This window comes from Natrinema zhouii, from assembly GCF_013456555.2.
Taxonomy (GTDB): Archaea; Halobacteriota; Halobacteria; order Halobacteriales; family Natrialbaceae; genus Natrinema; species Natrinema zhouii.
Genome location: NZ_CP059154.1, coordinates 2476509 through 3366770 on the forward strand (window position 1 = coordinate 2476509; position 890262 = coordinate 3366770).

The 890262-nt window shown below is 63.1% G+C and carries 895 protein-coding genes, 15 tRNA genes, 4 rRNA genes, 2 other RNA genes and 12 pseudogenes (1 of these 928 cut by a window edge); 444 read left to right on the top strand and 484 right to left on the bottom strand.

The genetic code is table 11. The features are described 5' to 3' along the window. The 3 genes from HYG81_RS30890 to HYG81_RS30900 all read left to right on the top strand — a co-directional run. Window positions 1-341: the 3' portion of a universal stress protein gene (locus HYG81_RS30890; RefSeq protein WP_180839962.1), read on the top strand. 94 nt of this gene lie to the left of the window's left edge; only the last 341 of its 435 coding nucleotides appear in the window; its start codon lies off the left edge, out of view; its stop codon occupies window positions 339-341. A gap of 132 nt (window positions 342-473) precedes the next feature. Next, complete coding sequence (locus HYG81_RS30895) at window positions 474-1958, top strand: hypothetical protein (RefSeq protein WP_180839964.1); 1485 nt, start codon at window positions 474-476, stop codon at window positions 1956-1958. Between the two features lie 161 nt (window positions 1959-2119). Next, complete coding sequence (locus HYG81_RS30900) at window positions 2120-3085, top strand: transcription initiation factor IIB (RefSeq protein WP_098724717.1); 966 nt, start codon at window positions 2120-2122, stop codon at window positions 3083-3085. Between the two features lie 140 nt (window positions 3086-3225). Here HYG81_RS30900 and HYG81_RS30905 read toward each other — a convergent pair whose 3' ends face one another. Beyond that, complete coding sequence (locus HYG81_RS30905; RefSeq protein WP_180839966.1) at window positions 3226-3687, bottom strand: homing endonuclease associated repeat-containing protein; 462 nt, start codon at window positions 3685-3687, stop codon at window positions 3226-3228. Between the two features lie 104 nt (window positions 3688-3791). After that, a tRNA-Gly gene (locus HYG81_RS30910) sits at window positions 3792-3862 on the bottom strand. A gap of 485 nt (window positions 3863-4347) precedes the next feature. Here HYG81_RS30910 and HYG81_RS30915 point away from each other — a divergent pair. After that, entirely contained in the window at window positions 4348-5142 is a 795-nt protein-coding gene (locus HYG81_RS30915) for an NAD+ synthase (protein WP_180839967.1), read from the top strand. Between the two features lie 15 nt (window positions 5143-5157). Here the strand turns inward: HYG81_RS30915 and HYG81_RS30920 are convergent, their stop codons facing one another. Further along, the gene (locus tag HYG81_RS30920) at window positions 5158-5697 is read right to left on the bottom strand and encodes a GNAT family N-acetyltransferase (protein WP_180839969.1); all 540 of its coding nucleotides are present in this window, start codon (window positions 5695-5697) and stop codon (window positions 5158-5160) included. A gap of 70 nt (window positions 5698-5767) precedes the next feature. Beyond that, on the bottom strand, window positions 5768-6472 hold the full coding sequence (locus HYG81_RS30925) for an enoyl-CoA hydratase/isomerase family protein (RefSeq protein ID WP_180839971.1): 705 nt from the start codon (window positions 6470-6472) through the stop codon (window positions 5768-5770). Window positions 6473-6532: 60 nt separating this feature from the next. Between HYG81_RS30925 and HYG81_RS30930 the strand changes: the two genes are divergently transcribed. Further along, window positions 6533-7330 (top strand): DUF7114 family protein, encoded by a 798-nt coding sequence (locus tag HYG81_RS30930; RefSeq protein WP_180839973.1) that lies wholly within the window; start codon window positions 6533-6535, stop codon window positions 7328-7330. Window positions 7331-7429: 99 nt separating this feature from the next. After that, window positions 7430-7501, top strand: a tRNA-Thr gene (locus tag HYG81_RS30935). A 391-nt stretch (window positions 7502-7892) separates the two neighbouring features. On the opposite strand, the gene HYG81_RS30940 is transcribed toward HYG81_RS30935, so the two are convergent. The 4 genes from HYG81_RS30940 to HYG81_RS30955 form a co-directional block, all read right to left on the bottom strand. Further along, window positions 7893-9539: a preprotein translocase subunit SecD gene (locus HYG81_RS30940; protein WP_180839975.1), complete on the bottom strand. Its 1647-nt coding sequence runs from the start codon at window positions 9537-9539 to the stop codon at window positions 7893-7895. Beyond that, the gene (secF, locus tag HYG81_RS30945) at window positions 9536-10411 is read right to left on the bottom strand and encodes a protein translocase subunit SecF (RefSeq protein WP_180839977.1); all 876 of its coding nucleotides are present in this window, start codon (window positions 10409-10411) and stop codon (window positions 9536-9538) included. The genes HYG81_RS30940 and secF overlap by 4 nt, the downstream gene beginning before the upstream one ends. 196 nt (window positions 10412-10607) lie before the next feature. Beyond that, window positions 10608-11081, bottom strand: a complete 474-nt coding sequence (locus HYG81_RS30950) for a DUF5812 family protein (protein ID WP_180839978.1) — start codon at window positions 11079-11081, stop codon at window positions 10608-10610. Between the two features lie 147 nt (window positions 11082-11228). After that, the gene (locus tag HYG81_RS30955) at window positions 11229-11681 is read right to left on the bottom strand and encodes a response regulator (protein ID WP_180839980.1); all 453 of its coding nucleotides are present in this window, start codon (window positions 11679-11681) and stop codon (window positions 11229-11231) included. Window positions 11682-11828: 147 nt separating this feature from the next. Here HYG81_RS30955 and HYG81_RS30960 point away from each other — a divergent pair, with 147 nt between their 5' ends. Continuing rightward, entirely contained in the window at window positions 11829-13124 is a 1296-nt protein-coding gene (locus HYG81_RS30960; protein ID WP_180839982.1) for a glucose-6-phosphate isomerase, read from the top strand. An 82-nt stretch (window positions 13125-13206) separates the two neighbouring features. Continuing rightward, entirely contained in the window at window positions 13207-14340 is a 1134-nt protein-coding gene (locus HYG81_RS30965; RefSeq protein ID WP_180839984.1) for a CPBP family intramembrane glutamic endopeptidase, read from the top strand. Between the two features lie 18 nt (window positions 14341-14358). Here the strand turns inward: HYG81_RS30965 and HYG81_RS30970 are convergent, their stop codons facing one another. Beyond that, on the bottom strand, window positions 14359-14817 hold the full coding sequence (locus HYG81_RS30970; RefSeq protein ID WP_180839985.1) for an NOB1 family endonuclease: 459 nt from the start codon (window positions 14815-14817) through the stop codon (window positions 14359-14361). 4 nt (window positions 14818-14821) lie between these two features. After that, on the bottom strand, window positions 14822-15067 hold the full coding sequence (locus HYG81_RS30975) for a PRC-barrel domain-containing protein (protein ID WP_180839987.1): 246 nt from the start codon (window positions 15065-15067) through the stop codon (window positions 14822-14824). A 307-nt stretch (window positions 15068-15374) separates the two neighbouring features. Between HYG81_RS30975 and infB the strand changes: the two genes are divergently transcribed. The 6 genes from infB to HYG81_RS31005 all read left to right on the top strand — a co-directional run bounded on the left by infB (window position 15375) and on the right by HYG81_RS31005 (window position 21579). Further along, complete coding sequence (infB, locus tag HYG81_RS30980) at window positions 15375-17174, top strand: translation initiation factor IF-2 (RefSeq protein ID WP_180839988.1); 1800 nt, start codon at window positions 15375-15377, stop codon at window positions 17172-17174. A gap of 304 nt (window positions 17175-17478) precedes the next feature. Then, entirely contained in the window at window positions 17479-17901 is a 423-nt protein-coding gene (locus tag HYG81_RS30985; RefSeq protein ID WP_180839990.1) for a response regulator, read from the top strand. A gap of 151 nt (window positions 17902-18052) precedes the next feature. Beyond that, window positions 18053-18475, top strand: a complete 423-nt coding sequence (locus tag HYG81_RS30990; RefSeq protein WP_180839992.1) for a hypothetical protein — start codon at window positions 18053-18055, stop codon at window positions 18473-18475. 163 nt (window positions 18476-18638) lie between these two features. Then, complete coding sequence (gene pyrG, locus HYG81_RS30995; protein ID WP_180839994.1) at window positions 18639-20330, top strand: glutamine hydrolyzing CTP synthase; 1692 nt, start codon at window positions 18639-18641, stop codon at window positions 20328-20330. After that, a complete protein-coding gene (gene guaA, locus HYG81_RS31000; RefSeq protein ID WP_180839995.1) occupies window positions 20330-21247 on the top strand; it encodes a glutamine-hydrolyzing GMP synthase in 918 nt (305 codons plus the stop codon). Before pyrG ends, guaA begins: the two co-directional genes overlap by 1 nt. Then, the gene (locus tag HYG81_RS31005) at window positions 21244-21579 is read left to right on the top strand and encodes a DUF7126 family protein (RefSeq protein WP_180839997.1); all 336 of its coding nucleotides are present in this window, start codon (window positions 21244-21246) and stop codon (window positions 21577-21579) included. Before guaA ends, HYG81_RS31005 begins: the two co-directional genes overlap by 4 nt. Before the next feature lie 609 nt (window positions 21580-22188). On the opposite strand, the gene HYG81_RS31010 is transcribed toward HYG81_RS31005, so the two are convergent. From HYG81_RS31010 to HYG81_RS31025, 4 genes are read right to left on the bottom strand one after another with little or no spacing between them, the layout of a single operon-like run. Further along, complete coding sequence (locus tag HYG81_RS31010) at window positions 22189-22935, bottom strand: 5-formyltetrahydrofolate cyclo-ligase (RefSeq protein ID WP_425607548.1); 747 nt, start codon at window positions 22933-22935, stop codon at window positions 22189-22191. Window position 22936: 1 nt separating this feature from the next. Then, window positions 22937-23539, bottom strand: a complete 603-nt coding sequence (locus HYG81_RS31015; RefSeq protein ID WP_180840000.1) for a MogA/MoaB family molybdenum cofactor biosynthesis protein — start codon at window positions 23537-23539, stop codon at window positions 22937-22939. A gap of 43 nt (window positions 23540-23582) precedes the next feature. Beyond that, window positions 23583-24515: an ABC transporter ATP-binding protein gene (locus HYG81_RS31020; protein ID WP_340674423.1), complete on the bottom strand. Its 933-nt coding sequence runs from the start codon at window positions 24513-24515 to the stop codon at window positions 23583-23585. Beyond that, the gene (locus HYG81_RS31025) at window positions 24512-25369 is read right to left on the bottom strand and encodes an ABC transporter permease (protein WP_226375943.1); all 858 of its coding nucleotides are present in this window, start codon (window positions 25367-25369) and stop codon (window positions 24512-24514) included. Before HYG81_RS31025 ends, HYG81_RS31020 begins: the two co-directional genes overlap by 4 nt. A gap of 140 nt (window positions 25370-25509) precedes the next feature. On the opposite strand from HYG81_RS31025, the gene HYG81_RS31030 reads away from it, so the two are divergent. Continuing rightward, window positions 25510-26535, top strand: a complete 1026-nt coding sequence (locus HYG81_RS31030; RefSeq protein ID WP_180840003.1) for a zinc-binding dehydrogenase — start codon at window positions 25510-25512, stop codon at window positions 26533-26535. Window positions 26536-26723: 188 nt separating this feature from the next. Further along, window positions 26724-27044, top strand: coding sequence for a DUF7977 family protein (locus HYG81_RS31035; RefSeq protein ID WP_180840005.1), 321 nt, complete (start codon window positions 26724-26726; stop codon window positions 27042-27044). Window positions 27045-27097: 53 nt separating this feature from the next. Here the strand turns inward: HYG81_RS31035 and HYG81_RS31040 are convergent, their stop codons facing one another. Further along, on the bottom strand, window positions 27098-27415 hold the full coding sequence (locus tag HYG81_RS31040) for a DUF7853 family protein (protein ID WP_180840006.1): 318 nt from the start codon (window positions 27413-27415) through the stop codon (window positions 27098-27100). 186 nt (window positions 27416-27601) lie between these two features. Here HYG81_RS31040 and HYG81_RS31045 point away from each other — a divergent pair, with 186 nt between their 5' ends. Next, on the top strand, window positions 27602-28672 hold the full coding sequence (locus HYG81_RS31045) for a hypothetical protein (protein WP_180840008.1): 1071 nt from the start codon (window positions 27602-27604) through the stop codon (window positions 28670-28672). Next, a complete protein-coding gene (locus HYG81_RS31050; protein WP_180840010.1) occupies window positions 28672-29418 on the top strand; it encodes a class I SAM-dependent methyltransferase in 747 nt (248 codons plus the stop codon). The genes HYG81_RS31045 and HYG81_RS31050 overlap by 1 nt, the downstream gene beginning before the upstream one ends. A gap of 120 nt (window positions 29419-29538) precedes the next feature. On the opposite strand, the gene HYG81_RS31055 is transcribed toward HYG81_RS31050, so the two are convergent. Both HYG81_RS31055 and HYG81_RS31060 read right to left on the bottom strand, forming a co-directional pair. After that, window positions 29539-29691 carry a hypothetical protein gene (locus tag HYG81_RS31055; RefSeq protein WP_180840011.1) on the bottom strand — a complete coding sequence of 51 codons (153 nt, stop codon included), beginning with the start codon at window positions 29689-29691 and terminating at the stop codon, window positions 29539-29541. Between the two features lie 115 nt (window positions 29692-29806). Then, window positions 29807-30208 carry a PadR family transcriptional regulator gene (locus HYG81_RS31060; protein WP_180840013.1) on the bottom strand — a complete coding sequence of 134 codons (402 nt, stop codon included), beginning with the start codon at window positions 30206-30208 and terminating at the stop codon, window positions 29807-29809. A 233-nt stretch (window positions 30209-30441) separates the two neighbouring features. On the opposite strand from HYG81_RS31060, the gene HYG81_RS31065 reads away from it, so the two are divergent. After that, on the top strand, window positions 30442-30717 hold the full coding sequence (locus HYG81_RS31065; protein WP_345779637.1) for an ArsR family transcriptional regulator: 276 nt from the start codon (window positions 30442-30444) through the stop codon (window positions 30715-30717). A gap of 273 nt (window positions 30718-30990) precedes the next feature. On the opposite strand, the gene HYG81_RS31070 is transcribed toward HYG81_RS31065, so the two are convergent. The 6 genes from HYG81_RS31070 to HYG81_RS31095 all read right to left on the bottom strand — a co-directional run bounded on the left by HYG81_RS31070 (window position 30991) and on the right by HYG81_RS31095 (window position 36915). Continuing rightward, window positions 30991-31548: a hypothetical protein gene (locus tag HYG81_RS31070; RefSeq protein WP_180840016.1), complete on the bottom strand. Its 558-nt coding sequence runs from the start codon at window positions 31546-31548 to the stop codon at window positions 30991-30993. Window positions 31549-31890: 342 nt separating this feature from the next. Next, window positions 31891-32952 (bottom strand): glucosidase family protein, encoded by a 1062-nt coding sequence (locus HYG81_RS31075; protein ID WP_180840018.1) that lies wholly within the window; start codon window positions 32950-32952, stop codon window positions 31891-31893. Continuing rightward, window positions 32949-33671 (bottom strand): class I SAM-dependent methyltransferase, encoded by a 723-nt coding sequence (locus HYG81_RS31080; protein WP_180840020.1) that lies wholly within the window; start codon window positions 33669-33671, stop codon window positions 32949-32951. Before HYG81_RS31080 ends, HYG81_RS31075 begins: the two co-directional genes overlap by 4 nt. Window position 33672: 1 nt before the next feature. Then, entirely contained in the window at window positions 33673-35055 is a 1383-nt protein-coding gene (locus tag HYG81_RS31085) for a glycosyltransferase family 4 protein (protein ID WP_180840022.1), read from the bottom strand. Window positions 35056-35319: 264 nt separating this feature from the next. After that, window positions 35320-35880: an NUDIX hydrolase gene (locus HYG81_RS31090; protein WP_180840024.1), complete on the bottom strand. Its 561-nt coding sequence runs from the start codon at window positions 35878-35880 to the stop codon at window positions 35320-35322. A gap of 75 nt (window positions 35881-35955) precedes the next feature. Beyond that, on the bottom strand, window positions 35956-36915 hold the full coding sequence (locus tag HYG81_RS31095) for a diacylglycerol/lipid kinase family protein (RefSeq protein ID WP_425607515.1): 960 nt from the start codon (window positions 36913-36915) through the stop codon (window positions 35956-35958). Between the two features lie 54 nt (window positions 36916-36969). On the opposite strand from HYG81_RS31095, the gene HYG81_RS31100 reads away from it, so the two are divergent. Beyond that, a complete protein-coding gene (locus tag HYG81_RS31100; protein ID WP_180840028.1) occupies window positions 36970-37689 on the top strand; it encodes a PHP domain-containing protein in 720 nt (239 codons plus the stop codon). 117 nt (window positions 37690-37806) lie between these two features. On the opposite strand, the gene HYG81_RS31105 is transcribed toward HYG81_RS31100, so the two are convergent. Then, the gene (locus tag HYG81_RS31105) at window positions 37807-38220 is read right to left on the bottom strand and encodes an Lrp/AsnC family transcriptional regulator (protein WP_180840030.1); all 414 of its coding nucleotides are present in this window, start codon (window positions 38218-38220) and stop codon (window positions 37807-37809) included. Between the two features lie 102 nt (window positions 38221-38322). Here HYG81_RS31105 and carA point away from each other — a divergent pair, with 102 nt between their 5' ends. Next, window positions 38323-39402: a glutamine-hydrolyzing carbamoyl-phosphate synthase small subunit gene (gene carA, locus HYG81_RS31110; RefSeq protein ID WP_180840031.1), complete on the top strand. Its 1080-nt coding sequence runs from the start codon at window positions 38323-38325 to the stop codon at window positions 39400-39402. Window positions 39403-39519: 117 nt separating this feature from the next. Here carA and HYG81_RS31115 read toward each other — a convergent pair whose 3' ends face one another. The 5 genes from HYG81_RS31115 to HYG81_RS31135 form a co-directional block, all read right to left on the bottom strand. Then, a complete protein-coding gene (locus HYG81_RS31115; protein WP_180843021.1) occupies window positions 39520-40491 on the bottom strand; it encodes an ABC transporter substrate-binding protein in 972 nt (323 codons plus the stop codon). 362 nt (window positions 40492-40853) lie between these two features. Beyond that, on the bottom strand, window positions 40854-42038 hold the full coding sequence (locus HYG81_RS31120) for an ABC transporter substrate-binding protein (protein WP_180840033.1): 1185 nt from the start codon (window positions 42036-42038) through the stop codon (window positions 40854-40856). A gap of 109 nt (window positions 42039-42147) precedes the next feature. After that, window positions 42148-42912 carry an SIMPL domain-containing protein gene (locus HYG81_RS31125; RefSeq protein WP_180840035.1) on the bottom strand — a complete coding sequence of 255 codons (765 nt, stop codon included), beginning with the start codon at window positions 42910-42912 and terminating at the stop codon, window positions 42148-42150. Between the two features lie 388 nt (window positions 42913-43300). Then, a complete protein-coding gene (locus HYG81_RS31130; RefSeq protein ID WP_180840037.1) occupies window positions 43301-44311 on the bottom strand; it encodes a glycosyltransferase family 2 protein in 1011 nt (336 codons plus the stop codon). A 53-nt stretch (window positions 44312-44364) separates the two neighbouring features. Beyond that, on the bottom strand, window positions 44365-45072 hold the full coding sequence (locus HYG81_RS31135) for a class I SAM-dependent methyltransferase (protein ID WP_180840039.1): 708 nt from the start codon (window positions 45070-45072) through the stop codon (window positions 44365-44367). A 224-nt stretch (window positions 45073-45296) separates the two neighbouring features. On the opposite strand from HYG81_RS31135, the gene HYG81_RS31140 reads away from it, so the two are divergent. From HYG81_RS31140 to HYG81_RS31150, 3 genes are all read left to right on the top strand, one after another. Continuing rightward, the gene (locus HYG81_RS31140; protein WP_180840041.1) at window positions 45297-45578 is read left to right on the top strand and encodes a MarR family transcriptional regulator; all 282 of its coding nucleotides are present in this window, start codon (window positions 45297-45299) and stop codon (window positions 45576-45578) included. Between the two features lie 112 nt (window positions 45579-45690). Next, complete coding sequence (locus HYG81_RS31145) at window positions 45691-46545, top strand: MBL fold metallo-hydrolase (protein ID WP_180840042.1); 855 nt, start codon at window positions 45691-45693, stop codon at window positions 46543-46545. 29 nt (window positions 46546-46574) lie between these two features. After that, window positions 46575-47297 carry a YkgJ family cysteine cluster protein gene (locus HYG81_RS31150; protein WP_180840044.1) on the top strand — a complete coding sequence of 241 codons (723 nt, stop codon included), beginning with the start codon at window positions 46575-46577 and terminating at the stop codon, window positions 47295-47297. A 255-nt stretch (window positions 47298-47552) separates the two neighbouring features. Here HYG81_RS31150 and HYG81_RS31155 read toward each other — a convergent pair whose 3' ends face one another. After that, window positions 47553-47963, bottom strand: coding sequence for a TRAM domain-containing protein (locus HYG81_RS31155; protein WP_180840046.1), 411 nt, complete (start codon window positions 47961-47963; stop codon window positions 47553-47555). A gap of 114 nt (window positions 47964-48077) precedes the next feature. Beyond that, on the bottom strand, window positions 48078-49805 hold the full coding sequence (locus tag HYG81_RS31160) for a radical SAM protein (RefSeq protein ID WP_180840048.1): 1728 nt from the start codon (window positions 49803-49805) through the stop codon (window positions 48078-48080). A gap of 303 nt (window positions 49806-50108) precedes the next feature. Here HYG81_RS31160 and HYG81_RS31165 point away from each other — a divergent pair, with 303 nt between their 5' ends. Next, entirely contained in the window at window positions 50109-50267 is a 159-nt protein-coding gene (locus HYG81_RS31165; RefSeq protein WP_180840050.1) for a DUF7559 family protein, read from the top strand. 166 nt (window positions 50268-50433) lie between these two features. After that, a complete protein-coding gene (locus HYG81_RS31170; protein WP_180840052.1) occupies window positions 50434-50922 on the top strand; it encodes an Hsp20/alpha crystallin family protein in 489 nt (162 codons plus the stop codon). A 1-nt stretch (window position 50923) separates the two neighbouring features. Here HYG81_RS31170 and HYG81_RS31175 read toward each other — a convergent pair whose 3' ends face one another. The 3 genes from HYG81_RS31175 to gatD all read right to left on the bottom strand — a co-directional run bounded on the left by HYG81_RS31175 (window position 50924) and on the right by gatD (window position 54407). Then, window positions 50924-52120, bottom strand: a complete 1197-nt coding sequence (locus HYG81_RS31175) for an NAD(P)/FAD-dependent oxidoreductase (protein ID WP_180840054.1) — start codon at window positions 52118-52120, stop codon at window positions 50924-50926. A 346-nt stretch (window positions 52121-52466) separates the two neighbouring features. After that, entirely contained in the window at window positions 52467-52760 is a 294-nt protein-coding gene (locus HYG81_RS31180) for a DUF7521 family protein (protein ID WP_180840056.1), read from the bottom strand. 363 nt (window positions 52761-53123) lie between these two features. Then, window positions 53124-54407 (bottom strand): Glu-tRNA(Gln) amidotransferase subunit GatD, encoded by a 1284-nt coding sequence (gene gatD / locus HYG81_RS31185; RefSeq protein ID WP_180840058.1) that lies wholly within the window; start codon window positions 54405-54407, stop codon window positions 53124-53126. A 137-nt stretch (window positions 54408-54544) separates the two neighbouring features. Between gatD and mfnA the strand changes: the two genes are divergently transcribed. The 3 genes from mfnA (at window position 54545) to metG (ending at window position 58915) form a co-directional block, all read left to right on the top strand. After that, window positions 54545-55630 carry a tyrosine decarboxylase MfnA gene (mfnA, locus tag HYG81_RS31190; RefSeq protein ID WP_180840059.1) on the top strand — a complete coding sequence of 362 codons (1086 nt, stop codon included), beginning with the start codon at window positions 54545-54547 and terminating at the stop codon, window positions 55628-55630. Window positions 55631-56025: 395 nt separating this feature from the next. Further along, the gene (locus tag HYG81_RS31195) at window positions 56026-56346 is read left to right on the top strand and encodes a hypothetical protein (protein WP_180840061.1); all 321 of its coding nucleotides are present in this window, start codon (window positions 56026-56028) and stop codon (window positions 56344-56346) included. Window positions 56347-56758: 412 nt separating this feature from the next. Further along, window positions 56759-58915 carry a methionine--tRNA ligase gene (gene metG / locus HYG81_RS31200; protein WP_180840063.1) on the top strand — a complete coding sequence of 719 codons (2157 nt, stop codon included), beginning with the start codon at window positions 56759-56761 and terminating at the stop codon, window positions 58913-58915. Window positions 58916-59256: 341 nt separating this feature from the next. Here metG and HYG81_RS31205 read toward each other — a convergent pair whose 3' ends face one another. Next, window positions 59257-59544 (bottom strand): GYD domain-containing protein, encoded by a 288-nt coding sequence (locus HYG81_RS31205; protein ID WP_180840065.1) that lies wholly within the window; start codon window positions 59542-59544, stop codon window positions 59257-59259. Window positions 59545-59677: 133 nt separating this feature from the next. Between HYG81_RS31205 and pyk the strand changes: the two genes are divergently transcribed. The 5 genes from pyk to HYG81_RS31230 all read left to right on the top strand — a co-directional run bounded on the left by pyk (window position 59678) and on the right by HYG81_RS31230 (window position 64736). After that, window positions 59678-61453, top strand: a complete 1776-nt coding sequence (pyk, locus tag HYG81_RS31210) for a pyruvate kinase (RefSeq protein WP_180840067.1) — start codon at window positions 59678-59680, stop codon at window positions 61451-61453. A 65-nt stretch (window positions 61454-61518) separates the two neighbouring features. After that, complete coding sequence (locus HYG81_RS31215) at window positions 61519-61851, top strand: DUF7312 domain-containing protein (RefSeq protein WP_180840069.1); 333 nt, start codon at window positions 61519-61521, stop codon at window positions 61849-61851. A gap of 138 nt (window positions 61852-61989) precedes the next feature. Further along, window positions 61990-62655 carry an NfeD family protein gene (locus HYG81_RS31220; RefSeq protein WP_180840070.1) on the top strand — a complete coding sequence of 222 codons (666 nt, stop codon included), beginning with the start codon at window positions 61990-61992 and terminating at the stop codon, window positions 62653-62655. Between the two features lie 72 nt (window positions 62656-62727). After that, window positions 62728-63909, top strand: coding sequence for an SPFH domain-containing protein (locus HYG81_RS31225; RefSeq protein WP_180840072.1), 1182 nt, complete (start codon window positions 62728-62730; stop codon window positions 63907-63909). Between the two features lie 209 nt (window positions 63910-64118). After that, the gene (locus HYG81_RS31230) at window positions 64119-64736 is read left to right on the top strand and encodes a winged helix-turn-helix transcriptional regulator (RefSeq protein WP_180840073.1); all 618 of its coding nucleotides are present in this window, start codon (window positions 64119-64121) and stop codon (window positions 64734-64736) included. 39 nt (window positions 64737-64775) lie between these two features. Here HYG81_RS31230 and HYG81_RS31235 read toward each other — a convergent pair whose 3' ends face one another. The 3 genes from HYG81_RS31235 to yjjX all read right to left on the bottom strand — a co-directional run bounded on the left by HYG81_RS31235 (window position 64776) and on the right by yjjX (window position 66550). Beyond that, entirely contained in the window at window positions 64776-65435 is a 660-nt protein-coding gene (locus HYG81_RS31235) for an HAD family hydrolase (RefSeq protein ID WP_180840075.1), read from the bottom strand. Window positions 65436-65551: 116 nt separating this feature from the next. Then, on the bottom strand, window positions 65552-65773 hold the full coding sequence (locus HYG81_RS31240; protein WP_180843022.1) for a DUF7123 family protein: 222 nt from the start codon (window positions 65771-65773) through the stop codon (window positions 65552-65554). A 252-nt stretch (window positions 65774-66025) separates the two neighbouring features. Then, window positions 66026-66550: an inosine/xanthosine triphosphatase gene (gene yjjX / locus HYG81_RS31245; protein WP_180840077.1), complete on the bottom strand. Its 525-nt coding sequence runs from the start codon at window positions 66548-66550 to the stop codon at window positions 66026-66028. Window positions 66551-66859: 309 nt separating this feature from the next. On the opposite strand from yjjX, the gene HYG81_RS31250 reads away from it, so the two are divergent. The 3 genes from HYG81_RS31250 (at window position 66860) to HYG81_RS31260 (ending at window position 69090) form a co-directional block, all read left to right on the top strand. Then, complete coding sequence (locus tag HYG81_RS31250; RefSeq protein ID WP_180840078.1) at window positions 66860-67840, top strand: transcription initiation factor IIB; 981 nt, start codon at window positions 66860-66862, stop codon at window positions 67838-67840. 78 nt (window positions 67841-67918) lie between these two features. Continuing rightward, a complete protein-coding gene (locus tag HYG81_RS31255) occupies window positions 67919-68593 on the top strand; it encodes a type I 3-dehydroquinate dehydratase (RefSeq protein ID WP_180840080.1) in 675 nt (224 codons plus the stop codon). 59 nt (window positions 68594-68652) lie between these two features. Next, complete coding sequence (locus tag HYG81_RS31260; RefSeq protein WP_180840082.1) at window positions 68653-69090, top strand: zinc ribbon domain-containing protein; 438 nt, start codon at window positions 68653-68655, stop codon at window positions 69088-69090. Window positions 69091-69117: 27 nt separating this feature from the next. On the opposite strand, the gene HYG81_RS31265 is transcribed toward HYG81_RS31260, so the two are convergent. Then, window positions 69118-70317, bottom strand: a complete 1200-nt coding sequence (locus tag HYG81_RS31265; protein WP_180840083.1) for a 3-dehydroquinate synthase II — start codon at window positions 70315-70317, stop codon at window positions 69118-69120. 261 nt (window positions 70318-70578) lie between these two features. On the opposite strand from HYG81_RS31265, the gene HYG81_RS31270 reads away from it, so the two are divergent. Then, window positions 70579-71163, top strand: a complete 585-nt coding sequence (locus HYG81_RS31270) for a hypothetical protein (protein WP_180840085.1) — start codon at window positions 70579-70581, stop codon at window positions 71161-71163. Window positions 71164-71306: 143 nt separating this feature from the next. Here the strand turns inward: HYG81_RS31270 and HYG81_RS31275 are convergent, their stop codons facing one another. Then, entirely contained in the window at window positions 71307-72176 is an 870-nt protein-coding gene (locus HYG81_RS31275; RefSeq protein ID WP_180840087.1) for an HFX_2341 family transcriptional regulator domain-containing protein, read from the bottom strand. 322 nt (window positions 72177-72498) lie between these two features. Between HYG81_RS31275 and HYG81_RS31280 the strand changes: the two genes are divergently transcribed. Then, window positions 72499-73173 carry an HAD family hydrolase gene (locus HYG81_RS31280; RefSeq protein WP_180840089.1) on the top strand — a complete coding sequence of 225 codons (675 nt, stop codon included), beginning with the start codon at window positions 72499-72501 and terminating at the stop codon, window positions 73171-73173. 57 nt (window positions 73174-73230) lie between these two features. On the opposite strand, the gene HYG81_RS31285 is transcribed toward HYG81_RS31280, so the two are convergent. Both HYG81_RS31285 and HYG81_RS31290 read right to left on the bottom strand, forming a co-directional pair. Then, the gene (locus HYG81_RS31285; RefSeq protein ID WP_180840090.1) at window positions 73231-73764 is read right to left on the bottom strand and encodes a hypothetical protein; all 534 of its coding nucleotides are present in this window, start codon (window positions 73762-73764) and stop codon (window positions 73231-73233) included. A 280-nt stretch (window positions 73765-74044) separates the two neighbouring features. Next, window positions 74045-74617, bottom strand: a complete 573-nt coding sequence (locus HYG81_RS31290) for a SprT family zinc-dependent metalloprotease (protein ID WP_180840092.1) — start codon at window positions 74615-74617, stop codon at window positions 74045-74047. Window positions 74618-74798: 181 nt separating this feature from the next. Between HYG81_RS31290 and HYG81_RS31295 the strand changes: the two genes are divergently transcribed. Then, window positions 74799-75749 carry a cation diffusion facilitator family transporter gene (locus tag HYG81_RS31295; protein WP_180840093.1) on the top strand — a complete coding sequence of 317 codons (951 nt, stop codon included), beginning with the start codon at window positions 74799-74801 and terminating at the stop codon, window positions 75747-75749. A 56-nt stretch (window positions 75750-75805) separates the two neighbouring features. Here the strand turns inward: HYG81_RS31295 and HYG81_RS31300 are convergent, their stop codons facing one another. The 5 genes from HYG81_RS31300 to HYG81_RS31320 form a co-directional block, all read right to left on the bottom strand. Then, window positions 75806-76600, bottom strand: coding sequence for a 2-amino-3,7-dideoxy-D-threo-hept-6-ulosonate synthase (locus HYG81_RS31300; RefSeq protein ID WP_180840095.1), 795 nt, complete (start codon window positions 76598-76600; stop codon window positions 75806-75808). Between the two features lie 24 nt (window positions 76601-76624). After that, window positions 76625-77494 carry a tryptophan synthase subunit alpha gene (trpA, locus tag HYG81_RS31305; RefSeq protein WP_180840097.1) on the bottom strand — a complete coding sequence of 290 codons (870 nt, stop codon included), beginning with the start codon at window positions 77492-77494 and terminating at the stop codon, window positions 76625-76627. Then, window positions 77491-78759, bottom strand: a complete 1269-nt coding sequence (gene trpB / locus HYG81_RS31310; RefSeq protein ID WP_180840098.1) for a tryptophan synthase subunit beta — start codon at window positions 78757-78759, stop codon at window positions 77491-77493. Before trpB ends, trpA begins: the two co-directional genes overlap by 4 nt. Window positions 78760-78784: 25 nt before the next feature. Then, entirely contained in the window at window positions 78785-79606 is an 822-nt protein-coding gene (gene trpC / locus HYG81_RS31315) for an indole-3-glycerol phosphate synthase (protein ID WP_180840100.1), read from the bottom strand. A 255-nt stretch (window positions 79607-79861) separates the two neighbouring features. Continuing rightward, window positions 79862-80287, bottom strand: a complete 426-nt coding sequence (locus tag HYG81_RS31320) for a DUF8146 domain-containing protein (protein ID WP_180840102.1) — start codon at window positions 80285-80287, stop codon at window positions 79862-79864. Window positions 80288-80408: 121 nt separating this feature from the next. On the opposite strand from HYG81_RS31320, the gene HYG81_RS31325 reads away from it, so the two are divergent. Both HYG81_RS31325 and HYG81_RS31330 read left to right on the top strand, forming a co-directional pair. Beyond that, on the top strand, window positions 80409-81380 hold the full coding sequence (locus HYG81_RS31325) for a VOC family protein (RefSeq protein ID WP_180840103.1): 972 nt from the start codon (window positions 80409-80411) through the stop codon (window positions 81378-81380). Next, window positions 81377-82054 carry an alpha/beta hydrolase gene (locus HYG81_RS31330; protein WP_180840105.1) on the top strand — a complete coding sequence of 226 codons (678 nt, stop codon included), beginning with the start codon at window positions 81377-81379 and terminating at the stop codon, window positions 82052-82054. The genes HYG81_RS31325 and HYG81_RS31330 overlap by 4 nt, the downstream gene beginning before the upstream one ends. A 51-nt stretch (window positions 82055-82105) precedes the next feature. Here HYG81_RS31330 and HYG81_RS31335 read toward each other — a convergent pair whose 3' ends face one another. The 3 genes and pseudogenes from HYG81_RS31335 to HYG81_RS31345 all read right to left on the bottom strand — a co-directional run bounded on the left by HYG81_RS31335 (window position 82106) and on the right by HYG81_RS31345 (window position 85063). Next, window positions 82106-82756, bottom strand: a complete 651-nt coding sequence (locus HYG81_RS31335; protein WP_180840106.1) for an RPA family protein — start codon at window positions 82754-82756, stop codon at window positions 82106-82108. A gap of 1 nt (window position 82757) precedes the next feature. After that, a complete protein-coding gene (locus tag HYG81_RS31340) occupies window positions 82758-83690 on the bottom strand; it encodes a replication factor A (RefSeq protein ID WP_180840108.1) in 933 nt (310 codons plus the stop codon). A 458-nt stretch (window positions 83691-84148) separates the two neighbouring features. Next, window positions 84149-85063, bottom strand: a pseudogene (locus HYG81_RS31345) (glycosyltransferase family 2 protein). Window positions 85064-85162: 99 nt separating this feature from the next. Here HYG81_RS31345 and HYG81_RS31350 point away from each other — a divergent pair. Then, window positions 85163-85825 carry a helix-turn-helix domain-containing protein gene (locus tag HYG81_RS31350; protein ID WP_180840109.1) on the top strand — a complete coding sequence of 221 codons (663 nt, stop codon included), beginning with the start codon at window positions 85163-85165 and terminating at the stop codon, window positions 85823-85825. A gap of 263 nt (window positions 85826-86088) precedes the next feature. Here HYG81_RS31350 and HYG81_RS31355 read toward each other — a convergent pair whose 3' ends face one another. Then, window positions 86089-86979: a dihydrodipicolinate synthase family protein gene (locus HYG81_RS31355; RefSeq protein WP_180840111.1), complete on the bottom strand. Its 891-nt coding sequence runs from the start codon at window positions 86977-86979 to the stop codon at window positions 86089-86091. 106 nt (window positions 86980-87085) lie between these two features. Here HYG81_RS31355 and HYG81_RS31360 point away from each other — a divergent pair, with 106 nt between their 5' ends. Then, window positions 87086-87397 (top strand): DUF7091 family protein, encoded by a 312-nt coding sequence (locus tag HYG81_RS31360; protein WP_180840113.1) that lies wholly within the window; start codon window positions 87086-87088, stop codon window positions 87395-87397. After that, complete coding sequence (locus HYG81_RS31365; RefSeq protein WP_180840114.1) at window positions 87398-88432, top strand: mannose-1-phosphate guanylyltransferase; 1035 nt, start codon at window positions 87398-87400, stop codon at window positions 88430-88432. A gap of 39 nt (window positions 88433-88471) precedes the next feature. On the opposite strand, the gene HYG81_RS31370 is transcribed toward HYG81_RS31365, so the two are convergent. Beyond that, a complete protein-coding gene (locus HYG81_RS31370; protein WP_180840115.1) occupies window positions 88472-88711 on the bottom strand; it encodes a CDGSH iron-sulfur domain-containing protein in 240 nt (79 codons plus the stop codon). Between the two features lie 148 nt (window positions 88712-88859). On the opposite strand from HYG81_RS31370, the gene HYG81_RS31375 reads away from it, so the two are divergent. Continuing rightward, a complete protein-coding gene (locus HYG81_RS31375; protein WP_180840116.1) occupies window positions 88860-89819 on the top strand; it encodes a GNAT family N-acetyltransferase in 960 nt (319 codons plus the stop codon). Between the two features lie 76 nt (window positions 89820-89895). On the opposite strand, the gene HYG81_RS31380 is transcribed toward HYG81_RS31375, so the two are convergent. The 3 genes from HYG81_RS31380 to HYG81_RS31390 all read right to left on the bottom strand — a co-directional run bounded on the left by HYG81_RS31380 (window position 89896) and on the right by HYG81_RS31390 (window position 92840). Further along, window positions 89896-90177: a ubiquitin-like small modifier protein 1 gene (locus HYG81_RS31380; RefSeq protein WP_180840118.1), complete on the bottom strand. Its 282-nt coding sequence runs from the start codon at window positions 90175-90177 to the stop codon at window positions 89896-89898. Between the two features lie 31 nt (window positions 90178-90208). After that, complete coding sequence (locus HYG81_RS31385; protein ID WP_180840120.1) at window positions 90209-91489, bottom strand: TrkA C-terminal domain-containing protein; 1281 nt, start codon at window positions 91487-91489, stop codon at window positions 90209-90211. A gap of 73 nt (window positions 91490-91562) precedes the next feature. Continuing rightward, on the bottom strand, window positions 91563-92840 hold the full coding sequence (locus HYG81_RS31390; protein ID WP_180840122.1) for a DUF8167 domain-containing protein: 1278 nt from the start codon (window positions 92838-92840) through the stop codon (window positions 91563-91565). Between the two features lie 124 nt (window positions 92841-92964). On the opposite strand from HYG81_RS31390, the gene HYG81_RS31395 reads away from it, so the two are divergent. Continuing rightward, the gene (locus tag HYG81_RS31395) at window positions 92965-94152 is read left to right on the top strand and encodes an NAD-binding protein (protein ID WP_180840124.1); all 1188 of its coding nucleotides are present in this window, start codon (window positions 92965-92967) and stop codon (window positions 94150-94152) included. Window positions 94153-94465: 313 nt separating this feature from the next. On the opposite strand, the gene HYG81_RS31400 is transcribed toward HYG81_RS31395, so the two are convergent. After that, window positions 94466-95902 (bottom strand): HPP family protein, encoded by a 1437-nt coding sequence (locus tag HYG81_RS31400; RefSeq protein WP_180840125.1) that lies wholly within the window; start codon window positions 95900-95902, stop codon window positions 94466-94468. A gap of 66 nt (window positions 95903-95968) precedes the next feature. Next, on the bottom strand, window positions 95969-96604 hold the full coding sequence (deoC, locus tag HYG81_RS31405; protein WP_180840127.1) for a deoxyribose-phosphate aldolase: 636 nt from the start codon (window positions 96602-96604) through the stop codon (window positions 95969-95971). Between the two features lie 150 nt (window positions 96605-96754). On the opposite strand from deoC, the gene HYG81_RS31410 reads away from it, so the two are divergent. The 5 genes from HYG81_RS31410 to HYG81_RS31430 all read left to right on the top strand — a co-directional run bounded on the left by HYG81_RS31410 (window position 96755) and on the right by HYG81_RS31430 (window position 101214). After that, the gene (locus HYG81_RS31410; RefSeq protein ID WP_180840129.1) at window positions 96755-97792 is read left to right on the top strand and encodes a ribose 1,5-bisphosphate isomerase; all 1038 of its coding nucleotides are present in this window, start codon (window positions 96755-96757) and stop codon (window positions 97790-97792) included. Window positions 97793-97880: 88 nt separating this feature from the next. Then, window positions 97881-98717, top strand: coding sequence for a DUF63 family protein (locus tag HYG81_RS31415; RefSeq protein WP_180840130.1), 837 nt, complete (start codon window positions 97881-97883; stop codon window positions 98715-98717). A 228-nt stretch (window positions 98718-98945) separates the two neighbouring features. After that, on the top strand, window positions 98946-99833 hold the full coding sequence (locus HYG81_RS31420) for an ATP-dependent ribose-1-phosphate kinase (RefSeq protein ID WP_180840132.1): 888 nt from the start codon (window positions 98946-98948) through the stop codon (window positions 99831-99833). 138 nt (window positions 99834-99971) lie between these two features. Beyond that, entirely contained in the window at window positions 99972-100274 is a 303-nt protein-coding gene (locus tag HYG81_RS31425) for a HalOD1 output domain-containing protein (RefSeq protein WP_180840134.1), read from the top strand. Between the two features lie 211 nt (window positions 100275-100485). Next, window positions 100486-101214, top strand: coding sequence for a guanosine phosphorylase (locus HYG81_RS31430; protein WP_180840135.1), 729 nt, complete (start codon window positions 100486-100488; stop codon window positions 101212-101214). A 21-nt stretch (window positions 101215-101235) separates the two neighbouring features. Here the strand turns inward: HYG81_RS31430 and HYG81_RS31435 are convergent, their stop codons facing one another. Next, on the bottom strand, window positions 101236-103533 hold the full coding sequence (locus HYG81_RS31435; RefSeq protein ID WP_180840137.1) for an amino acid permease: 2298 nt from the start codon (window positions 103531-103533) through the stop codon (window positions 101236-101238). Then, the gene (locus HYG81_RS31440; protein ID WP_180840139.1) at window positions 103526-103966 is read right to left on the bottom strand and encodes a universal stress protein; all 441 of its coding nucleotides are present in this window, start codon (window positions 103964-103966) and stop codon (window positions 103526-103528) included. The genes HYG81_RS31435 and HYG81_RS31440 overlap by 8 nt, the downstream gene beginning before the upstream one ends. A 263-nt stretch (window positions 103967-104229) precedes the next feature. Here HYG81_RS31440 and HYG81_RS31445 point away from each other — a divergent pair, with 263 nt between their 5' ends. Then, entirely contained in the window at window positions 104230-104991 is a 762-nt protein-coding gene (locus tag HYG81_RS31445; protein WP_180840141.1) for an Lrp/AsnC family transcriptional regulator, read from the top strand. An 81-nt stretch (window positions 104992-105072) separates the two neighbouring features. On the opposite strand, the gene HYG81_RS31450 is transcribed toward HYG81_RS31445, so the two are convergent. After that, the gene (locus tag HYG81_RS31450; protein WP_180840143.1) at window positions 105073-105888 is read right to left on the bottom strand and encodes an HNH endonuclease; all 816 of its coding nucleotides are present in this window, start codon (window positions 105886-105888) and stop codon (window positions 105073-105075) included. 114 nt (window positions 105889-106002) lie between these two features. Between HYG81_RS31450 and HYG81_RS31455 the strand changes: the two genes are divergently transcribed. After that, the gene (locus HYG81_RS31455) at window positions 106003-106659 is read left to right on the top strand and encodes an amphi-Trp domain-containing protein (protein ID WP_180840145.1); all 657 of its coding nucleotides are present in this window, start codon (window positions 106003-106005) and stop codon (window positions 106657-106659) included. A 63-nt stretch (window positions 106660-106722) separates the two neighbouring features. Here the strand turns inward: HYG81_RS31455 and HYG81_RS31460 are convergent, their stop codons facing one another. Beyond that, complete coding sequence (locus HYG81_RS31460; RefSeq protein ID WP_180840146.1) at window positions 106723-107469, bottom strand: DUF547 domain-containing protein; 747 nt, start codon at window positions 107467-107469, stop codon at window positions 106723-106725. Window positions 107470-107586: 117 nt separating this feature from the next. Between HYG81_RS31460 and HYG81_RS31465 the strand changes: the two genes are divergently transcribed. Then, on the top strand, window positions 107587-108606 hold the full coding sequence (locus HYG81_RS31465) for an AI-2E family transporter (RefSeq protein WP_226777486.1): 1020 nt from the start codon (window positions 107587-107589) through the stop codon (window positions 108604-108606). Between the two features lie 62 nt (window positions 108607-108668). On the opposite strand, the gene HYG81_RS31470 is transcribed toward HYG81_RS31465, so the two are convergent. After that, the gene (locus HYG81_RS31470; RefSeq protein WP_180840148.1) at window positions 108669-109196 is read right to left on the bottom strand and encodes a winged helix-turn-helix transcriptional regulator; all 528 of its coding nucleotides are present in this window, start codon (window positions 109194-109196) and stop codon (window positions 108669-108671) included. A gap of 187 nt (window positions 109197-109383) precedes the next feature. Between HYG81_RS31470 and HYG81_RS31475 the strand changes: the two genes are divergently transcribed. The 3 genes from HYG81_RS31475 (at window position 109384) to HYG81_RS31485 (ending at window position 111423) form a co-directional block, all read left to right on the top strand. Next, window positions 109384-109731, top strand: coding sequence for a DUF7471 family protein (locus HYG81_RS31475; RefSeq protein ID WP_180843023.1), 348 nt, complete (start codon window positions 109384-109386; stop codon window positions 109729-109731). Window positions 109732-109810: 79 nt separating this feature from the next. Then, entirely contained in the window at window positions 109811-111064 is a 1254-nt protein-coding gene (locus HYG81_RS31480) for a tRNA (N(6)-L-threonylcarbamoyladenosine(37)-C(2))-methylthiotransferase (RefSeq protein WP_180840149.1), read from the top strand. Window positions 111065-111186: 122 nt separating this feature from the next. Then, window positions 111187-111423, top strand: a complete 237-nt coding sequence (locus HYG81_RS31485) for a glutathione S-transferase N-terminal domain-containing protein (RefSeq protein WP_180840150.1) — start codon at window positions 111187-111189, stop codon at window positions 111421-111423. Between the two features lie 33 nt (window positions 111424-111456). Here the strand turns inward: HYG81_RS31485 and HYG81_RS31490 are convergent, their stop codons facing one another. Together HYG81_RS31490 and HYG81_RS31495 are read right to left on the bottom strand one after the other, a co-directional pair. Further along, entirely contained in the window at window positions 111457-112341 is an 885-nt protein-coding gene (locus HYG81_RS31490; protein ID WP_180840151.1) for a mechanosensitive ion channel family protein, read from the bottom strand. 102 nt (window positions 112342-112443) lie between these two features. Next, window positions 112444-112983, bottom strand: coding sequence for an HIT family protein (locus tag HYG81_RS31495; RefSeq protein ID WP_180840152.1), 540 nt, complete (start codon window positions 112981-112983; stop codon window positions 112444-112446). Window positions 112984-113236: 253 nt separating this feature from the next. Between HYG81_RS31495 and HYG81_RS31500 the strand changes: the two genes are divergently transcribed. After that, window positions 113237-113437 (top strand): DUF7835 family putative zinc beta-ribbon protein, encoded by a 201-nt coding sequence (locus tag HYG81_RS31500; RefSeq protein WP_180840153.1) that lies wholly within the window; start codon window positions 113237-113239, stop codon window positions 113435-113437. 143 nt (window positions 113438-113580) lie between these two features. Here the strand turns inward: HYG81_RS31500 and map are convergent, their stop codons facing one another. Both map and HYG81_RS31510 read right to left on the bottom strand, forming a co-directional pair. Next, window positions 113581-114480, bottom strand: coding sequence for a type II methionyl aminopeptidase (gene map, locus HYG81_RS31505; RefSeq protein WP_180840154.1), 900 nt, complete (start codon window positions 114478-114480; stop codon window positions 113581-113583). A 58-nt stretch (window positions 114481-114538) separates the two neighbouring features. Next, window positions 114539-114682 carry a hypothetical protein gene (locus tag HYG81_RS31510; RefSeq protein WP_226777487.1) on the bottom strand — a complete coding sequence of 48 codons (144 nt, stop codon included), beginning with the start codon at window positions 114680-114682 and terminating at the stop codon, window positions 114539-114541. Window positions 114683-115400: 718 nt separating this feature from the next. Between HYG81_RS31510 and icd the strand changes: the two genes are divergently transcribed. The 6 genes from icd (at window position 115401) to HYG81_RS31540 (ending at window position 119088) form a co-directional block, all read left to right on the top strand. Beyond that, window positions 115401-116663, top strand: coding sequence for an isocitrate dehydrogenase (NADP(+)) (gene icd / locus HYG81_RS31515; RefSeq protein WP_180840155.1), 1263 nt, complete (start codon window positions 115401-115403; stop codon window positions 116661-116663). Window positions 116664-116804: 141 nt separating this feature from the next. Further along, window positions 116805-117575, top strand: a complete 771-nt coding sequence (locus HYG81_RS31520; RefSeq protein WP_180840156.1) for a hypothetical protein — start codon at window positions 116805-116807, stop codon at window positions 117573-117575. Between the two features lie 45 nt (window positions 117576-117620). Next, window positions 117621-117947: a hypothetical protein gene (locus tag HYG81_RS31525; RefSeq protein ID WP_180840157.1), complete on the top strand. Its 327-nt coding sequence runs from the start codon at window positions 117621-117623 to the stop codon at window positions 117945-117947. Window positions 117948-117980: 33 nt separating this feature from the next. Next, the gene (locus tag HYG81_RS31530) at window positions 117981-118418 is read left to right on the top strand and encodes a GNAT family N-acetyltransferase (RefSeq protein ID WP_180840158.1); all 438 of its coding nucleotides are present in this window, start codon (window positions 117981-117983) and stop codon (window positions 118416-118418) included. Window positions 118419-118533: 115 nt separating this feature from the next. Continuing rightward, window positions 118534-118833 carry a winged helix-turn-helix domain-containing protein gene (locus HYG81_RS31535; protein WP_180843024.1) on the top strand — a complete coding sequence of 100 codons (300 nt, stop codon included), beginning with the start codon at window positions 118534-118536 and terminating at the stop codon, window positions 118831-118833. Between the two features lie 96 nt (window positions 118834-118929). Next, complete coding sequence (locus tag HYG81_RS31540; RefSeq protein WP_180840159.1) at window positions 118930-119088, top strand: hypothetical protein; 159 nt, start codon at window positions 118930-118932, stop codon at window positions 119086-119088. 41 nt (window positions 119089-119129) lie between these two features. On the opposite strand, the gene HYG81_RS31545 is transcribed toward HYG81_RS31540, so the two are convergent. Continuing rightward, window positions 119130-120506: an NRAMP family divalent metal transporter gene (locus HYG81_RS31545; RefSeq protein ID WP_180840160.1), complete on the bottom strand. Its 1377-nt coding sequence runs from the start codon at window positions 120504-120506 to the stop codon at window positions 119130-119132. 134 nt (window positions 120507-120640) lie between these two features. On the opposite strand from HYG81_RS31545, the gene HYG81_RS31550 reads away from it, so the two are divergent. Then, entirely contained in the window at window positions 120641-121405 is a 765-nt protein-coding gene (locus HYG81_RS31550) for a CPBP family intramembrane glutamic endopeptidase (RefSeq protein ID WP_180840161.1), read from the top strand. Between the two features lie 59 nt (window positions 121406-121464). Here HYG81_RS31550 and HYG81_RS31555 read toward each other — a convergent pair whose 3' ends face one another. Then, window positions 121465-121806 carry a cupin domain-containing protein gene (locus tag HYG81_RS31555; protein WP_180840162.1) on the bottom strand — a complete coding sequence of 114 codons (342 nt, stop codon included), beginning with the start codon at window positions 121804-121806 and terminating at the stop codon, window positions 121465-121467. Window positions 121807-121913: 107 nt separating this feature from the next. Between HYG81_RS31555 and HYG81_RS31560 the strand changes: the two genes are divergently transcribed. Further along, window positions 121914-122438 (top strand): DUF5817 domain-containing protein, encoded by a 525-nt coding sequence (locus tag HYG81_RS31560; protein WP_180840163.1) that lies wholly within the window; start codon window positions 121914-121916, stop codon window positions 122436-122438. 80 nt (window positions 122439-122518) lie between these two features. Further along, window positions 122519-122896, top strand: a complete 378-nt coding sequence (locus HYG81_RS31565; protein ID WP_180840164.1) for a hypothetical protein — start codon at window positions 122519-122521, stop codon at window positions 122894-122896. 61 nt (window positions 122897-122957) lie between these two features. Here the strand turns inward: HYG81_RS31565 and hmgA are convergent, their stop codons facing one another. Together hmgA and HYG81_RS31575 are read right to left on the bottom strand one after the other, a co-directional pair. Next, entirely contained in the window at window positions 122958-124184 is a 1227-nt protein-coding gene (gene hmgA, locus HYG81_RS31570) for a hydroxymethylglutaryl-CoA reductase (NADPH) (protein WP_180840165.1), read from the bottom strand. Between the two features lie 56 nt (window positions 124185-124240). Continuing rightward, the gene (locus HYG81_RS31575; RefSeq protein WP_180840166.1) at window positions 124241-124633 is read right to left on the bottom strand and encodes a hypothetical protein; all 393 of its coding nucleotides are present in this window, start codon (window positions 124631-124633) and stop codon (window positions 124241-124243) included. A 162-nt stretch (window positions 124634-124795) separates the two neighbouring features. Between HYG81_RS31575 and HYG81_RS31580 the strand changes: the two genes are divergently transcribed. Beyond that, window positions 124796-125779 carry an LLM class flavin-dependent oxidoreductase gene (locus HYG81_RS31580; protein ID WP_180840167.1) on the top strand — a complete coding sequence of 328 codons (984 nt, stop codon included), beginning with the start codon at window positions 124796-124798 and terminating at the stop codon, window positions 125777-125779. A gap of 145 nt (window positions 125780-125924) precedes the next feature. Then, window positions 125925-126380, top strand: coding sequence for a DUF2267 domain-containing protein (locus HYG81_RS31585; RefSeq protein ID WP_180840168.1), 456 nt, complete (start codon window positions 125925-125927; stop codon window positions 126378-126380). A gap of 15 nt (window positions 126381-126395) precedes the next feature. Here HYG81_RS31585 and HYG81_RS31590 read toward each other — a convergent pair whose 3' ends face one another. Then, the gene (locus HYG81_RS31590) at window positions 126396-126851 is read right to left on the bottom strand and encodes a DUF5814 domain-containing protein (RefSeq protein ID WP_180840169.1); all 456 of its coding nucleotides are present in this window, start codon (window positions 126849-126851) and stop codon (window positions 126396-126398) included. Between the two features lie 180 nt (window positions 126852-127031). Between HYG81_RS31590 and HYG81_RS31595 the strand changes: the two genes are divergently transcribed. The 3 genes from HYG81_RS31595 to HYG81_RS31605 all read left to right on the top strand — a co-directional run bounded on the left by HYG81_RS31595 (window position 127032) and on the right by HYG81_RS31605 (window position 129127). Then, window positions 127032-127103, top strand: a tRNA-His gene (locus tag HYG81_RS31595). Window positions 127104-127397: 294 nt separating this feature from the next. After that, window positions 127398-127751 carry a hypothetical protein gene (locus HYG81_RS31600; protein ID WP_180840170.1) on the top strand — a complete coding sequence of 118 codons (354 nt, stop codon included), beginning with the start codon at window positions 127398-127400 and terminating at the stop codon, window positions 127749-127751. A gap of 89 nt (window positions 127752-127840) precedes the next feature. Next, window positions 127841-129127 (top strand): DUF2238 domain-containing protein, encoded by a 1287-nt coding sequence (locus HYG81_RS31605; protein WP_180840171.1) that lies wholly within the window; start codon window positions 127841-127843, stop codon window positions 129125-129127. A gap of 105 nt (window positions 129128-129232) precedes the next feature. Here the strand turns inward: HYG81_RS31605 and HYG81_RS31610 are convergent, their stop codons facing one another. Continuing rightward, on the bottom strand, window positions 129233-130093 hold the full coding sequence (locus HYG81_RS31610) for an aldo/keto reductase (RefSeq protein ID WP_180840172.1): 861 nt from the start codon (window positions 130091-130093) through the stop codon (window positions 129233-129235). Window positions 130094-130467: 374 nt separating this feature from the next. Here HYG81_RS31610 and HYG81_RS31615 point away from each other — a divergent pair, with 374 nt between their 5' ends. Further along, a complete protein-coding gene (locus HYG81_RS31615; protein WP_226375944.1) occupies window positions 130468-130707 on the top strand; it encodes a hypothetical protein in 240 nt (79 codons plus the stop codon). A 385-nt stretch (window positions 130708-131092) separates the two neighbouring features. Here the strand turns inward: HYG81_RS31615 and HYG81_RS31620 are convergent. Then, window positions 131093-131166 (bottom strand) — tRNA-Phe (locus tag HYG81_RS31620). A 221-nt stretch (window positions 131167-131387) separates the two neighbouring features. On the opposite strand from HYG81_RS31620, the gene HYG81_RS31625 reads away from it, so the two are divergent. The 3 genes from HYG81_RS31625 to HYG81_RS31635 all read left to right on the top strand — a co-directional run bounded on the left by HYG81_RS31625 (window position 131388) and on the right by HYG81_RS31635 (window position 136280). After that, a complete protein-coding gene (locus HYG81_RS31625) occupies window positions 131388-131834 on the top strand; it encodes a DUF7344 domain-containing protein (RefSeq protein ID WP_180840173.1) in 447 nt (148 codons plus the stop codon). A gap of 708 nt (window positions 131835-132542) precedes the next feature. Beyond that, window positions 132543-135323, top strand: coding sequence for an ice-binding family protein (locus tag HYG81_RS31630; protein ID WP_180840174.1), 2781 nt, complete (start codon window positions 132543-132545; stop codon window positions 135321-135323). Between the two features lie 474 nt (window positions 135324-135797). After that, window positions 135798-136280 (top strand): hypothetical protein, encoded by a 483-nt coding sequence (locus HYG81_RS31635; protein WP_180840175.1) that lies wholly within the window; start codon window positions 135798-135800, stop codon window positions 136278-136280. 216 nt (window positions 136281-136496) lie between these two features. On the opposite strand, the gene HYG81_RS31640 is transcribed toward HYG81_RS31635, so the two are convergent. Beyond that, window positions 136497-136570, bottom strand: a tRNA-Val gene (locus tag HYG81_RS31640). Window positions 136571-136632: 62 nt separating this feature from the next. Here HYG81_RS31640 and HYG81_RS31645 point away from each other — a divergent pair. Next, window positions 136633-137376 carry a DUF192 domain-containing protein gene (locus HYG81_RS31645; protein WP_180840176.1) on the top strand — a complete coding sequence of 248 codons (744 nt, stop codon included), beginning with the start codon at window positions 136633-136635 and terminating at the stop codon, window positions 137374-137376. Window positions 137377-137409: 33 nt separating this feature from the next. Beyond that, on the top strand, window positions 137410-139407 hold the full coding sequence (locus HYG81_RS31650; protein ID WP_180840177.1) for an ABC transporter ATP-binding protein: 1998 nt from the start codon (window positions 137410-137412) through the stop codon (window positions 139405-139407). A gap of 62 nt (window positions 139408-139469) precedes the next feature. Here the strand turns inward: HYG81_RS31650 and HYG81_RS31655 are convergent, their stop codons facing one another. Both HYG81_RS31655 and HYG81_RS31660 read right to left on the bottom strand, forming a co-directional pair. Continuing rightward, a complete protein-coding gene (locus HYG81_RS31655; protein WP_180840178.1) occupies window positions 139470-139814 on the bottom strand; it encodes a DUF5789 family protein in 345 nt (114 codons plus the stop codon). Window positions 139815-139878: 64 nt separating this feature from the next. After that, window positions 139879-140823, bottom strand: coding sequence for a phosphatase PAP2 family protein (locus HYG81_RS31660; protein ID WP_180840179.1), 945 nt, complete (start codon window positions 140821-140823; stop codon window positions 139879-139881). Window positions 140824-140976: 153 nt separating this feature from the next. Here HYG81_RS31660 and HYG81_RS31665 point away from each other — a divergent pair, with 153 nt between their 5' ends. Beyond that, complete coding sequence (locus HYG81_RS31665) at window positions 140977-141714, top strand: creatininase family protein (protein WP_180840180.1); 738 nt, start codon at window positions 140977-140979, stop codon at window positions 141712-141714. 43 nt (window positions 141715-141757) lie between these two features. Here HYG81_RS31665 and HYG81_RS31670 read toward each other — a convergent pair whose 3' ends face one another. The 3 genes from HYG81_RS31670 to HYG81_RS31680 form a co-directional block, all read right to left on the bottom strand. Further along, the gene (locus tag HYG81_RS31670) at window positions 141758-142267 is read right to left on the bottom strand and encodes a DUF5790 family protein (protein WP_180840181.1); all 510 of its coding nucleotides are present in this window, start codon (window positions 142265-142267) and stop codon (window positions 141758-141760) included. A 279-nt stretch (window positions 142268-142546) separates the two neighbouring features. After that, window positions 142547-144037 carry an aldehyde dehydrogenase family protein gene (locus HYG81_RS31675; RefSeq protein ID WP_180840182.1) on the bottom strand — a complete coding sequence of 497 codons (1491 nt, stop codon included), beginning with the start codon at window positions 144035-144037 and terminating at the stop codon, window positions 142547-142549. Window positions 144038-144156: 119 nt separating this feature from the next. Next, window positions 144157-144513, bottom strand: coding sequence for a dihydroneopterin aldolase family protein (locus HYG81_RS31680; RefSeq protein ID WP_180840183.1), 357 nt, complete (start codon window positions 144511-144513; stop codon window positions 144157-144159). 367 nt (window positions 144514-144880) lie between these two features. On the opposite strand from HYG81_RS31680, the gene azf reads away from it, so the two are divergent. Next, complete coding sequence (gene azf / locus HYG81_RS31685; protein ID WP_180840184.1) at window positions 144881-145654, top strand: NAD-dependent glucose-6-phosphate dehydrogenase Azf; 774 nt, start codon at window positions 144881-144883, stop codon at window positions 145652-145654. 108 nt (window positions 145655-145762) lie between these two features. Continuing rightward, window positions 145763-146734 carry an aldo/keto reductase gene (locus HYG81_RS31690; RefSeq protein WP_180840185.1) on the top strand — a complete coding sequence of 324 codons (972 nt, stop codon included), beginning with the start codon at window positions 145763-145765 and terminating at the stop codon, window positions 146732-146734. Between the two features lie 25 nt (window positions 146735-146759). On the opposite strand, the gene HYG81_RS31695 is transcribed toward HYG81_RS31690, so the two are convergent. From HYG81_RS31695 to lonB, 3 genes are read right to left on the bottom strand one after another with little or no spacing between them, the layout of a single operon-like run. Continuing rightward, on the bottom strand, window positions 146760-147104 hold the full coding sequence (locus HYG81_RS31695; protein WP_180840186.1) for a hypothetical protein: 345 nt from the start codon (window positions 147102-147104) through the stop codon (window positions 146760-146762). Between the two features lie 25 nt (window positions 147105-147129). Then, a complete protein-coding gene (locus HYG81_RS31700) occupies window positions 147130-148284 on the bottom strand; it encodes a CPBP family intramembrane glutamic endopeptidase (protein ID WP_180840187.1) in 1155 nt (384 codons plus the stop codon). After that, window positions 148285-150435, bottom strand: a complete 2151-nt coding sequence (gene lonB / locus HYG81_RS31705) for an ATP-dependent protease LonB (RefSeq protein ID WP_180840188.1) — start codon at window positions 150433-150435, stop codon at window positions 148285-148287. Between the two features lie 302 nt (window positions 150436-150737). Between lonB and HYG81_RS31710 the strand changes: the two genes are divergently transcribed. Continuing rightward, window positions 150738-151256, top strand: coding sequence for a nicotinamide-nucleotide adenylyltransferase (locus tag HYG81_RS31710; protein ID WP_180840189.1), 519 nt, complete (start codon window positions 150738-150740; stop codon window positions 151254-151256). 28 nt (window positions 151257-151284) lie between these two features. After that, the gene (locus HYG81_RS31715; RefSeq protein WP_180840190.1) at window positions 151285-152124 is read left to right on the top strand and encodes an SAM hydrolase/SAM-dependent halogenase family protein; all 840 of its coding nucleotides are present in this window, start codon (window positions 151285-151287) and stop codon (window positions 152122-152124) included. Between the two features lie 27 nt (window positions 152125-152151). Here the strand turns inward: HYG81_RS31715 and HYG81_RS31720 are convergent, their stop codons facing one another. After that, window positions 152152-152523, bottom strand: a complete 372-nt coding sequence (locus HYG81_RS31720) for a HalOD1 output domain-containing protein (RefSeq protein WP_180840191.1) — start codon at window positions 152521-152523, stop codon at window positions 152152-152154. A gap of 117 nt (window positions 152524-152640) precedes the next feature. Beyond that, window positions 152641-154185 carry a thermosome subunit alpha gene (thsA, locus tag HYG81_RS31725; protein ID WP_180843025.1) on the bottom strand — a complete coding sequence of 515 codons (1545 nt, stop codon included), beginning with the start codon at window positions 154183-154185 and terminating at the stop codon, window positions 152641-152643. 187 nt (window positions 154186-154372) lie between these two features. Between thsA and HYG81_RS31730 the strand changes: the two genes are divergently transcribed. Beyond that, window positions 154373-155206 carry an amidohydrolase family protein gene (locus HYG81_RS31730; protein WP_180840192.1) on the top strand — a complete coding sequence of 278 codons (834 nt, stop codon included), beginning with the start codon at window positions 154373-154375 and terminating at the stop codon, window positions 155204-155206. A 355-nt stretch (window positions 155207-155561) separates the two neighbouring features. Continuing rightward, on the top strand, window positions 155562-156923 hold the full coding sequence (locus HYG81_RS31735) for a GntP family permease (protein WP_180840193.1): 1362 nt from the start codon (window positions 155562-155564) through the stop codon (window positions 156921-156923). Between the two features lie 84 nt (window positions 156924-157007). On the opposite strand, the gene HYG81_RS31740 is transcribed toward HYG81_RS31735, so the two are convergent. Together HYG81_RS31740 and HYG81_RS31745 are read right to left on the bottom strand one after the other, a co-directional pair. Next, a complete protein-coding gene (locus tag HYG81_RS31740) occupies window positions 157008-158354 on the bottom strand; it encodes a glycerate kinase type-2 family protein (RefSeq protein WP_180840194.1) in 1347 nt (448 codons plus the stop codon). Continuing rightward, entirely contained in the window at window positions 158351-158494 is a 144-nt protein-coding gene (locus tag HYG81_RS31745) for a hypothetical protein (protein WP_180840195.1), read from the bottom strand. Before HYG81_RS31745 ends, HYG81_RS31740 begins: the two co-directional genes overlap by 4 nt. A gap of 249 nt (window positions 158495-158743) precedes the next feature. On the opposite strand from HYG81_RS31745, the gene HYG81_RS31750 reads away from it, so the two are divergent. Together HYG81_RS31750 and HYG81_RS31755 are read left to right on the top strand one after the other, a co-directional pair. Then, window positions 158744-159211, top strand: a complete 468-nt coding sequence (locus HYG81_RS31750; protein ID WP_180840196.1) for a YciE/YciF ferroxidase family protein — start codon at window positions 158744-158746, stop codon at window positions 159209-159211. A gap of 314 nt (window positions 159212-159525) precedes the next feature. Continuing rightward, window positions 159526-160164, top strand: a complete 639-nt coding sequence (locus tag HYG81_RS31755; RefSeq protein ID WP_180840197.1) for an NAD(P)-dependent oxidoreductase — start codon at window positions 159526-159528, stop codon at window positions 160162-160164. Window positions 160165-160282: 118 nt separating this feature from the next. Here the strand turns inward: HYG81_RS31755 and HYG81_RS31760 are convergent, their stop codons facing one another. Together HYG81_RS31760 and HYG81_RS31765 are read right to left on the bottom strand one after the other, a co-directional pair. Continuing rightward, window positions 160283-160987 carry a hypothetical protein gene (locus HYG81_RS31760; RefSeq protein WP_180840198.1) on the bottom strand — a complete coding sequence of 235 codons (705 nt, stop codon included), beginning with the start codon at window positions 160985-160987 and terminating at the stop codon, window positions 160283-160285. Window positions 160988-161089: 102 nt separating this feature from the next. Further along, window positions 161090-162064 carry a nucleotidyltransferase family protein gene (locus tag HYG81_RS31765; protein ID WP_180840199.1) on the bottom strand — a complete coding sequence of 325 codons (975 nt, stop codon included), beginning with the start codon at window positions 162062-162064 and terminating at the stop codon, window positions 161090-161092. 125 nt (window positions 162065-162189) lie between these two features. Between HYG81_RS31765 and HYG81_RS31770 the strand changes: the two genes are divergently transcribed. Beyond that, window positions 162190-162480 carry a transcriptional regulator gene (locus HYG81_RS31770; protein WP_180840200.1) on the top strand — a complete coding sequence of 97 codons (291 nt, stop codon included), beginning with the start codon at window positions 162190-162192 and terminating at the stop codon, window positions 162478-162480. A gap of 188 nt (window positions 162481-162668) precedes the next feature. Then, window positions 162669-163049, top strand: a complete 381-nt coding sequence (locus HYG81_RS31775; protein ID WP_180840201.1) for a DUF7344 domain-containing protein — start codon at window positions 162669-162671, stop codon at window positions 163047-163049. 109 nt (window positions 163050-163158) lie between these two features. Here HYG81_RS31775 and HYG81_RS31780 read toward each other — a convergent pair whose 3' ends face one another. Beyond that, the gene (locus HYG81_RS31780) at window positions 163159-163620 is read right to left on the bottom strand and encodes a Rieske (2Fe-2S) protein (protein ID WP_180840202.1); all 462 of its coding nucleotides are present in this window, start codon (window positions 163618-163620) and stop codon (window positions 163159-163161) included. 95 nt (window positions 163621-163715) lie between these two features. On the opposite strand from HYG81_RS31780, the gene HYG81_RS31785 reads away from it, so the two are divergent. Then, window positions 163716-164825: a saccharopine dehydrogenase family protein gene (locus HYG81_RS31785; RefSeq protein WP_180840203.1), complete on the top strand. Its 1110-nt coding sequence runs from the start codon at window positions 163716-163718 to the stop codon at window positions 164823-164825. A 135-nt stretch (window positions 164826-164960) separates the two neighbouring features. After that, entirely contained in the window at window positions 164961-165356 is a 396-nt protein-coding gene (locus HYG81_RS31790) for a hypothetical protein (protein ID WP_180840204.1), read from the top strand. Between the two features lie 8 nt (window positions 165357-165364). Here HYG81_RS31790 and HYG81_RS31795 read toward each other — a convergent pair whose 3' ends face one another. From HYG81_RS31795 to HYG81_RS31815, 5 genes are all read right to left on the bottom strand, one after another. Further along, window positions 165365-166249 carry an aminotransferase class IV gene (locus HYG81_RS31795; protein ID WP_180840205.1) on the bottom strand — a complete coding sequence of 295 codons (885 nt, stop codon included), beginning with the start codon at window positions 166247-166249 and terminating at the stop codon, window positions 165365-165367. Continuing rightward, window positions 166242-167018: an anthranilate synthase component II gene (locus HYG81_RS31800; protein ID WP_180840206.1), complete on the bottom strand. Its 777-nt coding sequence runs from the start codon at window positions 167016-167018 to the stop codon at window positions 166242-166244. The genes HYG81_RS31795 and HYG81_RS31800 overlap by 8 nt, the downstream gene beginning before the upstream one ends. Next, window positions 167011-168645 carry an aminodeoxychorismate synthase, component I gene (gene pabB / locus HYG81_RS31805; RefSeq protein ID WP_180840207.1) on the bottom strand — a complete coding sequence of 545 codons (1635 nt, stop codon included), beginning with the start codon at window positions 168643-168645 and terminating at the stop codon, window positions 167011-167013. The genes HYG81_RS31800 and pabB overlap by 8 nt, the downstream gene beginning before the upstream one ends. Before the next feature lie 155 nt (window positions 168646-168800). Further along, the gene (locus tag HYG81_RS31810; protein ID WP_180840208.1) at window positions 168801-169511 is read right to left on the bottom strand and encodes a helix-hairpin-helix domain-containing protein; all 711 of its coding nucleotides are present in this window, start codon (window positions 169509-169511) and stop codon (window positions 168801-168803) included. A 76-nt stretch (window positions 169512-169587) separates the two neighbouring features. Further along, complete coding sequence (locus HYG81_RS31815) at window positions 169588-170391, bottom strand: shikimate dehydrogenase (RefSeq protein WP_180840209.1); 804 nt, start codon at window positions 170389-170391, stop codon at window positions 169588-169590. A 168-nt stretch (window positions 170392-170559) separates the two neighbouring features. On the opposite strand from HYG81_RS31815, the gene HYG81_RS31820 reads away from it, so the two are divergent. Beyond that, window positions 170560-171504 (top strand): calcium/sodium antiporter, encoded by a 945-nt coding sequence (locus HYG81_RS31820; protein ID WP_180840210.1) that lies wholly within the window; start codon window positions 170560-170562, stop codon window positions 171502-171504. A gap of 35 nt (window positions 171505-171539) precedes the next feature. Here HYG81_RS31820 and HYG81_RS31825 read toward each other — a convergent pair whose 3' ends face one another. Continuing rightward, on the bottom strand, window positions 171540-172559 hold the full coding sequence (locus tag HYG81_RS31825; protein WP_180840211.1) for a DUF7344 domain-containing protein: 1020 nt from the start codon (window positions 172557-172559) through the stop codon (window positions 171540-171542). 67 nt (window positions 172560-172626) lie between these two features. Beyond that, window positions 172627-175047 carry a PAS domain S-box protein gene (locus tag HYG81_RS31830; protein ID WP_180840212.1) on the bottom strand — a complete coding sequence of 807 codons (2421 nt, stop codon included), beginning with the start codon at window positions 175045-175047 and terminating at the stop codon, window positions 172627-172629. 156 nt (window positions 175048-175203) lie between these two features. Between HYG81_RS31830 and HYG81_RS31835 the strand changes: the two genes are divergently transcribed. Both HYG81_RS31835 and ftsZ read left to right on the top strand, forming a co-directional pair. Next, entirely contained in the window at window positions 175204-176565 is a 1362-nt protein-coding gene (locus HYG81_RS31835; RefSeq protein WP_180843026.1) for a D-aminoacyl-tRNA deacylase, read from the top strand. A gap of 158 nt (window positions 176566-176723) precedes the next feature. Then, window positions 176724-177893, top strand: a complete 1170-nt coding sequence (gene ftsZ / locus HYG81_RS31840; RefSeq protein WP_180840213.1) for a cell division protein FtsZ — start codon at window positions 176724-176726, stop codon at window positions 177891-177893. Window positions 177894-178053: 160 nt separating this feature from the next. On the opposite strand, the gene HYG81_RS31845 is transcribed toward ftsZ, so the two are convergent. Further along, window positions 178054-178686 carry a rubrerythrin family protein gene (locus tag HYG81_RS31845; protein WP_180840214.1) on the bottom strand — a complete coding sequence of 211 codons (633 nt, stop codon included), beginning with the start codon at window positions 178684-178686 and terminating at the stop codon, window positions 178054-178056. Between the two features lie 106 nt (window positions 178687-178792). On the opposite strand from HYG81_RS31845, the gene HYG81_RS31850 reads away from it, so the two are divergent. Further along, window positions 178793-179977 (top strand): MBL fold metallo-hydrolase, encoded by a 1185-nt coding sequence (locus tag HYG81_RS31850; RefSeq protein ID WP_180840215.1) that lies wholly within the window; start codon window positions 178793-178795, stop codon window positions 179975-179977. 85 nt (window positions 179978-180062) lie between these two features. Here the strand turns inward: HYG81_RS31850 and HYG81_RS31855 are convergent, their stop codons facing one another. After that, window positions 180063-180395, bottom strand: coding sequence for a 2Fe-2S iron-sulfur cluster-binding protein (locus tag HYG81_RS31855; RefSeq protein ID WP_180840216.1), 333 nt, complete (start codon window positions 180393-180395; stop codon window positions 180063-180065). A 199-nt stretch (window positions 180396-180594) separates the two neighbouring features. Here HYG81_RS31855 and HYG81_RS31860 point away from each other — a divergent pair, with 199 nt between their 5' ends. Then, window positions 180595-182001 carry a geranylgeranyl reductase family protein gene (locus tag HYG81_RS31860; RefSeq protein ID WP_180840217.1) on the top strand — a complete coding sequence of 469 codons (1407 nt, stop codon included), beginning with the start codon at window positions 180595-180597 and terminating at the stop codon, window positions 181999-182001. Window positions 182002-182299: 298 nt separating this feature from the next. Here the strand turns inward: HYG81_RS31860 and HYG81_RS31865 are convergent, their stop codons facing one another. Beyond that, window positions 182300-183580: an amidohydrolase gene (locus tag HYG81_RS31865; RefSeq protein ID WP_180840218.1), complete on the bottom strand. Its 1281-nt coding sequence runs from the start codon at window positions 183578-183580 to the stop codon at window positions 182300-182302. An 89-nt stretch (window positions 183581-183669) separates the two neighbouring features. Beyond that, window positions 183670-184005 (bottom strand): uS10/mL48 family ribosomal protein, encoded by a 336-nt coding sequence (locus tag HYG81_RS31870; protein ID WP_180840219.1) that lies wholly within the window; start codon window positions 184003-184005, stop codon window positions 183670-183672. Between the two features lie 187 nt (window positions 184006-184192). Here HYG81_RS31870 and HYG81_RS31875 point away from each other — a divergent pair, with 187 nt between their 5' ends. Beyond that, window positions 184193-184642: a bis(5'-nucleosyl)-tetraphosphatase gene (locus HYG81_RS31875; protein WP_180840220.1), complete on the top strand. Its 450-nt coding sequence runs from the start codon at window positions 184193-184195 to the stop codon at window positions 184640-184642. A gap of 173 nt (window positions 184643-184815) precedes the next feature. Next, window positions 184816-185868 (top strand): DUF5787 family protein, encoded by a 1053-nt coding sequence (locus HYG81_RS31880; RefSeq protein ID WP_180840221.1) that lies wholly within the window; start codon window positions 184816-184818, stop codon window positions 185866-185868. Window positions 185869-185887: 19 nt separating this feature from the next. Here the strand turns inward: HYG81_RS31880 and HYG81_RS31885 are convergent, their stop codons facing one another. Both HYG81_RS31885 and HYG81_RS31890 read right to left on the bottom strand, forming a co-directional pair. Beyond that, window positions 185888-186388 (bottom strand): DUF5797 family protein, encoded by a 501-nt coding sequence (locus HYG81_RS31885; RefSeq protein WP_180840222.1) that lies wholly within the window; start codon window positions 186386-186388, stop codon window positions 185888-185890. Between the two features lie 153 nt (window positions 186389-186541). Further along, a complete protein-coding gene (locus tag HYG81_RS31890; protein WP_180840223.1) occupies window positions 186542-187831 on the bottom strand; it encodes an MFS transporter in 1290 nt (429 codons plus the stop codon). A 115-nt stretch (window positions 187832-187946) separates the two neighbouring features. Here HYG81_RS31890 and HYG81_RS31895 point away from each other — a divergent pair, with 115 nt between their 5' ends. Continuing rightward, window positions 187947-188201 (top strand): DUF5789 family protein, encoded by a 255-nt coding sequence (locus tag HYG81_RS31895; RefSeq protein WP_180840224.1) that lies wholly within the window; start codon window positions 187947-187949, stop codon window positions 188199-188201. Between the two features lie 87 nt (window positions 188202-188288). Beyond that, on the top strand, window positions 188289-188597 hold the full coding sequence (locus HYG81_RS31900; RefSeq protein ID WP_180840225.1) for a transcription factor S: 309 nt from the start codon (window positions 188289-188291) through the stop codon (window positions 188595-188597). Between the two features lie 297 nt (window positions 188598-188894). On the opposite strand, the gene HYG81_RS31905 is transcribed toward HYG81_RS31900, so the two are convergent. The 3 genes from HYG81_RS31905 to HYG81_RS31915 all read right to left on the bottom strand — a co-directional run bounded on the left by HYG81_RS31905 (window position 188895) and on the right by HYG81_RS31915 (window position 191043). After that, window positions 188895-189713: a methyltransferase domain-containing protein gene (locus HYG81_RS31905; protein ID WP_180840226.1), complete on the bottom strand. Its 819-nt coding sequence runs from the start codon at window positions 189711-189713 to the stop codon at window positions 188895-188897. Continuing rightward, on the bottom strand, window positions 189710-190099 hold the full coding sequence (locus tag HYG81_RS31910) for a nascent polypeptide-associated complex protein (protein ID WP_180840227.1): 390 nt from the start codon (window positions 190097-190099) through the stop codon (window positions 189710-189712). Before HYG81_RS31910 ends, HYG81_RS31905 begins: the two co-directional genes overlap by 4 nt. Window positions 190100-190185: 86 nt before the next feature. Continuing rightward, the gene (locus HYG81_RS31915; protein WP_180840228.1) at window positions 190186-191043 is read right to left on the bottom strand and encodes an SDR family oxidoreductase; all 858 of its coding nucleotides are present in this window, start codon (window positions 191041-191043) and stop codon (window positions 190186-190188) included. A gap of 158 nt (window positions 191044-191201) precedes the next feature. Between HYG81_RS31915 and HYG81_RS31920 the strand changes: the two genes are divergently transcribed. Further along, the gene (locus tag HYG81_RS31920; RefSeq protein ID WP_180840229.1) at window positions 191202-191819 is read left to right on the top strand and encodes an HD domain-containing protein; all 618 of its coding nucleotides are present in this window, start codon (window positions 191202-191204) and stop codon (window positions 191817-191819) included. Between the two features lie 18 nt (window positions 191820-191837). Here HYG81_RS31920 and HYG81_RS31925 read toward each other — a convergent pair whose 3' ends face one another. After that, entirely contained in the window at window positions 191838-192326 is a 489-nt protein-coding gene (locus HYG81_RS31925; RefSeq protein WP_180840230.1) for a PUA domain-containing protein, read from the bottom strand. 150 nt (window positions 192327-192476) lie between these two features. On the opposite strand from HYG81_RS31925, the gene HYG81_RS31930 reads away from it, so the two are divergent. Continuing rightward, window positions 192477-192653 carry a hypothetical protein gene (locus HYG81_RS31930; RefSeq protein WP_180840231.1) on the top strand — a complete coding sequence of 59 codons (177 nt, stop codon included), beginning with the start codon at window positions 192477-192479 and terminating at the stop codon, window positions 192651-192653. A 64-nt stretch (window positions 192654-192717) separates the two neighbouring features. On the opposite strand, the gene HYG81_RS31935 is transcribed toward HYG81_RS31930, so the two are convergent. Both HYG81_RS31935 and HYG81_RS31940 read right to left on the bottom strand, forming a co-directional pair. Next, the gene (locus HYG81_RS31935; protein ID WP_180840232.1) at window positions 192718-193215 is read right to left on the bottom strand and encodes a LabA-like NYN domain-containing protein; all 498 of its coding nucleotides are present in this window, start codon (window positions 193213-193215) and stop codon (window positions 192718-192720) included. Between the two features lie 72 nt (window positions 193216-193287). Beyond that, window positions 193288-194112, bottom strand: a complete 825-nt coding sequence (locus HYG81_RS31940; protein ID WP_180840233.1) for a M48 family metallopeptidase — start codon at window positions 194110-194112, stop codon at window positions 193288-193290. Window positions 194113-194471: 359 nt separating this feature from the next. Between HYG81_RS31940 and dapA the strand changes: the two genes are divergently transcribed. From dapA to HYG81_RS31980, 8 genes are all read left to right on the top strand, one after another. Beyond that, window positions 194472-195398 (top strand): 4-hydroxy-tetrahydrodipicolinate synthase, encoded by a 927-nt coding sequence (gene dapA, locus HYG81_RS31945; RefSeq protein ID WP_180840234.1) that lies wholly within the window; start codon window positions 194472-194474, stop codon window positions 195396-195398. After that, window positions 195395-196162, top strand: a complete 768-nt coding sequence (dapB, locus tag HYG81_RS31950; RefSeq protein WP_180840235.1) for a 4-hydroxy-tetrahydrodipicolinate reductase — start codon at window positions 195395-195397, stop codon at window positions 196160-196162. The genes dapA and dapB overlap by 4 nt, the downstream gene beginning before the upstream one ends. Then, the gene (locus HYG81_RS31955; protein ID WP_180840236.1) at window positions 196159-196995 is read left to right on the top strand and encodes a 2,3,4,5-tetrahydropyridine-2,6-dicarboxylate N-succinyltransferase; all 837 of its coding nucleotides are present in this window, start codon (window positions 196159-196161) and stop codon (window positions 196993-196995) included. Before dapB ends, HYG81_RS31955 begins: the two co-directional genes overlap by 4 nt. Before the next feature lie 106 nt (window positions 196996-197101). Further along, entirely contained in the window at window positions 197102-197323 is a 222-nt protein-coding gene (locus HYG81_RS31960; RefSeq protein ID WP_180840237.1) for an AbrB/MazE/SpoVT family DNA-binding domain-containing protein, read from the top strand. Between the two features lie 49 nt (window positions 197324-197372). After that, entirely contained in the window at window positions 197373-198713 is a 1341-nt protein-coding gene (gene lysA / locus HYG81_RS31965) for a diaminopimelate decarboxylase (RefSeq protein ID WP_180840238.1), read from the top strand. 10 nt (window positions 198714-198723) lie between these two features. Then, on the top strand, window positions 198724-199554 hold the full coding sequence (dapF, locus tag HYG81_RS31970; RefSeq protein WP_180840239.1) for a diaminopimelate epimerase: 831 nt from the start codon (window positions 198724-198726) through the stop codon (window positions 199552-199554). Continuing rightward, window positions 199551-200714, top strand: a complete 1164-nt coding sequence (locus HYG81_RS31975) for a M20 family metallopeptidase (RefSeq protein ID WP_180840240.1) — start codon at window positions 199551-199553, stop codon at window positions 200712-200714. The genes dapF and HYG81_RS31975 overlap by 4 nt, the downstream gene beginning before the upstream one ends. 128 nt (window positions 200715-200842) lie before the next feature. Further along, window positions 200843-201916 carry a DUF7972 family membrane protein gene (locus HYG81_RS31980; RefSeq protein ID WP_180840241.1) on the top strand — a complete coding sequence of 358 codons (1074 nt, stop codon included), beginning with the start codon at window positions 200843-200845 and terminating at the stop codon, window positions 201914-201916. Between the two features lie 67 nt (window positions 201917-201983). Here HYG81_RS31980 and HYG81_RS31985 read toward each other — a convergent pair whose 3' ends face one another. The 3 genes from HYG81_RS31985 to purB all read right to left on the bottom strand — a co-directional run bounded on the left by HYG81_RS31985 (window position 201984) and on the right by purB (window position 204309). Continuing rightward, the gene (locus HYG81_RS31985) at window positions 201984-202400 is read right to left on the bottom strand and encodes an EamA family transporter (RefSeq protein ID WP_180840242.1); all 417 of its coding nucleotides are present in this window, start codon (window positions 202398-202400) and stop codon (window positions 201984-201986) included. Continuing rightward, complete coding sequence (locus HYG81_RS31990; protein ID WP_180840243.1) at window positions 202400-202822, bottom strand: EamA family transporter; 423 nt, start codon at window positions 202820-202822, stop codon at window positions 202400-202402. The genes HYG81_RS31985 and HYG81_RS31990 overlap by 1 nt, the downstream gene beginning before the upstream one ends. A gap of 98 nt (window positions 202823-202920) precedes the next feature. Further along, the gene (gene purB / locus HYG81_RS31995) at window positions 202921-204309 is read right to left on the bottom strand and encodes an adenylosuccinate lyase (protein ID WP_180840244.1); all 1389 of its coding nucleotides are present in this window, start codon (window positions 204307-204309) and stop codon (window positions 202921-202923) included. Window positions 204310-204485: 176 nt separating this feature from the next. Between purB and purH the strand changes: the two genes are divergently transcribed. The 5 genes from purH (at window position 204486) to HYG81_RS32020 (ending at window position 207996) form a co-directional block, all read left to right on the top strand. Then, window positions 204486-206180, top strand: a complete 1695-nt coding sequence (gene purH, locus HYG81_RS32000; protein ID WP_180840245.1) for a bifunctional phosphoribosylaminoimidazolecarboxamide formyltransferase/IMP cyclohydrolase — start codon at window positions 204486-204488, stop codon at window positions 206178-206180. Window positions 206181-206428: 248 nt separating this feature from the next. After that, window positions 206429-206623: a hypothetical protein gene (locus tag HYG81_RS32005; protein ID WP_180840246.1), complete on the top strand. Its 195-nt coding sequence runs from the start codon at window positions 206429-206431 to the stop codon at window positions 206621-206623. Window positions 206624-206635: 12 nt separating this feature from the next. Continuing rightward, window positions 206636-207190: a metal-dependent hydrolase gene (locus tag HYG81_RS32010; protein WP_180840247.1), complete on the top strand. Its 555-nt coding sequence runs from the start codon at window positions 206636-206638 to the stop codon at window positions 207188-207190. Between the two features lie 144 nt (window positions 207191-207334). Beyond that, the gene (locus HYG81_RS32015) at window positions 207335-207787 is read left to right on the top strand and encodes a DUF3267 domain-containing protein (protein ID WP_180840248.1); all 453 of its coding nucleotides are present in this window, start codon (window positions 207335-207337) and stop codon (window positions 207785-207787) included. Then, window positions 207766-207996 (top strand): DUF3267 domain-containing protein, encoded by a 231-nt coding sequence (locus HYG81_RS32020; protein WP_340674438.1) that lies wholly within the window; start codon window positions 207766-207768, stop codon window positions 207994-207996. Before HYG81_RS32015 ends, HYG81_RS32020 begins: the two co-directional genes overlap by 22 nt. 198 nt (window positions 207997-208194) lie before the next feature. Here the strand turns inward: HYG81_RS32020 and HYG81_RS32025 are convergent, their stop codons facing one another. The 8 genes from HYG81_RS32025 to HYG81_RS32060 all read right to left on the bottom strand — a co-directional run bounded on the left by HYG81_RS32025 (window position 208195) and on the right by HYG81_RS32060 (window position 217929). Beyond that, a complete protein-coding gene (locus HYG81_RS32025; protein ID WP_180840249.1) occupies window positions 208195-208920 on the bottom strand; it encodes a diphthine--ammonia ligase in 726 nt (241 codons plus the stop codon). Between the two features lie 47 nt (window positions 208921-208967). After that, window positions 208968-210326, bottom strand: a complete 1359-nt coding sequence (locus HYG81_RS32030) for a DUF373 family protein (protein ID WP_180840250.1) — start codon at window positions 210324-210326, stop codon at window positions 208968-208970. 179 nt (window positions 210327-210505) lie between these two features. Continuing rightward, window positions 210506-211501, bottom strand: a complete 996-nt coding sequence (sppA, locus tag HYG81_RS32035; protein ID WP_180840251.1) for a signal peptide peptidase SppA — start codon at window positions 211499-211501, stop codon at window positions 210506-210508. A gap of 91 nt (window positions 211502-211592) precedes the next feature. After that, a complete protein-coding gene (locus HYG81_RS32040; protein ID WP_180843027.1) occupies window positions 211593-212960 on the bottom strand; it encodes a carboxylate--amine ligase in 1368 nt (455 codons plus the stop codon). A 90-nt stretch (window positions 212961-213050) separates the two neighbouring features. Next, a complete protein-coding gene (locus HYG81_RS32045) occupies window positions 213051-213485 on the bottom strand; it encodes a nuclear transport factor 2 family protein (RefSeq protein WP_180840252.1) in 435 nt (144 codons plus the stop codon). 178 nt (window positions 213486-213663) lie between these two features. After that, window positions 213664-214545 (bottom strand): coiled-coil protein, encoded by an 882-nt coding sequence (locus HYG81_RS32050; protein WP_180840253.1) that lies wholly within the window; start codon window positions 214543-214545, stop codon window positions 213664-213666. Between the two features lie 313 nt (window positions 214546-214858). Then, window positions 214859-216793, bottom strand: coding sequence for a glycoside hydrolase family 2 protein (locus HYG81_RS32055; RefSeq protein ID WP_180840254.1), 1935 nt, complete (start codon window positions 216791-216793; stop codon window positions 214859-214861). Between the two features lie 53 nt (window positions 216794-216846). Next, window positions 216847-217929 carry a tubulin/FtsZ family protein gene (locus HYG81_RS32060; protein ID WP_180840255.1) on the bottom strand — a complete coding sequence of 361 codons (1083 nt, stop codon included), beginning with the start codon at window positions 217927-217929 and terminating at the stop codon, window positions 216847-216849. A gap of 134 nt (window positions 217930-218063) precedes the next feature. On the opposite strand from HYG81_RS32060, the gene HYG81_RS32065 reads away from it, so the two are divergent. The 4 genes from HYG81_RS32065 to HYG81_RS32080 all read left to right on the top strand — a co-directional run bounded on the left by HYG81_RS32065 (window position 218064) and on the right by HYG81_RS32080 (window position 222232). Continuing rightward, window positions 218064-218489 carry a DUF5791 family protein gene (locus HYG81_RS32065; protein WP_180840256.1) on the top strand — a complete coding sequence of 142 codons (426 nt, stop codon included), beginning with the start codon at window positions 218064-218066 and terminating at the stop codon, window positions 218487-218489. Window positions 218490-218591: 102 nt separating this feature from the next. Continuing rightward, on the top strand, window positions 218592-219839 hold the full coding sequence (locus tag HYG81_RS32070) for a sulfite oxidase (RefSeq protein WP_180840257.1): 1248 nt from the start codon (window positions 218592-218594) through the stop codon (window positions 219837-219839). Window positions 219840-219958: 119 nt separating this feature from the next. Further along, window positions 219959-220858, top strand: a complete 900-nt coding sequence (locus HYG81_RS32075; RefSeq protein WP_180840258.1) for an SDR family oxidoreductase — start codon at window positions 219959-219961, stop codon at window positions 220856-220858. A 183-nt stretch (window positions 220859-221041) separates the two neighbouring features. Continuing rightward, on the top strand, window positions 221042-222232 hold the full coding sequence (locus tag HYG81_RS32080) for a DHH family phosphoesterase (RefSeq protein ID WP_180840259.1): 1191 nt from the start codon (window positions 221042-221044) through the stop codon (window positions 222230-222232). A 2-nt stretch (window positions 222233-222234) separates the two neighbouring features. Here the strand turns inward: HYG81_RS32080 and HYG81_RS32085 are convergent, their stop codons facing one another. Both HYG81_RS32085 and HYG81_RS32090 read right to left on the bottom strand, forming a co-directional pair. Beyond that, entirely contained in the window at window positions 222235-223293 is a 1059-nt protein-coding gene (locus HYG81_RS32085) for a carbohydrate kinase family protein (protein ID WP_180840260.1), read from the bottom strand. A gap of 176 nt (window positions 223294-223469) precedes the next feature. Further along, complete coding sequence (locus HYG81_RS32090; RefSeq protein WP_180840261.1) at window positions 223470-223640, bottom strand: HVO_0758 family zinc finger protein; 171 nt, start codon at window positions 223638-223640, stop codon at window positions 223470-223472. Between the two features lie 299 nt (window positions 223641-223939). On the opposite strand from HYG81_RS32090, the gene HYG81_RS32095 reads away from it, so the two are divergent. Genes HYG81_RS32095 through HYG81_RS32105 form a run of 3 tightly spaced genes read left to right on the top strand, consistent with a single transcriptional unit; the run spans window position 223940 to window position 226199 of the window. Then, window positions 223940-225085 (top strand): glycosyltransferase family protein, encoded by a 1146-nt coding sequence (locus HYG81_RS32095; protein WP_180840262.1) that lies wholly within the window; start codon window positions 223940-223942, stop codon window positions 225083-225085. Window positions 225086-225111: 26 nt separating this feature from the next. Then, window positions 225112-225612, top strand: a complete 501-nt coding sequence (locus HYG81_RS32100) for a DUF7109 family protein (RefSeq protein WP_180840263.1) — start codon at window positions 225112-225114, stop codon at window positions 225610-225612. Further along, window positions 225609-226199: an NUDIX hydrolase gene (locus tag HYG81_RS32105; protein WP_180840264.1), complete on the top strand. Its 591-nt coding sequence runs from the start codon at window positions 225609-225611 to the stop codon at window positions 226197-226199. The genes HYG81_RS32100 and HYG81_RS32105 overlap by 4 nt, the downstream gene beginning before the upstream one ends. Window positions 226200-226696: 497 nt before the next feature. Here the strand turns inward: HYG81_RS32105 and HYG81_RS32110 are convergent, their stop codons facing one another. Together HYG81_RS32110 and gfo6 are read right to left on the bottom strand one after the other, a co-directional pair. Next, window positions 226697-227167: an MGMT family protein gene (locus HYG81_RS32110; RefSeq protein WP_180840265.1), complete on the bottom strand. Its 471-nt coding sequence runs from the start codon at window positions 227165-227167 to the stop codon at window positions 226697-226699. A 116-nt stretch (window positions 227168-227283) separates the two neighbouring features. Then, window positions 227284-228348: pseudogene (gfo6, locus tag HYG81_RS32115) on the bottom strand (D-xylose 1-dehydrogenase Gfo6). A gap of 205 nt (window positions 228349-228553) precedes the next feature. Between gfo6 and nadA the strand changes: the two are divergent. Beyond that, window positions 228554-229687, top strand: coding sequence for a quinolinate synthase NadA (nadA, locus tag HYG81_RS32120; RefSeq protein ID WP_180840266.1), 1134 nt, complete (start codon window positions 228554-228556; stop codon window positions 229685-229687). 2 nt (window positions 229688-229689) lie between these two features. Next, window positions 229690-231207, top strand: a complete 1518-nt coding sequence (locus tag HYG81_RS32125) for an L-aspartate oxidase (RefSeq protein WP_180840267.1) — start codon at window positions 229690-229692, stop codon at window positions 231205-231207. A 47-nt stretch (window positions 231208-231254) separates the two neighbouring features. On the opposite strand, the gene HYG81_RS32130 is transcribed toward HYG81_RS32125, so the two are convergent. Continuing rightward, entirely contained in the window at window positions 231255-232397 is a 1143-nt protein-coding gene (locus tag HYG81_RS32130) for a mechanosensitive ion channel family protein (RefSeq protein WP_180840268.1), read from the bottom strand. A gap of 58 nt (window positions 232398-232455) precedes the next feature. Between HYG81_RS32130 and HYG81_RS32135 the strand changes: the two genes are divergently transcribed. Both HYG81_RS32135 and nadC read left to right on the top strand, forming a co-directional pair. Continuing rightward, a complete protein-coding gene (locus HYG81_RS32135; protein ID WP_180840269.1) occupies window positions 232456-232611 on the top strand; it encodes a hypothetical protein in 156 nt (51 codons plus the stop codon). Continuing rightward, window positions 232608-233435, top strand: a complete 828-nt coding sequence (gene nadC / locus HYG81_RS32140; protein ID WP_180840270.1) for a carboxylating nicotinate-nucleotide diphosphorylase — start codon at window positions 232608-232610, stop codon at window positions 233433-233435. Before HYG81_RS32135 ends, nadC begins: the two co-directional genes overlap by 4 nt. Before the next feature lie 300 nt (window positions 233436-233735). Here the strand turns inward: nadC and HYG81_RS32145 are convergent, their stop codons facing one another. Both HYG81_RS32145 and HYG81_RS32150 read right to left on the bottom strand, forming a co-directional pair. Then, window positions 233736-234023, bottom strand: coding sequence for a hypothetical protein (locus HYG81_RS32145; protein ID WP_180840271.1), 288 nt, complete (start codon window positions 234021-234023; stop codon window positions 233736-233738). 431 nt (window positions 234024-234454) lie between these two features. Continuing rightward, a complete protein-coding gene (locus HYG81_RS32150) occupies window positions 234455-235000 on the bottom strand; it encodes a DUF7529 family protein (protein ID WP_226375946.1) in 546 nt (181 codons plus the stop codon). 147 nt (window positions 235001-235147) lie between these two features. On the opposite strand from HYG81_RS32150, the gene HYG81_RS32155 reads away from it, so the two are divergent. Together HYG81_RS32155 and HYG81_RS32160 are read left to right on the top strand one after the other, a co-directional pair. After that, window positions 235148-235618 carry an Lrp/AsnC family transcriptional regulator gene (locus tag HYG81_RS32155; protein ID WP_180840272.1) on the top strand — a complete coding sequence of 157 codons (471 nt, stop codon included), beginning with the start codon at window positions 235148-235150 and terminating at the stop codon, window positions 235616-235618. A 432-nt stretch (window positions 235619-236050) separates the two neighbouring features. Next, entirely contained in the window at window positions 236051-238258 is a 2208-nt protein-coding gene (locus tag HYG81_RS32160; protein WP_180840273.1) for an amino acid permease, read from the top strand. A 200-nt stretch (window positions 238259-238458) separates the two neighbouring features. Here the strand turns inward: HYG81_RS32160 and HYG81_RS32165 are convergent, their stop codons facing one another. Both HYG81_RS32165 and HYG81_RS32170 read right to left on the bottom strand, forming a co-directional pair. Further along, the gene (locus tag HYG81_RS32165; RefSeq protein ID WP_180840274.1) at window positions 238459-239769 is read right to left on the bottom strand and encodes a TIGR00341 family protein; all 1311 of its coding nucleotides are present in this window, start codon (window positions 239767-239769) and stop codon (window positions 238459-238461) included. Between the two features lie 262 nt (window positions 239770-240031). Further along, window positions 240032-240748 (bottom strand): lipoate--protein ligase family protein, encoded by a 717-nt coding sequence (locus tag HYG81_RS32170; RefSeq protein WP_180840275.1) that lies wholly within the window; start codon window positions 240746-240748, stop codon window positions 240032-240034. A 57-nt stretch (window positions 240749-240805) separates the two neighbouring features. On the opposite strand from HYG81_RS32170, the gene HYG81_RS32175 reads away from it, so the two are divergent. Continuing rightward, entirely contained in the window at window positions 240806-241696 is an 891-nt protein-coding gene (locus HYG81_RS32175) for a DUF8155 domain-containing protein (protein WP_180840276.1), read from the top strand. 185 nt (window positions 241697-241881) lie between these two features. Beyond that, window positions 241882-242373: a PaaI family thioesterase gene (locus tag HYG81_RS32180; protein WP_180840277.1), complete on the top strand. Its 492-nt coding sequence runs from the start codon at window positions 241882-241884 to the stop codon at window positions 242371-242373. Between the two features lie 103 nt (window positions 242374-242476). On the opposite strand, the gene HYG81_RS32185 is transcribed toward HYG81_RS32180, so the two are convergent. The 4 genes from HYG81_RS32185 to HYG81_RS32200 form a co-directional block, all read right to left on the bottom strand. Continuing rightward, on the bottom strand, window positions 242477-242641 hold the full coding sequence (locus tag HYG81_RS32185) for a hypothetical protein (protein WP_180840278.1): 165 nt from the start codon (window positions 242639-242641) through the stop codon (window positions 242477-242479). A 224-nt stretch (window positions 242642-242865) separates the two neighbouring features. After that, the gene (locus HYG81_RS32190; RefSeq protein WP_180840279.1) at window positions 242866-243030 is read right to left on the bottom strand and encodes a hypothetical protein; all 165 of its coding nucleotides are present in this window, start codon (window positions 243028-243030) and stop codon (window positions 242866-242868) included. Further along, window positions 243027-243170: a hypothetical protein gene (locus HYG81_RS32195; RefSeq protein WP_226777488.1), complete on the bottom strand. Its 144-nt coding sequence runs from the start codon at window positions 243168-243170 to the stop codon at window positions 243027-243029. Before HYG81_RS32195 ends, HYG81_RS32190 begins: the two co-directional genes overlap by 4 nt. Next, window positions 243167-243739: a cysteine hydrolase family protein gene (locus HYG81_RS32200; RefSeq protein ID WP_180840280.1), complete on the bottom strand. Its 573-nt coding sequence runs from the start codon at window positions 243737-243739 to the stop codon at window positions 243167-243169. Before HYG81_RS32200 ends, HYG81_RS32195 begins: the two co-directional genes overlap by 4 nt. Window positions 243740-243840: 101 nt before the next feature. On the opposite strand from HYG81_RS32200, the gene HYG81_RS32205 reads away from it, so the two are divergent. The 7 genes from HYG81_RS32205 to HYG81_RS32235 all read left to right on the top strand — a co-directional run bounded on the left by HYG81_RS32205 (window position 243841) and on the right by HYG81_RS32235 (window position 254390). Then, window positions 243841-244047, top strand: a complete 207-nt coding sequence (locus tag HYG81_RS32205; RefSeq protein ID WP_180840281.1) for a hypothetical protein — start codon at window positions 243841-243843, stop codon at window positions 244045-244047. A gap of 138 nt (window positions 244048-244185) precedes the next feature. Next, on the top strand, window positions 244186-245805 hold the full coding sequence (locus HYG81_RS32210) for an NADH-ubiquinone oxidoreductase-F iron-sulfur binding region domain-containing protein (RefSeq protein WP_226375947.1): 1620 nt from the start codon (window positions 244186-244188) through the stop codon (window positions 245803-245805). Further along, window positions 245802-249317: a molybdopterin-dependent oxidoreductase gene (locus HYG81_RS32215; RefSeq protein ID WP_180840282.1), complete on the top strand. Its 3516-nt coding sequence runs from the start codon at window positions 245802-245804 to the stop codon at window positions 249315-249317. Before HYG81_RS32210 ends, HYG81_RS32215 begins: the two co-directional genes overlap by 4 nt. Window positions 249318-249496: 179 nt before the next feature. Next, the gene (locus HYG81_RS32220) at window positions 249497-251149 is read left to right on the top strand and encodes an Hvo_1808 family surface protein (protein ID WP_180840283.1); all 1653 of its coding nucleotides are present in this window, start codon (window positions 249497-249499) and stop codon (window positions 251147-251149) included. Window positions 251150-251273: 124 nt separating this feature from the next. Beyond that, on the top strand, window positions 251274-252821 hold the full coding sequence (locus HYG81_RS32225) for an Hvo_1808 family surface protein (RefSeq protein WP_219628694.1): 1548 nt from the start codon (window positions 251274-251276) through the stop codon (window positions 252819-252821). 30 nt (window positions 252822-252851) lie between these two features. After that, a complete protein-coding gene (locus tag HYG81_RS32230) occupies window positions 252852-254024 on the top strand; it encodes a nicotinate phosphoribosyltransferase (RefSeq protein WP_180840284.1) in 1173 nt (390 codons plus the stop codon). A gap of 111 nt (window positions 254025-254135) precedes the next feature. After that, window positions 254136-254390 (top strand): hypothetical protein, encoded by a 255-nt coding sequence (locus tag HYG81_RS32235; RefSeq protein WP_180840285.1) that lies wholly within the window; start codon window positions 254136-254138, stop codon window positions 254388-254390. 103 nt (window positions 254391-254493) lie between these two features. Here HYG81_RS32235 and HYG81_RS32240 read toward each other — a convergent pair whose 3' ends face one another. Continuing rightward, window positions 254494-255096 (bottom strand): TIGR00296 family protein, encoded by a 603-nt coding sequence (locus HYG81_RS32240; protein ID WP_180840286.1) that lies wholly within the window; start codon window positions 255094-255096, stop codon window positions 254494-254496. A 210-nt stretch (window positions 255097-255306) separates the two neighbouring features. On the opposite strand from HYG81_RS32240, the gene rnpB reads away from it, so the two are divergent. The 4 genes from rnpB (at window position 255307) to HYG81_RS32260 (ending at window position 257401) form a co-directional block, all read left to right on the top strand. Then, an RNA gene (gene rnpB, locus HYG81_RS32245) (RNase P RNA component) lies at window positions 255307-255755 on the top strand. Between the two features lie 134 nt (window positions 255756-255889). Then, on the top strand, window positions 255890-256204 hold the full coding sequence (locus HYG81_RS32250; protein WP_226375948.1) for a HalOD1 output domain-containing protein: 315 nt from the start codon (window positions 255890-255892) through the stop codon (window positions 256202-256204). Between the two features lie 43 nt (window positions 256205-256247). Beyond that, a complete protein-coding gene (locus HYG81_RS32255) occupies window positions 256248-256919 on the top strand; it encodes a helix-turn-helix domain-containing protein (RefSeq protein WP_180840287.1) in 672 nt (223 codons plus the stop codon). A gap of 197 nt (window positions 256920-257116) precedes the next feature. Beyond that, the gene (locus HYG81_RS32260; RefSeq protein WP_180840288.1) at window positions 257117-257401 is read left to right on the top strand and encodes a DUF7344 domain-containing protein; all 285 of its coding nucleotides are present in this window, start codon (window positions 257117-257119) and stop codon (window positions 257399-257401) included. Between the two features lie 631 nt (window positions 257402-258032). On the opposite strand, the gene HYG81_RS32265 is transcribed toward HYG81_RS32260, so the two are convergent. Beyond that, window positions 258033-258105, bottom strand: a tRNA-Arg gene (locus HYG81_RS32265). Window positions 258106-258538: 433 nt separating this feature from the next. On the opposite strand from HYG81_RS32265, the gene HYG81_RS32270 reads away from it, so the two are divergent. From HYG81_RS32270 to HYG81_RS32280, 3 genes are all read left to right on the top strand, one after another. Next, window positions 258539-259996 (top strand): single-stranded DNA binding protein, encoded by a 1458-nt coding sequence (locus HYG81_RS32270; protein WP_180840289.1) that lies wholly within the window; start codon window positions 258539-258541, stop codon window positions 259994-259996. A gap of 66 nt (window positions 259997-260062) precedes the next feature. Beyond that, window positions 260063-260494: a histone gene (locus tag HYG81_RS32275; protein ID WP_180840290.1), complete on the top strand. Its 432-nt coding sequence runs from the start codon at window positions 260063-260065 to the stop codon at window positions 260492-260494. A 4-nt stretch (window positions 260495-260498) separates the two neighbouring features. Then, window positions 260499-261530, top strand: a complete 1032-nt coding sequence (locus tag HYG81_RS32280) for a histone deacetylase family protein (protein WP_180840291.1) — start codon at window positions 260499-260501, stop codon at window positions 261528-261530. A gap of 30 nt (window positions 261531-261560) precedes the next feature. Here HYG81_RS32280 and cca read toward each other — a convergent pair whose 3' ends face one another. Next, window positions 261561-262994: a CCA tRNA nucleotidyltransferase gene (gene cca, locus HYG81_RS32285; RefSeq protein ID WP_180840292.1), complete on the bottom strand. Its 1434-nt coding sequence runs from the start codon at window positions 262992-262994 to the stop codon at window positions 261561-261563. 95 nt (window positions 262995-263089) lie between these two features. Between cca and HYG81_RS32290 the strand changes: the two genes are divergently transcribed. The 7 genes from HYG81_RS32290 (at window position 263090) to HYG81_RS32315 (ending at window position 266980) form a co-directional block, all read left to right on the top strand. Then, window positions 263090-263195, top strand: a tRNA-Asn gene (locus HYG81_RS32290). A gap of 435 nt (window positions 263196-263630) precedes the next feature. After that, complete coding sequence (locus tag HYG81_RS32295) at window positions 263631-264215, top strand: MogA/MoaB family molybdenum cofactor biosynthesis protein (RefSeq protein WP_180840293.1); 585 nt, start codon at window positions 263631-263633, stop codon at window positions 264213-264215. A 206-nt stretch (window positions 264216-264421) separates the two neighbouring features. Next, complete coding sequence (locus HYG81_RS45390) at window positions 264422-264550, top strand: hypothetical protein (protein ID WP_255647592.1); 129 nt, start codon at window positions 264422-264424, stop codon at window positions 264548-264550. Window positions 264551-264729: 179 nt separating this feature from the next. Next, on the top strand, window positions 264730-265176 hold the full coding sequence (locus HYG81_RS32300) for a group I intron-associated PD-(D/E)XK endonuclease (RefSeq protein WP_180840294.1): 447 nt from the start codon (window positions 264730-264732) through the stop codon (window positions 265174-265176). Beyond that, window positions 265167-265272, top strand: a tRNA-Ile gene (locus HYG81_RS32305). Before HYG81_RS32300 ends, HYG81_RS32305 begins: the two co-directional genes overlap by 10 nt. Before the next feature lie 864 nt (window positions 265273-266136). After that, window positions 266137-266553 (top strand): type IV pilin domain-containing protein, encoded by a 417-nt coding sequence (locus HYG81_RS32310; protein WP_180840295.1) that lies wholly within the window; start codon window positions 266137-266139, stop codon window positions 266551-266553. A gap of 7 nt (window positions 266554-266560) precedes the next feature. Continuing rightward, entirely contained in the window at window positions 266561-266980 is a 420-nt protein-coding gene (locus HYG81_RS32315; protein ID WP_180840296.1) for a type IV pilin domain-containing protein, read from the top strand. 567 nt (window positions 266981-267547) lie between these two features. Here HYG81_RS32315 and HYG81_RS32320 read toward each other — a convergent pair. Both HYG81_RS32320 and HYG81_RS32325 read right to left on the bottom strand, forming a co-directional pair. Next, window positions 267548-267883 (bottom strand): hypothetical protein, encoded by a 336-nt coding sequence (locus tag HYG81_RS32320; protein WP_180840297.1) that lies wholly within the window; start codon window positions 267881-267883, stop codon window positions 267548-267550. 11 nt (window positions 267884-267894) lie between these two features. Then, a complete protein-coding gene (locus tag HYG81_RS32325; protein ID WP_180840298.1) occupies window positions 267895-268149 on the bottom strand; it encodes a hypothetical protein in 255 nt (84 codons plus the stop codon). Between the two features lie 698 nt (window positions 268150-268847). Between HYG81_RS32325 and HYG81_RS32330 the strand changes: the two genes are divergently transcribed. The 5 genes from HYG81_RS32330 (at window position 268848) to rrf (HYG81_RS32350) (ending at window position 274125) form a co-directional block, all read left to right on the top strand. Beyond that, window positions 268848-270320, top strand: a 16S ribosomal RNA gene (locus HYG81_RS32330). A 144-nt stretch (window positions 270321-270464) separates the two neighbouring features. Beyond that, window positions 270465-270536 (top strand) — tRNA-Ala (locus HYG81_RS32335). A 226-nt stretch (window positions 270537-270762) separates the two neighbouring features. After that, window positions 270763-273683, top strand: a 23S ribosomal RNA gene (locus tag HYG81_RS32340). Between the two features lie 129 nt (window positions 273684-273812). After that, window positions 273813-273934 (top strand): 5S ribosomal RNA (rrf, locus tag HYG81_RS32345). A gap of 69 nt (window positions 273935-274003) precedes the next feature. Beyond that, window positions 274004-274125, top strand: a 5S ribosomal RNA gene (gene rrf, locus HYG81_RS32350). The 16S, 23S and 5S rRNA genes sit together here with 1 tRNA gene alongside, the layout of an rRNA operon. A 117-nt stretch (window positions 274126-274242) precedes the next feature. Here rrf (HYG81_RS32350) and HYG81_RS32355 read toward each other — a convergent pair. The 3 genes from HYG81_RS32355 to HYG81_RS32365 form a co-directional block, all read right to left on the bottom strand. Beyond that, on the bottom strand, window positions 274243-275589 hold the full coding sequence (locus tag HYG81_RS32355) for a ribonuclease J (protein WP_180840299.1): 1347 nt from the start codon (window positions 275587-275589) through the stop codon (window positions 274243-274245). Between the two features lie 757 nt (window positions 275590-276346). Beyond that, entirely contained in the window at window positions 276347-276622 is a 276-nt protein-coding gene (locus tag HYG81_RS32360) for a PadR family transcriptional regulator (RefSeq protein WP_180843031.1), read from the bottom strand. Between the two features lie 396 nt (window positions 276623-277018). Beyond that, entirely contained in the window at window positions 277019-277213 is a 195-nt protein-coding gene (locus tag HYG81_RS32365) for a cold-shock protein (RefSeq protein WP_006187181.1), read from the bottom strand. Window positions 277214-277669: 456 nt separating this feature from the next. On the opposite strand from HYG81_RS32365, the gene HYG81_RS32370 reads away from it, so the two are divergent. From HYG81_RS32370 to HYG81_RS32380, 3 genes are all read left to right on the top strand, one after another. Beyond that, the gene (locus HYG81_RS32370) at window positions 277670-278395 is read left to right on the top strand and encodes a queuosine precursor transporter (protein WP_180840300.1); all 726 of its coding nucleotides are present in this window, start codon (window positions 277670-277672) and stop codon (window positions 278393-278395) included. An 84-nt stretch (window positions 278396-278479) separates the two neighbouring features. Beyond that, window positions 278480-279574, top strand: coding sequence for an aminopeptidase (locus HYG81_RS32375; RefSeq protein WP_180840301.1), 1095 nt, complete (start codon window positions 278480-278482; stop codon window positions 279572-279574). Between the two features lie 427 nt (window positions 279575-280001). Further along, window positions 280002-280616: a DUF309 domain-containing protein gene (locus HYG81_RS32380; RefSeq protein ID WP_180840302.1), complete on the top strand. Its 615-nt coding sequence runs from the start codon at window positions 280002-280004 to the stop codon at window positions 280614-280616. Between the two features lie 58 nt (window positions 280617-280674). Here the strand turns inward: HYG81_RS32380 and rnhB are convergent, their stop codons facing one another. Both rnhB and HYG81_RS32390 read right to left on the bottom strand, forming a co-directional pair. Beyond that, window positions 280675-281346: a ribonuclease HII gene (rnhB, locus tag HYG81_RS32385; protein WP_180840303.1), complete on the bottom strand. Its 672-nt coding sequence runs from the start codon at window positions 281344-281346 to the stop codon at window positions 280675-280677. A 53-nt stretch (window positions 281347-281399) separates the two neighbouring features. Continuing rightward, window positions 281400-282779, bottom strand: a complete 1380-nt coding sequence (locus HYG81_RS32390; protein WP_180840304.1) for a tRNA pseudouridine(54/55) synthase Pus10 — start codon at window positions 282777-282779, stop codon at window positions 281400-281402. A 155-nt stretch (window positions 282780-282934) separates the two neighbouring features. Here HYG81_RS32390 and HYG81_RS32395 point away from each other — a divergent pair, with 155 nt between their 5' ends. From HYG81_RS32395 to HYG81_RS32410, 4 genes are all read left to right on the top strand, one after another. Beyond that, entirely contained in the window at window positions 282935-284056 is a 1122-nt protein-coding gene (locus tag HYG81_RS32395) for a S1C family serine protease (protein ID WP_180840305.1), read from the top strand. A 340-nt stretch (window positions 284057-284396) separates the two neighbouring features. Continuing rightward, a complete protein-coding gene (locus HYG81_RS32400; protein ID WP_180840306.1) occupies window positions 284397-284588 on the top strand; it encodes a DUF7511 domain-containing protein in 192 nt (63 codons plus the stop codon). A 7-nt stretch (window positions 284589-284595) separates the two neighbouring features. Continuing rightward, window positions 284596-284784 (top strand): DUF8028 family protein, encoded by a 189-nt coding sequence (locus HYG81_RS32405; protein WP_180840307.1) that lies wholly within the window; start codon window positions 284596-284598, stop codon window positions 284782-284784. Window positions 284785-284928: 144 nt separating this feature from the next. Next, window positions 284929-285087 (top strand): hypothetical protein, encoded by a 159-nt coding sequence (locus HYG81_RS32410; protein WP_180840308.1) that lies wholly within the window; start codon window positions 284929-284931, stop codon window positions 285085-285087. Here HYG81_RS32410 and HYG81_RS32415 read toward each other — a convergent pair. Beyond that, on the bottom strand, window positions 285084-285269 hold the full coding sequence (locus tag HYG81_RS32415) for an HVO_A0556 family zinc finger protein (protein WP_180840309.1): 186 nt from the start codon (window positions 285267-285269) through the stop codon (window positions 285084-285086). The genes HYG81_RS32410 and HYG81_RS32415 overlap by 4 nt on opposite strands. Before the next feature lie 132 nt (window positions 285270-285401). Between HYG81_RS32415 and HYG81_RS32420 the strand changes: the two genes are divergently transcribed. The 7 genes from HYG81_RS32420 to HYG81_RS32450 all read left to right on the top strand — a co-directional run bounded on the left by HYG81_RS32420 (window position 285402) and on the right by HYG81_RS32450 (window position 290189). Beyond that, entirely contained in the window at window positions 285402-285959 is a 558-nt protein-coding gene (locus HYG81_RS32420; RefSeq protein ID WP_180840310.1) for a metal-dependent hydrolase, read from the top strand. A gap of 130 nt (window positions 285960-286089) precedes the next feature. Further along, window positions 286090-286692 (top strand): tRNA (pseudouridine(54)-N(1))-methyltransferase TrmY, encoded by a 603-nt coding sequence (gene trmY, locus HYG81_RS32425; protein WP_180840311.1) that lies wholly within the window; start codon window positions 286090-286092, stop codon window positions 286690-286692. Window positions 286693-286798: 106 nt separating this feature from the next. Further along, a tRNA-Pro gene (locus HYG81_RS32430) sits at window positions 286799-286871 on the top strand. Between the two features lie 55 nt (window positions 286872-286926). Continuing rightward, a complete protein-coding gene (locus HYG81_RS32435) occupies window positions 286927-287166 on the top strand; it encodes a DUF7563 family protein (RefSeq protein ID WP_180840312.1) in 240 nt (79 codons plus the stop codon). Beyond that, window positions 287159-287746, top strand: coding sequence for a J domain-containing protein (locus HYG81_RS32440; protein WP_219628695.1), 588 nt, complete (start codon window positions 287159-287161; stop codon window positions 287744-287746). The genes HYG81_RS32435 and HYG81_RS32440 overlap by 8 nt, the downstream gene beginning before the upstream one ends. Window positions 287747-288222: 476 nt before the next feature. After that, window positions 288223-288567, top strand: a complete 345-nt coding sequence (locus HYG81_RS32445) for a hypothetical protein (protein ID WP_180840314.1) — start codon at window positions 288223-288225, stop codon at window positions 288565-288567. 2 nt (window positions 288568-288569) lie between these two features. Then, complete coding sequence (locus HYG81_RS32450; protein ID WP_180840315.1) at window positions 288570-290189, top strand: DUF7845 domain-containing protein; 1620 nt, start codon at window positions 288570-288572, stop codon at window positions 290187-290189. 323 nt (window positions 290190-290512) lie between these two features. On the opposite strand, the gene HYG81_RS32455 is transcribed toward HYG81_RS32450, so the two are convergent. Then, window positions 290513-290908, bottom strand: coding sequence for a winged helix-turn-helix domain-containing protein (locus HYG81_RS32455; RefSeq protein ID WP_180840316.1), 396 nt, complete (start codon window positions 290906-290908; stop codon window positions 290513-290515). A 1043-nt stretch (window positions 290909-291951) separates the two neighbouring features. Between HYG81_RS32455 and HYG81_RS32460 the strand changes: the two genes are divergently transcribed. From HYG81_RS32460 to HYG81_RS32480, 5 genes are all read left to right on the top strand, one after another. Next, on the top strand, window positions 291952-292950 hold the full coding sequence (locus HYG81_RS32460; RefSeq protein WP_180840317.1) for a DNA methyltransferase: 999 nt from the start codon (window positions 291952-291954) through the stop codon (window positions 292948-292950). Window position 292951: 1 nt separating this feature from the next. After that, a complete protein-coding gene (locus tag HYG81_RS32465; protein WP_180840318.1) occupies window positions 292952-295495 on the top strand; it encodes a protein kinase family protein in 2544 nt (847 codons plus the stop codon). An 11-nt stretch (window positions 295496-295506) separates the two neighbouring features. Then, entirely contained in the window at window positions 295507-296601 is a 1095-nt protein-coding gene (locus tag HYG81_RS32470) for a hypothetical protein (RefSeq protein WP_180840319.1), read from the top strand. 305 nt (window positions 296602-296906) lie between these two features. Continuing rightward, on the top strand, window positions 296907-297161 hold the full coding sequence (locus HYG81_RS32475; protein ID WP_180840320.1) for a DUF7692 domain-containing protein: 255 nt from the start codon (window positions 296907-296909) through the stop codon (window positions 297159-297161). A 108-nt stretch (window positions 297162-297269) separates the two neighbouring features. After that, entirely contained in the window at window positions 297270-297434 is a 165-nt protein-coding gene (locus HYG81_RS32480; protein ID WP_180840321.1) for a glycine zipper domain-containing protein, read from the top strand. A 121-nt stretch (window positions 297435-297555) separates the two neighbouring features. Here the strand turns inward: HYG81_RS32480 and HYG81_RS32485 are convergent, their stop codons facing one another. The 7 genes from HYG81_RS32485 to HYG81_RS32515 form a co-directional block, all read right to left on the bottom strand. Further along, on the bottom strand, window positions 297556-297939 hold the full coding sequence (locus HYG81_RS32485; protein WP_226375950.1) for a PD-(D/E)XK family putative nuclease: 384 nt from the start codon (window positions 297937-297939) through the stop codon (window positions 297556-297558). A 160-nt stretch (window positions 297940-298099) separates the two neighbouring features. Continuing rightward, entirely contained in the window at window positions 298100-299266 is a 1167-nt protein-coding gene (locus HYG81_RS32490) for a hypothetical protein (RefSeq protein ID WP_180840322.1), read from the bottom strand. Next, window positions 299263-300063, bottom strand: a complete 801-nt coding sequence (locus HYG81_RS32495; protein WP_180840323.1) for a hypothetical protein — start codon at window positions 300061-300063, stop codon at window positions 299263-299265. Before HYG81_RS32495 ends, HYG81_RS32490 begins: the two co-directional genes overlap by 4 nt. After that, window positions 300060-300626: a DUF8063 family protein gene (locus HYG81_RS32500; protein WP_180840324.1), complete on the bottom strand. Its 567-nt coding sequence runs from the start codon at window positions 300624-300626 to the stop codon at window positions 300060-300062. The genes HYG81_RS32495 and HYG81_RS32500 overlap by 4 nt, the downstream gene beginning before the upstream one ends. Before the next feature lie 2 nt (window positions 300627-300628). After that, a complete protein-coding gene (locus HYG81_RS32505) occupies window positions 300629-302482 on the bottom strand; it encodes an Env/VP5 family phage fusion protein (protein ID WP_226777489.1) in 1854 nt (617 codons plus the stop codon). Between the two features lie 137 nt (window positions 302483-302619). Continuing rightward, window positions 302620-303159, bottom strand: a complete 540-nt coding sequence (locus HYG81_RS32510; protein WP_180840326.1) for a hypothetical protein — start codon at window positions 303157-303159, stop codon at window positions 302620-302622. Between the two features lie 16 nt (window positions 303160-303175). Beyond that, window positions 303176-303610 carry a DUF8023 family protein gene (locus tag HYG81_RS32515; RefSeq protein WP_180840327.1) on the bottom strand — a complete coding sequence of 145 codons (435 nt, stop codon included), beginning with the start codon at window positions 303608-303610 and terminating at the stop codon, window positions 303176-303178. Window positions 303611-303697: 87 nt separating this feature from the next. On the opposite strand from HYG81_RS32515, the gene HYG81_RS32520 reads away from it, so the two are divergent. Then, entirely contained in the window at window positions 303698-303883 is a 186-nt protein-coding gene (locus tag HYG81_RS32520) for a DUF8053 family protein (RefSeq protein WP_180840328.1), read from the top strand. A 97-nt stretch (window positions 303884-303980) separates the two neighbouring features. Here the strand turns inward: HYG81_RS32520 and HYG81_RS32525 are convergent, their stop codons facing one another. Further along, a complete protein-coding gene (locus tag HYG81_RS32525) occupies window positions 303981-304478 on the bottom strand; it encodes a type IV pilin domain-containing protein (protein ID WP_226375952.1) in 498 nt (165 codons plus the stop codon). Next, a complete protein-coding gene (locus HYG81_RS32530) occupies window positions 304478-304933 on the bottom strand; it encodes a type IV pilin domain-containing protein (protein ID WP_180840329.1) in 456 nt (151 codons plus the stop codon). Before HYG81_RS32530 ends, HYG81_RS32525 begins: the two co-directional genes overlap by 1 nt. 322 nt (window positions 304934-305255) lie before the next feature. On the opposite strand from HYG81_RS32530, the gene HYG81_RS32535 reads away from it, so the two are divergent. Beyond that, window positions 305256-306089, top strand: a complete 834-nt coding sequence (locus HYG81_RS32535) for a hypothetical protein (protein ID WP_180840330.1) — start codon at window positions 305256-305258, stop codon at window positions 306087-306089. A 15-nt stretch (window positions 306090-306104) separates the two neighbouring features. Here HYG81_RS32535 and HYG81_RS32540 read toward each other — a convergent pair whose 3' ends face one another. Beyond that, a complete protein-coding gene (locus tag HYG81_RS32540; RefSeq protein ID WP_180840331.1) occupies window positions 306105-306338 on the bottom strand; it encodes a helix-turn-helix domain-containing protein in 234 nt (77 codons plus the stop codon). A 657-nt stretch (window positions 306339-306995) separates the two neighbouring features. Here HYG81_RS32540 and HYG81_RS32545 point away from each other — a divergent pair. Together HYG81_RS32545 and HYG81_RS32550 are read left to right on the top strand one after the other, a co-directional pair. Further along, window positions 306996-308060 carry a tyrosine-type recombinase/integrase gene (locus HYG81_RS32545; protein WP_180840332.1) on the top strand — a complete coding sequence of 355 codons (1065 nt, stop codon included), beginning with the start codon at window positions 306996-306998 and terminating at the stop codon, window positions 308058-308060. 487 nt (window positions 308061-308547) lie between these two features. Beyond that, entirely contained in the window at window positions 308548-308940 is a 393-nt protein-coding gene (locus tag HYG81_RS32550) for a DUF7994 family protein (protein ID WP_180840333.1), read from the top strand. A gap of 121 nt (window positions 308941-309061) precedes the next feature. On the opposite strand, the gene HYG81_RS45395 is transcribed toward HYG81_RS32550, so the two are convergent. The 4 genes from HYG81_RS45395 to HYG81_RS32565 all read right to left on the bottom strand — a co-directional run bounded on the left by HYG81_RS45395 (window position 309062) and on the right by HYG81_RS32565 (window position 313437). Continuing rightward, entirely contained in the window at window positions 309062-309193 is a 132-nt protein-coding gene (locus HYG81_RS45395) for a hypothetical protein (RefSeq protein ID WP_255647594.1), read from the bottom strand. Window positions 309194-309235: 42 nt separating this feature from the next. Next, window positions 309236-310783 (bottom strand): tryptophan 7-halogenase, encoded by a 1548-nt coding sequence (locus tag HYG81_RS32555; RefSeq protein WP_180840334.1) that lies wholly within the window; start codon window positions 310781-310783, stop codon window positions 309236-309238. 329 nt (window positions 310784-311112) lie between these two features. Further along, window positions 311113-312693 carry an acetolactate synthase large subunit gene (locus tag HYG81_RS32560; protein WP_180840335.1) on the bottom strand — a complete coding sequence of 527 codons (1581 nt, stop codon included), beginning with the start codon at window positions 312691-312693 and terminating at the stop codon, window positions 311113-311115. 354 nt (window positions 312694-313047) lie between these two features. Further along, window positions 313048-313437: a PPOX class F420-dependent oxidoreductase gene (locus tag HYG81_RS32565; RefSeq protein WP_180840336.1), complete on the bottom strand. Its 390-nt coding sequence runs from the start codon at window positions 313435-313437 to the stop codon at window positions 313048-313050. Between the two features lie 179 nt (window positions 313438-313616). Between HYG81_RS32565 and HYG81_RS32570 the strand changes: the two genes are divergently transcribed. Together HYG81_RS32570 and HYG81_RS32575 are read left to right on the top strand one after the other, a co-directional pair. Continuing rightward, window positions 313617-313937, top strand: a complete 321-nt coding sequence (locus HYG81_RS32570) for a hypothetical protein (protein ID WP_180840337.1) — start codon at window positions 313617-313619, stop codon at window positions 313935-313937. Between the two features lie 87 nt (window positions 313938-314024). After that, window positions 314025-314753, top strand: coding sequence for a profilin-fold protein (locus HYG81_RS32575; RefSeq protein WP_180840338.1), 729 nt, complete (start codon window positions 314025-314027; stop codon window positions 314751-314753). Between the two features lie 115 nt (window positions 314754-314868). Here the strand turns inward: HYG81_RS32575 and HYG81_RS32580 are convergent, their stop codons facing one another. Next, window positions 314869-315144, bottom strand: coding sequence for a PadR family transcriptional regulator (locus HYG81_RS32580; RefSeq protein WP_180840339.1), 276 nt, complete (start codon window positions 315142-315144; stop codon window positions 314869-314871). Window positions 315145-315341: 197 nt separating this feature from the next. Here HYG81_RS32580 and HYG81_RS32585 point away from each other — a divergent pair, with 197 nt between their 5' ends. Then, the gene (locus tag HYG81_RS32585) at window positions 315342-315911 is read left to right on the top strand and encodes an NUDIX hydrolase (RefSeq protein WP_180840340.1); all 570 of its coding nucleotides are present in this window, start codon (window positions 315342-315344) and stop codon (window positions 315909-315911) included. 93 nt (window positions 315912-316004) lie between these two features. Here HYG81_RS32585 and HYG81_RS32590 read toward each other — a convergent pair whose 3' ends face one another. Together HYG81_RS32590 and HYG81_RS32595 are read right to left on the bottom strand one after the other, a co-directional pair. Next, window positions 316005-317240: a hypothetical protein gene (locus HYG81_RS32590; protein ID WP_180840341.1), complete on the bottom strand. Its 1236-nt coding sequence runs from the start codon at window positions 317238-317240 to the stop codon at window positions 316005-316007. A 292-nt stretch (window positions 317241-317532) separates the two neighbouring features. Next, window positions 317533-317727: an HVO_0649 family zinc finger protein gene (locus tag HYG81_RS32595; RefSeq protein WP_180840342.1), complete on the bottom strand. Its 195-nt coding sequence runs from the start codon at window positions 317725-317727 to the stop codon at window positions 317533-317535. Between the two features lie 98 nt (window positions 317728-317825). Here HYG81_RS32595 and HYG81_RS32600 point away from each other — a divergent pair, with 98 nt between their 5' ends. The 3 genes from HYG81_RS32600 (at window position 317826) to HYG81_RS32610 (ending at window position 322210) form a co-directional block, all read left to right on the top strand. Next, on the top strand, window positions 317826-319724 hold the full coding sequence (locus tag HYG81_RS32600) for a bacterio-opsin activator domain-containing protein (protein WP_180840343.1): 1899 nt from the start codon (window positions 317826-317828) through the stop codon (window positions 319722-319724). A 109-nt stretch (window positions 319725-319833) separates the two neighbouring features. Further along, window positions 319834-320019: a DUF1328 family protein gene (locus tag HYG81_RS32605; protein ID WP_180840344.1), complete on the top strand. Its 186-nt coding sequence runs from the start codon at window positions 319834-319836 to the stop codon at window positions 320017-320019. Window positions 320020-320284: 265 nt separating this feature from the next. Further along, on the top strand, window positions 320285-322210 hold the full coding sequence (locus tag HYG81_RS32610) for an aldehyde ferredoxin oxidoreductase family protein (RefSeq protein WP_180840345.1): 1926 nt from the start codon (window positions 320285-320287) through the stop codon (window positions 322208-322210). Between the two features lie 238 nt (window positions 322211-322448). On the opposite strand, the gene HYG81_RS32615 is transcribed toward HYG81_RS32610, so the two are convergent. Next, window positions 322449-322847: a winged helix-turn-helix domain-containing protein gene (locus HYG81_RS32615; RefSeq protein WP_180840346.1), complete on the bottom strand. Its 399-nt coding sequence runs from the start codon at window positions 322845-322847 to the stop codon at window positions 322449-322451. Between the two features lie 202 nt (window positions 322848-323049). Here HYG81_RS32615 and HYG81_RS32620 point away from each other — a divergent pair, with 202 nt between their 5' ends. Together HYG81_RS32620 and HYG81_RS32625 are read left to right on the top strand one after the other, a co-directional pair. After that, window positions 323050-323709, top strand: coding sequence for a helix-turn-helix domain-containing protein (locus tag HYG81_RS32620; RefSeq protein WP_180840347.1), 660 nt, complete (start codon window positions 323050-323052; stop codon window positions 323707-323709). A gap of 179 nt (window positions 323710-323888) precedes the next feature. Beyond that, window positions 323889-324038, top strand: a complete 150-nt coding sequence (locus tag HYG81_RS32625; RefSeq protein WP_180840348.1) for a DUF7560 family zinc ribbon protein — start codon at window positions 323889-323891, stop codon at window positions 324036-324038. A 48-nt stretch (window positions 324039-324086) separates the two neighbouring features. Here HYG81_RS32625 and HYG81_RS32630 read toward each other — a convergent pair whose 3' ends face one another. The 10 genes from HYG81_RS32630 to HYG81_RS32675 all read right to left on the bottom strand — a co-directional run bounded on the left by HYG81_RS32630 (window position 324087) and on the right by HYG81_RS32675 (window position 329363). Continuing rightward, on the bottom strand, window positions 324087-324539 hold the full coding sequence (locus HYG81_RS32630; RefSeq protein WP_180840349.1) for a pyridoxamine 5'-phosphate oxidase family protein: 453 nt from the start codon (window positions 324537-324539) through the stop codon (window positions 324087-324089). Between the two features lie 107 nt (window positions 324540-324646). Next, window positions 324647-325081: a DUF8048 family protein gene (locus HYG81_RS32635; RefSeq protein ID WP_180840350.1), complete on the bottom strand. Its 435-nt coding sequence runs from the start codon at window positions 325079-325081 to the stop codon at window positions 324647-324649. A 1-nt stretch (window position 325082) separates the two neighbouring features. Beyond that, window positions 325083-325343, bottom strand: a complete 261-nt coding sequence (locus tag HYG81_RS32640) for a MoaD-like domain-containing protein (RefSeq protein ID WP_180840351.1) — start codon at window positions 325341-325343, stop codon at window positions 325083-325085. A gap of 57 nt (window positions 325344-325400) precedes the next feature. Further along, window positions 325401-325721 carry an AzlD family protein gene (locus HYG81_RS32645; RefSeq protein WP_180840352.1) on the bottom strand — a complete coding sequence of 107 codons (321 nt, stop codon included), beginning with the start codon at window positions 325719-325721 and terminating at the stop codon, window positions 325401-325403. Further along, the gene (locus HYG81_RS32650) at window positions 325711-326511 is read right to left on the bottom strand and encodes an AzlC family ABC transporter permease (protein WP_180840353.1); all 801 of its coding nucleotides are present in this window, start codon (window positions 326509-326511) and stop codon (window positions 325711-325713) included. Before HYG81_RS32650 ends, HYG81_RS32645 begins: the two co-directional genes overlap by 11 nt. Before the next feature lie 93 nt (window positions 326512-326604). Continuing rightward, window positions 326605-326814: a hypothetical protein gene (locus tag HYG81_RS32655; RefSeq protein ID WP_180840354.1), complete on the bottom strand. Its 210-nt coding sequence runs from the start codon at window positions 326812-326814 to the stop codon at window positions 326605-326607. A gap of 71 nt (window positions 326815-326885) precedes the next feature. Beyond that, a complete protein-coding gene (locus HYG81_RS32660; protein ID WP_180840355.1) occupies window positions 326886-327164 on the bottom strand; it encodes a ubiquitin-like small modifier protein 1 in 279 nt (92 codons plus the stop codon). A 47-nt stretch (window positions 327165-327211) separates the two neighbouring features. Next, on the bottom strand, window positions 327212-327562 hold the full coding sequence (locus HYG81_RS32665; RefSeq protein WP_180840356.1) for a hypothetical protein: 351 nt from the start codon (window positions 327560-327562) through the stop codon (window positions 327212-327214). A gap of 91 nt (window positions 327563-327653) precedes the next feature. Beyond that, window positions 327654-328040, bottom strand: coding sequence for a DUF7971 family protein (locus HYG81_RS32670; RefSeq protein ID WP_180840357.1), 387 nt, complete (start codon window positions 328038-328040; stop codon window positions 327654-327656). Between the two features lie 408 nt (window positions 328041-328448). Beyond that, window positions 328449-329363 (bottom strand): GNAT family N-acetyltransferase, encoded by a 915-nt coding sequence (locus HYG81_RS32675; RefSeq protein ID WP_180840358.1) that lies wholly within the window; start codon window positions 329361-329363, stop codon window positions 328449-328451. A 1390-nt stretch (window positions 329364-330753) separates the two neighbouring features. Between HYG81_RS32675 and HYG81_RS32680 the strand changes: the two genes are divergently transcribed. The 5 genes from HYG81_RS32680 (at window position 330754) to HYG81_RS32700 (ending at window position 337395) form a co-directional block, all read left to right on the top strand. After that, window positions 330754-331785, top strand: coding sequence for a Cdc6/Cdc18 family protein (locus HYG81_RS32680; protein ID WP_180840359.1), 1032 nt, complete (start codon window positions 330754-330756; stop codon window positions 331783-331785). Beyond that, window positions 331769-332020, top strand: a complete 252-nt coding sequence (locus HYG81_RS32685) for a hypothetical protein (RefSeq protein ID WP_180840360.1) — start codon at window positions 331769-331771, stop codon at window positions 332018-332020. The genes HYG81_RS32680 and HYG81_RS32685 overlap by 17 nt, the downstream gene beginning before the upstream one ends. A 272-nt stretch (window positions 332021-332292) precedes the next feature. Next, a complete protein-coding gene (locus HYG81_RS32690; RefSeq protein ID WP_180840361.1) occupies window positions 332293-335250 on the top strand; it encodes a PAS domain-containing protein in 2958 nt (985 codons plus the stop codon). Next, on the top strand, window positions 335243-335704 hold the full coding sequence (locus tag HYG81_RS32695) for a response regulator (RefSeq protein ID WP_180840362.1): 462 nt from the start codon (window positions 335243-335245) through the stop codon (window positions 335702-335704). Before HYG81_RS32690 ends, HYG81_RS32695 begins: the two co-directional genes overlap by 8 nt. Next, the gene (locus HYG81_RS32700; protein WP_180840363.1) at window positions 335704-337395 is read left to right on the top strand and encodes a bacterio-opsin activator domain-containing protein; all 1692 of its coding nucleotides are present in this window, start codon (window positions 335704-335706) and stop codon (window positions 337393-337395) included. The genes HYG81_RS32695 and HYG81_RS32700 overlap by 1 nt, the downstream gene beginning before the upstream one ends. Before the next feature lie 36 nt (window positions 337396-337431). Here HYG81_RS32700 and HYG81_RS45400 read toward each other — a convergent pair whose 3' ends face one another. The 3 genes and pseudogenes from HYG81_RS45400 to HYG81_RS32710 all read right to left on the bottom strand — a co-directional run bounded on the left by HYG81_RS45400 (window position 337432) and on the right by HYG81_RS32710 (window position 339186). Next, the gene (locus tag HYG81_RS45400) at window positions 337432-337560 is read right to left on the bottom strand and encodes a hypothetical protein (RefSeq protein WP_255647730.1); all 129 of its coding nucleotides are present in this window, start codon (window positions 337558-337560) and stop codon (window positions 337432-337434) included. A gap of 23 nt (window positions 337561-337583) precedes the next feature. Then, window positions 337584-337888 (bottom strand): annotated as a pseudogene (locus HYG81_RS32705) (LLM class flavin-dependent oxidoreductase); the annotation flags it as partial. A gap of 695 nt (window positions 337889-338583) precedes the next feature. Beyond that, window positions 338584-339186: an HdeD family acid-resistance protein gene (locus tag HYG81_RS32710; protein WP_180840364.1), complete on the bottom strand. Its 603-nt coding sequence runs from the start codon at window positions 339184-339186 to the stop codon at window positions 338584-338586. Window positions 339187-339370: 184 nt separating this feature from the next. On the opposite strand from HYG81_RS32710, the gene HYG81_RS45405 reads away from it, so the two are divergent. Beyond that, window positions 339371-339502: a hypothetical protein gene (locus HYG81_RS45405; protein ID WP_255647595.1), complete on the top strand. Its 132-nt coding sequence runs from the start codon at window positions 339371-339373 to the stop codon at window positions 339500-339502. 78 nt (window positions 339503-339580) lie between these two features. On the opposite strand, the pseudogene HYG81_RS32715 reads toward HYG81_RS45405, so the two are convergent. Beyond that, a pseudogene (locus HYG81_RS32715) lies at window positions 339581-340251 on the bottom strand (SdpI family protein). Window positions 340252-340593: 342 nt separating this feature from the next. Beyond that, window positions 340594-342345, bottom strand: a complete 1752-nt coding sequence (arcS, locus tag HYG81_RS32720) for an archaeosine synthase subunit alpha (protein WP_180840365.1) — start codon at window positions 342343-342345, stop codon at window positions 340594-340596. 216 nt (window positions 342346-342561) lie between these two features. Between arcS and HYG81_RS32725 the strand changes: the two genes are divergently transcribed. Continuing rightward, window positions 342562-344574 carry a hypothetical protein gene (locus HYG81_RS32725; RefSeq protein WP_180840366.1) on the top strand — a complete coding sequence of 671 codons (2013 nt, stop codon included), beginning with the start codon at window positions 342562-342564 and terminating at the stop codon, window positions 344572-344574. A 184-nt stretch (window positions 344575-344758) separates the two neighbouring features. Here HYG81_RS32725 and HYG81_RS32730 read toward each other — a convergent pair whose 3' ends face one another. Beyond that, on the bottom strand, window positions 344759-345115 hold the full coding sequence (locus HYG81_RS32730; protein ID WP_180840367.1) for a TRAM domain-containing protein: 357 nt from the start codon (window positions 345113-345115) through the stop codon (window positions 344759-344761). 234 nt (window positions 345116-345349) lie between these two features. On the opposite strand from HYG81_RS32730, the gene HYG81_RS32735 reads away from it, so the two are divergent. After that, the gene (locus HYG81_RS32735; RefSeq protein WP_180840368.1) at window positions 345350-345703 is read left to right on the top strand and encodes a HalOD1 output domain-containing protein; all 354 of its coding nucleotides are present in this window, start codon (window positions 345350-345352) and stop codon (window positions 345701-345703) included. A 138-nt stretch (window positions 345704-345841) separates the two neighbouring features. Here HYG81_RS32735 and tgtA read toward each other — a convergent pair whose 3' ends face one another. Further along, window positions 345842-347326, bottom strand: a complete 1485-nt coding sequence (tgtA, locus tag HYG81_RS32740; protein WP_180840369.1) for a tRNA guanosine(15) transglycosylase TgtA — start codon at window positions 347324-347326, stop codon at window positions 345842-345844. A 273-nt stretch (window positions 347327-347599) separates the two neighbouring features. Here tgtA and HYG81_RS32745 point away from each other — a divergent pair, with 273 nt between their 5' ends. From HYG81_RS32745 to HYG81_RS32755, 3 genes are all read left to right on the top strand, one after another. Then, window positions 347600-348985, top strand: a complete 1386-nt coding sequence (locus tag HYG81_RS32745; protein WP_180840370.1) for a midas domain-containing protein — start codon at window positions 347600-347602, stop codon at window positions 348983-348985. 126 nt (window positions 348986-349111) lie between these two features. Next, entirely contained in the window at window positions 349112-350209 is a 1098-nt protein-coding gene (locus HYG81_RS32750; protein ID WP_180840371.1) for an archaeosine biosynthesis radical SAM protein RaSEA, read from the top strand. A 92-nt stretch (window positions 350210-350301) separates the two neighbouring features. Next, window positions 350302-350466 (top strand): hypothetical protein, encoded by a 165-nt coding sequence (locus HYG81_RS32755; RefSeq protein ID WP_180840372.1) that lies wholly within the window; start codon window positions 350302-350304, stop codon window positions 350464-350466. Between the two features lie 3 nt (window positions 350467-350469). Here the strand turns inward: HYG81_RS32755 and HYG81_RS32760 are convergent, their stop codons facing one another. The 4 genes from HYG81_RS32760 to HYG81_RS32775 form a co-directional block, all read right to left on the bottom strand. Next, window positions 350470-353655, bottom strand: a complete 3186-nt coding sequence (locus HYG81_RS32760) for a PAS domain S-box protein (RefSeq protein ID WP_180840373.1) — start codon at window positions 353653-353655, stop codon at window positions 350470-350472. A 130-nt stretch (window positions 353656-353785) separates the two neighbouring features. Further along, window positions 353786-354466: a phosphoribosylformylglycinamidine synthase I gene (purQ, locus tag HYG81_RS32765; RefSeq protein WP_180840374.1), complete on the bottom strand. Its 681-nt coding sequence runs from the start codon at window positions 354464-354466 to the stop codon at window positions 353786-353788. Next, complete coding sequence (purS, locus tag HYG81_RS32770; protein ID WP_180840375.1) at window positions 354467-354718, bottom strand: phosphoribosylformylglycinamidine synthase subunit PurS; 252 nt, start codon at window positions 354716-354718, stop codon at window positions 354467-354469. It abuts the gene before it with no gap. 135 nt (window positions 354719-354853) lie between these two features. Continuing rightward, window positions 354854-355168 (bottom strand): HalOD1 output domain-containing protein, encoded by a 315-nt coding sequence (locus tag HYG81_RS32775; protein WP_180840376.1) that lies wholly within the window; start codon window positions 355166-355168, stop codon window positions 354854-354856. Between the two features lie 477 nt (window positions 355169-355645). Here HYG81_RS32775 and HYG81_RS32780 point away from each other — a divergent pair, with 477 nt between their 5' ends. After that, complete coding sequence (locus tag HYG81_RS32780; RefSeq protein ID WP_180840377.1) at window positions 355646-356605, top strand: formyltetrahydrofolate deformylase; 960 nt, start codon at window positions 355646-355648, stop codon at window positions 356603-356605. An 83-nt stretch (window positions 356606-356688) separates the two neighbouring features. On the opposite strand, the gene HYG81_RS32785 is transcribed toward HYG81_RS32780, so the two are convergent. The 5 genes from HYG81_RS32785 to HYG81_RS32805 form a co-directional block, all read right to left on the bottom strand. After that, window positions 356689-357648, bottom strand: coding sequence for a sensor histidine kinase (locus tag HYG81_RS32785; RefSeq protein WP_340674426.1), 960 nt, complete (start codon window positions 357646-357648; stop codon window positions 356689-356691). A gap of 359 nt (window positions 357649-358007) precedes the next feature. After that, window positions 358008-358667, bottom strand: a complete 660-nt coding sequence (locus tag HYG81_RS32790; RefSeq protein ID WP_180840378.1) for a helix-turn-helix domain-containing protein — start codon at window positions 358665-358667, stop codon at window positions 358008-358010. Window positions 358668-358712: 45 nt separating this feature from the next. Beyond that, window positions 358713-359357, bottom strand: a complete 645-nt coding sequence (locus tag HYG81_RS32795; protein ID WP_180840379.1) for a dienelactone hydrolase family protein — start codon at window positions 359355-359357, stop codon at window positions 358713-358715. Between the two features lie 132 nt (window positions 359358-359489). Further along, window positions 359490-359660: a DUF7576 family protein gene (locus HYG81_RS32800; RefSeq protein WP_180840380.1), complete on the bottom strand. Its 171-nt coding sequence runs from the start codon at window positions 359658-359660 to the stop codon at window positions 359490-359492. A 130-nt stretch (window positions 359661-359790) separates the two neighbouring features. Further along, window positions 359791-360198: a DUF2267 domain-containing protein gene (locus tag HYG81_RS32805; RefSeq protein ID WP_180840381.1), complete on the bottom strand. Its 408-nt coding sequence runs from the start codon at window positions 360196-360198 to the stop codon at window positions 359791-359793. Window positions 360199-360418: 220 nt separating this feature from the next. Here HYG81_RS32805 and HYG81_RS32810 point away from each other — a divergent pair, with 220 nt between their 5' ends. Both HYG81_RS32810 and HYG81_RS32815 read left to right on the top strand, forming a co-directional pair. Beyond that, on the top strand, window positions 360419-360646 hold the full coding sequence (locus HYG81_RS32810; RefSeq protein WP_180840382.1) for a hypothetical protein: 228 nt from the start codon (window positions 360419-360421) through the stop codon (window positions 360644-360646). A 166-nt stretch (window positions 360647-360812) separates the two neighbouring features. Then, window positions 360813-362027 carry a sensor histidine kinase gene (locus HYG81_RS32815; protein ID WP_180840383.1) on the top strand — a complete coding sequence of 405 codons (1215 nt, stop codon included), beginning with the start codon at window positions 360813-360815 and terminating at the stop codon, window positions 362025-362027. A gap of 322 nt (window positions 362028-362349) precedes the next feature. Here HYG81_RS32815 and HYG81_RS32820 read toward each other — a convergent pair whose 3' ends face one another. Continuing rightward, window positions 362350-362790, bottom strand: coding sequence for an acyl-CoA thioesterase (locus HYG81_RS32820; protein WP_180840384.1), 441 nt, complete (start codon window positions 362788-362790; stop codon window positions 362350-362352). Between the two features lie 170 nt (window positions 362791-362960). Here HYG81_RS32820 and HYG81_RS32825 point away from each other — a divergent pair, with 170 nt between their 5' ends. From HYG81_RS32825 to purM, 3 genes are all read left to right on the top strand, one after another. Next, complete coding sequence (locus tag HYG81_RS32825; protein ID WP_180840385.1) at window positions 362961-364730, top strand: TraB/GumN family protein; 1770 nt, start codon at window positions 362961-362963, stop codon at window positions 364728-364730. After that, entirely contained in the window at window positions 364730-365359 is a 630-nt protein-coding gene (locus HYG81_RS32830; RefSeq protein ID WP_180840386.1) for a zinc metalloprotease, read from the top strand. The genes HYG81_RS32825 and HYG81_RS32830 overlap by 1 nt, the downstream gene beginning before the upstream one ends. Window positions 365360-365467: 108 nt before the next feature. Next, window positions 365468-366463: a phosphoribosylformylglycinamidine cyclo-ligase gene (gene purM / locus HYG81_RS32835; RefSeq protein ID WP_180840387.1), complete on the top strand. Its 996-nt coding sequence runs from the start codon at window positions 365468-365470 to the stop codon at window positions 366461-366463. A gap of 395 nt (window positions 366464-366858) precedes the next feature. Here purM and HYG81_RS32840 read toward each other — a convergent pair whose 3' ends face one another. Together HYG81_RS32840 and HYG81_RS32845 are read right to left on the bottom strand one after the other, a co-directional pair. Then, the gene (locus tag HYG81_RS32840) at window positions 366859-367398 is read right to left on the bottom strand and encodes a macro domain-containing protein (RefSeq protein ID WP_180840388.1); all 540 of its coding nucleotides are present in this window, start codon (window positions 367396-367398) and stop codon (window positions 366859-366861) included. Between the two features lie 67 nt (window positions 367399-367465). Continuing rightward, complete coding sequence (locus HYG81_RS32845; protein ID WP_180840389.1) at window positions 367466-367789, bottom strand: hypothetical protein; 324 nt, start codon at window positions 367787-367789, stop codon at window positions 367466-367468. Window positions 367790-368037: 248 nt separating this feature from the next. Between HYG81_RS32845 and HYG81_RS32850 the strand changes: the two genes are divergently transcribed. Continuing rightward, window positions 368038-368205: a hypothetical protein gene (locus HYG81_RS32850; RefSeq protein WP_180840390.1), complete on the top strand. Its 168-nt coding sequence runs from the start codon at window positions 368038-368040 to the stop codon at window positions 368203-368205. 140 nt (window positions 368206-368345) lie between these two features. Here the strand turns inward: HYG81_RS32850 and dpsA are convergent, their stop codons facing one another. Next, window positions 368346-368891: a DNA starvation/stationary phase protection protein DpsA gene (gene dpsA / locus HYG81_RS32855; protein ID WP_180840391.1), complete on the bottom strand. Its 546-nt coding sequence runs from the start codon at window positions 368889-368891 to the stop codon at window positions 368346-368348. A 205-nt stretch (window positions 368892-369096) separates the two neighbouring features. Between dpsA and HYG81_RS32860 the strand changes: the two genes are divergently transcribed. Then, window positions 369097-370566 carry an aldehyde dehydrogenase family protein gene (locus HYG81_RS32860; RefSeq protein WP_180840392.1) on the top strand — a complete coding sequence of 490 codons (1470 nt, stop codon included), beginning with the start codon at window positions 369097-369099 and terminating at the stop codon, window positions 370564-370566. Between the two features lie 68 nt (window positions 370567-370634). Here HYG81_RS32860 and HYG81_RS32865 read toward each other — a convergent pair whose 3' ends face one another. Then, the gene (locus tag HYG81_RS32865; RefSeq protein ID WP_180840393.1) at window positions 370635-371765 is read right to left on the bottom strand and encodes a hypothetical protein; all 1131 of its coding nucleotides are present in this window, start codon (window positions 371763-371765) and stop codon (window positions 370635-370637) included. A gap of 83 nt (window positions 371766-371848) precedes the next feature. Between HYG81_RS32865 and HYG81_RS32870 the strand changes: the two genes are divergently transcribed. The 6 genes from HYG81_RS32870 to HYG81_RS32895 all read left to right on the top strand — a co-directional run bounded on the left by HYG81_RS32870 (window position 371849) and on the right by HYG81_RS32895 (window position 377980). Further along, entirely contained in the window at window positions 371849-372814 is a 966-nt protein-coding gene (locus HYG81_RS32870) for a carbohydrate kinase family protein (protein WP_180840394.1), read from the top strand. Window positions 372815-372898: 84 nt separating this feature from the next. Beyond that, complete coding sequence (locus tag HYG81_RS32875; protein ID WP_180840395.1) at window positions 372899-374071, top strand: YhjD/YihY/BrkB family envelope integrity protein; 1173 nt, start codon at window positions 372899-372901, stop codon at window positions 374069-374071. A gap of 481 nt (window positions 374072-374552) precedes the next feature. Further along, on the top strand, window positions 374553-374975 hold the full coding sequence (locus tag HYG81_RS32880; protein ID WP_180840396.1) for a DUF7988 family protein: 423 nt from the start codon (window positions 374553-374555) through the stop codon (window positions 374973-374975). 199 nt (window positions 374976-375174) lie between these two features. Continuing rightward, window positions 375175-376221 (top strand): metal ABC transporter substrate-binding protein, encoded by a 1047-nt coding sequence (locus tag HYG81_RS32885; protein ID WP_180840397.1) that lies wholly within the window; start codon window positions 375175-375177, stop codon window positions 376219-376221. Beyond that, window positions 376218-376955 (top strand): metal ABC transporter ATP-binding protein, encoded by a 738-nt coding sequence (locus tag HYG81_RS32890; RefSeq protein ID WP_180840398.1) that lies wholly within the window; start codon window positions 376218-376220, stop codon window positions 376953-376955. Before HYG81_RS32885 ends, HYG81_RS32890 begins: the two co-directional genes overlap by 4 nt. Before the next feature lie 5 nt (window positions 376956-376960). Next, window positions 376961-377980 carry a metal ABC transporter permease gene (locus HYG81_RS32895; protein ID WP_180840399.1) on the top strand — a complete coding sequence of 340 codons (1020 nt, stop codon included), beginning with the start codon at window positions 376961-376963 and terminating at the stop codon, window positions 377978-377980. A 5-nt stretch (window positions 377981-377985) separates the two neighbouring features. Here HYG81_RS32895 and HYG81_RS32900 read toward each other — a convergent pair whose 3' ends face one another. Further along, entirely contained in the window at window positions 377986-378441 is a 456-nt protein-coding gene (locus HYG81_RS32900; RefSeq protein ID WP_180840400.1) for a hypothetical protein, read from the bottom strand. Window positions 378442-378647: 206 nt separating this feature from the next. Between HYG81_RS32900 and HYG81_RS32905 the strand changes: the two genes are divergently transcribed. The 3 genes from HYG81_RS32905 to HYG81_RS32915 all read left to right on the top strand — a co-directional run bounded on the left by HYG81_RS32905 (window position 378648) and on the right by HYG81_RS32915 (window position 382421). Beyond that, the gene (locus HYG81_RS32905; RefSeq protein WP_180840401.1) at window positions 378648-380774 is read left to right on the top strand and encodes an acetate--CoA ligase family protein; all 2127 of its coding nucleotides are present in this window, start codon (window positions 378648-378650) and stop codon (window positions 380772-380774) included. After that, window positions 380771-381907, top strand: a complete 1137-nt coding sequence (locus tag HYG81_RS32910; RefSeq protein ID WP_180840402.1) for a phosphotransacetylase family protein — start codon at window positions 380771-380773, stop codon at window positions 381905-381907. The genes HYG81_RS32905 and HYG81_RS32910 overlap by 4 nt, the downstream gene beginning before the upstream one ends. 220 nt (window positions 381908-382127) lie before the next feature. Then, window positions 382128-382421, top strand: a complete 294-nt coding sequence (locus tag HYG81_RS32915; RefSeq protein ID WP_180840403.1) for a PRC-barrel domain-containing protein — start codon at window positions 382128-382130, stop codon at window positions 382419-382421. Between the two features lie 24 nt (window positions 382422-382445). Here the strand turns inward: HYG81_RS32915 and HYG81_RS32920 are convergent, their stop codons facing one another. Further along, window positions 382446-383906 carry a DHH family phosphoesterase gene (locus tag HYG81_RS32920; protein ID WP_180840404.1) on the bottom strand — a complete coding sequence of 487 codons (1461 nt, stop codon included), beginning with the start codon at window positions 383904-383906 and terminating at the stop codon, window positions 382446-382448. Between the two features lie 160 nt (window positions 383907-384066). Between HYG81_RS32920 and HYG81_RS32925 the strand changes: the two genes are divergently transcribed. From HYG81_RS32925 to HYG81_RS32935, 3 genes are all read left to right on the top strand, one after another. Next, window positions 384067-384140, top strand: a tRNA-Lys gene (locus HYG81_RS32925). Between the two features lie 529 nt (window positions 384141-384669). Then, entirely contained in the window at window positions 384670-384816 is a 147-nt protein-coding gene (locus HYG81_RS45775) for an HNH endonuclease (protein WP_425607549.1), read from the top strand. Window positions 384817-384818: 2 nt separating this feature from the next. After that, window positions 384819-385067 (top strand): hypothetical protein, encoded by a 249-nt coding sequence (locus HYG81_RS32935; RefSeq protein WP_180840406.1) that lies wholly within the window; start codon window positions 384819-384821, stop codon window positions 385065-385067. Between the two features lie 97 nt (window positions 385068-385164). Here the strand turns inward: HYG81_RS32935 and HYG81_RS32940 are convergent, their stop codons facing one another. Next, entirely contained in the window at window positions 385165-386652 is a 1488-nt protein-coding gene (locus tag HYG81_RS32940) for a hypothetical protein (RefSeq protein ID WP_425607550.1), read from the bottom strand. A gap of 969 nt (window positions 386653-387621) precedes the next feature. Between HYG81_RS32940 and HYG81_RS32945 the strand changes: the two genes are divergently transcribed. From HYG81_RS32945 to HYG81_RS32955, 3 genes are all read left to right on the top strand, one after another. Beyond that, window positions 387622-388290 carry a helix-turn-helix domain-containing protein gene (locus HYG81_RS32945; protein WP_180840408.1) on the top strand — a complete coding sequence of 223 codons (669 nt, stop codon included), beginning with the start codon at window positions 387622-387624 and terminating at the stop codon, window positions 388288-388290. Window positions 388291-388469: 179 nt separating this feature from the next. Continuing rightward, window positions 388470-389234, top strand: a complete 765-nt coding sequence (locus HYG81_RS32950) for an enoyl-CoA hydratase/isomerase family protein (RefSeq protein ID WP_180840409.1) — start codon at window positions 388470-388472, stop codon at window positions 389232-389234. Window positions 389235-389363: 129 nt separating this feature from the next. Then, window positions 389364-390074, top strand: a complete 711-nt coding sequence (locus tag HYG81_RS32955; protein WP_180840410.1) for a hypothetical protein — start codon at window positions 389364-389366, stop codon at window positions 390072-390074. 156 nt (window positions 390075-390230) lie between these two features. Here HYG81_RS32955 and HYG81_RS32960 read toward each other — a convergent pair whose 3' ends face one another. The 4 genes from HYG81_RS32960 to pyrB form a co-directional block, all read right to left on the bottom strand. Further along, window positions 390231-391529 carry a hypothetical protein gene (locus tag HYG81_RS32960; RefSeq protein WP_180840411.1) on the bottom strand — a complete coding sequence of 433 codons (1299 nt, stop codon included), beginning with the start codon at window positions 391527-391529 and terminating at the stop codon, window positions 390231-390233. Between the two features lie 318 nt (window positions 391530-391847). Continuing rightward, complete coding sequence (locus tag HYG81_RS32965; RefSeq protein ID WP_180840412.1) at window positions 391848-392693, bottom strand: hypothetical protein; 846 nt, start codon at window positions 392691-392693, stop codon at window positions 391848-391850. 245 nt (window positions 392694-392938) lie between these two features. Next, a complete protein-coding gene (gene pyrI / locus HYG81_RS32970; protein ID WP_180840413.1) occupies window positions 392939-393427 on the bottom strand; it encodes an aspartate carbamoyltransferase regulatory subunit in 489 nt (162 codons plus the stop codon). Further along, window positions 393420-394373 (bottom strand): aspartate carbamoyltransferase, encoded by a 954-nt coding sequence (gene pyrB, locus HYG81_RS32975; protein WP_180840414.1) that lies wholly within the window; start codon window positions 394371-394373, stop codon window positions 393420-393422. Before pyrB ends, pyrI begins: the two co-directional genes overlap by 8 nt. A 191-nt stretch (window positions 394374-394564) precedes the next feature. Here pyrB and HYG81_RS32980 point away from each other — a divergent pair, with 191 nt between their 5' ends. Next, window positions 394565-395191 (top strand): RAD55 family ATPase, encoded by a 627-nt coding sequence (locus HYG81_RS32980; protein WP_180840415.1) that lies wholly within the window; start codon window positions 394565-394567, stop codon window positions 395189-395191. Between the two features lie 27 nt (window positions 395192-395218). Here the strand turns inward: HYG81_RS32980 and HYG81_RS32985 are convergent, their stop codons facing one another. Together HYG81_RS32985 and HYG81_RS32990 are read right to left on the bottom strand one after the other, a co-directional pair. Then, window positions 395219-396199, bottom strand: a complete 981-nt coding sequence (locus tag HYG81_RS32985; protein ID WP_226375953.1) for a DUF7972 family membrane protein — start codon at window positions 396197-396199, stop codon at window positions 395219-395221. A 117-nt stretch (window positions 396200-396316) separates the two neighbouring features. Further along, window positions 396317-397297 (bottom strand): FKBP-type peptidyl-prolyl cis-trans isomerase, encoded by a 981-nt coding sequence (locus tag HYG81_RS32990; RefSeq protein ID WP_180840417.1) that lies wholly within the window; start codon window positions 397295-397297, stop codon window positions 396317-396319. A gap of 88 nt (window positions 397298-397385) precedes the next feature. Here HYG81_RS32990 and cyaB point away from each other — a divergent pair, with 88 nt between their 5' ends. The 5 genes from cyaB (at window position 397386) to HYG81_RS33015 (ending at window position 402916) form a co-directional block, all read left to right on the top strand. Beyond that, window positions 397386-397949 carry a class IV adenylate cyclase gene (gene cyaB, locus HYG81_RS32995; RefSeq protein ID WP_180840418.1) on the top strand — a complete coding sequence of 188 codons (564 nt, stop codon included), beginning with the start codon at window positions 397386-397388 and terminating at the stop codon, window positions 397947-397949. Window positions 397950-398041: 92 nt separating this feature from the next. After that, window positions 398042-399247: a methionine adenosyltransferase gene (locus tag HYG81_RS33000; protein ID WP_180840419.1), complete on the top strand. Its 1206-nt coding sequence runs from the start codon at window positions 398042-398044 to the stop codon at window positions 399245-399247. Between the two features lie 164 nt (window positions 399248-399411). Beyond that, the gene (locus HYG81_RS33005; protein ID WP_180840420.1) at window positions 399412-400671 is read left to right on the top strand and encodes an MFS transporter; all 1260 of its coding nucleotides are present in this window, start codon (window positions 399412-399414) and stop codon (window positions 400669-400671) included. 96 nt (window positions 400672-400767) lie between these two features. Then, window positions 400768-401946: a tRNA sulfurtransferase gene (locus tag HYG81_RS33010; RefSeq protein ID WP_180840421.1), complete on the top strand. Its 1179-nt coding sequence runs from the start codon at window positions 400768-400770 to the stop codon at window positions 401944-401946. Between the two features lie 328 nt (window positions 401947-402274). Further along, window positions 402275-402916 carry a DUF5804 family protein gene (locus tag HYG81_RS33015; protein ID WP_180840422.1) on the top strand — a complete coding sequence of 214 codons (642 nt, stop codon included), beginning with the start codon at window positions 402275-402277 and terminating at the stop codon, window positions 402914-402916. A gap of 16 nt (window positions 402917-402932) precedes the next feature. Here the strand turns inward: HYG81_RS33015 and HYG81_RS33020 are convergent, their stop codons facing one another. Both HYG81_RS33020 and HYG81_RS33025 read right to left on the bottom strand, forming a co-directional pair. Then, the gene (locus HYG81_RS33020) at window positions 402933-403718 is read right to left on the bottom strand and encodes a hypothetical protein (RefSeq protein WP_180840423.1); all 786 of its coding nucleotides are present in this window, start codon (window positions 403716-403718) and stop codon (window positions 402933-402935) included. Between the two features lie 100 nt (window positions 403719-403818). Further along, window positions 403819-404802, bottom strand: coding sequence for a PLP-dependent cysteine synthase family protein (locus HYG81_RS33025; protein ID WP_180840424.1), 984 nt, complete (start codon window positions 404800-404802; stop codon window positions 403819-403821). A gap of 411 nt (window positions 404803-405213) precedes the next feature. On the opposite strand from HYG81_RS33025, the gene HYG81_RS33030 reads away from it, so the two are divergent. Beyond that, complete coding sequence (locus tag HYG81_RS33030; RefSeq protein ID WP_180840425.1) at window positions 405214-405600, top strand: TlpA family protein disulfide reductase; 387 nt, start codon at window positions 405214-405216, stop codon at window positions 405598-405600. 42 nt (window positions 405601-405642) lie between these two features. Here HYG81_RS33030 and HYG81_RS33035 read toward each other — a convergent pair whose 3' ends face one another. The 4 genes from HYG81_RS33035 to HYG81_RS33050 all read right to left on the bottom strand — a co-directional run bounded on the left by HYG81_RS33035 (window position 405643) and on the right by HYG81_RS33050 (window position 409443). Beyond that, a complete protein-coding gene (locus tag HYG81_RS33035) occupies window positions 405643-407838 on the bottom strand; it encodes a thioredoxin domain-containing protein (RefSeq protein WP_180840426.1) in 2196 nt (731 codons plus the stop codon). A 180-nt stretch (window positions 407839-408018) separates the two neighbouring features. After that, a complete protein-coding gene (locus HYG81_RS33040; RefSeq protein WP_180840427.1) occupies window positions 408019-408366 on the bottom strand; it encodes a hypothetical protein in 348 nt (115 codons plus the stop codon). Between the two features lie 229 nt (window positions 408367-408595). Next, a complete protein-coding gene (locus HYG81_RS33045) occupies window positions 408596-408922 on the bottom strand; it encodes a hypothetical protein (RefSeq protein ID WP_180840428.1) in 327 nt (108 codons plus the stop codon). Window positions 408923-408924: 2 nt separating this feature from the next. After that, a complete protein-coding gene (locus HYG81_RS33050; protein ID WP_219628697.1) occupies window positions 408925-409443 on the bottom strand; it encodes a calcium-binding protein in 519 nt (172 codons plus the stop codon). Between the two features lie 940 nt (window positions 409444-410383). Between HYG81_RS33050 and HYG81_RS33055 the strand changes: the two genes are divergently transcribed. Next, the gene (locus HYG81_RS33055) at window positions 410384-412273 is read left to right on the top strand and encodes a hypothetical protein (RefSeq protein WP_180840429.1); all 1890 of its coding nucleotides are present in this window, start codon (window positions 410384-410386) and stop codon (window positions 412271-412273) included. 109 nt (window positions 412274-412382) lie between these two features. On the opposite strand, the gene acnA is transcribed toward HYG81_RS33055, so the two are convergent. From acnA to HYG81_RS33075, 4 genes are all read right to left on the bottom strand, one after another. Continuing rightward, window positions 412383-415166 (bottom strand): aconitate hydratase AcnA, encoded by a 2784-nt coding sequence (gene acnA, locus HYG81_RS33060; RefSeq protein WP_180840430.1) that lies wholly within the window; start codon window positions 415164-415166, stop codon window positions 412383-412385. A 257-nt stretch (window positions 415167-415423) separates the two neighbouring features. Beyond that, on the bottom strand, window positions 415424-415990 hold the full coding sequence (locus HYG81_RS33065; protein ID WP_226375955.1) for a dihydrofolate reductase: 567 nt from the start codon (window positions 415988-415990) through the stop codon (window positions 415424-415426). Beyond that, a complete protein-coding gene (thyA, locus tag HYG81_RS33070) occupies window positions 415987-417003 on the bottom strand; it encodes a thymidylate synthase (protein ID WP_180840431.1) in 1017 nt (338 codons plus the stop codon). Before thyA ends, HYG81_RS33065 begins: the two co-directional genes overlap by 4 nt. A 178-nt stretch (window positions 417004-417181) precedes the next feature. Beyond that, on the bottom strand, window positions 417182-417880 hold the full coding sequence (locus HYG81_RS33075) for a hypothetical protein (RefSeq protein WP_180840432.1): 699 nt from the start codon (window positions 417878-417880) through the stop codon (window positions 417182-417184). A 333-nt stretch (window positions 417881-418213) separates the two neighbouring features. Between HYG81_RS33075 and purD the strand changes: the two genes are divergently transcribed. Continuing rightward, entirely contained in the window at window positions 418214-419506 is a 1293-nt protein-coding gene (purD, locus tag HYG81_RS33080) for a phosphoribosylamine--glycine ligase (RefSeq protein ID WP_180840433.1), read from the top strand. 76 nt (window positions 419507-419582) lie between these two features. Here purD and HYG81_RS33085 read toward each other — a convergent pair whose 3' ends face one another. From HYG81_RS33085 to HYG81_RS33105, 5 genes are all read right to left on the bottom strand, one after another. Continuing rightward, a complete protein-coding gene (locus tag HYG81_RS33085) occupies window positions 419583-420941 on the bottom strand; it encodes an aminotransferase class III-fold pyridoxal phosphate-dependent enzyme (RefSeq protein ID WP_180840434.1) in 1359 nt (452 codons plus the stop codon). A 40-nt stretch (window positions 420942-420981) separates the two neighbouring features. Then, window positions 420982-422280 carry an MgtC/SapB family protein gene (locus tag HYG81_RS33090; RefSeq protein WP_180840435.1) on the bottom strand — a complete coding sequence of 433 codons (1299 nt, stop codon included), beginning with the start codon at window positions 422278-422280 and terminating at the stop codon, window positions 420982-420984. A gap of 221 nt (window positions 422281-422501) precedes the next feature. Continuing rightward, a complete protein-coding gene (locus HYG81_RS33095) occupies window positions 422502-422777 on the bottom strand; it encodes a PadR family transcriptional regulator (RefSeq protein WP_180840436.1) in 276 nt (91 codons plus the stop codon). A gap of 454 nt (window positions 422778-423231) precedes the next feature. Continuing rightward, window positions 423232-423378: a hypothetical protein gene (locus tag HYG81_RS33100; protein ID WP_180840437.1), complete on the bottom strand. Its 147-nt coding sequence runs from the start codon at window positions 423376-423378 to the stop codon at window positions 423232-423234. Window positions 423379-423753: 375 nt separating this feature from the next. Further along, a complete protein-coding gene (locus HYG81_RS33105) occupies window positions 423754-424479 on the bottom strand; it encodes a hypothetical protein (RefSeq protein WP_180840438.1) in 726 nt (241 codons plus the stop codon). Window positions 424480-424805: 326 nt separating this feature from the next. Between HYG81_RS33105 and HYG81_RS33110 the strand changes: the two genes are divergently transcribed. Continuing rightward, window positions 424806-425531, top strand: coding sequence for a DUF7117 family protein (locus HYG81_RS33110; RefSeq protein WP_180840439.1), 726 nt, complete (start codon window positions 424806-424808; stop codon window positions 425529-425531). Between the two features lie 82 nt (window positions 425532-425613). Here HYG81_RS33110 and folD read toward each other — a convergent pair whose 3' ends face one another. From folD to glyA, 4 genes are all read right to left on the bottom strand, one after another. Then, window positions 425614-426507 (bottom strand): bifunctional methylenetetrahydrofolate dehydrogenase/methenyltetrahydrofolate cyclohydrolase FolD, encoded by an 894-nt coding sequence (gene folD / locus HYG81_RS33115; protein WP_180840440.1) that lies wholly within the window; start codon window positions 426505-426507, stop codon window positions 425614-425616. Window positions 426508-426608: 101 nt separating this feature from the next. Further along, the gene (locus HYG81_RS33120; RefSeq protein WP_180840441.1) at window positions 426609-427421 is read right to left on the bottom strand and encodes an alpha/beta fold hydrolase; all 813 of its coding nucleotides are present in this window, start codon (window positions 427419-427421) and stop codon (window positions 426609-426611) included. Between the two features lie 117 nt (window positions 427422-427538). Beyond that, window positions 427539-428474 (bottom strand): hypothetical protein, encoded by a 936-nt coding sequence (locus tag HYG81_RS33125; protein ID WP_180840442.1) that lies wholly within the window; start codon window positions 428472-428474, stop codon window positions 427539-427541. A gap of 168 nt (window positions 428475-428642) precedes the next feature. Beyond that, window positions 428643-429890, bottom strand: a complete 1248-nt coding sequence (glyA, locus tag HYG81_RS33130; protein WP_180840443.1) for a serine hydroxymethyltransferase — start codon at window positions 429888-429890, stop codon at window positions 428643-428645. 164 nt (window positions 429891-430054) lie between these two features. Here glyA and HYG81_RS33135 point away from each other — a divergent pair, with 164 nt between their 5' ends. From HYG81_RS33135 to HYG81_RS33165, 7 genes are all read left to right on the top strand, one after another. Next, window positions 430055-432205, top strand: coding sequence for a hypothetical protein (locus HYG81_RS33135; protein WP_180840444.1), 2151 nt, complete (start codon window positions 430055-430057; stop codon window positions 432203-432205). Between the two features lie 405 nt (window positions 432206-432610). Then, entirely contained in the window at window positions 432611-433429 is an 819-nt protein-coding gene (tbsP, locus tag HYG81_RS33140; RefSeq protein ID WP_180840445.1) for a transcriptional regulator TbsP, read from the top strand. Between the two features lie 311 nt (window positions 433430-433740). Next, the gene (locus HYG81_RS33145) at window positions 433741-434445 is read left to right on the top strand and encodes an RNase P subunit p30 family protein (RefSeq protein ID WP_180840446.1); all 705 of its coding nucleotides are present in this window, start codon (window positions 433741-433743) and stop codon (window positions 434443-434445) included. Further along, window positions 434429-435061 (top strand): class I SAM-dependent methyltransferase, encoded by a 633-nt coding sequence (locus tag HYG81_RS33150; RefSeq protein WP_180840447.1) that lies wholly within the window; start codon window positions 434429-434431, stop codon window positions 435059-435061. The genes HYG81_RS33145 and HYG81_RS33150 overlap by 17 nt, the downstream gene beginning before the upstream one ends. Window position 435062: 1 nt before the next feature. Next, the gene (locus HYG81_RS33155) at window positions 435063-435548 is read left to right on the top strand and encodes an Rpp14/Pop5 family protein (RefSeq protein WP_180840448.1); all 486 of its coding nucleotides are present in this window, start codon (window positions 435063-435065) and stop codon (window positions 435546-435548) included. A gap of 4 nt (window positions 435549-435552) precedes the next feature. After that, window positions 435553-436329: an archaeal proteasome endopeptidase complex subunit alpha gene (psmA, locus tag HYG81_RS33160; RefSeq protein ID WP_180840449.1), complete on the top strand. Its 777-nt coding sequence runs from the start codon at window positions 435553-435555 to the stop codon at window positions 436327-436329. Window positions 436330-436530: 201 nt separating this feature from the next. After that, window positions 436531-437256 carry a ribosome assembly factor SBDS gene (locus HYG81_RS33165; protein ID WP_180840450.1) on the top strand — a complete coding sequence of 242 codons (726 nt, stop codon included), beginning with the start codon at window positions 436531-436533 and terminating at the stop codon, window positions 437254-437256. Between the two features lie 36 nt (window positions 437257-437292). Here HYG81_RS33165 and HYG81_RS33170 read toward each other — a convergent pair whose 3' ends face one another. Beyond that, a complete protein-coding gene (locus HYG81_RS33170) occupies window positions 437293-437607 on the bottom strand; it encodes an FUN14 domain-containing protein (protein WP_180840451.1) in 315 nt (104 codons plus the stop codon). 451 nt (window positions 437608-438058) lie between these two features. Here HYG81_RS33170 and hflX point away from each other — a divergent pair, with 451 nt between their 5' ends. The 3 genes from hflX (at window position 438059) to HYG81_RS33185 (ending at window position 441037) form a co-directional block, all read left to right on the top strand. Continuing rightward, complete coding sequence (hflX, locus tag HYG81_RS33175; RefSeq protein ID WP_180840452.1) at window positions 438059-439363, top strand: GTPase HflX; 1305 nt, start codon at window positions 438059-438061, stop codon at window positions 439361-439363. Window positions 439364-439520: 157 nt separating this feature from the next. After that, the gene (locus tag HYG81_RS33180) at window positions 439521-440681 is read left to right on the top strand and encodes a thiolase family protein (protein ID WP_180840453.1); all 1161 of its coding nucleotides are present in this window, start codon (window positions 439521-439523) and stop codon (window positions 440679-440681) included. After that, window positions 440678-441037: a nucleic acid-binding protein gene (locus HYG81_RS33185; RefSeq protein ID WP_180840454.1), complete on the top strand. Its 360-nt coding sequence runs from the start codon at window positions 440678-440680 to the stop codon at window positions 441035-441037. Before HYG81_RS33180 ends, HYG81_RS33185 begins: the two co-directional genes overlap by 4 nt. 36 nt (window positions 441038-441073) lie before the next feature. Here HYG81_RS33185 and HYG81_RS33190 read toward each other — a convergent pair whose 3' ends face one another. Beyond that, the gene (locus tag HYG81_RS33190) at window positions 441074-441808 is read right to left on the bottom strand and encodes a DUF7547 family protein (protein WP_180840455.1); all 735 of its coding nucleotides are present in this window, start codon (window positions 441806-441808) and stop codon (window positions 441074-441076) included. Window positions 441809-442021: 213 nt separating this feature from the next. Between HYG81_RS33190 and HYG81_RS33195 the strand changes: the two genes are divergently transcribed. From HYG81_RS33195 to HYG81_RS33205, 3 genes are all read left to right on the top strand, one after another. After that, window positions 442022-442699 carry a DUF7504 family protein gene (locus tag HYG81_RS33195; RefSeq protein ID WP_180840456.1) on the top strand — a complete coding sequence of 226 codons (678 nt, stop codon included), beginning with the start codon at window positions 442022-442024 and terminating at the stop codon, window positions 442697-442699. Window positions 442700-443462: 763 nt separating this feature from the next. Beyond that, window positions 443463-445259 carry an AAA family ATPase gene (locus HYG81_RS33200; protein ID WP_180840457.1) on the top strand — a complete coding sequence of 599 codons (1797 nt, stop codon included), beginning with the start codon at window positions 443463-443465 and terminating at the stop codon, window positions 445257-445259. A gap of 76 nt (window positions 445260-445335) precedes the next feature. Then, window positions 445336-446088 carry a ribonuclease H-like domain-containing protein gene (locus tag HYG81_RS33205; RefSeq protein WP_180840458.1) on the top strand — a complete coding sequence of 251 codons (753 nt, stop codon included), beginning with the start codon at window positions 445336-445338 and terminating at the stop codon, window positions 446086-446088. 292 nt (window positions 446089-446380) lie between these two features. Here the strand turns inward: HYG81_RS33205 and ddfA are convergent, their stop codons facing one another. After that, window positions 446381-446662: a DdfA family disk-determining factor gene (gene ddfA / locus HYG81_RS33210; RefSeq protein ID WP_180840459.1), complete on the bottom strand. Its 282-nt coding sequence runs from the start codon at window positions 446660-446662 to the stop codon at window positions 446381-446383. 297 nt (window positions 446663-446959) lie between these two features. Here ddfA and HYG81_RS33215 point away from each other — a divergent pair, with 297 nt between their 5' ends. From HYG81_RS33215 to HYG81_RS33230, 4 genes are all read left to right on the top strand, one after another. Continuing rightward, complete coding sequence (locus HYG81_RS33215; protein ID WP_180840460.1) at window positions 446960-447121, top strand: DUF7998 family protein; 162 nt, start codon at window positions 446960-446962, stop codon at window positions 447119-447121. Between the two features lie 3 nt (window positions 447122-447124). Next, window positions 447125-448324: a hypothetical protein gene (locus HYG81_RS33220; protein ID WP_180840461.1), complete on the top strand. Its 1200-nt coding sequence runs from the start codon at window positions 447125-447127 to the stop codon at window positions 448322-448324. Window positions 448325-448504: 180 nt separating this feature from the next. Next, the gene (locus tag HYG81_RS33225; RefSeq protein ID WP_180840462.1) at window positions 448505-448645 is read left to right on the top strand and encodes a hypothetical protein; all 141 of its coding nucleotides are present in this window, start codon (window positions 448505-448507) and stop codon (window positions 448643-448645) included. A gap of 9 nt (window positions 448646-448654) precedes the next feature. Continuing rightward, on the top strand, window positions 448655-451018 hold the full coding sequence (locus HYG81_RS33230; protein WP_180840463.1) for a catalase: 2364 nt from the start codon (window positions 448655-448657) through the stop codon (window positions 451016-451018). 96 nt (window positions 451019-451114) lie between these two features. Here the strand turns inward: HYG81_RS33230 and HYG81_RS33235 are convergent, their stop codons facing one another. After that, on the bottom strand, window positions 451115-452386 hold the full coding sequence (locus tag HYG81_RS33235) for a cation:proton antiporter (protein ID WP_180840464.1): 1272 nt from the start codon (window positions 452384-452386) through the stop codon (window positions 451115-451117). A gap of 238 nt (window positions 452387-452624) precedes the next feature. Beyond that, window positions 452625-453491 carry a DMT family transporter gene (locus HYG81_RS33240; protein ID WP_180840465.1) on the bottom strand — a complete coding sequence of 289 codons (867 nt, stop codon included), beginning with the start codon at window positions 453489-453491 and terminating at the stop codon, window positions 452625-452627. 159 nt (window positions 453492-453650) lie between these two features. On the opposite strand from HYG81_RS33240, the gene HYG81_RS33245 reads away from it, so the two are divergent. The 4 genes and pseudogenes from HYG81_RS33245 to HYG81_RS33260 all read left to right on the top strand — a co-directional run bounded on the left by HYG81_RS33245 (window position 453651) and on the right by HYG81_RS33260 (window position 455578). Further along, a complete protein-coding gene (locus HYG81_RS33245; protein ID WP_180840466.1) occupies window positions 453651-454253 on the top strand; it encodes a DUF8159 domain-containing protein in 603 nt (200 codons plus the stop codon). A gap of 175 nt (window positions 454254-454428) precedes the next feature. Next, entirely contained in the window at window positions 454429-454878 is a 450-nt protein-coding gene (locus tag HYG81_RS33250; RefSeq protein ID WP_180840467.1) for a pterin cluster protein, read from the top strand. 148 nt (window positions 454879-455026) lie between these two features. Continuing rightward, a pseudogene (locus tag HYG81_RS33255) lies at window positions 455027-455331 on the top strand (CGCGG family putative rSAM-modified RiPP protein). A gap of 103 nt (window positions 455332-455434) precedes the next feature. Further along, complete coding sequence (locus HYG81_RS33260; protein WP_180840468.1) at window positions 455435-455578, top strand: DUF7577 domain-containing protein; 144 nt, start codon at window positions 455435-455437, stop codon at window positions 455576-455578. Window positions 455579-455691: 113 nt separating this feature from the next. Here HYG81_RS33260 and HYG81_RS33265 read toward each other — a convergent pair whose 3' ends face one another. Then, complete coding sequence (locus HYG81_RS33265) at window positions 455692-457530, bottom strand: acetyl-CoA carboxylase biotin carboxylase subunit (protein WP_180840469.1); 1839 nt, start codon at window positions 457528-457530, stop codon at window positions 455692-455694. Between the two features lie 205 nt (window positions 457531-457735). Between HYG81_RS33265 and HYG81_RS33270 the strand changes: the two genes are divergently transcribed. After that, window positions 457736-458914, top strand: coding sequence for an SPFH domain-containing protein (locus tag HYG81_RS33270; protein WP_180840470.1), 1179 nt, complete (start codon window positions 457736-457738; stop codon window positions 458912-458914). A gap of 154 nt (window positions 458915-459068) precedes the next feature. On the opposite strand, the gene HYG81_RS33275 is transcribed toward HYG81_RS33270, so the two are convergent. Further along, the gene (locus HYG81_RS33275; RefSeq protein WP_226375956.1) at window positions 459069-459437 is read right to left on the bottom strand and encodes a DUF8022 family protein; all 369 of its coding nucleotides are present in this window, start codon (window positions 459435-459437) and stop codon (window positions 459069-459071) included. Between the two features lie 4 nt (window positions 459438-459441). After that, window positions 459442-460986: an acyl-CoA carboxylase subunit beta gene (locus HYG81_RS33280; protein ID WP_180843036.1), complete on the bottom strand. Its 1545-nt coding sequence runs from the start codon at window positions 460984-460986 to the stop codon at window positions 459442-459444. Window positions 460987-461143: 157 nt separating this feature from the next. On the opposite strand from HYG81_RS33280, the gene HYG81_RS33285 reads away from it, so the two are divergent. Next, window positions 461144-462493 (top strand): sodium-dependent transporter, encoded by a 1350-nt coding sequence (locus tag HYG81_RS33285; protein ID WP_180840471.1) that lies wholly within the window; start codon window positions 461144-461146, stop codon window positions 462491-462493. A gap of 21 nt (window positions 462494-462514) precedes the next feature. On the opposite strand, the gene HYG81_RS33290 is transcribed toward HYG81_RS33285, so the two are convergent. Both HYG81_RS33290 and HYG81_RS33295 read right to left on the bottom strand, forming a co-directional pair. Beyond that, the gene (locus HYG81_RS33290) at window positions 462515-463249 is read right to left on the bottom strand and encodes an SDR family oxidoreductase (RefSeq protein WP_180840472.1); all 735 of its coding nucleotides are present in this window, start codon (window positions 463247-463249) and stop codon (window positions 462515-462517) included. 123 nt (window positions 463250-463372) lie between these two features. Next, window positions 463373-463819: a response regulator gene (locus tag HYG81_RS33295; RefSeq protein ID WP_180840473.1), complete on the bottom strand. Its 447-nt coding sequence runs from the start codon at window positions 463817-463819 to the stop codon at window positions 463373-463375. A gap of 186 nt (window positions 463820-464005) precedes the next feature. Between HYG81_RS33295 and HYG81_RS33300 the strand changes: the two genes are divergently transcribed. Further along, window positions 464006-464671: a glycerophosphodiester phosphodiesterase gene (locus HYG81_RS33300; RefSeq protein ID WP_180840474.1), complete on the top strand. Its 666-nt coding sequence runs from the start codon at window positions 464006-464008 to the stop codon at window positions 464669-464671. 45 nt (window positions 464672-464716) lie between these two features. On the opposite strand, the gene HYG81_RS33305 is transcribed toward HYG81_RS33300, so the two are convergent. From HYG81_RS33305 to HYG81_RS33335, 7 genes are all read right to left on the bottom strand, one after another. Further along, a complete protein-coding gene (locus tag HYG81_RS33305; RefSeq protein WP_180840475.1) occupies window positions 464717-465106 on the bottom strand; it encodes a secondary thiamine-phosphate synthase enzyme YjbQ in 390 nt (129 codons plus the stop codon). Between the two features lie 62 nt (window positions 465107-465168). Continuing rightward, entirely contained in the window at window positions 465169-465981 is an 813-nt protein-coding gene (locus HYG81_RS33310) for a HEAT repeat domain-containing protein (protein ID WP_226375957.1), read from the bottom strand. A gap of 194 nt (window positions 465982-466175) precedes the next feature. Continuing rightward, a complete protein-coding gene (locus tag HYG81_RS33315) occupies window positions 466176-468206 on the bottom strand; it encodes a SpoVR family protein (RefSeq protein WP_180840476.1) in 2031 nt (676 codons plus the stop codon). Continuing rightward, window positions 468199-469527 carry a YeaH/YhbH family protein gene (locus tag HYG81_RS33320; protein ID WP_180840477.1) on the bottom strand — a complete coding sequence of 443 codons (1329 nt, stop codon included), beginning with the start codon at window positions 469525-469527 and terminating at the stop codon, window positions 468199-468201. Before HYG81_RS33320 ends, HYG81_RS33315 begins: the two co-directional genes overlap by 8 nt. After that, complete coding sequence (locus HYG81_RS33325; RefSeq protein WP_180840478.1) at window positions 469518-471806, bottom strand: PrkA family serine protein kinase; 2289 nt, start codon at window positions 471804-471806, stop codon at window positions 469518-469520. Before HYG81_RS33325 ends, HYG81_RS33320 begins: the two co-directional genes overlap by 10 nt. Window position 471807: 1 nt before the next feature. Next, on the bottom strand, window positions 471808-473880 hold the full coding sequence (locus HYG81_RS33330) for a PrkA family serine protein kinase (RefSeq protein WP_180840479.1): 2073 nt from the start codon (window positions 473878-473880) through the stop codon (window positions 471808-471810). Beyond that, entirely contained in the window at window positions 473877-474104 is a 228-nt protein-coding gene (locus tag HYG81_RS33335; protein WP_226375958.1) for a hypothetical protein, read from the bottom strand. The genes HYG81_RS33330 and HYG81_RS33335 overlap by 4 nt, the downstream gene beginning before the upstream one ends. Before the next feature lie 404 nt (window positions 474105-474508). Between HYG81_RS33335 and HYG81_RS33340 the strand changes: the two genes are divergently transcribed. Then, a complete protein-coding gene (locus HYG81_RS33340) occupies window positions 474509-474940 on the top strand; it encodes a DUF5820 family protein (RefSeq protein WP_180840480.1) in 432 nt (143 codons plus the stop codon). Between the two features lie 89 nt (window positions 474941-475029). Continuing rightward, a complete protein-coding gene (locus tag HYG81_RS33345) occupies window positions 475030-475476 on the top strand; it encodes a UPF0179 family protein (RefSeq protein ID WP_180840481.1) in 447 nt (148 codons plus the stop codon). On the opposite strand, the gene HYG81_RS45410 is transcribed toward HYG81_RS33345, so the two are convergent. Together HYG81_RS45410 and HYG81_RS33350 are read right to left on the bottom strand one after the other, a co-directional pair. Continuing rightward, window positions 475450-475584 (bottom strand): hypothetical protein, encoded by a 135-nt coding sequence (locus HYG81_RS45410; RefSeq protein ID WP_255647606.1) that lies wholly within the window; start codon window positions 475582-475584, stop codon window positions 475450-475452. The two genes, HYG81_RS33345 and HYG81_RS45410, sit on opposite strands and share 27 nt — an antisense overlap. A gap of 9 nt (window positions 475585-475593) precedes the next feature. Further along, complete coding sequence (locus HYG81_RS33350) at window positions 475594-476880, bottom strand: MFS transporter (protein WP_180840482.1); 1287 nt, start codon at window positions 476878-476880, stop codon at window positions 475594-475596. A 62-nt stretch (window positions 476881-476942) separates the two neighbouring features. Between HYG81_RS33350 and HYG81_RS33355 the strand changes: the two genes are divergently transcribed. Continuing rightward, window positions 476943-478397 (top strand): short-chain fatty acid transporter, encoded by a 1455-nt coding sequence (locus HYG81_RS33355; protein WP_180840483.1) that lies wholly within the window; start codon window positions 476943-476945, stop codon window positions 478395-478397. 44 nt (window positions 478398-478441) lie between these two features. Here HYG81_RS33355 and HYG81_RS33360 read toward each other — a convergent pair whose 3' ends face one another. Continuing rightward, window positions 478442-478795: a winged helix-turn-helix transcriptional regulator gene (locus HYG81_RS33360; RefSeq protein ID WP_180840484.1), complete on the bottom strand. Its 354-nt coding sequence runs from the start codon at window positions 478793-478795 to the stop codon at window positions 478442-478444. A gap of 295 nt (window positions 478796-479090) precedes the next feature. Then, complete coding sequence (locus HYG81_RS33365; protein WP_226777490.1) at window positions 479091-479267, bottom strand: hypothetical protein; 177 nt, start codon at window positions 479265-479267, stop codon at window positions 479091-479093. 225 nt (window positions 479268-479492) lie between these two features. On the opposite strand from HYG81_RS33365, the gene HYG81_RS33370 reads away from it, so the two are divergent. Further along, window positions 479493-479654 carry a hypothetical protein gene (locus HYG81_RS33370; RefSeq protein WP_226777491.1) on the top strand — a complete coding sequence of 54 codons (162 nt, stop codon included), beginning with the start codon at window positions 479493-479495 and terminating at the stop codon, window positions 479652-479654. 366 nt (window positions 479655-480020) lie between these two features. Here HYG81_RS33370 and HYG81_RS33375 read toward each other — a convergent pair whose 3' ends face one another. Further along, the gene (locus HYG81_RS33375; RefSeq protein ID WP_180840485.1) at window positions 480021-480443 is read right to left on the bottom strand and encodes an SRPBCC family protein; all 423 of its coding nucleotides are present in this window, start codon (window positions 480441-480443) and stop codon (window positions 480021-480023) included. Window positions 480444-480586: 143 nt separating this feature from the next. On the opposite strand from HYG81_RS33375, the gene HYG81_RS33380 reads away from it, so the two are divergent. The 7 genes from HYG81_RS33380 (at window position 480587) to HYG81_RS33410 (ending at window position 491027) form a co-directional block, all read left to right on the top strand. Beyond that, window positions 480587-481504: an ABC transporter ATP-binding protein gene (locus HYG81_RS33380; protein ID WP_180840486.1), complete on the top strand. Its 918-nt coding sequence runs from the start codon at window positions 480587-480589 to the stop codon at window positions 481502-481504. Next, window positions 481501-483357, top strand: coding sequence for a PrsW family intramembrane metalloprotease (locus HYG81_RS33385; protein WP_180840487.1), 1857 nt, complete (start codon window positions 481501-481503; stop codon window positions 483355-483357). Before HYG81_RS33380 ends, HYG81_RS33385 begins: the two co-directional genes overlap by 4 nt. Before the next feature lie 238 nt (window positions 483358-483595). Then, window positions 483596-484588, top strand: a complete 993-nt coding sequence (locus HYG81_RS33390; protein ID WP_425607551.1) for an ABC transporter permease — start codon at window positions 483596-483598, stop codon at window positions 484586-484588. A 120-nt stretch (window positions 484589-484708) separates the two neighbouring features. Next, on the top strand, window positions 484709-486580 hold the full coding sequence (locus tag HYG81_RS33395; RefSeq protein ID WP_180840489.1) for a formate/nitrite transporter family protein: 1872 nt from the start codon (window positions 484709-484711) through the stop codon (window positions 486578-486580). Between the two features lie 317 nt (window positions 486581-486897). After that, on the top strand, window positions 486898-489378 hold the full coding sequence (locus HYG81_RS33400) for a penicillin acylase family protein (protein WP_180840490.1): 2481 nt from the start codon (window positions 486898-486900) through the stop codon (window positions 489376-489378). Further along, complete coding sequence (locus tag HYG81_RS33405; RefSeq protein ID WP_226375959.1) at window positions 489375-489869, top strand: hypothetical protein; 495 nt, start codon at window positions 489375-489377, stop codon at window positions 489867-489869. The genes HYG81_RS33400 and HYG81_RS33405 overlap by 4 nt, the downstream gene beginning before the upstream one ends. A gap of 183 nt (window positions 489870-490052) precedes the next feature. After that, complete coding sequence (locus tag HYG81_RS33410; protein ID WP_180840491.1) at window positions 490053-491027, top strand: aldo/keto reductase; 975 nt, start codon at window positions 490053-490055, stop codon at window positions 491025-491027. 60 nt (window positions 491028-491087) lie between these two features. Here HYG81_RS33410 and HYG81_RS33415 read toward each other — a convergent pair whose 3' ends face one another. After that, window positions 491088-491312: a YgaP family membrane protein gene (locus tag HYG81_RS33415; protein WP_180840492.1), complete on the bottom strand. Its 225-nt coding sequence runs from the start codon at window positions 491310-491312 to the stop codon at window positions 491088-491090. A gap of 149 nt (window positions 491313-491461) precedes the next feature. Between HYG81_RS33415 and HYG81_RS33420 the strand changes: the two genes are divergently transcribed. Then, the gene (locus HYG81_RS33420) at window positions 491462-492118 is read left to right on the top strand and encodes a helix-turn-helix domain-containing protein (protein ID WP_180840493.1); all 657 of its coding nucleotides are present in this window, start codon (window positions 491462-491464) and stop codon (window positions 492116-492118) included. A 27-nt stretch (window positions 492119-492145) separates the two neighbouring features. Here the strand turns inward: HYG81_RS33420 and HYG81_RS33425 are convergent, their stop codons facing one another. After that, the gene (locus tag HYG81_RS33425; RefSeq protein ID WP_180840494.1) at window positions 492146-492694 is read right to left on the bottom strand and encodes a DUF8170 family protein; all 549 of its coding nucleotides are present in this window, start codon (window positions 492692-492694) and stop codon (window positions 492146-492148) included. Between the two features lie 141 nt (window positions 492695-492835). On the opposite strand from HYG81_RS33425, the gene HYG81_RS33430 reads away from it, so the two are divergent. Next, window positions 492836-493249 carry a helix-turn-helix transcriptional regulator gene (locus HYG81_RS33430; RefSeq protein WP_180840495.1) on the top strand — a complete coding sequence of 138 codons (414 nt, stop codon included), beginning with the start codon at window positions 492836-492838 and terminating at the stop codon, window positions 493247-493249. A 70-nt stretch (window positions 493250-493319) separates the two neighbouring features. Here HYG81_RS33430 and tenA read toward each other — a convergent pair whose 3' ends face one another. The 3 genes from tenA to HYG81_RS33445 form a co-directional block, all read right to left on the bottom strand. Next, window positions 493320-493997, bottom strand: coding sequence for a thiaminase II (tenA, locus tag HYG81_RS33435; RefSeq protein WP_180840496.1), 678 nt, complete (start codon window positions 493995-493997; stop codon window positions 493320-493322). A gap of 110 nt (window positions 493998-494107) precedes the next feature. Next, window positions 494108-494647 carry a CBS domain-containing protein gene (locus tag HYG81_RS33440; RefSeq protein ID WP_180840497.1) on the bottom strand — a complete coding sequence of 180 codons (540 nt, stop codon included), beginning with the start codon at window positions 494645-494647 and terminating at the stop codon, window positions 494108-494110. 81 nt (window positions 494648-494728) lie between these two features. After that, window positions 494729-495085, bottom strand: a complete 357-nt coding sequence (locus HYG81_RS33445; RefSeq protein ID WP_180840498.1) for a DUF555 domain-containing protein — start codon at window positions 495083-495085, stop codon at window positions 494729-494731. Between the two features lie 330 nt (window positions 495086-495415). Between HYG81_RS33445 and HYG81_RS33450 the strand changes: the two genes are divergently transcribed. Together HYG81_RS33450 and psmB are read left to right on the top strand one after the other, a co-directional pair. Further along, window positions 495416-495586, top strand: a complete 171-nt coding sequence (locus HYG81_RS33450; protein WP_180840499.1) for a hypothetical protein — start codon at window positions 495416-495418, stop codon at window positions 495584-495586. A gap of 281 nt (window positions 495587-495867) precedes the next feature. Beyond that, window positions 495868-496599 carry an archaeal proteasome endopeptidase complex subunit beta gene (gene psmB / locus HYG81_RS33455; RefSeq protein ID WP_180840500.1) on the top strand — a complete coding sequence of 244 codons (732 nt, stop codon included), beginning with the start codon at window positions 495868-495870 and terminating at the stop codon, window positions 496597-496599. Between the two features lie 147 nt (window positions 496600-496746). Here the strand turns inward: psmB and HYG81_RS33460 are convergent, their stop codons facing one another. Continuing rightward, window positions 496747-497871 (bottom strand): Gfo/Idh/MocA family protein, encoded by a 1125-nt coding sequence (locus HYG81_RS33460; RefSeq protein ID WP_180840501.1) that lies wholly within the window; start codon window positions 497869-497871, stop codon window positions 496747-496749. A 372-nt stretch (window positions 497872-498243) separates the two neighbouring features. Here HYG81_RS33460 and HYG81_RS33465 point away from each other — a divergent pair, with 372 nt between their 5' ends. Then, window positions 498244-498939, top strand: coding sequence for a ThuA domain-containing protein (locus tag HYG81_RS33465; protein WP_180840502.1), 696 nt, complete (start codon window positions 498244-498246; stop codon window positions 498937-498939). A 6-nt stretch (window positions 498940-498945) separates the two neighbouring features. Here HYG81_RS33465 and HYG81_RS33470 read toward each other — a convergent pair whose 3' ends face one another. Further along, window positions 498946-499797: an eIF2B alpha/beta/delta subunit family protein gene (locus tag HYG81_RS33470; protein WP_180840503.1), complete on the bottom strand. Its 852-nt coding sequence runs from the start codon at window positions 499795-499797 to the stop codon at window positions 498946-498948. Window positions 499798-499878: 81 nt separating this feature from the next. Next, window positions 499879-500202, bottom strand: a complete 324-nt coding sequence (locus tag HYG81_RS33475) for a DUF5783 family protein (RefSeq protein WP_180840504.1) — start codon at window positions 500200-500202, stop codon at window positions 499879-499881. A 126-nt stretch (window positions 500203-500328) separates the two neighbouring features. On the opposite strand from HYG81_RS33475, the gene HYG81_RS33480 reads away from it, so the two are divergent. Then, the gene (locus HYG81_RS33480; protein WP_180840505.1) at window positions 500329-500649 is read left to right on the top strand and encodes a DUF7969 family protein; all 321 of its coding nucleotides are present in this window, start codon (window positions 500329-500331) and stop codon (window positions 500647-500649) included. Between the two features lie 60 nt (window positions 500650-500709). Here HYG81_RS33480 and HYG81_RS33485 read toward each other — a convergent pair whose 3' ends face one another. Then, a complete protein-coding gene (locus tag HYG81_RS33485) occupies window positions 500710-501759 on the bottom strand; it encodes a phosphatase PAP2 family protein (protein ID WP_180840506.1) in 1050 nt (349 codons plus the stop codon). Between the two features lie 265 nt (window positions 501760-502024). On the opposite strand from HYG81_RS33485, the gene HYG81_RS33490 reads away from it, so the two are divergent. From HYG81_RS33490 to HYG81_RS33500, 3 genes are all read left to right on the top strand, one after another. After that, a complete protein-coding gene (locus HYG81_RS33490) occupies window positions 502025-503101 on the top strand; it encodes an Mrp/NBP35 family ATP-binding protein (RefSeq protein WP_180840507.1) in 1077 nt (358 codons plus the stop codon). Continuing rightward, window positions 503098-503355, top strand: a complete 258-nt coding sequence (locus tag HYG81_RS33495) for a DUF7976 family protein (protein ID WP_180840508.1) — start codon at window positions 503098-503100, stop codon at window positions 503353-503355. Before HYG81_RS33490 ends, HYG81_RS33495 begins: the two co-directional genes overlap by 4 nt. Before the next feature lie 116 nt (window positions 503356-503471). After that, on the top strand, window positions 503472-504074 hold the full coding sequence (locus HYG81_RS33500) for a uracil-DNA glycosylase (RefSeq protein WP_180843039.1): 603 nt from the start codon (window positions 503472-503474) through the stop codon (window positions 504072-504074). 90 nt (window positions 504075-504164) lie between these two features. On the opposite strand, the gene HYG81_RS33505 is transcribed toward HYG81_RS33500, so the two are convergent. Beyond that, window positions 504165-504383, bottom strand: coding sequence for a hypothetical protein (locus HYG81_RS33505; RefSeq protein WP_180840509.1), 219 nt, complete (start codon window positions 504381-504383; stop codon window positions 504165-504167). Between the two features lie 110 nt (window positions 504384-504493). Between HYG81_RS33505 and HYG81_RS33510 the strand changes: the two genes are divergently transcribed. Both HYG81_RS33510 and HYG81_RS33515 read left to right on the top strand, forming a co-directional pair. Further along, complete coding sequence (locus HYG81_RS33510) at window positions 504494-505234, top strand: hypothetical protein (RefSeq protein WP_180840510.1); 741 nt, start codon at window positions 504494-504496, stop codon at window positions 505232-505234. A gap of 41 nt (window positions 505235-505275) precedes the next feature. Next, window positions 505276-505359: transfer RNA gene (locus HYG81_RS33515), tRNA-Ser, on the top strand. Between the two features lie 368 nt (window positions 505360-505727). On the opposite strand, the gene HYG81_RS33520 is transcribed toward HYG81_RS33515, so the two are convergent. Next, complete coding sequence (locus HYG81_RS33520) at window positions 505728-505997, bottom strand: DUF7571 family protein (protein WP_226375960.1); 270 nt, start codon at window positions 505995-505997, stop codon at window positions 505728-505730. A gap of 289 nt (window positions 505998-506286) precedes the next feature. Here HYG81_RS33520 and HYG81_RS33525 point away from each other — a divergent pair, with 289 nt between their 5' ends. Further along, the gene (locus tag HYG81_RS33525) at window positions 506287-506493 is read left to right on the top strand and encodes a cold-shock protein (RefSeq protein ID WP_006180818.1); all 207 of its coding nucleotides are present in this window, start codon (window positions 506287-506289) and stop codon (window positions 506491-506493) included. Between the two features lie 490 nt (window positions 506494-506983). Here HYG81_RS33525 and HYG81_RS33530 read toward each other — a convergent pair whose 3' ends face one another. The 6 genes from HYG81_RS33530 to glmS all read right to left on the bottom strand — a co-directional run bounded on the left by HYG81_RS33530 (window position 506984) and on the right by glmS (window position 514025). Further along, window positions 506984-508423, bottom strand: a complete 1440-nt coding sequence (locus HYG81_RS33530) for a GntP family permease (protein WP_180840511.1) — start codon at window positions 508421-508423, stop codon at window positions 506984-506986. 266 nt (window positions 508424-508689) lie between these two features. Beyond that, window positions 508690-509733 carry an L-malyl-CoA/beta-methylmalyl-CoA lyase gene (gene citE / locus HYG81_RS33535; RefSeq protein ID WP_180840512.1) on the bottom strand — a complete coding sequence of 348 codons (1044 nt, stop codon included), beginning with the start codon at window positions 509731-509733 and terminating at the stop codon, window positions 508690-508692. A gap of 54 nt (window positions 509734-509787) precedes the next feature. Beyond that, a complete protein-coding gene (mch, locus tag HYG81_RS33540; RefSeq protein WP_180840513.1) occupies window positions 509788-510849 on the bottom strand; it encodes a 2-methylfumaryl-CoA hydratase in 1062 nt (353 codons plus the stop codon). Then, window positions 510842-512125 (bottom strand): methylaspartate ammonia-lyase, encoded by a 1284-nt coding sequence (locus tag HYG81_RS33545; RefSeq protein WP_180840514.1) that lies wholly within the window; start codon window positions 512123-512125, stop codon window positions 510842-510844. Before HYG81_RS33545 ends, mch begins: the two co-directional genes overlap by 8 nt. A gap of 2 nt (window positions 512126-512127) precedes the next feature. Next, window positions 512128-513561: a methylaspartate mutase subunit E gene (locus tag HYG81_RS33550; RefSeq protein ID WP_180840515.1), complete on the bottom strand. Its 1434-nt coding sequence runs from the start codon at window positions 513559-513561 to the stop codon at window positions 512128-512130. 8 nt (window positions 513562-513569) lie between these two features. Next, window positions 513570-514025 (bottom strand): methylaspartate mutase subunit S, encoded by a 456-nt coding sequence (gene glmS, locus HYG81_RS33555; RefSeq protein ID WP_180840516.1) that lies wholly within the window; start codon window positions 514023-514025, stop codon window positions 513570-513572. Between the two features lie 161 nt (window positions 514026-514186). Between glmS and mct the strand changes: the two genes are divergently transcribed. Beyond that, window positions 514187-515362 (top strand): succinyl-CoA:mesaconate CoA-transferase, encoded by a 1176-nt coding sequence (mct, locus tag HYG81_RS33560; RefSeq protein WP_180840517.1) that lies wholly within the window; start codon window positions 514187-514189, stop codon window positions 515360-515362. A 72-nt stretch (window positions 515363-515434) separates the two neighbouring features. Here the strand turns inward: mct and HYG81_RS33565 are convergent, their stop codons facing one another. Both HYG81_RS33565 and HYG81_RS33570 read right to left on the bottom strand, forming a co-directional pair. After that, entirely contained in the window at window positions 515435-515950 is a 516-nt protein-coding gene (locus tag HYG81_RS33565; protein WP_180840518.1) for a DUF8154 family protein, read from the bottom strand. Next, the gene (locus HYG81_RS33570) at window positions 515943-516626 is read right to left on the bottom strand and encodes a nucleotidyltransferase domain-containing protein (RefSeq protein ID WP_180840519.1); all 684 of its coding nucleotides are present in this window, start codon (window positions 516624-516626) and stop codon (window positions 515943-515945) included. Before HYG81_RS33570 ends, HYG81_RS33565 begins: the two co-directional genes overlap by 8 nt. A gap of 307 nt (window positions 516627-516933) precedes the next feature. Here HYG81_RS33570 and HYG81_RS33575 point away from each other — a divergent pair. Further along, window positions 516934-517095: pseudogene (locus HYG81_RS33575) on the top strand (restriction endonuclease); the annotation flags it as partial. A gap of 28 nt (window positions 517096-517123) precedes the next feature. On the opposite strand, the gene HYG81_RS33580 reads toward HYG81_RS33575, so the two are convergent. Together HYG81_RS33580 and HYG81_RS33585 are read right to left on the bottom strand one after the other, a co-directional pair. After that, on the bottom strand, window positions 517124-518470 hold the full coding sequence (locus HYG81_RS33580; protein ID WP_180840521.1) for a hypothetical protein: 1347 nt from the start codon (window positions 518468-518470) through the stop codon (window positions 517124-517126). Beyond that, window positions 518463-519794 (bottom strand): AAA family ATPase, encoded by a 1332-nt coding sequence (locus HYG81_RS33585; RefSeq protein WP_226375961.1) that lies wholly within the window; start codon window positions 519792-519794, stop codon window positions 518463-518465. The genes HYG81_RS33580 and HYG81_RS33585 overlap by 8 nt, the downstream gene beginning before the upstream one ends. 1660 nt (window positions 519795-521454) lie before the next feature. On the opposite strand from HYG81_RS33585, the gene HYG81_RS33590 reads away from it, so the two are divergent. Continuing rightward, entirely contained in the window at window positions 521455-521727 is a 273-nt protein-coding gene (locus HYG81_RS33590; protein ID WP_180840523.1) for a hypothetical protein, read from the top strand. Between the two features lie 133 nt (window positions 521728-521860). On the opposite strand, the gene HYG81_RS33595 is transcribed toward HYG81_RS33590, so the two are convergent. Beyond that, window positions 521861-522031, bottom strand: coding sequence for a hypothetical protein (locus HYG81_RS33595; protein ID WP_180840524.1), 171 nt, complete (start codon window positions 522029-522031; stop codon window positions 521861-521863). Window positions 522032-522604: 573 nt separating this feature from the next. On the opposite strand from HYG81_RS33595, the gene HYG81_RS33600 reads away from it, so the two are divergent. From HYG81_RS33600 to HYG81_RS33640, 9 genes are all read left to right on the top strand, one after another. Continuing rightward, complete coding sequence (locus HYG81_RS33600; protein WP_180840525.1) at window positions 522605-524914, top strand: PAS domain S-box protein; 2310 nt, start codon at window positions 522605-522607, stop codon at window positions 524912-524914. A 32-nt stretch (window positions 524915-524946) separates the two neighbouring features. Beyond that, the gene (locus HYG81_RS33605; RefSeq protein WP_180840526.1) at window positions 524947-525273 is read left to right on the top strand and encodes a DUF5785 family protein; all 327 of its coding nucleotides are present in this window, start codon (window positions 524947-524949) and stop codon (window positions 525271-525273) included. A gap of 76 nt (window positions 525274-525349) precedes the next feature. Beyond that, window positions 525350-526120 (top strand): GTP cyclohydrolase III, encoded by a 771-nt coding sequence (locus tag HYG81_RS33610; RefSeq protein ID WP_180840527.1) that lies wholly within the window; start codon window positions 525350-525352, stop codon window positions 526118-526120. Between the two features lie 84 nt (window positions 526121-526204). Next, window positions 526205-526813: a CBS domain-containing protein gene (locus tag HYG81_RS33615; RefSeq protein ID WP_180840528.1), complete on the top strand. Its 609-nt coding sequence runs from the start codon at window positions 526205-526207 to the stop codon at window positions 526811-526813. A gap of 100 nt (window positions 526814-526913) precedes the next feature. Further along, the gene (locus tag HYG81_RS33620) at window positions 526914-528137 is read left to right on the top strand and encodes a phosphoglycerate kinase (protein WP_180840529.1); all 1224 of its coding nucleotides are present in this window, start codon (window positions 526914-526916) and stop codon (window positions 528135-528137) included. Continuing rightward, window positions 528106-528621 carry a GNAT family N-acetyltransferase gene (locus tag HYG81_RS33625; protein ID WP_180840530.1) on the top strand — a complete coding sequence of 172 codons (516 nt, stop codon included), beginning with the start codon at window positions 528106-528108 and terminating at the stop codon, window positions 528619-528621. The genes HYG81_RS33620 and HYG81_RS33625 overlap by 32 nt, the downstream gene beginning before the upstream one ends. Before the next feature lie 12 nt (window positions 528622-528633). Next, window positions 528634-528707: transfer RNA gene (locus HYG81_RS33630), tRNA-Thr, on the top strand. An 878-nt stretch (window positions 528708-529585) separates the two neighbouring features. Next, a complete protein-coding gene (locus HYG81_RS33635; RefSeq protein WP_180840531.1) occupies window positions 529586-530491 on the top strand; it encodes a hypothetical protein in 906 nt (301 codons plus the stop codon). A 56-nt stretch (window positions 530492-530547) separates the two neighbouring features. Beyond that, window positions 530548-531036 carry a hypothetical protein gene (locus tag HYG81_RS33640; protein WP_226777492.1) on the top strand — a complete coding sequence of 163 codons (489 nt, stop codon included), beginning with the start codon at window positions 530548-530550 and terminating at the stop codon, window positions 531034-531036. Between the two features lie 314 nt (window positions 531037-531350). Here the strand turns inward: HYG81_RS33640 and HYG81_RS33645 are convergent, their stop codons facing one another. Both HYG81_RS33645 and HYG81_RS33650 read right to left on the bottom strand, forming a co-directional pair. Further along, window positions 531351-531500, bottom strand: a complete 150-nt coding sequence (locus HYG81_RS33645; protein ID WP_226777493.1) for a hypothetical protein — start codon at window positions 531498-531500, stop codon at window positions 531351-531353. A 1661-nt stretch (window positions 531501-533161) separates the two neighbouring features. Beyond that, on the bottom strand, window positions 533162-533782 hold the full coding sequence (locus HYG81_RS33650; RefSeq protein ID WP_180840533.1) for a universal stress protein: 621 nt from the start codon (window positions 533780-533782) through the stop codon (window positions 533162-533164). A gap of 133 nt (window positions 533783-533915) precedes the next feature. Here HYG81_RS33650 and HYG81_RS33655 point away from each other — a divergent pair, with 133 nt between their 5' ends. The 4 genes from HYG81_RS33655 to HYG81_RS33670 all read left to right on the top strand — a co-directional run bounded on the left by HYG81_RS33655 (window position 533916) and on the right by HYG81_RS33670 (window position 538685). Next, a complete protein-coding gene (locus HYG81_RS33655) occupies window positions 533916-534740 on the top strand; it encodes a DUF6159 family protein (RefSeq protein ID WP_180840534.1) in 825 nt (274 codons plus the stop codon). A 275-nt stretch (window positions 534741-535015) separates the two neighbouring features. Then, window positions 535016-536596, top strand: a complete 1581-nt coding sequence (locus HYG81_RS33660; protein ID WP_180840535.1) for a long-chain-fatty-acid--CoA ligase — start codon at window positions 535016-535018, stop codon at window positions 536594-536596. After that, entirely contained in the window at window positions 536593-537399 is an 807-nt protein-coding gene (locus HYG81_RS33665) for an enoyl-CoA hydratase/isomerase family protein (protein ID WP_180840536.1), read from the top strand. The genes HYG81_RS33660 and HYG81_RS33665 overlap by 4 nt, the downstream gene beginning before the upstream one ends. Window positions 537400-537593: 194 nt before the next feature. Continuing rightward, entirely contained in the window at window positions 537594-538685 is a 1092-nt protein-coding gene (locus HYG81_RS33670; RefSeq protein WP_180840537.1) for a PAS domain-containing sensor histidine kinase, read from the top strand. Between the two features lie 198 nt (window positions 538686-538883). On the opposite strand, the gene HYG81_RS33675 is transcribed toward HYG81_RS33670, so the two are convergent. After that, window positions 538884-539330 (bottom strand): dCTP deaminase/dUTPase family protein, encoded by a 447-nt coding sequence (locus HYG81_RS33675; RefSeq protein WP_180843040.1) that lies wholly within the window; start codon window positions 539328-539330, stop codon window positions 538884-538886. Between the two features lie 151 nt (window positions 539331-539481). On the opposite strand from HYG81_RS33675, the pseudogene HYG81_RS33680 reads away from it, so the two are divergent. Both HYG81_RS33680 and HYG81_RS33685 read left to right on the top strand, forming a co-directional pair. Next, window positions 539482-540435: pseudogene (locus tag HYG81_RS33680) on the top strand (mechanosensitive ion channel family protein). 81 nt (window positions 540436-540516) lie between these two features. Next, the gene (locus HYG81_RS33685; protein ID WP_180840538.1) at window positions 540517-541185 is read left to right on the top strand and encodes an O-methyltransferase; all 669 of its coding nucleotides are present in this window, start codon (window positions 540517-540519) and stop codon (window positions 541183-541185) included. Here HYG81_RS33685 and HYG81_RS33690 read toward each other — a convergent pair. The 3 genes and pseudogenes from HYG81_RS33690 to HYG81_RS33700 all read right to left on the bottom strand — a co-directional run bounded on the left by HYG81_RS33690 (window position 541170) and on the right by HYG81_RS33700 (window position 542382). Further along, the gene (locus HYG81_RS33690; protein ID WP_180840539.1) at window positions 541170-541628 is read right to left on the bottom strand and encodes a hypothetical protein; all 459 of its coding nucleotides are present in this window, start codon (window positions 541626-541628) and stop codon (window positions 541170-541172) included. The genes HYG81_RS33685 and HYG81_RS33690 overlap by 16 nt on opposite strands. A gap of 34 nt (window positions 541629-541662) precedes the next feature. Continuing rightward, window positions 541663-541933, bottom strand: a pseudogene (locus tag HYG81_RS45780) (PAS domain S-box protein); the annotation flags it as partial. Continuing rightward, entirely contained in the window at window positions 541930-542382 is a 453-nt protein-coding gene (locus tag HYG81_RS33700) for a hypothetical protein (protein ID WP_180840540.1), read from the bottom strand. The pseudogene HYG81_RS45780 and the gene HYG81_RS33700, both read right to left, overlap by 4 nt. 139 nt (window positions 542383-542521) lie before the next feature. Between HYG81_RS33700 and HYG81_RS33705 the strand changes: the two genes are divergently transcribed. Beyond that, window positions 542522-543055: a hypothetical protein gene (locus HYG81_RS33705; protein WP_180840541.1), complete on the top strand. Its 534-nt coding sequence runs from the start codon at window positions 542522-542524 to the stop codon at window positions 543053-543055. A gap of 85 nt (window positions 543056-543140) precedes the next feature. Here HYG81_RS33705 and HYG81_RS33710 read toward each other — a convergent pair whose 3' ends face one another. Continuing rightward, window positions 543141-543953 carry a mechanosensitive ion channel family protein gene (locus HYG81_RS33710; protein ID WP_180840542.1) on the bottom strand — a complete coding sequence of 271 codons (813 nt, stop codon included), beginning with the start codon at window positions 543951-543953 and terminating at the stop codon, window positions 543141-543143. A gap of 743 nt (window positions 543954-544696) precedes the next feature. Between HYG81_RS33710 and HYG81_RS33715 the strand changes: the two genes are divergently transcribed. The 6 genes from HYG81_RS33715 (at window position 544697) to HYG81_RS33740 (ending at window position 550418) form a co-directional block, all read left to right on the top strand. Further along, window positions 544697-545467, top strand: coding sequence for a creatininase family protein (locus HYG81_RS33715; RefSeq protein ID WP_180840543.1), 771 nt, complete (start codon window positions 544697-544699; stop codon window positions 545465-545467). A 117-nt stretch (window positions 545468-545584) separates the two neighbouring features. Further along, window positions 545585-546010 (top strand): CopG family ribbon-helix-helix protein, encoded by a 426-nt coding sequence (locus HYG81_RS33720; RefSeq protein ID WP_180840544.1) that lies wholly within the window; start codon window positions 545585-545587, stop codon window positions 546008-546010. 61 nt (window positions 546011-546071) lie between these two features. Beyond that, window positions 546072-546449: a cupin domain-containing protein gene (locus HYG81_RS33725; RefSeq protein ID WP_180840545.1), complete on the top strand. Its 378-nt coding sequence runs from the start codon at window positions 546072-546074 to the stop codon at window positions 546447-546449. Window positions 546450-546569: 120 nt separating this feature from the next. Further along, complete coding sequence (locus tag HYG81_RS33730; RefSeq protein ID WP_180840546.1) at window positions 546570-547016, top strand: hypothetical protein; 447 nt, start codon at window positions 546570-546572, stop codon at window positions 547014-547016. Between the two features lie 96 nt (window positions 547017-547112). Beyond that, window positions 547113-548264 carry an acyl-CoA dehydrogenase family protein gene (locus HYG81_RS33735; RefSeq protein ID WP_180840547.1) on the top strand — a complete coding sequence of 384 codons (1152 nt, stop codon included), beginning with the start codon at window positions 547113-547115 and terminating at the stop codon, window positions 548262-548264. A gap of 192 nt (window positions 548265-548456) precedes the next feature. Beyond that, window positions 548457-550418, top strand: a complete 1962-nt coding sequence (locus tag HYG81_RS33740; protein WP_180840548.1) for a PAS domain S-box protein — start codon at window positions 548457-548459, stop codon at window positions 550416-550418. Here HYG81_RS33740 and HYG81_RS33745 read toward each other — a convergent pair. Together HYG81_RS33745 and HYG81_RS33750 are read right to left on the bottom strand one after the other, a co-directional pair. Next, window positions 550415-550987 (bottom strand): HalX domain-containing protein, encoded by a 573-nt coding sequence (locus tag HYG81_RS33745; protein WP_180840549.1) that lies wholly within the window; start codon window positions 550985-550987, stop codon window positions 550415-550417. The two genes, HYG81_RS33740 and HYG81_RS33745, sit on opposite strands and share 4 nt — an antisense overlap. Before the next feature lie 331 nt (window positions 550988-551318). Continuing rightward, complete coding sequence (locus HYG81_RS33750) at window positions 551319-553292, bottom strand: 3-hydroxyacyl-CoA dehydrogenase/enoyl-CoA hydratase family protein (protein WP_180840550.1); 1974 nt, start codon at window positions 553290-553292, stop codon at window positions 551319-551321. Window positions 553293-553407: 115 nt separating this feature from the next. Between HYG81_RS33750 and HYG81_RS33755 the strand changes: the two genes are divergently transcribed. The 5 genes from HYG81_RS33755 to HYG81_RS33775 all read left to right on the top strand — a co-directional run bounded on the left by HYG81_RS33755 (window position 553408) and on the right by HYG81_RS33775 (window position 560441). Further along, window positions 553408-554553, top strand: coding sequence for an acyl-CoA dehydrogenase family protein (locus HYG81_RS33755; RefSeq protein WP_180840551.1), 1146 nt, complete (start codon window positions 553408-553410; stop codon window positions 554551-554553). Window positions 554554-554924: 371 nt separating this feature from the next. Then, a complete protein-coding gene (locus HYG81_RS33760) occupies window positions 554925-555680 on the top strand; it encodes a helix-turn-helix domain-containing protein (protein ID WP_180840552.1) in 756 nt (251 codons plus the stop codon). 66 nt (window positions 555681-555746) lie between these two features. Continuing rightward, window positions 555747-558158: a heavy metal translocating P-type ATPase gene (locus HYG81_RS33765; protein ID WP_180840553.1), complete on the top strand. Its 2412-nt coding sequence runs from the start codon at window positions 555747-555749 to the stop codon at window positions 558156-558158. A 79-nt stretch (window positions 558159-558237) separates the two neighbouring features. Beyond that, window positions 558238-558828, top strand: a complete 591-nt coding sequence (locus HYG81_RS33770; RefSeq protein ID WP_180840554.1) for a DNA-3-methyladenine glycosylase family protein — start codon at window positions 558238-558240, stop codon at window positions 558826-558828. A 260-nt stretch (window positions 558829-559088) separates the two neighbouring features. Beyond that, on the top strand, window positions 559089-560441 hold the full coding sequence (locus tag HYG81_RS33775) for a hypothetical protein (protein ID WP_180840555.1): 1353 nt from the start codon (window positions 559089-559091) through the stop codon (window positions 560439-560441). A 97-nt stretch (window positions 560442-560538) separates the two neighbouring features. Here the strand turns inward: HYG81_RS33775 and katG are convergent, their stop codons facing one another. The 4 genes from katG to HYG81_RS33795 all read right to left on the bottom strand — a co-directional run bounded on the left by katG (window position 560539) and on the right by HYG81_RS33795 (window position 567288). Next, window positions 560539-562725 carry a catalase/peroxidase HPI gene (gene katG / locus HYG81_RS33780; protein WP_180840556.1) on the bottom strand — a complete coding sequence of 729 codons (2187 nt, stop codon included), beginning with the start codon at window positions 562723-562725 and terminating at the stop codon, window positions 560539-560541. A gap of 389 nt (window positions 562726-563114) precedes the next feature. Continuing rightward, the gene (locus HYG81_RS33785; RefSeq protein ID WP_180840557.1) at window positions 563115-564458 is read right to left on the bottom strand and encodes a RimK family alpha-L-glutamate ligase; all 1344 of its coding nucleotides are present in this window, start codon (window positions 564456-564458) and stop codon (window positions 563115-563117) included. Between the two features lie 120 nt (window positions 564459-564578). Continuing rightward, the gene (locus HYG81_RS33790; protein WP_180840558.1) at window positions 564579-566048 is read right to left on the bottom strand and encodes a flippase; all 1470 of its coding nucleotides are present in this window, start codon (window positions 566046-566048) and stop codon (window positions 564579-564581) included. A gap of 490 nt (window positions 566049-566538) precedes the next feature. Then, window positions 566539-567288: a GNAT family N-acetyltransferase gene (locus HYG81_RS33795; RefSeq protein ID WP_180840559.1), complete on the bottom strand. Its 750-nt coding sequence runs from the start codon at window positions 567286-567288 to the stop codon at window positions 566539-566541. Between the two features lie 186 nt (window positions 567289-567474). Here HYG81_RS33795 and HYG81_RS33800 point away from each other — a divergent pair, with 186 nt between their 5' ends. Together HYG81_RS33800 and HYG81_RS33805 are read left to right on the top strand one after the other, a co-directional pair. Then, entirely contained in the window at window positions 567475-568557 is a 1083-nt protein-coding gene (locus tag HYG81_RS33800; protein WP_180840560.1) for a succinylglutamate desuccinylase/aspartoacylase family protein, read from the top strand. A 178-nt stretch (window positions 568558-568735) separates the two neighbouring features. Further along, window positions 568736-570004 carry a tyrosine-type recombinase/integrase gene (locus tag HYG81_RS33805; RefSeq protein ID WP_180840561.1) on the top strand — a complete coding sequence of 423 codons (1269 nt, stop codon included), beginning with the start codon at window positions 568736-568738 and terminating at the stop codon, window positions 570002-570004. A 1-nt stretch (window position 570005) separates the two neighbouring features. Here HYG81_RS33805 and HYG81_RS33810 read toward each other — a convergent pair whose 3' ends face one another. Together HYG81_RS33810 and HYG81_RS33815 are read right to left on the bottom strand one after the other, a co-directional pair. Continuing rightward, entirely contained in the window at window positions 570006-570191 is a 186-nt protein-coding gene (locus HYG81_RS33810; protein WP_180840562.1) for a hypothetical protein, read from the bottom strand. Then, window positions 570188-570484, bottom strand: a complete 297-nt coding sequence (locus tag HYG81_RS33815; protein WP_226777494.1) for a hypothetical protein — start codon at window positions 570482-570484, stop codon at window positions 570188-570190. The genes HYG81_RS33810 and HYG81_RS33815 overlap by 4 nt, the downstream gene beginning before the upstream one ends. 185 nt (window positions 570485-570669) lie before the next feature. On the opposite strand from HYG81_RS33815, the gene HYG81_RS33820 reads away from it, so the two are divergent. Beyond that, window positions 570670-570876, top strand: coding sequence for a hypothetical protein (locus HYG81_RS33820; RefSeq protein WP_180840563.1), 207 nt, complete (start codon window positions 570670-570672; stop codon window positions 570874-570876). A gap of 32 nt (window positions 570877-570908) precedes the next feature. Here the strand turns inward: HYG81_RS33820 and HYG81_RS33825 are convergent, their stop codons facing one another. The 7 genes from HYG81_RS33825 to HYG81_RS33855 form a co-directional block, all read right to left on the bottom strand. Next, window positions 570909-571349 carry a hypothetical protein gene (locus HYG81_RS33825; protein WP_180840564.1) on the bottom strand — a complete coding sequence of 147 codons (441 nt, stop codon included), beginning with the start codon at window positions 571347-571349 and terminating at the stop codon, window positions 570909-570911. After that, window positions 571346-572350: a hypothetical protein gene (locus HYG81_RS33830; RefSeq protein ID WP_180840565.1), complete on the bottom strand. Its 1005-nt coding sequence runs from the start codon at window positions 572348-572350 to the stop codon at window positions 571346-571348. Before HYG81_RS33830 ends, HYG81_RS33825 begins: the two co-directional genes overlap by 4 nt. Then, complete coding sequence (locus tag HYG81_RS33835; RefSeq protein WP_180840566.1) at window positions 572350-572496, bottom strand: hypothetical protein; 147 nt, start codon at window positions 572494-572496, stop codon at window positions 572350-572352. Before HYG81_RS33835 ends, HYG81_RS33830 begins: the two co-directional genes overlap by 1 nt. Next, window positions 572493-572840 (bottom strand): hypothetical protein, encoded by a 348-nt coding sequence (locus HYG81_RS33840; RefSeq protein WP_180840567.1) that lies wholly within the window; start codon window positions 572838-572840, stop codon window positions 572493-572495. Before HYG81_RS33840 ends, HYG81_RS33835 begins: the two co-directional genes overlap by 4 nt. Next, a complete protein-coding gene (locus HYG81_RS33845; protein ID WP_180840568.1) occupies window positions 572837-573577 on the bottom strand; it encodes a hypothetical protein in 741 nt (246 codons plus the stop codon). Before HYG81_RS33845 ends, HYG81_RS33840 begins: the two co-directional genes overlap by 4 nt. After that, window positions 573574-573858: a hypothetical protein gene (locus tag HYG81_RS33850; protein WP_180840569.1), complete on the bottom strand. Its 285-nt coding sequence runs from the start codon at window positions 573856-573858 to the stop codon at window positions 573574-573576. Before HYG81_RS33850 ends, HYG81_RS33845 begins: the two co-directional genes overlap by 4 nt. 310 nt (window positions 573859-574168) lie before the next feature. Continuing rightward, window positions 574169-574369 carry a CopG family ribbon-helix-helix protein gene (locus HYG81_RS33855; RefSeq protein ID WP_180840570.1) on the bottom strand — a complete coding sequence of 67 codons (201 nt, stop codon included), beginning with the start codon at window positions 574367-574369 and terminating at the stop codon, window positions 574169-574171. Window positions 574370-574467: 98 nt separating this feature from the next. Between HYG81_RS33855 and HYG81_RS33860 the strand changes: the two genes are divergently transcribed. Together HYG81_RS33860 and HYG81_RS33865 are read left to right on the top strand one after the other, a co-directional pair. After that, the gene (locus tag HYG81_RS33860; protein WP_180840571.1) at window positions 574468-574659 is read left to right on the top strand and encodes a CopG family ribbon-helix-helix protein; all 192 of its coding nucleotides are present in this window, start codon (window positions 574468-574470) and stop codon (window positions 574657-574659) included. A 191-nt stretch (window positions 574660-574850) separates the two neighbouring features. After that, on the top strand, window positions 574851-575609 hold the full coding sequence (locus tag HYG81_RS33865) for a TrkA C-terminal domain-containing protein (protein ID WP_180840572.1): 759 nt from the start codon (window positions 574851-574853) through the stop codon (window positions 575607-575609). Between the two features lie 65 nt (window positions 575610-575674). Here the strand turns inward: HYG81_RS33865 and HYG81_RS33870 are convergent, their stop codons facing one another. Beyond that, window positions 575675-576745, bottom strand: a complete 1071-nt coding sequence (locus tag HYG81_RS33870; RefSeq protein WP_180840573.1) for a Cdc6/Cdc18 family protein — start codon at window positions 576743-576745, stop codon at window positions 575675-575677. Between the two features lie 311 nt (window positions 576746-577056). Here HYG81_RS33870 and HYG81_RS33875 point away from each other — a divergent pair, with 311 nt between their 5' ends. Together HYG81_RS33875 and HYG81_RS45785 are read left to right on the top strand one after the other, a co-directional pair. Continuing rightward, entirely contained in the window at window positions 577057-577716 is a 660-nt protein-coding gene (locus tag HYG81_RS33875) for a helix-turn-helix domain-containing protein (RefSeq protein WP_180840574.1), read from the top strand. Window positions 577717-577783: 67 nt separating this feature from the next. After that, the gene (locus HYG81_RS45785; protein ID WP_226375962.1) at window positions 577784-578143 is read left to right on the top strand and encodes a DUF7344 domain-containing protein; all 360 of its coding nucleotides are present in this window, start codon (window positions 577784-577786) and stop codon (window positions 578141-578143) included. Between the two features lie 333 nt (window positions 578144-578476). Here HYG81_RS45785 and HYG81_RS33885 read toward each other — a convergent pair whose 3' ends face one another. Continuing rightward, entirely contained in the window at window positions 578477-578878 is a 402-nt protein-coding gene (locus tag HYG81_RS33885; protein WP_180840575.1) for a VOC family protein, read from the bottom strand. 225 nt (window positions 578879-579103) lie between these two features. Then, on the bottom strand, window positions 579104-580177 hold the full coding sequence (locus HYG81_RS33890; protein ID WP_180840576.1) for a Cdc6/Cdc18 family protein: 1074 nt from the start codon (window positions 580175-580177) through the stop codon (window positions 579104-579106). 110 nt (window positions 580178-580287) lie between these two features. On the opposite strand from HYG81_RS33890, the gene HYG81_RS33895 reads away from it, so the two are divergent. Then, a complete protein-coding gene (locus HYG81_RS33895; RefSeq protein ID WP_180840577.1) occupies window positions 580288-581445 on the top strand; it encodes a hypothetical protein in 1158 nt (385 codons plus the stop codon). Between the two features lie 21 nt (window positions 581446-581466). On the opposite strand, the gene HYG81_RS33900 is transcribed toward HYG81_RS33895, so the two are convergent. From HYG81_RS33900 to HYG81_RS33910, 3 genes are all read right to left on the bottom strand, one after another. Continuing rightward, entirely contained in the window at window positions 581467-581706 is a 240-nt protein-coding gene (locus HYG81_RS33900) for a hypothetical protein (protein ID WP_180840578.1), read from the bottom strand. Then, on the bottom strand, window positions 581703-581846 hold the full coding sequence (locus tag HYG81_RS33905) for a hypothetical protein (protein WP_180840579.1): 144 nt from the start codon (window positions 581844-581846) through the stop codon (window positions 581703-581705). Before HYG81_RS33905 ends, HYG81_RS33900 begins: the two co-directional genes overlap by 4 nt. Window positions 581847-581957: 111 nt before the next feature. After that, complete coding sequence (locus tag HYG81_RS33910; protein ID WP_180840580.1) at window positions 581958-582374, bottom strand: hypothetical protein; 417 nt, start codon at window positions 582372-582374, stop codon at window positions 581958-581960. On the opposite strand from HYG81_RS33910, the gene HYG81_RS33915 reads away from it, so the two are divergent. Continuing rightward, window positions 582365-582553: a hypothetical protein gene (locus HYG81_RS33915; RefSeq protein WP_180840581.1), complete on the top strand. Its 189-nt coding sequence runs from the start codon at window positions 582365-582367 to the stop codon at window positions 582551-582553. The genes HYG81_RS33910 and HYG81_RS33915 overlap by 10 nt on opposite strands. A 72-nt stretch (window positions 582554-582625) precedes the next feature. On the opposite strand, the gene HYG81_RS33920 is transcribed toward HYG81_RS33915, so the two are convergent. Next, window positions 582626-583021: a hypothetical protein gene (locus tag HYG81_RS33920; protein WP_180840582.1), complete on the bottom strand. Its 396-nt coding sequence runs from the start codon at window positions 583019-583021 to the stop codon at window positions 582626-582628. A gap of 217 nt (window positions 583022-583238) precedes the next feature. Here HYG81_RS33920 and HYG81_RS33925 point away from each other — a divergent pair, with 217 nt between their 5' ends. Next, on the top strand, window positions 583239-583484 hold the full coding sequence (locus HYG81_RS33925; RefSeq protein WP_180840583.1) for a hypothetical protein: 246 nt from the start codon (window positions 583239-583241) through the stop codon (window positions 583482-583484). A gap of 247 nt (window positions 583485-583731) precedes the next feature. Here the strand turns inward: HYG81_RS33925 and HYG81_RS33930 are convergent, their stop codons facing one another. Together HYG81_RS33930 and HYG81_RS33935 are read right to left on the bottom strand one after the other, a co-directional pair. Then, complete coding sequence (locus HYG81_RS33930; protein WP_226777495.1) at window positions 583732-584613, bottom strand: aldo/keto reductase; 882 nt, start codon at window positions 584611-584613, stop codon at window positions 583732-583734. 219 nt (window positions 584614-584832) lie between these two features. Continuing rightward, on the bottom strand, window positions 584833-585510 hold the full coding sequence (locus HYG81_RS33935) for a helix-turn-helix domain-containing protein (RefSeq protein ID WP_180840584.1): 678 nt from the start codon (window positions 585508-585510) through the stop codon (window positions 584833-584835). Between the two features lie 507 nt (window positions 585511-586017). Between HYG81_RS33935 and HYG81_RS33940 the strand changes: the two genes are divergently transcribed. After that, the gene (locus HYG81_RS33940) at window positions 586018-586338 is read left to right on the top strand and encodes a DnaJ domain-containing protein (RefSeq protein ID WP_180840585.1); all 321 of its coding nucleotides are present in this window, start codon (window positions 586018-586020) and stop codon (window positions 586336-586338) included. Window positions 586339-586453: 115 nt separating this feature from the next. Here the strand turns inward: HYG81_RS33940 and HYG81_RS33945 are convergent, their stop codons facing one another. After that, entirely contained in the window at window positions 586454-586624 is a 171-nt protein-coding gene (locus HYG81_RS33945; protein ID WP_180840586.1) for a hypothetical protein, read from the bottom strand. Window positions 586625-587171: 547 nt separating this feature from the next. Here HYG81_RS33945 and HYG81_RS33950 point away from each other — a divergent pair. The 6 genes from HYG81_RS33950 (at window position 587172) to HYG81_RS33970 (ending at window position 592543) form a co-directional block, all read left to right on the top strand. Next, window positions 587172-587387 (top strand): hypothetical protein, encoded by a 216-nt coding sequence (locus HYG81_RS33950; RefSeq protein WP_180840587.1) that lies wholly within the window; start codon window positions 587172-587174, stop codon window positions 587385-587387. A gap of 336 nt (window positions 587388-587723) precedes the next feature. Next, window positions 587724-587903 carry a hypothetical protein gene (locus HYG81_RS33955; RefSeq protein ID WP_180840588.1) on the top strand — a complete coding sequence of 60 codons (180 nt, stop codon included), beginning with the start codon at window positions 587724-587726 and terminating at the stop codon, window positions 587901-587903. A gap of 321 nt (window positions 587904-588224) precedes the next feature. Then, on the top strand, window positions 588225-588356 hold the full coding sequence (locus HYG81_RS45420; protein ID WP_255647613.1) for a hypothetical protein: 132 nt from the start codon (window positions 588225-588227) through the stop codon (window positions 588354-588356). A 354-nt stretch (window positions 588357-588710) separates the two neighbouring features. Then, on the top strand, window positions 588711-588890 hold the full coding sequence (locus HYG81_RS33960; RefSeq protein WP_180840589.1) for a hypothetical protein: 180 nt from the start codon (window positions 588711-588713) through the stop codon (window positions 588888-588890). A 248-nt stretch (window positions 588891-589138) separates the two neighbouring features. Further along, a complete protein-coding gene (locus tag HYG81_RS33965; RefSeq protein ID WP_226777496.1) occupies window positions 589139-591769 on the top strand; it encodes a BGTF surface domain-containing protein in 2631 nt (876 codons plus the stop codon). Between the two features lie 138 nt (window positions 591770-591907). Further along, window positions 591908-592543, top strand: a complete 636-nt coding sequence (locus tag HYG81_RS33970) for a hypothetical protein (protein ID WP_180840591.1) — start codon at window positions 591908-591910, stop codon at window positions 592541-592543. A gap of 137 nt (window positions 592544-592680) precedes the next feature. On the opposite strand, the gene HYG81_RS33975 is transcribed toward HYG81_RS33970, so the two are convergent. Genes HYG81_RS33975 through HYG81_RS33995 form a run of 4 tightly spaced genes read right to left on the bottom strand, consistent with a single transcriptional unit; the run spans window position 592681 to window position 598945 of the window. Further along, window positions 592681-595407, bottom strand: coding sequence for a fibronectin type III domain-containing protein (locus HYG81_RS33975; protein WP_180840592.1), 2727 nt, complete (start codon window positions 595405-595407; stop codon window positions 592681-592683). Then, entirely contained in the window at window positions 595407-597206 is a 1800-nt protein-coding gene (locus HYG81_RS45530; protein ID WP_278002168.1) for a fibronectin type III domain-containing protein, read from the bottom strand. Before HYG81_RS45530 ends, HYG81_RS33975 begins: the two co-directional genes overlap by 1 nt. After that, window positions 597207-598358: a hypothetical protein gene (locus HYG81_RS33990; protein ID WP_180840594.1), complete on the bottom strand. Its 1152-nt coding sequence runs from the start codon at window positions 598356-598358 to the stop codon at window positions 597207-597209. Continuing rightward, window positions 598358-598945 carry a hypothetical protein gene (locus HYG81_RS33995; RefSeq protein ID WP_180840595.1) on the bottom strand — a complete coding sequence of 196 codons (588 nt, stop codon included), beginning with the start codon at window positions 598943-598945 and terminating at the stop codon, window positions 598358-598360. The genes HYG81_RS33990 and HYG81_RS33995 overlap by 1 nt, the downstream gene beginning before the upstream one ends. Before the next feature lie 47 nt (window positions 598946-598992). Between HYG81_RS33995 and HYG81_RS34000 the strand changes: the two genes are divergently transcribed. Continuing rightward, complete coding sequence (locus tag HYG81_RS34000) at window positions 598993-599223, top strand: hypothetical protein (RefSeq protein WP_180840596.1); 231 nt, start codon at window positions 598993-598995, stop codon at window positions 599221-599223. On the opposite strand, the gene HYG81_RS34005 is transcribed toward HYG81_RS34000, so the two are convergent. From HYG81_RS34005 to HYG81_RS34075, 15 genes are all read right to left on the bottom strand, one after another. After that, window positions 599220-600482, bottom strand: coding sequence for a hypothetical protein (locus HYG81_RS34005; RefSeq protein ID WP_180840597.1), 1263 nt, complete (start codon window positions 600480-600482; stop codon window positions 599220-599222). The two genes, HYG81_RS34000 and HYG81_RS34005, sit on opposite strands and share 4 nt — an antisense overlap. Beyond that, window positions 600483-600626 carry a hypothetical protein gene (locus HYG81_RS34010; RefSeq protein ID WP_180840598.1) on the bottom strand — a complete coding sequence of 48 codons (144 nt, stop codon included), beginning with the start codon at window positions 600624-600626 and terminating at the stop codon, window positions 600483-600485. It lies immediately after the preceding gene. Next, on the bottom strand, window positions 600623-601165 hold the full coding sequence (locus HYG81_RS34015) for a hypothetical protein (protein WP_180840599.1): 543 nt from the start codon (window positions 601163-601165) through the stop codon (window positions 600623-600625). Before HYG81_RS34015 ends, HYG81_RS34010 begins: the two co-directional genes overlap by 4 nt. Window positions 601166-601167: 2 nt before the next feature. After that, complete coding sequence (locus HYG81_RS34020) at window positions 601168-602124, bottom strand: phage tail tube protein (RefSeq protein WP_180840600.1); 957 nt, start codon at window positions 602122-602124, stop codon at window positions 601168-601170. 31 nt (window positions 602125-602155) lie between these two features. Continuing rightward, window positions 602156-602701, bottom strand: coding sequence for a hypothetical protein (locus HYG81_RS34025; RefSeq protein ID WP_180840601.1), 546 nt, complete (start codon window positions 602699-602701; stop codon window positions 602156-602158). Then, entirely contained in the window at window positions 602698-603153 is a 456-nt protein-coding gene (locus tag HYG81_RS34030) for a hypothetical protein (protein WP_180840602.1), read from the bottom strand. Before HYG81_RS34030 ends, HYG81_RS34025 begins: the two co-directional genes overlap by 4 nt. Further along, the gene (locus HYG81_RS34035) at window positions 603153-603893 is read right to left on the bottom strand and encodes a hypothetical protein (protein WP_180840603.1); all 741 of its coding nucleotides are present in this window, start codon (window positions 603891-603893) and stop codon (window positions 603153-603155) included. The genes HYG81_RS34030 and HYG81_RS34035 overlap by 1 nt, the downstream gene beginning before the upstream one ends. Window positions 603894-603896: 3 nt before the next feature. Beyond that, complete coding sequence (locus HYG81_RS34040; RefSeq protein WP_180840604.1) at window positions 603897-604205, bottom strand: hypothetical protein; 309 nt, start codon at window positions 604203-604205, stop codon at window positions 603897-603899. Window positions 604206-604207: 2 nt separating this feature from the next. Continuing rightward, window positions 604208-604411, bottom strand: coding sequence for a hypothetical protein (locus tag HYG81_RS34045; protein ID WP_180840605.1), 204 nt, complete (start codon window positions 604409-604411; stop codon window positions 604208-604210). 3 nt (window positions 604412-604414) lie between these two features. Continuing rightward, window positions 604415-604822 carry a hypothetical protein gene (locus HYG81_RS34050; protein ID WP_180840606.1) on the bottom strand — a complete coding sequence of 136 codons (408 nt, stop codon included), beginning with the start codon at window positions 604820-604822 and terminating at the stop codon, window positions 604415-604417. An 11-nt stretch (window positions 604823-604833) separates the two neighbouring features. Beyond that, the gene (locus tag HYG81_RS34055) at window positions 604834-605019 is read right to left on the bottom strand and encodes a hypothetical protein (protein ID WP_180840607.1); all 186 of its coding nucleotides are present in this window, start codon (window positions 605017-605019) and stop codon (window positions 604834-604836) included. 11 nt (window positions 605020-605030) lie between these two features. Further along, window positions 605031-605984, bottom strand: a complete 954-nt coding sequence (locus HYG81_RS34060; protein ID WP_180840608.1) for a phage major capsid family protein — start codon at window positions 605982-605984, stop codon at window positions 605031-605033. A gap of 2 nt (window positions 605985-605986) precedes the next feature. Then, window positions 605987-607420 carry an XkdF-like putative serine protease domain-containing protein gene (locus HYG81_RS34065; protein WP_180840609.1) on the bottom strand — a complete coding sequence of 478 codons (1434 nt, stop codon included), beginning with the start codon at window positions 607418-607420 and terminating at the stop codon, window positions 605987-605989. Window positions 607421-607631: 211 nt separating this feature from the next. Further along, window positions 607632-608534: an HNH endonuclease gene (locus HYG81_RS34070; RefSeq protein ID WP_180840610.1), complete on the bottom strand. Its 903-nt coding sequence runs from the start codon at window positions 608532-608534 to the stop codon at window positions 607632-607634. Further along, window positions 608531-610444, bottom strand: a complete 1914-nt coding sequence (locus HYG81_RS34075; RefSeq protein ID WP_180840611.1) for a phage portal protein — start codon at window positions 610442-610444, stop codon at window positions 608531-608533. Before HYG81_RS34075 ends, HYG81_RS34070 begins: the two co-directional genes overlap by 4 nt. Window positions 610445-610824: 380 nt before the next feature. On the opposite strand from HYG81_RS34075, the gene HYG81_RS34080 reads away from it, so the two are divergent. After that, window positions 610825-611388 carry a helix-turn-helix domain-containing protein gene (locus tag HYG81_RS34080; protein WP_226375963.1) on the top strand — a complete coding sequence of 188 codons (564 nt, stop codon included), beginning with the start codon at window positions 610825-610827 and terminating at the stop codon, window positions 611386-611388. 173 nt (window positions 611389-611561) lie between these two features. Next, complete coding sequence (locus HYG81_RS34085) at window positions 611562-611999, top strand: SPW repeat domain-containing protein (RefSeq protein WP_180843042.1); 438 nt, start codon at window positions 611562-611564, stop codon at window positions 611997-611999. A 635-nt stretch (window positions 612000-612634) separates the two neighbouring features. On the opposite strand, the gene HYG81_RS34090 is transcribed toward HYG81_RS34085, so the two are convergent. From HYG81_RS34090 to HYG81_RS34100, 3 genes are read right to left on the bottom strand one after another with little or no spacing between them, the layout of a single operon-like run. Further along, window positions 612635-614275 carry a phage terminase large subunit family protein gene (locus HYG81_RS34090; protein ID WP_180840612.1) on the bottom strand — a complete coding sequence of 547 codons (1641 nt, stop codon included), beginning with the start codon at window positions 614273-614275 and terminating at the stop codon, window positions 612635-612637. Beyond that, the gene (locus HYG81_RS34095; protein WP_180840613.1) at window positions 614268-614894 is read right to left on the bottom strand and encodes a hypothetical protein; all 627 of its coding nucleotides are present in this window, start codon (window positions 614892-614894) and stop codon (window positions 614268-614270) included. The genes HYG81_RS34090 and HYG81_RS34095 overlap by 8 nt, the downstream gene beginning before the upstream one ends. A 36-nt stretch (window positions 614895-614930) precedes the next feature. Beyond that, complete coding sequence (locus HYG81_RS34100; protein WP_226777497.1) at window positions 614931-615215, bottom strand: hypothetical protein; 285 nt, start codon at window positions 615213-615215, stop codon at window positions 614931-614933. A 74-nt stretch (window positions 615216-615289) separates the two neighbouring features. Here HYG81_RS34100 and HYG81_RS34105 point away from each other — a divergent pair, with 74 nt between their 5' ends. Both HYG81_RS34105 and HYG81_RS34110 read left to right on the top strand, forming a co-directional pair. Next, the gene (locus HYG81_RS34105; RefSeq protein ID WP_226375964.1) at window positions 615290-615865 is read left to right on the top strand and encodes a hypothetical protein; all 576 of its coding nucleotides are present in this window, start codon (window positions 615290-615292) and stop codon (window positions 615863-615865) included. Between the two features lie 151 nt (window positions 615866-616016). Beyond that, window positions 616017-616370 (top strand): DUF7344 domain-containing protein, encoded by a 354-nt coding sequence (locus tag HYG81_RS34110; protein WP_180840614.1) that lies wholly within the window; start codon window positions 616017-616019, stop codon window positions 616368-616370. Window positions 616371-616395: 25 nt separating this feature from the next. On the opposite strand, the gene HYG81_RS34115 is transcribed toward HYG81_RS34110, so the two are convergent. From HYG81_RS34115 to HYG81_RS34170, 12 genes are all read right to left on the bottom strand, one after another. After that, a complete protein-coding gene (locus HYG81_RS34115) occupies window positions 616396-616536 on the bottom strand; it encodes a helix-hairpin-helix domain-containing protein (RefSeq protein ID WP_180840615.1) in 141 nt (46 codons plus the stop codon). A gap of 2 nt (window positions 616537-616538) precedes the next feature. Beyond that, on the bottom strand, window positions 616539-616859 hold the full coding sequence (locus tag HYG81_RS34120; RefSeq protein ID WP_180840616.1) for a hypothetical protein: 321 nt from the start codon (window positions 616857-616859) through the stop codon (window positions 616539-616541). Between the two features lie 8 nt (window positions 616860-616867). Next, window positions 616868-617467 carry a hypothetical protein gene (locus HYG81_RS34125; protein WP_180840617.1) on the bottom strand — a complete coding sequence of 200 codons (600 nt, stop codon included), beginning with the start codon at window positions 617465-617467 and terminating at the stop codon, window positions 616868-616870. A 680-nt stretch (window positions 617468-618147) separates the two neighbouring features. Continuing rightward, window positions 618148-618849, bottom strand: a complete 702-nt coding sequence (locus HYG81_RS34130) for a hypothetical protein (protein WP_180840618.1) — start codon at window positions 618847-618849, stop codon at window positions 618148-618150. A 942-nt stretch (window positions 618850-619791) separates the two neighbouring features. Beyond that, window positions 619792-620211, bottom strand: a complete 420-nt coding sequence (locus HYG81_RS34135) for a MarR family winged helix-turn-helix transcriptional regulator (protein ID WP_219628700.1) — start codon at window positions 620209-620211, stop codon at window positions 619792-619794. Beyond that, window positions 620208-621038 carry a DUF6884 domain-containing protein gene (locus HYG81_RS34140; RefSeq protein WP_180840619.1) on the bottom strand — a complete coding sequence of 277 codons (831 nt, stop codon included), beginning with the start codon at window positions 621036-621038 and terminating at the stop codon, window positions 620208-620210. The genes HYG81_RS34135 and HYG81_RS34140 overlap by 4 nt, the downstream gene beginning before the upstream one ends. 2 nt (window positions 621039-621040) lie before the next feature. Continuing rightward, a complete protein-coding gene (locus tag HYG81_RS34145) occupies window positions 621041-621268 on the bottom strand; it encodes a hypothetical protein (protein ID WP_180840620.1) in 228 nt (75 codons plus the stop codon). A gap of 276 nt (window positions 621269-621544) precedes the next feature. Further along, on the bottom strand, window positions 621545-621934 hold the full coding sequence (locus tag HYG81_RS34150; RefSeq protein WP_180840621.1) for a hypothetical protein: 390 nt from the start codon (window positions 621932-621934) through the stop codon (window positions 621545-621547). Further along, window positions 621935-624001: a minichromosome maintenance protein MCM gene (locus HYG81_RS34155; protein WP_180843045.1), complete on the bottom strand. Its 2067-nt coding sequence runs from the start codon at window positions 623999-624001 to the stop codon at window positions 621935-621937. 286 nt (window positions 624002-624287) lie between these two features. Beyond that, window positions 624288-624881 carry a hypothetical protein gene (locus HYG81_RS34160; RefSeq protein ID WP_180840622.1) on the bottom strand — a complete coding sequence of 198 codons (594 nt, stop codon included), beginning with the start codon at window positions 624879-624881 and terminating at the stop codon, window positions 624288-624290. Next, window positions 624878-625225, bottom strand: coding sequence for a hypothetical protein (locus HYG81_RS34165; protein ID WP_180840623.1), 348 nt, complete (start codon window positions 625223-625225; stop codon window positions 624878-624880). The genes HYG81_RS34160 and HYG81_RS34165 overlap by 4 nt, the downstream gene beginning before the upstream one ends. Further along, window positions 625218-625370 carry a hypothetical protein gene (locus HYG81_RS34170; protein ID WP_180840624.1) on the bottom strand — a complete coding sequence of 51 codons (153 nt, stop codon included), beginning with the start codon at window positions 625368-625370 and terminating at the stop codon, window positions 625218-625220. The genes HYG81_RS34165 and HYG81_RS34170 overlap by 8 nt, the downstream gene beginning before the upstream one ends. A gap of 156 nt (window positions 625371-625526) precedes the next feature. On the opposite strand from HYG81_RS34170, the gene sdhC reads away from it, so the two are divergent. The 5 genes from sdhC to HYG81_RS34195 all read left to right on the top strand — a co-directional run bounded on the left by sdhC (window position 625527) and on the right by HYG81_RS34195 (window position 629361). Next, entirely contained in the window at window positions 625527-625958 is a 432-nt protein-coding gene (sdhC, locus tag HYG81_RS34175; protein WP_180840625.1) for a succinate dehydrogenase, cytochrome b556 subunit, read from the top strand. After that, window positions 625958-626323, top strand: a complete 366-nt coding sequence (locus HYG81_RS34180) for a succinate dehydrogenase/fumarate reductase transmembrane subunit (RefSeq protein ID WP_180840626.1) — start codon at window positions 625958-625960, stop codon at window positions 626321-626323. Before sdhC ends, HYG81_RS34180 begins: the two co-directional genes overlap by 1 nt. A gap of 1 nt (window position 626324) precedes the next feature. After that, on the top strand, window positions 626325-627203 hold the full coding sequence (locus HYG81_RS34185) for a succinate dehydrogenase/fumarate reductase iron-sulfur subunit (RefSeq protein WP_180840627.1): 879 nt from the start codon (window positions 626325-626327) through the stop codon (window positions 627201-627203). Between the two features lie 2 nt (window positions 627204-627205). Continuing rightward, window positions 627206-629044, top strand: a complete 1839-nt coding sequence (locus HYG81_RS34190) for an FAD-binding protein (RefSeq protein ID WP_180840628.1) — start codon at window positions 627206-627208, stop codon at window positions 629042-629044. Between the two features lie 98 nt (window positions 629045-629142). Continuing rightward, a complete protein-coding gene (locus HYG81_RS34195) occupies window positions 629143-629361 on the top strand; it encodes a hypothetical protein (protein WP_180840629.1) in 219 nt (72 codons plus the stop codon). A 30-nt stretch (window positions 629362-629391) separates the two neighbouring features. Here HYG81_RS34195 and HYG81_RS34200 read toward each other — a convergent pair whose 3' ends face one another. Further along, window positions 629392-629586, bottom strand: a complete 195-nt coding sequence (locus tag HYG81_RS34200) for a XapX domain-containing protein (protein ID WP_180840630.1) — start codon at window positions 629584-629586, stop codon at window positions 629392-629394. Between the two features lie 267 nt (window positions 629587-629853). On the opposite strand from HYG81_RS34200, the gene HYG81_RS34205 reads away from it, so the two are divergent. Continuing rightward, window positions 629854-630075, top strand: coding sequence for a helix-turn-helix domain-containing protein (locus tag HYG81_RS34205; RefSeq protein WP_180840631.1), 222 nt, complete (start codon window positions 629854-629856; stop codon window positions 630073-630075). A 297-nt stretch (window positions 630076-630372) separates the two neighbouring features. Here the strand turns inward: HYG81_RS34205 and HYG81_RS34210 are convergent, their stop codons facing one another. Together HYG81_RS34210 and HYG81_RS34215 are read right to left on the bottom strand one after the other, a co-directional pair. Continuing rightward, window positions 630373-631188, bottom strand: a complete 816-nt coding sequence (locus tag HYG81_RS34210) for an HD domain-containing protein (protein WP_180840632.1) — start codon at window positions 631186-631188, stop codon at window positions 630373-630375. A gap of 82 nt (window positions 631189-631270) precedes the next feature. Next, window positions 631271-631750 carry a redoxin domain-containing protein gene (locus HYG81_RS34215; RefSeq protein WP_180840633.1) on the bottom strand — a complete coding sequence of 160 codons (480 nt, stop codon included), beginning with the start codon at window positions 631748-631750 and terminating at the stop codon, window positions 631271-631273. Window positions 631751-631964: 214 nt separating this feature from the next. Here HYG81_RS34215 and HYG81_RS34220 point away from each other — a divergent pair, with 214 nt between their 5' ends. Both HYG81_RS34220 and HYG81_RS34225 read left to right on the top strand, forming a co-directional pair. Beyond that, a complete protein-coding gene (locus tag HYG81_RS34220; RefSeq protein WP_180840634.1) occupies window positions 631965-632279 on the top strand; it encodes a twin-arginine translocase TatA/TatE family subunit in 315 nt (104 codons plus the stop codon). Between the two features lie 16 nt (window positions 632280-632295). Then, window positions 632296-632368 (top strand) — tRNA-Arg (locus HYG81_RS34225). Between the two features lie 451 nt (window positions 632369-632819). Here the strand turns inward: HYG81_RS34225 and HYG81_RS34230 are convergent. The 7 genes from HYG81_RS34230 to HYG81_RS34260 are packed head-to-tail and all read right to left on the bottom strand — an operon-like array spanning window position 632820 to window position 640085. After that, a complete protein-coding gene (locus tag HYG81_RS34230; RefSeq protein WP_180840635.1) occupies window positions 632820-633587 on the bottom strand; it encodes an SDR family NAD(P)-dependent oxidoreductase in 768 nt (255 codons plus the stop codon). Further along, window positions 633584-635203, bottom strand: coding sequence for a long-chain fatty acid--CoA ligase (locus HYG81_RS34235; RefSeq protein ID WP_180840636.1), 1620 nt, complete (start codon window positions 635201-635203; stop codon window positions 633584-633586). Before HYG81_RS34235 ends, HYG81_RS34230 begins: the two co-directional genes overlap by 4 nt. 1 nt (window position 635204) lies before the next feature. Then, window positions 635205-635921 (bottom strand): ABC transporter ATP-binding protein, encoded by a 717-nt coding sequence (locus tag HYG81_RS34240; RefSeq protein WP_180840637.1) that lies wholly within the window; start codon window positions 635919-635921, stop codon window positions 635205-635207. After that, window positions 635918-636685, bottom strand: coding sequence for an ABC transporter ATP-binding protein (locus HYG81_RS34245; protein ID WP_180840638.1), 768 nt, complete (start codon window positions 636683-636685; stop codon window positions 635918-635920). The genes HYG81_RS34240 and HYG81_RS34245 overlap by 4 nt, the downstream gene beginning before the upstream one ends. Then, complete coding sequence (locus tag HYG81_RS34250) at window positions 636682-637869, bottom strand: branched-chain amino acid ABC transporter permease (protein ID WP_180840639.1); 1188 nt, start codon at window positions 637867-637869, stop codon at window positions 636682-636684. The genes HYG81_RS34245 and HYG81_RS34250 overlap by 4 nt, the downstream gene beginning before the upstream one ends. Next, entirely contained in the window at window positions 637866-638774 is a 909-nt protein-coding gene (locus HYG81_RS34255) for a branched-chain amino acid ABC transporter permease (RefSeq protein ID WP_180840640.1), read from the bottom strand. Before HYG81_RS34255 ends, HYG81_RS34250 begins: the two co-directional genes overlap by 4 nt. 21 nt (window positions 638775-638795) lie before the next feature. After that, on the bottom strand, window positions 638796-640085 hold the full coding sequence (locus HYG81_RS34260) for an ABC transporter substrate-binding protein (RefSeq protein ID WP_180840641.1): 1290 nt from the start codon (window positions 640083-640085) through the stop codon (window positions 638796-638798). 355 nt (window positions 640086-640440) lie between these two features. On the opposite strand from HYG81_RS34260, the gene HYG81_RS34265 reads away from it, so the two are divergent. The 7 genes from HYG81_RS34265 to HYG81_RS34295 are packed head-to-tail and all read left to right on the top strand — an operon-like array spanning window position 640441 to window position 649393. Then, window positions 640441-644520 (top strand): ATPase, T2SS/T4P/T4SS family, encoded by a 4080-nt coding sequence (locus tag HYG81_RS34265; protein WP_180840642.1) that lies wholly within the window; start codon window positions 640441-640443, stop codon window positions 644518-644520. Beyond that, window positions 644517-646586 carry a type II secretion system F family protein gene (locus HYG81_RS34270; RefSeq protein WP_180840643.1) on the top strand — a complete coding sequence of 690 codons (2070 nt, stop codon included), beginning with the start codon at window positions 644517-644519 and terminating at the stop codon, window positions 646584-646586. Before HYG81_RS34265 ends, HYG81_RS34270 begins: the two co-directional genes overlap by 4 nt. A gap of 1 nt (window position 646587) precedes the next feature. Then, a complete protein-coding gene (locus HYG81_RS45790) occupies window positions 646588-647145 on the top strand; it encodes a DUF7287 family protein (protein WP_180840644.1) in 558 nt (185 codons plus the stop codon). Between the two features lie 4 nt (window positions 647146-647149). Continuing rightward, window positions 647150-647776: a DUF7288 family protein gene (locus HYG81_RS34280; RefSeq protein WP_180840645.1), complete on the top strand. Its 627-nt coding sequence runs from the start codon at window positions 647150-647152 to the stop codon at window positions 647774-647776. After that, on the top strand, window positions 647770-648186 hold the full coding sequence (locus tag HYG81_RS34285) for a hypothetical protein (protein WP_180840646.1): 417 nt from the start codon (window positions 647770-647772) through the stop codon (window positions 648184-648186). The genes HYG81_RS34280 and HYG81_RS34285 overlap by 7 nt, the downstream gene beginning before the upstream one ends. Further along, window positions 648183-648665 (top strand): DUF7266 family protein, encoded by a 483-nt coding sequence (locus HYG81_RS34290; RefSeq protein ID WP_180840647.1) that lies wholly within the window; start codon window positions 648183-648185, stop codon window positions 648663-648665. The genes HYG81_RS34285 and HYG81_RS34290 overlap by 4 nt, the downstream gene beginning before the upstream one ends. A 59-nt stretch (window positions 648666-648724) precedes the next feature. After that, window positions 648725-649393 carry a DUF7289 family protein gene (locus HYG81_RS34295; protein ID WP_226375966.1) on the top strand — a complete coding sequence of 223 codons (669 nt, stop codon included), beginning with the start codon at window positions 648725-648727 and terminating at the stop codon, window positions 649391-649393. 63 nt (window positions 649394-649456) lie between these two features. Here the strand turns inward: HYG81_RS34295 and HYG81_RS34300 are convergent, their stop codons facing one another. The 9 genes from HYG81_RS34300 to HYG81_RS34340 form a co-directional block, all read right to left on the bottom strand. Next, window positions 649457-650764, bottom strand: a complete 1308-nt coding sequence (locus HYG81_RS34300; protein ID WP_180840649.1) for a hypothetical protein — start codon at window positions 650762-650764, stop codon at window positions 649457-649459. A gap of 119 nt (window positions 650765-650883) precedes the next feature. Further along, window positions 650884-651792 carry a CheR family methyltransferase gene (locus HYG81_RS34305; protein WP_180840650.1) on the bottom strand — a complete coding sequence of 303 codons (909 nt, stop codon included), beginning with the start codon at window positions 651790-651792 and terminating at the stop codon, window positions 650884-650886. Continuing rightward, on the bottom strand, window positions 651789-652304 hold the full coding sequence (locus HYG81_RS34310) for a chemotaxis protein CheD (RefSeq protein ID WP_180840651.1): 516 nt from the start codon (window positions 652302-652304) through the stop codon (window positions 651789-651791). Before HYG81_RS34310 ends, HYG81_RS34305 begins: the two co-directional genes overlap by 4 nt. Beyond that, complete coding sequence (locus HYG81_RS34315; RefSeq protein ID WP_180840652.1) at window positions 652301-653569, bottom strand: chemotaxis protein CheC; 1269 nt, start codon at window positions 653567-653569, stop codon at window positions 652301-652303. Before HYG81_RS34315 ends, HYG81_RS34310 begins: the two co-directional genes overlap by 4 nt. Further along, window positions 653566-654171, bottom strand: coding sequence for a chemotaxis protein CheC (locus HYG81_RS34320; RefSeq protein ID WP_180840653.1), 606 nt, complete (start codon window positions 654169-654171; stop codon window positions 653566-653568). Before HYG81_RS34320 ends, HYG81_RS34315 begins: the two co-directional genes overlap by 4 nt. Window positions 654172-654205: 34 nt before the next feature. Then, entirely contained in the window at window positions 654206-658027 is a 3822-nt protein-coding gene (locus tag HYG81_RS34325) for an Hpt domain-containing protein (RefSeq protein ID WP_180840654.1), read from the bottom strand. Next, complete coding sequence (gene cheB / locus HYG81_RS34330) at window positions 658020-659237, bottom strand: chemotaxis-specific protein-glutamate methyltransferase CheB (RefSeq protein ID WP_180840655.1); 1218 nt, start codon at window positions 659235-659237, stop codon at window positions 658020-658022. The genes HYG81_RS34325 and cheB overlap by 8 nt, the downstream gene beginning before the upstream one ends. Further along, window positions 659234-659596, bottom strand: coding sequence for a chemotaxis protein CheY (gene cheY / locus HYG81_RS34335; protein WP_180840656.1), 363 nt, complete (start codon window positions 659594-659596; stop codon window positions 659234-659236). Before cheY ends, cheB begins: the two co-directional genes overlap by 4 nt. Window positions 659597-659735: 139 nt before the next feature. After that, on the bottom strand, window positions 659736-660530 hold the full coding sequence (locus HYG81_RS34340) for a chemotaxis protein CheW (RefSeq protein ID WP_180840657.1): 795 nt from the start codon (window positions 660528-660530) through the stop codon (window positions 659736-659738). 464 nt (window positions 660531-660994) lie between these two features. Between HYG81_RS34340 and HYG81_RS34345 the strand changes: the two genes are divergently transcribed. Continuing rightward, the gene (locus HYG81_RS34345; RefSeq protein WP_180840658.1) at window positions 660995-661453 is read left to right on the top strand and encodes a chemotaxis protein CheW; all 459 of its coding nucleotides are present in this window, start codon (window positions 660995-660997) and stop codon (window positions 661451-661453) included. A 60-nt stretch (window positions 661454-661513) separates the two neighbouring features. On the opposite strand, the gene HYG81_RS34350 is transcribed toward HYG81_RS34345, so the two are convergent. From HYG81_RS34350 to HYG81_RS34360, 3 genes are read right to left on the bottom strand one after another with little or no spacing between them, the layout of a single operon-like run. Further along, window positions 661514-662284 (bottom strand): DUF5803 family protein, encoded by a 771-nt coding sequence (locus HYG81_RS34350; protein WP_180840659.1) that lies wholly within the window; start codon window positions 662282-662284, stop codon window positions 661514-661516. Between the two features lies 1 nt (window position 662285). After that, window positions 662286-662981 carry a DUF2110 family protein gene (locus tag HYG81_RS34355; RefSeq protein WP_180840660.1) on the bottom strand — a complete coding sequence of 232 codons (696 nt, stop codon included), beginning with the start codon at window positions 662979-662981 and terminating at the stop codon, window positions 662286-662288. After that, a complete protein-coding gene (locus HYG81_RS34360) occupies window positions 662981-663499 on the bottom strand; it encodes a transcription factor (protein ID WP_180840661.1) in 519 nt (172 codons plus the stop codon). The genes HYG81_RS34355 and HYG81_RS34360 overlap by 1 nt, the downstream gene beginning before the upstream one ends. A 216-nt stretch (window positions 663500-663715) precedes the next feature. Here HYG81_RS34360 and HYG81_RS34365 point away from each other — a divergent pair, with 216 nt between their 5' ends. Beyond that, window positions 663716-664711, top strand: a complete 996-nt coding sequence (locus HYG81_RS34365; RefSeq protein ID WP_180840662.1) for an MBL fold metallo-hydrolase — start codon at window positions 663716-663718, stop codon at window positions 664709-664711. Between the two features lie 50 nt (window positions 664712-664761). On the opposite strand, the gene HYG81_RS34370 is transcribed toward HYG81_RS34365, so the two are convergent. Continuing rightward, window positions 664762-666336: a class I adenylate-forming enzyme family protein gene (locus tag HYG81_RS34370; RefSeq protein WP_180840663.1), complete on the bottom strand. Its 1575-nt coding sequence runs from the start codon at window positions 666334-666336 to the stop codon at window positions 664762-664764. Window positions 666337-666963: 627 nt separating this feature from the next. Between HYG81_RS34370 and HYG81_RS34375 the strand changes: the two are divergent. From HYG81_RS34375 to HYG81_RS34385, 3 genes and pseudogenes are all read left to right on the top strand, one after another. Further along, window positions 666964-667083: pseudogene (locus tag HYG81_RS34375) on the top strand (transposase); the annotation flags it as partial. Window positions 667084-667407: 324 nt separating this feature from the next. Beyond that, the gene (locus HYG81_RS34380) at window positions 667408-668622 is read left to right on the top strand and encodes a glycosyltransferase (protein ID WP_180840664.1); all 1215 of its coding nucleotides are present in this window, start codon (window positions 667408-667410) and stop codon (window positions 668620-668622) included. Window positions 668623-668979: 357 nt separating this feature from the next. Further along, complete coding sequence (locus tag HYG81_RS34385; protein WP_226777498.1) at window positions 668980-669801, top strand: hypothetical protein; 822 nt, start codon at window positions 668980-668982, stop codon at window positions 669799-669801. A 74-nt stretch (window positions 669802-669875) separates the two neighbouring features. Here the strand turns inward: HYG81_RS34385 and HYG81_RS34390 are convergent, their stop codons facing one another. Next, entirely contained in the window at window positions 669876-670430 is a 555-nt protein-coding gene (locus tag HYG81_RS34390) for a tRNA (cytidine(56)-2'-O)-methyltransferase (RefSeq protein ID WP_180840666.1), read from the bottom strand. 503 nt (window positions 670431-670933) lie between these two features. Between HYG81_RS34390 and HYG81_RS34395 the strand changes: the two genes are divergently transcribed. From HYG81_RS34395 to HYG81_RS34405, 3 genes are all read left to right on the top strand, one after another. Then, window positions 670934-671410 carry a cupin domain-containing protein gene (locus HYG81_RS34395; protein WP_180840667.1) on the top strand — a complete coding sequence of 159 codons (477 nt, stop codon included), beginning with the start codon at window positions 670934-670936 and terminating at the stop codon, window positions 671408-671410. 53 nt (window positions 671411-671463) lie between these two features. Further along, on the top strand, window positions 671464-671829 hold the full coding sequence (locus HYG81_RS34400) for a cupin domain-containing protein (protein WP_180840668.1): 366 nt from the start codon (window positions 671464-671466) through the stop codon (window positions 671827-671829). Between the two features lie 81 nt (window positions 671830-671910). Further along, window positions 671911-672132 carry a DUF8119 family protein gene (locus HYG81_RS34405; protein ID WP_180840669.1) on the top strand — a complete coding sequence of 74 codons (222 nt, stop codon included), beginning with the start codon at window positions 671911-671913 and terminating at the stop codon, window positions 672130-672132. A 179-nt stretch (window positions 672133-672311) separates the two neighbouring features. On the opposite strand, the gene HYG81_RS34410 is transcribed toward HYG81_RS34405, so the two are convergent. From HYG81_RS34410 to HYG81_RS34445, 8 genes are all read right to left on the bottom strand, one after another. Next, complete coding sequence (locus HYG81_RS34410) at window positions 672312-672764, bottom strand: universal stress protein (RefSeq protein ID WP_180840670.1); 453 nt, start codon at window positions 672762-672764, stop codon at window positions 672312-672314. 3 nt (window positions 672765-672767) lie between these two features. After that, window positions 672768-674459, bottom strand: a complete 1692-nt coding sequence (locus HYG81_RS34415; RefSeq protein WP_180840671.1) for a VC_2705 family sodium/solute symporter — start codon at window positions 674457-674459, stop codon at window positions 672768-672770. Next, on the bottom strand, window positions 674456-674899 hold the full coding sequence (locus HYG81_RS34420; protein ID WP_180840672.1) for a DUF4212 domain-containing protein: 444 nt from the start codon (window positions 674897-674899) through the stop codon (window positions 674456-674458). The genes HYG81_RS34415 and HYG81_RS34420 overlap by 4 nt, the downstream gene beginning before the upstream one ends. Window positions 674900-674955: 56 nt before the next feature. After that, window positions 674956-676932 (bottom strand): acetate--CoA ligase, encoded by a 1977-nt coding sequence (acs, locus tag HYG81_RS34425; RefSeq protein WP_180840673.1) that lies wholly within the window; start codon window positions 676930-676932, stop codon window positions 674956-674958. 279 nt (window positions 676933-677211) lie between these two features. Then, window positions 677212-679419: a bacterio-opsin activator domain-containing protein gene (locus HYG81_RS34430; protein ID WP_180840674.1), complete on the bottom strand. Its 2208-nt coding sequence runs from the start codon at window positions 679417-679419 to the stop codon at window positions 677212-677214. A 133-nt stretch (window positions 679420-679552) separates the two neighbouring features. After that, window positions 679553-681604 (bottom strand): acetate--CoA ligase, encoded by a 2052-nt coding sequence (gene acs, locus HYG81_RS34435; RefSeq protein WP_180840675.1) that lies wholly within the window; start codon window positions 681602-681604, stop codon window positions 679553-679555. A gap of 104 nt (window positions 681605-681708) precedes the next feature. Then, on the bottom strand, window positions 681709-682209 hold the full coding sequence (locus HYG81_RS34440) for a universal stress protein (RefSeq protein WP_180840676.1): 501 nt from the start codon (window positions 682207-682209) through the stop codon (window positions 681709-681711). A 101-nt stretch (window positions 682210-682310) separates the two neighbouring features. Continuing rightward, entirely contained in the window at window positions 682311-682754 is a 444-nt protein-coding gene (locus HYG81_RS34445; RefSeq protein ID WP_180840677.1) for a universal stress protein, read from the bottom strand. Between the two features lie 138 nt (window positions 682755-682892). On the opposite strand from HYG81_RS34445, the gene HYG81_RS34450 reads away from it, so the two are divergent. Further along, window positions 682893-683558 (top strand): HD domain-containing protein, encoded by a 666-nt coding sequence (locus tag HYG81_RS34450; protein ID WP_180840678.1) that lies wholly within the window; start codon window positions 682893-682895, stop codon window positions 683556-683558. A 53-nt stretch (window positions 683559-683611) separates the two neighbouring features. Here the strand turns inward: HYG81_RS34450 and HYG81_RS34455 are convergent, their stop codons facing one another. From HYG81_RS34455 to HYG81_RS34560, 22 genes are all read right to left on the bottom strand, one after another. Further along, window positions 683612-684340, bottom strand: a complete 729-nt coding sequence (locus tag HYG81_RS34455; RefSeq protein ID WP_180840679.1) for a TOBE domain-containing protein — start codon at window positions 684338-684340, stop codon at window positions 683612-683614. A 69-nt stretch (window positions 684341-684409) separates the two neighbouring features. Then, a complete protein-coding gene (locus tag HYG81_RS34460) occupies window positions 684410-685219 on the bottom strand; it encodes an ABC transporter ATP-binding protein (RefSeq protein ID WP_180840680.1) in 810 nt (269 codons plus the stop codon). Between the two features lie 34 nt (window positions 685220-685253). Next, window positions 685254-685925, bottom strand: coding sequence for an ABC transporter permease (locus tag HYG81_RS34465; protein WP_180840681.1), 672 nt, complete (start codon window positions 685923-685925; stop codon window positions 685254-685256). 39 nt (window positions 685926-685964) lie between these two features. After that, window positions 685965-686885: an ABC transporter substrate-binding protein gene (locus HYG81_RS34470; protein ID WP_180840682.1), complete on the bottom strand. Its 921-nt coding sequence runs from the start codon at window positions 686883-686885 to the stop codon at window positions 685965-685967. A 151-nt stretch (window positions 686886-687036) separates the two neighbouring features. Beyond that, a complete protein-coding gene (locus tag HYG81_RS34475) occupies window positions 687037-687501 on the bottom strand; it encodes a hypothetical protein (protein ID WP_180840683.1) in 465 nt (154 codons plus the stop codon). Between the two features lie 109 nt (window positions 687502-687610). Next, on the bottom strand, window positions 687611-688486 hold the full coding sequence (locus HYG81_RS34480) for a hypothetical protein (protein ID WP_180840684.1): 876 nt from the start codon (window positions 688484-688486) through the stop codon (window positions 687611-687613). A 90-nt stretch (window positions 688487-688576) separates the two neighbouring features. Then, on the bottom strand, window positions 688577-689521 hold the full coding sequence (locus HYG81_RS34485) for a hypothetical protein (RefSeq protein ID WP_226375968.1): 945 nt from the start codon (window positions 689519-689521) through the stop codon (window positions 688577-688579). Between the two features lie 44 nt (window positions 689522-689565). Beyond that, window positions 689566-690087: a hypothetical protein gene (locus HYG81_RS34490; protein WP_180840685.1), complete on the bottom strand. Its 522-nt coding sequence runs from the start codon at window positions 690085-690087 to the stop codon at window positions 689566-689568. Continuing rightward, window positions 690084-691199 (bottom strand): hypothetical protein, encoded by a 1116-nt coding sequence (locus HYG81_RS34495; RefSeq protein WP_180840686.1) that lies wholly within the window; start codon window positions 691197-691199, stop codon window positions 690084-690086. The genes HYG81_RS34490 and HYG81_RS34495 overlap by 4 nt, the downstream gene beginning before the upstream one ends. A gap of 110 nt (window positions 691200-691309) precedes the next feature. Beyond that, window positions 691310-692599, bottom strand: coding sequence for an outer membrane protein assembly factor BamB family protein (locus HYG81_RS34500; RefSeq protein ID WP_180840687.1), 1290 nt, complete (start codon window positions 692597-692599; stop codon window positions 691310-691312). A 2-nt stretch (window positions 692600-692601) separates the two neighbouring features. Beyond that, complete coding sequence (locus tag HYG81_RS34505; RefSeq protein WP_180840688.1) at window positions 692602-692973, bottom strand: DUF3209 family protein; 372 nt, start codon at window positions 692971-692973, stop codon at window positions 692602-692604. 71 nt (window positions 692974-693044) lie between these two features. Further along, complete coding sequence (locus tag HYG81_RS34510) at window positions 693045-694277, bottom strand: CbiX/SirB N-terminal domain-containing protein (protein WP_180840689.1); 1233 nt, start codon at window positions 694275-694277, stop codon at window positions 693045-693047. Window positions 694278-694291: 14 nt separating this feature from the next. Next, a complete protein-coding gene (locus HYG81_RS34515) occupies window positions 694292-695008 on the bottom strand; it encodes a cobalamin biosynthesis protein (protein ID WP_180840690.1) in 717 nt (238 codons plus the stop codon). Next, window positions 695005-695271 (bottom strand): ferredoxin, encoded by a 267-nt coding sequence (locus HYG81_RS34520; RefSeq protein WP_180840691.1) that lies wholly within the window; start codon window positions 695269-695271, stop codon window positions 695005-695007. The genes HYG81_RS34515 and HYG81_RS34520 overlap by 4 nt, the downstream gene beginning before the upstream one ends. A 38-nt stretch (window positions 695272-695309) precedes the next feature. Then, window positions 695310-696356, bottom strand: coding sequence for a precorrin-3B C(17)-methyltransferase (gene cobJ, locus HYG81_RS34525; protein WP_180840692.1), 1047 nt, complete (start codon window positions 696354-696356; stop codon window positions 695310-695312). A gap of 19 nt (window positions 696357-696375) precedes the next feature. After that, window positions 696376-697251 carry a precorrin-3B C(17)-methyltransferase gene (locus HYG81_RS34530; protein ID WP_180840693.1) on the bottom strand — a complete coding sequence of 292 codons (876 nt, stop codon included), beginning with the start codon at window positions 697249-697251 and terminating at the stop codon, window positions 696376-696378. Then, window positions 697248-698246, bottom strand: a complete 999-nt coding sequence (cbiG, locus tag HYG81_RS34535; protein ID WP_180840694.1) for a cobalt-precorrin 5A hydrolase — start codon at window positions 698244-698246, stop codon at window positions 697248-697250. Before cbiG ends, HYG81_RS34530 begins: the two co-directional genes overlap by 4 nt. A gap of 204 nt (window positions 698247-698450) precedes the next feature. Next, on the bottom strand, window positions 698451-699347 hold the full coding sequence (locus HYG81_RS34540; protein WP_180840695.1) for a cobalt-precorrin-4/precorrin-4 C(11)-methyltransferase: 897 nt from the start codon (window positions 699345-699347) through the stop codon (window positions 698451-698453). Beyond that, a complete protein-coding gene (locus HYG81_RS34545) occupies window positions 699344-700156 on the bottom strand; it encodes a cobalt-factor II C(20)-methyltransferase (protein ID WP_180840696.1) in 813 nt (270 codons plus the stop codon). The genes HYG81_RS34540 and HYG81_RS34545 overlap by 4 nt, the downstream gene beginning before the upstream one ends. Continuing rightward, entirely contained in the window at window positions 700153-700785 is a 633-nt protein-coding gene (cbiT, locus tag HYG81_RS34550; protein WP_180840697.1) for a precorrin-6Y C5,15-methyltransferase (decarboxylating) subunit CbiT, read from the bottom strand. Before cbiT ends, HYG81_RS34545 begins: the two co-directional genes overlap by 4 nt. Before the next feature lie 232 nt (window positions 700786-701017). Then, the gene (locus HYG81_RS34555) at window positions 701018-701800 is read right to left on the bottom strand and encodes a beta-ketoacyl-ACP reductase (RefSeq protein ID WP_180843047.1); all 783 of its coding nucleotides are present in this window, start codon (window positions 701798-701800) and stop codon (window positions 701018-701020) included. Window positions 701801-701872: 72 nt separating this feature from the next. Next, entirely contained in the window at window positions 701873-703189 is a 1317-nt protein-coding gene (locus HYG81_RS34560; RefSeq protein WP_180840698.1) for a cobyrinic acid a,c-diamide synthase, read from the bottom strand. Between the two features lie 237 nt (window positions 703190-703426). On the opposite strand from HYG81_RS34560, the gene HYG81_RS34565 reads away from it, so the two are divergent. Both HYG81_RS34565 and HYG81_RS34570 read left to right on the top strand, forming a co-directional pair. Continuing rightward, window positions 703427-703984 (top strand): DUF1802 family protein, encoded by a 558-nt coding sequence (locus tag HYG81_RS34565; RefSeq protein ID WP_180840699.1) that lies wholly within the window; start codon window positions 703427-703429, stop codon window positions 703982-703984. Between the two features lie 60 nt (window positions 703985-704044). Further along, the gene (locus HYG81_RS34570; RefSeq protein WP_180840700.1) at window positions 704045-704212 is read left to right on the top strand and encodes a hypothetical protein; all 168 of its coding nucleotides are present in this window, start codon (window positions 704045-704047) and stop codon (window positions 704210-704212) included. A gap of 232 nt (window positions 704213-704444) precedes the next feature. Here HYG81_RS34570 and HYG81_RS34575 read toward each other — a convergent pair whose 3' ends face one another. Genes HYG81_RS34575 through cobN form a run of 3 tightly spaced genes read right to left on the bottom strand, consistent with a single transcriptional unit; the run spans window position 704445 to window position 709925 of the window. Then, window positions 704445-705278, bottom strand: a complete 834-nt coding sequence (locus HYG81_RS34575) for a cobalt-precorrin-7 (C(5))-methyltransferase (protein ID WP_180840701.1) — start codon at window positions 705276-705278, stop codon at window positions 704445-704447. Beyond that, window positions 705275-706036 (bottom strand): precorrin-8X methylmutase, encoded by a 762-nt coding sequence (locus HYG81_RS34580; protein ID WP_180840702.1) that lies wholly within the window; start codon window positions 706034-706036, stop codon window positions 705275-705277. Before HYG81_RS34580 ends, HYG81_RS34575 begins: the two co-directional genes overlap by 4 nt. After that, window positions 706029-709925 (bottom strand): cobaltochelatase subunit CobN, encoded by a 3897-nt coding sequence (gene cobN, locus HYG81_RS34585; RefSeq protein WP_180840703.1) that lies wholly within the window; start codon window positions 709923-709925, stop codon window positions 706029-706031. Before cobN ends, HYG81_RS34580 begins: the two co-directional genes overlap by 8 nt. Before the next feature lie 34 nt (window positions 709926-709959). Here cobN and HYG81_RS34590 point away from each other — a divergent pair, with 34 nt between their 5' ends. The 7 genes from HYG81_RS34590 (at window position 709960) to HYG81_RS34620 (ending at window position 720091) form a co-directional block, all read left to right on the top strand. Beyond that, window positions 709960-712221: a VWA domain-containing protein gene (locus HYG81_RS34590; RefSeq protein ID WP_180840704.1), complete on the top strand. Its 2262-nt coding sequence runs from the start codon at window positions 709960-709962 to the stop codon at window positions 712219-712221. A gap of 91 nt (window positions 712222-712312) precedes the next feature. Beyond that, complete coding sequence (locus tag HYG81_RS34595; protein WP_180840705.1) at window positions 712313-713908, top strand: uracil-xanthine permease family protein; 1596 nt, start codon at window positions 712313-712315, stop codon at window positions 713906-713908. Window positions 713909-714000: 92 nt separating this feature from the next. Further along, entirely contained in the window at window positions 714001-714828 is an 828-nt protein-coding gene (locus HYG81_RS34600) for an alpha/beta fold hydrolase (protein ID WP_180840706.1), read from the top strand. A 235-nt stretch (window positions 714829-715063) separates the two neighbouring features. Beyond that, complete coding sequence (locus HYG81_RS34605) at window positions 715064-715717, top strand: MaoC family dehydratase (protein ID WP_180840707.1); 654 nt, start codon at window positions 715064-715066, stop codon at window positions 715715-715717. 268 nt (window positions 715718-715985) lie between these two features. Continuing rightward, entirely contained in the window at window positions 715986-717326 is a 1341-nt protein-coding gene (locus HYG81_RS34610) for an outer membrane protein assembly factor BamB family protein (protein ID WP_180840708.1), read from the top strand. A gap of 121 nt (window positions 717327-717447) precedes the next feature. Continuing rightward, the gene (locus tag HYG81_RS34615) at window positions 717448-717765 is read left to right on the top strand and encodes a hypothetical protein (protein WP_180840709.1); all 318 of its coding nucleotides are present in this window, start codon (window positions 717448-717450) and stop codon (window positions 717763-717765) included. Between the two features lie 172 nt (window positions 717766-717937). Beyond that, on the top strand, window positions 717938-720091 hold the full coding sequence (locus HYG81_RS34620) for an ATP-binding protein (RefSeq protein ID WP_226375969.1): 2154 nt from the start codon (window positions 717938-717940) through the stop codon (window positions 720089-720091). A gap of 419 nt (window positions 720092-720510) precedes the next feature. Here the strand turns inward: HYG81_RS34620 and HYG81_RS34625 are convergent, their stop codons facing one another. The 4 genes and pseudogenes from HYG81_RS34625 to HYG81_RS34640 all read right to left on the bottom strand — a co-directional run. Then, a complete protein-coding gene (locus tag HYG81_RS34625) occupies window positions 720511-721302 on the bottom strand; it encodes a hypothetical protein (protein ID WP_180840711.1) in 792 nt (263 codons plus the stop codon). Window positions 721303-721576: 274 nt separating this feature from the next. Further along, the gene (locus HYG81_RS34630) at window positions 721577-722020 is read right to left on the bottom strand and encodes an SRPBCC domain-containing protein (protein WP_180840712.1); all 444 of its coding nucleotides are present in this window, start codon (window positions 722018-722020) and stop codon (window positions 721577-721579) included. Window positions 722021-722317: 297 nt separating this feature from the next. Next, window positions 722318-723013, bottom strand: a complete 696-nt coding sequence (locus tag HYG81_RS34635) for a CDGSH iron-sulfur domain-containing protein (protein WP_180840713.1) — start codon at window positions 723011-723013, stop codon at window positions 722318-722320. A 399-nt stretch (window positions 723014-723412) separates the two neighbouring features. Next, window positions 723413-723586 (bottom strand): annotated as a pseudogene (locus HYG81_RS34640) (glucose 1-dehydrogenase); the annotation flags it as partial. 140 nt (window positions 723587-723726) lie between these two features. On the opposite strand from HYG81_RS34640, the gene HYG81_RS34645 reads away from it, so the two are divergent. Then, a complete protein-coding gene (locus tag HYG81_RS34645) occupies window positions 723727-724149 on the top strand; it encodes a CoA-binding protein (protein ID WP_180840714.1) in 423 nt (140 codons plus the stop codon). A gap of 97 nt (window positions 724150-724246) precedes the next feature. On the opposite strand, the pseudogene HYG81_RS34650 reads toward HYG81_RS34645, so the two are convergent. The 3 genes and pseudogenes from HYG81_RS34650 to HYG81_RS34660 all read right to left on the bottom strand — a co-directional run. Continuing rightward, a pseudogene (locus HYG81_RS34650) lies at window positions 724247-724846 on the bottom strand (enolase-like domain-containing protein); the annotation flags it as partial. Window positions 724847-724878: 32 nt separating this feature from the next. Next, the gene (locus HYG81_RS34655) at window positions 724879-725097 is read right to left on the bottom strand and encodes a hypothetical protein (RefSeq protein WP_180840715.1); all 219 of its coding nucleotides are present in this window, start codon (window positions 725095-725097) and stop codon (window positions 724879-724881) included. Between the two features lie 266 nt (window positions 725098-725363). Continuing rightward, on the bottom strand, window positions 725364-726152 hold the full coding sequence (locus tag HYG81_RS34660) for an NAD(P)-binding domain-containing protein (RefSeq protein ID WP_226375970.1): 789 nt from the start codon (window positions 726150-726152) through the stop codon (window positions 725364-725366). Window positions 726153-726369: 217 nt separating this feature from the next. On the opposite strand from HYG81_RS34660, the gene HYG81_RS34665 reads away from it, so the two are divergent. After that, complete coding sequence (locus HYG81_RS34665; RefSeq protein WP_180840716.1) at window positions 726370-726729, top strand: winged helix-turn-helix transcriptional regulator; 360 nt, start codon at window positions 726370-726372, stop codon at window positions 726727-726729. A 111-nt stretch (window positions 726730-726840) separates the two neighbouring features. Here the strand turns inward: HYG81_RS34665 and HYG81_RS34670 are convergent, their stop codons facing one another. After that, a complete protein-coding gene (locus HYG81_RS34670) occupies window positions 726841-727581 on the bottom strand; it encodes a helix-turn-helix domain-containing protein (protein ID WP_180840717.1) in 741 nt (246 codons plus the stop codon). Between the two features lie 72 nt (window positions 727582-727653). Here HYG81_RS34670 and HYG81_RS34675 point away from each other — a divergent pair, with 72 nt between their 5' ends. Together HYG81_RS34675 and HYG81_RS34680 are read left to right on the top strand one after the other, a co-directional pair. Then, complete coding sequence (locus tag HYG81_RS34675; RefSeq protein WP_180840718.1) at window positions 727654-728283, top strand: PaaI family thioesterase; 630 nt, start codon at window positions 727654-727656, stop codon at window positions 728281-728283. Continuing rightward, window positions 728280-729623 (top strand): MFS transporter, encoded by a 1344-nt coding sequence (locus tag HYG81_RS34680; protein ID WP_180840719.1) that lies wholly within the window; start codon window positions 728280-728282, stop codon window positions 729621-729623. The genes HYG81_RS34675 and HYG81_RS34680 overlap by 4 nt, the downstream gene beginning before the upstream one ends. Window positions 729624-729771: 148 nt before the next feature. Here HYG81_RS34680 and HYG81_RS34685 read toward each other — a convergent pair. After that, window positions 729772-729933: pseudogene (locus tag HYG81_RS34685) on the bottom strand (IMP dehydrogenase); the annotation flags it as partial. A 402-nt stretch (window positions 729934-730335) separates the two neighbouring features. On the opposite strand from HYG81_RS34685, the gene HYG81_RS34690 reads away from it, so the two are divergent. Continuing rightward, complete coding sequence (locus HYG81_RS34690) at window positions 730336-731346, top strand: tyrosine-type recombinase/integrase (RefSeq protein WP_180840721.1); 1011 nt, start codon at window positions 730336-730338, stop codon at window positions 731344-731346. Between the two features lie 58 nt (window positions 731347-731404). Continuing rightward, the gene (locus HYG81_RS34695; RefSeq protein ID WP_180840722.1) at window positions 731405-732829 is read left to right on the top strand and encodes an ApeA N-terminal domain 1-containing protein; all 1425 of its coding nucleotides are present in this window, start codon (window positions 731405-731407) and stop codon (window positions 732827-732829) included. 7 nt (window positions 732830-732836) lie between these two features. Here HYG81_RS34695 and HYG81_RS34700 read toward each other — a convergent pair whose 3' ends face one another. The 3 genes from HYG81_RS34700 to HYG81_RS34710 are packed head-to-tail and all read right to left on the bottom strand — an operon-like array spanning window position 732837 to window position 735256. Further along, window positions 732837-733373 carry a PIN domain-containing protein gene (locus HYG81_RS34700; protein ID WP_180840723.1) on the bottom strand — a complete coding sequence of 179 codons (537 nt, stop codon included), beginning with the start codon at window positions 733371-733373 and terminating at the stop codon, window positions 732837-732839. Then, entirely contained in the window at window positions 733366-733995 is a 630-nt protein-coding gene (locus HYG81_RS34705) for a DUF7437 domain-containing protein (RefSeq protein WP_219628701.1), read from the bottom strand. The genes HYG81_RS34700 and HYG81_RS34705 overlap by 8 nt, the downstream gene beginning before the upstream one ends. Before the next feature lie 52 nt (window positions 733996-734047). Next, window positions 734048-735256, bottom strand: coding sequence for a hypothetical protein (locus HYG81_RS34710; protein ID WP_180840724.1), 1209 nt, complete (start codon window positions 735254-735256; stop codon window positions 734048-734050). A 154-nt stretch (window positions 735257-735410) separates the two neighbouring features. Here HYG81_RS34710 and HYG81_RS34715 point away from each other — a divergent pair, with 154 nt between their 5' ends. Beyond that, a complete protein-coding gene (locus HYG81_RS34715; protein WP_180840725.1) occupies window positions 735411-736529 on the top strand; it encodes a tyrosine-type recombinase/integrase in 1119 nt (372 codons plus the stop codon). Window positions 736530-736739: 210 nt separating this feature from the next. On the opposite strand, the gene HYG81_RS34720 is transcribed toward HYG81_RS34715, so the two are convergent. The 5 genes from HYG81_RS34720 to HYG81_RS34740 form a co-directional block, all read right to left on the bottom strand. Then, the gene (locus tag HYG81_RS34720) at window positions 736740-737390 is read right to left on the bottom strand and encodes an HFX_2341 family transcriptional regulator domain-containing protein (RefSeq protein WP_180840726.1); all 651 of its coding nucleotides are present in this window, start codon (window positions 737388-737390) and stop codon (window positions 736740-736742) included. After that, window positions 737390-738199 (bottom strand): hypothetical protein, encoded by an 810-nt coding sequence (locus HYG81_RS34725; protein WP_226777499.1) that lies wholly within the window; start codon window positions 738197-738199, stop codon window positions 737390-737392. The genes HYG81_RS34720 and HYG81_RS34725 overlap by 1 nt, the downstream gene beginning before the upstream one ends. Before the next feature lie 38 nt (window positions 738200-738237). Next, window positions 738238-740247: an N-6 DNA methylase gene (locus HYG81_RS34730; protein WP_180840728.1), complete on the bottom strand. Its 2010-nt coding sequence runs from the start codon at window positions 740245-740247 to the stop codon at window positions 738238-738240. Between the two features lie 140 nt (window positions 740248-740387). Continuing rightward, on the bottom strand, window positions 740388-740717 hold the full coding sequence (locus HYG81_RS34735; RefSeq protein ID WP_180840729.1) for an N-acetyltransferase: 330 nt from the start codon (window positions 740715-740717) through the stop codon (window positions 740388-740390). Window positions 740718-740848: 131 nt separating this feature from the next. Further along, a protein-coding gene (locus HYG81_RS34740; RefSeq protein ID WP_180840730.1) for an IS630 family transposase occupies window positions 740849-741849 on the bottom strand; the annotation gives its coding sequence in 2 pieces (ribosomal slippage) (window positions 740849-741357 and window positions 741357-741849; 1002 coding nt in all). A gap of 193 nt (window positions 741850-742042) precedes the next feature. Between HYG81_RS34740 and HYG81_RS34745 the strand changes: the two genes are divergently transcribed. Continuing rightward, window positions 742043-743461, top strand: a complete 1419-nt coding sequence (locus HYG81_RS34745; protein ID WP_180840731.1) for a recombinase family protein — start codon at window positions 742043-742045, stop codon at window positions 743459-743461. Window positions 743462-743468: 7 nt separating this feature from the next. On the opposite strand, the gene HYG81_RS34750 is transcribed toward HYG81_RS34745, so the two are convergent. The 5 genes from HYG81_RS34750 to HYG81_RS34770 are packed head-to-tail and all read right to left on the bottom strand — an operon-like array spanning window position 743469 to window position 747289. Next, window positions 743469-744122 carry a competence protein CoiA family protein gene (locus HYG81_RS34750; RefSeq protein WP_180840732.1) on the bottom strand — a complete coding sequence of 218 codons (654 nt, stop codon included), beginning with the start codon at window positions 744120-744122 and terminating at the stop codon, window positions 743469-743471. Continuing rightward, entirely contained in the window at window positions 744113-745066 is a 954-nt protein-coding gene (locus tag HYG81_RS34755) for a recombinase family protein (protein WP_180840733.1), read from the bottom strand. Before HYG81_RS34755 ends, HYG81_RS34750 begins: the two co-directional genes overlap by 10 nt. Continuing rightward, window positions 745059-745838 carry a transcription initiation factor IIB family protein gene (locus tag HYG81_RS34760; protein ID WP_180840734.1) on the bottom strand — a complete coding sequence of 260 codons (780 nt, stop codon included), beginning with the start codon at window positions 745836-745838 and terminating at the stop codon, window positions 745059-745061. The genes HYG81_RS34755 and HYG81_RS34760 overlap by 8 nt, the downstream gene beginning before the upstream one ends. Continuing rightward, complete coding sequence (locus tag HYG81_RS34765) at window positions 745835-746923, bottom strand: CRISPR-associated protein Cas4 (RefSeq protein WP_180840735.1); 1089 nt, start codon at window positions 746921-746923, stop codon at window positions 745835-745837. The genes HYG81_RS34760 and HYG81_RS34765 overlap by 4 nt, the downstream gene beginning before the upstream one ends. Window positions 746924-746956: 33 nt before the next feature. Then, the gene (locus HYG81_RS34770; RefSeq protein WP_180840736.1) at window positions 746957-747289 is read right to left on the bottom strand and encodes a DUF7344 domain-containing protein; all 333 of its coding nucleotides are present in this window, start codon (window positions 747287-747289) and stop codon (window positions 746957-746959) included. A gap of 629 nt (window positions 747290-747918) precedes the next feature. Here HYG81_RS34770 and HYG81_RS34780 point away from each other — a divergent pair. Next, window positions 747919-749019: an endonuclease NucS domain-containing protein gene (locus tag HYG81_RS34780; protein WP_180840738.1), complete on the top strand. Its 1101-nt coding sequence runs from the start codon at window positions 747919-747921 to the stop codon at window positions 749017-749019. Between the two features lie 38 nt (window positions 749020-749057). Here the strand turns inward: HYG81_RS34780 and HYG81_RS34785 are convergent, their stop codons facing one another. The 5 genes from HYG81_RS34785 to HYG81_RS34800 all read right to left on the bottom strand — a co-directional run bounded on the left by HYG81_RS34785 (window position 749058) and on the right by HYG81_RS34800 (window position 755972). After that, window positions 749058-752024 carry a type I restriction endonuclease subunit R gene (locus tag HYG81_RS34785; RefSeq protein ID WP_180840739.1) on the bottom strand — a complete coding sequence of 989 codons (2967 nt, stop codon included), beginning with the start codon at window positions 752022-752024 and terminating at the stop codon, window positions 749058-749060. Continuing rightward, window positions 752021-753382, bottom strand: coding sequence for a restriction endonuclease subunit S (locus HYG81_RS34790; protein ID WP_180840740.1), 1362 nt, complete (start codon window positions 753380-753382; stop codon window positions 752021-752023). The genes HYG81_RS34785 and HYG81_RS34790 overlap by 4 nt, the downstream gene beginning before the upstream one ends. Beyond that, window positions 753383-755371: a type I restriction-modification system subunit M gene (locus HYG81_RS34795; protein WP_180840741.1), complete on the bottom strand. Its 1989-nt coding sequence runs from the start codon at window positions 755369-755371 to the stop codon at window positions 753383-753385. Window positions 755372-755440: 69 nt separating this feature from the next. Then, complete coding sequence (locus HYG81_RS46075) at window positions 755441-755671, bottom strand: DUF8139 family protein (RefSeq protein WP_486641980.1); 231 nt, start codon at window positions 755669-755671, stop codon at window positions 755441-755443. A gap of 226 nt (window positions 755672-755897) precedes the next feature. Continuing rightward, window positions 755898-755972: transfer RNA gene (locus HYG81_RS34800), tRNA-Arg, on the bottom strand. A gap of 149 nt (window positions 755973-756121) precedes the next feature. Between HYG81_RS34800 and HYG81_RS34805 the strand changes: the two genes are divergently transcribed. From HYG81_RS34805 to HYG81_RS34820, 4 genes are all read left to right on the top strand, one after another. Continuing rightward, entirely contained in the window at window positions 756122-756304 is a 183-nt protein-coding gene (locus HYG81_RS34805) for a DUF7511 domain-containing protein (protein WP_180840742.1), read from the top strand. Between the two features lie 183 nt (window positions 756305-756487). After that, window positions 756488-757348: a geranylgeranylglycerol-phosphate geranylgeranyltransferase gene (locus HYG81_RS34810; RefSeq protein WP_180840743.1), complete on the top strand. Its 861-nt coding sequence runs from the start codon at window positions 756488-756490 to the stop codon at window positions 757346-757348. 174 nt (window positions 757349-757522) lie between these two features. Continuing rightward, a complete protein-coding gene (locus HYG81_RS34815) occupies window positions 757523-758155 on the top strand; it encodes an RAD55 family ATPase (protein ID WP_180840744.1) in 633 nt (210 codons plus the stop codon). A 92-nt stretch (window positions 758156-758247) separates the two neighbouring features. After that, window positions 758248-758658, top strand: a complete 411-nt coding sequence (locus HYG81_RS34820) for a CoA-binding protein (RefSeq protein WP_180840745.1) — start codon at window positions 758248-758250, stop codon at window positions 758656-758658. Between the two features lie 14 nt (window positions 758659-758672). Here the strand turns inward: HYG81_RS34820 and HYG81_RS34825 are convergent, their stop codons facing one another. The 3 genes from HYG81_RS34825 to HYG81_RS34835 all read right to left on the bottom strand — a co-directional run bounded on the left by HYG81_RS34825 (window position 758673) and on the right by HYG81_RS34835 (window position 761397). After that, window positions 758673-759821, bottom strand: coding sequence for a class 1 isoprenoid biosynthesis enzyme (locus HYG81_RS34825; RefSeq protein ID WP_180840746.1), 1149 nt, complete (start codon window positions 759819-759821; stop codon window positions 758673-758675). A 126-nt stretch (window positions 759822-759947) separates the two neighbouring features. After that, a complete protein-coding gene (locus HYG81_RS34830; protein WP_180840747.1) occupies window positions 759948-760928 on the bottom strand; it encodes a PLP-dependent cysteine synthase family protein in 981 nt (326 codons plus the stop codon). A gap of 97 nt (window positions 760929-761025) precedes the next feature. Continuing rightward, the gene (locus tag HYG81_RS34835; protein WP_180840748.1) at window positions 761026-761397 is read right to left on the bottom strand and encodes a DUF5798 family protein; all 372 of its coding nucleotides are present in this window, start codon (window positions 761395-761397) and stop codon (window positions 761026-761028) included. 173 nt (window positions 761398-761570) lie between these two features. Between HYG81_RS34835 and HYG81_RS34840 the strand changes: the two genes are divergently transcribed. The 4 genes from HYG81_RS34840 (at window position 761571) to HYG81_RS34855 (ending at window position 766064) form a co-directional block, all read left to right on the top strand. After that, on the top strand, window positions 761571-761939 hold the full coding sequence (locus HYG81_RS34840; RefSeq protein ID WP_180840749.1) for an Hsp20/alpha crystallin family protein: 369 nt from the start codon (window positions 761571-761573) through the stop codon (window positions 761937-761939). Window positions 761940-762160: 221 nt separating this feature from the next. Beyond that, complete coding sequence (locus HYG81_RS34845) at window positions 762161-764428, top strand: CDC48 family AAA ATPase (RefSeq protein ID WP_180840750.1); 2268 nt, start codon at window positions 762161-762163, stop codon at window positions 764426-764428. Between the two features lie 156 nt (window positions 764429-764584). Further along, an RNA gene (gene ffs / locus HYG81_RS34850) (signal recognition particle sRNA) lies at window positions 764585-764896 on the top strand. A gap of 361 nt (window positions 764897-765257) precedes the next feature. Next, the gene (locus HYG81_RS34855) at window positions 765258-766064 is read left to right on the top strand and encodes a LolA family protein (RefSeq protein ID WP_180840751.1); all 807 of its coding nucleotides are present in this window, start codon (window positions 765258-765260) and stop codon (window positions 766062-766064) included. 27 nt (window positions 766065-766091) lie between these two features. Here the strand turns inward: HYG81_RS34855 and HYG81_RS34860 are convergent, their stop codons facing one another. From HYG81_RS34860 to HYG81_RS34870, 3 genes are all read right to left on the bottom strand, one after another. Next, a complete protein-coding gene (locus HYG81_RS34860; RefSeq protein ID WP_180840752.1) occupies window positions 766092-767018 on the bottom strand; it encodes a mechanosensitive ion channel family protein in 927 nt (308 codons plus the stop codon). Then, on the bottom strand, window positions 767015-767263 hold the full coding sequence (locus HYG81_RS34865) for a YhbY family RNA-binding protein (RefSeq protein WP_180840753.1): 249 nt from the start codon (window positions 767261-767263) through the stop codon (window positions 767015-767017). The genes HYG81_RS34860 and HYG81_RS34865 overlap by 4 nt, the downstream gene beginning before the upstream one ends. A 79-nt stretch (window positions 767264-767342) precedes the next feature. Continuing rightward, window positions 767343-767621, bottom strand: coding sequence for a ribonuclease P protein component 4 (locus tag HYG81_RS34870; protein WP_180840754.1), 279 nt, complete (start codon window positions 767619-767621; stop codon window positions 767343-767345). A gap of 330 nt (window positions 767622-767951) precedes the next feature. Here HYG81_RS34870 and HYG81_RS34875 point away from each other — a divergent pair, with 330 nt between their 5' ends. The 3 genes from HYG81_RS34875 (at window position 767952) to HYG81_RS34885 (ending at window position 772545) form a co-directional block, all read left to right on the top strand. Further along, the gene (locus HYG81_RS34875) at window positions 767952-769748 is read left to right on the top strand and encodes an ABC transporter substrate-binding protein (protein WP_180840755.1); all 1797 of its coding nucleotides are present in this window, start codon (window positions 767952-767954) and stop codon (window positions 769746-769748) included. A gap of 6 nt (window positions 769749-769754) precedes the next feature. Then, window positions 769755-770627 (top strand): phosphatase PAP2 family protein, encoded by an 873-nt coding sequence (locus HYG81_RS34880; RefSeq protein ID WP_180840756.1) that lies wholly within the window; start codon window positions 769755-769757, stop codon window positions 770625-770627. A 139-nt stretch (window positions 770628-770766) separates the two neighbouring features. Then, window positions 770767-772545 (top strand): ABC transporter substrate-binding protein, encoded by a 1779-nt coding sequence (locus HYG81_RS34885; protein ID WP_180840757.1) that lies wholly within the window; start codon window positions 770767-770769, stop codon window positions 772543-772545. Window positions 772546-772634: 89 nt separating this feature from the next. Here the strand turns inward: HYG81_RS34885 and HYG81_RS34890 are convergent, their stop codons facing one another. Next, complete coding sequence (locus HYG81_RS34890) at window positions 772635-773030, bottom strand: hypothetical protein (protein ID WP_180840758.1); 396 nt, start codon at window positions 773028-773030, stop codon at window positions 772635-772637. 128 nt (window positions 773031-773158) lie between these two features. On the opposite strand from HYG81_RS34890, the gene HYG81_RS34895 reads away from it, so the two are divergent. Beyond that, a complete protein-coding gene (locus HYG81_RS34895) occupies window positions 773159-773506 on the top strand; it encodes a hypothetical protein (RefSeq protein WP_180840759.1) in 348 nt (115 codons plus the stop codon). Between the two features lie 584 nt (window positions 773507-774090). Here the strand turns inward: HYG81_RS34895 and HYG81_RS34900 are convergent. Further along, on the bottom strand, window positions 774091-774849 hold the full coding sequence (locus HYG81_RS34900) for a DUF2797 domain-containing protein (protein WP_180840760.1): 759 nt from the start codon (window positions 774847-774849) through the stop codon (window positions 774091-774093). A 210-nt stretch (window positions 774850-775059) separates the two neighbouring features. Here HYG81_RS34900 and HYG81_RS34905 point away from each other — a divergent pair, with 210 nt between their 5' ends. From HYG81_RS34905 to HYG81_RS34920, 4 genes are all read left to right on the top strand, one after another. Continuing rightward, on the top strand, window positions 775060-777288 hold the full coding sequence (locus HYG81_RS34905) for an alkaline phosphatase D family protein (RefSeq protein WP_180840761.1): 2229 nt from the start codon (window positions 775060-775062) through the stop codon (window positions 777286-777288). 75 nt (window positions 777289-777363) lie between these two features. Further along, window positions 777364-777708: a BsuPI-related putative proteinase inhibitor gene (locus tag HYG81_RS34910; protein WP_180840762.1), complete on the top strand. Its 345-nt coding sequence runs from the start codon at window positions 777364-777366 to the stop codon at window positions 777706-777708. Window positions 777709-777812: 104 nt separating this feature from the next. After that, a complete protein-coding gene (locus tag HYG81_RS34915) occupies window positions 777813-778730 on the top strand; it encodes a CbiX/SirB N-terminal domain-containing protein (RefSeq protein ID WP_180840763.1) in 918 nt (305 codons plus the stop codon). A 3-nt stretch (window positions 778731-778733) separates the two neighbouring features. After that, window positions 778734-779843 carry a DR2241 family protein gene (locus HYG81_RS34920; RefSeq protein ID WP_180840764.1) on the top strand — a complete coding sequence of 370 codons (1110 nt, stop codon included), beginning with the start codon at window positions 778734-778736 and terminating at the stop codon, window positions 779841-779843. Window positions 779844-779974: 131 nt separating this feature from the next. Here the strand turns inward: HYG81_RS34920 and HYG81_RS34925 are convergent, their stop codons facing one another. The 3 genes from HYG81_RS34925 to HYG81_RS34935 form a co-directional block, all read right to left on the bottom strand. Further along, window positions 779975-780565 (bottom strand): DUF7524 family protein, encoded by a 591-nt coding sequence (locus HYG81_RS34925; RefSeq protein WP_180840765.1) that lies wholly within the window; start codon window positions 780563-780565, stop codon window positions 779975-779977. 15 nt (window positions 780566-780580) lie between these two features. Beyond that, on the bottom strand, window positions 780581-780775 hold the full coding sequence (locus HYG81_RS34930) for a methytransferase partner Trm112 (protein ID WP_180840766.1): 195 nt from the start codon (window positions 780773-780775) through the stop codon (window positions 780581-780583). Between the two features lie 157 nt (window positions 780776-780932). Further along, window positions 780933-782297, bottom strand: a complete 1365-nt coding sequence (locus tag HYG81_RS34935; protein ID WP_180840767.1) for an adenylosuccinate synthase — start codon at window positions 782295-782297, stop codon at window positions 780933-780935. Window positions 782298-782623: 326 nt separating this feature from the next. Between HYG81_RS34935 and HYG81_RS34940 the strand changes: the two genes are divergently transcribed. After that, window positions 782624-782929, top strand: a complete 306-nt coding sequence (locus HYG81_RS34940) for a hypothetical protein (RefSeq protein WP_006429686.1) — start codon at window positions 782624-782626, stop codon at window positions 782927-782929. Window positions 782930-783487: 558 nt separating this feature from the next. Here the strand turns inward: HYG81_RS34940 and HYG81_RS34945 are convergent. From HYG81_RS34945 to HYG81_RS34960, 4 genes are all read right to left on the bottom strand, one after another. Next, window positions 783488-786118, bottom strand: a complete 2631-nt coding sequence (locus HYG81_RS34945; protein WP_180840768.1) for a DUF7527 domain-containing protein — start codon at window positions 786116-786118, stop codon at window positions 783488-783490. Between the two features lie 48 nt (window positions 786119-786166). Continuing rightward, window positions 786167-786445: a UPF0058 family protein gene (locus HYG81_RS34950; protein WP_098724042.1), complete on the bottom strand. Its 279-nt coding sequence runs from the start codon at window positions 786443-786445 to the stop codon at window positions 786167-786169. 68 nt (window positions 786446-786513) lie between these two features. Then, on the bottom strand, window positions 786514-787158 hold the full coding sequence (locus HYG81_RS34955; RefSeq protein ID WP_180840769.1) for a DUF998 domain-containing protein: 645 nt from the start codon (window positions 787156-787158) through the stop codon (window positions 786514-786516). Window positions 787159-787317: 159 nt separating this feature from the next. Continuing rightward, window positions 787318-787785, bottom strand: coding sequence for a DUF5793 family protein (locus HYG81_RS34960; protein WP_180840770.1), 468 nt, complete (start codon window positions 787783-787785; stop codon window positions 787318-787320). 170 nt (window positions 787786-787955) lie between these two features. Here HYG81_RS34960 and HYG81_RS34965 point away from each other — a divergent pair, with 170 nt between their 5' ends. The 6 genes from HYG81_RS34965 to HYG81_RS34990 all read left to right on the top strand — a co-directional run bounded on the left by HYG81_RS34965 (window position 787956) and on the right by HYG81_RS34990 (window position 794835). Next, complete coding sequence (locus HYG81_RS34965) at window positions 787956-789785, top strand: type II/IV secretion system ATPase subunit (RefSeq protein WP_180840771.1); 1830 nt, start codon at window positions 787956-787958, stop codon at window positions 789783-789785. Then, the gene (locus HYG81_RS34970) at window positions 789782-791896 is read left to right on the top strand and encodes a type II secretion system F family protein (RefSeq protein WP_180840772.1); all 2115 of its coding nucleotides are present in this window, start codon (window positions 789782-789784) and stop codon (window positions 791894-791896) included. The genes HYG81_RS34965 and HYG81_RS34970 overlap by 4 nt, the downstream gene beginning before the upstream one ends. A gap of 263 nt (window positions 791897-792159) precedes the next feature. After that, the gene (locus HYG81_RS34975; RefSeq protein WP_180840773.1) at window positions 792160-792636 is read left to right on the top strand and encodes a 30S ribosomal protein S15; all 477 of its coding nucleotides are present in this window, start codon (window positions 792160-792162) and stop codon (window positions 792634-792636) included. Window positions 792637-792641: 5 nt separating this feature from the next. After that, window positions 792642-793865: an exonuclease gene (locus HYG81_RS34980; protein ID WP_180840774.1), complete on the top strand. Its 1224-nt coding sequence runs from the start codon at window positions 792642-792644 to the stop codon at window positions 793863-793865. Then, window positions 793862-794200, top strand: a complete 339-nt coding sequence (locus HYG81_RS34985; protein ID WP_180840775.1) for a KEOPS complex subunit Pcc1 — start codon at window positions 793862-793864, stop codon at window positions 794198-794200. Before HYG81_RS34980 ends, HYG81_RS34985 begins: the two co-directional genes overlap by 4 nt. Continuing rightward, window positions 794197-794835: a 30S ribosomal protein S3ae gene (locus HYG81_RS34990; protein WP_180840776.1), complete on the top strand. Its 639-nt coding sequence runs from the start codon at window positions 794197-794199 to the stop codon at window positions 794833-794835. The genes HYG81_RS34985 and HYG81_RS34990 overlap by 4 nt, the downstream gene beginning before the upstream one ends. Before the next feature lie 140 nt (window positions 794836-794975). Here HYG81_RS34990 and HYG81_RS34995 read toward each other — a convergent pair whose 3' ends face one another. Together HYG81_RS34995 and HYG81_RS35000 are read right to left on the bottom strand one after the other, a co-directional pair. Then, window positions 794976-795428: an SPW repeat protein gene (locus HYG81_RS34995; protein ID WP_180840777.1), complete on the bottom strand. Its 453-nt coding sequence runs from the start codon at window positions 795426-795428 to the stop codon at window positions 794976-794978. 107 nt (window positions 795429-795535) lie between these two features. Continuing rightward, a complete protein-coding gene (locus HYG81_RS35000) occupies window positions 795536-795970 on the bottom strand; it encodes a cupredoxin domain-containing protein (protein ID WP_180840778.1) in 435 nt (144 codons plus the stop codon). A 108-nt stretch (window positions 795971-796078) separates the two neighbouring features. Between HYG81_RS35000 and HYG81_RS35005 the strand changes: the two genes are divergently transcribed. The 3 genes from HYG81_RS35005 to HYG81_RS35015 all read left to right on the top strand — a co-directional run bounded on the left by HYG81_RS35005 (window position 796079) and on the right by HYG81_RS35015 (window position 800404). Further along, entirely contained in the window at window positions 796079-796804 is a 726-nt protein-coding gene (locus tag HYG81_RS35005; protein WP_180840779.1) for a protein sorting system archaetidylserine synthase, read from the top strand. Between the two features lie 72 nt (window positions 796805-796876). Then, a complete protein-coding gene (locus HYG81_RS35010) occupies window positions 796877-798223 on the top strand; it encodes a HEAT repeat domain-containing protein (protein ID WP_180840780.1) in 1347 nt (448 codons plus the stop codon). Window positions 798224-798628: 405 nt separating this feature from the next. After that, on the top strand, window positions 798629-800404 hold the full coding sequence (locus HYG81_RS35015) for a phospholipase D-like domain-containing protein (protein ID WP_180840781.1): 1776 nt from the start codon (window positions 798629-798631) through the stop codon (window positions 800402-800404). A gap of 11 nt (window positions 800405-800415) precedes the next feature. On the opposite strand, the gene HYG81_RS45795 is transcribed toward HYG81_RS35015, so the two are convergent. The 7 genes from HYG81_RS45795 to HYG81_RS35050 all read right to left on the bottom strand — a co-directional run bounded on the left by HYG81_RS45795 (window position 800416) and on the right by HYG81_RS35050 (window position 808608). Then, window positions 800416-800733 carry a HalOD1 output domain-containing protein gene (locus tag HYG81_RS45795; protein ID WP_425607522.1) on the bottom strand — a complete coding sequence of 106 codons (318 nt, stop codon included), beginning with the start codon at window positions 800731-800733 and terminating at the stop codon, window positions 800416-800418. A 169-nt stretch (window positions 800734-800902) separates the two neighbouring features. After that, window positions 800903-801337, bottom strand: a complete 435-nt coding sequence (locus HYG81_RS35025; RefSeq protein ID WP_180840783.1) for a metal-dependent transcriptional regulator — start codon at window positions 801335-801337, stop codon at window positions 800903-800905. A gap of 124 nt (window positions 801338-801461) precedes the next feature. Then, window positions 801462-801956, bottom strand: a complete 495-nt coding sequence (locus tag HYG81_RS35030) for a ferritin-like domain-containing protein (protein WP_180840784.1) — start codon at window positions 801954-801956, stop codon at window positions 801462-801464. Between the two features lie 104 nt (window positions 801957-802060). Next, window positions 802061-803281, bottom strand: coding sequence for a Fe-S cluster assembly protein SufD (gene sufD, locus HYG81_RS35035; RefSeq protein ID WP_180840785.1), 1221 nt, complete (start codon window positions 803279-803281; stop codon window positions 802061-802063). A gap of 1 nt (window position 803282) precedes the next feature. Further along, a complete protein-coding gene (gene sufB / locus HYG81_RS35040; RefSeq protein ID WP_180840786.1) occupies window positions 803283-804713 on the bottom strand; it encodes a Fe-S cluster assembly protein SufB in 1431 nt (476 codons plus the stop codon). A 61-nt stretch (window positions 804714-804774) separates the two neighbouring features. Then, window positions 804775-805686 (bottom strand): ABC transporter ATP-binding protein, encoded by a 912-nt coding sequence (locus HYG81_RS35045; RefSeq protein ID WP_180840787.1) that lies wholly within the window; start codon window positions 805684-805686, stop codon window positions 804775-804777. Between the two features lie 183 nt (window positions 805687-805869). Next, entirely contained in the window at window positions 805870-808608 is a 2739-nt protein-coding gene (locus HYG81_RS35050) for a DNA-directed DNA polymerase (protein WP_180840788.1), read from the bottom strand. 183 nt (window positions 808609-808791) lie between these two features. On the opposite strand from HYG81_RS35050, the gene HYG81_RS35055 reads away from it, so the two are divergent. From HYG81_RS35055 to HYG81_RS35065, 3 genes are read left to right on the top strand one after another with little or no spacing between them, the layout of a single operon-like run. Further along, window positions 808792-808956: a DUF7331 family protein gene (locus HYG81_RS35055; protein ID WP_226375971.1), complete on the top strand. Its 165-nt coding sequence runs from the start codon at window positions 808792-808794 to the stop codon at window positions 808954-808956. Between the two features lie 52 nt (window positions 808957-809008). Further along, window positions 809009-809632 carry a DUF7322 domain-containing protein gene (locus HYG81_RS35060; RefSeq protein WP_226375972.1) on the top strand — a complete coding sequence of 208 codons (624 nt, stop codon included), beginning with the start codon at window positions 809009-809011 and terminating at the stop codon, window positions 809630-809632. Next, window positions 809629-810090 (top strand): DUF7346 family protein, encoded by a 462-nt coding sequence (locus HYG81_RS35065; protein WP_180840790.1) that lies wholly within the window; start codon window positions 809629-809631, stop codon window positions 810088-810090. Before HYG81_RS35060 ends, HYG81_RS35065 begins: the two co-directional genes overlap by 4 nt. A gap of 36 nt (window positions 810091-810126) precedes the next feature. On the opposite strand, the gene rad50 is transcribed toward HYG81_RS35065, so the two are convergent. From rad50 to HYG81_RS35080, 3 genes are all read right to left on the bottom strand, one after another. Next, the gene (gene rad50, locus HYG81_RS35070) at window positions 810127-812811 is read right to left on the bottom strand and encodes a DNA double-strand break repair ATPase Rad50 (RefSeq protein ID WP_180840791.1); all 2685 of its coding nucleotides are present in this window, start codon (window positions 812809-812811) and stop codon (window positions 810127-810129) included. Continuing rightward, complete coding sequence (gene mre11 / locus HYG81_RS35075) at window positions 812808-814262, bottom strand: DNA double-strand break repair protein Mre11 (RefSeq protein WP_180840792.1); 1455 nt, start codon at window positions 814260-814262, stop codon at window positions 812808-812810. Before mre11 ends, rad50 begins: the two co-directional genes overlap by 4 nt. A 274-nt stretch (window positions 814263-814536) precedes the next feature. Continuing rightward, the gene (locus tag HYG81_RS35080) at window positions 814537-814806 is read right to left on the bottom strand and encodes a MarR family transcriptional regulator (RefSeq protein ID WP_180840793.1); all 270 of its coding nucleotides are present in this window, start codon (window positions 814804-814806) and stop codon (window positions 814537-814539) included. A gap of 124 nt (window positions 814807-814930) precedes the next feature. Between HYG81_RS35080 and pan1 the strand changes: the two genes are divergently transcribed. Then, on the top strand, window positions 814931-816148 hold the full coding sequence (pan1, locus tag HYG81_RS35085) for a proteasome-activating nucleotidase Pan1 (protein ID WP_180840794.1): 1218 nt from the start codon (window positions 814931-814933) through the stop codon (window positions 816146-816148). A 129-nt stretch (window positions 816149-816277) separates the two neighbouring features. Here the strand turns inward: pan1 and HYG81_RS35090 are convergent, their stop codons facing one another. Then, window positions 816278-816415: a hypothetical protein gene (locus tag HYG81_RS35090; protein WP_180840795.1), complete on the bottom strand. Its 138-nt coding sequence runs from the start codon at window positions 816413-816415 to the stop codon at window positions 816278-816280. Window positions 816416-816518: 103 nt separating this feature from the next. Next, window positions 816519-816740: a hypothetical protein gene (locus HYG81_RS35095; protein ID WP_180840796.1), complete on the bottom strand. Its 222-nt coding sequence runs from the start codon at window positions 816738-816740 to the stop codon at window positions 816519-816521. 152 nt (window positions 816741-816892) lie between these two features. On the opposite strand from HYG81_RS35095, the gene HYG81_RS35100 reads away from it, so the two are divergent. The 5 genes from HYG81_RS35100 to HYG81_RS35120 all read left to right on the top strand — a co-directional run bounded on the left by HYG81_RS35100 (window position 816893) and on the right by HYG81_RS35120 (window position 821926). Continuing rightward, a complete protein-coding gene (locus tag HYG81_RS35100; protein ID WP_180840797.1) occupies window positions 816893-817447 on the top strand; it encodes a GMP synthase subunit A in 555 nt (184 codons plus the stop codon). Window positions 817448-817548: 101 nt separating this feature from the next. Continuing rightward, complete coding sequence (locus HYG81_RS35105; RefSeq protein ID WP_180840798.1) at window positions 817549-818046, top strand: YciE/YciF ferroxidase family protein; 498 nt, start codon at window positions 817549-817551, stop codon at window positions 818044-818046. A gap of 171 nt (window positions 818047-818217) precedes the next feature. Beyond that, complete coding sequence (locus HYG81_RS35110) at window positions 818218-818724, top strand: LUD domain-containing protein (protein WP_180840799.1); 507 nt, start codon at window positions 818218-818220, stop codon at window positions 818722-818724. Then, complete coding sequence (locus tag HYG81_RS35115) at window positions 818725-821145, top strand: LUD domain-containing protein (RefSeq protein ID WP_180840800.1); 2421 nt, start codon at window positions 818725-818727, stop codon at window positions 821143-821145. 337 nt (window positions 821146-821482) lie between these two features. Continuing rightward, on the top strand, window positions 821483-821926 hold the full coding sequence (locus tag HYG81_RS35120) for a hypothetical protein (protein WP_180840801.1): 444 nt from the start codon (window positions 821483-821485) through the stop codon (window positions 821924-821926). Window positions 821927-822009: 83 nt separating this feature from the next. Here HYG81_RS35120 and HYG81_RS35125 read toward each other — a convergent pair whose 3' ends face one another. The 10 genes from HYG81_RS35125 to HYG81_RS35170 all read right to left on the bottom strand — a co-directional run bounded on the left by HYG81_RS35125 (window position 822010) and on the right by HYG81_RS35170 (window position 826660). Next, the gene (locus tag HYG81_RS35125; protein ID WP_180840802.1) at window positions 822010-822264 is read right to left on the bottom strand and encodes a DUF3194 domain-containing protein; all 255 of its coding nucleotides are present in this window, start codon (window positions 822262-822264) and stop codon (window positions 822010-822012) included. Next, a complete protein-coding gene (locus HYG81_RS35130; RefSeq protein WP_180840803.1) occupies window positions 822265-822666 on the bottom strand; it encodes a prefoldin subunit beta in 402 nt (133 codons plus the stop codon). It abuts the gene before it with no gap. Between the two features lie 102 nt (window positions 822667-822768). Next, the gene (locus HYG81_RS35135; RefSeq protein ID WP_180840804.1) at window positions 822769-823317 is read right to left on the bottom strand and encodes a DUF2243 domain-containing protein; all 549 of its coding nucleotides are present in this window, start codon (window positions 823315-823317) and stop codon (window positions 822769-822771) included. Between the two features lie 84 nt (window positions 823318-823401). Next, window positions 823402-823668, bottom strand: a complete 267-nt coding sequence (locus HYG81_RS35140) for a KEOPS complex subunit Pcc1 (RefSeq protein ID WP_180840805.1) — start codon at window positions 823666-823668, stop codon at window positions 823402-823404. Between the two features lie 5 nt (window positions 823669-823673). Next, on the bottom strand, window positions 823674-823808 hold the full coding sequence (locus HYG81_RS35145) for a DNA-directed RNA polymerase subunit P (protein WP_124196427.1): 135 nt from the start codon (window positions 823806-823808) through the stop codon (window positions 823674-823676). 17 nt (window positions 823809-823825) lie between these two features. After that, window positions 823826-824092, bottom strand: coding sequence for an eL43 family ribosomal protein (locus HYG81_RS35150; RefSeq protein ID WP_180840806.1), 267 nt, complete (start codon window positions 824090-824092; stop codon window positions 823826-823828). An 87-nt stretch (window positions 824093-824179) separates the two neighbouring features. Next, entirely contained in the window at window positions 824180-824386 is a 207-nt protein-coding gene (locus HYG81_RS35155) for a hypothetical protein (protein WP_180840807.1), read from the bottom strand. A 138-nt stretch (window positions 824387-824524) separates the two neighbouring features. Next, entirely contained in the window at window positions 824525-825286 is a 762-nt protein-coding gene (locus HYG81_RS35160; RefSeq protein WP_180840808.1) for a DUF2103 domain-containing protein, read from the bottom strand. A gap of 58 nt (window positions 825287-825344) precedes the next feature. Next, entirely contained in the window at window positions 825345-826181 is an 837-nt protein-coding gene (gene surE / locus HYG81_RS35165) for a 5'/3'-nucleotidase SurE (protein ID WP_180840809.1), read from the bottom strand. Between the two features lie 26 nt (window positions 826182-826207). Beyond that, on the bottom strand, window positions 826208-826660 hold the full coding sequence (locus HYG81_RS35170) for a zinc ribbon domain-containing protein (protein WP_180840810.1): 453 nt from the start codon (window positions 826658-826660) through the stop codon (window positions 826208-826210). A 96-nt stretch (window positions 826661-826756) separates the two neighbouring features. Between HYG81_RS35170 and HYG81_RS35175 the strand changes: the two genes are divergently transcribed. Further along, complete coding sequence (locus tag HYG81_RS35175) at window positions 826757-827278, top strand: DUF8173 domain-containing protein (RefSeq protein ID WP_180840811.1); 522 nt, start codon at window positions 826757-826759, stop codon at window positions 827276-827278. A 192-nt stretch (window positions 827279-827470) separates the two neighbouring features. Here the strand turns inward: HYG81_RS35175 and HYG81_RS35180 are convergent, their stop codons facing one another. The 4 genes from HYG81_RS35180 to HYG81_RS35195 all read right to left on the bottom strand — a co-directional run bounded on the left by HYG81_RS35180 (window position 827471) and on the right by HYG81_RS35195 (window position 831139). After that, window positions 827471-827767 (bottom strand): hypothetical protein, encoded by a 297-nt coding sequence (locus tag HYG81_RS35180; protein WP_180840812.1) that lies wholly within the window; start codon window positions 827765-827767, stop codon window positions 827471-827473. A gap of 129 nt (window positions 827768-827896) precedes the next feature. Beyond that, window positions 827897-829273, bottom strand: a complete 1377-nt coding sequence (gene truD / locus HYG81_RS35185; RefSeq protein WP_180840813.1) for a tRNA pseudouridine(13) synthase TruD — start codon at window positions 829271-829273, stop codon at window positions 827897-827899. Between the two features lie 88 nt (window positions 829274-829361). After that, window positions 829362-830135 (bottom strand): ABC transporter permease, encoded by a 774-nt coding sequence (locus HYG81_RS35190; protein WP_180840814.1) that lies wholly within the window; start codon window positions 830133-830135, stop codon window positions 829362-829364. Beyond that, on the bottom strand, window positions 830132-831139 hold the full coding sequence (locus HYG81_RS35195) for an ABC transporter ATP-binding protein (protein WP_180840815.1): 1008 nt from the start codon (window positions 831137-831139) through the stop codon (window positions 830132-830134). The genes HYG81_RS35190 and HYG81_RS35195 overlap by 4 nt, the downstream gene beginning before the upstream one ends. Before the next feature lie 231 nt (window positions 831140-831370). Here HYG81_RS35195 and HYG81_RS35200 point away from each other — a divergent pair, with 231 nt between their 5' ends. Beyond that, window positions 831371-832327, top strand: a complete 957-nt coding sequence (locus HYG81_RS35200) for a TIGR03557 family F420-dependent LLM class oxidoreductase (RefSeq protein ID WP_180840816.1) — start codon at window positions 831371-831373, stop codon at window positions 832325-832327. A gap of 33 nt (window positions 832328-832360) precedes the next feature. On the opposite strand, the gene HYG81_RS35205 is transcribed toward HYG81_RS35200, so the two are convergent. Continuing rightward, the gene (locus HYG81_RS35205; RefSeq protein ID WP_180840817.1) at window positions 832361-833476 is read right to left on the bottom strand and encodes an NADH dehydrogenase subunit; all 1116 of its coding nucleotides are present in this window, start codon (window positions 833474-833476) and stop codon (window positions 832361-832363) included. A 126-nt stretch (window positions 833477-833602) separates the two neighbouring features. On the opposite strand from HYG81_RS35205, the gene HYG81_RS35210 reads away from it, so the two are divergent. Beyond that, entirely contained in the window at window positions 833603-834295 is a 693-nt protein-coding gene (locus tag HYG81_RS35210; protein ID WP_226777500.1) for a helix-turn-helix domain-containing protein, read from the top strand. Window positions 834296-834707: 412 nt separating this feature from the next. Then, window positions 834708-835724 (top strand): aldo/keto reductase, encoded by a 1017-nt coding sequence (locus tag HYG81_RS35215; RefSeq protein ID WP_180840818.1) that lies wholly within the window; start codon window positions 834708-834710, stop codon window positions 835722-835724. Between the two features lie 354 nt (window positions 835725-836078). Here HYG81_RS35215 and HYG81_RS35220 read toward each other — a convergent pair whose 3' ends face one another. Beyond that, a complete protein-coding gene (locus tag HYG81_RS35220; protein ID WP_180840819.1) occupies window positions 836079-837272 on the bottom strand; it encodes a M24 family metallopeptidase in 1194 nt (397 codons plus the stop codon). 107 nt (window positions 837273-837379) lie between these two features. On the opposite strand from HYG81_RS35220, the gene HYG81_RS35225 reads away from it, so the two are divergent. Further along, complete coding sequence (locus tag HYG81_RS35225) at window positions 837380-838525, top strand: LolA family protein (protein WP_180840820.1); 1146 nt, start codon at window positions 837380-837382, stop codon at window positions 838523-838525. A gap of 409 nt (window positions 838526-838934) precedes the next feature. Further along, complete coding sequence (gene aroA, locus HYG81_RS35230) at window positions 838935-840233, top strand: 3-phosphoshikimate 1-carboxyvinyltransferase (protein WP_180840821.1); 1299 nt, start codon at window positions 838935-838937, stop codon at window positions 840231-840233. A 13-nt stretch (window positions 840234-840246) separates the two neighbouring features. Here the strand turns inward: aroA and HYG81_RS35235 are convergent, their stop codons facing one another. The 4 genes from HYG81_RS35235 to HYG81_RS35250 form a co-directional block, all read right to left on the bottom strand. Then, the gene (locus tag HYG81_RS35235) at window positions 840247-841257 is read right to left on the bottom strand and encodes a hypothetical protein (protein WP_180840822.1); all 1011 of its coding nucleotides are present in this window, start codon (window positions 841255-841257) and stop codon (window positions 840247-840249) included. 171 nt (window positions 841258-841428) lie between these two features. Further along, window positions 841429-842004: a DoxX family protein gene (locus tag HYG81_RS35240; RefSeq protein ID WP_180840823.1), complete on the bottom strand. Its 576-nt coding sequence runs from the start codon at window positions 842002-842004 to the stop codon at window positions 841429-841431. A gap of 197 nt (window positions 842005-842201) precedes the next feature. Next, complete coding sequence (locus tag HYG81_RS35245) at window positions 842202-842933, bottom strand: DICT sensory domain-containing protein (protein ID WP_180840824.1); 732 nt, start codon at window positions 842931-842933, stop codon at window positions 842202-842204. Then, window positions 842930-843301: a DUF7344 domain-containing protein gene (locus HYG81_RS35250; protein ID WP_180840825.1), complete on the bottom strand. Its 372-nt coding sequence runs from the start codon at window positions 843299-843301 to the stop codon at window positions 842930-842932. The genes HYG81_RS35245 and HYG81_RS35250 overlap by 4 nt, the downstream gene beginning before the upstream one ends. 151 nt (window positions 843302-843452) lie before the next feature. Here HYG81_RS35250 and aroC point away from each other — a divergent pair, with 151 nt between their 5' ends. The 6 genes from aroC to HYG81_RS35280 all read left to right on the top strand — a co-directional run bounded on the left by aroC (window position 843453) and on the right by HYG81_RS35280 (window position 850105). Then, entirely contained in the window at window positions 843453-844604 is a 1152-nt protein-coding gene (gene aroC, locus HYG81_RS35255; protein ID WP_180840826.1) for a chorismate synthase, read from the top strand. A 230-nt stretch (window positions 844605-844834) separates the two neighbouring features. After that, window positions 844835-845491, top strand: a complete 657-nt coding sequence (locus HYG81_RS35260) for a trimeric intracellular cation channel family protein (RefSeq protein WP_180840827.1) — start codon at window positions 844835-844837, stop codon at window positions 845489-845491. 232 nt (window positions 845492-845723) lie between these two features. Beyond that, window positions 845724-846005, top strand: coding sequence for a hypothetical protein (locus HYG81_RS35265; protein WP_226777501.1), 282 nt, complete (start codon window positions 845724-845726; stop codon window positions 846003-846005). A gap of 242 nt (window positions 846006-846247) precedes the next feature. Further along, a complete protein-coding gene (locus HYG81_RS35270; protein ID WP_180840829.1) occupies window positions 846248-847027 on the top strand; it encodes a PHP domain-containing protein in 780 nt (259 codons plus the stop codon). 235 nt (window positions 847028-847262) lie between these two features. Beyond that, entirely contained in the window at window positions 847263-849167 is a 1905-nt protein-coding gene (locus HYG81_RS35275; protein WP_180840830.1) for a 2-oxoacid:acceptor oxidoreductase subunit alpha, read from the top strand. 2 nt (window positions 849168-849169) lie between these two features. Further along, on the top strand, window positions 849170-850105 hold the full coding sequence (locus HYG81_RS35280; protein WP_180840831.1) for a thiamine pyrophosphate-dependent enzyme: 936 nt from the start codon (window positions 849170-849172) through the stop codon (window positions 850103-850105). A 100-nt stretch (window positions 850106-850205) separates the two neighbouring features. Here the strand turns inward: HYG81_RS35280 and HYG81_RS35285 are convergent, their stop codons facing one another. Beyond that, entirely contained in the window at window positions 850206-851363 is a 1158-nt protein-coding gene (locus HYG81_RS35285) for a LolA family protein (RefSeq protein ID WP_180840832.1), read from the bottom strand. A 75-nt stretch (window positions 851364-851438) separates the two neighbouring features. Next, window positions 851439-851753, bottom strand: a complete 315-nt coding sequence (locus HYG81_RS35290) for a hypothetical protein (protein WP_180840833.1) — start codon at window positions 851751-851753, stop codon at window positions 851439-851441. Window positions 851754-851908: 155 nt separating this feature from the next. On the opposite strand from HYG81_RS35290, the gene lrpA1 reads away from it, so the two are divergent. From lrpA1 to HYG81_RS35315, 5 genes are all read left to right on the top strand, one after another. Further along, window positions 851909-852337 (top strand): HTH-type transcriptional regulator LrpA1, encoded by a 429-nt coding sequence (gene lrpA1 / locus HYG81_RS35295; RefSeq protein WP_180840834.1) that lies wholly within the window; start codon window positions 851909-851911, stop codon window positions 852335-852337. A 78-nt stretch (window positions 852338-852415) separates the two neighbouring features. Then, window positions 852416-852895 (top strand): SRPBCC family protein, encoded by a 480-nt coding sequence (locus HYG81_RS35300; RefSeq protein WP_180840835.1) that lies wholly within the window; start codon window positions 852416-852418, stop codon window positions 852893-852895. An 88-nt stretch (window positions 852896-852983) separates the two neighbouring features. Beyond that, window positions 852984-853598, top strand: coding sequence for a nitrous oxide reductase accessory protein NosL (locus HYG81_RS35305; RefSeq protein WP_180840836.1), 615 nt, complete (start codon window positions 852984-852986; stop codon window positions 853596-853598). Between the two features lie 51 nt (window positions 853599-853649). Continuing rightward, window positions 853650-854552 (top strand): DMT family transporter, encoded by a 903-nt coding sequence (locus HYG81_RS35310; RefSeq protein WP_180840837.1) that lies wholly within the window; start codon window positions 853650-853652, stop codon window positions 854550-854552. 197 nt (window positions 854553-854749) lie between these two features. Further along, window positions 854750-855865 (top strand): CobW family GTP-binding protein, encoded by a 1116-nt coding sequence (locus HYG81_RS35315; protein ID WP_180840838.1) that lies wholly within the window; start codon window positions 854750-854752, stop codon window positions 855863-855865. A gap of 13 nt (window positions 855866-855878) precedes the next feature. Here HYG81_RS35315 and HYG81_RS35320 read toward each other — a convergent pair whose 3' ends face one another. Then, a complete protein-coding gene (locus HYG81_RS35320) occupies window positions 855879-856037 on the bottom strand; it encodes a hypothetical protein (RefSeq protein WP_175416423.1) in 159 nt (52 codons plus the stop codon). A gap of 151 nt (window positions 856038-856188) precedes the next feature. Between HYG81_RS35320 and HYG81_RS35325 the strand changes: the two genes are divergently transcribed. Continuing rightward, window positions 856189-856356, top strand: a complete 168-nt coding sequence (locus tag HYG81_RS35325) for a hypothetical protein (RefSeq protein ID WP_180840839.1) — start codon at window positions 856189-856191, stop codon at window positions 856354-856356. A gap of 53 nt (window positions 856357-856409) precedes the next feature. Here the strand turns inward: HYG81_RS35325 and HYG81_RS35330 are convergent, their stop codons facing one another. Further along, window positions 856410-857570: a glutathione-independent formaldehyde dehydrogenase gene (locus HYG81_RS35330; RefSeq protein ID WP_180840840.1), complete on the bottom strand. Its 1161-nt coding sequence runs from the start codon at window positions 857568-857570 to the stop codon at window positions 856410-856412. A gap of 200 nt (window positions 857571-857770) precedes the next feature. On the opposite strand from HYG81_RS35330, the gene HYG81_RS35335 reads away from it, so the two are divergent. Then, window positions 857771-858190, top strand: coding sequence for a GlcG/HbpS family heme-binding protein (locus HYG81_RS35335; RefSeq protein WP_180840841.1), 420 nt, complete (start codon window positions 857771-857773; stop codon window positions 858188-858190). Window positions 858191-858597: 407 nt separating this feature from the next. Here the strand turns inward: HYG81_RS35335 and HYG81_RS35340 are convergent, their stop codons facing one another. From HYG81_RS35340 to HYG81_RS35350, 3 genes are read right to left on the bottom strand one after another with little or no spacing between them, the layout of a single operon-like run. Beyond that, complete coding sequence (locus HYG81_RS35340; protein ID WP_180840842.1) at window positions 858598-859902, bottom strand: cupredoxin domain-containing protein; 1305 nt, start codon at window positions 859900-859902, stop codon at window positions 858598-858600. Between the two features lie 34 nt (window positions 859903-859936). Next, window positions 859937-861646, bottom strand: a complete 1710-nt coding sequence (locus HYG81_RS35345) for a pyrroloquinoline quinone-dependent dehydrogenase (protein WP_180840843.1) — start codon at window positions 861644-861646, stop codon at window positions 859937-859939. Between the two features lie 6 nt (window positions 861647-861652). Then, a complete protein-coding gene (locus HYG81_RS35350) occupies window positions 861653-862528 on the bottom strand; it encodes a hypothetical protein (RefSeq protein WP_180840844.1) in 876 nt (291 codons plus the stop codon). A gap of 391 nt (window positions 862529-862919) precedes the next feature. Here HYG81_RS35350 and HYG81_RS35355 point away from each other — a divergent pair, with 391 nt between their 5' ends. Further along, window positions 862920-863777: a DUF8054 domain-containing protein gene (locus tag HYG81_RS35355; RefSeq protein ID WP_180840845.1), complete on the top strand. Its 858-nt coding sequence runs from the start codon at window positions 862920-862922 to the stop codon at window positions 863775-863777. 26 nt (window positions 863778-863803) lie between these two features. Here HYG81_RS35355 and fdhF read toward each other — a convergent pair whose 3' ends face one another. Continuing rightward, window positions 863804-865990 carry a formate dehydrogenase subunit alpha gene (fdhF, locus tag HYG81_RS35360; protein ID WP_180840846.1) on the bottom strand — a complete coding sequence of 729 codons (2187 nt, stop codon included), beginning with the start codon at window positions 865988-865990 and terminating at the stop codon, window positions 863804-863806. Window positions 865991-866150: 160 nt separating this feature from the next. Here fdhF and HYG81_RS35365 point away from each other — a divergent pair, with 160 nt between their 5' ends. Both HYG81_RS35365 and mobA read left to right on the top strand, forming a co-directional pair. After that, a complete protein-coding gene (locus HYG81_RS35365; RefSeq protein ID WP_180840847.1) occupies window positions 866151-866705 on the top strand; it encodes a hypothetical protein in 555 nt (184 codons plus the stop codon). A 79-nt stretch (window positions 866706-866784) separates the two neighbouring features. Continuing rightward, window positions 866785-867423 carry a molybdenum cofactor guanylyltransferase gene (gene mobA, locus HYG81_RS35370; protein ID WP_180840848.1) on the top strand — a complete coding sequence of 213 codons (639 nt, stop codon included), beginning with the start codon at window positions 866785-866787 and terminating at the stop codon, window positions 867421-867423. A gap of 11 nt (window positions 867424-867434) precedes the next feature. Here the strand turns inward: mobA and yqeC are convergent, their stop codons facing one another. After that, a complete protein-coding gene (yqeC, locus tag HYG81_RS35375; RefSeq protein WP_180840849.1) occupies window positions 867435-868184 on the bottom strand; it encodes a selenium cofactor biosynthesis protein YqeC in 750 nt (249 codons plus the stop codon). Window positions 868185-868319: 135 nt separating this feature from the next. Between yqeC and HYG81_RS35380 the strand changes: the two genes are divergently transcribed. Both HYG81_RS35380 and HYG81_RS35385 read left to right on the top strand, forming a co-directional pair. Then, window positions 868320-868901 (top strand): flavodoxin domain-containing protein, encoded by a 582-nt coding sequence (locus tag HYG81_RS35380; protein ID WP_180840850.1) that lies wholly within the window; start codon window positions 868320-868322, stop codon window positions 868899-868901. 5 nt (window positions 868902-868906) lie between these two features. Continuing rightward, complete coding sequence (locus tag HYG81_RS35385; protein WP_180840851.1) at window positions 868907-869752, top strand: hypothetical protein; 846 nt, start codon at window positions 868907-868909, stop codon at window positions 869750-869752. On the opposite strand, the gene HYG81_RS35390 is transcribed toward HYG81_RS35385, so the two are convergent. Both HYG81_RS35390 and HYG81_RS35395 read right to left on the bottom strand, forming a co-directional pair. After that, window positions 869749-870591 (bottom strand): beta-keto acid cleavage family enzyme, encoded by an 843-nt coding sequence (locus HYG81_RS35390; protein WP_180840852.1) that lies wholly within the window; start codon window positions 870589-870591, stop codon window positions 869749-869751. The two genes, HYG81_RS35385 and HYG81_RS35390, sit on opposite strands and share 4 nt — an antisense overlap. Further along, window positions 870588-870842 carry a hypothetical protein gene (locus HYG81_RS35395; RefSeq protein ID WP_180840853.1) on the bottom strand — a complete coding sequence of 85 codons (255 nt, stop codon included), beginning with the start codon at window positions 870840-870842 and terminating at the stop codon, window positions 870588-870590. Before HYG81_RS35395 ends, HYG81_RS35390 begins: the two co-directional genes overlap by 4 nt. 155 nt (window positions 870843-870997) lie before the next feature. On the opposite strand from HYG81_RS35395, the gene HYG81_RS35400 reads away from it, so the two are divergent. From HYG81_RS35400 to HYG81_RS35415, 4 genes are all read left to right on the top strand, one after another. Next, window positions 870998-871957 (top strand): ring-cleaving dioxygenase, encoded by a 960-nt coding sequence (locus HYG81_RS35400; protein ID WP_180840854.1) that lies wholly within the window; start codon window positions 870998-871000, stop codon window positions 871955-871957. A 61-nt stretch (window positions 871958-872018) separates the two neighbouring features. After that, entirely contained in the window at window positions 872019-872942 is a 924-nt protein-coding gene (locus tag HYG81_RS35405) for a 2-dehydropantoate 2-reductase (RefSeq protein WP_180840855.1), read from the top strand. Between the two features lie 97 nt (window positions 872943-873039). Continuing rightward, on the top strand, window positions 873040-874266 hold the full coding sequence (locus HYG81_RS35410) for an iron-containing alcohol dehydrogenase family protein (protein WP_180840856.1): 1227 nt from the start codon (window positions 873040-873042) through the stop codon (window positions 874264-874266). Window positions 874267-874417: 151 nt separating this feature from the next. Beyond that, the gene (locus HYG81_RS35415) at window positions 874418-875977 is read left to right on the top strand and encodes a PQQ-binding-like beta-propeller repeat protein (protein ID WP_180840857.1); all 1560 of its coding nucleotides are present in this window, start codon (window positions 874418-874420) and stop codon (window positions 875975-875977) included. A gap of 38 nt (window positions 875978-876015) precedes the next feature. Here the strand turns inward: HYG81_RS35415 and HYG81_RS35420 are convergent, their stop codons facing one another. The 5 genes from HYG81_RS35420 to HYG81_RS35440 all read right to left on the bottom strand — a co-directional run bounded on the left by HYG81_RS35420 (window position 876016) and on the right by HYG81_RS35440 (window position 879153). Further along, on the bottom strand, window positions 876016-876510 hold the full coding sequence (locus HYG81_RS35420; protein WP_226375974.1) for a hypothetical protein: 495 nt from the start codon (window positions 876508-876510) through the stop codon (window positions 876016-876018). 102 nt (window positions 876511-876612) lie between these two features. Beyond that, the gene (gene queC / locus HYG81_RS35425) at window positions 876613-877359 is read right to left on the bottom strand and encodes a 7-cyano-7-deazaguanine synthase QueC (RefSeq protein ID WP_180840858.1); all 747 of its coding nucleotides are present in this window, start codon (window positions 877357-877359) and stop codon (window positions 876613-876615) included. A 17-nt stretch (window positions 877360-877376) separates the two neighbouring features. Then, on the bottom strand, window positions 877377-878171 hold the full coding sequence (locus HYG81_RS35430; RefSeq protein ID WP_180840859.1) for a 7-carboxy-7-deazaguanine synthase QueE: 795 nt from the start codon (window positions 878169-878171) through the stop codon (window positions 877377-877379). Window position 878172: 1 nt separating this feature from the next. After that, window positions 878173-878652 carry a 6-pyruvoyl trahydropterin synthase family protein gene (locus HYG81_RS35435; RefSeq protein ID WP_180840860.1) on the bottom strand — a complete coding sequence of 160 codons (480 nt, stop codon included), beginning with the start codon at window positions 878650-878652 and terminating at the stop codon, window positions 878173-878175. Between the two features lie 144 nt (window positions 878653-878796). Continuing rightward, entirely contained in the window at window positions 878797-879153 is a 357-nt protein-coding gene (locus HYG81_RS35440; protein ID WP_180840861.1) for a winged helix-turn-helix domain-containing protein, read from the bottom strand. A gap of 201 nt (window positions 879154-879354) precedes the next feature. On the opposite strand from HYG81_RS35440, the gene HYG81_RS35445 reads away from it, so the two are divergent. Next, window positions 879355-880038, top strand: a complete 684-nt coding sequence (locus tag HYG81_RS35445; RefSeq protein ID WP_180840862.1) for a competence/damage-inducible protein A — start codon at window positions 879355-879357, stop codon at window positions 880036-880038. Between the two features lie 13 nt (window positions 880039-880051). Here HYG81_RS35445 and HYG81_RS45425 read toward each other — a convergent pair whose 3' ends face one another. After that, window positions 880052-880180 carry a hypothetical protein gene (locus tag HYG81_RS45425; protein WP_255647621.1) on the bottom strand — a complete coding sequence of 43 codons (129 nt, stop codon included), beginning with the start codon at window positions 880178-880180 and terminating at the stop codon, window positions 880052-880054. 144 nt (window positions 880181-880324) lie between these two features. Here HYG81_RS45425 and HYG81_RS35450 point away from each other — a divergent pair, with 144 nt between their 5' ends. The 6 genes from HYG81_RS35450 (at window position 880325) to HYG81_RS35475 (ending at window position 884796) form a co-directional block, all read left to right on the top strand. Then, a complete protein-coding gene (locus HYG81_RS35450; RefSeq protein WP_180840863.1) occupies window positions 880325-881509 on the top strand; it encodes an ATP-NAD kinase family protein in 1185 nt (394 codons plus the stop codon). A 132-nt stretch (window positions 881510-881641) separates the two neighbouring features. Beyond that, entirely contained in the window at window positions 881642-882673 is a 1032-nt protein-coding gene (locus HYG81_RS35455) for a phosphate signaling complex PhoU family protein (RefSeq protein WP_180840864.1), read from the top strand. Between the two features lie 85 nt (window positions 882674-882758). After that, complete coding sequence (locus HYG81_RS35460; RefSeq protein ID WP_180840865.1) at window positions 882759-882941, top strand: DUF7525 family protein; 183 nt, start codon at window positions 882759-882761, stop codon at window positions 882939-882941. 133 nt (window positions 882942-883074) lie between these two features. Next, window positions 883075-883299, top strand: a complete 225-nt coding sequence (locus HYG81_RS35465; protein ID WP_098724144.1) for a DUF7123 family protein — start codon at window positions 883075-883077, stop codon at window positions 883297-883299. 129 nt (window positions 883300-883428) lie between these two features. Beyond that, entirely contained in the window at window positions 883429-883863 is a 435-nt protein-coding gene (locus HYG81_RS35470) for an SRPBCC family protein (RefSeq protein ID WP_180840866.1), read from the top strand. A 78-nt stretch (window positions 883864-883941) separates the two neighbouring features. Then, the gene (locus HYG81_RS35475) at window positions 883942-884796 is read left to right on the top strand and encodes a carbon-nitrogen family hydrolase (protein WP_180840867.1); all 855 of its coding nucleotides are present in this window, start codon (window positions 883942-883944) and stop codon (window positions 884794-884796) included. A gap of 554 nt (window positions 884797-885350) precedes the next feature. Here the strand turns inward: HYG81_RS35475 and HYG81_RS35480 are convergent. The 3 genes from HYG81_RS35480 to HYG81_RS35490 form a co-directional block, all read right to left on the bottom strand. Further along, window positions 885351-886073 (bottom strand): hypothetical protein, encoded by a 723-nt coding sequence (locus HYG81_RS35480; protein WP_180843053.1) that lies wholly within the window; start codon window positions 886071-886073, stop codon window positions 885351-885353. Between the two features lie 158 nt (window positions 886074-886231). Then, entirely contained in the window at window positions 886232-887422 is a 1191-nt protein-coding gene (gene glmU, locus HYG81_RS35485; protein WP_180840868.1) for a bifunctional sugar-1-phosphate nucleotidylyltransferase/acetyltransferase, read from the bottom strand. Window positions 887423-887586: 164 nt separating this feature from the next. Further along, window positions 887587-889212 carry an aldehyde dehydrogenase family protein gene (locus HYG81_RS35490; RefSeq protein ID WP_180840869.1) on the bottom strand — a complete coding sequence of 542 codons (1626 nt, stop codon included), beginning with the start codon at window positions 889210-889212 and terminating at the stop codon, window positions 887587-887589. Window positions 889213-889530: 318 nt separating this feature from the next. Here HYG81_RS35490 and HYG81_RS35495 point away from each other — a divergent pair, with 318 nt between their 5' ends. After that, the gene (locus tag HYG81_RS35495) at window positions 889531-889965 is read left to right on the top strand and encodes an SPW repeat domain-containing protein (protein ID WP_180840870.1); all 435 of its coding nucleotides are present in this window, start codon (window positions 889531-889533) and stop codon (window positions 889963-889965) included. Window positions 889966-890262: the final 297 nt, after the last annotated feature.

Here is an 890262-nt window from a genome sequence, read left to right on the forward strand (position 1 = left end):
CCCTGCACGTCCTCTCAGTCGTCGACGATCGCGCCTTTCTCGTCCTCGACGACGAGCGCATCGAGGACGTGCGAAGCGACCTCGAGGCGACCGCCCGCGACGCGATCGATGACGCCATGACGCGGGCCGCCGAACACGATGTCGAGACGGAGACAGCGGTCGAGACCGGCAATCCGGCCGAGTGTATCGTCGACTACGCCGCCGCCACCGACATCGACCTGATCGTCATGGGAACCAGCGGTGACGAGTACGAACGGAACGTCGTCGGGAGCGTCTCACAGCGCGTCGTCCGCGAGGCACCTGCTCCCGTCACCACAGTCGGCCCCGCCGTCGACAGCTGAGCCGAATGCGGCGAGACGCCCAATCATCGCCAGCCGGATCGCTGACGGTTCGACGCCGTCGATCGGGTACCGGTACCCCATTGGATCCGTTCCATACGGTTTGATATGGCTCCCGTCGCTAGTGACTGAGAGATGCGCCGATCGCTCGTGATCACGGCTGTGTTACTCCTCCTCGCGTTCGTGCTCGTCGGCGGCCCGTCGATGTTGCTGTCGCTGCCGATCGACCAGCTCGGATCCGAGGAACCGACCGAGAAGAAGCCGGCCCCGGAAGTCGTCTCGTTCGATGACTCCGAAAGCGGGTTCTGGGAGTATCTCAGTCCGCAAAAGGGGTTCCAGAAGCGCAGTCCCGTCAACGTGATCGTCCGCGGCGACGTCGACGACGTCGAACAGATACTGACCGAAGCGGGCGGCGGTGACTGGTCGGAAATCAACGAGTCAGAGGAGGAGGCGCTGCCGGATACGTACTCGCTGACCGGCGGAAACGCCACTGACAACGAGAGCGACAATCTCTCCAACAACTCGACGCGGCCGATGAACGAGACGACACCCAACGAATCGGCCGCTAACTCAACGAACGAATCGGCCAACAACACGACTGACGACCCACCGGAACGACGAGGGCGAATCCCCTCTCTCAACTGGGGCAAGGCCGATGGCGGTATCCGCTATGCGTACATCGATCCCGGCCAGAACGAGAGCGGGTACTGGACGACCGAGACGCTCCAACTCGAGGACGGCGATTACTACGGGCAGCGGTACCACATCCGGCTCTACGAGAGTCCCAACGAGGACGACGACTGGGTCGCCATGCAGACACACTCCGAACACTTCGACTGGTTCACGTTGCAACACCGCGTCCACGGCTCTCAGGCCGCCCAACGAAAAGTCGAGTCCGGCTTCATGGCTCACCCGCAAATAGACGTTCAGGAGGACGTTAGCCGCATCTACCTCGACAACGGCAACTCCTCCGATGCAGACGGCTGGGCTACCCTCGTCGAACTCGCCGGGTTGCTCGTCATCCCGACGCTGGTCGGCATCCGCGCCGGGCGGCGCAACGCCAGTTCACCGACCGATTCCGACCACACCGCCGAACAGCTCGGCCAACGAACGTCCGACGCCATCGACGATCATTTGACTGACGTCGACCGCCGGCGAATCGCGGCCGCCTACGCCCGTATTGAGGTCGGTCACCTCCTCCTCGTGGTCACTATCATCGCGCTGTATCTCGGCGTGCGCTCGGGCGGTATCTTCCTCGAGCACCGCGCCGAGTTCCTCACGCCTCATCAGATCGCCGCGTTGCTCTATCCGGTGATCGGCGTCGGCATTCCGACGGCGACCTACCTGATCGCGCGAGGGCTCACGCGCCGTCTCGACGCCGCCGTCGTCGCCGCAGGCTCGCTCGCGATTGCAATCTGGCTCGACTACGGCATGCTCGGTGTCGACACGCTCCCGCTCGATGTCGTCCTCCAGCGGATGCTCGTCGTCGTCGCACTCGGCCTGATCGCCGGCGGCGCGGCCAAACGCGCGACTCGCGACTCGAAGTTCAACGATATGCTGCTAGTTGGCTCCGCGATGTGGCTGTTAGTACTGGTCGGGACGCTGTTTGGGTACCTGTAAATCCCACCACGCTTCGAAATCGAGCGATTTGTGCCCGAAAACGCGGCTGAAACGCCGTGTGACCCCGATTTATTGCTGAAACGAACCTCGATTCGGTGACTTTGACGCTGGCTCTATGGTGGCGAGTCCTTAAGTCGTTGCAACATCGTTATCTACATGAAATGGCAAGCCCACCCCGCCAACGCGAACGAGAACCTGAAACGACAGAAAAAGAACAGGAACCGGAGCGTGAGCGGGTGTGTGACGAGTGTAATGGGGGTACACTCGTCAAGAGCGAGGATCAGGGCGAACTCGTCTGCGACCAGTGTGGCCTGATCGTCGAAGGAACGAACATCGATCACGGTCCGGAGTGGCGCGCGTTCAATCACTCCGAGCGACAGAACAAGTCCCGCGTCGGCGCACCGACGACCCAGACGATGCACGACAAGGGGCTGACGACCTCGATCGACTGGAAAAATCAGGACGCCTACGGTCGCTCGATTTCTTCGGACAAGCGCAACCAGATGCGCCGCCTGCGCAAGTGGCAGGAACGGATCCGCACCAAAGACGCCGGCGAGCGGAACCTGCAGTTCGCGCTCTCCGAAACCGACCGGATGGCGTCCTCGCTCGGCATCCCCCGATCCGTCCGCGAGGTCGCCTGTGTCATGTACCGGCGCGCGCTCGACGAGGACCTCATCCGCGGGCGATCGATCGAGGGCGTCGCGACCAGTACGCTCTACGCCGCCTGCCGTATGGAGGGCATCCCGCGCTCGCTCGAGGAGGTCGCCGCGGTCTCCCGCGTCGAGCGCAAGGAGATCGGCCGCACCTATCGATACGTCGCCCAGGAACTCGGCCTCGAGATGGAACCGGTCAACCCCAAGAAGTACGTCCCGCGCTTTTGCTCGGAGCTCGAGCTCTCCGAGGAGGTACAGGTGAAAGCCAACGAGATCATCGATACGACGACCGAGAAAGGGCTTCTCTCGGGCAAGTCGCCAACGGGCTATGCCGCCGCCGCGATCTACGCCGCGTCACTGCTCTGTAACGAGAAGAAAACCCAGCGCGAGGTGTCCGACGTCGCGCAGGTGACCGAAGTGACGATCCGGAACCGATACCAGGAGCAGATCGAAGCGATGGGCATTCACGAGTAAGGCGATTAGACTTCGAAATGTTGACAGTCTATCCTCGTTTTCGGGGCGTCTGAACGACTAACCGTCAGCATCCGATAACAACCACGGTACGCTGTGAGGTCTGCAATGAACACTGGTCGCTGGTCAGCGGCCGCATGATCTCACTCGAGAGTAACGTCAAAGTCCTCCATTAGGATGTGGAGAGCAAGGTGTTGCCGCTTCGTCAATGCGAGTATATTACCGGGCGTATTCAACCACGGAATTGGCTTCCTGTGATGAATCTGTTTGTCCTCGATCGCCTTCATTCCGAATTCAGCGACCGCCAGAAGACGATGAACGGAAACCCCTGCTTGCTCTCCATTATGCGTATGCACCCACCGCTCATAACCGTTCGAATCGGGATAGAGCGGGACGTGATCATACGAATCTCCGACTTGATCATACGTCTCAATTCCAGCTTCCCGCTTTGCCTCGTTCCAGCCACCCGCGATATCGCAGATATGAGTCACACATGGTGAAAGTTCGAGCTCCCGGTAATCCGCTTGCGTCGGCGGTTTTTCCAATCTGCGCGCTGCTTCCCGGAGTGATGAGAGGCAATCCTGTTTTGTATATTCTGATGACATTATGTATTAGAATCATATGATAGATAATAAAATAAGTGTGGGGGTTCATGAATTATCGTCCTTGAGCAGGAAAGAGCGCGAGGGTTTGCGGAGAAAAGCTAGTATGCGCCGGCCGGGAGTCGAACCCGGGCCGCGAGCTTGGGAAGCTCGAGTCCTACCACTGGACCACCGGCGCACTGCGCTCACTTCGTTCGCTCGCACGCCGAGGTTCGCAGTTCCTCCGGAACTGCTCACCACCGGTTCACTTTATTCGCTTGCGTGCCGTAATTCGACGAACTCCGTCCGTCTCACCACCAGCGCGCTACTCACCCAAGCATATCTTCCGGTCGCACTTGAACGTAGCGCTCTCGAACCGGCCAACGTGCCCGCGACGACAAAAACCCGTCCTCGAGTTGCAATCGCTGCGGACTATCAGTACGTATTACGTGTCCGCCGTGGTAGCGAGTCGTGTCGAAAGACGCAACGTGTCCGGGTTGGGGTAGTGGCTATCCTTCAGCCCGTCCGGCTGAGACGCGCAGTTCGATTCTCGCACCCGGACCTTCCGTTCGGCCGCTGTGACGGACTCCGACTCGAGTGCCGACGTTCCATCGAAATCGACCGTCCGGGCACTTTTTTCCGGAGAGGGGAGCCTATTAGGTCACGCCCGGCATAGGATCCCGTATGATCGACCTTCGCTTTTCGGACGGGGAACTGGAACGCCAGCGCGACCACATCACCGAATTCATCCGCGAACAGGTCGACGCCGCGGGAGCCGACGGTGTCGTCCTCGGCTTATCGGGAGGGATCGACAGCACGCTGACCGGCTATCTGGCGGTCGAGGCCCTCGGATCCGAGAACGTCCACGGGCTCGTCCTGCCGGCGACCGTCAGCAGCGAGGGGAATATGAGCGACGCCGAGCTGGTCGCACGGGACCTCGAGATCAGCTACGACGTGATCGAGATCGAGCCGATCGTCGACTCGCTGCTATCGGTCTACCCCGAAGCAGAGGGCGACCGCGAGGCGGTCGGCAACGCCCGCGCCCGCGTCCGGGGGGTCCTGAACTACCTCGTCGCCAACCACGAAAGCCGGCTGGTCCTGGGGACCGGTAACCGCAGCGAGGCCGCGGTGGGCTACTTCACCAAGTACGGCGACGGAGCCGTCGACTGCCACCCGATCGGGAACCTCTACAAGGGGCAGGTCCGCCAGCTCGCCCGCCACGTCGGCGTCCCCGAGGAACTGGCCGCGAAGACCGCCACCGCGGAGCTGTGGGCCGACCAGACCGACGAGGACGAGCTCGGAATTAGCTACGAGACGCTCGACGACATCCTCGCGACCCACATCGACGGTCCGCTCTCCGTCGCCGCAACCGCCCGGCTGCTCGAGGTCGACGAGGAAACGGTCGAGCGCGTCCGCGGAATGTACGAACGCAGCGGACACAAGCGCGACGTGCCGCCGGCCCCGGATCCCCTCGAGTAAGGGACCGCAATCCGCTCAGTCGCGCTCCGCCGGCCGTTCGTCCTCGAGTAATCCGTACCAGTACACGTCGTGATACTCGCCGTCGACGAATTCGACGTCGCGGTGGACGCCCTCCTGCGTGAATCCGACGGACTCGAGCAGTCGTCGCGACGGTTCGTTGAACTCGAACACGCGGGCTGCGATCCGGTGGAGGCCGAGCTGGTCGAAGGCGTACCGAACGACGCGCTCCGCTGCGTCGGTTCCGTAGCCCCGTTCGTGGTGCTCCGGTGCGATCCAGTAGCCGAGTTCGGCGTTGCGGGCCTCCCGGTCGAACGAGTGGAGTCCGACCGTCCCGACCGGCGTCGAATCGGCGACGACCAGGAGGACCACGGTGTCGTCGCCACAGACGTCGTTTTCGAAGAACTCGCGTTCCTGCTCGCGGTTCACGGGCCTCGAGCGGCCGATCGGCCGCCAGATTCGCGGGTCGTTGACCTGCGTTTGCAGAAACTCGAGATCCGCCTCCTCGATCGGGCGCAGCGTGACGCGGTCGCCCTCCAGAAACACTGGTCCGGGCATACCAGCCCAATTCGTGTAAGCGAATAAATCACTTTTGTCCAACTTCCTTCCGCTGCTTGAGCCACGCCGCCTACTCGAGCAGCGCGTCGATGTCGTCGGCGTGGGCGGCGACGAGGTCGCCGAAGGCCTGGGCTTCGCGTCGCTCTTGCGTCGCTCGCTCGCCGTCGTCCCGGACCCGGCGTTTCAGGACGGCCACCGTATCGGACGGGTTCTCGGCGATCTCTTCGGCGACCGATTGGGGGTCGTCCTCGATGCGCGAAATGAGTCCGATCCGCAGGGCTTCCTCGGCGTCGATCGATCGCCCGGAAAGTGAGAACTCGAGCGCGTCGCCCTCACCCAGCACTCTGGGCAGCCGGACGGTCCCGCCCCAGGCGCCGAACAGGCCGAAGCTGACCCCCGGTTCGCCGTAGGTGGACTCGGGCGTCCCGACCCGGACGTCGCAGGCGAGCGAGAGTTCGAGGCCGCCGCCGCGTGCGGCCCCGTTGATTCCGGCGACGACGACCGCAGGCGAGTCCTCGATCGTTCGGGCGACGCGCTGACCCAGACGTGCGAAGTCGGCCGCGCGGTCGCGATCCCCCTCGAGGGCCGCGACCTCGTGCAGATCGGCCCCCGCGGAGAACGCCGGACCGCGTCCGCGGAGGTAGATCACCGGCTCGTCGGCGTCGTCGATGGCCGCCTCGAGGGCCTCGAGACCCTCGATGGTCAGGGCGTTGCGCGCTGCGGGGCGGTCGATCGTGACGGTGCGAACCGATCCGTTCGTGTCAACGTCGATCATGGCAGCAGTCGACCGAGCGTTTCCAAAGGTCTTTGGCTCCGCCCTCGTAACCCCTCGCTAATGGAGAATGCCGACAGCTGTCGGCGTGCCGCCGTCGAGGCCGTCGCGGACGTCGAACCACCACGGCTGCACGAGTATATCGACTCTATCCTCGATCGAGCGTCGATGGTCCCCGCCGTCCTCACCCTCGAGAGCGCCGCGGCGATGGGCGCGGATGGCCGCGTCCTCGAGGACGAGACCGAGCGGTGTCGCGACGCCGAGTCCGAACCCGATCGGGACCGACCGCAAGCGTCCGACTGCGATCGCGAGCCCGCTCGCATCGAGACCCACGCGGCCGGCGTTCAGCTCATCTACGAGGGACTGCGACTGACGCGATCGCTCGCCCACGACGAGCCCTGGACGGCGACCGACGCCGACGCCAGCGACGCCGATCTCGGAATCCTCGCGGCCGACATCCTTGTCGCCCGCGGCTTCTACCTGCTGGCTCGCACGGACGCCGCCGGGAAAGCGGTCCGAACGGTCCAGTCGTTCGGCCGCGACCAGACCCGCCGCGCAGACCTCGAGGCCGGATCCGAGGCCAGCGCCGGCACCGGTATCGGGACCGACGGCGGCGATCCCGCGTCGATCGACGCCTCCCTCGAGCGAGACGTGCTCGAACTGGCCGTCCGCACCGGTGCCGTCGCCGTCGGCGAAACCCCCTCACCCCGACTGCACGCCGTCGTCGCGGAGTTCGCCGCCGCCGTCGGCACCTCGTTTCCCCCGGTCGAGGACTGCCTCACCGACCTCGAGGCGCGGGCTCGAGAGCTGTCGCTCGAGGATTCGACGACCGATCGAGCGACATCCGCGACGGATCCCTGAACGACGAACGCAATCGCGGGAGAGGACTGCGACAAACCGGCGCACGGCCCGCTCGAATCGAAACCCATAAAGACGACTCCGGTCAACGAACAGATGCGTGCCTGGGTAGCTTAGCGGTAAAGCGCGTCCTTGGTAAGGACGAGAGCCCGGGTTCAAATCCCGGCCTAGGCTTGTTCGGTTTCTGTTGTGATTCACTTCGTTGAGAACTGCTCTCGAGGCCACTTCCACTGACGGTCGCTACTGGGTGCTTTCGCCGATCTCGAGAACACGCTTCAACCCAGTCACTACCTGTTTCGAACTGTTGCTGTAGCGACGACAGAGCCGCGAACGTAGCTGCAATTGCAGGCTGTCCGTTCTTATCTGTTGCACTGCTGCGTTGCTGTGGTGATTGTGATGCCGATCTGTACTACCTGTAACAACCCTGTTTCGTACGATTTCGCCGCTGCGCACGGTGACGGCGACACTGTCGACTGGTGTCCGCGGTGTCGGGAACGCTAAGCGCTCTCGCAGAACAGCAAACCGACCGCAAAGCGCCGTTAGTCGCAGTCTGCGCTCGAGACGCCTACCGATCGGTCAACAGCCGTCGCAGGATGTCACCGTAGGCGGGGCGGGTGATGAGGACCCCGATGAGCACGCCGAGGATGGTGATGATCGCGAACCCGCGGAGGTCACCGAGGCTCAACACGGCGAGCGGCGAGAGGGCGACGATGGTCGTCGCCGCGGCGGCACCGATGACCCAGAAAGCCTTGCGGAATCGCGATTGGAAGACCCGTTCCGAGCTGACGTCACCTTCGTCCATCACCTCGTCGGCGATGATCACGAGGTCGTCGACCCCGGTCCCCACGACGGCGATGAACCCGGCGACGTGGGAGAGATCCAGCGGCATGCGTATCAGCGCGGCGAACCCGAGCAAGATGACTACCTCCGCGAGCGCCGTCACGATCATCGGGAGCGCGACCCGCGTGTCCGTGTATCGGATGTAGACGACGCCGCTGACGGTGACCACCGAGAGCAGCCCGATCAGTAGCGAGAACTCCTTGAACTGGGTCGCGTGGGCCGGTTCGATCGAGTAGACCTGATCCTGTTCGAAGTCAAGCGGCGCGCGCAGGCTGCCGGCTCGGAGATTGACCGAGAGCGACTGGGCCTGTTGTTGACTCGGTGCGCTCATCTGGAAGGTCGGGTTGTCCGCCCAGTCGCCGTTCCGCATCGAGGTTGCGAGACCGGGACCCTGTCTACTATCGTCGCCCATGCTGTGTGCGTCGATGACCTCACCGTCGACGACGGTCAACAGACAGTACTGGGGTTGGTCGTGGTCGAAACTGACACCGTCTCCGGTACCCGAGAGGCTGCACCGACCGATCCCTTCGCTGGTGAATCCGAGGTCGTTCAGTTGCTGCTGGAACTCGCCTGCAGCGCTGTCGCGGACCTGCACTGGGACCGCGTACGTGCCGGTGTCCCCCTGTTGCGTCGGCGGGTCGACGTCGGCGATGTTATCGCCAGTCAACACCGTCTGATTCGACTGGTTCGTCTCGTTTCCGCTATCGTCGGGATAGTAAGCGACGACCTCGACGACTCCCCGCTCGGAGAGCAACTGGCGGAGTTCGCCTGCGTCCATGTTTGGAACCTCGACGACGATATAGTGGTTGCCACCCGGTGTCGTCTGCTCGTAGGCAGATCCACCGGACAGCCCCGCGGCGTTGACCTTCGTCTGGATCGTCTGGATCATATCGTCGCGGGTCTTCTGGGTGACGCCGTCGCGGATGTCGTCCTCCGACGCGTCGACGTTCGCCGACTGCAGCGCCGCGGCGAACTCGGCCTGCGTCACGTTGTCAGTGAACACCTCCGCGGTGACGGTCCCGTCCTCCTGTACGTCGACGCTGGTGTCCGCCGGCTCGAGGCCGAGCTCGTCGGTCATCGTCGACTCGATGTCGTCGAGCCGCTGGCTCTCCTGTTGGTCGATTCCATCCTCGGCCATGCCGGATTCGATGTCCTCGGCAGTCATTCCGGTGGCTGGGACCCTGATTCGGGTCCCGCCCTCGAGGCCGAGTCCGAACTCGAGGTTGGTGGGGCCGTTGTCGACGGTGCTCTCGGCGTAGCTGTTGTCGGCCACGATGCCGCCGGGGACGAAGAGGGCGACGAGAGCGAAGGCGAGGAACAGGACGAGCAGGATGATCCGCCAGTTGGACTTGGCGGCCGCGAGCGGGTTCATGAGCGGATCCCCTCGAACTTGTACCAGCGGAGTAGACTCAGGTTCAACATGTAGGTGTTCATCAGGTCGGCCGCGAGGCCAACGAACAGGATGATTCCGATCGATGCCAGAAGACCGATGCCGAAGATGTACGCCGAGACGGCCATGACGAGCATCGCGGCCATCGACGTGATCGTCATCGTGACGCCAGTTCGCATCGCGCGGTGCGTACTCTCGTAGAAGTCACCGCTCCGGCGCAGGATGTGGTTGTTCAACAGGATGTCCGAGTCGACCGAGTACCCGATCAACATCAGCAGGCCGGCGACCGTCCCCAGCGAGAGCGGGATTCCGGCCAGCCGCATGAACGCGAGCGGGATCACGAGGTCGGAAAACGCGGAAATGACGACCGCGATCGACGGGACGAACGTCCGGAATAGCAGAAAGACGATGGCGCTCATCCCGACGAACGCGATGGCGACTCCCAGCATGGCCGTTTGCTGGCTCTGCTGGCCGAAGCTCGCCGACGTCGAGGAGACCGCCTGAACGATCTCGCTGTCGCCGTCCGATTCGAGGCCCTCCTGGGCCTGATCGCTCAGGGCCTGCGAGTCAGCCGAGGAGAACTGAACGATGTACTGATTTTCGCTCCCCGTTCCAGTCACCGATTCCGGCTCTTCGTCGAACGCCGCCGGAATATCGTCGGCCGGCGTGGTCGTCTGGACGGTCAACTCCGTCCCGCCGGCGAAGTCCATTCCCAGCGGAACCGGCGTGCCGTACACGAGAAACGATCCGCTGAGGACGAGCAGTGCAACCGCGAGAACCGCGAGCGGAACCGCCGCGAGTTGGCGGTTACTGTACCGGGTGTACTCGATCTCCGGTACGTCGAAATACGCCATATACCGGACAACTTGCAGCCCCCCGAAGTAAGCCTTCCCAATTCCAATCACCGCTCGCGGGCGCGAGGCGTCGACTCGAGCGTCGGGCTACGGACAGTTACTTTCGTCCCAACGCGGGGCTACGGCTAGTCACTTGCGCCGAGTGGATATCTCGTCAAATTCCACGATGTCAGGCGGATATACTGTTGGCCGCCGATCAGTCCGGCAGATATCGAACGCTCAACACGCCGTCGTCGGCCGAGCGCCGCACTTCCACGCGGACCGCCTCGATCCGGGCCGCTCGCGCGATCGTTTCCTCGTCCGCGAGAACGTCCTGCGCTGCGGGTTCGACCTCGCCTTCGGGCACGCGGAACACGTGAATCTCGCCCGTGCCGGCGCGTTCCTCCTGGACGAGGTCGCCGAGCTCGCTGTCGGCCGCGAGCTCTTTTTCGTGCTGGGTCGGCTCGAGATCGCTGTCGACCAGATCGATCGTGCGTCTGTCCGCGACGTCGATCACCTCCCAGGTGACGTCCATCGGCGGTTCGGGCGCGACGGTCGCCTCGAGGACGTCGTGGACCTCGAGGCCGGGGTTCGACGCGAGGGTGTGGACCTGTGCGGTGTCGACGTCGCGGACGACCGCCGATTCGTCTTCGGCGTGCGTGACGACGAACGTGCTCGTCTTTTCGGTCATGGCCGACCGTACGCGCACCGTCGGTTTCGGGGTTTCGGCTTTCGACCGCGATTCGACGGAGTTCGCTGGTCGGGCTCTCGGCTCGGCCGGTGATCGAACGACCCCTCGAGAGCCGACCGGACGGCACCGGCGGTCACCGGCACGGCGTTACGACGGTGCAGGCGGATGCTGGGCCGACTCGATCCAGAAGTCCTCGATCGCCTGCGCTAACGCGTCGAACTCGTCGGGGCTATCCGGCTTCGTGAGGTACGCGTTTGCGGCCCGATCGTAGCTCTCGGCGATGTCCGCTTCCGTTTCCGAACTCGAGAGGACGAGAGTCGGTGGTGGTGGGGAGTCCAGTTCGGTCTCGAGCGTCTCTAGGACCGTGAGCCCGTCTACCCGCGGGAGGTTCAGGTCGAGGAGGACGAGATCGGGATCCGTACTCGCGGTGGTCGTTTCACCCACGTCGAAGTATCTCGTGGCCTCTTTTCCGTCGGTGACCGTGTGGAATTCGATGTCGCTGTCGACCGATTTGAACGCTTCCCGGGTCAGACGAACGTCACCCGGATTGTCTTCAATCAGCAAGATATCGATCGGTTCGTTTGGCGTGTGGCTACTCATAGTGCTTGTACCCGAGTAGCAGATACGGGCGCGTAAGAATGATCCCTACATATGTGGTGGATCAGACTTGGTCGGCGAGATCGGTGACGGGAGCGTCTCCGAACCGATCACGGAACGACTTTAGGCCCGGCGGTCGCCTCCTCGCGTATGAACGTCGACATCGGCAACGCGCTCGCGTCCGTCGCTTCGCCGGGCGTCTCGAGGGAGTCCCTCGAGCGCCTGGACGAGCAGGTGGCGGCCGCCCACGAGCGGATCGAGCGCGGGATGGCGAACGGGGAACACGGCTACGAGGCGCTGAATCTCCCCGAACGGACCGACCCGGACGAGATTCGGGCGGCGGTCGAGCCGGTCGCCGACGCCGATGCGCTGATCACCGTCGGCATCGGCGGCAGTTCGCTCGGTGCGGCGACGATCACGAACGCCCTTCAGTCCGATACAGAAACCGTCTTTCTCGACAACGTCGACCCCGAATGGGTCTCGACGCACCTCGAGCGACTGCCCCTCGAGTCGACGGCGATCAACGTGGTCTCGCGTTCGGGGACGACGGCCGAAACGCTGGCGAACTTCCTCGTCGTCCGCGAGGCCTTCGAGTCGGCGGGCGTCGACTGGACCGAGCGGACGATCGTCACCACCGGCGAGTCCGGCCCGCTTCGCGATCTCGCGAATCGTCACGACCTGCCCTCGCTAAAAGCGCCCGACGGCGTCCCCGGTCGCTTCTCGGCGCTCTCGGCGGTCGGCATGGTCGCCGCGGCCGTCTGCGGTCACGACCTCGAGGCGCTGCTCGCGGGCGCGGCCGCCGAGCGCGAGACGCTGTCGGACTCGCTCTTCGACTGTCCGGCCTACGCCTACGGCGCGACGACGTACGCGCTGGACGGGCGCGGTGCCGGCGTGAACGCGATGATGCCCTACGCGGAGTCTCTCGAGACCTCCGCGGAGTGGTTCGCACAGCTCTGGGCCGAGAGCCTCGGAAAGGACGACCTCGGGCAGACGCCGGTCCGAGCGCTCGGCGTCACCGACCAGCACTCGCAACTCCAGCTCTACCGCGCGGGCCCGCGAGACAAGCTGGTCACCTTCGTCACTACGCGGGAGAGCGCGGACCGGCCGATTCCGGACACGGACGTCGAGGACCTCGCGTACCTCGGCGACTCGACGCTCGGCGACCTGCTCAAGGCGGAGTTCGAAGCCACGGAGGCCAGCCTCGCCGCCGCGGGACGGCCGAACGTCCGCGTCGAACTCGAGCGCGTCGACGAGTACGAACTTGGCGGGCTGCTCTATGGCATGGAAGCCGCCTGCGTGCTCGCGGGCGAGCTCTACGGCGTGAACACCTTCGAACAGCCTGCCGTCGAGTGGGCCAAGAAGGCGACGCGCGGCCTGCTCGGCGGCGGACAGTTCGAGGAGGCCGACGCGGTCGCGACGAAGACGGAGCTCCGAATCGAACGATAGCCGGTTCTCGCCACCGTCTGCTCCTGCCCCGTCAATCGTCCGTTTGCGGTGCGCCTATCAGTCTTCGCGCGAACATTCACGTATGACCGAGACTGCACGGGCCGACGACGCCGGCCCGATCGCCTCAGACGTGATCCCCGGGATCGGGACGGCCCTCGCGGGGATCACGATGGTCGCCATGCTCGTCCCCGTTCGGCAGGGTATCGACGATCCCGTTGTCTGGGCGGGAGTCGGGTTCGCCCTCGCCGCCGTTCTCGCGTTTCTGGTCCGTCGTCACGCCGGCCTCGAGCGGACGATCGCCGGACCGATCGCCGCCGCCTCGAGCGTCGCGGTCGTCTTGCTCGCCGGCTACGCCCTGAACCAGGGGATCACGGCATCGACGCCCCTCCCACCGATCTCGACGTCGATACCGGTCGTCTTTGTCGCCTTCGTCACGGCGGGACTGACCGCCGGCGTCGGCGTCGCGGAGTCCGTCGGCATCGGGCTCATCGGATTTAAACGCCGAGCACAACAGGTAGCCGTCCTCACCGTCGTCGGGTTCGCAGGTCTCTTCGCTCCCGACGTGACGACACCGATTCTCGCGATTCCGGTTATCCCGTTCGTCGAGTCGCTCCCGGAGACCGAACTCCTCGTGATCAGTGTGATCGTCGGCAATCTCGGCATGGCGCTGGGGACGGCAATTATCGTCGCAGCCTATCTTCATCTGACCGATCGCGACCGTTCCTTTATCGATCTCCGGCTGCCGACTGCGCGAGAGGTCGGCTGGACCGTCGTCGGGTTGATCGTCCTCTTGATAGCCCTCTTTGCGATCGATTTCATCATGCAGCTGGTCGGCGTCGAGGGGTCGGAGCACGCGACGACCCAGCGAGCCCGGGAGCGTCCCGAGCTGATGCTCGTGATGATTCCAATCGCAATCTTGATCATCGGTCCGTTCGAGGAGCTGCTGTACCGGAACGTCATCCAGAAATCGCTGTACGAAACGTTCTCGCGGGCCGGTGCCGTCGTCACGGGGAGTGTCATCTTCGCGGCCGTTCACGTCTCCGCGTACGCCACCGCCGGTCTCGGCGCGGTCATCGCGAGTCTCGGCACCGTCTTCGGGCTCTCGCTCGTCCTCGGGACGATATACGAGCGGACCGAGAACCTCGTGATCCCTGCGCTGGTCCACGGACTCTATAACGCCGTACTGTTCGCGAACCTCTACTCACTCTACGGGTAAAATGCGGCCAGCGTCCCGTTACGAGGGGTTCTTCCGCGCGAGTGCCGACCCGCAGATCGGACACCGATCCTTCTCCTCGTCGAACTCGCGACCGCAGCCCTGACACTGATATCGCCAGTGGCGCTGTTCGTCGATCCCCTCGCGGGCGATCACTTCGACACCGACGTTGAGTTTCTCCGCGACGTTTTGCATCGCGTAGTCGTCGGTCACGAGGGTCGCGTCGAGTTCGAAACTCGCCGCGACGAGGCGAACGTCGGTCTCGGAGAGGACCTCGAGGTCGCCGGACTCCCGGGCCGCGCGCTCGACCTTTTCGGTGGTGTCGTCGTTGGGAATGTGGATGTGCATTCCGGAGCCTTCCATCGCGTCGTAGCGATAGGCGCTCTCGTCTTCCAGTTCGTCGCGGACGAGCGGGATGGTTGCAGTCTGTTCTGTCGTGTGGAAGTCGTGGATAAAAGCCGAGGTGTCGAGAACGTACATACCGTTAGCGCTGGACGACGATGTAGTCTTTTACCGCTTGAACGCGGTTGACGGGAACGAGAAAGTGGCCGGCGTCGTCGAGGTCGAAATCGACGGCGCGCCGGGACAGCTCCTCGTCGGGCTCGATGACGAGATCGTGGAGCTTGCCCGATTTGAGATTCATCGTGATGTTGTAGAGCAATCCGAGCTCGGTGCCGTCGGACCCCATGACGGACTTCCCCGAGAGGTTTTCAGCGAGTATATCGCTCATGCATACCCGTACTTACTAATCGGTATTAAAAACAATGGGGTACGCGCGGACTGGCGTCAGACGGTGGGCAGACGGATGAACCGAGCGGCGTCGCGGGTCGGAAACGGACGGATCGACCCCTCCCACCCAACGTCCCCTTCCGAAACGGGTTAAATGAGCGCGTTGTGTCCGTGAACCAACTGCCAGGTGGGCATGCGGTTCGATGGACGGGCCGCGAAGATGGTCGCGATCACCGGAACGCCGATGACGATGGGTTTAACTACGGCGATACGGACGATTTAGGTAAGACCTTCTCGGGTGGTTCATCATGTCGGACACGGACACACGCGACCCCACATCCCTCAGAACGCCAATCGTCGCTGTCCTCGGACACGTCGATCACGGCAAGACAAGTCTCCTCGATAAGATCCGCGGCTCCGCGGTCATCGAGGGCGAAGCAGGCGCGATCACCCAGCACATCGGCGCGACCGCCGTCCCGCTGGACATCATCTCCACGATCGCAGGCGACCTCGTCGACCCGGACGATTTCGACCTCCCTGGCCTCCTCTTTATCGACACGCCGGGTCACCACTCCTTTACGACGCTGCGCTCCCGCGGCGGTGCGCTGGCCGATATCGCCATCCTCGTCGTCGACGTCAACGACGGCTTCCAGCCCCAGACGCTCGAGGCCCTAGACATCCTCAAACGCTCCGAAACACCGTTCATCGTCGCGGCGAACAAGATCGACACCGTTCCGGGCTGGAACCCCAACGAGGACTCGCCGATCAACGACACCTACGAGTCCCAGTCGGAGCGCGTGCGCCAGCGACTCGACGAGAGCCTCTACGAGATCATCGGCAACCTCTCGGACGAGGGCTTCTCGGCCGACCTCTACTGGCGGGTCCAGAACTTCCAGCGCAACGTCGGCGTCGTCCCCGTCTCGGCGATGACCGGCGAGGGCGTTCCCGACCTCCTGACCGTCATGATGGGACTCTCCCAGCGCTACATGAAAGAGGAGATGGAGATCGACGTCGCCGGCCCCGGCGTCGGCACCGTCCTCGAGGTCAAAGAGGAGAAAGGGTTCGGAACGACGATCGATACGGTGCTGTACGACGGGACGATCCGGTCGGACGATCAGCTCGTCGTCGGCGGACAGAACGAGCCGATCGTCACCGAGGTGCGCGCGCTGCTCCAGCCGCGGCCGCTCGCCGAGATCCGCACCGAGAGCAGATTCGAGAAAGTCGACGAGGTCTCGGCCGCGTCCGGGATCAAGGTCGCCGCGCCCGAACTCGCGGACGCGATGGCCGGCGCGCCGGTACGGGTCGTCCGTAATCGCGACCTCGAGGAGGTCGTCGCGGAGGTCCAGGCAGAACTCGCGGACATCGCCGTCGACACCGCCGAAGAGGGCGTCGTCGTCAAGGCCGACACGCTCGGCAGCCTCGAGGCCATGGCCGACGCCCTGGGCGACGCGGAGGTACCGATCGTTCGCGCGGAGGTCGGCGACGTCGCGCCGCGGGACGTCTCGGTCGCCTCGACGGCCGACGACGGCAAACAGAAGGCCATCCTCGGATTCAACGTCGACGTCCTCGACGATGCGGACGACCGCGCGGAGATCGAGGACGTGACGATCTTCACCGACGAGGTCATCTATCAGCTGATCGAGGAGTACGAGGAGTACGTCGAGGGAATCGAGAAGGCTCAGCAGGACACCATCCTCGACAACATCACCCGGCCCGCCCGGTTCCGGATCCTGCCGGATCACACCTTCCGCCAGAACGACCCCGCGGTCGTCGGCGTCGAGGTGAACTCGGGAACGGTCCAGAACAACGCGAACGTCGTCAAGTTCGAAGGCAACGAGGCCGACCGCGTCGGTCAGGTCAAGGGGATTCAAGAGCAGGGTGAGGACGTCGACGAGGCCCGCGCCGGCAACCGCGTCTCGGTCGCCATCGAGGGACCCACCGTCGGACGGGGGATCGAGGAGGACGACGAACTCTGGATCGAAATCCCAGAGAAACACGCGAAGATCCTCGAGCAGGAACTCGCGAGCGAGATTCCCGGTGACGAACTCGAGGCGCTGAACATGTACCTCGACAAGCAGCGCAGTCGGGACCCGTTCTGGGGGAAGTAGTCGACTGCTCTCGCCGCGCTTGCCGTCTCGGTAGCGCTGTTGGATTAGCGTTGTTCGCTCATTTTGCCATGATTCGGACGTTCACGGCAGATGCGTACTGAGTACCGGATTTGGTCGTACCAGTTTTGCTGTTACATAGGCCGTATCCCTGGAGAAGAGTATCAGCCTGATGGGCAATCTATGTGGGACAAATTGTCATACCGTTACTTTGCTTTACTTATTTGGAAATTACCTCTAGTAAGAAGTAATGACCTTCAGTGGTACATGAAATAATATTTATAACTATCCAGATCAAGGATATATTGTGAGCGGACCAAAGTATGTGGGCGAAATCTTTTTACTAGAAGATAATCCGGGCGACGTTCGACTCACACAAGAGATATTTCGGGAAGCTGAATTATACGGGACTTACTACGTCGCTAACGACGGTGACGAGGCGTTAGACTTCCTCAATCAACGCGGTGACTACGTTGATGCGCCTCGTCCGAACATAATACTACTCGATTGGCATTTTCCGAAAAAGAGCGGGGAAGAAGTGCTGAAAGCGATAAAGAGTGACGAGAATCTGAAACAGATTCCAGTAGTCGTTCTAACGGGAGTACTGCAGGAATTATACGATCTGAAATCCGAAAACCCCGGAGCAGATGCGTACGTCCTAAAACCGCTCGAGCCGGACGACCTCATCAGGATCGTTGAAGAGTTTTCTTTTGACCAGGGGCTTCTGTGACAGTGGGATGACTTCTCGGTGACGACCGAACTGATCGACTGGCGCTCGAGGCCGATGTACTGGCGTTTCCGCCTCCGCAGCCCGTCGACTCGAGACGGCCCCTTTCCATCTCCTATGTAAGCATTAACACGCTGCTCGTGGTGGGTCCGATATGCTCGTCCAACTCAGACAGTACAAGCACGAAGAGGTCCAGTTCGACGACAATCGGACGACCGGCGAGTCCCAGACCGAGGATACGGTGAACCCCGACGCCGAGGACTATTTCGGCGAAGATATGGACGATCTCGACGCCGAAACGTGGGAAACCGTCAAGTACGAGGGCGATCCGATCCAGCGCCGTTCCGTCACGATCGATGGGGTGACCGCCGTCTCCGTCCCGAAGGAGCCGACCGACGAGGACGATCCGGATCTCCCCGGGCAGACGATCCAGTTGCGGATGGGCGGCGGCATCGAGAACCTCGCGCAGGCCGAAATCGTCGAAGTCCAGGACTTGGAAGTCCAGGACCCGGCCGAAGGAAAGGTCTCAAAGGAGGACGAACCCCACGGGAAGGCGTCCATGGACGACGAGCCCTAGGCAGCGTATTTTCCCACCGCCGTCCCGTTCTGGACGAACGTGGGGATAAACGCGGACTCGAGCGGGTGCGCCGCGCGGTGACCGAACCGACGAGGGGTGACAACCTCTGTCGGTGGCGGTGTGGTCCCGAAATCGTTTTCAAGCGGTCGCGCGCACACTCGGTATGCCGACGGAATCGGACACTCATTATGACCCCTCGCTGGGGAACAAGTTCATCTTCGTCACCGGCGGCGTCATGTCGGGACTCGGCAAGGGGATCACGGCCGCGAGCACCGGCCGGCTCCTCAAAAACGCCGGGTTCGACGTCACTGCGGTGAAGATCGACCCGTACCTGAACGTCGACGCGGGGACGATGAACCCCTACCAGCACGGGGAGGTCTACGTCCTCGAGGATGGCGGCGAGGTCGACCTCGATCTCGGGAACTACGAACGGTTCCTCGACATCGACATGACCTCGGACCACAACATCACGACGGGCAAGACCTACCAGCACGTCATCGAGAAGGAACGCGCCGGCGACTACCTGGGCAAGACGGTCCAGATCATCCCCCACATCACCGACGACATCAAGCGCCGGATCCGCGAGGCCGCGGAAGGCACCGACGTCTGTCTCATCGAAGTTGGCGGCACCGTCGGGGACATCGAGGGGATGCCTTACCTCGAGGCGCTGCGCCAGTTCGCCCATGAGGAACCCGAGGAGAACGTCCTCTTCACCCACGTCACGCTCGTCCCGTACTCGAAAAACGGCGAGCAGAAGACGAAGCCGACCCAGCACTCGGTCAAGGAGGTCCGTTCGATCGGTCTCCAGCCCGACGTGATCGTCGGCCGGTGTGAGGACCGCCTCGACCCCGAGACCAAGGAGAAGATCGCGCTGTTCTGTGACATTCCCACGGACGCAGTGTTCTCGAACCCCGACGTCGAGGACGTCTATCACGTCCCGCTGATGGTCGAAGACGAGGGGCTCGACCAGTACGTCCTCGAGCACTTCGGGCTCGCCGACGAGGCGCTGCCGCCCGAGGAGCGAACCAACGACTGGCGCGAGATCGTCACCACCGAGAAAGCGGGCGAGATCGACATCGCGCTGGTCGGCAAGTACGACCTCGAGGACGCCTACATGTCGATCCACGAGTCGCTGAAACACGCCGGCTTCGAGGTCGGTAGCGACGTAAACGTCCACTGGGTCGCGGCCGACGAACTGAGCGAGGGCCACGACGGCCAACTCGAGGGAATGGACGGCGTCATCGTCCCCGGCGGATTCGGAATGCGCGGCTCCGAAGGGAAGATTCGGGCGGTGCAGTACGCCCGCGAGAACGACGTTCCGTTCCTGGGCCTGTGTCTGGGCTTCCAGATGGCCGTCGTCGAGTACGCCCGGAACGTGCTGGGCCTCGAGGACGCTCACTCCGCGGAGATGGAAGCAGACACGCCACATCCGGTCATCGACATCCTGCCCGAGCAGTACGAGGTCGAGGACATGGGCGGCACGATGCGGCTGGGCGAGCACACGACCGTCATCGAGCCCGAGACGCTGGCCTACGAGCTCTACGGCGACACGTCCTGTTCCGAACGGCACCGCCACCGCTACGAGGTCAATCCCGAGTACTTCGACCAGTTCGAGGACGAACCGCTCGTCTTCTCCGGCACCGCGGGCAACCGGATGGAGATCCTCGAGCTCGAGGACCACCCGTTCTTCCTCGGGACGCAGTTCCACCCCGAGTACACGTCCCGTCCCGGGCAGCCGAGCCCGCCGTTTCTGGGGCTGGTCGAGGCCGTCCTCGAGCGGACCGACGATGCGACCGAAGCCGAGAGCGAATCCGACGACGCGGACACCGACGCGGAAACCGAGGTAACCCACTGATGGTAGACACCGAGACGTTCGTTCCAGAAGCAGTTGCAGAGATCGGCGACGAAATCGGCGACGCGAACGCCGTCATTGCCCTCTCCGGCGGCGTCGACTCGTCGGTCGCCGCCGCGCTGGCCTACGAGGCCATCGGCGACCGACTCACACCGGTCTACGTCGACACCGGCCTGATGCGGAAGGGCGAGACCGACCAGCTCCGCGAGACCTTCGACTACATGGAGTCGCTGCGAATCGTCGACGCGAAAGACCGCTTCCTCGAGGCCCTTTCGGGCGTCACTGATCCCGAGGAAAAGCGGAAGGTCATCGGCGAGCAGTTCATCCGGGAGTTCGAGCGCGAGGCGAAAGACACCGACGCCGACTACCTCGTGCAGGGGACGATCTACCCCGACCGAATCGAGAGCGAGGGCGGGATCAAGTCCCACCACAACGTCGGCGGCCTCCCCGAGATCGTCGACTTCGAGGGCATCGTCGAACCGGTTCGCGACCTCTACAAGGACGAGGTCCGCGAGGTCGCCCGCCACCTCGGCCTCGACGAGATCGTTGCCGAGCGGATGCCGTTCCCCGGCCCCGGGCTCGCGGTGCGGGTCATCGGCGAAGTCACCGAGGAGAAACTCGAGGTCGCCCGTCACTCGTGTCACGTCGTCGAGGAGGAACTCGAGGAGTACGAGCCCTGGCAAGCGCTCGCAGCCGTTATCGGCAAGGCCACGGGCGTCAAGGGTGACAACCGGGTCCACGGCTGGGTCGTCTCCGTTCGCTCGGTCGACTCCCGCGACGGGATGACCGCCCGCGCCCAGGAGATCGACTGGGAGACGCTCCAGCGCATCCAGTCTCGGATCACGGGCTCCAACGAGAACGTCGCCCGCGTCGTCTACGACGTGACCCACAAGCCGCCAGCGACCATCGAGTACGAATGAGCACCACAACTCCGACCGCAGTCGTCGCCGGCCCCGACGAGGACGGCATCGGCGCGGCACTCGAGAGCGAGGGCGTCGACGTCACCCGACTCACCGGCGTCCTCTCCCGACCGCAACTCGAGGAGGCGGGCATCGTCGCGGCCGACCTGTACGTCCTGACCGACACCGGACAGGCGACGACGATCCCGATCGCCTGCGATCTGAACGACGGGCTTCGAACCGTCGTCTACGCTCGAGACACGGTCCCCGAGTTCATCCGGGGACAGCTCGATATCGCGATCGATCCGCGACTGATGGACGCGAGCATCGTCGCCGACGAACTGGTCAACTGATACCGGGGACTGCCGCCGATGTCCGCGAGTGCGTTCGGACGGCTCGCCGACCGCGACTGTTTTCGCTATTTGGCCGCAGCCAACCGTGAGAGCAGCCACTGAATCGGTCCAAACGAGTTACTACTCGGGCAGTTCGATCATCCAAATCACCCACTTCACTATATCCTGCGCATAAACTTTCTCGAGCCCGGTATCTGCCGAATAAATACGCGTTGAATTCGGGAGAATTCGGCGTAAGACTGGTATACCATCACCGTCGTTCAAGTGGGTGCCGGCGGTAGTCGTGAGTGGAGGTCGACGGGCAGACCCCACCGATGGCACCCACCACCTGTACCCGCGACTTCCAGCAACCCCACCACAGCACCCGTTCCCACCACTGCCAACCGATTCTCGCTGACGCGGGCCCGACCCACCGGCTCGCGTTGCACCCTGCGATTCTGGCATCGGGGCGCGGCGGTTTCGCCGCGCTCCGGGGATGGACCGCTTCACCGATGTTTTGTACCGATCAGTCCTCCCGCTCGAGACTGCAGTCGTCGTCGCGTCACGCGCTCCGCAGCGCGTCCGTCCGAACCCAAGTTTCGACGGCCGAACTGATCGATGACCCGTCGATTACGACGAGTCGAGCCGGTCGAGAACCGGAATCTCTGCGAGTCGCTCGGCCGTGAGCAGGTCCCAGTCGATACCGTCGGGTTGTTCACTCGCCTCGGGTCGCAGCACTCGCTCGGGCGTGACGACGAGCGTCATCGCGACATCGTGGGCCCCGGTCGCGACGGGCTCGTCGATCACCTGCCGTTCGTGGACCGTCGTCGCGACCGGCGTCGTCTCGTCGACGAGGTCGAGTTCCCGGAGGACGGCGTACTCGAGGTCGCTGTAGCCCTCCCCTTTGCCGATCCGACCGCCGGTCTCGGTTATCGCAACGCTGCCGGAGACGATCAGATCGACGCGGTCGACCGCTTCCGGCCCGACCTGTTCGCCGTGTTTCGACGACCCGGAGACGGTCGTCGCCGCGTCGTAGTCCTCGAGTTCGTCGGGATCGAGTTTCAGGAAACACTTCTCGTCCCGAAGGCGCGGCACGGCCATGTAGACCGTCTTTCCCTCGCGGAGTGCCCGCCGCCGGACGGGCAACTGCGGCGCGTCGGGATTCGCCTTGATCGTCGTCGCCTCCGTCCACTCCGGTTGCTCGGCAAGCTGATCGGCGGCCTCCTTTGCCCCGGCAAAGTTCGGGATTCGACCGTGAGGCGGAAACGGAAACCGCGCCTCGCCGCTCTCCTCGAGGTCGTCCCAGATCCGCTCGCGGACGGACTCCTTGTCAATGGCGTCGCTTCCAGCACTGTCACCGTCATCGCTGGAGCCCACGTCAGGCACCCCCGTTCGTCGCTTCGCTCGGCGCACCGGTTTCCGCCGGTTCGTCCGCGGCGTCCGGATCGTCCTCGTCTTCGGAATCCGGCTCCGGTTCGCGTGCGAGTTCGACGATCCCGGCCGCCTCCGGCAGGATGATCTCCTCGAGCGCGAGACGGACCGCGTCGGGGTCGCCGGGGAGACAGAAGACCGGTGTCCCCTCGGCGATGCCGGCGAGAGTCCGCGCGATGACGGCTTTCGTGCCGGCCTGCTCGTAGGCTAACGCGGTGAACAGCTCGCTGAACGCGGTCAGTTCCTTCTCGAGGAGCGGATCGACGGCCTCGATGGTGATATCGTCGGGCTCGACGCCGGTCGCGCCGGCGGTGAGCACGACCTCGACGTCGTCGCGGTCGATCAGCCGCGAAACGATCGACTGGACCCTGTCGTAGTCCGAACCGACGTGTTCCCGGACGACGACCTCGTTGCCGTCGTCCTCGAGCGACTCGTTGATGGCCTCACCGGCGGCGTCGGCCTCGAGGCTGCGATCGGAAGCGATCGTGACGACGCCGATACAGAGCGTCCCGTCGCCGGGTTCGGTGGCGTCCGAGTCCGTCTCGTTCATACCGCAGTTTCGAAAGCCGACGGGTAAAAACGTACGTCTCCGGTCACTGTCGCTCGGTGGAAGTCGGCGTCGACGGACCCGGACCGTTCGTGTAGTACGTAAAGAGGTCGGTGTAGGTTGGTTCGATGATCGCGAGCATCGTTCGATCGATCCCCGATGTGGCCGCGAGTTCGTCGAGTCCCCGTCCCGAATCACCTGTAACCGCGTCCTCGTACTGCTCGGGGACGAACCCGCGGATAGTCCCGGCCACCGCGAATGGCTCGCCGTCGACGACTGCCCTGAGCGCGCTCGCGTTCGATGCGCCCGTCTCGAGGACGGGTGGCACCGACGCCAGCAGTTCGTCAGGCGTTCCGGTGGCGACGATCCGACCGTCCGCGAGGAAGGCGATTCGGTCGGCGATGTCTGCGGTCATCGGTCGGTGGCTGGCGACGACGATCGTCTTTCCCGCGGCCTGTTTCTCGCGGAACAGCTCGTGGACCGCCGGGATCGTCGAGAGATCGAGCGCCGCGGTCGGCTCGTCGAACAGGTACAGCGGGACGTCGATGCTGGCGGCGATGGCGAGCTCGAGTTTCCGCACCATTCCGCCGGAGTAGTCCGCGACGGACTTGTCGAGGTCGCCGGCGAGCCCGAGGCGCTCGACGTGCGTGCGCCAGTCGTCCGTGAACGCCGGATGAAGCCGGCGGTAGAAGTGGATGGTTTCCCGACCGGTGAGCTTCTCGAGGGCGAGCGCGTCCTGCAGGAGAAAGCTCGTCGTGTCCGCGCGGGCCGTCGCCGGCTCGCCGAAGACGTCGACGCTGCCTGCGGAGGGACGCTCGCTGCCGGCGAGACAGGAGAGCAAGACCGATTTGCCGACCCCGTTCGGCCCCATCAGAACGAGGAGTTCGCCGTCCTCGACTGTGAGATCGACGTCCTCGAGGACGCCCTCCTCGCCGAAGGACTTGCGGACGCCGTCGACGGTTGCGACCGGATCGGTCACGGCCACCACCCCTGGTCGTAGAGCATTCGATTCACGAGCATCGTTCCGGCGACGGTCGCGAGAACCGCGTACGCAGCGAGCAGTGCGAGGAACGCCGGTTCGGTCGGCATCGCGGGCGGCGCGACGCCGAGTCCGGTCCAGTTCTCTGCCGGGACGAGGTGGTAGACGAGCAGCCGCGTCGGGAGCGTGTTCGGGAGATAGTTCAGTACCGGCCCATCGATCGGTGACTGTGCCGGAACGGTCCCGTTGAGCCCGGTGAGGACGAACGCTCCGACGGCGACGAGCGTGGTCGTCATCGACGCGACTCGCTCGTTGCCGGCGACGACGACCAACGGGATCGCGACGACCATCCAGAACAGACAGGTCAGCGCGCCGGCAGCGAGAGCGATCGGCACCGATTCGGGGCCGCGGAGGCCGTAGGATGCGCCGGTGGCCAGTCCGGCGACGAGCGTCGCGGTGAACGCCCCCGCCGCGAGGACGAGCCCGGCGGCCATTCGGCCGGTCAGTTCGGCCGACGGCGAGATGGGCATCGATCGATAGGCGACGTAGCGCCGGTCCTCGAGGTCGGTCGCGAGCTGGTTGCCGAACAGATACAGGCAGACGAACATCGATCCGAGAACGCCGGTCCCGATGGAGACGCTCGCATCGGCCACCGCCGATGTCTCCACTCCCTGCGTTGCCTGAAGCAGATACATGATCGCAGGGAAGGTGAGCACCCACAGCAGCATGATCCCGCTGTTTCGCACCTCCTGCAGATTCCGGCGAGTGAACGCGCCGGCCTGCTCGAGCCAGACGCGCCACTCCACGCCCGCCTCCCGTTCAGTCTCGGACACCGCCTCCGTTTCAGTTGCCATCGGTCTTCCGTTGTCTCGACACACCTCTGACAGATAATAGTTTATAGTGTAACGTCACGTTCCAGTACAGAGCGATCGCGGCGAATACGGCATGCTGGTAGCCCAACTGTTATGGACGCCGTTTCCGTTGGTCTGCGTATATGCAGGCAGTCCAATTCGCGGAACACGGCGACAGGGACGTCATCGAGTACGGCGAGTATCCCGATCCCGAGATCGATCGGGACGAGGTACTGGTCGACATCAAGGCGGCCGCGCTCAACCACCTGGACATCTGGACGCGACGGGGGATGCCGGGAATCGACCTCGAGATGCCACACATTCCGGGCAGCGACGGGGCCGGTGTCGTCGAGGAAGTCGGAGAGGACGTCACCCGTTTCGAGGAGGGCGATCACGTCGCGCTCTCGGCCGGCGTCGGCGACCTGCGGATGGACGACCCGACGCTCGATCCGCGCTTTCACATCATCGGCGAGCACGTCACGGGCGTCCACTCCGAGTACGCCGCGATTCCGGAGGACAACCTACTCCCCGTCCCCGACCACGTCGACTGGGCGGTCGCCGGCTCGAGCAGTCTGGTCTTCCAGACCGCCTGGCGGATGCTCATCGAACGCGCCGACCTCGAGGCCGGCGAGTCGGTGCTCGTGCTGGGCGCCAGCGGCGGGGTCGGTCACGCCGCGCTCCAGATCGCCGACTACGCGGGTGCGGAGGTGTACGCGACCGGGAGTACCGAGGAGAAGCTCGAGTACGCCGAAGAACGCGGTGCGGACCACGTCTGTAACTACGAGGAGGAGGACTTCGCGGACTGGGTCCTCGAGGAGACGGGCGGCCGCGGCGTCGATGTCGTCGTCGAGCACGTCGGCGCGCCTACCTGGCAGAACTCGCTCAAGAGCCTGACCAAGGGCGGGCGACTCGTCACCTGCGGTGGCACCGGCGGCGGCAACCCGGAGACGGACATTCCGCGAATCTTTTGGAACCAGCTCCAGATCATCGGCTCCACGATGGCCACGCCCGATCAGGTCGACGACGTGATGGAACTCGTCTGGGACGGCACGTTCGAGCCCGCGATCCGCGAGGAGTTGCCGATGAGCGAGACCGCACGCGCCCACGAAATCATCGAGAACCGGGAAGGGTTCGGCAAGGTCGTCGTCCGGCCCGACAGCGAACTGTAGCCGAACGGAAGCGACCGGCGCTGTTCGACTATCGCTGTTCGACCGCCGCCGTTCAATTGCCGCTGGTCGACCACCGCCGTTCGACTGCCGTTGTTTGTCACTGCTGTTCGACTGCTGCTGATGACGTTCGATTTCGCCCGGGTACGGAACCGTGAGGGCTTTCACTGCGCGTCCGAAACGGATCGGTAGTGAACTCGAGCGACGATGGCGGCTACGTCCACGATCCAGGGGCGCTCGACGCCGACGCGGACGGCGGACGGAGCGCCGACGAGTCGGCCGATAGCGGCCAGCGACCCGACCCGGCTCACCCCGCGACGGCCGACCGCGAGTTCGACTGGCGCGGCTGGATCCTCGTCGGCGTCATCGTCTTCGCGTTTCTCGCCGCCCCGACGCTGATCTACCTCGTCCCGCCCGGGGCGGACGGCTACCGCTTCGCGCTGTTGATCGTGCCGCTGGCACCCGCTATTTTGCTCGCGATAACGGCCGTCTGGGCGACGACACGACCCTGAGTACGGCTGCGGCTGTTCGACGACGAACGCGCAACTGCCGAAAAGACGACGGCTTACGCTTCTGCTTCGCGGACGACCTCGAGTCGATCCAGGACGGTCGAGCCGTCGCTCACGTCCCGTTCGGGCGTCTCCTCGCGGTCGACGTACGTCGCCAGTTCGTCATAGAGCCGATCGGCCTGTGGGCCGGTCAGCCGTTCCGTGTCGCCGTCGGCCTCGAGCGTTGCGAGTAGCTCGAGGGTCCACTCGGGTGGCATCTCGTCGATCTCGAGGGCCTCGTCGAGGCGCCTCGAGAGGACGTGGTGGGCGACCCACTGCTCGTCTCTGGAGAGCGTGACTTCGTACGTCTCGGTTTCCGGTGGTGAGGAGGTCATATCGTCTGACGGGACCTGTTTCGTCGGTCCTCAAGCAACGCTACGAACAGGGATGTAATAAGCCTTGTTACCGAATGTCATAGACGTGGCGCAGCCGCGGTTCCGTTCGATTCGGCTGAACAGTCCGTTTTCCGATCAAAAGCTACTAACAGAACCGCCTCCAGATCACAGGTAGGTGCAGAGGTGATGGATTTCGCGACGGTTTCCGAGCGAATCGCGACCGGTCGCATCGGACACGCGGTCTCGCGACTGGTCCCCGCGACCCCCATCTGGGAGCGCGAGTGGGACGTCTGCTGCGTGCTCGACGGCTGCCGTCTCGATCTCATGCGCGAGGCGGCCGCGGCCGGCCACGACGCGCTTCCGGCGCCCGACGCGGTGGACTCGCTGTGGTCGGTCGGCTCCCAGTCGGCGGAGTGGATGGACCACACCTTCGCGCCGCAGTACCGCGAGGAGATGGCCCGAACCGCCTACGTGACCGGCAACCCCTTTTCGTCGCAGTCCTGCGAGCACATCTCCGTCACCTCCGACGACGTCCTGCCGCTCGAGGCCGACGACTTCGCCGTTCTCCACGAGGCCTGGCGCGACGAGTGGGTCGACGACGACATCTCGACGATTCCGCCTAAGCCGCTGACCGACGCCGCGATCGCGATCTGGCGCAACCGGGAGGAGCTGGGCGTCGATCGCGTCCTGGTCCACTACATGCAACCGCACGCCCCCTTCCGGTCGCAGCCGGAGTGGTTCTTTGGCTCGGCCGACATCGAACACTGGGGGCAGTTCGCCAGCGGCGGTGACGACGAAGACGTCGACCTCGCCGACCTTGAGCCGGCCGAACGCGAGGCGCTCGAGGCGCTGGCCGAAGCCGAGGCTGAGGCCGAGGACGACGAGACGGACTCGATGAACGATCCCTGGATGCGCCTGCGCGACGGTGACTTCTCGTTCGACGCGGTCTGGGCGGCCTACCGGGACAACCTCGAGTGGGCCCTCGACGATCTGACGCGGCTGACCGAGAACTGCGACGGGACGGTCGCGATGACCAGCGACCACGGCAACGCGCTCGGCGAGTTCGGCGTCTGGTCACATCCGCCCGGAACGCCGGTCCCCGCACTGCGGCGCGTTCCCTGGGTCGTCCGCGAGGGACAGGATCGGGGGACCTCCGATCCCGCACTTCCCGAGGGAATTCGCGAGGGTGCGGACGATGCGGACGGCGGAGACGGTGCGGAGATCGAATCGCGCCTCGAGGCGCTGGGCTACCGGTAATGGTCTCGAGCACGTTCAGAGACGCGATCTACGCCGTTCGGAAGGCCCGACTGGGACTCGAGCGCCGCCGACTCGACTACGGCCGGGAAACCCGCGAGCGGGCCGAGAGGTTGGCGACGGTTCTCCCCGCCTCGGCGGCCGAACTGCGGGAGTACGAGCGCGAGTACGACGACCTCGAGTGGTTCCACGACAGCTACGCCGACCGCGTCGCCGAGATCCACGAGGCCGGCGTCGCCACCGACACGACCCACTGGCGCGACGGGGTGACTCTCTACGTCGTCTGTCGCGCGCTCGAGGTCGAGACCGTCGTGGAGACGGGTGTGCTGTTCGGCTCGTTCGACGCGCACGTTCTGGCGGCGATGTGCGAGAACAGCGGCGGGACGCTGCACGCGGTCGACCTGCCCGGCGGGCCGCCGGGACCGTTCGAGTACGGCCACCTGATCCCGGATCGGTGTCGCGACCGGTGGGAACTCCACCGGGGTGATGCCCGGGACGTTTTGCCGGGGCTGCTCGAGCGCGTTGGTCCCCTCGACCTGTTTCTCCACGATTCGGACCACCGGCTGCCCCACATGCGATTCGAGTACGAGACGGCACTGGAGCACCTCGAGCCCGGTGGAGTACTGGCGAGTCACGATGTGCGGCTCTCGAGGCTGTTCGATCGGTTTACCGAGGAAAACGGATTAGACGCGTGCGTGGTCTGCGATACGGGGATCGGACGGGCGCCTCCCTCGAGCGGTCCTGATTGAGCGCGTCGGAACTCACTGTCGATACGATGCTGAGGTCCCGTTGAGTGCCTGAACGGCAGTTTCGGACCGATCAGTGTCTTTGGTACCCGCGGCAACTATAATTCGTCTCGAGAAAGATCGTCATCTTTGTCCGCGGCTGTCACGGACCTCGTCGACGGCGTCAACCTCGATGTCGACGGCCAGCTCGTTGAGTGCATCACCCAGCGGAACCGTTTCCTCGTCCTCCAGGTCGCCGGCCATGAATTCGGCGAAGTCGTCGGCAGTGAAGCTCATGGTCTCCCGTTACGGTCCACTTTGCAAAAGTCCGCTGGTGACTCGAGCGATCGTTCGGTCTCGGTATCGATCTCTCGGCGCTGCTCGAGTGAAGTCATCACGTCTCGAGCCCTTGTCACCCGTTCCGGTCACTGTCGCCTCGGAGGTCACAGAGCACGGCGAGGCGTTCGGCGCGCTGGATGAGGAGCGCGCGCCCGGCACCCGTGAGGCCGTAGGCGGTCACCCGCTCGTCCGGGCCGTCGCGTTTGGCGAGGAGTTCGCGCCCGACGAGCGCGCGCAGGTTCGGCTCGAGCCGGGCGCGGCTGACCGTGGGATACCGGCGCTCGAGGGTCCACGTGATCCCCGAGGGGTAACAGGCCTTGCCGTCGCGCTCGCGGCGGGCGACGGCCTCGAGACAGTCGCGCTGGAAGGCGGTGAGTTCGATCCACTCGCGTCGGCCGTCTTTCGGCGGGTAGTCAGGAGGTGATGCGTCTGCTCGAGCGGGGCTTTCAAGGCCCCGCGAATCGTGGTCTGGCATGGCTTTCTGCGGGTTACGGAAGCCACGCGGGCCGGTGGTTAGGTCACCGAGTCCGCGTTTCTCTCGAGGACCGATTCGCGTAGTTGTGGGTCCGTCTGGCTTCTGTAGTTCGGTCAAGGAGTAGACAGTACTTAGAACTAGTGCATCAAATACAGCACTAGAAAGAGCTGAATAGCGCACAAATACTATCGAATCGAGCGTTCTAACACGGTGTTTCGTGTGTTCACGGTCGAATGCGACGGCCACGGGTGGACTGGATGACGCGGGCCGACGACGCGATCCTCGAGTTCCTTCTCAACGAGGGGAACCGTCCCCTCGTCGCAAATCCGTCCACCGTCGAGGCCAACATCGATTACAAGATCTCACATGTCAGACGCAGACTGCGGGCGTTGCAGGACGGTGGGCTCGTGGAGTACTACGACAAGGATCGTGGTCTCTACCGGATTAGTGATCAAGGTCAGGCATATCTCGAGGGTGAACTGGAGAGCGAAGACCTCGAACCATCATAACAAGAAAACGTCGCGGGTGACTACCTGCTACTTAACATACTCGTGCACACAACGCTGGCAATCCTATTTTTTCGACTTTACTGAATGCCGATCTTGGATCGCAACTGTAACCGTGTAAGCTATTCAGAAAAGAGAGACGGGTTAACCGATAGAGCGACTTTCGAGATGCACACGACAAGTCACGGTTCGTGTGCATATTCATGAATCGGGCTCTGTCAGCGTGTAACCCCAGATAGTTATATCGAAGGTTGGCTTTCCGGAGTCACATTCGAGTTAAAGAATTGAGAAGATCTGGATTGAAAAACCAACTACTAAAAGAAGTCCACCAAGGAGTGCATCGATAGATGCTCTAATCTCAGAATCAAGAGAGTTTATTTCCCGATCAGTAGGTCTTTTGATACCGTGCATATTTGTATTCCTTATTTCTGGAGGAGAAATATTTGCGTCTGTTAGGTATCCTCCGTATCCTCTGAATAATCCTCGAGCAACCACAATAGCTCCAACCATATCAAAGACTAATCCATATAATTGTAGTTTCACTGTTTTATGATAAAAGAAGGCCTCGTAGGCTTGTAGCAACACTATTAGAACAAGTACGATAGCTATGTAAGCTTTTGAACGGAAATAAAACCAGTATTGGAATCTCCCCATTATACTTCTGCCCTCCGCTCCTTCAGTAGGTGATGATCGAGATGCAACTTCTCGATAGGTAAGATAATTGAATAAAATAGCAGAGACAATATATGTAAAAAGTTTGTATGGCTTTCGCCATGATGGAAGGTGAGTTGTTGGGATCTGCGCGTATTTAGGTGAACGATTGTCGTCATCCATTTATTATATTCTTCTCAATATACTCGAGCACCAAAAATTTCCGTAGTCTGTCCTTGACTAACTCTAATTCTCTATCTCCTAAGCGGACTCGATAAGGGATAAAACCTCGTAAGCATATCTGACAAGCGGAGTTATCGAGGTCCTGCCCCAGCCTACTAGTGGGGTAGCATTTCTGTAACGTCCGGTATCGGCCTGCCCAATTTTCACTAGCGCGGCGCGCGCTCTGCGCGCCGCGCAATTGCCCTGCCCCCTTAGGGGCACAACGTAAATCTGACCGGGCTCTGTTTTCTAACCTCTATTCGTATCCTTTCTGGCGAACCTGAACGCTCCGCCCCGATCAAGTCATTCAACCAGTGGATCGGTGAACAGATCCGCAGCCCCCGACAGCCCCGACAACGCATCCGCAGCCAATACCGCCGCCCCGCAGGTCCACGTCGGCCGCTCGCCCGGCCAGAACGCCTCGTCCTCGAACTGGTAGCCCGTCCAGAAGACGCCGTCGTCGTCGGTCCACTGAAAGAGCCACTCGAGGACCTCCCGAGCGCGCTCGTGACGACCCACCGCGGCCAGCGAGATCACGAGTTCGCAGGACTCGGCGACGGTCACCCAGGGCTCGTCGGAGACGCAGCGACAGCCCAGCCCCTCCTCGAGGAACCGATCCATCCCGTCCTCGAGTCGCTGTCCGGCCGTCTCGCCGGTCACCGCGCCACAGAGGACGGGGTAGAACCAGTCCATCGCGTAGCGGGACTTGCTCTCCCACGTGCGGTCGAACCGATCGGGCCGCGAGCGGATCGCCTCGCCGAGGCTGGTACGGGCCTCGAGCCACCGGTCGCGCCGCTCCTCGTGATCCAGTTCGCCGGCGATCGCCGCGCCGCAGGCCAGGCTCTTGTAGATCGAGGCGCAGCCGGAGAGCAGCGCGTCCTCGTAGACCTCGCCGTCCGCGCCGACGGTCCAGTAGATCTCGCCGGTCGGGGCCTGCTGGTCGCAGGCGAACGCGAGGGCGTCCCGGACGGTCGGCCAGAGTTCCTCGAGGAACGCTCGATCGCCGGTACAGAGGTAGTGGTGCCAGACGCCGACGGCGACGTAGGCGCTGCGGTGGGTCTCCTTGCGCGGCTCGTCGCCGGCGTGGGCCCCGTCGTTGTCGTCGCCGTCGGCCTCGCCGTAGGTGGCCCAGAGCGCGCCGTCGTCGTGTTGGGCGTCGGCGATCCACCGATACGCGCGGCGAGCCCCATCGCGGCGGCCGGCGACCGACAGCCCCATCGCGCTCTCGACGTGATCCCACGGGTCGGCCGGCCCGTCGGGATACCAGAGAATGAGCCCGTCCGATCGCTGGACGCGCTCGATGTAGTCGACCGCGGGCTCGAGCCCCCAGTCGGCCAGCGACTTCCCCGACGAGACGTTGCTCACGCCTGCCCCTCCAGCTCGAAGTAGTAGACGACGCTCTTGCCGAGCACGGGATCGAGCGCCCGCTCGAGCAGCCGAACCGGCCGCGGCGATTCGAGCACGTCCCACTCGAGGAAGCGATCGTAGGCCCGCAGCGGAAGCGGCGGTTCGCCCCGCTCGTCGCGCTCCCGCCAGAGACACTTCAGCCACCAGTAGGGCGCGTGCAGGGCGTGGGCGAAGTGCCCGTCGACCCGATGGAAGCCGCGTTGCTCGATGACCGCCTGCAACTCCTCGCGGTCGAAGATGCGGACGTGGCCGCCCTCGACGTTGTGGTAGTCGTCCGAGAGGGCCCAGCAGACGCGCTCGGGACCCGCTCGAGGGACACTCACCGCGAGGGTGCCCCCCGGCGCACAGACCCGTCGGAGCTCGTCGATAGCGGACTCGTAGTCGGGGATGTGTTCCAGGACTTCGGTACAGTAGACGACGTCGAACGCGCCGTCCTCGAAGGGTAGTCGGAGCGCGTCCCCCGAGAGAAAGGTGACCGGCACGTCGGATAGCTCGGCGATGTACTCCTCGTAATCCTCTTGTGCAGCCGCCAGACTCGCCGTCTCGAGGTCGAGACCCACGACTTCGGCGACGTTCTCGAGGGCGGCGGCGTGGACGTGTCGGCCCTCGCCGCAGCCGACGTCGAGGACGCGCATACCCGGGGTCAGCGTCATGCGGTCGAAATCGATCGTCTCCATTTCAGGACTCCTGTTCTCGTGTTTCGATCGCGCTGCGGTACGTTCGGACGGTCTCGCGGGCGGCCCGCTCCCAGTCGAACTCCTCGACGATGCGCGCTCGCCCCCGCTCGCCGAGCGTGCGGCGGCGCTCGTCGTCCGCCAGCAGGTCGCGGACGGCCGCGGCCAGCGAGTCGGAATCGCCCGGTTCGACGAGGACGCCGGCGTCGCCGACCACTTCGGGGAGCCCGCCGCCCGTGGTCGCGACGACCGGGACGCCACAGGCCAGCGCCTCGCCCGCGGGGAGGCCGAACCCCTCGTAGATCGAGGGGACCACGGCGACGTCTGCACTCCCGTAGAGTTCGACCATTCGCTCGTAGCTGATTTCGCTGTGCGTTTCGATTGCGTCCGCGATGCCCAGTTCCGAAACGAGCTGGTCGCAGTCGCCGCCCTCGTCGAACTCGCCGACGACGACGAGTTCGGCGTCGACCGACTCGCGAACGTCGGCGAAGGCCTCGAGCAAGTGCCGGGCCCCCTTCAGGGGAACGTCGGCGCTAACGGTCGTCATCACGCGCGGGCGATCGGGATCGGAAGCGGGAGCGCGATCGACGGGTTCGAACAGCTCGGTGTCGATGCCGTTGTGGACGACGCGAATCGACTCCGGATCGGCACCGAAGTCGGTGACGGTGCGGTGCTTGGCCGATTCGGAGACGGTCAGGACGTGGGGAAGCTCCCGGACGACCTCGCGTTGCATCCGGAGGAAGCGATACCACCGGCGGATCAACAGCCGCTCGGTCCAGTCGTCCGCCGCCTCGAGTGCGGCCTCGCGATCGACGGTGATCGGGTGGTGGACGGTCGCCACGACGGGGTGGCCCCGGTCGCGGAGCGTGTGAAGTCCGTGACAGAGCGACTGGTTGTCGTGGACGATGTCGTATGCGGGCTGGTGTTCCTCGAAGTAATCGACGACCTGCCGGCCGAAGACGTAGGGATCCGGAAAGCCCCCGGTGAGCGCGCTCAGCCACTCGTACAACGCGAGCGGATCGCGGAGGTACGAGGAGTTGAACTGGCCGAGTCGGTCGAGTTCGTCGACGATGTTCTCGCCGGGCAACTTCACCAGCCGAACGTCGTCGTCGAGGTCCGGATACGGCTTGCCGGAGAGCACGTCGACCGAGTGGCCGAGATCGGTCAGCGCCCGGCTGAGGTACTTCACGTACACTCCCTGCCCCCCGGAATACGGGTTCGACCGATAACTCAGTAGACAGATATCGAGCGGTTCGCTGGCAGCGTCGGCCGCCTCGAGCGCCGGCTCGGAGTCAGCCGTCGGTTGCGCGGCCGTCGGCTCCCCTGCCGACGCGGACGAGGTGATAACACTCCCTCGAAGAAGACGTCTGAACGTACCAGTGACCATCGCAGTCTATCCTGCATGTATGGGCACTCCCTCATAAACCTCCCGCTCGTGTACTGTTTCTTGACAGTGTTCAGTCGCAATACGGACCTGTATCACAGGGTCCTCGAGCCGGACCCGGTCGGCTGTCCCTTCGCTCGATCGGCACGTGTCGTCCAGCCGTTGACGAAGCGGAATCGGTTTTCGGACTGGATGACCTGCCGGAGCGTCTGTGATCTGTCATCCCCGGTACAAACTAACAGGTCGAATCGATCCCGGCAGCGGTCCTTACCGGATGTCCCGGCGCATGGCGATCTCGAACCACGGGCAGAGGCGAAGCTGACGGTACCACTCCGGATTCGAGTGGAGTCGCTCGTAGGGAACCCACAGCAGGCCGGCGACCTCCTCCTCGTCGGGGTCGAGACTGCGGTCGGACAGCGTCACCTGCAGGACGGCACAGACCTCGTGCTCGACGCCCGCGTTCTCGAAGTAGCGCTTGTACTCGAAGCGATCGGTCAGTCGCAAGTCGTCGTACTGGTCGGGCGTGATCCCCAGCTCTTCCTCGAGTCGCTGGCGGGTCGCTTCCTCTTGGCTCTGGCCTTCGACGGGGTGGGAGGCGACGGTCCCGTCCCAGTAGGTCCCCCACAGGCGTTTGCCCGGTGCTCGCTGGGCGAGCAACACGTTCCCCTTGCCGTCGAAAACGAGCGAGGTGAACGCCCGGTGGCGAATGCCATCGCCTGTGTGGGCGTCGAGTCGGTTGACCAACTCGAGTTCGGTGTCGTCGGCGTCGACGGCGATCACGTCCTGTCCTGCGTTTTCGTGTTGCAGGTCCTCCTCCGGCGTGCTCATACCATCACAATTACGGTGACTCTTGAAACCAGTATCGTCTCGTCTCGGCGGTTTCGAATCGATACCGTCGGGAGGTTACTGGCCCGCGGACGTCTCGAGCGGCCACAGCTCCCCCTCGTCCGGATCCGGCTGATAGCCGTCGCCGACGGGAATCGTGAGCGTTTCCGACTTCGTCTCGAGGTGTAGCGTTTCAGTTTTGAGCATCTCGCCGTCGAGACTGTATTCGACGGAGTCCTCGCGGCTCTCGATCGCGAGCGACGGCGTTCGCCGGCGGACGATGTGGGTGCTGTCCCGGCCGAACAGCCCCTCGAGGGCCGCGCCGCTGACCAGGTTCGTGGTCGCGGCGTCTTCGACGATCGTGACCTCGAGCAGGCCGTCCTCGACGTTCGCCTGTGCCGTTCGCGCGCCGGTGAATCGCCGGCAGTTCCCGATGAGGACGAACAGGGCCTCGCCCTCCCAGGCCTGTGCCGTCTCGCCGTTCGGACCCGCGGCCGTCTCCACCCGCAGCGGGAGCGAGTCGAACTCGCCGACCGTCTCGAACGTGTTCTTCACGTACGCGAGCACGCCTAACTCCGCCTTGCTCTCCGTCGTCGTCTCGCTGCTCGCCTCGGCGGTGATCCCGCCGACACAGGAGTTGACGAAAACCCGGTCGTTCGCCGTCGCGATATCGATCGTCCGCCGGCGACCGTCTTCGATCACCGTAAACGCGTGCTCGAGCCCTCGAATGTCGATGTTCGCCGCGAAGTTGTTTCCCGTCCCCGCGGGGACGACGGCGACGGTCGTCGTCTCGAGCGCATTTGCCGCTGCAATGCCGTTGACGACGGCGTTGAGCGTACCATCGCCACCGGCCGCGGCGATGAGGTTGGCGTCGGGTGCGGCGTCACGAGCGAACCGCGTCGCGTCGCCTGCTTCCTCGGTCTTCCGAATCTCGAAACCGTGGCCGCCCGCGAGTTCGACGACGTCGTCGACGTGCTCCCCCGACCCGCTCACGGGATTGAGGACGAGAACGCGGTCGCTCGCCTCGTCAGATGACATACTGCAGTGCATGCCGGCCGCACGCAAAAGGGTCTGCCCGGCGTTTGCTCTCCTATGTACGCAGTCGATCTCCACGCACATACGCGATTCTTCCACGGCAGACGATCGCTCGGTGATCGGTACGATCCGCTGGGTGTCCGACTACTCGCCGAAGCGGCCGAGCGACGCGGCCTCGACGGCATCGCGACGACGAACCACGATTACTACACGGCGTTCGACCCCGCTCCGGACGTCGAGATGCTGCCGGGGATCGAGATCACGACCGACCGCGGGCACGTCCTCGTCGTCGGCCCCGACCCGCCGGCAGCGACGAAACCCGGCGCGCTCTCCCCCGAAGAGGCGGTCGCGCTGGCTCACGATCGGGACTGCGCCGCGATCGTCGCCCACCCCTTCCGAAACAGTACGGTGCGGGAACTCGAGGATATCCCCTTCGACGCGATCGAAGTGAACGGCAAACACCCGCGCTCGCGGCCGCTGGTCGAGCAGTTGGCGGGCGACCGGGAGCTCCCGCTGGTCGGCGGCAGCGACGCGCACTATCCCTTCGAGGTGGGTCGAGCGTACACGGTCGTCGAGGCCGACCGGCTCACGCCCGAGTCGATCGTCGACGCGATCCGTGACGGAAACGTCAGCGCGCGCGTTTCCCGGTCCGGGTTCGACCGGCTACTGCGCAAGGGGTATCGGGCGATCCACAACCGAAAACAGGTGATCGACGCGATCGAGCGGCCGACGCCGGGCGTCGGGACGCCGCCGGGTGAGGAAACGCAATCCGACTAGTCGCTCGCTTCCGTCTCAGCGAATCGATGAACCGCATGCCGGTTCGTCGGCTGAGTGGGACAGCGAGACGTCGACCGGACCGTTTCGGGCCAGTCGTGGAGTGTGTTGCGACCCGTCCTACCCGAGTTCTTCGTCCAGAATCAAGCGCGTCTTCGTGCTCACGACCTCCTCCTGATCGCGGGCCTTCGTAATCAGATCGTTGACCCCGCGCGTGTCCGCGGCGTCGACCACGAGGACGACGTCCTGTTCGCCCGAGACCATCCAGACGAAGTCGACCTCGTCCCACTCGGCCATCCGCTCGGAGACGCCCTTGGTGTCGACGTCGACCGCGACGCTGATCTCGAGCATCGCCTGGACGTTCCCGGTCCGAGTCGAGATCGTGAAGCGTTCGATGACGTCGTCGTCCATCATCCGCTCGACGCGGTTGCGGACGGTCCCCTCGCTCGTCTCGACCTCGTCGGCGATCTCGGTGTACGGCGTCCGGGCGTCTCGCCGGAGGATATCGAGGATCTGTCGGTCCAGGTCGTCCATGGAGATGCGGACCTACGTGTGACTCGCACTTACCGATTACGAAAATCGTAACTGAGCTTCGAAGACAACACTTATGATGGTCCATCCGATACGTAGATCGTAATGACGGAAGCCTACGTCGCACTGGAAGGCGGCCACGTGATCGAGGGACGTGGTCGTGCTCCGGGAACGGCTCGCGGTGAACTCGTTTTCACAACAGCGTATTCGGGCTACGAGGAGAGTCTGACCGATCCCTCCTACGAGGAGCAGATTCTCACGTTCTCGTATCCCCTGATCGGCAACTACGGCGTCCGAGAGGAGCGCTTCGAGTCCGATCGAATCCACCCGCGCGCCGTGCTCGCGAAGGAACTCACCAAGGACGTCGCCGACTGGCTCGCAGGCGAGGGCGTCCCGGCTGTCGACCACCTCGACACGCGAGAGGTCGTCACCGACATCCGCGACGGCGGTGCGATGAAGTGCGGCATCGCCGTCGGCGAGGACGTCACCGAGGAAGACGCGCTCGAGCAACTCGAGCAGTGCAAAGCCATGAGCGACCACACCGACATCGGCGCACAGGTCAGCGTCGACGAACCGGTCGTCCACGGCGCGGACAACGACGGCGAGACCGTCGCCCTGATCGACTGCGGCGCGAAGGGTTCGATCGTCGACTCGCTGCTCGAGCGCGACGCGACCGTCCACGTGTTTCCCTACGACGCGGCCGCAGCCGATGTCGAGGCCGTCAAGCCCGACATCCTCTTCATCTCGAACGGTCCTGGCGACCCGGTCAACTTCGGGCAAGCCATCACCCTCGTCGAGGCGTTCGTCGAGGACACGCCCGTCGCCGGCATCTGTCTCGGCCAGCAGATCGTCGCCGAGGCGCTCGGCGGCACCACCGAGAAGATGACCTTCGGCCACCGCGGCGTCAACCAGCCCGTTCTCGACCTCGAGTCCGGCCAGGTCGTCATGACCACGCAGAATCACGGCTACACCGTCGCCGACCCCGGCGACCACCTCGAGGTCACCCAGATCAACGTCAACGACGACACGCCCGAAGGGATCGACGGCGTCGAGTACGACGTGCTCACCCGTCAGTACCACCCCGAAGCGAACCCCGGTCCCGAAGATACTCTCGACTTCTTCGACGACGTGCTCGCCATGGCTTCCGAGCGAGCGGACGCGCAAGCGGTGCCGGCCGACGACTAACTGCCGAACCGTCGGGTGTCGACTGCAGACGGTTTTCGTCTGTTTTTGCTGTCCGTTCGATCGACGATCCGATCGATAGCGTTGCGTCACCCGCTCGAGAAGGGTTCCTGCGTCGCCTTAGAACTCCCCAGAAACGATCTCTGCGACGCGCTCGCGGTCGAACAGCGTCGCGTCCGCGAACGCGTCGGGGTAGATGTCCGTCGCGGCGCGTTCGGTCTGATAGAAGTTGATGATCGGTCCCTGATCGAGGTAGCCGCCGTTGTACACGGCTTCCTCCTGTACGGCCGTCACCTTGCTTGCGGCCGGATCCTCCTGGAGCGGCTCGATAATTGACTCCCGGAACGCCGACTCGGAGACGCCCTCCTGGCCGCGAACCAACAACACGTCGGGATCGACCTCGAGGATCGTCTCGAGGTCGACCGTTCCACCGTCGCCGGTGTAGTGGCCCACGTCGCTCGCCGCGAGCGCGTCGGTCAGGCCGAGATCGCGCCACTGCTTGGTACTGACCCCACCGTCGTCGAATCGGTAGGGATGAAACTCCGACGGCGGCACGTCCGACGCGCCGACGAGCATCGCGGCCGGTCGTTCCTCGGCCGGCGGGAGTCGCTCGTCGATCGTCTCGAGCATCGCTTCGTGGAGTTCGACGAACGCCTCGTAGCGCTCGCGTTCCTGAAAGACGTCGGCCATCAGCTCGAAGGCCTCGTAGAGGTCGTAGTACCGGTAGTCGTGCCACTCGTCGCTGCGTCGGCGGATGAAGTTGCCGAAGAAGGGGCCGGCGGCCGTTTCGATATCCTCGACGTCCCCCTCGCTCCAGCCGTACCAGTTGAGCAACTGGTTCGGCTCCATGAAGTGGACCTCGGCCTCCATCTCGTAGAACACCTCTTTGTCGACGCCGTTGTCGTTCAGCTCTCGGATTCCGTCGGCGTCGTACTCGATCCCCGGCAGTTCGTCGTAGGCCTCCGTCGCGTGGCGGTCGTGGCCCTGAATCCCGAGCGTCTCGCCGCCGCCGAGTGCGAACCCCATGTCCGCGTAGCTCGGCAGTAGCGCGGTCCACCGCTCGGGCGGCCCGCTGAACTCGACCTCGCCCATCGGTTCCATCGCGACCATGTACGTCTCACCGCTCGAGTCGCTGGTTCCGTCGCCGCCAATACATCCCGCGAAGAGTGCGCCCCCGAGGGCTGCCCCTGTCCCCACGAATTCTCTGCGTGTCGTTTCGGTATCTCGCATCGATATCTGTGTTTTAGGCCAACCTAAAAACTGTATCGGTTGTTCTCTCAACCGTGCGATTTCGAGCGACCGCACGCGGTCTGTGAACGCGATCCGTCCGGCGGTGTTCGAGCGGCGAGCGGTCACCGGTTGTCCGACAATTCGGACCGCTCAAGTAGGAAAAACGCCCGCGGAACAGCCCTCTTCCTTCCGGCCTATTGTCCGAATCCCTGTTATCGTACTCCTCAGTCCCCGTCGTCGCTTCCGGTAGTGATGATGCTCGCGACTCGGTCGCGATCGAACAACTGTTCGTCTGCCGGAATCTCCGGATACGGGTCGCCTGATTCGTAGCCGGGCCACTCGCCGAACTGGTCGGGGTAGAGCTGCTTGGCGGTCATCTCGAGCTGGAAGAGGTTCATGATCGGGCCCTGGTAGCGCATGCCGCTGGCGAGGACCCGGTCGTTTTGCACCGCCGCCAACTCGCTGCCGGCAGAGTGAGATTCCATCCGCTCGCGGATGTCCTCGATGGCGTAATCCGGCGTGATTCCCCAGAGGTGGAGGATGACGTCCGGATCCGCATCGAGCATCGTCTCGTAGTTCACCGTCCCCCAGTCGCCCGACCACTCCACGTCGGCGAGCGCATCGTGGGCACCGAGCGGCCGCGTTTCTGCTTGCCAGAAGCCTGGTGTGTTGAGGTTGTACGTGTAGAAGACGCCGTCACCCAGCGTGGCGCGTGCGACCGTCGGCCGCTCGCTCTCGGATGGCAGGTTCGACTCGATTTCCGACATCGTTTCCTCGTAGACGTTCTCGAGTGCCTCGTAGCGCTCTCGTTCCTGAAAGACGGCCGCGACTTTCTCGAAGAGCTCCCAGAGGGTGTAGTACTCGTAGCTGTCGGCGTACGCCGGAGCCGGGTCGCTGTGAACGCCGCTGTGATAGCTGCCGACCCACGGGCCGACTGTGTCGGCGATCCCGTCGACGGTCGATTCGTCCCAATCGTCCTGGGTCGTCAGCACGTACGACGGATCGAGGAAGTGAACGTCGCTATCGTAGTCGTAGAGTTCCTCCTCCGTTACGCCGTCCTCGAGCGGGTTTTCCAGGCCCTCCCAGTCGAAGGAGACGCCCTCGAGTCGCTCGTAGAACTTGTTCATCGTCGATCCCGACATCTCCGGGGCTTGCAACGAGTTCACGGCGTCGCCGTGGCCGAGCGCGACCGCCATGTCGGCGTAGTGCGCGAAGGTGACTAGCGCGTCCTCGGGAACGGCATCGAACTCGATCTCGCCCATCGGTGCCATCGACACCGTGTACGAGTCGCTTCCGTTCTCCGAGTCACCGTCCCCGCCGAGACAGCCGGCCAGCGCTGCGCTCCCGGCTGCGATCCCCGCTGCAACGAACCCCCGTCGGCTTCGGTCGAACTGCCGCGTTGAATCCATGTGGTTTAGGGACGCCTAACAATTGTAAAAAGCGTTCGGTTTTAGGCAAGCCAAAAATCGCCGCAGTGACACGATAGCGCCGCCCGGAATCGGTGTCGTATCTCGCCGGTCACGTCGCGAACGCGTACGTGACCGTCACGCTGGCGCTGACGCTGACCGGTTCCGCGTCGATTTCCGTCGGCGGTGCCCCGCCGCTGGCCGCGTCGTCAGTGGCCGCGGTTTCGCGGCGAACCGAATGCACCTGCACGTCGCCGGTCGTGACGGCCGTCGTCCCCTCGAGTTCGACCTCGCGGTTGTCGGCGATGTGGGACGCCTCGTCGTCGGCGTTCGAAAGCGCTGCGTCGATCGCGTCCTTCCGCAGTTCGGACCGCGTCTCCTCCGTCACCGTAAAGCTCACGTGCCCCACGTCGTCCGCACCGGCCTCGACCGCCGCGTCGATGACCTCGCCGACGCGGTCGACCTCGGTGACGGTCACCCGGAACGAGTGTCTCCCCTCGAACCCGTCGGCGTTCCGTCCGCGTGCCGGGTAGACGCGGTACTGCCCTTCTTCGACGTTCTCCTCGGGGATACCGAGGTCGTCGAACGCCGCGCGAAGCCCGTCGGCACCGCTCGAGAGCGCCTCGGTAACGGCGTCTGCGCTCTCGCCGGACGCCTCGACGCCGACGCTGACGACCGCCTGATCCGGCTCCGCCTCGACCTCCCCGCTGGCGCTGACCGTAATCTCGCCGTCCGCCGCGCTCGCGTTCGAGTCGGAAGCGGGTTCGTCGTTCGGTTCCGAGCCGGAATCGTCGCTACTGAGCGGGCTTCCCGTACAACCCGCCATCACTGCCGTCAGCCCGATACTCGAGGCCGCGAGGAACTGTCGTCGATCCATAGCTGATCGACCGTCGGACACGGAAATAAAGCCATCCCAAGTTCAAACGATCCTTTGAGCCTCGAGCGGTCTCGCCGGGAACCGACGGCGTTCGGGAATTGCAGGGCGACCGTCCGGTCGACCGACCTGCTGGACCGGCCCGTCGAAACCACCGGCGCCAACACGCGGGCCGAACCGGTGTCGGTCGCCGCTGCGCGGGAGACGACTCGCGTGTTGACGTTGCTTCTCTCGAGACCCTGTTCGGGCAGGATTGGCCGATAGCCAGTTCGTCCGAAACCGGCGACCGGCGACACCTTCGGCTATCGGGGTGAACTGTCCTCGATCGATTCGAAACAGGGAACCGGCGTTTCGCGTGGAGGAAGCGACCGTACTCTGTTCCGGTCGCCGGTCAGCGCCAGTCGTAGACGCGAACCGCCCGGTCGTGGCGCTCGGCGATCCCGTGGGGGTTTCGCTTGCTCGAGCGGTCTCCATATCGGGCCCGAACGCCGTCCCACAGGCCGCGCGTGATGTTCGTGACGACGGTTGTGCCGTCGGACACCCAACCCGTCGGCGTCGCCTCACCGGCTGCCAGCCGGCGAACGCCGGCGCACCCCTCCTGCAGTGCGCTCCCGGCGGTCCGGGCGAGGACGCTCGGTCGGAGTCCGTAATTCTTTGCGAGCCGGTAGGACAGCGATCGGTAGGTCGCTCCCCAGTCTGGATCGGCCTGGCCGCCATCGGAACGGAGTTCCGACGAAGACCGCCTCACGGGTCGAGAGGGCGTCGCTCGCTCGTCATCACGAGCGTCGCTTCGAATCGTTCGACTCTCGTCGCTCGACGCACCGCCGTCGGTTCCGACCCCACAGCGGGCAGCCATCGCCGCGTCCCACGACACGTCGTACTCGAGGCCGGCCACGCGGTGTGCGCAGTCGCGCTCGCTCGCCTCCTCGAGGTACTCGTCGAAGCCGTTCAGGGCCTCGAGGACGGGCCGTTCGAAGGCGACGTTGCCGCCGTGGAAGTGGGTCACCGACCGACCGGCGACCTGCTGGGGCGACTGGCGGTCCCCGCTGACGGGGCCGTCCGTCACGGGGCCGGTGACGACGTCCGTCTCCCCGGCCATCGCCTCGTCGATGGCCGGATACCAGCTGTGATCGATCGCGTACTCGCCGTCGAGGAAGGCGATGACATCGCCCGTCGCGAGTTCGAGGCCGGCGTTTCGGGACACGCTCGAGTTCCGCTCGGAGATTTCGACGAGAACGTCGACGTCGTCGCGGTCGCGGACGACGCCGGTCGTCCCGTCCGAGGACGGACCGTTAACGACGATGATCTCCGTCGACGACGGCGTTCGCTCCGTGAGGGCGTCGAGACACGACAGCAATCGCTCCCGGTCGTTCAGCGTCGAGACGACTACCGAGAGCTCCATAGCATCCGGTAGGGGCTCCTGATAGTAAATAGATGGGATTCAGATCGGTTCGATCAACGGACGCGCGCGTTCCAGTACGACACTGACGCGAAGTGATCGGTGACCGGCAGTTCTCCGACGGCGTTGTCGAGCGCGCGCAGCGGCGACGCGAGGCCGTTGGGAATCGATCGGTACAGTCCGTAGGGGAGGAGGAAGTCGTCCTCGACGTCAACGAGCGTCAGATCCGTCTTCGCGAGCAGGACCGCGACCTCGCTCTTCGAGTAGAGTCGCGACCCCATCGGAAGCGCCCAGTTGTAGATGCTCCGCGACGAAAAGCGGTTGAACGTGTCGAAGACGATCTGGTCGCGGGAGACGCGTCGCATCTCCGCGAGGAACGCCTCCGGATCGTCCGCGAGGTGGAAAAACCGCATCGCGACGACGGTATCGAAGTGATCGTCCGGGAAGGGGAGCCGTCCCGCGTCGCCCCGGAGGAACTCGAGCGTGCCCGCGGTATCCGCGTTCCGGGCCTTCCGTCGCCCCTGCTGTAGCATCGCCGCCGAGATGTCCAGTCCGACGACGTCGGCCCCCTGATGGGCCAACATGACCGTAAACCGCCCGGTACCACAGGCGATCTCGAGGACCTTCCGGTTCTCGACGGGCATGATGGCCTCGAGAACGGCCGCTTTCTCCCGTCGGTCGATCAGCTGGCCACCCTGGGAGAACCGCTTATTGTCGTACTCCTCGGCGATGTCGTCGGCTTGGTACCACTCCTGTCCTTTCACACTGAGCGAATCTACTGTCGCGATGGGATAAAACGATACTGGAGTCCGCTGACGAATCGCTGCCGAACCGACCCCTGTGTTCGCCCGCCCTCTGCGGAAATCGGCGTCGAACGGCGGAAATCACAATATTGTGTTAATACACCATTCATACCCCTTATACAAACTACAGTATTCGTATCCACATATAGGGAAGCTTTACCATCGACGGTTCCGCTGCAGTAGGTATGAGCACGAGTACGGCTGAAGACCGCGCCGCCGCAGCCGAGGAAACCCTTTCGGAGGACGAATACCGCGACCGACTCCGCGACCTGCCGCCGAGCGCGAAGCTCGTCGCGAAAGTGCTGGAGACTGACTCGCCGCTCTCGCAGGGGCAACTCGCTGAGGAATCGCTGCTCCCCGACCGAACCGTTCGCTACGCGCTCAACCGACTCGAGGACGTCGGCCTCGTCGGCTCGCGCTACAGCTTCCGCGACGCGCGCAAGCAGGTCTACTTCCTCAAGAACTGACCGTCCCGACCGACCACCGATCTGGTTTCCACTGCTCGGGGGAACGAGGGGGACCAGCCGACCATCGATACCTGCCGATACATCCTTTTTTGCTCGGTCGTACTGTCGAGCTATGTACGTTTCTCAGCGTTCCGTTCCGGTCGCGACGCGTGCTCCCGGCGGGGAGACCAACGCTTACCTCGTCGGAGCGACGACGGAATCATCTTCAGCCGACGAACAGGGACGGCGCGACTCCGACCGCAATTCGGCGATACTCGTCGATCCGGCGGCGAGAACCGACGATCTCGACCGCCTGCTCGAAGACCACAGTATCGAACACCTCCTCGTCACTCACACCCACCCCGATCACGTCGGTGCCGTCGAGACGTACGCGGCCGAAACCGACGCGACGGTCTGGGCTCGCTACGGCCGAACCGACCGGTTTCGCGACGCCACGGGGTGTGACTCCGACCGCACGTTCACGCCCGGGACGACGATCCCGCTCGGCGACGAGCGGGTCCGGATCCTCGACGCGCCGGGACACGCCCCCGATCACATCGCGCTCGAGGCCGGCCGCGACGGACCGATCATCTGTGGCGACTGCGCCGTCCGCGAGGGCAGCGTCGTCGTCGGGGCACCGGAGGGTGACATGCGGGCGTACGTGACGACGCTACGTCGCCTCTGGGCGATGGACCCGCCGGTGCTCTATCCCGGTCACGGCCCCGAAATTGACGCCCCTCGGCAAACCCTCGAGCGCCTGCTCTCTCACCGGGCCGAGCGCGAGCGACGGGTGCTCGAGGCGGTCACGTCGGGTGCTCAATCCCTCGAGGAAATCCTCGAGTCGGCCTACGAGAAGGACCTTTCGGGCGTTCGCGACCTCGCACGAGCGACGGTCGTCGCTCACCTCGAGAAGCTCGCCGTCGAGGGCAGGGTGGAGTGGGACGGCGAGCGGGCGATCGCGGCCGCGACCGACGACGAGGGCGACTGACTTTTCCGCGTCGACGCCGATCATCGGGTGTGCAATCACTCGAGGCCGAACTCGACGACGCCCGCCAGCTCGCGGTCGACGACCTCGCGGACGCGATCGAGTCGATCGGCTTCGAGTGTACCCGCTGTGGGGCCTGCTGCAAGGCCGACGCCGAGGACGACCACACCGCGACGGTGTTTCCGGACGAAGTTCGCGACCTCGAGGAGAGCGCGGCGCTACGCGCCGCGGACGATCGAGCGGTGGAACCGCGAGATGGCGACAGTTATGACGGCGACTACGACTGGCGCGATATCGCCCGGCCGATGCCCTACGGCCTCTCGGAAACGGAGGACGGCGCTCTCGAGGGCGAGACCTTCGAGTGGGCGCTGCAGACCGACGGCTGTGGCGACTGTACGTTCTACGAAGAGGACGATTCGGGCATGGGTGCCTGCGCCGCTCACGACGACCGCCCGCTCATCTGTCAGACCTACCCGTTCAGCGTCGCGCTCGCGGGGACCAGCCAGCCAATGGGCGAGGCGGTCGACGAAGCTGGGATGGTCCGCGCCCACGAATGCGAGGGACTCGGCCGGGACATCTCTCGAGCGGACGCCGAAGACCTCGCTCGAGCGCTCAAGGAACGCGCCGTTCGGGAACTCGAGGAGGCCATCGCCGTTCGAGACAACTACGAGCCCGCCGATCGTGACCCCGGCGAGATCGTCGTTCACGACTCCGAAGGCGCGAAACGGGTCGATGGGACGCCGCTCGAGGAGTGAGACACAGCCCGACAGATCGGTCGATCATCCACGTTCTAGGAACCCCTTCCAAATCGTTGCGACTCGAGTAACGAACCACACAGAAACGGATAGCGGGTCGAACGGCGGTAGAATACACTGTACGGCGCGCGAAGCGCGCCGTTTCTCCGAGCGCGAGCGGAGCGAGCGCTCGGCCTTTTTTGGTCGAGATTTTTTGCCGGGGGTTGAGGCTGGCGTCGAAGACGCCAGCCGATGCCCCGGTAAAAAAGGTCGTTGTTAGAACGTATCCTCGATAATTTCGCCGACGGCGAAGTTCGACTTGACCTCGGTGACTTCGATCTTGACGCGTTCGCCGACGTCGGCACCGGGCACAATGATGACGTAGCCGCGTTCGACGCGGGCGATCCCGTCGCCCTGTTTGCCGATATCTTCGATCTCGACGTAGCGCGTTTCGCCGACGTCGACCGGTGGCTGTGGCTCGGACGGCGCGCTCTGGGCCGTCGCGGTCGCCGTTCCCTCGCCGGTGCTCGCCTCGTCCTCGCGCGAGATGAGCGCGACGCGGTAGATCTCGCCGGGGTCGACGTCGCCGGTCTCGATCTCCTGGCGCGGCACCTCGATGACGTATCGATCCTCCTCTTCCGAAACGTCCGTACTGAACAGACACAGCAGCTTTTCAGATATTTCCACAGGGAGACCCCTCTGTTTCACTTCTGATCCCCATCCATAATAGAACTACCGACACAAAACCATCAATTGACGGGGAATGAGCCCGTTCCGGAGTGATCCCGACCGAAATCGAACTCAGTCCGCGCGCTCGAGCGGCCGCGTCGTCATGAACTGCGTGAGGTCGAACTCGGTTCCGAGAGACGCGTCGGCGACGGACTCGTAGGGCCGGTTGACGACGATATCGCCCGCGGTGCGGTCGCCGATACCGGGAATGGCGGCGAGTTCGTCCATCGAGGCCGCGTTGAGATCCAGCGGATGGGGGACGCCGGTCACTGAACGGTAGCCGTGGTCGACGACCGCGACGTCGATCGTTTGCTCGAGTTCGCGCTCCCCCGGAATTCCGACCAGCAGCGGATAGGTCCCCAGCTGACGACCGAAGGTCTTGCCGTCCTGGTGGTACTCGAGGTGGACGTCCGGGAGCACGGTCCCCGGGGGAACGACGCGCTTGAGCATCGGATTGTCGATCTCCTCGCGAACCTGCTTCTTGTAGCGTTTGAAGAGCTTCTTGTGGTCGTTTGCGATCTCGGCTCCCGTCTCGCTCATGTCGGTGCCGTCGAAGGCCATCACCTGCCGGATGTTGATTCGGCGGAGCATGTAGCCCTCGTCGTAGACCCGCTGGAGGAACGCTCGATTGCGCTCGTAGGTCTCCTCGCGCTCGCCCTTGAGGCCGTGCAGCAGGTTGATTCCCGGCAGGAGCTTCGGGAGCCGTCGCGGCGCGTCGTCGCCGAAGGTCGGCGCGTCTTCGCGGTCTCCGCCGGGCCGCCACCCCGCTTCCTCGTTGACGATCCGAACCGCCTCGAAACACTCCTCGGCCGTCACGTTCAGGTTGTTCTCCTTCTGGACGACCGGGTCGGCCGATTCGAGGCCGAACGCGGCCGTGTCGCCGGGCGTGTTGTGCTCGGCAATGATCCGGATCCCCTCCCGGCTCTGCTCGGGCCAGTTGACGATCGTAATGGGGTTCATATTGTCCAGATGGAGCGTCTCGAGGCCGGGTGCGACCTCGCGGATTCCGCTGTAGAGCTGGCGCAGGGCGTCCGGATTGGGCGCCTCGCCGTCACCGCCGTAGGCGAGGATGTCGGCCTGCCGACCGAGCCGGAAGTGTTTCACGCCGTAATCCGAGAGGGCGTCGACCTCGCCGACGACCGACGGCGGTGACCGGAAGGACGGGTTGCCGTAGAGCGGTTCCGTACAGAACGAACACCGGTAGGCGCAGCCGCGGGAGGTCTCGAGTTCGCAGATGAGATGGTGGGGATGGTTGGGATGCTGTTCGACGACGAACGCGCCCTCCTGGGCCCACCGCGACACCTCGTCGACGTCGCGCATCCGGTTGTTGAATCCCTCGAGGCCGCTTTCGACGAGGTCGTAGACGGCGGCCTCGACGTCGCCTTTGGCGACGAAATCGAAGTCCAGGTCCTGGCGCTCGGTCTCGGTCGCGCCGGCGTTCTCGTCGCCGACGCCGAACTTGACGGGGCCGCCCATGAGGCTCGTTCCGTTGGTGGTCCAGGCGAGCTTTCGGACTTCGTCGGGTTCGGCCGGCGTGCCGCCGACGTACTTCCCGGGAACGGTCATCCCGCCGAGATAGCACAGGAGGTCGGCTTCGTCGACGTCGCGCCAGTAGTCGGGCTCGTCGCGAAGTCGATCGATCGTGTGGTAGGTGATCTGCTCGCGCGGGACGCCAGCATCGACGAGCGCGCCCGCTACGTATCGGGGGTACGTCGAGATGTACGGCGGCACCCCGAAGTGTGCGGGCTCGTCGACGTAGCCGTCGACGATCGTCACCGCCAGCGTCTCGGGGTCAGTCATGGCTTTCGGTAGCGCCTCGAGGGGTAAAACGATGACTACACGAAAGCCCCGGCTCGCTGGACCACACGCCCAGCGAGCCGCCCCTTTCAGTCCCACCCGGCAGTGGTTTGATCGGCCGTCAGACTCGGAGCGGAAATCGAGTCGTCACCTAGCGTGCCGATGACGCGGTCGAGTACGAGCGAGGGTAATCTCTACTTTCGCGAAAGTGAGCGAGCGGCTCGAGCGACCGAGCCGACCACCGGCTCTACGAATCAGCGTGCCGCAACCCCGACGTTGATGGTCGTCGTTCCGCTACTATTGCACATGCCACCGACGGAGGAAATCGTCTGTACCGACGAGGACTGCTTTCTCGATATCTTCGAGAACCACTACACCTACGACGTCCCCGACGACTTCGACGTGTCGGCGCTCTCGTGTCCGGTCTGTGGCGGAACCGACTGCCTGGAGCTGGTAGAACTCTGAGCGGATCGGCCCGCTCGTCAGACGTTTCTTTTGTTCCGAGCAAAAGGAATATCAATCCGGCTATCGTACCGGTACGTACGGCCATGTCTCCCATGAACTGCCACCCCTTTCTTCCCATCCCCGCGACCGCCGCTCGCCACCCACACACCGTCCGGGGTGACGCCCCGTGGCCCTGAAGGAACTGGGTAAATCGGTCGGCAGCGCGCTGTACCGACAGGTCGGCCGCGCGAACGGCCGCGTCCAGAACCACCGATCGCTCCCCGTCGACATCCTCGAGAACGACACGTCCTACCGCGTCGTCTTCGACTCGCCCGGTGCCGAGCCGGACGACGTGCAGGTCCGCTACCTCGAGGGGAACGTCAAGATCCAGATCGACCGGTTCAGACAGTTCCGCGAGGGGTACGAGATGCGCTTTCCCGGTCGGGGAATGTCGCTCTCCGCTGATGCCGAGTTACCGCCCGATGCGGTCGTCGATCCGGACTCCGGAACGGCGCGACTCTCCGAAACCGGAACGCTGAGCGTCGAGATTCCGAAAGATTCGGCGGTCGAGGATACGACCACAACCGAGACGGACGCGGACACAGGCACGGACCGCGAGGTGGCCGACGAGTCCGAGTCGGGATCGGATACGGAACCCGTCGTCATCGACGACTGAGTCAGTTCGGGTCGAGCGACATTCCCTCGACGACGGGAAACGCCTCGTCGCCGTCGAACCGCGTCGGATCGAAGGCGTCGATTCCCGACCCGCCGACTAGTTCTTTCGCGAGTCGCTGTCCGACCGCCGGCGCACGCATGAAGCCGTGGCCCTGGAATCCGGTCGCGACGTACAGGTCGTCCCGGACCGCCCCGACGAGCGGGTCCCGGTCCGGTGTCGCCGTACAGAGGCCGGCCCACGCGCGCTCGAGACCGTATTCGTGATCACCGTCAGTGACGCCTGGAACGCGGTGGGCGACCCGCTCGAGGAGGTCGGCGGCGAACGTCGGATCGGCCTCGCGGTCGTAGGCCGCGGGGTCGGCCTCGCGGTCTTCGGTCCCGTCGCCCGCGAGGAGACCGGTCGCGTGGGGTCGCAGGTAGAAGCCGCCTGTCGCGTCGTAACACATCGGTTCCGCGAGGTCGCCGGTCGCGACCAGCGCCTGGACTCGGTAGGGCTTGACGGTGAGCGGGATGCCCGCGTCCGCGAGCAGCCCCTTGGTACGCGCACCGGCGGCCACGAGCACCGCGTCGACCGCGTGGACCTCGCCGTCCGGGCGGATCACCCGCGCCGGTTCGGATCGGACGTCGACCGGCGTCTCGGTCTCGAGAGCCACCCCGGTGCCAGTCGCCGCGGCCGCGAGGCTGGCGGTGTACTCGCCCGGATCGACGTAGCCCGCCGCGCCGGCGATTCCCGCGACGGCGACGTCGTCCGTCCGCAGCGCGGGGAACCGCTCTGCCAGCGCATCGCCGTCCATCTCGAGGGCGACGATGCCGTTGTCCTGCATTCGCCGCACCTGGTCGCGGATCGCGTCGGCCCGTTCGGGGTCGCCCTCGCGGGCGAGCCAGACGTAGGGGCACTCGACGAACGAGAACGTCTCGTCGCCCGACAGCGCGCGGAACCGTTCGATCGCGTCGCCGGCGATTTCGGCGTCGAGTCCGTCCGCGAAGGCGTCGTAGCAGATCCCCGCGGCCCGGCCGCTCGCTCCGCTCGCGACGCCGCCGCGATCGTAGAGGGTCACGTCCACGCCTTCACACGCGAGGTCGTAGGCCGCGGTCACACCGACGGCTCCCGCGCCGACGACCGCTATCTCGAGGCCCGCGCCCCGGTCGGTGAACGTGTCCGCGCCGGCGGACAGTGCTGGCTCATCGGCGTCGCTCACGGTTGATCACTCGCAAGGACGGGTGGGCGGAGACGGCTCGAAACGCGTCCGCTGGTCGGTCTTGTATGATCGGAATCACCGCTCATAGCCACTACTCGTGGTGGGTTCCACTTATACACTGGCCGTAATCCGCTCTCCGTCTGGTAGGGGTGATGGAGCGTCGCGAGGAACGAGTCCCGCAACGGGTGCTCCATCCGATACCCGACTGCGGTGGATGAGACGCGCGGTGGAAGGGGGTACGACGGCAGTGGAGACGGAACTCCATGGTTCAGTGCCCTGTCTCCCTGCCGTACATCGACGTTTTACCGGATCACCGATAGGAGTAACCCCAAAACAGTTTGGTCTCTCAGGAAACGTACAGCGAACGAGCGATCACGAGAAAGCCGGCGAGGACGAGCAAGCTCTCGAGTAGGATGCCGGTCATCAACGGGACGGCGAGGAGTTCGTACAGCATGCCGGCGAGGACGAGTCCGAGCGTGACGAGTCCGAAGCCGAGTGCGAGATAGCCCAGCGCCGGCTGACGGGTCCGTCGGTAGGCCTTGTACGCGAAAAACGTGATCACGCCGCCGACGATGAGGACGAGCGTCTTGACGACCGCGAGTGCGATCGCAGTCGGCATCGCCGCGGCGTAAAACGACATAGCTGTTCGTACTCGGATATTCCAGACCCGTACCAAGAACCTTGCCGTTCCCGGAAGCCATGAGAAATGTCAGCCACCCTCGTGGCCGATCACCGGGCTTCTCGTACTGTATTCCGGCATAGATCTCTGTATCACCAGACTGGCCAACCGATGTGCGGTGGCGCGCGCTGTACCGCGGTTCGCCGTCAGCGAACCGCGGACAATGCCGTGCGAGGGATGAGCGAACGACCGCAGGGAGTGAGCGAATCGGCTGGGGAGGGTGTGGCGATTCCCTGTTGCCACAGTAGCAGGACGCTCTATTTCACTTATTTCTACGAGAATCTACTATTCCATTTGCGGTTGTCGGCGCTCAGAGAGTCCGATTTACTCCCAGGGAACCGACCGTTCTTGTATCTCGCCGGCGAGCGACGTTCCCATCGCTTCCTCGACGTCGTCCGAATTCGCGAGCGCCCACATCAGCTTGACCTTCGCGGTCCCCGGCAGCGTGTCGCCGGCCTCGACGACACCGGCCTCGAGCAGGTCCCGACCGGTATCGTAGACCCGGTCACAGACCCGTCCCTCGAGACACTGACTCGTCATAACGACCGTCGTGCCGTCTTCGATCAGCTCCGCGATCCGCGGAACGAGATCGGTGTGGATGTGGCCGAGCCCGGTGCCCTCGATGACCAGTCCGTCCGAGCCCTCGACCACGTCGAGGAACTGGGGATCCATCCCGGGGGTGAATTTGAGAAGTTCGACGTCGTCCTCGAGCTCGGATTCGATGGCGAGATCGACCGCACCGCGTTCCCGATAGTCGCGGCGGAACGAGACCGTCTCGTCCCCGCTCGCTTCGTAGTTAACCTCGCCCAGCGGCTTCGCGCCGACGGTTTCGAACGCGTCCCGGCGCGAGGTGTGGTTCTTCCGCACGCGGGTGCCCCGATGGAGCGCACAGATGTCGTCCGATTCGGTGGCGTGCATGCAGACCATGACCTCCGCGCAGTCGCTCTTGGCGGCCTCGACGGCCGAGACCGCGTTCATCACGTTATCCGAAGACGGCCGGTCCGCCGACCGCTGCGAGCCGGTGAAGACGATCGGGACCGGCGTCTCGAGCATGAACGAAAGGACCGATGCGGAGTACTGCATCGTGTCGGTGCCGTGCATGACGACGACGCCGTCGGCACCGGCCGCGATCTCCTCGTGGACGGCCTCGGCGAGGTCCCGCCAGATCGGCGGCTCCATGTTCTCCGAGAGGATGTTGGCGACGACCCGCCCGCGGTAGTTCGCGCGGCCCGCGAGATCGGGAACGGCCCGCAGGACGTCTTCGGCGTCGAACTGCGCCGTCACCGCGCCCGTCCGGTAGTCGATCGTCGAGGCGATTGTCCCGCCGGTCGAGAGCAGCGAAATCGTCGGCAGATCGTCGTCGAACTCGATCTCCGAGCCCGCTCCTTCGCCATCACTCTCGTCCTCGTCTAGCCCCGCCGAGTCCGTCCCGTCGATCTCGTAGACGTCCTCGGCGAGGACCGACACGTCGGCCGCCTCGCGATCGACGCCGACGTTGTAGCCGCCCTCGAGTTTCACCACGAGCTGCTCGTCCGTGCTCGAGGGGAGCAACACGCCTTCGTACGTGCGATCCGCGCGGTCGACGCGGACGCGGTCGCCTGGGTTCATGGGTTGGCGTTGCGCGGCGGCGGACTTGAAGGCACGCTTTCGGCGGCACGTGTCCGTCCCGTTTTGACCCGACCGATCGCCGTCGGGAAACGGCGCCAAACGTAACAAATAAACCGCCGACCGTTAACACACATGATATGCAAATTGAGCCGCAAGCGTTCGATCGGGTTCTCTCGTCGATGTGTACGGAACCCCATCCTGCGGCGCGCGACGCGGCCGAGCGGTTTCTCGCAACGAACCCCGGCGATCCCGGCACCTATCCGAACGTGTCGGCGCTCGAAGACGACGCCATCGCCCTCCTGAGCGGGATCGCGGGGCTGGACGAGCCAGCGGGCTACGTCACCAGCGGCGGCACGGAGGCAAACATTCAGGCGGTTCGGATCGCCCGCGATCGGGCGGAGAGCCGCTCGCCGAACGTGGTCATGCCCGAGTCGGGTCACTTCAGCTTCCAGAAGGCCGCCGACCTGCTCGGCATCGAACTGCGACTCGTCCCGACCGACGAGCGGCATCGGGCCGACCTCGAGGCCGTCCGAGCCAGCGTCGACGACGACACGGCGCTGGTGGTCGGCGTCGCCGGGACGACCGAGTACGGCCGCGTCGATCCCATCCCGGAACTGGGCGAAATCGCGAACTCGGTCGACGCCTTGCTCCACGTCGACGCCGCGTGGGGCGGCTTCGTCCTCCCGTTTACCGACTACGAGTGGAACTTCGGCCACGCCGCGGTCGACACGATGACGATCGATCCCCACAAGATGGGACAGGCCGCCGTTCCCGCGGGGGGACTGCTCGCGCGCTCTCCCGACCTGCTCGACGAACTCGCCGTCGACACGCCCTACCTCGAGTCGACCTCCCAGGCGACCCTGACCGGCACCCGTTCGGGCGCGGGCGTCGCGAGCGCCGTCGCCGCGATGGAGGAGCTGTGGCCCGGCGGCTACCGCCGCCAGTACGCCCGCTCGCAGAACAACGCCGAGTGGCTCGCCGACGCCCTCGAGAAGCGGGGCTATCGGGTCGCTGATCCCACGCTGCCGCTGGTCGCGGCCGACGTTCCCCGGTCGACGTTCGACGCGCTGCGGGCCAAGGGCTGGCGCATTTCGCGGACCGCGACGGGCGAGTTGCGGGTCGTCTGCATGCCCCACGTTACCCGCGAGATGCTGGCCTCGTTCATTGGAGATCTAGACCGGCTCGAGGTACGCGCGAGCGTTCCCGTCGTGAGTGACGATTAGAAACGAGGGTAGCTATTGATTCCTCGCTGACCGGTAATTTTGCCACCCTCAGCGATCAGTACAGGGGAACAACGTATCGCTCCAGGCGAATCAACCGGCGTGCGGTGGCGCGCGCTGGGTCGCGGCGAACCGACGGTGAGCCGCGAACCGATTCTGCGCGAGGGATGAGCGAACGAACGGAGTGAGTGAGCGAATCGGCTGGGGAGGGCGTGGCGATCCCCTGCCGCCACGATCGCAGGACACTTTGTCTCAACCAATCCCCCCAGAACACACCGTTCCATTCACTATTGGAGTTGCCGTTCCGTTCAGCGCCGTAGTTGCTGACACAGGTACTGTACAGAATTTCTGGTACTCACCACCACAAATATTATCATATATCGAACTAATAGCACAATATGGTCCTCACATACGTTCTCGTCGCTGTTCTCGCAATCGCGGGATATGAAGCCGTCCGGCGGATGTACACCGGCAGTGAGACGGAAGCTGCAGCGCAGTTCGCTCGTGCCGCTATTGTGATCGCGTTGTTCATCGTAACGATACCGCTCGGTATGCTGCTCGGGATGCTTACGGTTTCAGCGCTGGCCGAAAACCTCGCGATTGGGCTCGTCATGCTAGCTGGCTCGGCCACAGTCGTCGCAGTGATCGGACTTGGTCTCTATATCGTTGCTGAAGGAGAGATGCCTGCAGTTCTCAAACGGTATTCGATAGCGCGATAAGACTCATACTGGCGATCAATTGTATCGGCGGGCCGTCCGAGTACCACCCTCCTTACTCCAGAACGAGAGTAAGCGCACTACCGAATACCGCCAATAGAACGAACGTCACCGCAACTTGACTTACTGTACCGAGTGTGAGCAAATCAGCTGCGAGAACACCGAGCAAGACGGCGACACTCAGTGTGACAGCGGATATCCAGTTCGGGAGGGATCCCGTTGCGGTAGACTCGTTCATGACCACTTCTCGAAATAGATTTCGTCGTGACGGCACAAATACCTTTGGTGAATGAAACGTTTATCGCTCGGCGGCGTGTCGGCCCACGTCGGGTGACCGTTCGCTGAAACGAGAACGGCCGCCGACCGGACGATCGAAACCGGCGGGTTTTACGCCCGCGAGCGCAACGTGACGACCATGAGCCACGACGAGTTTCCGACGGACGAACCCGCCGTCGTAACCTGCGGGTTGCCCTACGCCAACGGCGACCTGCACATCGGTCACCTGCGGGGGTACATCGGCGCGGACGCGTTCAATCGCGCGCTCGAGACGCTGGGCCAGAAGTCGATCTACGTCTGCGGATCGGACATGCACGGGACGCCGGTCGCCGTCAACGCCGAGCAGCAGGGCGTCGACCCGGAAGACTTTGCCATTGAATGGCACGAACAGTACGAGGAGACGTTCCCGAAGTTCAACGTCGACTTCGACAACTACGGCCACACCCACGACGAGACGAACACCGAACTCACTCAGGAGATTGTCCACACGCTGGACGACGAGGGCTACATCTACGAGAAGGAGATTCAGGTCGCCTACGACCCCGAGGCCGACCAGTACCTCCCCGACCGCTACGTCGAGGGGACCTGTCCCTACTGCGGCGCGAAGGCCCGCGGCGACGAGTGTGACGAGGGCTGCCAGCGCCACTTAGAGCCGGGCGAAGTCGAAGACCCGACGAGCACGATCACGGGCAACCCCGCGGAATACCGCCACCGGACCCACAAGTTCTTCGAGGTCTCCGAGTTCACCGACTTCCTCACCGAGTTCCTGGACGGGCTCGAGGGAACGTCGAACGCGCGCAACCAGCCCCGACAGTGGATCGAGGACGGTCTGCAGGACTGGTGTATCACGCGGGATATGGACTGGGGGATCGACTACCCCGACAGCGGTGCTCCGGAGGAGCACCGAGGCGAAGGCGGCGAAGCCGCCGAAGCGGACGGCGACGACCTCGTCCTCTACGTCTGGGTCGACGCCCCGATCGAGTACATCTCGAGCACGAAGCAGTACTCCGAGCGCGTCGGCGCGGACGAGTACGACTGGGAGCAGGTCTGGAAGGGAGACGGCGAGATCATGCACGTCATCGGCCGGGACATCATCCAGCACCACGCGATCTTCTGGCCGGCGATGCTCGAGGGCGCGGGCTACAACAAGCCGCGCGGAATCGCCGCGACCGGCTTCATCACGATCAACGGGAAGGGGCTCTCGACGAGCCGCAATCGGGCGATCTGGGCCAAGGAGTACCTCGAGGAGGGGTTCCATCCCGACCTGCTGCGGTACTACCTGACGACGACCGGCGGCCTCCAGCAGGACGTCGACTTCTCCTGGGACGCCTTCCAGGAGAAAGTCAACGGCGAACTCGTGGGTACCGTGGGCAACTTCTGGTACCGATCGCTGCTCTTCGCCTACCGCAACTACGAGGGAACGCCAGAGGCGGACGTCTCCGAGGAAGTTCAGGAGCGCATCGAGGGAGCCATCGGCGACGTGCTCGAGAGCGTCAACGACTACTCCATGCGCGGGGTCGGTCAGGCCGCGACGCAACTCGCTCAGTTCGGCAACGAGTACATCCAGCGCAACGAGCCCTGGAAACTCACCGATGACGAGCCCGAAAAGGCTGCACAGGTCATTCGCGACTGTGTCCAGCTCGCCAAGGCCGTCGGCGTCCTCCTCGAGCCGATCACCCCCGACAAATCGCAGGACCTCTGGGAGCAGATCGGCGAGGACGGCGATATCGCGGACGCCCACCTCGAGGACGCGCTCGAGGCCCCGCCGCGGAGCTTCGACGAACCGGGCGAACTCTTCGAGAAGATCGAGGACGACCGCGTCGAGGAACTGACCGAAAAGCTCGAGGAGCGCGTCGACGCGGCCTCGGATGGCGACGATGAGACGGACGACGATGCGGACGAAACCGAAAGCGACGACACCGCAGGGGACGAATCCGGCAGTATGGCTGATACCGACGACCTCGAGGCGCTGGCCGACGAGCGGATCGGGTTCGACGACTTCCAGGAACTCGACATCCGCGTCGGCCGAATCGAAACTGCCGAGGGAATCGAGGGTGCGGACGACCTCGCGCGTCTCGAGGTCGACATCGGCTTCGAGACGCGACAGATCGTCGCGGGAATCAAGCAACTCCACGACCTCAAGGAACTGCCGGGAACGAAGTGCGTGCTGCTCGCGAACATGGAGCCCGCGGAGCTGTTCGGCGTCGAATCCAACGGCATGATCCTCGCGGCCGGCGAGGAAGCGGACCTGCTGACGACCCACGGCGACGCCGCCGTCGGCGAGAAGATCAAGTAGGACCCTCGAGGCCCGAACGGTCGACCTGTTTTCGAAGGTATTGGACTGCCATTCGCGTTCCAAACGCCGAGAGACTCACCGACAGGACCCACGAATGTCAATTGGGCTCAAATACTACTATAACGGATGCTATCCATTGATACCATATGGCACAGAGTGACAGCAGCGTATGGGAGTCCGTCAGGACGAGTACGCGGTCAAACTGGCTCATGCAGGTGCCGAAAACCCCCGAGTCAGCGGAGGTGCGGGCATTACTGGTGATCGCACTGTCGCTCTTTTTACTCATGACGTTAGGGAACCTCGTCGGACTCTGGTGAGTGACGACCGACGGGCGATTCCCGTCAGACCTCGTCGACCAGATTCGAGAAGTCCTCCGTGTCGACGATTTCCATCGTCTTCCCCTCGAGACCGTGTCGATAGAGCGTCAGCGCCGACTTGAACGCCGCCTCGTTGTCGTCGGTTTCGAAGATGACGAGGAAATCGCACTCACCGAGAGCGGCGTAGGAATCGCGGAGTTCCGCACCGTGCTCCTCGAATTCCGTCCGAATTTCGCCCCAGATCGTCGCGAGCTCCTGTGCGTTCTGAACGTCCCGGTCGGCGAGATCGACGAGCGTGGCGTAGGTGGGCATGTCGATTCGGAGGGGTGATCCGCGGAAAACGGTTGGCGTGGCAAACGACGGGATCGATGGCGAGTCGTCGAGACTGCAACTCGAACGCGAGTAAGCAACCATCTTTTAGGCGATGGTGGCGCTAATGTCCGACATGAGAAACGCGAAGATCGTCTGTACGCTGGGGCCGGCGTCGAACGACCGGGAGACGATACGAGAACTCGCCGCGACCGGGATGTCCGTCGCGCGGCTGAACGCGAGCCACGGCAATCGAGCGGATCGGGCCGACCTGATCGACCGCGTCCGTGCGGTCGACGAGGAGCGAACGGACCCCGTCGCGATCATGCTCGATACGAAGGGCCCGGAGATCCGGACCGCGCCGCTGTCCGACGACGAGACCGTGACCCTCGAGACCGGCTCGGAAATCCGATTCGTCGAGGGCGAGGAGGCGACGCCGGACGTGGTCGGCCTCTCGGTGTCGATCGACGCCGTCGAACCCGGGGATCGAATCCTGCTCGCCGACGGACTGATCGAAACGACCGTTCTGGGTCGCGAGGAGCGGGGAGACCGCGAGAGCGACGCCATTCGTGCACGAGTCGACACCGGCGGTGAACTGGGCGGCCGCAAGGGCGTCAACATTCCCGGCGTCGAACTCGAACTCGACGTCGTCACGGAGAAAGACCGACGGGACCTCGAGCTGGCCGCCGAGATGGGCGTCGACTTCGTCGCGGCGAGTTTCGTCCGGGATGCCGAGGACGTCTACGAGGTCGGCGAGGTGCTGGAGGAGCACGGCGCGGATATCCCCATCATCGCGAAGATCGAGCGCGCCGGCGCGGTCGAAAATCTGGACGAGATCATCGACGCGGCCTACGGCGTAATGGTCGCGCGCGGCGACCTCGGGGTCGAGTGCCCGATGGAGGACGTCCCGATGATCCAGAAACGGATCATCCGAAAGTGTCGCGAGGCGGGCCGGCCGGTCATCACCGCGACGGAGATGCTCGACTCGATGGTTCACGCCCGCCGGCCGACGCGCGCGGAGGCCTCGGACGTCGCCAACGCCGTCCTCGACGGCACCGACGGGGTCATGCTGTCGGCCGAGACGGCGGTCGGCGATCACCCCGTCGCCGTCGTCGACGCGATGGACAGCATCGTCCGCGAGGTCGAAGGCTCCGGGGAGTACGCGGAGTTGCTCGAGCAGCGGGTTCCCGCCGCCGGCGAGGCGCGGACGGACGCGCTGGCCCGGTCGGCGCGCTTCCTGGCGCGAGACATCGGCGCGGACGCGGTCGTCGCCGCGACGGAGTCCGGCTACACCGCGCTGAAGACGGCGAAGTACCGCCCCGGCGTGCCGGTCGTCGCCTCGACGCCGAACCAGGCGGTCCGCCGCCAACTCGCGCTGACGTGGGGCGTGACGCCGCTGTATGCGCCCGTCTCGGATCAGGGCGCCGACGCCGTCGTCGAGAAGGCGGTCCAGGCCGCACTGGACGCCGGCGTCGCCGAGAGCGGCGACACGGTCGTCGTCCTCTGTGGCATGATGACCGATCTCGAGGGGGCGAACACGACGAACATGCTGAAGGTCCACGTTGCCGCCGACGCGCTGACGACGGGACAGGTCGTCGTCGAGGGCCGAGCGACCGGGCCGATCGTTCGCCTGTCGGACGGCGATCTGTCGGACGTGCCCGAGGGAGCAATTCTCGTCCTCCCCGCGGCGTTCGACGAGGAGTTCACGGGTGAGACGGATCGGATCGCCGGCATCGTCAACGCCGAGCGAGGAATGACCGGCTATCCGGCGCTGGTCGCACGCGAACTGGGGATTCCGATGATCAGCGATGCGGACGTCGCAAAGCTCCGGGGCGGCGAGACGGTCACCGTCGACGCCGAACGCGGCGTCGTCTACGGCGGGGACATCGGTGACCAGCCCCAACGGCCCTGAACCAACTCGGTCGTGATCGACGGTCGGACCGCGGCTTTTTGACGACCGGACCAATACGGACGAGTATGAGCGACGAACCGTCCGGGAGCGACGACGAGTGGGGCGCGTCCGACGACGAATGGGGTGACCCCGATCGGCTCGACCGACCGAACGACGGCGATCAGACGGACCGAGACGACCGCGATGAGGGATGGGACCGTATCCCCATCGACCTCTCCGGGAGCGACGATCGAGACGCCGACGAAGACGAGGCGACCGAGGACGACGAATACGGGCCCGAAGCGAGTTCGACGCCGATCGAGGGCGGCAATCCGGACCTCGAGAACGCGCTGTTCGTGCTCCTGGGTGCGGTCGCGATGATGCTCGTCATCGCCCGGCTCGTGATGATCCTGGTCTGACGAGCCCGTTCCGGTGAGCGGTCGCCGAGCGTAGGGATGCTGTTTTGACCCTGAAACCGGAGGCCGCCCCTCCCTGTCTCGAAAATCACTCTTGAAACACGGTAAACATTTAATCGGGACAAGCCCCAACCCCCGCACATGGTCGAATCTCTCGTCGGGAATATACCGCTGTTGTTGCTGGTCGCGGGACTCGTGTTGATGGTCCTCGAGGCCCTCTCACCGGGCGCACACCTCATTGTCATCGGGATCGCGCTGGTCGGGGCGGGACTCGTCGGGATTCTCTTCCCGCCCGCGGCGAACGTGCTCGTGCTGGCGGGGCTGACGCTCGCGATCGGGCTCGCCGCTGCATACGTCTATCGGGAGTTCGACTTCTACGGCGGGAAAGGGAGCGGTCGAACGACGGATTCGGACTCGCTCTCCGGGCGGACGGGCTACGTCACCGAGACCGTCACGACCCGGAGCGGCGAAGTCAAACTCGACGAGGGCGGGTTCGCCCCCTACTACAGCGCGCGGACGACCGACGGCACGATCGAGGAGGGCGAGGAGGTCATCGTCCTCGACCCGGGTGGCGGGAACGTACTCACCGTCGAATCCATCGGTGCGATCAGCGAGGACGAGATCGATCGAGCGCTCGCACGGGAGGCGGCGTCCGAACCCGACGATGGAGCGAGTCCCGACGAAACCGGCAGCGTCAGCGACGAACCGATGGGGGAAACGATGGTGGACGATATCGACGCGCCGGTCTCTGAATCCGACGCGGACGACGACTCGGTCTCCGAAACGGAGACCGAGCAGTCGGGATAGACAGTGCGACCGAATCGCATATGTCGATGAAATAAGGGAACGCTTTTCTCCCCACCCCCGTAATTCCGGGACATGGTGGTACCACTGGTTCCAATGCAGACCGCCGGCGCTGCCCTGTTAGTCGTCGGTGCCCTCGTCCTCGTCGTCGTTATCGCCGCCTTGCTCAGCGCGATCGAAATCGTCGACGCCTACGAGAAACGCGCGCTGACCGTCTTCGGCGAGTACCGCAAGCTGCTCGAACCGGGGATCAATTTCGTCCCGCCGTTCGTCTCGAACACGTACGCGTTCGACATGCGAACGCAGACGCTGGACGTGCCCCGACAGGAAGCGATCACGCGCGACAACTCGCCCGTGACGGCCGATGCCGTCGTCTACATCAAGGTGATGGACGCCAAGAAGGCGTTCCTGCAGGTCGACGACTACAAACGCGCCGTCTCGAACCTCGCCCAGACGACGCTGCGTGCCGTACTGGGTGACATGGAACTCGACGACACGCTGAACAAACGCCAGGAGATCAACGCCCGCATCCGCACTGAACTCGACGAACCCACCGATGAGTGGGGGATCCGCGTCGAGTCGGTCGAGGTCCGCGAGGTCAACCCCTCGAAGGACGTCCAGCGCGCGATGGAGCAACAGACCTCCGCCGAGCGAAAACGCCGCGCCATGATTCTCGAGGCCCAGGGTGAACGCCGCAGCGCCGTCGAGAAGGCCGAAGGTGACAAACAGAGCGAGATCATCCGCGCACAGGGTGAAAAGCAGAGTCAGATCCTGGAAGCGCAGGGTGACTCGATCTCGACCGTGTTGCGTGCCCGCTCCGCCGAGTCGATGGGCGAACGTGCGATCATCGACAAGGGAATGGAGACGCTCGGCGACATCGGACAGGGCGAGTCGACGACGTTCGTCATGCCGCAAGAACTCACCTCGCTGGTCGGCCGCTACGGCAAACACCTGTCGGGCAGCGACGTGGAAGGAGACGGGACGGACCTCGAGAGCCGCGAGTTCGACGACGAGACCCGCGAACTGATCGGGCTGGACGATATCGCCGAGATCATTGGTGAGATCGACCAGGAAGCGGATATGGACGTCGAAGCGATGGAACAGGAAGCCCAGGCCATCAAGGAAGGAAAGGATCCGGCGAACATCACGGATCCCGACGAAGTCATCGAGGAGATGGATCAGGACTTCCAGAGCCAGGCCGACGGCGGCACCGATATGCCGGTCGACGAGTCGGACGAGTCGTCCACGAGCGACTGAGCGGCCGTCTGCCGGTCGAATGCTGTGCCGTGTGACGTGATTTTCCACCTTTCTTCGCTGACTCGTCCCCGGAACGCCCGATACGTCGACGCAAACCGGTAACTACTGTGGTCTGGACTAACGTATTGGAAACCTAACTAGTAATATTCGATGAACAAAGCGGAGCGAAACCTGTTTTACGGGCGGCATCCTTGGAGACAGTAGGTAGTATGACAAAACCCGATGGGGTCGACGACGACAAACGAGCGACCCTGCGCCGATTCGCCGCCCTCGGTGCCGCCTCCCCGCTGGTCGGACGGTCGGATTCAGCGGCGGCTGACACGGGTGAAAGCGACGCGCGCGATGCGATTGCGGGCTATCTCTCGACGACGCCCGGTGCCCACTTCTCCAAAATCCGCGACGACCTGCGACTCGGCACCGGCGAAACCCAACACCACCTGCGCCGGCTCGAGGAACTCGACGCCATCGAGCGCTATCGAGACGGCGACTACAAGCGGTTCGTCACGGCCGGTCGGTTCGACGAGTTCGAGAAACGGGCGCTGGGATACCTCCGGCGGGAGACGCCCCGCGGGATGTTAATCGAACTACTCTTGAACTCGAACACCACGGCCGGCGATCTCGCCGACGCGCTGGACGTCTCCCCGCCGACGGTAAGCAAGTACGCCGGCGAACTCGAGGAGACCGGACTCCTCTCGCGGGACGACGGCTACGCGGTCGAACAGCCCGAAACGGTGCTCGTACTGGTCGTCGGCCACGCGGATTCCTTCGGCGACCGTGCGCGGACGCTCGCTCGAGACGCGGATCAGTTCCTCGAATATCAGGGCTAAGTGGCTGTTACCCCACGGTAAGAACGTATTACTGCAATGTTACGGCGAGTCGCTCGACTCCACCAGCGACAGGATCTCGGTCAGCGACTCGAGGTCGTGGGTCGCGTTCACCGACCGCTTGCGGTTATGAGGCCGCCGGAGGAACGCGGTCTCGAGGCCGGCCGCCCGGCCAGCGGTGATATCCTTTGGAGAGTCCCCGACGTAGATCCCCTCGGCGGCGCCGAGGTCGGCGAGTGCGTCCTCGATGTAGTAGGGATCCGGCTTGCGCCGCTCGTAGCCCTCGAACGTCGGATCGCGCCCGCGAACGACGTCGAAGTCAAAGCCGGCGTACTCGGCGACGAATTCGGCGGTTTCCTGCCGATTGTTCGTGACGAGACCGATCGGAGTTCGCTCGCCCACCTCGCGAATCGCGTCGATATCGTCGTAGGTGCCGCGCTCGCCGGAGCGAAGGCGGTCGTGAGTGCCACCCGAGGCGTAGTGCTCCTTTAGTTCCCAGAACCGTGCGGGATCGATTCCGAGGTCGTCACAATGTGTCCGGATCCGTTCGTGCGCGTGATCCCTGAAATCGCGGCGTTGTCTGGGAGTGGGGTCGACATCCAGCTCGGCGAGGGCCGTGTCAGCAGCATCGGCGTACACCTGCGGATCAGTTCGGGGTCCCTCGAGGATGACGCCGTCCATGTCGAACAGTACGACCGTCATTTATCGGGGGGAAGCAGTCGAGCGGAAAAGAGCGTTTGGTGTCGCCGCCAGCCGATGCTCGTCGGGTGTTACGATCGGTAAAACGAATATCCGCGGATCGTATCGTTGGAGTGACGTTAAATATCGACTTTCCAGGTGGTACTGGAGGAGTATCCCCACTTCTCGATCTCGACGTTGTAGTCGCCCTCCTGCAGAGCGGTGATGTTCGAACCGACCTCTTTCGCCGTCATACCGAGCTCTTTGCCGATGAGACGGGATTTGAAGTACGTCTTCGTCGCCGCGTTGTTCCGGAGGTACTCCAGAATCCGCTGTTGTTTACTCGTGAGGTCGGGGGCCATTGCAGTGCTCATACACGGTCGGACAAGTGGAACGGCCTTAGGGGGTTTGGTACGTGCGGTTAACCCGCTGCAGTCATGCGGTTTTCTCAGCGAGTAAGAGAACAATAACCAGGTGGAAAGCTTTCATTGGTACGGCCGGTGAATACATCCTGTTCCATGACTATCATCTGTTCGGGATGATTTCCGGTCGACGGGAGACGGTCGGGGACTGAACGGCAAACAGTGAACGCGATTGCAGGGCACCGGCGAGCGTCAGCCGTCGGCGTCGTAGTACGCTGTTACGAACGGACCGAACGAAGCGGCGACCGCTTCCCCGAGCGCTCGCGTCCGATCGGTCAGCCCGCCCGTGAGCGCGCCGGCGGCCCCGTCGGACTCGGCGACGCCCTCGGTTCCGAGCAGGTCGTCCATCACCGGCCCTAGCTCCGCCCCGTCCGCGAGCCGTTCCGCGACGGTGTCGGGAAGCCGAAGCGTCGGGCCGCCGCCTCGCTCCGTTCGGTTTCCGTCAGTGACGGCACCCCACATGATCAGGGAGAGTCCCGGCGTCCCCTCGAGTCGAGCGATGCCGCCCTCGAGGCCGACTCCGTAGTCGGCATCGGTCGCCGCGAGCGCTCGCCGGGCGCGGTTTTCAGCACCGGTGACGGTTTCCTCGATCGATCGGGGCTGTTCGCTCACCCCGGAGTCGACGGCAACGGCAGTCACGGACGGCTCGTATCGCTCCAGTGTTCGTTCGACGGCGTCGATCTTGACCGGGTTCGTGCTGCCGACTGCGAGTTCCATACCGGTCGTTCGAACGGATCGAAGTTGGTAGCTCCGTTTTGACATTGCACCGTACTGGTTCCGGACCGATGGTCCCAACTGAAGCGATTCACCCGCCGATTGCAGCGGTATCGTGCAATCGAGTGTGCAGTGGCGTTCTGGCGTTCGGCGGCCCCGCTATCTGTCATGGTCTTTGGCCGAATTATTCGGTTTCACGGGATTTCTGGCCGGGGATTTCGAAACTATTAAACCTCGAGTGTCTGAACGTGGGAGGTAACGGACCCGTCCGGGCTTTTGCGATCGGTTCGGCCGGCCAGCAATCGCCATCGTATGACTAACGCACCAACGAACACGAGAGTACGACGTAGCGAACCCGACACGAACGAACGAGAGACGGAAAGCGAGCAGGAGGATCTGGTCTGCCCCGAGTGTGCAGGCAACCTCGTCGTCGACGACGAGCACGGCGAGACGGTCTGCGAGGACTGCGGCCTCGTCGTCGAGGAGGACTCGGTCGACCGCGGCCCCGAGTGGCGGGCCTTCGACGCCGCCGAGAAGAACGAGAAGTCCCGCGTGGGCGCGCCCACGACGAACACGATGCACGACAAGGGGCTCTCGACGAACATCGACTGGCGAAACAAGGACGCCTACGGCAACTCCCTGGGCTCCCGGCAGCGGGAGAAGATGCAGCGCCTGCGAAAGTGGAACGAGCGCTTCCGTACCCGCGACTCGAAGGAACGAAACCTGAAACAGGCACTTGGCGAAATCGACCGGATGGCGAGCGCACTCGGTCTCCCAACGAATGTCCGCGAGACAGCCTCCGTCATCTACCGGCGCGCGCTCGACGAGGACCTCCTCCCGGGCCGTTCGATCGAAGGCGTCTCGACGGCCTGTGTCTACGCCGCCGCCCGCCAGGCCGGCGTCCCCCGGAGCCTCGACGAGATCGCCGACGTCTCCCGCGTCGAGAAAAACGAGATCGCGCGCACGTACCGCTACGTCGTCCGCGAGCTGGGCCTCGAGGTCCAGCCCGCCGACCCCGAGAGCTACGTCCCCCGCTTCGCCTCCGGACTCGAGCTCTCCGACGAGGCCGAGCACCGCGCGCGCTCGCTGCTTCAGAACGCCAAGGAGAAGGGCGTCCACTCCGGCAAGTCGCCGGTCGGCCTCGCGGCCGCCGCGGTCTACGCCGCCGCGCTCCTGACCAACGAAAAGACCACCCAGGCCGCCGTCAGCGACGTCGCCGACATCTCCGAAGTGACGATTCGAAATCGGTACCACGAGCTCCTCGAGGCCGAGGAGACCATCGGGATGGCCTAACGCGGGCAACGCCGGACGCCAAGCCGACACTCGCCGAACCGACACCGTTTTTGTCGCTCTCGCTCCCACCCCATAGCAATGAGACTGGATTTCGACTCGTTCGTCCTCGCAGCCGCGACGGCGGAACTCTCCGACGAACCCGCGGCCCGCGAGCACGCGGACGCGATCGAATTTCGGATGGATCTGGCCGACGAACCGGTGGCCGCGCTCGAGGTGTACGACGGCGAGTTACCGATCCTCGCGACGAACCGTGCCGACTGGGAAGGCGGCGACGCGGCGGATGACGGCCGACTCGAGACGCTCGCCGAGGCGACGGCTCACGACGCCGTCGCAGCGATCGACGTCGAATTCGAGTCGATCCTCGAGGGCGAGGCGAAGGAGTTGCTCGAGACGGCCCGTGATCGCGACGTCTCGGTCGTCGCGTCGGCCCACGACTTCGAGGGGACGCCGCCCCGCAACGAGATGGTGCGGCTACTGACCGAGGCGGGCAAGTACGCCGATGTCGCGAAACTGGCCGTCACGGCTGACTCGAAGTCGGAGACGCTCGCCCTGTTGTCGGCGACCGAGCAGCTGACCGCCCACGGTGATACCGTCGCGACGATGGCGATGGGCGACGTGGGGAGCCACACGCGTGCGGTCGCTCCCGTCTACGGCTCGAAAATCGGCTACGCGCCAGTCGATCCCGCGGAGGCGACCGCGCCCGGCCAGTACGACCTCGAGACGCTCGCGGGGCTGGTGGCACGCCTCGAGTGAGCCGAAAACGATCGAAATCGGAATGTTAAGGGCAGGGGTCTCCTACCATCCCACATACAATGACATGGCTCCGTGCGATCTTCGCCGCCGGCCTCTCGGTGATCATGCCCGGTGCAGGCCACGCCCTCGTCCGCGACTGGCTTCGCGCTGCCGTCTTCGCCGGTCTCTTCCTTGCGGCGAGCGCCTTCTTTCTCCCGCTCGACCAGCTCACGGCGGCCGGGCCGATAACGAGTGTCGATCAGGCCCTCGAGCAGGCGACCGTCGTGGCCGAGAACACCGATCCGATGGCCCAGTTCCTCCTCTCCTTTCTCTCCCTGTTCGCCGCGATCGACGCGACCTTTCGCGCGCTCAGCTACTCGTCCGGTGAGGGCACCGACGCGGCCGAACCGACCTGCCCGGAGTGTGGCAAAGAGATCGACGCGGACCTCGAGTTCTGCCACTGGTGTACGACGCGTCTTGAGCCCGTCGAGCCGGAGGCGGAGACGAACGACGTCTGAAGCGGAGTAAAAAGACGGACGGCGGCGTTACTTCTCGATGATGCTCTCTTCGACGGTCTCGCCGAAGTGACGAGCCGTGTCCTCGGCGTACAGCAGAATCTCGTCGCCGGCCTCGAGATCGGTCACCGCCTTGCGCCCCTCCGCGGCGGCGACCTTGATCGTCTCGGCGTTCTGGAGCAGGGTCTCGACGCGGTCGCCGTCCTCGGTCTCGAGGGCGATCCGGAACATGGGCCGCTGCTCGATTTTCACCCGGCCGACGATGGCCTCGCGGGTGTTGCCCGCGAGGTCGACGACCTGGACCTCGTCGCCGCTCTGGAGTTCAGAGAGGTACTTGGTACCGCCGTCGGGCGTGCGGACGTAGGCGTGGACCGCGCCCGCGTTGACCCGGAACGGGCGGGAGGCGACGTACGGTGATTCGGCGGTCTCGGCGTGGACGAACACCAGCCCGCGGCTCATCGAGCCGACGAGCATCCCCTCGTCGTGCTCGAGCAGGTTGCCGGTGTCGACGCAGACCCGGTCGGCGCTGCCTGCCCGTTCGACGTCGAGCACCTCTGCGTACTCGAGATTGAGGCTCTCGCGTGCGGCCTCGTCGCGGACCTCGACCGTCCGCCGGATCTCGTCGGGATCGCCCGAGTCCAGCAGGACGGCGTCGGAGCCGATCTCGAGGGTTTCGAACGCCGTCTTGGCCTCCTCGGCGCTGGTCACGCCCGCGACGAGGTCGGTCTCCTCGCCGATGCGGGCGATCAGGTTCTCTAGCGGGATGATCGTCCAATCTTCGCCGACGACGATGGTGTGGTCGGCCTCCTCGGCGGCGGTTTCGGCGAAGCGCTCGTACTCCTTGCCGAGGATGCGGACGTACGAGCCCCGATCGAAGTCGCCCTTGCGCCGCAGCGTCGAGAGATCCGCCGACCCCGAGAAGTCCTCGGGCAGGTCGATCGTCGCGTCGCCCTCGCCGTCTTTCCCGACGATCATCGCGTCCGCCTGTGCGACCGGCGCGTCGTCGCTCACGTCGGCTTCGGCGTCGTCGATGTCGTCGACCAGCGTCACGTCTCCGTCGGTTCGGAACGCAGCGACGTTGATGTCGCCGAGTTCGCGAACGCGCGAGACGTCGTCTTCGTCGACCAGTACCCAGTCTGCACCCGCCTCGAGCGCGGCGGTGATCCGCGCCCGGCGGTCGTCCCAGTCGCCGACGGTGTCGTCGGCTTTTACCCAGACAGATCGCGTCATGAATCGACCCTCGAAGGGAACCGGCTTGAACGTGGCGGATCAGGCAGGGGGATGGGTCGACCGACAGCCGTCGGCGGAGACGGATCGAGCTACAGCTGTTTCGGTCGACGGGAACGGCTCCACTGCACTCCCGTCTCGCTGCCCCGTCGTTGCAGTCACTGCTCCTTCGCTTGTAACGACACTCGTGATAGTCGCGATAGTAACGATAGTTACGACACTTTCTCAGAAGTTGATAACATCCCTCTGGTCGATCGTTCAGCTATGGGTCAGCGCCACCTCGAGTCGAATGCCGAACTGACGATCGACCGTGCCGCCCGTCGGCTCGAGGTGGAACCAGCGGCCGACGTCGCTCGAGCAGCCTTCGAGCACGCGGGCGAAACGGCGACGCTCGAGTACGGCCGGCCCGCGGCCGTGCTGGGTGCCGTCCGGCTCGCGTGTCGCCGCACCGACGTCGGCGAACCTGACCGCGAGCGGATCGCGGAGACGTTCGGCGTCGATCCGGCTCGAGTCGTCGCAGCCGATGATCTGCTGGCACGATCCCTGTGTCCGCCCGCCGATGCCGACGAGGTCCGCTCGCTGCGTCGGGCGCTCGTCGTGGCACAGGAAGTGCTGGCTGCGGTCGAACGCGGCCGCAACGCTGGCCCCGAGCTTCCGGGCTCGCACCTCGCTGACGCCGCGCCCTTCCTGCTCGCTCGCGCGAGCAGCCATCTCGATTCCCGAACCGACCGCGAGTTCCCGGGGCTCGACCCGGCCGCCCTTCGCGATCACATCGAGCGACTCGAGGCCGACCTCGAGCACGCTCGATTAGGCACGAGACTGTACGTGCTGGTCCACCGCGAAGACTGAGCCGCCGTCTTCTCATCACTCGCACTCCCCCTTCGACTTGTCTGCTTCTCTCGTTGACGCTCTCTGCTGGTACTCCCCCTCCGCTAGCCGCACCCCCGCTGGCCGCTCTCCCTTCGCTGACACTCCTTCCTCGTTGCCGTCTCCTATCGCTGTTCGCCGGCGTCGTCGATGAGCTTGTGATGGAACGCCCGATAGGCGTTCTCGCCCCGTTCGGTCAACTCGACCACGCGCCGGCGGCCGACCGACTCGATCGTCACGTAGCCGTCCTCGGCGAGCGGCTCGAGGACGTGGGTGTCCAGTACCCGAAACGCGCCTTTGTCCTCGCCGGTACGCTCGTCGGGCGAGCGGCGATCGGCCATGAAGGAGAGTTCGTGGTCTCGAGCGTACTCGATGAGGTCTTTCTTTTTCGGCGGGGTCGTCCGATCGTCGTGGTACCCCTCCCACGCGGCCGGATCGGCGAGGAACTCCATGATCGCGACCTGGTCGCGCGTCGGTGACTCGATCGGGTAGGTCGGCACCTGCTCCATCTCGTCGATCCCGAACGAGGCGGGTTCGACCGTCCCGTCGTGTGCGTACTCCGACGGCTCGACGTAGTAGGCGTGTGCGTCGGTCGAGACGTCCATGCACGCGATCGTCGCGCCGATCGCCGGGATCGTGCCGGCCCCGGAGACGTTGACGTACACCCGATCGTCGGCGTGGACGTCGGCGATGGTTGTCACGTCGCCGAGCACCGCGTAGACGTCCGTCAGATCGCACTCCCAGGTCCGGACCTCTGGGACGATCGACTCGAGTTCGGCGCGCAACTCGTCGTGATAGTCGGCGGTCGCGGTCTCGGTCCCCGCGTTAGCTCCATCACCGCTCTCACCCGTTCGTTCGCCACCCGTTCCCCCGTCACCCGCGCCGCCGTCCTCGAGCAGGTAGACCAGATCGGCCCGCTGGTCCCGGATCGGCTCGAGGATCCGATCGAACTCGTAGCCCAGCGGCACGACGTGCACTCGCTTGACGACCTCCATACACCACACGGCGTGTCAACAAAAATAACTGCTGCGGAATCGGCGGTGGGGACTCGAGTTGAACTCACCCCAACCAGCCGGCGGATTTCTGCCGCCCGATCCAACCACCAGCTGGGTGGGAATGAAAGGGGCGACGCGCTCGTCGAGCGAAGCGACGCAAGAACCGCAACCGAGCGCAGCGAGGTGAGGATCGCAGCGAGCTGCAGCCGACGAGCGCGTCGGGGCTTTCAGGGTATTCTCGACAGCAATACCGATAACTCTCGTGAACAATTCACCTAGTCGGCGAAACGTTGAGAACGCCCCCGCCTGTACACACACCCAGATGGCCGCCTACGACGCGATCTGTTTCGACCTCGATTCCACCCTCTGCGAGCCGACCCAGGACGCCGCGACCGTGCTCGAGTCGACGTTCGAGCGCGCCGGCTGCGAGCAGTTCTGTACGCCCGCGGATCTCCGAGCCGCGGTGCCCGACCTGCCGACGGCCGAGACGGACCGGGAGTTCTACGAGCATCTCTTTACCGAAGTCGCAGGTCGCGCCGGCGTCGATTCCGGTCTCGCGCCGACGCTCGCGGCGGCGTACCTCGAGGTGCAGGACCCGACCGCCGTCGAGTTCCGGCCCGGCGCGGAAGCCGCGCTCGAGTACGCGCGCGAGCTGGGGCAGGTCGGCCTCATCACGAACGGCGGGCGACCGACGCAGACGCAGAAACTGCAGGCGCTGGGTATCGCGGACGCCTTCGACGTTCGGGTCTTCACGGAGCCGAGCGCGGGCATCCTTCCGAAGCCGAACGCGGCCCCCTTCGAACGCGCGCTCGCCGAACTCGAGGTCGCACCCGACGGGGCGATCCACGTCGGCGACTCGCTCCACGCCGATATCGCGGGGGCGAACGCGATGGGACTCGATTCGGCCTGGCTGGATACCGGCCGCGACGAGGGCCCCGACGAGCACGTGCCGACCTACGAACTCGCGTCGCTCGAGGCGTTCGAGACGATCGTCTAGAGAAGCGAATTCGACCGCTATGCTACGGGCCAGCTACGGGCCCGGCCCAACTGCCGGCTATTCGTCCGGCAGGAGATCCGTGTGTACCAGCGCGCGGTACTGCGTATCGGTGCCCTCCTCGAGTCGCTTGAGCAGCGCCGCCGCGTCCGGGAAGGTCTCGGGGAGTTCGAACGGATCGCTGTCGTCCTCGTCGCGTTGCTTACAGAACTTGACGAACGCCAGCAGGTTCTCGTAGGCCCCGATTCGGGCGTAGACGACCCCGATATCCCGCTCGATCGTTTCGGTCCAGGTTTCGATCATCGGCTCGATCGCCTCGCGAGGCCGGCTCATCTGGTCGGCCAGTTCGTCGGCGTCGACGCCGCCTTCGCCGACCAGCCCGTCGAAGACGGACTGCAGGTCGCCGCTCGCGTCCGCCAGCGCCGGCGCGTCCGCTTCGGCCGCGAGCAACTCGGCGAACGCCGCCACCTCCTCGCGACGGACCGCGACGGGGTAGACGAAGTCGTGCGTCTCCTTCGGGAGCGCGTACGACTTCCCCTCGACGCCCTGTTCGCCGGGTTCGGTCTTGCCCAGCATCAACTCGAGTATTCCCATACCCGAAACAGGTCGGGTGAGGCGAATAAGTGTTCCGCGGTCGACTAGGTGTCGTTGGAAGCGGCCATCCCATCTCATTACGGATCGGCACCATCCTGAAAGCCCCTTCCGCGCTCAACTCCCAGGACTCGCTGTGCTCCTCGGCTCACTCCGTTCGCCTGCGGTGCTTGTGTCGTCCGGGTTCGCCGAGCGCGGAAGCCCCTTTCATTCCCACCCGGCGGTGGTTTGCTGGGGATGCTATCGTCCATTTCACAACGCGCGTGGCACGAGCCTCGCCGCACTACCACTCGTCGCCGAGCGCCGCTTTCGCGCCGCCGTAGCCGCTCGCGGTCGTCCATGTCCGGCCGCTGACCGCGTGTTCGACCTCGAGCGCACCGTTGCAGGCCCCACAACGATACTGATCGGGCGACTTCACCGGCTTCGATGCGCGGTGACGCTCGGCCTGCCAGTCGCAACTGTGCGTGAGACACCGGAGGACGTAGCGGGGCTCCGCGAACGCATCGCAGTGCCGCGGGGCCTCGAGCGCCGCCGCCCGCTCGCGAAACCGCGATCCGTGCCCGGACTCGCCGAATCGCTGGAACTCCCATGCGTGGACGAGTTCGTGGCGAACGATTTCGGCGAACGCGGGCCACTCGTAGGCCTCGTAGGCCTTTCGGGCGAGCACGATCGTCGCCACCTCGCGGTCGGCGTGCCAGCGACACGCCCCCGCCCGGCGGCGCGCTCGCGGAGACACGTCCCACTCGAGGGCCCCGAGATCGACCGCCAGCTCGTACTCGTCGACCACCTCGCGGGCGTGAATCCGCGCACGAGCGACGATCTCGTCCGCGAGCGTGTACTCCTCGCCGTCGGTCACGGGTTCGAGAAGGCAGACCGCCGCCGAAATTCTTCCGATTCAGTGAATCGCGCGTGATGAACCGCGCGACGCTGCGCTGTGAGTTAATAACTCAACCCGTCCTTTTTGTTATGATTGGCATAGGAAACGCCGTTTAATAGCAGCCGAATTAATAAGCCCGAACCAATGAGTTCGAATAACGATGAGTCACAACGAGTCGGCGCACGGCCACGACGACTCGCACGACGGTCACGACCACGGCGGCCATAGCCACGGCGGAGCGTCGACGAGCAGCCGCAAGCTCGCCGCCGTCTCGCTGATCAACGTCGTCGGCTTCGTCGTCGAACTCGCGGGCGGACTGGCCTTCGGCTCGGTCGCGCTCATCAGCGACGCCATCCACATGCTGTTCGACGCGCTCGCGTACGTGATGGCCTTCGCCGCCGCCTACGTCGCCGAACATTACGGCGAGGGCGACCGCTGGTCGTACGGCCTCCACCGCCTCGAGCCGTTCGCCGCCTTCCTGAACGGATTGCTCCTCCTCCCGATGGTCGGCTTCATCCTCTGGGAGTCCTATCAGCGGTTCTTAGAGCCCGTCACCATCGGTGCCGGCCCGACGATCGCCATCGCGATAGGCGGCCTGCTTGTCAACCTCGGCTCGGTCTACGTCCTCCACGGCGACGCGATGAGCCTCAACGAGAAGGGCGCGTTCTACCACCTGCTTGGCGACGCCGGCGGCTCGGTCGCCGTCATCGTCTCCGTCGTCGCCATCGAGGTGACCGGGTTCACTGTCATCGACCCGATCACCGCGGCGCTCATCGCAGCCGTCGTGGCCTGGTCGGCGATCGCCGTGTTGCGCGGCAGCAGCGAGATCTTCTTCCTCAAAACGCCCCTCGAGAGCGACGACATTCGAGCGCACCTCTGCGAGATAGAGGGCGTCGATCGCGTCGACGACTTCCACGCCTGGCAGATCTGTAGCCAGATAACGGTCGCGACGGTCCACGTCGAAACGGACGTCGAGTCGATGGCGGACGCCGAGGCGGTCGTCCGCCGCGTTCACGACGAACTCGCCCATCACGGCGTCGATCACGCCACGGTCGAGCTGTGTCCGCGCTACGCCGACCGCGACGTCCATCTCGATACGCACTGTCACTGAGCGATCCAACGGCTGTGGGCGCGAGAGACGACCCGCTGCAGAAAACGCGGAGACCCTCAGATCTCGAGCGCCAGTCCCGCTTCGGCGAGCGCCTCGTCGGTCGAGAGATCGTCGTGAACGACGCCGGCGACCGCCCGCGCGATGGCCTCGGGATCCTCGTGCTGGAAGATCGAGCGCCCCATCGAGACGCCGGCACCGCCGGCGTCCATCACGCCGCGGACCATCTCGATCGTCTGGCGGTCGGTCCCCTTCGAGCCGCCGGCGATGACCACCGGAAGCCGGGTTGACTCGACGACGTGCTGGAAGCTCTCGGCGTCGCCGCTGTAGCCCGTTTTGACGATGTCGGCACCCAGTTCTTCGGCGAGACGGACCGCGTGGCCCAGCGCTTCGGGGTCCTCGGGATCGACGCCGGGGCCGCGGGCGTAGGCCATCGCGAGCACCGGTATCCCGAACCGCTCGGCCGTCTCGGTCACCTCCGAGAGCTCGCTCAACTGGTCGGGTTCGTGTTCCGAGCCGACGTTGATGTGAAACGAGACGGCGTCGGCGCCGACTCGGATCGCTTCCTCGACGGTGCCCGTCATGCGCTTGTCTTCCTCGTCGGGTCCGATTGTCGTCGAGCCGTTGAGGTGGACGATGTAGCCCCGTCCGTTCTTGTTGTCGTGGACGCGCGGCGCGATCCCCTTCTGCGTGAGGATCGCGTCCGCCCCGCCGCTGGTCACGCCGTCGATCGTCGATTCGATGTCTTTCAGCCCCTGGACGGCACCCATTGTGATGCCGTGGTCCATTGGGACGATCACGTACGATCCGTCCGTGCCGATTCGCTCGAGTCGTGCGTCAGTTCCGGTGGTCATTGCGGGAGTGTAGCAAGCTTGCAGTTATGGCTGTTCTGGTTCCGGTGCATCTTCCGCGGCGTCGGTCGCGTCGTCCCCTGCTCCGCGACGCGCACCCCGCTTGAGTTCCGCGGCTTTGGCCTCGAGTGCGTCGACCGCTTCCTCAGGTGTCTCGCTCGAGGCTATTATGTCGACGAGCGCACTCCCGACGATGACGCCGTCCGCGCCCGCCTCGATTATTTCGGCGGCGTGGTCGCCCTCGCTGACGCCGAAACCGACGGCTTTGGGCACGTCGTACTCGGACAGCCGCGCGAGACTGTCGTGGGTCGCGCTCGAGACGTCCGCGCGCGCGCCGGTCGTCCCGAGGCGGGCCTGAACGTAGGCGAAGCCCGAAACCTGAGACATGACGGTATCGAGGCGCTCGCCCTCGGTCGTCGGCGCGACGATGAAAACCAGATCGAGCCCGTTGTCGTCACAGGCCTCGCGAAGCGGGTCGGCCTCCTCGGCGGGCAGGTCGGGAACGATGATCCCCGAGAGGCCCGCGTCGGCAGCCCTCTCCACGAACGGGCGAACATCGGGCACGTCGCCATACTGGAGAATCATATTGTAGTACGTCATCACCAGCAGCGGTGCCTCCGTCTCGAGGTCATCGACCAACTCGAAGAAGCCCTGCGGGGTCGTCCCGGCCTCGAGCGCGCGGTTGATCGCGGCCTGGATCGTCGGCCCCTCCGCGATCGGCTCCGAAAACGGCAGTCCGAGTTCGATCAGGTCCGAGCCGCCGCGGTCGAGGGCCTCGACGTACGCCTTGGTGTCCTCGAGCGACGGATCGCCCGCCGTGATGTAGGTGATCAGCGCGGGGTGGTCCTCGCGGATGGCGGCTTCGACGTTGCTGTCGTACTGTGAATCGTTGCTCACTGGTCGAACACCTCGACTTCGGGCGCGGCCTCGAGATCGCGCTTCTCGGTCTCTTCAAGTACGGTTTCGAGATCCTTGTCGCCGCGGCCGGAGACGTTGACGACGACGATGTCGCCGAGCCTCTCGTGTTCCTCCTCTAGGTACCCCAGCGCGTGACTCGACTCGAGGGCCGGAATGATCCCCTCGAGTCGCGAGAGCCGGTGGAAGCCGTTGAGCGCGTCCTCGTCGTCGACGCTCGCAGGCGTCACGCGGCCCGTCGCCACGAGATGCGAGAGTTCCGGGCCGACGCCGGCGTAGTCGAGTCCCGCGCTGACACTGTGGGACTCCATGATCTGACCATCCGTACTCTGGAGGAGCTTCGTCATCGCGCCGTGGAGGACGCCGTCGGTGCCCGTCGAGAGCGTCGCGGAGTTGGGCGCGACACCGTCGGCCTCGTCGATCTCGAGGCTCGAGCCGCCGGCTTCGACGGCGTAGAGGTCGACCTCGTCATCGGGAACGAACGCGTGAAACGTCCCCATCGTGTTCGAGCCGCCGCCGGCGCAGGCGACGACGCTGTCGGGGAGTCGTCCGGCCTTCTCCCGAATCTGTTTCCGAGCCTCGTCGCCGATCACCGCCTGAAAGTCCCGGACCATCTGCGGGAACGGGTGGGGGCCGACGACCGAGCCGATCACGTAGTGGGTCCGCTCGACGGTGGTCGCCCAGTCGCGCATCGTCTCGTTGATGGCTTCCTTCAGGGTCCCGCTCCCGGCCTCGACCGGGTTCACCTCGGCCCCGTTCATCCGCATCCGGTAGACGTTGGGGCGCTGGCGGTTGACGTCCGTCCGGCCCATGTAGATCTCGCAGGGCATGTCGAGGTGGGCCGCGGCCATCGCCGTCGCAGTGCCGTGTTGGCCCGCACCGGTTTCAGCGATGATCCGCTCTTTGCCCATATACTTGGCTAGGAGGACCTGTCCGAGTGCATTGTTCAGTTTGTGCGCGCCGCCGTGGACGAGATCCTCCCGTTTGAGGTAAACCTCGCGGTCGTAGCGCTCGCTCAACCGGTCCGCACGCTGGAGCGGCGTCGGCCGGCCGCCGAAGTCGCGCATCCGCTCGCGGAACTCGTCCATGAAGCCGTCTTCGTTCTCGAGGACGTATCGCTCGTAGGCGTCTTCGAGTTCCTGTAGCGCCGGCATCAGCGCCTCGGGGACGTACTGGCCGCCGTAGTCGCCGAACGTGCCAGTGCGCCCGGATTCACTCTCGCCGTCGGGCTCGCGTTCCGTGCTCATGTCTGGGTGTCTCCGTCGTGTTCGCTCATCTCGTCTCGGTCTCCGTCCTCGAGTCCGTTACGTCCGTCGTCTTCGCCGATTCCGCCCGCGTGAGTCGCCGCGTGTTTGCCGTCACGTCGCTGTCGTCCGCGCCGTGGCCCATGATGGCGCTGCCGACCAGCAACGCGTCGGCACCCGCCTCGCGCATCCGCCGTACGTCGGCCGGCGACGACATGCCGCTCTCGGCGATCAGCGTTACGTCATCAGGAGCCTCGGGCGCAACCGACTCGAAGGTTTCGAGGTCCACCTCGAGGTTCGCGAGATCGCGGTTGTTCACGCCGATGATCTCTGCCCCCGCCTCGAGCGCGGTCTCGAGTTCCGCGCGGTCGTGGACCTCCACGAGTGGTTGAAAGCCGCGCTCGCGAGCCGCGGCGACGAGCCCGTCGAGGTCATCCACGAATCTGACGATCAACAGCAACAGATCCGCCTCGACGACGTCCATCCCCTCCTCCTCGAGGACGAAGTCCTTGCGCAGGACGGGGACGTCAACGGCCGCTCGAATCCGGGTCAGTGCCTCGGGCGAACCGCCGAAGTGAGTCGGTTCCGTGAGGACGGAGATCGCCGCCGCACCGCCCTCGACCATTGCCTGTGCCAGTTCGACGGGATCGTCGGCTCGAGTTCCATCGGCCGTCGGACTCGTCGGTTTCACCTCCGCGATCACTGGGACTCGCCCGTCCGCTTCCGCCCGCGCCAGTGCGTCGGACAACGAACGCGCGTCGACGTCCACGACGCCGTCGCCACCCGACCGCTCGCGAGCGGCCTCGAGTATCGACTGCACCGCGGGAGCGAGCTCCGTATCGGAGTTCATTATTGTACATCGACGTACTCATATGTACATAAGACTTGCGCCATCGCGATGCTGCAGCGACGCCGAGCGGCGACATACGGACCCAGAGCGCTGTCCTCCTGTCAAGAGACTGCCCGACAAACAACGACGCGATATCGGCAGAACGCGCAATGAAAAGTATGAATGGGGACCTATCCTCACCCGGTCCTCTGCCACAACCGATCGCGGATGCTCACCGTCCTGTCCTGACTGCCCGCCTCGCTCGAGCGCACCGCGCTATCGAAGCTGGTACGGTTCGTCGTCGTCCTCGTTCTCGCCGTCTAACTCGTCGAGCAGCAGTATCTCCTCTTCCTCGTCCTCGAGTCGATCCTGCAGGTCGTTGACGTACCCCTTGTACTCGTCGAGTTGCTCCCGGAGGTGCTCGGCCTCGAGCTCCAGTCGCTCGTGTTCGCGGATGAAGCGCTTCGGGACTTCGACGGTTGGCGGGAACGAAATATCCTCTCCGTCGTCGTCTTTGACGGTACGGGCCTCAAGCTCGGTTTCCGGAACGACCTCGACCTGGCCATCGTGTTCGACGAGCTGGTCGACGTAGTCCCGGAAGACGGCGGACAGCGAGATATCGCGCTCCTCGGCGATCGACTGGAGCGCCTCGAACGCGTCCTCGTTGACCCGGAACGAGATGGTCTTGTTCTTGTTCCCCATGGATATCCCTAGTCGTCGTTCACGGCACTTAACCATTTGTCAGACGAGAGAACCGGTCGCGATCACTCGACCCGTCGGCCGACCCGGTAGGCTATCCACTTCGAGCACGTACCGACGCCTCATGCTGTCCGACACGCCGGGACTCCACCACGTGACGGGAATCGTCGGCGACGCGCAGGCGGCGATCGACTTCTACAGCGGCGTGCTTGGCCTCCGACTCGTCACGCAGACCGTGAACTTCGAGGACATCCTGCAACATCACCTCTACTTCGGCGACGCGAACGGGACACCGGGGACGGTTCTCACACACTTTCCGGACCCCCACGGCGATCCCGGCCGCGCCGGGAAACCCCAGCTCGAGTCAGTCTCGTTCGTCGTTCCGTCCGACGCGCTCGAGTACTGGGAGACGCGACTCGCCGATCACGACGTGACGGTCGAGGGACCGCTCGAGCGATTCGACGAGCGGGTCCTGCGCTTCGAAGACCCCGCGGGCACGCAGGTCGAACTCGTAGCCGGTCCGCAGCTATCGAGCGATGTCGAGGGCTGGACGGCGGGACCGGTTCCAACGGAACACGCGATCCGCGGGCTCCACGGCGTCGCGACGCTGTCGATCAACCCCTACGCGACCGCGGGTACGCTCGAGACGCTGGGCTTCGAGTACGACGAGGAAACTGGCGATCGGATTCGGTATCGCGCCCCCGGATCGCGAGCCACGGTCGTGGACGTGCTCGATCGCGACGCGCCCTTCGGTCGTGAAGGGACGGGCACGCTCCACCACGTCGCGGTCCGCGTCGAGACCGAAGACGACCTCCACGAGTGGCGCGAACTGTTCGACGACCGCGGCTACGACGTCTCCCGCGTCAAGGATCGCCACGTCTTCCACTCGCTGTACGTCCGCGAACCGGGCGGAATCCTCTTCGAACTGGCGACCGAGACGGACGGCGTCGCGGCGAGCGAAGGTGGCGAAGAACCCGGCGAATCGCTGTACTTGCCCGAGTGGTTCGAGGCGGATCGCGACCTGATCGAGAGCCAACTGCCGGAACTGACGGTTCCGACGGGCCGAGAACCGACGGGACGGGGCGAGAACCGATGACGAGGGCGGGGTCGGGCCGGCCGATGGACGCCGTTTCGGGACCCCACGCTGGTCAGCCGCTGCTCACCGCCGGTGCGCCCGCGTTGGCCGCGGACGCGGTGCTCGTCCTGTGTCACGGCCGCGGCGCGACCGCTCAGGGCGTCGTCAATCTCATGGAACCCGTCCATCGACACGGCGTCGCCGTCCTCGCGCCGCAGGCCGAGCGGAGCCGCTGGTATCCGCGGCCGTCGACCGCTCCTCGGGCGACCAACGAGCCGTGGCTCTCCTCGAGCGTCGACTGCGTGGCGGCCGCCCTCGAGCGCGCACGAGCGATCGACGTGCCGCCCGAGCGGACCGTCATCGGCGGCTTCTCGCAGGGAGCCTGCGTCGCCGCGGAGTTCGTTCGACGAACCCCGGCCCGCTACGGCGGACTCGCCATCCTCTCCGGATCGCTGCCCGGCACGGCCGACGAGCTCGGTTCGAGTCCCATCGACGGCTCGCTCGAGGAAACGCCGATTCTGATCGGCTACGGCGAAGACGACCCGCACGTGGATCGCGACCGCGTTGCTGAGACGGTCCGGCTGTTCGAGCAAGCAGACGCCGCGGTCGACGAGCGGTGTTATCCCGACACGGGTCACGAAGTCACCGACGACGAGTTCGCGGCGATCGGTGCGATGCTCGAGGAACTGCTCTAGCCGCCGTGGCAGCCGCTATCGGATCGAAAACAAAGAACCGAACTGGCCGCGTCAGACCGTCGCTTCCGGATCGTCAGCGTCCGCTTCGTCGACGGTCTCGAGGCTCTCGAGGGCCTGGATCACGTCGTTGCGGTAGTTGACGACGGGGGAGTCGTATCGTTCGCGGGCCATCTCGGCGTACTCGTTCGTCGGCGCAGTCGAGCCGCTTTCCGGCGCTTCCTGTTCGGCCTCCCACTCCTCGAATGCCTCGATGCGATCGAGCGTGAGCTCGGCGGCTTCGACGACCCAGCGGTCGCGGGTTGCGTCGTCGACGATCGAGATGGACTCGGGCCGCAGGGAGACGTTGACGGTGCCGTCGTCGGTCTCGTAGGTGCGGGGTTTGCCGACGATAGAGACGTAAGCCGGCGGCTCCGTGTCCCGCAGGACCGAGGCGGCCTCGGGCTGGTACTGCCCGGCGTAGACGAAGAACGTCCCGGTCGGGTCGACGACCCGGCCGCGCCAGTACTCGCTCTCATCGCCGACGTCCTCGGTTTCGGTGAGGGTGCCGACGACGAACACGCGATTCGCGCGGTCGCCCGTCGGGAGCAGCGCGTAATTGGGCGCGCGCTCGTCGTCGCTTTCTTTGAAGGTGTACGTCGAGTCGTTGAATTCGGAGGCGAAGACGCGGCGGGCGACTTCGCGGGTGAGTTCTGACTGGCTCATATTACATCGACCTCGCTTTGATCAGCAGTTCCTCTGCATCCGCTGGCCCGTCGAGTTCCTCGACGTCGTCGGCCAGGACGTAGCGGCCGAACGTCGGCCCCTCGATACGGTAGTAGGTGCCGACGATATCGTCTCTGATCTCGTCGGCGACGACGGTCGTATCCAGCGCGTCCATCGCCATGTCCTTGGCCTCCTCGAGGCTCAGTCCCGTCAGATCCTCGGTGGCGTCCTTGTCGAAGATGACCTCGTGGGCGTCGATGCCGTCGTCGACGACGGCCTTGATGCGGAGGTCGAACTCGCCTTCGCCCTCGCCGTGTTCGTTACAGCGGCCGTTCTGGAGGACGCGCGTGCAGTCCTCCTCCGGGCAGCGCTTGATGAGGCCGCTGCCGCTTTGCATGTCGACCAGTGCGCCCTCGATCTCGCTGGTGTCGTTGCCGACCTCGAGGTCGTCGTCGAGTTCTTCGATCACCGTCGTCGAGTTGAGTTTGACCGAGTACCGACCCTGGTACTCGTCGGTGACGACGTTGCGAAGCTCGTAGACGCCGCCCTCCTCGAGCGCGGGGAGGTCGGATTTGGCCCACTTGGTGAACTTGATCGTCCCCGTCGGGTCGCCGAGCAGGCCGACCTGCGCGACCGAGTCGCTGCGGGGATCCCAGAGTTCGATGACCTTGGCCGTCAGGTCGATCCACTCCTCGGGTTTGTCGACGTCCTCGACGTTGGCCTTCTCGCTGTCGCCGCTCGAGATGTCCTCGCGCTCGAGGCCGGCCTCCTCGAGGTAGTGGTTGGTGACGCTCCGGCGCGCCTCGTCGATCGGTACTTTGTATTCGTCGACGAGCGTGGTCAGGCGCTCTTCGACGTCCTCGACGCTCACGTCGTCGAGGTGGTCCGAAAACTGCTCGTGTATGTCGTCCGCGTGTTGTCGTACGTCGCTCATTGTTTCTCGCCTCCTCTTTGGTTTCACTGGGAGGCATACGTCCGTTCGCGCCCAATAGTATTTAAAGTACCGCCACCGGAGCGGAAGTGAACGTCGGCGAAAGAAACCGCAAGCGGGCGGCGATGGGTTACCTCCGGTCTGGCGCTCGGGTGTAAATCGTTTTAGTTGGTACTGGTGCCAGGTTGTCATAGAATTCGTCGCACACCACCTCTCTTCGAATCGACGAATCGCTCAGTACCGGCCAAGTAGCTATCGGAGCGATTCCTACATATTAGAAACCTATCAAAAGCGTCGTGCCGAATACAGAGGGTGAGTTCAGCAACAGCCATCCGTAGACCAGAGGTTGAGAATCCATTCAGTCATCTCATCGTCCGAGCAATGTCGTGTTCGCTTACGAAGAATTGTAGCCAGTCAGTGACTCGGGATGGGAGCTCGTCTCTCGGATGCTGCTGTGATCGCTACTCGACAACTGTCACGTCGAACTTCCCGCGCCAGTGGTAGCGCCGGCCGCCCCAGACGAACGTCCGGCGGACGAGCCCGTACAAAATGAGGGGCACGAACACGAACAGCGCCGGATAAGCCAACACGGCCGTCCACCGGCGGACGCCCAGGACCTCGTTGACAGCGAGATGCAGCACCGTCAGGGCTACCGCCGCCGGGAGCGGAGCCAGGACCGCCCCTGCAAGGACGAGCAGCGAGACGAGCCATGTCCCGACGATGGCACCGGGAAAATGCCACCGGAGAATCTGCGCCTACCGGACTGGACGCTCGACCGCCTCGTGGATGGACCCCCCGATCGGGACGATGCGCGTCCGACCAACATTCGTTACCTGGAGGTACTCCATGAGGAGGCCGTCGTCGCTGACGGTTCGCCGAAGTTCGTTGAGAAACGCGGACCCGTCGATGTCGCCTCGGTCGAACATGACCACACCGCCCCAGATCTGGTTGCCGAGGTAGAGGGGGAGCGAGCCAGCCGAGGCGTACAGCGGTTCGAGCAGTACCGACAGTGGGTCCCGTCCAACGAAGTACGGCACCTCCGAAACCGGTCCGTGTTTCTCATAGTCCGCACTGAGGGTCGCCAGCCAGTCCGGGGGGTGGTGGAAGTCGTCGTCCGTCCAGACGAGACGGTCGTGGCGCGCGGCCTCCATCCCGACGGCGATAGCGTTGGCCTTCCCTGAACAGCCCTCCGGCTCGCCGGCGGCGACGAGCCGGACGTCCTCAGGGTGGTCTTCCCAGCCGGCGACAGGGTCGTCCTCGCCGTCGTGGATGATCAGAAGCTCGTCACCGTCGTCGAGTTGGACGGCCAGTTCCGCGCAGGCGTCGGTCCACCTCGTCGTCGGCAGGATAATACTCGTCGGCGGCCGGTCAGACATGGCAGTTATCCCTCCTCACCGGGGGGCGATGAGTGCGTTGCCGGCGATCCATGGACGCTTATAGTCACTACTTTTGCTGCAGCCCCCCATCGCTGATATATGCGCTACGTTACCGTCGTAGCCTACCCCGACGAGAGGGGAATCAACCGTCTCGACCGGCGGGTCAACGAGCTCGGTCTAGCGTACCGGGCCATCCACCGCATGGAACTCCTCGCCGACGACACCGTCGCGATGTTCGCCGAGTGCCGCGGCGACACCGAGGAACTCCGCCGGATCCTGTCGGAATCGCCGGAGGTCTTCGAGTTCTCGATCACCGGTGACGATGCCGGGTTCTTCGCTTACACCCGCTACGCGGCGGACGACCTGACCCGGATGCTCATGGAGGGCCGGCGTGAGTCGTCCTACCTGATCGACATGCCAGTCGAGCACACCGATGACGGCGGCCTCCGCGCGACCTACATCGGTACGGAGGCGGCCTTCGCCGACGTGCTCTCCGAGCAGCCGGACGGCGTAAGGGTCGAGGTTGAGCGGACCGGCCCGTACACGCCCGGCCCCCGCCACGTCATTTCCCAGTTGACCGGGCGCCAGCGAGAGGTGCTCGAAGCGGCGGTTGACCACGGCTACTACCGCGAACCTCGCGAGGCGACCCACGACGAGATCGCGGCGGCGACCGGGATCTCCGAGACGACCGTCGGCGAGCACCTCCGGAAGATCGAGGCGACTGTGTTCTCGTCGCTCAGCGTCGGTGCCAGTGATCGCTGATGCGACCATCGTAGGTCCCAAGCCAATAGAATCCGAACGAGGTTGATCAGTAAACAACCTGTACTAAGTAATTACTACTACACATTGTTTGGCCTCTGGTTCGTGCCACATTTGAGCTCTGTATTCAGCACGACTCTTCGAGTAACATCCGTATCTGATTGAATTGACGGCGCTCAGTTCGCACACCTAATTATCGGCAAATCCACTGTAGAAACTCCTGTAATAAACGCCGTGGAAAGACTTCTATGATACCTTCACTATTGCTACTGCTCGCTGACCGCGAGCGCGGCCTCGAGCGCGTCACCGATCACTTTAGTTCCCCCGTCGTCGACGGCGACCAGCGGCGGGCGAACCTCGTCAGACGGGATGACGTCGCGGGCGGTGAGCCCGGTCTTCGCCGCCGGAGCGAAGTCGTGGATCGTACACGCTTCGAACAGCGGCGAGATCGCGTCGCGCTGGAGTTCTCGGCCGCGGTCGTCCTCGGCTCGTTCGAACGCTTCCCGAAGGACTTCGGGGACGACGTTCGACAGCGCGTTGATCCCGCCGTCGGCACCCATCCGCAGCGCGGGGACCAACAGCGCGTCGTACCCCTGCAGGCACAGGAACTCGTCGGGCGTCTTCGCGAGCACCGACAGGAAGTATTCCAGGTCGCCGCTCGAGTCCTTGATTCCGATCGCTCGCTCGTGGGCCGCGACGGCGGCGACGGTCTCGGGTTCGATGCGCTGGCCGGTACACTGCGGAATGTTGTACAACAGGACGGGGAGCGACGCGTCCTCGAGGACGGCCTCGAAGAACCGCCGATTGCCCGCGGGGGCGTTCGCGGTGGTGAAGTACGGCGCGACGATCGCGGCGGCGTCGGCCCCCGCGTCGGCGGCGCGGTCGATAGCCGCGACCGTGTCGTCGACGCTCGTCGCCGCAGCCCCCGCGACGACGGGTACTTCGGCACGCTCGACGGTCGCCTCGACGACGCGCTCTTGTTCGTCGGCCGTCAGGGCCGGAAACTCGCCGGTCGTCCCGCAGGGAAAGACGGCGTCGATGCCGCCCGACTGCAGGTGCTCGAGCAGGTCGGCGAGCGCCGCCTCGTCGATCGATCCGTCGTCGAACGGGGTCACCATTGGACAGGTGATTCCCCGAAGCGCATCGCGGATGGCCATACTCGTGCGTTCGTCTAGCCGCTCAAAATCGTTGGCATTGGTTGCGCGGGTGGCCGGTCCGCGCCGTCCGACGGGCCTATGTGGCCGGCGGTCGAACGGTGGTGCAATGGCGGATCGGCGTCGGCTCGAGCGGATCCTGCGCTCGACGCTACAGGGCGCGGGCGAGCAGTTCGAGGAGCTTCGCAGATCGACCGACGGCCAGCTCGAGGAGGCTCGCGAGGCCTACGAGGTGGCGAAAAACGCCCGCGAGTTACCGTCGGACGAGGCGGGGCGGGCGAAGATCGTCTGTCGGCGCTACGCGGAACAGCGGGCGGCGAAACTCGACGAGGAGTATCGACCGGCCTGTTACGAGGCGGGCCACCCCGACTGCGAAGGGTGTGCGGAAGACGTCCGAAAAGGGCGGATCGAGACCTGGTAAATGGATCGTCCCATCGTCGCCTGCGTCCTCGCCGGCGGTATCGGTAGTCGACTCTATCCCGCGAGCCGGAGCGACCGGCCGAAACAGTTCCTCGGATTCGGCGGCGAGCGCTCCTTGCTCTCGCGGACGATGGATCGAACGGCGTTCGCCGACGAGCGCTACGTCCTGACCCGCGACTCCTTTGTAGACGACATTCACGAGCACGCGCCCGAAGCGGGCGTGCTGGTCGAACCCGACGGGAAGGACACCGGCCCGGCGCTGGTCTACGCCGCCTGGCGGCTCCGCGAGCGATTCGATCGGGAGCCGGTCCTGGTCTGTCTCCCAAGTGACCACAACGTCACCGACGACGCGGCGTTCGCCGCACGGCTCGAGCGCGCAGCCGAAATCGCCGCCGAAACGGACGGGCTGGTCACGCTGGGCGTCGAGCCGACGCGGCCGGCGACGGGCTACGGCTACATCGTTCCCGAACGGAGCGAGTTCGGCGAGCGCGGTGACTTCGGCGTCGTCGATCACTTCACTGAGAAACCAGACCACGAGAACGCGACGGAACTCCTCGAGTCCGGCGCGTACTGGAACGCCGGGATCTTCGCCTGGACGCCCGGGGCGCTGTTGCGGGAGGCGCGCGACTCGCCGCTCGCACCGCTGGTCGACGCGCTCGAGGACGGCGATCCGGAGCGGGGCTTCGACGCAGTCGAGGCCGTCAGCGTGGATTACGCGATCATGGAACGCGCGACTGACGTGTTCGTGACGCCGCTCTCGGTCGAGTGGGACGACCTCGGGACGTGGGACGCCGTCGGACGAGTACTCGAGACGAGCGCTGACGACGACGCGGAGAACGATACCGTCGCGGGAGACGTCCTTGCGATCGACGCGACGAACAACGTCGTCGCTACGCCCGATTCGCACGTTTCACTGCTCGAGGTAGACGAGCTGATCGTCGCTGCGTTCGACGATCGGATCCTCGTCGCGCCGCGGGGAGCGTCTCAACAGGTTCGTGACGTGGTCTCACGGCTTCGTGAGCGCGATGCGTTCTGAGTACTTCCGGCTCCCGATCGCACTTGACCGAAGCGCTGCTTATTCGTCCTCACCGTCGTCGACCGTCACGACCCGCTCGACTTCCCGCCGCTCGCCGTCCTCGTAGACGTAGGTCGTTCCGTCGTCCTCGTCGATCGTCGCCCGATGGCTTCCGTCGCAGAACGGAAACGAGTCCGAGAGCCCGCACCGACAGACTGCGATATCTCCCTTCTCGTCGTCGATATCGGATGCGTCGAGTTTGCGCGGTCCCTGCTCCTCGAGCTCGACCAGTCGTGTCATCGGGTGCGTTTCGGGTCGCCGCGTTCAAAACGCTTCGCTCGAGGCGGACTTTCGTCCGTCACGCGGTAGAGACGACGATAGCGCACGTCGAGTAATTCTGAAAGATCTTTCCCGTACGCCCGCGTGAGGAGATAGTGTTCGACCGACGATGTCACCCGATTCAGCCGCCGATCCGTCCGTCGAGATCCGCCGCGCGACCCACGACGATTACGAGGCCGTCGTCGATTTCACGAGCGACATCTGGCCCGAGCGCGGCGGCGACTACATCCCGCAGGTCTACCACGACTGGCTCGAGGACGACGACGAGACCGACAGGAAGACCTTCCTCGCGGAAGTCGACGGCGAGGCCGCGGGAATCGTCCAGGGGGTCATGCTCTCGCCCGACGAGGCCTGGTTTCAGGGGATGCGCGTGGCGGCCGACTACCGCCGGCAGGGCGTGAGCCATCGATTGAACGAGGCCACGTTCGAGTGGGCTCGCGAGCGGGGCGCGACGATCGGCCGCGTCATGATCTTCTCGTGGAACGCGGTTTCGCTGGGCGCGGCGCGGGCCGGCGGGTACGAGCCGATCACCGAATTTCGGTTCGCCCACCCCGAACCCGACCCAGCGGCTGAGGGACCGTCTCGCATCTCGCACGATCCGACGGCGGCCTGGCGCTACTGGACCCACAGCGATGCGCGCGAAAACCTGACGGGACTCGGCCTCGCACCGGGGGAGTCGTGGGCAGTCCGGGAACTCACGCGCGACGACTTCGAACGACTCGCCGACGAGACGGCTGTCTTCGCCGTCGAGAGCGAGGACGGACTCGCCGGAGCGGCCTATCGATCGCGAACGTACGATCGGGAGGTCGACGATGACGACGCGGAGACCACGACCGGAGCCACGACGACCGAGACGTGGGCCGAATACGGCGTCGGGGCGTGGGGGGACGTCGACGCCGCCCGGACGCTGTTCGCCGCGATCGCTCGAGACGCGGCCGCCTGCGGTGCCGACGAGACGCGCGTCCTGATCCCTGAAACTGCTCGGTACGTCACCGACGCCGCCGCGACGGGGGTCGAAATCTCCGAGGAACCGGACTTCGTGTTAGGAATCGACCTGACGACCGACTGAGCGGCGCGGTTGCCGGCGGTAGCCGCCGCTGTGGCGTGACCAGTAGTCTACTTGCCGCTGTGGCGTCGCCAGCGACTTACCCGCCGCTGACCGGCGGAAACAGCGCTAATTCGTCGCCTTCTTCGAGTTCCGTCTCGAGCCCCTCCTCTTCGACCAGCACGTTCGTCCCGTTGCGAAGCACGTTAATCTGCGATCGTAGCTCGCCGTCCTCGAGCACGCGACCCTCGAGTTCGGGGGCGTCCGCGAGGAGTTCCTCGAGTGCGTCCCCGACGGTGTCGCCGGCCGCGGCGTCGACGGTCACGTGTTTGTCGCCCGCGCGTTCAGCGAGGTCGGCGAACAGTTTCCACTCCGTGGGCATACGTGGCGCTATCGGTGCCGGCGGCAAGTAGCTACCGCTCTTGTGGCCGTTCCCGATCCCGCGGCGATTCCGGTTCGCTGTCGATGTCCGGCTCCCCATCACTATCGGAATCCCTTCCCTGCTCGAGCGTGCCGTCCACGTCTCGCGGGCCGACTAGCGTCCGATCGGTGACTCGCCGCAGCGCGTCCGGACGACCGAGCACGTAGGCGGTATCGCCGGCCGCGAGTCGGACGTCGCCGGCCGGCAGCGGCAGATGTTCGTCGCCGTCCTCGGTCTCGCGCTCGAGGGCCAGGACGAGGACCGGTAGCGCGTCGATCGGCAGGCCGACGAGCGGGTCGTCCGGGGCAATGTCGATGGTCGTCACCGTCTCGTCGGCCGCCCGGAGCAGGGAGACGAGGTCCCGTTCGGCGTCGGGACTGCCCGGCAGCGTCACGAGCCGATACTCCCGCTCGGGCTCGAGGTCGCGCGCGTCCTCGGCGTCGAGGGCGATAGTCGCGACGTCGTCGGCGGTGGCCCGGAGTTCGCCGCCGGCGATCCGTCGAGCAGTGCCGCCCTCGTCGTCGCGAGCCCAGATTCGGACCGCGTCGCCCGGGCTGGCGTCGGCCGCGGGATCGCCGCCCAGCGCGACGGCGACGGTCCCCGGTGCGAGCGTCGGACCGATCCCCGCCGGTCGGCTTCCGACAGCGAGGTAGTCGACCGTCCCGTCGGCCTCGAGGTCGACGTCGACGTGGCCGATCCCGAAGTCGCGCTCGAGGCGGGCGATCAGTCGTTCGCGTCGCTCCTCGACGGACAGCCGACGGGGGAAGAGGAACGTCTGGCCCGCCACCTCCGCTTTCACCGAGTCGTCGACGGGGTCGTAGCCGTCGATATCGCCGATCTCGTCGGGCAGTTCGATCCCGACGACGCGACCGGCCGAGCGGACGAGCTGCGTGACCTCGGTGATCGTCCGCGGGGTCGCGACCATGAACACGTCCCGTGCGAGGTAGTCACCCAGCCGTCGCCCGGTGTCGGCGGCGATCGCGCTGGCGACGAACGCGGCGACGGTGTAGATCGCGGTTCCGGGCTCGAGCAGGCCCGTATTCCCGATGATCGCCTGGGACAGCGCGGTCTGGGTGTTCAGCCAGAGCGCGACGAGCGTGACGCCGACGAGGATCGCGACGCCCTCGGGGATCTCGTCGGCGCTGTACCAGCGGTAGGTGAACGCCACACCGGCTCCCGCTCCGGCCGCGAGCAGGGCGAAGCCGAGGATTCCAATGAGCGCTTCCACGAGCGTCTCGGTGGGGACCGGCTGGGCGACGGCGGGATCTATCACGACCGATCACCGCCGTCACGGCTGTCGCCGTCGGTCACGGAAGGGCACTCGGTCGGGGCGACGGGACGCCACGTCATCGGGCGATCGCCTCCACGAACGCCTCGATCGCGTCGCTCGGCCCCGCGACGAACGCCTCGTCGCCGGCCTCGAGCCGCCGTTCGATGCCGGGGCCGAAGACCCAGCCGTGGCGACGACCGCCGGTCTCACTGCCCTGCCGTCGCACGGCGAGAATCGTCACGTCCGCCGTCGGCGCGGTCGCGTCGAAATCGGTGGCTTCGTCGTCCGACCCGGTCGCACTGACGGTGAACCGCCGGATGGCGTACCCCTCGCGTTTGACCAGCGCGAGCGCCTCGAACTCCCGGCTCGTTCCCCGCGACCGCACGACGAGTCGCGGCGAGTCGGCCTCGAGGATCGGTTTCACGTCCCGTCGGGCGACGACGACGGTCGCGCGTCCCGGACCGCCGGCGGTCGCCGCGTTCGGTTTCGGGTCGACTACCGCGGGCTCGGTGTCCTCCCCGCCGTCGGTCGCCACTTCGTCCGGTGACTCCTCGGGCGTGGCGTTTGCGGCGTGTTCGTCGTCGACCGCCGTCCGAGCGCTCAGTACCGTGCCGGTGATCGAGCGTTCGGCGGCCCGAACGGTCACCTCGTCGCCTTGAGCGACCCCCGTCGGGACGAGCGTCGCGATCGTGACGGCGCGCTTGCCCGCCGGCACGCGCCGCGAGAGGCTCCCGGACGGCGGTGCCGCGACGATCGTCGCCCGTCCCTGTTCGTCGATGGCGACGTCGACATCTCCGAGGTCGTGATCCGTTCGCAGCCGCTCCTCGAGCCGGGCCTCGAGCTCCGAGAGGGGGAGATCGGCCGGGAGCCGCCACGAGCCGGCCTTGAGGGCCTGTCGGAGGGACGGCGACAGCGGCGGGTAGCCCTCCATGTCGTGGATCTCGCCGGTGGGACGGACAGTCACCTGGCCGACCGAGCCGACGAGCTCGACGACGTCGGCGGAGAGCGTCCGCTGCCGGAGGCGGGTAAAGGAGAGCCGACGCGGGAGTTCCGCGCCGAGTTTGTCGCCCTGGTTGTGGGCGTAGAGCGCGAGCATGAGGACGACCAGTACGGCTATCAGCAGCCGCGGTGACTGGGCGATGGTCGGTTCGACGAGTCCCAGCAGGCCGCCCTGGACGCTGGCGATCGACAGCGCGAGGACGACGACACCGAACCCGGGCAGGGTCACACCGGTGAAATACCGCACGAGAAAGCCGAGCGAACCGGCGACGAACGCGGGGACGATGCCGGTCAGGAGACCGAGGTAGAGGCCGAGCAGCACTTCGACCAGCAGATTGCCCGGAATCGATTGCATTGTGGGGGAGTGGGACGGGACCGTTAAATTTGCACCGGCAGAAGCGCCCCTTCGGGTTCGGTACGCGGCCCCGGCCGGAAGCGAGACGGAGACGTTTAACTGACACCACCGCCGACCGGTGTGTATGGTCGACGACCGGTCGCCTCGAGCGCGACTCCCCGAGAACTGGCGGCGAGTCTTCACGACGCGCGCAGCCATCGGGCTCGTCCTGCTCGTTGCGCTGCTCTCGGTCGCAACCGCAGTCGTCAACATCGGGACCAACGCCGTCGGCGGTCCGCTCGAGGAATACGTCCCCGTCGCGGTCCAGAGCGCCGCCGCCTTCACCGGCGCACTCACGGGGTTCATGATGGTCGGGAGCGCGCTCGCGCTCCGACGCGGCCTCCGAACCGGCTGGTGGGCGTCGCTGCTGTTACTCCCGCTGACCGCCGCCCAGGGGTTGCTCCAGTCGAGTCCGTACTCGTTCCCGCTGGTCGTCCTCTCGATCGTTTCGATGCCGATTCTGCTGGTGACCCGCAAGCGGTTCGACAAACCGCTCGCCCTGTCGACGACGCAGATCGCGGCTGGTGCGTCGCTCGTCGGTGTCCAGCTGTACGGCACCATCGGCGGCTACGCGCTTCGGGAGGAGTTCGACGGCATCAACAGCATCGTCGACGCCTTCTACTTCACGCTGATCACCTCGAGTACGGTCGGCTACGGGGACGTAACGCCGAATCAGGGCTCGACCGAGGCGATGCTGTTTACTATGTCGGTGCTCCTTCTGGGCGTCGCTAGCTTCGGTATCGCCATCGGGGCGCTCGTCGGACCCGTCATTCAGGACCGCATCTCGAAGACACTCGGAAAGATGACCGAATCACAACTCCAACTGCTCGACGAGCACATCCTCGTGCTCGGCTACGGCGAACTGACAGAACCGATCGTCGACGAACTCGCGGACAGCGGCCGGGAGTTCGTCGTCGTCACCAGCGACCGGGAGGTTTCGACGGAGCTCACTGACCGAAACATTCCGGTGGTCAACGGCGACCCCAGCGACGAGGAACCGCTCCAGCGAGCGAAGATCGACCGCGCGGCCGCGATCCTCGTCGCCACGAACCACGACGCCGAGGACGCGCTGACCGTCCTCACCGCCCGCGAACTCGCCCCGAACACCAGAATCGTCGCCGCCGCGACCGACCGCGAGAACGTCAAGAAACTCGAGCGCGCCGGCGCGGACGCGGTGATCAGCCCCTCGATGCTCGGCGGTCACCTGCTCGTCCGATCGGCGCTGGGGAGCGACGAGAGCGGATTGATCGATCGGATCCTCGAGCGGGAGTGAGCCCCTAACGGGAGAGACGCACGGGGTCCATTTCGATAAAATCGCGCGGGACACGTTCAGTAGATGGAAGAGACGTATCACTCCGAACTAATCAACCGGCGTGCGGTGGCGCGCGCTGGGCCGCGGTGAATGTCAATGAACCGCGGCACGACGCTGCGCGAGGGATGAGTGAGCGACCGCAGGGAGTGAGCGAATCGGCTGGGGAGGGCGTGGCGATTCCCCGTTGCCACGATAGCAGGACGCTTCGTCTCACCCAATCCCTCAAAACTCCCGCAATTCCATCAGAATACGGTATCACAGACAGAAACGTCTACTAGCGGCGGCCGCGGTGGACGATCGCCACGTCGGCCTCGAGATCACTGAGCTTCCGGAACGTCGGCGGGGAAACGAACCGCGATGCGGTCGACCGATCGGTGCTCGAGCCGACGAAACAGACGTCGTATCGGGGCGCGACCCGGCCCAGGTAGGATTCGACCGACGTGGTGGCGACGTGGGTCTCGAAGCGGCCCGGGAACGCGTCGACCAGATCCGCGAGCGTCGCCTCGGCCGCGCGGCGACGCGACTCGCTGTCGATGCAGGTGCAGACGCTGATCGTCCGGCCGGACTGGGTCACCCGGATCGCGAAGTCGAGCATCGCTCGAGCGGTGTCGCCGGCACCGCGGACCGCGACGAGGCTGTGTTGCCAGTGCCGTCGACCGGTCCCGTTCGACCGGAAGGCGATCACGTCGATCTCGCTGTCGAACAGTCCGGTGACGAACGACGAGAGGCCCCCGCCGTCGCGCTCGGCGTAGGGAGTGACGATGAGATCGCAGTTCTGTTGGCGCGCGGTCTGGAGGGTGAGTCCGGCGGAGCGGCTCCCGTCGGCTGCGACGACGACCTCGCAAGGCACGTCGTACGTCGCCGCGAGCTCGTCCGCGAGCGACTCGAGGCGCTGTCCGGCGTCGGTGGCCGCGCGTTCGGCCGGCGTCGATGCTTCGTTGCCGTCGTCTGCGGCGGCCTCGCTATCGACGTATTCGCCCCGCTGTTCGGTGGCTTCCTCGTCGACGACGTCGAACAGGACGACCTTTCCGGCGTCGTGTGCGCCGGCGATCGACGCGGCGAAGCGGGCGACCGTCTCATCGGCGTCGGCCATCGGGACGAGGACGTGGTCGTCGCCGCTGGTCGTCTGATAGAGGTATCGCGCGCGCCGCTCGTAGAAGCGACTGCGCCAGAGCACGAACGCGCTCGCGACGAACGTACTCGAGACGACGATACCCAGCACGTATGCGAACTGCGCATTTCTGGTGACGAGGACGAGCAACGCGGTCGAAAACGCCGTCGGCTCCTCGAGATCGAGCCCCCACGTACAGCAGCCGGTAAAGAGGATGGCGAGGGCGGCACCGGCCGTGCTGACACCGCCGCCGTCCAGTCCGGTCGCGGCCGTGAGCCAGAGCGCGAGCCACCCGCAGAGCGCACCGACGGTCATGCCGCCGACGAACTTCGAGGGCGTGGCGTACTTCCCCTCCGGATCGGCGAAGAGCGTGTACGTGCCGGACGCCAGCGGCGGAAACAACAGGAACGAGATCACCGCCGTCATATTCGCCAGCCACGTCACCGCCGCGATCAACAGCGGGACGAACACCAGCACCGAGAGGTGCAGGAGGTTGCCCGTGTGCTCGAGCCACCGGCCGAAGGAATCGAGTTCGCGTCGCTCCAGCCGTCGCAGTCGCCTCGCGAGCGCGTACAGCCGCGCTCGAGCCCCCTCGAGCATAGAAATGCGTTGCTCGCGGATCGACCAAAACTGTTCGGCTTCGCTCGAGAGTTACTCTGTGTCCGGCTACTCCGGCGTGCCCTCGAGAATCTCGACCCCGCTCGAGGCCCCGATGCGTTCGGCGCCGGCCTCGAGCATCGCCAGCGCCTCCTCGTAGCTGCCGACGCCGCCGCTGGCCTTGACCGGGAGATACTCGCTCATGAGTTCGACGTCGTCGATGGTGGCACCTCCGTCAGCGAACCCGGTCGAGGTTTTGACCATCGCCGCGTCGGCCGCTCGAGCGGCCTCGCAGGCCCGGTGTTTCTCCGCGTCGGAGAGGAGTGCGGTCTCGATGATCACCTTCACCGGGATCGGTACGGCGGCGACCAGTTCCGCGAGCTCGGCCTCGACGGCGTCGTCCTCTACGGCCCGCAGGCGACCGATATTGATGACGACGTCGAGTTCGTCGGCCCCGTCCTGCCAGGCCGTCACGCCCTCCCGTCGTTTCACGGAGGGCGCGTGCTGGCCGTGCGGAAAGCCGATCACCGTCGCGAGGGTGACGTCGGGTGCGTACTCGGCCGCCAGTTCGACCGCGTAGGGCGGGATACAGGCGTTCATGCCGTGCTCACGGGCCGCATCGAGGACGGCTCGAACGTCGGCGGCTGTCGTCTCGGGACCGAGGACGGTGTGGTCGATCAGGGGGGCGAGTTCGCTGCGGTCCATAGGTGGGTCGACTCGCCGGACCGGCAAAAAGCCGCCCGATTGTCCGCTCGGCTGAACCGACCGCGGATTCGCCTCGACCGGTCCGGCGGCTCCTGACACTGACTCACGGCCGACAGTATCCTTTTCAGCCGTGCCATGTAACTCGATTACATGGTCGACGAAGAAGCCGGCGTCGTTCCTGCCGTCGAGTCCACTGCCGACGACATCGCCGCGATGGAGATCCGCGGCGCGGCGACGATCGCCGACGCGGCAGCCGAGGCGCTGGCGAACCAGGCCGAACGCTCCCGGGCCGAGAGCCCCGCGGCGTTCCGACGGGAACTGCGGGCCGCCGCAAGGACGCTCTACGAGACCCGGCCGACGGCGGTTAGCCTCCCGAACGCCCTCCGGTACGTGCTTCGCGGGATGGACGGCGACACCGTCGCCGACCTCCGAGCGGCGACGATCGACCGCGCCGAGACCTTCCAGCGCGACCTCGCACAGGCCCAGGAGCGACTCGGCGAGATCGGTGCCAACCGGCTGCGCGACGGCGACGTCGTCATGACCCACTGCCACTCGACGGACGCCCTCTCGTGTCTCGAGGCCGCACTCAAATCGGGAAAACACCTCGAGGCGATCGTCAAGGAGACGCGACCGCGAAAGCAGGGGCACATCACGGCGCGGCAGTTGCGCGAGTGGGGCGTGCCGGTGACGCTGATCGTGGACAACGCGGCCCGCCGGTACCTCGACGAGGCGGATCACGTCCTCGTCGGGGCCGACAGCATCGCGGCGGACGGCAGCGTGATCAACAAGGTCGGAACGAGCGGGCTGGCGGTCAACGCCCGCGAGCGGGGCGTGCCGGTGATGGTCGCGGCCCAGACGATCAAGCTCCATCCGGACACGATGACGGGCCACACCGTCGAGATCGAGATGCGAGACGAAACGGAGGTCCTGCCGGACGAGGAACGGGCGGCGATCACCGGCGTGGACGTGACCGACGAGGACGCCCGCGAGACGACAGGAACGATAGACGAAGACGCCGACTCTCCCGCCGCTCCCGAGCTAACCGTCGAGAACCCGGCGTTCGACGTCACGCCGCCGCGGTACGTCGACGCCATCGTCACCGAACGCGGTCAGTTCCCGCCGGAGAGCATCGTGACGCTCATGCGAGAACTCTTCGGCGAGCCGACCGACGACCCGTGGGACGCGTAACGCTGCTCGACGACACTTCACGATCTGACTGTTTCGATAGTATTCGCCGACCGGAAAGTGTTAGTCACTGGTGTGAGCTACTCCCACTATGGTATTACCCGAGGGGTTCGTCGTCCCGCCGTGGTACCTGCTGATCCCGGTCATCGTCTTCCTCGGTAGTGTCCTCGCGCTGTTGTGGGCGCTTGAGCCGCCGGTGACCGATCGCACGGTGCTGGCGTTCGCTCCGTGGATGATGTTCGGCGCGTGTCTCCACGTCCTCTACAAGATGGACGCGTTCCAGATGGACGCGTTCCCGGCGAGTATCGAGTCCCTGTTCAGCGCCCCGATGGTCTACGCGGTGACGGCGATCATCGCGGGGACCGTCTGGATCATCGCGATCTTTCTCCACGTCGGCGGGCTCCAGCCGACGATTGCGCGGTTCGTCGGAATCGCCGGCACGGCGTTTTTCACCGTCTTCGCGATGTTCGCGATCGTTCGCAGCCTCGAGGCGGGAATCTTCGAGCCGTTCTGGCCCGTCATTGCCGTCGTCGTCGCCGGTATCGTCACCGCCGTCGCCTGGATCGCGTTGAGCCTCTGGTTCACCGATGTCGCAACGACCACGGGCATGACGGGTGCACTCGTCGTCTTCGGACACACGCTCGACGGCGTCACGACCGCGATCGGGTACGACGTCATCGGAGCCGGCGAAGACGTTCCCCTCTCCCTGCTGGTCCTCGAGGCCGGGGAGGCGCTGCCGACGGCCGAGTACATCGGAGCGGGCTGGCTGTTCGTCCTTCTCAAGGTCTCGCTCGCGATGGTCATCCTCGGACTGTTCCGGGAGTACGTCGAGGAGGCACCGCGACAGGCCCGGACGCTCCTCGCGCTGGTCGCCGCGGTCGGTCTCGGCCCGGCGACCCACAACACGCTGCTGTTCATCGTGTCCTGAGACGGGCTGCTGTCCCCGTGTACCGGCGCACGGGTCGCAGGTGCGCCGGGAATGACTTCCAGTAGTTCGTCTGCGCGGCTCGAGGAGCCGACCGCCGCGCTGCCGCAATCGAGTGTTCGGGGACCGGCTTTCCGTCGCCGCTCTCCTAGAATCGAGCGTCGGGTCGGTTCTCCGCCGTCGCACTCGCCTAGGTTTTTGCCTGCGGCCCTCGTCTTCCACTACCATCGAATGGATCCGGTAACGGTGCTCGCGGCCGGCCACGTCAACTGGGACGTGACCCTTCGCGTCGACAGACTCCCCGAACCCGACGGCGAGGCCTCGATCCGCTCGCAACGCCAGTCCGGCGGCGGCAGCGCCGCCAACGTCGCCGCCGCACTCGCCGGCCTCGGCGTCGACGCCGGACTGATCGGCAGCGTCGGCGACGACGACAACGGTCTGCTCGCCCGCCGCGAACTCGAGAACGCGGGCGTCTCCATCGCGGGCGTACGGGTAGTCGAGGGGGCTGAAACGGCCGTCAAGTACCTGCTGGTCGACGACAGCGGTGAGGTCTCGATTCTCGGCAACGACGGCGTCAACGAGGCGGTCACGCCGGCCGATATCGAACCTGACCGGATTCGAGCGGCCGACCACGTCCACCTCACGGGGCAACGGCCCGACACGGCCGCTGCGATCGCGCAGGTCGCGAGCGACGCCGGGGTCACCGTCAGTTTCGATCCCGGCCGCCGGTTCGCCGACCGGGAGTACGGTGAGACGCTGGCGCTGGCCGACATCGTCTTCGTCACTGACCGGGAGGCCACGGTGCTGCTCGAGACCGAGTCGGCGGACGTGGCAGTCGAGGACCGGATCGTTGTCATCACCTGCGGCGCCGACGGGGCGGAAGCGTACACGCCGGACGGCTCCGCCGCTCACCCCGGATTCGACGTCGACCCCGTCGACACGGCCGGTGCCGGCGACGCCTTCGCCGCGGGGTTTCTCGCGACGTGGCTCGCGGAGCGCAATATCGACCGCGCGCTCGCGTACGGGAACGCCTGCGGCGCGCTGACCGCGAGTCGAGACGGTGCGCGGAGTGCGCCGACAGCCGGGGCGGTCGAGGACGTTCTCTCGCGACGATCGTGACCGCGGTTTTCGCCCCGTTCGCCGGCCGCCGCCCGTCATCGCAGCCGTTCGATTCTCACGGGGTGCTGTCTGACGGTAGCTATATGGGTTGCGGCGTTGGCCACTTCAGTAACAGTCACGAGATCGTGACTGAGAGACATGACGGAAGGAAGGGTTAACGAGTCTGATGGATGCAGCCTCGGTCGGCGCATCCAGTACGAGCGAGACGCGAACGAATCGCCGAGTATCGCCGCTGCGATGGCACTGGCCCAGTATTACGGTGACGACGCCACTGCGGCCAGTACGCAGCTGTACGACTATATCGATCCGGACGCACTGGACAGTCTCTTCGCCGAGACGAACCGCGGTGACGCGCGCTCGAGGGGAACTGTCGAGTTCGAGATCGACGACGCGGTGGTCACGGTCAGACCCGAGCGCGTCGACGTTCGTCCGGCCGGCTGATACGGATTGCTGTAACGGTTTACCGGTGCAACCGCAGGACGGTCGCGGTTGCGCCGAAAGCGACTTACAGCAGTCCGTATGAGCGACGAGCGACCGGGTACCGACGGTCGGGCCACGGGAAATGGGTGGCGTCGGGGATCGCCGCGACGAGTCGGCCGCTCCTCGACCCTTCCTCGAACCTTTTTTCTCACCTCCCGCGGAACCCGACGGTATGACGACCCAGCCACACCTGCTGGTCGACGACGGAGACCTGACGGACATCGCGCTCATCCCGGGCGATCCGGGACGAGTCGATCGCATCGCCGACCACTGTGACGAGTCGGAGACGATCGCCCAGAATCGGGAGTACAAGGTCGTCAACGCCACCTACGAGGGTCGGGAGTTGACTATCTGCTCGACGGGAATCGGCTGCCCCTCCGCCGCCATCGCCATCGAAGAAATGGCGAACGTCGGCGTCGAAACGTTCCTCCGCGTCGGAACGACCGGCGCGCTCCAGTCGGAGATCGAGATCGGCGACATGATCGTCGCGACCGGCGCGGCGAAAAACGAGGGAACGAGCAAGCGATACGAGGCCGTCGAGTACCCCGCAGTGGCGGATTACGACGCACTATCGGCGCTGGTCGATTCGGCTGAGGCGAATAATGAAGACGTCCACGTCGGTCCCATCGCCTCCGACGACGCCTACTACGCCGAGACCGACGACGCCGTCGACGACTGGGAGGCCGCCAACCTGCTGTCCGTCGAGATGGAGGCCGCCGCCGTCTTCTCGCTGGCCCGCCGCAAGGGGCTTCGCGCCGGCGCGATCTGTACCGTCGACGGGAACCTCGTCGAGGGCACCCAGAAAGGAACCGACACCGAGGACGACGAACTACCGGACAAGGCCAAGAACAACGTCGGGCGCGCGATCGACATCGCGCTCGAGGCCACGACCAAGCTGTAACAGCCTCGAGCCAGCCGACTTTCACTCTTCCGAGCGACCGAACAGCCGTTCGCGGAGCGACCGCTTCGTCGGCCGCTCGGCGAGCAACACGGAACACTCGAGGTCGTCGACGACGTCGAAGACGAGCGAGCCGCGGACGAGTCGGGAGAGCAGACCGCGTTCCGTCGCACCGATGATCACGAGCGTTTCGTCTGCGGCCTCGCGGCCGATCGCGCTCTCGACGTCGCCGGAGGCGTCGACCGTCAGTACGGCGTCTCCGATATCGTGGTCGGCCGCCCACTCCGTCAGGAATGCTTCGCCAGCCTCGCGCTCGCTCTCGTCGTCGACGACGTGGAGGAGGTCGATCGAGGCCCCGGTCGTCGAGCGCAGCGTTCTCGCGATCTCCGCACTGAGTTCGGAGTCCGGACCGCCGGCGGTCGGCAGGAGGATTCGGCTGGGATCGTAGCCCCGGTCTTTCAGTACGAGGAAGTCACACGGGAGCTCGTAGGCGAGTTCGTCGAGCGGCTGTTCGGCGCGTCCCATCGCCCACGGCCGGTCCGCACCCCATCCCATCACGACCTGATCGGCGTCGTACTGGCGAGCGGCGTCGAACACCTCCTCGAACGAGCGATGGGAGACGATCGTCGTCGTCTCGATCGTCGCACCCCGCTCTTCGGCGTGTTCGCGTGCTCGCTCGAGCAGTTTCTCGGATTCGGCGTCGATCCGATCGATCTGTTCGGCGCCGCGATCCAGCGGCGTCTGGTCGGGCACCTGGACGATGTGGACCGCGTGGACCACGCCGTCGCGTTCGGCGGCGAGCGAGCTGGCGAGCGAGATGAGCTGTCGTTCGGTCCGGGGGTTCGACAGCGGCACCAGCACGCGGTATTCGTCTGCCGCGTCGGGACTGGCCGCAGTGGCCGCCGAGACCGCCACGTCGGGCATCGCCTCGGACCGGTCGAGGACGTACTGGCCGAGGACGCCCTGTCGGGGCGTCTTCGAACGCGCGTACAACGTGTACCACAGCACCGCGACGGCGACGAAGGCGAGACTCAACCCGATCTCGATCGGATCCATGAAGCCGATGAGCCCGAAGGAAAGTACCGCACCGAGGATCGGCGTCACCGGGTAAAACGGTACCCGGAAGTCCGGCTCGTACTCGGGTACGTCGGCCTGCCGGAACGCGATCAACGCGATGTTCATCAGTCCGTAGACGAGCAGATGGAGCACGCTCGCGGCCTTGGCCAGGATCTCGAGGTCCTGTCCGAGCGCCACGATGAACACGATGATGACGCTGCCGGTCAGCAGGATCGACCGATACGGCGTCGCATACTGGGAGTGGATCTCGTTGAGTTTGTCCGTGACGATCTTGTCTCGTCCCATCGCGAAGTTGATGCGAGCCGACGAGAGGATCGACGCGTTAGCACTCGAGGCCGTCGCCAGCATCGCCGCCAGCGAGATCAGGGTGACGCCGACCGCGTCGAGGAGGGGAATCCCGGCGAACGTGATTTCGGAGACCTGCGAGACGGGGACGCTGTCGTCGAGCGAGTGCCAGGGGACGATGCCGACCATCGTGGCGACGAGAACGGCGTAGATCATCGTCACGACGGCGACGCTGCCGATGACCGCGATCGGGAGGTTCCGGCCGGGATTCTTCAGTTCCTCCGCGACGGTCGCGATCTTCGCGTAGCCGAGAAAGGAGACGAAGACGAGGGCGGTCCCGGGCAGAATCGCGCCGTAGCCCGCGTCGGTCGGCGCGAGGCCGTCGGCGGTCAGCGTCGTCCAGTCGAAGTGCAGGAAGCCTGTCGCAGCGAACACGGTGAGAATGCCGAGCAGAACCGTGACGATCACCGTCTGGACGCCGCCGGTCTCTTTCGCGCCGATGTAGTTGATGCCGACGAACAGCAGGCCGGCGAGCAGGGCACCCAGCTGGATGTCCGACAGCGCGAAGCGGCCGAGCTCGAGCGTCGGTAGCGCGAGCACCGTGCCGGCCAGTAACTCGGTGAGATAGCCGCCGAAGCCGATACAGTAAAACGCCGAGGCGAACGCCAGTCCCATCCAGTCGCCCATTCCGGAGATCGAGCCGAACAGGGGCCCGAGTCCGCGATTGATGTAGTAGTAGCCGCCGCCGGCTTTCGGCATCGCCGTCCCGAGTTCGCTCACTGCCAGCGCGTTGACCATCGCGATCGCGCCGCCGATCACGAACGAGACGACGACGACGGGGCCGGCTTCCTGTGCCGCGACGCCGGGCAGGACGAAGATCCCCGCACCGATCATCGTCCCCATCCCGATCGCGAGCGCGGAGAGGAGTCCGAGGTCCTTGGCGAGTTCGTCGTCACTCATGGCTCTCCGTCCGTGGAAGGACCACCAGCGGCCGATCGGTGTTGGCGAGGAGTTTCTGTGCGACATCGCCGGTAAGCAGCTTTATCCATCGACTCGCTCCGCGAGGAGTGAAGACGATCGACGTCGCGTCGAGCCGTTGCGCTCGCTCTAGAATCGCCTCCGCGACGTCGGTTCCGTACAGAATTTCGGTCTCGAGGATAACGTCTTCGTCGGCCAGTTCCGTTTCGACGCGTTCGAAGATTCGTTCGGCCCGTTCTTTGCGCTGTTCGACGCCGGCTTTGTCGGGAGCACCGCCGGCTTTCTCGATCACGTGGACGACATGAAGGGTCGGTCGTCCGTCGTAAATCTCTCGCAAAATCGCCCGACACGTCTCCTCGGCATCTCCCTCGCTCGCGATCGGGACGAGAACCGTCTCGAAGAGAGAGCTAGCCATCGGTTCGACCTCCCTGCCGACCGATCCCGGACTGTCTCGTTTCGTGGCGCAACGGGATACGGTCCGCAATCGAGGATCCTCGCTCGATCGGATACTCGGTCATCAGTCCCTCTGTTTTCCCGTTAGGAGTATAAATCTCCCGATAGAATTGATGATTACTTATTTTACCACCCGATATATTACTGATAGCTGAAAAAAGAACGATAGCTGATACGATGGACAAAGTAGATTAGCATATGGTGGGGGGGATGTTACAACGGAGTATGGATACTCGGCTCGACGAAATCGATCGTCGAATCATTCACGCGTTAATGGACGACGCCCGGACGATCTCGGCACCAACGATCGCGGAGGAACTGAACGTTTCTCCCGGAACGATCCGAAATCGCATCGCTCAACTCGAGGAAAACGGCGTGATTACCGGCTATCACGCGAGCATCGATTTCGAGCGGGCGGAGGGACATCTCACGAATCTCTTCATGTGTAACGCTCCCGTCTCCGAGCGCGAATCGGTGGCCCAGCGGGCGCAGATAATTCCCGGTGTGATCAACATTCGGGAGTTGCTGACCGGCCGCCGGAACCTCCACGTGCTCGCAGTCGGGAACGACACGGAGGACCTGCGTCGGATAGCCCGGTCGCTCTCCGATCTCGGAATCGAAATCGAGGACGAAGTGCTCGTCCAGAACGAAACGTCGCAGGCGTACGCACCGTTTGGCCCAACGACCGAAACGCGAGAGGCGCTGCTCACGGATTTCGTTAGTCTTTCGGGTGACGCCGAGGTCGCCGAGGTGACGGTCGATCGAGACGCCACGATCGCCGGCATGAGTCTCCAGGAAGCCGCTCGCCGTGAAACGTTCACCGACGATACGCTCGTCATCGCGATCGAACGGGACGACACCGTCCTGACGCCCCACGGTGACACGAAGATTCAACCGGACGACATCGTCACGGTCTTCTCACGCAACGGTGTGACCGACGACACGATCGCGACCTTCCGTTCGAGGGAGGCCGCCGGTTCCGAATGATGGCGTGACGAGGGTTTTCCTTACTCAGCCCGTCTCGAACGCTGCTGTCGAGCGGCTGTTGATCGCGTTCGATCGTGTTTCTCACTGCGACGCCGTGAGTTGCTCCGCGAGCGCCATCGTCCGATCGGTGAGCGCTTCGGTCGTCTCGGTGGCTCCCTGGAGCGTCTCGTTGGTCGTGGCGAACAGTCGGTCGAACGCGAGCGTCCCGTCCTCGCCCTGCCAGTCGCTCGTCTCGCGGACGGCGAGTCCGCAGGTCGCACACGTCGCGTCCGCGCTCGCTCGAACCTCATCGAAACAGCCCTGACACCGGCCGAGCCCCGTCGCGACCGTCTCTCCGAGCGCGACGACCTTGCGGAGCGTCGACTGCAGGGCCGTCGCCGTCTCGGCGAAGGCCTCGAGCGACGCCCGAACCTCGGGGTCGACGGTCGATCGGAGGGCGGCGAGTCGCTCGAGGCGGGCGTCGACGATCGCGAGCGCGAGCAGCACGTCGAGCCGGGCGCGGCGGTACTCCAGGACGGACTCGTCGATGCCGACGTCGGTCTCCTCGTCCAGCGCGGACTCGAGGGCCGCGGGCAGCGACGTCGCCAACGACGCGAACGCGGCGACGTCCGAGATGGTCGCGCCCTGGAAGCCGGTGGTCTCGCGGACGAGTCGAAACAGCGCTTCGGTCTCGACGGCGTCCGTCGAGGGCTCGGACTCGAGCGGGGCGAAACAGTCGTCACAGACGGTGACGAGCGCGCTTTCGTGAACTTCGCCCTCGAGCGGCACGTCACCAACGGGGGCGGTCCGGAGCGTGGCCGGTCCGTCGTCGCCGCCGACGGCGTCGCAGTGTCGACACGTGTACGCGTCGCGGTCGAATACGGCACTCCGGTCGGCGCGCCAGTCGCGTGCAGTCACGAGCGAGCGAAGACAGCGCGGCGACAAAAACGCTCCGGCGGGGGATGCGACGGACGGCCCGATACGATGCGTTGCAGCACGAAACACTAACCCGCCGTCTCACGTATCGCCTGTATGGCCGACTCACCGGACGACACGGACCGATCGGACGAATCGGAGACGGACGACGCGGACGAGTTCGAACTCGAGCGTGCGTACGACCGCGCGGACCTCGCCGCCGTGTTCCGCGAGTTCGCGACCGCCTTCGAGTCGGGGCGCTCGCTCCGGCTGGACGGCGACGAGCGGAGCGTCGAAATCGAGGTCCCGGAGCGCGTCGTCGCCGAGTTCGAGGCCGAACGCGAACTCGACGCGGAGCCGCCGGTCGGCGAACTGGAACTTGAACTCGAGTGGGACGACCCCGAGGGCTCGAGCATTCGAGTGACCGATCACGAGGCCGACGAGACCGCCGAGCACCACGAGCAGTCTGCGACTGCGGACGTCGATCCGGCGACGGCGGTGATGCCCCTCGAGGGAGTCGCCGACCGCGACGAGGGTGCTTCGGCGGACGGCGTCGCCGAGTCGGAGACAGCGGAGACGAGCGGCTCCGAGCGGACCAGTCGCTTCGAGGTCTACGAAGACAAGGCGGGCCAGTGGCGCTGGCGGCTCGTCCACTGGAACGGCAACATCGTGGCCGACAGCGGTGAAGGGTACTCGTCGCGATCGAACGCCGAACGGGCGGCTCGGAGCGTCATGCGCAGCGCTCCGTCCGCCTCCATCCAGCGGCGTGACTGAGACGGAGACAGTCGATCCAGCAATTGCCAGACGACGGAAATCGGTCGACTTGGGGATCGTGGACTATCGCTGAATGTCGTCGCCGTCGCCGTCTATATCGACGTCGAGATCCGCTGACCAGTCGATGCGCTCGTACTTGAGCGACGGCCCGGCGTCGGTCGGGATCGCGTTGTACTCTCGGAGGAACGCGACGATGCCGCTCGTTCCCCCGAAGTCGCCGCGGTACTGGCGGAAGAGCCGCGGAACCGTCGCAGTGCCGTCCTCGGGATCGTAGGTGACGTTTTCCTCGAGGAACCACTCGATGGCGATGTCCAGTTCCTCGTCGACGTCTCGCGGTGAGTAGACCGCAATCGGGGGGCAGTGGTCGTCGCCGTGACTCAGCGCGAAGTGGATCCGCGGATCGCACTCCGCGAGCCGGAACTGGCGCTCGAACGCCGTGGGAAACGGCCGCGGGAGGTAGCCGAGGCCCCACGGCAGTTTCGAACTCCGGAGCAGCCCGTGTTCGATATCGTTGAGACTCAGCCAGACCCCGCTGACGGGGACCTGATCGCGGGCGAAGAACTTCCACTGATCGAGCAGTCCGCCCTCGAACAGGTCGTCGGCCGCTTCCTCCTCCAAGAGTAGCTGTGCGTACGCGTTGTAACAGTTGAGCCAGAAGGCGAGTTTCCCCTCGCGATTGGACAGGGCCCGTTCCAGCCGCGACCGCTCGAGCGTCGCGAGGCGCTCCCGAAACGGGTCAGCATCGCCCTCCGTTTTGACCGTATAGAGGAGATCGGCCGAGAGCGAAAGGGGATCGAGCTGAGTCGACATTCGTGGTAACGTTCACCAACCAGGCCCTTGAAGCCGTGTGGCGGCTCTATACGACAGTCCTGACTGGAGATACGTTCAAGCCGTGGTTTTATTTCCCTAATCGCCGAAATAATGGCTGTGAATCTCAGCAAGGGATTTCTCCTGGTCCTGGTCGTACTCTTCGCGTATCTCTCACTGATGCTCGCGTCGCCGTTCCTCCAGTACATTCTCGGGGCCATTCTCGTCGCATACCTCCTCTTCCCCGTCCAGAAACGACTCGAGCAGCGGGTCTCACCGCCGATCGCCGCGTTCACGCTCGTCGTGCTGGCGGTCGCGGTCGTCATCGTCCCGCTCATCGGTATTGTCGCGGTGGTCGCCAGCGATGCCCGGCGGCTCATCGAAAACGTCAATGCCGAATCGTTCCAGACGGCCGAACTCGAGCGAATCATCGAGGAACAAACGGGCATGAGCGTCGATATAACGTCCACGCTGGCCGATTCCGCACAGGGGATCGGCGGAATAGCCCTCGAGCAGTCGACCGCATGGTTCAGCGCGCTGACGCACTCCCTCGTCGGGCTCGGACTCGCGATCTTCCTGCTCTACTATCTCCTCAAGGACGGAAGCGAGCTGCTGGCCTGGATCCGGAAGATGACGCCATTGCCGGACGACGCACAGGACGACTTCTACCAGGAACTGGACGCGGTGATGTGGGCCGTCCTCGCGGGTCACGTCCTGATCGCGATCATTCAGGGCGGTATCGCCGGACTGGGACTGTTCGCGACCGGGGTGCCAAACGCGGCGTTCTGGACAGTCGTCATGATCATCCTCTCGTTGATCCCGCTGATCGGTTCGTTCATGGTGTGGGGGCCGGCCGTGCTCTACCTCTTCCTGACGGATGAACCACTCCTCGCAGCGGCGCTCTTTGCGTACAGTATGATCGTCGTCGGCCTCTCCGACGACTATCTCCGGCCGATCCTCGTCGACCGCTACGCCGATCTCAACCCCGCCGTCATCATCCTCGGCGTCCTCGGCGGCGTCTACGCGTTCGGCGTCATGGGGCTGTTCTACGGCCCCGTCGTCCTCGGTGCGTTGATCGCGACGCTAGACGTGATGAAAGATCACTACAACGGGCTCGAGGATATCTCCGGAATGCAGTGAGCGGTCCCGGAACGAACACCCGAATCAGTGGACGGCCGTGCCCCGCTCGAGTTCGATTACTATTACTGGGTCTCGCGCGTTCCCGCGAGCAATTCGTCGACGAGCCGCGTGAACCGATCGACGAGCCGATCGGGAACCGTCGGCGTCACCGTCGTCAACAGCCGGCCGGTCGCGTCGGGGTTCGCGAGCGCGAGGACGACGCGGTTTCGCTCGTCGTATCGTTTGTCGACGATTTCGTGCTCGACCAGCCGATCGAGGTGGTACTCGAGCGTGCTGCGGGCGATGCCGAGGGTTTCGGCAACGTCGCCGGGTGCGGCAGGTTCGTGCTCGATCAGGTGGATGACGATCTCGCGGGCGGTTTCCCGGCGGAACAGCGCCAGCGCGGCCCGTTCCCACGCGTCGTACGCGGGCGGGTAGTAGTGAGTTCGGCCGTACCACTCCTCGCGGACGAGCCGGTCGTCCTCGAGCAGTCGACGGATGTGATACTGGACCTGCCCTGGCGCGAACGCGGACTCCCTGACGAGTTCGTTGAAGTGGACGCCGGCGTTCGCGCGGACGTGGGCGTGAATCCGTTGTCGGGTGTCGGTCATCTGTGGCTGTGACTCCCCCGTAGTGGGTGGTATCGTCGCCTAGCGCTACGGTCCATATAACGGGTTCCCCGCGTTCCCAGTCCTCGAGAACCGTCGATCGGGGCTCGAGAGCCAATCGCTCGAGCGACCGGCACGGACGTATCGAAGCGAATAGGTGGCCGTCCGCCCGAGTACGGGTATCGATCGCATGGTGCTCGCAATGTCGTTCGCCGACGAGTGGCTCGATCCGCAGCTCGCACCCGTTCTCGTCGCCATCATCGTCCTCGCGGTGGTCGGCACGACGGCGCTTTTCGCCGTCGGCCTCGTCGCGTATTCTCGGCGCCGGACGACCCGGTATTCCCTGATAACCGTCGTGCTGGGCGTGCTGGTCGTCCGGTCGGTGACCGGACTCGGAACCGTCCTCGGACTCGTTCCGATGACGGTCCACCACCTCGTCGAGCACGGCTTCGACTTCCTCATCGCGGTGTTGGTCCTCTACGCCGTCTACCGGAGCGGGCCGACGAGCGAGACCGTTTCTCGAGAACCCGACGATTGAGGGGGCGTTCGCCGCGGCCGCGAGCGCCGCGGATCCGTCGGGCTTTTGGCGTCCCGCGCCCGACGATGTGACGAGACGGATGGCCCGGTATCACATCGAAACGTACGGTTGTACGTCGAACCGCGGGGAGAGTCGCGAGATCGAGCGACGGCTCCGCGACGCGGGCCATCATCAGGTCGACGGTCCCGACGAGGCCGACGTCGCCATCCTCAACACCTGCACCGTCGTCGAGAAGACCGAGCGCAACATGCTCCGGCGGGCCGAGGAACTGGCCGACGAGACGGCTGACCTCTTCATCACGGGCTGTATGGCGCTCGCGCAGGGCGAGGAGTTCGCCCAGGCGGACGTCGACGGACAGGTCCTCCATTGGGACGAGGTTCCCGAGGCCGTCACCAACGGCGAGTGTCCGACGACAACCCCCGACGCGGAACCCATCCTCGACGGCGTCGTCGGCGTCCTCCCCATCGCGCGGGGCTGTATGTCCGACTGCTCGTACTGTATCACCAAGCAGGCCACCGGCAAGATCGACTCGCCGCCGATCGAGGAAAACGTCGCGAAGGCCCGCGCGCTGATCCACGCCGGCGCGAAGGAGATCAGGATTACGGGCCAGGACACCGGCGTCTACGGCTGGGACGAAGGCGAGCGCAAGCTTCACCGGCTGCTCGAGGAAATCTGCGAGATCGAGGGCGACTTCCGCGTCCGCGTGGGGATGGCGAACCCCAAGGGCGTCCACGGCATCCGCGAGGAGTTGGCCGACGTCTTCGCCGCACACGAGGAACTGTACGACTTCCTGCACGCCCCTGTTCAGTCGGGAAGCGACGACGTGCTGGGGGACATGCGACGCCAGCACCAGGTCGAGGAGTACCTCGAGGTCATCGAGACCTTCGACGAGGCCCTCGACTACTGGACGCTGTCGACGGACTTCATCGTCGGCTACCCCACCGAAACCGACCACGACCACGCGCAGTCGATGGCCCTCCTCCGCGAGACTCGCCCGGAGAAGATCAACGTCACCCGCTTCTCGAAGCGGCCGGGCACCGACGCCGCCGAGCTGAAGGGCCTCGGCGGCACGATCAAGAAGGAACGCTCGAAGGAGATGAGCGCGGTCAAGCGCGACATCGTCGCCGACGCCTACGAGGAGATGGTCGGCGAGACCCGCGAGGACGTCCTCGTCGTCGAGCAGGGCACCGCCGACTCCGTGAAGTGCCGCGACTCGGCCTACCGCCAGATCATCGTCCAGCACGCGAGCGACTACGGCCTCGAGCCCGGCGATTTCGTCGATCTCGAGGTGACGGCCCACGAGACGATGTACGCGTTCGGCAAGCCGGTATAGCGCGACGATAGCGGTCGTCGGCGCTCTCGCTACCCGCTCACAACCGGTTACAACCGCTCGCGATCCAGCGAGTCATGCTATCGGCACGTACTCTTTTGACGAATCGGAGCGTACGCCGAGGCATGCTCACGCTCTATCAGCTCGAGGGCTGTCCCTACTGTGAACGCGTCGCCGACCGCCTCGAGGAACTCGATATCGACTACGAGAGCGTCTGGGTCGAGGGACTGCACTCGACGCGCGACGAGGTCAAGCGCGTCTCCGGGCAGCGCCAGGTGCCCGTTATCGTCGACGAGGAGTACGGCGTCACGATGGCCGAATCCGAACGGATCGTGGACTACCTCGAGACGACGTACGCGTAAACACGACCGACGTATCGACCCCGATACCATCGGTCACCTCTCGCTCCTGTCGTCAGCATCGTCGGCTCTCGAGCGGGCCGTCGACCCGGTACCAATCAAGCTCTCGAGCGACTGCGCCGTCGCCGTCCCGAGGTCGATCCCTTCTCGCTCGAGGCGCGCAACGACTTCGCGGGCGTACTCCGAGCGGATACGGCCGTACGTACTGCGGTCGGGGTCGGCGATCCAGAACCGCGCGACGACCTGGATCGCGTCACCGAGGTCCGCGATCCGTGCGGTCGGCTCCGGGTCTGTGAGGATCTCCGGGTGGTCGACCGCCGCATCGGTCAGAATACGGGCGACGGCATCGAGATCGTCGTCGTAGCTGACCGCGACTGGGAACTGCAATCGGATGCGATCGTTCAGGACGGCGTTGGTAACTGCGCTCGCGGTTAGCTCCGAGTTCGGCACCGAAATGGTCTCGTTGTCGAACGTGCGGACGCGCGTCGATCGGAAGCTGATGTCCTCGATGATCCCCTCTTGATCGCCCCAGCGGATCCAGTCGCCGATGTTGAACGACGGATCGGTGACGATGAACGCCCCGCTGACGAAGTTACCGACCACGTTCTGGGCGGCAAACCCGAGTGCGACTGTCAGCGCGGCGACCAGGATCGCTGCCCGGTCGAGAATGAAACTGAGGCCGGCGACCGAGAGTCCGATCACGATGGCGGCCGTGATCACGCCGAATCCGGTCATGCGCTCGAGGCCCTGTTGAAGCGTCCGTTCCGTGCCCCGGTAGTGCAACACGGTGCTTACGAGCGGCTGGACGGCGAACCGACCGATCGCGTACACCAGCGCGACCGTCAGCAGAAAGGTCGCGACGTTGTCGAGCAGGGAGAGATACGCCGCGATCAGTTCCTCGAGCTGAGTCAGTTCGGACACGCGTTCGGCGTTCGCCGGGAACTCGGACAAGGGTTTGGCCGGCAGTCGCACCGACTGTCGGAGTCGAGCCGCGGGATGGACGGTATTCCCCGATGGGAACTGTTACTCGAAGACGACGGCGCTGTCCGCGTCGGGAACGGTCGCACCGTCCTGCGCGGCGAACGCGTCGTGGACGTGCTCGTAGGTCGCCTCGAGTGCCTCGACGATTACCGTCGTCTCACTCAGGACCGGCATGAAGTTGGTGTCGCCCTGCCACCGCGGCACGACGTGGGTGTGTAGGTGGTCATCGATCGAGCCACCGGCCCCGTCACCGAGGTTCAAGCCGGCGTTGAAACCGTCCGGCTCGAGGGCGGCAGTGAGTGCGTCGAACGTTCGCTGTTTCAAGCGGGCGTGGTCGAGCAGGATATCGTCGCCGAGAGCGGTGTAGTCGCCGGTATGGGTGTGTGGGATCACCATCAGATGTCCCGGATTGTACGGATAGTTGTTCAGCATGACGAACGCGTGCTCGCTTCGGGCGACGAGCAGGTTCTCTCGATCGGATCCCTGCTCGGGCAGTTCGCAGAACACGCAGTCCTCGATATCGGGGTTTTTGTCCTCGCGTCTGATCCACTCGATCCGCCACGGTGCGAATACCTGTTCCATACCCGATACTATTCGACGCGCGCCTAAAGCGTTTCAGTCCCCGATCTTGCACCACTCACTTCGGGAAATACCACCACTGCTGTATGTTACAATAGGACATAATTCTTCTATAACTGAACGAGAACCGGTTCTGAACGATATCGGACTATCTGAGTGTCTCTTTCGCCTATGTTAACGCCGTCTTGCGGTTTTCACGACTCAGATTTCAAAATGAAGCATGGGTTTAAGATGAGGCTATACAATGAATTCAGTAATGGCAACAACTAACGACTCCTTTAACGGGATGACCGAGCACTGCGAAAACTGCGAGTTAGACACCCTCCACGAAGTTTCCGTCCAGATCCGAACCGAGAGCCTGAAGAAAGAGAACGCCCAGTTCTCCCGCGAGCCATACCGCGTCCGTGAGTGCCAGCGGTGTGGGGACCGCTCGAGTCAACGGATGAACAACGCCTGAACGTCGTCTAAATTTCTGACAACTGCTATCTACGCGACTAGACGATTCGCCTTCTCTCTTGCATTCTGTCTTCGTTCGATGCGACAGCTGCGCTCGATTCATGCATTACCGATTCGAATCGCCGATACTGACGTGGGCTGTGATTACCTCGCAGTCGTCACTTCGCAGCCGTCTTCGGTGATGATGATCGTGTGCTCTTTCTGACTGACGAGGTAGCCGTCGTCCTCTTTGAGAACGGGATAGCCGTGGACAATATCGTTGCGTTTGAGCCGACGCAGCGCCATCTCCGGGCGATCCGTCTCGAGCCACCGCGTCGCGAACGGTAGCGTTCGGAACTCCTCGGTGATCTGGTCCAGCGCGTCGCGAGCCTGTCGGTTTCGGACGGTGCCTTCGCGCTCGAGCGAGAAGATTTCCTCGCTTCCGCCTTCGCTGACCTTGCCACCGCCGTCGGTCGCGAACGGCTCGATTGCGACGACGTCGCCGACCTCGAGCGTCGTTCCCTGCGAGACGGCCCGGTTCGGAATGTTCGGGCTGGTGTGTTGTTCCCAGTGGCCGAGTCCGTGACCTGTCAGGTTGACGACTGGGTTATAGCCGTAGCCGTCGATCACGTCTTCGATTGCCGCGCCGATGTCGCCGGTTTCGACGCCCGGTTCGACGATATCGAGGGCGGCCTCGAGAGCCTGTTCGGAGGCTTCGGCCAGTTCGGGATTGCCAGAGAGGTCGACGGTGATCGCGGTGTCAGCCAACCAGCCGTCCACGTGGACGCCAATATCGAGGTTGATCATCTCCTCGCCGAAGGTCGTCTCGTCGTCGATCGACGGCGTCGCGTGGGCCGCTTCCTCGTCGACGGAGATGTTGACGGGGAAGGCGGGTTTCCCACCGAGTTCCCGAATGCGATCTTCGGCCCACTCGGCGACCGCGAGGTGGCTCGTGCCGACCTCGACGCGGTCGGCTGCCTCCTCGCGCACTTGCGCGAGGATTTCGCCCGCCTCGCGGTGTTTCTCGTACTGCTCTGACTGGAGGTCTACCTCGGATTCGGCCATGCACCGGGGTTGTATCGGTCGACAAAAAGAGGTTCCGTCTCTCCGCCGGTCACCGGCGTTACTGACCCACCCGCCCGCGCGAGTGGTGTCGCTCGCGATCGACCCACTGACATTCGGAACAGGTGGCGACGCCCTGGACGTTCGACAGCGTCGCGGTACAGTGCGGACACCGGCGTGCGGCGTACTGCGGCGGTCGGAGCATGCATCGACCGATGGCTACGTCAATAATAAAACTACCCCACGACGATTGTCGAAATACGGCGCGAGCAGCGTCGCCTGGAATCGATTCTCGAGCGAACAGCTCTCTGTCCCAACCGTTCGCGGAAGAAATCACGCGTATCGACATCGAGGGTCGTGAAACGGTCGCCACGGGTTATACTGATGCGGGTCTCGAGTTAACGTGGCGTGAGAGACGCCAGGAATCGGGCGGGTACTCACTGGCACGCTGAGACCGGCTCGGAGCCCGTGATCACCGCTTCGAGACGACGGCACGAGCGAGTTCCCCCGGCGGGTGGATCACTGGTCTCGAGGCGGCGCTCTACGAGTGCTCTACAACGGTTTTTGTCGGATCAATGTACTCGGTGAGTAACGGCTGTGCGACCGTCGACGGTCGACCACCGATCGGAGCGAAACTGCTCACGGTGTGCCACCTGCAGAAAGTGCCCAATCACGGCCCGACGTCCCGCCGGCTCGTCCTGCTCTCGCTCTCCGGTCTGGAACGCGGCTTTTTTATACCGCGGATCGAGTATCGTTAATGGTTTTTATACGGGTTTTGAGACCGTCTCCTCGCCATCCAGGCCGTCCAGTCGTCTGTTTTCACCGTTCCCTCGCGTTCAGCGGGACTAGGTATCGGGTCAACTTTTGCCAGCCCGCGACGGAATGGTAGACCTTTTACCCCCGTCGAAGAACGTCTAGACGAGATGAGCTACGACAAGATCGAGGTCCCCGACGATGGGGAGCAGATCACGCTGAAAGACGGTACCGAGGACGAACTCGAGGTACCTGACAACCCGATTATTCCGATTATCTACGGTGACGGTGTGGGCAGCGACGTCGGCCCCGCCGCACAGAAGGTGCTGGAGGCCGCCGCGGAGGCGACCGGTCGCGACATCAACTGGATGCGACTCTACGCCGGCGAATCCGCACGCGAGAAGTACGACGAGAACCTGCCCGCCGAGACCGTCGAGGCGATCAAGGAACACCGCGTCGCGATCAAGGGTCCGCTGACGACGCCCGTCGGCGCTGGATTCCGATCGCTCAACGTCGCCCTGCGGAAGAAGCTCGACCTCTACGCGAACGTTCGACCGACCTATTACATGGACGGCGTTCCGTCACCGGTCAAAGACCCCAGCGAGATGGACATGGTCACCTTCCGTGAGAACACGGAAGACGTCTACGCCGGCATCGAGTGGGAGGCCGGCACCGACGACGTCCAACAGGTCAAGGAGTTCGTCGAAGACGAGATGGGCGACGACGACGTCATCCACGACGGTCCCGTCGGTATCGGCATCAAGCCGATTACCGAGTTCGGATCCAAGCGTCTCATCCGTCGCGCCATCGACTACGCCCTCGAGCACGACCGCGACTCGGTCACGCTCGTCCACAAGGGCAACATCATGAAGTTCACCGAGGGGCAGTTCCGCGACTGGGGCTACGAGGTCGCAGAGGAGGAGTACGGTGACGAGGTCATCACCGAGGACACCCTCTGGGAGGAACGCGACGGTGAAGCGCCGGAGGACGCGGTCGTCGTCAACGACCGTATCGCCGACAACATGCTCCAGCAGCTGCTGACTCGAACCGGCGATTACGACGTCATCGCGACGATGAACCTCAACGGGGACTACATGTCCGACGCCGCCGGCGCACAGATCGGTGGCCTCGGCATCGCCCCCGGTTCGAACTTCGGCGACGGCCTCCTGCTGGCCGAACCCGTCCACGGCTCCGCACCCAAGTACGAGGGCCAGGACAAGGTCAACCCGACCGCCATGATCCTCTCGGGCCGCATGATGCTCGAGTACATCGGCTGGTCCGACGCCGCCGACCTCGTTCGCGACGCCGTCGAGGAGACCATCTCCTCGGGCAAGGTCACCTACGACCTCGAGCGCAACCTCGAGGACGCCGAGAAACTCGCCACCAGCGAGTACGCCGAGGAAGTCGTTAGCAATATCGAGAAGCTCTCGTAGAGGCAACTGACCGTCGTTTCTTCCGTTTTCCGTTCTTTCGGCTACTATCTCTCGGCTAGTCCGCGACGAGTCGACATCCAACTATGATTTCGGTACTGATATGAACGGCAGAATTATAACCGATCGAATACGCTGATTGGTATGGACTCGAGGTCCGATCGGGCCGACGACCCGAACCGCGCGGCCGATCCGTTGACCCGGCTCCGCGCCGGTCGGGAGCCGGGTGACGACCTCGTTCCGGCACTTGCACTCGTCATCGCCGGGGTACTGGTCCCGCTGTTCGTCGCCGCGCGATACGAAGGCCTCCTCGAACTGTACATCGATCCGAAGGAGTACAGCATCCTCGTCGCGTTAGGCGTCGGACTCGTGTTCTGGCTCCTCGTGGACGGGTTCGACCTCGATCGCGTCACCGTGTTCGGGACGGCGATTATCGCACCGATGCCGGTCACGATAGCGGTTGGCCTCCTGGCCGCCGTGCTCGATTTAGCGTGGCTGGGTAGTTCCGTCGTCGACGAGCTCTTCCCGTATTCGCTCGCGATCACGGCCGCCGGTGCGCTCGCCGTCGGTCTCTCGCTGCTGACCGAGCAGCTATCGATCCGCCATCCGCGGCTTCCGGAGCGTCGGTGGCTGGCGCTTACGGCCGGCGCGACGGCACTTTTCGGAATCGGTGCTGGAGTCGGTATCCGGTATGCGAGGCCGCCATCGGCGTCTCTCGAAGACGTTCGCGTCCACTACAGTGCCGCGGAGGCATCGTTTTCGGTGTTTCTCGATATCGACTCGACCGACCTCCACATCGCTGTCGTCGCACCCGACGGAACGATCACGAGGGACCAGCCGTTCGAGACCGAGGCCGAACGCGGATGGACGACGGTCAGGATCGCCCAGCCCCGCGGGTCGCTCTACCGCGGCTAGTTCGAGATTCGTCTCGGTACGTTCTGGGGGAACACGGTCGATTCGATGCCGATCAGTGTCGAAGACGGTCCCGTCCTGTCGATCCAGCGCGTCGAAACCGACCAGTTTCGACCGAGCGAGACCGTCGTCACCGCCACTGTCGAAAACGGCGGCGATGTCACTGGTGCGACGGCGGTCGATCTCCGCGGTGCCGGGGGCAACGAACTCGACAGCACCACCGTTCGTCTCGAACCCGGAGCGACGACCGACACCAGATTCACGATTCGCCGAGACGACCGCGAGACGGACCGCGACGAGCTCTTCGTCACGGCGAGACTCGAGGGTGCCGAGACGGAAGACGACCGGCGACGAGTCGATCTCTCCGAAGAGTAACGTTCTCACCAGCGGCGGACGTATCCCCCAGTGATGGACGATCTCGAGGTCCGAATCGCCGATGCTGAACGAGAACGCGAGGACGCCTTCGCGGTCAGACGGGAGGTGTTCGTCGAGGAACAGGGTGTCGACGAGGACGTAGAGTACGACGAGCACGACGAGACGGCCACCCACGTCGTCGCCTACGACGGCGACGAACCGATCGGCGCGGCGCGACTGCGCGAGTACGAGGCTGATATCGGCAAGGTCGAACGCGTCGCCGTCCTCGAGTCGCGACGAGAGGAAGGCGTCGGTCGTGCCCTGATGCAGGTCCTCGAGCAGCGGGCCGACGCGCTGGGGTTTACGGCGCTGAAATTGCACTCGCAAACGCGGGCCGCTGATTTCTATCGGAGTCTGGGCTACGAACGACGCGGGGACGAGTTCGAGGAAGCCGGGATCCCCCACGTCGAGATGCGGAAGTCGCTAGTGTGATCGGCCGTCGAATACTTCAGAAACGTCACTCGAGTCGAGACAGTTCGACGGTCCGCTCCTTGCGGACGAGTTGCTGCCCGAGCGGAGTATTCTCTCGCTCGAGGAGTACCTCGCGATGCAGCGTTCGATCGGCAACGAGACGCGGTTTCGCGTCCTGAACGCACTCGTCGACGTCGGGTCTCAGAGCGCCAGCGAGTTACGCGACCGCCTCGAGATCGAGTCGAACGTGCTCCACTACCACCTCGACGAACTCGTCGACGTCGGTCTCGTGGAGAATAGAAAACGCAAGGAACCCGATAGCGACGGGCTCTATTCCTACTACCGAGCGACCTCGCTCGGCGAGGGTATTCTGGAACACGGCGTCCGCGAACTGATGCGGCGGGAGTGGGACGCGCTCGAAGAGTATAGCGCGTGAGCGCCATCCGTGTTCGACTGAACTAATCGCCGTCGAAACCGGTGTCTTTCGAGCGTCTGACTGACTTTCAAGGGCCAGCGTGTGGCCATCGATGCTATGGAGCAGGTCATTCACCGCCCCCTGAGTGCGGTCATGTCGACGGTAACGATGGTGCAGAAAGCGGGTCGTCTCCTCCTCCCGCTTGCAGTCGCGCTCGCCATCACCGGCGGCGGACTGCTCGTCTTCTTCGCGCTGGTTTCCGCCCTGTTGCTGTAACGGCTCGATCCCATCGGTTTCGCCGGTTGCTGATTCCTGATTCAGTTCGCGTCGATCCGATCCCGGACGAATCGCCCGGCCAGTCCGACGAGCGCCAGCGCCATCGCCGCGGCGAACGTGACGACGAACGCCGAGGCCGGCTCGGTGACCGTCTCGAGTTCCGCGAGGACGAACTCGCCGGCGAGGACGACTGCGACGACGAACAGCGCGAGACCGCCGAGGTTCGCCGGCAGCGAGTTCGTCTCGGGAACGACCGCGGAATCGTTCAGCAAGTAGAGGATCACCGCGATGGCGAAGGGCGTGCCGACGAGCCCGAACGCCAGCGTGAGGACGAGTAACTGGAAGAACGCCCCCTCGAGAAACGCGCCGGCGGCCGAAGCGAGCGCGACGGCGACGATCGCGGCCCGGTACCGGCCGTCGTCGACGGACTGCTTCCAGCCGAGTTTGTCGGCGAGGAGGTAGGGCGGGACGATCGTGTTCCCGCCGAGGGTCGAGACCGCCGCGCCCAGAAGGCCGGCGAGGAACAGCCACATCGCGTACTCGCCGGCGATCGGGCCGAGCGTCTGGGCGGCTCCCACCCCGTCGATCGTCGCCGGATCGACGCCGGCCGAGGGCAGGACGCTCGCCGCGACGAGAAAGACGCCGAGGCTGAAGATCCCGAAGGCGACAAGCATCGAACTGACGACGTCGAACGTCGCGATGTCCGCGTCGCGTGCGGTCCAGCCGCGGGCGCGCATCGTGTAGCTCTGCATCGTCAGCAGCGTGATGTGGACCGCGCCGCCGAGGATCCCTGCGGCGACGAGCGCCCCGTCGACGCCGGCCGGAATCGCGGGTTTCAGACCGCTCGCCGCCGCAGCCGGATCGATCGGGACGACGAACGCGCTCGCGATGAACGCGATGACGACGATCGAGACGAGGAGCTTGGCACCGACCTCCGCGAGGCGATAGCCGCCGCCCGCGAGTCCCAGTGCGAGGATCACCGCCCAGAGCACGCCCCAGAATCGCGGATCGGTCAGCGCGGCGGTACCGATCCCCGCGCTTTCGGCGACCGTCGCACTCACGCCCGCCAGCGTCTTCATGATGACGAGCTGGGCGAGCCCGGCGGCCAGCACGACGTCGACCACGAGCACCCAGGCCCAGAACGAGCCGAGGTGGCGCTCGACGACCGTAACGATCCCTGCTTCGGTGAGCAGCCCCAGCCGCATCGCGAGATACTGGCCGACGGTTCCCAAAACGGCCGATAGAACGACGACCCACAGCAGCGCGTAGCCGAAGCTCGCACCCGCAACGAGCAGACTGGCCATGGTCGCCGGCCCCGCCGCGATCGCGCCGGCGAGCCACGTCGGCCCCAGTCGCTCGAGAAACGATCCGATTCGTCCGATACCCCACGTGTCCGACGACCGTGACTCGGTTGCCATCGATCCCTCTTTCGAAGTCGTGCATATAACTCCGTGGTATTCATGGATATTACAAACCACTCACATACCTACTGATCTATCGTCGGACTCGAGACATCCGTACTACTATACCGTTCACCCATAATGAAATACTAATGACATCAGGTCCATCCGATCGGTGGATCGACGTCGGTGGGCCCTCGATCGACCGACAGCGACGGCTCTCGGGAACCGTCGCGCCGCTCGCGGAACTCCCGCTGTGGATCGGGATCGCGCTCGCGCTCGTGCCGTTTCTGTTCCCGGTCCTGGCGTTTACCGCCATCTATACTGTCACGATGGGGTCCGATCCCGGACTCCCTGAACAGTTCGCGAACCTCCCGCTGGGGATCGGGTACTGCTGTGTCCTGGCCGTGCTCCGGTGGCGGTTCGACGACGCGATCTGGCGAGCGAGTGCCGTTTTTCGCCGTCCCTCGATCCGAGAGATTGGTGCCGCGCTACTCGCGGCTATCGTCGGGATCGGCATCGTCATCGGAATCAACCGGTACGCCGCGACTGTCGGGTTCGAACCACACGATCCCGGACAGGTCACCACGTCGGTCGATCTCGCGATCCTCCTGTTCGGATCGGTGCTCGTCGCCCCGATTGCCGAGGAACTCCTCTTTCGCGGACTGGTCTTCGGTCAACTCCTGAGTCGGGGCTACGGGCTCCTCGCCGCGGCAGTCCTGTCGGTGCTGCTGTTCACGGTAATTCACGTCTTCATCGCCGGACTCGTGAGCATCGCGGTCGCCGGCGTCCTCGGCGCGCTCCTGACCGTCCTGCGGGTGTGGTACGACAACCTCGTCGGCGCGTGGCTCATGCACGCCCTCATCAATACTGCTGCCCTCCTGATCGCACTCGCCGTTCTGCCCGCACCGTGGTGATCCGCTGATCGAACCCGACCGATTCGACGCGGCGTAGACGAGACCCCGTCCCGAATCGATCAGTCGGATTGCCAGTTCGGGTTCTCTCGCGACGGACTGAAGATATCGACACCGCGGACCGTCTCGTCACCGCGATTCTCGGCTGCGTGGGGCTGGTCGCCCGGAATCGCGTAGGAGTCGCCGGGGCCACAGACGACCTCCTCGCCGTCGCTGACGAACGTCAACTCGCCCTCGTACAGAAAACCGGTCTGCTCGTTGGGATGGCTGTGCTCCTCGACGACTGCGCCGGGTTCGATCTCGAAGTGCTGGACGTTCATCGAGTCGGTACCGGCCATCAGCGCCAGGTTGACGCCGTCGGCGGCTTCCGACGGCTCGAGGTCGGTCAGGGAAACGCGTTCCATACGCTACGAGAGGGGGCGGACCGCCTAATAGTTCCGCCGGTGTTCCGGTCGTTTACTTCCGCTCCGGTTGCCGAACGTTGAACTGTCGGGGCGGCCCACTGTCTGCTATGTACGCCGTCGTCGGCTGTAGCGAGTGTTCGAACCTCTGGATCATCGAGGGGCGCTCCGAGACGACCCAGTGTCCCCGCTGTGGCTCGCGGAAGGGCTACGAAAAGCGCAAGAAGTTCGTCGAAACCGACGACGCCGCCCACGCTCGCGACGTCCGCGCCTCGATGCTCGCGAACCGGCAGGGCGAGGGCGAGGCCTTCGCGAAACTCGACTCCTTCGCCGACCTCGAGGACGAGGTGGCCGACGGCGTCGTCGACGACGCGGAGTACCTCGAGGGGTCCGGACTCGACGTCGCGGAAGTCGAGGCAGCCGGCGACCGCGACCCGCGGGGGTCGGCCCGCAGCGGTAGCAAGCAGGAGATCGTGAAGGGTGCGCTCGAGGCCCTCGAACGGCCGACCGAGGACGACGTGGTCGAGTACGCGGGCGAGCGGGGGGTTTCCGCCGAGTACGTTCGGGACGCGCTCGAGAAACTCGCGCGACGCGGCGTCGTCAGCGAGAGTCGCGGCCGGTATCGCCTGCTGTAGTTCGGGACGACTGTTTCACCTGCCGGTACCCGTCCCGACCGTATCGCCACGGCTTTCCCCGTCCAGCGACGCGAGTCGGTATGACAGCGACGACCGGTCTCCAGGGGAGAATCATCGGTGCGGGACTCCTGGCTGCGATCGGGGTACTCGTCTACGGGACGGTCGTCAGCGAAACGATCGCGGGGGTCGAGGCGACGGTCGCGACGACGTGGATTTTCGTGGCGACGTTCGCCGTGCTCGCCGTCGCTCACGCGAGCGTCGGACGGTACGATCTCACGCTCGGACATGGCGGTGCCGCCGTCGGCTGGCTACTCGTTTTACTGGGGACGATAGGGCTGCAGGTCGTCCTTGGACTGATGCTTCTCGTCCTCTCCGGGTGTTACATCGCAATCAGAACGGTTCGGCACGGCACAGCCGAGGACGGCACCGAGACGGGAACGACGCAGGAATCAGCGTAGTCGACGCCGACTTCTCGTTTTCACCACTCGAGCGCTGACCATCTTCACACACGATCGAGCGCTATCGCCCCAGGTCCTCGTGTGCGCTCGCGAGATGACGCGACGCGAGCGCGGCCAGCAGGGAGAGTTCCCCGGCCAGCGCGCCGACGGCGATGATCTCGGCGAGCGCGTCGGCGTTTGACCCCGCCGGATCACCGCCGCCCCGGAGGTCGAGGATCTCGAGCGCCTCCGACTGCGTGGGCAGTTTCGTCCCTCCACCGACGGTCCCGACCTCGAGGGAGGCGAGCGAGACGCTGGCGTAGAGGTCGGTGGTACCGTCCTCGCGCTCGCGGGCGTCCATCGTGGTAATCGTGTTGGCGGCTTCGACGACCTGGGCCTCATCTTGGCCGGTCGCGAGGAACGCCGCGCCGACCACGTTGGCGGCGTGGGCGTTGAACCCCAGACTGCCCGCTTTGGCGCTGCCGATCAGGTTTTTGCGGGTGTTGGCCTCGACGATGGCGTCGGCGGTCGTGTGGAGGCGTTCCTCGAGGAGGTCGCCGGGAACGACGACGTCGGCGGTCACGGAGCGCCCCCGTCCCTCGACGGCGTTGATGGCAGCGGGTTTCTTGTCCGAACAGAGGTTCCCCGAGAGCGCGACGAGCGAGGCGGGGGTTTCGGCCTCGACGATCTCGCAGGCCTCGCCGGTGGCGATCGTGGCCATGTTCATCCCCATCGCGTCCTTGGTGTCGTAGGCGAAGCGCAGGAAAACGGAGTCGCCGACGACGTAGGGCTCGATGTCGAGCAGTTCGCCGTGGCTCGTCGTGGATTCGGCGGCCTCCCGAAGGACCTCGAAATTGGACTCGACCCACTCGACGGTTTCGGCTGCCTCGGCGACGCCGGTCACGCGAAAGACTGGCGCTCGAGTCATGCCGTTCTTCGTCACGCGTGCGTCCGCGCCGCCCGCGGAGCGGATCACGCCCAGCCCGCGGTTGACCGACGCCAGCAGTGCGCCCTCGGTCGTCGCGAGCGGCAGGTAGTGCTCGCCGTCGGCCGCACCGCCGGAGACGGAAACGGGGCCGACGACGCCCATCGGTACCTGCGCCGCGCCGATCATGTTCTCGATGTTCGGGTCCGCCTGCTCGGCGGGGAACGCGTAGTCGCCAATCGCCTCGAGTTCGGTTCCCGTCTCACGTTCGACGAGTATCCGGCGCGCTTCGGCCGCGGTGTCGTAGTCGGCGTGGTCCTCGAGTTCGTGGAGACGAAGGTCGCCCTCGCGCACTCGCTCGGCGAGGTCCTCGGGAGCTGTCATGGGTGGGACGAGACGGTCGGACGCCCTAACAGTTGCTGATTTTCGCCGCTCGCGGCTCACCGATCGCGCAGGTCGAACGAAATCTCGTCGCTGACGGCACGGTATCCCTCGAGGGCCTCGTAACAGAGCAGTCCGAGGATCGACCCGGTGCCGATCGCTGCGATCAGCAGATAACGAGTGCCCGACGCGTCGTCGGCGAACGCGACCGCGAACACCGCCGTAGTAACTGCGGCGAACCGGAGTCTGCTCCGCGAGCGGGGACCGGGTTCCGCGAGCGCGAGATACAGTTGCGGGAGTGCGACGGCGATTCCGGCGAACAGCACAAACGCGAGCAGCGGCCGATCGCGGAGCGCGACGCCGGTCTGGCGTTCGACGACCATCGAGCCCGAAACGATGACGACGAACGCCAGAAGCGAGCCGAAGATGACGCGGCCTTCCCGATCGATCATAGAGATGGATCATCGGCCGAACAGGTCAACCTTGTGCAGGATTGCAGTTTCAGCGTCCGTTCCGTTCGATTCGCTTCTCGTTGGACGCCCGTTGCTATCGACCGTCGATTCCGTGTCGCGATGGGGCGTCGATTTTTGCTGCTGGGTGTACACAGGGCGGGCATGGACGTTGGACTCATGGTAACGTCGTTCGGCGATGTCGACCTCGCTGACGTCGCCGTTCGTGCGGAAGACCGCGGCTACGACGCCGCCTGGGTCGGCGAGCTCTGGGGCGCGAGCGGCGTCGTCCAGGCGACCGAGATGGCCTGCCGGACCGACGAGATCGAGATCGGCACCGCAATCGTGAACGTGTACTCCCGATCGCCCGCCGTCCTCGCGATGACGGCGGCATCGCTCGCGGACGCATCCGATGGCCGATTCACGCTCGGCCTCGGGACGAGCACGGCGACGGCGATCGAGGGACTCCACGGAACGGCGTTCGATCGCCCGGTGCGGCGCGCCCACGAGACGATCGAACTGATCCGCGAGTTCACCACGGGGGACGGCGAGCCCGTCGACTACGAGGGCGAACTGCTCGAGGCGGCGGACTTCCCATCGATCGAAGCATCGGTGCCGATCTATCACGCCGGCCTCGGCCCCGCGAATCGCCGCGTCGTCGGCCGACTCGCTGACGGCTGGATTCCGCACAACATCCCCTTTTCGACCCTCGACAAGGCGTTCGAGGAGGTGGCAGACGCCGCACGGGAGCGCGACCGGGAGCCCGGCGAGATCACGATCGCGCCGTACGTCCCGTCGGCGGTCAGCGACGACCGGAGCGAGGCTCGAGACACCCTGCGTCGGCACATCGCCTACTACGTCGGGAGCGGCGAGGGCTACCGCAGGGCGGTCGCGACGAAATTCCCCGAGGAGGCGGACCGAATCGCCGACGCCTGGCGCGGCGGCGACAAGCGGGCCGCCGCGAACGCGGTGACGGACGAGATGATCGCCGACCTCGGGGTCGCCGGAACGCCCGACGAGGCCCGCGACCAGCTCCGGACGCTCGTCGCCGAGACGGGAATCGACCATCCGATCGTCGTCGTTCCCGAGCCGGCCTCGAGCGAGGTGGCCGAGACGACGATCGACGCGCTCGCACCCGAGCGACTGTAGTCCGTTACTCGGCGGGATCCTCGCTGGTGATATATACCCTCCCGCGCAGCCGATGCCGTGTGCCCGAACTGCGGCCGACGCTTGCGAATCCGCGGGTAGCGCTTTTGCTTCGAACGGTACACAGTCTCGAGCACGAGGCAACACGATGAGTACGAGCTACACCGATTTCGTCGGCGAGGTACAGCACAGAATCGAGGCCGGCCGGCAGGCCGAAGCCGTCCGAACCGTTCGTGCGGTCCTCGAGACGCTCGGCGAGCGCGTCGACGAGGGCGGCGCGACGGACATGGCGAGCCCGCTGCCGATGGAGATCGATCGGCACCTCCTGGCCGCCGATCACGGGCAGGGCTACGACTACGACGAGTTCGTCGACCAGGTCCTCGAGCGGCTGAACTACGATGATCTGGATCTCGACGCGTCCTACGGGCGGCCGTCGAACGTCGATCGGGCCGAGGCGGTCTACCGAATCAAAGCGGTCGTCGAACTGCTGAGCGAGCAGGTTCCCGGCGGCGAACTGGCCCACGTCGAGGAACAGTTCCCCGACGAGTTCGCGGACATGTTCGAGTTCGTCGACGTCGAGACGAAACCCTGGGAGGAAGCCTGAGGCGCTCGGTTGCGGTTATCGCGCAAGATCCTGCTTCGCCCGTCGGATCTCGTCGTGGGCCTCGTCCGCGCCGTCGACGCGGGCGAGTCCCTCGGCGGCCTCGAGGGTCCGGACGGCGTTGTCGAGAAAGGAGAGCACGTCGCCGGAGTAGGCATAGACCATGTAGTCGTCGGTCATCACGTCGACGATCGCGTCCGGTCCCAGTCCCTGGGCGCGTAACTCGAGGAGGTACTGGAGGAACTTCCGCTCCGGACAGCCGCAGTAGGGGTTGTTGTCACAGCCGCAGTCGAGGAAGTCCTGCGTGAAGTCGAGGACGCGGTCGCGGGTCGCGTCGTCGAGTTTCTCGAGGCCCTCGCCCTGAAAGAGCATGTCGAGCGTCGCCCCTTTGAAGGCTCCTTTGGGGATGTTCGTCTCGAGCTGGGAGCTGAGCTGGCGGTGGTTCTTGACGTAGATCTTGTCGGTGATGGCCACGCGTTGCCGATTCTTGGGGCTGCGGGTCGAAAAACGTCTCGGTCGCGAGCCGACTCGAGTGTAAGAGGGTATCAGGGACCACTCACGCCGGCCGAAATCGCACGGTACGGAGTTCCACACTCCATCGCAGAGTCGTAACGTATTTTAGTCCAACCGGCTGTAGGTTGATATGCAAGCGTGTCCGGGTTGGGGTAGTGGTTATCCTTCAGCCTTGTGGAGGCTGAGACGCGGGTTCGATTCTCGCACCCGGACTTTTTCACGATGTCGTCGCGAAGGAAGTGAGCGACGGCTCGGAGCGGTATCACCGCTCGGGCGAACGGAGTGAAGAGTGGAAAAGCCGGAAGGCGAAATCGAACCGGAGAGTGAAGCGAGCAACGCGAGCGGAACGACCACGGTTCGATTCTCGCATCTGGAGTTCCTGCGGCTTATGGATCCGTTTATCGCAAGAGCTCCCAGAAAATCGAACTCGTTTCGTGACAGACCGGCGGACGCGACTCACCGTACTGGGGCGCAGCTTTTTATCGCGGCGTTCCGCCAGTTGCTGGTATGACCCGTGGTCTGGAGCCGACGGAAGAGTACGACGGTTCCGTCACCGTCCGTCTGTTAGACGATCGGACGGGACGAGAGGAAATCCGATGTACATCATACGAAGACGCGATCGCCGTCATCAAAGAGACCCACCGCTCGGTCACGGTCGCGAAGCTCGTCGACCGAAACGGAGCCGTCGTCTTCACCTCCGCCGAGATGGATATCGACGACTGGGAGACGGAGTGGGAGCACGCAAAACGCCGCATGTCCGTCGACGTCGAGGCGTACGACTGTCCGCACGACAGCGTCGGCTGTTTCGCCGACGATCTCTGCGTGCAGTGTCAGATCGATAGAGTCCAGGAGCGATACTGACCGCTAACGAGACGTCTCGAGCGCGTGAACGACTCGAAACGGCGCACTCATGCCTTCGCGTTTAGGGGACCCATCCCCTAAACGGGGATATGGCGGATGCTCGACTCGGTGGGGCGTTCGATGGGTCACAGCGAAACGCGGCACTGGCCTGGGTTATTACGATCGTGCTTGTCGCGCTCGCTATCAATCACGGACTCGCAGACTCGTACCGGTGGCTCGCCTTCACCGCGTTTGCAGTCGCGATCGTGTTGCTCCCGGTCGCCGCGTTTCGGGACCCCCTCGCGATGCCGCCCTGGGAACTGCTGGTTCTCGTTTTACTGCCCGTCGTCGATGCGACGGTGCTCGGCGAGTCGTTCCTGACGTCGATCGTGACCTACCTCGCCGTCGCTGCAGTCGCGCTCGTCGCGTGCGTCGAGCTCGATCGGTTCACTGCGGTTCGTATGAACCACGCGTTCGCGGTCACGCTCGTCGTGTTCACGACGCTGGCCGTCGCCGGCGCGTGGAACGTCGCGCAGTGGCTCGCCGACGTGACGTTCGAGACGAACTACATTCTGGACGGCCGCTCGCAGGACGCGGCCAATCGCGCGTTGATGATCAACTTCGCGTACGCGGCGGTCGCCGGCCTGCTCGCGGGGTTCGTCTTCAGCCGTTACTTCCAGTCGTACGGTGTGGACGAAGTCGATACCCAGCGCACGTCTGCACCGCAGAAGTCCTCGCCCGACTCGGAATCGGATCCCGTTCCGACGCTGATACGGGATCGACTGGACGCCCCCGACAAATTCGTCAATCTGCTCTCTCGCGTCATGCAGGCGGCGCTCGCCGTCATCCTGATTTACGGGATCGTTACCCGCGATCTGACGACGGTCTCGAACACCGCCATCGCACTCGGGATCACCTTCCTCCCCGCCGTCCTCGAGCGGGACGCCAAACTGCCGCTCGAGCCGGGACTCGTGTTCTGGCTCACCGCGGCCGTGTTTCTCCACGTGCTCGGCTCGGCCGGCCTCTACGCGCTGATCGGTCCGTGGGATAGCCTGACGCACACGGTTTCTGCGTCGATCGTCGCCGCGGCGGGCTACGCGGTCGTCCGGGCGATCGACCTCTACACCGATGAAATCTACATCCCACCCGCGATGCTATTCGCGTTCATCCTCGTGTTCGTCCTGGCCTTCGGCGTCGTCTGGGAACTCATGGAGTTCGGCATCGACTGGAGCGCACAACGGCTCGGCCTCGACGCGGTCCTCGCGCAACACGGCCTGAACGATACGATCGTCGACCTCGTCTACGACGCCGTCGGAGCCGTCGTCGCCGCGATCTGGGGCTCGTTCTACCTCACCGATCTCTCCCAGCGGATCGCAGGCCGACTCGATGGATCGTAGCTAGCTCGTGTCGGCTCGAGCGATACTGGCCGGTCCGAGTCAGCTCGAGCCGCGTTCACTCCAGTCCGTTCGAGCCGGTTCCAGCCGAAAAACGAGTGTGGGCGCTCAGTCGGCCACTTCGGTCAACCGCTGTACCTCGTCGTCGCTGAGCGAAAGCTGTGACGCGGCGACGTTCGACTCGAGGTGGTCCGGATCCGAGGTGCCCGGGATGGGGAGCATCACGTCCGAGCGCTCGAGCAGCCACGCCAGTCCGATCTGTCGTCGGGTCGCGTCGTGCTCGGCCGCGATCTCGTCGAGGAGGTCGCCGTGTTCGTCCAGATCGTCGCCGTTGATCGGGGCCCACGGGATGAAGCCGATGTCCTCGTCGTCACAGATCTCGAGCACCTCCTTGCTCCCGCGATCGTTCAGGTTGTAGCGGTTCTGAACGGTCGCGATTTCGACCTGTTCGCGAGCCGTATCGAGGAGTTCGGGTGAGACGTTGCTGACGCCGACCTCGTCGACGACGCCTTCGTCTTTGAGTTCCGCGAAGGTCGCGACGGAGTCCGCGTACGGCGTGTCGTCGTCCGGTCGGTGGAACTGGAAGAGATCGATGGTGTCCGTCCGGAGCCGATCGAGCGAGGTAAGCACCTGATTGCGGATGTAGTCCGGATCGCCGTGGGCGATCCAGTCGCCCTCGCGGTTGCGCAGCAGGCCGGCCTTGGTCGCGACCAGCACGTCGTCGGGGTCGCCGATTGCCTCGCCGATGAGTCGCTCGCTCGCGGCGGGGCCGTAGGAGTCGGCCGTGTCGATGAGGTCGACGCCGCAGTCGACCGCGTGCTCGACGACTTCGCGTGCGGTCTCCTCGTCCTCGGGCGCGCCGATGATGTCATCGCCGGTGAGGCGCATCGCGCCGAAACCCAGCCGGTGAACGGTCGAACCGCCGATCTCGAACGTATCGCTCTCGTTTGTAATCGAGTTACTGCTCACGGCTGTACTGTCAGTCTCTGCCCTCTTGAGGAGTGGGCTTCCCCGAACGGAATGCCGGTTGTATGGTCACTCGAGGTTCGTAATCATTGCTCGGCATGTTGTCGGACGGGACCGACCGTTTAAACCTCAGGCCGCGTTCGCGGTACCTTGGGCTCTCTGACGACGCGAACCTCTGATTCTCTCGGCCCGAAACGGCTCCATCGTTCGGAACGACTTCGCGTCGACTGCTCGAGGGATGACGGCTCCTCGCTGACTGCACCGCGTCCGATCCGAATCGGTTCGCCGTCGAGTTCGTTGGCCTGGCTCCGGGCCGATGAGGGTCGGGACCGAATCGTCCACATCGTACTTATGTTCCCACCGTCCGTCGCGCCGATATGAACGGCACTCGCGAAGCGATTCTGGACTGTCTCGGGACGCTTCCCGACCGCCCCGATCCGGCCGTCGAGACCGTCTCGAGTACGAGCGCCGACAGGTTCGAGCGCCGACTCCTCGAGTACGACATCGAATCAGCTGGCTCGAGCCCTGCTACCGTGCTCTCTGTCACACCGAAAAGGGACTCGGCGCGTTCTCCCTCCTCGATGCGGTCTAATCCGTCTCATCGGTTGAAAGACTGAAATTCAGCGGTTCTCGAGCAGCGCAATCCCTTCATCGCAGCTCGAATCCCACCAGGGATCTCGGGGGAGAAATACTGTCGAAACCCACTCTGTCCGGTTACTAGAGAACGTTTCGGAGAAGTATGCCGCCTCCCGGATTGTGAACTACGCCGGAGAACCTGCGCGAAGCGCAGAACCTCCGTCTAGTTCAAATCCGTTCGGGTGCAGTTTCGCGGCCGACGACTCACTCGCTCCGCTCGTTCGTATTGTCGGCCGTAGAAACATGCCGCCTCCCGGATTTGAACCGAAACCAGACGTGCTCGCTTCGCTGCGCGCGACTGGTAGGGTTCAGAATCCGGTCGGCGTCGTTTCTGCGCTTCCTCACTTCGTTCGTCGCCGCAGAATATGCCGCCTCCCGGATTTGAACCGGGGACAGCTCGATCTTCAGTCGAGTGCTCTCCCAGTCTGAGCTAAGGCGGCCTACCACACTCTCCGGCCATGGTATAAAAAAGGATTTCGAATCGGGATCGGCGTTCCGTCCTGCTTACAGGAGGCGGACGGACGATCAGTCGACTCGAGTAAGTCATCGAAAAACGAGTAACGGAGAGGATACGGGAACATATATACAGGATTACCCGTCGTCTGTTGGAATATCAGATATTCAAGACACCCTTTTCTGCACTGGAGAGTAGTATCCTGTTATGGAAACCCTTACCTCGAGCCAAGCGGAACAGGAGCTCTCCGCAGACACCATCCTCGAGCTACTGGCCAATCGGCGGCGACGGTACCTGCTGTACGCATTGCGCGGGCGAGAGGATCCGATCGAGCTATCGACGCTGGCCGAGACGGTCGCGGGCTGGGAACACGACGTCCCGCCGGACGAGGTCGCGAAAAACGAGTACAAGAGCGTCTACGTCTCGTCGGTCCAGTGCCACGTCCCGAAACTCGACGACGCGGGCGTCGTCGACCACAACGAGGACAACCACACCGTCATCCTCGCAGATAACTTCGACCAGCTCGAGCCCTACCTCCGGATCGTCGTCAAGGACGAACCGGAGAACTCGACGCTACACGCCGCTCTCCAGACCGAGTCGGGCGACGGCCTACTCGGCCAGATCCGGGAGAACGTCGCACGACTCAAACAGTGACGACCGCGGCGCGTATCGCGCTCTGTGTCCATCGTCCGACTGATCGACTCGAGGCCTCTCGTCCGTGTTCGGCGACCGCGGACTCGCTCGCCGCTTTTCTATTCATCTCTGCCGGTGCTTAATCTCGTTCTCAGGGCTCGAGTCGCTATCCGAAACGAAGTCTGCCGCTCGCCAGTTGTTCACGAGAAAACACTGGGCTCGAGCGTGGCTCGTCCAGAATCTGACGAGGCACTAGTAACCCATTATACTATATACAGGCCTCAAATCGCCTAGTTAGCGACGGTACACGAACGCACGTGTGTTGCGATTGGTATCGATTACTCGATCCGATAGCACCGACGGATCGGACGCGCGTTCGACGCGGCCCTCAAGGACTCGTGTGACTGCCCGTCCAGCCTCGCTGCGCTGATAGGGATCCCTGCCAGGAGAGCTTCCGCTACGGATTCGGCTGTAGAGGCCGTAATACGTGCGTTTGGGTGGAGGGAAGCAGCATGTACACCATCCAGACGCGTTCTGAGGACCCGACGTCGTCAATTGTGGTTCCCGCCTGACCCGATGGGAACTACTGCTACTCCGAAAGCACCGGATACCTCAGCAGCGTACTCCGAACTGACCAGTAATTCTGAACAGGAGATGAAATCAAAACAGAATCATCTTTCGTAACCGTAGTTTGAGGATTACAATACTATCCGTTAGTGATTACCAGATATGGATTACAGTCCGACCAGAAGAACTGTCATCACATCGAGTGGGTTGCTCACAGCCGGCCTCGCCGGCTGTATGGGCGCCATTCAGGAAGATAACGATCCGGAAGAGACGTCCACGAACGCGCTTCAAGTCCAACAAGTGGACGGCCCAGCACCGGTCGACCTCGGGACGGCCTGTGACTTTTCGATCCTGGCAAAGTCCGGAATATCGAGCGTTCCCAATTCCGACGTGGCAGGGGACATCGGCGTGAGTCCGATCGGTTCGACCGCCATAACCGGGTTCGATCTAACGCTGGACGAATCTGGCGTCTACTCGACGTCGACGCAGGTGGACGGGCGGGTGTACGCGGCCGATTATGCGGAGCCGACCCCGTCCAGATTGACCACGGCCGTGAGCGATATGGAAGCCGCGTTCACCGATGCGTACGGCCGCGTCCCACCGGACGTTACGGAGTTAGGTGGCGGCAATATCGGTGGGGAGACGCTTACCCCGGGCGTCTACAACTGGAGTACGGACGTCCTGATCGACGACGATATCACCATCGAGGGTGGCCCGGATGACACCTGGATCTTCCAGATCGCGGGGGATCTCACCGTGGCGAGCGGGGTGACAGTTAATCTGGAAGGGGGCGCACAGGCCGAAAACATCGTCTGGGTAGTCGCCGGCGGTGCCGGTGTCGAGATCGGGACGGACGCGAACTTTGCGGGGGTCGTGCTGGCGCAGACGGGGATCAACGTGCTCACCAACGCAACGGTGGACGGCTGTTTGTACGCCCAAACCGACGTCAATCTTCAGATGGCGACGGTCACCGGGTGCGACTGCGATCTCGTCGACCTGCGAGTGGACTCGGCGTGTGAAGATGAGGACGGGGAGATCACGGTAACGAACCCCAACGACGTCTCGGTAATGGTAACCGTCACCGGTCCCGATGCGTACGAGGAGACGATGGAGGTTCCCGCCGGCGGTTCGGCGACGTGGGGGACTCTCGCGGACGGAACGTATTCGCTCGAGACCGACAATATCGCAATCGGTCTCGATATCACGACGCTCGACATTAGTTGCGATCCGACCGTCCCCGACGTCGTAACGACGCCAGCGACGGACGTCAACGGCTCGACGGCCACGCTCAACGGTGAGTTGACCGACCTCGGCGACTTCGACACCGTCGATGTCTTCTTCGAGTGGCGTGAGCTCGGCACGGACGAGTGGATCGCCACCGACACACAGACGCTCGACGCGCCCGGCGACTTTAGCGCCGGAATCGAGGGTCTCGAGCCCGGCAACACGTACGAGTTCCGGGCGGTCGGGCTGGCGAACGGCGAGCGGATCGAAGGGGCCACGCTTCGCATCATCAAGACGGTCCCAGGTGTTCCGGAGGTCGTCACGTCGCCGGCGACGGAAGTCAACGGCTCGACGGCCACGCTCAACGGCGAACTGCTCGATCTCGGGGACTTCGACGCGGTCGACGTCTTCTTCGAGTGGCGTGAACTCGGCACGGACGAGTGGACCGCAACCGAGACTCAGACGCTCGACGCGCCCGGCGACTTTAGCGCCGGAATCGAGGGCCTCGAGCCCGGTGGTACGTACGAATTCCGGGCGGTCGCAGTGACCGATGACACGCGCGACGAAGGAGCCGTTCTCTCGTTCACCAAAGACGAACCCGGCGCACCCATCGTCGAAACCCAGACGGCGACGGAGATCAACGGATCGACGGCGACGCTCAACGGTGAATTGATCGAGATCGGGGACTTCGATTCCGTCGATGTCTTCTTCGAATGGCGTGCGATCGGCGAGGAAGACTGGACTGCCACCGAGTCCCAGACGCTCGACGCACCCGGCGACTTCAGCGCTGGAATCGAGGGCCTCGAGCCCGGCACCACGTACGAATTCCGGGCGGTCGTCGTGGCCAATGGCACGCGTGAGGAAGGAACCATCGTCTCGTTCACCAAAGCTGAGGCCGGCGTCCCCAATGTCGAGACACAGCCGGCGACGGAGATCAACGGTTCGACCGCGACGCTCAACGGTGAGTTGACCGACCTCGGCGACTTCGACACGGTCGACGTCTTCTTCGAGTGGCGTGAGCTCGGCGCGGACGAGTGGATCGCCACCGAGTCCCAGACGCTCGACGCGCCCGGTGACTTCAGCGCCGGGATCGAAGGCCTCGAACTCGGTACCACGTACGAGTTCCGGGCAGTCATGGTCGCGAACGGCGAACGGTTCCTCGGAGCCACGCTCTCGTTCACCAAATTCGGGCCGGACGAGTTGGACGTCGAGACGGAGCCAGCGACGGAGGTCAACGGCTCGACGGCCACGCTCAACGGCGAACTGCTCGAACTCGAGGGTGCAGCGGAGGTTACCGTCTACTTCCTGTACCGCGTCGAGGGAACGACGGTGTGGATGTTCACCGACGAAGCGGTCCTCACCGAACCCGGACCGTTCAGCGCGACGGCGACGAACCTCGAGACGGGCACGACCTACGAGTTCCGAGCGGTCGCCCAGGTGGGCGACATGGTGGTGTACGGCGATATTCTGGAGTTCACAAAGGAACCCGATGACGGCGATGACGGAGATGACGGCGATGATGGAGATGACGGCGATGACGGTGACGATGGGAAGAACAAGAAGAAGAAAAAGCGCGAATACAAGCGCGCAAAACGCGAGTACGAGGAGTACAAAAAGAAATACGAGAAAGGGAAGGTGAACAAGAAGCAACTCAAAAAGAAGCGACACGCGTACGAGCGCGCAAAACGCGAGTACGAGGAGTACGTAGAGGACTGTTAGAACGCATCCTGATCCGGTCGATTGATCGGTTTTGGGTCACATTCGATCGCGCGACCGTGACGTCGCTTCGGCCGTTTTCTTCAGTGTCCGATACGGAGAGCGACGTTGGATGGCGTTCGTACAGAATGTGGGTTGGCTCGAGCGGGTTCGAGCCACCTGAACTTCGCTCACTAGCGTTCGCTCGTTCCGTAGTTTAACCCACCACTCGCGACGAATTTCTGCCGTCACGGATTGTTCGTGGCAGAAATATGGCTCGGGCGGGTTCGAACCGAAGCAAGACGGTCCAAATCAGTCTTGCCGTCTGTATCGTGATAGTCTGTCGACTGATAGGTGGCGAAGTTTAGATCGGGGTCAGGACATTTTAAATCGCCTACTTGGACATTGCGTGCGTCACACGTGCATAATCGAGAGACTGAACCAGTTTGAGCGAAGCTATAGGAATACTTTGATATGATGATAATGTGTGTTGACATCATGAACAGACGGAAATTGCTGTCCTCGATTACTGGAATAGGTGTTATTGGCCTTGCTGGGTGTGCTGCCGATGGGGACGACTCAGAAGACTCCGAAGCTACTGATGATGGTGAACAAGATGACTCTGAAACTGATAATACAGACAGTGGAGAGGATGATTCTGAAGAAGAATACGAGACTGGTGTTGTGTACGAAGACACGCTGAGTAACCTGCGAAACTGGCAAGTCGATGTGGTAGAAGGGCAGACCGTCACGGTCGAAGCATCAAATATTGGCGAAGGGGAACGTCTAAGATTCCAAGTAGGGGATGGAACTGGATTCGTTCACAGCTACCAGTTCTATGAAGAAAAGGATGGAGAAACCAACGAATACGAAATAGAGAGCGATGGTCAACATCAACTCCAATTAAATCCAGACCGGCATGAAGCCCCCGTGAATGAAGACGTGGAAATCGATGTTCGAATGGAACTGAGCGAACCGTAGTGGTTTACTTGGTCTGTAGGTGGCGTTACCTCTCCGTGACAACTTCGGCTAGGTCGTAGTCGTCTCTATCTAATGTCCTCGGGCGCATCGAACCTAACGTAATCGCCAGACGTGTCCGAGGCGGGTGCACTGCGTGGTTGGAATCTAGCGATTCGAGGGACGATTCCAGACCGAAACCCGACTCCGTACAGCGAATCCGAGCATGAATAGCGGTAGTGGGCTCGGGCGGGTTCGAACCACCGACCTCGGCCTTGTAAAGGCCGCGTCATAACCAGCTAGACCACGAGCCCGTATCCGGGACGAGTCGCCCCGTCCGAATAACCTTTACTCTCTCGCGTTGCAGGTATCGTGCATGGCACTCGAGCGCGTATGGAAGGGGCTCCTCGTCGTCGCCATCCTCGCAGCTCTCGGCATTGTCCTCGTGCAGGCTGGCCTCGTTTCTGCCCCGTGGGGCCCTGACGAGGGCGAAGTTCGCGTCCTCGACGATGGATCCGACGATGACGCGGATTCCGAATCGGGAAACGGTGCTGCCGACAGTGAACCCGCAGATGGGACCGGTGAAGAGACGAACGAAAGCGATGAGAGCAACGGATCGACGAATGAAACCGCTGGCGACGCTGAACGCGAACCCAAAGCCGTGATTGATGTCGACATCGCCGACGACAGAAACGAACGCTATACCGGATTGAGTGATCACGAGTCCCTCGAGCCGGGTAACGGGATGTTGTTCATCCACAATGAGGAACAAGAGTTGGACTATGTGATGCGCGAGATGGACTTCGACATCGATATCATCTTCATCGACGCCGATCGCGAAATCACGTCGATTCACCACGCCCGCGCGCCCGGCCCCGACGAGGACGGAAATGATCTCGAGTACTCCGGCCGCGGGAAGTGGGTGCTCGAGGTGCCACGCGGCTACGCGAACGAGACGGGCATCGAAGTCGGCGACGAAGTCGAAATCGATCTCGAATCGAACCAGACCACCATTACCAGTGTCGGAGCTGATTCACTCGAGCGCTTTGCCGCGACGGCAGACCGCGAGCCGACCGCGCCGGCAGCGGTCGACGCCCGCCGTATTTCGGCTCGTCGGTAATTCTTATTGCCGGCGGACCCTGAGCCCTGTTGAATGAGTAGCGCCGACTGGGACGAGGACGATCCCTTCGAGGAGCAGCGGGCGGAGATCGAGAATCCGATGAAGCGGCTGTTCCTCGAGTACGGGTCGAACTACAAGGGCGCCGCTGTCATCGGCGTAATCGCGAGTTTCTTCGCTCGGATTCTGGACCTGCTCCCGGCGCTCATGCTGGGGGTCGCGATCGACGCCGTGATCCGCCAGGATATCCCGTACGCAGAGGCGTTCCCGGTCGGCGGCGGGCTCGTGGCCCCCTACGTCCCCGACGGCCGATTGCCCCAGTTCTGGCTGACGATCGGGATCATCGCCGGCGCGTTTCTCTGTTCAGCCGTGTTCCACTGGACCCGAAACTGGGGGTTCAACACGTTCGCCCAGAACGTCCAGCACGACATCCGGACCGACACCTACGACGAGATGCAGCGCCTGGACATGGGATTCTTCGCCGACAAGCAGACCGGCGAGATGATGTCGATCCTCTCGAACGACGTCAACCGCCTCGAGAAGTTTCTGAACGACGGGATGAACTCCCTGTTCCGGCTGCTCGTGATGGTGCTCGGCATCGGTGGCCTGCTGTTCGCGATCAACTGGCAGCTGGCCCTGATCGCGCTCCTCCCGGTGCCGCTGATCGCCCTCTTTACCTACCTCTTCATCCAGACGATCCAGCCCAAGTACGCTCAGGTCCGCTCGACCGTCGGCAAGGTCAACTCCCGACTCGAGAACAACCTCGGCGGCATTCAGGTCATCAAGTCCAGTACGACCGAGGAGTACGAATCCGACCGGGTCGAAGACGTCTCTCAGGAGTACTTCGACGCCAACTGGGGCGCGATTCGCACCCGGATCAAGTTCTTCCCCGGCCTGCGCGTCCTCGCGGGAATCGGCTTCGTCATCACCTTCCTCGTCGGCGGACTCTGGGTTATCGGCGGTCCGCCGGGGCCGTTTTCAGGCGGACTCAGCACCGGGATGTTCGTCGTCTTCATCCTCTACACGCAGCGTTTCATCTGGCCGATGGCGCAATTCGGGCAGATAATAAACATGTACCAGCGGGCTCGCGCCTCGAGCGAGCGCATCTTCGGATTGATGGACGAACCGAATCGGGTCGGCGAGGAACCGAACGCACCCGACCTCGAGGTGACCGAGGGTCGCGTCGAGTACGACGACGTCTCGTTCAGCTACGGCGATCGCGAGGCGGAACGGACCACGGGCGAGTCGACCGAGGAGCGCCGCGACTCGGGAGACGAAGAACGGATCCTCGAGAATATCGACTTCACCGTCGACGGCGGCGAGACGCTCGCGCTGGTCGGTCCCACGGGGGCTGGCAAGTCGACGGTCCTCAAACTCCTCCTCCGAATGTACGACGTCGACGAGGGCGCGATCCGCGTCGACGGACAAAACGTTCGGAACGTGACGCTTCGGAGCCTCCGCGAGTCGCTTGGCTACGTGAGTCAGGACACCTTCCTCTTCTACGGCAGCGTCGAGGAGAACATCACGTACGGCACCTTCGACGCCGACCGCGAGGACGTGATCGAGGCCGCGAAGATGGCCGAGGCCCACGAGTTCATCGAGAACCTGCCCGAAGGGTACGACACCGAAGTGGGCGAGCGCGGCGTCAAGCTTTCGGGCGGCCAGCGCCAGCGGCTCTCCATCGCCCGCGCGATCCTCAAAGACCCCGACATCCTCGTGTTAGACGAGGCGACCAGCGACGTCGACACTGAGACAGAGATGCTCATCCAGCGCTCGATCGACGAACTCGCCGAGGATCGAACCACCTTCGCCATCGCCCACCGGCTCTCGACGATCAAGGACGCGGATCAGGTCCTCGTCCTTGAGGGTGGCGAGATCGTCGAACGCGGCACGCACGACGAACTGCTAGAAAACGGCGGACTCTACTCGCACCTCTGGGGCGTGCAGGCCGGCGAAATCGACGAGCTTCCCGAGGAGTTCATCGAGCGCGCCCAGCGCCGGCAGGCGCGGACGGAAGTCGGCGACGATGACTGACGATTAACGACCGCTGATCGAAACGAGTCGGATCTTCGACCGGTCGAATTCCAACTGTCGGCTTAGAACGATTCCTGATCCTCCTGACCGCCCTGCCCCGGTCCTCCCTCGTCCTGCCGGTCTTCACCCGCCGCGGGCGGCGTCCGGTCGCTGTAGTTCTTCCGTCCGATCGCCTCGTCGCCGACCATGTTCATGATCGCCTGTTCGACCTCGCCGTAATCCCTGTACTCGTCCTCGTTCAGCGGTCCGATGAGCTCCTCGAGCGTCGTCGTATTACCACTCATCTCGACGGTCTCGTCGCCGTGCTCCTCGAGGAGTTCGTCGTGGCTGATCGGGTACTCCTGACTCTCGAGTTCGTCCTGGAGGTCACCGAGCTCGACGCCGAGCTCGCGACTATCTTCGGGCATACGTGAAATGAGTATTTAGTGGCGCAAACGGATTGGGCCTGCGTTCGCCGTGGTAAGTGGGCGGTCAGGGTGTGGTCATCTCGTTGGTCGTCAGCCGAGGGAACACGGCGGCCGGAAACACCGACAGGAATCCGAGGAGCATCGCCGAGGCGACCAGTCTCGGTCGACCGCCGAGAACACCGAAGCCGCCAACGGCGATGAGGGAGACGCTGGCAGCTAGCAGTAGCCCTCTCTGGTACTGTTCGGCGGGTGTCGACACGCTCGTTGGCGACACGTTCGCGGCTATCCACCCCGCGAGCCCACTGGCTGCGAGCGCGACGTACGCGACGGCGCTGTCTGCGCGCCCGCTGGCGATCATGGCGACGCCGGCCAGCCCCAGCGCGAGCGTGAACGCAGTGGCCGTCCGATCGAACGGCGACCGCTCGAGAAGCCACCACGTCACGGCGAGATACGAACTCCCGACGACGGTCCCCGCGACGACGTCGAGCGGGTAGTGGACCCCGAGGACGAGCCGGGTGAGTGAAATCGCGACGACGATCGCCCCGGCGACCGCGAGGCGGAGTCGCCGCGTCCTCGCCTCGAGCGCGAGTGCGAACAGACCGTAGGTGACGGTCGCGCCGACCGCGTGACCGCTCGGAAATCCGTAGCCGCCGGCACTCGCGATCGAGAGGTACAGCGACTGCACCGACGACGGGAGGAATGCCGGATCGGACGTCACGAGATCGGGACGCGGTAATGCGAAGAGATGTTTCAACGCCGTCATCACCGCTAGTCCACCGACGATGACGGCGACGAACCAGGGGCCGTCCGGTTGCCGGGCGCAACGGTCGCGCTCGAGCCGCCGGTCACGTCGTGCCGTCCGTCGCCACGCGACGGTCCACGACGCACTGATCCCGAGCACGAGGAGGAACCAGCCATCGCCGAGTTGAGTCACGGCCGCGGCGATGACCGCACCCCACTCCGGGACGAGTTCGTATATGGCCTCGAGAACGCCAGCGCCACGGTCCATACGCGCCATCTTCCACCCTGGTGTGGATAATGACAGGGGCGGAACACGCAGGGTCGTCCGCTCCAGTCGTGCAGAGCCGCCTGGTCCGATACTCGAGCCGGAGGGCAGTTCGGCCACCGCGGGTTTCATATCCGCATGGGCAGACACTCGCGCATGGACCTCTCTACCGCGACGTGGACGGATGTCCGGGACCTCGAGACAACTCTCGCGGTCGTCCCCGTCGGCAGCACGGAACAACACGGCCCGCACGCCCCCCTCGGGACGGACGTGCTGACCGCCGAGGCGGTCGCCGACGCCGGTCTCGAGCGGGTCGATCGCGAGGTCGTCCGCGCGCCGGCGATTCCGGTCGGGATCGCCGAGGAGCACCGCCAGTTCCCCGGGACGATGTGGGTCTCCGAGGACACCTTCCGGGACTACGTCGGCGAGGCCGTCGCGAGTCTGGCCCACCACGGCTTCGATCGCGTCGTCATCGTCAACGGCCACGGCGGGAACGTCGACGCCCTCCGGGAGGTCGGCGGGCGACTCACCCGCGACGGCGACGCCTACGTCGTCCCGTTCACCTGGTTCGAGGGCGTCGGCGAGCACACCGCCGACATGGGTCACGGCGGCCCCCTCGAGACGGGACTCCTGCGCCACCTCGAGCCGGAGCTGATCCACGAAGATCGGATCGACGAGGCCCAAGCCGGCGCGGCCGACGGCTGGGGCGACTGGATGAGTTACGTCAATCTAGCCTACGACGCAGCGGAGTTTACGGAAAACGGGGTCGTCGGGGATCCGGCCGACGGCGACGCCCGGCGAGGAGAAGAACTGCTCGAGTTAGCCGCCGACGGGCTGGCTCGGCTGCTCGAGGCGGTCGCCGAGCGAGACGTCTCGCGGCCCGAACAGCGGTAAGGTTCCGCGATCGGATCGATCGAGTTCGGCTGCTGGCGATCGATTACTCTTCGTCTTCTTCGTCCGCCTCGTCTTCGTCGTCTGCCTCCGCTTCTTCTTCCGCTTCCTCCTCTTCCTCATCCTCATCTGCGGCGTCGTCAGCGTCGTCTGCCGACTCTTCGGGGCCTGCGTCCTGAAGCGTCCCGCGCAGTGCCGGAATGGTTGACGTGAGTTCGCCGACCTGTTCGCTCGCCTCGGCGATGTCCGTGATGGCCGCCTCGAGGGATTCGATCTCTTCCTCGAGGTCGTCAGCGTCGTCGAAGGCGTCGGCACGCTGGCCCATCGTGAACCACTTCTTCGCATCGCGGAGGCTGTCCTCGGCGTCGCCGACCTCGAGCGCCGAATTGAGGCCGTTGAGGGCACCCAACACGTTGTCGGCGTCGGTCTCCCAGATCTCGTCGGCGTCGGGTAGCGCTGTCCATCCTTCCTCGAGCGAGGATTCGACGTCCTCGCGCATCTCGTTGGCCGCTTCCCCGAACAGTTCCTCGTCGTCGCCGAGCGTGGCTTGGCTCATGTCATCGTCTTTGCGGTCACCGGGGTTAAAAGATAGCCCGAAAGTGAAAGTGGAATCGGACGGAAGCGGATCGATATCGGTCGAACAGGAGCGCGATTTCGAAAGGAAGGTCGTCGGACGAAGTCCGCCGTTGGATCGCCGGAAACCGTCACGTCTCGAGCCGTCGTTCGACTCCGGAAGGGCCGCCATCACGGAGCGAACGTGTTGCTCCTGGTCGGGTACCGCCCGTCCGGTCGCCGGACGGATACGCGACCATCGACTGCGCGACCGGCCGACCGATCAGAAGGGATACTCTCGCCGATCGTGCTGGACGGAAATCCACTTCTTTTCGGTGACCAGGTCCAGGACTTCGGTACTGTTGTAGCCGCCGGTACCCGACGCCTTCGTACCGCTGAAGGGGACGTGCGCCTCGTCGTTGATCGGCTGGTCATCGACGTGGACCATACCGGTGTCCAGCCGTTCCGCGATCCGCATACCGGTGCCGACGTCGCCCGCGTGAACCGACCCGGAGAGGCCGTACTGGGTGTCGTCGTGGAGTTCGATCGCCTCGTCGATATCCGAGAACGGGATCACCGGCGCGATCGGGCCGAAGTGCTCGTTACACGCGGCGGCCATGTCGTTGGTCGCATCCGAGAGCACCGTCGGCGCGACGACCAGCGAGTCGTCGACTCCATCGAGGCCGACGGTCTCGCCGCCGGTCTCGAGCGTCGCGCCGGCGTCGACGGTCTCCTTGACGTAGCCGAGCATCTCGTCGCGCTGGCCCTCGTCGATGATGGGGCCGACGACCGTGTCCGGGTCGTGGGCGCTCCCGACCGGGAGCGACGCCGCGCGATCCGTGAGCAAGTCGACGTACTCGTCGTAGACGTCCTCGTGGACGAGGTGGCGGTTGATCGAGATACAGACCTGTCCCTGATGGACGAACGACCCGAACGCGGCGGCGTCGACCGCCGCCTCCACGTCGGCGTCGGCGGTGACGATGTGGGCGTTGTTTCCCCCGAGTTCCATCGCGGCCGCGGAGAGGTTCTCGCCGGCTTTTGCGGCGACCCCGCGGCCCACGGGTGTCGAGCCGGTAAAGGCGACGACGTCGCTCTCGGGGTGTTCGACGACTGCGTCGCCGATGTCCGACCCGTGACCGGGGACGACGTTGATCAGTCCGTCGGGGAGGCCCGCCTCCTCGTACAGTTTCGCCATCAGGAGGCCGCCAGTGATCGGCGTGTTCGAGGCGGGTTTGACGACGACCGCGTTCCCGGTCGCGAGGGCCGGTGCGATCGCCCGCCCCGAGAGGTTGAGCGGGAAGTTCCACGGGGAGATGACAGTGACCACACCCTCGGGCTCCCGGCGGACGAAGTTTTCCTTTCCGGGAACGTTGGAGTCGGCCTGCTCGCCTTTCATTCGACGGGGGAACGACGCGGCCTCGTTGGCCTGATCGGTCGTGATACTGATCGAGGTCTCGCCCATGATCTGCGAGCCGCCCGCCTCGTGGGCCAGCAGTTCGATGATTTCCGCTTTGTGCTCCTGGATTACTCGGGCGAACGCCTGCGCGACCCGTTCGCGTTCGGCCGGCGGCGCTCGTTCCCACTCTTTCTGCGCGTCTGCGGCGGCCTTGTAGGCGGCGTCCACGTCCGACTCGACGGCGGCTGGTACGCGTGCGACCTCCTCGCGGGTGGAGGGGTCTTCCACGGCGATTTCCTCGTCACCGTCGGAGGGCGTCCACTCGCCGTCGATGTAGAGACTGTTCCAATCGGCGTCGATCGAGAGTTCCGGTCCCATCGATCGGCTTACGTGAGCGCCACTGAAAAGCCGACACCGGGCACTCACAAGTTCTCAGTATCCGATCTAACACGACTGCGTCCAGAACCCGAGTCGAGCCCGATCGATCGTCCCCCGCGCTACGATCGAACCGACTCGAGGCGCATCAGCGGATAGCCGTCCTCCATCTCCATGCGGGTGACGACTTCACAACCCTCGTAGTCGACGACGATTTCGACCGCGAGGAAACGGCCCGTCAGTTCGGTGTAATCGGCGCTCGAGTCGGCGAGTTCGGCCTCGAGTTCGTCGGTCAGTACGTCGACGGTGACGTCGATACAGTGGGGCTGGTTCTCGATCGATTCCGCCATCGCCGTCTCGAGGCTCGCGGCGCTGTCCGGCGAGACGGGCGTGCCGGCGAACTGGTGGTAGAGCGAGCCGAACTTAATGCCGGCCTCGAAGCAGGCAGCTTCGGCGTCGGTCGGATCGTCGGAAGCCATACACCGTCTCTCGAGTGCAGTCGGGAAGGGGATTGCGATAGGATCGAGCAAAGGTAGAGTCGCTCTATCAGCTGGCGTGGCAGCGTCAGATAACGAGACTGGGCGTCCTGCTAGCGTGGCCACAGGGGAATCGCCACGCCCTCCCCAGCCGATTCGCTCGCTGTGCTCGCTCATCCCTCGCGCAGCGTCGTCGCCCGCCCTCACTACCGTTCGGTCGGCCGACAGTGCGCGCCACCGCATGTGGATCCTCGGTCGGGAACGTGAGAGGGAGATAATTACCGATGCTGAACTGGGTCGCGTGATACTCCCGCTCGAACTGCCGCGGAACCGCATGGTACTTATCGACGCTGTCCCTCACACCGAACGAATGGCACAGTCAGTCCTGCTCACCGGGGCTGCGGGGCGAGTCGGAGACGCCATCCTCGGCGGCCTCGCGGACGACCACGAGTGGCGGTTGCTGGATCGCGATCCGCCGACGGACGACCACCCGGGCGAGTTCGTCGTCGCGGATATCACCGACGGGGACGCCGTCCGCGAGGCGATGGACGGAATCGACGTCGTGGTTCACCTCGCGGGCGATCCGCGCCCCGAAGCGCCGTGGGACAGCGTCCTGACCAACAACATCGACGGCACGCAGACGATTTTCGAGGCCGCCGTCGACGCGGGCATCGAGACGGTCGTCTTCGCCTCGTCGAACCACGCCGTCGGCAACTACGAGACCGACGATCGCACGCCCGACCTGTACCGTGAGCACGACGACTACCTCCTCGACGGCACCGAACTCCCCCGACCGAGCAACCTCTACGGCGTCTCGAAGGCCGCCGGGGAGACGCTCGGCCGCTACTACCACGACGAACACGACCTCTCGGTCGCCTGCATCCGCATCGGCAACCTCACCGAGGGCCACCCGCCGATCGACTACGAGCGCGGGCAGGCGATGTGGCTCTCCTACCGCGACTGTGCGCACCTCTTCGATCGCTGCATCCGCGCCGACTACGAGTACGAAATCGTCTACGGCATCTCCGACAACGACCGAAAGTACTACTCGCTCGAGCGCGCCCGCGAGGCCCTCGGCTACGAGCCGCGGGACAACTCCGCGTACTACGACGGCGAGGACCGGGTCGTCGAACCCGACGCCTGATCGCGCTCACCCGCCGCCACTCGATTTTGCTTCGACCGTCTGGTCCAGAGCCGGCAACCGACTCGGACGAGCCGCGAGCTTTTGCCGCTCGGCGTGGGAACTGACGGCATGGAGTACACCACGCTCGGAAACACGGGAATGACGGTCAGCCGCATCTGTCTGGGCTGTATGAGTTTCGGGACGGATCGGGAGTGGATGCTCGAGCCCGAGGAGAGCAAAGAACTCATCGACCGCGCAATCGATCTTGGGATCAACTTCTTCGATACCGCGAACGTCTACTCGACGGGCGAGTCCGAGGAGATTCTGGGCGACGCGCTCGAGGGGTACGACCGCGATTCGCAGGTGGTCGCGACGAAGGTCTTCGGCGAGATGGATCCCGACAATCCGAACGCCAGCGGCCTCTCCCGCAAGGCGATCGAACAGGAACTCGAGGCGAGTCTTGATCGCCTGGGGATGGACACCATCGACCTCTACCAGACCCACCGGTGGGACTACGACACCCCGATCGAGGAGACGCTCCGCGCCCTCGACGACGCGGTCCGTCAGGGGAAGGTACGGTATATCGGCACCTCCTCACAGTGGGCCCACCAGTTCGCCGACGCCCTCCATACCAGCGACGCACTGGGCCTCGAGCGGTTCGCGACGATGCAAAACCACTACAACGTCCTCTACCGCGAGGAGGAACGCGAGATGTTACCCCTCTGTGAGAAGGAAGACGTCGGCGTCATCCCGTGGTCGCCGCTGGCCCGCGGCGTCGCGACCCGCCCCCACGAGGAGCTCGAATCGACGACGCGCGGGCAGACCGACAAGTACCTCGAGCAGATGTCCTACCTCCAGGGCGGCGGCGAGGAAATCAACGAACGGATTCAGGAACTCGCCGACGAGAAGGGCGTCTCGATGGCCCAGATCTCGCTCGCATGGTTGCTCCACAAGGACTGGGTCGACGCCCCCATCGTTGGAACGACCAGCGTCGAGCACCTCGAGGACGCCGTCGAAGCCCTCGAGATCGATCTCTCGGAGTCGGAGATCGCGTCTCTCGAGGAACCCTACGAGCCGCTGCCGGTGGCGGGTCACGAGTAGGCGAAACGCGGCGTCGGGACGGGCATCAGTTCGCACGCCAGAGCGCGTAGACGTAGCACCCGACGCCGAGAAAGACGAACAGCGACGACAGCAGGTCGATGGTGGCCATCCTCGTGAGGACGGCAGCGAACGTGAGAACGCCGCCCGCGACGAGACAGCCCGCGGCCGCCGCCAGCGCCGAGCGCGGGTCCGTAGCCTGTTCGTACAGCATCGCCCCGACGGTGATCGCGATGACGCCGAATCCGAGCTCCGCGACGGTGGCCGCCAGCGGATCGTTCGCGATCGTCGCGTAGGCCAATACGACGAAGTAGCCGAGGATCAGGGCGACGATCGCTCGAGACCGTCCCATCGACCGCGGGGTCGCGTTCATGGATCACCCAACTGGCCCCCACTCCTTAGCCTTCGAGGGTCTCGGCCCACTCGAGGTCGAATCCCTCGTGGACGACGAACTCGAGGGCGTTGATCAGGTAGTGAGCGACGACGACGACCAGCAGGCTCCCGGTGGCGATGTAGACGGTCGCGAGCACGAGTCCGAGGAGGCCGGTGACGACGACCCCGACGGAGCCCTGCATGCCGTGGCCGAGCGCGAACGCGATCGAGGAGCCGATCGCGAGCAGCCACGGCGAGAGACCGAAGCCGGCGGCGGGGACGCCGATCAGCGCTGCCCGAAAGAGGAACTCCTCGAAGAAGGCGATGATCGGCAGCACGCCCAGCAGGAGGACGAGCCACCCGCTGATCGAGTCGGGCGAGAGCAGTTCGCGAAGCGCCTCGTCGTGGTCGAACCCGAACTTCGTCGCGGCCGCTGCAGCGAGTTCGTTCGCGAGATACAGGCCGACCCCGGCGGCCGTTCCCAGGAGTAGCCCCGTCTCGAGATACCCGAGAGAGAACTCGATGCCCAGCGCCGACGCGGGGATCGCCGTGTAGAGCGCTGCACCGAGCAAGACGAGCGCGAACAGCCCCTGTGAGAAGGCCACGTTCGCGAGGATCATTCCGGTCGACAGCGAGCCCGGCTCGATGCCGCGCTCGGTCGGCCGTCGCCGATCGGCGCGCTCGCGATCGGCCTCGATGGCCGCGTCGTGCGTTTCGATGGATGCGTCGTGTGATTCGCTTGAGGCCGTGGGGTGAACTCCCCTCCTGTCATCGTCGGAAGCACCTGTCGTGCCCGCGTTCCGCTCCGAATCGGGGTTCAGCGGATCGTCAGCCGCCCCTGTTTCTCGGATCGAATCCCGATCCGTCGGCGCGGCCGTGTTGCCGTCCGAATCGGGTGTTGCCTCGTCGGTATGCGGGCTCGAGTCGGGCGTCTGATCGGCGGGGTTGGATGGCTGGTCGGCGAAGCCGGCTGTCTGCTCGGTGGAGTCAGATGTCTCTCCGGTGGAGTCGATGGGCTGGTCAGTAGAATCGGAGTCGAACAGACCGTCAACCGGTTCTCCGTCACCGTCGCTGGAATCGGTTTCGCCGTCGGTAAACGCGGACTGTGTGAGATGCGAAAGAACGAGCAGCAATACGAGGACGACGCCCGTAATGCCGACGAACGTCGCCCACTGCGGCATTTACTGTGGGCTCGGATTCGAGCCGCCGGCGGAGCCGACGGTGCCCTGATCGAACGCCGTGCCGGTGATCGACTTGAGGCGGTCGACTAGCGAGTCCTTCTTCGGTTCGCCCATGAGGGCGACGTCCAGGACTTCGCTGATATTCGAGCAGGGGATGATCTCGACCATCTCCTCGTACTCGTCTTCGATCATCACGTCCTGCTTGTTCGCTTCGGGGATGATGATCCTGGTGCAGCCGGCCTTCGCGGCGGCTTCGATCTTGTGGGTGACCCCGCCGACCGGGAGCACGTCGCCGCGCACGGAGAGCGAGCCGGTCATCGCGACCGACTGATCGACCGGGATGTTCTCCAGCGCGCTGATGACGGCAGTCGCCACCGTGATAGAGGCGGAGTCGCCGTCGACGCCTCCCTCGCCGGCCTGGACGAACTGGATGTGGATGTCCTTCTCCGAGAGATCGACGTCGGAGAACTTCTTGATGATCGCGGAGACGTTCTGGACCGACTCCTCGGCCATCTCCTTGAGCTGGCCGGTGGCGATCACCTTCCCGCCGCCCTGTGCGGGCGCGATTTCGGCCATGACGGGGAGCATGATACCGGAGTCCTCGCCCATGACGGCGAGGCCGTTGACGCGGCCCTCGACGCCGCCGTCGTTGACCTGCAGCTCGTAGTCCTTGCGGCGCTCGATGTAGTCGTCGGCGAGCTGTTGCTCGATCGAGCGCGAGCGCGCCTTGGCCTGCAAGACGTCGTCGCGGGTGGTGAACTCGCGATCCTCGGCGCGGGCAATGTCGCCCGCGACGCGGACCAGTCCACCGAGGCTGCGGAACAGCAGCGTCAGGTGGTTCTTTCGACCGGAGCGGCGTTTCGCCTCAAGGATGACTTCCTCGACGGCGTCGTCGGTGAAGTGGGGGAGACGGCCGTCGCGTTCGACCTCCTGGGCGATGAAGCGCGCGTACTTGCGCCGCATCTCGGGGGTGTCCTCGATGGTGTCGTCCATGTAGACCTCGTAGCCGTACCCCTTGATCCGGTTGCGGAGCGCGGGGTGCATGTTCTCCATGGCGTCGAGGTTACCCGCAGCGACCATGATGAAGTCACAGGGGACGGGCTCGGTCTGGACCATCGCGCCCGAGGAGCGCTCGGACTGGCCCGTAATGGAGAACTCGCCCTCCTGAATGGCCGTCATCAGCTTCTGCTGGGTGCGGATGTCGAGCGTGTTGATCTCGTCGACGAACAGCACGCCCTTGTTCGACTTGTGGATCGAGCCGGGTTCGACGCGGTCGTGGCTCGGCGTCTCCATGCCACCGGATTGGAACGGGTCGTGGCGGACGTCGCCCAGCAGTGCGCCGGCGTGGGCACCGGTCGCGTCCTCGAAGGGGGCGACGCGCTGATCGCCGTTGTTGACGATCATGTTCGGCACCATCGCGTCGCTGCCACGGGAGGTGTAGCGGAAGATCAGCCAGATGATTCCCGCCGCGAGAATCCCAAGCAGGAGCGAGGCCCCCGACAGAAGCGTGTAGCCGAGGACGACCGCGATGATGATCCACATCAGGATCGAGCGCATCTGGTTGCGCTTGCGGGCTTCCTCCTTGTGGGCGTCGATGATCTGGTCGCCCTTGCCTGCGGGGACGGTTCGGACCTTCGGTTCGTTCCCGTCGTCCGGGTTGTGGTAGACTAAGACGTCCTGCAGGTCCTCCTGTGGAAGCAGTTGGCTCATCGCCTTCGCCAGCATCGACTTCCCGGTTCCCGGTGAGCCGATCATCATAACGTGCCGGCGTTGCTTCGCCGCTTTGATAATTATGTCTCGTGCTTCGTCCTGACCGATGACCTGATCGACGAGTCGATCGGGGACTTCGATGTCCTCCGTCGAGTCGATCTTGAGGCCGCCGAGAAGATCGTCATCCGCGATATCCTCGTCGACCTCGACGCCGGGATCGACCTCGACCGTACTCCCGAGGTCGTCGACGGTTTCGATGTCGTCGTCCTCCTCCTCGTCGGACGCCGGCTCGAACTCGTCGATCGTATCGTCGACGTCGTTGCCACGGTCACCGTCCTCCTCGAGCGGCGACCGGTCTCCCTGACGCTCGCGCTGCTCCTCGTCGGGAGCAGCGTCGGGGGCGTCTTCGGGAGGGTCGTCAACGTTCGTATCGTTACTCATAGAACTCTGTTCGGTACCTGAGTCGAAGGGATTGCGACTGATATACTTTCTCCATGCGGTGGATGGTGTCAGTTGCGGATACGGGCAGGCACAGCGCTCGAGAGCGGGGATCAACCGATTACTATCAATTTTTTAATACAGGCTTACTTCGATAGGAATATATAAATCTGGGACTTACAAATGACGGTGACTGACAGGGGAGACGGAACGTGGTGTCGGTCGCGCAACCGATTGACGCCACGGCAGGGCGATTTGCGGGGAAACTCGCCACGCTTAAGCGTTCCGCACGAGCAGTATCCGACATGACCCGGGGGTTCTATATCGGCCGTTTTCAGCCGTTCCACAACGGCCACCGGAGCATGGTCGAGCAGATCGCAGAAGACGTCGACGAACTCGTCCTCGGGATCGGGAGCGCCGACGACTCCCACACGGTTCACAACCCGTTTACCGCGGGCGAGCGGATCATGATGATCACGAAGTCGCTCGTCGACTCCGATCTCGTGACCTACGCCGTTCCGATCGAGGATCTGGAACGAAATTCGGTGTGGGTGAGCCACGTCCAGAGCATGAGTCCCGACTTCGACGTCGCCTACTCGAACAACCCGCTCGTTATCCAGCTGTTTCGGGAGGCCGGCATCGAGATCCGTCAGTCGCCGATGTTCAATCGAGAGGTACTCGAGGGATCGGAGGTCCGCGAACGGATGATAACGGGCGGCGACTGGGAGTCGCTCGTTCCCGAAGCGGTCGTGCAGGTCGTCGACGAGATGGACGGCATCGAGCGCATCCAGATGGTCAGCGACTCCGACTCGAACGGCGACTGATTTCGGTCGTCGGTTCGTAGCAACGACCATGATCACGCTCTCCTCTGACTTCGGCACACCCTACCCCGCGGCGATGAAGGGAGTGATGTTGCAGCGAACGGACGCCAGACTGGTGGACGTCGCCCACGATTTTCCCCGGCAGGACGTTCGAACGGCGGCCTTCTGGCTTCGGGAGGTGCTCCCCTATTTTCCGCCCGCGACGCACCTCGTGGTCGTCGATCCGGGCGTCGGCACCGACCGGAACGCACTGGTCGTCCGCGCCGGCGACCACACGCTCGTGGGACCGGACAACGGCGTCTTGCGCCCTGCCGCGCGGAGACTCGCGGCCGACGAGACCGGAGTCGAGACGTATCTGATCGACGAGCGGGAAATCGGTCCCGTCGAACCGACGACGCCGACGGACTCGACGGCCGACTCGAGCGAACACCGATCGCCCCGGAGTACCACGTTTCACGGACGGGACGTCTTCGCCCCCGCCGCCGCTGCGGTTCACGATGCCGATATCGACTCGCTTGGCTCCCTCGAGTGTCTCGAGCCGGGAACGGCGGCGGTCGACCTCCAGCTCCCCGCGGCCGAACTCGAGGACGACCGAGCGATCGGCGAAGTGCTGGTGGTCGACGGGTTCGGAAACGCCATCACGAACGTTCCGGGAGCGTTTCTCGACGGCCGGGAGCGAGTGATGGCGAACGGCCGGGCCGTCCCGGTCGGGACGACGTTCGCAGCCGTTCCCGTCGGGGAGCGACTGGCGACCGTCGGCAGCCACGGCTACGTCGAACTCGATGTCAATCAGGGCCGCGGCGACGAGGCCTTCGGCCTTGAGCCGGGCGATCGGGTCGTTCTCGAACCTGCTCCGGGAGGGGACGACTGACGGAACCGTAACCACTCGAGGTGCCTGTCAGTCGGCTGCCGGCGTGACGCGCTTCCGTGTCGGGTCGATGACGAGCTCCCCGTCCGAACGCACGGTCACGGAACACTGCGAGAACGGAAAGGAGACCGAGCCGTCGCCGACGCGGGGCTCGTCGCCCTGCCAGTGGATGAACAGCGCGTTCAACGCGTCCGGCTCGACGCACTCCGAGAGCGCCTCGAGGTCGTCCGGTTCGACGCCGAGGACCGACGAGACGGTCATGAGCAGGGCCGTGCTCACCGGCTCGTATGCGCCGACCTCACACCACGTGTGATAGGTCCCTCGGTCATCGTCGTAGTAGACCGTCCGGTCGCTCGCCGTCCCGATCGGCGTCAAGCTCTCTCGCGGGGTTGTTCCGGACATACTAGCTCCAGCTCACACATGTTAACACTTAACATTGATGGCCGATAGTTATAGCCAGCACTCGAGCAACGGCGACGCCAAAAAAGCGAACGGAAATGGCTGTCGCGAACAGCGACGTTATTCGGCGGCGATGACGTCGTCGATACGGGCGATCATCGTGGCGGCCTCGGTCGCGCTCTCGACGGCCTCGCGCTTGACGTCGGCGGGGTCGACGACGCCGTACTCGAAGGGATCGTCGATCGTGACCTCGTCGCCCTTGGTGATCAGGCCGGCCCGACCCTCGGACTCGTGGGCGGCACGAAGGTCCACGAGGACGTCGATGGGGTCGCGGCCGGTGTTGGCTGCGAGCGTTCGGGGGACGATGTCGACCGCGTCGGCGAAGGCCGTCACGGCGAGTTGCTTGCGCCCCTCGATACCGGCGGCTTCCTCGCGGATCTTGTCCGCGATCGCGATCTCGGTTGCACCGGCTCCGGGAACGACCTCGCCGGACTCCAGCGCCGTCGCGACGACGTCGAGCGCGTCACCGATGGCGCGCTCGAGTTCGTCGACGATGTGTTCGGTGCCGCCGCGGACGAAGACGGTGACCGTCTCCGCGGCCGCGCCGCCCTCGACGAACGCGAGATCGTCATCGCCGAAGGTCTGGGTGTGGATGCGGTCGGCCGAGCCGAAGTCGGCTTCCTCGAGGTCCTCGAGATCGCCGATGCGGCGTGCGCCGGTCGCGGAGGCGACCTGTCGGGCGTCGCTGTCGCCGAGGCCCTCGAAGACGAGGATGCCCTCGTTGGCGAGCGAGTTGGCGACGCGGTCGTTAACATCCTCGGTGGTGAAGACGACGTCCGCCCCGCTCTCGGCGACGGTCTGTGCGTAGCCCTCGAGTTCGCCTTCCTCGGCGTCGATGGCGGCGTTGAGCTGGTCGATCGAGTCGATGGCGTACTCCGCGTCGACGTCGCCCGTGCGGACACCGAGTTCGACATCCAGAATCGCGATCGACGCGTCCTCGACCTCGCTCGGCATCCCGTCGTGGACGGGGTCCTCGTCGACGATGATGCCGGGGACGAGTTCGGTCGCGTTCGAGGAGGCACCGACCTGCGTGTGGACGGTGATGTTGTCGCGTGCGACGCCCTCGTCGGTGTCCACGTGACGGATCGCCTCGACGACCGTCTCGGCCAGCGATTCGGCCGTGAGTCCGCCGGTTCCCTTGCCGGTCATGCTCGACTCGGCGACCTGCCGGAGGATTTCGTCGTCGACGTCGGCCTCGTTGACCTGCTCGGCGATCGCCTCGAGGGCGATCTCGCTGGCTTCGTGGTAGCCCTCGACGATCGTCGTCGCGTGGACGTCCTGCTCGATGAGGTCCTCGGCCTCGCCCAGTAGGTTGCCGGCGAGCACGGCTGCCGTCGTCGTCCCGTCACCGACTTCCTCCTCCTGGGAGTCGGCGACTTCGACGATCATCTGTGCCGCGGGGTGCTCGATGTCCATCTCGTTAAGGATGGTCGCACCGTCGTTGGTGATGACGACGTCCCCGCCGGAGTCGACGAGCATCTTGTCCATGCCGCGGGGTCCGAGCGTCGTGCGTACCGACTCGGCCACGGCCTTGCCGGCCATGATGTTGGACGACTGGGCGTCCCGACCCTGCGTTCGCTGACTATCCTCGCTCATAATGAACATGGGCTGCCCACCCATGCGTCGCTGTTGTGCCATCGTTGATCCTCACTAACCATGTCGTCAGCACTTCTATATAATTCTTTCCCTCCTACCGCCGCTCCGTCTGGCGATTGCGCGTGTGAACCGTCGACAGGCCAGTAGCGCCGAGAGCCGGTAGGGAAATATGGGTCGCCTCGGAACACTTGCCTGAATGCTGGAGTTGGAACACGGGTTCCGCGTCGTCGACGTCGCGACGCGGCTGCCGCCGGCCGACGGTAGCGGGGATTCCCGAAGCCGAACGATCACGGCGGATCGGCTCGAGCGGGAGATGCACCAGGCGGGGATCACCGGCGCGGTCGTCTTCCCGCCGTCGCGGCCCGGGACGAGCTACGTCGCACCGAACAACGGCGTCGCCAGACGCAGCGTCGACCGGCCGTTCGTCGCCTTTGCCCGGATCAACGGCACCCAGACGCCGGGCCGGAACGCGACCGGACGGCTCCGCAACGCCGTGAGCCGTCGCGAAGATCGTCACACGTCCCCGAGTGACATCGAGAAGTACGCGTATGACGACCGCTTTCACGGGTTCGTTCTCGACCCCACAGTCGACGACTACCCCGACGACGATGTCCTCGCGGCGCTCGAGGACGTCGACCTCCCGGTGATCGTCCGCGGCGGCGTCGACGCACCCCCCGAAACGCTCGCAGAGACCCTCCTCGAGCGCTCGTTTCCCGTCGTCGTCGGCCGCTTCGGCGGTCACCCCCTGAACCGCTCGCTGATGAGCGAGATGATCGACCTGCTCGACGAGTACGACGACTGCTACCTCGAGACGAGTTTCGTCCGGTATCGCGAGCAACTCGAGCGCGCGCTCCTCGAGCACCCCGACCGGGTGTTCTTCGGCAGCGGCGCGCCGGCCTGTCACCCCAACGTCGCGGTCATGGAGATTCTCACCCTCGACGTCTCGGAGGATTTGCTGCGGCGCACGTTCTCGAAGAACGCCTGTCGCGTGATCGACGCGCTCACGGTGGATTCGACGCCCTGGAACTGACTGCGACGCGCTGGTACTGCTCTGTAATCGGATCCGTCTCGACTCGTCGGTTCGCGAACCGATAGCCGAGTTTCCGCTACGGACGGCTCGCTACGAATGACTCTCCGTGATCGCGTCGCGGAGCCGGCGATCGGAACGGTGGTCTGAGCGGAGCCACAGTTGCGGCCGATACCTGTCGCCGTCGAACGACGGGGGATACCCGACCTATATCGGTCAGCAATATGCGTGGTTATTTAGTATACACTTCTGTCCAGGCCCTCAAACCGCTGTATCCACCGCTAAAGTCTATTTTCAATATCACTACTGGCTGATGGATCGATACTTTCATCATATTTCATGAGCGGGAACCGACTGCATGCTCGAAGGATTCCCACTGGTACTGTTGCTCGCCGCGGCGGTGGCCTTTATCATTCTCGCCACGGCGAAGTTAGATCTGCACGCGTTTCTCGCGCTCCTCATCGCTGCCTACCTGACCGGCCTCGCCGCGGGGCTGGACCCGGCCGAGGTCGCCTCGCTGGTGACCGACGGCTTCGGCGGCATCCTCGGCTACATCGGGATCGTCATCATCGCCGGGACGATCATCGGCACCTGCCTTGAGCGCTCTGGTGCGGCGATCGTCATTGCGGAGACGATCCTCGATTACGTCGGCGAGGAGTACACGACGCAAGTGATGGCGATCACGGGGAGTTTCGTGAGCATCCCGGTGTTCTGTGACTCCGGGTTCGTCATCCTCTCTGGACTGAACCGATCGCTCGCGGAACGCTCCGGGCTCTCGCTGTCGACGCTCGGCGTGGCGCTCGCGGGCGGTCTCTATGTCACGCACGTCTTCGTTCCGCCGACGCCCGGCCCGATCGCCGCGGCGGGGATCATCGACGCGGATATCGGCCTCGTCATGCTCGCCGGGATCATCGTCAGCGCGCCGATCGTCCTCATCGCCGCGACGTGGGCCGACAGAGTCGCCTCAAACTATCACATCGATCCCGACCCGGAGATGACGATCGAGGAAATCAAAGCCGAGTACGGGACGATGCCCTCGCGCGCGGCGTCGTTCGCGCCGCTGCTCGTCCCGATCGCACTCATCGCGATCGGCTCGATCGCCGCCTATCCCGAAGCCGAGAATCCCGAACTCATCACCGGGACACTTCAGCGCTGGCTCCTGTTCGTCGGTGACCCCGCCGTCGCGCTGCTGATCGGCGCGTTCATCGCCTTCGCCATCGTACCCGATTTCGACAGCAGCGTCACGGACGACTGGGTCTCCGACGGGATCACGAACGCCGCCGTCATCCTCGCCGTGACCGGTGCCGGCGGCGCGTTCGGCGAAGTCCTCTCCGCGCTGCCCCTCGAGAACTTCATCACCGACACGCTCGGCGGCCTCGGTATCGGGCTGTTCGCCGCGTTCGTCGTCGCTGCAGCGATGAAGACGGCGCTCGGCTCCTCGACGGTCGCGATCCTGACCACGGCCAGCCTCGTCGCGCCGCTGCTCGGCTCGCTCGGTCTCGACACCGAGATCGGGCAGGTGTTCACCGTCCTCGCGATCGGTGCCGGCAGTATGACCGTCAGCCACGCGAACGACTCCTATTTCTGGATCATCACGGAGTTCTCCGACATGGAGACGGCGACGGCCTACCAGGCCTGGACGCTCGCGACGCTGGTGCTGGGCGTCTCGAGTATCCTCTGGATCGTCGTCCTCCGAAACGTCGCGGGACTGGTCTTCTAGTCTAGAATAGTCTCATATCTGTCGTCGACCAACGGGGAACCGGATCCGCTATCGGTTCTCCGTCAAATTGGGATGGATACGACACTACCGAACGACCAGCACTCGCAGATCGTTCAGATTCGTCCCTGTCGGTCCCGTGAGAATCAACCCGTTCCGGGACTCGAGATACGGATACACGTCGTTTTCAGCGAGGGCCTCACGCGCTGCAGCAGTGTCCTCGACGGTCGTCCCGTCGACTACTGCGCCGGCCGCGTCGGTCGCGCCGTCGATCCCGTCGGTGTCGACCGCGGCGATCGTGATCCCCCCCTCGTTTTCGTTCTCGCCTCCGCCGTCTTCGAGCGCGAGTGCAGCGCTCGTCGCGAACTCCTGATTCGGCCCGCCGGCCCCGTCGCCCCGGACCGTCACCGTCGTCTCGCCGCCGGAGAGGAGCACGGCCGGCGTCGAGACCGGGGTGCCCGTGGCCCGCGCTTCCTCCGCGATCGCGACGTGGGTCGTCGCCGCGTCGCGGGCTTCGCCGCGAACGCGTGAGGAGAGGACGAGCGGCTCGTAGCCGCGCTCCGCTGCGGCGTCGCGGGCCGCCTCGAGCACCGTCATTCCGTCGGCGACGATGTGATTCGAGACGGAGTCGAACACGGGATCGTCGGATCCCGGCGTTTCAGCGATTTCGCCGGTTGTGCCGCGCTCGAGGTGGTCCGTGACGGCGTCGGGCGCGTCGATGCCGTAACGCTCGAGCACTCTGAGCGCGTCGTCGAACGTCGACTCGTCGGGCGCGACGGGGCCGCTCGCGATCACGCTCAGGTCGTTCCCAACGACGTCGCTCAGGATCAGCGAGGCGACCGTCGCGGGCGCGGCGCGGCGAGCCAGTCGGCCGCCCTTCAGCGCCGAGAGGTGCTTGCGGACCGCGTTGATCTCGTGGATGTCGGCCCCGCTCGCGAGCAGGGCGTCGGTCGTCGTCTGGAGGGCTTCGAGTGAGACGTCTCCGGCGGGCGCGGGCATAAGCGCGCTGCCGCCGCCGGTGATCGCCGCCAGTACGAGCGTCCCGTCGGTCGCCGCGTCGGCCGCCTCGAGCACGTCCCGCGTCCCGTCGACGCCGCGCTCGCTCGGGACGGGATGGTCGCCCTCGCGAACCGTGACGCGCTCCGTCTCCACCGGATCGTCGGTGACGACTACACCGCCGTCGATCAGCTCGCCCAGAATCGTCTCGAGCGCGACGGCGACGTGTGCCGCGGCGTTGCCGCCGCCGAGGACGACGATCTCGTCGTACTCGCTGAGGTCGTAGGTCGCGTCCGCGATACGGAGGATCTCTCCCTCGAGCGCGACGGCGTCGCGGACGACCGTTCGCGGGTGGCCGGCCTCGATTCCGGCCTCGAGACAGGCGAGGGCGACCTCGCGGGCCTCGGTCGACGCGAGGCGATCCCGGTCGGAGATCACGCTCCATCACCCGCGGCCGCCCCCGCGGATCGGTCCGTCTCGGTGCCGGTCGCGGTCGGCGGTGTCGTGGTCGCCGTCGAAGTGATCGTCACCGACGGCTTCGAATCCGCAATGTGAGAGTCGAGTCCCGTGTGGCTCATAGGCGAGCGATCGTTCGGAAAACGGTAAAACTAGGGGATTCGGACCGCAATGTGTGCCGTCTCGTCGCACCGGTGGACTACCTGATCGAGGGACCACCTGAACAGATTCACCCGCTGATCGACCACCGAGCCCGATCGGGTGTGCGATGGCGGTCAGTGCGAGCGGCGGACGCGTCGAGTAACCGGCACCCGGGGGACGTTTCGAATGACGGGCGAACCGCTTTGAATGTCCCCGCTGTCGGTCCATCCATGATCGAAAGTGATCGAGACCTGTTCGTCCGCGAACTGCGCGAGCTCTACCACATCGAACGCGAACTCGAGGACCTCCAGTCGGGACTCGCCGAGGCCGCGACCGACGAGGACCTCGAGGACTTTTTCATGGCCCACAGCGAGACGACGACGGAGCAACTGGGACGGCTCGAGCCAATCTTCGACGCGATCGAGGCCGAACCCGCACCGGTCGAGAACCCGGCGCTCGAGGGGTTACGGACCGACCGCGAGGGGATCGTCGACGACCTGAACGATCCGGTGTTAGGCGATCTCGTCGAGACGGAACTGGGCCGGGGGATCGAACGCCTCGAGATCACGAAACTCGAGACGCTGCTAGCGCTCGCCGATCGGATGGAACTGCCGGACGAGATCACCGATCCCCTCGAGCGAACGAAGCAGGAGGCCGAGAACGGCCTTGAGCAGGCACAGGAGCTCACGGCGGTCTAAGGAGTCAGTGGACTGTTTCTACGGAGTCGTTTCAGCGACGATCCGGTGACGCAGTCGGAGAGAAATATGCAGAAGGGACACAAATCACAGCCATTCGCCGCCGAGAGCCGACTTCTTCGAGCGTCTCGAGCACGGGGCACCCGGCATATTTCGGTTCGAGATCCGCGTCCGATGCCATTGCTGTGACCTGGTCGGACCTGTGTTCGCTAAGGCATATGACGGTCACGAGCCAAGACCACGTGTGAAACTGTAATCGTTGGTGCGGATGCTCGTCACGCATTGTCAGATAACCATCAACAATCCAACTCACCACAATGAACGTACTACTACTCGGTGCAAGCGGCCGAATCGGCCGGCGAATTACGAACGAACTTCTCGAACGCGGCCACGACGTGACCGGCGTCTCCCGAAGCGGCGACATCGACGGAATCGACGATTCCGACTTTGAGGCGGTCGCCGGCGACGCGACTGACTCCGACGAGATCGCCGACCTCGCGGCGGGCCACGACGCGGTCGCGTCTGCACTCGGTCCGAGCGAAGACGAGGATGACGACGTGCTCGTGGCGATGGCGGAAGCGGTCGTCGAGGGAATGCGGGAGGCGGGCGTCGACCGTCTGGTCTGGACGGGCGGGGCTGGCGGGCTGAAGGTCGGCCCCGACACGCGACTCATCGAAACCGAGGACTTTCCCGAGGAGTGGAAGCCGGTAGCTCGCGCCGCTATCGATGCCTTCGGCGTGTTTCAAGACGCCGACGACCTCGAGTGGTCGTACGTCGCGCCCGCCGCGCTCATCGAACCCGGCGAACGAACCGGCGAGTACCGAACCGCCGACGGTGAACTCGTCGCCGACGAGGATGGTGACAGCTACATCTCGATGGAAGACTTCGCGGTCGCGTTCGTCGACGAACTCGAATCCGCCGACGCCGTCCACACGTACCTCGGAACCGGCTACTGAGCTGCGCGAACCGACTCCCAGTCGCAGCCTCTCGAACGGTATTTCTCCCGTCCGAAGCGATTCGGTGGATCCTCCCGCGAGCGGTCGAGAACCGTTCGCTGATGCGGCAACCAGTCCGCTAGTCGCGGGCGACCTCGAGCGCCGTCTCCCGACCCGCCGACTCGGTGGCCGTCCACCACGCGATCCGGTCGAGTTCGAGGGACCGGTAGTCGGCGACGAACGCGAGCCACTCGCAGGAGGCGATCGTCCGCCTGTTCGTCGACGTGTCGATCGGCGACGCCTCGAGGTCGTCGTCGACGGCCGAGAGCAGCCGCTCGACCGTCGGATCCGGTCTGGGCGTGTCGACGCCGGCGAGCTGGCGCAGGTACTGAAACGTCGCGAGACCGACGCCCGAAATCGATCCGACCGGGTCCTCGTCGTAGCGGTAGTGGTCGGCCGCCGCGGCCCAGCCGACGAGCGCCGCGAAATCACCATCTTTCGGCCGGTCCGCGAGGACGCGGGCCATCTTGAGGAGGACCTCGCGCTTGCGCTGGGCACCGAGCGCCGCCACGAGGGCCTCGTCCTCGCGGTCGAGCTCGGCCAGCGTCGAAAACGAGTCGACCCGGCCGGTCGCGACGAACGCGTCGCGAAATCGCTCGACAGTCGGCTTGATCCCGTCGACGAAGCCCTGCCCGGTCGACGCGGCCGCGGCCTCGGCGACGAGTAACAACGGGTCGTCACCGGTCCAGCGCCGATACTCGAGGAACTCACGGGCGAGTTCCTCGTGGGGCACGCCGTCGGCGTATCGCTCGAGGGCCGTCCGGACCGCCTGGTCGGGACACATGCGTCTCACCACACATATCATACGGGGGACTGATAGCTGTATCGCCGATATCGCGGTTCCAGTCGGGCACTGCTCGGTGCTACTGCTCCGGGCCGGCTCCGTCTACTGGTCCGTGCCGTTCGTGATCGTCGTATGCGCACCGATGAGCGCCCCGGCGAGGTCGAGCTCCTCAAGGTGGGTCCCCTGATCGATGATCGAGCGGCGGATGTCGCCGTTTCGAACCGTCGCGTCCGGGAAGATGACCGTGTGCTCGAGGGCCGTTCCCTCGAGCGTCACGTCGCCCATGACGTGGACGTTCTCGCCGATCGTCGTGTCCTCGAGGGTCACCGAGTCGGCGACGAGCGACTCGCCGTCGAGGTGCCAGGCGACGGCGTCGAGATAGCTCTCGGGGGTGCCGATATCGAACCACGCGCCCTCAAAGGTGTAGGCGTAGGTATCCTCGCGATTCTGGAGCCACTGGACGAACCAGCCCGGCTCGTCGGGGTTGTTACCGTCCTCGAGGTAGGTCGAGAGCAGGCCGAGCGACTCCCGGGGAAACGCGTAGCAAGCGATCGAGACGAGCGTGCTCTTGGGGTCGTCGGGTTTCTCCTGAAAGTCGACGACGCGGTCGCCCTCGAGCTCGACCAGGCCGTAGGATTTGGCCTTCTCGCGGGAGCCGACGTCGTAGGTGGCGAGCGTCGGGGCGTCGTGGCTCTCGAAGTAATCGAGAAAGTCCGACACCGCGAAGCTCATCAGGTTGTCACCGGCGATGATCAGGAGGTCGTCATCGACGTTCTCCCGGTCGACCAGCTGTGCGAGCGCACCGACGACGCCGAACTTGTCGTCTTCCTCGGTCGTCTCCTCGATCGAGAGCCGGGGCTTGTCGAACTCGCTGTCAGCGAGGTGAGCCTCGAAGTCGGGGGCGAAACGCTCGTTCGTGCTGACGTAGACCTCGTCGATCCGGTCGTCAGCCTCGAGCTCCGCGAAGATGCGATCGATGACGGTCGACCCGCCGATCGGGAGGAACATCTTGGGCCGATGTTTGGTAATCGGCCACATTCGCGTCGCATACCCGCCTGCAAGGACGACGGCCTTCATAGAGCGATGTTCACCAGCGGGGTGTAAGTCACTTACCCTTTCGGGGATTGCGGCCTCCAAATCGGCCGGTCCGTCGGCGGCTGTCGCCCGACAGTATAAAAGCGAGAGCCTCCTTCTGCCAACGTATGCGCGAGGCCGACGAAACGACGCGACAGAAACTCGCCGACGCGCTCCGCGAAGAGCCGGCGACGCCGAGCGAGCTGGCCACCCGACTCGATCTGACGCCGCACGCGGTGGTCCGCCACGTCGAACACGTCTCCAAGTCGGTCGACGGAACGGACGAGCAGTTGCTCGTCGCACCGCCGACGTGTCGAGACTGCGGGTTCGACGACTACGACGACCTACTGAACCTTCCCTCGCGGTGCCCCGACTGCAAGAGCGAGTCCGTCGACGAGCCGACCTTCACGATTGAATGAGTCCACCCGATTGTCGTCAACACCCGACTGTCTATCCGCCGTGACAATAGTCAGCCGGATTCGATACTAATATTTACGGGGCAGGCGAGAACCCGATACGAGCCCTCGAGCCAACGGCAGCGTCACGGGCCGATGAAGCGGCTATCGGCCGGCTCTCGTCACGTTCGCTCGAGGACAACGGATCACACATGACTTCCAACCCCCACTCGGAGCGTAATCGCGTCGAGTTCGTGCGGGCGGCACTCGACTGGCTCGACACGGACGACGAGCCCGATGCGTCGGCCGAAACGCTCGACGACGTGTTTGCACTCCTCGCCGATCAGCGCCGGCGACTCCTCCTGTCAGTCATGCACACGTACAGCGAGGAACTGACGCTGCCGGACGCGGCCGAGGAGGTCGCGATCCGCGAAACGGGACACAAGGTGGCGGACATTTCGCCGGAACGGGTTCAGGAAGTCTACCTCTCCCTCTACCACGACCACCTCCCGCGGCTGGTCGATGCCGGCCTGCTCGAGTACGATCAGGAACGGGATCTCGTCACCCCGGACGGCGTCTATCGGGGCCAGTAACGGTCGCCCGATCGGGGACGCTGACAGTCAGCGCGCAGCCGATCACGCGACGGTGTTTCGATCGAACGAGGCCTGTACGATCAGTCTGTGACCCCTTTCAGTTGGGTCTCTAGAACTCGACGTTCGAACTCGAGGCGCGATCGAGATCGTCGCTCTCGATCGGTCCGGGACCGACGAACTCGTAGTCGGCATCGGTCAGGAAGACGTCGCCCTCGCTGACGGTCACTGCGAGGTCGGTGAGATAGGCACCCTCGCAGGGACCGAAGGTACAGTGGCCGGAGTCGGCCTCGAAGTACGCGCCGTGGTTCGCACAGATGAGTTCGCCGTCTCGCATCGGTGCGCCCGAGCCCTTGTCCAGTTTGATATGGGTGAAGTGCTGGCAGTAGTTCAGCCAGCAGGCAACTGGCTCGTCGTCCGCTGCGTCCCCGCCGCGTTCCTCGCCGTCCGTCTCTGCGACCCCGTTCGTAACGAGAATTGCTTCTCGTTCCTGGCCCGACTCGTCGGTCACGCGAAAGCAAAAGGTCGAGTCGTCGGGCACGTTCGACAGCGCCGTGATCCGTCCTGCGTCCATTACGCACCCGTTACCGGTCGGTGGTCCTGAACGTTGCGACACCAGCCAAGCCCTGTCTGACTGAGATTTAAACCTCTCTCCGTCCAACGCCGCCTATGGACTCCCTTCTCATCTACGGCTCCTACGGCTATACCGGCCGGCTGATCGCACGCGAGGCCGTCGCTCGAGGCGGCTCGCCCGCTGTTGCCGGTCGCGACGGCCGCGCGATCGCCGAGCAAGCTGACCAACTCGGCGTCGAAGGTCGGACGTTCGACCTCGAGTCCGACGACCTCGCGTCCCGGCTCTCGACGTTCGACGCCGTCCTGAACTGCGCGGGGCCGTTCGTCGACACCGCCAAGGCGCTGGTCACCGCCTGCCTCGAGACGAACACGGACTATCTGGATATCACGGGGGAGTTCTCGGTGTTCGAGGGGCTCCGCCAGCGCGACGCCGCGGCTCGCGAGGCGGGCTCTACCCTCCTGCCCGGCGTCGGGTTCGACGTCGTCCCGTCGGACTGTCTGGCCGCCTTTCTCGCGGAGCGACTCCCCGAGGCCGACGAGTTGCGACTCGGGATCAAGAGCGGCGGCGGGCTCTCGCGGGGCACCGCCAAAACGCTCGTCGAGCACCTCGGCAGCGGCGGCGTCGTGCGCCGGAACGGACGACTCATTCGGGTACCGACCGCCTTCCGAACCCGCGAGATCGACTTCGGCGACGGGCCCGAACACGCCGTCACGATCCCGTGGGGCGATGTCGTCACCGCGGCCCACACCACCGGCATCGGGTCGATCGAGGTCTACACCGCCGCGCCGTCGTGGGCGACGAGGGGACTGTCGGCTATCGATTCGATGGGGTGGCTCCTCGAGCGCCGGCCCGTCGAAGGACTGCTGAAGCGACTGATCGACGCCCGTCTCGACGGTCCGGACGAACGGCAGTTGGCGACCGGCAGCGCCGTCGTCTGGGGGGAGGTCACCGACACTGCCACGGGCCGACGAGTCCGCGCTCGCCTGCGAACGCCGAATCCCTACGCGCTGACAGCCGAGTCAGCGGTAACGGCCGCCGAACGGGTCCTCGAGGGCCGGAATCGAACCCCTGAGGGCTTCCAGACGCCGGCGTCGGCCTTCGGGAGCGAGTTCGCCCTCGAGCTTTCGGGAACGGAGCGCGAACTGATCGACGCATCGGCCACATCGGATGAGTCGGATAGAACGGCCGTCGAACCCGAGCGCTGACGGGAACGGCTGCGATCGGGAGTCGCCCATCTGTCGTGTTTCCACCAGACGGCCACGGCGTCGATCCCCAACGAGGCGAAACTGTTGCATAAGTGAGTGTATTTTTATGCTCCCGGCTCGAGTCAGTAGCTATCAATGACCGCTGATCGGCCGACCCTCCGCGAGCGGTACGCGGACGATTTGCGCTCCGGGTCCCTGCCAGTCCTGCTCACTGCAGTTCCGATTGCGATGGTGGTCGCGCTCGGGAGCGCGTGGTACTGGGACGAGTTCGCCGGCGGATTTCTCCTGTTGATGACGATCGGTGGACTCGTTCCCTACGCACACGAAAATCATTGGCCGCAGGATGGGCCGTGGACGCGGGACGTGTTGTGGACCATCGCCGCATCGGCCGTCGCCAGCGGGCTGTTCGCCGGAAGCTACCTGCTCGCCGGTGTCCCACTCTCTGATCCGACCTACCGTGCGGTGGTCGCGTTCGGGGTGACGGTCCTCGGCGGCGGGACAGTAGTGGGGTCGCTTCGACGGAGACGGTGATCGCGGCTTCAGGGCCGATCCGACTGATAACACGACTCCTCGACGCACTCGTCGTACGAGCGCGAGAGTCGAACCGTAATCGGACCACCGCCGATCTCGTGGCCATCTAGCGTCGCGATCGGCCGCAGTTCCCAGGTCCGGTTCGTGAGAAACGCCTCGTCGGCCTCGAGCACGTCGGGCAGCTCGTACTGTCCCTCGTGGACTGACAGCCCGTCGTTTCGAGCAATTTCGAGGACGATCTCTCGAGTGATTCCCGGCAGGACGGGACCGTCGGTCGTCGGCGTGAAAAGCTCCCCGTCGCGGACGAACCACAGGTTGCTCGTCGCCCCCTCGGACACGTGGCCCTCGAGGTCGCACATGAGCGCCTCGTCGGCCCCGCCCTCGAGTTCCGCACGTGCGAGAACCCCGTTGAGATAGTTGTGGGTCTTCGCCGCTGCCGGAATCGCTTCGTCGGGGACGCGCCGCGTCTCGGCCGTCTGAACCGTCGCCGGGCCGTCCCAGACGGGTTCGCTCTCGAGCCCGCCGCGGGGAAGCGGTTTCGCGTAGATCACGACCGTCGGATCGACGTCGGGGTGGGGCGTGAGTTTCCCCGGCTGGACGCCGCGGGTGATCGAGAGGCGGACGTAGGCGTCCGCGAGGTCGTTCGCCGCCAGCGTCTCGTCGATTCGGGATCGGAGGTCGGCGGCCGACAGCCCGTGCTCGAGCGAGAGGGCCTCGCAGGTTCGCTCGAGGCGCTCGAGGTGGTCGTCCCACGCGAAGATTGACCCACCGTAGGCCCGCAGCGTCTCGAAGGCGGCGTCGCCGTAGCGAAAGCCCCGATCGTCGACGCTGACGGTCGCCTCACCGGCGGGGACGAGATCGCTGTCGACGTGATAGTAGCGGTCGTCACTCATCCGCGGCCTCCGCGTTCGGTTCGACCGTCGCGGCGAACCGACAAAAGTTCGCGATCATTCGTTTGCCGAGCGCGAGGGAGATGTCGGTTCCGTTCCCGTCGGTCCCGTTCCCGTCGTTTCCACTCCGCTCGTCTCCGTGTCCGTCGCTGTCCGATTCAGTCGCCGCCTCCGACTGCGCTCGCGTCAGAATGCTTTCGGGGTGAAACTGCACGCCGAGATGCGGCCGCTCGCGGTGACGGACCGCCATCAAAACGCCGCGCTCGTCCGTCGTGCGAGCGGTCTCCTCGAGCGAGGCCGGCAGATCCGCGCGGTCGACCGCCAGCGAGTGGTAGCGACCGACCTGGAACGTCGCCGGGAGTCCCTCGAAGAGCCCCTCTCCCTCGTGAGTGATCGCCGACGGCTTTCCGTGGACGATGTCGGGAGCGTGGACCACCGGCGCGCCGTTCGCCGCACACAGCGCCTGGTGGCCGAGACAGACGCCCAGGATCGGATACTCGGTTTCGGCGAACAGCGGAATCGAGACGCCGGCTTTCTGGGGTGTTCCCGGCCCCGGCGAAACGACGATGCCGGTCGGCTCGAGGTCGCGAACGCCCGCGAGGTCGATCGCGTCGTTGCGCCGGACGATCACCTCGTCCGCGATCTCGCCGACGTCCTGCGGCGACGTCGCAGGGCCTGCCGAAGCGATCGCTTCGGCAACGTACTGGACGAGATTGTACGCGAACGAATCGTAGTTGTCGATAACCAGGATCCGAGTATGGGGCTCAGTCATTCGCTCCACCTCCGTCGGCCTGCTCCGAGTTCGCTTGGTCGTCCGCCTCGAGCCCCAATTCGGCCCGCTCGCCGAGCGCGTCGTCGACCGCCGTGATGAGCGCGCGGGCCTTGTCGAGGGTCTCGTCGTACTCGCGGTCAGGATCGGAGTCGTGGACGATCCCCGCGCCGACCCGCAGGTGGTACTCGTCGGCGTGGCGGACCAGCGTCCGGATGACGATATTGAGGGTGGCCCGCCCGTCGAAGCCGAAGAGCCCGACGCTACCCGTGTAGGGCCCGCGCCGGGTCGCCTCGAGTTCGTCGATGATCGCCATCGTCCGCGGTTTGGGCGCGCCGGTGATCGTCCCGCCGGGGAAGGTCGCCGCGATGGCGTCGGCGAGCGTTTCGTCCGGTCGAAGCCGTCCCGTGACGTTCGAGACGAGGTGCATCACCTCGGCGTAGCGGTCGATCCGACGATACTCCTCGACCGCGACGGAGCCGTACTCGCAGACCTTCCCGAGATCGTTGCGCTCGAGGTCGACCAGCATGGCGTGTTCTGCGCGTTCCTTCTCGTCGCTGAGCAGGTCGTCCTCGAGCGCGGCGTCCGCCTCGGCCGTCTCGCCGCGCGGTCGGGTCCCCGCAATGGGCTCCGTCCGAACGAATTCCCCCTCGCGCTCGAGCAGGAGTTCAGGACTCGCGCTCACCAGCTCCGCCGCCCGGAACTCGAGCAGACAGGAGTAGGGTGCCGGATTGACCCGACGCAGCGCGTCGTAGGCCGCGACGGGGTGAACCGCGGCCGGTGCGACCAGCCGCTGAGAGACGTTGGCCTGAAAGGTGTCGCCCTCGCGGACGTACTCCTTGACCCGCCGCACGCGATCAGCGAACGCCTCTCGGCCGCAGTCGCTCTCGAAGGTCGCTTCCGGGCTCGAGACGGGCGACTCACCGATCTCGGGATTGCCATCCCCGACGGCCTCGGCGAGCTCGAGCGCCCGGTCACAACCGCGCTCGTAGGCCGCCTCGAGGGCTGCATCGGTCGGTTGCTCGTCGCTCTCGGGATCGAAATCGGAGTCAGTGTCTGGATCGCCGATCCGCGGACAGGCCGTGATCCGCAGCGTCACCTCGCCGTCGGTGGGCTCCTCCCAGGCTGCGAGTCGGTCGTATATCGCGACCTCGAGACGGGGCAGCCCCCGATCGTCGACGGCCGAGTCGGGCAGGCTCTCGAGTTCGCGGGCCACGTCGTAGGAGAGCCAGCCGACGGCCCCGCAGGGAAAGGGCACGTCGCAGTCCCCGCGTGCGAGCCGGTCGCCCGCGAGCATCCCCTCGAGTGCGGCGAGCGTCGGCGACCGGTCCGAGTCGCGGCTTCGCGTCACGGCGTCGGGGCCGACGGTCAGGCGATCGACGGGATCGACGCCGAAGTAGCCCCAGCCGGGCTGGCCGCCGGTCGTCTCGAGGAAGGCGGAGCCGTCCCCGTCGCGTGCCCGGCGGTAGGCGAGAAACGGATCGCTGACGGAGATGCGAGCTTCGACGGGAATACGACATCCGGGAGGCGTCGGTGACGCGGCGTGGTTCGCGTCCGACTCACCGCGGTCGCGGTTGCGAGCGGCGGCGCGAAACGAATCGAGCGTCGTCACGACGCGCGGATCGCTCATATCCCTCGAGAGGAGGACTACGGGTAATCCTCTTGCGGTTTCGGGGTCACGAGAACCGGAGAGTGGACGAACCTGCCGTTACGAACGCCGAAATCGGCACAGGGATGCGGCAATTCGGAGAAGGAAGAGGGGAAAACGGTCGACGCGGTGGGCCGTTATCTGACTTCGGCGCGATCGATCCAGCCCTGGATGCGCGTCTCGGAGATGTCGGTCTGCTCGGCCAGTTCGGCGGCGTCTGCGGTGGCAAGCTCGCCGATCGTGTCGACGCCTGCGCCGGCGAGGCGGTCGGCGTAGGCCGGACCGATGCCCTTGATTTCGACGACGGGTTCCTGATTGGCCTCCTCGGATTCGGCGTCTGGCTCGGGCTCAGGCTCGGCCTCCGTTTCCGGCTCTGGTTCGGGCTCAGGCTCCGGTTCGGGTTCAGTCTCCACTTCCGTCTCAGAATCGGTGCTATCGGCCGTCTCCGATTCGGCGTCTTCCGTGTCCGGCTCGGCTTCAGCGTCGGGCTCGGTTTCCGTCGCGACGTCGGGTTCGGCCTCCTCGACGGGCGATTCGTCCGCTATGTCGGTCGACTCCGACGACGACGCGTCAGCCGTCTCCGCGCCAGTCGTCGCCGACGGTTCGTCGCTCTCTTCCGAGATCGGTGTTGCTTCCGACGAGTCACCAGTACTCGAGCCGGTCGCGGCCGACTGCGGCGGCTCGGCACTCGATTCGTCGACCGACTCGTCTCTCTCGGCGTCGACGGCGGTCCCATCGTCCACCGACCCTTCCCGTTCGACCGTTACCCCGACCTCTCGAGTGCCCCCGCGCTCCGACTCCGAGTCGTCGAACCCCAACAGGGACTTCAGTTTTTGGAGGATTGCCATTATCTCGACATAGTCGGTTCCACCACTTAAATTCGCCTGATACTGTCACACCGGCGGCTGCGGGCACCGCGTTCGCTCAGAGCCGCGAGCGAATCGCGTCGTTCATCACGGCGACAGGTGCGTCCCGTCCGGTCCAGATTTCGAAGGCCTCGACGCCCTGATAGAGCAACATCCACGCGCCGTCGATGGTCGTCGCCCCGGCGTCGGCCGCATCGCGCAGGAGCCGCGTTTCGATCGGGGTATACACCGCATCGAGGACGGCCAGGTCGTCGTGAAGCGCGTCGGCGGGGACCGGCGTCGCATCCGATTCCATCCCCACGCTCGTGGCGTTGACCAGCACGTCGGCGTCGGCCACGAGTCGCTCCAGCTCGCCCAGCCCGTGTCCGGTCGCGCGGGACACTTCGTCCGCGAGTTCGTGCGCCTTCGACTCGGTTCGGTTGGCGATCGCGACCGTCGCGCCGGCGTCGGCGAGCCCGAAGGCGATCGCCCGGCCGGCACCGCCGGCACCGACGACGACCGTCCGCGCTCCCTCGAGGTCGACGTCGTGGTCACGGAGCGCGCGCAACGCGCCGACGGCGTCGGTGTTGTACCCCGTCGGCGGGCCCGACCCCGAGAAGTCGATCGTGTTCACCGCACCGATTCTGGTCGCCAGATCCTCCGGCGCGACGATCTCGAGGGCGTCCTGTTTGAACGGAATCGTCACGTTGAGCCCCGCGATTCCGAGCGCGTCGGCTCCGTGGATCGCGTCGTCGATATCGTCTTCGTCGGGCTCGAAGGTTACGTACCGGGCCTCGAGGTTGAGTTCGTCGTAGGCGGCCTCGTGCATCGGTGGCGACAGCGAGTGGCCGACCGGATTGCCGAGTAAACCGTAAACGTCCATAGCCATCGTTTCCCGTCACTCGACGCGGCAGGACCATAACCGGTCTGGCTTCGACAGCGATTTCCTGTCTCCGCTATCTGCGAGGCCTCACTGCGTTCGGCCTCGCTGGACACACGAACGACGGTCCGTTTCGCGTCGTTTTTAATCCCCTCTTGAGTAGCCGGCCCCATGCTCTCCGGAACCCCGCTCGATCTCCTCTTGCTGGCGGGCGGAATCGTCGCGCTCTACGGTGGTGCCGAACTACTGGTTGCCGGTGCGGGGCGGCTGGCGCTGGGAATCGGCCTTCGGGCCGCGACCGTCGGCGTGACGGTGATCGCGTTCGCGACGACCGCGCCGGAACTGTTCGTGGCGACGGTCGGCGCGCTGAACGTCTCGAGCGACGTCGGCCTCGGGACGATCGTCGGCTCGAACATCGCGAACATCGGACTGGTGCTCGGGGTCGCCGCGCTGATCAAGCCGCTGCAGATCAGCGACCGGGTACTGCGCCGACACGTTCCCACGATGGTGCTCGCGGCGATCCTGTTGGTCGTCCTCGGTGCGAACGGTCGGATCGGTCGCCTCGAGGGAGTGGTCTTCCTTCTGGTCCTCGCGGGATTCACGGCGTTTATTCTGTACTACGTCAGTGCGGACTCCCCGCCGATGGTCGACGAACCCGACGCGGAGTCGGGGGCGTCGGTACGGGACGTCGCGCTCGTCATTGGCGGACTGGTCGCGCTCGTCGTCGGCTCGCGGTGGCTCGTCGCCGGCGGGACGAGCCTGCTGTCGGCGCTGGGCGTCCCGGATCTCGTCATCGGCCTAACGGTGCTCGCGCTCGGCACGTCGCTGCCGGAACTGGCGGCCTCAGTGGTGGGTGCCGTGCGCGGCAAGACGGCCTTCGCCGTCGGGAACGTCGTCGGCTCGAATATCTACAACGTCCTCGCGGTGCTGGGGGTCGTGGCGCTGATCACCCCGATCGAGATTCAACCGGCGACGCTCCGATTCGAACTCCCGATCATGATCGGCTTCACTCTCGTCCTGGTCGGGATGATGTGGTACGGTCGGCGGCTGACGCGAGTCGATGGGGCGATCCTCGTCGCCGGCTACGTCGGATTCATCTCTCTTCTCGTTCCGTAGCCGAGAACGCAGTCATGGGACCGTCTCTCGACAGTTCACGTCGGCGGCCCGTCAGGCGGACCGGTCGCGGTCGACGATTCGTCGGGCGGGCTGGTGACGTCCCGCGAAGACGATGATTCGTCGCCGGTCGCTCGTCCCGCTCGCGGCCGCGCCAACGTCCATAGCATCCGGTCGCCATCTGCCGCAGTCGCCGTTGCGACCGGCGTATCAGCGGCCGACTCGTCGTCGGCCGGTTTACTCGTGGCCAGTGCATCCGTCGCAGTTGCATCCGGTACGTCCGTGGCCGTCGCAGTTGCATCCGGTGCCTCCGTGGCCGTCGCTTCGACGAACGCAGCGACGTCGGCGAGCGGTCCTTCGGTCATCCAGTCGATCCGCCACTGCGGTGCATCGGTCGCGAGTACGACCTCCTCGGCCTCGTCGTCGCACTCGACGAGCCCGGCATTCGACAGTATCGGCAGGTGCTCGTGGACGAGCGACGTGGCAACATCGGTGCACGCCGATTCCGTGACGTCGACGAGCCGTGTCTCGTCGCCTCCCTCTCGAGCGACGACGGCCGCGGCCAGATCAGTGACGGAGACGGTCCCCCGCCGCCTCGCAAGTGCGGCACAGACGGTTCGGCGACGCGGGCTTCGAAGAGCCTCGAGCGTCCGGTCGAACGTCCCTTCGTCGACGGGAAGCGTTTCACCGGTCGGATCGTCGAGAAGCGAACGGACCCACGCCGACTCGAGGACGGGGTGGTCGGTGAGCGCGACGGTCGTCGCGTCGCCGTCGTCGTGGCGGGACAGGAGTTCGGCGTCGGCGAGTCGCGGAACGTGGACGTGAACCAGCTCGATGTGGACGCGTTCACACTGTTCGTCGGTGACGATCGGACAGCCGTGTTCGATGGTCGCGACCTCGGTGGCGAGCGTTTCGACCGATAGTCGTTCCGACGTCGACGGGCGGTCAGTCGAGGATGTGTCCGCACGCTCGAGCAACGTCGCGAGCAGGTATCGACGTTGCGGCGCTGCCAATACGTCCAGCGCGGTTGTCAGCTCGGCGGATGGGGGTGTCCTCATTGCTTGATGGAGACTACGGGCGGGGGAAAGGAGTGTACCAGCATGCTCTGGTATCGGCCAGTGGTCGTCAGTCGTCCGTCTCGAAATACGCCGAGAGGAGCTTTGCCTGTGCGACTCTGAGGTGTTGATGGAACGTCTGTCGGGCGATACCGAGTCGATCTGCGACATCGGACGCGTCGCTGTTTCGCGTCGGCCACTCGAAGTAGCCGCCGTGGTAGGCCGCCTCGAGGGCCGTGCGCTGTTTGTCGGTCAGCATCGATTCGACGGTGCGCCGGAAGTCGCCGCGGGTCTCGACCGGCCGCTCGACCGTTTGCTTCGAACGGAGCCTGCTGTCGGGGTACGCCGACGTAATCCCGTTGGCGAGCCCGCGCAGGTCTGCATCAGGGCTGACCTGAACCGTCAGCTCCGCGACGCCCTCGTGGATGGTTTTCGACTGGAGCCGCGCGCCGTAGTCCGTGAGCAGATTGGCGATCGTCGGTCCGCGAACGACGCACTCCCAGTAGCTCTCGTCGCCGTCGTCGATGAGCCGCAGTTCCGTGATCGCGTCGTCGTCGCGAGCGACCTCGCGGATGCGGTCGGGATCACCGTCGCTGACGATGAAGTAGTAGACGAACAGCTCGTCGGTCAGCGGTAGCACGTGATCGATTGACAGCACGCAACCGAGCTCGTCGGAGAGTCTGATACAGGCGTCGCCCCGATCGGTCGACTCGAACTCGAGTTCGACGACGATGTCCTGATAGAGGAGTCGGCGGACCGTCGTCGCGTTGATTGCGTGGCCGATCGTGCCGCCGAACTCCTGTAGCACCTCCCGCTCCCGATCGGCGAAGGCCAACGGCTCGTCAGCGCCGATCACGAGCGCCCCGAGGGGGCGACCGCTCGCGGCAATCGGGACGACGGCGACCGAACCGTACCCCAGCTTTCGGGCGTGGCGTTGCCACTCTTCGATGGGGCTCTCGCGGAGATCCCGATACCGCTGGGCGGTTCGGGTTTCGAACGCCGACGTGCCGTCGGCGGCGGACGGCGGGTCGACGAACGACGAGAGGAAGTCCGCCTCCGCCGCGTCGATTCCCGCCTGCGCTACGGGCTCCCACGAGTAGCTCTCGGTCGTCGCGGTGTCGGCCCGGCCGATACCCGCGAACCGGTAGGCGTCCGCAGCCGCGAACTCCTCGACGACCGCGGTTTCGATCTCCTCGCGGGTCTCGGCCGCGACCATCGTCTCGTCGATCGTCCGAATAACCGCATTGAGCCGCTCGAGGCGCTCGAGTTCCCGCTCGCGGACCTTGCGCTCGCTGATATCGCGTCCGACGCCGGTAAAACCGAGGACGGTGCCGGTATCGTCGGTGATTCTAGCGCTGTTGAACTCGTAGGGGACCTGTCGACCGTCGCTCGTCAGGACCTTCCCCTCGGCGGTGACGCGCTCTCCCTCCTCGAGGATTCGATCGATCGCGTCGCGAATGTGGTCCCGATCCTCCGAAGCGATGAACTGAAGCGGGTTCATGCCGGGGAGTTCGTCCGATTCGTAGCCGGTCGCGCGCTCGAACTGGTCGTTCCACTGGATCAGGTTCCCCTCGGAATCGTACGCGTAGAGGATGTCCGGCTGCGCTTCGAGGATGCTTTCCGTGAACGCTTTTTCCTCGCGGAGCGCCCGCTCGCGGGCCTCACGCTCGCTGATGTCGCGGCCGGTACCGGTAAAGCCGAGAACGGTCTCATCGTCGTCAGTGATCTGTGCGCTGTTGAACTCGTAGGGAATCCGTCGGCCGTCTTTGGTGAGGAGATCCGCCTCCACGGTGACGTACTCGTCCTCCTCGAGGACCCGCCGAATCGCCGCGGCGATTCGGTCCCGATCGGCCGGTGCGACGAACTCGAGCGGGCTCATTTCGGCCAGCTCTGATTCGGTGTAGCCCGTCACCGCCGGTACCCGGTCGTTCCACTCGAGGTGGTTCTCGTTCGCGTCGAACGCGTAGACGATGTCCGGTTGCGCCTCGAAGACGTGTTCGGCGAAGGCCTTCTCCTCGCGGAGTTCTCGAATACGTTCGTGCTCCTCGGTGCGGTCGTGGACGAGCCAGACGTACCCCTGGAGCTCGTCGTCCGCGCGGTCGACAGGGACGCCTACCTCGTCGTCCTCCCGGACCGCCGCGATCACCTCGCGAACCCAGAATCGGCACCCGTCGCTCCGGACGCGCCACCCGTCGGTCTCGGCGGTTCCGTCGGACTGCGCCCGCTCGAGCAACCGTTCCGACCGGCCGTCGTCGCGATCGTCCGGCGGGAAGACGGTGCGATAGTGGGAGCCAACGATTGTCTCCGCGTCGTATCCCAGCAGGTGGCGCGCACCGTCGTCCCACGCGGCGATGCACCCGTCGGCATCGACCGGCACGATAGCGCAGTCGCTGGTCAGCGTGCTCAAATCGCCGATATCGAGACCGAAATCGACCGACGAATCACTGGCTGCTCTCGTTTTGGTCGTTTCGTCCGACGTGTTCTCGGTCATGTCGACCAGCCATCTACGATATATGTTATCGCTACACACGAAAAGTTACGGGTAGCTGTCGCTATGCGTTTTTCCGTAGCCCCGGTGTCGGTAGCGGTAACAGCCACTGTGGTCGGAAACCGGCGACGTTAACCACCTCAAAACGCGATCACGAATATAGTGATGCTCGCGATCGTCGAAAGCCGTGCTGACCGCGCCTCGGTACACATCTGTGACCGACTCCGCGAGCGCGCCGACTGGACGGAACGGACCGACGACCGACCGGCGGCCGACGGCGGCGGCACCTACTACTGGACCGACGGGGCCGAACTCCGCTCGTTCGACGAGTTACACATCGACCTCGAGCGCCCCGCTGACGCCTTCGACTGCGACCCCGACCTGCTCGTCTTCGCCTCCCGGCACTCGGGGGACACCGGCGCGCTACTGACGGGCCACTTCACGGGGAACTTCGGCCCAGCCGAGTTCGGCGGCGAGCCCGACGCGCTGGCCGAGGCCGCGCCGAACGCGCTGAATCGGCTGCTCGAGGCGTTCGACGAATACGCACCCGAGCGGTACGACGTTGGTATGGAGTGTACTCACCACGGCCCCTCCGAGGTGGGCTGCCCGTCGCTGTTCGCGGAACTCGGCAGCGGCGACGAACAGTGGGACGATCCCGCCGGTGCCGACGCTGTGGCGCGCGCCATCCTCGAGTTGCGACACGTCGACCCCCATCGGTCCAGACAGGTCGTCGGCTTCGGCGGCAACCACTACGCGCCGCGATACGGACGGGTCGTCCGCGAGACAGCGTGGGCGGTCGGCCACGTCGCGGCCGACTGGGCGCTCGAGGCGATGGATCACCCGACGACCCACCGCGACGTCCTGAAGCGCGCGTTCGAGGCCAGCGACGCCGAAATCGCGCTGCTGGACGGGGAGTGGCCGGTCCTCGAGGAGACGCTCGCGGCCCTCGACTGTCGCATCGTGAGCGAGACGTGGCTTCGCGAGGTCGACGATCGCCCGCTCGCGGTCGTCGACGCGGTCGAGTCCGACCTGGGAGCCGTCGACGACGGGATCCGCTTCGGTGACCGGCTCGCGGAGTCGGTTGCCGTCGTCGAGCTCCCGGCCGAGCTCGTCAGTACTGCACAGGGGATCGATGCCGACCGCGTCCGAGCAATTGTCGAGGCGAACACCGTGGCCTTCGCGACGGAAAACGGCGGGAGCCGCGTCGGCTCGCGGGCGGCGGTCCCAGATACTGCTGTCGACAGCGAACCCGGGGACGACAACGACTCGAGCGACCTCCGGACGGCGATCATCGCGGAACTGGCTGCCGTCCTCGAGGAGAAGTACGACGCGGTGACGATCGAGGACGATGCCGTGGTCGCCGAGGAGACGGCGTTCGACCCCGCGCTGGCGCAGCAGGTCGGCGTTCCCGAAGGACCGAAGTTCGGCGCGCTCGCCGACGGGGAGTCGGTCACCGTCGATGGGGAAACGGTCAGTCCCGAGAGAGTTATGACCGAACGGACGCACCGATTTCCGACTTGATTGGTCCGAAAAACGGCAGTAATACCGACTTACCCGGTATCTCCCCCCAGATTCGTCCCATCTTCATTCAGACACATAAAAACTAATTAACGTGTCAGACATCCGGCTGACGCGTAGGGGAAAGGTAATTATGCTCCATTGATTAGACATGGTCAAGAATGGACTCCATAATCGACAGCGCGATCGACGAGGCCGAAGAGGGGGAGGCCACGGCCCCCGACGACGCCGCGCCGCAGGGCGGCGGATCGGCGGACGACGGCACACCGGACCGTCCAGAGTCGGGGACGATGACCGACGACGAACTGGAAGACGTCCTGCAGGACCTCCAGACTGACATCACGGTTGTCGGCTGTGGCGGTGCCGGCGGTAACACCATCAACCGGATGGAAGAGGAAGGCATCCACGGCGCGAAACTCGTCGCCGCGAACACCGACGTCCAGCACCTCGTCGAAATCGAGGCCGACACCAAGATTCTGATGGGGAAAGAGAAGACCAGCGGCCGCGGCGCCGGCTCGCTCCCGCAGGTCGGCGAGGAAGCCGCCCTCGAGAGCCAGCAGGACATCTACGACGCCATCGACGGCTCCGACATGGTCTTCGTCACGGCCGGCCTCGGCGGCGGAACCGGGACCGGCTCCGCCCCGGTCGTCGCCAAGGCCGCCCGCGAGGCCGGCGCGCTGACGATTTCGATCGTGACGACGCCGTTTACCGCCGAGGGTGAAGTTCGGCGGACGAACGCCGAAGCGGGCCTCGAGCGCCTGCGCGACGTTTCCGACACCGTCATCGTCGTTCCCAATGATCGCCTGCTCGACTCCGTCGGCAAACTCCCCGTCCGACAGGCGTTCAAGGTCAGCGACGAGGTGCTGATGCGCTCGGTCAAGGGCATCACGGAACTCATCACGAAACCGGGTCTCGTCAATCTGGACTTCGCCGACGTTCGCACCGTCATGGAACGTGGTGGCGTCGCGATGATCGGTCTGGGCGAATCCGATTCCGAAGCGAAGGCCGAAGACTCGGTCAAGACCGCGCTGCGCTCGCCGCTGCTGGACGTCGACATTTCGGGTGCGAGTTCCGCTCTCGTCAACGTCACTGGCGGCAACGACATGGCCATCGAAGAGGCCGAGGGCGTCGTCGAGGAGATCTACGACCGGATCGACCCCGACGCCCGCATCATCTGGGGGACCTCGATCGACGAGAGCCTCGAGGGCAGCATGCGGACGATGATCGTCGTCACCGGCGTCGAGTCGCCGCAGATCTACGGCCAGCCGGACGGCGAGGCCGTCCAGCCCGAAGCGCCCGCACAGGGCGACGACATCGACTTCGTCGACTGAGTCGACGCCTCCGTAGAACCCTGTTACCGCGTCCGCCGACTCTCTCACTGCTGCACCTCGTCGATCCATACTCGACACCGATATCGGCAGTCCATCCTTCAATCGGAGTGTGTCTGGCTTTCGCACCCCGGACGGCGAGCGGTCGACGCGCCGGAGCGGCTCAACAGATCGGCTTCGGATCGAGGCCGAGGTCATCCAGCGATCCCGCATACGTTTCGTATGCGATGTCGATCACGCCCTCGGCGGCCGACCGTGCGCGATCCCAGTCCTCGCTTCCGTCACAGACGTCCGCGAGTAATTCGGCGGCTCGGTCGCCCTGAGCCGCTGTCTCGGATCGTAGCTCACGAAATGTGTCGGCGCGCCGTTCGTCGCCTTCGTTGACGAAGAAGCTCACCACTTGCAGGTGGGTCCGGTCGGCGACTAGGGACCGCCCGACGACGCCACCGAGGCGGTCCGCCGTCGACTCGAGCGCCCGAAGGCGGTCGTGCATCGGGTCGGCGTCCGCGTCGGGCTCGTGTTCGCCGTCGAGGAGGGCCACGACTCGATCGTAGTGGTCGCGCTCTTGATCGCAAAATTCGGCGAAGGCGTCCTGTGCGTCCATGTATTCCTCAGCATCGGCCCACGACTCGAAGGTCTCCATCGCGGCGCGTTCGCTGTCCGCGACCGTCCCGAGGACCGCCTCCGCCGTCAGGTTCGCGTCGGTCTGGGCGACCAGTAGCTTCGACGACCCGAGGCGCTCGAACTCGACCGACATCGATTCCTCGATCGTCTCCTGGAATTCGTCGGCGTCCATACCGAGACGACGACGCCGAGCGTGTTGAACGTTGGTGACGGTGCGAGCGATCGGTATCGGTACAATGTGGCGCGGCTTTACCCGCCTCGAGCGCGTATCGCGTCCCATGAACGACCGGAGCGACGCCGCCGGTTCGCCAAGCGACGAGGCCGACGAATCGCCCTCGATCGCACCCGAGGCGCTGGCCGATCGGCTGCGATCCGGCGACGAACTGACCGTTCTCGACGTCCGCGACCGCGACGAGTTCGAGCGATGGCACCTCGAGGGCGAGGGAGTCGACGCCGTCCAGATCCCGCACGTGCGGTTCATCCAGGCCCAGGCGACGGGCGACGTGGACGAGCTCGCGGCCGATCTCGAGGAACCGATTCTCGCGGTCTGTGGCCGCGGCGAGGCGAGCGCCCACGCCGTCGGGCTCCTCCGGGAGGCGGGTATCGACGCGGCCAACCTCGCTGGCGGGATGGACGCCTGGGCAGATCTGTACGTCGCTCGAGAACTCGACGTCGACGCGCCGGCGACGGTCGTCCAGTACGATCGGCCCTCGAGCGGTTGTCTCGCCTACGCGATCTACAGCGACGGCGAGGCGGCGGTAATCGATCCGCTTCGAGCGTTTACTGACAGGTACGTCGACGACGCAGCGGATCGGAACGCGACGATCAGATACGCGATCGACACGCACGTCCACGCGGATCACGTCAGCGGCGTTCGAGCCCTCGCGGAACGGACGGACGCCGCAGCGGTCGTCCCCGAGGGCGCGACTGACCGCGGGCTGGCGTTCGACGCGACGACGATCGGCGACGGCGACGAGGTACAGGTCGGCGACGCGACGCTGGCCGCGGTCGCGACGCCCGGTCACACGACCGAGTCGCTCTCGTACCGGCTGGACGACCTCCTGTTCACCGGCGACACGCTGTTTCTCGAGGGGGTCGGCCGGCCGGACCTCGAACGCGGGGACGACGGCGCGGCCGACGCGGCGCGGCGGCTGTACGAGACCCTGCAGGACCGCCTCCTCGAGCTGCCCGACGACGCGATCATCGCACCGGGCCACTACAGCGATGCCGCCGATCCGCGGGACAACGGCACGTTCGTCGCCAGAATGGGGGCGCTGCGCGATCGAGTCGGGGCGCTCTCACTGGACGAAGACGGGTTCGTCGAGCGCGTCACGAACGATCTCCCGCCGCGGCCGCTGAATCACGAGCGGATCGTCGCGGTAAATCTCGGCCTCGAGGACGTCGACGGGGAGACGGCGTTCGAACTCGAGTTGGGGCCGAACAACTGCGCGGTCGCCGACTGACGGCGAACTCGCTCGGAACGAGAGGAGAGAACAGCGATCTATCGACGATGACGGTTCGTGAGACCGGTATGTCGCAGCGGTGCGTTCAGTCGTCGGCGACCGCACCGTCGGTCGCGCCGCCTGCGAGGTCGCCCTCGATGCTCGGCGGGTACTTGCCGCGGTCGAGTTTCAGGTCCGATTGCGGGCGCGCCATGCAGGTCAGCGCGAAGTTTTCGGCTTCCTCTTCGGTGAGCCCGCGAGCGGCGGGCTGGGTGACCTCTCCCTCGAGAATTTCGGCGGAGCAGGCCAGACACATCCCGACTCGGCAGGAGTACTCCTGGGCGATTCCTTCCTCGAGACACCGGCTCAGGATCGTCTCTTTGTCGGTGCAGGTGATGGTCTCACCCGTCCCGACGAACTCGATGGTGTACTCTGTCATACCGCCCGGTACGGCGGACCTCACTAAAACTCTTTATTTCACCGCGGGAGACCACGCCCATCGCTTGCGTCGGCTTCCGCCTGCAACGGCGGTCTCCGATCGGTGACTCGTCAGTCAAACCTGTCACGTGATTTCGTCTCCGACACTCCGGCGAATCAACCATAAAGCGTTTTCTTGCCGCGGTGTGCACAGTAATGGTATGAGTACGCAGGAGCAGTCGGCCGCCGCGACGACATCCCGGGACCAGTCGCCGGACGCGGTCATCGTCGGCGCCGGAACCGCAGGGTGCTACGCCGCAGCGACCATCGCACGCGAGGACTACGACGTCGTCGTCCTCGAGCGAAAGGACGCGGAGGAAGCGGGGCACATCGCCTGCGGGGACGCGTTGAAGGGTGCCGACGCCTTCCCCGAGGCGATCCCGAAGTCGAAACTCGAGCCGGCCTTTACCAACACGGGCGTCGATCACGGGCGCTTCGAGATTCCGCAGGAGGACACCGTCCTCGAGATTCCCGTGCCGGGCGAGCTCGCCGTCATCGACCGCTGGGAGTACGGCCGGCGGATCATCGACGGTGCCGAGGACGTCGGCGTCGACTTCCACTACGATACCGTCGTCACAAACGTCGTCCAGAACGACGACGGCCGTGTAACTGGCGTCGAAGCGATTCGGAAGGGAGACCCGCTCGAGTACGAGTCCGATATCGTCATCGACGCCGCGGGCTCCCTGTCGGTACTGCAGGACCACGTGGACTTCTCGGAGTCGACGTTCGACACCAACGTCGACTACAGCCACTTCTGCTCGGCCTACCGCGAGATTGTCCACGTCGAGGAGCCGGTCGAGTGGGACGACGCGCTGGTCTTCAAGCCGACCGAGCGCGCTGCAGGCTACCTCTGGTATTTCCCACGGACTGACACCGAAATCAACGCCGGGCTGGGGTTCCAGATGACCGAGGAACCCATGAAACTCGTCGACGACCTCAAGCGGGACCTCGAGAACCGCGCCGAGTTCGAGGGTGCCGAGGTCGAGGACAAACTCGGCGCGGCGCTGCCGACCCGCCGGCCGTACGACTCTGCCGTCCACCCGGGGTACATGGCCGTCGGCGACGCCGCCGGACACGTGAATCCCACCACCGGCGGCGGGATCGCCGGGGCCGCCTACGCCGGCAAGTACGCCGCCGATCAAGCGATCGAGGCCCTCGAGACCGGCGATTACAGCGAGGACACCTTCTGGAAGTACAACGAGCGCGTGATGGACCACTTCGGCGCGCGCTACGCCGCACTCGACGTCTACAACATTCTCTCGACGGCCGTCGACGTCGACGACCTGATGGGCCTGCTCGCGGCGATGCCCGGCGACAAGCTCGCCGAGGCTCTCTACTCGGGCAGCGCGGACATCGGGCTGAAGCTCAAACTCGAGGCCCTGCTCAAGAGCCGCGGTCACTGGGGGACGATCTGGAACCTCTACCAGACCAAGCGCCGCGCCGACGAACTGCTCGCCCACTACGAGAATTATCCGACCAGTCCCGCGGGACTCGCGGGCTGGCAGGACCGGCGCGACGAACTCATGGAGAAGGTCTACGAGACGACCGGGGCCGACCCCAAATACTAAAGACCGAACTTTTACTCTGCGTGCGGTCGCTTCGCGACCGCACTCGGTAAAATCCTCAAAAGAGCGCTCCTATGGAGCGCTCTTTTGGACCTCGCGGGATCGAAGATCCCGCTTAGCTTCGATGAAAAGCACTCCTCCCTCCCTTACAGGTCGGTCGTCGGCCCGCTCGCTCGGCCTCCGGCCTCGCTCGCGGTCGGTATCGGTGAACCGCCTGCCCTTCCCCGGGTCGCGGACTCCTCGCGATGCTCGGAGTCCGCTCCCGGCCACTCCCGCTCGAAATCAGTTGAGAACGTGTCGATCAGGATTGCCGACGGCTAATTTGCTCGATTGATCCCGCCAGCACGTCGATTCCGTGACCGATACTCGCCTCGTCGACGTCGAACGTCGCAGTGTGGTGGCCGCCGGGGTGGTCGGTGCCGACACCAACGTAGCACGCGCGACCGCCGTTTTCCTGCACTTTGCGCATGAGAAAGGTCGCGTCCTCGCTCCCGCCGAGCTCGTCGCGCTCGAGAACGCGCTCGACGCCGGCCGTCTCGCCCGCGACGTCGGCGACGACCGAGACGAGTTCCTGATCGCTGGTCGCGCTCGGGGCCTCCGCGCCGGTTTCGATGTCGACCTCGCAGTCGTGCATCCGGGCGGCGCTCCGGAGCACCCGTCGAGTTCGGCGCTTCATGTACTCCATGAGTTCGGTCGTCTCGCCGCGGACCTCGGCGACGATTCGGGCCTCGTCGGGGATGACGTTGGCGGCGCTGCCGCCCTCGACGACGCCCGCGTTGACCCGCGTCGTGCCGTCGTTGTGCCGGGGAATGCCGTAGAGGTTCTGGACGGCCGTCGCCATCGCCTGCACGGCGTTGCGCCCCTGCTCGGGGTGACCGCCCGCGTGTGCCGATTCACCCGTGAACGCCGCCTCGAGGTGCGAAACCGCCAGAAAGCCGTCGATGCCGGCGACGATCTCGCCGGTCGGATGGTCGAGCCCGATGTGAACTGCGAGCAGGGCGTCGATATCCCGAATGTGCTCGCTCTCGGCCATCGACTTGCCCCCGCCGACGACCTCCTCGGCGGGCTGGAAGAACACCTTCAGCGTGCCCCGGAAATCGCTCCGGGCGACTCGCTCGAGCACGCCGATCCCGATCGTCGCGTGGGCGTCGTGGCCGCAGGCGTGCATCGCGCCCTCGTGCTCCGAGCGAAAGCCCTCGGTGGCAGGTGCATGGTTCGGATCGTCGGACTCCGCCCGCGGCAGTGCGTCGATGTCGACGCGGAGGCCGACGGTCGGCCCCTCGCCCCGTTCGAGGACGGCGACCGCGCCCGTGTAGCCGCCCTCGAGTCGCTCGAGGACGGTCTCGTCGATCCCCGCATCTCGAGCCCGCTCGTACCAGTGTGTGAGTTCGGCGTCGTCGGGGACCGCCATCCGATGCTCGCCCGCGATAGCATCGGGGCCGACGTGGAGTTCGGCGAGTTCGTCGCCCAGCCGGGACTCGAGTTCCGCGACGATCCGTGCAGTCGTATAGAATTCGCGCCAGGCGGGCTCGGGCTTTCGGTGGAGGTCTCGGCGGAGCGAGACGAGGTCGTCTGCGGTCATATCCGCACCTCTGTGGGAACGGTAAAAAGCCCTGTCGACGGTGGCGTCTCGAGAGAAACGATTCGAAACTGCAGCGAAACCGGGTGCGTTCAGTTGCCACGGCCCGCGCCGTGGATCTGCTCGACCTCCGCCTCGATGTGGACCGAGTCGGGGAAGTTCTGCGAGGCGATGTTGCGCGCGAGGCTGTCGTGGCCGTGGATCTCGAGTTCGCGCGTGAAAACGGTGTACTCCCACGAGGAAAAGTGTCGGTCGTCGTCGGCGTGGAGCCGACAGTGCTGGGGAACCGAGAATTTTTCGGGCGGATGTGAGTGCGGACCTTTCAGCGCCGCTCCCTTTCGCTCCGCGGAGGATTTGATGTCGTCGACGATACTATCGAGCGCGGCGCGATCGCCGCTCTGGAGGGTGAGACTGGTGACGAAGGTCATGGCTGGTGCTGTCGAGTACGTCAACGGTCGGCGCGTAAAAACTTGCTGAGATGCGCGGGTTCCCCTCGCCGACGGTGAACGACTGCAGTCGATCGACCGTCGACATCGTGAAAACCGCGACCCCACTCAGTGTTCGTTGGACGAACAGTCCGATATTCTCTTAACGTCGCGCCTATTATCTCCTGTAATGGCAGTCGAAGCTACGAGCGCAGGCGCGATCCTCTTCCGCGATACGCGGGGCCGGCGCGAGTATCTTCTACTCAAGAGTCGCCCAGGCGATTGGGAGTTCCCCAAGGGCGGTGTCGAAGGAGATGAAGAACTTCAGCAGACGGCGATCCGCGAAGTAACGGAAGAGGCAGGTATCGAACAGTTCAGACTACTCGACGGCTTCCGCAAGGACTACGACTACGTCTTCGAGGCGAACGGCAAGACGATCCACAAGACCGTTCACCTCTTCGTCGCGAAGTCGTTCGAGGCGAGCGCGGAACTATCGAACGAGCATCGCGACCTCCAGTGGCGCGATTACGATCAGGCGATCAACACCGTCACGCAGGACGGGCCTCGGGAGATCCTCGAGGACGCCCACGAGTTCCTCGACGAGCGCGAGGAGGAGGATGACGACGACGACGAAGCGTAGTCCACGGCGACCGGCGGTCGATTCCGTGCTGTAGGAGATAACGGCGATTCTCCGGCAGAATATCGCGTTCCACGCATGGTACGCAGCCGGTAGCGGTGCCGCTATCGTTCCCTCGACCGATCGGTGACGGTCGATCGAGTAGCGCTTTTGCGCTCTCACTTCCAAGGGCTGCCGTGGACCCATACACTGCCGAGTTCGGGTTCGAACTGCGGACCTGCCGGTGGGCCGAACTGGCGTGGCCGCCGGGGACCGATTCCACGAGCGACGAAACTGCGATCATCGTCGCCCGCCAGCTCGGGACGAAACGCCGGCGCTGGGACACCATCGTCCTCGAGTGCGACCCCGAGACCCTCCGCCGGCGAGCGAACTTCGGCCCGAAACGTCTCGATAGCGATCTCCTCCACGTCCTCCGAAACGCTCCCGCGGAGTGGGCCTACTACCGCGACGCGCTCCCCCATCCCGGCTACCCGTGGCGGTACGTCCGCGAGGCGATCCACACCGCTGCTGACCGCGGGATTCTCGAGACCCGCAGGTCGGGGAATCGCATCGAGATCCGGCGCAAGTGGACCTATCCCGACTGGCTCGAGCGGGTTGTCGCGATCGAGAACAAACCGGATCTCGACGCCAGCGCGGCGCGCACACTCGGTTCCCAGCTCGAGTACGACGTCGCGATGGAACTCGCCGACGAGGTCTGGGTCGCGACCCGGCAGACCGGCGAGCGCGTCGAACCCGCGCTCTTCGAGGACCTGCCAATCGAGGCGGGCATCCTCTCGCTCGAGCCCGATCCCCTGACTGCCGAGGTCGCGTGGCATCCCCGCTCGCTCGCAGTCGACGAGCCGGGAACGCGGATCCTCGAGCGACCCGACGGCGGGAAGCGGGACGGCTCCGCCGCCCGGTTCGAGTTCGTCAATCCCGACTGGAAGGCCGACAAACGGCTCGCGATCGCCGAACGCGCCTACGAGCGCGGCTGGCGCTCGTTCGTCGACACGATGCGTCCCGACTGCCGGCACTTTCAGTTACGCGCTCGAGACGCTCACCAGGCGCTGCCGTACTGCGCCGCCAAGGGCCGGTGCCAGACGGCCGCCGAGTGTTCCGGCTCCTGTGGCGACTTCGAACCCGAGCCGCCGGCCTGGCGCACCCGCGGCTGGCCGATCGAGGGCGGGCCCGGAAAACGATCCCAACGGATCCTCGAAGCGCGCCGGCGTCGACGACGGCCGGGGCTGTAGCGATATCGAAATCGAGCCGTCAGTCGGAGATGGAAACCTCGAGTTCGTCGCGCTCGACCGCCAGCCGGAACGTGGGGACGGTGCGGTACTCCACCTCGACGACGCCCTTGCGACGCAGGCTCTGGAGGCCCGACCGGACCGTTTCGGAGTCGGGATCGACCCCGTACTCGTCCCGGAGCTTGTGCAACACCGAGACGACGCTCTCGGATTTCTCCTCGGGACCGGCCAGTACCGCGACGATCCGCGCCTGCAACTCGGGGACGCGGATTTTAGAGGGGGTCCCGTCGTCGGAGTCGCTCTCGATTCCCGGCTCGACGTCGACCAGGTCGGCCGCCTCCGCGGTCGCTCGGATCAGGCTGTTGTCGTCCCGGAAGTAGTAGTCACTGAGTTCGTTCTCGAGGAACTGATGGACCTCGCTGCCGCTGTCCATGTCCCACCGTTCCTGGAGCTCCGAGTTCTTCGTCGGTTGTAGCTCCACCACGTCCGCCAACCGGTCTTGGGCCTCCTCCGAGAGCGTCATCGTCGAACCGTATGGGTAACCGGTACTTTTGCGTTGCGTCCCGTCAGTTTCGCTGTCTGTCACTTCAACCGACCTGTGACCCTCGTTCGGTTTCGGCCAGCGAGCGAGTAGCTGCAGAGAGAGAGAGAGACGGCGGCTCGAGTAGTCTCGAACTCAATCGCTCCCGACGCCCGGCACCGAGGCCGTCGTCTCGAGCGTCTCCTCGACCTGCGTGTACACCAAGATTGCGCCGACGACGGCGAGGGCGGTGCCGAAGATGAAGGGTACTCTGAAACCGAACCCGACCAGCGCGCCGGAGGAGAGCGGCCCGACGGCGATCCCGTAGCCGAAGGCCATCGTGAGGATCGACAGCTTCGAGCCAGACTCTCCCTCACCGGCGAGGTCGCCCACCAGCGCCAGCGACGGGGCGAACACCATCGCGGCGGCGACGCCCTGGAACAGCCGAGCGACGAACATCAGTCCTGACGACATGATGAACCCCTGCGCGAGCGTCGTCGGGATCAGCAACACCATTCCGGCGACGATGAACGGCCGGCGTCCGTACCGGTCGCAGGCCCGTCCGATCGGTGTCTGCAACACGACCTGCGCGATGATGAACGCCGCGAACTGGAGGCCGAACCAGGTCGCACCCTGCTCGAGGCGGGCGTTGACCTGCGGCTGAATGGTCGCGAACAGTGCGATCGCGGTCGCCATGAAAAACGATGCGACGCCGAGCGTAAAGATCGGGTCGAGCAGGTTGGATCCCGATCGATCGAGGACGGGGATCGAGAGATCGGCCCCGGCGTTCGCGGCCGTCGACTCGGGATCGGAGACCAGCACGGTCACCAACCCGTAGCTGAGCGCGGCCGTGATCGCGGCGATGTAAAAGGCGGCGTCGAACCCGTCGATTACCACCTCGCCGAGGATCGCGTACGGGCCGTAACTGACGACCGCACCGGCCACCGCCGGACCGGCTCCGAAGCCGACCAGTCGGAACGTGTTGTAGACGCCCATATTCCCGCCGCGATTACCGGTCGTGGCGAGCTCGTTGACGAGCGCGACCGACGACGGGATGATGAAGGCGACGCTGATGCCTTGCAGACCGCGAATGAGCAGCAGAGTAGCGTACGTCTCCGCGAAGACGTACGCGACGTTCATCACCGCGAGTCCGGCGAGTCCGACCAGAATGAACGGCTTGCGCCGCCCGAGTCGATCGGACAACCGGCCGGTAAACGGCTGAAAGCTGCTGTTGAGGAAGCCGAAGATCGAGAGGATGACCCCGGTGATCATCGACTCCCCGAGGCCGAACGCCGTCCCGCTCACGATACCGCTAGTCACGTACAGCGGAATGACGATGATCAGAAACGAGTTGCCGATTCCGTCCGCCATTCGGGCACCCGCCAGCGCGAGTACCCGGCGGTCGACGGCGAACGGCGCGATAATCCGATCGACGACTCTCCGCATCGACCGTAGCTGCGTGATCGCACCCGATTATAGTTTCGAATCGAAATATTAGTCTCCGCGATAGTACGTCCGAGCATAACAGAACTACAAGCCATCGGATCCCGTCCGTCTAGCCATGTCCGAGATCAAACTCAGCCGCATCGAGAGCGTCCTCGAGGACCTCGAGTACCCCGTCACGAACGATCGGGCCGCTGCCGAACTCGAGGACGTCACGCTCCTCCTCGCGGACGGCGAGCGAAATCTGGGGGCGCTCATCGAGCGCAGCGACAGCGACCGCTTCGAGTCGATGGACGACCTCGAGTCGGAACTCAACAACGTCCTCCCGCGCGAAGCCGTCGGCGAGCCGTACCAGTCGGAGGGCGAGGGATAAGCGCCCCGCGGTGAGATCGGGACCGAGACCGGTCAACGATCTGAAACAGGCCCCTTAAGTCGCTCCACCTCCGTAGCCCGGACAACGATGGAATTCTGCGACGACTGCGGTTCGATGATGAAAGCCGACGACGGCATCTGGGAGTGCGGCAACTGCGGCTTTACGAAGCCGAAAGGCGACGCCTCCGAGTACACCGTCACCGACGATCAGGAAGTGAGCGAGGTCATCGAGTCCTCCGGGGAAACCTCGCTGCCCGAGACCAACGCGCTCTGTCCCGAGTGCGGCAACGACCGCGCCCTCTGGTACATGCAACAGATCCGATCGGCCGACGAATCCGAGACGCGCTTCTTCATCTGTACCGAGTGTGAGCACAAGTGGCGCGAGGATGATAACTAACAACCTTTTACGCTGCGGTCTATCGCGAGCGAGGCGCTGCGCACCTCGCTCGCGATGTCCCTCGGTAAAAGGTTGATCAAAAGCACTCCTCCTTCCCCTCCACTCACTTCGTTCCTTCCGGGTCGGTCGTCGGCCCGCTCGCTCACCCTTCGGGTTCGCTCGCGGTTGTAATCGGGTAACCGCCTGCCCTTCCCCGGGTCACGGACTCCTCGCGGTGCTCGGAGTCCGTTCCCGGCCACTGCTCACTCGAGGTACTACTGAATCCACTGCAACTCGAGCAGAAAAGTCTCCGACTCGCTATTCGTTGCGCGCGATCGTCAGATACCCCGTGTGACCGACGGGAGCAGTCGACGGCCGCGAACCCCGTTCGTCGAACTGCATCTCGCGCTGGATCGTCTCTCGAGTGGTAATATCCGAGAGGCCGACCTCTCGAGCCGTCTCCGAAACCGCTCGAGTCGACTCGATAAACGGACTGTAGACCGCGAGGAACCCGCCGTCGACCAGCAGGTCCGGCGCGTGCTCGACCATCGCGGGTGCGTCACCCGTATCAAGGGTGAGCACGTCGAACGACGACGGCTCGAGGTCGTCGAGGTGCTCGAGCACGTCACCGGTTCGGACATCGACGGCGTCCTCGACGCCGCCCAGCGCCATGTTCTCGCGGGCGACGTCGGCGAACTCCGCGTCGCGCTCGTAGGTCACCACCGACGCGCCGGCGCGGGCCATCATCGCCGCGAGGACGCCGGTTCCGGTACCGGCGTCGAGGACGCGGTCGCCGCGGGCGATCCCTGTCTCGCCCAGTACGAGTCCGATATCGCGGGGGACCATCGGCGCGCCCGTCCGCTCGAACTGATGAAAGAGGTCCGGACCCCGCAGCCGGCGCACGTGAAACGCATCGCCCAGATGCGTCTCGATCGTGTCGCCCGGCTGGACGTCCTCGGGGACCTCGAGCACGCCGAGATCGGTCCCCTGTTCTCCGCCGGGTTTCACGAGGTACTCGCGGTCGCCGCGGACGAGCAAGACCGGGACGCGGTCCTCTCCGTCCGTAGACCCTGCCTCGGTCTCTGTCTCCGTGTCGGCCTCGTCGTCCGCGTTCTCGTTGCCGCTCACTCGAGTCACTCGAGGGAGGCGACCGCCGCGGCGAGGTCGCCGTCGTTGTTCTCGAGGGCCTCGCGGGCCTCGTCCTCGCCCACGCCGGCCTGCGTGGCGACGAGTTCGACGTCGTCGTCCGGGATCGACGGTTCGGCGTCGCTTCCGGCATCGGCACTACCGCTGCTTCCGCCGGCGGATCCGGCCTCGACCTTTTCGGGCGAGCCGATGACCTGGTAGGTCTCCTGGCCGCGGGCGTCCATCTTCGTGACTTCGGCACCGTCGAAGACGAGATCGTACTCGTTGGTACGGATAATGACCTCCTCGGCGTCGATATCCTCGACGTCGATGCCCATCTGCTCCATCATTTGCTGCATCTTGCGCGGATTGAGTCCGCCGCCACCTCCTCCAAACATACTCGATACGTCGCCGTGGGCTCCCTTTTACTTTGTCGTTCGCTGGAGTGAGTCGGGAGCGCGGACACGAGGGAGGAGCCGAAAACTCACGACTCACTCGAGCGCGAGTAGTCCGGATCGAAGAGCTGTGCCGACAGCGGTGCCGGATCTCCCTCGGTGAGGTTGTACGCCGAGAAGTCCTCGACGCCGGCCTCGCGCAAAAACTCCTCGTCGTAGACGCTGTGTCCGGTGAACTCGGCCGGGTCGCGGTTCAGCATCTCGAGTACCGTATCCGAGACGATGTCAGGGGTGCGCCAGTCGTCCTCGGTTCCCATCTCGAAGTAGCGGGTCGCCCGCGTATCGATGGCAGTCACCGGCCAGAAGGTGTTACAGCCGATACCGTCGCTCGCCAGTTCCTGCGCCAGCGACAGCGTGACGAAGGACATCCCCATTTTCGACCAGGAGTACGCCGCCGACCCCGGCGCGCGATCGATTTCGACCGGCGGCGCGTTCGTCAGGATCCAGGCGTCCGCCTCGACGTCCCGGAGGTGCTCGATGAACCCCCGGGAAACGAGATAGGTCCCGCGCACGTTGACCTCGTTCAGGAGGTCGTAGCGGTCGGCCGGAATCCCCTCGACGTTCCCCATCTGGATGGCCGAAGCGTTGTTGATGACGATGTTGATCTCGCCCATCTCGTCGATCGCGTCCGCGATGGCCGCCTCGACGGCGTCCTCGTCGCGGACGTCAAGTTGGATCGCGTGCGTGTCGACGCCCTTCTCCGCGCATTCCTCGGCTGTTCTGTGAATCGTCCCCTTGAGTTCGGAGTCCGAGTCGTCGACGGTTTTCCCCGTCGAGACGATGTCACAGCCCCGTTCGGCGAGCGCGAGCGCGAGTTGTTTTCCGATCCCTCTCGTCGTCCCCGTTATAAACGCGGTCTGGCCGCTCAGATCTGGTTTCTGTCGCATCCGTAATCGGTACTTTCACCCGCCAGACTAATATTTCGTGCAGAACACGTGCTCTCGGAGCGGATGGAGAACGGGCAGGTGACTGCACTCCCCTCTCGTAACGAACCGAACGCTCGTAACCGACGTTTTCAACCCACACTGGCACGTGGTGTCCCACGATGGACGACGAATTCGATGCGCTGCTCGAGGCGTTTGAGCTGAAAGACGAGCGCCGGACAGGGTGGGTCCTCCGCGGGATCGAGTCACCGGAATCGGTCGCGGCACATACCTGGGGAATGGCGACGCTGTGTCTGCTGTACGCCGACCGAGCCGACGACGGTGTGGACCGCGAACGAGCGGTATCGATGGCGCTCGTTCACGACCTCGCGGAAGCACGAACGGGTGATATCGCGACGCGAGCGGAAGCGGGCAAACAGCGAGTGGCCGGCGAGGAAAAAGCGACTCTCGAGCGGGACGCGATCACCGATCTGCTCGAGCCGTTTCGGAATGACGACGACCTCCTGTCGCTCTGGACGGAGTACGAGGCGCGCGAAACGCCGACCGCGCAGTTCGTCAAGGACATGGATCTGATCGACAACTGCCTGCAGGCCCTCGAGTACGAGCGCGAGGACCGCTACGACGACACCGAACGAAACGACGCGTTCTCCGAGTACGAGAACCTCGACGAGTTCTTCGCGACGGCCGCGCCGCGGCTCCGGACGGCGGTCGGCGAAACGCTGTTCGAGGAGATCAAAGCGCGATACGAACGCGAAATCGGGCGAGGGTGCCGATTGTAGCGGGGCAGTCTGACCGTTCTACGTCTCCGCGGGCGCGCCTTCGCGAACGGTCACCGCCATCCCCGTCTCGAAGTCCCGGATCGCTTCGGCGTCGAGCTGTGCCGTCCCGACCGCGAGCAACTCGCCGCGCTCGTGGACGATCAACACCTCGTCGCCCGGCCGGATTTCGTCGCCGACCTCGCAAACGAACTTCGCGAAGACGTTCTTCTCGTCGCGGACGAAGGGCTCGCTCTCGTCGTCGACCACGACGCGATAGGCGGGGTGCGCGAGTGCGGCATCGAGCCGGCGACCGCCCTCGAGGCCGAGGGTGAATCGGCCGTCGGTGCCGAAGGAGACGATCCGCCCTGTTTCGGCGTGGATCTGCTGTGGACGCCCCGAGGTGGTGCGCTTGATAGTTAGCGATTCCTCGGGCGGAAACAGGGCCGCGCCTGCACCGTCGCCGAACTGATAGTCCCCGATGGTCCGGAGTTGCGGGAGGCCCGCACGCCCGTCTGCTGGCTCGCTCATTGACCGGCGTTCGACCCGGCACGGCGAAAGCCCTTCGACCTGCCGGCGTCGACCCCCTGATCTGCGGGTCGAATTCCATGATCAGTTAGAACGATGACTGGAATGAGATGGAGAATGTTATAATGATTGGTTTACTACTATCCAAATCGTATGGACGTCACGCAAATCGGTCTCGGGGTTACGCTGCTCGTCATCGGGGCCCTGACGCTGGTCGGGCCGGCCGCGCTCGTTACCGGGCCGCTCGTGTACCTCGTTGCCGGTGCAACGCTGCTCATCACGGGGTACGCGCTGTTGGTCGGATTGTGGCAGAGTCGGCAACCGAACTGATTTCCGACCGACTCGGGCTCGAGCTGACCTTCGATCCGGTCCGTCGACGCTGCAGCCGAGTGTTTCAGAGGAGAAACGTCTCGTGGCGGTCGCCGAGATCGAGGAACGAATCGGCCGCTTCGATGAGTTCCTCGGCCGTCGAGGACTGGAAGGCCATCACTTCGACGCGGACGCCCTCGTGACGCAGGTGTGAGCAGAGCCGCGAGAAGTCGCCGTCGCCCGTACAGAGGACGATCGTATCCACGTGGTTCGCCAGCGTCACCGCGTCGAGGCTCATTCCGACGTCCCAGTCGGCCTTTTTCGTCCCGTCGGAGAACGTCTTGATGTCCTTGATCTTCGGTTCGAAGCCGATATCGACCAGCGCGTCGAAGAAACTCTCCTCTTCGGGCGAATCCGCGCGGATGACGTAGGAAATGGCGCGCGTGAGCTGGCGGTCCTGAACGGCCTTCTCGAGCAGGGCGGAGTAGTCGATATTCCGGCTGTGAATGCTCTGTGCGGTGTGGTAGAGGTTCTGGGCGTCGACGAGAACGGCGACGCGCTGCCCCGGATGAATTTCCGTCATATCCTAGCATGTCGCGCGCGACCATAAAAAATCGCGGCGTTCGCTCCGGTCACGTTGCGACTACCAGTACTCTCAGCTTCGGAGCTTCTGGATGCGCTTTTCCGTCGGCGGGTGCGTCGCGAACAGCGACTGCAGGAGCCCCTTCTCCGAGTTGAAGATACACAGCGCGCTCATGCTGTCGTCGATCTGCGATTCGCGGCCCTGCGCACCGCTGGAAATCTTCTCGAGGGCGCGGGCGAGCGGGTCGCCGCTGCCGATATACTGGCGGGCGTCCTCGTCGGCGACGAACTCGCGGTAGCGCGAGATGGCGAGGACGAAGATCATCACGAGCATCTGCGCGATGTTCGAGATGACCATGCCGACGATGATCCCGCCGATGCCGCGCTCGCTACTCATGATGTAGACCATGTAGGCGACCCAGCCGACCATCATCGCGATGGAACTCCCCAGCACCATCGCGAGGACGTCGCGGTTCTTGATGTGGGCGAGCTCGTGGGCGATCACGCCCTCGAGTTCGTCGCGCTGGAGGAGCCGGATGAGTTCCGTCGAGACGACGACGACGCCCTTCCCCTTCCGGCCGGTCGCGAAGGCGTTGGGGACGCCCATCTCCATGACCATCAGTTTGGGCTTTTTGATGCCCATATCCCGACAGAGGGAGTCGGTCATCTGGTGGATCTCCTGATACTGGCCGTCTTCGGGCATCGGTTCGGCCTTTCTGGTCGCCGACCACGTCCCGATCTTGTACTGGATAACCGGCAACACGAGCAGTCCGAGCAGAACCAGCGGCCACGTACCGGTCCCGAACATCGCCAGGCCGAAGGCCCCGACGAGCATGTAGAACGCGAACAGGATCGAGCCGACGATCGCCATTCGCACTTTCAGTCCGAAATCTGTCATGGGCGATGGTAAGTATCGCGTCGGGATAAATGACGCGAAAGTGTATGTCAGTTAGTAGCTCAATACAGCCGACGGGCTCGGTCCAAACGCAATAAATAAGTCAATTCGGCCTCCTCTCTCGTATATGCGCTACGTCGCTCACTCGACCGCCGGTCCCGTCGTGAGCGGCGTCTGCCCTCGTTTTCCCAAACGTAAACGTGCGTGAGTGTGCTCGCGGCGGGCGTGGCACCCCGTCCCGGGTACGATCCGACCGCGCACGGACTCGCTACCTGACTACCCACTGAACATCCACCGATCGGAATCGATACACCCTACCGATCGGAGGCTAACACACGACCAACCGACACCACACCCAACACATGAGTTCACCTATCGACCTTTCGGGCGTCTTCCCGGCGATGTGCACGCCCTTCGACGACGACCAGCGAATCGACTTCGAAACGCTCCAGACCGACGCCCAGCGCCTCGAGGCCGCGGGCGTCGACGGGCTCGTTCCCGTCGGCTCGACCGGCGAATCGGCGACGCTGAGCCACGACGAACACGTTCAGGTCGTCGAGGCGGTCATCGAGGCCGTCGACGACGTGCCGGTCATCGCGGGCACGGGCTCGAACAACACGCGAGAGGCGCTCGAACTCTCCGAGCGTGCCGCCGACGCGGGCGCGGACGGCCTCCTGCTCATCTCGCCGTACTACAACAAGCCCGAACAGCGCGGGTTGATCGAACACTATCGGACGATCGCGGACGCCGTCGACCTGCCGCAAATCGTCTACAATGTGCCCTCGCGGACGGGTCGAAACATTGAACCCGACACGGCCGTCGAACTCGCGAGCCACGAAAATATCGCGGGATTCAAGGCCGCCAGCGGCGATCTGGGCCAGATCGGCGAGATCGCAGAGCGGACGACCGACGAGGACTTCGCCGTGGTCTCGGGCGACGACGCCCTCACCGTGCCGACCATCTCCGTCGGCGGGACCGGGACGATCAGCGTCGCCGCGAACATCGAGCCCGAGCGGACCTGTGCGATGGTCGGCGCGGCGCTCGACGGCGATTACGAACGCGCGCGCAACCTCCACCACGAACTCGGGCCGCTCTTCCGCGGACTCTTCGTCGAGACCAATCCGATCCCGGTCAAGGAAGCCATGCAGATCCGCGGCTACGGCCCGGCCCGGATGCGCTCGCCGCTCTCCCGACTGGCCAACGAGTACCGCGAGGATCTCGAGGCGGTGCTCGCCGACCTTGAGCGCGACACGACCGAAGTCGCCGACGCGGCGGAGCGTGATCGATGACGACGCGGATCGGCGTCACCGGCGCGACGGGCCGGATGGGCCGGGAAGTGCTCGCCGCCGCAGCCGAGCGCGAGGACTGCGACGTCGTCTTCGCCGTCAACCGGGAGCCGGCCGGTGACGCGACCGTCGAGGGCGTCGAGATTGAGCCCGCGGCCGAGTTCGACTCGCTGGTCGCCGACCGCGAACCGACCGTCGTGGTCGACTTCACCGGGCCGGAGTCGGCCGTCGACTACGTCGAAACCTGTGCCGGCGCAGGGGTCGCCTTCGTCACCGGCACGACCGGTTTCGACGACGAGTTCGAAGCGCTCGAGGCGGCCAGCGAGGATATCGCCGTCCTCCACGCACCGAACTTCGCCCGCGGGGTGCAGGCGCTCGTGAACGTCGTCGGCGACGCGGTGCAGGATCTGCCCGGCTACGACGTGGAACTCGTCGAGACCCACCACAACGGCAAGCGCGACGCGCCGAGTGGCACCGCGAACCGGCTGCTCAAGGAGATCGAGGCCAACGGGGACTTCACCGAGCGCACGCACGGCCGCGAGGGCGATGCGCCGCGTTCGGAGCGGGAAATCGGCGTCCACGCGCTCCGCGCGGGTGACGTCACAGGCGAACACGAAATCGTTCTCGCGGGCAACCACGAGGAGGTGCGGCTTACGCACCGCGCCGAGGATCGCGGCGTCTTCGCCGCGGGCGCGGTCGACGCGGCGGTCTGGATCGCTGGACAGAAGGCAGGCTGGTACGATTTCGCGGACGTGATCAGCGAATGAGCGCACTCGAGACCGAAATCAACGAGCTGTGGGAGCGCAAGGAGAACGACGAGATCGACGCCGAATCCGCCGGCGAGGACGCGTACGCGACCCTCGAGGCCTTCCTCGACGCCCTCGAGTCCGGCGAGATCCGCGCCGCCGAGAAGCAGGGGAACTCCTGGGAGGCGAACGAGTGGGTCAAGCAGGGCATCCTGCTCAACTTCGGCCTCCGATCGATCGGGCAGTACGACCACGGCGGCACCACGTACAACGACGTGCTTCCGCTCGCCGACTCGAGCGAGTACGGCGACCGCGGGAGCCGCAACACGCCCGACGGCACGGTCGTCCGGCGCGGTGCGAACATCGGCTCGGACTGCATTCTGATGAGTCCCGCGTTCGTCAACATCGGCGCTCGCGTCGGCGACGGGACGCTCGTCGACTCCTGTGACACCGTCGGCTCCTGTGCACAGATCGGCGACAACGTCAAACTCGGCGCGAACACTCTTATCGGGGGCGTCCTCGAGCCCGTCGAGGGCGCGCCGGTCATCGTCGAGGACAACGTCTCGCTCGGTGCAGGCTGTCGCGTCACGAGCGGCTTCGTCGTCGGCGAGAACAGCGTCGTCGGCGAGAACACGCTCCTGACGCCGCGCATCCCGGTCTACGACCTCGTCGAGGAGGAGGTTCTCTACGGCGAACTGCCCGCCGATCGGCGCGCGTTCACCCGCTTCGTCGAGTCCTCGATCAGCGACCACGACCTCTTCGACGGCGGGGCCTACAAGCCCGCCGTCGTCGCGACCGATATCGAGACGGAGACGCTCGAGGCGACCGAGCGTGAAGACGCGTTACGGGAATAGACGTGTCGCTGGCGGACGGCTCTCGTGGGAACTGAGTTTCGATCGCCGCGGGGAAGATGACGATGCGTGGGGAGGTTTTTGTCCATTCCCTTCGTAGTCGGACCGAATGAGCAAACGGGCCGAGGCCGACGATCGAGGCCGAATCGTCATCCCGCAGGACATCCGTGAGAAACACGGCGATCGATACCGCGTCGTCGAACTCGACGATCGAGTCGAACTGATTCCGTTGAAAGCCGACCCGATCGAGGGCCTCCGTGACGCCGTCGGTGATGCGTTCGACGGCAAGTCGATCGACGAGATCAAACGGGAAGCGCTCGAAGCCGAGTAGCCGAGACGGAACCCAAAGCTTGAATTCTCGCGGTCACCTGAAACTGACAATGACTGACGCTGCGGCTTCGCTGTCCGTCCGCCGCCTCACCGAGTGGGACGCGGCCGAACTACAGGCACTTACGGCGGAGTACGGCTCGCCGCTGTACGTCCTCGACCTCGAGCGAGTTCGACAGAACTACCGGCGACTCGAGGCCGCCTTTTCCGACGCCGATATCCTCTATGCGGTGAAGGCGAACGCGCTGGGGGACGTCCTCTCGACGCTTCGCGAGGCGGGGGCCGGCCTCGAGTGTGCCTCCGCCGGGGAAGTGCAGCGGGCGCTCGAGGCCGGGGCATCGGGCTCGGAGATCCACTACACGGCGGTCAACCCGCCCGCGGGCGACCTCGACTGGATCGTCGACGCCTGGGCGGACCACCCCGAACTAACCGTCACCGCGGGCTCCGAGGACACGATCGACCGGCTGGCTGACCGCGGCTATACCGGGCGACTCTGTCTGCGGGTCAACCCCGGCATCGGCGCCGGCCACCACGAGAAGGTGCGGACGGGTGCCGCCGCGAAGTTCGGTGTCCCCGCGGAGCGTGCGGTCGACGTGCTCGCGGACGCCGCCGATCGCGGCTTCGACGTCGTCGGAATCCACGCCCACGTCGGCTCCGGCGTCTCGAGCGACCAGCTCGAGGCCCACCGGGAGTTCGTCGCGCGGATGGGCGATCTGGCGAGAGCGGTAGCCGACGCAGTAGGTACCCTCGAGTTCGTCGACGTCGGCGGCGGGTTCGGGGTTCCGTACCGCGAGGACGAAGACCCGCTTGACCTCGAGTCGGTCGCGGACGCCACTCGAGACGCGATCGGCGAGATCGACGCCGAACTGGCAATCGAGCCCGGTCGCTACTTCGTAGCGGACGCCGGCGTGCTCCTCACCGAAGTGAACACCGTCAAAGACGCCCGCGAAACGACCGTCGCCGGCGTCGACGCCGGGATGACGACCCTGATCCGGCCCGCGATGTACGACGCGTACCATCCGATCCGGAACCTGACGGCAGCCGGTGATGACGGCCGCGAACGGCTCCCGCAGACCGTCGCCGGCCCGATCTGCGAGAGCGGCGACGTTTTCTGTACCGAGCGTGAACTACCGGTAAGCAAACGTGGAGATATCCTCGCAATCGGCAACGCGGGGGCCTACGGCTACGAGATGGCGAACCAGTACAACTCTCGACCCCGTCCCGCGTCGATCGTCCTCGAGGACGGCGACGTTCGACTCGCCCGTCGCCGCGAGACGGTCGACGACGTGACGCGAGCAGAGCGCGAGGCGCGGAACGCCTCGGATTCCTCGCCGCTCGCAAGCGCGAACCGAAAGAACGACCACGGCCGAGCGAGCGACACCGACAACGACTGACGAGAGCACGATGAGCATCCCATTCCAGAAGTACCACGGTACCGGCAACGACTTTCTAATTATCCATGCGGACGAACACGTCCCGGACCGGGGTGCCCTCGCCGAGCGCGAGTGCGACCGGACGGTCGGCGTCGGTGCCGACGGGATCCTCTTTCTCGCCCCCGAGGAGAAATTCAACCCGCCCCGCGTCGTGATGACGCTGTTTCAGCCCGACGGCGCGACGGCGCCGATGTGCGGCAACGGCGCTCGCTGCGCCGCCGAGTGGACGATGGACCGGACGGGGGCTGACAGCGTGATGATCGATACTCAGGCGGGCACCCTGCGGGCCGACCGCGACGGCGAGAACGTCGTCATCGAGATGACCCCGCTCACGTTCGTCCCCGACGAGGTCCCGGTCATGGCCGACGAGCCGGTCCTCAAAGCGGAGATCGAGGGTCTCGAGGTGTCGGTGGTCAACACCGGCGTTCCCCACGCCGTGAGCTTTGTTGACAATGTTGATAACGTCGACCTCGAGGCGATCGCACCGCCGGTGCGACATGCCGACGCCTTCCCGGACGGGACGAACGTCACCGTGGCCAGTCCCGACGGCTCGGGCGGCTTCCGACAGCGCACCTACGAACGCGGCGTCGAGGGCGAAACCGACTCCTGTGGGACCGGAGCGGTGGCCGTGGCCGTCGTGGCGCGTCGCCTCGGACTCACCGACGCCGACCCGGTCGACGTCCACCCGCCGGGCGGCCATCTGCGAGTGAGCTTCAACGACCGCGGACGCCCGACGCTCGCCGGGCCGGTCGAACACGAGTTCGACGGCGAGGTGGCCGTCGAGCCGCCGGTCGAGCCGTGACGGACGATCGCTCCGCCGCCGAGGCTTCGATCGACGACGCGTTCGACCCCATCGCGTTTCTCGAGGACGCCGTCCAGTATCCCTCCCACGAGGCCGTCGAGCCGATGCGAGACTTTCTCTGCGAGACGCTCGAGGCACAGGGCATCGAGCCCCGCGTCGACGACGCCGGGAACGTACTGGCGAGTCGCGGGCCGCCGGCGACCAGCGCCGAGACACACGTGGTTCTGAATACCCACATCGACACGGTTTCGCCGCACGTCCCCTACGAGCGCGACGATGGCGAGGACGCTGACGGTTCAGGCGTGATTCGGGGGCGAGGCTCCTGCGATGCGAAGGGGCCGCTCGCGGCCATTCTCTCGGCCTTTTTCGCAGTCGAGCCGACCGACGGTCGAATCACGCTCGCGATCACCCCCGACGAGGAGGTGCTCTCGACGGGAGCCTACGAGTTGGTGTCTGGCGACGAGTCGCCCACTCGAGACGCGGACGCAGTGATCGTCGGCGAACCCACCGACCTCGACGTCTGTACGGCCGCGAAGGGCCGGTTTCAGGGGACGATCCACCTCTCGGGAGCCAACGCCCACGCCGCGGAGCCCGAGACCGGGAGCAACGCGGTCGCCGCCCTCGAGTCGGTTCTCGAGGCGATTCGAACCTTCGACGAGCGGGCCGATGCACCGCCGACCCACCCCCAACTCGGCGCGGCGACGCTGACGCCGACCGTCGTCGAGGGCGGCGAAGCGACCAATCAGGTACCGGCCGACTGCGCGCTGACAGTCGACCGGCGGAGCGTGCCACCGGAGACGGCCGAGGAGTTTCACGAGGCGCTGACCGCCCACCTGCGGGCCGCCGTTCCGGCTACTGTAGACATCGACTTTCGCTTTACCGACCGACCGACGCCGTTCCTCGAGGCCTGGGACACCGATCCCGACGCGGCAGTCGTCGAGACGCTCGCGAAGGCGTCCGGCGGCGAGGTGCGTCCGTTCACCGCGGCGACGGAGGCCTCCTACTTCGCGACGGACGCGCCGACGGTCGTCTTCGGCCCCGGCGTGCTCGCCGACGACGAGGGGGCCGTCGCACACGCCCCGCGGGAGTACGTGCGGGTCGCGGACGTCCGCGAGGCGGCGCGGGCGCTCGAGGCGACGCTGGTCGAACTGGTCGGGTAAGGGTGGCCTCGAGGCATCGACTGGGTCGCAGTCCTCTCGTCCCGTTGCGGTCGTCGAGGACACGCCGAACTGGCACCGACTATCGGTATCAATCCTTTTAACCACCGGGTCGATGTACAACGGAATCCATGAGTAGCGACCCGGATCCCGTATCGCGGCCAGCCGATACGATGCGCGAACGTGTCGGCGAAACGCGCGTAAAGATCTGGTTCCTGATCAGTGCCAACCGGTGGCTGGTCACCGGCGTCATTCTCGCCACGACGTACGTCCTCCTCCTCGTCTTACACGCGTTCGGCCCCAGTACACCGTGGAAGCTCGTGTCGACCAACGGAATCGCGTCACTGTTCGGATCGATGGTCATCGCGGTCGTAACGAGTGTCACCCTCGTTCTGTCGATCTCACAGTTCGTTCTCGCCGGAGAGATCGGCCCTCTCGGGGAACAACGAGAGCGAATGCGGAATGAAACCGAGTTTCGTGAGGAGGTAGAGGACGCCGCAGGCATCGGTGTGAGTCCCGTCGAACCCGCTCGCTTTCTCCAGACGCTCATCGAAACGGCCGAGACGCGCGCGAGGAGTCTCAACAACGCGGTCACCAGCGGCCCCGAGTCAGCACAGTTCGACGAAATCGCCGCGTTCACGGAGGGCCTCATCGACCACAGCCAAATCATCAACGACGACCTGGCGGGTGCGGATTTCGGGTCGTTCGACACGCTGCTTCCCGTCCTGAACTACAACTACTCGTGGAAGATATTCACCGCACGAACGCTTCGTGACAAGTACGACGAGTCGCTTTCGGACGACGCCGCGGCGGCGTTCGACGACCTGATCGAATCGCTGCGGTTCTTCGGCCCGGCGCGCGAACACTTTAAGACTCTCTACGTTCAGTGGGAGATCATCAACATCTCTCGGGGCGTCCTCTACGGCGCGATGCCGGCACTGGCGGTCGCGGGCTACATGATGCTCGAGTTCGACGCTGCGAAGATCACTGGGTCGGTGTTCGGCATCAGCACGGCGTATCTCACTGTCAGTGCACTCTACGTCCTCACGCTCTCCCCGTTCGCCGTGTTGCTCGCCTACCTCCTCCGCGTCCTCACGGTCATGAAGCGGACGCTCGCCATCGGGCCGTTCATCCTCCGAGAAACGGAGCAACTCGAGGCGGTTCGCTACGAGGAGTCGAGCGAGGTCGAGCCGAAGCAGCGATGACGGCTCGGAGCACCGCTGTCGCGCGGTGTTTCGGCCGCGACACTTCGGACAGATATTCGACTACCCGTCACACGGACATCAGCACGATCGCCACTACGCTCAGTCCGATCGCGGCGAGTTTGCGGGCGGTCACGGTTTCGTCGAAGACGACGAGTCCGACTAGCGAACTGATCACGATGAAGAGCCCGTAAATCGGGACGACGATACTTACCGGACCGAGCGCGAGCGCTCGATAGTAGGTTAGCAGGCCGATAGTCAACAGCACGCCCATTGCGATGAGATGTGGCGTCCGAGGATGACGGAAGTACGGCCGTACCGACAGCCCGCGATAGACGAGCACGAGGCCGACGGTGACGAACATCACCGAATTCGAGAGGAACACGGCCATCGTACTGGACATGTCGGCCATCGCGATCGAGATCAGGGGGGCGACCAGGCTGTACGCGAGACAGGAAAACAGCGAGAGGCCGATGTACTGTCGCATCACTCCTCACCTCCGGCGGCGAGGTAGATCGCACCCGCTGCGGCGACGATGCCGGCGGCGCGAGTCGCGGTCAGTTCCTCGCCGAGAAACGCGATCCCAATAATCGAGCTCCCGACGATGAAGAGGCCGTAGATCGGCACGACGACGCTGACCGGCCCTCGCTCGAGCGCCTGATAGTACGCGAGGATGCCCGACGAGAGGAAGAGGCCGGCGACGTAGACGATTCCCGCCGATGGCGTTACCGCGTCGGACGGGTAGCCGGTCTCCGTCGCGACGAGCACGACGGTCGTTAGCCCGAGGAAGATCGTCGTCGAGAGGAAGAGCGCGACCGCGGGCGGCACGTCCGACGTCACGACGCTCGTCAGGGGCGCCATCAGCCCGTACGCGAGGAGAGCAACGATCACCCAGAGGAGATATTCCATATGGGGTCTCGGATAACGGCGACCTATACAGTCACGATCCCGGAACCGTGTGCCGGGACCGTGACTGGCGATCGGAATCGAGGACAATGAGGGGCGACCTACTCGAGGTCGTCGACCAGTTCGCTCGCGATGCCGGTGTAGCCCGCCGGCGTCAGCGCGTGGAGTTCCTCGCGGACGTCCTCGTCGACGTCGAGGTCGTCGAACATGTCGCGGAAGTCCGCGAGCGTGACGTTCTTCCCGCGAGTCACGGCCTTCACGCGCTCGTAGGCGTCGGCCTGCCCCTCGCGGCGGAGGACCGTCTGGACGGCCTCGCCGATGATCTCGGGGGTCGATTCGAGGTCGTCGCGCATGACCCGCTCGTTGGGGACGACCTTCGAGAGCCCCGATGCGGTCTTGCCGTAGGCGATCAGGCAGTGGGCGAAGGCACCCCCGATGTTGCGCTTGACCGTCGAATCGGAGAGGTCACGCTGCAGCCGGGAGGTGGTGACGTAGTCCGCGAGGAAGGTGAGATCCGAGTTGGCCTTCGAGAGGTTGCCCTCGCTGTTCTCGAAGTCGATCGGGTTGACCTTGTGGGGCATCGTCGAGGATCCGGTCTCGCCCGCGACGGTCTCCTGGCCGAGGTAGCGATCGGAGACGTAGAGCCACACGTCGAGATCCAGATCGAGCAATACCGTGTTGGCCCCGCGGAACGCGTCGAACAACGCCGCGAGGTCGTCACAGGGGTTGACCTGCGTCGTGAGCGGTTCGAACTCGAGGTCCAGTCCATCAGTGATGAACTCCTCTGCGAAGGACTGCCAATCGACGTCGGGGTAGGCCGCGACGTGGGCCGCGTAGGTCCCCGATGCGCCGCCGAGTTTCCCCCGCAGGTCGTCGGTCGCCCGCCGGATCCGGCCGGTTGCCCGACCCAGCCGCGAGGCGTAGACGGCCATCTCCTTGCCGAACGTGGTCGGCGTCGCGGGCTGGCCGTGGGTCCGAGCCAGCATCGGGAGGTCGCGGTACTCGCGAGCCATGTCCGCGAGCGTCTCCCGCACGTCGTACAGCGCTGGTAACAGGACTTCGTCGACGGCGTCCCGGACGAGCAGCCGATGGGCGAGGTTGTTCACGTCCTCGCTGGTCAGCCCGAAGTGGATCCAGGCCGAGGCGTCGCTGTCCTCGGGCAGTCGGTGCCGAACGAAGTACTCGACGGCTTTGACGTCGTGGTTCGTCGCTTCGAAGTCGGCGTGACCCTCCGTCTCGAGTTTTTTGATCAACCGAGCGTCCTCCTCGGCGAAGTGGCTGTACAGCCCGCGGAGGTGCTCGCGGTCCTCGAGGCCGAGCTCGAGCGGCGTCGCAGGGAGTTCGGCCAGCGCAATCAGGTACTCGACTTCGACGCGAACGCGGGCGCGCATGAGCGCGGCCTCGCTCGCGTACGGCGACAGCGGTGCGGTCCGACCGTCGTAGCGGCCGTCCAGCGGCGAGACGGCGTACAGGGCGTCGGTCTCAGTCATTGTGCGAGTCTGTCCAGCGCGGTCCAAAAGCGTATCGAAACCCGGAGCGTCCGATGCCACGAGCGTGCATACCTCTGCGATTCATGTCGCAAATATCGACTGATCGATACACGGATGTGCATACATGTCCCGGCGAGACCGCAACCACTTTGCCGTTCGCGGGCGCGGGTTCGACCATGACGCGAATCGCCGGGATGGCCGGCAACCGAGGGCGCAACCTGTTGAACATCGCCGACCGACGGCCGGGCGGAGTCGAGTTCGCCGTCGTCGTAACGAACAGCGAGGACGCGCCGGTGCTCGAGGCCGCGGCCGAGCGCGGGATTCCGACCGAGGTCGTCCCGCTCGAGGATGATATGAGCCGCAGCGAGCACGAGAAGGCCGTGCTCGAGGCCCTCTCGAGTTACGAGTTCGACCTCGTCTGTCTGGACGGCTACATGCGGATCCTCTCCGATACCTTCCTCGAATCCGCGCCGACCACGTTGAACGTCCACCCCGCACTGCTGCCGTCGTTCCCCGGAATGGACGCGTGGGGCGACGCGCTCGAGGCCGGCGTCTCGGTGACGGGCTGTACGGTCCACGTCGTCACCGACGCGACGGACGCCGAGGGCGCGGTCCTCGAGAGCGAGGTCGACGCCGGGCCGATCGTCACGCAGGAGCCGATCCCGGTCTACGAGGGCGACGACGAGGAGGACCTGAAAGAGCGCATCCTCTACGAGGGCGAGTTCCGCGCGTATCCGCGAGCCGTGAAGTGGTTCGCCGAGGGTGCGGTCGATGTGGATCTCGAGGCGGGCGAGGCGCGAAGCGCCTCGGATAGTCGCGCGGGGAGCGAAGCGACCCGCAAGACGGGCGAGGTCACGGTCGACGCGGACGTGGCGAGTACCGATTCCGATGATCACAACGGTCTCCCAGCGCGTCGGCTGGTTTCCGACGACCGCGCGGACACGCTCCGCTACGGGGAGAACCCACATCAGGACGCCGCGGTCTACACCGACTACACCTGCGACGAGGCCAGCGTCGTCCACGCCGACCAGTTGAACGAGGGCGCGAAGGCGCTGTCGTACAACAACTACAACGACGCCGACGGCGCGCTCAACCTGATCAAGGAGTTCGACGAGCCCGCGGCGGCGGTCATCAAACACACCAACCCCGCGGGCTGTGCGACCGCCGACTCGGTGGCCGAGGCCTATGAGAAGGCCCTCTCGACGGACCCGATGAGCGCCTTCGGCGGCATCGTCGCGCTGAATCGAGAGTGCGACGCCACGACCGCCGAGCAGGTCATCGACTCGTTCAAGGAGGTCGTCGTCGCGCCCGGCTACACCGACGACGCGCTCGAGGTACTTTTCGAGAAGGACAACCTCCGCGTGCTGGATGTGGGTGAACTGGGCGAGCGAACCGAGCGCTTTACCGAAAAGCCCCTCGTCGGCGGCCGCCTCGTGCAGGAACGGGATCTGCAGTCGATTTCGGTCGACGACCTCAAGGTCGTCACCGAACGCGAGCCGAGCGAGGAGGAACTCGAGTCGATGGTGTTCGCGTGGCAGACGCTCAAACACGTCAAATCGAACGGGATCCTCTTCACGAAGGGCACCGAGACGGTCGGTGTCGGTATGGGACAGGTCTCCCGCGTCGACGCGGTTCGGCTGGCGGCGATGAAGGCAGACGAACACGCGGAGGGCAAGGACGCGCAGGGAGCCGTCATGGCCTCGGACGCGTTCTTCCCGTTCCCGGACGGCATCGAGGAGGCCGCGAAGGCGGGCATCGAGGCGGTCGTCCAGCCCGGCGGTTCAGTCAACGACGAGGACGTGATCGAGGCGGCGAACGAACACGGCATGGCGATGGCGTTTACGGGACAGCGGTCGTTCCGGCACGACTAGCGCCGCGAGCGAACGCAGTAAGCGAGAACCGCGGGGACATGTGGGCGCTCCGCAGCCGTAAGCGAACACGGGAGACGAACGTCCGGGAGAACTCCGTTCCGCCGTGGTTTCGGTCGAAGTTGCTTGAGGATGGGGAAACGATCTACCTCGTTCTGCACCGCGGATTTCGGATACCGAGCGCTTTGATAGCCTGCTACTGCAGCGGTGTCGGATTTCACTATACGGGCCCTCTGTTAGCAAACATACCGATGGCAAACCTGAACTCGCGGTCAGCGAACAAGCTGAGCATCGTATCGACGCTGATCGACAGCCTGCTGGCGTTTCGGCGCGGGCGGCCGAAGAGCGGTCTCCTGCTTCTCGGCGCGGCCGCGCTCTCGTCCCGCGTTCCCGGCATCGGGACGGCAGTGTCACTGGCCCTCCGGATCGCTCGGAGACTCCGATAGGCGACCGCACTGATGGTCAACGTCGCCGGCCACCTCGGGATGGCGCTGCTGTTCGCCGCCCCGGCGTGGCTCGTCTGGGGCAAACGCGGCGCGCTGGGATTTACGGGCTTTGCGTTACTCACCGCGATGCTCCCGGACACCGATCTCGTCTTGCAGCAGGTGCTCCCGATCGACCACCACGGCGTGACCCACACCCTGCTGTTCGTGCTCCTGATGAGCGTCCTCGTCGGCGCGGCCGTCGCGAAGTGGCTCACTCCCTGGTTCGCTGCCACCCACTGGATTCGAAGCACCGAGATCACGACCGAGACCGTCTTCGTGTTCGCGACCGCGGGACTGGCCCTCGGCGGAATCAGCCACCTCTTCGCAGATCTGCTCTCCGCCCCCGATATCGCGGCCCCGCTCGAGCCCTTCTGGCCGCTATACTCGGAGCCGGTGATCGTCGACGTCATCTATTACGGTTCCCCGATCTGGAACATCGGTCTGTTCGCAGTGGCCATCGGCCTCCACCTGGTGCTCGCCCGGTATGAAAGTGCGCCGCTCGAGACGCCCTACCGAATCAGTAGCTGAACCGAAGATGGTGGGAGAGAGCCCACCCGTTCGGCCGATTTCGTCCGTTCATGACCGGACCCGCGTCCTCACAGATCGCCACCTCGCCGAGTGGATCGGTCGGTCCAGCGGAACGGTCAAGTACCGGAACAGGGAATCGGCCGTATGGCCGAGACGGAGTCGACAGTCCGTCCCGAACGGGAGACGCCGAGTCTACCGGCACCACCGGCGGGATACGACGAGCCGAAGCTGTTCGAGTATCCGACACTAGTGTTGCTGTTGGTGTCAGTTCCGCTGTTTCTGCTCACGGCATACGGATTCGGCTGGACGCTCTGGCAGATACAGGGGCCGGAGGTGTTCGCAACGCTGTTCAGCGTGACTGAAACGGCGGATAGTACAGTAGTCGTCTTGGACATGATCGACGTGGGACTTCCGTTCGTCGTGGCACTGTTCGTGACAATCGTCGTTCACGAGCTCATTCACGGTGCTGTTATGCGCTACTACGGACAGGACATGACCTACGGCGTGAATCCGGCCATGGGGCCTTCTACACGGCGGCGTTCGGTCAGTTCCAGCGACGCGAACAACTGTTCCTTATCGGGCTCGCCCCGCTCGTGAGTATCGCGATCGTTGCGACGCCGCTTTTGGCCGTTCCCGTGCCCAGCATTGCCGTCACGGCCTATATGGTGTTAGTCATAAACACGACCGGCGCGGTCGGGGACCTGTACATCATCTGGTGTCTTCGACGGATGCCGGAGGGAACGCTCCTGTACGACGTCGATCTCCGACACATGTACGTATTCGAACCGCTCGATGTCGGGGAGTGACCGATCGAGTACCATCCGTCGCATCTCAGCGCAAAAATCTGTCTGGCGAGAGCGAAGCTCTCGCTGACCGTTACTCACTTCGTCTGCTCACGGCACTTCGTGCCGTTCGCACGGTATGCGGGACCAGAGGTCCCGCACTATTCACAAAGAGACCAAAAACCCGCTCGTTCACTCCGTTCGCTTACGGTACAATCGCCGTCACTCGAGTCGCGCGTCCGTAATCCGCAACCGCCCGCGCGTTCCATCCCACTCGGTCTCGTACTCGAGCTCGATCCGCCGATCCATGTGCGGCCCGTCCACGACGAACGTCTCGAACTCGCCGCCCTCTCCCAGAATGTGGACGCCGTACTCCTCGTGGAGGTCCTCGAGATCGGCGATCGCCTCGCGGTCGAGCGTCCGACCCAGCCACGACTCGTCGAGCCCGTGGGCCGCGACCTGAATGATCGCGATTTCGAAGCCCGCCTCGAGCATCGCGTCGGCCAGTTCGCGGGGGTCCTCCTGCCACAGCGGCGCGAAGAGGTCGCAGTCGAGTCGGTCACACATCCCTCGAATGCGGCTCGTCTGGTACTCGCTCTCGACGGCGCCCGCCGTGACGCCGGCGATGCCGCCCTCGAGTTCGCGGTCGAGTTCCTCGAGGGCGGCCTCGAGGGGCTCGAGTTCGTCGTCGCCCTGCCTGCCTGAGTCGACGGCCGCGTCGGCCGCGAAGTCGTCGGGTTCGACGTCGACCAGTTCGATCCCGATGCTTTCGGCCGCCAGCGCGGCCAGTTCCGTCGCGGGGACGTGATACATGTACGAATCGCCCGCGGGGTGGACGGTGACGAGTCGGTCGACCGACAGGCCGTCCTCGAGGGCCCGATACAGCGCCCACGAGGAGTCCTTGCCGCCGGAAAAGAGACTCACCCACGCGCCGTCTGCGTCGCTCATGGTCGGTGGTGGGCAGGAACGGGTAAATGAATACCGAGTCCGGACGGTCAGGGGTCCTGGTCGTCGCCGTCCGATCCCCCGCTCGAGTCGGTTCCGGCATCGGAACTCGCGTTCGAGTCGGCCCCGCCGTCAGTGCGCTCGGGATCGAACCGCTCCGTCGTCGGATCGGCCTCGTGATCTGCGGGCGCGTCGGTACTGACCGTCGCGTCGTACTCGGGCCCGTCTGCCGACGGCGGCCCGCCGTCGGCCAGTTCCGGCTCCAGACCGCCGTCACCGCGTTCGGTGGCCTCGCCCGAGCCACTGACGGACGAGGCGATCCGCGCCCCGACGAGACTTACGACGATCGCGGTGACGACGAACAGCGCGAGCCGTTCGCCGGCCCCCATCACGAACCGTTCCGTCGAGAGAACGCCGAGCTCGGCCGCCGGAACGACGAACGGATCGATCACGCCCTGTTCTTCGAGGAAGTACGCAGAGAACCCGCGAACGACCAGCCCGACGGCGACGACGATAAACGGCAGGTTGAGGAAGGACTGGCGGATCGGATCCTCGCCGATCGCTTCGTCGAGCAGCCGGCCGGCGCTGGCGGTCAGCGCGGCCATCGCGAGCCAAGGGATGCTGTCGAAGGCGAAGCGCGTTGCCGGGATGACCACGCCCGGCGTGTCACCGAGGTTCGAGACGCCCAGCGCACCCACGAACAGGCCGACGAATGTCAGTCCGGCCGCGACCACGTAGGTGACGACCGATACCTGACCGGAGTACAGCGATTCCCGCGTCTGATGGGTGAACCGGGTCAGGAGTTCGTCGACGTTGAACCCCTTGTAGAGCAGGAAGAGGCCGATGACGGTGGTGATCGCGGCCGCCCCCTCCGCAGCGCCGATTCGCATCGCGAGCACCGGAAAGACGAGCAGCGTCAGCCCGATCGGGACGAGCACCGTCTGGCGGAGTTCCTCGTCCGCGAGGAACTGCTTGAGCAGGTAGTACGTCGACTCGATGTCGCGGGCCTGCCTGACCACGACGCGATCGACGGAGTCGACTCGGACGCGGCTCTCGACGATCGGGATCAACCGTTCGTCCTCCGCGCTGTCGGTTACCACGACCGCCGAATCCGGTTCGTAATTGGCGATGAGGTCGTCGAGCTGCTCGGCGACCGCCCGATCGGCCGACACCATCGATTCGTGGTCTCCCGAGACGACCGCGACGACGACCTCCTCGTTCTCGTCGCGCAGATCCTGCGCGACGCGTAGCGACTCGAGCAAGGTATTCACTCCCGAGTCCTCCGGATCCGCGAGGCCGACGTCGGTCACGAGCGCGCGGACTGCCTCCCAGCCGACGACGGGCGACCGGAGGCCGGTCTTGCGGCCCACGTCGTCGGTCCGGTCGAGGCAGACGACCAGCGTTGTCACGGTAGGCGATGCATTCCGTGCGACGATAAAACCACTTACTCGTTCGAACGGTCAGCGTTCTCATCAGAAGAGCAATCTCGAGCGAGACCGCGTCACTCCTCGAGTGGGCCGTTGCTCCCCAACTAAGGCTGATGCCAACGACCACCGCAGCGCTGCGGACGAGACCGACGACAACCGTCTTAGCTCCGCAGCCGGAACCCGCGTCCGTCGCCGATGCCGGCGATCCCGGCACCGAAGGCGTACGCGACCTGCTGGGCGCCCGCGCCGACGCGGGCCATCAGCGGTCGCTCGGGCTCGAACTCCTCGACGGTCACCGCGTCGGTGTCGAGACGGTCGGCCAGTTCGTCCTCGATCTCTCGGCGCGTCCCGAGCTGGTCGACGAGACCCATGTCGTACGCCTCCTCGCCGAGATAGATCCGTGCCTCAGTGTCCCGGACGAACTCCGGTTCCAGGTCCCGCCCGTCGCTGACCCGCTCGACGAAGGTGTCGTAGTAGTCGTCGATCAGCCCCTGCAGATACTCGCGTTCCTCGTCCTCAAGTTCCTTCAGCGGGGTGCCGGCGTCCTTGTAGTCGCCGGCGGCAAAGCGCTCGTAGGTGAGGCCGACCTTCTCGGCGAGGTCGCTGGCGTTGACGCGGGAGCCGATGACGCCGATCGAGCCGACGATGGAGCCCTCGCGGGCCCAGAGCTCGTCGCAGCCGCTGGCGATCCAGTAGCCGCCGCTGGCGCAGACGTCGGTCGCGTAGGCGACGGTCGGGCCGTCGAAGCGCTCGGCAGCGAGGCGAATGTCATCGCTGGGAACGACCTCGCCGCCGGGTGTGTTCAGCTTCAGGAGCAGCGCCCGCACGTTGTCGTCGTTGTCTGCGCGATCGATCTGGTCGACGACGTCGTCGGCCGGCGTCGCGCCCGGGCTGGTGGGGAGCGGGCCGCCACCGCCGTCGCGGCTGATCGGTCCTTCGACGGCGACCTCGGCGACGTCGTAGCCCGGAAACAGCGAGCCGGCGATATTGCTCGCGAATCGGACGCCGATCAGGGCGATCGTGAGCGCGAGTACCAGGCCCAGCAGGTCCGCCAGCGTTTCCGGCACGTAGAAGAACAGGGCGACGCCGACCGCGGCGAACGCGAGCCCGCCGAGGATGACGAGCAGGAGTCGAACGATACCCTCGCTACTGACCACGGACAGCACCTCGAGTCATATCGATAGATGGGGGGCGGCTCCGTTAAGCGTTGGCGGTTACTCGGGAGCCGGCGACCGGCCGCCGGCTGTGCTACAGCTGCCGAGAGTCGGACGGCGACCCGCCGTCAGTGTGCGCCGACTGCGTCGACTCCTCGTCCGCGGACGGACGCCTCTCGGGCGGCCCAGCATCGTCTCCGTCCGCGAGGTCGGGCTCACGATTCGCCTCGGTTTCGGCCGGCGGCTCCGCGTCGGACCGACTGTCGAGCCACGCCCGCATGAGGTTCACGCCGTCCTGGAAGAACGGCACCGGATCGTCGGGGACCGCGTAATCGAATCGGGGGTGACGAACGAGCGACGTGGCGACCTCGCGCGCGGCCGTCCGGAGCGACGGCCGCTCGACGAGCGGATACTCTTCGGTCGCCACGCTGTGGAGATAGCTGAGTTCGCCCCGCAGGAGGTGGCCGCCCATCCCGACCTCGTAGGTCGGCTCCGACGCGACCGGCTCGTCGTGCGCCAGCTGCCAGTAGTAGTAGGGAAAGTCCGCGCCCGCGCGAACCGAGAAGGGGAGCGACGACCAGAACCGCGGGTTGATCTCCATCAGCTTGAACTCGCCATCTGCGGGGTCGCGCAGGAACTCGACCATCGCGAGGCCGTGCCACTCGAGTTCGTCCAACAGCGCACGTCCGGCGGTCTCGAGTTCGGGAATGTGGACCGACTCCCGGTAGGCGCTGGGACCGCCGCAGTACTTCCAGCCCCGGCGCTGGCAGTGCTGGAAGGTCGCGACCGCGTCGCCGTGATCGTAGAGCGCGAAGAAGCCGAACTCCCGGGAGTCGGGGATCCGCTCCTGAACGATCGGGATGTGGCCGCGGGTCTCGAGTTCGACCTGTGGATCCGGCGGCGTGCCCGGTCGCTGGTACTCCGTCGATCCGATCGTCGCGTCGTCGAAGCGCGCACCGAGATAGGCGGGTGCAGCGACGGTGTAGCGCGGTTTCACGATCGTCTCCTGGTCCCAGTCGTCCCACTGGTCGAGGGGCTCGGTCGCCGGGACACCGACCCCGGCCGCGTCGGCGGCCGCGAAGAGTTCGATGCGGTCCTGAACGCGCCGAAGCGTCTCGAAGTCCGGCCACGGCGTCGCGATCTCGTCGGCGAACGCGTCTCTGCGCTCCGCGAGGACGTAGACGTCCTCCTCGCGGACGGGAACGATCGTCTCGACGTCCGGTCGTTCGGCGAGCGAGAGTAACGCGTCACCGTACGCGGCGAGATCCGTCTCGGGGTCCGGCAGGCTAACGAACTCGTCGCGATACGCCGAGGTGGCCGCCGGGGTCGACCGCGACTCGGAGCCGACGATCGTGTGGACGCCGCGCGGTCGGAGCGAGCGGAGACAGGCGACGGTACTCGGCGCGTCGATCCCCGGCACGACCACGCCGGCGTCGGCCGCGTCGTCCCTGTGTCGTTGCATAGGCATTGGCTCTGTGTCTCCTTCCATTGTTATAGATCGGATACTTCGTTCCGTCGCGGCACGCGCCGGAGCCGCCCCCAATACGCGGTGTTATGCATCGAATACCCGTTGCTCGAGGGCGGTATCTCTGTAGGCGGTGCACGTCCGTATTCGTCCGTCGTCCAGATCGAACACGTGGGCGAACGCGACGTCGAAATTTCGGCCGTCGACCGTTCCGACGTACGCACCTGCGACGACCATCGTTTCGTCCGCACCGATGAACCGTTCAGGAAGTGCCTGGAGATGGTCGGTTCGCCGACTCGGTCCCGCGATTACGTTCTCGAGGACGGCGTCGATTCCCGTATAGGTTCGATCGGCGTGGCTCCCCGTCGTGGCGTCGGTCCAGCGAACGTCGTCCGCCAGCGTCGCTGCGACCTCGTCTGTTTCGCCGTCGTTCGTGACGGCGTGGTTGAACCCGGCGTAGAACTCGGTCACTTGTTCTCGAGCGGTCGGGCTCGCGGCCGACCGGTGCTCGTTCGATGTCATGACTCTGCTAGCTTCTGCCGAAAACGCGTGTGGGCAAAAGAATAACACCCCCTTCACACGTTCTGAGAACGAGAGACGTACCCGACTGTGGACGCCGGGCTACCGAACGCAAAAACAGCGACGAAACCGCTCGAAAGCCCCGAAAATCGGGAGAGAGATCGCGGTAGACGGAATCGACTTAGAGCAGTCCCGTCTTCTGGAGTTTCATCAGGTCCTCGGTGTCGAGGGTTTCGCCTTCCTTGAACTTCTGATAGATTTCTTCGGCCTCCTCCTTGGCCTCCTCTTTCTTCTTGTCGCGCTCGGTCTTGCGCTCTTCTTCCTCTTCCTTGTCCAGTTCGCGAAGGCGCTTCTGGACGCGGACGAAGTCCTCGTGGTGCTGGTCGGCGGCTTCCTGGGCCTCGACGAACTTCTCGTGCATCTCGTCGGCCTCGTCACGGATGTCGTCGGCCTCGCGGTAGGCCTCGATCATCTGGTTGTGGTGTTCCTGGGCCTTGTCCGCCAGCTCCGTCACCTTCTGGTGGTGCTGGGAGGCGTCCGAGCGCACTTCCTCGGCCTCATCGACGAGTTCCTCGAGGTCCTCGTTCTGATCGAGCTTCTGCTTGCGCTCCTCGTACTCCTCGCGCTTTCCCTCGATCTTCTCGATGAGTTCCTTTTCCTCCTCGCTCGAGAGGACCTCGGTCTGCTGTTTGAACTCGAGTTGCTCGATCTCCTCTTCGAGCTCGTCGAGGTCTTTCCCCTCGTTGAGCTCCATGTCCGACTTGAGCTGCTCGACCTTGTCGAACAGCTCGTTGGCTTCGGCGTTGAGCTCGTTGCGTTTTTCCTTGTGTTCTTGGACCTGCTCGTTGAGCTCGTCGCGCTGCTCGCGGTGCTCCTGGGCTTCGTCGACCTTCTCGCGAGTCTTCGCGTTGAGATCGTCGCGTTTGGAAGCGCGCTCAGAAGCCATTTGGTTCAGCTCGTTTCGCCGGTCTCGCAGTTGACCGGCCATTTTGATGAGCTGTCCTTTCGATTTGTTTGCTAGGTCGTCCTCTGTCAGTTCGATGTTTTTCGATTCGTCTACCATGTTACTCAAACCTCTGTGCCATACCCGCACCGGAGAACCGGTTTGACGGCTGCACGAGCCTCATGCCGACGGTTCGGCGAGTGACTCGGCAGTGGCCGTCTCCCTGTTCGAAGCGACTGCTCACGATCTGCGAAACCTCGGTGAATAAGATTTCCTGTCATCGATCGTCGAGCGATACGCGCCCCGGTGGCGTTCTGGTATCTGTGAATACTGGCCCTTGTAATTTAAATGTACCGGTCACAATACCCCTGAAAACCGTTAGCAGGGGCCTCGTCTCGCCGTGTTAGACAGTGGCATTGGGCGGCTAGCGTATTTATACTCGATAGCTGTTACGGACCGTCCGACCAGCGACGGTGATTTCGAGGTCGACCCGGTCCGCCTCGGGCGGAATCCGTGCCGATCCGGCGGCCGTCGTCTCGAGCGGCCCGACGCTGACCCGTTCGGTGTCCGCGCGGTCGCCGGCCTCCCACCTGACGACCGACTCGAGTGCATCGTGCGTGTCGTTACAGAGGGTGATGCCGATCGTGCCGGGTGCCGGTGGTCCATCGAGGACGGCCTGGACGGGCTCGTAGGACCGTGCGATCGCCTCGGCGGCCCGCTTCGGGTCGCCGTCGACGGTGTGGACCCCCATCCCACCGCCCGGCGCGCTATCCCGGAGCGTCGACGCGGCGAAGACGCCACACTCTCGCCGCCGGAGCGCCTCCGCGACCGTCTTCAGCGTTTTCGCCTGCGCCGTCTGCGTCGAGTCGGCGTCGATTTCGGTACCGGCGGCCCCCCGCTCGAGCAGCGCCCGCTCGAGACCGGGAACCGCGGTCGGATCGGCGTCGTCGTCGGCCAGCGAGCCCGCGCCGAACCCACCGACGACGTCGCCGAGTGGGGGGTAGGTCTCGAGCAGCCAATCGATATCGCCGGCCGCGAGATACTGCCAGCCGGGGAAGAGGTGGGCCGCGTCGGGATCGGTTCCCGGCGGTCCCGTCACCGGGACGACCGGTAGCTCGTCAGGGAGGGTCGCGGCGATCTCGGTCGCGGGGTCGTGATCGACTGCTGTCCGCCACGCCCGATACCGAACGGCGAGTTTCGCGAGCAGCCCGCTCCCCAGCGGCGATTCGTACGGGTCCGTCGGCTGGTCCTGTACACCGACCATCGCGAGGCTCGGATGGGACCCGTACGTCTCGGCAATCGTCGCCGCCAGCTCCGTCCCTTGCTTGACGGGAAGCTCGGGACCGCTGGCGGGTAGGTCCTGCCAGACGAGAACACCTTCCTCGTCGCAGGCCTCGTAGAACGCTCGAGGGGGGACGTGCGCGCGGGCACGGAGCAGCGTCGCGTTCGCGTCGACAGCCCGTCGGACGTCCTCGCGCGGGTCACCGCCGGGGAGTCGAGTGAACCCGCGGGCCCGAACGCGCCGGCCGTTGACCAGCAGGCCGTCGGCGTCGCGCTCGACGTGGCGGAGCCCGACGGTCCGTTCGACGGCGTCACCGCCCAGTTTCGCTCGCACCGTATACCGGTGTTGCGGGCCGTAGCCGCGCGGCCACCACAGCGACGGCTCCCTGATCGACAGCGTCTTCGACACCGTCGTTCGCTCGCCCGCTCCGGCTTCGATCGGTATCCGATCCATCGAGGCACCGCCGCGAAACCCCTCCGGTCGAAGCGACAGCGTCACCGCGTCGTCGATCGCGACGTCGGTATCGACCGCGAACGAGACGTCGATCGCCGCGCCGGCGCCGTCAGTGGTCGCGTCCGCGGTCCCGGTCACGGCGGCGTCCGCGCGTGCCGACGATTCTCGGGCCGCGCCCAGCCGCGGCCGTGCCTCGAACTGCCGGATAAACGTCCGGGGCCGCGACTCGACCTCGAGGTTCCACCAGATACCGGGCGTTCCGAGCCGGTCGGGAACCGCGTCGGTGCCGTAGATGCCGGCGAACGCGTCGGGCCGCTCGCAGACGACGATCAGTTCGTTTTCGGGCCGGGGATCGAACTCGAGGACGGCCGGCACGAAGTGTGGCTCGTGGGTGGCGAGGAGCGTGCCGTTCAACCAAATTTCCGCGCGGTCGTAGGCCCCGCAACACTCGAGTACCGCGCGTTCGCTCTCGTCGTCCCGGGGGTCCGGAAACCGCGTTCGGTAGGCGATCGGTCCCGCTTCGGCGAACGCCGCGGGTCGTCCGGGGACCAGCACCGGCTTCCACTCCGCGACGGTCGGCGGGCCGTCACCACCGCGGTCCGTGACGATCCCACCGGTCCACTCCCCAGTCATTGTCACTGTCAGTGAACCCGAGGTAAAAAGCCCTTCCGACGGTTCAGACCCCGCTAAAAGAGGTTCTCGAGCCGATCGTCAGCGAACTGGTCGGCGTGGTCGGTCGATTCCGTCTCCTGAGCTTCCTTCGCCTCGCGAGCGCGCTCCATGAACGCCTCGATCCGATCGGATCGCTCCGCGCCGCCGAGCAGGACCAGCGCGCCGAGGCGGTCGCTGTCCAGCGGGAAGTCCCCCCCGCGGACCTGCATGCTGCCGGTCTCGTCCTCGAGCCAGCGCCGGGACCTCTCGACGCCCTTGCGGGGGATGGCGTCGGGCCGGCCCGCGATGACGAGCAGCGCCGAGTCAGCCGTCGTCGCGTCCGGCAGGCTCGTCCCCGTCAGCAGCGCCTGCCTCGAGACGCTCATCGCGGTGGTGATGTTCTCGCCGCTGTCCTCGCTCGCGAGTTCGGTGGCGTAGCCCAGCACCGCGACGCCGCCCGAACGGAGGGTGTTGATGACCTCGCTCGAGTCGACGACGCTCTCGCCGACGCCCTCGATGGCCTCGCCGGAAGCGAACAGCAGTCCGACTCGCCGGGCGATCTTCTCGTTGATCGTCTCGAAGGCACCCTCGACGCTCTCGCCCTGTTCGTGCCAGGCGTCGTTGTCGATCAGCAGCGTCGAATCGGCCTCCCGAAGGAGCGTCTTCAGCGAGCGGCCGGCGTTGGCCTGATAGAGCGCGCCCTCGTTACGTCCCGGCAGGACGCCGAGCGCGTAGACGGGGACGTCGTAGACCTGCTGGAGGTGATGGACGAGCACGGGCGCGCCGCCGCTGCCGGTACCGCCGCCGAGGCCGGCGACCACGAAGATGGCTTCCGACTTCGAGGTGACGCGGCCGTCGAGCGAGCCGAGTACTTCCTGGATGTCCGACTGCATCACTTCCGTGCCGAGTTCGTTGTCACCGCCGACGCCGTGACCGTTGACGCGGTCGGCACCGACCAACTGCGTGTCGACGACGTCGAGCGACTGGAGGTCTGCTTCCGCGGAGTTGACGGCCAGCGCACCCTGAACGGCTCCGAAACCCATGTCCGCGTCGAACCGGGCGAGCCGTTCGGTGATCTTCCCACCGGCCTGACCGACTCCGATCAGGGCAACTTTCATATTGCTCTCATGAGAGTGAGACCTGTTGAACGTTCCGGTGAGACGATACGACGTTTTTGCGGCGGCGGTGTCGCCGGTCGCGCCGACGGCTGTAGGTCACAACACCTTTTTGCCGTATTCCCGTCGGCTCGAGTATGTTCTACGAACAGCGGATGACCGTCCCCGACTCGCCTGCCGAGCTCCGAGCCGAGTACGAGGACGATCTCGCAGCGATCGTCGACAACCGCGGCCCTGCGGCCGTCGCGAGCGAAACCGACCTCGAGACAGAGACGCTCGAGGCGCTTTCGGCCGGTGATTCGCCCGAACTAACCCTCGAGGAGGCGGCCGAGATCCAGTCCCTCGCGGAGGGCACGCCGGACTCGGAGACGATCGTGACGATGGCGCTCGAGCATCTCCTGCTCGGAATGTCGACGGCAGTGCTCGACGTGGACGCGGTGGAGAGTCACCTCGAGATCGAGATGGACGCGAAGGAAGTTCACCAGAAGATCGAAGGGCGAGCGCCGATGTCGTTCGCGGAGTTCGTCCACGTCCAGTACGTGATCGCGGACGGTGCGCCGTAGAGGCGTTGGTCCAGCCACTTTCAGCCACCGATCGCACCGCCGGATAGTGTGCGAGTTGCTACCATTCCAGAGCTTTATCGCAATCGGCGGTGTTCGACCGCCATGTCGAATTCGGAGCGCAGCGAGAGCCGACGGCAGGAGATCGACGCGATGCTGGAGCGCAAACCCGGCACCGAGGCCGTCACCGATCTCGCGGATCGGTATCGGGTCGTCGGCGCGGCCGATCGGGAGACGTACGCGAACTGGCTCACGCCGATCGAGGAGCACTACGTCTGTCACCGCAACGAGACGCTGGATCCGGCGGCCGACGAGTGGACGGTCGCGCTCGACGGCACGGTCGACCGCGAGGCGGAACTGGGAATGAGCGAACTCCGCGAGGAGTACCCCACGGTTGCAGTCGCGCACACGATGGAGTGTGCGGGCAACGGCCGGCGCTACTTCGACCCCGAGACGGGGAGCGTCCAGTGGGAGTACGGGGCCGTCAGCACCGCGATGTGGACGGGTGCGCCGCTGAGCGCGATTCTGGCGGACCACGGCGCGACGACGGACGACGGGACGTGGCTCACCGCGGTCGGCGGCGACCACCCCGAAGTCGACGGCGAGAACGATCGGTTCGCCCGCTCGATCCCGATGGCAAAGGTGCTCGAGGACTGCATCCTCGCCTACGAGATGAACGGCGAGGCGCTGCCGCCCGAACACGGCCACCCCGTCAGATTGCTCGTCCCCGGCTGGTACGGCGTCAACAGCGTCAAGTGGCTGGACGAACTCCACGTCACGGAGACGATGGTCCACGGCGAGGAGTGGGCCGACCGCGACGGCGACGATTTCACCCGGTGGCAGCAGTCGTCCTACCGGATCCATCCCGAGGGCGTCGAACCCGAATCCAACGCGACGATCTCGACGTTCGACACCTGGGACCAACTCGAGTCCGACGAGATCGACCACCCCTACACCTTCGACGAGAACGTCAAGTCCACGATCGGCCGTCCCGACGACGGCGCGACGGTCAGTCCGGACGAGGACGGCATCGTCGAGGTCGTCGGCGTCGCTTGGGCCGGCGACGACGAGGCGACGACGATCGAGATCTCGACCGACGGCGGCGACAGCTGGAACGAGGGCGACTTCTTCGGGCCGAACTACGACTGCGCGTGGCGGCTGTTTCGCTACGCGTGGGAGCCGGCGCCCGGCACGTACACGCTCGTCTCTCGAGCGACCGACGAACACGGCCGCCGTCAGCCCGTGCGGATCGCCGGGCCGGACGAGGACGCCGACGGCGAGTATCCGTGGAACGAGGGCGGCTACGCCGAGAACGCGTCGCTGCCCCACGCGGTCGAAGTCACTGTCGAGTGACTGATAATCTGCCGCTCACCTCGAGTGTCCGGTTGAAAAGGCGCGGAAATAGCGGTGAAAGCGACCGGAACACCGCGCTCGAGCGGTGAAATTATGTGCAGTCGGCCGTGAGTCCGGCTATGAAGGTCGCAATTCTGGGTTGCGGACACGTCGGCATCGAACTGGGCCGACAGCTCGTGGCTCGAGACCACGAGCCGATCGGAGTTCGTCGATCGGCGGATGGGCTCGAGCGGATCGAAGCGGCCGGGTTCGAGGGGGTACAGGCGGATATCACCGACCGCGAGGCGTTCGCGGCGGTGCCGGATGTCGACGCGATCGTCTTCGCCGCCAGCAGCGGTGGGCGGGGTGCCGAGGCCGCCCGCGAGGTGTACGTCGAGGGATTGCGGACGGCGATCGAGGAGTTCGGCGAGCGCGAGCACGCCCCCGAGCGGCTGGTCTACACCTCGTCGACGGGAGTCCACGGCGACCACGACGGCGACTGGGTCGACGAAGAGACGCCCCTCGAGCCGACGACCGACAAGACCGAGGTGCTCGCCGAGGCCGAGCGGATCGCACTCGAGTCGCCCGAGAAATACGGCTTCGAGGGAACCGTGGCCCGCTTTGCGGGGCTCTACGGCCCCGGTCGCTACCGGCTCGAGCGCTATCTCGAGGGCCCCGTCACGGACGGCTATCTAAACATGGTCCACCGGGACGACGCCGCCGGCGCGATCCGCTATCTGCTCGACGAGGATCTCGCACGCGGCGAGGTCGTGCAAGTAGCCGACGACGAGCCGGCGTCGAAGTGGGCGTTCGCGGACTGGCTGGCCGACGAATGCGGCGTCGAACAGCCGCCCAAGCAGACGAAGGCCGAGCGGCTCACGGACGACGACATCTCCGAGGCGGGCCGCCGACGGATCCTGACGAGCAAGTGCTGTTCGAACGAGAAACTGCGCAATCTCGGCTACGAGTTCGCCTATCCGACCTTTCGGGAGGGATATCGCGACGCGATCGAGCGCTATCGCACCGAGACCGCTGACTGACCTCGGATCGCGGCCGCTAACAGCCATCGGACTGAGACCGCCGGCCGACTCGAGACGTACTGCATCGGGCAGCCGGCAGACTCGACGTCTCTCCTCACGTATCCGACGGCTGACGGTCGCCGGCCCCGCCGAGAGGGGGAAAATCGGGGGAAATTTCATAGTGGTTCGATTTGACTTGCTGATATGAGCTATCGGAACGCCCCGACAGCCGCGACGTTCGTCGGGGCAACCCCGCTGGTATCCGAGTCAGTCGGCGACTCGGTCCGCTCCCTCGATCCGCTCGTTCTCTCGCTGCTGGTTTTGGCCGTCGTTGCGCTTGTCCTGGGTGGGTGGTGGGTGATTCGGTGGTTTCGGCGACCGCCTGGTGTTCGATTCCAGCGCGTGTTAGCATCGCACGATGACGTGACCGTATTGATGCACCCGAACCCCGATCCAGACGCCATGTCCTGTGCGATGGGCGTCGCCAAAATCGCCGAGTCGGTCGACACCGACGCGACCCTGCAGTTCTCCGGCGAGATCCGCCATCAGGAGAACCGCGCGTTCCGGACCGTCCTCGATCTGGACATCGACTCGATCGAGGCGAGTTCACAGCTCGAGTCGGACGCGGTGGTGCTGGTCGATCACAACACGCCGCGGGGGTTTACCGGGGCCCAGACCGTCGAGCCGGTCGCAGTCATCGACCACCATCCCGGCAACGGGGCCGGGACGAAGTTCACCGACGTGCGGACCGACTACGGCGCGGCGTCGACGATCATCGTCGAGTACCTGAACGATGTCGGTGCGACGATGGCCAACGAGGGGGACTCGAGCGACTTTCAGATATCCCCGGAGCTGGCAACGGGGCTGCTCTACGGAATCCAGTCGGACACGAACCACCTGACTAACGGCTGCTCGCGGGCCGAGTTCGACGCCTGCGCCGTCCTCTTCTCGGGGATCGACGAGGACCTGCTCGATCGGATCGCGAACCCGCAGGTCAGCGACGACGTGTTACAGGTCAAGGCGACGGCGATCACCGAAAAGCGCGTCGAGGGGCCCTTCGCCGTCTGCGATGTCGGCGAGGTCGGCAACGTCGACGCGATTCCCCAGGCCGCGGACGAACTCATGCAGCTCGAGGGAGTGACGGCGGTCGTCGTCTACGGCGAACACGACGAGACGCTCCACCTCTCCGGCCGATCGCGCGACGATCGGGTCCACATGGGCGAGACGCTGCGCCACGCCATCAGCGACATTCCGATGGCCAGCGCGGGTGGCCACGCGCGGATGGGCGGCGGCCAGCTCTCGGTCGATCACATGAACGGAATCGGTCCCTCCGACGGGATCAGCCGCGACGAGTTCGAAGAACGGCTCTTTTCCGCGATGTCGGGCGAACGATAGCGTCAGTCGGCGCGTTCGCACACCGAACGCACCGCCGCCAGATTGGCAGTGTCGCCGGTCGCGACGAAGTGTGCCGCACAGGCGTTGCCCAGCGTGAGCGCCGGCTCGAGGGGCCACTCGCGGGCCAGCGCGCAGGCTAGCCCAGCCGAAAACCGGTCGCCAGCGCCGGTCGTGCGCCGTGGGTCGCCGAGGTCGACCATCTCGACGACGGCGATGTCGTCGCGCGTCGCCCCGACGGCCGCGTCCGATCCGTGGGAGACGACGCCCGAGACATCGAGCGTCGAGCGCAGCGCCGCAGTCCGCTTTCGGATCCGCGCGCCACTCGTCTCAACGGGATCGACAGCGCCGTCAGACGCGTCGGTGGCCGTCACGGCGGCCGCGAGTTCCGTCGGGTTCACGCTCAGAACGATCTCGAGCGACGTGGCGGCCGAATCGGCCCGCGAGAGGGCGTCGAACAGCCCCTCGAGCGCAGCCGGATCGACGGTATCGATCGGGCCGGGGTCGACCACTATCGGTAGCCGCATGTCGGGGGGAGTCGATACCAGCCGATCGAAGACCGCCGTCAGTCCCCGCACGGAGACCCAGTTCGTACAGCAAAGCGCGTCCGCGTCGACGATTCGGTCCCAGTCGACGACGGCGAGGAGCTCCTCGAGTCCCCAGTCCGCGGCCGGTCCCGGCTCCGAAAACTGGAGCTCGTCCGAGCCGATGTCGATTACGCGGACCGTGGCCGGCGTCCCCATCGAGTGCGTTTCGAAGGGGAAGTCTGCGAGTACCGGATGATCGAGGTGCCCGACGAGCGTCGCCCTCTCGCCGAGCGCATGGACCTGCGTCGCCGCGTTGACCGCCTGCCCGCCGGGCCGAGCGTCGATCGGCTCGAGCGCGAAGGACCGAGTCCCCGTAGCGAGCTGGTCGGCGAACGTGTCGATTTCCTCGAGGCGATCACCGCCCTCGCCCGCGATCGCGTACCAGCAGTCGACGCTGCCGTCGGGGAGCGTGACGACGCGTCGGGCACCGCTGGAGTCGAGGTCGTCGAGCCGATCGCATAGCTCGTCGTAGCTCACGCTCGGGATTGCAGTAGCCGGCGACAAAACGATACGGCCGGCACGTGGATCCGGCTGGCCGCTCGGCCGACCGCCCGGTCAAACGGGTCTCGAGTTGACAGCGCCACTGCCACCGTCGGCAGCCACTCGCCAGGGCTGGATCGCCTCAGTCCGACCGCACGGCCGGCCGCCGGTCCCTACCGAATCTCCTTCCACTCCGCCCCGCAGTCGGGGCAGATCCGGACCGTTTTGATCTCGTCCGGGTCGTTTTCGGTCTTCAGCGGCTTCTCGCACTCGGCACAGACGAGTCGATCGTAGGTGTCCTTCTCGAGTTCGTCTTCGCGGAGAGCCTTCCGGACTGATTTCATGTTCTCCCTGTAAGCAGGAGGGGGAGAAAAAGACCGGTGCTCTTTCGGCCCCCGACTCGACCCCCGTTCCCGCTGGGCGATAACCGTCAGCGAGTGCGTGTCGGGGCCTCCTCGAGACCACGTCACACCTCATCGAGATCGATTCCAGACGAGCTGGAACTGGGAGACGCTATCTACTGTTTCCGACTGTCACGACTCCCATTTCATTCCGATAATTCACCGAACTCACTGATTGCTGGCCGACAGTAGATCTGGCCGGAGTCGTGGACGTTTTATCGGTCCGCTCGAACAACTCACCGATGGAGTACGTCCAGGAGCGGATCGCGACGCTCCACGAGTTCGGCGAGGGCGACGGGATGAGGAACGACCTCGCCCGCGACGCCGCGGCCGCGGTCGGCGAGACGGCAGTCATCGTCCCGATGACCGCCCGCGAGTACGAGAGCCCCGCCGCCGAACGCGTCCTCGGCGAACTCGAGCGCCTCGAGCCGGCTCCCGCGGCAGTCTTCGTTCCCGTCCGCGCCGCCGCCGACGAGATCGGGCCGTTCCGCGAGTGGATCGACTCCTTCGCGTTGCCGGCTCGCGTCCTCTGGTGTAACGCACCCGGCGTCGACGCGTTGTTCGCCGAGGCGGGTCTCGCAGGGGGGTTCGGCAAAGGGCGGGACGTCTGGCTCGCGCTCGGACCCGCAGCCGATGCGGGCGGCGCCGTCGTCGTCCACGACGCCGACGCCCGGAGTTACGAGGCCGAGCACGTTCGCCGGCTGCTCGCGCCCCTGACGATGGAGTACGAGTTTTCGAAGGGGTACTACGCTCGCGTCGAGCGCGGCCGGCTCTACGGCCGGCTCTTCCGGCTGTTCTACGAACCGCTCGTTCGGACGCTCGCGGACGCCCACGACGCGCCGATCGTCGACTACCTCGGCGCGTTCCGGTATGCGCTGGCCGGCGAGTTCGCCGCGAGCGCCCGCCTCGCCAGACGGCTCCGAGCGCCGCGCGCGTGGGGCCTCGAGGTCGGCACGCTCGGTGACGCCTACGAGGTCGCCGGCTTCGGCGGGACCGCACAGGTCGATCTCGGCCGCCACGAGCACGATCATCGCGCGGTCGCCGGCGACGCCGGACTCGAGGGAATGAGCCGCGAGGTCGCCGCCGCGCTCTTGCGCGTCTTCGAGGAACACGGGGTCGACCCCGACTACGAGACGCTCCCCGAGCGATACCGAGCCGTTGGCGCTGAGCTGATCGACCAGTATCGCGCCGACGCGGCGTTCAACGGCCTCGAGTACGACCCTGCGGACGAACGGGACCAGCTGACGCGCTACGCCGAGTCGATCGCGCCGCCGGGACCGGACGCGCGCCTGCCGCGGTGGATCGACGCCCCGTTCGCGCCGGCGGACGTGCTCGCGGCCGCCCGGCCCTGGCGGGAGCGACGGGTCGGCTCGCGCTCGCAAGACTAATCCTCTCACCGTCCGTTGGACCGCGTATGGATGCGACCGCCGACGAACTGGCCGGCGTCGTCGATCTCTTCGGCGGGCTGACCCGCGAGGAGCTCGAGCGGGCGCTGGCCGAAGCGGCCTACCGCGCTGACGGGCAAGCCGTCGACGACGGAGCCCTCGAAGCGGCGATCGACGAGGCGCTCGAGTCGTTCGCACTCGTTCGATACGACCCCGGGAGTCAGGGCGAGACGTCGACGACTTCGGACGGCGAGGCGCTACTGGTTCCCGGTCCGACGGCGTTTCCCGCGGTTCCGGAGCCCGCCGAAGACCTTCCCCATATTCTCGACGTCGAGCGGCGACGGCCTGATCGCGAGCCGCTGGGTGAGGCGGCCCGCGAGCGGTTCGTCGCGGCCGCCGACGAGGCCGTCGCCGATGATGACGCGGCGCGGCTTCGAACCCTGGTCGACGTCAGCTACGACATCGAGGCGTGGGCCCCCGTCGATCTCGCGGACGAACGGACGCGACTGGAGGACGCCCGCGAGGAATGACGACGAGACTGTCTCTCGAGCCGGTCGCGAACTACGAGCCGACCGAGATCACCGATCAGGAGTACGACGCGGCCGTCCTCGCGCCGATCGTCGACCGCGACGGCGAGGACCACCTGCTCTTCACCCGGCGGGCCGACCACCTCGGCGAACACCCCGGACAGATGAGTTTCCCCGGCGGCGGGGCCGAGCCGATCGACGAGACGATCCTCGAGACGGCGCTCCGAGAGGCCAACGAGGAGATCGGGCTCGAGCGCGGCGAGGCCGAGGTCGTGGGCCAGCTCGACGACATCCGGACGATCACCGAGTACGCCGTGACGCCGTTCGTCGCGCACGTGCCCGATCGGGAGTATATCCGACAGGAGAGCGAGGTCGCCGAGATCGTCGTCCTCCCGCTCTCGGGGCTGCTCGATCCGGACAACTACGAGTACGAGCGACGATCCCATCCCTACTACGGCGACATCGTCATCCACTACTTCCACGTGAACGGCTACACCGTCTGGGGCGCGACGGGCCGGATTCTGGTGCAGTTGCTCGAGCTGGCGACGGCGTTCGAAGCGCCCGAGAAGGTCGACCGATCGGAGTTCTAACGGGCCCGGATCGTCCGGTTTCGTTCGACAAACGGTTTCTCGAGAGTTCGTTCAGAACGCACAGGGATACTTCTGCACAGTGCCGACGATCTACGTCTCGCTACGGACCGATCAACCGACATGCCGTGGCGCGCGCCTGGCCGCGGTGAGTCGCCGACGAACCGCGGGCTAAACTCGTGCGAGGGATGAGCGAACGCCGAAGGCGTGAGTGTTAGCGCGGAACCGGAGGTTCCGCGAACCATACGAACGGCGGCTCCGCCGCCGTGAGTAGAAATCGGTTGGGGAGGACGTGGAGATTCACTGTTGCCACGATAGCAGAGCGCTTCATTATGCGTCTTCTCGTCAAACCAACTCGTTCGATAAACAGACATCATCAACGGACCGGGACGGCCGAACTAACGACGGTCAGATTCACTCGAGGTCGCGTTCGAACGCCGCAGTCGCGGATCGGCGTCTCCCCTCGTCGATATCGTCGACGATCCCGCGATGTCGGCCGCTTACAGCCCCTCGAGCGACCGGAGCTTCTGTTCGATGTCCGGCGGGGCGGCGCTGGGGCCGTCGCGCACGCGATGATCCGGAATGAGGAGCGGCGTCGGATTCTCGTCGAGCGCGGTTCGCACGAGAATGATGTCGTCGTCGTCCTCGTGATCGAGTCCGGAGGTCATCCGAGCGAGCGTCTCGACGGTGACCTGATCGCCGTAGGGAATCTCCTGAACTCCCTCGAGGACCGCCCGCTGGTCCGTCGGCATGGTCATCGCGATCTGCACGTCGTCGAAGGTGATCGGCTCGAGGCCGTCGAGGTACTCGAAGATCCGATCGAGGATGGGGTGGTCGTCCTCGGCGTCGTCGTCGGGAATCTCCGGGAACGAGACGCTCAGGACTCGCCCGCTGGCGGCTCCGATCTGGACGTACCGATCGAGGTACGGCGATTCCCGCGCGTAGATTCCGGCGTCCGTAACGTCCTCCATACCCGACCGTAGGCGATCCGGACATGAATAGCCGCCGGTCCTCGCGTTTCGGCCGCGGTCGGTATCGGAGCCGTCCCGACTCGCAACTCGCGACTCGCGATCGATACCGGGCCAGTTCACTCGAGTTCGACCCGACGGCCAGTCTCGGCCGACTCGTAGGCGGCCTCGATGGCGCGCAGGTCCGTGACCCCGTCTTCGCCGTCGGGTTCGGGATCGGTCCCGGTGAGCACGCAGTAGCCGAAGTAGTCGAACTCCTCGCGGACTTCGTCGATCGGTGGACCGGTGTACTCCATTCGAACGTCGCCGCTCTCGACGACCATTTCCTGCGGGACGACGCCGCCGAACGGCGACTCGACGTCGATCATCCCCTCGGTGCCGACCAGTTCGAGAGCGCTTCGGGCGTGGGCGTCGAAGCTGGCGGTACAGGAGGCCGTCGCGCCGGTCTCGTACTCGAGCTGGAACGCGACGTGTTCCTCGACGTCCGCGAACGGGCCGCCGCTCGAGTGGGTGGTGGCGTAGACGCCCATGGGTTCGCAATCGAGGAGGAACCGGATCGTGTTGAGCGGGTAGATTCCGAGATCGACCAGCGCGCCGCCGCCAGCGAGGGCCGGATCGAGTCGCCACGTGTCGGGGCCCGCGTGCTCGAGCAGCGGGTGCGAGAAGCCGCCGTGGACCTGCACAACGTCGCCGATCACGCCCTCGCGGACGAGCTCCCGCGCGCGCCGAACCGTCGGCTCGGTCTGGAGCCGGTAGGCCGTCATCAGCGTCACGTCGGCGCAGGCGTCGACGATCTCTCGAGCGCGCTCGGGTGTCGTCTCGAGGGGCTTCTCGCAGATGACGTGCGTTCCGAACTCGGCCGCCGCGGTCGCGTACTGGCCGTGAAACGCGTTCGGTGCCGCGACGTAGACCCCGTCGTAGGCGTCGGTCCGGTTACCCGCGAGGAACCCGTCGTAGTCGACGACGTGGTCGACGTCGTACTCTTCGGCGACGGCCGCCGCGCGATCCGGCGAACTCGTGACTAGCATCGTCGTCTCGCAGTAGCTGCCAGCCGCGATCGCGGGGAGCGCACGCTGCCGTGCGAAGCCGCCGATTCCGATGACTGCGAGTCGGACCGTTCCCTCGACCTATTCGCGCTCCCAGTCTCGCCGCGTGAAGTGCGAGAAGGCGTCCTCGAGCGCCATAGCTCCACTACGAACGACGGCGAAAAGACCGCTATCGATCGGTTCCACGACTTTCAGCGGACGGTATCTGTCGGTGGCGACGAACAACTTACTGACTGCTTTCGGTAGGTGTATACGTCGGTGGTATTCGGCCAGAGTCTCCTTTCGAAGGAAAAAGTTATTCAATAGTCGCCTGTGATATGTAATCACCCACAGGTGACGGAAGATGGTAACAATGGAAACTGCAGAGCTGGAAACCGACCTGAGTCTGTTCAAATACGACACCCTCGAGCAACTCCCGTCACGATATCGGGAGCTCGAGGCCAAGGAGCGGACCGACCGTATCGAAGCCGCGCTCGCGGAACTCGGCGACGACGTGGTGATCCTGGGACACAACTATCAGCGACGCGAGATCGTCGAGCACGCGGACTTCATCGGAGACTCTTATCAGCTCTCGAAGGAGGCAGCGGACGCGGACGCCGAGTACGTGATCTTCGGCGGCGTGACGTTCATGGCCGAGAGCGCGGACATCATTACGGACGACGATCAGTCGGTGATCCTCCCGAGCATGGAGGCGTCGTGTCCGATGGCCGGGATGGCCGAGGCGCTGCAGGTCGACAGCGCGTGGGCCGAGATCACGGCCGCTGCGCCCGACGCGAACATCATCCCGATCACCTACATGAACTCCTACGCGGATCTGAAGGCCTTCTGTGCGAGCCAGGGCGGGCTCGTCTGTACCTCCTCAAACGCGCACGAGGCGTTCGAGTACGCCTTCGAGAGGGGTGACAAGGTCCTCTTCCTGCCCGACAAGCACCTCGGAGAGAACACCGCCCACCGGCTCGGGATGGAAGACGAAATCGCCGAATGGGACCCCTGGGACCCCGAGGGGAAAGACGCTGAAGAGGTCGCCGAGAGCGACATCATCCTCTGGGACGGCTACTGCCAGGTCCACGAGCGGTTCCGCGAGGACCATATCGAACAGGTCCGCGAAGCGAACCCCGGTGCAAAGGTGATCGTTCACCCCGAATGCCGCCGCGAGGTCGTCGAAGCCGCGGACGTGGCCGGTTCGACGGCGACGATCTGCGAAACCGTCGCGAACGCCGATCCCGGCGACACGTGGGCCATCGGTACCGAAATCCACCTCACGAATCACCTCCAGCGCTGGCACCCCGAGGTGAACGTCCTCCCGCTCTGCGGCGACGCCTGCATGGACTGCAACGCCATGCGCCAGATCGATCCCAACTACCTCGCCTGGGTGCTCGAGGAACTCGTCGAGGGCCGCGAACACAACGTGATCGAGGTCGCCCCCGAAGAGAAGGAACTCGCGGGCGTCGCGCTCGATCGCATGCTCGAGATCTAACGATGACCGAAACGAACACCGGTACGGCCACGACGACCGGCGGCGAGACCGCAGACGTTCTCGTCGTCGGTAGCGGGATCGCAGGCTGTTCGGCCGCGCTCGCGGCTGCACGCGATGGCGCGGCGGTCCTCCTCCTGACGAAAGCGACGAAGCCCGACGACGCCAGCACCGACTGGGCGCAGGGTGGCATCTCGACCACCCGGGGCGATCCGGACTCGCTCAAGCGGGACATCGTCGACGCCAGCGACGGTACCGCCGATCCGGATGCCGTCGAGACGCTCGTCGCAAACGCCGACGACGCCGTCGAGGACGTCCTCATCGACACGCTCGAGGTCGGGTTCGACGAGACCGACGACGGCGAGTTCGACTACACGCGCGAGGCCGCCCACTCCGACTACCGCATCCTCCATGTCGACGCCGCGACGGGCACGCACATCCTGCGGCCGTTCCTGAACTATCTCGACGACCACGAGCGCATCGAGGTGCGCCAAGACACCGCCGCGCTCGAGTTGATCACCGCCGAGGGACGCGTCCATGGCGTAGTGAGTGACGAGCGACCGACCGGAAAGCCGATCTACGCCGGCGCGACGATTCTCGCGACCGGTGGGATCGGGGCGCTCTACGGCCGCTCGACCAACCCCGCCGATGCGACCGGCGACGGAATCGCCATGGCCGCGCTCGCGGGCGCGGACGTCGAGGACATGGAGTACGTTCAGTTCCACCCGACTGCCTATGCCGGTGAGAACCCCTTCCTCCTCTCGGAAGCGCTGCGGGGAGAGGGCGCAGTGTTGCGCAACGGCGACGGCGACCAGTTCATGGCCGGGTACCACTCACGGGGCGACCTCGCGCCGCGGGACGTCGTCGCGCGCGCCGTCGAGACCGAACGCGAGGAAACCGGCGAGGTCGTCCTCGACGTCAGTCCGCTCGAGTTTGAAGCCGACTACCCCGGAATCGCCGAGAAGTGTCGCGATCGCGGCATCGAGGGCGACCGGATTCCGGTCGCTCCCTGCGAGCACTTCCTGTGTGGCGGCATCGACGTCGATGAGCGCGGCCGCACCTCGCTCGACCGGCTCTACGCCGTCGGCGAGTGCGCCCGGACCGGCGTTCACGGCGCGAACCGGCTGGCGAGTACCAGCCTGCTCGAGGGGCTGGTCTGGGGCCTCCGCGCGGGGACTGATGCAACCGGCTTCGATCCAGCAGTCGTCGAAGCGCCCGAACTCCTGAACCGCGATCCCGACCTCCCGGAGCGGTTCGCCACCGAGAAGTTCGCGCGGCTCACGCAGACGATGGACGACTATCTGGGCCTCGAGCGCAATCCAGAGGAGATCGACCGCTCGAGCGCCGTCCTCCGGCGGCTCAAGGGCGAGGTCGACGCCTACATTCGGACCCGGACGGCGCGGGACCTCTACGAACTCCGGAACGCCAGCGTCACCGCGCTGTTGATCGCGCGGGCGGCCGGCGAAAATACGGAGTCGACGGGCTGTCACTACGTCGTCGACGACGAAGCGCCCCTCCCGTAGCGTCTGTCACCTTGCCGTTCTCGGTTTCGCACTACTACTCGCGGCGCTTACGCACGGCGTTCCGCCGACGCGTCGTCCACATCGCTGAGGATCTGTGGGGTCGACTCCGGCTCGCCGCCGGTCGCGTCCGACCTCGAGACGTGGATCTCGCGCTGGGGGAACGGGATTTCGATCTCGGCCGCGGTCAGCGCCTTGTACATCGCCCGGTTGAGTTCGTGCGTGGCCCTGTTGACGCGGGTCGGCGCGGCCACCCAACAGAGGAGTTCGTACTCGAGCGCCGAGTCGCCGAAGGCCCGGAATCGCATGCGCGGTTTCGGCGAGTCGAGGACGAGCGATTCCTCGTCGGCGAGCTCGAGGACGAGTTCCTCGAACGCGTCGATGTCCGTTCCGTAGCCGACGCCGATGGGGACCTTGAGCCGCCTGCGGCGCTGGGGTGCCGACTGGTTGATCACCTTCGCGGCGTTCAGGGCCGCGTTCGGGACCGTGATGAGCACTTCGTCGCGCATCATCAGCGTCGTCGATCGGATGCCGACCTTCACGACAGTGCCTGCCTCGCCGGAGTCCAGTTCGATGTAGTCGCCCAGTTTGTAAGTGTCGTCGAAGTAGAGCGCGATGCCGCCGAAGAAGTTCGCGACGGTGTCTCGAGCGGCGAAACCGACCGCGATGCCTGCGACGCCGGCGGCCCCGAGCAGCGGCGAGATGCTGTACTCCCACAGCGTCAGCAGGACTCCGATCGTACCGACGGCAACGAGTAGAGTCCAGACGTTCGAGAAGACGGGCGCGAAGTCGAATCGCGAGCCCTCCTCGTTGATCTCCTCGACGAACCGGTTGACGATCCGATTCGAGGCGAACGCCCAGGCGACGACGATGACGGACAGTGAGGGTTTGCCGAAGAAGGTATCAAGCTGGTCAGCCGTCACAAGGACGTTCTCGGTGACCGAGGGAAGCTGCGTGAGCAGATAGACCCCCGCCAGCGCGGCCGTCACGACGACCGGCAGCCGGAGTTCCTCGACGAGGATGTAGTCGTACTGCGTCTTCGTTCGACTGGTGTATCGAAGCAGGGTCCGGAGGACGACGACCTCGAGCACGACCGCGATACCGAGCGAGATGCCGACCAGCAGGAGGGTCGCTTGCCAGCCGGGGACGCCGTCGAAAAGCCGCGTGAGGAAGTCGAGAATGGCCGCGTTCATAGGAGCGAAAGGTCAATGAGCGAGGTAACAGTTTCTGAAACGGTACTGTCAGTTTTTCATGACCGTCAGCGATGCGATCGGCAGCGCGATTGCACGACCGAGCAACGCCGGTCGCTCGAGCAACGTCGGTCGCTCGGTCGACTGGTCGCTCGACATTCACGCAAACGGGTCCTTTATTTTGACCGGGGCCGCACCCGCGTCCAAGGCCGCATGATCACCGACGCACAAATCGAACGCTGGCTCCGCGAGGACGTCGGCCACCACGACGTGACGAATCAGGTCCCCGGCGAGACGACCGGCCGGCTCGTCGCCAAGGAATCCGGCGTCGCCGCCGGCCTCGAGGCCGCGACGGCCGTCTTCGACTACCTCGACGTGACAGTGACCGACCGACTCGAGGACGGTGCTGCGGTCGAACCCGGCACCGAACTGCTCCGAGTCGAGGGGCCCACACGGGCGGTGCTCCGCGGCGAGCGCGTCGCGGTCAACCTCGCGGGCCACGCGTCGGGAATCGCGACGCGGACGCGCGAGGCGGTCGAGCGCGCCCGGACCGAATCCGCGGACGTGGCGATCGCCGCGACCCGCAAGACGACGCCGGGCCTGCGCGGCCTCGAGAAACGCGCCGTCGTCGCGGGCGGCGGCGACACCCACCGGCTCGATCTCTCACACATGGTGATGGTCAAGGACAACCACATCGCCGAGATGGGGCTCGAGGAGGCGGTGGCCCACTTTCGGGCGCGGACCTCGTTCGCGACGAAGATCGACGTCGAGGTCGAGACCGTTGAAGACGTGCCGCGGGCGGCCGACGCGGGGGCGGACATCGTCTTACTCGATAACATGACACCGGCGGAGACGCGGGCGGCGGTGGACGAAGTCACCGATTACGAGGGGGTACTCGCCGAAGCCAGCGGCGGAATCACCCTCGCCGACGTTCCCGACTACGCCGCGACGGGCGTCGACGTGATCTCGATGGGGTCGCTCACCCACTCGGCACCGTCGCTGGACCTGTCGTTCCGGACGGGCGACGATAGTGACCTCTGAAGTAATTTCCATACCAGTAGCTAGTAGTACTATTTCTTTATTCAGAAACGTTCTTGAAACTGAATCGGGCGGTTCGGTAACTACGTGTGCTTATTGGCCGCTGCGATTCCTACCAACCAGCGTATCTGTTCGAAGAGTCGTGATGAATACAGAGTGCGAGTCGGTCACCAAGCGGTAGCAATTACCCATCCACTCTACAGCAGGTGTGGTAGCCATTGTTGTCAGCAGCGATTTCTGACACAGAGTATAGATGGTTTACTTTCGTAACCACCTGAGAGGTGATTCGTCTTTAATTCGGCCTCATTTGACGACGACGTTTTCCTTAAGTTTGTAGACGTACCGAAACGGTTGGTCGACTACTTCGATCCGGTGGACATTGTCGTGGCGCCACATATCGGCGAGCACCGAGGAGGCTCCCGAGGCGGACTTTGGCTTCGGGATGGAATCGTCCTCAGTGATAGCCCGGTGGACATCGTCTTTGCTCATCCATGCGTTGATTGAGAGAACAAGTGCGACGTTTCCGCGGTGAGTACCAGCTGTGATGTGTTGGACGCCCGTAGTGCCCCCGCTGCTGGATGTCGAGTCCATACATAACAAATGTGATTCGGAGTATATACCATTATCTACGAAAGTATTTTTAAATAACTTGTTAGTAGAGCAGGCCTTAGAATTTTAAATCTATTAGATAGGCTCAAGAAAGCTCGCGCATTTGTATCTTATCATGAGTGAGCTAAGCTCAATGGCTGCTGATATCGAGCGAGTTACCCGAAACGTCTCTTTCTTAATTCAGGCATTGACTCCGTGCTGAACTCATTTCTCTATACTCAGCAGGCTGCTTTTGGCATAGTTCGGATAGATCGATAGCCGCTTCGGTAACTGCTTGCCCTGTACTTGCCACGATTTTCATTTCCAACTCTGGATAAAGAAACCGAGTTACCAACTACTGATACTGATCGCACAGCAATCGTGTGGTCGGGTGTGCATTGACGTTTAATGACTACTATAGCTCTGACCGCCGATCACTCCGCGCTCCACTGCCGAACGTCCGCTTCCTCGAGAAACAGGGACGGATCGTCGTGGGAGAAACTGACCCACCCGTTCTCGGGGTCTGCCGTCACGTGAATCAGTAACTCCTCTTCGACGAGCGCCGTTTCGAAAACCGATCGGCAGTCGCCGATGTCGTAGGAGAGCGGGACGAAGACCGCAGTCTCGGTCTCCTCGTCGCGTTCGACCGCGAGGGCGACCCGCCGATCGCTGCCCTCCTCGGTGAGCGGTCGGTAGTAGACGTCGGCCGCAGAAATCGTGACGTCCCCCTCCTCGATGAGCGATTCGACGACCTCGTACTCCTCGGCGGTGACGGTGACGTCGAGCCCGGTTCGTTCGGACTCTTCGACCGGCGATATCGCGTTGGGCTCGAGGACCACAGCGTCCCAGCCGCCGTCCTCACGGTACTCCTCGGCGATGGCTCGCGCGTCCTCGAGCAGGTCGTCCCACAGGGGATCCGCTGGATTCGATCCGTTGGTGGGCGTCGAACGGGTCGACGACTCGGAATCGTCCGCCGTCATCTGCCGTCCTCCGTTCGCGTTCGTTTCATCATACTCGAGTCGACGACCGCGAGGGGAAAAACGTTACCTCACACGTTCTCCCGCTGTGATGACGAATCGCCGAATTCGCAGGAAAAATTACTTTTAACCGCGCGATTACTCGTGGGTATGAGCGAGGAGCCACTCGACGATCTCGACAGGACGATCATCTACTGTCTGCAGGAGGACGCGCGCAAGACGTCGGCGAGCGAAATCGCGGACAAAGCGGGCGTCTCGGCCAGCACGGTCCGCAACCGAATCCGAAACCTGGAGGAGGGGGGCATCCTCACCGGCTACCGTCCGGAAGTGAACTACGAGGCGGCCAGCTATCAGTTGCAGACGCTCATCGTCTGTACCGCGCCGATCCCCGATCGAGAGGCGCTCGCACAGAGAGCCCTGGAAGTGCCCGGCGTCGTCGCCGTCAGAGAGGTCATGACCGGCACCGAGAACGTCCACGTCGAAGCGATCGGGTCGGACAGCGACGACCTCAGTCGGATCGGCCGAGACCTCGACGAGCTCGGCCTCGAGGTCGTCGACGAGGATCTCATACGCAACGAGTACGAGCGCGCCTTCCACGGGTTCGACGTCGATGAGTTGTAGGAGTCACTGAACGTCACTGCACACTCGATCGCACGACGGTAGCGCGGTTCTCGCTCACCGTGCTCGCTCCGAACCGCGGACTGTGCGATCGGTGTGTAAATCGCTTCAGTTTGATTCTCTAGCAGTGATCTCTCCTGTTGCCGTCGTTTTGAGCGTGTTCGTCTACTCGACGAGCAACGGGTTCGCGTCCCCCTGCTCTCTCGCTCTCTCGACCACTCGATCTCTGGACGGGTCCGCAACACAACGTGGTACTGATTGTCGGATCCCGAATTTATCGGCGCTTTTATGCGGATCCGGTGGCCACCCACCCATACAGAACCACTCATGTGTCAGACAACACCTCCGTCTTCCCATCTCCTGCTGGTTGGCAGCACACGGGCCTCGAGCCCCGTACCGACGCGGTCGCCGAACGACTGACGAACTCACTATCCAATGCCAAAAGAACTCGAACGAGACCTCGGCTTGTTTGCGGTCATCGCGATCAGTATCGGCGCGATGATCGGCAGTGGAATCTTCATTCTCCCCGGCCTCGCCCTGAAGACGGCGGGCCCGGCGGTTATTCTGGCCTACTTGCTCGCCGGCGTACTCGTCTTACCGGCCGCCCTGAGCAAGGCCGAAATGGCGACGGCGATGCCGGAGGCCGGCGGCACGTATATCTACATCGAGCGCGGGATGGGCCCGCTGCTCGGAACGATCGCCGGCGTCGGCACCTGGTTTTCGCTGTCGTTCAAGGGCGCGCTCGCGCTGGTCGGCGGCGTCCCGTACGTGCTGTACCTATTCGACCTGCCGGTGAAGCCGGTCGCGCTCGCGCTGGCGGCCGTGCTCGTCCTCGTCAATCTCTTCGGCGCGAAACAGACCGGACGCCTGCAGGTCGCCATCGTCGCGGTGATGCTCGCGGCGATGGTGTGGTTCGTCGTCGGGGGGCTCCCGTCGACGGACAGCACCTACTACGGCGGATTCTTCGACAAGGGATCCGGCGGTCTCCTCGCCGCGACCGGCCTCGTCTTCGTCTCGTACGCCGGCGTGACCAAGATCGCGAGCGTGGCCGAGGAGGTGGAGAACCCTGATCGAAATATCCCGCTCGGAATCCTCGGCTCGCTCTGCTTCACGACGCTCCTGTACGTCCTCATCGTCGTCGTCATGGTCGGCGTGACGCCGCCCGATCTGTTGAGTGACTCCGCGGTGCCGATGATTCACGCGGCCGAGGCAACGCTCGGCCGGCTGGGCGTAATCGCCATCATCATCGCGGCCGTCCTCGCGCTGATCAGCACGGCCAACGCCGGGATCCTGTCGTCGTCCCGGTATCCGTTCGCGATGGCTCGAGATCAGCTCGCGCCGCCGTCCCTGACGGAGATCCATGACAAGTGGGGGACGCCCGTGCGAGCGATCACGCTCACCGGAGCTGTCATGCTGGTGCTCATCGCGTTCGTCCCGATCCTCCAGATCGCGAAACTGGCGAGCGCGTTCCAGATCATCGTCTTCGCGCTGGTCAACGGCGCGGTTATCGCTTTTCGAGAGGGGAACGTCGGGGAGTACGACCCGAGTTTCGAGTCACCGCTCTATCCGTGGACCCAGCTCACCGGGATCGCCGGTGGACTGCTCCTCATCGGCTACATGGGAACGATCCCGCTCGTCGGCGCCGTCGTCATCACGGCGGCGTCGATGCTGTGGTACGTCTACTACGCGCGAGACCGCGTCCAGCGCGAGGGCGCTGCCACGGACGTCGTTCGACGAAGCGTCGGTCGCAAGGCCGTCGAACAGACGAAATCGATCGTCGAGACGGTCGACGGCTACGAGGTACTCGTCGCGATCACCGAGGCGACGAGCGAGCAGCGAGAGCGCACGTTGTTGCGGATCGCCGCCGATATCGCCCGCGAGAACGACGGGAGCGTCACCGTCGTTCAGTTCGACGAAGTGCCCGACCAGGTGCCGCTCCAGCAGGCGTCGGAAACGCAGTCACCGGCGGACGTCGAGTTCGAGGAACGAACGCGGCCGCTCACGGAGGAGTTCGACGTCCCGGTCAACTACGGCGAAATCGTCAGCCACGACACGAAGCGAGCGATCGCGAACTTCGCCGAGCACGAGGACGCGGACTTCCTCCTGCTCGAGCGAAGCGACGACCCGCTGTACGCGCCGGTATTCGGAACGACGGTCGAGTGGATCACCCGCAACGCACCGTGTGACGTCTTGCTCGTCGAGGACCGCGATCTGGACCGGATCGATTCCGTCACGGTCGTCACCGACCGCGGTCCCTTCGACCCGCAGAAAATCACCGTCGCGAACGCGCTGGCGACCGAGGCGGGGGGCAGCATCACCTTGCTGTATCCGCTCGATGACGCGGCGACCGAGACGCAACGCGAGACGATAGACGAGTATCTCGCGGAACTCGAGTCGCTGTGTTCGGTTCCCGTGAACCGCTCGATCGTCGAGACCGACGACCCCGAACGGGAGTTCGTCTCGGTGACCAACACCGGCGATATACTCGTCATCGGGACGGACGGCGGACGAATCCGGGGAGCCCTGTTCGGTCGGCCGGCGGACAGGATCATCGACAGCGTCGACTGCACGGCGGTTCAGGTCCAATCGAAGCGTGGCAAAGCCGGCCCGCTCCGTCGACTCGTCGAGCGCACGGTGTTCTGACGGTCGGCTCCGGTACCTCCGTCGCGGGTCTGGTTCGTTGTGTCCGCGAACTGTTCCTCGAAAAATTGTATGGCCATGTACCAGCGAATCTGCCGACGAGTAGCTGTGCATACCGATCACCGATAGATCTGTCAGATTAATAGGCATCCGAAGCGCCGTGCTGAATAGATAGCGCGTCTCTCGGAGAGATATTCAGTTAATCATCCTCTCTCGGTGTAGTGGACCACCACTTCGGCACGGTGGGACTCGACGAGCGGCCCGGTCGGCAGAGTAATCGCCGACTCGGCGTAGACGCTCTCGCGTCCCTGAATCTCTTCGACGAGCGGCGGCGGGTCGGTCCCGACCGGATAGCTGACCGTGACGACGACGCGTTCCGGTTGACGGGGCGGGACCGGATCGGTATATTCGACCGTCACGTCGATGAGCGTGAGTTCGGCGTACTCGGGTGAATCGAGAACAGCTTCGATGTCGGCGTTGACCTCTTCCTCGTAGGCCCCGGTTCGGTAAGTGTCGTAGGTCACGACCCCGAGAAACGCCGAGAGGACGAGGATCGTGACGACGAGGACGAGGGCGCGTTTTTCCGTCGCGACGCGGGCGTCGCCCTGCTGGGTCCAGCTGTCCGGCCGATAGCCCTTGTACCAGAGGACGACGAGACTGGTGATGTTGATCGTGAGGATGTTGACCAGAACGAGGACGCCTGCGGCGAGGGCGACATCCGGGAGGCCCCACGCGATACCGATGCCGACGACACCCAGAGGCGGAACGAGCGCCGCGGCGATCATGACGCCGACGAGGGCGGCGGAGGTGCCCGCGGTGAGCGTCCACGCCCCCGCCACGCCGGCACCGATCGCGATGACGAGCGAGAGCATATCGGGGCTTAGACGGCCCTCTATCTCTGAGATTTCGAAGATGTTGATCATCGGCGAGACGACCCCGGTCGTCCGGATGGCGAACGCGAAGATGGCGGCGGTAACGACGCCGAGTCCGATCGCCTGGAGTTTGATCCCGCGCCGAAACAGTGCGCGATCGTTGATGACCGTGCCGACGCTCGCACCGAGTGCCGGGCCGATCAGCGGTGCGATCACCATCGATCCGACGACGACCGCCGGCGAATCGAGCAGTAGGCCGGCAGTCGCGACGATCACGCTCATAATCGTCATGACGAGATACGTGCTGAATCGAGGAGTGAGGTCCTTCGCTTGCGCCTGCATCTCCTCGCGAGAGATGCGCGGGCTGTTCTGGGCGTATCGCTGTTCGAGGTCGTCGAACTGTTCGGAGACGACGGTTTCCGCCTCCAGAATCACGGTGTAGGAATCTTCATCGATCCCGGTCTCTCGGAGTTCGTCGAGGACGGACTCGACTGCGGGCACCGGCAGTGGGAACGTGATGACGACCGAGGGCTCGTCACGGCTTTCCTCCGCGACGAGGGTGAAGTCAATACCTTCGTCTTCGAGGATCTCCTCGACGGCTTTCCGCTTTTCCTTCGGAATCAAAATCTCCACGAGCCGCATACTCTCACGTCCACAATGCCGTGGATAAACGTTCGTTCCGTCTCCGAGTTACGTCGGCGAGGAGACCGTGGTGTCGGTGGGAGAGACGACCTCTGTACTTCGCACAGGTTTGTGTGAAACACGACATGATTGAAAAACTGCCATGCTCCATCGTCCACCTGTACTCACCGGAGGCCATACCACCCTCGAGACTGTCGCACTTTTCCGCCGCAGTAGACGGGCTCCCCTCCGGTCACTGTCTTCGCGACCCATCGACACGCCGTTAGCGCTCCTCATCGACAGCCTCGAGCGAAACGGCCGCCGCGTCGCCGACCAACGCGTCCTCGATCGCCGTTCGAACGACCGCCGGATCTGCGGGCCCGCCCGCGTCCGCGATTGTCCCTACTGATGCCGGCTCGAGGGGTACCTCGAGCGCGCCGTAGACCGCCTCGAGAACTCCGACGAGCGCCTCGCGGTCGGCCACGAGCACGATACCGGCGACGAGGGCAGCATCTTGCCGGACGCGCTGGGCGATGCCGACGAGCTTCCGCTGTCGCCGTTCGTCGGGACTCGCGTTCGCCACCGACAGCGAGTGCGTCCCCGGACAGAACGAGTCGTCGGGCTCGCCCCGAATCGGTTCGAGACCCAGCGTTTCGAGCGCTCGCTCGAGGTCGGCCGTGGCTCGCTCGTAGCGTTCGGTCGTTCCGGACCGAATGTCCGCGATCGGCTCGGCGCGGGCGAATGCCAGCGTCGTCGCGCCGTCGTAGGCGACCGCTCGCCCGCCAACGTCGCGATCGAGCGGCGGAAACCCGCGCTCGCGGGCGGCCTCGCAGGCGCGATCGTAGCCCTCGGGACGGCGATCCCGTCGACCGAAGGCGACCTGTCGGTGTGGCGTCCAGACGCGGACGGCGGGCTCGCCGTCGGCGGCGACCGAGAGCAGCCGCCGACTCGCGTCCCGATCGGCCGTGGGAGAGTCCGCCCGTCCGCGAAACACGCGCATACCGCCCGTTGGACCCGGTGGGTCTAAACGCTCCCGCCGCCCAGACCTCGACGAACGATGGCCGTCACGCTTCCCGAGACCGTCCTGGCTCGATACGATCGATTTTCGCTGTACAACTCGCCGTATCCCGCCCACGACGGCGGCTGTGCGATCGATCTGTATCCCGGGACGCTGACCGACGGTCGAACCACCGCCGCGCCGAGCCCGGTCGCCGGCACCGTCCGGGAGATGCGCACCGTTCGCGCGCCACCGAAACCCTACGCGCCCGAGCACGATTACCTAATTCTGCTCGAGCCCGCGGATTCCAGCCCGCTGTCCGGACTAACGGTCCGAATCCTCCACGTCGAACCGACGGTCGCAGCCGGCGACCGGGTCGAGCAGGGTGACTCACTGGGACGGCTGGTCCGAGCGGGATTTTTCGCACCGTGGGTCGACAATCACCTCCACGTTGGCTTTCGGAATTCGGATCAGAACCCCTACCGGGCGTCCGGCTCGCTCCCGATCGAACTGGGGGCGTCGATCCGGCCGCTCGAGTGGGACGGAACCGGCCGAGTCGTCTCGACCGGCGACACGTTCGCGGTCCTCGACGCGCCCGCTCACCCCGATCCCGGTGGCGAGTTCGTCGGCGTGCGAGCCGACGGCGGTGGCGTCCTCGACGGCGGACTGCCACACTACGACGGCGGCGGGCTGCTCGAGCGGGGCGATTCGCCCGCGGAGAACCGAGCTGACCGCGTCGTCTCGCTCAACGGCGACCGACTCGGCGTCGCCGACGGCCGCACGATTGCGTGGGACGACGTGACCATCACGGCGAACGGCGAGGCGATCACCGGGCTCTCGCTGTTCTGCGCTCGAGACGGCGACTTCGGCGCGAAACTGATCTGTCCGGATCGCGAGTTCGAGCGCGGTGAGCACGTTCGGGTACGCATTCGCTCGAGCGGTGACCGCTGATCGGTCCGATCGAGCGTCTGACTGGTCCAATCAGGTGGCCGTTCGCGACGGTATTATCGGCGACGGCGGCGTTTCGGAGAGTCGTCCGCTCGAGTGGCGTCGTCAGTTCGCGGCCGAATGAACGCTCGACAACGGACACGCCAAGAAACGTAGCTGTCAAGAACGTCGCGGGCACACGAGTGGCTATGACCGACGAGACGCCGACGGCGGACGCGATCGACGAGTTCGACGACCTCGAGTCGATGCTCCAGTACTTCCTCGAGGAGAATCAGGAGTTCCTCTCGTGGCTCGGCACGAGCGTCGACAACGTCGGCGACGGGACGATGACGATGTCGATTCCCTACGACGAGAAACTGACGAACACGCGGCCGAACGCCGCGCCCGACGAGCGGGGCGATCTCCACGGCGGCGTCGCAGCCACCCTCATCGACACGGTCGGCGGCCTCTCGCTGCGGACGGCCATGGACGACCCCTTCGGGACGCGGATCGCGACGATCAATCTGAACGTCAACTACCTCCGGCCGGCGACGGGCGATCTCGTGGCGACCGCCGACGTGATCCGGGTCGGCGGCAGCGTCGGCGTCAGCGAGATCACCGTCGAAAGTACGGGTCCAGACGGAGAGACGACGATCGTGGCGATCGGACAGGGCGCGTATCGCGTGTTCCGCGGTAACTGATGCGGGGACACGAGGGAACGTGTTCGGGTCGGCGACTCGCTGCCTCGGTCCCGTTCTCGGACGCTGCGCGCGTCTGCCACCGTGACTATCGCTCCTCGAGCGGTCAAGAGTTAGCGACCAGTAGCCGAAGCCGAACCACCAGGAACGCCGTCACGAGCCCGAACGCGACGGCGACCAGGTTCGAACCCGCCGAAGCGAAGTACCAGAGCGCGTACGCGCTGATCCCGATGCCCGCCAGATAGACGGGCCGCAGTTGCTGTTCGTTCATTCGATATCTCTTCTCGTCCTCGTCTCGAGTCTCGTCCACGTCCCGAGTCCCGGACTGCCTCCCGGTCCCGTCGGGCTCGATCGCGTTCCGCGCATACCCGGTCTTCGGTCGACGAGAGTAAAAGGAGCTCACTGTCGATCGGTCCCTTCGTTCCCGGCCGCGCCGCTCACTCACACCAGTTCGCCTGCTCGTGCTAGGTAACGAGCGCGAGCGCGCCGCACCGACTAGGCGTCGGCGGACAGCATTCGAAGTCGCACCACGAGGTAGACGGCCACGAACGCGAACGCGCCGGCGTACAGCCACGTTCCGTTCATAACGGCGTATCCGAGCGCGACTGCGTTGAGCGCGATCCCCACCAGGTAGATCGGTCGCAGTTGTCGTCGGTTCATTCGCCGTCACCGACCGTCCGCTGCTCGGGAGACGCTTCGGCGATCGATTCCGCGAGGCGTAGCTGTGACCCGTTCATATCGGCTCGAAGGACCCACGGGGACGAAAAGGCGACGGAGCGGCCCCGGTGGGGATCGATCACGCGAACTCGAGGGTCTCACTCGGTTCGACCTCGCCGAACAGCCACGCGGCGTGATCGAGGGCGTACTCGCGGTGGTCGTCCTCGATCGCGCCGATACAGTCCTCGAGCATGATCGGCCGGAAGTCCCGCAGTCCCGCGCTGCCGCCGGTGTGGAGCACGCAGACGTTCGCGAGCGTGCCACAGATCACCAGATCGTCGATGTTGCGGGCGTTCAGCCACCCCTCGAGTTCGGTGTTGTAGAAGGCGTCGTAGGTGTGTTTCTCGACGACGTGGTCGGCCTCCTCGACGGGGAGTTCCTCGACGATTTCGGCCTCCCACGACCCCTCGAGGACGTGTTCGCCCCACTGCTCGAACTCGTCGTAGTAGTGGGCGTCGTCGAACTGTTCGGGCGGGTGGACGTCGCGGGTGAAGATCACCTGCGCCCCGGCATCGCGAGCCCGGTCGACGGAATCCGCGATCGGCTCGATGACGTCCTCGCTACCCGGCGCGTACAGCGAGCCGTCGGGATGACAGAACCCGTTTTGCATGTCGACGACCACCACCGCCGTGTTGGCTGGCTCGAGGTGCATGTCTACGCGATGGTACGAACGGGATCGTAAAAACGTTCGCGCCCGGCTCGAGGAATCGCGGTCGCCGAAACCACTACCCGCAGCCGCGGCGTAGGCGACGTATGGGCTACCAAAGCACTGGCTCGAACGGCGTCTCGACGCTCCTCGTCGCGGTCGGTCTGCTCGCAGCGCTGGGCGGTATCGGATTCCTGGTGTGGCGATGGACAGCGCCGCTCACGCGGCGGTATCGTCAGCTGAAACGCCGGACGGACGAGCGCGATCGACGCGAACCGAACCCGCAGCGGGAACCCGGGACGGATCCGCTCTGATCGGGGCCGATAGGGCACGAACGGCGGGCGCAACCCCGCGGCCGTAGTCGCGGGTAGCACAAGAAGGACATTGACAGGAAGGGCCCTCCTTTTCGTACGGACTCGGTGAACGCTACGCCAGTGAGCCGAGAACCAAATTTGCACGACGAACGGGCGATCGTCCGCGTCACGGTCGGTCGCGGCGAGCCGCCGAGCGTCGCGCGCAAGCCAGCGGATGACGATGCCGACGAGACGGCCCATCCTCTCGAGCGAGGGCGGGAGATCCTCCAGACGGTCCGTACCGCCGCCGACACGGTTGATGTACTTGAGGTGGGCTCGACCGGCGTCCGCGCGCTCGAGCCACTCGTTCTGGTTACGATCGAGGGACGAACGGCGTACTATCCCCGGCCCTCGCCCTCGCAAACGCGGACGATCGTCGAGCGCGCCGAATCGGGTAGCGTCGGGGCGGACGACGCCGAATGGGTCGTCGAACACGCCGCCGACGTCGAGACGCTGCCGATCCCGTCCGACGGGCCGCTCGCCGTCGGGACGCGGCGCGTGCTGGGCGGCTGCGGCTGGGTCGATCCCGAGGGCGGTGCCGCCGCGACTTCGAGCGCCGCAGCGCTCGCCCGCGACGATCCCGAGGCAGCGCTCGAGCGACTCTCCGAGATCGGGCTCCTCGGGCGCGGTCGCGGCGACGCGAGTCAGGACGCGCCCGTCACCGAGGACGTGTCTGTCGCCCGCGAAACAGCAGGCGATCCAGTCGTAGTGGTCAACACCAACGAAAGCGACCGCCGCAACGAGACTGATCGGACGCTGCTCGGCGGTTCGCCGGCGGCGGTGCTCGACGGGGCGTTCGCCGTCGCCGAACTGGTCGGCGCGGCTCCCGGCGATATCGTCGTCTACACGAACGAGGACGACGACCTCGTCCGCCACCGGGCCCGTCGCGCCGCCGCCACCGTCACCGACGCGCTCGAGGCGGGAACGAGCGCCGGCAACCCGGACTCCCCACAGGTCGTCGCCGGCCCCGACGAGTACATCGCCGGCGAGTTCACCATGGCGCTCGAGGCTCTGGAGGGCAACGACCGGCTGGAAGCGCGCCTGCGCCCGCCCGGGCCCGCCAGACACGGCCTGTACGGTCGCCCGACGATCGTACAGACTCCCCGGACGCTCGCGCAGATTCGCGCCGCGCTTCTCGAGCCCGACGCGTTCGACGCCGCCGACGCCGACCCGGGAACGCGACTCGTCACCGTCACCGGCGACGTGGAAACGCCGGCGACCGTCGAGTTGCCGACCGGGAGCTCGCTTTCGGCCGTCCGCGACGCCGTCGACGCGCCGGACCGGGTCAAGATGGCCTGCGTCGGCGGGCAGCTCGGCGGCTTCACTCGATCGCTCGAGCACACCGCGACTGCACCGGCCCTGACGAACGCCGACCTCGGCACCGAGGGCGTGGTCGAGCTGTTCGGGACGGACCGCTGCGTGCTCGCGACGGCCGGCGAGCGCGTCCGATTCGCCAGCGAGGAGAACTGCGGCCGCTGTTTCCCCGGCCGCGAGGGGTCGAAACAGCTCCTCAGTCTCCTCCGAGAGATCTACGACGGGAACTACGAGGACGACATGATCCGCGAACTCACTCGGGTGATGGACACCTCGAGCCTCTGTGACTTCGGCGAGTCGACGGCCCGGAGCGTCGAGACGGCCGTCGACCGGTTCGAGACCGAACTCGAGGCCCACGCGGCCGGCCGCTGCCCGAGCGGTGCCTGCGAGGTGTCCCAGTCGTGAGCGCGGACGATCCCGGACCGACCGAGCACGCGCCGACCGAGAACCTGCCCGGTGTCCCCGACGTCGACGATCCGCGCTCGAGCACCCCGCTGACCGAGGACTTCCGCACGGGGACGGCGAACGACCCCGACGTGGGCGTCGAGAGCGACGAGATGACGACCGTGACGATCGACGGCCAGCCGGTCGCCGTCTCGCCTGGCTCGACGCTCATCGACGCTCTCGAGACGGTTGACACCGACTCCGACGTGCCGGCGCTGTGTTACTACGATCGCGACACCGAACAGTCGGACAACATCGGGCCGCGCAGCGCCTGTCGGACGTGCATGGTCGAGACCGACGAGTACGGTACCGTGCCGGCGTGTAGCTTCCCCGCCGAGGACGGCCTCGAGGTCGCCACCGACGCGCCCGACGCGGAAGAGGCGCGGGACGTCAACCTCGACCTCGTGCTCGGGAATCACAACCTGCGGTGTACGACCTGCGGCCAGAACGGCCGCTGCGAACTCCAGGACACCGCCATCGACCACGGCGTGAACGAGCCGCGCTACGGCGTGTTCGACGACCGCGATGCGTACGCGCCCATCGACGACACGTCGGTCATCCAGATCGATCGCAACAAGTGCATCCTCTGTAACCGCTGCGTCGAGGCCTGCAACGACGTACAGAACGCGGGCGTCCTCCGGATGTCCGGGAAGGGTGACGACATCCACATCGACTTCCAGAAGCCCGAAGCCGACACGATGGAGGACTCGACGTGCATCTCCTGTGGACACTGCGTCACCGTCTGTCCGACCGGCTCGCTCGTCGAAGAGGGGCTCGTCGACGCGACGACCATCCCGCTCCCGGGCTTTACGCAGAAGGTCTCCATCGGCGAGGTACAGGAGGGACGCCCCTTCGAGACGGCCGACACGTCCGACGCGCCGAACCGCGAAGTGCCGGAATTCGGCGGCGGCGCGCTCGAGGAGCAGTCAGCCAACGAGGGCCAGCCGACTGCCGAGAGCCAGTCGACCGCTGCGGATCGGCCGGACGGCGAGATCGAGCCGGACGCCGCGGAACTCGACGGCGTCGCGGAGTTCATGGCGAAATCGAAACAGCGGGCGACGACGCTCTCCGACCGTGCGACTGAACGGGCGGTCGAGACGGTCGATCGCGCGACGGAGACGGTCGAGCACGCGGCGGAATCGGTCGCCGAGAAATCGATGACGATCGGACAGCTGTTCGACGCCGCGCAGGTCGTCAGCGGTGCTCGAAAGCAGAACATCCGGGTGGCCGACACGACCTGTACCTACTGCGGCGTCGGCTGCCGGTTCGAGCTCTACGGCAGGGGCGAAGAGGTCCTCGGCGTCCGCCCCGCCGATCCGGACCAGACGCCGGCAAACGACTTCTCGACCTGCGTGAAGGGGAAGTTCGGCTACGACTACGTCGACTCCGACGGGCGGCTGACGACGCCGCTGATCAAGGAGGACGGAGAGTTCCGCGAGGCCTCCTGGGACGAGGCGCTGGACCGCGTCGCTGACCGCCTGACCGACATCCGCGACGAGTACGGCGCGGACTCGCTGGCGGTGACCTCTTCCTCGAAGGCGACCAACGAGGAGAACTTCCTCGCCCAGAAGTTCGCCCGGCAGGTGCTCGAGACGCCCCACGTCGACAACTGCACGCGGCTCTGTCACTCCTCGACCGTCGCCGCGTTGAAGCAGACGGTCGGCTACGGCGCGATGACCAACCGCATCAACGAGGACATCGGCGAGACCGACTGCTATCTCATCACCGGCTCGAACACGACGGAGAGCCACCCGGTGTTGGCGACGCGCATCGTCCAGAACGTCCGCGACGGTGCCGAGCTGGTGGTGTTCGACCCGCGGAAGATGACCATCGCGGACCACGCGGACCAGTATAACCGGACCAAGCCCGGGACGGACACCGTCTGGCTCAACGGGATGATGCACCACATCATCGAGGAGGAGCTCTACGACGAGGAGTTCGTCGACGAACGCACCAAACAGTTCGACGACCTGAAGGAGACCGTCGAGCCATACACCCCCGAGCGGGTCGAGGAGGTGACCGACGTTCCGGCGGCGGACCTCACGGACGCGGCCGAGACCATCGCGACGTCGGACACCTGCGTCTACGGCTGGGCGATGGGACTGACCCAGCACGCACACGGCACACGGAACGCGCTCGCCATCGCCAACCTGGCGCTGCTCTGCGGGCACGTCGGCAAACCCGAATCCGGACTCTCGCCGTTCCGGGGGCAGAACAACGTCCAGGGCGGCGGTGGCGATATGGGACCGATCCCAAACAACCTCCCAGGATACCAGGACGTCACCGACGACGACGTGCTGGACAAGTTCGAGGACTCGTGGGGGGTCCGGCCGCCGAACGAGGTTGGCCTGCGGGTGACCGAGATGTTCAGCGCCATCCCGGGCGTCAAGGAAACCGTCGACGGCGAGCAGGGGACCGACGCGTACGGCGGCGACTATCCCGAGGACGGCGAAGCAGAGCGCGGCACCGACGACCCCGCCGCCGACGAGGGCTACTCCCCCGAGAACACCGACCTGCACGGGATGTACATCGTCGGCGAGAACCCCGCCCAATCCGAGCCCGATATCCAGCACGCCGAGGAAGCGCTGGCGGCGCTCGACTTCCTCGTCGTCCAGGAGCTGTTCATGACCGAAACGGCCAAGCACGCCGACGTAGTGCTGCCGGCGGCGTCGATGGCCGAGAAGTACGGCACCGTCACGAACACCGAGCGTCGGATCCAGCTCGTCCGGCCGGCCGTCGAGTCGCCGGGCGAGGCGCAGACGGACGCCGCCATCCTGCAGGCCCTCGCCGGTCGGCTGGGGTTCGACTGGGACTACGAGAGCCCCGCCGAGGTGATGGACGAGATCAACGACCTCACGCCCATCTACGGCGGCGTCACTCACGAGCGTCTCGAGGAGAAAGAGGACGGCCTCCAGTGGCCGTGCTGGAACGAGGACCACCCCGGAACGCCGTACCTCTACGAGGATGCGTTCAACTTCGACGACGGGCTCGCGCGGTTCGTCCCGTCGGAGGCGGCCGACGATATGCGTCCGATCCCGACCGAGGAGTACCCGTTCACGCTCACCACCGGGCGGGTGCTCTACCACTGGCACACGGGGTCGATGACGCGGCGCGGGAACGCGTCGATGAAGCAGGTTCCCGAGAGCTTCGTCACGATCCATCCGGAGGCGGCCGACCGGCTCGGTATCGCGGACGACGAGTACGTCCGCGTCGAGTCCCGACAGAGCGATATCGTCGTGCGGGCGAACGTCGAGGAAACGTCGGGACCGGACGTCCTCTTCGTCCCGATGCACTTCATCCACGGGGCGGTCAACAGGTTGACCAAGGAGGAGTTCGACCCGCAGAGCAAGATCCCGGCGTACAAGGTAACGAACGTCCGCGTCGAACCGCTCGGAACGGAGCCCGATGTCGAGCCGACCTCGCCCGAAGCGCTGGCCGACGACGACTCCGAGACGCTGGCGGGCGACGACTGAGACGGTCTGCTGTCACTGTGTACCGGCGCACCCGCATGGCGGGTCGCGGGTGCGCCGGAAATGACTTACAGTAGACCGTCTGACGCTCCTCGAGACACCGTCGTCGCTCGTCGGATTCCGGGCGGTACAACCGTCGTACTTTTTGCAGTTCCATTCCAACGGATACTCAATCACCTCACATGCAGCCAACGCGCTCCCGTTCGGTCGTCGCCCTGCTTACGATCGTCCTCACCGCGATGCTGGTGACCGGCGGCCTCGCCGGCCCCATGGTGGCGGCGAGCGCTGCTGCGTCTCCCGAGAGCACCGCTTCGACGTCGGCCGAGTCCGCGCCGTCCCTCGAGTCGCCGTCGGCCTCGAGCGCGGTTGCGACACAGGACGCCCGTCCCGAGAACCCCTCAACCGAGGACACCGTCGGCTACGTCGAAGGCTACTGGTACGACGACGAGTTGGCCGTCGACAGTCAGTCGAACGCGGTCGTCGACGAGGACGAACTCGATCCCGTTATCTATCGAGCGATGGCCCGCGTCGAGACGATCCGAAACATGACCTTCGAGGACGAAGTCGCCGTCGACGTGGTCTCTCGCGAGACCTACCGGCAGACCAACGAGGAGCGCTTCGCGAACTACACCGCAGCCGAACGACTCGAGCAGAACGTGGGCTACGAAGCGCTGTTCACGGTCGACCGGGAGACGGCGGCGGCCGACGCCACTGAGACGGTGTACGGCGGTGCCGTCAAGGGCTACTACGACCCCGAAACGGACGAGATCGTCATCGTCTCGGAGAACCCCGAGTCACCCGAACTGGACGAGTTGACGCTCGGCCACGAACTCGTCCACGCCCTGCAGGACCAGCGATTCGACCTGTCGCGGCTCAACGGCTCAACGCAGGACGCGGAGCTGGCCGGCAACGGGCTGGCCGAAGGCGACGCAAGCTGGGTCGAACGCGCGTACGAGGACCGATGCGGGAGCGAGTGGGACTGTCTCAGTCCCAGCGGCGGAGAACAGGCCGGCAACTTCGACGTCAACTGGGGCATCTATTTCGCCGTCTATCAGCCCTACAGCGACGGTCCCGACTACGTCGACTCCCTGCGCGAGCAGGGCGAGGGCTGGTCGGCGGTCAACGCGGCCTACGACGACCCGCCCGCGACGACGTCTGCCGTGATCCACCCCGGCTCCGAGCGCGAACCGGCGAACGTCTCGGTTCCCGACCGCTCGAGCGACGGCTGGCGACAGCTCACCGTCGACGGCGCGGTGGCGAACGACACCGTCGGCGAAGCGGGCATGGTCGCGATGTTCGCCGCCGACGCGATGGACGGGGGTCAGTCGTCGGTGATCAGCGCCACCGAACTCTTCGGCAGCGAGGAGGGAAGTTACAACTACGACCACTCCTACACCGACGGCTGGGCCGGCGACAAGCTGGTCGTCTACACCAGCGACGAGATCGACAACGAGAGCGATCCCGCTGCGGCCGGCGAGGCCGGCTACGTCTGGCGAACGAAGTGGCAGTCGACGGACGACACCGAGGAGTTCCTCGACGGCTACCGCCAGCTACTCGACGACCACGGTGCCGAGGCGGTCGACGATCGCCAGAACACCTTCGTGATCGACGACGGCGGCTACTCCGGCGCGTACTTCCTCGAGCGGAACGGGACGACGGTGACGATCGTCCGCGCCCCGTCGGTCGCGGCGCTGTCGAACGTCGAGACCGGTGCGGCACCCGAAGCAGCTTCCCTTCCCATTCCCGGGTTCGGTACGACGGCCGCAGCGGGCGCAATCGCGATCACGTTGCTCGGATCGGTGACCTGGCTCGCCGTCGGGCGCTATCGACCGTGATCGGGCTCCCGAACGTGACCGAGCTCCCAATCGATCGACGCGCCGTTTTCACACCTGGCCGACACCGCCTTCTCGCGGCCGGTTGGCCGATACCGCTTTCACGACCACGTCGAACGGTGATTCGATGAGCCGAACTCGACTGTTCGCGGTCGTCGTGCTGCTCGTGCTCTCGGGCTGTGCGCTTCCCGGCTCTCCCGACGAGTTCGACACGGACCGCGAACTCGGACACGTCGGCGACTATGCCCACGACGACGTCTTCGAGTTCGACGCGAGCGACGGACTCACCGAGGCCCAACTCGAGGCCGTGAAGTACCGCTCGATGGCCCGGATCGAGGTCGTCCGCGGGCTGAAATACGAACGCGACGTCGACCTCGAGGTGATGAGCCGCGCCGAGTACCGCGACCGGCGGGCGTCCGACACCGAAAACGCGTCGGCGTTCACCAACGAGCTCTGGCGCGGGGCGTTCGTCGTCGACGGCGAAACGGACGTCAACCGGGCGTTCGCCGATCTCTACGGCAGTTCGATTCAAGGCTACTACGTGAACGACCGGATCGTCATTATCACCGACGACACCGACGAGATCCGGATCGATCGGGAGATCCTGGTCCACGAACTGACACACGCACTCCAGGACCAGCACTTCGGTCTCGCTCGCGAGAGCGAGACGATCGACGGGATTCGCGCCGAAAACGGGCTAATCGAGGGTGAGGCGGGCTACGTCCCCGTCCAGTACGATCGCCGGTGCGGGAACGAGTGGCAGTGTCTACCCGACAGCCAGGTGTCGGCGGCCTCGGACGACGAGATCGCACAGCGCCCGTTCAACGTCGGGCTCTTCCTTTCGATCTACGTGCCGTACGCGGAGGGTCCCACATTCGTCACTGCACTTTACGACCGCGGCGGCTGGGACGCCGTCGACGCCGCCCACGACGCCCCGCCGCAGAGCACCGCCCAGCTGATCCACCCTGAGCGCTATCCCGACGCCGATCCGGTCGATGTCGCGATTCCGGACCGCTCGAGCGATGAGTGGCAACCGATCACGGACGGTGGAGACGGCGATGACGGCGAGATCCGGACGGAGACGATCGGTGAGGCCACGCTGTTCGCGACGCTCTGGGCCAACGGCATCATCGAGCGTCCGCTCCGCGAGGGGGCGACCGAGCGCTCGCAGTACAACTACTCCCATCCCGCGACGGCCGGCTGGGCCGGCGATAGCCTTCACGTGTACCAGCAGACGGACGAGCCGAGCCAGACCGGCCACGTCTGGCGGCTCGCCTGGGAGAGCCCATCCGACGCGACTGAGTTCGCCGATGCATACCGCCGGCTCCTCGCGAACCAGGGGGCCGAGCGGGTCGACACTGCTGGAAATAGCATCTACCGGATCCCCGACGGCGAGGCCTTCGAAGGCGTGTATCGCATTTCCGTCACTGGCGAGACGGTCGAAATCGTCGGCGCGCCGACCGTCGACGACCTCGAGGCGATCCACCCCACCGAATCGGGCTCGAACCAAGGCGGGTCCGGGGGCGCTCTCGAGCCTGCAGTCTCCCTCGAGCGAACGGCTGCCGCCGGACCGACGGCTACCGCTGGACCAACGGCAACCGCCGCGTCATCGCGGCCCGCAGCGTCGTTCCCGATCGGACCGCCGAAGACACCGCGCGCGCCGACAGACGGGTAGCTTTTTTGTCTCCGACGGGAAACCGACGATATGTCAAATCCGTTCGAAACCGTCCCCGCGACGGCGATTCTCGAGGGGGACGCGACTGACGCCTACTTCGAGCGTACGCGGGCCACGCTCGAGCACGCGGGCAAGAACCCGCGCGTCGTCGCCGAAGTCACCGCAGACCAGTTCCCGACGGGGGAGTTCGACGTCTTCACTGGCGTCAAAGACGTGGCAACGCTGTTCGAGGGCCGCGGCGTCGACGTCGACGCGCTCCCTGACGGCCAACTGTTCGACGGCGGCCCCGTCCTCCGGATCGAGGGTCCATACCTCGCGTTCGCCGAACTCGAGACCTCGCTGCTGGGCTTTCTCTCCCAGCCCAGCGGCTTCGCGACGGCCGCGCTCGAGGCCAGACTGGCGGCTCCCGAGTCGCTCGTCCTCTCCTTCGGGGCCCGCCACGTCCACCCGTCGATCGCGACGACGGTCGAACGAGCCGCGTTGCTCGCCGGTCTCGACGGGTTCTCACACGTCGCTGCGGGCGAAATCCTGGGCCGAGAGGCGGGCGGGACGATGCCCCACGCGCTCATGTTCTGTTTCGGCGAGGGCAACCAGGCCGAGGCGTGGACGGCGTTCGACGAGGCCGTCGGCGAGGAGGTGCCCCGAATCGCGCTGGTCGACACCTTCTGGGACGAGAAGAGCGAGAGCCTGCTGGCGGCCGAGACACTCGGCGACGATCTCGACGGCGTTCGGATCGACACCACGAGTTCCCGACGCGGCGACTTCCGGCACATCATCCGCGAGGTCCGCTGGGAACTCGACGCGCGCGGCCACGAGGACGTCGATATCTTCTGTAGCGGCGGGCTCGAGCCCGAGACCATCCGCCCGCTGCGCGACGTCGCCGACGGCTTCGGCGTCGGCAGCCACATCACCGGCGCCGATTCGGTCGACTTCAGCCTCGATATCGTCGAAATAGAGGGCAAGCCGATTTCAAAGCGGGGTAAGCTCTCAGGGGTCAAGGAGGTCTACCGAACCGCCGACGGCGGCCACCACGTCGCCCTCGCCGACCGCGAGGAGCCGAGCGACGGTGAACTGCTGCTCGAGCCGCTGGTCCGCGACGGCGAGATCATTCGCGAGTTCGAGCTCGCGGACGCGACCGATCGCTGTCTGGCCGACGCCGAAGCGGTCGGCTTCGACCGTTCGACGGCGGACATCGATCGCTAACGAAGGTCGGCGTGCGACGCAACGGACGGCTGGCGCTGGACTCGACGCAAATACGTTTTGAAATCCTATTGGATAGTTTGACTTTTATTGTGAGAAACACGAGATCCACCGATGCCTTCTGCACCCATTGCCCCGCATTCCGAAATCGCGACTCGGCTCGCGAGCCGCCTCTGTATCGTCTTCGCAATCGGCGGGTTCTGTACGTTGATCCTCCTCCCGTGGCACTCGATACTCTCGGTGCCGCTGGTCCTCCTCGTCAATCTGATCGTCATCTGGTTCACGGTTCACTATGTGTTCGCGGCGTTGAACGACTTGCTCGAGGTAAAACTCGAGGACTCGAATCAATCGCCACGATCGGACGCGTGAATCAGCCGTCGCGGTCGGGCGGATGAGCGACTGACAGCACCGTTACCCTGGCGACAGCGCAGTCGCTCAGCGGAGGAAATAATAGAACAGAGTCGTCTCGCTGTTATAGTTCTTCGATGCTTCCGTCGGCCTTTCGCTCGCGGAAGACTTGTCCTTCGAACAGCGTGACGATGACGTCGTCGTTCTGCCAGGCACCCGGCGCGAGCTTCGCCTTCCGGCAGGTGCGATCGAGGTACTCGCGGGCGCTCCAGCCGTTCTCGACCGGCACCGTCGGATACATCCAGCCGCCCTCGCCGCCGCCGTCGATGGCGACGCCGTGGGTGCCGAGCTCGAGATCGGCCAGCGGATCGTCCGTCAGCAGTACGTTCCTGACGGTGCAGACCGAGACCGTCAGGTTCGGGAGCTCCGACGGGCTCACTTCGGAGCCACAGGAGTCCTCGCTTGCGGCCTCGATCGCCGCGTCGACGATGACGTGGCCGAGCTGGTCGTCCGAGTGGTAGCCACCCGCACAGCCGCGCAGGCTCCCCCGGCCGCGGGTCGACTCGAGGCGAACGAACGCGCCGGTTCGCTCGTAGAAGGCTTCGCGCATGCTGCCTGGTTGTTCTCGCTGCCCGTGTCGTACGTAGGAGTCGACGGATTCACGCGCGAGTTCGACCGCGCGTGCACCGTCCTCGTAGGAAAGGTCGACGCCCTGTCCCTGGGACATACAGAAGGACAAGGTGATAGTCGTCCTAAAGCGCTTCCATTCGTCACGGAACGCTTTTTGTGTCTCCGACCGGGGGACTTATTCGGCCCACGCCCCAAGAAACGGTGGGAGAGAGAGCCTGGCTGCCGCGATGGTCCCGCCGGCAACGGCGCGACCACCTGCGTGCCCATCCTTCGGGATGCATCACGCTCTAACGTGGGCCGTCCCTTCAGGACGCCCCACGCTCGCGAGGAAAGTCCCCCCACCCGTTCGGGCGGGTGACCGGACGCAAGTCCGGAGCGGGAGACCGCTGGCTCTGGAACAGAAACGACACGTCTCGGCCAGACCGATGATGCGTGCGAACCCGACCGAGAGGAAGGGGAGTTGACCCGCAGAGGGAACGCGTGGCCGCTTCGCGGTCACGTTCGTGAGGCGGTGTGAACCGCCGAACGGGCGAGCGGCGGAAGCCGTGAGCCGTGTGCGGTCGCGACGCGTGGTTCGAATCCACGAATCGCGCCATCGGCGCGATTGACCGCACACAGACGGCCGAGGATCGATGGAACGGCGAATCCTCACCGGTGCAAGTCCGCGCCGTGGTAGCCCGAACACCCCGCGGCCCCGCCGCGGACGGCGCGGACGCTCAGCCGAATGCCGGGCCGAACAGAAGGGGGCTTACTCCTCTCACCCACGTTTTCGTCCTCGAGTCCCAACGCTGTGATTCGACCGCTGGAATCGTATCTGCGGAAATCGACGCGTAATACAGCGGTTCCACACTGAGAGTGAAGCTTTTACCCGCTGAACAGGTATCACGGTTGTGTCTACGCAGTACGATGTCACCGAAACCCGGCAGGTGACCACACAAATCGTCGAAGCCGTTGCGGCCCGGAAGGGAGTTGATCCGCTGAACGTACGGCCGCCGTTGTACGATGTCGTCAATCCGGAGGCGCTCGAGGCGCTCTTTGCACCGACGGCGGCCGGTGCCGAACGGGCCGGACGGATAGAGTTCACGTACGCCGACTGTCGAATCACAGTCGTTGCTGCAGAGACGGTATCGATTACTGTCGAGGCCATCACGCCGTCGGAGCAGAATCGTGACCGCAGTTCAGGGCGACAGCAACTGGTAGACTGACCGTGGCCGTCCAACGCCCACTCTGCCGCCACCGGTGGATCGTATGACCCTGTTCGGTGAGTTTCACGTTCCCGCCGAGGCGTTTGCCCTCGCCGAGACGCTCGAGGCAGCCCCCGAGCTGGTCATCGAAACCGAACGCGTCGTCGCAACGGACGAGGTCCTCACGCCGTACTTCTGGGTATCGCAAGCAGAGGAAACTCGATTCGAAGACGTCGCTGCGGACGATCCGTCGATTCGGAACCTCCGGCATATCGACGACGTCGATCGTGCGGCGCTGTACCGAGCCGAGTGGACGGAGAACGTCGAGTCCATCGTCTTCGCGTACACGACGGTCGGTGCGACGATCCTCGAAGCGTCCGCACAGCACAACGAGTGGGAACTCAGCATGCGGTTCAACAACCGCGATCGGCTCGATCAGTTCCGGGAGTACTGCGACGACTACGACATCCCCTTCCATCTCAACCAGTTATACGAACACGCTCATCCGCGTGCAGGCGGACAGTACGGGCTCACGAAGAAGCAACACGATGCCCTCGTTACCGCCTGGGAAATGGACTACTACAACTCGTCCGATGTCTCGCTTACGGATGTCGCTAACAGCATCGGGATCAGCCAACAATCGCTGTCTCGCCGCCTGAAACGCGGCTACGACAGCCTCATTCAGCACGCACTGGCGGTCACACCACCCACTGAGGAGTCGCAATTCGAGGACTGAGGGTTCAGATCGTGAGCCCCATCGATGACACCCAGTTCGCTATATTCGTCTCAGATTTACGAACGTGTATTTATAACCGTGTATATACAGGCACGGCAGTGAACCGCGGCAGGACTGTAAAATGAGTACTCGTGTCACACAGTTCAGCCACAGTCGATCAAATATTCCGCATTCTGAGTCACTCCTACCGCCGTTCTGTGCTCACCACGCTCGAGGACACCGAGACGACGATGACGGTGCGAGACGTAAGCAACGAGGTCGTCGCCCGAGAGTACACCGTGCCGCTCCCCGACGTGCCGTCCGACGACGTGAAACGAGTGTATCTCTCCTTGATCCACGTCCACCTGCCGCTGCTCGCGGAGGCGGACATGATCGACTACGATTCGAAGCGCGGTGTAATCGAAGACACCGATCTCGAGGATATCCGATCGTTGCTCTCGACGATCGCTGCAGACGAGTTGTCGTTCGAACCTGCCCGATAACCGAACGCGGTTTTGATCTCATTTCGTTCCTACCCGACGGTCGCGAGAACCGTCTCATTCGGCCCTTGAACGAGTGGTCTCCTGACAGTACTCGAGTTTCTCGATTTGAATTCGCCCAGAGGGCCCTGCTAACCTCAAGGCTCAAGAGAACAGAGCTTTCTCGTCATCACGAAACGGCTTCGCTCGGTTGCACGGGCTGCCACCGGTCTGCTCAAATCTCCGGGGCGCTTCGCCGACACCAGCCGCTCGCTGCTCACGGCTTCGCCGTTCGCTTTTCGGGGCGCGTTAGCGCCACACGCCGCTCGCGGATTGGTGTCGGCAGAAACGTCCTGACGGAGTTCCACGCGAGCGGTAGCGAGCGTGGAGCACGTCAGGACCGAACGACGAAGCGAGTGCTGAGCAACGCGAAGCACTCGTTAGGAGTGAGCGTCCTGACGGAGATTTGAACACGCCGAGACGTTCCGGGTCGCTCACTACGTTCGCTCCCGGTTGTCGGCGCTTCGCGCCGACTGCTCGAGGGATCGAAGATCCCTCGCTGGCTGCGACTCGTCTGCTCAAATCTCCGTGTCCGTTTTCGCGCGACGGATACTCGCACCGCTACGCGGTGCTCGTGAGTTTGTCGCGCGAAAAACGTCCTGACGGAGATTTGAACTCCGGTCCCTGGCTCCGCAAGCCAAGAGGATAGTCCACTACCCTACCAGGACTCATCTCTTCGTAACCGGGTGCACACTAAAGCCCTTTCGAAAGGGACTGGTCGCCGCCCGTCGATTCCCGTCAGTCGTCACCGCCTGCGGGTCGCCAAAGACTATCGGTCATCGAGACAGTTCGGACTCGAGCACTGGCGTCGATGCAATCTCCAGCAGCTTCGAGCACTACGTACCCGATCAGAATCCGACTCGCTCTCTGCAGGTCGGCCCGCCGGCGGGACGACACTGACGTTTAAATACGGTAAGGCGGCCACAGTGGGTATGACGCTTCGCTCGAGTCCCCTCGGCACGCGGCTCAAATACCCGGATTCCGTGAGGACAAGCTGGACCGATCCGATAGGCAGTGGTGCTGTACGTGCCGCACTCGGCGTCACGCTGAGACACCGAATGGATAACGCTTATGCGCGGGCTACCCATGCACGAGCATAGAATGAGCGACATCGAGGGCGTATATGAAGACCTCGAGGCCGACGTTTCTCTCGAGGAGTTTCGCGAGGCCGTCGAGGCGAAAGTCGAGCAGATGGGGGGACTCGCGGACGAGGAGACGGCGGCGATGCTGATCGCTCACGAGGTCGGCGAGAGCGAGGTCGGGGGCATCGCCGACATCGAACCCGGAATGGAGGAGGCGAAGTTCGTCGCCAAGGTACTCTCGATCGGCGAGGTGCGCACCTTTGAGCGCGACGGCGAGGACGAGGACGGACAGGTCGTCAACGTCGAGGTCGCGGACGAGACCGGTTCCGTCCGCGCGGCGTTCTGGGACGACCACGCCCAGGCCGCCATCGAGGAACTCGAGGAGGGCCAGGTCCTGCGGATCAAGGGCCGCCCCAAGGAGGGCTTTTCCGGCGTCGAAATCAGCGTCGATGACGTCCAGCCCGACGACGACACCGAGATCGACGTACAGGTCTCCGATACGTACACCGTCGAGGACCTTTCGCTCGGTCTCTCGAACGTCAACCTCGTCGGCCTCCTGCTGGACACCGACAGCGTGCGGACGTTCGACCGCGACGACGGCTCCGAAGGGAAGGTCTCGAACCTCGTCCTCGGCGACTCGACCGGCCGGGTTCGCGTGACGCTGTGGGACGAGCAGGCCGACCTCGCCACGAAACTCGAGGCCGGGACGACCGTCGAGGTGATCGACGGCTACGTCAAAGACCGCGACGGACAGCTAGAACTCCACGTCGGCAACCGCGGCGCCGTCGAGGAAGTCGACGAGGAGGTCGAGTACGTCCCCGAGAGCACGCCAATCGAGGACCTCGAGATCGACCAGCAGGTCGACATCGCGGGCGTCGTTCGCTCGGCCGATCCGAAGCGGACCTTCGACCGCGACGACGGCTCGGAGGGACAGGTCCGGAACATCCGCGTCCAGGACGCGACCGACGACATCCGCGTCGCCTTCTGGGGCGACAAAGCCGACATCGACGTGGGGCCGGGCGACGAGGTCGCACTCGGCGACGTCGAGATTCAGGACGGCTGGCAGGACGATCTCGAGGCCTCCGCGGGCTGGCAGTCGACGATTACAGTACTGGAATCCGATTCGGCGGGCTCCGGCGAGTCCGAGGGCGATACAGCTGACTCGAGCGACCAGAACGCCGGGCTATCGGCCTTCGCCGGGGACAGTGACGGTTCGAACGCGGAAGGCAAGGAGGCCGACTCGAGCGATGTTGACGAGAGTGCCAGTGCCGATGCCGAGACCGGGTCGGACGAACCGTCCGACGGCGAGGAACGCGAGTTCACCGGCGTCGTCGTGCAGGCGGGCGACCCGGTCGTGCTCGACGACGGCGAATCGACCATGAGCGTCGCGACCGACGCCGACGTCGGCCTCGGCGAGGAGGTAACCGCCCGAGGGATCGTCCGCGACGGCCGTCTCGACGCAAACGACGTATTCTGACGTTCCGAGCAACCTCATCGACCGCCTAGGAAAAGCGTTAAGGGAGTTAGCTTCGCCTATCATGATATGAACGTCGAACTCCCGTTCGCTCCGGTGGATACGATCATCCGGCGGAACGCAGGCAATCTTCGGGTGAGTGCTGACGCGTCGAAGCAACTCGCAACGCGGATTCAAGAACACGGGAGCGAACTCGCAATCGATGCCGCCGAGGAGGCGACGGCTGACGGCCGGAAGACGCTGATGGCACAGGATTTCGGCGTCGAGCGGATCGTCGACAAGGAGGGTCTCGAACTGCCGGTCGCCCCGGTCGATCGCATCGCCAGACTGGAGATCGACGATCGCTATCGCGTCTCGATGGACGCCCGCGTCGCCCTCGCCGATATCCTCGAGGACTACGCGGACAACGTCGCCCGGGCGGCAGCGATCCTCGCACACCACGCCGACCGGCGAACGATCACCGACGACGACATCGAGACATACTTCTCGCTGTTCGAGTAAGCAGATGCAGTTCGGCTACAGCGAGCGCTGTCTCGCACACGATCCAGGTTCGCGCCATCCGGAGTCGCCGGATCGATTACGGGCGATTCGGGAAGGGCTGAAGAAGAAACACGGCGTCGAGTACGTCGAGGCCGATCCCTGCGAACTCGACGCGATGGCTGCCGTCCACGACCGCGAGTACCTCGAGTCCGTCCGGGAGTTCTGTGACGACGGTGGTGGGAACTGGGACCCAGACACCACTGCCGTCGGGGAAACCTGGGACGCAGCCTGCCAGAGCGCCGGGCTCGCCTGCTGGGCCGCCGAGACGGCACTCGAGGGAGCCACGGGTCGTGACACGCCCTTCTCGATCGGTCGGCCGCCGGGCCACCACGCCATTTACGACGACGCGATGGGATTTTGTTTCGTCAACAACGCTGCCGTCGCCGCCCAGTACGCCCTCGATCACGACGCCTACGACGTCGATCGAGTGGCGATCCTCGACTGGGACGTCCACCATGGCAACGGGACGCAGGACATCTTCTACGACAGGGACGACGTGTTCTTCGCCTCGATCCACGAGCAGGGGCTCTACCCCGGGACCGGCGACGTCGACGAGACCGGTGAGGGCGACGGCGACGGGACGACGATGAACGTCCCCATGCCGGCCGGCACCGACGACAGGGAGTATCTGGCCGCCGTCGACGGGCCGATCACCGCCGCGTTCACCGCGTTCGATCCCGATCTCCTCCTCATCAGCGCGGGCTTCGACGCCCATCGCCACGACCCGATCTCGCGGATCCGGCTCTCGACGGAGGCCTACGCGCTGCTGAGTGGCCGTTTGCGATCCCTCGCCGACGATATCGACGCCGCGTTGGCGTTCATCCTCGAAGGTGGCTACGGGCTGGACGTGCTCGCCGACAGCGTGGCACTCGTCCACGAGACCTTCGACGGCCGCGAACCGATCGAGCCCGACGACGAACCCGGTGACACGGCCGAATCGGCTCTCGAGGACGTTCTCGAGGCCCACGATCTCGACGTGGATCTGGACGAACTCTGACGGAAACGGTCGCCGTAGCGCCGGCGCGTCTCAGGGCCAAGGGTCGAAGTACGTTCGCAGTTCCGTCCCGAATTCGTCGAGCAGCGTCGTGATCTCCGTCCCGACCAGCACGTCATACTCCTCCTCGAGCGCCGTTTCGACGTGTGCGCCCAGCCCGACATCGAAGAGACGGTCGCTCTCGAGGAACGCGCGGGCGGTGGTAAACTCTCGCTCGCGCTCGGTGACGTAGCGCCCGCCCTCGATGAAAGGGCCGTAGGCGTCGGGATCGTCTGCATAGGACTCGTAGAACCCGGTGGCGTGGTCGCGGACGTGGACCGGCGGCCCTTCGTGGCGCTCGACGGCCGGCCGCTCGTCGACCGCGAGTTCGGCGAAGACGACCGCAGTCTCGTCAGCGATCGTCGTCGCCCGAAAGACGTCGAAGCCGCGGTTGTCCAGGCCCCGCGTGATGCCGGCAAGCGATTTCCGGAGTTGCGGGTAGAGTTGATCCTCGACGAGGTCGGGTGCGTCGAACCTGACGGCGACGGGCGTGGTGTCTCGCCGCTCGAGGTGGTCGCGTAGCGCCGATTCGGACAGGGGATCCGGATCGTCGGGTTCGAAGGAGTCGATTCGCGGGGACGCGAGGAACTCGCGGGCGTAGTGCTGGAAGCGAGCGACGTTCTCGGCCGAGCAGACCGCGGCGACGTTGCGCTCGGGATCCGTCGGGTCGATGACGATCAGCGGATCGTCGAACGGTCGGTCGGCGTCGCCGGCCGCCTCATTCCGAGTCGGCTTCGCCGTCTCGTGTGTACGGCCGTGTGCTTCGGGGTCGAGTTCGACCGGCGGCCGCCAGTCGGCCGCGGCCTCGAGCAGCGGTCGGAACCCGCCGTACTCGCAGACGAGGAGTTCCGTGAGATAGCCGCTGAATCCCCGGGTCCGGAGGTCGCTGCCGTAGACGCCGATTCCCTTGAGGAACTGCTTGGTGACGCGGACGGCCGCGGCCAGCTCGTCGTCCAGTCGTCGCTGGAGATACTGCGTGTGAAACGGCGTTCGATCGACAGCCGACCGGATCTCGGTCGTCGACTCGAGTCGGAAACAGGGAACGACGTCGATATCGAACCCTTCGACCTCGCCTTTGACGTAGGGGTGTTCGGCGTACTCCTCGTGGCCCTCGGGCAGCGTCGCGTGACCGACCTCAAGGCCGTACTCCTCGAGCGTTTCGCGGTCGAGGTCCGGCGGAAACCGGACGAAGATATCGATATCGCGGTCGCCGCTGATCCAGGTATCTCTGGCGGTGGAGCCGACCTGTAAGACGTCGGCGTCGGCACACAGGTCGGTCGCCGCGGTCTCGGCCCGACCCATGAGCCGGTCGGCCACCTCGCGGAGGCGCGCGCGTTCGTCGTCGTCGGGGGTAACTCGCGCTCGGATCTCGGCGACGACCTGCTCGAGGTCGCGATCCGGCTCTCGGTCGGCGTCCTCCTCACTCATTGGGACGGGATACTCGAGCGGTGCGTGAAAGAGTATCGAACCCAGAGAAGGGAAAACGAAAGCCCTATCAAATACACCCGACTACCAGATGATGGGCCGAAGTAGCTCAGATGGTAGAGCACCTCGCTGTTACGGCGACGCAGGTACTGCCTGTTCGCCGCAGAGACGAGGTTGTCCCAGGTTCGAGTCCTGGCTTCGGCGCTTCTCCGAAACTCCCTTCTCGAGAGAGCCATCGCACCGACGCAGCTCAGGTCCACGAACGCGAAACAGGCCGGACTCGAGCATGCGAGTCGCATGTAGTTGAACACGGTGAGACCGGCCGTCTCGCAGCTGTTCGAGTTCTGGCTTCGGCGCTTCTCGATTTCGGTTCGATCGGTTTCCACGGAGAGCCGTCTTCCGAGTCAGCCTCGCTTCCGTGGTGATCTCCGTCGAAGATCTCGCGTCTAGAGCGCGTTCTACCGAAGCTGCGCGGTGAATCCGTTCAATTTGTTCGAGCGAACGGCGTGCGACGTGGAACTCGAGGACCGTCGGCTGCTGTAACTGGATGGGTTGCGACCGAGATCGGATCGTCACTCGCGAGTTCGACCACCGGTTTTCGGGAGAGGGATTATCGTTCTTCGCCAGTGACGTAGACACATGACCAGCGATGGCGACGACCGGCGGAGTACCGACCACCACGGACACGATGTTATCGATCCGCTCCACGTTGGGATCGTCACCGTCTCGAGTTCGCGCGCGGGCACGGCGGATCCCGACGATCCGGGCGGGGACACCATTCGGGACTGTTTCGAAGCCGAGGGCCACGAGGTCCGAGAACGGCTCCTGGTCCGGGACGACTACTCGGCGATCCGGACCGCCGTCCGAGGGCTCGTTGCACGCCGGAACATCGACGTCGTCTGTACCACCGGCGGCACCGGCGTCACGGTCGATGACGTCTCGCCGGAGGCGACCGCATCGCTGTTCGAACGCGAGTTACCCGGTTTCGGCGAACTGTTTCGCTCGCTCTCGTGGGACGAAGTCGGAACCCGGGCGATGGCCTCGCGCGCGACGGCGGGGATCGCCGTCGATACGCCCGTTTTCTGCTTGCCCGGCAGCAAGAGCGCCTGCGAAACCGCCTGCGAGGAACTGATCGTCCCCGAAGCGCCGCATCTCGCGGGACTGGCGACGCGCCACCGCGCCGAGACGACTGATCAGACGCTCGCGGATTACCAGGACGAGTAGGCGAGCCGCGGTTCCGGTCTCCAGACGCGACTCTCGACCACGGCCCCGGTACTCGAGCGGCGGTTTTCTCCTCGAGATGCGGACTGCCTGTAACCGCGGACGGTGAACCGCGACCATCCGTGGGAGTTCGTCCCGAGACAGTGAGACGAACAGTCAGATCACCTGTAACAGCCTTTATTGAGCACGAGCGCGTGCATTCGACTGCTATGTGTCACCACTTCGAATCCGTGACCGACCTTGACGCCGAGGAGCGCGAGGACGTCCTCGAGTCCCACAGCGAGGCGGAGCTCGAAGCCGAACTGAGTGAGGACGAACTCGAGGCGCTGACTGCGTAGGTCTCGTCTCGAGACGACGGGATCTCGGGGCGGCGACGAATACTCGGTAATCCACTTCTTCCAACCGTGCTTTGAGACTAGCGTAGCGTATTGATCAATCGAAATTTGGGATGATAGTGCTACAAATATATTCTATCCCATAACAAATTTTAAATCCGAAGCCATATCTAAAATCAATAATGAAAGAAGCCTTTCAAGGCCTATCAGAACCGCAGAAAAAAGGCGACGCAACAGAGGGGATTATTAAGGCAGAGTTTCTTTCACGTGGAATTCCTGTTCTTGTCCCTGAGTCGGATAATTTACCGTATGACCTCGTCATTGACAGAGAACCGGATCTACTACGTATTCAATGTAAGACGGCATCCAGTAATGACGATGGCAAAGTTCGATTTGAAACACGGAGTACGAGGGTCAAGACGCAGGGCTACGAGAGAGCAGGATACGATGGGAAGATCGACTATTTCGCTGTGTACAATCCTGTGATTGGAGAAACCTATCTCATACCAATTCAGGATGCTCCAAAAACAGGGATGGAGATCCGGTACCAGAGAACCAAAAACGGCCAGACAGCAAGGGTTAATTGGCACGAGAATTATCTCATAGATACGCAACTATCGGGCCCTTAGCTCAGTCTGGTTAGAGCGCTCGGCTCATAACACAATCTGACTCGTGAGATCGTGTGAGACACCGAGTGGTCGATGGTTCGAATCCGTCAGGGCCCATGGAGTGTCGCGAGCAGATGCGAGCGGCACGGAATGACTCCTGCGGATTCGAACGAGACGACGGCGAGCGAAGCGAGCCGTCGGCGTAGTTACGAATCCGTCAGGGCCCATCCAGATTCTGCACACGGTTTTGAGCCAACCGATTTGTGTTATAGATCATCCGTATCGGTGATTTTCAATTCCTCACGTCGGTGGTTGAGTGCAAACGATGGCTAGTAGTTATCTTGCAAGATTGAGCCACCCGAGAAGATGTTCGCGATGAGTGCGTTCAGTCCCGTGAACTCTGGATCGCCGTAGCCAGCCCCGAGCCAGCCATTGTCTCACGCTGTCTCGAGTCCGCGGACAACATCAGGCGTGCCGCCACCATCAATCCACGTTTGAATTGGAGGTCGTGGTGTGTCCGTTGCGGTCGCGACGGCCTGACATCCCTCTGTGAGTGTTCCCACGGGTCTGAATATGTACCTTCCTAGTAAGTGCGCGCGAAAGCGCGTTTGTCGATCACGGGTACTGTATCGTTCATATGACTATATCACTAGGAAGAACGAAAATCGACACTGGATGAGTACTTGATCAAGAAACCGCAAGACTGCGTGGCTTCAAGGGGGTACTGTAGCTCCTCTATTACCTCTTGATTATCAGATGTGAAAGTGACACCAGGTTCATTTTTCTAACTTTGACTCTCACTATCCCCTACCTATATATGGTCTAAATCTTCTGGTTACTATCAGCATCTACGACGAACGGCAGTGGAAAACGAAGGCGCAAGGACGGCCCCCCAGCCCCCATGCGCCAGTGCATCCAATCAGATGGGTTGGAATAAGTTTTCCTACCGTTCACGACGGTGCTGTGCGGTGGTTCAAAACTATGGACGCAACAAAAATCAGATCAAAGCTGATCGGAAACGACGACGAACGGGCAGTATCGCCTGTCATTGGTGTCATCCTTATGGTGGCAATCACAGTAATTCTTGCAGCTGTGATCGCGGCATTCGTGCTCGATATGGGACAAGGTCAAGGTTCGAATCCCCAAGCTGGATTCGAAGTTGACGAGAGTCCTGACACCTCTGCAGGTGAAATTACGTATACCGTCCGTCTCACATCTATTCAAAACCTTGATGATATGACGGTGCAATGTGACACGAGTTCTCCCGAGAACTCGTTTAGTAGCGCAGGTACAGACGTCGCTGTCGGGAATTCAATCAGTGTGACCTGTACTGACTCGGCTGATGAATCAATGACTATCGTTGGTGAATACGACGGTAGTGAAACTGTAATGAACTAAATTGACAATGGACGCAAAACAACTCAGATTAAAGCTGATCGGAAGTGAAGACGAACGAGCAGTATCGCCTGTTATCGGAGTCATCCTTATGGTGGCTATTACGGTCATTCTCGCAGCCGTAATTGCAGCGTTTGTGCTTGATATGGGACAAGGTCAAAGTGCAAGTCCCCAGGCAGGATACCAGATAAATGATGATGGATCTTCGATTACTGTGAAGATAACATCTATTGAGAACCTAGACCGTGTCGGTGTATACTGTGGTAGTAGGCCTAGTAGTGACTTACCACAAGACAACTATGATACAAGTACTACTGAATGGGTTGAGCCATCAGTAGGAGACTCAATCACTCCTCTCGGAACTTGTTCATCAACAGACGATGTTGAGATCATTGGAGTGTACGATGGCAGTGAATCTACCCTGAACTAATCTAAGAAGAACCTCCTGTTCATTCAGGAGGAATTCAATCGACATTTTAACCCCTATTTCATACTACTATAGAATTTAATATAGAGTATTCAGATAGAATTATCACTTTGTTCTAAGACCTCTCCCTCAAGCTCACCCTCAAGATACGCGTACCCACGGTCGGTGATCTGCTATAGTCCCTTGTTAACGTGATCAACAAGTCTGGCGTTGCGAAGCTTTCCCACCGCGTACTCAGATAGTGCCGCAAATAGGTCTCGAGGATACGGTCATCAGCTTATGTCATCCACGATACCCTCGGTCTTCGCATACAGTCGTGTCCCATGTCGTTACAATCAACCGACGGACAGTGACCGCGCGCCTTCTGGTCCAACGAGCGGCGCACGCGGTTCGTCCGCGAGCCCACAACTTGAGACCATGACGAAACTGACACGCTACCACAGCACGAGTACCGGATACTGTACCGACAGCGAGGCGCTTGAGGTCGCTCCATGAGGACGGCCTCGAGTCACTCTCGCCTGAACGAGCCATCGAGATGTCCCTCGAGAGCCGGCGGGACGAACTGAGCGATCAACCGCTCCCATCCACGGCTCCCGTCTCGAGGCGTTCACGCAGTGGTGCGCCGAGGCAGACATCGAAAACCTGAACGAGGTCACGGGACGCGATTTTTCCGCCGACCGCGTCTGGCGACGGGAAGGGAACGCCGAGGACCGCGAGGAAGTGACGACGATTACCCTTCGTGGGCAGCTCGCAACGCTGCGCGCGTTCCGCCGGTTCTGTGCCGACATCGACGCGGTGCCGGAGGACCTGTTCTCTACGGTGGCGCTCCCGACCGTGTCCGCCGGCGAGGGTGTGAGTGAGACGACGCTCGAGCTCGGTCGGGCCGTCGACATCCCCGGCTCCCACCAGCGGTACGACTACGCTTCGCGGAAGCACGTTCCCTTGCTCTTGGTCACACGGGCGCGCGTGCGAGAGGTACCCGATCGCTCGATCTTCGCGACTGCGTGCTCGAGGGCGAGTCTTCCGGCTTTCAGTTCGGTCACCGACTCGAGACGGATCCGCCGCTCGAGACAGGCGAGACGGGCGAGCGGTGGAACAGTAGCAGTGGCCACGTCGCTGGCGTCCTCTAGGACTCCGTCGACGGCCCATGGGAGGATACGACCGACGACCACGGCCGGTCACCGTTACTGACAACGAGATCAGGCCGGCCATCTCGACGATTCGAGAGACGATGTTCGGAATTGGCTACCGCTGCTGGCGCGGTGCCGATGCCTGTACGATCGTGACCTCGAGGACTGCGAGTCGACGTACTACAGGAGAGTGAGTTCGTGCCTGTCCTCTCGAGGTCGTCCCACGGTGTCTAGAGGGGCTAGGTGACCGTGTCGGGGCTCGAGGATATCGATTTGACCGGAAGCGATCTCAGTACCGTTCATCAAACGTCTCTCTACTCGATAGCGAACTCTTCACTACTGTCTTACAGCTACCATGATCAGGATCGCAATACTGTCCTCTCAGTGTGTGCCACTGACTACCTTCGAACCTGTGGTTCGTAGGCCTTAAGTAGTGATCGGCGATTACAAGTTAATACGAAGATGTGGCGACGGGGCGTTTGGATACGCCGTGTCGTCGCGGACGGTTCGGGTCCGAAGGGGTTATGTACCCCCGATGACCTACAAATACGTCCGAAGGAAATGAGGATCCTACCCCTGCGGTCCGCCGTACAGATAGGATCTGATGTTAGCCTTGGTAGTTCGGTGACGCCCGATCGGTCACTCGATCAGTGTCATCGAACGTGGACCATTTATGTGTGAGTGTGTTTGCAACATTCACCGCCAACAGACCCTCCCAGCCAAGCTGGGAGTTATATAGCATTCCGGTTGATCCTGCCGGAGGTCATTGCTATTGGAGTCCGATTTAGCCATGCTAGTTGCACGAGTTCAGGCTCGTAGCAGATAGCTCAGTAACACGTGGCCAAACTGCCCTATAGACGGCGATAACCTCGGGAAACTGAGGCTAATAGCCGATACAGTTCAACGCCTGGAGTGGCGTGAACTCGAAACGTTCAGGCGCTATAGGATGTGGCTGCGGCCGATTAGGTAGACGGTGGGGTAACGGCCCACCGTGCCCATAATCGGTACGGGTTGTGAGAGCAAGAGCCCGGAGACGGTATCTGAGACAAGATACCGGGCCCTACGGGGCGCAGCAGGCGCGAAACCTTTACACTGCACGCGAGTGCGATAAGGGGACTCCAAGTGCGAGGGCATATAGTCCTCGCTTTTCACCACCGTAAGGAGGTGGTAGAATAAGTGCTGGGCAAGACCGGTGCCAGCCGCCGCGGTAATACCGGCAGCACAAGTGATGACCGCTATTATTGGGCCTAAAGCGTCCGTAGCTGGCCACGCAAGTCTATCGGGAAATCTGCGCGCTTAACGCGCAGGCGTCCGGTGGAAACTGTATGGCTTGGGACCGGAAGACCAGAGGGGTACGTCCGGGGTAGGAGTGAAATCCCGTAATCCTGGACGGACCACCGGTGGCGAAAGCGCCTCTGGAAGACGGATCCGACGGTGAGGGACGAAAGCTCGGGTCACGAACCGGATTAGATACCCGGGTAGTCCGAGCTGTAAACGATGTCTGCTAGGTGTGGCACAGGCTACGAGCCTGTGCTGTGCCGTAGGGAAGCCGAGAAGCAGACCGCCTGGGAAGTACGTCCGCAAGGATGAAACTTAAAGGAATTGGCGGGGGAGCACTACAACCGGAGGAGCCTGCGGTTTAATTGGACTCAACGCCGGACATCTCACCAGCATCGACAATGTGCAGTGAAGGTCAGATTGATGATCTTACTGGAGCCATTGAGAGGAGGTGCATGGCCGCCGTCAGCTCGTACCGTGAGGCGTCCTGTTAAGTCAGGCAACGAGCGAGACCCACACTCTTAATTGCCAGCAACATCCTTGTGATGGTTGGGTACATTAGGAGGACTGCCAGTGCCAAACTGGAGGAAGGAATGGGCAACGGTAGGTCAGTATGCCCCGAATGTGCTGGGCGACACGCGGGCTACAATGGCCGAGACAGTGGGATGCAACCCCGAAAGGGGACGCTAATCTCCGAAACTCGGTCGTAGTTCGGATTGAGGGCTGAAACTCGCCCTCATGAAGCTGGATTCGGTAGTAATCGCGCTTCAGAAGAGCGCGGTGAATACGTCCCTGCTCCTTGCACACACCGCCCGTCAAAGCACCCGAGTGGGGTCCGGATGAGGCCCTGATTCCAGGGTCGAATCTGGGCTCCGCAAGGGGGCTTAAGTCGTAACAAGGTAGCCGTAGGGGAATCTGCGGCTGGATCACCTCCACAGACCGGGACTAGGCCGTCGTGCCTAGCCCACCTTAGCGGATTGCGGTTCCACGTTCGATCGACCACCGTTTGGCCGATCGGGCACCTTAGAACTACCAAGGCTAACACCCAAACCATGCCCGTCTCGATTTGAGATGGGCGTGGGCCCATAGCTCAGTGGTAGAGTGCCTCCTTTGCAAGGAGGATGCCCAGGGTTCGAATCCCTGTGGGTCCATGGCTCGTACTGATCATCGAATCGTGCCCCTTAAGTGGGAGACGGCGCGATGATTGAGTACGACAGAACCGATGCACCACCCCGTGCAAACGTGGGTGGGAAGGGTCAATGCATGCCGCGTCTACGGCGTGCAGATGAGACCGTGTGTACGTGTAGTCCAGGCGTCCACTGGACCCGTTCCCGGGTCACTCTTGAATTACAACTGCAGGTTGCAATTCAGATCCGATGAACGTGGCTACTGTGCCAGCTGGTGGATCGCTCGGCTTGAGAGCTGAAGAAGGACGTGCCAAGCTGCGATAAGCCTGAGGGAGCCGCACGGAGGCGAAGAACTCAGGATTTCCGAATGGGAATCCCCACCGCAATTGCTTCGCGCAATGGGGAACGTCGAGAATTGAAACATCTTAGTATCGACAGGAAAAGAAAGCAAACGCGATGTCGTTAGTAATGGCGAATAAACGCGACACAGTCCAAACCGAAGCCCTTACGGGCAATGTGGTGTTCGGACTGACGATCACTCTCCGAAAGATAACATGAAGTCTCTTGGAATAGAGCACGAAACAGGGTGACAGTCCCGTACTGTTATCGAGTAAGAGACGAGTCAGCTCCAGAGTATCGGGGGTTGGATATCCCTCGTGAATATCGCGGGCATCGACCGCGAAGACTAAACACTCCTCAAGACCGATAGCGAACAAGTAGTGTGAACGAACGCTGAAAAGCACCCCACGAAGGGAGGTGCAATAGGGCGTGAAATCAGTTGGCGATAGAGCGACAGGGCATACAAGGTCCCAGGCAAAATGAATCAGGTGCGAACCTGTAGTAAGAAGTTTGGGAAGCCGGTGTTCTGTCGTACGTTTTGAAAAACGAACCAGAGAGTGTGCCTGTTTGACGAGTCTAACTTGATTATCAAGGAAGGCGTAGGGAAACCGATATGACCGCAGTGCTTTGCACCAGGGTCACCGTGTTCAAGCGCGGGGAGTCAAACGGGCACGACCCGAAACCGGACGATCTAGGCGTGAGCAAGATGAAGCGTGCCGAAAGGCACGTGGAAGTCTGTTAGAGTTGGTGTCCTACAATACCCTCTCGTGACTTACGTCTAGGGGTGAAAGGCCCATCGAGTCCGGAAACAGCTGGTTCCAACCGAAACATGTCGAAGCATGACCTCTGCCGAGATAGTTTGTGGGGTAGAGCGACGGATTGGGGGATCGCACTCCGAGAGGAGTGCGCCCCCCTGTCCAACTCCGAACCTACAAACGTCGTTTGACGCAGGGAGTCCGGTGCACGGGGTAAGCCTGTGTACCGTGAGGGAGACAACCCAGAGCTGGGTTAAGGTCCCCAAGTGTAGACTAAGTGCGATCGAAGGTGGTCTCAAGCCCTAGACAGCCGGGAGGTGAGCTTAGAAGCAGCTACCCTCTAAGAAAAGCGTAATAGCTTACCGGCCGAGGTTTGAGGCGCCCAAAATGATCGGGGCTCAAGTCTACCACCGAGACCTAGCAGCACCATTCACATGGTGATCTCGTAGGTTGGCGTTCTGTTCGGGTGGAAGCACGGTCGAGAGATCGTGTGGACCGTTCAGTAACGAAAATTCTGGTCATAGTAGCAGCGTTAGTCGGGTTAGACCCCCGACGGCCGAACGAGTAAGGGTTCCTCAGCAATGCTGATCAGCTGAGGGTTAGCCGGTCCTAAGTCAGCCCGTAAGTCGAAGCTGACAAAAGGGAAATAGGTTAATATTCCTATGCCAGTGTGCACTCAAAGCCGACGCTTTGGGGCCGCCTCTGCTGGGCCTTCGCCCAGTCTAACTATCGAAATCCGTGGAAACCGTAATGGTACGAAGCGGACGAATGGTAGGATAGCGTAAGAGAGGCCAACCTAGAGCCCGTGAAAAGGCGAGCACACTGTCCGTACCGAGATCCGACACAGGTACTCATGGCGGCGAAAGCCAAGGTCTGTCGGGAGCAACCGACGTTAGGGAATTCGGCAAGTTAGTCCCGTACGTTCGCAATAAGGGATGCCTGCCTCGCGAAGAGGCAGGTCGCAGTGACTCGGGCGCTCCGACTGTCTAGTAACAACATAGGTGACCGCAAATCCGCAAGGACTCGTACGGTCACTGAATCCTGCCCAGTGCAGGTATCTGAACACCCCGTACAAGGGGACGAAGGACCTGTTAACGGCGGGGGTAACTATGACCCTCTTAAGGTAGCGTAGTACCTTGCCGCTTTAGTAGCGGCTTGCATGAATGGATCAACGAGAGCGCCACTGTCCCAACGTTGGGCCCGGTGAACTGTACGTTCCAGTGCGGAGTCTGGAGACCCCCAAGGGGAAGCGAAGACCCTATAGAGCTTTACTGCAGGCTGTCACTGAGACGTGGTCGCCATTGTGCAGCATAGGTAGGAGGCATTACACAGGTAGCCGCGCTAGCGGCTCACCGAGCCATCATTGAAATACTACCCGATGGTGACTGCGACTCTCACTCCTGGCGGAGGACACTGGTAGCCGGGCAGTTTGACTGGGGCGGTACGCGCCTGAAAAGATATCGGGCGCGCCCCAAGATTTCCTCACTCGGGTCGGAGACCCGAGGAAGAGCGCAAGAGCAAAAGGAAGTCTGACAGTGTCGAACACAACGATCGACGCTGACGCGAAAGCGTGGTCTAGCGAACCAATTAGGCTGCTTGATGCGGCCAATTGCTGACAGAAAAGCTACCTTAGGGATAACAGAGTCGTCACCCGCAAGAGCACATATCGACCGGGTGGCTTGCTACCTCGATGTCGGTTCCCTCCATCCTGCCCGTGCAGAAGCGGGCAAGGGTGAGGTTGTTCGCCTATTAAAGGAGGTCGTGAGCTGGGTTTAGACCGTCGTGAGACAGGTCGGCTGCTATCTATTGGGGGTGTTACGGTATCTGACGGGAACGATCGTATAGTACGAGAGGAACTACGATTGGGTGCCACTCGTGTACCGGCTGTTCGAAAGAGCACGTGCCGGGCAGCGACGCACCACGGGGTAAGAGCTGAACGCATCTAAGCTCGAAACCCACCTGGAAAAGAGATACCATTGAGGCCACTCGTAGAAGACGAGTTCGATAGACTCGGGATGTACGCACCAAGGCAACGAGGTGTTGAGTCCGCGAGCACTAATCGGCCAAGCCACACATTCATACATTACATCGCATTGGATCCGTGACGCGAGAACGGGTCCGGACGTAAACTGGACTACACATACACACGGTTTGAGACACACCACCGATATTGGTATGACAGCGGTTCGATTCCGTTGATCGGCGTTAGGGCGGCCACAGCGGCGAGGTCCCTCCCGTACCCATCCCGAACACGGAAGATAAGCTCGCCAGCGTTACGGTGAGTACTGGAGTGCGCGAGCCTCTGGGAAATTCGTTTCGCCGCCTCCACTCATATCGACCAATTCGGTCGAGTTACCGATCGTGGTCTGACGGCGGTTCGATTCCGCCGATCGGCATTACAGCGGCCACAGTGGCGAGGTACCTCCCGTACCCATCCCGAACACGGAAGATAAGCTCGCCTACGTTTCGATCAGTACTGGAGTGCGCGAGCCTCTGGGAAATTCGATTCGCCGCTCCCATTCATACCAACACCCACACAGCAACTGCTGTGTGGGTTTTTGCTTTTTTAACACGATGACGTCGCTACTCGCTATTCGAAATCTGTAAAGAAAGAAAATAGCCGCAGCAGCGGTCGCTTAGACCAGCTGGATGACGTTCCCGTTCGAGGTAACGTGGAGATCGCGACCGAGCTTGTATCCTTGATTGGAGGCGAGGTCGACGTATCCCGAGAAGCCGCTCATGTTCTGGTGGGCCGGGATGACGTGCTCGGGCTGCAGTGCATCGAGCATCTCGTAGTGACCCTCTTGACAGAGGTGGCCCGAGACGTGGACGTCGTCGTAGATGCGTGCGCCCTGCATGCGGAGTAGCTTTTCGGCTTGGTAGCGCTGGCCTTCGTTCGTCGGCTCCGGAATCACGCGGGCGGAGAAGACGACTTTGTCACCGTCCTCCAGTTCGTACGGCGTTTCGCCACGGCCCATTCGGGTGAGCGTCGCTCGAGGCTCGCCTTGATGGCCGGTGACGACGGGCAGGAAGTTCTCCTTGCCTTCGTTCATGATGCGTTCAAACGTCTGCTCGATGGACTGGCGGTAGCCGACCATCTCGACGTCGGAGGGGAAGTCGATCCCGATCTGTTTTGCGGTCCCGGAGTAGGTCTCCATCGAGCGGCCGAGGAGGATCGGCGTGCGATCGATATCTCGAGCGAATTCGATGAGGGATTTCACGCGGGCGATGTGACTCGAGAAGGTGGTGGCGACGATACCGCCGTCGTAGTCCTCCATGCTGTAGAGGACGTCCCGGAGGTGTTCGCGCGCGACGTTCTCGGAGGGGGTCCGCCCCTTCTTGTTCGCGTTGGTACAGTCTTCGATGTAGGCGAGGACGCCCTCGCCTTCGCGGCCGATCTCGCGGAAGCGCTCCATGTCGATCGGGTCGCCGATGACTGGCGTGTGGTCCATCCGTTTGTCGAGCCCGTAGACGACTGCGCCTTCGGGCGTGTGGAGGACGGGATTGATCGCCTGGACGATCGAGTGCGTGACGTTGACGAACTCCAGTTCGACTGCTCCGGAGTCGCCGATCGACATCGTCTCGCCGGCGTCCATCTTGACGAGTTCGTTCTCGGTGTTGAACTTCCCTTCCTCCTCGAGTTCGCCTTTGACCAGTTCGAGCGTGAACGGCGTCGCGACGATGGGTGCGTCGTAACGGTGTGCGAGTTTACTGATCGCACCGATGTGGTCGAGGTGGCCGTGGGTGGGGACGATCGCTTTGACGTCTCCCTCGAGGTCGCTCATGACCCGGTCGTCCGGGATGGCTCCCATATCGATCAGGTCGAGGCTGTGCATTCCTTCGGTTCGGATGTTGTCGTGAATAAGGACCTTCGACAGGTTCAGTCCCATGTCGAAGATCACGATGTCGTCGCCCGCGCGGACAGCCGTCATCTGTCGACCGACTTCTTCGTAACCGCCGATTGTCGCAATTTCAATTTCCATTGTTAGTAGGGCCGATCATAGCAGTCCTGTGGCCAGTCGTGCAGCCAGAATGGCTGCTGGGACGGATGTCCTGCAACGCGAGCATGGCTTCGATCACGTCCTCGGTGGTTCGAATCGAAGGCTCAGTCCCAACTGTGCCAGGGACAGCGCCTATTTCGGTTAGTGAATCAACGACTCTCCCGACGTAAGTAGTTCTGGGTTTTGGGGTCGAAGCGACGCAATTGGGTGGGATCGAGTGGAACAGTGGCCGCTTTCACTTGATGAAAACACCGATCGAGAGGATGATCGGCGGTTCTGTATCGATGGATCGGTTCAGAGCAAACGTGGTGACCCCAGGCGGGAGTCAACCGCGAGAGTGGTACTCGTCGGTCTGTCGATGCGTGTACGGCCCATAGGTGCTGGATCCGGCACGGTTGCTCGAGTCGGCGAAACTCGAGTCGTGGCGGTAATTGAGACTGTTAGTGCCAACCTTTCACACTGACAGCCATCTATCCCCGCCATCTCAGCCCGGAACGGCAGCACGGGTGATCGGGACGAAAATTGCTAGCGAAGTCTCAAACACGGAGGCGAACGAGGCCAGTTCTGGCGAGAAGCTGTCTATCGATGACGCTATCTCGACAGGAGCTACTGTCACACATCCGGTCACAGCGGCTGGTGTCGCGGGATCAGCGACGGGTTCTGTTATCCACTGGTCTCTGTCCCTGTCAGTGGGTGTGACTCGGTAATCGGGACGACTATTGCCGGCGGGTGGGTAGTGTTATTCGTCGATATACTGTTGTTCCCATTCTCGGCGCTGCTCGATAGTCTGCTGGCCACGATTACTGATCTCGTAGTAGTTTGTTCGCCGGTCGAGCTGTCCCTTCTCGACGAGGTCTTTGTTGACTAGTGTATCGAGATTCGGATACAACCGACCGTGATTAATCTCGCTGTTGTAGTATGTCTCGACTTCGTCTTTTACGTCTTGACCGGAGGGCTGATCGGCCCCTGCGATCACGTACAGAAGGTCTCGCTGAAACCCTGTCAGATCGTCCATTTTGTACTCAAGTGAACAAACGGGAACCCGGCTATTTGTTATCGATTTCGTATCAACTGTTCCGCATACGTTCACCGAAGCTAACTAAGTCAATCAGACTAATATCTCACGTTTCATTTCGTAAGGGCATGCTAAATCCGGTTATCTGGCCGCATGTACTGCCTGCCTTGACCGTCATGTCGGTATCTGTTACTCTCCAAAGAAGTGAGAGTGCAGTTTACGGTTGCTCAAACGAAACGCTGCTACTCGAATTGATTGGGTGTCGCGGATCGGCGTTGCTAACACGACAGTTTCGGTTACGTGGTGGCGACGGTACGCAGCTGTCGCTGGCCATCGTGTAGTGCGCTAAAAATGATAGTCGAATGTGAAACGCGTTACCGAACGTGAAAAGCCGTATTACAGGCGGGTGACGTTGGTGGCGCGGGGGCCCTTGGGGGCCTGTTCAATATCGAATTCGATGTCTGTGCCTTCTTCGAGGTCCGGACCGCCAACGTCTTCCATGTGGAAGAAAACGTCATCGTCTGCGTCGTCCGTCTCAATGAAACCGTAGCCGCCTGTGTCGTTGAAGAAATCAACGTTTCCTTTCGCCATTGCATCTCAATCGAGTGCCGGGACACGTATAACAGTTGTGTTATGGATCGTCTGTCGAAACAAAAAGAGTTCAGACGCGAACTCAGTGATAAACTGCCTGTGACGGTGAAAACAGCAAATCTAGCTTTTCTACAAATCTGATATGTTGACACTGGCACTCCCGAACCAGTGCCCCCTCGAGACGGGACACGAGCCGGATCGAGACCGTTTCGAGAGCGCTTATCACGTGGATAAACGGACCAGAACCGACGGATCTCGTCCAGAACGCTCGAACCCGATCAACTGTTCGCCTGGAATCGATTGCGAACCGTCGACGATGTCCTCGTCTGAAGCACGTTGCTGGAAGCCGATCGTGGCCGGTTGCTGCCCAGCAGGAATACTATGTGCGGACCGTGATCTCCCTCGAGGCGTACTGGAATAGTATCGTTTAGGTGGATCCGATGAATACGCCGCGCTATGAGCCGGACACAGTCCCGCGGTGGACCGACGATCGCGCAGGTCGCGCTGATCGGTCTCTTCGTCGCGGCGCTCGTCACCGCACAGTTAACCGCGTCGAAGGTCCTCGCGTTCGAACTCCCGGTCGCGCTCCCGGTTACGGGGGCACAACTCGCATTGCCCGGGGCGGCGCTCGCGTACGCGCTGACGTTCCTCGCGAGCGACTGCTACACTGAGCTGTACGGCCGCCGCGCGGCCCAGATCGTCGTCAACGTGGGCTTCATCCTGAACTTCGTCGTCCTCGCGCTCGTCTGGTCGACGATTGCCGCGCCGGCCGCTCCCTCGAGCGTCGACGCCGGCGCGTTCGAGACGGCACTTGGCGCGTCGACGAACGTGGTCCTCGGGAGTCTGTTGGCCTACCTCGTGAGTCAGAACTGGGACGTGATCGTCTTTCACCGAATTCGAGCGTACACCGGCGCCGAGAAACTCTGGCTCCGCAACATCGCGTCGACGGCGAGCAGTCAGGCGATCGACACCGTCATCTTCGTTTCAGTCGCGTTCGCCGTCGCACCCGCACTCCTCGGTGTGGGTGCCGTTCTCCCGACCGACGTCATTCTCTCGTTGATGGTCGGCCAGTACCTGCTGAAACTCGCAATTGCCTTCCTCGACACACCGATCGTCTACGCGATCGTCTCGCTCGTTCGCTCGCGTGAGGGACTCACTGCTGAGGAGACGTACGCCGCCTGATTTTCGGCGAATTTCTTCGCTCGTCACGCTGGTGTGTCTCCCGTTTCAGTGGCTACTATAGTCGCCCGCTCGAGAGGGGTGTGTATGGACGAACGCGTACGCGAACACGCCGAGGTGCTGGTCGACTGGAGCGCTCGCGTCGAAGCGGGCGACAACGTCGTCTGTTCGGTCGGACCGGACGCCCACGAGCTGGCGGTCGCCGTCGCCGAGAAACTCGGCGAGCGGGGCGCGAACCTGCTGGCGACCTACGGCTCGGGCGAGGTCACGCGGGCCTATCTCCGGGCCCACGACGGAGACTTCGACGCGGACCCGGCCCACGAACGCGCGCTGGTCGAGAACGCCGACGTCTATCTCTCGCTCGGCGGCGGGCGAAACACGAGTGCGACGGCCGACGTCTCCGGCGACCAGCGACGGGCGTACAACAATGCCAGAAACGGGATCCGCGAAACTCGACTGGGAACTCGCTGGGTCTCGACGGTCCACCCAACGCGCTCGCTGGCCCAGCAGGCCAACATGGCCTACGAGGAGTATCAGGACTTCGCGTACGACGCCATCCTCCGGGACTGGGAGTCGCTGGCCGAAGAGATGGCTCAGTTGAAAGAACTGCTCGACGAGGGAAGCGAGGTGCGACTCGTCTCGAGGGGGACCAACCTGACAATGAGAATCGAGGGGCGGACGGCAGTCAACAGCGCTGCTTCGGTCGCCTACGACTCGCACAACCTGCCCAGCGGCGAGGTCTTCACCGCGCCCTCTGCGACCGAAGGCGAGGTGACCTTCGACGTCCCCATGACGCTACGGGGGGAGTCCGTCCGAAACGTGCGCCTCGAGTTCGCCGATGGCGAGGTCGTCGACTACGACGCCGACCAGGGCGAGGACGTGATCGGCGAGATTCTCGCGACCGACGACGGAGCGCGCCGGCTGGGCGAACTCGGGATCGGCATGAATCGCGGTATCGACCGCTACACGGACAACATCCTCTTCGACGAGAAGATGGGGGATACCGTCCATCTCGCGCTCGGCCGGGCCTACGACGCCTGTCTCCCCGACGGCGAGTCCGGCAACGAGTCGGCGGTCCACGTCGATCTGATCACCGACGTGAGCGAGGACTCCCGCCTCGAGATCGATGGCGACGTGATTCAACGAAACGGATCCTTCGCGTTCGAGGACGACGATACCTGACCGTACGAGAATCTGGGTTCGGAGCGTCGGTGGAGATTTTTGCGCGAGCGAACGACGTGAGCGATCGGAAAACGGTCCAACTGGGACGTGTTCACACTCGCGTCACTCCTCGATCAGCGGTAAGCACCGTTTACGAATCGGCGGCGACTCCGTTGTCCATGCGAAGACGTCTCATACTAATACGTATGCTCACCTTCATCACAAGTACCGCCAGGCCGGTGGCGGCTAGTAACCGGTTAGGGCGCAAACACGTCCTGAAATCGATCCATCAACAGTATCTGTCCCGCCCTGCCGGAGGCGGTAGTGTGCTGTCGGCAACGGCGATACGGTGTCTCCCTCCCGGTGTAATCCGGTCGCCGTCGTCGGCAGGATATCCGGCGGTCACCGTTTTCGTCACGTTCTCGAGTCTCGATCCCGAAGGTCGACCATGCGCGATCGGCTTCGGGCGGGCGTCGCGATCTTCAACAGTGGCCACTACCACGCCGCCCACGACGCCTGGGAGGACCGCTGGCTCGAGCTCGAGGCCGGGAGCAACGACGAGCGGCTGCTTCACGGCCTCATTCAGTACAGCGGCGCGGTGTACCACGCCCGCGAGCGAAACTGGGAGGGCGCCGTCGGGCTCGCCGAGAGCGCCGGCGAATACCTCGCGGGGCTGCCCGCCGACTACCGTGACCTTCGGCTCGAGCCGATTCAATCGGCTTTATCTCGAATCGCGGCCGATCCCGAACGTCTCGAGCGGCGGCCGCCGAGACGGATCGAACACGAGGGGACCACACCGACGCTAGCGGATCTCGGGTTCGAACCGACCGCGATCGCCGCGGTCGTCCTCGCCGAGGAGTTCGGCTACGACGAGGAACCGGTCGAACGGGCTCGAACGTACGCACAGCAGGATCTCGAGGCCGGCGCGGACGACAGCGTCTTCATCACGCTGCTGTTCGACTTCGTCCGCGAGGACGAGAATCGCGGGATCATCTCCCAGCGACTCACTGACCACGTCGGCCGGCGGAAAGCTCGCGAGGAGGATGTGGAAGGGTTGTTCTGATCAGGCATCCTCGAGCGCGGTCGATTCGGGAGTTCGGCGCTCCCTCTTTTACGGACTCCTAAAACTGCTCGAGGCCGGTCTGCTCGGCGTCAGCGAGCACCTGCTCGCAGGTCGACCACGAGTCCCGCGCGAACGGGGGGAGTTCGCGGTGCTCGGTGACGTAGGACGCGAGAAACTCGCGAGTGGTCGAATCGCCCGGATAGCCGCTGCCGATCGGCCCGTACTCGTCGGCGAAGCCGGCGATGTGCGCGTCGCGTTCGACCTTGGCGATGATGCTGGCCGCGCCGACGAGCGGTGAGTCGTCGTCGGCCCCGTGACGCGCGTCGACGGAGAGGTCCTCGAGCGGGCACGCGGCGGTGACTCGGCGGGCGAATCGGTCGGCGTCGGTGTCGCAGGCGTCACAGAGTCCCGAAACGGGACTGCTCGAGTCAGCGTCGCGCTCGAGACCATCGATTGCCGCTTCGATCGCCTCGGCGTGGGCCGCGACCGCGAGCGAGTTCATATCGGTCTCGGGATCGTCGATCCGCGCCGGCGTGATCTCGGCGACGCCGATCGCGAGCCGATCGTCGCTGCGCAGGGTCGCCGCCAGCTCCTCGCGTCGCTCGGGAGAGAGCCGCTTCGAGTCCCTGATGCCGTCGGGGAGCACGCTGGGCTCCTCGCAGTGGACGGCCGCGGCGAACATCGATCCCAGCACGGGACCCTTGCCGGCCTCGTCGACGCCGAATGGCATACGCTGCCGGTCGGTCGCGGAGCGGAAAATCGTTGCGACTCGCGAGGATCGATTCAGTTAGCCGTCTCTGCCGTCTCTTCCTCGCGATCTACTCGCGGCTCGTCCAGGAAGAACTCCTCGAACTCGAACGGCTCGTCTTCACCTTCCACGCTGGTCACGTCCAGCGCCGTCACCTCGGCGTCGGTCTCGAGCAGGCCCGCCAGACTCGGCTCGGTTCGACCGTCGTCGCTGCTGATGAGCTCCTTCACGTAGAGGCCGCCCTCGCCGTGGATTCGGACCTCGGCCTCGGCCGACGATCGCAGATCGCCGTCGATGTCGTAAACCGTCCGCTCGCGGGTCAGCCCCGCCCGCCGGTGGTCGACTCGCTCCGGCGTGTACTGGTCGACGGTCGTTCCCTCGAGTTCGGCGAGCGCCGTTTCGAAGGCGTCCTCGTCGACCGGCTCCGCGAACTCAACGTCGGCCCGGTACCGCTTGCTCGCGTCGTGTTCCTTGACGCGCTCGACCATCTCGTGGGTCGCCAGCCGGAGGCCCTCGACCTCGACGCTCCCGTCGGCGGCCGCGTTGATCGCCGCCTCGAGCGTCTCGGGATCGGGGTCGCGCACGCGGGGTCGTTTCACCTCGAGGACGAACGGCCGCCCGCCCTCGAGCATGCGGGCGTCGACGTCCTCGCGGCCCGCGCCGTGGAAGGTGCCCTCGCCGCCGTCCATCGCATCGACGACGTGGGGGCGGACGACCTGTTCGACGCTGGTGTCGTACAGGTAGCCTGACCCGCCGCAGTAGTCACAGGGTTCCTCGCCGTCGTCGCCGAGCTGGATGCCGCTGCCGCCACACTCCCGGCACGGCCACTCCGTCTGGGGGATGTCCCGCTCGAGCTTGCGGTAGCGGCCGTAGACGAACGCGGGGTTGATCTGGACGTCGACGGCGTGGCTCGTGACGGTGCCCGACTCGAGGGTCTCGCGCGGGTCGAACCCCTCGAGGTCGACGATAGCGAGCACGTCGGGCCGGTCGAAGTCGACCTCGGTTTCGGTCTTCGCGCCGACGCGCCGGCCGACCTCCCGGTTGATCTCGCGCTTCATCGATTCGCCGACGTCCGGCTCGAGGCCGGCGTCCTCCCGGAGCAGCCGTTCGTTCTCCTCGACCAGCGGCGGAATGCGGCTGCCGACCTGGTAGGTGGCGAACTCACACCCCTCGAGGGCGTCGACGATCGCGTCGGCGATGGCGTCGAACGTCCCACAGTAGCCCTCGCAGACCCAGCAGTCCGCGGGGTCGGTCGGATCGAAGTCCTCGTCGTCGGCCAGCGCGACCGTCGTGCGCAGCGCTCGGCCGCGCTCGCCGTTGGTCAGCCCGAAACTCCGCTCGGCGAAGGGCCGTCCGAGACAGGAGTCGCAGACGGTGCCCGTCGCCAGCAACGCGCGGGCGTCTTCCGTGATCATGTCTCGAGAGTCGGGGGGCCGCGGGTAACACGTTTTCCCTTCGCCGGGACTCGCGCCTCGATTGCGACTGTGCACACCACGGGACCGCCCACAGTGGCTCGAACGTGCCGGCCGTCGGCCCGGAGGTTCAAATGGGTCGGGTCCAATTCTCGGTTATGCACGATTTCCGACTGGATCGGCGGTCCTTTCTCGCGGCCGCGAGCGCCGGACTCGCCGGCGCCGCCGCCGGCTGTGCCGCGCCCCGAGCGGACAGCTCGATCGAGGGAAACTCCTCGCACACCATCGATCGAGACGATATCGCGGAGGGGTCGGCCTTTACGGATCTCTACAGGGCGGTCATCGATTCGGTCACGCAGGTTCGCGTCTTCGGGCTTCGGGATCCGGACACAGGTGTCGAGGGGCGCGGACAGGGCTCGGGGTTCCTCTACGACGATCGACACGTCGTGACCAACGACCACGTCATCGGTAACGGCACGGCGGCCGACCTCCAGTACATCACCGGCGACTGGACCGGGACCCGGCTCGTCGGGCGCGACTACCACAGCGATCTGGCCGTCCTCGAGGTCGATCACGTCCCGAAGGCGGCGACGCCGCTCTCCCTGACGGAGAAGGCTCCCGTCGTCGGCCAGCAGGTGGCCGCTGTCGGTAACCCCTACGGGCTCGACGGCTCGATGTCGTCGGGGATCGTCAGCGGTATCGACCGGACGCTCGACTTCCCCGACCGGCAGTTCTCCTATCCCAACGTCATCCAGACCGACGCTGCCGTCAACCCCGGCAACAGCGGCGGCCCGCTCATCGATCTCGAGGGAGCGGTCGTCGGCGTCGTCACCGCTGCCGGCGGCGACAACATCGGCTTCGCGATCTCGGCGGCCCTCGCCGAGCGCGTCGTCCCGGCGCTCATCGAGGACGGCGAGTACAACCATTCGTATCTGGGAATCGTATTCCGCACGGTCGACCGCCTCGTCGCCGAGGCTAACGACCTCTCCGAAGCGACCGGCGTCATGGTCACCCGCGTCGACGACGGCTCGGCCGCCGACGGCGTCTTCGAGCCGGCCTCGTGGTCCGTCCAGCGACACGGCGAGTCGATCCCCGTCGGCGGTGACGTCATCCTCGCGTTCGACGGGGAGCCGATCCCCGACCGCCACGCGCTGTCGACGTACCTCGCACTCGAGACCAGCCCTGGAGATACCCTCTCGATTCGGCTCGAGCGAGACGGCCGAACGATCACTGAAAGCCTGACCCTCGGTGCCCGACCATCGGTCTCCCGTCGCGACTGACAGTCACTGCGAGTGCCGCGCTGATCGCTCCCCTCGAGCACTCGAGTGGGAGGAACGCCGGTCGGTCGTCGACCCGAGCCGTCAGTTCCGGTCAGAATGCGTCGGTAGACTGCTCGAAACCACTCATTATCCTGTCAATAGGTCCGTATTTTCGTCTCAGACGTCTCATAGCGGTATCGTACACGTCAGCGCTTATTGTGTTCTTTTTCGGACGATTACCTCGGCTGAATTGCGGTAGAACCGAACGCTATCGTCCGAATTCGTCGCGTTAGCATCTCGATAACAATAGGCTCGTATCCGGTAGCAGTGTTCGACGCGAGTACCAGTCGCTCGATTGCCCATGACAGATGCCGACTTCCATCCACCTGACAGCGAGGAACCGCCAGCCGAGCTCGATCACGTCACGATCGAAAACGACGAGGCTCCGGACGAGTGCGCCATCTTCCCGTCCGAAGCCAGCGAGGACGTGCTGATGACAACCTGGATCTCGGCTCACGACGATTCGTTCGTGGCCCTCGAGTCGATGCGGTAGTCCGACAATGCGCCTGAGCCACTCCGTTACCGCTGCTGGCTTCTGGCTCGGTACCCTGCTGCCGATCGTCTACGTTCCCGTTATCCTCACCGGAATCGATTCGATGAGTCACCTGTCGCTGTTCATCGCGCTGCTGGCGGTCCACGCGCTCGCACTCGTCGTCGGCCACGACTACTCGGGATCGCGATCGCGGTGATCCCTCACCCTATTTGTCTCCTTCGCGGTACTCTCTCGACTACTTCCGTCGACTCTCCCTTTGAGAGCCGTCTTTCGGTCGCGTTCGTGACCGGTCAGCGCTGCACCGAAAAGTGGTATCTGTCGAATCACGGTAGACAATAGCATGCATACCCGATGTCCGCTCTGTCGACGATCCGTTCCCGACGACGCACAGCACTGGTGTCGGTGTGGCCAGGTGATGGATTCGCGCTGTTACGACGCACACCGCGAGTGGTGTGCAGTCAGCGGCAGCGACGCCTGGATCGGTGCGCTCGAGTACTAGTTGAGCGAGGCCGACCAGACCTGAACGCGCGGCGTCCCGCAGCTATCGCAGATGATCGCCCTGTTGTCCTTGTAGGTCGCCCGCTCGAGTTCGCCGTCTTCACAGTGGTGGCAGGACCGCCCCTCGAGCATCGCGAGCAACTGCTGTTGCCCGTTCGACTGCGACGACTCTGATTTCGCCATGTATTGACTGAATACCGGAGACGAGGGTAACGGTTGGCCATGCCTATGCAGTGCCACCATCGCGGTATGCAGTCCCGTTGTCGGCGCGTCGAGCCGAAGCATCTATGCCCGCGTCCGGTGAACGCCCGGAGGATGTGGCCCTGGGGACACCTCGCCGTCGCCTATCTGCTCTACACCGTCGTCACGCACCGCCGGTTCGGCCGACCGCCGCGAACCTGGCCGGCGCTCGCGATCGCGGTCGGCTCGCAGACGCCGGACCTGATCGACAAGCCCCTCGCGTGGAATTTCGGCATCCTGCCCGGCGGGCGAACCCTCGCGCACTCGCTGTTCGTCGTCGCCCTCCTCGTGCCTGCAGTCCTCCTCGTCGCGGATCGCCTCGAGGGTCGCGCGATCGGCGTCGCCTTCCTTATCGGCTACTGCTCGCACCTGTTGGCGGACGTGCCGCCGCAGGTCCTCTTGGGGGAGTTCGCACACGCCGCCTACCTCCTCTGGCCGGTGCTCGAGCAGCCCCCCGAGGAGCCCGTCGCTGGGATTCTCGACGCGTTCCTCCACTACTACACGCTCGGGGCCTACGAGTGGATCCAGTTCGGTCTGTTCGCCGTCGCCGTTATCGTCTGGTATCGCGACGGGATGCCGGGGCTCGAGTGGGTGTTCGACTCGCTCGAGCGCCTATTCGGGATCGGGTCCTGAGCGCCGGGTGCGGTTTCCGAGCACCAGGCGGGTTTCGAGCGCCCGGCGGCGCTTCTGAGCATCGGACGGTGGCGGTGATCCGCCGCCGCCGAATCGTGGCGGCTATCCCGTCGGCCGCCCACGCTCCGGTATGCGCCAGTTCGTGCTCATCGGTCACGACGTTCCCACGGAGCCCGACTTCTCGCTCGACGACCTCGCGGGCGGAGCCGGTCGCCTCGACGCGCTCTGTCGGTCGATCACCGCCGCGTTCGTCATCTCCCACGGCATCCGCGAGGACGTGCGCGTCCACCTGATCGCCCGGGACGAGTTCACGATCACCTTCGACGGGAGAACGCTCCAGCGGCTCAACCCCGACGAGCGGAGCACCGCCGCGCTGGTTCGCAAGGCCCTCGAGCACCGCGAGAACGCCATCGGCGCGCTGCCCGCCGAACCCAACCCAGGGATCGAGGTCTACCGCCGCGGATTCGAGGGGACGCTCGAGGAAATCGCCGACGACGGCTCGATCGTCCAGCTCCACGAGGACGGCGAGGCGGCTGTCGACGTGGCTGCCGAGACGCTGGCGGACGCGATTTTCGTGCTCTCGGATCACCGGGACTTCACGGATGAGGAGGCGGGGTTGCTCGAGGACTACGCCGACCAGCGGCTTCGACTCGGCCCCGAATTACTGCACGCGGATCAGGCGATCACCGTCGCGCATCACTATCTGGATACGGACGGCTACGAGCGGTTTTGAGGGTGGCTTTGGTGAGGGTTGGCTCGAGGAATCAGCTCCGCTGCCGGCGGTTCGACACCAGCATTCGGAAGCGTTAAACGAACGGATCCGTTCACTCAGAATGTGCGGGCCGGTGGGGTAGCTTGGTATCCTTCGGCCTTCGGGTGGCCGTAACCGCAGTTCGAATCTGCGCCGGCCCACTGGGTACATATACCTTTTCCCGCACTTCCTGACACTTAGCAGCCGCTCTACGGGGTGGTCTGCATGACGGTCGCACCGTGGCCGTCGGTCGACAATTCGACCTGTAATCACTGCGGTGCCCATATCACCGATCGGTTCCGCCGCGTCTTCGGTGACGACGACGATCGGGCCCACCGCTGTGGTGACTGCGATACCTTCGCGCGACTGAGCCGTGGCTCTGCTGCTGGCGTCGACGTTTCGATCCCGGACCCGGAGACATCGCCCGGCCGTCATGGAGGTGAGAGCGATGTCTGAGCGTCTCGAGTGGCCGGACGGGTTCGAGCGGACGCCGGCTGGCGATCGCGACCCCTACCCGCACGGGTTTCGTGTCTCTCGCACCCGAGCGTTCGACAACGTCCTCGAGGAGTTGCGGAAGATGGACGCCCGCAATGTGCAGGTCGAGACGGCTGCACCACACACGCAGGCGCAGCCGCATCGACCGTACGCTGACCGTGATCCGGATGATCCGGGAGTCGTCGTCTATTTCGAGCGGGACGGTCGGCAGTTCGCAGTTCCGTGCGATCGGTGGAACAACCTGCGAGACAATGCGCAGGCGATCGCGAAGTATCTGAACGCGAAGCGAGCCCTCGAACGCTACGGCGTCCAAACCGTCGAGTCGGAGTTCTCGACACAAGCGCTCCCGAGCGCTGACGGGGACGCTGTCACTCCGCCAGAGCCGCCACACGAGATTCTCGAGGTTGCACCCGACGCTGACGACGGCGTCGTACAGGCGGCGGCTCGAGCGAAAAAGAAAGAGCATCATCCGGATCGAGGCGGCGATCGCGAGCAGTTTCAGCAGGTCGTCAAGGCAGAGGGGGCGATGCTCGATGAGTGAGTTCGTCCTCGCGAGCGAACTGTACGATGTTGAGAGTCGGACGCCCATCGCCCATCCGGCCTATCAAGCGACTGACGCGGACGTTCGGCAGGTGCTCGGCGATCAGGAGATTCGAGCCGACAGCGGATGCTCCTTGAGCAGTACTCGCCAGCGTAAAAGCGACTGTGCGGTGACGGTCACAGTTACGATTCGAACTCAGGGGAGGGAATCGGTAGGTGGTGTGTCCGAATGGAGTTCCCCAGAGTCCACCCTAGGATCATGGTCTGACCTGCATAAACGGCGGCTCTCCGGACATTCCTTCCGTTATTACGGATTCGGAATACCGAATTCAGAGTCTGAACACGAGGACGGTGATTCGCGATGAATCGCCTCGTCGAATCCGACGTGTGTGAGCGCTGTGGCGATCGCGTCGATGCGCTCCGCCGGCTCTGTCCTGACTGTACGCGCGCAGTTCGCGACGCACGTGAGGGGCCACTATGAGTTCTCGAGCGTCGGTACTCGAGAGTCCGAAGGTCAGTGATGATGCCGATCGAGACGACCGCGACCTCGAGGCCGAGTTAGCGAGCCCGGTAGCCGGTCGGTTCGGTATCCCCGTCGACGCAATCTGCGTGGGCTGTGGGCAGACGCACGTCAAGCGTGCCAGCCTCCAGGAGATGGACCAGCTCCCGCAAGCTGATCTGGCCGCCCTCGAGGTAACGGACTGTACGTCGTTCAAACACGTCTGCTATCCGTGTCAGGGCGCGACGTGGTGGAATCCCGTGGCGGTGCTCACTGGCTTGCTCGAGAGCGAGCAAGAACGTGAGCGCGAGCGAGGTGAGTAGCGGTGTCACAGGTCGAGACGACGCCACATGAGATCGAGGGCCGGTGGAAGTGGCCCGACTGGGGCCGCGGACCCTACGACGCGCTGTCATCAGTGATGCTTGGGTCGCCCTTCGAGGGCTACCTCGAGATCGACACCGAGATCGACGGCGAGCCCTGGCACCTAGAGGTCCGGTACAGCAAGTCCGGGTTCGCACCGCGACTGTCGGACGGGATCAATGCCGAGCGGCTTTACGAGTGGGATATCGTGGGCCGTGGGCGCGGCGAGCGGAAGGCGTCGTACAACATCGGCCCTCGGTTCCCGAACATGCGCCACTGGGAGAGCGGCGAGCGGTTGCAGCTCCCGTGGGAGAATCAGGTCGGCGAGGTTGACGGTATCGACGTCGAGTTCCACACGAGTAATATCGAACCCGACCGCGGTCTCGAGCTACTGCCGGAGTTTTTTGCGGCGGTGTTCGACTATGCTAACGAGCGGGTTCATCCCGACTACTTCCGAGCCGAGCCGCACGAAGCGAGCCGAATGTGGGCGTACGAACGGTACGTTCGAATCCGTCGCGAGTGGGCGGAAAAGCTCTCGTCGGCCGGTGTGCTGCAGAAGGTTGCGCACTACCTGTCCGACCTCAAGGGAGTGAAGGCCGAACTCCACATCAACAACAAGGAGGCGATCAACCACCAGAACCGGCTGTTTTTAGATCCGGCATCAGCTGGCGAGCTACTACCGGGGCACACCTACGGACGAAAATTCGAGATCTACCAGCTGAAGGACCCAGACGCAGTCTCGAAAGATCACCCGTCCTACCACCCGAAAGTGGAGGTGTTGGTGAACAAGTCGATGAACGACAAAGAGGCATGGTCATGGGCCGATCGCCACGCGGTCACCGAGCAGATCGAGGAGACACTGTTGAACGCTCTCCACTGGGAAGACATCCCGCTCGGTCCCGACGGCAACAGTGTTTACATCGCCGACGATCACTTCGATGCGGTGGCTCGAGACGACCTGGTCGAACTCTACGAAGACCCGACGCCGCGCCTTGAGGCGAAGTCTGACCACCTGTTGATGACGACGCTGCGGGACATGGGCGAGACCGCCCGCAACGTGACCGAGACGGTCGCGACGGACGGCGGCTCGACGATCGACGGGCTCGCCGACGAGCTGGGGAAACACCCTGCGACGATCTACCGGGCGATCAACGATCTCGGTGAGGTCCTCGAGCTCGACCAGGGCGACGTATCGTTCCGTGCTCGAAAGTACCGCGAGGAACTGCGAGCGCTCGTCGAGTCGGCCGAGTACGCGATCGAGAGTTACGCCGATCGGATGCAACACCTCATGGGCTTAGCCGATCACGTCGCTGAGTCGTCGCCCTTCCAGGAGTGGCTCGCGAAGAACGGCGCCGACCTCGAGTTCGACGAGAACGGCGAGCCCCGGCGGATGCGGATCGATACAATTCTCTCTCGGTTGAAGTCGGATAGTTTCGAGAACCTTGCGACGATCGCCGGTGAAGCTCTCGAGAAGTGGTCGAAGTCGGGGAACGATCCAACGGTCCTCCGCGGCGCCGAGCTGACCTGGAAGACTCCCGGCGGCGGAACTGAAACCGGATTCATCGGCGCTGTCGCCGATCGCTGAACCGGCCTCGATAGTGGCAACGCTCTTGTTTTCCTTGTTTTCTACAAGTATTCTTGAATAACATCCCTGCTTAGACAACTCTGGTTGTAGCCACCGGCTCAAGGGCGGGGTCGGCACCGCGATCGCACCGCAACGCCTGCGAGGTCGTTTCGCGCTTCGCGCGAAAACCCCCTTGGCGGGTGTCCCCAAGGGGACAGCGCCAAAAAATTACAGCGCACCACCCCTGCCTCCGTACGGCAGCACTCCAGTTGAAGCACACGAAATGGGGGTCTTGATTGCGTGAGCGCTAACGATATCCAAACTGAAACGCTGGTTTAGTCTATTCAGAACACCAGAACCATCGCTGCTTCGTAGAAAATGTAGAGTAGAAACAGGAGAATAGCAGCCCGGACAAGATAGCCTATGAGATTATCTGGTTGTTCAGTGTAGATTTCGACCAAACTGGGGCCACTCGAAGCACCAATCCTATACTGACCGTTACTGGACGGCATACTTTGAAAGATATCGCCGCCGAACATCCTTTCCATTTCCTTATCTTGGCGGTCCATCATAGCCTCCATTTCATTGTAATCCTCAAAGCGGTTCGTGACCTGACTCACGTACGAGGCCGAACAATCGCATGCTTTTGCAATTTCTTTGTTTGTGGCGTTCGGATTCTCATACCACGTGAGAAGTATATCTCGCTGTAAGTCTGTTTTCTCCGTTTTAGCCGTGGACATATTACGCTGGCATTCGTCTCATATATGAAGAAAGTTGTGGCGAGTTAAGAGTTGAATCATGAACTGGAGCAATTTGCCCCTAAGGGGGCAGGGCAATTGCGCGGCGCGCGCTCTGCGCGCCGCGCTGAGAGAAAAACGAACTGGCCGTCACCAGACGGTACAGCGGTGGTAGGAGTGAACAGGACCTTGTTAACCAGAACTAGCGGAAGCGCTTAGGCGGGGTTAGAAAATCGAGTCGATCGAGATCTTCGCTTGTTCGATCCCGCGGTGATCGCCACCGCCGTGCCAGCGGAGCAGCAGGAGATTGCCCGCGCGGACCATCTTGTTTCGGTAACTCCATCATCAAGTCGCTAGCGCCAAAAAATCACAGTGTCCTGCCCCAGTGTTGCACAATAGATCTTCAGTTGAAGCGCACGAACCGTACCTACAGACTCTTCTATCCAGACATTCAGTAAGATGATTAGTATCGAATTAGAAACATGCAGGTAATGACGGAAAATGCCTCAGTTGTGCTCGCGAATACAGGAAAAGTCTTCTTTGGAAGTCTAATCGGCGGCGTAGCTGCAACCGGTTATCTTCAGAATGGGCCTCTATATCTTTACACATTCTCGATATTCATGCTGCCGTTGACGTTTGCTCTATTTTGGATCATAGAGTCTCAGATAAAACCTGAAAATTCCATATACAACCGATGGCATTCTAGGATCACGGACAATTCGGCAGAGACAGTAGACTCTTCACCTCGACTTAATACGCCATCTTCGTCGAGACCGTTGAACCGATATCGCTGAATGATTGTGGCTAAGGCCAAGGTCCTAAACTAACCACCGCGCTGCTGGCCGCCCCAGCTGAAAATGAAGTTAGTGGACTATGTACTGACGCCACGAATCTCCTTCAAGAAAATATTAAGGACCCCCGTGCTAACCCATAAGTATCAACTGATGCCTTCTAGTTTGAACCCAGATGCATGGGAGGGGAGGACTGTCCATAGTGAATCCACCTTGCACCAGCTATCTCCTTTCTTAGGTAAGATGAAATCCTCTATGGCAAAGGAACTCGTTCAAACCTACTCTTCACCAGGAGATACTATTCTCGATCCATTTTCAGGGTCGGGAACCGTTCCTCTGGAAGCTGCGATTGAAAAAAGAGAGGCAATTGGTATCGATAGGAACCCGTATTCAATTCTGCTTTCTAAAGCGAAGCTACATCCTCCAAAATCGGAGGAAGAGGCTAAGGAATCTGCGGAGAAGTATCTTAGTAAAATTGAACCTGAGTCTGGTGTTGGAACCGATGATATACCTGAGTGGGTTGCTGAATTCTTCCACCCTAAGACACTCTCAGGCATTGTCCAACTAGCCCCTCTACTTCGCGAGAATGACGAACATTTTCTACTTGCTTGCCTATTGGGTATTCTCCACCATCAGCGACCGGGATTTCTGTCATATCCGGCTAGTAACTTGCGCCCCTATCTAAGGGATGAAAAATTCCCGCGAGATCAATACCCAGAAAAATACGAATATAGGGAGATCAGACCCCGACTGTTTTCGAAGATCGAGCGTGCCTTCCGTAGGGCCCCAGAGTTTGATAATTCACTACAGCAAACTATTTATAGTGGCGATTCTGCAGAGGTAATTAACGAAGAGATCCAGAAGGATAGACTGGATACCATTATCACCAGTCCACCGTATATGAATAAGCTCGATTATGGACGGGACAATCGTCTGCGTCTGTATTTCTTAGGTGTTGAAGACTATGAGGATCTGGACGGAAGTCCGGAAAATAGGCAACAATATAGAGACTTCTTGGATAATTTCCTTTCTGAAGCTACAAATGCTCTTCAACCGGGGGGAAATCTAATCTTCGTAATGGGAGAGTCACAGCGGTCAGGTGCTGCCGTAGACACATCGGAGGTGTTAGCGAACATGGTCAAGAATGAGGAGTATGGGATGAGCGTAAAAGAGGCGGTTCAGGATAAGGTTCCTCAAAGGGAAATAAATTCTATGTCAACAAAATCAGAGACTATCTTGGTGCTCGAAAATTAGTATGACATCAAAAATATCAGACAAATCCGAAATAATAGGGAAAGTTTTCCTTGAGAATTGGCGGGTCAAGGAGAGAATTGACTCGGGGAACAACGGGGTAGTTTATCGCGCCTCTCATATTGCTGATGAAGTTGATATGGATGCTGCATGTAAACTCAGCCCAATTAGTGGTCTAAGGGAAGGCTGGGAGGAGGAAGTCCAGAAGGCGACTATGATGGACTCCCATCCCCGAGTGGTTAGCATCAAAGACTATACAAAAGTTACAATTGAGTCCGACGAATACGCATGTGTCATCTCTGAATTTGTTGATGGACAAAGCCTACAAGAATACCTTAATGAGAAATCTGACCAAATTACTGTTTCATTTGTTTGTTCCGTTGCCGAAGCAATTTTAGATGTTCTTCATGGGATGGAACAAAGGGGAATCAATCACAACGATCTGCATCCAGGAAATATTCTTCTCTCAAAGTCGGATATTACACTCAGTGATGAGCCTCAAGTCAAAATAACTGACTTTGGAATTGGAAATTCTTACAATTCGATGGAGCCGAAAAATGATTACGCCCAACTTGGTGACCTCGTCCTAAATTTGTTATCTACTATTGATAAATCGGGATTAGATACATTCGATGAATACCGGATAGATTTCTTGATCGATGAATTTGTTGGAAAATATATCATTGAGGAAGATCCGATTAAAGGGGACTATGTCCAATCTCCGGAGAAACTTCTGGCCAAACTTCGAGAAAATCAGGCGAAGGCAAGAGAGCGAATGTCTGGATCGCCCGAAGTCAAGCTGAAAAGCCCCTTTGATTATCTAAGCTGTGAGCAGATGGGGGATTCTTTCGAGCTCATAGAACGTCTCTATTCGCGCGACTTTCCAGGATATGGCCAGCTTCACACTAGCACAAATACAATCGTAACGGGACCTCGTGGGTGCGGTAAGACGACAATTCTGATGAATATGGACTTAGAGACCAAATTAGAAACCGGACAGATTTCATCGGCTGAGGACATTGATTATTTGGCCACCTTCTACCCTTGCCGGGATTTGTATTTTGCCTTTCATTATATGGATGATGAGAATCCGTCTCAACGGAATCAAGACCTTCTAATTCACTATTTTTCGGTTTCGATGCTTAAAAAGTTCATATACCGGATCAGGATGCTTCGCGATGAACTGGGAAGAAAAGTCTCAGATGAATCTGTGAGTCTATTAGAGGATAGATTGTCTCGGGCAGTCAGGGAGTACTCTAGCCCACCCGCAGGCACTGATGTTCTAGAGCACATCACATCCGTATTGGATAAAGAGAAAAGTAGAATAAACAATACTTTGCGGCGGGGTGGGTCTGGGTTCAACGATTCAGCCCGCCTAATGGGAATCGACAGTCTCCCAAAAATATGCAGGGAACTTCAAAACTCAATTAGTTGGCTAGAGGGGAAACCAATATTTTTCCTTGTAGATGACTACTCCCTGCCAAAAATCACTAAGGGTATGCAAAAGACGCTAAATGATTTGGCACTAGAACGGTGGGATCAAATCTATTTCAAGATTTCAACGGAGAGTATCGCATCTTTCCACCCGTATGACCGGTCCGGAAAACTCCTCGAGGAATCTCGGGAGTATGAAGTCGTAGATTTAGCTAGCCATTTTATCAGTAACACGGATAAGAGAGATAAATTCTTGAAGGACGTCCTCGATACACGCCTAGAGACCACTAGCGGGATGAATACTATGTATGATGACATTCATGATATTCTTGGCTTTCGTCCATATGATTCATACAATGATCTCGCTCGTCAAATTCGGAGTGATTCGGAGGTCAATTACGCTGGATTTGAGACCTTGAGGGATATTTTCTCCGGTGATATATCCGAAATGCTTCGATTAGTGCGGGGGATGTTCAATGAAGTTGGCCAGAAAGAAGATTGGGAGAAAGGAGATGTGGAGATTCCAATTCCTGCAGAAAAACAAGATGAAATCATAAAAAGATACGGCGGAAGCTTCATGAATAAAATAGAATCAATTCCAGAGAATGGAGAGAGGCTGAGAGAGATAGCCGAAGTATTTGGAAAACGTGCGAACTATCTGTTAATGAACGAGAATAGTAAAAATCAGTCTGGGAATCCTCCTTTCCAGGGTTTTCGTATTGAGATCCGGGATTCGTTTTCATTTGATTCTGACGAATACCTACCGGAGGTACTCACAGCTTTACGGAGAGACACGTCAAAACGACCTGAGAAAGAAGAAATCACAGAAGAAGCTGAGTCAATTTACAACCACTTACTTCAGTATGGTATTTTCCTGCTTGATACACGCGGTAAAAGTATTCGTGGCGGGGCGGTCCCTCGACTTTATCTGAGACGGCTATTGTTGCCAAAATTTAATCTCACTCCCAGCCAAAGGGACAACGTTTCTATGGAACCTGCTGAGTTCATCTATTTATTAATGAACCCTGATGGATACAATGCCTCAGAGTTTGAACGATCGGAAAATGAAAGTCTCTCCAAGTATTTAGACGATATTGACGAGAATCCGGAGTAAGTAGAACTCATATGGATTTACCAAAAATAACTAAATTCAGTCAAGTCGATATTGACTCTCCAACCTCATTAGTTGCTGTTGCGGGCTTTGAGGACAGAGCAAGGGCGATATTCGAGGAATTTAGCCGCCGTGACGATGCAAGCTTGATCAGTAGTGCAACTAGCATTCAATATGAACCCTTCAACAGCCGTAACAATATAAATGCCCTAAAGAAGGGTTTGAGTTCTCTCGGGATTTCTGACGATTCTACTCAATCAATGGTATTCGACCGACATGATCCCAATTCATTCGAATCAGATTTTTCTGATTTCCTAGATTCAATTTCAGAAAATCATGTAATCCTTGACGTCTCTGGCATGTCAAAATTACTTATAATAATCTCTCTTCAAATCCTCGCTGAGAAAGACTTCTCGGTAACAATCTACTACGCTGAAGCAGATAAATATCACCCCAGAGAAGACGAATACACCAAAAAGCTCCAGTCCAGCGAAGATTCTGATCGAACCCCAGCTTTCCTGACCAACGGTATTTATGATATCGTTACGACCCGTGGTCTATCATCAGCACTGGGAAGCGACCAGTCGATGGTTGTTGTTGCATTCCCAACGTTCAATCATCAGGAGCTAATGGCTTTAACAAGTGAACTATCTCCCGCGCAATTAGTTTCCATCCAAGGGAGTCCACGAATGGAGAAGAATCAATGGCGAAAAGAGAGTATTCGTGAACTCAATGAAGGAGTAGAGTCACACATCCAAGTTGACTGGCGAGAGACAAGTACTTTCAATTATCGACAAACAGTGGAAGTACTCAATCATGTTTATGAAGACTATTCAGATAAATATAGGATAGTCCTAGCTCCTACGGGAAGCAAACTCCAAACCGTGGGTTGTCACTTGTTTAAATATCAGCACCCTGATATCCAAGTCGTATATCCCGTGACCAGGGAATTTTCAGAGACATACTCTGAGGGGTGGGATAACACATGGGGCATTGTGTTTGAAAGTCTGGATGATGCAATTATTACCGAGAATGAAAAATATCAGCAGAAAATCTCAAATCTGCGTTCAAAAATTGATGAGATGAATGATACTATGGACTCTGTATGATTTTAGTCTAATTCCTATATTTCGTATATTTGCTTAGTACTCTTTTAGGTCGAACAATTACCGAATTTTCAGAACAGTACTCGGTCGAAGGAGTTCTCACACAACTTCCTGGGGTCGTACGTCGACAAATCCCGTTCCCCGAATATGCACACGAGACGCGAACCCTCGTGTGCATATCTCGAGTCGTTCGGTCGCTCGAGACCGCGTTCTTCTCTGGATGACCGACACGTTTCGCCTGTTTTGGGTCGAAATGGACCGTCCAGTGAGCCGAAAAAACTAGGATTTCGGGGGTCGTGTGTACGAGTATGCGAATCAGAACCGACGGCGACTATGCGTACCGACAAGACGCAATCGAACGCGCAGCCGACTTCTACGACTGTAACAAGACGAAAGCGGTGGTGAGCGCTTGCGATGACGTACCGAAGTTTGTCCAGGCATCCCGCCAGGTTATCGAGCGCGACGACCTCACGCTCGAGCAGCGTCGAGAGATCGCCGAGACACTCTCGACGAGAGCAGTGACGTTCGAAGTCGAATCCGAGATCGCCGTCGACACCGATTAACAGCAGTTGGTAATACGATTTTTTATTCAGAAGCAGGTACGAAACTGAAGCACCCGATTCGGTAAGTACAGAGAATAGATTTATCGTCAGTGATATGAATAGGACAGTATGTACGGAAAACAAGGTGAAGATGGAACCCGGAGTAAGATGGGACTGGGTATCGCAGTTGGGGCGGGAGTCGGAGTGGCCCTCGGTGTTGCGATGGACGACATTGCACTGTGGACAGCTATTGGTATGGCAATAGGCGTGGCTCTCGGTGCTGCATGGAGTTAAACCGAGAGATAGAAGAAACTTCGATACGCGTTTTAGAAACTAATCATGGTCTGTAAGCATCTGTACTTACCGCGAGTCTCACGGAGTATTCTGAATAAAAGAACCGCACTACGATCTACTGTTAAAACACAGATTCAATCGAGATCTTCGCTTGTTCGGTCCCACGGTGATCGCCGCCACCGTGCCACCGGAGCAGCGGGAGATCGCTCGAGCGAACCATCTTATCACAAAGAATTGTGCAACCCGATCGCCCATGTGGCCGGTAGACGACGAAACAGTACCAGCCGTCGTGCCGCCGGAGTTTCTCGTGGTACTCACGATAAACCTTCCAGTTTCCGGGCTGGCCGTCGGAATGCTCGTGCATCGTGGACTTAATCTCGACGGGTGTCCCGTTCCCGAATCTCGCGTCGTGCCAGCTGGCCCGCTCGAGATCGAACCGACGCTTTTCGGCCATTCGTTTCTCGACGGCAGTCCCGAAATGGTTCGCCCGCTTCGACCGATTCACGCGGACCACGCGCGTCGCGCGCCGATATATATACTCCTCCGCTGGCCTCGAGCCGTGCGCCCATCGCTCGCTTCGCTCCCGGTAGGGAGCAAGCGCGGTGGGCTATGGGCTACTCTAAAGGGGGGACAGTTACGCTTTACAGCTTGACACCCCGACGCGGTCATGCGATCACCTGTTCAACTGTGGAAACCCAGTCTGCCTTTTCGCCGCCCTCGTCGATATCGTCCCACCAATTTGAGACGGTAGCGTGACTGTACGGCACGAATTCGGCGGTTGCACGCGACGACATTCCCTGTCGACGGCAGATTTCCATCGTCCAGGCGGCGACTCGTTTCACGTCTTTCTCGGCGATCGCCTCGTCTTTCTCGTCGCCTCCAGGCGCGGACCAGCTCCAGTCGGCCTCGTCGTTCGTGTTGAACGACCAGTCGGTCGGCGGAATGCCCTCGAGGGGGCGCGGGTCCACGTCGACGAGACTGCCGTTCGAAACTCGATCGGCGACGACCGCTGATTTCTGCGACGTCTTTTTGATGATCGTGCCGACACGCCAGAGCATCGGATGAATCGAACTCTCGTCGTGGCCGATGTAGATGAGAGCGCCGCCGTACTTGCGGATCTTGAACACCAGCGGCCCCATCAGTTTCCGCACCTTGTGGCCGTCTTCGCCGGCTCCGCTCGCGTTCGTCGAGAATTCGTCGCCGATGAATAGCTTCGGCTGCTGCGGGTTTTCGACGGGATCGCCGTCCTGACTGACCCATTCCTCGAGCAGCGGGTAGTTCGGAATCCAGCCGTCTTCTACCGAGCCGTCGTCACGGACCCATCGGTTCGTCCGCTCGAGCGTGCGTATGTTCGAGCCGACGAGAAGATTCCCGTCGACCCATCGCTCACGGAGCTGGCCCAACAGCCCAGAGAAATCGGTTTTCCCGTCTCCCATCTCGCCGAGCAGCACGATTACCGGCGCGGGTCCAGCGACGATCTCCTGCAAGCGGGTCACGGCTTTGATCCCGGCGAGGTCGGCTTCCTGAGCCGGGTCGCCGATGTAGTGCTTCAGTGTGAGCGTGTCGCCGTTCTCGAGCGCCTGACGGGCCGTCTCGCTCCCTTCGGCCTGCAGGATCTTCCGATTCTTGCCGACCGCCATGTAGTCCTTCGCGGGCTTCGTCTGCCAGCGGTCCGTGTCGTGATGAACCGCCCGCATCGCTAGCTGCCGGTCCACTTGCTCGTCACGAACGAACCCTGAATGCCGAAGGACTTCTTCGGGGTCGCGCTCGAGATTCCCGTCCTGGTACTCGCGAAAGCCACCGACTGTGTAGTTGTCTTGCTCGTCGCTCATGGTTCTCCTCCATCGGTTGCAGCCTGTTCTGTGGCCGATTCCTCCGCCCTGACCGGCGTTCTCGGACCGTGCCCCTCGGTGTACTCGTCGACGTACTGACCGACGTCTCGGATCTCGTCATCGTCCGACGCAGTGGCGTCCTCCTTGGCCGATTCGAACCGATCTTTGACGGCCGTTCGCGGGTTCATCAACCCGCGCTCGTCGGCCTCGGCTTCCTCGTTGATCACGTCGCCTTGGATCTGCAGCCCCATCTTGCTGATCCGACCGCGCAGCTGGTTCAACTCGAGAAACGCCTCGACTAGATCGCCGTGGATGTCCTCGAGCATGGTCTTCGTCGTAACGAGTTTCGAGTCGGCCATCTGCGACATATAACAGCCTCGAACGACTAACTCGCCGATATCCTCGTGATGGGTAAACTCACGGACTTCGTAGGCATCTCCGTCGTTGCACACATACGGCGACGGCCCCTCGACAGTCTTCTGGCTCCACAACTCCGGCTCGACGTAGTATTTCTCTCTCACGTCATCGACGCCGTTGATGTGGTGTACCGTCGTCATTCGCCGGTCGCGGAGCTTCCGGGCTCCGGTAACGAATATCGCAATCAGCGGCGGCCCAAGTAGGATGAGAGCCGCGAACCAGCCGAAGAATATCGGCGGGATACCGGGGATAGACGGCCGAATCCAGAGAATCGCAACACCGAGCGAGAACAGCACGGCGAACACGAGTAACTGCGCCTCGGCGACGACGTAGGTAATTCGGTCCTTCCAATTCCCGAAGGTGCCGCTCGTGTCGCTCATGCCTTGACCACCCCGGATTCCTCGGAGCGAACGACGTACCACGCGCCGAATCCCGCACTGCCCACGGTGATGAGAACACCGGAGAACAGCCCCGTCTCACCGCCGAAGTGACGGAACGGGTTCTGCTGAACCATCCCGGTCGAAACGATCGCACCGCCGCCCTTCTCGAGTGACTTCTGGGTGGCGATCGCGACGGCCGCGCCCTTCTCGCCTTCCCGCGGCGATACCATGAACGTCACCGTCTGCGTTCCCTCGTCTAACTCCTTCTCGGCGTAGTTGAAGCTTGTAGCGTCCTCATCGAATGCCCCCGATTCGGTGATGCTGATCGTTGTCGGCTCGTCCGCCTGGAGCTCGAGTGAGAACCGGCCGGGCTCGTAACTCCAGTCGGTCACTCGCGTCTGGTTGTCGATTATCCGAACGGCATCCTCCTCGGCCTGTACGACCGGTTCACCGTCGGTCTGGTTGGCTGCCGTTTCGTTGCTCTGTGCGACGGCTGGCCCAACGCCCATGCCCATCGCGAGCGCCAGCGCTGCAACCGTGGCAACGATGAAAAGACGTCGCATGGTCAGTTGTTCCCCAGTCCCGGGACCGCGTCGGTGACGATGCCGACCACAGCGAGGATGACGATGCCGATTAGGCCGAGTCCGAGCAACCCGCCGCCGCCCTCGAGACCGCCATCGAATAGGCCACCGAATAGCGGCCCGTCATCTTCTTTCTCTTCCTGTGCTTCCTCCTGGAGCCGCTTTTGCTCTTCTCGAACTTGCTCGAGTTCTTTCTTGAGAGCTTCCACGTCGGCCGTCTGGATGTTTTGCGACTCGGGCTCGAAGGTTTCGACATCGTTGCCATCCGCGTCGGTCACTTTCACGAAGGTCGTCGGACTCTCAATTTGCGTGAAAGCGCCCTTCTTCTCGCCGTTTTCGTTGGTGTAGTTGTACGCGATATAGAGGGGAGCATCCCACTCGCTCGGGTGGTAGGTCGCTCCGGTCTTGTAGCCGATAACCTCGCCCAGCAGCGTCTCGACCGAGGTCGTGCTGAGATCGGACGACAGATCAACCTCCCATGTCCCGTCTCCGTTATCGGTGAAGCTTGAGGCCGGCGTGTCCACCGTCTCGCCGTCGGTCGTCGTCAGCGTGTAGGTTTCGTCAGTGACCGGCTCGGTTGACAGCGTGAGTACACCGGACGAGATCGAGGCCGATGACGTTACGTCGTTTCTCGGGACGTGATCCGTGAAGATATCCGCTTCCACCTCCCAAACGCCGTCTTCTGCCTCGTTACTTTCGATCTCGAGATTCGCCGATAGGTCGGCTGTCGTCGGGATTCCCATCAGCGCGGCATGAGCCGACTGCCCGGCCGCGTTATCGTAATTCTGGTTCAGTTCCGTTGCGGCCGTCACTGGGTCAATGATCTGATCCGTCGGAATGTCGCCGGGTGACCACTGAGCGTACACGTCCGACGAGAATCCCGAGAGGTCCGACTGCACGCTATCGAGCGAACTGACCGCGCTGTCCCACGCACTGGTGAAGTTCGACTTCTTACTGTAGTGCGTCCGATCTGACCCATCGACGCTCTGGATTGCCAGCGATCCCATCTCGTAGTTGTTCGACCACTGCGTTTCGTCGAGATCGCCGCGCCAGTCGTACCAGACCGTGTAGCCGCTGTCGTTGTTCAGCGACAGCGCGACGTACTCGATTTCCCGGCCGTCCGCGAGCGTCGTCGTCAGTTCGTGAACCTGATTCAATCCACTCAGGTCATAGACCGGGTCGTCCGCCTCGCGGTCGTCGCCGGGGAACCATCGACCGAAAACGCCAGCAACGGTCAGGTTTTCGTGGGTTTCGACCTGCTCGATATGGTGCGCCATTTGACGCACCTGCTCGTTGGAGTGGGTGACGATGTTCTCTTGAATCATCGCCGCGTACTCTTCCGTCGCGTTCTGCATCGCCGCGTTAGCCTCGCTCTCGACGTTTCCGGCGTTCATCTCCTTGACGATCGCCCCCTTTCCTTTCGTGAGGCCGATCGTATCGATATGCTGGATGTTGTTCCCGATCGAGGTCATTACCCGCTCATTCGCGCTCTGCATCTCGAGCGCCCCGGCGAAAAGATCAGTCTGTAAGGCGTCTTCGCCGGTATAGCCGCTGTAATCTTGGTCGTCGCCCGTGAACAGGTGTTCACCGACCGTCTTACCAGTTACATACTTCACAGCGGCAGCGCCACCTACTACGCCGATCACCGCGACCGGTGCGACCGCGGCCGCTCGGCCGATCGGCGAGTACCGAGGTACGACCGTCGAGCCGCCCCCGATCGCCACGACCGTCCCGCCCGCAACGGCCGTCCGCCGGAACAGACCGCGACGAGTTATTCCGCTGCTCGAGCCGGCCCCGCCCGAATCTGTGGGCCGTGGGCGTGGGCCTTGGGCTGACATCAGATCACCCCCGCCGCGGAGATCACGGCGAGAACGACGGTCAGTGCCGAGGCCCCGAGACAGTACCCGAGAACGGCGAATCTGTACGACTCAGAATCTGTCTGATCGAAAATCTTGAAATTCATAGTTCTCCCTCGTTAGTCCCGCATCAGTACCACGGCCGCGCCGATCACGGCCACCGCGATCACGGCGAGCCCGGCGAGCATCCCGCCGTCGCCGAGATTACCGCCGCCCGTGAAGACGCCGCCGAGGAAGCTGGAATTATCCTCAATGCTCGCGCTTTCGATCGCCGAATCCGGCCCGGTGACGACCACTCGATACTCGCCGTCGAGATCGAGGCCAGTGTCACTCTGGTTGTACTCGAGCTCGGTCGTGTTGCCAGCGTCGGTCCCGATCGTGTCCTCGAGCGCGATCGTCGCGTTCGCTGAGTCGTTCGCGTATTCCGTCTCGTTGTAGAACGTGACGGTGGCCGAGGTGTTGGCCGGGTCGTCTATCGTTTCGTTCCAGACGACAGAGACGGTGATGGGCTCCGTTTCGTTCGTGAGCGTCACCGTCTCGTTAGTCGAGTAGTCCGCTGTCTGTGCGCCAGCGACCGAGACGACCCCGGCGGTCGCGATCGCCGCGACGAGCAGCAGCGCGAGCAGAAACGCCGTATCCTTCAAAGAATGGTTTCTCATGTGCTGTCCCTCCGGTTTACTTGTAGGCGATGAGGTAGAATCCGGCACCGTTCAGGAACACCATGAACCAGCCGAGCGGCCACATTGTCCCGACAGCGTGAGAGACGGCCGGCACGAGCGCCGAGAGGATGTTCAGGATGAACATCAGCAACAGCGTGACCGTCTCCATGTCGGTGTAGTCGTCGATGCTTGTCTGGCCGTTCGTGACCCACGCGACGATCACGGTAACCATCGAGATGATGAATCCGTAGGTGACCTCTGTCCCCTGCGAACTGTACAGTACGCCGCTGAATCCGGTGTTGAACGGCGCGCTCAGGCTGAACGTGCCGACCGCCGCGACGGAGATCGTCGCGAGCACGAACAACGGTGCGAGTACGCTGTCAATTAGGTCTATGCCGTCTTCACGCCGTACCGCGCTCGGTACCGCGCTTGATGGTAGGCTAAGAGCCATACGACTGGTCGTCATCCCCTCCTGTCGAAAAGATCAGGAAAACCAAGGTTCACCAAAGTTTATACCAAGGCGGGTTGCCGCCGATGCATGGCGCTGAACAAACTCAGACGCTTGGACCAGAACTCGCTCGGGATCACCTTGCCGAAAGACGATCTTCGGGTGGAGGGGCTACTCGACGAACACGGCGACCTCGAGGGGGAACACCACCTCCACATCCGTCACGTCGGTGACGGTGAGTGGTCGGTCGAGCTCGTCGAGGGGATCGATGCGTGAGCGCCGATCTACTTGAAGAGGCCAAGCGAGAACAACGCTGGGAACTCGAGCGGGAAGCGATGAACCCGGTCTAAAGAAATGTCAGGTGTAGTTTATGCTACGATTGGTCTTCAATGACCACTGTTTCAGTAGATGAGCCAATGACTGTTTCCGAATCACCAGTATTACCGATGACAGTGACCTCAACGGTAACTTCAGTCGTGTCCGGGTCGTTAAAAGTCGTTGTGCCATCATGAGTGAATTCGAATGCCATCGTTGCTCCTGTCTTAGATGCTGTTTTCGAAGCTGAATTTACGGAATTCGTATTTATTTGTACTTCGCTTTTATCGATGGCACTATCTTCAACATCAGTAATCTTGACCTGTGATTCGACACTTTCGACATTGCCCATTGAAGTAAGAGAAATCTGCACTCCATTTCCTTCACTTTCAATAGTCGTTCCTGCTTGTGCTTCTTCGTCCATTCCTTGACCGAGATCAAGGACGAATGCTGCGATTACGGCCGCGAGGATGACAGTAATCGCAACCATGAGGATAACCCCAATAACAGGGGAAACTGCACGCTCTTCTTCGCTTCCAACGAGTTTTTCTTTCATTAGGTGGTAACCTCGAAGCTATTGACGACTGTCGTAGTGTCTGTACTGTCTGCGTTATCCCCAATATAGGCGACAACGCTGTACGAATCAGCGCCAGCATTTCCGCTAGTCAGTGTCACTGACGCGCCAACATCAGTTAGATCGACAGTACCAGAACCACCACTGGCTGTTTCGCTCTCTGTTAATTTCGTACCATCACTTTTAGTGATATAAATGCCATCTGCGTTACCTAGACTGGTCAATTGTACTGAGACCTCAGAGCTTTCATCACCTTCAATATCGATACCAGCTTGCGCTTCTTCGTCCATTCCTTGACCAAGGTCAAGGACAAATGCAGCAATTACAGCCGCGAGGATAACTGTGATCGCAACCATGAGGATCACGCCAATGACTGGTGATACTGCTCGTTCGTCTTTATTTCCGATCAGTTTCGATCTGTATTGTTTCAAATCCATGTTTATCACAGCACCGCTGTGAACGGTCGGTAAGGTTATGCGCGGTGGTCTGGAACCACTTTTCGCGCGTAGGGGGATTGGAAGTCACAGCCAACCCGACGCGCCTCTTGCCGTTCCGCTTGGTGCGTACACTCAGCAGGCAACCCCTCCCATATATACTTAGAGGTCCGTGAAAGTCTCCTGAACTAACATCGGTTTCAAAGCTGAGAATTAGTGGCCCCTATCTCTGCTACAGTGGGGTCTTGAAGCAGCCCCCTCTTGCGATTTGGTGGTTTGCCGCTGAAACGGTACGAATTTGACCATTCGGGGTTATCTCCTTTCTATGGAGTGGGACGAGCCGGTAATTTCCGAACGTGACCTCGCGCGCACCTACAACGGAGGTGCCTACGAAGACCCGTGGGCCGCCGTCTTAGATTACCAAGCTGTGATGCGATACGCGAGCGAGCACCCGAACAAGGGCTCGAGTGCGATTGCGACTGCGCTCGAGATTCCGCGCGGACGCATTCGACCGTGGCTCGACAACGGAAGTAAACCTGACCCGGTCCATGGAATCGAGATCGCCCGCGACCACGGGTGGCTCGAAGCAACATATCACAACCGTGAGTTCCAAGCGTTGAATGTACTCGTCGCGAACGTCTTTTCCGGCGGTTCGATCCGATCCGATGCGTTTCATCCCTCGTTCGCATTGAACCACCAAGAATACCATTCACATGTTATCGATGCCCTCGAGATGACTGGGCTCGAATTCGAATTCCATCACGAAGACGATCCGAACCGTGCGACCGAAGTCCGACCAACAGACGGTGCGACCGTCTTGGGCCGAACGCTCGCGACCCTGGGGGCTCCGGTCGGCCCGAAAGCCAAGCTCGAAGATTTCACGCTGCCCTGGTATCTCGACGACGCTCCCTTTGAGGTCCGCGAGATGTTCGTGCTCTCCTACCTTGCGAATCGAGCTATCCATCACCGTGACAAGGATACAGTTCACATTCAGGAGGAGCGATCCAAAGCCTACCGCGACGAGCTGGCCGAACTAATCGAAGACGTTGCGAAGGAACCAGTCACTTCCGGCGAGCGAATGGTAACGATTTCGGCGGATGCGGCCCGCTCACTCGGATTACAGTCGCGGTATCGATTCCCGTCCGAAGAAACGGAGTGAATCGGTTCTCGGTTGTTATTTCTCCAAATCCTCGGCCTCGAGCTCACCCTCGAGATACGCGCGCCCACGGTCAGTGATCTGGTACAGCCCCTCGTCGACGCGATCGACGAGCCCGGCGTCACGAAGCATCCCGAGCCGCGTACTCAGATAGTGCCGCGAATAGTCGATGTTCGCCTCGAGGACGCGAGGAGACAGGATCAGATCGGTGTCCGCGAGGGTCTCGAGGATGCGGTCATCGGCTTGCGTCATCCACGATACCCTCGGTCTTCGCATACAGTCACGTCCCATACCGGCATTTTATCAATACTGATTGGATTCATCGACAGCAACATTCGATTCACTGTAGATTAACGAACGGTCGGTTAAGTATAAGTGAGTGGGATGTTTCGGTGTCGCTAACGGAAGCCAGACGGACCCGCCGCTGCCCGGTCGGGTCCTCGTCAGAAACGCGGACCCGGTGTTAGGGGCACCGGCCCGCTGGCCTCCGTAAACCAGCTACGGAAGCATGTATTCGCGCAACGTTCCGGGGGATAAAGCCCCCGATAGACCGCATCGGTCGGCCCACGGCCCACAGCCCACGGCCGCCTCGAGTTCCGATATCGGAAGTATCGGAATCACGGAGAACCGCCGCTCAACACTCACGAAAGCGAGTCAGTCACCGGAAGCGACTATTTTCGGAACTATCGGAAACCGCATTCCGACGACTAAGAGGGGCGGGTACAGTCGTTGTAATCAGCCGACGGACAGCAGCCGCGCGCGCCCCAGCTCCTACACAGTGGCGCGCACGGTGAGTCCGCGGTCCCACTACAGTGAGACCATGACTAAACTGACACGCTACCACGGTAAGAGTACCGGATACTGTAACGACAGTAAGACGATCGAGACACCGAGCATCGGACTGAGTCAGTGACGGGGAGATCTCGAGATCCCGGTCAGCTTCCACCGCGGAAGGCAGTCGAGCGATATCTTCGCCGCCGCCGATCCGACTCGACGGACTCGAGCGTCACTGCGTGGAAGTACCGGCTGAAGCTGTTCGTCGAGTGGGCGGAAGGAATCGGAATCGAACGCGTCGAACAACTCCAGGGCTACGATCTCGACGAATACTTCGAACTCCGGAGTTCGAAAATCGCGCCTGCAACGCTCGAGGGAGAGATGTGGACGCTGAAGAAGTTCGTCGAGTACCTGGAGCAGCTGGACGCCGTCGATCGAGGGCTAGCCGAGTCGGTTCGAATCCCCGATCTCGACAAAGAAGATCGGACGGACGACGTGACGTTCCCCGCGGAAGAAGCGCTGCCCCAACTCCAGTACTTCCGTGCATCCGAGAAACACCGCGCGACCCGTGCGCATATGTTTCTCGAACTCGCGTGGTATACGGGCGCTCGACAGGGTGGCCTTCGAGCGCTCGACGTCCGTGATGTCGATCTCGATGAGAACCTCGTCGAGTTTCATCACCGACCGGAGACGGACACGCCGTTGAAGAACAAACTGAAAGGGGAGCGACCGGTCGCGGTTCCACCGACTGTGAGCGATATCCTCCGTGAATACATCGACGACCACCGGTACGATACCCGCGACGATCACGGTCGTCAACCGCTCCTCGCGAGTGCTCGAGGACGGCCCGGAACGAATACGATTCGCGTTTGGTCGTACCTCGCGACGCAACCGTGTCTTCGAGTCTCCTGCCCGCATCAGAAGGTCCGTGAGCGGTGTAAATGGACGGAGTACGCCCACGCGAGTAAGTGTCCCTCGAGCCGGTCACCGCACAAGATTCGAGCGGGTAGTATCACTTGGCAGCTGAACCGCGGCATTCCTCCGGAGGTCGTCGCGGACCGGGTGAACGCTACTCAGGACGTGATCTATGATCACTACGACTGGGCGACGGAGGAACAGCGCTGGCGTCGCTACCGGGAGAACCTCGAGCGGCGTCGGAACCATATCGAGAAGTTAGATTCTGACGATCATGACAACTAACACACTAACCGAGAGTCATCGACAGCGAGAGCATAGCGAGAGTACTATCAATTACGCTAGTTCAAAACTGCGCCGGCCCATACTACTCCCGCACTCCAAACCGCCGAGCGGAGCGTCTGCGACGCGAGGTAATCGGAGTGCGGGAGTCGATGCTGCCGCAACGATTCGAACATGCGAGTCGCAGCGCTCGAGCGTAGTGAGAGCGACCGTCTCGCAACTGTTCGACATCTGCGCCGGCCCACTGTTCCCGCATCGTGTGACGAGTCTGTGGGGAAACGAGTCCAACCAGACTCGAGATCGATGTGCAAAATCAGGAATCGAATTTCACCGATGTGCAACCCGTGCAACGCAGCCGCTGATCCCGAATCTATCGCATTATTCTGGGTGAGATACCTGTCACTGATAATTAAGTACCGAGAGTAGAAACTGAGACGTGTATGCCCTCTAATACACTGAATCGATTCACCGGTTTGACGCCGAGGAATACATGAACGAACGCCGTAATCGCCGAATCAGTGCTGTTGTCGGTGTATTTTTGGTCGTCATCGCCGGTAGTATCTCGTTGCTTGCGGGCAACCTCTTCGAGACTCCGATGGTACTTGTTCAGGTAACGTTGCTGGGACTGGCCGGCGTGTTCGACATCGTCGCAGCAACCGGCAACCGATTGACTGACCGCTGGGCGTGGTACCAGTGGAATGGCCTTGGAAACGTTCTCCTCGGGGTATCGCTACCGCTTGGGTTTGCCGGAAGTGGTAACTGGTTTCTGTTCTTCGTGGTGGCCGGCATCGGTGCCCTTTCGCTTGGAGTAATGGGCGTCGATATGCTCATCTTTCACGGGAAATATACCCGTGGTGAGCGGCTCGACCGCGACGGTGCATGATCGCTCGATTTCCAGTAACTCACCTCTGCTCCTTGCTGAAGCGGGTCTACGCTACAATCCTGCGGTCAGACACGAATGAATGCGCTGCCCTCGATGTCGTGGGCGATATGTGCTCGTACGGTCACAGCGCCGCACTAACTGGACCGAACTCGCCGCCTTCCAGCAGGGCCGTCTCGAGGCCGTCGCCCGGCGCGAGCGCGACGGCAAGGCTTCCCGTATACGGATCCGTGAGAGAGGCTACCGGGAGAGGCATGGAAAGAAACCACACACGAGGGCAACTCGAACCGAATCGCTGCTATAAGTTCATAACGTCTCGATACAGTTCCTCAACCGTCAGGTGGTTGTTCTCGACCTGCGCACTGATTTTCCGATAGAACTGCTCTCGCTCGCGCTTGATGTCGTCGCTGACGTCGAAATCGTTCGTCTCGTAGAACTCGGACGTGGCACCGATGTTCCGCATGACCGTGTAGAAATCGGGGAGCTCGAAGATTTTGAGCTCCGCCAGTTCGGCGGCGTCTGCCACGTCGACGGTCCAGTCGTAGCCGTACCGGTCGAACGTCGCCGCGATTCGGTCCGTGCGGGGGCTGATCTCCATCAACTGCATCGCCTGCCAGAACTCCGTGTCGCCGGCCGAGTACTCGTAGTGGACGCCGATGAAGTCGTAAATCGACTCCCAGGTGCGCCGAACCGACGCGTTGAACGACTCCCGAATTGCGTCGTCGTCGACCCGACCGTGAGCCGATAGCTGGTTCGCGAATTGGATCGCGAGCGAGGCGTTCGCGGTGAGCGCGGTCGACTGCAGCGGCTCGACGAACCCCTCGGCGTTCCCGATGGCCAGACAGTTGTCCACCCAGGCTCGGTCATAGTAGCCGGACGTGAACTCGTACCTGTCGACGTCCGCCTCGAACACGATCGAGCCGCTGCCGGTGGCGCCGTCGGGCGTCGCGTCCTCGACAAACTCGAGGAACTCGGCGAGCGCCGCCTCGTCGGTGACGTACTCGGACGCGAAGACGTACCCCAGATCGCGGTTGTCGTAGGTATCGATCTGCCAGAACCACCCGTTGTCGCCGGTCTCGATGACGGTCGCGGGCACGACATCGGCCAACGATCGGTCGATCCGGACGTTGAACGCCGAGTCCAGCGGGAACTCGAAGTCCCTGAACTTGACGTCCTGCTCGCCCCGGAGGACGCGGCTGAATCCGGTCGCGTCGACGAACAGGTCCGCGTCGTACTGCCGCCGGTCGCTCCGGATCCGGTCGATGTGTGACCCCGTCGTCTCGATGGCGGTGATCTTGTCGTCGACGAGCGAGACATCTCGCTTTCGGCAACACTTCCGCAGAAACCCGTTGAACCGCTCGGTGTCGAAGTGATAGGCGACCTTGTCGTACCGAGCGAGGTTGCCGTCGGGCTTGTGGTACCACGGCGATTTGCCCTGCGCGACGAGCTCCTCGCACTTCGTCAGGTGGTCGGGACTGTCGAAGAGCTGGTCGTACTGGTAGTAGTAGTGTTCGACGGCGTTCGGCGTGTTCGGCCCCGGATACTTGTCCGGCGGATCGAACGGATACTGGAAGGCGGGGTAGTCACACCAGTCGCGGAAGTAGACGGACGCCTTCCAGATCGGCTTCACCTTCGAGATGAACTGCGCTTCGTTTATCTCGAGCGTGCCGTGGAGGATGGTCTGGATCTCCCGATACGTGCTCTTCCCGACCTGTGGAACGTCCTGCTGGAAGTCGTCGATGACCGAGACGTTCATATCCGGATTCAACTGCCGGATACTGAGCGCTGTCAGCAATCCCACGTCGCCCCCACCCACGATCGTCACGTCGTCTAGCTCCCCCTTCATAGCTGCGTATGCCCGGATATCAGTGAACGATTATAGCTTTGGTGGGCGTTACCGTGACACATCCCTCAGCGATTCTCTCGTCTTCTCGTTCCGATGAGCAGCTGCTACCAACCCCGCTACTGCGTCGATCGGGAGACTACGGAATATCTTCTCGCCGACCAGCTCGAGGCATCGAAATTATGACAACATAACTCATCGTTTCGAACTCTCAGTTGTTCGCGGGGGATGACGACAAAGAACGGTTGAATCCCCACTCAACACGGCTGCCACCGATCTCCGCTGCGATCCCGAGAACACCCGCGAGGCGATCACGAACGCTCACCGATCCGTCACTCGAGCCGAACCTCGATCAACGACAGCTCCTCCGACGGTACGGCCTCGTCGAACGCGTCCTCGATTTCGTTCCAGCTTTCGGGCCGGTAGGCCTCGAGCCCGAAGCTCTCGGCGAACGTCACCAGATCGGGGTTGGTCAGTTCGGTGCCGGTGTGCTCGCCCCGATGATCCTCTTGTTTCTCCGAAATCAGCCCGTAGTCGTCGTCGGTGAAGACGACGGTCGTGAAGCTACAGTCGAGTCGGCTCGCGGTCTCGAGTTCCGCCGCGTTCATCAGGAAGCCGCCGTCTCCGGTACCCGCGACCACGTTCGCGTCCGTCGTCAGATCGGCCGCCAGCGCGCCCGGGACGGCGATCCCCATGCTGGCCAGCCCGTTCGATATCACGCAGGTGTTCGGCTCGTAGGTCGGGAACGACTGCGCGATCGCCATCTTGTGGCTGCCCACGTCCGAGACGAGCACGTCCGAGTCGGCCATCGCCTCGCGCAACAGGGGCAGCGCGTTCCGCACAGTCACCGGATCGTCTTCGGACGGTGGCTCCGTCACCGCCTCGAGCAGCCGCTCGTGCAGATCGCCACACCACAGCGAACAGGCCTCGTCTTCGAGTTGCTCGTCGATCGCCTCGAGCGCCGCGCCCACGTCGGCGACGATCTCCACGTCCGGGTTGTAGTGTCGGTAGACCTCCGCGGGCTCGTAATCGACGTGGACGATGGTCTTCGTGAGGTCCGAATTCCACCCCTCCGGGTCGTGCTCGGCGATGTCGTACCCGACCGCGACGACGCAGTCCGCGCGCTCGATCGCCCGCGCGGCCTCGCTCTCGGGTCCCGAATCGAGCGTCATCAGCGAGGCCGGCTCGCGGTCGGAGATCGCCCCCTTTCCCATGTACGTCTCGACGACGGGCAGCCCCACGCGGTCGACGATGGCGCGGATGTGCTCCGACGCGCGGGTCCGCACCGCGCCGTTGCCCGCTAACAGGATCGGCCGTTCGGCCTCCGCGATCAGCCGCGCCGCCCGTGCGGCCGACTCGTCGTCCGGGTCCGGTCGCCGAACCGGATCGCGGCTCTCGATCGGCTCGCTGTCGACCTCGGAAGCCGCGACGTCCTCGGGGAACTCGAGGTGGGTCGCACCCGGCTTCTCGTACTCGGCGAGTTTGAACGCCTTGCGAACCGATTCGGGTGCTATCTCTGGTTCCGCGATCTGTGTGTTCCACGCAACGATCGGCTCGAAGACGTCGACGACGTCCAGCGCCTGGTGACTCTCCTTGTGAAGTCGCTCGCGGCCGCCCTGTCCGGTAATCGCGACGACCGGGCTCTTGTCCAGCTGGGCGTCGGCGACGCCGGTCATGAGGTTCGTCGCGCCGGGACCGAGCGTCGAACAGCAGACTCCCGCCTCGCCGGTCAGCCGGCCGTGGACGTCGGCCATGAACGCCGCCCCCTGTTCGTGGCGCGTCGGAACGAACCGGATCGGCGACTCCCGCAGTGAGAACAGCAAATCCTCGATCTCTTCGCCCGGAACGCCGAAGACGCGTTCGACGCCTTCGGCCTCGAGGCAATCGACGAGCAGGTCGGCTGTCGTTTGCATAGTCGTCCGTCCACATCGTCCGTCATTAAACATCTACCATTCAGGGAATCCGACACGGCAGATCCCGGCATGGTGTCGTCGGGACGCTGTCGTCCGCTTCGATCGCGTGATGGGGCACTCAATCCGAATTCGGTATTGCGCATTTCCGTTTATGACAATAGATAGCTCTCGATCGGCTCGACGGTCCGGACGCGTATTCGGACGACGAACTTACCGGCGTCTTCGACGGTGGTCGTCCCGCGGACAGCCGCTGTCGTCTCGAGTAGCCACTGAACGTCAGTGTCTCAGATCACACGATAACTATGCGATCAGTCGGGAACCCACTCGTTCATTCGACTCGCGCGGTGCGAGCGATTACAGGACGCGATCCGGCCGAATCCGCAGGATGACTCGTTCGGTTTCGATCTCCATCTGATACTCGTCGGCATCCGTGTACCGTCGAGCCAGTTCGTCGATGTGTGCTCGAGCTCCCTCGGTCGTGATCTCCTCGACCTCACCGATCACTGAGAGGAATCGATACGGGTCGTCGGGGTCAGTCATGCTGACGCCGATGCCGGGGTTGTTCTGGACGTTCCGCTCCTTTTGCCGGCCGCGCTCGGTGTTGACCAGCAGGCGATTGTTGTCCGCGTCGTAGTCGATCCAGACCGGTGTGATGTGGGGAAGTCCGTCGTCGGTCAGCGTCGCGACGTGAGCGAACGTTTCCGTCTCGAACAGGTCGTGGAACTCCTCGGGTATCGGTGCCATAGGATTCGTTCAGTAGCCTCCGTTTTGGGTGTGGTGCCTTCACTGGTCACGAGCGACCGATCACTACGTTGGACAGGATTCGATCCACCATAGTTGGACGGTTGCAAGTACCAAGGGATGTCAATGACCACGCAACTGACGGGTGACAGCTTATGGATATTGACAGTGTCCTCACCTGTATGACCGATCAGCAGCGATCGACTCGCCGACGAGTACTGCAACTAACAGGTGTCGCAGCGTCGACTGCCCTCATCGCCGGCTGTGGCGGCCCCGGTGGCGGTGACAACGAGACTGAGGAGGACGAAACCGAATCCGAGGAGGGGACCGGAAACGGGCAGGATATAGAGGACGATAACGAGACGAACGAAACCGGTAACGAAACGAACGAGACCGGCATCGGCGGCAACGAGACGAACGAGACCGAGAACGAGACGAACGCGACTGCCAACGAGACCGGCAACGAGACGAACGAAAGCGAGAACGAAAGTATCTTGAACTAATCCAGTTGACGTCTCCGGCCGACGACTGCCGTACTCGACCGTCATGATGGCGTAACCGTTACTGGGTCTCGTCCCCTTCTCTCAGTGATGACCGACGGACTCGAGGCGGATGTCGAGGAGATGGACGAGATCGCCGAGCGGCGGGACGAACTGGCGACCCGCGTTCGAACGCACGCTGGCGAGATCGCACGCGAGCTCGCCGTCTTCCAGGGCGGTGACTACGGACAGGAGACGTTCAACACCGACGGCGGGAGCTGGACGCTCAAATACGAGGCCGGCGACGTGCAGTACCTCCGCTTCGATCCGAAATCGGGATCGGAGATCTACGTCGTCTCGAGCAAACAGCCGCCCGAACCCGAAGCCCTCGAGATGGCAATGGCAGACTACGGAGCGTTCGTCGCAGCCTATAACGAGTACGTCCGTTCGTTCGAGGGGATTCTCGCGGACGTCTCCGACGAGTTCCCGGAGGCCGAATCCACTGCGGAACTGGTCGCCGAACGAGACCGCATCGTCGATCGCATCCGCGATGTCTGCAACGCGATGGCGAGCCAGCTCCACCGCTACGACGGCGAGTACGGCACCTACGCGACGACGATTTCGGGTACCCGCTGGGAACTGAAGTGGGAGGAAGACCTCGCCTCCTACCTGCGGGTCGGCGGCTCCGATGGCGTTTACCTCCTCTCGCAGTACGGGCCGCCGGCGGCCCCTGAAGTCCGTCGACTGGCCGACGACGTTCCCGCGTTCGTCGCCGACTTCAACGAGCACGTCGCCGACCTCGAGGCGGATCTCGCACAGGTCAGTTTCGGCGACGACTAGACGGTCGGTGGCGGCGTCACGGGATGCCATGAACCGGCTTCCGGTGTGAGTCGAGGCCCCGGCACGAAGCGAGGCGCTATCGATGACGTTCTCCTCGAGAGGAGGCCGCCAGGAGCTACACGTCGACGTACTGGTCGACCCACTCCTGGCGACGCTGGAGCGCGCGTCGGCCTTTCGGCGTCAGCGCGTAGTAGTTCGTCCGTCTGTCGAGTTCACCTTTCTCGATGAGTTCCTTCTCGACGAGCGTGTCGAGGTTCGGATACAGTCGACCGTGTGTGACGGGTTGGTCGATGTAATTATTGATGTCGTCGAGAATCTCCTGCCCGGACGGCCGGTCTTTCCCTGCGATTACGTACAACAAATCACGCTGGAAGCCAGTTAGCTGGTCCATGGATCACCCTCTGAATGACGACGTTCACCGCTCTGTGGCTTTGTTATAGAGCGAGTACGATGCCCGCACACGCCGGAATGCGGTCCGTATGATGGGTTTCGACTGAGCGTGCTCGACGGCAATAGTCAATCGGCGATTGCACGTCCCGTTGCAGCTGTGACGCCGCGTTTTTGACGGTCACCGCCGTAGCGGCCGCTATGCCAACCGATCCACTGGCCTGGGACACTCGCGATCGCCGAGTAGCCTACTCCTGTCCGGGGTTCGATATCGTTAACGAGTCCGTTCGGCTTCCCGACGGCACGGAATCCGAGTTCGACTACCTCTCGGACTCCCCGAGCGTCTGCGTCCTGCCGTTCACGCCCGACGGCGACGTCGTCTGCATCGAGGAGTGGCGACAGGCCGTCTCGCGAATCAGCCGCGGACTTCCCGTCGGCGGAGTCGAACCCAACGACGACGACCTCGAGGCCGCGGCCCGGAGAGAACTCGCCGAGGAGACCGGCTACGAGGCCGACGGACTCGAGTCGCTGGTGACCGTCGAACCGGCCAACGGAATCGCGGACTCCGTGCTGCACTTCTTCGTCGCCGACGGGTGCCGTCCGACCGCGGAGCAGCGACTCGATCACAACGAGAGCATTCGTCCGATGGAACTCCCGCTCGAGGAACTGATCGACGCCGTGGTCACCGGCGAGATCCGCGACGGTCGGACGGTGCTCGCCGTCTCGTACTATCGACTGATCGATCCGGATCGCGGCCCGACCCGAAAATAACGGACTGCGTCGGAACGCGGCGTTCGACCGGATCGAGCCGGTCACGCTGCTCGGTTCCTCATGGCGTTTCGTTCGGTGTGTCGGCCTCGATCGTCACCCCGTTTCGTTCGTCTCGTTACCGGTCTCGTTTGTAGTCGCGTTCGTCTCGTTCTCGGTCGCGTTCGTTTCGTTTGCCGTTTCGTTCGCTGCACCATCGGCCGGTTGTCCGAGCGCCTCCTCGAGGCCCTGCGTTTCGCCGAGAGTAAGGGTGTCGACGGAGCTGTTCTCGACCGTCATCGCCTGTGCGGAGATCGACGAGACGGTTTCGCCTGCCGACGTCTCGTTGCCGCCTACTGTCGTTTCGTTCGCGTCCGTCTCGTTTGCGGTTTCGTTTTCAGTCGTCTCGTTCGCAGTTTCGTTTTCGGTTGTCTCGTTTTCACCCGTCTCGTTCGCGGTTTCGTTTTCGGTCGTCTCGTTGTCTGCCTCCTGGCTCTCGAGGGTGCCGACGGTCATGGATTCGAACGTGATATCGCCGACGTCGAACTGTTCGATAGTCAGCGACTCGATCTCTTGGGCGCTTTCGTTCCCGTCGGTTGCGGTGTCGTTCGTCTGGTTCTCACCGTCACCGCCATCGCCGCCGTCACCGCCGCCGAACAGGTCCCCGACAGCGTCGGAGATGCCGGAGAGGATTCCCCCGTCGTCACCGCCTTCTTCGACGGTCAGGTCATCGATCGTCAGCTGGTCGGCGTTCATGGACTCGATCGTCATGTCCTGTACCATCACGTTGCTAGCGTCCTCGTCGAGCACCTGCTGGAGCTCCGATGACGATTCGTTTCCGGTCTCGTTGCCCGTTGCGGACTCGTTTCCGGTCTCGTTGGCAGCGCCGGTTTCGTTCCCGCTCTCGTTGGCGGCCATGCTCTCGTTCCCGCCGCCGAGTTCGTCGAGGGTGACGTTCTCGAGCGAGAGCGATTCGAATGCGACGTTCGAGATCAGCACCTCGCCGGACTGGTTCCCTGCGGACTGGTTCCCCGCAGATTGGTTCTCGGTGGACTGATTCTCGCCGGTCTCGTTCTCGCCGGTCTCGTTCAGTTGTTGCTCGAGTTCGTCTTCGCCGCTCTGCACGTCTAGCTGCTGGACGGTCAGTTCCTCGATCGTGGCGTTCTGGATCGTGACGTTCTCGAGTTCCAGCGTGCCGACCTGTACGTTCTGCAGTGTCGCGCTCGGTTCGCCCATGTCTTCGGCGTCGTCGGTCGCGGCTGTTGTCGTTGCGCCGACGAGGGCGGGACCCCCCGAGAGCGTCACTAACAGCGCGACGAACGCGACACCGATCGTTCGCGGTCGTGAAACCATACGAACCGAGGTACGGCGGTTCCCGGGCTAAAACGGGCTGACTGTTACGATATTATTTCGGAGAAAACAGTCGTTGTGACCGGCCGCGTCTCCCGTTCGGATTTTCTGGCTGGGGTCCTCGCGGTGCCGGCGATTTGTGGGCGTTCAAGCGGTCGATTAACTGCCATCTCGCGTCGAAACCGTCGGTTGTCGACCCGAAACACGAGCGCGCCCGTACGCTGTCGACAATCGCTTGTGGCGATCACACGACTATGGCTATCGTGCGATTATGGCAGTCACGCAACCACCGTTATTATTCTTTGAGCCGAAGCTCCCGCGTCTCGACGGCGTCACAAGACGGGCAGATAAACTGATACCTGACCCGCCCGCCCGACGTGGTCACGCGCCATCCACCGTCGGTGTCGATGTAGCCACACGCCGGACAGCGGAGTTCCGATTCGTCGAACTTCTCCCGGAGTCGTTCGAACGGCGAACGATATGCTGACATATGTTATTCTATGCCGTGGTAGTATATAACATTCTAGCCCGCTGTCGGTCTGTTGTCCGATCACAACGATTCTTAGTCGTCATCACGTATCGATATCCATGGACGATGCTGACGCGGAGCACGGTCACACCGTGGACGATGCCACCGGAGCGGCGCGTGCACTCGAGCGCGTGGTCGATCCGGTCGTCGCGGTCACGGACGGTACGATTACGTACGCGAACACGGCCGCCCGCGACGCCTTCGAGATCGGCGACGCCGCCCGCGACGCGGCGACCGCACTCGGCTCCCACTGGAACCGGCTCGCGGCAGCGATCGACGAGACGACGGTCGGTACCGCCAGACGGGTCGATCTCGAGGGCGACGCTGACGGTGTCCGGATCCATCGGGACGCCGACGGTGCGACGATCACGTTCGATCGCAGTGTGGTCGGATACCACACGGATGCCGACGAGTCCGACGGCTTGTCGGCAGGTGCGAGCGACCGGCTCGTGAAAGACCGCGCGCTCGCGGCGGCACCGGTCGGCGTCACCATCTCCGATCCCGACCGCGAGGACAATCCGCTGGTCTACAGCAACGAGGCCTACGAGGCGATCACCGGCTACGAGTACGACGACGTCGTCGGTCGGAACTGCCGGTTCCTGCAGGGTCCCGAGTCGGACGAGGACACGATCGCCGAAATGGCGGCCGCGATCGACGAGGAGCGGCCGGTCACCGTCGAACTGAAGAACTACCGCAAGGACGGCAGCGAGTTCTGGAACGAGATCACGATCGCCCCCGTCCGGGACGAGGACGGTCGCGTGACCAATTACGTCGGCTTCCAGAACGACGTCACCGCGCGCAAGGAAGCGGAACTCGCGCTCGAGGAGCGGACCGCGGAACTCGAGTACATCCTCGATCGCGTCGAGGGGCTGATTCAGGACGTCACCGACGTCATCGCCGGTTCGACCGATCGCTCGACGCTCGAGTCCGAGGTCTGTGCCCGGATCGCGGCCGAAGACGCCTACGACGGGGCCTGGATCGGCGAGCGCAACCCCGCGACCGGCGCGATCGACGTTCGCTCGAGCGCGGGAGCCGGCCCCGAGCGCGACGCCATCGAGACGGACAACGATCATCCCGCCGCAGCAACGCTCGCAACGGGCGAGCCGACCGTCGGTACGGTTGCGGGAACGACTCACGCCGCGTTCCCGCTCACGTACAACGGGATCGAGTACGGCGTCCTGACGATTCGAACGGATCGGGATCGGGCCGTCGACGACCGCGAAACGGTGATCCTCTCCGCGCTCGCCCGCGCGGTCGCCAGCGGGGTCAACGCCCGCGAGACCAGCCGCGTGCTCGCGACCGACGCCGTCGTCGCCGTCGAACTCGAGTTGACGGATCGATCGCTCGCGCCCGTCGCCCTCTCCGCCGAGGCGGACTGCCGGCTCGAGTACCGCCGGTCGGTCCACCGTACCGACGACGAGACGGCCTCGCTGTTCACCGTCACCGGCGCGAACGCGGACGAACTCGTCGCGGCCGCCGCTGCGTTGCCGGACGTCGATTGCCGAGTCATCGTCGAACGAGACGAGGAGTGTCTGATCGAACTGACCGGCGCGGACGAGCTCGTCGGCTGGCTTTCTGAACGCGGCGCCCGAACCCAGGCGATCGAAAGCGAGGCCGGGCGAGCGCGCGTGACTCTCGAGATTCCCCGTTCGGCAAACGTCCGCTCGGTCGTCGAAGCCGTCGAGGACCGCTATTCGGGAACCGACGTCGTCTCGTTCCAGCAGCGCGACCGCGACGACGAGACCCGCGAGGAGTTCGCCGCCGGTCTCGAGGCGGCGCTGACCGACCGCCAGTTCGGCGCGTTACAGCGGGCCTACCTCGGCGGCTACTTCGAGTGGCCCCGGCCGACGACCGGCGAGGAACTCGCCCAGACGATGGGCGTCTCGCGGCCGACCTTCCACGAGCATCTGCGGACGGCCGAGGCGAAACTGTGCCGGGCGTTCTTCGGCGACGCGTAGTACCGGTTCCGTGACAGTCACGGCTCGAGACCTGTAGCTGCGGCTTAGCCTCGAGAACGGCTGTGGACGGTCGCCGACGTTTATGTAGTCGGTCGTGGGAGCCGATGCTATGCTCGCGTTCGCAACGCCGCTTCAGACCGGCGGTGGATTCCTGTACTGGGCGATCATCTTCTTTGTCCTCGCAATCGTCGCCGCTGCGGTCGGTGCCCGCGGCGTCGCCGGGATCTCGATGGAGATCGCGCGGATCTTCGTGTTGATCTTCATCATTCTCGCGGTGGTCGCACTCCTGTTGTAATCGGCGACGCCGACCGGCGTTCGGACGGCCGCGCGCTCGTAGTGGGGTGCTGCACACTCGGCCCGCTGTGAGACACCAGACGTGAATGTCGGCGGTTACGGGTTCGCAATATTTGGCAGATTGCGTGGGTGACATGAACGAATTAATCGCGCCCCCTCCTGCGATTATCCGACCTCCCTCCGTCCGGTGGCGAAACCGAAACTGGTTACGCACGGATGAGAATCACTAACACTCTGGACGTCGTAGATAAGGGAGAGCACTTACCATGACCGAACTCGGTGGATTTCAAGACAGAGTCGCCCGCGTTGACCTCTCGGACGGGGAGGTCGCGTACGAGTCGATCGACGACGAGGACGCAGAGAAGTATATCGGTGCGCGGGGACTCGGGGTAAAGTACGTCTTCGAACAGGGGCCGGACGTCGATCCACTCGGCCCCGAGAACCTGCTCGCGTTCATGAACGGGCCGCTGTCGGGCACGCAGGTCACGATGAGCGGCCGGATCGCCGTCTGCACGAAGTCGCCGCTGACTGGCACCGTCACCGACAGCCACCACGGCGGCTGGTCGGGCGCCCGGCTCAAGTGGGCCGGCTTCGACGGTCTGCTGTTCGAGGGAGAGGCCGACGAGCCGGTCTACGCCGTCGTCGAGGACGGCGAGGTCGAACTGCGGGACGCCTCCCACCTCTGGGGAGAGGGATTCCACGACACGCGCGACGCGATCGAGGAGGAAGTCGAGGGGTCCTACGGGAAGAACCTCAGCATCATGGGGATCGGTCCCGGCGGCGAGAACGGCGTCAAGTACGCCTCCATCATGAACGAGGACGACCGCGCCTCGGGTCGGGGCGGTACGGGCTGCGTGATGGGGTCGAAGAACCTCAAGGCCGTCGTCGTCAAGTCCACGACGAAGATGCCGAAACCGGCCGATCCGGAGACCTTCAAGGAGGGCCACCAGCAGGCGATGCAGGCCATTCAGGAGTCGGAGGTCACTGCACCCAACGAGGGTGGCCTCTCGATGTACGGGACGAACGTCCTGATGAACATCGGCGAGGAGATGGACGGCCTCCCGACGAAGAACGGCCGCTACACCTCGACGGAGAGTATGCGCGACGCGGAGGGCGTCGACATCGACGCCGAGCGGGTCTCCGGTGAGAACGTCCGCGAGAACATCCTCGTCGACGAGCCGACCTGCCACTCCTGTCCGGTCGCCTGCAAGAAGGAAGTCGAGGTGACGAAGATGCACAAGGGCGAGGAGATGAACGTCCGCACCGAATCCTACGAGTACGAATCGGCCTACGCACTCGGGCCGAACTCGGGCCACACCGACCGCGACGCCGTCGCGCTGATGATCGACCGCTGTAACGATATGGGTCTCGACACCATCGACGCGGGCAACATGATGGCGATGGCCATGGAGATGTCCGAGGAGGGCAAACTCGAGGGCGTCGGCGAACTCGAGTGGGGCGACTACGAGACGATGATCGACATGATCGAGCGGATCGCCCACCGCGAGGACGACCTCGCAGATCTGCTGGCCGAAGGGCCGCGCCGGGTCGCCGACCGGAAGGAGGCCCACGACAACTCGCTGGCGGTCAAGGGCCAGACGATTGCGGCCTACGACCCACGCTGTCTGAAGGGCATGGGTATCGGCTACGCCACCTCGAACCGCGGGGCCTGCCACCTGCGCGGGTACACGCCCGCCGCCGAGATCCTGGGCATTCCCGAGAAGGTCGACCCCTACGAGTACGAGGGGAAGGGCGAACTCACCGTCCAGTTCCAGGACCTCCACGCCATCAGCGACTCGTTCGACATCTGCAAGTTCAACGCCTTCGCCGAAGGCATCGAGGAGTACGTCCTCCAGTACAACGGGATGACCGGTCTCGACGTCACCGAGGACGAACTGCTCGAGGCCGGCGAACGGGTCTACAACCTCGAGCGCTACTACAACAACCTCAACGGCTTCGACGGCAGCGACGACTCGCTGCCCGAGCGCTTCCTCGAGGACGGCATCCGCGGGCAGGGTGCGAGCGAGGGCGAGTACTGTGAACTCGACGAGATGAAAGAAGAGTACTACGACTACCGGGGCTGGGTCGACGGCGTCGTCCCCGACGAGAAACTCGACGAACTCGGGATCGACCTCGGACCGGGCACGGGCGTCAGCGGCGACAGTGGTGCGGCGGTCTCGAGCGACGACTGATCTCTCGGTCCTCCGCTCGGCGTCGGCGGACCGCTCCGGCCGTTCGGTGACCGTTTCGGTATCGCTTTTTCGCCCGCGATTTCCGCGGTAACTCCGGAGACGTACCGTTTCGCTGCGGGTCTCGCTCTCTCGCTCGCGCACGAGAACGACTGCAGTCGAGATCGGACGAGACGGATCCACTCCGATTCGATCGCGGGAGCGTCAGTAGAAACAGGTCTCGTTCGGGAGTAAGACTCGATCAGTCATCGGCGACCGCGGGCGTCGACCCGTATCCGGAGTCGGATTCGGTCTCGACCGTCGGTTTCGTCATCTCGATCTGGATTTCCCCACCGACGACGGAGACGAGCACGTCGTCGAAGCTCGTGCGATACTCGGTCGCGTGCTTGCCGGAGGTGTTGATGCGAACCCGCTCTTCGACCAGTTCGGCCTCGGTCAGCAACTCGACCTTGCGGTAGGCCGTCGACATGGGGATGTCGCACTCCTCGGAGACCTCCGTCGCCGTCAGCGATTCCTCGGTCGTCGCCTCGAGGATGGCTCTGCAGGCGTCGTCATCGAGCGCGGCGAGCACGGCCTGCGGGTCGACGGGGTCGTCGTTCTGCCAGCCTCGCTTCGGGGAATGGGGGTTCGTCGCGGACATCTGTTATACTACATAGTAGCGGCCCCGGCCCCTCCAAATGAGTCCCACTAAATACAGGGTTCTTTATATGTGGTAGCGGAAATCCGTGGTTTCAGTCGGGATCGAGTCGCGTCCTCGACGCGGCTCGCGGTCCGTGAACCACCTCGGCCCGCTTTTCTGTAGACGCAGGGTTTAGGGGGTTCGGCCCTCACATCCGTGAGTAATGGCCTCGGGGATTCGTGCGGAGGTAAAGATCGACGACCCGCCCGACTGCGTCGTCGCGCAGGTTTCCGCCGAGACGAGCGGGCGTGTTCACTCCGTCTCGAAGAGTACCAATCCGTCGACGCCCGAGCGCGTGACCGAGGAGTTCATACTCGAGACGGAGACCTATCCCGACGAGTTCGACGTCGACGCGGAGCTGTCGCCGATCTTTTCCTACGGCTCGAGTTCGGTCTACCGGTTCGAGCGCGAACTCGGCTGTGGCTGCCCCTGCGAGTGCATCGAAGAATACGACTGTCCAGTGGTCGACGTCCGGACGAAGGGCGCGTCGCTGTATCTGACCTTTCACGCGTCGGATATGCACGGGTTACAGGCCGTCATCGGCGAGTTGCGCGAGCGATACGCGAACCTGGACGTCCAGCGGCTGCTCCAGTCCCAGCAGGACCACGACGAGCGGAACCTCGTCTTCGTCGACCGGAGCACGCTGACCGACCGCCAGACCGAGGTGCTGGAGACGGCCCACCGAATGGGCTACTTCGAACACCCCAAGCGGGCTAACGCCGGGGAGGTCGCAACGGAACTCGGGATCACCGGCACGACGTTCACCGAACACCTCGCGGCGGCGCAGACGAAGCTCTTGAACGCAATTCTGGAACATGAGTAATCAACCGCGCCAACGAAAGTCGGTGATCGAACGCGATCGGATCGTGCCAGTGAACGGCGACTCGAGCCCTATGAACGTGTCGGGTCCTACAGGTCGATGGTATCGAACCGCAACCCTATATATACTGGATGCACTCCTAGACGGTAGACAATCAGCGTTTCACCGACGTTCCCCCCGATATGAGTAGATACGAGTTCACATGCCCGGAGTGCGGGCAGGAGATCGAAGTCAACGAATCGATGCGCGAGGCCACGCTCACACACGGCTGTCCGGTCTGTGCGGCGTCAGTCACGCCCTCGGATTTCGTCGCAGAACAGCCGACGAACTGAACGCTGCGTCACTGCCCTCGGTTTCGGTATCGACTCGACTAGCCGCTCTCACTCCTCCCGGTCGACTTCCGTCCGCCGCCCGTCGAGCGATGTCGGCGCGAGCCGATAGAGTTCGATATCCAGCGCGTCCTTTCCGTCGGCCCAGATCTCGAACAGCGGTCGCTTCGCGTTTCCGTACTGGGCGATTTCGCCCGGCGTCAGCTCCGACGGCGCGATGTTCTCGAGTTCGCCCGTCGCGATGACGCTCCGGTAGGTCGAGCCCGCCTCGTCGTAGACGACGAGCCGCGCTTCCGGCGCAGACTCGAGGAACTGGCGCTTCTCGCTGTCGGGCGTCGACACCATCCGCATGTAGAACTCCCGGCCGTCGTCGTCGTAGCCGTACGAGATCGGGATCGCATAGGGTTCGTCCGTCCGTGCGAGCGACAACACCCCAGTCTCTCGGCGACTGAGGAAGTCGTCGATCTCCGCGTCCGTCATCTCTGTCTCCTGGTCGATAGCCATCGTCTCAGTAGTTTGCCAAAGGAGAAACGTATTCTTTATAGTTGTCATCGACCGCGAGACGTATCGCCGATGCGTCGTCGGCAGTGATGGCCGTCCGGTGTCGCGTCCTATCGACTCGGCGACTCGTGTTCGCCGTCGGTGTCGCCGGTGTGTTCGCCGTCGGTATCGCCGGTGGTTTCACCCTCGTCCGTCCCGATAACGACCGGCTCCCGGATCTCGAGTGCCGTCTCGAACTCGTCCTCGCGGTCCGTTCGCCGGCCGATTCGGAGCAACTGCTCCTCGTGTGCCCGGCGGATGGCCGACAGTTCGCGGTCGGTCACGTCGATCTCGTCACCGATCTCCTCCCAGTGGCCCCAGTCGACGAGGAATATCTCGAGGTCCGCATCCGCGTACAGCCGTTCGTACTCCCGACGGTAGCGCTCGAGGTCCGATCCCAGCGCGACCTGCGCGCGTTCGACCAGATCGGGCAGCCGCGTCGGCGGGACGCTCGCCTTGGCGGCGGTGAGGACGAGCACCTGGCCCTCGATCGGCTGGCCCGCCATCTCACCCACCCGCGCGCATCGCCTTCTGGGCGAACCGCTCGACGAGCGGCTCGAGAGTGTCCTCCTCGCCCTCGAAGGTGACCGTCACCTCGGTCAGCTGCAGCGAGGGACCGATGTCGACCGTCTCGGATGACAGCGTCGCCGTCCAGTCGTCGCCCTCGACGGAGTCCTCGTCGACCCGCTCGCCGCCCAGATTCGTCAAATACCGGATCGCGAGCCGTTCGGAGATGCCGCGAAAGGAACGCTCGAGACGGGTTACCATACACCCGATTCGATTGCCGGACAGATAAAATCGCGTTCGGCAGTAACACGTGCCCCGTTAGACGAGTGCACGAAACAACACGACGGCCCCGATGCCGCCGCACAGCGACAGCAGGATGTGTTCCGTTCGCCACATGACGAGCAACACGACGCCGGCCGCGCCCCACTCCGCCGGGCCGCCGGCCGCCAGTTCCGGCCCGAGGATCGCGATCACGATCGCCCCCGGCAGCACCGAGAGTCCGGCCTCGAGTCGCTCGCTCACGTCGATTCGGCGCAGGAGCCAGAACCCGCCGACCTTCGTGAGGGCGGTCACGAGCGCCATCGCGAGGACGAGGCCGACGACGAGCGGGTCGAGCGCGAGGGCCCCCTCACCGATCATAGCGGATCACCTCCACCGCGGCGGCCGCGAAGCCGCCGAGCAGGATGTACCACTGGCCCGGAACGAACTCCGCGGCGAGGATGGCGGTCGCGAGCGCGACGAGCCACGGGACGAGCGTCGAGCGCCCCTCCCAGAGTTCGACTGCGAGCGCGACGAAGACCGCCGCGAGGACGAAGTCGATCCCGTACCGCGTCGGATCGCCGATCGCGCCGCCGGCGGCCGCGCCGACGATCGTCGCCCCGACCCAGAAGACCCACATCGCGATGCCGGTCCCCAGCAGGAACGCGCCGCGACCGCTGCCGGATTTGAGTTCGCGCATCGTCAGCGCCCAGTTCTCGTCGGCCATCAGCAGTAGGCTCCCGTAGCCCCGGAGCGCCGAGAGCCGCTCGAACCACGGTCCCAGCGCCGCGCCCATCAGCGAGTAGCGGAGATTGATCGCGAGCGTCGCGAGGACGATCGTCGCGACCGGGATCGGCTCCGCCCAGAGTTCGACGGCGACGATCTGGGCGGCCCCGGCGAGGACGGTCGCGCTCATCAGTGCCGCCTCCGCGACGCTCAGTCCGGCCCGGCGGGCGAGCATCCCGAATGCGATCCCGTAGCCGCCGACGCCGATCGCGACCGGGAGGCAGGTGAGAAAGCCGGCGCGGATCCCCTCGCGGCCGAACGTCACGGACTCGGTCTCGTCAGCCGCCGAGAGCCGCGTCTCCTCGGTTTGTTCGTCCGACGGCCGGCCAGCGGATTCGCTGGGGATGGGACCGGAATCAGGGTCGTTGCCGTCCGTTTCCGTCACGTTCGTCTCGAGTCGAACGAGGCGTAAAGCGTTCTCGAAATCGCGCGCAGACGCCGTGATTATCGACAGCGCTTCGCACGAAGGACCGGCGGTTCACCGCCCATAGACGATCAGTGCGACGCCGACGAGTGCCGCAGCGAGTCCGTACCACGGGCCGCTGACGACTGCGAGGGCGACCGCGAGCAGGACAACCACGACGCCGACGAAGAGACATAACTGCTGGGCCGTCGTCCGGTTGTCGCCGCTGCCGATGAGCCGGTCGAACCCCAGGTCGAGTAGTAGTTCGGCGACGACATCGAGCATACGCGATACTATTCTTACATTGATAAAAAGTGTACGGGGACCCTCACCGTTTCGCGACGACTTTCGCCCCGTTACCCGCCGGCGACCGGCGGGAACACCGAGACCACGTCGCCCGCTTCCAATGTGGTCTCGACGCCCGCCATGTGCACCACGTTGCGGCCGTTTTTCAATACGCTCAGCTGCGGACGGATCGCTCCGTCCTCGAGTAACTGCCCCTTGAGGCCGTCGTACTCGGTCTCGAGGGCGGTGAGGACGTCGCCGACGGTCGCGTCGTCGTCGACCGTGCGCGTTCGCTCTTTTTCCCCGACGGCTTCCCGAAAGGTGGCGAAAAACCGGAGATCGATGTCCATACCCCATACTCGTGTTCGGACGCCATAAGTGCGGGCGGTGGGCCGGATCAGGCAGCCGATGCCGCCGGCGACGTCGTGTACGAGACCGATTCGATGCCCGCGTTCTCGAGCGCGTCGTCGATGGCACTCGCGCCGATCTCCGTCGCTGCATCGGCGTCGTCGGCCTCGACGGTGACCGTCATCGAAAACTCGAGGGTGATCGTGTACGGGTCGAACGGACCGTTCGGATGTTCGTACACGTCCGCGTCGTCGATCTCCCAGTCGGCGATCGTCCCCGCGGTCGCGAGGGACTCGAGGGTGTCCGCGAGTTCGGTCGTCGCATCGTCGCAGGCGGTCGTATCGGATCCGCCATGTAGCGTCACGAGCGTCGTCCCCGACCGGGATACAGCGAACTCCATACGCTCCCTAGTCAGTCTGCGGATTTGAACGCTTGGACTGAGACGTCCGCTGGACATTCTCCGTCCGTCTCGAGACCGCGTTGGGGGATCGCTATAGGTCTTTCAGGCGGATCCCATCTTCGACGAGTCGTGCGTTTCGCTCCCGATCGAGGTGGTCGCCGAGTTCGTCGTGCGCGTGGAGTTGGGCGATCACGTCGGCGTACAGCGTCCGCCACGCGATCGCGTAGATCGGCGACTGCCCCCACGCCCGCAGTTCGGGGACGAACGCGTCGTAGGTCTCGTAGCGCTCCTCGAAGCGATCGACCGCCTCGAGCACTTTCCCGGCGGCCTCGCGCTCGTCGTCGGCCTCCGCGATGACCCGATTAAGTTGCTCTTCCCAGCCCGCAACGGCCTTCTGCATGTCCGACGCCGCGCTCTCGTCGTCGTCCGGCAGTCGCTCGAGTATCGGTTCCGGAACGCCGAGGGTAATTTCGTCCATGTGACGCTGTATGCAGTCGACTGGCATGAACGTGGTCCCCGATTCGGTCGGTGCTGGACCACTGTGATCCGAGTTACGACATGGTTGCTTGCCACTGCCCGATGAACGGAGACAGATCTGATGGGAAACGACGTATCGATCCAGACTGGTCAATGTGTGCGGTGGCGCGCGCTGGGTCGCGGTGAGCGGACAGCGAACCGCGGCTCGATGCTGCGCGAGGGATGAGCGAACGCAATGAGCGAATCGGCTGGGGAGGGCGTGGCGATTCCCTGTTGCCACGATAGCAGGACATGTCGTTTCTCACAGTACCATCCGAATTCCCCGTTTAGCAACAATCCGTATTGATCGAATACTCGTCTTCGGCTGAACGACGGCATTGCTACAAAACACCGCTGAACTTCACATTGTCTAGGGCCACGTCGAAAGCATAATCTCGTCGACGAACTCGTCGTCGAGACAGTACTGGCCCTCGTGCTCGCCCTCGCGCTGCCAGCCGTTCTCCTCGAGGAACTCGATCGCGGCCTCGTTGGTCGCCGGCAGGTTCTGGTAGAGCTTCCGATAGCCGGCGTCGGTCGCCCACTCGAGACCGTACTCGAGCAGCGATGAGCCGATCCCTTGCCGCCGATACTGGGGATCGACCCCGACGGTCACTTCAGCCGTGTGTCGAAGCGGTTGGAGTTCGGGAGCGTCGAGGTGGAGCCAGCCGACGACCTCGCGGTCCCCCGTCGATGCGTCCTCCTCCGGCTTGGCGACCTCCTCTTCTCTGGCACCGTCCGATTCGGCCCCCTCGTCCGACTCAGCGCCTTCGTCCGTTTCGGCGTCGTCCACGACTGACGCCTGCCCGCGGACCGCGACGAACACGATCCGCGACCGCTCCTCGTTGGCCCGGACGAGCGCTCGCTCGCGCTCGAGTTCCGTCGCGACGTTCTCGGCGACGACGTACGTGCCGTCATCGACGACCGTTCGCATCGTTTCGACGACGCCCGCCCGATCCTCTTCGCGCGCCGGTCGGATCGTGACGACCCCGTCCTCGCACTCGAGGGCCGTCGTCGTGGCCGAGAGCGCGACCCGGAGCTTTCCCTCGTCCTCCGTCAGGTAGCCGTCGGCTCGCAGCGCCTCGAGCGCCGCTCGGAGGTCGTCCGGCGCGGGTGGCACCGTTTCGGTATACGCACCCGATCGGGCGGGCTTCGAGTGGGCTCGACCGCCGTCGGTCTCGATCGATCGGGCAAGCTCGGCCAGCGTGACGGCACCGTTCCGCTCGACGTACTCGTACACTCGCCGCTGGAGATCGCTCTCGAACGAGCCCGTCGGGTAGATGCTCATACGGACGGGCCCGCCGACTGACGGCATTAGTATGCGATCCATATCGATCGCTACCCGCGAGCACCCGCCGCGAAGCGATCCATTGCTCGTCAGCTCGAGTCGTTTCGACGATTCCTCACGCCGGTCACGTCGGGCCAATCTCGCGTTAGCCGTCGCAGTTTCTTCGACCGAGGGCGATGATCGAGCAGCGGGATTTGATATAGCCTTATGTGGTTCATCTTCGATGGGTGGATGGTACTGGACTCGAGTCACAGCCGGACGACCCAGGGGAACGACAACGGATTCATCGATTCACACCGGGAACGGGTCGTTCGCACACCGAACTGAACGAGCGCTCGAGCGTCTGTCTCCGAAACGGGCGCTGCGTGGTCATCCGAACGAGACTGCTTCGACTCGACATCGATCGTTCGCCTCCGATAGTCAGTGGGTATTCTCTCGAGCCGGTGTCACCGACTCCTCCCTCTGGAGGGTTGTGTATTCGGTCGGGTTCAGCACGAGGAACGGTGTCCGTCTCGTGTGGGTGAAAACCGTTCTCGGTTTCACTTCTCGAGAACAGATCGCAGTGACGAAGTCGACTGGTAGTCTCCCCCTCACGCGGCTGCCGATTTCAGAAGACGGCGTCGCGATTAGCTGAAGGTGAGCTCGAGTAGTGTCCAATTGCGAGGCATCCACACAGTTGCAGCTCCCGGATCCGTGCTCGAGAACCTGGCACTTTCACGGCCGCGAACCCGGGGTGTAAGCGATCAAGAACCTGTTCGCGATCAGCTAAGCAGTCGATTTTCGTTCGTTCTGGCCCGATCACGGCTCCAATCGACTCGCCGATGGTCCCGCTCTATTCCCGGACACCTGACCACGACCGACCGACAGCGGTACGGTTGAATCACTTGTTAGGCACGCAGTTCGTCCGAACTGGGGTTTCGTCCCGATCTGGCAACGCGAGCGTTCGGACGGGAGTGATCGAATGCCGTTTCGACCGCTCGTCGAATCGCCGCATCATCGTTGACCGGTCTGCTGTGTTCGTCGGCGAGGATGCGCCGGATTCCGACGACCGCCGTTCTGGCAACCGCCGTTCCGGAGATCGCAACTCCCGATCGATCGCTGAACGAATTCGCTTCGTTTCCGATACTGCGGTCTCAACCAGGGTGACGCACCGGGTTCCCGACGCTGTTCGGGATGGCGTCGAACTCGTGACGGACTGGTCGGAAACGCGGCGATAATCCGCCGATTCAGGCTTTCACACGCGGCGGATCGCCAGTACCCACGCGTGCTACCAGCTACGCGCATTCTCCACGCATAAATGATATACTGCGATATCGAATCAGAGCCGCTTTCGGAAGTTTCGGAACCGGCCCGGCGTCGTTTAATATCATCGAGAACGAACCGATCCGACGTGATCGTCGACGGCCGCGTCCTGCGCGAGGATTTCGTGCCCAGTGAGGTGGTCCACCGCCACGACGAGGTGAACCTCCTCTCGGAGACCCTCGAGCCGCTGCTGTCCGATGACCGGCCGGATCCGGCCTTCCTCTTCGGGCCGACCGGCGTCGGCAAGACCTGCATCGCTCGCTACACGCTGGCCCAGCTACGCGAACAGGAGCCGGCGGTACGGGTCGCCTACGTCAACTGCTGGCAGGAGTACACGCGATTTCGGGTCCTCTACCGGGTCCTCGAGGGTGTCGATCGGGCGGTCGATGTCCACCGCTCGACGCCGAAAGACGAGCTGTTCGAGCGGCTCTCTCGGGCCGACGACGAGCCGATCGTCGTTATTCTGGACGAAGTCGACCAGTTAGAGGAGACGGCCGCCTTGTACGATCTCCACCGATTAGGACACGTCTCGCCCGTGTTGATCGCCAACCGCGAGGAGGAGCTGTTCGCGAGCTTCGACGATCGGGTGCGCTCGCGGTTTCACGCCGGCACTCGAGTCCGGTTCGATCGCTACGGCACCGACGAACTCGCCGCGATCCTCGCCGAACGGGCGGAAAAGGCACTCGAGCCGGGCGCGGTGACCGACTCCCAGCTGCGGACGGTCGCCGACGCCGCCTCGGGCGACGCTCGCGTCGGAATCGGGGTGTTGCGATCGGCCGCTCGTCGCGCGGAGCAACAGGGGCTGGCGTCGATCACCGACGACGCGCTCGAGGCGGCGATCCCGGACGCGCGGACCGCGATCCGCCGGAAGACCGTCGAGGGGTTGATCGAACACCAGCGGGTGCTCTACGACGTGATTACCGACGCGGGCGAGATCGAACCCGGCGACCTCTACGAGGAGTACGAGCGTCGGGTCGACGAGCCGAAGACGAACCGAACCCTGCGGAACTACCTGACGAAGATGGTCCACTACGATCTGATCGAGGCCGTCGGCAAGCGCCGGGGCCGGACCTATCGGCTCGTCGATGCGGATCGCGGGGACGGTGAGAAGAACGAGTGACCAGTATGGAGGAGCGGCGGCGCTCGCGATCACGAAACGCGTCTCGAAGTCCCTCGTCGACTACGGCCAGCGGACCCACATCGTGGCCGCGCTCGAGCGGTACGAACGCCGCGGAATCGACTGCCATCCCGATCAGTCCGTCGAGTACGTCGTCACGGACGACGATTCGCGCGGCTCCGAGCGCGTCAGACTTGCACTCGAGGCCCCGCAGAGTACGACGCTGACTACTACGTAACGCTGCTCGTGCGGGCCTATGAGAGCGTCACCTCGCCGCTGGGCTGGAGCCGCGCCCGAATTTGGCGGTCGTTGCGCGACGGCCGGACGATCCGGCTGTTGACGGTCGTCGACTGACTGTGGAAATCGGTGATCACCGACTGCGGAAACTGGCGACTACCGATCAACGGTAGCTACTTTCATTAAAACGCGAAATTCACTGAAACGCTAAATACTGGCTTGAGAGGAGGGATAGCGCTAGGTTTACACCATCTGCCCGTGTGTTGATCGTACATGGCTGCTTCCGATTCTTCGTCAGGTACTCTCCGCTCACGCGTCCGCCGGCAGGAGGCCCTCGCGGAACTCGGCCAGCGGGCCCTCGAGTCGACGGACCTCGACGGAATGCTGGCTGAGGGGGCCGCTGCCGCTACGGATGCGCTCGCGGTCGACGCCTGCTCGGTCCTCGAACTGCGCCCCGACGGCGACGCGGCGGTGCTGCGGGCGGGCGACGGCTGGGACGAGGACGCCGTCGGCTCCGTGACGGTACCGACCGATCCCGATTCGTGGGCAGGTGCCGCGATCCGATCCGCGGAGCCGGTCGTCACGGACGCCGAGCGCGACGACCACGGTGATGACCCGTTCACCCCCGATCGACTCGCCGGTCGCGACGGCTCCGTCAGGATCGACGGCTCCGTTGGAATCTGCGTCGGGATCGGCTCGAGCGAGGAGCCGTGGGGCGTTCTCTGCATCCACGCACCGGCGGATCGCGCGTTCACCGACCGCGAGATCGAGTTCGCCGCGAGCGTCGCCGACCTCCTCGCGACGGCCATCGAGAACATCACCGAGCGCGACCGCCTCGAGAGCGAACTCGAGACGACCGTCGATCGGGTGACGGACGCGTTTTTCGGGCTCGACACCGACTGGACCATCGCATACGTCAACGAGCGAGCGCGGGAACTGATCGATCCCGAGGGCGAGGGACTGCTCGGCGAGAATCTCTGGGAAGCGTTCCCGGCCGCGGTCGGTTCGACGTTCGAAGCGGAGTATCATCGGGCCATGGAAACGCAGGAGCCGACCAGCTTCGAAGAGTACTTTCCCCCGCTCGAGGCGTGGTACGAGGTCCACGCGTACCCCTCGGAGACGGGGCTGTCGGTCTACTTCCGGGACGTCACGGACAGCAAGGGGACCGAACGGGAGCTGGCGGAGACGAACCACACCTTACAGCAACTGTACGCGATCACCGCCGACCGCGAGCTGAGTTTCGACGAGAAGGTCGACGGCTTGCTCGCGCTCGGACGCGAGCGCCTCGGGCTCGAGGGCGGCTTTCTAGCCCGTATCGACCAGGCCGGCGACCGCTTCGAGGTGACCCACGCGAGCGGCTCCAACGAGCAGCTTCGCCCGGGGACGGTCACGCCGCTGTCGACGTCCTACTGCAAGCGGACAATCGAATCCGAGGGGCTGCTCGCGTTTACCGATTCGCCGCTCGAGCACGGCATCGACGCCGACGCCTACGACGAGTGGGAACTCGATGCGTACCTCGGCGGGCAGGTGATCGTCGACGGCGAACCGTACGGAACCCTCTGTTTCGAGGACGAGGCGACGCGCTCGGAACCGTTCACTCCGGCGGAGCGGTCCTTCGTCGAACTCGCGACCCAGTGGGTCAGTTACGAACTCGAGCAGCGCGCCCACCAGCGCGACCTCGTGGAGAGCGAACGACGGTACCGAACCCTCGTCGAACAGTTCCCGAACGGGCTCGTCGCGCTGTTCGACGAGACCATGGAGTACACGCTCGCCGGCGGACAGATCCTCGAGGAGATAAACACGACCGGTTCGGACTTCGTCGGACAGACGGTCCAGCAGCGCTACGAGGGCGAGACGCGCGAGACCTTCGAGGCGAACTTCGACGCTGCCCTCGCTGGCGAGCACCGCTTCTTCGAGTTCGAACGCCACGACCGTGAGTGGTCGGCCCACGCGGTACCGGTCGAAGACGACCGGGGCGAGGTGTTCGCCGGGATGCTCATGGTCCAGGACGTCACCGAGTCGAAGGCGAAACAGCGCCAGCTGCGCGAGCGGGAAACCCGCCTCGAGCGGTTCAAGGCGTACACCGACGACGTGCTCGACGCGGTCGACGACGTGTTCTACGTCCTCGACGAGACGGGGGATCTCATGCGGTGGAACGAGACGCTCACGGACGTGACGGGCTATACGGACGCCGAGGTCGAGTCGATGCATGCCCTCGAGTTCTTCGAGGGCGAAGACGCGACCGATATCTCGACTGCGATCGCGGACGCCTTCAAGACGGGACACACGCGCGTCGAAGCGACGGTGCAGACGAAAGACGGCACCGAAATACCCTACGAGTTCGTCGCCTCCAAACTCGAGAACCCCGACGGCGAGCCGGTCGTGACCGGGATCGGGCGCGACGTGACCGACCAGCGGGAGTACCAGCAGAAACTCGAGGGAGTAGTCGGCGACCTCGAGGAGTCCAATCGGCGGTTGGAGCAGTTCGCTTACGCCGCGTCCCACGACCTCCAAGAGCCGTTGCGGATGGTTTCGAGTTATCTCACGCTCATCGAGCAGCGGTACGCCGACGAACTCGACGCCGACGGCGAGGAGTTCATCGAGTTCGCGGTCGACGGCGCCCAGCGCATGCAGCAGATGATCGACGGGCTGCTCCAGTACTCCCGGGTCGACACGCAGGGCGATCCGTTCTGTCCCGTCGATTGCGAGGCGGTTATCGACGACGTACTGGCCGACCTCGAGGTACGGATCGACGAGACCGATGCGGAGATCACCGCGGAGTCGCTGCCGCAGGTCTACGGCGATCCCGGACAGCTCCGCCAGCTGTTTCAGAACCTGCTCGACAACGCGATCACCTACTCGAGTAATGGAACCCCACGTATATCCGTATTCGCCGATAACAATGGGGAAACATGGCAGGTCTCAGTTCGCGATCGGGGGATCGGAATCGACTCGAGCGACACGGATCGTATCTTCCAGGTGTTCGATCGGCTACACAGTCACGAGGAGTACGACGGCACCGGGATCGGACTCGCACTCTGTCGGCGCATCGCCGAGCGCCACGGCGGCGAGATCAGCGTCGACTCCCAGCCCGGCGAGGGGTCGACGTTTACGGTCGCGCTGCCGACGGTACCCGACGCGGACGAAGAGGACGAAGAGCGAGCACGCGCGCCGGCCCGCGAGGCCGATACCGAGACCGATTCGCCGATGGAATCAGTGACCGATGAGTAAGTCAGAGCGACCACAGTCCGAGCCGGCACAGATCCTGTTAGTCGAGGACAATCCCGGCGACGTCCGCCTGACGAGGGAGGCGTTCAAACAGGGACGGATCGAGAACGACCTCCACGTCGTCTCCGACGGCATCGAAGCGCTGGCGTTTCTCTCCCAGCAGGGCGAGTACGCCGACGTACCGCGCCCGGACCTCATCCTTCTGGATCTCAATCTGCCCGGCAAGGACGGCGAAGAGGTCCTGGAGGAACTCAAGGACGATCCGGTGTTGCGTGCGATCCCGGTGATCGTGCTGACGAGTTCCCGCGCGGAGGAGGACGTCGTCAAGTCCTACGAACTCCACGCCAACGCCTACCTCACAAAGCCGGTCGATCCGGACGAGTTCATCGAGACGGTCCGCGCCTTCGAGAAGTTCTGGTTCTCGGTCGTCCGACTGCCACCGGAGGTCGACAACTGATGAGTGAGACGAACACCCAGACCGTCGATGTAGAGGGCGCGGAGACCGAGGACGCGCTTCACATCCTCCTGATCGAGGACAACCCCGGCGACGCCCGTCTCATACAGGAGATGCTTCGGGGAACCGAGGAACTCGCCCAGCGAGTCACCCCTTCCGAGACGGCGAGTCAGACGCCCGAAATCACCCGCGAAACCCGCCTCGAGGAGGGCCTCGAGACGATCGAATCATCGTCCACCGATATCGTCCTGCTCGATCTGAACCTCCCCGATAGCGAGGGGCTCGACACCCTCGAGACGGTCCACGAAGCGGCGGGAGAGACGCCGATCGTCGTTTTGACCGGCGTCCGCGACCAGCAGGTCGGCGTCGAGGCGATCCAGCGCGGTGCCCAGGACTTCCTCGTCAAAGACGAGGTGACCAGCGAACTCCTGGTGCGAACGATCCACCACGCGATCGAGCGCGCCCGCCAGCAGCGCGAACGCCGCCAGCAGCGCGAGCAACTCGAGGCGCTCAACCGGCTCAACCGGATCGGCCACGACATCACCCACGCGGTGATCACGACCGAGACGCGCGCGGAACTCGAACAGGAGGTCTGTGACCGACTCGCCGAGGACGACGCCTATCGGTTCGCGTGGATCGGCAGCGTCAATCCCGGCAGCGACCGCGTCGTCCCGAACGCGGCGGCCGGCGTCGAGGACGGATATCTCGAGGAGATCGACGTCACCGTCGACGAGGACGACGAGAGCGGACGGGGGCCGGCAGGAACGGCGATCCGAACCGGGGAGGTCCAGGTGATGAACGACACCGGCGCGGATCCCGAGTTCGGACCGTGGCGGGAGGCGGCACGCGCCCGCGACTACCGGTCGTCGGTCGCGATTCCGATCACCCACGAGGATCTCGTCTACGGCGTATTGAACGTCTACTCGTCGTCACCGCGATCGTTCGAGGGCCCCGCGACCGCCGTTCTCGGCCGGATCGGCGACGTCATTGCCCACGCGATCACCGCGATCGAACGCCGGGACGCACTCGTCAGCGACGCCGTCGTCGAACTCGAGTTCCGCGTCGAGGCGATGGCCGAGGAACTGGTCGAACTCTCGACGACGGAGTCGTGTACGATCGAGTTCGAGCAACTGGTCGGCAGCGACGAGACGCTCCTGGCCTACGGCTCGGCACACGGCGTCTCTCAGGAGGCGTTTCTCGAGGCCACCGATCGGACCGACGGCATCCGCGACGTTCGGTTGCTCGCGGCCCGACGCGACGAGTTCGAGTTCGAACTCGTCGCACCCGCCGCCGTCTCCCTGTTCGAGACGATCGCCACCCACGGCGGCCGCGTCGCCTCGGCGACGATCGCCGACGGGGAGTTCCGGTTCGTCGTCGAACTCCCGCGCGGCCGGGACACCCGCCAGATGATCGAACTCATCAGGACCCAGCGCGACGACGTCACCTATCTCGCACAGCGGACCACCGAGCGCAGCGAGCGCAGCGACAGCGGCGCGTCGTCCGTCCTCGAGGACGACCTGACCGAGAAACAGCGGGCCGCCCTCGAGACGGCCTACTTCGCGGGCTACTTCGACTGGCCGCGGGGCAGCACCGGCGAGGAGATCGCCGAGCGCCTCGGCATCGCGCCCGCCACCTTCAATCAGCACCTCCGGACGGCCGAGCGGAAGTTCTTCAACTCGATGTTCGGGGAGTAGGAGTTGTTTCCGGGTCGAACACGTCTGTTTTTCCCGTTAGAGATCGACCCCATCTGCGAGGAGTTCGTGCGACCGTAGCACGTCGTCGTGACCGGCGATAATATTCTGGACGATCACGTCGTCGACGCCGACCCGATCCGTCAGTTGCTCGAGTAGGTCTGCCACCGTTGCCGGACTCCCCGAAATCGAACGCGTCCCGGGGCCAGCGCGTCGAGAGAGTAAACATCTCCGTGACCTTGAACGGCTGGTAGTGATTGAGAAGGACTGTTCCGGAACCGACCCGTATCTCGTCGGTTCGGGCTGCGAGATGCGCGATCAGGACCTCTGACGTCGTGCTCGCGATCGAGTCGGCCATCCCGTGATGTTCGGCCACCCAGAACCGCGAGTAACCGAGTTCCTCGACCAGTTGGGCGAGTGCAACCGTGTTCTCGTAGGCTTCGGTCGCGCTCCCGTTCTCGGGTACCGGCGCGAGATCGACGATCGAGAGGTTCACACCCGTGTTGCGGGATGGGGACTCACTAACAGTGCGTTTCGCGGTGTTCTCGAGGGGAAAGTCGGCGTTCCGTTCGACTAATGGGGTATGGGACGACGCAGTGATTTTGTAGGGACCGACTGCGGTAAGTGCAGGTGAAGAAGTTACCACTGCGGTCGGGTCGCAAGGAGTGCACCCGCGAGCGACCACCGGGAGCGAGCGGCCTTTTTAGCGTAGATTTTTGCGCCGAGGGGTGAGCGAGCACCGCGAGCGAACCCGAGGCGAAAAAAGGTACGTTTGTACACGTAGTTGCCGTTCAGTACAGGAGTACTACTTTTCAGACTCCGACGATTCCAGACCGTAGTCTTCTGGATTATACTCGTCGGTCACGGACAGTACCAACAGGATTCCGAACGAAACAACTGCGATATAGAAGACATCCAGATGTATCGGTCCGACTGTAATCAGGTGGGTTCCCGGACTAGATAATACGACTGTTGCTATCAAGCCACAAAACCCGATAACCGGATAGTGGTAGTGGTGTATTTTGGTCCATATTCGAAGCCACCTCGCCATACCATGCTCGATGGCTGCGGTTGCTATAATTTCTTGGACGTTCAGTTCGCATACGGACGACCCGGCCGATCTGCTGAAACTCGAGTGAAGTCGATTCCTGAATTCGACTCTACCCAGCCCGTTTGAACGGGCAAAACGGATTACGCGCCGCGCGGTTCGGTCGCGGGCGGAGTCACGTCGTCCATAGGACGTCGAGACGCCATGGCGACGGCCACCATCGAGAGCCCGGTCACGAGGAGGTTCACGCCCACGAGCAGGCCGATGGCCCACGCTGCGGTGGCCGGAAAGCCGACCCAGAGGAGTCCGGCGAGGACGAGCGCGATGACGCCGCTGACGGCGATCGAGGTTCGGCCGCGAGATGCGGGCATCCGCACGGCCGTCGCGAGTTCGGCGATCCCGGCAATCACCAAGTACGCCACGAGCGCGATCGTCAGCGTGACGAGGGCGATCGCGGGTGCCGCGAGGACGACCAACCCGGCGAGCACCGAGACGGCCGCGAGCGCCGTCTGCCAGATCGAGCCGCGCCGGCCGCGCGCCGTGAACGCGTGCACGCCGTGGACGATTCCGCCGACGACGAGCAACGCGCCGAGCGCGATCGATACCGAGAGCCCGGTGATGGCCGGAGCGGCCATCGCGAGGATCCCGATCAGTCCGACGATCCCACCCGCAATCGCGAGGGGTCGCCACTCGTTCTCGAGGGCGTAGCCCTCGTCGTCTCCGGTGGTTGCTGTGATACTGTTCATCTGCGTCACCGGTACTCCGTACGTCGTGTAGGTATATAATACAAATATACGATTTGACAGTCCGTCGCGGAAACGGACCGGTCCGAAACCGGGACGAACGGCATTCACGGGTCATCTCGAGGCCGTGCCGAACGATATATATTCGACGAAATGCAGACGAAGCACGGTAATTATCTCGATAGGGGTGACACCACAGACTGTGACCGACGAACGCGATGGTGGTGACCGCGAGTGTGACCTCTGCGGGGAACGGGTCCCGGCGGCCGTCTATCACGAACACCTGCTCAAGTCGTGTCCCGGCCGTTGCGGGGAGTGACCCGCCTCGAGCGAATCGGCTCACCGGAACGGTTCCGTGCCGAAGGGCCGCAGTGGCGGCGTTTCCGAGAGCGCGGTCTCAGATGCCGGTGTCCGAAGGCGACTCGGGTTCACCCTCGAGTCGCTGGTAGCAGTAGTAGGAGTACGCGGTGGTGATCGCGGCCGTCAGTAGCAGGGGAACCATGAGAAAGTAAACCGCGTAGTCGCCAAAGAAGAGCCCGACCAGCGTGACCAGCGCGGTGAGCTTGAACAGCTGGCCGCCGAGTTCGTGCGTGCGCTCCCAGACCGCCGCGCTGCTGAGCGTCCACGGGGTGCGGATGCCGACGAACCAGTTCGGCTCTGCGCGCGTGAGCAACGCGCCGATGCCGTAGAAGAAGACGGCGATCGCACCGAGGACGAGCAGCGTGAAATCGAACTCGTACCCGAGATTGAACGCGAGGATTCCGAGGTGAAGGACGAACATGAATCCCGTGAACGCGACGACGAACCAGTCGTAGGCGGCGCGGAACGCGTCGACGTTCTCCCCGAGCGGGTCGACTCGAGGGACCACTGCGAGGAGCGCCAACAGCGCCGCTGAGAGGATGGGAACGAATGCGAGGCCCAGCGTTTTCGACATCGTCCCGTCCGGCTCGCCGGCGGCGTTCCAGTGCGTCACGAGCCGATCCGGAAGCTCCGGTGCCGCGAGGACGCTGGCGACGCCGGCGAGGACGACGAACGCGCCCCCAGCGTCAGTCGATGAGTCGTCTTCATACCGGGTAATACGGCGTCATTGCGCATCAAGCTGGGGTTCGGACACCGGAGAGCAGCCGGGAGGCGGCCGCTAGGGTGCCTCGTTATCGGCTCCAGCGATACCGTTCGCTCGAGCCGAAACGCGGGACAACGCTTTTCCGGCTCGTTGAACTCACAGCGAGACAGTGACGGGAGCGTTGCCTTCAAGAATCTGGCAGTGTCCGGAGTGTGACCGATCCGTTAACGGATTCGTGAACGGCTGTCGGTGTCCATCCTGTCGGGAGAAGGTCTTCGACGGCGAAGTCATCGCCGATCAGTTCGCTTCGAGCGCGCAGTGACGGATGCTGTGTGAGCCGAGCCGGCCTATTTCTCTTCGACGTGGCGGATCTCGCAGGCGACGCCGCGCGTGCTCTCGGCCATCTCGCGCCCGAACATTTCGGCGCGGCCGACAGCGAACGCCTTCGGTCCCTCGACGATCACTTCGTCGCCGACGCGAATCTCTTCGTCGGCGTCGACGACCCCCGGCGCGAGCACGCTGCCGTGCGGGACGAAGCCGTCAATCTCGACGCGCTTCGCCGGTGCATCGCTCTCGAGCCACTGTCTCGCCCCCGCGAGCGTGAAGGAGAGGGTACCGTACTGGGGGACCATCGTCGCGAGCTGAGTGTCCTCACTGTCGCGAACCTGGATCTTGGGGTAGCGACCGGTCGTCTGGATGTCCTCGAAGAGGTCGTCGCCCGCTCCGTCGCCCAGCAGGTAGTCCGCGATGGCGCGGACGGTGTTGTGCTCGCGCTCGCGCTTGGGGTACTTGAGTTCGCCCGATAGCGCCTGCGAGAGGTTCGCGAGCGACTCGTCGTCGGTCGGATGCTCGGCGACCGTATAGGTGATATCGAGGTCCAGTCGCTCCTCGACGCGCTCGACGATGTCGCGGTAGCCGTCCTCGGGGACGTGGGCGATGATGGACGGATACTCGTTGCGCTCGAGGTAGCGCTGCAGGACCGTACTGACGAACTGTTTTTCGTCCTCGGACCAGCGGCCCGTCACCACGGTGTCGTAGTGCTGGGCGGGGTAGGTCGTCTCGAGTTCCTGCGGGACGACGCCAATGGGGCTCGTCATCGAGACGAGGTGGGCGCGCCACTGGATGGCGTCGTGGAACTGGCGGTGGCTCTGGGACTCGCTGTAGGGTTTGGCGGCCGAACACGGAACGAGCACGAGCGGGTTCTTGAACCGGTTGCGGTACCGCGTCGTCACCCGGTCGGCGAAGCGCTGGATCTCCACCCGGCGAAGGGTGTCCGCGGACGCGGCGTCGATCTGGGCGTCCCGAAGGATGGGTGTGCGTTCCTCGAGGTACCCCCACTGCGAGTCCAGTTCGCGCATCGCGGCGGTGAGCCACTGGTCGTGGCGGGCCTGTCCTTCGACGTAGTCCCGAAGCCGGCCGTCCCGGATCCGGCGGCGGACGATCGCCAGTTCGGCCTCGAGAGCGTTGACGTTGTGGTCCGCACAGTCCTCGCGCGTAAACTCCTCGCGGGGCTGTTGGCAGGCGGGACACGAGCAGGGTAACTCCTCGAGGTCCTCGAGGAAGTACGCCTCGTCGGTCGTCAGATACCGCCCCTCGGTGCCTTTCACGACGGCCGCGGTCTCGTCGAACAGATCGACGCCGGCGTAGGCCAGCAGGGCGACGTTCCGCGGCGTCGCGACGCCGGAGAACAGCAGGGCGGTGTCAGCGGGGATCGCCTCGCGAACGTTCACGACGGCCTCGACCAGCGCCGCACCGTGGCCCATCACTGACTGGACGTTCGAGAGGGCGTAGGCGTCCGTTCCTTGGGATTCGACGCTCTCGCTCGAGACGACCGCGACGCTGGGATAGTCGACGTCGGGGGCGTCGACGGCGAACGACTCCTGGACTTCCTCGGCGGTGCCGCCGGGGAACGCTCGATGGGGAAGCACCGTGAGCTGTGACTTGTCGCCTGTGGGAATCCCGCGGTCCTCGCTCCAGAGCGAACCTGCATCCTCGAGGATGTCGTCGACGAGTGCAGGCGTCGAACGCGGCGAAGAGAGGCGAAGTTCGCCCACGCGCGCGGCCCCGTCGCGCTCGTGTACTTCGAAATAATCGGTCATACTCGGTATGACCGGGGAGAGCGAAAGAGGTTGTCGATAGCGCGCTCGAGATGCCCGGTGTATCGAGGTGAACGAACTAGGGGTGCTTCTCCGAACCAAATACCCGTCGTTTATCGTGATTGTTTTCTCGTGTATTACTGTCCTCTATACCTGAATCCATCGGGGTACAGGTGAGAAAATTAAACTTTATACCCTAGCAGTTGGAGGTCAACCTATATGTCATCGAAATCGAAACCGAACCTGCGATCCACGGACGAGTTCAGGGCGTTCCTGGCCGTGTTTCTGGTCGCAGTCGTTGGGGTAGCGACAATCGGTCTGCCGGTCGTTTTCGGCGGACCGGCAACGACTGTCGAAGCAACGGAGCCGGCTCCCGAGTTCAAATCGTACGACTCGGTCGCACAGGCCGAGTCCGAACTCGGTGCGGCCGACGACATCTATCTCGGAGAGAACGGGAGCGCCGTCCTCCGCTACGACGACGAAACGGACGTCAACAAGTTCGAGGCGGGCATGGATGTCAGCGAAGGATTGGTTCACATGCTGGTCGTCGACGACTACGAAAATTCGGAGGGCGAACTGGAATCGGCGAACTTCTCGGCGATCCTCGATCAACAGGGACTCTCTGGGAGCGGCTCGTTGATCATGCAGCAACCGGAGGACCTGCAGGACCTCAGCATCGACGTCTCTGGGGAAGTCTCCGAGGACACGAACGAATTCGACGCGACCGCGTCGGGAACGTTCGACAGCGAGGCCGAGACGACCGGTGCGGTCAGCACGAGCGGCTCCGTCGCCGTAACCGCGGACCGACTCGAGACGAGCGGGGATGTCTCCGTCGAAATGAGCGACATGGGTGGCGCTGAGTCGGACATGTATCTCGATGCCACCGTAGAGGAGCAAACCGACGGTTACGAGGTCGCTGTCTCGCAGAAACAGACCGTCGACGAGGGAGACGCCAGTCGGTGGGAGACGCGGAAACAGGCCAAACAGACGCTCCAGCGACAGTACGGCACGTACGCCGCGCTGCTGGGCGGGGACAGTACCGTCTCACTCACGAACTACGACTTCGAAGAAGGACCGAACGGCAAGTCCCAGCTCGAGATCGACTTCACCATCGAGTACACCGGCGTCGACAACGGTATCGAGGAGCAGCTCACGGACCAGTTGGCGAACGATCCGTCGACCGACCTGAGTCGATCTGACGCGGAAGAAATCGCGACCAGCGTCACCGATCTCGAGATCGAGACCATCTCGTTCACGGTCGACGCGAGCGATAGTTCGGTGGACGCCAACTGGGACGTTTCGATCGCGAACTACGACGAACTCACGTTCGCGATGTTCGATCTCGCGGAAGCGACTGACACGGACGACCAACTGCCGGAGGACCAGCTCGAGGACGCACGAGCGGCGATCGAAGCCCAGCAGGCGGCGGGTCTCGAGACGGAACTCACCTGGGATGGGTCGATCGAGCAAACGTCGTCCGAGACGATGACGTTCGACGCGACACTCGCGAGCAATACCGAAAACTGGGACGCCTACATCGACGAACTCGAGTCCCGAGACATTGAGCCGCCGAACGATGTCACGTTCGAGTTGACGGCCACAACCGATGGTGACCAGCTTGCGGTCGACGGCGAGTTCGAACTCGAGGGCGAAGACCTCGTCGGCCAGGCGATCAAGAGCGTGACGCAGTCGGCCCAGACCGGTCCGTCGGGATCGACGATGTCCGCGGACGCCGACCAGTTCGTTTCGGCGCTGGCCGAATCCGAACTCGAGATTGCTCGCATCGACGCCGGTCTCGAGGATGGAACGGTGCGCGTCGAAGGTGGCGCGAAGTTCGAGGATATGAGCAAGCTCACTGACACGGTCAGCGAAAGCATGGCCATCAGCGGGATGGCGACCGAACAGAACGGAGAGACGGTGTCGACGTACGTCTATGTCGACGAAATGGCCGATATCGACACCTCGTCGGCGACGAAATCCGATCTCGAACACCTCGACGTGGTCGATTCCGAGACCACCGTCCACCAGGCCGGCGAGTGGGACGATGAGTTTCCGGAGATCGATACCGACGAGATGAGCGAGTTCCTCACAGCGCAGGACAACGAAGAGACATCCGAAAACGAGGATGAGGACGAGGATGACTCCGATAGCGTTCCCGGCTTCGGGATCGGGATCGGACTCGCATCGATCGCCGGATTGCTGACGGCGCTCGTGCTCCGACGACAGACGTAACGCAGCCACGATCGACCGCAGCTATTTTCGCAGTGTTGTGGTCGATTCCCACAGTGGTCGCTGACAGTCGATCGGTGTACAAATCGGTTCAGTTGGTACTATATCGGCGGTGTCACCCGATCGATGGGACGCCGTCAGAAGACAGGAGCTGCAAGACACGAGCCGGCAGTCAGCAGTGTGACCGTTAGACTGCCTCGAGAGCTGTCGCGGTTGCCGACGTATGGCCGCGGTTGAACGAGAGGACCTTGACTCGGAGTACGTCGGTCGGTTCACAACGTTCGGGAACGTTCTCGATGAAGACGACGAACCCTTCTACCTTGCCGACCGCCCGCCGCTCGCCGGAGTGGTGGTCGGTAAACTCGCGGATCGCGACCTCCACGACATCACCGATGTCGACTGGTGGCTCGCGTTTCTGGGCCTCCCTGTGGCGTTCTCGAGACTGTCGCTCGTCCGCGGAGCCGCCGCGGACCCGTTTGAGTAGCCACGATCCGATCAGAACGGCGACGAACAGGCCGATACCGAGCACGGCTAGATTGAGCATACTGGAACCGGCTGGCGCATCGGGCTTCCGTGTTCCGATTCCGATAGCGCGTCAGTGTCCCGGTCGATCACTGGGACCGCCGCGGGTCGGAAACGCGTTTCGTTGACAGCGCGACGGTAGTGACACTGCCGCTCTCCCCAGGGTTCATTCCAACCCAAAATCATATATAAGTGCTATTTCTTCAGCGTGGGAATTCACAATATCCTTTTATGTATCCGTCGGTTTGCATACGTCGTGACTTCCTCATTCAGCGGATCATCCGGTGACGGCATTCACGACCCACTACACGTTGCCGTCGTTCACGCGGTTGCAGCACACCGGAATGTAGACCCGCTCGAGCTACCGCCCCTCTACGAGTGGATCGATCCCGATTCGCTGGACACGGTCTTCGAGTCGACGCGACGCAACGGGCCCCGACGTGGTCGTCTCGAGTTTCCCTACGACGGCCACGTGGTCGTCGTGGACTATGCCGACAGCGTCACGATTTCGGTCGACGGCTCGCCGGCCGTCGAGTCGATCACGGCCGGACCCGACCGTGGCCCGCTGACCGGTGTGCATAACTCGAGCGACGATCACCCCCGCGTCTGACGGACGACGATTATACTTCGAACGTTCTCGCGGCGGAACCCACCCGATTCGGACCCGCTCGACTTGAAGCCGTGATTCGGACTGAGCGCACCGTTCGGTTGCATCGACTGTACAACACGAATGCGATGCTATCACGGGTTACCGACCGTCGTCGCTCTGGAGGTCGACCAGATCGACCGAGTCCGGAACGCGCTCGAGGACGCCCGCGGGCCACCCTCGATGCGCGATCGTGACCGCAGTGTCCGGATTCGCGTCGACGAGCCGAGCGACGCCGTCGGCTGCAGCCTCGAGCGCCGCCCGATCGGTCCGCTCGGGGACTTCCGCGGTGAGCGGATAGCTCCTCGAGAGCGTCCGGGGGAACGGCCCGAACGGTGGCTCGACGCGCCAGGAATCGTCGAACTCGTCGCTCCGCGGGGAATCCCCCTCCGTGAGCAGCAGGGAATCGGGGACGGACAGCCGCTCGAGGCGCTCGTGGTGGCGGACGACTTCCGGGCGGCGCGCGCTCTCGTGGGAGGTGTAGAAAAACGAGCCCTTCGAGACGGGATCCGAGCGCTCGAGCTGGGCGGCGTGATCGAGCAGCGTGCGGTAGCCGTCGAGCATCGTCGGGTGGGCGCGAGCGCGTTGCTCGACGAGTTCCAGCAGGTTGCCAGCGCGGATCGCTTCCTTGATTCGGCGGATCTCGGCGAAGGTGACGTGAAGGTTGTGCGCGGCCAGTTCCGACTCGCGTTCGTCGTCGGGCAGCGCGCGGAGCTCATCGGGCGAATACGCGGTACAGATGGCACAGGAACAGGGGAGATACTCGAGGTCCGCGAGCTGGCGGGTGCCCCGTACCGTCAGATAGCGGTCGTCGCGGGCGTAGAGCGCGTAGGCCGCCGAGTCGAACAGGTCACAGCCCATCGCGACGGCGAGCGCGAACATCATTGGGTGGCCGGCACCGAAGAGGTGGACCGGTGCGTCGGCCCCCAGCCCGCGTTTGGCGGCGGCGACGACGTCGATCATGTCGTCGTACCGGTAGTCGTTCATCAGTGGGACGACCGCGCCGACCGGGAAGACGTCGAGTTCGGTCCCGTCGGCGTGGCGACCGGCCCGTTCGCGGAGGTCCGGATAGGTCGAGCCCTGGACGGGCGCGCTGACGAGCATCTCGCCCGTGTCGGCTGCCTCGGCGATCTCGAGTCGTTCCTGTGTCGTCTCGAGGTCGGCTTCGGCCCGTTCGTGGGAGACGTCCGGCGGTGTCGGGATGTCGACCGGCGTGGCGATATCGGAGCCGATCTCGTGCTGGAAGGCGAGGATTTCCTCGGTCGTGACGTCGATCTCGCCGTACTCCGAGAGCTGGAAGGAGCCGGAGTCGGTCATGATCGCGCCCGGGAAGTCCAGGAGTTCGTGCAGGCCCTCCTCGAGGGCGCGTTCGTGAAGCGTATCGTCGCCGTGGATGATGTAGGAGTTCGTGATCAGAATCTCCGCGCCGAACTCCGTGGCGAGCCGGCGAGGACTGATCGTATCCAGATTCGGATTGATCACCGGCAACAGCGCCGGGGTTTCGACGGTGACGTCGGCACGGGGGACGGTGAGTTCCCCGATGCGGCCGCCGGCGTCGGTGTCCCGGACTTCGAAGCACTCGCGCATTGTCCGGCAGTATCGCGAGCGCGCCGGTAAACGTTCCGTTCCGTGCGCTCGGTACTGTAACCCTGGCAGCTGCAAGCACATCACTTGTCACGTTGGATGAACGGCTCGAATCAGTCCAGTGATCGTTTTCCGTCGGTATCTGTAACCATCATCGAACTCGATAAATGAACCCGAGATTAGGGACTGTTGCACGATTCCAACACTGCTTTTCTCCGAGATAATCCTGTAACAGTCGCTCTGTTTTAGCCTCGATCCGCGGGTAGAGAAGAGCGCATGGTTACACGACCGCAGCAAATCGGTGTCGTGTTCGTGGCGCTGCTGGTCGCACTCGCGGGGGGTCCTGCCCTCGCCGGTGCGACAGCGGCCGCGGGCGACGACGCCGGAGACATGGGCGAATCGGAATCGAGCGCGACGCTCGAGAACGTACAGGTCGAGACACTGGAACTCGAGAACGTCACGGTCGAGAACGCGACGATCGAGGAGCTGAACGTCGAACAGTTCGACGCCGACGTGCAGACGCTGCAGGACGAACTCGACGGTAACGAGTCCGCGACGGCTAACGCGACCGACGAGAACGAAACTGACACCGCGAGCAACGAAAGCGAGAACGTGACCCTCTCAGACATCCAGTTCGAATCGCTCGAACTCGAGGGGGTCTCACTCGAGGACCTCGAGCGTGACGGTGGCGACAACGCGTCTGCAGACGCCGGGATGAACGAGTCCGCTGACGCCGAGAACGACACGGAAACCGACATCGAAATCGAAGACGAGGACAACGAGACGGACGTCGCCGTTGAAGACGACAATGCCACTGAGAACGACACTGCGGCGGAGAACGAAAGCTCCGATCAGCAGTCCCTGATCGACGAGAACGCGAGCGAGGTCACGGTTCAGAACCTGACCATCGAGACGATGGATGTCCAGGAACTCACCATCGAGGAGCTGACCGCCGGTGAGGACGCTGGAATGAACGAGACGGCCGCTAACGAGACGAACGAGAGCGACGACCTCGAGATTACTGACGGGGACAACGAGTCGGCAAACGCGAGTGACGGCGTCGAAATCTCCGACGAGGATAATGAATCGAACGAGAGCGACGATCTCGAGATCACGGCGGAAGACAACGAGACGGCAGATAACGCGACGACCGAGACGGCAAACGAGTCACAGCAGATCGACGAACTCACGATCGAACAGTTTGACGCCGACGAGGTCACGATCGAGTCGATGACCGTCCAGTCGGTCGAGGAGGGTGACCAGAGTGCCGGTATGGACGCCGACGAAAACGCGACGGCGAACGAGAGCGACGACCTCGAGATTACTGACGAGGACAACGAATCAGAAAACGAGAGCGAGGATCTCGAGATTACGACGGACGACAACGAGACGGAGACGAACGAGACGGACACCGAAAGCACCGACAGCACCGGTGAAACCATCTCCACCCTCTCCGCGTCATCGATCACGATCGAGAACGCGACCAGCGACACCCTCACGCTCGGCGACGCGAGCGAACTCGAGGACGTCGAGAGCGCCGAGACGACGATGGGAACGGACGCTGAGACGAACGAGACGAACGTAACGAACGACACGAACGAATCCGACAACGGAACTGAGATCGAGATCGAGGACGACGCCGAGAACGAGTCCGAGGCCTAACCTGCGTTCGACGGAAGAACGCGTCCGCCATTTTTTCGGAGGCTGCGTCTCGAGGCAGCGTGCCGCGGGACGTGGGAACGACGCTAGACGAAGGCGCTTTAGGCGCTGGCCCGCTTGCACCTTCTAATGAGCAAACCCACGCCCGAGGTATACGAGCAGGGCAAGGGCATGGACGCCCACAATCAGGCGATGCGGGAGATCCGTTCTCGCAAGGAGGCCAGCTACGACCCCCACGAGCCGACCCGCGTCTGGCTCGACGAGGACAACACCCCCGACGGCGTCAAGACGAGTCTGACGATCATTCTCAACACCGGCGGCTGCCGATGGGCCCGCGCCGGCGGCTGTACGATGTGTGGCTACGTCGCCGAGAGCGTCGACGGCGGCTCCGTGAGCCACGACGCCCTGATGGACCAGATCGACGTCTGTCTCGCACACGAAGCCGACAATAGCGACGAGCAGGCCGACCTCATCAAGATCTACACCTCCGGATCCTTCCTCGACGAACGCGAGGTCGGCGCGGGGAGCCGCCGAGCGATCGCCGACACCTTCGCCGACCGCGAGCGCATCGTCCTCGAGTCCCTGCCCGACTTCGTCGACCGCGAGAAGATCGGCGACTTCACGCAACACGGCATTCACACGGATATCGCGATCGGCCTCGAGACGGCCACCGACCGTGTTCGCCACGACTGCGTGAACAAGTACTTCGACTTCACGGACTTCGAGGACGCCTGTGCGGAAGCCGCCGTTGCAGACGAGGCGGCGAGCGACGCTGCAGCGGGTATCAAGGCCTACCTGCTGATGAAACCGCCCTTCCTCACCGAGTCCGAAGCGGTGGCGGACATGATCTCCTCGATCGAGCGCTGTGCCGACGTCGACGGCTGTCACACCGTCTCGATGAACCCGTGTAACGTCCAGCGCTACACGATGGTCGACGACCTCTACTTCAACAACGGCTACCGGCCGCCGTGGCTCTGGTCGGTCGCCCACGTGCTCGAGGAGACGGCGGCCGTCGACGCCATCGTCGTCTCGGATCCGGTCGGTCACGGCTCCGATCGGGGCCCACACAACTGCCAGGAGTGCGACGACCGCGTCCAGAAGGCGATCAAGGACTTCGATCTGCGGCAGGATCCGTCGGTCTTCGAGCAGGTCTCCTGCGAGTGCGAACTGACCTGGGAGACCGTCATCGAGCGCGAGCGGAGTTTCAATCAGCCGCTGACCCGGTAGGATACCCTCGAATCCGATAGCCGCCGGCCTGATGGCTGCAGACTGTAGAAGCCGGGTGCACTTATTTCACTCTCGTCCCGGTACCGTTGCGCATGGCACTCCCGCCGTTTTCGGATTACTGGAACGAGATCGAGCCGACGCTGTTGATTCTCATCGGGTTCCTCCTGTTCGTCTTTCCCGAGCCCGCGACCTCCGCGCTGGGCGCGGGACTCATATTGCTCGGTGCCAGCTGGTGGTTCTACGAGTGGGGACGCTGAGCCCTAATCGCCGGTCGCCGTCTCGTCCACCGCCGCCCGGACGGTCTCCGTGTCGGCGCGGGGCACCTCGAGTCTGACCACGGTTCCTCGGGGATCGTTGTCCGAAAAGGAGAGCGTTCCGCCCGCCTGCCTGACGATCCAGTTGACCAGCCAGAGCCCGAGGCCGCTCCCGTGACGGAGCTGCGTGATCTTCCGGTCGCCCTCGAGCAGCTCTCGCTCCTCGCTCGGCATGCCGGGGCCGTCGTCCGCGATCGACACCGTCACGAGCTCGTCGTCCGGCCGATCCCGGAGCGTCACGTCGATCGTCGGATTCGCCCGATCGCTATGCTCGACGGCGTTTTCGAGGATCTGGAAGACGGCCGTCTGGAGGTACTCGTCGGCTCGGGCGAACGTTTGTTCCGGGAGCGAACAGGTGATGTCGACCTCGTCGTGCGTGCGCTCGAGACGGGCGGCCGCTCGGTCGACGGCTGCGGAGAGGTCGATCGGGCCGGCCGGAATCTCCTCGCGGTCGAGCACTCGTTCGACGGCGCGGGTCTTCTCCGCGAGGCCGGTGAGCTCGTTCGCACGATTTCGGATGGTCTCGACGTACTCGTGGTTCCCGTCGTCGATGGTGTCGGTGAGCATCTCGGCACAGCCGTTGATGATGTTCATCCCGTTGCGCAGGTCGTGGCGGAGAACGCGATTGAGGATCTCGAGGCGTTTCTGTCGCTGCTTCTGGGCGGTAATATCGGTGTAGTGTCCGAAGGCGCGGTCCGACGAACCGTCCATCTGCATCGGGACGACACGAAGCCTGAAGTCGCGCAGCCCGTTCGCAGTCTGCCGTTTGACCTCGGCTTCGCCAATTTCTCCTCGACTGCCGCGGCGGTTGAGCGTCTCGGCGTTGGCCATCCGCTCAGCCGGAACGATATACTGATCGAGCGAGTTCCCGACGAGGTCCTCCTCGTCGTAGCCGAAGATCCGTTCGAACGCCGGATTGATTGCCTCGACGATCGGGCCGTCCTCGAGGTGTGCCACGTTGACGACGGCGTCGGGGACGTTCTCGAACAGCGCCGCGAACCGGTCGCGCTCCGTTCGAAGCCGCTCCTCGAACGCGATCCGATCGAGCGCATCGGTGACGTGGGAGAGTAATAGTTCCGCCAGTTCCTCGTCGGCCGACGTAAACGCGGCCGGTTCCGTCGAGCCGGCCAGAAAGACGCCGCGATCGCCGATCGGTACGCACAGGGCCGACTGACAGTCGTCGCCGTCGGACCGAATCGAGTTGGGATAACCGTCGAGCTCGTCGACCCGGACGGACTGTCGCGTCCGATAGCACCGCCCTGCGAGGTCGTCGTCGATCGGTATCGTCGCGTCGAGGTCGACCTCGAGGGTGGACGAAATCGCCGCCGGAACGAGGGATTCCTCCCGGGCCAGCGCGACACAGCAGACGTCGAAGTTGAGTACGTCCTCGGCGGCTTCGACCGTCAGTTCGTCGAGCTCCGCGCGGCTCTCACAGTCATCGAGCCGGGACGCGATGTCGTGGAGACTCTCGATTTTCGCTTTCCGGTCGACCAGTTTCCGCTCCATTCGTTTGCGGTCGCTGATGTCGCGGGCGATGCCGACCGTGCCCTCGACGTCGCCGTCGGATCGCAACAGTGCCATGTTGACCTCGCACGGGAGCCGCTCGTCGTCGGGCCCCGTCAGCGTGACCTCGTCGGTCACGACGCGTTGCTCGTCGTCGGACAGGAGCGCCCGCGTGTGTCGGCGGCAGCGTTCGACGCTCTCGTCCGTGAGAATAGCCGAAACGTGCGTTCCGATGAGCTCGTCGCGGCTGTAGCCGGTCGCCATCGCCATCGTCTCGTTGACCGTGACGAATCGACTCTCGAGATCGAGCTGGTAGACGCAGTCACCGACCGTCTCGACGACCGCCTTCGTCCGCTCGAGTTCGCGCTCGCGAGCCGCCCGGTCGAGCGCCGCTTCGGCGGTCGTGGCGAGGACGTGGATGAGGTGTCGCTCGGCGTCGTCGAGTTCGTCCTCGCCAGACGACGCCACCGCCAACATGCCGTGGTCCCCGAGCGGCTGGAGGACCGAGTTTCTGACCTCGGTCTCGATCTCGTAGGGAATGCGATCCGCCGAGGCGTTCTCGAGAACGGTCGGCTCTCCGCTGACGTAGGTCTCCCAGATTCTGGAATTCGACGGTCCGATCGACGTGATGTCACCGGTATGTTCCTCGAGCGCCGGCGACGCCCCGGCGAGTTTGAGCGTCTCCGTCTCCTCGTCGTAGAACCGGATCGCGGCGAGCGGCCGATCGAGTACGGCTTCGGTCGCCGCGATGACGATGTCGGCGATCGCGTCCGTCGATTCAGCCCGGATCAGGTCGTGCGTGGTCTCCTGGAGCGCCTCGAGCGCGTTCGCGCGCTTTCGCTCTGCGGTGATATCTTGTCCGAACGAGAGGACGCCGACGATCTCTCCGTCCTCGACGAGCGGCGTGTTGACCCACTCGCAGGTTATCGGCGTGCCGTCCCTGTCGACGTTTCGATTCACCTGTCGGGACGGCTGTCCGTCGGCGTCACCGCTGGTGAGGACGTCCCAGTACTCGAGGATCTCTCGGCGTTCGTCGTCGCGAACGAGCAGGTCGATGGCCGATTCGCCCCTCGCCTCGTCGGCGGTGTAGCCAAAGAGCTCGGTCGCTGCCGGGTTCCAGTTGCGGACTTCGAACGCGAGGTTCCATTCGATGATCGCGAGGGGCGACTGCTCGACGAGCAACTCGAGGCGGCTCGAGGGGTTTTCCGCCGGCTCCGGTGAACCGGTGTCGGTCGCATCGGCGGCCGTTCGTGTGGTCGACGACTGGTTGTCACGTACCGCGTCCAGCCGCGTGACGAGCGTCTCGACGCCCTGATCACGCGGGACGTAGCCGTCGGCCCCCGCGGCGACGACCGCGCCCGCGAGCGTCTCGCTGCCGTCGTCGGGAAAGACGACGATCGGGGCGTCGGACGTCTCCCGGATCGCTCGACAGCACTCGACGGGATCGGCATCGCGGACGGATCCGGCGATCACGACGCAGTCGACGCGCTCGAGGTGCGCGAGACAGTCGTCGATCGATCGGACCACGTCGACCGAGACGCCCCGCTCCTCGAGGGCGTGCTCGATAGCGATTCCCGTGTCAGTACCGACGAGAGCGACGCGGGTATTCAGTCGGTTATCCGTACCCATCCCCTGTATTCCAGTCGACTCATACGAACGCCGTCACTATTACTGTTCGACTCGACTCAGTATCTGAGTCGTCGACCCCGATCTGCATCGAAGGGGTCGAAAACGACCTTCTAAGCGGGCCTAAACCGGGTTACGCAGATTCGAACCCGCGGAGGATCCCCTGCCCGTCGGTCGGGCCGATGTCGGGAAGCGTCGCGCGTTCTGGATGGGGCATCAACACCGCGACCGACTCGCGCTCGCCGAGGACGCCGGCGACGTTGTGTTTGGAGCCGTTCGGGTTCACGTCGGGGCCCGTTTCGCCGGTTTCGTCGCAGTACCGGAAGAGGACCCGCCCCTCGTCCTCGAGGGTGGCCAGCCGATCGTCGTCGATCTCATAGCGACCCTCGCCGTGAGCGATGGGGACTTCGATGACCTCGCCCTCGTCGTAGGCGGCGGTCCAGGGCGTGTCGTCGCGCTCGACGCGCAAGAAGACGTGTTCGCACTGGAAGCGGGCGCTCTCGTTGGTCGTGAACGCGCCCTCGGTGAGTCCCGACTCACAGCCGATCTGTGCGCCGTTACAGACGCCGAGGACGGGGACGCCGTCGGCTGCGGCCTCGCGGACCTCGGCCATGATCGGGGAGCGGGCCGCCATCGCCCCCGCGCGGAGGTAATCGCCGTAGGAAAACCCGCCGGGAAGCACGATACCCGTCGTCTCCGCGGGGAGGCCGTCCTCGTGCCAGACGATTTCGGCGTCGATCGCGAGGTGAGCGAGCGCGCGCTCGGCGTCGCGGTCGCAGTTCGAACCGCCGAATCTGATGATCGAAACCGTCATCTACCGTTCCGAGACCTCCACGTCGTAATCATGGATGGTCGGGTTCGCCAGTAGCCGTTCGGCCATCTCGTCCGCTCGCTCGCGCGCGCCGCCCGCGGAGTCGGCCTCGAGGTCGACTTCGAACCGGTCGGCCGCTCGCAACTCCTCGAGTTCGAAGCCCAGCCGCTCGAGGGCTTGCTTCGTGGTCTCGGCCTCGGGATCGAGCACGCCCCGTTTGAGTCGAACCGTCACCGTCGCGGTGTAGGCGGTCATTATCTGATACCCCGTAACCGTGCTCAAAAACGCTTTCGTCTTGGCTCCGTAATGCACGTTCGTGGATACTGATGAGCCTCTGGCGGTGGGAGTCTCGCGTCGCCGGGTTCGAGCCGGCAGTCGCCCAACGGCCGATTACGCCGCTCGCGCGACGACGATGTCGCCCGTCGCGTGGACGGTGATCGTGTACGTGTCCAGCTGGAACGATACCTGGCCAGTATTCCGGCTCGCAGTCCCGTTCGTCGGCTGGAAGAGCGTCTCGAGGCTTTCCGGATCGATCCGGTCGTAGAGTCGATTGACCTCGGTCGGGTCGATGTCCGAGAGTTCCGCGACCGTCGAGATAATCGTGTGCGTCAGGGACTCCGTTCCCGCCCAGTTGTGTGAGACGAACGCCGTCTCCCGTTCGCGATCGATTCGTGATCGGCCGTGATCGTGTGGTGTTGCCGTCATTGTGTTCACCCTTCGGTTGGCGACTGTCACTCGGAGTGACTGAAACACCGTACCACAGTGGATAGCATAAAACCCTGTCAGACATCTTACAACGCATTGTACGACAAAAGAAAGAAATTCGAGCGACAGGTGGGAGGCCGATTGCAGGCGTCCGTCATACGGCTGACGTGGTCGACGGAGTGACCGGGGTCGTGTCTACTGGGAGGGGATGGCCATCGGGCAAACCGGTGTGCTGATCGGATGCGCCGACCGCCGTTCGACAGCCGCGTCCGTGCTCGAGCGACCGGAATTCCCGTCAGTGCGTCGCCGACGACCGCTGTATCGTGGCGCCGACACGATCGGCAGCCGTTCTGCCACGCCCGCGGCGTATGGAGATTCCCTCACGAACGATTCTCACACACCTCCACGGAAAGCAGGACTTTTAGCCGCTCGTAGACTGAGTTCCGTCGTGATGAAGCGACATTCGCTCGAGCGGAGGTGGCAGCGGTGACGACCGACGTAACTGAGATTACGGTGATCGGAGACGACGACACCGGACTCATTGCCCGGGTGACCAGCCTTCTGTTCGAGCGCGGGCTCAACATCGAAGACCTCGATCAGGCAGTTCGCGACGACGTTTTTCGGATGTATCTCGCCGTCGACACGACCGATATGGTCTGTACGGAGGAGACGCTCCGGAACGACCTCCACGACCTCGGCGACGACCTCGGACTCGACGTGCAGGTCCGATTCCCCGCCGACCGCGAGAACCAGCAGATCGCCGTCCTCGTCACGAAGGAGAGCCACTGCCTCGAGGCGCTGTTCGAGGCGTGGGCCAACGACGAACTCGGTGCCGACATCGGCGTCGTCATCGGCAACCACGACGACCTCCAGCCGCTGGCCGAGCACTACGACGTGCCGTTCCACGATATCGGCGACGAGGGCGGCCAGCAAAACGAGGACCAACTCCTCGAACTCCTCGCGGAGTACGACGTCGACCTGATCGTCCTCGCACGGTATATGCGCATCCTCAGCCCGAACGTCGTCTTCCGCTACGAGGATCGAATCATCAACGTCCACCCGTCACTGCTGCCGGCGTTCCCCGGCGCGGAAGCCTACCGGCAGGCCGTCGAGGAGGGCGTTCGGGTCGCGGGCGTCACCGGTCACTACGTGACGACCGACCTCGATCAGGGGCCGATCATCACCCAGCGCGCGTTCGACGTCCCCGACGACGCCGACCTCGACGAGATGAAACGCCGCGGCCAGCCCCTCGAGGCTGACGCCCTGCTCGAGGCCGTCCAGCTCCACCTGAACGGTGACGTGTCGGTCCACCGCGGTCGAACGTCGGTCCGGGAGAACGGGACCGACTACCAGCTCGGTCTCCCCGACGAAATCGAGGAGTTCACGCCCGATCGGCCGGTCGACGGGATCGGCAGCGCCGTTGCCAAGGATCAATAACTGCCCGAATCGAGGGCTGTTCTCTCAGCGATCGGTCTCCGCCACAGCCAGTGGCTGAATCGATTTCGTTCGCCGTCGAATCGTTAGTTACCGGTCTGCGCGTTCGCTTCTACCGGCTGAGCGACGGCATCCGGTGCGTCCGATCGTTCGACGGCGCTCGGAAGCGTAAAGAAGAACGTCGACCCCGCTCTGGACTCCGAGTCGACCCCGAGTTCCCCGTCGTGGCGCTCGACGATCCGTTTACACAGCGCCAGCCCGATTCCCGAACCGGCTTGCTCTTCGGTCGAGTGACAGCGCTGGAAAATCTCGAAAATTCGGTCGGTATCGTCGGCATCGATGCCGACGCCCTCGTCGCGAACCGAAATCATCCACTCGGACCCCTCGCGCGCTGCCGACACGTGTATCCGCGGCGGTTCGTCGCCGCTGTACTCGATCGCGTTGCTCAGCAGGTTTTGGAAGAGTTGCTGTAACTGGCGTTCATCGCCGTCGACGGTCGGCAGCTCCTCTCGTGTGATTTCGGTGTCGGTCTCGTCGATCTTGAACTGCAGGTCCGTGAGCACGTCGTCGAGAACGACGTCCATATCGACGGCCTCGAACGGGTCTCCCTGCGTCTCGACCCGGGAGTACTCGAGCAGACCGTCGATCATCCCTTTCATCCGGTCGGCACCGTCGACGGCGAACTCGATGAACTCCTCGCCGTCCTCGTCGAGTTCGTCACCGTATCGATTCTCGAGCAACTGGAGGTAGCTCGTCACCATGCGGAGCGGTTCCTGTAAGTCGTGGGAAGCGGCGTACGCGAACTGTTCTAACTGTTCGTTCGACGCTTCCAGCTCGGTGACCGACTCCTCGAGGCGCTCTTCGGCTCGTTTCAACTCGTCGTTTTTCTCCTCGAGCAGTTCGGCCTGAATGAGGTTCTGGGCTTCGTAGACCCCGATTCCCAGTCCCGCGAGAGTGCCGATCGCGAGCATCACGGCCTGAGTCCCGAACGTGAAATCGACGGTAACGCCCGGGTGGAGCATGCGCAGGCCGAACACGACTGCCATAACGGCGATACCACCGGCGACTCGCGTCACGATACGAGGGTAAAACCTGGGTGGAATATCACTGCCCGGTAACCAGGCCCAGCTGTACAACATTACGGCTCCGAGCGAGCCGATCAGGAGCAAATCGAGTATCGCTTCCAGAAGGATGCCGTTACTGCCTAACGTGTGGATCGCCCTTCCAATCGCACCGAGCAGAATCAGGAAACCCAGCGCGGGAATGACGCGATGCCAACGGCTCAGCTTCTGCAGGTATGATTCCCAAACCGCGTCGAACTCGCTGGACTTCCCAACCACTATCTCTCATACGAACGGCGAAGCTGTTCAGGATCACTTTTTACTATACAACTCCTTTAAATAGTCTACCGCGATGGATCCGCTAACCCGGGAAGCGTCCCCCCGAGAATTTGGTCGATCCCGCGTCGGAGGCGAGACGCGACGGCCTGCTGCGTAATGCCGAGTTCGGCCCCGAGTTCTTCCATCGTCACCTCGCGCGGCGAGTTGAAGTAGCCACGATCGTAGGCGAGTATCAGTGCCTCCTGCTGTGGATCCGTCAACGCCGCCTCGGTGTCCGTCTCGATGGGAGTGAGCGCGTGAAGCTTCGTCAGCGTGATCGGAATCTCCAGCTCTCGACAGCGGTTTTGAAAGGTCGCGATATCGCTTCGATCGTCCCCGCGAACGTCGAACGTCCACTGCTGGTTCGTCCCGACGGCTTTGATGAGCGGAATCCTCGTCTCCGTCAGCGTGCTCAGCACGCCGTCGTACTCGAGCGTCCACTCGACGCGTAACAGATACTCGTCCTCAACGGAATCGACGAGTTCGATGCGCTTGACGCCCGGATGATCGGGAAACGCGCTCTCGATGTCGTCGATTGCAGTTCCTCGAACCCAGAAGTAGGGCACGACCACGTCCCGTGCCGGAATAATTCGCTCGAGTTCGATCGTCACGTCCGGCAGCCGCTCGAACACGCTCCCGAGCGGGAATTCGTCGGACGGGACCGTAAACGTCGCCTCAGTGGCCATTGTGCAGTCGTTGCGTTCCAGCGATAAAGTCCTGTCTGAGACACATCACTCGAGGTAGTCGGTGAACCAGTCCGCAGCATGGCCGGCGACCGTCTCGAGTTCTCCCTCCCCCTCGAAGAGGTGGCCCGCACCTTCGACAATCCGGAGATCTCGTTCGACGGCGAGCCCCTCGTAGAGCTCTCGGTTCACCTTGCGGACCGATTCGTCCTCGCCGCCGACGACGAGCAGGGTCGGTGCGGTGACCTCGTTGACGACGTCGGCCGCCAAGTCGACTCGGCCGCCCCGCGAGACCACCGCATCGATCGTCGTCTCCGGGCGGGCCGCACCGCGAAGGGCCGCTGCGGCTCCGGTACTGGCACCGAAGTAGCCGATCGAGTGCGTACTCGTTGCCGGCTGCTCGCGGACCCACTCGGTCGTCGCGACGAGCCGATCGGTCAGTAGCGGGATGTCGAACCGGTTCTCCCGATGCCGGTCTTCGGTTTCGGTGAGCAAGTCGAACAGGAGCGTCCCGAGCCCTCGCTCGCGCAGCGTCGCTGCGACGGCGTTGTTTCGCGGGCTGTGCCGGCTACTCCCGCTACCGTGAGCGAAGACGACCAGTCCGGTCGACTCCGACGGCACCACCAGTTCGCCCTCGAGGGTGGCGTCGTCGGTCGGGATGTCGGTGACGGTGTGGATTCCGTCGGGCGTCATAGCCGGCGCTCCGCCTCGCGCGCGGTTGACTGTTGGGGTCGCTAGTGCGAGTGACATGTTTCCGTTCATCCGTCGCGTCGCCGCTGCTCGAGGGGACGGAGACGTGACGGGATCCGGAGCTGTCGTCTCCGGTCAGGCGTCGGTCGACGATTCCCAGCCCTCGCGGCAGTCGTCGCTACAGAAGTGTTTGTAGACGGTCGATCCGTCTTCGACCGTCGTGATCACGCGCTGTTCGGCGGACGATCCAACGGGATCGCCGCAGTGTCGGCAGTCGGGTGTGTCCTCGTCCGTCGAGTCAGTCATCGGTTGACAGGTGGGACGAGACCCACTTTAACGAATCCGTTCCGGCCGTATCGGCCACTGCCAGTCGAATCCCGCGGCTCAGACACCGTAGGCGGAGCACAGCGCTATTTCGGGTTCGCTTTCGGTGTCGCTACGCGTTCTCTCGATCGATCGTCACGCCCTCGAACAGCGGATCGAGGTCGTCGTCGAGCTGGGATTTCAGATCCTGTAGCTCGCCGTCGGTCAGCGCGACCGCGAGGGCGTCGGTGACCGCGTCGGCGTACTGTTCGGCGTCGTCGGCTTCGACATCGGTGCCGCGGAGCTGTTCGCCCACTCGCTCGACGAAGTCTTCCCGGTCGTAGCCGGCCCCGTCGTGGTCGGCGTCCTCGACGAGTCCGGCCAGTTCGTCGGGGAGCTGTGCGGCGACGTTCTCTGCCTCGCCGCCGGTCAGCGTCTCGCCGAGCGTCTCGAGGACGGCCTCGGTCGCGGCCTGCGCGCGATCCATCGTGTCGAGGTGGCCCGCTTCCTGTACCAGTCCGTAGAATTCCTCGTCTTGCATATGCGGTACTTCACTCGTGACCGGTATCGGGGTTGGGCACTCAGATGCAAGCCTCGGTTCGGCTACCTCACGACTGGTGACGACGGCTCGAGCCGTCGGGTCCTCACAACTATCGTAGCCACGGAAACGAGTGACTCATCGGTCGCACAGTCCGCGGTTCTCGCGTCTCGCCGCACATTCAAGAGACATATTTATCCGTCACTGTTACTATGTGCAATATATGAGAGAACGGATAACGGCAGTGTTGCTTCGCGCTCGCTACGCAGCGATGGGCGCGGCAATCGGTGCAGGAATCGGTGGACTGTTCAGCCGAAACGCCGCGAGTACCGGCGGTGCGATCGGCGGCCTCGTCGGTGCGACCGTCGCGGAAACGCGCGGAACCCTCGAGGGGACCCTTGAGGAGGTCAAGGAGCGCGATCCGAGATCGAAATCGGTCGACACAGAGTAGCGCTTTTTCGCGTCGGCCAGCGACTTCTCACATCGGAGTCGAATCCGGCCCACGGCTTTCGCTGCCGTGAATCGTACCAGCCGTCCCGACATTGAACCTTGCATCTCGTAGCGACTCGTTCGTCAGGGGCGTCATATTAATAGGGGTCGACTGTCAGATACAGACCGTGGCTCAGCCGGACGACACTCCCTCCGTCGATGACGAACGGACCATCCGGCCGTCTCTCGGTGGGCGAGAGATTCTCCTCATCCTCGGCGGACTCTACATCGCGTTCGCCGTCGCTCACCCGTTCATCGTCGAGACGGACATCGGGATCGACCTGGTGATGCTGATCCTGGTCGGCGGCCCGGGTGCTATCCTTCTGTACGGCGGGTATCGACTGCCGCGAACCGATATTCGACCCGACGTATTTGCCGTCGTCGCGAAGTGGTGTGTCGGCGGTATCGGGGTCATGCTCGCCCTGCTCGGCCTCATGGAGCTGGCCGCCGGGCTTCGGGACCCGCTCCAGAACCTGCTGATCCTCACCGCCATCGGGAGCGTCGCCGGGTTCGCCGCCGGGATCCACGACGCCCGCGCCAAATCGCGAGCGCTCGAGTTAGAGGAAACGATCGAACAGCTCCAGACGGCGAACGAACGCCTGGAGCAGTTCGCATACGCCGCCTCCCACGACCTGCAGGAACCGCTCCGGATGGTCTCGAGCTACCTCACGCTGGTCGATCGCCGGTACCGAGATGAGCTCGACGAGGACGGTCGGGAGTTCATCGAGTTCGCGGTCGAGGGAGCCGATCGAATGCGAGCGATGGTCGAGAGCCTCCTCGAATACTCCCGCGTCTCCACGCACGGCGCGCCACTCGAGCCGACGAACGTCGAGATCGTTCTCGAGGGCGTTCTCGATGATCTCCGGCTCCGGATCGACGAAACGGACGCGACGATCACCGCCGACGACATGCCGATCGTCAGGGGCGACGGGGACCAGCTCGCACACGTGTTCCGAAACCTGCTCTCGAACGCCCTCGAGTACAGCGGGGACGAGTCGCCGCAGATCCACGTCGGGGTCGAACGGACGGACGACGGCTGGCAGTTCTCCATCGACGACGAAGGTATCGGGATCGACCCCGCGTACCACGACCGAATCTTCAACGTGTTCGAGACGCTCTCCATCGGGAACAAACCGCCAGAATCCAATACAGGAGGGATCGGACTCGCGCTGTGCGAACGGATCGTCGAGCGCCACGACGGGGAGATCTGGGTCGAATCCGACACTGGCGATGGAGCTACCTTCCGTTTCACGGTTCCGACGATCGATGCACGGCAGCCGGCGACCGATGACCTTCCTCGAGAGAGTGACTCTGAGGCCGACGTCAGCTCGAGCGTCCGATAACGGGAAGCGATGTTTCACTCCGGACCGGTCAACCGGCGTGCGGTGGCGCGCGCTGTCGGCTGGCCGAACGAGAGTGAGGTCAGCTGACGATATTGCGCGAGGGATGAGTGAGCGAAGCGAACGAATCGGTTGGGGAGGACGTGGCGATTCCCTGTTGCCACGAGAGCAGGACACTTCTCCCATCCCACCTCCGCCAGAATCGGCTATTTAATTCACACGTGAACGGACCGGCTATAGTCGCAACTGACACGATTTGATTCCGATCCGCTGACTGCCGGTGCCCGACCTCCCTACTCCGACTGTTCACTCACGAACGACCGGACTACTCTGCCTCGTTCTCGAGCGCCGCCCGCCGAAGCTGCTCACCCTCCTCAGTGCTGACGGTCAGCTCCGGGACCGTCGTCGGCGAACTGTCCTCGTCGATTGCCACGTAGACGAAGTAGGATTCGGTCGTCTGTTCGCGCTCACGCGTCCGCAGGTCCTCGCGCTCGGCGATCAGTCGAACCTTCACGCTCGAGGTGCCCGCCTCGTAGACGTAGGCGGTAATGAAGGCCGTGTCGCCGACGGCGATGGGCCGCTCGAAGTTCATCTGATCGACGCGGGCGGTGACACAGGTCTCCCCCGAGAACCGCATTGCAGACATCGCGCCGACCTCATCCATCCATTTCATGACGTGGCCACCGTGGGCCGTCTCGAGCATGTTGGCGTGGTTTGGCTGTACCATTTCGCGGTTCTCGATCACCGTCTCGAGGAGATCCGTCATTGACCAACGTTTTTCGACGCCGGCAATCAGTCTTGCTCTGACCGGCGGGATGTCAGCCGGAGACGGGCAACTCTCCGATTTTCGCCCGTCCGATCAGCGCTATCGCTCCGGCATTTCACACGGGTTCGCAGTTCGATACTGGTAAAAGTCGCCGTCGAGTTGAGCCGGTAATGAGCGATGCAGGCGAGGCCGACGTGCCGGAGCCGCCAGCCCCCCCAGACCGCGAGCGCGGCTCCGTCGAGGTCCTCGGGACGGCACACGTCTCGCAAGCGAGCGTCGACGAGGTTCGCGAAACGATCGACCGAAAGGACCCCGATATCGTCGCCGTCGAACTCGATGACGGCCGGTACCGTCAGATGAAGGGCGGAACGCCCGACGACATCGAAGCGGAGGACCTCCTCTCTGGCAACACCGTCTTCCAGTTTCTGGCCTACTGGATGCTCTCGTACGTCCAGTCTCGCCTGGGCGACCAGTTCGATATCGAGCCCGGTGCCGACATGCGAGCGGCCATCGAGGCCGCCGAAGCGAACGGCAACGGCGTCGCACTGGTCGACCGCGACATCCAGGTGACGATCCAGCGCTTCTGGAGCCGGCTCACGTTCACCGAGAAACTCAAGATGGTCGGCGGCCTCGCGCTCGGAGTGACCGATCCCCGAACGATCGGGTTCACCTTCGGTGCCGTCGCCGGGATGGTCGCCGGCCTGATCTTCGGTGCGTTTCTCGCGCCCGTGCTGGGTCTGAGCGATCTCCTGTTGCTCGGTGGTCTGGGCTCCTCCCCGCTCCAGTACGCCGGCGGCGCTGCAATCGGCGCGTTCGCCGGTCTCTTCGTCGGCCTCATCTTTCTCCCCTCGCTCGAGTCCGTCGAGCGATATACGGGCGGCTATCTCTCCGGCTTTTCGGTACGGATATTCGCCGGGGTCGTCCTCGGCGTCGTCGGCTGTCTCGCACTGGTGGCAACCGAGACCTTCGTCGGGCCGTTCTCCGCGGCGAGCGTCGAGAACGCCGGCGTTTACGCGGTCCGCGGGACGGTTGGCACGCTGGCCGGACTCGGTATCGGCGTGACACTCGGTGCAGTCCTCGGCCTCTCGCTGGACGCGGTCGGCGGCGACGTCGAGGAAATCGAGGAGATCGATATCGAGGAGATGACCGACGGCAACGTCGTCGACGCCATGATGGAGGAGTTTCGCCAGTTCAGCCCGGGCGGCGCGAACGCCCTGATCGACGAACGGGACGCCTACATCGCGTCGAACCTCCACGAACTCCGCGAACAGGGGTACGACGTCCTCGCCGTCGTCGGTGCCGGTCATCGGGCCGGCATCGAACGTCACCTGCGGAACCCATCGGCGATTCCGTCGATCGAGTCGCTGTCCGGGACCGCCTCGAGCCGCCGGTTTTCGCCGCTGAAGATCGTCGGCTACCTGATCATGGTCGCCTTCTTCGCCTTCTTCTTCCTGTTGCTCATGGCGGGAGTTAGGAACATGTTCCTGCTGAAGGTGTTTGTCGCCTGGTTCCTGTTCAACGGAATCTTCGCGTTCACGCTGGCGCGACTGGCCGGCGCGCGCTGGACCAGCGCGGGCGTCGGCGGCGCGGTCGCGTGGCTGACGAGCATCAACCCGCTGCTCGCACCGGGCTGGTTCGCCGGCTACGTCGAACTCAGGAATCGGCCGGTCAACGTCCGGGACATCCAGACGCTCAACGAGATTATCGACGACACCGAGCGGTCGATCGACGACGCCATGTCGGCGATGTTCGACGTGCCGCTGTTCCGCCTGATCATGATCGTCGCGCTCACGAACATCGGGAGCATGATCGCGACCGGGCTGTTCCCGTTCGTCGTGTTGCCGTGGCTGGCACCCGAGATCGGCGGCGTCGACGCGCTGATGGGGCTCCTGCTCGAGGGCGTCGAAAACAGTCTCGAGTTGCTTCGGGGGCTGCTGTAATGAGCTATCGAACCGAGCGGGACACCGACCCCAAACTGACGTTCAGCGGCACGGAACTGCGCGATCTCGCCGTCGCCTGGCTCACGCTCAGCGCCGCGTTCGCGCTCCTGTTCGAGCCGATTCATCGGGGCGGAAACATTGCGCTGTTCGTGGAGATGGTCGTGTTGAGCCTCGTCACCGTCGGGATGGGGTTCTTGCTCCACGAGCTCGCGCACAAAGTCGTCGCGATCGAACACGGCCAGATCGCCGAGTTTCGAGCTGACTATCAGATGCTCTTTCTGGCAATTATGGGCGCGCTCGTCGGTTTCCTCTTCGCGGCACCGGGGGCTGTCTACCACCGAGGCAGCGTCACACAACGGGAGAACGGGTTGATCGCGCTTGCGGGACCGGTCACGAATCACCTGCTCGCGCTCCTCTTCCTTCCGTTGATGATCCTTCCCGGAATGCTGGGCGTGATCGGCCAGATGGGTGTCTGGATCAACCTCATCTTGGCCGCGTTCAACATGATTCCATTCGGGCCGCTGGACGGGAAGTCCGTCCTCCAGTGGCACAAGGGCGTTTTCGCACTGGTGTTCGTGCCGAGCGTGGTGCTGGCCGGATTCGTCATCTTCTACGTCGGCCTGTTCTGACAACCTCGTCGAATCCGTGCTCGACGACATCTCGAGCGCTCTCCTCGATACTATCGATAGCTCCGCCGGACCGGTGACCTTTTGCTCGCCCCGAGAGGTCCTTCGAGTATGACCGACACGGACGAGGAGGGGACCGATGCGGAGCGACTCACGTACGCCGAGACCGGCGTCGACATCGACGCCAGCGAGGACGCGACCGCCGCCTTGCTCGAGGCCTTCGGCAGCGACCTGCGGACCGAGTACGCCGGCCTGCTCGACATCGGCGATCGCTATCTGGCGCTGGCGACCGACGGCGTGGGGACGAAGCTACTCGTCGCCGAAGCGATCGAGGACTTCTCGACGATCGGCATCGACTGCATCGCGATGAACGTCAACGACCTCGTCGCGGCGGGCGTCGAACCGGTCGCGTTCGTCGACTACCTCGCGATCGACGAGCCCGACGAGGAACTCACGAACCAGATCGGCGAAGGTCTCGCGGTGGGCCTCGAGCAGGCCGACCTCACCATGCTCGGCGGAGAGACGGCGGTGATGCCCGAGGTCGTGAAGGGGTTCGATCTGGCGGGGACGTGCGCCGGACTCGCCGGAAAAGACGAGATTTTCGAGGGCGAGACACAGGTCGGCGACGTCCTCGTGGGCTTCCCCTCGAACGGCATCCACTCGAACGGGTTGACCCTCGCTCGCGAGGCGGTGACTCGCGACCACGAGTACACGGACGAGTTCCCGCTCAATCCGGAGCGGACGATCGGCGAGGAACTGCTGCGCCCGACTCGTATTTATACGGGCCTGCTCGAGCCGATGCGCGAGCATGATGTCCGTGCGGCGGCCCACGTCACGGGCGGCGGCTGGACGAACCTGCTGCGGATGGGCGAGCGTGAGTACGTCATCGAGAACCCGCTGCCGGCTCAGCCGGTCTTCGAGTTCGTCCAGGAGGAGGGCAACGTGACCGACGAGGAGATGCACCGGACGTTCAACATGGGGACCGGGTTCGTCGTCGCGCTGCCCGAGGACAGGGCCAACGGGCTGGTCGCGGCGACCGACGGGCGGCTCATCGGCCGCGTCGAAGACGGCGATTCGGTCGATATTCGCGGGCTCTCGCTGTCCTGAGCGGGAGAGAGATCCGACAGTTTTCAGCCACTCTCCTGATTTAGAGACGACTGTGTTCCATCCGTTCGGCCAGTTTCGACCAGCCTGCGCGCTGCTAGTGTGATGAACTGAAGTAACGAAGCTACTATGAATTCGAGCAGCATACGAGGCCGTATCGGGGCTGTTCGGCTCAGAGACAGCCGCAGTGGTGCCTATGAAAGACATACGCTGTCCGAACTGTAAGGGAGACAACGGAACGGAAATCGATGGCGAACTACTCGGTCCGGAGGTTAATCGAACATTCGAGTGCGAGCGCTGCGGCCATATGTGGGAGACCGTCGTCTGAGACAATCCTCGTCGTCGATCGTTTCTCGAACCAGCCACCGCGAAGAGTCACGCGTTCGCTATCGCTCCCCTCACCGATCGGATTCGCCCGCTTCAGTCATCTCCGACTGGTCGGCGCTGCCGGTCGCGGCTCGAATCGCGTCGTACTCCTCGTCGCTGTACGCGATGAACCGCACGTCCTCGAGCGTCTCCGGTTCGTAGTTCTCGATTTCCTCGCCGATGATCTCGGCACCCTCCATGAGGTCGAAGCCGGCGACGCCACAGCCCAGCGCCGGAATCACGAGCGATTGACAGCCGAGTTCGTCGGCTTTTGCGAGGCTGTTGCGTGTCGCATCGCGGATGCTCTCACTGGTCGCTTCGCCGTCGCCGTAATGGGGCATCGCCGCCGCGTGAATGACGTACTCGGCGTCGAGATCGTAGGCGTCGGTGACCGCGACTGCACCGAGATCGACGGGTCCCTTCGCCATCGCGTCCTCGTTAATCTCCTCGCCCGCGCCGCGGCGGAGCGCACCGGCGACGCCGGATCCCATCCGGAGGCTCGTGCCGGCCGCATTCACGAGCGCGTCGGCGGACTGTGCGGCGATATCACCCCGAATGATATCGTACTCCATACGCGAGGGTTCCAGATTGAACCCAATGAAACTACTCGTGGTGTTACTCGACCCGTGCTCGAGTGGCTCAGTCCGTTCGAACCCAGTCGTCCCGTACCGGCCGGGTCGCGACGTCGGCGTTCGCGATTCCGTAAAATTTCTCGCGGCCGACCGGCGTCCGGAGTCGCAGAATACAGGTGTAGTCGGTCACCTCGAACGCGGTCACCGTTCGAGTGGACCGCCGGTGGTCGAATCGGAACAGCCGGTCTGCGCCCGTTTCGACGGTGACCCGATTCCCGAGCGACCAGCTCAACGACTCGACGTGCTCGACGTCGACGTCGAACAGGTGAGCGATCAGGTCCCGTCCTCGCCGACCCATTGCGCCCTGTGACCGGTTCTCGTGTGAACTCATATGACGACTGTTTCGTTCCGTCCCGAAAAATGATGCTATCTTCGCGTGGCCCGCTCTCCCACAGACGGGGCAATGACTATCCGACGGATCTGTAGCCAAACCGTGCTGCAGGCCGCGATACGACTGACAGCGTGCGACCCTCGGTCGAATTCCGTCGCGAACATGCATCGGACCCAACAGCTATCCCTATTCCAGAATCTTAGGCCAACCAAAACCTTTTTAGATTTAGGCCCACCTAACTCAGCGTAATGGACGTACCCGCCCAACGGGAGGACCGCGAACTCGACGAGGAACTCGAGGAGCCGCCGGCGGTCGTGTGCAGTCACGAAACCCGCCCCGGAAAGATCGTCTTTACCGAACGGAACAACAACGACGGCTGGATCGCGACGGATCTGACCGTCGAACTCCGGCGCTGAACTCGTCGTCACTCGCGGCCCACGGACTCACAGTCGGTATCGACTGCGAACCGCGCCATCGCTCGTAATCGGCGAAAAAATTCACACTCGGTCGATCGTCGGCGCTGGATCTCGTCTTCGAATGACCGCCAGCGTCGCGTTCAGTGGGTCGCTTCCTCGAGCACCAGCGTGTCGTCCTCGAGGTAATGCTCGAAGTGGTGGCCGTCTTCCTCGAGCGTGACGAGGATCTCCCGGAGGATCTCGGCGGTCGCGGGATCGCCGAGATTCTCGGCGAGTTCGATGCTGCCGCGCATCGACTCGATGATGTCACCGTACATCTCGAGGTCGTTTTCGAACATCGTGCGGACGTCGTAGACATCCTCGCCCTCGAACTCGACGGTGGCGCGCTCCTCCTGGTTCGACGGACCCGAGACGGGGACGCCGCCTAGCGCCTGCGCGCGCTCGGCGATGACGTCGGCACCGCCTTCGACGTGTTCGTAGGCCTCCTCAAGGAACTCGTGGAGCGGCAGGAACTCCGCGCCCTCGACGACCCAGTGGTGCTTCTTCAGCTGGTGGTAGAGGACGTACGAGTTGGCCAGCTCCGTGTTGAGCGCGTCGACGATCTGCTCGGCCTTTTCCTGCTCGAGGCGAAGTTTGTTCTCTTCGACACTGTCAGCCGACTGGCGGACGGTCTTTTGAGTGCTCATCCTACTTCGTAGTTGGCGCGCTTTCCACTTAAAACCTTCCCATGCGTAAACATTTGTTTGGCGAACCTAAAGATATGTTTCCGACTCTGACGTTATATTTGGGCTCCGAGGCCGATACACATGTTACCGAACGACACCGTCAATATACTCTTTGTTTTTTCGGGTCTGAGTAAACATTTTCAGTGATGGGCTCCAAGGGACGACTATGGCAACCAGAATCGCACAGCGGCGAGAGCGGCTCTACGTCGACGGCGAGTGGCTCGAGACCGAGAACGTACTGTCGGTTTCGGACCTCGCCGAGGGCGGAACCTTCGCGCAGGTCGCCGCAGCAGGGCCGACGGAGGCTCGAGCGGCCCTCGCGGCCGCCCACGAGATCAAACCAGAGATGCGAGAGACCACGGTCGTCGAGCGCGCCGAGTGGTGTGAAACGATCGCCGACCGACTCCGCGGGCGCGAGGAAGAGCTCGCGGAGGTCATCGTCCGCGAGGCGGGCAAACCAATCTCGTCGGCCCGCGGCGAGGTCGGACAGGCGGCGGAGCGGTTCGATCGCGCGGCCGAGGAGGCGCGCAACATCGTCAGCAAGGGCGAGTACCGCGAGGGATCGACGGCGGGTCACGAGGGCTGGCAGGCGATCGTCAAGCACGAACCGATCGGAGCCGTCCTCTGCATCACGCCCTACAACTACCCGCTGGCGACAACGGCCCTGCAGGTCGCGCCCGCGCTCGCGGCCGGCAACAGCGTCCTGCTCAAACCCGCGAGCAAGACGCCAATTTCGGCGGCGATCCTCGCCGACGTCATCGCCGACGTTGACGGTATTCCGGACGGCGCGTTCAATTTCGTCCCCGGCGAGGCCAGCGAGATCGGCGACGTGCTCGCCGGCGACGACCGCGTCAACGCGATCGCCATGACCGGCTCCTCGGGTGCGGGCAAACACGTCGCCCGCGAGAGTGGGATGGTCAACCTCCACATGGAACTCGGCGGCAACGCCCCGGCGGTCGTCTTCGACGACGCCGACCTCACCGACGTCGCGGGCAACTGCGCCAAGGGATCCTTCAAGTACGCCGGCCAGCGCTGTTCGGCCATCTCGCGCGTGCTCGCCCACGAGTCGGTCCACGACGACCTCGTCGACCTGATCGACGGCCAGATGGACGCCTGGCAGGCCGGCGACCTCTTCGACGAGGACACCGCCTTCGGCCCGCTCATCAGCGAGGACCAGGCCGACTGGGTGGAGACACTCGTCGAGGACGCCCTCGAGAAGGGAGCCGAGCTCGTCCGCGGCGGCGAGAGGCGCGCCCCCGAGGGCGTCCCGGACGAACTCGCGAACCAGTTCTTCGAACCGACGCTGCTCGCGAACGTTCCGCACGATGCCCGCATCGTCGACGAGGAGCAGTTCGGTCCCATCGCCGCGATCACGACCTTCGAGGACGAGGCCGAGGCCCTCGAGATCGCGAACGGCTCGGACCTCGCGCTCGACGCGGCGGTCTTCACGAACGACTACAAACGAGCGATGCGGATGGCAGAGCGCATCGACGCCGGCGCGGTTCGGATCAACGGCGCGCCGAGTCACGGCCTCGGGGACGTTCCCTTCGGCGGCAACAAGGACTCGGGGATCGGCCGCGAGGGCCTCGACGCCTCGATCCACGCGATGATGCGCGAGAAGAGTATCATCCTGTAGGTCGGCCGACCGATATCGATTTCCGCCCGCTCCGCCCCCGCTTCGCACTCGCTCTCGCGTCCTCCTCCTTAGAACGAGACGGTTTCGGTCATGAGAACGCTTTTCTCGCCATCTCCGACGGCGACGACGGTGATCGTCGCCGACGTACCGGACTCGTACTCGATCGTCTCGGCCTGGCCGACCTCGGTCAACTCGACGCGGACCCCGCTCTCGTCGCGCACCTCGACCCGATCGGCAGTGCCGCTCGAGTGATACATCACGACGACCGCGTTCGGTTTTCGATTGGTATCGAGGCTCACCCCCGCGTACGGTTCCGTCGGTCGGCTACCACGTTCGGCGAACAGGTCCTGATACTCGTATTCCTCAGTCGGGATCGTTTTCGTCGCGATACCGACGTTGCCCTCCGTTTCGACGGTCATATCGTCGGACTGATCGGCCAATGATTCCTCGAACTCGTCCGTCCCGTCGGCGTCGGCATAGATGCCGATACCTGAATACGTCGTCGTCTCCGCACCGAGCGTCCACGAAACGGCGGCCCCGACGCCGTCGTCGCTCCCTTCGTATTCGCCCCACAGGAACGTCCCGCCGCCGACTCGCTCGGCCAACTGCGCGAAGTTCCCGTGCGCATCGATTCGGCGATCGGTTCCCTCGACGCCCGCCGCCAGGATCGCCTCGAGATCCGCGCCGTCGGCGGGGCTCACGACGACCGTCTCCGCGGAGACGGCGATCGAAACGTCGTCGCGCTCGAAGACCTCGAAAGCGCCGGCCGCCGACTCGAGGTCTGCGTCGACCGCATCGGGATCGAACGAACCGGAGACGACGACGTTCCCGGCAACGCCGTTGGAACCGAACCTGCACACGGAGTCCACTGTCTGCTTGCCATCAGCTACCTGTTCGACGACCTCGCTGCTCTCTCCGTCCGGCAGCGTCGGAACGGATTCGACCACGTCCGCTCGCAGGGCATTCTCGTACTGCCGAACCGCGGTGAGGTCCCGGTAGTGAAACAGGAGCTCCGAACTCCCCGATGTGGGGACCCAGCGCTCGAGGGGAGACAGGTCGCTCCCGGCGTTCTCGTCGCTCTCGTCCGGTTCCTCCGAGTCATCGGTCCCGTCATCTGAAAGGTAGTCGAGACAGCCCGCACCGAGTGCGCTGAGGCTCGCCCCGGCCGCGAGAAGTCTGCGGCGTGAACTGTATTTCATACGAATGTATTCGGTTTGTAATAGCCCTTATATATAGTTTACCTGTCGACAGAACTACCGCCGTCGGCGGTGGACACTCGAGCATGTCTTCCGACGTTCTCGTCGCTGGCGAAACGCTCATCGACTGGGTTCCCGAACGGGCCGGCCCGCTCGAGGACGTCGCCGGCTTCGAGCGTCGTCCCGGCGGTGCCCCCGCGAACGTCGCCGTCGCGCTCGCCCGACTCGGGGACCCGCCGCTGTTCTGGACCCGCGTCGGGGCGGACCCGTTCGGCCGGTTCCTCGAGAGGGTCCTCGAGGAACACGGTCTCTCCGACCGGTTCGTCGAGCGCGATCCGGACGCGAAGACGACGCTCGCATTCGTTACGCACGACGAGACCGGCGACCGCTCGTTCACCTTCTATCGCGACGGCACCGCCGACACGCGCCTCAAGCCCGGCCGGATCGACGACGAGACGCTGGCCGACTGCGAGTGGGTTCACGCCGGCGGCGTGACGCTCTCGAGCGGGCCGTCGCGCGCGGCGACGCTGGATCTGCTCGAGCGAGCCGCGGCCGCGGGCTGTACGGTCTCGTTCGATCCGAACCTGCGGCCGGAACTGTGGCCGAACACGGGGGCGTTCGTGGGCGTAGTGGGCGACGCGCTCGCCCACGTCGACGTCTGTCTCGCGACGGCGGCGGAACTCGAGGCGCTCGGTTTCGCGGGTGAGTCACCGACCGAGCACGCGCGAGCGGCGATCGAAGGCGGACCAGTCCACACCGTCTTCGTGACGAAGGGTGACGAGGGCGCGATCGCCGTCGCGGACGACGGTGCGCCGTGGGCCGCGAACACGGTCGATCACCCGGGGTTCGAAGTCGAAACCGTCGATACGATGGGGGCCGGTGACGCGTTCGTCGCCGGAGCGATCACCGCCCTGCGGAACGGGCGACCGCTCGCGGACGCGGTGGCGTTCGCGAACGCGGTCGCGGCGACGGCGACCACTGCCAGGGGAGCGATGGCGGGGTTGCCGACGCGCGAAGCGGTGCGCCCGCTGCTCGAGGGCGGGTCGGATTGATGGATCGACGTTCGGAGCACTGACGAAGTGAACCGCGTGGTTGCAAGCCGGAGTGCTATCCGGGTTTGTGGCGGAGAATGCGGTATGGGTATCAACGTTCGCGGCGCGGTTCCCTTCGCGAAGTCGATCGTCGCGGGGATCCAGGAGAAGAACGTGACGTTCATGGCCGCAGGCATCGCCTATCAGGCGTTTATCTCGTTGATTCCGCTGCTCGTCCTCGTCTTCTTTCTCGTCTCGTTCGTCGGCGACGAGGCGCTCGCCCAGCAGGTCTCTTCGACGACCGAGGGATTCCTTCCCGAGAGCGGGCAGATCATCCTCGAGGACGGGATCGAAGGCGATACCGGCAGCGTCGGCACGTCGATCATCGGACTCGTCGCACTCCTGTGGGGGTCGTTAAAGATATTCCGCGGACTCGATACCGCCTTCTCGGAAATCTACGCGTCGACCGGGGATAACTCGCTGGTCGACCAGTTGCGAGACGGTGCCGTCGTCTTCGGAACGATCGGCGTCGCGCTGGTCGCCGCAGCGGTGACGACCATCGTCTTCGCGTTCTTCCCCAGTATCCCCTTCATCGGACTGCTGAATCCGCTGTTGCTCGTCGTCGGGTTGACGATCGCCTTCCTGCCGATGTACTACCTCTTCCCCGACGTGGACGTCTCCGTTCGCGAGGTGCTGCCGGGCGTCGTCGTCGCCGCCGTCGGCTGGGCGGCCCTCCAGTCGCTGTTTCAGATCTACGTCGCCGTCTCGAGCAGTTCCGAGTCGGCCGGGCCGATCGGGGCGATCCTGCTCTTACTGACGTGGCTTTACTTCGGCGGCCTGATACTGCTCGTGGGCGGCGTCGTCAACGCCACCCACTCCGGTCACATCGATATCGATGCCGACGAGTCGGCTGCCGGAGACGAGTCACTCGAGGGAATTCCCGAAGACTCGGATCGCGGCCCCTTCGTCGATTCGAGTCGGCGCGACCGCGAGCACTTCGAGGCCCGACTGACCGAACTCCAGCGGGAGCGCGATCAGTTGCGAAACGATCGAGACGCCCAGCGGACGCGTCGGTTCCGACTCGAGGACCGCGTCGACGACCTCGAGGCGCGGCTCGATCGCCTCGAGGCGGATAACGGCGAGCTCGAGGACGAAAACGAGCAACTCCGCCGGGAACTCGCGGCCCGTCAGGGTTCCCCGTGGCGACGGCGAGCGCGCGGCGTCCTGAGACGAGTTCAGACGCTGAACGTCGGTGTCGTCGGCGGTCGAGACGACTAATGGAGGCCGTGCGTGGTCGGCGACTGCCGGAGAACCGTTCTACTCCGTTTGTCATGTCCTTCATCGGACGTCCGGTAGGGGCGGTGCGCGTATCGGTCCGAATCCTATGTTCGGTCAGTGAGCAATACGGGTGCAGTCACGAGTAGTGTGAGCAGAATGCCTGCCCCGATGATCGCAAAAAACGCGTCCGATGAGCTCTCCGTCACGACATAATTATACGACAACGCAACCGCTGTCGTTCCAGAGATAGCCATAAAAAGCAGTCGGCGAATTTCTGAAGACCAGCCGTCAGCGAATGCAGTCATAGCATACCGTTAGGTGTCGGTGTACAAATATATTCGGGCGAGTTGACACGTTCGCGTGGTGATTGGACCGACCATTCAGATCACGCGAGCGAAACGGATACCGCGACATCTACCCCGTGAACCCATCTGCGATCCGAGTCGGGACATCTTTGTAAGTCCCCGTTCCACCGAAAACCGTGTCCCATCCAGTCCGTGACGTTCGGCGCCGGATCCAGACGGATCACGCGTCGATCGTCGACGGAATCAACAGCTGTGCCGACGCGGTCGCCGACCCCTGGGATACCTCGCGAACGACCGATAGCCAGACGGTCGCCGACGGACTCCACCGCCTCCTCGAGGAAGCCGGGATACTCGAGGCCCTGCCGGGCGTCCTCGCCGATGTGATCGAAGCGTCTGGGTACGACCTCCCGGTGAGTCCTGTGGCGGGACCGCCCTACGTCGTCGTGACGAGCCGTGGCCCCGTCCTCCGGGCGACGATCGATCCCGGGCGGCTCGTGATTCGGTTCGACGCGTTCGAGGTGGTTCGCGACTCCGACCCGGATCGCCCGCCGGCCTATCGTCGACTGGATGGAATCCGACTCGAGGTCTCGCTCGAGTGATCGCGTCGCGGGTCGCCGCGCACCATCGACGACACTGGACCGACAGCACTCGACCAGTACCGCTCGCAACGACCGGACTACTAACTCGGCTCGCTATATCGCCAGTTTTTGTTAACAGACTCGACCATCGAAGCTCGAAGTTAATAAAATAGGCCAACGAGATAATAACCCTTATACTCCGGTAGACCGAGTTTCGAGTATGAACGTGACACGACGCGCGTTGCTCAAGGGGGGAGCCAGCGCGGTCGCCGCCGGCACCGTCGCCGGCTGTCTCGACGACATCGATGCATCGAGTGCGGACCTCGAGACCGGTTATGCCGCCTTCTTTACCCTCTGGGACTGGGCCGAACAGGTGAGCGGTGACGTGATCGAGTTCGAAAATCCGGTCGGGACCGGACAGCCCGGCCACGGCTGGTCGCCGGGCGGCGATCTCACTCGAGATATCGCCGACGCCGGCGCATTCGTCTACTTCGATACGCCGGAGTTTTCCTGGGCACAGAACATCGCGGCGACGCTCGAGACCGACTACGACGCGGTGACCGTGATCGACGGGCTCGAGGGACTCGACGATCAGTTGCTGGGCTGGGACCGCGAGGCCGGTGGCGCTGGTGGCCACGATGGAGCGTCGCACGACGACGGACACGAACACGATGACGGGCACAATCACGACGGACACGATCACGACCGATCGTCGATCGACCCGCACGTCTGGCTCGACCCCGTGCTCGCGCAGGATATCGTCGACACCATCGCGTCGGGACTCGCCGACGCCGACCCGGACAACGCCGAGACCTACGAGGAAAACGCCGCCGCGTACGCGGACGAGCTCGCAGCCCTCGACCAGCGGTTCGAAGCCCTCGTCGACGCGGCAGACCGTCAAACCGCCGTCTTCGCCGGCCACGACTCGTTCACCTACCTGCAGGAACGCTACGGGTTCGAACTCCACACGCCGACCGGCGTCTCTCCGCAGGAAGAGCCCAGCCAGGACGCGATCTCGGCGACGATCGACCTGGTCGAGGAGGAGGGGATCGAGACGATCCTCTACAGCCCCTTCGAAGACCGCGACGGCGAGTACCCGCCGCTGGTCAACACCATCATTCGGGACTCCTCCCACGAGATCGACGCGATGCCGATCACGCACCTCTCGGGAACCCTCGTGACGTGGCAGGACGAGGGGTGGGGCTACCTCGAGCAGATGGAAGAGATAAACGTCCCCGCGTTCAGAGAGGCACTAGACGCACAGTGACCGTCGTCGATCTCGAGAACGTGACCTTCGCCTACGGCGAGCAGCCAGCGGTGAAGAACGTCTCGCTGCGGGTCGAGGAGGGCGACTTCCTCGGGTTGATCGGCCCCAACGGCTCGGGTAAGACCACCCTCCTGCATCTCATGCTCGGACTGCGCAGTCCCGACAGCGGCTCGATCGAACTATTTGACGAACCCGTCGACGACTTCAACGACGGCGAGCGGATCGGCTACGTCTCCCAGCAGGCGACCAACCGCGGCGGCTCGATGCCGGTCACCGTCCGCGAGGTCGTCACCATGGGCCGGTTCGCCCACGCGGGCCACAGCCGACTGACCGACGAGGATCACGCGGCCGTCGACGAGGCCCTCGAGACGGTCGCCATTACCGACCTCGCAGACCGGCAGGTCAATCAGCTCTCCGGCGGCCAGCGCCAGCGGGCCTACATCGCACGCGCGCTGGCCTCCGAGGCCGACCTGCTAGCGCTCGACGAGCCGACCGTCGGCGTCGACGCCGAGTCCCGCGACGCGTTCTACCAGTTGCTCGAGTCGCTCAACGAGTCGGGAATCGCGATCATCCTGATCGAACACGATATCGGCGTCGTCACGGACCGGGCGAGCCGGATCGCCTGCATCAACACGGAACTGTACCACCACGGCGACACCGAATCGTTCGTCGAGAGCGACGCCCTGACCGAGGCCTACGGCGCGACGGGACAAGTCATCCATCACCATCACTGATATCGATGACGCGACACCATTCTCTCCGCCGTCGGCTCGAGCACGTCGGGATCGGCCTCACCGCGATCGTCGCAGTCGCGATGGTTGGCCTGCTAACTATCGATGCGTTGCGCGAGGCACCCATCGTCGGCATGCTGTACGATCAGGCCCGAATCGCGGGCTGGTGGGCGGATCACTACCTCGGGACGAACGTCTTCTACCATCCGTTCATGTGGCGCTCGATCGCGACGGGGATCCTGATCGGGGTCGTCGCGCCGCTGGTCGGGACCTATCTCGTCCACCGAGAGATGGCGCTGATCGGCGAGACGCTGGCCCACACGGCATTCGCCGGGGTCGCGATCGGGCTCGTAGTGAGCGCGACGACCGGCTGGAACGGCTCGCTGATGCTCGTCGCGCTGGTCGTCGGCATCCTCGGGGCGCTCGGTGTCCAGTGGCTGGCCGAGCGGACCAACACCTACGGCGACGTGCCGATCGCGATCATGCTGACCGGCAGCTTCGCCGTCGGCACGCTGATCATCAGCTACGGTCGCGGGATGACCGGGTTCAACGTCGAGGGCTATCTCTTCGGGAACATCTCGGTCGTCACCCCCTCGGGGGCGCGGCTGATGGCCGTCATCAGCGTCGTCGTCGTCGTCGTTACCGTCGCGACCTACAAACAGCTCCTGTTCATCACCTTCGACGAGCAGGCCGCCCGCGTCGCGCGGCTCAACGTCACCTGGTACAACACCTTGCTGATCGTGATGACGGCCGTAGTCGTCGTCGGCGCGATGCAGATCCTCGGCGTGATCCTCGTCGCCGCGATGCTCGTCGTCCCCGTCGCCGCGGCCACGCAGATCGCCCACAGTTTCCGGGAGACGCTCTACTGTTCGATACTCTTCGGACAGGTGGCCGTCATCGGCGGCTTCGTCCTCTCGATCTCACAGGGGCTGCCCACCGGCGGCTCGATCGTCGTCGTCGCCATCGCCTGCTACCTGCTCGCGATCGCCGCCTCGAGCCGGTCGACGGCCGCGATTTCGGCGCACTGAGGACGTCACACGCGGGTTTCAGTACGAAACTCGTCCACGAGGTGGAGAACCGCACCGATTCCGGAGCAGCCGATCCCGACCGGAACGAGCAGGAGTCCGATACCGGACCCCGACGTGAGAAATGCGGGCGGAAGCCCGCCGACAACCTGTGCGATCAGCATCGGGACGACGAGCAAGACGACGGAGAGGCCGCCGGCGACGGCCCCTATCGAGAGTAACTGTTGCGACCGGTCGGCCGGATCCCAGAACTGCGTGACGAGAAACAGGAGTCCCGCCTCCGCGAGTGTGAGGACACCGATGATGAGACACAGTATCACGAAGAGGCCGACGAGACCGGCCGCGAACCCGTCACCGGGCGGGTCTTCGGGAATCGTCGTGAAGTACAGCGCCGCGGTCAGCAGACTGACCACGCCCAGCAGCGCGGTGGCAGCGGCGATCGAACGGGGGTGAGGGCGGTTCATGGGGACACCATTCGGTTGACATGACACCGTGATAATGGTACCGACAGCGGCGGCCGATCGGTCCTTGAGCGCGGCGCTTTCGGGCGGCTGTGCCTCGTCCGGGACGGTCCTCGCTGTGAAACCGGTCCGGCATATGTACGATCTCGCCTCCTCGCGGGCTGGAACACGCCGCACGTTTAACACGCTCCTCGGCCAACCTGCGAGCGATGGGACGGTTATCCGCACTCTTCGATCCCGACGCCGTCGCCGTGGTCGGCGCGACCGACCGCGAGGGCGCGGTCGGCCGGGCGATCCTCGAGAACCTGCGAGACGGGTTCACCGGCGATGTCGTACCGATCAATCCCTCGCGCGACGAGGTGCTCGGGCTCGAGTGTTATCCGGACGCGTCGAGCGCGCCGCCGATCGATCTGGCGGTGGTCGTGGTGCCGCCCGAGATCGTGATCGAGTCGATCCGCGACCTCGCCGAGGCGGGCACCGAGAATGTCGTCGTCATCACCGCCGGCTTCTCCGAGACGGGCAGCGAGGGAGCCGAGCGCGAACGACAACTCCGTGCCGTCGCCGACGAACACGACCTCAACGTCGTCGGGCCGAACAGCCTGGGGATCATGGCCACCTCGAACGGCATGAACGCCACGTTCGGCCCCGAGAGCGCTCTCGAGGGCTCGATCTCCTTCATGAGCCAGTCGGGCGCGTTCATCACCGCCGTCCTCGACTGGGCCAACGAGCAGGGGATCGGCTTCCGGGACGTCGTCTCGCTGGGCAACAAGACTGTCCTGGACGAGACGGATTTCGTCCGCGAGTGGGGCGACGACCCGGACACAGACGTCATCATCGGCTACTTAGAGGACGTCGGCAACGGGCAGGGATTCATCGAGGCCGCCCGCGAGGTCACTGAAGACACCCCGATCGTGCTCGTCAAATCGGGCCGGACGGACGCCGGCGCGCAGGCCGCTTCGTCCCACACCGGCGCGATCGCCGGCAGCGAACGGGCCTACGAGGCCGGCCTCGAGCAGGCCGGCGTCATCCGCGCCCGCTCGGTCCAGGAACTGTTCGATTACGCGCGAGCGCTGGCGGGGCTGCCCGAACCCGAATCGGACGGCGTCGCCGTCGTCACCAACGCGGGCGGTCCCGGCGTTCTGACGACCGACGCCGTCGGCGACTCGCGCCTCGAGATGGCCTCCTTCACCGACGAGACGATCGACACGCTGGCCACGGCGATGCCCGACGAGGCCAACGTCTACAACCCGATCGACGCGATCGGTGACGCCGACGTCGACCGGTTCGGCGAGGCCCTCGAAATCGCGCTCGAGGATCCGAACGTCGGCAGCGCCGTGGTCGTCGCCGCGCCGACCGCGGTCCTCTCGTACGACGACCTCGCCGAGCGAGTGATCGAGACGCTCGAGGCCCACGAGACGCCCGTCGTCACGTGTCTGATGGGCGGGAAACGAGCTCGCGACGCCGAGGAGACGCTCCGGGAGGCCGGCGTTCCGAACTACTTCGATCCCTCGCGGGCGGTCTCGGGGCTCGACGCGCTCGCCCGCTTCCGCGATATTCGCGAGCGAACGGTCGACCAGCCCGTGACGTTCGACGTCGATCGCGAGCGCGCCCGGGAAATTTTGGCGCGAGTCCGGCACCGGGACGACAACCGACTCGGCGTCGAGTCGATGAATCTGCTCGAGGCCTACGGGATCCCGACGCCGGCCGGCGAAATCGTCGACGATCCTGACCGCGCCCGCGAGCTCGCCGAGGGGATCGAGGGCGACGTCGTCATGAAGATCGTCAGCCCCGATATTTCGCACAAGTCCGATATCGGCGGCGTCAAGGTCGGCGTCGCCGACGAAGACGTCTACGACGCCTACGAGGACCTGATCTCGCGGGCGCGCAACTACCAGCCCGACGCGACGATCGTCGGCGTCCAGATCCAGGAGCGACTCGACCTCGAGACCGCGACCGAGACCATCGTCGGGATGAACCGCGATCCGCAGTTCGGTCCGTTGCTGCTGTTCGGGCTCGGCGGTATCTTCGTGGAAATCCTCGAGGACACGTCGGTCCGCGTCGCTCCGATCGGCGAGGGCGAGGCCCGCGAGATGGTCGACGAGATCCGGGCCGCGCCGCTGTTGCGCGGAGCTCGCGGCCGAGATCCGGCGGACGTCGAAGGTGTCGTCGAGACAATTCAACGGCTCTCGCAGCTGGTGACGGACTTTCCGTCGATCCTCGAGCTCGATATCAACCCGCTCGTTGCGGGCCCGGAGGGCGTACAGGCAATCGATCTGCGACTCACCGTCGATGCGGACGAACTCGACGCGGACGAACCCGACACGGAGGAACCATGACCGATACCGACACCGATCCAGAAGTCGATACGACGGAGACCGACACTGACAGCGACAGTACGGCCGGCAACACCGCCGTCGAGACGCTGCTCGTTAGCTCACTCGAGGAGAGCACCGGCAAGACGGCCATCACGCTGGCGCTCGCGCGGCTCGCGGCCGCCGAGGGCGACAGCGTCGGCTACATGAAACCGAAGGGGACCCGGCTGCAGAGCAACGTCGGAAAGACCCTCGACGAGGACCCGCTGCTCGCCCGCGAGTTGCTCGAACTCGAGGCCGAGATACACGACCTCGAGCCGGTCGTCTACTCGCCGACGTTCGTCGAACAGGCGATCCGCGGCCGCGAGGACCCCGACGAGCTCCGCGAGCGCGTCCGGGAGGCGTTCGAGACGCTCGCGGCCGATCACGACCGGATGTTCGTCGAGGGCGGCGGCCGGTACGACGTCGGCGGGATCGTCGACCTCACGGACGCCGACATCGCCGACCTGCTCGATGCGCGCGTCCTGCTGGTCGCACCCTACGAAATCCCCGCGGACATCGACGACGTCATCGCCGCCGCCGAGACGTTCGGCGATCGACTCGCCGGCGTCGTCTTCAACGACGTTCCCGACGCGGCCTACGACCAACTCGAGACGGACATGGTCCCGTTCCTCGAGGGGCGCGGGATTCCGGTCCACGGCGTGCTCCCGAGCGAACGGGAGCTATCGGGCGTGACGGTCGCCGAACTCGCGGACGAACTCGGCGCGTCGGTACTCGTCGATGAAGGGCAGGACGGCTACGTCGAACGCTTTACCGTCGGTGCGATGGGGCCCGACAGCGCCCTGCGACACTTCCGGCGGACGAAAGACGCCGCCGTCATCACCGGCGGCGACCGCGCCGAGATTCACACCGCGGCGCTCGAGGCTCCCGGCATCCACTGTCTCATCCTCACCGGCGGCCACCGGCCGTCAGGAGCGATTCTCGGGCAGGCCAGCGAGAAGGGCGTCCCGATCCTCGCGGTACAGACGGACACCCTCACGACGGTCGAACGGGCGGAGGATATCGTCCGTAGCGGCCGGACTCGAGACGCCGACACCGTCGACCGGATGGAACGGCTGCTATCGGATCACGCCGCCGTCGACTCGATTCTGGGGTAGGCTCGAGCGCCGGTCGATTCCGGATCGTGCTCGGCTCGATCGACTCGAATCGTTCCGGTCGTCTACTCCCGTCTCAGTCGTCTGAACCGCCGATAGAACCTGTCGAAACTACCGATGAACCAGTCGGAACTGTCAATAACGTCGGCCGGATCGGTCGCGTTCGGACGACGGCTATCGCGTCTGACCAAAAGTTAAGAGTCCACCACGCATGAGGCCAGACATGGACGACACTCCCCAAGAAATCACGTCCCTCGTCGGCCGCGAGGTCTACTCGAACAACGGCGTCTTCGTCGGCGAAGTAGAGGATCTTCGGCTGAACGTCGACAGTGAAGCCGTCACCGGACTCGCGCTCGCAAACCTGAACAGCGAACTGTTCGCAGACGAAGCCCGCAGCGGACAGGGCATCATCGTCCCCTACCGCTGGGTCCGCTCCGTCGGCGACATCATTCTCATCAACGACGTCGTCGAACGCGTTCGCGAACCAGACGAGGAAGAAGACGAACTGGTGGCGTAACTCGATTCTGCGGTCGTCTTCGCGTTAGCTCCCGTTCGAGCCTTCGCTGCTGCCGCCTTCGACGCCCATCGCGTCGAACAACGTCCGTTTGACCGCTTCCTCGGTCAACTCGAGCAACGTATCCTTCGTGTCCTCCGAGATTTCGATTCCCGTAAAGATCCCCAGCGGGATCTCCGCGCTGGCCTGCGTGGAGTGGCCGGCCGTCTCGCCAATCTCGCCGTAGGCGTCGGCGAGCACCTTGCCGATGTTGATGCGGATGTCCTTCGACCGACCGGCGAGGAAAATCGTCTCGTCGGCGATACCGAAGACGGCGGTCGTGGTGACGCCCTCGAGATTGAGCAGGTGGCTGGCGGCCTGGGTCAGCGCCTCGCGGTCGCGAACGAAGCCCGCATTGGATACGAGGTGACTCCCCTGCACGTCGCGGTTCGTGATGGCCTCCGCGAGCACGTCCAGCGTCTCGGGGGACATCGACGGCGACTCCACTTGCTCGAGAGTGTCGTGGTTCGCGAACGGATAGAGGTAGGCGGCGGCGGTCAGATCGGCGGGGGTCGTGTCGCGTTTGAAATCCAGCGTCTCCGCACGGATGCCGTAGAGCAAGGCCGTGGCGACCTCCTCGGAGACGTTCATATCGAACTCCTGAATGTACTTCGTCATAATCGTCGACGTCGAGGACATGTTCGGCCGGATGTCGACGAACTCGGGTTCGAACTCGTCCTCGGCCTCCGCTTCGTGGTGATCGATGACGATGTCAACCGGGAGGTTCATCTCGCCCGAGGTCGCGTGATCGACCAGCGCGACGGTGTCGTAGACGGAGTGCTCCTCGATCTCGTCCCACTGAACGAGGTCGATTCCGAGCAGATTGACGAACGCCCGGTTCTCCTGATGGCCCACGTCGCCCAGATAGATGATGTCGGATTCGATTCCGAGATGCTCGGAGATCGCCTGTAGCGCCGCTGCGCTGGCGATCGAGTCCGGATCCGGGCTGTCCTGGGTGACGATCGCCAGCCGCGTCGACGTCTGTTCGACGATCTTGGAGAGTTTCCCGGCGTTGTACTCGAGCTCGCCGGACTCGAGGGCGCGGAGGGCGGATTCGGCGATGACCGTGGAGGGGTTGATGACGATGTCGGCCCCGAGTTCGGAGAGCTCGTCGCCGGAAACGGGATCGCTCGCGCGAGCGACGATGAACTGGTCACCGTTGCTCTCGCGGATGTGTTCGACGGCGCGCTTGTTGGATTCGACGTCCGACGCGAGGATGAGGACGACGTCGCGGTCGGCCACCAGGTCGGCAACGCCGGATTCCCGAATGTCGGCCGTTCGGGCGTCCAGGTCCTGATCGCGGAGCGATTCGACGCGACTCTCGTCCCGATCGACGATGAAGACGTCCTTCCCCTGTTCGACGAGTTCCTCTGCGACGGCGTAGCCCACGCTCCCACACCCCAAGATAGCGTAGTCAGATATCGACGAAATCGTAACCCCCGTACTCATATGCCCGATGGTCGGACTGACCGCACTTAACGCTCCCGAAGAGTGGCACAACATGACGGTTCGGACTGGATGACTCGAGGACTGCCACGCCCGTGGATCACTGCCACGCTGCCTGCCAAGGGAAACGTATTTGAACGACCGAAGGAAAGTCGCAGGTACAGGGCCGGTAGCTCAGTCCGGCAGAGCGTCTGACTCTTAATCAGACGGTCGCGTGTTCAAATCGCGCCCGGCCCGCTCCCTTACCGTACGATCACGAAGTGGTAGATGCTGTTCTTTGGATTAGGACGGTTATGAATCACGAAAAGATCGTATATGTACTGAAGCAAGACTTATCATATAATAGTTTAGTTTTGCGTCTATGTCCAGTAAGAATAGCCCCGAAAACGGAGGTTCAGGAGAGATCGTCCCCGCTGGTGTCCTCTTGGTGAGTCTCATTTTTGGGGGCTACATCGTTTGGAACCGCCCGTTTGGTGGTAGCACAGGCTGCGTCTGGTGGATCTTCCTTGCGGCCTCCGTGTTAGGACTCCTCTATGTGGGATGGGGATTTAGAGTAGTTACCAAACAATCAGGCGTGTTCGCTGCGGTGAACTGGTTGTTTAACGACTCACACAATGACAAATCACGATCTTCGCCGTTAAACAATACTACTGAAAAAACACCACCACCGCCGGAGAGTCTAAAAAATGAACTCTATTTTCAACGAGCCGATAGACGGTGTGAGTGGTGTGAAGAAAGAGTGGACTCGCCCGACGTACACCATATTATGCCGCGATCTGAGGGTGGGCCGAATATGCCGAAGAATCTGATCGTCCTTTGCCCAAATTGTCATCGAAAAGCGGACAGCGGAACTATCAGTAGGTCAAAGTTAAAGTATAGGGTGAACGAACAATTAGCTGACTTAGAAGTATAACCATGGCAACTGTACGGAGAGATGGCAAATGGACGCTTGAAAAGGATCAGGAGGGAGTGTACGCTGTTTGTGAACGCGGTGACCTACGCGCTCGAATAATCACAGACGACTATGAACCACAGGGTATACTGGACGATGTTACCTCCAACGTGATGACGGAAACCATTGAAGTTCGTAGCTTCAAGGATGCAGAACAGGAGTTCCAAAACTACATAGAGAAAGCGGAGAGTAGTGGATTCAGCCTTTTCTGACTCGAGCCGACGATCGCATCGTCTGGCTCAGTAGTGCGTCTCAGCGAAATCCGAAACGAATCGAACCACTCAGTATGACGCGACGCGAACTGTCGTGTTACCGATCGTCTCGAACCCCGTCGGGGAAGTCGTTGTTCGCGAGGGAGACGGAACCGGAGCCGCCAATGATAGTCAGAGAGCTCACATCATCCACGGAGTCGGCATAACAGTTCTCGACCGTCACGTTGTCCGCACCGTTGACGACGATCGGCGTGTGCGTCGTCTCGAACTCGGAGTTGACGACGGTGGCGTCGTCGCCCCGAAGCTCGAGGCCGCGGCGTTTGTTAGAGCCGCGCTGTTCGACCGAGAGTCCGTCGAACCGACAGTCGTTTCGGTAACAGAGGATCGCGTGGCGCATCGTCGATCCGTCCGCGTCGCCGGTGATTCGTACGTCCTGCAGGTCGACCGCTCCGGCGTCCTCTCCCTGGATCTGAACTGCGTTGGCGCTCCCGTCCATCTCGATGTCGACGTCCTGGATCGCCGTCGCTCCCGCCTCGGGGTCGATCCGGATCCCGTTGTTCAACCCGTTGGCGACGGAAATCTCCGAGTTCGTGATCGAGGTGGTGTCGACGCCGTTCATGATCCTGATCGCGTCGCCGTTCGGTTGGTCGATGTCGATACTGATGCCCTCGAGTGCGAACTGGTCCCCGTGATCGAGCCGAATCGCGTGCTGGCCGTTCGAGTCGTGCGGATTCTCGTCGACGACGACGGTTGCGTCTCTGATCGTGCCCGTCGCGCCGCCGAGGCGGATCGAGGCGGTCCCGCTGTTTCGGAACCGGCCGCCGTTGACGTCGATTCGACCGGTTTCGTTCGAGGCGTACAGTCCGGTGCCCGGAAAGCCGCCGAGCACGCAGCTGTCGAAGACGAGCGTTCCGCGGTGATTTGGGTCGACCCCGATACCGGTCGGTCCGCGCCACATGTTCCCCGCGTTCGGCGTATCCTCGACGTGAAGGCCGCCGTCGGCCGCACAGAAGCGTTCGACGAGACCGCGCCCGTCGGAGTCGGTGATGTCGAACCACCCCGGCCCCCACGTCCCGCTGTCGTGGATGCCGTGGATGAAGACGTTCCGCACGACGAGACCATCCTCGACCACGGCACTGAGGACGCGGATCCCCGTGTCCGACGCCGTCTGATCGACGCTGAACCCCGCGAAACGGAGGTCTCGACCGGGAGTGTTGCTCGTTCCCATCCGGAACAGGCGATACTGCGGGCCGTCGAACTCGTGGTAGTTTGCCGGGATCAGTGTCGCGTTCTCGCCGACGAAGCCCACGTTCTCGAACCCGGTGAGTCGGAGCTGCTCGTCCATGTAGTACTGCCCCGCCGGGAATTTGAGAAGCGTGTTGTCGCCAACATGTTCGCGCAACACGGGCGTGACGGACTCGTCTCCCCCATTGTCCGCGCCGGCTTCGACTACATCGACGACCGTCTCGTATTGCTGTTCGTACTGTTCTTCACCCTCGGCCGCACCCGCCACCCCGGCAAGTGAAAGCGTCGAACCGAGTCCGACAACACAGCCTTTCAGATACGATCTTCGACCGAACTGCATCGTTCGTGAGTCGTTTGAAGTCACGACTGCCGTTCGGAAACGGTGTCTATTACGTATAATTGAGGTAATTCAATTCGAATCCACCAAATCGATCGAACAATCGTCCAGACCGTCCCTAACGGAGCTCTCGAGGGGATATAACCTGGATCAGCGCGTCGATCGCTACAGTCCTTAGCAGCGAGTTAAGCGATTGCACAGACGGACTCGGAGAGCGCAACAGTTTCGCACGCGCGGAGGATCAACGCTGAATCCTGAGCGGCCGACCTATAAGAAAAGTAACATCGTCCGCTCGAGCAACTATGTCCGCCGATACCCTCACTTGCGAGACGATCGCGTTTGAGCGTATCAGCCACGTACGCAGGGTGGCCGGCTATGCCGACCACCAATCCGTGGCGGCAAAGCCGCCAGTCCATCTCGAGACCGCGCCGGGCGACGACATCGTATTCGTCCCACCGATCGACGACCACTTCACGACAGGTCGCCGGTCTCGCGCGAAGCGCCGATCCAGATTGGGTGTCGCCGGTACGTTCCGAGACGTTCGAACTCATGGAGACCGACGAGAGGCGTTCGCCGACCACCTCGAGAGCGACGGGATCCGCGTTGCGTTGTTCTACCGATGTCGTCCGGAACACCACGTCATTGCGCTTGGCACCCGGCGAACAACGGATGAGTTCAGCGCGATACTGGTGGTCGTTGCCACTCCGCGGACGATGCCGACACGAATCCACGTCTCAGTTATCGCTCGCGAGATCAACACCATCATTGATTGCGATCGTGATCGTGCGATCGCCGTCATCGCCGTCCAGTCGCTCGCGAGGCCCACCGCCGACACGGATCACCCGTCTCCGGGACGCTGTCGCGATCCTCAGTTCACGAACCAATCATGGAGAGTGACAGTCACTCAAATCTCCTCTAAGTGCTTTGGAAGTGGGGTTATGCACATCGTCGTACTATCTACGGGTGAGACTTATGACATCCATCGCAGACATCGAGATCCCGGCCGACGGAACCGGAACCGGCGAACTGTTCGAGGCTGCCCCCTCCCTAACGTGTGAGATGGAGCAGGTGATCGCCTCGAGCGGCCATGGACTCTGGCTCTCCGGCCCGTCACACTCGGAGGTCAAGGAGGCTCTCGACGAGGCGGGCGCGATCGGGAACTACTCACAGATCAGTAGCGACGAGGACCGCTGGCTCTACGACATCGAGTTCGAACCAGACACCGTCGATCCCTTCGAGATCGTTCTCGAGGAGGGCGGAACGGTACTGAGCGCCTCGGCTTCGAACGGCACGTGGCTGCTCAGCGTTCGCGTGGTCGACCGCGAGAGCGTCAGCTCACTGTACGACCGCCTCGACGACAACGACGTGACGCCCACGATTGTCCGGCTCTTCGATCTGGCCGAGGAAAGCCACTCCCAGTGTGGCCTGACGACCCGCCAGTACGAGACGCTAGTCGCGGCGATCGATCACGGCTACTTCGAAATCCCACGTGAGGTCTCGATGCAGGAACTGTCCGAAGAGCTGGGAATCTCCCATCAGGCGCTCTCCGAACGCCTGCGCCGAGCCTACCGCGCACTCGTCACGTCCGAACTGAACGTGACCGAAGAGGACACCGCGGCACCGGCGATCCCAACGAACTGATCGCGTAGCCCCTCCCAGAGCCCCGCCTAACAGCCTGGCTCGATGTTTTTCACCGGCTAGCCGAACGACGGAGAGCGCCACCGCCGTTCGAATACGAGCGCTCGCGGTGAGCGCAGTGCTGACGGTGACTCGTTCGGCGACCACCTATCGTTACTATCCGGGCGCACGACATGTGTGATATGGAGATCGATAACGATGACGGCGTGTTGCGACTGACGTTCGATCGACCGGACGCGCTCAACGCGCTTACCACGGAGACCGCGGACGAACTGACCGACGCGATCGAGGGAGCGACTCCGGAAACCGACGACGTGATCGTCATCACCGGCGCGGGCGACGCATTCAGTTCCGGCGGCGACCTCGAGTCGCTGGCCGAGACACCCGACTCGTCGCGGGAGGCCTACGAGGAGGTCACCGAGACCTTCGGCCGCGTCGTCGAGGCGATGCTCGAGTGTCCGGTACCGATCGTCGCGAAGGTCAACGGCGACGCCATCGGCGCGGGGCTCTCGATCGTCGCGCTCGCAGACATCGCCTACGCCGCCGACGACGCGACGTTCTCGTGTGCGTTCGTCAGGGTCGGCCTGATCCCCGACACCGGGGGTACCGTCATGCTCCCCCATATCGTCGGGCTCCGAGCCGCGAAGGAGCTCGCCTTCACCGGCGAGTTCTTCGACGCCGACCGCGCGGCCGATCTCGAGTTGGTCAACGAGACGGTCCCGGCCGCGGAGCTCGACGACCGGGTCGCCGAGACGGTCGAGCGACTCGCGAACGGGCCCACCGCCACGATCGGCATGATGAAACAGGCGATGCACGAGAACCTGAGTCGGTCGTGGGACGACGCACTGGACTACGAAAACCTGCTGCAGGCCCAGGCCCGAACGTCGGCCGCCCACGAGGAGGGCGTCACTGCCCTCCTCGAGGAGCGGGCGCCGGAGTTCGAGTAATCGAAACGAACTCGCGTTCCACGTTCGTTTCACCCCGGTCCGGCTCGTCCCCTGCTCGAGACCGCACGTCGGTCGCAAGCGCCCGCAAGCACCACGACCTTGCGCGAATCTATCCTTCGTAAAAACGCAATGTCCCCACAGATTACCGACGACGACGTTGGCAAGTCCGTCGTCAACGCAGACGGTGACAAGGTCGGAATGATCGCCGCTGTCGAACACGGCACAGCCCACGTCGAACCAGACCCCGGAATCACGGATTCGATCAAGGCGACGCTCGGTTGGGGCGATACCAGTGAAGACACGTACCCGCTGCAGGAAGAGGCGATCGGTCGCGTGACCGACGACGAAATCCGCCTCGAGCGAAACCTCTCCGGTCGCGGTACCGATGCGACCGGTGGCGGTGCCGGTACGAGGACGGATACCGGAACCGGCACTGAAACGGGAGCCGGGATGACCGACACGGAAACCGGAACGACCGATTCCGATCCCGGGATGACCGGTACCGACACCGGAACCGGAACAACCGGAACGGGCGAGAGTCGCGGTATCGACCGGGACCAAGACGATATCAGCGGTCACGACGACGAGGGCGTGATCCGCGACGATGACGACGATGAACTCCTCGGTGACGACGATGACGATGGCCTGATCGGTGACGACAGCGACAATAGAAGGGGAACGAACGATGACGACAGCCTGATCGGCGATGATGACGACGATGGGCTGATCGGTGACGACAACGACGATGACCTCATCGGCGACGACAATGACGACGATGGCCTGTTGAATGACGATGACGATACCGACGATGACCGCATCGGCGACGGTAGCACTCGGTAATTCCGTTTCTCACGTTCCCCGAACCGACCATCGGCGTCTCACGTCCCATTCCGTTTTTGTTTCGGCGACACAGTCGCCGAGTTCGACGTGCACCGATAGCTCCTGGAAACCGCCTCGAGCGGTGAATAACGCGGATTCCGGGTTCCCCTGCCGTCCCTACTCTTCCGCAGTACTGTGCTCGTCGTCAGAGTCACTATCGGTCGCGGTCGACCGCGTGGATTGATCCGACGAGAGATCCGTTTCGTCCGTCTCGTCGGTTTCGTCGGTCCCGTCGGTTTCGTCGGTCACGTTCATCTCACCGCGGTCGTGGTCACGTTCGCCCGTCTCCGCTTCGGGACCGCGCGCAGGGGGTCGCCCGCGCTGGTCCCGCTGCCCCTGCTGACCCTGATCGCTCGAGTGGTGCTGTTCACCCTGTCCCCGCTGGGGAGGATCGATCCGCTGTGAGTGTTGCTCCTGCGAGCGGCCCTGTCCAGTCTGCATCGGCGACTGTCGGTGTTGTTCTGCCCGTCCGTATTCCCCTCCTCGTCGTCCCTGTCCCTGCTGTGCTTCAGTCGGTTGGTGTTGTTGCGTTTCGCTCCGCTGGGGCGGTCCCTGTGACTGCCGTTCTTGCTGGTATCCCTGCCCGAATTGGTCCGGTGAGCGTGTTCGCTCGGAGTCCCGCTGTGACTGATCGGCTTCACCCCGTTGAGACTGGGTACCAATGCGCTGGGAGTCGGACTGCCTCGAGTGACTCGGCTCGGCCGCCATCGGCTGTTGCTGGAACCCGGTTGCACTGGCCGACTCTCCACCGTACTCTCCCGGCGAGATCCACTCACCGGTCTGGGGGTATTGCTGGGACTCCTGTGACTGCCGGGACTGCTGAGCCTGTTGGGGTTGTGAGTGACCGCTCGTTCCGTGCTGACTGGCTGTCCCCATCCCTTGTTGTTGGTTCCGTTGCAGTTCCTGTTTTTGCCTCTGTTGTCTTTCTCGTTGGTGACCCGGCTGCATTCCCTGCGTCTGGGGTTGTCTCCCTCGAGCCTGGGAGTCCATCCGGCCGCCCGTCTCGTTCCGGGAACGCTGTTGCTGGCCCCGCTGTCCGCCTCCGGCGAACTGCCCACCCATCTGCTCCAGCTGGCCCCCCGTTTGCTCCATCTGGTTCTGCTGGGGCTGGGCGGCTGCCTCGAAGCCCCGTTCCATCGCCTGTTCCATCTCGGGCATCATGGCCTCTATACCCTGCAGATAACTCTGCATCATCGACTCCGTGAACTGCTGACCTGGCGTGTTCTGGAGCATCGATCGCGTCATCTCGAGGCCCTGTTTCTGGGCGGTCTCCTGCCATTTGAGGGCACTCAGTGTCATCCGTGCCGCGTTGCGCTGGAGTTCGATCAGCTGTTCCATCGCCTGTTGGCTCTGGTTCATCGTCGATTCCGCCATCCGCCGTGTGTCCGCCGACTGCTGGGATTGCTGTTGTCGCATGGTATTCTCCTGAGGATCTGCGATAACCGTCGCCGATCCTCGGTCACGACTGAGCGCGACCGAGATACAAATAAAGGGCCGCGTCGGTTCCGTCCGGAAGCGCGAACAACTGGTCGTAACCGAGCCGAACGCACGTGAACTGAATAAACGCGAGCAGCGTAGCGAAACGCGGACAGTGTCGCACTCGCGAATCCGACCCGTCCGATACCGCGAATACGGCACTGCTAGGGTGTTTCCTCGTGGTTCGGACGGAAATACCCTACTATCGGGCGTAATAGCTGCTTGGAGACGGTGAATGCGCCGACCGCGCGATTGCGATCAGGACTCCGACGCTGAATTCGGTTCGCCGTGGGTCACACCGTCGCGTTCGTCGGCACGCATCCGACGCAGGGCCGCGCGTCCGTTGCTCGCCTCGTAGCCGAAGAAGACCCCATTGGCGTACTCCTGTGCGACCTCCGTCGCGTGAATCAGGTTGTCGACGTCGACGTTTACCGCATACAACTCGATATTAAACGGCGTCTCGAGCGCGCTCTCGAACCCTTTCGCGATGGTCTCGAGCCAGTAGGTCGTTCCGTAGGCGGTGTCGTACAGCGGAACGACGAACTCGTCGACGTACTCCTCGATGGCCTCGAGGTCGATGCCGGCGCGCTCGCGGAGGTGGCCGGGATAGGGATCGGGGTAGAGCGTCATGTAGACCGTCCCGGGGATGTGCTCGACCGCTTCCGCGACGAAGTCGGTGATGACGCTGGCCCGCCACTCCATGCGGTCGTCGTACTCGCTCGCCTCGAACGCTTGCTCACAGACGCCACACCGGCAGTACTCCGCCCGCGGGAAGCCGATATCGTCGAGACGGACGTCCTCGTTCTCCGCGACGCAGTCGTCGATAATCTCGAGCAGGCCCTCCCGGTAGTCTTCTCGAGAGGGACAGATGTAGGCCCAGTCGAAGTACGGTCGTTCCCGGTCGGCCGGTCGGCCCATATCGTCGACGGGGATCAGCGACGGATCGGCGTCGGCGGCGGCGTTGTCGCCGAAACAGGAGACCATGTTCACGCCGTCGGCGATCGGTTCGGCGGACCGGCCGGTTACGTCCTTGACCTCGTAGAAGCCGCGGTCGAACTCCGGCCACCGTACCTCCTCGGCGTTCCGTGTGACGACGCCGTACATAACTCAGTGTACGACGCCGTCCCCGTAAGCCGTTCGGAATCGAGCGCTATTCTTCAGTCGGTTCGTAGTCAACTTCGACGTCCGACGAGCCGCTGAAGGCGACCTTGTAGAGGACGGCGATGACGAACAGGGCGAGTACAACTTTGACGGTACGTGACATGTACAACAACCGATTCGGCCGGCAAATACTTAGAGATTCTGGATACTAATCAGTGTGAGAGAATCCGACCGACGGCCACGCCGGTTCAGGTGTCGATCAACGACGCGATATTGTCGCGGACGATCGTCTCGCAGTACGAGCAGCGAACGCCGTCCTCGAGCACCGAAAACCGTGAGGTGACGGGCTCGTCGCCGGTCGTGATACAGCCGGCGTTCGGACAGGAGAGGACGCCCTCGACGACGTCGGGTCGTTCGACGCGATGTTTCTCCACGACGTCGAACTCTCGGACGATGTTGATCGTCGCGTCCGGCGCGATCAGCGAGAGGACGTCGACTTCGTCCTGGCTCAGTTCGCGGCCCTCGACCTTGACGATGTCCTTGCGCGCGAGGCGATCGGACGGGACGTTCATCCCGACCGAGACCTCCTCGCCGTTGGTGCCGTCGATACCGAGGATCGCGAGGACGTTCAGCGCCTGCCCCCCGTGAACGTGATCGATGACGGTTCCGTCGCGGATCTTGCTGACCCGCAGTTCGTGGTCGTCGTTACCGTCGTGGTGGTCGTGATCGTTACTCATCGCCGTCACCCCCGGTCAGCCCAGCATCACCGTCGTCGCTCAACAGGAGATCCAGCAGCGCCATCCGGACCGGAACCCCGTTGTGCGCCTGTTCGAAGTACGCCGCGTGATCGGTCTCGTCGATCTCGGGCGCGATCTCGTCGACCCGGGGCAGCGGATGCATCACCGTCAGGTCGTCGCTCGCGGCCTCGAGCGTCGCGGCGTCGATCTGGTACTCGCCGGCGACCTTCTGGTACTCGTTCTCGTCGGGGAAGCGCTCGCGCTGGATCCGCGTGACGTAGAGGACGTCCAGCGAGGGCAGGACGTCCTCGAGAGATTCGTGTTCGCGAATTCCGGTCCCGTCCTGTTGTTGGTGGAGGTCGTAGACGACCTCGCGGGGTAGCTGTAGACTCTCGGGGCTGATGAAGTGCTGTCGGGTATCGAAGTTCGTCAGTGCGTAGGCCAGCGAGTGGACCGTCCGGCCGTACTTCAGGTCGCCCATGATACCGATCGTCAGGTCGTCCAGCCCGGCGTTCTCCCGAATGGTGTAGAGGTCGAGCATCGTCTGTGTCGGGTGGTGACCCGCGCCGTCGCCCGCGTTTACCAGCGGCACGTCGACGAACTCGCTGGCCATCGTCGCCGATCCCTGCTTGGGGTGGCGCAAGACGAGGGCGTCAGCGTATCCCTCGATGACACGGACGGTGTCGGCGAGCGTCTCCCCCTTCGTCACGCTCGAGGATTCGACCGAGCCCATATCGACGACGTCGCCGCCGAGGCGCTTCATTGCGGTCTCGAAACTCATCTTCGTTCGCGTACTCGGCTCGAAAAAGAGCAGGCCGAGCACCGTCCCCGCGTGGCGATCGGAAACGGCCGACGGATCGGCGTCGAGCTCGGCCGCGTAGTCGAGGATCGTCTCGATGTTCGCCCGAGAGAGTTGTTTGCTCGTGATGAGGTGATCGTGGCGCATTCGTTCGTGTAGGCTGTGGCAGTCCCCTTGAATCTCCCCATTCGACGTCGCCCTGCTGCACTGGGTGTCAGCGGACTGGTGCTGCCTCTACGGACCGCTCCGCTCACATCTACGCCATCGGCGGCGTCTCGAGCGGGCGCTCTTCGAGGGCAAAGAGTTATACAGACACTACGGTAATTGCTCACAATTGAATGGTCGGTCGACTGGATACCGGAATCGACGTGCTCGATCGGAAGCTCGACGGCGGACTCCCGCCGGGGTGTCTCGTCGCGTACACCGCCGAGCCGGCCAGTCAGTCCGAACTGCTCCTCTACGAACTCACGGCCGCTCGGGGAACGCTCTACCTCTCGACCGAACGGTCGGTCGACGCCGTCCGCCACGCCATCGAGTCCTCCCCCTCGTCCGTCGGCAGCCCGACCGTCAGACACGTCAGCAGCGACACGCCGATCGAGGAGGCGACACGTCTCGTCGGTGCGCTGCCCGACGGAGCGAACCTCATTATCGATACGATGGACGTCCTCGAGCGATGTGACACCGACGAGTACATCGCCTTTCTCAACGATCTCAAAGCCACGATGCTCGAGACCGGCAGCATCGCCGTCTTGCACTGTCTGAAGGGGGACAACGAACCCGCGAACCGAGCACGGACGTTCCACGCCGTCGACGCCGTCTTCGATCTCCGGACCAAGATCACCGGCTCCGAACTCGAGAACCACCTGACGATCCCGAAGTTCCGCGGCGGCAGCCAGCCGACCGAAGCGATCAAACTCGAGTTGACGGAGGAAGTCGCGATCGACACGAGCCGCGACATCGCGTAAGTGCTGACGCCGTCCGAACTGTTTCCCTCAGATCTCCTGCTCTGGCGTCGTAAACGGCGTGATCGCGGCGGTCCGCTCGGTAACCGTCGCCGTTCGCAGGATGTACGACAGGAGCAGCGTGAGCGGAAATACCCCAACCGCGATAGCTAGCGGAAAGAGGACGGCACGGACCGGTCGTCCGAAGGGCGGGCCCGACGCGACGGTCATGACGAACAGGGCGGCGATCGCGGTGCCGACGGCGGGAACGCCGGCGTAGAACAGGTACCGCGAGAGCCGGGAGAGTTCGACCTGCAGGTAGACCGACTTGAAGTACTGTCTGGCGATGTCCATCTCCCGCAGTCGGTCGAGCAGGTCGTCGATCGCGTCGTCCGTCTTCGCGGGAATCTCGTCGCCGTGTGCTCGCCGGGCCGTCTCGAGTCGCTGAATTTCGTGCGCGAAGTTCGTCTCGAGCGTCGTCGAGAGCGTGTTAAAGATCCCGGAATCGGATTCCTCGACGAGCCCGTCGATTCTGTCGAACTCGTCGGTGAGTTCCGTGACGATCTCGTCGATTTCGTCGCGCGTGTCCGCGGGCAGCGACCCGACGGTCGTCCCACCGAGTCGCTGCGCGTCCCGGCGTGCGCTCTCGACGACGAGTCGGAGAAAGCCGGACGGCTCCGCCGGCGCGGTTCGGTTCGACACCGCTTCGACCTCCTCGCGGTAGTCGACGGTCTGCTGGATCTCCGACTCGAGTTCGCCCGGCGATTTCAGTTCCTGGGAAAGCAGCAACTGATTGATCGAGACGACGACGGTAATCAGCGTGAAGTTCCCCGAGATCAGTCCACTGAACGCGTAGAACAACGGCTGTGCGTCCGCGATCGGGGCGAGGCCGCTGATCGATAACAGGAGAGACGCAGCCCCGAACGTCGCTGCGATACTCGCGGCGATTGCGAATCGGTTGCCGTCGAGGAGCAGCCACTGTTTGAGTCGTCCCGTCTCTGTCTCCGACTCGGGACCCGCGCCATCGCTCATCGAACCGACCATCGTGGCCGCTCAGGACTACAGTCTCGTCTGCGAAAAAGTCGATCCGTGCATGCTCGTGGTCGTCGACAGCGATCCACAAAACGAGCGGCAACCGCAGCGGTCCGATTACTCCTCTGTGCCTTCGAGCTCTTCGACGATCTCGTCGGCATCGACGTCGGCGTCCTCGAGCGCTTCCTCGATGTCGCCGCCGCCCATTCCACCGCCCATGCCGCCCATCATACCGCCCATGCCCATGCCACCCATGCCGTCGATGACTTCCTGGACGATGACGCGGTCGACGCCGACCTTGTCGATGATGTCCTGACCGATCTGCTGTTTGCCCATCATCCACTGCTGGTTCATCGTCATCTGGGGCGTGGCCTCGAGGTAGAGCGTTTCCTTCTCGACGGTTTCGGTCTCGAACTCGGGCTCTGCGGGTTCGTCATCGTCGTCCGCGTCCTCGTCGGGCTCGACGGGAACCTCTTCCTCGACTTCGTCCGTGTCGATCCAGAGCTCGGGCTCCATCCCGAGGTACATCTCGAACAGGCCGGCGGCCTGCTGTTCGCGGTCGTCGACCTCCTCGCTGACGGTGTACTCGTACTCGACGTCGTCACCGGCCAGCGGGTGGTTGAAGTCGACGCGGGCGCGGCCGCCGATGATCGTGCTGATGTAGCCCTGCTCGCCGTCGATCTGGACGTTCGCACCGGGGTAGCGGTCGTCCTCGTCGATCTTCTCGGCGCTGACGGTCTGGACGTCGTCCGGATCGTACTCGCCGAAGGCATCCTCGGCGGGAACGGTCACGGTGCCGGTGTCGCCGGGTTCGGAGCCGATGACCGCCTGCTCGACGGCCTCGAAGATGTGGCCTTCGCCCAGCACGATCGTTCGCGGCTTGAACTCCTGACCCTCCTGGTCGACGCCCTCTTCCTCGGCGACTTCGGGGTCGGTCGTGTCGACCAGCTGCTCGTCCTCGGTGGTGTAGGCGGTGTACTCAAGTTCGACGAAGTCGCCTTCCTGAAGCCCCTCGGCTTCGTCGGCGGCTTCCTCGGCTACTTCTTCATCGACGTCATCGGCCTGCTCCTCGAGCTCGGCCTCTTGTTCCTCGGTCATACGTTGTACGTCCGGCCGTCTACATTTAAGTACGACGCTTTGCGCCGAGAGCGACCGATACTTACGACCGCTCTGCCTTCTCTCGGGCATGTACGAGGTCGAAGTGAAGGTTCCGGCCGATCTCGAGGCCGTCCGGGATCGACTGGCGGCGCTCGGGGCAACGCCTCTCGGTGCCGTCGTTCAGGTCGACACCTATTACGACGCGCCCCACCGCGAATTCGCCGAGACAGACGAGGCGCTGCGGATCCGCTCCGAACGACCCGAAGACGCGCCCGACGAAACCCGCGTCACCTACAAGGGGCCGCTCGTCGACGACGAGTCCAAGACCCGCGAAGAGTTCGAGACGAGCGTCGCGGACCGCGAGACCATGGACGGAATCTTGACGAACCTCGGCTTCGAACCCGCTGCGACCGTTCGCAAGGAGCGAGAGCGCTTTTCGCTCGAGGGCTATACCGTCACTCTCGATTCGGTCGACGGGGTCGGCGAATACGTCGAGGTCGAGATCGACGTCGAGGTCGAGATCGACGTCGAGGGAGAGTCGGAACTCGAGGCGGCTCGCAACGGGGCGTACGACGTACTCGAGCGATTACATCTCGATCCCGACGACCAGCTCAGAACCTCGTATCTCGGCTTGTTGCTCGAGTCCGAATAGACTGGCAGTTGACAGCCGCATAACCCGCAAGCATTTTCTGGTCCGTATCTGTTTCCGCAAGTTATACGAACTCGCTCCGTCAATTCCCGCCAATGAGTGAGCGGAACATCCGGATCGAGTCTATCGATCGGCAAGCGGTCGAGGATCAGGAGGTCGAAATCGTCGAACGGAAGGGAATCGGTCACCCCGACTCCATCTGTGACGGGATCGCCGAGAGCGTCGCCGGGGCGCTCGCACGCGAGTACCTAGATCGCATCGGCGAGGTACTGCACTTCAACACCGACGAAACGCAACTCGTCGCCGGCGAGGCGGCACCCGCCTTCGGCGGCGGCGAGGTCGTCGACCCCATCTACCTGCTGATCGTCGGCCGCGCGACCAAACACTACGAGGGCCGGACGATCCCCGCCGAGACCATCGCGCTGCGGGCCGCCCGCGAGTACCTCCAGGAGAACGTTCCCCAGCTGACCGTCGGCGAGGACATCGTCGTCGACGTGAAACTCGGCGAGGGCAGCGGCGACCTGCAGGAAGTTTTCGGCGAGGACGAAGTGAGCGTCCCGATGGCCAACGACACGAGTTTCGGCGTCGGCCACGCGCCGCTGACCGAAACGGAGGAGATCGTTCTCGAGGCCGAGCGACGACTGAACGGCGAGTACGCGGCCGAAAACCCGGCGCTCGGGCCGGACGTGAAGATCATGGGCAAGCGCGAAGGCGAGGAGATCGACGTCACCGTCGCCGCGGCGATGGTCGACGAGTACATCCCGAACCTGGACGGCTACATCGAGGCCGTCGAGTCCGTCCGGGAGTTCGTCGACGGCGTCGCGCGCGAGCACACCGATCGCGCGGTCAACGTCCACGTCAATACGGCCGACGACTACGAGGAGGGCTCGATCTACCTCACCGTCACCGGCACCTCCGCCGAGCAGGGCGACGACGGCTCCGTGGGCCGGGGCAACCGCGCGAACGGGCTCATTACGCCCAACCGCTCGATGTCGATGGAGGCCACCAGCGGCAAGAACCCGGTCAACCACATCGGGAAGATCTACAACCTGCTCTCGACGGAGATCGCCGAGGAGGTCGTGGGCGAGGTCGACGGCATCCGCGACCTGCGCGTGCGTCTCCTTTCCCAGATCGGCCGGCCGATCGACCAGCCACACGTCGCCGACGTGCACGTCGTCACGGACGACGGCGTCGCGGTCTCGGACGTCGAGGCCGACGTCGAAGCGATCGTCGACCGCGAACTCGCCGACGTCACCGAGATCACCCGCAGCGTGATCGAGGGCGAGCTCTCGACGTTCTGAGCGGCGATCGGACGGACTTCTTCCTCGAGCGAGCTGTGATGTCTCGAGACCAACGAGCGTCGCCGCGAGTCAGCGGCGGAACCGGCACAGCACGTGTGCCGTCGGAATAGTCAAAAGTCGCCCCCGTGTACGGCGTTACGAATCGAAACACGTAGTGAGATCCTATGTCTGACTCGAGTTCGAAATCGACCGAACGTCCCGTCGTCTACGCCGTCGTCGCGAGCACCTTCTTCGTCGGCTTCGGCGGCGGCGTCGTCTTTCCGATCCTCCCGAACCTCGGCGAGGTACTGGGGATCTCGGCGTTTCTGGTCGGTGTCATCCTCTCCGCGAACCGCTGGACTCGGCTGGTCGCGAACGGGCCGGCGGGCGTGCTCGTCGACCGGATCGGGACTCGAAAACCGTTCGTCGCCGGGTTAGCGATCGAGGGGCTCGCGACGTTCGGCTACGTGATCGCGATCGAGTCCGCGATGCCGGAGGGCTGGTTCATCGTCGCGCGAGTCATGTGGGGGATCGGCAGCGCGCTCGTGTTCGCGACGGCGTACACCATCACCGCCGACGTCAGCGAGGCCAGTTCGCGGGGAACGAGCATGGGAATCGTTCGGGCCGGGATCACGTTCGGCTTCCCCGCCGGGATGGTCCTCGGCGGCATCGTCAGCGAAGTCTACAGTAACGTCGCGGCGTTCGTCCTCGCGGCCTCATTCGCCGGCCTCGCGAGCATTATCGCCTACTTCATCGTCCCCGAGACCCACGTCGAGTCGGTCGACTCGTCGATCAGCCCCTGGGACTTCGAGACGACGCTGCCCGCGCTCACCGTCGGCCTGGTCAACTTCGGGCTCTACTTCGCGTATATCGGCGTCCTCTTCTCGACGCTCGTCCTGTACCTCGAGGTCGAGTCGCTGACGCTCTCGCTCGAGTTCGCGGGCTACGGAATCGACTACGGCGAACAGGGAACGTCCGGACTGCTGATGGCGGTTTCCGCCCTTTCGGGGGCGGTCTTCACCATTTCGGGCGGGAAGATCAGCGATGCCGCCGGCGCTCGCATGCCCGTCCTGCTCGCCTTCCTCGCGACCAGTTGCGCCGGATTCGTCGTGCTCACGGTCGCGCCCTCGTTCGGAGCCGTCGTCGTCGCCTGCGCGCTGATCGGTGCGGGGCAGGGCGGCGTCGGCGGCCCGTTGACGGCCCTCCTCGCGGATCTCACGCCCGAGGAGCGGATGGGCCGAGCGATGGGAACCAACAATATCTTCGGCGACGTCGGCGGCGGCCTCGGCCCGCTGATCTCCCTGCCATTTGCCAACGCTGTCGGCTACGACGTGTTGTACGCGCTCAGTGCGATCGTTCCGCTGCTGGCCGGCGTCGTTCTCGTCGCCGGGATCTACTCCTACACGGGCAGCCTGAGTCCGACGGTCGAGGAATCGGTCGTCTGAAGCCGAGGAGTCGCTCGTCTGAGCACGATTTGCGTCCGCTCGAGACCGATACTCTCCTCGTAACCCCCTTATAGCCGCGGCCGACTATCACAGTCCATGCACCCGCCGGGAGCCGACACCGTCCTCGTCCGTCACGGGGACGTCAACACCAAGAGTAACAGGGTCAAGCGGTACATGGAGGGGCTCCTCGCGGAGAATCTCGAGGCCCTCCTCGCCGACCGGTCGATTCCCGGCGAGGTCGAGCGCCGGTGGAACCGGCCGCTGATTCACACGAGCGAAGACGCCGTCGAGGCGGCGACCGCGGCCGCGGCGGACACCTTCGGCGTCGTCTCCGCGAGTCCCGCTCTGACCGTCAGCATCGAGAAGGCGCAGATCCTCGAGGCCCTGGAGGAGACCGCTCGCGAGCACTACGACGGCGGGACGTTCGCGGTCGACGCGCGCCGGTCGGACAAGACGCTCCCCTACGATAGCGAGGAGTTGGCCCGCGACGCCGGCACCGCTATCTGGGAGGCCGTCGCGGACGAGTTCGAGCCGGAAGTCGACCTCGACGATCCGGATCTCACGTTCGGCGTCGAGGTGCGCGAGGACGTGGCGTTCATCTACCTCGAGCACGTCGACGGCCCGGGCGGGCTGCCGCTCGGCTCGCAGGAGCCGGTCATCGCACTGGTCAGCGGCGGGATCGACTCGCCCGTCGCGGCCTACGAGATGATGAAACGCGGCAGTCCCGTTATCCCGGCCTACGTCGACCTCGGCGACTACGGCGGGATCGACCACGAAGCGCGCGCGCTCGAGACGGTTCGGATCCTCTCGGAGTACGCGCCGAACTTCGACATGCAGGTCTACGAGATTCCCGGCGGCGAGACCGTCGACCTCCTGGTCCGAGAGATGGAGCAGGGTCGAATGCTCTCCCTGCGGCGCTTTTTCTACCGCGCCGCCGAGACGCTGGCCGAGCGCGTCGACGCGGACGGTATCGTCACCGGCGAGGCCGCCGGCCAGAAGTCCAGCCAGACCGTTCGGAACCTCGGCGTCACCAGCCGCGCTACCAAATTGCCGATCCACCGTCCCCTCCTCACCCGCGACAAACAGTACATCGTCGCCCAGGCCCGCGAAATCGGCACCTACACGGACTCGACCATGGACGCCGGCTGCAACCGGGTTACCCCCGATCAGGTCGAAACCAACGCCCGCCTCGAGCCGCTGCTCGCGGCGGAACCGGACGACCTGCTCGAGCGGGCCGAAGAAGCGGCGAAGAACGCGACACTGGTCGAGCCCTGATTCGGCTCGTGCGAGATCTGTTTTCTCTCTGCTCGTAGACAACTCGGCTATCCACCGCTGGGTGGGACTGAAAGGGGCGGACGCAAAGCGTCCGCGATGCTCGGGAGAGCCGTGCTCTCCCGTTGATCGGGGAAGACGGGCGATGCAAGCACCGCAGGTGAACGTCGTGAACCGAGGAGCGCAGCAAGCCCCTCGACTCGAGCGCGTCAGGGGCTTTCACCACAGTTGCGATCATAGACAGATTCATGTTGTGTGGCTATTGCTATTTCCGGAAGAACTCGTATAGAAGCCGAAACCGACATTACACCGTCGCACCCACCACAATATAGTGACCCGCGTCTGTCTCGTCGGCGAGGCCGGGAGCAATCTCCAGTACGAACTGCTCTCCCGGGAGACGTCCCGCGAGGCCCTCGCGACGTACGACCTCGAGCGGCCGTTCGAGAACTCGCTCGCCGTCCGGACGGTCAGCGTCGGCGCTGCCGTCTCACTGCTGAACGATCTCAACTGGTATCTCACGCGGTTCGTCGACGAGGCGCTCGTCCAGGAACCCAGCATTAGCGACGAGGAGTGGCTCTCGCGACCACTGGCCGAACGGCTTCGAAACGGCGAGATCGAGCCGGCGGAGACGGCCGAGTTCTGCAAGATCTACGGCCTCGAGCGGATCGACGCGGAAGTCGAGTCGGCCAATAACGCTGCCGGGCCGAGCGACGCGACCGATCCGATAGACTCGCGTCTCGAGACTGACCCCGATTCGACCGCTCCGGCCGACGCCGCGGGCGGAAACGAGAGTGAGGGTGCGGACGATTCCGACTCGAACGACGCCGAACGACCAGGGACCGCCGAGCCGACGTATCGACTCGTCGAACCGCTGTACGTGCGCCGGACCGGCGGCGAACTCCCCGAGTACGATCTCAGAGACGTCGAGGACACCCTCGTCGTCCGCCTGACCGAAGCCGAATATTCTCCGTGAGTCGGTTCTCGAGGCGCTACGAGCCGTCGCCGGACTGACTGTCGCTACCGCTGCCCGATGCCGAATCGACGCTCGTGCTCTCGGACGCTGACGCACTGTCGCTGGCCATCGAGACGCTCGCGGTACCGCCGTCGTGACCGACGATGGTCGCCGAGACGGTCGTCAGCGGTTCCGTCTCGAACGTCACCCGAACCAGGCGGCCGACGGTCGCGATCGACTGGACACAGACCTCGTCCTCGGCCGATGTGTTACGGACCGCCGCCTCGAGAACGAGTTCGTCGGTACCGTCGTCGTCACCTCCCTCGTCGCTTTCGTCGCCGTCGGTACCGGTGTCATCCTCACCGTCGCTCTCGACGATGTCGATGGACTCGAGGACGATCTCGTAACACGGAGTGGGCGTATCGGACTCGAGCGAGACGAGGATCGACGTCTCGAAATCGGTCCTGTCGACGAACTCGTCGAGCGGTTCAGTGTCGGACGGGAATCGCTCCTCGAGCCAGTTCGCAGCGTCGTCGGCGTCCCGGAAGAGCCCCACGTCGGACTCCGTCGACTCCGAACCGTACTGGTACGCCAGCGTCCGGTAATCGGCCACTCCGTCCGGGAGATCGTCGATGTCTCCGTCCTCGCCGACCGACTCGGGATCGCTCTCGGCCTCGTCAGGAGACGGCGAGCCCTCGTCGGCGTCGCTCCGGTCGTCATTGTTGTCGGACGGGCTCTCGGAGCCGTCGGCGAGACAGCCCGCAGAGAGACCGACCAGCGTCGCAGTGCTACACAGCAGTGTCCGTCTGGAGGGACGTGTCATCGTCCCTAGTCGTACGAACGGGGAGGTAAAGGCGGTTCGGCTAGGTGAAAGAACGCTTTTCGTCAGATGCGATTCCTCGAGCGCCTCGCCCGCTCCCCGCTCAGTCGAAGAGGCCGGTCGAGAGATACCGTTCGCCGCTGTCCCAGAAGACGGTGACGACCAGCGGACAGTCCTCGGCTGTCCGTCCGCCGTCGGTCTCGGGCGAGGCCGGCTCACCTGTCTCGTCGAACGCGGTCGGCACCTCGGGACAGTCGACGCTAGGATCGGCGATCTCCCGGGCGACGCGCTGGGAGACGAGACTCGTCGCGCCGCTGGACTGGCCCACGAGGATGCCTTCTTCGCGCGCGAGGCGACGACACTCGTCCTCGGCGTCCTCGAGTTTGACGGTCTCGACGCGGTCGAGCAGGTCGAGATCGAGGTTGTCGCTAATGAAGCCGGGCCCCATTCCCTGAAACTCGTCTTTGCCGGCCTCGCCCGTCGAGAGGACGGCGTTTCGGGCCGGCTCGACGGCGACGATCTCCATCTCGGGGAACTCCTCGCGGAGTCGACGGCCGGTTCCCGAGATCGTGCCGCCGGTGCCGACGCCGGCAACGAAGGCGTCGATCTCGCGGTCGCCGACCTGCTCGATGATCTCCTCGCCGGTCGTCTTGTAGTGTGCGTCGGGGTTGGCCGTGTTCTCGAACTGGCCGAGTTGGATCGCACCCGCCGCCTCGAGTTCGTCGGCACGAGCGCGAGCGTCGGCCATGTCGCCGTCGACTAGCTCGAGGTCGGCCCCGTAGGCGGCCATGATCTGCCGGCGCTCCTCGGACTTGTCCGACGGCATGACGATCGTCAGATCGTAGCCGCGAGCGGCGGCGACGAGCGCGAGGCCGATGCCGGTGTTGCCGCTGGTCGGTTCGACGAGCGAGTCGCCGGGCTCGATCAGGCCGTCGCGCTCGGCCGCCCGGATCATCTCGCGGGCCGGCCGGTCCTTGGCCGAGCCGCCGGGGTTGAACGATTCGGTCTTCGCGGCGACCGTCACGCCCTCCGGCGAGTCGACCTGGACGAGCGGCGAGCCGATGGTGTCCAGGATACTCCCTTTCATTGGCATGGCCTATGGAATCGAGACGTATACTGTTTGCTGTAACGAGTTACACGAATTCGCCAGCATCGACGAAATTGTTTACTGACTCATGGCAAATAGTAGAAACCCGTACTGGACTCAGGCAGGACGTGCCGGCTAGTCGCCGGTCGCGGTTCCTCTCACGACGCGCGTTTCAGAACCGCAACTGCCCAGAAAGCCCCTGACGGGCTCGAGTCGAGGGGCTCGTTGCGCGCTGTCCTCACTCCGTTCGGACAGTGCTTTCGTCGCCCGTCTTCCCCGACCCCGTCAGCCCCTTTCAGTCCCACCCAACGGTGGTCGGTCGGCCGAGTACGAGCAACGCCGGACGGACGTTCGAGCGAAGCCGCTGCCAGAAACACCGCGGTTAAGCCGTCCGAGACGCAAACCGTGGGTATGAGTCTCGAGACCATGCGGCCGAACCCCACGTGGGACGCGGCGTCCTACGAGGACGCAGTTGACACGCTTGCAGCGCACAGCGACGAACTGGTGTACAAGATCTGGGCCGGCGACTGGTGCAAGGACTGTCGCGCCCTGCTACCCGATTTCGGCGCGGCGCTCGAGGCCGCCGAGATCCCCGACGAGCGGATCGAGGAGTTCAGCCTCGATCAGGACAAGCGGGGTCCCGGCGTCGAGGAGTACGATATCGAATACATTCCGACGATCGTAGTCGAGAACGATGAGGGAGCCGAAATCACCCGGTTCGTCGAAGAGGAGGACGTGCCACCGGCCGTCTGGCTGGCCGACGAGATCGAGGCCGCACTCGAGTCCGACGCGGCCTGAAACGACTCACCGAATCCCGAACGCGACCGTTCTACTCACCGGTCAGAACGGCGCGTCATCCGGATCGACACCGTTGCTCTCGCCGTCCTCGTTCTCGCCGAGCCACTCGAGCGCCTCTTCGACGACGTGCGTCGGCGGCGAACACGTCCGATCGCGGCAGACGTACAGCGTCGGCTCGCCGTCGCGAGCCTCGCGGCCCGCCCAGATCGGGGGTGCGTCTTCGAGCCCCAGCGTCTCGAGCCACGCCTCGAGTCCGTCTTCTGTCGGCGGTCGCAGCGCGAAGAGCCGGTCTGGGAAGTACCGCGACGCGAACCCGTCGCGCCACGCTTCGGGGAGGTCCTCGGCAGCGATCGTCACCTCGAGCGCACCCGACTCGAGTTGGTCGGCGGCGAAACAGAGCGTCGCGTGCTCGAGTGCGTTCGCCTCGATGGTGTTTGCGTGAGTCTCGAGGACGGTCGCGGCGATCCCCTCGAAGTCTTCGTCGGCGAACTCGTCGAGCGCGAGCAGGGTCTCGACCGCGACGCCGGTCGCGGAGGGCGTCGACTGGTCGCCCAGTTCCTGCGGGCGCGTGACGAGCGACTCGCCGCTCTCCGGCGTGAAGTAGAGCGTTCCGCGCTCGGCGTCCCAGAACTCGGCCTCGATGACGCGGGCTAACTCGAGCGCGAACGCGAGGTGGTCGACCTCACCGGTCGCCTGGTAGCAGTCCAGTGCACCCCGCGCGAGGAATCCGTAGTCCTCGAGGTAGCCGTCGACTTTGACGTCCCCATCTTTGTACCGCCGCGAGAGCCGCCGTTCGTCCTCGTTCCAGAGCCGGTCCCGCACGAACTCGAGGGCGTCGACCGCGGTCTCGGCGTAGTCGTCTTCGCCGAGCACCAGCGCGGCCTCGGCGTAGGTGGAGATCATCAGCCCGTTCCAGCCTGCGAGCACCTTCTCGTCGCGGTCGGGGCGGGGCCGCTCCTCGCGGGCCTCGAACAGCTGTTGGCGAGCCGACTCGAGTCGCTTCAGGATCTCGTGGCCCTCGAGATCGAACTGTCCGGCGAGTTCCGACACCCTCGCCACGCGATTCGGCTGGTTTCGTCCCTCGAAGTTCCCCGACTCCGTGATGTCGTAGCGCGCACAGAAGAGGGCGGCGTCGGTCTCGTTCTCGACGATCTCGTGGACTTCTTCGGGCGTCCAGACGTAGAACGCGCCCTCCTCGCGCTCGCCGGTCTCGGGGGACTCGCTCTGGGCGTCAAGGGTACTGAAGAAGCCGCCCTCGTCGTGGGTCAGTTCGCGATCCACGAACGTCAGCGTGTCCACCACGATCTCGGCGTAGCGTTCCTCGCCCGTCAGCTGGTATCCGGACAGGAACGCCCGCGGAATCTCGGCGTTGTCGTACAGCATCTTCTCGAAGTGAGGGACCGTCCAGTCCCGATCGACGCAGTAGCGGTGGAAGCCGCCGCCGACGTGATCGTAGAGCCCGCCCACGGACATCGCGTCGAGGGCCTCCTCGAGCACCTCGAGATATTCCTCGCGACCGGTTCGGTCGTACGCTCGAGCGAGCACGCGAAGCCGCGAGGGCTGGGGGAACTTCGGCCCCCCGGAGCCGAAGCCGCCGTGCTGGCGGTCGGCGCTTCGCACGGTCGCGTCCGCGGCCGTCTCGAGGACCTCGCTCGAGGGGGGCTCCGGGCTGGCACCGGCCTCGGTGCCGGTTCCCGCCGTGTCGGGGGTCTCCTCGAGTTGATCTTTCGCCGCGTCGGTCCACTGCTGTGCGCGGTGTTCCATCTCCTCGCGGTCGTCCTCGCTCTCCCAGGAGCCGCTGATGCGCTCGCAGAGGTCGAGAAAGCCGGGCTGGCCCTGCTGTCCCTCTTTGGGAAAGTAGGTCCCGACGAAGAAGGGCTTCCCCTCGGGGGTGAGCCACGCCGAGAGCGGCCAGCCGCCCCGTCCGGTCACGAGCTGGCAGACGGTCATGTAGATACTGTCGACATCCGGGCGCTCCTCGCGGTCAACCTTGATCGGGACGAAGTTCTCGTTGAGCACCTCGGCGACCGCCTCGTCCTCGAAGCTCTCGTCTTCCATGACGTGACACCAGTGACACGCCGAGTAGCCGATCGAGAGGAAGATCGGCACGTCGCGTTCTTTCGCAGCCTCGAGTGCCGATTCGTCCCACGGCTGCCAGTTGACGGGGTTGTCCGCGTGCTGGCGCAGATAGGGGCTTTCCTCCTCCTCGAGCCGATTGCGCTGAGTCGGGGATTCCATGCCGGAACGTACGTTTCCGACCGGTAAAAGGCACGGGCTCACGGAACTCGGCGATCAGACCGGCCCGAATCGGACGGCCGCTCGCTCTCGAGGAAGACCGCCACCGGTCGTTCCGAACGACGACGCGCGGCCGCGGGACAACTCGTTAAGCGACGTCACAACCCCGTGTATCGACTCGCTTCACTCCCGCTCGGACGGAGAATCCGGAGCGTCGTCGCAGCCACCGCCGGCTGAACCGGTGCGGAGCGCCGTCGTCTGCAAGAGGTATAACCGCGTGCTGTACACCTGTGCATCGGATTCAAACGCGTAGCGAGCTCCGCTCTCGAGCGACTCGCGCGTGAACACGATCGCCGTCGAATGGACCTGTTCGTCCCCGAATTCGGAACGGATGACGTAGCCGCTGTACTCGTCGGGCTGCGTCAGGACGGGAACCGTTTCGCCGTTCGGCAGCCTGAGGAGGTCGACGACGATCGGTGCCGGCAACCGATTGACGACTCGGCCGGTCATTCCGGGCCGATACTCGTTCATGGGTATCAGTACCGATCGGTCCGCATCGGATTCGTTCGATCCGCTCGTTATTCGTTCGTCAGACATGTCTGGGTAGTGTATCGGTTTTCGCTTTCGCTGGCTCCCGCGTCGACGGTCGGTATTCCGATGGATTCCTCGGATGGTCCTCGAGTTACCTGCGGTACGGCGTTCGATCCGTCGGCAACCAGGGTCATTGGCCGATAAATCGAGAAAATTAGATCGCGAGACTCTACTCCAGCGTCGTGGAGATGAGGTTCAGTTGGGTGCTGAATATCTGGGCGTCTTCGCCGAGTTGTCCGCTGTCACCGCTACTGAAACTCTGATCGCGGGTAAACAGGAGGATTGAGGGGGCCTGCGGCCCGTCGTCGACCGAATACCGAACAACGTGCCCGGTGTATTCGTCCGGCTGAGAGATCTCCGGAACAGTCTCTTCCTCGGTGGTCTGGAGAATTCGCACCGTCGTACTCGTCTCGAGCTGTGAGACTACGTCGAAATTCTCTCCGGCTTCGTAATTGTACGTGAAGACTAGCACTTGTCCTTCGTCATCTTGAACCATCGTTATTCACCTCCGTTCCCGACGGTCGTCTCGTTCTGATCGGCAGTCTCGTTCCCTCCGTTCGTCGTCGTATCGCCGCCGTCACCGCCACCACCGCCGTTCAGTGACGCACTCATGAGGTTCAGATCGGGGCTCAGCACGGACGCATCCTCGCCGATCGTTCCGCTATCGCCCGAGCTCAGGCTCCCTCCTCGTGCGAATAGGAACGTCGTGATTCCCGATTCCTGCCCGATGTCGTATCGGATGATGTGTCCGTTCCACTCGTCGGGCTGCGAGATCTCCGGCACGGTTTCATCGTCTAACTGTAGCACGTCGACCGTCGTGCTCGCCTGGAGCTGGGCGAGGACGTCGAAGTCTGCACCAGGGTACAGATCGCTCGCGAAGACCGCTACTTGATCTTCCTGTGCACCGACCGTGGCCGTCCCGAAGGCGCCCGTTCCGAGCGTCAGCGCGCCCGTCGCGAGGGCGCCCTTCGTCATGAACGACCGCCTCGAATCGCCATTTGTGTCTTGTTCGCTCATTGTTTCTCTCGTACCCCGTAGCGGGGTGGAAAGACGTAGCCCGAGTTATCGAATAAACGCCGGCGACCGTTTCTTTCTGTATCAATTAATTTAACGAGTCTGGGAAGAATTCCGAGTGATTGCATTTCGAAGACGTTCGTCACGGCCGATTCGCCGTTTTCAGGGAGACACCGCCACTGACAGTTATCCCCGCAGAAAATCGGACTTGCGGGGAGCTGTCGAGAGCGTGGCGGTATCGGAAACGGAACCGGCTCAGTTCACGAACGGAAGCAGCGAATTGAGTCGTTTGCGCCAAGGAACAATAGCCGTATCGGCTGAACGCCACATATCGGGGGATACCGCCCTGATACGGCCGGTGGTAACGGAATATACGACGAATGCCTGCTCTACATCGGGTCGTAACTATCGATAACTGTGGACGATCGGACGGCGTGAACCGGCTCGGTCCCGTTGCCCGTGTCGGGAACCGAACTGGTCGCGATTGCCGTACGCGATCGGTTCGAAAATTGCCACATTCCCACCGAACGACCCGAACGTGATCGCATCGGAAGTCATCGCGACGGGAACGCGCGTTCCCGCGACAGTCAGGCGTTATGAGGGGCAGATATCGGTAGCGAACATTCACTCATCGGACCGACCCGTGCGGTATCGATCTCGCTCCGGACGGTTCGCTCACCGTCGATATCAGCGACCGTCGGTATCGGCCCAACTCGTCCCGAACCTGCGTATTTCACGCCGGCACGCCTTCGAGGAACGGTTCGGCGAGCGAACCCTGTGACGGCTTTATAGTCGAAAGCCAGTACAGCGTCCATCGGCCGAGGAAAGTCTATCTTTGGACCGGTAACGATCGACCTATCGAACGATTCACGGAGACAATAGTGAGATGTGTCGCAAACGGTAGCGGACTTTATGGTTTTCCGTCGTGCAACCAGTTCCGACCATGGGAAACAGTGACGAGAACGATCGAAGCCGCTTTCGAGGGATCCACCGGCGACGTTTCGTGCGAGCAGCGCTCGCCGGAGCCGGGCTGGGAGGGATCAGCGGACGGTCATTGGCTCAAGGGGGGACAGACGATACGGACGCGGCGGGGCCTCCCGTTGCCCGACACGGACCGTTCCGACAGTCCGACGACGAGACGGACGTCCTGTACACCTACCGCAAGCGGCGCGCGCTCGAGGTGCTCCTGTCCGATCCCGAGGTTCACGCTATCGCCGAGGACATGATCTCGAGTTACGAGGCGTACGAACCGTACGCGGATCACCTCGATGCGATCAGCGTTCAGGGGAGTCCGGACGTCGAGATCGAGGGCGGCGTCGACGAGGGACGGTTCGACGTCACCGCCGTCGGGAGGCAAGTCGCCTACGGACTCGTCGATCGGCGGACGGACGACCTTGTCGGACTAACGATCACCGAACCGCGCGATATCTCCTGGCGTGCGTGGGAGGCGAACGAACGCGAGACGGCACAGCTCGCCCGAGTCCTCGATGATTCCCGCGTTCAAACGTTCATCGACGGAACCGACTGGTTTCCGCTGTTTACGATCTCCGCGTCGATCACGTCCGCCAGGGGGATTGAGCACGGCGGCGTGAACCCCATAGTTCTGTTCCTCGCGGACGGCGACTCGACCGCGGCCGTGGTCGCCTACTTGGACGTCCGGGACGACTCCGGCGACGTGGTCGACGTGAGTCGCGTGGATCGATTCGTCGAGTCTCCCCCGCACGAACTGGCCGCCACCCTGACGCCCGCAGACGATACCGTCGTAGAAGCCGTCCCCGATGTTCCGTTCGAGGACCGACCGTGGTACACCGCGGACGACGGCATCCACCGGATCGAGGACCTCCCGACGTCGTTCGAGCGATCCGGCTGGACCATCGACTGGGAACCGCCGGGCCGGCACGGTGTCGAAATCACCGCCTCCTATCGGGGAACTCCGGTGTTCGAGACCCTCCAGTCGCCGGTGACCCTCACCGGATACGGTCTGCCGGAACGCGACGGCGAGACGACTCTGGATTGGTTTTTCCCGGACGATGAGCCGGTCTTCAACGGGCGATTGCTCCGGTGGGACGTCCACAGTATCGAATTCGGTGGACCGGGGCCGCTCGGCGTTATCGACTATTCCGAAGGAGACGACCGACCATCGGGATTCCGGTTCCGGTCGCACTACGAAACGGGGGCACGAGAGCCAAACGGTCAAGACCACCACTCCGGCTACCGGTTCGGCCAATCCAGCCACGAACTCTCCTACGACTTTTGGGCCGACGGAACGGTCACCCCGATCTGGCGACGACAGGGGCCGGGGTTCGTCACTGCGTACGCGATCGCTGGAACCGATGACGAGAACGGAACCACGGACGACGGGAACGGAGCCACCGACGCTGAGGAAGCCGAATACGGTGTCGACCACCACTCCGTCTCGACGTTCGCGATGGACGCCGTTCCCGGCACGACGAACGGTGTCGAAGTGGGGATCGTCGATGGAACGGAGCGGATGACGCCCGAAACCGAGTTCTATCTGTCCGGCGAATCGGGAATCGTCGTCCAGTTTACGAACCCTGAGGGATCGGAGATGATCGAACTGCCGCTCGACGAGGACGTGGAAGTGGTCGTCGCCCGTCGGAGCGCCGGCGAGATCCCCGGACAACAGCGACTCGAGGACCCGGAAGTGGAGTCCGCGTTCTATCATCCGGCACAATACATCGGAGACGAACCGATCCAGGGAGAACGGGTCGTCGCCTGGCTCCTCCTGGAGGGCGCAACGGCGGAGCTCCCCCATCCGACCGGCAGCACGTCGTTCGTCACCGGCGGTGCGATAAATCTATCCGGATACTAACTGGCCAGCGAGTACCGAAGCCGGAATCGGAGGACGCTCGCCGGCGTCGAGGGCGAGCGTCCTCCGGCGAGCGCGACGCTATCGCACTCGGCCCGAGCCCGGTCCACTCTTATTCCGTGAGCAGGCGACGGAGCACGAGGTGCAACACGCCGCCGTTCTCGACGTACTTGACCGCCGCGGGCGTGCCGACCTGCGCGGTCACGTCGAACTCGGTCGTCTCGCCCGCATCGTCTTCCGCGACGACAGTGAGTTCGGCGTTGGGCTCGAGGCCGTCGTCGAGCCCGCGAATATCGAACGTTTCGGTCCCGTCGAGACCGAGTTCCTCCCAGCCCTCGCCGTCTTCGAACTGGAGGGGCAGGACGCCCATGCCGAGGAGGTTGTCACGGTAGATCCGCTCGTAGCTCTGACCGATCGTCGCGCGGATGCCCAGCAGATCGGTCCCCTTGGCTGCCCAGTCGCGGCTCGAGCCGGTGCCCAGCTCCTCGCCGGCCATGACGATGAGCGGGATGTCGTCCTCGCGGTAGCGCTCGCTCGCCTCGAAGACGGTGGTGACTCCCGGCTCACTCTGTTCGCCGCTCGTCTTTTCCGAGGCGCTCCGCGCCTCGCTCTCCTCACCGGTCGGGTGGTGAATCGTGTAGCCGCCTTCCTTCCCATCTAGCAGCTGGTTCTCGATGCGGACGTTCGCGAAGGTCCCTCGCATCATGACCTCGTGGTTCCCGCGGCGGGAGCCGTAGGTGTTGAACTCGTAGGGTTCGACGCCGCGTTCGCTCAGCCACTGGCCGGCGGGCAAGTCCTCGCTGAACGGCCCCGCGGGGCTGATGTGGTCGGTCGTCACCGTGTCACCAAGCGTGAGCAGACAGCGGGCGTCCGCGATGTCGGAGACGCCGGGTTCCTCGAGCGGGAAGTCCTGGAAGAACGGCGGCTCGCGGATGTACGTCGACTCGTCGTCCCAGTCGTAGACCTCGCCCGTGGGCGCGTCGAGGGCTTCCCAGCGCTCGTCGCCCTCGAAGACGCTCGCGTACTTGTCTCTGAACAACTCGGCGGAGACGCTCTCGTGGATCGTCTCTTTGACCTCCTGTGGGTCCGGCCAGATGTCCTCGAGGAAGATTTCTTCGCCGTCGTCGTTCGTCCCGATCGGTTCGTTCTCGAGGTCGATATCCATCTTGCCCGCGAGGCCGTAGGCGACGACCAGCGGCGGGCTGCCGAGATAGTTCGCGCGGATCTTCGGGTGGATGCGCGCCTCGAAGTTGCGGTTGCCCGAGAGGACGCTCGTCGTCCACAGGTCGTGTTCGTCGATGGCCGCCTCGATGGGCGCTGCGAGCGGGCCGGCGTTCCCGATGCAGGTCGTACAGCCGTAGCCGACGACGTGGTAGCCCAGTCCCTCGAGGTCGTCCAGCAGATCGGCCTGTTTGAGGTACTCCGTGACGACCTTGCTGCCGGGTGCGAGGCTGGTCTTGACGTACTCGGGCACGTCGAGACCCTGCTCGAGCGCGTTGCGCGCGAGCAGTCCCGCGGCGACCATCACCGACGGGTTCGAGGTGTTCGTACAGCTCGTGATCGCGCTGACGAGGACGGAGCCGTGGCCGATCTCGACCTCGGTGCCGTCCTCGAGCGTGACCGGAATCTTCTCGTCGAGGCCGGGCTGGTCCTTGGCGACGAGTCCGCCGTCGCTCTCCGCTGCACCACTGTCAATAACGCCCTCCTCTGCGAGCAGCGTCGGGAAGTGCTCGTCCAGATCGCCCATCGGAATGCGGGCGTGGGGCTTCTTGTGGCCCGCGAGGCTGGGTTCGACGGTGCCGAGGTCGAACTCGACTTCCTCGGTGAACTCCGGATCGTGCTCGCCGAAGAGGCCCTGCGCCTCGAGGTACTCCTTGACCAGTTCGATGTGGTCGTCGTCGCGGCCGGTGAGCTCGAGGTAGTCGAGCGTCGCGTCGTCGACCGGGAACATGCTGATCGTCGATCCCTGCTCGGGGGCCATGTTGGCGATCGTCGCGCGGTCGGCCACGGAGAGCTGAGAGACGCCGGGGCCGTAGAACTCGACGAACTTGTCGACGACGCCAACCTGGCGGAGCTTCTCGGTGATGTGGAGTACAAGATCGGTCGCGGTCGCGCCCTCCGGGAGTTCACCGGACAGGCGGACGCCGACGACTTCGGGCAGCGTCATGGTGATGGGCTGGCCCAGAAGGGCTGCCTCGGCCTCGATGCCACCGACACCCCACCCGACGACGCCGATGCCGCCGATCATGGGGGTGTGGCTGTCGGTGCCGACCAGCGTGTCGGGCAGGAGCCACTGTTCACCGTCTTCCTCGCGTGCGTGCACGACCTTGCCGAGGTGCTCAAGGTTGACCTGGTGGACGATGCCCGTTCCCGGTGGGACGACGTTGAAGTCCTCGAACGCCTGTTCGGCCCACTTGATCGCACGATAGCGCTCCTCGTTGCGCTCGTACTCGAGTTCGACGTTCTGTTCGTAGGCGTCCTCGCTGCCGAAGTAGTCGACCTGCACGCTGTGGTCGATCACGAGGTCGCAGGGGACCTCGGGTTCGACGACCGAGGGGTCCTTGCCCGCGCGGTCCGCGGCCGATCGCAGCGCTGCGAGGTCGACGACTGCGGGAACGCCGGTCAGGTCCTGGAGAACGACGCGCGAGGGCTGGAATGGGACCTCGACATCGGGGACGTTCGGTTCCCACGAGGCCGCGTTTTCGACGTCCTGGGCTGAAATCATCTCGCCGTCGGCATTTCGGAGGACGGACTCGAGCAGCACCCGAATACTCACGGGCAGTTTCTCGAGGTCACAGAGGCCCTGTTCCTCGAGCACCGTGAGGTCGGCCATCTTGTAGGTCTCGCCGCCGTGTTCGATCTCCCGGATCGCATCCGAGAACGTATCAGCTGACATACGTCGTCTTGGCAGCGAGGGGTTTTGAATCTCCCGGAAACCGCCGATAGACGTGATTTACTCCCATCATTTGCGAAGAACTCATATGTTATTATATGTTACCAGCATTACGAGGGGGACGAACGAGCAGCCGTCTCCCGGGAGTCGGTTACGAACGATTCTCGCCGGTCGATATCCACCGAACCGGCGGTTACGCGCCGCGGCATCGCTGACACAGCGAGCACGAACGCTCAGTGAGTCCGTTCGTTCGGCGGTCGCTACGCTCGGACGTACTCTACGAACGCGAACCCGTCGCGGTCGTCACGGGCGATCTCGCGGAACGACTCGCGGTCCCAGTCGGGAAAGAACGTATCGCCGTCGGGTTCGTCGTGAACCGCAGTCACGACCATTCGATCGACCGCTGGCAGGAACTGTTTGTAGACGGTCGCACCACCGGCGACAAAAATCCGGTCTGCGCCGTCGTGACGCTCGCGTGCAGCCGTCTCTGCCGTCTCGAGTGCGTCCTCGATCCCGCGCGCAACCACGGCGTTTTCGGGTGTCTCGAGGGCCTGACTCGTCAACACGACCGTCGTTCGCCCGGGAAGCGGTTCGCCGAGCGTCTCGAGGATCCCCTCATAGGTCACCCGTCCCATGATGACGGGGTGGTCCATCGTTGTCTCCTTGAAGTGCTCGAGATCCGCGGGGATGTGCCAGGGCATGTCGCCGTCCTTCCCGATGACGTCGTTGTCGGCGACGGCGACGATCGCGACGAGTTCGCGGTCGGTCTCAAGTGTTGGCTCCGCGTCCGTCGTCATGTCCATCGCCCCGTTCCGATCCCCGCTCATTCGGCCACCGAAAACTCGAGTCCCTCATGCGATTCGTACTCCCGAAGCTCGACGTCCTCGTAGGACAGTTCGTCGATCGAGACGTCTGCGACCGCGAGCGTCGGGCGCTCGAGCGGCTCTCGCGACAACTGCTCGAGCAGACCGGGAACGTGATCGAGCCGTTCGTCGCCCTCGGCTTCGGCCGGCGCTTCGGACTCGAGCCACTCGCGGATCTCGCGGTACTCCTCGCGCTCGTCGACGTCGGCCAACTTCGACTGGAGGGCCTCGAGATTGTCGGCGTACCAGTCGCCGCGCGCGCCGCGACCGCAGTAGACGTGCGTGTCGACGACGGTGTGGGCGAACGTGCCCGGTTCGAAGCCGGTCTGCTGGGCGATCACTTTCGTCAGGAGCGCGTAGGCCGCGATATTGAACGGAATCCCGAGGGCGGTGTCGCCAGAGCGCTGCGTGAGGTGGCAGTTCAGCTGGTCGCCCTGCACGTTGAAAACGAACGAGTAATGACAGGGCGGCAGCGTCGAGACGGCCGCGTTCGCGGGGTGCCACGCGTTGACCACGAGCCGCCGCGAGTTCGGCGAATCCGAGAGCGTGTCGATGATATACTGGAGCTGATCGAACGTCCGACGACCGTCCGCCTCCTCGGTGACCCACTGATGGCCCTCGTCGGGCCAGGATTCGCCCTTGAGTTGGGCGTCCTCATCCGGGACCGGAAACCGACGCCAGAAGCGGCCATATGCGGTGTCAAGAAGCCCTTCCTCGTCGGCCCAGGCGTCCCAGATCTTCGTCTCTTCGCGGAGGTCGCGGATATGTTCCTCGCCGGAGAGATACCAGCAGACCTCGTGAAGCATTGAGTTCCAGCGGTAGCCGTCCATCTCCTTGGTCGTCAGCAGCGGATACCCCTCCTGAAGGTCGACCTCGTAGTGCTCGCTGAACGACGAAATCGTGTCGACGCCGGTCCGATTGGGCTTGTGGGTCCCCGTCGAGAGCACGGTGTCGACGAGCTCGAGATACTGTCGCATTGCCCGTACTGTAGCGACCGAACGACCATAATAACGCACGATCCGGAAGCCATCATCTAAATTATATCATCGATGACAGCATCGCCGTTCTCGAGCGCTTCAAATCGCTAGAGGGTGAGCGTAGGCGGCCAGTAGCGGATTTCAAGGCACGATCCATACTCGTTCCGCGGAGGGAAAATCACCGTTCTGATACGGAGAGGCGGAGGTCGTGACGCTCGATATCGATCCAAACACTATTTGTATCTGAATTCAGATGTGTGATCGATTTCGTCATTCCGTTGGCCCGGACGGTGACATCGTACTCTTTCCCAGCCGCGAAGACATCCCGGAAAGCCACGAGATCGTTCGGCGGGACAGGGATACTATCGTAGACAACACCGCTGTCTGTGGGGTCGTCGATCGTTACTCGAACGTCGACATGCTCATCGCTATCGTTTGAGATTACGATATCAGACGTCGGTCTGTATCCTTTCTGGAAGCGGATCCCATCCGACGAAATTGTGTACACAAACTCGTCGTGCGGTGACTCGGTCGGCCGCAGCGTCCGTTCTGTCGCCGTTTCGTCGGACGACACCGACACAGTGTACGATTCCGCCCCCGTCGTGAACAAGCCTCTGACCGGCGTCTCGTCTCCTGGTTTGACTGAGACGGTCTCTTCTTCCGTCGTCCCGTTCGCAGCAGTCACTGCTACTGCCGCATCTACTGATCTGTTTCGTTCATTCTGGATCGAAACGACGTACTCGCTTCCTATTTCCGTGAAGTGCACGCGGTCTGCCTCACTTTGAGTGTTGTTGGAGAATTGTATATTTCCGATACACCCGGCTACCATACTACTTACAAAGAGACTGCCGCCAGCGAGGAGTTCACGTCGTCTCATAGGGCGAGATAACATCTAATTGTATTTGAATTATTGGCAAGGGAAAAATATCCAATACAGATATTAAATATTCTAGCTATTTAGGCTATAGTAGCCACTGAAACGATGTACACACTGATCGCAACGCCATCGTACGGGTCAGGTGCGCAGTGACGTTCTATGGCTACTATAACGGGGATACGGTACCGATGACGGCCGCAACCATCTGCTACTTGTTCGCGAGTCTCCGCGACCCGTTTCGACACGACTCTCAGAAGGAAATAGCCACGAGCGTGCATATTTCAGCTCGAGGAAAGAGCAACGCTTACAGGTTCGTGCGTTCCGCTATCGACCATGCGAGAGAACGTGCTGCTGATCGGGGGCGGCGGCCGCGAGCACGCCATCGCCCGCGCGCTCGAGGACAGCGAGGCCGACCTGTACGCCTGTGCCGGCAACCGAAATCCCGGCATCGCCCGCATCGCGGCCGGGTTCGAGACGCTCGAGACGACGAATCCGAAAGCGGTCGTCGACTACGCCGAGGATGTCGACGCAACCATCGCCGTCATCGGCCCCGAAGCGCCGCTCGAGGCCGGCGTGGCGGACGAACTCAAGGCCGCGGGGGTCTACCCCTTCGGCCCGAAGGAAGCCGACGCCCGCATCGAGACGGACAAGGCGTTCCAGCGCCGGTTCATGGAGGAACACGACATTCCGGGTTGCCCCGATTTCGAAACGTTCGACGACATGGAGGCCGCCTGTGACTTCATCGACGAGTACGACGGGGACCTCGCGATCAAACCCGCCGGATTGACCGGCGGGAAGGGCGTCAAAGTCATCGGTGATCAGGTCACCGCCGAGGAGGGCAAGGAGTATATCCGCGACGCCGGCTACGACCGGATCGTCTTAGAGGAGCGACTGATCGGCGAGGAGTTCACCGTTCAGGCGTTCGTCGCGAACGGCGAGTTCCGCACCGCGCCCGCAGTGCAGGATCACAAGCGCGCCTACGAGGGCGACCAGGGGCCGAACACGGGCGGCATGGGTAGCTACACCGACGCGACGGACGAACTGCCGTTCATGACCGAAGGCGACTACGACGAGGCGGTCTCGATTATCGAGGCCACCGTCGACGCTCTCGACGACTACCGCGGGATCCTCTACGGCCAGTTCATGCTGACGACCACCGGCCCCCGCGTCGTCGAGTTCAACGCCCGCTTCGGCGATCCCGAGGCGATGAACACGCTTCCCGTCCTCGAGACCGACTTCCTCGAGATCCTGACCGCCGCCCGAAACGGCAACGCGCCGCCGGAGCTCGAGTTCGCCTCCAAGGCGACGGTCTGCAAGTACGCCGTTCCCGAGGGGTACCCGACGGACCCCGAGGCCGGCGCGAAAGTGCAAGTCGACGAAGAGAGCGCGGGCGACGCCCTGCTGTACTACGCCAGCGTAGACGAGCGCGACGACGGCATCTACACGACCACGTCCCGGTCGTTCGCGCTGGTCGGCGTCGCCGACTCGATCAGCGAGGCCGAGGAAATCGCCGAGGACGCGCTCGCAGTTGCCGGCGAGGATGGGCTGCGGATCCGTCACGACATCGGAAAGGCGGGGTTAGTCCAGAAGCGGATCGATCACATGACCGAACTCCGCGGCGAGTAGCGGCCGATCGCTCTCTCCGCGACCGCGGTCGTACCGCCCGCGCTCAGATCTGCCGGCCCGTACTCGTTTTTCCGTTCTACGTCGCGCTCTCATCGGCGACGTTGTCGACCGTCTCGAGCAACAGTCCTGCACCCAGTTCGATCTCCCGCTCGGTGACGTCGAGCGGGGGCAGCAATCGCAGCGTCTTGTAGCCACAGCCGAGAGTCAACAGCCCGCGTTCGAACGCGCCCTTGAGCACCGCGTCCCGCCGGTCCTTCGTATCGAACTCGACGGCGAGCATCAGCCCGCGGCCGCGAACGTCGATCGCGCCGGGTGCGTCGCCGTCCGTGATGGCGTCCTCGAGTCGCGTTCGGAACTGCGCGCCTCGCTCGCGGACGTTCGCGAGCAGATCGTCCTCGTGGATGGTATCGATCGTGAGCACGCCCTGCATGGCGGCAACGAGATCGCCCGCGCCCCACGTCGAGGAGAGTCGACTCTTTTCTTGGGGGAAGACGTCCGAACGTGAGATGGTCGCGCCCACGCGGAGTCCCTTCCCGCTGGTGATGACGTCCGGCGTGAGATCGAGGTGGTCGACGGCCCACAGTTCACCCGTCCGTCCGAGTCCGGACTGGATCTCGTCGGCGACGATCCGGAGGCCGTACTCCTTGCGCAGCGCCTCGAGGTCGCGGGCGAACTCGGGGTGGGCGACTCGATAGCCGCCCTCGCCCTGGATCGGCTCGAGAATCAGGTACGCCACTTCCTCGGGATCGACCACGCCGCGCTCGGGGTGGAGCGCGTCGGCGACGACGTTGCCGCCGGGGCCGTCGGTCCGCCAGCGGGTTTCGTACGCCTCGTCGGTCGCGGGATACGGGACGCTGACGACGCCCGGGATTTCGGGGAAGCCGCTCCGGTGGACGGCCTTCGAGCGATTGAGCGAGAGCGCGCCGAGCGTTCGGCCGTGGAAGGCGCCGTCGAAGGTGAACGCGCGGTGGCCGCCCGCGGCGTAGCAGATCTTGATCGCGTTCTCGACGGCCTCGGCCCCGGAGTTCGAGAGAAAGACCCGGTCCATGTCGTAGTGGTCCGTCATCGCCACTAACCGATCCATCAGCTGCGTCGGCCCGGGAAAGTCGGGATCGTCGGGTCGGCCGCCGCCGCTGACGTAGAAGTCCTGCCCCGCGATTTTGAGCGGATCGACGGGATCGAACGCGCGGAGTTTCTCGCGGATCGTCGGATTGTTGTAGCCCAGCGGTGCGGCCGCGACGTGGCTCGTGAAATCCAGCAGCACGTTGCCGTCGACGTCGGTACAGAACGGGCCGATCGCGTCGCCGCCCGCGTCCCAGACGAACTCGTAGACGTACGTACTCGGGGCGGCGAACCGATGATGATAGTCGACCCACTCGCTGGCCCGTTCACCCGGGATCGTTCCCACCGACGGTTCGGCCGTTGCTCGGTCCATATGAGACGTTTCGGTCGCCGCCGTGTAAAGTGTTCGAGCCCTATATGACGAGCAGGACCGACGCGAGCGCGCCACCCACCAGCAGAATCGTACTGTAGGCCGCGACCCGGTTCCGGAAGCCGTCGTTCGTCGAGGTCGCCGCCAGCAGAGCCTTGACCACGATGCTCGAGACCGTCGCGAGCAAAATAGCGATCGTCGCCTCGGCGGGTCCCAGCTGTCCACCGCGGTAGAGGACGACCGCCGAGGTGGTCGCACCGGCGCTCGAGACGAAGCCGCTGGCGACCGCCGTCGCGTAGAACCCGAGGGTTCCGAACCACGTTTCGGCCAGCGAGCCGAACACGAGGACGGCGAGGAAGACGGCCCCGAACGCGAGGGCATTTTTCAGCGAAAACGGGCTCTCGAGTTCCATCGGACCGGACTCGCTCCAGTCGGCCGTGAGTGCGGCGACGGCGAAGGCGAGCAGGATGACGGCACCGAGCGGGACGACCGCTTCGACGAGGATGTCGGAGCCGCTGCCGGCCGTGAAGCCGACCGCGATCGCGAGGTTCCGAGCGGCCATGGCTGCGTTCGCGAGCAAAATCGCGGCGACGGCGTACGAGGACGCTTCGGGCCGCTGGTTGACGTGATCGAGCATCGTTCCGACGACGGCCGTCGAGGAGGCTAATCCGCCGAAGAAGCCGGTGATCGCGATACCGCGACCGCCGTAGGTCGAGACGATTGCGTAGTTGGCGATGCCGATCCCCGCGACGGCAACGACCATCAACCAGATGACCTGCGGCTCGAGCGGGATGATAATGCCCGCGATTTCGGGCTCGTAGGTCGCGGGAAGAATTGGGTAGATGACGAACGCGAGGATGGCGAACTCCGTGGTCGAGCGCATTTCTTCGCGGGAGAGTCCCCACGCGAACTCGTGGAGTTCGCGCTTCAAGACGAGCAACAGCGACGAGAGGACGGCGACGGTAACCCCCTCGAGAATGAAGCCGACGGTGACCAGCGCGCCGACCCCGTAGGCGACGAGCATCGAGACCGAGGTCGTCAGCGAGAGTCCGGCATCGTCCTCGCTCATGAGGCCCTGTATTGCGAGTAACACGCCCTGGACGATCACGAGCACACCGCCGAGCACGAGAAGGCTCTCGCCGATGACACCCTCCGTTTCGACGGCGAGGACGGTAAAGACCGCGGCGAGCAGGCTAATTAGCGAGAACGTTCGGATACCGGCGGACTTCTGGGACCATTCGCGCTCAAGTCCGAGGAGCATCCCCAGTGCGCCGGCCAGCGCGATCCGAACGACGGTCTCCTCGAGCGGCGCGTCGGCGACCTGCAGCACGACCCCGTTCACTCCTGATCGTTCGCCGGGGTCGTATATAAGCAACTTGCCAGCCGGAAGCGCGCAATCGGCTCGCCTCGCGGCTCCTCGAGCCAGCAGCCGAGAGTAGCGACTGAAACCGGCCACATCGATGCACGAGTGGTGTGCGATCGGGTGGACTGAGCATCAATTGCTCCCGTCACCCCGGACGGTTGAGCCGGCGACCGTGGAACTACTCGAACGTCGGGACCGTGCTATAGTTCGACGTACTGCGTCTCCCAGTCGCGTCGGGCCTCGAGTTCGCGGCGGCCACGGCGGGTGAGCGTGTAGAAGTTCGTCCGACGGTCGCGGCGACCCTTTTCGACGAGCCCTTTGTCGACGAGGGTGTCGAGGTTGGGATAGAGCCGGCCGTGATGGATCTCCTTCTCGTAATACTGTTCGAGTTCCTCTTTGATCGCCAGTCCGTGGGGTTCGTCCTCACCAGCGATGACGTAGAGCAAGTCCCGCTGAAATCCTGTCAGGTCGTACATTGGGAAAGTACCAATCGTACTTACTGTCGAATTTTAATAAGGCTATCGGGTTGTTTCGAACGAAAGAGGGCTATTACCAGCGAGGCGTGTCGTTTCGAGCGCGGGATATCCATAATGTCCGTGACGATTCACCCGGCAAACCACCCATAATGCGGCGTTCATGTTTACAGTTCAGGCATTTCGTTTCGGGACAATTACACTGGATACGTCTCTCGATTCTGTCCATCAACGAAGTCGATCAGGAAGGAAGCATCGCCACTCTCAGTACAGTATCCGAAACAGGAAAGCAGATCGCGTGACGGAAAAATGTCACGCGATCGCTTGCCGCCCTGAATTGGTCCCCGCTGACGCTTCGGCCCTCCAAGCGAAGCGTCACGTAGAAGGTTTTGGTGTGTGTACTTAAATGTAACGACAATACTCTCGCCCGCGTCTTCTGGCCCGAGCCGCAGCGTTCTCACATATGTTCCTCCTCCAGTGCCCAGCCCAGCGCCCGCTTGTAGTAGGTAAACATCTGTTCGACGCCGTCGTGGCGCATCTCGTCGCTCTCGAGGTGCTCTTTGAGAAACTCGTACTGCTCGCGGATTTCGTCTTCGTCTCGCATACTCGTCCGTACCGGTCGGCGAGGCAAAAAAGCCGCTACGTCGAGCAGCGGTCGGTGTCCTCACATCGGTAGTCCCTCTCGATATGATCGCTACCCCGCTATACACGCGATCACGAAGCGAACCCGGCTTTCGAATGATTCGGGGGTAATCGGGGCTGTCGGCCGCCGCAGCTGTGCGTGCCAGACAGCGTTGTTTCGATCGGGAAGGAAGGAGTTTCCGCTGTGAAACGATGGTGATGGAACCGAGAACAGCAACCGCTCGTCACTCACTGCCAGCACACTCGACACGCTTCGAAACGAAAACCGATGTGTTCGCGGGTTCGATGCGACCGAACCGATGGGGCATGCTCTAGGAGCAGAGCCCGACGAAGTCGGTTACTCGCTCTCGTTATCGTCTTCGCTCTCGTTTCCAATTCCGGTTTCGTTCTCGTCCTCGGAGTCGGTTTCGTTGCCGCCAGTGCCGCCGTCACCGAACGTCAGCGTGACTTCCTCGTCGTCACCGTCGATCTCGATGTCGTCTTCGGTCTCTTCGCCCTCGTTTTCAGCGGTGACGGTGTACTCACCGTCCTCGAGTTCGCTGAACTCGACCTCGCCGTTCTCGTCGGTCTCGTCCTCCATCGGGAAGCTCGGACCGCCGATTCCGTCCGTCTCATTGCCCGTCTCGTTGCCCGACTCATTTTCGGACTCGTTCCCGAGTCCCCCCTCGTCGCCGCCGATCGATTCGTTGTCGGACTCGTTCTCGGACTCATTCCCGAGTCCCTCCTCGCCGTCAGTTATCGACTCGTTGTCGGACTCGTTGCCCGTCTCGTTATCGGATTCGTTGCCAGTTCCCTCGTCGCCGCCGAGACCGGACGTGCCGGCCTCCTCGAGGGTGACGGCTGCACCTTCGACCGGCCCGTCGGAGTCTTCGACCGTAACGGTCAGCGAGTACGTCTCGCTGTCGCCGCCCTCCTCGGTCTCGTTTTCGTCTCCGGTCGTCTCGGTCTCGTCGTCCGACTCATTGTCGCCACCGGGGCCGCTATCGGCACAGCCGGCAATCGCGAGTGCACTTGCTGTTCCTGCTGCGGTCACGAACGTTCGCCGGTTCAGTCTACGGGACATATACCTGGATAGAACCTTCTGGCTGGTTTCGATGTGGCCTGCGTCTGCCGCCCGTTAATCACCTATTGAACGGCGCTCAGGGCCTGATGACCGTCATCTCGCTCTTACCATCATCGGTTCCAAATGTTCACAGAAACTGATACTCGGTGCGAATTGACCGTTGTCTTGTCTTTCGTTTCGGTCGGAGAGATTTACGATCAGTGACGCAGTCACCGCATCTCGTGAGACACCGTTCCGATGGGACGACTGCTCGACCGAACAGCGGATCGCCCTCTGGGTCCCGCGGGTCCGATGGGACTTTTGGTGTCCCCACTGTAGTCCCGACCATGAAAATTCGGGGTGAGCGCGAGTGCACGGACTGTGGGACCCGCTGGTCGTACTACGAGACCGGCAGCGTCGGCTGTCCGGCCTGCGGAAGTCTGCAGAGCGTCGGCGTTGACGAACGCACCGAACACACCGACATGCAGGTGGCGTTCGACCTCACCCCCGTTCGGAACGCGATCGACGAGGTCGGGACCGACGACCTCGCCGAACGGGCCCGCGACCGCTGTCGCGAGTACGTTCGCCGGCGCGGATTCGTCAACGCCGGGTCCCTTCGAGAACTCGACGACACCTATCTCGCCGCGATCGAACTCCTCCACGTCGGCGACATCGTCGCGCGCGAGATCCGCCTCGAGGACCGCGACGAGCTGTACTTCCTCTCACTGCTCCGCGATGCCGATCAGGGCGATCGTCCGCCCGCCGAGGAGGTCCCGCGATCGATGCGAGCGGCCCGCGGGCTCGCCTACGCGAACGCCGTCCGGGAGTACCGCCGCGACGTCCGGACCTGGGCCGAGGACCGGGAGCTGACCGCGAGCGAACGGAGCGCGTTCGAGACGCTCGGCGAGCACGTCACGCGCATCCGGATGCTCGACGGCGACGTCGAGCCCGAGACCGCCGAACGACTCGTCGAGGCGACCCGCGATCTGGCGAACGGCCTCCGCGGCGACGAGGTCGCCTTCTCGCAGGCGCAGGACCGGCTGGCGAGCCTCGAGTTCGGTTCGATCGACTGATCGGAGCTGAACGAGCGATCCGGTCGACGATCGGTGAAATCGGAGCCGACGAACGGACTGCAAGGAACCGGTACTGCGGAAATCAGGGAAGGTCGACGGCGACGTCTTCCTGCAGGCTCGCGGCTTTGACCGTATTGTAGAGCAACATCGCGCGGGTCATCGGGCCGACGCCGCCGGGGACGGGCGTGATCGCGCTGGCCTTCTCCTTCGCGCTTTCGAAGTCGACGTCACCGACGAGTTCGTATCCCTTGTCAGTGTCAGCGTCGACCCGGTTGACGCCGACGTCGATGACGACCGTGCCCTCGGCGAGCATCGAGCCGTCGATGAGTTCGGGGACGCCGACCGCCGCGACGACGATGTCCGCACTGCGAGTCTTCGCGGCGAGGTCGTCGGTTCGGGAGTGACAGACCGTCACCGTCGCGTTGCCGTCCTCGGCCTTCTGGATCAACAGATTGGCGAGCGGCTTGCCGACGATGTCCGAGCGGCCGACGATGGTGACGTCCTTGCCCTCAATCTCCACGTTGGCCGACTCGAGCAGTTTCTGGACGCCGTGGGGGGTACAGGGGCGGAACCGGGCGTCACCGGCGACGAGCCGACCGACGTTCTCGGGGTGGAAGCCGTCGACATCCTTGCTCGGGTCGACGCGGCGGATCACGTCGCGGTAGTCGACGTGGTCGGGGACCGGGGCCTGAACGATGTAGCCGTGGATATCGGGGTCGTCGTTCAGGTCGGCGATGGTCTCGAACAGCTCCTCGGGCGGCGCGTCGCCGTCGACGTCGACGTGGTGGCTCTCGATGCCGACCTCCTCGCAGTCGCGCTGTTTCATGTTCACGTAGGTCTGGCTCGCGGGGTCGTCGCCCATGAGCACGGTTGCCAGGCCCGGCCGCGCGCCAGCGTCGGCGAGGGTTTCAATTGCATCCGTCAGATCGTCCCGAATCTCGCTCGCGACGGCGTTGCCGTCGATGATCTCGGTCATTACTCGAATGGGCGACTGCGAGACTCATTAATCCACGGATTCGTGCGCAGAACCGAGGTCTGGTAGCCTGTGAATGGGCACCAACGTGGATACTTCCGCCGTCAGAACCGGTCGTTGAGGAACGCCCTGATCGCGTCGTTGACCGGCGCTGCCCGCTCGAGGTTCGCCGAGTGACCCGCCGCCGGAATGCGTTCCATCTCGGCGTCGGGTAACTCCTCGAGCATCGGTTCGGCCCGCGAGGGCGGGAGCGACGGATCCTCCTCGCCGTGGACGATCAGGACCGGCACGTCGATCTCCAGGAGCCGATCGGTCACGTCCGCCCGGCCGAGCCACGAGTTGAGTTCGTGGTAGACCGCGGTCCCGGGATAAGTCGCCCACCGATCGATCCACGCCTCGACGAGTTCGGGGGTCTCCTCGCGGGTCGTCTCGCCGAACAGTTCGGCCGCCGAGCCCTCGGCAAGCTCCCGCGGGATCGGCTCGAGAACGTCCTCGTACGGCTCCACGAGCGCGCTGAACGCCGCTCGTTCCTCCTCGGTGTGTGGCGTCGCTATCGAGTCGATCAGCACGAGACCGTCGACTCGCTCCGGATACTCGAGGGCGAACCGCAGCGCCATGAAGCCGCCCATCGACATGCCGGCGACGACGGCGCTCTCCTCGCCGATCCCGTCCAGTAGCGCATCGCAGTCGTCGGCGAGATCCCACAGGTCGTAGCCCGGCGCGTAGCGATCCGTTCGCGCCCGCAGGTCGTAGGCGACGGCCCGATACTCGTCTCGCAGGGCCTCGAGTTGCGGCGCGAACATCGTCCGATCCATCAGCGTCCCGTGTGCGAAGACGACGGGCTGGCCCTCGCCGACGTCGGTGGTCAGCGCGTCGGTTCTGGTCCGGTACATCTCCGTCGCCGTGCCATCTTTCATGCGAACTGCTAACGAGCAACTTCCTGAAAAGGGTACGTCATTCGGATGGTCCCAGAACGCTCCCCACCGGCCGACAGTGTCGGGGCTGAGCCGGCCGCTCGAACAGTGGCTCAACCGCTAGCGGTTCATCCCCGGTTCGGCGACGTCCCACTCGGTCGTGTCCTGCGCGTTGGTCACGACCAGCGCGTACTCCTCTTCGAGACCCTCGTACTCGGTCGTCTCGGCTGCGTCGATCAACGCTCGGGCCTGTCGCTCGTGTGTCTCTCGGGCGATCGCCAGCGCGTCCGCAGCCACGTCGACGCCCTCGGCCTCGAGTTCGGGACCGATGCGATCCGTCCAGACCGCCTCGGGTAGCAGACAGACGGCACGCGAGTCGGCCGACAGCGGCGGGACGCCGGCGACGTGATCACCCGTCCCGACGAGGTCGTAGCGCTCGACGGCCTCGAGGATGCCGATCACGTCGGATTCGTCGGCGTCGCGCTCGTTGAGAACCGCCTCGAGCACGTCCGGATCGATCGGCGCATCCATCGTCTCGGGACGTGGCGTCGGATCGCCGCGGCCCTCGTGCTCGATGACTTCCTCCGCGACGGGGTCGCTGTCGTCGCCGACGTCCGGCAGCGGTTCGGCGCGGTAGGCTTCCCCGTCGTCGAACCGGATCGGAATCAATCCAATCGTCTCGCCGGACGTGATGGCGTCGAACAGCAGCGGTCGACCGGCGTCGTACACCTCGAGCGCGATCCCGAGCCCCGCGGGCGGCTCGGCGCGCACCAGCGGGTCCGGGACGGGTGCCACGATCTCGCCTCCCTCTTCGCGGAGTTGCCGGGGATACGGCGCGTCGGCGGTCGCCGCGTCCTCGATCCCGCTGAAGACGAGCATCGGCTGGTCCTCGTGCTGGTCGACGTCCCAGTCGATGTGGTCACCGCTCGAGGCACCCATGTACTCGGCCACCGGCGTCACCTCGACCGCCAATCTGGAGGCGGCCGTCTCGTGAGTCTCCCGGAGCTCGAGCAATCGATCGTCGTCCAGGATGGTGCCGGTCGGACGCGTAGACATTGGCGGCGGTACGGCCAGACGGGTGAAAAAGCGCGTGCCGGCGAGTGACAGGGCCCGCTCGAGTGAGAACGAGCGCAAACAACCGGCGTCGCCAGCGATGAGTCAAAGAGTGAAAACCGATCGAACGGAGCCGAGATCCATAGCGGTGGGCTGTACGACGCTGCCGCGCTATTCGTACAGCGGGTTCTCGTCGCACAGCGTCGCGACTTCCTCGCGGACCTCCTCGATAACGGCCTCGTCCTCAGGGGCGTCGACGACGCGTGCGATCAGGTCGCCGACCGTGCGGCAGTCGTCCTCGTCGAAGCCGCGCGTGGTCAGCGCCGGCGTGCCAGCCCGAATGCCGCTCGGGTTGAACGGCGAGCGGGTCTCGCCGGGTACCGTGTTCCCGTTGAGGACGATCCCGGCGTCCTCGAGGGCTTCTTCGGCGTCGCCGCCGGTCGTGTCGGGGTGGCTATCGCGCAGGTCGACGAGCACGAGGTGGTTGTCGGTGCCGTCGGAGACCAGCGAGAGCCCGTTCTCGGAGAGGCTCTCGCCAAGGGCTTTCGCGTTCGCAACGGTCTGCTCGGCGTAGTCCTCGAACGCGGGCTCGAGGGCTTCCTTGAACCCGACGGCCTTGCCGGCGACGTTGTGCATGAGCGGGCCGCCCTGTCCGCCGGGGAAGACGGCGGCGTCGATGTCGTCGGCGTACTCCTCGTCGCACATGACGATGCCGCCGCGACCCGAGCGAATCGTCTTGTGGGTCGAACCGGTGACGAAGTCGGCGATGCCGACCGGGGAGGGGTGGACGCCCGCGGCCACGAGGCCGGTGATGTGGGCGATGTCCGCGAGGTGGAGCGCGTCGACGTCGTCGGCGGCGTCCTGAATGCGCTCCCACTCGATCTCGCGCGGGTACGCGGAGTAGCCCGAGACGATGATGTCCGGGTCGAACGCCGCGGCGTGCTCGGCGAGGTCGTCGTAGTCGATGTAGCCCGTTTCGGGGTCGACCTCGTACTGCTCGACCTCGTAGAGCTGGCCCGTGAAGTTCGCCGGGTGGCCGTGGCTGAGGTGGCCGCCGTGGTTCAGATCCAGCGAGAGGATCTTGTCGCCGGGCTCGAGCATCGCGAAGTAGACGGCCTGATTGGCCTGCGTCCCGGAATGGGGCTGGACGTTGACGTGCTCGGCACCGAAGAGTTCCGTCGCGCGGTCGATCGCGAGCTGTTCGACCTCGTCGGCGAACTCGCAGCCGCCGTAGTAGCGCTCGCCGGGATACCCCTCGGCGTACTTGTTCGTCAGGGCGCTCCCCTGAGCGTCGATGACCGCCTCGCTGACGTGGTTCTCGCTGGCGATCATCTGTAGCGACTCCCGTTGGCGGTCTACCTCGCCCTCGAGCGCGTCCGCGACGGCGGGATCGACGTCCCGAACTGTGTCGTGATCCATGTTCGATGTGCGGTCTGGCGGCTGTATAAGTGTACCCTTCCCCGGCAAATCGAGCCACTTCTGGCGGTCCGCGTCGGGACGGATCGAACGGTTATTAGCGATAGTTTGGTACCAGGTGACACCCCGATACAACTAACTTGCCGGAGTGACATTCAGCCAACCGAATGATCGAGTGGGCGGTCAACGGCGACACCCTCCACGTCACTGACGCCGACAACGCGGAGCTGACGGTCAACGGTGCCGATCTCGCCGTCGACGACTCCGATGTCGGCATCCCGCGCCCCATCGACGAGACGGTCGCCGTGACGACTGACGAACTCCGGTTTCCGCACGCGGTGGTGTATGCGTTCTCGCTCGGTCTCGACGACCAGTACGAACTCGACCCGGCCGGCGAGCCACTCACGCTGTCACCCGGCGAGTACGTCGTCGACATCGACACGGAGATCAAAACGTACCTTCGATTTTCCGGCGCGGTACGGATCGAAAAGACCGACGACTACGAGGAAATCGTCGTCTCCTTTCCGAACCGAACCCGCGTCATCCTCGGCGTTCGATGTCGCCACGAGTTCCCCGCGGGGACGATCACCGTTCCCGACTCCCCGTCGGCCATCGCCGAAGCCATCACGCACATGGCCGCCTCACAGAAGACGGACACTCCCGACCGTTCGTACCCATCGCTTCGAGGCCACCCATCCTTGATCGAGCACGGCGATTCCCTCGAGATTTCCGACTGCATCCGGTCGGACACGCCCGATCACGGGATCGAACTGGTCGTCCCGCCCGACTACGAGTCGCTGTTCGTCACCGCGCCGCTGGCGTACTACCTCCAGGCGACGGTCCGCACGACCGACGATGCGCTCGGCAATCGAATCGGGTCGAGGGTCGACCAGCCGCGACTCCGACTCGTCGATCGCGCGATCGAGCGGACGCTCTCACCGATGCCCGACCTCGAGTGCGACGTCGAACGACTGCTCCGGAAGACGTTCTTCCTCGACTGTCTCGTCCGCAACGCCGGCCCCCACGCGACGACCCTCTCGGAACTCAGCCTGCTCGAGGCCCTCGAGATCGACGCCGAAGCGCTCTATGACACCTCGCCGCAGGATCGACTCGCGGCCTACCTCGACGTGCCGTACGCGGCGATCAAACATCGGCTGCCGGACTGGCACCTCTCGACGTACGTCGCGCCCGAGTACGACAGCGTCGAAACGATCCCGTTCCTGCTCGACCGGCTGAGCATGATCTACACCCCCAAAGCCTCCACGCTCGAGGGGCAGGAACTCGTCGAGCGATCGCTCGAGGACTTCTATCGGGGCGGCGATTCAGGACGCGGACGGACGGAACGGCTAGACGAAGCCGCCGCTACCAGAGCGAGCACCGGACGGGTCGCGTCGGTGGACATCGTCAAACCCGACCTTCGGAGCGGCCGAACCCACGGCTGGCTCGCCGACGGCGTCCCGATCGACGTCTTCAAATCCGCGCCGGAGGCCTACCACAACCGGCTCGAATACCTCGAGCGAGAGAGCGGTTCGACCTCGATCTGCGTCGTTCTCAACGATCCGGAGATGGCCGGCGAGCACGACACTGTCGCCGAGATCTATCGCCGGCGCGCCGAGGAGGTGACGATGAACCTCACCGTCGAGGAATCGCTCGAGACGGCCGAACTCGCGCGCGTCTTCGAGGACAACCACGACGTCGTCCACTACATCGGCCACTGCGAAACCGGCGGACTGTGCTGTCCGGACGGAACGCTCGCGGCCTCGAGCCTCGACCGGTGTAACGCACAGACGTTCTTTCTCAACGCCTGTGGCTCCTTCTACGAGGGGAAGCACCTGATCGAGAAGGGCAGCGTCGCCGGCGCGGTCACGTTCACCCGAGTCCTGAACGACCACGCCGTCAAGGTCGGCTCGACGTTCGCCAAGTTACTGGTTCATGGCTTCAGCATCGAGCGCGCGATGGGGCTCGCACGCCGGCGTATCATGATGGGCAAGGACTACGCCGTCGTCGGCGACGGCACCCACTCGCTCACGCAGGGCAAACACCAACCCCCGACGACTGCGACGCTCGAGAAACTCCCGGACGACAAAAGCGACAAGCGATATCTGCTGTCTCTCGACTGTTACTCGACGCGAGCGACCGGATCGTACTACTTCCCCCACACCGAGACCAACGAGTACGCCTACCTCTGCGGGAACGAATCGACGTTCAGACTGACGGCATCGGAGCTGGTAACGATGCTCAAAGAAACCGACGCCTCGGTGATCTACGACGGGGACATCTACTGGTCCAAAGAGTTGTGGCCTCGATTCGATCAGTGATTCTCCCTATGGTCCGCCGTAGGTACTGACGCGTTTCGCTCGCATCGTCATTCGCTGCGACGGTCGGTCGGTTTGCAGTCCGGTTTCGTTCCTGTTGGCCAATATATGAACGTGCCACCCTAGTCGGCTGTGTCGAACTCCCATACGATATCGTAATAGCATGGTTTCGGTATATAATTATTGCTCGGTTGAGAATATCCCCGCAATGAGCGTTCCACTTACACGCCCGAATCGCGAGAGCCGATCCGAATCAAATCTCTGTATGTATATTTGACACCGGCATTCCGTTGGCGAACTAACGAATTATGGGACAAAAATTACCGGTTCACCGGGGAGACGAGAAGTTCTGCCGTGCAGATGGCCACCAAAATTAAGTACGACGATCTCAATTACTTCTGTATAGGCATGACCTCGAATTTACTTAACCACCAGATTGACGATATCCTCGAGTCGGTCCTCGAGGATGCGAGCGGTGACATCTACATGGTCAACCCGTCGCGTAGTGCGATCGAAGAGTTCGTTTCCGTTGCGACCGCATTCGACGGCGACCTGCCGTCGGTACACATGCTCGCCGACGAGCGGACGCTGAAAGACATCATGGACGATTTCATCGTTGCCTCGAACGCGGCCGACCTCATCAGCGAGGGCGCGCTCTCGCTGCGAACGCTCGAGGAAGCGCCGGAAAACTCGCTGCTGATCACCGACGACCGCGTCGTCGCCGTCGTCCACGCCGGCGACCGCGTCGGCGGGCTCATCACCGACGACGAGAGCTTCGTCAGCGACACCTACGACACCTACGCGGCCCGCTGGGAGGGTGCATCCGACTTCAACCTCCGGACACCCCCGATCACGGACGTCCGCGAAACCCTCTCCGACGAGATCAGCCCCGAAGCCGAAGCCGACTTCGCGGCGATCCTCGACTCGCTCGAGACCGCCCGTGGCGACGGCGACGGCCTCGACGAGGTCACCATCTCGCTGCTCGTCGCGGCCAAGAACGAGGCCCTGCTCTACGACATCAGCAAGTGGGGCGAGGACGTCGGGATCGCCTCCAAGGCGACGTTCTCCCGGACGAAGACCAAGCTCGAGGACATGGGTCTGATCGACACCGAGAAGGTTCCGATCGATGTCGGCCGGCCGCGCCTGCGCCTCAAGATCGGCGACGAGCGACTCAGCGAGGCCGACAACGGCCAGCTGGCGACTGTGGCGCAGTCCATTCTCAACTAACAACCTTTTACGCTGCGTTTGTTTCGCGCCGACGGCAGCGTAGCTGCCGTACGGCGCGTCGGCACTCGGTAAAAGGTTGATCAAAAGCACTCCTCCCTCCGTTCGTTCGTCCTTCCAGTCCTCACTTACATCGGTCGTCGGCCCGCTCGCTCTCTTCGGTCGCTCACGGTCGGTGACGGTGAACCGCCTGCCCTCCCCCGAGTTGCGGGACTCTCACTGTCGTTCGAGCCCCGCTCCCGGCCGGGATGACTGGTCATCTCAGGGATCTGCATGGCGCAAACCCCAAGTCACCGCCGTGAGAGGATTCGAGTATGTACGAAGCCGTCTACGCCCACCCTGACGGGAAGAGCACGGTCGCCAGGTTCGCGAAAACGGCGGCCGACTACGGCTTCGAGGGCGTAGTCGTGCGGAATCACGCCGACGCTCGAGCGGAATACGACCCCGAACGGATCCGCGAGGAGTACGGCATCGACGTGGTCGAGGGCGTCGAGATCCGCGCCGACGATCAACAACAGGCCAGCGGCGCGGTCGGGAACCACCGGACCACCGAAACCATCGTCGGGATCCACGGCGGCACGAACGCGCTGAACCGATTCGCAGTCGAACAAGCGAAGGTCGACGTGCTCGCCCATCCGATGGCCGGCAACGGCGACGTCAACCACGTGCTCGTGAAAGCCGCCGTCGAAAACGGCGTTCGCCTCGAGTTCGACCTCTCCGGCGTGTTGCGAGAGAGCGGCGGCCGCCGGGTCCGGATCGTGCAATCCCTGCGAAAGCTCCGGGAGATCGTCGACCACTACGACGCGCCCTACGTCGTCAGCGCTGATCCGACCTCCCACCTCGAGTTACGGGCCCCTCGAGAACTGAACGCGCTCGGCGAGCAGCTGGGATTCGAGCGAGCCTTCATTGAGGACGGGCTCGCGGAGTGGGGGCGGCTGGCAGAGCGGAATCGCCACGTCGACTCCGAGTCGTTCATTGAGCCGGGGGTCGAACGGGGCAGGTATGAAGAAGAGTCTTGAGGAACACGCCGCCCGGTTCGACGAGAAGGCCGGCGAGTACGACGAATCGAAATCCGACGAGTATCACGCCTGTGCGAACCTCGTCGTTGAACACGCCGCTCCCGAGAGCGACGATATCGTCCTCGATCTCGGGACCGGGACGGGCGCAATCGCGCTCGCACTCGCCCCCGACACGAAGCGCGTCGTCGGCCGCGACATCAGCGAGGAGATGATGGCCGAAGCCCAGGAGAAAGCCGCCGAGGCGGGCCTCACGAACCTCGAGTTCGATCACGGAACCTTTCGGGAGCCGAACTACGACGGCCCGGTCGATCTGGTTACGTCGAACTTCGCCCTACACCACCTCTCGGACGAGGAAAAGCGCGAGGCGATCGCGGTCATCGCCGACCTCGAGCCCCGCACATTCGTCCTCGGGGACGTGATGTTCTTCGGCGAGTCGGATTCCGACGACCCCTTCTACTCGCCCGAAGTCGACGATCCGGCGACCGTCGGGATGCTCGCGGACGCCTTCACCGACGCGGGCTTCTCGCTGACGGCGGTCGAGCGCGTCCACGACCAGGTGGGCGTACTGGTCGCCGAACGGAGTCCGACCGATGTCGACGCGACGACCGAGGAGTGAGATGAAACACCTTCCGAAACACCTCCGGCCGCGATGGCGGTATCTCGCCGTCTCGCTCGAGACGTGGGGCGACGAGCGGATCGGCAGGCGGTCGTTCCAGCGAGAGCTGTGGTACGCGGGCCAGAACCTGCTGGGCGATCCCGGCAGCGCCGACGCCGATCTGTCGGTCGTTCGGTTCGATTTCACCGACGGAATCGGCGGAGCGATCGTCAAAGTCCGTCACGGCGAGACCGAACCCGCTCGAGCGGCGCTGGCCTGTATCGACGAAATCGACGGCGCTGCGGTGGGAATTCGAGTCCGCGGTATCAGTGGCACGATCCGTGCCGCTGAAGAAAACTATTTAGGACGCGACGGGCAAGATTCGGGAGAGAGAAACGTCGTGTTCGGGAACGAGGAGCGAGTCGCCGTCCTGCGGGACGGCGTTGGGGACGTGCGACTCGATGAGGCGTTCGTGGGCGCGACAGACCTCGATTACCATTTAGTGTGATACTATGCAGGGACAACAACAACAGCAGGCGTACGACCGCGGCATCACGATCTTCTCGCCCGACGGCCGACTCTACCAGGTCGAGTACGCTCGCGAGGCGGTCAAGCGAGGCACGGCGAGTATCGGTGTCCGAACGAACGACGGCGTCGTCCTCGCCGTCGACAAACGAGTCCCCTCCCCGCTGCTCGAGGACTCGAGCGTCGAGAAGATCCACAAGGCCGACGACCACGTCGGCATCGCCAGCGCGGGCCACGTCGCCGACGCCCGCCAGCTGATCGACTTCGCGCGCCGCCAGACGCAGGTCAACCAGCTGCGCTACGGCGAACCCATCGGCGTCGAGACGCTGACCAAGGAAGTCACCGACCACATCCAGCAGTACACCCAGGTCGGCGGTGCCCGGCCGTTCGGCGTCGCGCTGATCGTCGGCGGCATCCAGAACGGCGAGCCGCGCCTGTTCGAGACGGATCCGTCTGGGACGCCATACGAGTGGAAGGCCCTGGCCGTCGGCTCCGACCGCGGCGAACTCCAGACCTATCTCGAGGAGAACTACGACGACGAGGCCGACCTCGACGGCGGCATCCAGCTCGCGCTCGACGCGCTCGCGTCGGTCAACGACGGGTCCCTGCTCCCCAGCGAAGTGGGACTGGCGACCATCGACGTCGAAACCGAGTCCTTCGAACAGTTCGACCAGGACCGGATCGCGGACCACCTCGAGGAGAACGACCTCCTCGATACGGGCGAGGACGACGAAGACGAGTCCGACGACGAACCCGCCGAGTAATCGAGACGCCGATTTCGGTTTCCGACTCCCGTTTTTCCGACTGTCGAGGCCGAGTACGAACTCAGCGCATCGGATCGACGGTCAGCCGGCGGTTCAGCCGCACTGGGATGGATCGAACGTGAGGCGTTACCTCGCGGCTCGATCGAGAGCACCGGCTCAGTTCGGGAAACACTCTTTTAATTGGCGGCGGAACCTTCACTCATGATTTCGCTTGACGAGGCCGTGACGGCGCGACTCGAGTCACACGGGGCGCGCTTCGAAGTGCTAGTCGACCCAGACGCAGCGCTGGAGATCAAACGCGACGAGTTCGAGGGTGACCTCGAGGACGTTATCGCCGCCGAGGACGTCTTCGAGGACGCCTCCCGCGGTGACAGACCCGCAGAGGCCGATCTCGAGAAGGTCTTCGACACGACTGAGCCGCTCGAGATAATCCCCGAAGTGATCAAGCGGGGCGAGATCCAGATCACGGCCGATCAGCGCCGCGAGATGCAAGAACAAAAGCGCAAGCAGTTGATCGACACGATCACGCGCAACGCGGTCAACCCGCAGATGGACAACGCGCCCCATCCGCCCGATCGGATCGAGAACGCCTTAGAGGAGGCCGGCTTCACCGTCGACCCGATGGAGCCAGTTCAAGAGCAGGTCGACGACGCACTGGACGCGCTGCGACCGGTGATCCCGATTCGGTTCGAGGAGGTCACCGTCGCGGTCCAGATACCGGCCGACCACGCCGGCAGCGCACAGGCGCAGATCCGCCAGTTCGGCGATCTCGAGCGCGAGGAGTGGCAAAACGACGGCTCGTGGATCGGCGTGCTGACGTTCCCGGCGGGGCTCCAAAACGAGTTCTACGACACCGTGAACGAACACACCAGCGGCGAAGCGGAGACGGAGATCGTCAAGGACAAAGACGATCTGAAGACGCGATAGGGACTCGAGCGGACTTGACAGCGCCCGAGACGCCGATTATCCGCGCTGAAAGCCGACCAGGAAGCCACCGGTAAAGCCCGCACCGATCGACAGCGTCGAGAGGATCGATTGAAGCCAGTGAATGTCCGTGCCCTGTGCGCGTTCTTGGGTCTTCAGGAGGCCGGCCGAGAGCCGGTTCCAGTCCACGATGACGATTCCCTGCGACTCGAGGTAGCGAAAGGCCATCAGCTGGACGCCGACGATGATCGCGAGCAGCTTCGCGATCTTCTTCGTGGCGAACCCGATGATACCGCCGATGAGCGCACCGCCCCCGAACTCGAGGGCGAGCGTGGTCGGATCGAGATCTATCATTATCCGCACCCATTCGCGTCGGTTCCTATGACTGTTGTGGTCGGACGGAACCGATCGGCCGTCAGGTGGGTTGATTTACCGGACGGGCCCGGTAAATCTCACAAATACACTCTCCGCTGACAGCACCGTTCGATGTCCCATGCGCTGTGAATCGACGAAGCTCGGTCGTCGAATCGGTCGTCGGAGCGGTTTGCCCACACGACGGCACTACGCGAATCGGAAGAGCGTATCGAGCACTGGATTCAAGACGGTTCGCCGCGTACGAACTGGTATGAGTCACGTCCGTCCGACAGGGGTGTTCGACCGGCATCGTTAGCGTCATCGAATCACCGCGACAGTGCCCGCCCCGTCGGCACGGCCGGCACGTGCGAGCAGCGAGACGGCGGATTGACGAGCGACGCTGCTCGAGCGAGCACGACCGCCCCAACTCCGGGGAGACACACCTATCCGCATGAATACGATCATCGTCAAACGCGTCGATTCGGGGACGGCCGATACGAGTGAGATCCGCGACCTGGCTCGAGCGGCGGGCTATTCCGTCGTCGGGGAGGTCACGCAGTCTCGACGGGCCGATCCGGCCCTCCAGATCGGTGAAGGGAAAGCCGAGGAACTGGCCGAACTGGTGACGGAGACCGACGCCACGGCAGTCGTCTTCGACAACCGGCTCGGCCCCTACCAGATGTACAACCTCGGGCAACTGTTACCGGAGGGAGTCGAGGTCATCGACCGGTTCACACTGATCCTCGAGATCTTCGGCCAGCGCGCCCAGACCCGGAAGGCACAGCTTCAGGTCGAACTGGCGGAGCTCCGGTACGAACTGCCCCGGGCGGAGGCGAAGACGAGCCTCGCCAAGCGCGAGGAACACCCTGGCTTCATGGGGCTCGGCGAGTACGACGAGAGCCGCGAGCGGGACATCAAGTCCCAGATCAGCCGGATCAACGACGAACTCGAGCGGATCGAGCAGACCGAGCAACACCGCCGGGAGCGCCGTCGCGACTCCGGGTTCGATCTGGTCGCGCTCGCCGGCTACACCAACGCGGGCAAGTCGACCCTGCTGCGCCAGCTCGCGACCGATCTCGAGGTCGAGGAAAACGAGGAGCTACACCCCGATCTGGATCCGACGGCCGAGTCCGAGGACAAACTGTTCACGACGCTGGGGACGACGACCCGGCGCGCGGCGATCGACCGCCGGGACGTGCTGGTGACCGACACCGTCGGCTTCATCAGCGATCTGCCCCACTGGCTGGTCGAGTCGTTCAAGTCGACGCTGGACTCGGTCTACCGGGCGGATCTGGTCTTGCTCGTCGTTGACGTCAGCGAACCGATCGACGAGATCCACGAGAAGTTGGTCACCTCCCACGACACCCTCTACGAGCGCAACGAGGCCCCGATCGTGACCGTCCTGAACAAGATCGACCAGGTGAGCGACGAGGAACTCGCGGAGAAACGCGAGGCCCTCTCGTCGCTCGCACCGAACCCGGCGACCGTCAGTGCCAAAGAGGGGCTCAACGTCGAGAGCCTACTCGAGCGGATCGACCGCGAACTCCCCGACTGGGAGGAAGAGCGCCTGCTGCTGCCGATGACCGACGAGACGATGAGCGTCGTCTCGTGGCTTCACGACAACACGAACGTCGACGACGTCACCTACGGCGACGAGGACGTTATCGTCTCCTTCGAGGCCCGACCTGCGGTAATTTCGCAGGCGCGCTCGCGCGCGAGCGAGTTGCGCACGGCCGCGGCCGAATCGGCGTCGTAAGGGCGAGGGTGCCGGCGCGGCGCTCGAGTCAGATCCTTCCTCCGTTCGTCGAAACGCAACTGGTGGTGTCTCGTTCTCTCGACCCGATCAAGCGTTCGGACGCTGGAGCGCTACCCGATCCCCCACTTATAAATCGTTGACTCGAGTCCGGTAGGATATGGAACGTGTTGCAATCATCGGTGCCTCGATGACCCAGTTCGGGCAACGCGAGGGAGAGTGGATTCAGGACCTCCTCGCGGAGGCCGGCATCGAGTGTCTCGAGGACTCGAACGTCGAGGCTGACGAAGTCGACCACCTGTACGTCTCGAACATGGCGAGCGGCGAGTTCGAGGGGCAGACTGGCGTGCCGAACGCGCTGGCCCACGACCTCGACGCGATGCCGGCGTACACCCAGCGAGTCGACCAGACGAGTTCGAGCGGCGGCGCGGGAATCTTCGCCGCCTGGCAGTCGGTCGCCAGCGGGGCCAGCGATATGACCCTGCTCGTCGGCGGCGAGAAGATGACCCATCGGACGACCGGGGAGGCCACCGACGTCATCGCGTCGCTGACTCACCCCGTCGAGTACAAGACCGGCGTCACCCTGCCGTCGTTCGCCGGACTGACGGCGCGACACTACCTCGAGCGATTTAACGCGCCCCGCGAGAGCCTCGGGAAGGTCGCCGTCAAGAATCACAGGAACGGCGTCGACAACCCCCACGCCCAGTTCCAGAAGGAGGTCGACCTCGAGACGGTCCTCGAGTCACCGATCGTAGCTGACCCGTTGCGGCTGTACGACTTCTGTCCGATTACGGACGGCTCGGCCGCGCTCATGCTCTGTCCCGAGTCCGTCGCCGAGGAGTACGCCGACGACTACGTCGTCATCTCGGGAATCGACGGGGCCACCGACACCCACGTCGTCCACGAGCGAGAGGACCCGACCGTGATGGGCGGCGTCGTCGAGAGCGGGAAGGGCGCGTACGAGATGAGCGGTCGCGGGCCCGAGGATATCGACGTGGCCGAACTCCACGATATGTTCACCATCCTCGAGTTCCTCCAGATGGAGGGGCTGGGCTTCGCCGAGCAGGGCGAGGCCTGGAAACTCGTCGAGGAGGGGTACACCGAGCGAGACACCGGCGAACTGCCGATCAACACCTCGGGCGGGCTCAAGTCGAAGGGCCACCCGCTCGGAGCCAGCGGCGTCGCACAGGGCGTCGAAATCTACGAACAGCTCGTTGGCGAGGCCGGCCCGCGACAGGTCGACGCGGACGTCGGGCTCTGCTGTAACGTCGGCGGCTTTGGCAACTGCGTGATCACCACCATCATGGAGGCAGCACAATGACGATGGACGCGACGCGATACGAGGACGGTTCGATCAGCTACCCCGGCCACCCGCGCGGCCCGGGCGGAACGGAGCCGGTCGAGACGATCGACCTCAGCGAGTACACCGCAGAGGTCGTGACGTGGACGACCAGTACCGCGACGCCGCCCGGCGTTCGCGAACCGAATCACCTCGCGATCGTCGAGTTCGATGTCGACGGGGAGTCCGTCCGAGCGATCGGCCAACTCACCACCGGCGACGTCGAAACTGGTGACGAGGTCCAGCCGGTCTACGTCGACGAACTCCGCGAACCCGGTGCGGGCATCAGAGAGCCCGAGAGCCAGGCGTGGGACGGCTACCGGTTCGAGCCAGTCTAAGCAATTTGGGAGATTTACGCGCCTAGTACAGCGAATTCAGTTTTCGTCGCTTCCGTTTTCGGTACCATCAGTCCCGGAATCGGTGCCATCCGCGTCCGATCCGTCGTCATCACTATCGCTCGAGTCGCCGTCTTCCTCGCCGTACTGATCTCGTAGGGTCTCGAGTTCGGCGTCGACGTCGACGGCAGTGTCGGGTTCGTCGTCGGCCGCGCTCGCGTCGGCGTCGCCGAGGGCTCCGTCCTCGATGTCGATCGTGACGCCGCCATCGACATCCGACTGATCCGAATTTGCCAGTTCCGCGTCCGATTCCCGATCGACAGCGTCCCGGAGGCGGCTGTCCACGTCGTCGCGAAGTTCGCGAGCCTCCGTGAGGAGGTCACGTGCCTGCTCGTCGGCGGGGAGCCCGCCCTCCGAGGTTGCTCGCTGGAGTTCCGCGAGGACGGTATCGAGCTGGGAGAGCGTCGTCCGCCGGAGTTCGCTCGCGCGCTCGCTCGCCGCGTCGGCGGTCGCCGTCGTCCGGTCTCGAGCCTTCCGCTCCGTTCGGACGATTCGCAGGCTCCGCTGGAACGCCTCGAGCGCGCGGACGCTCGTCTCGAGAACGGCGATCGCGGCGGGGAGCGCGATATCGTCGGTGAACCGAAGTAGTTCCCGTGGCGTCGGGGGCCGCAGTGGCGGCCGTCGGCGCGGCCCGTCGAGTTCCGTACGAAGCGCGTCGATCGTTCGCGTCAGTTCGCGAACGGCGTCGACGAGTTCGTCGTCGTGGTCGGCCATACGTACTCTATACGGCCGGTTGTAAGTTAGTGTGGCGGTTCAGGGGACCGGTCTCGGAATCGCATACTCCGAGACAGGCGACAGTAGTTATCGCCGTAGTAGTTGCAGTCATCGTTACAGCCACTGACGGTCGATGGCACACGAGCGCCGATCTTTTTCGGACCGGTGACGAGACACAATTTTTATTTCCGTTCCTCCTGTTTGATAAACGGAATGGAAGACCAGGGAGGGAGTCTCGTCTCCGATGGTGCGACGTTCGCGCGGTCGCTCGGCGCGCTCAAGCAGGAGGGAAGCAACATTTTGCTTGTGGGCACGGAGACGGCAGAAGCACACGAAATGGCGTGCCATCGACTACTGGGCGCGGCGGACCGTGACGCAGTGTATCGGCTGCACGTTACGGGCGAAACTTCTCGAGTCGCGTGCGAGGGGACGTGTGGCGGCCCCGAAACGGAGCGCTTCCGAACGATCGATTACTCGACGCTGACGGCTGAACCCGAGACGGATTCGGTGACCGACGAGGGACGGTCACCGCTGGCTGCGCTCGGAATCGAAATCGTCGAGACCGTCGACGAGTTCGCCGCCAAGGCCGACGGACTCGCCCCGTCGGACCTGCGCATCTGCGTCGACTCGCTGGTCCCCCTCTGTCACGAGTACGAGACCGAGACGGTCTTTCGACTGCTCCATATGGCGACCTCGCGGGTCGACCAGGATCGCGGGATGGGGCATTATCACTTGCCGCTCGCGCGGGATCATAGGCTGGTTCACCTCTTCGAACCGCTGTTCGACGCCGTTGTTACGGTCCGGTCCCGTGACGGGATTGCCGAGCACCGATGGTCGCTCCGAAATCCGGAGACGACCACAGACTGGCTCGAACTCTCTCGTTCCCGCTAAAACGGATAGACCGCGATCGCGCATAGTCGTCGTGCAATCAGGGACCAATACCAGTTGTTAGTAATACGATTTCTTTATTTAGAACAGCGATTGAAACGGAGGCACTTAATTCGATTAAGACATCTACGTATGTTTTCTCTCACTATTAAACTGAGATTCATCCTGTCGGAGGTGAAGAGGTATTATGTTTGTTGATTAGGGTTGGACGCGTAATATAGGATCGCCATTGTGGAACCCATTGTGAGTGCCTGGAGGGCCACATTTTCGCCAAATAGTGCGCCGACAAGCAGGTAAGACGAAGCGGATACGACGCCGATGAAAGCAGCGTATCGGATACGCGATAGATTCCGCGCCCACTCATCGAAACGATTGTAAAGCTGCTTTATGTTTCCCACAATTCACATTTCCGTTGACGATACATCAGTCTTCTTCCGACCAATACGTACCCAATACTGACCGGGAGGAGTTCCGATAATTTCTTCGTCTGTACTCACCGCGAGTTTCACGAGTTTTCTGAATAAAGAAGCCGTGCTACTATCTACTGACACCGTCCAAAAGAGTCAATCGTGCAACTATATCGGAGATCAACGCATCTTCCCTACTCCTTATTGACAGGTTTGGAATCTAGACGGACGTTTCGAGTGTGAGAGCAAACACAGAACCACGCGTTTGACCGTCTACTGGCGATGTTCCTCCAGGGGCATCGGTGTTACGGCATAAGGTCTATATATCGAACGACCTATCGGTTCAAAGAGTAGTATACATGGTCGAAGCCAACACTGAGCTTCTCGGTGGAGCCGCCGTTACCGTTTTCCTCGCGCTCCTGTTCTTCGGCGTCGTCGTTCTCTGGGACGTCGCCCTCGCCCTGCGAAGCGTCGGCGACAAAATCGACAAGCTCGAGGACAATATCGACGACGATCTGACGGATATCGCTCACCATCTCGACGGCATGTCGAACGCACGGGGCGGTGGTGGTGGAACGCAACTGCATCTCAGCGGCGGGACGATCAGCTCCGGTCCGGGTGCGAACCAGCCCCAGCAGGCACCCCAGGCCGGACCGCAACAGGGAGGGACACAGCAACCGACGGCCGACCAGGCAACACCGCCGGGCGGAGTGGGCCCGCAGCCCCAGCCACACCCCCAACAAGCCGACCAGCAGTCCCAGGCGGCCCGGCGAGCAGCGGAACCGGCCGAGGAAGCCACCTCGAGCGAGACGAATGACGCACCCGAACCGCCACGGTCGGACGAGGACCTCGCCGAGACCGACGAGTCGACTGCCGATGTCCACGGTCCCAACGAAACGGAATCGGACGCGGAGTCCGATACCGAACCCGACAGTGACGACGAACCGGTCGAGCATCCGCGAGCCGAACACAGTCGCGGCCGGTTCATCACGTCGCCGGACCGAACCGCCTGGTACGCCACGCCGCTGGATTACGAGGCAATCGCAGCGGCCCGTCCGACGATCGCCGGCGAACTGACGGACGGCTCCGACGACGGGATCGACGAATCTGATGTGATCGCAGTGGGACCGGTCGGCTCGAGTACAACGGCCGAGACCGAGGAAGACGATGCGACGGCCGCTGACGTCTCGGATGAGGAGGCAGACGGAGCGACGGACGCTATGGACGTCACTGATGACGGCGAAATCACCGACGATTCGACCGGTGACGACGATGCGATGGCCGACGCCCGGACGACCTCGGACGCGACGTCCGAAACGACCGATAACGGCGACCGAAAGGCGCGCGAATCGCCTGACGAAGACGGCGATGGAGACGAAGACGGAGCGGTCGGTGAGAGCGACGACACCGGAAAAACGGACGAGGGCGAAGCCGACGACGAACTCGAGGCATTAGCCGACGAACTCCCGGACTCATCGGACGACATCGATGTGCTCGAGTTCGGCGAGCCATCGGAGGACAGCGATGCGACGACGGAGGGCACCGAAGTTGCACCCACGGACGACGAGTCCACCGATACCGAGGGGACGGACCACGCCGGCGTTCCCGATATCGCCGACGGTTCGACCGAGCCCGTGCCGGCGGACGAGGAGTCCGCGCTCGAGGACGACGCGGCGTCCGACTCAGAAGCGACGGGAACCGAAGACTCCGACGCGGACGACGCGGATACTGCAGCCGCCGCGGACGCGCTTTCGCCGTTCGAGTTCGAGGAGAGTGGGTTCGAGGCCGACGACGAGGACGTGTCCGTCGAGGACGCCGTCGATACAATGAACGAGAACGCGCCGGTACCGGAGCTCTCGAGCCACCGGTTCGACGTTACGGCCGAGGAAACCGGCGACGGCGGCGCGGTAGTGACCCTCGCGTTCGAGCCCGATACGATCGAGATCGCGGGATCGACGAAGCGCCTGTTGCAGTACCAGCTGCAGAGCTTCGCGGACCGCGAGTCGACGCCGGCGGCCGACGTGACGATCAGCCGAGACCGGATCGTCATCGAACTCCCCGATTCCGACGGCACCGCGATCCAGCAGTGGGGCGAAGCGGCCGTCAGCATCGTCGATCGGACGCTGTACCTCTCGGATAACAGCCCCGATAGCTGATCGGAACCGCCGCCGACAGGGCCGTAGACAGCGACCGATCCACACGCTTTTACCCACTCCGTTCCCCTGAACGGGTGTGCGAATCGAGAACAGCTTCATTCCCGTCCGCGGGGTCGGCGAAACCACCGAACGACGCCTGTGGGCGAACGGCGTCACCCACTGGGACGAGTTCGACGGCAGCGTCGTCGGCTCGACGCTGGCCGACCGGATCGAGACGTTCATCGACGAGGGTCGAACCCATCTGGACCGCGGGGACGTCTCCGTCTTCGCGGACGCGCTTCCGGCATCGAGTCGCTGGCGGTGCTACGAAAACGTCAGCGGAGAGACCTGCTTTCTGGACATCGAGACGACCGGGCTCAGTGCCGACACGAACGACGTGACGACCGTCAGCCTCCACCAGGGCGGCGAGACGAGGACGTTCGTCAAAGACCGCGACCTGACGAGCGACCGCCTCGAGCGGGCGCTCTCCGACTCGGCGCTGCTCGTGACGTTTAACGGCCAGCGCTTCGACGTTCCGTTCCTCGAGACGTGTTTCGACGTCGATATCGATGTGCCACACGTCGACCTCATGTACCCCTGCAAGAAGCTCGGCCTCGACGGCGGGCTGAAGGCGATCGAGCGGGAACTCGGCATCGACCGGGACATGCCGGACATCAGCGGCCGCGACGCCGTCCGTCTCTGGCACGAGTATGAGCGCGGTGACGAGGGTTCCCTCGAGACACTCATCGAGTACAACCGCGCGGACACCCGCAATATGGAACCGCTGATGGAAATCGTCGCGGATCGGCTCCACGAGTCCGTCTTCGAGGCCGCGATGGCCGACGACTAAACGGACACGGACCTCGTCCTAAGCCTCTCGGAGCTACTGACAGAGCCGCTGCACATCCGATCGCACGACGGGAGCGCGGCTCGGAGCGATGCGCGGTTCGGAGCGAACACAGTGAGCGAGAACCGCGGAGATGCGACCGGTGAGCGAAGCGAGCCGTGAGCGAGAACCGCAGACTGTGGGATCGGCGTGTGAATCGGTTCAGGTGGTACTATCTGTTCATCGCCGCGAACTGTCCGATCACTGTGACTGACGATGAGACGCAGAAACGGCCCCGTCAGGGACGCCGAACGGGTTACTCGAGGTCTGCGACCTCGACTTCGCCGTCGCTCGTGACAGTGACCTGATAGCCACAGAAGGGGAATTCGACGCGGCCGGTCGTTCGCTGTTTGCCGTTCTCCCGGGTTTCGAAGAGCGAATCGAGCGCTTCCGGATTAATCGCGTTGTAGAGGGCTTCGTATTCGGGCGGCTCGAGGTTAACCGGATCCACGCCTTCACGTTCGGCGACGGCTGTAATGACGTCAAAGCTTACTGATTGCGCGACTGTCGCATCCGACCGATCGACTGAGAGTAGCATTGACCGGACTCTTTCATTGATCAGGTATAAACCCTCTGGCCTCAACCCGATCTTGGAGATCAGATCTGGTTGTAAACGCGCACGTATGTACGCTACCGTATTTATTTGCTCTTAATTATGGACTCATCTTATTGCATTCGTATAATCTAAAACTGTTCAGGGCCCGACAGTCACCGTACAATCACCGGTTGTAGACGCGAGAAACCGAATCGTCGGCGGTAACAAAGCGTTTTTCATGAATTTCGTTACATGTTCGGCAATAGTTACTGGCGGCTCCGGTTCGTAGTTACACGCACGATGAACCCCTTTTCCAGTAGCCGGTCGGCGACCGACACTGGCTTCGACGAGGAAGACGAATCCGTCCCGGAGCACGTGCCGGTGCCAGGGCCGTTCCTCGAGGGCCACGACGTTCTCGAGCGCGAGGGGAACAACGAGTCGAACGACCGGTCTCCCTTCTGATCGATGGGTGCAGGAACTGGGACAGCGACCATCTCACGCTGGTCTCGAGCGTTCGTCGCGGTCGGCATCGGCTTCTTCGTCGCGTGGCAGGTCGCGGTCGCAGTCGGATTTCCGCGAGCGGCGACCGTCCCGCTCGGCGTTTTCGGGTTCGTCTTCCACGTGGTCTTCGGGAAGGCCTACACGCTCGTCCCGTCGTACTTCGCGCGCGAACTGGCCGTTCCGTCCGCACCGGCGGTCCACCTCCCGTTCGCGCTGCTCGGCACGGTCGGGGCGTTCGCCGCCGGTGCCGGATTCGGGCCACCGGTCGTCGCCGGCGCGACGAGCTGGCTCCTCGGCTGCCTCGTTTTCGTCGCCACGCTCTGCTGGACCGTCCGGGATAATCCGACCGGGCGAGAAACCGGTACCGGTGCGGCCAGCGCCCACCGCCGGCGAGTCGACCGACTCGCGAACGCTGCTATCCCGGTCGTCTTCACCTACCTGCTCGTCGGTTCGGCGCTTCCCCGGGCAGTGGCACTCGACCTCGAGCCGTCGGCGGTTCCACCGGGACCGGCGACGACACACCTGCTTGCGGCGGGGGCGGCCGCCGTGCTCGTCTTCGCCGTCGGATTCCGGCTGGTCCCGCGACTGCTGGTCGTCTCGGTTCGGCCGTCCCTCGTCGGAGTCGTGTTGCTCGCCGGCGTCACCGGCCCCGCACTGCTCGCCGTCGACTTCCGCGGGAGGACGCTCTTTCGTCTCGGCGCCGCGCTGCAGGCGATCGCGTTGCTCGGATTTGCGATCGCCATCGCCGACCTCGTCCGACGGAGCAACCGCCGCCGGGTCGGCTGGCGAGCGATCCTCGGTGCCGCGGCCTGTGCCGCGCTGGTCGCCCTGCTGGGACTGACGTTCGCGTTCGCGCCCGCCTCGAGCGTCCCGGCGACCGCCTTCGATGCACACTATCGGCTCGCGATCGGCGGCTTCCTCGGACTGACGATCGTCGGCGTCACCTACCACTTCTACCCGCCGGCCGTCGCCTCGACCGCCGGTATCGGCGATCGAACCGCGCGGTGGTCGGTCACGGCGCTACTGGGCGGACTGGGACTCGAGGTCAGTGGGTCGCTCGCATCGGTATCGCCGCTCGTGGGGGCGGGACGCTGGCTGTCCCTCCTCGGCGCAGTGCTGTACGCGGCCGTCCTGTGGACGATCTTTCTCGAGCGGGTGGGCTGACCGCGGTTCGGCCCGGCTCGGGCTCGCGACGGATCGGCTCGAGCAGCGTTCGAACGATCGTCGCTGGGATCCGAGCCGGTTTTCGGTCTTCCGATCTGCGACCGACGCCTTGCAGGTGACCGCCTGACGCTTACGCCGCTCATTCTGGATGGTGGAGTACGCCGGTCGAGGACGACATCGATGACCGCGAGACGCGGATTCCGAACCGAGCGGACGACGGGGACGGTCGAACCCATCCGCGACCCCGTTCGGACACCGTCGTCCATCAGTGACGGTACCGATGCGGACCGATCGGTCGAACACGCAGCAAACGACCCCTGATTTCGAACCATGCCAGTCGACGATTCAAACCCCGACGACGGACGAGGCGACCAGCAATCACGGGCGACCGACGGCGGATCGGACGAGCCCGACGTGATCGACGAGCGATCAGATGACGAAGCGACGAACGACGAAGCAGAGCAACGGGAGGTGGCCGACGGCGGCGCCGCCGACGAGTCGCGGTCCGATTCGGAGTCGGGTCGAGCGGGCACGAGCGACGCCCACGAGGGCGAGACGGACGAGAACAGCAAGCAAGAGCAGCTCGAGGAGGTCCGCGAGAACGCCGAGGGCGAGCAGTTAACGACCGACCACGGCGTGAAGGTCAGCGACACGGACAACTCCCTGAAGGCCAGCGAGCGCGGGCCGACGATCATGGAGGACTTCCACTTCCGGGAGAAGATGACCCAGTTCGACCACGAGTCGATCCCGGAACGGGTGGTCCACGCCCGCGGTTCCGGCGTCCACGGCTACTTCCAGCCATACGAGGACCCCGATCTCGGCGACGAATACGACGACCTCGAGGAGCTGACGAAGGCCAAGGTGCTGACCGATCCGGACCAGAAGACCCCCGTATTCACCCGGTTCTCGACGGTCGTCGGCTCGAGGGGATCGGCGGACACCGTGCGGGACGTCCGCGGGTTCGCGACGAAGTTCTACACGGAAGAGGGGAACTGGGATCTGGTCGGCAACAACATCCCCGTCTTCTTCATTCAGGACGCGATGGAGTTTCCGGACCTGGTCCACGCGATCAAGCCTGAACCCGACGACGCGACACCACAGGCCTCCGCGGCGCACGACACCTTCTGGGACTTCGCCTCCCTGAAGCCCGAAATCACGCACATGATCATGTGGGTCCTCTCGGGTCGCGCCCTCCCGCGGGCTTACCGCATGATGCAGGGGTTCGGCGTCCACACCTTCCGGCTGGTCAATGAGGAGGGCGACGCGAAGTTCGTCAAGTTCCACTGGACGCCCAAGTACGACACCAGCCAGCTCGTCTGGGACGAAACGCAGAAGATCGCCGGCAAGAACCCCGATTTCAACCGAATGGACCTCTACGATGTCATCGAGGAAGGGTACGAACCCGAGTTCGAACTGGGCGTCCAGATCTTCGACGAGGACGAGGCAGAGGAGTTCGACTTCGACGTCCTCGATCCGACAAAGATCGTTCCCGAGAGCGAGGTTCCCGTGCAGCCGATCGGGAAGATGGTTCTGAACGAGACGCCGGACAACTTCTTCGCGGAGGTCGAACAGGTCGCGTTCCACCCCGGCAACGTCGTCCCCGGCATCGACTTCTCGAACGACCCGCTCCTGCAGGGCCGGCTGTTCTCCTATCAGGACACGCAGCTCAACCGCTTCGGCAGCGCCAACTGGGACGAGATCCCGATCAACCGACCGATCGCCGAACGGCACAACAACCAGCGGGCCGGCTTCATGCGCCAGGAAATCAACGAGGGCAAAGCGTCGTACAAACCTAACTCCATCGGCGACGACCAGCCCGAGGAGGCCCCCGAAGGCGAGGGCGGTTACGAGCACTACGCCGAGAAGATATCCGGCGAGAAGATCCGCAATCGCAGCGAGAGCTTCATGGAGCACTTCGACCAAGCGCGGCTGTTCTGGAACAGCATGACTGAGCCCGAGAAGCAGAACATCGTCGACGCCGCCCACTTCGAACTCGGGAAGGTCGACCGCATGGAGATCCGCGAGCGGATGGTCTACGACCTGTTCAACAACGTCGACCACGAGTTCGCGAAACGCGTCGCCGAGGGGATCGGCGTCGAACCGCCCGAGGAACCCGGCGACCAGATGCCGACCCACGGCCGCGAGGACTCGCGCTTGAGCATCGAGCAACGGCGCGACGCCGACTCCATCGAGACCCGCAAGATCGCCGTCCTCGTCGACGACGGCTACGACAGCGACCACCTCGAGACGATCCGGTCGACGCTGCAGGACGAGGGCGCACGCGTCAAGATCGTCTCGAAACTGCTCGGTGACAGGGAAGCCGAGAACGGCTCCACGGTCGAAGCCGACAAGAGCCACGTCACCACCGAGTCAGTGCTGTTCGACGCCGTCTACGTCCCCGGTGGTGAGGACAGTGTCGACGCCCTGCTCGAGCAGGGCGAGGCCAAGCACTTCGTCGCGGAGATGTTCAAACACAAAAAGCCGATCGCCGCCGCCGGCAAGGGTACCGAGCTGCTCGAGGCCGTCGAACTGACGGGCGTCGACGCGGCGAGCGATCGGGAGGGAGTCGTCTCCGAACAGGGCGTCGTGATGGATCCCAACGGCGAGGACCTCGAGTCGTTCGCCGAGGAGTTCGTCGACGCGATCGCCCAGCACCGTCACTGGGAGCGCGAACCGACGGAAGTGGCGGCGTGACTGCTTCGAACGCGATCGCCTGACGGCGACCGGCAGTCGCGGCGGTTTGCGGTCCTCGATTCTACGGACCTCGAGCGTCTCGACGGCGAACACCGGTCACTCGCTGGCCTCGGCCCGCTTCTCGAGCCAGCGGACGGCGGGGGTCGCGGTGATCCCGTGGACGACGATGGAGATGAGCACGACGGCCCCGACGGTGGCCCACAGGAGATCGGCATCGGGGAACGCGGCTTCGTTCAGTCCGTGTGCGAGGTAGTAGAACGAGCCGATCCCCCGGATGCCGAAGAAGGCGATCGTCGCCCGTTCGGCGGGGTCGCGGTCGAAGCCGACAAATCCAATGAGACCGGCGAGCGGACGGACGAGGAACACGATCGCGACCGCCGCGACGATCGCCTCGAGCGTGAGCGACTCGAGGAGTCCGCCGACGATCGCACCGCCGAAAAAGAGCATGATGAAGGCCATCATCACCTGCTCGGCGAACTCGCTCACCTCGTGGAGCGACCGGTTGTAGTCGTGCGATCGCTCGTAGTGGTGGACCATCAGCGCTGCGACGAAGACCGCGATGAAGCCGTAGGCACCGACGAGTTCGGTCGCCCCGTAGACGAGGAGGGTGCCGGCGATCGCCTCGAGCCCCTGGACCGACTCCGCGACGGGGGTGTCGGGCTCCGTGGCGAAGACGAGACGCGCGGTCAGATAGCCGAGGATGATGCCGACGATGACGCCGACGACGATCCGATAGCCGACGTCGACGAGAAGCCACTCGCCGATCCAGTTGGCGGGGGCGAATCCGACGAGTGCGATCGCGATCGCCAGATTGGTGAACGGGAACGCGAGCCCGTCGTTCAGCCCCGCTTCGGAGGTGAGCGCGAATCGAACCTCGTCTTCCCCGCCGGCTGCCTCCTCGAGACCTTCTTCCTCGCTGCCCATTCCCGGACCGCCGACCTGGACTTCCGACGCCAACACCGGATCGGTCGGCGCGATGCACGCACCCAGCAAAACTGCAGTCGGGATGCCGAGACCGACCCATCGACCGAACAGCGCCGCTCCGACGATCGACAGCGGCATCGTAATCGCGAGTAATCGCCACGTCGACGCCCACGCGCGGAGCCCCGGAACCCGATCGATCTTCAGTCCGACGCCCATCAGGGCGATGATGACGCCCAGCTCCGCGAGGTGTTCCGTCGTCGTCCCCTGCTCAAGCGGATCCGGCGGCGGGAGCCCGATCGGCAGCCCGAAGGCGAGCATGCCGAGGGCGACGAAGAACACCGGCATCGAGACGGCACGATCCGACACGAACCGCGGGAGCACGGCGACGCCGAACAGGGCGACACCGATTACGACCAGGCCGACGTTGTACAGCTCAAGGGCCATCTGGGACGGGCTTCCCTACGACCAATCACTTCTTTATCTCCATGCCGGCGTTTGCGTCGTTGGTCGCCGGCAGTCCGGCAATCTCCAGCCGTTCGCTTCGACGGGGACGACCAAGGGACGTTACGGATACGGGTTCCCACTGATGCCAATAAAATATCCGAATTCGACGCCGGAGGACACTCGAGAGTGACGATCACCGCGCTCCGCGACGACGGCCTGCGACGCGAGTTCACGACGGTCAGGCGCTCTCTCGCTGAACGAGGAGCACGCCCGCGACGACGAGTGCGCCGCCGACGACCGTCACCGCCGTGACGGGCTCTCCCAACACGAGCGCACCGAGTGCGACCGTGACGCCCGGCTCCGCGGTGCTGATTATGCTTCCCCGGCTCGCGCCGACCTTCGCGATGCCGGCGAAGAAGCTGAGGACGGGGATCGCCGTCCCGAAAACACCGACGCCGACGGCGATTCCCCAGGCGGCGACGCCGTCCGGCGTCGAGAGCGTCCCCGTTCCGAGCCCGAACCCGACGAAGGTTGCGGCCGCACTGGGGAGAACGAACGCCGTGAGCGTCTCGGCGTCGACCGTCGCGAGCGCCCGCTGGCTCGCGATGATGTACAGCGAGTATGCGAGCGCCGCGCCGAGCACGATCACGACGCCCCGCGGATCGACGCCGGCGGGATCCGCACCGGTGATGAGCGCGACGCCGCCGAGCGAGAGGGCGAGTGAGATCACCACGGTCGTCGTCACTCGGTCAGGGTTCGCGACGACGACGAGACAGACCACGAGCGCCGGGTAGGTGTAGAGCACGATCGACACCATTCCGGCCGTCAGGAACTCGAGACCGAGGAAGTAGAGCCCGCTCTGGGCGGCGTAGCCGACCCCGCCGAGGGTGAGCGCGACCGCCAGCGGTCGGCCGGAGAGTACACGCGTCCGTCCCCGAAGCCAGCGGACGGCCCAGACGAAGACCGTCGCGATGCCGAACCGGAGCGCGAGTACCGTCGGGATCGAAAGCCCCTCCTCCGCGGCGAGGACGCCGAAGATACCGAGCGTCCCGAACCCGATTGCGGAGACGAGTACGAGCGCGATGCCAACCGTTTCGTCGTCCATACGCTGCGACTGCCGCACTCCCTCGAAAAGCCATTGACTCGAGCCCGAACCGAAGCCGAGGATCGGGGGACGCGACACGGGCCGCCGGAAACGGTTCCCCACACGCTGCCGGCGTTTGCAGAACGAATCCATTTGTCGCGAGACGACGAGGTCACGTGCATGGATCGGAACGCGTCGAGGGACGGAAGCGAGCTGCTATCGCGGCGGCGACTCCTGCAGACGGGAGCGGTGACTGCGTCCCTCGGACTCGCCGGCTGCATCGAGGAGATGGGAACGGAGTTCCCCAAGAACACGGAGTGGCCGGTCTCGGAGTACGTCCCCGACCTCCCCGTCGAGGAACGAAGCGCGATCCTCGAGGAGCGGATCCCGGAGCTCGCGGGGGCCGAGATCACCGATCCCGAGGAGCTCGCGTCCACGCTCGAGGAGTACGAGATGGCCGTCGAATCGGTCGAACGCGACCGAGACGTGCTGACGCTCGAGTACGTTAATACGGATCGCGACGACGAGGGGAACGTCCACGACGTCGCCCTGCTCGCGGGCGGCTACGCGGCGCTGGTCGATGCCGGCTACGATGCCGTCGCCCTGGGTGCGACGATCCTCGACGACGCACCCGCGTCGTACGGGTCGGTGACGGTCGAGACGCCCCACGCGGAGGAGTACAACGCGGGCGAACTGACCGCCGCCGAGTACGGCGAACTGGTCGTGTCGACGATCGAATCCCAGCGATACGAGCCGGAGGTCAACGTCTCCCCCGAGGAGTAGGTGATCGCTTCCGTCTCGATGTCGTCCGTTCCCAGCGTAGCTTCCGCTGGCCCCCTCACTCGACTCGAGCGCGCCCACGAGTACGGTCGCCGCGAAGCCGGCTACTAGCCGCCACCTTCACCCGAACCGGTTCGGGAGGAAGCGTTTGCTCGCTCGAGTCGTACGCTCACCTCCAATGGACGCCGATCAAGCGACGAGCGCCGCCGACCAGCAACCGGCCCCAACGGTCAGCGGAGAGACCGAATCGACGAACCGAACGCTCGAAACGACGACCGTCACCGTCCGCTGTACCGGCCACGTCCGCGATGCAGTCGGGGCACACGAACTCGAGTTCCGCTTTGAGGGCAACCGACTCCGGGACTTCCTCGAGTCGTTCTTCGACGAGTACGACCTCGAGGACATGCTCATCGCCGAAACCGAAGCGGACGCGACCCACAGCGGCTGGGCACCGGTGCCCGACGACCTGCCCGGAACCTGGCGGAAGAACCCGGAGGGCGAGCAGACCAGGCCGTACGCTCGCGTCTGCATCAACGGTCACTTCAACGAACACCTCGGCGGGTTCGAGGCGGAGCTGACGGACGGTGACCGTGTCGCCCTGCTCTACCCGTTCATTTTCTGTTGTTGACCGTGGTGTCGTCCGTCGAGAGCGACGATCCGACACCGGAGCAGCCGAGGGCGGTACCGGTGCCGATCGGACCGATGGCAACGCGACGGAGACGAGGCCGAACCCGTTCGGCTCAGCGCTTCGGCTCGTCCGGTGCCGAGTCGGAACTATGACCGAAGACGTCTCCGGCGTCGAACCCGTCACGCGGAGCCAGCACGACGCCTCGTGGTCGGCGAACCTTGAGGGCCCGAACACGCTGCGGATCGGGAGCTGCTCTTCGAGCAGTCGAAAGACGCGGTCGATGCGACGACGGCCGGCTCTCACGTCAACCTCGTTACCCACGGTGACCACAGCCGCCCTGAAACGTCTCTCTGGGACGAACTCGAGGCCGTGTTCGATCGCGTCCGGCTCGAGTACGTCGACCGGTGTGGCTGTGGCGGACACGTGACCCGCGTCCACGTGGGAAGCGAGTGAGGGGCTCCGGTGGAGCTCCGCGACGGACAAATCGAAGGACAGCCCGCGAATCCTTGCAATCGTCAGCCGGAGGGCTATCTGGGCCCGTTTATTAGGAACGACAATGAGTGCACGAACGCAGACGATAGACGAACCGGTCACCTGCCGGCTCTGCGGAACGAAGAACGACCATCATTACACGTACTGTCGGGAGTGTCTCGGACAGCTTCCCGCGAGACCCGACTCCCGACGCCAGCATATCAACTGATACTGTTTATCCACCGATCGCACAGCCATCGTGCAACCAGACGCGTGCTGATTGTCAGTGATTCCTATCGATGGCTGTTCACTCCCGTAAGTCGATCTCGAGTCCGCGCCGCGTTACTCGAGAACGACCAGCGTATCGCCCATGTCGACGCTATCGCCTTCCTCGACGGCGATCTGGCTGACAGTGCCGCCCTGGGAGGCGACGATATCGTTTTCCATCTTCATGGCCTCGAGGACGACCAGCACGTCGCCGGCCGCGACCTCGTCGCCCTCCTCGACTTCGATGTCGAGGATCGTCCCCTGCATCTCGGCGTCGACGGTCTCGCCGTCGCCCTGAATATCGGCCTCGCCGCCGCTACTCGAGCCGCCCGCCGGCTCCGGACGACCGGTCTGCCCGCCAGCGTCGACGTCGCCGGCCGGGATCGCGGGGGCGCCGTGTTCCTCGAGTTCGACCTCGAAGCGCTTGCCGTTGACCTCGACGGTGAACTCCCGTTCGACGGCGTCGTCCTCGTCCTCGCTCGCGCTGCCATCGCCGATGTCGCCGCCCCACTGTTCCTGGGCCTCCTCGATGCGGCTCTCGTCGAGTTCCTCGTCGAGGTACTTCGTGGTGTGCGTGCTCTGGACGAACTTCTCGTCGGTGAGCATCAGCCGGTGGAAGGGGATGATCGTCGGAATCCCCCCGATCTGGTACTCGCGGAGCGCGCGCAGCGAGCGCTCGATACACTCGTCACGGTCCTCGCCCCAGACGACCAGCTTCGCGATCATCGAGTCGTAGTCGGTGACGAGCTCGTCGCCCTGCCGGAGTGCGTCGTCCAGACGGACGCCGATCCCGCCCGGCGGATCGTAGGTCTCGAGCGTGCCACCGGTCGCGGGCGCGAAGTCGTTGGCCGCGTTCTCGGCGTTGATCCGGAACTCCATCGCGTGACCGTCGATATCGACGTCGTCCTGTGCGAAGTCGAGCTCCTCGCCGGCGGCGATCCTGAGTTGGCGCTTGACGATATCGATGCCGGTGATTTCCTCGGTGACCGTGTGCTCGACCTGGATCCGCGTGTTGACCTCGAGGAAGTAGAAGTTCGCGTCCGGACCGAGGACGCCGTCGCGGCCCGGCTCCTCCTCGACGAGGAACTCGACGGTGCCGGCGTTGGTGTAGTCCGCTGCGGCGACGCCCCGACGAGCAGCCTCGCCGATCTTCTTGCGGAGTTCGTCCGAGAGGGCCGCCGAGGGGCCCTCCTCGATTACCTTCTGGTGGCGGCGCTGGAGCGAACAGTCGCGCTCGCCCAAGTGGCGCACGTTCCCGTGCTGATCGGCGACGATCTGGACCTCGATGTGACGGGGCTTCTCGAGGTAACGCTCGAGGTAGACCGAGTCGTTGTCGAAGTAGGCTTCGCCCTCGCGCTGGGCGCTCTCGAGTTGGTCCTCGACCTCGCTTTCGTCCCAGACGACCTTCATCCCGCGGCCGCCGCCGCCGCCTTCGGCTTTGATGGCGATCGGGTAGCCGTGTTTCTCGCCGAATTCTTTGACTTCCTCGGGGTCGGTAACGGGGTCCGTCGTCCCGGGGACGATCGGCACGTCGGCCTCGTTCATGATCGTGCGGGCCTTGGTCTTCTCGCCCAGCGATTCCATCGCGTCGCTGGACGGGCCGACCCACGTGATCCCTTCGACGTCCTCGACCTTGCTCGCGAACTCCGCGTTCTCCGCGAGGAAGCCGTAGCCTGGGTGAATGGCGTCGGCATCGGCCTTCCGTGCGGCCTCGATGACACCCTCGTGATCGAGATAGGAGTCGGCCGCACGCGCCGGCCCCACGTTGTACGCCTCGTCGGCGTAGCGCACGTGTCCGGAATCCGAGTCTGCCTCGGAGTAGACAGCGACAGTCCCGATGTTCAACTCCTCACACGCCCGCATAACGCGGACAGCGATTTCCCCGCGGTTCGCCACGAGAACCTTCCTGAACATTCCTGTGGAAACAGTCGTGAGGCCCCTACCTTACTTTTTCGCAACGGGTTCGACGAAGCGGCCTATTTTGCCGGTCGTCAGCCCCGAACTCAGACGGGATGACGCTGAGACGACGGCAAGGAATACCTGAATCGCTCTAGGACGAAACGCCACTGCGTGCTAGTTGTGGGCAATCGTTATCCGGACCCAGTCCCTAACACGACTAATGTACGAGTTGGCATCCGGCCTGCTACAGACGCAATCGGTGCTCGAGGATCCGTTGCTCCTCATCGGAGCCATCGGACTCCTCCTCGTCGTGATCACGGTTTGGCAGATGGTCGAGATCGTCGACGCCTACGACAGGGCCGCGCTGACCGTCTTCGGCGAGTATCGCAAACTACTCGAGCCGGGGCTGAACATCGTCCCGCCGTTCGTGTCGCGAATATACACGTTCGACATGCGAACGCAGACGCTGGACGTCCCCCAGCAGGAAGCGATCACCCGCGACAACTCGCCGGTCACCGCCGACGCCGTCGTCTACATTCGGGTCATGAACGCCAAACGCGCGTTCCTCGAGGTCGACGACTATCAGCGCGCGGTCTCGAATCTGGCACAGACCACGCTGCGCGCCGTGATCGGCGACATGGAGCTCGACGACACGCTCAGTCGCCGTGAGATGATCAACGAGCGAATTCGTCAAGAGCTCGACGAGCCCACCGACGAGTGGGGCATTCGCGTCGAATCGGTCGAGGTCCGCGAGGTCACGCCCTCCGCGGGCGTCAAGGGCGCGATGGAGGAACAGACCTCCGCCGAGCGCCGTCGCCGCGCGATGATCCTCGAGGCACAGGGTGAACGCCGCAGCGCCGTCGAGAAAGCGGAGGGTGACAAACAGTCGAACATCATCCGCGCTCAGGGGGAGAAACAGAGCCAGATTCTCGAGTCCCAGGGTGACGCGATTTCGACCGTGCTGCGCGCACGATCCGCCGAATCGATGGGCGAGCGCGCCGTCATCGACAAGGGAATGGAGACGCTCGCGGAGATCGGCCAGGGCGAGTCGACGACGTTTGTCATGCCCCAGGAGCTCACCTCGCTGGTCGGCCGCTACGGAAAGCATCTCTCGGGCAGCGACGTCGAGGGGGACGGGGCGGACCTCGAGAGCCTCGAGTTCGACGAGGAGACCCGCGAACTGATCGGCCTGGACGACATCGCCGATATCATCGGCGAGATCGACGAACAGGCGGAGATGGACGTCGAAGCGATGGAACAGGAAGCACAGGCGATCAAGGAGGGCCAGGACATGGGTGCGGATATGGAAGCGGGGCCCGACGAGCCGATCACCATGTCGGAGACCGAAGACGAAGACGAAGCTGAACCGGAACCCGAACTGGGATCCGATTCGGAGTAGCACCGGACAGCCCCACGCCATCGTTCCCGTTTCTCACGCCGGTAGTCTCGTTTTCACATCGAGCGATACGAATCGAACTTCGCTCGACTGTTCGTTACTCTCCGGCATCTTGTCTCGGCGGACGCGTCGATCCAGAAAGAGCGGGGTGGAGCGTTCAGAACTGTTTCGTGCGACCCGCGGCCGACCACGGGTCGGTCGGTGCATCGCGCGGGACGCGGACGGTGCGGTGTTGCTGGGTGCGAACGCGACCGGCGAACGCCCAGCGCCTGTCGTCCCACGTTGCTTCGCCCTCGGCCGCCGCTGCGGCGGCCGCGAGCGCCTGATCGTGGAGATGCGCACCAATGGCGGCCGCGATCGCCGCGGCCTCGTCCTCTGCTGCATCGTCCGGCAGGTCGAGCGCGACGTCTGTCGGCAGCGCTGCCTCGAGTCCGACCGACCCGTCGCTCTCGGCCGTCGATTTGGGGTTCCCGTCGCTCTCGGCCCGTCCGCCGTCGTCGGCCGTCGTCTGGTGCTGTGATGTCATCTGACTACAGCGGGATGTTGCCGTGTTTCTTGTCGGGGTTCTGTTCGCGTTTGGTCTCGAGCATCTCGAGGTCGTCGATCAGCCGCGGGCGGGTTTCGGTGGGAACGATGACGTCGTCGAGGAAGCCCTTGTCCGTCGCAGTGTAGGGGTTGGCGAACTCCTCACGGTACTCGTCGATGAGTTCGTCGCGGAGTTCGTCTGGGTTGTCGGCCTCCGCGAGCTCCTCGCGGTAGAGGATGTTGACCGCACCCTGTGGGCCCATGACGGCGATCTCGGCGGTCGGCCAGGCGTAGTTGACGTCCGCGCCGAGGTTCTTCGAGGCCATGACGCAGTAGGCACCGCCGTACGCTTTCCGGGTGATGACGGTCAGCAGCGGGACGGTCGCTTCCGCAAACGCGTAGAGCAGCTTCGCACCGTGACGGATGATCCCGCGGTGTTCCTGATCGGTGCCGGGCATGTAGCCGGGGACGTCGACGAAGGTGACGATCGGGATATTAAAGGAGTCACAGAAGCGGACGAACCGCGAGGCCTTCATCGAGGCGTCGACGGTTAGCGTCCCGGCGTTGACGCGGGGCTGGTTGGCGACGAGGCCGACCGAGCGCCCGTCCAGTCGGCCGAAGCCGACGACGATGTTCTGCGCGAAGTTGTCCGCGACCTCGAAAAAGGAGCCCTCGTCGACGACCGAATCGATGACGTTGGTCATGTCGTAGGGCTTCTGTGGACTCGGTGGGACGATACTCTTGAGTTCGTCGTCACGACGGTCAGGATCGTCCCACGGTTCGACGCGGGGCGGATCCTCGACGTTGTTCTGGGGCAGATACGAGAGGAGCCGCTTGATGTCGTCGAGCGCCTGCTCCTCGCTCTCGCAGGCGAACTGGGCGACGCCTGTCTTGTCGGCGTGGGTCATCGCGCCGCCGAGTTCCTCGTGCGTGACGTCCTCACCGGTAACGGTCTTGGTGACGCCGGGGCCGGTGATGTACATGTGGCTCGTGTCTTTCACCATGAAAATGAAGTCGGTGATCGACGGGGAGTAGACCGCGCCGCCGGCACACGGACCCATGATTCCCGAGATCTGGGGGATGACGCCGCTCGCCTCCTGGTTTCGTCGGAAGATTTCGGTGAAGCCAGCGAGGCTCTTGACCCCTTCCTGAATCCGAGCGCCGGCGGAGTCGTTGAGCCCGATGATGGGCGCGCCGACCTCCATCGCCATGTCCATGACCTTGCAGATCTTCTCGGCGAAGACCTCACCGAGCGACCCACCGAAGACGGTGAAGTCGTGAGCGAAGACGAAGACCTTCCGCCCGTTGACCTCGCCGTAGCCCGTGACGACGCCGTCGCCGGGAACTTTCTTCTCTTCCATCCCGAACTGGCTCGTCTGGTGAGTCCGAAGCTGGTCGAACTCCGTGAACGTTCCCTCGTCGAGGAAGTAGTCGATCCGCTCGCGGGCGGTCATCTTCCCCTTGTCGTGTTGCTTTTCGATCCGTGCCTCGCCGCCGCCCTTGCGTGCTTCCTCGCGGAGTTCCTCGAGTTCATCGATACGATCCTCCATCGTCATGCCGGGAACACCCCTACTGCATTCATACGCCGTTGTGCGAGGACCAACTGGAAAAGGATTCCGTAACTCCGTCACGATTAATAACTCACCTCCTGGTAAATGACCGAAGCACCACGAAAAGTTATATAGGGTTGTTTTTATAAAAGCGGGTATGGCACAACGCGAATCATGGGCAACGCGAACTGGCTTCATCCTCGCCGCGGTCGGCAGTGCGGTGGGATTAGGTAACGTCTGGAGATTTCCGTATCAAGTCGGTGAATTCGGCGGAGCGGCGTTCCTCGTCGTATACCTCGCTTTGATCGCGGTCATCGGGTTCCCAGTGATCCTGGTTGAGTTCACCGTCGGCCGGTACACGGATCGGAATCCCGTCGGTGCGCTCAAACAGATCGGCACGAGTTCGTGGCAGCGGATCGGGTGGGTGTTCATCGTCGCGGGCTTCGTTATCCTCTCGTACTACAGCGTCGTCGCTGGCTGGGTTTTGCAGTACACCGTTTACGGACTACAAGGGAACTACGCCGCAGACGGTGCGGCGCAGTTCGGAGCAACAACCGGGGGAATGATGTCGGTCCTCACACACGCGATTTTCATGGCGGCCGTCATCGCCGTCGTCGGGTTCGGTATTCGGCGCGGTATCGAATTCTCCGTGAAACTGATGGTTCCCGCGATCATCATCCTCTTGGTCGGTCTGGCAGTCTACGCCGGAACGCTCCCGAGTGCCGGGGAAGCCTACGCGTACTACCTGTCACCCGACCTGAGTACTATTGCCGAGAACTGGACTAGTATCTTACCCGCAGCAGCCGCACAGGCGTTCTTCACGCTCTCGCTCGGGATGGGTGTGATGATCACTTATGCATCCTACCTCGGAGAGGATCGTAACCTCGCCAAAGACGCCGTCATCATCGTCGGATTAGACACGGCGATCGCGTTCACCGTCGGCCTCGTCGCGTTCCCGGTCCTCTTCTCCGGCGACCTCGCTGTCGCCGACATCGTCGAAATCGGCGACGGTCCGGGTTTCATCTTCATCGCGCTTTCGCAGGCGTTTAGCAACATTCCGCTCGGCAGCGTTTTCGGGGCGATCTTCTTCGGTACCGTCACCATCGCGGCGCTCTCGAGCGCGATCAGTATCATGGAGGTCGTCGTTTCCTACCTGATCGACGAACGCGGCGTCGATCGCGTCCCGGCGACTCTTCTCATCGGGACCGCGATATTCCTCTTCGGCGTTCCCGTCGCGTACGACGGAAGTCTCTCGTGGCTCACGGTCTACGACGAACTCGCTAACAACATCCTGCTCATCCTCGGAGCACTGTTGTTATCCATCTACATCGGCTGGGTCAAGACCGACATCGGCCTCGAGGAACTCGGTAAAGGTATCCGAAACCTCGGCGGGTGGGGAACGGCCTGGATCTGGGCCCTTCGAGTACCCGTCGTCGTCACGCTGGTCGTGATCCTCGGACTGAACGCGATCGGCGCGTACGAGGCGATCAGCGGTATTCTCGGCTAATCTGCGGTTCGTTTTCGCCGATCAGGCCTCACCGTAGACCGGCACGGCGGCCCCGCTCGTCACCGCAGCCCCATCGCTACAAAGGAAGGCCATCACGTCCGCGATCTCGAGCGGGTCGACCCAGGAGTCGTGGTCCGCGTCGGGCATCATCTCTCGGTTCATCGGCGTGTCGATCACGCTCGGCATGACGCAGTTCGCGCGGACGGTCCCGCGGTTCTCTTCGGCGAGCGTTTCCGTCAGGAGCCGGATACCGGCCTTCGTAATCCGGTACGGTCCGTCGCCCTCGCCGCCCTCGAGCGAGGAGCGAGCGCTGATACTGACGATCGAACCGTCCGCGTCCTGCAGGTGGGGGAGGGCGTGTTTGGACGCGAGAAACGCCGTCTTCAGGTTGACGTCCAGCAGGAGGTCGAACGCCTCGAGATCGGTGTCCTCGATGTGGTCGCCGCCGCGCCACGTCCCGGCGATATTCAGCAGGTGGTCGATCCGGCCGTGATCGTCGGCGACGGATTCCATCAGGGCCGCAACGTCGTCCTCGTCGGTCAGATCGGCGTCGTAGAACGCGAGTTCGGACTCGTCGGCCGGATCGCGCTCGAGCAGGCTGTCCTCGTCGTCTGGCGCGATCACGTCCACGGCACAGACCGTCGCCCCTGTCTCGAGGAAGCGATCGACGGCGGCGCTGCCGAGCGCGCCGCTGGCACCGGTAATCACTGCGACGGTTCCGTCGAAGTCGACGTCGAAATCGGTCCTCACAGACATACTGTCTAGTGCGTGACCCGCTCGCATCAAGGTAGGGGCGGGAAATACACGCCGATCGCCGGGTCGCCGTCACGCCGAAGCGGTGTCGCTATGAAGAGTTGCCGCTACGAGAGAGTCCCGTCGCTATGACGCGATCGACGGGAGGGCGGCCCGCCGGAACCAGAACTCCGCGACTGCGTTCACCATTTTGACGTACCCCTCCGTAGTCGTCGGCTTCGTGAGGTACGCGTTCGCTGCGAGTTCGTAACTCGCGTGAACGTCTGCGACGCTCGTCGATTTCGTCAACACGAGTACGGGAAGTCGTGCGAGCTCCGGTTCCGCCGCCAACGTCTCGAGCAACTCGAGGCCGTTCATCCGGGGCAGATCCAGATCTAGCAAGACGAGATCCGGAACCGCTCGCTGCTCGTCGCCGCGGTCGGTGAGGAGCGTTACCGCCTGTTCACCGTCACTGGCGACGCGAATTCTGGTTTCGATGTCCAGTTGGTCGAACGCCTCTCGGAGGAGGCGAACGTCTCCGTCGTCATCCTCCACGAGGAGGACGTCAATCGGCTTGTCGACCCGGCTGCTCATGGAAGTGCCAAAAGTGACAGATAACTATCTGATTCAGACAATTCAATAATCAATCCTCCCTTGTCATGGTACTCGAATAAGGCTACTTGCTACACAATTTGGGACTCGGACGACGACACCCGTTTCGATGCGGTGCATGCGAGATGGCGTCAGAATAACGTCGCCGAGCGGCGATGGACCATTCGCATGCGACTTATCGCGCATCGGGGCTTCGCCGCGGCCGCACCCGAGAATACGATCGGTGCCGTTCGGGCCGCGGCCGACCGCGCCGACGCCGTCGAGTTCGACGTGCGACGCTGTGGCTCCGGCGAACTCGTCGTCGTCCACGACGAGACGATCGACCGCGTCACCGACGGCTCCGGGACCGTCGCGGACGCCTCCCTTACGGACCTCTCCGCTCACTCAGTGTACGGGTCCGGCGACGAAATTCCGACCCTCGCGGCGATGCTCGAGGCCCTCCCGCCGACGGTCGAGGCACACATCGAGCTCAAAGAGTCCGATATCGCCGCGGACGTACTCGCTACTCTCGAGGAAGCTTCCCTCCCCAATCGCGTCGTCGTCACCTCGTTTCTGGCCTCCGAACTGCGGACGATTCGTGACCGCGATCCGAGTCAGCCGATCGGGCTGCTCGTCAGTCGACACCTCGAGACGCCGGTCACGACGGCGGTCGAACTCGACTGCGACGTCCTCGGGGCGAGCTACTGGCGCTGTCTGGCGACCCGGGTCGTCTCGCGGGCGACGGCGGTGGGACTCGAGGTCCATGCATGGACGATCGAACGACGAGCGGTGGCGAAGCTGCTCGCCCGCCGCGGCGTCGATTACGTTTCGGCGGATCGGCCGATCCGGATGTAACTTCGATATTGGTGGGGGACGGAGAAACGACCGACCGGCCAGCAATTAGTCACCGACGGTCGTCACGGACACCGTCCGCGTTCGCGGGCCGTCGCATTCCACGAGCAACACTGACTGCCACGTCCCCAGCGCCAACGCCCCGTCCTCGACCGGAATCGTCACGTCCGGCCCGATGAGCGCCGCCCGCAGATGCGAGTCCGCGTTCCCATCTAATTCGTCGTGTGCGTGACCCTCGTCGGGAACGAGATCCCGCAGGAACGACTCGAGGTCGCCGCGAAGCCGCGGTTCGTCCTCCTGAACGACGAGGCCGGCCGTCGTGTGCTCGACGAAGGCGGTACAGGTCCCCGACTCGAGATCGTCGGGGACGGCCGCTGCGATGCGATCGGTCACGTCGACGGTCGTCAGCCGCGACTCGGTTTCGACGGAAAACGTCATGATGGACGAAACGGTCGCGAGGATAGACTGCGTTGCGGTCCTCGCTGCGGGACGACACGTCCCTACGGGAGTTGCGTCGCGGCCCACGCGGCGCGGGTGTCGGGATCGGCGGCCGAGAGCGCCGCCCCGAGTTCGGCACACACCGGCTCGACGGCGGCGGGATCGCGATGGGCCACGTCGCCGAGACAGCCGATCGCATCGGCGCGCAGCGACGCGTCGTCGTGATCCGCGAGCGCGGCGGCCTGCGCGACGAACTCGAGGTCGGGCAGCGCCGCGTCGGATCGTGCCAGTCGACCGAGCGCGCGGAGCGCCAGCGACCCGTTTTCGACCGGGCTCGCCGCCAGCGCGTCGGTGAGAACCGGCAGCGCCGGTTCGATCGCCGCCGGCTCCTCCCGCGAGACGGACGCGAGTACGCGGAGCCCCCAGCGGTCGTAGCCGCGTCGTTGCTCGAGGACGTCGGCGATCGCTGCGGTGTGCTCGACCACGACGTCCGGTCGCTCGGCTGCGACGGCGGCGAGACACCGGAGGAGTTCCCGCGTCATCGGCTCAGTGGCGTGTTCGACGGCGACGTCGACGATCGAGCCGGTCGACGGCGCGACGTCGGTGGGTGCTTCGACTGCGAGGTCGGCGAGGCAGGCAGCGACCTCGTCGCGAAAATCGATCGCCGGGCGCTCGAGCAGCGTCCGGAGTTTCGGAACGGTCGGGACGTACACCGCTGCCCGGTCCTGCTCGTCGATCGCAGTGCGAATCCGTCCGACTGCGGCCCGTTGTTCGGTCGGTCCTTGATCGTCGAGTCGTGCAAGTACCGATGGGAGATCGGCTCCTGTGGTTCGTCGGCCTCGGGGCTCAACGGCTTCGCCCCTGTCCCCATTCATCGTCTCCTGCAATTAGGGATGAGATATAAAAGAGTTCTGGACGAACGGCGGCGAAACAACCTTTGTTCGGGGCTGTACGATGTGAATCCAGCTCACTCGGGTTCGACCTGTCAGTCGACCGTGACCGACCTCCGTTCGGTCGAACTCGGTCTCTCGTTCGACCGAGCCAAAAATGGACTGACCGTCGAGCGGCCCTACGCGAGCCACTCGTCGGGCTTGGTGTCGTAGTCGACGTCGTCGGCCGCGAGGTGTTCGACCTCCTCCCACGGCACGTCCTCGGTCGTCACCGTTTCGCCGTTGTACCGGATCAGCTTCCCCTGCTCTTCCGGCTCCGGTTCGCGGTTACGGCGCTTGGCGACCTCGATGTCGTGTTCGTCGACCTCCTTGACGATCGTCAGCAGGTTCACCGGCCGCCCCCACAGTTCGAAGGTCCGCTTGAGGGTCTCCTTGGCCTGCCCGATGTCGAGCATGACGCCGTTGTACTGGTGACCCAACAGGAGTTCGTTGGCGTTGTTGTAGTTGCCGTCGTAGACTGCGATCGTCGGCTTCCCGAAGTTGGTGAACTGCAGGAGGAGCTTCTTCTTGACGTCCTCGGCCGCGTCGCTGGCGACGTGGAACTGCCCGGTCGCCTGCGAGTGCTCGTAGGTGAAGTAGTTGTTCTCGGTGATGAACTCCTGCGTGAGGAACTCGTCGAGGAAGGTCACGTCGTTGTGGCTCTCCCGAACGTCGAACATCCGGTTCCAGCCGGCAGCGAAGTCGACGTCCGCGAGCGCTTCCGTGACCGACGAGTACCGGGCGTCGTCGAACAGGTAGCGGCCGATCCGCTCGAGTTCGTTCTGGTTGATCCGCGCGAGGAAGCCGCGGTTCTGGCGCTTGACCAGCGAGTAATGCCGGCGGGCGATGCCCTCGTAGGTCAGCACCTTCCAGGGATATTTCGACACGTCGATCTCACCGTCTCGCGCCCGCTCGAGGGCCTGTTGGTCGACCCACTCGTCGGGGACTTCCTCGAGCGAGTCGAGCGTCTCCGGGGTGATCGTTTCAATCGCCGTCGGCGGCTCCAGTTCGTCGAGCACCTCGTCGAAGTCGACGACCTCGGTGAGGTTCCGCCAGGAGATGCCCTCGACGCGCAGGAGGGCCTCGAGGACTTCCCGCCGGTTGGTCGTGTTCTCGACGTACTCCCAGAGCTCCATGCCGAGGCTGTAGGGGTTGAGGCCGCCCGACGCCAGGACTTTGGCCATGTGGTCGGCGTAGTTGAGGAACTCGTCGTCGCCGGCGAAGGCCTCGTCGGTCATCATCGTCGACTCCCAGTAGGCGGCCCAACCCTCGTTCATCACCTTCGTCATCTTCTGGGCGGCGAAGTAGTACGCCTCCGCGCGCATCATGTCGAGGATGTCGCGTTGCCACTCCTCCATCTCGACGCCCCGGCCGGCCTCCGCGTCGTACTGCTTCCCGTGTTCGCGGACGAACGCTAACACGTCCTTCTGTGGCTCCTCGGGGAAGTTCGCCGGAACGTCTTCGCCCTCGAGTTTGTCGACCCACTCCTCGTCGAACACCTCGCCTTTGATTTCGTCGGAGAGCTCGAGTTCGTCCAACTTCTCGGCGAGGTCCTCGTCGATTCCCTCGTGGACCGGTCCGTCGATATCGAGCCGGCGGCTGAACACCTGATGCTGGTCGATGTTGTCCTCGAGGCTCAGGCAGTGATCGATCCACTTCTCGACGTCGGCGCGGTCGATGTCGGGATCGGACATGTACTCGTCGATTGCCCGCGCGTGGCGCTCGAGCATGGCGGCGGCGTTGACCTGGTCCTCGTCGGCGCGGCCGCTGGTGAACATGCCGAACCAGTCGTTGTTCGCGAAGAAGTCCGAGTGAGCCTCGACGTGGGTGATGACCGCCTTCTGGTCGGCGACCGTGTTCGACTCCTGGAGGAACGCGTGGGCCGGGTTGTCGTTGTTGACGATTTCGAAGGCCTTCCCGCCGCCGTACTGGCCCTGCTTTTGCTGTTTGTCGTACTGCATGCCCCACCGCCAGTGGGGGTACCGCGACTGGAACCCGCCGTAGGCGATGAGTTCGTTCATCTCGTCGTAGTCGATGATCCAGTACTTCACCGGGTAGGGCTCGAGACCGAGCTTCTCGGCGAGGTTTCGCGCCTCGTCGACCGGTTCCTCGAGGTCGGCTGCGATCGCCTGTTTGCGGAATCGATCCGCGTTTGAATTTGACTTACTCATCTTGCTCACCTTCCGTACTGAGGATGTCGTAGATCGCGTCGGTCACGTCCGATTCGCCGTTGACGTACGCCACCGCGACGTCGTCGGCGTCGGTACCGAAGTGACGCTCGAGCTCCTCGGCGTGGGTGGCGTTGATCGCGTTGCCGCTGGGCTGGGTCTCCACGTATGCGTGGAGGTTCGCCGGGATCTGCTCCATCATCGGGATCACGCGCTCCTCGGTGTCGTTGCTCGAGTTCTCCGAGTCGCCCGCGGCGAAGACGTACCGGTTCCAGTCGCTCCAGGGGTACTCCTCGAGCAGCTGGGCGGCGAGTTCGTACGCGCTCGAGATCTTGGTGCCGCCGCCGCTGCGGATGCCGAAGAACTCGTCGCGCTCGACCTCCCAGGCGTCGGCGTCGTGAGCGATGTAGACGAACTCGGCGTTGTCGTACTTGCCCTGCAGGTACCAGTCCAGCGGGGTAAAGGTCCGCTCGACGAGTTCGCGTTTCTTCTCGCGCATCGAGCCGGAGACGTCGCGGATGTTGACGACCACGACGTTCTTCTCCTTCTCCTCGATGATCTCGGGATGGCGGTAGCGTTCGTCCTCGCGACGGAAGGGGACGTGTTTGATCCCCTCGCGGCGGATCTTCTGCTGGACGCTCTCGCGCTCGACCTCGTTCTCGACTTCTTCGATCGAGGCCCATTTGCCGCGCTCCTCGTCGGGAACGTCGCTGTAGGCCTCTTCGACCCACGCCATCGACACCGGCAGGCTCTCGCCGCGGGCCCACTCGAAGACGTCGCGTGGCTCGATCCCCTCGACCTTACACAGTTCCTTCAGGAACTCCTCGTCGAAGTCCATCGCGAGCTTGCGCTTGAGCCCCTCCTTGAACATCCGCTCGAAGTCGAGCGTGCTGTTGGGACCGCTTCGGGTGAGGTCCGTGAACGGCCCTTCCTTCTCCTCGATGACCTTCTTCCCCTTTGGATCGAGGTCGAGTCCGAGTTCTTCGTCGAGCTCCTCGGCGAACTCCTCGGGGTCCATCTCGTAGTACTCGTGGTCGCCGCCCTCCTCGCCGGGTTCGCCGTCCTCGCCGTCGTCGTCGCCCGGCTGGGGCTGGGGTTGGCCGACCGGCTGGCCGGTGTCGGGCGTGCCGTCCTCGCCCTGGCCGACCCCGCCCTGATCGCGTTGGTCGTACTCGAACTCCGGCAGCGAGACGATCTTGACCGGGATGTTGATCTCGCCCGGCCGGCTCTGTCCGAGGTCGCCGTACTGGATGAAGTCGGCCAGATCCTCGCGGCGCTGCTCGCCGACTTCGCGGAATCGCTCGAGGTCGTCTCTCAGTCCCATCTGTAGCTCACCTGACCCATGACGTGTCTGCTGGTTAGCTCGGCCGACGCCTCGGTGTAGCCGAAGAGGTCGACCATCGTGTCGATCGTGCTCTCCTTGACCGCCGCCGTCTCGGTCCCGCTGGGCGGATCGCTCCACTGTCGCGGGTCGAAGTCCTCGAAGGTCCGCTCGACGTCGTCCCAGTCGTGGCTCTCGAGGACGGTCTTGATCACGGGAATCGCCGTGAGGTCGACGTCCTCGACCGAGAAGTCCTCGTTGCGGTGCTCCCAGGCGTGGCGGTTCAGCGACGTGATGACCTTCTCGCGCCGGAAGTTTCGGACGCTCTCGCGGGGGAGGTTCCCCTCGTACTCGGCCTCGGAGAACCGGCCCAGGTGCTCGATCTCGAAGAGCTTCATCGTCAGCGGATCGGGCTCGACGCGCTCGCCGCGGTCGTTGTACAGGGGTTCCTCGGTCTCCCAGGCGTAGACGTGTTCGACGTACTCGGCGACGGTCTCCTCGTCGACGCGTTTGTCGTGCATGATGGCCTCGATGACGTCCGACTCCTGCTGGTCGTAGATGTAGTTCTTCACGGGGACGACGCGGTTCTCGAACTCCGAGCGCTCGCCAGTCGAGAACACCGGCGCGTCGGCCAGCCCCTCGACCATGCCGTTCAGCACGTCGCGGGGCATGACGACGTCCTCGACCCGCAGGTCGGGATGGTGGCGATCGAGGTCCGTCTGGAGCAGTTCGGCGAGTGTGTCCCGGGTGTATGTGACCGGAATCCCGTGGTCGCCGTCGTTGCCGTCGTCATCGAAATCGAACTCGTCTTTCTCTCGCCGGGTGTCGCCCTCCTGGAGGTAGCCCTGATCGTAGATCCGGGCCTTGTCGACCAGATCGAGCCCGTTCGGGAGGTCCTCCTCGTCCAGCCGCGTGACGACCGCGTACAGCGCGGCCGCCTCGACGGCATGGGGGGCGAACTCCTGAGTTCGCGTGCGGCCGTCCTGCCCTTTGACCGTCACCGTCACCGGCGCGCGGATCCGCTCGGCGAGTTCGTCGTAGCTCTCGGCCTCCCAGACCGACGTCTCGTTAGTCAGCTCGCGGCGGATCAGCTCCGTCTCGAGACTCAGGTTCGTCAGATAGCCGAAGCGGTGTTTGTCCAGCCGGCGCTTGAGCGCCTTCAGCGGGTCCATCCCGTTTCGATCCGAGTGCTGGTTGAGTTGGGCCTCGAGATCGGGGTTCGAGATGATCAGCATCTGCGTGTCGACGTCCATCCCGATCCCCTTGTCCAGCTTCACTGACTGCTCGTCGGGGACGTTCAGCAGCTTCTGGAGCAGGTCTGCGTGCTGGGCCGCGTCCTCGACGATAGTCAGGACGCCGTTGCCCTGCGAGAGCACGCCGTCGTAGCTGAACGCCTGCGGGTTCTTGCGCCCGCGCGAGTCGAGTTCCTGAAGCATGCCGTGCATCCACGAGCCGACGAGGCGCTCCTTGGGCGGACCGTCGTCCTCCGAGTGGAGGACGCCGACGCCCTGTCCCATGTCGACGACGTAGTTCTTCACTCTGAGGTGGGCGTCGTCTGTGATCGCCGAGAATAGTTCCTCCTCGCCCTCCCTGCGGTAGCGCTCCTCGAGGAAGTCGTAGGCCTCCCGGGAGAAGGGGTCGAGTTGCGCGTCGACCTGCACGGGGACGTGGTCGTCCAGTTCCTCGTTGAGCCCCGCGAGGAGTTCCTCGCGGACGTTCTCGGGGAACACCGACAGCGGGTGGGCCTGGACGGGGCTCTCGTACCAGTTCTGTTCGTCGGCCGCGCTCGCGTCGCCGCCGTAGCTCAGGCCGCGCTCGCCGGCGTCGGCGGTCGAGATGTTCCACTCGACGGTGTAGCGGCGGCCGTCGGGCGTCTTCGAGTACTCGCGGAGCCCGTTGACCAGACACCGTTTGAGTTCGGACTTGCCGGTCGCCGTGGGACCTTCGAACCAGATGATCTTCTCGTCTTTCGCCCGGCCCGCGGCGATCGACCGCAGATCGTCGACGAACCCGTTGAGCACCTCGGTGTTGCCGAGGATCGCGTGCTCGCCGTCGTTGTGCGGATCGTCGAAGAAGCGGTAGCGCTCCTTCTCCTCGCCCTCCTCGACGACGGTCCGGGTGCCCGCGGCCTCGATCGCCTCGAGCAGGTACTTCGAGGCGTGGGAGGCGATCGAGGGGTTCTCGAAGATGCGGTCGACGTACGCCGCGAGGCTCATCGGCTCCTCGTAGGTCTCTTCGAGGGCCCGGTCGGCGTCGCGGACGTAGTCGGTTCCTCGTGCCATGTTAGTCTTCCATCTCTGCTTTGGCGACCTCGGCGCCGGCGAACTCGAGCACTTCCTTGGCCCCGCCCTCGGAGTAGCCCTGTTCCATCAGCGCGTCGATCCACGCGGAGCGCTCGTCGTCGTCGAACTCGTTGGCGCTCACCAGCGCGGAGAAGTTGATGTTGTGCTTCTTGTCCTCCCAGAGTTTGCGCTCGAGCGCGCGGCGCAGGCGCTCGTTGTCCTGCGGATTGAACGCTTCACCTTCACGCGCACGGCGGCTGACCCAGTTCGAGACCTCCTGTCGGAAGTCCTCCTTCCGGTCTTCGGGAATGTCGAGTTTCTCCTCGACGCTGCGCAGGAAGGTCTCGTCGGGCTCCTGCTCGCGGCCCGTGAGTTCGTCCTCGATGGTGTCGTCGTCGATGTAGGCCATCACGTGATCCATGTACTTCTCGCCCTGGCGCTGGATCTCGTCGAGGTCGTAGGCCAGCGCGTGGCGGACGTCCTCGATGGCCCGCTCCTTGTACTCCTCGCGCACGGTCTCGAGGTAGCGGTAGTACTTCTCGAAGTTGTCCTCCGGAATCGAGCCGTGGTGCTCGAGGTTCTCCTCGAAGAAGTTGAACACCGTCAGCGGCGAGAGGAAGCCGCGCTGGCGGTGTTTGGAGTCCATGATCGCCTCGGCGATCTCGTCGCCGATGAAGCGGGGGGAGACGCCGACCATGCCCTCGCCGATCTCGGCCGTCGCCTCGGCCTCCTCGCGGAGCTTCTTGATGTCGATATCGTCGCCCTCGTCGATCTCGCCGTTGTAGGCCTTGGCCTTCGAGAGCAGCTCGACGGTCTCGGTGTCGGGCTCCTCGATGCGCGTGAGGACGCCGAAGAGGCCGGCCATCTCTAAGGTGTGGGGCTCGACGTTGATGTCGGGGACGTCGGCGTTGCTCAGCATCTTGTCGTAGATGTTGGCCTCGTCCTCGTAGCTGAGGACGTACGGGAAGTCGATCCGCTTGGTGCGGTCGTTGAAGGCCTCCATCTTCTCGTCGCCCTTCTTGTCCTTGTACTCGGGCATGTTCGTACGACCCACGATCACCTGATCGATGTCGATCCGCGGGTTGTTCTTGGGCTTGATCGTCTGCTCCTGGGTCGCGTGGAGGAAGTCGTAGAGGAACTCCCGCTGGAGTTTCAGTAGCTCCTCGCCGGAGAAGATGCCGCGGTTGGCGTTACAGAAGGCGCCCGAGTAATCGAACGCGCGCGGGTCGCTCTCGCCGTAGATGGCGATCTTCGAGTAGTTGACGTCCCCCGTCAGCTCCGTCTCGTCCTGGTTCTTCTTGTCCTTGGGCTCGAACGTCTCGAGGCCCTGGCGCTTGTTCTCGTCGGCGACGAAGCGGACGATCTCGACGTGGTTCTCGAGGACCTGCTGGAGGTCGTCGTCGTAGTACGCCAGCAGCCGGTCCATGTAGAACTCGCTCTCGGGATCCAGCGCCTGTTCGTTCTGGATGGTGTAGGGTGCGTCGAGGTTCTCGTTGAGGTCGTCGATGACCCGCTGGCGCTGCTCGACGGGGAGCAAGACGAGCGGATCTTGGTTCATCGGGGAGCGGACGGTGTCGTCGGCGGGGTCCTGATCCTGGATGACGTCACAGAGGTTGGTCCACTTGAAGGTATACATCCGCCCGTCGTCGCGAAGCGTGTAGTCCTCGAAGTATTTGCGGACCTGCTTGTCGAAGTGGGACTTCCCGGAGCCGACCGGACCGAGCAGGAGCTTGATCCGGCGCTCGGGGCCGAGTCGGCGGGCGCCCGATTTGACCTTGTTCACGAACTCGTGGATCGACTGGTGGATGATCTTCCCGTAGAACGTGTTCTCACCGTCGCCCAGCGGGTCCTCGCTCGCGAGCTGGTATTCGACTACTCCTTCCGTTTCGTCGTAGGTCGTGCCGTAGTAGTCGAACATGTCCGCGACGCGCTGGTGGGCGTTGCGGGCGATCTTCGGGTCCTCGTACACCGCTTCGAGGAACCAATCGAAAGATTTGGTTTCCCGCAGGTCTGCGGGCATCGATTCCTGGTAATCCGTACTGAGCTGCTCGAGTGTCTCGATGTCACCGGTCATGGTATCATTGCCAGTTGCGGGGTTCCCCCGTCTGCAGTGCAGTCGTCCGTGCGTTCACGAACGACGTGAGTGGACGTCGTTCGACCGACCGCGGCGTCTCGTGGCCGAACCGTCGGAATCCGTCGCGTCGCGTCACCCGACGTGAGCGCGTCGTACTCGTCGGGCTCCTCGAGCGGGTTCTCGTGGAGCGCGACCCTGTCGTGGGCGGCTGTATGGTGTGTCATGTGTCATCTCTTCCACTGAACGTTGTGCGACGGCCTCGCGACCTCGGACAACGATGCGCCGGGGACGGGCGCGGAGTGGATCGGTCCGGCGAACGGATACCGATAGTATTTAATGAGTGAGTAATCCAGCTACTTAGCCTTAGCCCCAAAAGGTATTTAGCAGAAGTTTATTGCAGGAAAATACTGCCAGAAGGCTATATCGGTGCTCGGTATCACATCACACAATCGGCGGGGGCGCCGATAAGTTGACGGCCTGCAGTAGCTACGTCTGCTCGCGCGCGCTCCTCCGGAGGCGGTGTGACTCGTGTCGAGATAACGCGTCTCCCTCGACCGACGAACCGTTGCGATCGGGCGTCCGACTGACTTCCGGTGGCTACTAGAGGTCGGCGCTCCTACCGACTCCCATGCCGGATTCGGATACGGACGGTGGAATCGACCGCTCGAGGCTGCCCGACGGCTGGACCGTCTGGAGTCAGGGGGACGACGGACGGCTCGTCCTCGCCTACCGGCCGGACGTCTTCAACGCCGCGGACTTCCCCGCGCCGTGTCTGCCGACGCTGTATCTCACTCACGGCAAGCGGACCCGCCGTCCCGGCGTCAACCCCGCCGATACCGTCGACTCCGCGGACTGGTTCGTTACGCTCTATCTCGAGCCGGACGTCTCGCTGAACGAGACGCTGCGGTTCCCGACCCGGGAGGAGGCCCTCGAACGGACCGTCACACTCGCCCGCCGGTTCGACGACGGCGAGATCGACTATCGCTCGCTCTACCAGGTGCCCCGCGAGGCCTATTTCGACCGCCTCGACGACCTCACCGGCGACGATAGCGCGGTCTGACTGTTCTCACTCGGTGGGGTTTCCGCTGTGATATTCCATCTGACCGCCGGGACGTGACGCTTAACCGCCAGTGGCAACTACGCGTGGGTATGTCGACCGTTACACTCATCGGCTCCCGGCTGGCCGAACCGGGAACCGAGTTCGTCTACGAGGGCGAAGCCGACGCCTGCGCCGGCTGTCCCTATCGCAGTCAGTGTCTCAATCTCCAACCCGATACGAAGTACCGCGTCACGTCCGTCCGCGAGAACGCCCAGACGCTCGAGTGCGCCGTCCACGACGACGGGGTTCGTGCCGTCGAGGTCGAACCCGCGTCGACGCGCGCGAACATCACGTCAAAGGGAGCCTTCGCCGGCAGCAAGACGAGTCTCCCCGGCCCCTGTCCCTACGTCGCCTGTCCGAGCCACGAGTACTGCGAGCCCGACGGCGTCGAGTTCGACGAGGAGTACCGAATTCGGGAGATCATCGGCGACCCGCCCCACGAGGTCTGTCACCTTGACCGGCCGCTCGAGCTAGTCGAACTCGAGACCGACGACTGACGCGTCGGTTTCGGCTCGCGGCTCGAGAACCGCAACCGATCGCTCGGTGACGCTCGCCCGCCCGCTCCGTCGCCGATTCGAAACCGACTTCTGCCACTTCAGTTCCATCGAGGGGCGTTACGTCGCAGCGCCGGCGATCGCCAGGAGCCCCGCTCCGAGCAACCCGGCGATCCCCGCGCCGACGAAGGCCGGCGTGTACGTTCCCGCGAGGTCGTACGTGAGACCGGCGGCCCAGGGAGCGAGCAGCCCCGAGACGGCGAAGGAGACCGACACGAGCCCGAAGATCGCGTTCGGGTTCGCCGTCCCGAACAGATCCACCGTCAGCGGTGAGAGCAGCGCGCCGTTGCCCCCGTAGGCGATGCCGAAGACCACGGCGAAGCCGTACAGTCCGATCGGGGAACCGATGAGGGGCAGAGACAGCGTTGCTGCCCCCATGACGCCCGAACACGCGACGAACGTCCGAACGCGACCGAATCGATCCGCGAGCCCACCGATCCCGATCCGGGCCACCGCCGTCGTCCCGCCGATCGTCGCGAGCGCCACCGCGCCCGTCTCCTCCCCGAGACCGATATCACCGGTGTGGGGGACGATGTGAACGAGTACGGCGTACAGGGTCGCATAGACGAATACCCAGCCCGTCATGACCAGCAGGAACTGCCGCGAGATCGCGACGTCGACGAGCTCGCGCCGATAGGCCTCCCACTCCGGTGGGTCGCGGTCCGGAACGCCGTCCGGGAACTCGTCGCCCGGGTCGGTCTCGCTCGAGGCCGGATCGTCGGCGAACAGCGGTGTCACGAGCGCGACGGCGACCGTCGCGGCAACGACGAGTGCGAGAAACGCGTACCGCCACTGGAGGACGTCGATGAGCGCGCTCGCGGCGGGCGACATCGCGACCATCCCGATGCCGAGGCCGGCCGTCGCGATGCCGGTCGCGAGGCCGCGCCGGCGCTGGAACCAGCGCGGGACCGTGGCGTAGGAGACCACGTAGATCACGCCGAGTCCGATCGCCGTGAGGACGCCGTAGGCGAACAGGAGCCCGGCGTACGAATCCGTCTGACTCGTCCAGACGCCACCGATCGCGAGCGTGGCCGCACCGAACGCCAGCAGTCGCCGGACGCCGAATCGGTCGGCGAGCACGCCCAGAACCGCTGCCGAGAGGTAGATGACGACCGTCTGCAGGGAGAAGACGAACGAGACGGCGGACCGGGAAATCTCGAAATCTCGCTGCATCGGACCGAGGAAGACACCGAAGGCGTAGGAGAGACCGAAGACGACGAAAGCACCGACGAAGCCGCCGGCGACGACGTACCAGCCGCGATAGACGCGGCGATCGACCGTCGGTTCCGTTCCGTCAACTATACCAGCGGTATCGCTGGATCGGTCCGAGCCACCGTTGGGACGCATTCGATCGTACTCTTCCGCCGCGGCACATAACGCTTAACACGTCATTTGTGATCGCTTCACATATGGGGTCTGCAGAGAAGACAGCGGCGACCGGGAACGTCGTCGAACGGCTCGGAAACCGAATCGCTGATATCGTCGAGCGATGGATGCCGAGCCCGTTCCTGTTCGCGATCATTCTGTCTTACGTCGTGTTCGTGGTCGGAATGATCGTCCAGGGACAGGGGCCGACGGAGATGGTCCAACACTGGTACGACGGGTTCTGGGCGTTCCTCACGTTCGCGATGCAGATGGTGCTGATAATCATGACTGGGTTCGTGATCGCGTATCACCCGCGAGTCAACGACGCGCTCCGGCGGCTGGCAGCGATCCCGAACAGCAGCAGACAGGCCGTCGTCCTCGTCGGCGTCGTGTCGATGGGGCTGGCCTGGATCCACTGGGGGCTCAGCCTCGTCGTCGGCGCGATCTTCGCTCGAGAGATGGGGAAGGCCGCCTACCGGGAGGGGATCACGGTCCACTATCCGTTGCTCTGCGTGGCGGGCTACATGGGAATGGGGCTCACCTGGCACTGGGGATTATCCGGCTCGGCACCCCTCTTGCTCGCCACAGCGGGCAACGAATTCGTCGAACTCGGCGTCATCGACGAACCGGTCGGAACGTCCGCGACGGTCTTTAGCGGGTACGCGCTCGCGCTCACCGCGCTATCGATCGTGTTCGCGGCACTCGTCCTGTTCCTGTTGACGCCCTCTCCGGAGCGCTCGAGGGAGATCACCGAGTACGTTCCCGAAGCCGACCTGTTCGAACCGGCCGCGGACGGTGGGACCGACGATACCGCGGTGGACGAATCCGTAACTGAACCGACCGCGGACGAGGACGTGGGCGGCAGCCGGGTCCCGGCCGAGCGAATCGACAACAGTCGGCTGCTGGGCGGCATCATCGCGCTGACTGGCGTTGCGGTGATCGTCTGGGAATTCGTGAGCCGAGGACTCGACGCGCTCGATCTGAACGTCCTGAACTTCGCGTTTCTCTTCGCCGGTCTCGCGATCTACACTCGACCGGCGCTCTACCGCGATCGGTTCGGCGACGCCGCGGACGCCGCCGCGGGAATCATTCTCCTCTTTCCGTTCTTCGCAGGCATCCAGGGCATGATGAGCGGCTCGGGTCTGGCGGAAACGATGGCCGAGGGCCTGCTGGCGATTTCGACGACCGAAACGTTCCCGGTCGTCGCGTGGCTCACGGCCGCGGTCGTCAACCTCTTCGTCCCCTCCGGCGGCGGCGAGTGGATCGTCCTCGGGCCGCCCGTCCTCGAGGCCGCACAGGAGGTCGGCGTCCCAGTCGGGCAAGCGACCATCGCGTACGCGGTCGGAGACGCCCACACCAACCTGTTGAATCCGTTCTGGGCGCTGCCGTTGCTCGCGATCACGGAGATCCGCGCTCGAGAAATGTTCGGCTACGCCGTCACGATGTTGCTCGCGCTCATTCCGTTCCTGGCGGTCGTCCTGTTCCTGCTCCCGTACTGACCGGAACGGGCTCCGCCGCAGGACTCGAAACCAGCGGGTCCCGCCTACTTCGCCTCGAGTTCGCCGTCCTCGAGCCACGAGCCGGCCCAGCACTCGATTTCGCCGAAGACCGGTTCCAGCGATTCACCCTTGTCGGTGAGGCTGTAGAAGGTGGCGACCGGGGCGTCCTCCTCGATGCGGCGCTCGACGAAGCCCATCTCGCCGAGGTCGTCGAGCACGCGCGAGAGGGTCCGCGCGTTCGCGCCGGTCGATCGCTTGAGTTCGTTGAAGCGCTGCTCGCCGTCGAGCAGTTCGTGGAGCACCGCCAGCCGCCACTGGGAGCCGATCTGCTCGAGGGAGGCGATGACGGGACAGGCGTCGGCGTTTTCCTCGCGGGGTTTCGTCTGGGGAGATGACATCTGTGGTCTCTCCCGAGAGCTACGTCGGGGACATCTTTAGTAGTTCGGATCCGAACCGGGTATCATCGTGATAGTGGTTCTCGAGCGGGTACTCTGACGCTATCGATCGCAACTCAATCGCGCACGGGAATCTGTTGACGGGAAGCGATCAACGGGCGGGAAGCGATCGACGGACGGTCAGGAGACCGATATCCTCCCGATTCACGCGGAACGATCGGAGAACAGCGTTGCCACAACTGGCGTGTCCGAACCGCTCAGTACAGGTGACGTATTGATCACTCACCAGCACTCTATACTACTGCTCGATGCTGTGTTCGTTTCTGACTTGATTCAAATCTCCCTCGCCGCAGGTACAATTGACGATGCCTACTGGTCGAATAGAGCCATCCGGTGAGATGCGTGCAACGTACATATCACCGCATTCTGCACAAGCGACAACGGTTTTTTGTGCCTCGTCTTCGTGCTTACTCATACTATCTACAAAGCAGTGGCTTCCCATGATCGTTCCTCCAAAGATTATTGGCTAGAGAAACGTATTCTCACCAATTCGTATCTGTACGTAACATTCATACATTCTGTTTTATCGTTTAGTTTGAACACGTCGTTGCTGTTCAGTATAGCGGACAATTGAACGGGCGCAAACAAATCCTCAATAAACTCACAACGCATAATACAGCTGTAACATAATACATACATCATGGACACTGAACAACACCCAGAAACGATCCGCATTGTCTGTACCGTGTGCGCTTTCTCGAAAGAGGTGACGACAGACGAGGATGAAGCAGCGGAAGTAATTCGTGAACACGGTCAGGAAACAGGTCACAAACTCACTACTGAGGAACTCGACACTCAGTAAGCACGGTTACGTACCGATCCGGACATGGAGAAGACACGACACACAGAGCAGTGAGTCCTGAACGAGTTACTCGACTACGTGTCGCTTTTCGATTTCGAATTTCCGCCACCTGTGAGGTTCGAGTCATCACTGAGGATGCGGAACTCGCCATCTCCACACGTACACTCGGTTCCCCGTCCAGTACCGATAGGGCGAATCTCCCCATCGGGCCCGATACGAACCGAGTGAGCGGTCCCGCAGTTTTCACAGATCGCTGCTGCCCGATTTATTTCGCTATCCATTCTACCCCTCTAGAGGGTGTGAGAATATGAGTTACTCTCTTTTGCGTCAGTGATCTACCGCTCCACTGAGCGATCGATACGTGGTCTACTGAACGGTCGTTGCTTCGTCCTCGAGCAACCGTTCGAGGTTCTCCAGCGCTCGCAGACTCACCGGCGCGGATCCCGCGTGGTGAATCGGGAGTTCGAACACGATCCGACAGCGGTCGTTACCGAGGTCGTCGACGCGATGGCCGGCGGCCGGAATTCCGGTCACGCGCCAGGTCCACCGCCGCTCCGTACACTCCGTGATCCGGAAGGGGACCCAGACGCCGGGGAGTCTGACCCGGCCGGTCGTCCCGGATCGAATCCGGCGATCGGTCGACTCCACGCCGCGGACGATCGGCGACCACTCCGGCCACTGCATCGTGTCGATAATGGCGTCCCAGGCGTCGGCCGCGGGGACGGACAGGACGTTCGAAACCTCGAGGCGACGGCCGTCCGACGTTCGCGTGGTCCGGACTCGAGTCATAGTGGTTGCTACGCGCTCCCGACCTATGGGGATTGCCACGAAATGAGGCCGGACGCGCTCACGACGGGCAGATCAGTGCTTTCGACCTGATAGTCACTGGCCGCTAGACTTTACTGGAGTGGCTCCCTCAGTCGCGCTATCCAATGGCTATACTCGAAGTAGACGACCTCCGGAAGGAGTACGGCGGCTTCGTCGCCGTCGAGGGCAGCTCCTTCGACATCGAGCGGGGCGAGGTCTTCGGCGTCGTCGGCCCCAACGGCGCGGGCAAGACGACGACACTGAAGATGCTGGCCGGGCTGATCGAACCCACCGACGGCACCGCCGTCGTCGCCGGCCACACCCCCGGCGAACCCGCGATGCAGCGCCGCCTCGGCTTCCTCCCCGAGGAGTCCCCGCTCTACGAGGAGATGACCGCGATCGACTACCTCGAGTTCTTCGCCGATCTCTACGACGTGCCCCGCGACGTGGCCCGCGAGCGGATCCACGATTCGCTGGACCGCCTCGACCTCGAGCACCGCGAGCGACGGATCGGCAACATGTCGAAGGGAATGCAGCGGAAGGTCGCCATCGCGCGAGCGCTGGTGAACGACCCGGACGTACTGATCTTCGACGAGCCGGCGTCGGGGCTGGACCCGCTGACGACCAACTACATCATCGAGTTCACCGAGGAACTGAGCGACGAGGGGAAGACGATCGTCTTCAGCGCGCACAACCTCTTTCACGTCGAGAGCATCTGCGACCGGCTCATCATCATGAACGACGGCCGGATCGTCGCCCGCGGCACGCTCGAGGAGATTCGGGACGCCCACGGCGGCACCGAGTACCACGTCTACGCGACGACGGACGGCAGCGACGGCCTCGAGAACGGCGACTCCCCGATCGAAGTGAGCCGCGAGAACGGGCAGTTCCGCCACGTCGTCGGCGACATGACCGCCGTCGACGCCGTGCGGGAGCGCGTCGAGGCGGCCGGGGGCCGCGTCACGGACATCCAGACGAAGACGCCGAGCCTCGAGGAGATCTTCCTCGAGGTGGCGAGCGAGCCGGCGGAGGCCGAGGCGTGAGCGATGGCCGCCTCCGCGGGATCGTCTCGCGTACGGTCCGGATCGCTCGCTGGGAGGTCTCCCGGAGCGCCGGCACCGTCGATCGGAAGACCGCGCTCGTCCTCGTCGTAATGTTACTCGCAGTCGGGACTGCCGGCTTCACGGTCGCCGACGAGGGCCTCGGCCTCGAGCGGGAGATCTACACCGTCGGCGTCGCCGAGGACAGCCGGTACCACGACGTGGCCGTCGACAGCGAGCAGTTCCGGCCCGTCCCGCTCGAGGACGTCACGCCCGACGGCGACGGTGACGGGAACGCAGACACCATCGCCGTTCGCGACGAGGCGACCGTCGACGTGGTCGTGACTCGAGACGGCCGGATCGGTCACGTCGACAGCGACAACGGCGCGGCCGCCTACGACGCGTTTCGCGAGTCCGTCGAGACGTACAATGGGAAGCTGATGGACGAGGAAGCCGATGAGGCGGCCGCGTACCCCGTGCTCGTCTCGATCGAATATCAGCAGCGCGATCTCGGCGGGTCGACTGGTTCCGAAGCCGGTGACGGGGACGGAACCAGCGGCGGGAGCGGGGACGGCACCGGCGGGAACACGGACGGAAGCGCCGGGGACGACGCCGGGACGGACGGAACCGGTGGAAGCGGGACCGACGGCGGAGACGGCCGTACGCAAGTTCCCAACGTCGGCGACGGATCGACGTCGTCGACGGCACCGGACCGACCCGGCTCGATTTCGCCGCCGTTCCCGTTCCAATCGCTCGTGCTCGCGTTCCTGTTCGTCGTCCCGATGAACTTCGTCATTCAGGCCTACGGGAGCACGATCATGGACGAACGGGTCAAACGCCGCGGCGAACTGCTGCTCGTCTCGCCGGCCTCGAGCCGCGAGATCGTCGCCGGAAAGACCCTCCCGTACGTGCTCGGACTCGTCGGAGTGGTCGTCGCCATCGCGTGGGTAATCGAGGGCGGACCGGTCGCCGTCGCGGCGGCGCTGCCGATCGCCCTGCTCTTCCTCGCGGCCACGTTCGTCGGGGCGATGCTCGCCCGCTCGTTCAAGGAACTCACGTTCGTGACGGTTACGATCAGCGTCTTCCTGACGACGTACACGTTCATTCCAGCGGTCTTCGCCGACGTGAACGCCATCGCGTTGATCTCGCCGCTGACGCTGGTCGTGATGGACCTTCAGGGCGAGTCGGTCCGACTCGGAGAGTACCTGTTCTCGACCGGCCCCTTCTACCTCGGCGCGGCCGTCTGCTTCCTGCTGGGAATCGGCGTCTACCGCGAGGAGGACATGTTCGCCCAGAAGCCGATCCCGAGCAAAGTTATCGATGCGATCGCAAATCGAATCCGCGGCCGCCGGAGCGTCTTCCTGCTGCCGATCCTGTTCATTCCCTTCGTCTTCGCGAGCCAGCTCCTCGCGGTCGCCCTGCTGTTCGTCGTGCCCCAGACGGTCGCCGTGCCGTTGATCATCGTCGTCGCCGCGACGGTCGAAGAGGTCGCGAAGAGCGTTCACGTCTACGCCGGCTTCGCCCGCTCGCGGTTCGAGCCGACGCTGGGGACCGCCGCGGTACTCGGCGCGCTCTCCGGCGCCGGCTTCTTCGTCGGCGAGAAGCTCACCCACGTCGTCCAGTTCGTCGGCCTCCCCGAGCTCCCGGTCGGCACCGCCGCGTTCGGCCCGACCGTCTCGGACGAGCCGCTCGTTCTCGTCGTCGTCTTTCTCGCACCGCTGGCCTTGCACGTCGCGACGGCGGCCGTCTCGGCGCTCGGGGCGAGTCGGGGCCGGCTCGGTTACGTCGGTGGCCTCCTCACTGCAATCCTGGTTCACGCGGCCTACAACGCCGGGGTGATCGCCCTTGTCGCGTAAGCGCGATCGCGACGGAGCGACTGACAACGGTGAGCCCACCGACGATGAGAGCGCTCGAGCCACGCGGGCCGACTGGCGGTCCCGCTCGAGCGAGGCCGATGACGCACGGGACTCGAGCCGGCGGGTTCGGTCCCCGCCGGCTCGACCGGACGGCGGGACCGGCACGGGCTCGAGCTGGGGTGCGCGCTGGGCCGTCGCTCGCCGCGAGCTGGCCTCGCTGCGCTCCGAGAAGACGATCCTGCTGGCGCTGGCGATCCAGCTGTTCATCGCGGCCTTCTCCTCGTTTCTGGTCGTCGGCCTCGTCTCGCTGTCCGATCCGGGTGCGGTCGACGGCTATCAGACCGAGGTCGCCGTCACCGGCGACGATACCGACACCCTGCTCGCGGTCGCGAACGAACGAGACGGCGTCACTGCACAGCGCTACGACGACCGCGGGGCCGCCTACGACGCCTTCGAGCGCGGCAGCGTCTCCGCCGTGCTCGATGCGAACAGAAACGACGATGGTCAACTCGTCGTCAGGGCGACCGCACCCGAGTCGGGACTCCAGACGACCCTGCTCGTCGTTCAGCTTCGGGACACCCTGGAACACGTCGAACGCGTCGAGCGCCAGCAGCACGTCGATTCTGGACGACTCGAGCAGTCGCCGGTTCCGGTGCCGGACGAGATCCAGGCGAGCCCGTACGTCGGCTTCACCTACACCATCCTGCTGCCGCTGTTGTGTTTCCTGCCGGTGTTCATCAGCGGCTCCATCGTCGTCGACTCGCTGATCGAGGAGCGCCAGCGGGGGACCCTCGAGTTGCTCCGGGTCGCGCCGCTCTCGCTCGCGGACGTGATCGACGCGAAGCTGCTGGCGACGGCGGCACTGGCTCCGCTACAGGCGATCGCGTGGCTCCTCTTGCTCTCGTTCAACGGAACCGCGATCGCGGGCCCCGTCGCCCTGATCGTGCTGGTGGCCGCGCTGTCGTTGCTGGTCGTCGCCGGCGGGGTCGCGATCGCGCTGTGGGCGCCCGACAGACGACAGGCCCAGTTGCTCTACTCGACGGCCACCGTCGGCGCGCTGGTCGTCGCGACCGCCCTGCCCGAGCACCCCGCGAACACCGTCGCGAAGTTCGCGATCGGGAACCCGACGCCGACGACGTGGGGACTGCTCGCCGCGTACTGTCTCCTCGCGCTCGGCGCGTTCGTCGCGCTCAGCCGAGGTATCGGCCGACTCGAGCCCGACTCGCTGTAGGCCGTCTCGAGCCGCGAGACTGCTCGCTCGAGTGACTCGACCGTTCGGCGGAGATGATTTCGAAGCGATACCAATGCCAGATCCTAAACGCTTAGTCCCTCTAGGGGTGCGTATCTGGTAATGAGTAACCCCGATACACCCGACCAGGAGCGGGCGGACCGCGATCCGCCCGACCAGGAGCGGCCAGCGCAAGCGCCGCCCGAGCAGGAACAGGTTCGAGAGGCGGTCGAGCGGTCCAGAAGCGGTGCGCCGGCGGTCGGCGCGGTCGTCCGCGATCGGTTCTCGGCCGACGAAGTATTCCAGCGGATCGTCGCCGCGGCCGACGAGGAGGTCACCTCGGGGAGCCGCGAACTGTTCTTCAGCGGTATCGCCGCCGGCTTCGCGATCACGATCACGGTCTTACTGTACGCCTCGCTGTACGCCTCGACCGACGGTCACCCGATACTGAGCGCGCTGCTCTATCCGCTCGGCTTCATCTACATCATCATCGGCGGCTACCAGCTCTACACCGAGAACACGCTGCCGCCGGTCGCGCTCTCCCTCGAGCGAATCGCGAGCATCCCCGCCCTCCTGCGCCACTGGACGATCGTGCTCGCCGGCAACTTCACCGGCAGCGCGATCGGTGCGGCGACGCTCGCGTGGGGCGGCGTGTTCTCGCCCGAAGCGGCCGACGCGGCGATGTATCTCGGGACCCACGGCATGGAAACGGCGTGGCTGGACCTGTTCTTCAAGGCGACCTTCGCCGGGCTGATCGTCGCCGGCGTCGTCTGGGTAGAGTATTCCGCCCGCGAGACGATCGCCAGGATCGTCATCGTCTACATGGCCTTCCTCGCGATCCCGATCGGGAACCTGTTCCACGTCGTTACCTCGTTTACCGAGATGGCCTACGTCGTCTTCCTCGGCGAAGTCGCCCTCTTCGCCGGCCTCTCCCAGTTCGTTCTGCCGGTCCTCCTCGGGAACACCATCGGCGGCATCTTACTGGTGACCGTCGTCAACTACTTCCAGACGAGCGAACGCCGCCTCGAGTCGGCCCGATTCGAGGGGAACGAACGCCAGCTTTCGATGCGGGAGTGGCTGTTCGGGGGCTACGTCGGCCGGTCGTACGTTCCCCTGATCGACACCGCCGGGGTGTCGGAGATCGAAGAGAGCGGCACGTACCGCGTGCTCGTCCCGATCTCGAATCCGCGCACCGAGTCGCGAATCGTCGACCTGGCCTGTACGCTGGCGAACGACCACGAGAACGCGGTCGTCCACGCCGTCCACATCGTCCAGATACCCAACCGGCGGTCGATGCGCTACGGCTCCGGACGGAACGAACGGATCATCTCGGAATCCGAGAAGCAGATGGAAGGACTCCGCGACACGATTTCGTCGTACGACATCGACTACGAAACCTCGACGGTCGTCTCCCACCGCTCGTTCGAGGACGTCTTCGACACCGCGGAGCGCGAACGGGCGGACCTCGTCGTCCTCGGCTGGGGCGACAATCAACCGTGGGGCGCGGGGCCCGCCGAGAGCCGAGTCAGCAAGCTGACCAGCAACCTCCCCAGTGACTTCCTCATCCTCAAGGACCGTGATCTGGACACCTCGCGGATCCTCCTGCCCACCGCTGGCGGTCCGGACTCGGATCTGAGCGCCGAAGTCGCCCGAGCGCTCGAGCAGGCGGACGGATCGGACGTGTCGCTCCTCCACATCGTCGACAGCGCCGAGGAGCGCGCGGAGGGACGGACGTTCCTCGCGAACTGGGCCACCGAGCACGACCTCGAGGACGCCGAGCTCACGATCGACGACTCCGGCGACGTCGAGGGTGCGATCTGTCGCGAGGCCGCCGATCACTCGCTCGTGATCATCGGTGCGACGGAGGCGGGACTCCTCTCGCGGCTCGTGAGCGACTCGCTGCACATGGACGTCGTCAACGAAGTCGACAGTTCGGTACTGCTCGCAGAACGGCCCGACGAACGCAACGTTATCCGGCGATTGTTCGGGCGCTAGTCGGTCGCGATTTCACTCCATCCCTAGCACTCGTCACCGGTGCAAGGAGAGACCGTCGTTGTCGGTGCACACCGCGTCACAGTTGCCGTATCCGTCCCAGCGGTGTCGATCACGGACGCTCGCACGACGAACGCGGAGACGAGTACGCGATCGATTGATCGTCCTCGGGGTCAGAACGAGCGTTGAATCGCTGGCTCCCGAATCCCGCTGAGACGGGGTCGACGGTCTCGTTCGCGCCCGTCTCGGCCGAAATCTCCCAGCTACTCGATTGTTCACTGTCGTGATATTTATGGGGTGTGCGCCTAATCGTACGTATTATGCTATCAGACACCACACGCCGCGGCGTTCTCGCCGGCGCGTTCGCTGCGGGTATCGGCGGATTGACGCTCACCGGTGCTCGAGAACTGCTCGATCAGTTCTCTCCCCTCTCGGGGCGGGCCTGGAACGCGGCCGACCGAACGCTCCCGGAGACGGTCGAGAGCCCGTACGGCGAGGCGACCCTTTCGATCGACGACCACGGCGTTCCCCACGTCGAGGCGGACGACGAGTCAGCGGCGTACTTCGCCGTCGGCTACGTGCAGGGATTCGACCGGCTCTTCCAGCTCGACCTTCAGCGGCAGGTCATGCGGGGACAGCTCTCCGAAATCGTCGGTGAATCGACCGCGGAGGACGACGAGTTCCACGTCCGAATGGACTTCGCCGGGGCGGCCGAAGCGACCTGGGAATCCGTCGCCGAGACGTCCGTCGGACGGCTCGTCGAGGCCTACGTCGACGGCGTCAATGCGGCGATCGAGAACGAACCGCTGCCCCTCGAGTTCGAACTCCTCGGGTACGAACCCCGCGAGTGGACTCCGGTCGACTCGATGCTGATGGAAAAACAGATCTCGTGGGACCTGACGGGGAATTTCGGCGAACTCCGGCGAGCGCTGCTCGCCGACCGACTCGGCGAAGACGTCACCGAGACGCTCTATCCCGAGCGGATGGATCACGACACGCCGATTCTTCGCGACGCTGTCGACGCGGATCGGCTCGAGAGCAGCGGCGGCGGTGATGGATCGGTCGGCGAGAACGGCAGCGACGACGGTGGAGCGGGCGACGAGAACGACGGTGACGCGGCTGTCTCGAGCGAGGAGGACGACACTCGTGGCGCATCTGAATCGGTCGGCGCGGAACTGACGGGCTGGCTTTCGCGATTCGAGTCGCCGACGGGCGTCGGCTCGAACAGTTGGGTCGTGTCGGGCGAACACACCACCAGCGGAACCCCGATCGTTGCCTACGACCCCCACCTCTCCCTGATGACGCCGCCGCTGTGGTACGAACAGCACATCGAGACGCCCGAACACTCAGTCCGGGGTGCGACGTTTCCCGGCGTCCCGTTCGTCATCGCCGGTGCCAACGAGTCCGGAACGTGGTCGTTCACCAACGTCGGCGCCGACGTACTCGACTGCTACCGGTACGAAATCCACGACGACGGCGAGCGCTACCGCTACGACGACGAGTGGCGCGAGTTCGACCTCGAGGAGCACGAACTCGCCGTCGCAGGTGCAGAAAATCGGTCGATCACTGTCAGAAAGACGGTCCACGGGCCGGTGCTCGAGCGGGAGGAGCAGACGGTCGGCGTCGCCTGGACCGGCCACACCGCTACCCGGACGACCGAAGCCATCTACGAGTTCGGCCGAAGCGACGGTCTCGATGACCTGCTCGAGTCGACCCGGAAGTTCGATCTGCCGACCCAGAACCTCGTCTACGCGGACACCGACGGCCGGACGCTGTACTACGCGACGGGAAAACTCCCCATTCGGACGATCGACGGCGATGCGGTGTCCGGAAACAGAATCTTCTACGGCTCCGCCGGCGAGGGCGAGTGGGAGGGGTTCACGCCGTTCGGCGAGTCCTCGTGGGACGGGTTCGTTCCCTTCGAGGAGAAACCCCACGCCATCGATCCGGACGTGCTCGCGACGGCCAACCAGCGCGTCGTCGACGACCCCGAACACTACGTCGGCGTCGCCTACGCCTCGCCGTACCGCGGCGGCCGTCTCTACGACCGGTTGGACGACGCCGTCGAGAACGGCGAGGCGACGGATCACGACTTCCATCGCGACCTCCAGCGCGACACCCGCGACGGACGGGCGGACCAGCTCGTCCCCGAACTGCTCGAGACCCTCGAGGGGCGTGGGGATTCCACCGATCGGGTCGAGGACGCTGCCGAGACGCTCGCCGACTGGGATCGCCGGATGGACCGCGACGGCGAGGGCGCGCTCGTCTTCGCCCGCTGGATGGACCACTTCCGGCGGCTGACGGTCGAACCGCAGTTCGAGGACGCGGACCTCGACGATTCGTACTATCCGGGCGACTGGGAAATCACGACGCTCTCCGCGGATAGCGACCTCTATGCGGACCGATCGCGAGCCGAGACGATGGTCGATGCGCTCGAGGTGGCGCTGGACGAAATCGACGACGAGGGCTGGGAGGTGTACGGGGACTGGAACACGACGCGGGCGATCGAGCATCCTTTCGGCGGGGAGGCTCCGTTCCTGAACCTCGACGAACGGCCGCTGGACGGCTCGCGGGCGACCGTCAACAACTACCGGGTGGGGAGCGCCGTCGGTTCGAGTTGGCGGATGGTCGTCGAACCCGGCGGCGAGGCGACGGCGATCCTTCCCGGCGGGAACTCGGGAGACTACTTCTCCGCCCACTACGGCAATCAGTTCGAACGATGGATCGACAACGATCAGAAACCGATGGATCTGACGACCGACGGCGACGTCACCGTCTCGTTCACGGAGGGATCGTCGTGAGCGAACCAGACGGGACCGGAACCGACGCGGATGACACCCACACGGCTGGTTCGAACACCTCGATCGGTTCCAATAGGTCGAGCGCCTCCAACGCCTCGACCGACTCGGACGTTCCACCCGGTGCACTCGAGGACGACGGCGGAAGCCCCAGTGCGATCGACCGCACCGGGATCGCCCTCGAGCGCGTGCGGACCGACCGACGACCTCACGCGGCCGCCGTCGTCGTCGCGGTCGGACTCGGCCTGGCCCTCTCGTGGCTCCACTGGATGGGTCTCGTCCTCGGCGGGGCGCTCGTGGCTCTCGTCGCGTCGACCCCGTGGCGGGGCGTCGCCGGTGCGGCCGGATTCGGCGTCCTCGTTCTTGTCGTCTTCGCCGTCTCGCTGGGCAGTTCGACGGGAGCCGTGCTCGAGATGACCCCGATCGTCTACGTCACCGTCGCCAGCGGGATCGGGTTGCCATTGCTCGGATCGCTGCTGCGCGGAATCGCGTGAGGAACACCACGCGCCACCGCACACTGTTCTCGGATCCGAAGCGGTGTGTTCGACCTGTCGCTCGCGCTGCTGGTTCCTACTGCTCGCTTTATCGGGGACGGTGGAACTCGTCGGCGTTCGACGGCACTCGTCGCCGGTTGCCACAGCACGTACTGTTTTTTCGGATGCGACCGTCTCACTCGTATGGAGTACACGACGCTCGGTTCGACCGGGATGCAGGTCAGTCGGCTCTGTCTGGGCTGTATGAGCTTCGGCTCGAGCGACTGGCGCGAGTGGGTGCTCGACGACGAGGAGAGCAAAGCGATCATCGACCGCGCGATCGATCTCGGGATCAACTTCTTCGATACCGCGAACATGTACTCGAGAGGCGAGTCCGAGCGGATTCTCGGCGAGGCGCTCGAGGGCCACCGCGAGGAGTCCGTGGTCGCGACGAAGGGCTTCTTCCGGATGCGCGAGGACGACCCGAACTCGGGTGGCCTCTCCCGCAAGGCGATCGAACAGGAACTCAAGGCGAGTCGCGAGCGACTGGGGATGGACACGATCGACCTCTATCAACCCCACCGCTGGGATTACGACACGCCGATCGAGACGACGCTCCGCGCCCTCGACGACGCAGTTCGCCGCGGACACGTCCGATACATCGGTGCCTCCTCGATGTGGGCCCACCAGTTTGCCGACTCGTTGCACACCAGCGACCGGTTGGGCCTCGAGCGCTTCGCCACGATGCAGAACCACTACAACCTCGTCTACCGCGAGGAGGAGCGCGAGGTGCTGCCGCTGTGCGAGACGGAAGGGATCGGCGTCATGCCGTGGTCGCCCATGGCTCGGGGCTATCTCACGCGACCGCACGAGGAGATCGATGCCACGACCCGCGGCGAGACCGAGGAGTACCTGTACGAACACCCCTACCGCGACGGCGGCGGACAGGAAATCAACGAGCGCGTCGCCGAGGTCGCCGACGACAAGGGCGCGACGATGGCTCAGATCGCTCTCTCGTGGTTACTCCACAAGGACTGGGTCGACGCACCGATCGTCGGCACGACCAGCGTCGAACACCTGGAGCAGGCCGTCGAAGCACTCGAGATCGAGCTGTCGGAGTCGGAGATGGAGTACCTCGAGGAGCCCTATAAGCCGGTGCCGGTGTCCGGTCACCAGTGAGTCGGCTCGACGGCTGATTCCCGAACGAAATTCGCGAACCCCGTCTCGCTCGTGCCGGCGTCACTCCTGCGAACAGGACGCCGTCTCGGTCGTGTCGATTCCGAGCAAATAGTTCCCGCCACAGAACCGGGTCGTCGCGTTGAACAGCAATCCGGCTGCGGCGATCGCTGTCGTGACGGCGATAGCGCGCCGATCAGTCAGTATCGCCGCACCGGCGACTGCGAGCAACCAGATTCCTAGGACGCCCCTGACGATTCGATCGAGTCCGCCGACGTTTCGCTGCATACTCGCTCGAACGGGTCACAGGAGCAAATCGATACGGCCGAACTACTCGGGTGACTTTATAAGACGTCGCCGCTCGAGTTCGTGATCGACGGCGACCCGCTTTCGACGCGGAGTAACAATTTTTGAGCCGCTCTTCGAACCGCTGATATATGAGGCGAGTTCGCATCACACTCCGTCCGCAGGGTACCTACGCGCCGCCGATCTACGAACGGCTCGCGGGCGGAGCCGACTACCTCGAGCGAGCGCGAATCGTCAACTGGAACGTCTCGAGCCCGCCGACGGGGTTTCTGTTCCGGCTCGAGGGCGATTACCGGCGCTTCGAACGCGAACTTGCGGACAGTCCGATGGTCGCCGATTACGAGGTGCTCCCGATTACGGACCGGGCGTGTTACTGTTTTCTCGAGGGAGCGGTGTCGTCGGCCGCGCGCTCGTTGTTCGAGAACTTTACCCGCGGGAGTCTGATGACGGTGCCGCCGATCGAGTGCAACGACGACGGGACCAACACGTTCGCGATCGTCGGCACGGAGCGCGACATTCAGGCCGCGGTCGACGGCGTCCCCGATGAGGTCGGCGTCACGCTCGAGCGGGTCGGCGGGAAGCGAGTCGCCGCCGACAGCGTCGTCGGCCGACTGTCCGACCGGCAGCGCGACGCGGTCGAGACGGCCCTCGAACTCGGCTATTACGACGTGCCGCGCGAGGCGACGGGTGCGGACGTTGCCGCCGAACTCGGGTGTGCGACCGCGACCGCAGCGGAGCACCTGCAGAAGGCCAAGTCGACGGTGTTCGCCTCGCTGTTTCGCGAGTGAGTCCGACCGAACCGATCGCGGACCGACTTACGGCAGTTCGTCGGCGGCCTCGACGAGGTCCGCTTCGGTCTCCCACCGGTACAGCCGCCCCTCCTCCTCGAGCAGGTCGAAAACGCTGTCCTGCATCCAGTCGAACGCCCGCTCCTCACCAGGGTACTCCTGCTCGAGGACGTGCGTCTTGGCGAAATAGTCCGACGTGCCCGCGAGCAGGCCCTGCTCGACGAGGAAGCCGCTGGGTTCCTTCTCGGCGACGCCGACGATGTGAGAGACCAGATCCGCGATGAGGCAGAACTTCTGTATTCCGTTGTCCCAGTCGCCGCGAACATCGACCATGCGAAACGCGTAGGCGTCAGACCGGCGGTTCAGCCGATCGACGACGAGATTCAGGCGTCGAATCGGCTCGCGGTCGTAGTTTCCAAGCACGAAGTACGACCGCTCGCTCTCGTAGACCGGCCGGAGTTCGCTCAGCGCGTGGAGGAGTTCCTCGTTGTCCGCGAGCGAGAGCTCCGCGGCCTCGAGTCGCTCGCTCGCGCTCGTGAGCACCTCGTCGGGGACCGGGGGATCGTCGTCCGTCATATGCAGTGATACTCTCGAATTACGGATAGTAGTTGCCGTGTCGGTTCCGTTTCCGATAGTCGATGCCGTCGCCGGGCGAGTTACGCCAGGGTAATTTACTCCAGGGTAAACTACTTGGTGACGCGCTCCGTAGGTGGCCGTATGAGTACCGACGTGGGGGCTCCCGAGGGGGCGAACGCGCGCGAACTCGTCCATTTCGTGACCCAGGAGACGCGGTTCGCACTGCTGGCCAACATCCTTCAACACCCCGAGGGACTGCCGTCGATGTACGAACTCGAGCAACTGAACCCGAGCGTGAGCGAGGCGACCGTCTACAAACACGTCCAGAAGCTGATCGACGTCGGCGTGGTCGAAGCGGTCGCGCTCCCCGACGAACAGCGCCAGCAGGGCTATCCCTGGAAGTTCTACCGGCTAACCGACGAGGGACGCGCGTTCCTCGCGGACCACAACCTGCTGGCGGCCGAGGAGACACTCAAACGTATCTACGAGACGATTTCCGATAAACCCGAGAAGATGGTCAAATACGAGAACGCGCCTCGCCCCGACGTCGAGTGAGCGGTGCCGCTCGTCCGACTCGCAGCGGTGTCACGCTCGAGCGGCCATTTCGGAACCCGAACGGCGCTCCCTACTCCGTCGATCCCGAGATCCCCCATTCTTCTCGCCGATACGCCATTTCCCAGAACCGGTACTCGAGGCGAGCGCTCGTGAGAAAGGCGTCTTCCATCGCCTCGTACTCGGCGGGATGGCGGTCCCCACAGCGGTCGACGAACGCGCGCATCCAGTCGACGACCTCGCGGAACGCGCCGCTCGTGTACGTTTCGATGAACGGCGTGTACCGGTGGTCCGTCTCGGGTGCGAGGTCGGCCATGTGCTCGGCGATATCGAGATAGCCCTGTCCGCAGGGGTAGATCGCGGCCGCGATTTCGGGGAGCGTCCCCTCGTGAGCAGTTCGCACCAGAAAGTTCGTGTAGGCCACACAGGTCGGTGCTTTCTGGACGGACTCGAGGTCCCGGGCGGAGAGCCCGTAGTCGGCGGCGAACTCGCGGTGGAGGTCCAGTTCCTCGTCGAGCGTTCTGTGCGCGACGCCGAACAGGTGGGTCATCGTCTCCTCGTCGCGGGCCTTCGTCCCCGCGATCGCGAACACGCGCGCGTAGTCGAGCAAGTACCGGTAATCCTGCCGAACCCACGTCAGAAACGCGTCCGCATCGAGCGTGCCCGCCGCGAGTTCCGTTACGAACGGGTGGTTCTTCTGTGCCGTCCAGATCTCGTCGCCCGCCTCGAGGAGTCGATCGCTGGTTGCCATGCTCGAGCGTAGACGAGACAGTCATATCTATATTCTCATGTAGTATAACCCAGTTATTTTCACCGGCCGTAGTGATTGTTCTGCGGTGAGACGGCTCGGCGTCGGCGCGATCAGGAGAGGCGCGCGGCAATGTCTGCCTCGGTGATGATCCCCACCGTCTCGCCGGCCTCGGTGATCATTACGGCTTTGTAGTGCTCGAGCAGGTTGCTGATTTCGTCGAGGGTGGCGTCCTTCGAGACGGTCGGGAAGCTCTCGCTCATGTGTTCCTCGACGGGTTCGTCGCGGTCCTCCGAATCGAGGTGGACGAGGTCGGTCTGGCTGATCGAGCCGACCGGAATCCCGTCCTGGATGACCGCCAGCTGGGAATAGGCCTCTTCTTCCATCTTCCGAGCGGCCTCGCTGACGGGATCGTCGGGGGCGACGTTGACGACCGCCTCGTTCATCAGATCGTCGGCGCGAATGACGTCGCTCTCTGCCTTCTCGAGGGCGTTGACGATCCGCCGGAGCGTCGACAGACGCGGGTCGACGTCACCCCCCTCGATCCGGGCGATCAGGGGCTGGGAGACGTCGGCTTTCGCCGCGAGTTCGCTCTGGGTGAGCCCGAGTTCGGTACGGCGCTGTCGGAGGTCCGCTGGCGTCGGGAGTTCCATACCAAACAATAACTGCGGGTTATAGAAAGAGCTTTGGGTGGCGCTCCGTCCCCGCCGCTGCTCTCGGTGACTACGCGGCGACTACTCGTCGTCTTCGTCGGTCTCGATCATGTCGACGACCGAGAGCGGGACGTCACGCAGTGCGCCGCCGACCTCGCTCTTCGCGATGCGAGAGGCGTGTTCCTCGCTGTCGGCGTTGAAAACCTCCATCTCGAGTCCGAGCCCGACGAGTGCGGTGTCGGCCGCGATAAAGGCGGAGTCGAACGGTTCGCCGCAGGCCGGACAGCCCGTCGCGCCGACCTCGACCTCGACGTAGTCCATATTTTCGCTGTTGAGTCGCTTTCCGGCTTCGCTGACGGCGACGCCGATCGCATCGTCGATCGCGTCGACGTCACGAACGAGCCATGCCGCTTCCATCGCGACGAGATAGTTTCCCATATACAGTGGTCGGTCTGGGGGGTTTCCTGTCTTGCGGTTCGTCGGCGGCCGTCTCCGAGCGGGTTAATTCGACCCATGCCTGCTCGCGCGCGTCGTCGATCAGCGGCGCGCACGCGAATCGAATCGTTCCCATAAGTTACGAGAAAACACCGTGTGAACTCCCACCTGCATAGCCGTACATCGCCTCGAGTCCGCCTGCAGTTGTACACAACGAAACTGAATTGGAATCGCAAGCAGGCGGCGACCCGATACGTGAGTGAACGATCATGATAGAGGGCGCACCTCACAAAGACTTATATATGCCCTCCGTCTGGGCATGGCTGAACGCCGATGATATCCCGAGCGTACCACGCGACGCTGTTCGCACTCTACCAGCTGTGCATTGTGATTGGTATCGCTGCCATGCCACTCGCGATCGCCGCCCGTCAGGCTGGATTCACACTGCCGATTCACCGCATCCTCGCCAACGTCGAGGAAGCCTACGAAAACGCAAAGCGCTGATCAACTGAGCCGAGACTGATTCTCCCGCTTGTCGACCGTCGAGCTGCCGGCTCCACCAGTACCGCTTTTCTACCCATCGCTCGTGATCCTCTGTCAGGAGCCTCACGCCAATCTCATAGTCTACACCGAGTCGTCTCTTGAGTCGCGCTCACGCCCCACTCACGGCGCACTCACGTTGTTCCTACGCCGCTCGAGGCGACCCGTTCTCGCGGTTGACAGAAGCGGAAACGACAGTGGTGACCGCCGGTGTTTTATACCGTCCCGGCCCTATCTTTCCAGCAATGCATACGCCTACAGACGACTCCGACTTCTCCCGGACGGTCAACCAGTTGGCCGACGATCCGAACCCCTACGAGCCGGAGATCGGTTCGATGCCCCAGAACGACCTCACGCGAGCGGACCTGGACAACGTCAACAAGACCGGGACGACGACGATCGGCATCTCTACCGCCGACGGCGTCGTCATCGCGACGGACATGCGCGCCAGCCTCGGCGGGCGCTTCGTCTCGAACAAGAACGTCCAGAAGGTCGAACAGATCCACCCCACCGGCGCGCTCACGCTCGTCGGCAGCGTCGGCGGCGCACAATCGTTCATCTCGAGTCTCCGCGCCGAGGTCAACCTCTACGAGGCCCGCCGCGGCGAGAACATGAGCATCGACGCGCTGGCGACGCTCGCGGGGAACTTCGCCCGCGGCGGCCCGTTCTTCGCCATCCATCCGATTCTGGGCGGCGTCGACGAGGAGGGGAGCCACGTCTACAGCATCGACCCCGCCGGCGGCGTCATGGAGGACGACTACACCGTCACCGGCAGCGGGATGCAACTCGCCTACGGTCACCTCGAGCAGGCCTACGAACCGGACATGTCCACCGAGGAAGCGAAGACGGTCGCCGCACGGAGCATCAAGTCCGCCGTCGAGCGCGACACCGGCTCCGGTAACGGTGTCTTCCTCTGTGAGATCACCGACGAGGGTGTCGACATCCACGGCCACCACGACTTCGACGAAGTCCTCTAACTCGGCCGAAACGGTTGATTCTCCGGTTTTCTCTCGTCGGAGTAGTGCTGGCTCCGGTCATCGCAACGAGCGACTTCTCTGTTGTGCGTAGCTTCCGCTTGCTGGAAGTGAAAACGCGCCGAAACGGCGTCGAAACGTGACGACCGACTAGTCGAGTCGCGTCGCCTGCTCGAGCTGGTGTTCGGAAACGCGGGAGTCGGCGAGTTCGGTCGCGCGCCCCGTCTCGCTCGAGCGATAGATCGCGTCGATGACTCGCTGGACGGTCAGCGCTTCCTCGACGGTGTTGGTCTCCGGCGCTGTGCCCGCGGCGATCGTCGCGAGGAACTGCTCGTCCTGTTCGCTGTAGCCGGTCACGGCGGCGTCACCGGTCATATTGACATCGGCGTAGTGATCGCCGCCGGCCGTCCCGGCCTCGAGAATGTGGAGATCGGTGTCGCCGATATCGAACTGGGCACCCGCCTGGGTGCCCCGGACTTTGAAGTCCATGCTCTGCTCGCGGTTGGTCGCCCACGCCGCCTCGAGCGAAATCGTCTCGCCGTTCGCACAGCGAATGAAGGCGCTGACGGAATCGTCGACCTCGTAGGTCTCGGCCTCGGCGTCCCAGTTGTCGCCGAAGCCCTCCGGATCGGCGTACTCCTCACTGGTTCCGAACGTCGTCCGCGTGACGCCGTTGACCTCGACGATTTCGGGGAAGTCCAGCGCGTAGAGCGCGAGATCGAGGGCGTGAACGCCGATATCGAGCAGGGAACCGCCGCCGGCGAGTTCGGAATCCGTGAACCAGGAACCGGGGCCGGGGACGCCGCGTCGGCGAACGTAGTCGGCCTCGACGTGGGTCAGATCCCCGAAGCGGCCGCGGGCGTGTTGTTCGTCGAACATGGCCATCGACGCGGCGTGGCGGTTGTGGAAGCCGACCATACAGACGCCCGGCGAGCGGGCCGCCGTCTCCGCGATCCGTTCGGCGCTCTCGAGGGTGTGGGCGAGGGGCTTTTCGACCAGAACGTCCAGTCCCGCCTCGAGGGCCGCGACAGCGATCGGTTCGTGGAACCGGTTGGGCGTCGTCACGATGACGGCGTCGACGGCCTCGTCGACGACGAGTTCGTCGTGCGTCTCGTAGGTCCGCGCACCGAACTCCTGGGCGAACTGGTCTCGTTGCTCCGGGATGAGGTCCGCGCCGGCAACGACGTCAGCGCCGAGTTCCCGGATGCTCCGTGCGTGGAGATTGCCCATGCCGCCAAGGCCGACGATGCCGACGCCGATTCCGTCGCCAATCATGTCCAAACCTCCGATTTCGTCTCAGCAGCAATGGAGGGGCAGTGAGAAACCAACCATTTCGAGATCATTTGCGTCCGATCCTGGTCCATAGAGTGTGGCAGTCGGCTATCGAAATAAGGGTTGTGACCGATTAATACGTACAGGCATTTCGAATTTTACCTCTTACTATACTATTATGGTAACAGAGGTCAGAGATAGTGACTATTTCTAGTATTTCAGGCTGGGGTTACACTCACCGGTCTCCCGGCTGATACCGTCGGCTGGGAGCCACTGTGATGGCAATCCGTCACTCCGATTCGTCGAGACCGGCCGCGACAACGGCGCGTCACTACGACCGACAGTATAAGGCTCCGGACGGCGGACCGATCGGTCATGGTCGCAGTCACGATCTGGAACGAGTTTCGCCACGAACGCGAGGACGACGCAGTCGCGGCCGTCTACCCCGACGGCATTCACGAGACCATTGCCGACGCGCTCGCCGACGACCACGAGGTTCGGACCGCGACGCTTGACGAGCCCGATCACGGTCTCACCGACGAGGTCCTCGAGGCGACGGACGTCCTGCTGTGGTGGGGCCACGAGGCGCACGACGAGGTCAGCGACGCGGTCGTCGACCGCGTCCGCGAGCGCGTCCTCGAGGGGATGGGATTCATCCCGTTGCACTCGAGCCACTACGCCAAGCCCTTCAAGCGCCTCATGGGGACCTCCTGTAGCCTGCAGTACCGCGAGGACGGCGGCACCGAGCGCCTCTGGGTCGTCGATCCCGGTCATCCGATCGCAGACGGCCTGGACGAGGCGATCGAACTTCCCAAGACGGAGATGTACGGCGAGCCGTTCGACGTCCCCGAACCCGACCGGCAGGTGTTCGTCAGCTGGTTCGAGGGCGGCGAGGTGTTCCGCAGCGGCTGCTGTTACCGGCGCGGAAACGGCCGGATATTCTACTTCCGGCCCGGCCACGAGACGTATCCGATCTACGAGAACGAGGCGATTCGGCGAATACTGCGGAACGCGGTCGCGTGGGCCAGCCCGACCGAGGGCTCGCCGCGGTCGTTCGGCGAACGGGAGTAACGGCGTCTACAACTCCTGCCGGCCTTCATCCGTAATGACGCTCTCGAGCAACTCGACCGGCGTCGCGTCGTAGGCGGGATTTTCCACGTCAAAGCCGTCGGCGGGTTCGGCCATGACCTCGCTGCCCGGTCGAAACTCGTTTTCGAAGACGAACCCTTCGCTGACGATCTTCGAGGCCGAGCCGAGGACGGTCACCGGCACGTCCAGTCGGGCGGCCGTCGACGCGATCGGGAAGGTGCCGACGCGATTGTAGAGCGTCTCGTCGACGATGCAGTCCATGCCGACGACGACCCGGTCGCACTCCTCGAGGTAGATCCCGTGGGCGCTGTCGGTGAGCAGCGTCGTTTCAACGCGGTCCATCTCGGCCAGCGTCCGGGCGGTCTTGCGCCCGAGGTAGCGCGGTCGAGCCTCGGTGACGTAGACCTTGAACGTCTTGCCGGCCGCGGTCGCCTGCTCGAGGGCCTGAATCACCGTCGAGGAGTAATCATGGGTCAGAATCGTCGCGCCGTCAGTGAGGACGTCCACAGCGTTTTCGGCCGCTAGCCGCTTGCCGGACTCGATCCGCGAGACGACTTCGTCGATCTTCTCGCTCGTGAGTCGGTGGGCGTCCTCGACGCTGTCGGGCTCGGCGTCAGTAACGTCGTCGACGACCTCCCGGACGGCGTTTTGCAGCGAGGCGTGCGAGGGGTTCGCCCGTCGCAACACGGAGCCGTTGCGCTCGAGCGCGCGGATGTACTCCTCGACGGTCGCGAACTCCCGCTCGACAAGTTCCTCGAGGGCCTGGGTCGCGTGGACAGCAACCACCGAGGAACTGTGCGTCTGCATCTCTCGGATTTCCTCGGCCGTCTCGTCGATCATACTCGCATGGTTTCCGGTCAGCGCAAAAGGTGTTCCGGGTGCCCGCAACCGTTCCGTCGTCCGTCCTTCAACGGGTCGCCGTCACGCGGTCTCGTCGAAGCCGAAAATCCGCTGTAGTTCACCTTCGATTCGGTCGACGAACGTCTCGAGGACGGGCTCGAACTGCTCGTGGTCGGCCACCGCGCCGACCCGGTCCCGCGGATTCTCCGGGAGTTCGACGCGGAACTCACCGTTACCTTCGTAGAAGGGTTCACTCTCGCTCAGCACCTGCCGGTCGATGGCGCGGAGTACCTCGGAGTCGTACTGGCCGTGTAACTGCTGATACGCGTTCGAGTAGGCCTCCTCGAGTTCCGTGAAGTAGTGGACGTACTTCTCCTCGAATTTCTCGGGGTCGAACTCGGTCATAGCCGTCCGTGCGGACGCTATCGGGTAAACGGTTCGGGACCATACCCGGATCAGCCCTGCGGTCGGGTACTCGACCGTTCCACCGATGCCCGCAGGCTTACGTCCTCGAGGTCCCTAGAACCGCCGATGACCGTCACCGTCCGGTACACCTGTCCGCACTGCAACGCCGTGGTGAGCGTCGAACGCCAGCCGGATCTCGCGGACCGCTCCGTGACCACAGTCCCGCAGCCGGGGTGGGAGTACGCCAGCCCGGACGAGGCGTTCGAGGCGGCCGACGGGATCGAATTCCTCTGTGGCGAGGACGGTCCCGTCACCGACCTCGAGGGAAACGCTATCGAGGGCTGTGGCCGCCCGTTCTATCTCAATTTCGTGCGCTTCGAGCAGGGGGTGGAACTCGAGCCAGATCCGCCGACCTACGACGGACCGCGGTTCGATTTCGACGCGTGACCAGCGACGACGGTGCCGGCTCTTTCCGTCGCGCGCCGTCGGTCCCTCGACTCGAGGTGATTATCCCAGCCGCATGCGAATCCATCGATGAACGCGCACGGTGTATCGACGGCCGAGAGTCGTCGCGCGTCGCCACGTACTCGGTGAGAGCAGGACTCGGAGCCCGTGTATCGCCATCGTCGCCCAGAAGACGAGCGCCGTCCAGACGCGGGTGGCACGGTCGGAGTGTCGTAACACGGGTATCGTGACGAACAGCGCGAGGACGAGTCCGAAGGCCCCGCCACGAGCGGGACGCGAGAATAGATGGAACTCGTCGACCGCGATGAGCAACGGAATAAGCGCCCCGGCTGCGAGCACGCCCCGCCGGAGGAGCGGTCGGACCGCTTTCGATGGCCGGTCGACTGCGAACAGGCGCTGTCCGAGAACGACGAGTTGCCAGCCCCCCAATGCGCCGAGAGACGCGCCGAGTAACGAAATGTCGTCGGCATCGATGCCGCCGACGATGAGGTTGATCGCACTAATGGCGATCGCGAGCCCGAAGGCGACCGTGCCGTGATCGGTCGAAAAGCGAGTCAGGAGTCGCTCGGCGACGGCCAGAAACGCGACACCGACGGCGACCCCTGCAGTCACGTCGACGAGATAGTGGACGCCGAGTACGACCCGCGAAACGCACACCGCAGCGACGAGGAGCGCTGCGCCGACGAACCGCCGCCGACGGGTGCTGATCGAGAGCCGGCGTGCCAGGCTCAGGTACACGATCGTCGTCATCAACGCGTGGCCGCTCGGGAACCCGTAGCCGCTTGCCATCGCGGTGGATTCGTAGAGCGGTTGAATTACCCACGGTAGCGTCTCGATCCGGACTAGCGGTTGGCCGGGACGCGGTAACGCGAAGACGTGCTTGAGCGTGCTGATGAGTGCGAGTCCCGCGAACGTCCAGCCCATTATCACGGCTGCGTCTTCCCGGTTCGCCGAGTCGAACCAGTAGATGGCACCGACCAACAGACTGAGAAACCAGACGTCGCCCAACTGCGTGACGAGGGCGACGAGGACCGCCGCCCACTCCGGAATCACGTCCTGGATCGGGCCGAATTCACCAATCCCGCGAGACATACATCGTGATAACGTACCAGCCATATTAAATGGATTTGTGTTTGACAGCGGCGGAGGCCGTGTGGCGGGAGATCCGTGAGCGGATCGTGTCCCATCTGGCGACCCCGTCAACGGGGCGCTCGGTCACCGAAACGGTGCGGGTGGCGTTCCACCACTGTGTCCACACCTGACCGCTCAGACGGAGACGGTTCCGCGGGAACGAGCCGGAAGACGCGACGCCAAATGCGAACACAACCCTTTTCGACGCCCGGAAGTAGCTAGTGACATGGACGAAGCCGCCGTTCGCGACCGCCTCCGGACGGTCGAAGATCCGGAACTCGGCGACGATATCGTGTCGCTCGGGCTGGTCAACGACATCACCGTCGACGGCGACCAGGTCGACATCGATCTCGCGCTTGGCGCACCCTACTCACCGAGCGAGAGCGACATCGCTGCCGAGGTCCGCGAGGTGCTCACCGCCGAGGGCCTCGAGGCGGATCTCACCGCGAGCGTGCCCGATCGCGACGACCTCACCAGCGAGGAACAGGTACTACCCAACGTCAAGAACGTCATCGCCGTCGCCTCCGGGAAGGGTGGCGTCGGCAAGTCGACCGTCGCGGTCAACCTCGCCGCAGGCCTCTCGCAGCTCGGTGCCCGCGTCGGCCTCTTCGACGCCGACGTCTACGGGCCGAACGTCCCGCGGATGGTCGATGCCGACGAGCCGCCGATGGCCACCGAGGACGAGACCCTCGTTCCGCCCGAGAAGTACGGCGTGAAGCTGATGAGTATGGCCTTCCTCACCGGCGAGGACGACCCCGTCATCTGGCGTGGTCCGATGGTTCACAAGGTCATCACCCAGCTCACCGAGGACGTGGAATGGGGCCACCTCGACTACCTCGTCGTCGACCTCCCGCCGGGCACCGGCGACACCCAGCTGACGATGCTCCAGACCATGCCCGTCACCGGTGCGGTCATCGTCACGACCCCGCAGGACGTGGCGCTAGACGACGCCCGCAAGGGCCTCGAGATGTTCGCCAAACACGACACCGTCGTACTCGGAATCGCCGAGAACATGTCGACGTTCTCCTGTCCCGACTGCGGCGGCGAACACGACATCTTCGGCTCCGGCGGCGGCGAGGAGTTCGCCGAGGAACACGAACTTCCCTTCCTCGGCTCGATCCCGCTCGATCCGGCCGTCCGCGAGGGCGGCGACGGCGGGAAGCCGACGGTCCTGAAAGACGGCGACGACACCAGCGACGCCCTGCGGACGATCACCGAGAACGTCGCCAACAACACCGGGATCGTTCACCGGCAAGGGATCTCCCAGAGCCGACGCAGTGAAGCCGCCTCGTCCGATCGATGACCGCCGGCGGTGACGACGGCGAGGAGGACACTGCCCCTGCCGACGAGTTCGACCCCGATCCCGAGCGCGTCGAGTTCCTCCGCGAGATCGCCGACGACGTTCGCGACGACACGAGCGAGAGCAAACAGCTCGCGAACATCCTGTATCGAACCAGCGACCTCTACGATGAGGGCGAGGAGACCTCCCCCGAGGAGATCGTCCGCAACGTGAAGTTCATCCTCGAGGTCAACGAGCGCGGCGGCCTCGGTCGCTAAGTCGTCTCGACTCTCGGGTCGCTCCGAACGGCGGCCGTCGGCGCGTCGTTTTTGGTTCTACCCCTCGAGACACGAGTGTGGACGCGAATCAACGGTCTCGAGCGAACCCCTACGGTATGGACGAGGAGTGTCGGAACTGTCCGGCGCTCTGTGAGACGCGCACGCAGGTCGTCCACGGCTACGGCGACGTGGGCGCTGACTTCCTGTTCGTCGGTGAGCGGCCGACCGCACAGGCGGATGAAGTGGGCGTCCCGTTCGCGGGCGAGGGCGGCAGCGACGGTGACGGCGGACTGCGACGAATGCTCGAGCGGCTGGGCCTCTGTGCCATCGACTCGCCCGCGGACGAACCCGAACTCGAGAACGTCTACCTGACGAACCTGACCCGCTGTCGCGACCCCGACCGGCGGCCGACCGACGAGGAGATCGGCAACTGCGAGCCCTATCTCAACGCCGAGATCCGAATGATCAACCCCGAAATCCTCATCCCCGTCGGCGAGCGCCCGTTAGCGGAACTCGGAGTGGAGTACACGACGACTCCGGTCGACGAACTCGCGCTCCCCGACGACCACGCGACGCGGATTCGCGGTCGCGGCTTCGAACTCGTCCCGATGATCGAGCCACAGGAGCAGACCGACGAGCAGACGCAGGCGTGGCTCGAGGCCTTTGCTGAACTGATGGCCTCGGACTACCGGCAAACGAAGGGGCGGCAGGGACGGTAGGCGGGGAGCGATACGGCAGGGACGAGAGGAACGAGAGGACGGAGACGGCAGAACCGAATCGGAGCGACCTCTTGGAACCGCCAGCGTCAGTTACCAGTAGGGATTCTCGCGCCAGCGCCTCGAGCCGACGCCCAGAGCGATCAGCGCCCCCACGACGAGGACGGCGACGACGAGCGCGCCGATCGTCGATGCGAAGTACTGGCCGGTGGTATTAGTCAGGTAACCGTTTCCGAATCCGACGAGGCCGAAAACTGCCAGCGCGACGATCACGAGCGTCGCGAGCAGTCCGGCGATCGATCGTTCGTCCATACCGAAGGAAGGGAGCGATCCGTTATAATTCGTCGCCATTTGACCTCCGCCGCCGGGCGTTCGCCCTCGGAAGCGCCGCGTTCAAGGACCGTGCGACCGGAGCATTGGGTATGATAGTCGTCGTCCCAGTCGATCCGCCGCGGGAGGGGCTCGTCCTCTCGTCGGTCGTCGATGAGTCGCCGCTTTCCGACGCCGAAGCGGTCTCGCTCTACGAGGCCGCCGTCGCCGACGTCCTGTGGGCCGTCGCCTCGAGCGGTGGCGACCTTCTACTCAACTACCGCGACGAGGAGACCCTGCCCGAGGCGCATGCGGGTGGCGACCCCGAAGCGGAGGTCCGAGCGCTCGCCCTCGACGTGCTTGGGGAGGACGCGGAAGTTCGGTTCGAGCGCCAGGTCGGCTCGAGTCGATCGGCTCGCGTCGGCAACACCGTCACGCACCTCCTCGAGCGCGAAGGGGTCCAGAGCGTGGGGATGCTCGAGCCGACGGTGCCGCTGGTCAATCGGACGGAGATCGACGGGGCGGCGATGTCGCTGCGCCGTCACGAAGTCGTGCTCGGGCCATCGACCGAGGGCAGCACCTACTTCGCGGGCTTTTCGGAGCCGATCGACTTCACCGACGCGTACGCGACGCCCGAACTGTCAACGCTGGCCCGGCACGCGGCTGACGACGGGCTCAGCGTCGGTTTCGCGCCGATGCTACCCACCGTGGCGACGGCCGCTGGGCTCCGAGCGACCGTCGCCGGGCTCGAGGCCCGGCGGGCCGCCGAGCGCCCGGGTGCGGAGGCGACGGCGGCGCTCGTTGACGAACTGGGGATTCGAGTTGGAGAAGACGGCGGGCTCGAGCGCGAATAGACCGACAACCCTTTTTGAACGTACGGCAAAACGGAGAGCGAGGTGGGGTGGCAGAGCGGCCTAACGCGCCTGCCTTGAGAGCAGGTGGCCTCCAAGCCTCATGGGTTCAAATCCCATCCCCACCGTTTTCCGCGAGCAAATACGACGAACGTAGTGAGGAGTCTCTTGAGCGGAAAACGAAATGGTGGGATTTGAACTAGACCGAGGTTCTGCGCTTTGCGCAGGTTCTCGGGCGTAGTTCAAAATCCCATCCCCACCGCTTTTGCGACGTGTTCACGAGCAACGCGAGTGAACGCTCGTGAGAACAGAGTTCTCACGATGAACGGACGTGAGGAGCAAAGCGTCAAGATGAATTTGAATCAGGTTTTGCGAGGGTATCGTAGCAAGCTTCGCTAGGGCTACTTCCAAACGGTAGGTGAGTAAATCTCCCGGCACCGTTAGCTGCCTGTTAGACGGCTGTACCGGAAAAATCGTTTGAGAGGTGGGGTGCCGTTCAGTGAGACGTCAGATCACAATTCCAGCCGGGATCGTGACCAGTGCGGTCGATGAGGTCGGCACGACACGCTGGGCAATAGTCGGGGGTGACGGATTCGCTTCGAGGGACGTACACCGCGCTGCCGCATTTCACACATGCATCCGCAACGATGGTCGCACAGTCCGCGCAGACATTGAAGTCGTCAACTGTGAGGTCGCGCAGCGGTTCGAGTTGTTTATCCAAGAGATACTCGTCGATGACCGCCTGACAGCTGTGGCACGTTTTCATAGCGATGCTCTTAGTACCATGTTACCACACCATAAATACCTGCCTCCGTGAGCGATGGACGCACGGACTGTAATCCGAGTGAACGCACTGGAGTCCGGATAAATAACGTCTCTGTCGAGTTGTTGCCGCCTCTGACCAGCATTTTCGGATCCGTCCTATAAGCTGTGCTCTCGACGGACACTCCCCGTAGAGAGGGTGACTGCTACATCTCGGACCGGGTATAATAGGGAGTCATGATACCTCGTCTCTCAGAAGTGTTATCCCCGAGTCGGGACTTTGTATGGTTGTAATGGCAAACGGTAAGGTTGACTTCTTCAACGACACGGGCGGTTACGGTTTCATTTCGACTGACAGCGACGAAGTAGACGACGATGAGGACGTTTTCTTCCACATGGAGGACGTCGGCGGCCCGGACCTCGAAGAAGGGCAAGAAGTCGAGTTCGACATCGAATCATCCCCCAAGGGACCCCGCGCGACGAACCTCGTCCGCAAGTAATAGCGACTGTTATCTGTCGTTCACAGCGATAGATGGCGATTCCGTTCTTTCACACTGTCACACGCCGTAGCTTGTGCTATCCGTACGCGCTGTCGGATTCGGTAGATCGTACGGCAAGGCGCGAGATCGGTTCTAACGGACAGCGCTGGGCGAACCACTCATGCTGACGCACGCTCTCGGGACGGCGTTCCAGCGCTCCGATGCCGAAATTCCAGAACCCAAACCGTGGGCGTTTGCCGTCTCGACGGGCGAGGAAGCGTTTCCACTCTGCCCGATAGTGGATCAAGGGCAGCATCTGCAGGGGCGGGCCGGAGTTCAGGTAGTTCGAATCCCATCCCCGCCGTTTTCAGCGAGAGAATATCGAGACGTCCTTGAGCGGCCGACAGCGCGCGCCATCGCAGTGGTCGATCAGTTCAGACGGCCGCAGAGACCCGACACTGGACACTAGATAGTGCAAATAAAGCGCCAAAACGGAAGAACCGCTCCGAATCTACGCGAGCGGGAAGAGCGTTGAGAGTACCAGGCTCGTGAGCAGCCCGGAGATGGAGATAATCGTCGTCAGGACGGTCCACGTCCGGAGTGTCTCGCCCTGTGTTAGCCCGCCGATTTCCTTCACCAGCCAGAAGCCGGAGTCGTTGTACCACGAGAAGATGTTCGCGCCCGCGCCGATCACCATCACGAGGTAGGCGGTGTGGACCTCGAGCTGGCCGGTGAGGGGTGCCATGATCCCGGCAGCCGTCAGCATCGCGGCCGTCGCCGAGCCCTGTGCGATGCGAACGATCGCGGCGATGAGCCAGGCGGTGACCAGCAGGCCGATACCGACGCCCTCGAGGCCACCTGCGAGATAGTCACCGATCCCCGAAGCCGCGAGGAGAGCACCGAATGCGCCACCGGCGGCGGTGATGGCCGCGATGTTCCCACCGCTTTTCAGCGCCTCCGTGAGTTCGTCGGTCCACTCGCTCTGGGAGAGGTCGTTGTGCCGCATGAAGGAGTACGCCGCGGCGAGGGCAGCAATCGTGAGTGCGACGTTCTTGTCCCCGAGGAATGCGGCGACCGGTTCGATCAGTTCGAGCGCGGTGGGGAGCACTGGGATCGCCTCGAGGAGAGCCCAGTCTTGGAAGCCGTCGACGAAGGTCAGCGAAGCGATGAGAACGACCGCCAGAATAATCGGTGCCGCGGACTCGATCATGCCCGGAAGGGCGCTGGTCGGCTTATCGGCGACGTCCTGCAACTCCTCGGTCGTCGTCGACATCGTGTCGCGAAGCGGGATATCGAGTCTAGCGTTGATCCACCGGCCGTAGACGAGGCCGGCGAGGATCGCCGCCGGGATCGCGGTCACGATTCCGATGGCGATCGTTGCTCCCAGGTCCGTCTCCAACTCCGCTGCGACGGCCAGCGGCCCCGGCGTCGGAGGGACGAAGACGTGCGTCGTCGCCGCACCGGCTCCCACGACGACGATGAACAGGGTGTAATCCCGACCCACGCGGGCGCGCATCGAGCGTGCGAGGGGCGCCATGAGGTAGAAGACGCTGTCGAAGAAGACGGGCACGGCCAGGAAGGAACTGCTCCCGAGCAAGGAGATATCCGAGTTGGACTTGCCGAGGACGTTCTGGAAACTCCGAACGATCCGCTGGGCCGCCCCGCTCTCGAGCATCGATTTGCCGATGACTGCGGCCATCAGGATCGGGATACCGATCCCGGCCATGTTATCTCCGAATGCAGTCGCAACTCGAGAGCCGGCATCGGCCGCTCCGAAGTCGGCGACGAAGACCGTGTTGACGACGCCGACGGTGAACGCCGCCATAATCAATCCGATGAACGCCGGGAGGTCGAGCCACACCAGCAACGCGACGACTGCGATGAGACCGACGATGAACGTAATTAACGGACTATGCGCGAAGTCGACCGCCTGGAGCGGCACATACGCCATTGGTATAGCTTGTATGGACAGATTACCATTATTAGTACTTACGAACATAGTAAATAAATATTGGCGAATTGGTACCAATAACTGAATCACATGTGTGGCAATCGGTGGGGCGAGAAGATAGTCTTCCGGCGCATCCAGCGCTCGCTGGACGCGTTAGATGGGGTTCGTCTCTCGCCTGCGGGACAGGCGGAAAACGCCGTCCGACGATTCTCCGAAAGTAAAAACCGAATTCAGTCAGTGAATCGGTTCGGTGCGCTCACGCCCTCTCAGCGGTAGGACAGCTCGAGGTCGCGCGCTCGGTCGAGCAGCTCGGCGTCGTAGTACTCTTCGGTCTGTTCGGGGCGGATGTCGTCGATCGCACGGACCTGCTGGACCGTGTTACGGAAGTTCTTGAAGGTGGCTTCGTCGACCATCTGGCCGTCGATGGTGACCGCGCCGGTGCCCTCGCGCTTGGCCTCGTTGAAGCGCTCGATCTTGTGGACGTCGCGCTCGAGTTCGTCGGGCGTCGGCATGTGGACGGTGTTGGCCTGAATCGTCTGCTTGGGGTACAGCGACCAGGAGCCGTCGAGCCCGAGCTGGGCCTCGTGTTCGACCTGATCCGCGTAGGCGTCCGCGTTGTAGTAGGTCAGGCCGGCGCGCTCTTTGAACAGGTCGTCGAAGGGGCCGCCGATCGAGAGCAGGTCCGCGGCGCTAGACTCGTTCGAGAGGGCCTCGAGCAGGCCGTCCCAGCGTGGCATGCCGTCGCCGAGGTCGCGGCCGCCGAGTTCGGCGGCGTAGTCGACGGGGCCGAAGACGAGCGCGGTGAGCCGGGAGTCCTCGCCGAACTTGGAGATTTCGCGCAGATCGGAGCGGGCGCGACCGGTCTCGATGATGATCGAGAGGCCGATCGAGCCGTCGTCGTAGCCGTGTTCGGCTTCGGCTTCGGCGACGACCTCGGCGGCGCGCTTGACGTCTGCGAGGCGGCCGACCTTGGGGACGACGACGCCGTCGATCTCGTCACCGATTTCGGAGACGAGTCGGTCGATCTGGTTGCGCCCCTTCTCGCAGTACTCTTCGTCCTCGTAGCTCCACTCGACGCGGGGCCAGATTTCGCCGGGGAAGTCGTGCTGGGGAACCTTCTCGATGGTGTTCTCGAGGCCCTCGGCTTTCATGTCGGGTGCCGTCCCGTCTTCCATGTCGGGGACGAGCCAATCGGGGGCCTGGAAGCCCTCGGCGGTGAGGGCAGAGGTGAGGTACTTCGCCGAGTCGTCTTTCGGAACGGCGGCCGGTGCGGTCTGGAACGTGCGGCAGAGTCGGATGTCATCAGTCATGTGTATCTGTCTGAATTCGCGATTGTCTGCGGTCGTCTTTGATTATCGTTCGTGTTAGTTAGAACGCTTTCGAATCTCGGCGGTTCGCGTGCCCGAGTAGACGGGTTCGTCGTCCTGATTGAACGCGATGTGCTCGAACGTCACCGTCCCCGCATCGTCGCTCGAGGCGTCGTCCTCGGCCTCGAGAACCCGCGTGAAGGCGTAGACGGTGTCGCCGACGGCGACGAACGTGTGGAACGATTCGTCGTCGAAGCCGACCTCGCGCCAGGTCTGTTCGTCCGAGCGGGCGTGGCCCAGCGCGGTCGAGCGGGTCACATCGCCGTAGGTGACGATGTCGCCCGACGGCGAGTCGCTCATCACGTCGACGTTGTGGTGTTGTTTGGCCGTGTTGAGCGTCGCCAACGGCAGCGAGGCGACGGTGACATCGTCCTGCGTGCGGCCGCGCTCGTGGCGGTAGGCCACCGCGGCGTTCTCGTTGTCGGCCGTCTCGAGCGCCTCGGCGAAGTCCTCGTAGTAGCCGCCCTCGGGAGCGATGAACTCCTCGGGGAGTTCGGGGTCGTCGTCTTCCTCGGCGGCTGCTGCGCCGCTCCCGTCCGTGGCCACGGGTTCGCGGCGCGGGATCATGTTCGTCCGCTCGTAGGAACACAGCACCTCGCCGGTCTCGGCGTCCCTGCCGCGGGTGCGCCAGGAGACGATGCCGTACTCGGGCCGGGAACTCGAGGTCGCGCAGTTGACGACCTCGCTCTCGACGTGGAGTTCGGTGCCCGCGTAGACGGGCGTGCCGGGGAACCGGACGTCGGTCCGTCCGAGGAAGTAGCCGCCCTTCTCACTGAGATCCTCGACGGTGATGCCCAGCGTTGCGGCGGTCAGGTAGTCCGGGTGGATCGGCGGTTCGTCGAACCCGCGCTCCGCGGCGGCGTCGGTGCGCCAGTAGGCCGGGTCGTGGTTCAGAGTCTGGCTCATCCAGGACTCGTTGCCCCACTCGGTGAGCGTGAGCCCGGGGTCGTGTTCGATGAGGTCACCCTCCTCGAAGTCCTCGAAGCAGTTGCCCTTCTCCTTGGTCTCGACTCGCTCGAGTGCCTGTGCGAACGTGTCCGGATCGGTCCAATCAGTCATCTGCGGTCACTTCGTCCGTCTCCGCGTCAGTTGGTAACTGTTCTCGTTTCCGTCGGGCGATCGTCCGTCGCATCTCGTTTTCGACGATCATATAGCCCTCGTCGAAGCCCATCCCGGGCTTTGCGAGCACCTGCGCGGCGTTCGTCGCGAGCGCGACGTGAGCGCAGGCACGCGCGGAGGTTTCCGTCTCGTTGCAGGTGCCACCGAGGTAGGCGCGGGTTTCGGTCCCCTCGCAGTAGCGGACCGCCTGCCCGCTGCGGTGGATCCCGCCGAGGTCGGGCGTCTTCACCTGCACGAGGTCGGCCGCGCCCGCGTCGACGAACGCCTGCACGTCCTCGAAGGTATTACACCACTCGTCGGCCACGATATCGACGCTGACGTCGGCGTCTTCGAGCCCCTCGCGGAGCTCGACCATCGCGTCGATCTGGTCGGCGCGGTCGCCGACGTCCATCGGCCCCTCGATCTGGATCGGATAGGGGGCCGCGGCCTCCTCGAGCGCGGCGAAGTAGTCGACCACTTCGTCGCGGTCGTAGGGCGCACCGAAGATTTCGCCGATCATCCCGTAGACGTCGATGTGGAAGCGCGGCTCGTACCCCTCCGGCCCCAACTCTTGGGACCGCTCAACGAGCCACTCGACGTACTCGAGGAGGACCTCGCCGTTCTCGCCGATCTTCTCGACGCTGTTGATCAGCGCGTGGGGCAAGACCGGGACGCCCTTGACGAACATCTTTTCCGTGTTGTTGTAGCGGTCGTCGCCGGACTGGCCGAAGACCGGCACCGGCTCCGTCGCGGGCTCAGTGCCCAGCGCGTCTGCCATGACGTCCGTCTGCGTCGTCTTCTCGGCCTCCGCGGCCGCCGCGAGCAGTGCCTGCGAGACGCCGTAGCGGATCGCCGTGTGCAGCCGATCACCGTCTACCTGCATCTCCTCGAGCAGTTCGGCATTCGAGAGGAACTCGGCGGCGTCGCGGCCCTCGAGTTCGTCGGCGACGGGGCCCTCGATGACGGGGGCGTACTCCTCGGCTTTGAACAGCGGGTCGCGCCCGCCGGCACCGGAGTACTGGACCGCGGCGCAGTCGCCGCGGACGACGGTGCCGTCGGCGAGTTCGATGTCGACGATGATCGTTTCGCCGGCTTGGCGAATCTCGTCGAAGCCGTCGGTGACGGGCTCGCCCTCGTAGGTGAAGCCGTCGTGTTCCGCTCCCTGCTTGATCGCGCGCTGGTCGTCGAAGAAGAACCCGGAGTAGCCGGGCGTTGCGTATATTCCTGTGATTTCCATGGTTAGACGTCACCCTGTGGTCGGCCGATGAGCTTTCCGTCGCTGATCGCGTCGACGTCGTCTGCGACCATGCGGAACGACTGTTCGCGGCCCTCGGTGTCGGCGCGCTGTGAGAGCCGCGCCTTGTGAATCTCCTTGATATCCTCGTCCATCTCGAGGTCGGCCCACTCGAAGATGCGGACGCGGCCGTCGTCGTCCCGTGCGGGCAGGACGGCTCCCTGCGCGCTGTCGCTGGGTGCGAACGGAACGTCGAGCGCACCGGAGGCGAAGGCCTTGAGCGTTCCCTGGACGACGTCGCCGTCGCCGTGGTCGAAGATGGTGTCCATCAGACAGCGGGTCTCGCGCTCGATGAGGTCCTGTTCCTCCTCGATGCCGTCGATGTCGATCTTCTGTTCGATCGCCATGTCGATGACCTGGCGCGTCGTGCGCAGGCCGGCCGAGTTGGCCTCCATGGTCGGCACCCCCTGGAACTCCTGGGGCGACTTGGTAATGACCTTGTCCGGCTGGGCGATGGCGGCGGTCATGCCGCCGAGGCTGATGACGCCGTTCGCGCGGGCCTCGTCCGGCGGGAAGCCGCCCATCCACTCGTGGAAGACTGTGGTGACGACGACCTCGTCGGGCAGGTACTCGTTGCCCAGCTTCTTGAGCGCGTGCAGGGCGGCCACGTCCTGGACGATGTTGCCGACCTGACCGTAGCCGAGCGTGATCGATCGCACGCCCTGGGTCGCCGCCAGCTTCCCCTCGACGATCATGATCGCGATCGCGATCGAGGGCGGGACGAGCGTGCCGGTGAGGGGGCCGAACGGCTCGCGGTTGATCCGCACGCCGCGTTCGGTGTACGCCCCCGCCAGCCGGTCGACGAACTGCCACTTCTCGATGGTCTCCTCGAGGCCGTGGCGTTTCGTGTACGGAATGTTGTAGGAGATGGGGCCTCCCTCGAAGCTCTGGAAGCCGCCAGCGAAGGTGATCGCCGCGAGCAGCCGGGCGTCCGGGGTGCCGTGGCGCACCTCGATCGGCGCGTCGACCGCGTCGATCAGTTCGCGACAGCCGTCGACCCCGTGGTTGACGGCGGGGAAGCCGTTGAGGGTGTCGTCGCCCGTCTCGAGGGCCTTGTCGAGGCCCTGCTGGGCTTTCTCGTACTCGTTGTCACGCGTGTACGAGTCGATAGTCGTCGGGAGGAGGTCCGCTTTCCCCTCCTCGAGGAGGTATTGCAGCAGTTCGATCTGGTCGTCGAGCCGGGGAACCCCGGCTCGGGGCTGCAAGAGTGGCTTGTCGGCCGACTCGAGGACGTCGGCGAATCGCTTGTGGTCGGGTAGCGACTCGTGGTACGCGATGGCGTCCTCGAAGTCGACGTCTTCGCCAGTATGCCAGTCGGACCGGATCTCTTCGTCGATACGCCGTAGCTCGTCGGATGGAATGCGTTCGTCTCGTATCATCTAGACATCTACGAACTGATAGTTGCCCGTTCCGACTCCGTCGGAGAGATCTGGAGGTCTTCGCGGAGTGCGGCGATTGCGTCCTCGGGATCGGTTTCGGAATCGAAGACGCGGTCGAATCCGAGCTCCCGGAACGTTTTCCGGGTGTCCTCGAAGTCGTCTTGACCGACGGCGAGGTTGCCGCCGATGTAGCTGACCGCGTCGACGTCAGCGTCCTCGAGGACGCTGTGGAATCCCTGACAGTCCTGCTCGGCGTGACCGTAGAGCGAGGACACCAGTACAGCCTGTGCGTCGTGGGCTACCGCGGCTTCGGCGAACTCCTCCTGGGAGGTCTGGACGCCGAGGTTCACGACATCGAAGCCGGCTGCGCTGAAGGCTTGCTCTAAGATTGTGATGCCAACGACGTGGGCGTCGGAGCCAATCACGCCGAGGACGACCGTTTGGGACATCGTATTCAGAATCATGATGGACCTCCCTATAAACCTAATGATCTTCCATGATAATACTGTTTAAGGATCCTTACAGCGTCCCTATGGCGAGTGTTCACACGAGCTGTGGTAGATAGGAACACCTTCATGATCGATGGTAAGGGTTTTGGTAATGGTTTCGTAAGGGGGGCGTACACATGGGAGCACTCTCGAACCTTCGCGTCGTGGATCTGACCCAGGTGCTCGCCGGGCCATACTGTACGATGTTGCTCGCGGACCTGGGCGCGGACGTCGTCAAGATCGAACGACCCGGCGGCGATATGATCCGGTCGAACCCGCCGTTCGTCGACGATCCCGATGAAGAGGCCTACGGCGGCTACTTCCAGAGCGTCAACCGCGGCAAGAAGAGCATCGAACTGAACTTCCGGGAGGAGGAGGATCGGGAGGACTTCCTCTCGCTCGTCGAAGAGGCCGACATCGTCGTCGAGAACTATCGCTCGGGCACGATGGAGAAGTACGGGCTGGGCTACGAGACGCTGAAAGAGCACAACGACGATCTCATCTACTCCTCGATCCGCGGCTTCGGCGACCCGCGGACCGGCGAGACGGACCGGCAGGGCCAGCCCTCCTTCGACCTCATCGCGCAGGCGCTGGGCGGCGTCATGGAGACCACCGGCCAGCCCGACGGCCCGCCGACGAAGACCGGGCCCGGCGTCGGCGACCTCTTTACGGCGACGCTGAACTGCATCGGCATTCTGGCGGCGGTCAACCACCGCGAGCAGACCGGCGAGGGCCAGTACGTCGACACCGCCATGTACGACTCGATGATCAGCTTCACCGAGCGCGCCATCTACCAGCAGTCCTACTCCGGCGAATCGCCGACCCGACGGGGGAACTCCCACCCGACGCTGTTCCCCTACGACGCCTTCGAGACCGAGGACGGCTACGCCGTCATCGCCGCGTTCAACAACAACCACTGGGCGGAGCTCTGCGACGTGATGGGCCGCGAGGATCTCGCCGAGGAGTACCCGACGACGCCGGAGCGACTCGAGAACCGCGAGGCGCTGCGGGCTGAGATCGCGGACTGGGCGCTCGAGCAGACCAACGACGAACTCGTGGGACGGCTCGAGGGCAGGGTCCCGGCCGCGCCCGTCCAGACCACCGAGGAGATCTTCGACGATCCGCACATCCACGCGCGGGACATGCTCGTGCCAGTCGAACAGCCCGGCGCTGACAGGGACGTCGAGATCGCGGGCAATCCGATCAAGATGAGCGAGACGAACCCCGAGCCCCGCGGTCGCGCGCCGCTGCTCGACGAGCACCGCGAGGAACTGCTGGGCGAGGACGCCGACGCCGAGACGGCCGACGACTGAGCGACGATATCGCTCGGTTCGTTCGTCGAGACGGCTGCGAGAGCAAACGAACGATTCGACCGTCAGTCCCGCTCACTCCGTCCTCTCACAGAGACAGACACCACCGTCTCGGATTCGGTTTCTGACGTGTCGATGGATTTCACGGGCGAGCGATTGCACGGTTTCCGCTTGCTCCAGTGTGGGCCGTTTCCCACCGTAGTAGCTGTCCGTCCGGTTTTCCGTGTAGAGACCCCTGAGTTTGTCTGTCGTCGAGTTCGAGAGGAGGGCGAGATCCGAGGCGCGATCGTAGCAGTGGGTGTGATCGTGGAAGTCCGCCAGCTCGTCTCCGCCTTCTGCCAGTGCAAACGCCTCTATCGACCGTTCGATGGCCCCGAAACAGAGCTCGATCGTGGCAGTGTGATAGCCGCCACCATCGATCTGTTCGACGGCGTGGAGCAGCGTACACCCTTTCGTGAGTTGCGCCGTCCAATCGTCGTCCGTGTCGATCGTCTCTTCGTACGTCGGGATTCCGTGACCCTCCTCGTTGAACGCGTCGACAGCGGCCTCGAGTGCATCCGTGATCGCAGTCGGATCGGACTCGTCACGCATCGCTCTCACCAGTGCCCTGCAAGACCATATTCCGAACCGTTTCGAACTCGTCGGTTTCGTAGACAGCGATCCCGTCGCTCAAGACGTCTCGGAGTTCGGTGCGATAGTTCGGAACCGCTCCGAGCGCCTCGACGTCGATCTCGTATTCGTATCGGCTACCGTCGAACGCCTCGTTCTCGAGTCGCTGCCTCACCCGGTTCGCTCGTCGCTGATTTTCCATTCGGTCATCCAGCACCAGCACCCAGAGATCGATATCGCTTCGCCGATCGGCGTCGCCTCGAGCGACGCTTCCGTACAGGACGACCGCGATCACGGACTCGAGTTCGTCGACGACCGTCTCCGCAGCCGCCTTTACGGGCGCGTGGAATTCCGATTGCGGGATCTGGAAGTACGCATCGTCGGGAACGTGGAGGCGGTCGCGATTGATGCAGACCATTCGGCGCGCTCCGTCCCGTTCCGTGACGACGAGTTCGGTACTCGAGAGGACGTCCACCGCTTTGGTGACACTCGGTCTCGAGTAGCCCACCGCGTTTGCGAGGTCCGTAATCGAGAACGCGTCGTCGGGGTGTCGACTCAAGAATAGCAGGACGTCGTCTATCGTTTCGCTCCCGAACAGCCGCTCGTCTCGGACGGGGAGGTCGAGGGTTATCGTCGGCCCGTTCGGTTCCATTTTCATTGTAAAGGTACTGTTTCCCTTTCCACTTATACCTTATACTAGAATCGCGATGGTGGCGCTCCCCAGCGGTCGTAGTACGGATCAGACGATGTCAGTTCGAACGAGCGGGCGGCAAACAGCATGACAACGGTTCCCACCGAACGTTTGAGAGAGGTTTTCGACGGCGTCCGAGCGGAGCAGGACGGTACTCGTCGTTCGGATACGCTCGGCATCATATTGGAAATTTGACTCACCGCAGAAATCGGTTCCTCGAGCGGCCCTCGCTACCAGCAGTTTCTTACTGTGACGATTCGAGGTGGCAGGTATCATGAGTCAGGCGACGCTGTCGGATCGGCCGTACACGAATTCGAATCTCTTCTCCGAACACTATCTCGACGAGCGGATTCAGGAACGGGACGAGTGGGAGTGTGACGCGACCGCCAGCGAGGCGCTGGCCGAACTGCAGTCGCTCTACGAACTCGAGTCGGGCTACTGAAGAAAGCGACAACCCAACGATGCTATAGGATCTCGCGTAGCACAACCGCTAACTTATCTTCCAACTCATCTGCTTGCAAGATCGTGACCGGGTTCTCGGACTGGGCTTCGAGCGATGCAGTATCGTCTTCGAGATCTTGAACGACCAGCAGTCCGTTCCACCCTGAGCCGAAGTAGTTCCCGTCGTCACGACCGAAGACGTAGTCTTCGTTAACCCGAAGAAAGGCGAGGTACTCTAACGTCTCTTTGATTCCACGACGGATCGTGTCCGTGTTGGTACTGTTCTTCACTTCCACGATCAGGTACTCGTGTTGATCGTCCGTCTCGGAGATGATCTCGAGGACAATAACGTCGGGACGACCCGTCTGATTTCGAAACTCCCGACCGAAGTAGTCGCTCGCGATCTCCTTTGCCGTAAGCTGTACCTCATCTGTCCGTGATGGCTCCTCTTGGTCTTCATCAGGAACTGCGACGAACGACAGATTTCGATCAGATGCCGAATTATCGTGATAGAGAGCGATCTGTTTGTCACCATCGAATCGGGCCACCTCCTGCCGACCTGTGGCAATCGTCTTGAACTCGGGTTGGCTCTCTTGCAGTTGCTCGAGCGTTGCGACGAACCGGAAGAGGACGTACAGTTCGAAGAGCGAATCCTGATCGTCGGGTGCAATTGCCGTTTCATCAAGTAGTTCCCTAATTTCGTCTGAGTCGCCCTCATACAGCCGCTCTCGAGATTTGAGTAGTGACGCAGCCTCGCGGTATACCTCCTGTCGCGAATTAGCGGCGGTCGTAAGCATCCGTTCGGTCGGCTCGTAGGTGGCTGGATCGCGAATCCGACGAACGTGGACGTTCCGTTCGACGATTTTCTGTAGCTCGTCAATGAGGTTCTCGTTTCCTTTCCACGTCTCTTGGACCCACTCGTACTCCCCCCGGAGATACTCTTCTGCCTCTCGGATCGTCGTGTGAATAACGGATATCAACCGTTTGAGAACGATGTTTTCGGGGATATCGTAGTCTACTGACCGGTTGTCACAGACGAAGATCGACGTATCTCGAGGGTGTTCGGAATAGCGTTTCTTGATCGTCGCTCCCCAGTTGATTCGTCCGTCAACGGTGCCACGTCGCGTTCGTGATGTTGTTTGCGTTTCCGTTCGAATACTTCGCAGATGTTCCGAGAGCTCCCTCACGAACGAGACGACATCGGATTTGAGAATGAAGTGGAGATCAAGCAGCAGTTCGTACTCCTCGAATCGGTCGTCCAACTGCTCCGGTTTGATCGACTGCGCCAGCTCACGCTCGGGAAACGACCCGCGCATCACGTGGGCGAGGATGTCTTCGGTAAGCTGATCGAGGAGTTCGTTTCTATTCATTCGTCGCAACCGTTACCTGGAGCATCTCTCGTGCCGCTTGCTCGAGAAGCAATGCCTCGATTTCGTTGACAGCCGCTATTTCCTGAACGATCGTCCGTCGCTTCGGAACCCCCTCGAGTTGGGGGAAGATATAGCTGATAACCGCTTGAGTGAGGTGGTACTCGAGTTCGTCCTCGGGATGCTGATTAACGTATCGGAGGATATCTTCGATGATCGCGGGGCCGATCGAGCGTTCCTCCACAGCGTGGTTCGTCTCCCGCCAAACGCGACCGATAGCCATCGCTTCGTTGCGATTGAGATCGAGATCCCACGCGTTTGCGTAGTCGTAGATCAGTTGTTCTAACTGATCATCGTCTGCCGGATCCTCGGGGAGTGTAGGAGCAGGAACGCGAATGAAGGCGAACCGGCGCATGAATGCGTAACTCATCTCGTAGAGCGAGGTTTTGTCGTAGGTGTTCATCGTCGCGAAGATACGCCACGAATTCGGCACGAGATACTGACGGTCCGCAGGACGTCCAGAGAGCTCGTCGGTCGTTGTGAGTTCGATTTCACGACCGTTTTTGGTGTACGGTAGTTGGACTGACTGCCCCGAGAGGAGCGTAAAGAGTTGGCCGAACGCTTTGTCGATGTCTGCACGGTTCAGTTCGTCGACAATGAGTAAATCGTTCGATTGGGCCTCAGTCTGGGCGTTTTTGAGTCGGTTCAGGACGATTCCAGGGGTGAACGCGAGATTGTCACCATCGCTTTCGGATTCGTTCGGCATGTATCCGCCGACCGTATCGAACGTCGACCAGTCGGCGGTCGCCGTCGTCATTTCGAAATCCGAATATAAGTACGGGTGCGTATCTGCCAGCGAGTTGCAGACTCGACGGGCAATCTCCGTCTTTCCGGTTCCCGGTGGCCCAGTTAGGAGGATGTGCTTACCAGCTGTGAGCGCCGTCGTGATCTGCTCGAGAATCCGTTCACCTTGATCATCTGGGAAGTAGAGGCCGTCGAGCGTTTCGGACGGGATCGAACCGCGATACTGTTTGTGAATGTTGATCGCTGGAGCCTCACTCAACGTGTCCGCGATCGCCTCGATGAGCGCCACTGGCTGATCGTGATCGATCGTATCATTGTCTGTTCGAAACGTCGCGTACTGTGACTGGACCGGAAATTCGATACCAGCAACCTCGTTACAGATACTGTTGGCTTGCGCAATCGGGAGGAGATCCGTCGTCAGCGCGTCGCACTCCCGATCGATCTCTGATGTTGTCTTTTCAGTGATCGACCGAGATGTATCGATATCGTCGATCGAGCCGGTGAGGAATAGCCGATCGAACATCGCGACCAACGGATACGACTCCCCGCGTTCGTGTTCGTCCCACCACCACGGTTCCTCTTTCTCGAACGTCCGTCCGAGAATTCCGACTCCGATTATGCCGTTTGGGTGACGGCTGAGTTCTCCGTTCGATGGCTCTTCATGGGAATGGAGAATAACAACATCGCCTTCCGAGAACTCCTCCCATCGACTCCGATATTCTTCTCCGGACGACACCGAACTATACTCGATACTCGTTAGCCAGTAGTCGGATGGGGCAGTGAACTTGTATACCGTCGGTGATGTCGCTCGAATGTGTGATAGCACTGGATGAGTGCTGTCAACCGGTCGAGCTACCGGCTCCGTTTCCGTATCCGTCTCCACGGTGTAACTGTCGTGGAGAATACTGTTCAGTCGAGGTTGACTCAAAACACTCCCGGCATGGTCGATTTCCTCTTGGAGAATCCGAACCCAACAGAGAAAGAGCGTCTTTGCCGGCGAAAACGAATAATGATATCCGACGCCGAGTTCGCTGGCAGTCTCCTCGAGTTCGGGTTCGAGTGATTCGTAGATGTTCCGAAGTTGATCGAATCGTACCGCTGTGTTCGCGGAGACTGTATCAGATGGTTTGAACCCCGTGAGTGCAGCCGACCACTCGGCGACGAGTGCCCCCCCGAGACGGGTTTTGAGCCACGACGTATTCACCGAGGATTCCTCGAGTCGGGTTCGAATATCGGTTATCGCAGCCTCGAGCGTCTCATATTCGTCGGCTGATTCGGTGTCGACAGCTAATTCGGCTGGATAGATCTTGTTACCGCGGATCTGCTCGATAAACGCCTCGATTGAGTCATACTCTGCGAAGAACGTCGATCCACTTCGATCGAAATCGATGCCACTGAACGTGTCGTTTGGCCACCCCCGAAAATCAAGTATCTCCCAGAAATCCTCGCGGTCGAGGGTCGTCTCGTATATCGGATCGAGAAACATTACGTGCTGATACGAAACGTCCGACACCTCTCCCCAACCGATCGCGTCTGTAAATGCCGCTGCCGCCTCCTCATCCAGGATCGTTGCGTGGTCGATACGAGCGAGATGCGTATAGTCGCCTCCGTTACGGCCATCACGATCTGCAAATAAGAGATAATCACCGGTATCAGCCGGTTTGTCCTCTGTATTCCCCCACACTCGAAGGGTCTCGTGCTCTAGGGGTATTTCACAGTACTCTGTGAGTTGATCTCGGTGAACTCCGTCAACGATCGTTCGCTCGAAGTTTATTCGAATTGGCTCGTCGTCTTCCGTCTTTACTGGAACCTGATAGATGGTTGGTGGGTCTCTGTTTGTTTCATCGTTCTCTGATAATCCCGCTCCCATTGTTTTCTAATTCGAGACAGTATCTACCTATAAATCCTGTTACGATATCACGAAGGTCGGTATTTGAATCAACTCGACTGTAAGACCAGTTATATGAAAGAGGTCTCCTGAAGTTTAGCAAACTTCCCGGAGCTCACTACCAAGACCGACTCGCTGGTTAATCGACTTCGAAAGTTCAACTCGTTCGAGGAAGCAGTCAGCCGATGACTATTAGATCCGTAACGTGTGTTCGGTCTGACTGAGCTTTACGACGCGGACTCGGGGAAAATGGGGAGAGTGCCTTATACCTTCAGGACGCCTACACTTTTCGATTATGCCGAACGAGATATTCACGGATCCGGAGTCAGCGACTGACAAGTGGGCCAGCATTCGGATGACGGAACCGACGGAGAAGGAGTGGGACGTCGATTTCGTCGTCGCCGGTGGACGGGTCGAGTACGTCGACCTCCGCGTCCGACCCGAACTCCTCACACCGTTCGTGGCCCGTCTCCTCGAGGACGTCGATGCGGAGACGGCCCGGACGATTCTCTCGGACATCGCTGATCGAAACGAGATCGACCTTCTCGAGGAGCACGGCGACGACTAATCGAGACCTTGCGGACTCGAGTCCCGGTTCCGAACCGGCCGCCCGACGGGCGATGTCGGCAGGTGGTGTGTGGTGATTCGATCGGAACCGCCGACCGGCCGGCTGATCGTCGGGGCTCGAGCCCGACCCCGACTTACTCCTCGCGAAGGCTCGGAAAGAGGTCCGGCGGGATCGAACAGCCACAGGGAGCGACGGAGCCGGTGTGCGGGCCGGTGGCGGCCGAGAACAGCACCGGGTCGCCACAGCGCGGACAGTCGGGGAACGGCGACTCGTCGTCGTCGCTCGCGTCCGACCGGCTAGCCATGGTAATCGGGCCTCGGTCGTTGCGGCGAGGACACTACTCGAGTCGGGCGATTCGACGGTCGTGCGGGACGTTTATGTCCCGGTAGAATCAACGCAATCATGGCAACCGAAGTGTTCCGCTTTGGAAGCCATGTCTCGGGTGCTGGTTCCACCCGGGGCATTTCGATGTAACCCCTTACTTGTGCGTTTAGAGACTGGCTTCCGTTTGGATTGTTGACTTGTTGTGACTTATATCTATTGTTACTTCGGAGAAAGAGAGTCTGCCTCGAGCACCCTGAACTCCGATCACCGACGCTCGAGCCCCTCGATCCGAACCGATCGACTGCTGTGCGTACCGACGAGACGGGAGCGATCGTTCCGTGTTCGAGCGAACTGCCGAACGGCCGGCTATCGCACCAACTGAAACGATTCACACACTAATCGCAAAGCTGTCGTGCGATCGGGTGTGTATTAACTTTCAGTTAGTGCTATACTCGTCGAATTCGACACCTGAACGCCGTCTCGTTCGCTCCGAACGAACGAGCGACCGAACCGGGGCCCAAATCTATATCCTCGCCGTACCGAGAGGTAGGGCATGAGCAACCGAGACGAATCTCGGCGCGAGAGCGTCTCGATCGAGCCGGTTCGCGTCCTCTGTGTGGACGGCGATCCGGATCGCCTCGCCGAGACGGCCGACGCCCTCGAGCGGGCGGACGACGCCATCGAAACGCTCGGTGCGACTGGCACGAGCGATGCGCTCGAGCGCCTCGCCGAGACCGACGTCGACTGCATCGTTTCGGAGTACGACCTGCCCGACGCGGACGGACTGGCGTTGCTGGACGCGGTCCGAACCGACGATGAGGACCGCCCCTTCGTGCTGTTCACGGACGCGGGATCGGAAGCGGTCGCGAGCGAGGCGATCACGGCCGGCGCCACGGACTACCTGCGGCGGGACGCGACCGAGTACGCGACGCTGGCGGAGAGTGTCTGCACCGCCGTCGAAACGGCTCGATCCGAACTGCAACGACAGCGCCAGCTCCGCGCCATCGAAACCGCACAGGAGGGGATCAGTCTGCTGGACGACGACGGCCGATTCGTCTACGTGAACCGGGCGTATGCAGATCTGTACGGCTACGACCCCGCCGACCTGCTTGGCGAGCACTGGGAACGGCTGTATCCGGACGACGAACTCGAGCGCGCCCGCGACGAGATCGTCCCGACGGTCATGGCCGAGGGCGACTGGTACGGTGAGACGACCGGTCTCCGGGCGGACGGGAGCACCTTCGTCGAAGCCCACTCGCTGTCGACGACCGGCAACGGCGATCTCATCTGTACGGTCCAGGACGTGACGGACCGCAAGGAGCGCGAGCGCGACCTCGAGCGCTACGAGACGATCATCGAAGCCCTCGGCGATCCCGTCTACACGGTCGATTCCGAGGGCCGGTACGCGTTCGTCAACGACGCCTACGCCGAGATGACCGGCTACGAGAAGGACGAAATCGTCGGCCGACACGTCTCGTTCCTGCTCGACGATTCGTCCATAGAACGCAGCCTCGAGTGTATCCGGTCGCTGCTCTCCGACGACACCGACGTCCGCCAACGCACCTACGAGATCACCGTCGAAACGGGCGACGGCAGACCGATCCGCTGCGAGGATCACCTCTCACTACTGCCCCTCGAGGACGGCCGGTACCGCGGCGTCGCCGGCGTCGTTCGCGACATTACCGAACGCACGGCGCGCGAACGGAAACTCGAGCGCGACGAGACCATCCTCGAGACGATCCCCGACGAGGTGTACGCGCTCGACGACGAGGGCTATCTCACCAAGATCGTCCCGCCGATCAACGCCGAGGTGACGACGACGGGGTACCGGCCCGAGGAACTGGTCGGCGAACACATCTCGATCTTCATGGACGACGAGGACATCGCCATGGCCGAATCGGAGATCCGCGACCTGTTGCGTTCCGACGACCGCGACCACGCGTCCTTCGAAATGGAGACGATCACGGCGGACGGCGAACGGGTGCCCAACGAGAACCACATCGCGACGCTGCCGCCGGACGAGGACGGCCGATTCCAGGGGACCGTCGGCGTCCTGCGCGACATCACCGACCGCAAAGCCCGCGAGCGAGAGCTGAAAGAACAGAACGAACGTCTCGAGCGATTCGCCAGCATCGTCTCCCACGACCTCCGGAATCCGCTGAACGTCGCGCAGGGACGACTCGAGGCGGCCCGCGAAACCTGTGACTGTGCCGACGACGACCTCGAGGCCGTCGCGTGGGCGCACGATCGGATGGAAGTTTTGATCGAAAACATCCTCATGGTCGCACGAGAACGCGACCCGGTGTTGAACGCCGAACCGATCGACTTGGCAGCGCTCGTCGAAGACTGCTGGCAGAACGTCGACACGGCCGACGCGACGTTGCGAATCGAATCGGACGCCGCCATCTACGCGGACCGGGCGCGGCTCACGCAGCTCCTCGAGAACCTGATCCGCAACGCCGTGGAGCATGGCTCCACGAGCCCCGACTCGCAAACTCGTCGAGACGCCGTCGAGCATGGCTCGACGAGCCGTTCAGAACCTGACAGTTCTGAAGATGCGGTCGAACACGGCGGCCAGCGCGTCACGATCACCGTCGACGACCTCGGAGAAGCGGCTGGCAGCGGCTTCTCCATCGCGGACGACGGCCCCGGGATTCCGGCGGACGAACGCGAGCGCGTGTTCGAGAGCGGCTACTCGGGCGCTGACAGTGGAACCGGTCTCGGTCTCGCGATCGTCAAGCGGATCGCCGAGGACCACGGCTGGACCGTGGCCGTTACCGACGGGGACGACGGCGGGACGCGGTTCGAACTGACCGGCGTCGAGCGGGCGGATCGGCGACGAGCCGACGGCGACGGAGAGTAATCCTTTTGCGGGTCCCCTGCACACGGTCGGGTATGAGCAGCAACTGGCCGGTCGATCCCGACGGTGAGGAGGGCAGCGAGGGGATGCGCAAGTTCGACATGCGGATCATCGCAGACAAGGTCAACGAGGAGGAGGACTTCCCGATGGACCGCGACGAGTTCGTCGCGGAGTACGGCGACTATCCGATCCGAATCAACTACGAGACGGTCGTGCCGATGAGCGAGATTTTCGAGTACGTCGAACCCGAAGAGTTCGAGACGATGGTCGACATGCACAAGGCCATCGGCGCGGCGATGCGCGCCGGCGGCTTCTGGAAGTACCACCCGCAGGGCAAAAACCCCGAGAAGAAGCCCGCCTGAGGCCCGATTCCCGAGTCGCATCACGAATCTGGATTACGTATCACTTATACGACGGCGTTCGAAAGAATCGGTCACCGTGACTAACACGCAGGTAACGCTCGTTCAGATCGACAACTACGGGCCGTGGACCGTGACGCCGGACCCCCGTCGAGAGGCCGATCTGCAGACGATGCAGTCCCGGCTGTTTGCGGACATCTCCCAGTTCGTCGGTAATCGCGGCGGCTACGCCTTCTTCACTCGCTTCGACAACATGATCGCCGTCACGAACGGCTGTTCGCTCGAGGAGCACGCGCTCCTCCAGGAATCGGTCGGCAACCGGTACCCCGTGACGCTCAGTCTCGGCGTCGCGACCGGCACGAGCCCCGTGCAGGCACTATCCGACGCGACCGAACGCCTCCAGGCGGCCGGCAGCGCACAGGACAAGAATCGACGCGAGTGTCTCGAAGGCCGAGCCATCGAAGACGGCTACCGGACCGACGACGACATCCAGATCGCCCACTTCGACGTGATCAACGCGACCGGAAACTACACGGACGAACTCAACGCCTTCGACACGTTCATCGAGATCGAACAGGGCTACGCGGAACTCATGCGGCACATGCGTTACGCCCACGACAGCCTCTCCTTTTTCGTCGGCGGCGACAACGTCATCGTCATCTGCCCCGACCTCGAGGAGGCCGACTACGCGGAGGCGACCGCTCACGTCGCAGAAGCCGTCGACGTCGAGCTGCAGGTCGGCGTCGGTCGCGGAAAGAGCGCCCACGAAGCGGGCTTCGACGCGAAACACGCACTCGAGACCTGCCGAGCGGACGGGACCAGGGTCGAACTCGAGTGGGAGACGGCCTGAATCCCGGAAGTAGAGTACTTCGCCGCCGGTTTGCTTAAGTGTGGCGGGGGTAGCTTTTAGCCCGTCAGTGTTATCTATTCACACATGGAATCGGAACTGTCAGTCAGAGATGTCCTGACGACCGACTACGTCGGAGTCAGCGAGTCCGACGCCGTGCTCGATGTCGTTTCCCTCATGCGCGACGAGCGGACGAGTTGCGCGCTGGTCGTTCGCGGTGCGGAGCCGGTCGGCATCGTCACCGAGTGGGACGTGCTCGGTCTCGTCGACGACGAACGCGACCCCGCGGAGACGACCGTCGGCGACGCCATGACGACCCCGGTCATCACGGTCGGTCCCGAGCGATCGCTCACCGACGTCGCCACGACGATGGCTCGCCAGAACATTCGCAACGTCATCGTCGAAGACGACGACGGTATCGTCGGGTTGGTCACCCAGCGCGACGTCATCGCCGCGGCGAGTTCGTTCCAGGCGACGATGACCCCCTCCCGATCGAGCGAGCCGCCGGTCGACCGGGATCGCGGGATCGCGGACCCGATGACCGCCCATACGACCGTCGAGGGCGACGCCAGAGTGCTCCCCAACGGCGGCGACGAGTACACCACCCAGGGCGTTTGCGAGGCCTGCGGCTCGCTCGCGGACGCGCTGTGGGACGCCAACGGCCAACTCGTCTGTGCGGACTGCCGGACGGTGTGACGAACCAACTCCACCGGCCGGCGTGAGCCGTGTCACCGGCCACCGCTCCCTATCTCTCCGATAGAAAGACCTTTCGGTGGCCGCGGTGCACGGACCGATAATGATTGCGACCCTCGACGACCTGAACGTCGAAGGGACTACCGTCGGTGTTCGCGTCGACGTCAATAGTCCGATCGGCGACGATGGCACGCTCGCGGACGACGCCCGACTGCGCGCTCACGTCGACACCCTCTCGGAACTCTTAGAGCGCGGCGGTCAGGTCGCCGTCCTCGCCCATCAGGGTCGGCCCGGCAGCGACGATTTCGTCTCCCTCGAGTCCCACGCGGATCGCCTCTCGGAACTGCTCGGCCAGCCCGTCGACTACGTGGATGCGACCTTTACCGACGCCGCCCGCGACGCTGTCAGGGGCCTCTCGAACGGCGACTGCCTCGTCCTCGAGAACACCCGCTTTTACAGCGAGGAGTACATGGAGTTCGACCCCGAGCGGGCCGCTCGAACCCACCTCGTCGAAGGGCTCGAATCGGTGCTGGACGTCTACGTCAACGACGCCTTCGCCGCGGCCCACCGCTCCCAACCCTCGCTCGTCGGACTGCCGACGGTCCTCCCCAGCTATGCCGGCCGCGTGATGGAGGCCGAACTCGACGTGCTGGGTTCCATCGAAGAGACCCCCGAACCCCGCGTCTACGTCCTCGGCGGCGCGAAGGTGCCCGACTCGATCGACGTCGCCTGGTCCGTCCTCGAGAAGGGGCTGGCCGATCACGTCCTCACCGCGGGCGTCGTCGGCAACGTCTTCCTCATCGCGGACGGCGTCGATCTCGGCGACGCCAGTTCCGACTTCATCTACGAGCAGGGCTACTGGGACGAGATCGACCGCGCGGCCGACCTGCTCGACGCCTACGGCGACCGGATCGCGCTCCCCCGCGACGTCGCCGTCGCCCGGAACGACGAGCGCCACGAACTCGGCGTCAACGCTCTCCCGCCCGGAAACGGCGAGTCCGCGATGGACATCGGCGAATCGACGCTCGACTACTATCGGCGGATCCTCGGGGACGCGGAGACGGTGATCCTCAACGGCCCCGCCGGCGTCTTCGAGGACGATCGCTTCAAGACCGGAACCCGACAGCTCTACGACGCTGCCACGGACATCCCCACGAGCATCGTCGGCGGCGGGGACACCGCCTCCGCGCTGCGCAAACTCGGCGTCGACGGGTTCTCCCACATCAGTACCGGCGGCGGAGCCGCGTTGCGAATGCTCACCGCCGAATCACTCCCCGCCGTGACGGCACTCGAGAATGCCCCCAAACAACCCGCAGCCGACGATTGAACCGGCCTCCCGGGACGACCTCGATACCCTCGCGGACATGTGGGTCCGCCTCGCCCGCGACCAGCGCCAGTACGAGTCGGCCGTCCGCGCCGACGCGAACCGCGAGACGATGCGCGAAACGCTCGGGGCCTATCAGGTCGCCGACGGGCTATTCGTCGCGCGTCTCGAGGGCGATATCGTCGGCTTCGCCTCGGTCTCGATCGAACGCGGCACCCTCGAGCTCGACAGCACCCGCGGGATGCTCTCGAACATCTACGTCGAACCCGCGGTCCGCGGTCGCGGGATCGGCACCGCGTTGCTCGAGGCCGCCGAGAAGTCGGTCGCCGAGCGAGGTGCGGACGAACTGTTGCTTGAGGTGATGGCAGACAACGAAGCCGCCCGCCGCTTTTATCGCCGCGAGGGGTACGACGAGTTTCGGGTCACGATGGCGCGCTCGCTCGAGGACCGGGGCGAAAACGATACACATTCAAAGGAGGACGGCTAACCAACGGCCTGCGCCAGGGGAGCATGGGCGGTTCATGCACTCGACTTGTAATCGAGACTTCCGGGGTTCAAATCCCCGCCCTGGCTTGAATCCTCAGGTTCAAAGCCCCTACCTTCTGGTATCGGCAATCTCGGTGGTTTTGAAAATCTCAGGTTCTCGAACCTCAGGTTCAAATCCCATTCTAATTATGCCGTTCATCGGGGGTGTCCGGCGTGACATCGGCCGGGCTGACCCAGCCAGAACAGCCACCGATCGGAACGGCGGCTACAGTCGCTCTAGATGGACGTCCCTTGTCCAACATATGGGGCGAACTCTCGAGTTCCGAAGCCTTCCAGGCCGAATTAGTGAACGCGGTCTTAGACGCTGGCCGGGAACGGGGTTACCTCGAGTATCACGACTTGCTCGAGAACGCCGAGATTGACGCACTACACGGTTCTCTCCGATCCCTTATGTTTTGGGCGTTGCACAAGGGAATGAATCGGCCCTATGGTCGTTCCTACGTGAGATGAGAGAGTTAGGAACGGGACACTCGGAGATTACCGACGCTGTCGACATGGCCCGACTGTTCACTTTGGCACTCGAGAACCAACCCGACCGGGACGTCCCGACTGTGGCTTTCGAGATAGAACCAGAGTTCCGAGAACGGCGGGCCAATCAACGGAGAGAGATATGCGAGATAGTCGCTGAACTCTCTCGAAGTGTCGACGTCCATCTTATGTCATCTCAAGATCACCTCGCACGACCTCCGCCGTGACTCTGCTCACATGATGCTCGTTCGGGAGCGAATGAATCCGCGGGTTGTGATGGAAGCCGGTGGATGGGACGACTATCAGAGTCTCGAGCCCGACCTCTCGAAGCCTGACGAAGGGAAATTATCGACGAATTCACCCGCGCTGGCCGCAAATAACGGGGAAATATTAGATATTCGAAAGCACTAAATAACAGTAAATAATAAGTATGCATGATGTTCGACGATAAACTCCGACGGCGAGATATACTAAAGAAGACAGCAATCGCGAGTGCCCTCCCGATGGCGACGGGGGTAGCGTCAGCAAAACAGCCCGGCCCCGAGGACGGCGTCAAGATTACGGGCACGTCCAAAACGAGTCCCGATGCAGTTAAGGAGGACGTTCAGGCGATCACCAGACACGACGGGGCGAAAGCATTGGCGTCGCGTATCGAGGACAAAACAGGGTTCGAGATGGACGACGAGTTTGCGGTTGGCATCAACCTCGAGACGGACGACAAAGCCCTCAATGCGCACAATCCCCGCATCATGCATCTCCCTATAAAGCCCTCCGGCGTCGGCGATCTCTCAACCGTGGACCCTACGGGAGGGACAGTTTCGTCGCAACCCGAGTTCTCCATCGACAACGGTAGTGTGCTTATGGCGCTCACGGTGCGGGCGAAAGGAGAACGAACGCTCGCAACGCTCATGGGGATAACCAGAGAGAAGTCCGGAAGCAGCTCGCTCCTTGCGAACGACTCTGAGCAGGTGGAGACAAAGTTGTTCACTGTTGAGGATGGGTCCGCGAAGATACACCGAGAACGCACGGGCCAACAACCGCTGAAATCCGCCTGGCAAGCCAAAGCCGGAAGGAACACGTCGACCGTCACGACCGCGGACACCGGATTCACATGCTGGGGGTGCGCGACCGTCGTCGGCCTCGCCTGCGCTGGCACAGCAACTCTTTCAATGTCGTCGTGCGCTTCGGCAGCGGTTGCGTCAGGCGCATTTAACCCCTGGGCTGGTGCTGCAGTATCGGCCTTCTGCTTGTACATCGTCTCGAACGCAGGCACGCTGAGCTGTGCCGCCGGGACTGCAGCCATTTGTTCCAGCGTCTCGGGCGATTGTGATTTCCTAGAATAACGCTACCGGGACCATATTTTTATGAATGAACGCCACGTATCTCCATCTAACCCAAAATGGATACAGAAATAACAATGATTAGGAACGGCGCGGCGTTCGGAAAGCTAGCTGGCCGCGTGACCGCAGTCGCACTCGCGCTGTACGTTGTCAGTCTCGTCTATCAATCGAACGAGGAACTGGCAGCGGTCGCACTCGGCAGCGTCGTTACACTGTACGCAGTCATGTCGCTCGCTCGGGACGTTCAGTACGGCTACTCTCCATGGGAGCCCGTCAGGTGGACGACGGTTCCCCCTGGCGAACTCAATGCGGGAGAGCGTCGGCGTGCGCTCCGCTGGACAATTGTGCTGAAGCTCCTCCTAGTCGTCGGGGCCGTCAGTGGCTTCGCCGTCGTCTTCGCAGCCGGTCTCAAGACGCTGGGATACGTGTTACTCATCGGTGGTTTCCCTGCCCTAATAGTCAAACTGTATAAACACTATTTGGACGAAACAAGACCGTGGCACCCGTCCATGCCGTCCCGCCCGGACCAATTGGTATCTGAGCAATAACTGACGCTAACAGAATCGCCGCGCCAGGTCTGCACAGCACTACCCGCTGTGGAACCGAAGCCCTCTGTCGATCGGTTTCAGCTCGACCGGCCGACGCGACGTCAACAACGAATCTACCCGTCTGATCGACTCGGCGAAAAACGCACTTCCCGAGGCCCTTGATGATGTCCTTACCCGAGTACGTTCCGGGTGTCACTAACTAGCGATATTCTCGCAGACATAATAAACCCACATTTAGTGATCAAAATGATCACTACCTACAGGACTGATATTAGAGCCACGGCGCCATCGACGGCTCGGTCTCCTCGTCGGTTTCAGGGACTGGTCGGTCGTGCAACCCGAGCGCCTCTACTTTTCGTCTCGACTTGACTGGCAACCCTGCTGGACTCGTCTCTCGCGACGTACCATCGCCCCTCCTTGGTGACGGTGATCGTCTCGCCGTTCGGCTCTCCGCGAGGCTGCATACCCATATGTACTCCCAATACGGCCCAAGTAAAATGCCTTCCACCTCCGGACGACGCTCGAGTGTCCCGATGTCTATCGCTTGGTGATGTGTGTGAGATGTATTCTATGACACGCTTATGACATTGAGCCAATGGTGTGTAAGTGGGGTTTCTCTCGAGGCTCGTCGAAACCTCTCTGGCGATATGGTAGGTCAGACAAATATAACGCTATACACGCTGGTATTTGGGCCGAATGGGGATAGTCTGGTACCATGATTCAAGCTAAAGGTTCACCTCTCAAATGCTGGGACCTACTCGAGGCTGGCAGAGACAGGCCCCGGGGCTATTGTGATTCATAGTGTCAAGGTGGCGTGCGGGGGGAGACGTTGCATCGCGTCCCAAACATCCTCCCCCTGCTCCGTGACACACCACCACGAAAGCTATCTCGGGCTCCCCATCCCGACGTAGCTCTTCACCACGATCGACGACTCGAGGAACCTAATTCTCTTAGTCGAAAATCCATTGCCGGTTGCCTATTGTTTATTGATAACAGGACTCACTATAGGAGCGCAGGGCTTGCATCTTCCCGCATTCCCTGCCAGTGACAAGAGGCTGTGGCCGTCCCCCTTCGGCCGTTTACCCTTTCCTCAGACGTTGTTCCCATTAGTGTGTACTCTTGAGGAACCCGGTTCTACCCATCTTTACTCTACTTAGAGGTATCAGTAGTCACACTTTTGAACTAACAGTAGAAATCCTCTCTTATGGAATGTACAGCCTGTGGGGAGGATATAAACCAGGCGAGTCTGTTCTGTCGCTTTTGTGGTCATGAACTACCAGCTGCCCCTGACGATTTTGACTTGAAAAGCAAAATGCTGTTATAACGACACGACTTCGAACCTCGGGTCGGCAGCCCTACCCTGCCTTTTCCGCTCGTAACGGACGGACGCAACTGCGGGACCGACCGCGATTTGAATGACATGACAGCTATCGTTCCGCTGCCTCATTTCGGTGGATTAGTCTCGTTTTCACCGGACGGATCGACCGACAAATCGTGGAAATGGTTCCCGCTGTATTGGATGTGTACGGATTGATATGTGGCCAGACGGGTTAATGTACTCTCGGAGAAATTCGCGGGTGTGAAAAACAGGTATATCGCGATATTCGCGGTTGAGGGCGCTGGAATCGGGGTCCTCTTCTATTTGCTCGTTCGGCATACAATTAGAAATAGTATTGATGTTTCTCAACTGATACCACAGGTTCCGTATGTCGGAATTGTCGCGAACATAATCGGGATCGGTCTCGTTCTCCCACTGGCCGTGTACGTGACTGTCGGGGTGGTGAAGCGTCTCAGTTTGCACAAGGTGTAGCAGGCACCACGGGCCACGACTTCAATCGAGCGATCGGATCTCCGTACACCGCTTCTCACGGGTCGTTACTGCGGTAAGCAACGGTAGCCGCACCACCGAGCGGTCACGACTACATACTATCCGAAAGCACCCGATTCGCTGTCCCTCGTGAACAGTGAACCGGTACAGAGCCCAGTCGCTTCGTTCGAGATCGATTCCCGCGCCATACAATCACCGAACGATGGCACTCACGCGCTCGAGACGGAACCCGGGCTAACTGCGTGGAGGCATCGTCGCAGAATGAGCGCCTGCGCACTCGAGTAGACGTTGCATTCCCTACTCAGTGTCGGGTCCCTCGGCGACCCGGGCCTCGCTCGTCACGGCGTCGACGTGGACGTGGACCGGTCCCGCGTCGGTCTCGAGGGGCACGATCCAGGAAGCGCTGGTTCGGTGTGGGTCCTCCAGCACGTTGACGCCGTCGTACCCCTCCTGTTCGGCGGTCTTCCGGGCGATTCGTGCGGCCTCGTCGGCGTCCTCGATTCGAATCTCGTCGTTCAGCCGGACGGTGACGACCGGAACGTCGGCCATCCGGACGATCCGTTCGGTGACGCTGCCGACCAGCACTCGATCGAGTCCGGTCCGTCCCTGCGTTCCCATGACGATCATGTCGATATCGTGATCGTCGGCGTACGCGAGGATCGTCTCGTGGGGGACGCCCTGCTCGACCGCCGTCACGACGTCGACACCCTCCCGCGTCGCTTCGGCCTCGATACGCTCGACGGCCCGCTCCGCGGCGGGGATCGCTTCGTCGGTCTGGAGCGTTCCGAGTGGACCCTCGGGAACGACCGACAGCGCGTGGATCGTTGCGTCGAATCGCTTCGCGATCGCCAGTCCGTGCGTGAGCGATCGACGGGTTCCGTCGCTCCCGTCAGTCGGAACGAGGATATCCTGATACATCGATACCGCGAGACTAGGCAACGCGACCGTAAATACCCTCGAGTCCATCTCCGTTCATCACAATAGCGTTCTCGTGACGATAGAAGATCAACTCAACGACACTATTATATATTCGTGCAGAGTGGTCGGAAATATGTTCGATAGATTTCGACGCGGGCTGGCGGTCATCGACGCCAGCCTCGATGTGTTCCGGGAGCGGCCCCGGCTCGCGGTCCTTCCGCTGTTGAGTCTCGCGGTCATCGGAAGTGCGTATACAGTCGGCGCTGTCGCGGGACTCCATTACGGACTCGTCGATGCGGTGTTCACGAACCGGCTCGTCAAGTACGGCGTCATCTTTGCCGGACTCGCCATCTCCTCGAGCGTCGGCATCTTCTTCAACGCCGCGGTGGTCCACTGTGCCACCCGACAGTTCGCCGGCGAGGAGCCGACCGTCCGTGACGGGTTGGCCGCCGCGTGGGCGGTCCGCGGTCGGATCGCGAAGTGGGGTCTGCTGTCCGCGACCGTCGGTACCCTCCTCTCCGTCTTGAACGACAACGTTCCTGGTGTCGGGACTCTTACCCGGTCGATCCTCGACCTGACGTGGGGGCTTCTGACGTTTTTCGTCGTCCCGGTGATCGTCACTGACCGGACCGATGCGCTCCGGTCGGATCTGCGACGGAGCGGGGACGCCTTCGCACGAACGTGGGGCGAGAGCGTGACCGTGACGTTCGGGATCGGACTGGCGCTACTCCCGGTCGCGCTCATCGGTGTCTGCCTCCTCGCCGTCGCGTACCTGTCTGCGACGGGCATTGCCGCATATCTCATGGGCGCGATCGGTGGACTGCTTCTCGTCGCCGCGATCGCCGTCACGCAGGTGCTCGGCATGATCGTTCGCGCCGCGCTCTACCGGTACGCAACCACCGGCGAACCGGTCGGCCCACTCGAGGCCCTCTCCCCGGACGACATCTTCTCGGAGTGACCGGCGGCGCCTCGTCAGGCCGTGTGTGAATGCCCGCTAGGGCCTCCTTCGTTCCCATCCGTTGCCACGGAGATTCCTTATGAAGGATACCGAATACGAGGAGGACAGACGTATGCGGCCTCGAGTCGCCCGTCGTTCGACTCGTCGTCGTTCTCGAGCGCTTCGTGGTACGATGGGACACCCATCAATAACGTTATTCTTGGAAAGAAACACCGCCGCTCTCTCCGAACGATGTAAATCTTTTTTACGTCACACGGAAACGTATCGCACGGACTATGACAAATCTTGTCACTAACGTCGCGGCCGCCGTCGAGGCACACGGCGACAACACCGCGATCGGATTTCAGGGGTCCGACACGAGCTACGAGGAGTTCTGGGGGCAAACGGGTGCGTTCGCGACCGCCCTCGAGGAGCGGGGGCTCGGGGAGGACGACCGCGTCGCGCTCTATCTCCCGAACGTCCCGCCGTTCCTGATCGCCTTCCACGGGACCCTTCGTGCCGGCGGGGTCGTCGTTCCGATGAACCCGCAGTACAAAGCCCGGGAGATCGGGCATCTACTCGACGACAGCGGGGCGAAGGTGGTCGTCGCGCTGGCCGATCTCGTTCCCTTCGTCGACGAGGTACGAGACGAGACGGACGTCGAGCACGTGGTCAGTATCGGCGGCGACGCCGAGGGTGCGACTCCGTTCGAGGAGTTCCTCGAGCCGGGCGATCCCGAGATCACCGAGCGCGATGACGACGACGATGCGGTCCAGCCCTACACCTCGGGAACGACCGGCCAGCCGAAGGGCGTCCAGCTCACCCACGGGAACCTCGCATCGAACGCGAACGCAGCGTCGAAGCTCATCCCCGATGGAATCCGGCCGGACGACAAAACGCTCGGCGTGTTGCCGCTGTTCCACATCTACGGGATGACCGTCGTGATGAACGCGTCGCTGTTCAACGGCGCGACGTACTACCCGATGGCCTCGTGGGACGCACAGGAGGCCGTCTCGCTCATCGAGGACGAGGCGCTGACGATCATGCACGGCGTGCCGGCAATGTACAACGACGTCATCAACCAGCCCGACGCCGAGACGTTCGACATGTCGTCGCTGCGGCTCTGTGGCGTCGGCGGCTCCGGCATTCCGGTCGAAGTCCTCCGCCAGTTCGAGGAGCTCTACGAGCCGAAGATCTACGAGGGGTACGGCCTGACCGAGACCAGCCCGATCACCCACTTCAACAGCCCGATCGAGGGCCGCCGCGTCGGCAGCATCGGCAAGACCGTCCCCGGCGTCGACTCGAAGGTCGTCACCGAGTCGTTCGACGAGGTTCCGCCGACCGAGGAGGGGCCGGTCGACGAGGAAGACGTCGAACTGCACGAAATTACGGGCGAAATCGTCGTCGCCGGACCGAACGTCATGAAGGGGTACTACGGCCTGCCCGAGGCGAACGAGGAGGCCTTCACGGAGGAGGGGGGCCGACGCTGGTTCCACACCGGCGATATCGGCTACCGCGATGAGGACGGCTTCTTCTACGTCGTCGACCGCGAGAAGCACATGATCGTCACCGGCGGCTACAACGTCTACCCGCGGGAAGTCGAAGAGCTGCTCTTCGAACACCCCGACGTGGCCGACGCGGCCGTGGCCGGCATCCCCGACGAACGCCGCGGGGAGACCATCAAGGCCTTCATCGTCCGCACGCCCGACGGCGACGTCACCGAAGAAGAGATCAAAGAGTACTGCCTGACCAACCTCGCGGAGTACAAACACCCCCGCGAGGTCGAGTTCGTGCAGGAGCTGCCGCGAACGACCACCGGCAAGGTCCAGAAGTTCAAGCTCCGCGAACAGAACGGCGGCACAGCGGGCGACGAATGACCCTCGGCGACGCGGTTCACCTCGAGATCGAGGACGACGGCGCCGCGACGATCACGCTCGACCAGCCCGACCGCCGAAACGCCCTCTCGGCGGAGATCAGCGCCGGGCTCTCCGAAGCGCTCGACGAAATCGAGGATAGTGACAGTGACGTCCGCTGTGTGGTCCTCAAGGGAGCGGGCGGTTCGTTCTCGGCCGGCGGCGACATCGAGCGGATGATCGAGGGCATCGAGAACGACGTTCCCGCGGACGACCGAGTGCGCCGGCTCGAGCGCTCGACGAACGAACTGCTGGCGCGACTGGTCACATTCCCGATTCCGACGGTCGCGCTCGTCGACGGGCCCGCGGTCGGTGCCGGCGCGAACCTCGCGCTCGCCTGTGACGTGCAACTCGCCAGCGAGGAGGCGGTCTTCGGCTTCGTCTTCCGGCAGGTCGGACTGAGCGTCGATGCCGGGACGTCCTACCTGCTGCCGCGAGTGGTCGGCGAAAACGTCGCGAAGGAACTCGTGCTCACGGGCGACCTCGTCGGTGCGGATCGCGCGGAGAAACTCGGCCTCGTTAACCACGTCTACGACAACGACGAGCTAGACGAGCGGGTCGACGAGTTCGTCGACAAGATCGTTTCCGGCCCACCGGTCGCACTCCGTCACGCCAACCGGCTCGTCGGTGAAGGCCTCGGGAAGTCGCTCGAGCAGGCCCTGACCGACGAAGCGGTCGCGCAGGGAATCGTCTTCGAGACCGAAGATCACGAGGAGGGCGTCACCGCGTTTCTCGAGGATCGAGATCCCGAATACGAGGGGGAGTAGGGAACCGCTCACCGCTGCTCACCGGTTTCGATGCGTCCCGTTTCGGTTCGATTGGAGCAACCGGTGCTAGCGCCGTCGTGGCGTTACTGCCGTAGAACGGATGAGGAGGGCCGTAGATAGCTGTGCCCCCTCGAACCGCTCCCGTTTGGCCCGCCGGGAACAACGTTTTCTCTGTCGACCGACGGAGAGTATGCATGAACACTCGAGAGCCGGAGGCTCTCGTTCCAGCCGCAGTCGACACGCTTCCGATCAATTTCGCGATTCTCGACGACGACGGAACGATCCTACACACGAACCGCGCGTGGCAGGAGTTCGGCAAGGCGAACGATATCGAACTGCGGCCGGATACGATCGGCACCAACTATCTCGAGATCACCCGCCAGGCGGAGACGGAGGCCGCACGGACTGCCGCCGCCGGGCTATCAGAGATTCTGACGGGCGACAGAGAACTGTTCGAGTTCGAATATCCGTGCCACTCTCCGGACGAACGGCGGTGGTTCCTCATGCGAGCAGCGCCGTTCACCGACGGCGATCAGGACTACGTCGCTGTCGCCCATTTCGATATCACCGAGCGCCACGAGTATCAGCGTCGGTTGGAGGAGTCCAACGAACGACTCCAGCAGTTCGCCTCCGTTGCCTCCCACGACCTCCAGGAGCCGCTGCGGATGGTCACGAGTTATCTCCAGTTGCTCGAGCAACGGTACGGCGACGAGCTCGACGAGGACGCCGCTGAGTTCATCGACTACGCCGTCGACGGCGCCGAACGGATGTCGGCGATGATCGACGGATTACTCGAGTACTCCCGCGTCGAAACGCGAGGGAACCCCTTCGATTCGGTCGATCTCGAGGCGGTGCTCGACGACGTGCTCTTGGATCTCGAGTGGCGAATCGCGGACGCCGACGCCGAACTCACCAGGGAGCCGTTGCCGACCGTCATCGGTGACGCCAGCCAGCTCCGGCAGGTGTTCCAGAACCTGCTTGACAACGCCATCGAGTACAGCGGCGAGCAGGCACCTCGAGTGACGATTTCCGCCGCTCGCGACGGGGACGAGTGGATCATTTCGGTCACTGACGAGGGTATCGGTATCGATCCGACGGACGAAGACCGCGTGTTCGAGGTGTTCGAGCGTCTCCACAGTCACGAGGAACACGAGGGGACCGGGATCGGGCTCGCACTCTGTCGGCGCATCGTCGAGCGCCACGGCGGCGACATCTGGATCGATGCCGACTCCGACGGGACGGCAATTTCGTTCACGCTCCCTGCTGCGCAGAGTCGTGCTGAGTGACGGATGTCTACGGATCGCCTCGACTCGGTCACCCGGCCTGCGGTGGCGCGCTGGACCGCGGTGAACTGCGAGGGCCTCACTTCGTTCAGGCCTAGTCGAAAATCTCGAGGCGAAAAACGGACACCCCCACACCATCGTCTCAGCATATTCGCCCGACGCCGAGCGGAATCGGTTCCCAGTCGGCCACTGACCGGTGGGCTATCCGGAATCGTCTTCGATCGAGACGAGCGTCGATACCCGCGCGTTCTCCTTGATTCGGAGTCCGCCGTCGGTGACGGACAGCGGCAGCAGCGGCAGGTGATCTCGAACCTGCATCGAGGGATGGGAGCCGCCCCGGGCCAACAGCTCGTTGCGCGCCTGCAGCTGTACCGATCCCTCGAGCCCCGTCAGAAACTCGTTGTGCTGGATCACGTACTGGCCGCCCTCGAGGTGCCACCAGCCGTACTCGTCGTGGGGATTCTCGAGTTCCGTCGGGACCGGCTCGAGGTCGGCGTCCTCGAGTTCGTCGCCGCCGAAGTCGATGCGACCGGGGGCGGCGACCTCGTAGACCGCGCCGACGGTCAGGTCGACCCCGTGTTCGTGAACCTGTACCGGCTCGTACACCAGATTATCGACGTACTCGGCGAGCGGGTGTTCGGCGGACATGTCGAGCGGGTAGACGGTCCCGAGCACAAAAAGAGTATCCTCACTGCTCATCAGGGCTCGCGGTTCCGACAGCGGCCCATAGCGATCGGCAACGCCGATGGCTGACGGGATCAACACAATCGTTTTCACGCGAGCCTGTAAATCCGTTCGAGTGAACAGGTTCCTCGGGTTCGGCTCGCTGGCAGTTGCGATCGTCGCCACCATCGCTGCAAACGCGGTGCCGGCGCTGGATCTGACGTGGCTCTCAGTCGGGGACGTCGCCGGCGCGATCATCGCATAGAAGACCCTGCTGGCGGTCGCCGTCGTCGCCGGAACCTACGGACTCTATCAGTTGCTGCGGCATCTGCTGGTTCAGCGCATCGCGAGCAAACGGCGGGCCCACGACGCGCGAAACGTGCTCCGGTTCGGCCTCGGTGCGGTCACCGTCATCGGCCTGCTCGGTGTCCTCACCGAGCAGTGGCTGGGCGTGCTCTTCTCGCTGGGCGTCGTCGGGTTCGCGATCACCTTCGCACTGCAACAGCCGCTGTTCTCGCTGATGGGTTGGCTCTATATCATGGTCAAACGGCCGTACCAGGTCGGCGACCGCGTTCGGATCGGGGACGCCAAAGGCGACGTGATCGAGGTCGACTTCCTCGTCACGACGCTCTGGGAGATCAACGGCGAACTCGTCTCCTCGAACCAGCCCTCCGGACGAGTGGTCACCCTTCCCAACAGCACCGTTCTCTCCTCGGAGGTGTACAACTACTCGTGGGACAAGTTTCCGTACGTCTGGAACGAGATTTCGATCCAGCTCTCCTACGAGACCGACCTCGCGTTCGCCCGACAGGAACTGACCGACGTCGCGGACGACTATCTGGGGGAGCGCATGGCCCAGAACATCGCTCGCTATCGCGAACTCCTGGAGGAGACGCCGGTCGAACTCGAGGTGCGCGACGGGCCGTCGGTCAACATCGTCCAGCAGGAGTCATGGGTCGAACTCCGGCTGCGCTATCTCGTCCACCCGCGGCGCGGACAGCGGGCGAAAAACGACCTCTACGAGCGGGTCCTCGAGCGATTCAACGAGCACCCCGATCGGATCTCGTTCCCGGTGAGCCGGAATCGGTGAGCGGGCTCTCACCGGTGTGAGGACGCACCCGTCAGCGACCGATCCGGAACACTCTCCGTACTCGTTGTCGTACCGCCGACCATGACGGACGTCCTCACCGACGAGATCGCCCGCTTCGTTCGCGCCGTCGGCCCGGACCCCGACGAGACGCTGATCGAGATGGACGAGTACGCCGCTGCCGAGGGGTTCCCCCACGTCGGCCCCGAGGTCGGCGCGTTCCTCCGATTCGTCGCACGCCTGAGCGACGCCAAACGGATCTTCGAGTTCGGATCGGGCTACGGCTACTCGGCGTACTGGTTCGCCGAGGCGCTCCCCGAGGACGGCGAGATCGTCCTCACCGAAGTCGACCAGGACGAACTCGAGCTCGCCCGCGAGTACATGGCCGCGGGCGGCTACGGCGGACTCACACACTACGAACTCGGCGACGCGATGGAAACGATCGACCGCTACGACGGCCCGTTCGACATCGTCCTGATTGACCACCAGAAGGAGCGGTACGCGGACGCGTTCGAGGCCGTCCGCTCGAAGGTTCCGGTCGGCGGCGTCGTCGTCGCGGACAACGCGATCACGGCCAGCGTCGTCGAGTTCGACGCGCTCCTCGAGTGGGCCGAGGGCGACGCTCCTGCCGACTGTACCGAACACACACGGGGCGTTATCGACTACCTCGAGACGGTTCGTGCCGATCCGGCCTTCGAGACGATCGTCGTCCCGCTGGGAGAAGGAATCGCCGTCAGCTACCGGGTCGAGTAATCGGACGCGTCGCCGTCGAACACCTGATCGTCGGGGTCCGCTGCCGGAGCCGGGGAGCCGTACTCGCGGAGGCCGAGGAAGATCGTCGATCCGGCGGCGGCGAGCAGCGTCGCCCACGTGACTGCGGTGAGCGAGACGACCGTCACCGCGGCTGGGCCCGGCGCGACGGAACCCATTGCCTCGAGGCCGACGGCGTGGCCCCCGGCGACGCCGAGAAACGAGACCCACAGCCCGAGCGCCGTGTATGCGAGCGTCTGCCGGGAGACGGACTGGGCGTAGCGAGCGGTCCAATAGACGCCGACGACGGCGAGTCCGGTCGCTCCGAGCGTTAGTGCGAGTCCGTCGACGGCGGCGGTCGCGACGCCGGCGACGGCGAAACAGGCGAGCGAGGCGGCGAGCAGGGATCGAGCCGATCGAAGTGGTGTCGGGATCACGTCGTGCACCGCGTTGCCGGGTTGAGTAGGCGGTCGGATATATAGCTGTTGGCTGACTGCAGTCGGCTCGAAGCGAGCGCTCGAGGAGGTCGGATCGCGTTCCGCTGGAGAAGTCTCCTAGATGTTCTCGCCGACGAGTTCCTCTGCTGTGTACCCTAGCAGTTCCGCAGCGCGGTCGTTGACGTGTGTAAACTGCCACTCGTCGTTGAGCGCGTAGAACGCTCCGAGACGCGCCCGAAGATCTCGCTCAGTTCGGTCTCGAGTTCGTGCTTGCGGCGCTCGAGGCGGCGTTCCTGTTCTTTGAGCGCCGTTACTCCTCGCCGCCGTCGGCGAGGACGCGCTCCTCCGGCGTGGGTCGACCCGGATGAATCCCGTACCGGGCGAAGCCGTACAGCACCGTCATCGACACCGCACAGCAGACCATCGCGCCGGCGACCGGCTCGAGGAGGAGGCCGGTGACCGGGCCGGCGAACGCGTCGCCGACGGCGGCCGCCGACTCGCTGTCGGGAGCGGTCGCCAGCGCGTAGGGGAGGAACGCGGCGAACGCGAGCAGCCACCATCGTTTCGCCGCGCGTCGGAGCTGTGCCGTACTGTACGCTGTGGTCGTGCTCGTGATGCCGGCGACGCCGAGGGCGATCAAAACGAGCGCGGGAATCGTTCGAAGCGGGGAGCCAAAGCCGGCATTACCTGCGACGCCGAGGGCGACGATCGCGACGGAGCCGGCGAGGAATAGAACCGAGCGGCTGCGGCCTGTTCGAGGCATTCTGTCCTGCGGTAGTCGCGGATTGTACAAAACTCTCGCGAAGCGACGATCACCTCGATCGAGTGACAGTCCCGTCGGCTGATCGTCTCCGACAACAAAGGACGTATTACCGATGCCCGTAACTCGAACGTGAGAACGAATGAGGGAACGCGATGGCGCCGACGCCGTTACACTCCTCCGACGGTACTCGTCGGCCGCGGTCGATAGCGCAACCGACGTCGCGTCGCGGTTGCCCGGTACCGGAACCGCGCGGCGGCTGGGGCGACTCTGGCAGCGCCACGTCCGGGAGCGTCCCGATCAGTATCGTGCGTCGATCACCTTTCCGACGGCACCGAATCGCCCGTCGGTCGGCGAGGTCCACGGCTGGATCGAAGCCCTCGAGCACGCGTTCGAGGGCCGACTCGACGTCTACGCGCGGCACGGGAGCGTCGCGGTCGAGACGGACCCGGTCTCGGCCGAACTGTTCGACGAGGCCGAGTTCGACGCGATCTGTGAGCGCATCGAGGACGGCTACAGCGGCTCACACTCGGTCGCCCATCTGAAAAAGTGGCGGCGGAACGACGGACGGCTCGTGCGAGCCCACGTGATCGTGCCGGTCAAGCCGCTGTTTCCGCGCGACGAGACCGGCGATCAGGCGGGCGCTCGAGCCGCGACCGAAATCGAAGCCGACTGATCGGTGAGTCGCGACCAGCAGTCGGAACGGATACTGCGCCGTCAGTTTCGACCGCGAGAGCTGCGCTTCGACTCGCTGTGTGCGATCAGTCGTCGTCGCTCGGCCCGGGACCGGGCTCGGATCCGGGCTCGCGGTCGGTGCTCGGACTGCTTCCGGTGGGCTCACTGCTGCGGGATCGGCTCCCGCCCGTCTCCTCCTCGCTCGGCGTGACGCTACTCGTTCGGTCCATCCAGTGGCCGATGTTCTCGGCGACGTAGTCCTTGCCGCCCCAGCCGAACGCGATGCCGGCGCCGATGGCGATCGCCGCGCCGAGCCCCCACGCGAGCGCTCGTGCGAACACGTAGAGGATGCCGACGTCGATCCCCATCGTATCGAGGCCGATGACGATCGCCGTGAAGTAGAGGAACATCCGCGTTCCGGTCGCGAACCAGCTGGTGTAGGCGGACTGGGTCGCTGCCTGCGTTCGTTCGATGGCGTCGCCGATGAAGTCCGCGACGACGAACCCGATAGTGATGACGAGCAGTCCCGCGATGAACGCCGGCAGGTACGAGACCGCCGTCGAGATCCACTCCGACAGCGTCGGAATCGCCAGCGCGTTCGCGGCCGCGAGGAACGCGAGCGCGTAGACGAACCACTTCGCCAGCGAGCCGAACGCGCTCGAGACGGCCTGTTCGGTACCGCCGAGGATACGTCCCAGCGGCGTCTCGAGGACCATTCGGTCGAGTTCGATGCCGTCGGCGATTCGTCGCACGACACCGGCGGCCAATCGGCCGATGATCCAGCCGATGAAGAGGATCACCAGCGCGCCGATGATCCGCGGGAGGAACGTGAGTAGCTGTGCGATCGGGTCTTGCAGCCAGTCGGGAACCTGTGCTTGAGCGGGGTAGAGTGCTACCATGTGCAGTCGTCGTAGGTGGCGAACGCCTTTCGTAATTGAGTGCGTATCAATTGATCACGAAACTAACCGATCTGGATCGATATCGTCGCCACGGTTGAAGTGTCCGTTACAGCGAATTGCAGGACGACCGTACCGTGAAGGGTCGTGATGGGTTCGACCGGGGACGACGACGCTATCGATGACCGATCATCTGACGACCCTCGAGCCGGCCGGCGATAAACGAGCTTTGAGATTGGATGCGGAAACGAGCGGCGAACAGCCGTCGGACGGTTGACAGCAACCGCGGGCGCTGTCTAACCGAATCTGTCCAATTTCACTCATAGCAGGAAACGGTGCCGTCGCGAAGGGAGACAGGACTATCGCGGCCAACGCGGTTGCTCCAGGCACGATATGTGGGCGCCGTTTCCACTCACTTCCTCGCTTTTGACAGCTTCGTTTTTGGGTGCGATAGATGGAGGGGCAATCAGTGTATTCTCCAATATTCGAAAGAACACGCGGAATGGGGAACCGATCCGTGCATCCTGTCGGAACTGGGTGTGGGCCGAGACGGGGAGTATCCCCTCGAATCGCCGAACTCGGTAACACGCTATTACCAACTTTGATTCGCCGACGGCGATTTCGCCGCAAGCCCCCGTTTTGGCCGCCGGGTTCGTCGCACGTGATGTACTCGGAGTCCGAACTAAGTGGGTTCGTGAGCAGTGCGTCGACAACACGTTATTGGTGGCCGCACGCGTATTTCTCCTATGTACCTCGGCGACGAAGCCTGGCCCGACCTCGAGTCGTACTTCGAATCGGAATCGCTCGCGCTGGTCCCGCTGGGGTCGACCGAACAGCACGGGCCGCACCTGCCGGAAGCGACCGATCACCTGATCGGCGAGGCGTTCGCGCGGGCGGTCGCGGACCGGACGGGCTATCTCTGTACGCCGACCATCAATATCGGCGTCAGCGGCCACCACCGGCAGTTTCACGGGACGATGTGGGTCGAGCCGCCGGCGTTCCGACAGTACATGGAGTCGCTGACGCGAAACCTCACGTCCCACGGAATCGATCGGGTGATCTACGTCAACGCCCATGGCGGAAACGTCCCCCACCTGCGCGAGGTCGGGGCGCGACTCCGGCAGGACGAAGTCGCGTACGCCATCGAGTGGATGTGGAACGACTCGATCCCCGAGCTGGTCGACGACCTGTTCGAGCAGAACGGCCCCCACGGCGGCCCGAAGGAGACCGCGCTGATCCAGTACCTCGAGCCGGCGTTAGTTCACGACGACCGACTCGAGGAGGCCAGAGACACCGGTATCCCAGACGTCGAGGCGGCCGAGACGATCAAACACGGCTCGCGGACGTTCTACGACGCGGCGGACAACACCGACAACGGCGTGTTGGGCGATCAGACGGACGCGACGGCGGCGAAGGGGGTGCAACTGTTCGAGGCGGCGAGCGACCAGCTCGTTCAGCTCTGCGAGTGGCTGGCGGCCCAGAAATTCGAGGATTTGATGCCGAGAGAGCACGTTTGAACCGGACGGAAACGCGGCTGAACTGGGACGAACACCGCTGTCCCAGTCGGCTCTCGAGGCGCATCAACGGTCGCTCATGATGATAATCCTTAATAGCTGTAGCGGTCAGTTTATTATATGGCAGTTGTCAGCGTCTCGATGCCGGACGAACTCCTGGAACGGCTCGACCAGTTCGCCGCGGAGCACGGGTACACCGGTCGGAGCGAAGTCGTCAGGGAAGCCTCGCGGAACCTGTTAGGCGAGTTCGAAGATACCCGGCTCGAGGAGCGGGACCTGATGGGAATCGTCACGGTGTTGTTCGACTACGAAACCACGAGCGTCGAGGAGCGGATGATGCACCTGCGCCACGAACACGAGAGCCTCGTCGCGTCGAACTTCCACAGCCACGTCGGCAACCACTACTGCATGGAACTGTTCGTCCTTGAGGGCGAACTCGAGGACATTTCCGCGTTCGTCGGGAAGATCCGAGCGACCAAGGACGCACTGACGGTCGACTACTCGGTCATGCCGGTCGACAGTTTCGATCCGCTCGCTCAGGGGTAGGGTCACTGAACGAACTCCAGCAGACAGTATAGTTTTACTCCCCTCCCCCGAATGGGTTCGTATGTCATACCGGAAGGTCAACTACGAGGAGGTCGAGCAGGTCTCGAGCGCGATGCACGTTCTGAGCGATCCGCTCGAGACGGAGCAGGTCGGGGTAACGGTCGCCCGGTGCGATCCGGACTGGAAGAGCAAGCCCCACGACCACATCGACAACGACCACGAGGAGATTTACGTCCTGATCGAGGGAGCGGCGACGGTCATTGTCGACGACGAACCGGTGGCCATGGAGACCGGGGACGCGCTGTGGATCCCGCCGGAATCGACGCGCCAGATCCGCAATGGCGACCGCGAGAGCGCGTTCGTCCTCGTGAGTGCGCCGAGTATCGCGGACGACGACAGTGATGGCGACGAGTGGCTCCTCTCTGGGTTTGCCGGATAAGTCTCGGTCAGGATAGGACGACCGTGGCGTCTCGCACCGAAACTCGGCGAGATGGTTTAGTGGACGGACGTCATCGTCACCGGTAGGTGACTCTCGATTTACTCGAAACATCACGCAGCCGTGTCGTTCGTCGTTGCCGGGGGCCTGACTGCACTGCTCCCGTCGGTCACGCTCTACGGCTACTCGGTTCCCGCCGTCGCCGTCGTCGGTTACGGCACCGCCGTCGGCGTCTTCATCGATCTCGATCACTTCCTCATCGCCCGATTCAAGACCGGGAACTGGGACGCCGTTCGGTTCTGTCTGTCCAATCCGGGTGCCGCAGTCGGCGACCAGTCGGAGATCTTCGAACCCGGTGACGTCGGCGTCCTCTCGCGATTGTTGAGCCACGTGGTGATCGGCGGGATCGTCGTTCCGGTGCTCGCCCTCCTCAGCGTCCCCCTCGCAATCGTGACCGGCGTGGTTCTCTACGCGCACCTGCTGGCCGATCTCGTCTGGGATATCGCCCTGCTCGAGGACCACGTGGAAACGGCAGGCTCGACGGCCGATCTCGTCCGAACGCTGCGATGACGGCGGTCGGAACGCGGGCAGTCGAACCAGCGGCCCGCGGGTGCAGGTTGCGATACTCACCCCCGGATATTTCCACCGCGCGACCCTCTTGTGGGTATGGAACTACTCGACGACAGCATCGTTCCGGAGCACGCACGCGACGTCAAGGCCGAAGCCCGCGAGTTCGCGCGCGAACACATCGAACCGAACGCGCAGGAGTACTTTCAGGCGGGCGAGTACCCCGAGGAGATCCTCGAGGCCGGCCAAGAGGCGAATCTCGTCGCCCAGGACATTCCCGAAGAGTGGGGCGGCCGGGGACTGGACCTGGCGCAGTTGCTCGCGATCACGGAGGAGTTCTACCGGGCCGACGCGGGGATCGCGCTGACGCTGCAACTGGCGAGTTTCGGCTGTGAGATCACCTACGAACACGGCACCGACGAGCAGTGCGAGGAGTATATCCGACCGGTGGCGGAGGGCGAGCAGCGATCCGGACTCGCTGTCTCGGAACCCGAGACGGGCAGCGACCTCGCGGGGATGCAGACCACGGCTGAGAAGGACGGCGACGAGTACGTCATCAACGGCGAGAAGTACTGGATCGGCAACGGCGTCGAGGCCGACTGGATAACACTCTACGCGCGGACGGGAGACGACGAGGACAACCGCTACGGCAATCACTCGATGTTCATCGTGCCGACCGACGCGGACGGCTACGAGGCCGAACACATCCCCGAAAAGATGGCGATGCGCGCCTCGAAACAGGCCCACATCGAGTTCGACGACTGCCGGATCCCCGCCGAGAACCTGATCGGCTCGGAGGGAGACGGCTTCCTGCTGCTCGCGGAGTTCTTCAATCACGGTCGCGTCGCCGTCGCGGGACACGGACTCGGCATCGCCGCGGCCGCCATCGAGGAGGCCTGGTCGTTCACCCACGACCGCGAGGAGTTCGGCCGAACGATCAGCGACTTTCAGGCCGTCCAGCACGGCCTCGCTGATATGTTACTCGAGTTCGAGAGCGCCCGGACGCTCGTCTGGCGCGCCCAGGAGAAGGTCGCGACCGGAGACAACGCGGGCTACTGGGCCGCGATGGCGAAGACGAAGGCGACCGAGACGGCCGTCGACGTTTCCGAACAGGGCATGCAGTTCCACGGCGGCCGGTCGATCCTCGACGAGCGCCGGATCGCTCGAGCCTTCCGCGACGCGCGAATCCCGGTCATCTACGAGGGGGCGAACGAAATACAGCGCAACCTGATTTACGGGCAAGCTCCCTGATCGCACGCGGCGGCTCCGTCCGTCGTGGCGACGAACTGCCTCGTTTACCGGCCAGAACAGCTCGCGCAGATACGTGTTTTACGATACCACGAGTCATACGTTGGCCGAAAGAACAATCGTAATCGGTATCATGAGTCGGAGCAGACTAACTACCGTGGTACTGGAACCCTCACTATCCCCTCTTCAGCTCTCATGAGTCGGCCACGTGTCCTCTGTGTGAGCGGCGATCGGTCGACGCGAGCGTCGATTACGTTATCGCTCACGGACACGCAGGTCGACATCGTCATCGCCCAGCAGGCCACTGCTGCCATCCACCGCCTCGAGCGAGAGGCGATCGACGCGGTCGTCATCGACGCGAGCACGGTTGCGGACGTGCCAACGCTCGTCCGGACCGTCGAGTCCGAGGCGCCGGGGACGCCGACGTTCGTCTCGTGGGGAACGGGGGACGACGGGAGCGTGCTGAGCGAAGTGGCCGTCCGGGCCGACGAGACTGCCACTGGAGCGCAGCTGGCCGACGCCATTATCGACAGCCTCCAAGACGAGACGAGCACCGGGCTTCCGAGTACAGTCGATTCGAACGCGGATGATTCCGCTCTCGAGACGGGGACGGCAGTCCGAGACTTGCCCGCGGCGCTCGCCGACCTGGTCAGTACCGTTCGTTGCCGGCTGGTCGACGCCACCTCGCCGCTGGCCGTCGAACGCGTGCTTCGCGAGGAGTTGACGAGCGGCGATCAGTTCACGTTCGCCTGGGTCGGCGAGTACGACCCGGGTGAACGCGAGATCGTCCCGTGGCTGTCGGATCCCGGAGCGATGGCGTGGTCGCTGCAACGAACCTTCGGCATCGGCGACGGCGAGTATCCGCTGCTCGAGCGAGTGATTCGAACGAAAGCGATCCAGTGTCGGCGGTACGACGAAGACGAGAGCGATACCGTGCCGTTCGGGGACCACGCGTTCGAGCGGGGCGCTCGATCGGTCGCCATCGCACCGCTCGGAGCGGGCGATGAGCTGTACGGGGTAGTCGTCATCTACGCGACTGATCCGATTTCGACGCGCGAACTGGACGCGATCCAAGCGACCGCCGCGACCGCGTCCCACGTCCTCGAGACGATCGCCGTTCGCGGCCGCCTCGACCAGCGAGAACGCGCCCTCCACCGATACGAACGACTCGTCGAAACCGCGGGTGACGGAATGTACGTCCTCGACGACGCAGGGCACTTCACGACCGTCAACGATGCCCTCGTCGAGATTACCGGCTACAGTCGCGAGGGACTACTCGGCGAACACGCGTCGATCCTGTTCCACCCCGATGACGTCTCCGCGTCGTCGGCCCTGATTCGGTCGCTGCTCAAGAGCGAGAAACACACCGAAACCATCGAGTTGCCACTCGAGACGAAAGCCGGCGAGACGATCCCCTGCGAGGCCCAGATCGCGGTCCTCCTTTCCGACGGGACGTTTCTCGGCTCGGTGGGCGTTCTCCGCGACATCACCGAACGGAAGCGGAGCGAACGGAAGCTCCGCGAACGCAACGAGCGACTGGATACGTTCGCCCGGATCGTGAGCCACGACCTCCGAAATCCGCTGGGCGTCGCACAGGGGTATCTCGAACTCTTCGAGGAGTCCCGCGATCCCGAACACGCCGACAAGACCCGCGAGGGACTCGACCGGATGGAGGCGATCATCGAGGACGTGCTGGCCATCGCCCGCGAGGGCGAATGGGCCGCCGACACCGTTCACATCGATCTCGAGTCGATCGCTCGCGAGGCGTGGGACCACGTCTCGACTGCGGACGCGACGCTCTCGGTTACGGACACGATGACGCTCGATGCCGACCGCTCGCGACTCCTGCGGCTCCTCGAGAACTGTTTCCGGAATAGTCTCGAACACGGCGACACGACCGGAACCGTTCGCGTCGGGACGCTTGAGTCGGCCGAGCAGGACGGACGGAAGCGGGGATTCTTCATCGAAGACGACGGCGATGGCCTCCCCGCGGAACTGCGCGAGGAACTCTTCGATCCGTCGGTCTCATCGTCGTCTGAGGGGCTCGGAATCGGCCTCTGGATCGTCAGAGAGGTCGCTACCGGACACGGCTGGTCGGTCGTTGCGACCGAAAGCGAGAGTGGAGGGGCTCGGTTCGAGTTCGAAACCGGCGTCTAGTTCCCGGACTGGAGGTCCTGAAACGCGCCGACGAAATCGTCGTGGGAGGACATACCGGAGACCGTCTCGTCGACGCGCTGCTCGAGTTCCGCGACGCGGTCACAGAGGTCCGTATACTCCTCGTTGTCCGCGAGTTCGCGGTCGGCCTTCTCGGACTCCAGCAAGGCTTTCTTCGAGACGAGCGCGTAGTACTCCTGGATGTCCGACTCGTAGTCGGAACGGTCGGCGACGGCGTCGACCATCTCGACGAGTTCGTCCTTCGAGACCGGCTTGACGAGGTAGTCGTCGAACCCCATCTCGATGATGTCGAAGTCCGGATCGACCGCCGTCACCATGACGACCCGCGAATCGTGTCCTCGCTCGCGGATCTGCTCGAGAACTTCGTCGCCGGAGAGTCCCGGCATTCGTCGATCGAGTAACACGACCTCGACGGAGTCGGCCATCTTCTCGAGAGCCTCCTCACCGTCGTAGGCTGTCTCGACGGCCCAGTCTCCCTGTAGCCAGGCGGCGAACAGGTCCGCGAGCCGAGCCTCGTCGTCGACGACGAGCACCTCGGGCCCGTCACTCATTGGGGAACCCCTCCATTCTCTTCATCGATTACAGCCACGCGTCACCAATGGTACCTCTGTGTGATAAATCTCGCGACCAGTTGTAAGACGAACTACATTTCTACCAGTCAAGTAGGGAACCCAGTTTGACCACGACAACTTCGTGAGAAAACCGCTGGCTCGCGTGTCGGCCGGAGATCACGGCCGAGGTTTGGCTCGAGTCCTCACTTTCCTTCGAGCTCCGGCTCCGTTCCGAAAGACTCGCCTTGCTTACGGCTCCCACACGGTCGTCGTTCACGTCGCGGCCCTCCCGGTAGCCGGACCTCGCCCCGCTCGTCTTTCGACGGTTGCCTCACTTCCCCTGGAAGTCCGGCTCCTCGTCGCCCATGAAGGCCATGACCCCCTCCATCAGATCGTCGGTCGCCATCAGGTGGCCGAACGCGGACGCCTCGTACTCCAGCCCGGCCTCGGTATCGTCGCGGCCGGCGAGCATCGCACGTTTGGTGAACTTCTGGGCGATCGGCGGACCGCCGGCGAGGTCGGTCGCCAGCTCGAGCGCACGGTCCTGAAGGTCGTCGTTGTCGACCACGTCGTTGACGAAGCCGTAGTCGGCCATCGTCTCGGCGTCGTAGCGCTCGGCGGTGAGGATGATTTCCTTCGCGCGGCCCTCGCCGACGATGTGTTTGAGTCGTTGTGTGCCGCCCCAGCCGGGGAGCAGCCCGAGGTTGAGTTCGGGCTGGCCGAACTGGGATCGCTCGCTCGCGACGCGCATGTCGGCACAGGTCGCCAGTTCCATCCCGCCGCCGAGACAGAAGCCGTCGATTCCCGCGACGACCGGCAGGTCACACGCCTCGAGTTTGCCGAACGTCGACTGTCCCAGTCGGGACAGCTCCTGTCCCTCGATCGGATCGGCACCGTCCCCGGCCATGCTCTGGACGTCCGCACCCGCGGAGAACGCCTTCTCACCCTCGCCGGTGAGAAGGATCGCGCGCACCTCGTCGTCGTCCTCGAGCAGGTCGATCGCTGCCGAGAGCTCCTCGAGTAGCTCGTCACTGATGGTGTTCATTCGGTGTGGCCGGTCGAGGACGATGTGACCGACCCTGTCGCCGGGGTACTCGACGCGGATCGCCTCGAAGTCGACCTCGTCTGAATCCCCATCGCTCTCGTATAACCCGCCACGTTCGGCGCGTTCCGCGAGATACTCCGCGGGCGCGTATCGTTCGTGATCGGTCTCCTCGTAGGCTTCCTCGAGGGTCTCGTGGAGCGTCTCGAGGCCGTAGTCGTCGACCAGCTTGACCGGGCCGTCGGGGAAGCCGGCGCCGAGCTGGACGGCCTCGTCGATCGATTCCGGCGGGGCGACGTCGCCGCCGATCAGCTTGGCGGCCTCGTTGGCCATCGTCGCGAGGAGCCGTTCCTCGACGAATTCAGACTGCTGATCGGACGGGATCTGTGCGCCGTCACCGTCCTCGTAGTCGTAGAACCCCTTACCGGTCTTCTTCCCGAGTTCCTCGTTCTCCACCTTTTCCTCGAGCAGCGGGGCCGGCTCGTAGGCCTCGCCCAACACCTCGTGCATGTACTCGAGGACGTGGTAGCTGACGTCGTTACCGACCTGATCGCCGAGTTCGAAGCTGCCCATGGGGAGCCCCATGCCGAACTTAGTCGTCGAGTCGACCTCCGCGATGGTCGCCTCGTCGTTGCTGACGAGCCACGCGGCCTCGTTCATCAGCGGCACGAGGATGCGGTTGACGATGAAGCCGGGCGAGTCCTTGTGGACCCGGACCGGCGTCTTGTCGAAGTCCTCGGCGAGTTCCTCCGTGAGCGTGAGCGTCTCCTCGGTGCTTTCGGCACCTGAAATCACTTCGACCAGCGGCATCCGGACCGGCGGGTTGAAAAAGTGCATCCCGCAGAAACGCTCAGGCCGCTCGGTGACCTCGGCGAGTTCGGTGATCGAGAGGCTTGAGGTGTTCGTCGCGAAGACCGTGTGATCCGGTGCGGCCTCCTCGAGTTCGGTGTAGACCTCTTTCTTGATCTCCATCTTCTCGGGGACCGCCTCGATGACGAAATCGGCGTCGGCGACGGCTTCGCTCATGTCGACCAGCGGCGTCACGCGCTCCAAGGCGGCGTCGGCTTCCTCCTCGGAGAGCTGGTCGTTCTCGGCGAGCTTGCCCAGCGACCACTTGATCTGGTCGTAGCCGTTCTGGACGAACTCGTCTTTGATGTCGCGCATGTTCACGTCGTAGCCCGCTATCGCGGCGACCTCTGCGATACCGTGACCCATGTTGCCTGCTCCCAGAACTGCGACGGTGTTGATATCCTCGAGTTCCATGTCAAACGATCCTATGCGGACCCGTTTCAACGTTTCCCTATTCTGATTGAAAAACGATAGTTGGGTTTACTCCCGGTTACAAAGCTCTTTACCGCTTCGATAGGAACAATCGTCCATGGAATTCGGACTCAGCGAAGAACAGCAACAGATCCGCGACGAGGTCCGCCGGTTCGCGGAGAACGAGATCGTCCCCAACGCCGAGGAGTACGACACCGAAGAGAAGTTCCCCCACGAAATCGTCGATAAGGCGGCCGAGATGGGGCTGGTCGGCTCCTCGATTCCGATCGAGTACGGCGGTGCCGGTTACTCGACGCTCGAGACGGTGCTCATCGCCGAGGAACTGTTCTCCCACGACCCCGGCATCGCGCTCTCGATCTCGGCCTGCTCGTTCGGGACCGAGGCCATCCAGGAATTCGGGACCGAAGAACAGAAGGAACGCTTCCTCGAGCCCGTCGCGTTGGGCGAGAAGATCTCCGGCGCGGCGATCTCCGAACCCGACACCGGCTCCGACGTCTCCTCCGTTTCGACGCGCGCCGAGAAGGACGGCGACGAGTGGGTGATCAACGGCAACAAGATGTGGATCACCAACGGCACCGTCGGCGACTTCTTCGTCGTCCTCTGTAAGACCGACCCCGACGCGGACGATCGATACGCCGGCTTCAGTCAGATCATCGTCGAGTCCGACCGCGACGGCTTCAGTTCGGAGAAAATCACCGGCAAGCTCGGCATCCGCGCCTCCGACACCGCCGAACTAATCTTCGACGACGTCCGCGTCCCCGAGGAGAACCTCGTCGGTGACCAGGGCGCCGCCTTCCTCCAGCAGATGCAGTTCTTCGACGCCACCCGGACCGGGGTCGCGGCCCAGGGTGTCGGCATCGCAAAGGGCGCGCTCGAGGCCGCCCTCGACTACGCCCAGGACCGCGAACAGTTCGGCAAGTCCATCTCGGAGTTCCAGGCCATCCAGCACAAGCTCTCCGAGATGGCGACCGAGACCGAGGCCGCGCGCAACCTGACCTACAAGGCCGCCTGGAACGTCGACCAGGGCAACGACATCACGAAACTCGCCTCGATGGCCAAGGAGTACGCCTCCCGCGTCGCCGTCGACGTCGCCAACGAGGCCGTCCAGATCCACGGCGGGGCCGGCTACGTCAACGACTTCCCCGTCGAGCGCTTCTACCGCGACTCGAAGATCACCCAGATCTACGAGGGCACCACCGAGATCCAGAAGAACGTGATCGCTCGAGAACTCCTCGACGAATAACAACGAAATTTCACGCTGCGGTCTATCGCGGTCGCGGCATCGCGACCGCGATGTCCCTCGGTAAAATTTCGATCAAAAGCACTCCTCCCTCCCCTGCGGGTCGGTCGTCGGCCCGCTCGCTCCCTGCAGTCGCTCGCGCTCGTATTCGTATAACAGCCTGCCTTTCCCCGGATCGCGCGACTCTCGCGTTCGCTCGAGCCGCGCTCTCGGCCACTAATTTTCGTTCCGTTTAGCTTCAGACGGCCACGATTACCAGCGACAGCGCGACGAAGACCACGTACGTGAAGATGTAGTCGATCATGGCTGCCTCGAGGCTCCGACAACGGAAGCGGGCGGGAAACCCTTTGCCGCGTCGGCCCCTTCCTTAGACTATGAGAGAGTTCGTCTTCGCCCTCGAGTACGAGCCCGGCTGCAACAGGGTGGCGGACACGCTCGCGGACCACCCCGATGCCCGGATCCGCTCGCTATCGCTGCACGCCACCGCCGAGCGCCTCTGGCGGGTCGACCACGCCACCGGCACGCCGGACGCCCTCGAGGACATCGAGGACGCCTTCCTCACCAGCGACTACTACGCGGACTGCCTCGCGACCGACGACTGCGGCGCGACCCAGACCACGCAGGTCCTCGATCGCACCGACGATACGCTCGTCCTCTACTCCGATTGGGAGCGCACCCCGACCTGTGCGTCCGTCCCGCACATCGCCCGCGACCACCTCGGCGACGGCGTGCTGTTCGAGACACGTCACGAGAGACGCCATTACACGTGGCGGATCGTCCACTCCGGCGAGGGCGACACGGCCGCGTTCTTCGACGCCCTCGAGGCGGCGCTCGGTGACCGCGCCCGGATGGAGATGCTCCGGACGGCGACGACAGAGACCGAAGCGCGGACGGGCGACGCGAACAGCGGGGCGAACGGACTCGCTCCCGAACAGGAGGCCGCGCTCCGGGCCGCCGTGGAACACGGCTACTACGAATCGCCTCGAGCAGTCGACGTCAGCGAACTCGCCGACCACCTCGACGTCCCGCGGTCGACGCTCACCTATCGGCTTCGCCGGGCCGAAGAACACTTGGCCAAGCAACACGTCGCGAGCGAGCAACTGGTCGACGGGCCGTCGACGTCGCTCTAGCGGCCCCACAGACTCTTGGAATATTCCAACGAAGGCTTATCGAACTGACGCGCTTACCTTCGGGTAATGACTGACGAACCGGACGCGGCGAGGGTGACGGAGGGGGGCGGCCAGCGGCGGGAACTGACCGCTCGACTCGCCGTCCCCGAGATGGACTGTCCGTCCTGTGCGGGGAAGGTAGACAAGAGCCTCGGGTGCGTCGACGGGGTCGTCGACGCCGACCTCAATCCGACCACCGGGACGGCCAGCGTCACGTACGATCCCGACCGCGCCAGCGAGGCCGACGTGGTCGCGGCGATCGAAGGTGCCGGCTACGAGGTCGTCGGGGGGACGGACGGCGACGACGAGACGAACGAGTCGGAGCCGGGCGGTGTGGACGTCGCACCGCCCTCGGAAGTCTGGACGAGTCCCCGCGCGAAGAAAACGTGGCTCGGCGCGGTGTTCGTCGCCCTCGGGCTGGCCTTTGAATTCCTCCTGACGGGCGGGAACGTCGCGGTGGCGAGCGTCCTCGAGTATCCGCTCCACGTCGCCGATCTCCTCTTCCTCGGAGCGGTCGCCGTCAGCGGCGTCCCCGTCGTCCGCAGCGGCTACTACTCCGCGACAAACCGGAGCCTCGACATCGACCTGCTGATGGGGACGGCGATCATCGCCGCGACCGGCATCGGCTACTTCGTCGAAGCCGCGACGCTGGCCGTCCTGTTCAGCATCGCCGAACTGCTCGAGGATTACGCGATGGACAGGGCTCGAGACTCCCTGCGCGAGCTGATGGAGCTCTCGCCGGACGAGGCGACGGTCAGGCGCGACGGCGAGGAAGTGACCGTCGACGCGGAGGACGTGGCGGTCGGCGAGACCGTCGTCGTTCGGCCCGGTGACAAGATCCCGCTCGACGGGACGGTCGCCGAGGGCGAGAGCGCGGTCGACGAATCGCCGATCACCGGTGAGAGCGTCCCCGTCGACAAGTCGGCCGGGGACGAGGTGTACGCCGGCGCCATCAACGAGGAGGGCTACCTCGAGGTGGAAGTCACCTCGTCGGCGGGCGACTCGACGCTCTCGCGGATCATCGAGCTGGTGCAAGGCGCACAGGCCGAGCAGACCGAGACCGAGCAGTTCGTCGACCGGTTCGCGGGCTACTACACGCCCGTCGTGGTCGTGCTGGCGATCCTGACCGCCGCCGTCCCGCCGCTCGTCATCGCCGATCCCGTCACCGCGGGCGTCGCCGGATACGAGCTCGCGTTCACCGGCGACTGGGGGACGTGGTTCGTTCGCGGCCTCACGTTACTGGTGATCGCCTGTCCCTGCGCGTTCGTCATCTCGACGCCCGTCTCGGTGGTCTCGGGCATCACCAGCGCCGCGAAGAACGGCGTCCTGATCAAGGGCGGCAACTACCTCGAGGCGATGGGCGAGGTCGACGCCGTCGCCCTCGACAAGACCGGCACCCTCACGAAGGGCGAGCTCGCCGTCACCGACGTCGTCCCGGTCGGCGAGACCGACGAGGCGACGCTGCTTCGCCGCGCCGCCGGACTGGAGCGACGAAGCGAACATCCCATCGCCGCGGCGATCCTCGCCCGGGCCGAAGAGGCCGGTGTCGGCGACTTCCCCGAGCCAACGGAGTTCGAGAGCCTGACCGGCAAGGGAATCCGCGGCATGATCGATGTCTCCGGCGAAGCCGGAGGCTCGTCGGACTCGTCCGACGGTGGCGAGACGTACTACGCGGGCAAGCCCGCGCTGTTCGAAGAGTTGGGTTTCGACCTCTCGCGGACCCGCGCGGCGACCGACGGTGGTGCCATCTCCGCCGATACACCCGAGTCCGACGGCGTGTTCGCCGAGGAGACGCTCGCCGCGCTGGAGGCGGAGGGCAAGACGGTCGTCCTCGTTGGGACGGAGACAGAGCTGTTGGGTGCGATCGCAATCGCCGACGAGGTCCGACCCGCCTCGAAGCGGGCGGTCGAGCACCTGCGGGAGCTCGGCGTGGAGCGCGTCGTGATGCTGACCGGCGACAACGAGGGAACGGCGCGGGCGATCGCCGAGCAGGTCGGCGTCGACGAATACCGCGCCGAACTCCTGCCCGACGAGAAGGTCGCGGCCGTCGAGGAACTGCAGTCGGCGTCCGGCAACGTGGCGATGGTCGGCGACGGCATCAACGACGCGCCCGCGCTCGCGACCGCCGAGGTCGGCATCGCGATGGGTGCAGCGGGCACCGACACCGCCCTCGAGACGGCGGACATCGCGTTGATGGGTGACGACATCGGAAAGCTGCCGTACCTGTACGAGCTGTCCCACACGGCCAACGGCGTCATCCGGCAGAACATCTGGGCGAGCCTCGGCGTGAAGGCCCTGCTTGCGCTCGGCGTGCCGCTCGGACTGGTAAGCGTCGCGCTGGCGGTCGTCGTCGGCGACATGGGCATGAGCCTCGGCGTGACCGGCAACGCGATGCGACTCGCGAACGTCGAGCCCGAGACGTCCCCGGACCTCGAGTGAGTCGCGCCGCTCCGATCGTCACTGCCGACCGAGACGCATATGCGCTCTCGGTACTGTACTCCCGTATCCGTACCTTCGCATGAACGAAGAGGCACACGCCGTCCTCCGGCAAGACCACGTAATGGCCGAGCTCGTCGACCGACACGACCCCTACGTCGAACCGAACTGGGACGAGTACGAACGGCTCTGTATCTCGATCATCAATCAGCAGCTCTCCACCGCGAGCGCGGCGGCCGTCCGCGAGCGCGTATTCGACCTCCTCGAGAGGGACGTGACGCCGGCGTCCGTCCTGGCCGCGGACGAGGCGGCCCTCCGGGACGCTGGACTCTCCCGGAGCAAGGTCGAGTACGTCCGGAACGCCGCTCGCGCCTTTCAGGAGAACGATTACACGCGAGCGGGACTCGCCTCGCACTCCGACGACGAGGTCGTCGATCTCCTCACCGAGATCAAAGGAATCGGTGCGTGGACCGCACGCATGTACCTCCTGTTCGTCCTCGAGCGACCCGACGTGCTTCCCCTCGGCGACCTCGCCGTTCGCCGCGGGATCGAGCAACTGTACGGCGACGACGAGGAGCTGACCCGCGCGGAGATGCGCGCAATCGCCGAGCCGTGGCGGCCGTATCGGAGCGTCGCCACGCGGTACATCTGGGCCGAGTACGAATCGGAGTAGCGCAGCCGAGATCGCCGACGGGTCGGGGAATCGGCGAACAGACGCACGTCGCTCGAGACTGGACGGACTGAAACGGTCACTACCGGGATCGGTAATCGGACACTGCCTCGGCCCTGCAGACCGGGAATCGGGGCGATCGAGCGGATAAACCGCGATTACGTCCCCGAGTATGCAGGCCGGACGCGGATTCTCGAGAAAGGAGATACTGACCACTGAGAGGGCCACGCCGACTCAAGTGTGACTCGCCCGGCGATGTGAGTATGGCAGACGACATGCCCGCAGACGACCCGTCCACAGGCGACCCGTCACAGCGACGAATGACCACCGATCCCGAGCGGATCAGGGAGTGGGCCGAGGCCCGCGACGCCGTCCCGGTCAGGGTACGGGACAGCGAGGGTCACGGCCACTCCTTCACCCGCCGCGACGAGATGGGCGAACACCACGAGGAGTACACCTGGGACGAGTTCGAGGAGCGCTTCGACGACGACGACCTCGTCTTCGTCTACCACGAGGAGGAGCCGACCGGCGAGGAAATGGGCTTCTTTGAAATCGTCGAGCGCGAGCAGGCGTTCGAGCGAGCCGATCTCGGTCGTGACGAACTCGAGGACTCGCTGCGAAGCGGCGAGACGGTAACGACCGAAATCGTCGAGACCCAGGTCGTCGAACGGGAAATCGTCGAACGGGATACGATCGAGAGCGAAGTGATCGACACGGATCTGGTCGAGCGCGAGGTCGTCGACTCCGAACTGGTGGACCGCGATATCGTCGAGACCGAGTTCGTCTCCGACGACATGATCGAGGTGACCGTCGACGAAACGCATATGGACACCATCGAGGAGATCGAACGCTACATCGTCGAAAGCAAGGTCGTCGACGTCGATATCGAGCAAGACGAGGAACTCGAGCGGGACGATATCCGGACGGACATCGAACTCGAGAGCGTCCAGCGATCCATCCTCGAGAGCGACGTCGTCCGCTCGAACGTGACGCCCGACGACGTGGTCCAGCAGGAGGTCATCCAGAGCCAGCGGACCGAGGGAGACGCCGTCCAGAGCGAACTCCTCGAGCGCCGAACGATCGAAGAGGAGGTCACCGAGCGACTGCGAATGCGGTACATGCTCGAGGACACCGAACTGATCGAGTCCGAGGTGCTCACCAGCGAGCTGCTCGAGGGCGAGATCATCGACGTCGACGAGTACGAGTCCATGGGGACCGGCGAAATGGAAACCGGAACCGCCGGGACCACGGGCGACGAGACGATGACGAGTGCCGAGTCCGGCACCACCGGTACCGGTGTCGAGGATGAGGGAGCGACGGCGAGCGCCGGGACTGACACCGGAATGGGAACGACGGACGAGATGGCGGAGTCGCCGGCGATGGAACTCTCTCAGGACGATCAGGGGAAAGACGTCGTCGACGAGTCGGGCCAGCAGATCGGCATGGTCGCCGAAGTCGAGGGACAGACGGCGTACGTCGATCCGGAACCCGGGCTGACGGATCGGCTCAAAGCGCGCATGGACTGGGGCGGCCACGGCGACGACGACTACCCGGTCGAGTCCTCGCAGATACTGGAGATCACGGACGACGAAGTCGTCATTCGGAGCGGCGAGTAACGCGAGAAATGGGGCGGAGAGCGTTCCGATCGGGCGGCGTGTCGTCCCAGCGAACGGGGCGACTAGCTATTCAGTCCGTGCCGTCACGACCGCTCGATTACTCGAGGTCGAAGCGATCGTGCTTCATCACTTTGCTCCACGCGTCCACGAAGTCACGGACGAACTTCTCCTCCGCGTCGTCGGACGCGTAGACGTCCGCGATGGCTCGAAGCCGGGCGTTCGACCCGAAGATGAGGTCCGCACGGGTGGCCGTCCACTCGAGTTCGCCCGTCTCGCGGTCGATCAGCTCGAACACCTCGCCGTCGTCGGAGTCGTCGGTGGGCGCTTCCCAGCCCATGATGTCATGGGAGTCGTCGGATGCGTCCCACTCGTAGTCCATGTCGAGCAGGTTCACGAAGAAGTCGTTGGTCAGCGTCTCCGGCCGATCGGTGAGGACGCCGAGCTCGGAGTCATGGTAGGTCGCGTTCAGCGCGCGCATGCCACCGACCAGCACCGTCATCTCGGGCGCCGTCAGGTCGAGGAGATCCGCCTTGTCGATCAGCAACTCCTCTTGGGACTGGTCGGCCTCGTCGCTGTAGTAGTTCCGGAACCCGTCGGCGTTCGGTTTGAGCGCCTCGAAGGACTCGACGTCGGTCTGTTCCTGCGTCGCGTCGGTACGGCCCGGTTCGAACGGAACCTCGACGTCGTGGCCGGCCTCGGCCGCGGCCTGCTCAACGGCCGCGTTACCGCCCAGCACGATCAGGTCGGCCAGCGAGACCCGTACGTCGTCGGATCGCGAGCCGTTGAACTCCTCCTGAATCGCTCCGTAGGTCGACAGCACCGTCTCGAGCTGGTCGGGCTCGTTCACGTCCCAGCTCTTCTGCGGCTCGAGACGGATGCGAGCCCCGTTGGCGCCGCCGCGTTTGTCGCTGTCGCGGTACGTCGACGCCGATGCCCAGGCAGTCTTGGCAAGCTGGGAGACCGAGAGGTCCGACGCGAGGAGTTCCTCCTTGAGTTCGGCGATCTCCTCGTCGCCGATCAGGTCGTAGTCGGCGTCGGGGATGGGGTCTTGCCACAGCATCTCCTCGTCGGGCACTTCCGGGCCGAGGAGCCGCTCTTTCGGACCCATGTCGCGGTGGATCAGCTTGTACCAGGCCCTCGCGAACGCCTCCCGGAACTCGTTCGGATTCTCCTGGAAGCGCTCGATGATCTCCCGGTAGTCGGGATCGCGCTTGAGCGCGACGTCCGTCGTCAGCATCATCACGTCTTCCTTCTCGTCCGGGTCCTCGGCACCGGGCGCGGCGGCGTTGAGTTCGCCGCTCTTCGTGGTCCACTGCCAGGCACCGCCGGGGCCCTTCTCCGGCTCCCACTCGTGCTCGAGCAGGTTGCTGATATAGCCCATGTCCCACTGGGTCGGCGTGGAGTTCCACGGGCCCTCGATTCCGCTGGTGATCGCGTCGGACCCCTTGCCGGAGCCGTGGCTGCTCTCCCAGCCGAGGCCCTGCTGATCGATCGGGGCCGCCTCGGGCTCGGGGCCCATGTGCTCGTCAGGATCGGAAGCGCCGTGGACCTTCCCGAACGTGTGTCCGCCGGCGATGAGCGCGGCCGTCTCCTCGTCGGTCATCGCCATCAGGCCGAACGACTCTCGAATCCGTTCCGCGGATTTCTCCGGGTCCGGCTCGCTGTCGGGGCCCTCCGGATTCACGTAAATGAGCCCCATTACGGTGGCGGCGAGGTTCCCCGTGAGTTCGCCGTTCTCGCCGAAGCGGTCGGACCCTTCCCACTCGTCCTCGGGCCCCCAGTCGACGGCGTCGTCGGGCTTGTACTCGTCCTCGCGCCCGCCGGCGAAGCCGAACGTCTCGAATCCCATCGACTCGAGGGCGACGTTCCCGGCCAGGACGATCAGATCGGACCACGAGAGCTTGCGGCCGTACTTCTGCTTGACGGGCCAGAGTACGCGGCGCGCCTTGTCAAGATTCGCGTTGTCGGGCCAGCTGTTGAGCGGCGCGAAGCGCTGTCGACCACCCGAGGCGCCGCCGCGGCCGTCGCTGGTCCGGTACGTGCCGGCGCTGTGCCACGCCATCCGAATGAACAGCGGCCCGTAGTGGCCGTAGTCGGCCGGCCACCACTCCTGTGACGACGTCATCAGGTCCGTGAGATCCGCCTTCACCTCCTCGAGGTCGAGTTTCTGGAACTCTTCGGCGTAGTCGAAGTCCTCGTCCATCGGGCTGGACGTGGGGACGTTCTGATCGAGGAGATCCACGTTCAACCGGTTCGGCCACCAGTCTTGGTTTGACTTACTCATCAATGTACAATTGCTATTTTTCCCTATTAAGATTTGCTACTCGGGTGGGTAACTCTTCGGTGTAGGAAAACATATTTTGCATAATTAAAAACCTCCCTCGACAGCGGATGTGTGCCGCGTATTCAGCACGGGCGCTTCGGCCGGTCGGAGCTCGGTGGAACAGGTCGCCAGCGACTCTCAGTCCCTTTCGGTCTCGGTGGGGAGATCCCTCGTACTCACCGAGTTGGCGTACGAGAATCCCGTCGGTCACCGAGCTACCGGCCGACCGGACAGTGCGGAATAAGCGAGCCAAACGCGATCCCGACGTACGTGTCCACCAGGATAACTTTCGGAATCGAAAGACGATTTTCGGTCTCCGTTCGGGCGGCGGTCGAACGTGTCCCCGCCGTTCACTCCTCCTCTTCGGGAGTATCGCTCGCATCGCTGTCGATCCGGCGACTAACGTCGACCTGATAGTTACCGAGGATATCGCGGCCGAGCAAGACAGGGTAGTCCATGTGGCTGCGGTCCTCGACGCTGGCCGTGACGGTGTGTTGGTTCCCACCGACGCCGACGACGACGTCAACGACGGGGCGGCTCTTGGACTGTTTGCTGCTGCCGGATCGAATGTGGGTGATGGACTTGATCGGGCCGGCACCGATGTCGGCCGCGAGGCCGGTGTCGATGCTCGTCCGCGTGGCTCCGGTGTCGGACTTCGCGAGCACTGTCTTCGACCCACTGGTCCCCGAGAGGATGACTTCCTCCGTGTAGCCGATCACGGCGGGCTCCGTATCCTGTGCTCTCGCGTCCGGGGGCTGGGCCGTCGGCCGCGAGTCGTCAAGGACGTTCGCGAGGTCCTGCACGCGTTCGTCGTCGACCTCGCCGCCCGCCTGTTCGATCGCGAGTTTCGCGATATGCGGTGCTGGACTGACCTGTGTCGCCTCGTAGAGCCCTTTGAACCCAGCCGTCGGGTTGACCTCAAGGACGAACCAGCCCTCGTCGCCCTCGACGAGGTCGACGCCAGCGTAGTCGAGGCCGACGATATCCGACGCGCGCTGGGCCATCTCGCGCGCTTCATCGGGGAGGTCGTCGGTCGCGTCCTCGACGGAGCCGCCGAGCGCGACGTTGGTGCGCCAGTCGTTGTCCGGCGCGTAGCGATACATCGCGGCCACGACCTCGCCGCCGACGACGTAGACGCGCAGGTCGCGGTGGCGGACGTCCTCCTGATCGACGAGTTCCTGCAGAAAGGCGTACCGGTTGCCGACCTTCGCGTTGATCGGGTCGTCAGGACCGACCTTCCACGTGCCACCGCCGTGGGTGCCGATGGCGGTCTTGTACACGGCCTCCTCGCCGTAGCGGTCCCGCGCGGCGTTGAGTTTGTCGCCGCTGAGCGCGAGCGTGACGTCGGGCGTCCGGACGTCGTTCGACGCGAGCGCGGTCGCCGTCGAGAGCTTGTGGATCGCCGTCATCACCGCGTTCGGCTCGTTGAGCGTCGGTACTAACTGCGAGAAGGCGTTGACCAGCCCGAGTTCCTCGGCGGGCTGTTCGGTGTTCGACAGCAGCATTCGGTTCGCGATCACGTCGACTTCGGGTTCGAGGACGGGACTGCCGTCGACGACGCTGACTGACGTGTTCTCGGTGCGAAGCCACTCGGTGTCGTGTCCGAGATCCTCGACGGCGTTGAGAATCGCCTTGGTTTCTTTACTCGTATGGAGACTCAATACCCCGACGGTCACGGGATCGGCAACAGCCATACGAACTAGACACCGAGCCGTCGGATAAGTATTGATAGTTCATTCAGTTCGAGCGGGACCGATGGTGGAGTATCGGGAGAAGGACACTGGCACGGACGGAAGTCGACATGGAGAGTGCCATCAACTGATGACCGATCGAACCTGTCCCGGATCGACCAGCCCGCTCAGCACCGCCAGCACGGCCCAGGTGACGGCACCGAGGGCGATCGCCCCGAGCAGCATGAGCAGGCTCGAGACCAGCGGCGTTACGAGCAACACGGCGACCGCCATGACGCCCGTGATCGCACAGATAAGTCCCGTCGTCCGTGCGAGTCGGCCCACGTGCAAGCCGAGTTCGGTGTGGACGATGTAGAGGTTGACCGCGACGTACACCGAGTGGGTCGCTACCGTCGCGATCGCCGCGCCGACGACGCCGATTACCGGGATCAAGACGATGTTCAATCCGAAATTGGCCAGCGCGGTCGCACCCTTCGCGACCGCCCGGGCTCGAGCGCGACCCAGATAGTCCAGACTGTCGCTGGTCAGGTTCGTGATCGCCTGGAGCACGACGAACCCGGCGAGCACCTGCAGGACGGGGATCGCACCGGCGTAATCGGTCCCGAAGACCATCGTCAGGAGCGGTCCCGCGACGATCGAGAGGCCGACCGCCGCCGGAATGTAGAGCAAGAGGACGTTCGTCAGCGACGTCTCGTAGAGCCGCCTGGCTTCCTCGAGTTCGCCGGCCGCCTTCTGTTCGCCGAAGTTCGGCGAGATGGTGAAACCGAGCGACGCCGCGGGCGCGAGCACGAACTCGGTGATCTGCTTCGCGAGGGTGTAGAACGCGACCGCGGCCGGATTGATGAAGGCCCCGACCAGGACGATATCGATCTGCTTGTCGATGACGTTCGCGCTCTGGGTCGCCGTCAGCGGGATGCTGTACTCGAGGAGGCGCCGCGAGAGCCCCTCCTCGTACTCATCTGCGGCATCATACTGGGTGTAGAACCCGTAGTAGAGGATTCCCATTCCGATGACGGCGGCGATAGCGTAGCCGACGATGTAGCCGAAGAACGCACCGAGTGCGCCGAATCCCGCGAGGACGAAGGCGACGGCGAAGAGCAGTCGACCGGCTCCGCTGATCGCCTGGACGATCGCGCTGTAGCCGAGGTGGTTGAAGCCCTGAAACGCGACCCGCGAGAACGCGCTAAAGGAGAAGACGCCGAGATAGAGCACGCCGGCGGCGAGAAACGGGGCCGCTTCCGGTTCGCCGAGCGCGTTCGCGAGCTGCTCGTGAAAGAGCAAGAGGACGTACGAGACGGCCGCGATCAGGATGAGCTTGATCGTGACCGTCGATCTGAGCAGGTGGGGAACCTGGCCCGGATCGGCCTCACGGTATTCGGAGATATACCGTGCGACGGACCGGCTGAGCCCGAGATCCGAGAACAATTGGACGATCGCTAACACTCCGATCGCCCAGTAGAGCGCGCCGTACCCCTCCGGTTCGAGCAGGTACCGCGCCAGGACGAACATCAATAGCGCGCTCGAGAGCATGTAAACCGCGCGCGCAACGAGCGTTGCCTTGAAGCCGCTGACGATGTGATCCTCCCTATTCATAGTCTCTCGAGGTGGTGAGACGCGCGCAATCGGCCGACGTGAAGGTGATCGGGACCAACGTGGTCGTCCCATCGAGTAATCGGGCAATTGTAATGCGGAGACAAAAGGCGGAAATCGATCGCAATAGGCCGTCGATGACGGTCATCCCGATGAACAGCCCGAAACGACGTGTGTTCTCGGTCACTCGGGGTGTATCCCGAGCATACCGCTACAAAAACGGTCGAACGTGAACCATACTCGGGGCAAAGACAGCATTGAATCGCCAAGAGATAGGTCAGACTACCGCTCGAATTGAGTTTCAGTATCCGAACGGAACCGAATGTCGCCACCTGAATAGGACCGAGTTACACTACCTGCTCGAAACCGATCCACACCACTCCACAAGGGAAACAGTGTAACCTGAGAACGGGATCAGACTCAAGAACAAGACCGGAGACGAGAACGAAGTCAGAGAAGAAACGGGATTTGACAAGAAACGGGGCCGGACGGTCTAGAGGTACGACGCGTCCCAGCGGGTCGCCTTGCGCCGGTTGCCACAGGCGTTGCACTCGATCCGTCCCATCGAATCCATCGCGTTGTCGATCGAGTCGCAGTTCCCGCAGAACCAGGCGTAGCGGTCGTTGTGATCCTCGCTCTTGTAGGCCGTGTAAAACGGCGACTTCGTTCCGCGGGCGGCCTCTCCGTAACTCACATAGATCGTCTCGCCGTCGACCGAGAGTTCGTCGACCGCGTCCCACCCGTCGTCCTTGAGGCCGGCCTCGACGTAGCGGTTTTCCGTGAAGGTTTCGTCGCCGATCTCGACCTCGCGCTGGCCGGCCTGCTCGAACCCGTGTGCCCGGTAGAACTCGTTGCCGCCCTCGTTGTCCGCGAGGACGAAACACTGGATTCCGTCCGCGCCCTCCTCGAGTAACGCTTCCCGGGTACGGACCAGCAATCGAACGCCCGTCGCGTCGCCGCGGTAGTCGGGATGGACGTGCAACCAGAGCAATTGGCCAGTGTTGGCCTGCTGGCCGACCAGTTCGCTCTGGGAGAACCCGGCAATCTCGCCGTCGCGTTCGACGACCAGAAAGAGCGCGCGGTCGTCAGCCAGCTCGTCGGTGAGCGAGTCGCCGTACCATTGGTCGATCGCATCGTCGATGGTATCCTCCTCGAGGAAGGCCGTGTACGTGGAGTTGAGCGAGTCGTGTGCGATCGAGCGAATCGCTGCAGCGTCCGAGTCAGTTGCCTCACGAATTTCCATGGCTGTCCGTAGCACAGCCAGATACAAAACGTATGCCCACAGTCCCAGGTTTTGCTCGACGGAGTTGGCGGGAAACCGATTTTTCTCCGGAAAACGCAGCATAGGTTCGCTCGAGAGGATATACCGCGAACTGGTCGGCAAGACTGAAGGGAGAACATTCACGGTGATGCCGCCGGAGCACGTCATATGAGCGACGACGCGACCACCGAACCGCCCGACGAGTCGACCGACTCCGAAACGATGGCCGAGGCCTTTACGTACAACGGCGGCCGGGTCGATCCCGGCGAGTCGGCGAACATCCGATACGGCATCAGCGAAACGTATCTCGGCGACCCCGTCAGGATCCCCGTCACGGTGATCAACGGCGAACACCCGGGACCGACGATATTCCTCTCGGCGGCGGCCCACGGCGACGAACTCAACGGAATCGAGGTCGTTCGCGAGGTCGCCCACGACTGGGACCACTCCGTGCTCCACGGGACGCTGGTCTGTCTCCCCGTGATGAACGTACCCGGCTTCCTCGCTCAGGAACGGTATCTGCCGATCTACGACCGAGACCTGAACCGATCGTTCCCCGGACGCGAGGGGTCGACGAGTGCCAGACGGATGGCCCACCAGATCTACACGAACTTCATCGAACCGTGTGACCTCGGAGTCGACTTCCATACGTCTACGCGGGGGCGGACGAACATGCTGCACGTCCGGGCGAACATGGAGCGCTCCGATGTCGGGAGACTCGCCATGGCGTTCAGTTCGAACGTCATCATCGCGGGCGAGGGGCCGTCGGGGACGTTACGCCGAGAGGCGACCGAGGCCGGGATTCCCACGATTACCGTCGAAATGGGTGAAGCCCACCGGTTCCAGCGGCGGTTGATCGACCGCGCGCTCACCGGCGTCGCGAGCGTCCTCGCGGAGTTCGGCCTGCACCGGGAGTCCTCCGTTCACTGGCCCGGCTGGCGAACGATCATCGACGACGACAACGAGAAAACGTGGCTCCGGGCCGACGCCGGCGGAATCGTCGACATGAAACGCGGTCGCGGCGCGCTCGTCGAGGAAGGCGAGGTGATCTGTACGATCACGAACCCGTTCAAAGAGGAAGAGGACATCGTTACGGTCGATGCCCCCTTCACCGGCCTCATCGTCGGCGTCCTCGAGAACCCCGTCGTCTACCCGGGGAACCCACTTTGCCACCTCGTCGGCCTCTCGCCGGACACGCTTACGGCTCTCGAGCGCGAGCGCACGCCGGAGAGTTCGCGGTCGGACCTCTGACGGTCGACTGGGGCCGGAAGTCGGACGGCTTGGAGGATACCCGAACCAATTCGGCCTTTGTTGAGAAATCGGTTTTGTTTCTGCCAGTACTATTGCGCACCAATATCCCGGCGGAAGAGATAAAAGTAACTTCTTTACCTGACTCAGTATTATAATAGCGGACTCTCATTATTGTGGTATGGGTGACATTGACGATTTCCAGAGTTTTGATCGCCGATTTCAGCAGCAACTCGATCGTATCGACGAGTTTCACCCCAAGGACCAGCCCTACGTCAAGCGATTCGTCCGGAAGTGCGACGGTCGAGTGAAGACCAGCAGCATGGCCGAATACCTGGGAAATCTCAGACTTAACGCGAAGCGCCTCGACCAACCGCTCATCGATCTCGACGAGGATAGCTTCGACGAGTTCATCTTCGAGCTGCAACACTCGCCGGAGTACGGCCGAGGCGACACGCCCGGATTCGCCGCCAAGACCGTTCAGACATACCAGTTCGCGTTGAAGAAGTTCCTCACGACGATCGATAGCCTCGTCGAGACGGATTTTTCCTGGGCCGAAGACATCGAACTGGTCACCCCTGACTCGACGCCAGTCACCGAGGACGATATCCTGACGAACGAGGACATCAAAGCGTTGTGTGACGGTGCGAACAACCTCCGAGATATCGCACTCGTCGAGTTCCTCGCTGATACCGGGGCCCGAATCTCGCTCGTCGGTTCTCTTCGGGTCGGCGATGTCGATCTCGAGAGCGACCAGGCGACGTTCACACCGAACCCGAACGCGTCGGGGTTGAAGGGAGCGGGAATCCGCCCCTATCCGATCATCGACGCCAAGGCAACGTTGCGAACTTACCTCCATCGTGTCCACCCGCGCCCCGATCGTGACGATGTCGCCTTCTTCCACAAAATGGAGGGGCATGGCAACGACCTCGAGGGAGACGATGGCTCGCTCGCCCCACAGACCATCAGGAACCAGCTCCACCGAGCGGCCGAGAAGGCAGATCTCGAGAAGCCGGTCAACCCCCACAACTTCCGTCACAGCGCGATCACGCGAATGCGTCGCGAAGGCTACGACCGTGCAGAGGTCGAACACCGGGTCCACTGGACGGTTGACTCCAATATGTGGAGTACATACGAACACATCTCTGGCGAGCAACACAACGACGCTATCTTCGAGAAGGTTGGACTCGGAGACAGTGACGATGGCCCGTCGCAGGAGCGTCAGCCGTGTGGAAACTGTCTCGAACCCATCGCGCCGTATCATGACTACTGCCCGCGGTGTGGCGATGCCGTGACTCCGGAGGCTCGTGAGGCCACAAAAGAAGCGACTGCCGAAGGCTCTCAGTTCATCGTCAACGCCGACGGGGAACACGTCCAACTCGGAGTGAGTGAGATCCTGAGCGCACTGGCCACGAACGACGTCCAGGTCGACGCTGATACGCCGGAGTGAGTTACTCATCGGGATCGACCTCTTCTAACACAGCGTCGCAGGCTGCTGCAAACGCGTTGTATCCCTCTTCTTTGGCTTGCTGTTTCGCCTCCCGGACCGCGTCGGGATGCTGTCGGCAGAAGCTCAGCGGATCATCTTCGTCGGATTCTATAAACCGTATCTCGCTTGCTGAATCTGGTTGGCTCATTGGTCGGTCACCTGATTGCGGACATACTGCTGTTCGTCTGGAGATCGATCCGACAGGGGAATGCAGGTCGTCATCGTGCCGTCTTGGGCCACCAACAGGACGAGATCCGTCGACTCGTGGTAGCGTGCGTGTTCGCTAGGCGGCTTGAGACTCGGGTAGTGGACCGGCTCTGCCTCACTCCACGCTGCCCGTGGGTCCAGATGCCGCTGGGACGATCGCTTCTCCCAGCGGCGTCGAGCATGAGCCGATATCTCGAGCTCGAAGTTCCGCGGAGACTGTGTGGTCGCGCTCATGGGACGATCGCCCCTACAGTGATCACGCCAACGAGAACGAGCCCGAGGGCGACCACGAGTAGACCGGCTACTCGCGGATCCACCTGAGCGCGGTCGGTCTCCGTCTGTAGTGATCGGCCTCCATCGGCGATTTCACGTCTAGAATGGCAGGAATGTTTTTGATCACTCGATCGGAAAAGGGTTGTATGCCCTCCAATCAGGACGTAAGAGACGCAGAGCCACTCATTGGATATATCGTGGGTGCTCTCATCGCAATCGGCTTTTTCTCGGGTATCATACTCGGAAACTGGGCGATTTGGACAGTGTGGATCCCACTCGCTATTACGGCAATCGTGATTTATCTGTTCTACAGACTGGTCCTTGCTGTTGAGTACCTCGCGTACGATTCCTAATCGAACGGTTCCGCTCGAGGACTTGTCGGGGTTCATCGCGACTCACCCCGCTCGCGTGTGTAAACGTCTGTCACAGGCCCACGAACGGATGTACTCCCGCGCCCCGTGTCGGCGATCATCCGGATATCGCTATTCTCGTCGAGGCGCTGGATCACCGACGCACTCCAGGCGCTGCCAATCGCAGAGCGCAGCGCTGCCTGGACATCCGGGTTGTCGACCTCGTCGCGGAGTGCCTCGAGCTCGGAGCAGACGTCGTCGACGCGATCGACGACCTCGCGCTCGCCGACCAGGAGGCCGCCATCGCCGGCCTCGGTGATCGTCTCGCGGCGAAAGACTTCTTCGAGGTTGCCGTCAGGCTCCTCGTCGTCGGTGAACCACTGCTGGCGTTCCCCGCAGTCGGGACAGTAGTGCGCCGACGCACGGATCTTGGACTCGCAGTCGTCGCAGCAGGTTCGGTACGAGCCGCCCGTCACTGCTGGTCACCTCCCAGCTGTAGTGATTGTTCCAGTGGTAGTGACAGTTGGGAAAGGCTATTACCGTAGCCAGCGGTAATGTTTCCTGGTAAAATGACCGAGAGAGCAAAACGGGTAGTTCTAACCTGCGACCAATGTGGGCTAATACAGCCTGGAATTGATCTCTCAGATGGAGAGTTGAAGGCGATGGGCCGAGGTATCTGCAAGTGCGGCGGAAGTCGCTTTACTCTGTATGAGGGCTCAAACAGACCTGTCTTGTTCGAGAACTGATCGACGCCCCCGTCGGTCGCGACCTCACGCTTGGCGTTCTCGTCGGCCTGCTCCTGCTCCAGCTTCTTCGTCGCGATGAGCTTGTTGCACTTCCCGACGAGGATCTGTCGGGTGATCTTGTGCTCTTCGTGCTCGACGCGGACAATCTCTCGAAGCCGGTCGATCTCGGCGAGGGCCAGCAGCCCGTGCCACGAGATGAGGTCCTCGTTGTCGACCGCGCGGGCGATCGCCGCCTGGACGTCGTCCTTGGTGACGCCGTTGAGCTTCCGCCCCTGGTGGACGAGGTTGCCACGAGAGCCCCAGCGGGAGTCCGTCGTCGCGGGGTACTCGTAGACGTTGTCGAGCACCCACTGGTAGACGTCGACCTCACCGCCGTCGGCTCGGAGCTCGCTCGCCGTCGCGAACTCGCCGCCATCGGGGACGGTCTCATCCTCGTCGGCCTCGAGGGCAGCCTCGCAGTCATCGCACGTGTGGGCGTCCGCGAGTCGTCGTGGATCGTCACGGACGTCGGCGACCGGTGTCTCGAGGAGGTCACCGCAGGCAGCGGCGTGGCGCGTGCCTTCGAAGTACACCGAGGCGTGCCAGTCACCGTCGAGGTCCTGGACCCAGCAGACGATCCCTGCGTCGGCGTCGAAGTGATCCTCTGGGAGGCCGAGGCGGTCCTCGAGTTCGTCCATCTTGCAGCTCTGGCAGAGGTAGTCGCGGTTTCCGCAGGTCGGGCACGAGGACATCAGGCCTCACCTCGAGCCGTCCGGATCTCGTCGATACGTCCGCGTGCATCTTCGAGAGCCTGATCGACTTCGCCCAGGTCGGCGTCGCCGGCGATCGCCGACGAGAGAGCGGTGTCGAGCGTCGTGCGGAACTCTTCGGCGCTCATGCCGTCACCTCTTCGCCGATCAGCTCTTGGACGTCCTCAGGCGAGAGCCGATCACCGTCCTCGAGGTCGTCGAAGATCCCGCCGTGTTCGACGTTGTAAGCGAACTCGAACCAGATAGTGCCGTGGAGTTCGCCTGGATACTTGCTGACGAGCGCGTAGGCATCGGTGTCGTGAACCCGGACGCCTTTACTCTGGCTCATTAGCGCGATGTTGATGTACTCCGACATGTAGCCGATCTCGCCGAGTATGTGGTCCTCGCCGTCGAATCGGGTCAGCATGAAGTACATGTACTGCCCGCGCTCGGGCTCGTGGACGCGGACGGTCTTGGTCTCATAGACGCTCATGCTTCCGCCCCGCTGTCCTCGAGTGTCGCCTGCTCAGCGCCCTCGTCCTCCTCGACGTCGGCTTCGTCGTCGAACGTCGCGACCGGGACGATCTCTTCGTGGATGAACCGCCCGAGCAGCTCGGGCTTCATCTCGGCAGGCTCCCAGATGGCCAGATAACCGCTCGCGTAGATGACGAGCCGGATGTGGACGTCGTTCCAGAAGATCGTCCCCGCAACGCCGACGTCGGCGTCGGTGGCCTTGGACTTGAGCGCGCCGTGGCCCCACTCGATCGTGACGTCGTCGAGGTTGGATTCCTGGGTGACCATCTCGACCGTCCACTCCCGATCGGCGTCGCGCTGGTTGCGCACGAACTCCCAGGGCTTCAGCCGGACCGGCGCGATCTCCGGGCCGGCGAACCGCGAGAACTCGTTGAACGGCCAGTCGGGCTCGTGTTCGAGGTCGCTCGAGTGCGTGCGTTCGGCAAGGATCCAGCCCTCGCCGTCGACATCGGCGACCCACTCGCTGGCAACCTTCCGGGTGACCTTCCGTGTCTCGGTCTCGATCTCGTGGCCATCCAAGAGGACGCGTTCTTCTTCCTGAGGGACTTCGCCGGCGACCAGTCCGGACTGGATGACGAGGTCGTCCAAGTAGGTCTGAGTCTCTTCGACCTCGAGGGCGCGCCCCGTCTGATCGTGAGTGTTCTCGAGGAGGTCAGTGGCAGGCTCCTGGAGGAGTGCCAGCTGGCCGGCGATCATCGCAGATCATCCTCGCCGACCGCCCAGCGGCTGGTGATCCACGCGTCGTCGCCGTCGCCTTCGATACAGTAGCGCCCGGAGGGAGTCAGCGTCCCGACAGGGCGAGTGCGGCGGTCGGCCCGTGCGTCCTTCTCGACCTTGTCGAAGCACCGAGCGATGTCCTCGCGAGCGGCGCGTCGAGCCGCGTGTTCGAGAGCCGCCGAGTCTCGAGGGATACGATCGTCGGTGTTGGTACTATTCGATCCGGTATCGTCTTCTGTATGGTTGTCGTCTGCGTACATGGTTTCAGTCGTCCCGGGGCACATTCCAGCCCCGGATGGTTGTCGTCTGGAACCCGCGGACAGCCGGGGCGCGAAAGTTGGTACCTGGCGCGCTCCGGCCGTGGCCGCGAGTAACTGATTCTCTGTTGAACCTGATACACACTAAAAGCGACCCGCGGCATTTCGAAACAGCTACTGGCGGATAATTGCCTGTTACCGGCTGTTGCAACCGTCTTATCCGCTGTGTAACTATGACCGCGTGTCGCGTCTTTGATCATGCGTATCAGAGTCTCCTCGAGTCGGGCGCTTGGGACGCCCGCCTCACTTCGGTTTAGTTCGTAGCCTGTGCTCCTTCGACCGAGTCGTCGTTTGCCTGATCCGGCCGGCAGTCTTGCCGCTCAAGATATTCGTCGATCGCCTCGCGGATGATTTCCGAGCGGCTTACCGAATTACCGGGTTCGCTACGCTCGTAGGCAATCTCGTCGACGTCCTCGATCATTTCGTCCGGGATGCTTACCCCTGGAGATGCCATCATCACCACTTTACCAGCCTACCAGTATAAACGTTTGGTAGCTCACCAGACTGTTTAGACCACTAGCATTTATATTACCAAGGTACCACCACACCACTATGGCAAATACTGGGATCACTGTTCCCGACGAGCTGCTCGAGGACTTCGACGACAAAGTCTTCGAGCTGAAGGCGGAGGGAGAGATTGATCGCGACGCTTCGAGGAGTGAGGTCATCCGTACTCTCATGGAGGAGTGGGTAGAGGGAAACTCGAAATCGGATTCGACGGCGACGATGGCGACAGCTGACTAATCCGCTTTTGCAGTCTCTCGCGGATCGAACTCGACAGGCGCTTCTAACTCTTCGTACTGTTTCGCGTTCGTGTCTCCGAGCCTCCTAATCAAATCATAGTCGGCCATCTTCGTTGCCGTTCAGTATAGGTCACTAACTGTGCACTACGTAACGTGCGAGGACTCTTTTACAGCCCTGTGGTAGACACGCGCATGGTTGCAACAAACCAAATTTTCTCGGTTCTCATCATCTTCGCCCTCTCTCTACTTGTCATTCGGATTGGCTCAATCGCGCTTCGGATGACCGGACTCTCGTCCGATGTCTCCACATTTCAGGCCGCATCGGCGTTCTCTGGGGCCGGTTTTACGACTGAAGAGGCCGAATTTACGGTTTCCGAGCCCAGCAGACGAACCACGGTCTTATGGTTAATTCGCATCGGGAGTATCGGTGTCGTGAGTGCACTCGCGTCACTTCTCCTGTCGTTCATCAACTCTGGTGGCGAAAATTCGCTTACACTCGTCTATATTCTTGGTGGCGTGCTTCTGATTATTGCCATCGCGAAGAGTCAGTTGCTTAATGAAGCCGTTACACCCCTCATTGAACGGGCTCTCGAACGGACGACAGACCTAGCGATCCAAGACTATACCCGGATGCTTGGACTCCAAAGCGAGTATCGGGTCGCTGAAGTAGACGTGAACCAGGACGACTGGCTTTCGAACAATAGCGCCGACGAGATGAACCTCGGTGAAGAGGGTGTGCTCTTGCTCGGCATTCAGCGAAATGGCGACTACATTGGTGCCCCAGGATCAGATACAGAGATCCATCCTGACGACACTGTCGTCCTGTACGGAAAGGAAGGCCGGTTGCAGGAACTCTCTGATCGTGCCGAAGGCGATGTGGATGCTCACGAAGACGCGATTGAGGAACACAAAGATGTGCTTGACGAACAGGCTGAGCTTATCGATCAATGAGCAGCTGTAGTGTGCAGTTGTTCCGAAGGTAGAACACTTCGAATAATCTATTTTAACCGAATAGATCAACCCAGTTCCGTAGCCTCTCGAGGATCAAACTTAACGGGCGCTTCTAACTCTTCGTCGGTCGCTTCGTACTGTTTCGCGTTCGTGTCACCAGGCATCCTGATCAAATCGTAGTCGGCCATTTTGCTCAGGTAGTTCCACGCCTGCCGCCACGAGACTGGATCGTATCCCCGCCCTTCGAAGATTGCCTCTTTCTGCTCGCCATAGACCTCGCGCATCTCGCCGCCGGAGACCGGCCCGATCGTCCGGACGATCTCGTACAGCCGCTGGTGTGGCAGCGGCAGACTTCGGAGGTTCGCCTTCCGAATTTTCTGCATTGCGTGCTCGAACGCGTCCGCGACATCCTCGTCGAAAAAGTAGTCGTGGTTACGCTCGAGGGCCAGTTCTGCAGCGGAGAGCACGGTTTTAATCGCCCACCGTGCGACGCCGTTCGTTTCGTCGGCGATCCACTCGAGGTGTCCGTCCTGGGTTGGATCCCCAGTCAGGCCGTGCTCAACGCGGGGCTCGAGGATATCCACGAGCTCGTCGACGTGGTATTTCCGATACTTGATCTGACTGTTGCCGTGGAAGCGAGAGCGGAGGTCGCGGTCGACGCGGTTGAGCCACTCGACATGCTGGTGTGTGATCGCGATCACCGAGATGAGGTCGACCGAGAACAGATCCTCGAGGACATCCAGATCGGGGATCACGTCCGCCTCGTCGAGCACGACGATAGACGGCCCGTCGACGATCTTCTCGAGCATCGCGACGAGTTCCTCCCGTGGCTGGTTTCGGTGGACCATCGTCCCTTTCGGATATTTCTCGATCGCCTCGTGGAGGATCCCGTTGCCTGTCTTACCCGAGCATTCGATCAGCGCCGAGCTGACCGCGGACCGCTGACGGAGATCGCGCAGCATCTGGCGAGCAGTCGCCGTCTTCCCCACGCCGCTTGGACCGTGGATCAGGATATCATCGGCGCGGTTCCCGACCGTCGCCGGCTTGAGCAACCGAGAGAGCGAGTTTTTCTCTTCATGTCGATGGAGGATGTCGGTCGGGTACTCATCGTCGAAAACCCACTTCGATTCGATCATACGCCGACACTCTCACGTCCCCGACAAAAGTGATGGACCCCGGTTTCCGATAATTCCGATACAGGACTTATCAGAGAAATCTGGCAGTACAACCGTCAAGAGAATGGTTTGTCGCTTCCGTTACGAATTCCGAAACGAGACCAGTAGATGGTAGCATGATTTCTTTATTCAGGGTTTTATATAAAATTTGTGTTAAGTGTAGGGCAAAGACATATCAAGTCGGTGCCGAACACGAAACGCAAAATCTGTTCGTAACTTAGTTGGACAGTCCCGTAGAGGGTATTTACGCTCAGGGCACCACGGATTGGATGATGGCTACAGAAGCTTCCTTTACGGTTCCATCGGACGAGTTCCCGCTGGGGACGGTGTTCGAACAATTACCAGATGTGTCGGTCGAACTGGAGCGGATCATCCCCGCTCAAGACGTGGTGATCCCCTACTTCTGGGTTCGGGGAACCAGAGTGGACGATGTCGAAGATGCGTTCTTGGAGCATCCCGGCGTGAAGCGAATCCAGTTCGTCGACTCCGTCGAAGACGAGCATCTATTGCGCGTCGAGTGGGCGGTGGATTACGACGACGTATTAACCACGTTGACGGAGACGAAGGTCGCGCTCATCGAAGCCGTCGGGACGAACAAGCAGTGGACGTTCGATATTCGTGGCGACACCCGCGGCGATATTGCTGATTTTCAATCCCGATGTCGGGAAGTGGACATCCCGATCACGCTCACGGAGCTGCACGCGCTCACGCCGGTCGAGACGGCTACCGAGGCGGCGCTGACCGACACCCAACAAGAGGCGCTGGTGCTGGCCTACGAGCGTGGCTACTTCGAATCCCCGCGCGAGACAACGATGGAAGAAATCGGCGGCGAACTCGGCATCTCACAGCAGGCTGTCGCATCCAGACTCCGGCGCGGAATCAAGCACATCCTCGGGAAGACACTATCCGACGTATCGGCTCTCTCTCAGTAGAACACTTAAGAGTATGTTGGATACTAAAAAGCAGAGGTGACCCGTACGGGTCTTCTAACATGGTGTAATGAACGAGAGTCCCATCACGTTCGATATAGTACTTGACCTATGTGGAGATGAGCATCGTCGCATCATCCTCGCGGTACTCGCAGAAGAACAGCGTTCGTTGACGGTGAATGACCTCAGGAGTACGATTCTCACCTATAATCATCATATGCCAGTTACCGAAGCTTCTGGAGAGGTGCTAACGGAAATTCAGTCCTCGCTACACGAAACGCACATTCCAAAGTTAGAATCGGCAGGAGTCCTCGAATACGATTCGGAACGTCAAATCGTGGAACCAACGGAACAGTTCGACCAGCTACAGCCCCATCTATCTGTAATTCTCGGTACCGATCCGAATCTCGACGAACCAATTAAGTTGTAGTTCGTGCAGATGTCTCTCTATTTGCGATATGGGGCGTGTATTACTTCAGTGGTGTCTGAATGGAGGTTCGGTCAATAAGCAGACGTAGTTACCGGAAGTACTGTGTCCGAGAAGTTCGCCAGGGTCGGACAAAAGATCATGAATCAGCGGTAAGTACAGGCGAAGGCGTTACCGGAGCGACCATCCAACTCTCGAGTAACTGTTAGAAACGACGTGCTGAATACAGAGGATGGACGCAGCACAGAGGCTTCGTTTATTCCGTTCGGTCTTGGTGTCATCGATACATGCGGATGTGAATCAGTCGAGTTCCGATTTCAATGCAGCAGGGCGAAGCTACTCATCGGTGAGTTCTGGATACGCTACTTCCCACAGATGACCGTCAAGGTCGGCGAAGTAACCGGAATATCCACCCCAAAATACGTCCTGAGCTGGCTTGACTATACGACCTCCCGCAGCCTCGGCTTCCGCGAGAAGCGATTCCACCTCGTCCTTACTCGGAACGTTGTGCGCTAGAGTAACTCCAGAAAACCCGGTTCCGTCGTCGGAAACGGCCGCATCCTCGGCGAGGAGGTCTCTCGGGTAGAGTGAAAGCCACGTACCCTCAAGTTCGAAGAAAGCTACATCACTATCCTCGTCCCGATCTTGCATCGGGAAACCGAGGCCGTCCCGATAGAAACTGATGGACTGGTTGAGATCTTCGACACCGAGGGTCACGAGCGTGATTCTGGGCCTCATCAGTCGAAGAGAGATTCGATCAGTAGATAAATATTGCACTGTACTGAGCGTTTGGTATTCCGCGTTGATCGCTCCTCAGTTCGTGCCACATTCGCGCTCTGTATTCAGCACAACTCGATAAACCTCAATATTATCTGACAAACGCTTTGGTGTTCAGTCAGCAGCTGTAGTGTGCAGTTGTTCCGAAGGTAGGAAACTCCGAATAATCTGATTTGACCGAACAGATCAATCCAGTTCTGCAGTCGCTCGCGGATCGAACTCGACAGGCGCTTCTAACGCTTCGTCCACGACCTTGTACACGGTCGCGTTCGTCTCGCCGGGCATCTTGACCAGCCCGTAGTCGGCCATCTTATCGAGATAATTCCACGCTTGCCGCCACTTAACGGGGTCGTGGCCACGTCCCTCGAAGATCGCGGCCTTGTGCTCTCGGTAGACCGTTTTCATCTCGCCCGCCGGCAGTGGGCCTCGAACCCGCACGATCTCGTAGAGGCGCTGGTGGGGCAGCGGCAACGACCGCAGGTTCGCTTTCCGGATCTTCTGCATCGCGTGCTCGAACGAGTCGTCGACGTCCTCATCGTGGAAGTGGTCATGCCCGCGCTCAAGGGCCAGCTCCGCAGCCGAGAGCACGGACTTGATCGCCCATCGGGCAACGCCGCCGGTCTCGTCAGCGATCCGCCCGAGATGTCCGTCCTGGGTTGGATCCCCAATCAGACCGTGCTCGACGCGGGGCTCGAGGATGTCCACGAGCTCGTCGACGCCGTACTTCCGAAACTCGATTTGACTCTCACCATGGAAGTGCGGCCGGAGGTCACGATCGACGCGGTTGAGCCACTTGACCTGCTGGTGGGCGATCGCGATGACCGAGACGCCGTCGACGGCGAACAGATCCTCGAGGACATCCAGGTCAGGGATGACGTCGGCCTCATCGAGCACGAGGACATAGGGGTCGCCGTCGACGATCGCCTCGAGCACGTCGACAAGTTTCTCACGTGGGTGGTTTTGATGGACGAAGCTCTCACCATCGTGTTCCGTGACCGCTTCGTAGAGGATCCCGTTCCGTGTCTTGCCCGAGCATTCGATGACGGTCGACGCGAGGCCCCACCGCTGCCGGAGATCGCGAAGCATCCAGCGCGCCGATGCAGACTTCCCGACACCGCTCGGGCCGTGGATCAACACGTCCCGCGCTCGCTGGCCGTATCCTGTCGGTTTGAGAGCCTGCGAGAGCGAGTTCAACTCCTCGTTTCGGTGGAGAATGGGCGTGGGGTAATCGTCCCGAAAGACATCCCGAGATTCAATCATACCAGACCGTTTCGATGGGTGTCATAAAAGCCGTGATGGGCGGCGTTTCGAAACAGTGGCCGCCCCAGACTTTCCCACAGTATTTTAGATTTCAGTGATACATACTGGACATGGCATTCACAGACCGTATTCCGTTGATGGAGTCAGGGGCGACTGGACGGAACATCGTAGTAGCGATTCTCTATTTCGTTTTACTACCGTTCGTGGTGATCGCACTGCCGTTTTATCTGCTGTTTGCGATTGGGACGAATCGCAACGGACTCGGCGACACCGTTGCGAACTCGCCGCTGGGTGCACTCCCCGGCGTCGGTGGCGGCGGGTGGAGTGCAGGGATCGTCGTCTTCGCGATTGTTATCATCGCGCTCGGGGTGGTCGGTGCTGCTGTTCCGGATACCGAAGACCCAGGCGACGCTGGGGCTGAGCCAGAGGTCGACGGTACTGACGAGGATCCTGCCGCCGGTGACGGTGGTGGAGGCGATGGCGGTGATGGTTCTAACAGTGGCGATGGATCCGGCACCGCGAACGACGGGTCCGGTGATAACGATCCCGACGATGGGGGTGGGGAAACAGATGGATCGTCCGGAGGAACAGACGACTCGAGCGATGGTGGGGATAACACCGATGGAACATCTGATGGGGGCGATACCAGCGAGCCCGATAACTCAGAGCCGGCAGAGTTCCAGTCGATCCGTGAGGTTGACGACCGGTATGACTACGAAACCGAGATGCTCGAGGGCAGCGGTCAGACAGTCACCGATGAGTTTAGCGTTGCCGGTGGACCGACTGTCTTTATCTTCGAACACAACGGCGAGTCGAACTTCATCGTGGAACTGATTAACGCCGAGACGGGCGAGGTAGAAACGATCCCCGTCAACGAGATCGGGACCACCGACGGCGCAGTAGCGGTCCCACTCGGTCCAGGTGACTACTACTTCGATGTTGATGCAGACGGCAGTTGGTCGGTAGAAGTTGCTGAGCCACTCGCTCCCCCGGAGGCTGTTGTAGACACTCCGGCAGAGGTGTCTGGGGAGGGGATGGATGTAGTCGGCCCCATCGAGACTGACGGCCGCGTTACCGTCTCCGGAGAACACAACGGCGAGGAAAACTTCATCGTTCACTTGATCGACGAGACCGCGATGGACAGATACGGCCAAACGCTGGTCTTCAATGAGATCGGTGAGTTCCAAGGAGAGACCTCAGTCAGAAATGACGGCGGTGCTTGGGTTGCCGTCGATGCCGATGGAGAGTGGACGCTCGAATTCGAGTAACCGCAAAAAGAGCCGCTGTTTCTACTCGGCGATCGCGCTTAGGAATGCGCCTTGGGGCTGCACTGCTTTGATCCCACAGTCGGCATCGGCCAGCGCCCGCAACACACCCGGCGGGACGCGGTCGACGTCTGGGCCCAGCACGATCTCGAGGACGCGCCGGCCGCCCTGATCACGCCGGTCGATGAGCCGGGCGTCGTGAACAGTCGGGTGCTTGGGGACGGCCTCGGCAGCCGCCTCGAGGTTGGCCGTCTGGACGCTCATCGTTCCCTCCGGACAGTCGTCAGGCAGCTGGGACACGTCACGACCGGGCAGTTGTGGCTGTTCGCGAGGTCGTCTTCGCCGATCCGGATCAACGCTGTCCCGCAGTCGTCGCAGTCCTCGTCGAGGACTTCCTCACTCATCGTTGCCCTCCAGGAACTCGGCGATTGCCCGGCAGCGCTCAGCGACCTTTTCGTCGGTCAACGGCCGCTCGAACTCGACTCGCATCTCGACCGTGTCGCCGCTGGCCGCCATCACGCGGTCACCTCTTCCCAGACGCCGGCGCGTTCGGCGGCCTCGGAGTGTCCCTGCAGCCAGTTACGCGCCTCATGTTTCGCGGCGTCGATATCGTCCTGGTCGTGGACGTCATCCCAGTCGTCGACGACCTCGAGCAGATCCGCAAGTGCGGCCGCGATGACCTCGTCGACGACATCGTCGATGTGGTCGTTGATCTCCTCGGCTGCACCAAAGACATCCAGTCGGCGGTCCTCGAGATCCTCGTCAGCCGAGAGTTCGTAGACGTCCTCCGCGACCGAGACGTACCGCTCGAGGTCGACCCCGTGATCATGGTGGCCCTGGACTGCCTCGTAGACGTTGTTATGGCAGATCATTGCGTCGAACGCGTTCGCGCGCTTGTGGGCGAGTTCGTTGAGTCGCTTCCGTGCCTGCATCACCGCTCACCTCCTTCGTCGCTGCCGTCGGCACGGATCTCTGGGCCGGCGATCGCTTCGGCTTCGCAAGCGATCTGACGCTGGTGCTTGAGATCTTGTTGAGCCCGCTGTTCGCGGGCATCCGCGACGCGGGCCTGAAGTTCGCGCCGATCGACAACCTTCCCGCAGGAGTTGCATAGGCCGCGGGCATCAAGCGGCCGGGGTGCATCGCAGCGCTCGCAGCCGTTGGGATCTCTGCCGGCGATCATCGTTTACAGCACCTCCTCGAGGATGTCGTTCGCCTGGTCAGCCGCTGAGACTGGTCGTTCGGCCCAGCCATTCTCGCCTTCGTCGCCGACCTCCTGGTCGATGAACGCGATCCAGCGCCGGAGATCGTCACCGCCCTCGCCCATCGATCCGAGCAAGATACCCTCCGTGTGCAGGATTGGGCCTCGCAGCGAGAACACCGGCACCGCACCGGAATCGTCGCGATCCGCTCGAGACTTCGTCACAACGATGCGCTCGAGTTTGCGGTCGACGTGGTGGTGACGGCCTTTCTCGTCTTCGCCGACGTAGCCGTAGTTCCACGAGCGGCGCTCGAGAACGATGTTGTCTATCTGTGTGGTTCTATCCGAAACTTCTTCCGTGGGTGGAGTTGTAGTCGACATTGTCCTTGTCTGAGGACACAGGTCGGGTGCTGGAACACCCGGCCGAGAATTGTTTTCCCGGCCACCCTGCGTCTCTACTCCATAGTCTATCGGCCCCCACCATATAGTTTGTGACTCAAACTCGAATAACAAGTATGTATTAGTAGCATGTATCGGAAATTACTTTGCGATGGCGCTCATCGGTAGGTTTGTGATGCAAGCCAGTCAATCAAATCCCATGGCACTCGACGACGACGAGTTGCGGGATGTCGACCGGGATCTCCTTGACTATCTGCAGGAGGGGCGCGTGACGCCAGTCTACGCTCGTGACCGAATGCTCGAGGAAGAAAAGAGAGACATCACAAGCACCTACTTAGGACAGCGTCTCCAGCGCCTCGAGGAGCACGATCACGTGAAGAATCTCTTCGACACTGGACTCTACGAGCTCGTCGAGGATCCACGCGAGGAGGTGGACGATGAGTAGGACCTAGTCCACTGACGAGCGAGCCATCGACTGGCCTCGAGGCCACGACCAAACAAACCCAGCCGACCGCGATCCCTATCCGGGCGATCTCACGCCCACGCGCAAAGAGTCGTTCCAGTCGATCGTCGACGACCTGGTGTTCGGGACGGCTGTCAGCATCCGATTCAGCCACTGCGTCAGTGTCGATCCGATCGGAAAGCGGCCGAGGACTGGGTGGAACCGAAAGGGAGTTGGCGCTCGTGAGCGCTCAGGTATCGGCCTCCACTTCACTCAGTTGTTTGACGAATTCTGGGTCCCGGTGGTCAGGGAACAGCGATTCAGACTCATTTAGCTCCGAGATCGTGTTCATATCTTCATTACTCAGTTCGAAATCGAAGATATCGAAGTTCTCGACGATCCGCTCCTCATGGACTGACTTGGGGATTGCAACAATTCCTCGCTGTATCAGCCATCGAAGAACGACCTGTGCAGCCGATTTGCTATACTGCTCGCCGATCGAAACCAGCACGTCGTTCTCGAAGAGGTTGTTCCGTCCTTCAGCGAACGGCCCCCAGGACTCGTGCTGGATCTCATGCCTGCTCAGGAACTCAGCGTCTTCTGTCCGCTGGTAGAAGGGATGTGTCTCGATCTGATTGACTGCGGGGACGACCTCATTGTGGACGATCAGGTCGATCAAGCGATCCGGGTGGAAGTTGCTAACTCCGATCGCTTGAATCTTATCTTCGTGGTAAAGGTCCTCCATTGCCTGCCATGATCCATGAACGTCACCGAAGGGCTGATGGATCAGATACAGATCCAGATAGTCCAGTCCCAGTCGATCGAGTGACCGTTCAAACGCCCGCTTCGTGCTTTCGTAGCCAGCATCCTGTATCCAGAGTTTCGTGGTGACGAACACGTTCTCTCTCGCCACATCGCTCGTCTCGATCGCTCTGCCGACAGCCTCTTCGTTCTCATACCCGGCCGCAGTATCGATGAGACGATACCCGGTACGGAGCGCTTCGGAGACGCTTCGTTCACATACTTCGAGATCATCGATCTGATACGTACCGAATCCGAGGATCGGCATTTCCACGTCGTTGTTTAGCCTGACGGTTTCCATTTCCACGTTTGAATGTAGACCGCACGCCATTTGGATTCGATGCTATTCTAAAACCCCATTTAAGTCCCTTCGCCTAGCCCGAACACCCCTCCCTAGAGCGTACCGGATAGCACCATCTGAGTAGAGACTCAGGAAGTGGTTCAAGCACGGAAATACATATCGATATGACAATACTTGCGGGGAAACAGTGATAGTCAGATAGACATTGATTCTAGCAGATTTCGGATTCAGTAGGTCGGGAAGATACTGTCACGTCGAAGGGTTCGTCAGCGATGGCTGTGTCCCGATCGTCGACGTGATCAACTGGCGCTCCCCTCGGCGAAGAAGATTCGACATCGAGGGTTGAGAAATACCCATCTCCTCAGCCAAGTCGCCGGCCGTGGCCTGTCGGGGATTATCGTAGTATCCGTGAGAGATAGCGAGCGCCAGTGCCTCGTATTGCCGGTCAGTTAACCCGTACTGTGAGTGTTCATCTTGGGACAGAGAATCCTGCGTGATCGAGATAAGATCGATCCGAATGCCATGCTCATCGCAATGATTCCGCATATTATTGAACGACTCATAATTCTGAAAAATCTTCTTTTCATACCATCCTCCCGGAATTATAGTCGTCGGTTCTATTTGAGCCTTAGCGAACCGTCCGGGAACGAACGCTTCCGAAACAATATCCTCCAGTTTGACGTCGAGCTGATAGACGTCCCTGTCGCCCTCGCGTCCAAGGGGGGTTGTCCCTACTACTTCATCGAGAGCAATGAGATCATCTTCGGTAACACCATCAGCTGGGTCGAGATGGACGACGAACACCCGAGAGTCCCCTCCATGACACAGGCCGTGTTCACACTCGAGTTGATTGGATGGTAACGATTCTGCGAAACTAACGAACGGAAGCGAGGGCGAACTGACGAGGAGTTCCGCAGTCACTGTCATAGGATGTAGGAGACGCTACTCAGACTTAATCCTCTAGATTGGTACAGCCAGTGCTGACTTATATGCGATCATATTCTAGTGTCCCTGGCCATCTAATTTAAGGCCTCCCCTTCCGACTTCATTACCTATCAGTACGAACTCTACGGGCCGGAAAACGTTCGCCGTGTGAATTTTTCCGATACAAAATCAGAATTGGTCGGTGGCGATGGCGAGGGAACCTACGAACAGAGCTTCTATTTCGACCCTGGAAATGACTGGCCAATCGGCAAGTACTTGGCGGGGGTTACCATCCGCAACGAAGTCAGTGGGGAGATCAGCGAAACCAAGACCACAACCTTTGAGTTGAGATAATCACACCTCGGCGAGCTCGAGCTTGACACGCCAGCGATCGTCTTGGTAGCCGGCGAACGACAGTCGCCAGTTCTGGATGAGGCACGTTCCCGACTCAAAACAGGCCACTGCTGGCGCGTCGATCGTCACCGTCTGGGAACCGCTCCTCGAGTCCCCATGGAAGTTCTTGCCGTCCGGGACGGATCGCTCGACGATCGCGTCGGGGCAGCCTGCGGTGTCCAGGCTGCCGCCGATACAGTCGGGACCACACGGCTACCTCCAGCTGACGAGGAGGCGATCGCCGTGCCGCCGGCCTCAAGCGAAGACGAGCTCGACGAGGAGCCCCACGAGGTACTCGGCGTCGCGCTCGACGCGCCGGCCGCCGCGGTGAAAGGCGCGTACCGCGGTCTCCTGAAAGAGCGCCACCCAGATCACGGTGGGACCGAAGCGGAGTTCCATCAACTCCAGAAGGCGAAAGCGGCAATGCTCGATGAATAACCGATATCGGAGCTGCACGATGTAGATATGTTGCTACAATACAGGGCTATTACAGTAGAATGATCGACCCGGAAAGTAGCTCGACAGAGAATATCGCGTTTATCTTGGAGCCGTATTAACTGTTCTGACGGGCGTTCTGTGCTGTCTCCAGCGCCTCGATAGGCTGATCATTTTTGAGGAGAGTGGTAACGGATTCGACAGCCTGTTCCGGAATCATCTCTTCCTCGAGATATTCTCCTACGATCATCGCCGCTTCTTCTTCTATGGGCGTTCCTTTCAGTTCCATCGTAGTCTTGAGGTCACCCAATACATTCCCAGTCTATGAAGCTATTGGCCATATCTAACAGTGATAATACATTCTTCTGAGAAGCTAGGATTGATACCCATCTCGTAACTGAGCGACTTGCGTTGCTCCGTCTCTCGGTCACGCAAATTCGGCTATGGGCTCAGTCGATCGGTCTGCCGGCGGGCGTCGAGAGCGTGCTCCAATGCTTCCATGGGCTCGTCGTTCTCAAGGTAGGTAGTCACCGGTTCGACGGCCTCACTCGGGACCATCTCAAACTCGAGATATTTGTTTACGACCGACTCTGCTTGCTCTTCCAACGATTTCCCTTGCAGTGCCATCTTCACCACTATTGTCAGAAAAAGAATTGGTAAGTAAAGAATCTATTGGCCATAGGATTGGTTTCTAAAGGACTCTCTGATACGAGCCATGCCCTCTATAAGAGAAGGGCCGAACGATTGGAGGTAGGATAACGACCTCAATCGCTGCAGCCCAGAAACGATAAGGGTATTCCAGAAACTCAAAGGGGACTGCGACGAACTACTCGAAGATGATTGACTCAGACGGCCGTTCCACCGTTCGAATCTATGAGTGTCCATCGCCCGACAACTGCGACTTTGCGGCCGGCGGTGCGGCCGAGCTCCTCGAGCACGTCAACACCGAACACTCTGGAGAGTATCAACAGGAGGACTGGCCGGCTACCAACGTCGCCCAGGAAGAACGGCACCTGGACGAGGACGACAGCGACGAATCGCCCGACGAGTAAACGAGGCTTCTCTTCCGTTCAGCCGCTGGTAACATCGTTGTTACCAACATAATCAGGCAGTAGAGTTATTCAAAAACAGCCTCGAGATGATGATGACGAGGGGGAATGAAATGGGTTCAGTCGTTGCCCGACAGAATCCGCCCGACCCGAGACATACGATCCCTCGTCTTCCGAGATCGAATCACGCTCCGACGTGAAGCCAATTGTCACGCACATCGGTCTCGGACCTTCCCCTGGCGACAGATCACCTCCAGGGGATGGGGGCTCAACGCTGGCCTCTGGCCGGCGTTTCTATGATGCGATAGTTTATATACGGAGCCGCGGCCAACGCCAGCGATGTCACTCACCGATCGACAGGAAGACCTCCTCGTTGCAGTCGCACTGACTGAGTTTTCAGTCCACTACGAGAGCGCCGATCCCGAGCTCGCCGAACGAGCGTGGCAGCTGGCTGCCGACCGCCTCGTCGATCACGACGTCGAGCCTGCCAAGGTCGTCGGCGCGCTCGAAATTGGATAGCTATCGCTTGGTGTCTGATCGCCTCGAGAAAACCTCAAAGGCCGTCCGGATGGGCACTGGTAGATGGCCGCCAGACGGCATGGAAACAACATCGGGGTGGGGTTGGATGCTGATTGGATGTCCATGTCGCGTCGTGGGAACGCGACAGTGAATATGTTCGTCCCGGCCTATATCAACCTCGCTCCGATTCCAAGCCCGTTGGAATCGGCCTACTGACCCTTTGAAACCCTGCCGAGAATCAAGTAGCTACTCTTCTGCGAGCTCGAGCTCGACACGCCAGCGGTTATCCTGATAGCCAGCGAACGACAGCGCCAGTTCTGGATGAGGTACGTCCCCGAGTCGAAACTCGCCACTGCTGGCGCGTCGATCGTCACGGTCTGGGAAGCGCCCCTCGAGTCCTCACGGAAGTTCTTGCCGTCCGGGACGGATCGCTCGACGATCGCATCGGGGTAGCCTGCGGTGTCGACGGTCGTCGCCGCCTGGAGGTCGTCGACTCTCGATCAGCAACGTGAGGGGAAAGCAGACGTCGAGACCGGACTTCTTGAAGCACTGAACCACAACGTAGCGGCTATTGGGCCGATCTATTCCTATAGTCCGAGAGTGGGCTCATTATATCAAATCGTGTGGCCATGTTCTGCGGCCACTTGTGATTACACTTTAGGTAGAATGATCGCTGAATCATTTCAAGCCATTAGCATAGCTATTCAAATACTCCGATGGCGCGAGGAGTACAAGCGTCGAAAAGAAGCAGAGAAACGGCACCCGCGGACCTGATCTTTATCACGGAAGCCGCGGCCAACGGCAGTGATGCCTCTGGATGATCGTCGCGAAGACCTCCTAATCGCCGTCGCACTGACCGAGTTCAGCGTCCACTACGAGCAAGTCGATTCCGAGCTCTCCGAGCACGCCTGGCAGCTCGCAGCGAGCCGCCTCGTCGATCACGACGCCGGGCCCACCGAGGCCGTCGACGCACTCGAGATCGGATAAACGTCACTCGAATTTCTATACGAAGCTGTGGCCACTATCGGCGACATCCCTTCACTTGCGTAGCGCTACCGCTTTAGAATTTGAAAAACGCGCCGCGGGAGGAGAAAAACTACGGTCCCTACCCGGTAGTTTGCTCCCAGGCGGCGCATAACGCTAGATGGCGATCTAAGCGTTACGTGGGTGGTACTCCCACACTAATAGCATATTACTGAATCACTATTATTCTTCCGCCAGAGACTGTACTGGTGGTGAATACCAGTTTACAGTGGAGCAACCGTGCACGTGCGTACGCTGCTCATACTGGTGGAATTGAATCAGTTGGAAAGACTATAATAGAACACAAAACTTATGCCGTGAGTGGTAATTCAATCTTAATACCCCTATCCGGAGGCCCGTCGGTATGCGACGTGATGTCGATACCACGTGGACGGTCGCCTTCCGATGAATCGCATGCTAACCAACCGAAACACGATAATAACAAAAACATAATGACAAGCGAAACGACCTACCGCAAAAAGGGACGTGCAGTCGTCCTGGCAGCGCTAATGGTCCTCTCTGTTGTCGCCATGACCGTATCGTTCACGGGCGCGGCGGCAGCGCAACAGGCTACTGATGCAGACGCATCGATTAATGCAGAGGATATTGATGAAAACGATTTCTGGATCGGCCAGACAGTTGAGGTCTCAGGTTTAGAATCACCTGCTGACTTAGTGCATGACGGCGAATCCGTCCAGAACCTCCGTCTTGACGACGGTACTGCCACCATCGATACGAGTGACCTCAGCGAGGGTCGCTATCAAATCGAACACGGTGATACCTCCACGAATTCATTCTGGCTCAACGAACACGAGATCAACACTGAATTCGACAGCAATACCGCTACGCTGGGTAGCGAGGCTGTTTCCCTCACCTATGAGGACGTGAGCGAGGTACCACGTACCGGTAACGTTGAGCTCAACGTGACTGGCGAGTACGAGGGCGAGGCGCTCTCTGATTCTGAACTTGACAGCATCTTTGGAGCTGCTGATGGTGAAGGTGACGAGGACAACGCAGTTCTCATCTCCTCCGACAGCGTTGAAGCGCAGTTCGATGAAGATGAAGATGCTGGTAACTACAGCTTCACGTTCGATGTGACGGACACCACGGCTGAAGACACTGCAGAGCTCTCTGTTGTGGAACCCGGTAGTGCCAGTGTTGACTTCACTGAGAACACCTACGAAGGTGTCGCTGGTGACAATGTCGAGATCAGTCTCGATCTCTCGAACACTGAGGACGCAAATCTCAGACTAACTCACGGAGACACCCACGTTGGTGACTTCGAAATTACGGGCGTCGATGAAGAGCAGGTGACTGTTGTCTTCGACACATACGACGGTGACGTTGTCGAACTTCGCGACAGTGACGGTGAAACGATCGAAGGCGCTGATGCCGAGTTCGTTTGGGAGGCCGACGAGATGGCGCTTCCCGCAGCCGAATACGACCTTGAAGCACAGTACGACACCGAAGAGGATGTTACTGACGGTGCGCTGATGCTTCTCAACGAACGGTCGACCGACGGTATTACGTCGCACGTCGCACCGTCTGAGGTCGAGTTCGATAGCGACAACCCTGAAGAATTCCTTGGATCGACCACCGAGCGTGATTACATCGCGTACGGAGACCAGCTGATCACGCAGGTCGACGCCTCCGGTATCTACGGCAGCTCCCAAGGCGAGAACCCCCTGAATAGAGAGGGTGTCAGTCTCACCTTCGAGCGAGCAAGCACTGATGCATTCGACTCGGGTGAATCCTTCACTCTCTCCGATCTCGATGCGGCAGGGATCGATTACGATGTCTACACAGATGCTGAAAACGAGACGTTCTACGTAATCTTCAACACCGAAGATATCTCCCTCAGCTCTGAAGATATCCCCGAGGAGTCCGAAGCGGACCCCTTCGAGATGACCGCTGGCGAAACGTGGAACGCTACGTTTGAGGTCGGCAGCGACAACGCCTACGTTGAGGAGGATGAAACCGAGAGCGTCAGCACGAATGTTGACGTTGAGGAGGTCAGTACCGAGTGGAACGGCGAGTTCGACGAGGACGACCGCCTGCAGGTCCCGAACAGCGCAGAATCCGAAATCAGCGCACAGACTAACCTCGCACCCGGCACGACCGCCGACTACTACGTCCGCTTCCAGACGGAGGTCTACGAGGACGAGACCACCGTCACTGAAGACGGTACGATCTCCACGAACTTCGACTTCAGCGACCGCAGCGAAGGTGAAGAGATCCGAACGGTCCGCATCAACCCGCAGAGCAGTGATGAGATAGACACTTCGGGCATCATCGTTGCTTCGGAAGCCGAACCTGAAGCAGACATCTCCGTCGACGGAGAACTCGCTTCCTCTGAGGTTCAGGTTGGCGAAGAGGGCGAACTCACCGTGACCGTTACCAACAACGGTGACGCCGCAGGTACTGTCGACTTCCACGTCGACATTGGCGGCGATACCATCCACCAGGAAGAGCTCACCCTCGAGTCTGGTGAGGAATTCACTGACAGCTACACTGACTTCAACACCAGCGAAGCAGGCTCCGAAATCAGTTGGGAAGCCCACGCTGGTAACGCCACCGACTCCGGCGCGCTGAGCGTTGCCGAGTCCGATGGCTCCGACGGTAGTGACGGATCCGACGGTAGTGACGGATCTGACGGCTCCGACGGCTCCGACGGCTCCGACGGCTCCGACGGCTCCGACGGTAGTGACGGATCCGACGGCTCCGACGGTGACGACGGCTCCGATGGAGACGATGACGACGATGGTACGCCCGGCTTCGGTGTCGGCGTCGCTCTCGTCGCACTCCTCGGCGCTGCCATGCTGGCACTCCGCCGCCAGAACTAAACTGTAGAACTACCGGCTTCGGCCGGCCCTAACTTCCGCGGTTTCTTTTATCGGTCACTACACTCACCAGCGACAGCATCCGATACCGACAGCAGAGTCGGAATAAATACGGTTGCGAAACCCCAAGGCCGTTCTATCGTGACCTCACTCTATGACCAGCTTGCGGAGCGCCCCCAAACGAAAATCAACGTTGGAGGGTTATCCTACGACGAACGGGCCAATCTCCGCCAAATCAAAGTCACGCAGTCGACCGATCTGACGAACAAAGGCGGCTCAGGTCGGTTTACGACCGTCTATTATCTCAAGGGCGATGAGCGCCAAGCAGCAGAAGTGTTCGTCGAAGCAAACCATTCACAACTCGAGGGGATCGATTTTTCAAAGAAGAACGTTGTCCAGCGCGGCGTCGAACGCGAGGTATATGACTGGATCCTGCACACACTCGGAAAGCGAGAGCTGGAGAAATACGATTCAGTCGTTCGGGAAGTACGACCAAACGAAAACGTGACATGGGTGATCAGCCGCGATCACTTCGACGCTTATCCGATGCGTCGGTACTCAGTCGGCGAAACACCATCAGTACGCATCGATGGGACATCACTTCGAAAGCTCTACGATAGTTTTGGCGAGGTGATCACGGCAGCCGATCTCGAGGAGTATGATACCGTAGAGGGAGATGTTCGCTACGTTCTCGAGTACTACCGTGTTGCCGACGGATTTGCATGTGATCCCATCACCTATGAGGGAGAGATGGCAATTGAAAAGCGCGATAGCTGACGCTCTCTCTAATTACTGTTGAGTTGCTGGCGATCTCAGAATAAGACAGTCAAACCCGCTTGCTGTTGCGCTGGGTCCGATCGCGAGTATCCTGGACAGCCTCGCCGATCGACTGCCTCGAGGCCAGCTAGAAGCGATCACGACCGCCGGGAGACCGCGTCGATCTGCGAGCGGATCCCGTCGACGGTCTCGGCGACCGACTGCCGATCGGCGAACACACCTCGTCCCTGCCCGTCTCCGAAGTCGATCTCCCGGGCCTCGTAGTAGTCGTCGCCGGGGAGGACGTCCAGGTTGATAGCCTCGACGAGCGACTGGTTCGGGTCGATGTCGGCGAACTGGATCTCGACCTCGTTCATCGCCGTCCGCGTCTCCTGGACGATCCGCAGCGCCGCCTGCTGGCAGCCCCGTCTCGTCGTCAGCGACGGGATCGACTCGGTCCGCTCGAGCGTCGGGTCGCCGTCCCAGCTGGGGTCCTCGTGGCGCCCGCGGGGCTTGAACTCGTAGTCGATCGCGTACTCGGTCCCGGCGGACATGTCACCGCCGTCTTTGATCCTGACCGCCCCGTCTCGGTTGTCGATCGCATAGTCCTGGTCGCGCTCGTAGGTCTCGTTGGTGGCCGGATCGTAGACGTACTCGGTCCCCGTGATGAGGCTGCTGTTCGCGAGCGAGACGTCGATCGACGTGTCCGGCGGCGTGAACCGCTCGCTCGAGACGGTCTGGCGGCCGCCGATGACCTCGCACGCCAGCGTCTGGTCCTCGATCGTCTGCCGGTCGGAGTAGCTCGTCACGTCGAGGGAGCGCTCCGACGTCCGCTGGCCGGCCCGGGTCCACTCGAGACTGTAACCATCGTCGCTCCGAACCTCCGAGATCGCGTTCGCGTAGTCGGCCATCTCGACGAGGACGTCGATCAGGTCCCCCTCGAACGTCTGGTTGACGAGGACGGGCGTGTCGACGAGATCGGCAAGCAGGTCGAAACTGTCGATCGACTGCGCCTGGTAGTCGAACCGCGGCGTTGCATCGTTCCGCGAGCCGTGGCCGCCGAGCGTGAACCGGGCTCGGAGCGTGCCGCCGTCACTCGGGAACTCCTGGTCCAGCGCCTGTGTGTTCGTTGCCTCGAGCCAACTGTTGCCCTGGTCGTTCGAGATCTCGAGTTTCTGCGGCCCCGAGGCATCGTTGAGCACCGCTTCGAGACGGCCCGCGACTACGGAGTAGGGCGTCTCGACGTCGACGGTCCGGATCTGCGCACCATCGGGCGGGTACAGCGGCGGGCCGTCGAGATGCCCGTCGGCCTCGTGGACGGCGTCCCAGCCCTCCGTGTCCCAGTCGCCGATCGCCGGGTAGTACTTCGTGTCGAAGACACAGATCGCGTCGATCGCGTATGCACTGTCGCCGTTGATGTCCACCCGCAGGGTGTAGGTCTCTCCGGCGGTGATCCCGTTGCCATCGTATCCGGGACCGCTGTAATCGCCGTTGCCGATATTCCACCAGCCGATTGATTTGCCACTCGCGGTGATGGTGTCGATATCCGCCCCGTCAAACGACCACGTCACATCAGACTCCGCCGTCAGGTCGTCGCGAACAGCGATCCCAACACGATCCTTCGGAATATCGTACCCGAACGAGACGCCCCACTCGGCATTCCCATTCGACTGACCGAAGTAGAGCGCCTGCCCGTTGATGTACGCCGTATCGGAGGCCGATCCGATATTCGACCCCCGGTCCCGGCTGAGTCCGTTCGTCACGACCGCCGTCTGGAGGACCGGCGTCTCTCCACTTGCCGACTCGAACGGGTCGTCGGCCGAGGGTGTGGCGAGCACATCCTGCCACTCGCCGGTCGTGTCCGCCGAGAGCATCGGTTCGTCCTCGAGGGGGTCGCTGTCCGGCGTGTCGACGTCGGCGGCGTAGCTGGTCTCGGTCTGGATGAGTTCCGCGACGGCCTCGTGGACCGCCTTCGAGGAGTACTCGACGTCGACGTGGGTTCGGAGCTCGAGCCCACCGCGACCTTCGAGGATCATCTGCCCCGCTTCCGTGGTGACCGCCTCGAGCTCGTCGATCGGGAGGCGATGGCCGTGATACCAGACCCGGAGCGACTGTCCCTCGAGGCCGCGCCAGATATCGCTTTTCGGAACCGGGAGTGAGACACGCGGCAGGCCGTTGATCTGTGGCCGCCACTGCGCACCGTCGGCGATCGGGACTGTGTGGACGGTCCCGCTCGAGTGCTCAATCTCGGCGTACCATCCCCGCGGCGGGACGGCGCGGTCCTCGAGGCCAAGCGATCCGGTCGTGGCGGTAGTGGCCCCGCTATCGGCGTACTGCCACTGGGTGAGGGTTCGAACCTCGTACTCGTACTCTCTGGCGGGTTGAACGCTATCGTCGACGTACGAGGCCGCATCGGAGTCAACAGTACCGACGAGACGCCCTTGACCGCCGTCGTAGTCGTAATCGGCCCGCCGGCGATAGACGACGTGCGATCCGCGGAAGTCGTTATTGATGGTCCACGAGACTGTCGCGGACGTCTCCGAAACGTTGGATGTGGTCAGGCCGTCCGAGGCGAGCAGTTTAGTGATCTCCTCGGCCGCCAGCCACTCCCCCGTGACGTGGTCGGTCTGGGTCCGGATCCGTACGCTGTACTGCTCGCCGCCGAGGATGTTCGCGATTGTGTGCTGATACGTGCCATCCCACGGGACCGTCGTCTCGTGTTCGTAAGGAGGGTGATCGCCCTCGGGATCGTCATCCCGGATTTCGATCCGGAACTCGCCGTTGTTGATGTCGCCATCCCAGTTCGCGGTCAGCGATTCGGCCTCACTCGCATCGAGTGCGAGTGAGGTGACATCGGGCAGGCCGGTTGTGAACGTGACAGGCATTATTGATCCTCCGTCTCGGTGTGGTCAGTCTGTGCGACGACCCTCGCGTCGTACTGCTCGCCGTTGAGGAGGCCAGTGACCGTCTCCGCCTCGGTGTTGCGAGAGATCGTGCTGAACGTCGTCCACGAGCCCGCGTCGGACTCCCGGTACTCCACCCGAGTGTCGCCATTGTTGTGGGTCGCTGTCCATGAGAGGTCGACCTCGGTCGTCGAGACAGCATCGGCGGAGAGGGATGTTGGTGCGGGGAGCTCGGTCATTGCACTGGACACCCCACTCGACGCCGTTGCATCTCCCGTGTCGCGTTCGAGGGTGTAGTCGTATTTCTCGCCGTCCGCTGTCGTTCCGGTATCGGTGTATTGGGTCTCACTGAAGTCCAACGTCGCGATCTGACTCCCGTCCCGGTGGAGGGTGAACTCGCCCTCGCTGTTGTTGTCGTTCATCCCAAACGTGAGATCGACTTGTTGAGACCCTCCAACAAGCGAGTCAAATGTCGGTGCGGGGAGGTCCGTAGTCCCTGTTTCATCCGGCGTCGGACTAGAGTCGGCGTCTGGATAGACGACGACGGCCCGGTAGTGATAGGTCCGGCCGTCCGTCAGGCCGCTATCAGTGTATGACCCGCCAGTGACCGTATCGATCTGCTGATACCCACTGAGACTCGAGTGAGAGGCCGTGTCCCGGTAGATCTCTATATTCGTCCAGTCACCACTCGGGTTCGTCCACGACAGGTCGATGGTGTCGTTTGTCGTATCGCCGGTGATGAACGATCGGACCCGATCCCCGGAGGTCCGCGTTACGGTCGTCTCCCAGTCGGTCGACAGCCCACCATCCGCCTCGCCCCGAACACGGTACTGGTAGTCCGTGTTCTGCGCGATGCTTCCATCGGTGAACGAGGTATTTGTGGTCGTGCCGAGATCGACCCACGACCCGCCGCTCTCGGATCGTTCGACGCGGTATTGGTTGATCTCCTCGTCCGGGGATTCGTCCCAGCTAAGCGTAATCTCGCTGTAGCCGACGTAGTCGATCCCGACACCGGTGAGGTCCTGTGGAACGAATTGGTCGTAGGTGACAACGACCTCGCCATCACCGGATCTCGCATCGGTAGCGACGCCGTGTAGTTGCCCGCCGCCGCCACCGCCACCACTCCCGTTGGAACCGCCTCCACCCCCACCGCCTCCGCCGTACCCGCCGCCACCCCCACCGCCGGTGTAATCCGAGCCCTGCGGGGAATCCCCACCGATTGCATTTGTTCCGTCTTCACCGGCTTCTGCGTTCGTCGAATCGCCACCGTTCCCTCCGGCCCCACCGCTGCCGGCTTCGCCCCCGTAACCATGTACGGTGAAATCGCCGAAGGAGTTTTCAAATCCGCCGTCAGTGCCGTCCATGGTCGCGTCTCCGCCAGCACCGGCCCGATTTCCACTGCCAGATGCCCCCGCGCCACCACCACCGCCAGCAACAACAACGCGATCGCTCGCAGTCGCCCCGTTCAGCCGGACATCACTCGCACCGCCACCGCCTCCGCCACGACCGTTCCCGCTACTCTCCTCAGCAGTCCCGCCGCCGTTATATCCACCGGACGGACCGCTCGCGGAGCCGCCGACCCGAACCGTCAGAGTATCGCCGTATGAAACACTGAGCGTATGCTCGGCTCGGCCACCACGTCCGCCACTCTCCGTCACGCTCCCCTCGGATGTACCAGCCCCACCCGCCCCGTATGCGGTGACGCTGACTTCGGAGACTCCGGATGGGACGTCCCAGGTGTACTCCCCCGGAGTGTCCCAGTTCTCTTCTTCTGACGCCATCTATCGTCGCACCTCCCGTCGCGAGACCAGCCCCTTGCTCGGCTGCGGATCGACGGCCGACGTCGACGCAATCGGCTCGAGCCAGTCCTCGAGATCCGGGTCGATCGGTCCCGTCTCGCCCTCGGGGATCGTGAACTGGACAGTGTCAGCTCCTCGAGTGACGATCGCGTTCAGCGCGAACAACTTGCCACCGACATCGAAGGTGAGCTGGGCGCGATCGCGGACCATCGCGACGTCCATCAGGTCGACGTCCATCAGGTCGATAGTGACGGGTTGGTCTGCCTCGAGGCCGACCGTCGTCCAGGAGCCCGTCCCGGCGTCCCACTCCTCGGCCTCGAGTGTGCCGTTAGGCTCGTCGAGACGCAGGCGCAGGAGGCCAGTGTCCAGGATGACCTCGGCGTCGAAGTCGTGGGTCGTTGAGAACACCTTCTGCCACTGCAGGTTGCCGTCAACGTCCAGCTTCGCAGCGTTCCCCAGCGTGTCGTAGACCCGGGTGTCGACGTCCTCTTCGTCGGTGTAGCCGATCTCGTAGAGCAGCGTCGGGTTGCTCGTCCCGGCCGCGGTCTCGCCGCCGTCCAGGTCGTAGATATCGACATCGCCCAACTCGGCGCTGCGGGTCGCGGCCGCTGAGGCCGGGGTTCGAGTCCAATCATCGTCGTTGAGCCACTGGACCTTCTCCGCCGCCGCAGGGACGCCGACCAAGAGGGACGTGTCGTTGCCGAACTCGTGGTCGATATCTTCGTTCGGGTTCGTCTCGAGGGCCCGCCAGTGGTCGTTCTTCGTTCCTTTCTTCGAGAGCGAGAGTTCGTAGCGCTGTGCGCGCCCGGTCTGGGCCTGTGCCGGTTCGACGTTGGCCTCCTCGACCGCGTAGTAGCCGTCGAGTGGTGCCGAGGCACCCATGCCGGCCAGCGGGACTGCCTCGAATCCCGAGGCCGACGAGAGTTCGTCGACCTCCGTCGCCATCTTCTCGGCGTACTGCCCGCGATAGACGCCGTTGAGCGTCTGGTCGGCCGGGTTGCTCGAGAGTTGTTCGGTGATGCCGCCATCCTGGTTGAGGACGCCCAACTGGGCCAGCTCCTGGCGCTGCAGGTTGCCGAGTTGGGACTGCGAGGCGCTCGGGACGACAAGCGTGTAGAGTTGTAGGTCTGGCATTATGCCTCGGTCTGTTTGCTGCCGTCGAGCGATCGGCCGAGGTCGACCGTCTCGACGAACGCAGCCGAAAACTGGTACTTGTCCGACGATTGGCGCTCGAACGATGGCTGTTCGAAGACGACGTCGAGCGGTTCGAGAACACCACTGCTCGAGTACTCACCGTACTCAAGCGTGGCCGGCGTCAGCGAGTCCGTGCCGGCGACGCGGACGTAGTGCTGGAAGACCTGCACCTTCTGCAGTGCCGTCCCGCCGGTCGCGGTCGTCGCACTGAACTGTGCCGGGTCCGACGACGAGCCCCACTGCAGCGGGTCGCCGTTCTCGTCGGGTGTTGCGTCCGAGGTGACGTCTGCCCGGAGGTCGATCGCGTGTTGGCCGCCGCCGAGGTCGAGATGGATGCCCTTTCGATCGGGCTCACCGTCCTCGAGGAGCCCCTGCAGGATGGCGAGGGCTTGATCGAACGAGTTGTCGAGGAGGTAGCCCGTCCGAACCTCGTCCGTGTCGGTCGGGTTTGTGAACGCCTCGAACACCCCCTCGACGGAGCCACTCCCGAAGTTTGCTGGAATTGTGAGTCTGAATAGTTCTGTCATCGTGAAATGGGTGAATTGTTATATGTCGGGCTGCTCAACATCGGGATATGACACAAGACGACCCGTCTGCCGCCATGGGGATCTTTGAGTTCGCCGCTGCCGGCGGGCTCATCGGCGGGATCTACTCCGCGGGCCTCCTTCGGGACCCCGTGATAGCGGCGCTGATCTGTGTGGCGCTGTTCTTCATCTACCTCGAGCGGAAGTTCCGGTTAGAGGTCCACCGTCTCCAAGCCGATGGCGGCGACGGAGAGGGGGACCCCACCGAGAATGCCAGCTAAAAGACATTCTCGAGGTCTTTGAGCCGCCTCTCGACCTCGTTGAACTTCTTACTCGCCTCGCGCTCGAGATCGTCGGTGTCGACGTTGATCTCGAAGCGGTTGTTCTGCTCGGCCGACGCCTCGAGACGTTCCGCAATACTCCCCCCACCCGACGACTGACCGTCGTTGTTCTCCCAGAACGGATCCTCCGGGAATATCGGGTTCATGAAGTCGGGTGTTGCCTCTCGGGCACGTTTGCGATTCCGCGCCGTTTCGTCGCTCCCCTTCATCATCCCGGGCGTGATGACCGGCGTCGCGGCGCCCGATGCGCCCTTTCCGATCTGCCCGAGTTTGCCGCTGTTGCCGAGCGCCCATGCGCCTACCCCGCCGGCAGCGCCGGCGATCGGGGCCCAAGGCTTACCGCCCCCGCTCGGCGACCCGCTGGGGGAGCTGTTGGGGTCGGTTACTCGGTTGAGGATGTCTTGAGCGGTTATCGTCCCGACGACGATGTCGCTGGGGACGAGTTCGACAGCGCTCGCGATCACGTCCGAGGGGCCAATCTCCGCGAGTGATCCGACCACGCTCGAGGCCGTGACGGCCGCGGCGCTCGCGACCAACACCGCCGGCGAGATCGTCGCCGCTTTCGCGATCACGTCCGACGCCCCGACCGTTGCAAGCCCCGTAATCACGTCCGAGGGGCCCACTGTCGCGAGCGTGTCGATGACATCCGTCGCAACGACCGAGGCTTTGCTCGCGATCAGCGCCGCCGGTGTGAGCGTCGCCGCTTCCGCGATCACGTCCATCGGTGCGAGTGAGGCCGCCGTGTCGACCACATCCTGCACCGTCACCGCCACCGGGGAGAGAACATCGCCGGGGGATAGCTCCGGGATCGCGTCGCCGATCGTCGAGCCGAGGTCGCCGAGCAACATCGAGCCGAGGCCGATGCCACCGATAGCGAGGCCGAGTGCACCACCCATCCCACCCCCACCCCGAGACGTCTGGGCGTCCTTTTCGTTGATATCGACGAGCCGACGGAGGAGCTCGTTACGCTCGCGGTTGAGGTCGAGGTTCTCCGTCAGGTGGTTGTTCGTCTCCGTCTGGAGTTGGCGGCCCATCGCCCGCTCACGGCCGGCCATCCGGCCACCGCTGCCGCCACCGGTCGAGCTCGAGACGTCGACCTGAGCACCGCCGAGCTCGTCCTCGATCGTCCCCCGCGCCTCGCGGAGGCTCCCCGGCGATACCTGGACGTCGATCGTTGCACTCGTTGAGAACTCTGCCATCTAAAATCGCCCTCCGCCACCGAACTGTGGCTGGCTGAAGTATGGGAGTGTGATCATGAACGCCTCGATGTCCCGCCACGCGTAGTCGGCGACGGCTTCTGGATCGTGGCCGTGGGCCATCAGCAGCGCCGTCGCGAACGTCACGAGGACGTCTCGTGGTATCTCTCGGTTCTCTCCGCGACCAACTGCTCGAAGGAGTTTCCCTCGCGCTCTCCGACCGTGCTGAGGTCGTTGATCCGGCTCTCGAGCCAGTCGGTCACCTGCCGCGGAAGTCCGCGGACGGTTGCACACTTGTCACCGTAGTCGTCGCTGTCGATGAACGGTGCCGAGTCGATACCCTTCGCAACCCAGAAGATGGTCGCCATGTTGTCCGTCGACTGCGTCGGGGTGACCGTCTCCGAGCTCAGATCGTCGATCCGGTCGTTGATCTCGAGCGTCTCCTGCGTGTCGAGTCCCGAGAGTGAAAACTCGACGTCGGCGCCGTGCTCCTCGCGGACCCACTCGAGGCCACCGAGGTACCGCTGGATCTCGCCGGCGCGCTGGGCGAGTTTGACGTACTCGTTGTTGTTCTCGGTGCGCTTACCGGGTGGGATCTGCGCGATCTCGTCGGCCAGTTCCTCCTGCTCGTCTTCGAGGTCAGCGACGGCCTCCTCGAGCGCCAGTGTTTCAGTTTGCAGTGGCATGGTCAGAAGGGATCACTCATCGTGACGTCTGCAGTCGCTTCGACGCGGTCGACGTAGAACTCGAACAACTCCTGGACGCGCTCCTCGTCTCCCGGTGGGATGTTATCCCACGAGAGGCTGTTCGGCCTGACGCCCGTCAGTGGGAACGTGATCTGGTCACCGTCCGCGCGGATGATCGGGATCTCTCCCGACACACCGTCGACGCTGTCGCCCGGACTCGTCGCCCCGCTCGAGCCGTAGGCCAGCGAGAGGTTCTCCGAGATCGAGTCGTCCGCGATCTTCGAGACCGACAGCGAGTAGTTCGCATCACCAGCGACGGCGTCGATCGCCACCTGGTTCCAGCCCGTGTCGAGCGAGCCGCCGTTCGTGATGGTGAGCGTCCCACTCTGCAGCTTTTTCTTCGTCGATGAGTCGATCGTCAGGTCGGCGCCGTGGAACATGTACGGCGACTCATCACCGCCGACGACGTCGCCGGGTGTCAGACTCGTGTTCTCGTCCTCGTCGGCGTAGACGATCGTCTGTGTGACACGAGCGGGGGCGTTCTGCGAGATCTGGATCTGCAGCTGCGTCGTTGCCGCGCCTTTGAGTTCCCGTTCGCAGACCGAGGCGCCGACGTCGACGCCGATGTACCAGCGCGAGCTCGGCATCTGACCGCGCCCCATCGACCACTCGAGGACACCATCACTGTCGCTGTCCGTGTCGTCGCTGACGAACGCATCGGTCAGCATCCACGGGTGACAGAGGTCGTACTCGACCGCCAGCGCGCCCTCGAGGGCGGTCGCGATCGACTCGACGGCCTCGTTGTCGTCCGGGAGCCGCGAGCGCTCGAGCGCCCGTTCGATCGTGAGGTCCGTCACCGAGACGTTTCGCCCCGGATAGACGTACGTCGGGGTGCTCGGATCGCCTGCGAAACTCGGTTCGCGGGTCCAGGCGACGTTTGTCGTCCCGGCACCCGTCATGCTGTTCCTCCGTCAGTCTGCGTATGTCGTGTCATGGTAAATCTTCGTAGCCTTGGAACACCACGTCCGCCTCCCAGCGATAGAAGTCGCGATACTCGGCGGACTGCGGGTCTTCGTTCGTCACGAGCAACGTGTGGTAGGACGTGTTTGGGACCGAGGCGTCCGGGTAGCTGCGGGATCCGAGTAGCGCCATCCGGATCTGCCGGACGGCCAACTCCCACGGGACGCCATTCGTTCCGTCTGGATCGACATGCCCATGGAGTCCTCCCTGGGATGTCATCCCCTCGAGGCGAAGGCTGACGACCGACTCGATGTCGTGATCGTACTCCGTGCCGGCGGGAACGGTCGCCCGATCGGCAAGCGTCGCACCGACGAAGACACCGGTCTCGAGATCGTCCTTACGCTTGTGCATCGGCTCGTTGAGATCAAGACTCTCAGAGCCCTCGTAGACGCTGCTGTCGTCTCGGTTGACCCGCTTTAGCGTGACCTGGTTGCCATTCCGATCAGTGTAATTGCTCGCGATGCTGTCGACGGCACCGCCCAGCTGCTCGAGGATCCAGTTAACTTCCGTGGTCATGATTCGAACCTCCGACGGACGTAGTTCAGCGAGTCGCGGATGAACCGGGACTCCGGCAGCCCCGACGGCTCGGTTTCAGGCAGGAACACGCGCCAGCCCTCGCCTTCGCGATCGTACTCCTCGCGGACCCACTGCGGCGGATCCTCCCAGATGAACGAGAGGACATCCGCGTTCCTCGCCTGGACGACGTGGTCGACGGTCCCGCGCTCGAAGAAGATCGCCGGCTCGGGCCAACCCCAGCGGACGAGGACGCGACCCTTACGCCTCTCGACTCGGGTCGTGCCGGCCTCGATGATCGTGCCGACGTCGTAGTCATGGCGCTGGCCGTACGCCTCGAGAAGATCGTGGGCGTGGGCCTGGACCTCCGGCGCGATCACGTCGCGGGCCCGCTGCTCGACGTCGTCCATGAGCGCCTCGCGAAGGTCGCCCTCGAAGCTGGAGGCGAGCTCCATCAGAGGTAGACCTCGAGGAGTTCCTCAGCCGCTGACTCCATCGCCTGCTTCTTGCTCTCGGGGTTGACCAGCTGGCCGTTGTCGGGGATGCCCAGTGCGCTCTCGTCGTCGATCAGCAGCTTTGCACACGCCCGCATCGCGACGGCCTTGCGGACAGTGTCCGGGATCCCCTCGTGTCCGTAATCGAAGGTGACGTAGACTGCGTTCGAGTAGGACTCGAGCAACGGCTCGTCGTCCTCGTCGAGCAGGTTCTCGGTGTCGAGATACAGCTGCGAGACGCCTCCGTTGTTGATGCGGAGGTAGTAGTCATCCCCGAGTGCGTCAGGCCACGTGCCGCCGCTGTACTCGCTGCTTCCAACCCAGTCCTCGTAGCCGTCCGGCGTCCGGACAAGCAACTCCGTGATAGACTCGGCGTCGCGACGGTCCAGTTCGATCCGCGTGTACGAGCCCTGCCACGTCTTCGGCGTCACAGGCTCCCCGACGATGGATGCCCCACCAGTCGGGATATCCTCCTCGTCGTCGCGACTCTTCGGCCCGATCGGGAGCAATCCATGGGTGTCCTCGTCGGGCCGTGTAGAGACGTACCAGTGACGAGAGAGTTTCTTCTCGAGCCACTCGGTCTGGGCCGTGATCGCGTCGACGACGATCTCGTTGTTCACCGATACGAGTTCGCCGGTCAGCTCAGAGTCTTGCTTCGCCCGACGGACGTCGTCGACGGTGCAGTATCCAGTGTCGGGCATGGGTTACGAGGGGTTGGCGCGGACTTCGATGCTGTACGTGACGCCGTTGCTCGAGGTCACCGAGACGGCCTTGCACTGTGGGATGTCGACCGTGTAGGACTGCGTCTCCGCGAGCGTCCGCTCATCGGCCTGGTAGGTGCCTGCAGCGCCCTCGAATCCTATCGTAAGCGTGTCGTCAGCCGATCCCTCGAGGTCCTCGAGGGCGACGCAGACGACCGGGTCGCGGAGGCCGCTGGTCAGCTCCTCGACTTCCGTAGCAGCCGTGAGGCTCTCGGAGTTCGCGAGGATGACTGTCTCGTTCCATGCGGCCATGGTCAGTCCTCCCTGCGAAGTGTGTACACCGTCCCCTTCGGCACAAACGCCTCGAGAAGGATGTCTTCCGGGCCGTCATCGTAGACAACGACCCGTTCGCCGTGTTCGGCACTCTCGGTCGTGATTTTCTCGGGGTCCGCCTTGAATGTCTCTCTGGAGAACGGTGTCTCGTTGTCGTGGATCGCGAGGGTGTACTCGTACTGCATCGGTTACCCCTCGATTTCGGCACGGCGGACACCGATCGCGTCGTGAACGCCGGCGCGATCCTTGCCCGCTTCTTCGTTCTCGCGAAGCGTCTCGAGGTGGTCGTCCCACTCGCCGGTCTCGAGCTCAGCCTCGATCTCGTCGATGGTGAACTCGTCGGGCGCGGTGACGACCGAGTTCTTCGTCTCGGAACCGTTGGGTGCCTCCTCGCCCTCATCTTCTCCTTCAGTTTCGTCCTCGTCTTCGGTGTCTGCCGTCTCGAGCGTCTCCTCGTCGACGTACTCGAAACTGCCGACGTCGGCGACCAGGTGCTCGGCCAGGCCTGCAGAGACCTCGCCAACATCGCCAGGTTCGAAGGTCACACCGCCGGTACGATAGCGACCGCCCTCGTCAGTGTAGCGTACTGTTTCCATGGACGGTCACCTTAGACAGCCGTTGTGCTGAGCGAGACGATGCCGGTGCCTGCCTCGTAGCCCCGGTACTCGTCCGCTGTCGTGTTGTACCACATCTCGCCGCCCTCAAGATTCGCCACAGCAGGATCAGCCGAGAGCCGAGTGATGATGCGATTCTCCTCGAGTGCAGTCCGTACTTCTTCGTTAGTAGTAGTCATCGTCGGTCCTCTTAGACCTCGATGCCCGTGGTGAGAACTGCGGCTTCCTCGTCCTCGATCGCGAAGTCGTCACGAACCCGCATGAAGTAGCGAGCGAAGAGGTCGTTCTCGGCGACCTTGTCCGTCTCGGTGAGGACGCGGATCTCGACCTCGTCGTAGAGGCCGTAGATGAAGTTCTGCGGATGCGTGAAGACGGCCTGGTCCTCGGGCCACGCGGCGACGCCGACGACGTCGTAGGAGAACGGCGTAATGTCCTCGTCGCCAAAGATGACGGCCGATCCCAGCGGATCCTCACGCTCGGTCAGCGCCATCCGGTACTGCTGGACCTTGTTCTCGTTCATATAGAACACGGGCTCGAAGCGATCCGAGCGCAGGTACTTGTTCGGCATCGCCTGGATGGACTGGTCGAACAGCGACGTGTTGACCGGCTGGGCGTTGCCAGCATCGTCGGTGTGGTCGTAGGTACTCGTGTCCGTCGAGTTCGAGAGGATCTTCAGCCAGCCGTCGTTCTGGTTGAGGAACGCGTCGGCATCGGCCTCGTCACCGTTGATCCCCAGGTCCTGGGTGTCGACGGCGAACTGGCGGGCCAGCATGTCCAGCACGAGTTCGTCGACGTTGTTCAGCGTGTCGTCGACGGACTCTCGAGAGAGATCGTACGAGAGGGTGCCCTTCTCGACGTCCAGGCTGACGGCGTCGGTATTGACCTCTCCCGAGCCGCTATCCCCATCGTTCTCGTCCGAGCCACGCCGCATGCGCTCGCCGACGCTGATGCGCGGCAGGTCCATCTGCGGCCGCGGGAGGTCCTCCGTGCGGGCTCCCTGGAGCATGGTCGCCGAGTCGACGACCATCTGATACCAGCTCTCGAAGAGATCCCGCGGCAGGACGCCGCCGGCCATGTCGGTCGTATCGAGCTTGTCGACTGCCTTCTCGTTCTGCGTTCGGGTAGATCGAAGATTCTGACTCATCGTTAGTTACCTCGAGCCTTCCGCGGGTCCAGCGTGAAGCCGCCGCCCTTCTCGGACTCTTCCGATTCGCTCTTGCCGATCTGCTGCGTGTCGGTGCCGGTCTGCTTCGAGATCGCGTCGATGCGATCGGTCACTTCCGAGAGTTTCTCGGCGTTCTGTTCGGCGAGGGACTTCTCCTCGCCTGTCTCTTCGTCCTTCTCCGATCCCTCGTCCGACATGCTGTCGGCAAGGTCATCGATGGCCGCAGTCAGGTCAGAGATCTGTTCAGCATTCTGTTCGGCGAGAGACTTCTCCTCGCCGCCGTTTTCGTCGCTCATGGTTGTGTTGTCATCCGGCGTCTCGCCGCCGGCAGCGGATTCAAAAGGCGGTCCGTCCGTCCCTGCGCTGTCTTCATCGACGTCGTCCTCCTCGTCATCAGGATCCGACCACTCTCGAGCCGTGTGCTCGGTGAGGTCGAACGTCGTGTCCTCGCGATCGGTGAACCGCGTCATGCCGTGGTCGACGCCAGCGTCCTGGAGGACGTCCAGCGAGGTGTCGATCGCCGCGTATAGCGAGTGCTGGTTCGCCGTCGAGAGCGTGCGGCCCTCCTTGTTGCTCCCTCGATCGCGATCGCGGTCCGGGGCCTCGGACGTCTTCGCCGAGGTTGGGGTGTCGTCATCGGACCCGGTGAGCACGGAGAGAGCAGCCTTCCCAGCTCGAGCCAGGACAGAGTCAGTTTTCTCTCCCGGTTCGCCGGATCCCTCGACATCGATCGCGCTGTTGAGGGTTTCCCAGAGCTGCTCGGCGTCGTCTTCCGACCAGTCGGAGTTACGCTCGAGGGCTTCTTCGATGAAGCCGTCGCGGTTGCCGAGGTGATCGGCTAGCCGCTTCTCGGCGTCAGCCTTCGTCTCGAGCACTTGTGCGTCGGGGACGGCAGGGATGTCGACACTCGAGACCTCGCGGATGATGCCGGCGGCCAGTTCCCAGACGAGTTCGTCTTCGTCAATCTCGTTGGGGACATCGACGTCCTCGAGTTCATCCTGCTCGTACGGGCCGCCCCACTGGACGTCGATCGCGCCGATGGAGAACGCGCCGAGGATGTCGTCCTTGACGAGTTGCCAGAGGTCGTCGTCGTTGAACTTCCACGATTGGATCCAGGCACCAGCCGGGGCTTCTTTACCACCGATCTCGGCTGCCTCGTCGAGAACCTCGTTCCGCTCGAGTTCCATCCAATCGGAAGGCCAGACGGCGTGCATGAGGCCGCCGTCGGCCTGTCCGACCTCCATGAAATCACCAAACTGGTCGGCGAATCCGCGGATAGTATCCTCGCGGACGAAGTCGCGCTGCAGGTCGACCTTGTCCGGCACCATCACAATGCCGGTGGCAATCTGCTCATCGTCGTCCTTCGCGACGAAGTCGACGCGCTTGGTGAGCTGTTCGTCCCTCTGTTCAGTCATGTGTCAGTCCTCCGCGGAGTCGTTGTCGGCGTCCGCGTCGGCGTCCTCCTGTTTCCGGGCTCGGCCGGTGGAAAGGACGCCACGCTTCTCGCCGCGCTCTTTGTCGCTATTGTCGCTCATAAGTCAGATCCCGGTCAGGCCTCACTCGCACGGGGAGTCGGGGCTCCCGTGCTCACGGTCATCGGCAGTCAGCGGAGAAGAAGGTGATTAGCTACTCGGCGACGTCTGGTCGGAGCGGGATGCCCTCCCACTTCTTGTGGCACCGATCGCACAGCGTCACAAGGTTGTCCAGCGTATTCGCGTTCTCCGCCTCGTCGAATGTTCGTACAGGGCGGATGTGATGGACATCGAGGCTGCGATTGTAGCGTTTGTGGTGCTCTTCTACATTCATTCCACAAACCAAGCACGCAAATCCGTCTCGCTCAAGTACTTCTGTCCGCTTCTGTCCCCAATTAGCGCCGTAGTAGTTCTCATACCCGCCGGCCCAGTTCGCGTTCGCCTCACCTGATTCGCCGGCGCTGTTTCGGGCCTCAATCGAATGGCGCTCAAGCCACTTGCTGACTGTCCAACTGGTGATACCGAGTTCATCGGCAATTTCTGTCGTTGTCCGCTCTTGGTTACAGTACTGTGTCTCGAGCCATTCCCGATCATGTAGTTTCGAGACATCGCCATTCGATTGTGCTTCGCTGATCGTCCGTCGCTCGAGCCCATGGCGCTCCATCCAGTTGGCTACTGTCCCTGCATCGGTATCGCACATTTCGGCGATTTCCGTGAGAGACTGGCCGCGTTCATAGTACTGTTTACGCAGCCAGGAGGCCCGTTGATACCGGCGTTTGATGCCAAACCTTCGCCGATACTCGCTTACTGTACAATCTGCGCAGTCAAGTAGCTCCGCGATCTCGACATTCGTCATGCCTTGCTCGACGTACAACTCGCGGAGCAGATCTGAATCCTGATACGGCTTTCCATCAAAATCAGTACTATCGAGATCGACATTTTTCATGTGTTTGGACACTCCACGCGCGTCGCCCGGCGTTGGCGCGACGGTCGGTTTTGATGACGAATCTGCGCTTATGAACACATCATACTGCGCGATTGTAGGGGTTTTGATCATATGGTCGATGGCAGATCTTCAGGGATATCTTCTGAGTCTGGGACCGGTCCTTCGGGCAACCTGTCATGGAAATTTGTTATCTCAAGGTAGCCAAAGGTCATTCTAATATTCGAGTGATGGTACGAGCCTGCGCTAGAGGCACTGGTCAGCCCGGCCCACACCGACGCCGGAACGTTCACATAGGCATACAATGAGGACTGAGCTTCGTTGTGCAGGAACGAGAGGTACAGTTCCTGATCCTCGTACGAGTAAAGCCCTTCGTCCAGATTCGAACTCGAGAACTGGACCTGTTCGATCTCCTGCTTGGTTTCGAGATCTGCCTCGACGTCACCCCAGTCGCGTTCGCCGAGCTTGTTCTCCTCTGGCGGGAGTTGCTCCTCGAGCACGAATTGCTCGCTGGGTTGATCGTCCCCGCCAGTGCCGATATTCGCGAGAAGGGTATCGCCGTCGGTGTCATGGTCGTCTGGAATCGGATCCAATCCGAGTTCGGCTCGAGCTTCGTTGACGGTGATCGCACCTTGAGCCGCGCTAATACGGTTGCTCGCGATCCGGGCATCACGTTCTGGCCGATCCGCACCACGGAGCTCGAAATGAACTGTCCAGTCGTCGACGCTGAGAGCTTTTTGATGGAGGATCTTGTAGAGGCGGGACTCAAACTTTCTCTGTTCGGGTGCGATCACGTCCTCAGCGAACTCACGAACCTGCTCTTTCGAATTCGACCGGTTCGAGGTGCTGGTAACGTTGATGAGAATCGGTGGGACAGAGTGCACTTTGCTTATTTCGTGTTCGTTGCGCTCGCGGAACTTCTCGAACTCCATGTCGAGGTTCTCCCGCGATCCGACCGGGACGAGTTCGATCTCGATGTCGTTGCCATCCTCGCCGGTCAGGTCTTTCTCCTGCTGGAACTCTTCGACCTCGAGGATCGCCGTCCGATATCGGGTTCCCTTGAGGTTGTCCATCAGCTCCCGGAGCTCCTTCTTCGAGTCCTCCATGAGCGTGCCGCCCGTGACCTTGACGACGTAGTACGGGATGCCGAGGTTGTCGAACGTATCGTGGTTCCACTCCTTCGCCGCCTGGTCGGCACCCATCGTCTGCATGGCAGCGACCCAGTCGGGGATCCCGTAGTACAGGCTCAGTGGGGACGGATTCGGAATGAAGATGAGTTCGTTCGCCGGTGCGTTATCGAGATCGCCGGCACTCGAGGCAGTCTCACCGTTCTCCTTGTCGACGAAGATCGGCTCGCGATCGTCGTCATCGCCCTGGCCGCGGTATCGGTCACCGGCTTCGCCGAAGTAGCGACGTCGTCCCTGTCGGACCTGCAGGTACCCGTGGCCTCGCTGGATGACCTCCCTTTCCTCACCGTCCTCAGTCTCAGTTGTGGATGTTGTCTTCCGTACTCGGACCGTCGTCGCAGGGACGTGCGCCAGCCCGATCGGCGTGCCGTCGCCCTCGACGAGGATCTCGAGGGCGGCCCAGCCGATGCCGTGGTAGTCCTGCCGGGCGAGCTCGAGGACCTCCTCCGGTGTGGAGGCGGCCGTCCCTTCAGGGCCGATCTGCCAGCGGGAGTTAGCACCCTGCCAGAACGTTTCGACGTCGTCGTGATCGTCGCCGTCCGGGTCCGGATCGTTGGCCTGCGGGTGTGGGACGATCTCGAAGCCGTAGCCGACCTCGTAGCGGGACTTCTTCCGAACGCACGCATGATGCGTCTCGTTGAGTTCCTGAAAGGCCGCCAGCGTCTCGGGGTTGTACGGCGGCTGGATCCCCAGGCCAGCATCGATCGCGATCCGACGCTCGTCGAGTTGCGTCGTCTCGCGGGCTTTGTCCATTGTCTCCCCGTTGCCGAGCATGTCGACTGAGAGCGATACTTCGGAGATCTCCTGCGTCTTGTCGGTAGTGTCGTCGTTGCTCATATTTATCTGATAGATTAACAGTAGTTGGTAATACGATTCCTTTATCCAGTCTGTGGATCGTAACTAATCTGGTATTGTGTTCAATGAGTAGTGTAAGCTGAACACCGGGATATCTGTCAAATGCAGATTGTTTTCGTAGAGTCGTGCTGAATAGAGAGCGCGAATATGGCACGAGCTGAAGGTCGATCTGTGGAGGACGCTGATCGATCAGTACAGGCTGAGTAGTTACCAGAGTGCCTTCAGTACAAGCAATAGCAGCGAGAAGACCAAAAGAAAATTCCTACCAATCGTGTCTATGGCGATTGAAGCCTCATTTACTGTCCCGCAACCCGAGTTCCCTTTGAATACAGTTTTGAACAGTTGCTAGACGCAACTATCGAATGGATCGTATTGTCCCAACGGACGATGCCATCATACCGTACTTCTGGATTCACGCGGAGAATGTTGGGAACCTCACACCTGATTTGAATGGTGATAAGGGGGTTGATGAGTTCAAAGTGATTGACAAATTAGAGGAGGAGATGCTTGTTCGCATTAAATGGAACCTCAACCACGAAAGTATTCTAATTGCGATCGTCAACACTGATGTCACACTCCTTTCTGGACTGGGAGAACAGGAGAACTGGACATTTGAAGTCAGGAGTAGCGATCAAAAGAGTCTCTCCGAATTCCAATCGTACTGCCGGGAGAATGATATCCCTATTGAACTTATCCAGCTCCACGCACTCTCACCACTCAAATCAGATCGGGAATTCGATTTAACTGATGGACAGCGGTCAGCGTTGGTACTGGCCTACTCTCGTGGTTACTTCGACTCGCCGCGGAAAGCCACTCAAGACGATATCGCCGACGAACTTGACATCAGCCGACAGGCGGTTTCATCGCGTTTGCAGCGCGGTCTTCGACGGCTCGTAGCAAGCACTCTGGTAACGACTCAAGAGTGACCCACAGAGACCCTATTTACACAAATTGCGCGAGCAAGCTGAATAGGACACAATTATCCTGAAATGACAGAGTGTGGTTTGATGTCTGTGAGAGAGGCGGGAACACAATGCTACCCGTGTATGCAGGCTCTGCCGTTTTCTCCCGTGGGTGGGTACCGTGAGTGAAGATCATCATGAGCAATACTGACACTGAAACGAGCCGCGGTGCTGAGTCTACACGAAATAGAGACTCCCTCAACACAGACACGATGCAGTGGGTGAGCGCGATTGTCGCCCTAGCGGGACTGGGACTCGTCGCCTACCCGTTCATGTTCGAGGCCACGGAGACCGCAACCTGGAACGACACCCTTGTGGGGACGGCGATCTTCCTGCTCGCCGGCTACAACTTCTACCGCCTCTCGAAGGATCGCTTGGCGAGCGTCGGCATCGCCTCGCTGGCGACTCTCCTCGGCCTGTGGGCACTCGTCTCGCCAGCGGTCATCGAGATGGGAAGCAACGAACTCGCAATGACCACTGCCGCCGGCGGACTGATCGTGGCTGCCCTCTCAGCCTACAATGCCTACGCCAATAGCAGGGCTGACACCCCGGAACGCGCCCCCGCTCGCGCCTAAATAAATAATCAGCTTTCTTCACCTCTTAGAGGGGGTAGGAAAATCCCCGATATTATTGACGACGAAGAATACCCGATACAGTCGCACATGTAGTTATCGCTCAGTACCCGTCTGTAGTGAGCACCGTTGATGTACAGAACTGTCGCTAAATGATCTGGAATGTACGCCTAGATTGAGGGGCAAGGATTCTGTGTTAATAATGTGAGTAGATAACATGGCCCAATCCAAGCGTGTCGTCGGTGTCTGTGAGCGCTGCGGATCAGCATATGCTGCAAAAGTGCAACCGTCTGGGAAAATCCGTCCAATTGGAAGTGAAAATTGCTCCTGCGGACACGAGAAGTTTCGAATGCACGAGTGATCAGTACCGCATCTGCATAGAGCAGTGCTGTATGGATATTTCCACCTCGTCTTAAAGTGAATAGGGTGCTCAGTCCGCACGTATAGTGAGTTTTTGGTTCACCATTTTCGACGTGAAACAAACAATGTCGTCGTGCTGAACTCATGCTCTGTATTCAGCAAGCTACTTTTGGCAGACTCTGGAGGGGTTGATACCTGCTCCCGTAACTGTTTCACCTGAATTGAGCAACGGTTCTATTGGCAATTATAAATATAAGAAAACATGTTACCAACTACTGTTAGAGGTAACTGACACCGCTGCCACCGTCGTCCTGCTCGTCATCATCTCCATCGCCGGCATCGCGATCGTCGACGTCGTCGAGCACGCCCATCGACTCGAGCCGGCGGAACCCTTTCTCGGCCATGTACCAGCTGGCGATGAGGTCTGGTGTGTGACCGTGCATCTTCCCATCCCGACGCTCGAGGCTCTGCATCGCGGTGATGAAGTCCTCGGTCGGTCGGTGACCGCGGTGGAAGAGGATGTAGCCGTTGTCGACAAGCGTTCGGATCCGTGGAATGCCGTTCTCCCAGCTGTGTTTCGTGCCAGACGTCGTCAGTCCGGTCACCTTCGCGGCCAGCTGGGCGTCGAACTCGATCGCATCCTCGACGACGTAGGACTGCATCCCGTTGTCCTCGATCACGATCATCGCCGGGTCGTACCGCCGGTCGTACTCGAGAAGCTGGTTCTTCACCTGACTGGGCTGCATCCCTGCCTCGGTATGAGCGTCCAGGAGGCGACGTCGACCGTCGCGCTGCAGGAGCCAGACTGAGAAGGCAGCGTCGTCGCCGGTCGGTGAGTTCGCCGGGTCGTGGCCCAGGATGATCGCCTCGCCGGGCCCGGCGCGGTACTTCGGCGGCGGATCACGATTGTCGATCGAGCAGCCACCCTCCGCGGCCGGCTTCCGGACGTCCGTTGCCTCGATCAGGTTCCCGCTCGAGCCCATGATGACGAGGCAGTACTCTCGCCAGAACCGGTGGTCAGCCATCTGGGACCGTTTGTTCTCGAGCCACTGGGGGCCTCGAGCCTCTGGCCAGAGTACCTGGAGCGTCTCGCCATCGTTCCACGGGTCTTCGACCTCGGTGTAGAGCTCGGGATCGGGCCGGCGATCCTGCCAGTCGTCGTCGGCGCCGAACTGCTGGTCCCAGAAATCGAGGATCGAAGGGTACTCGTCGAACTCGTAGCCCTCGAGGGCACGGTAGTCGTTGTAGATATCGTCTGGGCGCTTCCGCGTCCCGATCATGACGGTCCGACCGCCCTCCTTGACCATCGGGACAGAGACGGCCTGGATCCAGTCGAGGACGTCCTCGGTGTCCCCGTCGCCTTTCTCCTTGATGATGTCGTCCAGGACGAGCAGGTGGGCGCGGTCGCCCTCGATCCCGCCGAAGAGCCAGCCCGAATTCATGACCGAGCCGTGGGCCCACTCCTTGGCCTCGATCGTGTCCTTCTTTCGTGGCCCGTTGAGGTTCGTGAGCCACGGGTTCCGCTCGACCATCTTCCAGAACTCGGTGTCGGCCTTCTTCTTGACCGAGCCTTGGTTGTTCATCGCCCAGATCGCGCGGAAGCCATCTTTGTACTCGAGCGAGGCGATCAGGTAGGCCAGCGTGATCGTCGTCTTCAGGCCGTCTCGGTGACAGAGCAGGACGCGATCGCCGCCGTCGAACGCCTCGAGCCAGTGCTCGTGATGGTCGCCTAGGAAGTGGTACTGATCCTCCTCCATCTCCTCGGCCATGTAGTTCCGCGTCAGTTCGTTCGCGTACGTGATCCAGTCGCCCGTCTCGAATGGGTTCAAAAGGTCGCGTTTGGTCTCGGGATCGGAGACGATCTCGAGGAACTGCTCGGCGCTGGCGTCGACGTCGTCGGACTCAAGCAGACTACTCATCGGTCTCGTCGCCTGTTGCAGACTGCTGCTGTCTCTGACGGATCAATTCTCGAGCGATTTCCTTCTCGTCTTCACCGAGTTCTCGCGTAGTCGTCTGGTCGACGTCGGCATCAACCTTCGCCTCGAGTTTCTCGGCCGGCCTCTCGATCACGCCGAACTCGCTGGCCCACTGCCGGGCCTCGCGGAGGAAACGATCATCGGCCGTCCGGAGGTATTTCGCGTACGCCTCCTTGACGACGTCTGCAGCGAAGTCATCACCGTTCTCCTCGAGGTCGAGCGCCTCGATCGCCGCAGCTTCGGAGTCAGTCAACCCCTCCTGCATGAAGTCCTGGAACTCCGAGTAGGCCCCATGCTCGAAGTTGCCGTTTTTCTTGCCACGGTTGTCGACGGCGCCGAGATGATGGCTGCAGGCACCCTCGCGCTTCTCGTCGACACCCCAGCCGGCGGCCAGCGTGCAGTACGGGACGTCGTCCCGCTCCCGGCCGTGCTCCGTGGGCGTCGTTCGCTCCGACTTCTGGGCAGCACAGATCCGGTGGCTCTTGTCCGAGTCTGGATGGATCGGGTGGCCCTCAGCGTCGGTCGGAGCCTCGGGAGCGATCTCGAGATCGTGGTCTGTCATGGCGTGTTTGTTAGCGCAGGGTCTGTCATGGCGTGTTCATCGAGGTGGACCGCTCCGGCTCACGCCACGAGGTCCTCGTCGAGAGATACCGTTGGGAGTTTTCGGCGAGTCGACGTCGTCGGGACGATCGTGCTCGCCCTCGAGGTGGCACTTCTTGCACCGCTTCCGGAGGTTCGCCGGATGACCGTTCCGTTCGTCCTGGTCGCGATGGTGGACGTCTACTCGAGTGGCCGTATCGAACAGTCGGCCACAGCCCGGACAGCGTCGACCGGCGCGTTCGCGATGGACGCGCTCGCGATGGCGGTCTCGGGAGTCCGTCATGGAAAATCGATCAGAAGACGACGAGTACACTCCGGGCAGAGCGTGATTAGATCGCCGGCCTCGAACTCGTGTTCGTGAAGCTGGCCGCCGATCCGGGAGCTCTTGTACCACTCCTCGTTGAACTCGGCAGTAAGCGCTGGGCGACCGCTATAGATCGTCCCGCGGTTACAGAATCCGTCGCAGTTGTACTGATAGGTCATGAAAAGATCACGGTCACCGCCAGTAATTCAGATCCAGTGCATCGGACATACACAGCAAGCTATCCCCGAGGGTTCTCAATAGATGAGCCCGCCTTGAGTGCTTTAACAAGAAGAGTAGTACGGTCTCTTTATTCAGAGAGGAGATCGGGATTTCTGTTCGGTACAGAGGTGAGAGACAACATTATCCCTCTGCCAAGCCTGAACTGTATAGGAATTGGGGCAGCAATTCCATCCTGCATCATGAACCCTCCATCTTCCCCTGATATAACGGATACATTCGAAGACGATCTCGTCAACCTTATTGCAACTGCATTTGGCCAGGGTGCCGCCATTGAAGGTACCTGGGACATCTCGCTCCCTATCGCTGATGCCCCACGTTGGTCGGTTACGATCGAGCAGCACGAAAGCGATGACGAATCATCTTATGAACCAGAGTTCCTCGAGGAGTAACCAGTAGAAGAACTGCACAGTTTGTTTTCTAGCATCATTTTTCAACAACAAAGGTTATGTGAGAGTCCCACATACACTGCGGTGTACTCTGCTGAAGTCGCGACGCGAGACATGGTCGGTTAACAGCGTGTAGGTGCAGTACGCAGACATCATGAAGCCGCACACACAAACCCCACAGGACGCAGAGACCGGTACACCGAACATTTCCAATACAGAGCTGTTCGCCGCCTTTGCAGCAGAACGGCGGCAATATGCTCTTACTTATCTCGCTCAGAAACCAGCGGCGATCCACATCGGTGACCTTGCCGAATACATCTCGATCAAGGAGAACAACCCATCATACGATTGGTATCAACGCGTTCTCGTTGACCTTCACCACCGACACCTTCCATACCTGTGTGATGTTGGTCTCGTCCACTACGAGGAGGAAACTGAGCTCCTGGAGCTAGCAGTCGATCGGGATGTAGTTTCCCCGTTCCTGGAACTCACTGAATACGCCGAATAAGTGATTACTGCGCTGACGACTGCAGTCAAGAACATCCCGCCGCTCGTGATTTTCGATGAACTCGAGCGAATACGAGGGCATCGTCCACGGTTTCGAAACCACCCTCCTCAAGCGCCTCGGCTATCGCTGGGCCGATGCCGTCGATATCTATGAGGCTCTCGATCATGGTCAGTCGTCCTCGGTGTCCTCCTTCGACTTGCCACCGTCAGTGAGTGTGACCGCGTTGAGAGCTCGCTTGACCTCGAAGTCCCACATCTTCCCGAGGACCGTGAATGCGATCGCGGTCGTCCCGATGACGATCTCGTAACGCGCCGGGTCGGCGCCGGTGAACATCGGCCCGAGGACGATCGCCGCCCAGACGCCGAACAGGATGATCGTGCCGATCGTCCGTTCGAAGGTCTCGCTATCGGGCATCAGTGTTCTCCCCAGGCAGATGATCTCGATTTTGGCGCGGTCCAGCGGATCGGATTTCTTGGGTTTCGTCGACATGGCATCTATCAGGCCTCGATCGGGTCGGCGATCTCCTCGATGACGTGGTTCAGGTCGAGATCGAACGCCACCATGACGACACCTGTCTCGACGTCCATCATCTCGCCGCGGTAGTGATCGCGCCACTGGTCGGGACGCCACGACGTCGCCTCCTCGTGGGCGGTGATCATAGTACCCTCGTCGGTCTCGAACAGCCGGACGTGGACCTGCCGCGGTCGGAGGAAGTGTGGCGCGCCGTGGAACGGAGCCGGTCCCTCGTAGCGTGCCCAGCTGGCGACCTCCGGTCGACCGAGCCAGTCACAGGCGAAGCTCGCCAGCGGCTGGGGTTCGTAGCCGGCGTCAGCGAGGTCCTCAAGGACAGCTTCCGGTGACCGATCGACGATATCGACCACCTGGTCGGTGCCGATCTTGGTCTCGGCGTAGAGGTCCTCGTCGTGGCGTTGGAACAGTCGGTGCAAGAGCGGGATCGAGTGTCGTCGGAGCGGACCCCAGAAACGGGCCCGATCGTTGAAGAGATGCTCGCCGGCGTAGAGCCGACCGAGTACCAGGAGCGACACGATGGCGACGCCGCCAAGGTAGACGACGTCGTCTGGGGGTGTTTCGATCATGGTTGGTGTATGAAAAACGGGTGCGCCGAGTCGCGTCTGCGAGGCTTTTTGCCAAATCCCGGCGCGGGTCGGGACGGACCGTGGGATCTCTAACAGTCTCGGTGTGCCAACCGCCCCGAAGCGAGTGATAGCGGAAGCGAGTCGTCCCCTTCAGCCCAGTGGGGTAGGGGCAACGCCGGGCCACATCGGGGACATCAGACGGGTTGCATCGCCATGAACTGCTGGAAGTGACGATCACATAGCTGGTCACCTTTGTACGAGCTCGTCGGGTCTCCAGTGCAGTTACCGCGGAAGAAGGTAGGCTCAGTTATTGGATCACAGGACGGCTCTGCAACTTCTACTACGCTTTGTCCAGTCCAAGGTTCCTCATCACTGAGATCGTAGCGAAAATAACCAACGGGAGAAGAACCCCGAGGCCGATGGCATTCGAAACGATGCCAACATATGGAAACTGTGGTATCAATTGGGAAACATCAATAAAGTGACGGACAGTTTGACGCAGTGCAAGATAAAGGAGCACTCCAGTTGCAGTGCCTTCAATCGCAAAGATTACAATATATCTGTTTTTCACATCACTGAATTTCGACAAGAGTCCATAATCTTCACGGCCACATGTCATTAGAGACTGTAAACCACCTAACGAGTCTCAACATGCTGGCCCTCGGTGGTCGGTTGGACCGTCACGGGACGATCACTGCCGATGCGAAGGCCTCGCGGGTTGTCTCGCCCTCGAGGACAGCCTCAAACAGTCGCTCCCGATCGACGCGGACGTCGGTCTTGCCCTCAGCGTGGAGTGTAGCCGCAGCGACGGCCAGGTAGTGGGCCACCGTGAACGGGAAGCGAGTCCGAAGCGTCTCGTTTTCGTGCTTGTGATCAGTCTGGCCGCAGCGACAGACCGCGCCGACCGGGATAGGTTCGGCGGCGTCGATCGAGCGCGGCAGTGGGTTCCGGAAATCGGCGTAGGTTCCGACGTTGTGATCTTCGCCGTCGACGTCGTAGACGTAGACTGGATCGTGGCCGTCCTCGAAGTCGAGATCGGGGACATCGAGATCGTCGTCACCGTCGTCACGGATGTGTGACTTGATGCCGAACTCGCCGTGTTCGGTGACGTGTTCCCAGCCGATCGCCGCATCGGTGATCGACTTCCCTGCGGAGTTGCGCTCCGGGGGCTTCTCGATCTCCTTGAGCTGACGCCCACAGGTCGAGCAGAAGCGATGATCGTGCTCGAGCGTCTCGAAGAAGTCGTCTGCGAGCTTCTCGCGTCGGTGTTCGTCGTGGCATTCCGGCGAGCAGAACGAGCCCTCGACTGCAGGGAGGATGAACTGATCGCCGCACTGTCCGCACTCGATGCTCTGGGGTGGGGTGGTTGTGTGGACAGACATGGCTATGGGGGTCCCGGGCCGCTACCAACGACCCCAGGAGAAACGCGTTGCTATCAGGTATGGAGATAATCAGTCTTAAAGGCGAATCAAATAGTGCTACTTTTCCGATTTCGTGAACGTCTGATGCGTGTCTATGACATTACTATTGATTATCAATGCGATTTCTTTAATTGGAATGGGTACGGAATGAAGCGTCCGATTTGGTAAGTACGTGTGCGAACTGACCGGGTATAGGTGGAAAGCGCACGGAAACCACATCCAGTCTGAACCATCGGTTCAGCCGTCAATTTCAATTGGGTTTGCGAGCGATTCGCTACAATCTCGATCGTCGTCATCAGCATCACGTGTTTCCCAAAAGGGTATGCCGTGGCCATCTGAATCAATCCGATACGCTATCTGGATAGCATACTCGCCCAACTCCTCTTCAGATTCGATTGTTACCCACTTTGAATGGGTGTTTATCCGAAAGTGGACACGGAATGGCCCCGTCTCGTCGGGCCACTCCTGTGGAATCCATCGTTGTTGAGCGCGACTATCTTCTTCACGGCTATCAATAGTGTAGGAATCAGAGAGTATTTCTTCATCCTCGTACTCAACACGCAGGTGAACGGTATGCGATTTGGTGTCTAAATTAATTAGTTCGATACAGTTGAGACGAGGATGCCTGTTGGAAAAAGCTGAGGCGGTACATCCAGAAAATGTACCAGCGAGTAGAGGGAACGTAGCTCGGAGGGTAGCGCGACGGGATGGCATATAGTTACATCCTCAACATATTTGTATAAGCTTTCTGTGTGAGGGATTGGAATAGGCGATACTTGTACGCTCTATATTTAGCGAGCCAATCTTGACGATATCTGGAGAGGTCGAGACATGTTTCGATAATTGTACTACCTGTACTTACCGCGAATTTCACGTGGTAATCTAAATAAAAAAACCGTGCTACTATCTACTGCTATCGCACATCTCGCGTGAAAAGTAGACCGTGCAACGCTGGTCCGACGGGTGGTTGTAGCTGCTGATTAGATCCGCGTTCTCGAGCGTCGCGGTAGCGTCGCGAACGGTCCGCGGTGTTAGTGCCGTTGCGTCGGCGAGTTCGGTTTGCGTATGCGGGCCGTCAGCCTCGAGCGTCTTGTAGACGAGACGGACGGCGGGCGTTTCGTCAGCGACTGCTTTTGGGAGTTGTTCAGGCATCGTTTTTGGAGATTTGCTCAGTCCGTTCGATGTGTCGGATGGGATCAGCAAGCGGAGTGCGTGCTTGAACGACCGCGGCCGTTCCTCACCGGGATCGTCATCGACGGTACGGGCGCGGTCAAACATCGTCCGGTAGGCTCCGCGGACCTCTTCGTCGACGTCGTCAGTCATGTAGCACCACCGGCGAAGTCTGCCAGCGTCGGCTCGGATTCCCACTCGGCGCCGTCGACGGCGGGGACCTCGCTCGCTGGAACTGTCCAGCAGCGGTGATCCCGCATCGCGGTCGCCGGCGAGTTCAGGACGCCCTCCTCGGGTGTCTCGTTCAGGACACGTGGCTCTCTCGACTCGAGCGTCGGGATCGCCATGATGTTCCCTGTCTCGTGGCGGACGTAGAACACGTCAGCGTCGCCGGTGTCGTCGTGAGCGTAGTCGATCGCGACCGCGGTCTCCTTAGTGACGTCCTCGAGGGATGGATGCGCCTCTGACCAGGTTTTCAGCCACTGGTTCTGCTCGCCGATCCGTAGCCCTTCGAGCGGGCAGTAGACCGGGACCGGGAACTCCTCCTCGAGGAACTCCTCCAGCGGGTCGACGTAGGCGGTGCCGGCGAGCAGCACGATCTCGAAGTTTGGCTTGAAGTCATCGGCGAGCTCGTCCCACGCCATCTCGTTTCCGGAAGGGACACCCTCGTAGCTGTTCGTCCGATACCAGAGGTTCTGCTTGACGTCGTTGACCCACGCCTCAAGGTCGTCCCCATTGAGATCTCGGACCGAGGTATCGTACGGTTCGAGTCGGTGGACCGGATCGACGAGGCCGTGCTTGGCGGAGAGGATCAGCCAGTTGTCGCAGTAGAGCTCTGCCCATCGTCGTTTTAGCTGGAAGTGCGTTGACGTGTAGAGATCCTTTGCTGCAGACTCCGCATCGGCTTTCTTGCTCCCGCAGCTGACGATCGCGAACGTCTGGATGCGACGGTTCGTCTCCGGGTCCCGATCGAGATTCATCTTCACGCTTTCTCACCTCGGACTGCACCGCGGACTGTTCGCGAATCGACCTTCGAGCAGTCGAAACAGAGCGTGTTGTGAGGGTGATCGTGTCCTCGATCGACCGCGTAGAGTTCTCGATCGACGTCCTCGAGGTCAAACGTTCGTCCGCAGTACGTGAAGCCGATGAGACTCTCGACGCAGTAGCCGTTATGTCCGTTGTCGAGGTTGACCACGTAGCCGGTCGTCACAAGTGATCACCCCCTTCACTTCGCGTAGAGTTCTCAGACTGTGAGACTGAACGATTAGTCCCCAGATCAACTGACCGCAGAGCGTTATATTCAGCAACTATTATGCAAGCAATAGCTATTACCAATGTGTCGAGGTACGCTTTACCGGCCCCAATCAACAGAAGTTTCGCTTTCACCCCACACCCAGGGGCCGGAAACGTGTTGGATGACCAGCTATCCCTTAAATTGGGATGCTGGCACGTTTCCCAATCGTGGTGGTTGCTCGGGCTGCAGAAGTCACTCATTATTCTCACTCCGGAGTCGGAGCTGCTGGACGCGGTCGTTCGCCAGTCCGATTGGTTCCTCTCGCGGATCGTCGACTCTCGAGAGGTTCGATTCAATCTTCTCGCGGAGTTTCCACCGGTCGTTGATCCCGATCCACGTACGACCCTCGTCGTCCGTGGTCTGGAACAGGTCCCCATTCCCTTGAGCGGCTGCGAACGCTCGATGGATCTCCTCGAGGTTGTAGCCGGCTCGATTGAGTGTGCCGACCACTGACGGTTTGCTCGCGAGCGGTGGTTGCCGGTGTCCGCTGTTGAAGTCGACGGCGCGGATGGCTCGCTCGTAGACCTCCTTCGAACGCTTGCGGCGTTCTGCTTCGGTCTGGGGGGTTGATGCTCGGGCCATCTACGTCACCCGCACCTCCTTGTTCGTTTTCGGCTCGTAGGCGTCGCCTTTCTTCTTCAGCTTCTCGATCTCGTGTTGTGCCTTCTCCTGCGAGATCCCCTCGTCCTTGAGCTTCTCGAAGATGTCCTCGTAGGGGACGCCGCCAGCTTTGCCGGCCTGCATCTCCCGAATGACTGCCTGGACGGTCTTGATCCGCTCTCGCTGGGGCTGCGAGGTGTTCGCTTCGACGATGTCAGCGTCGAACTCGCCGTCTTCGTTCATCCCGTAGTCCTGGAGGGACTCGCCGACCAGCCGCTTCGCACGTTGGATGTCTTCCTCTTCGATCCACTGCGAGAGACGGGTTCGAGCGCTGGCTTCGGCTAGCCGATGCATGTCCTGGAGCTTCCGCAGCGTGATCGGGACTGGGGCGTCATCGTCGTAGCCGTTGACGCCTCGCATCCGGACGTACGCATCCCGGAGCTTGTTTCGATCTTCCTCGGTCCGGAAGCGTGGATCGGGAAGTTGTCGCACGTAGGCGATGTACTTCCGGAGGAGGTCGTGGTCGATCACGCGATCGTCGTCATCGGCGCCGGTATCCTCGCCGGCGCGTTTCGCTTTCGCCGTCTCTTTCGTCTCGAGAACGTGGTCGGCCTTCTCTCGGTCCGTCTTTTCGTCCGGGATGTCCTGCAGTTTGAAGATGAGCGCGAACCGCGAGAGGAGCGTCTCACCCAGGTCGATCTGCTCGCTGTCAGCGACGTAGTTGTCCCAGCGGTCGTGTTTCGGGTTGCCGCCGGCGAACACCGACGTCTCGGCAGGGAGCGTCGTGTTGATCCCGGCCTTGTTGACGTCGACTTTCATGTCCGCCATCGCACCGTGCATCGAGTCCTGGACATCGTCGCGAACCTTGTCGATCTCGTCGATCGAGGCGAGACCGTTGTTCGCCTGGACGAGGGCGCCGGCGTCGAGCGTCCACTCGCCGTCCGCCCAGTCGTCCTGCTTCGCCGTCGCCGTCATCCCGGCCTCGGTCGCGCCCTTGCCGTTCGCGAAGACCGACCGCGGAGCGATCAGCTTGGCCTCCCGGAGGAGTGTCGACTTCCCCGTCGAGGCGTCACCGATCAGCAGCATGTGGAAGACTCCTCGGACCTCGCGGCCGTTGTCGAACTCGACGGTCGCACCACCGATGAGCATCAGGAAGAGCCCCTCCTTGATGAGGTCGTACTTCTCGCCAGTAAGGTCGGGAGCGATGCTATCGAGGACGGCCTCGAACAGCGGCCCGTACTCGCCGTTCGCGATCGCCTCGATCTGCCGTTTGTCTTCCGCGGTGATCTCGAGATCTTCGAAGTCCGTATCGGAGATCTCGATGTGATGGCCCTCGAGGTAGGGCTTGAACCGGTTGCTCTTCTTGTTGTTCGAACCGTCCTGCTTGAGTTGGAGGCGTCCGGTGACGTCGATGCGATCGCCGGGCTCGGCCTGATCGGTGAGGTCGTCCTCGAGGGCGACGTCGATCTTCGTCCCTTCGCCACCAGCGGCTACTTCCGGCGGCTCGGCTAGCCGGAGCATCTGGGCGTCGACGAACTCCGACTGGTCGAAGTTGATGTGGAACGGCCCCTGCCGCTCACAGCCCGAGCACTCGTGTGGCTCCTGGAAGTCGTCGCTTGGTCCAGACTGAGGCACCCGATTGAGCGTTCCACACAGCTGGCACTCAAAGGCTGCTTCCTCGAGCTTCGGGTCGACGTCGGTCGCCTTCTCGACCTGGCCCTCGACCGTGAGGTACGGCGACTTGTCGTGGCGCTCCGTCGGTGAGAACCACCCTGGGTAGAACGAGTCGGTCTCGTTCAGATTCTTCACGCGGACGTGTGCCTGCCCGAGCGAGACGTCGATCGGGAGGTCGTACAGCCGCAGCGCCTCTTCGGCGTAGCGCTGGAGCTGGTCCGGCTGGACGAGGTAGTCGTCCGCGAGATCGGGATCGTACCGGTAGAGATCACCCCAGCCAACCTCGAGGGACCGCTGCTCGTTGGGGTAGTGCTGGGCGAGCGTCCGGATCTCGTCGTCGTAGTAGTTCCGGAAGAACTTCTGGAAGTCATCCATGAGCTCTGAACCGCCGTCTTGAGCCGTCACAGCGACCACCTCCGGGATCGGACGGCTGTTGTGGAGGTGTGTAGACTACACAACACCGAACGAGAGGTGTTGCGCTGTTCGAATGCGAGCGATGCGAGCGATGTGCGAGCGTACCTATGACTAATCGACATTTGCTTTCTTGAATTACTTCAGGGGATTTTCTCCCAATTCAACCGTCCTTGTACTCAGAACGGTCCTGGAGGGGGTACCCCCCTGATGAGGTGTTGTGTAACCGCAACACCCCTGCAACAGGTGTTCACCCGGACAACACCCCCTCGTGAATCCGGACGCCGGCGACCGTCTCTGGGAGATCGGTCGGCGACTTCACGATCAACCGCGTGTTCTTCAAACTCGATCGGGATTCCTTCTGGACGCGGCAGAGATCACGATTGTCGACCAGCTGCTCAGCCTTCTCCATCACGGCGTAGGTGTTTGTCCGGTGGATCTTCTCCTCGGCTGCCTCAAGGACGTCCTGAATCCGACTGCCATCGTACTCCTGGCGGCCTGCCGCGCTCGTCACCTTCGTCGCATGTTTGAGCACGAGGGCGGCCTGTCGATCTCGCTTCGCGGCGCTGTTGCGAGCGACCGTCTGGTAGAGCTCGGCGCCGCGATTCATCTTCTCCGTCTGATCGCGAAGATCGCAGACGCGCTGGCGGAGTTGCTCGTTCTCTTCCTCCAGGGCGTCGACGCGATCGATAGCTCGTTCGGCGGCCTCGACTGGACCGCACTCGCACGGGTCGACGTCGTCGCCGGCGAGCCCGTAGATCATCTTCCGGAAAGCCATCTGGTTGGCACCGTCCTCGTCGAGCGCTTCGTCAGCGCGACGGGCTTCGGCGTACTCGTCGCTCATGCGCGATCACCGTCCGGATCGTAGCGGATTTCACCGACGCCGGCGATCTCGAAGTCTGGTCCAGCGACCAGACCCTGGATGCGCTTTTTCAGCGTGTCGTCGGACCGGATATCGGTATGTCGCCGGTACAAGCGGCGGAGTTGTGAGACGGTGACGAATTCCCCTGCCACGAGGTGTTCGATCACGGCGCTATCTCGATCGTCGTAGTCGTAATCGTCGTCGACAGACTCGCCGTCGTCCCCCTCGAGTTCGGCAACACGTTCCTCGAGATCCTGAACCTTCGACAGCGCTCGCTGGGCGACCTCGAGGGCATCTTCTGGGCGAACATCCGCGGCCTCAGACATGGCGGATCACCGGGTAGCCGCCTGTACAGCCATTACAGACGATCCGCTTCCCGTACTTCGGGTGATCGATGATGACGTCAGCGTCATTCGTACAGCTGAGCGCCCCGCAGGTTGTGCCGTCCCCATCGTCAGTCTGGGCACTCATGCCCCGATACCCCCTATCTGACCGCCAGATTGATGCGTCGGCCGGAAAATGTCGGAGTGACTACTTCCTATGCACCGGTTTGCCGGTTTCTCTGGCAGACTCGGGATCCAAGAAGTAACTTCTATACCCTCGCGGTCTAACGCACCACATGAGCGTATGAGTCAGTCTTACAATCGCGGTCTCGTCGAGGACTTCGGTCGCTGGAAGGAGTTCTCGGCCGGCATGTGGGCGTGGATCTTCCACAAGTTCACTGGGTGGGTGCTAATCGGCTACCTGTTCACCCACATCGCCGTGCTGAGTACCTCCATCGGTGGCGCACAGGGCGAAACGACAATGGTCGACGGAGAAGCGGTCAACGTGTACACTGCGACGCTGCAGGGTCTCGAAGGGCTGTTTCTCGTCCGGCTGCTCGAGGTCGGTCTGCTCGCAGTGGCGGTCTTCCACATCCTGAACGGCATCCGCCTGCTGATGGTCGATCTCGGCGTCGGACTCGAGGCACAGGACAAGAGTTTCTACGCCTCGCTGGTGTTGACGGGTGCGATCACCGTCGCCAGCGTCCCCACGTTCCTCGCGGGGGTGTCGCTCTGATGGCGGAACGATACTCTTCCTTTACGCCCGGCGGAACCGGCTGGTTCCTCCAGCGGATCACGGCGGCGTTTCTCGTCGTCGTTCTCGCCTTCCACTTCTTCCTCTTGCACTTCGTCAACCACGCGTACGAGGTAACCTTCATGGGCACCGAAGCCCGAATGCAGAACATCGGTTACTTCCTCACGATGGTGCTGTTCCTGATCACCGCCGCGTTCCACGGCGTCAACGGCGTCTACAACGCGCTGGTCAATCAGGGCCTCAAGGGGACGCAGAAGAAGGTCGTGCTGGCGGTGCTGGTAATCGCCGGCACCGCGCTCGTCGCACAGGGAATCTACGTCGCACTCACAATGAGAGGCATGATCTAATATGAGCACGCAACAGGCCGAACCCGAGAGCCAGGAAGCACCGGAAGACCCGGAGATGAAAGGCGCGGAGTCGCCCCAGGAGCGGCGACTCGATGACAAAGACGACGGAATGGTCGACGAACATTCCGAAAAGAAGGCCGAACTCGAGGGGGAGACGGTCCTCATCAAGGTGTTCCGCTACGACCCCGAAGTCGAGGGGAAACAGGAACCCCGATTCGACGACTTCCACGTCCCCTTCGAGAAGGGGATGACCGTCCTCGACGCAGTCATGTACGCCCGCGACGAGTACGATTCGTCGCTGACGTTCCGACACTCCTGTCGGCAGGCCGTCTGTGGCTCCGACGCGTTCTTCGTCAACGGACGGCAGCGACTCGGCTGCAAGACCCAGATCTCCGACCTCGACCAGCCGGTTCGTATCGAGCCGCTACCCCACCAGGAGGTCGTCAAGGATCTGGTCGTCGACATGGACCACTTCTACGACCAGATGCACACGGTTGAGCCGTACTTCCAGGACGGGGATACGCCCGCGGTCGACGACCTCGAAGAGCAGCGCCAGAGCCCGGAAAACCGCGAGAAGATCAAGATGTCCTCGCGGTGTATCTGGTGTGGCGCGTGCATGTCCTCGTGTAACATCGCGGCCGGCGACAACGAGTATCTGGGCCCCGCGGCGATCAACAAGGCCTACAAGTTCGCGATGGACGACCGCGAAGACGAGCAGATCAAAGAGCACCGACTCCGCATTCTCGAGCAGGAACACGGCGTCTGGCGGTGCCAGACCCAGTTCTCCTGTACCGAGGTGTGTCCGAAGGACATTCCGCTCACCGAGCACATTCAGGAGCTCAAGCGGGAAGCAGTCAAGAAGAACCTGAAGTTCTGGTAACTATGTACGAACACGACGTCATCGTGGTTGGCGCCGGCGGCGCCGGCCTCCGAGCCGCGGTCGCAGCGCACGAAGCAGGAGCCGACGTGGCGATGGTTTCGAAGCTCCACCCCGTCCGTAGCCACACCGGCGCGGCAGAGGGTGGCATTAACGCGGCGCTCCAGGAGGGCGACGACTGGGAGCTTCACGCCTACGACACGATGAAGGGGTCGGACTACCTCGGCGACGCGCCCGCGGTCGAGACCCTCGCTCAGGACGCCCCCGAAGAGACGATTAACCTAGAGCACTGGGGGATGCCGTTCTCCCGCGAAGAGGACGGTCGGGTCTCCCAGCGGCCGTTCGGCGGACTCTCGTATCCGCGAACGACCTACGCCGGCGCGGAGACCGGCCACCACCTGCTGCACACGATGTACGAGCAGGTCGTCAAACGGGGCATTCAGGTCTACGACGAGTGGTACGTGATGAACCTCGCGACGACCGACGAGCCGGACCCGAACGACCGCGAGTGTCACGGCGTCGTCGGCTACGACGTCCAGTCCGGCAAGATTGAAGGCTTCAAAGCGAATCAGGGCGTCGTCCTCGCGACCGGCGGCCCCGGACAGGCCTTCGATCACACCACCAACGCCGTCTCCTGTACCGGCGACGGCCACGCGATGGCGTACCGTGCTGGCGCACCGCTCGAGGACATGGAGTTCATCCAGTTCCACCCGACTTCGCTGCCCTCAACCGGCGTGCTGATCTCCGAGGGTGTCCGCGGCGAAGGTGGCATCCTCTACAACAACGAGGGCGAACGGTTCATGTTCGAGCACGGCTACGCGAACAACTCCGGCGAACTCGCCTCGCGGGACGTCGTCGCGCGTGCCGAACTGACCGAAGTCAACGAAGGCCGCGGCGTCGAGGACGAGTACGTCCATCTCGACATGCGCCACCTCGGCGAGGAGCGCATCATGGACCGCCTCGAGAACATTCTGCACCTCGCAGAGGACTTCGAGGGCGTCGACGGCCTCGTCGAGCCGATGCCGGTCAAGCCCGGCCAGCACTACGCGATGGGCGGCATCGAGGTCGACGAGAACGGCCAGACCTGCGTGAGCGGTCTCTACGCTGCCGGCGAGTGTGCCTGCGTCTCCGTCCACGGCGGCAACCGACTGGGCGGGAACGCCCTGCCGGAACTGATCGTCTTCGGCAAGCGCGCCGGCCGCCACGCCGCCGGCGACGACCTCGGCGAGCCCCAGATCCGGACCGGGTACGGCGACGACGTCGAGGACGAAACCGACGCCGACCTGCCGGTCCAGCCCGGTGAGGCGGGACTGGACACCACTGGTGGCGTCGCAGCGGACGGCGGGATCACCGCCGACGCCGAGGGCGTCCTTGAGCGGACCGTCGAGACGGCCCGCGAACGTGTCGACCGCCTGATGAACAAGGACGACGGCGTTCAGCACGCCGAGATCCGCGCGAAGCTCCAGAAGGCCATGACGGACAACGTCAACGTCTTCCGGACCGAGGAAGGTGTCAAGAAGGCGCTGAAGGCCATCCGCGAGTGCCGTCAGGAGTATCAGGACGTCTACGTCGACGACCCCTCGCGGACGTTCAACACGGACCTCCAGCAGACGATCGAGACGCGGAACCTGATCGACGTCGCCGAGTCGATCGCGCTCGGCGCGCTCGTTCGAAACGAGTTCCGCGGTGCCCACTGGCGCCAGGAGAACCAGATCCGCGACGACGAGAACTGGCTCAAACACACGCTCATCTCGTGGGACGAGGGTGAACCCTCGATCTTCTATCGCCCGGTCATCCTCGAGGGCGAGAACAAGACCTACGAGCCGAAGGAACGTAGCTACTGAGCCCTCGTCCACAACGGGTTTCGATCGGCGGATGGCGGGCGTTTACACTCTTATTCACGGGCAGAAGGCTTTATATACACATATTCTGAAGAATAAATATGAACGAGGATCGGATCGAGACTCGACTAAACGTCACCATCGGGCTTCTGCTTATTATTATTGGCTACCTGTTTTTGGGTTCTCTTCTGCCCGAATTTGTACTCAGTATCGTTCAGAACGTCCTGTCGCCGTTCGCCGTTGTAATTCTCGTGCCCGCTAGTATTCTGCTCCTAGTTTGGGGACTCGCGAAGATTTCAGTGGCACTCGAATCGTCCTGATCGCCGAACGGTATGCACTCGTCCGCGCGACTACAGTCCCAGCGTCTCGAGAAGGTCGATGCCAACGTCGACGTGTTCGATGACTTTGTATCCGAGATAAATCCCGATGATGCCCATGATTCCGGGAAGCTCCGGTGGGGCCGGGATCGGTATATTGAGAAACCGAAACAGTGCACCGGTCAACAACCCGGTCAGGAGCGCGAGGAAAGTGAGTTGCGTCGACATCGTTCCTATTAGTCGCGAGTGCGTCCACAAAAGCGGTCCGTCTGAATGTATCGGATGCGACGTTCCTGCGACCGGTTGTCACAGCTGACCGATTACGACGATTACCTATACCCAAGAGTAGTCGATCGAGCGGCTGAGCCGCGATCACAGCGGATTTCGAGGATCCATATTCCGCATATCAACGAGGTGTAACGGTAGTCGAGTCGCCGTGTTTTCGACAATTGTTGTAGAGAGAGTTTATTATCGTCGAAATACAGTAGTGGATATATGAGCCAGTCAGCGACGACCCCGAACGTCTCGATTCCGACCGATCTCGATTCCGCTCGAGCGAAGCTCGTCTACCTGTATCTCGCCTCGAGCGGCGGCGCGACCGCCGAAGACCTCTGTGACGACCTCGCGGTCACGAAAGGGACGGTCCTCTCGATCACCGGAACGCTTCGGGATCGCGGGTATCTCGAGCGAGCGGACGGACGATTCGAACTCGCCTGAAACAAGGAACCGAGCAAGTTGAGTGGCCGGGAGCGAGTTCCGAGCGTTGCGAGGAACTCGCGACCCGGGGGAGGGTAGGCTATTTCCTGTTACTCACCGCGAGCGCCGAAGGCGCGAGCGGGCCGACGACTGATGTGGAGAGCGCGAAGCGCTCGGAACGGAAGGAGGAGTGCTTTTAATCGAATTTTTACCGAGTGCGGTCGCGAAGCGACCGCACGTGGTTCGAGAGGCGCAAAGCGCCTCTCGTCATCACGGAAGACGCGAAGCGTCTTCCGAACGACAGCGTAAAACTTCGTTTTATAGCTCGATTCGCTCGACCAACTGCTCGTGGTTCTCGTTCGTGTTGAGCGCGACGATCCGGATCTGATCCTCGAGACCGGAGTCCTCGAGTTTGGCCTTCAGCAGGTTGTCGACCTGGTAGACGCCGGCGGCGTTGGTCATCTCGATTTCGACCATAACGGGCGTGGTATCGCCGGACTGGAGCGAGACGCGCTTGATTGCCTGGCTCGAGAGGGTGTTAATTCCCCGGCCGCCGTACTCGTAGGGGATCCGGGAGCGACCGCTCTCCATGTCGAGGGCGTCGGCGACGCGGATAACACCTGCTTCGGTGGTCAGCGGCGTTTCCGCGGTGTGGTGACAGAGGATCGCGTGGAGGATCTCGCCTTTCATCCGGACGGTGTCGCCGACGCCGTAGAACTCGGGGAGGACGCGGTCGAGGATGTCCGCCGCCAGCGGAATCGAGTAGTAGGCGTGACTGTCGCGGTGGACGACGTGGCCGACGTCGTGGATCGTCGCCGCGAGCGCGATGATAACCGATTCGTCCTCCTCGGCCAGTCCCTGCTGGCGCGCGCCGTTGAAGTCGACGTCGCCTGCCTTGAGCAGGTCGTACAGACACAGCGCCCGGTTGCGGACGATCTCGATGTGTTTCGAGCCGTGATCGTTGTACTGCATCCGGTCGACTGCGTTGACGTTCTGGGCCTCGAGGTAGGCGGTGATCTCTTCGTCGCTATCGATGAACTCGAGAACGGTGTTCAGTTTCTCGTCGGGAAAGTTGTGATCGTTGTCGGGAAAGTAGACGCGGCGGGAATCCTCGTCGGCGGGAGAATCGCTCATAGCTGTACGTCGGTTGCGGGCTAAAAAAGCCCTGCGACAGTTGCGGATCGAACGGTTCTCGAGGCGGGTTCTCGATGCGGCGTTAGGACAGGTTCTCGACGGCGGCTTCGACCTCGTCGTAGTCGGGTTCGACGCCGGGGTCGTCGCTGACCCATGAGTAGGCGATTTCGCCGTCGGCGTCGACGACGAACACCGAGCGCTTGGCGACGCCGTAGACGCCCAGATCGGCGAAGTCCATCGGGATTTCGTAGTCGTCGATGATCTCCTTGTTGTAGTCGCTGATGAGGCCGAACTCGAGGCCGTTCTGCTCGCGGAACTCGTTGAGCGTGAACGGCGAGTCGCGGCTGACGCCGTAGACGGTGGCGTCGAGATTGTTGAACGCGGCCAGGCGGTCCTGGAACGTACACATCTCGGTTGTACAGACACCGGTGAACGCGCCGGGGAAGAACGCGAGGACGATCGGTGCTTCGTCCTCGAGGCGCTCGGAGAGCGTGAACTCCTCGATGTCGCCGTTTGCGAGCGGTGCGGTGAAGTCGGGTGCGGTATCGCCGGTGGTTACCATCGCTCGACACTAGTGTGCAAGCGGGAAAGACAGTTTCGTTCGCGGAACGGTCTGAGAGCAGATGGCGCGTGAACTCGGGCGGTGTCCGCCTCCAGCCATTGTGAAAAAATATCATTCCCGACGGATCTCGTCCTCAGACGGACTGTCGCGGTGTCTTGTTTACCTAAGTGGTCCAAAAAGGTTATAATTGCCAGCGGGTAAGCCACGCATAGAGATGGTAGCCGAAATTGCACCGCTGTTCATCCCCGGCGGCATGGGGCCTCCGGAACTCGCAATCATCCTCATCATCGCAGTCTTGCTCTTCGGAGCGAACAAGATTCCGAAGCTGGCACGGTCGACCGGTGAGGCGATGGGAGAGTTCCAGAAGGGCCGCGAGAAAGTTGAAACGGAACTCGAAGAAATGCGTGACGGGAGCGGGAACGTCAACGAGAACGACCTCGAGGAAGACGAAGAGTTCGTTGACACGGAGCCTGTGACCTCCGAAGAGGAGACGGCTACCGACGCTGAAACCGAAACGGAAACCAACTAACGTTCTTTTCACGCCGGGGCGTGTGGCCTAGCGGAGAGGGCAGGAGGTTCCTAACCTTCTGATCGCGGGTTCGAATCCCGTCACGCCCGTCCTGCAACGAACGGATATGAGGAGCGGACGGACCCGGAGTTCGAACCAGGGAGGTCGTGCGCAGCGAAGCAAGCACGTCCGACCGTGGTTCGAATCCCGCCACGCCTGTTTATAACCGGACTTGAGGCCCAGTCAACGAACACAGGAAAATGATCACGACCGAACGACGATGGTCGCTCGAGCGGCTGACGACAGTTGCAGTCTCGCCCCGTTCTAACCCGTCGGTCGCGTGCGGTGCTCCTAGACTATCGTGCCATGTGAACGACAGACATGCGGAGTGGCGTACCCGAACTGTAACGGGGAACCGACTACCGCGAGCAGGGCGTCAGTGCACCGTCCGTTGCTCTCGGTTCTGATCGCTGGATTCGGGTCAGCGGCTCGAGGTCGCGCTGCTTCTGTCCGTCGTTCCCGGCCCGCTCGAGGCAGCCATATCTCCGTCGCGGTCGCGTGCTATCGGGCCGTCCAGCCGCCGTCGGCCGCGAGCACGGAGCCGGTCATGTAACTCGCGGCCTCGCTCGCGAGAAAGACGACCGGGCCGGCGATTTCGTCGGGTTCGGCGAACCGATCCAGCGGCGTGCGATCGATGATCGACTGGCGCAACCGATCGTTTTCCTCGAGCGCCGCGGTGAGTTCCGTCGAGACGTAGCCGGGCGCGACGGCGTTGACCCTCACCTCGGGAGCCCAGTCCAGTGACATGCTCTTCGTGAGTCCGACGAGTCCGTGTTTCGAGGCGACGTAGGGATGCTGGCGCGGCAGCCCGACCAGTCCACCCACGCTCGCGACGTTGATCACGGAGCCGCCATCGCTCTCGAGGAGGTGGTCCGCTGCCGTTCGCGTGACCTCGTAGGCACCGTTCAGGTTGACGTCCATGACGCGGTCGAGATCCGCGGTGTCGACGTCCTCCGGCCGGCCGAGGGCGTCGTCGGGATTGAAGCCGGCGTTGTTGACCACGATGTCGACGCCGCCGAACGCCTCCACGGTTCGCTCGATGACGTCGCTGACATCGTTCGGGTCGGTGACGTTTGCGGGGACGGCAAGCGCATCGCCGCCCGTCTCTTCGATTTCCGCGGCGACGGCCTCGATCTCGTCCGTCGACCGCGCGCTCGGAACGACCGCTGCTCCCGCATCCGCCAGTTCGGTCGCAATGGCGCGTCCGATACCGCGTCCGCCGCCCGTTACCACTGCAACTCGGCCGTCGAGATCGAATAACTCGCTCATCGGTTCTCCGTTTCGCTGTCGCCCACGTCAAGCTTTTCGCGTAGGCCCTGCTTGTCGAATTTTCCGGTCGCCGTCTTGGGGATCCGCTCAACGACGCGGATCTCGTCGGGGAGCCACCAGTCGGGCTGCTCGAGCGTTTCCTGGAGGTGGCCGTGTAACTCGTCCTCGGCGAGGTCGGCGTCTTCGGCGGTGACGACGGTCGCAAGCGGGCGTTCCTGCCACTTCTCGTGGGGGACGCCGATCACCGCGGACTCAATCACGTCGGGGTTCGCCATCAGCGCGTTCTCGAGTGCGATCGAGGAAATCCACTCGCCGCCGCTCTTGATGACGTCTTTCGCGCGGTCGACGATCTCGATGTAGCCGTCCTCGTCGACGGAAATGATATCGCCCGTTTTCAGCCACCCGTCCTCGAAGTCCTCCTCGTCGGCCCGCGGGCGGTTGTAGTACTCCGTGATGACCGTCGGCCCGCGGATCCACAGTTCGCCGGCCGACTCACCGTCCCACGGGACTTCCTCGCCCGCGTCGTCAACGACGCGCATCTCAAGGCCGGGGGAGAGCAGGCCCTGTTTGCGGCGTTTCTCGTACTTCCGGCTCGGGTCCCAGTCGGCCATGCGGGACTTCGGCCGGGAGACCGAACCGATGCTCATCGTCTCGGTCATTCCCCAGGCGTGTTCGACGGTGACATCGAATTCCTCGTCGTAGCGGCGTATCATCTCCTCGGGCGCGGCGCTGCCTCCGACGACGATCCGCTCGAGAGAGGAGAGGTCGCCGCCGTGTTCATCGACATGTTTGAGGAGATTTATCCAGACCGTGGGAACGCCGGCGGTCATGGTGACGCCCTCGCGCTCGATTAACTCGAGCAGGTCCGCCGCGCTCGGTGACGGACCGGGGTAGACCTGCGCCGCACCGGCCATCGTCGCGGCGTAGGGGAACTCCCAGGAGTTGACGTGGAACATCGGCACGACGGGCATGACGACGTCGCGCTCGCTGATGTCGAGTCCGGCCGGCGTCATCACCATCATCGCGTGGGCATAGATCATCTTGTGTGTGTACTCGACGCCCTTCGGCCGGCCGGTCGTGCCGGAGGTGTAGCACATCCCCGCGGGGTAGTCCTCCTCGAGGTCGGGCATCTCGTCCTCCGGAATCGGGTCGTACTCAGCGATGAGGTCCTCGTAGGCAACGGCGTTGACCTCGGTGTCGGGCACCGTCTCGTCCATCACGACGACCTGCTCGACGGGGAGCTCCGCCCAGAGCCGCTCAATCGTCTCGAACGGCTCTCCCGGATCGACAAACAGGATATCGTCGGCCGCATCGTCGACGATGTAGACGATGTCCTCGTCTCCAAGTTGGGCGTTAATCGTGTGTAACTGCGCGCCCGAGAGGGGTGCGGCGTAGTACGTCTCGAGGTGTCGGTGGTGGTTCCAGCCGAACGTCCCGATTCGATCCCCGTGGCCGAAGCCACGGTCGGCGAGCGCCGCGAGCAGCGATCGGACGCGCTCGCCGAACTCGCCGTAGGAACTCTCGACGATGCCGTCGTGCGTTCGAGAGACCAGTCGGGTCTCCGTGAAGAGGTGGGTCGGCCGCCAGAAGAACGGCCGGATCGTCAGGTCGGTCATCTCAGGCCACCTCCTCCGGAGAGACGGCAAGATACTTCTCGAGCAAGTCGTCTCGCTCGCGGATATCCTCGATGGAGCCCTCGAAGACGATCGAGCCGGTGTCGATAACGTAGCCCCGGGTCGCGAGGTCGAACGCGAAGTTGACATTCTGCTCGGAGAGCAAGACGGTCACGTTTTGGTCGACGACATCCTGAAGCATCTCTCGGAGGTCGTCGACGATGACCGGAGCGAGTCCCTCGGTCGGTTCGTCAAGTAGCAGCGTCGACGGCCGCTGGATCAGTGCGCGGGCGACCGAAAGCATCTGCTGTTCGCCGCCGCTCAGGTTCTGACCGTTGTTCGACCGGAGATCGTCGAGGACCGGGAACAGATCGTACATCTCCTCGACGGGTCGAGGGTCGTCCGCGAGTTTGTGTGCGAGGACGATATTCTCGTGGACGGTCAGCGTCGGGAATACTCGACGGTCCTCGGGAACCAGATTGAGCCCGAGTTCGTTGATCTCGTCCGGTGATTTCCCCACGAGTTCCTCGCCGCGATACCTGATACTGCCGCGTTGGGGCGGGGTGACGCCCATGATCGATCGCATGGTCGTCGTCTTCCCGGCCCCGTTACGCCCGAGCAGTGCAACGACTTCTCCCTCCGCGAGGTCCAGCGAGACGTCGTGGAGGATGTGACTGTTTCCGTAATAGGTGTCGATGTCGTCGATTTCGAGAACGGTCATACGGTCTCACTTCCGAGGTAGGCTTCGGTCACTCGTTCGTCGCTCAGTACGTCCTGTGGGTCACCGTCGGCCAGCACTGCGCCCTCGGCGAGGACAACGATCCGATCGGAGATATCGGTGACGACGTCCATGTCGTGTTCGGTGACGATGAACGTCGCGTCGATGTCTCGATTCAGTTCCTGAATGAGCGAGACGATTTCCTCCGTTTCGGTCGGGTTCATCCCCGCGGTCGGCTCGTCCAACAGGAACACCGTTGGCTCGATCGCAAGCGCCAGCGCGATCTCGACGTTGCGTTTCTCGCCGTGGCTCAGCGTGTCACACTGAACTTCGGCGAGTTCCGTCAGATTGGTGAGTTCCATCAGCTCGTCGATCTCCTGATTGAGTTCCTCGTCGGCGTCCGGACGCGACCGCATGTCGAACGTGCGACCCTCGTGGGTGATGCGTGCGACCTGCAGGTTCTCACGGACTGTCAGACCCTCGAAAATATTTGTAATCTGGTAGGAACGGGAGAGTCCACTCCGTGCGACTTCGTGGGGCTCCGCGTCGGTAATCTCGCTCATTTCGCCGTCCTTGCGGAGCCAGATTTCCCCACTAGTCGGCTGCAAGACGCCGGTCAACAGGTTGTAGAACGTCGTCTTCCCGGCTCCGTTGGGGCCGATGATGCTGGTGACCTCCTCGTCGTCGAACGCGAGGCTGACATCGTCGGTAGCGATCAGGTCCCCGAACTGCTTGCGGAGGTCCTCGGTGCGGAGGACGGTGGTCATCGATCTATACCTCCGTCGTCGGACCGGCCGCTATCCCGGGACATCGCGTTACCGAGTTTCTGACTGATCGATTTGCGGACGAATGCCGTCGCAGCGCTCGCGCCACCCGTATCGTGGGCCGCCTTCACGTCTTGCAGCCACATGCGAAGCATTGCCAGTCCGCCAGCTGCCCCCTGCTTGAAATAGAGGACGACGACGATGAGCATGATCCCGAAGAACAACTCCCAGTAGGCCTCGAGCGCCGGGAACCGACTGATCCCCCAGCGAACATAGTGGTAGAGGAACGCACCGACGATCGGGCCGCCGAAGTAGCCGGCACCGCCGATGACGGTCGCGACAACGGGCGTTGCGCTCATCGACCAGTGGGCTTCGTTGGGCGTCGCAACGCTCGAGAAGCCAGCGATCAACACGCCGGCGATCGCGACGAACAGCGCCGAGACGATGAAAGTCATCCATCGGTGGACGGAGACGTTGACCCCCAGCGCCGCGGCCCGATCGGGGCTCTCACGGAGCGCCTTACAGACCGTTCCGAACGGCGAGTTAACGATCCGCCAAATGCCGTAGATCGAGAGCGTGACGACCGCCGCCGTGAGGTAGTAGTACGTCCGGCGGCCGCTCAATCTGAACTCCGTCCCGCCGAGTTCGACCATCCCGAGCAACACGAAGACCCCGTCGGAGCCGTTGGTGAGTCCGTAGGGATCCTGGAGGAGCAGCGAGTAAAACAGCATCCCGAAGGCGAGGGTGATCAGTGCGAAGTAGATCTCCTCGAGGCGGACGCTGAGGTAGCCAACGGGGATAGCGATCACGAGGGCCAGCGATACGCCGACGACTCCGCCGACGACGAACGTGGCTAGCGGCGCGACGCCAGTACCGACGACATCGGCTATCGCCGTCTGGTAATCTCGCATCACGATCGCGAGCCCGTAGGCACCGGCCCCAAAGAACATCGCGTGACCGAACGAGAGTAACCCGGTGTAACCGTACAGCAGATTGAACGCGACGGCGAACAGCGCGATAATCAGGAACTCGGTGAAGAGGTAGACCTGGAACGGCGGCCCGAAGGAGACGAGTACGAGGCCGAGCAGGCCGAGCAGCACGAACCGTTCGGTCGTCCAGCCGTTGCTGACTGCCTGGCGACCGAACGTACCGATCCGACCGACGAGGCCGTCCGATTGCGTACTCATTCACCGATCCCTCCGAACAGTCCTTCCGGTTTGATCAGTAACACGATAACCATGGCGAGGAACGGCACTGCGATACTGCCGGCATCGAAGAATTGGGGAACGATGCTCTGCATCATCCCCACGAACATCGCACCGACGAACGCGCCCGACAGCGAACCAAGGCCACCGATGACAACGATGATAAACGCGTCAATGATGACCGCCTCGCCCAGACTGGGACCGATCGACTGCATCGGGGCCGCGAGGGCACCGCCGAGTCCCGCGAGGAGGCTCCCTGTGAAGAAGACCGCGGTATACAGCCGCGGCACGTCGACGCCGAGCATCGACGCCATCTCGCGGTCCGAAGAGGTTCCTCGCACCAGCGAGCCGAAGTACGTCCGTTTGATGAACAGCCAGAGGCCGACCATCACCGCAGCCGCCGCCACGATGACGAACAACCGATAGGCGGTGAACTGACTGCCACCGATCGACACGGAGAAGTCGAGGAGGCCCGGGGCGTCCGTCGAGTACGGTTGCGATCCCCAGACGAACCGAACAACCTCGTGAGTAATGAGGACGAACCCGAACGTAACGATCAACTGGTCGAGGTCGCTCTCGGCGCGTTCGTACAACGGCCGGATCGTTACCACCTCGATGGCCGCGCCAACGACCCCGACCGCAATCGCGCCGACGACGAGCGCCAGCCAGAAGTTGCCGATCACGTTCGTTGAGAAGCTCAGGGCGAAGTACGCGCCGAGCATATAGAGCGCACCGTGTGCAAAGTTGAGCACGCCGAGCACGCCGAAGATCAGGCTCAATCCAACGGCGATCAGGAACAGTCGACTCCCGAGGCTCAACCCGATAACGATATCCCCTAACCCGACGCCCCCCAGGCCGAGGAGCGGAAATATGTTTACTGGGTCCATTATAAATGATTGCAATCAGTCTTACAGGCCCGCGGGCAGGTCCGAGCCCTCGAGCGCGCTCCGGACGTCCGACGGTGCGGCCTCGTACCTGTTGACCGGCTCGAGCACATTACTCTCGTGCTCGTCAGAGTAACTGACCTCGCCCCAGATGGAGGCGACGGAGGCCTGATTGTTCTCGGTGAACTCGTACTCCCCGACCGGTCCCGTGTGTTGCATCCCGGAAAACTGATCGATGAGGTCGTCAGCGTTTACGCTGCCGCCTTCTTCGATAGCGTTCTTGTACAGGTAGACGGCCCGGTAGGCACCCTCCGCGTTGTACGTCGGCAGAGTATCATACTCCTCTATATAGGTCTCCCGGAACGTCTGGTTCTCCTCGATGTCGGGGACGAAGGGGTCGTAGCGGGTCGAGGCCCATTCTCCTTCGGGGAGCGGACTTCCATCGGAGGGCAGGTCCGTCCCCATCCCGACGCTGAACAGCGTGTGGTCGATCTGATCGAACCAGCCGGAGTCCTCGGCCTGTCCGAGGAACGTTGTCAGGTCCGATCCCCACAGCGGCGTGATAACGGCGTCCGGATCCGCATCTAGGATCGAGCTAATGAACGGCGAGTAGTCGTTCGTCTCGAGTTCGGGGAACTGTTCGGTTTCGAACGTGGCGTCAACGTCGAACCCGTTCATGAACGCCTGGAAGTAGTTCCAGGTTTCGGTTCCGAACGCGTAGTTGGGGCCGATCGTCGCCCAGTCGGTCGCGTCGAGCTCTGAAGCGGTCTGGGCGGCACCATACATATCGTGGGCGACGGTGTTGGAACACCGGTAGACGTAGTCATTACCGACTGACTCCTCGTGTTCGCCCTCCGGAGAGGTAACAAACGGAGTCCCTGCGTGGGTGATCATCAACGGGATCTGGTTCTGTCTGATCAGCGGTGCGAGGTTCTTCGCGACGCCGCTGCTGTCGAGTCCCACTAGCCCGTCGACGCTTTCTTCCTCGATCAGACTAATCATCTGGTCCCTCGCCGTGCCGGAGTCCGCCTCCGTATCACGGAGGATCACCTCGACATCGTCGCCGTCGATACCGCCGTCATCGTTAATCTCCTGAGCGGCGAGGTCGTATCCACGCTCGGCTTCATCCCCGTACAGCGAGGCGAAGCCAGACATGATGTTCATCGCTCCCAGCGTGACGCCGCTGCTGCCACCACCCATACAGCCGGCGATCGATGCGAGAGCTGCACCGGCTGTCGCCGTTTTAAGGAAGGTACGCCGTCTGTACCCGCTTCGACTGCTTTGCTGTATGACACCGTCTTTCCCTTGTTCCATGTTACTTCCAACCACGATTGACCACACCCCAAGTGGCCAAGGTATATATATAAATATAATGTATAAATTCAGATGTGTTTTGATATGAGTTACAGCTATTCGAACCAGATATCACTCTTCCATCCTACATTCCTCAACATTATACGCATAATCCGCGGTGTTATGTGTCTGGTTATAATTGTGCCATATTGACCAGTGAGGGCCGGAGCAAGCCCACCGTCGAAACTAGTATCAACTGAGAAGGAAGATCTTGGAAGAGGGCGCTAGAATTGAACGGAAATGACCGCATTCAGAATTATCAGAACTGGTAATGGGTGGATGAATTTTTTGAGGGGTGACTGTTTGGATAGCTGCAATGGCTATTGACGAGGCCGACCAGTCGGATGCCGGGGACTTCTCCGAGGGGGAGGCGTCCGATCCTGCGTCGGAGGACGAGCGGGCCCACGAGTCGGAGCCGAGATCGAACTCGGCCATCCGCGTTGGAGAATACACGTGGGAAGAGTTCATGGACGAACACGGACATGGCGACGAGGTATCCGTCCTGTATCCGGACGATCCCAATCCCGCGGATAATCAACTCGGGCTCGATACCGACGAGGACATCGGGACGACGGTTCCGAGCGGTGACGACTGGAATCGGGTCGAGTTCGATCCGGAAGCGTATCTCGGCCATCACCCGGACGCCCTCGAGGACACCCTGTTGCCGATCGCCGGCGACAACGCGGACGCGCTCTGGGAGATTTTCTGCGAGTACGCCGACCCCGAAACGACGCCGGTCGTCAAGGACACCTGGACCTGGGAGCACTACAAGTGGGAGTACTACTACGAGGACGACGGGAGTCGCCCACGCGACGGTGCCGGGGAGATCGTCCGCCACGACGAGGAGGACGCGCTCGGTTTCGATCCCGACACGATAGAGGGGCGTCTCGCGGCCGGCAACGACGCCGCGCTGGAACTGGACGATATCGTCGAGGAACGGACCGTCAACGTGCAAGAAGAGATCGAGGAAGACGAGTTCTTCTCGACGACCGCGGGCAATACCACCGTCGCCAACCGATACGATCTCGAGAAGGCAGTGCCCCTCGAGAAGAAGACCCACTTCCGCGAACTCGAGCGCTACTGGGTGAACAAACCCTACGCCTACGTTATCATCTTCCACTCGGAGAAGGAAAACGAGAAGAAGTACTACATGATCGAGCCGTACCAGAACGAGATCGAGGACGAACTCAAGGAGTTCCTCTCGGGCAAACTCAGGACGGCAATCAAGTACTCCGAAGACGGCATCAAGGAACAATCGACCGAGGACGGCCGACGGACGGTCATCGACGACGAAACGCGACGGCTCCTCGAGCGATACGATCTCTTCGAGGCGACCTCCGGCGAGACATCGGAAGGGATCCTCGAGACGCTCCGGGGACTCCTCGATGACGACGAGGAAGACGCGGAGACCGACGACGGCCCGAGTCAACTCGAGGGAATCGAAGTGCGGCCCGAGCCCGCGATTCTCGAGGACGATCCGGACACGATGAGCGAGTATCAGGTCGAGAAGCTCCTCTACCTGCTCAAGCGAGACTTCATCGGCTACGAGCGCATCGACGGCATCAAACACGACATCAACGTCGAGGACATCTCCGTCGACGGCTACAACTCGCCGGTCTTCGTCTACCACTCCGAGTACGAACAGATCATTTCGAACATCTACCACGGCGAGGACGAACTCGACGACTTCGTCGTCAAACTCGCCCAGCGCTCGGGGAAAGGAATCAGTAAGCGGCTGCCGCAGGTCGACGCGACGCTGCCCGACGGCTCGCGTGCACAGCTCACGCTCGGGAAGGAAGTGTCCGCACACGGGACGAACTACACCATCCGCCAGTTCAAAGACGTCCCCTTCACCCCGATCGACCTCATCAACTGGAACACCTTCTCGCTCGACGAGATGGCGTTCCTCTGGCTCGCCATCGAGAATCACAAGAGCCTGATCTTCGCCGGGGGGACCGCCTCCGGGAAGACGACCTCGCTGAACGCCGTCTCGCTGTTTATCCCCTCGAGCGCGAAGATCGTCTCGATCGAGGACACCCGCGAGGTTGAACTCCCCCAGCGAAACTGGATCGCCAGCGTCACCCGCCCATCGTTCACCGACGACGAACAGGGCGACGTCGACGAGTTCGACCTGCTCGAGGCCGCACTGCGACAGCGGCCCGACTACATCGTCATGGGTGAGATCCGCGGTGAGGAAGGGCGAACGCTGTTTCAGGTCATGTCGACCGGTCACACCACCTACACCACCTTCCACGCCGACTCCGTCGACGAGGTCCTCAAGCGGTTCACGACGGACCCGATCAACGTCTCGAAAACGATGTTCACGGCGCTGGATCTGGTCTCGATCCAGACCCAGACCCGGGTACAGGGGAACAAGGTTCGCCGGAACAAGTCGCTGACCGAGATCAACCATTACGAGGCGGAACACGACGAGATCAACGTTCAGGACGTCTACCAGTGGCAGGCCGAAACCGACGAGTACCTCAAGATGGGGGACTCGAATACTCTGGATGAGATTCAGTTCGATCGCGGCTGGAGCATGGAGAAACTCCAGGAGGAGCTGTTCCAGCGAGAAGTCATCCTCGCCTATCTCATCAAGAACGGACTGAACACGTACGCACAGGTCGCCGCAACGGTGCAAGCGTTCGTCAACGATCCCGAGACGATCCTCACGCTCATCGCGAACGGTCAACTCGAGGACAGCCTCGAGGACCTCCGGGAGATGGAGAGCGTTCTGATCGACGTCGACCCGGAGAAAGAGGAACTCGTCCCGCGACCCGATGCGACCAGCGAGACGTACAACCTCTCGATGGACATTCTCGAGCGAGCCGAGGAGTCGCTGTTCGAGGAGTACCGCGGGAAGGTCCCGAGCGGCCTCGCGAGCGCCCTCGGCGACGTCGAGGAAGAGAGCACGATCGAGGTCGACAGTGCCGATAGCGAGGAGTTCGACTTCGCCGGTGCTGTCGACGAAACGGTCGACGAAGACCGATGGGAACTCGGCGACAGTTCGTCGGCGTTCGCCGTCGAGGGCGACGACGGCAGCGACGAACCGGCATGGCTCAGCGAAGACACAGGGTTCGCCATCGGCGGTAACAGTGACAGCGACGAGACTGCCGCAAGCGCTGCCGATGCCGCGACCGGTGGAGCGACTACCGCTAATGCGAGTGCGTCAGACGACGCGTCCCACACCCACGCCGGCGATAGTTCGACCGCGATAGAGCCGGCACCGACAGCCGACGAGTCCAGTGGCGCCGCCTCCTCGAGTAGCGGTTCACAGCCTCCGACTGCGGCCGATACCGAATCGAAAACCGGGGCTGCGGCCACTGACGCTGAGCCGACGGGCCGCGAAGAAATGGAGACGACAGCGGACCGGTCGGCGGCCTCGAGTCCAGCTGCGGGATCGAACGGTGATGGAGCGAACTCGGCCCAAAACGCATCGACGGTACTTCCGACAGACGACGCCGAGGACGGCGATCTGGGCGGACTGTTCGACGATATGGGGAAGACGATCGACGAACTCGGCAATCCGGACGTCGATCGAGCGGAGCGCAGCGAGGAGCCGACGACCAGCCAGCCGGATACGTCCGGCTTCGATTCGATGTTCCCGGAAGACGACCTCGATTCGATCTTCGATCCGGAGTCGTCCGACGGCGGAGCACCGAGCGAATCCGGTACGCAGTCCGACGAGGAGCCAGACTCGGCCTCGGCGGCCGCTGCCGACACCGGCGGTTCCCCAGCCTCGAGTAGCGCAGATTCGAGCACCGGGGATGAGCCGGAGACGCCCACGATCGATGTCGACCGCGAGTCGAGCTCAGATCGGGATGAGGCGAGTACCGAGCCACTGGTAACGGATGCCGGAGCCAGCAACGAGACGGCGGCCGATAGTGCAGACGAACGGCGTTCGGATCGCGACGACCAGCCAGCAGGGGATCCCGTCGTCGAACCGCCGACGATCGATGTCGATGACGACACGTCGGATCCACCGGATAGCATGACGGACGATGCGACCAACAGCACGGGAGCGGAAGCGGACGATTCGACGAGTGAGACACAGTCTGCTTCCACCGAGACGGTGACCGACGACTCGGCATCGGCCGACGAAGTCGCGGCCGATACCGAAGCCAACACCGACACTGAAGCTGCCGATACCGACGAGGGAGAGTCGATATTCGACGGCGGGGCTGACTCCATCTTCGGCGACGACGAAGACGTAACCGACGATGACGATGGATCCCTGTTCGACGGCAGCGAGACGAGCGACGAGGGATCGATCTTCAGGGACGACCAGACCGACACTGACCGCGAATCGACGGACGGTAACACCGGGATCTTTGACGACGAAACCGACGAGGACGATGCTGCGACGGACGAAACCGACGAGGACGGCGACGCATGAGCCTGCAAACTGACGACAGTGGCGGCTCGAGTATGTCAGCCAGTTCCGACGCGCTAGGTGACCGGTTCTACCCCCTGTACGATCGCCTGTTTGGCGACGACAGCGAGTTCGTCGCCGACGTCGAGACGAAACTCGCACAGGCTCGAATGAGCGATACGGTCGAACTCTACCTCTCGAGAGCGCTCGGGATCGGATTCATCAGCGGCCTGAGTCTCTGGCTGGTCGGCCTGATGCTCGGCTACGGCGTCTTCGCGATCGGCCTCCTCTCGAACGAAGCGCTCATCGGCATTCCGGTCGGTCACGGGCTCCTCCTCGAGCTCATCGAACTACTTCGCATCCCGGCTGTCGTCTTCTTTACCGGGTTGGTGTTCGGCTCGATCGGCTTCGCGATCGGGTTCGGTTCGATGGTCGCGATCCCCTACTCGCGCGCCTCGACCCGTAAGCGCGAGATCAACATGCTGTTGACCGACTCGGTCTCGTTCATGTACGCCCTGTCGGTCGGCGGCCTGAATCAACTCGAGATCATCGAGGCGATGGCGCAAGCCGACGATACCTACGGTGAGGTCGCAAAGGAGTTCCAGAGCATCGTCAAGGAGACCGAGTACTTCGACATCGACTACCGAACGGCGATCCGGAAACAGGCGCTTCAGACGCCCAGCGACGACCTCTCTCAGTTCCTGACTGACATGCTCTCGATCGTCAACAGCGGCGGCGACATCGAGAGCTTCCTCGAGGACAAGAAGGAAAAGCACATGCGGACCGCAAAGCAGGAACAGGAACTCACCCTCGAGACGCTCGAGCTGTTCGGTGAGATGTACATGACGCTGTCGCTGTTCCCGCTCCTGTTGATCATCATTATGGTCGTCATGAAGATGATTCCCAACGCGACCGTGACGGACCAGATGCTCTACATGGTCGTCTACGGGCTAATTCCGATGATCGGCGTCGGCTTCCTCGTCCTCGTCTCGACGGTCAAACACGACGAACCCGGTGATGGCTTTCTCTCGATGGGGAACACCGAACAGCGGACCGAAACGGGCCAGGAAGGCGGATTGCTGAGCCTCGGACTCGTCGAGCAGTTCACCGGCGAGCACAGCATCTTCGATCGGGTCAAGAACCGCGAGGGGACCTACGAGACGATGGAAGTCCTGCGGAAGCCCCACCTCTTCTTCCGAGACAATCCGCTGGTAACCCTTGCGCTGACCGTTCCCATGGTCCTGGTCATCGTCGTGACGGCCATGGTAAACGGGTCGGCTCCCACTTCCTGGCAGGGGATGCTCGATAGGCCGATCTGGGGAACGTTCATCTACGTCTATTTGCCCCTCTATATCACGGCGATCCCGCTCTCGATCTTCCGCGAGTGGAACGTCAGACACCGAAACTCCGTCGTCAACAAGCTCTCCGAAGACCTGCGGAAGCTCTCGAGTTCGAACGATACCGGACTGACCCTACTCGAGTCGCTCAAGTCCGTCTCCGATACCACGAACGGCAAGCTGGCTCGCGAGTTCGAGATGATGCACACGAAGGTCAACTACGGAATGAGCCTGAAGGAGGCGCTCATCGAGTTCAACAACAAGTACCACATCCCGCGACTCGCCCGGACGACACGACTGATCACCGAAGCGCAGGAAGCGTCGAACCAGATCTCGGACGTGCTTCGGACGGCCGCCACTGCGAGCGAGAACCACGACGATATTGAACGCGAACGGAAGTCCCGGACTCGCATGCAGATCGTAATCATCATCATGACGTTCATGACAGTGCTGGCGGTGATCGCGATCCTCAAGACGCAGTTCATCGATACGATGGCGGGGCTCAACGCCGGCGGTGGCGGTTCCGAGGCCAGTGCCAGCGCCGGCGGAGGAAGCGGAATGGAAGGGGCCAACCTCAGCGAGAACATCGACGTCGACATGCTGTCGGTGTTGTTCTTCCACGCGGTGACGCTGCAGGCGATCATCTCCGGGTTCATCTGCGGGTATATCCGGGACGCGGACTTGCTGAGCGGGTTGAAGTACGCGGTCGCACTGTCGTCGATCGCACTCATCGGCTGGATGCTGGTGGCCTAATATGATCGAGAACAGAACGGACGAACGGAAAGAGGGACGGACTCGAGTGCGGCGGCCACGAACCATCAGTATCTCGTTGGCCGAGCGGGGCCAGACGACACAGGACTTCGCCATCGGAATCGGCGTCTTTCTGTTAGCGATCGCATTCGTCTTCTCGTTTCTCCCATCGATCGTGACGCCGTTTGACTCGTCAGTTAGTGGGGCCGAGACGGCACAGGCGGATCGAATCGTGGACCGAATCGTCCACAATGTTTCGACTGACACGCCGAACGAACTCGACAGTTCAGACTTCAATGAGAACTATACCGGTACAAACCTAGCTGCCCAACTCGGATTGCGAGCGAATGGTCCTGGTAGTGACGATACCGTGTACGACAATGTCAACGTAAGTGTTGTCTCGATAAACGGTAGCGTGCCCGTCACTGACGCCAATGGAGAGAAGTTGGCTGGTGGTGAACACTATTCAGATCAACCGGCAGCGAGCGCTGCGCGAATTGTCACGGTAAACAGCCCAGATACCTGTACACCAGCCTGCAGACTCATAGTGAGAGTGTGGTGATTCGATGACTCAAAAACAGACTACTGATACCGACCGCGGACAGGCCTACACCCTCGAGGGCTTCATCGGTGCGATGGTCGTGTTGATGGCCGTCCTGTTCGCGCTACAGTCGGCCGTGATTACGCCGTCGACGGGCGGATTAGCTGATCGGTCGGTCCAGGCCCAAATTCAACAGGAGACACAGGACGCACTGGTCGTCGCCGCAACGGCTGAGGAGGACGAAGCAAGGAGCCTCTCGTACATGGTCCGTCACTGGGACGAGACCGGTGGATTCGAAGGGGCTGACGATTCGACCTACGACATGAGCGAGGACTATTTCAAAGACGAGTTTAAATTGGGTGCCATTTTAGAGGGCCGATTCGGAGAGGGATGGAGCTACAACGTCGAACTCCATCCCCAGAACGACAACGAGAAGACACACGAACTCGTCTATCAGGGGAATCCATCCTCGAGTGCCGTGACGGCGAGTTATACTGTCACGCTGTATAGCGATCAGAATGCAACTGGAAGCGATAAGCGAGAACTTTCCGTTATTAACGATGATGATTCGACAGAAGCGGCAATAGACGATATCGATGATAGCAATGGACCGGTGTACAACGTAGTCGAAGTGAGGGTAGTCGTATGGTAACCGACGACCGGAGTCGCGGACAGGTAATCCTAATCGGGGCGATCACTCTCGCATTCATCATTCTCGGGATTGTCGTCGTCTTCAACGGAGTTCTCTACACCGAAACCCTCTCGTCGGGTTCGTCAGGCCAAAGTGCGGCCGACGCCACGGTTACCGAACTCGAAATCGAACAGGGTATCGCCTGCGTCCTTGCGAGAGGCAACGAGAATATCGAGGAAAACATCACGGCTTTCAACAACGCCTACCGAAACGCAACGACTGAGTCGACGACGACCGCTGTAAATATCAGCGTTGGGAAGGACCCGAGTCTAGAGAGCACGAATATCACGATCACCTACGATTCGAACGGCATTAGTTACGAACAGAAACGAATGATCAGAGAGGGTGACTGCCTGACGAGGGGCTCATGATCAGATCCCGTTCCGACCGAGATCGGGGGGTGTCGATCTCCGTCACACACGTCCTCACGATCGGGATCACGACGATCCTCATCGCCATGTTATTGACGAGTGCCAGTACGATGCTGGAGACAGAGTCGGATCACAGCGCGGAGGAGTCACTCGAGACGATCGGCGAACGGCTCGCCGACGAAATCAGGAACGTGGATCAAATTGGAGATGCAAACACGACCGTCAATGCTACTGTCAAACATCCACGGCGGGCTGCGAGTTCGAGGTACACTGTCGAGTTAGAATCGAGCTGTGACGCTCCGTTGATCGCCCCATCTACAAATACGGATTGTCTGAAACTGACAGCACACAGCGCTAGTGCCGTTGTTTACGTTCCAATCGAGACCGATGCAGATCTCAAGGGAGAAGCCACTGGCGGGACCATCGAGATACAGTATAACAGTAACGGGGATATTTCGATCACGGAGGGAAGCCAATGATCTCGAGCCGAAATAGAACGACCACTAAACAGACGGATAACGACCGTGCCGTATCAGATATGATCGCGTTCATGCTCGTGTTCGCGACGATAATCGGTTCCGTCGCGTTGTTGTCGACGTTCGGAATACAGGCGATGACCGACTACCAAGAGGGCGAGCAACTGCAAAACGCCGAGCGAGCGATGATTTCACTCTCGGATAATTTCGACGACGTACTCCGACACGATGGAATCGAACAACGGTACGGTGAACTCTCGCTTCGAGAGGGGACAATCACAACCGGCAACAGTGGGACGGACGTCACTATTGAGGACAAGAATGGTGTCTCCCTTCACGACACTAACCTCGGTACATTCGCATACCAATCCGGATCGGACACGATCGCATACGAAGGTGGTGGTGTCTTCCGGTCTGATGGGGAGGGAAGTGTCGTTCTCAAACGCCCCTCACTTGCATGCCGAGAAGACAACGGAGTAGCGATCATCTCTCTCATAAAAGTCGCCTCGGAAAAGCGGTCGATACAGAGCAGCGGTGGACTCGGCGTGACGATGACTGAAACTGATCGGAATCGAACCGTCTACGACAATATTGATACCGTTACTGTCACAGCCAACACGGACTCGAGCTACGAGGGCGCATGGAACGATGTGTATAATAGCGACGACAAGTGGACGTGCGAAGCTGATCGAGCCGTCGTCACAATTGTCACGGTCGATATCGAATATTGACCAAAGCAGTCCCCGGAAATCACATTCGATATCCTACGGCTTCGGTTCTGCGGCGAAATTCTCTCAGCCCCAATCTCCGGTGAGCATCGCTCGCAGTCCCGCTCGAGCGGCCAGTGCTTCGACACGAGCAGCATGCTCGTTGATGTCGCCAGCAGTCTCGAGAACGAAGCCATTCGCGAGTCGTTCCGGATCGTCCATCGGTGAGCCGTCGGCGTGAGTAGGATCAGCGTTGAGAATCGTTCGATCGGTCTCTTCCGGAGACCAGGGAACGTCGACGCCGGCGAGGCCGCGCTCGAGGAGGTAGTCGGCGGCCTCCACAAGCGCCCCTGCCGACGTCGAGTGGCCGATCGCACCGATCGAACTCCGGTCGTTGAAGAACCGCACGACGTATTCGCCGTCCTCGCTGTCCCCTCGAGCTTCGCTTTCGCTCGCACCTGCGTTGCTATCAACCGCCGTCGGCTCCGAGACACCGTCTCGAGTATCGAGTCCTGACTGGCCGGTACCACCCTGATTCGTGTCGTCTTCCGTCTCGAGCTCGGTATCGGTACTCGAGTCCGTGTCGACGGACGACTCATTCAAGGTGCCGTCCGCATCGGTGGTCTCAGTGGCGTCACTATCCCGGTCAACACTGCCCGGTCTGGAACGAGAATCGGGATCGCTCTCCGCACTCGGAACTCCGTCGTCGGTGATTGCTGACTCGCTGAACTGGACCGAAACGGCTGCGTCGTCGTCCGGTGGTGGTGCTCCGTCCTCGGCGAACGCGACGACCAGTTGATCGAGGAACCTGGCGGTCGCGGTCTCGAGTTCCTCGGCGTAGATGTCGCCCTGAACGGTGGCGTCCGCAAGCCGGTCGGCGACCGACTCGACGAGCGTCGGCCGATCGACGGCGAGCTGTCTGGCAACGTGAGATCGCGTGTGTCGTCCCAGACGCTGGCCGATCGTCGCTCTCGAGAAGCCGGCGAGCATCGATTCGTTCGCGGCGAGTTCGGCGCACTCGAGCGCCCAGTATTCGATGTCCGTCGTGCCGGCCAGCAGGAGGTACTGTCGGCCGTTCGTGTAGATTGCACGGTCGACGCCCGTCCAAGCCATCGCTCGCCGGAGGGCGTTCGCTCGAGACTCAGTGAGCGACTCGGTAGCGGGCTCGACGGCGACGAACAGGGCCGGAACCGACTCGACGGTCGGCACGTACTCGAGACGAACGTCGTCGACGACCCGGTCGGTCACACACGCATCGGTCCGGACGGTCCAGCCGAGCGCCTCGAGGAAGGGCTCGACGAGCCAGGTTCGGGTCTCCCGCAGAGTGGTCGGTGGCGAGGAGTCGACCAGCGCCGCGGTGCGGGCGACGAACGCATCGAGGTCGAGCGAAGGCATTCATCGGACGTATTCGGCGGACCGCTATGTAACAAGTGGTTATTTTCCAGCTCGCGAACCTGTGTCGTCTCGCGTTCGGTCAGCGAGGATTCCGAACGCGAGTTCGCGCGCCGGCCGGGTCACGGAGCGTTCGAACCGCTGACGTCTCGCTGGTAAATCCGCAGGCGCGCCTCGCGGACGTCGAACGCCGACTGGAGAGTCGGCGGGATCGTCTCGGCCTTGCCGATGACGAGGTAGCCGTCTCGTCGCAGCGACCGCGCGATCGTCTCGAGCATCGGCTCCTTATACGCGTTGTCGATGTATATAAACAGGTTGCGACAGATGACGAGGTCGAATCCGGCCTTCGGCTCGTCGTTGATCAGATCGTGACGCTGGAAGCGGACGTTCCGTTTCGCGGCGTCGCGGATCCGGTAGGTCCGGCCGTCGACCTCGACGTAGCGGTGGTAGTTGTTGAGAAAGGAGAGCTGCTCGTCCAGATCGATGGTCCGCGATTCCTCGTAGACGCCGTTCCGCGCCGTCTCGAGCGCCGGAGAACTGATGTCGGTCCCGAGAACGGAAACGGACGATTCGTCAATTTTTGGGTCCTCGTGGGCAAGCATTGACACTGAGTACGGCTCCCGGCCGTCGGCACACGCGGCACTCCAGACCCGGACGGTGTCCGTCGTCTCCGAGAGCCGCCGGAGGATCGTCCGAATTCCGGCCCAGACGTCCGGGTTGCGAAAGAATCCCGTGACGTTGATGCTCAGCGCCTCGAGGAGCGCTTCCTGTTCGTCCGGATCGGTACGGAGCAACTCGAAGTACGTCGCGTAGCTCTCGCGCTGGGTGCGGCGCATTCGCGATGAAACGCGGCGGTCGAGATAGCTGTCGTTGTAGTGGCTCGTCGCGAACGCCAGTTCGTCCTCGACGAATTCGAGAAGCGCGGCGAACGCGTCGTCATCGTCGAGTTCCGTGGTATCGTTGTCATCGGATGCAGTGCCGTTATTACTATTTGGAGTAGTGTCTGTGTCGCTCCCGCCGTCGCCGATCACAGCTCCGTCACTCCGTTGTCGGCGTCCGAGCTCTTGATGGTGAGCGTCCCCGTACCGGGCGTGAACTCGACGGTTCGGCCGTATTCGCCGCCGACATCCTCTCCCTCGAGCGGGACGCCTAGCTTCTCGAGTTCCTCTTTCGCGGCGGCGATGTTTCGCTGGCCGACGCCGTCGCCGAAGCTCTCGAATTCGAACATATCGCTGCCGCCGGCAATCTTCGCTTCGACGGTAGTGTAGCTGGCACCCTGTTCGACCATCCGGCGCAACAGCGCGCGGATCGCCGTATCGGCGTACTTCCCGGGTTTGCGGTCGCTGTTGTCCGCGGCGTCGCCGTCGGGCAACATGACGTGGGCCAAGCCGCCGATTTCCGATCCAGGATCGTACAGTGCGATGGCCAGACACGAACCCAGCCCGTAGGACTTGAGCGTGTCGTCGCCGTCGCTGACGATCAGCTCCGAGATGCCGACCTGGACCGGCGTCGGTGCGCCCGGTTCGGTGCCGTAGGTTTTCATGAGGTATCGACTTCTTGGAACTCCGCCGTCGTCGGAGCGTCTTCGATCCGATCGACGTCGAGGCTGTTCAACGCCCGCTCGAGATCCGATTCGTCGGGGATCGCGTACACTTCACAGTCGAACTCGCGACCGTCGGCCATGACGACCGTATCGAAGACGAACGCGAAGTCCTGGTTCTCGCCCAGTTGGATGATCACTGGGTCGACGGCCGCCGCGCCGATATCGTGGATGAACTCCGGCGGCGAGTGATCGATCGTCGTATCGAGCACGTTCGCCCAGCCGTCGAGAAAGCCGCTGGCCATGATGTTTCCCAGTTCCTTGATCGCGCTGGTCCCCATCTCGCCGAAGCCGTCTTCATCGACTTCCATCGGCACCATCGCGTCGACGATCTCGTGGGCCGACTCCTCGTCGAACAGGAAGAGGAGATAGCCGCTGGGCATCCCGTCGAACTCGAAGGCGACCCCGACGAGTTTTTCGTTCGCTACCTGTTCGGGGATCGCCTCGAGCGAGACGAAGTTGAGCCGCCGAATTTCGACGCTCGTATCGATGCCGGTCAGCGTGGTCGCCGTCTTGGCGACCTCCTCGGCACCCCGCTCGGCCATGCGATCGAAGCCGTCGAGTTTGTCGTACTCGATGCCGTTGCTGGTCCGCAGTTGCTCGAGGAGCGCCGACATCGACTCGCGTTTCGGGAAGAGGTAGTGGCTGAAGCCGACCTCCGTGCCGACGGTCTCGATCTGGCTCTGGAAGAGCAAGGCGAGGTCGTCGTCCGCAGGGGCCTCGTCGATGTCGCCGAAGAACGGGTCGGCGGACTCACTCTCGACGAACTCCGGCGTCGAGACGTCGATGACCGCCTCGAGGACATCGGCCCAGCCGTCGATGAAGCCGCTGTTGATGATGTGACCGACCTCCGTGGCTGCGCTCTTGGTCATCTCGTCGAACTCGTCGATCTCGCCGGTATCGGCGTCGGCGTCCACGTCGGTGTCCGCTTCCGCGAGCAGGGTTTCGACGATTCGGAGCGCGTTCTCGCGCTCGAAGACGACCACCGAGTAGCCGTCGATTGCGCCCGTCAGCTTGACCCGGACGCCGACTTTCTCGGTCGAATCCTCGAAGTCGCGCCGGATCTCCTGCCCGCGCATGAAGTTGAGTTTCGTCACGCCGACCTGCGTCTCGACGCCGAGCATGTGTGTCAGTCGACCCGCCGCCAGTCCGGCGCCCTCTCGAGCCATCCGGTAGAACGTACCGAGTGCGTTGACGTCGAGTTTCATGCGGGTTGGACTTCGATGCCGTTGACCATTTCAACGAACTCTTCCAAGTCGGGGAAGGCGTAGATTTCGGCTTCGATCTGATAGCTGGGGACTGACAGGTCCGAGTCGAAGAACAGCGCCAGATCGTCGCCGCCGAGGCTTGCCGTCCGGGTAACGATGTCCTCCGTCGGCGCGTAGACGAGCTGCGGTGCGGCGATGTCGATCGCGCGCCCGAGTACGTCGGCCCAGCCGTCGATGAAACCGCTGGCCATCATATTCCCCATCTCTTCGACGGCGCTCCGGGCCATCTTTCCGGAGACGTCGCCCATGTCGTCGACGACGTCGCGCAGCATGATCGCCGTGATCTTCTTCGCGCTCGCCTCGGGGAAGAGGATGAGGATGTGCCCGTGTGGCGGGTCCAACAGCCGGACGCGGACGCCGACTCGTTTCCCGCTGTCGAGTTGGGATCCGATATCGTCGACGTCGATGAAGTTGGTCTTGGTCACCTCCATCTGTGCGTCTTCACCGGTTAGTTTACTCATGTTGTCGGCGACGCCGTTCGTCCCGACCTTTGCCATCTCGTTTATGAAGCTCAGCTTTCGTATATCGACCATCATCGTCATGGATTCCTCCGTAGGGTTGGGTGTTCGCGTTTGTTCATAGTGTCGTCACGTCCAGAATGTTGACTACCTCTCCCCGCCCCCGAACCGTTGCACCGCTAATTCCCGGCACTCCGCTCATGAAGCCCTCGAAGGGCTTGACGACGGTCTCCTGCTGACCGCTTACGTGATCACAGTGTAACGCCACGTCCCGGACCTCGCCGCGAATCCGGACGACCATGCCGTCGCCGTCCGTCTCGGATTCCGCCATCCCGAAGCAATCGATCAGCGAGATGACTGGATAGTCGCCGTCGTCGCTGGGAAGGACGGATTCGCCGCCCGCCGTCTCGATTGCCGTGGCAGACTCGATGTCGCGGACGGCCTTGGTCGGGACGCCGAACTCCTCGCCGCCGCTCTCGACGAACAGGATCTCGTCGATGGCGACCGTTACCGGGAGCTGCATCGTGACGGACGTCCCCTCGCCTTCGGCGCTGTCAATCGAAACCGTGCCGTCCAGGTCTTCGACCGTCCGCTTGACGACGTCCATCCCGACACCGCGGCCACTGACATCGGTTACCTCGTCGACCGTCGAGAGGCCGGGATGGAAGATGAGGTCGTAGGTTTCGTCGTCGGTCATCGCCGCCGCTTCGTCCTCGTCGAGGACGTCGGCCACGACAGCTGCCGAGCGCAGTCGGTCGGGATCGAGTCCGGCACCGTCGTCTTCGACCGTGATCGTCACGCGATCTCGCGCGCGATCGGCGTGCACCTCGACGGTCCCCTCTCGAGGTTTCCCGTCCGCCTCCCGCTCTTCCGGCGATTCGATCCCGTGGTCGACGGCGTTGCGAACCAGGTGGATCAGCGGATCGCCGATCCGATCGAGGATACTCCGGTCGAGTTCGACGTCCTCACCGGTCATCTCGAAGGCGACCGTCTTCTCCTGATCGCGAGCGATGTCGCGAACGACCCTCGGTAGACGGTTCGTCACCGTCTGGAGCGGCACCAGCCGGATATCCATCACCGTCTCCTGCAGGTCGGTCGTCAGGCTCGACAGCGCGTCGAGTTCCGTCTCGAGGGCGTCGCTGTCGTCGTCGACGTCGGCCGCGTGTCGGAGTCGAACGCGGCTCGTCACCAGCCCCTCGACAAGTGTGAGCAGCGAGTTGATCTGTTCGACGTCGACCCGGACCGACTGGATTTCGTCGGTTTCGGCGTCGGCATCGGACCGATCGCTCGTCTCGGGGATCGAGATATCCGGAATCTCGAATTCGGGCTCGACGATGCTCCGCACGACGTCGTCATCGGCCCCGTCGGCGTCCGACGCGGCCGCATCGTCGCCGAACGAGTCCGTCGATGGATCGCTCGAGTCGTCAGTTCCATCCGACGCGGCCGCATCGTCGCCGAACGAGTCCGTCGATGGATCGCTCGAGTCGTCAGTTCCATCCGACGCGGCCGGCGAGTCGAACGCCGTGTCGCCGACGCCGAACTCGTCGGTTCCGGCGAAGGCTTCGTCGTCGAGGTCGTCGGACAGGGTGTCACCGAACTCGCTCTCGAAGTCGTCGTCCGCGTCTGAATCGACCGATTCGGCGGCGAAGTCGTCGAACGCGTCGTCGTCCAACGTTCCGGCGTCCTCGTCGTTGAACGGATCCGAATCGTCGGCGGTTCCCTCGAGGTCGTCGTCGAAGGCAGCCGTCGGATCGAACCAGTCGTCGACGTCAGCACTGAAGGAATCGCCGGTTGTGACATCATCTTCCGTGTCGTCTTCTGCGGTGTCTTCCGTGGATTCGAGGTCGGAATCGTCGTTCTCGAGGAGAGTATCGGTGGGTTCCTCAGCCCCGGCTTCGTCGCCGGTCGCTGCGGGCTCGCCAGCGTCGTCGATCGGTTCGGTGTCACCGGTATCGGCCACGGCGATATCGTCGGCAGTCTCGGCGTCACCAACTCTCTCGTCCATTTCGTCAGCGTCGTCGACTGTCTCATCAGTGACTGGTTCGTCGTCGACGGCGTCATCGATAACTGGTTCGTCGCCGACTGTTTCGTCGGAAACCGAGTCATCTACGGCGGCTTCGCCAGCAGCGGTCCCGTCGGCCGCATCAGTTTCGGCTGCGGCGACATCGGCCGGCTCGTCACTGGAAACACCGAGGTCCGACTCCATCGGTTCGACGTCGTCGGCCTGATCGGGCGCGGTTTCGGGCTCGATTTCGTCGGCTGTCCCTGCGGCCACGCCATCGTCAGCGTCTGCGACTACGTCCTCGTCCGGCTCGACTGCAGCCATGTCATCATCCGGCTCAACTACAGTCATGTCATCATCCGGCTCAACTACAGTCATGTCATCGTCCGTCCCAACTGCGGCCACATCATTGTCTGTCTCGACTGTGGTCACGTCATCGTCGGCCACGCCCTCGTCGTCCGGCTCAGCACTCGGCTCGAGGCCGTCTTCGTCTCCAACCGGGTCCTCGTCTACGTCGACGTGTGACACAGTGTCGACACTCGATGCGGTGATTTCGTCTTCGTCGTCGGCCACATCGACAGCGTGATCATCGTCCGATCCCGCATCGACCAGTATATCGTCGACTGCACTCTCGGACGGCTCCTCGCCGTCAAGGAACGTGTCGTCATCGACGTCCTCGCCGAGGAGCTCGTCCATATCGACCTCGTCCTCCGCGTCGAACTCGTCGAACTCGAGTTCCGCGAGTTCGTCCTGCAACTCGTCGAAACCGACCATTTCGACCTCGTCTTTGAGTTCGTCGAAGACCGCGCTGGCGTCTTCGACATCGTCGGCGTCGTCGGCTTCGGCTGTCGAATCCGTGCGAGAGCCGTCGTCGGTTGCCGTTTCGGTAGCGTCCGCCGTCGCCGTCTCCGGCTCGGAAGTCGCTGCTTCATCGGCCTCGTCGAGTGGCGTGGCCGGCGGTTCGCCCGGCTCGGTCCCGAGGTCGAGATCATCGTCACCCAACAGGTCGTCGAACGAGCCGGCTTCGCCCATATTATCGAAGGCCTCGAGTTCGTCGGCCTCGACGTCCTCGACCATCTCGTCTAAGTCGTCGAACTCGGTGAACTCGTTGAGGAGGTCGTCGACCTCGAGGTCCTGCGCCTCTTCGGCCGAAATGCCGTCGTCCCGCTCGGCTGCATCGGCGAGTCGATCCGCCGTCACGGCCTCGTCAGCCTCGAACCGATCGGAGACGTCGACGAGCTCGAAATCCGCGACCGCTTCGACCGGCTCGAGGCCGGAGGAGATCGCACCTTTACCGACCGCGGTGCCGAAGACAGCGTCGAAGCGACCGCCGTACTCTGCAGCCTCGATTGTCTCGCGCGGCGGATCGGTCCCGATCAGATCGAACGCGTCGATCAACGCGTCGACGACCAGTTCGCCGTTGTTGACGTCGTCGCGCTCGACGATCTCGAGCCGTGCGAGGTAGACGTCGTGGGCGTCGTCGGCCGGCGGGTCGAAGCGCGAACATACGGCGTCGAGTTCGCCGGCCGTCGGTGCGACGAGTCCGGCCGCCGCCTCGAGTTCGGCGTCCTCGAGGTGCGTTCGAAGCGCGTCGATCGTCGCCGACGGATCGGTCTCGATTTCGCCCGTCGCGGCGACTTCGTCGACCATCGTCTCGAGTTCGTCGACGGCGTCGAAGACGATGTCCATCAGCTCCGGTGTCACGTCGATCTCGTCCCCGCGGATGGCGTCGAGCAGATCCTCAACTGCGTGTGCGAGGTCGCTGGCCGACGTCAATCCCATCGCTCCGCAGTTGCCTTTGAGAGTGTGTGCGATCCGGAAGATGTTCTCCATCGCCTCCTCGTCGTCCGGATCGCTCTCGAGCGTGAGTAAGGCGTTGTTCAGTTCCGTAATTCGTTCTTCGCTCTCCTGAACGAAGTCTGTTAGATAATCAGTCATCGGTCTCACCATCCATCGTGAACGCGTCGACGATCGCGTCGACGATGCCCTGAGCGGGCGCGACCGCGTCGACACAGCCCGTTTCGATTGCCCGACAGGGGATGCCGAAGACGGGACTCGTCGCCTCGTCCTGGGCAATCGTCCGACCGCCGGCGGCCTTGATCGCCTCGATGCCGGCCGCGCCGTCGCGGCCCATGCCGGTCAGAACGACGCCGCAGAGCGCGTCAGAAACCCGCTCGGCAGCGCTTTCCATCGTCACGTCGATCGCCGGCCGCACGCCGTGGACCCGCTCGCCGTCGTCAAGTTGCAGGCGGAGACGGCCGCTCACGTTGCTCGCCACCTCGAGGTGGGCGTCCCCCGGTGCGATCGCGGCCTCGCCGGCTCTGAGCAGATCGCGGTCCGCGGCCTCGGTGACGTCGTACGCGCTTCGGGCGTCGAGCCGTTCGGCGAATCGGGCCGTAAACTCCGGCGGCATGTGCTGGACGACCAGCACTTTCGCCTCGAGGGCGGCCGGAAGCCGTTCGAACAGCCGTTCGACGATCTTCGGACCGCCGGTCGACGCGCCGAGAACGATCGTCGGTTCGTCCGCCAGGTCGCCGCCAACAGCGATCGAATCAACGTCCTCGCCGACAGCGGGCGAAGCCCCGACTCCGGCCGTCGCGTCGGGGGCGGTCGTCCCGCTATCGTGATTCAGCTGTCCAGCGGAGCCACCGCCCGCGACGGCGTTTTCGGTCACGGCGCTGCCCCTCGAACTGTCGGCGCGTCCCGCCCGGGTCGAGTGGGCCGCCGCGGTCGCGCGAGCGAGCGCTACCGACGAGACGTTCGCCTCGGCGAGGTCGTCGACTTTCGCGACGACGGCATCCGTGAGATGAGCGATGTTGCGCGAGTCGGAGCCGTCGGGCTTGTGAAGGAAGTCGACGGCACCGCGCTCGAGGGCGTCGAGCGTTGCCTCCGCACCGCGTTCAGTGTGAACGCTGAGCATGAGAATCATGGTCGGATTCGCCGCCATGATCCGCTCGACGGCGTCGATGCCGCCCATCTCGGGCATCTCGACGTCCATCGTGACGACGTCCGGATCGTAGGTATCGGCGAGTTCGACACCATCCGCACCGTTCGCCGCGGTTTCGACCTCGTAGCCGTCCGTGTCGAGCGCGTTGCCGATGACTGTCCGCATAAACCTCGAGTCGTCGACAACGAGTACTCGCGTCATGCCGCAACGACGTCTGAGAGGGCCTTTCTAACGCTGGGCTCCTCGAACGGTTTCGTCACGTAGCCGTCAGCACCAGCTTTCACGGCGAGTTTCATTTTCTCACGCTGTCCGACGCTCGTACACATGATGACGCGGGCACCCGGGTCGATTTTCTTGATCGCCGCGGTCGCCTTGATGCCGTTACATTTGGGCATCACGATATCCATCATGACGATGTCGGGGTCGTGTTCTTTGTACAGTTTGACGGCTTCTGCTCCGTTGGACGCTTCTCCGAGAATGCGGTAATCTTGTTCCAAGATCTGCCGCAGTAGGTTCCGCATAAAATGTGAGTCGTCCACGATGAGCACCCCTGTCGACATTCAGTAGTACACCAAACGTCCGTAGAGATACAACTACCATAAATGCTGTCTCTCGATTATCAGTCGTGATAAATGACAAATATGGCCCGGAGATCCCACTCAGAACGAACGATAGAGAATCGCCCGTATGCAGCAGTCTTTACCGTTTTCCAGCGGCCAGTAGCAATCGATCGATATCAACGAGCGCAGTCGCCTCGACGATAATCTCCCGTGTCGAGTCGTCCGTCTCGCGCTCGTCGACGTCACCGCCGGCGTCCTCGTCCGAGTCGAACTCGAACGTCTCTCCGATCGACCCGCCGATTCCACCGCTGGTGCCCGGAGCTGACGACAGCGCCGCGGAACTGCCGATACCAGTTGTCGATCCGGTCTCGGGTGTCCCGACACCGTCGTCGGCCGGTCCATCCGGAGTCACGCCGCCAGCTTCGAGACGCGTCTCCGGCTCTCGTTCCTGGGTGATGAGTGCGACGACCAGCGGATGCTCGAGGGCATCGCCGGAGAGCTCGCTGGCATCGACGGTGTCGGCGTCGATTACGTTGCTTTCGGGAACAGTCTCGACGCCGATCACGTCGTCGACACTGATCGCAGCCGACTGTTGGTCGCTCGAGCGGTCGAGCACGAGGAGTTGTTCACTGCTCGAGCGGGGTTCGGAGACCGGGAAGTGAACCCGTGGATCGATGACCGCTGTGATATCACCTTTGAGGTCCATCAACCCCTCGATGGCGGGCGGGGATCGTGGCACATGGGTCAGTTCCGCCGGTGGTTCGGTGATCGTGCTGACCGCGTCAACCGGCAGTGCGAGTCGGTGTTCGCCGACGGCGACGACGACGAACTGGACGAATTTTTCCTGTTCCTCGTCCTCGCCGTCCGAATCGCGGGTCCGGTCGGCGTCGTCGATATCGATTCCGAGGAGTTTCTCGGAGAGGTCCGGGGCCATAGTCCTGTTCGTGTATCAGCGTCCAACAATAAAACGTTGACTCCACCGTTACTGTCTCTATTTCTGATATATATTCGAGGTTCGTCTCTTCATCGTGACTCGAGAACGAGTCCCTGACGACTGGTCTCGGCAGTTTCCTGTGCTCCAACTGATCATCGTTCCAATCGTTTAACCGGCTGAACCCATCTTCGGGTCGAAGACGGCAAGCAGGTTCCCGGAGACATGAGTGCCTGACGGCCCGCTGTCGACGGACTGGCGGTCGCGAACGCGGTCCAGATGACGATATCCGAGGAGCAAGACGTCACAAAATCCGTGAGAGATTGCTTCACGATCTTCGAGAGACACGAACCTCACGACACTACGATATTCAAACAAAGCGACTGGTGGCAACGGTTGCGCTGAAGCACCCCTCGAGTCTAGCGATTCGGAAGATTTATTCGATGTGTCAACAGTCATCGCAGCGAATGGGATCGGTTCCGAACGACGAGACCAGTACCGAGGACGAACGCGTTACCGTCCTCACGTTCGACCTCGAGGAGCAGCGATACTGCGTCAGAGCAAAGTCCGTGGCTTCCGTGCTCGGCGTCGCGGACGATGCTCCCCTCGACGACGCCGCTGATCCCTGGAACGCGGGGACGCTCACCGTCGCCGGCGAGCAGGTCACGGTGGTCGATCTCCCCCGGGCGTTCGGATCGACGTTTCGAACGGCGACCCGGGTCGACGAGCCGAGACTGCTCGTCTTCGCCGTCACCGACGAAACGGACCACTACTACAGCTGGCTCGTCGACCACGTCGACGCGACCGAAACCGTCCGGACCGCCTCGCTCAAGCCGCCGCGCGTGAACGCGACCCATATCAACGGACGGTTCGAGATCGACGGCACGGAAGTCGTCTGGCTCGACGAACGAACGATACACGGCTGAGCAATCGTCCTGACGGGACCGAACGACCGCTGAACCGGCGGGAAAACGGTGCTGAACGGATTACAGGAGTCCCGGTGGCCCGCCGTCGGAATCGTCGTCGACGTCGACGCCGAACTCCTCTCGCTCCGCGCGGAGTCGCCTGACCTGCCGGTAGTAGTAGCCGATCCCGATCCCGCCGATCAGGACGACTGCTCCGATAAGACCGAGGAATAGCGGAATATCCCGCGCGAGGTAGTACCGAAGCGAGATCGGGCTATCGCCACCGATTTCCTCCCAGTAGAGTCGTTCCTGATCGTCGGTAACGGTTCGCTCGTACCCGTTCGGCGAGACGTCGCCGAACAGGAAGTTCGACGTCCGATGGTTATCGGGAACCAGCACCTCGTAGGAGCCCGAGACGTAGGTCGGCTGCTGGAACGTCTTGCGCCCGGCCTCGCCGGAGAACGCGAGCGTGCCGTTCTCGTCGGGAACCTGGACAGTGGTCATCGACCCGCCCTGTTCGACCTCGAGATTCGAGCCCGTGACGGCGGTGCCGTTGGGATACCAGTAACGAACGCTGTGGATGTCCAGGGGCTCGTCGCTGAAGAGGGTCGATTGATAGAGCTCCAATTCGTCGGTCCCGCTCAGGTCGTAGACGGCACGGAACTCGCCATTGCCGAGCAGGTTTCCGTCCTCGAGCGCGATGGTGACGTCGGCGTCAGTGTCACGGATGTCACTGTAGTTCTGCTCCTGATCGAGTTGCTCGTCCGAGATCCCACCGGAGAACGCCGAACAGCCCGCTCCCAGTATCAACAACACGGCCGCAATCGTCGCGAGAGCGAGCCGGCGGTTCATACTAGGGAACGACACAGCGGAGTTCGGACGGGAGGTACTCGCCGACGCTCGCGAGCAGTCCCGGCGGATCGGTGTTTTCGGTACAGATGACGCTCTGCTCGAGCAGGCCTAACCGTTCGACGGTGACGTAGTCCTGCGCGTGGCCCGCGCGGTTGAGCGTGGCCCGAACCTCCGCTCGCGTCGCGCTGTTGACGTTGAGCCGGCCGTCGCCGCGCGTCCACTCGTAGAGGCGATCCTGCTCTTCCTCGGCGAGTCGGGACGGTGATGCGTCCGGATCGCTTTCGGCACCGCCGTAGACGAACCGCAGGGGCAGATGCTGGACCAGCCCGTACCGTTCGCGGATCTGCGTCGCCGACCCCGGGCCGAGCCCGAGTTCGTCGGTCGGAATGCGGACTCCCTCGCCCTGTCCCGCATCGAGGACGAACCCGTCATCGTCCCAGGTCTCGAGCGTGCCGACGTAGGTCTCACCGGCCTCGAGATCGGGGACGATCTCGCCGAACGCCTCGCGGAGAACGTTACGCGCGGCGGTGGCGTCGTCACCCTCGATCGTCACGGAGGGGAAGTCGTCGTGGCGAACCCCGATCTCGAATTCGACATCGAGTTCGCCGATTTCGTTGGTGACCAGCGATCGCAGCGAATCCAGCGACCGCTCGCGAGCGTCGCCCTCGACGTACAGTTTGGTTGCGAGTACGACCATTAGGCGTCCAGGTTGAGTTCGTCCTCGAGCGACGCGAGGCGGTCGTCCATCGCGTTGACCAGGCGGTCGTTATCCATCGATTCCAGCGGCGAGCCACACTCCGGACACTCGAAGCCGAAGTCCATCGCTTCGCCGAACTCGAACCGGATCGAACAGATCTCGCAGAGGTAGAACTCGTGGTTGCGCTCGTACTCCCGGCGATCGTCGAGCGCCTCGTGGAGCCGGTACATCTCCTCCTCGAGGTTCTCCGGGATGTTGTCGTACTCGAACGTCCAGAGGTAGGTCAGCCACCCCGAGTCCTCGTCGCGCAGTCGCCGATACGTGGCGAGATCGTTCTCGTACAGAATGAACAGCGCGCGCCGCACGTCGTTCAACTCGAGGTCGAGATCCTCGGCGAGCTCCTCGTCGGTCACTTCCCCGTCCGGCGGTGCCGCCGCGACGGGCATCCCCTTGGGACCGACCAGCTCGTGCAAATATTTCTGGATTACCGGATCCTCGAGCAGGTCCTCAAAAGCCATTACCACTACGTAACGGCATGGAGCCATTAAAGCTTGTCAACTGCCCCGCCCACAGTGGCATGCGTTCCGATATCGATGTCACTGAAACGGCGTCTGACCGGTACGAGGACCATCGTTCTCCGAACTCCCGTTCTCCGTGGAGCTATCGCGACGAAACAGGGCCGTTGGTGCGGTCGGGCGCGACGTTTATGGGACTGGCTGGTCCTTCTCGGAACAATGACTACCGATACGGCCTGCAGTACTGTCCGGGCCGAACACGCTCTCTCACGCATCCATCGCCTCGAGTTCGACGTTCCCTGGCCGCCCAAACGCGTCGCCGCCTACCTCCTTGAGGGGCCCGAACCGATCCTGATCGACGCGGGCGCGCCGGGAGCGGCAGGCCAGTCGGAACTGCTCGAGGGCCTCGCCGAAATCGACTTCGAACCCGCCGATATCGACCACGTCCTCGTGACGCACGCCCATATCGACCACATCGGTCAACTCCCCGCCCTCAGGGAGGCCGGTGCGACGGTGCATGTCCCGAAGACGGCAGTTTCGCGGCTCGAACGCGATCTCGAAACGGCCCGCGACGGGTTTCGCGAGGCGGCGACGGCAGCGGGATACGACGGCGACGCGCTCGCAGAAATCGTCGACGAGCAAGGAGAGTCGCTCCGGCGGAATCGACGGCTAGTCGACCCCGAAACCGTCTGTCCCGTCGATTCGGGCGCGCCATTTACCGTCGGCGAACGGGAGTTCGAGCCGTTCGAGACACCGGGACACGAGATCGACCACCGCTGTTTCGAGACGACGGTCGCGGATGCGACGGTCCTCTTTTCGGGCGACGCGCTCATCGAGCCGTTCCGCGCTGGTGCCTTCCAGGTCGGCCTCGATCACGGTGCCGACGACGCCGTCGACGCCTACTACGACGCGATGGATCGATTGACAGCGACGACCGCTACCCACGTCTTCCCCGGTCACGGCCCCACGTTCGAGGATCCCCAGCGGACCGTCGAGACGACGCGCGATCGACTCGACGCGTTACTCGAGGGAACGCGAGGGGCGGTCGACGTGATCGAACCCGCCACGCCGCTGGAAATCGCCGAACAGCGGACTGGCGACGTTCGCCACATGGCACCGGTGCTCGACACGATCGGTGCCCTCGGCACGCTCGAGGGACGGGGGTCAGTATCGTCTGAGACGGAAGACGGTGTCCGCTACTACGAGACGACGTGAGCACGGAACCGGCTCCCGTGACCGGTAGCAGCCACCGGCAGTGAGCGGCCTTACTCCTCGTTCTCGAGTTTGTACTTCTGGACCTTTCCGCTCGTCGTCCGCGGGAGTTCCTCGATGAACTCGATCTCGCGAGGGTGTTTGTAGCTGGCGACCTCATCGAGACAGAACTCTTTCAGCGCCTCGTTCGTGACGTCGCTGCCGGGTTCGACGCCCTCGGCCGGGACGACGAACGCCTTCGGCACCTCGTTGCGTCGTTCGTCCGGAACCCCGACGACAGCGACATCCGCGACGGCCTCGTGCTCGAGGAGGAGGTTCTCGAGTTCGCTGGGATAGACGTTGTAGCCGGCGGTGTTGATCATGTGCTTCTTCCGGTCGACGATCTCGTAGTAGTTGTTCCCGTCGCGACGGGCGATGTCGCCGGTCCGGAAGTAGCCGTTCTCGGTGAAGGCTCGATCCGTGGCCTCGGGCAAGTTGAGATAGCCCGTCATCACTTGCGGCCCGCGGACGACGAGCTCGCCCTCCTCACCGGGCGCGACCTCGTCGCCCGACTCGTCGACGAGCTTGCAGTCGGTCATCCGGAGCGGCTGGCCGATCGTCCCGTGTTGCAGGCCGAAGGTAGAGCCGGCCTGCGTGTGGGTCGCGCCGTGGGTCTCGGTGAGTCCGTACCCCTCCGAGATGTCGACGCCCGCGGTCTCCTCGAACTGTTCTTGCACTGCCGTCGAGAGCTTCGCGCCGCCCTCGGAGGCCGACTCGAGGCTGGTGAGGTCGCACTCGCCGAAGTCCTCGGACTCGACCATGTCCGCGTACATCGTCGTCACGCCGACGAAGTGGGTGATCCCTTCGTCCTCGATGAGTTGCATGCACTCCTGGGCGTCCCACTCGAGCGCGCTGCGGAAGTAGAGTCGACCGCCGCCGACGAGCGGCTGGAGCGCCGTGTGAGTGAACCCGGTAATGTGATAGAGCGGGAGCCAGGTGAGGCTCCGAACGTCTTCGGGGTCGACGTCGACGTTGGACGCGGTCAGCGGCCACATCAGCTGCGCTCGCGTGTTGCGATGGGTGAGCCGGACGCCCTTCGGATCGCCCGTCGTCCCGGAGGTATAGGGTAGCAAGGCGACGTCGTCGTCCGCCCGATCGACCAGCGTCGGCTCGCCCCGCAGTTCCTCGAAGGCGTGATCGGCCGGCTCTCGATCCCAGTCCTCGCTCCGGATCGTGATCACCTCGAGGGTCATATCGGCGTCCTCGAGTGCCTGCTCCACGATCGGCCGCAGCGCCGGATGCGTGACGATCGCACTCGCGTCCGTATCCGTCATCTGGTAAGCTACTTCGCGGCGCTTGTACTGCGGGTTGACCGGCGAGATCTCGATGCCGGCCTTGAACGCGCCGATCGACGCGACGAGATACTGCGGGCAGTTCGGCAGGAAGAGCAGCATTCGATCACCAGGCTCGAGTCCGATATCGTGGAGCGCGCCGGCGAGTTCGGCGGTCCAGTCGCGGAACTCCTCGTGGGTCCAGCGTCGCCCGTGGTGTTCCATCGCCTGTGCGTCCCCGTGTTGTGCCGCAGTCTGGTCGAACAGTTTCCCGACGTTCCCCGCTCGAGCGGACGTATCGACTGCTTCCAGCTTCATGTGTTATGATACCGAAGATCATACTTAAAATCGTCTCTCACTTACAGTCCGGGTGCAGAACTGACCGACCCCACGTTCGGGTTCCCGTGCCGACCGACCACGCGCACGGACCCTCCGCTGAGCGATAAACGTAGTACGCTCTTATGACGTCGATTGGTGGTAAGTTAGAGCATAGTTTTGAGGGCTTCTCCTCTCCCCTTTCTCACACCCAGCCGATTAACGTTAGAATTGGCATTATCCCTAACGCTGTTGAGGATAGCCGAAACGCACCACGACAACGGTCTCGCAGAACAGCAACAGACAGTACCAGGTCACGTTCCCGAAGGCAATGGGCGACGCGCTCGAGCTCGCTGGCGAAGATGTCGAATGGGTCATCGTCTCATCGTCGAAACTCGCCCTCGAGAAAACGGCTGAGTAGAGGCGCGCGTTTCTCCGCAAGTCACAGAGGAGTGACGACGATGTCACCCTCGAGTTACAGCGCGACCGTGTCCCGGAACTCGCGGAGCAGTTGGCCGACAACGTCGACGTGATCGGCCTTGGCGTCCATACCGGGTTTAGTGTCCATACGATGGCTGTCGATGAGGAGCGGATCGACGTGAACTCGGAGGTTGAGGCCCTACTCGAGGCCTCTCTCGGGAGGAGTTTCGCCCGGCCGATTTAGCGACGATCTACCGGTGTCGGTGGGAGGTGGAGTTGCTCTTCCGGGAAGTTAAAACGCAGTACGACCTGGATGAGTTTGATACGACGAAGAAGATACTACCATCCAATCGACTGCTGAGATTTGCCTAATTACCAATGGTAAGTTACACCTTCTTGTAGAACATTTATTGATTGAGCCCCTTAATAAGAAAGCTTATTAATGGGTACAATCAATCTATAATTAGAATGAAGCGGAAAGTCGGCGAATACGACATTGCGCTGGACCTCAGCGAGTACTAGGGAACCTTCCGCTAACGACAGCTTTCCAGTAACACTAGGAAACTAGCTATAATCGCGGATACGCGGCTCTGGGTGGTCTGGGGGGTACCTCTCGGGTTCAATTCCGAGCAGAGCTATTAGGGAGATAATCAGATGCCAGTATCAAATATCGGCGTTGGCAGTATCACTTGGATCACTCTCAGTTTGGGGGCCTTTGGGATCCCTATCGGGGCATATGGTGTTGTTGCGATTACATACATTCTGTTCAAAGCATTCGTTGCCCGGTTCTACGAGCCCGTCGATCACTCCTATGATTACGACGGGGAGAGTGTGTCCGTGGTGATTCCGGAGTACAATGAGGATGCTGACCTGTTCGAACGCGGCCTCAAGACCGTACTCAACCAAGACTACGATAACCTCAAAGAGATCTGGGTGATCGACGATGGGAGCGATCAGCTCGATGCTTGGGAAATCGCTAAGCAGTACGCCGAAGAAAACGAAATTATCAACGTCGCGCGGCTAAATGAGAACCAGGGCAAGCGTCGCGCCCAGGCAGAAGGGTTCAAACAAGCGACCGGCGATATATTTGTCACGATCGACTCAGACACGCTCGTCAAACCCGACGCGATCAAAGAGTTAGTCCAACCCTTTCATGACCCAGAGATCCAAGCCGTCACGGGACAAGCCCGCATCGTCAATCCAGACAAAAAGCTGCTCCGTAAACTGATCGACATGCGGTTTTGGGTCGCATTCAACGTTGAGCGCGCTTGCCGGTCGGTATTCGGAACCGTGATCGTTTGCAGCGGCGTGTTCTCTGCGTACCGGCGCGAACTGGTCGTCAATAACCTCGATGATTACGTGAATCAGGAGTTCCTAGGCGCGGAGTGTACCTTTGGTGACGATCGTCATATGACCACCTACGCACTTCAGCGGGGGAAAGTTGTTTATCAGTCAACCGCCCAAGTCCTGACTGACACGCCCGATGAGCTCCAGAACTACCTGACCCAACAGACCCGCTGGATGCGCTCGTTCTGGCGCGAGTCGATACTTGCCCTTCGGTGGGCACCCAGCCGGAGCAAGCTCCTCGCTGGCATGATCACTATGGACATGGTGCTGCCGTTCGCACTGATCTTCTTCGGGTTTGGTTCTGTAATCTTCCGCACCCTAACCACAGCCGCGAGTATTCCGTTGATTTACGTCGGGATCGTCTTCGCGGTTGCGTACATCCGCAACGTCCCGTACAGCCGTGAGGACTTCACGACCTACCTCCTCGCCCCCGTATACGGCGTTCTGTACCTCGTCACGCTGCTCCCGCTGACGTTTTACGCGCTGGCGACGGTCAACTCCACCGGCTGGGGAACTCGATAGAGACGGAGTTGCGCTGTCGTTGCTGTTTGGGAAGATCCCGATACTTCTGTGCAAGCCGTCTGAGAGGTCCCATATCGACAGATTTTTACTCACGTTATTCTGGAAGAATATTTCAGGACTAGCTGAAGTTGTCGTCAACCAGTGGAAAAACGGCAAACAGACTGAATCTTAGTCTCTAATGACAGTAATAGTGGCTTAATTGACAGTAGGCCATTAAATACAATACAATTTCACTTCTCGGTATAACTGTGAATGGAGAAAAGCGATCCGGACTCGCGTAGAGTGAACAGACGTCAGGTAATGCAAGGCGGGGTCGGGCTCGCGTTTGGTAGCATACTCAGCGCTGGAGTGCTTGGTATGCAGTCGGACGGGACGAATACCGAGAGTCCTGGCAGCCAAACCGAACTCCGACAGACCGAGATGAATCACTTAGAGTACGACGAGTATAATTCGTGGAACGATATGTATTGGCGCTCTGCTGGCGATAGAGACAATATTTCGTTGGGATCGTTTCCGGCATACACGGATGGCACAGCACTGCAAATACGTGCTCGAGATGGGAATCACTGGGGTATTGACACCCATTACGAGTTTGAGAACGGTGTAACCAAGTTGACCAGTGAATTCAATTTCACGCTCGGGAAAGATTGGCGTATGGATGGCCGCGAAGTAGCCTCCTGTCGACTGTGGAATTGCGCGGCTTCGTTAGGTGAGGGTTTCGCCGGTGGTGGGCAACCCGACGGCACGAACGGTTGGAGCAACCGATTGTACGTTACCAACTGGCAGACTGACCCTGACGGTCCATTTCACCTCCATTCATACACGTACCATATGGATCGTATCTATGATACGGACTACATTATTGACGGAGAGCGCTACGCGCTAGCTCAGCCGGAGATCGTACCTTGTGAGTGGTATAACTTCAAATATACCGTGCAAGTCAATACTGTCGAGGATGGGAAGGCAAATCCTGACGGTGCCGTTACCTATTGGCTTGACGGAGACAAGATCTACCACCGATCCGATCTACGGTTTACCGAAGACCTCGACTCAAATATTATTGCCACGAACGGACCTGCTGTTCACTATGGGGGCCGATACGCAGCTCCTCAGGACCTCTATGCCTACTTCGAGGATCACGCGATGGAGGTTGAGCGGGATCCTCGCAACCCCTGCTAATAGCTGAGTCGACTGCTCCGACCGTTCCATTTCTTTCGGCCCGCGGGTTGAGTCAGTACTTGAGCGCGGTTGGGCTACTCATCACTGTCGTCCGAGGACACGACACGTTTGCCCGTCTCCATCGGAATCACCTGCCGGTCGGCGCCGTCCCACTCCTGCTCGAGTTCCCGCCCCTCGAACAACCGATCGAGGAAGACTGCCAGTCCGGCCACTTCGGAATGGGGCTGGTTGGTGACGCCGACGTTCCAGTCGGCCTCCTCGTAGACGTCGAAGGAGACCTTCTCGGAGCCGACGACAAGCAGGAGCGGCTCGCCCTCGGACGCGTGCGCCGTCCGGATATCGGCTTCCACGTCCTGGACGCGCTCGCCGTACATCGTGAGGTGAACGACCCGTCCCTCCCAGTTCCGGATGATTCCGAGTGGCGAATCGGTCAGTTCGGCCGCGAAGGGGCCACCGAACCGGTCGGTGATGTCCGCGACCGTCTCGAGGGACTGGCCGGCGTTGTCGGGAAAGTAGACGCGGTCGGCCCCCAGCGCCCGCGCGGTCAGTCCGACGTGGGTCGTCATCCGCTCGTCTCGGCCGGGGCGGTGGCCGAGCCGAAGAACAGCGACCTCACTATCGTCATGCATACTCGAATCCTCTCTCGGCGGCGGTTAGGGGGTTTCGTTTTGGGCGTACTGATTTCGATTGCGTTCGGTGGTGCGGTGCCACTCAGTAGAGACGAGCTACGTATCACTCCAAGTTAGTCAACCGGCAGCGGTGGCGCGCGCTGTCTGCGAGGCGCGACTATCGGGAGCGCCTCGGAAGCGAACGGAGAGCGAAGCGAGCCGTGAGCAGGCCGAACGATAGTGAGGGCGGCCGACGACACTGTGCGAGGTCGTCGCGAGTGGAACGAGCGACTGCTTGGAAGACGCAAGCGTCTTCCAGTGGATGAAAGAGCGAACGAAGTGAGCGAATGAATCGGCTGGGGAGGGCGTGGCGATTCCCTGTTGCCACGATAGCAGGACGCTTCGTTCTACTCAGTCCTCTCAGAACCCACTGTTCCATTCACACGTATACTGAACGGCGAACCGACCCAAACCGCTCGAGAGCGACACGAAAGTATACGTAATTGACGTGAGTACCAGATCATATGGAAAAGGTCAACGAATCGACGTTCGGTTGGAAGGAGTTCGATCACGGGGAAACCGTCTTCCGCCGGAAGGAACTCTCCAACGCCGTCAACGCCTCGGACCTCGGCTGTAGCCTCTACGAACTCCCGCCCGGGATGCGGTCTTGGCCCTACCATTACCACACGGCCAACGAGGAGGCGATCTACGTGCTGGCGGGCGATGGCCAACTCAAAACGGAAGACGGCCTCGAGCCGTTGACGGCCGGCGACTACGTGACGCTGCCGGCCGACGAGCGCGGCGGCCACAGAGTCGTCAACGACGGGGCGGACACGCTCCGATACCTGGCGATGTCGACGATGAACGAGCCGGACGTCACGATCTACCCGGAAATGGGCAAGTTCGGTGTCTTCGTCGGCTCGCCGCCGGGTGGCCGCGACGAACGGTCGCTCGAGGGCTACTACCGCATCGACGACGAGACGGAGTACTGGGACGAGTAACGATTCGGAAACTCAGGGGTGGAATTAAATACCGTTCGTTGTATTTTACTGCTATGCGATCAGTACACAAATCTGACGCACCGGCGCTGAGCCGAGACGACGGACTCGTCTCCCACATTCTGCATTCCCAGCGGGACGTGTCGGAGACCGACCTGACGATCACCTGGGTCGATATCGAGCCAGGTGCACGGCAAGTTCGCCACGAGCACGATCCCGAACAGGTCTACGTCATCATTTCCGGCGAGGGCGTGATGTCCGTTGGCGACGACGAACGCGCGGTCGAAGCCGGCGAGCTGGTCCACATCCCGGCGAACACCGAACACGGCCTCGAGAACACCAGCGATCGAACGCTCGAGTACGTCTCCGCCGCGACACCGGCGTTTCCAACGGCCGAAGTCGACGAGTTCTACGACCAGTAACCCGACACAGTCGTCGATAGCCTTTTTTGAGTGTCTGCGAAAGGTTCACGTGATGATGGAAACCAGAAGGGTGGTCACTCGATGACCGGAGCCGGCGAGTGGCTTCGAACCGCTCGCGAGGAGCGGTGGGGGATACTGACCGACCTCGCGTTCGCGGTCATCTGGGTGACGATCGTCGAGACCATTAACGCCCTGCTCGGGCCACCGACCATGGTGTATTACCTGCTCATGCTCGCCGGGATCGTCGCGTATTTCGGATTCGTCTGGAACTTCGAAATCGCGAGCAAACGCCAGAACCAGTAGCTCCTGATCGTCGATTTCTCACGGTTCGCTACGGAGACTCTCGAGACTGTGGTTTCGCGGTTCCGTCCGCGACTACCGCCGACGGGTACCTCACTGTTCTCATACTCGTCCTATCGATATCGTCGTCGCTGTCCGGTGTAGCGTCGCAAAAAAGTCGCAGCCTCGATCCGCGAGTCGGTTCAGTTCGAGTCGACGACGAGGATCGGGACGCTGGTCGACCGGAGCGTCCGTTCGGTAACGCTGCCGAGCAGCGCCCGCTTAACGCCCGAGCGACCGTGCGAACCCATCACGACGAGATCAATTCCGTTCTTGTCGGCGTAGTTGGCGATCATCGAGTGGGGTCTGCCCGCCGAGACGTGCTCGACGACCTCGAGCCCCCTCTCGGCCGCGCGATCAGCGACGAAGCCGGTGGCGCTATCGGCGCGTTCCCGAACCTCGTCCATCTCGCCGTAGTTCCCTTGCTCGATGCGATCGAGCTGTTCGCCGCCGAGGCTGAGACTCATCGCGTTCGTATCGAGCACGTACAGGGCGTGTACTTCGGCCCCGTACTGTTCGGCGAGATCGAGCGCGTGCTCGACCGCCTTCTCGGCCGTTTCGCTACCGTCCGTCGGAACGAGTATTTTCTCGTACATGGGTTAGTCGTCCGCGGGGGTTTCTCCCCCGTCGGTCACGACGTCTTCCGCGGTCTGCTGCTGCCCCATCGGTTCGGGGCTGTGACACTGTCGGACGACCCGCTTGGTCGCCATGTCCGGCTCGTCGGTCATCAGCGAGACGACGATGGTGACCACGAAGACGACCGGCAGCGTGATGAGCGCCGACCCGATGGCCGGCATCCACTGTGCCATTCCTGCCGAGAGCGGTGCCTCGAGCGAGGAGACGTACGTCGGGACGATCTCGTTGATCATCGGAAGGGACCACATGACCAGTCCGGTGGTCATGCCAGCGAGAGCGCCCTGACGGTTGGCGTTCTCCCACCACATGCCGAGGAAGAACATCGGGAACAGCACGGAGGCGGCCAGCGCGAACGCGTAGCCGACGAGAGCGGCGATCGACGATGCGGGGTCGAGCGCAGCCAGCGTGGTCAGCACACCGAGCGCGATGATCGACAGCCGTCCGACGAGGACCTGCTGGCGCTGAGTCGCGTCCGGGTTGATGATATTCGTGTAGATGTCGTGGCTGATCGCCGAGGAGCCGGCGATGAACAGCCCGGCAACCGTTGCGATCGCCGCGGCGATACCGCCTGCTGCGACCAGTCCGACGAACCACGTCGGCAGGGCCGCTAGCTGGGCCGCCAGCACGACGATGACCTCACTGGCTGCACCGGTCATGCCGGGGTCACCGTACGTTGCGCCGACGTTCGAGGAGTAGAGGTCCGTACCGAACGCCGCGAACGCGGGGGCGCTCCAGTACAGGATACAGATGAAGAACAGTCCCCAGACGGTCGACCAGCGGGCCGTCCGCTCGCTTTCGACCGTGTAGAACCGAACCAGCACGTGCGGAAGACCGCACGTACCGAAGATCAGCGAGAACGTGGTTGCGACCCACAGGTAGTAACTAGAGCCGGAGAACGGTTCGGAGAACTGGTCTCCGAGTTCGCTAATCAGCGCACCGTACTCGAGCTGGGGCAGCACCGTCGAGTAGCCCTGCGTCCAGCCGACGGCGTACAGGCCGAGCACGAACGCCATAATGAGGATGACGTACTGGACCGCCTGGCCCTTCGTCGCGCCCATCATCCCGGACAGCGTCAGGTAGGCGACGGTAATCGTCATCATGGCAACGACCATCACCTGGTAGCCGTCGAGGCCAGGGATGAGGCCGCCGAAGTCACCGAAGATGTACAGGCCGACGAGTGCCATCCCTTTCGCCTGACCGATAGCGTAGACGAATCCGATGAGGAACGTCGTCACGGCTGCGATGGCGCGTGCGGTGTCGGAGTTGAAGCGGTCGCCGACGAAGTCGGGTGCCGTATACTTCCCGAACCGGCGCAGCTGTGCGGCCATGAAGATGAGCAGAATGAAGTATCCCGTCGTCCAGCCGACGACGTACACCAGCCCGTAGAAGCCGGCCAGTGCGATGGATGCTGCCATCCCGAGATAGGACGCTGCCGACATCCAGTTGGCGCCGATTGCCATCCCGTTCTCGACGTTACCGATGGAACGACCAGCGACCCACATGTTCTCGGTGTCGGCCACGCGGAAGACGAAGCCGATGGCGAGGAACAGGCCCAGCATCGCCAGCACCAGGATGGCCGGGACGATCTTGAACGAGATGTCCATCGCTTCCGGCAGAAGACTCTCCTGCAACGGAACGACCGGAACCCCCGTCATTCGTCGACACCTCCGTCGGTGGCGGCGGCGGCCTCGCCGCCGGTCTCGTCACCGATGGTCGGGTGCTCGATACCGTACTTGGCATCGAGCGCGTCGCGCTTGCGCGAGTACCAGAACGCCAGGAGTAGCGCGCTGGTCGGCGCGCCGAACGCGACCAGGAAGTAGTGCAGCGGGAAGCCCAGAACCGGCATCTCGACCGTCATCGCGTCGGTCGCGAGGTACGTCAGCGTCACCGGGGCCCACGTGGTGATGACCCAGATGACGAAGCCCGTCCAGACGATGCGCAAGTGGTCGCGCATGAACGGCGTACTCGGATTCAGGAGGTTCACCTCCGAACTGAGATAGTCGGTGTTTCGGTGCGCCTGGCTGGCCTGTCCAGCCACGCCACCGTCCGTTGCGGCCTGTTTATCAGTCGAGTCGTGAGTGTTATTATCTGGCATATGTGTGCGAATCGTATTTTTTAGTCGCGTTTTTTAGCCCGAAAATCGGGTGGTGGTTAGTCTTTCGACACTTGCTCTGCGATCTCGTCGACGACCTCGGGGTTGCGCAGCGTCGAGGTGTTCCCGAGCTCGTTGCCGCTCGCGATGTCCTCTAACAGCCGGCGCATGATCTTGCCCGAACGCGTCTTGGGCAGTTCGTGCGTGAAGGCGATCTCCTCGGGCTTGGCGATGGGTCCGATCGAGTCGAGGACGGCCTCCATGGCCCGGTCCTCGAGTTCTTCGTTACCCTCGTAGCCGTCTTCGGGGATGGCGTAGACGTAGACCGCCTCGCCTTTGACCTCGTGGTCGCCGCCGACGACGGCGGCTTCGGCGATCCCTTCGACGCTGACGACGGCCGACTCGATCTCCATCGTTCCCAGCCGGTGGCCGGAGACGTTGATCACGTCGTCGACCCGGCCGAGGATGGTGATGTAGCCGTCCTCGTCGATCTTCGCGCCGTCTTCGGGGAAGTAGACCCACTCGTCGGCCTCTTCGTCGGAGTACTCCTGCCAGTACTCCTCGAGGAACCGCTCGTCGTTGTTGTACAGCGTGCGAAGCATGCCGGGCCACGGTTTGTCGACCGTGACGTAGCCGGCCTGTCCGGCCTCGACTTCCTCACCCTCTGTATCGACGACGCGAGCGTCGATCCCCGGCAGCGGCGGCCCCGCGGAGCCGGGCTTCATGGTGTTGATTCCCGGCAGTGTCGTGATCATCATCCCCCCGGTTTCCGTCTGCCACCAGGTGTCGACGATCGGACACTCCTCGTTGCCGATGTGCTTGTAGTACCACTTCCACGCTCGCGGGTTGATCGGCTCCCCGACGGTGCCGAGCAAGCGCAGCGAGGACAGATCGTGATTCTGCGTGTACTCTTCGCCCCACTTCATGAACGCGCGGATGGCCGTCGGTGCGGTGTAGAAGATGTCGACTCCGTTCTTCTCGACGATCTCCCACAGCCGGTCCTTGTCGGGATAATCCGGCGTTCCCTCGTACATCACGCTCGTCGTCCCGAGTGCGAGCGGCCCGTAGACGATGTAGGAGTGACCGGTGATCCAGCCGATGTCGGCCGAACACCAGTAGGTGTCGTCGGCCTCGATATCCAGCACTGCGTGGCTGGTCCAGGCGGAGTACGCGAGGTAGCCACCGGTAGTGTGTTTGACACCCTTTGGCTGCCCGGTCGTTCCGGACGTGTACATCAGGAACAGCATATCCTCGGCGTCGCGCGAAACCGGTTCGACCGTCGACCCCTCGTACTCGGCTACCAGCTTGTCGTAATCGTGCTGGTTGTCCGCGAGGTCATGCTCGAGTTCGTCGCCCAGTCGGTCGACGACGATGACGTCGGAAACCTCGTGGTCAACACCCTCGAGGCCCTCGTTGGTTTTCGAGATGTGATCGAGCGCGTCTCCGCGTCGATAGTACCCGTCGCACGTGACGAGATACTCGCTGTCGGCCGAGTTCATCCGAGTCGCCAGCGCGTCGGCCGAGAAGCCGGCGAACACGACGCTGTGTGGTGCACCGATGCGGGCACACGCGAGCATCGCGATCGGCAGCTCCGGAACCATCGGCATGTACAGCGTGACGATGTCGTCCTCTTCGACGCCGAGGCCGCGCAACGTTGCGGCGAAGTCCTCGACCTCGTCGAGCAGTTCCTCGTAGGTGAAGGTTCGCGTCTCGCCGAGTTCCCCTTCCCACTCGATCGCAACGTTGTCGCCACGACCTTCCTCAACGTGACGGTCGAGGCAGTTGTACGATGCGTTGAGTTCACCGCCGTTGAACCACTCGTAGAACGGTGCGTTCCCGTCCTCGAGAACGGTATCGTACTCCTCGTCCCACGAGAGAAGGTCAGCTGCGCGCTCCCAACACCCCGGCCAGTCCTCTTCGAACTCGTCGAAGATCTCTGGATCAGTGACGTTTGCCTGCTCGACGAACGACTCGGGCGGATCGAACGCCTCCTGCTCGGCGAGTCGTGCCTCGAGATTGGCATTGTCCTGTGACATGGTACACCCACTCAATTGAATAGCTACTTAGTAAAGCACACCTCTAGTTGTGCAAAATCGACCCGATTCTCGAGGGGGGGGGGGGACCTAGCATATATTGACAGTATTAGGAGGTGATACCCGCTCGGTGCGCGCGCTGAGCCCGAAAAATCGGTGGCGAGACGGGGTATCGCTCGGCGCGCATCGAGCCGTCTCGGAATAGTCCGTTCCGAACTCGGCGCAATCGAGCGGACCACCTAGAGACTTAGGCTCGAACCAGCCGACTACGACCAGGAGCCGTTACCCGTCCGGATCGTCGAGGAACGTCCGAAGCAACTCGTGTTGGCCCTTTCGAAGGTGGTTGTGCAGCGTCGGTGAGGAGACACCCATCGCGTCGGCGACTTCCTCGGCCGTGCTTTCCCGAGGCCAGTCGTAGTAGCCGCCGAAGTACGCTGCGCGGAGCGCGGCCTCCTGCCGGTCCGTGAGCCGGTCCTCGAGGCCTTCCCGGAACTCGCGGGCCGTCTGGACGGTCCGTTCGGCTTCGCGTTTCCCGATCAGTTCGGAGTCGGAAAACACCGACCGGAGGCCGTCGAGTATCGTCCGGAGGTCGGCGTCGGCCGCGCAATCTCCGGTGATCGTTGCGGACCCTCCCTCGAACACCGCCGCGTGGACGGTCACGCCGTACTCGGTTAACGTGACGATCGGACAGGAGCCCCTGATGACGAACTCGACGCGCCAGCTGTTCTCGTCGGTCTCGACCAGCCGACAGTCCTCGATCCCGGACGCAGCGTCGGCGAGGTCGAAGACGTCGGACGGCGAGGCCCCCTCGAGGCGGACGTAGTAGAGCTGCGTCGACTCGTCGATTGGGACTAATGAGTCGAGTTCGAACCGGCAGTCGAGCCGGCGCGAGGCGTCGACGAAGAACGATCGCTCGTCCCGACAGGCGACCTCGAGTTCGATCACCCGATCCGACAGCAAGAGGTTCCGTCGGCGGATCGCAGCGATCGCGTAGCCGACCTGACGGCCGATCATCGTGAGCCACTCGCGTTCGTCGGTATCGAAGGCCCCCGGACGGTCGGCTGCGATCGAGAGCATCCCGTAGACGGTGTCGCCGTACGCTAGCGGCACTCTCGCGACGGCCCCTTCGAACGTGTCGTCGCCGTCGAACGTCGCCGTGACGTCGTTCGCGACGACGACTTCGTCCGTCGGCCGAGCGTCGTCCGAGTCCGCCCGCTCGAGACCGGTAACCAGTTCGTCCTCGCGCCACTCATCGGGGACGACTCGCTCGACCGCATCGGGGTTGATCCCGCTGGACGCGCGCCGTTCCCGGCGGCGATCCGAGATGGTGGCCCGGTCGATCCAGGCGAATTCGTACACTGGACCGTCGGTGAGTGCGGCACACGTCGTCGTCTCGACCTCCTCGTGATCGGTCGACTCGAGCAACGCCGTCGTCACATCCCGGTGTCGCTGCGCGACCGCGTACAGCCGGTCGAGTTCGTCTCGGCGCTCGCGGACGGCCTCGAGTTCCTCGTGCGTGCCCGTCCCGTCACGGACGAAGACGGCGAAGCCGCGGTGATTCCCCTGATCGTCTCGCAACGGCGAGACGACTTCGGTCGCCCGGAACTGCGAGCCGTCCTTGTGGACGCGCCAGCCGTCGGTCTCACAGCCCGACTCCTCGAGCGCGGTCGAGAGCGTTCGTTCGGGAGCCCCCGCCTCGACGGCGTCGTCCGTGTAGAACGTCGAGACGTGGGTGCCGACGATCTCGCCGGCCCGGTAGCCGAAGAGCGCGGCCGCACTGCGGTTCCAGCGCTCGACGTAGCCGTCCGCGTCGAGGCGGACGAGCGCGTATCGGTCGCTGGCGGCCAACAGGAGGCGAACGACGCTGTCGTCGCTCACCGCGGGACCGGAGCGGGGATCGCCCGACTGCGGCCCGGACGGCCCCTCGACGGCGTCGAAGGCGTCGACGATCTCGGCGTCCGTCGGCTCGGGCAGATAGGACTCGAGGGCCTCGAAACTGCGCCAGCCGCCCGCGGTCTTGACGACTCGAGGGTTGACGTCGTGGTCGACGAGTGCAGTATGGGCGAAGTACTGCCGGAGGTCACTCGTCGAAACGTCGGCGAGTGCGGGGTCGTCGAAGAGCTCGTTCGCCCGATCGGCGACGTCCGAGACCAGCATCTGCAGTCGGCGAGGCGTGACGGCGAAAATACGATCGGTGGGGAGAAGGTCATTACTGCGGGCATATCGGCGGAGCTCGCGCTCGACGCGGGTCGGCAGATACGCGGTTCGGGTCCCTCGGTCGTCGGTCGGAACCCGCATCAGATATCGCGGCGGATCGATTCGCACCTGCTCGATGTCGTCGATCGTGAGCCGCGTCAACTCTGCCGGTCGAAGTCCGACATCCCCACAAAGCCGAATAACCAGTGCCTCACGGTAGGTTTCGGCCGCTTCGAGCAACGATTCGTACTCCTGTCGCGAAAGCACCGCTTCCCCAGTCCCCTTGAGACTCATCGATTCTAGTTCGCTCTTTCTGAAGACACGAACATAATTGTGTCGGCCTTTACCGGGTACATCGACAGTTGCCCGAATTCGGCGTCGCTCAAGGGGAGTACGTTCGTTTCGGGAATGTAGAAAGAGCGAAACGCTATCGAGTCGGTTCGCTGCTTTTCCCCTCATCGGCGATCTCGGCCTGAATCTCGCCGACGATCTCCGGATTGCGAAGCGCGCTCGTATCGCCCAGCTCTTCGCCGTTAGCAACGTCCTCGAGGAGGCGGCGCATTATCTTCCCCGAGCGCGTCTTGGGAAGCTCCGGGGTGAAGATCACCGCTTCGGGCCGGGCGATCGGGCCGATCGCGGACTCGATATTGTCGAGGATCGACCGCTGTATCACCGCGTCGGAGTCGTGTCCGCTCTCGGTGCTGACGTACGCGTAAATTTCCGTATCGCCGGTCCCGCTCGAGCGGCCGACGACTGCGGTCTCTGCGACGCCGTCGACGTCGGCGATTGCGCTCTCGATTTCCATGGTGCCGAGCCGGTGACCGGAGACGTTGATCACGTCGTCGACTCTGCCGAGGACGGTGATGTAGCCGTCTTCGTCGACTCGAGCCGTATCTCCGCTGAAGTAGCGCCAGTCGTCAGCGTCCTCACGAGACTCCGTCGAGTGAGGGCTCGTCAACTGTCTGTTGACGGCGTCGGGATCCGAGAATCGCCGCCAGTACTCCGTGACGAATCGATCGTCGTTGTCGTACAGCGTGCGGGCCATCCCCGGCCACGGACGGCCGATCGTGAGGTAACCGGTCTGACCGGGTTCGACCTCCTCACCGGCCTCGTCGACGACCCGGACGTCGATCCCCGGCAGCGGCGGCCCCGCGGAGCCGGGTTTCATCTCGTCGATCCCCGGCAGCGTCGAGATCGTGACCGCACCGGTCTCGGTCTGCCACCAGGTGTCGACGACCGGGCAGTCCCCGCCGCCGATGTGCTCGCGGTACCAGTTCCACGGGCGGGGGCTGATCGGCTCGCCGACGGTGCCGAGCAGGCGCAGCGAGGAGAGATCGTACCGGGAGGGGTAGTCCGTTCCCCACTTCATGAACGCGCGGATCGCCGTCGGCGCGGTGTAGAAGATGTCCACGGCGTTTCGGTCGACGATCTCCCAGAGCCGATCCCGATCCGGGTAATCCGGCGTTCCCTCGTACATTACCGTCGTCGTCCCCAGCGCGAGCGGCCCGTAGACGATGTAGGAGTGGCCGGTAATCCAGCCGATATCGGCCGCACACCAGTAGGTGTCATCGGGTTTGACGTCGAGCACGGCTCGACTCGTCCACGCGACGTGGGCGAGGTACCCACCCGTGGAGTGGACGACACCCTTCGGCTCGCCGGTCGTCCCCGAGGTGTACATCAGGAACAGCATATCCTCGGCGTCCCGCGAGACCGGTTCGACGGTCTCCCCCGCGAACGTCTCGCGGAGGTCGTGGTAGTCACACTCGTTCTCTCCGAGGACGTGCGGCAAGTCGTCGCCGAGTCGGTCGACGACGACCGTCTGGACGTCCTGCTCGAGCCCGATGCGGGCGTTGTCGGCCTTGCTCTTCTGGTTGAACGCGTCTCCGCGGCGGTAGTAGCCGTCGCAAGTGACGAGATATTCGCTCTCTGCGGCGTCCATCCGCGTCGCGAGCGCGTCCGCCGAGAGGCCGGCGAAGACGACGCTGTGTGGCGCGCCGATCCGGGCACAAGCCAACATCGCGATCGGCAGCTCCGGAATCATCGGGAGGTAGATCGTCACGACGTCGTCTTCCTCGACGCCGAGATCCCGCAACGCCGCTGCGAACTCGTTGACCTCGACGTAGAGATCCCGATAGGTGTAGGTGCGACGCTCGCCCCGCTTGCCCTCCCAGCGAATCGCGGCGTGGTTCTTTCGGCCCGACTCGAGGTGGCGATCTAGGCAGTTATAGGATGCGTTGAGTCGGCCGTCCGCGAACCAGCGATAGAAGGGCGCATCCTCGTCCTCGAGGACGGTCTCGTACTCCTCGTCCCACGAGAGGAGATCGGCCGCGCGCGTCCAGCAGTTCGGCCAGTTCCGCTCGAACGTCTCGTGGAGTGCCGGCTCTGTCACGTTCGCCTGTTCGATGAACGAGGGGGGAGGGCTATGGGGAGAGCCGGTCGGTGCGGACGCATCTCGGTCCGGCCCGTTCCGTTCGACCATGTATCGTCCGAACCGTAGATGGTCAGAGGAATAAACGTTCCTTCTAATCCAAGACAATCAGCAGTTCAAGCTCCCGCTATTCGAGGCAGCGTTGCCCGCGTCGGTTAGAGATCGTCCTGGGTCGAATCGATATCGGCCATCTCCTCGGGATCGGCCTCGTGGCCGGGTTCGCGGACGACATAGACGTCGTACCGGTGGTCGTTCGCGACCGGGCTCCCGACGCTCGACTGAGGCGCGATGACCGAGCCCGCATTCTCCGAGCCGATGAAGACGACCGATGCCTCGATCTCGCCGGCGACCCGTCGGATCTCGCGGACGACGTTCGTCGTCGACGTCGCAGTCGGTTCGTCGGAGCTGACCCGCTCGACCCGGACGGTCGCCTCCGGCGTGACCTCCGTGGCGCGGGTCTGCATTCCTGTCGCGATCGCGTCCGGATCGAACGGCTCGCCCTGCGTGATCCAGCCGCGGTCCCGTGCGTACTCGGCGTCGTTCGGAATAACTGTCAGAACGACGAGCTCTTCGTCGAGCAACTCGCCGAACGTGGCGGCTCGCTCGAGCGCTTTCGTCGCCAACTCCGATCCGTCGAACGGAACGAGTAGTGACATACGGCTAGCTCATACGACAGCGGAGGTAAATGTTCTCCCTCTCCGGCCATACTCATCCGTAATTCCCACCAGTATCGCGCGACGGCTCGTTGTCCGGCCCCTCAGTGCCCCCCATCGTCTCCGTCGCCGACGACCAGCACGGGCCGGTCCGTGATCCTGACGACCCTGTCGACGGTGCTGCCGAGCAGTGCCCCTTTGAACGACGAGCGGCCGCGGGAACCGAGGACGATCGCCCCCGCATTCAGTTCGGCCGCGTAGTCGAGGACCTCCTCGTGCGGCACGCCGGAGCGAACGGCCGTCTCGACGGGAACACCGGCCGAGTCCGCCGTCGATTCCAGCTCCTCGAGCCAGCCCGACGCTCGCTCTCGATGGTGTCGCTTGGCCTCCGCGGGATCGACGATACCGGTGTCGTACTCGGTTCGTTCGTCGACGACAGCGATCCCGTACAGCGGTGCGTCGAACCGCTCCGCGAGTGCGATGGCGTGCTCGACCGCGGTCGCCGCGGCCTCGCTCCCGTCGGTCGCGACCAGAATGGAATCGTACATGGGCGTCGGTACGTGCCCCCTCGAGAAAGCATTGGGGCTCGCAGGGCAACGTCCTCGGACGTAGTTCCACCGCCCCGTCCGAGTGTCACCCGAAAGCTCCAGAACGATTATTTCTCGTCAAATAGTCACTCCTCTATAATGTCGCAGGAACTGGGTTCCCGCGCTCGAGAGTTGGCGAAGCCCTACTACGAAGACGCCCTTCCGGCGCACGATCTGTTCCACGCTGCCCGAGTCAGAAACGTATCGATTCGGTTAGCAGCGGAATGCGAGAGCAGGGTCGATAGAGCCGTCCTTTCCGCGGCGGCATGGTTACACGACATCGGTCGCCCGCAGGAGAGAATGGGAGCGATCGATGATCACGACGAGTGGGCCGCGGCCGAAGCCGCGGATCTTCTCGAGGCGGACGGAGTGACGGCGGATCGAATCGACGCAGTTACGCACTGCATTCGGGCGCACAGTATTCGGGCAAGTTCTCCGGAGCCGGAGACGCTCGAGGCCCGACTGCTCTTCGATGCGGACAAGTTAGACGCTGCTGGAGCGCGCGGTATCGTTCGACTGGCCTGTATCGTCGGCGAGCGTTCGGGCAGAGCCGGTGAAAAATACGCGGTCATCGACGATGCATCGGTGTCCGGAACGGATTCGTCGGATAGTCCCGACATCACGCTCCTTCAGGAGTGGGCACGGGAGCGTCTGAACGCGTTGTATACCGCGCCGGGACGGTGCCTGGGCGACTCGCGACGACAGTTCATGGACGATTTCTTCGCACAGTTCGAGAGCGAAATCGGTGTGGAGGGAGAGCGATAATTTGGGCTTCGGTGAGTCTCGAGAGAGATGGCCGAGGGGGGTTCGAAGCACCGTCAGTCGCCAGTGCCCTTCTGTGAGCGATCTTCGATCCCGACACCACGCGCCGCCGTCGCCTTCACCGAGGCGACGATCGACCGGCCCGGCTCGAGCCCCAGCGTCTCGACGCTCCGGCGAGTGACCAGTGCCACGAGTTCCGTGCTGTTCTCAACGCCCTCCCTGGCTTCCAGCTCGATCCCCACCCGAGCGACGGCGTCGCCGGCCTCGAGCCACGAGACGGTCCCCCGGAACCGATTTCGAACGCTCGTTCCCTCGGCTCGCGGCGCGTCGCTGGGCGCGTGGAGACTCACGGCGTCGGAGCGGATCGTCACGGACGCGGTCGAAGCCGCAGCCGGAACGACTGCCAGAATCTCCCCTGCATCGGTCTCGACGGTTGCCAGCTCACCATCGCGATCGATCACTCGCCCCGAGAGCACCGTCTCGTCGACGCGGGCGACGCCCTCGTAGGCCGCGACGAGCCGATCGAACCGCGCCAGCAGGTCCCGTGCCGTCGATGTCAGCGAACTCCCGCCGCCGTCGGCCCCGCCGCGGGTCCGCTCGACCAGCGGCCCGATTGCCTCCTCGAGCGCCACCACCCGTTGCTGGAGGCGGGGATAGGATCGCTCGAGGGCCTCGGCTGCCCCCGACAGCGAGCCGCGGTCATCGATCGCGCGCAGCATCTCGACGTCGCTGCGATCGACGGCGACGTCGTCGATCCGCAGGTAGGGGTCGAATTCCTTTTCCATGGTCATCGGTGGGTCACGCGGTGATTTCGATCGAATCGCAGCCGAAGCTGAATCCGCTCGAGTACCCCTTCACAATGAGGCGAGAAGTTCGTTTTCATCGTACAACAGGTCGCCGTTGACGAACCGAGCAGTTCGTTCGTCGCGGGGATCGTCGAAGATCCGCTCCGGTGGACCCACCTCGACCAGTTCGCCCTCGAGCAGGAAGGCGACGCGATCCGAGATCCGCTCGGCCTGGTGCATGTCGTGGGTCGCGAGTAAGACACCGTGATCGCGCTCGCGAGCGCGTTCGATCGCGCGCTCGAGGATAGCCGTGTTCCGCGGATCGAGATCCGAGGTCGGCTCGTCGAGCACCAGCAGGTCGGGATCCGCCGCGAGCGCGCGAGCGAAGGAGACCCGCTGGGCCTCACCGCCGGAGAGCGACCCCGCGTCGCGGTCCCACGCGTCCCGAAGGCCGACGAGTTCGAGGGCCCCGAGCGTTCGGTCGTCGACCGTCGGCGAGGCGCGAATCCAGCGGGCCGTGAGCCGCTCGAGGAAGTCTCCCACTCGCTGGGGCCACGACCGGCGAACCCGTTGGCCGATATCGACGTTGCGCGCCACCGAGGTCTCGAACAGGCTCGCTTGCTGGAAGACGATGCCGATCCGCCGACGGAACTCGAGCCGATCGTCTCGAGACAGGGACCACGGATCCGTTCCGTCGGAGCGAACGGCACCGTCGGTCGGCCGCTCGAACAGCGCGGCCAGCCGCAACAGCGTCGTCTTGCCGGCCCCCGAGGGGCCGATGATCGTCACGATCTCGCCCGACTCAACCGCGAGCGAGACGTCGGTCAGGATCTCCGTCTCGTCGACGCCGTAGGACGCGTGCTCGAGTTCGAGGTTCATCGCTGCTCCGCCTCCATTGCAGTCGCTCGAATCATTATCGACCTCCGAGCCGCAGGACGATTCCGTTGACGAGCAAGACGAGGACGAGCAACACCGCACCGAGCACCAGCGCCGTCTCGAACTCGCCGCGGCGCGTCTCGAGCGTGATCGCGGTCGTGATCGTGCGGGTTTTCGACGTCCCGTCGGCGTAGGCGATGTTGCCGCCGACGATCAGGACCGAGCCGACCTCGCTGATCGCGCGGCCGAAGCCGGCGAGAATCCCGGTCACGACGCCGTAGCGCGCCTCCTTGAGAGTGATCAGCGCGACGTCGGCTCGGGTCCCGCCGACACCGTAGGCCGCATCTCGGACGGCGTCGTCGACGCTCTCGATGGCCGACAGGGCGACGCCGGTGATCACCGGCGCGGCGAGGACGCATTGGGAGATGATCATGGCTTCGGGCGTGTAAACGAGCTCAAGCGCGCCGAGCGGGCCGCTGTTCGAGAGGGCCATCAGAACGAGCAGTCCGACGACGACGCTCGGAAAGCCCATCCCCGTGTTGATGACGGCCGTGATCACCCGCTTCCCGCGGAAGTCCGCGAAGCCGACGACGAAGGCGATCGGCAGACTGAGGAGGGTACTCAACAGGATGGCGGTCAGGCTGACCGTCAGCGAGACCTGGATGATGCTCCGGAGATAGTTCGGTTCGGCGAGGGACTCGAATGGCATCGGTAGTGGGTCGTTTCGTCTGGGTAGTGGACCTGCCGATCACTCCTCGCTCGAGTCCGGTTGCCATCCCTCCGGGACGTACTGCTGGAAGTTCGGGTCCTCCGACAGGGCCTCGGGGTAGAACAGCTGTTCGCCGTTCGCCGTGTAGTCCCCGACGAGTTCCTGCCCCTCCGGACTCGTGAAAAAGCCGATGTAGGCCATCGCGAGGTCGTAGTTGACGTTCGAGTGAATTTCCGGATTGGCCGCCATGATTCCGTAGGGGTTCGCGAGCAGCTCCGGTCCGCCCTCGATCGGTCCCTGTAGCAGGATCTCGAGGTCGACGTTATCCTGCATCGAAAGGAACGTCCCCCGATCGGCGAGCGTGTACGAACCCGACTCGCTCGCGTTGTTTAGCGTCTCTCCCATGCCGCTCCCGAGTTCCTGGTACCACTCACCGCCGGGCTCAGCACCCGATTCGTCCCAGATAGCTAACTCTTTCGTGTGCGTGCCCGAGTCGTCACCGCGCGAAACGAACTGCGCTTGCGCGCTCGCGACGGCCTCGAAGGCCGCAGTCGCCTGCTCGGTGTCGCCGACGCCCGCCGGGTCGTCGCTCGGCCCGACGATCACGAAGTCGTTGAACATCAGGCTCCGCCGGTTGACTCCGTGTCCCTCTCGCATGAACTCGTCCTCGAGTGAGCGCGCGTGGACCAGAATCACGTCGGCGTTACCGTTGCGAGCAGACTCGATCGCGGCACCGGTTCCCTGGGCGTTGGCCGCGACGGGCGTTCCGAACCGCTCCTGGAACGCGGCGTTAATCTCGTCGAGCAGTCCCGTATCGTACGTGCTCGTCGTCGTCGCGAGCGCGAGTTCCTCGCCGGCGACCGATCCCTCGCCGTCGTCTCCGGACCCGAGACAGCCGCCGACGGCGGCGGCGATCCCCGCCGCACTGGCCCCGAGTAGCTCTCGTCGTCGATATTCCATATACGGAACAACGATGGAACACAACAATATAAACGTACCGCTCAGGGAACCCAACAGTGGTTATCGATGCTGCTCTCGAGCTCGATACGGGTGAAAACGTGACCGTAATTGGTTACGCGAGGCGACCGACCCGACCGACGCTCGGTCGGAACTAGTCGGACTGCGCCACCGCTACTACGACGTTCCGAACGTAGCGCATGCTCGTCGCGATCGACATGATCCCGTCCATCAGCGCCTGCTGAGAAGCGCCGTCCGGATAGACCCGATACTCCACCTGAACCGTCTCCGCCTCGCGCAACTGGCAGGAGACGCCGTCCTCATCGAGGAACGTGTAGAACCCGGGCGTCGCCGCCAGCATCGGCCCGACGTACTCGAGCAACTCGCTGCGCCGCTGATCGTCACGGAGCAGGTTCTGGGCCCGGTCGGTGTCGAACCCGCTCCGGCCGACGATCCGAATCGGGCCGAACTCGGTCTCCTTGACGACGTGGACCGGTAGCTTCGAGAGTTCGACCTGGAAATTGAATTCGGTATCCTCGTCGGTGTGGGGAGTCACGTTTCGGATGGCCGTGTCGTCCAGCCAGTGGCGGACCTGCGTTTCGCTGATGTGTCTCGTCATACACGGGCCGTCAGCGAGCAGCAGGATAAGGCTTCAGCGGGATATCGCCTGTGCTGTTCACCGGTCCCACCTCAAGCAGGACCCGAGCGAGTGAACTGAATCCGCGCTCTTAGTGCTTGTCCGGCATCGTCGAGTGCCGCGTCGTCTTGCGCATATCCGCCCGTTTGGACGGTGGCGGTGCCATCGTCGAGTGGCGGCTGGGGCCGCCTGACGCCGTTCCATGATCCTCGTCACTACCGAGACCCGATCCCAGGAGCCCGTCGTCATCGGTGTCCTCCTCGTCCGCCGCGTCATCGGCTGTCACTTCGTCGGTGGCCTCGTCGTCGGTCGTCTCGTCGGTTTCGTCGGCCTCCTCGGTACCGGCGCTTCCGGCACTCGCCGACTCGAGGCGGTCTTTGAGCTGCTGGACGTCGTCGCCGAACTGCTCGAACGAGGATTCCATCGACGATCGGAGGCGGTCTCCGAGATCGTCAGCTGTCTCGTCCGCTTCCGATTTGGCCGCCTCGTCCTCGGTAGCCGTCGATTCGTCGTCCGGTGTCTCCTCGTCTGCTTTGCTCTCCGCTTCCTCCGCTTCTTCGGTATCGGATTCGGCCCGTTCACTCATCATTTCTTGAAGATCATCGACAGCCCCTTCAAAGCTATCGTCGTCAGCCCGGTCGGCGAGGTTCGCGAGGTGGAGCAATCGCTGGAGATTCTCGAGGTTCTCCTGCTCGCCGCGAGCGATAGCCTCCGGGATCGAATCCGGTTCGGAGCCGTCTTCGAGCGTGTCCAGTCCGATCGCCGCGAGCAGTTCGTTGGGGTCGGCCGACTCGAGGAGGTCGCTCGCCTCCCGGGCGGTCTCGAGCAGGTCCCGTCCGGTCGACTCGCTCTCATCGCTCGAGTCGTCCTCGCTATCCGAGTCACCGTCGGAAACGATCGACCCGCTGAACGCGTCGGCTTCGTCCAGTACCTCGTGCACTCGATCGTGGAGTTGTGAGTCGCTCATCTGTGGCTTTCAGGTCGCACCGCTTTGTCGTGTGCGATAGTCAGATCGGGAGCGACGGAGTGCAGTCGATCGTCTCGTCCCCGGCAGCCGTCACTCGGCTTCCGCTTCCGTTTCCGACTCCTCGTCCGAGTCGGAGTCCGACTCCTCATCCGTCACCGTCTCGATGATCTCGTCGGTCATCTCCTCTCGGCTGAGGTTCGCCTTCACGCCGACGTCCTTCGCGACCGACTGCAGATCGCTGTAGGACATCACGCCGAGGAAGTCCTCGAGCGTGTCCTTCCGGAGGTCCTCGAGGTCCTCTATGGACGGCTCATCCTCGCCCGCTTCGGACGGCTCGGCTTCGTCGGTCGATTCTTCGCTTTCGTCAGCCGTCTCGTCGGCTTCATCAGCCGATTCGGCAGCTTCGTCGCCCGTCTCTTCGTCGTCCTCGCTCCCGCCGCTGACTGTCTCTGTGGCTTTGCTAGCAGCTCCTTCGACCGATTCTTTGGCCGTATCGGCGGCCTCTTTGATCGACTCCGTGGTGCTCGTTTCGTCGCTTTCAGTTCCGTCCTCCTGTGCGTCCGTTTCGTCCGTCTGCTCCTCGCCCTCGGATTCCGTCTGTTCCTCGCTCTCGGATTCGTCCTCGTCGGTGTCGTCGCTTTCGTCGCTTCCGACGCCGTCGAGGAGTCCCTCGAGACTGCTGCCGTCGGTCACGCCCTTGGCCATCGACTCGAGCGAGTCGCGGCCCTCTACGTTCGCGACCGACTCGCGGAGGGCGTCCTTGATTGCCGTCGAGAGATCCGTTCGAATCTCATCGAGTTCCTTTCCTTCGTCGACGCCCGCGGCGATCGTCTCGTGGACCTCCCGACCGATGGCCGCGCCGACTTCGCGCCCGAACCGTTCGCCGAACTCGCGACCGACCGCAGCGCCGACCTCGCCGCCGTCGATGTTGTCCTCGAGACTGCCGTCACCGAGCATATCGGCGACGTCGATCTGGTTGCTGACCTCGTCGGCGACCATACTCTTCAGTCCTGACTCGTTACTCACAGCGACCACCTCGAGTCGGTTCGCGGAGCGAGTGCGTTCCCTGAATCACGGTCTTATTCCTCGTCTTCGTCCGTCTGTTCCGATTCGTCGTCCGCCGATTCCTCGTCCGCCGCGTCCGATTCGTCGTCGCCTTGCGCCTCGCTCTCGTCGGCGTCGTCCTCGGCGCTCTCGTCGTCACTCTCGGCATCGGTCTCTTCTGCATCCTCTTCGTCCGCGTCGTCTTCGTCGTCGGACGCATCGCCGTCTTCGGCGCTTTCGTCTGCAGACTCGTCGTCTGCTTCATCGTCTTCCTCGCCGTCTTCGGCGCTTTCTTCGTCGGACTCCTCGTCCGTTTCATCCGCTCCATCGCCGGAACTGAGGAGTTCGTCGACGACCATGTTCCCGATCGTCCGCCCGAGGGATTCGCCGATCGCCCGCCCGACGATCGCGCCGAGCTGTCCGCCCAGCGCCTCCCCGAGCGGTTTGTCCCCGTCGATCTCGTCTTCCCACTGCGTTCCGTCGACCAGTTCGTCGACGTCGATGTTCTCGGTGATCTTCTCGGTATCGACCCGTTGTGTGAGTGAGTCGTCGCTCATGATGCGGCCTCCGCCTGTGACGGCTCCGCCTGTCCACTGCCCTCTTCGTCCTGATCCGGCTCGAGTTGCTCGAGTAGCTGTTCGAGCATCGCGCTAACGACTGCCGAGACGAGCTCCTCAGTTGGGAGGCTCGGAGCGAGTTCGGCTAGCTTCTCTCTCACCCAGCTCGCTGCCCCCATAACCCCGTCCTTCAGACGCTGTACCGCCGACGAAAGCGGACCGGGGGATTCGTCTTCGCTTTCGGACGCCTCTTCCTCCTCGGCGTCCGCCTCGCTCGCTTCCTCGTCCCCGCCGAAGAGCCCCGTGAGCTTTTCGACGGGCTTGTTCAGCAGGTTTTTGACGAACTCGATCGGCTTGCTCAGCATCGATTTCGCCTTGTCGATCATCGCACCGGGGCCGTCCAGCAGCCCCGTCACCGCCGACAGCAGATTACCCAGCAGGTTGTTCCCGCCCGGTCGCGCCGAAACGTCCAGCGTCACCGGATCGAGATTGACCTCGAGTCCGAGCAGATCGAGGAACAGTCCGTCGAGGTCGAGGTGAAGGACGCCCGACGCGTCGTCGCCCTGGTAGACGTCGTCGGCACTCTCGACGTGGTCCTCGTCTTCGTCCGTCTCGCTCTCGTCTTCCCCCGCATCCTCGCCCTCACTTTCGGCTTCGATCTCCGGTTCCTCCGCCGACTCGTCTTCAGTCTCCGATTCGTCCTCGGTTTCTGCCTCGTCCTCTGTTTCCGCTTCGTCCTCACTTTCCGCTTCGTCCTCCGTCTCCGCTTCGTCTTCGGCTTCTTCCGCGTCTTCTGACTCCGTCTCCGCACCTTCGTCTTCGGCCTCTTCCGCATCGTCCCCTTCGTCTCCGGACTCTTCCTCGGCCTCCGAGTCGTCTTCTGACTCGGACGCTGCGTCGTCACCGTCGTCCTCCGCTTCGGCGTCTGCCTCGCTCGAGTCGTCGTCTTGCTCGTCTTCGGACTCCTCCATCTCCGCCTGCCCACCGTCAGTCAGCACTCGGCGTGGCGATCCTGCCGTCGATTCGGCTTCGTCGGGACGGCTCGAGGCCTGTTCGGCTCCGTCGAGATCCGAACGTTCCTCGGCGCCGTCGGATGCGAGATCCTCGGTCATTATACGGAAACAGAGACGAGAGAGAGCGTTGTGGGGATTGGCCTTGCGTATGCGACTGTCCGCCGTACTGCGGCAGAAAATCCTGCTGACGGCCGAACTGATAGACTGCGTTACTCGAGCGAACCGACGCGAAGCGCGTACTCGCCGCGCGTCTCGCCTTCGTCGTGGTACTCGACGGGTTCCTCGATGGCGGTGACCGTGCCACCATCGACGGCGGCTGCCGTCGCGATTCCGTCGAGGTGCTCGAGTCCATCCGCGCCGGACTTGAGGCCGAACCAGCGAACGGCGTGGGTGTCGGGATCGCGGACCCGAAAGTTCTGTGCGCAGGGGGCGACGAGCCGCTCGCCGTCGGCAGCCAGACCGTGAACGAAGCCGCGGACCTCGTCGTCCCAGACGAGGTCCCCGTCGGCGTCGAACGCGGCGACGCGGTGTTCGTTCGGGTGTCGGCTCTCGGTTTCGCGGCTCTCGACCGCGTACGTATTGCCGGTCACGAACGCCACTCGGCCGTCGTTCGCGTAGGCATGGTTCGGGTACGCGTACAGCGTCTCGCCGTCGATCTCGGTCTCGACGGCGAGGTCGACGTGCCAGCGCTCGGCACCGCCGGGACCCAGCAGGTAACCGCGTTTGTCCCCGTGACTCGAGACGGCGATCGACTCTCCGTCGACGGAAACGTCGCCGACGCGTCGGTCGCCGTCCGTTCCGGGGTCCCAGGTCCACTCGAGGTCGCCCGATTCGGTTCCGAGGACGACGAGCCCGGTGTCGTGCTCGCCCATGCAACGGTTGTAGCCGACCGCGAGGCGCTCGCCGTCGGCGTCGATATCGATCGCGATCGGCGAGGCGTCGGTCTCGTACGTCCATTGGACCGTCCCGTCGGCGTCGAAGGCGTAGACCGTGCTGTGCCACCGTCGGGTCTCGCCGTCGCGCTCGTAGCGTCGCGCGGCGGCGTACAGCCGGCCGTTGCCGTCGGCGTCGGTTCCGGTCTCGAGCGCGACTACATAGGGAAGATAGAAGACGGTGTCCTTGACCGCCTCGCCGACGTCGTCAGCGGTGTCGTACCGCCAGCGCTGGTCGCCCGTCCCGGCGTCATAGGCCGCGATCGTTCCCGTTTCGCCGCGTCCGGCGACGATGATCGTGTCTGCGCTATCATCGGCAGCGGCCTCCAGCGACGCGATCCCGACCGCGTGATCCGGATGATCGACGGACCACCGAGTCTCGAGCGAGTCGACGTCGCGGGCGGTGACGGTCCCGTCCCACGTCCCCGTGACGACGAGGTCTCCGTCCTCCGCAACGTGGACCGCGGATCGGGTCCACATGTGGCGGCTGCGGGCCGTCTCGATCTCGCCGAGCGGAACCCTGCGGAACTCCACCGTGCGTTCGGCTTCGGGTACAGTTTCGCTCATCGTCACTCCTCGACCGGGAACGTCTCGTGGAGGGTGTCGTGGGCGTCGCCCAGCCCGTCCACGATGCTCTCACCCTGCGCGCTCAGCCGCTGGACCGCCCGCTCGGCGTCGCGGACCGCCAGCAGCCGGCCCCGAGTGTAGTCGAACTCCGGATCGTCGCTGTCCATCGATGCAACCTCCTCCTCGAGGTCGACCAGCGCAGCGTCGAGGTGGCGTTCGATCTCCGCGAGGCTGTCCGCCTCCGCGAGGCCCTGGATGGGTCCCTCGAGGTGGCCCTCGAGTTCTTTCTCCGCGTGATCGCGGGTGCTGTCGTCCCCGACGCCGAGGACGGTCATCAGTCCGAGTCGTAGCGCTTCGATTTCGTAGCAGCTCATGGTTGAATGGTAGTGTTCCGTGATTGTGGTCGTGGTTTCGTCCCGATTCGTGATCGCTCCGTTCGCAGTCGTTACAGCGTCTGATCGACGAGGTCGCTCACGATGCGGTCCCGGTCGAGGTGGTCGCCGACGATCCGTTCGGCGTCAGCGTCCTCGACGCCGCCGTACCAGATCCCGTCCGGGTAGACCGCGACCATCGGCCCGTCGCCGCACCGTCCGAGACAGGACGACCGCGTGATGCGGGCGTCGCGGTGGTCAGAGTCCCGAACTTCCTGGCGCAGGCGCTCGAGGACCGCCGGCGACCCCATCTTCGCACAGGTCTGGTTGGTACAGACCGCGACGTGCTTTTCGGGCGCATCGTGGCTGTCGGGCTCCTCGTCGATGTCGTCCCGATCGGCGTGGGCCTCCTGATGAGCCAGTGCGCGCAGCATGGCTCGAGCCCCGCCGATGTCCTCCTCGTACCCCTCGAGATCGACCTTGTACTTGCACGTGTCACAGGACATCTCGACGCTCTCAGTTCGGGCCTCCTGCCAGCGATCGGCGAAGACGTCAAGTAGCCGGGAGTCCGTTCCGAGGGGATCGCCGGCCAGCGCGTCGACGTAGGGGTAGTCCGCATCGAAGTCGGCCGTCCAGTCCCGGACTCGCTGGGTGAGGACGCCGTCGCCGAGCATGTACGGCAGGACGACGACCGCGTCGGGCCGGTGCTTCGAGAGCCCGTGGAGGCTCTCCTCGAGCGTCGGCTCCGTCACGCCGATAAAGGAGGCCTCAACGCGGTCGAACTCGCGGCCCTCGTAGAGGAGGCGAGCCAGCTTGTGCACGTCGCCGTTGGCGTCCGGATCGCTCGAGCCGCGGCCACAGACGACGACGGCGACGTCGTCGTGCTCGCGGTCGACGCCCAGTTCCGCTTCGACCTCGGCTGCGCGGTCGTCCAGCAGATCCAGAATTGCGGGATGAACTCCCAGATGTGCGCCGTTGTTGATCTCGAGGTCGTGGTCGGCTCGTGCCTGTTCGATCGCGAGCGGCACGTCGTTCTTGACGTGGCTCGCGGCGAACAGCGAGCAGTGGACGACGGTGACCTGCGACGCGACCGGCGCGAGCGATGCGAAGGCCTCGTCGATCGCCGGCTCCGCGAGCTCGAGGAACGCGGCATCGACCGGGAGCCCCAACCGGGACTCGAGGGTGGCGGCCAGTTCGCGGACCTGTTCGTTCGACTTCTCGCGCCGGGAGCCGTGACCGATCAGGAGGACGGCCTCGTCGTCGAATCCGGCCGCGGCCGCGGGTGTGGTCTGGTCAGGAGTGCTCATCGATTGTCGTTATACTATGTCTCGCCGCCGTCGTACGCCGACGCCTGCTCGAGGCTCCGCTCGAGTTTGCGGCGGCGACTCGGCGCGAACAGGCCGGTTTCCTCGCAGTTCTCGTAGAGCCACGCGCCGAAGGCGGGCGCGGCGTCGTCGTCGACGCCGAACCAGTAGCCGCCCGACGAGGTTTCCGAGAGGTCGCCCATCGGCGCGGTAACCGGACATTCCGCAATCAAGTCCCGCGCGAGTTCGAGCAACTCCCGATCGTCGTGGACGAAGGAGATGCCGACGGTGCCGCTCGAGGACTTGAAACAGATGGTGCCACAGCCCTCGAGGAGGCCCCGAAGCAGTTCCCGGTCGTAGCTCGCAAAGGCCCCAAAGCGATAGTTGCCGCGGCCATCGACGGGCAGGCCGAGCGCACCGCTGCGCCCGAGCAGGCCGGCATCGTCGGTGCTGGCTCCCTCATCCCCGCCGATCGAGAGCGTGTACTCGTCTTCGGTTCGCGTGATCGAGGTGTCGTGTGCGTAGTCGCGGCTGGTCGTGTCGTGCTCGAGGTCGCCGCCCGAGATCGCAGCGAGCACTTCCGCGGATGCCTCGTCGTTGGTGACGACCTCGATGCCGTCATCGGAAACGTCCCCGCTTCCAGCGACGTGGCCCCAGAAGTACGCCGTCGCGGCGTGACCCGCGAGCGGATCGGATGGGACCTCGATTTCGATCGCGGATTCCGCGTCGCTCATTCGCCCACCTCCTCGACGATGATCGCGTCCGTGGGACAGGCCGCGGCCGCCTGCCGGGCCTCGTCGATTCGGTCGTCGTCGAACGTCGCGACGACGCGCTCGGCGTTGTCAGTGACCTCGCCCTCGCAGTCGTAGACCGGATCCGCGCCGGGATCGATCGTCGCGAGGCCGTCTTCGCCCTCGACGAATCGCGGGTCGCGAGTCAGGCAGGCGAAGATGCCGTCGCAGGCGTCCTTCTCGATGGTGACTTCGTATCGTGACATTGGTGAATTTCGTCTGGATCGGATTTCGGTCGAAGCGCTCAGTAGTCGTACTTCGTCTCGTAGCCCCGCGGGGTCACCATCCGGTCGTCCCAGACGTAGGTGTCCTCGTTGCCGACGACGATCGTCGTCGTCATGTCGACGATCTCGCTCTCGCCGAGCTCCTCGAGTTCGCCGAGTTCGGTGATCATCACCTGCTCGTCGTCGCGGCCGGCGCCGTGGACGATGCCGACCGGCGTGTCCTCGTCGCGGTGGGCCAGCAGGATCTCGCAGGCTTTCTCGAAGTTCTCTCGGCGCTTGCGGCTCCACGGGTTGTAGATCGTGATCGTGAAGCTCTCCTTGGCCGCGGAGTGGAGTCGCGACTCGATCTCCGGCATCGGGACGAGGTGATCCGACAGCGAGATCGAGACGGTGTCGTTGACCAGCGGCGCGCCCAGTCGGGCCGCACAGGACTGGGCCGCCGGGACGCCCGGCACGGCCTCGAAGTCGACCATCGACGCCGTCGCGCCCTTGGACTCGAGGATCTCGAGCGCGAGTCCGCCGAGCGCGTAGACGTTGGGGTCGCCGCTACCGACGATGGCGACGTCGTGGCCCGCCAGCGCGCGGTCGATGGCCTCCTCCGTTCGCGACACTTCGCCGCACATCGGCGTGTCGTACAGTTCGTCGGCTTCCGCGGTGATCTCGTCCGGAATGAGGTCGATGTACGTCGTGTAGCCGACGATGTGGTCGGCCTCGAGCAGCGCCGTCTTCGCGCGGTCGGTCATCCCCTCCGGGTGGCCGGGACCGAGGCCGACGGCGCTCAGCTGGCCCGGTTCGGCGTCGAAGTCCTCGACCGTGGAGCCGACCTCCTTCTCGTTCGAGCCGTCGTCCGAACTCGAGGCACCGCAGCTACTCGAGGACGAAGACGAGGAACCGGAACTCGAGGACGCTCCGCATTTGGAGCCGCTCGAGTCGTCGGTACTACTCGAGGCACCGCATTTCGAACTCGAGGTATCGGTGCTCGCCTCGCTACTGGTGCTCTCCGTGCTCGAGGCACCGCAGTTGGAAGTCGATTCGTCGTCGGCGTCCGCGTTGGTGTCCGTACTCATGATTGTGTGTTGTGAGGTCTCAGAAGTCGTCGACGTCACGCCCGCCGCGCGGGGTGACGAGGTACGTTCGGTCGTCGTTGCGCCAGGTCTCTGTCTCGTGGTTGCCGATGATCAGCGAGGTGCCCATCCCGGAGACCTTGTCGTCGTGGTCGGCGGCCTCGCCGAGGGTGGTGATAAACTGGCTCTCGCCGTTGCGGCCGGCATCCGCGCGGCCGGCGTCGTTGACGATAGCCACGGCGGCGTCGTCGGTCCGCTCCTCGCGGACGATTTCGACGGCCTGCTCGTAGTTGCGCCAGCAGTTGTAGAGGACGATCACGAAGCCGCTGATCGCGGCCGCGCGGAGCTTCTCCTCGATCTCGTCCCAGCCGCGCCACTTGTCCGACAGCGAGACCGTACAGAAGTCGTTACACAGCGGCGCGCCGACGTTCGCCGAGCCGCCCAGCGCCGCCGTCAGACCGGGGACGATCTCGATCGGAATATCGGTGGCGTCGTCCTCGTCGGCCATCTTGAAGATCAGATCGGACTTGCCGTAGACCGACGGATCGCCGCCCGAGACGTGGGCCACGTCCTTCCCCTCTCGGACGTGGTCGAACGCCGCTCGAGCGAGTTCGATCTGCCGCCCCATCGTCGAGCGGATGATCTCCTGTTCGAAGCCGTCGTCTCGAACCGCGATCCCGTCCTCATCCGTTTGCTCCTCTGGCAGCAGCGTCCCGTCGTCGCGCAGGAACTCCTGGTAGAGGCTCGAGGCGATGACGACTTCCGACGATTCGATGACCTCCTTGGCCCGCTTGGTCATGTGGTCGGGCAGGCCGGGGCCGATACCGACGACGTAGAGGGTGCCGTGGTCGTCGGGGGTTCCGCTGTCGGTGCCAGCGGTTGTCTCCTCGGTACTCATCGACCGATCGCCACCGTGACCTCGTTTTCGTAGCCAATTTTCTCGAGGACCAGCTCCTGCTCGGCCCCGCCCGCGATCGCGGAGGCCTCGGAGACGCCGGGCCAGCCGATCAGTTCCTTCGATTTGGAAGGCGTCGGCCCCTCGTGTGCGAGCAGGGTCTCCTTGTCGAAGGCGACCACGCCGAGGTCGAGTTCCTGTGCCGCCTCGAGCAGTCCCTCCTCGTCTTCCTTCCGGGTCGCGGTGCCGACGAACTCCACGTCGTCGAAGCCGTAGTCGGTCTGCTCGAGGGCTTCCTCCCACGCAGCGAGGAACGCCCCTTTGCTCGCGCCGGAGACGCTGCCGGTGCCGATCACGATGCCGTCGTTCTTGTTCCGCTTGAGAACCGTCACGTCGTTGCCGACGAGGACGGCCTTCGGTCCCTCGAGTCGGGCAACGGGACCGAGGTTCTCGTCGAGAACGGCGAGGTTCGTCTTCACCGTCGAGTCGCCGTTGACGACGTGAGTGTCCATCGCCTTCGCGCGGGACTCGACGCCCTGCTTGCCGGCCGCCTCCGAGGCGGTAGTCATCGCCGGAATCGCGCCCATCGTCGCGAGGTCCTGTGCGACCTGGTTCGCGCCGTGGTGGCCGCCCGTGATCGGGATGGCCCACGTCAGTTCCTCGTCGACGACGCAGATCGCGGGGTCCTCCCACTTGTCATCGAGCAGGTGGGCCGTCTTCCGCATCGCGATCCCGCTCGCCATCAGGCCGATAAAGCAGTCGTACTCGCCCCAGTGCTCCTCGAAGACGTCGCCGTGGTACTCGATGATATCGATCGCCTCGTAGCGATCGCCGATCTCGCCTTTGATCTCCTCGGCGGTATCCATCTTCCGGCCGAAGGAGATGATCGCGATCTCTTCGGCGACTTCGCCATCACTGTCCGCCGTCGAACAGTGGCCGCCGCCGGAATCCGTACTCGAGTCGCCTGTACCGTCTGTGTTCTCAGTTCCTGAACTCATTGTGAAACCTCTATCGTAGCGAAATTGTCTTGTCCACGTTCTATCGATCCGTCCAGTCCACCGCGGGGGTGGGACTGAAAGGGGCTGCCTCGGTCGATCCGGTGAGGCGAAGTAAGGACCGCAGCGGAGCGAGGACCGCAGCGAGCCGCAACCGATCGAGCGAGGCAGGGGCTTTCGGCGTGTTTGCGGTAGTGCCACTGCGATTCAGTCATCGCTCGCCTCCGTTTCGGCCGAACTATCCGAAGAGCCGCGGTTGGCCCAGTCGCCGTAGAGGAAGGATCGTTCATAGCCCGCGCCGGTCACCGCGTCGCCGATGACGACCAGCGCCGAGGCGCGATACCCCGCCTCCTCGACCTTGTCCGCGATGTCGCCGATCGAGCCGATAATGACGTCCTCGTCCGGCCAGGAGGCGTGGTAGATCACCGCGACCGGCGTCTCGGGGTCGTGCTCGTCCTCGAGCAGCCGATCCATCGTGTCCCGAACCGCGTGAGTCCCCAGATAGATGCAGGTCGTCACGTCGCCCATCTCGACGAAGTCGGAGATGTGGTCCTCTTCCGGGGTCAGAGTCTTCCCCTGCGGCCGGGTGAACGCGACGTGGTTCGAGACTTCGTTGAGCGTCAATTGCGTTCGCAGCGTCGCGCTGGCCGCGAACGCCGACGTGACGCCCGGCACGAAGTGAGTCGGGACGCCCTCGTGTTCCAGCGCGTCCATCTGCTCGAGCGCCGCGCCGTAGATGGCGGGGTCGCCGCTGTGCAGGCGGACGACGTTATCGCCGTCCTCATAGGCGTCTCTCATGAGGGGGATCAGTTCCTCGAGGTCCTTTCCGACGGAGTTCACCAGTTCGGCGTGGGCACAGTACTCGTCGAGGAGTTCGCTGTTGACCAGCGAGCCCGCGTGAACGACGAGGTCGGCCTCCTCGAGCAGTTCCTTCCCGGCGACGGTCAGCAAGCGTGGGTTGCCGGGGCCGGCGCCGACGAAGGGAATCCCCTCCTGTTCGTCGCCGGCGCTGTGGTCGAAGATCCGGTCGTCGAGTTCCTCGCGGCGGCGTTCGCCCTGCGAATCGATCGCGTCCTGCGGGTCGTTCGGTGTGTCGTCAGTCATCGGTGTCCTCCACAGTCGCCACCTTCACAGCCCTCTGCGAGCTCGAGATCGCGCAATTCACCACCATCCGTCACTGGCTCACCGCTCGCTGGTGAGTCGTCTTCACTCGAGGCGTCGGAGTCGTCGGTCTGAAAGGCAGCCGTCGCCTGCTCGACCTCGAGGCCGTCCTTCTCGGCGTACGCCAACGTGTAGTAATCCCGCTCGTCGATTTCTGCGGGATCGTCCGTGACGATCGTCTCGCCCTGCTCCATGAACAGCCGCCGGCCGTAGGTCACGTCGTAGCCGGCCTCGAGGAGCCCCTCATGGGTCGCGGGCGCGTCGGTGACCTTGAACAGGATCATCCGATCCGGACCCGTGGGACTGTGGCCGGACGCGGCCTCCCGCAGCGAGAGACCAGCGCCGGCTTCGATCTCGACCCCCATCGCGGTCGCGAACGCCGTCACCGCGCTCACGCCGGGGACGATTTCCAGTTCAACACCCGGATGAAAGGCGTCGATCGTCCGACGCAGGTGTCCAAACGTCGAGTAGACGTTCGGATCGCCCAGCGTCACGAAGGCGACGTCGCCGTCGCGTGCGTTCGGGGCAATCTCCGCCGCGGCCGCCTTCCACGCCGTTCGCAGCTTCTCCTCGTCTTTCGTCATCGGGAAGTCCAGGTCCCCGATCTTCGATTCGTCGACGTGTTTCAACGCGACCGTCCGCGACAGGCGACCCGGCGAGTAGACCACGTCGCACTCCTCGAGGATCTCCTTCCCGCGAACCGTCACGAGATCAGCCTCGCCGGGGCCGAGTCCGACGCCGTACAGCGTCATCGGTCGGTACCCTCCGTCCGCGTCTCGCCGCTTCCGTCTGCGGCAACTTTCTTGCTGTCTTCGTCATCTGCGTCCTCGTCAGGGGTCGCGCTCCCGACCAGCATGTACACCGGGTTGTCCGAGTTGAAACTCGTCGCGCCGGCGAGTTCGTAACCGTGGCTCACCTGGAATTGGACGACCTCCTCGAGCAGGTCCCGCTCGCGGAAGGCCTCGGTTGCCTCGCCGGCGACCTCGAGGCGCGAGACGTTCATGATCACGCGGTCGATCTCGGTGTCGACGGCGTGATCGAGCACCGCCTCGAAGTTCCGGCTCCCGCCCAGAAAGAGCGCGTCGGCGTCGTCGGGCAGCCCCTCGGGCGCTTCCGCGTTCCGCAGTTCGACGGCCGCCCGGACGGATCCCTCGTTCGCGGCCAGGTTCTTCTCCGTCGTCTCGAGCCGCTCGGGTTTCCGCTCGAGTGCGGTCACCCGTCCGGCCCGCTGTGCGGCTTCGATCGTAACGGCCCCCGTACAGGAGCCGACCTCCGCGAAGTGGTCGTCCGGCTCGAGCGCGAGCTTCGAGTGGACGACGGCGCGGACCTCCGACTTGGTGGGTCCGGCTTTCGCATCGTGTGGAAGCGCGATGGGTGGCATCACCAGTTGGAACAGAGTCCGTCCCTAAAACAATTTTGTTTGGAGTAGGACAACTACAATTGTCAAGGTGGAGTTGGGGTAGAACAACACGAGTTGTTAAATACAAACCGACTGTTCGCTCGGAGCGAAGGGACGATCGAAAACCGAGGTCACGAGCTATATCCGCAGCGCAGGACGCAGCCACCGCACGGGCGAACGACCGTTGAACCGGACCGACGCGGTCACCTAATCGTTACCACTCCATCCCGCCGTTGATTCCGATGACCTGTCCGGTCATGTACTCCGCCTGATCGCCGGTGAGAAACCGGATCATCCCCACGATGTCCTCGGTCGTGGCGAACCGATCCAGCGGGATGTCCTCGAGGATCTTGTTTCGGACCCGTTCGGGGACCTTCTCGAGCATGTCCGTCTCCGTGAACCCCGGCGCGACGCAGTTCGCTGTCGTGCCATGACTGGCGAGTTCCAGCGACAGCGTCCGGGTGAACGCGAACAGGCCGCCTTTCGACGTCGCGTAGTTTGCCTGTCCATAGTTGCCCTGCTGGCCGACGACGCTCGAGATGTTGATCAGTCGCCCGTTATCGGACGTTTTGATGTCGTCGTAGAACGCCTTTGTGCAATTGAACGTCCCGTTCAGGTTGACGTCGATGACGGTTCGCCAGTCGTCGTAGGACATCTCCTCGAACGTTCGATCGATGGTGATCCCCGCGTTGTTGACGAGGACGTCGATCGCCCCCAGTTCGTCGTGGACTTTCTGGGCCATTCGCTCGACCTGTGCCGGCTCGGAGATGTCCGCCTGCACGGGGACCGCTTTTTCACCGTTTTCCTCGATAATCTCCGTCACCTCCCGTGCCTGTGCGTCAGACGAACGGTAGTTCACCGCCACGTCGGCACCGCAGCGAGCGAGTTCGAACGCGATCTCGCGACCGATCCCGCGAGACGATCCCGTGACGAGACAGGTTCGGTCGGTCAGCGGACGTCGCTCCAAGGGCTCGAGTCGCTGGACGGTTTCGGCTATACCAGCACCTACGGCGGCATCTGTAATAGTTATTTGACCGTTTTCCCGAGCGCGTGAACGTCGCTTCGCCGGTCACTCCCACCCCGAATCGGCACGCTCAAGGAACCGATCGAACGCCCCGCTCTCCGGATGGACGTGAACGTAGGTGCCGAGCGAATCGTACTCGGTCAGCCCGTCGTGGTCGCCGTCGATGCCGTCGCCGCGCACCGTCTCGAAGGCGAATCGGGCGTCGCCGTCGACCGCGGCGCTCGAGTAGTGGAACTCGTGACCGCGAATCGTCTCCCCGGCGTGTGCGGTCAGCATCCCTTCGGTGGCCTCGAGTTCGACGTGATCCAGTGCCTGATAGCGGTCGTGCATGGTGACGTCTGCAGGGAGAATGCCGGCCATCTCGCTCCGTTCGCCCTCGGCCGTCGTCAGCGACTGGCCCATCGCCATCAGGCCGCCGCACTCACCGAGCACCGGCAATCCGTCGGCCGCGAGGTCGCCGAGTTCCGAGAGGGTCCCCGCCGACTCGAGTGCCGCGGCGTGGAGTTCGGGGTAGCCGCCGGGGAGGTAGACGGCGTCCGCGTCCGGGACAGCGTCGCCTGCGACCGGCGAGAACGCCACGGTGTCGGCTCGCTCGCGGAACCGCTCGATCGTCGCCGGATATCGGAAACAGAACGCGGCGTCGCTGGCGACGGCGACCGTGGCATCGACCGACTCCACGGATTCGATCGGCGTCTCGGGGACTGGCGGTTCCCTCGCGACGTCCGCCAGCCGATCGGCGGCGAGCGATTCGGCGGCCGCCCGTAACGCCGTTTTCGGCAGCGCCGCCTCCTCGCCCATCTCGAGCCCGAGGTGCCGATCCGGAATCTCGAGGTCGTCGTTCGGCGGGATTCGACCGAAGTACGCGAGGTCGTCGGGCAGCGCGTCGCGGATCCCCTGCTCGTGGCGACCGCCGTGGGCTCGCTGGGCAACGACGCCCGCGACCTCGATGTCGCGGCCGATGGTGGCGGCGTACTCGCGGAATCCCAGCGCGGTCGCCGCGACGCTCTCCATGCCCGCCTTCGCGTCGACGACGAGGACCACCGGCAGCTCGAGCGATTCGGCCACCATCGCGGTGCTCGAGCCGTCGCCGTCGTAGAGCCCCATCACGCCCTCGACGACGCAGATGTCGCCCTCGCCGCGCCGGTAATTCCGGCGGAGGCCGTCCTCGCCCTCGAGCCAGCGATCGAGCGTACGGGAGGGTCGGCCCGCGATCGCCTCGTGATGGCTCGGGTCGATGAAGTCCGGTCCCGCTTTGGCGGGCTGGACCTCGTGGCCGGCGTCCTCGAGCGCCTGCATAATCGACAGCGTCGCGACCGTCTTCCCGACGCCGGAACTGACGCCGCCGAGGACGAATCCCTTCATCGCTGCCGCTCCGGGACGCGCTCGGTCGTCTCAGCGATCCGTTCGTCCGCGATAGCCGCGGCGTCCACAAACATCATTGTAGTTGAGTTAGGACAACTCGACTTGAATGCGTCGGTGGCATCGAGGGTACGGTGGCGTCCTCTCCCACCCTCGAGTCGTCCGAGACAGCCGGACGAGCGGAGTGTTCGGACGAAAAGTCGAAACGCAATTGAGAGTCGTTCGCGTTGGGCAGGGCGAATGCGTACGACCGAATCGACGACCCTGATCCCCGCGCTGAAAGAGCGCGCCGGCGTGGTCACTGCCCTCGCTGACGGCTCTCAGACGGTGCTCGTTCGACATCCCACCCTCGACCCCGGAACGATCGACGACCGGTTCGTGCTCTATCCGGCCTACACGCATCAGGAGCCGGATCGCTACCAGTCCGGATACGAGGAGTACTACCATCGAGCGAGCGCCAAACCGGACGGCGGCGTTCCGATCCGCGCTATTGCCGAGGTCCGCGAGGAGTACACCGTCTCGAGCGACGACCTCGCCTCCCTCGCACGCCACTACGTCTACACCCCCGACGGCCTGCGCGACAAGTACGGTTCGGACGACGACCTTCGAGTGCTGTTACTCCGTGTGTCGACGCTCGAGTCGCCGCGGCTCATCGAGGAACGGGACAGCTACCGGGGCTGTCGCGCCTGGATCAAACTGGCCGACGCGGTCGATATCGACCTCGAGTCGTCGACTCCTGTCTTGGACGACGCGACGTTCGCCGAACGCCGCGCGGCGATTCGAGACGCGCTCGAGTGATCGATCCGCACCACCGACGAACTTAACCGCTCGAGTCGGTTACGACCCGGCGCTCGAACTATGAGTGGGGAACACGGAACGGAGACCGAACGGCACCTTCGGCAGGCGCTTCGACACCTGGGTGAGGCGCAGGACGACGACGACCTCAGGAAGACCAACGCCGTCGCGCTCGAGGAGGTATCGAACACCGTGTCGACGGTGCTTCGCGAATACGAGGGCGACGAGTAGCGGGCCATACGAAGGCGACGAGTAGCCACTGTTTTCGCGCGGCCGAACGGAGTGACGGATACGGCGACGGGTAGCGTGCTGCTCGTTCTGGCAACACGGAATTGCCACACCCTCCCCAGCCGATTGCGGTCCTCGCTCCCACCGGTCGCTGCGGTCCTCATCCCTCGCGCATAGTCGTCGCGCGGTTCGCCGTCGGCGAACCGCACAACAGCGCGCGCCACCACGTGTACGGCTATACCGGTTGGCGAACCGCGAGCACGACCAGATCGGAGAACGGCGTGTCGTCTTTCCCGCTCCCGCCGGCGTGTTCCGCCAGCTCCGCGAGCGTGAATCGGTTGATCTGTTCGTCGTCGTGAGTCAACTTCTCGAGCACTAGCGCCTCAAGACCGGGCTCGGCCCCCGCCTCGAGCAGGAATTCGGCGATGTCGCCGGGCATCCGGTCGTACGGCCGCGGGAGGACGAGCAGGTGGCGCTCGTCGACCGCGCTCGCGAGGCGGTCCATGTCCGCCTCGAGGTCGCCGCTCTTGTGGAGCGTGACGAACTCGGTGTCCTCCATCGGCGTCCGGGCGCGGCTGGCGGCCAGCTGGATCGATGAAATACCCGGAACCACGCGGATCGGGGTTTCGGGAGCCTCGCACTCGACTGCGTCCTGACGAGCCTGCGAGTCAGAGCTCGTGGAACTCCGTTCCACGGCGTCCTGCACTTTTCCGACGAACTGGTAGCCCGAGTGGTTCGGGTCACCCATCGCGACCGCAGTTCCCGACTCGCCGGCGGCGATGCGCTCGCCGAACGCCTCGAGGGCTTCGGCCTCGTCCTTGTACCCACAGGTCAGCAGGTCGGCGTCGGTCAGCTCCTCGACGAACTCCACGACGGTCGTGAAGCCGACGACGACGTCCGCCTCGCGGATCGCGCGTTCGCCCCGCGGGGTGAGATACTCCAGATTCCCCGGCCCGACGCCGACGGCGTAGACCGGGTCGTCCGTCTCTTCATCGATATCTGGCTCCGCTGCCTCGGCTGCGAACGTCGCCGGATCCGGTCCGCTCTCGAGGTCGTATTCGCCGCTCATTCGTCCTCGGTGGCGTCGCCCCGATTCCGGGCTGCTCGAGCCTCGGCGTCGAGCTCCAACTCGAGGTCGTCGGTCCGGACGTCTTTCGCGACGTGAATCAGTTCGTTCGTCAGGGCGGCGGCGAGTCCGCTGCCACCGCGGCGGCCGACGTTGGTGATCGCCGGCACGTCGTACGCCTCGCTGACCTCGCGGATGCGCTGGCGACTCTCTTCTGCCTTGACGAAGCCGACGGGGGTCGCGACGATCACGGCAGGTCGGGTACCGTCCTCGATGCAGTCAGCCAGCGCGAAGGCGGCCGTCGGCGCGTTGCCGATCGTCGCGATCGAGCCGTCGTAGACGCCCTGTTTGTCGAGCTCGAGCACCGAGGCCGCGGTTCGGGTCATTCCCGTCTCCTCGGCCAGCTCGGCCCCGTTGCCGATCGCCTTGCGCTTCTCGCAGTTGTGCCCGCGACCGGTGATGCCGGCCTTCGACATCGTGATGTCGGTCACGATGGTCGCCTCGTCGAGCACGGCTCGAGCGCCGGCCCGAACCGGCGCGTCCTCGTCATCACCGAGCGCGTCGCTGCCGGTGAACTCGATCAGGTGCTGGAACTCGATGTCACCCATCGAGTGAACCGACTTCTGTCGGATTCGGTCGGCCAGCGTCTCGTCCGGCACGAACTGCCGGACGATGTCCATGCTCGTCTCCGCGATGTCCATCGCGTTCTGCGTCGTTGCACCCAGATCGGCGTACTCGTTCTCAAACTCTTGTTCAGTCATCGTTGACTACCTCCGCACCGACGGCCTTGTTAGTCGTCCGCGCCTCGAGGTCACCCTCGACCTCGAGGTTCAGGTCCCGAAGCTGGTCGACTGTTTCGTCCTCGGCGTCCCAGAGATCGCGCTCGATGGCCTCGAGCAAGGTGTCCGTGATTGACTCGAGCGCCCACGGGTTGACGTCGCGCATCCAGTCCTGGCGATCCTCGTCGAAGGCGAACTTCTCGGCGACCTCCTCCCACAGCGTATCCGAGACGACCCCGGTGGTCGCGTCCCAGCCCAGCGTTACGTCGACGGTCGTCGAGAGGTCGCCCGCGCCCTTGTAGCCGTGTTCCTCCATGGACTCGAGCCAGTCCGGATTCAGCACGCGCGAGCGCATCGCCTTGCGGACCTTCTCCTCGTTCGTGTAGACGTCGACGTTGTCCGGGTCCGAGGAGTCGCCGACGTAGGAAGCGGGCTCTGCGCCCGAAATCTCGCTCACGGCGGAGATGAAGCCGCCGTGGAAGGCGTACCAGTCCGAGGAGTCGAACTCGTCTTGCTCCATCGTGTCCTCGATCTTGACCGTCGCGTCGACGCTCGAGAGGCGGCGCTCGAAGGATGCGTGGGCATCTGAGACGCGCCCTCTCGAGCCCATCGCGTAGCCGCCCCACTGGACGTACACCTCGGCGAGGTCCGAGCGGTCGTCCCAGTTGCCCTCGTCGACGGCCTTGTTCGTCCCGGCGCCGTAGCCGCCCGGCCGGGTCGTGAAGACGCGGTGTTTGGCCGCCTTTCGCGCGTCCGATTCGTCGAGGCCTTCCTCCTCCTCGAGTTCCGCCTGCTCCTCCTCGACGTGCTTTTTGACGTAGTTCAGCTCGTGGGGTTCGTCGAGGTCGACGACGGCGTCGACGGCGTCGTGGATGACCCCCGCAGCCGCCGGGAACGCGTCGCGAAAGAGGCCGGAGACGCGCGTCGTCACGTCGATTCGCGGTCGATCCAGTTCCTCGAGCGGGATCGGTTCGACGTCGTCGATTCGACCCGCGTCGGTCCACCGGGGCTCGACGCCCATCATCGCGAGCACCTGGGCGATGGTCTCGCCGCGGGTGCGCACGGTCGGCGTCCCCCAGGCGACGACGCCGATCTCCTCGGGATACTCGTCGTTTTCGTCGTGGTGGCGCTCGAGCACGCCCTCCGCGACCTCGCTCCCGATCTGCCAGGCTGCCTTCGCGGGCACCTTGCGCGGGTCGAGCGTGTAGAAGTTCCGCGCGGTGGGTAGCAGATCGACGCCGCCGCGGGTGGGTGCGCCCGATCCGCCAGGCGGCACGTACTCGCCCGAGAGGGCGTCCGCGGTTCTGGGAATCTCGTCCTCGGCCCCCTGCACGCGCGGCTGGGCCTCCTCGCAGATGTACGCGAGGGCCTTCCGCAGATCGTTGTGGGCACCCGACTTCGCGCGCCCGTTGCCGATCGTCTCGAGGTCGACGATCAGGAGGTTGACGTTCACCTCGTCGTTGGGGCCGGCCTCACGTTCGGATTTCGGCACGTCGAAATCGTGTTCCGCGAGCGTTTCGATCAGTTCGACGCTGGTCTCGTAGACGATGTCTGCGGCCTCGGCGTAGGTCATCCCGAGGTCTTCGGCGTACTCGCCGGGCGAGTCGAGCATCGTTTGATAGTCGACGCCGAGCGCGCCGGCGATGCTCTCGCGCAGGCTCGGTGCGCCGGGGTTCTCGAGCCGGGTGAGCGCGACCAGGTACTCGGTCAGGCGCTCGTCCTCCGGCGGTTCTGACATCGTATGCAAGCCCAGCCGGATCTGGGTCGTCTTCACGTCCGTGAGGTACTCGTGGATGCGTTCGACCAGTTCGTCGATGTTGACCTCGTCGCCCGCTACTTCGCCTTCAGCGAGGCTCGAACCTGCTTCATCGGGCCCGCGGACGTCGACCTTCTCCTCGATCGTGCCGGTAATACCGAGCTCGACGGCGAGATCGAGCTCTTCGACTTTCTCGCGCATGAGGTCCGCGAGGTGTTCGCCGTCGTCCGCTCGAGCGTCCTCCATCCCGGCTTCGCGGTACTGGTTGGCGAGTTCCTCGAGTTCGGATAGTTCGTCGTACGTCCCTGCGTTTCGCATGACGGGCGTGAGGTAGTCGACGATCGCCGCGTACGAGCGCCGCTTGGCCTGCGTTCCCTCGCCGGGATTATTGACGATATACGGGTAGACGTTCGGAATGTCGTCGATCAGCTGATCCGGCGCGCTCTCGCCGTTCAGGCCGACGGTCTTGCCGGGGAGCCACTCGAGGCTGCCGTGGGTCCCCAGATGGACCACCGCATCGGTCTCGAAGCTGTTGCGCAGCCAGCCGTAGAAGGCGTAGTAGTCGTGCGGAGGCTGCAGGTTCGAGTCGTGGTAGACCTTCGAGGGATCCATCCCGAATCCGCGCGGGGGCTGGACCGTGACGAGAACGTTCCCGAACTCGACGCCCGGAATCGCGAACGGGCGGTCGGGGACCTCTCCCCACTCCTCGATGATGTTCTCTTGAAAACGCTCGTCAGCGTCGGCGAACCACCGCTCGTAGGTGTCCGGTGAAACGACGTCGACCGAGAGGTCGCGGACGTCCTCGGGTGCGACCCACCGGTCCTCGAGCGTGAGCTGTGCGGTCAGCTTCTCGACGAGCGTCTGGCCGTCCTCGGGCATGTTGTCGCCGAGGTCGTACCCCCGAGAGTCGAGTTCCTCGAGCAGGTTGACCGTCGACTCGGGCGAATCGAGACCGAACGCGGTCCCGATCCCGTCGTCGCTCGGCGGGTAGTTGTGGAGGACCACGGCGACCTGCTTGTCCTCGTTGGGCGTATGTCGCAACTCGGCCCAGTTGACCGCGAGCCGCGTCGCGTGGTCGATCCGGTCCTCGATCGGGAAGTGGTGTTTTGGCGCGGAGCCGATGCCGGCCTCGTCGTCGGTACGTTCCTTCCCCGAGATGGGGTGCGTGATCACGTTCCCGTCGAACTCCGGCAGCGCCACGGAGAGGGCGAGTTCGAAGCCCATCACGCCCGTGTCACTGGATTCGTAGCGCGATCGCGAGCGCATCGTGGTGACCGTCTGCAGAACGGGGACGCCGAGCCGATCGAGGAAGACGTCCTCCGCGGAACTGCCTTCGTCGTCGGCGCTGCGGCCTCGCTCGTCCATCGAGAGGGAGAACATGAACGAGGAGAGCACGGCGTCGACGATGGACTGTCCGTCGCTGTCGATTAGCCAGTTATCCGTCACCCACTCGGCGTCTTCCTGTTCCTCCGTATCGGTCGCCGGGTTACAGAAAATCGGCAGGGCATTGGCCCCCTGTTCCTCGAGCGCCCGGACCTGTGCGTCCACGTACCGGGTGTTCTCGTGGGTCCAGTGGGACTCGTAGAACCAGACCGCGACCGTCGGTTTGTCGGGGTCGTGGGTCGCGAGTAGTTCTTCGTACTCGATTCCCGGGTGGTTGGGGTGGTAAACGCCCTCCGTCGGCAGTTCGGTGGGATCGTCGTATTCGAGGTTCCGTCCCTCGTACTCGGCGGCGAGGAACCGACACAGGTTCGCGACGTTGACCGTCCCGCCTTTCTCGAGGTAGTCGTAGACGCGGTCTCGGTGGGCCGCCGAAACCGTCGTATCTTCGAACGCGAAGGCGTCGCCGGTCGCCTTGACGATCAGCGGGACGCCCGCCTCCTCGAGCGCGCCCGTCGCGTAGTCGTAGCCTGGCATGCTGTCCTCGGCACCGTGCAGCCAGAAGATCGCCGCCGTGGCGTCGTGCAATTCCTCGACGAACTCCTCGACGTCGGCCTCGTCCTCGAGGTCGCTCTCCGAGCGGACGACCAGCTCGATCCCCTCGAGGCGCTGTGCGGCCCGGCCGATCGAGCCGAGTTCGTTCTCCGTCGCAGTGTAGATCCCGATCCGTGTCATCGTTCTTTTAAACCCTGGTTGTATTAGCGCAAGTATGGTTGCAAACGCCGGGGGCAAAAAGCTGTCGTCACTCCCCTTTCCGGCGATCGTCGGACAGGACGAACTGAAGCGCGTGCTGCTCGCCGTCGCGGCCAACGACGGCCTCGACGGGGCCCTGATCGTCGGCGAGAAGGGAACCGCGAAGTCGACCGCCGTTCGGGCGCTCATCGATCTCCTCCCCGAACAGCGGGCCGTCGCCGACTGCCAGTACGGCTGTTCGCCCGACGACCCCGATCTGCAGTGCGAGGACTGCCGCGAACGCGACCCCGACGAGCTGCCGGTCGAGACGCGATCGGTCCCGCTCGTCACGCTCCCGCTGGGCGCGACTCGGGACCGCGTCGTCGGCACCCTCTCGGTCGAGGACGCGCTCGCCGGCGAGGCCGACTTCGATCCCGGCCTGCTGGCTCGCGCGAACCGCGGCATCCTCTACGTCGACGAGGTCAACCTGCTGGACGACCACCTCGTCGACGTCGTCCTCGACTCGGCCGCGAGCGGCGTCAACACCGTCGAGCGCGACGGGATCAGCGTCTCTCACCCCGCGAACTTCACCCTGATCGGCACGATGAACCCCGAGGAGGGAGACCTGCGCCCCCAACTGCGAGACCGGTTCGCCCTCCAGGCCACCGTCGAGGGTTGTCGCGAGATCGACGACCGCGTCGAAATTATCGACCGCGCACTCGAGGCCGACGGCGGCGCTGGCGGCACTCGCGATCCGCGAACGGAGTACGCCGACGAGGTCGAGACACTGCGCGACGACCTGGCCGCGGCCCGGGATCGCCTCTCGAGCGTCGACCTCCCAGCCGAGTTCAAAGAAAAGATCGCCGAACTCTGTCTCGAGGCCGGTGTCGACGGCCACCGGGGTGACGTCGCCACCGCGCGGACTGCCATGACGCTGGCCGCGCTCGAGGGTCGGGCGACCGTCATCGAGCCCGATATCCACGAGGCCGCGACGTACGCGCTCCCGCATCGCCTCCGGAGCACCCCCTTCGAGGACGAACCGGATCTCGACGAGTTGCTCGAGGATCGGTTCGACGAGGAATCGCCGGAGGAGGGGGAGGGAAACGAGTCCGACGGAAGTGACGCGGACGACGGTGATGGACGTGACGACGGAGATTCGGAGTCCGAACCCGAAACGGGAGACGGAGACGAGCGCGGTGATCGCGAGGCGAGCGGAGACGACGGATCCGGCGACGGAAACGATGGGAACGGCGACGACTCGAGCGACCGAACTGATTCCACATCCGACGGTGATGACGGCGACGCCGGTTCCGAACAGCGACCGGAGGGCGGCGACCGACCGGCATCACCGAACCGGTCGTCCGCTGATACCGGTGCTGACACCGGTGACGGGAGTTCGGACGACGACTCGAGCGAGCACGACTCGGAATCGGACGAGTCATCCGAAGACGATGGCGAGGACGAAACCGCCCAGCCGCTGGTTCCCGGCCAGCGACGCGCGGCCATCGGTGAGGCGCGGGCACCGGACATCGAGACGCCGACCGCCGAGAGAAACGAGAGCGAGAGCGCGACCGCGACGGGAACGCGGGCGAGCACGGCACCGAGCACGGACAACCGGGGCGCTCGCATCCGTACCGAACCCGCGTCCGGCGAGGGGCCAATCGACGCCGCAGCGTCGGTGCGATCGGCCGCATCCCGCGGGGAGTCACGAGTCGGTGAACGGGACCTCCGGCAGTCCGTCCGCACCGGCGAGACGTCGGTGACGATCGTCTTCGCCGTCGACGCCAGTGCCTCGATGCGGCCGGCGATGCGAACTGCGAAAGGCGTCGTCCTCGAGCTCCTGCGCGACAGTTACGAACACCGCGATCAGGTTTCCTTCGTCGCCTTCGCCGGCGAGGACGCCGACGTCCTGCTTCCGCCGACCGACAGCGTCTCGCTGGCCGCTCGCCACCTGAAGAACCTCCCTTCGGGCGACCGGACGCCACTTCCGGCAGGTCTCGAGACCTCGAGACGCGTCCTCGAGCGCGCCGACACCGACGCCTCGGTCGTCGTCCTCGTCACCGACGGGCGGGCGAACGTCGCCGACGGGAGTCCGACGAATGCGACGCGAACCGCGGCTCGAGCGCTCGCAACGGGCGACACTCGAGTGATCGTGGTCGACGCCGGCGACGACTCCCGCGCCGGCCTCTCGGAACTCGTCGCGAGCGAAACCGGGGGCGAACTGGTGGCCCTCGAGTCGCTCTCGGTCGAGACCATTCGGGCTGCCGCCGAGACTGCGGCCGACGAGACGGAGCGATAGGACGGTTCTCGAGGTGGCGCTCTCGAGCAAAGTCGACGAGGGCGGACCAACACTCCTTTGAACACCCCTGATCGTTCTCCGACGAGAATCCATGACGGGGGATGAGACAGTCGCCGACGAATCAGTCGATGACGATATCGCATACGGAATCGAGGAGCAGCCACCGCTCGGCGAATCGATAGTGCTGGGGATTCAACACTACCTGACGATGGTCGGTGCGAACATCGCAGTGCCGCTGATCCTGGCGAGTGCGATGGGAATGACGGACTATCCCGGCGTGACCGCGCGGTTCGTCGGGACGTTCTTCGTCGTCTCCGGGATCGCGACGCTCGCCCAGACGACGTTCGGGAACCGGTATCCGATCGTGCAGGGCGCGCCGTTCTCGATGCTCGCACCCGCGCTGGCCATCGTCGGGGTCGTTACCGCCGGCGGCGTCTCGGGACAGCCGAGTTGGGAGGCCGCGTTGCTCCAGTTACAGGGAGCGATCATCGTCGCCGCCATCGTCGAGGTCGCGATGGGCTACTTCGGACTGGTCGGGAAACTCCGCCGGTTCCTCTCGCCGGTCGTCATCGCGCCGACAATCGCACTGATCGGTCTCTCGCTGTTCGGCGCGTCGCAGATCACCACGCCGAACCAGAGCTGGCCGCTGCTCGGGCTCACGCTCGGACTGATCCTCCTGTTCTCGCAGTATCTCGACGTCAAACACAGGGCGTTTCGACTCTACCCGGTCATTCTGGCGCTGGTCATCGCCTGGGCCACCGCCGCAGCGCTGTCGGTACTCGGCGTGATCGGCAGCGGTCATCCGGGATTCGTCGATCTCGGCGCAGTTGCGAACACGCAGCCGATCATGCCGATCTATCCGTTCCAGTGGGGTGTCCCCCAGATCACGACCGCCTTCGTCGTCGGGATGTTCGCCGGGGTGCTGGCCTCGATCGTCGAGAGCATCGGCGACTACTACGCGGTGGCGAACATCACGGGGTCGGGCGCTCCGAGCGCCAAGCGGATCAACCACGGCATCGGCATGGAAGGGCTGATGAACGTCTTCTCGGGCATCATGGGCACCGCCGGCTCGACCTCCTACTCCGAGAACATCGGTGCGATCGGGCTCACCGGCGTCGCCTCGAGATACGTCGTCCAGATCGGGGCCGCTATCATGCTCGTCGTCGGCTTCGTCGGCTACTTCGGCCAGCTGATCGTGACGATTCCCGATCCGATCGTCGGCGGCCTCTTCATCGCCATGTTCGGCCAGATCGTCGCCGTCGGGATCTCGAACCTGCGCCACGTCGACCTCGACTCCTCGCGGAACACCTTCATCATCGGCTTCGCCCTCTTCGTCGGGCTGGCGATCCCGGCGTACATGGGCAACTTCGAGAGCACGATCGCGTTTCGCGAGAGCGTCGGCCTTGAGGCGGCGGTTACGTCGCTAGTCGATGCGGCTGGGCTCACGAACACGGCCGTCGCGGCTCCGATCGAAACCGCGGCACAGGCCGTCATCGATACCGTCTATATCATCGGCTCGACCGGGATGGCCGTCGGCGGGCTCGCGGCGCTCATCCTCGACAACACGGTCCCGGGCAGTCGCGAGGAACGCGGCCTCGCGCAGTGGGACCGGCTCACCGAAGACGAATCCGAGTTCGACTCGTTCTGGGACCGCTGGATTCGGACCGGATCGAACCGCGAGAACTGAGCGTCGACGGCGACTCGAGCAAGGTCGTTCGGTTCGGTACAGCGAGATGGTGCAACCAGTCATTGTAAGAGCGAGCGGACCCCAGACAGGGTATGGCAGAACTCGACCTTGACGACGGGACCATCTGGTATGAGACGAGCGGTGATGGGCCGCCGCTGGTGTTCGTCCACGGCGGCTGGATGGACGGCACGGCCTGGGAGCCACAGATCGAACGCTTCGCCGACGACTATCGGGTCGTCACAATCGACGTGCGAGGCCACGGCAATACCGGTGTGACGGATCCCGATCAGTACTCGATCGGGCTCTTTACCGACGACCTCGAGGCGCTGCTCTCGCGACTCGAAATCGAGCGGCCGATCCTCTGTGGGCTCTCGCTGGGGTCGATGGTCGTTCAGGAGTATCTCGATCGCCACCCCGACGACACGGCGGGTGCGATTCTGGGCGGAGCAGTACGATCGATGCCCCCCGTGGAGCTGCCGGCGGGAGTGAAGCCGTTCTGGTCGCCGATGCCCGCGCTGGCCGCGTCGCTGTCGGTTTCGGGGTCGGAGGCAACCTTCCGCTCGATGCTCTGTTCGATCCAGGCGACGACCGGCGAGCGGTGGCTGTCGGTCGACCCCGAGACCAGGGCCGCCGCGATCGATGGCGTCGGCGACATTCCCTCGGCCGAGTTTCGGAAGATATTCGATGCGCTCTACCGGTACGAGCCGCCCGAGCTATCGGGTATCGAAACGCCGACGCTCGTCGTCCACGGCGAGCAGGAGGCACCGCTGGTCAAGCGACAGGGGCGACAGATCGCCTCGGCCGTCGCCGACGGCACGCAACTCGAGCTGACGGAGTCGGGCCATCTCGTCAATCAGGATCGGCCGCGAGCGTTCAACGCGGCGGCCACCGACTTTCTCGAGGACCTCCCTGCTGCGTAGGCGATCACTCCCTGTCAGGGATCGATTCGCCGGACCGCTTCGGTGAATGGCTCGCGCAGGTATCCCGTCAGTCGCAGTCGACACCGATCGCTGTCCGGAGTCGCTCGTCAACGCTCACGAGAGTCACAGTTGGCAGCCCAACGTGATTTGGCGATACCACGAAGGCAGCGACTGTGGTACACACGTGCGGAATCGGCAGGTCACTCGAATGACACTCCGACCCAGAACCAAAGCAATGAGTAGCCAATGTACGGACACCGATAGCGTCGACTCCGCTCCGGCAACTGAGCACTGGACCAGTATCTCGAAACACGTCTTCAACAGCTACGTCGAGGCCAACAACGCCTTCCTCGCGGCGATGGGATTGACACGCTCGAGCGAGGCGTCCGCCACCCAGCCGGACATGGACACGACGACATCGACGCCGGCCGTCGAAGTCGCGTTCGGCGACGAGAACTGGGTCATGGAACGGTCGACCGATAACTTCAACACCCTCGGCGTCGGTGACTACGTCCGATTCACGAAACCGATTATGGACGCCGACGTCACTGCGTTCGCACAGGTTTCCGGCGACACGAACCGGCTTCACCTCGAGCCAGAGTTCGCCGAAGACACCCAGTTCGGGGGCCGGATCGTCCACGGGACGCTCGTAGCCGGCACGATCAGTGCCGCGCTGGCCCGCCTCCCCGGGGTGACGGTCTACCTCTCACAGGACCTCGAGTTCACGGGACCGGTTCGGATCGGCGAGGCGGTCACCGCCGAGTGCGAGATCGTCGAGGATCTGGGCAGCGATCGGTACCGGCTGCAGACGACGGTCGTCAACGAGGACGACGAGACGGTCATCGACGGCGAGGCCGTCGTCATCATCAACGAACTGCCCGACGAGTAACGCGTCGCTCGAGGCGAGTCGACGGGGAGCGTCAACGCCGGTCACCCGTTCCGCAATCGAAACTCCGGACGCCGAGCGATATGAGCGACCGAGCGTTGGTACGACAGGGCGGATAGCGGTCACTCTCCGTTCGGATACAACCAGTGCGACGGACTCGATTGATGAGGTCGTCGAATTTCACGGCCGGTTACAGCCGACGGCATATCAGCACGGAGACTCGTCGCGAAGAACACAAAGCTGGTACCCTTCGAGTGAGACCGTCGTGACGATGACAGACCATTCACATGCCGTCGACGGGCGATTCGAGACGGCACACAGTCGGCGCCGGATACTCCAGGCCGTCGGCACTGCGACGGTTGCGACCGCCGGGATCGCGGGCTGTCTCGGTCAACGCGGAACGGACGAAATCCCCTTGGTAAATACCGGCCTCGAGCAGACCGTTCCCGACGGCGTTGCCCAGTTCAGGCACTCGCTCGAGCGATGGGGGTACTATCCCGACGCCACGGTTCCCGACGAGGTCGAACGGGAGTGGCGGCTCGACCGACTCAATACGGGCTCCCACGGAGCCGCGAAGGCCAGCGCTGTCCCCTTACCGGACGGCGGTCTCGTCTTTCCCGGCGATACGGGATATCTCGTCGCCCTCGACGCCGACGGTACCGAGCGCTGGCGCATCGGGACGGACACCGACAGCCGCGGCATCCACGGAACCCCTGCGATCGCCGATGGTCGCGCGTACGTCGGCGCGTACGACGGGGTGCTCTACGCCGTCGACCTCGAGACCGGTGACATCGAATGGCGACAGGACCTCGGCGACGCCATCGGCTCGAGCCCGCTCTATCACGACGGCACCATCGTCATCGCCGTCGAATATTACGATCCCGAGGGAAGTACGTTCGTGGTCGACGCAGCGGACGGATCGGTCGTCTGGGAAGACCCCGAGGGGCGACCGACGGACCACCCGCACTCGACGCCGGCGATCGATCCCGAATCCGGTCATCTGGTCTGTGGATCGAACGACGGCAACCTGTACGGATGGCGCTACCCCGACCTTGAGTTCGCCTGGTCGTTCGAGACCGAGGACCGAACCGACAACGACAGCGAGATCAAGGGGCCGATCGCGACCTACGACGGCGGGGCCTACTTCGGCTCGTGGGATCACAACGTCTACCGGGTGAACCTCGAGGACGGCACCGAAGACTGGTCGTTCAAAACGGGGGATCTGGTGATGTCGGGGCCGGCGCTTGATCCCGAACTGGATACGGTCTTCATCGGGAGCCACGACGGTAACCTGTACGCGCTCGACGCGCAGTCGGGCGAGCGACACTGGTCGTTCGAAACCGACCTCGCGATCACGGGCTGTCCGACCGTCTGCAACCAGCGGGTGCTCGTCGGTTCGAAGGACACCACACTCTATGCGCTCGAGAAACGCACCGGTGAGCTGATCTGGGAGGTCGACAACGACGGCGTGGTCACGAGTACGCCGCGCGTGATCGACGGCGCCATCTACTACGCCGAACGCGCACCAAATCCGCCGGAAGACGGCGAGGACCAGTCCGACGAGGATATCGATACCGACGGCGGCGGCTACAAGCTCGTCGCCGCTGAGTGAGCGGCCGACTGGCGGCGGTCGGTAGCGACGACCGATGGAAACGGACTCCGTTCGAACCCAGTGCCAGCCGTCGGCGACTGCCACCAGAATTATACTATCACCGCCACAACCAGTGGCGAGAATGACCGATCGGCCGCCATCCCCATCGCTACCGACCGCTACGCCCGTGATCGCAGATACCGGATCTGAGGACCGTGTTCTCGCAACGACGGCCCAGTTGACCGACTCGATCGAGACCGCGCTCGGCTGCCGGCTCGACGAACCGGAACTCGAGGATCTTCTGCTCGAGTTGGACCGTCGCGACTACGTGAACTGGGTGACGATCTCTCGCGGCGGCGACCACGTCTGGGACCTCTCCGAGTCGCCCGACAGAATCGGCGAGGCCATCGCTGCGGCCGCCGTCGACCGGATCCGCTCGTGGCTCGATGCCGATGAATAACTCGTGACGGCCGCCGGGAGAGCGAGCCCCCAGCTCGTCCCGTTACGTGCAGTTCGATACGTCGAAACCGGTCAAAATCACTCGATTCCAGTGTGCGTGACGACGTTTCTTTCCCCAATACCGAATCGGGACCGCATCACCGGGCGCAATTCTAATGATGACGGTCGGTAGAATGCTACCAGTGGTCAGTTGGAACCGAGCCATCGCCGTCGTCGGTGGGAGGCGCATCGTCATCGCCCTCGGCGTGCTGTACGTCGCGCTCGCTACGGGGCGGGCGTTCGTCCGAATCGGGGCAGGGACCCCGCTCGAGAACGTTCTCATCATCTCGCTCCTCATCGCCGGTCCCGGACTCGTCCTCCTCTCCGTGGGGTATCGGTTGCCTACGTTCGATATCGACGCCGAATTCTACGAGACGATCGCGACGTGGTGTCTCGTCGGATTCGGGGTAATGGCGAGCGTCCTCGTCGTGTACAGCCTGCAACCGGGCGAGGTCGTCGATGACGCGGCGACGATCCTTATCTTGACGGCGCTCGCCAGCGTCGCCGGGCTCGCCGCCGGGATCCACGACGGGGTGGCCAAAACGCGAACGCGCGAACTCGAAACCCGCAACCGAGAGCTCCAGTTCGCCCAGACGGAACTCGAGGAAACCGTCGATCGGCTCGAGGAGGCCAACAGTCAGCTCGCGAATTCGAACGAACGACTCGAACACTATCAGACCTACACCGACCACGTGCTGAACGCCATTCACGACATTTTCTACGTGCTCGAGGCGGACGGCACGCTGCAGCGGTGGAACGAGAGCCTCTGTGCGGTGACGGGCTACTCGGATTCGGACATCGAATCGATGACGGCTGCGGCGTTCGTCGATGCTGACGATCGCGAGAGGGTCCGAAACGCGATCGCAGACGGATTCGAAACCGGAAGTCTGCAACTCGAGGCGGCGCTTCAGACCAGTGACGGCGCGTCCATCCCCTACGAGTTCGCTGCCTCGAGACTCGAGACCCCCGACGGCGAACCGGTGATTGCAGGTATCGGCCGCGATATCTCCGGGCGCAGAGCGCGCGAACGGGAACTCGAGCAGCGTGCCCAGCAGCAGCAGGTCGTAGCCGATCTCGGCCAGCTCGCACTCGAGACCGACGATATCGACGAGCTCATGCGCGACGCGACCCGGCGGGTGGCGGCCGTCCTCGACAACGAGTACTGCAAAGTCCTCGACCTCGACGAGGGGAGCAATGACCTCCTGCTCCGGCAGGGCGTCGGCTGGGACGAGGGTCTCGTCGGTAACGCGACGGTGTCCGCCGTCGAAACGGACTCTCAGGCGGCGTACACGCTCGCGAACGATCACCCGATCGTAGTCGAAGATCTCACGACGGAATCGCGCTTCAGCGGGCCCGAGTTACTGCGGAGTCACGACGTCCGTAGCGGTATCAGTACCATCATCGGCCCGGCTGACAATCCGTGGGGCATCCTCGGCACGCACGACACCGACAGCAAATCGTTCACCGACGAGGACGTGACCTTCGTCCAGAGCGTCGCCAACGTCCTCGCCGAGGCGATCGAGCGCCAGCAGTACCAGGCGGAACTCGAAGCGTTGATCGTCGACCTCGAGGAGTCTAACGAACGCTTAGAGCAGTTCGCCTACGCGGCATCCCACGACCTGCAGGAACCGCTGCGGATGGTCTCGAGCTACCTCACGCTGATCGAGCGGCGCTACGGGGACGAACTCGACGAGGACGGCCACGAGTTCCTCGCCTACGCCGTCGACGGGGCCGACCGCATGCGCGAGATGATCGAGGGACTGCTCGAGTACTCGCGCGTCGAGACGCGGGGCGACCCGTTCGAACCGGTCGACCTCGAGGCCGTGCTCGCGGACGTTCGGCAGAACCTGCAGCTAAAAATCGAAGCTCACGAGACCGAGATCACGACAGGAGAGCTCCCCCACGTCGAGGGCGATGCGGGCCAGTTGCGCCAGGTCTTTCAGAATCTGGTGTCGAACGCGATCGAGTACAGCGGCGAGGGGCCGGCTCGAGTGCACGTCTCCGCCGAACGGAACGGGACGGAGTGGACGGTGTCCGTCACGGACAACGGAATCGGTATCGAACCGGCCGATCAGGAGCGCATCTTCGAGGTGTTCCAGCGGCTCCACAGCCGCGAGAAATACGACGGAACCGGGATCGGCCTCGCGCTCTGTGAGCGGATTATCGAACGCCACGGCGGGGAGATCTGGGTCGACTCCGAACCCGGAGCAGGCTCGACCTTCTCGGTGACGCTACCAGCAGTCGACGAGGAACTCGACGACCGCGCATCGGGCGTTCAATCGGCATGAAGGGGCTCGAGGTGTGGACCTGTTGTCATTCATAGCTACTCACTACCGGTCTTACTGCAAAGCCAGTTCTAGCTCACGTATGTTAGTCGTCGGTTCAGTAGGTGACTCTCGAGGGATTCGCATGACGGGCTGTACCCGCGTGCAAAAGACGGTTGAACTCTTGCACGCCGCGCGGGGAACTGGGAAAAACACCCCGCTGCAGGCTGTTGGATTCCAACCACGTCGTAAGAACATGGGCGCTGCAGGCTCCGGTTCGACTATCGAACGAATCCACCTTTCAGGCGTGAGGCGGCTGAAATCGGGCATTTGAGAATGGGAAAATATGTCTGGTTCTGAATGTGTATTCTAACCCGTGCTGAATAGAGTGCGCATCTCTTGCTCTCCATTTACGGTTGTACCTGGTGTAGCCCGAAAACGGGTTAGCGTTCTCCAGCTTGTACGTCGAAAGAGGCGGTAATCAGCTCGCCATCAGGCTTCGCCTGGAGGAAGAGACGGTATCCACCGGTGGTAGGGAATCGAACGGCGAATCGAACGATACCGTCCTCTGGGTTTGTCTCTTCGGGGTGAACGTGAAGATATGCGAGGTCACCGTCTCGAAGCGCTACGAGGTGGCCGAGTGCACCGAGATACGGATTGAGATGAGCGACGCCGCCTCCACCCTGATGCACCTCGAACTCGATATCGACAGTCTCACCCGCAGGGATCTGGTCTGATGAAAGTTCGACACTGTATCCCTGGACTGCGGCCTCTCGTGTGGTTTGCGGACGCTCTACGTACTGAGCCGGCCCCGACGATAGTATATCTACACCGAGTGTCGTCGGCTGACCATCTACCAGGACGTCAACGAATGCCCGGTAAACGCCGGGATCGGGAAGGACCAACTCTACTGACCACGTCCCGTCGTCGGCCAGTGTCGGATGAAGATGCTGGAAACGCGTGAGGTCACGACGGACGAGAATCAAGTGAGCAAGCTGGTCATGCGTATCTTCGAACTCTGTGACCACGCCACCATTCTCATCGTGTATCTGGTACGTCCACTCGTGCGTTTTCCCCGGCTCCAATCGCGTCTCGGATGCCTCAAGCTGGAGTTGATCTGCGGCGACGGTTAGTCCACCTGGGTGAGCATGACTACCCGCGTCAGTGTACCCGTGAGGAGCATCGTGACCGTGGCGAGTGACTGTGGACTCCGAATCGTGATTGTCGTTATCCATACCTAATGTACGCCCGCCATCACCTACTGTCTTGTCCTGATCGATTATCAACCAATAGAGCCGGAAACGACGAAATCAGGTATCTTGGTGAATATACCCTCTGAGTCGGTCACGTCATACCTGACAGAAGCCGAGTAGTTCGAACCACCTATGCTGAACTCACAGCGCGAGTCGGTCACGCGAGACTGGTTGTTACTGAACCAGTCTTATCGGTCCGTACAGAGGCTGTATCCAGCACCCCATGGCTCGAATAGTTTGGTGCCGTCTGTGCCACTCAGGATGCGGTCTGTTTTTCGACCTGTTGTTTCAGCGCCTCATTCTGTTGATTAAATCCCACTTCGACATCGTCACCGATTCGCCGGTTGATAAAGCCGACCAGCGGCCCGCGGAACGTTTCGGCGTGCGTCAACCGTGTCCGTCCACCGTCATCTAATTCAGTGAGGACGAATCGGTGTTCACCATCATATAAGCCGGGAACGAATAACCGCCCTTTCCATCGGAACTCAATCGGTTCGTCTACAATAAGAACTGTTGGACGGAACGTCATCGGTCGCATGTTCTCGTAGGCCATTTGCACCTCTAACCGCTCACCTTCCATCGATTCGCCATTTATTTTCATCACGGGATTCCACTCTGGATACGATTCGAAATCCGTCAAAACACGCCAGACAGCGTTGGGTGGTGCATCGATTTCAATCTCGGTTACAATTTCATCCATATAATACGTACGTGCTCTGAGGGCAAAACCTAGCACCCACTCTGGTACAGTTATTGTAAGACTCGCACCTGCACTCTACCAGCCAATTCAGAGCTACCCTCCCCAGTTAAACGAATCCGCCGTACTGAACCCATCCTCTGTATCCGGCTCGCAGTTTATGACAACCGTTCGGTGATTTGTTCGACCGCTGCTGTATACATAGTGCGTACCTCGAAAGGATAAGTTATCCGCTCTGCTACCTATCTGCGGTGACGACGTACCATTCCATTGGCGAGAGAACGGGTTACAGGAGAGTCACTATTCGTTGGTTGAGAACCCGATTTCACTGTGAGAACCGTCGCAGAATGGCTTCTCCGCAGACGCCCCGCATCGACAAAGTGCAGCCCCCTCGTAGTGACGTTCCGTGTCATCCTCTCGAATGCGGAATGGGCCATCGATTTGAAACGGACCGTCTACGGTGAGTGTGACGGTTACAGAGCTTGAAGAATCTTGATCGCTATCTGCTTCCGAGTCCTCCGATCCATCGGTAGCATCAATGGACACTCCCGGGATGGCATGGTCAGTTGGAACGCCATCGGCTTCGAATACTCGTTCGTGACTCTGATCACACAATGGCTTGTTCTCGGAGTGCCCGCAACGACAGAGTGCTACGCGGGTATCTTCAAGTATTGTCTCGCCACTCGGAGTCTGAAGCTCGATATCTCCATAGAGATACAGTGGTCCATTCGCAGCAACTGTCACAGTATTCTTTTCTGGTGGGGCTTCACCGGCGGCCTCATCAAGCCGTTCGTAGTGAAGTGCGCCAGTCGGACAACGCCTGACAACGTCGGCTACCCCGTCTGGATCAACCGCCTCTAAATCGATCCATGGGCGTTCCTCTGGGTCGAAGACATCCGGTAAGCCGTGGACGCACTCTTGAACGTGAATGCAACGGTTGGCATCGAAGCTAACTTCGATGTCTTCCCCGTGGTATCGATGTACGTCTTCTTCCATAGCGTGTCTACGGGGTCACGGTGGTTAGTGATTGTGCCGTTGCAATTGGGATCGGTTACGAAGATCTTCGGAATCGGAAAATCACTCACAGGGAGCTTATGTGTCGGCTCGACGAATAACCAGCAATGTCACTGTACGATTCCCTCGCTGATTTGCCGGTCCAGATCGACCGGTACGACCAGGAACTCTTCGAGAAAGAGACATCGAGCGAATTCCAACGAGTGACGAGCGTCGTTTGACTCCACGGGAACGGTGAGACGGGAACTGGGGAAGATGTAACGTACGAACCCGACGTCCACCGAGCAGTTGCCGAAGGCTCGGCACCCCTGCCAATCGACGGCGAGTATACGCACCAATCAGTGTGCAGAGTGCATCGAGGCGTCCATGGTCGTCAACTACCGAGTTGAACATCTGCTCGACGGCACCTTCGTCAGTGAAGTCAACGTCGTAGAAATGAACATGGTCCGCATCGAGTAGTGCCGCGGCGTCGCCATCGTCCGGCGGATGACGAGCGCTCATACAAACGGTCGCGCCAGCGTTATGGAATCGTTTGACTGTTGCTGTGCCGAGGATACCACTCGCACCGGTTACGAGAACGACCTAGTCAGTAAAACCGAAGGATGTCGACATCCATTCCGGATACGAGACTGAGCCGAATAAAGTGGAGGGGTCTCCGGCGGTACGCTGATTTTCCGGGAGTTAGTAGTTCGAGTATGCCAGTCGAAGATAACGACGAACTCCGACGAATTCTCGGTTACGACCGCGTTGCAGTCGTTGGAGCCTCGACGTCGTACGAGAAGGCGGCACACATCGTGCCAGCGTATCTTCAGCGTCACGGCTACAAAATCATCCCCGTAAATCCAAACGCGGACGAGGTACTCGGAAAACGGGCCTACGATTCACTGGCCGACGTTGCAGAGACTATCGACATCGTCGAGATCTTCCGGCCGAGTGAGGAAATCCCGGAAATTGTCGAACAGGCGGTGGCTCGGGACGACGTGAAGGTAATCTGGATGCAGCTTGGGATACGGAACGACGAGGCAGCACAAACGGCAGAAGTGGCTGGGTTAGACGTGGTTCAAGATCGCTGTATGAAGATTGAACATGGCCAGCTTATTCGTCACCCGATGGACTGACCGTCGTGAGAGTCATCAAACTCGATCAGTCAGTAACTTACCTGTCGCTTCGAAGGACAAAAAATCATAATTCTATGTTTTCCCGACGAGGTGTTCGCTACCTCCAGGAGAGACCCCGAGAGGTCGTCGGTGGCGCGAGTGGACTGGTCGGGAGATCGTCACTCGGATCCGGATCATTGTACGCCTTCGGGGCCACGTCATTCGCGGCGTCCGGGTAGAACAGGGACGCGATCGCGTGGAGGTGTTCGCGGCCGACATCGAGTTCGAACTGCCCCCCACCGAACATCTGGATATTATGGTCCCGGCAGTAATCGATGGTGTCGAACAACGATTGGACTGAACCGAACCGGGAGGGTTTGATATTGAGCCACTCCGGTTCCCACGGCAGCTCTTCGACCGTCTCGACACTGCGAATGGGGTAGTCCCACGTCACGCGTTCCTCGTGGCCGTCGAATAGCGGTCGTGTCTCGTCGGTCAACGCTGGGTCTTCGATGAGTGCATCCGGGAAGCCCTCGATGACCCGTTCGTAGAGATCGGGATCGGCGGGCTGGTCAACAGTCGTTCCGTGATACTGGCCTTTCAGATCGAGTGTTCGAACGGCGTCACTCGCGGCCAACCGATCGACGACATCGTCCGTCCAGCCCGAAGTCGGATCGAGTTTAAACTCCAGATCGGGATTCCGGTCGAGCCAGTCGATGATCCACACCGAAGGGACTGGGCACTCAACGGCTACTTATGTCCACACGTGTTCTCGTCGTCGGCGAACCCATCGGTCAACACCATCTCCTGCAGGAATTCCGACTGCTTCGCATCGCTCACTTTTCGCTCGCGGGTGAGTCTGAACATCGTCATGAGGAGTTGGAGGGCGTTTCCTGGCCCACTTGTAATCTCCTGCCTAATCCATCCTCTCCCTCTCTCGTGGGCGGCACTGCATGCTGATTCGGGCATCGATAATAAGCCTTATTTGCCCTACACTTATTTGTAAGAATTTTGAGGAGGGCGAGATACGTTTTGACTTTTGGTTTCGACCCGGACGACCTGATCTGTGCTGAGGTCACTATCAGCCTGTGTTGCGACTGTGGCTAGTACGTGTTTGATAGCGGTTTGCTCGGTCTCGGCGTTGATGATGACAGCGTGTAGGTTGTCGTCGGTGTCGATACCGACGTGGTATTCGGGCATATGCTGGTGTTGGTCTGCTGGAGAGCTTGTGAGTCTTAACTAAAGGGGAATGACTTAAGATATTGACTGGTGAGTTGTTCTGTCCCCCGACGAAGATGTTCTGAGAGAGACTCTTCACTCATGTCTAATTCATTAGCTAGTTCTTGGATTGTGACTTCCTGCGCGGGGCTGTAATAGCCGTTTTCATATGCAGCTACAGTCGCTTTGAGTGCCGCTAACCGCGTCCGTGCCTCACTCGCGGTCAGTGAGCCAGTATAGATCGGCGAACCCGGTTCTATGTGACGGCCTCCCTCAGTAAGTGGACCTGTATCCACAGGAGTGAATCCAATATCTTCGATAAGACTCGAAACTACACTTTTCGCCTCATCATCATCCCCAGCGATAAATATCGCAAAACGATCATCTGGGTCGGCCTCAAGCCGTTGTCCGTCTCGGAGGTTTTCCCAATAAATAGAATTGAATGCCTTGATGACTCTTGAGTCTTCGAGATGATCCGCAACGAGGTCTGTATGTGTCTTCCCTACGTCGGTTAGTCCATCACGCCCCGGATAATAATTTGAGGCACTGATAACGATCTTATCACTGAGAGTGTCCGCAGGGAGGGATTTGTATGCATTGAACGGAATGGCCTCCATGACGACTTCGCCGAAATCGGCTGCCTCAGAGACGGTCCCCGCATGAGCGTTGCTTCCCAGATCGTCAACGAGATCGGTGAGTGTTTCTGGCCCCCGAGAATTGCTGATCATAACCTCGTGGCCTGCTTCAACGAAGTTCTGAGCGGCTGTACTCCCGACATTCCCTGCGCCAATCATTCCGATTTTCATCAATGGTCTCCTGTTACAGCCTATGAGTGGGGACGTGAAAAGCTACCAAGTTAGGAGTCTGGTTGCTACTACCGAGAGTGGAAGTGAGGGATCAACGTATCAATCCATACCCGTCTCAATTGAAACCTGAAGTACGCGACTCGCTCCTCCTGTAGTATCCTCAACTGAGGATACTCCTCTTCGGAACCTCTATTACTACGAATTTCGTAGTGGTGGTATGAGCGAAGGCAAAGAAAGTCAAGGGTCAAAACGGGGTGAAGGGGTTGATGAGAGTACGCTCTTTTCACTTCTTGGGAAGGCACATACCTTAGCAATCCTCAATGAAGTTGTCACTACAGACAAGCAGTCGATCCGTTTCGGCGAACTCCAAGATTCGCTCGAACTTTCGCCGAATACACTCTCTCGACGACTCGATGAACTTGTTGAAGTTGGGTTTCTTGAACGTACACAGTACGACGAAATTCCGCCACGAGTAGAATACGAAGAAACAGAAATGGTAAACGATCTCACGCCCGTTTTTCGAGGACTAGAGATATGGATGGAACGGCACGGATCAGATCAACTTGAGTGTTCCTGAGAATCAGTAGTTCGGGTCTGTTGGAATCCTCAAAAAACCGTTCTCGTCCAGTAATTACTCGCATTCAGATCGTTTCAGCTACACCACAGAGTGACTCTAACTCTGCCTGTATCAGGTATTGATAGTATCGCTCCGGTCATCACTAAATGCCGAGTTTGTCAACCACTGTTCTGCCCGACGGAGTCGGTACCGAAGTGTCGATTTCGGCAGTTCAAGCTCACTCGCCACGTCCGCAAGTGTTGCTTCTCGCGGCGTCCCATAGTACCCACACTCAACGGCTGTCTCGATGGCCTGACGCTGCTCGTATGGGAGCGTCATCTGTGAGAAATCGGGACTTGGCCAGGCCGATGGAGAGCCAACTTGACTAAGTGAGAGTTCTACCCCTTCTGGAAGCCCGTCTTGTAACTTATCGAATATTTCGCCGCCCATCGTCTCGCCCGGGAGGAGGACTCGCCACTCGTAGACATTCTCGCAACGCCGCGCGTCAAACAATGCGCCATCCCCGACCGTCCGGGTTGTCATGAAGGGGATGGAGTGGCAATATCTCCCGCCAGATGTAAACGCATAGACAAGCCGACTCCAGTTCTCCTCTGCAACCACCTCATACTCGCCATTGATACTGCACCCAGGATGCTCACCGAGACACTCGCTGCACACCGACGTATCTGTCATCACCCGCTCTACTTCATCAAGCGCCTCTTCTGGCCCCACGAATCGGTCCACACGCCAGAACCCCGCAGTTGAGCCCGCAATCCGAAGCGCACGACCAACAAGCTCTGGATACGAGATGAAGACGTCCATGAGCGGATCAGCACCCTGTTCGTACTTGGCTGCAAAAATGTATTCGTGCATGTACAGTACTCGAATTCGAATCCACAAGTCGCTTCGGGTACTTATCTGATGAATTGGAACCAATAGTTGCGTATGCACGAACCAATATTCACGTGGTATCTCCCCCAACAATACGGCGTGAACGATACTGACACCCGCAGCGTGGAAGTAGAACTACCCACCGACGTGTACAGACAACTGGCGGATGACGACAAGACAGTCGCGGACACCATCGCATCTCTCGCTACCGACCGCGTACAGCTGCAACGGTCCATCAACGCCTATTCGAACCGTGACGACGGAGACGCAGAGACGGACACTAATCCGCTAGAGACGAATCCGCCAATCGCAGAATTACTCGGATTTCAATTGGAATCCGTTGATGACGGCGAAGCAGTCGTTACGTTCGAACCCGGCCCCGAACACGCCAATCCTATGGGGACGCTCCACGGTGGCGTGCTCTGTGACATCGGCGATTTGGCTATGGGCGCAGCCTATGCGAGTACGCTCGCTGATGATGAATCGTTCACGACGCTTGAATTGGACGTGAAGTTCCGGCGGCCTGTTTGGGAAGAGCCGCTTACTGCCACGGCGCAGGTTATGGACGCCGGGCGAACCGTGGGGCTGGTCACATGTGACATCACCGGGCCGGAGGAGGAACTCGTTGCACATCTACAGAGTACCTGTTTGACGCTCCGAGGCGACTCCGCTGAAGGTCGATGAGCGAGGACCCTGCCTCCATCCGTTCAGCGGAGCAATCGACCCTCTCTGAGATATGGACAAATCCATCTCACCGTCGATGGATCGGCTGGGCTGTCCTGGCTTTCGCATTTCTCTCCGTTGGACTGCACCGGACGTCAATGGGTGTTCTCGCCGAAACCCTTGTCAGAACGTTCGAGATGAGCGGGGCTGAGTTAGGGTTCTTGCACTCGTCGTTCTTTTATCTCTACGCTGCGCTTCAACTTCCAGCGGGAATTTTCACTGATTACGTCGGATCACGGAAAACGGCGGTGTACGGCACGCTCGCCATGAGCGTCGGATCAGTAGTATTCGCGCTCAGCCCCTCCTATGTCTGGGCCCTCGTTGCAAGGGCGCTTCTCGGTGTTGGGGCGAGCGTTCTGTATCTGGCGATACTCCGCTTCTGTGCGAACTGGTTTCGAGCGAACGAATTTGCGACGCTGTCTGGACTGACGCTCACGGTCGGCGCTCTGGGAGGAATCCTCGCAACGACCCCGCTGGCAGTTGCTGTGAGTCGAATCGGGTGGCGCGGGTCGATATTCGGAATTGGAATCGCCGGGATTCTCGCCACGGTCGCTGTTTTTCTGGTTGTTAGAAACACCCCGAGCGACGCCGGCCTTTCCCAGATCAACGGCGTTCCCCCGGCCCCTACGCAAAGCGTTGCAGACATTAAATCAAACCTCGCTTCGGTGCTCCGGACGCCTGCAACGTGGCTTCTCGGCGTTCTTCTATTCTGTGGGATCGGCATTGATTACACTATCTTCGGTCTGTGGGGGATTCCGTATCTCGTGCAGTCGTATGGGTTGACTGTCACCCGGGCTTCAACCTACGTGCTCATCGCTGGGATCGGCTGGGTGGGCGGACCGGTCATCTTTGGCGTTGTTTCGGATCGGTTGGAGACACGGATGCCGTTGGTACTGGGTGGGGTCCTCGTTATCTCGGCGATTTGGGTGACATTTGCGGTGGTTGGGACGGTAGGCCTCTACGTAGTCGGGGCATTGTTTTTCATCACGCGGTTTATGGGCGGCGGTGGCGTTCTCGCGTTCACAGTTATAAAGGAGCAATTCAACCCCTCTGCTGCCGGGACTGCGATGGGAGCGATAAACTCGATGGGATGGTTTGGTGCGGCTGTCTTTCCGGTCGTCTTCGGAGCCGTACTTGATACATTTTGGACAGGGGACATGATCAATGGAACGCGCGTCTACACGGAGACGGGATACAGGATTGGGTTTGCTCTCGCGGCTGGTGCTTCACTTCTCATGGTTGTGTGTGCGTTTTGGACGATGCGGCGACTTGACGGCGAATCAACCCCCGGATCAGAATGAAGCGAGATTCTTCTGATTCAATAGAGCGCTGACAGAAAACCCATCGCTCAGTAAGCAGTCCCACGTAACGGATATTTCACCGGCATTATTGTATGGTAAATGGGGTTTCAACAGAGTCTAAGAGATGATGGGATACGGTTCTGACGATCTACTCGTCCAGCGTCACAAGGGTCTTGATCGCTTCTCGTTCGTCCATTGCCTCGTATCCCTCCGGGACGCTGTCGAGATCGACAGCCTTCGTGAAGACAGGCGATGAGGTAAGGGTGCCATGGAGAATATCATCCATGAGGCCCTCGGTGTACGCCCGGATAGTGTAGAACACCCTAGTTTCGACTGACCTGTGACGAGGTTACTGATCTCCGGGATTAACCGAAGAACGTCTCCTGAATGCGGCCTTTGTAGTCAGACGATGCTTTTCATGGATACGAAGGTATCCCAAATCAATCAGCGATTGATTTTCTCCGTAGCTACCAGTTTGGACGTACGTGAATCCCAGTGATAATCACTCCCTCGTTCGCCCATCGAACGAAAGCAAAATCAGGCCCATTCAATAGATAATCGCCACGCTGTCTGGTGATTATTGCACTTCAAATGTATGGGCGCTGCAGGCTCCGGTTCGACTATCGAACGAATCGACCTTTGAGGCGTGAAGCGGTCGAATTCGAGGGGCTGAAAACAGTGGTTCAAACCGGGGTTCGCGTGGAAACGACCAATGAGTCTCGAACCCATCGAACCCGAACGCGCACTCGAATTGTACATCGCTGACCGCGAAAACAGCGTCACCCAAGCAACCATCTACTCTCATCGTTCACGACTGGGTCACTTCATCCGGTGGTGCGACGACGAAGGTATCACGAATCTGAATGACCTGTCCGGACGACAGCTGCACGAGTTCAGAATTTGGCGGCGAATGGAGGGTGACCTCTCGCCGGCAACTGAGAAGACCCAGATGGATACACTGCGGGTGTTCATCAAGTGGCTGGAGTCGATTGACGGTGTCGAACAGGATCTACACACGAAGGTTCTGTCACCGAACTTGACCGGTGACGACAACATCCGCGATGAGATGCTGGGTTCCGAACGGGCAGATCGGATACTGAACTACTTGGAGAAGTACGAATACGCGTCGCGGCCACACGTCGTTCTCACGCTGATGTGGCATACGATGATGCGAGTGGGTGAAATACACGCACTGGACTGCGCTGATTACGATCCTGCCAAGCAGTCGTTGGAGGTGGCCCACCGTCCCGACACGGGGACGACGCTGAAGAATCAAGGAAAAGGGGAACGCTTTGTTGCCCTTTCAGACCACGTCTGTAAGCTGCTGGATGATTGGTTAGAGCATACTCGACCGTCGGTGACTGACGAGCACAGCCGGGAACCGTTAATTGCGACATCCCAAGGGCGCGCTCATACGACAACGCTGCGCGGTGACTGCTATCGGTTCACGAGGCCTTGTGTCGTGACAGGGGAGTGTCCGCATGGTCGTGAGATCGAACAGTGTGAAGCAACAGCGTACAATGGAGCTTCTGGATGCCCGTCTGTGGAGAGCCCCCACGCACTTCGCAGGGGAGGTATCACTTACGCACTTCAGGAGGGATGGCCAATGAAGGCGGTCGGGGATCGCGCGAACGTCTCAGAAACAGTACTCTCGATGCACTATGATTCACGTTCAGAGGAAGAGAAAATGGAACAGCGGAGGGATTACTTAGACGATCTCTAAGAATACCTGATACTGACAATACTTCGGGTATTATTGTGATTCAGCAGTAGTACCTGGTATGAAAGAGAGAAAGTACTCTGGCCATTGGTGGATCGATGGTGAAAAGGATAACACAATAAGTGGTGAGTTGTTCACATATGAGGGGTCGATGCCCGAGCTACAATTGAACGGTGCATTTCGCCCAAATGAACGCTCTCAGAGCACAATTTCTACAAATAAAATCCACGGAAGAGCAGGGAATGATCTAATCACATTATCAAACTGCCAACGTAACAAAATATCAAACCAAACGGATACATTCGGTACTTCCATAGAATCCGAGTGGGTTGCCCAGTACTGTACAATTGGGCACCCGTACTACAATCAAAATATCGCTCTTGATGAGTTATATGTTGAATTTGAGGGTGTAGGGGATTGGATTCGGTTTGATGGGCTTGATATGGATATGGATATACAGAACCCTCCAATTTGGAGTTCGGGTGATAAGGCCACAATAGAATATACTCAACCAGACTCAGTTGATGCGTGGATTGATGGGGAGAAAATTTCTGTGAGTTTATCTATGGATAGCAATCACGAAAGGGGGGAACAAGCAACAATCAAACTGAAGAACCGATTTAAGATTTCTCCAAATAGGCCGAGAGTCCCCCTAAGCGACTATTTTCCGACGATTTCCAAATTGCAGAACTTTGTCTCATTTGGCGCAAGTGGGAGTGTAGCGAAAAAAGAAATTGGGGGCAAAATCCAAGGAGATGATGTTGAAATCCTCATTCCAGAAAATGCTGAGACAGACATAGAATCCCACCCTCACCGGATGTTGTTTACACTCCCAGATATTGAGTCGAACTTCGCTAAAGTCCTTTCCAACTGGGATAGAATAACTACAGAATATCAAGAGATTATTGATTTGTACTCAGCCGCTTCTTATAACCCAGGGATGTACCCGCGGAATGAACTCCAGAACTATGTTCACTCGCTTGAATCATACCATCGCCAAAAGTGGGGGAATGAATATATGCATCCTTGGACATTCAGTTATTTCTTGAAAGATATCAAAGATATTTTAAAAGGGAATCCTTCAAATGTATACTCGGGTGCGAGCCATCCACTGCGAGAGATGTACAATGTGCCGGATTCAATGGTCCAATCTCTCTCCTATGGCGCTCTTAAGTACTCCAATGAGTACTCGCTTCGTAAGAGGTTATCAGAAATTGTGGACGCACATAGGTCCACTTTGAAAGGTCTACCATTTTCGATAGTGGATAAAGTGGGTTTAGCAACGGACACTAGAAATTATTTTGCTCACTACACCGAAGAACTGCGGAAGAAAGCAGTAACCTCCGGTCCTGAGTTACAAAAATTGGTCTGGGGTGTTAAACAACTAATAGAAGTATGCTTATTAGATGAGTTGGGTATGCCTGAGGATTATATCAAATCCAGATTAGAAAGTAAGTACCAGAACAAATTCGTTAATCCGGTGTGATCTCACTTTATCCAATAAGGTCTATTGCTTGCCAGATATTGATGACACGGATTCGGCCATCATAGTATGTGTTCCTAACTACTCCCGAGATCGCACGTTCTGCGTTCCTATCATCCATTAAGAGGCCTACAGAGTCATGTGCTGTCGAACCAAGAAGCATCACGGCAGCCGCTGGAAGTTCTGAATCAGTCTTCCTCAACTCGTCAGGATCTGTCTGCTCAAACTTCGCCAGTCGCTCATGAACCCGATCCATAATCTGGCCAGCACGCGGCCCGTCGTGCACCCGAACTCCTGGCTGCACGGTATCGATGAGATTGATCCACGATGTTGTGTCGGCTCGATCAATCCAGTCGATACTGATGTATCCGCGTTGCTCCGCAAGTTCCTCCACGACACCCGGTGTCAGATACAGGCCAATTCCCTCTTCTCTGACGTACTGTATGAATGTTTGATATGTGGTGGATTCCGTTCCCCCGATGGTTCGAAGAAAGCTTGTATCGAGAATAAGGGCTGTTGGGAACGGAGACGGATGCTCCTCACTCATCGGCTCGCTGGTACGATCCCTGCTCAATTGCGCGGTCGTGAATGTCCACCTCGAACGTGATGTCGCTGAGGGTTGGGTCGTGGCTTTTCACCACGGCGATGATTCGCTCAATTGCCTGAGTGACGGCGATGCCCTCCACAGCAGGGATACCGAGTTCATCCGCGACACCACGACGCGTTGTCTCGCCTTGCAGGTAAGGGAGCGTGGCCATGACCGCCGGTGCGAGCGCGGCCTTCCCGTGGCGGTCAACGAACAATTCGAGATCGTCGTCCACACTGGTTGCGCCATAGACCGCGATAATGGCGGGGCCGAGTTCGAGGGTTATTTCGTCTGTCCAGTCTCCACTCACGGGGTCGGCACGCCAGAGTGACGAGCCATCTTCGTACTCGTCCAATTCTTCTGCGACACCCAACTCGGCCAGTGTATTCGCGTACTTGTAGGCAGTGCTCTTGGAGAAGCCCTGACGTTCACGGGCTGCCGTGACCGTTGTCGGGGAGTTGATCAAGAGGTCTGTGTAGAACCGCGCGAGATCTGGAGTCCCCAGAAGCTCTTGAATGACGAAAAACCGGTGTGCGGTGTGTCCCGCGTCCGGTGGTTGGATAGGAGTTGGAGCGTTTGACATAGTCCATAGTACGCGAACTATGCACTAAGTGTTTTGGGTCGCTTAGACAGAACTACGACCCACTCAGCACCTCCGAGATAAGTCGATACAAGCCTTCATCGACTTGCTCTGGATTGACGGTGAACTCGTAAATCCAGTTCGTGGAGCAATTACGCCTCACTCGTACTTCAAAGAGTAGTTCTCCGTACGGCGTGAATTGCCACCACGAGTTCTCACCTTGGTTCTCCTCAAGGGCCGGACGGTTCACCCAGGTTGAATCATCATTCGAAAGTCTTCGAAGGGCTGTCGTCATATTGTTCTGACCCTTCGTCTCCGTTTGCTCGAACTCCTGGATTTGTGTTTCACCCTCTCGACCCACCAGTTGAAATGCTTGGTCAGGGTCAACCCCGCGCCATTCACGGTTCTGAATGCGGATCGCGTCCTCTCTCAGGTCTTTGGCTAGGCGATCAACAGCCGGGAGTGCCGTCTGGTCGGCGAATTTGTTGATGATGGTCTCGAAGCTGGTTCGACGCATCTCAGCTTCAGACGGGATTTCGTCAGGTGGAGTTGGGTGTTCGGATTGAGATGGATCAGCTCGCCATGACTTCTCGGAGATTTCAAACCGGTCACTCGGCTCACTCTTGGTGTATTCTTCCAGCACTGCGTTCACGAGTGGTGGTGCTGGTGCGAACTCGTGTTCTCGTAGAATCTCACGGATTTCGTCTCGTTCTTCCTGGAACCCGTCGTCTTCGTTGGCCTGTGTGCCTGCGGAGACTAGTCGCCACTCGTAGTAATCTTCTAACTTACCGAATAGATCTACGAGGCGGCCAGCTTCGCGTTCCCATTCCTCACTCGGTTCGCCGATTAGTCCAACAATAGTCCCCCATACGAGGTTGGCGGGGACAGGCTCTTCATGGATCATCCGTATCAGAGTCCCGAGTTCGAACCCGACCTCTGTCTCATCACCGGGAATCTGATGCGTTGTTCGAGCGACGGGGGAATCTCGCACGTCCCGTGATCTGTTGTTGATGGTGAGGAGGTCCTCCCAGACTTGGATCTCTTCCCCGCTGAGGTGGCCACGATAGTATAGCAGGGAGACGTCGTCAATCAGTTGCTGGATGCGATCCGGGAGTTTCGCCGCTTTTGTAGCGACACGGCGTTCCATCTCAGCGTTCGTGTATGTGCCTGAATCTCCAGTCATCAGGTATTCTCGCTCCTTCTGACTCAGTACACGCTGTTCATCGGCGTCTGTCTCACTAAGGTCCCAGAGGTGCTCAACCATACAGTTGGCTTATAAAAGAGAGGTCTCAAAGCGGTTTTGGTGCTCGCCCAAAGGGACTTTTCAAGATTTTTGTTGCTTGCATGCGACGTAGCACAACTCGTGAGCGACAGCAGTACAGCGCGAACACCGAGCAGTTCTCCGGGGGTCGGTTCTGATGTCGGCCGATTCCGAGCTTTCGAACGAGCTTCAGCGAGTTCTCCAGGAATTTGGCCCCAATCTGAAGCCGCTTTCACCTGAGGAAGCGGTACAGAAGTTCCTAAAGAGCGAAAAATCAGAGCTGGCACCGGCCACTCTTGATGAGTACGAGCGTGAACTGACCCGATTCGTGGGCTTCTGTGGCGAGCACGGTGTCGAAGATACCACCGAATTCGATGGTCGTGTCCTTCACGACTTCAAGATCTGGCGGCGCGATGAGGCACATGACGGTGAAGGGTCGTTGTCGAAAAAGACGATGCGAGATGAGCTATACCTCTTTCGGAAGTTCCTGCGATTCCTGGAATCGATTGACGCAGTGACTCCCCGGCTGCATGCGAAAATCGAGATTCCGACGCTCGATCCCGGTGAAGGAGAACGAGATATCGATTTCGCGTCCGACGAGCTCAACGCGATTCTTACCCACCTTGAAAAATACGAGTACGCGACCCGGGAACACGCTGTGTGGGTGCTCTTCGCCGCAACAGGACGACGTCCCAGCGGCCTTCGAGCACTTGACCTCGAAGACATTCACTTGGAGGGAGATGAGGCGTACATCGAGTTCCGCCACCGCGTGGACGGAGAGACCGAAACGCGGCTCAAAAACAAGAAAAGTAGTGAGAACACGGTTTACCTGAGTGACTCTGCAGCTGAAGTCATTCAGGACTACATCGATACGAATCGAGTCGATGTTGGTGAAAAGGGCCGTTCTCCCCTCCTTACGACCGTTCACGGCCGATTGTCCGATTCTTCCATTCGGAAGTATGTCTACAAGTGGAGTCGGCCATGCGTGGTTGGAAATAGCTGTCCGGAGGGGCGAAACCCAGATGACTGCGAGGCGATGGAATCGAGTGATCGTGCGGTGAAGTGCCCGTTCAGCAAGCCACCGGTCGCTCTTCGGCACGGTTACATCTCCAACTTGCGGCGTCAGGGAATTTCACTCCATACAATCAGTGATCGGTGCGATGTGAGCGAAGAAGTAATCGAGAAACACTACAGCGAGCTTTCCGAGAAAGAGAAACGAGAGTTACGGCGGGAAGAATTAGAATCGAACACTGGGTCAGACGACGGATATCTCTAACTATCAGGCTCTTTGGAGTCTTCTGGCTACGATTAGCGGGCGACAAGGGCGATGGCCGAGTAGTTCGAAAAGTCGTTCCCACTCTGTTGGAATCCATTTGTTCAGATACGACCTGCGGTGAAACAGCCGGTAAGTGGGGTTGCTTACCTAACGGCTATTTCAGCGGGAAAGCGTCGAACAAATAGGATTTCAACGGTAGCCCGTTCACCCTTAATTTGTCCACTGAAGATACAGACGGCCGACGTCTGTCACGTAGACCTGCTTTGCCCGTCCTTCAGTCTCCGTTTCGACAAGTCCCTTCTCCTGAAGCTGAGATACGTGATAGCTGACCTTCTGTGAGGACTCTCCAAGTTCGTCTCCGATTTCACGTAGAATAACGCCTCTACGGCCGCCCTTGTCCCACTCACCGAGTGTCTGGAGAACATTAAGCTGGAGACCTTCAATTTCAAACGTGAGGGGTTGGGTAGGCGATGGAAGCTTCTTCACGAGCTCGTCCACCGACTCCTCACCGGTTTGTGGCTCCAAAACGTAGTACGGAGTCGCCCCGATGAAGAACGCAGAGGCGGTGGCTGCTCCCGCCATCAGGTTTGTACCACCTGTGATGTTCACGTAGATCTCTTGGTCAGGGTTCTCTCTCGCCACGCTCACAACCGTATCGACCACATCCCGAAGGTCGAACGCATCTATGAGATCGATCTCGACGTTGTATCCGAACTGAGTAAGCTCTTCAGCGAGCTCATTCCCGACTGATTGGAACTTTTCGCTGGTCAGGAGCTGGACATAGTCAGCGGATCCATAGGCCTGCAGTCCACGCTTAATGTGGACTGTAGTTTCTCCGTGGGGGACGATGTGCAGACTCATTATCGGTCGCTCTCGACGAATTTTCTGACTCGGTTGTTGTTCTCGACCACCGGTGTGAGACTGCTGAACGGTTCATCAGCGTGGTTGTATTGTTGCTCTGCCTTCAGGATGACCACGTCTCCCTCTGAGGGGAAGTACTCGACGTACTGGGGCTCGATTCGAATGCTCTGCCCTGCTTCACCCTCCTGGAACGAGGTGACGTATCCGACCCGCCCCTCCACGTGATCGACGAATCCAATGTGAAAGTCGTGGTCATCGTCAAGGAGGCGGCGGCGCTCTTCGTACGTATCATCATCCAGCTCCAGGATCCGTCCCCAAGTCCGAATGACTCCCTCTAACGCGTTCCAGATCAGGAGAAGCGAACTAAGGAGGACAGGATCCGCCTGTTGATCGGGAGACGGCAGCTCCTTCGGGTGAGCGATCTCGTCTTCCCGGTACTCGTTCAGGTTCTCCAGGGCGAACGTGTAGGAAATATCAATTTCCTCGTCGAGGAGCACCGTTGAGTACGTTTTGAACCAGCGGAATGCGTTGACCACGTTGTCTTCGTTCCGGATCTCTCCGCCGACTTCTCGCTGTAGCTTCTCCCGGTAGCCCTGTTCATCGGCAAGACCGAGGAAGACATACCGAAGATAGTTGTACAGCTGAGCGGTGTTAAACCGGTCTTGGAACGAAGCTCGTGTAGACTGCTCCACCCAGCCGAAGTACTCGTCTATCTTCTGGTAGACGTCGTCATCGCTTTCGACGTCGATACGAGGTTCGATGATATCTGCCAGCAGGTCGAAGCATTTGTCGATCTGCTCCTCGATCATCTCCTCGTTAGTCGGTGCGGCGGAAGACTCGCTCATATTCAGTCACCTCCGAAGAGGCCTTCGAGGTCATCTTGGAGCTGCTCCTGCTCCTGTTCCAGGTCAGTAATTTTGTCCAGGCGCTTCCGGATCGACTCTGCTTTATCCTGAATCTCCGCTTCCGAGAACTCAGGCACCAGCAGCTCCCGCAACCGTCTGATCGGGATATGCTGTATTGTCGCTCCGCCCTGCATCGACTCCAGCTGTTTTCTGGACAGTTCCGTGTCCAGGAAGTGGGCGTACACCAAGGCCTCCTCCTCTGTACGGAAGCGAACGACGGCCCACATCGAACTCGGAGCGATCTCCTCTTCGGGATGGTGGATGTGGATCTTTGATCCAGTGGCCGAGACTAAGACGTCCGTCTCGTCCGCCCTCACGATGTTGTCACTGACATCGACAAACTCGGAGTACTTCTCCTGCTGGATATCACGGATATTAACGTACGGAAGCCGGTGGTCGCTGTCTTCCTCGAACACCTGATCCGGCTTCTTGGTACCGCCACGGATCTCTTCAGCGACGTCCTGAATCTCCCTCACCTCAGCGTACCGCTGCTGGAGCTTACGGCTTGTCTCATCCATCTGAATGATTTCACTGGGCAGATAGGATCGGCCTTCCAACCTACTCAGTTCAAGGGTGTCGGCCTTGCCGAGACGGATGTCATCCACGACCTCCGGAATCTTCTGCTCCGGATCGTCGTCGCTATCGACGATCCCGTAGGAAATCTTGTCGCTCGGTGAAGACGGCTCGTTTGCTATCTTCAGGATCACCGTAGAGACGCCAGTATGGTCGTAGACCGGGGCATTAACCTCGATCAGGGATTCTATACGGTACTCTGAGCGGAGCGTCTCCCGGAAGTCAGAGGACCTTCTCTTGTACAGTTTACCAATCGGCAGAATAACTGTTAGACGGCCGCCGGGCTTGAGGCGCTCCAGTGAGTCCAATACAAACTTCTCGTCGCCGTTCCGGGCAGGAGTTCCGTCCGGCTTCTCGTAGTGGAGGTTGAACGGCGGGTCGATGAAGACCTGGTCGAACTCAGCCGGCAAGCTGTGATCTATCTGCGAGAGCTTCAGATAGTCACCTGCCGTGTAGCTGACATCGGAGCCGAACAGTTCGTTGAGGAAGATGGCACTGTTGACGGCGTCGATGTTGATTTCAACGCCGTGTGCGTCTGCGCCTCGTGCGCTGGCTTGCCGGAGAATATTCCCATACCCTGCGGCAGGATCCAGGACCAGATCGCCTTCGCCGATCTCTGAGAGGTCGAGAAGCGCCTCACCCAGCCAGATCGGAGTAGTTTGCGACCTGGTTTTCTCTTGCTCTTCGAGCTCCACAAACGCTTCAGCCACTTTCGGCGGCGTCTTATCCAGGTCGATACCGTAGAAGGTGTTCAGAACCTGCTCCTGGAACTCAACATCAAGAGCACGGCCTTGGGACTTGAACGGCGGATACTCCTCCTCGATCAGCTGGTCTAACTCCTTCAGATCCTTCTCGGAGAGAGTGTCGATGTCCAGGTTGTAGTTGTGTCGCTCAGCGGCCAGCTTTCGAAATAGGCTGTGGTAAAGATGGATCTCAATATCTCTGCCCATCTTCCCCCTGAAGTAATCCGCAAGCCGCCAGAACTTCATCCGGACCTCTTCAGCAGATTCTAACGCGCGACGCTCCTGCCCGTTGTCTCTCGGGAACCCAGCGATCTCTCGCTCCACCTGCTCGCCTTCTTCACCCGGAACCAGTTTGAAGACGTATTCGAAGGACTCGGAGACCAGTGCGCCATACGGTGCTCCAGAGTGATCCATCAGACGACGGAGCTCTTTCAGGTCTTCCCGCTCCCGATGCTCAGAAATGACCGTGCTACATTCCACGACCACGTAGAACTCGTCCAGTTGCTCGTCCAAGACGGCGATATCCGGACGGAAGCTTAGTTTCCCCTCAACAAACGGCTCCACTACCACCCTATCTTCGCCGTAGATCTCTGTGAGCTCGTGGACCGTATCCCGGACGAGTTCTTGATCACGCATACCAACCAGTTACTGTGATGACTACATAGAATTTGGCTTTGAAAGTCAAAACTGGGTTTTGACAATCCTAGTGCTGTACTTAGGACCATGGCGATAGAGAGATGGAGGTACTAGGAACCCGCCTACATATCTCGCATGACTCAGGTTTCAATTTTCCAGCCGACACCTTCCGATACCTCCTCGAATCCCTCTGTTTCGAGGATATGTTCCATAGCCGGATGAACGGCATTATTCACCGTAACCTCCGGAATTCCGTGGTCCCGGCTGAGACAAACAAACTCGTGAAGAGCAGCTCGTGCGATCCCCTTGCCCTCCCAGTGGGGTTCTACCTCAATGTGCTCAAGTTTCCCGGGGATACCTTCGATGGCACCGACGTATGTCCCATTTACGAGAATCGCGTATCCTAATCTAGCCTCGGTAAGATCAACATCTTCAGTGCTGACCTGGCTGATCTCGTTCGGGTCGCTCATTTTTTGGGTATAGTCCCCGCTGGATCTGGAGTTCCGGGGTTGATCTTTCAGTATCGGTGGTTTTGGACTGGAAAGTAGTTTGGGGACTCCCCAGGCGCGAACGTCTGGAAGCGCGAGAACTATAGTAAACATTAGAAGTAATTACTCACTATCGGAATGGAGAGTTGGTCAAGAGCGGTGTCGATTGCTGTTGTGAGTTCAGTCAATGAATCAAAGAACCGATTGCTAAGATCCACCTGGAGTTGTCTCCAGCACTCCTCGACCGGATTTAGCTCAGGAGAGTACGCCGGTAACGTGACAAAGGCGAGGTCGTCGCGGACCGCTAGGTCCGTAACGGCCGACGCCTGGAAGTACGGCGCACCATCTAGCACGATAATCAAATCGTCTTCGAACTCTTTGCATAACGCGAGAATGAAATGTTTTGCGTGTTCGGCGGTGACGTACTCTTCGAACCGGGAGAAAAATCGATCACCGTCCTCGGTGATCGCGCCCAACAAACTCGTCCAGTCGCGTTGTCCAGACAATTCGACGGACGGCCGCGTGCCGCGCGGAAACCATGCGGCACGCGGCTCAACTTGCACAGATTTCTTGGTTTGATCGATACAGACTACTGTGGCGTCCATCTCCCGCCGCTTTTTTTGAGTTCCTCGCGGAACGTTTCTTCCTCTTCAGCATCTGCTTCAGCGGCTGTACGGCGCGGTTTTTGATAGCTCAATCCTGCTTCTTTGAGCAACCGCCGGCAGCTTGGGATTGAGTACTCGACATTGTAGGTTTCGTCGAGATACTGCTGGACGAGCGCCGGCGTCCACGCCGGCGCGTCAACTCCAACGTTCACTGGTGGTTCGTGAACCGTTTCTTCGAATTTTTGTTGCTCTTTTTCCGAGAGCTTTCGTTTTCTCCCAGATCGGTGAGCATCAGTAACGGCCTGCTCAAGCGACTCGTCAGTGTCGAGTCGCTTGAGCCAACTGTAGATTGTTCGTCGGCCGGTGTCGTGCCACTCTGCTAGTTCGGTCTGTGTCACACCGTTTTTGTACGCAATTGCTGCTAATAACCGCTGTGTCGGCTTGTTTCCCTCGACGTTGTCGAGAGCATCTTGAAGTTCTTCGACAGAGATTTCGTCGAGATGGTCCATTAGTATACGCAACATTCTGTGGGCGGAAAATTCTAACGGTTACTATAGTATATAAACCCACCGTGAGAATGCGGGTTTCGTCCTTACCGGAAGGAACTTTTCAAGTTTCTCTTCGGGCGTGATGTTTTCCAATCACACAGCCGCTGAGAGGCATTGCGCCAAGATTAATATAAAACGTACGATGCGCTCGGTGTTGGGAGAGCGTATCGTAGCTTTATGTAAGAACACGGGTCGAAGCTTAAAAGGTAAGATCGCGCTTCCAGCCACCCTCCCGCTCGCTCTTACACTGACTACCGCTCCTTCCCAAAGCGAACTCGGAGGCTTCGCTGGAACAGGCGATTCAAACGAAACTGTTCAGCACGGGAAGTCTGCGACCGACGGGAACGATGATCCCAGTGATCCTGACGAAGGGAAACTGGCAAGCGCGGACGATAATCCACGTGGGCTCATCTACGCGCGGGTGAGCAGTGGTAATCAGCTGAAGGGAGACGGTGAAGAGGAAAATGTAGAATACGACCAGGGGAGCATCGAAGGACAGATAGAAGAGTTGACTGAATTGGCCCAAAAAGAAGGGATTCACCTCCCTTATGATCCGATCACGGACGAGGCTAAGACGGGAACCAACTTCGACCGTGACGGGATCCAAGAAGTCTTTGAGATTTCTAAGCGCAAGGAGATTGACTACCTCTTGGTAGAGAAGGTAGACCGGATCGGTAGAAGTGCGCCGGAGACGTTGTACTTCATCTACATTCTTCAGTCGGAATGTGATGTTACATTGCTCACGCCCTCGGGAGAGCGAGATCTTGACAAGGTCGAGGGCCTGATGCAGACTACCCTGTTGTCACTAATGGCCGAAGTCCAGAACGACATTAGGACCACGAAGGCGAAGAAAGAGCGTATTCGTGGGTTCCTCCATAAGAAGAATTGGAAGTGCAAGTCTCCGAAGATCCCGCTTGGTTACAACGAGACGGATGACGGTTGGTTAGAGGTCGATCACGGAGAGAAGACCATCGTTCGGGACCTATTCCAGAAATTCGTCGGTTGTGAGAAGTATTCAAAAACCGAAGAGTATATCGACAACAAGTACGGTGCGGAGGTGCTCGATGGGCATCAGGTAAAAACGCTACTTACGAACTTCGTATACATCGGCAAGCCGCGACTGCCCAGGGAGTGGCTTACTGAAACGACGTACGAGAATAATCTCGAAGATCCATCGCTTCACATACTTCAGAAAGATGAATCCGCGGACATTGATGTTAGTGAGGAAACATTCAAAGAAGCACAGGAGATCATCAACGAGAAAGACGATGACCACTCCACAGATGACGATACTCATCAGTTGCTGGACTTCATCGAAGAGTTCAGCCTGTTCGCAGTCATCGAAGGATCTGAATCAGCTACGTTACTCCACCATTGCGGGGAACCGCTGGTGACTGATGGTCAAGTGGACTTGAAGGGGAGAACAGTCCACCGGTACCGGTGTCGGAAGTGTGAAGAATCAGAGGAGGCTAAATCGTACTACCAACAGTGGCCACAGCAATATGAACTGGACACGATCGAGTTGATCCAAGACGTCGTGGAGGGGAACTCGAACTTCTTGGGGGAATCCTGATGATGAATCACCGGGCTATGTAGTTCGGTAATTGATCTCGATTGGCTGAACTCAGTTCGATTTGCTGTTTCGAGAAGAGGTCACCCAGTGTGAGTTCGAGCGTTTCGGGATCAAACCGGCCGACACGAAGTGGTGCAACGCGTCGAATGTAACGTTCGACTCTATCCACATCATGGCAGCCGTCCCTGTGAAAAATCAGATACGCCTGATAATCGTTTGCGAACATCGTGTTTAGTTTGCGTCCTAATGCAAGCCGTCCAGACTTATAGTAGACTTCAGCCGCAACTTGGAGTGGAGACGTAACTCGAACGTCTGCGATGACGAATTTTTTTCGGATGCCGATCCACCGCTCAACGTCAATCTCTACCGGTTCACCGGTAACCTCTTTAATTCTGTTGTGAAGCGCTTTCAGTGTTATTTCCGTTGCGACCCGGTGCTCATCGGAGACAGAGTTGGTTTGAAAACAGTCAGCAGTTCCATCGGCGTGGCGGAAGTAATCGCCAGTCCGATTAGAGGGGGTATCATTGTAGATAACTCTTTTTTCGCAGATTGGGCACCTGAAGTCCTGTGTGACGACAGGATGATTATTTTCGTTATTCAGGGGTTGAATCTCTGTACACGAGAGGATTCGACCGAGTTTGTCGCTTTTCGCTACGAGCATGGGTTACCTCTCGTCGAATTTCCGGAACGATATCCACGATACATCTCCCGCATTCTTTCGATTGCGCGCTCCTTCCTTGGATCAGACATTGACGACTTCGAGGCCTCGTCTCGCTGGAACCGATGTCGAATCGACACTACTTCCTCGAAGGTCGCGTCATCAACAATTTGGTACTCAGGAACGTGCTCAGACACGTCCGCAACATCGTAATCTCCCCTGTAAATCTCGTTCCGAAGAATATCTCCGACTGCCCGTGGACTCCACTTACCTCCTGCCTGTGTACGGTGTCCACGTTCATTTAGAAGTCTCGCAACCTCCGGCATCGACCGTTCTTCGATGTAGAGTTCGAAGATCTCAATTACCAATTTCTTTTCATCCTCGACAATCGAGAGCCTACCCTCTGGATCCAGTTCGTAACCTAAGGGTGCGGAATCGTTGGGCCACTTTCGTTCTACTGCGAGTTCGTTCAGTCCCATCTTTGTCCTTTGGCGAATCATATCTCTCTCAAATTCAGCGGCGCTCGCAATATTACGAAAGTTGAACCGTCCTGTCGCACTTGTCGTGTCAATCTGCTCCGTGACGCTGTACAAATTAACGTCGTGCTCCCGTAATTCGGACTCCAACTGTACTGCATGCATCAAGCTACGTGAGAATCGGTCCAGTTTCCAGAAGACGATCACGTCGAACACCTGTTGCTCTGCCGCGCTCAGCATCTTCTGGAACATCGGACGGTCAGTGTCCTTTCCGCTCTCAGCCCCATCGCGGTATACGAATCTGACTTCCCATCCGAGAGACTCGCACCGATCTACACTCCGTCTTACCTGAGCGTCAAGCGAGTACCCGAACTCCTGGTTTTTCGATGATGTTCGTGCATATACCGCCGCCCGTAGTTGCTCTTTTTTGTCGCTTTCGGAGACTCGCTCCCGTACTGACCCATCAAACATCGTCAATCACCTCCCGTAGCTGTTTGATGCGCTGGCGAACAGTTTCGGTGGACAGTCCAACTGCTTTGGCGACATCCCACTGCGTGTGTTCGTCTTGTGAGACGTACACAGCACCCGCAGCGACTCCAGCAGGATCCTTACCGATGAACGATTGCTGCCCCTCTACAGTGGTTAAAATGCGCTCTGTGGCATTCCAGACGGCATCCGCTAACTCCAGTTGTGTCTGCAGGAACGGAATGTACTCTTTTGGTTTCGGTAAATGAGGACCGATGTCTAACTCCTCGCATAATACAAGATTACTTCGATTGAACTTTGTCTTATCAACACCGGAGAAATCAGTGAAACGGCTTTTCGGAACTGGCTGATCCAATTGGCGTGAGGCAAGGCGTAGGCACGCTGCAACAATACAGGGCGTTTTTCTCCCGTCAGTGAGCTCTGCGCGGAATGCATCACAGTAGAGATCTACTCCACCTTCTCGGAGTTCCTCCGAAAGACTAAGCTTCTCTGCGAAGTCCTCCAGATGATTAAATGCCTCAGCAAGCTGTTGTTCAGTCGCATTCCTCACATGACACTCCGAGAGCCAATCTCTCTTCTCTGGTCGTTGGAATGCACCGTCTGTAATCTCCCACTCCAGTTCAACTGAGTTCGTATCCTGCTGAAGGACAAACCCACAGGAATCACAGACGCCCTCGAACTCTTCGACTGAATGGTCAATATCCTCTGTCTGACACGCAGGGCACGTCTCACTCTGCCCCTGCTCTACCTGTGTCATAGCTCCCCACTTGCTAACGATAAACTGGAAATTTCATCCTGGTCAGCGCAGAGAGGACAGATCGGACTGCCCTGAGGATCTACCTTATCCCAACCGATCTCCGACGAACAGCGCTGGCAGAACCAATTGACTACACCGTACTCCTCTACAAGCTTGGGGAATTTTTTGGCCAATGTTGGTGTCAGAGACTCATCCGGGTTATCATCGAGATATTCAATGACAGCACTCAGGGGATATCCGCCGTAACCTACGAGCAATCCGTTCGGATCGACGTCTCGGTGATCCGTATCACCCTTACCGCACCTCGTACGGTAGGAGCAGAACCGACACTCCCAATCGTATTCAGGATCGGCAGGCGGTAACTCACCATCAACACGGTACTGAGTATGCTGTTCGGCCCAGTCAACCACTACTTCGTCCCAGAATTCGGCATCGAATTCTACGTGGAACGTTTTCAACTCCAGAGCTTCCCGTCCACCGTATACAAGCACAGCGTCGGTGAAGTCCTGCTCAAATTTCTTCGACAGCCCCACGAGATAGGCATGTACTTGTGCACGGTGGTGCCGGTTTGGTTCTCGGATGCTGTCTACCGAGGATTTCGTCTTGACCTCGGTAGGCAGAATGGGTGTTGCGTCCGAATCGACGATTACCGGGTCGGTAGCGCCCTTGATCCGCAACTCTCCTGCGTCGGACTGTACCGTGAAATCGATCCAGATGGAGTTCTGAACGTACGTGTCTGTTCCCGTAACGGCGCGGTTCAGAAACGGGAACAGCAAGTCCTCCTCAAATCTCGTACCAAACCAAAAAATCCCACGAGGATCTGGTTGTTCAGCTGGGGCGTTCTCCTGCCGGTATACGAGTTTCCGGTGACACTGGAGGAGTTGGCTTGGGCTGTGGCGTTCCGGGTCAGGGATGCTCCCTGGCCCGTTGAAATATGGTTGCCCATTCTCGATGTTTTTCCGCCACTGTCGGTCCTGATACCACTCACGGAATTGCTGTGGGGACAGCAGATCCAGTAACTCTTCGGCTGGTTCCGAAGATTGCTGACGGTCTGGAAGGGTACTGTCCGATGTGGTCTGCGCCATTACGATATCTAATGTCCAAACACAGGTACTTGCTCAATCGCTGATTGATGTACTGTTGAAATCTGCTGGTTCAGGGAGTGAATCGCCCTGCAGGGTCTGGTAGGTGGCTTGGTTGAGAACGATTAGTAGTGCAGCGACATCGAGATTCTGACCAGCGGCGACTGTCTGTCGATTGGAGTCATAGATTATGATATCGGCGTCAGAAAGTGTGGAAAGATGCGTCTGTGAGAGAGCATTGTACACATTACGGTAGGGCTCTCCTGTTGCACGCTCGGGTGGAACATCCTCTTCAATGGCCGCAATTTCCCGGGCTAAGTCCCGCACAGGTAGCGTTGTATCTTCAGTACTTGCGAGCAACTGAATCACGTGACACCGACGAGAGGCACTAAGCGCGTGATAAACTTCAGATAAGACGTCGGAGAGGTTCTCATTCCCGCTCATACTTCTGAGTACCTGCGAAGTCGGTCAGTGGCCTGAAACCGTATACCGTGGGAGGAGTTGAGTCCATAGGCGCAATACGTAGCCCAGCCAATTAGTTCTTTTGAGGGAAGTAAATATAGTTCTCTCAAGAGAATAAATCCCTAACAGGGGACGTGACGCCGGATTAAATAATGAGTGACGGCCCTGGACGACGTCCGGAATTTACAGATGAGGAAATCCTGGTAGTGTTTCGATCTTCTTCGGATCCAGTCCTTACCACAAGTGAAGTCGCCTCTCAATTTGACATCACCCACAGAGGTGTGCGAGACCGTTTAGAAAAGTTGGAGGAGGAAGGGCAGCTTGAATCGAAGAAAGTCGGTGCGCGAGGGAAGGTTTGGTGGGACCCTGAGCATACCACAGTATCAGAATCATAGCCTCGGAATTGATCCCCGACCAGGACTTGTCCTGTCGCGCCGTTTCTTGAAACGAATGGTGAAAACGGTCCGAACATTCGCTTTGAGGTTTGTGAACTAGTTTTTACCGGAATTTATGATGAGGGCAGATTAACACGGTGTATGCCGATTGACTTGGGTCTCTGGCGGATTGAGAGCGACGACACGTTTCACCGGGTTTCGTCTACGAATTTGGATAGTGAAGAGCGATTAGAGGAATTCCTCCTTCAGGACGCCAACGTTCTCGGTCAACCTCTCCTCGTTATTGACCGACAGATCATCACTCCCAGTGGGAAGCGGTTAGACATTCTTGCGATTGATGAGGAAGGTGACCTGCACATAGTCGAGTTAAAACGAGATCGGTCCCCTCGGGACGTCACCGCGCAGATTATCGACTATGCATCTTGGGTTCGAAACCTTGAGTATCAGGATGTAAAGGAGCTGTACGAGGCATCCGACGAACACGATGAAACTTTTGAGGCGGGATTCGACTCTGTGTTCTATCCCGCACAGGATGACTCACCTGCAGGGCCCGAGGAAGTCAACAGCCAGCATAGGCTCACGATCGTGTCCTCGGAGTTAGATGGTTCCACAGAGCGGATTATCGAGTATCTCTCTGATGAGTTTGACGTTCCAATAAACGCAATCCGATTCAATTACTACAAGGAGGATGGTCGGGAATACATCGCCCGCACTTGGCTTAAGGATCCCTATGAAATCGAAGAAAGTGAAGAAGAGGACGTCCGGGAGCCCTGGAACGGCTACGACTTCTATGCGAATTTCGGAGAGAATGAATACCGTAAGTGGGTTGATGGCCAGAAATACGGATTTATTACTGGTGGACACGGTGAGTGGTATCACAGAACCATGGGGAAAGCGACGGAGGGCAAACGAATTTTTGTCAATAGTCCTGGAGAGGGATACATCGGTGTTGGGATAGTTACCCAAGAGAAGACGCCGGCTCCCGAGTTTATGGTCAATGTCGAAGGTGAAGAAGAAGAGATACCAATTACGGAAGCTCCGCTGGAAGGTGATCTAAGCCGGGATGCTGAAGATCCAGACCTTCGGGAGTATCTCATTGGTGTCGATTGGATAGAGACTCGGGAAATAAGAAACGCGTTCTGGGAGAAGGGGCTCTACGCAAACCAAAATACAGTTACTCGTCTGCGAGACCAACAAACACTTGATCGTCTCTACGAGGTATTTGACGTTTCACCTCCGTAACTCTCGGTTCATACTGAAGGCGTGCAGAAATTCATAAATCAGCTTTCAGCTGTCTGACTTTCCTGGTAGACTTGGCGTCGAAGATGCTTAGTGATCACTTCCTGTACTTCTTCGTTGTCCATAAACTTGGCAAAGAGCTCCTGGTTCTGATCCATACGGTCAATGAACATCTCTGTCAGGGCGTCGTCAAACTCAAGTGCGAAGTTTTCCCGGCTGTTCACTTGGGCGGATCGTCGGAGGTAGTCATCGTCCAGAGCATCTTCCTTAAGCTGATCAAGGAAGAGTTGGTCGGCCTCGGTGAAGTCCGTTCCCAGTGCTTCGTTGATTTTTTCGACGATGGTGGAGAGTTCGACTTCCTCATCGTCTTGGCTACCTGTTCCAGTTTCGGTCGGTACAGATACACCATCGCCACCCGAACCGAGCTCGATGCTACCCTCATCAGATTTCTCTAACCGGTAGTACTGAAGCGCGAGTTCATCATTGAACTCCACCCGGGATTCCTGAGAATCCCGTGGGAGTTCCTTATACAGAAATCGCCCGAAGGTGTAGAGCTTCTCTAAATCTGTGTCAGCATAGTTGACGACTTGAGACTGGAATTTGTACAGTCGGAGGAACGAACGAAGTTTCGATCGGAATTCATCCTGTGCCTCCTCATTAGCGACCATAAAGCGGTCACGTGCTGGTTGGATATGGCTGCTCAACTTTGCGTGAGCCTGCTCAGTACCCTTGTTCTCTGGACTGAAGAACGCTTCCGCAAACTGATCGACTTCCTGTTGGGTATAGATCTGGAATGCGTTCAACTCCGACTCTAGTTGGTATATGTGCTGCGGGTCAGTAGCCTCGTCAATAGTCGTCTTTTCGTAGTAGGGTTGGAAGGCGTCGTAGATGTCTTCGCGGTCGTTTTCGAAGTCAAGGACAAAGGTATCCTCTTTACCAGGGTGTGTTCGATTCAGCCGTGATAGCGTCTGGACAGCCTGAATCCCAGAGATCTTCTTGTCCACGTACATCGTATGTAGAAGCGGCTGGTCGAACCCTGTCTGATACTTGTCGGCAACGACGAGCACTTGGTATTCTGGGGTGTCGAACTTACTTGGGAGTTCTGACTTCTTAATCCCTTCATTCATCCCCTTCTCGGTGTACTCAAACCCATCATCCTCTACAGTGCCACTGAACGCGACAAGGGCATTCAGATCGTATCCGTTCTTCTCAATGTAGTCGTCAATGGTCTTCTTGTATCGAACTGCATGGACGCGTGACGACGTCACAATCATAGCTTTTGCCTTTCCGCCGATCTTGTGCTGAGTGTGCTCGCGGAAGTGCTCAACGATGATTTCGACCTTCTGTGAGATGTTATGAGGGTGTAGCTTCAGAAACTTCGAGACCGCTTTGACTGCCTTCTTCTGCGGGACTTGTGGGTCCTCTTCAATTACCTTCGCAACGTTGTAGAACGTCTCGTAGGTCGTGTAGTTCTGCAGGACATCCAGGATGAACCCCTCTTCGATGGCCTGACGCATAGAGTAAAGATGGAACGGTTCGGGGCTCTCCCCATCCTCAGGAACAGTTCCGAAGGCCTCCAGCGTCTTCCCTTTCGGCGTCGCCGTAAACGCGAAGAAACTCAGGTTCTCTTGATTCCCCCGAGTCTCAGCACTTTTCACGATGAGATCCTCGGCATCGTCGTCTTCGTCGATGTCGATACCAGAGAGGATCTGCTTCATCTCATGAGCCATCTCACCAGACTGGCTACTGTGCGCTTCGTCCACGACGACGGCGTAATCCCGTTCAGGGAGTCGCTTTGCGTGCTCGATAACGTGCGGGAAGGTCTGGAGCGTAGTGATGATAACCGGCTTCCCCGCTTCGATGGCCTCAGCGAGCTCCTGGGACTTCGAGCCCTGTTCACCCTTGATCGCGTGGACGACACCGGTCTTGTGGTCCAGTTCGTAGATCGTGTTCCGTAACTGCTCGTCAAGCACCGTACGGTCGGTGACAACAACAACACCGTCGAAGACTGCTTCATCAGCGTCGTTATGGAGCGAAACGAGCCGGTGGACGAGCCACGCGATGGACTTGCTCTTGCCGCTGCCGGTCGAATGCTGTATTAGGTAGTCTTCGCCAGCGCCCTCTTTCTGTGTCGATTCCACCAACTTCCGAACGCACTCTAACTGATGGTACCGTGGGAAGATGATGGTCTCATCCTCCCTCACTTTCACATCGTCTTTCTGGATTTCCTCAGTGTCGATATGGATGAATCGCTGGAGGATCTCCATCCAGCTGTCCTTCTCCCACACCTCTTCCCAGAGGTAAGCAGTCCGGTGGCTGTTCTCCCGTGGAGGATTCCCGGCACCACCGTCGTGGCCCTTGTTGAATGGCAGAAAGTGAGTATCGTCGCCGTCCAATTCGGTCGTGTACTCAACTTCGTCTTGGTCAACGGCGAAGTGGACCAGCGCACCCCGCTTGAACTTCAGGGCGGGTTCGCCGGGATCGCGGTCAGACTTGTATTGGGCCTTCGCGTCGATGATACTCTGGTCAGTGAACTTGTTCTTCAGCTCTGCTGCAGCTACCGGGATACCGTTAACGCTCAGCGCAAGGTCGATACTCTTCTTTGGATCAGTTGTCGAATAGTAGAACTGCTGAGTGACACCCAGCCGGTTTGCGTTGTATCGCTCCTGGACCTCGGGGTTCAGTCCGGTGTTCGGCTTGAATGCCGCAAGGTCAATTCTCGTTCCAGTTGTCCGAAGGCCGTGACGGAGCAGTTCCAGCGTCCCACGCCCTTCCATCGCACTTGTGAGATCCTGTAGAAAGCGCTTCCGCGCGTTGCCTTTGTACGCGGTTTCTAGCTTTTCCCACTTCTCCGGCTGTGTTTCTTTTACGAAAGATACGACGACGTCGGGGAAGATCCCTTGTTCCCGATCGAACTCCTCGGATGGCAAGTACTCATAGCCACCGTATTCTACAAGGTGGGACGCAATGAAGTCCTCAAAGTTCTCTTCGTCGTGAATTTTACTCATGGTGTCGGTTCTTGACTGATATCTTGAGCCTCGGTAACATCAATCTGGCCCGTAATTGCCGCCTTGATTAGAGATTGGCGTAATTCCTTAACTCTCTCTATACTGGTGGAGACTCGGTCGATTGTCTCTTCAATTGTCTGGTCAATACGTGAAAGATACTCTGCTATCTCGACTTGCTCACTTGCTGGTGGAACCGGAAGAACACCGCGTCGTAGATCGAATAGGTTAATTCCTTCAACAGTTGCTCCCCGTTGATTAACTTCCATTTGCTGGAAGAACGGTTCTGATTGAAGCGCATATAGTAACCAATCAGCATTCACGTCTTCTTGGGGAGAGATTCGGGCTGTGTCCTGTGTCAAATTCGCGCCTTCCAGTTCAGGTGGAACTTTGACAACTCTGCCCATACTCCCCCGGATTTCATATACTAAATCACCAACATCCAAACAGGATCGCTCATACTTACTTGCTATCTCTTCAGTTGTTTTTGAGAGAATTTCAGGATTCAACTTCTCAGGTTCACACTGTCCTCCTTTGATGTATGGGACACCATCTTCCTGGTCTGGTCCTGGTTGAACAATTCCATACACGATAGGAACATTCCGCTTTCGTAGACGCTTCAGCCGTGTGAGTTCCCACGTTTCTGGAACTTTGTCATACCAGTCAGAGTCGGTGCTGACTTGTTTCTTGCTCTTATCAATTCCCTTTGTTATCGCAGAAGTGATTTCTGACTGTCGTCGTTCCTCAAGCCTTTTGACCTGTGACTGCTTTTTCTGAAGGAGATCATCAATTCCAGAACATTTGTCTATCAGGAAATCCGCAATCTGTTTCTGCTCATCCACGGGAGGAAGTGGCATTTCCAGAGATCGAATATCGGGCATGTAGATAGTCATATGAGTCGATCCCTGCATCAACCGAGAGAACTCTTGGTCCATTGCTCGGAATACATATAATAGATACTCTGGAACAACATCATCACCGCAAACCCAGTTAGCAAAATCTTGTGACGTTGCCATATCATCCCCCATAATACCTGCAAAGCCAACAGAAGCAGTCCGAGAAAGGAAGACAGTCCCTTCTGGAAGCAGTCTTGCACCGGAATTTTCCAAACCTAATTGGCTGATTTCTTCCTCTGTCTCATTCAGATATACTTTTTCTTTTTCTCGGAATTTCTTAATGTCAGATGTTGTTACCCAGGGGATGTCACAATTCTCCCAGTATTCATCTACCGATTTACTGGGTGTATGACCGGACTCCAATCTTGCAACGAATCGAATTTTTACTGCATCCCACTCCGTTGGAATTTCACCGATCCAATCGACGCCTGAGTCAACTGTGTCTCGATTAGAGGTGGTAAACATCTACATCAACTCCTGAAGAGATTCGCTGATTTCACTCTCTAACTGGTGGAGTTCTTCACTAATCGTATCAATGGATCGCGGGGGTTCATATTGGTAGAAATACCGATCAAAGTTAATTTCGTAACCGACGACACCCAATTCACCGTCCTTGTCGTCGTGATACTTACTACTTTCATTAATCCAAGCATTTTCCAGATACGGCTCCACTTCTTCCTCAAAGTAATCTTGTGGATCAGTACCTAGTGGAACGCGCTCACGTTCGCGGAGGTCACTGTCGTATTCCGGGTTTCCTTTTCCATCTCGGCAGATCTCCGCATCAGGATCACGTTCGCCCATAACCCGCTCAATAGCGTTGTAGACGCTGTTCCGAACGTCGATACCAGCCATATTTAACTGGAGTTCAACGTCATTGATGAATGACTCACGGTCCATCCAGATTTCGTCCTCATCCATCTTGGAAAGCGCATCCTTGATTCGCTCCTGTACCTCCTCATCACGGTTGGTGAACGCCCGTTCATCGTCCAGAGCAGCGATACGTTCCTCTGTCACTTGGAAACGCTGTCGAAGAGGCTGATCGATAACGATGCGTCGGTAACCAAACTCTTCGTTGTCCACGACTTTGGATCGGCCGTTAGCTTCTAAATCACCAAATATCCGCGTTATTTCGTCAATATGATCTTGCGTGAGTTCGTGGCGTTTCTCACCCAAGCTCTCGTCCATCTCCGTATACAGATCGCCAGCGTCAATGAGCTGCACCTTGCCTTGTCGGTGCTCCGGCTTATCATTTGAGAGAACCCAGATGTACGTTCGTATACCCGTATTGTAGAAGAGGTTCTCCGGCAATCCGACAATCCCTTCCAGCCAATCGTTTTCGAGGATCCACCGGCGAATCGCAGATTCACCGCTATTCGGACCGCCATTGAAGAGTGGTGACCCATTGAAGACGATCGCAATCCGAGAGCCTCCCTCCTCCGGTGACTTCATCTTGCTGATCATATGCTGGAGAAAGAGGAACGCTCCGTCGTTAACACGCGGAGTGCCCGCTCCGAAGCGGCCAGCGAACCCTTTCTCCTCGTGTTCCTGTTCGATCTGGTCCTTGACCTTCTTCCAGGAAACACCGAACGGGGGATTCGACAGCATATAGTCGAATTCCCGATCAGGAAACCCGTCGTTGGTGAAGGAGTTGCCGTAGGCGATGTTCTCCGGTTCCTGACCCTTAATCAGCATATCTGAGTTACAGACGGCGTAACTCTCCGGGTTGAGCTCCTGCCCAAAGACCTTAAGATTGGATTTTTTGTTGAAATCTCGAACGTGATCCTCCGCAACGCTGAGCATTCCACCAGTGCCTGCTGCGGGGTCGTATACCGTTCGGACGGCACCCTCTTCGGTCAGCACCTCGTCATCCTCATCGAAGATGAGGTTCACCATCAGCTCGATAACTTCACGGGGGGTGAAGTGTTCCCCCGCAGTCTCGTTGCTGAGTTCGTTGAACTTCCTGATTAGCTCTTCGTAGATGTACCCCATCTCCTCGTTGGGAACCTCGTCTGGATGTAGGGGAAGCTCTTTGAACTCCTCTATAACCTGGAACAGGAGGTCTGCTTCATCAAGTCGCTGGATCTGGTGGCCGAAATCGAACTTCTCGAAAATTTCCTTGGTCTCTTCGTCGTAGGCGTTGATGTAGTACTGGAGATTACTCGCAATCTGATCCGGGTCGTTACACAGCGACTCGAAGGTGTACTCGCTGGTGTTGTAGACCTTTTCACCGGACGCTTTCTTTAGCGCTGGTGCGACGTTTTCGATACCTTGGTCCTGAAGCTGTTCGTAGCGCTCCAGAACCTCTCCCTTGTTGCGCTGGGTCACGCAATCGAGCCGACGAAGGACCGTCAGCGGTAGGATGACTTTCTGATACTCGGACTGCTTGTAGTCCCCTCTGAGAAGGTCCGCAATAGACCAAATGAAATCTGCCTTCTCGTTAAAGTTCTCAACCATCTACTCGTGAAGTGGTCATCGCAGATTCTTAAGTTGTGTGGAGACACCGTCGTACGGCAATCAGCTGAATTACTGACCGGGAGCGGGGCGGACATCGCGCCAGCGAAGGTGAGCAGTGTCACCCTCCTCTGTTTCCACCAAGAAGATATGAGAGTCCCGGGGATCCCCGGTCTCCTGACCAGCATCGTCTTCAATAACATCGACTACCGTCCCCTGTACTCCGTGTAGTCGGTCGTGGTCCGGGTCCGACTGGTCTGGGATGTCAACGCGCACGCGATCCCCCTCCTCAAATCGTCGCATAGGTCAAAATGCGCACGGAGGTGCCTGATCGTTTCGGTTGTACGTCACATCCAATGGCCCAATGATTAACCCCCTTCCGCCCGGGTTTAGATGTACGCGAACCGCCGGACGGAACCGGCCTCGTTCGGAATCGTTCGACCATCGAACGAAATCAAATTCGGCAGCCAAAGTCGCTTTATAAGCGACCCGCTGCTGTCTGTCGGATTTCAATCGTTCGGAAAACGAATGGGCGCTGCAGGATTTGAACCCGCGACAGCTTGGTCCGAAGCCAAGAACTCTGTCCAGACTGAGCTAAGCGCCCGCATCGCTTCGTTCCCGATGTATCCGTATAAGTCACTCGATTTTCACTGCTTTCGACAGTGACAGACACGCTCACCCTTCGAGAATTTTCATCCACTGACAATCACCGTTGGGGGTCTTTGTTATGTGGTCCGAACGATTGTGTATCCCATGACGGAATCCGAGACCCCCATCCCCGACGAGGCGCAGTCCGACGCAAAGCCGCTCGAGTTACTCTCCGACACGGAGGCCGTCTGGACCGCCGTTCCCGTGGACGCAAGCGGCGACGAGCGGGTGAGCAAGTGGCTCGAAATCGAAGACGAGGTGCTCTGCGACCTCGAGAAGTGGCGCTGAAACGCAGGCCGATGCGGAACGGAAGCGGCTTCCGCTAGCGGTCGACTTCCCTCCTTCTGTTCGCGAGTGATTCCAGTTCGGGTTCACTGTCGCCTGCTCGAAAACCGTTTCAGATAGCCGTATCGCACCGCCCCTCGGCGGCGGACCGCACCGTTTAACCAGCCCGCATGACCACTCCCGCGTATGACTGTCGGGGAGACTGGTCGCGGGTTGCTCGAGTTGACGCGGCCGGTGAACGTGATCGCGGCGGGCGTGCTGACATTCATCGGCGCGTTCGTCGCCGGCGGCGTGGGCGAAGAACCGACAGCGGTCGTCGCCGCGGTCGGCGCCACCGCGCTGGCGGTCGGTGCGGGCAACGCGATCAACGACTACTTCGATCGAGAGATCGACCGGATCAACCAGCCCGAGCGAGCGATCCCTCGCGGTGCGGTGAGTCCGCGCGGCGCGCTGACGTTTAGTGTCGTTCTCTTCGTCGGCGCGATCACCCTCGCACTGACCTTGCCCCGGCTGGCGATCGGTATCGCAGCCGTCAATCTCCTCGCGCTGATCGCATACACCGAGGTCTTCAAGGGGCTCCCGGGGCTGGGCAACGCACTCGTCGCCTACCTGGTCGGGAGTACGTTCCTCTTCGGCGCGGCGGCCATCGACGGGGGTGAGATCGGCCCGGCGGCCGTGCTCTTCGTGCTCGCGGCGATCGCCACCCTCACCCGCGAAATCATCAAGGACGTTGAGGACATCGAGGGCGACCGAGAGGAGGGGCTGCAGACGCTCCCGATCGCGATCGGCGAACGCCGAGCGCTCGCCGTCGCGGCCGTCCTGCTCGTGGCGGCCGTCGTCGCCAGTCCGGTTCCCTACCTCCGCGAGGAGTTCGGGGTCGCGTACCTGCTCGTCGTCGTCCCCGCTGATGCCGTCATGCTCCTCGCCGCCTACGAGAGCTTCGAGAACCCGACCGCCGGCCAATCGCATCTCAAGTACGGCATGTTTCTCGCCGCACTGGCGTTTATCGTCGGACGCGCCGCGCTCGCGGTGCCACTGCTCCGATAGCGCACGAGAGCAGTTGTGACGAGCGCCTCACTGTGTGGTACAACGGAACAAGGATCAGTGTATATTAATCAAAAGTACTATAAGCAGCTTCGCGTATTTTCATACAACACACCGGCTACCGGAGTGAGTTGTGGTAGCACCTCGTTGCCACGGCGATGGATGTGAGTATTCCGTATGTATGACCTCGCAGATGTCCTTCCGGACGCCGAACTCGATCCGGGGACGAACGTACTCGTTGCGGGCCCGCCACTGACGGGGAAACGACGGATCGCCTTCGAAATCCTCGCGAGCGGCGCGAACCGCGGCGACGGCTCGATCGTCGTTACCACGAAGGACAGCGCCGATAAGGTCCTCGAGAGCTTCACCGACCGCGTCGACGAGGGCGTCGAGCCGGATATCGGCGTCGTCGACTGCGTGACGAAACAGCGCGGCATCGGAACGATCGACGACGATCCGCGGATCAAATACGCGTCCTCGCCCGTCGACATGACCGGCATCGGGATCAAACTCTCCGAGTTCCTCCAGGAGTTCTACGAAGCGCGGGGGCTCACCGAGAATCGCGTCCTGTTGCACTCCGTCTCGACGCTACTGATGTACTCCGACCTGCAGACCGTCTTCCGATTCCTCCACGTTTTCACGGGTCGAATCCAGAGCGCAGACGCGCTGGGTGTCTACGTCATCGACTCGACGGCACACGACGACCAGACGATGAACACGCTCAAACAGCTGTTCGACGCCGTCATCGAACTCGAGGAAACGAGCGACGGTGAGGAGCCGACAATTCGGACGGCCGGTTTTTCGACGTAGAGTGTCTATCGCGGCGTTTTCCATCGACGCCGCTACTCACTCCCGTCACCGCAACCCCGAGACGTTTACTGCTCGAGCGCCTACGCTGCGGTATGCCAGTCGAATCCGCGGACGAACTCGAGACGATTCTCGGATACGACACGATCGCCGTCGTCGGCTGCTCGAGCACGCCTGGAAAGGCGGCCCACGACGTGCCGAAGTACCTGCTCGAGCACGGCTACGACGTGATTCCGGTCAACCCGTTCGCCGACGAGATATTCGGCCGCGAGGTGTACGACTCCCTCGCTGACGTCGAGGAAGCGATCGACGTCGTCTGTATCTTCCGGCCCAGCGACGAGGTCGGCGACATCGTCGACGCAGCGCTCGAGCGCGACGACGTGCGCGTCATCTGGACCCAGCAGGGCATTCGCGACGACGAGGCGGCCGCCCGCGCGGAGACCGCCGGCCGAACGGTCGTCCAGGATCGGTGTATGAAGGTCCAGCACCGGAATCTGGTGGCCTGAGAGAAGAGATCCGATTACGAGACCGACGCCGATGGCGCCCGAAGCTCGGCCAGCGCGCCGTCGAGCGTCGTGTGCATCATCTCGTCGACGATCGACTCGAGGTGTCGCAGTCGGATCACTGTTTGAACGACCGGTTCGTCGGGGAGTTCGGTGACGGTCGAAGCGATTTCGTCGGCGTCGACGGCAGCCGGATACCGGTATTCTTCGACGAGATCGGCGACGTAGCGACGCGTCAAGCGTTCGTCGCCCGTCAGTCGATCGCGGATGTCTCGTTGCTGGTCCGATGGGACGGTTTCGGCGACCGGAACCGAACAGACCGACTCGCAGTACCACGTCAGCGCTCGAGCGGCGGCCGCGGGCAGTGTCTCGTTCGATCGGTCGAGCGAGGCGGACAGGTCGGACGCGGCGGCATCAATTTCGGCCTGGCGCTGGGCGATGATTTCCTCGAGTCGGTCGGGAACGTCGGACGCGAGGATGGCCTCGACCAACGCCTCGGTCGAGCGGTACTCCTCGGGATCCCCGTCGAAGCAGACGAGCGGCAGCGTCGCGACGCCGTTCTCGATGTCTTCTGGGAGGTCCGCGAGGTCGTCGATGACGGTCAACACGAACAGGCCGTTCGTTGCGATCGTCCGCAGCTGCTCGAGTTGCGAATCGGAATACCGGTCGGTAGCCGCGATGATCTCGACCGCGAGTTCGCCCCAGATACCGCCGCGTTCCTCGCTGCGAGCGATCGCATCGTCGACGGTCGCCGTCGTCGCGTCGAACGTCTCCTCTGCGAGCTGACCCGTTCCGATTTCGCGGACGGTCTCGAGTACCGGGCGCAGATCGACATTAGCCGGTGTCTCAGCGACAGTAGCGGTGACGTTCGCGAAGGCGAGGTCGCCGACCGAGACGTGCTCGTTCAGCCGCCGCTTGCGGTCCGCGCCCCACCCGTCGGCCTCGTCGATCACGTCGTCGTGGAGCGCGCTCGCGACGAAGAGGTCGGTCGGGATCGACGCGAGCGTTTGAGCGAGGTCCCCGTCGTCGGTCTCGAGAACGGTGAAAAAGTACGTGAACGCACCCAACAGGCCGCCCTGATCGGCGTAGGCGTCGACTTTCGACCGAAGGGCAGGTGACGGGTTCACGTCCGCTTCGGACTGGAGAGCGTCCGACAGCCGGCTCATACCCACTTCTTCCGGGGAACTCAAAAGAGTGTACTGGTTAGTGACCCGATCACTGCCCTGCCTCGCTCGATCGCTGTGCGGTTCTGTTCGACGGCTTCCTGACCGCCGGACCGGATTCGACACCGATCACGATGTCCACTCCTCGAACGAGCGATAGATCCCCTTCGAGAGGTAGCGCTCGCTCGAGTCCGGGAAGACCGTCACGACCGTCTCGTGGGGGACCTCGAGGTCGCCGTCGTCGATCCGTTCGGCGACCCGTTTCGAAGCCACGCTCGCGGCCCCCGCGCTCGAGGCGACCAGGTGGCCCTCCTCGCGAGCGAGCCGTTTGAGTTCCGCGTGGGCGTCGCGGTCCGAGACGGCGTCGACCGCGTCGACCAGTTCGGGCTCGAACAGTTCGTTGGTCGCGGTGTCGTGGGTGCCGATCCCCTCGGTCTTGTACTCGTCTTCCGCGCGGTCCTCGCCGAGGAGTTCGCCGTACACCGATCCCTCGGGCTCGACGGCGACGATGTGCGTTTCCGGGTTCTGCTCGAGGGCGTAGCGAGCGATTCCCATGAGCGTGCCGGCGGTGCCACAGCCGGCGACCACTGCACCGACCCGGCCGTCGAGCGCCTCGAAGATTTCGGGTGCAGTCGTCTCGTAGTGAGCCTCTGTATTCAGCGGATTCGAGAACTGCTGGGGGACGGCCGCATCGTCGAGTTCCGCGGCGAGTTCGTGAGCACGCGCGATGGCACCGTCCATGCCGTCGTCCGTCGGCGTGTTGATGACCTCCGCGCCCAGCGCCGCCATCAACTGTTGTTTCTCCACGCTGAACCGCTCGGGGACGACGAAGATCGACTCGAGCCCCAGTTGCTCGGCTGCGATCGCCAGCCCAATCCCCGTGTTGCCGGCCGTCGGCTCGATGATCGTTCCGCCCGGTGGCACGTCGCCACGTTCGAGCATTCGCTCGAGCATGTAGCGACCGATTCGGTCTTTGATGCTGGCTCCGGGGTTAAATGTCTCGAGTTTCGCATAGATAGGCACGTCCGCGGGCCCGTCCTGCAACCGGACGAGCGGCGTTCGGCCGATCGTCTCGAGGACCGAGTCCGCCGGCTCCTCGTGGGTCGTCATCGTGCTGGCAGAAGGTGCCCCCGCTGTTAGCTCTTGTCCTGACGAGGAGTCAGAGACCGGGGTCGCGAACGGACGCGACCTCGGGAGTCCCGAGTCGCTATTCGACCGTCGTGTCGCCGGCGGTCGCCTCGGTCGTCGCGTTCGAATTCGTCGCCGATTCGCCGGAACTCTCGGTGTTTTCCGTATTTTTAGCGTTCTCGGCGTCGGCCGTTTCCTCGAGTTCGGCTTCTTCGATCGCCGCGTCAGCCAGGATCTCCTCGCCGTTGATCCCCTGTTCTTCGGCCATCGCGAGCAAGAGTGCGCGCTGTTCGGTGAGCTGGTGGTCCATGCGCGTGACCGTCTCGTGCGTCTCGTCCATCTCTTCTTCCAGTCCGGTGATCCGCTGCTGGAGTTTCTGTACCTGCTTGTACATCGCCTCGGCCCGATCCGAGAGGCTCTGAATCTTCTTTGCGGTGCTGCCGAGTCCCATACCGAAGGATGTGTCGGGTAGCTAATGGGCCTTTTCCTCTCTCGCGCTCGAGAGCGTGTTCGAATCGTGATCGTCTCCTCGAGCAGTCTGACTCGTTCGTCACACCATCTCATGAACCGACAGGTTTATTACGAACCGTGGACAATCACCAACTGAACTCGAGGTGAACAGCCATGGTGCGAGCGAGCCCACCGAGCACGTGGATGCAAGGCCTCGACCTCCCGCCCCAGCTATTCGGTGACACCGGAGGTAGCGACTACGAACTGTACGAAGAGGACGACGAGTTCGTCCTCACGATCGATATGCCGGGCTTCGAGACCGACGAGATCGAGCTGGCGTGGGACGACGGCGTCCTGAACATCGCCGCCGAACACGCCGACGAGAACCGCGGGCGCAAGAAGACCTACCACCGTCGGTTCCGGTTCCCTAAGACAGTCGACGACGAGGAGATCAGCGCCGAGTACACCAACGGCGTCCTCGAGGTCCGGCTGCCGACCGCCGAGTCGACCACCCAGGGGAAGCGGATCCCGCTCGAGGGCTAATCGCTCCCCGACTCGGGACGGTCGAACCGACCTCCCTCGCCTCCGCGCTCACCACCGGTGAACCGCTTCCCGGGTCCATCCGGTGAACCACCTCTCTGTCGGCGCGTTTGACGTTCCGCACGCGTCGATCGGTCGGTCCCTGTCCTGATTCCGTCGTTCACGCGTTCGAACGCGTCGGCGAGCGGTATCCATCACGACCAGCACGACCCCAATTCACGACCATGAGACTCCGCGTCAAGCCGCTAAAACGGAAGGACGCAGGCAGCGGTCTGGCCGCGATCGACCGCGAGATGATGGCCGAACTCGGCGTCTCGAGCGGCGAGTTCGTCGCGCTCGAGGGGCCGGAGGGGCGCGTCGTCGCGCGCGTCTGGCCGGGCCGCAGCGAGGACACCGGACGGGGTATCGTCCGCATCGACGGCCAGCTTCGACAGGCCGCCGGCGTCCGAATCGACGACGCAGTCGACGTCGAGGCCGCCGATGTCGAACCGGCCGAGCGGGTCACGCTCGCGCTGCCCGAAAACGTTCGCATTCAGGGCGACGTCGGCTCGTATCTCAAGGATAAACTCTCCGAACGGGCCGTCAGCCCCGGCGACACGTTCTCGCTGTCGCTGGGCTTCGGCCTCCTCTCGACGCGCTCCGGCCGGCGGCTGCCGGTCACCGTCGTCGACACCGAACCGAGCGGCTCCGTGGTCGTCGGCGGTGAGACTGCGGTCGAGGTAACTGAGCGAGATGCCGACGAGCTTTCGGTCGAAGCGACCGGCCCGCTCGAGGCCGGCGACGACACGGACGGCCAGCCGCCGGACGTCACCTACGAGGACGTCGGCGGACTCGACGACGAACTCGAGCAGGTCCGCGAGATGATCGAGCTGCCGATGCGCCACCCCGAGCTGTTCCGAGCGCTCGGCATCGAGCCGCCCAAGGGCGTCCTGCTGCACGGCCCGCCGGGGACCGGCAAGACCCTGATCGCCCGCGCGGTGGCGAGCGAGATCGACGCCCACTTCCAGACGATCTCCGGCCCGGAGATCATGTCGAAGTACTACGGCGAGAGCGAGGAACAGCTCCGCGACGTCTTCGAGGAGGCCGCCGAGAACGAGCCGTCGATCGTCTTCATCGACGAACTCGACTCCATCGCGCCCAAGCGCGAGGACGTCCAGGGCGACGTCGAGCGCCGCGTCGTCGCGCAACTGCTCAGCCTGATGGACGGCCTCGAGCAGCGCGGCGAGATCACCGTCATCGGAACGACCAACCGCGTCGACGCCATCGACCCCGCGCTGCGCCGGCCCGGCCGGTTCGACCGCGAGATCGAGATCGGCGTCCCCGACGCCGCGGGCCGCGAGGAGATCCTCCAGATCCACACCCGCAGCATGCCGCTGGCAGAGGACGTCGACCTCGAGCGCTACGCCGAGTCCACGCACGGCTTCGTCGGTGCCGACCTCGAGAACCTCGCGAAGGAGGCTGCGATGACCGCCATGCGGCGGGTCCGGCCCGAACTCGACCTCGAGTCCGAGGAGATCGACGCGCAGGCGCTCGAGGCCATCGAGATCACGGAAGCCGATTTCAAGAGCGCGATGCGGGGGATCGAACCCTCCGCGATGCGCGAGGTCTTCGTCGAGGTTCCCGACGTCAGCTGGGAGGACGTCGGCGGTCTCGAGGAGGCGAAAGAGCGCCTGCGCGAGAGCGTCCAGTGGCCGATGGAACACGCCGACGCCTACGAACGAGTCGCGCTCGAGCCCGCGAAGGGCGTCCTGTTGCACGGCCCGCCGGGTACCGGCAAGACCCTGCTCGCGAAGGCGGTCGCCAACGAGTCCCAGTCGAACTTCATCTCGGTCAAGGGCCCCGAGCTCTTCGACAAGTACGTCGGCGAATCGGAGAAGGGCGTCCGCGAGGTCTTCAGCAAGGCCCGCGAGAACGCGCCGACGATCGTCTTCTTCGACGAAATCGACGCCATCGCGAGCGAGCGCGGCAGCAGCGTCGGCGACTCCAACGTCGGCGAGCGCGTCGTCTCACAGCTCCTGACCGAACTCGACGGGCTCGAGGCCCTCGAGGACGTCGTCGTCATCGCGGCCTCGAACCGGCCCGAGCTAATCGACGACGCGCTCCTCCGACCGGGTCGGCTCGATCGCCACGTCTCTGTCGACGAACCTGACGAAGCCGCTCGCCGCGAGATCTTCGCGATCCACACCCAGGACCGTCCCCTCGCGGACGACGTCGATCTAGATGACCTCGCGGCCGAGACGGAGGGCTACACCGGTGCCGACGTCGAGGCCGTCTGCCGCGAGGCCGCGACGATCGCCGTCCGCGAACACGTCCGCGCCGAGGCGACCGGCGAGGAGCGCGACGTCGACGCGATCGAACTGACGGCCGATCACTTCGAGCGCGCGCTCGAGGAGGTCTCGCCCGAATCGGCCGCCGAGTTCGAATCCGGCCCGCGGGCCGGCGACTTCAACGAGGTCCTCGAGGGTGCCGAGACCGAAACCGAAGCCGAATGAGCGGCCTCGAGTCGCTGCTCCGCCCAGTGATCGGCCGTCCAGACGTCGAATCGGTAACGGGTACGGGCGGCCGATCACGGCGCGCTCGGTGAGTCGGCCGCCGCGCACTCGAGCGCGCTGAGACGAAAGGCCCATAAGTACCGATCGCCTATCGTGAACTGGACTAGGTCGGGCAGTTTGGCCCTGCTCGTCACCCGCGCTATGGTCATTAGCGGGGACCGAACACCGCGGGCGTCCGGTCAGACCGACCGGGGCCTCGGGAGCCAACAGAGAAGCCTCGTCCGTCGGGGACAGCGGTCTACGATGGCCGTCCGCAGGGACGCCCCATCGTGGTTAGTCGGCGACAGCCCATCAGGCGCGGAAGCGAGCAGTGGACCGCCGGACACCTGTCGCTCGACGGGTTGCGGGGTGGAGAAGGCAACCGAGATTCCCCCGGTCGGAACGCCGGGCAACCGCGGTTGTCCGCATTCATACCGACCTTTTACTCTGCATGAGCAGCGGCGCTGCGCGCCGCGCTCATTCGGTAAAAGGTCGATCAAAAGCACTCCTCCCTCCGTTCGTTTCACTCACATCGGTCGTCGGCCCGCTCGCTCCCTGACTCGCGGCCGTTGGCCGCTCGTCTTTCCGCGGCGCTTCGCGCCGCGCGTTCGGTCGCTCGCGGTCGGTACCGGGTAACCGCCTGCCCTCCCCCGAGTCGCGCGACTCTCACTGTCGTTCGAGCCGCGCTCCCGGCCACTGATTGTGTGATCCAACTCGAGACACCAGTCGGACCTCCATCCGGACACGATAACGGAAAAACTTACGTCAGTTCTTCTAAAGGAGTACACTAATGACGACTCGTCGATTCGCAGCCGTTCTCGGAGTCATCGTCGTGGGTGTTCTCCTCAGTGGCTGCATTGCCCTTGACTCCCCCTCGAGCGATCCCGACGATCCCGACGACCCCGATCCCGAAGCGGTGTTCGAAGGCGCGTTCGTTCACGCCGACGATCTCGAAGACGTGCAGGGGAATCGGACGAGCGAAGTGACCAACGGCTCCGTGACGATCACGGAACCCGTTCGGGTTCAGAAACGACCGTACGTCGACGAGCGGACCGAGGTGCTCGATGCATCCGATCCCGCCGTGGACGCGAGCACCTACGTGTCGAACGCGACGATGAACTGGTTGTATTTCCCCGATTCACAGGTGGCCAAGCACTTCGAACCGGACGAGCCGTTCGACAGTGAACGGGTTCGATCGAACCGAGCCGAGATGGCCGACGAGCAACTCGAAAAGTACGAGCTCGAGTACCAGGGCACGGAGCAGATCGCGGGCCGGGACGCACACGTTCTCGACGCCGAAGCGAAAAACGAGACCGTCGAGCGGGGTATTTCGGCGATCGTCGGCGATACCAAGTACGTCTACGCCCTCGAGACGAGCGATCCGGATCCGTCGGGCGAACTGCAGACCGTCGAACAGACGCTGTGGATCGACACGGAATACGACTACCCGCTCAAAGAGCGAGTCGTATTCGAGGAGCCCAACGGCGAGCGCATCGTCATGACCGAACAGTTCGAGTCGATCGCGTTCAACACCGGTCTCGACGACGAGACGTTCGCGTTCGAACCGCCGGAAAACGCGACGGTCGAGGAGTGGTGAGACGGCTGTCCATCACACTCACCGCGACTATTCTGCCGGCTGGACGACGCTCTGACCGCTCTCGAGATCGAGTCCGCCCTCGAGCGTCCGGACGGGGTAGGGGATGTCGATCCCTTCCTCGTCGAAGCGTCCCTTGACCGCGGTGACGTACTCCCCGCGGGTTCGAACGAAGTCGGAACGGGACGGGTTCGAGATCCAGATCCGCGACTGGAGGCCGACGTCGGAGTCGCCCAGTTCCGTCAGGCGGACGGAGGGTTCGGGGTCGTCCATGATGTCGGGGTGGCGCTCGGCCTCGTCGACGATGATCTCGGTCGCCTGCTCGATGTCGTCGTCGTAGCCGATCCCGAAGACGAATTTCAGTCGGAGTTTGTCGGCGTCGACGGGATTCTTGAGGACGCCCTCGGTGAGCGCCGAATTGGGAACCGTGAGTAGTTCGTTGTCGAACGTTCGTACGCGGGTGACGCGGAGGCTGATGTCCTCGACGGTGCCCGAGTAGGTGCCGTCCTCCCACTCGATCCAGTCGCCGATGCGGAACGGCTTGTCCGTGTAGATGAACACGCCGGCGACGAAGTTCGAGATGACGTTCTGCATCGCGAGCCCGACGGCGAGCGCGCCGGCCGCCGCGATGCCGGCCATCGAGACGAGGAAGTTCCCGAAGCCGGCGAAGCCGAAGGCGACCGCGAGCGCGAGGAACGCGACCCCGAACCGCGTAATCAATAGGAGCGGATTCTGGGCGTGCTCGTCCAGCTCGCGCCTGTCCAGGGCTCGCCTGATCAGCGGAACGAGTACCAGCCGACCGATCAGCCAGATCGCCGCGAGCGCGACGACGAATCGGATCGCCCCCTCGGCCATGTCGGCCTGAGCCGGAGTGAGCCACGCGTCCTCGAGCGCCTCACCGATCAGTCCGAGGCCCGTACTCCCGTTCTGAAGGGGGGTGACGGAACCGCCGTTCATCGATGCAATACTGCGGTGTGTCCGCGCGTATCGATGAGCTCCGCGTGGACGTCTTCGGCGAGATCAGCCGCTTTCTCCTCGGTCGAACTCCCGGCGCGGGCGGCCCGTAGGAACTTCACCTTCACGAGGTCCCTGTTGTTTAGTTGGTCGTCGAGTTCGTCGACGACGGCTTCGATACCGCTCTTGCCGACCCAGACGGTGACGTCGAGGTCGTGTGCGCGGCGCTTGAGTTCCTGTTGGTCCATACCCGGGTAAGGGAGGGACGCGGTTTCAATCTTCTCGATTCGATACGGACGGGCGACGGATAGTCTGTGATGCCGCGATTCAGTCGTCGTACGGATATCTCGCGTGGGCACCGCAATCGCAGGTGACGACGACGTGACCGTCCTGCAATCTGACGCGGGCGTTGGCCCCCGGCCGGAGATACGCATCACACCGGTCGCACGTAAACCGGCGAAACGTTCGCGGTAGTGTGAGTCGGTTTCGCTCTGCAACCCGCTGCGCGAGACGGACGTAGTAGCGGGCCCGGTCGGCGTCGCCGTCCGCTGCCGCCGCTCGAGCGAGGTCGTGAAGCCGTTCGATCCGTTCGACGGCGACGTCCATACCTACCGTTTCGCTGGTTGACCTATTGATGTTGCGCTCCGCAACCGGGGTCGATTCATCGTCGGGAATAGTAGCTACCGAACGTCAGCGTCTCCCCGACCACACGACAGGAGCGCGATTCGGAGTGAGCGACGCGAGCGAGAAACGTAGACTGTACAACGTCTAAACCGCTTTAGTTGGAACTATATCCCGTAAGATAGCTTCTGAACAGCCGGACACACATTCAAGGTGGAGATACCACGAGTAGAAAGATTCTTTACTGTGACACGTATTCGGTTATTATACGTAGTATTATTATATATCACATGATAGGAGGTGTTACATATCCGTATGAATTGGTCCCCCACTCCCTCTAAGGACGGCACTAGCAGGCGGTCGTTCCTAGCTGCCGGCGCAGCAGGGGCAGCAATCGCGACGAGCGGTTGTCTCAATAACGTACGGAGCGTGGTCAGTCGAACCGGCAACGACCAGCTATCCCTGACTATCACGACGATTCCGGCGGAAGGAGACAGACAGGGCATCCAGATCGCCCGCCGCCTCGAGAAGAACCTCGAGAAAGTCGGTATAGCGACCTCACTCGATATGCGGTCGCGGTCGGAGCTACTGGAAACGGTTCTGATCGAACACGACTTCGATATCTACGTCGGCCACCATCCTGCCGATTACGATCCCGACTTCCTCTACGAGACGCTCCACTCGACGTTCGCGAACGAATCCGGCTGGCAGAATCCCTTCGGCTTCACCAGTTGGGCGTTCGATGCGCTGCTGGACGCACAGCGACGAGCCGAGGGCGACGACCGAATACAAAAAGTCCAGTCGGTCCTGAAAGCCCTGGCACAGGAGAAACCGTTCGACCCGATCTGTATGCCCGACGAGCATCGTGTCGCCAGAGCCGGGCGCTTCGACGGCTGGGACGAGGCCGATCTCAGTACCCGTCACGGCTATCTCGGTCTCGAACCGGCCGACGGCGTCAATCAGCTGCACGCGCTCAAGAACGATGCTCGCGCGACGAATAATCTCAATCCGCTCTCGGCGACGATGCGAGAGCGCAATACGACGATCGACCTCCTCTTCGATTCGCTGGCAACGGTCAACAACGGCGAGGTGGAGCAATGGCTGGCCAAGTCCTGGGACTGGACGGAGCCGGACGACAGCGACCCAGAGTCGAACCTGACCGCGACAGTCACCCTCCACGAAGACTGCCAGTTCCACGACGGTGAGCCACTGACCGCCGAGGACGTCGCCTTCACCTATCGGTTCCTCAAGGATACGTCACTCGGACGAACACCTACCTCGTCACCAGCACCGCGGTATCAGGGCCACGTCAACGTGATTGACAATATTTCCATCGACGACGACGCTGTCGATGGGATGTACGAACTGCAATTTTCCTTCAACGGCAGTCGAGAGACCGCCAAGCGGGCGTTTACCGTACCGATCCTGCCAAAACACTACTGGCACGATCTGGTAGACAGACGGGCGTCAAGCGGTGACTTCACAGCTCCACAAGGGCGGTGGCTCGCCGTCACGGGGAACCACATCCCACCCATCGGAAGCGGTCCCTTCCAGTTCGACAGTCGAACCGCGGACGAGGAGCTCCGGCTTACCCGATACGAGGATCACTTTACACTCCGAGATGACAACGAGCTCCCCGAGCCGACCGTCGACGAACTCCGATTCGATATCGACCCCAGCAGCGCATCGTCGATCAGGCGGGTTGCCGGCGGCAGTGCGGACGTGACGGCCTCGGTCCTCGCCGCGTATACGATAGGAGCAATTCCCGACACTTCGGACATCGAACGGTTGCAAACCCCCTCACAAACCTTCTACCACCTCGGATTCAACGTCCGCAACGCGCCCTTCAGCAACACGCACTTCCGACGCGCGATCACGCAGTTGATCGACAAGGAAGCGATCGCCAAAGAGGTGTTCTACGGGAACGCGACTCCCGTCGCAACGCCGGTCACCGACGAGTGGGTGCCCGAGAGCCTCGAGTGGAACGGCGAAGACCCCGTAATGCCGTTCGTCGGTTCGGACGGAGAACTCAACGTCGAAGCGGCGAAAGCGTCGTTCGAAACAGCCGGTTTCCGGTACGATGATAACGGTCGGTTGCTTGGAGGCAACTAGGTCCCAATGCTTGCCGAGGTGCTGACGCAGCTTGTCATTGTAATCGCGATTCTGGTGCCGGTGTCGATCATCCTCTTCATCGGCCGTGAGCGCCTGGCTCAAACGCGCACGGAGTGGCGAAGTCGACTCCGGACCGTTGCCCCGGTAGTCGCCGTGTTGCTCGTCGTGTTACTGATCAACCGGGTCGCCCGACAGACGGCACCGAAGCTTTCGCGGGAGGTCGGGATCCGTCTGACGTGGGCGTTTTACGAGATCGAAGGGGAGTTTATCCTGATCTTCCAGTCGATCCAGACGGCGGAGATGTCGGCGTACTTCTCGTCGATCTACATCTACGGCTACACGTTCCTGCTGATCTTCCCGATTATCGCCTACTTTACGCTCTCCGATACACGGATCTTTCGTCGGCTACTGACGGCCTACGCACTCAACTACGCGATCGGATTGGTCCTGTATATCGCCGTCATCGCGTACGGCCCCCGGAACGTGATGCCTGCCGAACTCACGGAGCGAATGCTGTACGATACGAACCCGCAGTACCAGTTTCTCACGCAGGAGGTCAACGCTAGCACCAACGTCTTCCCGTCGCTCCACACGTCGCTTTCGGCGACCGTTGCGGCGTTCGCATGGCAGACGCGGGCAGCGTTTCCGAGGTGGGTTCCCGTTGCAATCGTGTTAGCAATCAGCGTCGCGATTTCGACGATGTATCTCGGCATCCACTGGGGACTCGACGTTACGGCAGGGCTGGTGCTCGCCGCCGGTTCTGTCGCCCTCTCGGACCAGCTCGTCGACCGCTGGTCGCTCGAGGAGCTAGCCGAGATGCTCGGCGATCGGTTCCCCTGGCTGCAGGAGCGACTCCCCTGGCTGCAGGAACACGATTGAAGCCAGGGCTCTCCATCCGGCTCCGTCGACGGATTTTCCACACCGCACACGTTGTCGACAGGACCGTGGTTACCCCCTCATACCTTCTGAGAACATAATGCTGTTATATCGTGGCGAGTAACACTAGGAGACGACCAAAATGATCGGACGACGGGCCGCCCCAAAACGCAGCAGCCGCGACACTGACGGCACCTCCATCAGCCGTCGGGCCGCGCTGGCAGCGACCGCCGGTCTGACGGTCTCGACCAGCGGTTGCATTCAACGACTGCAGGATTTCGTTACCCGGGACAACATCGACCAACTCTCCCTAACGATCACCACCCTCCCCGACGAAAGCGACAGAGCGTGCATCAGGATCGCGAACGAACTGGAACGTGCGTTCAAATCCGTCGGGATCGACGTCTCCTACAGGGTCCGGTCGGACATCGACTTCCACCGGACGGTGCTGTACGACCACGAGTTCGACATCTGCATCGGCCGCCACCCAGGCGGAACCGATCCCGACTACCTCTATGAAGCGTTGCACTCGCTGTACACCGACGAATCGGGGTGGCAGAACCCCTTCGGCTACACCAACCTGATCGTCGACAACCTCCTCGAGAAGCAACGCCGTACTGAAGGCGAGGTGCGCCAGCGGGCCGTCACGAACGTCCTTGAGGCGATTGCGGTCGAACAGCCGTTCATTCCGATCTGCGTCCCCGATGAACACCGGGCCGTCAGAACGGATCGGTTCGCCGGCTGGAGCGAAGACCACCTCGCGACTCGTCGCGGCTATCTCGGTCTCGAGCCGTCGGCCGGCGTCGAGACGCTACGCGCCACCCAAACGGATTCCAGACCGACGGCAAACCTCAATCCCCTCGCGGCCGACTATCGCGGTCGCGGAACGATTACTGACTTGCTCTACGACTCGCTGGCGACGGACGACCCCACTGGTGACGTTCACCCGTGGCTCGCAGAGTCGTTGGACTGGGACGGGGATACGCTCGATATCTGGCTGCGAGATGACTGCGAGTTCCATGACGGCAAAGCGGTCACCGCCAGCGATGTGGCGTTCACGTACGAGTTCCTCGCAGACATGTCCCTCGGAAACAACGAGGGTGCCTCGCCTGCACCCCGGTTTCGCGGACAAGTCGAGGCCGTCGAAACGGTCGACGTCCTGGGGAACGATCACCTCGAAATTTCGGTCGATACGAACCAGACGGTCGGTGAACGCGCCCTTCTCGTCCCGATACTCCCCGAACACATCTGGCGCGACCGCGCAACCGACGCCAGGGGGCCTGGCGGTGTCAGCATCTCCCAGGGGACCACGAGGGCGGTCGTGACGGACAATACCGAGCCGATCGGGAGCGGACCGTTCCAGTTCGTGGACCGAACCGAAGGCGAGCAACTCACGTTCGAGCGGTTCGACTCCCACTTTACGCTCGAGGACGACATCGAGCTTCCGGCACCGACCGTCGAAGAGTTCTCGATCGGAATCGTCCCGAGCGGGAAGAGCGCGGTTCAGGCCGTCGAGGGCGACGACGCAGACGTTACGATGTCGGCACTCGAGTCGCACATCATCGACGAAGTCGACCGGTCCGGCAGCGGTCGATTAATCGAGTCGCCGTCGTGGACGTTCTACTTCCTCGGCTTCAACGCACGGAGTGCACCGTTTAGCAATCCGCGATTCCGGCGCGTTCTCGCACAGTTGATCGACAAGGAATGGCTGGTCGAGGATGTGTTCCACGGAAACGCACGACCCGTCGCGACGCCAGTCACCGAGGAGTGGGTGCCCGAGAGCCTCGAGTGGGACGGCAGCGACCCCGAGACGCCGTTTCTGGGCACTGATGGCGAAGTGAACGTCAACGCGGCACGAATGGCGTTCGAAGACGCCGGCTTTCGGTACGACGATCAGGATCGACTCCGGGTTAGACAGTAAGCGCTGCCGAATCGGGAGCCGCTCATGACACAGTTCTCGCGTCGCTCGTCGATACGGATAGACGACAAAACGGGACGGTGAGACCGGTACTAGTCCTCGAGCGCGTCGGCGATGCGCTTGAGCGCGCGAGTCTGGTCACGCAGTTCGTCGCGCATCTGTCGGACTTCGCGGACGAGTTCTTCGTTGCTCTCGTCCTGTCCGCCGGGGCCGCCGGGACCAGCGCCCGGGCCGCCTGGTCCGGCACCGGGGCCGCCACCGCCGCCCATCATACCGCCCATCATCTGAGCGAACGGGTTGCCGCCGCCGCCCATGCCGCCGGGGCCGCCGCCGCCACCGCCGCCGAACGGGCTTTCGGGGGGCTCGCCCTCGCCTTCTCCCTCTTCGGCGCGTTTTTCGCGGATCTCCTCGACTCGCTCGCGGAAGGATTTCTCCTCGCTACCTTCGCTTGCGTCGTCTCCGTCGGGGGAGTCGTTTTCGTCCGTCATACCATCCGATTCTGTAGCGGCGGGGAAAAGGGTTGCCATGTCTCGAATGAGCACGGCGGCCCGACCGTCGACGGGTCATCGATCGTTGCCTGCAGAAGATGCAACCGGGCGGCCCCGGTAGCGATCATATGGCCGGCGACAACCCCGCTCGAGAACCGATCGTCAGCGAGGGACCATACGCCGTCGTCGATAGCTCGAGCGACGACACCGAGACGTATCGACTCGTCGTACTCGACGACGATGCCACCGAGACCGAATCTGCAGACGGGATACCGGTCGACGACGCGACGGTCGACGACCTCGCGGCCGCAGTCGAACGGCTTCGCGGACGCCTGTCTGATACCAACGACTCGCCGGAATCGGTCGAACTGACCTGCCACGAGTGTGGCAAGAGCTGGACCTACACGGGATCCGACGAGTATGCCTCGTGTCCGAACTGTGAGGCGGCGGTTCCACTCGAGGGAATCGGCCCGTAAACCCACTGGTGATTCGGTGATCGAGTCTACAGCCTTACTCAAGACCTGGTTCGATGACGCTTGGTAGAGAGACACCTGTCATTTCAGATGGAGTAACCGACGTGCGGTGGCGCACGCTGTGCCGCGGCGAACTGCGAGGCCTGAACGAAGTGACGGCCTCGATAGTGTGAGCGGTGACCGCAGGGAACCGCGAACAGACTGTGAGCCGCGGCTCAAAGCCGTGCGAGGTCTTCGCGAACTTGTGAGCGAAGTCGTTCGAGACGGCTTTGACGTCTCGTGATGCGAAAAATCTCCGATTTTCAGTAGCTTGTCAGAGCGTGCTCTGACAGTGGATGAGCGAAGGAGCGAAGTGACTGAGCGTTAGCGTGGGACCGACGGTCCCACGAACCATCCGAATAGTGCGAGACCTCCGGTCTCGCAGACCATGCGAACGGGCCGTCGGCCCGTGAGCAGACGGGCGCGGAGCGCCCGTGAGGAGAAATCGGCTGGGGAGGGTGTGGCGATTCCGTGCAGCCACGATAGCAGAACGCTCTTTCCCACCGTTCTAATTCGTCAATCGAAGATCGTCATCTCCCTGTAGAAAGTTACCCGAACGATCCCAGTGACGACTGCAGATCGCGATTCGACGGCCCCTCCTTGAGGTCGTGGCCAACTAAATCACGCATGTCCACGGCGTAGGTCGTGCCGCCGTTTGCGAGCACGACCAACCGTCCTTTCACGCCGACAACAGTCCCCGAGGCGATCGTCTCGCGAACGGGGCGGGCCTCGAGGTCGATCCCGTAGTCGAAGTCGAACCGCTCGAGGACGTCGAACTCCGCCAGCACGTCCGCCCACGCTGCCTCGTCGACCGTCGCGGCTAGCGAGGCGACCTTCGCCGGCGTCCGGACCCGATCGACCAGCCGCTGGGCGATCTCGGCCTCGATCTCGCGGGCGATCCGACCGTTCGAGACGGTGTGAATGTGGGCTGCGCGATCGGCTCCCTGTTCGCGCAGCCGGGTCTCGAGCCGCCGGTGTTTGGTGACGCCGACCTTGAACGTGTCGGGGGCGAAGGCCGCGATGTAGACCGCGTGCTCCTCGTAACAGTCCATCTCGTCTTTCAGACAGGTGCCGGTACAGCGGGCGCAGACCCACGTGCTCGTGTGGTATTCGCAGTAGGGGGCCGACGGCTGATCGCAGGCGACGTGCGTCCCCTCCTCGTCGATCGTCCCGGCGCAGTGTCGATCCCCGAGCGAGTACGCGAGGTCCTCGCCGGCCTCGAGCGGTCGGTGATCGAGCTCCCCGTCGGCGTCGCTCACCACCAGTGCTGAACCGTTCCCGCTCGAGTGGTAGCCGACCAGTTGCACGAATTCCGGTTGGAACCGAGCGCAAATAGACGTAGCGCTCCCGACGCAGGACGATGCCCTCGGCTCTCGTCGGCAGGGTTCGGATCCCCGCTGCTACAATCGTATACATACCGGTACGTCTGCAGCCGTATCAGTCCGGACAGAACACAGCTTAATTTATATAAAATATATACATTATTGTGTCGGTTCGGGGGAGAAGCTACCGCAGTCATGCCAGGCAGACATTCCAACGGACGAGACGATTCGGCGACGAACAACCGACGGGGATTTCTCCAGACCATCGGACTGGCCGCAGCGTCGACCGGCCTCGTCGGAACCGCAGCGGCGGACCCGGAATCGGACGAAACGGACGGCGGGAGCGATGACGGCGGTGAGGGTCCTCTCGTCGAACTCACACACGGCGTCGCCGCGGGCGACGTTACCGCGACGACGGCGACGGTCTGGGCGCGTGCGGAACGCGACGCGACCGTCCACGTCGCGTACAGTCACGATCAGACGTTCGACAGCGTCGGCTACGATCGGACGACGGTCGACGGCGAGACCGACTACACCGGCCACGTCCGACTCGAGGGGCTCGAGTCCGGCACCGAGTACCGCTACCACGTCTGGGCAACGACGACTGAGACGACGTATCGACCGCTACGCGACCGAGACGACGGTGCGGGGGCTGGAGGACAGGGCCGAAGCGGGGAAAACGGCTCGAAACGATCCAGTCGGAACGGTCGTGGACCGAAGGGAGAGACCCCGAATACCCCCGAAAACGGACGCGGACCCCGGAAGAATCAGGGGAACGGTGAGGGACCGGCCGACGACGCGATTCCCGCTGCGGTCGAAAGCGGGACGTTCGTGACGGCACCGGCCCCCGACGACGAGGCGAGCGTCAGCTTCGCCTGGAGTGGCGACACGTGGGGCTACGGAGACGACCCGATCGAGCCGCCCTTCCCCGGACTGCGGTCGATCGCCGAGCGAGAGCCGGACTTCTTCCTCTATCACGGCGACACGATCTACGCCGACGCGCAGACGCCGGCCGGGAAGATCACCGAGGACACACCGATCGACGAGTCGCTCGAGATCTACCGTGACAAGTACAAGGAGATGCGCGATCCGCCAGCAGAGATCGCGGAGCGGACGAATCTACGGGAGCTGCTCGAGTCCACGTCGGTGTACACCGTCTGGGACGATCACGAGGTCATCAACAACTTCGCGGGGCCGATCGAGCCGCTGATGCCCGAAGGACGGCAGGCCTTCCGGGAGTACTGGCCGCTCGACCGAGACGACGACGCCGAACCGGGCGAGTCGAACCGGTTCTACGATTCCTTCCGCTGGGGGAAACACGTCGAGCTGTTCGTCATCGACACCCGCCAGTACCGCGATCCGAACGTCGACCTCGACTCGAAGACCCTGCTGGGTCGCGAGCAACTCGAGTGGCTGAAGGGGGCCCTCGCCGACTCCGACGCGACGTGGAAGCTACTCGCCTCGCCGGCCCCGCTGGGGTATCCGTCGGACTCGTGGGCGACGCCGGCCGATCGAACCGGCTACGAGGCGGAACTCCTCGAGGTGATCGAGCACGTCCAGACGGAACCGATTTCGAACCTGGTCGTCGTCGCCGGCGACGTTCACAAGTCGGTCGTGGGCGCGTTCGATCCGGACGACGACGGCGAGTTCGAGTTCGTCGAGGCCATCGCGGGGCCGCTGGGTGCGCCGGCTGGCGAACCGGACGATCTCTATCCGGCACTCAATCCGACGGAGTTCTTCGCCAAGGGCGAGTACGCCAACTTCGGTACCATCGAGGTCGACGAGTCCGGCGAAACGCTGACGATCGGCATGTTCGACGAACACGGAACCGAGCAGTTCACGAAGACGATTCACACGGACGATATCGACGCCGGGGCCGATCCGGCGTCGGCGGACCGCATCGAGAGCACGTTCGACGGAGACGCCGACGGCTGGCTCATCTCGCAGAACGGCGGGAGCAATCGTCCCGTCTACCGCGAGAGCGGCGGCAGTCCCGGCGGCCACATCAGCGACGAGGAGAACCAGGGCGGCGTCGCGTGGTACTATCAAGCGCCGTTCAAGTTCCTGGGCGACCGGGAAGCGTTCTACGGCGGGACCCTCTCCTTCGACCTGCGACAGGCACAGACCGACGGCCAGTTCGACGCCGAACCGATCGAGGGCGGGGACGTTCTCCTCGCGAGCGGCGACACGAAACTCGTCTACGAGTTCCGCGGGCCGGACAGCAATCCGGGCAAGGAGTGGTCCACGTTCGAAGCGCCGCTCTCGGCCGATGCCGTCTGGATCGATCTGACGAGTCAGGAGCCGATCGCGACCGAAGAGCGCTTCCGCGAGGTCCTCGCAGATCTCGAGACCCTCCGGATCCGCGGCGAGTACCGATCGGGCGACGACACGAGCTACCTCGACAACGTCGTCCTCTCGAGGTAGCACGGTTCAGTCCCGCCATTTTTTGACATCGAGGGCCGGCCAAGACCTATCCGCGACGGTCCCCAACCTCGAGCCATGAGCCTCGAGGGAACGCTCGAGACGGCCGGTGGTGACGCGGGTGACGCCGTATTGTTCGTGTTTACCGTCACCAACGCGGGCGACGAGACGGTCGAACTCGAGTTTACGGACGCGTGTACGGCGGAGTTTGTGCTCACGGCGGACGGAGCGGAAGTCTGGCGGTTCTCCGAGGGTCGCGTGTTCGCGCAGGTGATCAGTTCGGACACCCTCGCCCCCGGCGAGTCGACGACGTACGAGGCGGAGTGGTCCGACCCCCAGCCGGGAACGTACACCGCGATCGCGGAGCTGCGAGCGACCGACGAGAGCTGCGAGGCGCGAACCGACGTTTCGGTGCCGTCGTGAGAGCCGTCGTTTGCGGGGTCGAACCGGATCCAGCGCCGTCACCGGACCCGGCGACGAGGGCCGGCAGCGAAGTCCCTATACCGTCTCCATCCTAAGCGCCGACCATGCAAGCGCTGGTCATCGCGGCACACGGATCGCATCTGAATCCGGACGCCTCGGATCCGACCTACGCCCACGCGGATACCATCCGCGAGACGGGCGCGTTCGACGAGGTCCGCGAGGCGTTCTGGAAGGAGGAACCCCACTTCCGCGAGGTGATCCGCACCCTCGAGTCCGACGAGGTGTTCGTCGTCCCGCTCTTCATCAGCGAGGGGTACTTCACCGAGCAAATCATCCCGCGGGAACTGCGCCTCGAGGACTGGGATCCCGACAGGTGGGAGTCGGACGGCACCAGCGCATCACAGGCCACGCTCGAGGCCGAAGACGTCGGAAAGACGATCCACTACTGCGGGCCGGTCGGCACGCACGACGCGATGACGGACGTAATCGTCCAGCGGGCCGAGACCGCGACCGAGAATCCGGACGTGGGGGAGGGATTCGGCCTCTCGGTCGTCGGCCACGGCACCGACCGGAACGAGAACTCCGCGAAGGCCATCGAGTACCACAGCGACCGAATCGCCGAGCGCGACCGCTTCGACGAGGTGAAAGCGCTGTTCATGGACGAGGAGCCCGAGGTCGACGACGTGACGGACTACTTCGAGAGCGACGACATCGTCGTCGTGCCGCTCTTTATCGCCGACGGCTACCACACGCAGGAGGACATCCCCGAGGACATGGGGCTGACCGAGGACTACCGGCTCGGCTGGGACGTGCCGAGCGAGGTCGACGGCCACCGGATCTGGTACACCGGCGCCGTCGGCACGGAGGACCTGCTGGCCGACGTCCTCCTCGAGCGGGCGGCCGACGCCGGAGCCGACATCGGCGACGCCCGCGAGGCGGTCCGCGAACTCGCCGCATCGGTCGCCGAGACCGGGGCCGACTCCGGTCCCGAACCGAACGCTGGCGCGGGTGCGGGGGACTGACGCGTGACGGTGGCGACGGACGACCTCGAGGCACTGCTCGAACACGCATCGTCGGGCGTCGCGTTCGACGGCCTACGCGTCGGCGAAACGGACGATGGATACAGCCTCGAGACGCCGGAAAACGGGTGGACCGGCCTCGACGGCGCCGAGTTTCGGCGGGCGCTCGAGTCCTGCGAGGAGTACGTCACGAACTGGCGGTACTGGCAGGAGACCGTCGGCGGCGAGGGGACCGCGCGACGCGCGTTCCTCCGGTGGTGCGAGCGAGCGCCGCTCGCGGACGCCGAAACAGATGCGCTCGCCGTCCACGAACGGTACGACGCGCTGCGCGACGGCATCGACCGCGAGTGGGGACAGCTGTCCATTACGGCTCGCTTCGTCGATATCGACGACCCCGACGGCGAGCGCGTCTACGATCTCTGGCACGTCGACGACGCCGAGAGCGATCTCGCCGACCTCGAGGTGTACGACGAGCCGCGAGCCGCCCGCGAGATCGCGACCCACGACGAGGACGGCCGCTACCGACCGCTGAAGACCGCGCCGACGCTCCCCGCCGGCTGGGCCTTCACCGGTCTCTCGGGCGACGACCTCGTCGACGCGGTCGGGTTCTTCTATCCCGCCACGGTCGCCAACTGGCATCGGGAACGACAGGGGAGCCTCGACGTCGACCACTGGCTCGAGACCGCCGAGCGACAGACCGGGATCTACGACGTGATCGACGAACTCCCCCGCGAGGCCGTCGAGTGGATGGCTGAGGCCTGCTGCGTCGACTCCCAGTGTCTCCGTCGGCGGGAGTGGGAGTACGAGGAGGGCGACGAACTCGACGCCGACGGCGGCGACGGTCCCTTCCCCTGTCGCGAGCCCTGCTCGCTCGTGATCGCCGCCGCTCGCAAGTGGGCTATCCTCGAGTCCGAGGAAGAACGAACCTACGAACTCGAGCTCACGACGAGCGAACTCAATCAGCTCGAGGAGCTGATCGACGCGGTCGCGGAGGGGCGAGTCGACGAAATCCGCGAGGCCGACGTCAACGACGGTGCGAATCGCTACCGGGCGCGGTATCTTCGGGCCAAGCGATTCGACGAGGACGGCCTCGAGGCGACACAAGTCGATAAGTGAATCAGAAGCCACGCTGTAAGTGGGCTCCTGGAGCTGTGACTTGCACTCGAGGCTATAGCCTGCCGCAATTGATACCCTGGGCCGCGGGCCGAAATTTGCACTGTCAGTGCGTGCCGACACTCATCCGCGTGTTACTGAAGCAATAGAAACAGGGCGACGGCAAACCCGGCGACGACCATTGCCAGTCCCGCCGTGACGACCGGGGAACCGATCGACGCCGCCGTCAGCGCAGCGATTCCGACCGCGACGATGCCCAGCGCCAGCACCGCGATCGTTCCCGGTTCGAGCCCGCTGAGGGCGGGGATTCGTTCGCTCGCTTGCTCGAGCGCCGTCGGTTCGGGTTCCGAACGGGCGGGTTCGGCGAGCGATTCGTCGACGTCGACGGCCGCCGGTCCGGGGACGACGGTGACGGCGATCGAGATCGATTCCGAGCCGTAGCCCGTCACTACTTCGAGGTGACCGTCGACGGGGCGATCGATCACGTCGGTATTGACGGCGATCGGGACGGTCGTGACGCCGTCCCGTTCGACGAAGTAGTTCGGCTCCTCGATCGATGCGATTCGTTCGAGGTCACCCGTGAGGCGACAGTGAACGTGTGCGGGCGACTCGTGGCCCTGCAACGAGAGGAGAAACGAGCCGTTGGTCTCGAGCGAGGTGCTCGACGGCTCGAGCGCCTCGGCGGACCCGCGGTTGACGTGGACGGTGACCTCGGTTGGTGGCACGGTAGATCTGGCCGGTCAGGCCGGCGTTTCCTCGCGCATATCCGGTGGCAGGAGGTTCGGAATCCCGTCTTCGATGGGATACTCTTCGCCGCACTCGGTGCAGACGAGCGTTCCGCTGACGACCTCCTCGTCGTCGTATTCGGCGTCTTCGAGCTCCAGGTCGTGTTTATCGAGCGGACAGCAGAGAATGTCCAGCAACGACTCCTTCATACTACGTAGGCTCGTCGCCTCCAGCAAAAGGTTTCGGGAACGTCGCTCGTGATCGGACGGTCGACCAGGCGGTAACGGGTGCAGTAGTGACGAATCGAGCGGTCTGCTCGCGGTTCGAGCGCGGAACCGACGGTGATCGAAGAAACCGACCGTCGCGCTACTCGTACGGGTTTTCGACGATGACGGTCTCCCCGCGGCCGGGGCCGACGCCGACGGCGTAGACCGGCGTGTCGAGTTCGTCCGCGATGTACTCGAGGTAGGTCCGTGCGTTCTCGGGGATGGCCTCGTAGCCGTCGTCGGCGACCGCGGCCCAGTCGACCTCGGGCCAGCCGTCGAACGATTTGAACGTGGCCTCACAGCGCCCCCACTGCTCGGTCGTGGGGGGCATCGTGAAGATTTCTTCGCCGTCGAACTCGTAGCTGTGGCCGACCTCGACCGTCTCGAGGCCCGCGAGCACATCGATGTGGTTGACCGCGAGCCCGGTGAAGCCGTTCGCACGGGCCGCGTGTCGCAGCATCGGCATGTCGAGCCAGCCGACGCGCCGCGGGCGGCCGGTAACGGTGCCGTACTCCCCACCTTCGTCGCGGATGTAGGTCGCGAGTTCCTCCTCATCCGCGGTTGTGCCTACATCACCCTCGTAGTCGGGCGTCTGGTCCTCGACGCCGCCGAGTTCGGTCGGCAGCGGTCCGGTCCCGACTCGAGAGAGATAGGCCTTGACGATGCCGATGACCTCGCCGTCGCCGATGACGGTCGGTCCGAGTCCGGTGCCGACGGTCGCGCCGCCCGCGGTCGGGTTCGAGGAGGTGACGTAGGGGTAGACCCCGTGGTCGATGTCGAGAGAGGTTCCCTGCGCGCCCTCGAGCATGACGTTCTCGCCGGCGTCGATCCGCTCCTGCAGGAAGGTCCCGCAGTCGACGGTCATGTTCTCGTCGGCGAGGCGCTCGCCGTACTCGCGGTAGGTCTCGTAGAGGTGGTCGATGTCGAACTCCTCGCCGGTCTCCTTGTCGAAGACCTCCTCCGCGAGGGCCTTCTTCTGGGGGACGACGTACTCGAGGCGCTCGCGGAGCACGTCGGGGTCGAGCAGGTCGCCGACGCGGACGCCGCGGCGGCCGGCCTTGTCCTCGTAGGTCGGGCCGATGCCGCGTTTGGTCGTCCCGGCGGCGAGATCCTCCTTCTCCGCTTCCTCGATGCCGTCGAGCGCGCGGTGGTAGGGAAGGATAACGTGGGCGCGCTCGGCGACCCGGACGTCGGGCTCGAGGCCCCGCTCTCGCAGCGTGTCGATCTCGTCGAACAGCGTCTCGGGGTTGACGACGCAGCCGTTGCCGAGGATGCCGATCTTCCCTCGAACGGCCCCCGACGGCACGAGCGACAGTTTGTACTTCGTTCCGTCGTGAACGACGGTGTGGCCAGCGTTGTCGCCGCCCTGATACCGGGCGACGACGTCGGCGGCGTCGCCGTAGAGGTCGACGACTCCACCTTTGCCTTCGTCGCCGAGTTGCGACCCGACGATAGTGACGGTCATAACAGCGGCGGGTTCTTGCCGGGCCGATAAACAGATTACGGTATACGGGTGGGGAGCCCGGGTGCCGCGAACGCATCCGAGCGGCGACTGGATTCGAGTATCGGCACTCAATCTCCGGCTTTCGGCCGGCTCGAGCGCTCGAGCACTTGCGAGAGCGTTTTTCTCGCCTCGTCACAGCAGCTGTGCGACGGCGGGCCACCTGCGCAGCGGTATCCGACGGCATCGGAAGCGTTAACTACTGACAGGAACACACATTTAGTTGACAGTGGACTTTCTAGCTCGCGAGGGTAACCTTTAAAAGGCACAAAGACAAGTTAACAAATGCCATGATAGACCGACTGGAGAAGGAAGTCGATATGCTGGAACGTCATCTGCAGGTCCTGAAGATGGTTATCGAGAACGAGCCAATCGGGATCGTCAAGATGTCGAACGAAACCGGATACCCCCACCACAAGGTTCGCTACTCGCTTCGAGTCCTCGAGGAAGAGAACCTGATCGAGCCCTCGAGTCAGGGAGCGATCAAGACCGAGCGCACCGCCGAGTTCGTCGACGAACTCGACGGCAAGATCGACGACATCGTCGACAAGCTCGACGGCATGAAGATCGAAGACGTCGCAGAGATCGAAGGCTAGTCTCGCGTCCGATTCGGACGTCGTCGCCCGTCCCCGCGACTGACAGCCGGTGCGACGCCGACAGACGGCACTTCTTTCCGCCGTTTTTTGCCAGATAGCGTAGCTCATATGCCAGTCACCACACAATTTATGCGGTTTCAGCAGGGCCGTGAACGTTTCGCTCATACTGGCAACAGGGAATCGCCACGTCCTCCCCAGCCGATTCACTCACTCCCGATGGTCGTTCGCTCATCCCTCGCGCACTGTCGAACCGCGACTCGCTGTCGGCTCACGGGTCGCTGCTCACGGCTCACGTCGTTCGCCGTTCGCTTCTCGAGGACCTCGCTGTGCTCGGACCTCGCATTCGCTCCCCGTTCGCTCTTCGAGGCCTCACTCCGTTCGGCCTCGTGCCGCTCGCCGCGGCACAGCGCGCGCCACCGCGCGCCGGTTTGGTGGTCAGGAGGGACACGAATCGTCTGCAGCTCTCACTCGGCGATCGGCAGTGGACATTCTCGATACAGTGGTGACGACTGCTACCAACGGAGACAGAAAACCGAACTCGGATTCGATAGCGACGGCCTACAGCTCGGGTACGTTCATGTGGAATCCCTCGGAGCGGGACTCGACCAGACAGAGGTGGTAGCCGTCCTTCCGCGAGAGGTTGACGTAACTCAGCTTCGAGCCCCGGCTGAGGAAGCCGCCGCTCGTGGCCTGCTCGGCCACCTCGAGCGCGCCGGGTTCGAAGTAACTCGAGGTGACAGCGATGGCGGCCGCCAGATCCGGATAGTTCGCCTTCACCGCGGAGGCGGCTTCCTCGAGTTCGCCGAGCAGCTCCTGTGTTGCCGGCTCCCGCGAGTCGTTCAACGTGACTAACACGAGCGGGTTCCCCATCTTGTCGAACGCGACGAGATCAAAGGTTACCTGGTCGGGAACGTCCTCGGTCTCGTCGTCCGCGAGCGAGATAGTCGCGTCGAGCTCGGCCCGATCGATCCGCGGGATCGCGTCGTACAGGTCACCCAACCCGTCCGCGTTGCCCGTGTCGCGGATCTCGTAGAGTAAGATCTCCGTGAGCCAGGTGACGAACCGGTGCTCCATCGTCGACGTGAGGAACTCCTCGTAGGGCACCCCGTCGACGATGGCGTCGCTCGAGTCGAACCCGGTGTGGTGTTCCAGCCGCAGATTCGACGCGACCTCGTCGCGATCGACGGTGCCGTCGTGGGCCGTCTCGAGGGTCGGCTGGCTCTTCGACCCGTACCGAACGAAGAGGTTCGTCCCCGAGAGCGCCTGCTGGGGCGAGAGCTGGGTCCCTGCGCTCGCTCCGGCTCCCCCTGCTCCCGCGTCGTCGGCCCCGCGCTCGCGGGCCCGCTCGAGTTCCGTCTCGAGGGCCGCGATCCGTGACTGGAGTCGCTCGACTGTCCCGGAGAGCTCCTCGTTTTCCGACCGCAGCCGGTCGCGTTCGGCCTCGAGTTCGTTGGCTTTCGTCACGAGCGCATCGCGTTGCTCCTGTAGCGTCTCGAGTTTCTCGGTGAGCGCCGCGACCCGTTCGCTCTGTGCATCGGTCGCGTCGGCGGCCGCTCCCGCTGCGCTCCCCGACTCCGCGTCCTGGGATCCATCCCTGCGCGAGTCGGACGCGGCCGCGGTCGCGGTCGCCGCTGTCGACGTCTCCGTCGGTGGCTCGGCACCCTCCGAGGACCGTGTGTCCGCTCGAGCATCGCTCGACGGAGTGTCAGCCGAACTCGCGTCGGCCGATGGCGATGACTGCTCCGTCGACGACCGATCCGATTTCGTCTCGCGGGCACCCGCGCTCGCGTTGACTGCCGCCTTGCTATTCTTCGGATCGATCGACGGAATACGCCGCGTCTCGCGCCACTCCTCCTCGCGTTCGAACTGTTCCTCGAGTCCGTCGTCCTCGCTCGCCTCCTCGGCCTCGGCGGGGGATTCGTCACTGGACGATTCGACTGCTGTCGTCTCGTCGTCCCCGTTCCCCGTTACCTCGTCATCGTCCTCATCCTCGTCCACGCCATCGTCCTCGTCGACCCAGGAAATATCGTTCTGTTCGAGTTCCTCGGCCGCTGCCTCGACCTCGGCGAGGTCGGGACTCGAGGCGGACTCGTTGGCAGGCGACGCTTCGACTCCGGGCTCTGCCGGCGTCGGTTCCGACGCTGATTCCGCTTCCGACTCGGCCTCCGTCTCGGGGGCAGTCGGCTCGACGGGTGCGGCGTCGGGATCCACGTATTCGGTCGACTCGAGCTCCGTGGTCGCGTCCTGCTCCGATAGCTCGCGTTCGTCGTCCGCGTCAGTCTCGTCAGGACGAGGATCCGATTCGCGATCGACGGACGGCCCCGATTCGGTGATGCCCGCTGTGGTCGACTCCTGTTTCGCCTCGCTCTCGTCGGTCGTCGTGATACCCGTTGGATCGGCCGTCAGGTCGACCTCCGACGACACCGACGGCTCGTCGTCGACGGTGCTGTCTTCGATCGAGTCGCTCCCGGTCGCGTCGTCGGTGTCGACGGCATCGGTGCTCGAGATGTCGATCGGATCGATCGAATGGCTCGTCGCGTCGGCGGTCGAATCGGATGTCGAATCGGCAGCGCCGACGCCGACCGCGGGGTCGGACGGCTCGGAATCCGTTGTCGATTCCGTCGCCGATCCCGAATCGGGCTCGTCGCCCGTTCCCGGTACGTCAATGATGTCGATCTCGACGTCGGTGACCGTGTAGATGCCAACCTCGTCGGCCGCTCGCTCGAACGCCTCGTCGCCGGTGAGCAGCCGTTCGGCGTTGCCGATGTAGGCCGCGGCCATCCGGCGACCGCCGTAGTAGACGGCGTAGTAGTCGCCGCTGAGCACGTTCTCACTCAGTTCGACGTAGCCGGTAAACGAGCCGCTCTGAAGCGTGCTGTCGACCTCACGAAGAGGCGTCTCCTTGGTGTAATATTTCGCCCGTGCCTCGCCGCCCCGTTCCTCCATCGTATAGAGTAAGGGGAGCGACGGGTGGGGAGCCTCGTACTGGGTACCCGAGGCGTTATCGAAGTCCTCGATATCGCCGTCGATGACGCCGACGATGCGGCCGTTGAGCATAAAGAGCCACGTACCGGCTGCCGATACGGCACCCGAGAAATCACCAGCAGCGAGATCGGAGAGACCATCGAAACCGCCGTTGAAGGGGCGGGAGTCCCACTCCTCGACGCGCTCCTGCGTGCGCGAGTCCATACGTCAACAAGCGGGAACCACACCAAATACGTTTCGCCTAGAAATTGCCTATATCTTCGATTCTGCGTCCTCGGCGAGCTCCTTCATCCGCTTGCCGATCCGACCGGCGCTCGAGAACTCGTCTTCGCTCATCGCGCTCGCGAGGGCGTTGCCGAGGACGAAGACCGCGTGTTTGTGCTCGCTCTTCGATTTGTGGACGTGCGAGGGATCGACGTCGAGCTGGCGGTAGTGATCGAACAGCGTTTCGTCGACCTCCTCGCGCTCCGAGAAGTACTCCATGATGACGACGAGTTCTTCGTGAAGCTCGAGGAGTTCGTCTTTATGCATACCCGTGTGTACGAACGGTTTCGATTTAAGCGTTGTGTGGCCGAGCGTCGCAAGAGCGGACGGAAGCGCTAACGGCCCGATACGTCCAGTTCGCTGTCGTGCCGACGATAGATGGTGAGTGCCAGCGAGGCGATCCAGCCGCCGAGAGCGAGGGCAGCAATGAACTCGGGGACGGCGAACCACGTGCCGGTATCGGTGCTCTCGCTGAGGGACAGCAGCCATCCCAGCCAGACCAGCGGGTGAACGATTCCGAACCAGAACGAAACGATCGCGAGGCGACCGTCGCTGGCCAGCGCGGCTCCGGTGCCGTATATCCACCCTGCAAACGGGGGGACGCCGAATACGGTCAGCGCCGCGAAACCGTGCAGGTTCCGCTCGAGGTAGAGCGTCGTATGATCGAGAAAGAACACTCCGACACCGATCATCCCGGCGACGGCGACCGCGAGTAGCACGGTACCGATGCGCTCGAGGGCGTTACGGCTCTCGATCCATAGCCGCCACGCGAAGGGCAGGCCGATCAGTCCGCCGACGATCAGTCCCCCGTTGAACAGGAGAAACGTCGGCGCACCGTAGCGACCCATATCGGAGAGCGCCCGTCGCTGCCACGTGAACGTCTCGGACGGTGCGACGATCGTGGCGAGCACGATCGCCCCTAGTGAGACGATTGCCCCGGCGAACCCGCAGTACGTCGCAACCGATCTCCTGTCAGCCATAGCACTGGCTCGCATGTGCGTCTATATCGACATGACTATTCGGATTGCGTATTCTGGCAGGAGGGAATGACCGTGCAGAAGCAAATTCCAGTGATCTGTGAGAAATCACGTTGGTTCGTGGTCAGTGATAACGCGGACGCTGGAAACAATACCCGACGCTCAGAGTTCGACGCCGCTGGGGATCAGACTGTGTTGTCTGAGCAGGCTCCCCTCGTCGTCGTAGACGAGGAACGTTCGCTTGTCGTAGCTAACAAACGAGTCGCCGTCGAGCGTGATTTCGACCTCGTACCGACCCTCGTCGTCGGCCGAATCGCCGTACCCCCGCGCGGCCTGAATGAACTGAAGGACGTCGTCGGCGTCTTCGTTGAGTTCGAGGATGAACTCGCCAGTGACGCGGTTGGTGACGCTCACCACACCCGCGGTGTCGTCGCCGAGTGGCCCCTGTAATCGGAGGGCAACGTCCGTCTCGCTCGCCTCGAGAACGTCGCCACTGGGATCAGTCAGGCGCTCGCGAAGCATCGTCGCCGGGCCGGTGAAATCGATCGATACCACGGGCTTTTTCGGCTCGCCGTCGGTCTCGACCCAGTCGATATTAGCGACATCTAACGTGAAGTGCTCGCGCCTCATTCCGTATCTGACTCTTCGGACTCCCACGGTATGAACGTAACGCACGACAGAGGAGTAGCACAACTGGTTCGAGAAACGGATAGTTTTCCGTCGACGAACCGATCGGACCCGCTGGTCGGCCGTCTCCTTTATGACAGTCGCGTCCGGACGTGTCGCGAAACCAGCGATCGATGGAATCCCCAGAATCCAACGGCTCGGACGAAGCAACAAACGACGTCGAGAGCGACGTCGACGCCCGCTCGCACGACGATTCGGCGGGTACCGCCGCCGACGGTTCGGCGGCGGCCGACGACGAGCGTCGCGAGTCGACCATCGACGCCGCTCGGCGCACGCTCCGACAAGTCGTCGAAACCCTGCAGGGATCGACGGTCGATGTCGGTGACTACGAGCCGGGTCGCCACGGCTCCCTGGTCACGTTCGACGATCCCGACGGGTTCGAAGCGGTCGATTGCTACTGGGTCAACGCGCCGTTTTCGTTCATCTCGGTCGGCTACGACCACGACGCCAGCGAACACCGGTACCGGACCGTCGAACCGACGCTACGCGAGGACGAGGCGGTCTTACTCGAGACGCTGCTCGAGGACGTGCGCGATCCGCTGTTGTACCGCGAACACGAGGGCAATGACGTCGAGTCGCTACTCCGAGAGACGGCCCGAGAGTACCTGGAACGCTACGGGGCCGAGATCGACACGGCGACGTTCTACCGCCTGTTTTACTACATCCACCGGGACTTCCGGGGGTACGGTCCGCTCGACCCGATCATGCACGATCCCCACGTCGAGGACGTCTCCTGTGACGGCTACGAGCTGCCGATCTTCGTCTATCACGACGAGTACACCGACATCGAGACGAACGTCTCGTTCGCGAAGCCCGAACTCGATCGGTTCGTCGTCCGGCTGGCCCAGCACTCGGGCCGGCATATCTCCATCGGCGACCTGATGGTCGAGACGACCCTCCCCGACGGCTCCCGAGCTGAACTCGCGCTGGGCGAAGAGGTGACGCCGCGCGGCTCGGCCTTCACGATCCGGAAGTACGCCGACGAACCGTTCACGCCGATCGATCTGCTCGAGTACGGCACGTTCGACGTCGAACAGCTGGCCTACCTCTGGCTCGCGATCGAGCACAACAAGAGCCTGCTCTTCGCGGGCGGCACCGCGTCGGGGAAGACGACGAGCATGAACGCCATCTCGATGTTCGTCCCGCCCCGTTCCAAGGTGGTGACAATCGAGGACACCCGCGAACTCCAACTCTCCCACGACAACTGGCTCTCTTCACTCACGCGCGAGCGAGTGCACGAGGGAACCGACGTGACGATGTACGATCTGTTGCGGTCCGCTCTCAGGCACCGCCCCGAGTACATCATCGTCGGCGAAGTCCGCGGCGAGGAGGCGATGACCCTCTTTCAGGCGATGAATACCGGCCACACGACCTACTCGACGATGCACGCCGATTCGGTGCAGACGGCCATCAACCGGCTCGAGAACGAGCCGATCAACGTCCCCCGGGCGATGGTCCAGAGCCTCGACGTGCTCGCGGTACAGACGTTGACGCGCTCGGGCGACCAGCGCGTGCGCCGGAACAAGGTCCTCGCCGAGATCGAAGGCGTCGACCAGCGAACCGGCGAACTCGATTACTCGACGGCCTACGAGTGGGACGGCGAGACCGACAGCTTCCAGAGCACCGGCAGCAAGCTCCTCTCGGAGATCCGTGACGAACGCGGCTGGAGTCAGCAGGCGCTCCTGACCGAACTCTCGAACCGCGAGCGGTTCCTCGAGTACCTGCAGGAAAACGACATCACCGACTACCGGCGCTTTACCGCGCTCGTCAACGAGTACTACAGCGACCCGGATCGGATCCTCGAGACGATCAGTGACGATGCTGGAGACGACGGTGATGACGATCCGGCGGGTGACGACGATAGCGCCGCAACCACTCACCTCAAGACGGGAAGTGTCGACGGATCGGCCGAAACCGGAGCCGGGAGCGCTCGAGACGGATGAACCTCGTCACCGTCGGTCCGTTGGCGGTCGCGGTGGTGCTCTGTGTGCCGATCCTGCTCGCCAGATACGTCGACCGCGTCGATCGGGTCCTGAGCCGGATCGCGATCCGGCTCTTCGGGGGCGCCGTCGATGCAGTTCGTGGCGAGCGCCCCGACAGACAAGCGGCGTTGCGAGCCGCACAGCTGCCGACGACCGGCCGCGATTACGGGTCGAAGACGCTCCTGTACGCCGCCACCGCTGCCGTCGTCGGTTCGATTCTCGGTGTCTACGCCACCTGGGGCCTTCTCGTTCTCCTCTCGATCGATCCCGAGACGATGCGGGCGGCGCTCCCGGGGCCACTCGCGGCCCTCGCGGCCGTGGGCGGGCTCTCGTCCCTGTCGCTCGGCCGACTCGTCGTCCTCCTGGGCGGCTCCGCGCTTACCTTCGGGACCGTTGCCGGCTACGGCGCGTACTGGCTCCGGTGGTGGTATCCGGGGTACGTCGCCGACGCCCGCGCTCGACGGATCGAAGCGGGGTTGCCCGCGCTGGTCGCGTTCATCTACGCGCTCTCGCGAAGCGGCATGGCGTTCCCGGAGGTCGTCCGCGTCGTCGCCGATCAGCAGGACACCTACGGCGAGGCCGCCGCGGAGTTTTCGGTCGCGGTCCGGAGCATGGACACGTTCGGCACCGACGTCATCACCGCCCTCCAGACGATGGGGCGGCGCTCGCCCGACCCGCAGTTCCGCGAGTTCACCGAAAACCTCGTCAGCGTCCTCCAGAGCGGCCAGGGCCTCTCGGCGTTCCTCGAGCGCCAGTATCAGGACTACCGCGAGGACGCCGAATCACAGCAGGAAAGTGCCCTCGATTTGCTCGGGACGCTGGCCGAGGCCTACGTCACGGTGCTAGTCGCGGGGCCGCTCTTTCTCATCACCATCCTCGTCGTCATGGGGATCGCCGGCGACGACACGTTCGGGCAGTTGCGAACGTTCGTCTACCTCGTCTTACCCGTGGCGAATATCGGGTTCATCGTGTATCTGAGCACGGTGACCGACCGGCTCGATCCCAGCAGCGATGTCGACGGGAAGTCGCCCGACGTCGACACACCGGCAGTCGATACGAAGTCGGCTGCCGTCGAGCTGCAGGCGGACGGCGGGGGTCGTCCGGATGGGGACGCCGCCACCGGACCAGCCCCGACTCCGCACCCGAACGTCGAACGGGTGCGGTACTACCGCTTGCTGGCCGGAATTCGAGATCGGTTCGGCCACCCGATCCGAACGCTCGTCGAGCGGCCGACGCTCACGCTCGTGCTCACCGTCCCGATCGTGCTCGCAGTAGTGGCGAACCGGCTTCCGACGGCGCTCGAGGGCGGGTTCGACGCGACCACGGTCGACGACACCATCGCCGTCGGGGCCTTCGGGGTCCTGACCGTCTTCGCGATCGCGTACGAACTCCACCGTCGCCGACTCTCGGCGATCGAAGGCGCGGTGCCGGATCTGCTCGATCGGCTCGCCAGCGTCAACGAGGCCGGTATGTCGATCGTGACGTCGATCGGCCGGGTTCGAGAGTCCGATCTCGGGCCGCTCGGTCCCGAACTCGATCGGATCTGGAACGACGTCCAGTGGGGTGCCGACCTCCAGACGGCGCTGGCCCGATTCGAGGCCCGCGTCGGCACCCGATCGATTTCCCGGGTCGTCACGCTGCTGACCGAGTCGATGAAGGCCAGCGGCAACCTCGAGACCACCCTCCGAATTGCCGCGCGACAGGCGGCGGCCGATCGCCGCCTCGAGCGCGAGCGCAAGCAGGCGATGGTCGAGTACATGGTGGTCGTCTACGTCTCGTTTCTGGTCTTCCTGTTCATCATCGCGGTGCTCGCCGGCTATCTCATCCCGAGTCTCCCGACCGACGGTGCGGAACTTTCCGCCGCGTCCGGCTCCGGTATCAGCGGGCTCGGCGGGTTCTCCCAGGCCAGCGCCGACGGCTACGCGATCCTGTTCTTCCACGCAACCCTCGTCCAGGGCACGCTCTCGGGGCTAATCGCCGGCCAGTTGAGCACCGGTGATATCAGAGCGGGCGCGAAACACGCCGCGGCCATGGTCGGCCTCTCCGTGCTGATTTTCGCGATTCTGCTCTGACCGGCAGCCGCGTCACGCCCGATATTTCCCGACCGTCGCCGCTGTCGATGTAGAAACGCTTTAGTCCCCGACGCCGGAAGCAGTGGTGGGAAGCGCACGGCCGCAAATCCGACTGTGTCACCCACTCTTCCGGGTGGCTTGGGATTGCGGAAGTGCACGGCGAGAGCCACCTACTGTCGCACAGCACGATCTACCCGTCGCGGGCCAGTGACTGTCGCTCGACAGTATACACGCGCGGTCAGTGCGATTCCTATCCTCAACCAATGGCACGAATGCACACCCGCCGTCGCGGCTCGTCCGGTTCGGACAAGCCGTCGGCAGACGAACCACCGGAGTGGAGCGACGTCGACTCGGACGATATCGAAGCCCGAGTCGTCGAACTAGCAGAACAGGGCCACGATCCCAGTCAGATCGGCATGAAGCTGCGTGACGAAGGTGTCACCGGCACGCCCGTCCCGGACGTCAAGCTGGCGACCGGGAAGAAAATTACCGAGATCCTCGAGGAGAACGACGCGCAGTCGGAATTCCCCGAGGACCTCCGGAACCTCATGATCCGTGCCGTGCGCCTGCGCGAGCACATCCGTGAGAACCAGCAGGACTATCAGAACAAGCGCGCCCTGCAGAACACCGAAGCGAAGGTTCGCCGCCTGGTCAAGTACTACCGCGGCGACGAAATCGCGCCCGACTTCCAGTACTCCTACGACGTGGCGACCGAGCTGCTCGAGCTCGAGGACGAATAAACCGCATGTCCACCGAGGGTCGATCCGCCGAGCCGGTGTCCGCCACGAGCGCACTCGAGAGCGCCGGCTTCGTCCGTCTGGTCGCGCGCGCTGACGGCGACGCGCTCGCGGCGAGCGGGCTCCTCGCGAGTGCCCTCGCCGACCGCGAGACGCCGTTCCAGGTAACCGTCGGCCGAACGATCGCAGCGCGATCCGAGCGCGTTCGCGCCGCGAGCGGTGAGGACGACGCCACGGTCGTCGTCGGCACTGCCGATGCGACCGAGGCAGATAACGTCCTCCAGCTGGCAGCCGCCGACCGACCGGCGACACTCGAGGCCGTCGATCTCGTCCGCGAGATGGGTGCGACGCCCGATCCGGTGCTCGCACTCGCCGGCGTCGTCGCCGGCGGGAGCGATCCCGGTGCGGGCGAGAGCGAGTGGCTCCTCGAGACCGCGCTCGAACGCGGCCTCGTCGAGCAGCGACCGGGCGTCGCGGTGCCGACCGCCGATCCGGTCGACGGCCTCGCGTACTCGACGCGCCTTCGTGCGCCGTGGTCGGGCGATCCCGACGCGACGCGCGAGGCGCTCGCGGACGCCATCGATGGCGATTCCGACGACCTCGATGCGGACGACCACCGGGCGATCAGCTCGCTGGTCGCACTCGATGTCGTCGGAGCCGACGGAGCGGTCGACGCCGCCGCGGCGTCGATCGGTCGGGCGTTACGACCCTACGCCACGCCCGAGCACACCTTCGCGACGCTCGGCGGCTTCGCCGACGTGCTCGAGGCGCTGGCCCGAACCGAACCCGGAACGGGAACGGCGCTCGCGATGGGTCACGACGTCCGCGAGGCAGCACTCGAGGCCTGGCGCGAGCACGGACGCCGCGCCCACGCGGCGCTCGAGGACGCCTCGACCGGCCGCTACGACGGCCTGTTCGTCGTCGGGATCGACGACGGCCCCGTCGAAGCGATCGCGCAGATTGCGGCGGCCTACCGGTCGCCGGAGCCGGCCGTCCTCGTCGTTTCCGACGGCGAGGCGGCGATCGCGACCCGCGGCGCCGACCCCCTCGGCGCGACCGTCGAGGGCGTCGCTCGCGAACTCGAGACCGGCGCGACCGACGCGGACTCGGAGACGGCTGCCGACGCCGGCGCCGCCGTCGAGTACGACATCGGCCACCGACGCGGCTACCTTCGATACGACCCCGACGTGGACGAATCGACGATCATCGCGGCAGTGAGGGAGTTCCGATGAGCCGACGCGCGACGATCAGGACTGACCACGACGATGCGGCCCTCGTCGCACGGGCGCTCAGCCCGGACAACACGGACGAGATGTCGACGACCGTCGAGCGCGACGACGCTGCAGCGACGGCCGACGGCGATGACGAGCGCGCAGGCACCGTCGTGACGCGGATCGACCGCGAGACGACCGGCGGCCTTCAGGCGACGGTCGACGACTACGTCGTCAACCTCGAGGTCGCGATCGACGTCGCGTCGCAGGCACGAACCGTACAGCACGCGGAACCGACGGACACGGGACCTGTGTCCGAACGCGGTAGCGACTCAACACACGATACAACACAATGAGTGAACGATCAGTTTCACGCGCAAAACAGGAGAAGCGGTGGTACACCGTTCTGGCACCCGAGCAGTTCGACCGCCAGGAACTCGGCGAAACCCCCGCTGACGAACCGGAAAAGGTCTACGACCGAACCATCGAAACGACGCTCGGCGAACTCAACAACAACGCCAGCGAGAACAACACGAAGCTCACCTTCAAGATCACCGACGTGGGGAGCGACAGCGCGTACACGGAGTTCGTTGAACACTCCCTGACGCGGGACTACCTGCGTTCGCTGGTCCGTCGCGGTGCCTCGAAGGTCGAGGCCTACGTCACCGTCCTCACGACGGACGACTACCGCGTCCAGATCCAGCCCGTCGCCTTCACGACCAAAAAGGCCGACGCGAGCCAGGAAAAGGCCATCCGCAAGCAGATGATCACGATGATCGAAGAGGCCGCCGAGGACCGCTCCTTCGAGGAGCTCATCGACAGCGTCGTCGAGGGACACCTCTCCTCCGCGATCTACGGCGAATCCAAGACGATCTACCCGCTGCGCCGTGTCGAGATCCAGAAGGCCACCCTCGAGGCCCACCCCGAGGAAGTCGCCGAAGAGGAAGCGACCGCGGTCGACGTCGACGACGAAGACGTCGCCGCCGAGTAATCGCAGCCGTCGAACGCACGACAACCGTCAAACCGACGTTTTTCTGCGGCTCGAGCCGTTTCGGAGAGACGGCCGTCCGAACGACGAACGGGGCTACCGGGCGTCGCTCGTGCTCCGACGAAAAAGTGGACGAGCCGGCGTCAGGCACGGGTACGGCTTCGTTCGGGTGTCTCGGCGTTGTGACTCGCGTAGGCGACGTAGGCCGCGAGGATGGTGATGAGCAGGCCGGACATCGAGGTCCCCGACGCAAGCTGGCTATCTCCCATTGCGATGAGCTCGGGCGAAACGAACAGCCACAGCCCGAGTAAGACGGTCAGTGATGCGACGCCGACGCTCGCCAGTCGATCCCGCGAGAGCCGAACGAAGTTGTAAGCCGCGAGCAGGAACACTACCGCGCCGACGAGCGTATCGTTCCACATCCCCGCATCCGTCCCCCCGATGATGAACGGCGAGACGACGAGATAGAGCCCGAGTAGTGCGGTGACGACGCTCGCAAATTTCATCTTCCCCGTGCTCGGAAGCCCGGTGCCGGTTCGCGGTTCGCTGCTCGGTTCAGTGGGGTCAGTGGGTTCGGTGGTCTCTGAATTACTCATACTTCCGCCCCACATGGTAGTGTGTTACACACCAGCAAAATGACGGTGCTTGCGATCGTCGGGGGAAGAATTAACCGATAGTTCTACAGCTGGTCCGCCGGGTGCAGTCACTCGGAAACGACGATCTTGCCGGTCATCTCGGCCCCTTCGTGTGGAATACAGAAGTACTCGTAGGTACCCGCTATTTCGAATGTGTGTTCGAACGTATCGCGCGTCCCGAGTCGGCCGCCGCGGTCGTCCCAGGCATCGTATGCGGCCGTCTGGCTCTCGTAGCCGCCGGACGCGAAATAGTCGGCGTCATCCGGAATGAGCCCTTCGTAGGCCGTGACAGTGTGGTCGGCCTCACTCGTGTTCTTCCAGACGACCGTCTCGCCGACAGAGATCTCGTACACGTCGGGGAGGAACTCGGTTCGGTTCATCCCGATGTGACACTCTGTGCCGGTACAGGGATCGTCCTCGAAGACGCTCAGTGCGGACGAACACCCCGCGAGACCGGCCGAAGCGGCGGTTCCGACGGCGGCGAGATAGGCACGCCGGTGCATACGTGATCATTGGGCGAGTCACGGTATAATCGCCCCGGTTCAGTCCTCGAAAGTGAGAACGCTCTGGAAACGAAAACACGTAAGGTAGCTCCCCATCGAATCCGGGATATGCTTCCCCGGTTCGTCGGTCGGTTGGGTGTCGCCGACGCGGTGACGATCGCCAACGCCGCACTGGGGTTCGTCGCGGTCGTCGTCGCCGTCGTCGACATCGATCTGGCCGCCCGACTGATCCTGCTGGCGGCGATCGCGGACGGGCTCGACGGCATTCTCGCGCGCCGCTACGGCGGCACCGATGCCGGTCCCTATCTCGATTCGCTCGCTGACGTCGCCTCCTTCGCCGTCGCCCCCGCCGTCCTCTCGTTCGTCGTTATCACTAACGGCCTCGGAATCGATTTCAGCGCGATCACCACCGAACTTCTGCTCGTGACGACGGTCTGTGCACTGTTCGTCGCGATGGCCGTCACCCGGCTGGGGATGTACACCGCCTACGACATCTCCGGGAGTTACACCGAGGGGGTTCAAACGACGCTAGCCGCGACGGTCCTCGGCGCGGCGATCCTCGCCGGCGAGACCCAGCCGTGGCTCGTGCTCGCGGTTACCGGTGCGTTCTGTTACCTGATGGTCTCGCGGATCCAGTATCCAGATCTGCTCGTTCGGGACGCCGCGATCATGGGTGTCGTCCACGCGCTCGCGATTCTCGTTCCTACCGTCGTCGGTCGAACGTTTCCGTACGCCCTCCTGACGCTCGGGCTGGCGTACATGGTGCTCAGTCCCTGGTTCTACTGGGGCGAAAAGGAACGACCCGCGGAGGTCGACGTGCATGGAAACGCTTAGGGCCGTGCTGACACGACCGTAGGGTATGAACGCTGTTACGCGCCAGCATCGGCGTCGTCTCGAGGTGGGACGATGAGCGAGGACGAGGCGAACGGTGACGAGGGGGCCAGCGAGGACCAACCGGACGAGGAGGAGCCGGTCGATCTCGAGCAAATCGGCGATCGACTCGAGGCGCTGGCCGCTGATCTCGAGGGACTCGATTCGAATCTCGAGGCGGCCGAGACCGAAGACGATCTCGACGTTGTCGAGGCGGATCTCGAGTCGTTCCGGGCCGAACTCGAGAGCGTCGAGGTGCCGGAGCCGCCCGAAGCCGACGAGGACGAGGAAGACGAAGACGAGGAACCCGCGCCGGAAGAGGAACTGCAGGAGGAGTACGACGAGCTCGAGAGCGATCTCTCGGACCTCGAGTCCGACCTCGAGGACCAGCGCGGGCCCTACGGCGAGGACGTCGTGGGTGAGATCAACGATGCAAGCGGGACGATCACGGGCACCCGCTGGACTGAGGAGGGCAACGCCGAACTGATCGAGGCGGTCGACGACTTCCTCGACGAGTTGAACGGGCTACTCGGAAGTTCGGTCACGCTGGTCAATCAGGGCGATACGGTGCCCGAGCAGCTCGATGCGACCCTCGACGACGCGGCCGACGCCGTCGAGGACGCCGCACTCGACGCCGACGACGACGCCGAAACGATCGCCGGCCTGCTCGAGGCGACCGACGACCTGCAGAGCGATATCGACGACGCGACCGAGTGGACCGACCTCGAGATCCGCGAGCAGCTTCGCCGCGAGGGCTACTACGACGTGCTCGATCACGTCAAGGACTTCCCGCCGGAGTGGCACGCGCTCAAGGTCCACGAGAAGCAGGGCAACGTCGATCAGATCCTGCTCGCCCTCGAGACGTTCGACTCCGACTTCATGGAGGAGCACTGCATGGAGGCCCTCGAACGGATGGGGCCCGAGGAGGCCATCGATCCGATGCTCCAGAAGGCGAACCGCCGCGATCAGGCCGCGATGCGAATCCTCGGCAAGATTGGCGTCAACGACGAGGAGATCGTCGAGACGTTGGTCGATTACGTCGACTCCAACCCGAACCTCCAGCAGCCCGCGTTCCGCGCCCTCGGCGAGATCGGTGCCGAAGACGCGGTCGAGCCGATCGCCCAGCAGCTCGTCGCCGACGAGGCCGATGTCCGCAGCTGGGCCGCCCGCGCGCTCGGGCTGATCGGCGACACCCGCGCTATCGACCCGCTCGCGGACGTCCTCGCTGACGACGAGTCCGACCGCGTCCGCGCCAGCGCCGCCTGGGCGCTCAACCGCATCGGAACCGCAGACGCCCTCGAGATCGTCGCCGACTACGACGACGACCGCGCCTACCTCGTGCAGGCCGAAGCCGAGCGCGTGGACCTCGAGCCCGTGGCCTGACGCTCGAGTCCCAGTAATCCGTTCGCTCGACTGTTTTCGAACGACGACTAGAAGCCAGTCGATACAGACAGGGTGATCGTCTTTTTCACTCCGAGATAGCGTAGTCACATGCGGTGGCGCGCGCCGAACTGCGGCGAGCGAATAGCGAGGCACAGGCCAAAGCGTGCGAGGGATGAGTGAGTGACCGAAGGGAACGAGCGTTAGCGCGGAACCGTTGGTTCCGCGAACCATACGAACGGGCCGAAGGCCCGTGAGTAGAAATCGGTTGGGGAGGACGTGGTGATTCCCTGCTGCCAGCGTCAGTAGAACACCCTTCGTTCTCCTCCGACTCTGCGGACGGTTCAGCCGCGACTTACCCCCATCGATACCCATATTTTAAGTACGGAAAGAGGACCAGACGGAGCGATGGATCTCCGGCGGGCCACCCTCGTTGCCATACTCGCCTGCTGCCTCGTCGGCAGTACCGCGATACTCGCCGGGTTCGCAGTTGCCAACGGACCGTCGGCGACCGAACGGCCCGCGGCTCGAGCAGTCGCGAATGGCGAGTCCAGACCGACCGAACTCGCCTGTCCGCTACGAGCGGGCGAAACGAATCCGCCCACGACTGACACGCCGACGAAACCGCGTATCGTCGGCCTCTACCCGAATCCAACTACCGACGAAAACGTCGGCGAGTTCGTCGTCCTCGAGATCCCACCCGAAACCCGACTCGAGAACGTCACACTCACTGACGGCCACACGACGGCGACACTCCCGAACGAGACCGTCTCCGGGCGCGTCGCGCTGAGCACAGCCCCGAACGGTACGAAAACGCTGACTGACATTCCAATCCTCGGGCTCAAGGGCCATTTCCAGCTCGCGAACGACGGTGACGACCTCCGACTCCGAAACGCGACAACGACGATCGATTCGGTGTCGTACGACCGTGCACCGACGGCCGAACGGTGGTATCGAACGGACGCGGATGGGAGCGATGGGGGCCAGTGGTGGCCTCGAGACGCAACCTGTCTCTCCGTCTCGAGCGCCGAGGTCGACGAGGCGACGGCGTTCGTCCTCCCGGATGCCCCCGTGATCCCGCGTGAGACGATCCGGAACGCCGACGAACGGCTGCTTCTGGCCGGCTACACCGTCACCTCCGATGCGATCGCCGCGGATCTCGTCGACGCGGCCGAACGCGGCGTCGACGTCTCGGTTCTCCTCGAGGCGAGCCCCGTCGGCGGCACGCCGGCGGCGACCGCGGGCGTCCTCGAGACGCTCGAGACCGGCGGCGTCGACGTCCGCGTCATCGGCGGCGAGGGCGCGCGTTACCGGTATCACCATCCCAAGTACGCCGTCGCCGACGACCGCGTGCTGGTCACCAGCGAGAACTGGAAACCCTCGGGCGTCGGGGGAGAAAGCAGCCGCGGGTGGGGCGTTCGACTCGAGGACGAAACCCTCGCAGCCGATCTCGCGACCGTTTTCTGGGCCGACTTCGAGGGCTGGGACACGGTATCGGGTGACGCCTACCGAGCGAACGCCTCGTTCGTCGACGAGGATCAGGGCTTCTCCTCCGACTCTGGGTCCGAGTTTCCGACGACCCACGAACCGATGACGGTTCCCGTCGAATCGGCCGAACTCCTCGTCGCACCGGACAACGCCGACGGCCGGCTGCGGGAGTTACTGGCCAGCGCCGAGGACGAAATCCTCGTCGTCCAGCCCAGTATCGCCGCCGACGTCTCGCTGCTCGAGTCGACCCTCGAGGCGGCTCGTCGCGGCGTCGACGTGAAACTCCTGCTCGGATCGACGTGGTACAACGCGGACGAAAACGAACGGCTCGCGGCCGACCTCGAGCGGGTAGCCGATCGGGAGGGCCTCCCGCTCGAGGTTCGACTCGTCGAGGACACTGACCGATTCGAGAAGATTCACGCCAAGGGCGTCGTGATCGACCGGGAAGTTGCGATCATCGGCAGCGCGAACTGGAACGCGAACTCGCTCGAGAACAATCGCGAGGTCCTCGTCGCGCTCCACGGCGAGCAGGTCGCAAACTACTACGCCGACGTGTTCGAATCCGATTGGTCGGACGATACCTGGCCGTTTCCGATCGGCCTCAGCGTCGCGGTCGTTGTCGCCCTCGTCGCTGCGGCGATTATCGGGCGACGATACATCCGGTTTGGAGACCAAAGAGAGTCAGACTACACGTAACAACGGTGCTGTCAACCGATATACGACGTAGTGCTCGTTATTTGTATGTCTTCTTTGCTACGGACACGGATGGTGCACCCCTCAAAATCGAACGTGACAGAGACAGTAGAATCATGCATCCGCGAATGTTCTAGTAACTGTTCCATCGAATCAGTCTCGACACTGCTGTAGATCGGATCAAGTTCCGTTTCAGTAACCCCCTTTAACGCGGCAATTCCCCGCAGTATTGCTTGTGTTGTGGATTCATCGGGTTGTTCCTCGACCAGAATCGTCGAACCCCCATCAGCTCTTTTATCTTCGCGTTGCTGATTACGTCGCATCGTATACATTCATCTCTTTGTCTATTTCAGACCTTTACCAAATTACAGGGAGTGTAATGAGACGAGTAACAGTTACAATATCGCTCCTTGGAAGGTGTGGTTGGCCTATACGGAGCGCTCGTTGAAAAACACAACAGGAATCTGAACGTGTCTCTTCGGACGGTATACAAGACCGTTCTCAGTCCGCGTGGCCGCCGGCCTCGAGTTCGAGCAGCTCACAGCAGTCCTCCTCGGCGTCGAAACAGTCGGGACACTGCTCGGGTCGGTCGATGATCGTGTCCAGCCGTTCCGCGACGGTGTCGTCGATGACGCTCTCGAGGGCACGGGCCTCGTCCCGAAACTCCTCGACCTCGAGGACGTTCGCGAGGAATCGCTCGATGATACAGTAGGTTTGGAGAGCGTTGTGGGCGCGCTCAAGTCCTTCATCGGTTAGGCTCGCTCCCTTGTACTTCTCGTGGTCGACGAGTTCCCGTTCCTGAAGCTTCCCGATCATCTCGTTAACACTGGCTGGGCTCACGTCGAGCAGCTCCGCGAGCGTGCCGGTCGATGCGGGGCCGTCCTCGATTCGCTGCGCCAGGTAGATCGCCTTGAGATATTGATCTGCAGTGTTCATGCTCGCCCTCCATCGGACCCATCGTGGGCCGCGGCCGTTTTGCGCCGGAGTAACCGAATCCGGGAGTCACTGGTCATTTCCGAGGCCGTCTCGCCGACGGGAGCGGCTAGCGCGGTCACCGTGATCATGCTCTTTGCTCCATGATTTCGGTCACTTCTTCGACACCCTCCTTTTCCTCCTCGCGGATGCTGTACAGTGTCTCGAGCAGCCGGTCGCGATCGACGGCGAACTCGGAATCAGATGCCTCGATCGCTTCGATCAGGTCGTCGTAGAACTTGTAGGCCGTCTCCTCGTTGGCCAGCTGATCGTAGAGGACGCCGTCCGTGTCCTCCGGCGGTCCGTACTGGGCGTCGACCAGCGCGTTGATTTCCTCGTATCCGACTGTGTCCGCCTCGAGATCGTCGATCAGCGCCTCGAGTCGCTCCCGGTGGTCGGCCGACTCCGCGGCGGCCTCAGCGAGCAACTCCTCCACCTCCTCGTCGAACTCCGCCCGCTCTTCGGGGGGCAGGGATTCGATGTGGTGGGCGGCGCGTGACTCGACGAGTTCCTCCAGCACGACCCCGATCTGCAGCAATCGGGTCAGCTGGTGGTCGCTCGAGACACGCTGTCCCAGACTCATATTCCCACAAGAGAGCCGCTGTTACTTAGTCGTCTCGGAGCACGGACAGCGAAAGCGGGTAGTCAGCGCGGATAGAAACCGAATCAAAACAGCTGCGACAGCAGTTAGTCTCGCTGCCGGAGACGCGCACCGATCAGCCCTTCGAGATCCTCACGGAGCTCGTCCACGTCGATTTCCTCGAGGACGGGCACGAAGAAGCCCTCGACGAGCATGTTGCGGGCGGCGCGCGGGTCGACACCGCGGGAGGTCATGTAGAACAGGTCCTCCGCGTCGATCTGGCCAACCGTCGCGGAGTGACTGGCCTCGGTGTCGTGGTTGTTGATGATCAGCTTCGGGGAGGCGTCGGCCTCGCTCTCGTCGGAGAGCATCAGCGTGTTCTCGCGCTGGTAGGAGCTGGTGTCCCAGGCGTCCGCGCCGACGTCCTGAACCCCTTCGTAGACCGAGCGGGCGACGTCGTCGGTGACGCCGCGGGTGACGAGGTCGGCGGTCGTGTGCTCGGCACGGTGCCAGACCTTCATGTCGATGTCGAAGTGCTGGTCGTTGTGGCCGTAGAAGGCCCCGACGATCTGCGTCTCCGAGCTATCGCCGCTGAGGGTCGTCGACACTTCGGTCTTCGTCAGCTGGGTGCCGAGGTTGCCCTCGATCCAGTCGATCGTCGCGTAGGTGTCGGCGACGCCGCGCTTGACGGTGAAGTTGTAGGCATCCTCCGAGAGGTTCTGGAGGCTGCCGTACTGGACGTAGCTGTTCTCGCCGGCGGCGATTTCGACGACGCCGCTGTAGTACTGCTCCTCGGCCGCTTCGCCGGTCGACTGACGCTCGAGGATCGTGACCGAGGACGACTCCTCAGTGACGACGAGCGTGTAGTTGAACAGCGAGCGGGAATTCTGCTCGGTTCGGATGGCGACGTCCTCGGCGTCTACGCCTTCGGGGACGTAGATGACCGTCCCGGTGCTGAAGAGGGCGGTCGAGAGCGCCGTCAGGTAGTTCTCCTGCGTATCGACGATGCTGCCGAAGTGCTCTTTGAGCAGCTCCTCGTGTTCCTGGACCGCGTCGGCCCACGAGAGGATCTCGGCGTCCTCGGGTCCGACCTGATCCTTGTTCTCGGCCGCGTTCAGCGGATCCACGAGGGACTCGAAGTCCAGCTCGTGGAGGTTCGTCCAGTCCCGACCCGGCGTCCGGATGACGTCGGGCATCTCGAGGTCTTCGAGGGCTTCGAGGGCCTCGAGACGGGTCTCGAGGAGCCACTCGGGCTCGTCGAGGTCGCCGCTGATTTCGCGTACCTGTTCTTCCGTTAGATTGGCGTGTACCTGTGTTCCTGCGCTCATATTATCCGAGGCTCCCCTCCATCTCGAGTTCGATGAGGCGGTTGAGTTCGACCGCGTATTCGATCGGCAGTTCCTCCGTGATCGGCTCGATGAAGCCGGCGACGATCATCTTCTTGGCGTCGTCGTCGTCCAGTCCGCGCGACTGGAGGTAGAAGATGTCCTCGTCGCCGATCTTCCCAACCGTGGCCTCGTGAGCGACGTCGACCTTCGACTCCTCGATCTCCATGTACGGCATGGTGTCCGAGGTCGACTCGTTGTCGAACATCAGGGCGTCACACTCCACTGCAGTCGAGGAGTTCTCGGCACCGTCGGCGATGTGGACGAGCCCGCGGTAGTTGGTGCGGCCGCCGTCCTTGGCGATCGACTTGGACTCGATGGTCGAACTCGTCTCGGGCGCGTTGTGGTAGACCTTCGCGCCGGTGTCGATGTCCTGGCCCTCGCCCGCCAGGGCGATGGTGATGTGGGTGTCCGTCGAGCCGCGACCCTTGAGGATCGTACACGGGTAGAGCATGGTCACTTTCGATCCCATGCTGCCCGAGACCCACTCCATCGTGCCGTTCTCCTCGCAGATGGCGCGCTTGGTGTTCAGGTTGAACGTGTTCTTCGACCAGTTCTGGACGGTCGAGTACTGAACGTGCGCGTCCTCGCCGACGAAGACCTCGACGCCGCCCGAGTGGAGGTTGTGGGTTCCGTACTTGGGCGCGGAACAGCCCTCGATGTAGTGAACCTCAGAGCCTTCCTCGGCGATGATGAGCGTGTGCTCGAACTGGCCCATCCCTTCCGAGTTCATCCGGAAGTAGGCCTGCACTGGCATCTCGACGGTGACGTCCTCGGGGACGTAGACGAACGACCCACCGGACCAGACGGCCCCGTGCAGTGCAGCGAACTTGTTGTCGCTCGGGGGCACGCAGGTCGTCATGAAGTGCTCTTTGACGAGCTCGGGGTGTTCTCGGACGGCCTCATCCATGTTACAGAAGATGACGCCCTTGTCCTCCCACTGCTCTTGCATGTTCTGGTAGACGACCTCGGACTCGTACTGGGCACCGACGCCCGAGAGGGCGTTCTTCTCCGCTTCCGGGATGCCGAGCTTGTCGAAGGTGTCCTTAATCTCGTCGGGCAGCTCCGTCCAGTCGTCGACGCCTTCGCGCTTGTCGACGTCCGGGCGGATGTAGGGAATGATCTCTTCGACGTCCAGTTCGGAGAGATCAGGCATGCCGGGCCAATCGGACGGCATCGGCATATTCTGGTACTGCTCGAGCGCGCGGAGACGCCGCTCGAGCATCCAGTCGGGCTCGTCCTTGTCGTCGGAGATCATGCGAATGACCTCCTCGGTCAGGCCTTTGCCGGATCTGACTGCGGAGTTCTCCTCTTTCTTGAATTCGAACCGGGCCTCGGTATCAGTCTCTTGTAGGTGGTCTTGATCTGAGCTCATTATTTTGATGTAGTTGTGTTTACGGCTGTAGCGTTATTACGGTTGTTCTAGTCGAATCCAGTTACGCGGTGCCGTAGACTTCGTCGCGGACCCAGTCGTACCCCTTGTCCTCGAGCTTCTCGGCGAGCTCCGGCCCGCCGCTCTTGGCGATCTGACCGTCGAGCATCACGTGGACGTGATCGGGCTCGACGTAGTCGAGGATACGCTGGTAGTGGGTGATCTGAAGGATCCCGGTGCCCTGCTCGTCGCGCAGCGCGTTGATCCCGTTGGAAACGTCCTGCAGCCGGTCGATGTCGAGCCCGGAGTCGATCTCGTCGAGGACGGCGATCGAGGGCTCGAGGATGGCGGCCTGTAGCACTTCGTTCTGCTTCTTCTCCCCGCCGGAGAAGCCGGCGTTGAGGTAGCGCTGGGCGAACTTCTCGTCCATCTCCAGTTGTTCCATCTTCTCCTGGAGGATCCCCTGAAACTCGGCGACGCCGACTTCGCCTTCGTCAACGTTGCCTTCCATCGGCGAGGTCTCGAAGCCTTCGTCTTCCTCTTCTTCGACTTCCTCACCGTCTTCGTCCTCGAAGAGCTCCTCGCGCTCTTCGATCTTGGCGTTCAGCGCCGTTCGGAGGAAGTTCGTCATCGTAACGCCGTCGATCTCGGCGGGATACTGGAAACCGAGGAAGATACCGAGCGCGGCGCGCTCGTTGGGCTCTAAGTCCAGCAGGTTCCAGGTGCGCTGGTCCTCGTCGATTTCGATCTCCTCGCCGAACTCGCCTTCCTCGAGGTGGAGCAGGACTTCACCATCGGTGACCTCGTAGGCCGGATGGCCGGCGATGACCTTCGCGGTCGTCGACTTCCCGGAGCCGTTGGGTCCCATCAGGGCGTGAATCTCGCCCGACTGAACTTCGAGGTTTACGCCCTCGAGAATCGTCTCGTCGCCGTCCGCCACTTCCGCGTGCAGGTTGTTTAGTTCGAGGCGTGCCATAGTATTCTGTCGTGTGGACCAAGGGTCGTTCGCCCCATAACGTTTTCGTGTTCGATTGGATGCGGTCTGATTTCGAGAAGATTATTTTTCGTTTTAGAAACCCGCAGGATCGAGTACAGCTGGTCCATCCGCGCACTGCAGAAACGAACGACGGCGCTCGCTTCGGGGTCGTCACCGACTGACTCACATGAAGCTGTCGAGGCCTTTCTGCTCCTGCCCGCTCTTCACTTCGTCCCACGAGATGTCGAGCGCCTCGAGGATGCGCTCGATCGGCCCCTGCAGCGTCTTCTCGAGCATCTTGTCGTAGTCGACCTCGAACTCCTCGGGAATCTGGTCCTCATACTCGAAGCAAATAACGTCGGGATCGCGCTTGAACGCGCCGTAGAGCGGATCGGTACGGGCGTCGAACCCTTCCTCCGCCTCGAGTCGCTCGAAGAACGACGGATCGACGCGGTCGAGGTAGAGCCGCTTGGGTTTGCTCCCGCGCTGGAAGTTGGTGCCCAACAGCAGGTTGGCGTACTTCGCCCCGCGGACCTGCGCCGTGTCGGTGTCGTAGTTGTCCAGTCGCTTGCCGATCCCGCCCGGAATGGCGATCTCCTCGAGCGAGATTTCGCTAGCGAGCACGTCCTCGATGATGCCGTTGACGTACTCCTTCGCGCCCTCGACGTCGCCCTCGCGGACGATCATCTCGATGACCCGGTGCTGGACCTCCTTGGTGATCGGAGCGATGTCCGAGCGCTGGTACTCGAAGCCGACGATGTCGACGTTGTTGACGTCCTTGCCCTCCTTCCAGGTGATGTGGCCCGCGTATCGTTTCTTCTTGCCGGCCTGGAAGAACCGTCGATAGAGCTTCTCGAACTCGATCTGGAAGCGGTGGTCCTCGGCGTTCAGATCCTCGCGCGCGAAGTCGTCGTAGCGGCCGTTGATGTACTCCTCGATCTCGAACGACTGCTCGAGTGCCTCCGCTTTCGACACGTCGGGGCCGAGCTCGAGCATCACGCTGTCCGTGTCTCCGTACGCGACGGTGTAATCCAGCTCGCCCGCGGCGGTGTCCGTGAACTCGATCACTTCGCGGCCGGTCGCGGTGATCGCGGATGCCGCATCCTTGTCGTACAACCTGAATTGCTCCCAACCCGACACCCCGTAGAGCGAGTTCATAATGACCTTGACCGCGCCCTGCTGTCGGTCGTACTGCTCGTACTCTCTGGTACCGGGTTCGTACTCGTTGCGCTGGGATTTCTTCTCCTCGCGCTCGGAAAGCAGTTCGTTGATCATCTCCCGCATGACGCCGTCGGGTTCCTTGCGGAAGTGAGTCGGCTTCGGCTTGGTCGGGGCGACGAACGTCTCGCCGTCGTACTCCTCTGGATCGACCCGCGTCTCCGGCGAGGCGTTGATCGTCGTCATACACATCGGATACAGCGACTTTAGGTCCAGCACAGTCACGTTCTCCTTGACGCCCGTGATCGGCTCGAACACCGCGCCGCCCTCGTACTCCTCGCCGGCCTCCTGTTGGCCCTTCGACGGCAGGGCAAACCGCCCGTAGGCCTCGTGGAGGACGTACATGTCCACTGCATCTCCAGGGGTGGGGGCGTCCTCGAGTTTGCAGCCGACGAAGGAGCGCACCTCGTCCCAGAAGGTGATAATCTCCTGCTGGCGGTCGAGTTCGACGCAGAGTTCCACGTCCCGGAGGTTGTACTCGAGCAGCCGAGTTGGATCCCCCTCCCAGAGGTCGCCGATGTCGCCGGCGTACCGTTCCTTCCCGACGCCCAGTTCGGCCTCGCCGACCGCATCGAGCCGGTAGGAGTCGAGTTCGGAGAAGACCGTCCGTTGGTAGGCGTAGAGCAGGTCGAAGACGATGCGGCCCTTGATGTCGGGGCCGCCCCAGTTGCTGCGCCAGACCTCGTCGACGCGGGAGAGCCGGTCGATGGACAGGTCGTACTCGTGGTGGGGGCCCGCGAGTTCCTCGAGGCGGTCGAGGAAGTACGGCGCGTCGAAGTCCTCGAAGTTCCAGCCCGTGAGGATGTCGGGGTCGGTGTCGTCGATGTACTCGATAAAAGCCTCGAGCATTGCCTCCTCCTCGTCGAAGCTGCGGACTTCGTGGTCGATCGCGCCCTCGATGGGATCGTAGTCGTCGATTTCGGTGGGGATCTCGCCGTCACCGATCGGGGCCTCGTAGAGCCACATGATGTACTCGTCGCGATAGGAGTCGTGGCTGGTGAGACAGACGATCGGCTCCTCGCCGTCCTCTGGGAATCCCTGCCGGTCGTCGACCTCGATGTCGAACGTGTTGACGCGCGGATCGGCGTCGACGTCGACCGCTTCGACCTCGTTGTGGGGGACGACCAGCGACTCGTCGTCGGCGCGGCGTTCGGGCACCCGGATGCCGCTGCGGATGTCCTTGTCGATCAGGAACCGGTTCGGGAACAGGATGTCGGCCTCGTAGTGTTCGAAGTCGTCACGGATCTGCCCGACGTCGCGGGGCGTCTGGCCGAAGATTTTGGTGAGCTTCTCGCCCCGGATGCTCTCGTGGGGCTCGCCGTCCTCGCCGTACTCTCGGCTGCCCGTCAGCCGGTCGTACTGCTCCTCGGGCGGTCGCTCGAGGGTGTCCGTTGGCGCGTAGAAGTACGGCTGGAAGCCGACGACCTGCACGTGCTCGAGCGTGCCGTCTGGCGTGCGCCCGAAGACGTGCATGATCGGCCGCTCCTCGTCGCCGTAGCCGGCGATGGTGTAGTCGATCTGCATCACGGCAAGTTCGAGGTCGCCCTCGGATTCGGGGAGGGTTTCCTCGACGACGTCGATCACCTCTGCGGCGTTCGATCCGCCGTTGCCGGCGACGGCAACCGCCTCTTCCTCCGGCCGGTCGTCGGTCTCGTCGGAGTCGCCGCCGAATGCCGCGAGTCCGGTCTGGCCCGCCTCAGTCATGATACCGAGATTAGCAGGCGGCGGATAAAAACCCCTGCAATCCCCGCCCGCGAGCGCCGCCGTAGGAGGTGTGTTGGAGCGAGATTGGTGGTGGAGTCGCGTCGATGAAAATCTGCGGGAGCAACAAGACATATAACTTGGTAACACTTAGCATGGGAGCAGGTGATCGATGTGTCCACCCATATGGAAGATGAAACGACGGATCGGCGCGAACCGAGCAGTGAACCCGAGGGGACCGCAACGATCGAATCCTACGAGATCGACGACGGCGTCGTCTTCTACGATGCGGAGAACCCGCTGGCGTGGGTAGAGACCTCCCAGACGCTCACGCTCGAGGACCTGGCCTGAGACGGGCCTGTGTACCGGCGCACCCGCATGGCGGGCCGCAGGTGCGCCGGAAATGACTGACAGTAGTCCGTATGAGACGGCAGTCGCGAAGCGAACGTTTTTCCTCCCGCTGGTCATCGGGCCGTATGTGGTATTCGACCGGAACGAGAACGAGCCCGAGGAGTGGGACCCCGAGGAGGAGTTTTACGACCCCGACAGTGACGGGTTGACGATCCCACAGGTGACGACCGGGGACGACGAGTCGGACGACCCGGACGAAAATTCGATCGAAGTCGACATCCCTCGCGTCTCTACCTCCGAGACGGACGCCCCAAACGAGATTGTCGAAACCTTCTGGGTGCTGGTGCTGGTGATCAACGTCGCCGTTCTGGTCGTCTCGCTCGGTCTGATGCTGGTCATGTTCGAGGGCGACCTCAGGCGCGGTGGGGCCCTCCTCGTCGCCGGGTTCTTTCTATTTGGGCTGGCCGGTCGCCGATACAGAGGGTTTTCCGACGGGGAAACCACTGAACGTGACGCTAGCACTGAACGCGATGCTACCACTGGGAGCGACACTGAGGCGGACGATGCCCTCATTGACAACGCGGAAACGGCCGAACCTACTGCGGACGAGGCAGCCGAAACTGCTGCCGGAGACGGTACTGAACAACGGCCATCGAACCGGAACGACCGCTCATGAAAACAGTCGAAGACGACACCGGCAAACGGTACCTGCTTCGGAAACGATCGGACACGGCGAGTCTCGTTCGTGATCCCGAAACCGGCAACGAGTGTTACATCCAGAACGACCGCCTCAAGGACGTCGACGAAGCGTCGGCCCTCGAGACGGCCGCGCGAAGCGTTAGCGATCCGGTCCTGACGCTGCTGACCAACGTCCACGACGAGGAAACGGTCGGTCTCCTCATCGAACTCTCGGAGCGGGGACCGCTCGCCGCACGTACTCTGCTCGACACCTACGACTTCTGTGAGAGCAATCTCCACGGCCGACTAACGATTCTCTCCGCTGCAGGGCTGCTCGAGGAGGCCGACGTCGCCGGCGAGCGCGGCTATCGGATCACCGAGGACTGTAAGACCGCACTCGAGACGATTCGACCGAATATCGAGGCAACGGACGAAAAGGCAGTAGACCGTTCCTGAGCGAGTGGATCGGCCAAAACGGCGGCTCTCACCCGCTTAATCCGACGCGAGCAGTTCCGCCTCCGGCGGCTCGCCGCGCTCGAGTCGCGAGCGGTTCGACGTGGCGTCTTTCTCGACGCGGACGATCGAATCGGCCGCGCCGACGAGTTCCTCGTCGTGACTGACGACAACAATTTGTTCGACGCCGAGATCGCGCATCGACTCGACCAGCGAGACGAGCTGCGTGACGTGGCCCGAATCGAGGAAGACGGTCGGCTCGTCGAGGATCAGCGGCGGCATCGGGGCCGTTCCCTCGACCCCCTCCGCGAGCAGCCGATAGATCGCACACCGCAGGCTGAGGTTGAACAGCGCCCGTTCGCCACCCGAGAGCTGCTCGGGTTCGAGCGCCTCACCGTCTTTCTGATAGACCGTCAGCCGGTAGTCGCCGTCGAGATCGATCGCCGCGTAGGAGTCGTTCTGGTAGACCAGATCGAACGTCTCGTTCAGCAGCCGTTCGAGGGTCTCGACGTTGCGCTGGCGCAGTTCCGCTCGGAGCTCGCCGTAGGTCGTCTGAAGCGTCTCGGCCTCGTCGTACAGCGACTCGAGTTGCTCGCACCGATCTTCGACGGTTTCGAGACGCTCGCGGAGGCGCTCGAGCTCCTCGAGTTCGTTCTCGACCGCGCCGATGGCGTTCTGAATTCCGGTCCGTTTTTCCTCGAGCTCGTCGAGTTTCTCGTCGACCTGTTCGATGTAGGTCTCGGCATTTGCCTTGTCCTCGCGAGCGGTTTCGACCCGTTCTTCGTCGAACTCGGACTCGAGTTCGCGCTTGCGGTCGCACTTCGCCGAGAGCGTCTCGCGGCGCTCGTCGTTCATCGTCTCCCAGTCTTCTCGGCGCTCGCGGAGGGTCTCGATATCGCTCTCGAGGGCGGTTCGCTCGGCGGTGATCTCCGAGATGCGCTCGAGTGACTCGAGCGCCTCCGAGATCTCCCCGCGCTCGGTGTTGATCGTCCCGAGTTCGGTTCGCGCGTCGGCGACCTCCTCGTCGCGCTCGTCCGCTGCGGCCCGCTTTTCCTCGGCATCGGCCTCGTACTCCTCGGCGTCGTCTCGGAGCTGATCGCGCTGGTCGCGCCGCTCTGCGAGGCTCTCGCGTTTCTCCGTGAGCAGCTGCTCGATGTTGTCGCGGTTCTCCTCGAGTCGATCGACCCGCCGCTCGGCCTCTCGCAGTTCCTCGGCGCGGTCGATTCGCTCGTTGACGTCGTCTCGCTCGGCCTCGAGTTCCTCCCGCTCGGCCTCGAGGTCGGCGAGTTCCTCTCGGCGTTCGTCCAGTACGTCGACATGGGGCGAGTCCTCGACCGGCTGGCCGCACTCGGGACACTTCCCCTCCTCGAGCAGACGTTCGCCCTCCTCGATCGCGTTCTCGGCGGCCCGGATATCGGCGGTGATGTCGTTGTGCGCCGAGACGAGTTTCTCGCGCTCGGTCTCGAGGTCCTCGAGGTGCGATTCGGCCGCCCCGAACTCGACCGGCGCGTCGTCGAACGTCGCCCGCGCGGCGTCAATCTGTTCGTCGAGGTCGTCGAGTTTCTCCTCGCGATCGGCGATCGTTTTCTCGTCGGCCTCGATCTGGTCCTCGAGTTCGTCCGCCTCCGTGCGAGCCTGTTCGGCTCGTTTCTCGAGGTCGTCCGCCTCCTCGCGGAGCCGCTCGATCTCGTTGGTCCCTTCCGTGATCGTCACTCGGACCGACTCGAGGTCGTCTCGAAGCTCCTCGTCGCGGGCCTCGAGTTCCTCGGTGCGGTTCCGAACGGCTTCCTCGTCGGGATCGGCCGCCTCGAGATCGACGTTCTCGAGATGCTCGGCGCGCTCGTCCGCGAGCTCCTCGCGCCGGCTCCGGATCTCGCTGATTTCGTCGCTCGCGTCCTCGCGTTTGCGCTCGGTTTCGGCGATCTTCGACCGGAGGTCCTCTATTTCCTCGTCGAGCGTTTCGATCTCCTCGCGGGTCTCCTCGTGGCGCTCGAGGACGTCCGCGGCGGTCTCGAGCGTCTCCCGGGCCTGCTCGCGCTGTGACTCGAAGCGATCGATCTCGTTGACGATATCCGTGCGGCGAGATTCGAGGCCGTTCAGCCGCTCGTGAAGCTCCTTGTCCTCCTTTTGCTGAACCTGCGTTCGGAGGTCCTCGAGCACCTCTTGCTGGCCGTCGAGGACGGTCTTGACGCCGAGTCGAGCGTCGCTGGCCCGCTCGCGGTAGTCCTCGAGCGCGCCGAGCTGGAGGAGGTCGTCGATCATGTCCTGCCGGTCACTCGGCGAGGCGTGAATGAGCTTGTTCACCTCGCCCTGGCGGACGTACGCGCAGTTGACGAACGCGTCGGCGTCCATCCGCAGGAGTTCGGTTACCTCGCGACGAACGTCTCGCGCTCCCTCGATCGTCTCCGTGGGCGTCTCGAGGACGCACTTCGTCGTCGTCGCGCGATCACCCCGGAGTTTGAGGTGGCGTTCGATCTGGTACTCCCGGCCGTCGTGGGTGAACCACAGTTCGACCTCGCACTCCTCCTCACCGGTCGTGATGACGTCGTCGAGCGTGCGCTCGTCCAACGCTTTCGAGCCGTAGAGCGCGAAGAAGACGGCCTCGAGCAGCGTCGACTTCCCGCTGCCGTTGACGCCGTGGACGACGGTGACGCCGCGCTCGAGCGCGAGGTCGGCGTCGGCGTAGCACTTGAAGTTCAACAGGCGGACGCGGTCAACTCTCACGCGAAATCACCCAGCGAGGCGGTATCGGCGTCGGCAGTCTCCTCGGCTTCGTCGCCGTCGTCCGTCGCGTCGCCGTCGGTCGGTGCCGTCGTCGCATCGGGGTCGGACGCTGGTGCAGTCGCATCACCTTCGGTGTCGGTGGCTGCCGTCTCGCGCCCGCCGTCCGCTTCAGCACCTCCATCTGCTTCGGCCGCCTCGGCCGCTTCGGTCGCTTCGGACGTCTCGGCTGGCTCGGTATTGATCGAGTCGGCCGCCGAATCGCTATCGCCGGCGAGCTGATCGGCGACCGTCGTCACGTCCTCGTCGCCCGGTTCACGCTCCGGCGCCGGGTCGAACGCCGACTCGTCGTCCTCGAGCAACTCGCGAACCCGCCGCTCGACGGATTCGCGGACGTTCGAATCGGCGAGATCACCGTTTCGGACGCTTTCGTCGATCTCGAGCGCGGCGTTGCTGAGCCCCAGCTCGCGAACCCGCTCGCGGACGGCGTCGTCCGGGTTGGCGAAGCTCACCGACACCTCCTCGTCCGCGTCGGGGAGGTCCCGCCGATCGTTCACGCGGGCGACGAGTGCGCCGCGGTCGATCGCGAGTTCCTCGATCGCGGCCGGTGCGATCGGTCGGCCCTCGCCCTTGACGGTGACGATGACGACCGCGTCCGCGAGGTCGTGCTGGCGGACGCGTTCCTGCACGCGGTCGATCCCCTCGCTTTCCTTGAGTTCGACGTCGACGAAGACGAACTCGCGAGTCGAGGGGAGGCCGCGGCGGCTGATCGCGACGGTCCCGTCATTCTCGAAGTCGACGATGTTGTAGCCCCGGTCCTCGCGCTCGCTGGCGCTGGCGCGCTCGGTCGAGCCGCAGTAGGTGACCCAGGTGTCCAGGACCTCCGCAGTGTCCGGTTTGTGGTTGTCTCCCAGCAGAACGGCGTCGAAGTCGACCGTCGACTCCTCGAGGACGGTTTCGGTGTCCCAGTCGGCGTGTGCGAAGGGGTCGAAGAGGCCGTGGCTCACCAGGCTCGCGTGGTCGGCACCATCGGGAAGGGGAGCGAAGTCGTAGGTGAGATCCTCCCGTCGCGATCGGGGGACGAAGTCGAGTCCGTAGACGGCGACGTCGTCGACGACGACCGGGTCGGCACCGAGCCGGGTCGCCAGTCCGAGATCCGCGAAGAGGTCGAGCCACTGCGCGTCGCGTTTCGACTCGTGGTTGCCGACGACGGCGAGAAAGGGGATGTCGGCGTCGGCGAGCGTCCGGAGAATTTCGACGGTTCCCTGCAGGTCGACCAGCGACGGCCGGCGGTCGTGAAAGAGGTCGCCGGCGTGGATCACCGCGTCGACGTCGTCGGCCACCGCGTCCTCGACGACTGACCGGAACGCCTCGAGGAAGTCCCGTCGTCGGTCGGGCGAATTGTACTGCTGGTACCCGATATGGGTATCGCCCGTATGGATAACCCGCGTCATTGGCCAGTCGTTGGCGAGCCGACCCTAAAGGGGTTCCGTGACCGAAGTGAAAGTGAAAGCGATAATTCACGCGAAACGGAGGGAGGCGTCTGTGTCACGCTGTACTGACGACCCGTCGTTCGGTGGTGCGCGCTGCCGTCCGTCCTCCCGAGCGTTTGACCGGACAGCAGCACGCCATTGGCAAGTCCGGTGAAACACCGGCAGCGTGTCCGGATCAACTACGACGAGAAAGCAAAGCGAGAAAAATTGAGGTATTGACAGCGATGATCGGCCGTTACGATTCGATATCGAGACTATACAGGCGCTTGCGGGCGTCCGTGAACGAAAAGCGGGAGTCGATGACGCTCTGCTCGTCGAGCCGGTTGAGCGCGTATCGAACTGTTCGAGAGGGCAGGAGCGTCTCGTCGGCGATCTGTTGTTGGGTCATCGTGTCGTTGTACTCGAGGACCTTCGCGACGAGTTTCGCACTGGGAGGCAGATCCCGAACGTCGTCCCACGTTCCCCGCTCGCTGGTCTCCTGTTGAAGCGACTCTGAAGCACTCATCTTACCTCTCCATTCCGAATACGGGGTAATAATATTTTCTATTCCATCTAATGCTTTGGAGTAATAACACAGTCGAGTGCACCGACCCGAAGTCTCTTATGAACCAACACCCAAAGGACGGGTGATGAGCGACACCGTGGACGACGTCGACCTCCCATACGACGAGGACGAGGCGTCCCAACAGGAGAAAATTCAGTCACTCGAGGAACGACTGGAAATCCTCGAGGCGCAAAACGAGGAGATGCGCGACAAGCTCCTCGACGCTAACGCCGAGAACAACAAGTACCAGCAGAAACTCGAGCGTCTCACACACGAGAACAAGAAGCTCAAGCAGTCCCCGCTGTTCGTCGCCACCGTCCAGGAAATCACGGACGACGGCGTCATCATCAAACAACACGGGAACAACCAGGAGGCGCTGACCGAAGTCACCGACGAGATGCGCGACGATCTCGACCCCGACGCGCGAGTGGCCGTCAATAACTCCCTCTCTATCGTCAAGCCGCTCTCGAACGAGACTGACGTGCGCGCTCGCGTGATGGAAGTCACCGAGAGCCCGGAAGTCAGCTACGAGGACATCGGCGGCCTCGAGGACCAGATGCAGGAGGTCCGCGAGACCGTGGAGATGCCCCTCGAGAAGCCCGAGATGTTCGACGACGTCGGCATCGACCCGCCGAGCGGCGTTCTACTCTACGGCCCGCCGGGCACCGGGAAGACGATGCTCGCCAAGGCCGTCGCCAACCAGACCGACGCCACCTTCATCAAGATGGCCGGCTCGGAACTGGTCCACAAATTCATCGGCGAGGGTGCCAAGCTCGTCCGCGACCTCTTCGACGTCGCCCGCGAGCACGAACCCGCCGTGATCTTCATCGACGAGATCGACGCCATCGCCTCCAAGCGAACGGAGTCCAAGACCTCCGGCGACGCCGAGGTCCAGCGGACCATGATGCAGCTCCTCTCGGAGATGGACGGCTTCGAAGAGCGCGGCGAGATCCGCATCATCGCCGCCACGAACCGCTTCGACATGCTCGACCGCGCCATCCTTCGCCCCGGTCGGTTCGACCGCCTCATCGAAGTGCCCAAGCCGAACGCGGAGGGTCGCGAGATCATCTTCGAGATCCACACCCGCGGGATGAACGTCGCCGACGACGTCGAGTTCGCCGAACTGGCCGAAGACGCCGACAACGCCTCCGGTGCCGACATCAAAGCCGTCTGCACCGAGGCCGGCATGTTCGCCATCCGCGACGACCGCACCGAGATCCGGATGGAGGACTTCCGCAACGCGTGGGACAAAGTGCAGGCCGAATCCGACGAGAGCGAAGAGGTCTCGAAGACGTTCGCCTGAACTCGTTCTCGAGGTCGGTGTCGTTTCTCGCTTCGTTTTTCGCCCGTGCGAGCGATGGTACTCGAGTGCCTAAGTAGCGATGAGGAACAACAGTGGTGTCGAATCAGCTACCAGTACGAGATTTCGTCACTACAGGGCCGAGAAGACGAGCCACGGCACGACGAACAGTGCAAGTGTTAGCACTGCGAGGATCAGTCCGTACCCGATACCCGTTCCCGCCGCGGTGACCCACGCCGGATGCTCGAATTCGCCGAGATCGACTGCCATGTGTTTGGCATCCGCTGACGAACGCTTAAACGTACCGGAACACCGAATCACGGAGTCGGTCAGCGACTCGAGAGCACACTCAGCATCGCGATAACAGGCCCGATTACCGATAGATGTTCTCGTAGCGCTCGCGGTACTCACGCAGTGCGAGCCGGGCCCTGCGCCGCGAGCTGAACCCAAAACCGATCGCCTCGCAGTGATCGTCGTCACACTCCCAGCGGAAGGTCTCCGAGTCGAGATCTCTCGTCACCGATGCGTCCGTCTTGCACAGCGGACAGATCCATCCCCACCGCATGTCGCCGGCATCCGCGCTCGGCCGATTCATTGATTCTACGCCGGGATTGGAGCGAGCACGCAAAAACCCACGCCTCGAGTGAGTCGTTCTTTTTCCGTTTGCCGACCCACGTTCGTCGGGATCGGCCGACTCGAGAACACGTTTCGGACCGTTTTTACCCGGTGATCCGCTACGAACACCCAATGACGAAAATCGTCGTGGTGGACAACCACGGACAGTTCACCCACTTAGAACGCCGGGCGCTTCGCGATCTCGGTGTCGACACGGCGTTGATCGATAACGACACCGCGCCCGAAGACGTCGACGCCGACGGCGTCGTCCTCTCGGGCGGTCCGGATATGGATCGGATCGGCCGCTCGGTAGAGTACCTCGAGGCGGAGATGCCGGTGCTGGGCATCTGTCTGGGAATGCAACTGATCGCCGAGGAACTAGGCGGCCGCGTCGGAGGCGGCGAGTACGGCGGCTACGCCGACGTCAGCGTCGATATCGTCGACGACGACGATCCGCTGACCGGCTCGCTGCATCCCGAAACCCGCGTCTGGGCGAGCCACGCCGACGAGGTCAAGGAACTGCCCGACGGCTTCGAGCTGACGGCGAAGAGCGACGTCTGCGACGTCGAAGCGATGAGCGACACCGACCGCGATCTCTACGGCGTCCAGTGGCACCCCGAGGTCGCCCACACCGAGGAGGGTGACGAGATCTTCGAGAACTTTCTGGCGATCTGCGAATCGCAGTAAGCACAACGGCCGATTCAGTCCTTTTGTCGGTCGATACCAGCCGTCTCAGATGCAAGCTACTCGCTTATGGAAATCAGCACTGTCCACTTACACGAGCGCTTATGACCGTAGACTCAACCGAAGACCTCTTCGTAGACGGCCTCAAGCACGCGTACTACACCGAACAGCGCCTCGTCGACGCGCTCGATGAACTCGAGCAGACCTCCTCGAGCGAGGAACTCAAATCCGGGTTCGCCGAGCACCGCGAGGAGACCCAGAATCACATTGACCGCCTCGAGGAGGTGTTCGACCAGGTCGACGCCTCCGCGGAGGGCGAGGAGGACCCGGTCGTCGAAGGGATGATCCAGGCCCACGAGGAGTTCATGGACAAGGATCCAAGCGACGAGGCTCTCGATCGGTTCAACATCGCCGCCGGCCAGAAGTCCGAACACTACGAGATTGCCGTCTACGGGAACCTCATCCCGATGGCGGATCAACTCGGAATGGACGACGTCGCGGACACCCTCGAGCAGAACCTTCGAGAGGAGCAGGACGAACTCGACAGCCTCTCAGAAATGGGCGAGGAGTTCGATTACGGCGAACTGTCGGTCTCCGAGTAACGCCGCATATCCAGTATTTTTTCGAGACCGCGCGGAGACGGTCAGATCTGTCAGGCAATCGAGAGCATCGTACCGGGCCAATTGTTGTATCGAGTCAACCGCTGCACCGAGAGAAGTATCTCACTGAGTCGACCGTCAGTATCTTGCCCGTCCGGCCAGATATGAGAAGTGATGACAGTCGACACTGTCGGTCAGTTCGAACGCGCACTCGAGGGGCTCGAGGTGGGACTCGAGCGCGTGTCGGCCGCCGACGCAGGCGAACGGATCGAAACGATAGTCGAGGAGCCGGCCGTCGGCGCGCCGCTCCCGTTCGAGGGTGTCTCGCTCCCCGACGCGGTGACGACGGAGCCGACGACCGCCGAACTCGAGGTGGCCCGGACGGGCGTCACGCCGGTCGGCTTCGCCATCGCGGAGTACGGCAGCGTCGCCGTCGAGTCGATGGCCGACGGCGCGGAGCCGATCAGCCTCTACCCGGAGCGCCACGTCGCCGTCGTCGCGGCCAGCGACGTGGTGCCGGATTTGAGTGCGGGCTTCGACCGACTCGCCGACGGCTTCGATCGGGGGCAGGACAGCGTCGTCTTCGCCACCGGTCGGAGCGCGACCGCCGACATGGGGGATCTCGTTCACGGCGTCCACGGCCCCGGCGAGGTCAGCGTGATCGTCCTGGAGGACCGATAGATGGCCCAGCGAACCCGAACGGAGCAAGCCGACCGGATTCGCCACCTGCTCGAGACCGAGGGCGACGCCGTCCACGCATCCGCGAGTGGCTTCGACACCAGTCGGGAAGCGGCGTACGACGCGACCGACGACCTCGAGGTACTGCGAACCGAGGCGCGGTCGATCAAGGAAGACGCAATCGATCGGCTCCCCGAGTTGATCGAGACGGTTCGCGAGGCGGTCGAAGCCAACGGCGGCACCGTCTACGTGGCCGACGACGCCGCGGACGCGAACGCGTACGTCGCCGACGTGGTCGACGCTCAGACCGACGCGAACGGGGTGACAGGGAACGGAGACACCCCGTCGGTCGTCAAATCCAAATCGATGACGACCGAGGAGATCGACCTCAACGAGGGACTCGAGGCCGAGGGAATCGAGGTCACCGAGACGGACCTCGGCGAGTGGGTGTTGCAGGTAGCCGACGACACGCCCTCGCACATCGTCGGGCCGGCGATGCACCTCTCTCGGGAGGAGATCGCCGACCTGTTCAACGACCGATTCGACCCCGACGAGCCGTTCGAGACGGCCGAGGAACTCACCCGGTTCGCCCGCGATCACCTTGGCGAGCACATCCGCGAGGCCGACGTGGGGATCACCGGCGCGAACTTCGTCGTCGCCGACAGCGGGACGATCACGCTCGTCACGAACGAGGGCAACGCCCGCAAGTGTGCGGTGACACCCGACACCCACGTCGCGATTACCGGCGTGGAGAAACTGATTCCGACGCTGTCGGACCTCGAGCCCTTCGTCGACCTGATCGCGAAGAGCGCGACGGGGCAGCCGATCTCCCAGTACGTGACGATGCTCTCCCCGCCGACGGACTCGCCGACGCTGGGCTTCGATCGGCCGGACGAACCGATCACGGGTGACAACGAATCGGCGGGCGGGATGGGGAACCCGGACCGCGATTTCCACCTCGTCCTGCTCGACAACGGCCGCACGGAGATGCGCGAGGACGACCAGCTCCGGGAGACGCTGTACTGCATTCGGTGTGGGGCCTGCTCGAACTCGTGTGCGAACTTCCAGTCCGTCGGCGGCCACGGCTTCGGCGGCGAGACCTATTCGGGCGGGATCGCGACCGGCTGGGAGGCCGGCGTCCACGGGCAGGAGTCCGCGGCCGAGTTCAACGACCTCTGTACCGGCTGTACGCGCTGTGTGGACGCCTGCCCGGTGAAGATCGACATTCCGTGGATCAATACCGTCGTCAGAGACCGGGTCAACCGCAGTAGCGATCCCGAGACTTACGACTTCCTCGTCGACGGCCTCACGCCCGACCTCGAGGAGGGCGGACTCGATCCCGGCAAGCGTTTCTTCGGCAATATCGGGACGGTCGCGAAAGCCGCCAGCGCGACTGCACCCGTCTCGAACTGGCTGGCCGACGCGGGCCCGGTCCGTGCGGCGCTCGAGCACACCCTCGGCATCGACCGGCGACGCGACCTCCCCGCGTTCCAGCGCGAGTCGCTCGTGGACTGGTTCGAGGGGCGAGGTGGCTTCGCCACCTCGAAAAAGCGAGTAGCGCGGAACGACGTTCCGCGAACAGTCGAGCGGCAGAGCCGCGAGACGACGGCGGAGCCGCGAGTACACCGAGGCGGGATGGAGGCATCGAGTAAACGAGTCGAACGGGCTGCGTCTCGAGCCGACGACGGCGACGATAAGGGCGAGATCGACCGAGAGGTCGTCCTCTACCCCGACGTCTACACGAACTACGTCGATATCGACCGCGGGAAGGCCGCCGTCCGGACGCTCGAGGCGCTGGGCGTTCCTGTTCGCGTCCCCGACCTGCCCGAAAGCGGGCGCGCCGCGCTTTCGCAGGGGATGATCGCGACGGCGGACCGGCAGGCCAGTCGGCTCTACGCCGCGCTGGCCGAGGACCTCGACGCCGGCCGGGACGTGGTCATGATCGAGCCCTCCGATCTGGCGGCCGTGCACCGCGAGTACGAGCGCTTGCTGCCGGCGGCGTCCGTCGAGCGGCTCCGCGCGAACAGCTACGAGATCTGCGAGTATGTCTACGGACTGCTCGAGAACGGCGCGGACCCCTCGGCGCTGTCGACCGGCGACGGGGCGGAGCCGGTGGCGTATCACTCCCACTGCCAGCAGCGGACGCTCGACCTCGAGGCACCGACCGTGGCCGTCCTCGAGCGCTGTGGCTACGCGCCCGAGACCTCCAGCGCCGAGTGCTGTGGCATGGCTGGCTCGTTCGGCTACAAGCGGGAGTACTACGAGCTGAGTATGGACGTCGGCGAGCGGTTAGCGACGGAAATCGAGGGCGCGGAGACCGTCGTGGCGTCGGGAACCTCCTGTGGGGACCAACTCGAGACGCTGCTCGAGCGCGAGGTTCCCCATCCGGTCGAGTTGCTCGCACCCGGCGGCTATCGGACGTAACCGCTCGCTGCGTTTTCCGGTGCTCCAGATACCCGTTCGATTTCCACGGCTCGCTCCGCATCCACCGTCCGCCGTATCTGTGAATGAAGTAGTGAGTTTTGATGGGATGGAATGTGAGAAATGTCCTGCTATCGTGGCAACACGGGATCGCCACGCCCTCCCCAGCCGATTCGTTCGCTTCGCTCACTCATCCCTCGCGCATGTTCGCGCCGCGGTTCGCCGTCGACGGCGAACCGCGCCCCAGCGCGCGCCACCGCATTCGGTTGACTGGTCCGATCCGAACTCGAGCCTATACCGTTACGGAGGTGGCGCAGAAAGGTGAGAAAACGAACCAGTAATGACATCGCTCACAATCCGCGATCACGTCCGGCCGACCGACGGCGACTACCCGGACGGGATCTACCGCGTCGTCGGAACGAGCGAGGGGGCCGTGACGCTGCTCCGGGTCGGGGACGCCGACGGTCGCCGCGTCAACACCGGCGAAATCGTGACGGTCAGCGTCGGCGACCTCGAGGCCTTCGAGCCAGCCGAAAATCCCGACGGAAACCGGCCGTTCGGGGCCACCGTCGCGTCGCAACTCGAGATGGGATACTGGTCACTCCGGGTCTTCGGGCAGCAACTGGCCGCACACCCGTTTCCGACCGCTATCGCGGGGCTGCTCGTCCTCGCAGGCGTCGCTGGAGAACGGATCACGCTCCTTCCGGAACCCGCGCTCACCGCGTTGATACTCGCCGGGAGCCTCGGCCTCGCGTATATCGGTAGCGGCCGCCTGCAGCGGTGACTCGCCGCCCTGCTGCTCGAGCGACACGCTCACCGAGTCATCTCGAGTAACCGAAAATCGAAGCCGATCCGAAACCGCGTTGGCTACTCCTCGAACAGTTCGTCGACCGCGTGTCGCGCCGCGAGCGCGGCGTCGTCGGCGACCTGTTCGGGGTCGGCCTCGTCTTCGTCCTCGGGCGCGTTGAGGTAGACGTCGACCTCGAGGACGCCGTCCTCGAAGACGACGGTCACGTCGTAATCGCGTACATCGGACTGTTTGTACTGCGAGAAGATCACGCCCTCCGCAGCGTCCGAGGCCGTCTGGACGACGGTCTCGTCAGACGGCTCGTCGGTCGGCATTTATGCGCCGCCAGCGCCCGGGCCGCCGGGGCCGGCCGGGCCGCCGCCCATGCCGCCGCCACCGCCGAGCATCTCCTCGAGCTCGCTCTGGAGGCTCTCGAACTGCTCCTGCACGCGCTCTTCTTGCTTCTCGAGGGTCTCGAGGCGGATCTCGAGCGTGTCGACCTTCTCCTCGAGGTCCTCCTCGGCCTGTGCGTAGTCCGTCTCGACGAGGAGTTCGCCGACGTTCCGGTACATGGTCGTTTCGTCGTCGATGTTCTCGAGTTCGTCGAGAGCGTTCTGGGCCTCGGTGAGTCCCGACTCTGCTTCCTGTTTCTGGACGGCGACTTCCTGTGCCGTCTCTTGGAGATCCTGTAGCTGCTCGATTTTCTCCTGTGCTTCCGGCGGCAGGTTTCCTTGCATATCTCGACCGTCGCCCTCCGGACTGATAAAGGCCAGCTTTGTCTTCCGAATCGCCGTTCGGTCTGGGATCGACGGTCTACCTGGTGTCGAAGTCCGAGCGGACTACTCTGGGCCGCTGCCGTCCGCCGCAACCGCCTCGTCGGTAGCCGTCGGTGTGGCAGCGCTGTCGGTCCGGATCACGAGATAGCCACCGACGATGAAGAGCACTCCCCAGAGCAGGAACACTACGTCCCACAGGATGATCGGGCCGGGTCCGGCGGGCCAGACGTGGTGAAGCCCGAGTAGCTGGTGGTCGACGAGCCCCTCGACGAGGTTGAACACGCCCCAGCCCATGATCACCGCGCCGAACAACATCCGTCCGGATTTCGGTACCGGATGGAACCGCCACGCGCGAGAAAACAGGACAAGGCCGATGATCGTGAAGATGTACGTCGCGAGGTGAAAGATTCCGTCGGCCATCACGTTGAGTTCCAGGTCCGTGGCGATGCTCGAGTCGGGATACGACGACAGCATGTTGTGAATCTGGAGGATCTGGTGGAAGACGATCCCGTCGAAGAAGCCGCCCAGTCCCAGCCCGAGTGTGAGGCCCGCGATCACCAGCGGCTTGGCGTCCCGTCGTAACCCGAGCCACGTCCCGTCCCGTTCGGCCATACCGATCCTTCGAACGAACCGATCAAAACACCGGTGCCTGCCGGTACAGGGATTGCGGTCGTTCTGGGGTCCGAAATCGAAGAATTACCGCGACTCGAGCACGCTCGCTCCCACAGCAGCGGTCCGCTCTGCGACGTCGACTAGCGAGAACCAGGTGTTCAGCGCCGCCCGAAGGGCGACGACGTCGGCGGCGACGATCTCGATGACGACGCGGGAACCGTCTCGCTCGATCGTCGTTCGAGAGCGTTCGTCGTCGATCTCGCCGATTTCGCGGGCGACGCTCTCGGCGATCAATTGGGCACGCGACGCGCTCTCGTAGTCGAACTCGAGGGTCGCGTCGTGAGAAGACACGCTGGTTACTGGACGCCGACTTCCTTGACGTCGCGGCTGCGTTCTTTCAGGAGCACGCGGTGGCCGCAGTAGGGACAGCGGACGCCGCCGTACTCGTCGAGCTGGACGTCGCGTTTACAGCGGGAACATTTGTAACTCATACTGAGATTGAAACGGGTTATTCGTCGTCGTCCTCTGCGAGAGCAGCGCGGATGGACCGCTTGACCGTGCGGCCGCCGGGCGTTTCGGGCCGGTACGCGCCGCCGGTGAAGACCTCGCCGGTCTCCTCGTTCTTCCAGATGCCGGTGCCGACGCGGGTAACGTCGTCGCCGTCGACTTCGGCGTTCTCCATGTCGTCTTCGATCTCGCTGACGCGGCGTCGTGCGACGCGGCCGTAGCGGGCACCGAACCGACCAGCGCTGCCGACCTCTCCTTTGTTGGCCATAGTAGTGCTGTCTATCGTCAGCGGATTCTTAAACCTGTTGAGTCACGTCGGTTCCTGCGGGAGCACGACACCGGTCGATCACCCCGATCACGACCCACCGATCCGCTCGGCGATCGGCCACGCGAGCAGTTCCAGGAAGACGACCGCGAGCGCGGCAAGGTACCCGGCGACCGCGAGCGGAGTGGTGAGTATTCCTGTACCGACGCCCGGGGCTGCGATCAGCGCGCGAGCAACGAGGCCGCTCACCGCCAACAGTGGGATCAGGGTCAGGATGGCATCCGGTCGCTCGAGCATAGCTAATTATATCTAATTACAGCGATCCCGTTAAGGCTGGGAGAACCAGCAGCACCTGTCACCTCCATCAGGAAGTACCAATATTTGCCACGAACGTCTCCCGACTGTGGAACCGACATCGGTGACTGGACCTGTTAGTTACTGAAACTCTGATTCCCCGAGCACGTCGTTGAGGTCCTCACGGATCCGCTCGCCCATCTCCCGATCGCGGGCGGTCGTCACGACGCGGTTTTCCTGCACGCTCGAGCCGTCTCGCAGCAGCATCCGCACGTTGCCGCCGTCGTCGGCGCGGGTCACCTTCGCGCGCATGCCGGACTGAGAGCCCTTGCCGCCGGCGTCGATGGGACCCGGAATCACCTTCTTGACGTGCGGGTGTTCCGCGACGGTCTGAATGGCCCGCATTCCGGTTCGGCCGCCGATGAGCGTCGAGTGGCTGCCGCCGATCTTGTCCGCCGGTGGCGTTTCGACGACGTCAAGCGCGGGATTCCCGCGGCGCTCGAGGACCGCCTGAATTGGGTCGTCGTCTGCGACGCGATAGAAGGAGTGGTGGATGTCCTCGCGGACGGCGCGGATCACCGGCCGCGCGCCGCCGGCGTAGACCTCTTCGGGACGCTTTCGACGTATTTCGTCGCCGATCAGCCCCGCGAAGTTCCGGAGTTCGATCGGCTCGTTCTCGCCGTCCTCCGGCGTCGTCGTGATCGTCGTCTCGCCGAGTACCTGCTCGTCGCGGTCGGCTTCGGAATCGCGGTCGGTCGGCTCGTCGGGTTCGCCGGCGAGCATCGTGATGGTCGCTCTGTCGCGCGCCGCCTCGAGGACGATCGCCTCGGTGTTGGCCTCCCGGCAGATCAGACAGAAGTCTCCGGGTTTCTCGAGCGGCGATGCGCAGTGGCGACACTCCATAGCTCTCAATTGAACACAGGCGTGTAAAACGGCCGTGTTTTTCGGCCGGCACTCGGGACTACAGGACGTCCTCGAGTATCCGCTGGACCGGCTCGGTGTCCACGACCTCGTAGGGGACCCGGAGCGGAGAGATCGACACCCGCTCCTTGAGCAGGGCGTGGCGATCGGTGTCCTCGGCGTCGGGGATGTCCCGATTGGCCATCTGCTGCCAGAGCCGGTTGGTCAACTGGAACGCGCCGTTTTCGAACGCGGCGTCCATCTCGTAGATCTCGGTCGGCCGAGTCAGTTCGAAGCCGTTCGGCTCGCGATCCGGCCGGGGGACGTTGACGTTCAGGTAGTCGACGCGGTCGAACAGTCCGGTTCCGGGGACGCCGGCCACGAGATCGGCGGTGATCTCGCCCGTTCGCTCGAAGTCCGCCGGCTCGAGGTCGCGGTCGTAGCCGAGCGTGTCCATCGAGACGGCGATCGACGGCGTCTCGAGGAACGCCGCCTCCATCGCGGCGCTGACGGTCCCCGATCGAGAGAAGACGTAGGCCCCGAGGTTCGCACCCGAGTTACAACCCGAGACGACGATATCGGGTTCGGGCTCGAGGCCTTTCGTGCCGACGATGGCGCAGTCACAGGGGGTGCCGTCGACGGCGTAGCCGAGTTCGTGGTCGGTGTGTGGAACCGGCGAGGTAAACGAGTCCGTTTCCAGATCTATCGAGAAGTCGTCGTCCGACGACCTCGTCCGGCCGTAGGAGAGCGATCGGCCGACGGCGCTCCGGTTTCGGTCCGGCGCGACGACGGTGACCGTGCCGACCGCCGAAAGCGCGTCGTGCAGCGCCCGGATCCCGGGTGCGTCGATCCCGTCGTCGTTCGTCAGGAGAATGTGCGGCTCCGAATCCAGTTCCATTGTCCGTTCGACCGATGGTCGGCGAGCTACGTATCAGTTCGGTCCTCCGACGACGAGCGACCGAACGTGGCCGCGAGTTTCGTTCCGCAGGACGGGCAGTACTGCGACCCGTCGGCGGTGACTGCGTCGCATTCGGGACAGACGACACCCTCGTTCGGTTCGGTGACCGGCTCGAGGTCCTCGCCACAGGACGGGCAGTAGTCCGCGGACGACGGCACGTCCGCACCGCAGGACGGACAGTCGCCACCGTCCTCCCAGAGGACGCGGCGCTGGGATCTCGAGACGTAGTTGTACGCGCCCCAGACGACGTTTCCCAGCCCCATCGAAAACCAGAACGTCAGGAGGGCGACCAGAACGTGTGAGACCACCGAGCCGAACTCCCGGTCGACCAGTACGACGCGATCGGGCGTTTCCTCCTCGATCGTCCAGCCCTGCGCCACGAGGTCGTCGATTTCCCGCTGTAGGTGTTTGCTGCGCATAGGGAGAGTAGGAGTCGAGCGAGCAAAAGCCTGTCAGCAGGACCCGGAACGACTGCGAGACAGCACGTTCACATCACTGCAGTGCCTCTTGGTGCTATGATCGGACTCAGTCACGCGCTCTTGATAGTCGCGCGGATCGCACAAGCCAATCCCGGCGTCGATATCGATATCGGTGCGACCGGCGGACTCCTCGGGAGCGCGGTCGTGGCCTTCCTGACCACGCTGGCCGTCGGCGTGGTCCTGGTCGCCGTCGTCCCCGAGTACACGGAACGGATGATGGCGGACGTCCTCGAGGATCCGCTCGGGTCGTTCGTGTACGGAATCGGCTCGCTGCTCGCACTCGCTCTCGTAATTTTCCTCCTGGTGATCACGATCATCGGGATCCTGGTGGCGTTTCCGCTCGGACTCCTCGCGTACCTCGTATGGGCGGTCGGCGCGGCGATCGCCTACCTTGCGATCGCCGAGAGACTGGTCGGCCGCGAGGACAGCTGGCTGAAGCCGCTGGTGGTCGGGGCGGCCATCAACGGCGTCCTCGCGGTGACCGGCGTCGGCGCGATCCTCTCGGTCTGTATCGGTGCCGCCGGTTTCGGTGCGGTGCTCCGGGACTATCTCGGGTGAGACCAGTTCGGTTCAGTGCAGGCGAGTTGATAACGGCGAGAACGGCTCGAACAGACGATACAGCACCACATGGCAGAGAACTAATTCTTGTGCTGCGCAACAAGGGCGACAGCGTTGGCACTCAGTCCATTTCCAGACGATCGTGGCGACAGACCCTTCGATAGTGGGAACGAGCAGAACCAGTCGACTCCGTTACCACGGGAGGTATCGCCGGAGACGAGCCACCATCGACGGTTCGTGGCGGACTCGCAGCGTCGTTCCGTCGGCGTCGAACACCGCTTCTGACGCGGGAATCCGTTTTCCGTCCGGCAGATGGAAATACTGTTCGCCGGCCGGCACCGTTCCGCCGCTGCTCGCACCGAACAGCGACTTCGATCTCCCCGTCGGCGCAGAGACGGGTTCGTCGTACTCGATTTCGTACACCGTCTGCCCGTCTTCGGTTATCTTTCGCCAGTCGACGATCTCGCGGTCCTCGTTCGTCCCGATCATGCTCGCGGACCCGATCGTTTCGACGCGTAGTGAGTCGCGATGTCCATGTCGTCCGTTCGGTACTCGTGACAGCGACCTAAAACCGGTGGTGACTGCGACGGCTAGCTGACTCCGCTGAAACGCCGCCTCCTACCCGAGGTCGATCGGATCGACCTTCAGATACTCCCGGAGGACGACCGTCGCGTACGATCCCTTCGGCAGCGCGAACTCGAGCGTCAGCGGCTCGGTCTCGAGACGGAGATCCGTCCGCAGGAGCATCGCTCGCCGAGTGCCACTCGAGTGAAACTCGCCGGGGAGATCGAAGTCCGCGGGCTCGAGGCCGAGGTCGTCGAGGACGGCGCGTTCGATCTCGCCCTGCTCGCCGTCGGCGAGTTCCGTCTCGGTGCCGACCAGCGGCGCAGTGACGAACGCCCGACCGCGCTCGCAGTGACGGGTCACCGAGTCGACCCGCCGCTCGTCGACGCGCTGGAGCCGGTCCGTATCTGGCAGTTCGAGCCCGTCGGGTGCGTCGGTATCCGAGAAACAGACCACGTCGCCCGCGAGGGGTCGGTCGAACGGCAGTCCGCGTTCGAGGCGCTCGCTCAACATGAGGTTGAACGCGTAGGACTGGGCCGCGTGGACGAACAGCCGCTGGAGGTTCGACGGGACCCGCTCGAGGGCCTCCCGAAATTCCGCAGCGCTGGGCTCGCCGTCGTCCTCTGCGAGCGCGTGGATCATCGAGCGCTCGTAGCGGAGACGGTTGGGGACCCGCTCGAGGGCTTCCTGCCAGTCTCTCGTTTCCTCGACGAAGGTCCGGGCCTCCTGCGTCGACTCGGGTTCCGCGTCCGTCGGATTGCCGAGGTAGGCCATCACCGCACCCTCCCAGTCGTCGCGAGCGATCGCGAGCCCGACTTCGTGCGTGACCGGCCGGCGGCTTCCGAAGCGCTGCTGGCCGAAGAAGTTGGGGACGCCGATCGAAACGTCGGATTCGCCATCGGAGTCGGTGTGCCCACCGTTCTTGTTGGTCTCGAGCCCGCCGAACTCGCCTAACTCGTCGGTGATCGTCGCGGCGTTTTCGGGCCGCTCGGGATCGGTGACCACGAGTTCGAACTCGTTGCCCGCGAGGTCGCCGAACTCGAGGTTCCGCCCGGCCCGCCCGAGCACCTCGATATCGACGCCATTGATCTCGGGCAGGTCCGCGGGGTCGGCTCCGTAGACCGAGAACAGCTGCGTCGTCACGGCGTACTTGTCCTTCGTCCCGGCCCAGTTGACCCGCTCGCGGGAGACGCCCAGCGCGTCCGAGAGCCGCGAGGCGAAGTCGTTGGTGTCCCACCCCCGCAGCGTCGCTCGAAAGACGAGGTGCGGGTAGGCGTCCGTCGGCGCGTCGACGGGTTCCGTGTCGAAGCGCTCGAGTTCGCGCACCCGGAAATCGGCGTCGTCCTCGCGGAGGCGGCCGCCGATGCCGTCCGCGTCGCTGACGTAGTACTCCATACCGACGGCCTGCTCCGTGGGGTGGCCTGAGCGCATGCTGGTTGCCGTCGGTTCGAGTGCCGCGCGTAAATCGGTTCGTTCTCGCGGCGAGCGACGGCCCGTGGATTCACCTCGGGCGATAGGATCAGTCCGTCCGCGGGATCGACCGCGCACCCAGCGCGAACGCGACGACCGCGAGAACGGCGAGGATTCCGAGGTTCGCGAGCGCGGGATCGACGCCGGCGATAGCGGGCGTCTCCGCACCGGAGTACGTCGCGGCCCGTACCCCCCGTGCGAAGTAGGTCAGCGGCGAGAGGTTGACGAGCGGGCCGAACCAGTCGGGCAGTTGGGAAAGCGATATGAACGTCTCCGAGAGGAAGAGCAGCGGGAGACCGATCGCGTTGCTGGCGGCAACCGCGCCGTCCTGCGAGTCGGTGTAGCTACCGAGCATTGCGCCGACGCCGCAGAAGCAGACGACGCCGACGAGGATGTAGGGTACCAGCAGCGGCGAGAACGCGATCTCAGCGCCGGTCAGCAAGACCACCAGTCCGAGAATGAGCAGGCTCGCCAACCCGATGATCGCGGCGTTGACCACGGTCTGGGCGAGAAGCCACTCGCCTCGAGTCAGCGGCGTCGTCGCGAGCTTCTCGAAGCGACTCCCCTCGCGGTGGCGCGCGACCTCGCTGCCCATCCGCGACAGCGGAGTGAAGAGGACGACGACGGCGAGGTAGCCCGGGACGTAGTAGGTCGCCGGCTCGGTGAACAGTCCCTCTCCCGTGGGATCGGTGCGGATCAGCGCGCCGAAGATGACGATCAGGATCACCGGGAAGAAGAAGGTGAAGAAGACCGCCGTCCGCCGGCGGATAAACGAGCGCCACCCGGCGCTCGTCTCGGCTCCGACGCGTCCCGTCCGACTCACGCCGTCTCACCCGCCTGCGCGATATCAGACTCATCGGAACCGCTCTGCCCGCTTCCCCCATGTTTCCCGCCCGCGAGCCGATCGGTTCGCTCCCGCTCGGTCGCGTCGGCCAGGGAGAGATAGACGTCCTCGAGGTCGGGTTCGGCCCACGAGAGCTCGGTGTACTCGACGTCGCGGGCCTCGAGATAGTCGACGACGGTCCCGATTGCGGCAGGGTCGATGTCGCGGACGACGACTGTACCGTCCGGGCTTCGGCCCCGGCCGCGGTCCGGGCGTTCGACCGGGTACTCGAGGGCGTCGAAGGCGTCCGGATCGGCCGCCGTTTCGATCGTGAGCCGGCTCGAGCCGCCGTGGTCTCGGACGAGCGCTTCGGGAGTGCCCTGTGCGACGAGCGAGCCGTCGGCGAGCAGACCGACGCGGTCGGCGAGCCGCTCGGCTTCGGCCATGTCGTGGGTGGTCAGGACGACGGTCGTCCCGCCCGCGGCGAGGTCCTCGATCAGTCGCCAGACGGTGCGACGGCCGGCGGGGTCGATGCCCGTCGTCGGCTCGTCGAGGAAGAGCAGATCGGGGTCGTTGACCAGCGCGGAGCCGACGCAGACCCGGCGCTGCTGGCCGCCCGAGAGGTCCTCGTACCAGGTGTCACCGGCGTCGACGAGACCGACGTCCGCGAGGACGTCGTCGGAATCCCGCGCGTCGTCGTAGAGTCCCGCATAGTAGGCGAGCAGTTCTCTCGCGCTGAGTCTGCCGGGTGGCGAGAACTCCTGTGGCAGCACGCCGAGTCGGTCGTGATCGACGGCCGACGGCGACGCGCCGAGGATTCGTGCGCTGCCGCCGTCGGGTTCGGTCGTCCCCGTCAGCGCGCGGACGAGCGTCGTCTTGCCGGCCCCGTTCGGACCGATCAGCGCGAAGACCTCGCCGCTCTCGACGGAGAGCGACGCCCCCGAGAGGGCCGTCGTCTCGCCGTAGACCTTCTCGAGGTCCGTCGCTTCGACTACGGCTTCCATACGGATGGCTTCCCACGCATCGCGGGTAAGGGGTTCGATTCCGCCGGCCGGGCTCGCGGATCGCTGTCCGTCCGTTCGCAATGGACGGTTCTCACTCGCGTCGAACACTCACGGCTCGCTTCGCTCACCGTTCGCGTCACCGCGGTTCTCGCTCACTGTGTTCGCTCCGAACCGCGCTCTTGCCGTCGCAGGTACAACCGTTACCCGTTCGGTCCTGATACAAACTCAGGAATGACGAAACTCGGATACACCCTCTCGAGCGAGGAGTTCGGCCCGACGGAACTGGTCGATATCGCCGTGCGAGCCGAGGAGGCCGGCTTCGACTTCCTCTCGATTTCCGATCACTTTCACCCGTGGGTGTCGGCCCAGGGCGAGTCGCCGTTCGTCTGGTCGACGCTCGGCGGCATCGCGACGGCGACCGACGAGATCGAGGTCGGCGTCGGCGTCACCTGTCCGACGATCCGGATTCACCCGGTCAACGTCGCCCACGCCGTCGCCACCGTCGACGAGATGTTCGGCGATCGGTTCACCTTCGGCGTCGGCACCGGCGAGAACCTGAACGAACACGTCACGGGCGAGCGCTGGCCCGAACACGACGTTCGCCTCGAGATGTTAGACGAGGCGATGGACGTCATGCGTTCGCTCTGGACCGGCGAGCCGACGAGCCACCACGGCGAGCACTATACGGTCGAGAACGCTCGCCTCTACACCGTGCCGGACGAGCAGCCGACGACGATCGGGAGCGCGTTCGGTCCGCAGACCGCCAAGTGGGTCGCTGAGACCGCCGACGGACTCTGGTGTTCCGGCCCGAAGGAGGAGCCGGTCGAGGCCTACGAGGACGCCGGCGGAGACGGACCGAAGTACACCCAGCTGCACGGCTGCTACGCCGACAGCGAGGAGGAAGCGATCGAGACGATCTACGAGCAGTGGCCCAACGGCTCGATTCCGGGCGAACTCGGTCAGGAGTTGCCGACGCCGGCCCACTTCGAACAGGCCGCTCAGATGGTCGAGAAAGAGGACATCGCCGAGGCCGGGACCACCACCGAACCGGACCCGCAGGCACACATCGACAGCATCGAGGAGGCGGCCGACGCCGGCTACGATCACGTCTACTTCCACCAGATCGGGGACGAACAGGAGAAGGCGATCGAGTTCTACGAGGAAGAAGTGCTGCCGTCGTTCCGCTGACGCGAAGGCGTGAGAGCCGACCGGGGCGGCACCTCACCGGGATTCGATCTCGAGACTCGTCTCGGACACCGCCGTCACCGTGCCGGCGATAGACGCGTGCTGGGGATTGCTGATCCCGTCGGAACTCGGCCTCGCGATCCGGTCGCCGGCGTCGACGCGGTCGCCGACCGCGACGATCGGCTCGGCGGATTCGACGATGTCGGGTTCCGGATTCGTCACGAGCGGAATCCGGACGGCGGCCGGTTCGACCGTCGCGGTCGGTTCGGTTTCCGCCTCCCGGACGCTCCAATCGTACTCCTCGAGCACGTCGATCCGCCCCCCGCCGAGCGTATTTTTCGCGATGGTCTCCGTGTCGAGCACGAGCAGGCAGTTCGTGTGCTTGCGGACACCGTACTCGTCGGGTACTGAATCAATCGGAAAGCACCAGCCCGGCCCGCCGTCGGCGATCACGGCGTCCGAGGGGAGCGCGTCGGGCGGACAGTCGGCCGCGCGCAGCAGTTCGCTCGCGGGCGTGCCGATCGGGACCTCGAGGAACCGGTCTCGCGGTACCTCGCCGCCGACGTGGACGTACTTGCGGGTCACGGGCACGCCGTCCGAGAGCGCGCGGGAGATATTGTACAGGGTCTCGGTGTTCTGGACGAGCCAGCCGCGATCGGTGGGGAGGTCGTTCCCGATGACCGTCCCGTCGACGGTTTTGAGGAGGACGCTCTCCATCCCGTACTGATACTTGTTCTCCGTATACGCGAAGACGACGCCCGACTCTGCGTCCCGATCGAGCGGCAGTTCGGCTGGCGGAATCACCGTCCCGTCGGTTTCGTTCTCGAGTTCCTGCATGTGTTCGTCGCGATCCTTCCACTTCGCGCTGACGACGATCAGGTCGAACGCCCGCTCGAGCAGCGCGTCGAACAGCGCGGCGAACGTCTCCGCGCGGGTCTTCCCGAGCCACTTGTCGATGGAGTAGTTCGGTTCGCTCTCCTGGTGGTTCATCAGGAGGGAATCGACCGCCTCGAGGTCCGTCCACTTCGCGTAGGACGGAAATCCGGCACCGCCCGCGCCCGCGACGCCGGCCGCCCGGATCAGGTCGCTCCCCTGCGTTCGAACGTCCGGCCACTCCGCGGATCGGGTCGCCAGTAGGCGTGAGGTTATCATGACGAGTGGTTACTCGCCCGGAGCGATCGTCCGACTTGATCCGCAGATATGCGGGGTGTTTATACGTCGAACCGTACCAGCGTTCGATCCGCTGTCCAGCGGTCCGACGAGACGGTAGCTTTGTAGGTGACAGTGGACGTACATCAGGCCGGTGAAATGCGCTATCTCGAGTTGAGCCTTCAGCGACCGCCGGCTGAGCGGCATCCGATGCACCAGTTCGTCGTCGAACACGAGGCGTACACCGCCTCGAGATTGCTCTACGGACACCGGTACGGCGACGAGCACGTGATGCTCTTCCACGTCGACGGTCCGCGAGCACCCTACGAGCGGGCCCTCGACGACGCACCCACGATACTCGAGTACGAACTCGCCCCCTGTCGCGACGATTCCGTATACCTGTACGTGCGGGAGACGCTGACGGGAGCCGACCGAACGTTTGCGGACGCGGTCGAACAGCCGGGACTGATCGTCATCCCGCCGCTAGAGCACCGCGCCGACGGCACGATCCGGCTGACGGTGGTCGGCCCCAGCGAAGCGATCCAGACGGTGGTCGACGATATGTCCGACGCGATGCACGTCGACGTCCTGTCGGTCGGCAAGTACCGCGCCGGGCGGATCGACGCCCGGACGGACCTGACCGAGCGCCAGTTCGAGGCCGTCTCCGCGGCCGTCGACTGCGGCTACTACCACACGACGCGGGACGCCTCGCTCGAGGACGTCGCCGATCGGCTGGACTGCTCGAGCGGGACGGCGGGGGAGTTGCTCCGGCGGGCCGAACGGACCGTTATGGCAGAGCTCGTCCGCGGCGGACCGTTCTGAGGGGCGCGCGACGTCTACAAGGGGGATGTGGCAGAGCACGTCCACCACCGCTGGTGACTACTCCCACGACTTCAGTCGTGGGCTTTCTCCTGCTTTCGATATAAGCTGCGGTCGCCCATCGTGGATTTCGTATCCGATCGTGCCTGCTAACGGTTCACGGACGTTTTTCGCGGTCCAAACGTATCTCCGACTGCTATGCCAGTCCCGCTCGATGAGTACCATGGCGAGGTATCATCGGAGACCGCGACCAAACTCGAGACGACCGCGTCCGAGCGGCGACCCCGCCGTTCGAACGATTGACGCGACTGGGTGGAACGGATCGCGGCCATCGTGGATGCGGAGACCGCGGACTGAACCGTCGCGGTTCGCCGGTTCCCCATCCGTTTTGCCGTTCGCACCGGAACCGTCGCCCATGGAGTACACCACGCTCGGCGATACGGGCACGACAGTCTCGAGACTCTGCTTCGGCACCTGGCGCTTCGGAAAGGAGAGCGACGGTACCGTCGAAACCGACCGCAAGGAGGCCCACGAACTGCTCGATACCGCCTGGGATAACGGAATCAACTTCATCGATACCGCGAACGTCTACGGCGATCCGAACGGCACCAGCGAGGAGTGGATCGGCGAGTGGCTTGAGGACCGGGATATTCACCGCGAGGACATCGTCATCGCCTCGAAGGTCTACTTCCCGTTCGACGGTCGCGGCGAGCCCGGTCCGAACGACTCCGGACTCGGTCGCAAGCACATCCGCGCACAGATCGAGGGCACCCTCGAGCGACTGGGTACCGACTACCTCGACCTCTACTACATCCACCGCTGGGACGAGAACACGCCGATTCGGGAGACCATGCAGACGCTCACCGAACTCGTCCGCGAGGGAAAAGTCCACTATCTCGGTGCGTCGAGCATGGCCGCCTGGAAGCTCACGAAAGCGCTGTGGGAAAGCGACGTAGAAGGCCTCGAGCGCTTCGACGTCACCCAGCCGATGTTCAACGCGGCCGATACGGACGATGTCGGAGACTACCTCGACGTTTGTGCGGATCAGGACATCGCTGTCTGTCCGTACTCGCCGCTGGCCGGCGGCTTCCTCACCGGGAAATATGAGCGGACCGAGGACGGCACCGTCGTCGCACCGGACGGCTCCCGCGGGAGTCTCACCGACCTCTTCGAGGACCGCTACACCAGCGAAACCGCCTGGGAAGTGCTCGAGGCCGTCGAATCCGTCGCCGATCAGGTCGATGCCACGCCGGCACAGGTCTCGCTGCGCTGGCTGATGGAACAGGACCGCTTTACCTGCGTGCCGATCGTCGGCGCGCGGACGTCCGACCAACTCGAGGAGAACGTCGGCGCGGTCGAATTCGAACTCAGCGACGAGCAGTTCGGGCGAATCGACGACGCTCGCGGTGGGGACGGCGACGGCTATCGCTGAGTTTCACAGTAATTGGTAGACGGATTCGTTCGTGTGAACGGAACAGTGCTTTCTGACGTGATCGGGGAACGAAGCGCCCTGCTATCGTGGTACCTAGGAGAGCCACACCCTCCCCAGCCGATTCGCTCGGTCATTCTTCCCTCGCTCATCCACCGGAAGACGCGTATGCGTCTTCCGAGCCGTTCGCTCACGATGTTCGCGAAGACCTCGCACGATTTCGTGCCGCGGTTCATTGGCATTCACCGCGGCCCAGCGCGCGCCACCGCGTCGGTTGGCCGGTTCGAAGGAAACGTAGTAGCATTCTTCCCCGATTTCCACGAGTAGCCGTGAAAAACGGAATCGTGCTACGATCTACTATCGATCACCGGCCGTCGGCTCGAGCCCGATCCGATACTCAGTCAGGTTCTCGTAGCCGTCCTCGGTGACGGCGATCAGATCCTCGATTCGGACGCCGCCGACCGCGGGATCGTAGATACCGGGTTCGATCGAGATGACGTGGCCGGCCTCGAGCTCGCCGCCGGACGGAGAGACGCTGGGCTCCTCGTGGATGTCGAGTCCGACGCCGTGGCCGGTGCTGTGAATGAATCCCGTCTCAGTGTTCGGATCGCTCCGCAGCGTCTCGTAGCCCGCGTCCTCGATCACGTCGCAGGCCGCGCCGTGAACGTCGGCACCGGTCACGCCGGCTTCGACGGTTTCGAGAGCGGCCTCGTAGGCCTCCCGCGTGACCTCGTAGCGCCGCCGGGCTTCCTCGCCTGGGTCGCCGCGAGCGAACGTCCGGGTCATATCGGCGAAGTAGCCCGTCTCCTTGTCCCGCGGAAAGATGTCGATCACGATCAGTTCGTCGGGCTCGAGCGGCCCGCTCCCGCGGTCGTGAGGGTCCGCACCGTCGGCCCCGCTGGCGACGATGGTCTCGTCGAGCGCACAGCCGTGGCGGAGCAGGGTAACCTCGATCTCTTCCGTCACGCGCTCGCTGGTAAGCACGTCGCCGTCGTGGACGAGAACGCCATCCTCGACGTCTGCGGTGGCGATCAGCTCCTCAGCTCTCGCCATCGCGGCCTCGTTCGCCCGCTGACTCGCCCGGATCTGGTCGACCTCCCACTCGGTCTTCGTCGCACGGATCTCCGTCACGGTCCCCTCCCGTTCGACTGTTACCGCAAAATCGTGCTCGCGGAGCCCGTCCGCGGTTCCCGTCGGAAAGTTTCGGGGGACTGCGATCGAGTCGACGTCGTGATCCTCGAGAAACGCCGCCAGCATGCGGATCTTCCCCTCGTACCGGCCGTATTCGGCGACGAGTTGCTGGTAATCGTACGCGGCTCGACGAGTGACGGAGTCGACGTTCGCTTCCGCGCTCGCGCGACCGTACTCGAGGCCGGAGACGAGCAGGTGGACCCCCTCTCTGGTCACGAGCGTCTGGTAAGGGTCGGGAGCGGTGAATCCGGAGACGTACCGCTGGTCGGAGTCCGAGGCGTCGTCATCGATCAGATAGCCGTCTAACTCTTCGGCCTCGAGAAATTCGCGAAGCGGGGAGAGATCGACGTCGAGGTTCATAGACGGATGTGTGATAGCACCGTACATAATCCCGGGGATCCCGGCCGTCGGGGTCGGGGACCGGTTCGAACCCACAAACTTATCACTAGTGATGGTAATTCCCGCGTATGAACCGTCGTCGGCTCCTCGCAACGGGTGCCGCGGTCGCACTCGCCGGCTGTCTCGGCGACTCCGGCGACGGGGCGCCGACGGGTACGGATCTCGTCCGGGACGCAATCGAGACGCGCCGCCACATGCGTTCCCTCGAGGCCAAGCGAACCGTGACGGCCGGTGCCCCGGAGGAGACCGTCGAACGGGTCGAACGCATCGCTCGACGACCGCCGGCCGAACAGCGGATCGAGGTGCTCGAGTCGACCGATTCGGATGTGCCGGTCGGTTCGGTTACCGTGACGAATCGGGCGACGACGTGGGCGTACAACCCGTCAACGGAGGTGGTGGACAAACAGTATCATCCGAACAAGGTCGACACCGACCAGACGCGCCTCGTTCTCGAGAACCTCCTCGAGTACCGTCTCGGCTACGAGGGAACCGAGACTGTCGACGGACGCGAGGCACACGTCGTCGAGACGAAACCGCCGGTCGACGATATCGGGCCGAAGGTCGAACTCGTCGTCGGAGACACGACGTACGTCATGCCGGTGAACATCATCCGAGATCTCGAGAAACTGGACGTCTCCCGAACCGTGTGGATCGACGACGAGTATCGGTATCCAATCAAGGAACGGAACACGATGAACGAGGACGGCGAGACGCGTCACGAGCTGACCGTGACCTACGAGGACCTCTCGATCGATGAGGGGGTCGCACCGGAGACGTTCACGTACGACCCGCCGAAAGGAGTGACCGTCGTTCCCGACGGTCGCGAACCCGAGGGTGTCTTCGAGCGCCGAAGAGCCGCCGAAGCGCATCTCCCGTACGAGCTTCCGGAGCCGGACGTGCCGGACGCGTACGCGCTCGACCGGATCACCATCATCGATCGAGAAGACGAGTACGGTGGGACCACCGCGATGCTGTGGTACAACGATCCGAACGTGGTCGCACGCGAACTCTACGTGGCCGTCCGAGAGTTCCAGCGGTTCAGCTCGACGTCGCCGGATGTCGAGGAGATCGAGGTCGACGGCAACACAGCCTACCGTCGCGACGGGCGAATTCAAAGCATTTTCTGGACGTGCGACGACCTGAGCTACGAGGTCTCGAGTCTCACTGACGATACGCCGCTGCTCGAGATCACGGCGTCGATCGGCTGTTCGTGACACGTTGGAGACTCCCTTCGACTGTCGTTCAGTCAGGGACACTCCGATGATCAGTACCGGGAAGCTACGTTTCACTCCACCCGATCATCCGGCATGCTGTGGCGCGCGCTGGCGGCCGACCGAACGCCAGAGAGGGCGGCCGATGACGCTGCGCGAGGGATGAGCGAGAGAGCGGAGCGATCGAGTGAATCGGCTGGGGAGGGTGTGGCTACTCCCTGTTGCCACGATAGCAGGACGCTTCGTTTCACCCAATTCCTCCAGAACATACCGTTCCATTCATCCGTCTACCGATTGGTCGCACTGTAGATCGGTCGCACTGTCCCCGCATCCGGACTGCCCGAATCGATCACCTCGAGACGGGACTAATGGGATCGGTATCGGTAAGGCGGGGCCACCCCACAGAGCGACCATGAACGTCACTATCACGCCCTCGAGCGTCGGGGGGACGGCACGGGCACCGCCCTCGAAGAGCTACACGCACCGGGCGATCCTCGCGGCGGGCTACGCCGACGGGGCGACCGTCCGCGACGCGCTCTGGAGCGCGGACACGCAGGCGACTGCCCGCGCGGTCGAACTCTTCGGCGGCGATGTCGACCGACGCGAGGACGGAACCCTCGAGATCGATGGCTTCGACGGCCGACCCGCCGTCCCGGCGGACGTCATCGACTGCGCGAATAGCGGGACGACGATGCGCCTCGTCACCGCCGCGGCCGCCCTCGCGGACGGCACCTCGGTGCTGACCGGCGACGAGTCCCTGCGCTCACGTCCCCAGGGGCCGCTGCTCGAGGCGCTGTCGGATCTCGGAGCCGAGGCCGACAGCACCCGCGGGAACGGGCAGGCCCCGCTGGTCGTCACCGGCCCGCTCGCTGGCGGCGAGCTATCGATTCCGGGCGACGTCTCCTCGCAGTATATCACCGCCTTGCTGCTGGCCGGTGCGGTCACCGACGAGGGGATCGCGATCGACCTCGAGACGGAACTCAAGTCCGCGCCGTACGTCGATATCACGCTCGAAGTGCTCGCGGACTTCGGCGTCGAAGCCCGGAAAACGGAGACCGGGTTCGCAGTCGACGGCCGTCAGTCCTACCGGCCCGCGGGTGGCGACTACGCTGTGCCCGGCGACTTCTCGTCGATCTCGTATCCGCTCGCGGCGGGTGCGATCGCTGGCAGCGAGGACGAGGGCGTCCGCATCGAGGGTGCCCAGCCGAGCGCACAGGGTGACAGCGCCATCGTTGACATCGTCGAGCGCATGGGTGCCGACGTGGAGTGGGACCGCGACGCGGGTACGATCGACGTTGCGAAGGCCCCGCTCTCCGGGATCGAGGTCGACGTCGAGGACACGCCCGATCTGCTTCCGACGATCGCGACGCTGGGCGCGGTCGCGGACGGCGACACGCACATCACGAACGCCGAGCACGTCCGGTACAAGGAGACCGACCGCGTGAGCGCGATGGCCGAGGAGCTGGGCAAACTGGGCGTCGAAACGACCGAGGAACGGGACTCGCTGACGGTCCACGGCGGCGAGTCGAGCCTCTCGGGGGCGACCGTCTCGGGATGCGACGACCACCGAATTATCATGGCGCTCGCGCTCGCGGGACTGGTCGCCGACGGCCAGACCACCGTCGAGGGTGCCGACCACGTCGACGTCTCGTTCCCCGGCTTCTTCGGGATGCTCGAGGAGTTGGGCGTGGGGCTCGAGCGCACCGATTGACGGCTGCGACGGATTACTCCGGGATCTGGAATCGGTCGAGGACGATGGTGTGCTCCTGTTCCGGCCCTCTCCACGTGACTGCGAGGTACTCGCCGGGGTTGGCGCTGGGAACCCCGACGGTGAGCGAGTCGCCGGCGGTCACCTCGCCGGAGAACTGCTCCTCGGTGAGGCCGCCCTCGAACCCGACCTGGACGTGCTCGCCTCGGAACGCGGGACCGCCCTCGTGGACGATCGTCACCGTCTTCGCGTCGGGATCGTACTCGAACGAGAGGTCGACCATCGGGGCCGGGTCGTCCTCGTCTACCTCGTCGTAGTCCGGGTTCGTCGGCGGCGGACCGACTCGAGTGACGGCAACGGCGGCACCGAGCATCGGTTCCGATGGTTCCGCCGTCCTGTCCACCGGCCAGTTCGTGAGCCACACCTGGCTCAACAGGTTCGGATCGGTGTCTTCCGGCGTCTCGTCGTACTCGACGGTCGCGCGGTAGACGCCGTCGTGGTGCTCGGTGAACGCTGCCTCGTAGCCGCGAACCGGGTCTTCGCGTAGTTCCGCCAGAGGACGTCCGATCCAGAACCGGTGGGTGTCCCTGGCCTCGTAGTACGCCTCGTCGACGTACGCGTGGATGTTCCAGTTCCCGGCGTCGGCGTCGTAGACCGGGGCCAAAAAGACGTGCTCCGCGTCGTCGGTCGTGTCGATGACCGGATCGACGGCAATCTCGGAAGATGAGTCGTCGGCCTCGAGACTGTCGTACCCCCAGACGACCTCGGGGTCGCCGGCGTAGGATATCTCTCGGATGGGATCGATCCACGACGGTCGATGACTGACGTCGTCGATCGACGCTGATCGGTCGCTACGGGCGGTTATGTCGACTCGATAGCCGCCGTCACCCGTGGGCTTCAGATCTGGCGGGGTGTCCTCGTCATTGTTGTCGGCGCGTTCGTCGGAGGGATCGTCGCTCACGCAGCCCGCAGTACCGGCCGCTCCGGCGGCAGCTGTCGCGAGCAGAATCTGGCGGCGTCGGACCATGTTGAATGACTGTCAAATGGTCTAATAAATTTTGTGCTATCTCACGCGACGAAACGAGGAAATCGTGGCGGAGTTGACAGCGTTCTACGTCTCAGTAGCAAAGCGTTCGCGCTCGCGGACCTACGCGTCAACCTCGAGCGACGGGACGGTTGGTAAAAAGAGAGAAACCGTTCACCCAAGGATGTACTCGAGGCGAGGATAGCGCTCGAGGAGCGTCTGGCCGCCGACGTCGTAGTTCTCGAGTCGGGCGTCGAGACCGAGGATCCGGCCGGCACCGAAGGCGGCGACGGCGAGGAAGACGAGCATGTACGCGAAGTCGCCGTTGATGAAGCCGTGGGCCATGTCCCAGTTCCCAAAGTAGAACATGAGCATCATGAGCGCGCCGAAGAACGCCGCGAGGCGAACGACTGCACCGACGAGCAGACCGAGGCCGATGAGGAGTTCGCCCCACGGGACCGCGACGTTCGCGAATTCGACGACCCACGACGTCGACCCCATCCAGGCGAAGAGACCCGCAAGCGGGTTCCCGTTAGTCGATGCGACGTGCGTCAGGTAGCTGCCGGAACTGAACGGTTCGGCCGCGACAATTTTCGTGAATCCGGAGTAGGCGAACGCCCAGCCCATCATGAGTCGAAGCGAGAGAACGAACCAGGCCGAGAGGCTGTGCGCACGGCCGCCGACCGTGTAGCCGCTGATGGTGCTTTTGAACGTGTTGTGCGTCTCCGGGGAGATGGTGGATGCAGTCATGATATCGGAAGAAACCTTCCTACTTCTGAATACGACGAGATACTATATAAATATATTTGGACAACTAGTATCATGGTTTGCTGTAGGTTATTTGGATTATACAGATGAGGGATCCTCGAAACCGAGCCGAACGGACCGAACGGGCCGAACGGGCCGAACGGCCGGATGAATCCGTTGTCCGCTTCGGGAAGTGTTCCCTACGGAGCGTCGTACGTGGTCTCGAGATACGTGACGAACTCGTCGACCGTCGCCGGATCGTACGTCCAGAAGCCGTAGTACTCACCGTCTCGGCGTTCCTCGGCGAGCAACGCACAGGTTTCCATCTCGTTGTCGCCGCCGTCGAACGCCACGAACCAGTAGTCGCCGAGCTCGCTGCCCGGTTCGGACACGACGGGGACGCCGTCGGGTGCCGGCTCGTTCCACGCGTCGTCGAGGAACACGGCCACTGTGAGCGAGTCATGGCTTCCCAGCCGTTCGTAAACCCCGACCTGTTCGGAGAGGGCCGTGGCTCGCTGGAACCCCGTGTACAGCCGACCGGAGCCGACGCGCCACGCCCGCTCTTCGATCTCGCGGGCCGTGGCCAACATCTGCCGGCGATCGTAGGAGGTGAACAGCGTGTTCTCGAGGAAATCGAACAGCTTGGATCGGTCGTTGTCGTCGTCGGCGAGCGCCCACGGCGGATGGGTCCGCGGCGAGAGAATCGCCCGAAACTGGTCGATCCCCAGCGCGCCGCGGAACTCGCCGTCGCCGCTCCGAACGATCACGAACCCCGGATCGTCGAGCGATCCGAGCGATCGGTGGGTCACGTCGACGTTCCGCGTCTCGAACTGGCGGCGGAGCGCTTCGACGACTGCGTCGTCGTCGGTGTAGACCTCGAGCGTTTTCCGCCGGCGTTCGGTCCGCTCGAGGAAGGCGTCAAGCGAGTTCATGGCGACGAATCGGTTACCCCAAGCGCGTCGGTGACTGCGGTCGGAATGTCGGTGTCAGTGACGGCGTTCGTTTCGGCGTCGAACGAGATGAACCCCACTGCCTCGATCCGGGGGAGTACCGAATGATACAGCCGAATCCGGATCCGATTGTGGTCGATCGGTGTCGTGATCGTCCCCTCGACGCTGGCGTCCTTACCGGCGAGTACGTCGGCTAGTTCGTCGATCGGTGGCGACGGGTTGTCGTGAAGATACACGAGTGCGTAGCGGGCGTGACGATCCGCGAGCAGACGAAAGACATCGTCGATGGGGAGTTCACCGGCCGCTGCCTTGAGGGCGCCCGGATCGGGTTCGAACTTCTCGTCGCCCATTCGATGGACGTACGCGAGCTGGACTGAAATAGCTGTACGTACTGAGCGGATCGTCGCCGCCGGAGCTGCTCGAGCGTTCGATAGCCTCCAGTCTCGGGGAGCTTGGACGAATCCTGCACCGCTAAGTGGCCCCGTCACCGAAGTCGTGATAATGAACGGCAACCGCTTCGGTCGCCTCTTTCAGGTGACCACGTTCGGCGAGAGTCACGGAGAGGCGATGGGGTGTACCATTTCGGGATGTCCGGCCGGCCTCGAGCTCTCCGCGGAGGACATTCAGGAGGATCTCGACCGGCGCAAGCCCGGTCAGTCGATGATCACGACCAGCCGCGGCGAACCCGACGCCGTCTCGATCAAATCGGGGATCCAGGACGGCTACACGACGGGGACGCCGATCGGGCTGATCATCCAGAACAAGGACGCCCGCTCGGGCAAGTACGAACCCTTCATCACCGCGCCCCGACCCTCTCACGGCGACTTCACCTACTCGGCGAAGTTCGGGACGCGCAACTGGGGCGGCGGCGGTCGCTCCTCGGCCCGCGAGACTGTCAACTGGGTCGCCGCTGGCGCGGTCGCGAAGAAACTGCTCGCTCAGAAGGGAATCGAGCTCAAGGCCCACGTCAACCAGATCGGCGACATCGAGGCCCCCGAGGTGAGCTTCGAGGAGATCACGGAGCACTCGGAAGAAAACGACGTCCGCTGTGCCCATCCCGAGACCGCCGAGCAGATGCAGGAGCTGATCGCCGAGTATCAGGAGGAGGGCGATTCCATCGGCGGCAGCATCTATTTCGAGGCGCAGGGCGTTCCCGTCGGGCTGGGCGCGCCGCGGTTCGACTCACTCTCCGCGCGGCTCGGACAGGCCATGATGGCGATCCCGGCGACGACCGCGTTCGAGTTCGGCCTCGGTACCGACGCCGCCGAGTGGACGGGCAAAGAGCGAAACGACGACTGGGCGTTCGACGAGGACGGCGACCCAACCCCCGTCGAGAACGACCACGGCGGTATCCAGGGCGGAATCAGCTCCGGCGAGCCAATCTATGGCGAGGTCACGCTACACGCGCCCACCTCGATCCCGAAGTCACAGCAGACCGCCGACTGGGAGACCGGCGAACTCAAAGAGGAGAAAGTCATCGGCCGCCACGATCCGGTCCTGCCGCCCCGCGGCGTTCCCGTGGTCGAGGCGATGCTCGCGCTCACGCTGGTCGACTTCATGCTCCTGTCGGGTCGGCTCAACCCCGACCGCGTTGACGACCAGCCCGGGGAGTACGACACGGACTACCACCCGAGCAGCCCGCGCAACGAGTAACTCGCCAGTCCGCGAGTCGTCTCGCGGTTTCGTTCTCCGGAATCGACTCCCGTCGGTATCGATGAGAGATATCTCACACCGCATTGGTCGACCGCCATGCCGTGGTGTGCCTCGAAAGCGAATAACGCGGGGCCAGCGGTCCCGCGAACCATGCGAACGGATCGAAGGTGGATCCGGAGAGAAAAGCAGTCTCGGAGCACTCAAGGGACTTGTTCACCTAGGGCCGGGCAATGGGGCAGAACCTCCTCACAGTATTGTTTGGCGATCCATTTGCGGTGATGAACACGATCGGTTTGATCGCCTTCGCCTTCGTCGGGTCATCGAAGGCGATCCGTGAGGAATTCGACTTGCTCGGGATTACTATCGTTGGGTTGGCGATGGCGTTCGCCGGCGGAGCGACGCGCGATATCCTCGTGGCACGGGTTCCGTTAGCACTGCAGTCCCCGATCGAAATCAGTCTGGGACTGCTCGGAGTCGGGTTAGCGATCGCGCTGAGCGTCGTCCTCACAGCGCCAGATACTCATCCGATCACGCTCGTCGCGGATGCGATCGGACTCGCCGCTTTTTCCACGACTGGTGCGATCGTCGCCACCGACGCAGGTGTGTCAGTGTTCGGTGTTATCGCTATTGCAACGATCAACGCAGTGGGTGGTGGCGCGTTCGCCGATATCCTTCTGGACCGATCCCCGTTTATCCTCTTCGAGGATTTCTATGCGAGTTGTGCGGTACTGGGCGGGAGCGCATACTTTGTAGCGGAGGGTATCGGCGTCTCTGGGAGCACCGCTGCCGGAATATGCGCGGCCGTTACCGTGATAACCCGATTAGCTGCGGTCAGCTATGGCTGGAATCTTCCGACGGTACAGGGATTGGGACTAGTCAAACGATGAATTAACACCAACTGTCTGATAAACCAGTCACAGTAGGAACGATCCCAAGCGACAAATTTGACTGAAATAGTCCACTCCTACTTCGGTTTTGAGGGAGTTTCCACGTTCAGTTCGCAAACCCACATCGCGAATCGTCGTCATTCTTTGCAGTGACTCCGGTCAGAATGCCGTGTTTAGTATAGAGCGCACACGTATCGCCTACTTCGATAATCGGCTGTACGAAGTGCTAACGATGACGGTCCCGATCATGATCCCGCCGATCCATCGAACGACGCCGCCAAAGAAGACCAACTGGAACGCAACGAGCGACACAAAAGCGAGCGTGAGTCGGACCAGTTCGGGTCCTTCCACGGCGATATACACTGATCCACCGATGAAGAGCCCGATTCCTAACGCGGTGAGAAGTGAAGTGATACCGATTGAATCACGGAATATAATGCCAAAGATAGTCAGCAAGAGACCGGTAAAGACAATACTCGACTCGGGGAGAGTAGCTGAGCCCCACTTCTTTTGAGAGTTATCCATACGTATACGTCAAATATCGAACTGATTAATCTACTGGCGTTTAGTTCGTCTCTGCCGTGAACAACGGTCCCGTTTTCAACTGGCAAAAAATAACGACACGGAAACCGTTGTCCGACACCTACTTGCCCTCTCTTAGTGTCACCCATCAACGAACGATACTGGGTGAACCTCCCGATTCGAAACGTGTTCCGCGAGCGTAACACCTAACCCGTCCTCCGTGGTCGACGACATATGCGGGATTTTCACGTCCACTCGAACTACTCGGACGGCGACTTCCTCAAGGGGATGGTCCGCGCCGCCGAGTCGGCCGGGCTCGAGGGCGTCGGCTTCGCCGACCACTGTAACGTGGCCTCGCGCGAGCGACACGAGTCGATGCGGAGCGTCTACGGGTTCAACCTCGATCTCACCTACGAGCGCCGGCGGCAGGGGATCGACCGACTGCGAACGGAGTTCGGACTCGAGATCTACGACGCCGTCGAGATGGACTACGATCCGCGCGACGAGGCGGCCATCGACGCGTTCCTTTCGGAGGCGGGCTTCGACTACGCGATCGGGAGCGTCCACGATATCGACAGGAACAACGTGCAGATCGCGTCCAACTTCACGGCGATGAGCGAGACCGAACGCGACGCGGTCGTAGACCGCTACTTCGAGACGCTGATCGCGCTCATCGAGTCGGAGCTGTTCGACATCGCGGCCCACGTGGACTTACTCGAGCGAACGCCCCCGTTACGGGGTCGGGCGACGATCGATCACTACCGACGGGTAGCGAACGCGCTGGCGGACTCGCGGACGGTCCCCGAGATCAATGCCGGACGAGCGCTGACTGACGCCGAGATCGTTCACCCCTCCGGGCCGTTTCTGGCGGCGCTTCGCGAACGCGACGTGGCCGTCACTCTCGGCACCGACTCCCATCATCCCAGCGAAATACCCGATCGGGCCGACTTTCTCGCCGAGTTCGTCGACGAAACCGGTCTCGAGCCGATCACCCCCGACGGGATCGATCTGTAGTCGGAGAAACACTTGAAAACGGAATCATAGTTCAATAACTCGAACGAGGGGCGTGGCCCATGAACGAATGTGAACAATAATGCCCGATTCATCTGATAAAAGTAATGATCCATCACACATATTCATCAATGGCTGTCCATTCTTCACGAAAGTTCCTTGGTAATCTATAGCAAAGTCTTTAGGTTCGGTAGTGCGAAATCCGAGTACGGTTGGCCCACCGGCCACTGATCCACATATGAGCAGCGACGAACTTATCTGGCGAATCGCAGGCGGTTCCGGAGACGGAATCGACTCGACGAGCCAGAACTTTGCCAAGGCGCTGATGCGCTCGGGGCTCGACGTATTCACCCACCGCCACTATCCGTCGCGGATTCGCGGTGGCCACACCTACGTCGAGATCCGGGCCGCAGACCGAGAGGTACAGTCACGTGGCGACGGCTACAACTTCCTGCTCTCGCTGGGCGACTCGTTCGCTCGCAACCCGCAGGAGGAAGCCTACTACGGAAACGAGGAGATCAAACCCCTCTCGGAGAACCTCGACGACCTCCGTGAGGGCGGGATTATCGTCTACGACGAGGGCCTCATCAGCGAGGAGGACGTCGAGGCGATCGATCTCGAGGCCCGCGCCGAGGAGAACAACTGGCACGTCTTCCCGATGGACCTCCGGTCGCTCGCACGCGAGCACGGCCGCGAGGTCATGCGCAACACCGCCGGCGTCGGCGTCACGGCGGCGCTGCTCGACATGGATCTCGAGCACATCGAGAACCTGATGTCGGACGCCATGGGTGGGGACGTTCTCGAGGCGAACCTCGAAATCCTCCACGAGGCCTACGACACCGTCAACGAGGAGTACGAGTTCGAGCACGACCTGCGCGCACCCGAGGGCTCTCACGAGACCGAACAGGCGCTGCTGTCGGGCTCGAACGCGATCGCCTACGGCGCGATCGACGCCGGCTGTCGGTTCATCGCCGGCTACCCGATGACGCCGTGGACGGACGTGTTCACCATCCTCGCCCAGAACTTCCCCGACATGGGCGGCGTCTCCGAACAGGTCGAGGACGAAATTGCCGCCGCGGCGCTCGCACTCGGTGCGAGCCACGCGGGCGCGAAGGCCATGTCCGGTTCGTCCGGCGGTGGCTTCGCGCTGATGAGCGAACCGCTCGGTCTCGCGGAGATGACCGAGACGCCGCTCGTCCTCGTCGAGTCGATGCGAGCCGGCCCCTCGACCGGGATGCCGACGAAACCCGAGCAGGGCGACCTCGAGTTCGTCCTCTACACGAGCCAGGGCGACTCCTCGCGAGTCGTCTTCGCACCGAGCAACATCGAAGAGGCCTACGAGCAGACCAGACTCGCCTTCGAGATCGCCTGGGACTACCAGCTCCCGGCGATCGTCATCTACGATCAGAAACTCTCCGGCGAGAACAAGAACGTCGACGTCGAGTTCTTCGACCGCGAGCCCCAGCCGGATCTGGGCTCGACGCTGACCGAAGACGAACTCGCCGAAGCCGCCCACGACGCGAGCGGCAAGTTCAAGCGCTTCAACTACGAGGACGCCGAGAACAACGTCGTCCCGCGGTCGCTGCCCGGCCAGAAGGACGGTCGCTACCTCGCGACCGGCAACGAGCACTCGCCCGTCGGCCACATCAGCGAGGATCCCGACAACCGCGTCGCACAGATGACGCGGCGCATCGAGAAGCTCGAGAACATTCGCGAGGAACTGAACGAGGAACACGAGTCGAATCAGACCTACTACGGCGACGACAACGCCGAGTACGGCATCATCACCTGGGGTTCCTCCCACGGTGCCGTCCACGAGGCCGTCGAACGGCTCAACGAGAACGGCCACGCCGTCAAGGGGATCAGCGTCTCCGATATGATGCCATTCCCCAAAAAGGAGGTCACGGAGTTCCTCGAGAGTGTCGACGAGGCGATGGTCGTCGAGATGAACGCCACCGCGCAGTTCCGCGGGCTGATCCAGAAGGAACTGGGCCGCTTCGGCGAGAAGATGACCAGTCTGCTGAAGTACAACGGCAACCCCTTCGAGCCCGCCGAAGTCGTCGAGGGCTACGAAGTCAACCTCGCCGACGAGGACCGCGAACCGACCGCACAGGTACGAATCGAACCTGCGGCAGGTGACTAACCATGAGTGCATTCAACGCAATCGGAGAGGAACGAGAGATCGACCGGGACGAGTTCACCCCCGGCGTCGAACCGCAGCCGACCTGGTGTCCGGGCTGTGGCGACTTCGGCGTCCTGAAGTCGCTGAAACAGGCGCTGCCGGAAGTCGGCAAGACGCCCGAAGAGGTGCTGACGGTCACCGGGATCGGCTGTTCGGGCAAGCTGAACAGCTACCTGGATACCTACGGCTTCCACACGATCCACGGCCGCTCGCTGCCCGTGGCTCGAGCCGCGAAGCTGGCGAACACCGACCTCGAGGTCATCGCGGCGGGCGGTGACGGCGACGGCTACGGGATCGGCGGGAACCACTTCATCCACACGGCTCGAGAGAACCACGACATGACCTACATCGTGTTCAATAACGAGATCTTCGGCCTGACGAAGGGCCAGACCTCGCCGACGAGTCCGAAGGGTCACAAGTCCAAGACCCAGCCGTCTGGAAGCGCGAAGACGCCGCTGCGGCCGCTGTCGCTGTCGCTGACCGCCGGTGCGAGCTACGTCGCCCGCACCGCCGCGGTCAACCCCAATCAGGCGAAGGAGATCATCGCAGAAGCCATCGAACACGACGGCTTCGCCCACGTCGACTTCCTGACCCAGTGTCCGACTTGGAACAAGGACGCTCGCCAGTACGTCCCCTACATCGACATTCAGGAGTCCGACGACTACGACCACGACATCACCGACCGACGCGAGGCCGCCGAGATGATGCACGAGACCGAGGACGTCCTCAACGAGGGGACCGTCCTGACCGGCCGCTACTACGTCGACGAAGACCGGCCGTCCTACCAGGAAGAGAAGTCCGCCGTCGGCGAACTGCCGGATCAACCGCTCGCCGAGCGGTACTTCGACGAGGACGCCGAGTGGGAGCGCAGCTACGACCTGCTCGAGCGTCACACCTGAGCGCACACCGAATTGCAGTCCGCTCCCATAGCCCGACAGTCGGGGACCGTCTCGGTACCGACTGTCGGTTGCAGTCCCGTTTTTCAGGACGTTCCGTCGGCTAACAGCTGGTTTCGAGCGACTGTGCGACCCGGAACGCCGTCCCGTCGTTGAACGCGTGACTGGCGAACACCGAGTGGTAGCGCTCGCCACACGACCACTGTAGCTCCGTCCCCTGATTCGTTTCAGCGATCGTTCCCGTCGTGCGCCCGATCGCGACCGCATCACCACCGACTGCGAACCGCCGCGGGCCGTCGCTCGTGGTGACCGATACCGTCTCGTCGTTCGATGTCCGATACTGGAGTGACACCTGCGTCCGGTTCTCGTCGTGGAACTCGTAGGCGTCGATCGACTCGAGTTCGAGCCCGTCGGGCAGCGCGTCCGCGGACGGCTCGACGACCCCGAACGGGACGGCGTTCTCGGCCGCGTCGACGGTCTCGTAGGAGTCGATCGACGGGAGCGTGATCGTCTCGTTCCTCGTCGCGGATTGCGGATCGAACGCGAAGCGATCGTCGTCGATCCCGCCGTCGGTCTCGAGGTTCCGATAGGTTCGCTCCAGCGTCACGCCGTCGCCCGAGATCGCGTGTTTGACCGGGAACAGCGTCTCCCGATCGTACCAGACCTCGATACGATCAGCGCTGCGGCGGGCGGGTTCTCCCTCACTGGTCCCCAGCGGCAGGACGTACTCGGTGTCCTCGATCAGGACGCTGATCGATCGTTCGATCGTCTCGTTGGTCGGCGGGTCGAACGTGACGCGATAGGTGTCCCGGCCGTCGACCGTCGCCTCCTCGACGCCCGTGATTTCGTAGGCCTCGAGGTACCGCTCGTGCTGTGCGTAAATCCCCTCGAGGTACGACGTCGCGTTCGGGTCGGTCTCGAGGCGAGTCGACCAGTCGGCGGCGGGATCGTAGTGCCAGCGGTCGTCGCCGTCGTCGACGACGACGGTCTCGGTACCGTCGGCGCTCGTTTCGATGCGGCTCCGACCGTCTGCGCGGAGCCAGACGTCCTCGGTGTATCGGGTCGTTTCGCCGCCGATCGTCCGGCGGACGTCGACCGTCGCGGAGACCTCGTCGGGCGGGTCGGCCGCGGCGACCTCGCGCTCGAGGTCCTCCGGAGTCGGACCGGAACTCGGGAGGGCGGCGCATCCAGCCGTCAAGAGAACCAGCACCAGCGCCAGCACGGGGAGCGCGGACCGGTAGTCGCTATCGCCGACGGACATGTTTACTACGTCACCTGTCGCGTCTCTTTAACGCATCGGTCCGGTCAACGGTGGGAGCGAGGTTCCGGCGGTCGACTACTCGCCAGCACCGAAGCCGCCGGCGAACAGCTTCGAGAGGTAGCTCAGAACGAGCAGGGCGACGACCAGCCCGGCGAGCAGTTGCGGCTGGAATCCGTACCGCATCTCGCGAACGCCGTAGGCGACGACGAGCAGTCCCATAAGCAGAGCTGATCCGCCAGCCCAGCGGGCGACGTGCGCAGGGTCGACCGACTCGTCGTAGTTCGCGTGCAGTTCCACTCGCCCGCGAAACGCGATGAGCGAACCGAGACCGAGAATCGCGAGTCCGCAGAGGACCCACACGGCACCGCTGACGAGATTCGGATCGACCATATCGATAGCGAACCTGCGGCCAGCGGGCGAATAAGTCCGGCGGTTAGGGCCTCGAGCCGACGGCCGCCGGAACCGCTGCTTCATCGCCTTCTGTTCGGATATTCGTCGTTTTCGTATACAAAAGATATTTTTCCGTCGGAGCAAAACATACGGTCATGAGTACTCAGGCGACGGAAGATCGTATCCTCGAGGTCCTCGAGGAGGACGCCCAGGCGTCCTACGCCGAGATCGCCGACCGGGCGAACGTCTCGAAACCGACGGTGCGGAAGTATATCAACCAGCTCGAGGAGGACGGCGTTATCATCGGCTACTCGGCCGATATCGACCCGAAGAAGCTCTCGAGCCAGACGATCGCGCTGGTCGGACTCGACGTCGCGAGCGAGCGCTACGTCGAGGCGACGCAGGCGATCAAGGATCTCGAGGAGGTCGAGGCGCTGTACAGCTCCAGCGGCGATCACATGCTGATGGCGGAAGTGCGCGCCGAGGACGGCGACTCACTGGGCGAGACCATCTCGGAGGAACTGCTCGAGATCGATGGCGTCACCGCAGCGCATCCGTCGTTCCTGCAGGAACGATTGAAGTAGGTCGCTCGACTCTCGTCTCCGCCGTCGCCGTTCGTGGGACGGACGTTTTCCCGCTGGCCGTCGTAGGATGCACGAGCGATGCCGACGTACGAACGCGAAACGACTGTCAATTCACCGTTCGACGACGTCTGGGCCTTTCACTCCCGCGTCTCCGGTCTCGAGGCTGTGACGCCGGACTGGCTGGGCCTGCGCGTCGAGCGCGTGATCGGCCCCGACGGCGAACCGAATCCGAACGTGCTCGAGCCCGGCTCGGAAGTCGCACTATCGATCCGGCCGTTCGGGGTAGGGCCGCGCCAGTACTGGACCTCCGTGATCACGGATCGCGAGCGCGACGAGGGATCGGCGTACTTCCGCGACGAGATGGTCCACGGGCCGTTCGATCGGTGGGAGCACACGCACAGCTTTTTCGCCGACGGGGATCGGACCGTCGTCCGGGATCGAGTCGACTACGAACTGCCGTTCGGCCCCCTCGGCGACGCGGCCGAGTCGGTCTCGACGCCGGGCTTTGCGGCCATGTTCCGGGCCCGCCACCGACTGGCGAAAGCGCAACTCGAGTGAGCCCGCGCTCGCAGTCACTAGCGACGGCGCGATCGGATTCGACGCCCGAACCACGCCGGTTTTGATCGCCGGCCCAGTAGAGCGGCGTATGACTGAACGCGACGGGCTCGAGCGTCGTCGGCTGCTGGGCGCGCTCGGGGTTGGCATGGCCGCGGGCATCGGGGGCTGTCTCGGCGACAGCGGATCCAAAGGTGACGAGAACGACGAGAACGATAACTCCGGCGCGCAGGTGTACGAACCGACGATGGAGATCGAGTTCGAAGACGGCGGTCCGTTCAGCTTCGACGACGGAGAGCGCTGTGCGGTCTGTGGAATGCCAGCGAAAGAACATTCCGGAACGGGTCAACTGGTCCACGAAAACGGGCTGGCGGCCGTTTTCGACTCACCGGGCTGTCTGTTCGCGTATACCGTCTCGTCGACGCCCGACTCGCCGATCGCGGCTGCCTGGACGACCGATTACGGAACCAGGGATCTCATCGACGCGACCGCGGCGCACTTCGTGCTCATTACGGACGAGGACGCCGCCGACGACCTGATGGGGATCGATCCGCGTCCCTACGCCGAGCGCGAGGACGCCGTCTCCTTCCTCGAGGAGTGGGAGGCGGAGGACCTGACGCCCGAGGAGGACATCATCGTCGGCCTCGAGGACGTCGACCTGGAGATCGCCGAGATCTACCGCGGGAGAAAGCTTCCCGACGAGTAACGACTCGATCGTTTCGGTACTCGTTTGCGCCAGGAGACGAGTGGACACGACGTGAACGTCGATCTCGAGGTCACGCCGGCGGTCGCGCTCGCCGTCGCGGTGTTCGCGACGAGTACCAGCGCGATTCTGGTCCGCTGGAGCGCCGCCCCGAGTTCGGTCGCGGCCTTCTACCGCGTTCTCTTTACGACGGTACTGGTTGCACCCCTCGCCGGTACCCGCCACCGCGCAGCCTTCGCTCGGCTGTCGCGGCGCGATCTCGCGGGTGCCATCGTCGCCGGCGTGGCGCTGGCCGTCCACTTCGCGGCCTGGTTCGAGAGCCTCGAGCACACCAGCGTCGCCGCGAGCGTCACGCTCGTCCAGAGCCAGCCGATCTTCGTGGCACTCGGTGCGGGCCTCCTTCTCGGCGAGCGGATCTCCCGCGAGACGGTGCTCGGTATCGTCGTCGCGATCGCGGGGGCCGCCGCGATGTCGCTGGGGGGCGGCGGGCGTGGGGCCCTCTCCGGGGCGACGACGTACGGCAACGCGCTCGCGCTGCTGGGAGCGGTGACCGTCGCCGGCTACGTGCTCGCCGGCCGCTCGATCCGCCAGCGCGTTTCGCTCTTCCCCTACGTGACCGTCGTCTACGGTGCCTGCGTGGTGACCCTGTTCGTTCTCGTCGGCGTGCAGGGCCACTCGTACGTCGGCTACCCCGCTCGCGAGTGGCTGCTCTTTCTCGGGCTGGCTGTCGGGCCCGGCGTCTTCGGCCACACGGTGAGCAACTGGGTCCTCGAGCACCTCGAGTCGGTCGTCGTCAGCGTCGCCTGGCTCGGCGAGCCCGTCGGTGCGACACTGCTCGCGCTCGTCTTGCTCGCGGAGGTCCCCGACGCGATCACAGTCGTCGGCGGCGTCGTCGTGATCGCGGGGGTCTTCGTGACGACGCTCGAGCGGGAGCGAGGGCGCGGGACGGCGGACTGATGGATTCGGTTGCGAAACGGTGCCTTACGAATCGCCCGAGATGGAGGTCAGTACCGAATTCAGTGGGAAGACGACTTTCGGCCCGGAAGCGTTTCGAGAGCGCGTCTCAGCCGGTGACGGACAGTTTCACGCTCGAGACTGTCAGCGCGAACCACCCGGTTACTTAGTAGCGCTCCGCTCGTGATGCCCTATATATCATGTCACGAAAGGACACGATTCCCGTCACCGTCGTCAGCGGCTATCTCGGTGCGGGAAAGACGACGCTGATCAATCACGTGCTGTCGAATCCGGGCGACCGACGGGTGGCGGTGCTCGTCAACGACATGGGCGAGGTGAACGTCGACGCGGAACTGATCGCACGAGAGAACGACGACGAGGGAATCGTGGACCTCTCGAACGGCTGTATCTGCTGTCGGTTACAGGGCGACCTGCTCGAGGAGGCAGCGCAACTGGCAGAGAGCAGAGCGTTCGACTACCTGCTGGTCGAGTCGTCGGGGATCAGCGAACCGATTCCCGTCGCGCAGGTGTTCACCGAAGGAACGGACGCCAGTGACGTGGACCCGACGACGCTGTTTCGGCTAGATACGATGGTGACCGTCCTCGATACGTACGGGTTCTGGAAGGAGTTCGACTCCGGGGCGCAGCTACCGGAAGGTGCCCAACCCGACGAGGACCGACCGTTGAGCGAAGTTCTCGTCGAGGGAATTGAGTTCTGCGACGTCCTGCTGCTCAACAAGGCCGATATGGTTCCCGACGATGTCCTTGAGGGGATCGAATCGGTCATCGAGACCCTCCAATCGCGGGCGAAACGGCTTCGAACGACCTACTGCGAGGTAGATCCGGACGTCATTCTCGACACCGGTCGATTCGACTTCGAGACGGCGAAGCGCTCCCAGGGGTGGAAACGCCACCTGCGCGGGGAGGGCCACGACCACGAGGCGCACACTCACGACGAGGAGCGACGCGCCGCCGAGCGCCACGGCGTCTCCTCGTTCGTCTTCCGGTCCGACCGACCGTTCCACCCGGAGCGACTCGCGGCCTGGCTCGAGGACTGGGACGGATCGATCGTCCGCGCCAAGGGGGTCTGTCACGTCGCGAACCGCGAGGAGGTGATCGGCGTCAGTCAGGCCGGGCCGTCCGTCAGGGCCGGTCCGATCGGCGAGTGGCGGCCGGACGACGACCGTCGTACGCAACTGGTGTTCATCGGCCGAGAAATGAACGAGGAACGAATTCGCGAGGAACTCGAGGCGTGCGTACTCGACGGCGACGAGACGGAGGAAACGGAAGCGGTGGCCGATCCGTTCCCGCTGTAGCTGCTACCCGTTCCTACGACTCCAGTTGGTCACTGAGTTCCGCCCAGGACTCGTGAAAGCCGTGCGTCGACTGATCCGCCGTCCGGTCGGGAAGGGCGTCCTGATAGATATCGTCGTACTCGAGCAGCCGCGTCCAGCCGTCGTGTAGGGAGTAGCTGCAGTACTGGCACATGCATCGGGTTACGTCAGTCGACGACATACCAGTTTTGCCGCTCGAGGCACAGTCGAATCGGTCGCAAGCGACAGAGCAAAGATGCGACGGCATCGAACGCGAGTGATCGCCGAATGGGACAGCAAAACTCGGGCGTCGCGAGGGAGCGACGATGAGCACGAATCGACGAGGCGGATACGTTAGTAGCGCAAGCGACACGGTCGAACGGGAGTGCGATCGCTGCGAGTGGCACGGGGCTGCGGGATCCTATCCGGAACTGATCAAACGGTATCAGGATCACCTTCGCGACGAACACCCGACAGCGTGGCTGCGAAGCTAACGTTGGGCTCGCTGGCGGACCGGGCGAGATCCCGGTCCGATCCGGCGGAACGGCTATGGCTCGAGCAAGACTTTAATGACGCCTTCCTCGCGTTCGTCGAACTTCTCGTACATCTCCGGCGCGCGGTCGAGGTCGACGCGGTGGGAGACGACCCAGCTGGGGTCGGCGCGCCCCTCGATGATCATGTCTCGTAGCTCTCGATTGTACTCCTTGACGTTCGTCTGCCCGGTACCCAACTTCAATCCCTTTTCGAAGGCCTTGCCGAAGTCGATGCCGAGACGGCCCTGTGCCGCCATCTCGTCGGGCGCACCGGGGTCCGACGGGACGTACAGTCCCGGAATCCCGAGTGCGCCGGTCGGTCGGACGGTCTGGATGAGTTGATTGAGCACGACCGCGGGGTTTTCGCGGGCCGGATCGTAGGCGTCGTCAGTCGGATCCGTCTCGGGGTCGATCGCCTGATAGCCCACCGCGTCGACGCCGTTGTCGACGCCCCCGCCGTGCAGGTCTTTGATCTGCTCGACCGGATCGCTCTCCTCGAAGTTGATCGGACGCGCGTCACAGTGGTCCTCGGCTAACTCGAGGCGGCTCTCGACGCGGTCGACGATGTAAATTTCCGACGCCCCCTGAATCTTGGCGCTATAGGCGGCCATCAGGCCGACGGGACCGGCTCCGAAGATCGCGATCGATTCGCCGGGTTTGAGGTTCGCGAGTCGGGTACCGTGCCACCCCGTCGGGAAGATGTCCGCGAGGAGCGCGAAGGAGTCCTCGTGCTCGTCACCCTCCGGTAGCTTCAGCGCGTTGAAGTCGGCGTACGGAACCCGGAGTTTCTCGGCCTGGCCGCCCTTGTACGGCCCCATCGCGACGTACCCGTACGCACCACCGGCGAAGCCGGGGTTGACGTTGGTACAGAACCCGGTGTAGCCGTTCTCACAGTTCCGGCAGAACCCGCAGGCCACGTTGAACGGCATCACGACCCGGTCGCCCTCCTCGAGCGACGTGACGGCATCGCCGGTCTCGATCACGTTCCCCATGTTCTCGTGACCGAAGACGATCCCCGGGTCGGCCGCGGTTCGTCCCTCGTACATGTGGAGGTCCGAGCCACAGATGCAGGTCGTCGTAATGTCAACGATGATGTCGTTCTCGTGTTCGATCTCGGGTTCGTCGACTTGCTCGACGGCCACGTCGTGCGGTCCCTGGTATACGACGGCGTCCATTGACATTTGATATCAAGCCTCGGTGAACGGACCACAAGCACTGTTGTAAATGTTCGTGCGAACACTAACAGTACTCACAAATTCCACGTTTTATGAGTGTGAATAGCCATATTAAGTGAAACGTACAGGTGAGTGTGCCAGATATATGAGTTTTTTCACAGAGGGTGTTTATAGCGCTCTAGAGTGTGGGAAAAACCCGCATGGTTGACACAGTACGTCTCGAAACGGCGAAGGAGATCATCGACGCAGCCGAACAGCGAGCCCAAGAGATCGACAATCCCATGGTGATCACGGTCGCGAATTCCGAAGGAAACCTCGTCGCCCAACACCGGATGGACGGCGCGTGGCTCGCGTCGGTCGACATTTCGCGGAACAAAGCCTACACGGCGGCCGCCCTGGATATGCCGACGGACGAACTGGCCGATCCAACCCGGCCGGGCGAATCGCTGTACGGTCTGCAGAACACCAATCAGGGACGGATGGTCATCTTCGGCGGCGGCTACCCGCTGATGCGAGACGGTGACGTCGTCGGGTCGATCGGTGTGAGCGGGGGAGCGGTCGAGCAGGACATGGACGTCGCGGAATCCGGCGTCGACAGATTCGACGAACTCTCCTCGTAACGTCCCGCCGCGAGTTTTCCGTCCATCCGTACCTGACGTGGACGCCGGACTACCGCGCCGAAACCGGACAGAGCTGGCTTCGCTGGTGACGCTCCGGACCGCTCGACAGCCACCGGGGCTGCTCGAGGGGGAACTCCCATTTCTTCGGAAACGAACCGACGGTGCGACGCCTCACCAACTTGATCGAGGAACCGGTACTCCCGTCGAACCGCCTCATCGCGGCCGACCGTCCTACCGTTGGAGTGTTCGCTCGTGATCGCATGATGCGGTCCGAGTGGTTCGATCCGCATCAGTTCCATCAATTCGGACGATGCGAGGGCCTCGAGAGTATCGGCGTCCGCATCGAACGTTCTAACCGAGACGGGAGCACCGAAGAAAAACGAGGATCGTCGAGCGGCAGAACGGTTTCAGTCGCCGGTCGTTTCGCCACCCCCTCCGCTGACGGTAATCTCACCGACCGCATCGAGTTGCGATTGGTCGAGGTAGACGCCCATCTCTTCATTGGCGACGAACTCGACGCTTTGGGTCGCACCTTCCTCGTCAGTGAAGTCCGACCGGACGTACGTGTTCCACTGGTTCGTCTCACCGCCGCTGGCGATTGCGAAATTGTGACCCGGGAGGGGTTCGTACGTTCTGCTCTCCGCCTCCGGCTGGTGGCGACCGATCGCGTTCTCCCACTCGACCGCGTAGGTTTCACCCGCCTCGAGTTCGAGCGTCGGGTTCGTCTCGTCGGCGATCGAGTCGGGCGATTGGCCGACCCACTGGCCCTCCTCGAGTTGCATCGAGTAGGTCTCGGTCGGGTCGCCGGGTTCGATGGCCGATAGCGTCGCGACGAACTCTCTGTCGCTGCCATCGATCGTCACCGTGTCCGTAATCCGTTCGTGGCCGTAGGTCCAGATCTCGACGTCGTACTCGCCGTCCTCGAGCATGTCGAAGCGGGCGACCGCCGGCGGGTCTTCCTGCTCTCCGCCTCCGTTGTCTTGCGCTTCGCCTCCGTCACTCTGATCGTCATCTGTCTCCGCAGTTTGGTTCGCTTCCGGCGTCGTCTCTTCCGCTTCCTCCTCCGCACCCATCGCTCGATCCGGATCCGTCTCTTCTGCTTCCGATTCCTCCGTTTGCTCTTCGGACGGGCTCGGCCGCGCGATGACGTTGGAGAAGGAATGGTGGTCCCCGACGAACACCTCTGCGCCGAGCGGGTCGCCGTTCTCGTCTTCGACTCGCACCCGTAGCTCGTGGACTTCGTCCGCGTCGACGAGTTCGACCGGGCCGCGCATCTGGACCGGGTGCGGGACGCAGTAATACTCCGACATTCCCTCTTCAGCGGTGAACGTGAGGGAGGTGGACTCGCCTTGCTCTTCGACGAAGTCCGTCGATTCGATCACCTCGCCGTCTTCGTCCGCGAGGGTGAAGTTGTGGCGTGAGCCATCGCCGTTGGTCCAGACGATTTCGTGTTCTTCGCCTTCGATCAGTCGCAGCGTCGGGTTCGATTGACCGTCGACTTCCGCGGGTGCGACACCGACCCAGCCGCCGACGATGCCGAGCAGCGAGAGCGTTCGCCCCTCGCCGTCGTTCTGCGTGGCCGGGAGCGGGAAGTCGAGCTCGTCGCGGTATGCGCCTGCGGTGCCGGCCATCGCAGCCGTTCCCGTGAGCGCAGCCGTCCCCTTTAGCACGCCGCGACGTGAAACGTCACGTGAGCGTTGTTCGTTCGCCATTGTTGTATTGTGTGATTGTATGGTCTAGTTTCGATCACGCATCCATCGAGAACACGGCGAGCGTGTCGCCGCGTGGTCCCTGTCGGAGCCAGCCGCTGCCGCCGACCTGCACGGCGACGTACTGCTTCTCTTCGCCCGGGTCGTACCAGCTCATCGGCGAGGCGCTGATCGGCACGTCGAACTCGTGCTCCCAGAGGCGCTCGCCGCTCTCGCCGTCGTAGGCGACGAAATTACCGTTCTGGGTGCCGTTAAACACGAGTCCGGTCGCGGTCGACAGCGACCCGCCCCACATGTAGTGGTCGTCCTCGCTCTCGATCCACTCGCGCCAGACGCGCTCGCCCGTCGCCGGATCGACCGCGGCGAACGCGGTGATGTTCTCGTTCCACTCGTCGGGGAACTCCTCGGCCGGGTCGGAGAGATCGCCGCCCCAGTAGGGGTTGCCCTCGCTGTACTCCTCGTAGCGCCACATCAGGTCCTGCGGGAAGTTCTGGTGGACGACGTACACGTATCCGGTTTCCGGGTTGTACGACGGCGGCTGCCAGTCGTTGCCCCCCGGCGCGCCTGGGACGAACGGGATCCGCTCGTCCGAGCTGAGGTGGGGAATCATCTCCCACATATTGATGTGCTGGCAGATCTCCTCGCTGCGCTCGTGGAGCTGGCCGGACTCGGCGTCCATCATGTACACCCAGCCGGTCTTGTCCGAGCCGACGACCATCTCCGACGGTCCGTCGTCGACGTCTACATCGCGAATCAGCACCCGCGGCGCGACCGCGTCGTAGTCCCAGACGTCGTGCGGGCTACTCTGGAATCCCCACTCCCACTCGCCGCTCTCGAGGTCCAGCGAGATGGTTCCGCAGGTGGGGAAGTTCGGTCCCGGCCGTACCGTGCCGTCGAAGTCCGGCCCGGGATTCGCGACCGCCGTGTAGAGGACCTCGCGATCCTCGTCGATCGTCGGCGTCATCCAGGTCGTCCCACAGCCGTGCTCTCGACTCGCGCCGACCCACTCGTCTTCCGGGAGCGTCTCGGTCTGCCACTGAATCTCACCGCTCTCGGCGTCGAGCGCGGCCATGAACCCGAGCACGCCGTACTCGCCGCCGGCGCTGCCCGTGTAAATCGTCCCGTCACGGATCACCGGTGCCCACGTCGCGGAGTACCCCTCTTCGTGGTCGGCCGTGCTCGTGTACCACTCCTCCTCGCCGGTGTACCGATTCAGCGCGACGACGCCCGAGTCGAGCGTCGTCATGTACACCTTGTCGCCGTAGACGGCGGCCCCGCGGTTGTTGTCGTCACAACACAGTTCGACCCCGATCGGGACCGCGTAGGTGTAGCTCCAGAGGACCTCTCCCTCGCGGGGGTCGATCGCCTTCATGTGGTTGGGTCCGTTCGTCTGGTACATGACCGGCGGATCGCCCGGAACCACGATGGGTGTCCCCTCCATGCTCGAGCCCGTCCCGACCGACAGCTCGTACTCGAGCTCGAGGTCGCCGACGTTCTCGGGGGTGATGACGTCGGCGGGCGTGGCCCGGTGCTGTTCGTAGTTCCCGCCGTACATGAGCCACGACTCGGGATCGTCCCCGGTGTTGCTCAGCATCTCCTGATCGACGTCGCCTTCCGGAATTCGGTCAGTATCGTGCTGTTCGGTGACCGAATCGTCGGGGCCCCCGACCAGTGTATAGCCGTCTTCGATTTCTCGCAGTTCGATGTTACGTGCGGCCTGAACGGCCCTGTCGTTGCGTAGTGCCATACGGAATCACCTCAGTTTGCTCGGAGCGCGCATGTCGTCCCTGATGTAGAAGACGGTGTGCAGCAACTCCTCCTGGCTGACGATCTGGACGGCCGAGCCCGCGGTGAGCGCGGCGGTCAACTGTTCGTCCGTGAACTGCCCGTCCCCGGCGAGGTCGCACGCAGCGGTCGCCGTCACGAACAGCCCGCCCAGCATCGCCTTGACGTATCTGACCGCATCGTCGAGGATCTCGTCGGTGATCATCACCTCGTTCTGCCAGAGGTGTCTGTCGAGCCCGCGGATCCACAGCAGCGCCCCGCCCATCGCGCGCTGGTGGAGCGGCGGGATGGTCTCCGTCTCGAACTCGACGCCGTCCGGAATCTGGTTCGACGGGACCCAGCGAGCGAGCCGTTCGTCGTTGTTCGCTACGTCGAGCAGCAGTGCCGTCTTCTCCGACTCGTCGAACCCGACGTCGTCGAGCGACGACGACAGGGGGTCCGCGAGAAGGAGTTCGCGCGCCGTGGTCTCGATGTGGTCCGCCGTGAACCGCGGCAGGTTCTCGTCGAGACTCTCGAAGAAGTCCACCTCGAGCAGGTGGTCGTACAGTCGCCAGCCGGGTGCTGCGACGTCCGTATACAGTCCGCTCGGTTCGTCCGGGACGCCGACATCGCGGACGTCCAGTAACCCGCTTATTTCGTCCGCGATGTTCTCGCGTTCTCGTTCGAGCAACTCGTGATCGAGTCGCCCGGCAAGGTCGGCCCGGATCGCTTCGCCTCGAGAGGCGAACGCCGAGTCGGACCGCGGTTCGATCTGTCCGGCGAGTAGCTCCCACGTGACCGCCCCGTCCCCTGGGGTGTCGACGCCGAGAGCCGTCGCCAGATCGCGTTGTTCCGCGACCGTCATATCTGACGCAGTGGATATTTGTGTCATGATACCACGCCACAAAGAACTCCATTACGTGTTTTGATAATGCTTACCAAAGAATTCCGGAGTGCTACGGACTGTCTAAATGAGAGTACGCCTACAATAGATAAAGTTGCGAACAAACCGGTTTCGGGCTGCTCCACCTGCGTCGCATCACAGCAACCAGCCCTCAGAGCGGCCGGGATTCGATATGGTGTCGGTTACCGGCTGTAGCGGTCGCCTTCTCGGAGCGAGCACCGGTTCTCGTTGCACACGGTCGGGACAGCGGGCCGTCACCGCTGCCGCCGAACGCAACCCCCTCAACCTCCTCAGTGCGAGTCCGGCAGCAGTTTTTCACCGTTCGGCGCGTACCGATCGATAGTGGTAGCCGGTGATCGATCTTCCCGACGTCCTCGCGCGACTCGAGCAGCCCGCGTACACCGGTGAAAACCGGTGTCTCCCGTGTACGGCGGTCAACGTCGTCATTGCGATCACTCTCGCGATCGGGATCGGTGTCGCGACCACTGCGCTCGTCGGCGCATTCGCGCTCACCGTCTTTCTGGGACTCATCCGCCTCCGTGGCTATCTCGTTCCGGGGACCCCGACGCTCACCCGACGGTATCTTCCGGATCGCGTTCTCGCCATGTTTGGCAAATCCCCATCGGACACCCTAACGGTCGAGACGGTCTCGCCCGACACTCTCGAGAGCGTTCTAACTGCCACCACCGTTGCAACTGAGCAAGGGGACGGGATCCGACTGACACCGTCCTTTCGGCAGCAGTGGAACGAGCGACTATCGCGCGACGGCGACCCCGAATCGCGTTCGGACGCCGTTCGCTCGATGCTCGGCGCGGACGAAATCAGGCGACTCGGCGACGCGTCGTACGTTCTCGACGGTCGAAAGCAGGTCCGATGGGAGTCGACCGCGGCGCTCGCGGCGGACGTGGCCGCGGCGGCCGAACTCCGAACCCGGCTCGAGGGATGGGACGCACTCGAGGTCGACGAGCGTCGCGACCTCCTGACGGGACTGCGACTGCTTCGAGACCGCTGTCCGGCCTGCGACAGTGGGGTGACGACGACAGCTGAACGCCTCGAGCACTGCTGTCGGCGGCCCCGCGTCGGGATTCGATCCGTCTGCGAGGCGTGTGATCGGCCGCTGGTCGAGGTCGTTGTCACCGAGTCGAGCGCCGACCCGTGGCTCGAGTTGGCCGGGGTGACAGCCGCGAACGACTCGGCGTCCGACCCGTAGGAACCGAGCCACGTCACACGGCCGTCTCAGTCGTCGCCGGCCGCCGGATCCGCGGTTTCGCCGAGAGGTTCGATATCGACGTCGATCTCCGCGGCGGCGGCCTTGTACTCGGGGATCTTCGAGCGCTCGTCGAGCACGTGGTTCGTGAGCTTGTTCGCCGAGGCGGCCGCGAAGTGCGGCGTCGTCCAGACGACCCCCTCCTTGGTGTCCTCGGTGACCTGCGCCTCGAGCGTGATCTCGCCCCGCCTCGAGCGCAGGCGGACGTACTCGCCGTCCTCGATGCCGTAGCGCTCGGCGTCGGCCGGATGCACGTCGACGAAGTTCTCCGGGGTCTGCTTGTTGAGCGTCGGCGATCGCGTGCTCATCGTCCCGGTGTTGTAGTGTTCCTCGAGGCGCGCGGTCGTGAGGATCAGCGGGTACTCGTCGTCGGGCGTCTCGGCCGGCGGCTGGTGGGCGACGCCCTCGATCTGGCCGAGACCGCTCTCGGTGTCGAACTCGTGTTCGTAGAGGAACGGGTCGCCCTCGTCGCCGGGTTCGTAGCAGGGCCAGTGGAGTCCCTCCTCGCCCAGCAGGTCGTAGGTCATCCCGTGGTAGCTGGGACAGACCTGGCGGAGTTCCTCGAAGATTTCCTCGGGATCCTCGAAGTCGAAGCCCGAATCGAAGAGTCGCGTCCCGATCTCGCTCAGAATCTCCCGGTCGTGCTTCGTGTTCTCGTGGACTTTTCCGACGCCGCGCATCCGCTGGACGCGGCGGTCGGTGTTGGTGACGGTGCCGCCGCGCTCGGCCCAGGTCGTCGCCGGGAGGATGACGTCGGCGTACTCCGCGGTTTCGGTCGGGAAGATGTCCTGGACGACCGTGAACTCGAGGTCCGCGAGCCGTTCGGCGACGGCGTTGGCGTCGGGTTCGCTCATCACGGGGTTCTCGCCCATGACATAGAGACCCTTGATCGAGTCGCCGGCCTCGTAGGAGATTTCGACGTTCGTGAGTCCGGGCTCGTCCGGAATCTCGAAGCCCCAGACCTCCTCGACGGACTCGCGGGCCTCGTCGTCGTCGACCAGCTGATAGCCCGGCAGCACGTTCGGCATCGCGCCGACGTCACAGGTCCCCTGGACGTTGTTCTGCCCGCGCAGCGGGTTGACGCCCGTACCGGGTCGCCCGAGGTTACCCGTGATCAGCGCCAGGTTGATCTCGTTTTGCACGTTGTCGACGCCGCAGGCGTGCTGGCTCATCCCCATGCCGGTGAAGATGGCCGCGTTGTCGGCCGTCGCGTACTTTTCGGCGGCCAGTTCGATTGCTTCCAGTGGCACGCCACACTCCTCGGCCGCGGCTTCCTTGTCGAAGTCCTCGAGCGTCTCGACGAGGTGGTTGAATCCCTCGGTTCGCTCCTCGATGAATTCCTCGTCGATCCAGCCCTCGTCGGGGTTTGCCTCGTGCTTCTCGAGGATCGTCTTCAGGACGATGTTGAGCAGCGGGATGTCCGTTCCCGGGTTCAGCTGCAGGTGCTGGTGACGGTCGGTGTCGTCGATCTGGAACGACCGTGTCGTCTTGTTCGCGTGCGGATCGACCTGAATGACGGTCGCGCCCTCGAGGACGGCCTGTCGGAAGTACTGGCTGTTGGCGATCGGATGTTGCTCGCCGGGGTTCGCCCCCTGGATCCAGAACACGTCGGCCTCCTCGCGGAGGTCCCGCATGCTGTTGGTCATCGCTCCCGCGCCCAGACTCGTCCGGAGCGCCCAGACTGTCGAGGCGTGACACATTCGCGTGCAGTTGTCGACGTTGTTGGTGCCGTAGCGCCGCGCCAGCTTCTGGAGGAGGTAGTTCTCCTCGTTCATCACCTTCGAGGAGCCGAAAAAGCCCATCGCGTCCGGGCCGTACTCCTCGCGAATCCGCTCGAGTTCGCCGACGATATACTCGTAGGCCTCCTCCCAGGAGGCCTCGCGGAACTCGCTATCGCCGAACGACGTTCGGCTGCCAGACGAGCGTTGCTCGTCGCTGTCCTCCTTGATCAGCGGCTCGGTGAGTCGGTCCTCGTGGTCGACGACCTCCGTCGCCGCACCGCCTTTGATGCAGATGCGCCCCTCGTTGACCGGGGCGTCACCCCACGGCATGAACTGCACGTCACCGGGCTCCTCGCCCGGCTGTACCTTGATTCCACACCCAACGCCACAGTACGGACAGATCGTCTTGATTGGCTCCTGTTGATCGCTGGACATCTGTAGTGCCTCCAGGTATCGCACCCGTTAGACGCATCTCACTATCCGAGCGTGCATGAGGTTTTCTACCATGCAGGCAGTAAGTTGCGGCGAGCGACGGATCAAACGGAAGTGCTCGGCAGCGAAACGCTGACGGTCGCACGTGCGAAACTATGACACGATGGAGCTCACGCGGTCGCTCGTGGAATCCCAGGCACGCGAATACCGCAATCGAGAACCCCTGTACGCCGTCGAGGAAGAGAATCTCGAGACGCTCCCGGCAGCGTTCGAGTCGGGCGAGTACGGCCGGCGGGACGCGGCCTGGGTCGTCAGGTGGTACTACCGGCGGTTTCTCGGCGACTACCCCGACGACGAGCGACGGGACGCAGAAGAGCGATTCCGGACCAATGACTTCGAGGCCGTCAGAGTCGCCATCGCCGACGCCGTCGACGCGAGCGACGCCACTGCGGGAATCGACTCGTTGACCGCCCTCGAGGCCGTCGATGTCCCCGTCGCCTCGGCGTTTTGCATGTTTATCGACCCCGACGAGTTCGTCGTCGTCGGCCCCCGCGAGTGGTCGACGCTCCGGGACGCGGACGAACTTCCTCACCCGTACCCGGATCCGCCGTCGGTTTCGCAGTACGAGACCTACCTCGAGCGCTGTCGCTCGCTCGCCGACCGATTCGACTGCGACCTCTGGACGTTGTACCGCGCGCTATGGCGGCTGTCGGACTGAACGATGAACGCGGCTGCAGCCGCGTCCACGCCGGGACCGCGACCGCACACTTTTGCTATCGCTCGACCAACGGTCGATCATGTCCCACGAGACCCGCCGAACTGAGCGAGCGGGCGTCGTTCTCGCCGGCGGCTACTCGACCCGCTTCGGCGAGGCGGACAAGGCCGTCGTCGACCTCGCCGGCACGCCGATGATCCGCCGCGTCGTCGACCGGATCGATCCGACCGTCGACGAGCTCGTCGTCAACTGCCGGGACGAGCAGATTCCGGCGATACGAGCGGCGCTCGAGGGCGGACCCGACGCCTCGTTCGCGGTCGATCCGATCCCCGACCGTGGACCGATGGCGGGGATCATGACCGGACTCGGTGAGGCGACGGCGGAGTACGCCGTCGTCGTCGCCTGCGACATGCCCTTCGTCGAGCCAGCCCTCGTCGATCACCTCTTCGACCGGGCGGCCGGCCACGAGGCCGCGGTGCCGCGGCTCGAGGACCAGTGGTTTCAGACGACGCAGGCGGTCTATCGAGCCGAGCCGATGGCCGACGCCTGCGATCGCGCCCTTGAGCACGACGAGCGCAGAGTCGTCGAGCCCCTGCTGGACCTCGACTACGTCGTCGTCGACGAGGACGAGGTACGCGAGTACGCGCCGCTCGAGACGTTCGAGAACGTTAACACGCGCGAGGAGTTCGAGGCGGCGCTCGAGCGACTCGAGGGGGAGTGACGGGACCGGAGCTACGACTCAAGGACGTCGACGACTGGATCGTCGTCGATCATCCGTGCCAGTACCACTCGGGAGACGGCCGGCGCTCGCTCGAGCAACTCCTTTCCTATTTCCTCGGCGGTGGCCTGCAGGTCGGCGTCGTCGACCTTGTTGAGGAGCGGGACGACCGTCGCCTCCGCTGGCACTCCCTTGAGTCCGCCGCGCTCGCTCGCGAGTACTCGAGCGATGTCTTCGGGCCCGATTGCGTCGCCGCGACTGAGCCCGGTAATCGCCGCCACTCGCTCCGGCCGGTGGACGTGGTCAGCCGAGAGCCGCTTTCCGACGGCCTGCACGCTCGCGATCGGGACGACGGTGTCGACGTGTGGAGGAAGCTGTGGTTCGCGCTCGTTCGGTGCCTTGAACTCCCGCGTCCGCGCGCCGTCGGCCTTGACGAGAACGAGATCGGCGACGTCGGCCGCCGCGATGTCGTCGACGGCTTCGGGATCGTACCCCACGTACCGGTCCTCACCCTCCCGTTCCGGGACGACGCCGACGGGCCACGCGTCCGCTCGCTCGAGGGCCGCGACCGGATCGTCTGTTACGGTGACCTCCTCGACGTGTCGATCGAAGATCGGGATCCGAACCGTCGCCGTCACGACCGCTCGCAGGGAGCGATCGCTTGCGGCGCGTGCGGCAAGCGTATAGAGCGTCGTCTTCTTGCCGCCCGCACCGACGACGGCGACGACGCCGGACTCGGCTCGGAGCGCCTCGAGAACGTCCATACCGAATCTACTACCGGATCCGGCTAATCGTTTGGGTCCGTGGCCCCGCTTCCGTCGCTCGAGTCCGGCGCAGTGAGGCGGGTTCCGCCCGCCTCTTTTATCGGGTCGAAGACCGTATTGCAACGGAGAGCGACGATGGTCTCGATTCTCGTCAGTTACGGTACCAGTGAGGGACAGACGGCGACAGTCGCCGATCGCATCGGCGACGTGCTCGCCGACCGCGGCCACGATGCCACCGTGATGAACGCCGACGAGATTCCGGCGGACTTCGACTGCGAGCAATACGATGCCGTGCTCGTCGGCGCGTCGATTCACGTGGGGAACCACCAGCCGGCAGTTCGGGACTTCGTGCGAACTACCCGCGAGACGCTGGCCGCCCGTCCGACGGCGTTCTTCCAGCTGTCTCTGTCCGACGCCGTGAGCGACGAAACCCGACGCGCGGAAGCGGCGGGCTACGTCGATGCGTTTCTCGAGGAGACCGACTGGCAGCCCGATCGAATCGCCCGCTTCGGGGGCGCGCTCCGCTACTCGAAGTACGGCTTCCTCAAGCGGCTCGTGATGAAACGGATCGCTACGGACGCGACCGGCGATACGGACACCTCCCGCGACTACGAGTACACCGACTGGGACGAGGTCGACGCCTTCGCCGCGGACTTCGCCGCGTTCGTCGAGGGGCGCCTCGGCCTGAGACCGCCCGAAGAAGGCAGCGCGAACTGACTCGAATGGCCGCGTCTCAAACCGCCGTTCCACGTTCGTACAGACTCGCATCGCTCGCGACGCTCGTTCTGACGGTCGTTGCGACGCTGGTGGGGCTGTTCGTCCCCGGCTTCTACCGAGACGCGCCGGTACTGCTCCCGCAGGTGTACGGCCAAGACCTGCTGACGCTCGTCGTCGCCGTCCCCGCGCTGGCCGTCTCGCTGTTCTTCGCCGCTCGAGGCTCGCTCAGGGGATACGTCTCGTGGCTCGGCGTCACCGGCTACCTGCTGTACACGTACGCCTCGTACGCGTTCATGACCGCGTTCAACGAGCTCTACCTCGTCTACGTCGCGCTGCTCTGGCTAACGCTGTTCACGTTCGTCGGCGGAACGGTTCGACTCGATGCACCCTCGCTGAAAAGGCGAATCGGTGAGACATCGATCCGCGCGTACGTCGGGTTCCAGCTGTTGCTGGTCGTCCTGATCTCGCTGCTCTGGCTGTCGGAAATCCTGCCGGCGACCGTTTCGGGGACGACGCCGCCGAGCATCGCCGACGCCGGGCTCCCGACGTCGGCCATCTACTCGCTCGATCTCGGCGTCGTCGTGCCCGCATTCGCCCTCTCGGCGTACTGGCTCCGACAGCGCCGGGCGTGGGGATACGCGTTCACGGCGGTCCTCCTCGTCAAGATCGCGACCCTCGGCGGGGCCGTGCTGGCGATGTCGCTGTTCATGGTCCGCGACGGCCAACCGGTACCGCTCCCGCAAATCGTCATCTTCGGCGCGCTGACGCTCGTCAGTGTGCTTCTGATGGGACGATTCCTGCTCTCTATCGGGTCTGAACCGCGCTTCACAGGTGGCCAAGTCAACACCTAGAGCCCGAGAATCTCCCGCGCCTGCGCCGGCGTCGCGACCTCGCGGCCCAGTTCCTCCGCGACGCGGACGACGCGCTCAACCAGTTGCGCGTTGCTCTCCGCGAGTTCCCCTCGCCGATAGTAGACGTTGTCCTCGAGTCCCACCCGGACGTTGCCGCCGAATAGCAGCCCCATCGTCGCGAACGGCAACTGGTGGCGGCCGAAGCCGAGCGTGTTGAACAGTGCACCCTCCGGCAGATTGTCCACCGCGTTCAGGAAGTTCCGCGGGCGCGGCGGGGTCAGCGTTCCAGGGCCGAAGATCAGCGTCGCGTAGACAGGATCGGCGAGGTCGCGGCGCTCGAGCAGGCCGTGGACCTCGTTGAGATGGCCGTCGTTGAACACCTCGAGTTCGGGCTTGATGCCGCGCTCGACCATCTCCTCGTGGAGCGAGTCGACCAGCCCGCGGGTGTTCTCGCTGGTGAGGTGGTCGTAGCGGTTCAGCGGCCCCATATCGAGCGAGGCCATCTCCGGTGCCGGGTCGGTTCGCAGCGGGAAGTGCCGATCCTCGTCCGGCGCGCCCGTTCCGCCGGTGGAGTGCTGAATGATCACGTCGTCGGCGTACCGGCGAATGGCGTCGTCGATCTCCTGGAACCGCTCGGTCGCGAAGGTCCGCTCGCCGTTCGGGCGGCGCGCGTGGACGTGGACGACTGCTGCGCCAGCGGCCTCCGCCTCAGCTGCCGCCTTCCCGATTTCCTCGGGCGTCTCGGGGAGATGGGGTGTCGTCTCCTTCCCGTGGACGCCACCGGTCAGCGCCGCCGTGACGACGACCGGCTCACCGGCGAGGAACTCCTGATAGGTCACGCGTTTTCAGCCCCCGTTCCGTCGGCTCCCGCTGCTGGCTCGCCGCTCTCCGCCGATTCGGCGTCGTCGGCGTGTTCCCGATAGATCTCGCAGTCGCGGTCGTGGACGAGGTCGTAGCGGTCGTTGCAGATATCGGCTCGCATCGGCTGAACGAACCGGTCTGCCGCCGTGCAGTACGCCCGTGCCTCGTCGAACGGGTCGCGATCGGGGTCGTCCGACCCGTCGCGATACTCGAGATATGGACAGCTCATACGTGCCGTTGCGTCCGCTGGGTGTTAACAGTCGCTGTTGATTCGGCCGCTCTCGAGGTGCCTGCTCGAGCGGGTGATCTGCCCGGTAACCCGCGCGTCCCCGGGTGACACGAACGCGAGCAAACGATTCAAGCGGGGAGTCCCTAGGAACGGTAATGTCACCGGATACGCCCGGACTCCATCACGTCACGGCGATCGCCGGCAACCCGCAGGCGAACGCCGACTTCTACGTCGGGACGCTCGGACTGCGATTCGTGAAGAAGACCGTCAACCACGACGATACGGGCACCTACCACTTCTACTTCGGCGACGGCGAGGGCGCTCCCGGCACGAACATCACGTTCTTCCCGTGGACCGATCAGGGACGCGAGGGCCGGTTCGGCGCTGGACAGACGCAGACGACTGCCTACGGTATCTCTTCGGATTCGGTCGACTACTGGCGCGACCGCCTCGAGTCCCAAGATATCGAGTTCGAGGAGGAGGAACGGTTCGACGAGACCGTGCTCCGGTTTTCGGACCCGGACGGAATCGAACTCGAGTTAGTCGCGAGCGACGGTGAGTTCGACGCGACGCCGTGGGAGGACGGCCCGGTTCCGACCGAGCACCAGCTCCGCGGGTTCTACAACGTGACGCTCGCCGTCGACGACTACGGCCCGACCGAGACGATTCTGACCGATGTGCTCGGCTACGAACTCGAGGCCGAAGCGGACGGCCGTCGGCGCTACCGTAGTGCGACCGGCGGTCCGGGCTCGTTGGTCGACCTCGTCGAGACCGACGCCGGTCGCGGGCAGATGGGCGTCGGAACCGTTCACCACGTGGCCTTCGTCGCCGAGAGCGTCGACGAACAGGAGGAGTGGCGCGAGGCCTTCGCCGCGGCGGGGCTGTCGCCCTCCGAAGTCATCGACCGGAAGTACTTCCGGTCGATCTACACGCGCGAGCCCGGCGGCGTCCTCGTCGAGATGGCGACGACCGGGCCCGGCTTCACGGAAGACGAGGCCCTCGAGGAGTTGGGCGAACGGCTGGCGCTCCCGGAGTGGCTCGAGGACGAGCGCAAGGAAATCGAGGCCCAGTTGCCGGAATTCGACGGGCCGAACGTCGACTCGAGCGGAGACTGACTCGAGTCGCTGAGGGCCGGAGGCCCACAATCCCTTTGACCGACCTATTCATACGACGGGTATGAAAATCGCTGTATTCGGTGCCGGCGGCGTCGGTGGCTACCTCGGGGCTCGCCTCGCGGACGCGGGCCACGAGGTCCATCTCGTCGCGAGAGGCGACCACCTCGCTGCGCTCCAGTCCGACGGCTTGCGCGTCGAGAGCATCCACGGCGATACGTCGGTCGAGCTGCCGGCGACCGACGACCCGGCGGACATCGGGCCGTGTGACGTTGTCCTGTTCTGCGTGAAGGCCCACGATACGCAAGACGCGGCCGCGGCTCTCGCTCCGCTGCTCGGTGCGGAGACGGCGGTCGTTTCCGTCCAGAACGGCGTCGACAACGAACGGTGGCTCGCCGACGAAATCGGCGAGGAACACGTCGTCGGTGGCGTCGCCTACATCTTCTCAACCATCGTGGAGCCCGGCGTCGTCGAGCACACCGGCGGGCCGGCCCGATTCGTCTACGGCGAACTCGACGGCGAGCGAACCGACCGAATCGAACGACTCGACGACGCGCTGTCGGCGAGCGATGGGATCGACGCAGTCCTCGCCACGGACATCCGGGTCGAACTCTGGCGGAAGTTCGCGTTCATCTGTGCGCAGGCGGGGATGACCGCCACGAGTCGACTCCCGGTCGGCGAACTCCGCGAGACGGACGCCTCGTGGGCGATGTACCGCCGGATCATCGAGGAGGTCTGTACCGTCGCTCGAGCGGCGGGAATCGACCTCCCCGACGGGACCGTCGACGAGTGGCTCGAGTTCGCTCGGGAGCTGGACCCGGGGATGTACTCGTCGCTCCACTACGACCTGACACACGACAAGCGGCTGGAACTCGACGCACTGCACGGCTCCGTCGTCCGGCACGCGAGCGAGGTCGATGTCGACGTTCCGATGAACGAGGCCGTTCACGCGATCCTGCGGCCCTGGGCCGATCGGAACGAGCGATAAACTGGGTCCGTTCGGCACCGTCGTCGACTCCCGCGACGAACTCGAGCGGATCGCCGCTGCTCGCGCCTTTAACATTGCCCAGTCCGTACGAGCGCCCATGACCGCATCCGACTCGAGCGACCGCAATCCCGCCTTCCGATTCGAATACGAGCCGGCGACCATCAACTTCGGTGCCGGCTGCGTCGACGGCCTTGCGGCAGAACTCGAGGCACAGGGCCTTGAGCGGGCACTGGTCGTCTGCGGTTCGACCGTCGGGAGCACGCCCGACGTGATCGATCCGGTCAGGACGGGGCTGGGTGACCGGCTGGCCGGCGTCTTCGACGAGACGACGTCGAAGAAACGGCTCGCGACGGCGATCGACGGCCGCGAGCGGCTGCGGATGGACGACGCCGACGTTCTCGTCAGCCTCGGCGGCGGCAGCAGTCTCGACGTCGCGAAAGTCATCAGCGTTCTGGCGGCGAGCGACCGCACGGCTCGAGAGGCGGCCGCCGAGTTCGCCGAGACGGGAACGATCACCGTCCCCGAGGCGGGGCTGGTTCCGATCGTCGCGGTTCCGACGACGCTGGCCGGTGCCGACCTCTCGACGGTCGCCGGCGTCACCGCGTCGCCCGAGTCCGGTCTGGTCGACGAGGAACTCGGCGGCGGAATCTCCGATCCCGGTCTGATGCCCGCGGCCGCGTTCTACGATCCGGAACTGGTCGCGACCACGCCCGAATCGGTGCTCGCGGGCTCAGCCATGAACGGCTTCGACAAGGGAATAGAGACGCTTTACGCGAGTAATTCGACGCCGGTGACCGACGCGACGGCGAGACACGGCCTCGAGAAACTCGAGGACGGGCTCCGAGCGTTCGGCGACGGTGATCGCGACGTCGAGACCTTCGAGACGATCCTCGAGGGGATCGTCCTCGTCCAGTACGGTATCTCGCGGCCCGGCGAGACGACGCTCTCGATCGTCCACGCTTTCGGCCACGGACTCACGCGGACGGGCGACGTTCAGCAGGGGGCCGCTCACGGGATCGTCGTCCCCCACGTCCTCGAGTACCTCTTTGGAACGAAGGGCGTGGACGCGCGATCGGGAACCCTCGCGAACGCGCTCGGCGTCGGAGAGGCCGCGGATCACGGCGCTGCGGTCGTCAAGGCGGTCACCGAGATTCGAGATGGGCTCGGACTCCCATCGCGGCTTCGGGATGTCGACGGCCCCGAACCGGACGAGTTCACCGCGGTCGCCGAAGCGATCCTGAACGACGCGTTCATGGCGAACGCGCCATCGGGGCTGGACCCCTCCGTCGCGGTGATCGAGCGCGTGCTCGAACAGGCGTGGTGAGTACCTGAAAAACGGCAGTAGCCAGTCACACTGCCACGTATTCTACCGCGGAATCCGCTGTCGTAACCGTTCACGCTCCCGTGTTTCCGAGATGGAACAGTGTTATCGAACCGATAAGTAATAGTGGTCGATACCGCCGTTCGGATAGAGTATGAGCGAGTACCAAAGACGGAACGTGCTACGGTATGCTGGACTCACGCTTGCTGTCGGAACAGGGGCGACGGGGACGGTAGCAGCCCAGGAAACCGACGGCGGCGGATCCGGGGACGACGAAACCGCGGGCGGTGACTCGACGGCCGACGAACCGGCGACCGCAAACGGCTCGAGCGGTTGGTCGTCGATCCGCGGCGATGCGGGAAACACGGGCTTCGTTCCGGAGTCGACCGGGCCGAAATCGCCGGTCACTGTCGACTGGGAGTACGAACACGGCGGCACGTTCGCCGTCGTCGACGGGACGGTCTACCTCATTGCTGACGACGGCCAGGTGCGTGCGATCGATGCGGCCGACGGATCGCTCCAGTGGGAAACCGAAATTACGACAGCGAGTCGGGAGGAGCCGGTAGTCGCTATGGGGCCACCGGCGGTCGCACACGACACGGTTTACGTCACCAGCGAGCGGGGAGAGCCGAACCTGACCGCGCTCGACGCCGCGACCGGAGAGCTCCGCTGGCAGAAGGGCGACCTCGGGGCCGAAACGAATTTTTCACCCACGGTCGCGGACGGACTGGTGTTTCTCGTCGCCGACAGGGCCCTGTACGCGCTCGACGCACACAGCGGCGAGCAGCAGTGGCAGTTCTCGCCGGGCACAGTGACGACTGACGACGGGACGGAACGAGGCGATTACATTAAGCGAGACTCCGTCGCCGTCGCCGACGGGACGGTGTTCGCCCTAGGCGTCAATCAGCTGTTCGCCCTGGACGTCGAAACCGGGGACGAGCGGTGGACGGACCGCGTCGAAGACTGGGCCTCGAGCACCTTTTCCGGCCATCCGATCGCCGCCAGCGGTGTCGTCGTTGCCGTCAAAAACGACGTCGTAACGGTCTACGACGCCGAAACCGGTGCGAAACGATCGACGGTTCCTTCCTACTCGCTGGACGTCTTCACCGGCGATCGCGTCTACGCCGTGACCGACGACGAAGACGGCGAACGGAAGACCGTCACCGGCTACGATTCGGAGACGGGGGATCGCGTCTGGCAACCGTCGGACGGCGACGGGTCGTTCACTTCGGCGGTCGTCGACTCCGAATCCGTCTACGTGGGGCACGAGGAATCCGGCGTGACCGCGTTCGACCGAACGAACGGAAGCGGCGATTGGTACGTCGACACCGGTACGGAGCCGCGGCAGGTGGCGGTCGTCGGCGAAACCGTCTACGTCAGCGGTGATGCCCTGTTCGCGATCCGGACCGACGGCGAAGATCGAGTTGATGGGGGCGATGACGGCGACGAGAACACCTCCGACGACGGGAACGAATCGGCTGGTGACGGAAACGAATCGGCTGGTAACGGAAATGAATCAGCCGGTGCCGGAAACGAATCGGTCGATGCCGGAAACGAATCGATCGGTGGCTCCGGGAACGAAGCGGATGACGACACCGATACCAACTCGTCTGACGATTCCGACGAAACCCCTGGATTTACCGCCGGGACGAGCATCGCTGGCGGGGCACTCGCCCTCGAGTGGCTGCGCCGACGGACCGACGCCGACGAGTGAAACGCATGCTCGAGGAAGCGTGGTAGCGACGGTCGGCGTCAGCGGTCACGACTCCCGATTGCCGTCTCCCGCTTCGAACTTGATTCGACCGTCGGTGGCGATTCGACGCCGCGTCGCGGCGGCTCGAGGCCGGGATGGAACGGCGAGCAAAGCCTGACACCGTAGATCACCACGATCGTCCCGCCGGCGGCGAGGACGAACAGGACCGTGGAATCGGCGACGTGAACGAGCCGGAGGAGCGTGAGACCGAACCCGCCAGCCAGGAGGGAAACCACCTGTCCAATGGAGGCCCAATCGGGAACACGTTCGACGGTCGCGTCTCGATAGGAGGTCGCGTACAGGAATCCGGACCCAACGCCGAGGATCATCGCCGGCCAGTACTCCGTCGGGCGGGGGAGCCCCGTATCGGCGTGGATGAACACAGCCAAACACGGCAAGGTGAGTGCGAGCGTCACGAACTCGCCGCGACGCCCCTCGGGAAACTGCCAGCCCCCGTCATCGTCTCGGAACCAGCGGGCCACGGAGCGCGTCACGAGCGACCGGTTCGACGTGTCGGATATTAAACGTTTGTATCGCGCTTCGGAACCCGTCCGGATTTCAGGGACCGCGACGGATCGCAAGGAATCGCAAGCGGATTACAGTCCGTCAGTTTCGTCAGCGTACGACGGTCGCTCGGCGTACTCGATGGGGTCGCGGACGCCGATATTCTGGAACGCCTGCAGCCGGAACGCACACGCGTCACAGGTGCCACAGGCGGGCTCGTTCTCGCGGTAGCAACTCCAGGTGTACTCGTAGGGAACCCCGTGTTCCACGCCGCACTCGGCGATGTCGGTTTTCGACCAGTCGACGAACGGCGCTTCGATCGAAATCTCGGTCTCGGGTCTCGTCCCGACGTCGACCACGCGCTCGAAGGCCTCGAAGAAGTCGGGTCGACAGTCGGGATACCCGGAGAAATCCTCGCTGTGCGCGCCGATGAAGACCGCCTCGCAGTCGTTCGCTTCGGCGTAGGAAACGGCCATCGAGAGCAGGTTCGCGTTCCGGAAGGGGACGTACGACGAGGGGATCTCGTCGCTCTCGAGGTCCGCGTCGTCGACGGCCATCTCGTCGTCGGTGAGACTCGAGGCACCGATCGCCGAGAGGTGACCGGTCTCGATCCGCAGGAAGTCCGCCGCGTCGAACTCGTCGGCGAGCCGGCGGGCGCACTCGAGTTCGCGGTCCTCGGTCCGCTGGCCGTAAGAGGTGTGGAGGGCGTAGAGCTCGTAGCCTCGCTCGCGGGCCTCGGCGGCGGCGGTGGCGCTATCCATGCCGCCCGAGAGGAGGACGGCGGCGCGTTTGGCTGTCGATTCGTCAGTCGTGGGATCGGTGGGTGTCGTGTCGGTCATAGTCAATTAGCGTCGAATCACGTCTCGGGGGCGTCGTTCCAGAGGTCGACGTGCAATCGCGGCGTGTACCGGAAGCCGTACTCCATCGCGAGGTCGGCGACCGCCGTTCGGGTCTCCGCGAGGCGCTCTCGAGTCGCCCCTTCGGGCATCAAGAGCACGTCGTCGTCGCTGATCGGAGCATCGGCAACGGTGCGGAGCTCGGCGAGCAGGTCGAGGATCTCCGGCATGTCCTCGGCGTCGGTCACGACGAACTTCAGTTGAAAGTCGTAGTCCTCGACCAGTCTCGCGAGCGAGTCCATGTCGATCCGATCGCTCTCGTGGCGCGCTTCCCACTCGCCTTCACCGCTGGGATCGCGCTCGGGCGTCGGCGTACTGCTCTCGAGTTTCGGACTGACCGAGGCCAGATCGATCGGCGCGTCCCGGTAGATCGTTCCGTTGGTCTCGACGGTGGTGTGGTAGCCTCGCTCATCGAGTTCCTCGAGCAGGGCGACGCTCTCCTCGTGAATCAGCGGTTCGCCGCCGGTGAGAACGACGTGGTCGGCGTCGAAGGACTCGATTTTCGCCAGGATTTCCTCGAGGCCGAGCCATGCGTGGGTCGGCTCCCAGGAGGTGTGATAGGAGTCGCAGAACCAGCACCGGAGGTTGCAGCCGCTCGTGCGGACGAACACCGACGGGACGCCGGCGAGCGTTCCCTCTCCCTGTAGCGAGGAGAACAGTTCGTTGATCGGGAGCCCCTCGGTGGACTCCTCGTCCTCGGCTTTGCCCTCGATTTCGGCCGCGTTCTCGAGATTGACTGAATCGGAAACCGGCATCTCAGAACTCGCTCCCTCCGCAGAGCTCGCTCGTCTCGCTGACCTGTACGGAGACGTCGGTGACCGTCTCGGGCAGGACCGCCTCGAGTTTGCGCTCTAAAATCACGCTCATCACTTCGGCCGTCGGCGGCCGCTCGAGGACGACGACACCGTCGTCGTCGCCGGTCGCCTCGAAGGCCTCGACGAGCGGATCGCCGGCCTCGAGGAGGAACATGTGGTCCCACTCTGATATTACGTCGGTAATATCTCCTTTGTCGGCGATCCATCCCTCCTCGGTCAGGTGACCCGCGACGGTGACGGCGACCTCGTAGTTGTGGCCGTGGGGTCGCGAACACTTGCCGTCATGGTGCCTGAGTCGGTGGCCGGCGCTGATCCTGATCGGCCGGTCGCGGCCGACGTGCAGGACGCGATGACTCCCGACGACATCGTTGTCCGTCGTGACGGCCGATTCGGACTCGCGGTTTCCGACTGGTTCGGTCATAGTAGGGTATTCTCTCAGGAATACTTAAGGATGGTTGCTTTCCAACGGTCTGCCGAATCGGCGGCGATGTGCCAGGAGCTGCGACCGGTGACGAAGCGTGTCGATCCGCGAAGAAAGAGCGGGGACTCGGCGTCGAAATCGGTGTCAGTCCTTGCGTTGGTCCTGGAGTCGGTTTTTCGCCTCGGTGCGACGTTTCCGCGAAAACTCGGGTTCATCGTCCGAGAAGTCGATCTCGATCTCGTCGAGCGTTCGGCGGTAGATGTTCGTTCGTCGCCCTTCCGCAGAGAGCTGCCGGCCCTCGCAGGTCAACAGTCCCGCGTCAACGAGTTCTTCAATTCGCCGATAGCAGGTCGCGATCGGAATTTCGATGACAGTACTCAGTGCCTGCGCCGATTTCGGTGTTCCCGCCGCACAGAGGATCTCTGCGCTGTATTTGTTGCCCAGCGCGGAGAGTACCGTGGTCGAATCAGCATCGTTCCCTTCCGTTCGACTCCGAGACATACTCAGCTCGTTATCAATTACAATAATTGAATCTTATGGCCATCGAGAGTGATACGTTATATAGTAATTATCGATAGGAGGTATTTTCGAATTTCGAGATCGTTACGTTGGGGGTGATGGTCGACTCGAGGTGCATCGGGAACAAAGCGATGACGGGACGGCGTCGAGACGCATTTGAGGACTCGGCCCGAACGAGTCGGTATGAAAGTCGCGGTCGTAACAGTCGGCGACGAACTGCTCGCCGGACGAACGACGAATACGAACGCCGCGTGGCTCTGCGAGCAACTCGACGATCGCGGCGTCGACGTCGAACGCGTCACGACGGTTCCCGACCGAGTCGGCGATATCGCTCGCGTCGTCAACGAGTACCGCGCGGAGTACGACGCCGTCATCGTAACCGGCGGACTCGGTCCGACGCACGACGATCTCACGATGGAGGGCGTTGCGGCCGCGCTCGGACGCTCGCTCGAGGAACACGACGACGCCCTCGCCTGGCTCGAGACGAACGGCTACACCCGCGACGATCTCGCGACGGGGACGGCGGACCTGCCGGCGGGCGCGCGGGCGCTCCACAACGAAACCGGCGTCGCTCCCGGCGCGGTCCTCGAAGATGTGTACGTGCTTCCCGGTGTCCCCTCGGAGATGAAGGCGATGTTCGAGACGGTCGCTTCAGAGTTTACGGGAACGCCGACCTACCGCGAGGCGGTCGTCGCCGACGAACCCGAAAGCGCGCTCCTCGATCGGATCGCTGACCTCCGCGAGCGCTACGACATCTCCGTCGGGAGCTATCCGGGCGAGTCGGTCCGGATCGAACTCACGGGGACCGACGAAGCGACCGTCGCGGAAGCGGCCGCGTGGCTCCGCGAGCAGGTCGAGTCTCCGTAACCAGATCGGGCCGTCAGCGGTAGAAGTAAGCCATCCAGGCGACCGTTACGAGCAGGCTCAGAGCGAGCGCGCTCCAGCCGACGATATCCATTGGTAGCTCCGTTTCCGTCGCGAGAACGGCGGCGTCGATCAGTGCAGGCATAGTCGGCGATCGGTTCCCATCCCTCTTAATCTTTCAGAAAACGAGCGGATAGCTCGTCGCTCGTCGGTCTCGAATATCACTCGCGGCGCGAGACCGACGGACGGCTGCGACACGGCTTTCCCACTGGCGTCCGCATAGCACGCCATGGAGTCCATCGGCGTCGTCGTCAACCCGATCGCGGGGATGGGCGGACGGGTCGGGCTGAAGGGGACCGACGGGAACGTCGAGGAGGCGCGCCGGCGTGGTGCCGAGCCACGAGCGCCGGACCGGGCGCGTGAAGCGTTGCGATCGCTCCACCGGCGTGCACCGGATCTCACCGTGTACACCGCCGCCGGCGTGCTGGGCGAACGAGCGGTCCGGGACGCCGGCTACGAACCGACGGTCGTCTACGATCCCGCGACGGCCGACGGCTCGAGCGATCCCGCGAGACCCGGCGATCCCGGAGCCGCCGAGACGACGGCAGCCGATACCCGGGCGGCCGTCCGCGCACTGCTCGAGCATGGTGTCGACCTGGTTCTGTTCGTCGGCGGCGACGGCACCGCGGTCGACGTCGCTCAGGTGCTCAAGGAGGCGGACGGAGAGACGCCGATGCTCGGCGTTCCGGCCGGAGTCAAGATCTACTCGTCGGTCTTCGGCGTCACCCCGGCCGACGCCGGCCGGATCGCCGCCGAGTTCGACCGCGTCGAGTCCCGCGAGGTTAACGACATCGACGAGGCCGCCTACCGCGAGGGGGAGGTGCGATCAGAACTCCGGGCGATCGTCCCGGTCCCCGTCGCGCCTGATCTGCAGTCGGGCAAACAGGTCTCGAGCGGCAGCGTCGACTCGCTGGCCGCGGGATTCGCCCGCGAAGTCGAGCCGGGACGGACCTACGTGTTCGGGCCCGGCAGCACCGTCGGTGCTATCGAAGCAGAATTGGGAATCGACCCCTCGCCGCTGGGGGTCGACGTCTGGCGCGCTCCTCCCGAGACGGACGAAACGGGAGGGAACGGTGCAGTGAACGACGACGCGACTCGGAGCGACCAGCGCGGCGAGGTACTCGTCCGCGACGGCGCGGAGTCGGATATCCTGGCGGTGCTCGCGGACCCGGTCACGATCGTCGTCTCACCGATCGGCGGACAGGGATTCGTCTTCGGTCGGGGGAACCACCAGATTTCGCCGGCGGTGATCCGTCAGGCGGACGAGATCGAGGTCGTCGCCACCGACGAGAAGTTGGACGGGATCGACACCTTGCACGTCGATACCGACGACGAGGAGATCGACGAACAGCTCCGGGGCTGGCTGCAGGTGCGGACGGGCCGGTTTACGACGCGAATGGTCCCCGTCGCCTGACGTCTCGGGCAGGCCGTTCGAATTATATAAGGGCGATAGTGTATCGGCACGTAACCTCAACCATATAACGATCGCCCTCAATATAATGACCATATAGTCAAGATTAAGGTCGAGTCGATACTATGGTGGCACATGGAAACGCGGAAAGTGCAACGACTCGGTCCGTCGACGCTCGCCATGACCCTCCCCGCGGAGTGGGCGTCCGAACACGACGTCGAAAAGGGCGACGAAGTATCGCTCCGAACCAGCGGTAAGGGCACCCTGACCGTGATGTCCGAGTCCGCGAGCTCGGAAGAGACGGAAGCGATCATCCACACCGACGATCTCGACGCCGACGCCGTCGAGCGCGCGATCGTCGCACAGTACGTCCTCGGACGGCGCATCATCCGCATCGAACGCGAGGAAGGCGCACTCGAGTCCGATCATATCAACGCGGTCTATCAGGCCGAGACCCAGTTGATGGGGCTGGGCGTCATCGAAGAGACCCCCGAGAGCATCTCGATCCGCTGCTCGGTCGATCCCGAGGACTTCACGCTCGATAACTTGCTCGAGCGCCTCGAGCGAACCGGTCAGACGATGCGCGGCGAGGGGATCAAAGCGCTGGCCCACGGCAACCCCGATCTGGCTCAGCGCGCCCTGAACCGAGAACGGCAGGCGAACAAGATCTTCGTCCTCCTCCTGCGACTGATCTTTACGGCCTACCAGAACCCCAACCTCGCGCGAGCGGTCGGCCTCAACACCGGCTTCCCGTTGATCGGCTACCGCTCGATCGCGAAGAACCTCGAGTTGACCGCCGACAACGGCGAGGACATCGCCGAGATCGTCATCGAAACCCAGGGCCACACGCTCAACGTCGACAGCTCCGTGATGCGCGACATCCGGGAGCTGAACGAGCTGGTCGACGATATTACGTCCAGAGCCGTCGAGGCCGCCGTCGAGCGCGATTACAACAAGTCCAACGAGGTCCGGGCACTGTTCCACGAAATCTCCGACCTCGAGCAGGAGATCCTCGCGGAGCTACCGGAGATGGACAACGAAGACCTGCTGCGCATCCGCGAAGTGCTCGTCAGCCTTCAACAGACTGCTCAGTACGCGATGCGAAACGCCGAAATCGCGGCGAACCTCGCGCTCAACGAGGAGTCCGAACACACGACGATCAAGTGACCGGCCGGCGGTCGGACCGTCGTCGACGGGTATGATTCGGTCACGAAAGAGAGAAGTTAAGACACCCCACACACAACGCCCGAGCATGGCTACGGAAACCAGGTCGACGGACAAGGGCGTCGGATTGGCGCTCGCACTGGGCGCACTCGCAGTGATCGGCGCACTCGTCATGCTCGTTGGCGCACCGGACGTGACGGCGGCGTGGGGCTTCGCTGCGGCCGTTCTCTTTAGCTCACTCGCGGTCACCGGCATTCACCTTTTCAACTGACGAGGCGCAGCGACGGATCGATGCGATGAACCACCGGCTCGAGACGGCCCATCGAACGGCGCTCGGTACCGAACCCGCACGTCCCGGCCGTTAAAGGTTAAGACCAACGAACACCTAGTGTGGTGTACGGACGATGACCGACTACTCCGACGAAGAGCGGCGAATTGTCTCGTACCTCCGCGAGAGCGCTGCCCGCGGCGAGCAGTACTTCCGAGCGAAAAACATCGCGGACGCGATCGGACTCTCGTCGAAACAGGTCGGCGCTCGACTGCCACACCTCGCGGAGAAAACGGACGACGTCGACATCGAGAAATGGGGCCGCGCCCGGTCGACGACCTGGCGAGTCACGATCAGTTAATCGGCGTCGGCGTCCCATAGCTCGACTCACCCAATTTAGCCCGATTTCGCTGCGAATCGCCACGATCGTAGCGACGGGTCCGCCTGCCGGTCCACGGTCTTTTTATCCAACAATCGCACAGGTACGGGCATGACTGTACGGATCGACCGATCGTTCGAGGTGGATGCGTCGCCGGAGCGAGTGTGGGAGTTTATCGTCGATCCGGCGAACCGGGCCCAGGCGATCAGCGTCGTCGAATCCTACTCGATCGACGATCCGGCTGGTCGGCGCGCGACTTGGCAGGTTTCGCTCCCGATCCCGCTCGTTCGGAAAACCATTGCCGTCAACACCGAAGACGTTACGCGACGACCGCCGGAGTACGTCAAGTTCGTCGGCGAATCGAAAGTGATGGACGTGACCGGCGAACACGAGATTATCGAGACCGACGCCGGTGCTCGCCTCGAGAACAGCTTCGTCGTCGACGGCAAGCTTCCGGGCGTCGAGCGGTTCTTCAAGCGAAACCTCGATTCGGAACTCGAGAACCTCCAGCGCGCGCTCGAGCGGGACCTGCAGACGACTCGGTAGTGTAGCTGTCACAGTGATGCGGTCGACACGGTAACGCAGCCGACACAGTAACGGTGGTGGGGCGGCCACAGTGGAACGATGACTGCTGACGCGAACGCCGCCGTTGCGGACGCCGAGTCCGGCGACTCGCTCAGGCTCGCACTCGCACAGATTCACGTCGAGGCCGGTGAGGTCGACGCGAACGTCGACCGAGCGCTCGAGGCGGTGTCCCGGGCCGCCGATCGCGGTGCGGATATCGTCGCTCTGCCGGAACTGTTCACCGTTGGCTACTTCGCGTTCGACCTCTACGCTCGCACCGCCGAACCGTTCGCGGGCGAGACGTTTACTCGGCTCCGTGAGGCGGCGGCCGACCACGGCATCGCCGTCCTCGCGGGGAGCATCGTCGAGGATCTGGCGGCGACGGAGACCGTCGACACGCCCGCCGACGAGGGACTGGCGAACACCGCCGCGCTGTTCGATGCCGACGGCGAACTGCAACTCGTCTACCGGAAACACCACCTGTTCGGTTACGAGTCCGCGGAGTCGCAACTGCTCGTCCCCGGCGACCGCCTCGAGACGGCGACGATCGGTGACGTCACCGTCGGCGTGACGACCTGTTACGACCTGCGGTTCCCGGAACTCTACCGGCGACTGGTCGACGACGGCGTCGAACTGATCCTCGTCCCGAGCGCGTGGCCCTACCCGCGTATCGAACACTGGAAGACCCTCTCGCGGGCCCGCGCGATCGAGAATCAGGCCTACGTCGCGACGATCAACGGGGCCGGCGAGTTCGACGACGCCACGCTGTTGGGCCGCTCGAGCGTCTACGATCCGTGGGGCGTCTCGCTGGCCTCGAGCGGCGACGAGCCCGCGCTGGTCACGACCGAAATCGATCCCGGAACGGTCGCCGAGGTCCGCGAGGAGTTCCCAGCTCTGCGGGATCGCCGGCTGTGACCGCTACCGGACCGCCAGCTGTGACAACTGCGGGATCGCAATCACCGTCAGGTCCCAATCGCTGACTTTTTACTTTCCCATGCCTTTGGTAGCAATGCCGGCACAGGCGCTTTTCACGTCTACTCCGGCATAGCGCGTCGCTCCGGCCCGTCGCACGCTCGGTTTCCCGGGAACCGAGCGACCACGTCCGCATCCACCTCTCCGCCTCGTCCCACCTTTCGCCTCATTTCCGCGTTCGTTCGCTCGAGAGACGCTCGTCTGAGTATGTTGGGATACCTGTTCAATCGAGTAGTGTGAATGGAACGGTGTATTCGGGCGGAGTCAAGTGAGAGGAGGCGTCCTGCTATCGTGGCAACACGGAGTAGCCACACCCTCCCCAACCGATTCGCTCACTAGCGTTCGCTCATCCCTCGCACGGCTTCGAGCCGCGGTTCATTTGCATTCACCGCGGCCCAGCGCGCGCCACCGCACGCCGGGTGACCAGTCTCGAGTGATACGTTCTTCCCCAGTGTTGAGCAGTTGTGAACTATACAAATGGCCCTGACATCCTCGAGTCAGAACGGGAAACCACCGTAACGGAGATAGACCATATCGAGGATCAGGAGGAGCTGGAAGAAGCCCTGGACGCTGCCGAGCATCGCGTTCTGCTGGCCGATCGCGGAGATAACCGACGGATCGGGGGTGGCCGAGCGCATCTCTCTGTACATCCGAAGTTCGCCGGGGAGCAGGAAGCCGAAGCCCTGCACCGAGAGGATCGTGACGAGACCGAGTGCGACGGCGATCGAGGGTTCGGTCATCGCGAACTCGCCGATCGTGAGCGCGACCCAGGCCAGCGAGCCGATCGTCGCAACGGCGAAGGGAACCTGCCAGCGGCGGTCGGTCCACGCGTTCAGCCGCCATCCGAGGAGGAGCAAAATCGGGATCAGATTCACTGCGGTAAACAGCGCCAGCCACGGCTCCGCGTGCGGAAACATGCCGATCCGCTGGGCCAGCGTGATGCCGCCGGCGATCGTGACGAAAGCCAGCGACGGGAGGAGAAACGCCGTCTTCGGGGTGAGTCGCTGGAACACGGCCGAACTCTGTTCGTCGTCGAGACCGCCGATAACCGGCCCGAGAACGGCCCCGAGAAAGATATCGATTCCCGTCCAGACGATCCCCGCCATCACGTGCACGTAGGTGTGTTGCTGGACCGTTGCAATCGTCACCGCGTACCCCAGCGCGACCAGCGGCACCACCACGACGGCCGCTGCAAAGGCCGGATTCGCTCGTTGGCCCATCCCCCTGATCGTTCCGCGAACCGTGGACGTCGACATGTGTGCTATCGTCTAACGGAGAGGCATAAGTACTGTTGCTCGAACAACTGCTTCCGAAAACCACTCGTCACAATAGACTCCAAAAGGAGGACTCGAGGAACCGTTCCGATCCCGACCGAGCGTTACCGATCCCGCTCGACGGTTTCGCCCGACATAGTGGTCGCGCCGGCCTCGAGTTTCAGTCCGGGCGTGAGACTCGTGTTGATGCCGGTCTTGACCTCGTCGCCGGCGACGACACCGAACTTTCGGCGGCCCGTGGAGACGCGCTCTCCCTTTACCGTAAACCAGATATCAGCGTCATCGTGGCGGAGATTCGCCACGTTCGTCCCCGCGCCGATATTGACGTTCCGGCCGAGGACGCTGTCGCCGATATACGAGAGGTGACTGACGGACGTACCACGCGAGACGACGCTGTTTTTGATTTCGACGGCGTGTCCCACTTCGGCATCGGTTTCGATGAGCGTCGCCCCTCGCACGTACGCGTTCGGCCCGACCTCCGCGCCCTCGCGGATCAGCGCCGGCCCCTCGATCACGACGCCGGGTTCGATCGTCGCACCCGCCTCGACGACGACCGATCCCTCGAGCCGTGCGTCCTCGCTCACGTCGCCGTCGATTCGCCCCTCGAGTTCGCCGAGTTTCCACTCGTTGGCCTCGAGGAGTTCCCAGGGCCGGCCGACGTCGAGCCACCGCTCGAGGCTGACGGGCGTGACGTTGTACTCGTCGATCACTCGCGCGACGACGTCGGTGATCTCGTGCTCGCCGCGCTCGCTCGCGGGCACCTCGAGCCACTCGCGGGCTTCGGCGGGGAACGCGTAGGCCCCGGCGTTGGCGAGATTCGTCGGCGGGTCGGCGGGCTTTTCGACGATCTCCGTTACCAGGTCGGGGTCGTCCGCAGCAGTGCTGAGAACCCCGTAGTTGCTCGGGTCGTCGACTTCGATCGCGCAGACGGCCGGACACGCGTCGAACAACTGATCGATCGCCGCCTGATCGTAGAGGTTGTCGCCGTTGAGGACGGCGAAGGGGCCATCTATGTGGGCTCGAGCGGCGTTGACCGCGTCGGCGGTCCCCGCCTGTTCTTCCTGAACCGCGTAGGAAACGGGGATGCCCCGGTACTCGGTACCGAAGTAGTTCCGAACCGTTTCGCCCTCGTAGCCGATGACGAGGACGATTTCGTCGGCTCCAGCGTCGACTGCCGCGTCGACGGTATGGGCCGCGAGCGGTCGATCGGCGACCGGTAGCATGGGCTTCGGAACCGATTCTGACAACGGTCGCATTCGCGTCCCTTGACCCGCCGCGAGAACGACTGCCTTCATGTATCCGTTCCTTCTACGAATCCCCGGATAAGCGATTCGTTCGCAGGTAGAAAATGAAAGGCAATTGTTTCTTGAGACGGACAGGGACTGACACGGAATAGTTCTATTTCGAGACGGCAGAGCGGAGGGATTCGTTTCGTTCTGCTCAGGCGCAACGAGCGCCGTCAGTCCTCGGAGGTCTTGATAGCGGCCGATAGCCCCTGGGCCATCTCGATCTCTCTGGAGTTGTTCATCGTCCACGCGGTGCGCTCGGTGACGGCTTCGATGGCCTCTCGAGCGCTGGGATACCCGTTGCCGGATTTCTTGACGCCGCCGAAGGGAAGCTGGACCTCCGCGCCGATACACGGGAGGTTCGCGTACGCGAGCCCGATTTCGGCGCGGTCGCGGAAGTAGTTGAGCTGTCGGTAGTCCTCCGAGATGATCGCTCCCGCCAGTCCGTAGGGGGTATCGTTGTGGATCTCGACGGCGTCCTCGATGTCGCCCGAGTACTCGATGAGGGCGACGTGGGGGCCGAAACACTCCTCGTTCAGACAGCGCAGGTCGGACTCGTATTCGATTTCGTAGACGAAGGGACCGACCCAGTGACCGTTCGCGTAGCTAGCGCTACGCTCACCATCGGCGGCAGTGGCCGCCCCGCCCTCGTGCCCGTCTGGAATCTCGCTCTCCTCAAGTTCGAACCGATCGACCAGCACAGTCGCACCCTCCTCGCGGGCGAGGTCGTTGTGCCGGCGGATCTTCTCGACGTGGTCGGCCTCGATCGCCGGCCCCATGAACGTGTCTTCCGCGAGCGGGTCGCCGACGGAGATGTCCTCGGCGATGTCGACGAACCGCTCTTTGAACTCGTCGTAGACGTTCTCGTGGACGATCAGGCGCTCGCTCGAGACGCAGCGCTGGCCGGTGGTCTTGAAACTCGACATGATCGCGGCGTGGACGGCGATGTCGAGGTCCGCCTCCTCGGTGATGACGATCCCGTTCTTGCCGCCCATCTCGCAGGCCGCGAGCTTGCCGGGTTCGCCGCCGACTTTGTTGCCGATTTCGTGGCCGACCTCCGCGGAGCCGGTGAAGAGGACGGTGTCGACGCGCTCGTCGTCCGTGATCGCCGCACCGGCGTCGCCGAAGCCCTGAACCATGTTGAAGACGCCGTCCGGGATTCCCGCGTCCTCGAACATTTCGGCGATGATCTGCCCGCACCACGGGGTTTGCTCGGCGGGCTTCCAGACGACGGTGTTGCCCTCGACCAGGGCGATGGCCATGTGCCAGAACGGGATCGCGACCGGGAAGTTCCACGGCGTGATGCAGCCGACGACGCCGCGCGGCTTCCGGCGCATGTAGGCGTCTTTGCTGCCGATCTCGCTCGGAACCACGTCGCCGTGCGGGTGGCGTGCATTGCCCGCCGCCCACTCGACCATGTGCCAGGCCTCGGTCACGTCGGCTTTTCCCTCCGAGAGTTCCTTGCCGCACTCCTTCGAGACGATTTCGCCGAGTTCCTCGTGGCGATCCCGCAGTTCGTGGTAGATCTCCCAGAGGTATTCCGCGCGGTCGATATACGACAGGGAGCGCCACTCCTCGGCGGCTGATTCGGCGGCCTCGAGGGCGGCGTCGACGTCGGCCGCCATCCCGCGCTGAAAGGTCGCCAGCGGCTCCCCGGTCGCGGGGTTCTCACTCTCGAACGTCCGTCCGTCGTCGGGCTCTGTCCGATCGCTCGCGGGACCCCGTTCCGCGCCGTTCCCGTCGGTCCACTCGCCGCCGATGTAGTGGCCGTGTCCCCGTTCGGTGAGTTGCTGGCTCATACGAGAGAGAACGGCGGGCACGGTGAAAATCCTGATGGTGATTCACATATCGAGACGGGACGAGGGTATTTGCTCTCCGAAACATGAAACATCGCTGTTCGTTCACTCGAGTCCGCCTGTGGGAGACGCATGAACACCGACCGGCGACTCGGTGTTCGGCCCTCTCGTCTCTGCCGGTCGATAGCTGACGAAGAGAGCTGATTAGTCTACACGCAACCCTGAACTGGCCAATAACGCGGAAATTCAAGTCGGCGAATTTCCCGACAGGTGCAGGCAGGGACGTTTTGCTCGAATGGCAACTACCGGGAGTGAGAACCGATGAGTGACACACCGAACACCGAAACCGGCCGCGATACCCGGACCGACTACAATTCTCTGAACACGGACGCAATGCAGTGGCTGAGCGCCCTCGTCGCACTGCTCGGCCTCTACCTCGTCGCCTCGCCGTTCATCTTCGAGGCGACGAACGAGGCGATCTGGAACGATACCCTCGTCGGGACGGCGATTTTCCTCACCGCAGGTTACAACTTCGTCCGTCTCTCGAGGGATCGATTGGCGAGCGTCGGCGTCGCATCGCTGGCGGTCTTGCTCGGGCTGTGGGCCCTCATCTCGCCCTCGTTCATCGAGATGGGGAGCAACACGCTCGCGACCGGGACTGCGATCACCGGCCTGCTCGTCGCCGCCCTCTCGGCCTACAACGCGTACGCCAACAACAAGGCTGACACACCCGATCAAGCGCGAGCCCGCGCCTGAATCCGACACGCTGTTTTTCGCTCGGTGAACCGCTCAAGGAGCGATCGATAGCCTGCGAATTCCGTTTTTCGAGACAGCCAGCTGCAGTCGGTGGAGTGACTCGATATCACTTCGGATCGATCAACCGGCGTGCAGTGGCGCGCGCTGTTGGCGAGGCGCGACCCGAGGGAGCGCCTCGAAAGCGAACGGAGAGCAAAGCGATCCGTGAGCAGGCCGAACGAGAGTGAGGACGGTCAATGACATTGCGCGAACGTTAGCGCGGGACCGGAGGTCCCGCGAACCATCCGAACGGTGCGC

Bases quoted from the DNA above. Each gene is read 5' to 3' on its own strand.
- HYG81_RS31955 (WP_180840236.1), top strand. From the start codon at position 196,159: ATGAGCGCACTCGAGACCGAAATCAACGAGCTGTGGGAGCGCAAGGAG.
- HYG81_RS33850 (WP_180840569.1), bottom strand. From the start codon at position 573,858: ATGTACGCAGACGACAACCATACAGAAGACGATACCGGATCGAATAGT.
- HYG81_RS32850 (WP_180840390.1), top strand. From the start codon at position 368,038: ATGGACGTACCCGCCCAACGGGAGGACCGCGAACTCGACGAGGAACTC.
- HYG81_RS33075 (WP_180840432.1), bottom strand. From the start codon at position 417,880: ATGAGACGACGTGAACTCCTCGCTGGCGGCAGTCTCTTTGTAAGTAGT.
- HYG81_RS34595 (WP_180840705.1), top strand. From the start codon at position 712,313: ATGACGGGGGATGAGACAGTCGCCGACGAATCAGTCGATGACGATATC.
- HYG81_RS30975 (WP_180839987.1), bottom strand. From the start codon at position 15,067: ATGAGCGATATACTCGCTGAAAACCTCTCGGGGAAGTCCGTCATGGGG.
- HYG81_RS34115 (WP_180840615.1), bottom strand. From the start codon at position 616,536: ATGATCGAGAGCCTCATAGATATCGACGGCATCGGCCCAGCGATAGCC.
- HYG81_RS34450 (WP_180840678.1), top strand. From the start codon at position 682,893: ATGTCGCAGGAACTGGGTTCCCGCGCTCGAGAGTTGGCGAAGCCCTAC.
- HYG81_RS31635 (WP_180840175.1), top strand. From the start codon at position 135,798: ATGAACAGACGGAAATTGCTGTCCTCGATTACTGGAATAGGTGTTATT.
- HYG81_RS34630 (WP_180840712.1), bottom strand. From the start codon at position 722,020: ATGGATGAAATTGTAACCGAGATTGAAATCGATGCACCACCCAACGCT.
- HYG81_RS32630 (WP_180840349.1), bottom strand. From the start codon at position 324,539: ATGGCTATCGACCAGGAGACAGAGATGACGGACGCGGAGATCGACGAC.
- HYG81_RS33670 (WP_180840537.1), top strand. From the start codon at position 537,594: ATGAACACTCGAGAGCCGGAGGCTCTCGTTCCAGCCGCAGTCGACACG.
- purD (WP_180840433.1), top strand. From the start codon at position 418,214: ATGCGAGAGAACGTGCTGCTGATCGGGGGCGGCGGCCGCGAGCACGCC.
- HYG81_RS33295 (WP_180840473.1), bottom strand. From the start codon at position 463,819: ATGAGCAGCCGGGTCGACAAGCCGATTGACGTCCTCCTCGTGGAGGAT.
- HYG81_RS33655 (WP_180840534.1), top strand. From the start codon at position 533,916: ATGTTCGATAGATTTCGACGCGGGCTGGCGGTCATCGACGCCAGCCTC.
- HYG81_RS34560 (WP_180840698.1), bottom strand. From the start codon at position 703,189: ATGAAGGGATTCGTCCTCGGCGGCGTCAGTTCCGGCGTCGGGAAGACG.
- HYG81_RS34135 (WP_219628700.1), bottom strand. From the start codon at position 620,211: ATGACTGACGACGTCGACGAAGAGGTCCGCGGAGCCTACCGGACGATG.
- HYG81_RS34860 (WP_180840752.1), bottom strand. From the start codon at position 767,018: ATGAACGGCGGTTCCGTCACCCCCCTTCAGAACGGGAGTACGGGCCTC.
- HYG81_RS33445 (WP_180840498.1), bottom strand. From the start codon at position 495,085: ATGGGAAACTATCTCGTCGCGATGGAAGCGGCATGGCTCGTTCGTGAC.
- HYG81_RS32225 (WP_219628694.1), top strand. From the start codon at position 251,274: ATGAGCCGAACTCGACTGTTCGCGGTCGTCGTGCTGCTCGTGCTCTCG.
- HYG81_RS34995 (WP_180840777.1), bottom strand. From the start codon at position 795,428: ATGAGTAATTCAGAGACCACCGAACCCACTGACCCCACTGAACCGAGC.
- HYG81_RS33235 (WP_180840464.1), bottom strand. From the start codon at position 452,386: ATGGCCCTTGAGCTGTACAACGTCGGCCTGGTCGTAATCGGTGTCGCC.
- HYG81_RS33815 (WP_226777494.1), bottom strand. From the start codon at position 570,484: ATGAGCGCGACCACACAGTCTCCGCGGAACTTCGAGCTCGAGATATCG.
- sufD (WP_180840785.1), bottom strand. From the start codon at position 803,281: ATGAGCGCAGGAACACAGGTACACGCCAATCTAACGGAAGAACAGGTA.
- HYG81_RS32090 (WP_180840261.1), bottom strand. From the start codon at position 223,640: ATGAAATCAGTCCGGAAGGCTCTCCGCGAAGACGAACTCGAGAAGGAC.
- cobJ (WP_180840692.1), bottom strand. From the start codon at position 696,356: ATGAGTACGGACACCAACGCGGACGCCGACGACGAATCGACTTCCAAC.
- HYG81_RS31615 (WP_226375944.1), top strand. From the start codon at position 130,468: ATGAACGGCACTCGCGAAGCGATTCTGGACTGTCTCGGGACGCTTCCC.
- HYG81_RS31280 (WP_180840089.1), top strand. From the start codon at position 72,499: ATGGCCGCCTACGACGCGATCTGTTTCGACCTCGATTCCACCCTCTGC.
- HYG81_RS31575 (WP_180840166.1), bottom strand. From the start codon at position 124,633: ATGATCGATCGGGAAGGCCGCGTCATCTTCGGCTCGCTTCTGGCGTTC.
- HYG81_RS32395 (WP_180840305.1), top strand. From the start codon at position 282,935: ATGCACGATTTCCGACTGGATCGGCGGTCCTTTCTCGCGGCCGCGAGC.
- HYG81_RS34140 (WP_180840619.1), bottom strand. From the start codon at position 621,038: ATGAATCTCGATCGGGACCCGGAGACGAACCGTCGCATCCAGACGTTC.
- HYG81_RS33525 (WP_006180818.1), top strand. From the start codon at position 506,287: ATGGCAAACGGTAAGGTTGACTTCTTCAACGACACGGGCGGTTACGGT.
- HYG81_RS33305 (WP_180840475.1), bottom strand. From the start codon at position 465,106: ATGACGTTTTCCGTCGAAACCGAGTCGCGGCTGACGACCGTCGACGTG.
- HYG81_RS31800 (WP_180840206.1), bottom strand. From the start codon at position 167,018: ATGACTGAGCCCCATACTCGGATCCTGGTTATCGACAACTACGATTCG.
- HYG81_RS35060 (WP_226375972.1), top strand. From the start codon at position 809,009: ATGACTGACAGTAGTCCGTATGAGACGGCAGTCGCGAAGCGAACGTTT.
- HYG81_RS32865 (WP_180840393.1), bottom strand. From the start codon at position 371,765: ATGAAATACAGTTCACGCCGCAGACTTCTCGCGGCCGGGGCGAGCCTC.
- HYG81_RS31215 (WP_180840069.1), top strand. From the start codon at position 61,519: ATGAGCGACGAACCGTCCGGGAGCGACGACGAGTGGGGCGCGTCCGAC.
- HYG81_RS31765 (WP_180840199.1), bottom strand. From the start codon at position 162,064: ATGAAGGCCGTCGTCCTTGCAGGCGGGTATGCGACGCGAATGTGGCCG.
- HYG81_RS34050 (WP_180840606.1), bottom strand. From the start codon at position 604,822: ATGGAAACAGTACGCTACACTGACGAGGGCGGTCGCTATCGTACCGGC.
- HYG81_RS34475 (WP_180840683.1), bottom strand. From the start codon at position 687,501: ATGACGAGACACATCAGCGAAACGCAGGTCCGCCACTGGCTGGACGAC.
- glyA (WP_180840443.1), bottom strand. From the start codon at position 429,890: ATGGATCACGACACAGTTCGGGACGTCGATCCCGCCGTCGCGGACGCG.
- HYG81_RS33190 (WP_180840455.1), bottom strand. From the start codon at position 441,808: ATGGCCGACCACGACGACGAACTCGTCGACGCCGTTCGCGAACTGACG.
- HYG81_RS34565 (WP_180840699.1), top strand. From the start codon at position 703,427: ATGCGTACGACCGAATCGACGACCCTGATCCCCGCGCTGAAAGAGCGC.
- HYG81_RS32885 (WP_180840397.1), top strand. From the start codon at position 375,175: ATGAACGTGACACGACGCGCGTTGCTCAAGGGGGGAGCCAGCGCGGTC.
- HYG81_RS32725 (WP_180840366.1), top strand. From the start codon at position 342,562: ATGTCATCGAAATCGAAACCGAACCTGCGATCCACGGACGAGTTCAGG.
- HYG81_RS31650 (WP_180840177.1), top strand. From the start codon at position 137,410: ATGAGTAGCGCCGACTGGGACGAGGACGATCCCTTCGAGGAGCAGCGG.
- HYG81_RS32560 (WP_180840335.1), bottom strand. From the start codon at position 312,693: ATGCAAACGACAGCCGACCTGCTCGTCGATTGCCTCGAGGCCGAAGGC.
- HYG81_RS31445 (WP_180840141.1), top strand. From the start codon at position 104,230: ATGGATACTCGGCTCGACGAAATCGATCGTCGAATCATTCACGCGTTA.
- HYG81_RS32795 (WP_180840379.1), bottom strand. From the start codon at position 359,357: ATGACGCCCGACGGAATCCACACCGTCACCGACATCCCGACCGACGAC.
- psmA (WP_180840449.1), top strand. From the start codon at position 435,553: ATGCAGGGACAACAACAACAGCAGGCGTACGACCGCGGCATCACGATC.
- tbsP (WP_180840445.1), top strand. From the start codon at position 432,611: ATGACCTCGAATTTACTTAACCACCAGATTGACGATATCCTCGAGTCG.
- surE (WP_180840809.1), bottom strand. From the start codon at position 826,181: ATGGAACTGGATTCGGAGCCGCACATTCTCCTGACGAACGACGACGGG.
- HYG81_RS31900 (WP_180840225.1), top strand. From the start codon at position 188,289: ATGGAATTCTGCGACGACTGCGGTTCGATGATGAAAGCCGACGACGGC.
- HYG81_RS31825 (WP_180840211.1), bottom strand. From the start codon at position 172,559: ATGAGGACACCCCCATCCGCCGAGCTGACAACCGCGCTGGACGTATTG.
- HYG81_RS34895 (WP_180840759.1), top strand. From the start codon at position 773,159: ATGGCCGGCGACAACCCCGCTCGAGAACCGATCGTCAGCGAGGGACCA.
- HYG81_RS30915 (WP_180839967.1), top strand. From the start codon at position 4,348: ATGATCGACCTTCGCTTTTCGGACGGGGAACTGGAACGCCAGCGCGAC.
- HYG81_RS33095 (WP_180840436.1), bottom strand. From the start codon at position 422,777: ATGTACGACCTGACAGGATTTCAGCGGGACTTGCTCTACGTCATCGCT.
- HYG81_RS33220 (WP_180840461.1), top strand. From the start codon at position 447,125: ATGGGTGCAGGAACTGGGACAGCGACCATCTCACGCTGGTCTCGAGCG.
- HYG81_RS32150 (WP_226375946.1), bottom strand. From the start codon at position 235,000: ATGACGGCGGACGATTCCGAGTCGTCGACCCGTTCGACGCCCACCAAC.
- HYG81_RS32845 (WP_180840389.1), bottom strand. From the start codon at position 367,789: ATGAGTTCACACGAGAACCGGTCACAGGGCGCAATGGGTCGGCGAGGA.
- HYG81_RS32775 (WP_180840376.1), bottom strand. From the start codon at position 355,168: ATGACGGCAACACCACACGATCACGGCCGATCACGAATCGATCGCGAA.
- HYG81_RS31695 (WP_180840186.1), bottom strand. From the start codon at position 147,104: ATGAACGCGACCCCGCGGTCGATGGGACGGTCTCGAGCGATCGTCGCC.
- HYG81_RS32900 (WP_180840400.1), bottom strand. From the start codon at position 378,441: ATGAACCGCCCTCACCCCCGTTCGATCGCCGCTGCCACCGCGCTGCTG.
- HYG81_RS32830 (WP_180840386.1), top strand. From the start codon at position 364,730: ATGAGCTATCGAACCGAGCGGGACACCGACCCCAAACTGACGTTCAGC.
- HYG81_RS34785 (WP_180840739.1), bottom strand. From the start codon at position 752,024: ATGAGTAAAATTCACGACGAAGAGAACTTTGAGGACTTCATTGCGTCC.
- HYG81_RS32175 (WP_180840276.1), top strand. From the start codon at position 240,806: ATGGCCGTCACGCTTCCCGAGACCGTCCTGGCTCGATACGATCGATTT.
- HYG81_RS33395 (WP_180840489.1), top strand. From the start codon at position 484,709: ATGAGTAACCCCGATACACCCGACCAGGAGCGGGCGGACCGCGATCCG.
- HYG81_RS31265 (WP_180840083.1), bottom strand. From the start codon at position 70,317: ATGACGCGATCTGTCTGGGTAAAAGCCGACGACACCGTCGGCGACTGG.
- HYG81_RS30960 (WP_180839982.1), top strand. From the start codon at position 11,829: ATGAACGTCGACATCGGCAACGCGCTCGCGTCCGTCGCTTCGCCGGGC.
- HYG81_RS33045 (WP_180840428.1), bottom strand. From the start codon at position 408,922: ATGGTTCAAGATGACGAAGGACAAGTGCTAGTCTTCACGTACAATTAC.
- purM (WP_180840387.1), top strand. From the start codon at position 365,468: ATGACCGACACGGACGAGGAGGGGACCGATGCGGAGCGACTCACGTAC.
- HYG81_RS33995 (WP_180840595.1), bottom strand. From the start codon at position 598,945: ATGACAGAACTATTCAGACTCACAATTCCAGCAAACTTCGGGAGTGGC.
- HYG81_RS34830 (WP_180840747.1), bottom strand. From the start codon at position 760,928: ATGACGACCCACGAGGAGCCGGCGGACTCGGTCCTCGAGACGATCGGC.
- infB (WP_180839988.1), top strand. From the start codon at position 15,375: ATGTCGGACACGGACACACGCGACCCCACATCCCTCAGAACGCCAATC.
- HYG81_RS33030 (WP_180840425.1), top strand. From the start codon at position 405,214: ATGAGTCTCGAGACCATGCGGCCGAACCCCACGTGGGACGCGGCGTCC.
- HYG81_RS32840 (WP_180840388.1), bottom strand. From the start codon at position 367,398: ATGGAGTACGATATCATTCGGGGTGATATCGCCGCACAGTCCGCCGAC.
- HYG81_RS31915 (WP_180840228.1), bottom strand. From the start codon at position 191,043: ATGCGACAGAAACCAGATCTGAGCGGCCAGACCGCGTTTATAACGGGG.
- HYG81_RS34950 (WP_098724042.1), bottom strand. From the start codon at position 786,445: ATGCATAAAGACGAACTCCTCGAGCTTCACGAAGAACTCGTCGTCATC.
- HYG81_RS34290 (WP_180840647.1), top strand. From the start codon at position 648,183: ATGATCAGATCCCGTTCCGACCGAGATCGGGGGGTGTCGATCTCCGTC.
- HYG81_RS33025 (WP_180840424.1), bottom strand. From the start codon at position 404,802: ATGAAAGGGAGTATCCTGGACACCATCGGCTCGCCGCTCGTCCAGGTC.
- HYG81_RS32610 (WP_180840345.1), top strand. From the start codon at position 320,285: ATGACCGAACTCGGTGGATTTCAAGACAGAGTCGCCCGCGTTGACCTC.
- lrpA1 (WP_180840834.1), top strand. From the start codon at position 851,909: ATGAGTACTCAGGCGACGGAAGATCGTATCCTCGAGGTCCTCGAGGAG.
- HYG81_RS34165 (WP_180840623.1), bottom strand. From the start codon at position 625,225: ATGTCTGAGGCCGCGGATGTTCGCCCAGAAGATGCCCTCGAGGTCGCC.
- HYG81_RS33895 (WP_180840577.1), top strand. From the start codon at position 580,288: ATGGCATTCACAGACCGTATTCCGTTGATGGAGTCAGGGGCGACTGGA.
- HYG81_RS33930 (WP_226777495.1), bottom strand. From the start codon at position 584,613: ATGGCGTGCGGTCTACATTCAAACGTGGAAATGGAAACCGTCAGGCTA.
- HYG81_RS33765 (WP_180840553.1), top strand. From the start codon at position 555,747: ATGACTGACGAACCGGACGCGGCGAGGGTGACGGAGGGGGGCGGCCAG.
- HYG81_RS35460 (WP_180840865.1), top strand. From the start codon at position 882,759: ATGGCTACGGAAACCAGGTCGACGGACAAGGGCGTCGGATTGGCGCTC.
- HYG81_RS35495 (WP_180840870.1), top strand. From the start codon at position 889,531: ATGAGTGACACACCGAACACCGAAACCGGCCGCGATACCCGGACCGAC.
- HYG81_RS32170 (WP_180840275.1), bottom strand. From the start codon at position 240,748: ATGCGCGTGTTTCGCGGACGGGCGGACTCTCCCACGGCCGATCGGGAC.
- HYG81_RS34005 (WP_180840597.1), bottom strand. From the start codon at position 600,482: ATGGCAGAGTTCTCAACGAGTGCAACGATCGACGTCCAGGTATCGCCG.
- HYG81_RS31120 (WP_180840033.1), bottom strand. From the start codon at position 42,038: ATGGATTCAACGCGGCAGTTCGACCGAAGCCGACGGGGGTTCGTTGCA.
- HYG81_RS32070 (WP_180840257.1), top strand. From the start codon at position 218,592: ATGTCGAATTCGGAGCGCAGCGAGAGCCGACGGCAGGAGATCGACGCG.
- mobA (WP_180840848.1), top strand. From the start codon at position 866,785: ATGTCCCACGAGACCCGCCGAACTGAGCGAGCGGGCGTCGTTCTCGCC.
- HYG81_RS33700 (WP_180840540.1), bottom strand. From the start codon at position 542,382: ATGCCTCGAACAGGCCGCAGCCGCTCGGTTCTATTCCTCGCCGGCTCC.
- HYG81_RS35125 (WP_180840802.1), bottom strand. From the start codon at position 822,264: ATGCCGACCGACGAGCCGTCTGACGAGACCGTCGTCCAGACGGCCTCG.
- metG (WP_180840063.1), top strand. From the start codon at position 56,759: ATGAGCCACGACGAGTTTCCGACGGACGAACCCGCCGTCGTAACCTGC.
- HYG81_RS32935 (WP_180840406.1), top strand. From the start codon at position 384,819: ATGGCAACTGTACGGAGAGATGGCAAATGGACGCTTGAAAAGGATCAG.
- HYG81_RS34170 (WP_180840624.1), bottom strand. From the start codon at position 625,370: ATGAGTGCCCAGACTGACGATGGGGACGGCACAACCTGCGGGGCGCTC.
- HYG81_RS31550 (WP_180840161.1), top strand. From the start codon at position 120,641: ATGACATCAGGTCCATCCGATCGGTGGATCGACGTCGGTGGGCCCTCG.
- HYG81_RS33925 (WP_180840583.1), top strand. From the start codon at position 583,239: ATGGCACTCGACGACGACGAGTTGCGGGATGTCGACCGGGATCTCCTT.
- HYG81_RS32420 (WP_180840310.1), top strand. From the start codon at position 285,402: ATGTGGCCCTGGGGACACCTCGCCGTCGCCTATCTGCTCTACACCGTC.
- HYG81_RS32540 (WP_180840331.1), bottom strand. From the start codon at position 306,338: ATGACGCAAGCCGATGACCGCATCCTCGAGACCCTCGCGGACACCGAT.
- HYG81_RS34970 (WP_180840772.1), top strand. From the start codon at position 789,782: ATGAACCTCGTCACCGTCGGTCCGTTGGCGGTCGCGGTGGTGCTCTGT.
- HYG81_RS35365 (WP_180840847.1), top strand. From the start codon at position 866,151: ATGGAGCTCACGCGGTCGCTCGTGGAATCCCAGGCACGCGAATACCGC.
- HYG81_RS33315 (WP_180840476.1), bottom strand. From the start codon at position 468,206: ATGAGTAAGTCAAATTCAAACGCGGATCGATTCCGCAAACAGGCGATC.
- HYG81_RS31660 (WP_180840179.1), bottom strand. From the start codon at position 140,823: ATGGACCGTGGCGCTGGCGTTCTCGAGGCCATATACGAACTCGTCCCG.
- HYG81_RS33465 (WP_180840502.1), top strand. From the start codon at position 498,244: ATGGTCGCAGTCACGATCTGGAACGAGTTTCGCCACGAACGCGAGGAC.
- HYG81_RS32870 (WP_180840394.1), top strand. From the start codon at position 371,849: ATGTCTTCCGACGTTCTCGTCGCTGGCGAAACGCTCATCGACTGGGTT.
- HYG81_RS34230 (WP_180840635.1), bottom strand. From the start codon at position 633,587: ATGAGCGAGTTATTCGATCTCGACGGCCGAGTTGCAGTGGTAACGGGC.
- HYG81_RS31435 (WP_180840137.1), bottom strand. From the start codon at position 103,533: ATGAGTGACGACGAACTCGCCAAGGACCTCGGACTCCTCTCCGCGCTC.
- HYG81_RS32440 (WP_219628695.1), top strand. From the start codon at position 287,159: ATGTCTGAGCGTCTCGAGTGGCCGGACGGGTTCGAGCGGACGCCGGCT.
- HYG81_RS32505 (WP_226777489.1), bottom strand. From the start codon at position 302,482: ATGTCAGCCCAAGGCCCACGCCCACGGCCCACAGATTCGGGCGGGGCC.
- HYG81_RS32590 (WP_180840341.1), bottom strand. From the start codon at position 317,240: ATGGTTTCACGACCGCGAACGATCGGTGTCGCGTTCGTCGCGCTGTTA.
- rnhB (WP_180840303.1), bottom strand. From the start codon at position 281,346: ATGCCATTCGGCGTCGACGAGGCCGGCAAGGGTCCCGTGCTGGGATCG.
- HYG81_RS32760 (WP_180840373.1), bottom strand. From the start codon at position 353,655: ATGGGTACGGATAACCGACTGAATACCCGCGTCGCTCTCGTCGGTACT.
- purS (WP_180840375.1), bottom strand. From the start codon at position 354,718: ATGACCGCCTACACCGCGACGGTGACGGTTCGACTCAAACGGGGCGTG.
- mfnA (WP_180840059.1), top strand. From the start codon at position 54,545: ATGCAAATTGAGCCGCAAGCGTTCGATCGGGTTCTCTCGTCGATGTGT.
- HYG81_RS45790 (WP_180840644.1), top strand. From the start codon at position 646,588: ATGATCGAGAACAGAACGGACGAACGGAAAGAGGGACGGACTCGAGTG.
- HYG81_RS32550 (WP_180840333.1), top strand. From the start codon at position 308,548: ATGAACGAACGCCGTAATCGCCGAATCAGTGCTGTTGTCGGTGTATTT.
- HYG81_RS34880 (WP_180840756.1), top strand. From the start codon at position 769,755: ATGCTTGCCGAGGTGCTGACGCAGCTTGTCATTGTAATCGCGATTCTG.
- HYG81_RS32460 (WP_180840317.1), top strand. From the start codon at position 291,952: ATGGCAAAGGAACTCGTTCAAACCTACTCTTCACCAGGAGATACTATT.
- HYG81_RS34190 (WP_180840628.1), top strand. From the start codon at position 627,206: ATGTACGAACACGACGTCATCGTGGTTGGCGCCGGCGGCGCCGGCCTC.
- HYG81_RS33775 (WP_180840555.1), top strand. From the start codon at position 559,089: ATGGCAGACGACATGCCCGCAGACGACCCGTCCACAGGCGACCCGTCA.
- HYG81_RS35050 (WP_180840788.1), bottom strand. From the start codon at position 808,608: ATGACTGAGGCGGGCCAGACCGGACTCGCGGCATTCGGCGGCGACTCC.
- HYG81_RS33705 (WP_180840541.1), top strand. From the start codon at position 542,522: ATGAGGGAACGCGATGGCGCCGACGCCGTTACACTCCTCCGACGGTAC.
- HYG81_RS31030 (WP_180840003.1), top strand. From the start codon at position 25,510: ATGCAGGCAGTCCAATTCGCGGAACACGGCGACAGGGACGTCATCGAG.
- HYG81_RS31810 (WP_180840208.1), bottom strand. From the start codon at position 169,511: ATGGCAATCCTCCAAAAACTGAAGTCCCTGTTGGGGTTCGACGACTCG.
- HYG81_RS34985 (WP_180840775.1), top strand. From the start codon at position 793,862: ATGAGCCGACGCGCGACGATCAGGACTGACCACGACGATGCGGCCCTC.
- HYG81_RS33355 (WP_180840483.1), top strand. From the start codon at position 476,943: ATGGGGTCTGCAGAGAAGACAGCGGCGACCGGGAACGTCGTCGAACGG.
- HYG81_RS32605 (WP_180840344.1), top strand. From the start codon at position 319,834: ATGCTCGCGTTCGCAACGCCGCTTCAGACCGGCGGTGGATTCCTGTAC.
- HYG81_RS34815 (WP_180840744.1), top strand. From the start codon at position 757,523: ATGTATGACCTCGCAGATGTCCTTCCGGACGCCGAACTCGATCCGGGG.
- HYG81_RS32135 (WP_180840269.1), top strand. From the start codon at position 232,456: ATGACCGTCAGCGATGCGATCGGCAGCGCGATTGCACGACCGAGCAAC.
- HYG81_RS33270 (WP_180840470.1), top strand. From the start codon at position 457,736: ATGTACGAGTTGGCATCCGGCCTGCTACAGACGCAATCGGTGCTCGAG.
- HYG81_RS33710 (WP_180840542.1), bottom strand. From the start codon at position 543,953: ATGGTAGCACTCTACCCCGCTCAAGCACAGGTTCCCGACTGGCTGCAA.
- HYG81_RS33870 (WP_180840573.1), bottom strand. From the start codon at position 576,745: ATGATCGAATCGAAGTGGGTTTTCGACGATGAGTACCCGACCGACATC.
- HYG81_RS34780 (WP_180840738.1), top strand. From the start codon at position 747,919: ATGCCGATTGACTTGGGTCTCTGGCGGATTGAGAGCGACGACACGTTT.
- HYG81_RS31890 (WP_180840223.1), bottom strand. From the start codon at position 187,831: ATGCGGAGAGTCGTCGATCGGATTATCGCGCCGTTCGCCGTCGACCGC.
- hflX (WP_180840452.1), top strand. From the start codon at position 438,059: ATGAATACGATCATCGTCAAACGCGTCGATTCGGGGACGGCCGATACG.
- HYG81_RS33470 (WP_180840503.1), bottom strand. From the start codon at position 499,797: ATGATCGACGAGACGGCCGAGGAAATCCGAGAGATGCAGACGCACAGT.
- HYG81_RS34790 (WP_180840740.1), bottom strand. From the start codon at position 753,382: ATGTTTACCACCTCTAATCGAGACACAGTTGACTCAGGCGTCGATTGG.
- HYG81_RS33010 (WP_180840421.1), top strand. From the start codon at position 400,768: ATGCACCCGCCGGGAGCCGACACCGTCCTCGTCCGTCACGGGGACGTC.
- thyA (WP_180840431.1), bottom strand. From the start codon at position 417,003: ATGCGACAGTATCTCGAGCTCGTCGACACCGTGCTCTCGACGGGGACC.
- HYG81_RS31115 (WP_180843021.1), bottom strand. From the start codon at position 40,491: ATGGGCGAGGTCGAGTTCAGCGGGCCGCCCGAGCGGTGGACCGCGCTA.
- HYG81_RS31395 (WP_180840124.1), top strand. From the start codon at position 92,965: ATGGTCGACGACCGGTCGCCTCGAGCGCGACTCCCCGAGAACTGGCGG.
- lysA (WP_180840238.1), top strand. From the start codon at position 197,373: ATGACTGACGCTGCGGCTTCGCTGTCCGTCCGCCGCCTCACCGAGTGG.
- deoC (WP_180840127.1), bottom strand. From the start codon at position 96,604: ATGGACCGCAGCGAACTCGCCCCCCTGATCGACCACACCGTCCTCGGT.
- HYG81_RS35300 (WP_180840835.1), top strand. From the start codon at position 852,416: ATGCCGACGTACGAACGCGAAACGACTGTCAATTCACCGTTCGACGAC.
- HYG81_RS34930 (WP_180840766.1), bottom strand. From the start codon at position 780,775: ATGAAGGAGTCGTTGCTGGACATTCTCTGCTGTCCGCTCGATAAACAC.
- HYG81_RS34390 (WP_180840666.1), bottom strand. From the start codon at position 670,430: ATGCATGACGATAGTGAGGTCGCTGTTCTTCGGCTCGGCCACCGCCCC.
- HYG81_RS35325 (WP_180840839.1), top strand. From the start codon at position 856,189: ATGAGCACGAATCGACGAGGCGGATACGTTAGTAGCGCAAGCGACACG.
- HYG81_RS45775 (WP_425607549.1), top strand. From the start codon at position 384,670: ATGCCGCGATCTGAGGGTGGGCCGAATATGCCGAAGAATCTGATCGTC.
- HYG81_RS34350 (WP_180840659.1), bottom strand. From the start codon at position 662,284: ATGAACCGCCGGCTCGCTCTCGCGACGATTGCGGCCGTGTTGTTGATA.
- HYG81_RS34915 (WP_180840763.1), top strand. From the start codon at position 777,813: ATGCAAGCGCTGGTCATCGCGGCACACGGATCGCATCTGAATCCGGAC.
- HYG81_RS32675 (WP_180840358.1), bottom strand. From the start codon at position 329,363: ATGAGCATCTACCCGACGGGCTCGTTCGAGAGCGATCTCCAGCGGCGA.
- HYG81_RS31545 (WP_180840160.1), bottom strand. From the start codon at position 120,506: ATGGCAACCGAGTCACGGTCGTCGGACACGTGGGGTATCGGACGAATC.
- HYG81_RS31105 (WP_180840030.1), bottom strand. From the start codon at position 38,220: ATGGACGACCTGGACCGACAGATCCTCGATATCCTCCGGCGAGACGCC.
- cyaB (WP_180840418.1), top strand. From the start codon at position 397,386: ATGTACGAGGTCGAAGTGAAGGTTCCGGCCGATCTCGAGGCCGTCCGG.
- HYG81_RS31015 (WP_180840000.1), bottom strand. From the start codon at position 23,539: ATGAACGAGACGGACTCGGACGCCACCGAACCCGGCGACGGGACGCTC.
- HYG81_RS33945 (WP_180840586.1), bottom strand. From the start codon at position 586,624: ATGGAACTGAAAGGAACGCCCATAGAAGAAGAAGCGGCGATGATCGTA.
- HYG81_RS31860 (WP_180840217.1), top strand. From the start codon at position 180,595: ATGAGTACGCAGGAGCAGTCGGCCGCCGCGACGACATCCCGGGACCAG.
- HYG81_RS33865 (WP_180840572.1), top strand. From the start codon at position 574,851: ATGGTTGCAACAAACCAAATTTTCTCGGTTCTCATCATCTTCGCCCTC.
- HYG81_RS34345 (WP_180840658.1), top strand. From the start codon at position 660,995: ATGGGATCGGTTCCGAACGACGAGACCAGTACCGAGGACGAACGCGTT.
- HYG81_RS35100 (WP_180840797.1), top strand. From the start codon at position 816,893: ATGACGAAAATCGTCGTGGTGGACAACCACGGACAGTTCACCCACTTA.
- HYG81_RS33050 (WP_219628697.1), bottom strand. From the start codon at position 409,443: ATGAGCGAACAAGACACAAATGGCGATTCGAGGCGGTCGTTCATGACG.
- HYG81_RS33685 (WP_180840538.1), top strand. From the start codon at position 540,517: ATGACGGACGTCCTCACCGACGAGATCGCCCGCTTCGTTCGCGCCGTC.
- HYG81_RS32875 (WP_180840395.1), top strand. From the start codon at position 372,899: ATGGGTATCAACGTTCGCGGCGCGGTTCCCTTCGCGAAGTCGATCGTC.
- HYG81_RS34865 (WP_180840753.1), bottom strand. From the start codon at position 767,263: ATGGACCAACAGGAACTCAAGCGCCGCGCACACGACCTCGACGTCACC.
- HYG81_RS34015 (WP_180840599.1), bottom strand. From the start codon at position 601,165: ATGCCACTGCAAACTGAAACACTGGCGCTCGAGGAGGCCGTCGCTGAC.
- HYG81_RS33590 (WP_180840523.1), top strand. From the start codon at position 521,455: ATGCCGAACGAGATATTCACGGATCCGGAGTCAGCGACTGACAAGTGG.
- HYG81_RS34385 (WP_226777498.1), top strand. From the start codon at position 668,980: ATGCAGTCGGACGGGACGAATACCGAGAGTCCTGGCAGCCAAACCGAA.
- HYG81_RS33110 (WP_180840439.1), top strand. From the start codon at position 424,806: ATGAAAATTCGGGGTGAGCGCGAGTGCACGGACTGTGGGACCCGCTGG.
- HYG81_RS33155 (WP_180840448.1), top strand. From the start codon at position 435,063: ATGAAACACCTTCCGAAACACCTCCGGCCGCGATGGCGGTATCTCGCC.
- HYG81_RS45785 (WP_226375962.1), top strand. From the start codon at position 577,784: ATGAACGAGAGTCCCATCACGTTCGATATAGTACTTGACCTATGTGGA.
- HYG81_RS35130 (WP_180840803.1), bottom strand. From the start codon at position 822,666: ATGCAAGGAAACCTGCCGCCGGAAGCACAGGAGAAAATCGAGCAGCTA.
- HYG81_RS33520 (WP_226375960.1), bottom strand. From the start codon at position 505,997: ATGAAAACGTGCCACAGCTGTCAGGCGGTCATCGACGAGTATCTCTTG.
- guaA (WP_180839995.1), top strand. From the start codon at position 20,330: ATGGTAGACACCGAGACGTTCGTTCCAGAAGCAGTTGCAGAGATCGGC.
- HYG81_RS35490 (WP_180840869.1), bottom strand. From the start codon at position 889,212: ATGAGCCAGCAACTCACCGAACGGGGACACGGCCACTACATCGGCGGC.
- HYG81_RS35305 (WP_180840836.1), top strand. From the start codon at position 852,984: ATGACTGAACGCGACGGGCTCGAGCGTCGTCGGCTGCTGGGCGCGCTC.
- HYG81_RS33615 (WP_180840528.1), top strand. From the start codon at position 526,205: ATGGAATCGGAACTGTCAGTCAGAGATGTCCTGACGACCGACTACGTC.
- HYG81_RS33580 (WP_180840521.1), bottom strand. From the start codon at position 518,470: ATGAATAGAAACGAACTCCTCGATCAGCTTACCGAAGACATCCTCGCC.
- HYG81_RS34645 (WP_180840714.1), top strand. From the start codon at position 723,727: ATGCCAGTCGAAGATAACGACGAACTCCGACGAATTCTCGGTTACGAC.
- HYG81_RS33040 (WP_180840427.1), bottom strand. From the start codon at position 408,366: ATGAACGAGTATCGGCCCGGAATGACCGGCCGAGTCGTCAATCGGTTG.
- HYG81_RS33280 (WP_180843036.1), bottom strand. From the start codon at position 460,986: ATGGAGGATCGTATCGATGAACTCGAGGAACTCCGCGAGGAAGCACGC.
- HYG81_RS33430 (WP_180840495.1), top strand. From the start codon at position 492,836: ATGAGTACCGACGTGGGGGCTCCCGAGGGGGCGAACGCGCGCGAACTC.
- HYG81_RS34835 (WP_180840748.1), bottom strand. From the start codon at position 761,397: ATGGGACTCGGCAGCACCGCAAAGAAGATTCAGAGCCTCTCGGATCGG.
- HYG81_RS32400 (WP_180840306.1), top strand. From the start codon at position 284,397: ATGACAGATGCCGACTTCCATCCACCTGACAGCGAGGAACCGCCAGCC.
- HYG81_RS31100 (WP_180840028.1), top strand. From the start codon at position 36,970: ATGTACGCAGTCGATCTCCACGCACATACGCGATTCTTCCACGGCAGA.
- HYG81_RS33550 (WP_180840515.1), bottom strand. From the start codon at position 513,561: ATGATACGAGACGAACGCATTCCATCCGACGAGCTACGGCGTATCGAC.
- HYG81_RS31270 (WP_180840085.1), top strand. From the start codon at position 70,579: ATGGGTCAGCGCCACCTCGAGTCGAATGCCGAACTGACGATCGACCGT.
- HYG81_RS32985 (WP_226375953.1), bottom strand. From the start codon at position 396,199: ATGAGCGATGGCGCGGGTCCCGAGTCGGAGACAGAGACGGGACGACTC.
- HYG81_RS35340 (WP_180840842.1), bottom strand. From the start codon at position 859,902: ATGGCGAACGAACAACGCTCACGTGACGTTTCACGTCGCGGCGTGCTA.
- HYG81_RS32010 (WP_180840247.1), top strand. From the start codon at position 206,636: ATGGTCAACGTCGCCGGCCACCTCGGGATGGCGCTGCTGTTCGCCGCC.
- pan1 (WP_180840794.1), top strand. From the start codon at position 814,931: ATGAGCGACACCGTGGACGACGTCGACCTCCCATACGACGAGGACGAG.
- HYG81_RS32205 (WP_180840281.1), top strand. From the start codon at position 243,841: ATGGGCTACCAAAGCACTGGCTCGAACGGCGTCTCGACGCTCCTCGTC.
- HYG81_RS32920 (WP_180840404.1), bottom strand. From the start codon at position 383,906: ATGAGTACGGGGGTTACGATTTCGTCGATATCTGACTACGCTATCTTG.
- HYG81_RS31935 (WP_180840232.1), bottom strand. From the start codon at position 193,215: ATGACGGAAATTCATCCGGGGCAGCGCGTCGCCGTTCTCGTCGACGCC.
- HYG81_RS32585 (WP_180840340.1), top strand. From the start codon at position 315,342: ATGCCAACCGATCCACTGGCCTGGGACACTCGCGATCGCCGAGTAGCC.
- HYG81_RS33265 (WP_180840469.1), bottom strand. From the start codon at position 457,530: ATGTTCAGGAAGGTTCTCGTGGCGAACCGCGGGGAAATCGCTGTCCGC.
- HYG81_RS33900 (WP_180840578.1), bottom strand. From the start codon at position 581,706: ATGAGCGTCCAGACGGCCAACCTCGAGGCGGCTGCCGAGGCCGTCCCC.
- HYG81_RS33360 (WP_180840484.1), bottom strand. From the start codon at position 478,795: ATGTCATCTCCCCAGACGAAACCCCGCGAGGAAAACGCCGACGCCTGT.
- HYG81_RS34340 (WP_180840657.1), bottom strand. From the start codon at position 660,530: ATGGCCCCGGACCTCTCCGAGAAACTCCTCGGAATCGATATCGACGAC.
- HYG81_RS34695 (WP_180840722.1), top strand. From the start codon at position 731,405: ATGAAAGAGAGAAAGTACTCTGGCCATTGGTGGATCGATGGTGAAAAG.
- HYG81_RS34720 (WP_180840726.1), bottom strand. From the start codon at position 737,390: ATGAGTCTGCACATCGTCCCCCACGGAGAAACTACAGTCCACATTAAG.
- HYG81_RS35400 (WP_180840854.1), top strand. From the start codon at position 870,998: ATGTCACCGGATACGCCCGGACTCCATCACGTCACGGCGATCGCCGGC.
- HYG81_RS32520 (WP_180840328.1), top strand. From the start codon at position 303,698: ATGGCGCTGAACAAACTCAGACGCTTGGACCAGAACTCGCTCGGGATC.
- HYG81_RS31940 (WP_180840233.1), bottom strand. From the start codon at position 194,112: ATGACAGATTTCGGACTGAAAGTGCGAATGGCGATCGTCGGCTCGATC.
- HYG81_RS32470 (WP_180840319.1), top strand. From the start codon at position 295,507: ATGGATTTACCAAAAATAACTAAATTCAGTCAAGTCGATATTGACTCT.
- HYG81_RS31130 (WP_180840037.1), bottom strand. From the start codon at position 44,311: ATGGAGCTCTCGGTAGTCGTCTCGACGCTGAACGACCGGGAGCGATTG.
- HYG81_RS34610 (WP_180840708.1), top strand. From the start codon at position 715,986: ATGACAGACCATTCACATGCCGTCGACGGGCGATTCGAGACGGCACAC.
- HYG81_RS33230 (WP_180840463.1), top strand. From the start codon at position 448,655: ATGCCAGTCGACGATTCAAACCCCGACGACGGACGAGGCGACCAGCAA.
- pabB (WP_180840207.1), bottom strand. From the start codon at position 168,645: ATGAGCGATCCGCGCGTCGTGACGACGCTCGATTCGTTTCGCGCCGCC.
- HYG81_RS31375 (WP_180840116.1), top strand. From the start codon at position 88,860: ATGTCACCCGATTCAGCCGCCGATCCGTCCGTCGAGATCCGCCGCGCG.
- HYG81_RS34035 (WP_180840603.1), bottom strand. From the start codon at position 603,893: ATGCCCGACACTGGATACTGCACCGTCGACGACGTCCGTCGGGCGAAG.
- HYG81_RS31325 (WP_180840103.1), top strand. From the start codon at position 80,409: ATGCTGTCCGACACGCCGGGACTCCACCACGTGACGGGAATCGTCGGC.
- HYG81_RS33410 (WP_180840491.1), top strand. From the start codon at position 490,053: ATGGAGTACACGACGCTCGGTTCGACCGGGATGCAGGTCAGTCGGCTC.
- HYG81_RS34875 (WP_180840755.1), top strand. From the start codon at position 767,952: ATGAATTGGTCCCCCACTCCCTCTAAGGACGGCACTAGCAGGCGGTCG.
- arcS (WP_180840365.1), bottom strand. From the start codon at position 342,345: ATGACCGATTATTTCGAAGTACACGAGCGCGACGGGGCCGCGCGCGTG.
- HYG81_RS34600 (WP_180840706.1), top strand. From the start codon at position 714,001: ATGGCAGAACTCGACCTTGACGACGGGACCATCTGGTATGAGACGAGC.
- HYG81_RS31990 (WP_180840243.1), bottom strand. From the start codon at position 202,822: ATGGAATATCTCCTCTGGGTGATCGTTGCTCTCCTCGCGTACGGGCTG.
- HYG81_RS32180 (WP_180840277.1), top strand. From the start codon at position 241,882: ATGACCGACGAGACGCCGACGGCGGACGCGATCGACGAGTTCGACGAC.
- HYG81_RS45390 (WP_255647592.1), top strand. From the start codon at position 264,422: ATGTGTCACCACTTCGAATCCGTGACCGACCTTGACGCCGAGGAGCGC.
- HYG81_RS32670 (WP_180840357.1), bottom strand. From the start codon at position 328,040: ATGGACGAAATTACCCTCGGCGTTCCGGAACCGATACTCGAGCGACTG.
- HYG81_RS33840 (WP_180840567.1), bottom strand. From the start codon at position 572,840: ATGAGCGTCTATGAGACCAAGACCGTCCGCGTCCACGAGCCCGAGCGC.
- HYG81_RS35150 (WP_180840806.1), bottom strand. From the start codon at position 824,092: ATGGCCAACAAAGGAGAGGTCGGCAGCGCTGGTCGGTTCGGTGCCCGC.
- HYG81_RS35235 (WP_180840822.1), bottom strand. From the start codon at position 841,257: ATGGTCCGACGCCGCCAGATTCTGCTCGCGACAGCTGCCGCCGGAGCG.
- aroC (WP_180840826.1), top strand. From the start codon at position 843,453: ATGAACGGCAACCGCTTCGGTCGCCTCTTTCAGGTGACCACGTTCGGC.
- HYG81_RS33380 (WP_180840486.1), top strand. From the start codon at position 480,587: ATGGCTATACTCGAAGTAGACGACCTCCGGAAGGAGTACGGCGGCTTC.
- HYG81_RS31275 (WP_180840087.1), bottom strand. From the start codon at position 72,176: ATGGAGGTCGTCAAGCGAGTGCACGTCGTGCCGCTGGGCTACGAGTTC.
- HYG81_RS34840 (WP_180840749.1), top strand. From the start codon at position 761,571: ATGGTGCGAGCGAGCCCACCGAGCACGTGGATGCAAGGCCTCGACCTC.
- HYG81_RS35480 (WP_180843053.1), bottom strand. From the start codon at position 886,073: ATGGGCCAACGAGCGAATCCGGCCTTTGCAGCGGCCGTCGTGGTGGTG.
- HYG81_RS31090 (WP_180840024.1), bottom strand. From the start codon at position 35,880: ATGAGCACGCCGGAGGAGGACCTGCAACACGAAAACGCAGGACAGGAC.
- HYG81_RS31065 (WP_345779637.1), top strand. From the start codon at position 30,442: ATGCGACGGCCACGGGTGGACTGGATGACGCGGGCCGACGACGCGATC.
- HYG81_RS32860 (WP_180840392.1), top strand. From the start codon at position 369,097: ATGGCAACCAGAATCGCACAGCGGCGAGAGCGGCTCTACGTCGACGGC.
- HYG81_RS32660 (WP_180840355.1), bottom strand. From the start codon at position 327,164: ATGGACATCGATCTCCGGTTTTTCGCCACCTTTCGGGAAGCCGTCGGG.
- HYG81_RS32555 (WP_180840334.1), bottom strand. From the start codon at position 310,783: ATGAAGGGGGAGCTAGACGACGTGACGATCGTGGGTGGGGGCGACGTG.
- HYG81_RS33910 (WP_180840580.1), bottom strand. From the start codon at position 582,374: ATGCAGGCACGGAAGCGACTCAACGAACTCGCCCACAAGCGCGCGAAC.
- ddfA (WP_180840459.1), bottom strand. From the start codon at position 446,662: ATGCTACTCTCAGTCGATCGGTCGGATGCGACAGTCGCGCAATCAGTA.
- HYG81_RS32800 (WP_180840380.1), bottom strand. From the start codon at position 359,660: ATGACTGACTCGACGGACGAGGACACACCCGACTGCCGACACTGCGGC.
- HYG81_RS33545 (WP_180840514.1), bottom strand. From the start codon at position 512,125: ATGGAAATCACAGGAATATACGCAACGCCCGGCTACTCCGGGTTCTTC.
- HYG81_RS33585 (WP_226375961.1), bottom strand. From the start codon at position 519,794: ATGTTCGATCGGCTATTCCTCACCGGCTCGATCGACGATATCGATACA.
- HYG81_RS32095 (WP_180840262.1), top strand. From the start codon at position 223,940: ATGGAGTACGTCCAGGAGCGGATCGCGACGCTCCACGAGTTCGGCGAG.
- HYG81_RS30940 (WP_180839975.1), bottom strand. From the start codon at position 9,539: ATGAACCCGCTCGCGGCCGCCAAGTCCAACTGGCGGATCATCCTGCTC.
- HYG81_RS31630 (WP_180840174.1), top strand. From the start codon at position 132,543: ATGGATTACAGTCCGACCAGAAGAACTGTCATCACATCGAGTGGGTTG.
- HYG81_RS32805 (WP_180840381.1), bottom strand. From the start codon at position 360,198: ATGCAAGACGAGGAATTCTACGGACTGGTACAGGAAGCGGGCCACCTC.
- HYG81_RS32445 (WP_180840314.1), top strand. From the start codon at position 288,223: ATGAGTTCTCGAGCGTCGGTACTCGAGAGTCCGAAGGTCAGTGATGAT.
- HYG81_RS31085 (WP_180840022.1), bottom strand. From the start codon at position 35,055: ATGGTCACTGGTACGTTCAGACGTCTTCTTCGAGGGAGTGTTATCACC.
- HYG81_RS35010 (WP_180840780.1), top strand. From the start codon at position 796,877: ATGAGCGAGGACGAGGCGAACGGTGACGAGGGGGCCAGCGAGGACCAA.
- HYG81_RS34495 (WP_180840686.1), bottom strand. From the start codon at position 691,199: ATGACCGAGGATCTCGCATCCGACGGCGCCGAGGAACGTTCGGATCTC.
- HYG81_RS34465 (WP_180840681.1), bottom strand. From the start codon at position 685,925: ATGCCATTCGAGTCCCTCGCCGAACCGAACTATCTCCGGAGCATCATC.
- HYG81_RS35415 (WP_180840857.1), top strand. From the start codon at position 874,418: ATGAGCGAGTACCAAAGACGGAACGTGCTACGGTATGCTGGACTCACG.
- cheY (WP_180840656.1), bottom strand. From the start codon at position 659,596: ATGTCGACAGGGGTGCTCATCGTGGACGACTCACATTTTATGCGGAAC.
- HYG81_RS32145 (WP_180840271.1), bottom strand. From the start codon at position 234,023: ATGGACTCGACATCCAGCAGCGGGGGCACTACGGGCGTCCAACACATC.
- carA (WP_180840031.1), top strand. From the start codon at position 38,323: ATGACGGAAGCCTACGTCGCACTGGAAGGCGGCCACGTGATCGAGGGA.
- HYG81_RS32500 (WP_180840324.1), bottom strand. From the start codon at position 300,626: ATGCGACGTCTTTTCATCGTTGCCACGGTTGCAGCGCTGGCGCTCGCG.
- HYG81_RS34270 (WP_180840643.1), top strand. From the start codon at position 644,517: ATGAGCCTGCAAACTGACGACAGTGGCGGCTCGAGTATGTCAGCCAGT.
- HYG81_RS35045 (WP_180840787.1), bottom strand. From the start codon at position 805,686: ATGGCACGCCTCGAACTAAACAACCTGCACGCGGAAGTGGCGGACGGC.
- HYG81_RS31870 (WP_180840219.1), bottom strand. From the start codon at position 184,005: ATGACCTTCGTCACCAGTCTCACCCTCCAGAGCGGCGATCGCGCCGCG.
- HYG81_RS34890 (WP_180840758.1), bottom strand. From the start codon at position 773,030: ATGACGGACGAAAACGACTCCCCCGACGGAGACGACGCAAGCGAAGGT.
- HYG81_RS31755 (WP_180840197.1), top strand. From the start codon at position 159,526: ATGAACGTACTACTACTCGGTGCAAGCGGCCGAATCGGCCGGCGAATT.
- HYG81_RS35135 (WP_180840804.1), bottom strand. From the start codon at position 823,317: ATGGCCGAACGGGACGGGACGTGGCTCGGGTTACGACGGGACGCCAAG.
- HYG81_RS32165 (WP_180840274.1), bottom strand. From the start codon at position 239,769: ATGCGGCTCGTGGAGATTTTGATTCCGAAGGAAAAGCGGAAAGCCGTC.
- HYG81_RS31580 (WP_180840167.1), top strand. From the start codon at position 124,796: ATGGACGTTGGACTCATGGTAACGTCGTTCGGCGATGTCGACCTCGCT.
- HYG81_RS31430 (WP_180840135.1), top strand. From the start codon at position 100,486: ATGACGACCCAGCCACACCTGCTGGTCGACGACGGAGACCTGACGGAC.
- HYG81_RS35410 (WP_180840856.1), top strand. From the start codon at position 873,040: ATGACCGCATCCGACTCGAGCGACCGCAATCCCGCCTTCCGATTCGAA.
- HYG81_RS34725 (WP_226777499.1), bottom strand. From the start codon at position 738,199: ATGATCGAGGAGCAGATCGACAAATGCTTCGACCTGCTGGCAGATATC.
- katG (WP_180840556.1), bottom strand. From the start codon at position 562,725: ATGAGTAAGTCAAACCAAGACTGGTGGCCGAACCGGTTGAACGTGGAT.
- HYG81_RS32240 (WP_180840286.1), bottom strand. From the start codon at position 255,096: ATGTCCCAGGGACAGGGCGTCGACCTTTCCTACGAGGACGGTGCACGC.
- HYG81_RS32025 (WP_180840249.1), bottom strand. From the start codon at position 208,920: ATGAGCGACGCAGACGGCGCGTGGGTGAGTCTCTTTTCCGGCGGCAAG.
- HYG81_RS32125 (WP_180840267.1), top strand. From the start codon at position 229,690: ATGACCGAAACGAACACCGGTACGGCCACGACGACCGGCGGCGAGACC.
- hmgA (WP_180840165.1), bottom strand. From the start codon at position 124,184: ATGACAGCTCCCGAGGACCTCGCCGAGCGAGTGCGCGAGGGCGACCTT.
- HYG81_RS34750 (WP_180840732.1), bottom strand. From the start codon at position 744,122: ATGCTCGTAGCGAAAAGCGACAAACTCGGTCGAATCCTCTCGTGTACA.
- HYG81_RS33755 (WP_180840551.1), top strand. From the start codon at position 553,408: ATGGAATTCGGACTCAGCGAAGAACAGCAACAGATCCGCGACGAGGTC.
- HYG81_RS32300 (WP_180840294.1), top strand. From the start codon at position 264,730: ATGAAAGAAGCCTTTCAAGGCCTATCAGAACCGCAGAAAAAAGGCGAC.
- HYG81_RS31400 (WP_180840125.1), bottom strand. From the start codon at position 95,902: ATGCTCGAGGGGGCTCGAGCGCGGCTGTACGCGCTCGCGAGGCGACTG.
- HYG81_RS33275 (WP_226375956.1), bottom strand. From the start codon at position 459,437: ATGACATCACAGCACCAGACGACGGCCGACGACGGCGGACGGGCCGAG.
- HYG81_RS33475 (WP_180840504.1), bottom strand. From the start codon at position 500,202: ATGACCGAGTTCGACCCCGAGAAATTCGAGGAGAAGTACGTCCACTAC.
- HYG81_RS33260 (WP_180840468.1), top strand. From the start codon at position 455,435: ATGAGTGCACGAACGCAGACGATAGACGAACCGGTCACCTGCCGGCTC.
- HYG81_RS34045 (WP_180840605.1), bottom strand. From the start codon at position 604,411: ATGCAGTACGAGTACACCCTCGCGATCCACGACAACGAGACACCGTTC.
- HYG81_RS35435 (WP_180840860.1), bottom strand. From the start codon at position 878,652: ATGACCGAACCAGTCGGAAACCGCGAGTCCGAATCGGCCGTCACGACG.
- HYG81_RS35455 (WP_180840864.1), top strand. From the start codon at position 881,642: ATGGAAACGCGGAAAGTGCAACGACTCGGTCCGTCGACGCTCGCCATG.
- HYG81_RS32700 (WP_180840363.1), top strand. From the start codon at position 335,704: ATGAGTGAGACGAACACCCAGACCGTCGATGTAGAGGGCGCGGAGACC.
- HYG81_RS33170 (WP_180840451.1), bottom strand. From the start codon at position 437,607: ATGATAGATCTCGATCCGACCACGCTCGCCCTCGAGTTCGGGGGCGGT.
- HYG81_RS33955 (WP_180840588.1), top strand. From the start codon at position 587,724: ATGTCACTCACCGATCGACAGGAAGACCTCCTCGTTGCAGTCGCACTG.
- HYG81_RS33570 (WP_180840519.1), bottom strand. From the start codon at position 516,626: ATGAAAATGGAACCGAACGGGCCGACGATAACCCTCGACCTCCCCGTC.
- HYG81_RS31525 (WP_180840157.1), top strand. From the start codon at position 117,621: ATGCCGATCAGTGTCGAAGACGGTCCCGTCCTGTCGATCCAGCGCGTC.
- glmU (WP_180840868.1), bottom strand. From the start codon at position 887,422: ATGAAGGCAGTCGTTCTCGCGGCGGGTCAAGGGACGCGAATGCGACCG.
- HYG81_RS34215 (WP_180840633.1), bottom strand. From the start codon at position 631,750: ATGGTAACCACCGGCGATACCGCACCCGACTTCACCGCACCGCTCGCA.
- HYG81_RS32130 (WP_180840268.1), bottom strand. From the start codon at position 232,397: ATGAACGCGGCCATTCTCGACTTCCTCACGCGGCTTTTCGACGGCGTC.
- HYG81_RS34055 (WP_180840607.1), bottom strand. From the start codon at position 605,019: ATGACTACTACTAACGAAGAAGTACGGACTGCACTCGAGGAGAATCGC.
- HYG81_RS32820 (WP_180840384.1), bottom strand. From the start codon at position 362,790: ATGACGGATCTCCTCGAGACGGTGATCGAGAACCGCGAAATGGTACAG.
- HYG81_RS31380 (WP_180840118.1), bottom strand. From the start codon at position 90,177: ATGCCCACGGAGTGGAAACTGTTCGCCGACCTCGCTGAACGCGCGGGC.
- trpC (WP_180840100.1), bottom strand. From the start codon at position 79,606: ATGAACTCCGATACGGAGCTCGCTCCCGCGGTGCAGTCGATACTCGAG.
- HYG81_RS34280 (WP_180840645.1), top strand. From the start codon at position 647,150: ATGACTCAAAAACAGACTACTGATACCGACCGCGGACAGGCCTACACC.
- cheB (WP_180840655.1), bottom strand. From the start codon at position 659,237: ATGACGCGAGTACTCGTTGTCGACGACTCGAGGTTTATGCGGACAGTC.
- HYG81_RS35470 (WP_180840866.1), top strand. From the start codon at position 883,429: ATGACTGTACGGATCGACCGATCGTTCGAGGTGGATGCGTCGCCGGAG.
- HYG81_RS35245 (WP_180840824.1), bottom strand. From the start codon at position 842,933: ATGAACTCGCTTGACGCCTTCCTCGAGCGGACCGAACGCCGGCGGAAA.
- HYG81_RS32645 (WP_180840352.1), bottom strand. From the start codon at position 325,721: ATGATCGGTGAGGGGGCCCTCGCGCTCGACCCGCTCGTCGTCGGCCTC.
- HYG81_RS31820 (WP_180840210.1), top strand. From the start codon at position 170,560: ATGCTCTCCGGAACCCCGCTCGATCTCCTCTTGCTGGCGGGCGGAATC.
- HYG81_RS35080 (WP_180840793.1), bottom strand. From the start codon at position 814,806: ATGAGTGCTTCAGAGTCGCTTCAACAGGAGACCAGCGAGCGGGGAACG.
- HYG81_RS33750 (WP_180840550.1), bottom strand. From the start codon at position 553,292: ATGGAACTCGAGGATATCAACACCGTCGCAGTTCTGGGAGCAGGCAAC.
- HYG81_RS32105 (WP_180840264.1), top strand. From the start codon at position 225,609: ATGACGACGAGACTGTCTCTCGAGCCGGTCGCGAACTACGAGCCGACC.
- HYG81_RS31645 (WP_180840176.1), top strand. From the start codon at position 136,633: ATGGCACTCGAGCGCGTATGGAAGGGGCTCCTCGTCGTCGCCATCCTC.
- HYG81_RS32110 (WP_180840265.1), bottom strand. From the start codon at position 227,167: ATGGAGGACGTTACGGACGCCGGAATCTACGCGCGGGAATCGCCGTAC.
- HYG81_RS32635 (WP_180840350.1), bottom strand. From the start codon at position 325,081: ATGGCGGGCCAGCCGATCGAGGGCCAGGTGCTCGTCCTCACCGCCGCC.
- thsA (WP_180843025.1), bottom strand. From the start codon at position 154,185: ATGTTCATTATGAGCGAGGATAGTCAGCGAACGCAGGGTCGGGACGCC.
- HYG81_RS31460 (WP_180840146.1), bottom strand. From the start codon at position 107,469: ATGTCGACTCAGCTCGATCCCCTTTCGCTCTCGGCCGATCTCCTCTAT.
- HYG81_RS34940 (WP_006429686.1), top strand. From the start codon at position 782,624: ATGATAGACCGACTGGAGAAGGAAGTCGATATGCTGGAACGTCATCTG.
- acs (WP_180840675.1), bottom strand. From the start codon at position 681,604: ATGGTCGAACGGAACGGGCCGGACCGAGATGCGTCCGCACCGACCGGC.
- HYG81_RS34025 (WP_180840601.1), bottom strand. From the start codon at position 602,701: ATGACCACGGAAGTTAACTGGATCCTCGAGCAGCTGGGCGGTGCCGTC.
- HYG81_RS31330 (WP_180840105.1), top strand. From the start codon at position 81,377: ATGACGAGGGCGGGGTCGGGCCGGCCGATGGACGCCGTTTCGGGACCC.
- HYG81_RS32295 (WP_180840293.1), top strand. From the start codon at position 263,631: ATGACCAGCGATGGCGACGACCGGCGGAGTACCGACCACCACGGACAC.
- HYG81_RS33135 (WP_180840444.1), top strand. From the start codon at position 430,055: ATGATCGAGTGGGCGGTCAACGGCGACACCCTCCACGTCACTGACGCC.
- HYG81_RS34420 (WP_180840672.1), bottom strand. From the start codon at position 674,899: ATGCCAGATAATAACACTCACGACTCGACTGATAAACAGGCCGCAACG.
- HYG81_RS34820 (WP_180840745.1), top strand. From the start codon at position 758,248: ATGCCAGTCGAATCCGCGGACGAACTCGAGACGATTCTCGGATACGAC.
- HYG81_RS34320 (WP_180840653.1), bottom strand. From the start codon at position 654,171: ATGACGATGATGGTCGATATACGAAAGCTGAGCTTCATAAACGAGATG.
- HYG81_RS31930 (WP_180840231.1), top strand. From the start codon at position 192,477: ATGGACGTCACGCAAATCGGTCTCGGGGTTACGCTGCTCGTCATCGGG.
- HYG81_RS34690 (WP_180840721.1), top strand. From the start codon at position 730,336: ATGAGTCTCGAACCCATCGAACCCGAACGCGCACTCGAATTGTACATC.
- HYG81_RS33350 (WP_180840482.1), bottom strand. From the start codon at position 476,880: ATGCGTCCCAACGGTGGCTCGGACCGATCCAGCGATACCGCTGGTATA.
- HYG81_RS31320 (WP_180840102.1), bottom strand. From the start codon at position 80,287: ATGGGGAACAAGAACAAGACCATCTCGTTCCGGGTCAACGAGGACGCG.
- acnA (WP_180840430.1), bottom strand. From the start codon at position 415,166: ATGTCAGCTGATACGTTCTCGGATGCGATCCGGGAGATCGAACACGGC.
- HYG81_RS33975 (WP_180840592.1), bottom strand. From the start codon at position 595,407: ATGCCTGTCACGTTCACAACCGGCCTGCCCGATGTCACCTCACTCGCA.
- HYG81_RS35170 (WP_180840810.1), bottom strand. From the start codon at position 826,660: ATGCGCAGCAAACACCTACAGCGGGAAATCGACGACCTCGTGGCGCAG.
- HYG81_RS32050 (WP_180840253.1), bottom strand. From the start codon at position 214,545: ATGGTAGACGAATCGAAAAACATCGAACTGACAGAGGACGACCTAGCA.
- HYG81_RS33960 (WP_180840589.1), top strand. From the start codon at position 588,711: ATGCCTCTGGATGATCGTCGCGAAGACCTCCTAATCGCCGTCGCACTG.
- HYG81_RS33100 (WP_180840437.1), bottom strand. From the start codon at position 423,378: ATGCGAGACGAAGACGAAATCCGCGAGCAGTACGAGTTTCTCAAAGAG.
- HYG81_RS35280 (WP_180840831.1), top strand. From the start codon at position 849,170: ATGAGTGCATTCAACGCAATCGGAGAGGAACGAGAGATCGACCGGGAC.
- HYG81_RS32160 (WP_180840273.1), top strand. From the start codon at position 236,051: ATGCCAAAAGAACTCGAACGAGACCTCGGCTTGTTTGCGGTCATCGCG.
- yqeC (WP_180840849.1), bottom strand. From the start codon at position 868,184: ATGGACGTTCTCGAGGCGCTCCGAGCCGAGTCCGGCGTCGTCGCCGTC.
- HYG81_RS32100 (WP_180840263.1), top strand. From the start codon at position 225,112: ATGGATGCGACCGCCGACGAACTGGCCGGCGTCGTCGATCTCTTCGGC.
- HYG81_RS34205 (WP_180840631.1), top strand. From the start codon at position 629,854: ATGAGCCAGTCAGCGACGACCCCGAACGTCTCGATTCCGACCGATCTC.
- cbiG (WP_180840694.1), bottom strand. From the start codon at position 698,246: ATGAGTTCAGGAACTGAGAACACAGACGGTACAGGCGACTCGAGTACG.
- HYG81_RS33000 (WP_180840419.1), top strand. From the start codon at position 398,042: ATGAGTGAGCGGAACATCCGGATCGAGTCTATCGATCGGCAAGCGGTC.
- HYG81_RS31895 (WP_180840224.1), top strand. From the start codon at position 187,947: ATGTCCGAGATCAAACTCAGCCGCATCGAGAGCGTCCTCGAGGACCTC.
- citE (WP_180840512.1), bottom strand. From the start codon at position 509,733: ATGACTGATGACATCCGACTCTGCCGCACGTTCCAGACCGCACCGGCC.
- HYG81_RS30955 (WP_180839980.1), bottom strand. From the start codon at position 11,681: ATGAGTAGCCACACGCCAAACGAACCGATCGATATCTTGCTGATTGAA.
- HYG81_RS34980 (WP_180840774.1), top strand. From the start codon at position 792,642: ATGTCCACCGAGGGTCGATCCGCCGAGCCGGTGTCCGCCACGAGCGCA.
- HYG81_RS31500 (WP_180840153.1), top strand. From the start codon at position 113,237: ATGGCAACAACTAACGACTCCTTTAACGGGATGACCGAGCACTGCGAA.
- HYG81_RS31295 (WP_180840093.1), top strand. From the start codon at position 74,799: ATGAGTCACAACGAGTCGGCGCACGGCCACGACGACTCGCACGACGGT.
- HYG81_RS31745 (WP_180840195.1), bottom strand. From the start codon at position 158,494: ATGAGCCACACGGGACTCGACTCTCACATTGCGGATTCGAAGCCGTCG.
- HYG81_RS33370 (WP_226777491.1), top strand. From the start codon at position 479,493: ATGGACACTGAACAACACCCAGAAACGATCCGCATTGTCTGTACCGTG.
- HYG81_RS35315 (WP_180840838.1), top strand. From the start codon at position 854,750: ATGTCACGAAAGGACACGATTCCCGTCACCGTCGTCAGCGGCTATCTC.
- HYG81_RS33795 (WP_180840559.1), bottom strand. From the start codon at position 567,288: ATGGAAATTCGTGAGGCAACTGACTCGGACGCTGCAGCGATTCGCTCG.
- HYG81_RS32945 (WP_180840408.1), top strand. From the start codon at position 387,622: ATGACATCCATCGCAGACATCGAGATCCCGGCCGACGGAACCGGAACC.
- HYG81_RS34570 (WP_180840700.1), top strand. From the start codon at position 704,045: ATGAGTGGGGAACACGGAACGGAGACCGAACGGCACCTTCGGCAGGCG.
- HYG81_RS35250 (WP_180840825.1), bottom strand. From the start codon at position 843,301: ATGGGCGACGAGAAGTTCGAACCCGATCCGGGCGCCCTCAAGGCAGCG.
- HYG81_RS33935 (WP_180840584.1), bottom strand. From the start codon at position 585,510: ATGACAGTGACTGCGGAACTCCTCGTCAGTTCGCCCTCGCTTCCGTTC.
- HYG81_RS31560 (WP_180840163.1), top strand. From the start codon at position 121,914: ATGTACGCCGTCGTCGGCTGTAGCGAGTGTTCGAACCTCTGGATCATC.
- HYG81_RS31700 (WP_180840187.1), bottom strand. From the start codon at position 148,284: ATGCCGCAGTGGGCGACGTTCGTCGGCATTACGGGCGTCGTCCTCGTA.
- HYG81_RS32745 (WP_180840370.1), top strand. From the start codon at position 347,600: ATGGTTACACGACCGCAGCAAATCGGTGTCGTGTTCGTGGCGCTGCTG.
- HYG81_RS32080 (WP_180840259.1), top strand. From the start codon at position 221,042: ATGAGCTATCGGAACGCCCCGACAGCCGCGACGTTCGTCGGGGCAACC.
- HYG81_RS32255 (WP_180840287.1), top strand. From the start codon at position 256,248: ATGACCCTGTTCGGTGAGTTTCACGTTCCCGCCGAGGCGTTTGCCCTC.
- trpB (WP_180840098.1), bottom strand. From the start codon at position 78,759: ATGAGCACGGAACGCGAGCCCGACGGCGAGAGTGAATCCGGGCGCACT.
- HYG81_RS34110 (WP_180840614.1), top strand. From the start codon at position 616,017: ATGAAGCCGCACACACAAACCCCACAGGACGCAGAGACCGGTACACCG.
- HYG81_RS34620 (WP_226375969.1), top strand. From the start codon at position 717,938: ATGCTACCAGTGGTCAGTTGGAACCGAGCCATCGCCGTCGTCGGTGGG.
- HYG81_RS33855 (WP_180840570.1), bottom strand. From the start codon at position 574,369: ATGGCATCTCCAGGGGTAAGCATCCCGGACGAAATGATCGAGGACGTC.
- HYG81_RS32075 (WP_180840258.1), top strand. From the start codon at position 219,959: ATGAAGGTCGCAATTCTGGGTTGCGGACACGTCGGCATCGAACTGGGC.
- pyrI (WP_180840413.1), bottom strand. From the start codon at position 393,427: ATGAGTAACGATCACGACCACCACGACGGTAACGACGACCACGAACTG.
- HYG81_RS34520 (WP_180840691.1), bottom strand. From the start codon at position 695,271: ATGTCACGATACGAAGTCACCATCGAGAAGGACGCCTGCGACGGCATC.
- HYG81_RS34665 (WP_180840716.1), top strand. From the start codon at position 726,370: ATGAGCGAAGGCAAAGAAAGTCAAGGGTCAAAACGGGGTGAAGGGGTT.
- HYG81_RS33440 (WP_180840497.1), bottom strand. From the start codon at position 494,647: ATGGAACTCCCGACGCCAGCGGACCTCCGACAGCGCCGTACCGAACTC.
- HYG81_RS34480 (WP_180840684.1), bottom strand. From the start codon at position 688,486: ATGAGCGACTCACAACTCCACGATCGAGTGCACGAGGTACTGGACGAA.
- HYG81_RS31775 (WP_180840201.1), top strand. From the start codon at position 162,669: ATGACTTCCAACCCCCACTCGGAGCGTAATCGCGTCGAGTTCGTGCGG.
- HYG81_RS31045 (WP_180840008.1), top strand. From the start codon at position 27,602: ATGGATTTCGCGACGGTTTCCGAGCGAATCGCGACCGGTCGCATCGGA.
- HYG81_RS34255 (WP_180840640.1), bottom strand. From the start codon at position 638,774: ATGGACCCAGTAAACATATTTCCGCTCCTCGGCCTGGGGGGCGTCGGG.
- HYG81_RS34285 (WP_180840646.1), top strand. From the start codon at position 647,770: ATGGTAACCGACGACCGGAGTCGCGGACAGGTAATCCTAATCGGGGCG.
- HYG81_RS34505 (WP_180840688.1), bottom strand. From the start codon at position 692,973: ATGAGCTGCTACGAAATCGAAGCGCTACGACTCGGACTGATGACCGTC.
- HYG81_RS34540 (WP_180840695.1), bottom strand. From the start codon at position 699,347: ATGACTGACGACACACCGAACGACCCGCAGGACGCGATCGATTCGCAG.
- HYG81_RS31205 (WP_180840065.1), bottom strand. From the start codon at position 59,544: ATGCCCACCTACGCCACGCTCGTCGATCTCGCCGACCGGGACGTTCAG.
- mre11 (WP_180840792.1), bottom strand. From the start codon at position 814,262: ATGACGCGGGTTATCCATACGGGCGATACCCATATCGGGTACCAGCAG.
- HYG81_RS32510 (WP_180840326.1), bottom strand. From the start codon at position 303,159: ATGAGAAACCATTCTTTGAAGGATACGGCGTTTCTGCTCGCGCTGCTG.
- dapF (WP_180840239.1), top strand. From the start codon at position 198,724: ATGAGCATCCCATTCCAGAAGTACCACGGTACCGGCAACGACTTTCTA.
- HYG81_RS32525 (WP_226375952.1), bottom strand. From the start codon at position 304,478: ATGAAAGAAAAACTCGTTGGAAGCGAAGAAGAGCGTGCAGTTTCCCCT.
- HYG81_RS33320 (WP_180840477.1), bottom strand. From the start codon at position 469,527: ATGGGACTGAGAGACGACCTCGAGCGATTCCGCGAAGTCGGCGAGCAG.
- HYG81_RS33485 (WP_180840506.1), bottom strand. From the start codon at position 501,759: ATGTCTCGCGGGATTGGTGAATTCGGCCCGATCCAGGACGTGATTCCG.
- cbiT (WP_180840697.1), bottom strand. From the start codon at position 700,785: ATGCCACCCATCGCGCTTCCACACGATGCGAAAGCCGGACCCACCAAG.
- HYG81_RS32575 (WP_180840338.1), top strand. From the start codon at position 314,025: ATGACCGACGGACTCGAGGCGGATGTCGAGGAGATGGACGAGATCGCC.
- HYG81_RS34870 (WP_180840754.1), bottom strand. From the start codon at position 767,621: ATGGACGTCGCCGTCGAACGGATCGAACGGCTTCACGACCTCGCTCGA.
- HYG81_RS34765 (WP_180840735.1), bottom strand. From the start codon at position 746,923: ATGGCGCAGACCACATCGGACAGTACCCTTCCAGACCGTCAGCAATCT.
- HYG81_RS33065 (WP_226375955.1), bottom strand. From the start codon at position 415,990: ATGAGCGGGGATCGGAACGGGGCGATGGACATGACGACGGACGCGGAG.
- HYG81_RS32230 (WP_180840284.1), top strand. From the start codon at position 252,852: ATGTCAAATCCGTTCGAAACCGTCCCCGCGACGGCGATTCTCGAGGGG.
- HYG81_RS33505 (WP_180840509.1), bottom strand. From the start codon at position 504,383: ATGGACGAACGATCGATCGCCGGACTGCTCGCGACGCTCGTGATCGTC.
- HYG81_RS34700 (WP_180840723.1), bottom strand. From the start codon at position 733,373: ATGAGTGAGGAGCATCCGTCTCCGTTCCCAACAGCCCTTATTCTCGAT.
- HYG81_RS34575 (WP_180840701.1), bottom strand. From the start codon at position 705,278: ATGAGCGGCGAATACGACCTCGAGAGCGGACCGGATCCGGCGACGTTC.
- HYG81_RS34130 (WP_180840618.1), bottom strand. From the start codon at position 618,849: ATGTCTGTCCACACAACCACCCCACCCCAGAGCATCGAGTGCGGACAG.
- HYG81_RS35175 (WP_180840811.1), top strand. From the start codon at position 826,757: ATGATCGGACTCAGTCACGCGCTCTTGATAGTCGCGCGGATCGCACAA.
- HYG81_RS35145 (WP_124196427.1), bottom strand. From the start codon at position 823,808: ATGAGTTACAAATGTTCCCGCTGTAAACGCGACGTCCAGCTCGACGAG.
- HYG81_RS35405 (WP_180840855.1), top strand. From the start codon at position 872,019: ATGAAAATCGCTGTATTCGGTGCCGGCGGCGTCGGTGGCTACCTCGGG.
- HYG81_RS35345 (WP_180840843.1), bottom strand. From the start codon at position 861,646: ATGGCACTACGCAACGACAGGGCCGTTCAGGCCGCACGTAACATCGAA.
- HYG81_RS31780 (WP_180840202.1), bottom strand. From the start codon at position 163,620: ATGGACGCAGGACGGATCACGGCGCTGTCGAACGTGCCCGACGACTCG.
- HYG81_RS34060 (WP_180840608.1), bottom strand. From the start codon at position 605,984: ATGAGTCAGAATCTTCGATCTACCCGAACGCAGAACGAGAAGGCAGTC.
- HYG81_RS33820 (WP_180840563.1), top strand. From the start codon at position 570,670: ATGCCCTCCAATCAGGACGTAAGAGACGCAGAGCCACTCATTGGATAT.
- HYG81_RS34440 (WP_180840676.1), bottom strand. From the start codon at position 682,209: ATGTCACTACTCGTTCCGTTCGACGGATCGGAGTTGGCGACGAAAGCG.
- HYG81_RS34085 (WP_180843042.1), top strand. From the start codon at position 611,562: ATGAGCAATACTGACACTGAAACGAGCCGCGGTGCTGAGTCTACACGA.
- acs (WP_180840673.1), bottom strand. From the start codon at position 676,932: ATGTCACAGGACAATGCCAATCTCGAGGCACGACTCGCCGAGCAGGAG.
- HYG81_RS31475 (WP_180843023.1), top strand. From the start codon at position 109,384: ATGGTGCTCGCAATGTCGTTCGCCGACGAGTGGCTCGATCCGCAGCTC.
- HYG81_RS32910 (WP_180840402.1), top strand. From the start codon at position 380,771: ATGACCGATACCGACACCGATCCAGAAGTCGATACGACGGAGACCGAC.
- HYG81_RS31795 (WP_180840205.1), bottom strand. From the start codon at position 166,249: ATGAGTGACGACCGCTACTATCACGTCGACAGCGATCTCGTCCCCGCC.
- HYG81_RS32640 (WP_180840351.1), bottom strand. From the start codon at position 325,343: ATGGTAACCCGTCTCGAGCGTTCCTTTCGCGGCATCTCCGAACGGCTC.
- dapA (WP_180840234.1), top strand. From the start codon at position 194,472: ATGAGTTCACCTATCGACCTTTCGGGCGTCTTCCCGGCGATGTGCACG.
- HYG81_RS32155 (WP_180840272.1), top strand. From the start codon at position 235,148: ATGAGCGAGGAGCCACTCGACGATCTCGACAGGACGATCATCTACTGT.
- HYG81_RS31720 (WP_180840191.1), bottom strand. From the start codon at position 152,523: ATGTCCGGAACAACCCCGCGAGAGAGCTTGACGCCGATCGGGACGGCG.
- HYG81_RS32755 (WP_180840372.1), top strand. From the start codon at position 350,302: ATGGCACTCCCGCCGTTTTCGGATTACTGGAACGAGATCGAGCCGACG.
- HYG81_RS32040 (WP_180843027.1), bottom strand. From the start codon at position 212,960: ATGCAACGACACAGGGACGACGCGGCCGACGCCGGCGTGGTCGTGCCG.
- HYG81_RS35275 (WP_180840830.1), top strand. From the start codon at position 847,263: ATGAGCAGCGACGAACTTATCTGGCGAATCGCAGGCGGTTCCGGAGAC.
- HYG81_RS34380 (WP_180840664.1), top strand. From the start codon at position 667,408: ATGCCAGTATCAAATATCGGCGTTGGCAGTATCACTTGGATCACTCTC.
- HYG81_RS34260 (WP_180840641.1), bottom strand. From the start codon at position 640,085: ATGGAACAAGGGAAAGACGGTGTCATACAGCAAAGCAGTCGAAGCGGG.
- HYG81_RS31335 (WP_180840106.1), bottom strand. From the start codon at position 82,756: ATGAGCCAGTCAGAACTCACCCGCGAAGTCGCCCGCCGCGTCTTCGCC.
- HYG81_RS33420 (WP_180840493.1), top strand. From the start codon at position 491,462: ATGAGGCGAGTTCGCATCACACTCCGTCCGCAGGGTACCTACGCGCCG.
- HYG81_RS33165 (WP_180840450.1), top strand. From the start codon at position 436,531: ATGATTTCGCTTGACGAGGCCGTGACGGCGCGACTCGAGTCACACGGG.
- tgtA (WP_180840369.1), bottom strand. From the start codon at position 347,326: ATGCGCGAGTGCTTCGAAGTCCGGGACACCGACGCCGGCGGCCGCATC.
- HYG81_RS35290 (WP_180840833.1), bottom strand. From the start codon at position 851,753: ATGGTCGATCCGAATCTCGTCAGCGGTGCCGTGTGGGTCCTCTGCGGA.
- HYG81_RS34760 (WP_180840734.1), bottom strand. From the start codon at position 745,838: ATGACACAGGTAGAGCAGGGGCAGAGTGAGACGTGCCCTGCGTGTCAG.
- HYG81_RS33785 (WP_180840557.1), bottom strand. From the start codon at position 564,458: ATGGCTGTTGCCGATCCCGTGACCGTCGGGGTATTGAGTCTCCATACG.
- HYG81_RS33745 (WP_180840549.1), bottom strand. From the start codon at position 550,987: ATGAGTGACGGGCCCGAGGTGCTCGTCGTCGACGACGAGGCTCGGCTC.
- glmS (WP_180840516.1), bottom strand. From the start codon at position 514,025: ATGATTCTGAATACGATGTCCCAAACGGTCGTCCTCGGCGTGATTGGC.
- HYG81_RS33020 (WP_180840423.1), bottom strand. From the start codon at position 403,718: ATGACACGTCCCTCCAGACGGACACTGCTGTGTAGCACTGCGACGCTG.
- HYG81_RS33285 (WP_180840471.1), top strand. From the start codon at position 461,144: ATGGCACAACGCGAATCATGGGCAACGCGAACTGGCTTCATCCTCGCC.
- purQ (WP_180840374.1), bottom strand. From the start codon at position 354,466: ATGACGGTTTCGATCATCAGATTCGGCGGTTCGAACTGCGACCGCGAC.
- HYG81_RS31240 (WP_180843022.1), bottom strand. From the start codon at position 65,773: ATGGCCCCCGACCTCACGAGTAAACAACAGCGGATTCTGGAGTACCTC.
- HYG81_RS32005 (WP_180840246.1), top strand. From the start codon at position 206,429: ATGGCAAACCTGAACTCGCGGTCAGCGAACAAGCTGAGCATCGTATCG.
- HYG81_RS32480 (WP_180840321.1), top strand. From the start codon at position 297,270: ATGTACGGAAAACAAGGTGAAGATGGAACCCGGAGTAAGATGGGACTG.
- HYG81_RS34395 (WP_180840667.1), top strand. From the start codon at position 670,934: ATGGAAAAGGTCAACGAATCGACGTTCGGTTGGAAGGAGTTCGATCAC.
- HYG81_RS34080 (WP_226375963.1), top strand. From the start codon at position 610,825: ATGGATCGTATTGTCCCAACGGACGATGCCATCATACCGTACTTCTGG.
- HYG81_RS32410 (WP_180840308.1), top strand. From the start codon at position 284,929: ATGCATACCCGATGTCCGCTCTGTCGACGATCCGTTCCCGACGACGCA.
- HYG81_RS33240 (WP_180840465.1), bottom strand. From the start codon at position 453,491: ATGGACGACGAAACGGTTGGCATCGCGCTCGTACTCGTCTCCGCAATC.
- HYG81_RS33725 (WP_180840545.1), top strand. From the start codon at position 546,072: ATGTCATACCGGAAGGTCAACTACGAGGAGGTCGAGCAGGTCTCGAGC.
- HYG81_RS31070 (WP_180840016.1), bottom strand. From the start codon at position 31,548: ATGGATGACGACAATCGTTCACCTAAATACGCGCAGATCCCAACAACT.
- HYG81_RS31665 (WP_180840180.1), top strand. From the start codon at position 140,977: ATGGACCTCTCTACCGCGACGTGGACGGATGTCCGGGACCTCGAGACA.
- HYG81_RS31230 (WP_180840073.1), top strand. From the start codon at position 64,119: ATGACAAAACCCGATGGGGTCGACGACGACAAACGAGCGACCCTGCGC.
- HYG81_RS33905 (WP_180840579.1), bottom strand. From the start codon at position 581,846: ATGAGTGAGGAAGTCCTCGACGAGGACTGCGACGACTGCGGGACAGCG.
- HYG81_RS32310 (WP_180840295.1), top strand. From the start codon at position 266,137: ATGGACGCAACAAAAATCAGATCAAAGCTGATCGGAAACGACGACGAA.
- HYG81_RS35335 (WP_180840841.1), top strand. From the start codon at position 857,771: ATGGTTGACACAGTACGTCTCGAAACGGCGAAGGAGATCATCGACGCA.
- map (WP_180840154.1), bottom strand. From the start codon at position 114,480: ATGGCCGAATCCGAGGTAGACCTCCAGTCAGAGCAGTACGAGAAACAC.
- HYG81_RS35445 (WP_180840862.1), top strand. From the start codon at position 879,355: ATGAAAGTCGCGGTCGTAACAGTCGGCGACGAACTGCTCGCCGGACGA.
- HYG81_RS32530 (WP_180840329.1), bottom strand. From the start codon at position 304,933: ATGGATTTGAAACAATACAGATCGAAACTGATCGGAAATAAAGACGAA.
- HYG81_RS31495 (WP_180840152.1), bottom strand. From the start codon at position 112,983: ATGGAACAGGTATTCGCACCGTGGCGGATCGAGTGGATCAGACGCGAG.
- HYG81_RS31440 (WP_180840139.1), bottom strand. From the start codon at position 103,966: ATGGCTAGCTCTCTCTTCGAGACGGTTCTCGTCCCGATCGCGAGCGAG.
- HYG81_RS32580 (WP_180840339.1), bottom strand. From the start codon at position 315,144: ATGGACCAGCTAACTGGCTTCCAGCGTGATTTGTTGTACGTAATCGCA.
- HYG81_RS35350 (WP_180840844.1), bottom strand. From the start codon at position 862,528: ATGACGGTCGCGGAACAACGCGATCTGGCGACGGCTCTCGGCGTCGAC.
- HYG81_RS31180 (WP_180840056.1), bottom strand. From the start codon at position 52,760: ATGTCGTTTTACGCCGCGGCGATGCCGACTGCGATCGCACTCGCGGTC.
- HYG81_RS34120 (WP_180840616.1), bottom strand. From the start codon at position 616,859: ATGTCGACGAAACCCAAGAAATCCGATCCGCTGGACCGCGCCAAAATC.
- HYG81_RS34965 (WP_180840771.1), top strand. From the start codon at position 787,956: ATGGAATCCCCAGAATCCAACGGCTCGGACGAAGCAACAAACGACGTC.
- HYG81_RS31710 (WP_180840189.1), top strand. From the start codon at position 150,738: ATGACCCGGGGGTTCTATATCGGCCGTTTTCAGCCGTTCCACAACGGC.
- HYG81_RS33620 (WP_180840529.1), top strand. From the start codon at position 526,914: ATGATTGCGACCCTCGACGACCTGAACGTCGAAGGGACTACCGTCGGT.
- HYG81_RS35030 (WP_180840784.1), bottom strand. From the start codon at position 801,956: ATGAGTCTGGGACAGCGTGTCTCGAGCGACCACCAGCTGACCCGATTG.
- HYG81_RS32370 (WP_180840300.1), top strand. From the start codon at position 277,670: ATGAGCCGGACACAGTCCCGCGGTGGACCGACGATCGCGCAGGTCGCG.
- HYG81_RS33125 (WP_180840442.1), bottom strand. From the start codon at position 428,474: ATGTCTACGCGTCCGACCGGCACCATCCTGGACGACGATCGATTGCTC.
- HYG81_RS33810 (WP_180840562.1), bottom strand. From the start codon at position 570,191: ATGAGCCAACCAGATTCAGCAAGCGAGATACGGTTTATAGAATCCGAC.
- HYG81_RS33460 (WP_180840501.1), bottom strand. From the start codon at position 497,871: ATGATTGGCGACGGAATCGGCGTCGGCATCGTCGGCCTTGGCGGCATG.
- HYG81_RS34200 (WP_180840630.1), bottom strand. From the start codon at position 629,586: ATGTCGACGCAACTCACTTTCCTCGCGCTCCTGACCGGGTTGTTGACC.
- HYG81_RS35110 (WP_180840799.1), top strand. From the start codon at position 818,218: ATGACAGTCGACACTGTCGGTCAGTTCGAACGCGCACTCGAGGGGCTC.
- HYG81_RS31565 (WP_180840164.1), top strand. From the start codon at position 122,519: ATGACAGCGACGACCGGTCTCCAGGGGAGAATCATCGGTGCGGGACTC.
- HYG81_RS33400 (WP_180840490.1), top strand. From the start codon at position 486,898: ATGCTATCAGACACCACACGCCGCGGCGTTCTCGCCGGCGCGTTCGCT.
- HYG81_RS34655 (WP_180840715.1), bottom strand. From the start codon at position 725,097: ATGCCCGAATCAGCATGCAGTGCCGCCCACGAGAGAGGGAGAGGATGG.
- HYG81_RS31530 (WP_180840158.1), top strand. From the start codon at position 117,981: ATGGACGATCTCGAGGTCCGAATCGCCGATGCTGAACGAGAACGCGAG.
- HYG81_RS32275 (WP_180840290.1), top strand. From the start codon at position 260,063: ATGAACGTCGAACTCCCGTTCGCTCCGGTGGATACGATCATCCGGCGG.
- HYG81_RS31355 (WP_180840111.1), bottom strand. From the start codon at position 86,979: ATGGCCATCCGCGATGCGCTTCGGGGAATCACCTGTCCAATGGTGACC.
- HYG81_RS33335 (WP_226375958.1), bottom strand. From the start codon at position 474,104: ATGACACACCATACAGCCGCCCACGACAGGGTCGCGCTCCACGAGAAC.
- HYG81_RS35215 (WP_180840818.1), top strand. From the start codon at position 834,708: ATGGAGTACACCACGCTCGGCGATACGGGCACGACAGTCTCGAGACTC.
- HYG81_RS31415 (WP_180840130.1), top strand. From the start codon at position 97,881: ATGGTATTACCCGAGGGGTTCGTCGTCCCGCCGTGGTACCTGCTGATC.
- HYG81_RS34515 (WP_180840690.1), bottom strand. From the start codon at position 695,008: ATGAGCGACGCGGAATCCGCGATCGAAATCGAGGTCCCATCCGATCCG.
- HYG81_RS33790 (WP_180840558.1), bottom strand. From the start codon at position 566,048: ATGAATAGGGAGGATCACATCGTCAGCGGCTTCAAGGCAACGCTCGTT.
- trmY (WP_180840311.1), top strand. From the start codon at position 286,090: ATGCGCCAGTTCGTGCTCATCGGTCACGACGTTCCCACGGAGCCCGAC.
- HYG81_RS32515 (WP_180840327.1), bottom strand. From the start codon at position 303,610: ATGGCTCTTAGCCTACCATCAAGCGCGGTACCGAGCGCGGTACGGCGT.
- HYG81_RS33085 (WP_180840434.1), bottom strand. From the start codon at position 420,941: ATGGACCGAGCAACGGCCGAACCGTCGGTGGGAACGATCCCGGGTGAA.
- HYG81_RS30920 (WP_180839969.1), bottom strand. From the start codon at position 5,697: ATGCCCGGACCAGTGTTTCTGGAGGGCGACCGCGTCACGCTGCGCCCG.
- HYG81_RS34635 (WP_180840713.1), bottom strand. From the start codon at position 723,013: ATGGAAGAAGACGTACATCGATACCACGGGGAAGACATCGAAGTTAGC.
- HYG81_RS32535 (WP_180840330.1), top strand. From the start codon at position 305,256: ATGGAGTGGGACGAGCCGGTAATTTCCGAACGTGACCTCGCGCGCACC.
- HYG81_RS34545 (WP_180840696.1), bottom strand. From the start codon at position 700,156: ATGACGCTGTACGGCGTCGGACTCGGCCCCGGCGAGGCTGATCTCGTG.
- HYG81_RS31730 (WP_180840192.1), top strand. From the start codon at position 154,373: ATGCTGGAGTTGGAACACGGGTTCCGCGTCGTCGACGTCGCGACGCGG.
- HYG81_RS32790 (WP_180840378.1), bottom strand. From the start codon at position 358,667: ATGGCCACTGAGGCGACGTTTACGGTCCCGTCCGACGAATTCCCGCTC.
- HYG81_RS31520 (WP_180840156.1), top strand. From the start codon at position 116,805: ATGGACTCGAGGTCCGATCGGGCCGACGACCCGAACCGCGCGGCCGAT.
- HYG81_RS32055 (WP_180840254.1), bottom strand. From the start codon at position 216,793: ATGACTGGGGAGTGGACCGGTGGGATCGTCACGGACCGCGGTGGTGAC.
- HYG81_RS31510 (WP_226777487.1), bottom strand. From the start codon at position 114,682: ATGCTCCGACCGCCGCAGTACGCCGCACGCCGGTGTCCGCACTGTACC.
- HYG81_RS33310 (WP_226375957.1), bottom strand. From the start codon at position 465,981: ATGAATGGGGACAGGGGCGAAGCCGTTGAGCCCCGAGGCCGACGAACC.
- purB (WP_180840244.1), bottom strand. From the start codon at position 204,309: ATGACTGAGACCGACGCCCTGTACGCCGTCTCGCCGCTGGACGGCCGC.
- HYG81_RS35475 (WP_180840867.1), top strand. From the start codon at position 883,942: ATGACTGCTGACGCGAACGCCGCCGTTGCGGACGCCGAGTCCGGCGAC.
- HYG81_RS33805 (WP_180840561.1), top strand. From the start codon at position 568,736: ATGGGTGACATTGACGATTTCCAGAGTTTTGATCGCCGATTTCAGCAG.
- dapB (WP_180840235.1), top strand. From the start codon at position 195,395: ATGACGACGCGGATCGGCGTCACCGGCGCGACGGGCCGGATGGGCCGG.
- HYG81_RS34325 (WP_180840654.1), bottom strand. From the start codon at position 658,027: ATGACTGATTATCTAACAGACTTCGTTCAGGAGAGCGAAGAACGAATT.
- HYG81_RS32200 (WP_180840280.1), bottom strand. From the start codon at position 243,739: ATGCACCTCGAGCCAGCCAACACGGCGGTGGTGGTCGTCGACATGCAA.
- HYG81_RS32980 (WP_180840415.1), top strand. From the start codon at position 394,565: ATGGTCGGTCGACTGGATACCGGAATCGACGTGCTCGATCGGAAGCTC.
- HYG81_RS33340 (WP_180840480.1), top strand. From the start codon at position 474,509: ATGCCGGATTCGGATACGGACGGTGGAATCGACCGCTCGAGGCTGCCC.
- HYG81_RS34155 (WP_180843045.1), bottom strand. From the start codon at position 624,001: ATGGATGACTTCCAGAAGTTCTTCCGGAACTACTACGACGACGAGATC.
- HYG81_RS34615 (WP_180840709.1), top strand. From the start codon at position 717,448: ATGACCGATCGGCCGCCATCCCCATCGCTACCGACCGCTACGCCCGTG.
- HYG81_RS33735 (WP_180840547.1), top strand. From the start codon at position 547,113: ATGGAACTACTCGACGACAGCATCGTTCCGGAGCACGCACGCGACGTC.
- HYG81_RS33495 (WP_180840508.1), top strand. From the start codon at position 503,098: ATGACCGCCGGCGGTGACGACGGCGAGGAGGACACTGCCCCTGCCGAC.
- HYG81_RS33605 (WP_180840526.1), top strand. From the start codon at position 524,947: ATGAGCAGCAACTGGCCGGTCGATCCCGACGGTGAGGAGGGCAGCGAG.
- secF (WP_180839977.1), bottom strand. From the start codon at position 10,411: ATGGCGTATTTCGACGTACCGGAGATCGAGTACACCCGGTACAGTAAC.
- HYG81_RS33940 (WP_180840585.1), top strand. From the start codon at position 586,018: ATGGAAGTTCTTGCCGTCCGGGACGGATCGCTCGACGATCGCGTCGGG.
- HYG81_RS34065 (WP_180840609.1), bottom strand. From the start codon at position 607,420: ATGACTGAACAGAGGGACGAACAGCTCACCAAGCGCGTCGACTTCGTC.
- HYG81_RS31340 (WP_180840108.1), bottom strand. From the start codon at position 83,690: ATGAGCGACGTACGACAACACGCGGACGACATACACGAGCAGTTTTCG.
- HYG81_RS32220 (WP_180840283.1), top strand. From the start codon at position 249,497: ATGCAGCCAACGCGCTCCCGTTCGGTCGTCGCCCTGCTTACGATCGTC.
- HYG81_RS34580 (WP_180840702.1), bottom strand. From the start codon at position 706,036: ATGACTGAACAAGAGTTTGAGAACGAGTACGCCGATCTGGGTGCAACG.
- HYG81_RS32750 (WP_180840371.1), top strand. From the start codon at position 349,112: ATGAGCAAACCCACGCCCGAGGTATACGAGCAGGGCAAGGGCATGGAC.
- HYG81_RS33035 (WP_180840426.1), bottom strand. From the start codon at position 407,838: ATGGAATCCCCGACTCAGCGCAATCGGCTCGAGGAGGAGGAAAGCCCC.
- HYG81_RS34245 (WP_180840638.1), bottom strand. From the start codon at position 636,685: ATGACCACCGTCCTCCGCACCGAGGACCTCCGCAAGCAGTTCGGGGAC.
- HYG81_RS31480 (WP_180840149.1), top strand. From the start codon at position 109,811: ATGGCCCGGTATCACATCGAAACGTACGGTTGTACGTCGAACCGCGGG.
- HYG81_RS34960 (WP_180840770.1), bottom strand. From the start codon at position 787,785: ATGAGGCGCGAGCACTTCACGTTAGATGTCGCTAATATCGACTGGGTC.
- HYG81_RS34670 (WP_180840717.1), bottom strand. From the start codon at position 727,581: ATGCACGAATACATTTTTGCAGCCAAGTACGAACAGGGTGCTGATCCG.
- HYG81_RS34460 (WP_180840680.1), bottom strand. From the start codon at position 685,219: ATGAACCTCGAACTCGAGCACGCGTCCTACGGCGTCGACGAGACGGAG.
- HYG81_RS34625 (WP_180840711.1), bottom strand. From the start codon at position 721,302: ATGGATAACGACAATCACGATTCGGAGTCCACAGTCACTCGCCACGGT.
- HYG81_RS34805 (WP_180840742.1), top strand. From the start codon at position 756,122: ATGACGGAATCCGAGACCCCCATCCCCGACGAGGCGCAGTCCGACGCA.
- HYG81_RS31830 (WP_180840212.1), bottom strand. From the start codon at position 175,047: ATGACCGAGAACACGTCGGACGAAACGACCAAAACGAGAGCAGCCAGT.
- lonB (WP_180840188.1), bottom strand. From the start codon at position 150,435: ATGAGTAACGATACGAACGTTGACGACCCTCCCGAAGACGCCCCCGAC.
- HYG81_RS31850 (WP_180840215.1), top strand. From the start codon at position 178,793: ATGAACGACCGGAGCGACGCCGCCGGTTCGCCAAGCGACGAGGCCGAC.
- sufB (WP_180840786.1), bottom strand. From the start codon at position 804,713: ATGAGCTCAGATCAAGACCACCTACAAGAGACTGATACCGAGGCCCGG.
- HYG81_RS34310 (WP_180840651.1), bottom strand. From the start codon at position 652,304: ATGAAAACCTACGGCACCGAACCGGGCGCACCGACGCCGGTCCAGGTC.
- HYG81_RS34810 (WP_180840743.1), top strand. From the start codon at position 756,488: ATGACTGTCGGGGAGACTGGTCGCGGGTTGCTCGAGTTGACGCGGCCG.
- HYG81_RS31195 (WP_180840061.1), top strand. From the start codon at position 56,026: ATGGTCCTCACATACGTTCTCGTCGCTGTTCTCGCAATCGCGGGATAT.
- HYG81_RS31025 (WP_226375943.1), bottom strand. From the start codon at position 25,369: ATGGCAACTGAAACGGAGGCGGTGTCCGAGACTGAACGGGAGGCGGGC.
- HYG81_RS35430 (WP_180840859.1), bottom strand. From the start codon at position 878,171: ATGCCGGTTTCCGATTCAGTCAATCTCGAGAACGCGGCCGAAATCGAG.
- HYG81_RS35380 (WP_180840850.1), top strand. From the start codon at position 868,320: ATGGTCTCGATTCTCGTCAGTTACGGTACCAGTGAGGGACAGACGGCG.
- HYG81_RS46075 (WP_486641980.1), bottom strand. From the start codon at position 755,671: ATGCGACGATTTGAGGAGGGGGATCGCGTGCGCGTTGACATCCCAGAC.
- HYG81_RS33325 (WP_180840478.1), bottom strand. From the start codon at position 471,806: ATGGCACGAGGAACCGACTACGTCCGCGACGCCGACCGGGCCCTCGAA.
- pyrB (WP_180840414.1), bottom strand. From the start codon at position 394,373: ATGCGCCACGATCACCTCATCACGAGCAAACAACTCTCTCGGGCGAAC.
- HYG81_RS32625 (WP_180840348.1), top strand. From the start codon at position 323,889: ATGAGTAGATACGAGTTCACATGCCCGGAGTGCGGGCAGGAGATCGAA.
- HYG81_RS34265 (WP_180840642.1), top strand. From the start codon at position 640,441: ATGGCTATTGACGAGGCCGACCAGTCGGATGCCGGGGACTTCTCCGAG.
- HYG81_RS34990 (WP_180840776.1), top strand. From the start codon at position 794,197: ATGAGTGAACGATCAGTTTCACGCGCAAAACAGGAGAAGCGGTGGTAC.
- HYG81_RS31910 (WP_180840227.1), bottom strand. From the start codon at position 190,099: ATGTTTGGAGGAGGTGGCGGCGGACTCAATCCGCGCAAGATGCAGCAA.
- HYG81_RS34020 (WP_180840600.1), bottom strand. From the start codon at position 602,124: ATGACGGGTGCCGGGACGACAAACGTCGCCTGGACCCGCGAACCGAGT.
- HYG81_RS33200 (WP_180840457.1), top strand. From the start codon at position 443,463: ATGGTCGAAGCCAACACTGAGCTTCTCGGTGGAGCCGCCGTTACCGTT.
- HYG81_RS32015 (WP_180840248.1), top strand. From the start codon at position 207,335: ATGGCCGAGACGGAGTCGACAGTCCGTCCCGAACGGGAGACGCCGAGT.
- HYG81_RS33920 (WP_180840582.1), bottom strand. From the start codon at position 583,021: ATGTCGACTACAACTCCACCCACGGAAGAAGTTTCGGATAGAACCACA.
- HYG81_RS35005 (WP_180840779.1), top strand. From the start codon at position 796,079: ATGCTTCCCCGGTTCGTCGGTCGGTTGGGTGTCGCCGACGCGGTGACG.
- HYG81_RS34365 (WP_180840662.1), top strand. From the start codon at position 663,716: ATGACTACCGATACGGCCTGCAGTACTGTCCGGGCCGAACACGCTCTC.
- HYG81_RS33500 (WP_180843039.1), top strand. From the start codon at position 503,472: ATGGACGAGGAGTGTCGGAACTGTCCGGCGCTCTGTGAGACGCGCACG.
- HYG81_RS30990 (WP_180839992.1), top strand. From the start codon at position 18,053: ATGCTCGTCCAACTCAGACAGTACAAGCACGAAGAGGTCCAGTTCGAC.
- HYG81_RS33770 (WP_180840554.1), top strand. From the start codon at position 558,238: ATGAACGAAGAGGCACACGCCGTCCTCCGGCAAGACCACGTAATGGCC.
- HYG81_RS31985 (WP_180840242.1), bottom strand. From the start codon at position 202,400: ATGCGACAGTACATCGGCCTCTCGCTGTTTTCCTGTCTCGCGTACAGC.
- HYG81_RS34735 (WP_180840729.1), bottom strand. From the start codon at position 740,717: ATGAGCGACCCGAACGAGATCAGCCAGGTCAGCACTGAAGATGTTGAT.
- HYG81_RS35240 (WP_180840823.1), bottom strand. From the start codon at position 842,004: ATGACTGCATCCACCATCTCCCCGGAGACGCACAACACGTTCAAAAGC.
- HYG81_RS33250 (WP_180840467.1), top strand. From the start codon at position 454,429: ATGGACGCCGATCAAGCGACGAGCGCCGCCGACCAGCAACCGGCCCCA.
- HYG81_RS32185 (WP_180840278.1), bottom strand. From the start codon at position 242,641: ATGAACGAACAGCAACTGCGGCCCGTCTATCTGGCGGGCATCGGGATC.
- HYG81_RS32595 (WP_180840342.1), bottom strand. From the start codon at position 317,727: ATGTCAGCATATCGTTCGCCGTTCGAACGACTCCGGGAGAAGTTCGAC.
- icd (WP_180840155.1), top strand. From the start codon at position 115,401: ATGAGCTACGACAAGATCGAGGTCCCCGACGATGGGGAGCAGATCACG.
- HYG81_RS33425 (WP_180840494.1), bottom strand. From the start codon at position 492,694: ATGACGGACGACGATCCCCCGGTCCCCGACGAGGTGCTCACGAGCGCG.
- HYG81_RS34975 (WP_180840773.1), top strand. From the start codon at position 792,160: ATGGCACGAATGCACACCCGCCGTCGCGGCTCGTCCGGTTCGGACAAG.
- HYG81_RS34730 (WP_180840728.1), bottom strand. From the start codon at position 740,247: ATGCGTGATCAAGAACTCGTCCGGGATACGGTCCACGAGCTCACAGAG.
- HYG81_RS33675 (WP_180843040.1), bottom strand. From the start codon at position 539,330: ATGTCCGCCGAACACCCGCTCGCCGAGTACGTCGATAATCTGGTGTAC.
- HYG81_RS34100 (WP_226777497.1), bottom strand. From the start codon at position 615,215: ATGACGGACTCCCGAGACCGCCATCGCGAGCGCGTCCATCGCGAACGC.
- HYG81_RS33510 (WP_180840510.1), top strand. From the start codon at position 504,494: ATGATAGTCGTCGTCCCAGTCGATCCGCCGCGGGAGGGGCTCGTCCTC.
- HYG81_RS35000 (WP_180840778.1), bottom strand. From the start codon at position 795,970: ATGCACCGGCGTGCCTATCTCGCCGCCGTCGGAACCGCCGCTTCGGCC.
- HYG81_RS32965 (WP_180840412.1), bottom strand. From the start codon at position 392,693: ATGTACGGCGTCGTCACACGGAACGCCGAGGAGGTACGGTGGCCGGAG.
- HYG81_RS31005 (WP_180839997.1), top strand. From the start codon at position 21,244: ATGAGCACCACAACTCCGACCGCAGTCGTCGCCGGCCCCGACGAGGAC.
- HYG81_RS31925 (WP_180840230.1), bottom strand. From the start codon at position 192,326: ATGAGCGAGCCAGCAGACGGGCGTGCGGGCCTCCCGCAACTCCGGACC.
- HYG81_RS34410 (WP_180840670.1), bottom strand. From the start codon at position 672,764: ATGTACGAGAAAATACTCGTTCCGACGGACGGTAGCGAAACGGCCGAG.
- HYG81_RS30965 (WP_180839984.1), top strand. From the start codon at position 13,207: ATGACCGAGACTGCACGGGCCGACGACGCCGGCCCGATCGCCTCAGAC.
- HYG81_RS33875 (WP_180840574.1), top strand. From the start codon at position 577,057: ATGGCTACAGAAGCTTCCTTTACGGTTCCATCGGACGAGTTCCCGCTG.
- HYG81_RS34755 (WP_180840733.1), bottom strand. From the start codon at position 745,066: ATGTTTGATGGGTCAGTACGGGAGCGAGTCTCCGAAAGCGACAAAAAA.
- gatD (WP_180840058.1), bottom strand. From the start codon at position 54,407: ATGAACCCAGGCGACCGCGTCCGCGTCGACCGCGCGGATCGCACGTAC.
- fdhF (WP_180840846.1), bottom strand. From the start codon at position 865,990: ATGTCCAGCGATCAACAGGAGCCAATCAAGACGATCTGTCCGTACTGT.
- HYG81_RS34510 (WP_180840689.1), bottom strand. From the start codon at position 694,277: ATGAGCACTCCTGACCAGACCACACCCGCGGCCGCGGCCGGATTCGAC.
- HYG81_RS30930 (WP_180839973.1), top strand. From the start codon at position 6,533: ATGGAGAATGCCGACAGCTGTCGGCGTGCCGCCGTCGAGGCCGTCGCG.
- HYG81_RS31760 (WP_180840198.1), bottom strand. From the start codon at position 160,987: ATGTGTCCCGACCAGGCGGTCCGGACGGCCCTCGAGCGATACGCCGAC.
- HYG81_RS31370 (WP_180840115.1), bottom strand. From the start codon at position 88,711: ATGACACGACTGGTCGAGCTCGAGGAGCAGGGACCGCGCAAACTCGAC.
- HYG81_RS31655 (WP_180840178.1), bottom strand. From the start codon at position 139,814: ATGCCCGAAGATAGTCGCGAGCTCGGCGTCGAGCTCGGTGACCTCCAG.
- HYG81_RS32915 (WP_180840403.1), top strand. From the start codon at position 382,128: ATGGACGACACTCCCCAAGAAATCACGTCCCTCGTCGGCCGCGAGGTC.
- HYG81_RS34500 (WP_180840687.1), bottom strand. From the start codon at position 692,599: ATGAGCGAAACTGTACCCGAAGCCGAACGCACGGTGGAGTTCCGCAGG.
- HYG81_RS35220 (WP_180840819.1), bottom strand. From the start codon at position 837,272: ATGAACCTCGACGTCGATCTCTCCCCGCTTCGCGAATTTCTCGAGGCC.
- HYG81_RS34070 (WP_180840610.1), bottom strand. From the start codon at position 608,534: ATGATCAAAACCCCTACAATCGCGCAGTATGATGTGTTCATAAGCGCA.
- HYG81_RS34605 (WP_180840707.1), top strand. From the start codon at position 715,064: ATGAGTAGCCAATGTACGGACACCGATAGCGTCGACTCCGCTCCGGCA.
- HYG81_RS32390 (WP_180840304.1), bottom strand. From the start codon at position 282,779: ATGATCACGGAAGACGCCCGCGCGTTGCTGGCGACGGGCACCGTCTGC.
- HYG81_RS34040 (WP_180840604.1), bottom strand. From the start codon at position 604,205: ATGGCCGCATGGAACGAGACAGTCATCCTCGCGAACTCCGAGAGCCTC.
- HYG81_RS32465 (WP_180840318.1), top strand. From the start codon at position 292,952: ATGACATCAAAAATATCAGACAAATCCGAAATAATAGGGAAAGTTTTC.
- HYG81_RS45530 (WP_278002168.1), bottom strand. From the start codon at position 597,206: ATGGCGTCAGAAGAAGAGAACTGGGACACTCCGGGGGAGTACACCTGG.
- HYG81_RS32270 (WP_180840289.1), top strand. From the start codon at position 258,539: ATGAGCGACATCGAGGGCGTATATGAAGACCTCGAGGCCGACGTTTCT.
- HYG81_RS32380 (WP_180840302.1), top strand. From the start codon at position 280,002: ATGCGCGATCGGCTTCGGGCGGGCGTCGCGATCTTCAACAGTGGCCAC.
- HYG81_RS33225 (WP_180840462.1), top strand. From the start codon at position 448,505: ATGACCGCGAGACGCGGATTCCGAACCGAGCGGACGACGGGGACGGTC.
- HYG81_RS45795 (WP_425607522.1), bottom strand. From the start codon at position 800,733: ATGTATACGATGCGACGTAATCAGCAACGCGAAGATAAAAGAGCTGAT.
- HYG81_RS31680 (WP_180840183.1), bottom strand. From the start codon at position 144,513: ATGGCTTCCGACGATCCGACCGACGCCGAAGCTGCCTGCTTCGAGGCC.
- HYG81_RS32360 (WP_180843031.1), bottom strand. From the start codon at position 276,622: ATGGACGATCTGACAGGGTTTCAGCGAGACCTTCTGTACGTGATCGCA.
- HYG81_RS31160 (WP_180840048.1), bottom strand. From the start codon at position 49,805: ATGACTGACCCCGAGACGCTGGCGGTGACGATCGTCGACGGCTACGTC.
- HYG81_RS32235 (WP_180840285.1), top strand. From the start codon at position 254,136: ATGCCTTCTGCACCCATTGCCCCGCATTCCGAAATCGCGACTCGGCTC.
- HYG81_RS32565 (WP_180840336.1), bottom strand. From the start codon at position 313,437: ATGGCACCGATACCCGAGGAGTTCCACGACCTGTTCGAGACGGAAACG.
- HYG81_RS31540 (WP_180840159.1), top strand. From the start codon at position 118,930: ATGGAGCAGGTCATTCACCGCCCCCTGAGTGCGGTCATGTCGACGGTA.
- HYG81_RS32315 (WP_180840296.1), top strand. From the start codon at position 266,561: ATGGACGCAAAACAACTCAGATTAAAGCTGATCGGAAGTGAAGACGAA.
- HYG81_RS31165 (WP_180840050.1), top strand. From the start codon at position 50,109: ATGCCACCGACGGAGGAAATCGTCTGTACCGACGAGGACTGCTTTCTC.
- HYG81_RS35205 (WP_180840817.1), bottom strand. From the start codon at position 833,476: ATGATAACCTCACGCCTACTGGCGACCCGATCCGCGGAGTGGCCGGAC.
- HYG81_RS31390 (WP_180840122.1), bottom strand. From the start codon at position 92,840: ATGCAATCGATTCCGGGCAATCTGCTGGTCGAAGTGCTGCTCGGCCTC.
- HYG81_RS33145 (WP_180840446.1), top strand. From the start codon at position 433,741: ATGTACGAAGCCGTCTACGCCCACCCTGACGGGAAGAGCACGGTCGCC.
- HYG81_RS34235 (WP_180840636.1), bottom strand. From the start codon at position 635,203: ATGACCGACCTGACGATCCGGCCGTTCTTCTGGCGGCCGACCCACCTC.
- HYG81_RS34295 (WP_226375966.1), top strand. From the start codon at position 648,725: ATGATCGCGTTCATGCTCGTGTTCGCGACGATAATCGGTTCCGTCGCG.
- HYG81_RS33195 (WP_180840456.1), top strand. From the start codon at position 442,022: ATGGAAGACCAGGGAGGGAGTCTCGTCTCCGATGGTGCGACGTTCGCG.
- HYG81_RS31260 (WP_180840082.1), top strand. From the start codon at position 68,653: ATGACATGGCTCCGTGCGATCTTCGCCGCCGGCCTCTCGGTGATCATG.
- HYG81_RS32600 (WP_180840343.1), top strand. From the start codon at position 317,826: ATGGACGATGCTGACGCGGAGCACGGTCACACCGTGGACGATGCCACC.
- HYG81_RS34210 (WP_180840632.1), bottom strand. From the start codon at position 631,188: ATGAGCGATTCTCCCGCCGACGAGGATTCCCGCCGCGTCTACTTTCCC.
- HYG81_RS33625 (WP_180840530.1), top strand. From the start codon at position 528,106: ATGCCCCCAAACAACCCGCAGCCGACGATTGAACCGGCCTCCCGGGAC.
- HYG81_RS33480 (WP_180840505.1), top strand. From the start codon at position 500,329: ATGACCGTCACCGTCCGGTACACCTGTCCGCACTGCAACGCCGTGGTG.
- HYG81_RS35025 (WP_180840783.1), bottom strand. From the start codon at position 801,337: ATGAACACTGCAGATCAATATCTCAAGGCGATCTACCTGGCGCAGCGA.
- HYG81_RS34300 (WP_180840649.1), bottom strand. From the start codon at position 650,764: ATGCCTTCGCTCGACCTCGATGCGTTCGTCGCCCGCACCGCGGCGCTG.
- yjjX (WP_180840077.1), bottom strand. From the start codon at position 66,550: ATGGAACTCGCAGTCGGCAGCACGAACCCGGTCAAGATCGACGCCGTC.
- HYG81_RS31225 (WP_180840072.1), top strand. From the start codon at position 62,728: ATGGTGGTACCACTGGTTCCAATGCAGACCGCCGGCGCTGCCCTGTTA.
- mct (WP_180840517.1), top strand. From the start codon at position 514,187: ATGGGAGCACTCTCGAACCTTCGCGTCGTGGATCTGACCCAGGTGCTC.
- HYG81_RS33375 (WP_180840485.1), bottom strand. From the start codon at position 480,443: ATGACTCGAGTCCGGACCACGCGAACGTCGGACGGCCGTCGCCTCGAG.
- HYG81_RS31855 (WP_180840216.1), bottom strand. From the start codon at position 180,395: ATGACAGAGTACACCATCGAGTTCGTCGGGACGGGTGAGACCATCACC.
- HYG81_RS34150 (WP_180840621.1), bottom strand. From the start codon at position 621,934: ATGGCCCGAGCATCAACCCCCCAGACCGAAGCAGAACGCCGCAAGCGT.
- HYG81_RS34220 (WP_180840634.1), top strand. From the start codon at position 631,965: ATGGTAGCCGAAATTGCACCGCTGTTCATCCCCGGCGGCATGGGGCCT.
- HYG81_RS32615 (WP_180840346.1), bottom strand. From the start codon at position 322,847: ATGTCCGCGACGAACCCCCATTCCCCGAAGCGAGGCTGGCAGAACGAC.
- HYG81_RS34180 (WP_180840626.1), top strand. From the start codon at position 625,958: ATGGCGGAACGATACTCTTCCTTTACGCCCGGCGGAACCGGCTGGTTC.
- HYG81_RS33665 (WP_180840536.1), top strand. From the start codon at position 536,593: ATGACCCTCGGCGACGCGGTTCACCTCGAGATCGAGGACGACGGCGCC.
- HYG81_RS32405 (WP_180840307.1), top strand. From the start codon at position 284,596: ATGCGCCTGAGCCACTCCGTTACCGCTGCTGGCTTCTGGCTCGGTACC.
- HYG81_RS31785 (WP_180840203.1), top strand. From the start codon at position 163,716: ATGGACTCCCTTCTCATCTACGGCTCCTACGGCTATACCGGCCGGCTG.
- HYG81_RS33105 (WP_180840438.1), bottom strand. From the start codon at position 424,479: ATGTCCCGTAGACTGAACCGGCGAACGTTCGTGACCGCAGCAGGAACA.
- HYG81_RS34030 (WP_180840602.1), bottom strand. From the start codon at position 603,153: ATGGAGCTCGCCTCCAGCTTCGAGGGCGACCTTCGCGAGGCGCTCATG.
- HYG81_RS33990 (WP_180840594.1), bottom strand. From the start codon at position 598,358: ATGCCAGACCTACAACTCTACACGCTTGTCGTCCCGAGCGCCTCGCAG.
- HYG81_RS31050 (WP_180840010.1), top strand. From the start codon at position 28,672: ATGGTCTCGAGCACGTTCAGAGACGCGATCTACGCCGTTCGGAAGGCC.
- HYG81_RS31250 (WP_180840078.1), top strand. From the start codon at position 66,860: ATGACTAACGCACCAACGAACACGAGAGTACGACGTAGCGAACCCGAC.
- HYG81_RS34705 (WP_219628701.1), bottom strand. From the start codon at position 733,995: ATGTCAAACGCTCCAACTCCTATCCAACCACCGGACGCGGGACACACC.
- HYG81_RS31920 (WP_180840229.1), top strand. From the start codon at position 191,202: ATGGACGACGAATTCGATGCGCTGCTCGAGGCGTTTGAGCTGAAAGAC.
- HYG81_RS32570 (WP_180840337.1), top strand. From the start codon at position 313,617: ATGACCGATCAGCAGCGATCGACTCGCCGACGAGTACTGCAACTAACA.
- HYG81_RS30970 (WP_180839985.1), bottom strand. From the start codon at position 14,817: ATGTACGTTCTCGACACCTCGGCTTTTATCCACGACTTCCACACGACA.
- HYG81_RS31040 (WP_180840006.1), bottom strand. From the start codon at position 27,415: ATGACCTCCTCACCACCGGAAACCGAGACGTACGAAGTCACGCTCTCC.
- HYG81_RS31980 (WP_180840241.1), top strand. From the start codon at position 200,843: ATGAGTAGCGACCCGGATCCCGTATCGCGGCCAGCCGATACGATGCGC.
- HYG81_RS31790 (WP_180840204.1), top strand. From the start codon at position 164,961: ATGACCGCTGATCGGCCGACCCTCCGCGAGCGGTACGCGGACGATTTG.
- HYG81_RS32950 (WP_180840409.1), top strand. From the start codon at position 388,470: ATGGAGATCGATAACGATGACGGCGTGTTGCGACTGACGTTCGATCGA.
- HYG81_RS33950 (WP_180840587.1), top strand. From the start codon at position 587,172: ATGATTGACTCAGACGGCCGTTCCACCGTTCGAATCTATGAGTGTCCA.
- HYG81_RS33185 (WP_180840454.1), top strand. From the start codon at position 440,678: ATGACGATGGACGCGACGCGATACGAGGACGGTTCGATCAGCTACCCC.
- sdhC (WP_180840625.1), top strand. From the start codon at position 625,527: ATGAGTCAGTCTTACAATCGCGGTCTCGTCGAGGACTTCGGTCGCTGG.
- HYG81_RS32710 (WP_180840364.1), bottom strand. From the start codon at position 339,186: ATGAACAGTATCACAGCAACCACCGGAGACGACGAGGGCTACGCCCTC.
- HYG81_RS34430 (WP_180840674.1), bottom strand. From the start codon at position 679,419: ATGAGTCTCAAGGGGACTGGGGAAGCGGTGCTTTCGCGACAGGAGTAC.
- HYG81_RS33490 (WP_180840507.1), top strand. From the start codon at position 502,025: ATGGACGAAGCCGCCGTTCGCGACCGCCTCCGGACGGTCGAAGATCCG.
- HYG81_RS33600 (WP_180840525.1), top strand. From the start codon at position 522,605: ATGAGCAACCGAGACGAATCTCGGCGCGAGAGCGTCTCGATCGAGCCG.
- HYG81_RS33595 (WP_180840524.1), bottom strand. From the start codon at position 522,031: ATGGCTAGCCGGTCGGACGCGAGCGACGACGACGAGTCGCCGTTCCCC.
- HYG81_RS34240 (WP_180840637.1), bottom strand. From the start codon at position 635,921: ATGACCGTTCTCGAAATCGACGACATCGACACCTATTACGGAAACAGT.
- HYG81_RS34470 (WP_180840682.1), bottom strand. From the start codon at position 686,885: ATGGAATATCGACGACGAGAGCTACTCGGGGCCAGTGCGGCGGGGATC.
- HYG81_RS30900 (WP_098724717.1), top strand. From the start codon at position 2,120: ATGGCAAGCCCACCCCGCCAACGCGAACGAGAACCTGAAACGACAGAA.
- nadA (WP_180840266.1), top strand. From the start codon at position 228,554: ATGGTAACAATGGAAACTGCAGAGCTGGAAACCGACCTGAGTCTGTTC.
- HYG81_RS33565 (WP_180840518.1), bottom strand. From the start codon at position 515,950: ATGCGTGACGAGTCCGATCCGACTGCGATCACGGATGCACTCGAGGCC.
- HYG81_RS32895 (WP_180840399.1), top strand. From the start codon at position 376,961: ATGACGCGACACCATTCTCTCCGCCGTCGGCTCGAGCACGTCGGGATC.
- HYG81_RS34855 (WP_180840751.1), top strand. From the start codon at position 765,258: ATGACGACTCGTCGATTCGCAGCCGTTCTCGGAGTCATCGTCGTGGGT.
- HYG81_RS31060 (WP_180840013.1), bottom strand. From the start codon at position 30,208: ATGCCAGACCACGATTCGCGGGGCCTTGAAAGCCCCGCTCGAGCAGAC.
- HYG81_RS45420 (WP_255647613.1), top strand. From the start codon at position 588,225: ATGAGGTACGTCCCCGAGTCGAAACTCGCCACTGCTGGCGCGTCGATC.
- HYG81_RS32690 (WP_180840361.1), top strand. From the start codon at position 332,293: ATGGCTGCTTCCGATTCTTCGTCAGGTACTCTCCGCTCACGCGTCCGC.
- HYG81_RS33330 (WP_180840479.1), bottom strand. From the start codon at position 473,880: ATGACCGGTGACATCGAGACACTCGAGCAGCTCAGTACGGATTACCAG.
- HYG81_RS32655 (WP_180840354.1), bottom strand. From the start codon at position 326,814: ATGCTCGATGTCGTCGCCGAACTACTACTCGACCTGGGGTTCGACCGG.
- HYG81_RS33885 (WP_180840575.1), bottom strand. From the start codon at position 578,878: ATGAGGCCCAGAATCACGCTCGTGACCCTCGGTGTCGAAGATCTCAAC.
- HYG81_RS45395 (WP_255647594.1), bottom strand. From the start codon at position 309,193: ATGCCTCTCCCGGTAGCCTCTCTCACGGATCCGTATACGGGAAGCCTT.
- HYG81_RS32810 (WP_180840382.1), top strand. From the start codon at position 360,419: ATGAGAGAACGGATAACGGCAGTGTTGCTTCGCGCTCGCTACGCAGCG.
- HYG81_RS31605 (WP_180840171.1), top strand. From the start codon at position 127,841: ATGGCGGATGCTCGACTCGGTGGGGCGTTCGATGGGTCACAGCGAAAC.
- HYG81_RS35115 (WP_180840800.1), top strand. From the start codon at position 818,725: ATGGCCCAGCGAACCCGAACGGAGCAAGCCGACCGGATTCGCCACCTG.
- HYG81_RS34125 (WP_180840617.1), bottom strand. From the start codon at position 617,467: ATGATCGAAACACCCCCAGACGACGTCGTCTACCTTGGCGGCGTCGCC.
- HYG81_RS32665 (WP_180840356.1), bottom strand. From the start codon at position 327,562: ATGGAGTTCGCTGTATCCCGGTCGGGGACGACGCTCGTGACGCTACAT.
- HYG81_RS35330 (WP_180840840.1), bottom strand. From the start codon at position 857,570: ATGGACGCCGTCGTATACCAGGGACCGCACGACGTGGCCGTCGAGCAA.
- HYG81_RS35160 (WP_180840808.1), bottom strand. From the start codon at position 825,286: ATGGAGTGTCGCCACTGCGCATCGCCGCTCGAGAAACCCGGAGACTTC.
- HYG81_RS34675 (WP_180840718.1), top strand. From the start codon at position 727,654: ATGCACGAACCAATATTCACGTGGTATCTCCCCCAACAATACGGCGTG.
- HYG81_RS33005 (WP_180840420.1), top strand. From the start codon at position 399,412: ATGTCTGACTCGAGTTCGAAATCGACCGAACGTCCCGTCGTCTACGCC.
- HYG81_RS34250 (WP_180840639.1), bottom strand. From the start codon at position 637,869: ATGAGTACGCAATCGGACGGCCTCGTCGGTCGGATCGGTACGTTCGGT.
- HYG81_RS33345 (WP_180840481.1), top strand. From the start codon at position 475,030: ATGTCGACCGTTACACTCATCGGCTCCCGGCTGGCCGAACCGGGAACC.
- HYG81_RS30925 (WP_180839971.1), bottom strand. From the start codon at position 6,472: ATGATCGACGTTGACACGAACGGATCGGTTCGCACCGTCACGATCGAC.
- HYG81_RS32190 (WP_180840279.1), bottom strand. From the start codon at position 243,030: ATGAACCGACGACAACTGCGACCGATCTACCTGGTGGGGATCGCGCTC.
- HYG81_RS35055 (WP_226375971.1), top strand. From the start codon at position 808,792: ATGGAAGATGAAACGACGGATCGGCGCGAACCGAGCAGTGAACCCGAG.
- HYG81_RS33290 (WP_180840472.1), bottom strand. From the start codon at position 463,249: ATGTCTGTGAGGACCGATTTCGACGTCGACTTCGACGGAACCGTCGCA.
- HYG81_RS35180 (WP_180840812.1), bottom strand. From the start codon at position 827,767: ATGATCGGGACGAACGAGGACCGCGAGATCGTCGACTGGCGAAAGATA.
- HYG81_RS31420 (WP_180840132.1), top strand. From the start codon at position 98,946: ATGGATCCGGTAACGGTGCTCGCGGCCGGCCACGTCAACTGGGACGTG.
- HYG81_RS32455 (WP_180840316.1), bottom strand. From the start codon at position 290,908: ATGTCCACGGCTAAAACGGAGAAAACAGACTTACAGCGAGATATACTT.
- azf (WP_180840184.1), top strand. From the start codon at position 144,881: ATGGCACAGTCAGTCCTGCTCACCGGGGCTGCGGGGCGAGTCGGAGAC.
- HYG81_RS34370 (WP_180840663.1), bottom strand. From the start codon at position 666,336: ATGAAGCTGGAAGCAGTCGATACGTCCGCTCGAGCGGGGAACGTCGGG.
- HYG81_RS45425 (WP_255647621.1), bottom strand. From the start codon at position 880,180: ATGCCTGCACTGATCGACGCCGCCGTTCTCGCGACGGAAACGGAGCTA.
- HYG81_RS30950 (WP_180839978.1), bottom strand. From the start codon at position 11,081: ATGACCGAAAAGACGAGCACGTTCGTCGTCACGCACGCCGAAGACGAA.
- HYG81_RS30895 (WP_180839964.1), top strand. From the start codon at position 474: ATGCGCCGATCGCTCGTGATCACGGCTGTGTTACTCCTCCTCGCGTTC.
- HYG81_RS31080 (WP_180840020.1), bottom strand. From the start codon at position 33,671: ATGGAGACGATCGATTTCGACCGCATGACGCTGACCCCGGGTATGCGC.
- HYG81_RS33890 (WP_180840576.1), bottom strand. From the start codon at position 580,177: ATGATTGAATCTCGGGATGTCTTTCGGGACGATTACCCCACGCCCATT.
- HYG81_RS31235 (WP_180840075.1), bottom strand. From the start codon at position 65,435: ATGACGGTCGTACTGTTCGACATGGACGGCGTCATCCTCGAGGGACCC.
- HYG81_RS34590 (WP_180840704.1), top strand. From the start codon at position 709,960: ATGGTTGCAAACGCCGGGGGCAAAAAGCTGTCGTCACTCCCCTTTCCG.
- HYG81_RS33150 (WP_180840447.1), top strand. From the start codon at position 434,429: ATGAAGAAGAGTCTTGAGGAACACGCCGCCCGGTTCGACGAGAAGGCC.
- HYG81_RS35265 (WP_226777501.1), top strand. From the start codon at position 845,724: ATGACGGTCCCGATCATGATCCCGCCGATCCATCGAACGACGCCGCCA.
- cca (WP_180840292.1), bottom strand. From the start codon at position 262,994: ATGAGTGAGGAGGACGCCGACCGAGAGCCGGATCGCGACCTCGAGCAG.
- HYG81_RS33530 (WP_180840511.1), bottom strand. From the start codon at position 508,423: ATGGCGTATGTGCCGCTCCAGGCGGTCGACTTCGCGCATAGTCCGTTA.
- HYG81_RS33450 (WP_180840499.1), top strand. From the start codon at position 495,416: ATGATATCCCGAGCGTACCACGCGACGCTGTTCGCACTCTACCAGCTG.
- queC (WP_180840858.1), bottom strand. From the start codon at position 877,359: ATGACCGACACGACACCCACCGATCCCACGACTGACGAATCGACAGCC.
- HYG81_RS34315 (WP_180840652.1), bottom strand. From the start codon at position 653,569: ATGAAACTCGACGTCAACGCACTCGGTACGTTCTACCGGATGGCTCGA.
- HYG81_RS32825 (WP_180840385.1), top strand. From the start codon at position 362,961: ATGAGCGATGCAGGCGAGGCCGACGTGCCGGAGCCGCCAGCCCCCCCA.
- HYG81_RS31255 (WP_180840080.1), top strand. From the start codon at position 67,919: ATGAGACTGGATTTCGACTCGTTCGTCCTCGCAGCCGCGACGGCGGAA.
- HYG81_RS32785 (WP_340674426.1), bottom strand. From the start codon at position 357,648: ATGGCAGTCGTGTTCGGCCTGCGCATGCTCCACCCGGGCGTTACCGTC.
- HYG81_RS45410 (WP_255647606.1), bottom strand. From the start codon at position 475,584: ATGGAACTGAAGTGGCAGAAGTCGGTTTCGAATCGGCGACGGAGCGGG.
- HYG81_RS31750 (WP_180840196.1), top strand. From the start codon at position 158,744: ATGATCGAAAGTGATCGAGACCTGTTCGTCCGCGAACTGCGCGAGCTC.
- HYG81_RS34490 (WP_180840685.1), bottom strand. From the start codon at position 690,087: ATGAGCGACGACTCACTCACACAACGGGTCGATACCGAGAAGATCACC.
- HYG81_RS31350 (WP_180840109.1), top strand. From the start codon at position 85,163: ATGCGCTACGTTACCGTCGTAGCCTACCCCGACGAGAGGGGAATCAAC.
- HYG81_RS34825 (WP_180840746.1), bottom strand. From the start codon at position 759,821: ATGAGCCGGCTGTCGGACGCTCTCCAGTCCGAAGCGGACGTGAACCCG.
- HYG81_RS33215 (WP_180840460.1), top strand. From the start codon at position 446,960: ATGAACCCCTTTTCCAGTAGCCGGTCGGCGACCGACACTGGCTTCGAC.
- HYG81_RS35105 (WP_180840798.1), top strand. From the start codon at position 817,549: ATGACCGTAGACTCAACCGAAGACCTCTTCGTAGACGGCCTCAAGCAC.
- HYG81_RS35120 (WP_180840801.1), top strand. From the start codon at position 821,483: ATGACATCGCTCACAATCCGCGATCACGTCCGGCCGACCGACGGCGAC.
- HYG81_RS31140 (WP_180840041.1), top strand. From the start codon at position 45,297: ATGAGCACGAGTACGGCTGAAGACCGCGCCGCCGCAGCCGAGGAAACC.
- HYG81_RS32695 (WP_180840362.1), top strand. From the start codon at position 335,243: ATGAGTAAGTCAGAGCGACCACAGTCCGAGCCGGCACAGATCCTGTTA.
- pyk (WP_180840067.1), top strand. From the start codon at position 59,678: ATGAGAAACGCGAAGATCGTCTGTACGCTGGGGCCGGCGTCGAACGAC.
- HYG81_RS34530 (WP_180840693.1), bottom strand. From the start codon at position 697,251: ATGAGTACCGAGGAGACAACCGCTGGCACCGACAGCGGAACCCCCGAC.
- HYG81_RS31815 (WP_180840209.1), bottom strand. From the start codon at position 170,391: ATGGACGTTTACGGTTTACTCGGCAATCCGGTCGGCCACTCGCTGTCG.
- HYG81_RS31715 (WP_180840190.1), top strand. From the start codon at position 151,285: ATGATCACGCTCTCCTCTGACTTCGGCACACCCTACCCCGCGGCGATG.
- dpsA (WP_180840391.1), bottom strand. From the start codon at position 368,891: ATGAGCACTCAAAAGACCGTCCGCCAGTCGGCTGACAGTGTCGAAGAG.
- HYG81_RS35270 (WP_180840829.1), top strand. From the start codon at position 846,248: ATGCGGGATTTTCACGTCCACTCGAACTACTCGGACGGCGACTTCCTC.
- HYG81_RS31425 (WP_180840134.1), top strand. From the start codon at position 99,972: ATGACGGAAGGAAGGGTTAACGAGTCTGATGGATGCAGCCTCGGTCGG.
- HYG81_RS33660 (WP_180840535.1), top strand. From the start codon at position 535,016: ATGACAAATCTTGTCACTAACGTCGCGGCCGCCGTCGAGGCACACGGC.
- HYG81_RS32495 (WP_180840323.1), bottom strand. From the start codon at position 300,063: ATGAGCGACACGAGCGGCACCTTCGGGAATTGGAAGGACCGAATTACC.
- HYG81_RS35450 (WP_180840863.1), top strand. From the start codon at position 880,325: ATGGAGTCCATCGGCGTCGTCGTCAACCCGATCGCGGGGATGGGCGGA.
- truD (WP_180840813.1), bottom strand. From the start codon at position 829,273: ATGCGCTCAGGCCACCCCACGGAGCAGGCCGTCGGTATGGAGTACTAC.
- HYG81_RS31360 (WP_180840113.1), top strand. From the start codon at position 87,086: ATGGCGGATCGGCGTCGGCTCGAGCGGATCCTGCGCTCGACGCTACAG.
- HYG81_RS35155 (WP_180840807.1), bottom strand. From the start codon at position 824,386: ATGCTCGAGCGACCGGATGCCATCCTGACCCTGATCCCACTGTTGGCG.
- HYG81_RS33120 (WP_180840441.1), bottom strand. From the start codon at position 427,421: ATGAAAGATGGCACGGCGACGGAGATGTACCGGACCAGAACCGACGCG.
- HYG81_RS31220 (WP_180840070.1), top strand. From the start codon at position 61,990: ATGGTCGAATCTCTCGTCGGGAATATACCGCTGTTGTTGCTGGTCGCG.
- HYG81_RS35200 (WP_180840816.1), top strand. From the start codon at position 831,371: ATGACGAAACTCGGATACACCCTCTCGAGCGAGGAGTTCGGCCCGACG.
- HYG81_RS30905 (WP_180839966.1), bottom strand. From the start codon at position 3,687: ATGTCATCAGAATATACAAAACAGGATTGCCTCTCATCACTCCGGGAA.
- HYG81_RS32045 (WP_180840252.1), bottom strand. From the start codon at position 213,485: ATGACATCGAACGAGCACCGGTCGGCCGCGAGCCCGACCGCTCGAGAA.
- aroA (WP_180840821.1), top strand. From the start codon at position 838,935: ATGAACGTCACTATCACGCCCTCGAGCGTCGGGGGGACGGCACGGGCA.
- HYG81_RS34795 (WP_180840741.1), bottom strand. From the start codon at position 755,371: ATGGTTGAGAACTTTAACGAGAAGGCAGATTTCATTTGGTCTATTGCG.
- HYG81_RS33715 (WP_180840543.1), top strand. From the start codon at position 544,697: ATGTACCTCGGCGACGAAGCCTGGCCCGACCTCGAGTCGTACTTCGAA.
- HYG81_RS34360 (WP_180840661.1), bottom strand. From the start codon at position 663,499: ATGGCTTTTGAGGACCTGCTCGAGGATCCGGTAATCCAGAAATATTTG.
- HYG81_RS34185 (WP_180840627.1), top strand. From the start codon at position 626,325: ATGAGCACGCAACAGGCCGAACCCGAGAGCCAGGAAGCACCGGAAGAC.
- HYG81_RS33760 (WP_180840552.1), top strand. From the start codon at position 554,925: ATGAGAGAGTTCGTCTTCGCCCTCGAGTACGAGCCCGGCTGCAACAGG.
- HYG81_RS34885 (WP_180840757.1), top strand. From the start codon at position 770,767: ATGATCGGACGACGGGCCGCCCCAAAACGCAGCAGCCGCGACACTGAC.
- HYG81_RS35065 (WP_180840790.1), top strand. From the start codon at position 809,629: ATGAAAACAGTCGAAGACGACACCGGCAAACGGTACCTGCTTCGGAAA.
- cobN (WP_180840703.1), bottom strand. From the start codon at position 709,925: ATGACACGGATCGGGATCTACACTGCGACGGAGAACGAACTCGGCTCG.
- HYG81_RS32065 (WP_180840256.1), top strand. From the start codon at position 218,064: ATGTTCTACGAACAGCGGATGACCGTCCCCGACTCGCCTGCCGAGCTC.
- HYG81_RS34445 (WP_180840677.1), bottom strand. From the start codon at position 682,754: ATGTACGATTCCATTCTGGTCGCGACCGACGGGAGCGAGGCCGCGGCG.
- HYG81_RS31285 (WP_180840090.1), bottom strand. From the start codon at position 73,764: ATGGGAATACTCGAGTTGATGCTGGGCAAGACCGAACCCGGCGAACAG.
- HYG81_RS32375 (WP_180840301.1), top strand. From the start codon at position 278,480: ATGGACGAACGCGTACGCGAACACGCCGAGGTGCTGGTCGACTGGAGC.
- HYG81_RS34000 (WP_180840596.1), top strand. From the start codon at position 598,993: ATGACACAAGACGACCCGTCTGCCGCCATGGGGATCTTTGAGTTCGCC.
- HYG81_RS34945 (WP_180840768.1), bottom strand. From the start codon at position 786,118: ATGGACTCGCGCACGCAGGAGCGCGTCGAGGAGTGGGACTCCCGCCCC.
- HYG81_RS34660 (WP_226375970.1), bottom strand. From the start codon at position 726,152: ATGAAAATCGGAATGATTGGCGCAGGGAATGTCGGGAGTACAGCCGCT.
- HYG81_RS34845 (WP_180840750.1), top strand. From the start codon at position 762,161: ATGAGACTCCGCGTCAAGCCGCTAAAACGGAAGGACGCAGGCAGCGGT.
- HYG81_RS31125 (WP_180840035.1), bottom strand. From the start codon at position 42,912: ATGGATCGACGACAGTTCCTCGCGGCCTCGAGTATCGGGCTGACGGCA.
- HYG81_RS35385 (WP_180840851.1), top strand. From the start codon at position 868,907: ATGGCCGCGTCTCAAACCGCCGTTCCACGTTCGTACAGACTCGCATCG.
- HYG81_RS32960 (WP_180840411.1), bottom strand. From the start codon at position 391,529: ATGCGACAACAGCAATCCCAGCAGTCGGCGGACACACGGCGGATGGCG.
- HYG81_RS35015 (WP_180840781.1), top strand. From the start codon at position 798,629: ATGGATCTCCGGCGGGCCACCCTCGTTGCCATACTCGCCTGCTGCCTC.
- tenA (WP_180840496.1), bottom strand. From the start codon at position 493,997: ATGGCAACCAGCGATCGACTCCTCGAGGCGGGCGACGAGATCTGGACG.
- HYG81_RS34955 (WP_180840769.1), bottom strand. From the start codon at position 787,158: ATGGCTGACAGGAGATCGGTTGCGACGTACTGCGGGTTCGCCGGGGCA.
- psmB (WP_180840500.1), top strand. From the start codon at position 495,868: ATGCATACGCCTACAGACGACTCCGACTTCTCCCGGACGGTCAACCAG.
- HYG81_RS34935 (WP_180840767.1), bottom strand. From the start codon at position 782,297: ATGACCGTCACTATCGTCGGGTCGCAACTCGGCGACGAAGGCAAAGGT.
- HYG81_RS33640 (WP_226777492.1), top strand. From the start codon at position 530,548: ATGGATACAGAAATAACAATGATTAGGAACGGCGCGGCGTTCGGAAAG.
- HYG81_RS32990 (WP_180840417.1), bottom strand. From the start codon at position 397,297: ATGACCGAGGAACAAGAGGCCGAGCTCGAGGAGCAGGCCGATGACGTC.
- HYG81_RS35285 (WP_180840832.1), bottom strand. From the start codon at position 851,363: ATGTCCGTCGGCGATAGCGACTACCGGTCCGCGCTCCCCGTGCTGGCG.
- HYG81_RS33645 (WP_226777493.1), bottom strand. From the start codon at position 531,500: ATGCAGCCTCGCGGAGAGCCGAACGGCGAGACGATCACCGTCACCAAG.
- HYG81_RS34680 (WP_180840719.1), top strand. From the start codon at position 728,280: ATGAGCGAGGACCCTGCCTCCATCCGTTCAGCGGAGCAATCGACCCTC.
- HYG81_RS32060 (WP_180840255.1), bottom strand. From the start codon at position 217,929: ATGAAAGTTGCCCTGATCGGAGTCGGTCAGGCCGGTGGGAAGATCACC.
- HYG81_RS31145 (WP_180840042.1), top strand. From the start codon at position 45,691: ATGTACGTTTCTCAGCGTTCCGTTCCGGTCGCGACGCGTGCTCCCGGC.
- HYG81_RS33245 (WP_180840466.1), top strand. From the start codon at position 453,651: ATGGATCGGAACGCGTCGAGGGACGGAAGCGAGCTGCTATCGCGGCGG.
- HYG81_RS34715 (WP_180840725.1), top strand. From the start codon at position 735,411: ATGTCGGCCGATTCCGAGCTTTCGAACGAGCTTCAGCGAGTTCTCCAG.
- HYG81_RS34405 (WP_180840669.1), top strand. From the start codon at position 671,911: ATGACCGGAGCCGGCGAGTGGCTTCGAACCGCTCGCGAGGAGCGGTGG.
- HYG81_RS31300 (WP_180840095.1), bottom strand. From the start codon at position 76,600: ATGACCACCGGAACTGACGCACGACTCGAGCGAATCGGCACGGACGGA.
- HYG81_RS31845 (WP_180840214.1), bottom strand. From the start codon at position 178,686: ATGGACGCCGACGAATTCCAGGAGACGATCGAGGAATCGATGTCGGTC.
- HYG81_RS31770 (WP_180840200.1), top strand. From the start codon at position 162,190: ATGCGCGAGGCCGACGAAACGACGCGACAGAAACTCGCCGACGCGCTC.
- HYG81_RS31095 (WP_425607515.1), bottom strand. From the start codon at position 36,915: ATGTCATCTGACGAGGCGAGCGACCGCGTTCTCGTCCTCAATCCCGTG.
- HYG81_RS31875 (WP_180840220.1), top strand. From the start codon at position 184,193: ATGGCAGTCGAAGCTACGAGCGCAGGCGCGATCCTCTTCCGCGATACG.
- HYG81_RS33720 (WP_180840544.1), top strand. From the start codon at position 545,585: ATGGCAGTTGTCAGCGTCTCGATGCCGGACGAACTCCTGGAACGGCTC.
- HYG81_RS34415 (WP_180840671.1), bottom strand. From the start codon at position 674,459: ATGACGGGGGTTCCGGTCGTTCCGTTGCAGGAGAGTCTTCTGCCGGAA.
- HYG81_RS33415 (WP_180840492.1), bottom strand. From the start codon at position 491,312: ATGCAGCGAAACGTCGGCGGACTCGATCGAATCGTCAGGGGCGTCCTA.
- HYG81_RS34910 (WP_180840762.1), top strand. From the start codon at position 777,364: ATGAGCCTCGAGGGAACGCTCGAGACGGCCGGTGGTGACGCGGGTGAC.
- HYG81_RS34195 (WP_180840629.1), top strand. From the start codon at position 629,143: ATGAACGAGGATCGGATCGAGACTCGACTAAACGTCACCATCGGGCTT.
- HYG81_RS32365 (WP_006187181.1), bottom strand. From the start codon at position 277,213: ATGGCGAAAGGAAACGTTGATTTCTTCAACGACACAGGCGGCTACGGT.
- HYG81_RS33300 (WP_180840474.1), top strand. From the start codon at position 464,006: ATGCGACTTATCGCGCATCGGGGCTTCGCCGCGGCCGCACCCGAGAAT.
- HYG81_RS33845 (WP_180840568.1), bottom strand. From the start codon at position 573,577: ATGATCGCCGGCCAGCTGGCACTCCTCCAGGAGCCTGCCACTGACCTC.
- HYG81_RS31960 (WP_180840237.1), top strand. From the start codon at position 197,102: ATGAGCAAACGGGCCGAGGCCGACGATCGAGGCCGAATCGTCATCCCG.
- HYG81_RS35095 (WP_180840796.1), bottom strand. From the start codon at position 816,740: ATGAATCGGCCGAGCGCGGATGCCGGCGACATGCGGTGGGGATGGATC.
- HYG81_RS32730 (WP_180840367.1), bottom strand. From the start codon at position 345,115: ATGCTCAATCTAGCCGTGCTCGGTATCGGCCTGTTCGTCGCCGTTCTG.
- HYG81_RS35260 (WP_180840827.1), top strand. From the start codon at position 844,835: ATGGGGCAGAACCTCCTCACAGTATTGTTTGGCGATCCATTTGCGGTG.
- HYG81_RS33835 (WP_180840566.1), bottom strand. From the start codon at position 572,496: ATGAGCGCCGAAGAGTTCCGCACGACGCTCGACACCGCTCTCTCGTCG.
- HYG81_RS33860 (WP_180840571.1), top strand. From the start codon at position 574,468: ATGGCAAATACTGGGATCACTGTTCCCGACGAGCTGCTCGAGGACTTC.
- HYG81_RS35440 (WP_180840861.1), bottom strand. From the start codon at position 879,153: ATGTCTCGGAGTCGAACGGAAGGGAACGATGCTGATTCGACCACGGTA.
- HYG81_RS32355 (WP_180840299.1), bottom strand. From the start codon at position 275,589: ATGGAAATTGAAATTGCGACAATCGGCGGTTACGAAGAAGTCGGTCGA.
- HYG81_RS34090 (WP_180840612.1), bottom strand. From the start codon at position 614,275: ATGAGTAGTCTGCTTGAGTCCGACGACGTCGACGCCAGCGCCGAGCAG.
- HYG81_RS33180 (WP_180840453.1), top strand. From the start codon at position 439,521: ATGGAACGTGTTGCAATCATCGGTGCCTCGATGACCCAGTTCGGGCAA.
- HYG81_RS31690 (WP_180840185.1), top strand. From the start codon at position 145,763: ATGGAGTACACCACGCTCGGAAACACGGGAATGACGGTCAGCCGCATC.
- HYG81_RS35395 (WP_180840853.1), bottom strand. From the start codon at position 870,842: ATGAGCTGTCCATATCTCGAGTATCGCGACGGGTCGGACGACCCCGAT.
- HYG81_RS33365 (WP_226777490.1), bottom strand. From the start codon at position 479,267: ATGAGTAAGCACGAAGACGAGGCACAAAAAACCGTTGTCGCTTGTGCA.
- HYG81_RS31365 (WP_180840114.1), top strand. From the start codon at position 87,398: ATGGATCGTCCCATCGTCGCCTGCGTCCTCGCCGGCGGTATCGGTAGT.
- HYG81_RS32280 (WP_180840291.1), top strand. From the start codon at position 260,499: ATGCAGTTCGGCTACAGCGAGCGCTGTCTCGCACACGATCCAGGTTCG.
- HYG81_RS31865 (WP_180840218.1), bottom strand. From the start codon at position 183,580: ATGACCGCAGACGACCTCGTCTCGCTCCGCCGAGACCTCCACCGAAAG.
- HYG81_RS31735 (WP_180840193.1), top strand. From the start codon at position 155,562: ATGCTCGAAGGATTCCCACTGGTACTGTTGCTCGCCGCGGCGGTGGCC.
- HYG81_RS34355 (WP_180840660.1), bottom strand. From the start codon at position 662,981: ATGGTCGTACTCGCAACCAAACTGTACGTCGAGGGCGACGCTCGCGAG.
- mch (WP_180840513.1), bottom strand. From the start codon at position 510,849: ATGACTGATTGGACCGATCCGGACACGTTCGCACAGGCACTCGAGCGA.
- HYG81_RS33055 (WP_180840429.1), top strand. From the start codon at position 410,384: ATGGGAAACAGTGACGAGAACGATCGAAGCCGCTTTCGAGGGATCCAC.
- HYG81_RS33800 (WP_180840560.1), top strand. From the start codon at position 567,475: ATGAGCGACGACGCGACCACCGAACCGCCCGACGAGTCGACCGACTCC.
- HYG81_RS34075 (WP_180840611.1), bottom strand. From the start codon at position 610,444: ATGAGCAACGACGACACTACCGACAAGACGCAGGAGATCTCCGAAGTA.
- HYG81_RS35225 (WP_180840820.1), top strand. From the start codon at position 837,380: ATGAACCGTCGTCGGCTCCTCGCAACGGGTGCCGCGGTCGCACTCGCC.
- HYG81_RS31885 (WP_180840222.1), bottom strand. From the start codon at position 186,388: ATGACGCTCTCGGAGGAGGCCCAAGACCGGTTGGCGGACGTGGTGGAG.
- HYG81_RS35320 (WP_175416423.1), bottom strand. From the start codon at position 856,037: ATGTGCCAGTACTGCAGCTACTCCCTACACGACGGCTGGACGCGGCTG.
- folD (WP_180840440.1), bottom strand. From the start codon at position 426,507: ATGACCGAGATCATCGACGGCAACGCCGTCGCGAGCGAGATTCGGGAC.
- HYG81_RS34095 (WP_180840613.1), bottom strand. From the start codon at position 614,894: ATGACAGACCACGATCTCGAGATCGCTCCCGAGGCTCCGACCGACGCT.
- HYG81_RS31485 (WP_180840150.1), top strand. From the start codon at position 111,187: ATGCTCACGCTCTATCAGCTCGAGGGCTGTCCCTACTGTGAACGCGTC.
- HYG81_RS32490 (WP_180840322.1), bottom strand. From the start codon at position 299,266: ATGAGCGACGAGCAAGACAACTACACAGTCGGTGGCTTTCGCGAGTAC.
- HYG81_RS35465 (WP_098724144.1), top strand. From the start codon at position 883,075: ATGACCGACTACTCCGACGAAGAGCGGCGAATTGTCTCGTACCTCCGC.
- HYG81_RS32905 (WP_180840401.1), top strand. From the start codon at position 378,648: ATGGGACGGTTATCCGCACTCTTCGATCCCGACGCCGTCGCCGTGGTC.
- HYG81_RS31625 (WP_180840173.1), top strand. From the start codon at position 131,388: ATGGAAACCCTTACCTCGAGCCAAGCGGAACAGGAGCTCTCCGCAGAC.
- HYG81_RS32955 (WP_180840410.1), top strand. From the start codon at position 389,364: ATGTCCCCACAGATTACCGACGACGACGTTGGCAAGTCCGTCGTCAAC.
- HYG81_RS33830 (WP_180840565.1), bottom strand. From the start codon at position 572,350: ATGTCCTCGTGCCCGACCTGCGGAAACCGCGACTACCTCTGCCAGAGC.
- HYG81_RS31470 (WP_180840148.1), bottom strand. From the start codon at position 109,196: ATGACCGACACCCGACAACGGATTCACGCCCACGTCCGCGCGAACGCC.
- ftsZ (WP_180840213.1), top strand. From the start codon at position 176,724: ATGGACTCCATAATCGACAGCGCGATCGACGAGGCCGAAGAGGGGGAG.
- HYG81_RS32940 (WP_425607550.1), bottom strand. From the start codon at position 386,652: ATGCAGTTCGGTCGAAGATCGTATCTGAAAGGCTGTGTTGTCGGACTC.
- HYG81_RS35090 (WP_180840795.1), bottom strand. From the start codon at position 816,415: ATGGCAGTCGATCTCGGCGAATTCGAGCATCCGGCGTGGGTCACCGCG.
- HYG81_RS32475 (WP_180840320.1), top strand. From the start codon at position 296,907: ATGCGAATCAGAACCGACGGCGACTATGCGTACCGACAAGACGCAATC.
- HYG81_RS31555 (WP_180840162.1), bottom strand. From the start codon at position 121,806: ATGGAACGCGTTTCCCTGACCGACCTCGAGCCGTCGGAAGCCGCCGAC.
- HYG81_RS31455 (WP_180840145.1), top strand. From the start codon at position 106,003: ATGGCCGACTCACCGGACGACACGGACCGATCGGACGAATCGGAGACG.
- HYG81_RS31675 (WP_180840182.1), bottom strand. From the start codon at position 144,037: ATGGGACCGGAACTCTCGATCGACGCCGATTGGAACAGTCTCTACATC.
- HYG81_RS31055 (WP_180840011.1), bottom strand. From the start codon at position 29,691: ATGAGCTTCACTGCCGACGACTTCGCCGAATTCATGGCCGGCGACCTG.
- HYG81_RS34905 (WP_180840761.1), top strand. From the start codon at position 775,060: ATGCCAGGCAGACATTCCAACGGACGAGACGATTCGGCGACGAACAAC.
- HYG81_RS33635 (WP_180840531.1), top strand. From the start codon at position 529,586: ATGTTCGACGATAAACTCCGACGGCGAGATATACTAAAGAAGACAGCA.
- HYG81_RS33740 (WP_180840548.1), top strand. From the start codon at position 548,457: ATGAGTCGGCCACGTGTCCTCTGTGTGAGCGGCGATCGGTCGACGCGA.
- HYG81_RS32415 (WP_180840309.1), bottom strand. From the start codon at position 285,269: ATGGCGAAATCAGAGTCGTCGCAGTCGAACGGGCAACAGCAGTTGCTC.
- nadC (WP_180840270.1), top strand. From the start codon at position 232,608: ATGATCACCGACGCACAAATCGAACGCTGGCTCCGCGAGGACGTCGGC.
- HYG81_RS31585 (WP_180840168.1), top strand. From the start codon at position 125,925: ATGAGTACGAGCTACACCGATTTCGTCGGCGAGGTACAGCACAGAATC.
- HYG81_RS33650 (WP_180840533.1), bottom strand. From the start codon at position 533,782: ATGTATCAGGATATCCTCGTTCCGACTGACGGGAGCGACGGAACCCGT.
- pyrG (WP_180839994.1), top strand. From the start codon at position 18,639: ATGCCGACGGAATCGGACACTCATTATGACCCCTCGCTGGGGAACAAG.
- HYG81_RS34400 (WP_180840668.1), top strand. From the start codon at position 671,464: ATGCGATCAGTACACAAATCTGACGCACCGGCGCTGAGCCGAGACGAC.
- HYG81_RS35195 (WP_180840815.1), bottom strand. From the start codon at position 831,139: ATGGAAGCCGTAGTCGAAGCGACGGACCTCGAGAAGGTCTACGGCGAG.
- HYG81_RS31410 (WP_180840129.1), top strand. From the start codon at position 96,755: ATGGTCGACGAAGAAGCCGGCGTCGTTCCTGCCGTCGAGTCCACTGCC.
- HYG81_RS31670 (WP_180840181.1), bottom strand. From the start codon at position 142,267: ATGAGCCAAGCCACGCTCGGCGACGACGAGGAACTGTTCGGGGAAGCG.
- purH (WP_180840245.1), top strand. From the start codon at position 204,486: ATGACGCGAATCGCCGGGATGGCCGGCAACCGAGGGCGCAACCTGTTG.
- HYG81_RS34455 (WP_180840679.1), bottom strand. From the start codon at position 684,340: ATGGAAAAGGAATTCGACCCCTACCTGCGGATCGACGACGTCGCCGTC.
- HYG81_RS34710 (WP_180840724.1), bottom strand. From the start codon at position 735,256: ATGGTTGAGCACCTCTGGGACCTTAGTGAGACAGACGCCGATGAACAG.
- HYG81_RS34160 (WP_180840622.1), bottom strand. From the start codon at position 624,881: ATGAGCGACGAGTACGCCGAAGCCCGTCGCGCTGACGAAGCGCTCGAC.
- HYG81_RS31600 (WP_180840170.1), top strand. From the start codon at position 127,398: ATGACCCGTGGTCTGGAGCCGACGGAAGAGTACGACGGTTCCGTCACC.
- HYG81_RS31535 (WP_180843024.1), top strand. From the start codon at position 118,534: ATGCAGCGTTCGATCGGCAACGAGACGCGGTTTCGCGTCCTGAACGCA.
- HYG81_RS32620 (WP_180840347.1), top strand. From the start codon at position 323,050: ATGGCCTCGGGGATTCGTGCGGAGGTAAAGATCGACGACCCGCCCGAC.